General features: G+C 58.4%; 772 protein-coding genes, 19 tRNA genes, 2 other RNA genes, 44 pseudogenes and 3 riboswitches (2 of these 840 only partly in view). Of the genes and pseudogenes, 377 read left to right on the top strand and 460 right to left on the bottom strand.

Annotated features, from left to right (window positions below; translation table 11 throughout):
• Positions 1-950: the 5' portion of a 30S ribosomal protein S12 methylthiotransferase accessory factor YcaO gene (gene ycaO, locus ACTG2O_RS13320; protein ID WP_064335887.1), read on the bottom strand. It extends 811 nt beyond the left edge of the window; only the first 950 of its 1,761 coding nucleotides appear in the window; it begins with the start codon at positions 948-950; its stop codon lies off the left edge, out of view.
• A 193-nt stretch (positions 951-1,143) separates the two neighbouring features.
• Complete coding sequence (locus ACTG2O_RS13315; protein ID WP_064337774.1) at positions 1,144-2,577, bottom strand: glycoside hydrolase family 1 protein; 1,434 nt, start codon at positions 2,575-2,577, stop codon at positions 1,144-1,146.
• Positions 2,578-2,744: 167 nt separating this feature from the next.
• Between ACTG2O_RS13315 and ACTG2O_RS13310 the strand changes: the two genes are divergently transcribed.
• The gene (locus ACTG2O_RS13310; RefSeq protein ID WP_439975994.1) at positions 2,745-3,608 is read left to right on the top strand and encodes a LysR substrate-binding domain-containing protein; all 864 of its coding nucleotides are present in this window, start codon (positions 2,745-2,747) and stop codon (positions 3,606-3,608) included.
• Positions 3,609-3,644: 36 nt separating this feature from the next.
• Here ACTG2O_RS13310 and ACTG2O_RS13305 read toward each other — a convergent pair whose 3' ends face one another.
• Complete coding sequence (locus ACTG2O_RS13305) at positions 3,645-4,394, bottom strand: substrate-binding periplasmic protein (protein ID WP_439975992.1); 750 nt, start codon at positions 4,392-4,394, stop codon at positions 3,645-3,647.
• Between the two features lie 174 nt (positions 4,395-4,568).
• Positions 4,569-6,833: a 5-methyltetrahydropteroyltriglutamate--homocysteine S-methyltransferase gene (metE, locus tag ACTG2O_RS13300; protein WP_439975990.1), complete on the bottom strand. Its 2,265-nt coding sequence runs from the start codon at positions 6,831-6,833 to the stop codon at positions 4,569-4,571.
• Between the two features lie 276 nt (positions 6,834-7,109).
• Here metE and ACTG2O_RS13295 point away from each other — a divergent pair, with 276 nt between their 5' ends.
• Positions 7,110-8,018: a LysR substrate-binding domain-containing protein gene (locus ACTG2O_RS13295; protein ID WP_216955403.1), complete on the top strand. Its 909-nt coding sequence runs from the start codon at positions 7,110-7,112 to the stop codon at positions 8,016-8,018.
• A 6-nt stretch (positions 8,019-8,024) separates the two neighbouring features.
• On the opposite strand, the gene ACTG2O_RS13290 is transcribed toward ACTG2O_RS13295, so the two are convergent.
• Complete coding sequence (locus tag ACTG2O_RS13290; RefSeq protein ID WP_439975987.1) at positions 8,025-8,960, bottom strand: LysR substrate-binding domain-containing protein; 936 nt, start codon at positions 8,958-8,960, stop codon at positions 8,025-8,027.
• Positions 8,961-9,152: 192 nt separating this feature from the next.
• On the opposite strand from ACTG2O_RS13290, the gene ACTG2O_RS13285 reads away from it, so the two are divergent.
• The 4 genes from ACTG2O_RS13285 (at position 9,153) to ACTG2O_RS13270 (ending at position 13,108) form a co-directional block, all read left to right on the top strand.
• Positions 9,153-9,890 carry an isochorismatase family protein gene (locus ACTG2O_RS13285; RefSeq protein WP_429034877.1) on the top strand — a complete coding sequence of 246 codons (738 nt, stop codon included), beginning with the start codon at positions 9,153-9,155 and terminating at the stop codon, positions 9,888-9,890.
• Positions 9,891-9,949: 59 nt separating this feature from the next.
• A complete protein-coding gene (locus ACTG2O_RS13280) occupies positions 9,950-10,849 on the top strand; it encodes a pirin family protein (protein WP_439975985.1) in 900 nt (299 codons plus the stop codon).
• Positions 10,846-12,105 (top strand): MFS transporter, encoded by a 1,260-nt coding sequence (locus tag ACTG2O_RS13275; protein WP_439975983.1) that lies wholly within the window; start codon positions 10,846-10,848, stop codon positions 12,103-12,105. The genes ACTG2O_RS13280 and ACTG2O_RS13275 overlap by 4 nt, the downstream gene beginning before the upstream one ends.
• Positions 12,106-12,205: 100 nt before the next feature.
• On the top strand, positions 12,206-13,108 hold the full coding sequence (locus tag ACTG2O_RS13270) for a LysR family transcriptional regulator (protein WP_013723653.1): 903 nt from the start codon (positions 12,206-12,208) through the stop codon (positions 13,106-13,108).
• 124 nt (positions 13,109-13,232) lie between these two features.
• On the opposite strand, the gene ACTG2O_RS13265 is transcribed toward ACTG2O_RS13270, so the two are convergent.
• Positions 13,233-14,123, bottom strand: a complete 891-nt coding sequence (locus ACTG2O_RS13265) for a LysR family transcriptional regulator (RefSeq protein WP_005333634.1) — start codon at positions 14,121-14,123, stop codon at positions 13,233-13,235.
• A 101-nt stretch (positions 14,124-14,224) separates the two neighbouring features.
• Here ACTG2O_RS13265 and ACTG2O_RS13260 point away from each other — a divergent pair, with 101 nt between their 5' ends.
• From ACTG2O_RS13260 to ACTG2O_RS13250, 3 genes are all read left to right on the top strand, one after another.
• The gene (locus ACTG2O_RS13260) at positions 14,225-14,863 is read left to right on the top strand and encodes an NAD(P)-dependent oxidoreductase (RefSeq protein WP_115521834.1); all 639 of its coding nucleotides are present in this window, start codon (positions 14,225-14,227) and stop codon (positions 14,861-14,863) included.
• A gap of 440 nt (positions 14,864-15,303) precedes the next feature.
• Complete coding sequence (locus ACTG2O_RS13255) at positions 15,304-16,347, top strand: isopenicillin N synthase family dioxygenase (RefSeq protein WP_439975981.1); 1,044 nt, start codon at positions 15,304-15,306, stop codon at positions 16,345-16,347.
• A gap of 133 nt (positions 16,348-16,480) precedes the next feature.
• Positions 16,481-17,641 (top strand): trans-sulfuration enzyme family protein, encoded by a 1,161-nt coding sequence (locus ACTG2O_RS13250; protein WP_439975979.1) that lies wholly within the window; start codon positions 16,481-16,483, stop codon positions 17,639-17,641.
• 110 nt (positions 17,642-17,751) lie between these two features.
• On the opposite strand, the gene ACTG2O_RS13245 is transcribed toward ACTG2O_RS13250, so the two are convergent.
• The 3 genes from ACTG2O_RS13245 to ACTG2O_RS13235 all read right to left on the bottom strand — a co-directional run bounded on the left by ACTG2O_RS13245 (position 17,752) and on the right by ACTG2O_RS13235 (position 21,008).
• Positions 17,752-19,416: an AMP-binding protein gene (locus ACTG2O_RS13245; protein WP_058056944.1), complete on the bottom strand. Its 1,665-nt coding sequence runs from the start codon at positions 19,414-19,416 to the stop codon at positions 17,752-17,754.
• A gap of 98 nt (positions 19,417-19,514) precedes the next feature.
• Positions 19,515-19,793, bottom strand: coding sequence for a YfcL family protein (locus ACTG2O_RS13240; protein WP_005333639.1), 279 nt, complete (start codon positions 19,791-19,793; stop codon positions 19,515-19,517).
• Positions 19,794-19,892: 99 nt separating this feature from the next.
• Entirely contained in the window at positions 19,893-21,008 is a 1,116-nt protein-coding gene (locus ACTG2O_RS13235; RefSeq protein ID WP_429038684.1) for an ATP-NAD kinase family protein, read from the bottom strand.
• Positions 21,009-21,128: 120 nt separating this feature from the next.
• On the opposite strand from ACTG2O_RS13235, the gene ACTG2O_RS13230 reads away from it, so the two are divergent.
• Positions 21,129-21,866, top strand: coding sequence for a TerC family protein (locus tag ACTG2O_RS13230; RefSeq protein ID WP_005333641.1), 738 nt, complete (start codon positions 21,129-21,131; stop codon positions 21,864-21,866).
• 94 nt (positions 21,867-21,960) lie between these two features.
• Here ACTG2O_RS13230 and ACTG2O_RS13225 read toward each other — a convergent pair whose 3' ends face one another.
• From ACTG2O_RS13225 to pspA, 17 genes are all read right to left on the bottom strand, one after another.
• Positions 21,961-22,449 carry an OmpA family protein gene (locus tag ACTG2O_RS13225; protein WP_163130442.1) on the bottom strand — a complete coding sequence of 163 codons (489 nt, stop codon included), beginning with the start codon at positions 22,447-22,449 and terminating at the stop codon, positions 21,961-21,963.
• 35 nt (positions 22,450-22,484) lie between these two features.
• On the bottom strand, positions 22,485-23,714 hold the full coding sequence (locus tag ACTG2O_RS13220; RefSeq protein WP_439975977.1) for a diguanylate cyclase domain-containing protein: 1,230 nt from the start codon (positions 23,712-23,714) through the stop codon (positions 22,485-22,487).
• A complete protein-coding gene (locus tag ACTG2O_RS13215) occupies positions 23,711-24,268 on the bottom strand; it encodes a YfiR family protein (RefSeq protein ID WP_005333646.1) in 558 nt (185 codons plus the stop codon). Before ACTG2O_RS13215 ends, ACTG2O_RS13220 begins: the two co-directional genes overlap by 4 nt.
• A 189-nt stretch (positions 24,269-24,457) precedes the next feature.
• Complete coding sequence (tyrR, locus tag ACTG2O_RS13210) at positions 24,458-26,005, bottom strand: transcriptional regulator TyrR (RefSeq protein WP_005333656.1); 1,548 nt, start codon at positions 26,003-26,005, stop codon at positions 24,458-24,460.
• 148 nt (positions 26,006-26,153) lie between these two features.
• Positions 26,154-26,492: a 4a-hydroxytetrahydrobiopterin dehydratase gene (locus tag ACTG2O_RS13205; protein WP_368166562.1), complete on the bottom strand. Its 339-nt coding sequence runs from the start codon at positions 26,490-26,492 to the stop codon at positions 26,154-26,156.
• 52 nt (positions 26,493-26,544) lie between these two features.
• Positions 26,545-27,339, bottom strand: a complete 795-nt coding sequence (gene phhA / locus ACTG2O_RS13200; protein WP_368166563.1) for a phenylalanine 4-monooxygenase — start codon at positions 27,337-27,339, stop codon at positions 26,545-26,547.
• A gap of 153 nt (positions 27,340-27,492) precedes the next feature.
• Positions 27,493-28,923, bottom strand: coding sequence for a gamma-aminobutyraldehyde dehydrogenase (locus ACTG2O_RS13195; protein WP_019444919.1), 1,431 nt, complete (start codon positions 28,921-28,923; stop codon positions 27,493-27,495).
• Between the two features lie 29 nt (positions 28,924-28,952).
• A complete protein-coding gene (locus ACTG2O_RS13190; RefSeq protein ID WP_368209314.1) occupies positions 28,953-29,780 on the bottom strand; it encodes an ABC transporter permease in 828 nt (275 codons plus the stop codon).
• Positions 29,781-29,815: 35 nt separating this feature from the next.
• Complete coding sequence (locus ACTG2O_RS13185; protein WP_337072906.1) at positions 29,816-30,784, bottom strand: ABC transporter permease; 969 nt, start codon at positions 30,782-30,784, stop codon at positions 29,816-29,818.
• A complete protein-coding gene (locus ACTG2O_RS13180) occupies positions 30,781-31,794 on the bottom strand; it encodes an ABC transporter ATP-binding protein (RefSeq protein WP_439975974.1) in 1,014 nt (337 codons plus the stop codon). Before ACTG2O_RS13180 ends, ACTG2O_RS13185 begins: the two co-directional genes overlap by 4 nt.
• A 98-nt stretch (positions 31,795-31,892) precedes the next feature.
• Positions 31,893-33,038, bottom strand: coding sequence for an ABC transporter substrate-binding protein (locus tag ACTG2O_RS13175; RefSeq protein ID WP_115521822.1), 1,146 nt, complete (start codon positions 33,036-33,038; stop codon positions 31,893-31,895).
• 197 nt (positions 33,039-33,235) lie between these two features.
• Positions 33,236-34,159, bottom strand: coding sequence for a LysR family transcriptional regulator (locus ACTG2O_RS13170; RefSeq protein WP_304520833.1), 924 nt, complete (start codon positions 34,157-34,159; stop codon positions 33,236-33,238).
• Positions 34,160-34,349: 190 nt separating this feature from the next.
• The gene (locus tag ACTG2O_RS13165; RefSeq protein WP_201939604.1) at positions 34,350-35,381 is read right to left on the bottom strand and encodes a YcjF family protein; all 1,032 of its coding nucleotides are present in this window, start codon (positions 35,379-35,381) and stop codon (positions 34,350-34,352) included.
• Positions 35,382-35,434: 53 nt separating this feature from the next.
• Positions 35,435-36,841 carry a YcjX family protein gene (locus ACTG2O_RS13160; protein WP_439975970.1) on the bottom strand — a complete coding sequence of 469 codons (1,407 nt, stop codon included), beginning with the start codon at positions 36,839-36,841 and terminating at the stop codon, positions 35,435-35,437.
• A gap of 102 nt (positions 36,842-36,943) precedes the next feature.
• Entirely contained in the window at positions 36,944-37,348 is a 405-nt protein-coding gene (pspC, locus tag ACTG2O_RS13155) for an envelope stress response membrane protein PspC (protein ID WP_019444926.1), read from the bottom strand.
• The gene (gene pspB / locus ACTG2O_RS13150; protein ID WP_005333672.1) at positions 37,345-37,581 is read right to left on the bottom strand and encodes an envelope stress response membrane protein PspB; all 237 of its coding nucleotides are present in this window, start codon (positions 37,579-37,581) and stop codon (positions 37,345-37,347) included. Before pspB ends, pspC begins: the two co-directional genes overlap by 4 nt.
• A gap of 3 nt (positions 37,582-37,584) precedes the next feature.
• Complete coding sequence (gene pspA / locus ACTG2O_RS13145) at positions 37,585-38,271, bottom strand: phage shock protein PspA (protein WP_236284995.1); 687 nt, start codon at positions 38,269-38,271, stop codon at positions 37,585-37,587.
• Positions 38,272-38,467: 196 nt separating this feature from the next.
• Here pspA and pspF point away from each other — a divergent pair, with 196 nt between their 5' ends.
• From pspF to ACTG2O_RS13115, 6 genes and pseudogenes are all read left to right on the top strand, one after another.
• Positions 38,468-39,496 carry a phage shock protein operon transcriptional activator gene (pspF, locus tag ACTG2O_RS13140; RefSeq protein ID WP_019444928.1) on the top strand — a complete coding sequence of 343 codons (1,029 nt, stop codon included), beginning with the start codon at positions 38,468-38,470 and terminating at the stop codon, positions 39,494-39,496.
• A 108-nt stretch (positions 39,497-39,604) separates the two neighbouring features.
• Entirely contained in the window at positions 39,605-41,200 is a 1,596-nt protein-coding gene (sapA, locus tag ACTG2O_RS13135; RefSeq protein WP_041202111.1) for an ABC transporter substrate-binding protein SapA, read from the top strand.
• Between the two features lie 2 nt (positions 41,201-41,202).
• Entirely contained in the window at positions 41,203-42,162 is a 960-nt protein-coding gene (locus tag ACTG2O_RS13130) for an ABC transporter permease (RefSeq protein WP_005333676.1), read from the top strand.
• 35 nt (positions 42,163-42,197) lie between these two features.
• Positions 42,198-43,090: pseudogene (locus tag ACTG2O_RS13125) on the top strand (ABC transporter permease subunit).
• Positions 43,090-44,088, top strand: coding sequence for a peptide ABC transporter ATP-binding protein (locus tag ACTG2O_RS13120; protein WP_139429591.1), 999 nt, complete (start codon positions 43,090-43,092; stop codon positions 44,086-44,088). The pseudogene ACTG2O_RS13125 and the gene ACTG2O_RS13120 overlap by 1 nt, the downstream one beginning before the upstream one ends.
• 34 nt (positions 44,089-44,122) lie before the next feature.
• A complete protein-coding gene (locus ACTG2O_RS13115) occupies positions 44,123-44,908 on the top strand; it encodes a peptide ABC transporter ATP-binding protein (RefSeq protein WP_005333681.1) in 786 nt (261 codons plus the stop codon).
• A 105-nt stretch (positions 44,909-45,013) separates the two neighbouring features.
• Here the strand turns inward: ACTG2O_RS13115 and htpG are convergent, their stop codons facing one another.
• From htpG to ACTG2O_RS12995, 24 genes and pseudogenes are all read right to left on the bottom strand, one after another.
• The gene (gene htpG, locus ACTG2O_RS13110; protein WP_439975968.1) at positions 45,014-46,927 is read right to left on the bottom strand and encodes a molecular chaperone HtpG; all 1,914 of its coding nucleotides are present in this window, start codon (positions 46,925-46,927) and stop codon (positions 45,014-45,016) included.
• Positions 46,928-47,091: 164 nt separating this feature from the next.
• Positions 47,092-47,694, bottom strand: a complete 603-nt coding sequence (gene recR, locus ACTG2O_RS13105; protein WP_021231388.1) for a recombination mediator RecR — start codon at positions 47,692-47,694, stop codon at positions 47,092-47,094.
• A 427-nt stretch (positions 47,695-48,121) separates the two neighbouring features.
• The gene (locus ACTG2O_RS13100) at positions 48,122-48,685 is read right to left on the bottom strand and encodes an RNA 2'-phosphotransferase (protein WP_083851929.1); all 564 of its coding nucleotides are present in this window, start codon (positions 48,683-48,685) and stop codon (positions 48,122-48,124) included.
• A gap of 37 nt (positions 48,686-48,722) precedes the next feature.
• Positions 48,723-49,097 (bottom strand): hypothetical protein, encoded by a 375-nt coding sequence (locus ACTG2O_RS13095; protein WP_019444932.1) that lies wholly within the window; start codon positions 49,095-49,097, stop codon positions 48,723-48,725.
• A complete protein-coding gene (locus ACTG2O_RS13090; RefSeq protein ID WP_019444933.1) occupies positions 49,094-53,893 on the bottom strand; it encodes an RHS repeat-associated core domain-containing protein in 4,800 nt (1,599 codons plus the stop codon). The genes ACTG2O_RS13095 and ACTG2O_RS13090 overlap by 4 nt, the downstream gene beginning before the upstream one ends.
• Entirely contained in the window at positions 53,890-54,618 is a 729-nt protein-coding gene (locus ACTG2O_RS13085) for a DUF4123 domain-containing protein (RefSeq protein ID WP_265062681.1), read from the bottom strand. Before ACTG2O_RS13085 ends, ACTG2O_RS13090 begins: the two co-directional genes overlap by 4 nt.
• Positions 54,608-56,653 carry a type VI secretion system Vgr family protein gene (gene tssI / locus ACTG2O_RS13080; protein ID WP_236284992.1) on the bottom strand — a complete coding sequence of 682 codons (2,046 nt, stop codon included), beginning with the start codon at positions 56,651-56,653 and terminating at the stop codon, positions 54,608-54,610. The genes ACTG2O_RS13085 and tssI overlap by 11 nt, the downstream gene beginning before the upstream one ends.
• Positions 56,654-56,664: 11 nt before the next feature.
• Positions 56,665-56,952: a type VI secretion system PAAR protein gene (locus ACTG2O_RS13075; RefSeq protein WP_019444936.1), complete on the bottom strand. Its 288-nt coding sequence runs from the start codon at positions 56,950-56,952 to the stop codon at positions 56,665-56,667.
• A gap of 305 nt (positions 56,953-57,257) precedes the next feature.
• Positions 57,258-58,685, bottom strand: coding sequence for a VasL domain-containing protein (locus ACTG2O_RS13070; RefSeq protein WP_439975964.1), 1,428 nt, complete (start codon positions 58,683-58,685; stop codon positions 57,258-57,260).
• A 44-nt stretch (positions 58,686-58,729) separates the two neighbouring features.
• Positions 58,730-62,227, bottom strand: a complete 3,498-nt coding sequence (gene tssM, locus ACTG2O_RS13065; protein WP_439975962.1) for a type VI secretion system membrane subunit TssM — start codon at positions 62,225-62,227, stop codon at positions 58,730-58,732.
• Positions 62,228-62,268: 41 nt separating this feature from the next.
• Entirely contained in the window at positions 62,269-63,696 is a 1,428-nt protein-coding gene (tssA, locus tag ACTG2O_RS13060; RefSeq protein ID WP_439975960.1) for a type VI secretion system protein TssA, read from the bottom strand.
• Between the two features lie 9 nt (positions 63,697-63,705).
• The gene (gene vasI / locus ACTG2O_RS13055) at positions 63,706-64,311 is read right to left on the bottom strand and encodes a type VI secretion system-associated protein VasI (protein ID WP_159158739.1); all 606 of its coding nucleotides are present in this window, start codon (positions 64,309-64,311) and stop codon (positions 63,706-63,708) included.
• Positions 64,311-65,849, bottom strand: a complete 1,539-nt coding sequence (locus tag ACTG2O_RS13050; RefSeq protein WP_019444941.1) for a sigma-54 interaction domain-containing protein — start codon at positions 65,847-65,849, stop codon at positions 64,311-64,313. The genes vasI and ACTG2O_RS13050 overlap by 1 nt, the downstream gene beginning before the upstream one ends.
• 2 nt (positions 65,850-65,851) lie before the next feature.
• On the bottom strand, positions 65,852-68,494 hold the full coding sequence (gene tssH, locus ACTG2O_RS13045) for a type VI secretion system ATPase TssH (protein ID WP_139740374.1): 2,643 nt from the start codon (positions 68,492-68,494) through the stop codon (positions 65,852-65,854).
• Positions 68,495-68,514: 20 nt separating this feature from the next.
• On the bottom strand, positions 68,515-69,294 hold the full coding sequence (gene icmH / locus ACTG2O_RS13040) for a type IVB secretion system protein IcmH/DotU (RefSeq protein WP_439975957.1): 780 nt from the start codon (positions 69,292-69,294) through the stop codon (positions 68,515-68,517).
• Between the two features lie 23 nt (positions 69,295-69,317).
• Entirely contained in the window at positions 69,318-70,652 is a 1,335-nt protein-coding gene (gene tssK, locus ACTG2O_RS13035; RefSeq protein ID WP_021230534.1) for a type VI secretion system baseplate subunit TssK, read from the bottom strand.
• A 2-nt stretch (positions 70,653-70,654) separates the two neighbouring features.
• Entirely contained in the window at positions 70,655-71,170 is a 516-nt protein-coding gene (gene tssJ, locus ACTG2O_RS13030) for a type VI secretion system lipoprotein TssJ (protein ID WP_019444945.1), read from the bottom strand.
• Positions 71,170-72,405, bottom strand: coding sequence for a type VI secretion system-associated FHA domain protein TagH (gene tagH, locus ACTG2O_RS13025; RefSeq protein WP_439975956.1), 1,236 nt, complete (start codon positions 72,403-72,405; stop codon positions 71,170-71,172). The genes tssJ and tagH overlap by 1 nt, the downstream gene beginning before the upstream one ends.
• Positions 72,406-72,444: 39 nt before the next feature.
• A complete protein-coding gene (gene tssG, locus ACTG2O_RS13020) occupies positions 72,445-73,443 on the bottom strand; it encodes a type VI secretion system baseplate subunit TssG (RefSeq protein ID WP_042053054.1) in 999 nt (332 codons plus the stop codon).
• Positions 73,407-75,173, bottom strand: coding sequence for a type VI secretion system baseplate subunit TssF (tssF, locus tag ACTG2O_RS13015; RefSeq protein ID WP_019444948.1), 1,767 nt, complete (start codon positions 75,171-75,173; stop codon positions 73,407-73,409). Before tssF ends, tssG begins: the two co-directional genes overlap by 37 nt.
• Positions 75,174-75,176: 3 nt before the next feature.
• Entirely contained in the window at positions 75,177-75,608 is a 432-nt protein-coding gene (gene tssE, locus ACTG2O_RS13010) for a type VI secretion system baseplate subunit TssE (protein WP_005299981.1), read from the bottom strand.
• 6 nt (positions 75,609-75,614) lie between these two features.
• Positions 75,615-77,098: pseudogene (tssC, locus tag ACTG2O_RS13005) on the bottom strand (type VI secretion system contractile sheath large subunit).
• 37 nt (positions 77,099-77,135) lie between these two features.
• Positions 77,136-77,639 carry a type VI secretion system contractile sheath small subunit gene (tssB, locus tag ACTG2O_RS13000; RefSeq protein ID WP_019444950.1) on the bottom strand — a complete coding sequence of 168 codons (504 nt, stop codon included), beginning with the start codon at positions 77,637-77,639 and terminating at the stop codon, positions 77,136-77,138.
• 782 nt (positions 77,640-78,421) lie between these two features.
• A pseudogene (locus ACTG2O_RS12995) lies at positions 78,422-78,805 on the bottom strand (transposase); the annotation flags it as partial.
• Between the two features lie 63 nt (positions 78,806-78,868).
• Between ACTG2O_RS12995 and ACTG2O_RS12990 the strand changes: the two are divergent.
• Positions 78,869-80,053: pseudogene (locus ACTG2O_RS12990) on the top strand (IS3 family transposase).
• A gap of 577 nt (positions 80,054-80,630) precedes the next feature.
• On the opposite strand, the gene ACTG2O_RS12985 reads toward ACTG2O_RS12990, so the two are convergent.
• A tRNA-Ser gene (locus ACTG2O_RS12985) sits at positions 80,631-80,718 on the bottom strand.
• Positions 80,719-80,902: 184 nt separating this feature from the next.
• A complete protein-coding gene (dauA, locus tag ACTG2O_RS12980) occupies positions 80,903-82,639 on the bottom strand; it encodes a C4-dicarboxylic acid transporter DauA (RefSeq protein WP_335849396.1) in 1,737 nt (578 codons plus the stop codon).
• A 487-nt stretch (positions 82,640-83,126) separates the two neighbouring features.
• Between dauA and ACTG2O_RS12975 the strand changes: the two genes are divergently transcribed.
• Positions 83,127-83,202, top strand: a tRNA-Asn gene (locus ACTG2O_RS12975).
• Positions 83,203-83,206: 4 nt separating this feature from the next.
• A tRNA-Asn gene (locus ACTG2O_RS12970) sits at positions 83,207-83,282 on the top strand.
• Between the two features lie 223 nt (positions 83,283-83,505).
• On the opposite strand, the gene ACTG2O_RS12965 is transcribed toward ACTG2O_RS12970, so the two are convergent.
• Complete coding sequence (locus ACTG2O_RS12965; RefSeq protein ID WP_439975954.1) at positions 83,506-84,495, bottom strand: DUF2860 family protein; 990 nt, start codon at positions 84,493-84,495, stop codon at positions 83,506-83,508.
• Positions 84,496-84,773: 278 nt separating this feature from the next.
• Between ACTG2O_RS12965 and ACTG2O_RS12960 the strand changes: the two genes are divergently transcribed.
• The 8 genes and pseudogenes from ACTG2O_RS12960 (at position 84,774) to ACTG2O_RS12925 (ending at position 94,551) form a co-directional block, all read left to right on the top strand.
• The gene (locus tag ACTG2O_RS12960; protein ID WP_005333692.1) at positions 84,774-85,259 is read left to right on the top strand and encodes a YqhA family protein; all 486 of its coding nucleotides are present in this window, start codon (positions 84,774-84,776) and stop codon (positions 85,257-85,259) included.
• Positions 85,260-85,387: 128 nt separating this feature from the next.
• A complete protein-coding gene (locus ACTG2O_RS12955) occupies positions 85,388-85,837 on the top strand; it encodes a hypothetical protein (protein WP_064341369.1) in 450 nt (149 codons plus the stop codon).
• 4 nt (positions 85,838-85,841) lie between these two features.
• A pseudogene (locus ACTG2O_RS12950) lies at positions 85,842-88,843 on the top strand (YncE family protein).
• Positions 88,843-89,682 carry an FTR1 family iron permease gene (locus ACTG2O_RS12945; RefSeq protein WP_439975952.1) on the top strand — a complete coding sequence of 280 codons (840 nt, stop codon included), beginning with the start codon at positions 88,843-88,845 and terminating at the stop codon, positions 89,680-89,682. Before ACTG2O_RS12950 ends, ACTG2O_RS12945 begins: the two are co-directional and overlap by 1 nt.
• A 102-nt stretch (positions 89,683-89,784) precedes the next feature.
• Complete coding sequence (locus ACTG2O_RS12940; protein WP_439975950.1) at positions 89,785-91,209, top strand: NAD(P)/FAD-dependent oxidoreductase; 1,425 nt, start codon at positions 89,785-89,787, stop codon at positions 91,207-91,209.
• Between the two features lie 35 nt (positions 91,210-91,244).
• Positions 91,245-91,805 carry a hypothetical protein gene (locus tag ACTG2O_RS12935; protein WP_439975949.1) on the top strand — a complete coding sequence of 187 codons (561 nt, stop codon included), beginning with the start codon at positions 91,245-91,247 and terminating at the stop codon, positions 91,803-91,805.
• A gap of 200 nt (positions 91,806-92,005) precedes the next feature.
• A pseudogene (locus tag ACTG2O_RS12930) lies at positions 92,006-93,285 on the top strand (hypothetical protein).
• Positions 93,286-93,438: 153 nt separating this feature from the next.
• The gene (locus tag ACTG2O_RS12925; protein WP_439975947.1) at positions 93,439-94,551 is read left to right on the top strand and encodes a Bcr/CflA family multidrug efflux MFS transporter; all 1,113 of its coding nucleotides are present in this window, start codon (positions 93,439-93,441) and stop codon (positions 94,549-94,551) included.
• Positions 94,552-94,637: 86 nt separating this feature from the next.
• Here the strand turns inward: ACTG2O_RS12925 and nhaD are convergent, their stop codons facing one another.
• Positions 94,638-96,062: a sodium:proton antiporter NhaD gene (gene nhaD, locus ACTG2O_RS12920; RefSeq protein WP_439975945.1), complete on the bottom strand. Its 1,425-nt coding sequence runs from the start codon at positions 96,060-96,062 to the stop codon at positions 94,638-94,640.
• A gap of 107 nt (positions 96,063-96,169) precedes the next feature.
• Positions 96,170-96,637: a DUF4357 domain-containing protein gene (locus ACTG2O_RS12915; RefSeq protein WP_005333716.1), complete on the bottom strand. Its 468-nt coding sequence runs from the start codon at positions 96,635-96,637 to the stop codon at positions 96,170-96,172.
• Between the two features lie 197 nt (positions 96,638-96,834).
• Between ACTG2O_RS12915 and ACTG2O_RS12910 the strand changes: the two genes are divergently transcribed.
• From ACTG2O_RS12910 to ACTG2O_RS12895, 4 genes are read left to right on the top strand one after another with little or no spacing between them, the layout of a single operon-like run.
• Positions 96,835-97,515 (top strand): ABC transporter ATP-binding protein, encoded by a 681-nt coding sequence (locus tag ACTG2O_RS12910; RefSeq protein WP_439975943.1) that lies wholly within the window; start codon positions 96,835-96,837, stop codon positions 97,513-97,515.
• 30 nt (positions 97,516-97,545) lie between these two features.
• On the top strand, positions 97,546-99,975 hold the full coding sequence (locus tag ACTG2O_RS12905; protein WP_439975942.1) for an FtsX-like permease family protein: 2,430 nt from the start codon (positions 97,546-97,548) through the stop codon (positions 99,973-99,975).
• The gene (locus ACTG2O_RS12900) at positions 99,972-101,045 is read left to right on the top strand and encodes a lipocalin-like domain-containing protein (protein WP_439975940.1); all 1,074 of its coding nucleotides are present in this window, start codon (positions 99,972-99,974) and stop codon (positions 101,043-101,045) included. The genes ACTG2O_RS12905 and ACTG2O_RS12900 overlap by 4 nt, the downstream gene beginning before the upstream one ends.
• A gap of 54 nt (positions 101,046-101,099) precedes the next feature.
• Entirely contained in the window at positions 101,100-102,011 is a 912-nt protein-coding gene (locus ACTG2O_RS12895) for a hypothetical protein (RefSeq protein WP_421278575.1), read from the top strand.
• Between the two features lie 256 nt (positions 102,012-102,267).
• Here ACTG2O_RS12895 and ACTG2O_RS12890 read toward each other — a convergent pair whose 3' ends face one another.
• Positions 102,268-103,056: an alpha/beta fold hydrolase gene (locus ACTG2O_RS12890; protein ID WP_128835894.1), complete on the bottom strand. Its 789-nt coding sequence runs from the start codon at positions 103,054-103,056 to the stop codon at positions 102,268-102,270.
• 118 nt (positions 103,057-103,174) lie between these two features.
• Between ACTG2O_RS12890 and ACTG2O_RS12885 the strand changes: the two genes are divergently transcribed.
• Genes ACTG2O_RS12885 through ACTG2O_RS12875 form a run of 3 tightly spaced genes read left to right on the top strand, consistent with a single transcriptional unit; the run spans position 103,175 to position 104,436 of the window.
• Positions 103,175-103,558 (top strand): MmcQ/YjbR family DNA-binding protein, encoded by a 384-nt coding sequence (locus ACTG2O_RS12885; RefSeq protein WP_439975938.1) that lies wholly within the window; start codon positions 103,175-103,177, stop codon positions 103,556-103,558.
• Positions 103,555-104,043 (top strand): GNAT family N-acetyltransferase, encoded by a 489-nt coding sequence (locus ACTG2O_RS12880; protein ID WP_439975936.1) that lies wholly within the window; start codon positions 103,555-103,557, stop codon positions 104,041-104,043. Before ACTG2O_RS12885 ends, ACTG2O_RS12880 begins: the two co-directional genes overlap by 4 nt.
• Positions 104,044-104,100: 57 nt before the next feature.
• Entirely contained in the window at positions 104,101-104,436 is a 336-nt protein-coding gene (locus ACTG2O_RS12875) for a DUF3802 family protein (protein WP_005333735.1), read from the top strand.
• Between the two features lie 261 nt (positions 104,437-104,697).
• Here the strand turns inward: ACTG2O_RS12875 and msrA are convergent, their stop codons facing one another.
• Positions 104,698-105,330 carry a peptide-methionine (S)-S-oxide reductase MsrA gene (gene msrA / locus ACTG2O_RS12870; RefSeq protein WP_019446160.1) on the bottom strand — a complete coding sequence of 211 codons (633 nt, stop codon included), beginning with the start codon at positions 105,328-105,330 and terminating at the stop codon, positions 104,698-104,700.
• 268 nt (positions 105,331-105,598) lie between these two features.
• Here msrA and argA point away from each other — a divergent pair, with 268 nt between their 5' ends.
• Together argA and lysC are read left to right on the top strand one after the other, a co-directional pair.
• The gene (gene argA / locus ACTG2O_RS12865; protein ID WP_005345063.1) at positions 105,599-106,927 is read left to right on the top strand and encodes an amino-acid N-acetyltransferase; all 1,329 of its coding nucleotides are present in this window, start codon (positions 105,599-105,601) and stop codon (positions 106,925-106,927) included.
• A gap of 107 nt (positions 106,928-107,034) precedes the next feature.
• Positions 107,035-107,258, top strand: a riboswitch (Lysine riboswitch).
• A 90-nt stretch (positions 107,259-107,348) separates the two neighbouring features.
• A complete protein-coding gene (lysC, locus tag ACTG2O_RS12860) occupies positions 107,349-108,701 on the top strand; it encodes a lysine-sensitive aspartokinase 3 (RefSeq protein WP_019446161.1) in 1,353 nt (450 codons plus the stop codon).
• Positions 108,702-108,783: 82 nt separating this feature from the next.
• On the opposite strand, the gene ACTG2O_RS12855 is transcribed toward lysC, so the two are convergent.
• On the bottom strand, positions 108,784-109,869 hold the full coding sequence (locus ACTG2O_RS12855; RefSeq protein ID WP_111900556.1) for a hypothetical protein: 1,086 nt from the start codon (positions 109,867-109,869) through the stop codon (positions 108,784-108,786).
• Between the two features lie 255 nt (positions 109,870-110,124).
• Between ACTG2O_RS12855 and ACTG2O_RS12850 the strand changes: the two genes are divergently transcribed.
• A complete protein-coding gene (locus ACTG2O_RS12850) occupies positions 110,125-112,380 on the top strand; it encodes an LTA synthase family protein (RefSeq protein WP_421338000.1) in 2,256 nt (751 codons plus the stop codon).
• Positions 112,381-112,444: 64 nt separating this feature from the next.
• On the opposite strand, the gene ACTG2O_RS12845 is transcribed toward ACTG2O_RS12850, so the two are convergent.
• Positions 112,445-113,461, bottom strand: a complete 1,017-nt coding sequence (locus ACTG2O_RS12845; protein ID WP_439975933.1) for a S66 family peptidase — start codon at positions 113,459-113,461, stop codon at positions 112,445-112,447.
• Between the two features lie 265 nt (positions 113,462-113,726).
• On the opposite strand from ACTG2O_RS12845, the gene ACTG2O_RS12840 reads away from it, so the two are divergent.
• The 5 genes from ACTG2O_RS12840 to cysG all read left to right on the top strand — a co-directional run bounded on the left by ACTG2O_RS12840 (position 113,727) and on the right by cysG (position 119,280).
• Positions 113,727-114,569, top strand: a complete 843-nt coding sequence (locus ACTG2O_RS12840; protein WP_005333746.1) for a patatin-like phospholipase family protein — start codon at positions 113,727-113,729, stop codon at positions 114,567-114,569.
• Between the two features lie 200 nt (positions 114,570-114,769).
• Positions 114,770-115,828, top strand: coding sequence for an anaerobic sulfite reductase subunit AsrA (gene asrA, locus ACTG2O_RS12835; protein ID WP_236268254.1), 1,059 nt, complete (start codon positions 114,770-114,772; stop codon positions 115,826-115,828).
• Position 115,829: 1 nt separating this feature from the next.
• Entirely contained in the window at positions 115,830-116,669 is an 840-nt protein-coding gene (asrB, locus tag ACTG2O_RS12830; RefSeq protein ID WP_139746646.1) for an anaerobic sulfite reductase subunit AsrB, read from the top strand.
• Between the two features lie 11 nt (positions 116,670-116,680).
• Entirely contained in the window at positions 116,681-117,691 is a 1,011-nt protein-coding gene (gene asrC / locus ACTG2O_RS12825) for a sulfite reductase subunit C (protein ID WP_058056676.1), read from the top strand.
• A gap of 197 nt (positions 117,692-117,888) precedes the next feature.
• Positions 117,889-119,280 carry a siroheme synthase CysG gene (gene cysG / locus ACTG2O_RS12820; protein ID WP_227273480.1) on the top strand — a complete coding sequence of 464 codons (1,392 nt, stop codon included), beginning with the start codon at positions 117,889-117,891 and terminating at the stop codon, positions 119,278-119,280.
• Between the two features lie 100 nt (positions 119,281-119,380).
• Here the strand turns inward: cysG and ACTG2O_RS12815 are convergent, their stop codons facing one another.
• The 9 genes from ACTG2O_RS12815 to ACTG2O_RS12775 form a co-directional block, all read right to left on the bottom strand.
• The gene (locus tag ACTG2O_RS12815) at positions 119,381-119,983 is read right to left on the bottom strand and encodes a hypothetical protein (protein ID WP_227273479.1); all 603 of its coding nucleotides are present in this window, start codon (positions 119,981-119,983) and stop codon (positions 119,381-119,383) included.
• 252 nt (positions 119,984-120,235) lie between these two features.
• On the bottom strand, positions 120,236-120,553 hold the full coding sequence (locus ACTG2O_RS12810) for a heavy metal-binding domain-containing protein (RefSeq protein WP_005333757.1): 318 nt from the start codon (positions 120,551-120,553) through the stop codon (positions 120,236-120,238).
• A 171-nt stretch (positions 120,554-120,724) separates the two neighbouring features.
• On the bottom strand, positions 120,725-121,525 hold the full coding sequence (dedD, locus tag ACTG2O_RS12805) for a cell division protein DedD (RefSeq protein ID WP_005352757.1): 801 nt from the start codon (positions 121,523-121,525) through the stop codon (positions 120,725-120,727).
• Positions 121,526-121,599: 74 nt separating this feature from the next.
• The gene (folC, locus tag ACTG2O_RS12800) at positions 121,600-122,859 is read right to left on the bottom strand and encodes a bifunctional tetrahydrofolate synthase/dihydrofolate synthase (protein WP_439975931.1); all 1,260 of its coding nucleotides are present in this window, start codon (positions 122,857-122,859) and stop codon (positions 121,600-121,602) included.
• Between the two features lie 2 nt (positions 122,860-122,861).
• Entirely contained in the window at positions 122,862-123,725 is an 864-nt protein-coding gene (accD, locus tag ACTG2O_RS12795) for an acetyl-CoA carboxylase, carboxyltransferase subunit beta (RefSeq protein ID WP_005333765.1), read from the bottom strand.
• Between the two features lie 119 nt (positions 123,726-123,844).
• Entirely contained in the window at positions 123,845-124,654 is an 810-nt protein-coding gene (truA, locus tag ACTG2O_RS12790) for a tRNA pseudouridine(38-40) synthase TruA (protein ID WP_139444261.1), read from the bottom strand.
• Between the two features lie 200 nt (positions 124,655-124,854).
• On the bottom strand, positions 124,855-127,059 hold the full coding sequence (locus ACTG2O_RS12785) for a FimV/HubP family polar landmark protein (RefSeq protein WP_439975930.1): 2,205 nt from the start codon (positions 127,057-127,059) through the stop codon (positions 124,855-124,857).
• Positions 127,060-127,330: 271 nt separating this feature from the next.
• Positions 127,331-128,347 (bottom strand): aspartate-semialdehyde dehydrogenase, encoded by a 1,017-nt coding sequence (locus tag ACTG2O_RS12780; RefSeq protein WP_236285463.1) that lies wholly within the window; start codon positions 128,345-128,347, stop codon positions 127,331-127,333.
• 193 nt (positions 128,348-128,540) lie between these two features.
• Entirely contained in the window at positions 128,541-129,662 is a 1,122-nt protein-coding gene (locus tag ACTG2O_RS12775) for a 4-phosphoerythronate dehydrogenase (RefSeq protein ID WP_439975928.1), read from the bottom strand.
• A gap of 248 nt (positions 129,663-129,910) precedes the next feature.
• Here ACTG2O_RS12775 and ACTG2O_RS12770 point away from each other — a divergent pair, with 248 nt between their 5' ends.
• The 3 genes and pseudogenes from ACTG2O_RS12770 (at position 129,911) to ACTG2O_RS12760 (ending at position 133,024) form a co-directional block, all read left to right on the top strand.
• Positions 129,911-130,651, top strand: coding sequence for a phosphatase PAP2 family protein (locus ACTG2O_RS12770; RefSeq protein ID WP_439975926.1), 741 nt, complete (start codon positions 129,911-129,913; stop codon positions 130,649-130,651).
• Positions 130,652-130,751: 100 nt separating this feature from the next.
• Positions 130,752-131,429 carry a ribonuclease T gene (gene rnt / locus ACTG2O_RS12765; RefSeq protein ID WP_005333780.1) on the top strand — a complete coding sequence of 226 codons (678 nt, stop codon included), beginning with the start codon at positions 130,752-130,754 and terminating at the stop codon, positions 131,427-131,429.
• A 273-nt stretch (positions 131,430-131,702) separates the two neighbouring features.
• Positions 131,703-133,024, top strand: a pseudogene (locus ACTG2O_RS12760) (Na+/H+ antiporter family protein).
• 134 nt (positions 133,025-133,158) lie between these two features.
• On the opposite strand, the gene ACTG2O_RS12755 reads toward ACTG2O_RS12760, so the two are convergent.
• The 6 genes from ACTG2O_RS12755 to ydiJ all read right to left on the bottom strand — a co-directional run bounded on the left by ACTG2O_RS12755 (position 133,159) and on the right by ydiJ (position 142,163).
• Positions 133,159-135,075: a putative bifunctional diguanylate cyclase/phosphodiesterase gene (locus tag ACTG2O_RS12755; RefSeq protein ID WP_439975924.1), complete on the bottom strand. Its 1,917-nt coding sequence runs from the start codon at positions 135,073-135,075 to the stop codon at positions 133,159-133,161.
• A 1-nt stretch (position 135,076) separates the two neighbouring features.
• Positions 135,077-135,559: a molybdopterin-binding oxidoreductase gene (locus tag ACTG2O_RS12750; RefSeq protein ID WP_201945397.1), complete on the bottom strand. Its 483-nt coding sequence runs from the start codon at positions 135,557-135,559 to the stop codon at positions 135,077-135,079.
• 333 nt (positions 135,560-135,892) lie between these two features.
• Positions 135,893-137,794: a DEAD/DEAH box helicase gene (locus ACTG2O_RS12745; protein WP_005337260.1), complete on the bottom strand. Its 1,902-nt coding sequence runs from the start codon at positions 137,792-137,794 to the stop codon at positions 135,893-135,895.
• A gap of 180 nt (positions 137,795-137,974) precedes the next feature.
• Entirely contained in the window at positions 137,975-138,436 is a 462-nt protein-coding gene (locus ACTG2O_RS12740; protein ID WP_120414493.1) for a hotdog fold thioesterase, read from the bottom strand.
• Positions 138,437-138,603: 167 nt separating this feature from the next.
• The gene (locus ACTG2O_RS12735) at positions 138,604-139,092 is read right to left on the bottom strand and encodes a hypothetical protein (RefSeq protein WP_120414494.1); all 489 of its coding nucleotides are present in this window, start codon (positions 139,090-139,092) and stop codon (positions 138,604-138,606) included.
• Complete coding sequence (gene ydiJ, locus ACTG2O_RS12730; RefSeq protein ID WP_439975922.1) at positions 139,092-142,163, bottom strand: D-2-hydroxyglutarate dehydrogenase YdiJ; 3,072 nt, start codon at positions 142,161-142,163, stop codon at positions 139,092-139,094. The genes ACTG2O_RS12735 and ydiJ overlap by 1 nt, the downstream gene beginning before the upstream one ends.
• Before the next feature lie 167 nt (positions 142,164-142,330).
• Here ydiJ and ACTG2O_RS12725 point away from each other — a divergent pair, with 167 nt between their 5' ends.
• The 5 genes from ACTG2O_RS12725 (at position 142,331) to ACTG2O_RS12705 (ending at position 147,523) form a co-directional block, all read left to right on the top strand.
• Entirely contained in the window at positions 142,331-143,257 is a 927-nt protein-coding gene (locus ACTG2O_RS12725) for a cation diffusion facilitator family transporter (protein ID WP_439975920.1), read from the top strand.
• A 300-nt stretch (positions 143,258-143,557) separates the two neighbouring features.
• Positions 143,558-145,093, top strand: a complete 1,536-nt coding sequence (locus tag ACTG2O_RS12720; RefSeq protein WP_236285455.1) for a TerC family protein — start codon at positions 143,558-143,560, stop codon at positions 145,091-145,093.
• A gap of 182 nt (positions 145,094-145,275) precedes the next feature.
• Entirely contained in the window at positions 145,276-146,397 is a 1,122-nt protein-coding gene (locus ACTG2O_RS12715) for an alkene reductase (RefSeq protein ID WP_236285454.1), read from the top strand.
• A 146-nt stretch (positions 146,398-146,543) separates the two neighbouring features.
• Positions 146,544-146,888, top strand: coding sequence for an alcohol dehydrogenase catalytic domain-containing protein (locus tag ACTG2O_RS12710; RefSeq protein WP_439975917.1), 345 nt, complete (start codon positions 146,544-146,546; stop codon positions 146,886-146,888).
• A 128-nt stretch (positions 146,889-147,016) separates the two neighbouring features.
• Positions 147,017-147,523, top strand: coding sequence for a hypothetical protein (locus ACTG2O_RS12705; protein WP_439975916.1), 507 nt, complete (start codon positions 147,017-147,019; stop codon positions 147,521-147,523).
• A 111-nt stretch (positions 147,524-147,634) separates the two neighbouring features.
• On the opposite strand, the pseudogene ACTG2O_RS12700 reads toward ACTG2O_RS12705, so the two are convergent.
• Positions 147,635-148,698 (bottom strand): annotated as a pseudogene (locus ACTG2O_RS12700) (adenosine deaminase).
• Between the two features lie 197 nt (positions 148,699-148,895).
• Between ACTG2O_RS12700 and ACTG2O_RS12695 the strand changes: the two are divergent.
• The 5 genes from ACTG2O_RS12695 to ACTG2O_RS12675 all read left to right on the top strand — a co-directional run bounded on the left by ACTG2O_RS12695 (position 148,896) and on the right by ACTG2O_RS12675 (position 154,404).
• The gene (locus ACTG2O_RS12695; RefSeq protein WP_005337281.1) at positions 148,896-149,645 is read left to right on the top strand and encodes an HAD-IIA family hydrolase; all 750 of its coding nucleotides are present in this window, start codon (positions 148,896-148,898) and stop codon (positions 149,643-149,645) included.
• Between the two features lie 54 nt (positions 149,646-149,699).
• The gene (locus ACTG2O_RS12690) at positions 149,700-151,274 is read left to right on the top strand and encodes a cation:proton antiporter family protein (RefSeq protein ID WP_019446569.1); all 1,575 of its coding nucleotides are present in this window, start codon (positions 149,700-149,702) and stop codon (positions 151,272-151,274) included.
• A gap of 130 nt (positions 151,275-151,404) precedes the next feature.
• Positions 151,405-151,773 carry a cupin domain-containing protein gene (locus tag ACTG2O_RS12685; protein WP_019446570.1) on the top strand — a complete coding sequence of 123 codons (369 nt, stop codon included), beginning with the start codon at positions 151,405-151,407 and terminating at the stop codon, positions 151,771-151,773.
• A 192-nt stretch (positions 151,774-151,965) separates the two neighbouring features.
• Positions 151,966-153,630 (top strand): asparagine synthase B, encoded by a 1,665-nt coding sequence (gene asnB / locus ACTG2O_RS12680; RefSeq protein WP_005361356.1) that lies wholly within the window; start codon positions 151,966-151,968, stop codon positions 153,628-153,630.
• 249 nt (positions 153,631-153,879) lie between these two features.
• Positions 153,880-154,404, top strand: a complete 525-nt coding sequence (locus ACTG2O_RS12675) for an acyloxyacyl hydrolase (RefSeq protein ID WP_019446571.1) — start codon at positions 153,880-153,882, stop codon at positions 154,402-154,404.
• 205 nt (positions 154,405-154,609) lie between these two features.
• Here the strand turns inward: ACTG2O_RS12675 and ACTG2O_RS12670 are convergent, their stop codons facing one another.
• Positions 154,610-155,320: an HAD family hydrolase gene (locus tag ACTG2O_RS12670; RefSeq protein ID WP_439975913.1), complete on the bottom strand. Its 711-nt coding sequence runs from the start codon at positions 155,318-155,320 to the stop codon at positions 154,610-154,612.
• Between the two features lie 203 nt (positions 155,321-155,523).
• On the opposite strand from ACTG2O_RS12670, the gene ACTG2O_RS12665 reads away from it, so the two are divergent.
• Complete coding sequence (locus ACTG2O_RS12665; RefSeq protein WP_100645568.1) at positions 155,524-157,077, top strand: methyl-accepting chemotaxis protein; 1,554 nt, start codon at positions 155,524-155,526, stop codon at positions 157,075-157,077.
• Positions 157,078-157,162: 85 nt separating this feature from the next.
• Here the strand turns inward: ACTG2O_RS12665 and gcvP are convergent, their stop codons facing one another.
• From gcvP to ACTG2O_RS12635, 6 genes are all read right to left on the bottom strand, one after another.
• Complete coding sequence (gene gcvP / locus ACTG2O_RS12660) at positions 157,163-160,039, bottom strand: aminomethyl-transferring glycine dehydrogenase (protein ID WP_439975911.1); 2,877 nt, start codon at positions 160,037-160,039, stop codon at positions 157,163-157,165.
• Between the two features lie 298 nt (positions 160,040-160,337).
• Complete coding sequence (gcvH, locus tag ACTG2O_RS12655; protein ID WP_005333898.1) at positions 160,338-160,727, bottom strand: glycine cleavage system protein GcvH; 390 nt, start codon at positions 160,725-160,727, stop codon at positions 160,338-160,340.
• An 84-nt stretch (positions 160,728-160,811) separates the two neighbouring features.
• On the bottom strand, positions 160,812-161,909 hold the full coding sequence (gene gcvT / locus ACTG2O_RS12650; RefSeq protein WP_058056652.1) for a glycine cleavage system aminomethyltransferase GcvT: 1,098 nt from the start codon (positions 161,907-161,909) through the stop codon (positions 160,812-160,814).
• Positions 161,910-162,327: 418 nt separating this feature from the next.
• Positions 162,328-163,596 carry an FAD-dependent 2-octaprenylphenol hydroxylase gene (locus ACTG2O_RS12645; RefSeq protein WP_439975909.1) on the bottom strand — a complete coding sequence of 423 codons (1,269 nt, stop codon included), beginning with the start codon at positions 163,594-163,596 and terminating at the stop codon, positions 162,328-162,330.
• 136 nt (positions 163,597-163,732) lie between these two features.
• Complete coding sequence (gene ubiH / locus ACTG2O_RS12640; protein ID WP_421300449.1) at positions 163,733-164,956, bottom strand: 2-octaprenyl-6-methoxyphenyl hydroxylase; 1,224 nt, start codon at positions 164,954-164,956, stop codon at positions 163,733-163,735.
• A gap of 177 nt (positions 164,957-165,133) precedes the next feature.
• Complete coding sequence (locus tag ACTG2O_RS12635; protein ID WP_005346580.1) at positions 165,134-165,703, bottom strand: UPF0149 family protein; 570 nt, start codon at positions 165,701-165,703, stop codon at positions 165,134-165,136.
• 173 nt (positions 165,704-165,876) lie between these two features.
• Here ACTG2O_RS12635 and zapA point away from each other — a divergent pair, with 173 nt between their 5' ends.
• Entirely contained in the window at positions 165,877-166,209 is a 333-nt protein-coding gene (zapA, locus tag ACTG2O_RS12630; protein WP_005333910.1) for a cell division protein ZapA, read from the top strand.
• 16 nt (positions 166,210-166,225) lie between these two features.
• Positions 166,226-166,407, top strand: a non-coding RNA gene (gene ssrS, locus ACTG2O_RS12625) — 6S RNA.
• A gap of 193 nt (positions 166,408-166,600) precedes the next feature.
• Here ssrS and emrD read toward each other — a convergent pair.
• The 3 genes from emrD to ACTG2O_RS12610 form a co-directional block, all read right to left on the bottom strand.
• Positions 166,601-167,797 carry a multidrug efflux MFS transporter EmrD gene (gene emrD / locus ACTG2O_RS12620; RefSeq protein WP_005333920.1) on the bottom strand — a complete coding sequence of 399 codons (1,197 nt, stop codon included), beginning with the start codon at positions 167,795-167,797 and terminating at the stop codon, positions 166,601-166,603.
• A 262-nt stretch (positions 167,798-168,059) separates the two neighbouring features.
• Positions 168,060-168,722 (bottom strand): glutathione S-transferase family protein, encoded by a 663-nt coding sequence (locus ACTG2O_RS12615; RefSeq protein ID WP_439975907.1) that lies wholly within the window; start codon positions 168,720-168,722, stop codon positions 168,060-168,062.
• A 168-nt stretch (positions 168,723-168,890) separates the two neighbouring features.
• Positions 168,891-169,346, bottom strand: coding sequence for a hypothetical protein (locus ACTG2O_RS12610; RefSeq protein ID WP_005352991.1), 456 nt, complete (start codon positions 169,344-169,346; stop codon positions 168,891-168,893).
• 199 nt (positions 169,347-169,545) lie between these two features.
• Here ACTG2O_RS12610 and suhB point away from each other — a divergent pair, with 199 nt between their 5' ends.
• Entirely contained in the window at positions 169,546-170,349 is an 804-nt protein-coding gene (gene suhB / locus ACTG2O_RS12605) for an inositol-1-monophosphatase (RefSeq protein ID WP_439975906.1), read from the top strand.
• A 412-nt stretch (positions 170,350-170,761) separates the two neighbouring features.
• On the opposite strand, the gene ACTG2O_RS12600 is transcribed toward suhB, so the two are convergent.
• Positions 170,762-172,393: a methyl-accepting chemotaxis protein gene (locus ACTG2O_RS12600; RefSeq protein WP_439975904.1), complete on the bottom strand. Its 1,632-nt coding sequence runs from the start codon at positions 172,391-172,393 to the stop codon at positions 170,762-170,764.
• Between the two features lie 387 nt (positions 172,394-172,780).
• Between ACTG2O_RS12600 and ACTG2O_RS12595 the strand changes: the two genes are divergently transcribed.
• The 11 genes and pseudogenes from ACTG2O_RS12595 to ACTG2O_RS12545 all read left to right on the top strand — a co-directional run bounded on the left by ACTG2O_RS12595 (position 172,781) and on the right by ACTG2O_RS12545 (position 183,395).
• The gene (locus ACTG2O_RS12595; protein ID WP_019446013.1) at positions 172,781-173,713 is read left to right on the top strand and encodes a ZIP family metal transporter; all 933 of its coding nucleotides are present in this window, start codon (positions 172,781-172,783) and stop codon (positions 173,711-173,713) included.
• Positions 173,714-173,881: 168 nt separating this feature from the next.
• Positions 173,882-174,574 carry a 5'-methylthioadenosine/S-adenosylhomocysteine nucleosidase gene (gene mtnN, locus ACTG2O_RS12590; protein ID WP_040067225.1) on the top strand — a complete coding sequence of 231 codons (693 nt, stop codon included), beginning with the start codon at positions 173,882-173,884 and terminating at the stop codon, positions 174,572-174,574.
• Positions 174,571-175,533 (top strand): cobalamin biosynthesis protein CobD/CbiB, encoded by a 963-nt coding sequence (locus ACTG2O_RS12585; protein ID WP_439975902.1) that lies wholly within the window; start codon positions 174,571-174,573, stop codon positions 175,531-175,533. Before mtnN ends, ACTG2O_RS12585 begins: the two co-directional genes overlap by 4 nt.
• Positions 175,526-176,347 (top strand): cobalamin-binding protein, encoded by an 822-nt coding sequence (locus ACTG2O_RS12580; protein WP_439975900.1) that lies wholly within the window; start codon positions 175,526-175,528, stop codon positions 176,345-176,347. Before ACTG2O_RS12585 ends, ACTG2O_RS12580 begins: the two co-directional genes overlap by 8 nt.
• 144 nt (positions 176,348-176,491) lie before the next feature.
• A pseudogene (gene pseB / locus ACTG2O_RS12575) lies at positions 176,492-177,495 on the top strand (UDP-N-acetylglucosamine 4,6-dehydratase (inverting)).
• Positions 177,492-178,631: a UDP-4-amino-4,6-dideoxy-N-acetyl-beta-L-altrosamine transaminase gene (gene pseC / locus ACTG2O_RS12570; protein WP_019446018.1), complete on the top strand. Its 1,140-nt coding sequence runs from the start codon at positions 177,492-177,494 to the stop codon at positions 178,629-178,631. The pseudogene pseB and the gene pseC overlap by 4 nt, the downstream one beginning before the upstream one ends.
• Positions 178,632-178,634: 3 nt before the next feature.
• On the top strand, positions 178,635-179,495 hold the full coding sequence (locus tag ACTG2O_RS12565; RefSeq protein WP_075115158.1) for a radical SAM/SPASM domain-containing protein: 861 nt from the start codon (positions 178,635-178,637) through the stop codon (positions 179,493-179,495).
• Complete coding sequence (locus ACTG2O_RS12560) at positions 179,492-180,493, top strand: class I SAM-dependent methyltransferase (protein WP_075115159.1); 1,002 nt, start codon at positions 179,492-179,494, stop codon at positions 180,491-180,493. The genes ACTG2O_RS12565 and ACTG2O_RS12560 overlap by 4 nt, the downstream gene beginning before the upstream one ends.
• Before the next feature lie 6 nt (positions 180,494-180,499).
• The gene (locus ACTG2O_RS12555) at positions 180,500-181,729 is read left to right on the top strand and encodes an aminotransferase class III-fold pyridoxal phosphate-dependent enzyme (protein WP_083851946.1); all 1,230 of its coding nucleotides are present in this window, start codon (positions 180,500-180,502) and stop codon (positions 181,727-181,729) included.
• A gap of 3 nt (positions 181,730-181,732) precedes the next feature.
• The gene (locus ACTG2O_RS12550) at positions 181,733-182,737 is read left to right on the top strand and encodes a hypothetical protein (RefSeq protein WP_141108818.1); all 1,005 of its coding nucleotides are present in this window, start codon (positions 181,733-181,735) and stop codon (positions 182,735-182,737) included.
• Positions 182,730-183,395: a class I SAM-dependent methyltransferase gene (locus tag ACTG2O_RS12545; RefSeq protein WP_075115161.1), complete on the top strand. Its 666-nt coding sequence runs from the start codon at positions 182,730-182,732 to the stop codon at positions 183,393-183,395. Before ACTG2O_RS12550 ends, ACTG2O_RS12545 begins: the two co-directional genes overlap by 8 nt.
• 161 nt (positions 183,396-183,556) lie before the next feature.
• On the opposite strand, the pseudogene ACTG2O_RS12540 reads toward ACTG2O_RS12545, so the two are convergent.
• Positions 183,557-184,285, bottom strand: a pseudogene (locus ACTG2O_RS12540) (IS5 family transposase); the annotation flags it as partial.
• Between the two features lie 92 nt (positions 184,286-184,377).
• Positions 184,378-186,516, bottom strand: coding sequence for a hypothetical protein (locus tag ACTG2O_RS12535; RefSeq protein WP_156808806.1), 2,139 nt, complete (start codon positions 186,514-186,516; stop codon positions 184,378-184,380).
• A gap of 441 nt (positions 186,517-186,957) precedes the next feature.
• Between ACTG2O_RS12535 and ACTG2O_RS12530 the strand changes: the two are divergent.
• Positions 186,958-187,980 (top strand): annotated as a pseudogene (locus ACTG2O_RS12530) (IS481 family transposase).
• 128 nt (positions 187,981-188,108) lie between these two features.
• Here the strand turns inward: ACTG2O_RS12530 and ACTG2O_RS12525 are convergent.
• From ACTG2O_RS12525 to ACTG2O_RS12480, 10 genes are all read right to left on the bottom strand, one after another.
• Positions 188,109-189,419 carry a glycosyltransferase family A protein gene (locus tag ACTG2O_RS12525; protein ID WP_019446022.1) on the bottom strand — a complete coding sequence of 437 codons (1,311 nt, stop codon included), beginning with the start codon at positions 189,417-189,419 and terminating at the stop codon, positions 188,109-188,111.
• Between the two features lie 82 nt (positions 189,420-189,501).
• Entirely contained in the window at positions 189,502-190,479 is a 978-nt protein-coding gene (locus ACTG2O_RS12520; RefSeq protein ID WP_019446023.1) for a class I SAM-dependent methyltransferase, read from the bottom strand.
• Between the two features lie 35 nt (positions 190,480-190,514).
• Positions 190,515-191,618, bottom strand: a complete 1,104-nt coding sequence (locus tag ACTG2O_RS12515; protein WP_019446024.1) for a glycosyltransferase family 8 protein — start codon at positions 191,616-191,618, stop codon at positions 190,515-190,517.
• Between the two features lie 38 nt (positions 191,619-191,656).
• Complete coding sequence (locus tag ACTG2O_RS12510; protein ID WP_019446025.1) at positions 191,657-192,601, bottom strand: glycosyltransferase family 2 protein; 945 nt, start codon at positions 192,599-192,601, stop codon at positions 191,657-191,659.
• A gap of 168 nt (positions 192,602-192,769) precedes the next feature.
• On the bottom strand, positions 192,770-193,975 hold the full coding sequence (locus ACTG2O_RS12505) for an acyl-CoA reductase (protein ID WP_019446026.1): 1,206 nt from the start codon (positions 193,973-193,975) through the stop codon (positions 192,770-192,772).
• Entirely contained in the window at positions 193,954-195,009 is a 1,056-nt protein-coding gene (locus ACTG2O_RS12500; protein WP_019446027.1) for a LuxE/PaaK family acyltransferase, read from the bottom strand. Before ACTG2O_RS12500 ends, ACTG2O_RS12505 begins: the two co-directional genes overlap by 22 nt.
• Positions 195,006-196,364 carry an AMP-binding protein gene (locus tag ACTG2O_RS12495; RefSeq protein WP_439975895.1) on the bottom strand — a complete coding sequence of 453 codons (1,359 nt, stop codon included), beginning with the start codon at positions 196,362-196,364 and terminating at the stop codon, positions 195,006-195,008. Before ACTG2O_RS12495 ends, ACTG2O_RS12500 begins: the two co-directional genes overlap by 4 nt.
• A complete protein-coding gene (locus ACTG2O_RS12490) occupies positions 196,361-197,110 on the bottom strand; it encodes an SDR family NAD(P)-dependent oxidoreductase (protein WP_019446029.1) in 750 nt (249 codons plus the stop codon). The genes ACTG2O_RS12495 and ACTG2O_RS12490 overlap by 4 nt, the downstream gene beginning before the upstream one ends.
• Positions 197,110-197,343 carry an acyl carrier protein gene (locus ACTG2O_RS12485; RefSeq protein ID WP_019446030.1) on the bottom strand — a complete coding sequence of 78 codons (234 nt, stop codon included), beginning with the start codon at positions 197,341-197,343 and terminating at the stop codon, positions 197,110-197,112. The genes ACTG2O_RS12490 and ACTG2O_RS12485 overlap by 1 nt, the downstream gene beginning before the upstream one ends.
• Entirely contained in the window at positions 197,340-197,876 is a 537-nt protein-coding gene (locus tag ACTG2O_RS12480; protein ID WP_019446031.1) for a GNAT family N-acetyltransferase, read from the bottom strand. The genes ACTG2O_RS12485 and ACTG2O_RS12480 overlap by 4 nt, the downstream gene beginning before the upstream one ends.
• A 164-nt stretch (positions 197,877-198,040) precedes the next feature.
• Between ACTG2O_RS12480 and pseF the strand changes: the two genes are divergently transcribed.
• Genes pseF through ACTG2O_RS12455 form a run of 5 tightly spaced genes read left to right on the top strand, consistent with a single transcriptional unit; the run spans position 198,041 to position 202,562 of the window.
• A complete protein-coding gene (gene pseF / locus ACTG2O_RS12475) occupies positions 198,041-198,736 on the top strand; it encodes a pseudaminic acid cytidylyltransferase (protein ID WP_019446032.1) in 696 nt (231 codons plus the stop codon).
• On the top strand, positions 198,726-199,982 hold the full coding sequence (pseG, locus tag ACTG2O_RS12470; RefSeq protein ID WP_019446033.1) for a UDP-2,4-diacetamido-2,4,6-trideoxy-beta-L-altropyranose hydrolase: 1,257 nt from the start codon (positions 198,726-198,728) through the stop codon (positions 199,980-199,982). Before pseF ends, pseG begins: the two co-directional genes overlap by 11 nt.
• Before the next feature lie 6 nt (positions 199,983-199,988).
• Positions 199,989-201,035 carry a pseudaminic acid synthase gene (pseI, locus tag ACTG2O_RS12465; RefSeq protein ID WP_439975892.1) on the top strand — a complete coding sequence of 349 codons (1,047 nt, stop codon included), beginning with the start codon at positions 199,989-199,991 and terminating at the stop codon, positions 201,033-201,035.
• The gene (locus ACTG2O_RS12460; RefSeq protein ID WP_019446035.1) at positions 201,028-202,320 is read left to right on the top strand and encodes a motility associated factor glycosyltransferase family protein; all 1,293 of its coding nucleotides are present in this window, start codon (positions 201,028-201,030) and stop codon (positions 202,318-202,320) included. The genes pseI and ACTG2O_RS12460 overlap by 8 nt, the downstream gene beginning before the upstream one ends.
• On the top strand, positions 202,317-202,562 hold the full coding sequence (locus ACTG2O_RS12455) for a hypothetical protein (protein WP_019446036.1): 246 nt from the start codon (positions 202,317-202,319) through the stop codon (positions 202,560-202,562). The genes ACTG2O_RS12460 and ACTG2O_RS12455 overlap by 4 nt, the downstream gene beginning before the upstream one ends.
• A gap of 178 nt (positions 202,563-202,740) precedes the next feature.
• Here the strand turns inward: ACTG2O_RS12455 and ACTG2O_RS12450 are convergent, their stop codons facing one another.
• Genes ACTG2O_RS12450 through flaB form a run of 6 tightly spaced genes read right to left on the bottom strand, consistent with a single transcriptional unit; the run spans position 202,741 to position 208,395 of the window.
• Positions 202,741-204,822, bottom strand: coding sequence for a motility associated factor glycosyltransferase family protein (locus ACTG2O_RS12450; protein ID WP_439975889.1), 2,082 nt, complete (start codon positions 204,820-204,822; stop codon positions 202,741-202,743).
• A 6-nt stretch (positions 204,823-204,828) separates the two neighbouring features.
• Entirely contained in the window at positions 204,829-205,128 is a 300-nt protein-coding gene (locus ACTG2O_RS12445; protein WP_019446038.1) for a hypothetical protein, read from the bottom strand.
• Positions 205,125-205,547 carry a flagellar export chaperone FliS gene (gene fliS, locus ACTG2O_RS12440; protein WP_019446039.1) on the bottom strand — a complete coding sequence of 141 codons (423 nt, stop codon included), beginning with the start codon at positions 205,545-205,547 and terminating at the stop codon, positions 205,125-205,127. The genes ACTG2O_RS12445 and fliS overlap by 4 nt, the downstream gene beginning before the upstream one ends.
• 25 nt (positions 205,548-205,572) lie before the next feature.
• A complete protein-coding gene (gene fliD, locus ACTG2O_RS12435) occupies positions 205,573-206,982 on the bottom strand; it encodes a flagellar filament capping protein FliD (protein WP_019446040.1) in 1,410 nt (469 codons plus the stop codon).
• A gap of 27 nt (positions 206,983-207,009) precedes the next feature.
• A complete protein-coding gene (locus ACTG2O_RS12430; RefSeq protein WP_019446041.1) occupies positions 207,010-207,450 on the bottom strand; it encodes a flagellar protein FlaG in 441 nt (146 codons plus the stop codon).
• Between the two features lie 33 nt (positions 207,451-207,483).
• On the bottom strand, positions 207,484-208,395 hold the full coding sequence (flaB, locus tag ACTG2O_RS12425) for a flagellin B (protein WP_019446042.1): 912 nt from the start codon (positions 208,393-208,395) through the stop codon (positions 207,484-207,486).
• Positions 208,396-208,541: 146 nt separating this feature from the next.
• On the opposite strand from flaB, the gene ACTG2O_RS12420 reads away from it, so the two are divergent.
• A complete protein-coding gene (locus ACTG2O_RS12420) occupies positions 208,542-208,748 on the top strand; it encodes a hypothetical protein (protein WP_141108820.1) in 207 nt (68 codons plus the stop codon).
• A gap of 230 nt (positions 208,749-208,978) precedes the next feature.
• Here the strand turns inward: ACTG2O_RS12420 and flaA are convergent, their stop codons facing one another.
• Positions 208,979-209,893, bottom strand: a complete 915-nt coding sequence (gene flaA / locus ACTG2O_RS12415) for a flagellin A (RefSeq protein ID WP_019446043.1) — start codon at positions 209,891-209,893, stop codon at positions 208,979-208,981.
• A gap of 373 nt (positions 209,894-210,266) precedes the next feature.
• Between flaA and ACTG2O_RS12410 the strand changes: the two genes are divergently transcribed.
• Entirely contained in the window at positions 210,267-210,899 is a 633-nt protein-coding gene (locus ACTG2O_RS12410; protein ID WP_005333975.1) for a trimeric intracellular cation channel family protein, read from the top strand.
• A 100-nt stretch (positions 210,900-210,999) separates the two neighbouring features.
• Positions 211,000-211,392: a hypothetical protein gene (locus ACTG2O_RS12405; RefSeq protein ID WP_005333978.1), complete on the top strand. Its 393-nt coding sequence runs from the start codon at positions 211,000-211,002 to the stop codon at positions 211,390-211,392.
• Positions 211,393-211,468: 76 nt separating this feature from the next.
• Here ACTG2O_RS12405 and thiI read toward each other — a convergent pair whose 3' ends face one another.
• A complete protein-coding gene (thiI, locus tag ACTG2O_RS12400; protein WP_439975886.1) occupies positions 211,469-212,917 on the bottom strand; it encodes a tRNA uracil 4-sulfurtransferase ThiI in 1,449 nt (482 codons plus the stop codon).
• Between the two features lie 177 nt (positions 212,918-213,094).
• On the opposite strand from thiI, the gene ACTG2O_RS12395 reads away from it, so the two are divergent.
• Positions 213,095-214,060, top strand: coding sequence for a hypothetical protein (locus tag ACTG2O_RS12395; protein ID WP_439975884.1), 966 nt, complete (start codon positions 213,095-213,097; stop codon positions 214,058-214,060).
• Between the two features lie 426 nt (positions 214,061-214,486).
• On the opposite strand, the gene pbpC is transcribed toward ACTG2O_RS12395, so the two are convergent.
• The 14 genes and pseudogenes from pbpC to glpT form a co-directional block, all read right to left on the bottom strand.
• Positions 214,487-216,832 (bottom strand): penicillin-binding protein 1C, encoded by a 2,346-nt coding sequence (pbpC, locus tag ACTG2O_RS12390; RefSeq protein WP_439976663.1) that lies wholly within the window; start codon positions 216,830-216,832, stop codon positions 214,487-214,489.
• Positions 216,833-216,884: 52 nt separating this feature from the next.
• Positions 216,885-221,768 (bottom strand): alpha-2-macroglobulin family protein, encoded by a 4,884-nt coding sequence (locus ACTG2O_RS12385; RefSeq protein ID WP_439975883.1) that lies wholly within the window; start codon positions 221,766-221,768, stop codon positions 216,885-216,887.
• 165 nt (positions 221,769-221,933) lie between these two features.
• Entirely contained in the window at positions 221,934-222,593 is a 660-nt protein-coding gene (locus ACTG2O_RS12380; RefSeq protein ID WP_005333990.1) for a DedA family protein, read from the bottom strand.
• A gap of 208 nt (positions 222,594-222,801) precedes the next feature.
• Positions 222,802-223,614, bottom strand: a pseudogene (locus ACTG2O_RS12375) (IS3 family transposase); the annotation flags it as partial.
• Positions 223,615-223,662: 48 nt separating this feature from the next.
• Positions 223,663-224,882, bottom strand: a protein-coding gene (locus ACTG2O_RS12370; RefSeq protein WP_439975195.1) for an IS3 family transposase whose coding sequence is annotated in 2 segments (ribosomal slippage) — positions 223,663-224,534 and positions 224,534-224,882 — 1,221 coding nt in all. Because the reading frame shifts where the segments join, the coding sequence is not laid out codon by codon here.
• 127 nt (positions 224,883-225,009) lie between these two features.
• A pseudogene (locus tag ACTG2O_RS12365) lies at positions 225,010-226,199 on the bottom strand (amino acid aminotransferase).
• Between the two features lie 145 nt (positions 226,200-226,344).
• Positions 226,345-227,286, bottom strand: coding sequence for a hypothetical protein (locus ACTG2O_RS12360; RefSeq protein WP_019446766.1), 942 nt, complete (start codon positions 227,284-227,286; stop codon positions 226,345-226,347).
• Positions 227,287-227,461: 175 nt separating this feature from the next.
• Positions 227,462-228,334, bottom strand: a complete 873-nt coding sequence (gene hdfR / locus ACTG2O_RS12355) for an HTH-type transcriptional regulator HdfR (protein WP_005337525.1) — start codon at positions 228,332-228,334, stop codon at positions 227,462-227,464.
• Positions 228,334-228,705, bottom strand: a complete 372-nt coding sequence (locus tag ACTG2O_RS12350) for a DUF413 domain-containing protein (RefSeq protein ID WP_005350885.1) — start codon at positions 228,703-228,705, stop codon at positions 228,334-228,336. Before ACTG2O_RS12350 ends, hdfR begins: the two co-directional genes overlap by 1 nt.
• Before the next feature lie 298 nt (positions 228,706-229,003).
• Positions 229,004-229,486, bottom strand: coding sequence for a serine protease inhibitor ecotin (gene eco, locus ACTG2O_RS12345; RefSeq protein WP_005337529.1), 483 nt, complete (start codon positions 229,484-229,486; stop codon positions 229,004-229,006).
• A 218-nt stretch (positions 229,487-229,704) separates the two neighbouring features.
• Complete coding sequence (gene glpQ, locus ACTG2O_RS12340; protein WP_439975881.1) at positions 229,705-230,793, bottom strand: glycerophosphodiester phosphodiesterase; 1,089 nt, start codon at positions 230,791-230,793, stop codon at positions 229,705-229,707.
• 106 nt (positions 230,794-230,899) lie between these two features.
• Positions 230,900-232,387 (bottom strand): glycerol-3-phosphate dehydrogenase, encoded by a 1,488-nt coding sequence (glpD, locus tag ACTG2O_RS12335; protein WP_005350869.1) that lies wholly within the window; start codon positions 232,385-232,387, stop codon positions 230,900-230,902.
• Positions 232,388-232,704: 317 nt separating this feature from the next.
• Complete coding sequence (locus tag ACTG2O_RS12330) at positions 232,705-233,463, bottom strand: DeoR/GlpR family transcriptional regulator (protein WP_005337538.1); 759 nt, start codon at positions 233,461-233,463, stop codon at positions 232,705-232,707.
• A gap of 102 nt (positions 233,464-233,565) precedes the next feature.
• A complete protein-coding gene (gene glpT, locus ACTG2O_RS12325) occupies positions 233,566-234,924 on the bottom strand; it encodes a glycerol-3-phosphate transporter (protein WP_005337540.1) in 1,359 nt (452 codons plus the stop codon).
• Between the two features lie 489 nt (positions 234,925-235,413).
• On the opposite strand from glpT, the gene ACTG2O_RS12320 reads away from it, so the two are divergent.
• The 4 genes from ACTG2O_RS12320 to ACTG2O_RS12305 all read left to right on the top strand — a co-directional run bounded on the left by ACTG2O_RS12320 (position 235,414) and on the right by ACTG2O_RS12305 (position 240,448).
• A complete protein-coding gene (locus ACTG2O_RS12320; RefSeq protein ID WP_005350866.1) occupies positions 235,414-236,262 on the top strand; it encodes an MIP/aquaporin family protein in 849 nt (282 codons plus the stop codon).
• A gap of 54 nt (positions 236,263-236,316) precedes the next feature.
• Complete coding sequence (glpK, locus tag ACTG2O_RS12315; protein ID WP_139472816.1) at positions 236,317-237,819, top strand: glycerol kinase GlpK; 1,503 nt, start codon at positions 236,317-236,319, stop codon at positions 237,817-237,819.
• A gap of 225 nt (positions 237,820-238,044) precedes the next feature.
• On the top strand, positions 238,045-240,021 hold the full coding sequence (locus ACTG2O_RS12310) for a methyl-accepting chemotaxis protein (protein ID WP_439975879.1): 1,977 nt from the start codon (positions 238,045-238,047) through the stop codon (positions 240,019-240,021).
• Positions 240,022-240,214: 193 nt separating this feature from the next.
• Entirely contained in the window at positions 240,215-240,448 is a 234-nt protein-coding gene (locus tag ACTG2O_RS12305) for a hypothetical protein (protein ID WP_439975877.1), read from the top strand.
• A 171-nt stretch (positions 240,449-240,619) separates the two neighbouring features.
• Here the strand turns inward: ACTG2O_RS12305 and ACTG2O_RS12300 are convergent, their stop codons facing one another.
• Entirely contained in the window at positions 240,620-241,522 is a 903-nt protein-coding gene (locus ACTG2O_RS12300) for a LysR substrate-binding domain-containing protein (protein ID WP_019446772.1), read from the bottom strand.
• Positions 241,523-241,717: 195 nt separating this feature from the next.
• Between ACTG2O_RS12300 and ACTG2O_RS12295 the strand changes: the two genes are divergently transcribed.
• From ACTG2O_RS12295 to dkgB, 5 genes are all read left to right on the top strand, one after another.
• Positions 241,718-242,104 carry a DUF6404 family protein gene (locus ACTG2O_RS12295; RefSeq protein WP_439975875.1) on the top strand — a complete coding sequence of 129 codons (387 nt, stop codon included), beginning with the start codon at positions 241,718-241,720 and terminating at the stop codon, positions 242,102-242,104.
• Between the two features lie 75 nt (positions 242,105-242,179).
• Complete coding sequence (locus ACTG2O_RS12290; protein WP_156808839.1) at positions 242,180-242,398, top strand: hypothetical protein; 219 nt, start codon at positions 242,180-242,182, stop codon at positions 242,396-242,398.
• Between the two features lie 405 nt (positions 242,399-242,803).
• Positions 242,804-243,523, top strand: coding sequence for a hypothetical protein (locus ACTG2O_RS12285; RefSeq protein ID WP_156808840.1), 720 nt, complete (start codon positions 242,804-242,806; stop codon positions 243,521-243,523).
• A gap of 197 nt (positions 243,524-243,720) precedes the next feature.
• Positions 243,721-244,017: a putative quinol monooxygenase gene (locus ACTG2O_RS12280; protein ID WP_019446774.1), complete on the top strand. Its 297-nt coding sequence runs from the start codon at positions 243,721-243,723 to the stop codon at positions 244,015-244,017.
• 65 nt (positions 244,018-244,082) lie between these two features.
• The gene (gene dkgB, locus ACTG2O_RS12275; protein WP_019446775.1) at positions 244,083-244,886 is read left to right on the top strand and encodes a 2,5-didehydrogluconate reductase DkgB; all 804 of its coding nucleotides are present in this window, start codon (positions 244,083-244,085) and stop codon (positions 244,884-244,886) included.
• A gap of 161 nt (positions 244,887-245,047) precedes the next feature.
• Here dkgB and ACTG2O_RS12270 read toward each other — a convergent pair whose 3' ends face one another.
• Positions 245,048-246,055, bottom strand: coding sequence for an HAD family hydrolase (locus tag ACTG2O_RS12270; RefSeq protein WP_439975873.1), 1,008 nt, complete (start codon positions 246,053-246,055; stop codon positions 245,048-245,050).
• Positions 246,056-246,409: 354 nt separating this feature from the next.
• Between ACTG2O_RS12270 and ACTG2O_RS12265 the strand changes: the two genes are divergently transcribed.
• Positions 246,410-247,588 (top strand): MFS transporter, encoded by a 1,179-nt coding sequence (locus ACTG2O_RS12265; RefSeq protein WP_439975871.1) that lies wholly within the window; start codon positions 246,410-246,412, stop codon positions 247,586-247,588.
• Between the two features lie 143 nt (positions 247,589-247,731).
• Complete coding sequence (locus tag ACTG2O_RS12260; protein WP_257690489.1) at positions 247,732-248,403, top strand: NAD(P)H-dependent oxidoreductase; 672 nt, start codon at positions 247,732-247,734, stop codon at positions 248,401-248,403.
• 113 nt (positions 248,404-248,516) lie between these two features.
• On the opposite strand, the gene ACTG2O_RS12255 is transcribed toward ACTG2O_RS12260, so the two are convergent.
• The 8 genes from ACTG2O_RS12255 to ACTG2O_RS12220 form a co-directional block, all read right to left on the bottom strand.
• A complete protein-coding gene (locus ACTG2O_RS12255) occupies positions 248,517-249,125 on the bottom strand; it encodes an HvfX family Cu-binding RiPP maturation protein (protein ID WP_005337566.1) in 609 nt (202 codons plus the stop codon).
• A complete protein-coding gene (locus ACTG2O_RS12250) occupies positions 249,122-249,916 on the bottom strand; it encodes an HvfC/BufC family peptide modification chaperone (RefSeq protein ID WP_421288116.1) in 795 nt (264 codons plus the stop codon). Before ACTG2O_RS12250 ends, ACTG2O_RS12255 begins: the two co-directional genes overlap by 4 nt.
• The gene (locus ACTG2O_RS12245) at positions 249,909-250,766 is read right to left on the bottom strand and encodes a DUF692 domain-containing protein (protein WP_439975869.1); all 858 of its coding nucleotides are present in this window, start codon (positions 250,764-250,766) and stop codon (positions 249,909-249,911) included. Before ACTG2O_RS12245 ends, ACTG2O_RS12250 begins: the two co-directional genes overlap by 8 nt.
• The gene (locus ACTG2O_RS12240; RefSeq protein ID WP_439975867.1) at positions 250,754-251,089 is read right to left on the bottom strand and encodes a hypothetical protein; all 336 of its coding nucleotides are present in this window, start codon (positions 251,087-251,089) and stop codon (positions 250,754-250,756) included. The genes ACTG2O_RS12245 and ACTG2O_RS12240 overlap by 13 nt, the downstream gene beginning before the upstream one ends.
• The gene (locus tag ACTG2O_RS12235) at positions 251,082-252,041 is read right to left on the bottom strand and encodes an MBL fold metallo-hydrolase (RefSeq protein ID WP_439975865.1); all 960 of its coding nucleotides are present in this window, start codon (positions 252,039-252,041) and stop codon (positions 251,082-251,084) included. Before ACTG2O_RS12235 ends, ACTG2O_RS12240 begins: the two co-directional genes overlap by 8 nt.
• Before the next feature lie 106 nt (positions 252,042-252,147).
• Complete coding sequence (gene cydX / locus ACTG2O_RS12230) at positions 252,148-252,258, bottom strand: cytochrome bd-I oxidase subunit CydX (RefSeq protein WP_005337572.1); 111 nt, start codon at positions 252,256-252,258, stop codon at positions 252,148-252,150.
• Between the two features lie 16 nt (positions 252,259-252,274).
• Positions 252,275-253,414: a cytochrome d ubiquinol oxidase subunit II gene (gene cydB, locus ACTG2O_RS12225; RefSeq protein WP_139462118.1), complete on the bottom strand. Its 1,140-nt coding sequence runs from the start codon at positions 253,412-253,414 to the stop codon at positions 252,275-252,277.
• A complete protein-coding gene (locus ACTG2O_RS12220) occupies positions 253,414-254,985 on the bottom strand; it encodes a cytochrome ubiquinol oxidase subunit I (RefSeq protein ID WP_439975863.1) in 1,572 nt (523 codons plus the stop codon). Before ACTG2O_RS12220 ends, cydB begins: the two co-directional genes overlap by 1 nt.
• Before the next feature lie 122 nt (positions 254,986-255,107).
• Between ACTG2O_RS12220 and ACTG2O_RS12215 the strand changes: the two genes are divergently transcribed.
• Positions 255,108-256,523, top strand: coding sequence for a PLP-dependent aminotransferase family protein (locus ACTG2O_RS12215; RefSeq protein ID WP_439975862.1), 1,416 nt, complete (start codon positions 255,108-255,110; stop codon positions 256,521-256,523).
• Between the two features lie 93 nt (positions 256,524-256,616).
• Here ACTG2O_RS12215 and ACTG2O_RS12210 read toward each other — a convergent pair whose 3' ends face one another.
• Both ACTG2O_RS12210 and ACTG2O_RS12205 read right to left on the bottom strand, forming a co-directional pair.
• Positions 256,617-257,075 (bottom strand): N-acetyltransferase family protein, encoded by a 459-nt coding sequence (locus ACTG2O_RS12210; protein ID WP_439975860.1) that lies wholly within the window; start codon positions 257,073-257,075, stop codon positions 256,617-256,619.
• A gap of 153 nt (positions 257,076-257,228) precedes the next feature.
• On the bottom strand, positions 257,229-257,867 hold the full coding sequence (locus ACTG2O_RS12205) for a tellurite resistance TerB family protein (RefSeq protein WP_374511007.1): 639 nt from the start codon (positions 257,865-257,867) through the stop codon (positions 257,229-257,231).
• A gap of 138 nt (positions 257,868-258,005) precedes the next feature.
• On the opposite strand from ACTG2O_RS12205, the gene ACTG2O_RS12200 reads away from it, so the two are divergent.
• Together ACTG2O_RS12200 and rsmS are read left to right on the top strand one after the other, a co-directional pair.
• Positions 258,006-258,473 carry an acyl-CoA thioesterase gene (locus ACTG2O_RS12200; RefSeq protein WP_041208541.1) on the top strand — a complete coding sequence of 156 codons (468 nt, stop codon included), beginning with the start codon at positions 258,006-258,008 and terminating at the stop codon, positions 258,471-258,473.
• 93 nt (positions 258,474-258,566) lie between these two features.
• Complete coding sequence (gene rsmS, locus ACTG2O_RS12195) at positions 258,567-258,722, top strand: pleiotropic regulatory protein RsmS (RefSeq protein ID WP_005337582.1); 156 nt, start codon at positions 258,567-258,569, stop codon at positions 258,720-258,722.
• A 47-nt stretch (positions 258,723-258,769) separates the two neighbouring features.
• Here rsmS and ACTG2O_RS12190 read toward each other — a convergent pair whose 3' ends face one another.
• Entirely contained in the window at positions 258,770-259,612 is an 843-nt protein-coding gene (locus ACTG2O_RS12190) for a LysR family transcriptional regulator (RefSeq protein WP_439975859.1), read from the bottom strand.
• 109 nt (positions 259,613-259,721) lie between these two features.
• On the opposite strand from ACTG2O_RS12190, the gene ACTG2O_RS12185 reads away from it, so the two are divergent.
• Both ACTG2O_RS12185 and ACTG2O_RS12180 read left to right on the top strand, forming a co-directional pair.
• On the top strand, positions 259,722-260,252 hold the full coding sequence (locus ACTG2O_RS12185) for a nucleoside deaminase (RefSeq protein WP_439975857.1): 531 nt from the start codon (positions 259,722-259,724) through the stop codon (positions 260,250-260,252).
• Positions 260,245-261,519: an MFS transporter gene (locus ACTG2O_RS12180; RefSeq protein ID WP_439975855.1), complete on the top strand. Its 1,275-nt coding sequence runs from the start codon at positions 260,245-260,247 to the stop codon at positions 261,517-261,519. Before ACTG2O_RS12185 ends, ACTG2O_RS12180 begins: the two co-directional genes overlap by 8 nt.
• A 68-nt stretch (positions 261,520-261,587) precedes the next feature.
• On the opposite strand, the gene rluF is transcribed toward ACTG2O_RS12180, so the two are convergent.
• Entirely contained in the window at positions 261,588-262,604 is a 1,017-nt protein-coding gene (gene rluF / locus ACTG2O_RS12175) for a 23S rRNA pseudouridine(2604) synthase RluF (RefSeq protein WP_101531503.1), read from the bottom strand.
• The gene (locus ACTG2O_RS12170) at positions 262,594-262,716 is read right to left on the bottom strand and encodes a hypothetical protein (RefSeq protein WP_421243873.1); all 123 of its coding nucleotides are present in this window, start codon (positions 262,714-262,716) and stop codon (positions 262,594-262,596) included. Before ACTG2O_RS12170 ends, rluF begins: the two co-directional genes overlap by 11 nt.
• Before the next feature lie 344 nt (positions 262,717-263,060).
• Between ACTG2O_RS12170 and ACTG2O_RS12165 the strand changes: the two genes are divergently transcribed.
• Positions 263,061-264,641: an alpha/beta hydrolase gene (locus ACTG2O_RS12165; protein WP_439975853.1), complete on the top strand. Its 1,581-nt coding sequence runs from the start codon at positions 263,061-263,063 to the stop codon at positions 264,639-264,641.
• A 221-nt stretch (positions 264,642-264,862) separates the two neighbouring features.
• On the opposite strand, the gene ACTG2O_RS12160 is transcribed toward ACTG2O_RS12165, so the two are convergent.
• The 3 genes from ACTG2O_RS12160 to ACTG2O_RS12150 form a co-directional block, all read right to left on the bottom strand.
• On the bottom strand, positions 264,863-265,231 hold the full coding sequence (locus ACTG2O_RS12160) for a VOC family protein (protein WP_043825666.1): 369 nt from the start codon (positions 265,229-265,231) through the stop codon (positions 264,863-264,865).
• A gap of 163 nt (positions 265,232-265,394) precedes the next feature.
• Positions 265,395-265,862: a hypothetical protein gene (locus ACTG2O_RS12155; RefSeq protein WP_043825663.1), complete on the bottom strand. Its 468-nt coding sequence runs from the start codon at positions 265,860-265,862 to the stop codon at positions 265,395-265,397.
• A gap of 153 nt (positions 265,863-266,015) precedes the next feature.
• On the bottom strand, positions 266,016-266,510 hold the full coding sequence (locus ACTG2O_RS12150) for a very short patch repair endonuclease (protein WP_201902153.1): 495 nt from the start codon (positions 266,508-266,510) through the stop codon (positions 266,016-266,018).
• 118 nt (positions 266,511-266,628) lie between these two features.
• Between ACTG2O_RS12150 and ACTG2O_RS12145 the strand changes: the two genes are divergently transcribed.
• From ACTG2O_RS12145 to gloA, 10 genes are all read left to right on the top strand, one after another.
• Positions 266,629-268,035 (top strand): DNA cytosine methyltransferase, encoded by a 1,407-nt coding sequence (locus tag ACTG2O_RS12145; protein ID WP_043825659.1) that lies wholly within the window; start codon positions 266,629-266,631, stop codon positions 268,033-268,035.
• Positions 268,036-268,364: 329 nt separating this feature from the next.
• Positions 268,365-269,690 (top strand): MvaI/BcnI family restriction endonuclease, encoded by a 1,326-nt coding sequence (locus ACTG2O_RS12140; protein ID WP_439975852.1) that lies wholly within the window; start codon positions 268,365-268,367, stop codon positions 269,688-269,690.
• Positions 269,691-270,081: 391 nt separating this feature from the next.
• Entirely contained in the window at positions 270,082-270,663 is a 582-nt protein-coding gene (gene rsxA / locus ACTG2O_RS12135; RefSeq protein ID WP_005337600.1) for an electron transport complex subunit RsxA, read from the top strand.
• A 2-nt stretch (positions 270,664-270,665) separates the two neighbouring features.
• Entirely contained in the window at positions 270,666-271,244 is a 579-nt protein-coding gene (rsxB, locus tag ACTG2O_RS12130; protein WP_005350799.1) for an electron transport complex subunit RsxB, read from the top strand.
• Between the two features lie 14 nt (positions 271,245-271,258).
• A complete protein-coding gene (rsxC, locus tag ACTG2O_RS12125) occupies positions 271,259-274,162 on the top strand; it encodes an electron transport complex subunit RsxC (RefSeq protein WP_439975850.1) in 2,904 nt (967 codons plus the stop codon).
• 11 nt (positions 274,163-274,173) lie between these two features.
• Entirely contained in the window at positions 274,174-275,226 is a 1,053-nt protein-coding gene (rsxD, locus tag ACTG2O_RS12120) for an electron transport complex subunit RsxD (RefSeq protein ID WP_005337606.1), read from the top strand.
• 43 nt (positions 275,227-275,269) lie between these two features.
• The gene (gene rsxG / locus ACTG2O_RS12115; RefSeq protein ID WP_236317605.1) at positions 275,270-275,902 is read left to right on the top strand and encodes an electron transport complex subunit RsxG; all 633 of its coding nucleotides are present in this window, start codon (positions 275,270-275,272) and stop codon (positions 275,900-275,902) included.
• Positions 275,903-275,917: 15 nt separating this feature from the next.
• Positions 275,918-276,679: an electron transport complex subunit E gene (locus ACTG2O_RS12110; protein ID WP_371177647.1), complete on the top strand. Its 762-nt coding sequence runs from the start codon at positions 275,918-275,920 to the stop codon at positions 276,677-276,679.
• A 13-nt stretch (positions 276,680-276,692) separates the two neighbouring features.
• Positions 276,693-277,334, top strand: a complete 642-nt coding sequence (gene nth, locus ACTG2O_RS12105; RefSeq protein WP_236325092.1) for an endonuclease III — start codon at positions 276,693-276,695, stop codon at positions 277,332-277,334.
• Positions 277,335-277,390: 56 nt separating this feature from the next.
• Positions 277,391-277,804 (top strand): lactoylglutathione lyase, encoded by a 414-nt coding sequence (gene gloA, locus ACTG2O_RS12100; protein WP_005347113.1) that lies wholly within the window; start codon positions 277,391-277,393, stop codon positions 277,802-277,804.
• Positions 277,805-277,889: 85 nt separating this feature from the next.
• On the opposite strand, the gene ACTG2O_RS12095 is transcribed toward gloA, so the two are convergent.
• Positions 277,890-278,765 carry a flagellar protein MotY gene (locus tag ACTG2O_RS12095; protein ID WP_005350788.1) on the bottom strand — a complete coding sequence of 292 codons (876 nt, stop codon included), beginning with the start codon at positions 278,763-278,765 and terminating at the stop codon, positions 277,890-277,892.
• 223 nt (positions 278,766-278,988) lie between these two features.
• On the opposite strand from ACTG2O_RS12095, the gene ACTG2O_RS12090 reads away from it, so the two are divergent.
• The 6 genes from ACTG2O_RS12090 (at position 278,989) to ACTG2O_RS12065 (ending at position 284,141) form a co-directional block, all read left to right on the top strand.
• Entirely contained in the window at positions 278,989-279,954 is a 966-nt protein-coding gene (locus ACTG2O_RS12090) for an autotransporter domain-containing protein (RefSeq protein WP_439975848.1), read from the top strand.
• A gap of 624 nt (positions 279,955-280,578) precedes the next feature.
• Entirely contained in the window at positions 280,579-281,118 is a 540-nt protein-coding gene (locus ACTG2O_RS12085) for a hypothetical protein (RefSeq protein WP_439975847.1), read from the top strand.
• An 87-nt stretch (positions 281,119-281,205) separates the two neighbouring features.
• Positions 281,206-281,589 (top strand): hypothetical protein, encoded by a 384-nt coding sequence (locus ACTG2O_RS12080; protein ID WP_439975845.1) that lies wholly within the window; start codon positions 281,206-281,208, stop codon positions 281,587-281,589.
• A 311-nt stretch (positions 281,590-281,900) separates the two neighbouring features.
• Positions 281,901-282,608, top strand: a complete 708-nt coding sequence (locus tag ACTG2O_RS12075) for a phospholipase D family protein (RefSeq protein WP_042056541.1) — start codon at positions 281,901-281,903, stop codon at positions 282,606-282,608.
• A gap of 23 nt (positions 282,609-282,631) precedes the next feature.
• Positions 282,632-283,504, top strand: a complete 873-nt coding sequence (locus ACTG2O_RS12070; protein ID WP_439975844.1) for an NERD domain-containing protein — start codon at positions 282,632-282,634, stop codon at positions 283,502-283,504.
• A gap of 73 nt (positions 283,505-283,577) precedes the next feature.
• Positions 283,578-284,141, top strand: coding sequence for a hypothetical protein (locus ACTG2O_RS12065; protein ID WP_439975843.1), 564 nt, complete (start codon positions 283,578-283,580; stop codon positions 284,139-284,141).
• Positions 284,142-284,190: 49 nt separating this feature from the next.
• Here the strand turns inward: ACTG2O_RS12065 and ACTG2O_RS12060 are convergent, their stop codons facing one another.
• The 3 genes from ACTG2O_RS12060 to carA all read right to left on the bottom strand — a co-directional run bounded on the left by ACTG2O_RS12060 (position 284,191) and on the right by carA (position 290,025).
• Positions 284,191-285,342, bottom strand: coding sequence for a DUF1615 domain-containing protein (locus ACTG2O_RS12060; RefSeq protein ID WP_439975842.1), 1,152 nt, complete (start codon positions 285,340-285,342; stop codon positions 284,191-284,193).
• Between the two features lie 301 nt (positions 285,343-285,643).
• Positions 285,644-288,868, bottom strand: a complete 3,225-nt coding sequence (carB, locus tag ACTG2O_RS12055) for a carbamoyl-phosphate synthase large subunit (protein WP_439975840.1) — start codon at positions 288,866-288,868, stop codon at positions 285,644-285,646.
• A 20-nt stretch (positions 288,869-288,888) separates the two neighbouring features.
• Entirely contained in the window at positions 288,889-290,025 is a 1,137-nt protein-coding gene (gene carA, locus ACTG2O_RS12050; RefSeq protein WP_182963594.1) for a glutamine-hydrolyzing carbamoyl-phosphate synthase small subunit, read from the bottom strand.
• Between carA and ACTG2O_RS12045 the strand changes: the two genes are divergently transcribed.
• The gene (locus ACTG2O_RS12045; protein WP_182963593.1) at positions 290,017-290,370 is read left to right on the top strand and encodes a hypothetical protein; all 354 of its coding nucleotides are present in this window, start codon (positions 290,017-290,019) and stop codon (positions 290,368-290,370) included. The genes carA and ACTG2O_RS12045 overlap by 9 nt on opposite strands.
• Positions 290,371-290,695: 325 nt before the next feature.
• On the opposite strand, the gene dapB is transcribed toward ACTG2O_RS12045, so the two are convergent.
• Complete coding sequence (dapB, locus tag ACTG2O_RS12040) at positions 290,696-291,508, bottom strand: 4-hydroxy-tetrahydrodipicolinate reductase (RefSeq protein WP_005347132.1); 813 nt, start codon at positions 291,506-291,508, stop codon at positions 290,696-290,698.
• A 273-nt stretch (positions 291,509-291,781) separates the two neighbouring features.
• Between dapB and ACTG2O_RS12035 the strand changes: the two genes are divergently transcribed.
• The 5 genes and pseudogenes from ACTG2O_RS12035 (at position 291,782) to serA (ending at position 297,819) form a co-directional block, all read left to right on the top strand.
• Positions 291,782-292,762, top strand: a complete 981-nt coding sequence (locus ACTG2O_RS12035; protein WP_421333797.1) for an alpha/beta hydrolase — start codon at positions 291,782-291,784, stop codon at positions 292,760-292,762.
• Between the two features lie 438 nt (positions 292,763-293,200).
• Positions 293,201-294,535 carry a Na+/H+ antiporter NhaC family protein gene (locus tag ACTG2O_RS12030; protein ID WP_005361588.1) on the top strand — a complete coding sequence of 445 codons (1,335 nt, stop codon included), beginning with the start codon at positions 293,201-293,203 and terminating at the stop codon, positions 294,533-294,535.
• 315 nt (positions 294,536-294,850) lie between these two features.
• Positions 294,851-295,447 (top strand): 5-formyltetrahydrofolate cyclo-ligase, encoded by a 597-nt coding sequence (locus ACTG2O_RS12025; RefSeq protein WP_159143962.1) that lies wholly within the window; start codon positions 294,851-294,853, stop codon positions 295,445-295,447.
• A 161-nt stretch (positions 295,448-295,608) separates the two neighbouring features.
• The gene (rpiA, locus tag ACTG2O_RS12020; RefSeq protein WP_182963592.1) at positions 295,609-296,262 is read left to right on the top strand and encodes a ribose-5-phosphate isomerase RpiA; all 654 of its coding nucleotides are present in this window, start codon (positions 295,609-295,611) and stop codon (positions 296,260-296,262) included.
• 325 nt (positions 296,263-296,587) lie between these two features.
• A pseudogene (gene serA, locus ACTG2O_RS12015) lies at positions 296,588-297,819 on the top strand (phosphoglycerate dehydrogenase).
• 81 nt (positions 297,820-297,900) lie between these two features.
• On the opposite strand, the gene ACTG2O_RS12010 reads toward serA, so the two are convergent.
• Entirely contained in the window at positions 297,901-298,281 is a 381-nt protein-coding gene (locus tag ACTG2O_RS12010) for a diacylglycerol kinase (RefSeq protein WP_005337641.1), read from the bottom strand.
• Between the two features lie 144 nt (positions 298,282-298,425).
• Between ACTG2O_RS12010 and ACTG2O_RS12005 the strand changes: the two genes are divergently transcribed.
• The gene (locus ACTG2O_RS12005; protein ID WP_439975837.1) at positions 298,426-299,487 is read left to right on the top strand and encodes a 3-deoxy-7-phosphoheptulonate synthase; all 1,062 of its coding nucleotides are present in this window, start codon (positions 298,426-298,428) and stop codon (positions 299,485-299,487) included.
• Positions 299,488-299,603: 116 nt separating this feature from the next.
• Here ACTG2O_RS12005 and ACTG2O_RS12000 read toward each other — a convergent pair whose 3' ends face one another.
• From ACTG2O_RS12000 to ACTG2O_RS11990, 3 genes are all read right to left on the bottom strand, one after another.
• Complete coding sequence (locus ACTG2O_RS12000) at positions 299,604-300,401, bottom strand: ATP-binding cassette domain-containing protein (RefSeq protein WP_058055907.1); 798 nt, start codon at positions 300,399-300,401, stop codon at positions 299,604-299,606.
• A gap of 65 nt (positions 300,402-300,466) precedes the next feature.
• The gene (btuC, locus tag ACTG2O_RS11995; RefSeq protein WP_158109343.1) at positions 300,467-301,474 is read right to left on the bottom strand and encodes a vitamin B12 ABC transporter permease BtuC; all 1,008 of its coding nucleotides are present in this window, start codon (positions 301,472-301,474) and stop codon (positions 300,467-300,469) included.
• Between the two features lie 97 nt (positions 301,475-301,571).
• Positions 301,572-302,303: a substrate-binding periplasmic protein gene (locus ACTG2O_RS11990; protein WP_182963591.1), complete on the bottom strand. Its 732-nt coding sequence runs from the start codon at positions 302,301-302,303 to the stop codon at positions 301,572-301,574.
• 112 nt (positions 302,304-302,415) lie between these two features.
• On the opposite strand from ACTG2O_RS11990, the gene ACTG2O_RS11985 reads away from it, so the two are divergent.
• Both ACTG2O_RS11985 and tapW read left to right on the top strand, forming a co-directional pair.
• A complete protein-coding gene (locus tag ACTG2O_RS11985) occupies positions 302,416-302,772 on the top strand; it encodes a DMT family protein (protein WP_005337656.1) in 357 nt (118 codons plus the stop codon).
• 58 nt (positions 302,773-302,830) lie between these two features.
• Positions 302,831-303,970, top strand: coding sequence for a type IVa pilus ATPase TapW (gene tapW, locus ACTG2O_RS11980; RefSeq protein WP_005353124.1), 1,140 nt, complete (start codon positions 302,831-302,833; stop codon positions 303,968-303,970).
• A gap of 120 nt (positions 303,971-304,090) precedes the next feature.
• Here the strand turns inward: tapW and ACTG2O_RS11975 are convergent, their stop codons facing one another.
• Positions 304,091-304,540: a methyltransferase family protein gene (locus ACTG2O_RS11975; RefSeq protein ID WP_005361602.1), complete on the bottom strand. Its 450-nt coding sequence runs from the start codon at positions 304,538-304,540 to the stop codon at positions 304,091-304,093.
• A 173-nt stretch (positions 304,541-304,713) separates the two neighbouring features.
• Between ACTG2O_RS11975 and alr the strand changes: the two genes are divergently transcribed.
• Entirely contained in the window at positions 304,714-305,940 is a 1,227-nt protein-coding gene (gene alr / locus ACTG2O_RS11970; protein ID WP_019446652.1) for an alanine racemase, read from the top strand.
• Between the two features lie 65 nt (positions 305,941-306,005).
• On the opposite strand, the gene ACTG2O_RS11965 is transcribed toward alr, so the two are convergent.
• The 7 genes from ACTG2O_RS11965 to ACTG2O_RS11935 all read right to left on the bottom strand — a co-directional run bounded on the left by ACTG2O_RS11965 (position 306,006) and on the right by ACTG2O_RS11935 (position 313,763).
• Positions 306,006-306,950: a TerC family protein gene (locus ACTG2O_RS11965; RefSeq protein WP_005337664.1), complete on the bottom strand. Its 945-nt coding sequence runs from the start codon at positions 306,948-306,950 to the stop codon at positions 306,006-306,008.
• Between the two features lie 302 nt (positions 306,951-307,252).
• Positions 307,253-308,248, bottom strand: a complete 996-nt coding sequence (gene oppF / locus ACTG2O_RS11960; protein ID WP_005337666.1) for a murein tripeptide/oligopeptide ABC transporter ATP binding protein OppF — start codon at positions 308,246-308,248, stop codon at positions 307,253-307,255.
• Entirely contained in the window at positions 308,249-309,229 is a 981-nt protein-coding gene (locus tag ACTG2O_RS11955; RefSeq protein ID WP_005337668.1) for an ABC transporter ATP-binding protein, read from the bottom strand.
• Between the two features lie 54 nt (positions 309,230-309,283).
• Positions 309,284-310,195, bottom strand: a complete 912-nt coding sequence (oppC, locus tag ACTG2O_RS11950) for an oligopeptide ABC transporter permease OppC (protein ID WP_005337670.1) — start codon at positions 310,193-310,195, stop codon at positions 309,284-309,286.
• A 14-nt stretch (positions 310,196-310,209) separates the two neighbouring features.
• Positions 310,210-311,130 carry an oligopeptide ABC transporter permease OppB gene (gene oppB / locus ACTG2O_RS11945; RefSeq protein WP_005337672.1) on the bottom strand — a complete coding sequence of 307 codons (921 nt, stop codon included), beginning with the start codon at positions 311,128-311,130 and terminating at the stop codon, positions 310,210-310,212.
• A gap of 98 nt (positions 311,131-311,228) precedes the next feature.
• Positions 311,229-312,848, bottom strand: a complete 1,620-nt coding sequence (locus ACTG2O_RS11940) for an ABC transporter substrate-binding protein (protein ID WP_042083894.1) — start codon at positions 312,846-312,848, stop codon at positions 311,229-311,231.
• A gap of 279 nt (positions 312,849-313,127) precedes the next feature.
• Positions 313,128-313,763 (bottom strand): YchE family NAAT transporter, encoded by a 636-nt coding sequence (locus ACTG2O_RS11935; RefSeq protein WP_005337678.1) that lies wholly within the window; start codon positions 313,761-313,763, stop codon positions 313,128-313,130.
• 840 nt (positions 313,764-314,603) lie between these two features.
• On the opposite strand from ACTG2O_RS11935, the gene adhE reads away from it, so the two are divergent.
• Entirely contained in the window at positions 314,604-317,270 is a 2,667-nt protein-coding gene (adhE, locus tag ACTG2O_RS11930) for a bifunctional acetaldehyde-CoA/alcohol dehydrogenase (protein ID WP_019446648.1), read from the top strand.
• 555 nt (positions 317,271-317,825) lie between these two features.
• Here the strand turns inward: adhE and ACTG2O_RS11925 are convergent.
• The 3 genes and pseudogenes from ACTG2O_RS11925 to ACTG2O_RS11915 form a co-directional block, all read right to left on the bottom strand.
• Positions 317,826-318,564: pseudogene (locus ACTG2O_RS11925) on the bottom strand (YebC/PmpR family DNA-binding transcriptional regulator).
• Between the two features lie 102 nt (positions 318,565-318,666).
• Positions 318,667-320,433: an aspartate--tRNA ligase gene (aspS, locus tag ACTG2O_RS11920; RefSeq protein WP_064339827.1), complete on the bottom strand. Its 1,767-nt coding sequence runs from the start codon at positions 320,431-320,433 to the stop codon at positions 318,667-318,669.
• A gap of 205 nt (positions 320,434-320,638) precedes the next feature.
• Positions 320,639-320,716 carry an FmdB family zinc ribbon protein gene (locus ACTG2O_RS11915; protein ID WP_439976662.1) on the bottom strand — a complete coding sequence of 26 codons (78 nt, stop codon included), beginning with the start codon at positions 320,714-320,716 and terminating at the stop codon, positions 320,639-320,641.
• Positions 320,717-320,878: 162 nt separating this feature from the next.
• Here ACTG2O_RS11915 and ACTG2O_RS11910 point away from each other — a divergent pair, with 162 nt between their 5' ends.
• From ACTG2O_RS11910 to ACTG2O_RS11885, 6 genes and pseudogenes are all read left to right on the top strand, one after another.
• Entirely contained in the window at positions 320,879-321,727 is an 849-nt protein-coding gene (locus ACTG2O_RS11910) for a DUF72 domain-containing protein (RefSeq protein ID WP_236285099.1), read from the top strand.
• 275 nt (positions 321,728-322,002) lie between these two features.
• Entirely contained in the window at positions 322,003-322,749 is a 747-nt protein-coding gene (cmoA, locus tag ACTG2O_RS11905) for a carboxy-S-adenosyl-L-methionine synthase CmoA (protein WP_005353159.1), read from the top strand.
• Positions 322,746-323,721, top strand: a pseudogene (cmoB, locus tag ACTG2O_RS11900) (tRNA 5-methoxyuridine(34)/uridine 5-oxyacetic acid(34) synthase CmoB). Before cmoA ends, cmoB begins: the two are co-directional and overlap by 4 nt.
• A gap of 52 nt (positions 323,722-323,773) precedes the next feature.
• Positions 323,774-324,562, top strand: coding sequence for an ATP-dependent zinc protease family protein (locus ACTG2O_RS11895; protein ID WP_005337698.1), 789 nt, complete (start codon positions 323,774-323,776; stop codon positions 324,560-324,562).
• A gap of 3 nt (positions 324,563-324,565) precedes the next feature.
• Positions 324,566-326,104 carry an inactive transglutaminase family protein gene (locus ACTG2O_RS11890; protein WP_005337699.1) on the top strand — a complete coding sequence of 513 codons (1,539 nt, stop codon included), beginning with the start codon at positions 324,566-324,568 and terminating at the stop codon, positions 326,102-326,104.
• 3 nt (positions 326,105-326,107) lie between these two features.
• On the top strand, positions 326,108-327,073 hold the full coding sequence (locus tag ACTG2O_RS11885; protein WP_005353164.1) for an alpha-L-glutamate ligase-like protein: 966 nt from the start codon (positions 326,108-326,110) through the stop codon (positions 327,071-327,073).
• Positions 327,074-327,343: 270 nt separating this feature from the next.
• On the opposite strand, the gene ACTG2O_RS11880 is transcribed toward ACTG2O_RS11885, so the two are convergent.
• The gene (locus ACTG2O_RS11880) at positions 327,344-327,946 is read right to left on the bottom strand and encodes a peroxiredoxin C (protein ID WP_005337701.1); all 603 of its coding nucleotides are present in this window, start codon (positions 327,944-327,946) and stop codon (positions 327,344-327,346) included.
• Positions 327,947-328,092: 146 nt separating this feature from the next.
• On the opposite strand from ACTG2O_RS11880, the gene ACTG2O_RS11875 reads away from it, so the two are divergent.
• The 3 genes from ACTG2O_RS11875 (at position 328,093) to ACTG2O_RS11865 (ending at position 330,113) form a co-directional block, all read left to right on the top strand.
• The gene (locus tag ACTG2O_RS11875) at positions 328,093-329,001 is read left to right on the top strand and encodes a hydrogen peroxide-inducible genes activator (protein ID WP_005337702.1); all 909 of its coding nucleotides are present in this window, start codon (positions 328,093-328,095) and stop codon (positions 328,999-329,001) included.
• Between the two features lie 194 nt (positions 329,002-329,195).
• Complete coding sequence (locus tag ACTG2O_RS11870) at positions 329,196-329,645, top strand: C40 family peptidase (RefSeq protein WP_005337703.1); 450 nt, start codon at positions 329,196-329,198, stop codon at positions 329,643-329,645.
• A gap of 291 nt (positions 329,646-329,936) precedes the next feature.
• The gene (locus ACTG2O_RS11865; protein WP_005337704.1) at positions 329,937-330,113 is read left to right on the top strand and encodes a hypothetical protein; all 177 of its coding nucleotides are present in this window, start codon (positions 329,937-329,939) and stop codon (positions 330,111-330,113) included.
• 164 nt (positions 330,114-330,277) lie between these two features.
• Here the strand turns inward: ACTG2O_RS11865 and dsdC are convergent, their stop codons facing one another.
• Complete coding sequence (dsdC, locus tag ACTG2O_RS11860; protein WP_075115218.1) at positions 330,278-331,222, bottom strand: DNA-binding transcriptional regulator DsdC; 945 nt, start codon at positions 331,220-331,222, stop codon at positions 330,278-330,280.
• A 223-nt stretch (positions 331,223-331,445) separates the two neighbouring features.
• On the opposite strand from dsdC, the gene dsdX reads away from it, so the two are divergent.
• The 3 genes from dsdX to ACTG2O_RS11845 all read left to right on the top strand — a co-directional run bounded on the left by dsdX (position 331,446) and on the right by ACTG2O_RS11845 (position 334,616).
• Complete coding sequence (gene dsdX / locus ACTG2O_RS11855) at positions 331,446-332,783, top strand: D-serine transporter DsdX (protein WP_439975834.1); 1,338 nt, start codon at positions 331,446-331,448, stop codon at positions 332,781-332,783.
• A gap of 16 nt (positions 332,784-332,799) precedes the next feature.
• Positions 332,800-334,131 (top strand): D-serine ammonia-lyase, encoded by a 1,332-nt coding sequence (locus tag ACTG2O_RS11850; protein ID WP_439975833.1) that lies wholly within the window; start codon positions 332,800-332,802, stop codon positions 334,129-334,131.
• A 308-nt stretch (positions 334,132-334,439) separates the two neighbouring features.
• The gene (locus ACTG2O_RS11845) at positions 334,440-334,616 is read left to right on the top strand and encodes a hypothetical protein (RefSeq protein WP_005337712.1); all 177 of its coding nucleotides are present in this window, start codon (positions 334,440-334,442) and stop codon (positions 334,614-334,616) included.
• Between the two features lie 72 nt (positions 334,617-334,688).
• Here the strand turns inward: ACTG2O_RS11845 and icd are convergent, their stop codons facing one another.
• Together icd and ACTG2O_RS11835 are read right to left on the bottom strand one after the other, a co-directional pair.
• A complete protein-coding gene (gene icd / locus ACTG2O_RS11840) occupies positions 334,689-335,942 on the bottom strand; it encodes an NADP-dependent isocitrate dehydrogenase (protein ID WP_005347179.1) in 1,254 nt (417 codons plus the stop codon).
• A 156-nt stretch (positions 335,943-336,098) separates the two neighbouring features.
• Entirely contained in the window at positions 336,099-336,974 is an 876-nt protein-coding gene (locus tag ACTG2O_RS11835) for a helix-turn-helix transcriptional regulator (RefSeq protein ID WP_005361632.1), read from the bottom strand.
• 129 nt (positions 336,975-337,103) lie between these two features.
• On the opposite strand from ACTG2O_RS11835, the gene manA reads away from it, so the two are divergent.
• The 5 genes from manA (at position 337,104) to ACTG2O_RS11810 (ending at position 345,594) form a co-directional block, all read left to right on the top strand.
• Positions 337,104-338,303 (top strand): mannose-6-phosphate isomerase, class I, encoded by a 1,200-nt coding sequence (manA, locus tag ACTG2O_RS11830; protein WP_439975831.1) that lies wholly within the window; start codon positions 337,104-337,106, stop codon positions 338,301-338,303.
• A gap of 860 nt (positions 338,304-339,163) precedes the next feature.
• Positions 339,164-340,804 (top strand): methyl-accepting chemotaxis protein, encoded by a 1,641-nt coding sequence (locus ACTG2O_RS11825; protein WP_439975829.1) that lies wholly within the window; start codon positions 339,164-339,166, stop codon positions 340,802-340,804.
• 520 nt (positions 340,805-341,324) lie between these two features.
• The gene (locus tag ACTG2O_RS11820; RefSeq protein WP_439975827.1) at positions 341,325-343,217 is read left to right on the top strand and encodes a PTS fructose transporter subunit EIIC; all 1,893 of its coding nucleotides are present in this window, start codon (positions 341,325-341,327) and stop codon (positions 343,215-343,217) included.
• Between the two features lie 233 nt (positions 343,218-343,450).
• Positions 343,451-344,203 carry a DNA/RNA non-specific endonuclease gene (locus tag ACTG2O_RS11815; protein ID WP_439975826.1) on the top strand — a complete coding sequence of 251 codons (753 nt, stop codon included), beginning with the start codon at positions 343,451-343,453 and terminating at the stop codon, positions 344,201-344,203.
• A gap of 287 nt (positions 344,204-344,490) precedes the next feature.
• The gene (locus ACTG2O_RS11810; RefSeq protein WP_439975824.1) at positions 344,491-345,594 is read left to right on the top strand and encodes an ElyC/SanA/YdcF family protein; all 1,104 of its coding nucleotides are present in this window, start codon (positions 344,491-344,493) and stop codon (positions 345,592-345,594) included.
• A gap of 82 nt (positions 345,595-345,676) precedes the next feature.
• On the opposite strand, the gene ACTG2O_RS11805 is transcribed toward ACTG2O_RS11810, so the two are convergent.
• On the bottom strand, positions 345,677-346,051 hold the full coding sequence (locus ACTG2O_RS11805) for a DUF805 domain-containing protein (RefSeq protein ID WP_005337730.1): 375 nt from the start codon (positions 346,049-346,051) through the stop codon (positions 345,677-345,679).
• A 366-nt stretch (positions 346,052-346,417) separates the two neighbouring features.
• Between ACTG2O_RS11805 and ACTG2O_RS11800 the strand changes: the two are divergent.
• Together ACTG2O_RS11800 and ACTG2O_RS11795 are read left to right on the top strand one after the other, a co-directional pair.
• Positions 346,418-348,342, top strand: a pseudogene (locus ACTG2O_RS11800) (NAD(P)-binding protein).
• Complete coding sequence (locus tag ACTG2O_RS11795; protein WP_439975822.1) at positions 348,339-349,544, top strand: c-type cytochrome; 1,206 nt, start codon at positions 348,339-348,341, stop codon at positions 349,542-349,544. The pseudogene ACTG2O_RS11800 and the gene ACTG2O_RS11795 overlap by 4 nt, the downstream one beginning before the upstream one ends.
• An 87-nt stretch (positions 349,545-349,631) precedes the next feature.
• On the opposite strand, the gene ACTG2O_RS11790 is transcribed toward ACTG2O_RS11795, so the two are convergent.
• The 3 genes and pseudogenes from ACTG2O_RS11790 to ACTG2O_RS11780 all read right to left on the bottom strand — a co-directional run bounded on the left by ACTG2O_RS11790 (position 349,632) and on the right by ACTG2O_RS11780 (position 351,558).
• On the bottom strand, positions 349,632-349,967 hold the full coding sequence (locus ACTG2O_RS11790; RefSeq protein ID WP_005353195.1) for a DUF3634 family protein: 336 nt from the start codon (positions 349,965-349,967) through the stop codon (positions 349,632-349,634).
• Positions 349,968-350,073: 106 nt separating this feature from the next.
• Positions 350,074-351,041: pseudogene (locus tag ACTG2O_RS11785) on the bottom strand (nucleoside hydrolase).
• Between the two features lie 223 nt (positions 351,042-351,264).
• The gene (locus ACTG2O_RS11780) at positions 351,265-351,558 is read right to left on the bottom strand and encodes a hypothetical protein (RefSeq protein ID WP_005353197.1); all 294 of its coding nucleotides are present in this window, start codon (positions 351,556-351,558) and stop codon (positions 351,265-351,267) included.
• A 212-nt stretch (positions 351,559-351,770) separates the two neighbouring features.
• On the opposite strand from ACTG2O_RS11780, the gene ACTG2O_RS11775 reads away from it, so the two are divergent.
• The 14 genes and pseudogenes from ACTG2O_RS11775 to ACTG2O_RS11710 all read left to right on the top strand — a co-directional run bounded on the left by ACTG2O_RS11775 (position 351,771) and on the right by ACTG2O_RS11710 (position 365,969).
• A complete protein-coding gene (locus tag ACTG2O_RS11775; protein ID WP_439975820.1) occupies positions 351,771-353,216 on the top strand; it encodes a coniferyl aldehyde dehydrogenase in 1,446 nt (481 codons plus the stop codon).
• 11 nt (positions 353,217-353,227) lie between these two features.
• A pseudogene (locus tag ACTG2O_RS11770) lies at positions 353,228-353,817 on the top strand (TetR/AcrR family transcriptional regulator).
• Positions 353,798-354,316, top strand: coding sequence for a hypothetical protein (locus ACTG2O_RS11765; protein WP_439975818.1), 519 nt, complete (start codon positions 353,798-353,800; stop codon positions 354,314-354,316). The pseudogene ACTG2O_RS11770 and the gene ACTG2O_RS11765 overlap by 20 nt, the downstream one beginning before the upstream one ends.
• A gap of 17 nt (positions 354,317-354,333) precedes the next feature.
• Complete coding sequence (locus tag ACTG2O_RS11760; protein WP_439975817.1) at positions 354,334-355,518, top strand: iron-containing alcohol dehydrogenase; 1,185 nt, start codon at positions 354,334-354,336, stop codon at positions 355,516-355,518.
• A 203-nt stretch (positions 355,519-355,721) separates the two neighbouring features.
• Positions 355,722-355,982, top strand: coding sequence for a GNAT family N-acetyltransferase (locus ACTG2O_RS11755; RefSeq protein ID WP_005337747.1), 261 nt, complete (start codon positions 355,722-355,724; stop codon positions 355,980-355,982).
• Positions 355,969-356,559, top strand: a complete 591-nt coding sequence (locus ACTG2O_RS11750) for a nucleotidyltransferase family protein (RefSeq protein WP_019446625.1) — start codon at positions 355,969-355,971, stop codon at positions 356,557-356,559. The genes ACTG2O_RS11755 and ACTG2O_RS11750 overlap by 14 nt, the downstream gene beginning before the upstream one ends.
• 71 nt (positions 356,560-356,630) lie before the next feature.
• On the top strand, positions 356,631-358,454 hold the full coding sequence (locus ACTG2O_RS11745) for a SulP family inorganic anion transporter (protein ID WP_005361668.1): 1,824 nt from the start codon (positions 356,631-356,633) through the stop codon (positions 358,452-358,454).
• 121 nt (positions 358,455-358,575) lie between these two features.
• Entirely contained in the window at positions 358,576-359,937 is a 1,362-nt protein-coding gene (locus ACTG2O_RS11740) for an MATE family efflux transporter (RefSeq protein ID WP_019446624.1), read from the top strand.
• Complete coding sequence (locus ACTG2O_RS11735) at positions 359,934-360,545, top strand: hypothetical protein (RefSeq protein ID WP_005337761.1); 612 nt, start codon at positions 359,934-359,936, stop codon at positions 360,543-360,545. Before ACTG2O_RS11740 ends, ACTG2O_RS11735 begins: the two co-directional genes overlap by 4 nt.
• A 276-nt stretch (positions 360,546-360,821) precedes the next feature.
• Positions 360,822-361,037, top strand: coding sequence for a YdcH family protein (locus ACTG2O_RS11730; RefSeq protein WP_005337763.1), 216 nt, complete (start codon positions 360,822-360,824; stop codon positions 361,035-361,037).
• 162 nt (positions 361,038-361,199) lie between these two features.
• Positions 361,200-362,393, top strand: a complete 1,194-nt coding sequence (locus tag ACTG2O_RS11725) for a sugar ABC transporter substrate-binding protein (protein WP_019446623.1) — start codon at positions 361,200-361,202, stop codon at positions 362,391-362,393.
• A complete protein-coding gene (locus ACTG2O_RS11720) occupies positions 362,390-364,528 on the top strand; it encodes a diguanylate cyclase domain-containing protein (RefSeq protein WP_439975814.1) in 2,139 nt (712 codons plus the stop codon). The genes ACTG2O_RS11725 and ACTG2O_RS11720 overlap by 4 nt, the downstream gene beginning before the upstream one ends.
• 139 nt (positions 364,529-364,667) lie before the next feature.
• Positions 364,668-365,327, top strand: coding sequence for a YceH family protein (locus ACTG2O_RS11715; protein ID WP_005337766.1), 660 nt, complete (start codon positions 364,668-364,670; stop codon positions 365,325-365,327).
• An 84-nt stretch (positions 365,328-365,411) separates the two neighbouring features.
• Positions 365,412-365,969, top strand: a complete 558-nt coding sequence (locus tag ACTG2O_RS11710; protein ID WP_421351241.1) for a HutD family protein — start codon at positions 365,412-365,414, stop codon at positions 365,967-365,969.
• Positions 365,970-366,084: 115 nt separating this feature from the next.
• On the opposite strand, the gene azu is transcribed toward ACTG2O_RS11710, so the two are convergent.
• Positions 366,085-366,525, bottom strand: a complete 441-nt coding sequence (gene azu / locus ACTG2O_RS11705) for an azurin (protein WP_005337768.1) — start codon at positions 366,523-366,525, stop codon at positions 366,085-366,087.
• A 335-nt stretch (positions 366,526-366,860) separates the two neighbouring features.
• On the opposite strand from azu, the gene ACTG2O_RS11700 reads away from it, so the two are divergent.
• From ACTG2O_RS11700 to ACTG2O_RS11650, 11 genes and pseudogenes are all read left to right on the top strand, one after another.
• The gene (locus ACTG2O_RS11700) at positions 366,861-367,907 is read left to right on the top strand and encodes an FAD:protein FMN transferase (protein ID WP_439975812.1); all 1,047 of its coding nucleotides are present in this window, start codon (positions 366,861-366,863) and stop codon (positions 367,905-367,907) included.
• Between the two features lie 159 nt (positions 367,908-368,066).
• Positions 368,067-369,712, top strand: a pseudogene (locus ACTG2O_RS11695) (tetratricopeptide repeat protein).
• A gap of 66 nt (positions 369,713-369,778) precedes the next feature.
• A complete protein-coding gene (locus ACTG2O_RS11690) occupies positions 369,779-370,741 on the top strand; it encodes an ion channel (protein WP_005353221.1) in 963 nt (320 codons plus the stop codon).
• A gap of 236 nt (positions 370,742-370,977) precedes the next feature.
• On the top strand, positions 370,978-371,784 hold the full coding sequence (gene xthA / locus ACTG2O_RS11685; RefSeq protein ID WP_118854029.1) for an exodeoxyribonuclease III: 807 nt from the start codon (positions 370,978-370,980) through the stop codon (positions 371,782-371,784).
• A 398-nt stretch (positions 371,785-372,182) separates the two neighbouring features.
• The gene (locus ACTG2O_RS11680) at positions 372,183-373,382 is read left to right on the top strand and encodes an efflux RND transporter periplasmic adaptor subunit (protein WP_005353223.1); all 1,200 of its coding nucleotides are present in this window, start codon (positions 372,183-372,185) and stop codon (positions 373,380-373,382) included.
• Between the two features lie 9 nt (positions 373,383-373,391).
• The gene (locus tag ACTG2O_RS11675; RefSeq protein WP_439975810.1) at positions 373,392-376,502 is read left to right on the top strand and encodes an efflux RND transporter permease subunit; all 3,111 of its coding nucleotides are present in this window, start codon (positions 373,392-373,394) and stop codon (positions 376,500-376,502) included.
• Between the two features lie 115 nt (positions 376,503-376,617).
• Positions 376,618-377,370, top strand: coding sequence for a substrate-binding periplasmic protein (locus ACTG2O_RS11670; protein ID WP_439975809.1), 753 nt, complete (start codon positions 376,618-376,620; stop codon positions 377,368-377,370).
• Positions 377,371-377,428: 58 nt separating this feature from the next.
• Positions 377,429-377,929 (top strand): hypothetical protein, encoded by a 501-nt coding sequence (locus tag ACTG2O_RS11665; protein WP_439975808.1) that lies wholly within the window; start codon positions 377,429-377,431, stop codon positions 377,927-377,929.
• Positions 377,930-378,225: 296 nt separating this feature from the next.
• Complete coding sequence (locus tag ACTG2O_RS11660; protein ID WP_439975806.1) at positions 378,226-379,758, top strand: efflux RND transporter periplasmic adaptor subunit; 1,533 nt, start codon at positions 378,226-378,228, stop codon at positions 379,756-379,758.
• A gap of 73 nt (positions 379,759-379,831) precedes the next feature.
• On the top strand, positions 379,832-382,960 hold the full coding sequence (locus ACTG2O_RS11655) for an efflux RND transporter permease subunit (RefSeq protein WP_439975804.1): 3,129 nt from the start codon (positions 379,832-379,834) through the stop codon (positions 382,958-382,960).
• A 44-nt stretch (positions 382,961-383,004) separates the two neighbouring features.
• Positions 383,005-383,358, top strand: coding sequence for a copper-binding protein (locus ACTG2O_RS11650; protein ID WP_042656965.1), 354 nt, complete (start codon positions 383,005-383,007; stop codon positions 383,356-383,358).
• Between the two features lie 119 nt (positions 383,359-383,477).
• On the opposite strand, the gene ACTG2O_RS11645 is transcribed toward ACTG2O_RS11650, so the two are convergent.
• The 6 genes from ACTG2O_RS11645 to ACTG2O_RS11620 all read right to left on the bottom strand — a co-directional run bounded on the left by ACTG2O_RS11645 (position 383,478) and on the right by ACTG2O_RS11620 (position 390,501).
• Positions 383,478-384,395 carry an ABC transporter substrate-binding protein gene (locus tag ACTG2O_RS11645; RefSeq protein WP_376902931.1) on the bottom strand — a complete coding sequence of 306 codons (918 nt, stop codon included), beginning with the start codon at positions 384,393-384,395 and terminating at the stop codon, positions 383,478-383,480.
• Positions 384,396-384,478: 83 nt separating this feature from the next.
• Positions 384,479-385,282: an ABC transporter ATP-binding protein gene (locus ACTG2O_RS11640; RefSeq protein WP_439975802.1), complete on the bottom strand. Its 804-nt coding sequence runs from the start codon at positions 385,280-385,282 to the stop codon at positions 384,479-384,481.
• Positions 385,282-386,319, bottom strand: coding sequence for a FecCD family ABC transporter permease (locus tag ACTG2O_RS11635; protein WP_439975800.1), 1,038 nt, complete (start codon positions 386,317-386,319; stop codon positions 385,282-385,284). Before ACTG2O_RS11635 ends, ACTG2O_RS11640 begins: the two co-directional genes overlap by 1 nt.
• A gap of 7 nt (positions 386,320-386,326) precedes the next feature.
• On the bottom strand, positions 386,327-387,343 hold the full coding sequence (locus tag ACTG2O_RS11630) for a FecCD family ABC transporter permease (RefSeq protein ID WP_139473788.1): 1,017 nt from the start codon (positions 387,341-387,343) through the stop codon (positions 386,327-386,329).
• A gap of 108 nt (positions 387,344-387,451) precedes the next feature.
• On the bottom strand, positions 387,452-389,419 hold the full coding sequence (locus ACTG2O_RS11625; protein ID WP_439976661.1) for a TonB-dependent receptor domain-containing protein: 1,968 nt from the start codon (positions 389,417-389,419) through the stop codon (positions 387,452-387,454).
• A 278-nt stretch (positions 389,420-389,697) separates the two neighbouring features.
• A complete protein-coding gene (locus ACTG2O_RS11620) occupies positions 389,698-390,501 on the bottom strand; it encodes a siderophore-interacting protein (protein ID WP_019446606.1) in 804 nt (267 codons plus the stop codon).
• A 324-nt stretch (positions 390,502-390,825) separates the two neighbouring features.
• Between ACTG2O_RS11620 and ACTG2O_RS11615 the strand changes: the two genes are divergently transcribed.
• Entirely contained in the window at positions 390,826-392,343 is a 1,518-nt protein-coding gene (locus tag ACTG2O_RS11615; protein ID WP_019446605.1) for an HD domain-containing phosphohydrolase, read from the top strand.
• 102 nt (positions 392,344-392,445) lie between these two features.
• Here the strand turns inward: ACTG2O_RS11615 and ACTG2O_RS11610 are convergent, their stop codons facing one another.
• Both ACTG2O_RS11610 and dnaQ read right to left on the bottom strand, forming a co-directional pair.
• Entirely contained in the window at positions 392,446-393,711 is a 1,266-nt protein-coding gene (locus ACTG2O_RS11610; protein ID WP_031227836.1) for a TIGR03503 family protein, read from the bottom strand.
• Positions 393,708-394,442 carry a DNA polymerase III subunit epsilon gene (gene dnaQ, locus ACTG2O_RS11605; protein ID WP_236285391.1) on the bottom strand — a complete coding sequence of 245 codons (735 nt, stop codon included), beginning with the start codon at positions 394,440-394,442 and terminating at the stop codon, positions 393,708-393,710. Before dnaQ ends, ACTG2O_RS11610 begins: the two co-directional genes overlap by 4 nt.
• Positions 394,443-394,521: 79 nt before the next feature.
• Here dnaQ and rnhA point away from each other — a divergent pair, with 79 nt between their 5' ends.
• Positions 394,522-394,986, top strand: coding sequence for a ribonuclease HI (gene rnhA, locus ACTG2O_RS11600; protein WP_439975797.1), 465 nt, complete (start codon positions 394,522-394,524; stop codon positions 394,984-394,986).
• Here rnhA and ACTG2O_RS11595 read toward each other — a convergent pair.
• Positions 394,974-395,696: a methyltransferase domain-containing protein gene (locus tag ACTG2O_RS11595; RefSeq protein ID WP_005361718.1), complete on the bottom strand. Its 723-nt coding sequence runs from the start codon at positions 395,694-395,696 to the stop codon at positions 394,974-394,976. The genes rnhA and ACTG2O_RS11595 overlap by 13 nt on opposite strands.
• Positions 395,697-395,768: 72 nt before the next feature.
• On the opposite strand from ACTG2O_RS11595, the gene gloB reads away from it, so the two are divergent.
• On the top strand, positions 395,769-396,533 hold the full coding sequence (gene gloB, locus ACTG2O_RS11590) for a hydroxyacylglutathione hydrolase (protein ID WP_005337817.1): 765 nt from the start codon (positions 395,769-395,771) through the stop codon (positions 396,531-396,533).
• A gap of 70 nt (positions 396,534-396,603) precedes the next feature.
• Positions 396,604-398,157 (top strand): LysM peptidoglycan-binding domain-containing protein, encoded by a 1,554-nt coding sequence (locus ACTG2O_RS11585; protein ID WP_439975795.1) that lies wholly within the window; start codon positions 396,604-396,606, stop codon positions 398,155-398,157.
• Between the two features lie 360 nt (positions 398,158-398,517).
• On the opposite strand, the gene astE is transcribed toward ACTG2O_RS11585, so the two are convergent.
• On the bottom strand, positions 398,518-399,543 hold the full coding sequence (gene astE, locus ACTG2O_RS11580; protein ID WP_439975794.1) for a succinylglutamate desuccinylase: 1,026 nt from the start codon (positions 399,541-399,543) through the stop codon (positions 398,518-398,520).
• Between the two features lie 208 nt (positions 399,544-399,751).
• On the opposite strand from astE, the gene ACTG2O_RS11575 reads away from it, so the two are divergent.
• Positions 399,752-400,971, top strand: a protein-coding gene (locus tag ACTG2O_RS11575; RefSeq protein ID WP_439975195.1) for an IS3 family transposase whose coding sequence is annotated in 2 segments (ribosomal slippage) — positions 399,752-400,100 and positions 400,100-400,971 — 1,221 coding nt in all. Because the reading frame shifts where the segments join, the coding sequence is not laid out codon by codon here.
• Positions 400,972-401,160: 189 nt separating this feature from the next.
• On the opposite strand, the gene ACTG2O_RS11570 is transcribed toward ACTG2O_RS11575, so the two are convergent.
• Complete coding sequence (locus tag ACTG2O_RS11570) at positions 401,161-401,370, bottom strand: DUF1127 domain-containing protein (protein ID WP_005337823.1); 210 nt, start codon at positions 401,368-401,370, stop codon at positions 401,161-401,163.
• A 523-nt stretch (positions 401,371-401,893) separates the two neighbouring features.
• On the opposite strand from ACTG2O_RS11570, the pseudogene ACTG2O_RS11565 reads away from it, so the two are divergent.
• Positions 401,894-402,786: pseudogene (locus tag ACTG2O_RS11565) on the top strand (DNA replication terminus site-binding protein).
• A gap of 155 nt (positions 402,787-402,941) precedes the next feature.
• Here the strand turns inward: ACTG2O_RS11565 and ACTG2O_RS11560 are convergent.
• The 3 genes from ACTG2O_RS11560 to ACTG2O_RS11550 form a co-directional block, all read right to left on the bottom strand.
• On the bottom strand, positions 402,942-406,817 hold the full coding sequence (locus ACTG2O_RS11560) for an SNF2-related protein (protein ID WP_439975792.1): 3,876 nt from the start codon (positions 406,815-406,817) through the stop codon (positions 402,942-402,944).
• 434 nt (positions 406,818-407,251) lie between these two features.
• Positions 407,252-408,337 carry an ATP-binding protein gene (locus tag ACTG2O_RS11555; protein ID WP_439975790.1) on the bottom strand — a complete coding sequence of 362 codons (1,086 nt, stop codon included), beginning with the start codon at positions 408,335-408,337 and terminating at the stop codon, positions 407,252-407,254.
• Entirely contained in the window at positions 408,334-409,062 is a 729-nt protein-coding gene (locus ACTG2O_RS11550) for a response regulator (RefSeq protein WP_439976660.1), read from the bottom strand. The genes ACTG2O_RS11555 and ACTG2O_RS11550 overlap by 4 nt, the downstream gene beginning before the upstream one ends.
• A gap of 158 nt (positions 409,063-409,220) precedes the next feature.
• Between ACTG2O_RS11550 and ACTG2O_RS11545 the strand changes: the two genes are divergently transcribed.
• Both ACTG2O_RS11545 and ACTG2O_RS11540 read left to right on the top strand, forming a co-directional pair.
• Positions 409,221-410,378, top strand: coding sequence for an efflux RND transporter periplasmic adaptor subunit (locus tag ACTG2O_RS11545; RefSeq protein WP_439975788.1), 1,158 nt, complete (start codon positions 409,221-409,223; stop codon positions 410,376-410,378).
• Between the two features lie 15 nt (positions 410,379-410,393).
• Positions 410,394-413,528 (top strand): multidrug efflux RND transporter permease subunit, encoded by a 3,135-nt coding sequence (locus ACTG2O_RS11540; RefSeq protein WP_439975787.1) that lies wholly within the window; start codon positions 410,394-410,396, stop codon positions 413,526-413,528.
• A gap of 392 nt (positions 413,529-413,920) precedes the next feature.
• Here the strand turns inward: ACTG2O_RS11540 and ACTG2O_RS11535 are convergent, their stop codons facing one another.
• The 13 genes from ACTG2O_RS11535 to ACTG2O_RS11475 form a co-directional block, all read right to left on the bottom strand.
• A complete protein-coding gene (locus ACTG2O_RS11535; RefSeq protein WP_043821235.1) occupies positions 413,921-414,424 on the bottom strand; it encodes a hypothetical protein in 504 nt (167 codons plus the stop codon).
• Between the two features lie 113 nt (positions 414,425-414,537).
• Positions 414,538-415,782 (bottom strand): capsule biosynthesis protein, encoded by a 1,245-nt coding sequence (locus ACTG2O_RS11530; RefSeq protein ID WP_252412202.1) that lies wholly within the window; start codon positions 415,780-415,782, stop codon positions 414,538-414,540.
• Positions 415,783-415,796: 14 nt separating this feature from the next.
• The gene (locus ACTG2O_RS11525; RefSeq protein WP_439975786.1) at positions 415,797-417,620 is read right to left on the bottom strand and encodes a capsular polysaccharide biosynthesis protein; all 1,824 of its coding nucleotides are present in this window, start codon (positions 417,618-417,620) and stop codon (positions 415,797-415,799) included.
• A gap of 11 nt (positions 417,621-417,631) precedes the next feature.
• Positions 417,632-417,895 (bottom strand): hypothetical protein, encoded by a 264-nt coding sequence (locus ACTG2O_RS11520; protein ID WP_439975785.1) that lies wholly within the window; start codon positions 417,893-417,895, stop codon positions 417,632-417,634.
• 348 nt (positions 417,896-418,243) lie between these two features.
• The gene (locus ACTG2O_RS11515; protein WP_019445978.1) at positions 418,244-418,630 is read right to left on the bottom strand and encodes a phage baseplate protein; all 387 of its coding nucleotides are present in this window, start codon (positions 418,628-418,630) and stop codon (positions 418,244-418,246) included.
• On the bottom strand, positions 418,603-419,178 hold the full coding sequence (locus ACTG2O_RS11510) for a hypothetical protein (RefSeq protein WP_439975784.1): 576 nt from the start codon (positions 419,176-419,178) through the stop codon (positions 418,603-418,605). Before ACTG2O_RS11510 ends, ACTG2O_RS11515 begins: the two co-directional genes overlap by 28 nt.
• A gap of 22 nt (positions 419,179-419,200) precedes the next feature.
• Positions 419,201-420,352 carry a hypothetical protein gene (locus ACTG2O_RS11505; RefSeq protein WP_019445977.1) on the bottom strand — a complete coding sequence of 384 codons (1,152 nt, stop codon included), beginning with the start codon at positions 420,350-420,352 and terminating at the stop codon, positions 419,201-419,203.
• A gap of 4 nt (positions 420,353-420,356) precedes the next feature.
• Positions 420,357-421,730 carry a bifunctional cytidylyltransferase/SDR family oxidoreductase gene (locus ACTG2O_RS11500; protein ID WP_019445976.1) on the bottom strand — a complete coding sequence of 458 codons (1,374 nt, stop codon included), beginning with the start codon at positions 421,728-421,730 and terminating at the stop codon, positions 420,357-420,359.
• A 14-nt stretch (positions 421,731-421,744) separates the two neighbouring features.
• Complete coding sequence (locus ACTG2O_RS11495) at positions 421,745-423,058, bottom strand: CDP-glycerol glycerophosphotransferase family protein (protein ID WP_041201883.1); 1,314 nt, start codon at positions 423,056-423,058, stop codon at positions 421,745-421,747.
• A 194-nt stretch (positions 423,059-423,252) separates the two neighbouring features.
• Positions 423,253-424,842 (bottom strand): polysaccharide biosynthesis/export family protein, encoded by a 1,590-nt coding sequence (locus ACTG2O_RS11490; RefSeq protein ID WP_439976659.1) that lies wholly within the window; start codon positions 424,840-424,842, stop codon positions 423,253-423,255.
• Between the two features lie 212 nt (positions 424,843-425,054).
• Positions 425,055-426,248, bottom strand: coding sequence for a polysaccharide transporter (locus ACTG2O_RS11485; RefSeq protein WP_019445973.1), 1,194 nt, complete (start codon positions 426,246-426,248; stop codon positions 425,055-425,057).
• An 84-nt stretch (positions 426,249-426,332) separates the two neighbouring features.
• Positions 426,333-426,983: an ABC transporter ATP-binding protein gene (locus tag ACTG2O_RS11480; RefSeq protein ID WP_019445972.1), complete on the bottom strand. Its 651-nt coding sequence runs from the start codon at positions 426,981-426,983 to the stop codon at positions 426,333-426,335.
• 65 nt (positions 426,984-427,048) lie between these two features.
• Positions 427,049-427,702, bottom strand: a complete 654-nt coding sequence (locus ACTG2O_RS11475; protein ID WP_439975781.1) for an ABC transporter permease — start codon at positions 427,700-427,702, stop codon at positions 427,049-427,051.
• 983 nt (positions 427,703-428,685) lie between these two features.
• On the opposite strand from ACTG2O_RS11475, the gene ACTG2O_RS11470 reads away from it, so the two are divergent.
• The 5 genes from ACTG2O_RS11470 (at position 428,686) to ACTG2O_RS11450 (ending at position 433,373) form a co-directional block, all read left to right on the top strand.
• A complete protein-coding gene (locus ACTG2O_RS11470; RefSeq protein WP_019445970.1) occupies positions 428,686-429,333 on the top strand; it encodes a winged helix-turn-helix domain-containing protein in 648 nt (215 codons plus the stop codon).
• Positions 429,284-429,727 (top strand): hypothetical protein, encoded by a 444-nt coding sequence (locus tag ACTG2O_RS11465; protein WP_026035003.1) that lies wholly within the window; start codon positions 429,284-429,286, stop codon positions 429,725-429,727. The genes ACTG2O_RS11470 and ACTG2O_RS11465 overlap by 50 nt, the downstream gene beginning before the upstream one ends.
• A gap of 681 nt (positions 429,728-430,408) precedes the next feature.
• Positions 430,409-430,693, top strand: a complete 285-nt coding sequence (locus ACTG2O_RS11460; protein WP_081376073.1) for a helix-turn-helix transcriptional regulator — start codon at positions 430,409-430,411, stop codon at positions 430,691-430,693.
• A 2-nt stretch (positions 430,694-430,695) separates the two neighbouring features.
• A complete protein-coding gene (locus ACTG2O_RS11455; protein ID WP_234784161.1) occupies positions 430,696-431,589 on the top strand; it encodes a toprim domain-containing protein in 894 nt (297 codons plus the stop codon).
• 80 nt (positions 431,590-431,669) lie between these two features.
• Complete coding sequence (locus ACTG2O_RS11450) at positions 431,670-433,373, top strand: DUF927 domain-containing protein (protein WP_411589633.1); 1,704 nt, start codon at positions 431,670-431,672, stop codon at positions 433,371-433,373.
• 42 nt (positions 433,374-433,415) lie between these two features.
• On the opposite strand, the gene ACTG2O_RS11445 is transcribed toward ACTG2O_RS11450, so the two are convergent.
• The 3 genes from ACTG2O_RS11445 to umuD all read right to left on the bottom strand — a co-directional run bounded on the left by ACTG2O_RS11445 (position 433,416) and on the right by umuD (position 436,125).
• Positions 433,416-433,922 (bottom strand): hypothetical protein, encoded by a 507-nt coding sequence (locus ACTG2O_RS11445; RefSeq protein WP_335852453.1) that lies wholly within the window; start codon positions 433,920-433,922, stop codon positions 433,416-433,418.
• Positions 433,923-434,441: 519 nt separating this feature from the next.
• Positions 434,442-435,701: a translesion error-prone DNA polymerase V subunit UmuC gene (gene umuC / locus ACTG2O_RS11440; RefSeq protein WP_439975778.1), complete on the bottom strand. Its 1,260-nt coding sequence runs from the start codon at positions 435,699-435,701 to the stop codon at positions 434,442-434,444.
• Positions 435,682-436,125 (bottom strand): translesion error-prone DNA polymerase V autoproteolytic subunit, encoded by a 444-nt coding sequence (gene umuD / locus ACTG2O_RS11435; RefSeq protein ID WP_439975776.1) that lies wholly within the window; start codon positions 436,123-436,125, stop codon positions 435,682-435,684. The genes umuC and umuD overlap by 20 nt, the downstream gene beginning before the upstream one ends.
• A gap of 115 nt (positions 436,126-436,240) precedes the next feature.
• On the opposite strand from umuD, the gene ACTG2O_RS11430 reads away from it, so the two are divergent.
• The gene (locus tag ACTG2O_RS11430) at positions 436,241-436,429 is read left to right on the top strand and encodes a DUF3283 family protein (protein ID WP_029303587.1); all 189 of its coding nucleotides are present in this window, start codon (positions 436,241-436,243) and stop codon (positions 436,427-436,429) included.
• A 20-nt stretch (positions 436,430-436,449) separates the two neighbouring features.
• Complete coding sequence (locus ACTG2O_RS11425) at positions 436,450-436,884, top strand: hypothetical protein (RefSeq protein WP_439975774.1); 435 nt, start codon at positions 436,450-436,452, stop codon at positions 436,882-436,884.
• A gap of 54 nt (positions 436,885-436,938) precedes the next feature.
• Here the strand turns inward: ACTG2O_RS11425 and ACTG2O_RS11420 are convergent, their stop codons facing one another.
• The 5 genes from ACTG2O_RS11420 to ACTG2O_RS11400 all read right to left on the bottom strand — a co-directional run bounded on the left by ACTG2O_RS11420 (position 436,939) and on the right by ACTG2O_RS11400 (position 446,894).
• Positions 436,939-440,037, bottom strand: a complete 3,099-nt coding sequence (locus ACTG2O_RS11420; RefSeq protein WP_439975773.1) for a type I restriction endonuclease subunit R — start codon at positions 440,035-440,037, stop codon at positions 436,939-436,941.
• Between the two features lie 33 nt (positions 440,038-440,070).
• Complete coding sequence (locus tag ACTG2O_RS11415; RefSeq protein WP_439975771.1) at positions 440,071-441,285, bottom strand: McrC family protein; 1,215 nt, start codon at positions 441,283-441,285, stop codon at positions 440,071-440,073.
• A 110-nt stretch (positions 441,286-441,395) separates the two neighbouring features.
• Positions 441,396-443,816 (bottom strand): AAA family ATPase, encoded by a 2,421-nt coding sequence (locus ACTG2O_RS11410; protein ID WP_439975770.1) that lies wholly within the window; start codon positions 443,814-443,816, stop codon positions 441,396-441,398.
• Positions 443,813-444,967, bottom strand: a complete 1,155-nt coding sequence (locus tag ACTG2O_RS11405) for a restriction endonuclease subunit S (RefSeq protein ID WP_439975768.1) — start codon at positions 444,965-444,967, stop codon at positions 443,813-443,815. Before ACTG2O_RS11405 ends, ACTG2O_RS11410 begins: the two co-directional genes overlap by 4 nt.
• Positions 444,968-445,043: 76 nt before the next feature.
• Positions 445,044-446,894 (bottom strand): type I restriction-modification system subunit M, encoded by a 1,851-nt coding sequence (locus tag ACTG2O_RS11400; protein WP_439975766.1) that lies wholly within the window; start codon positions 446,892-446,894, stop codon positions 445,044-445,046.
• Between the two features lie 711 nt (positions 446,895-447,605).
• On the opposite strand from ACTG2O_RS11400, the gene ACTG2O_RS11395 reads away from it, so the two are divergent.
• Positions 447,606-448,781 carry a hypothetical protein gene (locus tag ACTG2O_RS11395; RefSeq protein ID WP_439975764.1) on the top strand — a complete coding sequence of 392 codons (1,176 nt, stop codon included), beginning with the start codon at positions 447,606-447,608 and terminating at the stop codon, positions 448,779-448,781.
• 214 nt (positions 448,782-448,995) lie between these two features.
• On the opposite strand, the gene ACTG2O_RS11390 is transcribed toward ACTG2O_RS11395, so the two are convergent.
• Entirely contained in the window at positions 448,996-450,246 is a 1,251-nt protein-coding gene (locus tag ACTG2O_RS11390) for an integrase domain-containing protein (RefSeq protein ID WP_160881089.1), read from the bottom strand.
• A gap of 165 nt (positions 450,247-450,411) precedes the next feature.
• A tRNA-Ser gene (locus tag ACTG2O_RS11385) sits at positions 450,412-450,501 on the bottom strand.
• A gap of 438 nt (positions 450,502-450,939) precedes the next feature.
• Between ACTG2O_RS11385 and ACTG2O_RS11380 the strand changes: the two genes are divergently transcribed.
• Positions 450,940-451,848 (top strand): L,D-transpeptidase family protein, encoded by a 909-nt coding sequence (locus tag ACTG2O_RS11380; RefSeq protein WP_439976658.1) that lies wholly within the window; start codon positions 450,940-450,942, stop codon positions 451,846-451,848.
• Positions 451,849-451,887: 39 nt separating this feature from the next.
• Positions 451,888-452,874, top strand: coding sequence for a DUF481 domain-containing protein (locus tag ACTG2O_RS11375; protein WP_058055848.1), 987 nt, complete (start codon positions 451,888-451,890; stop codon positions 452,872-452,874).
• Positions 452,875-452,990: 116 nt separating this feature from the next.
• Here ACTG2O_RS11375 and ACTG2O_RS11370 read toward each other — a convergent pair whose 3' ends face one another.
• The 4 genes from ACTG2O_RS11370 to ACTG2O_RS11355 all read right to left on the bottom strand — a co-directional run bounded on the left by ACTG2O_RS11370 (position 452,991) and on the right by ACTG2O_RS11355 (position 457,230).
• Positions 452,991-454,406 (bottom strand): SLC13 family permease, encoded by a 1,416-nt coding sequence (locus tag ACTG2O_RS11370; RefSeq protein WP_005353291.1) that lies wholly within the window; start codon positions 454,404-454,406, stop codon positions 452,991-452,993.
• Positions 454,407-454,650: 244 nt separating this feature from the next.
• On the bottom strand, positions 454,651-455,376 hold the full coding sequence (locus ACTG2O_RS11365) for a MaoC family dehydratase (RefSeq protein WP_019445964.1): 726 nt from the start codon (positions 455,374-455,376) through the stop codon (positions 454,651-454,653).
• Positions 455,377-455,621: 245 nt separating this feature from the next.
• Positions 455,622-456,593 (bottom strand): 23S rRNA (adenine(1618)-N(6))-methyltransferase RlmF, encoded by a 972-nt coding sequence (rlmF, locus tag ACTG2O_RS11360; RefSeq protein ID WP_439975763.1) that lies wholly within the window; start codon positions 456,591-456,593, stop codon positions 455,622-455,624.
• Between the two features lie 148 nt (positions 456,594-456,741).
• Entirely contained in the window at positions 456,742-457,230 is a 489-nt protein-coding gene (locus ACTG2O_RS11355; protein ID WP_005334331.1) for a C40 family peptidase, read from the bottom strand.
• 275 nt (positions 457,231-457,505) lie between these two features.
• Here ACTG2O_RS11355 and ACTG2O_RS11350 point away from each other — a divergent pair, with 275 nt between their 5' ends.
• Both ACTG2O_RS11350 and ACTG2O_RS11345 read left to right on the top strand, forming a co-directional pair.
• On the top strand, positions 457,506-458,228 hold the full coding sequence (locus ACTG2O_RS11350) for a 4'-phosphopantetheinyl transferase family protein (protein ID WP_019445962.1): 723 nt from the start codon (positions 457,506-457,508) through the stop codon (positions 458,226-458,228).
• A complete protein-coding gene (locus tag ACTG2O_RS11345; protein ID WP_019445961.1) occupies positions 458,225-459,073 on the top strand; it encodes a tetratricopeptide repeat protein in 849 nt (282 codons plus the stop codon). Before ACTG2O_RS11350 ends, ACTG2O_RS11345 begins: the two co-directional genes overlap by 4 nt.
• A gap of 172 nt (positions 459,074-459,245) precedes the next feature.
• On the opposite strand, the gene ACTG2O_RS11340 is transcribed toward ACTG2O_RS11345, so the two are convergent.
• Both ACTG2O_RS11340 and ribB read right to left on the bottom strand, forming a co-directional pair.
• Entirely contained in the window at positions 459,246-459,488 is a 243-nt protein-coding gene (locus tag ACTG2O_RS11340; protein WP_005334342.1) for an Lpp/OprI family alanine-zipper lipoprotein, read from the bottom strand.
• 225 nt (positions 459,489-459,713) lie between these two features.
• A complete protein-coding gene (gene ribB / locus ACTG2O_RS11335; protein ID WP_019445960.1) occupies positions 459,714-460,367 on the bottom strand; it encodes a 3,4-dihydroxy-2-butanone-4-phosphate synthase in 654 nt (217 codons plus the stop codon).
• A 104-nt stretch (positions 460,368-460,471) separates the two neighbouring features.
• Positions 460,472-460,628, bottom strand: a riboswitch (FMN riboswitch).
• Between the two features lie 259 nt (positions 460,629-460,887).
• Between ribB and purU the strand changes: the two genes are divergently transcribed.
• A complete protein-coding gene (purU, locus tag ACTG2O_RS11330) occupies positions 460,888-461,724 on the top strand; it encodes a formyltetrahydrofolate deformylase (RefSeq protein WP_019445959.1) in 837 nt (278 codons plus the stop codon).
• A 79-nt stretch (positions 461,725-461,803) separates the two neighbouring features.
• Here purU and ACTG2O_RS11325 read toward each other — a convergent pair whose 3' ends face one another.
• A complete protein-coding gene (locus ACTG2O_RS11325; protein ID WP_236285382.1) occupies positions 461,804-463,066 on the bottom strand; it encodes a DUF945 family protein in 1,263 nt (420 codons plus the stop codon).
• A 107-nt stretch (positions 463,067-463,173) separates the two neighbouring features.
• The gene (cls, locus tag ACTG2O_RS11320; protein WP_005361740.1) at positions 463,174-464,655 is read right to left on the bottom strand and encodes a cardiolipin synthase; all 1,482 of its coding nucleotides are present in this window, start codon (positions 464,653-464,655) and stop codon (positions 463,174-463,176) included.
• Between the two features lie 97 nt (positions 464,656-464,752).
• On the opposite strand from cls, the gene ACTG2O_RS11315 reads away from it, so the two are divergent.
• Positions 464,753-465,295 (top strand): DUF1439 domain-containing protein, encoded by a 543-nt coding sequence (locus ACTG2O_RS11315; protein WP_005353308.1) that lies wholly within the window; start codon positions 464,753-464,755, stop codon positions 465,293-465,295.
• 5 nt (positions 465,296-465,300) lie between these two features.
• Here the strand turns inward: ACTG2O_RS11315 and ACTG2O_RS11310 are convergent, their stop codons facing one another.
• Positions 465,301-465,741 (bottom strand): GNAT family N-acetyltransferase, encoded by a 441-nt coding sequence (locus ACTG2O_RS11310; protein WP_041980377.1) that lies wholly within the window; start codon positions 465,739-465,741, stop codon positions 465,301-465,303.
• Positions 465,742-466,081: 340 nt separating this feature from the next.
• Here ACTG2O_RS11310 and ACTG2O_RS11305 point away from each other — a divergent pair.
• Positions 466,082-466,818: pseudogene (locus ACTG2O_RS11305) on the top strand (lytic transglycosylase domain-containing protein).
• Between the two features lie 92 nt (positions 466,819-466,910).
• Here the strand turns inward: ACTG2O_RS11305 and aqpZ are convergent.
• Together aqpZ and ACTG2O_RS11295 are read right to left on the bottom strand one after the other, a co-directional pair.
• Positions 466,911-467,600 carry an aquaporin Z gene (gene aqpZ / locus ACTG2O_RS11300; protein ID WP_019445956.1) on the bottom strand — a complete coding sequence of 230 codons (690 nt, stop codon included), beginning with the start codon at positions 467,598-467,600 and terminating at the stop codon, positions 466,911-466,913.
• Between the two features lie 270 nt (positions 467,601-467,870).
• Positions 467,871-468,083, bottom strand: coding sequence for a DUF1653 domain-containing protein (locus ACTG2O_RS11295; protein WP_005334366.1), 213 nt, complete (start codon positions 468,081-468,083; stop codon positions 467,871-467,873).
• Between the two features lie 381 nt (positions 468,084-468,464).
• Here ACTG2O_RS11295 and ACTG2O_RS11290 point away from each other — a divergent pair, with 381 nt between their 5' ends.
• Entirely contained in the window at positions 468,465-469,679 is a 1,215-nt protein-coding gene (locus ACTG2O_RS11290; RefSeq protein ID WP_439975761.1) for a pyridoxal phosphate-dependent aminotransferase, read from the top strand.
• Positions 469,680-469,742: 63 nt separating this feature from the next.
• Here ACTG2O_RS11290 and ACTG2O_RS11285 read toward each other — a convergent pair.
• From ACTG2O_RS11285 to ACTG2O_RS11255, 7 genes and pseudogenes are all read right to left on the bottom strand, one after another.
• A pseudogene (locus ACTG2O_RS11285) lies at positions 469,743-471,217 on the bottom strand (YfcC family protein).
• 162 nt (positions 471,218-471,379) lie between these two features.
• A complete protein-coding gene (fabV, locus tag ACTG2O_RS11280) occupies positions 471,380-472,573 on the bottom strand; it encodes an enoyl-ACP reductase FabV (protein WP_005353312.1) in 1,194 nt (397 codons plus the stop codon).
• A 287-nt stretch (positions 472,574-472,860) separates the two neighbouring features.
• Positions 472,861-474,486, bottom strand: coding sequence for a methyl-accepting chemotaxis protein (locus ACTG2O_RS11275; protein ID WP_019445953.1), 1,626 nt, complete (start codon positions 474,484-474,486; stop codon positions 472,861-472,863).
• A gap of 322 nt (positions 474,487-474,808) precedes the next feature.
• On the bottom strand, positions 474,809-475,396 hold the full coding sequence (locus tag ACTG2O_RS11270) for a histidine phosphatase family protein (protein ID WP_216975306.1): 588 nt from the start codon (positions 475,394-475,396) through the stop codon (positions 474,809-474,811).
• 154 nt (positions 475,397-475,550) lie between these two features.
• Entirely contained in the window at positions 475,551-476,204 is a 654-nt protein-coding gene (locus ACTG2O_RS11265) for a helix-turn-helix transcriptional regulator (RefSeq protein ID WP_005334376.1), read from the bottom strand.
• Positions 476,205-476,268: 64 nt separating this feature from the next.
• Positions 476,269-477,558: an L-cysteine desulfidase family protein gene (locus ACTG2O_RS11260; RefSeq protein WP_019445950.1), complete on the bottom strand. Its 1,290-nt coding sequence runs from the start codon at positions 477,556-477,558 to the stop codon at positions 476,269-476,271.
• Positions 477,559-477,580: 22 nt separating this feature from the next.
• On the bottom strand, positions 477,581-477,964 hold the full coding sequence (locus tag ACTG2O_RS11255) for a Rid family detoxifying hydrolase (RefSeq protein ID WP_019445949.1): 384 nt from the start codon (positions 477,962-477,964) through the stop codon (positions 477,581-477,583).
• Positions 477,965-478,215: 251 nt separating this feature from the next.
• On the opposite strand from ACTG2O_RS11255, the gene ACTG2O_RS11250 reads away from it, so the two are divergent.
• The 3 genes from ACTG2O_RS11250 (at position 478,216) to ACTG2O_RS11240 (ending at position 482,274) form a co-directional block, all read left to right on the top strand.
• Entirely contained in the window at positions 478,216-479,511 is a 1,296-nt protein-coding gene (locus tag ACTG2O_RS11250) for a hypothetical protein (protein WP_439975758.1), read from the top strand.
• 200 nt (positions 479,512-479,711) lie between these two features.
• Positions 479,712-481,718 (top strand): methyl-accepting chemotaxis protein, encoded by a 2,007-nt coding sequence (locus ACTG2O_RS11245; protein ID WP_439975756.1) that lies wholly within the window; start codon positions 479,712-479,714, stop codon positions 481,716-481,718.
• Positions 481,719-481,986: 268 nt separating this feature from the next.
• Entirely contained in the window at positions 481,987-482,274 is a 288-nt protein-coding gene (locus ACTG2O_RS11240) for a hypothetical protein (RefSeq protein ID WP_019445946.1), read from the top strand.
• Between the two features lie 80 nt (positions 482,275-482,354).
• Here the strand turns inward: ACTG2O_RS11240 and ACTG2O_RS11235 are convergent, their stop codons facing one another.
• Positions 482,355-482,543: a hypothetical protein gene (locus tag ACTG2O_RS11235; RefSeq protein ID WP_005334402.1), complete on the bottom strand. Its 189-nt coding sequence runs from the start codon at positions 482,541-482,543 to the stop codon at positions 482,355-482,357.
• Positions 482,544-482,827: 284 nt separating this feature from the next.
• Positions 482,828-484,729 carry a biosynthetic arginine decarboxylase gene (gene speA / locus ACTG2O_RS11230; RefSeq protein WP_019445945.1) on the bottom strand — a complete coding sequence of 634 codons (1,902 nt, stop codon included), beginning with the start codon at positions 484,727-484,729 and terminating at the stop codon, positions 482,828-482,830.
• Positions 484,730-485,743: 1,014 nt separating this feature from the next.
• On the opposite strand from speA, the gene pepT reads away from it, so the two are divergent.
• Complete coding sequence (gene pepT, locus ACTG2O_RS11225; RefSeq protein WP_019445944.1) at positions 485,744-486,967, top strand: peptidase T; 1,224 nt, start codon at positions 485,744-485,746, stop codon at positions 486,965-486,967.
• Positions 486,968-487,173: 206 nt separating this feature from the next.
• A complete protein-coding gene (locus ACTG2O_RS11220; RefSeq protein WP_439975753.1) occupies positions 487,174-488,883 on the top strand; it encodes a lysophospholipid acyltransferase family protein in 1,710 nt (569 codons plus the stop codon).
• A 114-nt stretch (positions 488,884-488,997) separates the two neighbouring features.
• Here ACTG2O_RS11220 and ACTG2O_RS11215 read toward each other — a convergent pair whose 3' ends face one another.
• The 4 genes from ACTG2O_RS11215 to ACTG2O_RS11200 form a co-directional block, all read right to left on the bottom strand.
• On the bottom strand, positions 488,998-489,306 hold the full coding sequence (locus ACTG2O_RS11215; RefSeq protein WP_019445942.1) for a SelT/SelW/SelH family protein: 309 nt from the start codon (positions 489,304-489,306) through the stop codon (positions 488,998-489,000).
• A gap of 76 nt (positions 489,307-489,382) precedes the next feature.
• Positions 489,383-490,507: an adenosylhomocysteinase gene (locus ACTG2O_RS11210; protein WP_019445941.1), complete on the bottom strand. Its 1,125-nt coding sequence runs from the start codon at positions 490,505-490,507 to the stop codon at positions 489,383-489,385.
• A 178-nt stretch (positions 490,508-490,685) separates the two neighbouring features.
• Positions 490,686-491,423, bottom strand: coding sequence for a hypothetical protein (locus tag ACTG2O_RS11205; RefSeq protein ID WP_019445940.1), 738 nt, complete (start codon positions 491,421-491,423; stop codon positions 490,686-490,688).
• Positions 491,423-491,983: a YceI family protein gene (locus tag ACTG2O_RS11200; RefSeq protein WP_005334411.1), complete on the bottom strand. Its 561-nt coding sequence runs from the start codon at positions 491,981-491,983 to the stop codon at positions 491,423-491,425. The genes ACTG2O_RS11205 and ACTG2O_RS11200 overlap by 1 nt, the downstream gene beginning before the upstream one ends.
• A gap of 109 nt (positions 491,984-492,092) precedes the next feature.
• Between ACTG2O_RS11200 and ACTG2O_RS11195 the strand changes: the two genes are divergently transcribed.
• Entirely contained in the window at positions 492,093-492,995 is a 903-nt protein-coding gene (locus ACTG2O_RS11195; RefSeq protein ID WP_439975751.1) for a LysR family transcriptional regulator, read from the top strand.
• 42 nt (positions 492,996-493,037) lie between these two features.
• On the opposite strand, the gene ACTG2O_RS11190 is transcribed toward ACTG2O_RS11195, so the two are convergent.
• Entirely contained in the window at positions 493,038-493,466 is a 429-nt protein-coding gene (locus ACTG2O_RS11190) for a hypothetical protein (protein WP_201937114.1), read from the bottom strand.
• A gap of 67 nt (positions 493,467-493,533) precedes the next feature.
• On the opposite strand from ACTG2O_RS11190, the gene ACTG2O_RS11185 reads away from it, so the two are divergent.
• Entirely contained in the window at positions 493,534-495,264 is a 1,731-nt protein-coding gene (locus ACTG2O_RS11185; protein WP_439975749.1) for a formate--tetrahydrofolate ligase, read from the top strand.
• A 124-nt stretch (positions 495,265-495,388) separates the two neighbouring features.
• Here ACTG2O_RS11185 and ACTG2O_RS11180 read toward each other — a convergent pair whose 3' ends face one another.
• Together ACTG2O_RS11180 and folE are read right to left on the bottom strand one after the other, a co-directional pair.
• The gene (locus tag ACTG2O_RS11180) at positions 495,389-497,044 is read right to left on the bottom strand and encodes a methyl-accepting chemotaxis protein (protein ID WP_439975747.1); all 1,656 of its coding nucleotides are present in this window, start codon (positions 497,042-497,044) and stop codon (positions 495,389-495,391) included.
• Between the two features lie 411 nt (positions 497,045-497,455).
• Positions 497,456-498,112: a GTP cyclohydrolase I FolE gene (gene folE, locus ACTG2O_RS11175; RefSeq protein WP_005334419.1), complete on the bottom strand. Its 657-nt coding sequence runs from the start codon at positions 498,110-498,112 to the stop codon at positions 497,456-497,458.
• 309 nt (positions 498,113-498,421) lie between these two features.
• Here folE and moeA point away from each other — a divergent pair, with 309 nt between their 5' ends.
• Together moeA and moeB are read left to right on the top strand one after the other, a co-directional pair.
• The gene (gene moeA, locus ACTG2O_RS11170) at positions 498,422-499,648 is read left to right on the top strand and encodes a molybdopterin molybdotransferase MoeA (protein ID WP_322112413.1); all 1,227 of its coding nucleotides are present in this window, start codon (positions 498,422-498,424) and stop codon (positions 499,646-499,648) included.
• Positions 499,645-500,400, top strand: coding sequence for a molybdopterin-synthase adenylyltransferase MoeB (gene moeB, locus ACTG2O_RS11165; protein WP_236285376.1), 756 nt, complete (start codon positions 499,645-499,647; stop codon positions 500,398-500,400). The genes moeA and moeB overlap by 4 nt, the downstream gene beginning before the upstream one ends.
• A gap of 72 nt (positions 500,401-500,472) precedes the next feature.
• Here the strand turns inward: moeB and ACTG2O_RS11160 are convergent, their stop codons facing one another.
• The 18 genes from ACTG2O_RS11160 to moaA form a co-directional block, all read right to left on the bottom strand.
• The gene (locus tag ACTG2O_RS11160) at positions 500,473-501,231 is read right to left on the bottom strand and encodes a hypothetical protein (protein WP_234898251.1); all 759 of its coding nucleotides are present in this window, start codon (positions 501,229-501,231) and stop codon (positions 500,473-500,475) included.
• Positions 501,224-502,267, bottom strand: coding sequence for a plasmid segregation protein ParM domain-containing protein (gene parM, locus ACTG2O_RS11155; protein ID WP_103252105.1), 1,044 nt, complete (start codon positions 502,265-502,267; stop codon positions 501,224-501,226). The genes ACTG2O_RS11160 and parM overlap by 8 nt, the downstream gene beginning before the upstream one ends.
• 104 nt (positions 502,268-502,371) lie before the next feature.
• Positions 502,372-503,148 (bottom strand): alpha/beta fold hydrolase, encoded by a 777-nt coding sequence (locus tag ACTG2O_RS11150; protein WP_236285374.1) that lies wholly within the window; start codon positions 503,146-503,148, stop codon positions 502,372-502,374.
• Positions 503,149-503,239: 91 nt separating this feature from the next.
• A complete protein-coding gene (gene modC / locus ACTG2O_RS11145; RefSeq protein ID WP_236285372.1) occupies positions 503,240-504,340 on the bottom strand; it encodes a molybdenum ABC transporter ATP-binding protein in 1,101 nt (366 codons plus the stop codon).
• Entirely contained in the window at positions 504,337-505,017 is a 681-nt protein-coding gene (modB, locus tag ACTG2O_RS11140; protein WP_005361814.1) for a molybdate ABC transporter permease subunit, read from the bottom strand. Before modB ends, modC begins: the two co-directional genes overlap by 4 nt.
• Before the next feature lie 111 nt (positions 505,018-505,128).
• Complete coding sequence (modA, locus tag ACTG2O_RS11135; RefSeq protein ID WP_439975745.1) at positions 505,129-505,857, bottom strand: molybdate ABC transporter substrate-binding protein; 729 nt, start codon at positions 505,855-505,857, stop codon at positions 505,129-505,131.
• Between the two features lie 87 nt (positions 505,858-505,944).
• Positions 505,945-506,418, bottom strand: coding sequence for a molybdopterin synthase catalytic subunit MoaE (gene moaE, locus ACTG2O_RS11130; protein WP_110302478.1), 474 nt, complete (start codon positions 506,416-506,418; stop codon positions 505,945-505,947).
• Positions 506,419-506,420: 2 nt separating this feature from the next.
• Positions 506,421-506,666, bottom strand: coding sequence for a molybdopterin synthase sulfur carrier subunit (moaD, locus tag ACTG2O_RS11125; RefSeq protein ID WP_005353453.1), 246 nt, complete (start codon positions 506,664-506,666; stop codon positions 506,421-506,423).
• Positions 506,663-507,187 (bottom strand): cyclic pyranopterin monophosphate synthase MoaC, encoded by a 525-nt coding sequence (gene moaC, locus ACTG2O_RS11120; protein ID WP_236285366.1) that lies wholly within the window; start codon positions 507,185-507,187, stop codon positions 506,663-506,665. Before moaC ends, moaD begins: the two co-directional genes overlap by 4 nt.
• Before the next feature lie 9 nt (positions 507,188-507,196).
• The gene (gene moaB / locus ACTG2O_RS11115) at positions 507,197-507,703 is read right to left on the bottom strand and encodes a molybdenum cofactor biosynthesis protein B (protein WP_005344126.1); all 507 of its coding nucleotides are present in this window, start codon (positions 507,701-507,703) and stop codon (positions 507,197-507,199) included.
• A gap of 242 nt (positions 507,704-507,945) precedes the next feature.
• A complete protein-coding gene (locus tag ACTG2O_RS11110; RefSeq protein ID WP_005353459.1) occupies positions 507,946-508,536 on the bottom strand; it encodes a cytochrome c3 family protein in 591 nt (196 codons plus the stop codon).
• 11 nt (positions 508,537-508,547) lie between these two features.
• Positions 508,548-509,003 carry a nitrate reductase cytochrome c-type subunit gene (locus tag ACTG2O_RS11105; protein WP_005334452.1) on the bottom strand — a complete coding sequence of 152 codons (456 nt, stop codon included), beginning with the start codon at positions 509,001-509,003 and terminating at the stop codon, positions 508,548-508,550.
• Positions 509,003-509,878, bottom strand: a complete 876-nt coding sequence (napH, locus tag ACTG2O_RS11100; RefSeq protein ID WP_439975744.1) for a quinol dehydrogenase ferredoxin subunit NapH — start codon at positions 509,876-509,878, stop codon at positions 509,003-509,005. Before napH ends, ACTG2O_RS11105 begins: the two co-directional genes overlap by 1 nt.
• Positions 509,875-510,612 (bottom strand): ferredoxin-type protein NapG, encoded by a 738-nt coding sequence (gene napG / locus ACTG2O_RS11095; protein ID WP_064340968.1) that lies wholly within the window; start codon positions 510,610-510,612, stop codon positions 509,875-509,877. Before napG ends, napH begins: the two co-directional genes overlap by 4 nt.
• Before the next feature lie 16 nt (positions 510,613-510,628).
• Positions 510,629-513,118: a nitrate reductase catalytic subunit NapA gene (napA, locus tag ACTG2O_RS11090; protein ID WP_439975743.1), complete on the bottom strand. Its 2,490-nt coding sequence runs from the start codon at positions 513,116-513,118 to the stop codon at positions 510,629-510,631.
• A 101-nt stretch (positions 513,119-513,219) separates the two neighbouring features.
• Positions 513,220-513,474, bottom strand: coding sequence for a chaperone NapD (locus tag ACTG2O_RS11085; protein ID WP_031227438.1), 255 nt, complete (start codon positions 513,472-513,474; stop codon positions 513,220-513,222).
• 29 nt (positions 513,475-513,503) lie between these two features.
• Positions 513,504-514,046, bottom strand: coding sequence for a ferredoxin-type protein NapF (gene napF / locus ACTG2O_RS11080; protein ID WP_439975741.1), 543 nt, complete (start codon positions 514,044-514,046; stop codon positions 513,504-513,506).
• Between the two features lie 239 nt (positions 514,047-514,285).
• Entirely contained in the window at positions 514,286-515,281 is a 996-nt protein-coding gene (moaA, locus tag ACTG2O_RS11075) for a GTP 3',8-cyclase MoaA (protein ID WP_069526775.1), read from the bottom strand.
• Positions 515,269-515,409, bottom strand: a riboswitch (molybdenum cofactor riboswitch). (Overlaps the previous gene by 13 nt.)
• 78 nt (positions 515,410-515,487) lie before the next feature.
• Between moaA and narQ the strand changes: the two genes are divergently transcribed.
• The 3 genes from narQ (at position 515,488) to ACTG2O_RS11060 (ending at position 518,517) form a co-directional block, all read left to right on the top strand.
• Positions 515,488-517,200, top strand: coding sequence for a nitrate/nitrite two-component system sensor histidine kinase NarQ (gene narQ / locus ACTG2O_RS11070; RefSeq protein WP_005334468.1), 1,713 nt, complete (start codon positions 515,488-515,490; stop codon positions 517,198-517,200).
• The gene (narL, locus tag ACTG2O_RS11065) at positions 517,200-517,838 is read left to right on the top strand and encodes a two-component system response regulator NarL (RefSeq protein WP_005334471.1); all 639 of its coding nucleotides are present in this window, start codon (positions 517,200-517,202) and stop codon (positions 517,836-517,838) included. Before narQ ends, narL begins: the two co-directional genes overlap by 1 nt.
• 103 nt (positions 517,839-517,941) lie before the next feature.
• A complete protein-coding gene (locus tag ACTG2O_RS11060) occupies positions 517,942-518,517 on the top strand; it encodes an LON peptidase substrate-binding domain-containing protein (protein WP_005334473.1) in 576 nt (191 codons plus the stop codon).
• 249 nt (positions 518,518-518,766) lie between these two features.
• Here the strand turns inward: ACTG2O_RS11060 and ACTG2O_RS11055 are convergent, their stop codons facing one another.
• Both ACTG2O_RS11055 and ACTG2O_RS11050 read right to left on the bottom strand, forming a co-directional pair.
• Positions 518,767-520,863 carry an ATP-binding protein gene (locus ACTG2O_RS11055; protein ID WP_439975740.1) on the bottom strand — a complete coding sequence of 699 codons (2,097 nt, stop codon included), beginning with the start codon at positions 520,861-520,863 and terminating at the stop codon, positions 518,767-518,769.
• Between the two features lie 31 nt (positions 520,864-520,894).
• Positions 520,895-522,079 carry an FIST signal transduction protein gene (locus ACTG2O_RS11050; protein ID WP_439975739.1) on the bottom strand — a complete coding sequence of 395 codons (1,185 nt, stop codon included), beginning with the start codon at positions 522,077-522,079 and terminating at the stop codon, positions 520,895-520,897.
• Positions 522,080-522,192: 113 nt separating this feature from the next.
• Between ACTG2O_RS11050 and ACTG2O_RS11045 the strand changes: the two genes are divergently transcribed.
• Positions 522,193-523,107, top strand: a complete 915-nt coding sequence (locus tag ACTG2O_RS11045) for a gluconeogenesis factor YvcK family protein (protein ID WP_019446542.1) — start codon at positions 522,193-522,195, stop codon at positions 523,105-523,107.
• Between the two features lie 39 nt (positions 523,108-523,146).
• On the opposite strand, the gene ACTG2O_RS11040 is transcribed toward ACTG2O_RS11045, so the two are convergent.
• The 3 genes from ACTG2O_RS11040 to lpcA form a co-directional block, all read right to left on the bottom strand.
• The gene (locus ACTG2O_RS11040) at positions 523,147-523,482 is read right to left on the bottom strand and encodes an Hpt domain-containing protein (RefSeq protein ID WP_323891409.1); all 336 of its coding nucleotides are present in this window, start codon (positions 523,480-523,482) and stop codon (positions 523,147-523,149) included.
• A gap of 291 nt (positions 523,483-523,773) precedes the next feature.
• Entirely contained in the window at positions 523,774-524,583 is an 810-nt protein-coding gene (locus ACTG2O_RS11035) for a class II glutamine amidotransferase (protein WP_005353514.1), read from the bottom strand.
• Between the two features lie 164 nt (positions 524,584-524,747).
• Positions 524,748-525,326 carry a D-sedoheptulose 7-phosphate isomerase gene (gene lpcA / locus ACTG2O_RS11030; protein ID WP_005334485.1) on the bottom strand — a complete coding sequence of 193 codons (579 nt, stop codon included), beginning with the start codon at positions 525,324-525,326 and terminating at the stop codon, positions 524,748-524,750.
• A gap of 255 nt (positions 525,327-525,581) precedes the next feature.
• On the opposite strand from lpcA, the gene fadE reads away from it, so the two are divergent.
• Positions 525,582-528,038: an acyl-CoA dehydrogenase FadE gene (fadE, locus tag ACTG2O_RS11025; protein ID WP_362786877.1), complete on the top strand. Its 2,457-nt coding sequence runs from the start codon at positions 525,582-525,584 to the stop codon at positions 528,036-528,038.
• Positions 528,039-528,217: 179 nt separating this feature from the next.
• Complete coding sequence (locus tag ACTG2O_RS11020) at positions 528,218-529,492, top strand: amidohydrolase (RefSeq protein WP_439975736.1); 1,275 nt, start codon at positions 528,218-528,220, stop codon at positions 529,490-529,492.
• A gap of 81 nt (positions 529,493-529,573) precedes the next feature.
• Here the strand turns inward: ACTG2O_RS11020 and ACTG2O_RS11015 are convergent, their stop codons facing one another.
• Both ACTG2O_RS11015 and ACTG2O_RS11010 read right to left on the bottom strand, forming a co-directional pair.
• A complete protein-coding gene (locus ACTG2O_RS11015) occupies positions 529,574-529,921 on the bottom strand; it encodes an RnfH family protein (protein ID WP_005353535.1) in 348 nt (115 codons plus the stop codon).
• On the bottom strand, positions 529,914-530,348 hold the full coding sequence (locus ACTG2O_RS11010; protein WP_005334496.1) for an SRPBCC family protein: 435 nt from the start codon (positions 530,346-530,348) through the stop codon (positions 529,914-529,916). The genes ACTG2O_RS11015 and ACTG2O_RS11010 overlap by 8 nt, the downstream gene beginning before the upstream one ends.
• 169 nt (positions 530,349-530,517) lie before the next feature.
• On the opposite strand from ACTG2O_RS11010, the gene smpB reads away from it, so the two are divergent.
• The 10 genes from smpB (at position 530,518) to ACTG2O_RS10960 (ending at position 549,219) form a co-directional block, all read left to right on the top strand.
• Positions 530,518-531,006 carry an SsrA-binding protein SmpB gene (gene smpB, locus ACTG2O_RS11005; RefSeq protein WP_005334498.1) on the top strand — a complete coding sequence of 163 codons (489 nt, stop codon included), beginning with the start codon at positions 530,518-530,520 and terminating at the stop codon, positions 531,004-531,006.
• Between the two features lie 166 nt (positions 531,007-531,172).
• Positions 531,173-531,532: a transfer-messenger RNA gene (gene ssrA, locus ACTG2O_RS11000) on the top strand.
• 293 nt (positions 531,533-531,825) lie between these two features.
• A complete protein-coding gene (locus ACTG2O_RS10995) occupies positions 531,826-536,070 on the top strand; it encodes an ATP-binding protein (protein WP_439975734.1) in 4,245 nt (1,414 codons plus the stop codon).
• Positions 536,063-537,274: an EAL domain-containing response regulator gene (locus ACTG2O_RS10990; RefSeq protein WP_201989019.1), complete on the top strand. Its 1,212-nt coding sequence runs from the start codon at positions 536,063-536,065 to the stop codon at positions 537,272-537,274. The genes ACTG2O_RS10995 and ACTG2O_RS10990 overlap by 8 nt, the downstream gene beginning before the upstream one ends.
• 531 nt (positions 537,275-537,805) lie before the next feature.
• Positions 537,806-541,996, top strand: coding sequence for a formate dehydrogenase subunit alpha (gene fdhF / locus ACTG2O_RS10985; RefSeq protein ID WP_439975732.1), 4,191 nt, complete (start codon positions 537,806-537,808; stop codon positions 541,994-541,996).
• 299 nt (positions 541,997-542,295) lie between these two features.
• Positions 542,296-543,384: a tyrosine-type recombinase/integrase gene (locus ACTG2O_RS10980; protein WP_439975731.1), complete on the top strand. Its 1,089-nt coding sequence runs from the start codon at positions 542,296-542,298 to the stop codon at positions 543,382-543,384.
• 13 nt (positions 543,385-543,397) lie between these two features.
• On the top strand, positions 543,398-544,630 hold the full coding sequence (locus ACTG2O_RS10975; protein ID WP_279456707.1) for an ABC-three component system protein: 1,233 nt from the start codon (positions 543,398-543,400) through the stop codon (positions 544,628-544,630).
• A complete protein-coding gene (locus tag ACTG2O_RS10970; protein WP_439975729.1) occupies positions 544,620-545,324 on the top strand; it encodes an ABC-three component system middle component 1 in 705 nt (234 codons plus the stop codon). The genes ACTG2O_RS10975 and ACTG2O_RS10970 overlap by 11 nt, the downstream gene beginning before the upstream one ends.
• Positions 545,287-547,614: an AAA family ATPase gene (locus ACTG2O_RS10965; RefSeq protein ID WP_279474598.1), complete on the top strand. Its 2,328-nt coding sequence runs from the start codon at positions 545,287-545,289 to the stop codon at positions 547,612-547,614. The genes ACTG2O_RS10970 and ACTG2O_RS10965 overlap by 38 nt, the downstream gene beginning before the upstream one ends.
• Positions 547,615-548,400: 786 nt before the next feature.
• Positions 548,401-549,219: a hypothetical protein gene (locus ACTG2O_RS10960; RefSeq protein ID WP_279474599.1), complete on the top strand. Its 819-nt coding sequence runs from the start codon at positions 548,401-548,403 to the stop codon at positions 549,217-549,219.
• A 239-nt stretch (positions 549,220-549,458) separates the two neighbouring features.
• On the opposite strand, the gene repC is transcribed toward ACTG2O_RS10960, so the two are convergent.
• The 4 genes from repC to ACTG2O_RS10940 form a co-directional block, all read right to left on the bottom strand.
• Entirely contained in the window at positions 549,459-550,295 is an 837-nt protein-coding gene (gene repC / locus ACTG2O_RS10955; protein ID WP_182951606.1) for a replication protein C, IncQ-type, read from the bottom strand.
• On the bottom strand, positions 550,285-551,151 hold the full coding sequence (locus tag ACTG2O_RS10950) for a helicase RepA family protein (RefSeq protein ID WP_279456721.1): 867 nt from the start codon (positions 551,149-551,151) through the stop codon (positions 550,285-550,287). The genes repC and ACTG2O_RS10950 overlap by 11 nt, the downstream gene beginning before the upstream one ends.
• Positions 551,152-551,791: 640 nt before the next feature.
• Positions 551,792-551,867: transfer RNA gene (locus tag ACTG2O_RS10945), tRNA-Thr, on the bottom strand.
• Between the two features lie 89 nt (positions 551,868-551,956).
• Entirely contained in the window at positions 551,957-552,697 is a 741-nt protein-coding gene (locus ACTG2O_RS10940; protein ID WP_181497161.1) for a phosphatase, read from the bottom strand.
• Between the two features lie 468 nt (positions 552,698-553,165).
• On the opposite strand from ACTG2O_RS10940, the gene ACTG2O_RS10935 reads away from it, so the two are divergent.
• The 5 genes from ACTG2O_RS10935 (at position 553,166) to ruvC (ending at position 561,138) form a co-directional block, all read left to right on the top strand.
• Entirely contained in the window at positions 553,166-553,819 is a 654-nt protein-coding gene (locus ACTG2O_RS10935) for a TetR/AcrR family transcriptional regulator (RefSeq protein ID WP_041208826.1), read from the top strand.
• Between the two features lie 48 nt (positions 553,820-553,867).
• Positions 553,868-556,207 carry an acyl-CoA dehydrogenase gene (locus ACTG2O_RS10930; RefSeq protein ID WP_005353557.1) on the top strand — a complete coding sequence of 780 codons (2,340 nt, stop codon included), beginning with the start codon at positions 553,868-553,870 and terminating at the stop codon, positions 556,205-556,207.
• Positions 556,208-556,373: 166 nt separating this feature from the next.
• Positions 556,374-559,436 carry an efflux RND transporter permease subunit gene (locus ACTG2O_RS10925; protein ID WP_439975728.1) on the top strand — a complete coding sequence of 1,021 codons (3,063 nt, stop codon included), beginning with the start codon at positions 556,374-556,376 and terminating at the stop codon, positions 559,434-559,436.
• Between the two features lie 15 nt (positions 559,437-559,451).
• On the top strand, positions 559,452-560,501 hold the full coding sequence (locus ACTG2O_RS10920; RefSeq protein WP_042082430.1) for an efflux RND transporter periplasmic adaptor subunit: 1,050 nt from the start codon (positions 559,452-559,454) through the stop codon (positions 560,499-560,501).
• Positions 560,502-560,616: 115 nt separating this feature from the next.
• Positions 560,617-561,138 (top strand): crossover junction endodeoxyribonuclease RuvC, encoded by a 522-nt coding sequence (ruvC, locus tag ACTG2O_RS10915; protein WP_005334512.1) that lies wholly within the window; start codon positions 560,617-560,619, stop codon positions 561,136-561,138.
• A 149-nt stretch (positions 561,139-561,287) separates the two neighbouring features.
• Here the strand turns inward: ruvC and ascL are convergent, their stop codons facing one another.
• From ascL to aopN, 28 genes and pseudogenes are all read right to left on the bottom strand, one after another.
• Complete coding sequence (ascL, locus tag ACTG2O_RS10910) at positions 561,288-561,953, bottom strand: SctL family type III secretion system stator protein AscL (RefSeq protein WP_374879039.1); 666 nt, start codon at positions 561,951-561,953, stop codon at positions 561,288-561,290.
• On the bottom strand, positions 561,932-562,558 hold the full coding sequence (locus tag ACTG2O_RS10905) for a SctK family type III secretion system sorting platform protein (RefSeq protein ID WP_139463773.1): 627 nt from the start codon (positions 562,556-562,558) through the stop codon (positions 561,932-561,934). Before ACTG2O_RS10905 ends, ascL begins: the two co-directional genes overlap by 22 nt.
• A pseudogene (gene ascJ / locus ACTG2O_RS10900) lies at positions 562,555-563,294 on the bottom strand (SctJ family type III secretion inner membrane ring lipoprotein AscJ). The gene ACTG2O_RS10905 and the pseudogene ascJ overlap by 4 nt, the downstream one beginning before the upstream one ends.
• Positions 563,295-563,300: 6 nt before the next feature.
• Positions 563,301-563,639: a SctI family type III secretion system inner rod subunit AscI gene (ascI, locus tag ACTG2O_RS10895; protein WP_064335853.1), complete on the bottom strand. Its 339-nt coding sequence runs from the start codon at positions 563,637-563,639 to the stop codon at positions 563,301-563,303.
• Positions 563,639-564,193: a YopR family T3SS polymerization control protein gene (locus ACTG2O_RS10890; protein ID WP_064335852.1), complete on the bottom strand. Its 555-nt coding sequence runs from the start codon at positions 564,191-564,193 to the stop codon at positions 563,639-563,641. The genes ascI and ACTG2O_RS10890 overlap by 1 nt, the downstream gene beginning before the upstream one ends.
• Positions 564,190-564,543, bottom strand: a complete 354-nt coding sequence (locus tag ACTG2O_RS10885) for a YscG family type III secretion system chaperone (protein ID WP_439975727.1) — start codon at positions 564,541-564,543, stop codon at positions 564,190-564,192. The genes ACTG2O_RS10890 and ACTG2O_RS10885 overlap by 4 nt, the downstream gene beginning before the upstream one ends.
• Positions 564,543-564,800, bottom strand: coding sequence for a type III secretion system needle filament protein AscF (ascF, locus tag ACTG2O_RS10880; protein WP_040065226.1), 258 nt, complete (start codon positions 564,798-564,800; stop codon positions 564,543-564,545). The genes ACTG2O_RS10885 and ascF overlap by 1 nt, the downstream gene beginning before the upstream one ends.
• Positions 564,793-565,005 (bottom strand): EscE/YscE/SsaE family type III secretion system needle protein co-chaperone, encoded by a 213-nt coding sequence (locus tag ACTG2O_RS10875; RefSeq protein WP_005334536.1) that lies wholly within the window; start codon positions 565,003-565,005, stop codon positions 564,793-564,795. The genes ascF and ACTG2O_RS10875 overlap by 8 nt, the downstream gene beginning before the upstream one ends.
• Positions 564,968-566,272, bottom strand: coding sequence for a SctD family type III secretion system inner membrane ring subunit AscD (gene ascD, locus ACTG2O_RS10870; RefSeq protein WP_111900816.1), 1,305 nt, complete (start codon positions 566,270-566,272; stop codon positions 564,968-564,970). Before ascD ends, ACTG2O_RS10875 begins: the two co-directional genes overlap by 38 nt.
• A complete protein-coding gene (ascC, locus tag ACTG2O_RS10865) occupies positions 566,269-568,122 on the bottom strand; it encodes a SctC family type III secretion system outer membrane ring subunit AscC (RefSeq protein ID WP_167555771.1) in 1,854 nt (617 codons plus the stop codon). The genes ascD and ascC overlap by 4 nt, the downstream gene beginning before the upstream one ends.
• Positions 568,095-568,520, bottom strand: a complete 426-nt coding sequence (gene ascB, locus ACTG2O_RS10860) for a YscB family type III secretion system chaperone AscB (RefSeq protein ID WP_159164053.1) — start codon at positions 568,518-568,520, stop codon at positions 568,095-568,097. Before ascB ends, ascC begins: the two co-directional genes overlap by 28 nt.
• 15 nt (positions 568,521-568,535) lie before the next feature.
• Positions 568,536-569,351, bottom strand: coding sequence for a type III secretion system negative regulator ExsD (gene exsD, locus ACTG2O_RS10855; protein WP_040065237.1), 816 nt, complete (start codon positions 569,349-569,351; stop codon positions 568,536-568,538).
• 119 nt (positions 569,352-569,470) lie between these two features.
• Complete coding sequence (locus ACTG2O_RS10850; RefSeq protein ID WP_019446814.1) at positions 569,471-570,286, bottom strand: helix-turn-helix transcriptional regulator; 816 nt, start codon at positions 570,284-570,286, stop codon at positions 569,471-569,473.
• Positions 570,287-570,630: 344 nt separating this feature from the next.
• Entirely contained in the window at positions 570,631-571,032 is a 402-nt protein-coding gene (locus ACTG2O_RS10845) for a YscW family type III secretion system pilotin (RefSeq protein WP_439975726.1), read from the bottom strand.
• The gene (locus ACTG2O_RS10840) at positions 571,029-571,262 is read right to left on the bottom strand and encodes a T3SS regulon translocated regulator ExsE family protein (protein ID WP_005334547.1); all 234 of its coding nucleotides are present in this window, start codon (positions 571,260-571,262) and stop codon (positions 571,029-571,031) included. Before ACTG2O_RS10840 ends, ACTG2O_RS10845 begins: the two co-directional genes overlap by 4 nt.
• Positions 571,263-571,264: 2 nt before the next feature.
• Positions 571,265-571,708 carry a type III secretion system chaperone gene (locus ACTG2O_RS10835; RefSeq protein WP_021229946.1) on the bottom strand — a complete coding sequence of 148 codons (444 nt, stop codon included), beginning with the start codon at positions 571,706-571,708 and terminating at the stop codon, positions 571,265-571,267.
• A 134-nt stretch (positions 571,709-571,842) separates the two neighbouring features.
• Positions 571,843-572,739, bottom strand: a complete 897-nt coding sequence (aopD, locus tag ACTG2O_RS10830) for a type III secretion system translocon subunit AopD (protein ID WP_439975725.1) — start codon at positions 572,737-572,739, stop codon at positions 571,843-571,845.
• 12 nt (positions 572,740-572,751) lie between these two features.
• Positions 572,752-573,921 (bottom strand): type III secretion system translocon subunit AopB, encoded by a 1,170-nt coding sequence (gene aopB, locus ACTG2O_RS10825; protein WP_439975724.1) that lies wholly within the window; start codon positions 573,919-573,921, stop codon positions 572,752-572,754.
• Positions 573,902-574,405 carry a SycD/LcrH family type III secretion system chaperone AcrH gene (gene acrH / locus ACTG2O_RS10820; RefSeq protein WP_042054069.1) on the bottom strand — a complete coding sequence of 168 codons (504 nt, stop codon included), beginning with the start codon at positions 574,403-574,405 and terminating at the stop codon, positions 573,902-573,904. Before acrH ends, aopB begins: the two co-directional genes overlap by 20 nt.
• Before the next feature lie 9 nt (positions 574,406-574,414).
• Positions 574,415-575,521 (bottom strand): virulence-associated V antigen, encoded by a 1,107-nt coding sequence (locus tag ACTG2O_RS10815; protein WP_439975723.1) that lies wholly within the window; start codon positions 575,519-575,521, stop codon positions 574,415-574,417.
• A gap of 9 nt (positions 575,522-575,530) precedes the next feature.
• Complete coding sequence (gene acrG / locus ACTG2O_RS10810; RefSeq protein ID WP_439975722.1) at positions 575,531-575,815, bottom strand: LcrG family type III secretion system chaperone AcrG; 285 nt, start codon at positions 575,813-575,815, stop codon at positions 575,531-575,533.
• A 39-nt stretch (positions 575,816-575,854) separates the two neighbouring features.
• Positions 575,855-576,310 carry an LcrR family type III secretion system chaperone gene (locus ACTG2O_RS10805; RefSeq protein WP_439975721.1) on the bottom strand — a complete coding sequence of 152 codons (456 nt, stop codon included), beginning with the start codon at positions 576,308-576,310 and terminating at the stop codon, positions 575,855-575,857.
• Entirely contained in the window at positions 576,307-578,472 is a 2,166-nt protein-coding gene (ascV, locus tag ACTG2O_RS10800; RefSeq protein ID WP_439975720.1) for a SctV family type III secretion system export apparatus subunit AscV, read from the bottom strand. The genes ACTG2O_RS10805 and ascV overlap by 4 nt, the downstream gene beginning before the upstream one ends.
• The gene (gene ascY / locus ACTG2O_RS10795) at positions 578,405-578,755 is read right to left on the bottom strand and encodes a type III secretion system chaperone AscY (RefSeq protein ID WP_439975719.1); all 351 of its coding nucleotides are present in this window, start codon (positions 578,753-578,755) and stop codon (positions 578,405-578,407) included. The genes ascV and ascY overlap by 68 nt, the downstream gene beginning before the upstream one ends.
• Complete coding sequence (ascX, locus tag ACTG2O_RS10790) at positions 578,752-579,117, bottom strand: type III secretion system protein AscX (protein WP_373885097.1); 366 nt, start codon at positions 579,115-579,117, stop codon at positions 578,752-578,754. Before ascX ends, ascY begins: the two co-directional genes overlap by 4 nt.
• Positions 579,114-579,485 (bottom strand): SycN family type III secretion system chaperone Acr2, encoded by a 372-nt coding sequence (acr2, locus tag ACTG2O_RS10785; protein WP_021229940.1) that lies wholly within the window; start codon positions 579,483-579,485, stop codon positions 579,114-579,116. The genes ascX and acr2 overlap by 4 nt, the downstream gene beginning before the upstream one ends.
• Positions 579,482-579,763: a type III secretion system gatekeeper subunit Acr1 gene (acr1, locus tag ACTG2O_RS10780; RefSeq protein ID WP_005334576.1), complete on the bottom strand. Its 282-nt coding sequence runs from the start codon at positions 579,761-579,763 to the stop codon at positions 579,482-579,484. Before acr1 ends, acr2 begins: the two co-directional genes overlap by 4 nt.
• Positions 579,744-580,622, bottom strand: a complete 879-nt coding sequence (aopN, locus tag ACTG2O_RS10775) for a SctW family type III secretion system gatekeeper subunit AopN (protein ID WP_042054058.1) — start codon at positions 580,620-580,622, stop codon at positions 579,744-579,746. Before aopN ends, acr1 begins: the two co-directional genes overlap by 20 nt.
• A 189-nt stretch (positions 580,623-580,811) precedes the next feature.
• On the opposite strand from aopN, the gene ascN reads away from it, so the two are divergent.
• The 10 genes from ascN to ACTG2O_RS10725 all read left to right on the top strand — a co-directional run bounded on the left by ascN (position 580,812) and on the right by ACTG2O_RS10725 (position 588,878).
• Complete coding sequence (ascN, locus tag ACTG2O_RS10770) at positions 580,812-582,134, top strand: SctN family type III secretion system ATPase AscN (RefSeq protein WP_439976657.1); 1,323 nt, start codon at positions 580,812-580,814, stop codon at positions 582,132-582,134.
• Positions 582,131-582,592, top strand: coding sequence for a type III secretion system central stalk protein AscO (gene ascO, locus ACTG2O_RS10765; protein ID WP_019446800.1), 462 nt, complete (start codon positions 582,131-582,133; stop codon positions 582,590-582,592). Before ascN ends, ascO begins: the two co-directional genes overlap by 4 nt.
• A gap of 60 nt (positions 582,593-582,652) precedes the next feature.
• Positions 582,653-583,687: a type III secretion system needle length determinant gene (locus tag ACTG2O_RS10760; RefSeq protein ID WP_409013769.1), complete on the top strand. Its 1,035-nt coding sequence runs from the start codon at positions 582,653-582,655 to the stop codon at positions 583,685-583,687.
• On the top strand, positions 583,684-584,610 hold the full coding sequence (gene sctQ / locus ACTG2O_RS10755; RefSeq protein WP_019446798.1) for a type III secretion system cytoplasmic ring protein SctQ: 927 nt from the start codon (positions 583,684-583,686) through the stop codon (positions 584,608-584,610). Before ACTG2O_RS10760 ends, sctQ begins: the two co-directional genes overlap by 4 nt.
• Positions 584,607-585,260 (top strand): SctR family type III secretion system export apparatus subunit AscR, encoded by a 654-nt coding sequence (gene ascR / locus ACTG2O_RS10750; protein ID WP_005320745.1) that lies wholly within the window; start codon positions 584,607-584,609, stop codon positions 585,258-585,260. Before sctQ ends, ascR begins: the two co-directional genes overlap by 4 nt.
• Position 585,261: 1 nt before the next feature.
• Complete coding sequence (ascS, locus tag ACTG2O_RS10745) at positions 585,262-585,528, top strand: SctS family type III secretion system export apparatus subunit AscS (protein WP_005334586.1); 267 nt, start codon at positions 585,262-585,264, stop codon at positions 585,526-585,528.
• A complete protein-coding gene (gene ascT, locus ACTG2O_RS10740; protein ID WP_019446797.1) occupies positions 585,525-586,313 on the top strand; it encodes a SctT family type III secretion system export apparatus subunit AscT in 789 nt (262 codons plus the stop codon). Before ascS ends, ascT begins: the two co-directional genes overlap by 4 nt.
• Complete coding sequence (gene ascU, locus ACTG2O_RS10735) at positions 586,310-587,368, top strand: SctU family type III secretion system export apparatus subunit AscU (RefSeq protein ID WP_019446796.1); 1,059 nt, start codon at positions 586,310-586,312, stop codon at positions 587,366-587,368. The genes ascT and ascU overlap by 4 nt, the downstream gene beginning before the upstream one ends.
• A gap of 137 nt (positions 587,369-587,505) precedes the next feature.
• On the top strand, positions 587,506-588,456 hold the full coding sequence (locus tag ACTG2O_RS10730) for a hypothetical protein (RefSeq protein ID WP_019446795.1): 951 nt from the start codon (positions 587,506-587,508) through the stop codon (positions 588,454-588,456).
• Entirely contained in the window at positions 588,456-588,878 is a 423-nt protein-coding gene (locus tag ACTG2O_RS10725; RefSeq protein WP_236285253.1) for a hypothetical protein, read from the top strand. The genes ACTG2O_RS10730 and ACTG2O_RS10725 overlap by 1 nt, the downstream gene beginning before the upstream one ends.
• A 92-nt stretch (positions 588,879-588,970) precedes the next feature.
• Here the strand turns inward: ACTG2O_RS10725 and ACTG2O_RS10720 are convergent, their stop codons facing one another.
• A complete protein-coding gene (locus ACTG2O_RS10720; protein WP_439975718.1) occupies positions 588,971-590,161 on the bottom strand; it encodes a MalY/PatB family protein in 1,191 nt (396 codons plus the stop codon).
• 87 nt (positions 590,162-590,248) lie between these two features.
• The gene (gene malX, locus ACTG2O_RS10715) at positions 590,249-591,820 is read right to left on the bottom strand and encodes a maltose/glucose-specific PTS transporter subunit IIBC (protein ID WP_005353570.1); all 1,572 of its coding nucleotides are present in this window, start codon (positions 591,818-591,820) and stop codon (positions 590,249-590,251) included.
• A gap of 291 nt (positions 591,821-592,111) precedes the next feature.
• On the opposite strand from malX, the gene ACTG2O_RS10710 reads away from it, so the two are divergent.
• From ACTG2O_RS10710 to ACTG2O_RS10640, 15 genes and pseudogenes are all read left to right on the top strand, one after another.
• Complete coding sequence (locus ACTG2O_RS10710) at positions 592,112-593,149, top strand: Mal regulon transcriptional regulator MalI (RefSeq protein ID WP_005344074.1); 1,038 nt, start codon at positions 592,112-592,114, stop codon at positions 593,147-593,149.
• Between the two features lie 285 nt (positions 593,150-593,434).
• A complete protein-coding gene (locus tag ACTG2O_RS10705; RefSeq protein WP_019446853.1) occupies positions 593,435-593,698 on the top strand; it encodes a hypothetical protein in 264 nt (87 codons plus the stop codon).
• A gap of 460 nt (positions 593,699-594,158) precedes the next feature.
• Positions 594,159-595,100, top strand: a complete 942-nt coding sequence (locus tag ACTG2O_RS10700) for a HamA C-terminal domain-containing protein (protein ID WP_421232632.1) — start codon at positions 594,159-594,161, stop codon at positions 595,098-595,100.
• A gap of 1 nt (position 595,101) precedes the next feature.
• Positions 595,102-597,303: a DEAD/DEAH box helicase gene (locus ACTG2O_RS10695; protein WP_439975717.1), complete on the top strand. Its 2,202-nt coding sequence runs from the start codon at positions 595,102-595,104 to the stop codon at positions 597,301-597,303.
• A gap of 819 nt (positions 597,304-598,122) precedes the next feature.
• A pseudogene (locus ACTG2O_RS10690) lies at positions 598,123-600,032 on the top strand (PTS fructose transporter subunit IIABC).
• Between the two features lie 578 nt (positions 600,033-600,610).
• Positions 600,611-602,017 (top strand): hexose-6-phosphate:phosphate antiporter, encoded by a 1,407-nt coding sequence (gene uhpT / locus ACTG2O_RS10685; RefSeq protein WP_005334609.1) that lies wholly within the window; start codon positions 600,611-600,613, stop codon positions 602,015-602,017.
• Between the two features lie 218 nt (positions 602,018-602,235).
• The gene (locus ACTG2O_RS10680) at positions 602,236-602,541 is read left to right on the top strand and encodes a PTS fructose transporter subunit IIB (RefSeq protein ID WP_005334611.1); all 306 of its coding nucleotides are present in this window, start codon (positions 602,236-602,238) and stop codon (positions 602,539-602,541) included.
• The gene (locus ACTG2O_RS10675; protein ID WP_019446858.1) at positions 602,541-603,308 is read left to right on the top strand and encodes a PTS sugar transporter subunit IIA; all 768 of its coding nucleotides are present in this window, start codon (positions 602,541-602,543) and stop codon (positions 603,306-603,308) included. Before ACTG2O_RS10680 ends, ACTG2O_RS10675 begins: the two co-directional genes overlap by 1 nt.
• A 104-nt stretch (positions 603,309-603,412) precedes the next feature.
• Positions 603,413-604,336, top strand: coding sequence for a 23S rRNA pseudouridine(2457) synthase RluE (gene rluE, locus ACTG2O_RS10670; RefSeq protein ID WP_236285259.1), 924 nt, complete (start codon positions 603,413-603,415; stop codon positions 604,334-604,336).
• Entirely contained in the window at positions 604,336-604,827 is a 492-nt protein-coding gene (locus ACTG2O_RS10665; protein WP_236285261.1) for an NUDIX hydrolase, read from the top strand. The genes rluE and ACTG2O_RS10665 overlap by 1 nt, the downstream gene beginning before the upstream one ends.
• A gap of 157 nt (positions 604,828-604,984) precedes the next feature.
• Entirely contained in the window at positions 604,985-606,091 is a 1,107-nt protein-coding gene (gene mnmA / locus ACTG2O_RS10660) for a tRNA 2-thiouridine(34) synthase MnmA (protein ID WP_005353619.1), read from the top strand.
• Positions 606,092-606,114: 23 nt separating this feature from the next.
• Positions 606,115-606,729 (top strand): high frequency lysogenization protein HflD, encoded by a 615-nt coding sequence (gene hflD, locus ACTG2O_RS10655; RefSeq protein ID WP_005334622.1) that lies wholly within the window; start codon positions 606,115-606,117, stop codon positions 606,727-606,729.
• A gap of 129 nt (positions 606,730-606,858) precedes the next feature.
• Positions 606,859-608,229, top strand: a complete 1,371-nt coding sequence (gene purB / locus ACTG2O_RS10650; RefSeq protein WP_005334624.1) for an adenylosuccinate lyase — start codon at positions 606,859-606,861, stop codon at positions 608,227-608,229.
• Between the two features lie 139 nt (positions 608,230-608,368).
• A complete protein-coding gene (locus tag ACTG2O_RS10645) occupies positions 608,369-609,499 on the top strand; it encodes a ribosomal protein uL16 3-hydroxylase (RefSeq protein WP_005334626.1) in 1,131 nt (376 codons plus the stop codon).
• A gap of 183 nt (positions 609,500-609,682) precedes the next feature.
• Positions 609,683-610,096, top strand: coding sequence for a hypothetical protein (locus ACTG2O_RS10640; RefSeq protein ID WP_019444752.1), 414 nt, complete (start codon positions 609,683-609,685; stop codon positions 610,094-610,096).
• A 96-nt stretch (positions 610,097-610,192) separates the two neighbouring features.
• Here the strand turns inward: ACTG2O_RS10640 and ACTG2O_RS10635 are convergent, their stop codons facing one another.
• The 10 genes and pseudogenes from ACTG2O_RS10635 to ACTG2O_RS10590 all read right to left on the bottom strand — a co-directional run bounded on the left by ACTG2O_RS10635 (position 610,193) and on the right by ACTG2O_RS10590 (position 621,112).
• On the bottom strand, positions 610,193-610,732 hold the full coding sequence (locus ACTG2O_RS10635) for a GNAT family N-acetyltransferase (RefSeq protein ID WP_005353625.1): 540 nt from the start codon (positions 610,730-610,732) through the stop codon (positions 610,193-610,195).
• Between the two features lie 6 nt (positions 610,733-610,738).
• Positions 610,739-612,379 (bottom strand): GNAT family N-acetyltransferase, encoded by a 1,641-nt coding sequence (locus ACTG2O_RS10630; RefSeq protein ID WP_236285262.1) that lies wholly within the window; start codon positions 612,377-612,379, stop codon positions 610,739-610,741.
• On the bottom strand, positions 612,379-612,993 hold the full coding sequence (locus ACTG2O_RS10625) for a glutathione S-transferase family protein (protein WP_019444750.1): 615 nt from the start codon (positions 612,991-612,993) through the stop codon (positions 612,379-612,381). The genes ACTG2O_RS10630 and ACTG2O_RS10625 overlap by 1 nt, the downstream gene beginning before the upstream one ends.
• Positions 612,994-613,029: 36 nt before the next feature.
• On the bottom strand, positions 613,030-613,668 hold the full coding sequence (gene pdxH, locus ACTG2O_RS10620; RefSeq protein WP_019444749.1) for a pyridoxamine 5'-phosphate oxidase: 639 nt from the start codon (positions 613,666-613,668) through the stop codon (positions 613,030-613,032).
• A gap of 176 nt (positions 613,669-613,844) precedes the next feature.
• On the bottom strand, positions 613,845-615,974 hold the full coding sequence (locus tag ACTG2O_RS10615) for a reprolysin-like metallopeptidase (RefSeq protein WP_439975716.1): 2,130 nt from the start codon (positions 615,972-615,974) through the stop codon (positions 613,845-613,847).
• 305 nt (positions 615,975-616,279) lie between these two features.
• Positions 616,280-616,618, bottom strand: coding sequence for a hypothetical protein (locus tag ACTG2O_RS10610; protein ID WP_019444747.1), 339 nt, complete (start codon positions 616,616-616,618; stop codon positions 616,280-616,282).
• On the bottom strand, positions 616,597-618,558 hold the full coding sequence (locus ACTG2O_RS10605) for a reprolysin-like metallopeptidase (protein WP_019444746.1): 1,962 nt from the start codon (positions 618,556-618,558) through the stop codon (positions 616,597-616,599). Before ACTG2O_RS10605 ends, ACTG2O_RS10610 begins: the two co-directional genes overlap by 22 nt.
• Positions 618,559-618,603: 45 nt before the next feature.
• Positions 618,604-618,789, bottom strand: a complete 186-nt coding sequence (locus ACTG2O_RS10600) for a hypothetical protein (RefSeq protein ID WP_019444745.1) — start codon at positions 618,787-618,789, stop codon at positions 618,604-618,606.
• A 21-nt stretch (positions 618,790-618,810) separates the two neighbouring features.
• A complete protein-coding gene (locus tag ACTG2O_RS10595; protein ID WP_019444744.1) occupies positions 618,811-619,140 on the bottom strand; it encodes a hypothetical protein in 330 nt (109 codons plus the stop codon).
• Positions 619,137-621,112: pseudogene (locus tag ACTG2O_RS10590) on the bottom strand (reprolysin-like metallopeptidase). The gene ACTG2O_RS10595 and the pseudogene ACTG2O_RS10590 overlap by 4 nt, the downstream one beginning before the upstream one ends.
• A gap of 215 nt (positions 621,113-621,327) precedes the next feature.
• Between ACTG2O_RS10590 and ACTG2O_RS10585 the strand changes: the two are divergent.
• Entirely contained in the window at positions 621,328-622,539 is a 1,212-nt protein-coding gene (locus ACTG2O_RS10585; protein ID WP_019444742.1) for an RsmB/NOP family class I SAM-dependent RNA methyltransferase, read from the top strand.
• An 81-nt stretch (positions 622,540-622,620) separates the two neighbouring features.
• On the opposite strand, the gene ACTG2O_RS10580 is transcribed toward ACTG2O_RS10585, so the two are convergent.
• From ACTG2O_RS10580 to ACTG2O_RS10555, 6 genes are all read right to left on the bottom strand, one after another.
• The gene (locus tag ACTG2O_RS10580) at positions 622,621-623,004 is read right to left on the bottom strand and encodes a RidA family protein (RefSeq protein WP_019444741.1); all 384 of its coding nucleotides are present in this window, start codon (positions 623,002-623,004) and stop codon (positions 622,621-622,623) included.
• A gap of 69 nt (positions 623,005-623,073) precedes the next feature.
• The gene (gene pflB / locus ACTG2O_RS10575; RefSeq protein WP_439975715.1) at positions 623,074-625,368 is read right to left on the bottom strand and encodes a formate C-acetyltransferase; all 2,295 of its coding nucleotides are present in this window, start codon (positions 625,366-625,368) and stop codon (positions 623,074-623,076) included.
• A 44-nt stretch (positions 625,369-625,412) separates the two neighbouring features.
• The gene (tdcD, locus tag ACTG2O_RS10570; protein WP_439976656.1) at positions 625,413-626,621 is read right to left on the bottom strand and encodes a propionate kinase; all 1,209 of its coding nucleotides are present in this window, start codon (positions 626,619-626,621) and stop codon (positions 625,413-625,415) included.
• Positions 626,622-626,822: 201 nt separating this feature from the next.
• A complete protein-coding gene (gene tdcC, locus ACTG2O_RS10565) occupies positions 626,823-628,154 on the bottom strand; it encodes a threonine/serine transporter TdcC (protein WP_019444738.1) in 1,332 nt (443 codons plus the stop codon).
• Positions 628,155-628,165: 11 nt separating this feature from the next.
• On the bottom strand, positions 628,166-629,170 hold the full coding sequence (gene tdcB / locus ACTG2O_RS10560) for a bifunctional threonine ammonia-lyase/L-serine ammonia-lyase TdcB (RefSeq protein WP_005334660.1): 1,005 nt from the start codon (positions 629,168-629,170) through the stop codon (positions 628,166-628,168).
• Between the two features lie 359 nt (positions 629,171-629,529).
• A complete protein-coding gene (locus ACTG2O_RS10555) occupies positions 629,530-629,874 on the bottom strand; it encodes a Grx4 family monothiol glutaredoxin (protein ID WP_005353650.1) in 345 nt (114 codons plus the stop codon).
• Between the two features lie 288 nt (positions 629,875-630,162).
• Here ACTG2O_RS10555 and sodB point away from each other — a divergent pair, with 288 nt between their 5' ends.
• Positions 630,163-630,747 (top strand): superoxide dismutase [Fe], encoded by a 585-nt coding sequence (sodB, locus tag ACTG2O_RS10550; protein WP_005334664.1) that lies wholly within the window; start codon positions 630,163-630,165, stop codon positions 630,745-630,747.
• Positions 630,748-630,858: 111 nt separating this feature from the next.
• Here sodB and ACTG2O_RS10545 read toward each other — a convergent pair.
• The 40 genes and pseudogenes from ACTG2O_RS10545 to fliE form a co-directional block, all read right to left on the bottom strand.
• Positions 630,859-632,078 (bottom strand): IS3 family transposase gene (locus ACTG2O_RS10545; RefSeq protein WP_439975186.1). Its coding sequence is split into 2 segments (ribosomal slippage): positions 630,859-631,730 and positions 631,730-632,078, totalling 1,221 coding nucleotides; the frame shifts between segments, so codons are not numbered across the junction.
• 106 nt (positions 632,079-632,184) lie between these two features.
• Positions 632,185-632,997 carry an MlaA family lipoprotein gene (locus ACTG2O_RS10540; RefSeq protein WP_021229893.1) on the bottom strand — a complete coding sequence of 271 codons (813 nt, stop codon included), beginning with the start codon at positions 632,995-632,997 and terminating at the stop codon, positions 632,185-632,187.
• Positions 632,998-633,082: 85 nt separating this feature from the next.
• A pseudogene (gene ccmI, locus ACTG2O_RS10535) lies at positions 633,083-634,349 on the bottom strand (c-type cytochrome biogenesis protein CcmI).
• Entirely contained in the window at positions 634,346-634,825 is a 480-nt protein-coding gene (locus ACTG2O_RS10530; protein WP_017788562.1) for a cytochrome c-type biogenesis protein, read from the bottom strand. Before ACTG2O_RS10530 ends, ccmI begins: the two are co-directional and overlap by 4 nt.
• Before the next feature lie 11 nt (positions 634,826-634,836).
• Positions 634,837-635,366: pseudogene (locus ACTG2O_RS10525) on the bottom strand (DsbE family thiol:disulfide interchange protein).
• Positions 635,363-637,318, bottom strand: a complete 1,956-nt coding sequence (locus ACTG2O_RS10520; protein WP_439975714.1) for a heme lyase CcmF/NrfE family subunit — start codon at positions 637,316-637,318, stop codon at positions 635,363-635,365. The pseudogene ACTG2O_RS10525 and the gene ACTG2O_RS10520 overlap by 4 nt, the downstream one beginning before the upstream one ends.
• An 82-nt stretch (positions 637,319-637,400) precedes the next feature.
• A complete protein-coding gene (gene ccmE / locus ACTG2O_RS10515; protein ID WP_005334685.1) occupies positions 637,401-637,892 on the bottom strand; it encodes a cytochrome c maturation protein CcmE in 492 nt (163 codons plus the stop codon).
• The gene (gene ccmD, locus ACTG2O_RS10510) at positions 637,889-638,095 is read right to left on the bottom strand and encodes a heme exporter protein CcmD (RefSeq protein WP_058055740.1); all 207 of its coding nucleotides are present in this window, start codon (positions 638,093-638,095) and stop codon (positions 637,889-637,891) included. The genes ccmE and ccmD overlap by 4 nt, the downstream gene beginning before the upstream one ends.
• A gap of 2 nt (positions 638,096-638,097) precedes the next feature.
• Positions 638,098-638,838, bottom strand: coding sequence for a heme ABC transporter permease (locus tag ACTG2O_RS10505; protein ID WP_005334687.1), 741 nt, complete (start codon positions 638,836-638,838; stop codon positions 638,098-638,100).
• Between the two features lie 170 nt (positions 638,839-639,008).
• The gene (ccmB, locus tag ACTG2O_RS10500; RefSeq protein WP_439975713.1) at positions 639,009-639,677 is read right to left on the bottom strand and encodes a heme exporter protein CcmB; all 669 of its coding nucleotides are present in this window, start codon (positions 639,675-639,677) and stop codon (positions 639,009-639,011) included.
• A gap of 4 nt (positions 639,678-639,681) precedes the next feature.
• Positions 639,682-640,326 carry a cytochrome c biogenesis heme-transporting ATPase CcmA gene (gene ccmA, locus ACTG2O_RS10495; RefSeq protein ID WP_058058386.1) on the bottom strand — a complete coding sequence of 215 codons (645 nt, stop codon included), beginning with the start codon at positions 640,324-640,326 and terminating at the stop codon, positions 639,682-639,684.
• Positions 640,327-640,524: 198 nt separating this feature from the next.
• On the bottom strand, positions 640,525-640,902 hold the full coding sequence (locus ACTG2O_RS10490) for a DUF2802 domain-containing protein (protein ID WP_005334692.1): 378 nt from the start codon (positions 640,900-640,902) through the stop codon (positions 640,525-640,527).
• 28 nt (positions 640,903-640,930) lie between these two features.
• Positions 640,931-641,419 carry a chemotaxis protein CheW gene (locus ACTG2O_RS10485; RefSeq protein WP_005298836.1) on the bottom strand — a complete coding sequence of 163 codons (489 nt, stop codon included), beginning with the start codon at positions 641,417-641,419 and terminating at the stop codon, positions 640,931-640,933.
• Between the two features lie 69 nt (positions 641,420-641,488).
• Positions 641,489-642,361: a chemotaxis protein CheW gene (locus tag ACTG2O_RS10480; protein ID WP_005334694.1), complete on the bottom strand. Its 873-nt coding sequence runs from the start codon at positions 642,359-642,361 to the stop codon at positions 641,489-641,491.
• Positions 642,358-643,152 carry a ParA family protein gene (locus tag ACTG2O_RS10475; protein ID WP_005334696.1) on the bottom strand — a complete coding sequence of 265 codons (795 nt, stop codon included), beginning with the start codon at positions 643,150-643,152 and terminating at the stop codon, positions 642,358-642,360. The genes ACTG2O_RS10480 and ACTG2O_RS10475 overlap by 4 nt, the downstream gene beginning before the upstream one ends.
• A gap of 4 nt (positions 643,153-643,156) precedes the next feature.
• Complete coding sequence (locus tag ACTG2O_RS10470; protein ID WP_439975712.1) at positions 643,157-644,077, bottom strand: flagellar motor protein MotB; 921 nt, start codon at positions 644,075-644,077, stop codon at positions 643,157-643,159.
• Between the two features lie 2 nt (positions 644,078-644,079).
• Positions 644,080-644,817 carry a flagellar motor protein gene (locus ACTG2O_RS10465; protein ID WP_019444726.1) on the bottom strand — a complete coding sequence of 246 codons (738 nt, stop codon included), beginning with the start codon at positions 644,815-644,817 and terminating at the stop codon, positions 644,080-644,082.
• Positions 644,818-644,819: 2 nt separating this feature from the next.
• A complete protein-coding gene (locus ACTG2O_RS10460; RefSeq protein WP_019444725.1) occupies positions 644,820-645,935 on the bottom strand; it encodes a protein-glutamate methylesterase/protein-glutamine glutaminase in 1,116 nt (371 codons plus the stop codon).
• A 32-nt stretch (positions 645,936-645,967) separates the two neighbouring features.
• Positions 645,968-648,169, bottom strand: a pseudogene (locus ACTG2O_RS10455) (chemotaxis protein CheA).
• 11 nt (positions 648,170-648,180) lie between these two features.
• Entirely contained in the window at positions 648,181-648,921 is a 741-nt protein-coding gene (locus ACTG2O_RS10450; protein WP_005353668.1) for a protein phosphatase CheZ, read from the bottom strand.
• Positions 648,922-648,933: 12 nt separating this feature from the next.
• The gene (gene cheY, locus ACTG2O_RS10445) at positions 648,934-649,305 is read right to left on the bottom strand and encodes a chemotaxis response regulator CheY (protein WP_005334709.1); all 372 of its coding nucleotides are present in this window, start codon (positions 649,303-649,305) and stop codon (positions 648,934-648,936) included.
• A gap of 123 nt (positions 649,306-649,428) precedes the next feature.
• Entirely contained in the window at positions 649,429-650,148 is a 720-nt protein-coding gene (locus ACTG2O_RS10440) for an RNA polymerase sigma factor FliA (RefSeq protein WP_019444723.1), read from the bottom strand.
• Positions 650,141-651,014, bottom strand: a pseudogene (locus ACTG2O_RS10435) (MinD/ParA family protein). The gene ACTG2O_RS10440 and the pseudogene ACTG2O_RS10435 overlap by 8 nt, the downstream one beginning before the upstream one ends.
• A 1-nt stretch (position 651,015) precedes the next feature.
• Positions 651,016-652,438 (bottom strand): annotated as a pseudogene (gene flhF / locus ACTG2O_RS10430) (flagellar biosynthesis protein FlhF).
• Between the two features lie 16 nt (positions 652,439-652,454).
• The gene (gene flhA, locus ACTG2O_RS10425; protein WP_005353675.1) at positions 652,455-654,557 is read right to left on the bottom strand and encodes a flagellar biosynthesis protein FlhA; all 2,103 of its coding nucleotides are present in this window, start codon (positions 654,555-654,557) and stop codon (positions 652,455-652,457) included.
• Positions 654,558-654,664: 107 nt separating this feature from the next.
• On the bottom strand, positions 654,665-655,795 hold the full coding sequence (gene flhB / locus ACTG2O_RS10420) for a flagellar biosynthesis protein FlhB (protein WP_019444721.1): 1,131 nt from the start codon (positions 655,793-655,795) through the stop codon (positions 654,665-654,667).
• A complete protein-coding gene (gene fliR, locus ACTG2O_RS10415) occupies positions 655,788-656,585 on the bottom strand; it encodes a flagellar biosynthetic protein FliR (protein ID WP_019444720.1) in 798 nt (265 codons plus the stop codon). Before fliR ends, flhB begins: the two co-directional genes overlap by 8 nt.
• Positions 656,582-656,851: a flagellar biosynthesis protein FliQ gene (fliQ, locus tag ACTG2O_RS10410; RefSeq protein ID WP_040065332.1), complete on the bottom strand. Its 270-nt coding sequence runs from the start codon at positions 656,849-656,851 to the stop codon at positions 656,582-656,584. Before fliQ ends, fliR begins: the two co-directional genes overlap by 4 nt.
• A 25-nt stretch (positions 656,852-656,876) precedes the next feature.
• Positions 656,877-657,650: a flagellar type III secretion system pore protein FliP gene (gene fliP / locus ACTG2O_RS10405; protein ID WP_005334729.1), complete on the bottom strand. Its 774-nt coding sequence runs from the start codon at positions 657,648-657,650 to the stop codon at positions 656,877-656,879.
• Positions 657,637-658,017: a flagellar biosynthetic protein FliO gene (fliO, locus tag ACTG2O_RS10400; protein ID WP_005362049.1), complete on the bottom strand. Its 381-nt coding sequence runs from the start codon at positions 658,015-658,017 to the stop codon at positions 657,637-657,639. The genes fliP and fliO overlap by 14 nt, the downstream gene beginning before the upstream one ends.
• Positions 658,014-658,406 (bottom strand): flagellar motor switch protein FliN, encoded by a 393-nt coding sequence (fliN, locus tag ACTG2O_RS10395; protein WP_005298791.1) that lies wholly within the window; start codon positions 658,404-658,406, stop codon positions 658,014-658,016. Before fliN ends, fliO begins: the two co-directional genes overlap by 4 nt.
• A 49-nt stretch (positions 658,407-658,455) precedes the next feature.
• Positions 658,456-659,526, bottom strand: coding sequence for a flagellar motor switch protein FliM (gene fliM, locus ACTG2O_RS10390; protein WP_005334736.1), 1,071 nt, complete (start codon positions 659,524-659,526; stop codon positions 658,456-658,458).
• Positions 659,527-659,533: 7 nt separating this feature from the next.
• Positions 659,534-660,049, bottom strand: a complete 516-nt coding sequence (gene fliL, locus ACTG2O_RS10385) for a flagellar basal body-associated protein FliL (protein WP_043822474.1) — start codon at positions 660,047-660,049, stop codon at positions 659,534-659,536.
• Between the two features lie 57 nt (positions 660,050-660,106).
• Positions 660,107-662,044 (bottom strand): flagellar hook-length control protein FliK, encoded by a 1,938-nt coding sequence (locus ACTG2O_RS10380; protein ID WP_439975711.1) that lies wholly within the window; start codon positions 662,042-662,044, stop codon positions 660,107-660,109.
• Between the two features lie 67 nt (positions 662,045-662,111).
• Positions 662,112-662,552, bottom strand: coding sequence for a flagellar export protein FliJ (fliJ, locus tag ACTG2O_RS10375; RefSeq protein WP_005334746.1), 441 nt, complete (start codon positions 662,550-662,552; stop codon positions 662,112-662,114).
• Between the two features lie 27 nt (positions 662,553-662,579).
• Complete coding sequence (gene fliI, locus ACTG2O_RS10370; protein ID WP_267518935.1) at positions 662,580-663,911, bottom strand: flagellar protein export ATPase FliI; 1,332 nt, start codon at positions 663,909-663,911, stop codon at positions 662,580-662,582.
• A 52-nt stretch (positions 663,912-663,963) separates the two neighbouring features.
• The gene (gene fliH / locus ACTG2O_RS10365; RefSeq protein WP_439975710.1) at positions 663,964-664,788 is read right to left on the bottom strand and encodes a flagellar assembly protein FliH; all 825 of its coding nucleotides are present in this window, start codon (positions 664,786-664,788) and stop codon (positions 663,964-663,966) included.
• Between the two features lie 68 nt (positions 664,789-664,856).
• Entirely contained in the window at positions 664,857-665,918 is a 1,062-nt protein-coding gene (gene fliG, locus ACTG2O_RS10360; protein ID WP_005334749.1) for a flagellar motor switch protein FliG, read from the bottom strand.
• Positions 665,911-667,620 (bottom strand): flagellar basal-body MS-ring/collar protein FliF, encoded by a 1,710-nt coding sequence (gene fliF, locus ACTG2O_RS10355; RefSeq protein ID WP_005334750.1) that lies wholly within the window; start codon positions 667,618-667,620, stop codon positions 665,911-665,913. Before fliF ends, fliG begins: the two co-directional genes overlap by 8 nt.
• Before the next feature lie 62 nt (positions 667,621-667,682).
• On the bottom strand, positions 667,683-668,000 hold the full coding sequence (gene fliE, locus ACTG2O_RS10350; protein ID WP_005353687.1) for a flagellar hook-basal body complex protein FliE: 318 nt from the start codon (positions 667,998-668,000) through the stop codon (positions 667,683-667,685).
• A 154-nt stretch (positions 668,001-668,154) separates the two neighbouring features.
• Between fliE and ACTG2O_RS10345 the strand changes: the two genes are divergently transcribed.
• Positions 668,155-669,066 (top strand): AraC family transcriptional regulator, encoded by a 912-nt coding sequence (locus tag ACTG2O_RS10345; protein WP_439975709.1) that lies wholly within the window; start codon positions 668,155-668,157, stop codon positions 669,064-669,066.
• 66 nt (positions 669,067-669,132) lie between these two features.
• A complete protein-coding gene (locus ACTG2O_RS10340; protein WP_439975708.1) occupies positions 669,133-670,902 on the top strand; it encodes an amidohydrolase in 1,770 nt (589 codons plus the stop codon).
• Between the two features lie 91 nt (positions 670,903-670,993).
• On the opposite strand, the gene befA is transcribed toward ACTG2O_RS10340, so the two are convergent.
• The 3 genes from befA to ACTG2O_RS10325 form a co-directional block, all read right to left on the bottom strand.
• Complete coding sequence (gene befA / locus ACTG2O_RS10335) at positions 670,994-671,779, bottom strand: beta cell expansion factor BefA (protein WP_005353696.1); 786 nt, start codon at positions 671,777-671,779, stop codon at positions 670,994-670,996.
• Positions 671,780-671,992: 213 nt separating this feature from the next.
• On the bottom strand, positions 671,993-673,432 hold the full coding sequence (gene pyk, locus ACTG2O_RS10330) for a pyruvate kinase (RefSeq protein ID WP_005353698.1): 1,440 nt from the start codon (positions 673,430-673,432) through the stop codon (positions 671,993-671,995).
• 163 nt (positions 673,433-673,595) lie between these two features.
• A complete protein-coding gene (locus ACTG2O_RS10325; protein WP_005334759.1) occupies positions 673,596-674,450 on the bottom strand; it encodes a MurR/RpiR family transcriptional regulator in 855 nt (284 codons plus the stop codon).
• A gap of 347 nt (positions 674,451-674,797) precedes the next feature.
• Here ACTG2O_RS10325 and glk point away from each other — a divergent pair.
• Positions 674,798-675,769 (top strand): annotated as a pseudogene (gene glk, locus ACTG2O_RS10320) (glucokinase); the annotation flags it as partial.
• A 205-nt stretch (positions 675,770-675,974) separates the two neighbouring features.
• On the opposite strand, the gene ACTG2O_RS10315 reads toward glk, so the two are convergent.
• Positions 675,975-676,475 (bottom strand): SRPBCC family protein, encoded by a 501-nt coding sequence (locus tag ACTG2O_RS10315; protein ID WP_005334766.1) that lies wholly within the window; start codon positions 676,473-676,475, stop codon positions 675,975-675,977.
• Positions 676,476-676,630: 155 nt separating this feature from the next.
• On the opposite strand from ACTG2O_RS10315, the gene ACTG2O_RS10310 reads away from it, so the two are divergent.
• Entirely contained in the window at positions 676,631-677,050 is a 420-nt protein-coding gene (locus ACTG2O_RS10310) for a GNAT family N-acetyltransferase (RefSeq protein WP_040065353.1), read from the top strand.
• On the opposite strand, the gene ACTG2O_RS10305 is transcribed toward ACTG2O_RS10310, so the two are convergent.
• The 5 genes from ACTG2O_RS10305 to ACTG2O_RS10285 form a co-directional block, all read right to left on the bottom strand.
• Positions 677,040-677,558 carry a hypothetical protein gene (locus tag ACTG2O_RS10305; RefSeq protein ID WP_005353702.1) on the bottom strand — a complete coding sequence of 173 codons (519 nt, stop codon included), beginning with the start codon at positions 677,556-677,558 and terminating at the stop codon, positions 677,040-677,042. The genes ACTG2O_RS10310 and ACTG2O_RS10305 overlap by 11 nt on opposite strands.
• Positions 677,559-677,568: 10 nt before the next feature.
• A complete protein-coding gene (locus ACTG2O_RS10300) occupies positions 677,569-678,288 on the bottom strand; it encodes a winged helix-turn-helix domain-containing protein (protein ID WP_439975707.1) in 720 nt (239 codons plus the stop codon).
• Positions 678,289-678,742: 454 nt separating this feature from the next.
• Positions 678,743-680,269, bottom strand: coding sequence for a methyl-accepting chemotaxis protein (locus ACTG2O_RS10295; RefSeq protein ID WP_203117244.1), 1,527 nt, complete (start codon positions 680,267-680,269; stop codon positions 678,743-678,745).
• Positions 680,270-680,333: 64 nt separating this feature from the next.
• Entirely contained in the window at positions 680,334-681,065 is a 732-nt protein-coding gene (locus ACTG2O_RS10290) for a substrate-binding periplasmic protein (protein WP_005334783.1), read from the bottom strand.
• 551 nt (positions 681,066-681,616) lie between these two features.
• Entirely contained in the window at positions 681,617-682,855 is a 1,239-nt protein-coding gene (locus ACTG2O_RS10285) for a uracil-xanthine permease family protein (protein ID WP_005334784.1), read from the bottom strand.
• Positions 682,856-683,161: 306 nt separating this feature from the next.
• Between ACTG2O_RS10285 and ACTG2O_RS10280 the strand changes: the two genes are divergently transcribed.
• From ACTG2O_RS10280 to ACTG2O_RS10270, 3 genes are all read left to right on the top strand, one after another.
• On the top strand, positions 683,162-684,634 hold the full coding sequence (locus ACTG2O_RS10280; RefSeq protein ID WP_439975706.1) for a hypothetical protein: 1,473 nt from the start codon (positions 683,162-683,164) through the stop codon (positions 684,632-684,634).
• Positions 684,631-684,972 carry an RT0821/Lpp0805 family surface protein gene (locus tag ACTG2O_RS10275; protein ID WP_040065365.1) on the top strand — a complete coding sequence of 114 codons (342 nt, stop codon included), beginning with the start codon at positions 684,631-684,633 and terminating at the stop codon, positions 684,970-684,972. The genes ACTG2O_RS10280 and ACTG2O_RS10275 overlap by 4 nt, the downstream gene beginning before the upstream one ends.
• 90 nt (positions 684,973-685,062) lie before the next feature.
• Entirely contained in the window at positions 685,063-686,025 is a 963-nt protein-coding gene (locus ACTG2O_RS10270) for an IS1595 family transposase (RefSeq protein WP_439975560.1), read from the top strand.
• Positions 686,026-686,099: 74 nt separating this feature from the next.
• On the opposite strand, the gene ACTG2O_RS10265 is transcribed toward ACTG2O_RS10270, so the two are convergent.
• Positions 686,100-687,815, bottom strand: coding sequence for an NAD-dependent malic enzyme (locus ACTG2O_RS10265; RefSeq protein ID WP_107683658.1), 1,716 nt, complete (start codon positions 687,813-687,815; stop codon positions 686,100-686,102).
• Positions 687,816-688,089: 274 nt separating this feature from the next.
• On the opposite strand from ACTG2O_RS10265, the gene ACTG2O_RS10260 reads away from it, so the two are divergent.
• On the top strand, positions 688,090-688,854 hold the full coding sequence (locus ACTG2O_RS10260; RefSeq protein WP_439975705.1) for a substrate-binding periplasmic protein: 765 nt from the start codon (positions 688,090-688,092) through the stop codon (positions 688,852-688,854).
• An 87-nt stretch (positions 688,855-688,941) separates the two neighbouring features.
• Here the strand turns inward: ACTG2O_RS10260 and ACTG2O_RS10255 are convergent, their stop codons facing one another.
• From ACTG2O_RS10255 to ACTG2O_RS10205, 11 genes and pseudogenes are all read right to left on the bottom strand, one after another.
• Positions 688,942-689,352, bottom strand: coding sequence for a hypothetical protein (locus ACTG2O_RS10255; RefSeq protein WP_013723543.1), 411 nt, complete (start codon positions 689,350-689,352; stop codon positions 688,942-688,944).
• A 159-nt stretch (positions 689,353-689,511) separates the two neighbouring features.
• Positions 689,512-690,483, bottom strand: coding sequence for a formate dehydrogenase subunit gamma (locus ACTG2O_RS10250; RefSeq protein ID WP_058058398.1), 972 nt, complete (start codon positions 690,481-690,483; stop codon positions 689,512-689,514).
• Positions 690,480-691,139, bottom strand: coding sequence for a formate dehydrogenase FDH3 subunit beta (gene fdh3B, locus ACTG2O_RS10245; protein ID WP_005353752.1), 660 nt, complete (start codon positions 691,137-691,139; stop codon positions 690,480-690,482). Before fdh3B ends, ACTG2O_RS10250 begins: the two co-directional genes overlap by 4 nt.
• A gap of 4 nt (positions 691,140-691,143) precedes the next feature.
• Positions 691,144-694,020, bottom strand: coding sequence for a formate dehydrogenase subunit alpha (locus ACTG2O_RS10240; RefSeq protein WP_439975704.1), 2,877 nt, complete (start codon positions 694,018-694,020; stop codon positions 691,144-691,146).
• Between the two features lie 23 nt (positions 694,021-694,043).
• Positions 694,044-694,245, bottom strand: a pseudogene (locus ACTG2O_RS10235) (transcriptional initiation protein Tat).
• A 99-nt stretch (positions 694,246-694,344) separates the two neighbouring features.
• Positions 694,345-694,962 carry a TorD/DmsD family molecular chaperone gene (locus tag ACTG2O_RS10230; RefSeq protein WP_439975703.1) on the bottom strand — a complete coding sequence of 206 codons (618 nt, stop codon included), beginning with the start codon at positions 694,960-694,962 and terminating at the stop codon, positions 694,345-694,347.
• A gap of 10 nt (positions 694,963-694,972) precedes the next feature.
• On the bottom strand, positions 694,973-696,739 hold the full coding sequence (locus ACTG2O_RS10225) for a 4Fe-4S dicluster domain-containing protein (RefSeq protein ID WP_439975702.1): 1,767 nt from the start codon (positions 696,737-696,739) through the stop codon (positions 694,973-694,975).
• Between the two features lie 103 nt (positions 696,740-696,842).
• A complete protein-coding gene (locus ACTG2O_RS10220; protein ID WP_439975701.1) occupies positions 696,843-697,442 on the bottom strand; it encodes a DUF3306 domain-containing protein in 600 nt (199 codons plus the stop codon).
• Positions 697,435-698,013 (bottom strand): DUF3305 domain-containing protein, encoded by a 579-nt coding sequence (locus tag ACTG2O_RS10215; RefSeq protein WP_439975700.1) that lies wholly within the window; start codon positions 698,011-698,013, stop codon positions 697,435-697,437. Before ACTG2O_RS10215 ends, ACTG2O_RS10220 begins: the two co-directional genes overlap by 8 nt.
• Positions 698,014-698,441: 428 nt before the next feature.
• Positions 698,442-698,993, bottom strand: a complete 552-nt coding sequence (locus ACTG2O_RS10210) for a hypothetical protein (protein WP_439975699.1) — start codon at positions 698,991-698,993, stop codon at positions 698,442-698,444.
• Between the two features lie 118 nt (positions 698,994-699,111).
• The gene (locus tag ACTG2O_RS10205) at positions 699,112-699,354 is read right to left on the bottom strand and encodes a hypothetical protein (RefSeq protein WP_439975698.1); all 243 of its coding nucleotides are present in this window, start codon (positions 699,352-699,354) and stop codon (positions 699,112-699,114) included.
• 234 nt (positions 699,355-699,588) lie between these two features.
• Between ACTG2O_RS10205 and ACTG2O_RS10200 the strand changes: the two genes are divergently transcribed.
• Both ACTG2O_RS10200 and ACTG2O_RS10195 read left to right on the top strand, forming a co-directional pair.
• Entirely contained in the window at positions 699,589-700,446 is an 858-nt protein-coding gene (locus ACTG2O_RS10200) for a formate dehydrogenase accessory sulfurtransferase FdhD (protein WP_439975697.1), read from the top strand.
• A gap of 15 nt (positions 700,447-700,461) precedes the next feature.
• Positions 700,462-701,328 (top strand): substrate-binding domain-containing protein, encoded by an 867-nt coding sequence (locus ACTG2O_RS10195; protein ID WP_439976655.1) that lies wholly within the window; start codon positions 700,462-700,464, stop codon positions 701,326-701,328.
• A gap of 80 nt (positions 701,329-701,408) precedes the next feature.
• Here the strand turns inward: ACTG2O_RS10195 and ACTG2O_RS10190 are convergent, their stop codons facing one another.
• Positions 701,409-703,511: a sensor histidine kinase gene (locus ACTG2O_RS10190; protein ID WP_162519652.1), complete on the bottom strand. Its 2,103-nt coding sequence runs from the start codon at positions 703,509-703,511 to the stop codon at positions 701,409-701,411.
• Between the two features lie 25 nt (positions 703,512-703,536).
• Positions 703,537-704,892, bottom strand: coding sequence for a sigma-54-dependent transcriptional regulator (locus tag ACTG2O_RS10185; protein ID WP_439975696.1), 1,356 nt, complete (start codon positions 704,890-704,892; stop codon positions 703,537-703,539).
• Positions 704,893-705,147: 255 nt separating this feature from the next.
• Here ACTG2O_RS10185 and ACTG2O_RS10180 point away from each other — a divergent pair, with 255 nt between their 5' ends.
• From ACTG2O_RS10180 to ACTG2O_RS10155, 6 genes and pseudogenes are all read left to right on the top strand, one after another.
• A complete protein-coding gene (locus ACTG2O_RS10180; protein ID WP_167556860.1) occupies positions 705,148-705,990 on the top strand; it encodes a substrate-binding domain-containing protein in 843 nt (280 codons plus the stop codon).
• A 129-nt stretch (positions 705,991-706,119) separates the two neighbouring features.
• A complete protein-coding gene (locus tag ACTG2O_RS10175; RefSeq protein ID WP_247823226.1) occupies positions 706,120-706,821 on the top strand; it encodes an ABC transporter permease in 702 nt (233 codons plus the stop codon).
• A 34-nt stretch (positions 706,822-706,855) separates the two neighbouring features.
• Positions 706,856-707,551 carry an energy-coupling factor ABC transporter ATP-binding protein gene (locus ACTG2O_RS10170; protein ID WP_439975695.1) on the top strand — a complete coding sequence of 232 codons (696 nt, stop codon included), beginning with the start codon at positions 706,856-706,858 and terminating at the stop codon, positions 707,549-707,551.
• Positions 707,523-708,166: pseudogene (mobA, locus tag ACTG2O_RS10165) on the top strand (molybdenum cofactor guanylyltransferase MobA). The gene ACTG2O_RS10170 and the pseudogene mobA overlap by 29 nt, the downstream one beginning before the upstream one ends.
• The gene (locus ACTG2O_RS10160; RefSeq protein WP_439975694.1) at positions 708,163-709,926 is read left to right on the top strand and encodes a bifunctional molybdopterin-guanine dinucleotide biosynthesis adaptor protein MobB/molybdopterin molybdotransferase MoeA; all 1,764 of its coding nucleotides are present in this window, start codon (positions 708,163-708,165) and stop codon (positions 709,924-709,926) included. The pseudogene mobA and the gene ACTG2O_RS10160 overlap by 4 nt, the downstream one beginning before the upstream one ends.
• A gap of 62 nt (positions 709,927-709,988) precedes the next feature.
• Positions 709,989-711,047, top strand: a complete 1,059-nt coding sequence (locus ACTG2O_RS10155; RefSeq protein WP_439975693.1) for an FUSC family protein — start codon at positions 709,989-709,991, stop codon at positions 711,045-711,047.
• Between the two features lie 64 nt (positions 711,048-711,111).
• Here ACTG2O_RS10155 and ACTG2O_RS10150 read toward each other — a convergent pair whose 3' ends face one another.
• From ACTG2O_RS10150 to ACTG2O_RS10110, 9 genes and pseudogenes are all read right to left on the bottom strand, one after another.
• The gene (locus tag ACTG2O_RS10150) at positions 711,112-712,485 is read right to left on the bottom strand and encodes an HD-GYP domain-containing protein (RefSeq protein WP_139463454.1); all 1,374 of its coding nucleotides are present in this window, start codon (positions 712,483-712,485) and stop codon (positions 711,112-711,114) included.
• A gap of 87 nt (positions 712,486-712,572) precedes the next feature.
• The gene (locus ACTG2O_RS10145) at positions 712,573-713,127 is read right to left on the bottom strand and encodes a DUF3332 domain-containing protein (RefSeq protein WP_076491369.1); all 555 of its coding nucleotides are present in this window, start codon (positions 713,125-713,127) and stop codon (positions 712,573-712,575) included.
• 161 nt (positions 713,128-713,288) lie between these two features.
• Entirely contained in the window at positions 713,289-714,584 is a 1,296-nt protein-coding gene (locus ACTG2O_RS10140) for a methyl-accepting chemotaxis protein (protein WP_439975692.1), read from the bottom strand.
• A gap of 179 nt (positions 714,585-714,763) precedes the next feature.
• Entirely contained in the window at positions 714,764-715,246 is a 483-nt protein-coding gene (locus tag ACTG2O_RS10135) for a GNAT family N-acetyltransferase (RefSeq protein ID WP_252412134.1), read from the bottom strand.
• 97 nt (positions 715,247-715,343) lie between these two features.
• A complete protein-coding gene (locus tag ACTG2O_RS10130; RefSeq protein WP_270656463.1) occupies positions 715,344-715,787 on the bottom strand; it encodes a DoxX family protein in 444 nt (147 codons plus the stop codon).
• Complete coding sequence (locus ACTG2O_RS10125) at positions 715,784-716,536, bottom strand: HvfC/BufC family peptide modification chaperone (RefSeq protein ID WP_439975691.1); 753 nt, start codon at positions 716,534-716,536, stop codon at positions 715,784-715,786. Before ACTG2O_RS10125 ends, ACTG2O_RS10130 begins: the two co-directional genes overlap by 4 nt.
• Positions 716,529-717,376, bottom strand: a pseudogene (bufB, locus tag ACTG2O_RS10120) (MNIO family bufferin maturase). Before bufB ends, ACTG2O_RS10125 begins: the two are co-directional and overlap by 8 nt.
• A 72-nt stretch (positions 717,377-717,448) precedes the next feature.
• Complete coding sequence (locus tag ACTG2O_RS10115; RefSeq protein ID WP_005334862.1) at positions 717,449-717,712, bottom strand: BufA1 family periplasmic bufferin-type metallophore; 264 nt, start codon at positions 717,710-717,712, stop codon at positions 717,449-717,451.
• A 432-nt stretch (positions 717,713-718,144) separates the two neighbouring features.
• Complete coding sequence (locus ACTG2O_RS10110; protein WP_005334863.1) at positions 718,145-718,345, bottom strand: YbfA family protein; 201 nt, start codon at positions 718,343-718,345, stop codon at positions 718,145-718,147.
• Positions 718,346-718,558: 213 nt separating this feature from the next.
• Here ACTG2O_RS10110 and ACTG2O_RS10105 point away from each other — a divergent pair, with 213 nt between their 5' ends.
• Positions 718,559-718,852, top strand: a complete 294-nt coding sequence (locus tag ACTG2O_RS10105) for a hypothetical protein (RefSeq protein ID WP_019446720.1) — start codon at positions 718,559-718,561, stop codon at positions 718,850-718,852.
• A 48-nt stretch (positions 718,853-718,900) separates the two neighbouring features.
• On the opposite strand, the gene ACTG2O_RS10100 is transcribed toward ACTG2O_RS10105, so the two are convergent.
• Together ACTG2O_RS10100 and ACTG2O_RS10095 are read right to left on the bottom strand one after the other, a co-directional pair.
• A tRNA-Cys gene (locus ACTG2O_RS10100) sits at positions 718,901-718,974 on the bottom strand.
• A gap of 57 nt (positions 718,975-719,031) precedes the next feature.
• Positions 719,032-719,107 (bottom strand) — tRNA-Gly (locus ACTG2O_RS10095).
• 249 nt (positions 719,108-719,356) lie between these two features.
• On the opposite strand from ACTG2O_RS10095, the pseudogene ACTG2O_RS10090 reads away from it, so the two are divergent.
• The 11 genes and pseudogenes from ACTG2O_RS10090 (at position 719,357) to ACTG2O_RS10040 (ending at position 735,666) form a co-directional block, all read left to right on the top strand.
• Positions 719,357-722,793 (top strand): annotated as a pseudogene (locus tag ACTG2O_RS10090) (ATP-binding protein).
• A 415-nt stretch (positions 722,794-723,208) separates the two neighbouring features.
• On the top strand, positions 723,209-724,894 hold the full coding sequence (locus ACTG2O_RS10085; protein ID WP_019446722.1) for an ABC transporter substrate-binding protein: 1,686 nt from the start codon (positions 723,209-723,211) through the stop codon (positions 724,892-724,894).
• Between the two features lie 118 nt (positions 724,895-725,012).
• Positions 725,013-725,996: an ABC transporter permease gene (locus tag ACTG2O_RS10080; RefSeq protein ID WP_439975690.1), complete on the top strand. Its 984-nt coding sequence runs from the start codon at positions 725,013-725,015 to the stop codon at positions 725,994-725,996.
• A 1-nt stretch (position 725,997) separates the two neighbouring features.
• Positions 725,998-726,906, top strand: a complete 909-nt coding sequence (locus tag ACTG2O_RS10075) for an ABC transporter permease (protein ID WP_431361373.1) — start codon at positions 725,998-726,000, stop codon at positions 726,904-726,906.
• Positions 726,903-727,922: an ABC transporter ATP-binding protein gene (locus ACTG2O_RS10070; RefSeq protein ID WP_005334876.1), complete on the top strand. Its 1,020-nt coding sequence runs from the start codon at positions 726,903-726,905 to the stop codon at positions 727,920-727,922. Before ACTG2O_RS10075 ends, ACTG2O_RS10070 begins: the two co-directional genes overlap by 4 nt.
• An 11-nt stretch (positions 727,923-727,933) precedes the next feature.
• Positions 727,934-728,926: an ABC transporter ATP-binding protein gene (locus tag ACTG2O_RS10065; RefSeq protein WP_005353824.1), complete on the top strand. Its 993-nt coding sequence runs from the start codon at positions 727,934-727,936 to the stop codon at positions 728,924-728,926.
• 114 nt (positions 728,927-729,040) lie between these two features.
• Positions 729,041-730,762, top strand: a complete 1,722-nt coding sequence (locus ACTG2O_RS10060; protein WP_439975689.1) for a glycoside hydrolase family 9 protein — start codon at positions 729,041-729,043, stop codon at positions 730,760-730,762.
• Positions 730,755-731,627, top strand: coding sequence for a BadF/BadG/BcrA/BcrD ATPase family protein (locus ACTG2O_RS10055; RefSeq protein WP_100653224.1), 873 nt, complete (start codon positions 730,755-730,757; stop codon positions 731,625-731,627). The genes ACTG2O_RS10060 and ACTG2O_RS10055 overlap by 8 nt, the downstream gene beginning before the upstream one ends.
• Positions 731,612-733,477: a beta-N-acetylhexosaminidase gene (locus ACTG2O_RS10050; RefSeq protein WP_439975688.1), complete on the top strand. Its 1,866-nt coding sequence runs from the start codon at positions 731,612-731,614 to the stop codon at positions 733,475-733,477. The genes ACTG2O_RS10055 and ACTG2O_RS10050 overlap by 16 nt, the downstream gene beginning before the upstream one ends.
• Before the next feature lie 212 nt (positions 733,478-733,689).
• Positions 733,690-735,243: a methyl-accepting chemotaxis protein gene (locus ACTG2O_RS10045; protein ID WP_236297031.1), complete on the top strand. Its 1,554-nt coding sequence runs from the start codon at positions 733,690-733,692 to the stop codon at positions 735,241-735,243.
• A gap of 66 nt (positions 735,244-735,309) precedes the next feature.
• Positions 735,310-735,666, top strand: a complete 357-nt coding sequence (locus tag ACTG2O_RS10040) for an MGMT family protein (RefSeq protein WP_439975687.1) — start codon at positions 735,310-735,312, stop codon at positions 735,664-735,666.
• 16 nt (positions 735,667-735,682) lie between these two features.
• Here ACTG2O_RS10040 and ACTG2O_RS10035 read toward each other — a convergent pair whose 3' ends face one another.
• Both ACTG2O_RS10035 and topA read right to left on the bottom strand, forming a co-directional pair.
• A complete protein-coding gene (locus ACTG2O_RS10035; protein ID WP_005334891.1) occupies positions 735,683-735,847 on the bottom strand; it encodes a hypothetical protein in 165 nt (54 codons plus the stop codon).
• Positions 735,848-735,955: 108 nt separating this feature from the next.
• Positions 735,956-738,577: a type I DNA topoisomerase gene (gene topA / locus ACTG2O_RS10030; protein ID WP_265775383.1), complete on the bottom strand. Its 2,622-nt coding sequence runs from the start codon at positions 738,575-738,577 to the stop codon at positions 735,956-735,958.
• Positions 738,578-738,932: 355 nt separating this feature from the next.
• Here topA and astB point away from each other — a divergent pair, with 355 nt between their 5' ends.
• The 5 genes from astB (at position 738,933) to ACTG2O_RS10005 (ending at position 741,282) form a co-directional block, all read left to right on the top strand.
• The gene (astB, locus tag ACTG2O_RS10025; RefSeq protein ID WP_439975686.1) at positions 738,933-740,270 is read left to right on the top strand and encodes an N-succinylarginine dihydrolase; all 1,338 of its coding nucleotides are present in this window, start codon (positions 738,933-738,935) and stop codon (positions 740,268-740,270) included.
• A 241-nt stretch (positions 740,271-740,511) separates the two neighbouring features.
• Positions 740,512-740,596: transfer RNA gene (locus ACTG2O_RS10020), tRNA-Tyr, on the top strand.
• Between the two features lie 39 nt (positions 740,597-740,635).
• A tRNA-Tyr gene (locus ACTG2O_RS10015) sits at positions 740,636-740,720 on the top strand.
• Between the two features lie 44 nt (positions 740,721-740,764).
• Positions 740,765-740,849 (top strand) — tRNA-Tyr (locus tag ACTG2O_RS10010).
• A gap of 142 nt (positions 740,850-740,991) precedes the next feature.
• Positions 740,992-741,282: a hypothetical protein gene (locus ACTG2O_RS10005; protein WP_139476462.1), complete on the top strand. Its 291-nt coding sequence runs from the start codon at positions 740,992-740,994 to the stop codon at positions 741,280-741,282.
• Here the strand turns inward: ACTG2O_RS10005 and ACTG2O_RS10000 are convergent.
• On the bottom strand, positions 741,256-744,699 hold the full coding sequence (locus tag ACTG2O_RS10000) for an ATP-binding protein (protein WP_439975685.1): 3,444 nt from the start codon (positions 744,697-744,699) through the stop codon (positions 741,256-741,258). The two genes, ACTG2O_RS10005 and ACTG2O_RS10000, sit on opposite strands and share 27 nt — an antisense overlap.
• Before the next feature lie 122 nt (positions 744,700-744,821).
• Here ACTG2O_RS10000 and ACTG2O_RS09995 point away from each other — a divergent pair, with 122 nt between their 5' ends.
• Positions 744,822-745,460 (top strand): response regulator, encoded by a 639-nt coding sequence (locus ACTG2O_RS09995; RefSeq protein ID WP_019445676.1) that lies wholly within the window; start codon positions 744,822-744,824, stop codon positions 745,458-745,460.
• A 61-nt stretch (positions 745,461-745,521) separates the two neighbouring features.
• Here ACTG2O_RS09995 and ACTG2O_RS09990 read toward each other — a convergent pair whose 3' ends face one another.
• The 4 genes from ACTG2O_RS09990 to ACTG2O_RS09975 form a co-directional block, all read right to left on the bottom strand.
• Entirely contained in the window at positions 745,522-746,727 is a 1,206-nt protein-coding gene (locus ACTG2O_RS09990; protein WP_156808791.1) for a hypothetical protein, read from the bottom strand.
• A 14-nt stretch (positions 746,728-746,741) separates the two neighbouring features.
• Positions 746,742-749,150 carry a CS1-pili formation C-terminal domain-containing protein gene (locus ACTG2O_RS09985; protein ID WP_439975684.1) on the bottom strand — a complete coding sequence of 803 codons (2,409 nt, stop codon included), beginning with the start codon at positions 749,148-749,150 and terminating at the stop codon, positions 746,742-746,744.
• A gap of 76 nt (positions 749,151-749,226) precedes the next feature.
• Complete coding sequence (locus ACTG2O_RS09980; RefSeq protein WP_439975683.1) at positions 749,227-749,718, bottom strand: CS1 type fimbrial major subunit; 492 nt, start codon at positions 749,716-749,718, stop codon at positions 749,227-749,229.
• A gap of 45 nt (positions 749,719-749,763) precedes the next feature.
• Positions 749,764-750,462 carry a hypothetical protein gene (locus ACTG2O_RS09975; protein WP_439975682.1) on the bottom strand — a complete coding sequence of 233 codons (699 nt, stop codon included), beginning with the start codon at positions 750,460-750,462 and terminating at the stop codon, positions 749,764-749,766.
• Positions 750,463-750,736: 274 nt separating this feature from the next.
• Here ACTG2O_RS09975 and ACTG2O_RS09970 point away from each other — a divergent pair.
• From ACTG2O_RS09970 to ACTG2O_RS09960, 3 genes and pseudogenes are all read left to right on the top strand, one after another.
• Positions 750,737-751,472 (top strand): annotated as a pseudogene (locus ACTG2O_RS09970) (EAL domain-containing protein).
• Positions 751,473-751,728: 256 nt separating this feature from the next.
• Positions 751,729-753,090 carry a prephenate-dependent tRNA uridine(34) hydroxylase TrhP gene (trhP, locus tag ACTG2O_RS09965; RefSeq protein ID WP_005353849.1) on the top strand — a complete coding sequence of 454 codons (1,362 nt, stop codon included), beginning with the start codon at positions 751,729-751,731 and terminating at the stop codon, positions 753,088-753,090.
• Between the two features lies 1 nt (position 753,091).
• Positions 753,092-753,340 (top strand): YfhL family 4Fe-4S dicluster ferredoxin, encoded by a 249-nt coding sequence (locus ACTG2O_RS09960; RefSeq protein WP_005334896.1) that lies wholly within the window; start codon positions 753,092-753,094, stop codon positions 753,338-753,340.
• A gap of 56 nt (positions 753,341-753,396) precedes the next feature.
• Here ACTG2O_RS09960 and ACTG2O_RS09955 read toward each other — a convergent pair whose 3' ends face one another.
• Positions 753,397-753,789, bottom strand: a complete 393-nt coding sequence (locus ACTG2O_RS09955) for a DUF1090 domain-containing protein (protein WP_005334898.1) — start codon at positions 753,787-753,789, stop codon at positions 753,397-753,399.
• 158 nt (positions 753,790-753,947) lie between these two features.
• Here ACTG2O_RS09955 and ACTG2O_RS09950 point away from each other — a divergent pair, with 158 nt between their 5' ends.
• Together ACTG2O_RS09950 and ACTG2O_RS09945 are read left to right on the top strand one after the other, a co-directional pair.
• On the top strand, positions 753,948-754,301 hold the full coding sequence (locus tag ACTG2O_RS09950) for a DsrE/DsrF/TusD sulfur relay family protein (protein ID WP_439975681.1): 354 nt from the start codon (positions 753,948-753,950) through the stop codon (positions 754,299-754,301).
• Positions 754,302-754,475: 174 nt separating this feature from the next.
• Positions 754,476-755,558 carry a diguanylate cyclase domain-containing protein gene (locus tag ACTG2O_RS09945; RefSeq protein ID WP_127005869.1) on the top strand — a complete coding sequence of 361 codons (1,083 nt, stop codon included), beginning with the start codon at positions 754,476-754,478 and terminating at the stop codon, positions 755,556-755,558.
• A gap of 34 nt (positions 755,559-755,592) precedes the next feature.
• On the opposite strand, the gene ACTG2O_RS09940 is transcribed toward ACTG2O_RS09945, so the two are convergent.
• Together ACTG2O_RS09940 and sohB are read right to left on the bottom strand one after the other, a co-directional pair.
• Positions 755,593-756,816 (bottom strand): MFS transporter, encoded by a 1,224-nt coding sequence (locus ACTG2O_RS09940; protein ID WP_019445682.1) that lies wholly within the window; start codon positions 756,814-756,816, stop codon positions 755,593-755,595.
• Between the two features lie 180 nt (positions 756,817-756,996).
• A complete protein-coding gene (gene sohB / locus ACTG2O_RS09935) occupies positions 756,997-758,004 on the bottom strand; it encodes a protease SohB (RefSeq protein WP_005334907.1) in 1,008 nt (335 codons plus the stop codon).
• 222 nt (positions 758,005-758,226) lie between these two features.
• Here sohB and ACTG2O_RS09930 point away from each other — a divergent pair, with 222 nt between their 5' ends.
• Positions 758,227-758,982, top strand: a complete 756-nt coding sequence (locus tag ACTG2O_RS09930) for a YciK family oxidoreductase (RefSeq protein WP_005334909.1) — start codon at positions 758,227-758,229, stop codon at positions 758,980-758,982.
• A gap of 149 nt (positions 758,983-759,131) precedes the next feature.
• The gene (locus ACTG2O_RS09925) at positions 759,132-760,046 is read left to right on the top strand and encodes a LysR family transcriptional regulator (RefSeq protein ID WP_019445683.1); all 915 of its coding nucleotides are present in this window, start codon (positions 759,132-759,134) and stop codon (positions 760,044-760,046) included.
• Positions 760,047-760,060: 14 nt separating this feature from the next.
• Here ACTG2O_RS09925 and ACTG2O_RS09920 read toward each other — a convergent pair whose 3' ends face one another.
• Complete coding sequence (locus tag ACTG2O_RS09920; protein WP_439975680.1) at positions 760,061-761,233, bottom strand: MFS transporter; 1,173 nt, start codon at positions 761,231-761,233, stop codon at positions 760,061-760,063.
• Between the two features lie 182 nt (positions 761,234-761,415).
• Here ACTG2O_RS09920 and ACTG2O_RS09915 point away from each other — a divergent pair.
• Positions 761,416-762,560, top strand: a pseudogene (locus tag ACTG2O_RS09915) (MalY/PatB family protein).
• A gap of 81 nt (positions 762,561-762,641) precedes the next feature.
• A complete protein-coding gene (locus ACTG2O_RS09910) occupies positions 762,642-764,066 on the top strand; it encodes a TAXI family TRAP transporter solute-binding subunit (RefSeq protein WP_439975679.1) in 1,425 nt (474 codons plus the stop codon).
• A 124-nt stretch (positions 764,067-764,190) separates the two neighbouring features.
• Here the strand turns inward: ACTG2O_RS09910 and ACTG2O_RS09905 are convergent, their stop codons facing one another.
• Positions 764,191-765,105 (bottom strand): LysR family transcriptional regulator, encoded by a 915-nt coding sequence (locus tag ACTG2O_RS09905; RefSeq protein WP_317103681.1) that lies wholly within the window; start codon positions 765,103-765,105, stop codon positions 764,191-764,193.
• Between the two features lie 170 nt (positions 765,106-765,275).
• On the opposite strand from ACTG2O_RS09905, the gene ACTG2O_RS09900 reads away from it, so the two are divergent.
• From ACTG2O_RS09900 to ACTG2O_RS09890, 3 genes are all read left to right on the top strand, one after another.
• Positions 765,276-766,532 carry an adenylosuccinate synthetase gene (locus tag ACTG2O_RS09900; RefSeq protein ID WP_005347796.1) on the top strand — a complete coding sequence of 419 codons (1,257 nt, stop codon included), beginning with the start codon at positions 765,276-765,278 and terminating at the stop codon, positions 766,530-766,532.
• A gap of 196 nt (positions 766,533-766,728) precedes the next feature.
• Positions 766,729-767,265, top strand: coding sequence for a YbhB/YbcL family Raf kinase inhibitor-like protein (locus tag ACTG2O_RS09895; protein WP_439975678.1), 537 nt, complete (start codon positions 766,729-766,731; stop codon positions 767,263-767,265).
• An 11-nt stretch (positions 767,266-767,276) separates the two neighbouring features.
• Entirely contained in the window at positions 767,277-768,077 is an 801-nt protein-coding gene (locus ACTG2O_RS09890) for a helix-turn-helix transcriptional regulator (RefSeq protein ID WP_019445688.1), read from the top strand.
• A 168-nt stretch (positions 768,078-768,245) separates the two neighbouring features.
• Here ACTG2O_RS09890 and ACTG2O_RS09885 read toward each other — a convergent pair whose 3' ends face one another.
• The 3 genes from ACTG2O_RS09885 to ACTG2O_RS09875 form a co-directional block, all read right to left on the bottom strand.
• Positions 768,246-768,797 carry a hemerythrin domain-containing protein gene (locus ACTG2O_RS09885; protein WP_005362195.1) on the bottom strand — a complete coding sequence of 184 codons (552 nt, stop codon included), beginning with the start codon at positions 768,795-768,797 and terminating at the stop codon, positions 768,246-768,248.
• A 70-nt stretch (positions 768,798-768,867) separates the two neighbouring features.
• The gene (ung, locus tag ACTG2O_RS09880; RefSeq protein ID WP_005353881.1) at positions 768,868-769,545 is read right to left on the bottom strand and encodes a uracil-DNA glycosylase; all 678 of its coding nucleotides are present in this window, start codon (positions 769,543-769,545) and stop codon (positions 768,868-768,870) included.
• Positions 769,539-770,354, bottom strand: coding sequence for a substrate-binding periplasmic protein (locus ACTG2O_RS09875; RefSeq protein WP_439975677.1), 816 nt, complete (start codon positions 770,352-770,354; stop codon positions 769,539-769,541). The genes ung and ACTG2O_RS09875 overlap by 7 nt, the downstream gene beginning before the upstream one ends.
• A 367-nt stretch (positions 770,355-770,721) precedes the next feature.
• Here ACTG2O_RS09875 and grcA point away from each other — a divergent pair, with 367 nt between their 5' ends.
• Positions 770,722-771,102, top strand: a complete 381-nt coding sequence (grcA, locus tag ACTG2O_RS09870; protein ID WP_005334936.1) for an autonomous glycyl radical cofactor GrcA — start codon at positions 770,722-770,724, stop codon at positions 771,100-771,102.
• 149 nt (positions 771,103-771,251) lie between these two features.
• Here the strand turns inward: grcA and kdsA are convergent, their stop codons facing one another.
• The 6 genes from kdsA to hemA all read right to left on the bottom strand — a co-directional run bounded on the left by kdsA (position 771,252) and on the right by hemA (position 776,769).
• Positions 771,252-772,106 (bottom strand): 3-deoxy-8-phosphooctulonate synthase, encoded by an 855-nt coding sequence (gene kdsA, locus ACTG2O_RS09865; protein WP_005334937.1) that lies wholly within the window; start codon positions 772,104-772,106, stop codon positions 771,252-771,254.
• Between the two features lie 97 nt (positions 772,107-772,203).
• The gene (locus ACTG2O_RS09860) at positions 772,204-773,004 is read right to left on the bottom strand and encodes a SirB1 family protein (RefSeq protein WP_005334938.1); all 801 of its coding nucleotides are present in this window, start codon (positions 773,002-773,004) and stop codon (positions 772,204-772,206) included.
• A 12-nt stretch (positions 773,005-773,016) separates the two neighbouring features.
• Complete coding sequence (locus ACTG2O_RS09855) at positions 773,017-773,400, bottom strand: SirB2 family protein (protein ID WP_005362206.1); 384 nt, start codon at positions 773,398-773,400, stop codon at positions 773,017-773,019.
• Between the two features lie 56 nt (positions 773,401-773,456).
• Positions 773,457-774,308 (bottom strand): peptide chain release factor N(5)-glutamine methyltransferase, encoded by an 852-nt coding sequence (prmC, locus tag ACTG2O_RS09850; RefSeq protein WP_439975676.1) that lies wholly within the window; start codon positions 774,306-774,308, stop codon positions 773,457-773,459.
• Between the two features lie 61 nt (positions 774,309-774,369).
• Positions 774,370-775,458 (bottom strand): peptide chain release factor 1, encoded by a 1,089-nt coding sequence (gene prfA / locus ACTG2O_RS09845; protein ID WP_005353897.1) that lies wholly within the window; start codon positions 775,456-775,458, stop codon positions 774,370-774,372.
• Between the two features lie 51 nt (positions 775,459-775,509).
• Entirely contained in the window at positions 775,510-776,769 is a 1,260-nt protein-coding gene (hemA, locus tag ACTG2O_RS09840) for a glutamyl-tRNA reductase (RefSeq protein ID WP_075114940.1), read from the bottom strand.
• A gap of 126 nt (positions 776,770-776,895) precedes the next feature.
• On the opposite strand from hemA, the gene lolB reads away from it, so the two are divergent.
• From lolB to ACTG2O_RS09765, 15 genes and pseudogenes are all read left to right on the top strand, one after another.
• Entirely contained in the window at positions 776,896-777,474 is a 579-nt protein-coding gene (gene lolB / locus ACTG2O_RS09835) for a lipoprotein insertase outer membrane protein LolB (protein WP_005353907.1), read from the top strand.
• Positions 777,474-778,344, top strand: a pseudogene (gene ispE, locus ACTG2O_RS09830) (4-(cytidine 5'-diphospho)-2-C-methyl-D-erythritol kinase). The gene lolB and the pseudogene ispE overlap by 1 nt, the downstream one beginning before the upstream one ends.
• Positions 778,324-778,398: transfer RNA gene (locus ACTG2O_RS09825), tRNA-Gln, on the top strand. The pseudogene ispE and the gene ACTG2O_RS09825 overlap by 21 nt, the downstream one beginning before the upstream one ends.
• A gap of 189 nt (positions 778,399-778,587) precedes the next feature.
• Positions 778,588-779,535: a ribose-phosphate pyrophosphokinase gene (locus ACTG2O_RS09820; RefSeq protein ID WP_005343846.1), complete on the top strand. Its 948-nt coding sequence runs from the start codon at positions 778,588-778,590 to the stop codon at positions 779,533-779,535.
• 116 nt (positions 779,536-779,651) lie between these two features.
• On the top strand, positions 779,652-781,640 hold the full coding sequence (locus ACTG2O_RS09815) for a bifunctional metallophosphatase/5'-nucleotidase (RefSeq protein WP_439975675.1): 1,989 nt from the start codon (positions 779,652-779,654) through the stop codon (positions 781,638-781,640).
• 218 nt (positions 781,641-781,858) lie between these two features.
• Positions 781,859-782,455, top strand: coding sequence for an aminoacyl-tRNA hydrolase (gene pth / locus ACTG2O_RS09810; RefSeq protein ID WP_058059203.1), 597 nt, complete (start codon positions 781,859-781,861; stop codon positions 782,453-782,455).
• Positions 782,456-782,571: 116 nt separating this feature from the next.
• On the top strand, positions 782,572-783,663 hold the full coding sequence (gene ychF, locus ACTG2O_RS09805; protein ID WP_005353921.1) for a redox-regulated ATPase YchF: 1,092 nt from the start codon (positions 782,572-782,574) through the stop codon (positions 783,661-783,663).
• Between the two features lie 234 nt (positions 783,664-783,897).
• Positions 783,898-783,974 (top strand) — tRNA-Met (locus ACTG2O_RS09800).
• A gap of 8 nt (positions 783,975-783,982) precedes the next feature.
• A tRNA-Gln gene (locus ACTG2O_RS09795) sits at positions 783,983-784,057 on the top strand.
• A 47-nt stretch (positions 784,058-784,104) separates the two neighbouring features.
• Positions 784,105-784,179 (top strand) — tRNA-Gln (locus ACTG2O_RS09790).
• 46 nt (positions 784,180-784,225) lie between these two features.
• Positions 784,226-784,300: transfer RNA gene (locus tag ACTG2O_RS09785), tRNA-Gln, on the top strand.
• A gap of 39 nt (positions 784,301-784,339) precedes the next feature.
• A tRNA-Met gene (locus ACTG2O_RS09780) sits at positions 784,340-784,416 on the top strand.
• A gap of 10 nt (positions 784,417-784,426) precedes the next feature.
• A tRNA-Gln gene (locus ACTG2O_RS09775) sits at positions 784,427-784,501 on the top strand.
• Positions 784,502-784,540: 39 nt separating this feature from the next.
• Positions 784,541-784,617: transfer RNA gene (locus ACTG2O_RS09770), tRNA-Met, on the top strand.
• A gap of 8 nt (positions 784,618-784,625) precedes the next feature.
• Positions 784,626-784,709: transfer RNA gene (locus tag ACTG2O_RS09765), tRNA-Leu, on the top strand.
• A gap of 218 nt (positions 784,710-784,927) precedes the next feature.
• On the opposite strand, the pseudogene ACTG2O_RS09760 reads toward ACTG2O_RS09765, so the two are convergent.
• A pseudogene (locus tag ACTG2O_RS09760) lies at positions 784,928-786,758 on the bottom strand (SLC13 family permease).
• A gap of 263 nt (positions 786,759-787,021) precedes the next feature.
• Between ACTG2O_RS09760 and pnuC the strand changes: the two are divergent.
• From pnuC to nifJ, 8 genes are all read left to right on the top strand, one after another.
• A complete protein-coding gene (pnuC, locus tag ACTG2O_RS09755) occupies positions 787,022-787,738 on the top strand; it encodes a nicotinamide riboside transporter PnuC (RefSeq protein WP_439975674.1) in 717 nt (238 codons plus the stop codon).
• Between the two features lie 3 nt (positions 787,739-787,741).
• A complete protein-coding gene (locus ACTG2O_RS09750; RefSeq protein ID WP_439975673.1) occupies positions 787,742-788,467 on the top strand; it encodes a nucleoside phosphorylase in 726 nt (241 codons plus the stop codon).
• A gap of 105 nt (positions 788,468-788,572) precedes the next feature.
• Positions 788,573-789,244 carry a Crp/Fnr family transcriptional regulator gene (locus ACTG2O_RS09745; protein WP_439975672.1) on the top strand — a complete coding sequence of 224 codons (672 nt, stop codon included), beginning with the start codon at positions 788,573-788,575 and terminating at the stop codon, positions 789,242-789,244.
• Between the two features lie 42 nt (positions 789,245-789,286).
• The gene (gene yqfB, locus ACTG2O_RS09740; protein ID WP_439975671.1) at positions 789,287-789,613 is read left to right on the top strand and encodes a N(4)-acetylcytidine aminohydrolase; all 327 of its coding nucleotides are present in this window, start codon (positions 789,287-789,289) and stop codon (positions 789,611-789,613) included.
• A gap of 87 nt (positions 789,614-789,700) precedes the next feature.
• Complete coding sequence (locus tag ACTG2O_RS09735; RefSeq protein WP_439975670.1) at positions 789,701-790,621, top strand: alpha/beta hydrolase; 921 nt, start codon at positions 789,701-789,703, stop codon at positions 790,619-790,621.
• Between the two features lie 61 nt (positions 790,622-790,682).
• Complete coding sequence (locus ACTG2O_RS09730; RefSeq protein ID WP_439975669.1) at positions 790,683-791,084, top strand: DUF1622 domain-containing protein; 402 nt, start codon at positions 790,683-790,685, stop codon at positions 791,082-791,084.
• Between the two features lie 199 nt (positions 791,085-791,283).
• On the top strand, positions 791,284-792,924 hold the full coding sequence (locus ACTG2O_RS09725) for an alpha-glucosidase (protein ID WP_439975668.1): 1,641 nt from the start codon (positions 791,284-791,286) through the stop codon (positions 792,922-792,924).
• 229 nt (positions 792,925-793,153) lie between these two features.
• The gene (nifJ, locus tag ACTG2O_RS09720; RefSeq protein WP_439975667.1) at positions 793,154-796,699 is read left to right on the top strand and encodes a pyruvate:ferredoxin (flavodoxin) oxidoreductase; all 3,546 of its coding nucleotides are present in this window, start codon (positions 793,154-793,156) and stop codon (positions 796,697-796,699) included.
• 111 nt (positions 796,700-796,810) lie between these two features.
• Here nifJ and ACTG2O_RS09715 read toward each other — a convergent pair whose 3' ends face one another.
• On the bottom strand, positions 796,811-798,187 hold the full coding sequence (locus tag ACTG2O_RS09715; RefSeq protein ID WP_421288154.1) for an MDR family MFS transporter: 1,377 nt from the start codon (positions 798,185-798,187) through the stop codon (positions 796,811-796,813).
• Between the two features lie 173 nt (positions 798,188-798,360).
• Between ACTG2O_RS09715 and ACTG2O_RS09710 the strand changes: the two genes are divergently transcribed.
• Positions 798,361-798,963 (top strand): HAD family hydrolase, encoded by a 603-nt coding sequence (locus ACTG2O_RS09710; RefSeq protein WP_150995647.1) that lies wholly within the window; start codon positions 798,361-798,363, stop codon positions 798,961-798,963.
• An 85-nt stretch (positions 798,964-799,048) separates the two neighbouring features.
• On the opposite strand, the gene ACTG2O_RS09705 is transcribed toward ACTG2O_RS09710, so the two are convergent.
• The 19 genes and pseudogenes from ACTG2O_RS09705 to tapM all read right to left on the bottom strand — a co-directional run bounded on the left by ACTG2O_RS09705 (position 799,049) and on the right by tapM (position 817,532).
• On the bottom strand, positions 799,049-799,309 hold the full coding sequence (locus tag ACTG2O_RS09705) for a hypothetical protein (protein ID WP_439975666.1): 261 nt from the start codon (positions 799,307-799,309) through the stop codon (positions 799,049-799,051).
• 233 nt (positions 799,310-799,542) lie between these two features.
• Positions 799,543-800,340, bottom strand: coding sequence for a DUF1338 domain-containing protein (locus tag ACTG2O_RS09700; RefSeq protein ID WP_159144220.1), 798 nt, complete (start codon positions 800,338-800,340; stop codon positions 799,543-799,545).
• 59 nt (positions 800,341-800,399) lie between these two features.
• A complete protein-coding gene (gene astD, locus ACTG2O_RS09695; RefSeq protein WP_439975665.1) occupies positions 800,400-801,869 on the bottom strand; it encodes a succinylglutamate-semialdehyde dehydrogenase in 1,470 nt (489 codons plus the stop codon).
• Between the two features lie 72 nt (positions 801,870-801,941).
• The gene (gene astA, locus ACTG2O_RS09690) at positions 801,942-802,961 is read right to left on the bottom strand and encodes an arginine N-succinyltransferase (protein ID WP_323936657.1); all 1,020 of its coding nucleotides are present in this window, start codon (positions 802,959-802,961) and stop codon (positions 801,942-801,944) included.
• A 76-nt stretch (positions 802,962-803,037) separates the two neighbouring features.
• Positions 803,038-804,255: an aspartate aminotransferase family protein gene (locus tag ACTG2O_RS09685; RefSeq protein ID WP_236302761.1), complete on the bottom strand. Its 1,218-nt coding sequence runs from the start codon at positions 804,253-804,255 to the stop codon at positions 803,038-803,040.
• Positions 804,256-804,531: 276 nt separating this feature from the next.
• Positions 804,532-805,113 carry an aminodeoxychorismate synthase component II gene (locus tag ACTG2O_RS09680; RefSeq protein ID WP_058059215.1) on the bottom strand — a complete coding sequence of 194 codons (582 nt, stop codon included), beginning with the start codon at positions 805,111-805,113 and terminating at the stop codon, positions 804,532-804,534.
• A gap of 21 nt (positions 805,114-805,134) precedes the next feature.
• The gene (locus ACTG2O_RS09675; RefSeq protein ID WP_005334997.1) at positions 805,135-805,350 is read right to left on the bottom strand and encodes a hypothetical protein; all 216 of its coding nucleotides are present in this window, start codon (positions 805,348-805,350) and stop codon (positions 805,135-805,137) included.
• 297 nt (positions 805,351-805,647) lie between these two features.
• Positions 805,648-806,649: pseudogene (gene trpS / locus ACTG2O_RS09670) on the bottom strand (tryptophan--tRNA ligase); the annotation flags it as partial.
• A 42-nt stretch (positions 806,650-806,691) separates the two neighbouring features.
• Positions 806,692-807,360 (bottom strand): phosphoglycolate phosphatase, encoded by a 669-nt coding sequence (locus tag ACTG2O_RS09665; protein ID WP_439975664.1) that lies wholly within the window; start codon positions 807,358-807,360, stop codon positions 806,692-806,694.
• Positions 807,347-808,021: a ribulose-phosphate 3-epimerase gene (gene rpe / locus ACTG2O_RS09660; protein ID WP_040066900.1), complete on the bottom strand. Its 675-nt coding sequence runs from the start codon at positions 808,019-808,021 to the stop codon at positions 807,347-807,349. Before rpe ends, ACTG2O_RS09665 begins: the two co-directional genes overlap by 14 nt.
• Positions 808,022-808,210: 189 nt before the next feature.
• Positions 808,211-809,083, bottom strand: coding sequence for a Dam family site-specific DNA-(adenine-N6)-methyltransferase (locus tag ACTG2O_RS09655; RefSeq protein ID WP_005335008.1), 873 nt, complete (start codon positions 809,081-809,083; stop codon positions 808,211-808,213).
• Positions 809,084-809,153: 70 nt separating this feature from the next.
• The gene (locus tag ACTG2O_RS09650; protein ID WP_429047701.1) at positions 809,154-810,734 is read right to left on the bottom strand and encodes an SPOR domain-containing protein; all 1,581 of its coding nucleotides are present in this window, start codon (positions 810,732-810,734) and stop codon (positions 809,154-809,156) included.
• A complete protein-coding gene (aroB, locus tag ACTG2O_RS09645; RefSeq protein ID WP_019446352.1) occupies positions 810,724-811,806 on the bottom strand; it encodes a 3-dehydroquinate synthase in 1,083 nt (360 codons plus the stop codon). Before aroB ends, ACTG2O_RS09650 begins: the two co-directional genes overlap by 11 nt.
• A gap of 14 nt (positions 811,807-811,820) precedes the next feature.
• Positions 811,821-812,339, bottom strand: coding sequence for a shikimate kinase AroK (aroK, locus tag ACTG2O_RS09640; protein WP_005335014.1), 519 nt, complete (start codon positions 812,337-812,339; stop codon positions 811,821-811,823).
• A 191-nt stretch (positions 812,340-812,530) separates the two neighbouring features.
• On the bottom strand, positions 812,531-814,765 hold the full coding sequence (pilQ, locus tag ACTG2O_RS09635; RefSeq protein ID WP_439975663.1) for a type IV pilus secretin PilQ: 2,235 nt from the start codon (positions 814,763-814,765) through the stop codon (positions 812,531-812,533).
• A gap of 16 nt (positions 814,766-814,781) precedes the next feature.
• Positions 814,782-815,315, bottom strand: coding sequence for a pilus assembly protein PilP (locus ACTG2O_RS09630; RefSeq protein WP_005335020.1), 534 nt, complete (start codon positions 815,313-815,315; stop codon positions 814,782-814,784).
• A complete protein-coding gene (gene tapO / locus ACTG2O_RS09625; RefSeq protein ID WP_019446350.1) occupies positions 815,312-815,911 on the bottom strand; it encodes a PilO family type IV pilus biogenesis protein TapO in 600 nt (199 codons plus the stop codon). Before tapO ends, ACTG2O_RS09630 begins: the two co-directional genes overlap by 4 nt.
• Complete coding sequence (gene tapN / locus ACTG2O_RS09620; protein ID WP_439975662.1) at positions 815,908-816,483, bottom strand: PilN family type IV pilus biogenesis protein TapN; 576 nt, start codon at positions 816,481-816,483, stop codon at positions 815,908-815,910. The genes tapO and tapN overlap by 4 nt, the downstream gene beginning before the upstream one ends.
• Positions 816,471-817,532 carry a PilM family type IVa pilus assembly protein TapM gene (tapM, locus tag ACTG2O_RS09615; protein ID WP_005335023.1) on the bottom strand — a complete coding sequence of 354 codons (1,062 nt, stop codon included), beginning with the start codon at positions 817,530-817,532 and terminating at the stop codon, positions 816,471-816,473. The genes tapN and tapM overlap by 13 nt, the downstream gene beginning before the upstream one ends.
• A 300-nt stretch (positions 817,533-817,832) precedes the next feature.
• On the opposite strand from tapM, the pseudogene ACTG2O_RS09610 reads away from it, so the two are divergent.
• Positions 817,833-820,303: pseudogene (locus tag ACTG2O_RS09610) on the top strand (penicillin-binding protein 1A).
• Between the two features lie 49 nt (positions 820,304-820,352).
• On the opposite strand, the gene oxyR reads toward ACTG2O_RS09610, so the two are convergent.
• From oxyR to ACTG2O_RS09590, 4 genes are all read right to left on the bottom strand, one after another.
• Positions 820,353-821,252, bottom strand: a complete 900-nt coding sequence (oxyR, locus tag ACTG2O_RS09605) for a DNA-binding transcriptional regulator OxyR (protein ID WP_005354003.1) — start codon at positions 821,250-821,252, stop codon at positions 820,353-820,355.
• A 156-nt stretch (positions 821,253-821,408) separates the two neighbouring features.
• On the bottom strand, positions 821,409-823,049 hold the full coding sequence (locus tag ACTG2O_RS09600; protein ID WP_019446348.1) for a methyl-accepting chemotaxis protein: 1,641 nt from the start codon (positions 823,047-823,049) through the stop codon (positions 821,409-821,411).
• Positions 823,050-823,221: 172 nt separating this feature from the next.
• Positions 823,222-823,866, bottom strand: a complete 645-nt coding sequence (locus ACTG2O_RS09595; RefSeq protein ID WP_181223884.1) for a DsbA family protein — start codon at positions 823,864-823,866, stop codon at positions 823,222-823,224.
• Between the two features lie 74 nt (positions 823,867-823,940).
• Positions 823,941-824,801 carry a Vmh family MBL fold metallo-hydrolase gene (locus ACTG2O_RS09590; RefSeq protein ID WP_439976654.1) on the bottom strand — a complete coding sequence of 287 codons (861 nt, stop codon included), beginning with the start codon at positions 824,799-824,801 and terminating at the stop codon, positions 823,941-823,943.
• Positions 824,802-824,927: 126 nt separating this feature from the next.
• Here ACTG2O_RS09590 and ACTG2O_RS09585 point away from each other — a divergent pair, with 126 nt between their 5' ends.
• Positions 824,928-825,827 (top strand): LysR family transcriptional regulator, encoded by a 900-nt coding sequence (locus tag ACTG2O_RS09585; RefSeq protein ID WP_005362277.1) that lies wholly within the window; start codon positions 824,928-824,930, stop codon positions 825,825-825,827.
• 66 nt (positions 825,828-825,893) lie between these two features.
• Here the strand turns inward: ACTG2O_RS09585 and ACTG2O_RS09580 are convergent, their stop codons facing one another.
• A complete protein-coding gene (locus ACTG2O_RS09580) occupies positions 825,894-826,673 on the bottom strand; it encodes a BPSS1780 family membrane protein (RefSeq protein ID WP_108541833.1) in 780 nt (259 codons plus the stop codon).
• Between the two features lie 301 nt (positions 826,674-826,974).
• Here ACTG2O_RS09580 and ACTG2O_RS09575 point away from each other — a divergent pair, with 301 nt between their 5' ends.
• Complete coding sequence (locus ACTG2O_RS09575; protein WP_439975661.1) at positions 826,975-827,796, top strand: peptidoglycan DD-metalloendopeptidase family protein; 822 nt, start codon at positions 826,975-826,977, stop codon at positions 827,794-827,796.
• Positions 827,797-827,884: 88 nt separating this feature from the next.
• Here ACTG2O_RS09575 and ACTG2O_RS09570 read toward each other — a convergent pair whose 3' ends face one another.
• Positions 827,885-829,222 (bottom strand): MATE family efflux transporter, encoded by a 1,338-nt coding sequence (locus tag ACTG2O_RS09570; protein ID WP_106842912.1) that lies wholly within the window; start codon positions 829,220-829,222, stop codon positions 827,885-827,887.
• A gap of 155 nt (positions 829,223-829,377) precedes the next feature.
• On the opposite strand from ACTG2O_RS09570, the pseudogene ACTG2O_RS09565 reads away from it, so the two are divergent.
• The 11 genes and pseudogenes from ACTG2O_RS09565 to ACTG2O_RS09515 form a co-directional block, all read left to right on the top strand.
• Positions 829,378-832,392 (top strand): annotated as a pseudogene (locus ACTG2O_RS09565) (mechanosensitive ion channel domain-containing protein); the annotation flags it as partial.
• A gap of 20 nt (positions 832,393-832,412) precedes the next feature.
• On the top strand, positions 832,413-832,658 hold the full coding sequence (locus ACTG2O_RS09560; RefSeq protein ID WP_439976653.1) for a hypothetical protein: 246 nt from the start codon (positions 832,413-832,415) through the stop codon (positions 832,656-832,658).
• Positions 832,659-832,682: 24 nt separating this feature from the next.
• Positions 832,683-833,366, top strand: a complete 684-nt coding sequence (locus ACTG2O_RS09555; RefSeq protein WP_439975660.1) for a glycerophosphodiester phosphodiesterase — start codon at positions 832,683-832,685, stop codon at positions 833,364-833,366.
• 154 nt (positions 833,367-833,520) lie between these two features.
• Complete coding sequence (locus tag ACTG2O_RS09550; protein WP_040066871.1) at positions 833,521-835,398, top strand: methyl-accepting chemotaxis protein; 1,878 nt, start codon at positions 833,521-833,523, stop codon at positions 835,396-835,398.
• Between the two features lie 509 nt (positions 835,399-835,907).
• A complete protein-coding gene (gene frdA, locus ACTG2O_RS09545; protein ID WP_157162111.1) occupies positions 835,908-837,692 on the top strand; it encodes a fumarate reductase (quinol) flavoprotein subunit in 1,785 nt (594 codons plus the stop codon).
• Positions 837,685-838,419 (top strand): succinate dehydrogenase/fumarate reductase iron-sulfur subunit, encoded by a 735-nt coding sequence (locus ACTG2O_RS09540; protein ID WP_005335057.1) that lies wholly within the window; start codon positions 837,685-837,687, stop codon positions 838,417-838,419. Before frdA ends, ACTG2O_RS09540 begins: the two co-directional genes overlap by 8 nt.
• A 16-nt stretch (positions 838,420-838,435) precedes the next feature.
• On the top strand, positions 838,436-838,834 hold the full coding sequence (locus tag ACTG2O_RS09535) for a hypothetical protein (protein ID WP_005335058.1): 399 nt from the start codon (positions 838,436-838,438) through the stop codon (positions 838,832-838,834).
• Between the two features lie 10 nt (positions 838,835-838,844).
• Entirely contained in the window at positions 838,845-839,201 is a 357-nt protein-coding gene (frdD, locus tag ACTG2O_RS09530) for a fumarate reductase subunit FrdD (RefSeq protein WP_005335059.1), read from the top strand.
• A 252-nt stretch (positions 839,202-839,453) separates the two neighbouring features.
• A complete protein-coding gene (locus ACTG2O_RS09525) occupies positions 839,454-840,182 on the top strand; it encodes a nucleoside recognition domain-containing protein (RefSeq protein WP_439975659.1) in 729 nt (242 codons plus the stop codon).
• Entirely contained in the window at positions 840,179-840,646 is a 468-nt protein-coding gene (locus ACTG2O_RS09520; RefSeq protein WP_005335063.1) for a YjiG family protein, read from the top strand. The genes ACTG2O_RS09525 and ACTG2O_RS09520 overlap by 4 nt, the downstream gene beginning before the upstream one ends.
• A 25-nt stretch (positions 840,647-840,671) precedes the next feature.
• Entirely contained in the window at positions 840,672-841,796 is a 1,125-nt protein-coding gene (locus ACTG2O_RS09515) for a M20 family metallopeptidase (protein ID WP_439975658.1), read from the top strand.
• Between the two features lie 89 nt (positions 841,797-841,885).
• Here the strand turns inward: ACTG2O_RS09515 and ACTG2O_RS09510 are convergent, their stop codons facing one another.
• From ACTG2O_RS09510 to ACTG2O_RS09500, 3 genes are all read right to left on the bottom strand, one after another.
• Positions 841,886-842,635: a substrate-binding periplasmic protein gene (locus ACTG2O_RS09510; RefSeq protein ID WP_103250772.1), complete on the bottom strand. Its 750-nt coding sequence runs from the start codon at positions 842,633-842,635 to the stop codon at positions 841,886-841,888.
• A gap of 91 nt (positions 842,636-842,726) precedes the next feature.
• Complete coding sequence (locus ACTG2O_RS09505) at positions 842,727-843,953, bottom strand: winged helix-turn-helix domain-containing protein (protein WP_439975657.1); 1,227 nt, start codon at positions 843,951-843,953, stop codon at positions 842,727-842,729.
• A 106-nt stretch (positions 843,954-844,059) separates the two neighbouring features.
• A complete protein-coding gene (locus tag ACTG2O_RS09500; RefSeq protein ID WP_005335070.1) occupies positions 844,060-844,653 on the bottom strand; it encodes a TetR/AcrR family transcriptional regulator in 594 nt (197 codons plus the stop codon).
• Positions 844,654-844,760: 107 nt separating this feature from the next.
• On the opposite strand from ACTG2O_RS09500, the gene ACTG2O_RS09495 reads away from it, so the two are divergent.
• Both ACTG2O_RS09495 and ACTG2O_RS09490 read left to right on the top strand, forming a co-directional pair.
• Complete coding sequence (locus ACTG2O_RS09495) at positions 844,761-845,684, top strand: ABC transporter six-transmembrane domain-containing protein (RefSeq protein ID WP_106842808.1); 924 nt, start codon at positions 844,761-844,763, stop codon at positions 845,682-845,684.
• A gap of 28 nt (positions 845,685-845,712) precedes the next feature.
• Positions 845,713-847,101: an NAD(P)/FAD-dependent oxidoreductase gene (locus ACTG2O_RS09490; RefSeq protein WP_236284750.1), complete on the top strand. Its 1,389-nt coding sequence runs from the start codon at positions 845,713-845,715 to the stop codon at positions 847,099-847,101.
• Between the two features lie 41 nt (positions 847,102-847,142).
• Here ACTG2O_RS09490 and ACTG2O_RS09485 read toward each other — a convergent pair whose 3' ends face one another.
• Positions 847,143-847,790: a class I SAM-dependent methyltransferase gene (locus tag ACTG2O_RS09485; protein ID WP_439975656.1), complete on the bottom strand. Its 648-nt coding sequence runs from the start codon at positions 847,788-847,790 to the stop codon at positions 847,143-847,145.
• A 144-nt stretch (positions 847,791-847,934) separates the two neighbouring features.
• On the opposite strand from ACTG2O_RS09485, the gene ACTG2O_RS09480 reads away from it, so the two are divergent.
• The 7 genes from ACTG2O_RS09480 (at position 847,935) to ACTG2O_RS09450 (ending at position 854,554) form a co-directional block, all read left to right on the top strand.
• Positions 847,935-848,609, top strand: a complete 675-nt coding sequence (locus ACTG2O_RS09480; protein WP_439975655.1) for a thermostable hemolysin — start codon at positions 847,935-847,937, stop codon at positions 848,607-848,609.
• Complete coding sequence (locus ACTG2O_RS09475; protein WP_439975654.1) at positions 848,606-850,102, top strand: AMP-dependent synthetase/ligase; 1,497 nt, start codon at positions 848,606-848,608, stop codon at positions 850,100-850,102. Before ACTG2O_RS09480 ends, ACTG2O_RS09475 begins: the two co-directional genes overlap by 4 nt.
• Complete coding sequence (locus tag ACTG2O_RS09470) at positions 850,099-850,752, top strand: TenA family transcriptional regulator (RefSeq protein ID WP_064340823.1); 654 nt, start codon at positions 850,099-850,101, stop codon at positions 850,750-850,752. Before ACTG2O_RS09475 ends, ACTG2O_RS09470 begins: the two co-directional genes overlap by 4 nt.
• A 42-nt stretch (positions 850,753-850,794) precedes the next feature.
• The gene (locus tag ACTG2O_RS09465) at positions 850,795-851,664 is read left to right on the top strand and encodes an SDR family oxidoreductase (protein ID WP_270817691.1); all 870 of its coding nucleotides are present in this window, start codon (positions 850,795-850,797) and stop codon (positions 851,662-851,664) included.
• A gap of 1 nt (position 851,665) precedes the next feature.
• The gene (locus tag ACTG2O_RS09460) at positions 851,666-852,298 is read left to right on the top strand and encodes a tetratricopeptide repeat protein (protein ID WP_439975653.1); all 633 of its coding nucleotides are present in this window, start codon (positions 851,666-851,668) and stop codon (positions 852,296-852,298) included.
• 130 nt (positions 852,299-852,428) lie between these two features.
• Entirely contained in the window at positions 852,429-853,115 is a 687-nt protein-coding gene (locus ACTG2O_RS09455; protein ID WP_421286264.1) for a response regulator, read from the top strand.
• On the top strand, positions 853,112-854,554 hold the full coding sequence (locus tag ACTG2O_RS09450) for an ATP-binding protein (RefSeq protein WP_439975652.1): 1,443 nt from the start codon (positions 853,112-853,114) through the stop codon (positions 854,552-854,554). The genes ACTG2O_RS09455 and ACTG2O_RS09450 overlap by 4 nt, the downstream gene beginning before the upstream one ends.
• Positions 854,555-854,648: 94 nt before the next feature.
• On the opposite strand, the gene ACTG2O_RS09445 is transcribed toward ACTG2O_RS09450, so the two are convergent.
• The 4 genes from ACTG2O_RS09445 to rloA3 form a co-directional block, all read right to left on the bottom strand.
• Positions 854,649-855,104, bottom strand: a complete 456-nt coding sequence (locus ACTG2O_RS09445) for a hypothetical protein (RefSeq protein ID WP_439975651.1) — start codon at positions 855,102-855,104, stop codon at positions 854,649-854,651.
• Positions 855,053-855,940: a hypothetical protein gene (locus ACTG2O_RS09440; RefSeq protein ID WP_439975650.1), complete on the bottom strand. Its 888-nt coding sequence runs from the start codon at positions 855,938-855,940 to the stop codon at positions 855,053-855,055. Before ACTG2O_RS09440 ends, ACTG2O_RS09445 begins: the two co-directional genes overlap by 52 nt.
• A gap of 33 nt (positions 855,941-855,973) precedes the next feature.
• Complete coding sequence (locus tag ACTG2O_RS09435) at positions 855,974-856,450, bottom strand: CesT family type III secretion system chaperone (protein WP_236284763.1); 477 nt, start codon at positions 856,448-856,450, stop codon at positions 855,974-855,976.
• A 138-nt stretch (positions 856,451-856,588) separates the two neighbouring features.
• Positions 856,589-857,083, bottom strand: coding sequence for a retropepsin-like aspartic peptidase RloA3 (gene rloA3, locus ACTG2O_RS09430; RefSeq protein ID WP_439975649.1), 495 nt, complete (start codon positions 857,081-857,083; stop codon positions 856,589-856,591).
• A 381-nt stretch (positions 857,084-857,464) separates the two neighbouring features.
• Between rloA3 and ACTG2O_RS09425 the strand changes: the two genes are divergently transcribed.
• From ACTG2O_RS09425 to efp, 3 genes are all read left to right on the top strand, one after another.
• Positions 857,465-858,508, top strand: coding sequence for a GMP reductase (locus tag ACTG2O_RS09425; RefSeq protein ID WP_005348017.1), 1,044 nt, complete (start codon positions 857,465-857,467; stop codon positions 858,506-858,508).
• Positions 858,509-858,604: 96 nt separating this feature from the next.
• Positions 858,605-859,813 carry an elongation factor P maturation arginine rhamnosyltransferase EarP gene (gene earP, locus ACTG2O_RS09420; protein WP_439975648.1) on the top strand — a complete coding sequence of 403 codons (1,209 nt, stop codon included), beginning with the start codon at positions 858,605-858,607 and terminating at the stop codon, positions 859,811-859,813.
• Positions 859,814-859,858: 45 nt separating this feature from the next.
• Positions 859,859-860,425: an elongation factor P gene (gene efp, locus ACTG2O_RS09415; protein WP_005335100.1), complete on the top strand. Its 567-nt coding sequence runs from the start codon at positions 859,859-859,861 to the stop codon at positions 860,423-860,425.
• A gap of 66 nt (positions 860,426-860,491) precedes the next feature.
• On the opposite strand, the gene ACTG2O_RS09410 is transcribed toward efp, so the two are convergent.
• A protein-coding gene (locus ACTG2O_RS09410; protein WP_439975195.1) for an IS3 family transposase occupies positions 860,492-861,711 on the bottom strand; the annotation gives its coding sequence in 2 pieces (ribosomal slippage) (positions 860,492-861,363 and positions 861,363-861,711; 1,221 coding nt in all).
• Positions 861,712-861,884: 173 nt separating this feature from the next.
• Here ACTG2O_RS09410 and ACTG2O_RS09405 point away from each other — a divergent pair.
• Entirely contained in the window at positions 861,885-862,649 is a 765-nt protein-coding gene (locus ACTG2O_RS09405) for a DUF3530 family protein (RefSeq protein WP_236284766.1), read from the top strand.
• Between the two features lie 133 nt (positions 862,650-862,782).
• The gene (locus ACTG2O_RS09400) at positions 862,783-863,739 is read left to right on the top strand and encodes a D-2-hydroxyacid dehydrogenase (RefSeq protein ID WP_021229760.1); all 957 of its coding nucleotides are present in this window, start codon (positions 862,783-862,785) and stop codon (positions 863,737-863,739) included.
• Between the two features lie 96 nt (positions 863,740-863,835).
• On the opposite strand, the gene ACTG2O_RS09395 is transcribed toward ACTG2O_RS09400, so the two are convergent.
• Both ACTG2O_RS09395 and ACTG2O_RS09390 read right to left on the bottom strand, forming a co-directional pair.
• Complete coding sequence (locus tag ACTG2O_RS09395; RefSeq protein ID WP_224969595.1) at positions 863,836-864,318, bottom strand: YMGG-like glycine zipper-containing protein; 483 nt, start codon at positions 864,316-864,318, stop codon at positions 863,836-863,838.
• 247 nt (positions 864,319-864,565) lie between these two features.
• Positions 864,566-866,116 carry a sensor domain-containing diguanylate cyclase gene (locus ACTG2O_RS09390; protein WP_236284768.1) on the bottom strand — a complete coding sequence of 517 codons (1,551 nt, stop codon included), beginning with the start codon at positions 866,114-866,116 and terminating at the stop codon, positions 864,566-864,568.
• A 248-nt stretch (positions 866,117-866,364) separates the two neighbouring features.
• On the opposite strand from ACTG2O_RS09390, the gene ACTG2O_RS09385 reads away from it, so the two are divergent.
• Positions 866,365-866,967 (top strand): nitroreductase family protein, encoded by a 603-nt coding sequence (locus tag ACTG2O_RS09385; protein WP_005348028.1) that lies wholly within the window; start codon positions 866,365-866,367, stop codon positions 866,965-866,967.
• 177 nt (positions 866,968-867,144) lie between these two features.
• Here ACTG2O_RS09385 and ACTG2O_RS09380 read toward each other — a convergent pair whose 3' ends face one another.
• The gene (locus ACTG2O_RS09380) at positions 867,145-868,083 is read right to left on the bottom strand and encodes a LysR family transcriptional regulator (protein ID WP_267512200.1); all 939 of its coding nucleotides are present in this window, start codon (positions 868,081-868,083) and stop codon (positions 867,145-867,147) included.
• 135 nt (positions 868,084-868,218) lie between these two features.
• On the opposite strand from ACTG2O_RS09380, the gene ACTG2O_RS09375 reads away from it, so the two are divergent.
• Genes ACTG2O_RS09375 through dcuC form a run of 4 tightly spaced genes read left to right on the top strand, consistent with a single transcriptional unit; the run spans position 868,219 to position 872,367 of the window.
• Positions 868,219-869,418 (top strand): amidohydrolase family protein, encoded by a 1,200-nt coding sequence (locus ACTG2O_RS09375; protein WP_439975647.1) that lies wholly within the window; start codon positions 868,219-868,221, stop codon positions 869,416-869,418.
• A complete protein-coding gene (locus ACTG2O_RS09370; RefSeq protein ID WP_439975646.1) occupies positions 869,364-870,017 on the top strand; it encodes an adenine deaminase C-terminal domain-containing protein in 654 nt (217 codons plus the stop codon). Before ACTG2O_RS09375 ends, ACTG2O_RS09370 begins: the two co-directional genes overlap by 55 nt.
• A gap of 16 nt (positions 870,018-870,033) precedes the next feature.
• On the top strand, positions 870,034-870,951 hold the full coding sequence (gene rihC / locus ACTG2O_RS09365; protein ID WP_439975645.1) for a ribonucleoside hydrolase RihC: 918 nt from the start codon (positions 870,034-870,036) through the stop codon (positions 870,949-870,951).
• Between the two features lie 54 nt (positions 870,952-871,005).
• On the top strand, positions 871,006-872,367 hold the full coding sequence (gene dcuC, locus ACTG2O_RS09360) for a C4-dicarboxylate transporter DcuC (RefSeq protein ID WP_439975644.1): 1,362 nt from the start codon (positions 871,006-871,008) through the stop codon (positions 872,365-872,367).
• Positions 872,368-872,576: 209 nt separating this feature from the next.
• Here dcuC and ACTG2O_RS09355 read toward each other — a convergent pair whose 3' ends face one another.
• Both ACTG2O_RS09355 and ACTG2O_RS09350 read right to left on the bottom strand, forming a co-directional pair.
• A complete protein-coding gene (locus ACTG2O_RS09355) occupies positions 872,577-873,245 on the bottom strand; it encodes an HAD-IA family hydrolase (RefSeq protein ID WP_236284777.1) in 669 nt (222 codons plus the stop codon).
• 8 nt (positions 873,246-873,253) lie between these two features.
• On the bottom strand, positions 873,254-873,499 hold the full coding sequence (locus ACTG2O_RS09350; protein ID WP_439975643.1) for a hypothetical protein: 246 nt from the start codon (positions 873,497-873,499) through the stop codon (positions 873,254-873,256).
• 116 nt (positions 873,500-873,615) lie between these two features.
• Here ACTG2O_RS09350 and ACTG2O_RS09345 point away from each other — a divergent pair, with 116 nt between their 5' ends.
• On the top strand, positions 873,616-874,524 hold the full coding sequence (locus ACTG2O_RS09345; RefSeq protein ID WP_236284781.1) for a LysR family transcriptional regulator: 909 nt from the start codon (positions 873,616-873,618) through the stop codon (positions 874,522-874,524).
• 92 nt (positions 874,525-874,616) lie between these two features.
• On the opposite strand, the gene ACTG2O_RS09340 is transcribed toward ACTG2O_RS09345, so the two are convergent.
• The 4 genes from ACTG2O_RS09340 to ACTG2O_RS09325 all read right to left on the bottom strand — a co-directional run bounded on the left by ACTG2O_RS09340 (position 874,617) and on the right by ACTG2O_RS09325 (position 878,323).
• Entirely contained in the window at positions 874,617-875,555 is a 939-nt protein-coding gene (locus ACTG2O_RS09340) for a diguanylate cyclase (RefSeq protein ID WP_439975642.1), read from the bottom strand.
• Between the two features lie 199 nt (positions 875,556-875,754).
• Positions 875,755-876,411, bottom strand: coding sequence for an excalibur calcium-binding domain-containing protein (locus ACTG2O_RS09335; protein ID WP_335818596.1), 657 nt, complete (start codon positions 876,409-876,411; stop codon positions 875,755-875,757).
• Positions 876,412-876,543: 132 nt separating this feature from the next.
• Complete coding sequence (locus ACTG2O_RS09330) at positions 876,544-877,110, bottom strand: cysteine hydrolase family protein (protein WP_101529542.1); 567 nt, start codon at positions 877,108-877,110, stop codon at positions 876,544-876,546.
• 49 nt (positions 877,111-877,159) lie between these two features.
• Positions 877,160-878,323: an FAD-dependent oxidoreductase gene (locus ACTG2O_RS09325; RefSeq protein WP_439975641.1), complete on the bottom strand. Its 1,164-nt coding sequence runs from the start codon at positions 878,321-878,323 to the stop codon at positions 877,160-877,162.
• A gap of 265 nt (positions 878,324-878,588) precedes the next feature.
• Here ACTG2O_RS09325 and miaB point away from each other — a divergent pair, with 265 nt between their 5' ends.
• The 5 genes from miaB (at position 878,589) to lnt (ending at position 884,260) form a co-directional block, all read left to right on the top strand.
• Entirely contained in the window at positions 878,589-880,022 is a 1,434-nt protein-coding gene (gene miaB / locus ACTG2O_RS09320) for a tRNA (N6-isopentenyl adenosine(37)-C2)-methylthiotransferase MiaB (RefSeq protein ID WP_005335132.1), read from the top strand.
• Between the two features lie 54 nt (positions 880,023-880,076).
• Positions 880,077-881,126, top strand: coding sequence for a PhoH family protein (locus ACTG2O_RS09315; RefSeq protein ID WP_439975640.1), 1,050 nt, complete (start codon positions 880,077-880,079; stop codon positions 881,124-881,126).
• Positions 881,123-881,587, top strand: a complete 465-nt coding sequence (ybeY, locus tag ACTG2O_RS09310; RefSeq protein ID WP_439975639.1) for an rRNA maturation RNase YbeY — start codon at positions 881,123-881,125, stop codon at positions 881,585-881,587. Before ACTG2O_RS09315 ends, ybeY begins: the two co-directional genes overlap by 4 nt.
• Before the next feature lie 95 nt (positions 881,588-881,682).
• The gene (gene corC, locus ACTG2O_RS09305) at positions 881,683-882,567 is read left to right on the top strand and encodes a CNNM family magnesium/cobalt transport protein CorC (RefSeq protein WP_005354092.1); all 885 of its coding nucleotides are present in this window, start codon (positions 881,683-881,685) and stop codon (positions 882,565-882,567) included.
• Positions 882,568-882,715: 148 nt separating this feature from the next.
• Complete coding sequence (gene lnt / locus ACTG2O_RS09300) at positions 882,716-884,260, top strand: apolipoprotein N-acyltransferase (RefSeq protein ID WP_323910949.1); 1,545 nt, start codon at positions 882,716-882,718, stop codon at positions 884,258-884,260.
• A gap of 68 nt (positions 884,261-884,328) precedes the next feature.
• Here lnt and ACTG2O_RS09295 read toward each other — a convergent pair whose 3' ends face one another.
• From ACTG2O_RS09295 to ACTG2O_RS09285, 3 genes are all read right to left on the bottom strand, one after another.
• On the bottom strand, positions 884,329-885,513 hold the full coding sequence (locus ACTG2O_RS09295) for a MerR family transcriptional regulator (protein ID WP_439975638.1): 1,185 nt from the start codon (positions 885,511-885,513) through the stop codon (positions 884,329-884,331).
• A gap of 157 nt (positions 885,514-885,670) precedes the next feature.
• Positions 885,671-887,401: a single-stranded-DNA-specific exonuclease RecJ gene (gene recJ, locus ACTG2O_RS09290; protein ID WP_439975637.1), complete on the bottom strand. Its 1,731-nt coding sequence runs from the start codon at positions 887,399-887,401 to the stop codon at positions 885,671-885,673.
• A complete protein-coding gene (locus ACTG2O_RS09285; RefSeq protein WP_005335146.1) occupies positions 887,367-888,014 on the bottom strand; it encodes a disulfide isomerase DsbC N-terminal domain-containing protein in 648 nt (215 codons plus the stop codon). The genes recJ and ACTG2O_RS09285 overlap by 35 nt, the downstream gene beginning before the upstream one ends.
• 316 nt (positions 888,015-888,330) lie before the next feature.
• Here ACTG2O_RS09285 and mscL point away from each other — a divergent pair, with 316 nt between their 5' ends.
• The gene (mscL, locus tag ACTG2O_RS09280; protein WP_005354103.1) at positions 888,331-888,741 is read left to right on the top strand and encodes a large-conductance mechanosensitive channel protein MscL; all 411 of its coding nucleotides are present in this window, start codon (positions 888,331-888,333) and stop codon (positions 888,739-888,741) included.
• An 86-nt stretch (positions 888,742-888,827) separates the two neighbouring features.
• On the top strand, positions 888,828-890,363 hold the full coding sequence (locus ACTG2O_RS09275) for a sensor domain-containing diguanylate cyclase (RefSeq protein WP_058057147.1): 1,536 nt from the start codon (positions 888,828-888,830) through the stop codon (positions 890,361-890,363).
• Here the strand turns inward: ACTG2O_RS09275 and xerD are convergent.
• Positions 890,360-891,259, bottom strand: coding sequence for a site-specific tyrosine recombinase XerD (xerD, locus tag ACTG2O_RS09270; RefSeq protein WP_088868661.1), 900 nt, complete (start codon positions 891,257-891,259; stop codon positions 890,360-890,362). The genes ACTG2O_RS09275 and xerD overlap by 4 nt on opposite strands.
• 250 nt (positions 891,260-891,509) lie before the next feature.
• Here xerD and fldB point away from each other — a divergent pair, with 250 nt between their 5' ends.
• The 5 genes and pseudogenes from fldB to ACTG2O_RS09245 all read left to right on the top strand — a co-directional run bounded on the left by fldB (position 891,510) and on the right by ACTG2O_RS09245 (position 897,740).
• Positions 891,510-892,028, top strand: a complete 519-nt coding sequence (gene fldB / locus ACTG2O_RS09265; RefSeq protein ID WP_005335151.1) for a flavodoxin FldB — start codon at positions 891,510-891,512, stop codon at positions 892,026-892,028.
• 202 nt (positions 892,029-892,230) lie between these two features.
• On the top strand, positions 892,231-893,631 hold the full coding sequence (locus tag ACTG2O_RS09260) for a TldD/PmbA family protein (RefSeq protein ID WP_439975636.1): 1,401 nt from the start codon (positions 892,231-892,233) through the stop codon (positions 893,629-893,631).
• Complete coding sequence (locus ACTG2O_RS09255) at positions 893,631-894,971, top strand: TldD/PmbA family protein (protein ID WP_236284809.1); 1,341 nt, start codon at positions 893,631-893,633, stop codon at positions 894,969-894,971. Before ACTG2O_RS09260 ends, ACTG2O_RS09255 begins: the two co-directional genes overlap by 1 nt.
• Positions 894,972-895,099: 128 nt before the next feature.
• Positions 895,100-896,426: pseudogene (locus ACTG2O_RS09250) on the top strand (IS4 family transposase).
• A 94-nt stretch (positions 896,427-896,520) separates the two neighbouring features.
• Positions 896,521-897,740 (top strand): IS3 family transposase gene (locus ACTG2O_RS09245; protein ID WP_439975186.1). Its coding sequence is split into 2 segments (ribosomal slippage): positions 896,521-896,869 and positions 896,869-897,740, totalling 1,221 coding nucleotides; the frame shifts between segments, so codons are not numbered across the junction.
• A 67-nt stretch (positions 897,741-897,807) separates the two neighbouring features.
• Here ACTG2O_RS09245 and ACTG2O_RS09240 read toward each other — a convergent pair.
• Positions 897,808-899,100, bottom strand: a complete 1,293-nt coding sequence (locus ACTG2O_RS09240; RefSeq protein ID WP_005338498.1) for an HAAAP family serine/threonine permease — start codon at positions 899,098-899,100, stop codon at positions 897,808-897,810.
• 496 nt (positions 899,101-899,596) lie between these two features.
• On the opposite strand from ACTG2O_RS09240, the gene ACTG2O_RS09235 reads away from it, so the two are divergent.
• Entirely contained in the window at positions 899,597-900,535 is a 939-nt protein-coding gene (locus ACTG2O_RS09235; protein WP_042055187.1) for a LysR family transcriptional regulator, read from the top strand.
• 73 nt (positions 900,536-900,608) lie between these two features.
• Positions 900,609-902,021: an MATE family efflux transporter gene (locus tag ACTG2O_RS09230; protein ID WP_257687062.1), complete on the top strand. Its 1,413-nt coding sequence runs from the start codon at positions 900,609-900,611 to the stop codon at positions 902,019-902,021.
• A gap of 115 nt (positions 902,022-902,136) precedes the next feature.
• Here the strand turns inward: ACTG2O_RS09230 and alsS are convergent, their stop codons facing one another.
• Together alsS and budA are read right to left on the bottom strand one after the other, a co-directional pair.
• A complete protein-coding gene (gene alsS / locus ACTG2O_RS09225) occupies positions 902,137-903,807 on the bottom strand; it encodes an acetolactate synthase AlsS (RefSeq protein WP_005338504.1) in 1,671 nt (556 codons plus the stop codon).
• An 18-nt stretch (positions 903,808-903,825) separates the two neighbouring features.
• The gene (gene budA, locus ACTG2O_RS09220) at positions 903,826-904,620 is read right to left on the bottom strand and encodes an acetolactate decarboxylase (RefSeq protein ID WP_005338506.1); all 795 of its coding nucleotides are present in this window, start codon (positions 904,618-904,620) and stop codon (positions 903,826-903,828) included.
• 108 nt (positions 904,621-904,728) lie between these two features.
• On the opposite strand from budA, the gene ACTG2O_RS09215 reads away from it, so the two are divergent.
• Positions 904,729-905,664 carry a LysR family transcriptional regulator gene (locus ACTG2O_RS09215; RefSeq protein ID WP_128816728.1) on the top strand — a complete coding sequence of 312 codons (936 nt, stop codon included), beginning with the start codon at positions 904,729-904,731 and terminating at the stop codon, positions 905,662-905,664.
• Positions 905,665-905,706: 42 nt separating this feature from the next.
• On the opposite strand, the gene tyrS is transcribed toward ACTG2O_RS09215, so the two are convergent.
• On the bottom strand, positions 905,707-906,906 hold the full coding sequence (tyrS, locus tag ACTG2O_RS09210; RefSeq protein ID WP_019445249.1) for a tyrosine--tRNA ligase: 1,200 nt from the start codon (positions 906,904-906,906) through the stop codon (positions 905,707-905,709).
• Positions 906,907-907,015: 109 nt separating this feature from the next.
• Between tyrS and ACTG2O_RS09205 the strand changes: the two genes are divergently transcribed.
• On the top strand, positions 907,016-908,341 hold the full coding sequence (locus tag ACTG2O_RS09205; RefSeq protein ID WP_088869938.1) for a peptidoglycan DD-metalloendopeptidase family protein: 1,326 nt from the start codon (positions 907,016-907,018) through the stop codon (positions 908,339-908,341).
• A 312-nt stretch (positions 908,342-908,653) separates the two neighbouring features.
• Positions 908,654-909,775: an anhydro-N-acetylmuramic acid kinase gene (locus tag ACTG2O_RS09200; RefSeq protein ID WP_439975635.1), complete on the top strand. Its 1,122-nt coding sequence runs from the start codon at positions 908,654-908,656 to the stop codon at positions 909,773-909,775.
• A 22-nt stretch (positions 909,776-909,797) separates the two neighbouring features.
• Here the strand turns inward: ACTG2O_RS09200 and ACTG2O_RS09195 are convergent, their stop codons facing one another.
• A complete protein-coding gene (locus tag ACTG2O_RS09195) occupies positions 909,798-910,670 on the bottom strand; it encodes a hypothetical protein (protein ID WP_439975634.1) in 873 nt (290 codons plus the stop codon).
• Between the two features lie 1,161 nt (positions 910,671-911,831).
• On the opposite strand from ACTG2O_RS09195, the gene ACTG2O_RS09190 reads away from it, so the two are divergent.
• Positions 911,832-913,112 carry a RidA family protein gene (locus ACTG2O_RS09190; protein WP_439975633.1) on the top strand — a complete coding sequence of 427 codons (1,281 nt, stop codon included), beginning with the start codon at positions 911,832-911,834 and terminating at the stop codon, positions 913,110-913,112.
• A 57-nt stretch (positions 913,113-913,169) separates the two neighbouring features.
• Here the strand turns inward: ACTG2O_RS09190 and ACTG2O_RS09185 are convergent, their stop codons facing one another.
• The 3 genes from ACTG2O_RS09185 to ACTG2O_RS09175 all read right to left on the bottom strand — a co-directional run bounded on the left by ACTG2O_RS09185 (position 913,170) and on the right by ACTG2O_RS09175 (position 915,770).
• A complete protein-coding gene (locus ACTG2O_RS09185) occupies positions 913,170-913,892 on the bottom strand; it encodes a PA1136 family autoinducer-binding transcriptional regulator (RefSeq protein WP_439975632.1) in 723 nt (240 codons plus the stop codon).
• Positions 913,889-914,752 carry a glyoxalase III HchA gene (hchA, locus tag ACTG2O_RS09180; RefSeq protein ID WP_100646575.1) on the bottom strand — a complete coding sequence of 288 codons (864 nt, stop codon included), beginning with the start codon at positions 914,750-914,752 and terminating at the stop codon, positions 913,889-913,891. The genes ACTG2O_RS09185 and hchA overlap by 4 nt, the downstream gene beginning before the upstream one ends.
• A gap of 145 nt (positions 914,753-914,897) precedes the next feature.
• Positions 914,898-915,770, bottom strand: a complete 873-nt coding sequence (locus ACTG2O_RS09175; protein WP_323895560.1) for a LysR family transcriptional regulator — start codon at positions 915,768-915,770, stop codon at positions 914,898-914,900.
• 135 nt (positions 915,771-915,905) lie between these two features.
• Between ACTG2O_RS09175 and ACTG2O_RS09170 the strand changes: the two genes are divergently transcribed.
• On the top strand, positions 915,906-916,934 hold the full coding sequence (locus tag ACTG2O_RS09170; protein WP_439975631.1) for an NAD(P)H-quinone oxidoreductase: 1,029 nt from the start codon (positions 915,906-915,908) through the stop codon (positions 916,932-916,934).
• Positions 916,935-917,066: 132 nt separating this feature from the next.
• Entirely contained in the window at positions 917,067-917,288 is a 222-nt protein-coding gene (locus tag ACTG2O_RS09165) for a zinc-binding dehydrogenase (RefSeq protein WP_439975630.1), read from the top strand.
• A gap of 179 nt (positions 917,289-917,467) precedes the next feature.
• Here ACTG2O_RS09165 and ACTG2O_RS09160 read toward each other — a convergent pair whose 3' ends face one another.
• Both ACTG2O_RS09160 and tkt read right to left on the bottom strand, forming a co-directional pair.
• Positions 917,468-918,001, bottom strand: coding sequence for a transcriptional regulator (locus tag ACTG2O_RS09160; protein ID WP_181269114.1), 534 nt, complete (start codon positions 917,999-918,001; stop codon positions 917,468-917,470).
• Between the two features lie 135 nt (positions 918,002-918,136).
• Positions 918,137-920,128 carry a transketolase gene (gene tkt, locus ACTG2O_RS09155; RefSeq protein ID WP_005338517.1) on the bottom strand — a complete coding sequence of 664 codons (1,992 nt, stop codon included), beginning with the start codon at positions 920,126-920,128 and terminating at the stop codon, positions 918,137-918,139.
• 349 nt (positions 920,129-920,477) lie between these two features.
• Here tkt and metK point away from each other — a divergent pair, with 349 nt between their 5' ends.
• The 3 genes from metK to ACTG2O_RS09140 form a co-directional block, all read left to right on the top strand.
• Positions 920,478-921,629 (top strand): methionine adenosyltransferase, encoded by a 1,152-nt coding sequence (metK, locus tag ACTG2O_RS09150; RefSeq protein ID WP_005338519.1) that lies wholly within the window; start codon positions 920,478-920,480, stop codon positions 921,627-921,629.
• Positions 921,630-921,697: 68 nt separating this feature from the next.
• The gene (locus tag ACTG2O_RS09145; protein ID WP_439975629.1) at positions 921,698-922,225 is read left to right on the top strand and encodes a SprT family zinc-dependent metalloprotease; all 528 of its coding nucleotides are present in this window, start codon (positions 921,698-921,700) and stop codon (positions 922,223-922,225) included.
• A 73-nt stretch (positions 922,226-922,298) separates the two neighbouring features.
• A protein-coding gene (locus ACTG2O_RS09140; protein WP_021229195.1) for an endonuclease crosses the window boundary here: on the top strand, positions 922,299-922,746 show its 5' portion. 257 nt of this gene lie beyond the right edge of the window; the window shows 448 of its 705 coding nt (coding positions 1-448); its start codon is at positions 922,299-922,301; the stop codon falls past the right edge of the window.

The following is a 922,746-nucleotide window of genomic DNA, read 5'->3' as shown; positions in this document are numbered from 1 at the left end:
TGGTGATCCGCCACCTGCTCGTTGTCGAATGACGGCGGCACAAACACGTCGAGATCCTTGAGACCGCGGCCCTGCAGCAGCTCGGTGACGGTCCGCTCGAAGGCCACTTCGAAGCGCGGGTGGGCACCGAAGGAGGCAAAGCAGGTGCCGTTGCTCGGGTTGAGCAGCACCACGCAGATGACTGGATAGCGGCCACCCAGAGAGGCATCGAAGCTGTAAATGGGGAAGCCTTCCGCTTCGAGCGCCGCGATGGAGGCGGCAATCCCCGGATAACGGGCAATGACCTCGTCCGGGATCAGCGGCAAGCTGATGGCCTCGGCGATGATCTTGTTCTTCACGTGGCGCTCGAACACCTCGGAGAGCGCCTGGGTGCGCGCTTCAGTCTTGGTGTTGCCAGCGCTCATGCCGTTGGAGACATAGAGGTTACCGATGATGTTCATCGGGATGTAGACGGTCTCGTGATCGGACTGACGCTCGAACGGCAGGGCGACGATACCGCGCTCTTCGTTGTTTGACTGCAGATCCACCAGCATGTCGGCGGTCACTTCACCGTCCGGGTTGTAGAACTTGCGGGTGAAGCTGTCGAGCAGACCGGCCGGGAACTGGTCACCCTCGATGGGGAACCACTTCTCGTTCGGGTAGTGAACGAAATCGCCGTTGGCGACCTGCTCGCCCAGATAGAAGTCGGCGAAGAAGTAGTTGGTGGAGAGACGCTCGAAATATTCGCCAAGGGCAGACGCGAGGGCCGCCTTCTTGCTGGCACCCTTGCCGTTGGTAAAGCAGAGGGCGCACTCTTTGTCGCGAATATGCACCGACCAGACGTTCGGCACGGGGTTGAGCCAGGAGGCCTCTTCAATATCAAAGCCCAAGGCTTGCAGCTTGGTCTGGAAGCGTTCGATGGAGTCTTCCAGCGCCGCGTCCTTGCCGGGAATAAAAGTGTGGTCAGTCATCACGATATCCTGATTTTTATTGGCTCATGTTCGGCCGCAGATAATAGCAGGGGTCGGCGGCTTTGGCAGGACAAAAATCAGTAAACAAGAATGAGTCGCACGGTGAGAAACCGGCTTGCCCCCTCTCCCCCGCCACAAACAGCGTGGGCCCGGGGATTGCCCGGGCCCGCTGGTTACGCGACGCGATAAACCGTCAGAGCTGCTTGCCCTGGCTCGCAATCACCTGGCTATACCAGTGGAAGCTCGCCTTCTTGATCCGGCGAAGGGAGCCCCCCTGCTCGTCACGCTCCACATAGACGAAGCCGTAGCGCTTCTGGTAGCCGTTGAGCCAGCTCAGGATGTCGGTGAACGACCAGGCGCAGTAGCCGAGCAATTCCACCCCATCCTGCATCGCCTCCTGGCACGCCTTGACGTGGCTGCGCAGGTAATCGATGCGGTACGCATCATTCACCTTGTCGCCCGCCTCCAGCTTGTCGAACTCGCCAAGACCGTTCTCGGTGATCATCAGCGGCAGACCATAACGGGAAGAGAGGCGACGCAGTGCGATGCGCATCCCGGTCGGGTCGATGGCCCAGTCCCAGTTGCTGGTTTCAAGGTGCGGATTGGGCGCCGTCTTGTAGAGGCCGGGGATGCCGCTGGACGGCGTAGTGCCTTTCTTGCCGGTGGTGTTGATCCGCTGCAGGGTCTGACCGCCCAAGGGGTTATCAGTGTAGGTCAGGGTGTAGTAATAGTTGACGCCGATGTAGTCGGGCGTCCCCTCTCGCAGCAGCTCCATATCGCCCGGCAGGATCTCCGGCGCCTCACCGTTTTCCCGCAAGTAAGCGAGCGCCGCCTGCGGATAGCGGCCAAAGCAGTAGGCATCCAGCCACCAGAGGTTGTTGAACTCCTCGGCGTTCTCGTAGGCCAGCATATCTTTCGGATCGCACGACGCCGGATAGGCAGGAGAGTAAGCAAAGCTCGGGCCGATGAGGCCATTTGGCACATGCTGGCGAAACGCCTTGATCACCCGGGCGTTGGCCAGAAACGCGATATGGTTGGCGGCAAAGAAGCGCTTGCGATCCTGCACAGCGGGCGGATGGGTGCCGAGCTGATAGGCGTTAGTCAGGTTGTAGTTCTGCTCGTTAAGCGACACCCAGTACTTCACCTTGCCGGCAAAGCGCTGATAGAGGGTCACGCAGTAGCGCTCGAAATCCTCGATAATGCGTCGGTCTTCCCAACCGCCGTACTCATCCTGCAGCGCCTGCGGCAGATCCCAGTGATAAAGGGTCAGTACCGGCTCGATCTGGTGGGCCAAGAGGGTGTCGATCAGCTTCTCGTAGAAGGCCAGACCCGCCTCGTTCACCTCCCCCCGACCGGTGGGATAGATGCGCGGCCAGCTCACCGAGAAGCGGTAAGCCTTGAGCCCCATCTCGGCCATCAGCGCCACGTCCTCTTCCATGCGGTGGTAGTGATCCACCGCCACATCGCCGTTGCTCCCCTCAAAGGTCTTGCCCGGCAGCTTGGTGAAGAGATCCCACACCGAGGGCCCCTTGCCATCGGCATTCCAGCCCCCCTCCACCTGATAGGCGGCGGAGGCGGCGCCCCACAGAAAATCGCTCGGGAAGTCGTTGAACTTGTGGTGATGCATCTGGTGTTGCTCCTTCTGCGCTGATGGTGTCAACCATCTCTGATAACTCGGCGCCCCCGTGCCGGGGCATCCGAAATGAATTGGCATAAGCATCCATCACTTCTAAAATTCCGTCCAATGACAAATTTGACCACTCAACATTCCCAACAGGAATGAAAGGAGCCCTGATGGAGCTACGGGATCTGAAAGCCTTCGTCACTCTGGGGGAGGTACTGCACTTCGGCCAGGCAGCGGTACGTCAACACGTTACCCAGTCGGCCCTGAGCAAACAGATCAGGCGGCTGGAGGAGGAGCTGGGCGGCGAGCTGTTCGAGCGCAACGCCAGTACCACTCGCCTCACCGGACTGGGCAGGGCGCTGTATGAGGATGCCCGCGCTGTGGTCATCCAGAGCGAGCAGCTCTCGCGCACCGCCCGCGACGTGCTGGCGGGCAATGTCGGCACCCTGCGCATCGGCTTTGGCGTGGCCACCAAGATCCTGGTGCCCGCCGCCATTGCCCGTTTTCGCGCCGAGCGGCCGCAAGTGACCATCGAGCTCAACGATCTCTCCACCCACCACCAGCTACTGGCGCTCAGTGAAGGCAAGCTGGATCTCGGTTTTTGCCGCCTGCCCGCCCCCAAGGGGTGGCACGCCCTGCCGGTGGTCGAAGCCCACTTTGTCGCCGTGCTGCCCGCCAGCTACCGCGATGTGAGGGCATTGGCGGATCTGGTAGACAAGCCGCTGGCGATCCTGCGTCGTGACAAGGCCCCGTCCTTTTACGATCACCTGATGAACTATCTGGCCCAGAGCGGGCTGCGTTTTCGCGATATCCAGTACGTCAACGATTTCGCCGCTGGCGTCGCCACCGCGGCGGCAGAGATCGCCTGGACTCTGGTCCCCTCCTCCACCACCATAGAGCACCCGGATGTACTCACCCTGTCCCTTAGAGATGGGGAAGCCTGCTGGACCATTGGCCTTATCCGTCCGCCCCACAGCAAGGGGCCCTTGATCGATGCCTTCTGGGCAACCATCGCCGATATGGCGCCAAGATAAACACGCCGTTGGCAAACAGCAGATGGCGGCCGCGCATCAACGATAGCGTTCGACGATACGCGCCAATTCGCCGCTTTGTCGCAGCTGTTGCAGGGCTCGGTTGAACTCGGTTATCCGGGTATTGAAGCGGGAGTGCTTGCCGATGCAGAGATTGAACGGGGTAGAGGCAAGCTGCAGCGGCACCTCGACCACCAACCCGGAGAGACCCAGTTGGTTGAGTTTGAAGCGTGCCACCAGTGGGTCTGTCACCATCAGGTCCCCCCGACCCGCCGCCAGCATTTTGAAGACATTATCGACATTGATGGTGTGATGAACGGTGAAGCCCGCCAGATTCTCCTTGCCCCAGCCGTTACCGAAATAGTCGAGAAAGGTAAGTGATTTGAAGTCGCTCAAGCGGCTGGCACGCTGAAAATCGGTCATCCGAGGGTGGCCAAGCCGGGTAAATACCGTCAAAACCGTCGTGGTAACGGGCTCCTCCACCACCAATGTGTAAGAGCGCCGCTCTCGGGTAGCGATGGTGACAAAACCATCGGCCTGCGCCATCCGCACCAGTTTCTGTGCCCGTTGCCACGGATAACCTTCATGGCGCACCCGCAGCCCCATCTGCGCCACTACCCGATCCATCACGTCGATCATCAGCCCGCGCATCTTGCCCTGTTCGTCACGCCACGAATATGGGGCAAAGTCGTCAAAGTAGACCAGCTTCAACTCGGCCGCTGGCGCCGCCCAGACACTCTGCCACATCAACAATCCCCACAGGATTGCGCTCCCCATACCAACACCCATGGCCGCGACTCCATCCACTCCTGCCAACTCTGAGCCTAGTGCAAAGCGGGCCGCGGTAAGGTTCAGGATCCAGTGGAAAAAGTGACCTGCAAAAAGAGAGGGGAAGCAGTGGCTTCCCCTCTCTCGTTCGTTTGTCAACACGCCACCTTACCGATGGCTGTCACGGCTTGCCGGTTACGCCAGCTCGGCCCGCAGCGCCCTGGTGGCATCGACCATCACCTTGAGGGCGGCCTCTGTCTCTTCCCAGCCGCGGGTCTTGAGGCCGCAATCCGGGTTGACCCAGAGCCGCTCGGCCGGGATCTGTTTGGCGGCCTTGCGCAGCAACCCCTCAATCCAGCTCTGGCTCGGCACATTTGGCGAGTGGATGTCGTAGACGCCCGGGCCAATCTCGTTGGGGTAGTTGAAGCGCTCGAACGCTTCGAGCAGCTGCATCTGGCTGCGGCTGGTCTCGATGGTGATCACATCCGCATCCAGCGCCGCTACCGCCTCGATGATGAGGTTGAAGTCGCTGTAGCACATATGGGTGTGGATCTGGGTGCTATCCGCCACCGGACTGGCACTCAGACGGAAGGCACGCACCGCCCAGTCGAGATAGGCCTGATGATCCTGCTTGCGCAGCGGCAACCCTTCGCGGATCGCCGGTTCATCGATCTGGATGATCTTGATGCCAGCGGCTTCCAAATCTGCCACCTCGTCGCGAATGGCGAGGCCAATCTGCAGGGCGGATTGCTCGCGGCTCACGTCTTCGCGCGGGAAGGACCAGCAGAGGATGGTCACGGGGCCAGTCAGCATCCCCTTCACCGGCTTGTCGGTCAGGCTCTGGGCAAACTTTGTCCACGCCAGGGTCATGGGGGTCGGGCGGTCGATATCGCGGGTGATCACCGGCGGCTTGACGCAGCGGGAGCCATAGCTCTGTACCCAGCCGAAACGGGTGATGGCAAAGCCATCCAGCAGCTCACCGAAATACTCCACCATGTCATTGCGCTCGGCCTCGCCGTGCACCAGCACGTCCAGCCCGATGGCCTCCTGACGCGCGATGGCATCGCGGATCTCTGCCTTAATACCCGCCTCGTAGGCACTGTCATCGATGCGACCGGCGCGCCAATCCTGCCGCAATACCCGGATCTGCGAGGTCTGCGGGAAGGAGCCGATGGTGGTGGTCGGCAACAGCGGCAGTTTGAGATCCGAGCGCTGCAGCTCGGCCCTGACCGGATAGGGGCTGTGGCGATCAAAATCGCTGTTGGTGAGGCTGGCGAGCCGTGACTGCACCGCTTTTTTGTGCACCCGGCTGTCGGACTCCCGATCCACGATGGGCTGGCTGTAGGCGGTGATTTTGTCGAGCTCGCCCCCATCCAGATACTCTCTGAGCAGTCCCAACTCGAAACATTTTTGCAAGGCGAAGGCGAACCAGCTGCGGGTCTGGGGATCCAGCTCCTGCTCCAGGGTCAAATCCACCGGGCTGTGCAGCAATGAGCAGGAGGAGGCCACCCAGAGCCGCTCGCCGAGTCTGGCTTTCAGTGCCTTCAGAGTCGGCGCCAGCTTGGCCAGATTGGCACGCCAGACGTTACGGCCGTTGATCACCCCGGCTGAGATGACCCACTGGGCGGGCAGATGCGGCACCAGGGTCTCCAGCTGCTCGGGGGCAGCCACCAGATCCAGATGCAAGCCATCCACTTTCAGGCTGGTGATGATGTCGCGCTGATGGGCCACCGAGCCGAAATAGGTGGTGAGCAGCAGCTTGCAAGGGCCCGCAAGGCGCTCGTAGGCGTTGAGATAGGCCAGCCGCCACTCGTCCGGCAGGTCCAGCGTCAGCGCAGGTTCATCGATCTGTACCCACTCCACCCCTTGGGCGGCCAGTTTGGCCAGGATCTCCTGATAGACGATGAGCAGGCGATCGAGCAGTTCAAGGCGGGAGAAGCCGCTCTCTTTCTCCTTGCCAAGCCACAGATAAGAGACCGGCCCCAGCAGCACCGCCTTGACCGGCAGCCCCAGCGCTTTGGCCTCTTCCACCTCGTCAAACAGCTGGCTCCAGCCCAGCTTGAAGCGCTGATCACGGCTGAATTCCGGCACCAGATAGTGATAGTTGGTGTTGAACCATTTGGTCATCTCGGCGGCGGCCGCCGCCGGGCCGGTCGGCGCACGGCCGCGGGCCACCCGGAACAGGGTGTCGAGATCGGTCTCGCCATGGCGGTGACGGGCAGGCACCGCATCCACCAGCAGGCTGGTACCGAGCACCTGATCGTACCAGGCGAAGTCGCCCACCGGCAGCAGATTGACCCCGGCGCCGTGCTGGGCCTGCCAGTGGCGCTCACGCAGCGTCTTGCCCACGGCAACGAGTTCGGCCTGAGTGGTCTCACCACGCCAGTAGGATTCGAGGGCAAATTTCAGCTCGCGCTTGGCGCCGATACGGGGGAAGCCCAGGGTGTGTGCTCGTGTCATAGGTTCATTTCCTTATGCTCATTCATCTGATGGGAAACTGGATGATTTAGCCATCCAGATGTTTACACATCCAAAATGACAAGATAAGGTGACGCTGGCTATTGAATCCTCTTCAACTGGCTCTCAAATAATCCTCAACTGACCGCCAGTCAGGTTCACCGCGAGGATACAGAGGCCGATTTTTACAGGTGCAAGAGGTGCCGGAGCCATGAAGCGCAGCAGGCCACCGCCGACCGTAACCTCAGCGCCATACGCAATCTCACAAGGAGCCATCTTATGGCAGTGCCAAGCAATGCAGGGATAGAGATCAAACACTTGAAAACATTGACCGCGCTGGCCGAGCAGGGCTCGCTGGCCGGTGCGGCGCTGACCCTCAACCTTACCCAGTCCGCCCTCTCCCACCAGCTCAAAGAGCTGGAGACCCGCCTCAATCTGGAGCTCTACCTGCGCAAAAGCCGCCCGCTGGTACTGACCGCGGCCGGCAGCCAGCTGCTCGCCCTCGCCCGTCAGGTGTTGCCTGCGCTATCCCAGACCGAGAAACAGCTGCAGGCCCTGCAGAGCGGCGATGCGGGCAGGCTGCATCTGGCGCTCGATTGCCACAGTTGCATCCAGTGGCTGTTGCCGCTGTTGCCCGATTTTCGCCGCCAGTGGCCTGGGGTGGATCTGGAGGTGGAGTCGGTGCCGGGCTTTGATGCCATCAATGCCCTGCTCGGCGGCCAGCTCGATCTGCTGCTCACCTCGGACGTGCAGGCCCGCGGCGATCTCCACTTCGAGCCGCTGTTTGCCTTCGATCTGACTCTGGTGATGGCGCCGGATCATCCCCTCTGCCACCAGAGCCGCATCGAGCCGGGCGATCTGGGGCCGGAGGTGCTGCTGGTCTATCCGGTGGAGCGCAGCCGCATGGATATCTTCAGCCGCTTTTTGCAACCCGCCGGGGTGGAGCCCGCCCGCTGCAAGCCGGTGGACAACACTTCTGTGATGCTGCAGATGGCCGCCGCCGGCCTCGGCGTCGCCGCCCTGCCGCGCTGGGCCAGCGACGAGTTTGTCAGACAGGGGATGCTCTGCGCCCGTCCCCTAGGGAGCGGTATTCGTCGCCATATGTATGGCGCGGTGCGGGCCGCCGACCGGGATCAAGCCTGCCTGCAGAGCCTGTTCGAGCGCATTCGCCGCAAGATGGAGGGATAGCCCTCCTCAGCGGGGCTGACCGACCTCTGCCAGCAGTGCAGGCAACTGCGCCTTGATAAAGTCGATGAGGGCCCTGACCGCCGGTGACAGACCGCGCCGCGCGGGATAGAGCATCACCAGCTTGCCATCTTTGGGACGCCACTCGGGCAGCAGTTGTTGCAGCCGCCCATCCTCCAGCTCATTGACGCAGGCGTAAAGTGGCAAGCCCACCATCCCGAGCCCCGCCAGCGCCGCCTGTTTGAGGGTTTGCACATTGTCGCTGCGCAGCAGCACATTGACCGCCACCTCCTCACTCTCCCCACTGTCGTGCCGCAGCCGCAGCAGATCGGCCTGACGCTCCAGCGAGCTGAAAAGCAGGGCATCCTCTCCTTCCAGCTGCCGTGGATGCGCCAGCTCATTGTGGCGCGAGAGCCACACCGGGGTCGCCAGCACGCCCCACTGCACCGTGCAGAGCGGCACCTGCACCAGACTGGAGGGGGCCTGCTCGAAGGCCACCCCGCGGATCACCACATCCAGCCCCTCCTCCAGCAGATCCACCTGCCGATTGCTGGCTTGCACGGCGAGCCTCACCTTGGGGTATTGCGCCATAAAAACGGGCAACAAGCGGGCAAGCAGCGCATCGGCAATCGTAATGGGCACGCTGATGCGCACCAGACCGCTCGGCTCCTGCTGCCGTTGCCGCACAGCCGCCTCTCCGGCCTGCGCTTCGGCCAACATCGCCTGACAGTGGCGATAGAGCACCTCACCGGCATCGGTCAGGCTGAGTTGGCGCGAGGTACGTTGCAGCAGCCGGGTATCCAGCCGCTCCTCCAGCAGCCGGATCCGGCGCGAGATCCGCGACTTGGGCACGCCAAGCGCCCGCGCGGCGGCAGTGAATCCCTGTCGCTGCACCACATGGGTGAAGAGATAGAGATCATTCAAATCAAGTTCCAGTGGTGTCATCGGGCAGCCTTGGTCAGGGTGAGGTGCATTCACATCGTTCCACCAATAGAACGATAAGAACCTATTTCACCAGATTGTCGCCATTTTTGCAGCCATCATAATGGCCCTGTCCCCATCAGACGGTTGCTGCGCGGGCAATCCGCCCCACCAGCAAGGGCCGTTTGACTGTTCCAATATCACAAGGAGTTCACCATGAAACTGCGACAAATCTGCTCTGCCACCCTGCTCGGTCTGGCGACCCTGACCACCACGCTGGCCACCACAGCGACACCGGCCATGGCCGCCGAGGCTGCCAGCCATCCGACTGTATCACCCAACCGCTATCTGGAGATGCTCTCCCGAGACAATGCGGTACTGCTGCTGGTCGACCATCAGGTCGGCTTGCTGAGCGGCGTGCGCGACACCACGGTGGGCGAGCTCAAGCACAACGTGGTGGCGCTGGCCAACGCCGCCCGCGCCCTCGGCGTGCCGGTGATCGTGACCGCGACCATGCCCGATGGCATGTGGGGCCCCACCATGCCTGAACTGACCAGTGCCCTGCCGGATGTGAAGGTGATCAACCGCACCGTCATCAACGCCTGGGACGATCCCGCCGTGCGCGCCGCCATTGAGAAGACCGGCCGCAAACAACTGATCATCGCCGGGGTATCCCTCGAGATCTGCGCCAGCTTCCCGGCCCTCTCTGCCAAGGCTGCCGGCTATGATGCCCGGGTGGTGCTCGATGCCTCCGGCACCTTCAACGAAGCCAAGCGCACCACTGGGCTGCAACGCTTGCTGGGGGCCGGTATCCCGGTCACCGACTACGCCTCCGCCGCGGTCGAGATGCTGCGCAGCAACGTCGACCCCAAGGCGCACGATGTCTACAGCGCCCTCGACATTCCTTTCGCCACCCTGGTGTGGCAGATGCAAGAGGGTGCCAAGAAGTCGTAACTCGCCCCGCCTTCGGTCAGATGGCCGAAGGCATCTTTTGTCTTCAAGAGGTTATATCGATGACCAGACGCCTGACTCTCTCCGCCCCCGTCAAGGGCCAACCGCTGCGCATTGGCTGCGGCTTTGCAGCCAGCCATTTTGGCGAACACTTTTTCAACGGTCTGATAGACCCCTTGGTGATGGTGGATCACTTCCAGATGACCGCCCCCACCTTCGAGCCCCATCCCCACGCCGGGATCTCTGCCGTCACCTATCTGTTAGAGGATTCGACGAGTCCCCACGTCAACTACGACTCCCTCGGCAATCAGGGCCCCATCGAACCGGGCGCGCTCCACTGGCTGGCGGCCGGGCGCGGGGCCGTACATACCGAGCAGCCGGAAGGGGCATCCCCCTATGTCCACGCCCTGCAGATCTTCGTCAACCTGCCTGCCCGTCAAAAGATGATGTCGCCTTTTGCCGTCCACGCAGCCGCTGCCACCATCCCCGAGTTTCATGGCGAAGGGGTGCGAATACGGGTGGTCGCAGGCCACAGCAACGGGATAACGGCACCGCACTCGGTAGAACTGCCCCAACCCTTTACCCTGCTCGATGGCCATTGCGCGCCCGGCAGCCGCTTCACCCATCTGCTGGCGGCAGGCTGGAATGCCATGATCTATCCCCTGACCGGATCGCTGACCCTGCAGGCGGAGGGTGAGCGGCACCTCATCCCGGCAGGTCACGGGATGGGTGTCAGCCTCTCTGCCGATGGCGGCGAGGCGGTGGCTCTGCAACTGGAGGCCACCGAGCCCTGCCACTTCGTGCTGCTCTCAGGCCAGGCGCTCAATGAACCCCTGGTCAAACATGGCCCCTTCGTGATGAATAGCCACGACGCCATTGCAGATCGGCTGCATGCCTATCAGCGCGGCGAATTTGGTCAGCTCAACGATGAGTGGCTGCGCAACGGCCAATATCGGCCATGAGCACGCTCGCTGGCCACCAGCCACAAAGCACGCGCTGGCCTCTGGTCTTCCTCGCCATTTTTGCCGGTGCCAGCGGCGCCCTCTGCCTTGGCAAAGTGCCCGCCGTACTCGGCATACTGCGCAGCGAGCTGGGGCTGACACTGGTCGAAGCCAGCTATCTCGCCTCGGCTTTCAATACGCTGGCGATCCTCTTCAGCCTCTTTCTCGGCCTGCTGCTGACTCGCTGGAGTGGGCGGCAAACCGGGGTTGTCGGGCTGCTGGTTATCGTCACAGGCGGTGCGTTGGCGCTGCCCGCCACCGGGCTGGCCATGATGCTGCTGTCGCGCATTGTCGAGGGGATTGGCTTTTTGCTGATCTCGGTGGCCATGCCCGCCTTTATCGTGGCGGTGACCCGGGAGGAGGATAAACGGCTGGCCATAAGCCTGTGGGCAGTCAACCTGCCCCTTGGTGCGGCGGCCGGCATGCTGCTCACCCCCTGGCTCACGGCGCAAGGTGGCTGGCGCCTGGCCTGGCTGCTCCTGATGATCCCGCAACTCTCTGCCCTGCTGCTTCTGCTCGCCAGTCGCTCGGCAGATGGGCTGCGGGTCGGGGGGCCTCAAAGCGCGGCTAACGCAGGCCACCCGCTGCGCCAGCTCACGGTGCTCCGGCAGAAGGCACTCTGGCGCTACGGGTTGGCGTTCACGCTCTACAGCCTGATGCTATGGGCGCTCTTTGTCTGGCTGCCGACCATGTTGCAAGGCAGCCCCGGGATTAGCCAAAGCCAGATCGCCCTGCTTTCGGCGCTGGCGGTGGTCGCCAATATTCCCGGCAACCTGATGGGGGCATGGCTGCTGCGCCGGGGCGTGGCACGAGATCGGCTCATCAGCTGGGCACTGGGTCTGATGGCGCTGTCCGGCATGCTCGCCTTCTGGCCCGGCCTGTCGCCGTGGTGGGCCTATGGATTGTGCCTCGTCCTCTCCCTTTCGGGTGGCATGGCGCCGCCGGCGATCCTCTCGTCTGCGCAGGGAGTGAGTCAGGGGCCGGTGCAACTGGCCATCGTGCAGGGCTTTTTTGTCCAGCTCGCCAACTTCGGTCAGCTGCTTGGCCCCCTGTTGCTGGCGGCCCTGATGACGGACAGCGGCCATTGGGGGAGCGCTCGCTGGCTCTTTCTGGGCGGCTTGCTGCTGGTCGCGCTACTCTATGCCGCGGGCCACCAGCCGGGCTCAAGCATGGCTGCAAAACAGGCTCGATCGCATTCGCGGCAAGATGAAAGGTGACGAATAGAGAGGGAAACATCACAGTTATCGCAGGGAATACTGGCCGGACAAGAGGCTGTTCAGTATGTTAACTGTTTAATCATGCTTAACGGTAGCCACCATGTCTCAAGTCGATCTCAATCTCTTTCGCGTCCTCGATGCGGTGATCCGCTATGGTGGTGTCACCACGGCCGCCGAGATGATGGAGATGACCCCCTCGGCCATCAGCCAGGCCATCAGCCGCCTGACCAGCCTGGTGGGCGAGCCGCTGTTTGTCCGCCAGGGACGCGGCATCACCCCCACGGCGCGAGCGCTCAGCCTGCACCACGAGATCATGGTGCCGCTGCACGACATGGAGCGCAGCCTGCAGCGCACTGATCTCTTTGATCCCCAGACCAGTCGGCGCACCTTTCGCATCGCGGGGGTGCCCGATATCGATATCTTCTTCCTGCCGGAGCTCAACAACCTGCTGCAGACCCAAGCCCCCAACTGTCAGCTGGAGTGGAACACCCAGGTGCAGGACGAAGCCCTGCGCCAGAACAGCCTCTATCTGCACAGCGTGGATCTGGTGCTGGCCACCAAGCCGATGGCGGAGCAGGGGATCGAAAACGAGCAGATTATGTCCCAGGCCCTGCGCATCGCCTGCCGCAAGGATCATCCCAGGATCCGCCAGGCTCCCGACATGGCCACCTTCTTCAACGAAAAGCACGTAGTATTGCAAACCAGGCGGCTCGACAGCTTGCTGCTCAACACCCTGACCAAGGCGCCGCTGCCGCCGCGCCAGATTGCCTACGAGAGCGACTCCCTGCTCACCGCCCTTCATCTGGTGAGTCGTACCGACTGGCTCTGCGTCGCCAGCCAGTGGCACATGGAGAAGCTGGGGCAGGCGCTGGATCTGGCCAGCTATCCCCTCCCCTGGCTCTCGGAGGATTGCCCCGTCTACATGAGTTGGCACAAGAGCTCCGGTCAGGATACCGGGCTTAATTGGCTCAAAGATCAGGTGCGGGCCGTCAGTTCGTTTTAAGTATGCTTAACAGTCAAGCATGCCCATCTCCTCATCCGGGCTATCGCTCTTCTCGACAAACCGCCTTATGGATAATCCCCCTTCAGGATAATCGGGGGCCTTTTCTCAACCATTAAGGCGCAGCTCATGACGACATCGTCGTGCCGAAGTAGCTGCGCAGCGCCTCCACCACCCGTCGCACCTTCTCCGGGATCTCCCGCTGCGGCGTGATGGCGTGGATCTCCATCGGTGCCACCCGAAAACCGGGCAGCAGTTCGAGCAGACGCCCCTGCGCCAGATCCTCGCCAATCTCCCCCTCCGGTTGCAGCGAGATCCCCTGCCCCGCCAGCGCAAACTGGCGCAAGGGCAACACGTTATTGCAGAGCACCTTGGCCTTGAACCTCACCCTGTGTTCGCCACCCTTTTCATCCTGCAGCAGCAAACCGTTGCCCAGCATGTCGCCGCAGAGCCAGTCGTGGGTGGCCAGATCGGCGGGCATGCGCGGCGTCCCCTTGCGCGCCAGATAGGCGGGAGCGGCGCAGAGCAGCATCCGGGTTTGCCCCAGTTTGCGGGCCACCAGGGTCGAGTCAGGCAAGGTGCCGACCCGCAGCGCCACGTCGATCCGCTCGGCAATCAGATCCCGCTTCTCGTCGTCGGCGATGATCTGGATGGTGAGGCCGGGATGGGCCTGCAACAGCGGCGAGAGGGCCAGAGCCAGCGGCTGGCCCGCCATCCCCACCGGGGCAGTGATCCGCACTTCCCCGAGCAGGGCGTCGCGCACCTCCGAGAGGCGCAGCTCGGTCTCGCTGAGGGTCTGCTGCAACGCCCGGCACCCTTGCCATACCACCTCTCCCGCCTCGGTCAGACTGAGACGACGGGTGGAGCGATGGAGCAGGGGCAGTCCGAGCAGGCTTTCGAGCTGGCTGATATGCTGACTGACGGCGGAGGGGGTCATGCCAAGGGATTTGGCCGCCCCTGTCATGCTGCCCGCTTCCACCACGGCGGCGAAGATGGCGTAACGTCTGAGCTGTTCCATTATTAAATCCAGCTTATAAGTGAATGCATTTTTGAGGTGATTATTAAATCATAAATGGCGGCGTAGGATAGCCCCATTCCAACAGTGAAGGAGAGTTCCCCATGAAGATTGCCCTGATCGGTGCCAGCGGTTTTGTCGGTTCAGCCATCCTGAACGAGGCCATCAGCCGCGGCCATCACGTCACCGCCATCGTACGCGATGTCAGCAAGGTGGCCGCCCATCCGCAGGTCACCGCCGTGGCGGTAGATGCCCAAAACCCGCAGGCATTGGCAGAGGTGCTCAAGGGGCACGATCGGGTGATCAGCGCCTACAACCCGGGCTGGACCACACCGGATATCTACGACCAGTACCTCAAGGGCGCCAACGCGATCGTCGCAGCAGCCAAAGCGGCCAACAGCTGGCTGCTGGTAGTAGGTGGCGCCGGCAGTCTGGAGGTTGCCCCCGGCGTGCAACTGGTGGATACCCCTGAGTTTCCGGCCGAGTGGAAACAGGGGGCGCTGGCGGCCCGCGACGGTCTCACCGCCCTGCGTCATGAAACCACCCTCGACTGGCGCTTTGTCTCTCCCCCGGTGTTCCTCGAACCGGGCGAGAAGCGCGGCGGCTATCGGATTGGTGGCGATCAGGTGCTGTTCAGCGGCGAACAGCCTGCCGGGATCACCGCCGGTGATCTGGCTGACGGTGTGCTGAACGAGGTGGAAAAACCGGCTCACCAGCGCCAGCGCTTTACCCTGGGTTACTGAGAGCCAGCAATCGGTTAAGGCCAGAATGTACGGTCACTCGCCTGTGCTTTCGGTCAGGTGAAAAACCGCTCAACCAGAAGGGAGGCATCCGCCTCCCTTCTGTTTTGGCCATTTTCTGTTTTGGTCATTTTCTGTTTTGGTCATTTTTGCCACTGGCAGCTTGCCTCTGGTTATCACTCTCCCCCTCATCGTTGCCCCTTTACCCCGCAATGGCTGAGCAAAAAACCTTCAGCCCATCAGCTTCCGAATTCCATTTCGAATTTTGTATATAACTAAGAATAATTTTTGTTTCCGTCTTGTAACACCGAACAGTAGCATCCCCTTTATCCCAGATGGCGCCACACTATCGCGCCATCCCGTTTGCCGCTTATCAGGTCTGCCAACAGCGGAGGCAGTGCAAGAGATGGCGCAAGAGATAACGAAAGAGTGAGGAGGTGCACATGGAACATTCACCACTGCCGATCATCGATCTGGCTGCCCTCAACGGGGCGCCCGAGGTACGTCGCCCTATGCTGGCCAGGCTGGCCGCAGCCGCCCGCGACGTCGGCTTTTTCTATCTGGTCGGCCACGGCTTGAGCAAGGTTGAGATGCTAGAGAACCTGGCGCTGGCAGAGCGCTTCTTTGCTCTGCCGGAGCAGGAGAAGCTGGCAGTGCAGATGGTCAACAGCCCCCACTTTCGCGGCTACAACCGGGTCGGTGCCGAGCTGACCCGAGCGCGGCCGGATCTGCGGGAGCAGTTCGATATCATGAATGAGGCGCAAGCCCTGCCTGCGGCCCTGATCCGTGAACCATGGCAGCGGCTGATCGGCCCCAACCAGTGGCCGACCGCCCTGCCAGAGATGAAAGCCCATCTGCTGGCGTGGCAGGATCGGCTGAGCGACATCACCCTCACCCTGCTGGCCGCTTTTGCCGAGGTGCTGGAGCAACCGGCCCAAGTGTTTGACGACAGCATCCGCGGCGCCCCCTACCAGCACATGAAGCTCATTCATTACCCGGGGCAAGAGGCGGGCGGCAGCAGTCAGGGGGTTGGTGCTCACAAGGATCCCGGCTACCTGACGCTGGTGATGCAGGACAATCATTCGGGGCTTGAGGTCGAGACGGCCGACGGCTGGATCTCCGCACCGCCCCTGCCGGGAGCACTGGTGGTCAATATCGGCGAGCTGTTGGAGCTGGCCTCCAACGGCTATCTCAAGGCGACCCTGCATCGGGTGGTAAGCCCGCCGCCCGGTGTCTCGCGCCTATCCTGCGCCTTCTTTATGGCGGCGCGGCTCGATGCCACCGTGCCACTTCTCAGCCTCTCCCCCGCGCTGGCAGCGCAGGCGCAAGGGCCGGAGAGTGACCCGACCAACCCGCTCTTCTATCAGGTGGGGGAGAACGTGCTCAAGGGGCGGCTGCGCTCCCACCCTGATGTGGCGGCGCGGCACTATGGGCCGGTGGAACCAACTCGCCTCCCGCGCACAGAGAGCGAAGCGATACCGGCCTAAGCAGCGCAGAGATCCGCAGCCGGGTATATGCACAAGCCACAAGCCGCATGCACATACCCGCGCTGACAAAAACAACAAGCAACGAACAACAAAACAAGTCATGGCCAGAGCCTGGCCATCACGGAGAAACACGATGAAATTCAAGACCATGAGCGTACACAGCGGCCAGCGGATCGATCCCCAGACCGGCGCCCTCACCACCCCGCTCTACCAGAGCAGCACCTTCAGCTACTTCAACGCCCAGGCGGGCAAGGAGCGCTTTGCAGGTCAGGCCCCCGGCTTTATCTACAGCCGCTTTGGCAACCCCACCACCGCCGAGCTGGAGCAGAAACTGGCGGCGCTTGAAGGTGCCGATGAAGCGCTGGTGGTGGCGAGCGGCATGGCAGCGGTGAGCGCCATCATGTATGCCCTGGCCGACAGCGGCGATGAGGTGGCCTATATCGGCCCGCTCTACGGCGGCACCGATGCCTTCTTGAAGCAGACCTTCAGCCGCGCAGGCATCAAGGTCACCGCCTACGAGAGCGATCGCGATCTGCTGGCCAATATCCGCCCTGCCACCAAGGTGGTACTGTTCGAAACCCTGACCAACCCCACCCTCAAGGTGGTGGATCCGCGGCTGGTGGTGGAAGCGGCCCGCAAGGTGGGCGCCATCACAGTGTGTGACAACACCTTCCTCACCCCCTACCTGCTGCGCCCGCTGGAGCTCGGGGTCGATGTAGTGATGCACAGCGGCACCAAATATCTGGGCGGCCACGGCGACATCATCGCCGGGGTGGTAGCGGGATCTCACGCCCTGATGAAGATCCGCACCGTGGCCCTCAAGCATATCGGCTCCCCCATCGGCCCGCAGGAGGCCTACCTGCTGCAGCGCGGGGTCAAAACCCTGCCGCTGCGGATGGATGCCCACCTGCACAATGCCCAGAAAGTGGCCGAGTTTCTGGCCGCCCATCCGGCGGTGAAGAAAGTGATCTACCCGGGGCTTGCCAATCATCCGGGCCACGATGCCCTCGGCGCCTTCGCCAGCGGCTTTGGCGGCATGGTGAGTATTGAACTTGAAGGCGGGTTTGAGCGCTGTGCCACCCTGCTCGATAACCTGCAACTGTTCGTGCAGGCGGTGAGTCTGGGGGATCTCGAGAGTCTGGCCTGCCATCCGGCTAGCACCACCCACGCCGCCATGGACGAGGCGAGCCGCCTCGCCGCCGGGGTCAACGACGACCTCATCCGCTTCAGCATCGGGGTGGAAGATGCGGACGATCTGATCGCCGATCTGGCCGCCGCGCTGGCGCAGATCTAACCGGGCGCACTTTTTACTCGCCGACAAAACAGCGGCGAGTAATATGCCTCAAACACAACAACGGCCCATCAAGGGCCGTTGTTGTTTGTTGCGCTATGGAAAGACGGAATTTACTCCTCCCACACCACCACCTGGGATGAGGGCCAGCGATCCCCGACCTGGGCGTACTTTTGCTCCAGCAGGTGACGCTTGATCTTCATGGTGGGAGTCAGCACGCCGTTCTCGATATTCCAGGGGGTTTTCACCACCAGAATACCGCGAATTTTGGCATGGGATTCCAGCTGATCGTTGACCCGCACCCGCGCCGCTTCCAGTCTGGCGTTGACCTCCTCCCGATTGCCCTTCATGGCACTCTCGGCCAGCTGCACCAGTGCAATGGGCTGGGGCATGCCGTAACCAATCACGCAGAGCTGTTCGATAATGGGCTCCTGCCCCAGCAGCCCCTCGATGGGCACAGGCGCCACATACTTGCCCTTGGCGGTCTTGAACACATCCTTCATCCGGCCGGTGATGGTGAGATAACCCTCCTTGTCCAGCTTGCCCATATCGCCGGTGTGGAGCCACCCCTCGGTATCGATGGCCTCGGCGCTGTGCTCGGGATCCTTGTAGTAACCCAGCATCATCCCTTCGCAGCGGCAGAGGATCTCCCCCTCGTCGGAGATCTTGATGGTCACCCCAATCCCCGCCTTGCCGACGGTGCCGATCTTGTCGGCGCGGAACGGGTAGTTGATGGTGGAGTAGGCGTGGTTCTCGGTCATGCCCCAGGCTTCAGTCACCTTGAGGCCGATGCTCAGATACCACTCAAGCAGCGCAGGGGAGACAGGCGCGGAGCCGCAGCCGAGTACCCGGGCCTGATCCAGCCCCAGCCCCTTTTGCAGCTTGCGTTTGATAAGGCCGGAGATAAGCGGGATCTTGAGCAGCAACGCCAGTTTGTTCTGGGGCAGCTTCTCGTGGATCTTGATGCGGAACATGGCCCACAGCCGTGGCACCGAGATAAAGACGGTGGGACGGCAGCGTTTGACATCTTCGATAAAGGTGTCGAGGGATTCAGGGAACGCGATGGTAGCGCCGCCATAGAGGCTGCCGCCGTAGATGTAGACCCGCTCGGTAATGTGGGCCAGCGGCAGGTAGGAGAAGCCCCGATCGGCCTGGCTCAGGCTCACCGTCTCCACCAGCTTCTCGCAGGACCAGGCGTAACGCTCAACGCTCAGCATGGCCCCTTTCGGCTTGCCGGTACTGCCGGAGGTGTAGACCAGACTCAGCAGGGAGTCAGGGGCCTGCACCGGGCTGTCAGGGATCGGCTCATGCGCCTCCAGCAGATCGTCCCACTGGTGGCTGGCTGGCATGGTGTCATAGGGGAAGGCGATGCGCAGCAGATCGGCGGGGACGCCCGCCTCCTGACTCTTCCAGTCATCCAGCTTGCCGACGAAGATAGCTTTGGCCTCGCTATGGCGCAGCACATATTCGATGGTATCGACGTTGGCAGTCGGGTAGATGGGCACGCTCACGTATTGCCCCATCTGCATCGCCAGATCGGCGATAAACCACTGGGCGCAATTCTTGGAGAGCAGCGCCACCTTGTCACCGGCCACCAGACCGAGGTGACGCAAGGCCGTCACCATCCGCCGCGCTTCATCGGCCACTTCACCCCAGGTGAAATCGACATATTCGCGGTTGATGGTTTGACGCAGGTAGGTTCGATCAGGACACTGCCGCTCCCAGTGATAGAGCATCTCGAGCGGCAGTTTATTGGCAATGCGTGAGGAGGAGGCCATAGTTTAATCCCTGAAACAAAAGGCGAAACTTATTATTAACCTTTCACTAACTTCAGGGGAAGAATAAACTCAAACTTCAGTTTGAATTGTGTATCCGATCAAGCTTCTGCGTCTTGTTGCAAACGACTCCACATCGCCTGCACCAGTTTTTCATCCTCTTCAGATAGCTCACCTTGCAAGATCGCCTCGTTGAGGCTGCGCAGCACATAGCTCTTGACGTCCCGCACCAGGGTCTTGCCTTCCAGCTCGGCCCGGGCAACGGCCAATGAGATATGACCTCGCAGGTAACCCCCCGCAAACAGCTCATCGTCGGTCGCGGTGGCAACCATGCTGTCGATCAGTCCCAACAACTTGTGCTCAAAATCGTGAATCGTCATGTAACGCAGCCTCATTTGCGGCAAAAAATTCGGGAGTATGGAACCGCAATCCGGTTGATTGCAGCTCTCTGGCGCCAGGCCAGCAGCGTCCTTGGCGTCCTATTCCGGGTTGGCCACCGGGTAGATGACCTGATCCTTGTATCCCGTGGTTATTCGCAGATAACCACGCAACGCCCGGTTTAATTCGGGATCATCGGTGTCCACCAGCAGCGGCCTGCCCGCAAGGGCGGCAAGCTTGGCTTTGGTTGCCAGCACCTGGATATTGTCCAGCCCGACACACCGAATCACCTCAGGACTCAATTGCTGATTTCCGCGCCCGAACAGATGTCCCTGTCCGCCGATCAGGGTAATGATCAGTCGGCAGCGACGGCCGCGGATCCGGGTCAGGATCTCGGCGGCGCTGAGATCCTGCCCGATAAGTCGGCCATTTTCCACCAGATCCACACCGAGCAAAGTATTTTCCAGACCGAGCTCAGCCATACAGGCTGCCACCGTGCTGCCGGACCCCATCAGATAGAGGGTATCGGGCTCCATCTGCTCCACCACACCGGCGGCGAGATCAGCCAACACCAGCTCTTCGGACTCCTTGCCCCCCTGTTTTACCGCCTGTACGTAACGCAGATCACCGGGCACCTTCAGCTGGCCGTAGTGGCGGGCCCGCACCTTGCCCGCGCGAAACGCCTCCTCGTCGATGTCGCGCACCTCGGCATCGATCAGGCTGAGCAGTTCACCGGCGATCATCCGCGCCACCACCCGCCCGCTGGCAGCGGGCGTCACCCCGTAGACGCCGGAGTGGATCTTGCACCCCGCGGGAATGCCGAGCACATGGCAAGACTCCCCCACCGCGGCGCAGATATCCCGCGCCGTGCCATCGCCACCGGCAAACAGCAGCAGATCGACCCCAGCTTCGCGCATCAACTCGGCGGCGTGGCGGGTATCGTCAGCCGAGGTGCTCTCCCCGACCGGTTGATAGATGACCCGACAGGGCAACCCCAGCTCGCGGGCCACCGCCTCCCCCATCTCTCCCGCCACCGTCAGCAGTTCGAACGGGACATTCAGCTCGCACAGTGGCAACAGAGCTTGCCGCGCCCGCTCCTGCGCTTTGGGCACAGCGCCTCGGGCAAGCGCCTCGGCAACCACACCGTCACTGCCCTTGAGCCCCACTGCGCCGCCAATCCCGGCGACCGGATTAATAATGAACCCTAATCGAAACATGCCTGCCTCCCTTGCGATAGCCACCATTTTTATCTTTTCCCCCCTCTGGGACAAGCAGTGGCGCCCCTGCTAGAATGCGCTGCTTCAATTTTCCAACCAATTTTCAACCAAGGTTCAATCATGCTGGAATGGGTTCTTGATCCCTCTGCCTGGGTCGCACTCGCCACCCTTACCCTGCTCGAGATCGTGCTGGGCATCGACAACATCATCTTTATCTCCATCCTGGTAGGTCGCCTGCCGGAGGCGCAGCGTCAAAAAGCGCGTATTCTGGGTCTGGGGCTCGCCATGGGTACCCGGATCCTGCTGCTGCTCTCGCTGGCCTGGGTGATGCGCCTCACCGATCCGCTCTTCACCGTGCTGGGTGAAGCCATCTCCGGCCGCGACCTGATCCTGCTGCTGGGGGGCCTGTTCCTCATCGGCAAGAGTGCCCACGAGATCCACGTCACCCTGGAAGGGGCGGCCGAGCCGGAGAGCGTCAGCAAAGCGGCCTCGGGCTTTATCAGCACCCTGATCCAGATCGCCATCCTCGATATCGTGTTCAGCCTCGACTCGGTGATCACCGCGGTCGGCATGGCCGATCACGTGCCGGTGATGGTGCTGGCCATCATGATTGCCGTCTTCATCATGATGTTTGCCGCCAAATCCATCGGTGATTTCGTCGACAGCCACCCCACCATCAAGATGCTGGCCCTCTCCTTCCTCACCCTGGTGGGTTTCGCCCTGATGGCCGAGGGGATGGATCTGCATATTCCGAAGGGCTACATCTACTTCGCCATGGCCTTCTCGCTGGTGGTGGAGATGATCAACATTCGCCTGCGCAGCCATCACGACAATAACGGGCAAAATAGCGCGCAGTAACCCTGCCCCACATGCCCTCGCGACCCCAGCTGTCGCGATCAAAAAGAGCGCCGATCGGGCGCTCTTTTTTATGGGTAACGAAACGATGAAAGGGTTATTGATCGCTGATGACGATGGCAACCCGGCGGTTGGCGGCCCGGCCCTCTCTGGTCTTGTTATCCGCCAGCGGCATGGTCTCGCCACGGCCATGGATCTCCAGATTGGCTGGCTTCATGCCGACCGAGACCAGCACATCGGCCACCGACTGAGCCCGCTTCAGGGAGAGCTGCTGGTTGTAGCTGCTCTCGCCGGTATTATCGGTGTGGCCATCCACCCGCGCCTTGCCCAACCCTACGCCAAGCAGTGTTTTACCCAGTTTTTCAACGGATTGGCGAGTCTGGGGATTGAGCGCCCCCACGTTGTTGGCAAACAGCACCCGGTTGGCCAGATCCAGCGTCCACCCCTCATCGGTCAGATAAAAGCCCTGCTCCTTGAGCACGGCGATTTGCTCCGGGGTCAACCCTTTGGGCGCGCTCTGGCAACCGGCCAGCAGCGACAACATCAACCCCAGCAGGGTCACTTTCAACAGGTGGGTGATCTTCATGGTTTGCTCCTTGTTTATGTTGTTATTCTTGCCAGTCAGGCGATGGTTTGCTGTTCGCTGCGGCGCGCCCGTTTCGCCAGATACATGGCTGCATCAGCCTGATCACACAGCACGCTGGCACTCATGCCCGCCTGATAGACGGCGAAGCCGACACTCACCCCGGCCACCAGCTGACGACCGTCACGCAGCGCCACCGGTTCGCTCATCGCCTGCTGGATGCGGCTAATCACCTCTTCCACCTCATGCTGTCGCTGGAGTGGGCCAACCAGCACCGCAAACTCGTCACCACCGAGGCGAAACACCAGATCATCCGGACGCAGCTGATGTTGCACCCGTCTTGAGAGCGCGATCAGCACATCGTCACCGGCGTTGTGCCCCAGCGTGTCATTAATTTGCTTAAAGCGATCGCAGTCGAGATAGAGCAGCGCAAACCCCTCTTGCTCGCCGAGGGAGATTGCCTGCGCGAGCCGCGCTTCAAACAGGGCACGATTGGGCAGTCCGGTGAGGGCATCGTGAGTCGCCTGATGGAGCAGGCTGGCATTTTCGCGGGCCTGCTGGGCCTGCCAGGCTTGCAGCTCGTCCAGCAGGGAGTTGAAGTCATCCCCCAGCTCGTTAATCTCGACGATATCGGCCGGTGGTGCCCGCATCCCCAAGGTGCGCTGTCGGCGTACCGAGTGGGCGACAAGTGCCAGCTTGCGTAGCGGTGCGGTGATGGAGACCTGCATCCTGTCAGCCACATAGAGAGCCACCATGGCGCTCAGCATCAGGCAAACCACCATCGCCAGCAGCGCCGAGAGCAAAAACAACAACAGGTATTCACCGTGGCCGCGCAGCTCGATGGTGGCGATCTGCTCACCACCCCGCAGCATGGGGAGTTTGACAGGCCCCGGCATCAGCAGTTGGGCCAGATAGTCTTCGAGCGTCACCAGCGGGTTGCTTCTGGGGCGCTCCCAACTGGCGAGCAGCTGGCCATTGGTCAGCACGATAGTGGCTTCGGCCACCTCTTCCTTGGCAACGATGCCGCTAAGTGCCTCGCTCGCAGCCTCCTCATCGTGGAACACCACCGCCGCCTCGGCGCTGTAGCTGATGGCGCGGGCGACCAGCTCCAGATTGTGGTCGGCGTAAAAACGCACTACCAGCAGGGCCACCAGAGTAAAAAAGAGTCCTGCCACGCTGACGGCTGTGATGGCGGCCACCAGATGGGTTCGCCCCAGGCTCTGACGCAGGGTCAGACGGCGGGGAGCCGTGCTCACCTGTCGTCTCATGGGACCCCCTTGTCAGCATGGGCCAGCTTGAGCACGGCGGGATGCACCCGCACGCCGCTCAGGGCCAGGGCATCGAGGTTCACTTTAAACCGCACCCGCACGCTGTCCGGCGAGGTCTGCAGGCAGAACACCGAGCTGGTGGAGCAGTCGTGGTTGTATTCGCTGATGCTGAGCACAGGGTGCCCCTGCAGGCGGGCAAACAGCGCAATCCGGGTCGGCTCGTCGAGCACTCCCAGATAGAGCACATCGCAGTGATCGCTGATGGCCGGATCGCTCGCCTCGTAACGATGGACCTGCACGGTACGGCCATTGGCCTGACGATCGATGGTAAAGAGGGCGCCGGCATATTCGGTCGGCGCCGCCACGCACATACGCAGCACCGCAGGCTCGGTGGGCCAGCGGGTGTAACTCATGATATCGAGCACCAGCTCCCTGACCGCCGTCGCCCGGCTCTCTGCGGCCGTTTCCGCCAGCGCGCGGGGCAACAGCAGGCCAAACGCAACCAACAGGAGCGCCAGACGGGCAGTTAAACGGGGGGAAAAGAGTAACAGCATGATCGGGAGGTAGTCGCCTTGACAATACCGCTGCTATGGCATTGCGGTTCGGGTAGATGAACCCAGATAGTAAGTTGGCTGACACTGGCCTGACAAGTCTCACCCCGCCATCATCTACCGAGTTCGTGTAAAGAAAACGGAGAGCCCGTCTGGTAACGGGCTCTCTGGTGGCAGGCAGCAAGGCGGAAATCACTTCTTGCTGATGCCGTATTCCCGCAGCTTGTTGGCGATGGCGGTATGCGACACGCCCAGGCGTTTGGCCAGCTGGCGCGTCGATGGGAAGGCGGGATAGAGCCGGGCCAGCAGCTGGCTCTCGAAGCGCTTCACCGCATCGTCGAGATTCCCCTCAAACCACTCGTCGATCAGCGGCATGGTATCGGCCGCCACCGGCAGGTCGATCTGCTCGGGCCCCAGCTCATCCCCTTCCAGCAGGGTCATGGCACGGTAGAGACAGTTGCGCAGCTGACGCACGTTGCCCGGCCAGCGGTAGGCGGTCAGGTAGTCGGCCATGTTGCGGGTAAAGCGCGGACGGGGTCGCTGCAACTCGCTGGCAAAGCGGGAGACAAACTGCTGGGCCAGCACCATGATATCCGCCTTGCGCTCGCGCAGGGGGGGCAGCGCCAGACTGAGCACGTTGAGGCGATAGTAGAGATCCTCGCGGAAGGTTCCTTCGTGCACCAGATCCAGCAACTGCTTCTGGGTAGTGCAGATGAAACGCACGTTGACCTTCACCTCCTGCTCGTCACCGACTCGGCGGAATACCCCATCCTGCAACACCCGCAAAAACTTGGTCTGCAGATGAGGAGACATGTCGCCGATCTCGTCCAGCATCAGGGTGCCGCCGCTCGCCAGCTCCAGCACGCCGCGCTTGCCCTCGGTGTTGTTGCCAAAGGCGCCGGGGGCATAACCAAACAGCTCGCTCTCGGCCACGTTATCGGGCATGGCGGCGCAGTTGAGGGCCATAAAGGGGTGGCTGGAGCGCAGGCTGGCCCCGTGACAGGCTCGGGCCAGCAGCTCCTTGCCGGTACCGGTCTCGCCGACGATCAGCAGCGGTGCGTCCTGCATCGCCAGTTTGCGCGCTTGCGACAGCACCTCTTTCATCTTGGGGCTCTCGGCCTGCAGATGCTCGAAGCCCCCCACTTCCACCGCATGAAGCGCGCTGAAGTGCAGGCCGACCCGACGGGCAGATTTGAGCACCACCACGGCCCCGGCCAGCGCCTGCTTGCCGCGGGCTTCTGCCACGAACAGCGGCATCAGATCTGCCAGATACTCTTCGCCATTGAAACTGAGCTTGCAGGTCTGCGGCTTGATCTCGCTCGCCTCCAGCCAGCGGGTGAAGGAGAACCCCTTGACCAGCGAACCGAGCGCCACGCCGCGCACCTCCTCCACCGGCAAGCCGAGGGTGGTGAGGGCAGACTGGTTGGCCTGGGTCACCTTGCCCTTGCTGTCGAGGGAGAAGACCAGATCCGGCAGCGCCTTGAGCAGCGCCTCAATCTCGTGGTGCTCTCGCTCGGAAGGCATGTAGGGGATGGTCTTGACGTCGTAGACGCCGGGAATGCGGCGGATCTCCGGCATCAAATGCTGAAAATCACTGAACTCCAGCTCGGGAAAGTTGAGATAGATGATGCCTGAGGTATCGATTTCGATGCCGCGCAGATCGATATTGTGCTCCACCAGGCGGTCGAGCAGTTCCCGGGTCAGGCCCAGGCGGTCTTCACAGCTGACTTCAAGACGCATTCGGGACACACTTCCTAGCTAACTCTATGAATGAGCGGATAATACAGTCTCGATCCCCCCAGTGCGAGCGCCAGCCCATAAAAATGCGGGCCTGCCCCGCTTTCGCAGGCAGGCCCGGGTCAACCGATGACGCTGGTGTGGGGCGCGATTACCGGAGCAACTGATCGGTGCGCGCCGCCATGATGAAGTCGTTACGATGCAAACCGCCGATCTTGTGAGTCCACCAGCTGACGGTCACCTTACCCCACTCGGTCAGGATGGCGGGATGGTGGAACTCCGCCTCCGCCAGCTCCCCCAAGCGGTTGGTAAAGGCCAGCGCCTCCTTGAAGTTGCGAAATGTAAATTCCCGCCGCAGTTGCAGCGCCCCCTCCTCCACCAGCGGCTGCCAGTCGGGGATAAGCTGCATCAGCTCGCGCAGCTCCTCATCGCTCACCTTGGGGGCATCGGCGCGGCACGCTTCACACTGCTGGCTGGCCAGTTTGGACATGGGTTACTCCTGCTTGAATTAATGAAAATGAAATAGGGTTGTTTGCTTTTGGTCAGCTCGCCTGTTTGCCAGCGGCAACCTCAAAACGCGGCGGATAGAGGCCAAGCCGACTGGCCTCGGCCAGAGCAGCCATGATCTCCTCCCCAGTCAGCTGGTAGAGATGATCGAGACTCGGCAGCACAAAATAGGTGGGCTGCATGATGTCGATACGATAGGGAGTGCGCAGCACGGTCAACAGATCGAAAGGTTGCAGCAGCGGCTGGCCAGAGAGGGCATAGGCGGTCTCGCCGATGGAGGAGAGAATGCCGCCACCGTAGATACGCAGCCCGTCGGGCGTTGCCAAGAGGCCAAACTCCACGGTGAACCAGTAGAGCCGCGCCAGAAAAACCCGCTGATCCTTGCTCGCCTGCTGCCCCAACTGACCGTATAGGTGGGTGAAGTGGGCAAAGGCCGGATTAGTCAGCATGGCGCAGTGGCCAAAGATCTCGTGAAAGATATCGGGCTCTTGCAGGTAGTCGAGCTCGTCCCGGCGCCGGATAAAGGTCGCCACCGGAAACTGGCGATTGGCCAGCAGGGCGAAGAAGCGATCGAACGAGATAAGCGCAGGCACCGCAGCCACCGACCAGCCGGTCGCAGGCTGCAAGACGGAGTTGATCTCGGCCAGCTGGGGGATGCGATCACGGGGCAGCCCCAGTCTGTCGAGACCGGCCAGATACTCGTCACACCCCTTGCCATCGAGAGCGGCGAACTGACGTTCGATCAGGATCTGCCAGGTGCCATGCTCTTCGTTGCTGTAGTGGATCACCCCGTCGGCATCCGGCTGGTGTGCGGTATAACAGGTTGCCATAGCGGTTCCATCCTCTGGCGCCACATCAAGGCGCCTTGCCGTTTCATCACGGTTTCACTGTAACGAAATGGCAACAAAAAAAGCAGCCGACCCATGAGTCGGCTGCCGGAAATAGTTGTAAATAAATTGTGACAACCCGCTCACCAATCCCCACTACAACTTGACCATGATATGGCGCGGCACAGTGTAATCCTCCAGTGCATAGAGGGAGAGATCCTTGCCGTAGCCCGACATCTTCATGCCGCCGTGGGGCATCTCGGAGGTGAGCATGAAGTGGGTGTTGATCCAGGTGCAGCCATATTGCAGGTGGCTGGCCACCTTGCTGGCGAGGCTCAGATCTTTGGTCCAGACCGACGAGGCGAGGCCATAGTCCGAGTCGTTGGCCCACTGCACCACCTGCTCGGCATCGTTAAAACGGGTCACCGACACCACGGGGCCAAACACCTCGCGGCGCACGATCTCATCCTCCTGCCGGGCCCCGACAATCAGGGTCGGCTCGAAGAAGAAGCCGTTGCCGGGACGGATCTTGCCCCCCGCCGTCACCTCCACATGACCGCTGCTCTGGGCCCGCTCGACAAAGCTGGCGACCCGGTTGCGCTGTCTGTCCGAGATAAGCGGCCCCATCTCGACCCCCTCCTCGTACTGGCTTCCCACCTTGATGGAGGCCACAGCATCGGTCATGGCGGCGACGAACTTGTCGTAGATCTTGCCCTGGGCATAGATACGGCAGGCGGCGGTGCAATCCTGGCCTGCGTTGTAGAAACCGAAGGTGCGAATGCCTGCCACCACCGCCTCCAGATCCGCATCGTCGAAAATGATGACCGGCGCCTTGCCTCCCAGCTCAAGGTGGGTGCGCTTCATGGTGCGGGCAGCGCTCTGCAGGATCTTCTGACCGGTGGCGATATCGCCGGTGAGCGACACCATCCGCACCAGCGGATGCTCCACCAGCGGCGCCCCCACGCTTTCCCCCCGCCCACAGATGACGTTGATGACGCCGCGGGGGAAGATCTCGCTGGCCAGCTCCGCCAAACGCAGCGCGGTGAGCGGGGTCTGTTCGGAGGGTTTGAGCACCACCGTATTGCCCGCCGCCAGCACCGGCGCCATCTTCCAGGCCGCCATCATCAGCGGGTAGTTCCAGGGGGCGATACTGCCCACAACACCTATGGGGTCGCGGCGGATCATGCTGGTGTGCCCCTCGAGATACTCCCCCGCCAGCGGCCCTTGCAGGCAGCGGGCCGCCCCGGCAAAGAAGCGGAAGCAGTCCACCACCGCGGGCAGCTCGTCGTTGAGCACTGCCAGATAGGGTTTGCCGCAGTTGAGGGATTCGAGCGCCGCAAACTCCTCGGCGTGGCGCTCGACGAGATCCGCCAGACGCAGCAGCAGGTTGCTGCGCTGGGCAGGGGTAGTGCGGCTCCACTGGGCGAAGGCGCGCTGGGCACCGTTCACCGCTCGGTTCACCTGTTCGAACGAGGCTTCGGGCACGGCGGCGATCTGTTCGCCGTTGGCCGGGTTGAGAATGGGTTCGGCCTGCCCCTCGCCGGTCACAAACTGGCCATCAATCAAGAGTTGGGTAGAGAGTTTCATTGTTGCATCCTTGCGCACGCGTTGAGTCATCATTTGCCACTGCCAGCGACATCATGGGTGTCGCGAGTGAGGTAGTAGGCAAGCAAAATAGGGATAGTGGTGAAGGCCACTATGATGAGGGCCACCACGTTGGTGACCGGCCTGTCACGGGGACGGATCAGCTCCTGATACATCCAGATGGGCAGCGTGGTCTGCTGGCCCGCCGTGAAGGTAGTAACGATCACTTCGTCAAAGCTCAGGGCAAAGGCCAGCATGCCCCCCGCCAGCAGCGCCGTGGCCAGATTGGGCAGGATCACGTAGCGCAGGGTCTGGAAACCGTCGGCCCCGAGATCCATCGACGCCTCGATGAGGCTCTGGTTGGTGCGGCGAAAACGGGCCAGCGCATTGTTGTAGACCACCACCACGCAAAAGGTGGCGTGGCCGATAACGATGGTCCAGAAGCTGAACGGGATCTCCATCAAGCCGTAGGCTGAGCGCAGCGCGATACCGGTGACGATACCGGGCAGCGCGATGGGCAACACCAGCAACAGCGACACCACCTCCTGACCGAAGAAGCGGCTGCGGGCAATGGCCCCTGCCGCCAAGGTGCCGAGGATCATGGCTGCCAACGTCGCCAGCCCCGCGACCTCCAGCGACAGCTGGATGGCACGCCACACATCGGGGCGATTGAGGGTCACCTCGAACCACTTGAGGGTGAGCCTGGGGGGCGGAAACTGGTAACTCTTGCTCTCGCTGGTGAAGGCGTAGAGGAAGATAAACAGAATGGGAAAGTGCAGGAACAAGAGTCCACCGATGGCGGCGTACTTGAGCAGGCCCGAAGGGCGCTCTCCCTGATGGCTCACTGAGCTAGCTGACATGACGGCCTCCTTGCTGCCGGTTCAAAGCGATAGAGTCAAAGCGCATCAAAGGCTCCTAACCGTTTCGCAATCGCCAGATAGATGGCGATGATAAGGATCGGCACCAGCGAGAAGGCGGCGGCAAAGGGCAGATTGCCCGCCGTTCCCTGCTGCATGTAGACCACCTGACCGATATACATGGTCGAGTTGCCGATGATGCCGGGGATGATGTAATCACCGAGGGTCAGCGAGAAGGTGAAAATGGAGCCCGCCACCACACCGGGCAACGCCAGCGGCAGGATCAGGTTGCGAAAGGTCTGGGCGGGTGTCGCCCCCAGATCGCTGCTCGCCTCCAGCAGGGATCGCGGTATACGCTCCACCGCTGCCTGAATGGGCAGGATCATGAAGGGCAGCCAGACATAGACGAACACGATAAAGGTGCCGAGCCGCGAAAAAGAGAGCGACGGGCCACCTATCACCGGCAGGGAGAGGATGGCATCGAGCAGCCACTCCAGCCCCATGCTGTCGGCCAGCCAGCTCACTACCCCCTCCTTGGCCAAAATCAGCTTCCAGGCATAGACCCGCACCAGATAGCTGGACCAGAGCGGCAGCATGATCCCCACATAGAACAGCGCCCGGGTCTTGCCACTGGTGTAGCGTGCCATGTAGTAGGCAACCGGAAAACCGAGCAGGGCGCAGGCCAGGGTCACCAGCAACGACATGCCGACGGTGCGGCCGATCACATCCAGATTCTCCGGTCGCAGCAGGGCGACGAAGTTTTGCAGCCCCAGCTCGTGGCGCACCTGACCGCTGAACTCGTCCAGCCCGAACAGGGAGTTGGAGAGCAACATCAGCAAGGAGCCGACATAGATAATGCCGAGCCACAGCAGCGGCGGCCCCAGCAGGATCGCCAGCAGCAGGCCGGGCCGACCATAGAGCAGGGTCGAGAGGCGCCGCAGCGGCCTGAAACGGGCAGGTTCGGGCTGATGGTTCATGGCAAGACTCGCACTGTGAGAGGCACTCATGGCTGCGCCCCCTGATGGGCGCCGCTCAGGCGATGGATGGCCTGCTCCGGCCAGCTGAGGCTGACCCTGCTGCCACGCGCCAGACGGGCCTGCCCCTCATTGGGGTGGTTGACGATGATCTCGAGCTGCTCCCCGAGATCAACCCGATAACGGACGAAGGGGCCCAGATACTCCACCTCGCGGATCTCCCCCGACCAGCCCGGCGCGCCCGCCTCAGCGAGCCGGATCCGCTCCGGGCGCACCATCATCTGGCTGCCGTCGCCGCACAGCCGTCTGGCCTGCTCCCCTTCGAACAGATTGACGGTGCCAACGAAGCGGGCCACAAACGGCGTCGCCGGAGCGTCGTAGATAGTATCGGGCGCAGCAATCTGCTCGATCTTGCCCTGACTGAAGATGCAGATCCGGTCGCTCATGGAGAGCGCCTCCTGCTGATCGTGGGTGACGAAGATAAAGGTGATGCCCAGCTGGCGTTGCAGCGCCTTGAGCTCAAGCTGCATCTGCTCGCGCAGTTTGAGATCGAGGGCCCCCAGCGGCTCATCCAGCAGCAGGATGCGTGGCTGGTTGATAAGCGCCCGGGCGATGGCGATGCGCTGGCGCTGGCCGCCGGAGAGCTGGCTCGGGCGGCGCTTGCCGACCCCGGGCAGTCGCACCAGCTCCAGCATCTCGTCCACCTTGCGATAGCGTTCCACCTTGGCGACCCCCTTGAGCATCAGGCCATAGCCGATGTTGTCGCGCACATCCATGTTGGGAAACAGGGCATAGTCCTGAAACACGGTATTGAGGTTGCGATCATAGGGCGGCACGGTGGAGCAGGGTTCGCCAAACAGGCGGATCTCCCCATCGCTCGGGTACTCGAAGCCCGCGATCATCCGCAGGCAAGTGGTCTTGCCGGAACCGCTCGGCCCCAGCAGGGTAAAGAATTCCCCGGAGGGGATCTGGAAAGAGATGTCGTCGACCGCCTTCACCTCGCCATAGTGGCGACTGACCCGGTCAAATTGTACGGCGTTCATGGGGCATCCTTGTCTGTACTGGGATGGGCCGGACTCCTGTCCAGCCCGCTTGATTATCCGCTCTCGGCAGTCGTGCAGAGGAGGAGCTACTCCCCGCCTTAGCGACCACCCAGAATGGCGATATAGTCGGAGACCCAGCGGTAATAGGGCACGCAAGTTCCCTGGCTCTTGCACTGGGAGACCGGAGTGCGCCAGAAACGAACCCGATCGAAGTTGTCGATACCGTTGGTTTTGCACCCGGTCGGGCCCAGCAGGGCATTGCCCTCGCAGGCGGCAGGTACCACAGGCACCGAGCCAAACCAGGCGGCGAGATCTCCCTGCAGCTTGTTGCTCAGGGAGTGCTCCAGCCACTTGTAAGCGCAGGTGAGGTTCTTGGCATCGCTGTGCACCATGCTGGTATCGGCCCAACCGGTCACTCCCTCTTTCGGCACAGTGGTGGCGATGGGCTGCTTGTCGGCGATCAGGGCGTTGGCCTGGAACGGCCAGGAGCCTGAGGCAACCACCCCTTCGTTCTTGAAGTCATCGATTTGAACGAAAGCATCATGCCAGTAGCGTCCCACCAGCTGGCGCTGCTTGCGCAGCAGATCGAGGGAGGCCTTGTACTGATCCTCGTTCAGCTCGTAAGGATCCTTGATGCCCAGGGCGGGCTGATGGGTCATCAGATAGAGGGCGGCATCGGCGATGTGGATCGGGCCGTCAAAGGCCTGCACCCGCCCCTTGTTGGACTTGCCATCCGCCAGAGTCTGCTCCTCGAACACCACGTTCCAGGAGTCCGGTGCCTTGGGGAACACCTTGGTGTTGTACATCAGGATATTGCCGCCCCACTGGTAGGGCACGCCGTAGTGCTTGCCATCCACAGTGTGCCAGGGGGCATTTTGCAGCCGGGGATCAATCTTGCTGTAGCTCGGGATGAGCGCCAGATTGAGCGCCTGCACCTTGCCACCGGCAATCAGACGCAGACTGGCATCGCCGGAGGCGGTCACCAGATCGAAGCCCCCCTCGTTCATCAAGGCCACCATCTCGTCCGAGGTGGCCGCCGTCTTGACGTTCACCTTGCAGCCGGTCTCTTTTTCGAAGCCAGTCACCCAGTCGTAGTTCTTGTCGGTCTCACCACGCTCAACGTAGCCAGCCCAGGCCACGATATTGAGCTGGCCTTCACCCTTGCCGAGCTCGGTCGGGGCAGCCTGGGTCTGGCCTGCCAGCAGCGCCGGAACAAGAGCCAGCATCAGAGGGGTCAATTTCATCATGCACTCCTTGCATTGTGTTGACTTGCATCAGGTGAAGGAACGCCACCATGGGCGTTAACATCCTGTTAACCAGCAATGAGCTTAGGGGAGTGGCAATACGATGAATATTTCAATTTTTGGTGGCTCAGGTATCAGCTAAATCGATATCGAGTGCAGATGAATCTGATTTTTGGTGGCTACCCCGCAAGAGATGGCTAGCGAGGGAGCGCCTGACGGGCCCGCAACCGGCTCTGATCCCGCGCAATATCGATAAATTCCCGCGCCGTCCAATCCAGCCGAGAACCACGACGCCACACCAGCCCGATATCGATGGCGGGAATGGGCTCCTTGATGGGGCGCGCCTCGACCCGCTCCTGCTCCAGCGACCAGGGGCGATAGGCAAAGTCGGGCAACAGGGCGACCCCGAGCTGGCTTGCCACCAGACTGCGCACAGCCTCCACCGACGCGGTGCGCAGCACGATACGGGGGGAGATGCCGTAGCGACGCAGGCCGCCACCGATGATCTGATCGAGCTGATCGGCGGTCAGCGAGATCATCGGCTCCTCCCCCAGCGCGGTGAGCGAGAGGGTCGACTCGGCGCAGAGCGCGTGGTTGGCGGCCAGCCAGAGCCGCAGCGGCGAACGGGTCAGCAACTCGGTATCAAACGCCTCTTGCCGGATGGTGCGGTTGGTCATCAGGATCCCCACATCCACCTCGCCATTGACGATCTGGTGCTCCAGAAAAGGCTGTTCATCCTCCTTCACCTCGATCTGTACCGCCGGAAAGGCGCGGCGAAAGCGGCCAAGCGCCTCTGAGAGGTAGTAACCCGCCACCAAGGTGGTCACGCCGATGGTGAGTCGCCCCTGATCCTGCTGGGCCACCGCTTTGAGGGAGTGGCTCGCCTCGGTCATGGCGCCGAGAATGCGGCGGGCGTGGAGCAAAAACTGGTGCCCCTGAGTGGTGAGGGTGACGCCGCGCGGATTGCGCTCGAATAGCGGGGCGCCGAGCTCGGTCTCCAGCTCGCGAATGGCGCTGGTGACCGCCGACTGGGAGATATGCAGCTCGGCGGCGGCGCGACTCACTGAGAAGCTGTCGGCCACGGCCACAAAATAACGGATCTGGCGAAAGGTAAAGTTCATCGGGCATCCTTGCCGATTGGTACGATGAGTGTGATTGGTAAGATTGACTGCCAGCTTAACCGTAAACGGGCGTCTCGCCAAAACCGGGCACTGCTGCCAACTCAATGATCTGCCGATTAAAACCATGCCCCTGCGGCTTGGCGAGCACGACAGGGGCATGGGTCATCGCAGCAAGGTGCAGACAGGGCTATCAGGATTTGTTGAGATACCCCGCCAGCTGGCCGATCAGCCGCTTGCGCAGCTCGCCGAGTTTGGGTTTCTCGTCCGCACACCAGGGCAGCGGGCGGCACGCCTCTATAGTACGCAGGCCAAGGCGAGCAGTGAGCAGCCCGGCCCCCACCCCTTGCGCCGCGCGGGCAGAGAGCTTGGCGGCAAACTCGGCGCCCAGCAAGTCCATCCCCACCTCGGTCACCAGCTCGGTGGCACCGGCGTAGAGCATGTTGCGAAACACCTGACGGATGAGGCGTATGCGGCTCCAGTAGCCGAGCTCGATGGCGTAGACATCGGCGATATCCTCGATCATCCGCAGGTTGCGCCACAGCATGAGCATCATGTCGACAGTGGCAAGGGGACTCAGGGCCACCAGCACTGCGGCCTCCCCCGACCATTTGGCCACCCGCGCCTGCGCCAGCTTGTCGCGCTCGCCGAGTACCAGCTGGCTATAGAGGGTCAGCACTTCCCGATCGCTGTGGCTCTCATCGAGCTGGGCCAGCCAGGTTTGATACCCCTCGCGCCCCTTGTCGCCACTTTTGACCGCCAACCCTTCGCAAAAGGCCTGCCCCTGCCCGACTCCCTGATGGGCCAGCAGATCTTCTGCTCGCGAGCGCACATCCTGACGCCGCTTGAGGGTGCGCAGCCGCAGCCACTCGCGCCCCACCACGCTGGCGGTCCCCGCCGCCACCAGCGCCGAGGCCGCCAGCCAAGCGCTGCCCCAGAGCGGGGTGGTGAGGAATTGATCGTAAAGAAAGGCGCAATACTGGCCCAAGGAGAGCAGACCAACCGCCCCCAGCCCCCACGCCAGCAGCCGATGGCGGCGGCGCGGTTTGATGACGAGGGCGCTCTCCACCTCGGTGAACTCGTCCAGCTCGTCGAGGCGCTCGAAACTCGCCTCCTCCAGCCGCTGGGCCGGTGCGGGCGGTCGCTCGTCACTGGCCACCGTCAAGGCTGGCTCAAGGATCACCTTGCCCTGCAGCGGTGGCCGCTCTTTTATCTGATCGTTCATCGCATTGTTCTCCTGTGCGCAGCCTTCGGCTCAGGTGCCAAGACCGCACACCGTTATTCGAGGTGATCCCCGAGCAGAAACTCCAGCGCCGCATCGAGCCGGATATGGGGCAGCGCCTGATGGGGGCTCATGGGCATGGGGCGAAACGCCTGAAAATCAAAGCCCTGACTGTTCCACCACTGCGCGGGCGGAATATGGGGCGGCACTTCACCCGGGAACAGCAGCAGCGGCTCACCGCTCAGACTGGTGCCGCGGATGGCGGGGAACTCGCGGCCATTGGCCACCCCCTTGCCCACTTCGGTCGCCTTGATGGCGGCAAGCGCCAAGCACTCAGTGGTGATCCCCTCAAAACGGGCTTGGCCGCGGCCGCTGCGCACCAGATGCTGCAGAAGTGAGACCATGGGCGCATGTTGTTCGGGGGTGACGTGATCGGCCTTGCTCGCCACAAACAGCAGCTTGTCGATACGGGGCGAGAAGAGTCGCCGCCACCAGTTGCTCTTGCCGTAGGCAAAGCTCTCCATGATGCGGGCAATGGCCTGCTGCATGTCGCCAAAGCTGGCTGCCCCGGCGTTGAGGGGCTGCAGGCAATCCACCAGCACGATCTGGCGATCAAAGCCGGCAAAGTGCTGCTCATAAAAACCCTGCACCAGATGCTGTTTGTACTGCTCGAAGCGCTGCTTGAGAGTGGCGTAAAGAGTGCCATCGGCGGGCTCGCCGACAGGCATCTCCCACACCCAGGGGACAAATTGCAGCATGGGGGCACCGGCATACTCCCCCGGCAAGACGAAGCGACCGGGTTGAATAAGGTGCAATCCCAGCTCCTGTTTGCAGGCATGCAGATAGGCGGTGTAGCGCTCGGTCAGCTCCGCCACTGGTCGTTCTTCGAAGCGTTGCTCAGCCTGCCACCTGGGGGTCAACCAGCTGGCAGCGAGCGCCTGCAGCTCTGGGCGACGAAGTTGCTCGCGCACCTGTTCGCTCCACTGCTCGTAGCTCATCTCCAGCAGCGGCAAGTCGAGCAGCCACTCCCCGGGGTAGTCCACCAGATCCACGTAGAGGGTGGAGATCTCCCCCAGATGCTTGCGCAGAGGATGACGGGTGCGATAGCGAATTTCGAGACGCACCTCGGCCACGCCGCGGGTGGGCTCGGGCCAGGCTGGTGGATCGCCAAACAGGGAGTCTAGGCCACGCTCGTAAGCAAAGGTGGGAATGTGGGCATTGAGCTGCGGCACCCGGCGGGCACCGAGGATGCGCCCCTGACGCAGGGCATCCCACAACGGCAAACGGCCGTCGATGGCCGCGTGTTCCAGCTGGTTGACCAGCGCCGTGATAAAGGCGGTTTTGCCGCTGCGAGAGAGGCCGGTCACCGCCAGCCGGATATGGCGATCCCGCACCCGGTTCACCACGTCGTTCGCCTTGTGTTGCAGGCGAGTCAACTTCTGTTCCAGTTTATTGAGTATCAAGGCTTGACCCGTTCTCCCTTGGTGGTTGCATCTGGATAGCTGGTGTCGATGGTGGATCATCACGGAAGATTCCACCATCGACATTGAGTGCTTGAGTAAGAACTACAGCTTGCGAAACTCCCGCTGCAGGGTGAACTCCCTGGAGGTCACCAGCTTCTCGATCCGCTGAACTCTGGGCTCCAGCGCGTCAAGTTCCTGCGCGATGCGGCCCAGCGCCTGATGAGGGGTGATCCCCGCCTGCCAGCTACGCGCTTTCATCCGCACCTCGGCAAAGTCGGCATCCTCTTGCGAATAGAGGGTGACCGGCTTTTTATCGAGCAAGAACCAGGCGGCGATATAGGCGGTGAAGGTGATGAAACCGGCGAAGATAAGGCCACTGATGGCGAGCAGCCGCACGATCCAGGTCTCCACCCCGAAATACTCAGCCAAACCGGCACAGATCCCGGCTATCTTGCCCTGCCGGGGATCACGATAGAGGTTACGCCCTTCACGACTGACACTGCTCATACCTTGTTCCTCCAACCGGGTACTTCCGCATCCAGAATCGATTCCAGCGCGCCCACTCGCTCCTGCATCTTCTCGGTGCGAGCCAGCAGCCCTTGCAGCTGTTCCCGCTCGCTATCAGCAAGACCGGCGCCAATCCGCCCCTTGGCACGATAGTGCAGCACCAGCCAGATGGGGGCTACCACCACCATGAAGACCACCATGGGAACCATCAATACGCCCAGCAGATCTTCCATCTGTTACTCCCCCTGTTTGCCTTCGCTTTTGCTGTCGCCCTGCCCCAACTTCTGGCGCATGGCTTCCAGCTCGCGGCTTATCTGATCATCCACTTCCAGCTCGGCAAACTGCTGCGCCAGCGCCTTGTCGGACTGACCCAGATCGGCGCGAGCTTCCATTTCGTCGATGCGACGCTCCATCCGCTCGAATTTGTTCACTACCGCCTGGCTCTCGCCACGAGCTACCTGGCTCTGCACGTTGAGACGACTGCTGGCCGCTTCGGTGCGAATAGCCATCGCCTTTTGACGGGCGCGGGCATCTTCCAGCTTGGCTTCGAGCTGGCGGATCTCCTCACCCAGCTTCTCGATGCCGCTGTCGACCGACTGCTGCTCGCGGTAGAGGGTCTCTGACAACTCGGTCTGTTTCTTCTTCTCGATAAGGGCCGCGCGGGCCAGATCTTCACGCCCTTTGGTCAGGGCCAGCTCGGCCTTGGCTTGCCACTCGTCGACCCGCTCCTGATGACGGGCGACCTGACGACCAATCTCTTTCTGGCTGGCGAGGAAGCGGGCCAGATTGGAACGCTCCTTGACCAGCTCGTCCTCCATCTCCTGGATGATCAGGCGCACCATCTTCTGGGGATCTTCTGCCTTGTCGAGCAGGGCCGTCAGGTTGGAATTGATGATGTCGGCCAGACGGGAAAAAATACTCATGATTGCACTCCTGTTATTGGCATGGCGTTGTTTCTCCATTGACAATGGCAACTTGTGTGCCAATCTGGAACAAAATTTAACTTGTTGATTTATATGGGGCAGAATAGCCGGATTGCAAGATGCCTCGCGCAAGTGATGATTAAAATCACCAACTTTTGGTAAGATTGACCAGCTTTTACAACTGACAGGGATCACTATGACCACGGCCACGGAAAGCCTGCTGGGGGAATCCAACGCATTTCTCGAGATCATTGAGCAGGCCTCACGGCTCGCCCCGCTGCGCAAACCCGTGCTGATCATCGGTGAGCGGGGGACGGGCAAGGAGCTGATCGCCCACCGCCTACATTATCTCTCGGCGCGCTGGGATCAAAGCTTTGTCACCATCAACTGCGCCACCCTGAGCGAGAGCCTGCTGGAGACCGAGCTGTTCGGTCACGAAGCGGGATCGTTTACCGGCGCCGCCAAGCGCCATCAGGGCCGCTTCGAGCGGGCCGATGGCGGCACCCTCTTCCTCGACGAGCTGGCCACCACCAGCGCCCGGGTGCAGGAGAAGCTGCTGCGGGTCATCGAGTATGGCGAGTTCGAGCGAGTGGGCGGGGCCAAGCCCCTCAAGGTGGATGTGCGGCTGGTCTGCGCCACCAACGAGGATCTCCCTGCGCTGGCCGACATGGGGCAGTTTCGCCACGATCTGCTCGACCGGCTCGCGTTTGATGTGATCACCCTCCCCCCCTTGCGGGAGCGGCGGGAAGATATCCTGATGCTGGCGGAGCACTTCGCCCACAGCATGACCCGGGAGCTGGGCTATCCGCTGTTTGCCGGTTTCTCGCGCAAGGCAACCCAGCTGCTGCTGGATTACCACTGGCCGGGCAACGTGCGGGAGCTGAAGAACGTGGTGGAGCGCAGCATCTACCGTCAGGGCAATCCCCAGTTGCCGCTCTCGACCCTGGTGCTCAACCCGTTTGATTCCCCCTGGCGACCACAGGTCACGCAACCTGCGCAAGAGGCCCGAAGCGAGGTACAATCTGCATCCCCCCTCGCCTTGCCGCTCGATCTCAAGCAGGCGGTGGCGGAATACGAGATTAATTTACTCAAGCAAGCGATGCAGCAATCCCAGTATAATCAGCGCAAAGCCGCTCAACTGCTGGCCTTAAGCTATCACCAGTTCCGTGGCATGCTACGCAAATATCAGCTGCTGGATGGCGATAACGATGCAGAACAAGAGTGAAGGAGCGCGGTTGATGCCGACTCCAGCAACACGCCAGCCTTCGCGCTGGCACATTTGTATCAAAACGTGCGTACAAAACCCCTATAAGAACATGGTTCAACAATGAGAATGCTCACACCCTTGCTGCTGGGTCTGCTGGTGCTGGTCACCGGCTGCCAGAAGCAACCCGAGGCCTCCAAAACCGGACTCATCTATTGTGCTGAGGGATCCCCCCTCTCCTTCAATCCCCATGTTTCCAACTCCGGGGTGACACTGGATGCCAGTGCCCGTCCGCTCTACGACCGCCTGCTGGAGGTGAACCCCAACACCCTGGCGTTGGAGCCGGCGCTCGCCACCAACTGGCATGTCAGCGAGGATGGCCTCACCTATACCCTGACCCTGCGCAAGGGGGTGACGTTTCACCATACCCCCTGGTTCAAGCCCACCCGCACTTTCAATGCAGATGACGTGGTCTTTACCTATGCCCGCCAGCTGGACGAGCAGCACCCCTATCACAATGTCTCCGGCGGCGATTACCCCTACTTCTACAGCCTGGGGCAAGATCTGCTGATCAAGCGGGTGAGCAAGAAGGGGCCGCAGACGGTAGTGTTCGAGCTGAATCAGCCGAACGCCTCCTTCCTCGCCACTCTGGCCAGCGACTATGCGGTGATCCTCTCCGCCGAATACGCCGAGCAGATGTTGCAGGCAGGCACGCCAGCCCTGCTCGATAGCCGCCCTATCGGCACCGGGCCGTTCAGCTTCAAGGAGTATCGCCACAACGAGTTCATCCGCTATCTGCGCCATCCCGGCTACTGGGGCGGCGATGCCAAGATTGAACAGCTGGTCTACGACATTACCCCCAAATCCGCCAAACGGCTGGCCAAGCTGCTGACCGGCGAGTGCGACGTAATGAGCACTCCTTCCGCCAGCCAGCTCTCGGTGATCAAGCAAAATCCGGCGCTGAGCCTCTCGGTCCAGTCGGGGATGAACGTTGCCTTTTTGGCCCTCAATACCCGCAAGCCGCCGTTCAACAACGTCAAGGTGCGGCAGGCCATTGCCAGCGCCATCAATATCGACAACCTGCTTCAGGCGGTCTATTTCGATACCGGCCTGCCCGCCAACAGCCTGCTGCCGACCCTCTCATGGGGGTACAACCCCAGCCTGCCCGAGCGCAAACCCGATCTGAAACGGGCGCGCCAGCTGCTCAAGGAGGCGGGTCTGGAGAAAGGGTTCGAGATGCAGGTGCTGGTACAACCGGACGCCCGCCCCTACAACCCGGATGCGGTCAAGACCGCCCAGCTGATCCGCAGCGATCTGGCCAAGGTCGGGATCAAGCTCAAGATCGTGCAACGGGAGTGGCCGGTGATCGAAGGCCGCCTCACCAAGGGGCAGTACGACAGTCTGCTCTCCGGCTGGATTGCCGACAACGCAGACCCGGACAACTTCTTTCGTCAGCTGCTGAGCTGCTCGGCAGTGGAGCGCGGCAACAACTACAGCCGCTGGTGTAGCCCAGCCTTCGATCAGTTGCTGGATGATGCGGTCACCACGCCCCAGCTCTCGTTCCGGCTGCGCAACTACTACTATGCCCAGACCCTGCTTAACGAACAGCTGCCGCTGATCCCGCTGGCTCACGCCTTGCGTACCCAGGTCAGCCGCAGCGACATCGAGGGGCTGACGCTGATGCCCTTTGGCGGCACCTCCTTCAACCAGGCTCACAGGGAGTAAGCATGCTTCTATACACCTTGCGCCGCATCAACCTGCTGCTTATCACTCTGCTGGCGCTGACCTTTGTCGCCTATCTGCTGGACTATCGGCTGATCGGCCATCAGCTCAGCTTCTGGAGCGGCTATCCCGACTTCCTGCGCCGCATTTTCGCAGGTGACCTGGGGCTCTCCAGCGTCTCCGGGCTGCCGGTGCTGGACGAGATCCGCCACTACTTCCCGGCGACCCTGATCCTCTGTCTGGCGGCGTTCGCCATCTCGCTGCTGGTGGGGATACCCCTCGGCACCCTGGCGGCCCTGTCACAGGGCAAGACGCTGGATCTATCCATCATGACTGCCGGTCTTATCGGCTATGCGGTGCCGGTATTCTGGCTGGCGCTGCTGGTGGTAATGCTCTTTTCGCTGGATCTCGGCTGGCTGCCGGCGTCGGGCCAGATCAGCCTGCTCTACGACGTGCCCCCCATCACGGGCATCGCGGTGATCGATGTGCTGCTCAGCAACGAGCCCTGGCGGCAAGCGGCGCTGCATGATGCCCTGCGCCACCTGATCCTTCCGTCACTGGTGCTGGCGGTGGTGCCCACCACCGAGGTGATCCGCCATGTACGCAGCTCGCTCATCGACGTGATGAAGCAGAACTACATCAAGGCGGCGGCGAGCCGGGGCCTTTCCAAAGCGCAGATCGTCTGGCGCCATGGTCTCAAGAACGCCCTGCCGCCGGTACTGCCGCTGCTGGGTCTGCAACTGGGCAGCGTGCTCACCTCCGCCATGATCACCGAGGTGGTGTTCGAGTGGCACGGGATCGGCCGCTGGCTCATCAGCAGTATCGCCCTGCAGGATTACGCCGCCATTCGCGGCGCAACCCTGGTGGTCGCCAGTTTCGTGATCCTGACCAGCGTCAGCACCGAGTTGCTGACCACCCTTATCTATCCGGCACGGCGCAAAGAGTTGTATGCCAAACAAGATTGAACGCGCTCATGGCGTGACCAGGAGCCAGGTATCCTATGCAAGATAAATCGAACATCTATCCCGAGCTCAAGATCCTCTCCCCCTTGAGCAGACGTGGGCCTCATACAGCCGCAATCCGTTGGCGATGGCTGGGCTCTGGTGCTTTTTGCTGCTGCTGCTCATCACGCTGGTGGGGCCGCTGGTCGTTCCCTACGGCATCGATGAACAGCACACCGACAAGCTGCTGCTCGCCCCCTCCTGGGCGGCGACCGGTAACATCGACTACTTCCTCGGCACCGACGATCTGGGGCGCGACATGCTCTCCCGGCTGGTGGTGGGGGCGCGCCTCACTTTCGGCTATGCGCTGGTCGTGGTGGTGATCGCCATGGTGGTGGGCTCCGCCATCGGTATCCTCGGCGGGATGAGCAAGGGACTTAAATCGAGCGTGCTGCACCACCTGCTCGATACCCTGCTCTCCATCCCCTCCCTGCTGATGGCCATCATCATGGTCGCCATCATGGGGCCGGGTTTTGGCAATACCCTGATAGCCATTACCCTGGCGTTGATCCCGCCTTTTATCCGGGCCACCTACAACGCAGTACATGCCGAGATGCAGAAGGAGTACATCACCGCCAGCCGCCTCGATGGCTCGCCCCCCTTCCGGATCATGCGTCTGGCTATTTTGCCCAACATTGTCGAGACCCTGGTGGCCCAGACCACCCGCACCTTGTCGGCGGCCATTCTCGATATCTCGGCGGTCGGTTTTCTCGGCCTCGGCGCCCAATCTCCCCAACCTGAGTGGGGCACCATGCTGGCCGATTCGAGCGACCTTATCTATCTCGCCCCCTGGACCGTCACCCTGCCCGGCATCGCCATCCTGTTCAGCGTGCTGGTGACCAATTTAGTTGGTGAAGGCATTCGTGAAGCACTCAAAGAGGGGAATGACTGATGCCGCTGCTCGACATTCGCAATCTCACCATCGAGATCGACACCCCGCAAGGCAAGGTCAAGGCGGTGGACAAGGTGAGCCTGACCCTGACCGAGGGGGAGATCCGCGGTCTGGTGGGTGAATCCGGCTCCGGAAAAAGTCTGATCGCCAAGGTGATCGTCGGCATCGAGAAGGACAACTGGACAGTGCGTGCCGACCGGATGCGCTTCAACGACATGGATCTGCTGACCATGGCTCCCAAGGAGCGCCGTCGCATCATGGGTCGCGAGATCGCCATGATCTTCCAGGACCCCATCAGCTGTCTCGATCCCTCCGAGGAGATCGGCACCCAGCTGGAAGAGGCGATCCCGACCGATTCGTTCGAGGGACAATTCTGGCAGCGCTTCCAGTGGCGCAAGAAGAGGGCCATCGCCCTGCTGCACCGGGTCGGCGTCAAGGATCACCGCAAGGTGATGCGCGCCTATCCCCATGAGCTGTCGGATGGCATGTGCCAGAAGGTGATGATCGCCATGGCCATTGCCAACCAGCCGCGTCTGCTGGTAGCCGACGAGCCCACCAGCGCCATGGAGTCCACCACCCACTCCCAGATCCTGCGACTGCTGGACAAGATGAACAAGCTGGGCAACACCACCATCCTGATCATCAGTAACGACATCGCCGCCATCGCCAATCTGACCGATACCATCAACGTGATGTATTGCGGCCAGATGGTGGAAGTGGGCACCCGGGAGCAGATCCTCGAGACCCCGCATCACCCCTATACCGATGCCCTGCTCAAATCGATCCCCGACTTTGACAAGCTGGTGCGCCACAAGTCGCGCCTCGAGACCCTGCCCGGCGTCATCCCGCCACTGCAACACCTGCCCATCGGCTGCCGTCTGGGTCCGCGCTGCCCCTACGCCCAGAAGCAGTGCGTGCAGACTCCGTTGATGAACAAGATCAAGGGCCATCAGTTCAGCTGCCACTTCCCGCTGAACATGGAGGAGCCGAAAAAATGATGACCGTTAATGCCCCCATGAAGGAGCCCCGCTTGTGATCGAGCCATCCCTGTTGCAGGTCAGAGGCCTTAGCAAAACCTACCAGAACCGCACCGGTCTATTCCGTCGTCAGGCGGTGGAGGCGATCAAGCCCCTCTCGTTCGATCTCGAAGTGGGTCAGACCCTCGCCATCGTCGGCGAAGCTGGCTCCGGCAAGAGCACCCTCGCCCGCATTCTGGCCGGGATGATCGAACCCACCAGCGGCGACATCGCCATCGACGGCCAGCTGATGGTGCATGGCGATTACCAGACACGCTGCAAACTGCTGCGGATGATTTTTCAGGATCCCAACACCTCGCTGAACCGCAAGATCCGGGTCGGCCAGATCCTGGAGACGCCGCTGCGTCTCAACACCGAGATGACCGAGGAGGAGCGCCGCGAGAAGGTGGTGCAGACCCTGCGTATGGTGGGGATGCTGCCGGATCACGCCCTGTTCTATCCGCAGATGCTCTCCTCCGGTCAGCAGCAGCGGGTGGCGCTGGCGCGGGCGCTGATCCTCAACCCCAAGATCGTGGTGGCCGATGAGGCGCTCTCCACGCTGGATATCTCGGTGCGCTCCCAGATCATCAACCTGCTGCTGGAGATGCAGGAGACCATGGGGCTGAGTTATGTGCTGGTAGCCAACGACCTGGGGATCGTCAGCCATATCAGTGACGAGGTGCTGGTGATGCACGAAGGTCGAGTGGTGGAGCGCGGCAAGACCCTCAAGGTGTTTGCCGATCCCCAACATGAGGTGACCCGCCGTCTCATCCAGAACTACAACAACGAATACCGCAAATAGAGAGGCGCTGGCCACCTCCCTCACCGCTGTTTTTCGCCGAGCTCACACGGCGGGATCAAAAAAGCCCACTGCATGCAGTGGGCTTTCTGTTACCGGCGTTGCTGCTTAGGCTTGCAGCAGCAGACGGTTGATGCGGGAGACGAAGCTCGCCGGATCGTTCAGCCCGCCCTGCTCGGCCAGCTGGGCCTGTTCGTGCAGCAGGGTGACCCACTCACCGAACAGTGCCTCGTCTTCAATGGTGTCGAGTTTCTTCACCAGCGCGTGATCAGGGTTGAGCTCCAGAATGTACTTCTGCTCCGGTACCGGCTGGCCGGCCGCACGCATCAGCTTGATCATCTGGGTGCTCATGCCATAAGCGTCAGTGACGATGCAGGAGGGGGAGTCGGTCAGACGGTGAGTGACACGCACCTCTTTCACTGCATCACCCAGGCTCTTCTTGACCCGCTCCACCAGACCGGCGTTGGCCTTCTCGGCCTCTTCCTGTGCCTGTTTGGAGGCTTCGTCTTCCAGATCGCCGAGATCCAGCTCGCCACGGGTGACGGAGACCAGCTGCTTGCCGTCGAACTCGGTCAGGTGGCTCATTAGCCACTCGTCCACCCGCTCCCACATCAGCAGCACTTCGACGCCCTTCTTGCGGAAGATCTCGAGGTGCGGGCTGTTCTTGGCGGCGGCATAAGAGTCGGCGGTGATGTAGTAGATCTTCTGCTGGCCTTCCTTCATCCGGCCAACATAATCCTCCAGCGACACGGTCTGGGCTTCGCCCTCGCCGGCGGTGCTGGCAAAGCGCAGCAGCTTGGCGATCTCTTCGCGGTTGGCGTAATCCTCGGCCGGACCCTCTTTGAGCACGTTGCCGAACTCGCTCCAGAACTTGGCGTACTTCTCGGCGTCGTCCTTGGCCAGCTTGGCCAGCATGGTCAGCACGCGCTTGGAGCAGGCCTTGCGCAGGGAGACGGTCACCTTGTTGTCCTGCAGGATCTCGCGGCTCACGTTGAGCGGCAGATCGTTGGAGTCCAGCACCCCTTTGACGAAGCGCAGGTAGGTCGGCATGAACTGCTCGGCGTCGTCCATGATGAAGACGCGCTGCACGTAGAGCTTCAGGCCGTGTTTCTGCTCGCGGTTGTAGAGGTCAAACGGTGCGCGGGCCGGCACGTAGAGCAGGCTGGTGTACTCCTGCGCCCCTTCCACCCGGTTATGACCCCACAGGAGCGGATCTTCGAAGTCGTGGGCGACGTGCTTGTAGAACTCCTGATACTCCTCGTCCTTGATGTCCTTCGGGTTGCGGGTCCACAGCGCAGTGGCGCGGTTGACCTGCTCCCACTCGCCCGGGGTGCCGACGATGGTCTCACCGTCTTCTTCCCGATCCGGGGTGCCCTCTTTGAACATCTCCACCGGCACGCTGATGTGATCGGAATATTTGCTGACCACGGAGCGCAGACGCCAGTCGTCGAGGAACTCGTCCTCTTCGGCACGCAGGTGCAGGATGACGTCAGTACCGCGACCGGCTTTGGTCACATCGGCCACGGTGAAGGAGCCTTCCCCTTCAGATTCCCACTGTACGCCCTGCTCCGGAGCAGTACCGGCGGCGCGGGAGACCACGGTCACCTTGTCGGCCACGATGAAGGCGGAGTAGAAACCGACCCCGAACTGACCGATCAGTTGGGAATCCTTGCCCTGATCGCCGGAGAGGTTTTTGAAGAATTCTGCGGTGCCGGACTTGGCGATGGTACCCAGATGCTCAATCACCTGATCACGGGTCATACCGATCCCATTATCGGAGATGGTCAGGGTACGCTTCTCTTTGTCCACCACCAGACGCACACGCAACTGGCCGTCGTTTTCGAACAAAGAGGCATCGGAAAGCGCCTTGAAGCGCAGCTTGTCCGCCGCATCGGAGGCGTTGGAGATCAGCTCGCGCAGGAATACTTCTTTGTTGGAGTAGAGGCTGTGAGCCATCAGGCTCAGCAGTTGTTTGACTTCAGTCTGAAAGCCGTGGGTTTCGGCATGAACACTTTGGGTCATGGACCAATCCTCAGAAACATCGGGTTGAACATATGCTCAACCTAGATGGGGACAGCGATCCAAATATCAAGGGGGCGAATGTGCAATCCTGCTCATTCGCCCCCTGTTGGCGTGTAACCGCCGATTTTATGTTCAGTTTTTCGCGACTTGCCGCCACCCGCCCCTTACTTGAGGCGCTGGCGCCCCATCAGGGAGTGGGAGAGCGTAGTGCCATCCACCAGCTCCAGCTCGCCCCCCACCGGCACGCCATGGGCGATGCGGCTCACCTCTACCCCGGCGGTGCGGGCCATATCAGCGATATACCAGGCGGTGGCATCCCCTTCAATGGTGGGGTTGGTGGCGAGGATCAGTTCGCTGATCGCCTCATCTTTCAAGCGGCGCTCCAGAATATCGAGTCCCAGCTCCTCCGGGCCTATGCCGTCCAGCGGCGACAGATGGCCCATCAGCACAAAGTAGCGACCGGAAAACTGGCCGGTCTGCTCGATGGCCGCCACGTCAGCCGGGCTCTCCACCACACAGAGCAAGCCATTCTCTTCCCGTTTGGGATTGGCGCAGATATCGCAGCGGTCGTTCTCGGTAAAGGTGCGGCAGTGGCTGCAGTGGCCAATCTCGGTCAGGGCGCGAGAGAGCAGCTGGGCCAACCGCAAACCGCCGCTGCGCTCACGCTCGAGCAGGGTAAAGGCCATCCGCTGGGCAGACTTGGGCCCCACTCCCGGCAATACCTGCAGGGCTTTCATCATCTCATCGAGCAGGGGACTGAACTTCATAACACTCCTTACACAGGCCTGCCCCTCGCCACCACCAGGGCCACGACGGGTCAGCAAAACAGGATAACGCCATTGGCGCAGGACTATACCCGAGCCCGCCGCCCATCGCCATCGGCTTGCCCACACCTTCTTCGCTAACCGCCCTGTCGCATCAACCGGACAGTTTTCAACGAGGCACTTACCCGTTAGAAATGGCGCTTGTTTTGCTCTATCGCCAGCGTGCTTGCCCGAATCAATGGAATTCAAGGGTAACAACAAAAAAGGTTGGTAACGCCCTTGGTCTACCAGCAAGAAAGTACAGATAATGGATTAGGAAAATGACAATCCGATGAGTTATTTAGGAAACGATTGAATGGATAAAAATAAAACCATCATAAAACAATTCGACTCCAAACACTTAAACATCTAAAAAATAACTCTTTAAAAACTACTCTTGCACATGACTAGCAATAAATTCAGATGAGATATGATTAGCTAGCCAAACAATATCATTACCACGATAGAAAATTGTACCATTTTTCATGGCCCCATCAGTCTCTATTTGTAACAAAACTGGTTTATTGGACTTACGACGACCGACTTGAATAGCTGTATCGATATCTATTGAAAGATGTACATACTGTCTTCCCATAGGCAATAACCCATCTTTTAAAATTATTCTAGCAAGTTCTGGTGATGTACCATGATATAGTGCTATGGGTGGTATGGCTGGCTGTTTAAGCAGTTTTTTCGGTACAGAATGACCATATAGTGCCCGGATTTTACCATCGCATATTTCATGTCGTTTTTTATCTGACGCCGTGATCATATCAACCAGAGTATCGGTGGTAATATCACTCCATTTTGAATTCTCTCGGTGTAACACCTTGATTAAATCATCAACAGCAACCCATCCTTGCTCGTCCAGCTCCAACTCATAAAGCCATGGCTCATGACGAAGAGCATGTGAAACTACACGACTGACTTTCTCAAAGTCCTTTTCATCAACCATAAAAACCCCTATTACATTTAAATAGCATACTTATCATTTATTCATCCTCATCCTCATCATTCCAAGATTCATGTTCAGCTGTGGCTGCAGTTAACCACTTATCGAAATCAGGGTATGTTCCATGACATGAGCAATCTATTGTTGAAAACGAGTTGATAATTACAATGTCACCATTTTTCAGGTCAAAACAGGCAACATCATCATTTGCCATATATTTAGCAAACGGAATCAATGAGTACACTGGATATTGCTTGTGCAGGATTTTATGCCACGCATCCACATCCTCTTCATCATGAGCTAGCATCATCCATGGCTCAAAACTTTTAGATGATGGGTCTTTCAAAAAGCTAATGTATTTCTCGGGATATTTGAAACCCTGCATATTAAAAGTACCCAAAAATATATCCATCATTTCTTACCACTCAACTTAGGATCTACATCTGAACCAAACTGGTTATTTTTTGAAAAAGATTTTGGCTTTTGCTTTTCTATCCTCAAAATAATTGCTTCCCCCCACGTATCTGGCACTGACGTTGTTTTAAATCTTCGTTTCTCTTCATCAGTAAGAGGACGTTCAAAATCATTAACTCTCGCTTTAACTTTTACTCCAGCCTCTCTTGCTGCTCTTACTCTCGTATTATCCATTGATGTCAGTCCACCATCAGGCATTTTCACAACATCGATAGGATCACCCTGCCAACCGTTTTCCTTCATACTAGCGACAAGGTCATCATATGTATAAGGCTTGCCACTACCTCTTTCCGTCTTATTGAATGAAACCGAATTTTGAGAAAAACGAATATCTTGAGGATCAAGATGTACAACTGGAGGTCGTGGGCCTTCCATTTTTTTCTCTACAATTTCTTCGGAATCAGGACACTGTCCAGGCTGATTCATTAATCCAAGTGGGTCCACCCAACCAATCGGGTTGGGGGCGTACTGGTAGTTATTGAGCCCGCCAGCCAAGCCTATCGGGTCGGAGGTGATAAATCTACCCGTTTCAGGCTGGTAGTAGCGGTGACGGTTGTAATGCAGACCGGTCTCGGCATCAAAATATTGCCCCTGAAAACGCAAGGGAGTGGCAACCTCGGCGATCTCTTCCCGCCACACATTGCCATAGGCGCGATAACGCACCTGCCAGGCGGTCGCCCCATTGTCGCGGGTCAGCGCCAGCGGGGTACCGAGGTGGTCAAGTTGATAATGGAATACCTCGGTATCCGTGCCTTCGCCTTCCAGCTGCACCAATGGCTTGAAGCTGCCCGGCTCATAGATAAAGCTGCGGTACTGATCATCGGTGCGACGTTTATCATCACCAAGCTGATAACTGTTTTCGGCAATCAGGTTGTTGGCCTGCCACAAGAATTCGGTGACCAGCTCGCCCTTTGTCCCACTCACCGTCTTGCGAATACGGCGGCCAAAGGCGTCGTAGTCATAACGGGCCGTGGTGCCATCCGGCAGCTCAGCCCTGATCAGTTGGTGCTGGCAGTCGTAGTGATAACGGGTAACCAGTGACTGGCCTTTGCCACGACGCTCGATGGCCAATCGACCAAATTCGTCGTACTCAAAATGGCGATCGCCACTCAACAGCAGCCGGTTACCCTGGGTGCGCGCCCCCTCAAACTGGCCACCCAGCGTCTGGCTCAACAGGTTGCCCGCCGGATCGTGCAGGAACCGCTCGGTCAGTTCACCACGCACCTCCAGCAAGCGGTCCAGCGGGTCGTAGCGGTAGTGCTGCTCCCCTTGCACACTGTCATTGATCTGCAGCAGATTGCCGGTGCGGTCATAACCGTAACGCCGCTCACGAGCAACCTGTTTGCCCCGTTGCAGTCGCAGCGCCGTCAGGCGCCCCTGCTCGTCATATTCGTATTGTTGGGTCAGCGCCCCCTGGCTGCGGCGCATCTCCAATCCACTAACCATCTGGTGGCGAGTCAGCTCAGCGCCGTTCAGATCAATCCCGCTTAGCTCCCCATTCAGATAGTGGTAAGCCAGCTTGTTGCCATCGGGCAACTGCCAGTGGGCCAACCGCCCCATGGCATCATGCTTGAAATAGCTGGAAGCCCAGCCCTGATGCTCGGCCAGCAGATTGCCTGCTGCATCGTATTCAAAGGTGAGTGGCCAGGCGCTATCATCCACCTGGGTCAACTGACCGTACTGGTCATAGCTGAACTGGATTTCACGGCCATCGGGCAAGGTTTTTTTAAGCAGCCGCCCCATGGAGTCTCGCTCATAACGGGTGACCAGCTCGGTCTCCTGCTTGCCGAACTCGGCCTTCTCGCTCAAATGGCCGTTGAGGTCGTAGCGGTAAGCGGTGGTGCGACCATCAAAGCCGGTTTCCCGCGCGACCAGGCCATTGGGGAAGTAGTGAATGCGGTGCTGCTCGCCATGCTCGTTCTCAATCTCGCTCAAGAAGAGCTTGGCATTGTCGTAGCGATACTTAAGCTCACTGCCGTCCGGGTTGATGCGGCGGCTTACCAGATGCAGGCCGGGGTGATATTCGTAGCGGGTCTCACGGCCCAGCTCATCCCACTCGGCCGTCACCTTGCCATAGGCGTTATATTCGAAGCGGCGGGAGCCACCACCAGGCAGATACACGGCTTGCAAGCGATCGGCCGCATTCCATTCATAGCGGGTAATCGCGCCACGCGGGTCGCGCCGTACAATCTGACGACCCCGCTCGTCATAGCGCCAGCGGGTCACGCCGCCGTTGGCACCCTTCTCCTCGATCAGCTGCCCAAGGCGGTTCCAGCCCAGTTCGATGCGGCTGCCATCGGGTTGCACCACGGTACTGAGCTTGCCTTGCGTGTTATAGCTGTAGCGAGTCTCCCGCCCCAGGGGATCCCGTCTTGCAATCACATCCCCTTGCTCGTTGCGTTCAAAACGCCACTCACGCTCCCCCTGCACCACCTTGCGAACCCGACCATCCCAATAGTGATAGGTGGTCTGACTGCCATCGGGCGCAATCTCGCACTCCAGCAAGCCCGCTTCGTCATAGTGGTAACGGGTTTCGCCCCCCAGTGCATCGCGGGCCAGCACTTTCTGACCCTTGTCGTTATAGACAAACTCGCTGACCGCGCCGTCGGGATCTTGCTGACGGATCAGTCGAGCGTTGCTGTCATGCTGGTACACCTCCTGACTGCCATCAGCATTGCTGACCGTCACTTCACCCTTGTCATCATCCCAGGTGTAACTGACATCAAAACGGGCCACATCACTCCAGTGGCGAACCGCGCGCGCCAGCTTTCCTTCCCGCTCCCATTCCCAGAAGAACCCTGCGCCGCCCGCCAGTCGGCGCTCCAGGATCACCCCATCGGAACGATAGCGGTAACGTTCGCACTCACCGGCCCCGTTTTCAGCCACCACCAGGTGCCCTGCATCGTCATAGTAATAACGTTGCAAGGTCGCTTCTGGCTGCCAGTTAATACCGTCAAAATGCTGTAATTCGACAGCGGTCAGATATGCCTTTTGATAGACAATGCGAAGAGCCAGACCGCCCTCGTTCTCAATCCAGCAGGGGCGCCCCTGCTCATCGGCACGGATAGTGAGCCGGTTGCCATAAAGGTCTGACATGGCCGTCAAACGGCCTGTCTTGCCATGCCAGGTGAAATGCAGGAAGGGCGATCCCGCCTTGGCTACTATTACCTCGTCAGGCTCATCCCCCAGATAAACGGCCGCCTCTGACAACTGGTTGGTGATCATGGGTCTGGCTGCCGAGGGCATCGGCAACTCGATGGCAAGAGACTCCTGATCCCACCAGGTCAGGCTATCTCCGTGACGTTCTAGCCGATGGGCCAGCGCATGACTCCACCCCGCCCCCATGCCACAGGAACGCTCAACAGCTGACGTGCGATAGAGGCGACCAAAGGTAAACGGCAGCATGCCCGGCAGATGGGCATCCTCCAGCGCCAGTAACTCCTCGCCGGTGACCATGGACACAGGGCAGTTGTTCTTGCAGGTTTTGGCTTCAGTCTGGCTGGCATGACCAGCGGCGTTGGTTGAGTGTCTGGAGGTGTCTGGTGTACTACCAACCTGCTTGATAGTGGTGCGCGACTTGTGCCTGCGGCTCTCTGCTGTCGCTTTTTCTACAAGCGTTGATGCTCCTCTGTCGATCAGCTGTAGATCTGCTTTTTTAAGCGGATTCAACGGCGCCCCACCCGTCACCAACACCGGCTTGGCTACATCGATATGAGCTACCAAATTGTGCTTTTTTGACATGGCGATTAATGTTGCCGCCAGCTTGGCCATCCGAGCCTGCTGCTTGGCCGCCCTGGTCATGGTGGTCGCCACTTTGGCACTATAGCGAACGGCTATTCCTGCACCGCCGGTCAAGACGATCCCAACCAGTACATCAAACAGTACAGTGACCACCGCCTGGGTACCAAACTCCACCAGCTCATCCGGGGGGAGCATCTTTAACCAGCTCACCAGTGCATTAACATAGAGATAGATCAACGCCTCATCTTGCAGCACCAACATGGCGCTCTCGATCTTCTCTGCTCCCGCTTGTGCCACATCGGCCGCATTTACCCCGAATTTCAGCAGTTTTTCGGCATTACCCATTGGATCAGCCAATAAATCATACAGACCGGTTAAATCGTCCCATACCGAGGCAAGCGCACGACCAATCCCACGCAACACTCCGGCGGCAACTGCAACGCCACCACCGCCATTACGTTGATAATTAACCCATGCAGGTTGATGGGTCGAGGCCCACTCGCGCTCCAACCAGGCAGCCAAATCAGCCTGCACCACCTGATATGATCTAAATAATCCATCAAAATCACTCTTCTTCACATTGGGATAGAAGGTCACCCTGTAGGATTCCCCTGGCTTGAGACTCCCAATTTCGGCCACCCCCTTGGCATCGAGCGAGCCCTTTCTTTCCTCTTTAGCAGGGACAAACTTTCCCTTTTCCATCTTCCCCGATTCCACTAGGTAGGGGGTATTACCGATAGGAATAAAGCGCACGGATTCAAACAGATGGACCAGCCGCAAAGTGCCACTCAACGGGCACTGCGTCACCACGGATTGCGCCTTCTTGCTGCTCGAAGACGCCTTTACCGTCTTGTCACCAACCTTGATGGTCTGCTCCATGTCCATACCGAGCATGTCGCCAAGAAAGAAACTCTCGGCATCCTTGCGGTACTCAGTCAGGGCATTGCGATAATCGGCGATCACCTGGGTGAAGACGGCCTGGCCGGCATTACTCATGCTTGAACCTCATTGAGCAGCGCCGCTTCCAGCGCTGGAAATAGATCGATATCAGGGGATGGGTAACGGGAAACGAAACGGGCAACTTTGCACCTGAGATTGGCCTCGGGGAAAGACCAGTAAAGCTGGCCATTCTCATCTGCCAGTTGTTGCATCAGGTTGTTGATAAGGGGACCTGTATCTTGCCCGGCCAACACGGCTGCAATTGCGGGAGGAAGTTCCCACCAGGGAAATGGACGCACAGCACAAGGCTCAGATGCCCCCCATGAAAATCCATAGCCCTGACACCACATCGCATCCAGTTGTGGCAACAGCCTTGTCATATCATCACCAAGCTGCGACACGATGGCAGACATATAGACGCCATCCCAATAGCGAAAGAACACTGCTTCACCCTGATGCCAGATCTGGGTCAGCCCCTGAAAATGGCCATAGAGGGTGCCAGCAGGTTGCGCTGTCGCCAGAATAAATCCCCAATCGCGAGCATCGGTCGTTTCAGCCCATTCGATAAAAGGACTCACCTTGTCCAGCTCGACCAGATAGGGCATCACGGGGAGCCAGTCGTGATAGGGGGTACCGAGATAGAGTCCGCGCGGTGTATGACGGCCATCAAGCTGGTAATAGTGCTGCAAAGGCGCCGCATCGCTGGCCCCTGCCAGTACGGCATAGAGTGGGCTGGTTTGCACGGCTACCCACTCAGCAAGCGACATTGCTTCAGATTTCACAGCCGCCCTCCTTGCACTTCTCACACTCCTCACAGAAAGGGGCGGCACTCTTCATGGTGGCCAGCTGGGCAGGACTGAGCGGCACCTTCGGCATGGGAGGAACTGACACACCATGAGGGCCGACAGGGGATTTACCCGCCCAACCTGAACCAGACCCCGGGCCTCCCCCAGAGTTCATCTTGATCGTAGGGCCAACCAGTGTGACGCCACCACCATCCACCTTGATAAAGCAGCCGCCCACCTTGACGGTAATTTCAGATCCCGCCTCCAGCACCACCTTGGCGCCAGCCTTGACGTGCACCTCCTGCCCGGCCTGGGTGAGCCAACTTTGTCCCAGTTTTTGGTGCATAGAAGCATCCACCGTCAGCGAATAGTCAGCCTTGATCTGGTCGCGCTTCTCGCCTTCTACCGTCAGGTGGTCATTGGCCTTGATGCGGGTGACCCGCTCGTTGTCGATGTCACGATGCTCGTCATGCTTGATGTGCCACGCCGCATCGTTTTCAATCAGCACATTCAGGTCTTTCTGACCGTGGATATAAATCTCTTCCTGCCCAGCCTGGTCTTCAAAACGAAGTTCGTTGAAGCCCTCACCCTGGTGGGTTTCGGTGCGCAGCACGGTGCGGGTCTTATTGGCGGGCAACTCGTAAGGTGGCCGGTTGGTGGCGTGGTAGGTACGACCGGTCACGATAGGCTGGTCGGGGTCACCTTCGAGGAATGAGACGATGACCTCGTGGCCGATGCGCGGAATCGCCATCATGCCGTACTGGCCACCGGCCCAACCCTGGCTCACCCGCACCCAGCAGGAGCTCTGGTCGTTGGAGCTGCCGTAGCGGTCCCACGGGAACTGCAGTTTCACCCGGCCATGTTCGTCGCAGTAAATCTCCTCCCCCTCGGGGCCGACCACTATCGCGATTTGCGGGCCGTCCACCATCGGCTTGTGAGGTGCCTCGGGGCTGCCGATGCGGGCGCGCCAGGTGGTGCTCACTTTCACTACACCAAATTCGTTGTGGTAGACGGTCGGGCCGCTACCCCCCTCTTCCTCCAGCGCTTGCGGTTGCTCACCGGTGTGGCGAATATGAACGATTTGCCAGTCGGTGTTGAGGCTGCCGTTAGGATGCTCGGTCAGTGAAAAGTGCTGACCCGGCAAGAGCGCCGCGCTGTTGGACTTGCCACTGCCGCTGACCGCGTCATTGCGCAGGGCATCGAGCCGGTGCTGGGCAAAGGCCTTGCCGCTGCCGTCCTGCTTGTAGCGGCCCGGGTAGTCAAAGTGCTGGTAGGTATCCCGTTGGTGCTCGAGCTCTGCGCCCTGCTTTTTGTGGGAGAGACCATAAGCTGGCGTCTTGAAGCTGTAGTCCTTGAGCTCTACATCGCTTGGCCGCACCGCCTCGCGGTAGTGGAACTGGCGCACATAGGGCCCTTGTTCCAGCGAGCGGTTGCCAAGGTTGAAGAAAAGCTCGGGGCCAGCGGTCAGGGCTGCCGCATCGTCGGCAAAGACGATACGGTGCTTGCCTGCTTCAAACTCGTGGAAGTAGAACAGCCCCTCTTCGGCGGCAAGGCGGTTGACAAAATCAAGGTCGGTCTCGCGGTACTGAACGCAATATTCCCGCTGGGCGTGCTCGTTCTTGAGCGCAAAGGCGTAATCGGTGATGCCGTGCTCTTGCAGCAGGATGCTGAGGATTTCGTCAGGCTTCTGCGCCTGAAAGATACGGGAGTTCTGGCGCAGCCCCAGTCGCCACAGGGCCGGTTTGACTTGCAGCTGATAGCGGGTGCGGCGAAAGCCACTGTCCCCTTGGGCAAACTCGCTCACTACCCCGCAGACCCGCCGTTGCTGCTCGCCGTTGTACCACACCAGCAGCTCACAGGGCTGGTCCAGCACGGCGCCAAAGTCGACATCGGGCTGGCTGCTGGCCACCTCCAGTTGCAGGTTGAACGGCCGGTTCAGCCCCTCATCCAGCTGGAAACTGGCCACCACAAAGGTGCTCTCGGGCAACGCCCCCACCTTGACCGTAAATTGTAATCCTGTGCTTTGCGCCATGACTCTGTTCCTTATCCTGCCTGTCCGCTACCGGAACCAATCACCACGCCACCGCAATCCACTGCCGTGCCGGTGACGGCGATGGGTTTGCCATTCACCAGCACAGAGCCAACACCACCGGCAATGGCACGTGGGTGCGGCGGGTTATTGGGCTTGTCATGGGGCGCCAGTGGATCACCTTGACGAGCCACAGGCTTGCCATCGAGGAACACGTCGGGACTGGCAGCTATCACCGGGGTCGGTGGGAAGCCATCGTGGTCGGTGCCGATGTCACCGAGCAGTGCGATAGCGGGGCACATAGTCATTCTCCATATGAGTGGGGAGACGCACAGACATCATCCCTCTGCCCCTGTGCCCGGTGGAACGCACCAGGCACAGGCGATTTTGATAAACAGCGAATAAACAGAACAGGCCGCAGCACAGGCTATGCCATTCAGCGCTGGCGAAATTAGCCAAATAAAATCAAATGGTTAACCTCTTTCGATAGATGACAGGCTTATCCATTCGCAAGAGATTGCGCAAACTGGGCAATCCCCCTGCCAAATATTGCATCCGCAGTGCAACCCTCTGGAATATGCGCAACTGGTTGCGCATAACAGAGCAATCAGCTACCGGATAGCCCCTGTTGCAGTTGGTAAAGCCGAATATTGAGTGCTTTCAGGTCACTCTCTATCCCTTTCAGCTCGGCAGCCGTAATAGGCTCCTGCGACGCTTTTCGCGCCTCCAGTTCGCTCAGGCGCAAGCTGAACGGAATCTCCTGCATCAGGTTCTTCTGTACTTCGTAGAGCTGAGACTTGAGGTAGGAAATCGTGACCGTCTTGCGCTGACGCTCCAGCTCCAGCAGCTGATCGATCAGGGCATCGACCCCGGCACGCGCCTCCAGATAGGTCGGAACCCGGTTGAGATCCCCCTGCTGGCCGGCCAGCGCGCTCTGCCACTGTTTGTCGAGGGCCTTGACCGCCAGCGAGTCGGGATAGAGCATCTGCAGCGAATTGCGCAGCCCTTCGCCATAACGGTACCAGTAGAGGGGAGAGGTCTGCTCAAGCCGATCCAGTTGGGCCTGATAACGCGACACCAGCTCGCTCTCCATCCCCTGCAGGGTCTGCTCCCCCAACACGATGCGCGCCTGGCGAATGTCGTCATAACTCAGGGCCTGCGGCAATGCTGCAGCGGGTTGTTGCAACCGTTGCGCCGCGATGACCTTCTCCTGCTGCTGATGTTGCCAGCCAAGCCATCCCATCATGGGCAAGGCGCAGGTGAGCAGGCCACAGCCAAACCAGAACCAGGCCGGCCGCTGTTTGCGGTGCTGCTCAATCTTGAGCACAGTCGGCTTCATCTGCCCCTTCTCGCGCCCCACCAGGATACTGCCCTGAGGCAGGTGCGGGGTTGCCCCGGCAGAGGCGCCGTGGTCGCTCTCCATGTCGGATTTGAAGAAGACCATCGGCGGGATCTGCAGCTCGTCCTTGAGGCCCGGCTCATCGGAGACGATGACAATCTCGGTCTCGTCAAACAGATGGGTGTACCCCTCGATAAAGTGCACCAGATTCTCGACCCGGGGGATGCGGCTCAAACCGGCGTTGTGCAACTTCTCGCTGATGAGTTGCAGTGCCCGCTCGCAGCGGTAGATCAACCGCTTGTCCTCGTGGCTGATCTGGTACTGGCGGATCACGTCGCTGATGCGGGCGATAAACCAGTCGAGCATCTCGATGCGGGCCCGCTCCTGATGCAACGGTGGCCAGAAACTCTCCCACTGGGTAACGATGAGGTTGGCGAGAAACTCGCACCCTTCGGTAAAGCCGCTCAGCCCCTGAATGCGGGAGCGCGCCAGAGTGAAGTAGATGGCGGTTTGCAGATCCACCCCGTGCTTTTCAAAAATTTGACTGGCAAGCTGATGGATCCTGACCCAATCCACCTCGGGGCGGGAGGCGTGGCTAAGCTTGTTGATCTCGGCGCGCAGCGCCTCGTACTCCGGCAACATTCTGGGGTCACGCCCCGCTTTCAATGCCTGCTGGCCTTGTTGATTCTGTGACATATCGGATTCCAAAGTGCGGGGGGCATGACGCCCCCCCAACATGGTCAATAGAGGGATTCAGGCAAGCTGAACTGGCTGAACAGGCCGCCGGTGAAGGGGTTCTGGGCGCTGTCGGTATAGACCCGATAGGTCATGGCACCCTGATCCACCGGGAAGCGCACATCAAAGGTGGCCTCGTTGACCTGAGTCAGCTCCCCCTTGTCCATCAGGCGGAACATGGCCCAGGGACCGACAAAGCCCTCGCTGCGCGGTGAACGTTCGCGGGCAGCCGGTACCAGGGTGATCTTGCTTTCGGCCCCGTCGCGCATGGTGTTTGGCCACACCAGCGGGATCTTGTTGCGACGGCCGTGGGCATACTCCAGCAACTGGCCATCCAGGTTGAGCACACTACGCCGCTTGTTGGCGGTGAGTTCGATGGGCTCGAGGGCAAATTGCACCTCCAGATTGCCCTGCTGGCTGAAGAAGATCTGGCGGATCCGCGCAGCGCGATCCAGCTGTTTGATAAGCTCGGCCTGAATGGGTGAGCTCAGCTCTCCCTCCATCAAGCCCCCCTCCACCATGGGTTTGAGGTTGACCTGATAGAAGCTGTCCAGAGTGCCACCGGGGGCAAAGAAGCGCTCCATCTCGGAGAGCGGCACATCCTTGGCAGAGCCCGGGTTGAACGGATAGCGATCCGCCAGCTGGCTGTTGAACGGTGCCAGCACCTTCGCCTGCCACTCCTGATTGAGGGATGACATCGCCAGATCAATCACCAGTTGCGAACTCTGATCCGCCAGTTGACCCACCCAGCGATTGAGCGGCTCGGGCAGAGCACGGGCATACTGCTGCAATGCAAAGACCGGATCGGCGTACTTGTTGGTCAAACGCAGTTGCACCGCCTTGAGGGCTGACTGTCCCGGCTCGGTGGCATTGACGATCAGCTCCATATAGTGCTGCAGCTCAATCAGCTTCTGGTTCACTTCCGAAATCAGCGGCCCCTGTTCCCCACGGCCAGTCAAGACGCCATTGGTGGCCATAAAAGGGCGACCGATCCGGGCAGTGATCGCCTGCGCCGGATCTCCTTCCGCATCGGAGATCTTGCGAATACGGGTGTTGTCATCCAGCGCAGCGAGCACCCGCTGGAATGGCTGGTCGTTGCCGGTGATGGCCGAGAGCACATCGAGCGCCTGCTCGGGACTGGCAAGGGTCTGCACATCCAGATTGGTCAGCAATTTTTGCCACTGGTTGACGTAATCGGTGACATAGCGATCGTTGACCTGACGAGTAATCTCCTTGCGATCCGCCTCGCTCAACTGGCTCAGCTTGCGCTGGCCCAGCACCCAGGCATCCATGGCGGTGAGATCGATCAACGCCTTGTCCTGTTTGAGGAAGAAATCACTGAACCCGGGCCAGGTCAGCAAACGCGGCACCTGACCAGCACTCTCGTTACGCAGGGCAAACACGGTGTCGAAGGTGGGGCCCACCTCGTCACGGACATTGAGATCCGGCGGCAACACATCACCCGCCTTCACCACCAGATTCTGATAGACCCGCTGATACATAGGCAATTTGCCCAGTTCACGCTGGGCGCCATACACCGGCTCCTTGAATGGCACAAATGCCGTGATGGCGGCCTGATCCCGAGCAGCGCGAGCACCATGCCAGTCGGTATGATCGAGGGCATAGTCAAGATGCCCCATCAACTGCTCCTGCACCGCCCCCTGTCCCGGGAACGCTTTCTGCCAGCGGCTAGCCATGTACTGCTCCACCAGCTCCTTGTTGCGACCGGAGGCATCATCGAGCATCCGCATCACCCGCAGGATGGAGAGCTTCTCCTCGCTGCCAGCCGGTGCACGGTTAAGATCCTCCAGCAGTCCCTGCATCTGGGCAGGCAGGAAACGCAGCCCCAGCAGTTGCAGATAGGAGCCTTCCACATAGGGGCCAATCTCGTCCCCCTGATAGAGGCCAAGGTCTGCCACCAGCGGCATCCGCTCGCGATAGTTGCCAAAAGAGAGGGTTGCCTCGCGAATAAGGTTGAGACGTGGCAACTGGCTGACACCGAATGCATGTTCATCAGCGACCTCGTTAGTCTCGGTGAACGCTTGCGCCTTAGTCAGTACATTGCGCCCTGCCTCCTCATTGACCCGGTAGAAGTAGTGCCAGCCACCGATCAGGGCTGCAGAGAAGAGCGACAAGCAACTCAAGCCAATGGCCATCCGGCGACGACGATAGAGGGTATGCAGCCGATTTTCTCCGGCCAGATGGGCCTCGGGGAAGATGATCGAAGAGAACAACTTGCGCACAAAATAGGTGTTGGACTCCCCGCGCAGGGCGGAGTGAATAGGCTCGGGCAAGCTGTAACGCCGGGAAGCGGCCTGAGCAAAGGCATCGAACGGGACACCTTGCTGATAAACGGAGCTGATATAGACGCCGCGCACCAGCAGTGGTTTGCTTTCTTCAATGGTCAGGGTTTCATCGAGCAGGCTGGTCACATAATCCTTGAGACCCGCCAATTGACGAACAAACGAGAAGAGGGCGTTGCGCTGGGCGGCATCGAGCCGGGCCAACATCATCTCCGGCAAATTGCGGTTGAGATTGTCGACCCACTGATCCCAGAACAGCGCCAGATCCTGCTGCCAGGATTTGCCCTGACTGCTGCCGGGGTTGAAGGTCACCCCCAGCACGGCGTCACGGGCCTCTTTATCCAGCTGTTCATAGACCACATCAAAGCCGCGCAGCATGTCGAGTTTGGTGAAGGTGACATAGAGCGGCAGCCGGGTATTCATGGTGGCCGACACCTCTTGCAACCGGGCACGCATCAGCTGGGCATACGCCTTGCGCTCGGCCACGCTGGCCGTAGACAACCACGCCAAATCAACGGTCAGTACCAGACCATTGAGGGGCTGACGACGACGGTGCTCGTTGAGCCAGTTGAGTAGATGCAACCAGAGCCGCTCATGCTTGCGAGCTTGCGGATCCAGCTCGGGCTCGGCTTGTGACAACAGCGCGCCGGCCGGATCCAGCATCACGGCTTGCTCCCCCAGCCAGCAATCGACCAGCTGGCCTTGCGCCACGTCCCGCAGTTCGGTATCGAGTCTGGGATTGAGCTTGTTGGCCGGATTGGCACGGTGGATCAGGCTGCTCTTGCCGCTGCCGGGCAGACCCAGCACCAGATACCAGGGCATGGCGTAGAGCGCCCCCTTGCCAAGGTGTTCATTCAAGGCTTGCAACCAACGATTGAGGAACTGCGCCTGTTTGTCAATGAGCCCTTTGACCGGATCTTGTTCCAGCAGCACCTCATGCTGGCGCTCGGCCTTGAGCTGCTTCATCTTGCGCCATACCCGCCAGGAGAGTACCCCCAGCAGCAACCAGAGCCAGAGCAGGGTAAACACCACCCGCCCCCACAAGGGCTCGAATGGCTTGGCATCACGGATCTCGATGCGAGGCCCCAGCCACCACACCAGGATCAGGGCGACAACCCACAGCACCACACCGAGCAGGGGCCAGGAGGGTTTCAGTTTCGGCAGCTGTTGCCGCAGAAAGGTAAAGATGGTTTTGAACATAAAATGTGATCCAACTCCGACTCAATGACTCATTTCGGCACTTATTTCGGCAAATGGGTGGCATAGGGGGCCAGGCGGCTGACCAACCCGGGCTCCCACTGCGACAACCCGAGGCGATCTGCCTCTTGCCACAAGTGTTGATATTGCTGGCGCGCAAGCGCCTCCATGCCTTCCTGCTCCAACAACTCCGCCTGCACCAGCAAGGCATGGAAGCGGGCTCTTGGCTCTTTCATCTGTGCCATCCGCTCATCAAGCAGGGCGAGCGCGGCAGCAATCCCCTGCTCCCCATGACGCAAGGCGACCTCCTCGGCCAGCTCGGCCTGTCCGCTGCCGCCCCCACTGCTCTTGGCTGGCTGCAACCAGCGGCTGCACTCGGGGGAGAGAAACGGGGAACCATCGCTGAAGGTGAGATCCCGCAGCGCTGGCAGGCGCTGCAAAAACGCATCCAGCTCCGCCATGATCGCCTGCGCCACCGCCCCATATCCCAGCTTCTGGGCCACCTCGGCCGAGAGCCTGTGCCCCTCGAACCAGTAAGGGGCCAGCGTCAGGCTCTGCTCGATGCGCTGCCAGAGCGCCAGATCTGGCGTGCCCATGGCTGCGCGATATTCATCCACCATGTCAACCGACATGGGCGCAAGCTGGGTCTTGTTGCCCTGCGCAGCCATGGGAGGTGTCGTGATACCGGCCCAGATGGCGTGACGACGCAACCGATAACCGATCGCCGCCTCCGGCTGGCGCTCAATCAGCAGCTCCGCCACCTTGAGCTGGGTCTGTCGCCATGCCCGATCGTTGGAGCTATCAATCTCGACCCCGGAGCCCTTGCTGCTGCCACTGAGCACCATGGTGCCCGCCATGCCACTCGCACTGGCGGTGGCTGCAGCAGCGCTGTTTGCAGGTTGACCTCCGGCATCTGCCTGGGCCTGGGCAACCTGTTGTCGCTGGGCCCGCTTCAACCCCATCACCAGAGGATCCAGCAGTTCCCCCTTGTCAGGGCACTGGGCCAGCCAGACGGCCTCCAGCTGTTCTGCCTGCGCAAGCAACTGCGCCAGTTCCGCCGCAGAGGCGCTCTCGCTCACCCTCGGCAGGGCCCCCTCGAAACGCTTGATGATCTGCACCATCAATCGCTGCTTCTGGGTCGCATTCCCGGGCCAGGCCAACAGCCAGTAAGCCTTGATCCAGGCTTCCAGCAAGCTCAGCGCAGCCCCCATCGGGGTCGCCTTGGCGGGGTGCTGCAGGCAGCGCAACAGCTGTGCCAGCACCCGCATATCCTTGGTGCGGCTCTCCAGCAACCCCAGACAGGCTTCGGCGACCGCATTGAGATCGACCTGGCTGTGGGCAAGGGAGCCCAACTTGACCAGCTCGGTCTCCACATAGTCCCAGCGAGGCTCATCGGCCAGCACGGCCCCTTTGATCTGTGCATCCGGCAAGCTGGTGAGCAGACGGCTACACCAGGTGTGTTGATAGCTCATCTTCCCCCCCTACCAGCGACACTGTTGGCGCACCGGTATCAGCGCCTCTTTCAGGCCGCTGAGATCGACCCGCAGCAAGGCGCCGTTGGCCGCCTGAACCTGCAATTCACGATGACCGATCCAGCGTTTTAGCTCCTCGATGGCGGGCAGACCGCGGCCATATTCGAGCAGCCATCCCTGATCCCGGATAAACCAGCTCTGACTGCTGCGAGTCGCTTGTCCATCCAGCGCGACCGCGACACTCTCCCCGCGCCACGGCGCATCCAGCCGCAAGCGAATATGGGTGATGCTGTTGACACAACCTATCGCCAGGGTGGCACCGCGCAGGGCCGGACGGGTCAATACCGCCGTGCCGCTCTCCTCATCCTGTCGCAACAGGAAGGGTGAGCTATCCGGCACACGGGCCAACTCCTGCTCCGCTATCGCCAGCCAGGCCGGAGACTTGGTGCTCTCCTTGCTGCCTGATGGCGTCGCCTCATTACCAAGGGCGTCATAGCAGGCGAGCCGGATCAGAGGGGATGGCTCACGACGACACGCTTGCCACGCCGCCATATCGAGGGGAGGCACCGCATTGCCGGTCGCCAGCAGCAGGGGCAACAAACCCATGATGCTCATCAGTTCACCTCCAGTTTCTGGCACTTGTGATCCAGGGTGCGCTTGGGAATATTGAGGCTCTCGGCCACCAGCATGCGATTGCCCTGAAAGTAGCGCAGGCGCGCTTCAATCACCGATGCCTCGTACTGCTGCATGGCCCGGCGCAGATCGCGGATATGGTTGTAATCATCCAGCGCATCGGGCAGCTCGGCACAGACCCGATCCCGCAGCTCCGGCGGCAAGGCGCCAAGCCCCACCTCTTCACCGTGACGAGTGTGGGCACAGGCCACCTCCAGCAGATTGCGCAGTTCGCGCACGTTGCCGGGGAAGTCGTAACTTTGCAGTTGCTTGAGGAACTTGCGCTGCAAGCCAGCCAGTCCCTTGTCATCCTGCGCGGCAAACTGGGCCATGAAGTGCTGGCAGAGCAGGGGCACATCCTCGATATGCTCGCGCAAGGGGGCGATCAGCAGCAGACACTGGCAGAGACGGTGGTAGAGGTCAGCACGGAACCGCCCCTCCTCCACATGGCGGGTCAGCGGCTGATGAGTGGCCGCGATGAGGCGAAAATCGGAGTGATACTCCTGCTCTGCCCCAAGCGGCCGATAGCTGCGGGTCTCCAGCACCCGTAGCAGCTTGGCCTGCATGGCGGCGGGCATATCGCCCACTTCGTCGAGAAACAGGGTGCCACCATTGGCTTGCGCCACCAGTCCGGTCTTGTTGGAGAGGGCGCCGGAGAAGGCCCCCTTCTGATAACCGAACAGCTCGCTCTCGATGAGATTCTCGGGAATGGCGGCGCAGTTGATGGCGACGAACGGCTTGGCAGCGCGCTCGGAGCACTGATGCACCAAGCGGGCGACCACCTCCTTGCCACTGCCGGTCTCCCCCTGAATGAGCACGGTCAGCTTGTGCTGGCCCGCCTGGGCGATCTGCTCGCGCAAGCCTCGGATCACCGCCGACTGGCCAACCAGCTGATCCCCCAGCAACTTCTCGTGCTGGCGCTGGCGCTCCCCCTCCCCCTTGATCTGACGCAGGGAGTCGCGCAGCACGTTCTGATCCCGGCGGCTACGCCCCAGATCGCGGATCAGAGTGAGCTGGTTGCAAAAGACCTGCGCCAGACTGGCCAGCTCGGGGCGAGCCGCCCACTCCTGCAACACATCACCACTGTCCATCATCGCCAGCACGGCAAACGGCTTGCCGTTGCCATCATTGAGCGGAAAGGCGTGCAGGCCGCACTGCTGGCCAAGGTTGGCCAGCAGTGCGCGAAAACCGGCGTGCTCAATGCGGGCACCGCCATGGAGGGAATCCCAGGTGCGGGATTGCGCCTTGTGCAGCACATAGGCGAGTGGATGAGAGAAATCATCTACCGCCAGCGCCAGCGCAACCTCCTGCCCCTTGACCCACCCTTTGCACTCCAGCTGGCGGCCGCTCACGTCCAGCATACCAAGCAGCAGTCCTTTGGGCTGGAAGCTGGCATGGAGGGTCGAGCTCCACCAGTGGCAGAGATGTTGTTCATCCCGTTGCGAGGTGAGCGCGAGGGCGAATGCGAGGGCTTGCTCCATGGTCAGCCCTCCACCTCGGCCACAAACTGGTGATCGGCCACCGAGAAGCGCACCCGGTTGATGGGCTCACCGGCCGAGAGGCGCTGCAACAGTTGCAGGGAAACCGGCGGCAACAGGGCCCCATCAATGACGGACTCCAGCATCCGCGCGCCGTTCTCGCTGCGGTTCGCTCGCAACAGGATCTCCTCGGCTACCTCACTCTCCAGCACCACCTCGGCACCGAAACGCTCCTTGAGCAGCTTGACCAGCCGGTTGAGTTTGCCACCGACGATCTGCACCAGGGTGTCGTGACCGAGCGGCAGATAGGGGATCACCTCCATCCGCGCCAGCAGGGCCGGTTTGAAGAAGGCAGCCAGCTCCGGATAGAGTGCATCCAGCAGGTCATCAGGCTGCTCGGCATGATCGACGATGGTTTGGAAACCGAGGTTGGAGGTGAGGAAGAAGACCACGTTCTTGCAGTCGATGATCCGCCCTTCCCCATCGGCCAGCTCGCCCTTGTCGAACGCCTGATAGAAGAGGTTGAGCACGTCAGGATGGGCTTTTTCCACCTCATCCAGCAGCACCACCGAGTAGGGCTTCTGCCGAATGGCTTCGGTCAGCACGCCACCCTCGCCAAAGCCGACATAGCCGGGAGGCGAGCCGATAAGACGGGAGACGGTGTGCTTCTCCTGATACTCGGACATGTTGATGGTGGTCAGATACTGGCGACCGCCAAACATCAGCTCGGCAATCTGCAGCACGGTTTCGGTCTTGCCGACCCCGCTTGGCCCCACCAGCAGGAAGGCGCCCAGAGGACGGCCTGGACGACGCAAATCGGCGCGGGCGGTCAGCAGGTGTTTGTGCAGATGGGCCACCGCCACATCCTGCCCCTTGATGAGCTCGCCAAGGTACTCCGGCAGACGGGTCACTACATCGAGCTCCCCTTGGGAGATGCGATTAAGCGGCACTCCGGTCCACTCGGCGATCACCGCTGCGACCTGAGTCTTGTCGACATGGGCAGAGACCAGTACCTCGCCCTGTTGCAGCTCGGCCAGCTCGCGCTCGAGCCCGGCCAGCTGCTCGGCAGCCGCTTGCGGATCGAGCGGCGCATCGGCGAGATCCAGCGCTTCTCTGGCCAGCATCTCATCCTGCTGATCGGCCAGCAGGGCGGCACGCAGCTCGACAATCCTATGCACCAATCCCTGCTGTTGCTGCCACTGGGCTTCCTGCTCACGCAGGGTGTCACGGCAGGTCTGCTGGGCCGCTTTCAGTTCTATGAGTCGCTCATCGTTGTCACCCAGACCGATCAGACTCTGGCGCTCCAGCTGACGGATCTCCAGCTCACGCTGGCGCAGTTCGTTTTGCAAATGGCTGACGGCGCGCGGTGGCGTGGTGAGGTTGATGGCCACCCGGGCACAGGCGGTATCGAGTACGTCGATCGCCTTGTCCGGCAGTTGGCGACCGGAGATGTAACGGGCGGAGAGCTGGGCGGCGGCTTGCAGCGCTTCCTCATCGATCAGCACCCCGTGGGCCTTTTCGTAGATGCTGCGCAGGCCACGCAGGATCACCGTAGCCTCATCGGCATTGGGCTCACCCACTTTCACCAGCTGGAAACGGCGCGACAGGGCGGCATCTTTTTCCACGTACTTCTTGTACTCACCCCAGGTGGTAGCGGCGATGGTGCGCAGCTCGCCACGAGCTAGCGCGGGTTTGATGAGGTTGGAGACATCCAGCCCCCCCGCCTGATTGCCCGCCCCGATCAGGGTGTGGGCCTCATCGATAAAGAGGATGACAGGTCGCACGGCGTCCTTGACCTCCTGCATCACCCCCTTGAAACGCTTCTCGAACTCCCCCTTGACCGAGGCTCCGGCCTGCATGGCGCCAAGATCCAGGGTCATCAGCTCCACATCGCGCAATTTTTCCGGCACCTGGCCCGCGACGATGCGCAGCGCCAACCCTTCGATCAGCGCGCTTTTACCGACACCCGCCTCCCCCACCACGATGGGGTTGTTTTTGCGGCGACGGGAGAGGATGTCGATCATCAGATCGATCTCGTGATCCCGGCAGAGCACCGGATCCAGGGTTCCCTGACGGGCCTGTTCGGTGACGTTGACAGTAAAGCGGGCCAGCAGGCTGGCATCGGCGGGCAGCGCGGCCTGAGTCGAAGTGCCGTTAGCAGAAACAGTCACTTGGGTCTCGGCAGACTCTTTCACCCACTCGTCGAACTGCTGGCGCAGCAGTTCGCGATTGATGTTGGCAAGCAAACGGGTCACCGAGCCCGGCAGGTAACGCTGGGGAGTCATCAGCAGCACCAGCAGCATGACGCCGCTGCGCAGTTGGCCATGTTGCAGCTCGGCAGAGGCGAGCAGCCAGCTGTCTTGCAGCCACTCCACCAATAGCGGCGAGAAGGAGGGATAACCCTGACCATAACCGTTATCGGCCGCCGAGGGTTGCAGCAGGCTCTTTAACTCTTCAACCTCAACTTCGGCCCGTTTGAGGATCTGACGCACATCGCTGAGGGGGGTCTCCAGCATCTTGAGCAGCAGGTGCTCGATGCGGATCTCGGCGCCCTGATGATTGACACAGAGGGCCGCAGCCTCCTCCAGCATGTGACGGCAGATGGGGTTGAGTCTTTCCACCAGTACCGGTAGCTCTATACGAATCAAGGCGTGCTCTCCTTAAGTATTTATTTTAATAATTCGCCCAGTTGACGCAGTACGTCCTGGGTCTGGTTATTGAGTTGGTGGTGATAGAGGCCAAAGATGATGGCCAGGATCAGCGCGCCGCCCATAAACAGGGTGCGCAGGGAGACTTGCTTGCGCAGCTGGTAGCGAGATGCCTGCTGCCCGAGGTCGAGATGAAACACGCTGGGTGCCTCACCGCCACGTTCGAGGGACAACTGCTTGTGCAGTTGCTTGACGATCCGTTCAAACTCGTCACGGCCCTGGCTCATCACCTTGTAGCGCCCCTCAAAACCGAGGCAAAGGCAGAGATAGATGAACTCCAGAATGTCGCGATAGCGCACCGGATCTTCCTGCAGACGCGACAGCAGCACGAACACCTTCTCGCCGCCCCAGGTTTCGTTATGAAACCGGGTCAGCAGCGAGTGTTGGGACCATTCGCTCTGGCTGCCCCAGTCGCGCCCCATCACCGCCTCATCAATAAAGGTGCAGAGGATGTAGCGAAACGAGAGGACGACGCCATTCTCGTAACCCTGCGCCATCAACTCCTGCTCGATGGCCTGGATCTCGGTCACCACCCGCTGATAAAGCTCGGGCACCCGGTCGTAGCGCGACAACAGACGCACCCGCTGCACCAGCCCCAGCAGCGGGGTCACCGCATCGATCATCGGGTTGATGCTCTGGCCACGCAGGCGGAACCAGTAGTCCGAATCCATGTCCAGCTGCTCGGCGTGATCGAACAGCAGGTCGCTCAGTTGCTCGTTGTTGATAATGTCCGTGGTCATCTCTGCTTGTTTCCTTGATGCGATCACTGGCTACGGATGGCCCAGAGCTGCATGTCGAGCTCGGGGAAATCGCCGGCAATGTGGAAGGCGAGCGTGTTGCTGACCGCCAGCATCTGCCAGGCAGGGCTCTGACGGTCGAGCTGGAAGTAGCTGTAACCGGCGTGATAGGGCAACTGGCGCGGCGCCACCGGCAGCGGCAACAGCGGGATACCTGGCAGCTGCAGGCTGATGAGTTCGCGGATCTTGTCGCTCGACGCCACCTTGGTCTGCTGCAGCAACTGTTTGCGCAGCTGCTCCTGCGGCATGCGGGCACGCACTGCCAGCACGAAGTCGGCGCTTTGCATCAACTCGCTCTCGTTGACCATGGCCACCATGACGCCGTACTGGTGCTTGCGCAGCTGGATGGAGACGGCACGTGGCGACAGCACGGTACTGAGCGCCTGACGCAGGGCCAACATCACCGGCTCGAAGCTCACCTGCTGATCGTCATGACGATAAGCGGGGAACTCGGGCGGCAGACGGGACTCGTCGGTAAAGGTCATCAACTCGCCACAGAGCTGCACCAGCGCCTCGTGCAACCGCTCGGGGTGCAGGGTGCCAAGACGCGCCAGATGGGAGAGCTGTGGCTGAGCCCGGTTGAGCAGCTGTAGCATCATGAACTCGGCCACATCGGCCACCCCCTGCTGTCCCGGCGCAGCGATGCGCTGGGAGAGGCTGCGAGCCCGCTCGGCCACGAGGCCAGCCGATTCGCCGAGGAAGCGCTTGAGGGTCGGAATGGCAGAGACACTGATACTGCAAGGCATGAAGTTGGGATCCAGCACCAGACCGCCATCCGGGCGCTTGTCCAGAATGCGGGCAATGGCGAGGGACGCGTAGGCACTGCGATCTTCCCGCTCCAGCATCAACCGCAAGCTGACCCGACCCACTTCGAGGGAAACCACGTCCCCCCCTTCACTGTGCAGATCCCGCACGTCGTGGCGATGAGCCTGCAGCCGGGTTGCTACCTGACCGCCCTGATTGACCTCGTTGACCCCGCTCACCGAGAGCGGCAGCGCCAGATAGACCTTCTGGTTGGCCACCGAGGCATCGGTGATCTCCAGCGGGGTCGGCAGCACATCATCGTTCGGGATGTTGAAGACGGTGCCGTCCGGCAGGATACCGGTGGCCCCCACCAGCGCGATGCGGCCAAAGCCGAGGTAATCCTCGTTGATGGCAAGCGACTGCAACCCGTAGAAATAGTCGGACAGAGCGCTCAAACGCGCGTGCAGCGCGTAATCTGAATGTCTCTGTTGTTGCTGGAAGTGCTGGGGCTTGATAAAGAGCCCTTCACGCCAGATAACCCGATTTCGACTCGACATGATTATTCTTCTTCTTTTTGTAGTTCCACTTCATCCAGGCGCAGGTGCACCAGAATTTGATAGGCCGTTCCTTTGCTCTTGACCTTGATGACCTTGCGCCACTCGGCGCTGTCCGGATCGGCGTACCGTGCAATCACGCCGATGTAACGGGTCTTCTCGTCAAGCTTGACGGGGGGCAGGTATTTGAACTGGCCGGGCAGCAGGGTGTAGTCCTGATGATCCAGGTAGTTCTTGCCAAGGGCCTTCTCTACATCCGCCGTCACCTGGTCATAGTCAGTAGCGAGCAGCTTGGAATCTTCAGCCAGCAGCACCACCTGAAACTCGATGGGTGCCGCCTCCCCGCTCTCGTTGGGGTTGACATCAGGTTCTGCCAACAGGCTGAGCCCCAGGGTGGAGGGTTGGTCATCGTTGCTCCCCACCTGAATATCCGGGTTCATGGCCACATCGGCCATCTTGCCCATGGTGGTACAACCGGCCAGGGCCAGCAGACAGGCCCCAAACCACAGTGCACGTATCATCAAATCAGTCCCTGTTGCTGACGCACGGCCTGGTCATACGCCTGGGCGTAGACCTGATGGAACAGCTTGTCGAACCCCTGCTGACGGGCGGAGGTGAGCTCGCGGTAGTAGTGCTGGTACATGTTCCAGGCCCAGCCTTCATCGGCCACACCCGGGGTACCGGTACGACGGTAGTGCTCGAAACGACCAAGCAACGCCTCGGGCGAGAAGGCCTGCAGGATGCTGTCGAGCGCAGCGCCAATAGCCTGCTGGTTCGCCACGTGGTGAATGCGCACATTGCGCAGACTCTCGGCCACCGCAGCAGGCGCGGTCAGGTGCACCGGGCTCTTCTGCTCGGCAAACATCACCGCCAGGGTCTCGTCATAATCGAGACCAAGGCGCAGCGGGTTGTCCTCGATGGGGCGCAGGTGCTTGTCTGCCAGCGCAGCCTGATCGCTTTGCAGTTGCAGCAACCCCTCCACCATGGCACGCACTGTCTTGCCCATCTCTTCGAGCATGTCGTGGGCTTGCTGGGTGTCTTGCAGCTGCAACGGCTGGCCCAGACCACGCATCAGCGGGGTCAGGGCGACGTGATCAACGCCCTCCAGTGGCTGGAAATCGGGGTGGTTCTCGATGGTGGGCATATCCAGAAATTCTTGGTTCATGGTGTTCTCGACGGCTGAAAATGGAGCGAGGGATACGGTGTCCATATCCGGTTGAAACTGCGGTTGAGCCTGCTGGCTAGCATCCACCAAGGGACTCGGGGCCGCACGCTCCTGCTGCAATGCCAGCAGGGGGTCGACCCCCAGGGCCTGTGGATCATCCAGGGTCTGGGAGTGGTGAGGATCGCTTGCCAGCCACTCATCAAGCTGCTCGGTCGGACGGTTGCCCAGCACCTGCTGCAAACTCTGCTCGGGGGAGATGGCACCGAGATAGGCTCTCAGGCGAAAAGGGCCGACAATCAGCTCGTCACCCTGCTCGAGGTTGACCTTGCGAGCCCGCCCGATGGGCGAGGTGGCACCATTGATGTAGGTCTGGCCGCTGAGATCGCACAGGCAGAAACGACCGTCATTGAGCTCGACGCGGGCATGGGCTGGCATCACCGCCCCCAACCTGTCTCGCAGTTGCCAGTCATCCTGTTCGGAGGAGCCCAATGTTCCCCCCATCTCGTCGAAGCGATATTGCACCTGCTGGCTGCCGTCGAGCTGCTCGCTGTTGAGCACCACCAGGGAAAGTTGCTGGTTAAAGTCGTCCACATTCACTCCTGCACGTATTCCTACACTGAATTTCTGTGCTTATTCCTGTACACAGATCGTCACGAACGGGTCACTCGGCGGTTGGCCAAGAAAGGTACTCCACCCCAGACGGGCACTCTGCTCCTCCCCCAATCTCAGCCCCTTGGCCTGCTCCTGGCCGAAGCCAAGCCGCAGATCCCAAGCCAGCTGATCGCGCAAGATGAAGGAGACAAAGGTCACCAGGGCGTGGAAATGCTCCCCGTTCGGGAGAAATCCGAGAAACTGGCTAAAACTCAGATCATTGATTTTCAATAAAAACTTGCCGGCACAATCATTAACCTTGTCACCGATGACGAAGTCGTGCCCCAGAGTGGCGCAAGCACCGCCCAAGCGGTTTTGCTGCTCCGGATGGATCGGCACCTTGCGCCACTGCCAGGCACTCACTTCCACATCCGCCAGATCGAAGCAGTGGGCCACGAGACCAGCAACCACCTCTGGAGAGCGGCTGGGGCTGGCCAGCATGCCCGCATAGGAGAGCATCTTGGCGCGGTTGACCGGCAAACTCTGACAGACGGCATCGTTGCCAAGCCCCACCAACGCAAACATCAGACGGGAGAACCCATCCTCACCGTCATCCTGAAAACGGACATGGTAGCGATACTTGCGCCAGATCCTGTGCAGCAGGGTCAGCAGGCGGTGGTGGAAGAAATCCAGGAAAAGACCGAGCTTCTGTTCCCCCTGGGCGTACTCCCACGCCAGCGAGTCGAGGTAATACCCCGGCATCGGCGACTGGCTGCCGTGCAGACCCAGAAAGGCCACTTCCAGCTCGTGGCGCCCCTTCTCGTCGCGGCCAATTTGCAGCACGTCGCTGGTGGGAAAACCCAGCGATGCAGTCGCCTTGAAACGAATATTTTCGTCACTCGGCAGGTGGTCGAGACCACGCTCCTGATCGGCACCGTCCAGCCGGTTGAGCAGCTCAACCAGCTGGAAGAAATTGAAACGGGGCGCCTCGTTGGCGGCGCTCACATCAGGGAGTGCTGACCGATCTGGACTGGCCACTGATAGCGCTCCTTGTTATCGAGATTGACCACCTCAAGCAGGTGGAAAGCGTTGACGCTGGCATAGAGCGAGAAGAAGTGGGCCAGCACGGTGCTGAAGAGATAGAGTTCCCCTTCACTGCCAAAGGCGGACTGGCGGATGGAGAGCACCGACTTGAGCCCCCGCACCGGCATGCCGCGCACCAGCCTGTCCACCGGCTTGGTCTCGATCTCCTCGATCCCCGCCAGCCGCTTGCGCGACGCCTGCTCTGCCTGCTTGTCGTGCAAAGCGGGAAAGTCATAGGTACGCAGCACCTGCACCAGAGCATCCCGGCGCAGCAGAGAGACATAGTTGAGCGACAGGTTGGAAATCAGGGTCCAATGCAGGCTGCCATCCAGTGCAGGACGCAGCGGCCGGGTCGGCCGGATCAGGTTACGGAAGGTAGCAAACGACGGTGAACTGCCGGTCGGCACGCAGATACTGCCCACCTTAAGGCGGGCTGCGCGGGAGCGGTTGGTGCAGGTGAGCGTAACCGAAATGGATTCATCCAGATCGACCGTAGTGGTTTCATCCCCTCGCACAAACGACAGACTGTGCTCAAAGCCATCACCACTCACCGACTCCCTGACTCGCACCCGGTAATAGAGCGCCAGCCGCTGTTTGGCCCGCTCAATCTGATGCTGAAAACTTTCAAACGGCTGATAGATGCGTGGCGTACCGCGGGAACGGCCCATATTGCCCTCAACCCAGCCTTCAACCTGATCCACCGAGAAAATTTCGAAACTGTCGGCATAGCGATAGCTCGCCTTGAGCGGGTATTCCGCCTGACGGCCGTTGAGATTGACCGGCTCGCTGTCGTGCTGGAACAGATTGATAGCCGGCACGCAGTTGAGCATGAAAGAGTCGGGACGGATCTTGAGTTCCGCCGGCAAGGGCCGGTCGAAACAGAAATGGATTTTGAATTCACTCACCGGCAGCGGCTGTTTGGGCCACTCACCACCGGAGAGTTCGAAGAAGAGAAAGCTCTCCGGAAAGCAGAAATACTCCTGCAGGATCCGGTAGCCGGAATAGACATTGTTCGGATAGGGCAGCAGAGCATCGTCGCGCTCGAAGCCGACCGACTTCAACGCTTTGGCCTCCTGGCGAAAGCGCTTGCCATCGATCTCCAGCTCGATATGGGAGAGCTGGTTGGAGAGCCAGAAGTAGAGCTCATACGCGGTGTAGCTGTCGCCCCCCAGGAAGAAGCGCAGCTTGTCCAGCTGCAATTCGCTAAGCGGCAGGGGGGCATGCAGCGCAATATCGAGCGAGATAGTAGAGAGATCGTTGCCACTTTGCGCCGTTATCTGACGCATTTCGGCCGGATAGACCCAGGCATCGTGACAGGTCTGAAAATGGCAGGTCACGTCGTCGATTGGCAAACTGTCCAGCTGGCAACCCTGCCTGACCAGTGCCGGTTGGGCAATGGCACCCGGAATGACCGAAAACTGCATGATGGTCATGCTGGGGACGGGGCGCAGATAGTTCGGCCAGAGCATATTGAGCAGACCGTGGGTCAGCTCGGGGAACTCGTCCTCGATTTTGGCGCGCAGGTTGCCCGTAAGAAACGCAAAGCCTTCCAGCAGGCGTTCCACATCAGGGTCGGTATTCTGCTCCGACAAAAAACGGGTGAGTTCGGGATAGCTATCGGCAAATTCGCGCCCTTGCAGGCGCAAAAAAGCCAACTCATCCCTGAAGTAATGTTCCAGCGACATTGATCAGACCATGCGGTAGTGACGGTGACTGTCCATATGGACGTTGAACGAGGTAACTTGCTCGATATGCTCCAGCCGCACATGGGCCGTCACCTGAAACGACATCTCAAGCGGACTTGCCTGATAGTCGGGTGAACGGACATCCACATGGATGATCCGAGGTTCATAACGACGGATGCATTGCCGGATCGCCTCCCGGATCCGCCCCTTGATATCCGCACTACCCTGAGTGGCGTCATTGAGATCAATAACCCCCAAATCGGGTGCACTGCGGCAATTGCCGGGACGGGTGTTGAGGATCTGGTCGAGCTGCCGTTTGACAGAATCAACCAACTCATCAACTTCCGAACGAGGGGAGGAGCCAAGCCCCTCCCCCCGGATACGATCAAACAGGCTGGCCGCATTTCCTCTATCCCAGGAAGAGAGATGCGGCATCGGGCCTTATTCCTTGTCCAGTCGACCTACCAGAGAGAGCTCTCGAAGCTCGCCCCCATGTACTTGAAGTGCGGGCGCACGGCCATGGCAACCTGGTACCAGCCCGGCTCCCCTTCCACATCCAGCACCTTGATCTGGGCGGCGCGCAGCGGACGACGGCTACGGACGTCTGCTGGCGGGTTCTCTTGGTCGGCAACGTACTGCTTGATCCAGCCGTTCAGTTCACGCTCCAGATCCTGACGCTCCTTCCAGGAGCCGATCTGCTCACGCTGCAACACTTTGATGTAGTGCGCCAGACGGTTGATGATGAACATATACGGCAGCTGTGTACCCAGCTTGTAGTTGGTCTCTGCTTCCTTGCCTTCCTTGGTGTTGGGGAACACCTTGGGTTTTTGCACCGAGTTGGCAGAGAAGAACGCCGCGTTGTCGCTGTCCTTGCGCATGGTCAAGGTGATGAAACCCTCTTCAGAGAGCTCATACTCGCGACGGTCGGTGATGAGCACTTCGGTCGGGATCTTTGCTTGCAGCTGACCCATGGCCTCATAGACGTGCACCGGCAGATCGTGAATGGCGCCACCACTTTGCGGGCCAATAATGTTCGGGCACCAGCGGTACTTGGCGAAGCTGTCGGTCAGGGAGGTGCCCATCAAATAGGCAGTGTTGCCCCACAGGTAGTGATCGTGATCCGAGCTGATATCTTCCTGATAATTGAAACCCTTGATGGGGTTTTCAGTCGGATCATAAGGCAGACGGGCCAGGAAACGTGGTGCAGTCAACCCCAGATAACGGGCATCTTCCGATTCGCGCAGGGAGCGCCATTTGGTGTAGGCCGGTCCTTCGAACACCGATTTCAGATCCTTGATAGAGGGCAGATCGGTGAAGCTGTCGACGCCAAAGAAGGCGGGGGCGACAGAGGAGATGAAGGGGGCGTGGGCCATGGCACCGACGGCACTGACATACTGCATCAGCTTGATGTCAGGAGAGCTGTGGGTAAAGGCGTAGTCGCCGATCACGGCACCGATCGGCTGGCCGCCGAACTGGCCGTAGCCGGTTGAATAGACATGCTTGTAGAGACCGGACTGGGTGATCTCCGGGGAAAACTCGAAATCTTCCAGCAGCTCTTCCTTGGTAGCGTGCAGCACCTGGATCTTGATGTTTTCACGAAAATCGGTGCGATCTACCAACAGCTTGAGGGAGCGCCAGGAGGATTCCATCTCTTGCAGCTCTTTGGCATGCAGGATGACGTCCATCTGCTTGCTCAGCTTCTTGTCGAGCTCGACAATCATGCTGTCAACCAATGCCTTGTTGACCGGCTCGCTGGTGGTACCGCTGTCCAGAATGTTGGCGATAAGCGCAGCCACACCCTGCTTGGCAACACTGTACCCCTCATCAACCGGTGTGATGCGAGCCTGCGCCATGATTTCGTCCAACAAAGAGGACGAGGAGGCTGCACCCGCCCCCGCTTGAACCTGTTCTTCGACCAAAGACATGTTTGTTCCTTTCTCGTCAGTCAATACAACCCGCCGATCACTCGGCAGGCTTGATCAAATCCAGCTCTTTGAGCAGTTGCTCACGAGCCTCATCACTGGACAGCAGATCCTGCAAACGATTGCGGAAAGAAGGGATATTGCCCAATGGCCCCTTCAGGGCAACCAGCGCCTCACGCAGTTCAAGCAGCTTGCGCAGCTCGGGGACCTGTTGGGCAACACTGTCAGGAGTGAAGTCTTCCAGAGACTGGATTTTGATCGAAACCGGCAGATCGTCCTGGCTGTTCTCTTCCAGACGATTGGGAACAGAGAAGCTCAGTTCCAGTGCAGATTCTTTCATGACGGAAGAAAAGTTGTTTTTGTCGATGGAAACGGTTTGGCGCTCCTCGATCGGCGTTTCTTCGGTACGGCCCTTCATATTACCGACCACCATCATAGTCAGCGGAAGTTCAATTTCCGCCTGTTGACCACCGGTTGCCGGTACATATTTGATATTGATACGTTCTTTGGGCGCAACTGTGGCGCCGTCAATTCCTTTTCCCATGCTCTAAATACCAAGTTAAGGGTCACCCAAGACCCTATAGCTTATAGCTTATACCCCTCCTCTCAACTGTAAGATATTACAGTTAAGCCATCCTATGGACGATTTTGTCAAAGAGGCACTCACCAACGATGCACTTTTGATATATTTCAAGCAAAAGCTCTAGTTATCAAAAGCACAATATCTCTTGTTATTTATCTACAACCCGAAGCCTCAACTCAATGGTGTGAGGTCATATTGGCATTAATGCCTATTTTGAGCGGCATGGTATATAGAGAGAATTTGATGGTCAACGAATAATTCTAACGCGAACACATGAAAGCCATTAAAACCATTAAAAAACAAAAACTTAAATGAAAAATCAATCTTTGCGACAATAAAGACGCTCGCACGATGACATCACAATAACAACCTGTCATTTATTACAGTTGACCTAGGGTAGCATTAGAAGAATGCGCCATCGAATCACATTATTGATACCGTCTTTATCGCTATGCGAGCGCATGCGTCAAAATCAGTCGTTAAGCCAATCGAATGAATTGAATTAAGTAACGCTAATAATTTGATTCATATAGCTTGCTTGCATTTATGGCCAGTTTAAAAAAAACCACTATTTATCGAAAACATAAATGACGATCCGTAGTCATCACTCCCCTCATAAATCCAGCCGTAGCGTACAAGCCCCCCGAATCTACAAGTTATGCACCATTGAATCGCGTTGAGACGGCGTTGTTGCCCAAATCAGCTGTAAGAGCGTATCTTACACCCCCCGCCCCAAGTGACCGCTACACTCGGGGCTGTCTGACGGGCAGACCCAGGCTGTTCAGTTTGTTTATCGCTCCAACATACGCCATCACTTCCCCTACCTGACCGTTGTATTTTCGCAGACTGATTTTCCCCGCCAGCAACCGCTTGAACCGATGCATCGCCGTCTCTGCCAGCGAGCGCCGGTGATACCTCGATATCTTCTTCCAGTGCGCCAACCGTTCCTTGCGCATCACCAGCACGGCCTCATTTCTTGGGTGTCCCTTTTTCCATAACCCCGCGTTCTTGCGAGGCGGGATACAGGCTGTCGCTCCTTTACCTGCTATCAGCTGATGGCTGGCTTTGCTGTCGTAGGCGCCATCCGCATAAATACGGCCCAGCTTGCGCCGCAGTGGATTGTGTAGTGGTCTAATCATCTCGGACACCATTTTAGGTGGTACAGTCGCCACCATGACCTGAGGTGTCCAATGACAAGATTACGTCGCTCATTTACTGCCGAATTCAAACTCGAAGCCGCATCCCTGGTGCTCGACCAGGGATATTCTGTCCCCGAAGCAAGCCGTTCACTGGATGTCGGTGAAACCGTACTGCACCGCTGGGTTCAGCAACTGCAATCCGAACGCTGTGGTACAACCCCCACCGGAAAAGCACTGACTCCGGAGCAGCAAAAAATTCAGGAGCTGGAAGCCCGCATCAACCGGCTCGAGCGCGAAAAGGACATTCTAAAAAAGGCTACTGCTCTCTTGATGGCGGACGAGTTCACACGTACGCGCTGAATAGACCGATTAAGGGAGCAAGCCCCCATCACCTTGGTCTGCTGCGCTTTCGATGTTCCCACCTTCTGTTTTTACGATTATCTGGCTCGCAGGCGGGCGATTAACCGTGAGCGCATGCAACAGCGCTGTGAGTTGCGCCGTTTGTTCCAAGCGAGCCGGAACTCAGCGAGCAGCCGTGCCTTGATGTCGATGATGCGGGAGTTGGGGTATCAGATTGGCCGATTCAAAGTACGTAACCTGATGAAGGAGGCCGGGTTGGCATCCAAACAGCCGGGCGTACACACGTTATAAGGTGGCACGGTCAGAACGACCGAATATACCCAATCTGCTGGCCCGCGAATTTGATGCTCCGCAACCCAATCAGGTGTGGTGTGGTGTGGTGTGGTGTGGTGTGGCGATATTACCTACATCTGGGCTGGTGGTCGTTGGCATTACCTGGCAGCGGTGCTCGACCTGCATACCCGACGGGTCGTGGGCTGGGCGATGTCTGACAAGCCTGATGCAGAGCTGGCCATCAAAGCACTGGAGATGGCCTATCAGCAGCGGGGTTGCCCATCCGGTGTGCTATTTCACTCCGACCAGGGCAGCCAATATGGTAGCCGGGCATTTCGGCAACGACTGTGGCGTTATCGCATAACCCAGAGCATGAGTCGGCGTGGAAACTGCTGGGATAACGCCCCGATGGAGCGACTGTTCAGGAGCCTGAAGTCAGAGTGGCTGCCGGCTATGGGATATATGAGCTTGCGAGAAGCGAAACGAGATATCAGTTATTACCTGATGGATTACTACAACTGGCGGCGTCCACATTGCCACAATGACGGGATACCGCCAGCAAAAGCCGAAGAACGGCCTAACCAAGTGTCCGGATCTAGTTGACCACTACACCCTTCACTGCTTCTCAAGATGAGGCAGAAAACCCTGCGCATCCCAAATGGCCTGATCGGTGTAGAGGGAGTTGATAAAACTCGGATACGTTGCACCCGTGGACGTGGCAGCACCTGCTACGTAGCCTTGCTATCAACCTGTGAGCCATGATCGCTCACAAGCCTGTTGCGCCGAGGCCATTCAGTGATAGGACGAGACTCGTTCCCATAGTGTTGATTTGAAGAGAATGACGCGATTTGGCATCGGGTGGTATTTGATTGGCTAGTGAAGGCGTGGATCTGAGATGGGAGAAGAGTATTCATAACCCAAGTGGCATGACAGACTATTTTCGAGAGCGAGCGTTTCTATCCCGTTGTACAACGCATAAAGGCCAACTTTGCGACAGGCTCTTTTTGTTCCTTTTCCGGGTTAGAACAGGATTATTTGCAGCTCAGTGGCTCGCCGCTTCGAAGCGGCCGTTGGCAGCCATGAACAACCCCGAACGGATCCTGCGTGGATTTTTCCCCTCGTCGGTATAAGAGTTCCATATAGCAAAAAGCCCTGATGTTTCCATCAGGGCTTTGCAATTTGGCGGTGAGGGAGGGATTCGAACCCTCGATACGTTGCCGTATACACACTTTCCAGGCGTGCTCCTTCAGCCACTCGGACACCTCACCAAATTTTTGCTCACTACTTTATGTGCTTGAGCTACACATTCGCTTGCGCGACCATGCCGCGGCGACGGGGCGTAATGTAAGGGATACGATGGCTTTTGGTCAATGCAATTTTTTACTTTTTGCGTTCGTTTGCTCAATATCCGAACCAAGTGACCAAAAATATGCCGTTTCGTATCCCTTTCAATCAATTTACTGCCGCTTCGTGCAAATGTTCACCTTTGAGCGCCTCTTCCAGCGAGCCGTAAAATTCCAGCTTGCCGGGCTGCGGCCGCACCTTGGCACGGGCCAAGGTCTTGAGCGGTTGGAACTGCAACTCGGCCACCCGCAACTCGACACCGGCTTTAGCCATCTGCTTGCCAAAGTGGAGGAAGGCAGACAGGCCGCCCGCATCGAGGATGGAAACCGCCTCCATCTGCAACACCAGTACCTTGTGCCCTTTCACTTGTGATTCCAGCTCGGCAAAGACCCGTTCGGCCGCTGCGAAGAAGAGCGGGCCGTTGATCTTGTAGAGCAGGCCATTGTTCGGCACCTCATGGGCATAGCGCTTGTGCTCGGCCAAATCGTGCAGTTTGGTCATCTTGGCGATTTCGCGCATAAAGAGCAGGGACGCCAGGATCACCCCGAAAGTGATGGCGATGACCATGTCGAAAATGACGGTGAGCGACAGGCAGACCAGCAGCACCAGCACATCGGATTTGGGCGCGCGGCGGATAAGCTCCACCACCTTGTGCGCTTCACTCATGTTCCAGGCCACGATGAGCAGCAAGGCAGCCATGGCCGAGAGCGGCAACCAGGAGAGCCAGGGGGCCAGCACCAGAATGGCGGCCAACACCACCAGCGCATGAACAATCCCCGAGATGGGGGACGTAGCGCCGGCACGCACGTTGGCGGCAGAGCGGGCGATGGCAGCGGTAGCGGTAATGCCGCCAAAGAAGGGGGCGAAGATGTTGCCAAGCCCCTGCCCCACCAGCTCGGCGTTGGAGCTGTGCTTGCGACCGGTCATGCCATCGAGCACCACGGCGCAGAGCAACGACTCGATCGCCCCCAGCATTGCCATGGAGAAGGCGGCAGGCAGCAGCCGCTCAACAGCCGCCAGGTTCCATTCAACCGGCAAGCCATCCGGTCCGGGCAAGGCCCAGGGCATCACCAGGGTCGGCGCGATGGGCGGGATCCCCATCCCCTGGGTGCCATCGGCCAGGGTATAGCTGAACTTGCTGCCGATGGTGGCCACATCCACCCCAAAGTAATGGAGGCCAAAACCCAGACCCACCCCGACCAGCACCGCGGGCAAGTGGCCGGGCACCGGCAGACGCAGGCGTGGCCAGAGCAGCAGCACGGCCAGTGTTGCGACCCCCACCAGGGTATCGCCCCACTGCCAGCTTGGCAGGGCGGCGGCCAACGCTTCGACCTTGCCCAGATAGGTTTCCGGCATCTCGGGCACGCTCAGGCCGAAGAAGTCCTTGATCTGCAAGGTGGCAATCACGATGGCGATACCACCGGTAAAACCCAGCGTCACTGACGGGGGAATGTACTCGATAAGGCGGCCAAGACGGGCCATCCCCATCGCCACCAGAAAGAGGCCTGAGATGAGCGTCGCCATCAACAGACCACCGACCCCGAACTGCTGGGCGACAGGATAGAGGATCACCACAAAGGCAGCGGTCGGGCCGGAGATGGAGTAGCGGGAGCCACCGGTCACGGCGATCACGATTCCGGCAATGATGGCGGTATAGAGACCGTGTTGCGGCGGCACACCGCTGGCGATGGCCAGTGCCATGGCGAGCGGGATGGCGATGATGCCCACCGTCACACCGGCGATAAGATCACGGCCAAAGCGGGCCATGCTGTAGGGTTCATCAATACAGGACTGGCGTAAGGCTATGGCGAGCTTCACGCTATTTAAAGAGGCTTGCTTGTGCATGTATATCGTAATACCAGAAGAGGGAGATAAAGGCCGGAGAAATCCGGCGCCCGATCATCATCAAGGGCCGGCAGGGCTGTCGACGCGGCGATGGTATCCTGCGTAACCTTACTCCAGACGGGCCATTTTTTCGATGGGCAGGATCAATGAAACACGCGCTCACCCATTATTTGGCCTATTTGCCGCCAAATCGCCGATGTTGACGATTGCGCTCCCCAATTTAGCTGCAAAGTTCACCACTTGAGTCTTGTTAGCTTACCAGCACGTTCGCGACCTCATACTGGCATCATCAGGTTGATGCGAACCGAGCCAATAACCCCTAGGCCGGTTGGGGGCGGTGATGGCAAGGGACTGATTGTGCTGAAAATAAACCGCAAAGCGCAACTTTTGGGCAAACAGTCCGAAAATCCGGTTTTCGGGAAATTCGCGGGTTGACACCCGCCGCCCTGGTCATTAATATTCGCCCCGTCTTAACGAGACAGGCAATTCCTCCTTAGTTCAGTCGGTAGAACGGCGGACTGTTAATCCGTATGTCACTGGTTCAAGTCCAGTAGGAGGAGCCACTTTTCCCTCGTAGTTCAGTCGGTAGAACGGCGGACTGTTAATCCGTATGTCACAGGTTCAAGTCCTGTCGAGGGAGCCAAATTCTAAAGCCCAGCCTTTTGGCTGGGCTTTTTCTTATCTGCTGTTCGCCCCTTCCCTGCCACGCGCGCCCTTCAAATGCCCTCTGTCATAACGCCTCTTGCCTGCATGTGATGACCAACCTGCATACAGCTTGAATTGTCTATTGAGCGCCATCCCATAAACAAAGAGCTGGATTGACCAGCCCCTTTGTGTGCACCTCATCTCACTGCCGGATGCCGGGATCAGAAACGGTAGAGCAGACCCGTGGTGATGCTGGTGGCACGAATATCGTAAAAGTCGATCCCGGAGTCTGCATTGGCGTAGCTGGCGCTCAGGAGTGCAGAGAGCGGCGCAATGCCAAACAGCTGGTGCCAGAAGAGGGTGGCATCGATAGCCATGTCGCGGCTGTCGGCACGCAGGCCAAACAGCGGATTGGCCTCGTCATAGTCGCGCTTGCCCAGATAGAGGTTGCTGACGAACGACCAGCGAGGCGAGGTTTTGGCGTAGGTGAGCTGCAACCCCTTGCTCACATAAGACTCGGCACTGCCCGCCAGATCAGCCTTCTCATAGCGCAATGCTGGCTCGAGGAACTGATCGTCTGTTAGCCGGAACTGGTAGGAGACCTCGGCGGAGTTGACCCGGCCATTACGATCCAGCATCCCCATCACCGCACGACCATATTGCTCGCCGCTGGACTCCCCATCCACCTTGACGTCGCGGCTGGTGATGCTGCCACTGAGCGCACTGCCCCAGATGTTGTCCCACGCCAGACGGGCGCCGTGGGAGCTCACGTCACTGTCCTGACGAGCTACACCCACAGCAAAGGGATCGCGCCAGACCTTGACAGGGGTGGCATTGAACACCAGCGAACCGGCCACGATCCCCATGTCCCCCAGTTGCTGGCGCAGTCCGAACTGCTGGGTACCGTCGCCACGAATGGCATCCTGAATGAGGTTGCCCAGGAACAGCTGGCTACCGGTGGAGGCAAAGGTGTAGCGCAGATCCCCGTTGATCACCGGATCAAGGTGGCGCTGCTGCGCCGCAGCACCAAAAGCGTCAATACGCTCGCTACCTGCACTCCCCGTGGCAAAATTGGACTTGGTCTCGCCAACGCTGGCTCCCGCCAGCACACTGCCGGAAAAGCCAGATTCCTCAGGAATGGCACCCAGAGCTTCAGCCTGAACCCCGCTTGCAACCAGCATCCCCATACTCAACAGCAGACCAATACGCATCGCAACACTCCTGGCAAGCGGCCACTCTCGGAGGGCCGAGCCTGATAAATAGGAGGGAGGCAGTCGCCCCCCTGAATTGAGAAGCGGCATGTTACGGCAGGGAAAAATCACAAATAAGACAGCGGGATGCGGTTTTATTTTTTATGATGGCTTTTTATTTTTTTATAGGCGCAAGCAGGGGGCGACCCGGCATAATCAGTCCCCACGGCCTTGCAACGCTGCGGGCTGCTCGCGCCATACTCACTCTATTTACCCCTGTACCCAACATCGGAGTTCTCATGCGTCGATTCAATTTCATGCTCAATGGCAGCAGATTGATGATGTTCCCCTTCTACATTGGCATTCTCATCTGCGTGGTATTGCTGATGGTGAAGTTTGCCATGCAGCTCTATCAGCTTTCTGTAAACATTTTCGAGATCCCCTATCTGGATCTCATTACCGGCGTGCTGACCCTGGTGGACTTTATACTGGTGGCCCAGATGCTGATCCTGGTTGCTATCTGTGGCTATGTGCAATTTATCCAGACGGAAGAGCAGCGCGCCTCCCTTAGCAGCAACTGGCTTAGCAAGATCAACTTTGCCTCCCTCAAGCTCATCGTCATCAACTCGCTGGTGACTATTGCCGGAGTGGAGGTGCTCAAGGCGTTTCTCGAAGATGGCATCATCAACGAAGTCGATATGAAGTGGTCCGTGGTGGTGTTTCTCGCCTTCTCGCTGGCCGCGCTCATCTATGCGGTGACCGAGCGGATGGCGGAGCATAAATAGTGGAGCTTGATCACTGTGCTTGTTCAGCCTTGATTCACCAGCAATACAATTGATAACACTTTTCATTACTCTTACTGCGTTATAAACTTGCTCCCCCCGGGCTGCCCCGCCCGGGTGCTGGAGCCTTTATGACAAGCCTTTCTCTCTCACCCCGACAATTCTGGCAATGGTTGGCCTACCACCATCAGGCCGCCGAGGGCACCCTCTATCTGATGTTCTTCTCCGGCCTGCTGCTGTGGGAACCGCTGACCCCGCTCTGGTCGCTGGCGCGCTGGAATCTGTTTTTCCATGTGATGCTCTCGCTCACCCTGTTCCCGCTGCTGTTTGGCGCCTTCTGGCTCTCCCATCGCAGCTTGTTGAACCGCAGCAACAAACCTTTTTTGCGCACCACGGGACGGATTATCGAAGCCCTGCTGCTGGTCTGTCTGGCCAGCGGCCTGCTGCTGGTGCTGCACGGCACTCCGGGCGATGCCATGGGCAACCTCGCCAGCTGGGCCCACTGGTTGAGCGCGTTGGCGTTAACTCCTCTGGTGCTGCGCCACGCCTGGCGCTGGACCATCTTGAAATGGCGCTCCTGATCCTATGCTGAAGTCATCGTTCTCTGCATATTTGTCACCCCTGCTGGCCCTCCTCCTGCTGCTGACCAGCCCCTTTGCAACTGCCCGGCAGATGGGCGCCGGGATGATCGCCTATGAGGAGGGGCACAGCCCGCGCCTCGTCACCGCCAACCTGAGCGCTGGCTCGGTCACCCTGCTTGAGCGCGATAGCGGAAAGCGCCTAAAAGAGGTGCAGCTGGAGGGCGATCTGCGCCAGCTGGCCCGCGCCGATGACGGCACCCTGCTGGTCACCGACTACAGCGGTGATCGCCTGCTGCTGCTGGATGATGATCTCGATCTGGAAAAGGCGATCCCCACCGGCCATAGACCCTACGGGGTCATCTTCGATGCCAAACGGCAGTGGTTCTGGGTCACGCTGTTCGAATCCGCTCGCCTGCTGGCCTACGACACCGCCGGCAACCTACAGCTGGATGCAGAAACCGCCGAGACTCCCCGTGGACTGGCCCTGACCGACAACGATCGCCTGCTGCTCACCCACGCCATGACCGGCCAGCTCGCCATCTATGATCTCGCCAAGCTTGGCCACGGCGCCAAGGGCTCTTCGCTTCCCAAGCCCAAGCTCATCACCCTGACCGAGACCCATAGCGATACGCCGAGCGACTCGCAGGGATTGCCGCGCCTGCTCGACGGCATCGCCCTCTCCCCCGATGGCAGCGAGGCCTGGTTGCCTCATGTGCTATGGAGCTTCAGCCACCTCTTCCAGTTTCAGAGCACCGTCTTTCCGGCGGTCTCCATCATCGATCTCGATGAGGAGAAAGAGCGGGTCGATGAAAAAAGCAGCTCTTTTTGCAGATCAATCTGCCAAGCGTCGGCAACCGCAGCCAGATCGTCTCCAACCCGTTTGCTGCACGCTTCGCCGCCGACGGCAAGCGGGTCTATCTGACCCTGGCGGGCTCGGAAGATCTGCTGGTGTTTGACCTCTCCCGCAGCGGCAAGTCCAACAACAACCGTCACCGCCGCAAGAAGTTTCAGGGGGGCGCCAAGGCGACCCAGCTCCTGCGCCACCTGCCGGGCCAGAATCCGCGGGATCTGCTGATCGACGGTAACCATATTCTGGTGCACAACGCCATGGGGCAGGATCTCACCCGCCTCAATAGCGGCGGCAGCGGCCCGTTTGCCCGGGTCACCGTCGATCTGCCCCACTTCGCCAAGCTGGTAGAGACAGATCCGCGCCCCGAGCCGCTTCAGCGCGGCGAGCGGCTGTTCCATCTTGGTAACACGCTTGGCAACAACGGCGCCAACTCACGCTTCCCCATGGCGGGGGACAACTGGATGAGCTGCAACTCCTGCCATCTGGATGGGTTCAATTTTACCAACCGCTATCTGATGGCGGCCCATCGCCAGCAGAGCGGCGACAACGCCATCAACGGCCACGCCAACCTCACCAACATGGTGGCGGGGGATTTTGTCGGCGAATACCTGCGCATGACCCAGCAGACCCAGGGCGGCATGGGCCATGACACCCGCGATGGGGCCGAGGCAGTTGACCCCGCGAGGCCCCAACCGGAAGTGAAAGCGATGATGGAAGATCTGCACGCCTTCGTCACCGCCGATGGCAACCTCCCCTATCTTGCCAACTGGCTGCGACTCGATGCCCCGCGCACGGATCCCGCCAAGGCACCAACCACTCACCCGAAGGCGTGGCTCAACTCCGCCTCCTGCCAGAACTGCCACCAACAGGCGTTCAAAGATTGGAGCGAGAGCAACCACCGGCTGATGGGCAACTCCCACCCCTACTACAAGGTGGTGCAGGCGCTGGCCCGCGAAACCGAAGGGGAAGCGTTCGGCCAATGGTGTCAGGGCTGCCACATGCCCCAGCAGGTGATGACAGGCCAGCTGGATCTGCCCAAGGGCTCCCATATGTTCGAGCAGGGTGGCGCCTCGCTGATTGCCGCCCACAAGGCGGGCGAACCTGTGGTGGAGGAAGGGACCGGCTGCGTGCTCTGCCATCGCATCACCAAGGTAGAAGATGCGGGCGGCAACAGCGCCTTTACCGTGAATTTGAAAGACCGCGAGAGCTATGTGTTCGAGGATGCCCCGGGCGGCAGCCTCAAGCACTGGCTGGCCGAGCGGCAGATCAACGCCCGTCCGGCGGCCCACAAAGCCTCCTATCAGAAGGATTTCTACCGCGATGCGGCTCTGTGCAAGTCGTGCCACAACGAGTTTGCCCCGGGCACCGGCGCCAATATCGTCAACACCTGGGACGAGTGGGAAAAATCCAGCTTCGCAAACGCGGAGGATCCCGCCAAGCGGCGCACCTGTATCGACTGCCATATGAACCCGGATCCGGGTAACGGCGGTGCGCCGGTCGCGGGCCAATCCACCGAAAACGGCACCATGAAGGCGCGGCTCTATCGCCACAACTTTACCGGCGCCCAGCACCAGCTGGTGGGGCTGCGCAACCCCGACCTTGAACAGGAGAGTCTGGCGCTGCTACGCTCCAGCGCTACCCTCTCCGCCCGTATCGAACAGACTACCGATAACAAGCAGTTGGTGGTGCGGGTCGCCAATACCGGTGCAGGCCATGCCCTGCCCACCGGGGTGGCCGATTTTCGTGAACTCTGGCTGGAGCTGACCATCACTGACGCCAGTGGCAAGGTGGTGCTTGCCAGCGGCCAGCCAGTGGATGGCGCTGTCCCTGAAGATGCGCGACTGTTTCGCAAAGTATTCGGTGATGCCGAGGGCAAGCCGGTGGGGCTCAAGTTCTGGCGCTATGCCAAACTGCTGGAAGATACCCGCATTCCGGCTGATGGCTGGCGGGATGAAGCCTGGCCGCTACCCGCAGAAGCCCAAGGGCCCTTCAAGGCCGATATCAAACTCAATTTCCGCACCTACCCCAAGTGGGTCAATGATGCGGTGCGCGCCGCCGAGCCCAGCTTGCCGGAGCCACCCATAGTGCAGCTAAATCGGTTGCAACTTACATTGCAGCCTCTCCCCGTCACGCCTGCTACGGAGCCTCAATCCTGATGTTTGCAAGTTTTCTCATTACCCTGCGCGAGGGGCTGGAAGCCTTCCTGCTGGTCGGCATCTGCCTCTCCTACCTCGCCAAGCTGGGGGCGAGCCGCTACAACAAGTTCATCTATCTGGGGGTAGGGCTTGGCCTTATCGCCTCCCTTGTCGTCGCATTCCTGTTCCAGGTGGTGGTGAGCCAGTTCGAGAGCGAGCGCTACAACCACCTCTTGATGACGGGGATCCTCATTTTTGCCACTCTGGTGCTCACCTATATGGCGATCTGGATGCAGAAGCAGGCCAAATCCCAGGTGGGGGCCATGACAGCGCGCATCGATGCGGCCATCGATGGCGGCAACCTGTTTGGTCTGGTGCTGCTCGCCTTTCTGGCGGTGATGCGCGAAGGGTTCGAAACCGTGCTCTTCTTCTCCGCCCTGCTCTATTCGGGCCAAGGGGTCGATCTGCAATCCGGCCTGATAGGCGCGCTGGCGGGGCTGCTGGTCTCCATCGCGCTGGTGTGGGGGCTGCTGCGCTCCACCCGCAAGGTGGCGCTGGCCCCCTTCTTCCGCTGGACTGGGCTTCTTATCATCATCATCGCCGCAGGCTTGCTCTCGTCTGCCGTCAACATGTTGCAGGCGGCAGAGATCATCACCTTCTGGACCACGCCGGTGTTTGACATCAGCCACATTCTCGACGATCAGGGGGTATTTGGTACCTTCCTGCGCGCCCTGTTTGGCTACAATGCCTCACCCGCTGGCTTGCAGCTGCTGACCTGGGCCCTCTATCTGGCGATTTTCGTTACCCTCTGGCAGCGCAGCTATCGCCCGCAGGTAAGTGCCGCGACTGGCAAGGGCTGAGCCAACACGCCCTGTGGTAGCAAGGCTACGGGGTAACAACACCATTCGGGAGCCGCGCCCTGGCGCGGTTCCCTTATCTATCAAGCAGTTTCGGAAAACGTCATGAGTGATAACAACAAGAAGCACATTGCAGTGCTGGGTGCCGGCCCAGCCGGTTTGATGGCTGCCTGGCGCCTGCGCCGCGCCGGTTTTGCAGTCACCCTGTTCGAGCAGGAGCCGGTGGTCGGCGGCATGTGTGCCACCCAGACCTTCAAGGGGCGCGATGGGGAGTATCGCTTTGACTACGGCGGCCACCGCTTTATCACCAAGAACCCCGAGCTGCTCGCCTTTATCGACGAGCTGATGGGGGATGACCTGCTCCACGCCGAGCGCAAGAGCGTGATCCGCTTTGGCGGGCGCATCTATGACTACCCATTGAACCTGCCCAACCTGCTCAAGACGGCGCCGCTCGCCCTGATGGCCGGGGCGGTGAAAGACTTGCTGCTGTTGCCATTTAGCAAGAAGCCGGACGATTTTGCCAAGGCAAGCTTTGCCGAGTGGATCCAGAGTCACTTCGGCCGCACCCTCTACCGCCAGTTCTTCGAGGGTTACACCGGCAAGCTGTGGGGCATCAATCCGGACAAGCTCTCCGCCGACTGGGCCGGCCAGCGCATCAGCCTCATCGATTTGAAAGACGTGGCGCGCCGCCTGCTGCCAAGACGCAACGGCAGTATCTCGGTGCGCACCTATGCCCGCAAATACCGCTACCCCAAATATGGCTTCGGCCAGATCTTCACCACCCTGGGCGAGCGGCTGGTGGCAGAGGGCGTTGAGCTCAAAACCGGTGCCACCATCACCCGCTTGGAGCAAGCTGATGGCCGGATCAATCAGGTTCACTGGACACAAGATGGCGCCGAGCAGAGCGAGCATTTTGATCAGGTGATCTCCACCCTGCCGCTGCCGCTCACCTGCCAGCATCTGGGCTTGCCGTGCGATCTGCACTACCGGTCGCTTCGCTTCGTCAATATGCCGCTCAAACAGGAGAACCTGTCGGACAACACCTGGCAGTACCTCTCCGACCCCCATATTCTGGCCACCCGCTTGCAGGAGCCGCGCCGCCGCAGCCCCTTTATGGCGCCCCAAGGCCAGACCTCGGTAATGCTGGAGATCCCCTGCAATCCCGGGGATACCACCTGGCAGGCGCCGCTCTCTGATCTGCGCGGTCGGGTTACCGCTGATCTGGCGAGCCTCGGCGTCGATACCGCCAAGCTTGGCGATGAAACTTTTGAAGCGCGCAGCGAATACGCCTATCCGCTGATGGATCTCGGCTATCAGGCGCGTCGCAACGAAGCGATCAAGGCGCTGATGCCCATCACCAACCTCATCATGACCGGCCGTCAGGGGACATTCCGCTACATCTTCACCGACACCGCCATGGAGATGGGGATGATGGCCGCTGACATGGTGATCGACGGGGTGGACAGACGCCACGCCATCTTCAACCATCGCAACGAAAATACCGTGATTGAAACCCAAAGCGTGGCCTGAGTGCCAACCTCTTGGCATTAAGTAAGGAGAACAGGATGATCATCCGCCCGGGTTTACTCGCCCTCACCCTGCTGCTGACCCTCTGCGGGCAGGCTCAGGCTTACTCCTACGCCGCCGCCGGCAAGGAGCCGCTGATCGATGCCCGCGAGGCACTGCTGGGCGCCGCCACTGACGGCAAGGATGCCAGCGCCACTTTGAGCGAGATTGCCGAGGAGCTGACCTATCTGGAACAGCACCACAAGGTGGAGCTGCAAGCGCCGCTGGCAGCCGCCATCAAGGCCCAAGATGCCGCAGCTACCGCCGCCCTGCTCAATCGCGCCTACAAGGCTGAGATCGAGCGCCGCCTCGAAGGGGCCAGCCAGAATCTTGGCGACTACCAGACCGCCAAGGTGCTGGTGGTCAAGAGCAAGCGCTTCCTCGACTTGATCCTCCCCTCCCTCAGCGAAGGGGATCGCAAGGCGGCCGAACAGGCGCTGGCCAAGGTGCTGGATGCCATCGGCAACCCGGGGGTATTCGGGGTGGGCGCCAAGCCCGCCGACGCCGCCGCCTTTGCCACAGCGGAAAAAGCGCTGATGGCCGTGCTGGCGCCGCTTTGATGGCAACCTGCCAATCATTGCGCCACCTCGCTGTGACAAACGGTGGGTTTCGCTGCGCTCTACCCACCCTACGCACGGCCTGCCGATAAATGCACCAGGACGCCGGTTTGCCCCCTTCTCCCCTTGCGGGAGAAGGGCTGGGGATGAGGGGTAAGGTAACGGCCCGGCGTTGGCCTTCCCCCTGCTCCACCACCATTTGGCTGCTCATTCTGCTGCAACTGGCCTGGCTTGGCTGGCTACTGGCCTTCCCGGTGGCGCTCGATTCCGACGATGCCCTCAATTTCGCCCACGGGGTGACACGCTTTAGCGTGCTGGAGTTCTCCCCCCACTTTCCGGGCTACCCCGCCTTTATCTGGCTGGCGCGGCTGATCAATCTGCTGGTGGACGATCCGGCCCGTGCGGTGCAGTGGGCAAGCCTGCTCGGTAGCAGTTTGCTGGCGCCGCTCGCCGCCTTGCTGGCGGTAAAACTGTGGCAACGGCCAAGCCTGCTCGCCCCAGTCTGGCTGCTGGTGCTGGCCCTGCCACTCACCCCGACGCTGGCGCTCTCCGGCCTTTCTGACGGGGCCGCGCTCGCCGCCTGGCTCGGGTCGCTGCTGGCCTTGCAGCAGCGCAAAATCGCGCTGGCGGGTCTGCTGCTGGGCCTGATGCTGGCACTGCGCCCCTCCTATTTTGTGCTGGCGCTGCTGCCCCTGTGGCTCGGGCTGGCGCAGCAGGGCACGCGCGACAGGTTTGTGCTCCCCATCGTGCTGGTGGGGCTTATCAGCCTGCTGTTTGTCTGGCAGGCCGATGGCTGGGCCTATTTCAGCGAGGGACGGCGCTTTACCGACGGCCACTTTACCCTGTGGGCAACACGGCGGCAGCCCACGGCGATCGGCTGCTAAGCTGGGCGCGCACCTTCACCGATCAGCTCACCCCGCTCTGGCCCTTGATGATGGGGGCCTTGCTGATACTGCCACTTTGGCAACGGTCAAAGGATCACAATGCAGCCCTCTCCCCGCTCTGGACGCTCTACTGGCTCGCCCTGCTACTCTGGACCCTGTTTGGCCAGAATCCCGACAATCCCCGCCATCTGGCGCCCATCACCCTGCTCGGTATCGTGCTGCTGGCAGGCTGGCTGCCACGCCGTGGCGAGGTGCTGGTCGCGGTGGCCGGATTGCTGCTGCTCGGCGTGACCTTCACCCTGCCCCGTCCGCCCGCCATGGTGCAGGCGGCAAAACTGGCAGAAAAAGCCTGCCCGGCGCTGGTGACCCAGTGGGGAGTGCGGCTGCTGCGGGAGACCACGGCACTGCCGGTAACGGATGGCTGGTACAAGGGGGATGCGGCACTGGCGCTCTCTCAAGGTGCCTGCCGCCTCAGTCGCCGCCCCATCGCCGCGAGCGAAATGCCCACTGCGGTGCGCCAGCACTGGTTTGCCCCGCGCTTTGCCGCCGAGCCCGGCCTCTGGCTCGCCATACCGGATCCATCGCCGCGACAAAACTGATAGACTGCTTTTTTCGCGCTTTTCAACCCGACGTTTCGCATCAACTGGACACCCTATGCCCCAATCGCCAACAGCTCAGGCTGCCGCCCTCTCCCCCGTTTCCTGTTTATCCTGCTCGGCGCTCTGGCGGGTCTGACCCCGCTGGCGGTAGATATGTATCTGCCCGCCATTCCGGCCATCGCCCGGGATCTGGCCACCAGCATCGACGGCGCCCAGCTCACCATCAGCGCCTTTTTGGGCGGCTTTGCCATCGGCCAGCTCTTCTACGGCCCGCTGGCCGACAGCTATGGCCGCAAGCCGGTGATCCTGGCGGGGCTGGTGATGTTTGCCATCGCCTCGGTGGGCTGCGCCATGGCGGACTCCCTGCCCGAATTGCTGGCCTATCGGATGCTACAGGCGGCGGGTGGTGCGGCGGGTTCTGTGGTGGTCAATGCCCTGCTGCGCGATCTGTTCGAGAAGGATGCGTTTTCTCGCGCCATGTCGTTCGTCATTCTGGTGATGACCCTGGCACCGCTGGTGGCCCCAGTGGTGGGTGGCTATATCAGTGCCCACGCCGACTGGCGGGTGATCTTCTGGCTGCTGGTGGGGATCAGCCTGCTGATCTGTCTGGTGATGCAGTGGAAAATTCAGGAGACCCTCAAGCCTGAGCACCGCCAACCCCTTAATCTGGGCCAGATCCTCAAGAACTACTGGGGGGTGCTCTCCCATCGCGGCGCCATGGGCTATGTGCTGTGCGGCTCCCTCTCCAGCTCCGGCATGTTCGCTTTCTTAAGCGGCTCCCCTTACGTCTATATCGAGTATTTCAAGGTACCGACCGAGCACTACGGCTGGCTGTTTGGCCTCAATATTCTGCTGATGATGATGGTCACCTTCGTCAACAGCCGACTGGTGAAAGGGGTAGGCGCCGAGCGGATGCTGCAATACGGTCTGCTGGTGCTGCCCTGCGCGGGCGCCCTGCTGGTCTACAACGCCTGGAGCCAGACCGGCGGTCTGTGGGGCATCGTCATTCCGGTGGTGCTGTTTGTCGGCCATATCAGTCTGGTGGGCGCCAACGCCATGACCGGCCTGATGGGCCACTTCCCACAATCTGCGGGCACCGCCTCGGCACTGGCGGGCACCCTGCGCTTTGGCATCGGCGCCCTGGTCGGCATTCTGGTCAACCTCAATCCGCCCCACTCGCCGCTGCCGATGGCCATCGCCATCGCCTGCTGCGGGGTGGGTTCGACTCTGAGTTACTGGCTGCTGACCGGCAAGCGAGGCGATTGATCCCCCTCCCCCCTGTCAGGAAAACGAAAGAGGCTTCCATCAACGGAAGCCTCTTTTCGTACTGGCTCGTACTGGCGCCCAGACCTTCAGAACTGGGCACTATTGAGCCAGAGGTGCGCCCCTATGCTCACCAGATAACCGAGCAAGATGGCAGGCAGCCACTTCAGGTGGCCAAAAAAGGTATACATGCCGTGGGCCTGTCCCATCAGGGCCACCCCGGCCGCAGAGCCGATGGAGAGCAGGCTGCCGCCCACTCCGGCGGTCAGGGTCACCAACAGCCACTGCCCCAGCGCCATATCCGGGTTCATCGACAGCACGGCAAACATCACGGGAATGTTGTCGATGACGGAGGACAAGACCCCGATAAAGATGTTGGCCATGGTGGGATCCCCAGCGTCATACAGCCAGTGTGACACCAGCTCCAGATACCCCATAAAGCCCAGCCCACCGACACACATCACCACCCCGTAGAAGAAGAGCAGGGTATCCCACTCCGCCTTGGCCACCTTGTTGAACACGTCAAATGGCACCACAGAACCCAGACTGCGCAACCGCACCTCATCACCATTGCGTTCATAGAGCGCACGTTTGCGGGCAAGGGATCGCGGCAGCGATTTGCGCAAATAGAAGCCGAAAAACTGCAGATAACCGAGCCCCAGCATCATGCCCAGTACGGGTGGCAGATGGAGGAAACTGTGGCATAGCACCGCCGTGATGATGGTCAGCAAGAACAGCGCTACGATGCGGCGGGCCCCCCGCTTGAGATCGATCACCTCGTTATCAGCCTCCGGCACATGGCGCGGCACCATCAGGCTCATCAGGATGGCCGGTACCAGAAAATTGAGCAGAGAGGGGATCAGCAGGGTGAAGAACTGGCCAAATTGCACCTTGCCCGCCTGCCACACCATCAGGGTGGTGATATCGCCAAAGGGACTGAACGCCCCTCCGGCGTTGGCGGCGATCACTATGTTGATACAGGCCAGGTTCACAAAACGCCGATCACCGTTGGCCACCTTCAACACCACGGCGCACATCAAGAGCGCAGTGGTCAGGTTGTCTGCCACTGGCGAGATACAAAAAGCAAGTCCGCCGGTCAACCAGAACAGGGTGCGCAAGTGAAAGCCGGATCGCACCAGCCAGGCACGCAGGGCATCGAACAGCCGCCGATCCTCCATGGCGTTGATATAGGTCATCGCCACCAGCAGAAACAACATCAGCTCGGCATATTCCAGCAGGGTATGGCGAAATGCCTGCTCGGCGACAGGGCTCATCCCCTGCTGTGCATAGGCGATACCGATCAGGATCCAGATCACCCCGGCGGCCACCAGCACGGGTTTGGACTTGCGCAGTTGCAGATACTCTTCAGCCATCACCAGGGCGTAGGCCAACACAAACAATCCGACACAAAAAAGTCCGATTGAGGAGGATGTCAACAGAACAGGGCCACTACTGGCATGGGCGGGAGGGATAAACAGGGACAGCAGCAAAATAACAGGGGTGAGCGCAGACATGGTCTCTTCCTTTTAGAACCGTCTGGCAACCATGCTAGCACCTGGATGAAAAGAAAAATTCATCCAGGTCAATTAACGCTTAATTGGTTTGCTGTCGAAACGCGGGATTATTTCTTGCCGAAACCCGACTGCTTGAGGGTATAGCCTGCGCTGTTTTGCCAGGCATCCAGACCGCTGCGGTTATTGCCCGCCACCAGACTGGCGGCCAGACTCGGGCTGTTGAACAGCTGATCGGCGGTAAAGACAAAGCCACCCTGACTGCGGGGCACTATAACCCCCTTCTCCAGCAGTTCGTGACGCAGCTCGATCACTGCTTCACGCAGAGAGGCAGCATCCTCGCCATTGGCGGTAGAACCGGCCAGCACCATAAAGCCCGGATTTTGCCGCTTGCCCACCGGATAACCGTGGGCCTCGGCCCCCTTGCCGTTGAAGTGGTAGAGCTCGCGCTCCCCCGGCCGGTTGTCGGAGAGTGCCTTTTGCAGGGTCATCAGCTCGTTGTAGATCTCGATGGGGACGACGGCAGCCTGCTTGTTGCCCTTGCTATCGATGATAAAACTGACTTGCTTGTGTAACATCCTTGCTCATCCTGTGACCCATGGAAGCCCCTATTCTAACCACCTCGGGCAAGCGGGATCCAGCGAGGATCCACTGCTCTTTTGCCGCCTTGATCACTAACTGGCACTCTTGATCAACCGTAAGGTGTGTTGATCATTGCCGGCCGTGCTAGCGTACCAAGCATGATGAAAGCCATTGACCATCAAACGGTTATCCCATGCTGACCCTGCGCAACCTCTGCAAGAGCTTCGATAACGGCAGTGAACGACTGCCGCTGTTCCACCATCTCGATCTCGCCCTCCCCGCTGGCGAGATCACCCTGCTGCTGGGCCAAAGCGGCTGCGGCAAGTCGACCCTGCTCAATCTGATCGCCGGGCTGATTGCACCGGACGAAGGGGAGATCTGGCTGGGGGAGACCCGGATCGACACCCGCTCCCCCGACGAGCGGGCGCGTCTGCGGGGTCGCCATTTCGGCATCGTCTATCAGGATTTCAACCTGCTGCCGACCCTGAACGTGGCCGAGAATCTGGCAATGCCGCTCGCCATCAACGGGCTGCCACCGGATGAGACAAGGATTGACCAGTTGCTGCACCGGCTCGATATGAGCCACAAGCGCCATGCCTGGCCGGAGCAGCTCTCCGGCGGCCAGCGACAGCGGGTGGCGCTGGCCCGCGCCCTTATCCATCAACCCGGTTGGCTGCTCGCCGACGAGCCCACCGGCAGCCTCGATGAGCACAATGCCGAACAGGTGATGGCGTTGATGGTGGCGGCGGTACGCGATACAGGTGCTGGCTTGCTGCTGGTGAGCCACAACCCCGCCTATGCCGAGCTGGCCGACAGAGTGCTGCGCCTCGAAGGGGGTCAACTTATCGAGCTCAAGGGGCCCCGTCATGACTAAACAGCAACTGCGTCTGTCGGAGGCACGCTGATGCTGCCACTCAAAGCGCTGCTGCGCCTCTATCGCAGTCACCCCTGGTTGCTGCTGATGAGTCTGGCCGGGCTGGTATTGGGAGTGTCGCTGGTGGTGGCCATCGAGCTGCTCAATCACAGTGCCCGCACCAATTTTGTCGCCGCCCGCAGCCAGCTGGCAGGGGAAGCCAACTACCGGCTGGCCCCCGCTGGCGGGCTGGATGAGCAGCTTTATGTGCAACTGGTGACCAGCCAACCCGCCCTCGATGCCATGCCCCAGCTCCATGGCTGGCTCAAGGATGAAGAGGGGCGCAGCTTTCAACTGCTGGGAATGGATCTCTTCAACCCCGGCCCTCTGCGCCAGCTGTTTGGCGCCCAACCCGCAAGCGAACCCGCCTTCTCCTTAAACCGAGCCGACAGCATCTGGCTGTCGGCCCCCGAAGCGGCGCGACTTGGCTGGCAAGCGGGCCAGAGCCGCCGTTTTGTGCTGAGCGGCAGCGATGACGTCAGCGCCCGCCCCCTGACCCTGACGCTGGCGGGCACCTTTGAACCGGGCGCCGTGCCCATGGAGCGGCTGCTGATAACCGACATCGGCCTCGCCCAACCGCTGCTGGGCAAAGCGGGTCGGCTCGATCGCATCGTCTTCAAGCTAAGCGAATCAGAAGCTCACACCCTGCAGGCCACCCTGCAAACCGATTACCCTAACCAGCCCTTGTGGCTTGAGCCCATCAGCCCGGCGCTCGATGCCAGCCAGCTTGGCGATGCGCTGGCCCTCAATCTGACGGCGCTCTCATTGCTCGCCATGGCGGTGGGATTGTTTCTGGTGTTCAACGCCCAGCGATTTGTCCAGAGCGTGCGCCGCCCCCAGCTGGCCCAGTTGATCATCTTGGGAATGGGGCCAAGCCGGGTGCTGCGTTGGCTCATCCTGGAGCTACTTATTCTCGCCACCATCGGCACCCTGCTCGGGGTGCTGCTCGGCAGCCTGTTGGCGCTGGCGCTGATGGGGCAGCTCACCCAGGCGCTGGCCGATCTCTATGGGCCCAACCCCATCGATCTGTTGCGCCTCTCCCCCGTGAGCCTGCTCAAGGCGCTGTTGATCGGGTTGTTCGGCACGCTGGCCGCCAACCTGCCCGGCTGGTGGCAACTGCTGCGCCAATCCCCCCTCGAACTGCGAGCAGGAAACAGCCGTCCCCCCGCTCACCCGTGGCGACGGCGCGTGCTGGCCATCGCCATCTTGCTGCTGTGCGCCCTCTGCCTGTGGTTGCCGCAAACGGGTCTGAGTGGCGCCCTCTTTATCGCCGGCGGCTGGCTGCTGGCCATGGCACTCTGGCTGCCCGATGCCCTGCGCGGCCTGCTTGGCTGGCTACGACGGCGCGCGGGCGGCCCTCTCACTGCCCGACTCGGGGTAGCAGAGACCCTCTATCACCTCGATCGCACCGCTATCGCGGTAATGGCGTTGCAGCTCGCCATCGCGGCGGCCATCGGCATCGGGGTCATGGTGTCGAGTTTTCGCTCCAGCGTGGAGATCTGGCTCGGCCAGCGTCTGGCCGCCGATCTCTATGTCACCGCCCCCAAGGGGGTGGCGGGCAACAAGGGCACCTTGAGCGATACAACCCTCGAGACCCTGCTCGCCAACCCGCTGGTGAGCGCCGCCTCGCGCCGCTCGGTGCATCCGGCCCGCTGGCAGGGGCAGCCCATCGAGTGGGCGCAGATGGATTTTATCCCCCAGCTTAAAGCGGCCTATCCGCTGCTGGCCGGACGCTGGCCGACCCGCCCAGACGAAGTGCTGGCGAGCGAACCGCTAACGGTGCGCCTCGGGGTCAAGGTGAGCCAGACGTTGGCGATCAGCGGCGAGCAGGGGCCAAGGCAGTTCACCGTCACCGGCGTCTATCAGGATTACGGCAGCGACAAGGGGCAGATCCTGCACGCCTTCGAGGCCGGGGCGGTGCAATCCCTCGCCCTCTTTAGCGACGACCCCGAGCAGCTGGCCGACCGCCTGCGCGAGCGCTTCGGCGAGCAGCTCAATCTGCTCTCCGCCCCCGCCATCCACAGCGCGGCGCTCAAGGTGTTTGACCAGACCTTTGTGGTGACCGAGCTATTGAAACTGCTGATCCTCGGCATCGCCTTTGTCGGGATCGGCTCGGCCTTTATGGTGCTGGGGCTGGCGCGCCGTGGCGAGCTGCAGACCTTGCAAAGTCTGGGTTTGAGCCCCCACCACTGCCGCCAGCTGTTGGTGTGGCAAGGAGCGGGATTGGGGCTGCTCACAGCCCTGCTGGCCCTGCCGGTGGGATATGGCCTCGCCTGGGTGCTGATCGAGGTGGTCAACCCCCGCGCCTTTGGCTGGCGCCTCGCCTTCGAGGCCGCCCCCCTTCATGCGGTCACGGCCCTGTTGCTGGCACCGGTCTGTGGCGCATTGGCATCCTGGTATGCGGCAAGGAGAGTGGTATGAAACAGATCAAAGGGTGGCCGCTGGCGCTGGGTATGCTCTGGACGCTCTATAGCGGGGCTATCGCTGCCAGCGATCTGGGCGCCCTGCTCGGGGGTGGCAGCGACAGCTTTAAAAAGGTGCTGCCGGGGCAAACCATCCAATTGCCGGAGGATCACGCCGCCCACCCCGATTACCGCTCCGAGTGGTGGTATCTCACCGGCAACCTCAAGGATGAACAGGGGCGCGAATATGGCATGCAGTGGACCCTGTTTAGGCAGGGTATCGAACAAGAGATCCGCTCCAGCAACCCCTGGCTCACCCCCCAGCTCTGGCTGGCCCAGTTTGCCATCACGGATCTCGACCGTGGCAGCCACCGGCAAGATGAACGGGCCAGTCGGCAGGGGCCGGGACTGGCGGGGGCCAGCGGCGGTCAATATTGGCTAAGGGAGTGGCGGCTTGCCTCGCAAGGGGCAGCGCTCTTCCCCGCCACCCTCAAGGTGCAGAGCAAGATTGGCGAGCTGAACCTCACCGTCACTGCCGCCAAGCCGCTGGTGCTGCAAGGCAAGGCCGGTTACAGCGAGAAGAGCCCGGGCAACGCCTCCTTTTACTACTCCTACCCGCGCCTCACTCTTCGTGGCACCCTGACTCGCGATGGCGAGACCCGCACCGTCACCGGACAAGGCTGGTTTGATCACGAGTGGAGCAGCTCGGTATTGGCGGAGTGGCAATCGGGGTGGGACTGGTTTTCGCTGCAACTGGCCGATGGGCGCGAGCTGATGCTGTTTCGCCTGCGCACCAAGGCGGGCCGCGCAGAGCCTGAGAACCGCTACGGCATCCTGATTGAGCGGGACGGCAGCAGCCGGGTGCTCGCCCCCGACGCGATTCGCCTTACGCCGGGCAACACCTGGCGCGGCCCCAAGGGGCAGGATTACCCCGTCGAGTGGCAGTTAAGCGCCGCCGGAATGAGCCTCACCATCAAAGCCCGTCAGCCCAATCAGGCCATGACAGGTCGCTTTGACTACTGGGAGGGAGCTGTCTCTGTCTCGGGGGATGCCAAGGGGGTCGGCTATCTGGAGATGACGGGATATTGAACTGATAGGTTGAATTGAGCTGAGCTGAATGAACAATACTGTATAGGAATATTTATGAAGTATTTTATAAAGCAAATGATTCTTGGTAAGACAATTGCTCTGCCTCTTGATGAGGTTCAATTTGAAACACTAAAAATATCACAAAATATTCTTTCCTCTGCAATGGCAATAGAAGAAAAATATGATTTATTGGTCTCCAATTTTCTAGAGCTAGAGAAAGAATTATTGACTCAAGTTGCTCAGCAGATGATTTTTTCTCAAAACTCATATAATGAAAGCCACGATATTATCAGTATTTTTAACCGAAGAGTAATTAACCTTCTCACATCTACAAAGCTGTATTACGATCAAATTGAAAAGCATGTTCGTACCTGTCAGCATGGCTGCGAGTCATCGGGAAACCTGGCTAAATATTACTTTAGTGAAGAGTATGATAATCACCAAGAATATCGTTTCATGGAGGCATTAAGAAACCATGTTCAACACTATGGGCTCGCTGTACATTCTTTATCATTGCCTAGTCGGTGGATCGGTGAGGGTGATGGAAAGCAAATGATTAACACCATAAGATTATTTTCTTTGAAAGATAAGCTTAAAGAAAATGAAAAATTTAAAAAGTCTGTCTTTAAAGAAATAGAAGAAAAAACAGATTTAGTAAGAGCAACAAGAGTTTACGTTGGTTCATTCAGCAATGTACACGATAAGATCAGAAAACTTATCGAAGGTAATGTCACAGCGGCAAGAGAATGTATTCAAAACATGATAAATATATACAAAGATTCCAATAATGGAGACGCCATTGGAATTTATGCATATAGTATTAAATCAGACACATCCTCTGAACAAATTGTTGAGAAGTTCTCAGTAATTCTTGATTGGGATGATGTAAGGATTCGCCTTAAAAATAAAAACATGCCATTTCCTAACATAAGCAAATGGTATGTAAGTGGAAGCTTAGGCGTATAGAATTAATTAAAGCCGTAGGTTCGATTAGCGAAACGCCCCTTTCCAGTAAAATCAGGGGGGTATCAATATATTAAAAACCATCCTTGGATAATAGTAAATAACGCAACCAAAGAGAGATATTTCCTTTCCGTGCGTTCGATTACGCTTCGCTAGTCGAACCTACTCGAAATAATCAAAACCTGTGTTCAACTTGTTGAAAGTAATATTCCCGTGTTGGGTTTCGCTCCGTTCAAACCAACCTTATCTATTAAATGGCTTATATCGCAGCCGTCTGGTTGGATATAAACGCCAACGACTGCCGATTAAAGTGCTCCGGCTGCTCCACATTGCAGACATGACCGCAGTTTTCGATGATCTCGAGCTGGCTGTAAGGGTCGCGGGCCACCTGTTCGCGCACCGGTGCCAGAAACATATGATCCTCCTCCCCCATCACATAGAGGGTGGGAATGGGCAGGGATCGTTCGCGAAAGTAGCGCATCAGCGGGTTAACCTCGGTGGCGAGGCGGAACCAGCGCTTGAACTCTTTCTGGCAGAGCTTGCGGGCTTCGCGCACAAAGAGGTTGCGCGACTCCTGATGGTGCTGGCGCGGCATGATGATGAAAGCAAACAGCCGGTAGAGCCACATATAGGGCAGGAAGTGCTGGCCGAGTCGGCCCAGCTGCACCAGCACCCGCGAGCGGATATCTAGCCGCAGGATGGCGCCTCCCAGGACCATGCTCTTGACCCGCTCCGGGCAGAGCTCGGCCAGATGGCGAATAAGGATGGTGCCAAGGGAGATGCCGACAAAGTGGGCGCGGCGGATATCGAGATGATCGAGCAGCCGAACGATATCTTCGGTCACTTCCCGAAAGCTGTAGTGGCCCTTGACCACCTGTTGCAACTGGTGGGACTGGCCGTGGCCGCGCAAGTCCAGCAACAGCACGTTGAAGTGCTCGCGATAGGCGCGCAGCTGCTTGAACCAGATGGAGGAGCTGCCACCGGCGCCGTGGACAAACACCACCCAATCCCGCTCGGGACCCAGTTCGAAAGTCTTGTGATACAACATCCAATAGGCTCCCTTGGTGATGGGGGGTATACTCGGCTGCGCGCATATTAACAGAACAGGCCCGCCGATAGATATGCGCCTGACATGACCCGGATCACCCCTTGCGCGAGAACTTTCCATGGATTTGACCCGTTTGCGCCACTTTCTGCTGACCCTGCCGGGCGCCACCGAAGATACCCCGTTTGGCCCGGAGATCCTGGTCTACCGTATCGCGGGCAAGATGTTCGCGCTGGTGGATTGGCAGGCCGAGCCGCTCACCATCAACCTCAAATGCGAACCCGAGCTGGCGTTGCTGCTGCGCGAGATCCACCCCGAGGTCAAACCGGGCTGGCATATGAACAAGCAACACTGGAACACAGTGACCCTGAACAGCACCTTGCCAGATGATCTGTGGCAGGGCTGGGTGCACCACTCCTATGAGCGGGTTGTCGCGGGTCTGCCCAAAGCCAAACGGCCACGAGCGCCGCGCCCCCTCTCCCCCACTGACGACCCAACCTTATGACCCCAGCACTTAATCCAGCACTTTGTATTCTCCCCCTTGGCGAGGCACATATCCCCGCCCTCGTGAGCCTGTTTGAGCAGGCGGTGCGACGCAGCGGCCCCGAACACTACAGCGCCGAGCAGGTGGAGCAGTGGGCCCTCGGTTCACAACATCCGGGCTTTGTCAGCCAGCTGCGCGAGCACCACGGCTGGGTGGCGGAGCAGGCAAATGTGCCCCTCGGTTTTGTCACCCTGAGCCCCGATGGCCACCTCAGTCTGCTCTATGTGAGCGCCGACCATCAGCGCCAGGGACTGGGCAATCTGCTGCTCACCACGGCGCTCGCGGGGGCCAGAGGGCTCGGTATGACCCTCATCACCACCGAGGCCAGCACCTTCAGTTATGAGCTATTTTTACGACATGGCTTTACGTTGACCGGGCTGGAGTGCGTGGAGCGGGGCGGAGTCAGTTTTACTCGCCATCGCCTGCACTGCTGCTTGCCAAGCTAGGGCAAGCCACTAAAATACGCTTAATTTTCGTATTGTTACTGTATTGAGGCAGCAACCATGGTGGTAGAAAGTGAAGGCTATATCTCGCTGATCGAGTATCTGGTGGAGAGTTTGGGATTGTTTGAATCCCAGCAGCAGAATGATGGTGAAGAGACCATCGAAGATCTGGTCAGTGGCCGTGTTGCCAGCAACCTGATGGCCATTTGCGAGCAAAACCCCCAGCTCGATCCCAAGGTGCGTTTCGCCATCATGCAGGAGGCCGACGCCGTGGTCGCCGACCTGGAAGAGGTGCTCTCCGCCGTCTGGCTGCGCGCCCCGACCCCGGAACAGAAAACCTTCCTCATCGAGTTTATCGACCTTATCAAGAACCTGTTCGACAGCGCCATCGGCTGATCTGCCGTCCGGCTCTCCCGCCCAGCGCAAGATTTCAAAACAGCAGATAAGGAAAAGGGCCGCCTTGGTGGGCAGCCCTGCTTGCTATCATTTTCAACCCGCCAGTGCGTTCATTCATCAGGCGGTTATCAAGGCAAGAAATGTGTCTGGACTTTGCATCCGATCCCTGGACGCTACCTTGTTAGTCCCGACTGGTCGCAATAAGTTCCCTCCTCCGACCATTTATTTTCACTTTTATTAAGAAATCGACTACAAACCTGTTCAGCGGTTCAGGCTGGGCGGCAAACAGACTCCAATGCCACCCAATCCGCAGTAACCATCCGGGTTTTTCTCCAGATATTGCTGATGGTAATCCTCGGCGTAGTAAAAGGGCGCCAGCGGCAGAATGCGGGTGGTAATGGCACGGCTGTCACCGCTTGCCGCCATCGCCTGCTGATAGGCCGCCATGCTCTGCTGGGCAATGATCTGCTGGCTCTCATCGCCATAGAAGATCACCGAGCGATACTGGGTGCCAATGTCCCCGCCCTGACGCATCCCCTGCGCCGGATCGTGCTGTTCCCAGAACAGTCTGAGCAGATCGCCGTAGCTGATCACCGCCGGATCAAACACCACCTGCACCGTCTCGGCATGGCCGGTCAGGCCGCTGCACACCTCTTTGTAGGTGGGATTCTGGGTGACGCCGCCCTGATAACCGGCCGCGGTGGAGTAGACGCCCGGCTGCTGCCAAAAGAGGCGCTCCACGCCCCAGAAACAACCCATGCCAAACCAGGCCACCGCCATTCCTTCCGGCCAGGGGCCCTGAGTCGGGTTGCCGTTCACCGCATGCTGCTGACCAATCACCATCGCTTCGCGTCGTCCCGGCAGGGCATCTGCCGGCGAAATAATCTGTTCCATGAATTCTGTCCTTGTATAAAACCCTGTGAAATCACACAGCTGACGAAAAGGAGCATCGAAGATAGCAGTTTATCGCGCCGGATCAACCGGCGGGCCCCTCCCCGCTCGCTCCGGCGGCCGTCTGCGCTTCCTGCCACCTGTTCCCAATCCGCACGGCCAAGCCGCTCCTCATAGACCAGAAACGGCCAAAATCAATATTTAGTCTTGATTTGTGAATTAATTTTCATATATTGAGCCAATCGCTGTTTTTTTATGGAAGAAATATCAAGTGCGTGAACGCGAACCCAGTCTGGTCAATGCCTTCCGGCAATCCACCCCCTATGTCAATGTGCATCGGGGTGCCACCTTTGTGCTGATGATGGGGGGAGAAGCCATCTGCCACCCCAACTTCGCCAATATCGTCAGCGATATCGCCCTGCTGCAGACACTGGGCATACGCCTGGTGCTGGTGTTTGGTTCACGTCCGCAAAACGATGAGGCGCTGGCCCGCGCCGGTATCGAGGCCCAGTACCACAAGCGGATCCGGGTCACCGATGACGAGAGTTTCACCATCATCAAACAGGTGTGTGGCGGCCTGCAATACGACATCACCGCCCAGCTCTCCATGGGGCTCGCGAACACTCCCATGCAGGGGGCGCGGATCAGTGTGGTGAGCGGCAACTTCGTCACTGCCCAGCCGCTCGGGGTAGATGATGGCATCGACTTTTGCCACAGCGGCCGGGTGCGCCGCATCGACGTGGAGGGGATCACCCGCCAGCTCGACCAGAAGAGTCTGGTGCTGATCTCCCCCATCGGCTGCTCGGTCACCGGCGAGAGCTTTAACCTGAGCTCCGAAGAGGTGGCCCGCCGGGTGGCGGTCGACCTCAAGGCGGACAAGCTCATCTGCTTTAGCAGCACCCAGGGGGTGATGGACAGACGCGGCGAAGCCATCTCCGAGCTCTTCCCCGAGCAGGCCGAAGAGCTGCTGGTGGAGCTGGAGCAGGCGGGCGAAGAGATGTCCGGCACCGCCCGTTATCTTCGCGCAGCCATTGCCTCCTGCCGTGGCGGTGTGCCCCGCTCCCATCTGGTGAGCTATCAGGATGATGGCGCCATGTTGCAGGAGCTGTTCAGTCGTGACGGCCTCGGCACCCAGATCGTGCGGGAAAGTGCCGAGCAGGCCCGCGCCGCCACCATCGAGGATATCGGCGGCATTCTGGATCTCATTCGCCCGCTGGAGGAGGAAGGGATTCTGGTGCGCCGCTCCCGCGAGCAGCTGGAGATGGAGATCGACAAGTTCACCATCATCGAGCGCGATGGCCTCATCATCGGCTGCGCGGCCCTCTACTGCTTTATGGAAGAGGCGATGGCGGAGATGGCCTGCGTCGCCATCCACCCCGACTATCGCAACTCCAACCGGGGAGATCAGCTGGTGGCCAAGGTGGCCGAGCGGGCCAAGCGGCTTGGCATTCGCCGCCTGTTCGTGCTCACCACCCGCTCCATCCACTGGTTCCGGGAGCGGGGCTTCGATCCGCTGGAAGTGGAAGATCTGCCGGTGGCGCGCCAGCGTCTCTACAACTGGCAGCGCCGTTCCAAGGTTTTGTCAAAGACCATTGCCTAAGTCATTGATCCTGCGTTGAGTTAGCTGACAATTTGAACTTTTTCACAAACTCGATTGACAGTGCAATCCAACGCAGGGTATTTCTAAATGCACTCCACCGCCCTGGTGGAGCCAGAAGAGGAGCGCTGCCCAGGCAGCCCAAGGGAGGACGCCAGCGTCCGGTGAACTTGGGTCAGGGGGAGCAGCGCCGAGACGAGTGAGGAGACTGGTGACCTCAACGTCGGCTGCGGGGGCTGAATCCCCCGGGTTGTCATCGGTAGTGATCATCCCCCACCGCGCCCTGTCAGGGGCGGTACGGGATGGGCTCTGCAGGTGGAGTGCTTCTGGCCGGGATAGCTTCGTTCATTCCTGCCATTTTCAGCCTCCTCCTCTCTTTTTTGCCCGATGGAACCGGAATCTTAAAATAAGACAGGAGTAAGCAATGAGCCCGATCAATGTCGCCAAGTTTGGCGGAACCAGTGTCGCCAACTTCCCGGCCATGAATCACTGCGCCGATATCGTGCTGGCCAATCCCGCCACCCGGGTGGTGGTACTGAGTGCCAGCGCCGGAGTCACCAACCTGCTGGTCGCCCTGGCACAAGGGGAGCTGGACGAAGCGGGCCGCGACGAGCAACTGGCCAAACTGGCCGGGATCCAGCAGGCCATTCTGACCGATCTCGGCAACCCCGTTGATGTGAGCGCCCTTATTCATGGCCAGCTGGACGAAATCCGCCTCATGGCCCAGCAAGCCCACCAGCATACCGATGCGGAGCTGGCCGATCGCCTCATCGCCTGCGGCGAGCTGATGTCTACCCGCCTCTTTACCGAGCTGCTGCGCCAGCGCGGCGTCAAGGCGCACTGGCAAGATGTGCGCCAGCTGATGCGCACCGACAGCCGCTTTGGCAAGGCCACCGTCGATCTGGCCACCACCCGCACCCTTTGCCAGCAGACGCTGGGCCCGCAGCTGGGCGACAGCCTTATCATCACCCAGGGCTTTATCGGCGCCGATGGCGATGGCCGCACCACCACGCTGGGGCGCGGCGGCTCTGACTACAGCGCAGCCCTGCTCGCCGAAGCACTCGATGCCGCCAGTATCGAGATCTGGACCGATGTGCCCGGCATCTACACCACGGATCCGCGCCTCGTCACCCGCGCCCGCCCCATTCCCGAAATCAGCTTTGTCGAGGCGGCTGAGATGGCCACCTTCGGCGCCAAGGTGCTGCACCCCGCCACCTTGCAACCGGCGGTGCGCCAGAATATTCCGGTGTTTGTCGGCTCCGCCAAGGACCCCGCCGCCGGTGGTACCTGGATCCGCGCCAGCACAGATTCAAGCCCGCTGTTTCGCGCCGTCGCCCTGCGCCGCCAGCAGGTGCTGGTGACCCTGCACAGCCTCAACATGTTCCACGCCTACGGCTTTCTGGCCGAAGTGTTCGGGATTCTGGCCCGTCACCGCATCTCGGTCGACCTCATCACCACGTCGGAGGTGAGCGTATCGCTGACGCTGGATCACACCGGCAGCCAGAGCAACGGCGAGCCGATCCTGAGCGACAAGGTACTGGCCGAACTGGGGCAACTCTGCAAGGTGGAGGTGGAAACCGGTCTGGCACTGGTGGCGCTCATCGGCAACCGGATGAGCGAAGTGAACGGGGTGGGCAGTCAGGTCTTTGACGCCCTGCGCGAGCACAACATCCGGATGATCTGCTACGGCGCCAGCGCCCACAACCTCTGCTTCCTGGTCAAGGAGAGCGAGGCGGGCAATATCGTCAACCGCCTCCATCAGGAGCTGCTGGACTGACCCTCACCGCGAGGTAAACCAGACCATGCAACAGGGCGCCCGCAAGGCGCCCTGTTTATTTGTATTCCGCAAAGGTATCGGCTCAGGCAAGGCTGGTGGCTGGCAACTGACAGGCCACGGCTTCGCGGCGCAGCTGCTGCAAGCGGGCCAGCAGCCCGGTCTGGCCCAGCTCCGTCTCCTGAGGCGAGAGATTGTCCACCAGCAGCGGATAGTGATCCGTCACCGCCTGCATCAACCAGTCGAGGCGACGCAGGGTGAGCGGGCCGCAGCTCTGGCCGCTCAGATCATCGGCCACATCGAGCCGGTGGCTGCGATACATGTCCCGCCACCAGTTGGCGACCAGCGCCTCGTCGCTCGCCAGCGCGGCGCTCCACTCCCCCTGCAGGGCGTGCAGGCGGGCCAGCACGGGCGCGCTGGCCCCTTCGCGGATCAGGTGGTGGAGCTCCCGTTTCACCCATTTCAGACAAAGCTCGCGCCAGTAGCGAAATTGCGGCAGAGGATCGGCCTCATCGAGCCAGAGTCCGGAGAGGGTGCGGGTCTCCAGCCGCTCCGGCACATGGAACTGCGGGTCGACCAGACCGTTGGAGTTGTATTCAAAGCGGGGATCGAAGGTCCACATATAGCCAAAATCGAACACGCAGATCTGCTCGCCGTCATCGAGCAGGTTGCCCGGGCTCGGGTCCCAGTCAAACCAGCCCCAGCGGGCCAGCTCCCCCTGCACCTCCAGCATCTGGGCCAGATTGCGCTCGTTGAGCTGATGGACCGGCACACCCCGCAACCAGGGGGAGACCAGTACCCCGGCCCGCGCCGAGCCAAAGCTGGTGCAGACCACGTGGGAGAGGACAGTAGGGTGCAGCTCCCGCAGCGCCTCGATTTCACGCCGCCGCTCCAGCTCGGTCAGAAAGGCGGTCTTGCCATCGAGGTTGGCCACCAGTGAATCCTGACGGCGCCGCTTGAGGCACCAGTGATGCCCCTCCACCTTGAGGTGAAACACCTCGGCGGTGAGACCGTGGCGATAGACCTTGACCACAGCCGGATGGCTATCCTTCAGCTTGACCAGTTGGGCCAACGGCAGCGGGCAGTCGCGCTCGCGTCCGATCCGGATCTCTTCCTTGCTCTCCAGCATGCGCAGCAATCTGGCCTGACGTGCCATCACTTTGGGATTCATACATGTACCTCCAGTCGCTATCGAGAGACTAAACAGCAGCTCCCTCCCAAGCCAGCGGCAAAACCCCATGATGACGCTTTCATCACATATTCCGAACAACCCCTCGATCGGGATCACAATTTGCAAGGTTGAGCTGTAACCAAATATTCATTAAGTGGTCATTAAATTGACAAGCTGAAACAAGGCCCGCACCATCGGGTCAAACTCTATGCGGATGAACGCTCTCTCCCTCACTCGCTCAAAGGATGAGCTTATATGAATCGCCCCTCCTCAGGCCGCCCCCGCGTCCTGAGTCTGCCTTCTCTACTGCTTGCCCTGCTGGGCGGATTGCTGCTGCTGACCCTGTTGTTGCCACTGATCAATCCCGGTAGCTGGCTGGGCCGTGCCCAACCGCTGGTGCTGGGCCCCGCCGACAATCCGCTGGCTACCCTCACCCGCCACGCCCTGCTCTATAAAAGCGACAGCCGCGGCCTCTATCTGGTGGTACGGAGTCAGTGGCAGTTGCGGGGGCCGCTGCAAGCGGGGGACAAGGTGCGGGTAGAGCTGCTCAACGACAAGGGGGAGCGGATTGACCAGCTGAGTCAAGCGGTGGATAAACGTCAGGTATGCCGCAATAACCGCTGCACCCTGGATCTCAACAGCACCCTGCGCGCCCCGGATGACGCGCTGGCCAGCCGTTACCAGCTGCGCATAGGTCTGCTGCTCAAAGATCGCCCCGAGAGCGGCGATTTCAGCCAGATCCTGCAAACCCTGCCGGAGCAGGGCTTCAACCTCACCTATCTGGTGGTGAGCCTGACGCTGGTGCTGGCCCTGAGCGCCGCCGTGCTCAAGACGGTGCTACCAAAGCTGCGCCGCAGCCTGCGCTGGCGGATCATCGGCAGCCTGCTGCTCGGCAACCTCACCTTTGTGCTGCTGCACGGCTTCGTGGTGTTCAAGCTGGGGGAGTTTCTGCTCTGGTCAGGCTTTCGGCCGGAGCACTACTATCTGGCCTGGGGCAGCATGGTGCTGGGCTGGAGCCTCTGCGCGCTAGCGGGCTTCAACCTCTATATGGGGCTGGTCTTTACCGCGCTTTCGGGCATAGGTCTGCTGGCCAACTTTATGAAGATCGCCATCTACGGCGTGCCGCTCGGCGGGGACGATTTTGGCAACCTGCTGGCGCTGCTGCGGATCCTGCTCGACCAGCACCCCATCCTGCCCATCTTCACCGTGTTGCTGGCACTGTTGCTCTGCTGGCGCTTTGCCCTGTCACGCTGGGTGCTGCGCACAGCCGCTGCCACCGTCGCCTTCTTTGCCCTCTGCGTCTTTGCCACCCAGACCGGCAACAAGCTGCTGGGAGCCAACATTCGCTACGTGGATCGCGCGGTCAACTACCACAGGGACATCATCCGCTCCGGCCCCGGCCTCTATCTGTTCAATCTGGTGGACGAGATGCTGCAAAGCGGCAGCGTGTTTCGCTACCCCTTGCAGATCAACGAGCTGACCCCGCAGCTGAGTTATCCGCCCCAGGGCATTGCGCCGCGCTGGGATCTGGTGATCGTGCTGCAATATGAGTCGCTCTGGCTCGACTGGAAGGGGCGGATCTGCGCCCCGGCTCCCACCCTCTCCCTGCCCGCCAGCGTGCAGCAGTGGCAAAAAACCATCCACTCCCCCACCACCGGCGGCATGACGGTGCTGGCGGAGTTCGAGATGAACACCGGCCTGCCGGTGGGCTTGCTCAAGCAGGGGGTGGTGCCCTACTACTACCTCTCGCAGCAGGTGCCGGGACTGGCCCAGAGCGCCAGACAGAGCGGCTACCAGACCCTGTTCGCCCACCCCTATGTGGAAAAATTCTGGGGCCGCGCCAAGGCAATCCCGGCGCTTGGCTATGAGGAGCGCTGGTTCGATACCCGCTTCACCACCCTTGAGCACAAGGGGCTCTATATCTCCGACGATGCGCTCATCGACCACATACTCAAGCGCAGCGAACAGGATGACAAACCGCTGTTTGCCTATGCTGTCACCATGCAGGGGCACGGCCCCTTCGATGGCCCCCGCTATCAGGGGCAGGAGCGCAGCGGCGCCTGCCCGAACCAGAGCGAGAGTGACACCCAGCTGCTCAACACCTACTACACCGGGGTGGTGGATGCCATGGCCTCGCTGGAGCGGCTGCTCAAGACCCTCGACCAGTCGGGCAAGCGCTATCTGGTGGTGGCCTTTGGCGATCACCAGCCGTTTTTGATGTCTGCCGGCAAGGGCATTCACGGTGACAAGCCGGCACGCGATGCCACCTACCAGATCCCCATGATGGCCTTCACCCGCGCCGATGATCCCCTCAATCTGGCGACCCAGTTTGCGCCGGTGCGCCAGCTCTACCAGATGGGTCAGGCGACTCGCCAGCTGCTGGCGGGGGATATCACCCCCATCGAAGAGAAGCCCCTGCTCCATCCGGTGCTGGGGGAGGAGAAAGGGTTCGACCCATCAAGCCTGGTGCCGCAGATCCGCGCCAGCTTCCGGCCCGATGCCCTGCCCTGATCAAGCCCCACAAAAATAGACAAGGCCGCATCAGCGGCCTTGTTGTTGGACATTCATTTCGCCCTCATTCTGCTCGCCACCAGGGCTCCAGCAAGGTGAGCTGCTGGCGGTCGAGATCGAGCGCCACCTCGATACCCAGCGGCAGCGTCAGCATGGGGTGGGTATGGGCGCAGTCAAACTCCGCCAGAATGGGGAAGCTCGGCTCCCCAACCACCTCCAGCAGGATATCGAGTGGGCGCTTGCCGCTCCCCTGAGCGTTGAACAGCTCGTGCTTGCCGAGGATAAGCGCGCCGATCCGATCAAACACCCCGCACAGTTTGAGATGGGCAAAGGATCGCTCCACCGTCTCGGCTGATTTCAGGCTGTCCTCCAGCAGCAAAATGTCACCGCGCTCGATGGGCGGCATATAGGGGGAACCCCAGATCCCCGCCATGGTGTTGAGGTTACCGCCAATCAGTCGCCCCACTACCCGGCCAGAACCCACCGAGATCAGCCGATTGGGCTGGCACTGCTTGGCCCGAGTCTGGTTTTCCCAGTCCAGCCGTTCATCGCTCCACTGCGCTGGCGTAGGCAGCGTGCAGGGGACACCAACTTCGTCGGCCAATGCAATCTGTAAAAAACTGGCCAGCGTCTCATCCACCAGCGGCGGCAACTCGCCAAAGGAGGCCACCAGCGCCGGGCCATAAAAGGTAACCAGGCCAGTTTGGGCATGGATGCCGAGCAGCAGTGCCGTCACATCGGAGTAGCCAACGATAATCTTGGGATCGCGCCTCAGCGCCTCAAAATCGAGGTAGGGCAACAGGGAGTTGGAGTTGCTGCCGCCAATCACCGACATGATGCAACGCACCTCGGGGTCGCGAATAAGGGCGTTGAGCTCTTCGGCCCGAGCAGCGATGGAGCCGGAACGCCAGTGATCCTGCTGGCCGGTGAGGCTACCGGCCTTGAGTTTGAAACCCTGCCCTTCAAGAAACGCCCTGGCACGGGCAAAACGGTTGGGGGCCCAGGCGGTCGCTGCACTGGAGGGGGAGAAAAAAGCGATGGTATCGCCACGTTGGAGCAGCGGGGGAACCAATAACGTCATGACACACTCATCCTTGCCAATATCCAGCCATCACAGAGTCGTTGAGACTCCTACACAACCCCTTTTATCACAACGGGTTTATTACGGTCGTTTAGAAATACAAAACACTTGATTCATTATTAACAGATATTCTAAACACCATCCCCTTCCTAGAATGACCTCATTGCGATGGCCAACCCCGGTTGGTTGTCAGAACGGTCGGCCTGACAGCCCGAACGTTCTCTTTCCCACTTTTTCTCTCTGACTTATCAATGAGGTGCCTGTCATGAACAAAAACGCATCCCCCAGCGCATTGGTTGTAGAAGGCGGCGCCATGCGCGGCATATTTGCCAGCGGCGTGCTGGATGCGTTTATCGAGCATGACTATCGCCCCTTTGACTTCGCCATCGGCGTCTCGGCGGGGGCCACCAACTTGCTGGCTTATCTCGCCAGCCAGCATGGCCGCAGCCACGAGATCCTGACCAAACTGGCGTGCAGCCAGCAGTTTATGGATCCCCTGCGCTTTGCCAAGGGGGGCAATCTGGTGGATATCCACTGGCTGTGGAACACCAGCTGCCGCAAGTATCCCCTCGACATTCACGCCTACCGGGAGACCGGCATCCCCTTCTATGCGGTGGTGACCAATACCCTGACCGGCAAGGCGGAGTACATCCGGGTCAAGCCGGAGAACATGAACGAGGTGCTGCCCGCCAGCTGCGCCATTCCCCTCGCCTCCCACGAATACCCGGAGGTACACGGGGTACCGATGACAGATGGCGGGGTGGCCGACTCCATCCCGGTGATCGAGGCCTACCGCCGCGGTGCACGTCACCTGACAGTGATCCTCTCCGAGCCCCTTGGCTACCGGCTCAAGCCGATGCCCTTCCCCTGGATGATCCGCACCCTGCTCAAGACCCGCCCCGCACTGGCACAGGCGCTGGAGCAGCGGGATCGCAGCTACAACGAGGCGCTCGATTTTATCGCCAATCCGCCGGAGGACTGCCAGATCGAGGTGATCGCCCCGGCAGACTACTTCCCCGTTTCCCGTTTTACCCGCGATATCAACAAGCTGGAGATGGGATACGTGATGGGCAAGTGCGCAGGCTATCAGGCCGCCCTGCTCAATTGATAAGGGTTTTACAGGCATGACCCGACCTGCCGCGACGCACGCGCCGCCAACACAATAACAATCGGGTCAGTTGAGCAACATGAGTCATAAAAACAGACCGTGGCGAGGCAAGCGCGGCCAGAACCGGTGCCAGACACCCAGACCGGCCCGCTCCTCATCCCTATGCCAGGGCATCTCACCCTCATACAAGGTGTTTATTTATGTCGTTTCTTCTCACCCATCCCGCGCTGGCGCAGCTGTTCGAGCGGCTGCTGCCCGATTACCGGATCATGGCGCCCGCGGCCGAATATCGGGGCGGCCGCTTCTCCGACACCGATAACGTCACCTACCACAGCATCCGCCATCCGGCCGAGCTGGTGTGGCAGGAGAAGTCCCACTTCTCCCCGAAAGAGGTGGTGCTCCCCATCACCCAGACCCTGTTCCACTTCGACAATCTGGAGCTGCGCGAATCAAAGGTGGAGGCCAAGCCCACCCTGCTGTTCTTGCGCAGCTGTGATATCCACGCTCTGCGCAGGCTGGATCAGGTCTACCTGAAAAACGGCCAGAACAGCGACGTCTACTACGCCCGGCTGCGCAGCAAGCTCAAGCTGGTACTGCTGGAGTGCCGCGAGAGCTTCGAGAACTGCTTCTGCGTCTCCATGGGCAGCAACGAGACCCGGGACTACGCCGCCGCCATTCGTCTGAGCGATGAGGGTGCCCGCATCGAGGTGAAGGATCCCGAGCTGCTCGGCTACTTTGCCGAACTGGGCGAATCCGATGACTTCACCCCGGAATTTGTCCAGAGCAACCCGGTCAAGGTACGCACCCCGGACAGCGTCTGTGACGACCCCCAGCGGATCCGCCAGATCCTCACCGCCCATCCGGTCTGGGCCGAGTACGACAGCCGCTGCATCGGCTGCGGCCGCTGTACCACCTCCTGCCCGACCTGCAGCTGCTACAGCGTGCACGACCTCACCTATGCGGAGAACCCCCAGCAGGGCGAGCGCCGTCGCCAGTGGGCCAGCTGCATGGTGGATGGCTTCAGCGACATGGCCGGTGGCCACGGTTTTCGCGCCAAGCATGGCGAGCGCCTGCGTTATCGCGCCCTGCACAAGGTCAACGACTACAAGGCCCGTCAGGGGGAGGAGCACATGTGCGTCGGCTGCGGCCGCTGCGACGATCGCTGCCCTCACTACATCTCCTTTAGCAACATCATCAACAAGATGACCGATGTGGTCGAACAGACCATCGCAGCCGACAACGCGCAGGGGGCGAACTGATATGTGCCAGTGCCAGCAAACCGCAACAGCAGAACCGCAGCAGGTAGCAATCGAAAACCGCCTGCTGCCCAAGGCCTACACCATTCTGGCCATCGAGCGCCACACCGAGCTTGAGTGGAACTTTCGGGTCTCCCGCGACTTTGATGTCCACTACGGCCAGTTTGTGGAGATCTCCCTGCCCACCGTTGGCGAGGCGCCCATCTCGGTCTCCGACTATGGCGATGGCTATGTGGATCTGTTGATCCGCAAGGTCGGCAAGGTGACCGATGCGCTGTTTGCCCTCGATGTGGGCGACAAGGTGTGGATGCGCGGTGTCCACGGCAACGGCTATCCGCTGGAGACCTATCGCAACCAGCACCTCATCGTGGTGGCGGGCGGCACCGGCGTAGCGCCGGTCAAGGGGCTGCTGCGCCGCTTCAGCAAACATCCGGAAGAGGTGAAATCCCTCGACATGATCCTCGGCTTCAAGAACGAGCAGGCGGTGCTCTATCGCCACGAGATGCCGCTCTGGGCCGAGCAGCAGAACCTCATCGTCACCCTGGACGAGGGCAAGGAGAGCGAGCAGTTTCGCATCGGCCGGGTTACCGACTACATCGACCAGCTGGATCTCGCTGACAAGGAGGATATCCAGGTGATCGTGGTCGGCCCCCCCATCATGATCCGCTTCGTGGTGCTCGCCTTCCTCGAGCGGGGTATCCCCAAGGATCGCATCTGGGTCGACTACGAACGCCGCATGGCCTGCGCCGTGGGCAAATGCGGCCACTGCCGGATGGGCGACACCTATATCTGCGTAGATGGACCGGTCTTTCGTTTTGACCAGGCCCAGCATCTGATCGACTGAGGGAGAACACCATGAGTCTCGATATCGACATCATCAAGGCCCGCGCCAAGAACGAATACCGCCTCTCAAAGGTGCGCGGCGAAGCGATGATCAGCGTACGCATTCCCGGCGGGATCATGCCCGCCCACCTGCTGGCAGTGGCCCAGCAGATCGCCGAACAGTATGGCAACGGCCTGATCCACCTCACCACCCGCCAGAAGCTGGCGATGCCCGGCATCAAGTATCAGGACATGGACAAGGTCAACGCCGCCCTCGAACCCTTTATCAAGGAGATCGAGGTGGAGACCTGCGGCATCGAGGTAGAAGACACCCAAGCCGGTTACCAGACCATCGGCGGGCGCAATATCGTCGCCTGTCAGGGCAACACCATCTGCCAGAAGGGCAATATCGACTGCACCGGGCTGGCTCAGCGGATGGAGAAGCACCTCTACCCCAACCCCTATCACCTCAAGATGGTGATCGCCGGCTGTCCCAACGACTGCGCCAAGGCCAACATGGCCGACTTCGGCATCCTCGGCATCGCCAAGATCCACTTCAATGCCGAACGCTGCATCGGCTGCGGCGCCTGCGTCAAGGCGTGCAGCCACCACGCGGTGGATTGCCTCGCCATCAAGCATGGCAAGGCGGTCAAGGAGGAGAGCAAGTGCATCGGCTGTGGCGAGTGCGTGCTGGCCTGCCCGACCCTCGCCTGGCAGCGGGATCCCAAGCAGCTCTACATGGTCAAGCTGGGGGGACGCACCAGCAAGAAGACCCCTCGTACCGGCAAGCTGTTCCTCAACTGGGTGACCGAAGAGGTGCTGCACGCGGTGATCAAGAACCTGTTCGAGTTCGAGGCCGAGATGCTGGATGGCAAGCCCATCTACCTGCACATGGGTCACCTTATCGACCGGGCCGGTTATCACAAGTTCAAGGAGCGGGTGCTGCGCGGCGTCACCCTCAACCCGGAAGCCATGGTCGCTGACCGCATCTTCTGGGCCGAAGACCAGTACGTCGCCAACATGCACGTCAAAGCAGTGCAATAGGAAAAACCTCGTTTGGGGAAGCGTGATCAAGTGGCCGACACCGGTGGGGATCTGTCGTTGGCCCGGGCGTAGATCACCCTTCCCCTTTTTTATTCCCGTCGGGGGATCTTTCCCCCGACCATCCGGGGTGCGTCACGGCGCGCCCTGCTATCTCGCCCGGCGCGGCATTGCGAGCGGGCCAGCATCCGGAGCCTGTTATGGACTTTCTCCCTCTCTTCTGTCAGTTGCAAAACAAGCCGGTCCTGATCGTCGGCGGCGGTGAGGTGGCAGTGCGCAAGGCGCGCCTGCTGCTCGATGCCAAAGCCCGGGTGACCATCAATGCCCCCCATCTCGAGCCCCAGCTGATGAGCTGGGCCGAGCAGGGACTGCTTACGGTCTGCGCCGCCGACTTTCACCCCGAGCTGCTCGATGGCAAATGGCTGGTGATCGCCGCCACCAACCAGCCCGAGGTAAACCAGCAGGTCTTTCATGAGGCGAACCTGCGCCAGATCTTCTGCAATGTGGTGGACTCCCCAGCCCACTGCAGCGCCATCATGCCAGCCATCATCGACCGCTCGCCGCTGATGGTGGCCATCTCCAGCGCAGGCGCGGCGCCGGTACTGAGCCGCCAACTGCGGGAAAAACTTGAAGCCATGCTGCCGCAACACCTCGGCCAGCTCGCGGCGCTGGCGGGCAAGCTGCGCGAGCGGGTCAAGGCCATTCCTGACAAGCTGGCCCGCCGTCGCTTCTGGGAGCGACTCTTTAGCCATGAGCGACTGGCATGCCAGCTGGCGCGCGGCCAACAGCAGGCTGCCGAGCAGAGCGTCGCCGAGCTGCTCGATGAGCAACCACAGAGCAAGGGGAGCGTGACCCTGGTGGGCGCCGGCCCAGGCGATGCGGGGCTGCTTACCCTAAGCGGTCTGCAGCAGTTGCAGCAGGCGGATGTGGTGGTCTATGACCGACTGGTCTCGCAGGAGGTATTGGCGCTTGTTCGCCGGGATGCCGAGCGGATCTTTGTTGGCAAGGAGGCGGGCCGCCACTGTGTGCCCCAGCAGGCGATCAACCAGCTGTTGCTGGAGCAAGCGCAGCTGGGCAAACAGGTGGTGCGGCTCAAGGGGGGCGATCCCTTTATCTTTGGCCGGGGCGGCGAGGAGCTGGAAACCCTGGCCGAGGCGGGCATCCCCTTCTCGGTAGTACCGGGCATTACGGCTGCATCGGGTTGCGCCGCCTACAGCGGCATTCCCCTCACCCACCGTGATCACGCCCAGCGGGTGCAATTCATCACCGGGCATGACAAGGAGGGCAATATCGCCCAGGAGTGGTCGGCGCTGGCCGCCCCACGCCAGACCCTGGTGTTCTACATGGGGCTGGCCCACGCCGCCCGCATTCAGGATGCGCTGCAAACCCACGGCATGCCCGGCCACACCCCGGTGGCGCTGGTGGAGCAAGGCACCCAGCTCAGTCAGCGGGTGGTGCGCGGCGAGCTGCAACAGCTGGCCGAACTGGCCCGTCAGGTGAAGAGCCCGAGTCTCATCATCATCGGCTCGGTGGTCACTCTGGCCGACAAGCTGGACTGGTATGGGGAAGCCAACGCCATCCACGGCATCTAACCCCGCACGGCTATCAACCAATAGAGACAACAAAGCAGAGAGCGGCCATGCCGCTCTCTGTTTTTTGCATCAATGACCAAGCCGTGGCACGGCACGTCTGTTACTCGAGCCTGATGGGGCCGGTATTCTGAACATCGCTGTCATTCCAGTCGCTCTCATCGCGAATACGCGGATCCCCCTGCAAGGTGTAGAGGATGGTGCCCTGACGAAACTGCAGCGCACCATCGGCCCGTTTCGCCTTCACCTTGACCCCGTTAACCCACACCTGCTCCTTGCCATCCACCTGAATATTGGCCACCGTGGCACCTGTCTCGCGGTTCTTGGCTACCCACTTGCCCTGATAGGGCGAGTCCCCCTTGGCCATCGGCAATGCGGCGGCCTTGCCCGCCGACCAGGCGTGCACGGTGCAAAAGCCATGAGCCCGGCGATCATGTTTGATGACGTAATCCAGGGTGGGTTCGCTGGCGGGCAGATCGAAGGAGATCCCGATGACCACCTTGCCGTTTGTGGCCGAATAGGCGGCGGGCGCCAGCGTTTTCAGGGTCGCCTTCTTGCCATTGATAAAGACGTTGCCCCCTTGCGACTTGACCCGAATATCGGTGGGACAAGTGGCGCTGAAGTTGGGCAGCCCCGCGAGGGCACTGCCGGCATGGGCGGTCATGGCCAACATGACAAGGATCAGCAGAGCAGGTTTTTGATTCATAGTGATACGCCTTCAAGAGAAGAGAACCTCGTCCGTGAGCGGTGTCGTTCCTGATGGCGGCACTCTAGCTTGACCCTCTCGGGCTACCCAGTTAAAAAAAATAAAACCGGATAGGGGAATTATTAATAAATATAAATATTTAAAATCAATGGGTTGAGTGATAACCCTGCCAGCCGCCACGTATCAGACAGGCAATAAAAAAGCCGATAACCCGGTTATCGGCTCATTGCCCATGCAGAGGCTGGTGCCCGATCAGACCACCACGGCGGTGCCACTGATGCTGACCATCAGCATGCTGCCATTTTGCCCCACCACCTCGTAGTCGATATCGATGCCGACCACTGCGTTGGCACCAAGGGCCGCTGCGCGCTCTTTCAGCTCATCGAAGGCGATCTCGCGGGCACGGGCCAGCTCTTTTTCATAGGCGCCGGAGCGGCCGCCGATGATGTCACGGATCCCGGCAAAGAGATCCTTGAAAATGTTGGCGCCGAGAATGGCTTCGCCAACCACGATGCCGCGGTATTCACGAATGGTTTTGCCTTCCAGCGTGGGGGTCGTCGAGAGGATCATCTTGAACTCCTGTGAGTAGCAGAAGGGCTCAGACTACCCCAACTGCCCGAAAACCCCAACCAGGGGGTGACCTGTACGACGCCGTCCTTAAAAATCACGACGGCCAGATAAAAAAACACCGCGCAAAGGGCGCGGTGTTTGTTTCAGAGGGCCATTGCCAACGGCAAGCCGTCACGGATTGTAAGAAACCACCGAGCCACTGAGGCCGGTCATCTGGGAGATCCGCCCCTGCATGCCCTGCAGTTTGGCCTTGGAGACATCCGGTCCGATAAAGACCCGGTTGAGCTGACCCTGCACCGGTGTGCGCGGCGAAGTGTGGGCAGAGTAGCCTGCCGCCCGCAGCTTGCTCACCAGCGCGTTGACGCTGTCGACGTTCTTGAAGGCGCCAAGCTGGAGGATCCAGCTACCCTGTGCCGGTGCCGCAGCAGGGGCGGGTGTGGTCGGCTGGGTCATCTTGCTTTCAATCAGATCGTCGAGGGACTTGATCTGACCCGCCTGCGGCTTGGCCGGTGCGGGCGCCTTGGCCACTTCAACCGGTTTGGCTGGCGTCGGCTTGGGTGCTGGCTTGGGCGGTTCGACCGGTTTTTTGGCCACCACTTCCGGCTTGGGCTGTGGCTTGGGCTGGGCATTCTGTTGCGGCTGAACCGGTGCCGGTGCGGCAGGGGTTGTCGCCGGCTGCGCACCGTTGCCCTGACCGGCGAGGGTCATGGGGTCAGCCACCTCTTCCACTTGCCACTGCTGGGCCGCAGAGGCCTGTTGCTGGCTGGCCAGATGATCGGCGGGCAGGCTGCTGGCTGCCGAGACCTGCAGCGCAGGCTTGGCAGGCTCCAGCTCGGGGCGCAGCGGGATCTTGGCAAAGGCCTCCTCCTTTTGTGCCAGCTTGTGACCATCCAGCAAGTCTGGCAGGAAAATAACAACCAGGGCCACCAGGATGACGGTGCCCACCAGACGGTTTTGAAACTTCGAGGCCAAGTTGAATCCTACCTTTGCGTAACTCAATATGCGATTTGGCTCCCCGCCCGAAGGCCGGGGAGCCGGGGTGTTGCCTAGACGGCGACACCCGCCAGAATGTCGGCGACAGTGTAAAACGAACCAAACACAATGACCATATCGTCCGGACTCGATGCGGCCAACGCTGCCTGATAAGCGGCGCTGACATCATCAAACTCTCTGGCAGGGCCCTTTCCCTCCCCCAGCGCCGCAGCCAGTTGCGCAGCAGTGGCGGCGCGCGGGCCGGTGAGACTGGCCAGATACCACTCGCCAATCAGACCATCAAGTTCGGCAAGGGATCCCGCCATGTCCTTGTCTTTGAGCATGCCGACCACGGCGCGGCGTACACCCGAGCAGGGCATCTTGCGCAATTGCGCGGCCAGATAGGCCGCCGAATGGGGGTTGTGGGCCACATCGACGATCACCAGCGGCGCACTTTGCAGCTGCTGCATCCGGCCAGCCAGCCGGGCATTGGCAAGCCCGTCACGGATAGCAGACTCCGGCAGCGGCAAGCCGAGGGATTCCAGCGCCGCCAGCACGGTCACCGCGTTCATCAGCGGCAGCGCCGGTTTTGGCAGATCCCGCCACTGGTTGAGGCCGTGATAATCCCAACCGGTAGAGTGCTCATCGCCACGAAAATCGATACCGACCTGACGCAGGTTTGCGCCAAGACGCTGTGCTTCGCTGGCGATAGTCGCAGGCGGATTGGGCTCACCGCTGATGGCGGGTTTACCGGCGCGATAGACGCCAGCCTTCTCCACCGCCACTGCTTCGCGGGTATCACCCAGCCAGTCGCAGTGATCGAGGGCAATGGAGGTGATCATCGCCACATCGGACTCCACCACGTTGGTGGCGTCGAGCCGACCGCCCAGCCCCACTTCCAGCAGCAGCACATCCGGTGCGGCGCGGCAGAAGAGCCACAAGCCGGCCAGGGTGGCGAATTCGAAGAAGGTAAGGGCAATCTCGCCGCGAGCCGCTTCCACCTCGGCAAAGGCGGCGCAGTGATCGCTGTCGGGCAGCTCTTGCCCGTTGACCCGCACCCGCTCGGTAAAGCGCAGCAGATGGGGCGAGGAGTAGATGCCGACCTTATAGCCTGCGGCCATCAGAATGCTGGCCGCCATGGCACAGCTGGAGCCCTTGCCGTTGGTGCCCGCCACCGTGATCACCTTGAACGGCAGCTGGGTAAGCCCCATACGCCGGGCGACAGCACCGACCCGATCCAGCCCCATGTCGATATTGACCGGATGGATCTGCTCCAAATAAGAAAGCCAGTCGACAAGCGACCGGCTTTGGGATTGTTGCATGTTTGAACTCATCTTCACTCTTCGATGACGTGAGTATTCAGCATTTTGGCGAGCAGGCTGGCCAGACGGTTACGCATTTCACGGCGATCGATGATGATATCGATGGCACCCTTTTCCAGCAGGAACTCGGAGCGCTGGAAGCCTTCCGGCAGTTTCTCGCGCACGGTCTGCTCGATAACGCGCGGGCCGGCAAAGCCGATCAGCGCCTTGGGCTCGCCCACGTTGATGTCACCTAGCATCGCCAGACTGGCAGAGACGCCACCCATGGTGGGGTCGGTCAGCACGGAGATATAGGGCAGGCCCGCCTTGGTGAGTCTGTCCAGTGCTGCACTGGTTTTGGCCATCTGCATCAGGGAGAACAGCGCTTCCTGCATGCGAGCACCACCAGAGGCGGAGAAGCAGACCAGACCACGGCCTTCCTTGATGCACTCCTCGACGGCGCGCACGAAGCGGGCACCGACCACGGAGGCCATGGAGCCACCCATGAAGGAGAATTCGAACGAACAGGCGACAACCGGTACCCCTTTGAGGGTCCCTTTCATCACCACCAGCGCATCTTTCTCCGCCGTCTCTTTCTGAGCGGCAGACAAACGATCCTTGTAGCGCTTGGAATCCTTGAATTTCAGTACATCCTGCGGCTCCAGCTCGGCACCGATCTCGGTACGACCCTGCTCATCGAGGAAGCTCTCGAGACGGGCGCGGGCGCTGATGCGCATATGATGATCACACTTGGGGCACACTTCGAGGTTGCGCTCCAACTCTGCCCGGTAGAGCACCTGTTCACAAGCACTGCACTTGGTCCACACCCCTTCCGGAATGTTGTGACGACGGGGCGCAGTGATCTTGCTCTTGGGAAGAATCTTCTCAAGCCAGCTCATGGAATTCCTTAATGCTTTTGTGCCTGACAAAACGCATCGAGCCTAGATTGTTCAATGACTTAATAGCTCGATGGCAACAAATGACGGGTCATTAAACCACAATTTTTCGGGCGCAGTTACTAAAAACTGGTCGTACCCGGTGCCGAGTCCGGCAGCCACAGCGGGCCGAGCGGCAACTGCGGCAGAGCAAACTCGGCCGGGTAATCCACGTCGACCAGATAGAGGCCACCGGCCTTGGCGGTCGGCCCGGCAAGATTGCGATCCTTGGCAGCCAGCACCTCGGCAATCCACTCCACCGGTTTGAGCCCCTGCCCCACCAGCAGCAGGGAGCCGGTGATGTTGCGCACCATATGGTGCAGGAAGGCGTTGGCCTTGATGTCGAGCACGATGTAGGGGCCGGAGCGGCTGACACACAGATGGGTCACATTGCGCCACGGGGTGTTGGATTGGCAGGCGACGGCACGGAAGGTGCTGAAGTCGTGCTCCCCCAGCAAGCTCTGGCCTGCCTGGTGCATCAACTCCGCATCGATGGTCTCGTGGTAGTGGCTGACGCCACTGCCGAGGATCGCCGGCCGGTAGTTGTGGTTGTAGATGACATAGCGGTAGCGACGGGCGGTGGCGCTAAAGCGGGCGTGGAAGCTCTCGTCCACCTCCTTGACCCAGCGCACGGCGATATCCGGCGGCAGGTTGGAATTGAGCCCCAGGGTCCAAGCCCCTTCGGCACGGTTCGCCTCGGTATCGAAGTGGATCACCTGACCGGTGGCGTGGACACCGGCATCGGTGCGCCCGGCACACTGGATGGAGACAGGGTGGTTGGCAATCCGGCTCAAAGCCGTCTCCAGTTCAGCCTGCACGCTGATCACTTCACGCTGACGCTGCCAGCCGAAATACCGGCTGCCGTCATATTCAATACCTAGGGCAATTCGCATGGATAAACTTGTCTTGTTGTGAAAACGCAGTGAAAGAAACGGGGCGGATTATACGCGCTCAGCCCGAAAAGTCCCACCACACACGCAATAGGCCTGGATGGTCAGCCTGCGCGGCCATGCTCACCCCATCGCAAATCGCCAAAATAAGAGGGCAGCCTGCTGGCTGCCCCCGTTTTGCTGACCCCGTGATGGGAAATCCTTTAGCCCAACCGCTTGAGCAACTTCTCGGCTTCGGCGCGCTGGTGATCACTACCCTGCTCCGCCGCCTCTTGCAGCAGCTCGCGGGCGCTATCCTTGTCGTCAATCTCGAGGTAGGCACGGGCCAGATCCAGCTTGGCACCCACACCGCCGTCATCGGCATCCACATCAAATCCGGTGGATTCCGGCAGCACCTCGGGGAAGCCATCGAGCCCCACATCCAGCGAGAAGCCCTGATACGGCTCCTGCTCCGGCGCGGTGGCATCCGCTTCAGCCAGCAGCTTGTCGATCTCGACGTAGCCGCTCTCCTGCGCCTGCTCACGGGGTTGAACATCTGCCGGATGAGACTCCACCTCGGCAAACGCATCTTCGAAATCGGAGAGCGCCAGCTCGTTGGGATCCCACTCCAGATCCAGCTCCGCTTCCTTCGCCTTGACAGGCTCAAGGCCGAGCTCGGCCAGCATGGCATCCGCACTCTCGTCGGCGTCCTCTGCGGCACTGAGATCAATGGCGTTATCATCTTTGCCAGCAGCAGGCTCGTCGAGGGCATTGTCGAAATCGCCGAGATCGAAGCTCGCCAGATCGTCGTCAGCGGCGCCGACTTCGTCGATGGAGCTCAAATCGGGCTCGAGGTCGGCGGAGAGATCCGCATCCAGCTCGGCAAACAGGGCTGCCTGCAGCTCCTCTTCGCTCATGATCTCGTCAGCGGCCTTGGGCTTGGGGTTGAACTCGCTGGCCAGATCCATGGCGGGCTCGTTGGCCAGCGCAATGGGCTCATCCAGCGAGAGATCGAGATCCGGCACAAGATCCGGGTCACGACTGGCTGGCTGGGCCGCCATCCGCTCGGGCTCAAAGCCCTGTAGCTCCATCTCGCCCTCGTCGCTGAACACCAAATCGACATCCGGCTTGGCGGCCGGTTCGTCAGGCTCCATCGGCATAAAGCCATCGGGGGTGTTGAGATCCGGCACCGGGCGCACCGGCTCGTTGTCGGTCACATCGACGCTCAGCAGATCATCAAACTCGCTCTGCTCCTGATCCATCATCATGGCGGTGGATTCGGAGAGGCTCTTCTCCTGCTCTTCCAGCTCGCGGCGGGCACGGGCACGCAGCCACAGGGTCACCAGCGCCAATACCAGCAGCACCGGCAGCAGAATGATCATGGCGAGGTTGAGCGGTGAGGAGAGCAGGTCCATCAACCAGTTTTTCTCAGGCTCAGGCTCGGCTGCCACCGGCGGGACCGGTTGAGCCTTGAGCTCGGCAATCTCTTTTTGCAGCGCCGTCTGATCCTGCAGCTGGGCTTTGAGGGTCTCCACCTCTTCGGTCAGGGATTGCAGACGCAGCTTGAGCCTGTGGTTCATCTCGGTCACCTGGCCGAGCTGGGCATTGGCATCTTCCAGTGCCAGCGCCATCTCGGTGGCCGGTTTGCCCACCGGTTTATCCAGATCGGAAGGCAGAGGCGCCGGGGTGGTGCCTTCTGCAGCGCTAGGAGCAGGTGCTACCGCCTCTTTCGGCGCAGGCTCGCTCACCTTGGCCACTTCTTTGGTTTCAGCCGCCGGTTGCGGTGCCACCACCGGGGCGGGAATGGGGGCGGCTTTCGCCACTGGCAGCGGCGCAGGCGCAGCCTTCACCGGCTCGGTCTTGGCGGCTTCAACCTTCGCGGGTTTGGCGGCAGCCGGCTTGGCGGTATGGGCCTGCTTGTCAGCCAGATATTTGGGGCTTAACCCCTTCCAGCTGGCGTTGTCGCTGCGGAACTTGGCGCGGGCCTCGGCATCAGTGATGACGCTCGCCTCGGCCGCGGTCGGCAGCAGAATACGGGATCCCACCAGAATGTGGTTGATATTGCCATCGGCAAAACTGCGGGGGTTTTTCTCGTAAATCGCCACCATGGTCTGGTAGACGCTGACCCGATTGGAGGGGCGATATTTGCTCGCCAGGCTCCATAGGGTATCGGTCGGACGAACAGGGCCATAGCTACCGGCATTGGCAGTGACCTGACGCACCACCGGCTGGGCGGTTGCTCGCACCGGTTGTGCGACGGGTCTGGCGACCGGCTGCGCCAGCGGCTGGGAATTGACAGCGGGAGGTGCGGGTTCGTCAGGGCCTTTTAGCTCGACAAAAAAAGGCTCCCGCGCCGAGTCTTCAGCCTGGACGGTGCCCAGCAGACCCAATGCGAGTAGCGTTGCCAATGTTATGCGGGAATGTCCCATATTCGTTCCTTCGTATGACGGCCCTATCACATTGAAAAATCTGGATAGTTACCCCAAAACAGTCGGTTCAATATAAATCAGGCTCGCCTGGCAAGCCAGCAGTCCGACACATTTAGCACCCAACTTGACCCTGAGTGTAGGAAAAAACTTAATCAGTTGATATCGCAACAGAATCTTGAAGTGACGGAGTGCGGCATGGGTCACACCCCGGTTTGATCACAGGCCGGATGCGCAGCACTCCCTGCTGCGCATCTGGGGCATCTGACCAGCCTTACAGATAGTCGCGAACCAGCAGCTCGGCAATCTGTACACTGTTGGTTGCCGCGCCCTTACGAACGTTATCGGCCACGATCCACATATTGATACCACTCGGGTGAGAAATATCCTGGCGTACCCGGCCCACCAGCACCTCATCCTTGCCGGTTGCGTCACGCACCGGGGTCGGATAATCCCCTTCGTCATCAAACAGGGTCACACCCGGCGCATTGCGCAGCAGGTCCTTGACCTGTTCGGCATCGAGCGGCTGGTGCAGCTCGACGTGTACCGCCTCGGCGTGGCCGTAGAAGACCGGCACCCGCACGCAGGTGGGGTTCACGGCAATGCTGGCATCCCCCAGGATCTTCTGGGTTTCCCACACCATCTTCATCTCTTCACGGGTGTAGCCGTTGTCAGTGAAGCCGTCGATCTGCGGGATCAGGTTAAAGGCGATCTGTTGCGGATAGAGGGTCGGTTCCACCGGACGGCCGTTGAGCAGATGAGCTGTCTGGCCTGCCAGCTCGCTGACCCCCTCTTTGCCGGAGCCTGACACGGATTGATAGGTGGCCACGTTGATACGTGCGATCCCCACTTCGTCGTGCAGCGGCTTCAGGGCCACCAGCATCTGGATGGTGGAGCAGTTGGGGTTGGCGATGATGTTGCGATTGCGAAAATCGGCCAGCGCATCCGGGTTCACTTCCGGGATCACCAGCGGGATATCTTCGTCGTAACGGAAGCAGGAGGTGTTGTCGATGACGATGCAGCCGTGCTCGGCAGCAATCGGCGCCCACTTGGCCGAGACCTCGGCACCGGCGGAGAAGAGTGCGATCTGCACCTGGCTCCAGTCAAACTCCTCCACATCGAGGATCTCGAGGTTCTTGCCGCCAAAGCGCACGGTATCACCGGCGCTGCGGCTGGAAGCCAGCGGATAGAGGGTCGCTACCGGAAATTCGCGCTCTTCCAGGATCTCGATCATCGCCTGACCCACGGCGCCGCTGGCACCCAATACCGCTACGTTAAACTGCTGGCTCATTCTGTTCTCCTCTGATAATGCTGCAATGGCGCCGGGTGGCGCCATGGTCGGCAGGCTCCCGCGCTGCGAGATGACGCTGCCAGATATGGCTGAGCCGGCGCAGTAGCATCTGCGCCAGCTCAGTAAAAAAGGGGGTCGAGGTAGCCCGTACGGCTCACCCCTTCCGGTTATCTTCCAACTCCTAGTCCCCGATTCAGGGGCGTGACAGCGCAAATCCCAGCTCGCCCAGCGCCTGGTCGGCAAACGCCCCCTCAACCTGCAGGGAGGATAGTTCACGGCGCTCAGGATAGTGTTTGCGCTGCTCGTCAAAGCTGCCGGGCAAGCCGAGTCGGGCCCGGAAACGGGCATCATCGCGGCGCACGTCATAGACCAGATGCACCAGCTGCTTGATCAACGCCTGATCCGGTGCGCGGCCCGGCACCACCCCCTGCACATCGGGGGCAAGCAGGAGCTTACTCAAATCCTGACGAGGCTGGCGTCCCAGCTGCTGGCAGAGCGCCTGATAGAGCATCCAGGTGCCACGCGCTTTCCCCTCCAGGCTGTAACCAGCGATATGGGGGGTGGCAATCTCGGTATGGGGCACCAGCGCAGCCAGTGGCTCGGGCTCGTTCTCCCACACATCCATCACCAGTCGCAACGGCTTATCGCTCAGCTGGCGTGCCAGCAGGGCCCGGTTATCCCACACCTCGCCACGGGAAGCATTGATCAGGATCTGCCCGGCAGGACGGGCGGCAATCTGCTCGGCATCGAGCAGATGGTAGGTGGCATCCTGCCCTTCGCGGGTAATAGGCACGTGGAAGCTGACGATATCGGCGCCAAGGGCGGTCTGATAATCGACAAAGCCCGCATCGGGGGTATTACGCGCCCTGGGCGGATCGCAGCGCAGTACCCGCATGCCGAGCGCTTGGGCCTTGCCAGCCACGCACTCGCCGGTATTGCCCGCGCCAATCACCGCCAACGTCATGGCCGAGAGGTCGAGTTCATAGCGCTCCGCCAGCACCAGCAGGGCTGAGAGCACATAATCCCCCACCGAATACTTGTTGCAACCGGGGGCGCTGAAGAAGGGAATATTGCGGCTTGCCAGCAGCGCCTTGTCCACATGGTCGGTGCCTATGGTGGCGGTGCCGACAAACCCGAGTTTGGGGCTGGTCGCCAGCAAATCGCCGTTGACGCGGGTGACCGAACGCACCAGCAGCACATCGGCATCGAGCAGATCGCGGGCCTGCATCTGCCGTCCGGGCAAGGGGATCACCTCGCCAAATTCGGCAAACAGCTCCACGGCATGGGGCATATTCTCATCAACGACTATCTTCATCGGGCTCTCTTTGGTCACAACCGCCACGGGGGCGCCATTCTAGCGCAAAGCCGCCCGAGATTTCAGCCTGTGATGCAATCCGGCGCGAAACGAGACCACATTGCGCGGCAGCCGCTCCATCCGCCCGCTCAAACAGAGGATGTGGCCACAAAATGTGTAAGCAGAGGTAACAAACGTGCTGCGCGGCTTTGTCCGGGCATATCACGGTGGCACAATGCCCCTCTTTTTCGCGATCGCCCATACCCACCATGCCGCCACACGCTTCGTCGCTCCCAATGTCAACAGCTTCACTCACCCGCAGTCAGGTGCTTGGCTTCACTGCCCTGTTGATCCTGCCCCTGCTGCTGCTCGCCACCCTGCCCTGGCAGCCTTTTCTGACCGGCTCCCTGCAATCAGGCTGGTTATGGTGGTCATACGCCCTCACCCGCATGGTCGATCTTCCCGGGATCGGGGTCAGTGGCGCCCTCTTGCTGCTGACTCGCTACAAACTGAAACTGGAGCTGACCCCCTTCATTGCGCTGGGATGCGCGCTGGCAGCCCTGCTTGCCAGCGACTGGGTGCTCAAAAGCCTAATCAAGCACCTGACCGAAGAGCCCAGACCCTACCTGCTCTGGCTGGAGAGTCAGGCGCTGATCCCGGCCATCAAGCACTTCTACGCCAGTAGCGTCGATGTGCGCAGTGAACAGGTTCACGCCGCTAGCCAGTTGCTGGCCCTGCCAGAGTGGCTCGGCCACCACTGGCAAAAGGAGGTAAATTACGCCTTCCCTTCTGGCCACAGCATCGCCGCCATCAGCCTGGCCCAGTTCTTTGGCCTTATCTGGCTGGCCCGAGCCCCCACGGGCGTCTGGCTGCTGCCGTTGTGGGCGCTGGGGATTGGTCTGTCACGCATGGTAATGGGAATGCATTGGCCGGTGGATGTGCTGGCCAGCGCCCTGTTGGGCACGCTCACGGCGCTGATTGCCGCCCGCTGGTGGCTGCATAGATATTGAATCCTGCGCCATCTTGCCGCGGCTTACTGCAACGGGATGGGGGGACAAGCCTGTGCTTTTTTGCCATAATGCCGCCTCATTTTATCCCGACCGAGATCCCATGACCGACGCAGTTCATACCCTCAAGGGCCGTTTCCGTGGTTTTTACCCCGTCGTCATTGATGTTGAAACAGCCGGGTTCAACGCCAAGACCGATGCCCTGCTCGAAATCGCGGCTTACACCCTGAAAATGGATGAGCAGGGCTGGCTCGTTCCCGATCAGGTATTCCACTTTCATGTCGAGCCTTTCGAAGGGGCCAACCTGGAAAAGGCTGCGCTGGAGTTCACCGGCATCGACCCCTACAACCCGTTGCGTGGCGCTGTCTCGGAAAAAGAGGCACTGACCGAGATCTTCAAGGGGATCCGCAAGGGGATGAAGGAGCAGGATTGCGGCCGCGCCATCATAGTGGCCCACAACGCCACCTTCGATCACGGCTTCGTGATGGCTGCCGCCGAGCGTGCTGGCCTCAAGCGTAATCCGTTCCACCCGTTTGCGACCTTCGACACCGCAGCCCTCTCCGGATTGGCGCTGGGTCAGACCGTGCTGGCCAAAGCGTGCCAGAGTGCCCGCATCCCGTTTGACAATAAAGAGGCGCACTCTGCCCTCTATGACACCGAACGCACCACAGAGCTGTTCTGTCATATCGTTAACCGCTGGAAGAGCATGGGGGGTTGGCCGCCAGCGCATCCGGATGATGACACAACCGATGCTCCTGCCGACGATGAGGGGCAAGAATAAACGGACGAAGGCTGCCACTGGCAGCCTTCGCTTTTTGGGGACGTGATTGATTGCACAGCGCACCGGAAATCGCCATCAAGGTCACTATCCACCGCTGCGCACGGGATGCACGGAGACAAACAGGTCACAAACCCTCATGTTGAGCAACCTTGTGCCACATGCTGCTGCGATATGAGGGGTTTGACTGATTTTTTTCTCGACATTTGTCACATTTTTCGCAAACTAACTCCCCTTCACATGACAGACAGCAATAACAAACTATAAGGAAATCAAATGAATCCAGTTGTTATCGCAGTCGGGCTGATGCTGGTGCTCAGTCTGCTGCGGATCAATGTGGTGGTCTCGCTGGCGCTGGGGGCCATTGCTGGCGGCCTGGTCGGTGGGCTGTCGTTGACTGATACCCTCACCACCTTCAGCGGTGGTCTGGGCGGTGGCGCCGAGATTGCTCTCTCCTACGCCATGCTGGGCGCCTTTGCGGTTGCCATCTCCCGCTCCGGGATCACCGACCTGCTGGCCCGCAAGGTGATCAACCAGTTGGGCAAGGATGCCAGCTCGACCCGCATCATGTGGGTCAAAACCCTGCTGCTCTCTTCCGTGCTGGCCGTGGCGATCTCCTCCCAGAACCTGATCCCGGTTCATATCGCCTTTATTCCCATCCTGATCCCGCCGCTGCTGCATGTGATGGCGCAGATGCAGATAGACCGTCGTCAGGTGGCCTGTGTCATCACCTTTGGTCTGACAGCTACCTATATGGTGCTGCCGGTCGGCTTTGGCGGCATCTTCCTCAACAACATTCTGGCCAAGAACCTGATCGATAACGGCGTGCCCATCACCACCAGCCAGATCCCGCTGGCGATGGCCATTCCGGTCACCGGTATGGTACTGGGCCTGCTGATTGCGGTATTCATCAGCTATCGCAAACCGCGCCAGTACGATCTGGCCAAGATCCTGGATGCCGAGCCCGAAGCGGTCGAACTCAACCTCACCCACATCTGGGTGGCCCTGCTGGCCATTGGCGTAGCGCTGGGGCTACAACTGATGACCAACAGCATCGTACTGGGTGCGCTGGCCGGTTTTGTCATCTTCACCTGCGGCGGCGTTATCAAGTTTCGCGAAAGCCAGGATGCCTTCACCCAAGGGGTGCGGATGATGTCGCTGATCGGCTTCATCATGATCTCCGCCGCCGGTTTTGCCGCCGTGATGAAGGCAACTCACGGGGCGACTCTCTGGTTCAGGTGGTCGCCTCCAGCATCGGCCAGCACAAAGGGATCGCCGCCTTTCTGATGCTGCTGGTGGGCCTGCTCATCACCATGGGGATCGGTTCTTCCTTCTCCACCGTGCCTATCATCGCCACCATCTATGTGCCGCTCTGTCTGCAGCTTGGCTTCTCACCGATGGCGATCATCGCACTGGTCGGTACCGCTGGCGCGCTGGGGGATGCGGGTTCACCGGCCTCCGACTCGACGCTGGGCCCCACCTCCGGCCTCAACGCCGACGGCCAGCACGACCATATCTGGGACAGCGTGGTGCCCACCTTTATTCACTACAACATCCCGCTGGTGATCTTCGGCTGGATTGCCGCCATGGTGCTCTGATAGTCCTTCAGGCTGCGAACTCTGCACGTCACAATGCACAACAAGAAGGCGACCTGATGGTCGCCTTCTTGTTGTATTCGACTAGAAAAACAACAGCACGTTAGCTTGTGGTGACGGTGAAAAGGCACCGCTCTCTAACCCAGCGCAACCTCCTGCATGATGCTCCGATTGATAAAGTAGCGATGGCAAAACAGCAAAAAGTCCTGCAGCGGCAAGGGCCTCGAGTAGAAATAGCCCTGAATTTCATCCACCCCTATGCTCAGCACCGCCTTCAGCTCATCATTGTTTTCCACCCCTTCCGCCACCATCCGCACACCGAGTTGATGAGAGAGGCTGGTGATCGCCTCGACGAACAAGGCCTGACGGGTATCGTTGTCGATGGCAGTGATAAATGAGCGGTCGATCTTGAGTTTGTCGAAATAGAGTTCCCGCAAGTAGGAGAACGATGACCAGCCGGTACCGAAATCATCAAGGGCAACCCGTACTCCAATCTGACGCAGGGTGTCGATGATCTGCTTGCTCAGCTCGATATCATCCAGAGCAATCGTTTCGGTCAGTTCGACGATCAGCTGTTGCAGGCTTAGCGGCCCCTCTCTCATGTTCTCATCCAGCTGGGCTGCCAACTCCATAGTGAACATGGAACTCGAGAGGTTGACCGAGATCTCCAGCGGTTCAATCAAGTCGCTCGGGAAAGTAGCGAGATCAAGCTGCAAGCGCCGGAAGATCCATAACCCGAGCGCCTCCCCCAGCCCGTTATCTTCCGCCAGCGAAATGATATCGAGTGGCGGAATAAAACCGTACTCCGGGTGATTCCAGCGGATCAGTACCTCGGCTCCCAGTCGCACCGTGCCTTGACCACGGACAATCGGCTGATAGTAAAGGCTCAACTGCAAATTGCTGTGGTGCTGGATCAGCTCGCGCAACTCGGTCGACAAACGGCGGTTACGCAGATAGTGCTGATACATGCTGCTGGAGAAAACCACGTAACGATTCAGCCGCTTGCGCTTGGCACTGTCGAGGGCGATATCGGCAAACAGCAGCATCTCCTCCGGCGTGTGTACCGGTCGCACGTACTGGCTGACCCCCATAAAGACCCGCACCCGGTGGGCGGGATCAGTCGCCAAGGCGAGCCCGGCAAGTTCGTTACGCAGCTGCTCCAGAAATGGAAAGCGCAAATAGGTGGGCATAACGCCGGAAATAATGATGGCAAACTCATCGCTACCGGTGCGGGCGGCAAAGATACCGTCAACCGATACGGCGCGGATCCGCTCGGCCAGTTGCGTCAGCAATGCATCCCCCACCTCGTAGCCCAGGCTGTCATTTACCTCCCTGAAATGGCCAAGATCCACCAGACAGACGGTCACGCTACTGCGCCCCCCTTTATGTCCCGTCAGCTGCTTGAGGTGTTTGATCAAGGAGGCCCGGTTCGGCAAGCGGGTTAGCGCATCATTCCACGCAAGAAAGTGCTGGTGGCGCACTTCGCGAAACAGCATCAGCAGCATCACCACGGTCGCCAACATCAAGAAAGCCAGAATGAAGAAGTTCTGGATACGCGACGAGTTGAGTACCTCCCGCTGGGCAATAGCGGATGGACCTGTGAAATTTTTCACCATCACATCGCGGATCTCAGCCAGATCCCGAGCCAACTCCTCGGCAAAACGAGCAAGTTCTTTTGAATCTCGCTCTCCGCTGACCACGGCCTGCTCATACTTCTCGAACAGAGTCATGATCTTGCCTGCTGCCTGTTCAGCCCCAAAGCGGGTTCTCACCGGCTTGGCCTCCTCCCCGTGCAGGAAGACATCGAGCCGGTTCCAGGCAATATCAAAGCGCTTGTTCATCTCTTCCTGACTGGTCGAACCGGTACGATAGAGAGAGAGCGCTTCATCAAAGCCATGGATTTCCAACTCCAGCTGCGCCAACGCCCAGGCGGAGAGTTGGGTATAGCGGGTCACAGCATTAAAAGCACGGTCATAGTTCCAGACCGACCAGATGGCAACCCCCAAAAAGGCAGTCACCATCAGGATCAAGCTCAGAAACTTGCCGCGCAGCATCTTATTTGCTCTCGATCGCCGTCAGTTGCCACACCATCCGGCTGTGATAGAGCTCCTTGTTCAGCTCCGGGTGATCAGAGAGGGGATAGATGATCCAGAGCGGTCCTTTGTTGCGCAGGGTCAACGCCTTGCCATCCTGCTTCTCGGCCAGCAGTACCGCATATTTATCTCCATCTTCCAGCGGCACCGCCGCCCAGTAGTCATTGATGGCGACCGCCTTGACCTCCGCCCCCTTGAGACCATATATCTTGACCAGATCTCGCAGCAGCACGCCACGATAGGTGTGACCCCCCTCGGTCCAGGGGGTCTGGGTCTTGACCTCTGTTTGAGGTAAGGCCTCAAACTCGGCCCGGGTCAACACGACCTCCCCTTTACCATTGCAACAGCCATCCCCCTTGATCTTGAGGAAGGGATCATCAGCCAACACCATGCCAGAAACGAGACAGCCGGATAACAGCAATATCCTGCCAAGCCATCCACCCATGATAGACCTCCGTATCGTACTGTTTGTTTTATTGGTTTCACTCAGCCCACCCACATGGCAACGGCAGAGTCACAATGCAAAACAATGTTGCGGCAAGCAGCTCACCACAACAGGCAACCAGCATCAGGCTGTACCCGAATGCCACCAAAAGCATGGCATCCAGGCTCCGAATGTCACAACCGCACCGGAAAATATTCATGTCCCTTTGGTTCACGACCTGGCTTGTGGAACAGAAATATGACCCCCACACAGGCAAACTGACGGTACAGTCCCTATCGCAGATACAAAAAAAGGCCGCTCAATGAGCGGCCTTCTTCATAACGGGATCAGCAATCAGCTTTCGCGACGCTTGCCACCGAATTTGCGATCTTTGTTGAAGCCACCTTCACGGCGCTCCCCGCTCTTGTTGAACGGACGGTCACCCTGGGGACGGCGATCCTTGTTGAAAGGACGGTCGCCACGGAACGGACGATCACCACGGGGCGGACGGCTGCTGGTGTTGCCACCGGCCGGCACTTCGGTGTAGCGGGTGATTTGCAGCGGACGCTGGCAAACACGGGCTTTCTTGATCACTTCCAGTACATCGGCGGTCATGCCTTTCGGCAGATCGACGGTGGAGAAGTCGTCAGCGATGTCGATGTTGCCGATGAAGCGGCTCTCGATGTTTGCTTCGTTGGCGATGGCGCCCACGATCTGGCCCGGCTTGACACCGTGATGGGCACCCACGTCTACGCGGTAACGCTCCATCTCCACATCCGGGTTGTCTTTCAGCGGACGCGGCTCCAGGGACGGCATGCGACGGGCAGGACGATCGCCACGGTCACCGAAGTCACGACCGCCACGGTCGTTGAAGTCACGGCGCTCGAAGCCACCACGATCGTTGCCAGCGTTCAGCAGCGGATCCGGAATGGAGTCATCCAGCAGCAGCGGTTGGTCACCCTGTACCAGCTTGGCCAGTGCGGCAGCCAGCTCCAGCGGATCGGCAGAATCCTCTTCGATCAGCTCGTTTACCAGGTTGTGGTAGATCTCGAGCTCTTCACCCATCATGGTTTCGCGGATACGCTCCTTGAACTTGGCCAGACGATGCTGGTTGATGTCCTCGGTGCTCGGCATCTTCATCGGCTCGATGGCCTGACGGGTTGCGTGCTCGATGGCGCGCAGCATACGACGCTCGCGCGGAGCGACGAACAGGATGGCTTCGCCTTTGCGACCAGCACGACCGGTACGACCGATACGGTGAACGTAAGATTCGGTGTCGTACGGAATGTCGTAGTTCACTACGTGAGTGATGCGCTCAACGTCCAGACCACGGGCGACAACGTCGGTGGCGATCAGGATATCCAACTGGCCTTGACGCAGTTTGTCGACGGTACGCTCACGCAATTTCTGCGGGATGTCGCCGTGCAGAGCTTCACAGGCGTGACCACGGGCGGCCAGCTTGCCAGCCAGCTCTTCGGCAGCGTTCTTGGTACGCACGAACACCAGCAGGGCTTCGTAGGATTCTACTTCCAGCAGACGAGTCATGGCGTCCAGCTTGTGCAGACCGGTTACCTGCCAGTAACGCTGGCGAATAGTGGTAGCGGTAGCAGTCTTGGAGGCGATCTTGATCTCTTTGGGCTGCTTCAGGTGCTTCTGGGCCACGCGACGGATCTGCTCCGGCATGGTGGCAGAGAACAGGGCAACCTGACGAGTGCTCGGGCACTGCTCCATGATCCAGTCAACGTCGTCGATGAAGCCCATACGCAGCATTTCATCAGCTTCGTCCAGTACCAGTGCTTTCAGGCCGGAGAGGTCCAGGTTCTTGCGACGGATCAGGTCCATCACGCGGCCCGGAGTACCGACGACGACCTGGGCACCGCGACGCAGGGCGCGGGTCTGGGTTTCATAGGAGGCACCGCCGTAGATAGGCAGTACGTGGAAATCAGGCATGTGGTGGGCGTAGCGTTGGCACGCTTCAGCCACTTGCAGTGCCAGTTCGCGAGTAGGCGCCAGCACCAGGATCTGGGTGTTGCGGTTACCAGCTTCCAGACGAGACAACAGAGGCAAGGCAAAAGCAGCGGTCTTCCCTGTACCGGTTTGCGCCTGCCCCAGCAGATCGTGTCCCGCCATCAGGTGGGGAATTGCTGCGGCCTGGATCGGTGACGGGCGCTCATAGCCCACGTCCTGCAGCGCTTTCAATACAGGCGCGGCCAGTCCAAGCTCACTAAAAAGGGGCAGTTGTTCGGTATCAGACATAGATTCTTCCAGATTAAGGCAGGCGGCTAACACCGCGGAATAGCAAAAAGGCGGCGATTATAGCGCCACTTTGTTCTGCTGTCTTGAAAAATGTGATAAGCCTCTCAAGACGTTGGCAATTATAGAGGGATCTGACGAGTATGGCTTGCTTATTTTGCACTCATAGTGCGTTATTGCAGATCACTCCTCGCTGGAGTCCTTGCCCCGCTTGTGTTTGAGCACCGCCATGGTCAGTCGGCTGGTGCACAATAAACGCTCACGTTCGTCCCGAATTTCAATCTGCCACACCTGGGTTGTTGCTCCCAGATGGAGCGGCGTGCAACGCCCGGTCACCACCCCTTCCCGTTTAGCTCGCAGATGGTTGGCATTCACCTCCAGCCCCACACAGTAGCTATCTGGCCCGACCGCCATATTGGCGGCAATCGATCCCAAGGTTTCCGCCAGCACCACAGATGCGCCGCCATGCAGCATGCCAAGGGGCTGGTGAGTGCGATGATCCACCGGCATGGTCGCTTCAAGCCAATCGGAGCCAAAAGCCGTGTAGAGGATGTCGAGGTGGGCCATCAGGGTGTTGCGAGAGGTGGCGTTGAGCCCCTCCAGGCTCATGGGTTTACGCCAGATGGGCGCAATATCGTGACTCATTTCGAGCAGACTCCTTTGTAAGCGATGAATGCGTACCGATATGGGTGAAACGCCCTCCACCGGCAACATGGTTCGGTTATATGAGTTGTTGGTTACCGGGTGACGTGGTAACAACGCAGCCCCGCCCCGGCGCTGCGTGTTACACAATCATGCCCTTAAGCGGGATGTCACCAGGGGTAGGTAACGCCAGGCCACTCGGACCAAGGCACTTCTCGCCCCGGCAGACGGGGTTCTGGCCACTGCCACACCCTGGCGAGCCAGTCGCGCAGCTGAATCTCCAACTCCTCATCCGTGATGGGCGCCTCGGCCACCTTCCAGAAGAAGAGCTCCACCGCGACCTCAGGCAGCACCGAGGGGTAGAGATAAACCCCGCCCCAAAATTGCGGCTCCCGATCCGGGCTCCAGAGGCCATAGGCAAAGGAGCGCTTGGCCAGAAACTCCGACTGCTGCCACTCCAGATCCCCTTCGTGCTGGCTCAGGCTGAAGTTGGCCGAGGGCCAGAGATCGTTCGGGCGAAACAGCTGATGGAGCTGCTCGCGCTCGCGCAACATGGCGACAAACTCCACCACAGCCTGAGCTGGGGTGGCGGGTAACAGCAAGAAACGTGGATGCCGATAGGCCTTCGGCACCCGAAACCGCTTGGGGAACGTCAGCATCAGAGCAGCTCCAGCAGGGCTTGCAATGGATGTTTGAGCTTTTCTCCCTCCATCCGCTTGACCTGACTGCGGCACGAATAGCCGGTCGCCAGGCAGCGCGCTTTGGGTAGACGGGCGAGCGGGTCGGCCCAGCTCAACCCATAGATCCCCTTGGAGTTCTCCACCTGTTTGACGTCGTGACCATAGGTGCCCGCCATACCGCAACAACCCACAGAGACAGGCTGCAAGCTGGCCCCGAAGCGGCCAAACAGGGTACTCCAGTCGCCGTGTGTGGAGGGCTTGGCGGTCTTCTCGGTGCAGTGGGCAAAGAGATACCAGGGCTCGCCCCCCTCCTCGCTCTTTGCCTTGTTGGCACTAGCAGGCAGTTGATCTGCCGGCAGCGAGAGCAGCCACTCCTGCGGCAACAACACCTGAAAATCGCCGCGAGCCGACCCCAGCGCCTTGGCATACTCGTCGCGATAGCAGAGCACCATGGCCGGATCCACCCCCACCATGGGAATGCCAAGCGCCGCCACCTTGTTGAGGAACTGGGCGCTGTTGGCAGCAGTGCGGGCAAAGGCGCGCAGGAACCCCTTGATATGCTGGGGCTTGCCGTTGGGTTTAAAGGGCAACAGATAGGGCTGGAACCCGAGCTTGCCGGCGAGTCTCACCAGGTCGCGCACCACGGGGGCATCGTAATAACTGGTGAAGGGATCCTGCACGATGAGCACTACCTGCTTGCGCTGCTCGGCGCTCATGCGCTCCAGACCCGGCAGATCAAAATAGCGGGCACGGTTATCGTGCAGGCTCTCGGCCAAGGTCGGCACCGAGAGCAGCGGCACATCGACCATGCCGATGCTCTTCTCGGTCGCCTTCTGGGCCCACTCTTTTTCGAGGAAGAAGTTGACCAGCTTCGGCGCCTTGGCGAGCAGCGGCGCATAGCTTTCAACGGTGCCGACGAAGTAATCCTTGGGGGCGCGCAGGTAGCGGCCGTGGTAGAGCTGCATAAAGCGGGCGCGAAAATCGGGTACATCCACCTTGATCGGGCACTGGCTGGTACATGCCTTGCAGGCCAGACAGCCCGCCATCGCCTCCATCACCTCGTGGGAGAAATCATACTCGCCGCGCTGTTTGGCCCAGCTGTTGCGCACCTTGTCCACCAGCTGTTTGAAGCGCACACCACCTGATTGCAGCGCCACCTCTTCCGCCAGCGGGTCGAAGCCCTGCTCTGCCAGCTGACGCAACCATTCACGCATCAGGCCCGCCCGTCCCTTGGGGGAGTGGCGACGATCGCGGCTGATCTTGACCGAGGGGCACATGGGGGAGTCGGTCTCGAAGGTGAAACAGAGGCCGTTGCCGTTGCAATCCATGGCGCGGGTGTAGCTGGTGCGCACCGCGAGCGGGATCTGGCGGTCATACTTGCCGCGCTTGGGCCCATCCACCGACACCAGCTCGGCGCCGCTGCCATACGGAATACAAATTTTGCCCGGGTTGATGCGGTTGCCCGGGTCGAACGTCCCCTTGACCCGCTGCAGCTCTTCCCACAGCTCGCCAAAGAAGGCGGGGCTGTATTCGGAGCGAAAGCCCTTGCCATGTTCCCCCCACATCAGGCCGCCATATTTGGCAGTGAGCGCTACCACCTGATCGGAGATGCGGCGCAGTAGCACCTCCTGCTCGGGATCGCACAAATCCAGCGCCGGGCGCACGTGCAGCACACCGGCATCGACGTGGCCGAACATGCCGTAGTCGAGGCCGTGGGCATCCAGCAGGGCGCGAAACTCCATGATGAAATCGGCCAGTGACTCGGGCGGCACGGCGGTGTCTTCAGTGAAGGCCACCGGCTTCTTGCGCCCTTCGGCGTTGCCCAGCAGCCCCACCGACTTCTTGCGCATGGTGTAGATGGTCTCGATGCTCGGCAGGTGGTCACACACCTGATAGCCGATGATCCCCGCCTCGCCCTTGGCCAGCAGCGCGTCGATACGGCGGCAGAGCTCCGCCACCTTGGCCTTGTGTTCTGCCTCGTCGGTATCGGCAAACTCGACAATGTTGAGTCCCTGCAGATCCTTGCCGGGCACATCCTGAATAAGTTCTTTCACCGAATGCCAGATGATGTCGGCGCGGGCCAGCCCGAGCACCCGGGAGTCCACCGTCTCCACCGAGAGAGCCTGCGCCTGCACCATAAAGGGGGCATTGCGCAGGGCGGAGGGGAAGCTGTCGTACTTGACGTTGACCAGGGTGCGGTAGCGCGGGATTGGCGTGATATTGAGTTTGGCTTCGGTGATAAAGCCGAGAGACCCTTCAGATCCGCACAGCACCCGGCTCACATCCAGCGTGTCGGTATCGGGTTGATAGAGGTGCTTGAGATCGTAGCCGGTCAGAAAGCGGTTGAGCTTGGGGAAGGTCGCCTCGATGTCGGCGCAGCGCTCCTTGCCGATACGATAGAGGGTGCGATAGATCTCCCCTTCCCGACTCTCCAGCGCCAGCTTGTCGGCCAGTCGCTCACCGGTCAGCGGCTCGGTGGCCATGATGTCGCCATTCTCCAGCACCGCTTTGAGGCCAAGCACGTGATCCGAGGTTTTGCCGTAGACCAGAGACCCCTGCCCCGAGGCGTCGGTGTTGATCATGCCCCCTAAGGTGGCGCGGTTGGAGGTGGAGAGATCCGGCGAGAAGAAGTAGCTATGGGGCTTGAGATAGGCGTTGAGCTGGTCTTTCACCACCCCGGCCTGGGCGCGCACCCACCCCTCCTCCAGATTAATTTCCATGATCTGGTTCATATAACGGGAGAGATCGACGATAATGCCGCCGCCCAATGACTGACCATTGGTGCCGGTACCGCCACCGCGAGGGAAAAAACTCAGGGAGGCGAACGCCGGCTCTGCGGCCAGCTTGAGCATTGCTGCTATGTCGTCCGCACTGCGCGGATAGAGAACCGCCTGAGGTACTACCTGATAGACGCTGTTATCCGTCGCCATCGCCAACCGGCTTGCATAAGACTTTTCGATATCACCACGAAATGCGCTGCGCTCTAGCAACTCAAGAAACTGCAGGGTTGCGGGTGACAAACTGTCCTGGTAATCGAGTCTCGGGATCATGAATCCTTGTTCCCATCCTTTGCTTGATGCCGGCACGCCGGCGACAACGACTGGCCAGCCACCTGTCAATGGCAGTCAGGCCAGTCCGCTCACATGTGAGCGGGCAGTATATCAGCTAGAAAACCGCTTGCGCTTGGCAATATTCACCATTTGAAAGGAGGACTTTTATGGCTCACCACAGCCATGTTATCAGTACGCTGGTCACCACCGAAAAACAGGCGCTTACCCTGTCGCTGTTCGGTTGTATTACCTTTGCCATCTTCGGCATCGGCTACGGCCTCTTCGTTGGCTCCAACGCCATCATGCTCGATGGTATCTTCACCCTGTTCAGCATGGGCATGACAGGCCTCGGTCTTGTTACCGCCTATCTCGTTACCCGCCCTTCCGATGCGCGCTTCCAGTATGGCTACGCCCACTTCGAGCCCATCACCAACGTCATCAATGGCACCATTATTCTGCTGCTCTGCCTTGGCGCTCTCTATAGCGGCATCACCACCCTGCTGGAGGGAGGACGGGAGATCGATCTCGGCCACGCCCTCATCTATGCCGCCGTCTCCACCTTCTTCTGCGCCATCATCTATCGCATCGAAGCCCAGGTTGCCGAACAGGTAGACTCCGAGCTGGTGCGGGTCGACTCCAAGGAGTGGCTGGTGGATACCCTGCTCAGCGCCACCCTGCTTATCGGTTTCGTAGTCGCCATTGGCCTCGATGCCATCGGCTGCGGCCAATACAACCGCTACATAGACCCGGTGCTGGTCTCGCTGCTGGCCCTCTGCGCCACTCTCATTCCCATCAAGGTGCTCGGTCGCAACCTGCGGGAAGTGTTGAAGATCGCCCCCAAGGGAGATGTGCCACGGCAAGTCGAGCAGGAGATCGAGGCGCTGCGCCAGCGCCACGGCATCGAGTGCTACAGCCATCTGGCCAAAAGCGGTCGCCGCTTCGATCTGGAATTGAACATTCTGGTGGCGCCGGGTCAGGAGTGGCCCGTCGAACGTCAGGATGCACTGCGTCAGGAGCTCTGGTCTCGCCTTGGCGACACCCTGGGGGATGCCTGGCTCTCGGTCTGTTTCACCCGCGAAAAGCGCTGGTTGTAACGACCGCACGGGGGAGAGCGGCACGGCCGCCTCCCCCTGTCGCATCACAACCCCATCACGCCACGCTGACACTGCTCTTGCCAAATTGGCGCCAGCCGCTATCATCAGGGCTCATTTTTCACCCGAGGTTTTATTGCCCATCATGGACAATCCCCGAAGTTGCCCTTCGTCTATTTCTGTCAAAGCCTATCTTTTTCTGCTTAATCAGCGCCTCTGAATAACACCTTTGCCTTGCTGTTACTGCGGCCATCGTGCGCCGTGATCACTCTCTGCTCTGTCTGTTTTTATTGAGGTCATACAATGGAATTGCTGCTGGATCCCCACATCTGGATTGGTCTGTTTACCCTGATCATTCTGGAAATCGTACTGGGGATCGACAACCTGGTCTTTATCGCCATTCTGGTGAAAAAACTGCCCCCCGCCCAACGGGACAAGGCGCGCATTATCGGCCTGTCGCTGGCCCTGTTGATGCGACTTGGGCTCTTGAGCGTCATGTCATGGCTGGTCACCCTGACCACCCCGATTTTGCACCTGTGGGATCACCCCTTCTCCGGTCGGGACCTGATCCTGATGGGGGGCGGCCTGTTCCTGCTGTTCAAGGCCACCTCCGAGCTGCACGAGCGGCTGGAAGCCAAACCCCAGGACGACGGCCCGGTTGGCGCCTACGCCAGCTTTGGGGTGGTGATCGCCCAAATTCTGGTGCTGGATGCGGTCTTCTCGCTCGACTCCATCATCACTGCCGTCGGCATGGTGGAACACCTGGGCGTGATGATGGCCGCCGTGACCATCGCCATGGTGGTGATGGTGCTCGCCTCCAAGCCGCTGACCCGCTTCGTTAACGCCCACCCCACCGTGGTGGTGCTCTGTCTGAGCTTCCTGCTGATGATCGGCTTCAGCCTGGTGGCGGAAGGGTTCGGTTTCCACATTCCGAAGGGCTACCTCTACGCGGCCATCGGCTTCTCGGTGCTGATCGAGTTTTTCAACCAGCTGGCCCAGCGCAGCGCCATGCGTCACGAATCCAAACAGCCCCTGCGCGAGCGCACCACCGCCGCCATCTTCAAGCTGATGGGCAGCAAGGCCTATCAGGATCAGCCGGATGACGATCTGGATGCCCCAGCCGTAGCGCCGGTGAGCTTTGGCGAGGAGGAGCGCTATATGGTGACCGGGGTGCTGTCGCTGGCCGAGCGCTCCATTCGCACCATCATGACCCCGCGCTCGGAGATGGCCTGGATTGATATCAACGACTCCAGCGACGAGATCCGCGCCCTGCTGCAGCGCGAACCCCACAGCCTGTTCCCCATCTGTGACGGGGATCTGGACGAGGTGATCGGAGTGGTCAAGGCGCGCGATCTGCTGTTTGCCTTGAACGAAGGGCAATCTTTGAGCGAACTGGCCAAGCAGAACGATCCCATTATCGTGCCGCAGACCATCAACGTGATCCGCCTGCTGGCGGAGCTGCGCAAAGCCAAGGGGAGCCTTATTCTGGTCTCCGACGAGTTTGGCGTGATCCAGGGGCTGGTCACCACCCACGATCTACTGGAGGCCATCGTCGGCGAGCTGCCGGACGAGGACGAAAGCCCGGATATCGTGCGCGATGGCGAAGGGTGGCTGATCAACGGCAGCACCAACATCCATCATGTGGAGCAGGTGCTGGAGCACGAGGGGCTGGTGAGCGAGAGCGATGAATACGTAACCCTGGCGGGCATGCTGCTCTCCCACTTCGGCACTCTGCCCACCCCGGGCCAGCAGTTGCAACTGCAGCAGCTCAACTTCGAGGTGATCGAGGTGAGCGAGCGGCGCATCGAGCGGGTGAAAGTGATGCCCGCCACGGCTTGAGCCTGCCACCAGCAGAATACAGAAGAGGGCCAGACGGCCCTCTTTTTTATGCCTAAACGCCTCTTTCCTAACGGTTTGCGCTGATTGCTGCATCAAGTGCAATTCTCTTGTGCAATTACCCCTCTTTTTCACAACAAGATGGCGGCATAAAGTGGCTTCACTTCCACCATGAGGAACTCAAGATGAGCCACGATCACCTGTTCTGCCCGCTGCGCCTCGGCCAGCTGCACCTTGCCAACCGCATCGTCATGCCCCCCATGACCCGCTCCCGTGCCAGTCAGCCGGGTGACGTGGCCAACGCCATGATGGCCAACTACTACGCCCAGCGCGCCGAGGCGGGCCTGATCATCAGCGAAGGCACCCAAATCGACCCCATGGGCAAGGGCTATGCCTGGACGCCAGGCATCTACAGCGCAGAGCAGATCGCTGGCTGGAAGCTTGTGACCGATGCCGTGCATGCCAAGGGGGGCACCATCTTCGCCCAGCTCTGGCACGTGGGCCGGGTCACCCATCCGGATAACATCGGCGGCGCCCAGCCCATCTCCGCTTCAGCCCTGCCCGCAGTGGGCGTCAAGGTGTTCGTCGATAACGGCAGCGATGCGCCGGGCTTTGTCGAGACAGTCACCCCGCGCGCCATGACCCAGGCCGATATCGATGCGGTAGTGGGACAGTTCCGTCAGGCGGCCCGCAACGCCATCAGCGCCGGTTTTGACGGCATCGAGCTGCACGCAGCCAACGGTTATCTCATCAACCAGTTCCTCGACTCCGAATCCAACGCCCGCACCGACAGTTACGGCGGATCGCTGGAAAACCGGCTGCGCTTTCTCAAAGAGGTGACAGAAGCGGTTAGTAGCGAAATCGGCGCCGATCGGGTCGGGGTGCGTCTTGCGCCGCTCACCACCCTCAACGGCACCGTAGATGCCAACCCGCAGGAAACCTATCTGGCGGCCGCCCGCCTGCTGGGCCAGCTCAACGTGGTCTACCTGCACATTGCCGAAGCGGACTGGGACGATGCCCCCCTGATGCCGGAGAACTTCAAGCAGGGTCTGCGGGATGCCTTCCCCAACACCCTGATCTACGCCGGTAAATATGATGGCAAGCGGGCTCGCGCCGCCCTCGACGCGGGCTGGGCCGACATGATTGGCTTTGGCCGCCCCTTCGTCGCCAACCCGGATCTGCCGAACCGGCTGCGCCACGGCTATCCGCTGGCCCCCCACGATCCGGCTACCCTGTTTGGCGGCGGCGAGAAGGGGCTGACAGACTACCCCGTCTACCAGGCCGATGACGCAGCGACCAGCTGCTGATTGCCAATGGCCAACCGGCCACGTAACGCAGGCCCCACTGGTTGGGGCCTGCCGTATTGTTGCCCATTCGCAGCAGTGGCAGTTTCTCTGTATTGCTGTTGCAATGACCTCGTTGTTCTCTCCCCTCGCTTTCACAAGGAGTCATCATGAATCACACCCAAGCCTGGTGCTGGCATGCCCCCGGTGAACCGACCCAGCTTACCCTCGTCGACCTGCCCCTGACACCGCTCGCCCCTGACGAGGTACTGGTGGCAAACCGGGTTATCGCCTTCAATCCGGTGGACTGGAAGCTGATCGAATATGGCCACTCCAACTGGCAGGATGGTCAGGTGCCCGGCGTCGATGGCATGGGTACTATCGTGGCCCTCGGCGCCAACGTCAGCCATCTGCGTCTCGGCGCCCGGGTCGCCTATCACACCGACCTGCGCCACCACGGCAGCTTTGCCCGCCACACCCGGGTACCGGCCCGCGCCCTGCTGCCAGTGCCCTAAGTGACGAGGCGGCCGCCGCTCTGCCCTGTCCCGGCCTCACCGCGTGGCAGGCGCTGGCCAAGCTGCCGCGCCTGCACGGGGAAGCGCTGCTCATCACAGGTGCTGGCAGCAGCGTCGGCCGTTTTGCGGTGCAGCTCGCCCTCCAGCAGGGGGCGCGGGTCTTTGCCAGCGCCAGCTCACGCCACCATCACTGGCTCAAGCAGATAGGTGTGCAGGGGGTGGCCGATTATCGGGATCCCGACTGGCTGGCCACTTTGCAGGCGGCCAACGGCAACGAGCCGTTTGAGGGGATCATCGATCTGGTCTCCAGCCAACAGGCAGAGAGCCTGCTGCCTGCCCTTGGCTACTACGGTCACATGGTGACTGTGCTGGGGCGCATCCCGCACAACCCGCTACCCGCCTTTAGCCATTGCCACTCGTTGCACGAGATTGCGCTCGGTGCCCAGCACGCCTTTGGCAGCGACAAACAGTGGAGTCGGCTGGTGGCCGCCGGTGTCGCCATGATGGAGCAGATGGCGAGCGGCGAGCTGACCCTGCCGCCGCTGGTGGTCGGCGACTTTGAGGCACTGCCTACTCTGCTCGAGCGCTTCAAGCGCGAAGGACAGGGTGAGAAGTTTCTGGTGCGAGTGGCATAACGCTGACCTTCCCTGATAACCATACCGACCATTGAAACGAAAGAGGCCCGCCAGTGATGGCGGGCCTCTCTTTATATAGTACATGTCATCTCGACTTCATTGGCGCCTGACTCAGTGCAGGATCACCTCGTGGGTCTCGGCATAACTGCGGATCTCCCGGGTCAGCCGCGCCTTGTCGGCCAGAGAGAGCCAGCTCGCCTCCACCGCATTGAGCGACAAGCGGCAGAGCTGGCTCATGGTCGCGCCAAGGCCATCGGCCAGCGCCACAAAGTTGGCATTCATATAGCCGCCAAAGTAGGCGGGATCGTCGGAGTTGATGGTGACGCAGAGCCCCTGCTCCAGCAGCCGCAACACATTGTGCTGGGCCATATCGCCGAACACCTTGAGTCTTGTGTTGGAGAGGGGGCAGACGGTGAGCGGCAGCCGGGTATCCGCCAGATAGCGCAGCAGCTCGGGATCGTCTGCCGAACGCACCCCGTGATCGATGCGGCATACCTTCAGCTCGTTGATCGCCTGCCAGATGTAGTCGGCAGGGCCCTCTTCACCTGCGTGGGCCACCACCGGCAACCCCAGCTCGCGGCATTTGGCAAAGACCCGGGCAAATTTAGTGGGCGGATTGCCCCTCTCCCCGAGTCGAGGCCGATGCCGTGAATCCGTGACAGGAAGGGCTCCGCCTCCTCCAACGTAGCGAACGCCTCCTCTTCGCTCAGGTGGCGCAAAAAGCTCATGATAAGGCGCCAGCTGATGCCAAACTCCTTCTCCCCGCTCTGCAACGCCCGCTCGATACCGCCCAGCACGGTAGCAAAGGGGATACCGCGGGCAGTGTGGGTCTGCGGGTCGAAGAAGATCTCCACATGCACCACCTTGTCGGCGGCGCAACGCTCAAGATAGGCCCAGGTGAGGTCGAAGAAGTCCTGCTCGGTCACCAGCACGCTGGCGCCGCGATAGTAGAGATCGAGAAAGGATTGCAGGCAGTCAAAGTCATAGGCGGCGCGCACGCTGGCCACGTCGGGCCAGGGCAGTGGCACGCCGTTGCGGCGGCCCAGCTCAAACATCAACTCGGGTTCGAGGCTGCCCTCGATATGCAGGTGCAGCTCCAGTTTCGGCAATCCGGCGATAAATTGCGCGGCGGTGAGGTGTTCGGGTGTGACTGGCTTGGAAATCGGGGTGTCCATAGCAACGGCTCCATCAGCAAAGTGATCCGGCGTCAGCCCCTCCACCAGACTGACCCGACGGCAGCTTTATTGTGCACCGAAGTGGCGAGACAGGGGAGACTTGTCATCAAACAGACTTATAATGGCGTCACAAAAATCATAAATGATTGAACATCTTAACGATTGGCGGCTCGCCTGCGCCCTGACAAGGAGTTTTCATGAAGAAGAACGTCATCTGCGATATCGACGGTGTCATCCTGCACAACAACGATCTCATCCCTGGTGCCGACCGTTTCGTCCATCGCCTGCTGGAGCAGGGCAGCAAGCTCTTGTTCCTCACCAACTACCCGGCCCAGACCCAGAAAGATCTGCAAAACCGCTTCCGCTCCGCCGGGATCGAGGTGCCGGAGGAGTGCTTCTATACCTCCGCCATGGGCACCGCCGACTTCCTCAAGCGTCAGGATGGCAAGAAGGCCTATGTGATCGGCGAAGGGGCGCTGACCCACGAGCTCTACAAGGCCGGCTTTACCATCACCGACATAGACCCGGACTTCGTGGTGGTTGGCGAGACCCGCAACTACAACTGGACCATGATGCAACAGGGGGCCAAGTTCGTCGATCAGGGGGCCCGCTTTATCGCCACCAACCCCGATACCCACGGCCCCATGATGCACCCGGCCTGCGGCGCCCTGTGCGCCCCCATCGAGCGGATGACCGGCAAGAAGCCGTTTTATGTCGGCAAACCGAGCGCCTGGATCATCCGTGCGGCGCTCAACCGGATGGAGGCCCACTCCGACGACACCATCATCATCGGCGACAACCTGCGCACCGACATTCTGGCGGGCTTTCAGGCCGGTCTCGAAACGGTGCTGGTGCTCTCCGGGGTGAGCAAGGTCGCCGATATCGACCGCATGCCGTTTCGCCCGAACCATATTTTCGACTCCGTGGTCGACATCGATATCGTCTAATCACCACCCAAGCGTTAAACAGGGCAGGTCTCTCCTGCCCTTGCAGGATCTGTTATGGAACCCATTCTGATCGCTGTGGCCTTTGGCTGCGGCATGGTAGTCAATCTGATTGGCCTGCCCCCCCTGCTCGGCTTTCTGGCCGCCGGTTTTATCCTCAACGGCATGGGATATGAAAATACTCCTGCCCTGAGCGAGGTAGCCGATCTCGGCGTCACCTTGCTGCTGTTCACCATCGGTCTCAAGCTCAATATCAAGACCCTGATGCGGCGCGATGTGTGGGGTACCACCAGCCTGCACCTGCTGCTCTCCACCCTGCTCTTTACCGTGGTACTGCTGGTCTGCAAGGGACTGGGGCTTGAACTTGCCCTGTCGCTGGACTGGAAGCTGGCGCTGCTGCTGGGCTTTGCCCTCTCCTTCTCCAGCACTGTCTTTGCGGTCAAGGTGCTGGAAGATCGCAGCGACATGAATGCCCTCTACGCCCGCATCGCCATCGGGGTGCTGGTGATGCAGGATGTGTTCGCCGTGGCGTTTCTGGCCTTCTCCAGCGGCAAGTGGCCCAGTATCTGGGCGCTCTGGGTACTGGGATTGCCGCTGCTGCGCCCGCTGCTGTTCAAGCTGCTGGAGCGTGCCGGGCACGGCGAGCTGCAGGTGCTGTTCGGGGTGTTTTTGGCGCTGGTGGTCGGGGCCGCCGGTTTTGAAGTGGTCGGCCTCAAACCGGATCTCGGGGCACTGATCATCGGCATGATGCTCGCCTCTCATCCTGCTGCGGCAGGGCTTGCCAAGGCGCTCTTTAACCTCAAAGACCTCTTTCTGGTCTGCTTCTTTCTCACCATCGGCCTCAACGGCCTGCCGACCCACGACACCATGCTGCTGGCACTGGCGCTGGTGCTGGCCCTGCCGCTCAAAAGTGTCCTCTACTATCTGGTCTACAGCGGCGCACACCTGCGGGTGCGTACCGCCCTGCTCTCGACCCTGGCGCTCACCAACTTCTCGGAGTTTGGCCTGATCGTCGCCGCCATCGCCGCCAAGGCGGGCTGGCTCTCCCACGAGTGGCTGGTGGCGGTCTCGCTGGCACTGGCGGCGAGCTTTATGATCTCCGCCCCGCTCAATGCCCAGAGCGAGCGCATTTATCACCGCATCGGCCACTGGCTGCGGGGATTGCAGGCAAGCAACCTCCATCCGGAAGACAGACCCATCGAATTGGGCGATGCGGAGGTGATCATCCTCGGTATGGGGCGGATCGGTCAGGGGGCCTACTTCGAGCTGGAGAACAAGTACGGCAACGTCATCCTCGGGGTGGAGAACGACAGCGAGAAGCTACCCACCCTGCGCGCCCAGGGGATGAACGTCATCGAGGGGGATGCCACCGATACCGACTTCTGGGACAAGGTGCTGCTCTCCAATCAGGTCAATCTGGTGCTGCTGGCGATGCCCCACCATTCGGGGAATCTCTACGCCATCGAGAAGCTGCGCAGCCACGGATTCAACGGCAAGATCGCCGCCATCGTCCGTTTCGAGGACGATATCGCCTCCCTCAGAGAGCAGGGAGTGGATGCGGTATTCAACGTCTACAACGAAGCGGGCAGCGGCTTTGCCCGCCATGTGATCCGCCGCTTGCAGCCGCTTTGAGTTATCGGCCAGCAGCCCTTGGCAAGGGAATGCGCATCGTTTAAGTTATGCACAACCTCGTTTAATAAAACGAACAAACGCGGGGCCGGGATGGCCCCGCGTTCCTATCTGCCGAAGCCAAGGAGGCACCATGAAGACCCTCAACGACTGGATCCTGCTCGATCGCCATGAGGCGGCCCCTACCCCGCTGATGCCTGCATCCGAGCGCATTAAAGCAGGCAACCCGGCGCAAACGGTGTGGAACCACTACTCCGACCCAAGCCAGCAGTTTCACGTGGGCTTCTGGGCTTGCGAGCCGGGCCGCTGGGCCATCCACTACACCGAGCACGAGTATTGCCAGCTGCTGGAGGGGGATGTGGTGATCCACGACAGTGAGGGCGGCCAGCTTGCTCTCAAACCCGGCGATCAATTCGTGATTCCGGCAGGCTTTGTCGGCGAGTGGGAGACCCTTACTCCCTGTCGCAAGGTCTACGTCATCTTCGAACCCGCCTCTGCTTGACGTTCACGTCACCCTGCCCCGTTGCAGCAGCCCTTATCCTGTTGATCTGCTTGACGCTTACGGCATGATTTTCTGCGGTTTTCCCGCTTGCAAAAGGTTTTTCCGCTAGGCATTGTGTCTGACGAGGAATGTAAATGGAATTTCGAGCCCAAACGTGGGGGGCTCATATAAAAATCAAGAGGATTACCGCCAATGTGTTCAATTTTCGGCATTCTGGATATCAAGTCCGATGCAGTTGCCCTGCGCAAATCGGCGCTGGAGATGTCCAAGCGACTGCGTCACCGCGGGCCTGACTGGTCCGGCGTCTACAGCTCAGACAAAGCAATTCTGGTGCATGAGCGTCTGGCCATCGTCGACCCGGGCAATGGCGCCCAGCCGCTCTACAACCCCGAACGCACCCATGTGCTGGCGGTCAACGGCGAGATCTACAACCACAAAGAGCTGGAGAAAACCCTCAAGGTCGACTTCCAGTTCCAGACCAAATCTGACTGTGAAGTGCTGCTGGCTCTTTACAAGGAGAAGGGCCCGGCGTTTCTCGACGATCTCAACGGCATTTTTGCCTTCATTCTTTATGACGCCGAACAGGATGCCTACCTGATTGGTCGCGACCACATGGGGATCATCCCCCTCTATACCGGTCGTGACGAGCACGGCAACTTCTATGTTGCCTCCGAAATGAAGGCGCTGGTGCCGGTCTGCAAGAGCGTCGAAACCTTCCCGCCGGGACACTATCTGTGGAGCAAGGATGGCGAGCTCAAACAGTGGTACAAGCGCGACTGGATGGAGTACAGCGCGGTCGAGCACAACGTCAGCGACAAGGCCGAGCTGAAAGCCGCGCTGGAAGCGGCGGTCAAACGCCAGCTGATGTGCGACGTGCCTTATGGCGTGCTGCTCTCCGGCGGGCTGGACTCCTCCGTCATCTCCGCCATCACCAAGCTCTATGCGGCGCGCCGCATCGAGGACGATGGCAAGAGCGAAGCCTGGTGGCCGCAACTGCACTCCTTCGCCGTCGGTCTGGAAGGGTCGCCGGATCTCGCCGCCGCCCGCAAGGTGGCTGATCACCTCGGCACCATCCACCACCAGATCCACTTCACCGTGCAGGAGGGTCTGGATGCCCTGCGGGACGTCATCTATCACCTCGAGACCTATGACGTCACCACCATTCGCGCCTCCACGCCCATGTATCTGATGGCCCGTTACATCAAGGCGATGGGGATCAAGATGGTGCTCTCCGGTGAAGGCTCCGACGAGCTGTTTGGTGGCTACCTCTATTTCCACAAGGCACCCAACGCCCGCGAGTTCCACGAAGAGAACGTGCGCAAGCTCGCCTCCTTGCATCTCTATGACTGCCTGCGCGCCAACAAGTCGATGGCCGCCTGGGGGGTGGAGGGTCGCGTGCCCTTCCTCGACAAGGAGTTCATGGACGTGGCGATGCGCCTGCAGCCGGCCGACAAGATGTGTGGCAAAGGCAAGATCGAGAAGCACATCCTGCGCGAAGCGTTCGAGGATCTGCTGCCCCACGAAGTGGCATGGCGCCAGAAGGAGCAGTTCTCCGACGGCGTAGGCTATTCGTGGATCGACAGCCTGAAAGCCATGGTGGAACAGGAAGTGACGGATCAGATGTTCGAGGCGGCCGCATTCCGCTTCCCCATCAACACCCCGCTCACCAAGGAAGCCTACTTCTACCGCGCCATCTTCGACGAGCACTTCCCGCTGGAAGCCGCCGCCCGCACCGTGCCTTACGGCAAGTCAGTCGCCTGCTCCACTCCCACCGCGCTGGAGTGGGATGCCAAGTTCAAGGAGATGGCCGACCCGTCCGGCCGCGCCGTGATGGACGTGCACCAGCAGGGCTACTAAACCCAGACGGAGCAACCCAAGCGGATAAACGCCAGATAGCAAAAAGCCCTTCACCATGGTGAAGGGCTTTTTCATCTCCCCGCGGTCACGCACGCCAAATCACATCAGACCATCGCAGATAGTTGATTTTTCATAAATATTTAATTTTTTTACCGAGTGACCATGCATTGACAGGAAGCGCGTCGATTGACTATGCCTGAAGGGTGATCAACAGGATCACCACGATGACAACAAGGATCGGGAGGGGGCATGGACGCTAACACGCTATCAAGGATTGGCCTGCTGACAGCACTGCTCGTCAGTCCGGCTACGATGGCCAATGACAATATCGTGGTACTGCAGCTTGGCAAGGCCTTCAGCAATGAAAAGCTCGACATCAACATCGCCGACGCCAAGTTCCACCATATGTTCTGGCGTTGGGGAGACTCCGGCTGCCAATTTGGACTGGGGGTACGTGGCGGTACGCTCAAGGTAGAAGATGAAGAGACCGCCAGACTGGGGGGCGGCGCCCGTATCGAATGCCAATGGGGTAACTGGGTGACCTGGCTCCCCGGCGAGATGGTCTGGCTCGATCAGTACCAATTTGGCACTCGCGGCCACGGCTACAAGGATTACGGCGGCCCCTTCCAGTTCGCCCTGGGTATCGGCCTCGGCTACGCCATCACCCAGAATTGGCTGATCGGCTATCAGTATGAGCACATGTCCAACGCCTATATGTATGACAAGAACCCAGGGCTGGACAGCCATACCCTCCATATCGAGTACCGTTTTTAACAAACCCTCCCACATTCTGCGCCGTCGAATCCTTGGCATGACGATCCTGATGGGCTACCTGACGCAACTGCTGTTTTAAGTCGCCCATCTTTAAACAGACAAAATGCCAAAGCAGCCGAGTGTGAAACCATCAGGCGCAGCATAGACAAACGCCGATCAACAGATCGGCGTTCTGCATGTTCCGTACGGCAATCTTCAACCGGCGTTACAGATATTGCCCGACGATGGGGAGCAGATCCTCGACGTCACGGGCGATATGGTCGGGTTGGTGTTCCCAGCGCTCCGGGGTCGCGCGGCTATAGGCGACAGCCACCGAGATCACACGGCTCTGCTCGCCAAGCGCCCCTTGCAAATGACGGGCAAACTGCACATCCGCTTCATGGTCACCGATATAGATCAGCGACTGGCACCTGGCTGGGCCGAAGATAGACTCCAGACATTTGAGGCCACCGAAAGGATGAGGTTTTTGCTGCTGTCCGGGCACGTCATCATAGCCGACCACAGCCTTGAACAGGCTGTTCACGCCATGCTGCTCCAGAACCCGGCGAATATTCTTTTGGGAGTTCTGCGAACAAATTCCGTGGGGAATGGCAGAGAAATGGTCAATCACCGCCTCCAGCCCCGCAAAAAAACGCACCTCGGTCCGGTTCATCTCCTGATGCTTGGCCCACAGACTGCCAGCCAGCACCATCTCGTCCCGCGACAAACCGTAGTAATCCATATAGAGCGCCTGCCAGTTCTTGGCGGCGTGATTGGCATGGTGATATTCCGCTTCGCTGCGCAGATAGCGCGGCAGATGTTCTCCGGTCAGATGGGGGGCGACCTCAGCCAGGATCTGCTTGGTGATATCGATATTCTTCGGCACCGAATTGACCAGAGTACCGTCATAATCCCATAAAATCGCATCCAACTTCATTGCGTTACCTGTCTCGCTTCACAGCCATAAGTCACGCCATGTTACTTGGCTTGCCTCCCCTCGCCAAACCGCGCTGTAAAAATGTGAGACCCATCCCGTCCCCACGCAGTAGCACAAGAGTTAATGTGCAACAACACAATAAATGAACATCCTCTGCCATACTCAGACGAAGTATTCCGTTACGCCGAAACCGGAGTCTGATCATGGTAACCAGCTCGCTTCACACCACAGATACCGAGGTTGAATTTGCCGACGATATCCAGTTGGTATCGACGACCGATCTCAAAGGGGACATCACCTACGCCAATCCGGCGTTTTGTCAGGTGGCAGGCTATCGCCTGGAAGAGATGTTGGGGCAGCATCACAATCTGGTGCGCCACCCCGACATGCCCAAGGCAGCGTTTGCCGATCTCTGGGCCCACCTGCAGGCGGGTAAACCATGGCGAGGGATGGTAAAAAACCGCTGCAAAGATGGTCGCTATTATTGGGTTGATGCCTATGTCACCCCGATTTATGAAGATGGCAAGATGGTGGGTTACCAATCCGTCCGCTGCCGCCCCGCCGCAGAGCACAAAGCGCGTGCCAGCCAGATGTACAAAACCCTTAAAGCCCGTGAAACCGGCTCTGCCATTCACATGGGCCTGCGTCAACTCACGCCGGCCATGATGACCATCCCCCTGCTGCTCGTCAGCGTGATCAGCGCGCTCTGGCTGATCTCACCGCTGCAGGCGCTCTGGGTAATCATACCCCTCTTGGCAACAATCTGGTTCAATCGCCACCCTCTCTTCCTAACGCCGCGATTCTTGCAGCAGCTCGAGCAGGATTACGACAGCATCAGCCGCCTTATCTTCTCGGGGGATGCCCCCCACAGCATCGCCGATTTCCATATCAAACTCGGGCAAGCGAAGATCCGTACCGTACTCGGCCGGGTGGATGACACCACGGCTTCGCTCAATGCCATGGCCAATGACCTGCGCGGCTCCGCCTCGCTGGCCAGCCAGGATATCTCTTCGCAAGACACGCAGATCCAGCAGATTGCCACCGCCGTCACCCAGATGGCCTCGGCCGCCGAGGAGATCAACCGCAATATTCAAGACAGCAACAGCCAGATCGAAGAAGCCCGCAGCCACTGCATCACCACCAGCACCCAGCTTTCGGAAGCAGGAGAAGAGATGTCGGCGCTGGCCACCCAGGCAGAGCAGGCCTTCCAGTCAGCCGTTGAGCTGGCGAGCGAATCCGAGCGGATCGGCACCATCATGAGCGAAATTCGCGGCATTGCAGATCAAACCAACCTGCTGGCGCTTAATGCCTCCATCGAAGCCGCACGGGCAGGCGATCAGGGGCGCGGCTTTGCAGTGGTGGCGGACGAGGTTCGCAGCCTGTCGACCAGAACCCACAAGGCAACAGAGCAGATCCAGAACAGCATTGGCCATATCCAGCAAACCCTGGGGGGATGGAAAGAGATGATGCATCTCAATGTGACCAGAACCAACGCCTGCCTCGCCACTACCCGGGCAAGTACCGGCAACCTGAATCAGGTTGTGGTCGAGATAGACAAGGTCTCTGATTTTTCCAACCAGATCACCGCCGCAGCTACCGAGCAACAAGCGGTCATCGAGGAGATCAGTCGCAATATCAACCAGATATCCTCGCTCTCTCACGATAACAGCCTCAAAATCGATCAAGTGAGTGAAACCAGTGCCAACTTGCAGAGCAAAGCGAGCCAGCTCAAGGACTTAAGCCGGACGTTTGGATAGCAGCAATCAGATGACATATAAAAAGGGCCACCCGTCTGGGTGGCCCTGTTGTTTATAAGGCTTAACTGTAGCACCTAAACGCCACTTACTTGGCGTAATCCTCGGTCGGAATGCAGGCACAGAACAGGTTGCGATCGCCGTAGACGTCGTCGATGCGGTTCACAGAGGGCCACAACTTGGCGGCGCGCACGGCGTCGGACGGGAACACCGCCTCGGCGCGGCTGTAGCCACGGGACCACTCTGCATCCATCACGTCGTCCTGGGTGTGCGGCGCATGGACCAGCGGGTTGTCGGTCAGGCTCCACTGCCCCTCCTGCACCTTGGCAATCTCGGCGCGGATGGACGTCATCGCCTCGACGAAGCGATCCAGCTCGCGCTTGGATTCCGACTCGGTCGGCTCGACCATCAGGGTGCCCGCTACCGGGAAGCTCATGGTCGGTGCGTGGAAGCCGTAGTCCATCAGCCGCTTGGCCACGTCCATCTCGCTGATACCGGAAGCCTCCTTGAGCGGACGGATATCCAGGATGCACTCGTGAGCTACCCGACCATTGCGCCCGGAATAGAGCACCGGGAAGGAGTCACCCAGCTTCTTGGCCAGATAGTTGGCGTTGAGGATGGCCACCTGAGTGGATCTCTTCAGCCCCTCGTCACCCAGCATGGCGATATACATCCAGCTGATGGGCAGGATACTGGCCGAGCCAAACGGTGCCGCCGACACGGCGCCGTTATCACGGCTCTCCTTGTTGGTCTTGACCACGGCGTGGCCAGCCACGAACGGTGCCAGATGTTTCTTCACGCCGATGGGGCCCATGCCCGGGCCGCCACCACCGTGAGGAATGGCGAAGGTTTTGTGCAGGTTGAGGTGAGAGACGTCCGCCCCGATAAAGCCCGGCGCCGTCAACCCGACTTGCGCATTCATGTTGGCGCCGTCCAGATAGACCTGACCACCGTGCTGGTGAACGATGTCGCACACCTCCTTGATGGTCTCCTCATACACCCCGTGGGTGGAGGGGTAGGTCACCATCAGACAGGAGAGCTGATCCCCCGCCTCGGCCGCCTTGGCACGCAGATCGTCGAGATCTACGTTGCCGGACTTGTCACAGGCGGTGACGATCACCTTGAGCCCCGCCATCTGGGCAGAGGCCGGGTTGGTGCCGTGGGCAGAAGCTGGGATCAGGCAGATGTCGCGATGCCCTTCACCACGGGACTCGTGGTACTTCTTGATGGCGAGCAGACCCGCGTATTCGCCCTGCGCACCGGAGTTGGGCTGCATGCAGACCGCATCGTAACCGGTCACCTTCACCAGCCAGTTTTCGAGGTCGGCCAGCAGCAGCTGGTAGCCCTTGGCCTGCGCCAGTGGAGCGAACGGGTGCAGCTTGCCAAACTCGGGCCAGGTCACCGGGATCATCTCGGCGGTGGCGTTGAGCTTCATGGTGCAAGAACCCAGGGAAATCATGGCGTAGTTGAGCGCCAGATCTTTGGCTTCGAGACGGTGGATATAACGCAACATCTCGGTTTCGGAGTGGTACTTGTTGAACACCTCGTGGGTCAGCACGGCATCGGTGCGCAGCAGATCCTGCGGGATGGCGTGATGGGCCTGAGCCGCCTTGTCGAGAGCCTCGATATCAAGCCCGTGACCTTGACCGAGGAAGAGATCGAACAGCTCGGCCACATCGCCGCGGGTGGTGGTTTCAGAGAGGGAGACCCCTACCGCACCGTCGAGATCGGCGCGCAGGTTGATGCCGAGCCCCTCGGCCTTGGCAATGAGTGCTGCTTTATCTGCCGTCTGCACGGTCAGGGTATCGAACCAGCTGGCATGCTTGAGGGCCACCCCCTTGGCCTGGAGGCCAAGCGCCAGAATGGTAGTGAGACGGTGCACGCGGGAGGCGATGGTTTTCAGCCCCACCGGGCCGTGGTAGACGGCGTAGAAGCTCGCCATGTTGGCCAGCAGCACCTGTGCGGTACAGATGTTGGAGTTGGCCTTCTCGCGGCGGATATGCTGCTCGCGGGTCTGCATCGCCATGCGCAGGGCACTCTTGCCACGGGCATCCTTGGAGACACCGATGATGCGACCCGGCATGGAGCGCTTGTAGGCATCGCGGGTGGCGAAGAAGGCGGCGTGGGGGCCACCATAACCCATGGGCACGCCAAAGCGCTGGGCGGAGCCTAACACCACGTCGGCACCCAGCTCGCCCGGGGACTTGAGCAGCAGCAGGGAGAGCAGATCGGCGCTGACGCAAGCCAGCCCTTTCTGGGCCTGTACCGCGGCAATCAGGGCGCGCAGATCTTTCACCTCACCGGTAGTGGTGGGGTACTGGAACAGGGCCCCGAACACCTCTTCGCTCACTGCATCGCTGGCGGCGCCAACCGCCACGTCGAAACCAAAGTGAACCGCACGCTCCTTGACCACGTCGATCACCTGCGGGTGCACATCATCGGCCACGAAGAAGAGGTTGGATTTGGACTTGGCCATCCGCTTGGCCAGCGCCATCGCCTCGGCGGCGGCGGTCGCTTCATCCAGCAGGGAGGCACTCGCCAAATCCATGCCGGTGAGATCCAGCGTCAGCTGCTGGAAGTTGAGCAGGGCTTCGAGACGGCCCTGTGCCAGCTCGGGCTGGTAGGGGGTGTAGGCGGTATACCAACCCGGATTTTCCAGCACGTTACGCAAAATGACGTGGGGCACATGGGTATCGTGATAACCCATGCCGATATAGCTCTTGGCAATCTTGTTCTGGGCGGCATAGCCCTTGAGCTTGGCCAGCGCCTCCACTTCGGTCATGCCGGCACCGATCCCCAGCGGACCCGGCAGGCGAATGGCGGCGGGCACGGTCTGTTCAATCAAATCGTCCAGGCTTTCGGCCCCAACGGTCGCCAGCAGCTGGCGCAGCTCTTCCTCGCCCGGGCCGATATGGCGGCGGACAAAATCGGTTTTTTGCTCGAGTTCAAACAGTGACTGGGTCATTTCCCTATTTCCTGATAAATAAGTCCTGGCATGACATCCTGATAACCAAGACCTGATGTTCCTGATCGTCGGCTGATACCGACTCCACTCATGTTCTGGGTCCCGCAGACAGGGCGCGGCACCGGATGCTGCGGCAGCATCGAGAGGGGATCGCCTTGTTGCGAACCGGCCTGTTTGCCCCTAGGCTCCCAGGCTGGCAAACGGCAGGCGCGGACGACTTCACCCTTCCACCGGCCGGTGCTTGCCCGGCTGGCGGTCATACAAAGGGGCCCTGCTGTGTTGGCAGGGCCCGGGGGCATTACTCTTCGTCCACCACGTTCTGGTAGCCTTCGGCATCCAGCAGGTTGGCCAGCTCGCTCTCGTCATCGAGCTTGATGCGGAACAACCAGCCAGCGCTGTAGGGGTCGGAGTTGACCAGCTCGGGGCTCCCTTCCAGCTCTTCGTTGACTGCGATGATCTCGCCGCTCACCGGGCTGTAGATGTCGGAGGCCGCCTTGACCGACTCGGCCACGGCGCAGTCGTCACCGGCACTGACCTGCTTGCCCACTTCCGGCAGCTCGACAAACACCATGTCACCCAGCAGCTCCTGGGCGTGCTCGGTGATACCGACCACGGCCTCGCCGTTGGCTTCAACACGGATCCACTCGTGGGAAGTGGCATATTTCAGTTCGCTCGGGATATGGCTCATTTGTGCTTCCTTTGATCTTTGAGTCGCGTTTAAAAACGAATATGAAAAGGGATGGGGGAGGCACTGCCCTCCCCCAAAACGGTATTAAACCAGCTTCTGGCCGTTACGGACGAAAGCGGGCTTGGTAACCTTCACGGTGACCAGCTTCTTGCGGATCTCCACCTCGGCCAGCTCACCGATATCGCGGGGCACCCGCGCCAGGGCAATACTGTAGCCCAGGGTGGGGGAGAAAGAGCCGGAGGTGATCACACCTTCGCGCTTCTCACCGTTTGCCGCGGTGAAGGTAACGGGCATACCGGCACGCAGCACCCCTTTCTCTTCCATCACCAGACCCACCAGCTTGGGCTGATTGCCCGCCGCTTTCTGTGCTTCCAGCACGTCGCGGCCGATGAAGTTGCGATCGCTCGGCTCCCAGGCGATGGTCCAGGCCATGTTGGCGGCGAGTGGAGAGATTGACTCATCCATATCCTGACCGTAGAGGTTCATCCCCGCTTCGAGGCGCAGGGTATCGCGGGCACCGAGGCCGCACGGGGCGACGCCGTTATCCAGCAGTGCCTGCCACAGCTCGCAGGCTTTCTCTTGCGGCACCACGATTTCATAACCATCTTCGCCGGTGTAGCCGGTGGTGGCGATAAAGAGATCGCCTGCCTGCACGCCGAAGAAGGGTTTCATCCCCACCACGGCGGTACGCTGAGCGGCGCTCAGCACGGCTGCAGCCTTGACCTTGGCGTTGGGGCCTTGCACCGCAATCATCGCAAGCTCGGGACGCTCGGTCACTGTGATATCGAAATCGATGGCGTGATGGCGGATCCAGGCCAGATCCTTCTCGCGGGTAGCGGAGTTGACCACCAGCCGGTAGAAGGTATCGGTCAGGTAATAGGTGATGAGGTCATCGATCACGCCGCCTTCCGGATTGAGCATGCCGCTGTAGAGGGCCTTGCCGGGGGCTGTGAGTTTGGCCACATCGTTGGCCAGCAGGTGTTGCAGAAAGGCTTTGACCCGTTCGCCGGTCAAATCGACGATGGTCATGTGGGAAACATCGAACATACCGGCATCGCTGCGCACCGCGTGGTGCTCTTCCAGCTGGGAGCCGTAGTTGATGGGCATTTCCCAACCGTGGAAGTCCACCATCTTGGCGCCGGCTTCCAGGTGTTTGGGATGCAGTACAGTAGTCTGGATCATCGCATTCTTTCCTTAGCAAAAAGCCTTTTCGCTTTGGCGACCACCCTTGCGACCCGCGCCACCGCTCTGACTGCACTACGTACAGCAAAAAGCGACCGGATCCAAAAGTGTGTGCTCGCTCCTGCCCTTGCCAGGCAAGAGGGATTCCTTGAACGGAGCGGATTATATGACAAGCAGGCGAGCGTGCCGCTCAAAAAAAACTAATCCCCTCCCGTAAAACTGACTCCAGACACTAAGATAAAAATGCAGTGATAAAAACAGCCATAAGCCGACTCAGGCGAGATTAAATTTTGATTTTTACCGTTTCGTCACAATTTGCAGAAAAACGTTTCGCTCCAGAGCAAAATTAAAGGCTGACACCCAAAAAGGGTCATCAGCCTTGTCGGATTACTTTTGCTGTCAAAAACGGCGAGTAATATTAGTTTTTTTCACCCTTGGCCTGCATGGCACTACCCTTGGTCGCCGCAACGACCCAGTCAGGACGGGCCAATGCGGGCAACTCTCCCTCCAGCCCCATGGCGGCGCGGATCACCCCCTCCTTGAAGGGCGTCAGCAGATTGGCCGCGCGCAATCCCACGCCCCGCACCAGCTTCTTGAGCGGGTTGGCCCCGCTGAACAGCCGTTTGAGCCCTTCCATCGCAGCCAGCATGCGAGCCGCTTCGCTCTTGCGCCAGCGCTCGTAGCTGCGCAGGTTGGCGAGCAGGCCGATATCCTCACCCGCGGTATGATTTTGCAAGATCTGCTCCGCCAGCGCGGCAGCATCCAGCAGGCCGAGGTTGACCCCCTGCCCTGCCAGCGGGTGGATGGTGTGGGCGGCATCACCCACCAGCACCAGCCGCTCGCGAGCAAAGTCGCGGGCATAGCGGGCGGTGAGCGGAATGGCGCTGCGCGGCCCTTCCACCTTGCACAGACCGAGGCGGGCATCGAAGGCGGCGGTGAGCTGGCGATTGAACTGCTCGTCATCACAGGCGCAGAGTGCCTCGGCGCGGGCCGCAGGCAGCGACCAGACGATGGAGCAGAGGTTCTCTTGCCACAGGGGCAGGAAGGCGAGCGGGCCATCCGGGGTGAAGATCTGGCGCGCCACCGCCTCATGGGGCTCGGCACAACGCACGGTCGCCACCAGTGCGTGGTGACCATAATCCCAGCTGGTGAGCGGGATATCGGCCTGACGGCGCACCCAGGAGTGGGCGCCATCGGCAGCCACCACCAGTTTGGCCGAGATGGCCTGACCATCTTCAAGGAGCAACAGGGCGCCCGCCGGGCCGCTCTGCAGGCTCTTGGCTCTGGCGGGGGTCAGCAGCTGGATATTGCTGGCACCTTCAATCGCCTCAAGCAGCGCCAGCTGGATCACCCGATTCTCGACGATGTGGCCGAGGTTGGCCTGACGCAAGCTGGCGGCATCGAAGTCGATATGGCCGAAACTGTCCTGCTCCCACACCGCCATCTTGTCGTAGGCCTGCAGGCGGCGCGCTTCAATGCCGTCCCAGGCGTCGACATGGCGCAGGATCTGCTGGCTGGCCAGACTCAGGGCGCTAACCCGGTTATCGGCCACCTCCCCCAGCTGCGGGTCGGGCAGTTGCCCCTCCACCACCAGCACCTTGAGGGCGCTATGTTTCAGGGCCGCAGCGAGCCCCAGCCCCACCATGCCGCCACCGACAATCACCACATCCACATTTTGCATCTGCATCATCTCATCCTTTCAGGGCTGACCGGCTGGCCAGCGAGGGGACGCCCGCAGGCATCACCTCTTTATTCAATAGGTTTTGATCAACGAATGGCGGTCACCATCTTCCGGTCAACAGGTTCCACTCAACAAATGCTGGCTAGTTGCCGCACACATCAGCGACAAAGCCCAGGGTGCGCGAGGCAAGCGGCGCCTTGATGCACGGGAATCGCCCCATCAGGGTGAGCGCCAGATTGCGCCCCACCACCAGCGGATCGTGACCATTGGAGAAGAGCTGGGCCAGCGAAGAGGTGAGCCAGACGGTCTGCTCCTGATCGCGCTGACGCTGCTGCCAGTAGCCACTCAGTACCTTGAAGCTGCCGATATCCTCCCCCTCAGCCAACGCCTTGGCTACGGCGCCGGTGAGCAGGTCGAGATCCCGCATCCCGAGGTTGAAGCCCTGTCCGGCAATCGGGTGCAGGGCGTGGGCGGCATTACCGACCAGCACGGTGCGCTGGGCCAGCGGGTAGTCGCAGGCGGTCAGAATGAGCGGATAGACGTGACGCACGCCGCATCGCTCGAAGCGACCGAGCCGCCAGCCAAAGGCCTGCTGCAGACGGGCAAGAAACGCCGCCTCATCGAGGGCCGTCAGCTCATCCACCTCATGCTGCCCGACGCTCCATACCAGCGAGGAGAGCCCCTCCTGCATCGGCAGCAGGGCCAGCGGCCCCCCTTCGGTAAAACGCTCGAAGGCGCGTCCCTCAGGGTCTTGCGCCGTTTTGACCGTGGCGATGATGGCGTGCTGCTCAAAGTCGTGGCGGGTCACCGGCAACTTGAAGTGCTGACGCACAAAGGAGTTGCCGCCGTCTGCTGCCACCAGCAGGCGGGTCTCAATCTGTTCACCGTCCTCAAGGGTGAGGGTCACCTTCTCCTCATCGGGCGCAATCTCGCTCACCCGAGCCGGACAGCAGACCCGGATATTGGGAGAGGCCGCCATCGCCCGTTGCAGCTCATGACCGGCAGCTGCAAGCTCGATCACCTGGCCCAGCGCGGGCAGACCGTATTCAGCAGCCGACAGGCGAGCCTGACCGAAGTGGCCCCTATCCGAGACATGAATCTGGGTAATGGGGGAGCAATGGGGGGCAAACAGCGGCCAGAGTCCGCGTCGCAACAGCGCATCGCAGGTACCGGCCGAGAGCGCAATGGCGCGGGCGTCGAACCCTGAATGGGTGTGCTGTTCGGGGACGCTTGCCTCCAGCAGCAGGATCTCGAGGGGGGAGCCATCGGATCGAAGCAGGGCTGCCAGCGAGAGGGCCAGCACGGCGCCGCTCATTCCACCGCCGACCAGGGTGACATCGACCTGTCGCACATCAGATTGAGACATAAGCAGAGAGGAAGAAGTGAAAAAGGTGGCCTCATGCTATCACAAAGCCGCTGGCCGAATGCGAGGTCACCGGCAAAAAACCGGTTGCGCCTCACAGGGTTAGCCACCACAAGGGAATAAAAAAGAGCGCCATCAGGCGCTCTTGCAGATTCAGTAAGGGTCTCGTTGACCCGCACCTCAATGAAGGGTCGGCGGCGCGCTCGGGGTATCGGGGCGCTTGCCAAACTCTTCGAAGGCCATCATGACCCCCAGTTTGACGTGTTCGTAGAGCACCAGGAAGGAGGCTTCGTTCTCGTCATCTTCCTGATCAAACTCGGCAGAGACCTGAGTGATGCTGGCGATATCCTGGATCATCTCCTGCAGCTCTTCCGACGCGCGGGAGAGCTCCTGTTGCACCACGCCGAAACCGGCCAGAAATGCCTGTGACCAGTCCACCAGCGAATCGATGCGCTCGTCGAGGGGAGCATCATCGCTTGGCAGCAACAGCTCGACGCCCTTCTGGGCCATCAAACTCTCGACCACATTGTGATAAAGATCGGTCATCACCTGGCGCACCGGGGCCGGCAGGCCGAAACCGTCGTTCACCAGATCGTTGAAATGGGGCACCCAACTCTTGTCGTCCAGTGCCACACCGCCGCACACCAGACCGCAGATCACACCATGGGCCTCTACTGCGCTGGCCATCAGCTCATGTTGTTCCATGATGTCGGCCACTGCCGCATATTTAAGGGGGTTCGTTTTGCTCATCGAGGATCCGCTCAAAGTTCAGTCAAATTTGCAGAATTAATGGTCAGGATCCTAGCATTCTCCCTCTTGCAGAGCCAGCAAGGCCTTGAAACTTATGCATCTGCGCTATATAGTCCCGCCCAGTTGTCCACGTGGATAAAGGCGGAAATCAGCTCCGCCGTATTGAGGAAGGCATGAGCACAGAGGCCGTAGAAATCGTCATTTTGGGACGTCCCTACAAGGTATCCTGTCCCTTGGGACAGCAGGATGCCCTGCGCCAGGCCGCCGAGCAGCTGACCGACAAGTTGATCGACCTGCGTCAACGCTCCAAAGTCTCCAGCAACGAGCAATTGGCTATCATGGCGGCGCTCAATTTCTGTCATGAGCTCTGCCTTGAAAAAGAGAAGAACCACCAATACTCTGAGACCATGGACAAGCGGATCAAGATGCTGCAGCGCACCATCGAAGCGGCCCTGATCGAGCACGGACAATATGGTGATTCCAGCGAAGAGGGGCAACAGCCCTAATCGCAAACCGTTTTAAAATTCCCTGGGATGTTTGTCAGCCGGTTCAAGTCCCCGAGCCGATATTCATACCAAACAGGGGATCTGCCTTCTGGCTATTGCGCATGCTCGGCACGACCGAGAAGCCTGCGGTCAGATCCGATCCCCGCCTTGAACAGACGGTTCAAGGGCCCAAACCGGCAACGGCATCTCGGGGTACCAACAGCAAAAGCCCGTCACCAGCGTGACGGGCTTTTTCTTTGCCTGATGATCAACGAACTGTCCCGTCCTGAATATGGTTTACACCTTTCCCCCAATAAATGGAGAACCCGATGGGACAAGGTGTGAAACGGACACAGCCATAACGACAAAGCCCGCCAAAAGGCGGGCTTTGTTTTGCAACTGGCAAGCAAATTTAGATGGCCATCTGCTCGTGGGGGGAGCCATGGTGGCGTAACCAGACAAAGCTCAGCGCCACGATCAGCACCATCAGGGTCATGATGGCCCCCAGAGTCACCTGCCCGGTCATCGGGAAACCGGCGGCCAGCAGGGTCACCACACCGGCACCCAGATTCTGCATCCCGCCGAGAATGGCCCCCGCGGTGCCGGCCTGACCCGGGAAGGGCTCGATGGCACAGGAAGTGGCGGTCGGGTAGAGAATACCGCTACCGATGAAGTAGACAGCCGCACCACCGACCAGCGAGGCGGCACTCACCACCCCGAACAGCCCCGGCACCAGAATGATGAGGGAGCCGAGCGCCAGAAAGGCGATGCCAAGACGCATCAGTTTGCCCTGAGTCAAACGGAAGCTCAGCTTGGCAGAGAGCCAGGCCCCGAACAGATAGCCGGGCAGCGGCAGCACGAACAGCACGCTCACGGTACGGGCGCTCAGTTTCAGCACATCGCCCAGCAGCACACCGGCCGCTGCCTCAAACACTGCCAAACCGGCAAAGGTCGCCATCAGGCAGAGCAGGTTGCCCTGAAACTTGGGGTTGCCCAGCACATGGCGATAGGCAGCACCGACGCGCAGTGGCTGACGGGCAGCAGCAGGCAGGGTCTCGCCAAACCAGGCCATGATCGCCAGGGTGGCTACGGCACCAAAACCGAACAGGAACCAGTAACCGGCGCGCCAGTTGAACAGCTCGGTCAGCCATCCCCCCAGCACCGGTGCCAGCAGCGGGGAGAAGATCACCCCCATGCTCACCAGACTGTTGGCGCGGTTGAGCTCGGCGCCGTTGTAGCGATCGCGCATCACGGTACGGCTCATGGCGCCACCGGCACCGGTACCCAGCCCCTGAATAAAGCTACCCACCAGCAGGGCGGCAAAATGGGGGATGACCTGAATGATCAGGGTGCCCACCAGAAACACCATCATGCCGACGATCAGCACCGGGCGACGGCCGATACGATCCGACAACGGCCCATAGACAAACTGGGAGAGGCCATAGGGGATCAGGTAACAGGCCATCACCGCCTGCAACTGGCCCGAGGCCACATTGAAGTCCCCCGCCATCATGGGAATGGAGGGAACATAAAGGGTCTGGGTCATCTGGCCCACAGCGACCATCAGAATGGTCAGTAAAAACAACGGATAAAAACTGTGCCGATCCATATCAGTCCCAAAAAATCGAAAAAATGCTGCCGCCCCTCTGGCACAAAATGGCCCAGAGGAATCTGATCACAGAGGCTGTGATGCAATCAAAAACAGTGTTGGAAACAGTAGGCGGGGAGCCCGCCAGACCACCGCACAGGACGCTTGGTGGTATGGGGGCATCATAGTGATTCAGCTCACAGAAAACGAACGAATCTTTATAATCGGCTTGCCTTAGTTTTTCTAATATTACGGGGCAATACGCCCCGTCTGCAGTTCAAAATCAACGTGTTACCATCTGCTGCGCCTGCTTGATCAGCTCATCCGGCTGCTCTTTGCGCGGCGGTATGGTGATCCCCTTCTGGCAGGCAGGTTTCTCTGCCATGCGATCCATCCAGGCTTGCAGATGGGGTAACCCTTCGATGGAGATGCCACTCCAGTCATAAATCCGCACCCAGGGCCAGGTGGCGATATCGGCGATGCTGTACTCGTCCGCCAGATATTCGTGATGAGCCAGATGGCTGTCGAGCACCTCGAACAGGCGGCGCCCCTCTTTCTGGTAGCGTTCGATGGCGGCGGGGATCTTCTCGGGGAAGTAGCGATAGAAGACGTTGGCCTGCCCCATCATGGGCCCTACCCCGCCCATCTGGAACATCAACCACTGAATGGCCTGAGAGCGGCGTTTGGGATCCGCCGGCAACAATTTGCCCGCCTTCTCCGCCAGATAGATAAGGATGGCGCCCGACTCGAATACGGCGAAATCCTCGTTATCCCGATCGACAATGGCCGGAATGCGGCCGTTGGGGTTGATGGCCAAAAATTCCGGCTTCTTCTGATCCAGTGCCGAGAGATCGAGAGGAATAACCCGATAGGGCAATCCCAGCTCTTCCAGTGCAATGGCCACCTTGAAGCCATTGGGGGTTGCGGCGGTGTAAAAGTCGATCATGATTCACTCCTTGTTGGTCATAGCCAGATTGCACGGTTGGAACTGGGTGCAACACCATAGCCGCCTCATCTTGCAACAAGTGACCGGCTCCAGACCATTAAAAAGCGGCGCACCGTAGGCCAAACAAGGCCACGGTGCGCCGCTGGTGCGCTCTGGCAATGGTAGATATTAGTTGATCACGGCGACCGGCTTGCGCTGGCGCAGCATGATCAGGCGGGAAAGCAGCGGGAAGTAGGACTCCAGCTTGCGCAACAGCACCCGGCTGCAGGCAGGCTCGGCCAGCTCCGACTCATCCAGCACGATGCCGTTTGAGACAAAATAGAAACGGGGGTCACGCACATCCGGCCCGCAGACCGTCAGCTCCTTGTCCCCCTTGCGGATCAACAGCGGCAAGACCGGCAAACCGATCGTCTCATCCTCTCCCCGGGCAAATCCGGCATCCTGCCAGGGCGCATCGCCGTCGATCAGCAGGATCGCCGCCTCCGTCTTGGCCGGTTGCCACTGGGCCAGGGGGGTCACGGTGATGTGGGCAAAGTGATCACCATACTCGGGTGATGACCGCAAGATGGCCAACAGTCCCTCGCTGGCAGCTGACACGTTCTGACTCACTAATGACAAATTCATGGTTCACATCCCTATGCTCATGACAGCCTGTATCCGACTGCTGGGATAAGACTAGCGCAGATCTGGTCTATATTGGAGCCGTCAAATCTGGCAGTGGTAATCAATTGGTCGTAGGGGGATAACAGTTGCCATCGCACAAAATACTGGTATCATACCGCGTCCTTTTATCCCCCGTTCTTTAACATCCAGTGGTGAACCTATGCATCCGATGCTGAATATCGCCGTGCGCGCTGCGCGCAACGCCGGTCAAGTTGTAGTAAAAGCCTTCTCCCAGCCCGAGAACATTGAGGCTATCCAAAAAGGCAGCAATGACTTCGTGACCAACGTTGACCGTGAAGCCGAAGCGGCCATCATTCACACCATCAAAAAATCTTACCCTGAGCACAGCATTGTTGCTGAAGAGTCTGGTGAGATTGCCGGTACCAATCCGGACTACCAATGGATCATTGACCCACTGGATGGCACGACCAACCTTGTCAAAGGCATTCCGCACTTTGCCGTTTCCATCGCCCTGCGCGTGAAAGGCAAAACCGAACAAGCCGTTGTTTACGATCCCATCCGTGACGAGCTGTTTACTGCTACCCGTGGTAGCGGCGCACAGCTAAACGGCTACCGTATCCGTGTCGGCAAAGCCAAAGAGCTGGCTGGCACCGTACTGGCCACCGGTTTCCCCTATAAGCAAAAGCACCACATCGAGTCCTACCTGAAGATGTTCCAGAGCATGTTCATCGAATGTGCCGACATCCGTCGCTCCGGCTCTGCCGCACTGGATCTGGCCTACGTGGCTGCCGGTCGCGTCGACGGTTTCTGGGAAATCGGCCTGAACCCCTGGGACACCGCTGCCGGTGAACTGCTGGCCAAAGAAGCTGGCGCCATCGTCACCGACTTCATCGGTGGTCACAACTACGAAAACTCCGGCAACATCGTGGTTGCCAACCCGCGCGTCCTGAAAGAGATGCTGGGCAAGATCCGTGAAGAGCTGCCGGAGTCTCTGGCCAAATAAGCCAGCTCCCCAGCCTTCACCAATATAAAAAAACCGGCGCAAGCCGGTTTTTTTATTGCTGCGATATACCCTGTCAGGGCATTCCAACCAACAGCTTATGCTCTTCTTCCCCCGTAGCTCGCGCCCCAACCGCTCGCCCCGTTCCCCATCCCCAAAACAGTTCGTCGCCCTTCTCTCGTTAGCAAACACGCCTTAACCAACCTTCTTGAATATCACCACACAGGCAGAGATAAGCATCTGATCTCCCTCCCAGTTTGCCCTGATCTTCATCCTCTGTATGAAGAGCCCCAACCATCAGGCCTCGTACCCATCGCCAGATAAAAAACACCCGGCACATGGCCGGGTGTCGTGAGGGCAGGCAAAGCGCCCCGACTTTTATGAATAAAGAGGCCGGAGCACTCCAGCCCCCTTATCAGGCGAGACGGAAGCGCCCGATGGTCTGCTTCAGACCCACCGCCAGCTGGCTCAGCTCCAGACACGCGCGGGCAGTATGATCCGCCCCCTGCGCCACCTCATTGGCGGATTCGTTGATCCGCTCGACGTTGCGGCCCAGCTCGTCGGAGACCGCATCCTGCTCGCCGCAGGCGCTGGCAATCTGGATCGCCATGTCGGCAATCTGGGCGACCGCCTCTTCAATCTGCTGGATGCCGTTGCTGGTCTGCTCGCTCTGATCCACACACTGGCGGATCATCTCGCAGCTCTGGCCAGTCACCTCTTTGGCCTGATTGGCGCGCGCCTGCAGGGTTTCGATGATGGCCACGATCTCGCCGGTCGATGCCTGGGTACGACCCGCCAGGGTGCGCACCTCGTCGGCCACCACGGCAAAGCCACGGCCTTGCTCGCCGGCGCGGGCGGCTTCGATGGCCGCATTGAGGGCCAGCAGATTGGTCTGCTCGGCGATGCCGCGGATCACATCCACCACCACGTTGATCTGGGCGGATTCACGCTCCAGCTCTGTCACCAGCGTACCGGCCTGCTCGATCTCTTCGGCAACCCGGGTGATTGCCACCAGCGAACGCTGCACATCCTGGTTGCCTTTGCGGGCCAACGTATTAGCTGCACTGGCAGACTCAGAGGTATGCTCTGTATTGCCCGCCACATCAGCAACGGTCGCCTTCATCTGGGTCATGGCGGTCGCCACCAGCGAAATCTCTTGCTGCTGGCTCTGAATACCCTTGGCAGACTGTTCGGAAACCGCACTCACTTCGTCAATCGCTGCACCCAGCTGGGTAACCGCAGCCACTACCTCTTCAATCAGACCACGCAGGTTGTCCTGCATCTTGAGAGAGGCTTTGGCCAGCATGCCCAGCTCGTCGCGGCCGATATGCTGACGCTCCAGCTGATGAGTCAGATCGCCGGCGGCAATGGCGTTGGCCTGAGCCACTACCGCTTGCAGCGGCAGGCAGATCTGGCGGGTCAGGAACCAGGTCATCACCACCATGAACACCAGCAGAGCACCAATGCTCACCATGGCGAAAGTGGTCACCATGCTGACGCTGCCAAGCAAGCTGCTGCGGTTTTCCTTCACAAAACCGAGGTTCACATCGATCAGAGCATTAACTGCCCGCTCCAAAGAACCAAAAGCAGCATTCGAGGCAAATAACTGTGCCTTGGCTTGCTCTTGTTGTCCTTGTACCAGCAGTTGATCAAACTCGTTCACTGCACGTTGGTAACTGAGCCACTGTTGTTTGGCCTGATTAAACACCTGACGCTCATGATCAGCACCGACGGTCGCCTCATAGGCGTGAAATGCGTTGTCTACTTTCTGGATATTCTGCTGGATCCGGCTGCGGCGAGCCTGCAGATCAGCGGCATCGTTCACCATCAGCAAGGCAAACTGGGCACGACGGACATAGGAGACGTCATAGAGCAGGGTTTCGACCGACAGGACACTCGGCAGCGTAGAGTCGGTAAAGTTCAGCACCCGATCACGCACACCGCGCAATTCGCTGGAGAGAAAAACACCGAAGAGAACGTTGACTGCGGCAATGACCGCAAAAACCACGGCAATCTTTTTGCCGATGGAGAGATTCTTGTAAAACATGGTTGGCTGTTGATCCTCAACTGCTGACAAGCAGGTAAACAGTAGCGATCACATCCGTATGAGCTGATCCCGGCCATTCCTGACGGGAGATGGAAGGTTGCGAAAGCGGGGGAAGGACGATTTCGCGAGGCGCGCACTCTATCACAACATCGCCTAATCCTTCACCAGTTTTCACCAAATGAATGCAAGCTGATTTCCTTCACAACCCGACATTCATCACAAAATATTTATAGCGACCAAATCATTTCAAATAGTTAACCGATAAATGCAATCGAGGCAGTGGCATGGACAAGGGGCCATCAACTCGTTGTAATGACCAACATAATCCGATGGCGGAGCCCCATCCCCCTTCGTTGTAACCATTTGCTGTAACAAGAGGCCCTGTTTATGGATAACAGCTCGTATCTGCCCGCTTCAACCTGGTCTGCCCAGCTGCGTGAACAACTGCAGGCGCGGCCACTTACCGCCCTCGGTCTCTTTATCGCGCTGGCTGCCGTCTTGTTGCTGCTGTTGCAGAGTCTCATCATGCTCGCTACCGGCGAGGTGACCAGCGGCGTGCGCTACGGCCTGATCGGTGGTGCCGCCGGGTTTGCCGCCACCGCCATCGGCGCCCTGCCCGCTCTGTTTCTGCGCTCGGTACCGCAAAAGGTAGAGGACACCATGCTGGGCTTTGCCGCCGGCATGATGCTGGCGGCCAGTGCCTTCTCCCTGCTGCTGCCTGGGCTGGAGGCTGCCGAGGGGATCACCGGCAATGGCTTTAGTGCCGCCGCCGTGGTGGTGGTCGGCATGACCCTCGGGGTACTGTTGATGCTGGGGCTGGATCAGTTCACCCCGCACGAGCATGACAAAACCGGCCCCTGCGGCCCCGGTCACGAGAGCTGCTCCCGGGTCTGGCTGTTCGTCTTTGCCATCGCCCTGCACAACCTGCCGGAGGGGATGGCCATCGGGGTCAGCTTCTCGCAGGGGGATATGTCGGTGGGGCTGCCGCTTACCACCGCCATCGCACTGCAGGATATTCCCGAAGGACTGGCGGTGGCGCTGGCCATGTGCGCCGCAGGTTTTCGCCCCTCGGTGGCGGTGCTGGTTGCCATCGCCAGCGGCCTGCTCGAACCGGTTGGCGCCCTGCTCGGGGTCGGGCTCTCCAGCGGCCTTGCCATCGCCTACCCCATCGGACTTGGGCTCGCCGCCGGCGCCATGTTGTTTGTGGTCTCGCACGAGGTGATTCCGGAGACCCACCGCAACGGTCACCAGACCTATGCCACCCTCGGTCTGATGGCAGGCTTTGCCCTGATGATGACGCTCGATACCGCGCTCGGCTAAAGGCCCTCGCCGCGCCTCATCAATGCTTTTTGTCACCCGCGGCGCTCCCATATGGAGCGCCGCGTTTCATCTCTCCTTTCGCTTGCGCCTCTCGGCGCCGACGCCATCTTTTGTTATGATCTACAGCAACTTAAATTCAGCCACACGGCTATCAAGACGAGGTCAGCAATGAAAGTAGGTATTATCGGCGCCATGGAGCAAGAAGTAGCCCTGCTGCGCAGCCAGATGAGTAACCCCACCACCCTGCAACTGGGCGGCTGCGAGTTCTATCAAGGGATGCTGGCAGGCAAAGAGGTGATCCTGACCCGCTCCGGTATCGGTAAGGTCGCCGCCAGCGTGGCCACCAGCCTGCTGCTGGAAAAATTTGCCCCCGACTGCGTCATCAATACCGGCTCTGCGGGCGGCTTTGCCCAGGACCTGCACATCGGTGATGTGGTGATTGCCAGCGAGATGCGTTTCCACGATGTGGACGTGACCGCTTTTGGTTACGAGATGGGCCAGATGGCGCAGCAACCCGCCGCCTTCCCCTGCGACGAGAAACTCATCGCGGTCGCTCAGGATTGCATCGCCGAGCAGGGCAAGCACCAGACCAAGGTCGGCCTTATCTGTACCGGCGATCAGTTCATGTGCAAACCGGACGCCATCGCCAAGGCTCGCGCCGACTTCCCGCAGATGCTGGCGGTCGAGATGGAAGGTGCCGCCATCGGTCAGGTGTGCCACATGTTCAAAGTGCCCTATCTGGTGGTACGCGCCATGTCTGATATCGCCGGCAAGGAACAGGTTGAATCCTTCGATGCCTTCATCGAAGTGGCCGGCAAGCACTCCGCCGAAGTGATCATCAAGATGCTCGGCAAGCTGTGATCGAGACCGGCTCGCTTGATTTGATGGCCGACGCCCTCCTCTCGACGACGGCGGCCATTCTGGTGGGGGCTGCCCTGCTGGAGGCGGTGATCCCGTGGCCATCCCATCTGCGTCTTTCGGCCGTCACGCCCCTGCTGACCCGGCTGGGGCACAAGGTACACAGACCCGATGGTTCACCCGGCCAGCAAATGCAGGCCGGCCTGCTGGCGATGCTGGTAGTCTGGCTCCCCTGCGCCGCCGGGCTCTGGTCGCTGCGCAATCTGGCCCTGAGCGAGCCGATCTTCGACCTGCTGTTTCTGCTGTTGATGATCGAATCCCGTCCACTGCGCGAACTCGCCCATGCCACCCGCTCGCTCGCCACGCAGGAGACACTGCCGCTGGCGAGATTGCAGGTGGCTCCCTGGCTCAAGCGGGAGACCAGTAATCTCTCGACCATGGGGCTCGCCAAAGCAGTGACGGAGAGCTGTGCCCTGCGTCTGGTCGGCCAATGGGTTGGCCCCTTGATGGGGTACGCTCTCGCGGGGGTACAAGGTGCACTGCTCTGGCGGCTGACTCAGCTGATGAGCCAGGGCTGGAGCATGAAGGATCCCGCGTTTGGCTATTTTGGCCGAGCCACCAGCGCCCTCTATCAGGGGCTCAATGCTCCCACCATCCTGCTGTTGGGGCTGCCGCTCCTGCTCCCGCGGCTCAAGCAGGCCGCACAGCTGCTGCGCAATGGTGCGCTCTGGCCCTATCCCACCATCGGGATGCTGTTGACGCTACTTGCTGACAAGTGCCGGATCCGCCTTGGCGGCCCCCGCTACTATCAGGGAACCTTGCAACGCTGGCCGATACTTGGCAGCGGTGATGACCCCGACGGTGAGTCACCGCGCAAGGTGCTCAATATTCTGCAAGGAATTGGCTGGGGCTGGTTGATGCTGGCGCTGCTTGTCACTGTGGCGGGGTTATTTCATGGTTAGATGGTTGCGATTGCCTATCTGGCTGCCCTGCGTGTTGCTTGCCTGGTTGCCCGCTGCGCTGCAGGCAGCCACTCCGAGCCGGGTGGTGAGCGTAGTACCCCATCTTACCGAGCTGCTTTATGACATCGGTGCCGGTGACAAGCTAGTCGCCATCGACGATGCCTCCGACTATCCTGCAGAAGTGAAAAACAAGCCCAAGGTGGCCAATTATCGCAGCATCAATGTCGAGGCGCTGCTGGCGCAAAAACCGGACCTGACCCTGGGCTGGCGCTCGGCCCAGTCACGCATGCTGGCCCCGCTGGAGCAGCTGGGTATCCCGGTTTTCTACTCTGAGCCTACCGATTTTGCCTCGCTGGCGACCGAGATGCGGGCGCTGGGCAAATTGCTTGGAGTGGAGAAGAGTGCCAACGAAGCCGCCGATCGCTATCTAACGCGTCTGCATGACCTGCAACAGCGTTATAGCCAGCCAACCGGCGTAAAAGTGTTCTACCAGCTCTGGTACCCTCCACTCACCAGCGTCAGTGGCAATGCCTGGCCGGCTCAGGCCATCGAACTCTGCGGCGGGATCAACGTCATGGCGAATGCCAAGACCCCCTACCCCCAAGTGGACATGGAACAGGTGATAAGAGTCAACCCATCGCTGATCTTGGCAGGGAGTCAAGATCCTGACGCCCTGCGTCACTGGCAGCAGTGGCCAAACCTTGATGCGGTGAAACATCACCGACTGATGCTGGTCAACTCCGATGAGCTGCACCGATTCACCCCAAGAGCCCTCAATGCGGTGGAAGATATATGCAGAGCGATCAGAAAGTAACAAAAGCCAAAGAGACCAAGACCTGAGTGATACCCTTGGCTTTAAAACCGTTTTTATGAATTGATCACACTCTTTACAGAAAAAGCTGGTACTTTATTTGCTAGCATATGATTCATCTACTGTTTTTGAGACGAGATGCCCACAATGTTCAACGATAAAACGCTACTCATAACTGGTGGCACTGGCTCGTTTGGCCAGCGATTGGTCAAGACAGTACTGGAACGTTATAAACCCAAACGCCTTATCATCTATTCTCGTGACGAGCTGAAACAGTTCGAGATGCAGCAAGAGTTCGACGATTCCTGCATGCGTTATTTCATTGGGGATGTCAGAGACGCCAACCGCCTTACCATGGCAATGCGTGGAGTGGATTACGTGGTTCATGCAGCCGCACTGAAACAGGTTCCTGCCGCAGAATACAACCCCATGGAGTGCATCAAAACCAATATCCATGGTGCTGAGAACGTCATCCAGGCGGCCCTGCTCAATCAAGTCAAAAAGGTTATCGCCCTCTCAACTGACAAAGCTGCCAACCCGATCAATCTCTATGGCGCCACCAAGCTCGCATCAGACAAACTCTTCGTGGCGGCCAACAACATTGCGGGGCAAGACCCCACCCGTTTTGCAGTCGTTCGGTACGGCAACGTTGTTGGTTCCCGCGGTTCTGTTGTTCCCTTCTTCCAAAAGCTGATTGATCAGGGTATTGATGCCTTGCCCATCACCCATGAAGAGATGACTCGTTTCTGGATCACCTTGCAACAAGGGGTGGATTTCGTCTTGGATAATTTTGGGCGGATGAAGGGGGGGAAATATTCGTTCCCAAATTGCCATCTGTTCGCATCACAGATTTGGCCAGTGCCATGGCACCAAACCTGCCACACAAGATCATCGGCATTCGTCCGGGAGAGAAGCTCCATGAAGTGATGTGCCCTGCCGATGACTCTTATCACACCTTTGAATTTGATGACTTCTTCGTGATCGGCCCAACAATCAACTTCAATAATCGCAACAACGACTTCTCCAAGACAGCTGCGGGCGAAAAAGGAAAGATGGTCGAGCAGGGATTTGAATACAACTCTCGAAGCAACCCTGACTTTTTCTCCATTGAACAGCTACAGAAGATGAACCAGAGCAAGGTAGCAGAATGATCCCCTACGGCCGTCAATCTATCAGCCAGGCAGATATCGATGCTGTCGTGGAAGTGCTCAAGTCCGACTTCCTGACCCAAGGGCCGGTCGTTCCACGCTTCGAGCAAGCGGTTGCCGACTACTGTGGAGCTAAATTTGGGGTGGCGGTCAATTCAGGTACTGCAGCACTCCATATCGCCTGTCTGGCGCTGGGCGTTGGCCCCAGCGACTGGGTCTGGACATCCCCTATCAGCTTCGTGGCATCAGCCAATTGCGCTCTCTATTGCGGTGCACAAGTCGACTTCGTCGACATTGAATCAGATACCGGCAACATGTGCGCAGTGGAACTGGAGAGGAAGCTGATTGCCGCCAAGGCGGAAGGGAAACTACCCAAGGTAGTAATACCGGTGCACTTTGCCGGCCTCCCCTGCGATATGCAGGAGATCCACCGCCTAGGGCAAGAGTATGGCTTTCGGATCATCGAGGATGCCTGCCACGCCCTGGGGGCTCGCTATCACGATGAACCCACCGGCAACGGCCGCTACAGCGACATCACCGTCTTCAGCTTCCACCCGGTGAAGATCATCACCACTGGTGAAGGGGGAATGGCCATGACCAACGACCCTGCGCTTGCCAAGACGATGCGCATGCTCCGTAGCCATGGCATCACCCGTGAACCGGAAGACTTTATCAATGAGCCGGACGGCCCTTGGTACTATGAGCAGCAGATGCTCGGCTTCAACTACCGTATGACCGATATCCAGGCAGCGCTGGGATTAAGCCAGATGCTGAAATTAGATGAATTCTTAACACAACGGAAAATAATTGAACATAAATATCAACAAGAAATAGATACATCACATGCTTCATTCTTGACAAAACTTAATGACAGGGAGTCAGCCAGACATCTAATGATCATTCTTGTCAACAAGAAAAAAAGGGATTTTTTATACAGCCATTTAAATAAAAATGGCATTGGGATAAACGTTCATTATATCCCTATATACTTGCAGCCATATTACAAAGAAAAGTATGAGCCACTTGTAAACGCATCGAAATTTTACTCAACATGTATGACTATCCCTATGTTTCCGGCACTGGGGGACAGGGATCTCAACATTACTATTTTAACTATAAATTCACTATTATGGACATAGCATATGTTGAATGAATCTACAAAAGAAAATTTACGAAGAAAATCAGGTTACATAGACATTGTCCAGATAGTTGAAGGACACCCCCTATTTAGTTGGATTGATATAAATGTAACTGAACTCTGCAATAGAAAATGCATTTTTTGCCCCCGGGTTGACCCTGATAAATACCCTAATCAAAATATACATATGAGCATAGATTTAGCTAAAGAAATTGGAAATCAACTTGAGATGCTAAACTATAACGGTGTAGTTGTGTTCTCGGGATATTCGGAGCCAATGCAATGTCCACATCTAGAAGAAATTATAGCTGCTTTTCCTAAAAAAATAAGATTAGAAATGGTGACCAATGGTGATTTTTTAAAGCCAGAGAAAATCAAAAGACTATATGAAGCTGGATTAAACTATTTTGTAGTAAGTATGTATGATGGTCCAGAACAAACTGAGAAGTTCAAAAAAATGTTTAACGATGCAGGCTTAAATGAAAATAGCTACATTCTGAGAGACCGTTGGCATAATAAAGAAGATAGTTTTGGGCTAAAATTAACAAACCGAGCTGGTACAATAACGATCGGTGATCAACCGGAAACAGAGCCAACCCACCCTTGCTATTACACGGCATACTCACTAACCATTGATTGGAATGGCGATGTAATGTTATGTATGCAAGACTGGAATAAAAAAATAAAATTTGGTAATGCGTCTCAACAACCATTGGTTGATATATGGAATAGCAAGGCACTCAATAGTTACCGTAAAAAACTAATCAATGGCAATCGAACATGCTCACCATGTTATAAGTGCAATACTGATGGCACATTACATGGACATAACCACGCAACTATTTGGAATGAAATACTAAAATGAGTAATACAAAAAATAATATTTTGTTCGACAATATTCACACCATAAAGAAACAAATGCATTTAGATGAGATGATGGTGAGAACATGTAGAGAAATCATTGCTTTAGATAATGACACCCCATTTTCAGATTCATGTACAATATGTGGTAGTCATTTGATCGAATACTTTACTGAGCGATATGGATTTACGCTTTCACGCTGTTGTGAGTGTGCACACATATTTTGCAATCCTATGCCAAATAAAAATCAGCTAGATTATTACTATAATAGTGAAATGAAAGATTTCGAAAATGAGTTCTTTATAGAATCATTTGAAAATAGAGTGCCAATATTTGAACGCAGGATTGATATTATCAAAAAATATCTTTCATGCGGAAAGCTATTGGATGTAGGTAGCGCAATTGGCATTTTCTTAACCGCCATAACACGGCAAAATTTAGCGTACGAATTATTCTCCTGTGACCCATCAGCGTCAGCTTGCCGCCTTATTGAAGAAAATTTTTGCAATGTCAAAACATTCCAATGCATGGTGGAAGATCTAAATATATCCTCGTACTTTGATGCTATTACTATGTGGGATACATTAGAACATGTAATGGCCCCAATAACTGTCGCAAATAAAATTCATTCATTACTTAAAAAAAATGGTTTTTGGTTTTTCTCAACACCGAATACTAGTAGTTTTGAATGGATGACGGCAGGTGACAAGCATGTCCAAATTCTTCCTCCTGGGCATATTAATTTGTTTAACCTATCGTCAATAGATATTTTATTAAAAAAATCTGGCTTTAAATTAATAGAAACTCACACCTTGAATGGCTCATTAGACATCAGCTATGTACAAAAATTAATTAAATCATCACCATCATTTCAAAAAAGCTTAGGTGCCTTTTTAAATAGCCATATTACTGATCAAAATTTCGCAGATCTGTTTGCTGATTTTTTGGTAAAAACAAAAACTGCTGGAAATATTTTTGTAATCGCACAAAAAGAGGGCTAATAACATATGGAAAAATATACAATACATCATGCTGATTACGAAAAAGATGCGACTAAATATATATCGTCCAAAGGAGCGTTTTTAATAAATGAAAATGGTAGTTCCATTTTTGATGCCGGTCTGGGTGCGGGAAGTCAAATTCTTGGACATTGCCATGACGATGTTATTCATTCATTAAAAGAGCAAGCGGAAAGAGGCATGCTCTTTTTAAAAAATAATCCTCAAATACATTTATTAGCAGAGCAACTTAGCTGTGTACTCCCTCATGAGTTAAAGAATTTTGTTTTTTGCAATAGCGGTTCAGAGGCCACACAAAGAGCAATAAGATATGCAAGAGCAGCCACAAGTAAGAACAAAATAGCCAGTTTTCATGGTGGCTGGCATGGTATGAATGAATGGACACTACAAGACGATGGTGGTCGTTTTGGTGGACAAGACATAAGATTACCAAGCGGTATTCCATTATCTATTCTCGAACACAGCATTTTACTTCCATATAACGACCAACTAGCATTTGATATATTATCTCAAAATAAGAACCAGCTAGCGGCAATCTGTATAGAGCCCATTCAAGGTTCAAACCCAAGAGGGGATATAATTTCATTTCTAAAAAAAATAGAAGCATTCTGTAAAGATAATGGTATTCTAGTCATTTATGATGAGATCATAACAGGCTTCAGATTAGGGATCGGTGGTGCCTGCACCAAATGGAAGCTTAATCCAGATATCGTCACTTACGGTAAAATTTTAGGTGGAGGATTACCTGTAGGTCTCGTCGCATTTACTGATGAAGTATCACAATTAACGTTCAAAAATAAAGAAAAAAGAATTCTTTCAGGTGGAACATTTTCTGCCAACCCATTAATGGCAACGACGGCATGCGCAGTTATTAACTGCTTAAAGCATAGAGACTATTCTTTGATTGACAATCTAGCATCCACCCTTCGAGAGCAAACAAATAAGAAACTAACTGAATTAGGCATCCCCTGTCGTCTGTCTGGAGAAGCATCGATTAATAGATTGTATTTTACTGATATCCCCATACAAAACAGGGCGCATAGAGACCAAGTCGAATTGGATACCACTATTCAGCAACGTTTTCGTGAGAACATGATGAAACTGAATGTTCTTTGGCCGACCAATGGTATTATTTTTACTGGATTCTGTCATAATAAAGAGATGATAACAGAATTTGGTTCCAAAATAGTTTCAGCATTACAGATAACGTTGGAATAAAATATGTTTAAACTTCACTTCAAAACTTTAGCATATAAGTTCTATGCACCATTATTATTTAAAGCAATGAAGTTATATGGCAGAATAATGTTTTCCTTACCTAAAGAAGATCAGATGGAAATCGCGTCTACATTATGGGACCGTTTTCTTGCAAAGAAATTCTTATCTGAGCATTGGCAGGTAAATGGTACAGCTGCATACCAACTACCATGGGAAAAAAAATCAGAAAAAATATATATTTTAGGTTGTGGCAGCAGTATTAACAACATTACTGATGAAGAGTGGGATTTAATTAGTAAACATGATAGTATTGGAGTTAATTATTTTTACTTCCATGATTTCAAACCAACTGCACATTTTGTTGAATTAGGGAAATCTCAAGCGGCTTTCAATTGTATTCATGAGTTTTTATTATGTAACAAAGAAAGAAACGAACCTGTTTTTATGCAGATTAGGCATCTAATTTACAATGAGACAAGGCTTAAATCGAATAAAGAACGTGTTCATTTGTACTCTCCGACAACCATGCAGAGCAAGAACACACATATATTAAAAAAGTATTTAAAATTATTTTATTTTCCACCTTCTAAGAATAAACCATTGATCCATCATTGCTCAACACTTGATTGCGTTATAAATTTTGCAGTTCGACAAGGCTATAAAAAAATTTGTTTGGTTGGGGTTGATTTAAATAACAACCAATACTTTTGGGATGCATTTCCGAAAAATATCCACTACAATAAAGCTATTGATGCAGTAAATGAAGACTACGCTGCTGTAAATTGGAGTAGAGATGAAGACACTTGCCATGCAACCGTAAACACGGTATTGACGGACAAGTATAACTGTCTAGATTTGGTTACATACCTCAAACTGCTAAACGATACTATTTTTAGTACAAATGGCATCGACTTGGTAGTTTCAAATAAGACCTCTCTGTTGGCGAGCTATTTTTCATATCAGTCGATAAGTGACTTTTCAAACTACAAGAGTGAACATTATGAGTAAATCAGGCAGTTATATTTTCAAAGAGATTAACGATAAACTAGTCTTCGTTGGTGATTTTGAAAGATTTTATCAGGAAGATAATGACCCTTGGGGGCAATCAGCCTCATCTGAAATGAGTATATATTACCAACTATCACGTCAAAGACTGATGTCAATACTATCTACAATTAAAGAAAAATCTATGATAGTCGAAGTTGGCTGCGGCTTGGGATATGTGACAAAACTAATTTCAGATGGATTTCCACAAAACAATAACATTGTAGGGCTAGACATTAGCGAGACAGCCATAAACAAAGCCAAACTGTTATTTCCAGACTTAAAATTCATTTGTGCTGACATAACATCACCACGCTTTAAATATGACTTTGGACATGTTCGCGCGAATGTTGTCATTCTAAATCAGTTACTTTGGTATATCCTTGAGTCTCTTCCGAACGTTATGGCGAATATCTACTCCACTTTGGAGGATGATGGATTTTTAATCATATCGAATGCTTTTGCGCGAGAACAAAGATATGGTACTGAATTCATTGATCACTTCCATGGGGCAGCTCATTTTTTTTCAAAACTAGATGGCTTCAAACTGATTCATGCCTGCTTCTACAACGATAATGAAGAACACGATGACGCTCATTTCTTACTTAAAAAATGTAGTTAAACGCATTATGTTTTTATATGTACAGATCTAAATAGCCGTTCCGAATAGTAGATCACCAGATGTAGGGAACTCAGTCCAGTTTGGTGTGTACAGATCTAGTTATCACGGCATTGTTTCCCAAATCAGCCAGCAGTCATGACTTCCCCTGCCCTTGGTGACCGTTACACTCGGGGCTTTCTGACAGGCATGCCCAGTGTATTCAGCTTGTTTATGGCGCTTACATACGCCATGACTTCTCCCACTTGGCCGTTGTAGTTACGCAGACTGATTTTTCCCGCCAGCAACGGCTTGAACCGATACATTGCCGTCTCTGCCAGCGAGCGACGGTGATACCCCGATATCTTCTTCCAGTGCGCCAGCCCTTCCTTGCGCATTACCAGCACAGCCTCATTTCTTGGATGTCCCTTTTTCCAGAGTCCAGTGTTCTTGCGAGGCGGGATACAGGCTGTCGCCCCTTTGCACGAGATAAGCTGATGGCTGGCATTGCTGTCATACGCGCCATCCGCATAAACACGTCCCAGCTTACGCCGCAGTAGATTGAGTAAGGTTGGCACATTCTCCAATGACACTTCTGCTGCCACGATATCGTGGGTCACCGGGTCTACCGCCAGCTGCAACTTGCGCCACACTCGCCGTTTCTCGGCGCCGTGTTTTCTGACCTTCCACTCGCCTTCACCAAATACCTTCAGGCCGGTCGAGTCGATAACTAGGTCGGTAATGCCTCCCTTTGGGGGCTGTCGATAAGCCACTGTCACCGTGCGTGCTCGCTTGCTGACACAGCTATAGTCCGGTGCACACAGCGGTACATTCATCAACTCGAACAGGGAGTCGAGTAGTCCTTGTGTTGCTCGCAGAGTGAGGCTGAAAATCCCCTTGAGCATCAGGAAGGTTGCTGATGCAGATTTGAAGAGGATGGTGGTGATCAGATCACCGAACCCTCAGTTAGTTCCATTCAAGCTGCATCGATTTGGGAAACAACGCCCTAATAACCATTAATATTACATTTATAGTTCTCCACCATATCAACCAAATATGAATACCCTAAAAGTTCAAATCTTGCTGTTGGTGTATATGCATCTTGTACATATGGAAAACCGCCTACCACTTTTAAAAACTCACACTGAGCATCAGGACGCAACTCAGACAACTGCCCCCATAAATACTCTATAGAATTATAATTAGCCGACTTTATTGTTCCGTCTATCAAAAGTGGCGTTTTATAATCTTCATCCTTCACAAGGATGAGCATTCTATTTAAGAAACGCTGTAAATCATCATTATTAAACACAAGACCATTCTCTTTTAAAGCTAACACAGCACGAATATCTAGTGAGGCATGATCTATATCCACATAGTCAGGCGAAGATGATTTTTCTTGACTAGGAGTGTTCTTGGATAACTGTCCCTTACTCCATCCATCCCTATACATTCCCCACCAATATGGCCAAAGGTAGGAATTGCTATCCTCTACATATTGCAAATGTCTTTTAAATAACTTACCTAGTGAAGTTGCTATCTCCAGATATTTATCATCATGAGAGATTATAGCGTAATTTATAAGAGGTCTTACATACGCGTTCATCATATTAAAAGGTAGGTTTACTCTGTCATATTTATAACCATCCCCATCAGGAAAAGTGTAATAAGCCTCTCCTTTTTTAATAATTCCTAAAACATCAGAATCATAATTATAAAACTGTTTATGATGATGCGCATAATTATTTTGAAAAACCTTCTTCAAGTCATTCAAATAATTAGGATAGCGTTTGTTCAATTCCTGACTTGATGCAATTTCTTTTGCCAACATAAGTAATGAATCAAGAATTATTGCATCATGAACAAGAAATGATGTGGCCTTATTATTGTTAGAGAACACTTTAACGTCCCAACCTGACTTCGTATCATCATGAGATACACTTCTATCATTCGATCTGATTATATGCGAAGCCCTTTCTGCTGCTATATATAAGTATGATATGTCAGATGTTTTTTTATACATATTAATTAGAGATAGTATCACCGGAGATTCAGTGATAGACAGCATTGCATAGTCATTATTATAAATAGAAAAACCAGTGATTGGAGGTGAATATCTTTCAAGAAGTGCTTTATAGGTGATAACTGAATCACCAGGTGTTTTTTTAACGAGATTCACACCATTGTTAGATAAAAAAACATCCTTTCCGCTTATGCAGGTTATATCTGTTTTCTCGTAATTATCATTTATCGCCGCAGTACAAAAACTATCTCGATGTCTTTTTATTTCAAATAAGACACCATTATTCTTGGTTAATATGTTTTGAATGAAAGAATCATCTTCATAAAATGTACTTACAACCTTCCCATTCTCTATGAAATCTATTTCAGATCGCTGCTGGTCATAATTTTTCTTTACTACAGCAACCACCCCCTTAGGCAACACTGTGTAATCTGTTATTGTATTTGGATATATACTCGACAATACCTCCTCTTCCGCTGCATTAGTCGTCAATCTCATACGCATTATTTTAATTTTTCGATCTTTACTTGAAATATCATCTTGATACCAATATATATACTCTCCATTGATCATCGGTTTTCTATGGATTGATGAGTCACTCCCAATGATAACTCTATTTTTTCTTACCCTATCCATAACAACTACTCGATCACCACTTCCATTTGGTTCAAAATTAACCCAATAGATATAGCTAAGATCTCTGCTAGCACCTAGTTGCCATTTAATTCCAGGAATACCTAATGATATATTCTCTGAGTGGTTATTATCATGATAAAGAGAGATATAGTTTTTATCCGGTGCATTCCATTCTATTGTCACTCTGGAGTGTTTATCACCAACAACTTCAGTCACAAGAGGTTTAATTAATATTTTTATATCAAACTTACCATTGTTAACCTTATAACCACCAGTACTATCTGGCCAACCAAATACAGTGCCATTTTTATAAAAAAGACCATGACCTAAGTCTGTGAACGGCATACCATCACTTTCTTTTAAAATTGAAACTTTGACATACTCACCAACTTTGCCATTAACCACAATTTCTTTTTTATTAAAAAGGAATGTCGCAGACATAAGCAGTAACACTAAAAAAACAAAATAAGTACATTTACCTTTCAAAATCCCCTCCCACCCCAAAATAGTCCGATGATATCAGATGATATTATCATTTCAAAACTTTAATTTAAAACTGATTTATCGAAATAGCTCATCATGTGCAACATATAATACACACCACAATAGCCAAGTCTTATAAAATTACGGACCAACATTAACTTTTTATAGATATGATATTCATATTGCACAAACACACATTCCTTCGTTGGGTTAGAAGGGCATTGCCTCATCTGAAAGAAACTGATGGAGAGTGAAGAGCAACATGGCATGTACAGATCTAGTTATCACCTGACACCGGCCTCAAACCGGTGTCTTGTTTACGCTACTTTAGTGCACATGTATGGAAATGGTATTCACCTGACAGTTGACCCAAAAGGGAGTGGTCATATGGCTTCAAACCGGATAACAAAACGGTACCCCTACCGTGTTATCTGGAGTCACCGTATGACCACCAACGAGAAAGTAGCACGTCGCAAACTCAGCCTGCTAGAGCTCGCCAAAGAACTCAATAACGTCAGCAAAGCCTGCAAGCTCATCGGCTACAGCCGTCAGCAGTCTACGAAATTCGCCGTAATTACCAGACCTATGGCGCCGAGGACTTGCTCGATAAACAGCCCGGTTGTAAAGGGGCTCATCTCAATCGGGTTGCGCCCGAGATTGAACAGGCCATCCTCGATTACTCCCTCACCAGACCAACCCATGGCCCGCTGCGGGTCGTCCAAGAACTCGCTCTGCAGGGCATCAATGTCAGTGCCGGTGGCGTGCGTGGCGTATGGCAACGGCACGACTTGCTCTCCAAACACGACCGCTTGTTGCGCCTAGAGAAAACCCACCGTGAGCAGACCATTGAGCTCAATGACGAGCAAATTCGCCTGTTAAAGCGCTTCAGCCCCGAGTTTCGTGAACGCCAGATTGAGGTTCACTACACCGGAGAACTGGTGGCGGTCGACACCTTCTTCGTCGGCGCACTCAAGGGGGTGGGCAAGGTGTATCTGCAAACCGTACTGGACTGCTACAGTCGCCACGCACCAGCAAGCTGCAGGTAACCTCGGTTCATGTGCTCAATGAAACGGTACTGCCGTTCTTCGAAGCCCATGAGGCTCGGGTCTAGACCATCCTGTCGGATAACGGGCGCGAGTTCTGTGGACGACCTGACCACCATACCTACGAGCTGTTCCTGCACCTGGAGGGGATTGAGCACCAAACCACCAAGGTACGCAGGCCACAGAGCAACGGCTTTATCGAGCAGCTACATCGAACCTTGCTGGATGAACACTTCCGTATCAAGGGTGGACGACCTGGTATGAGTCGGTGGTGCAGATGCAGACAGACCTGGACAGCTACCTGGATCACTACAACACCCAGCGGCCACATCAGGGCAGGATGATGGAAAAACAGACTCCCTACTGCATGTTCAAGAAGGGTCTGAAATTGATACCAAATGAAGTGCGCACTAAAGTAGCGTAAACAATACACCGGTTTGAGGCCGGTGTCAGGTGATAACTAGATCTGTACACAATGCCGTGATCTACTATTCGGAACAGCTATTTAGCATAATTTTGTGGATTTCCACCACATCTGAAGCACTAATTATATTAAACAACATCAATATCGGAACTCATGCTTTTCACTAACGTATATATCTCTTGATAGTAGGCATCAGACGCGATAATGACGGCATTGATTTTTGTAAAATTAATTTTATCGGGCATTAAAATTGGTATTTTGCATGTACATTTTTTTTTGGTGTAATCTTTATCAAAAAAACATACTGGAGTTATATCTGCCGCTTGCAATATATTATAAATCCTGCGACCTATATCGCCAGCGCCATATATAGCAAATCTATTGTTATGTTTTTTGCCAAGAGATAAAATCTTATATAGTCTTTGATCATCAAAGCGATATCCAGCTCCTAACAAATACATTCTATAATCAAGCAATTCTTGAGGTTTTAAGACCAGAGACGAACTTGCTGACTTGACTATCGATTTGAGCAATTGATAGAGTGGGAATAACTCAGTATGCTTCTGTATTGTACCCAGCAGGAACTGTAGCTCCCCTAGATTCAATAATTTTTTTGAACTAACAACAATAGTCATAAGATCCATAATCAGAGTCTCAAGTTCATGAGGCATAGATATAGGCCTTTTATCTAATCTCAATGACAATCCTGCTAATATAGGGATGATATATGAAAAGGACATATCAACATTATATTTAAGCATGGTTGACACATTGTATAACCATACATCAAAGATTGCCTTTTTCATTTTCTCGGTATTAGTAGACATTGAACCATCGCGCCGATGATATGCAACACCAACTTTATGCAAACTTATAAAGTCGACTTTATTCAATGCCATTCTAAATATCAGGTCATAGTCCTCACATCCTCCATTCGTTCTTTCGGTGATGTCAAAACCAGAAACATCTATCAAATCACTCTTATGAAACAGAAACGAATGCACGGGAGCTAAGTTATCAATCATCAATGCAGGAATTACATCACCGAAAGCAGGATATACATCTCGAGATATGCCACTATTTTCATTAATCTCTTTATAACCAATTACACTGACTACTCCTGATGATTGACTTATACACGCAGCTTGTGCTATTAAGCATCCGGGTAAAAGAGTATCATCGGCATCAAGAAATTTGATCAGTTTACCTGCCGCATTATCTATCCCAGTGTTTCTTGCTGCTGACAAGCCTAAGTTTAATTGCCTGATCAACTGTATAGAAAACGAATATTCTATAGCAGGCAGTGTGACAGGGGTTACTGAACCATCGTCGACGATAATAACTTCCAAGGGGTGATATTTTTGTTGCTGGATAGAATCGAGAGCACGCTCAAGATACTCTTCTTGCTGGTAACATGGGATAATTATGGAGATCAACATATGTTTTATCTCTAAATAAAATCAATTGATAATATAAATATTAAAGATCACATGATATGTATTATACCCATGTGCATGTAAATCATTTTTTTCTTAAAACAGTGATGCAGTCTATATGTGCAACTCCCCAATCAATGATATTTTGGCTTATAACATCGAAGCCATGATGCTTAGCTATAAAAGCAACATCATCCTTAGATATATTACTTCGTCCATTTATATTCAAACTCCACAAATCAAAGACACTTATCTTACTAGTTAATGCTGCCAGGTTAGAATGATGCATAAGCACATATCCGCGCCGTTGTAATACCCGACTAAATTCACAGAGATAGAAATCAATACTCTTATATGAAAAGTGAACCATCGCATCCCATGAGTAAACTAGACTAAGTGAACTATCAACTATCGACAGAGCTCCAGCCGTATTGCACTGGACCTGCACATTTGGATATTTAGCAAAGCGTTCACGACAGACATCAACCGCTTTAGTGCTGGCATCAATCAGCTGTAAATGTTGACAACGCTCCTGCATCAGCTCAGCAATGCGTCCTTCTCCACAGGCAAAATCCAGAACATTGCTATAGTCTAACTCTCCTTCCAGTTTTTCAAGAATAGGCTTTATAAATTTATTATATTGATCCTGAGCAGCAAGTTCGGCTGACTTGTAATAAGCTCCCCAGTCATAAGCAGCTGGAGTAGCACTCAATCTTGCTTGGATGAAATCAAGTACATCAACCTCTTGTGCATCTTCTATCGTGATCAACTTGGAAGCAGCAACACCTCTCGTTATTAAATACTCAGTCATCTCATTTTTAAATGCCTGCGATGCGATTATAATTTGCTCTGGTTGCTGCCAGTCCATCATATTTGGGGGAAGACAAATCAGTTTCCCCTGCTGTCCTTTTGATTCAAATTTTTGGTCTACTAGCCAATCGACTTGGCAATAGTTGATAGCACTTAGTTGACTTAAAAAGCTCTTGCTTATCTCACCAGCACCATAAATGGCAATAGTCGCACCTTTATTGACTCTATCAAAAGGAAACATTATTAAATTCATTATATCATCCTGAAAAATTATGTAGCAAAAACATATCATATACAAACAAGACAAGAACCCTCACTAATTTCATCTATGATTTCATCCCGATAAGGAATTGAAGCAATTATTACTGCATCAATACCCGCCACCTTTACAAGATGATTATTTATTTCCACCCCCATGAACTCGCCACTTACACTCTTATCAACAATGTACTCTATTAAATATCCATCCATATTTCTTATTATTTCATAGCAAAGACGCCGCCCTCTCTGACCAGCCCCCCAAACTACAATATGTGCCCCATCAGGAAATTTATTTTTAAGGCGGGATAAGATATCCATATCATCTTGATCGAGATATGTTTGAAGTGGCTCACATGCATACTCAGTCTCAGCACGACTTACCAGATAACTATTTTTGAAAGGATGAGCACAATATACATGCCAAGGCTTTTCCTGACCACAGAAATGCACCAAAACTGGTTCGGAAATATCCTTTTTCGCAAGATGATTGGGTTGAGCATTCCACTTCTCATCAAGATAAAGAACCTTATTTTGCAAAACAATGTTTAGGGCATCCTGATCATTGTGCTCGAAACCATTATTATCTATCAGCAGTTTCAATGCCTGCTGACTGATATTATTTTCTCGCCATTTCCCAAGATCCATCAACATGAAACCTGCGTTGAAATACCTTCCAGATGATATTCCACGCACTTGCTGCTTCTCTTTGTCACATCCCAAGATATGGTCTGATACCACGGCAACTATGGAATCCATCATATCTATCGACCAAAGTGTACTAATATCTCCAATCGCTATCATGTCAGCATCGATGAACACGACCTTTTCAACATTGTGCAAGACTTCAGGTATGGCAAAACGATAATAAGTAACTTCGTTCAATCTATTATTATAGAGACTACTGATTGGGATTTCTTTATAATCAGGAAAATCATCATAAAAACCAATTTTTATATTTTGCGAAGTCAATGACGTCAACTTAAATATGTTATCTTCATTAAGCCTGCCCAATATATGACATTTTAGCTGAAAGTTCTGACTCAGATGCTTACCAAGACTATGTATCAAAGCAGCCAAATGAATGGCAAAGGCGTTATCAATGCAGAAGGCAATATGGATTGTTTTTTTCATGTAATTACCTAGTCAGGTTAATGAAAATACACGGTCAATCAGCCAAAAATTCTTTCAAGCACGCGTTCTGGCTCATTTTTATGTTGCCATGCAAATTCATGACGCTCATCAAAGAACCACTCATACTGAACGGAATAAGTGATGAAGAGATCAAAAAGAGCCCAGTTTCCGGCACGTAAGAAATACAATGCGGTGGAAAACCATAGATGACTTTTTCCCCTTTTTACTAACAACTCATCCATTCCTGCATGAAGAGCCAAATCACATGCCGCCAGCATGTCTTGCAAAGCAAGTTTGCGACGAGTTTCTGAGGAACGAATAGCACTACATATGCTACTATCGTGAATACGATAACGCCCATATACTTGCGAAATACGGTCTATATTTCCACCCAGATAAGATGAATTAAGAATATGCCATGAGTAATCATTCACTATGTGGCAATCTAAATTTACCGCATCCAGCATTCTTTCGTGCCGGCGAAAAGCGCAGGAACTAGTATTAAAAAAGAGTCCATATAGCACTAAGTGCTCTGGACTTGCTCGATCAGGAATATATTTGGCGTTGTAATAATCTTTGCTGAATAGCGAAGTGATCCGATTTGAATCGCTATCAAATACTTCCGCTTCGTGATAAACGAATCCACAATCTGGATGCTTATCTAGATGATCATTCAACGCCTGCAGCTTGCCAGGTAGAGCCAAATCATCGCCATCGACATAAACCAGATACGAGCCCAGAGCTTGTTCCAACAAGGCACGAATGGTCAGGCACACCCCTATGTTTTTTTTGTTTTGCAATGTCCGCAGTGTGGGCCACTCTAATGCCAGCCGCTGCATAATGGCCCAGGAGTCATCGCTCGAGCCGTCATCAATGGCAATGACCTCAAAATCGAAATTGGTTTGCTGTTCCAGCAGACTAAGCAGACAGGGCTCGATAAAGCGCCCGAGGTTATACACCGGCACCAGTACGCTGACTTTCATAGAGGATCCAGAAGTAGAGTAAAAAAGAAGCGAATTGGAGAAAATGGACAAGGCTACCGCACGGTCTCTGTCAACCCTTCCTGCCCTTCATGGTAATATTTACTGCAAGAGCCGTGCCTGACCAAGCTAATTCATTGATATGACTTGATTTATGTGACTTGGAATCCACTATTCAATACGGTCAAGCTGACGGCTGCAGGCCACCAGCATGTCGATGCCGTCCCAGAGCCATTCGAATGCCAGCGCTTGTCCCGGACTTGCCACCCTATCGATACGGCAGCAAGGCGACAGCTGTAGAGCACACTCAAGCCGCATTTTATCTGGCCCAACCCAGACACAGGTCTGCATATCCCAAGGTTGTAAAAGCAACTCATCAAGGGTATCGGCAACGAATTCGGCAACTGTACCTCCTCCGATGTGTTCAAGCCGCAAAGAGGCGATGGGAGTCAATAAGTTGACGCCAGCAAAGGTCTCCTGCTGCATCTGGCCATCATGGGCGGCATTTTGTTGACTATTGATAAGGCGTTCCATCATCAGGGCCGCGCTGTCTGCAAAGGGTGCAAAGACTGCTTCGAGCAAACGACGGCGCAATGCACTGGCGGGAGAGCCCAACCAGCAAATGGTGGTGGGTGAGGCGCAGGCTTGTTGATTGAAACGGGTAAAGTCTTGTTGCAAAGCCGCGACCACTTGCCTCCACGCAACAGCATCCAGGTTGGCGAGCCATTGGCTATCCAACACCGCCATGGAGCGGCGATCCGGAAACACGATTTCCTGAGCGCGGGGTGAGAGCGGAATAGCCCGTACCCGGCTGATGGTTTCATCACCTCCCCAGATAATGCGAAGCCGACACCGGGCCGACAGCCAGGCGGTGACGCCCTCGTCATGGTCATACCGGATAAAACGGGTACGCGAGGCAACCTCTTGCCACTCGGGCAGAGAGAATAGCTCGTTCAGGATGGCCAGCATGGCCTCTTGCACCGGGTCGATGCGCGATGAGAGACGTACCACGGACCCATTGCCCATCAGCAGCGCCATGACCCAGGAGTAGAACGCGACGGTCGGCACGTTGGAGGGGACCAGATGAAAAACCATCCCCAAGGGTGCGCGCCCTGCCATGCGTTTGCGCTGTACCTCAATCTGGCGTGGCCGCAACCAAAAACCAAAGGCGGCCAAATCCGGATTCTCTCGCCCCTTCTGCTGCAGACGTGCAGAGAGCGCAGCCACAAAGTCGCAGATGACGGGCGCAAAGCCTGGCAACGGGCGAATGACAAAACCTTGCCAACCGCTGACGGGAGCCACGAAAGCGACCTCTGGCCCCGCTTGCCAGATGGCATCTTCTACATCTGACCGGATCACTGGAAAGTGTCGCTGCATCCCCTCACCTCGGCGCCTTGCTGACGTCCTGATACATGAAAATAACGGCCACGACGGCCGCAGGGGCAATTATCTTCCCCCAGCAGCACGCCGAGATCCTCGCTGAGCAAACTGTGGCCTGGATAACTTTGGGGAATGGCCGAGAGCACTTGCAGCAAGCCGGGTTGGCCGACCCCGAGCGGTCGATGAGTCAGCGGATCCCGCACCAGCAGATCGGCAAAAAGGGGAGCATGAAGATGGCCATGCTCACACTCGACAAACACCGACCCTACCTGCTCCACCATGCCATAGAAGTTGTGCACCCGACTCACCCCCAGCTGCTCATGGCAACGCTGCTTGAAGGCAGGATTATCCACCGCGAGGTGTTGCAGCTTCTTCCAGCCACCACTGTGAAAAAGCGTGCCCTGCGTCAACGGCAGTTGCAGACCGCGCTCACGCAGCGGCTCCAGCAAACATTGCCAGACCATGAAGGTAAAGCCGAACAACAGGACCGGCTGGCCTGCATATTTGTCACAAAACGCCTCGATGACCGGCCAGTTGGGCCGCATCTGCTCATCGAGGGCATAGGTATGGTCTCGGCCAAGGAAGGAGAGCCCAAGCGCACCGGCACCGCGGGCTGAAAAACCGCTGCGGTTTTGGATAAGAGCTGGTTGCTCCACCAGCAGCATGGGCAGCCGCTGCTTGCCGACGAACTCTTGCAGGATCTTCACCAGCACCTTGCTCTGCAACGCGGCTGTATCCCGATCCAGCACGATCCGTGACGGCGTCCCCGTGGTGCCCGACGAGGTGAGCACCTTGAATACCTCTTCTTGCGGCACGCTCTGCCATTGGGCCAATTTGAACAGGCGGGCGGCCAGATAGGGAAGCTCTTGATAGGTCGAAGCCTGACCCCAGCCAAACGCCGACAGAATATTGGCAAAAGCTGGACACCCCTGCCCATGCCGCTGCGTCAATTCATTCAGGCGAGCAAGGAGCAGCCCACTTTTTTCACGTTGGGGTAGCCCGAAAACCGGCGCATCAAACAGCTTGTTCATAGTTGCTCCAGCGCTGTTAATAGGGCCGGATAATCAATTTTCATATTGCTGCGTCGTGGCAAATGATGTTGGTAGATGCGTACGCTTGATGGCGGCACCATCAGCCAGCGGGCTAGCTCCAGCTGCAGTGCGTCACTGGGGCACGCATCTGCCTCGATGGCTACCAGCAGGCGATCATCGCGGCCAGTCGCGGCGCAGGAATAGCCCCTCCCCTGCAACCAGGCCTCCACTTCAGCCAAGCTTACCCGTTTGCCAAACAGCTTCAGGAAACGGTTGAGTCGCCCGGTCAGATAAAATCGGCCCGCCTCATCACAACGAGCCAGATCGCCGGTAAAGAGCGCATCCATATCACGCCCCCGAGCCAGATCTTCAGGGCGCTCCGCATAGCCCAGCATCACGTTTGACCCTTCGTAGACTAGCTCCCCCTCCCCATCGGGAAACCCGGACTCATGACGCAAAGAGAGACGCCCGCCCGGTATGGCACGGCCGATGGCATCCGGGGCAATCATCACTTCATCGTGTGCCAACCAGGCGATGCGCGGTGCCGCTTCGGTCTGGCCATACATCACGAAAAAACGGCGTCCCAGTGCAGCTGCCTGCTCGGCAAACTGTTTTGCCAGTGCTGGCTCAAGTCGTCCTCCGGCCTGGGTCAGTGTCATCAGGCTGGGATAACGCGCCCAGTCAAAACGCAAGCGGTTAAGCATCTGAAAGGTAAAGGGTACCCCCGCCACACTGGTGACCTGATGGAGATTGACCTCATCCCAGAAGTGGCGCTCAAGGGGGCTGGCAGTGCATGAAACCAGAGAGGCGCCAGCCAAAAGATGGCTGTTGAGCACCGACATGCCGAAGGAGTAAAAAAGTGGCAACGAGGTGATGGCTCGCTCACCCCCGTTCAGCGTCAGATATTCGGCGATGGCCGCAGCATTGGCATCAAGATTGGTTCGCGACAATCGCACCCATTTGCAGGAGCCTGTACTGCCCGATGTCGGCAGCAGCATGGCCAGCTCAGGGTGAAGCGAGGGCGCATCGCCAAGATGCGCAACTGCCCCATCCTCCAATACCCGCAGACTGACACTAAAGCGCTGGCACTGCTCATGGTGCAACTGAGCATCCTGTGCAGGATCGGCCAGCATGATGGCGTGGCCATCACGCAGGGCCAGCAAGTAGTGAAGCAGATGCAGGGTGGACGTCACAAATGGTAGGTAGACCAAATGGCGGCCAGCAGGATAGATGGTGGCCAACTGCGCCACACGCCGAGCCAGCTCACCATAACTGAGCCACCCCTCTTGCGGGTCTCGCCAGGCTGGCTCGTCATTACTTTCAACCAGATGTGTCAACAAATCAGGCTGGATCAAATCACCATCCCTCCATCGACCCCAATCACCTGCCCGGTCACATAGCTCGACAAGTCGGATGCAAAAAACAGGGCCACCTTGGCCACTTCATCTGGCGTACCAATCCGCCCCATGGCGATGCTGGCCACCCGCTCAGCAAACTTATCTTGCGGGATGGCGTGGGCCATATCGGTATCGATAAAACCGGGGGCAATCGCATTGACCCGGATCTGGCTGGCGGCCAGCTCCTTGGCCAGTGACTGGGTAATACCGATCACTGCCGCCTTGCTGCCGGCATAGCAGCTGAGCCCAGCCGCTCCCACTTGCCCCATCAGGGAGGCGAGATTGATGATGCTGCCACCACCACTTCGCTGCATCAGGCGGGCGGCATACTGGCTGCAGTAGATCACGCTAAAGGTATTGTTGCTGAATGTCTTTTGCAGATGGGTCTGGTTCGCCATCCCCAATAACGCCTCTTCCAGCATGCCGGCATTGTTGACCAACACGTCCAGCTGACGAGTCTGAGCAAACAGCTGCTGAAAAGCCTGCTTGACCGCCGACGGATCAGCCACATCAAAACAGAGAGGCTGGCAAGGCACGCCAAACTCGGTACCAATCGCGGTCGCCAGCTGGCTCATGGTCACCTCATCACGGCCTCCCAGCCACAATTCCGCCCCCTGAGAGGCAAACTGGCGTGCAATGGCAAAACCGATGCCACGCCCGGCACCGGTGATCAACACCCGTTTGCCCTGCAACAGCCCCTGCATCAGAAAGTGACCCCGTATTTGGCCAGGATCTCCCTCGCCTTGCCGACCGAACTCATGTCGATAATGTCATCGGTGTCGAGCAATACACCGTAGTTATCCTCCAACTGGGCAATCAGCCCCATGTGGGCGACGGAGTCCCACTGCGGGATGCTATTGTAGGCCAGCCCATCGCTGACGCTGCCGATATCAATACCCAAAGCCTCGGCAAAAACCTGTTCCAATGCGATTGTCATCTGAAAAATCTCCGTAGCCGCTCACGGGCGGCATAGTAATCCGCCGGCTGCAGTTCCAATGCGAAAAATCCGTTATCTTGTCCTATCTGGCGGTAACCCAGTTGTTCATTCAAGCGCAGGGCCGAGCGATTGTTCTCCCGAACCAGGGTGCGGATACAACCGATATGCAACTCATCAAAACCCTGATCAAGCTGGGATAAGGCAGCAGCAATCGCCAACATGGGATGCCGCACGGTCGAATTGCCCAGATAGAGTCCCGCATCGGCAATCGCCTGACCCTGTAGCACATCCTGGCACTCACCTTTCAGATTGACGTAACCCGCTCGCACGCCCTTGCACCAGAGCACCCAGTGCTGCTGATCCCGTCGCTCACTGGTGGCGGTGAACCATTGGCGCTGTTGCCGTGGCGAAATGCGCGTCTGTGATACCATCTGCATTCGCACCTCATCCTGATTGCGCCAACGTCGCAAGGCAGGAAGATCCCACGGTTCTATCGGGCGTAGCTCAACGCCATAACTCATCTTCAACGCCATCCACTTTTCATGACCTGTCTCTCTTATCGACCACACTGCTGCCATTCCGTAGTAAAAATCGATAATACAAGCAAGAAAAACAGTATAATATCAAAAATAATCAAAGAGTTGTCATCGATTATCCTGGCTTTGGCCAGTCATTGAACCAGCGGAGAGAGCCCATCATGGCCATCGCCATTATCCCGGCCCGGGGTGGCAGCAAACGCATTCCACGCAAGAATATCCGCCCCTTCTGTGGCCAGCCCATGCTCGCCTATGCCATCCAGGCGGCGCAACAATCGAGCTGTTTCAGCAAGGTGGTGGTCTCCACCGATGATGAGGATATTGCCGAAGTTGCTCGTCAACTGGGCGCGGAAGTACCATTTCTGCGGCCAGCCAACCTCGCCGATGATCACACAGGTACCACCCCTGTGGTGATCGACACCATCCAGCGGCTCGACCAGCTCGGCATCCAGGCAGAGCACTACTGCTGCATCTATGCCACTGTCCCGCTTATTCAAGCCGATGACTTGAAGGCCGCCCATCAGCGACTGATCGCAAGTCATGCTCCATTTGTCTACACCGTGGCCGAATTCGGCTTCCCTATCCAGCGCGCCGTGCGCATGGATGAGCAGGGCCGGGTCACCCCCTTCTGGCCGGAGCAGATGGCGAAACGCTCTCAGGATCTGGAGCCTGCCTATCAGGATGCAGGCCAGTTCTATTGGGGGACGCGGGCTGCCTGGTTGGGCGGGATCAGCCCCGTCGGCGGAGAGGGGATCGGCCATATTCTGTCAAGACACAGGGTGGTCGATATCGATACACCGGAAGATTGGCACCTGGCCGAACTGCTCTATCAAGTGCTGGCCCAAGATGACGTTTAAGGTAGCCTTCCGGCTCGATGCCGGGGCCGAGATTGGACTGGGTCATCTGATGCGCTGTCTGGCCATCGCTGACCGGCTGCATGCCGCCGGAGCAGAGTGCCACTTTCTCTGCCATCAGCTACCGGCCCACCTGTTGCCACTGCTGCAATCCCACCAGCATCACGCTCTTTGTGGTCTGGACGATGCAGGCCCCTTGCCCACCTTGGTCCCGGAGTGGCTGGTGTGTGATCACTACCAGATTGATCGGCAAATCGAGCAGACACTGGCAAGTCACTGTGGTCAGTTGCTGGTGATCGACGATCTGGCCGATCGCCCTCATCATGGTCAGTTGCTGCTGGATCAGGGGCCACTACGCAGCACAGCCGATTACCAGTCACTCGTCCCTGCCGACTGTCGGCTGCTGCTGGGCACCGACTATGCCCTGCTGCGCCCCGCCTATCGCCAGCTTGCACGCCAAAAGGTCAGCCGGTGGCAACGTGGCCTCATCTGCTTTGGTGGTGCCGATCCAGCCGGAGCCTGCCTCATCACCCTCAACACGCTGGCTCGACTGCTATGGGCTAAAACCGTCAGCTGGACTCTGGTAGCCGGTGGGGCAAATCCTTTCTGGCCAGAGCTGCAACAAAGGGTTGCCGAACTGCCCGATCTGCCGCTCACCCTGCTGCGTCAGAGCGACCAGATGGCCGACCTGATGAGCCGACACGACTTCGCTATCGGAGCAGCGGGCGGCATGACCTGGGAGCGGGCCTGCCTCGGCCTGCCGACCCTGGCAGTCCCTATCGTCGACAACCAGCAGTTCAACGACCAGGTGATCGCCCTCTTTCAGCTTGCCGAGCGGCTGACCCTGAGCGAGCTGGCCGAGCCTGATCGACTGCTGGAGGCTCTGCAACGGCTTGAACAACACTCAGACGACTACCGCCGCCGTGGCCAGCAGCAGGTGGACGGGCTGGGGCTGGATCGGCTCACCGCCCGGTTGCTGCAACAATCGGATTATCAGCTGTTACCAGATGGCCAACTGTGGCAACTACGCCATGATGGCAAACTGCTGCTCACCCTGACGCTGAACGGCCAGCGGCTGACATGGCAGGCCACCCGGTCACTTCAGCCCATGGAGTGGCAAGAGCTGGCACATCGCTTGCAAACAATTTTCTCCCAATTTCCCCTCTATCTTGCCGAGCCACCGCAGATAGCGCCCCCTGCCCCCTGGCAACCGGCGCCGCAAGGCTGGCAACTTGGCACAGGAATCTGAACACAGATGCAGATCGATCATCGCCCCATCAACCAGGAACAGGCCCCCTATGTGATTGCCGAACTGTCGGCCAACCACAATGGCAATCTGGACCGAGCCCTGGCCATCATGACCGCCGCCAAAACAGCGGGGGCCAGCGCCGTCAAGCTGCAAACCTACCGCCCGGATACCATCACCCTCAAAAGTGATCGACCGGAATTTCAGATCCACGGCGGTTTGTGGGATGGCCACAGCCTCTATGACCTTTATGAGTGGGCGCACACTCCCTGGGAGTGGCACCAGGCGCTGTTTGCCAAAAGCCGCGAGCTGGGCCTAACGGTCTTTAGCAGCCCGTTCGACTTCAGTGCGGTGGACCTGCTGGAATCCCTCGACTGCCCGGCCTACAAGATAGCCTCCTTCGAGCTGGTGGATCTTCCCCTCATTCGCTACGCCGCCCAGACCGGCAAGCCGCTTATCATGTCCACCGGCATGGCGGACGAGGCCGAGATCGCCGCCGCCGTCGAGATGGCACTCAAGCACGGCAACGGCCAGCTGGCGATGCTGCACTGCGTCAGCGGCTATCCGGCGCCGGCGGCCGAATATAACCTGCGTACCATCCCCATGTTGCGCCAGCGCTTCGGGGTCGAGGTGGGGCTCTCCGATCACACCCTGGGGTCGGCCACAGCCATCGCCGCTACCGCGCTCGGGGCCACCCTTATCGAGAAACACTTCACCCTGGCCCGCGCCGACGGCGGGCCGGATTGCGCCTTCTCCATGGAGCCGGCGGAACTTACCGAACTGGTAACCTCGGTCAATACCGCCCATGCCGCCCTCGGAGTGGCCGATTACCAGCTCACAGCCAGTGAACAGGGTAACCGCGCGTTTCGCCGCTCCCTCTATCTGGTCAGGGATATTGCAGCCGGAGATGTGCTCACCGCAGCGCACATCAAATCGGTACGTCCCGCCCTCGGCCTGCCCCCGGCCGATTACGATCGGCTCATCGGCAAGCGGGTCAACCGCGACATGGCAGCCAATCAGCCTCTCAACTGGGAGTGGATTGCACAAGATGAATGAAGAGCTGCTACGTCACCATCTGGCGATCATCGAACAGCGTTGGCCACGGCTTGCAGCCCACCTCACGGTGGCACAGCTGGGCGATCTGCAGGTGGAGTTGTGTGAAGGCCTCAGCAGCACACTGCTGGTCAATGGCATCCAGCTCACCAGCCGCCATGACCGGGTGGCCGAGGCAGAACTGCAAGCGGCAACTCTTCCCGATGGACCCGTGCTTCATCTTTATGGCACCGGACTCGGCGATCTGCAGAAGGTGCTGCTGGCACGCCCCCGGTTAGAAACCCTCCATGTCCATATCATGCACCACAATCTATTCACTCTGGTGCTGGCCTTGCTCGAGCACGACGAGTGGCTGCAAGACCCCCGGGTCGAGCTGAGCCTCGCGGCCGATGAACAGGAGATTGTCCTCCCCTTCTTCGCCCTCCCCAGCGAACTGGAGCTGGCCGAAGATGCGGCCTGCCGTATTCGTGGTCGACTGGTGAGCGAAGTGATGGCGACTTACACAAAACAACGCTTCGTCCCCGACTTGCCGCGCATTACCGGACGACTGACCGAGAATCTGCCACTTGTGGGTGAAGATGGCGATGTTGCCACGCTTTTTGGCTCACACCCAGATGCTACTGCACTTGTCATCGCCAGCGGTCCCAGCCTGCAACACCATCTCCCTCGCCTTGCAGGCTTGTTGCAGCAACATCCCGAGTGGAAGGTACTCTGTGTCGATACTGCGCTCGCCCCTCTGCGACAATACGGCATCAGTGTGGATCTGGTCGTAACTATCGACGACGCTCTGACTCCGGATCGACTGGCCAGCCAGGGGCTGACTTCGGTTCCTCTGGTATATGCCCCCATGGTGCCCCATGAGACGCTCGCAAGTTGGCAAGGGCCGCGTTTTACCGCCTACTCCATCAGCCCCGTGTATGAGCAACTTCGTCATACTCATCCCAAAGGGTTACTCCATCAAGGAGGCAGCGTGATCCATCCCACCGTCGATCTCGCCGTCAAGATGGGTTGTCGCGAGATCATTCTGCTCGGCTGTGACTTCGCCTTCCCCGGTGGCCAGACCCATACCGGCTGGGATGATGGTGCTTTGGGTCCTGTTGCCAGCCAGGCCCTCAGCTGGGTACTGGATGGTCATGGTCAGCGCGTCAGCACCAACCCCAATTTCACCACCTATCAGATCGAGCTTGAACGCTATATGGCAAGCCACCCGGAAGTCAAATTCTGGAACAGTAGCCGCGACGGTGCAGCCCTGCTCGGTTGTGACTATCATCCGGAGCTGATGCAATGACCATCACAGAGCAGTGCATTGCACTGGCACACAATTTTCGCCTTGGCCTTCATGTTGAAAGTGCGCTGCAGCTACCGGCTCTGGTAGAGCAGGCATTGCATGCTCTACCTCCGGAGCACCAAGGCGATGCCGTGACCATAGTGAGTGCCCTGCTGGCTTGCCAGGAGCGCCATGACTGGCTGGGATTGGCAGACTGGCTTGAAGTTGAGTTTGCAACTCTTCTTACAACACCAGAGAAATAATAATGCTGAGCGGGTGAAACGAAGGGAATCTCATATGCGAGCATGATAAACAAGCTTGCTCGCAATAACACCCCAAACGCATGTCACGTTTGGGGCTAAGGTTTCCAAATAATGACTGATAATTTATTTAGAACACAACGTGTATAACGTGACAATAGATACACGTTATAATAGACTGCTACTTAAATATATTGAGGCCTATAAAATAGGCAGTGTCATGTCTTTCCAATGCGCTAGCATAAATATGTTTGGCATCAGTAAAAAACTGTTCCAATATAGTGATTGTAGCATTCAAATTTTCTGTCAGCGCATCATCAGAATCATTGATATGAGCCATCATCAAACTGATGATATTGGCATAGAAATAATTTATTGATCCTATCAATACACGGTAAAGATGGCTATCACGACTCATGAACAAATACAGCAGATAATCATGATGGCGTTGCATCATCGATTGAATTGCGTTGCGTTCACGAGGAACTGCTTTCCAATCATCGAGCAGTTTATTAACTACATCATTAAAAAACGGCACGTTAATGGCAGATTGGAAATCAATACTGGCTACATTAAATGGTTTGAAACAACGTGATAGCAAATCATCAATGAAGGCTCGCTTATTAATATCTGGCCAAGTGGGGTTGATATGCTCAACCCGACGAGGTTCGGCACCAGCAACATAAGCACCATCACTACTATTGACACAACGTATTTCAGGATTATTTTCCAAAATCTGAGCCATATTGTGAATAGAGAGACCAAATAAATGATTGATACGGACTTCACCACCAAAGTTACCACGAGCTGGAAATGTCTCGTTCAGATCCAGATGGTATTTTGCTTCCTGCTTTTCATTATAATAAAGGCTCAAACTAGAATGATGCTTATCAGCAAACTTATACCCATTGTCAATCCCAAACAGATAGATATCCTTAAAGCCAAGCAACGCTGCGTAATTAAGACCGGTATTTCCAACAAATGGATTTGAATACTCGATTGATTCAAACTCAAACTGTTCACCAAAGTTAGTAGTCAGCAGTTTATACATAGGTTCATTTGGTTTGAATGCCAAACCGGTTTTACGGAAAAACGTCTTACACTCAGGATGAATCACATCCACGCTTAAAAAAACACTATCCTTGAGAAACTCCCCTGCATCCAGAATATGCAAAAAATCTGCTGAACTTTTGGTACGCTCAACAGCAACATAAATATCTGGCTTGATCCCAGCTTTATAAAGTGCGCTGACTGCAGTGCCACAGGCAATGATAATAGCCTGACGTTGATGATCTCGAATAAAATCAATGCTCTGATCTAACGATGGCCCATTGCCAACAACAAATACAGGTATAGTCTCAGATGAAGACGTATCACGTTGGCGCAGAAGAAATGGTGTGCCATCTTGCAGATGACTATGGCTATGAGCTAGAGCAAAGACATTATCATCAAAAAAACCCCAACCCGTACGCAGCAGATAGAACTCATTTTCAACCTGGTTAATAAGCGAATGCAACTTTGGCGAATGATAATGGCAGAATGAGAAATATGCTGCAGACCAGAATGCCCCTTTACGATGAAGCGCCTCCATCATATCGGCTGCTAATAATTTTTCGTCAACTCCTATAAATAAATGCAAGCTTAATGACTCTTGCTCCATATAATCCAGCAAAGAGCACCAGTCAAAACAATATAAAGATGCATAAAACATATCAAGATCTGGTTCAAAGGCGAACAAATTCTTGACTTTGCATCGCTCGTATAAATAGCCCAGTTGATAACCCAAACCTATTCCATACATCAAGGATAATGGGATATCCATTGATAGTGAACTCTTGAGTGATAACCCTTCGAGCGTTGATTGTTGTTTAAGCTTGGATATTTCGTTGTTATATTTTATATGTATTTGGTCATCAAAATACCATTGTGGTGCAAAATCAATACATTGCAAAATACTTTGTTCAATTACTTCATCAATTTGTGATTCAGCATCTGCGAATGGATCGTCACCGTATAACGAAACTTGCTCATCAAGCCACAATATATTAGGGATACCATTTTCATTGCAAAAAAAACGGAATGGCCGTACTGGTTGATATGATTCAAAAAAATCATATATACTTGGCATGAATTTTTTAAAGGCATCCATGTTCATTGCAAAACGAACAGGCAATACCTCCAACATAGCAATTTCCTGTTGCTTTTGCCTCTCAAGGCGAACAAGTTCACTCTCGATATTTGTAATTTCTTGTTTAATATCCATGTATGCCTAACCTGCGTTCAGCTTGTACATATCAGATGCTCGACCTGCTTTTGAAAATTTCCACAAAGCTGCTTCTGTCTGATTCTTTGCATGTTCTATCAGCTCATGTAGGGTTTGAAACTGCACCAATGCTTGTTGGTGATCCATGTCAAGAACCACATGTGGAGGGATATTCTGGAAAACAGCATCAAGGAGAATGAGATAATGGTCGATCAACTGTTCAGCCGTTTGCACATCCTCCTGTTCGAACAAGGTCAGTAACTCTTGACCTGCTGCGATTAATTCTGGCAAACGGTTATTGCTCATTCGGTTCCGCCCACTTTTTGTTGAGCCAAGGCCTTATCTCGCTCCTCGACAGGAATAGCATCCCAACCGCTTTTAACTGTCAGCATCAGATTCATAACCTCATCGACAGCTGTGATATCCATATCACGGCTGGCATCCATCATCCTAGCTTTCATGTAGTCATAAAGCGCAGAAAGGTCTTCGGGAACCTTACCATAAGAGAGATCAAGTGAATCTTGCAGCCCGTTGATAATGGCCATTGCTTTAGAGATAGACTGGGATTTTTGCTCAAAATCTCGACGTTCGATAGCACCACGAGCCTGAGCCAAGCGCTCCAGGCAACCTTGCATCAAAAGTTGAATCACGCGGTAAGGATCGGCTACTGCCAATTCGGATTGCAGATTCTGGGTGGTATAGGCCTTTATATTTTTATGATACATATGAAACACCACTCATGACTTCACATTAACTATTGTTTGTATTTAGCATACTTAAATATGAGGCAGATTTATTCATCTTGGCCAACATAGCATCCAGACTTCCGTAACGGGCCCGCAAGGTCTCTTCATACTTGGTCAGCTGAGTGGCAACATCTGACTCCTTACGACCCACTTCGCGCAGATCGGAATTCAAAGAGTCTTCCCGTTTCGCCAACAAACCACCGGTCTTGGAGTAGGTTTCCAGCTGGCTGGCCAGCTGACCGGCGATCCCATCCTTACCGCCAAAAACTGCCACTACCTGATCGAAATTCTTGTCGATGGCCTCGTTGAACTTGGTATCGTCGATAGACAATACCCCTTTGTTATCCATCTTTATGCCCATCTGAAAAATCGTTTTATAAGTAGAGGAGTTTTTCGAAGGCTCGGTGATGATGCCATTCATCATATTGACTACGGCACGCGTCGTTGCATCGCCCGCCAGAGCCCCACCATCATTCTTGCTCTTCCCTTCAACGATCGTATTACGCTTGCCGAGCTCATTGCTCTTCTTCACCAGCGCGTTGTAACCGTCGACAAAGCTTTTGACCATGTCCTTTATGCCAGCCTTGTCGGTGGTCACGTCAACCTTGTTAGAGCTGTAGGTCTTGACCGGATTACCGCTGGCATCGGTAGAGGTTGTGCTATCCGACTCCCGCAACACGGTCAGTTTAAGTCCGACAATGGTGCCATCGAAAGTATTGGATGAACTGGTCAGAGTATTTCCATCAACGGTGATCTTGGCATCTTGAGCATCTTGGCGCTTGGTCAGTTTGGATACGAGATTATCGGTCAGGTCGGTAGTACTGCCAGTGATCTGCAGGTCCTTGCCGCTGCCGCTTACCCCGGAATCGATCATCAGCTTGGATTTACCATCGGAGGTATTGACTATATTGACGCTCAAACCGAAATTGTCGGCGTCATTGTTGATGCGTTTACGGATGGACTGTAGTGAATCCCCTGCTTTCACATCGACATCGAAGGTCTTGTCACCAGCCTTGAAGGTCAGCTTCCCATCCTCAGTGATAAGGGGAGTCGTCGATGAGTCGAAAGTACCGTCAAATTTACTGGTCTTCGCCAATTGTTCGACGCTGATATCATATTGCCCGTTGGAAGCCCCCGCCTTGCTCTCCACCTTGAGAACGGGTTTGTCCTTGTCCTGGGTAATATTAATCGAGCGTTTGTTGAACGCATCATCTTTGGACATGGCCTGAAGTGTCGTCACAAAAGAGGCGATGGCCGACTTCAACTGTCCAACCCCGGAGAGAGTGATCTGGGCATTGGTCTTTTTGGTGGTGATGGGCTGCATCAGTTGCGCCTTCTTGGCATTGACGCTCGCGGCAATGACAGACTCCAAGTCCAGCTGTGAACCCGCACCAGCAGACGTAATCGTGGCCATTCTCACTCTCCTCGTAAAACTTGCGTATTAAATCTCTTTATCAAGCAATAATCCGACTCTTGAGCCACCACCTATAACATCAACTTCACGCAGATCCTTGAGCCGCTTGCTGATAGCCAGCAACTCTTCACTTGGGATCTGGCGGATCATTGACTTGGTATTGGCGTCCATCACCTTGATAACAACTTGCTCGAGATCCTTTTCGACGCTGAAGTTGACGGTCCATCCCTGCAACTTGCTGAACTCCTGCAAGTTTTGTACCTCTTTTTCAATATCCTTATCTGAGACATCGGATTTGCGAACCTTCTCTTTGGCTCGCTCCTCTTGTTGTTTTTCCACATCCTGTGTCATCACCCGCTGCTCTTCCGCCATGCCAGATAGCACTTGAGCGGCCGATTGGCCGCTCTTGCTACTTGACTGAAGAGAAGAAGGAGTGACCGATGAGGGAATTCCAATGTCATTGGCCATATCGTCGCTCCTTTTCTATCTCATCACTACCCGTTAACCCAACAGGGACAGCGCAGATTGCGGTCTTTGGTTAGCTTGCGCCAGGATACTTGAAGCAGCCTGCTGCAGGATGTTCTGCTTGGTCAGGTTGGCGGTTTCTGTCGCAAAGTCCGCATCACGGATACGCGAACGTGCTGCACTCAAGTTCTCGGACACGTTGGACTGGTTGCGAATGGTCGAGTCGAAACGGTTCTGGACCGCACCAAGCTCTGCACGTTTGCTATCAACCGCCTTGATCATGTAGTCGAGGTTGGCCATAGCAGACTGGGCACCACTGGCTGTTTTGATACTGTTCATGTTGGCAACAGTTACAGCAGTTGTCGCAGCGGTTACCTTGTACGGCTCTTTACTACCAGTAGAACCGGCGGCGATGGTGGCACTGCCTTTTGATGCGCCAGCAATACCGCTAATGGTAAAGGCACTGGTCATCTTGAAGGTAATGGTCTGGGTAGCATCCGCACCGACCTGGAATGAGCCCTTATATTTACCGTCCAGCAACTTCTGACCACCGAACGTGGTATCACTGGAGATGCGATCGATCTCGGTTGTCAGTTGATCGTACTCTTGCTGCAATGCAACGCGGTCATCCGTATTGTTGGAACCGTTGGCTGATTGCTGCGCCAGAGTCCGCATCCGCTGCAACATGGAGGTTATTTCATCCATGGCCCCTTCTGCGGTCTGGGCTACAGAAATACCATCGTTTGCGTTGCGATTACCCTGGTTCAAGCCGTTAACCTGTGAAGTCAAACGGTTGGAGATCTGCAAGCCAGCAGCATCGTCTTTGGCGGTGTTGATGCGAAGACCGGATGCCAATCTGGTATAGGAGGTATCCAGAGACTTGTTGGTATTCATCAAGTTACGCTGGGCGTTCAATGATGAAATGTTGGTGTTGATATACATGGCCATAAAATATTCTCCCGAAGAACATGCGACTGCAGGTTGCGTCGTCTAAACAACACGACGTCCCACCGTTTGAAGAGCAGGTTGAACATGCCTGTCTCTTCAGGCGGGTGTCTGTTTGAACGAACAGGCCACCCGCAGTAGTGCAAACGTTGGATTCCGAACACCCCTCGATTGCTTCACTTTATTTAACGGCAGCGCAGATACAAGCTTTAGGAAAATTGTTGCCTAAAGCGGCAAGTTTTCTCCGGCAAGCGGCAACAGAACATGAATTGAGCAGCATCACCATGCAAATCACCGCTGATGATGACCTCGTTTACGGGATAAGATGCGTTGGCACGATTCATGCTTTGAACTGACAGAGTGACGTCAATTTGGCGACACAATAAAAAGAGGCCGGTAAACCGGCCTAAAGATGAGCATATGCTCAGGAGAATATGACCAAGCGTGACAGAACTGAACAGCTGGACAACACTTGGCATTACTAGTAGAGATTATATCTCTCCCGATAGAACAGAGTGCGACCCGAACACCCCTTTGTTCCATCTCTTGACCAGGGCGGCCTGAACAACCGCCCTGTTTTCTTTTGTTAGCCTTGCAACAGTGACAGTGCAGACTGCGGGCGCTGGTTTGCCTGAGACAGAATGGTCGATGCGGCCTGCTGCAGAATGTTCTGCTTGGTCAGGTTGGCGGTTTCAGTCGCAAAGTCAGCATCACGGATCCGTGAGCGGGCAGCACTAACGTTTTCGGAGACGTTCGCCTGATTGCGAATGGTTGAATCGAAGCGGTTTTGCACTGCACCCAATTCAGCTCGCTTGCTGTCTACAACTTTAATCATGTAGTCGAGGTTGGCCATAGCAGACTGGGCCGAACTCGCCAACTTGATGCTATTCATGTTTGCCACAGTCACTGCGCTGGTTGAGGCCGTTACTTTGAAAGGCTCTTTGCTACCAGTTGAACCGGCAGAGATTGTTGCATTGCCCTTGGCAGCCGAAGCCATACCTGCGATGGTAAACGCAGTGGTCATTCTGAAAGTAATGGTTTGAGCCGCATCGGCACCAACCTGGAAAGAGCCGACATAACCACCGTTAAGCAGTTGCTTACCACCGAATGTGGTATCTTTTGCCACACGATCAATTTCGGTCATCAGCTGGTCATACTCTTGCTGCAACGCGGTACGGTCATCAGTGTTGTTGGAGCCGTTGGCTGATTGTTGAGCCAGGGTACGCATACGCTGCAGCATGGAAGTCACTTCATCCATTGCACCTTCCGCAGTTTGCGCTACCGAAATACCATCGTTGGCGTTGCGGTTACCCTGATTCAAACCGTTCACCTGAGACGTCAAACGGTTGGCGATTTGCAGACCCGCGGCATCATCTTTGGCGCTGTTGATACGCAAGCCGGATGCCAGTCGAGTGTAGGAAGTATCCAGTGATTTGGTCGTATTCATCAGGTTACGCTGCGCGTTGAGCGATGAAACGTTAGTGTTGATATAAAGGCCCATGACTATTCTCCTAAGCTATTAAATTTACTCTTCTATTCGCTCAGGCTTTATTATTTTCCGTGCCCGATGCGTCTTATTTAACGGCTCGTTTTTGGATGTCTTTAGCATTTTTTTCAACGCTTCATCGCATTAACGCCGCTTACCTTATATATCGGCGGGTCGGGGGGATACTTAAGGAAAAAATCGGGCCAAAACCAGTGACAAACTCAACATTCTGAAGCTCGCCAACGGCAGGGGGCAAACGAGACACTACCGTACGTGCTGCGAGAAAAAATCCGTCCCGACTCTCAATTTTGTCGAGCACTGTTGGCGATTGGGCTCACCAGCCCCTAAAATCGCGGCCCCATCAACAATTTGGCGTGAGTTGTTCTCCATGCAGACACTGGTTGAGCAGATTGTTTACATCAGCGACATGTTTGGTACTGCGGTATTCGCGTTTTCAGGGGTATTGGTGGCTGGCCGACTCAGAATGGACGGGTTTGGCGTCATGGTTTTGGCGGCGGTCACTGCCATCGGCGGCGGCACCATCCGTGACATGATCCTGGGAGCCACCCCCGTGTTCTGGGTGCGCGATCCCCTCTATATCTGGGTCGTTATTGCGACGGCGTTGATCGGTATGTGGATGGTCAAACTGCCCCGCAGAATGCCCTGGTATGTGCTGCCGGTGGCGGATGCCTTCGGACTGGCCCTCTTTACCGTGATCGGTGCCCAGAAGGCCCTCAACTTCGGCACCCCGGGGCTGATTGCCGTGATCATGGGCACCATGACCGGGGTAGCCGGTGGCATGATCCGCGATGTACTGGCGCGGGAGGTCCCCATGGTGCTGCAAAAAGAGATCTATGCCACCGCCTGTATCCTTGGCGGCATTCTCTATACCCTGGCGCTGGAGGCAAACATGGACAGGGTAACTGCCATGCTCATCTGCATGACGGCCGTGTTTGGCCTGCGGGTCGCGGCTATCTACTGGCATCTTTCGCTACCGACCTTCTCCCTGCAACGCAATTGAGAGCAGGCCCACAGCGTCATCATGTCGCTGTGGGCCACGCGTTGAACCAAATAGGCTTTTCTGTTGTCATAGAAGCAGTCGTTGTTAGCCGGAACTTCTCATGCGCAAAATCGGTATGCTTACCACCCTCCTCCTGGCGAACGTGACGGCAGCCCACGCCGAAGCACAAGTGGTATTTGGACGACTGGCCTCGGCGCCGGTGCAGCAGTTCAACCAACAGATACGCCAGGCAAGCCATCAACAGCAAAACTGGGTCAATGACTACCGTGAGGTAGCTCTGCGATTCGTCGGTCATGGTGACACGCCCAGCCGCATCCATGCCCAGCAGCTGGACAATGATCTGGTGCTCTCAGTCGCCCTCGACGGCAGTAAGAGCGACATGATCTACATCCTGACCCTCTATCGCAGCAACAACCTGTGGCAGATGCGGGAGGCGGAAATGGGCTGGCGTTGTCAGGGGCAAGACTCCTTCACTCCGGTTCCCTGTCCCTGATAGTCAGGGCTCACTCTGTGAAATTAAAAAATCCGGCACATTGGCCGGATTTTTTTATTGAAGGTAAAAAACACGCTTACGGGCGGTACACCTTGACGTTGTCAAAGCCCTTCTCTTTCAGATAGAGCGCCTGCAGCTTGCTCATCACACCGCGATCGCAGTAGAGCAGGTAGGTCTTCTCTTTGGGCAGATCGCCAAAGGCGGTGGCCAGCTTGAAGAAGGGGATATGCAGTACTTCACGACCTTCCACCACCAGCGGCTTCTCGTCGTGTTCGTCGGCAGAGCGGATATCCAGGATCACCTCGTCAGCACCCAGCACCTGGGTGGTTTCCACCTCTTGCACTTCAGCGGCAGTCTCTTCATCGATACGACGGATATCGAGGTAACGGGCCTCGGAGACCACCTTGTCCAGAATGGAGAAGTCAAAATTGGCCTCTTCCTCTTCAATGCGGGAGAGCTCGGCCTTCACGGTCGGCTTCTTGGAGATGACACCGCAATACTCTGGCATGGTTTCGGCGAACTCCAGGGTGCCGATGCGGCGGGCTTCACTGATGATATCCGGCTTGTCCCAAGTGATAAGCGGGCGCAGGATCACCTTGTCGGTCACCCGGTCGATCACGTTCAGGTTGGTGAGAGTCTGGCTGGAGACCTGACCCACACACTCACCGGTCACCAGCGCCGGGATCTGGAACTCGTCAGCCACCTTGGCAGCGGCACGCATCATCATCCGCTTGAGCACCACGCCCATCTGACCGTTGTCGATCTTCTCGAGGATCTCGGCGACCACCGGCTCGAAGTCCACAGCGGTGAAACGCACCCGATGGGATGAACCGAAGCGGTTCCACAAGTGATAGGCCACCTGCTTGACGCCGATCTCGTGGGCCGCACCGCCCAGATTGAAGAAGCAGTAGTGCACCCGGCAGCCGCGCTTGATGAACTGGAACGACGCCACACCGGAGTCAAAACCGCCGGAGAGCAGACTCAGCACATCTTCCTGGGTCGCGATGGGCATGCCGCTCAGGCCCTGATGGATGGCGCTGACGATGAAGAGCTCCTCACCGTCGATCTCGAGGTTGATCTTCACATCCGGGTTCTTGAGGCGCACACCATTGCTTTCGCAGTGCTGATTCAATCCACCGCCCACATAGCGCTCAACCTCGAGGGAGGAGAACTCATGCTTACCGTGGCGCTTGGCGCGCACGCAGAAGGTTTTGCCCTTGAGCTGGTCGCCCCACACGGCTTTCACCTGCTCGAAGATGTCGTGCAGATCGGTAAACTTGCTGGCTTGTACCTCGAGGAAGGCCTGAATGCCGGGAATGCAGGCCAGGGCTTCGATTGCCTGCTCGCGGAACTGGTCATTGCGGGAGCTCACGATCAGCTTGTCCCAATCCATCCGTACGCGGGCATCGTCGTCGAAGCGGCGCAGGACATTGCGGATATTGCCCTGCAGGATCTTGATAAAGCGCTGGCGAACCGACTTGCTCTTGATGGTGATTTCCGGGAACAGCTTGATAATGAACTTCATGGTAATGACTCGGGTGACCTTGATTTAAGGGCGCGAATTATATCAGAACTTTGTGGCCAGCGCCTACTGGATGAGCGTTTGCTCACATTACCCCACGCAGTGTTTGCCGTGCAGCGCCAATCTTGCGTATATTCCCGACCCTGCGCCTCGCCAGATTTTTGACAACAGACTGATCCGATGAAGACCTATATCTACTACCCCGGCATGGAGGTACGCGACGAGCTCTGGCTCAAATTTGCCTTGCTCTATCTGGAGCGGCTTGCCTTTGTCTTCACCGTCAGCGAAAAGAGCGGTCTCACCGCCCTGCTCGATACCCTTCAACAGCAGAGCGATCTGCTAGCCGAGCGGCCCGATGCCGCCTTTTTTGCCGCCATTACCCCGCAATTGGAGAGCCAGATAAGCGGCCTGGTGGCCCCCGATTTCGTCCGCCACAAGGTGTTTGGCAACAAGGAACTGATTGGTCGCTGGCGTCAGGAGGCCAACCACGACTGCTTCTGCCCGGATCAGGTGGGGCTGGAGCGACTGCACGGCTTTTGCCTGACTCACGGCTTTGCGACCCGGGATGAAGGGGGGATCAGAATGGCGCGGCGCTTTGCCAATCTGCTCTCCATGCGTCTCGCCCGTGAGTGGGCACTCGCCAATGACGGGGCGCTTATTACCGATCACGACTATCTGGATCGACTGCTCCATCTGCTCGAATCCCGCTACCACAATCGCGGCGGTCAGGATTGCTTCCACCTCGAAATCCCGTTGCAAGTACCCACTCACTTGACCGACATCCCGTTTGCAGAGCTGATCGCCCTGCGCAGTCACAGCGGCTTTCGCCAGCAGTTGGCCGAATTTCATCTGGCCCTCGACAACCTGCTCACCATGCTGGGTAGCGGCTATGCCGACCCGGCGGCCGTGACCCGCTTTGAGCAGGCTCAACAAGGGCTCAATCAACTGCTCGGGCCCGAGACCCTCAGCATGCCACTCACCACCTTGGTCAGCACCAGCCTGCCCGCCGTAGCCATGCTCCACCAGTTAAAAGCGAGCCATCCCGAAAGCAACCTCATCTTCCATCCCATCAAGAAGAGCCACTTTCACCAGCGCAAGAGCCAGCACTTCTTCACCCGGCTCGGTCATCTGCGCCAACAGGGCTGAATTGGCGGAATGAAAAAGGGGTTGGCATCTGCCAACCCCTCTCGTTTTCTGCGGCCTACCAATCATCACCCCGGTGATTGGCCCGCTCTTGCGCCTGCCTGCGCGCCTCCATCGCCCTGTCACGGCGGATATTGGCAGGGGTACAGGCAAACTGTTTCTGATTGCAACGAGCAAAACTCTCGGAAGCAGGTTCGAAAGGTGAATAGAACCCGGTACGTTCAGGAGAAACATGGTGATCACCATGATTGGTTGTGGCACAACCCGAACTCATCAGCACCAGCAAGGGACACAGAACACGCAGCAAAAGAGAACTCCCGATTGGATTTGAATGAATTCGTAATTATTCACAAATTAATTCATCCAATCAAATATTGATGCATTTCAAACAGTTAATTACATTCACCTCAATGGCTGTCGGCAAAACGCTCAACGGGTGATGGTGCCGGCATCACTGTCAGGATGCACCACGCGAAACTCGATGCGATCGCTGTTACCCGCCTCGTCCACCACCACCAGCTGATAACGACCCGCCACACTCAGCACCTGATCCCCGTCCCAGCGCAGCCGCTGGCCGTTGAGAAACCAGGCCGACTTGCCGACACCGCCGAGCACCTTGGGCTGCAACCGATAGCGCTGGCTGCGGATAAGGTTGCCCTCCCCCAGCGCCACGATGCGAATGGGGGCCTGCAGCTCGGCGCTCTGCCCTTCCCCCGCGCAGCCGCTGGCGAGCAGCGCCTGCCGTCGCTCACCAGGTGACCGCCAAGGCTCCAGCGACAACGGCCAGAGCGCCCGAAAACCGGATTGCGCCGCATCCTGGCAACGGATCAGGGTCGGCTTGCCCTCGGCGGTCAGCGCCACTTGGCGCAGCGGCGAGGGCCAGTCCATGGGGTCCGGCAAGGTGGGAGGATCGCGCCCTTCCAGCAACCAGGCGCTCTGGCGCTGCAAACAAACCTCAGACAGGGTCGCGCTCGCCTTGCGCCCCAGCGGCCAGCAAATCTCGGCCTCGCTCACCGTGTTGGGTTGTGCCGGCAAGGGGCTGTTGTCAGCCAATCGCGAGTAGACCGACAGCAGCAGCGGCACCGCCGCGCTCTGTCCGTAAAAACCGGGCATGGGGGTACCGTCGGGTCGCCCCAACCAGACGCCTATGGTCCAGCGACCGGAGACCCCCATCGCCCAGCTGTCGCGATAGCCGTAGCTGGTGCCTGTCTTCCAGGCCAGTCTGTTGACCCTGCCGGTTGCCTCGCTGGCAAAAGGCTGATCCGCCCGCCCCTGCGCGCTCAATACTTGCCAGATGATCCAGGCAGCCCCCGGACTCAGCAAGGGGCGCGACACCGCCTGCTGCCCCGCCAGCCAGACCGGCATCGCCACCTGCCCCTGCCGGGTGAGCGAGCTGTAGAGCGCCACCAGCTGCTCGAGCCTAATGCCCGCTGCCCCCAGCGCGATGGCCGGATTTGGCTTGTCGGAGAGCGCCAGCCGCGCCCCGGCATTGTCGAGGCGGCTGACCAGCTTGTCGGGCCCGAGCGCCTCCAGCACCTGCACCGCCGGCACGTTGAGGGATTGCTGCAGCGCCTGAGCAAGCGTCACCGGCCCCTGAAAGGCGCCGGAAAAGTTGGCGGGGCGATAATCCGAGCCCAGCCTCGGCGCATCGGAGAGCAGGGAGGCCGAGTGCACCAGCCCCTCGTCCATCGCCAGACCATAGATAAATGGCTTGAGAGTGGAGCCGGGGGAGCGGATCGCCTGCACCATGTCGAGGTAACCGTGGCGGCGCAGGTTGCCATATTCGGCGCTGCCTACATAGGCCCGCACCGCCATGGTTTTGTTGTCTACCAAGAGCAACGCTGCTGAGGTCTGCTCGGGGAAACGGCGGATATAACTGGCTACCCGTCCCTCCAGCCAGCGCTGCAGATCCCCGTCGATGGTGGTGTGCACCAGCGCCCCGGTCTGATTGTCAGCGGCGAGACGGGCAAAGAGCGGCGCCTCCATCGGCGTGAAGTGACCGCGGGCCAGCACCGGCTCGATACGTCCCTCCAACCACACCGGCTCGGGCCAGACACCCTGAGCCACCAGCCGCTGCATTACCTTGTCACGGGCGGTGCGGGCCCGCTCGGGATGGCGGTCCGGCCGGTTGCGGCTGGGAGCCTGCGGCAACACTGCCAACAACGCCGCCTCGGCATAGGTCAGCTTGGCCGCACTCTTGCCGAGATAGGCAAAACTTGCCGCCTGCACCCCCTCCAGATTGCCGCCAAACGGCGCCCGGTTGAGGTAGACGGTGAGCAGGGTGCGCTTGTCGTAGTGCCACTCCAGCTGCAGCGCGCGGGCCATCTGGCGCAGTTTGCCGGGCACGCTCCTGTGGTAGGGCTCGATAAGGCGGGCCACCTGCATGGTGAGGGTCGAGCCGCCCGATACAGCCCGCCCATAGCGCAGCCACTGCCAGACCCCGCGCACCATGGCCACCGGATTAACCCCGGGATGACGCCAGAAGTAGCGATCCTCGTAACCCAGCAACGCCTCGATATAGCGGGGGGAGACCTGCTCCAGGGTCACGGGGTAGCGCCACACGCCGCTGGTATCGGCAAAGGCGCGCAGTGGCCGCCCTTTCATGTCGAGCACCACCCGCGCATAGGCGGGGTCGAGTGGTGGCGGCGGGAAGAGTCTATCCAGCGCCAGCAATGACAGCAGCAGTGCTACAACGCCCAGCACCGAGAAACACAGCCAGCGTGGCAGGCGACCAAGCCAGCGCCAGCCAGCGCGGCCACTGCGAACTAATTTCAGCCAGCCACGCTGCCAGAAAGTGAGCGGGCGAACCCGCTCAAGGGAGGGAATGTTACTCAGAGATGATCACCTCATGGATATCCTCACCCACGGCCCGCAGCTCGGGCCGGTACATATCCTCCACCTGGGTCGGCGGCACCTGATAGCGACCCGGCGTCACCGCCCGCATCAGGTAGACCAGTTGCTGGTTGCTCCCCTCGCTCAGATCCAGCGCTGCCGTGTAGCGGTCATCGCGAAACTCCTGATGCTTGAGATAATCGTTCCACTCGCTCTGCCACGCCGGTTTCCCCTCAATGGAGAGCTCTTCCAGCTTGATGCTGTTGCCAAGGGCCGGGTTCTCCAGCTCGAAGCCGGCGGGCACCATCTCCACCAGCAGGGCATCGGGCACCGCCGATTCACTGCTGACATTGAGCCGCACCACCACCAGATCGCCCACCTTCACCTTGGCGGGATCAAACGGTTGACCATCGCTGTTGAACCAGCTGCGGGTCACGCTCATCCCCTTGCTGATCCGTGCCGGAGCCTGTTCGGGGTAACCGACCAGAGTGCGCTGCACATAGAGGGATCCCTTGCCCTCGTTGGTGACGGTGCTCGCCGCCAGCGCCTCGGGGGCGCCCTGCTGCAGCGGAGCCGAACCGCTCAGGGATCCACTGCCAAGAGAGGAAGTTACCTTGGCCTGCCAGTCAGCGGCCGGATCGAAGCGGGCGAGTCGCAGCAGGGCGAGCCGCTCCTGAGTGCTGAGCCACTGACGATGGGCCAGGGTATCTGCCACCTTGGCACTGAGGGCTGACCAGCGCTCCACAGCCAGCTTGTGCTGGCGTAGCAAGGAGAGCTCAAGGGCTTCATCGCGCAGCGGCGAGCCGTAATCACCCAGATAGTCATCACCGCGCTCGGTCGCCAATGCCCGACTGAGGGCCCTGGCGGCGTTCTGCTCATCCCCCATGGCCGAGAGGGCCAGCGAGAGGTGGATTAGCGGCAAACCGGAACGGGCGTGATCGGCCTGCTGCTCCCAGACAAGGCGCAGGGTAGCGAGCGGCGCCTTGCCCACCCGGGCCAACACATAGGCACTGTAAGCCTGATACGCAAGTCGGCTGTGCTCGGGGGCACTGCTCCAGCGCTCGCCATACTGGCTGTCGGTGAGATAGCTTTGCAGCCGGTTCAGCGCCTGATTGAGCATCGCCTCCGGCACTGCGTCGCCCGCCTCCTTGCGCGCCAGCAGGTAGTCGGCGGCATAGGCGGTGAGCCACTGCTCCTCGTCGGAGCGACCATCCCAGAGGCCAAAGCCGCCGCTGGGCAGTTGCAACCGCTGCAACCGTTGCAGCAGGGCGCGTTGCACATCCGCCTCACTCGCCGCTTTCTTGCCCGCTGCGAGTTTGCGCCAGACGGCCCGCTCATCGGCCGTGGTCAGCAAGTAAGGCCAGGCACGGGACAGGGTCTGCTCCAGACAGGCGTAGGGGTAGTCAGCCAGCGCCTGCCACTGGGCTGCCGGATCCCAAGGGGGGGTGCCGGAGAGGCTGAGCAGCCCCTGCAGGTTGGCGCGATCCAGCCCGGTCAGCTCAGCTGGCGCAAAGCTCATCTGCTGGCCGGGAGCCAGCATCTGGTAGCGCTGGCGAGTCTCGGCCGGCCAAGGGGAGCGCAGCGGCAAAGTCCAGTCGCGGCTGATGGCAAAATCCTTGCCGCTGGCCGCCAACTGCAGGCTTGCCACGCCGCTTGCCCCGGTCACGGTGAGCGGCAGGGTCAGCCACTGCTCCTCGCCATTTTTAAGGGCCAGGGTGCGGGGTAGCTCGCCGTTTGCCTTGAGCCCACCATTGAGGGTCCAGACAAGGGAGAGGGTCTGCTCCTCGCCGCTCATGTTGCGCAGCTGCACCAGCGCACGGGTCGCATCCCCTCTCGCGCCAAAGCGCGGCCAGCCAATCTCGGCCACCAAGGGCGCCACCACCTTGACGGCGCGCTCGGCCTCGCCGACTTGCTGTTCGTTCCAGGCCAGCGCCATCAGTGCCAGTTCGCCGTTGAAGTTGGGCAAATCGAGCGGGATCACTGCCTTGCCCTGCTGGTCAAAACTCACCTCGCCGCTCCACAGTACGGCTATCTCGACCCGGCTCTCCAGCGCGCCACCCTTTTTCAGCGGCGCCCGATCGCCCCCGTAGTTGAGGCGGGCCAGCTTGCCATCCTGCGGCGGGATCACCTGGCCGTAGTTGTCGAACAAATCTTGGGCGAAGCGCTTGCGACCAAAGAAGATCTCGAACGGGTCGAGAGGCTGGTAGTCGCTGATGTTGAGCACGCCCCGATCCACCGCCGCCAGCACCACCCGCCCTTGGCTATTGGGGGTGGAGGTTGCGGTCACTTCCAGCCGGGTAAGGGGCACCGCTTTATCAGGCGCGCTCAGGGTGAGCGGCAGACGGCGCGCTTCCCGATCCAGGGTGAGCGGCACCAACCCGACCGAGCGCAGGCTCTGCCCCTGCTGCTTGCCAGCCGGTTTGGAGGCGCTGTCTGGCGCGGCGATCTGGGCCGAGATATGCAAGTCATGGCGCTGCCACTCGGGACTGACCGGGATCTCGAACTCGCCGCGGGTATCCTTGGCATCGCCACCGGCCCCCTTGAGCTCGATACGCTGCCACCAGCGCAGACCGTCGCCATCTTCCACCAGCAGCAACCCCTTGCCGGGACGCGGCGCCACCAGCGTCACTTTGGCCTTGTCGCCCGCCAGATAGGCGCGCTTGTCGAGGGTGATGGCAATCTTGTCAGGCCGCGCCTGCTCGCCACCGCCGCCCCAGGCGTAACTGCCGATCTCAACCCGCAGGCTGGATTGATGGCCCTGACTATTCTCCACTTCCAACCGATACCAGCCCGCCGCCAGTTGCAGCGTGAGCGGGGTCGGCCCCTTGCCATCCAGCTGCAGGGTCTGCTCCTGCTCCAGATAGGGCTGGCTGTTGAACTCGTACTTCCACCCCTCGCCATCGGCGTAATGCCAGTAGTAGTCGCGGTACTCGTTGATAAGGCGCACCTTCACCGCCCCCGCCACCGGCTGGCCTTGCTCATCGAGGTTGAGGATCTGGAAGGGGAGCGGCTTGCCCCCCTCTACCCGATCCGCCACGAAGTCGGCCTTGAGCGCCGGCCACTGGCTGCCCGCAGGCCAGCCATACTGGGTGCGGCTGCGATTGACGGCGCGACCGCCGGGCTCGGAGAGCGACACCCGATAGGCCACCTCCAGCGGCCCGAGGGCGCGCACTCCATCGAGCTCATCTTGCAGCGAAAAAGCCCCCTGCCCCTGCGCATCGAGGGTGAGACTGTGCGCCTCGAGATCCTTGGCCTGCTCGGCGAGCAGCACGTCACCCAGCGTGAACTCCTGCCACTGGGTAAAGGGCATGGTGGCGCGGCTGATTTTTACCTCCGCCTTCGCCTTGGTGGCGCTCGCAGGCGCACCGTAGAGATAGTCCCCTTGCAGCGGCAGGGTGAGGGAGGCGTCCAGATCCGTCACTTCACCATCCGGCCCCTTGCCAAGCTGCAGTTTGAGCCGCTCCGGCAAAAACTCCTCCACCAAAAAGGGCCACTCGAAACGACTACCAGCGGCGGTCTTGAGGTTAATGGTCCAGCGCCCGAGCGGCGCATCGTCCGGCAGGCGCAGACCGTAGTGGGCCGCGCCAAGATTGTCCGGTAGCAGCCGCTTTTGTTCGAGCAGCTGACCATCCGGCTGTTTCACCTCCAGCTCCACTGCCATACCGGGCAACAGCTGGCCATCTTGGCCCTTGAGCAGGATCTCGCTGTCGAGCCGCTCGCCGGGACGATAGAGATCGCGCCCGCTGAACAGATAGAGCTGCTGGGCCTGCCAGGGCTGGGTGCCGAGATCGAAGGTGGAGAGATCGAGCGCAGCCCCATCGAGGCGCAGCACCGCCAGATGGTTGCCCTGTTCGGCCAGCAGCAAGCGAGCCCCCTGCACCTGATCAAAGCGGCGATGGCCCTGCGGATCAGTGGTTTGCACCTGCAGCCGGTTGCCCTTCTCGTCGAGCAGGGAGAGCTGCACATCCTTGAGCGGGTCGGCGCTGGCCAGGGAGCTCACGAACACCTCCAGCTGATCGCGGTAACGGCGGGCACTGAGCCCCATGTCGCTCACCGCGAAATAGGTGGTCTCCTTGCGCCAGTCGTAGTTGCCAAGGGGCGACATCACCGCAAAGTAGACGCCAGCCTCCGCCAGCTGCGGCTCCTTCACATTGATAAGGCGGGTCTCGCGCCGGTTGGCATCGAGCTCCAGCGCATAGCGGCCGCTGAACACCCGCTTGGCCCGCTTGGTGATCTGTTCAAGCTCCCAGTTGCCCATGCCGGAACCGGGGCGATACTCGGCCAGGAAACGGGGCAGGTATTCGGCATCGACCCGAAAGAAGTCGATATTGACCTCATCCACATTGACCGCGCTGATGGGCAGGCGCAGCTCTTGGCGCAGCGGCAATACCATGCCGCTGGCGGTAAAGGAGGCCCCCGCCTCCAGCGGGCGGGTCTTGAGGGTCCAGCTCTGGGGGGATGGGCCCAGTCCCGCCTTGAGGCTCACCTCATAGCTTTTATCGGGCTGCACATTTGGGAAATAGAGGGTGCGACCATCGTCGGCCAGGATCCACTCCCCCTGCAGCTGCTTGCCCCCCTCGCTGACCGAAAGCCAGCTCTGCCAGTTTACCTTGGGCGCAAGGGGGCCGGAGAAAACCAGCGCCAGCGCCGGGGCATCGCGATATTGGCGGGCATTTGCCTGCACTACAGAAGTTGGCGCCCCGGCCTCCTGCTGCGCTGTGGATTCTGTGGTCGGTACTTGGCTGGTGGGCTTGTCAGGGCCGCAGCCAGACAGCAAACCGACTACCCCGCAAAGCAGCAGGGTTGACCAGCGGCGGCGCAGAGCGCCGGTTTCAGCGGTAGAGCGGTGAAAAGCAGAGGGAGAGTCGAAGAGGCGCATAGGTTCCATCCCGAGTTGGAGCGCTGCAAACGCAGCGTGGCTGGAAACAGGATAAGGCATCCTGCTCACCCGACACAAAGCTCATTACCCGAATGGGCACAATTCCGCCCCCCTGCCGCACGAGAACCCCCTTGCCCACTGATCCAGTGCGGCAAGGGTTGTCATCTAGTCGTGGCTGGTCTCGTTTTTTGCTCCGCCTTTGAACCAGCGAAACAGGATGGCCATGACGGCCGCCAGAAACAGCACCAGCGAGGTAATCAGCAGGGCCCGGGTCAACAGTTCGCTGTGGTGGAGGAAGAAGGGGGTATTCATCGCCAGCTTGCCCACCAAACTGAGGCAGAGCGCCCACATAAAGGCACTGGCAAAGCTGGCCACGCACATGCGCAGCACGCTCAAGCGGCCAATCCCCATCAGCATGGGGGTCAGTACCCGCACGAACGGGATAAAACGGGAGGAGAACATCGCCAGAAAACCGTACTTTTTCAGCAGCCGGGTCGCCTTGGGCAGGCTGTCGGGAGGCAACATCCGTTCGATATGATCCATAAAGCGGGTGCGCTGCAGGGCCCGTCCCTGCCAGTAGGCGAGCACAGAACCTATGCCAGCAGCCAACGGCAGATAAATAAGTGTTACTTCAGGGCCAAACACACCCATGCCAACCAACCCACCGGCCAGCAGTACCAGGCTGTCCCCCGGCAGGGGCAGGAAGACGAATGCGGACTCCAGCAGCAGTACCAGCATCAGGCAACTGATCAGCAGGGGTACCGCCTGCATCTGAACCAGGGCGTCAAAATCCTGATGCCAAATGGCCATCAGCATATCCAGCATGTCACTCTCCCTACTACACGGTTCATCATGAACGAGGCAGGGGTTATAGCACCCATCCCCTGAACAAAACGTTAATTTTGTCCGGGTGTGTCTGTCGGGGTCAAACATGGTGATGCTCCTGCCGACGCGCACAAAGCCCCCTGGCTCCAATCTTGCCGATGTCTAGTCCTGAAATAGGTTTACACATTTTCAACTAGCATTTCTCTACTCAGACCCCCCGATGTACCGCATCGGGGGGTCTGTATTTCAACGCATGATGCGGCCGCTCCGCGTTGTAAATATCCACTGCTTCACGCACCATTTCCCGCGCTTGCGTTAAATCTTGCGGGCTTTGCAACAATAACTCTCCTTTCAAAATCCCGTTCACCCGCTCCGCCAACGCATTCTGGTAACAGTCATACCCATCCGTCATCGAGCATTTCACCCCGTACCGTTCATGTAGTGACTGATACAGCCCAGAACAATACTGCACGCCGCGGTCCGAGTGATGGATGAGTTCACCGCTGCCACGTCGTTGCTTCAGTGCTTTCTTGAACGCCATCGCCACCGATTCGGCGTGCATCCCTTCGTGTACGTGATGGCCCACTATCTTGCGTGAGTAGGCATCCGTCACCAGGCTCAGGTACAGTGGCCCGCTCCTGGCTGGCAGATAGGTGATATCTGCGACCCAGACCTGCTCCGGGGCCACCGGTGTGACCTGCTCTGGCCCCGCCTTGAGCAAGTTGGGATGACGGTAGAAACGGTGAAAACTGTGAGTGGTCTTGTGATACGCCCGTCTGGGCTGCACCAGCAGGCGGTGCTCGGCCAATATCTGAAACAGCCTGTCCCGCCCGACCTTGAGCCCGTCATCATCCTGACCCTGCAGCAGATAATGCAGCTTGCGAGTGCCCACCCGAGGTTGTCGCAGTCGAACCTGACGCACAAAGCGCACCACCTGCAATCCCTGAGCATGGCGCTCGTCGGCGACCCGATTGCGCTTGTAGTAAGCCTGCCGGCTTATCCCCAGAAACAGGCAAGCCCTGTCTAGTCCTGAAATAGGTTTACACATTTTCGGCTAGCTTTGCTCCACTCAGAACCCCCTATGTACCGCATCGGGGGTTCTGTATTTCAACGCATGATGCGGCCGCTCCGCGTTGTAAATATCCACTGCTTCACGCACCATTTCCCGCGCTTGCGTCAAATCCTGCGGGCTTTGCAACAATAACTCTCCTTTCAAAATCCCGTTCACCCGCTCCGCCAACGCATTCTGGTAGCAGTCATACCCATCCGTCATCGAGCATTTCACCCCGTACCGTTCATGTAATGACTGATACAGCCCAGAGCAATACTGCACGCCGCGGTCAGAGTGATGGATGAGTTCACCGCCGCCACGTCGTTGCTTCAGTGCTTTCTTGAACGCCATCGCCACCGATTCGGCGTGCATCCCTTCGTGCACGTGATGGCCCACTATCTTGCGTGAGTAGGCATCCGTCACCAGGCTCAGGTACAGCGGCCCGCTTCTGGCTGGCAGATAGGTGATATCAGCGACCCAGACCTGCTCCGGGGCCACCGGTGTGACCTGCTCTGGCCCCGCCTTGAGCAAGTTGGGATGACGGTAGAAACGGTGAAAACTGTGGGTGGTCTTGTGATACGCCCGCCTGGGCTGCACCAGCAGGCGGTGCTCGGCCAATATCTGAAACAGCCTGTCCCGCCCGACCTTGAGCCCGCCATCATCCTGACCCTGCAGCAGATAATGCAGCTTGCGAGTGCCCACCCGCGGTTGTCGCAGTCGAACCTGACGCACAAAACGCACCACTTGCAATCCCTGTGCATGGCGCTCGTCGGCGACCCGATTGCGCTTGTAGTAAGCCTGCCGGCTTATCCCCAGAAACAGGCAAGCCCTGACAATGGTCAGCCTCTCGACTTGCCGCTGCGAGAGGACTTGCCGGGTCGCTTTTTTACGATGGAGACGCCGTAGTCATTCTTCAGTACATCGACGACGGCCTCAAAGAACTGGGCCTTCTGACTCATCAACGCCAGCTGTTGCTCAAGTTCCTTGATGCGCTGTTCGGGCGTCTGATTGTCGTGGTCAGGCATGGTGATGCTCCTGCCGGCACGCACAGAAGCCCCCTGGCTCCAATCTTGCCGACCATGTTTACGCAACCATACCAGAACGGTGGAGCGGCCCTGAATGCCATAACGCACCTGAGCCTGTTTGTAGGTGAGCTCGCCTTTTTCAATCTGCTCGACCAGCGCCAGTTTAAAAGTCAGCGAGTAATCGCGCTGTGTCCGTTTCACACCTTGTCCCATCGGGCTCTCCATTTATTGGGGGGAAAGGTGTAAACCATATTCAGGACGGGACATGGCGATCAAAAAAGCCCGTCACCAAGGTGACGGGCTTTTTCATGGCATAGAGCCAGAGCACAAGGCAATGCGATTACAGCACCTTGGCGATCGCCTCGCACAGGGGATCGATGTTGGCGCGGGTGATCCCGGCCACGCTGATCCGGCCTGAGCCGACGATGTAGATGGCAAATTCGCTCTTGAGGCGCTCCACCTGCTCCTTGGTGAGGCCGGAGAAGGAGAACATGCCGTTCTGCTCGCGGATAAAGCTGAAATCCTGGCTCACGCCGAGGGCAGCCAGCTTCTCTACCAGCAGTTCGCGCATCTCGCGAATACGCACCCGCATGGCAGCAACTTCTTCGACCCACTCGGCATAGAGAGCCGGATCGCTCACCACGGCGGTGACCACGGCGGCACCGTGTGACGGCGGGTTGGAGTAGTTGGCACGAATGACGGTCTTGACCTGGGTGAAGGCCACATCGGCGATCTCTTTGGTCGCGCTCACCAGCGTGAAGGCGCCGACCCGCTCGTTGTAGAGGCCGAAGTTCTTGGAGAAAGAGCTCGCCACCAGCAGCTCGTCATGGCACTCGGCGAAGATGCGCAGGCCTTCGGCATCCTCTTCGATACCACGGGCAAAACCCTGATAGGCGAAGTCAAACAGCGGCAACCAGCCGGCAGCAGCACTCTGCTTGGCCAGCGCGCGCCACTGATCGCTAGTGGGGTCGATACCGGTCGGGTTGTGGCAGCAACCGTGCAGCAGCACCAGCTCACCCGGCTGCACTTCGGCCAGCGAAGCCTGCATGGCGGCAAAGTCGAGTCCCTTGGTGGCGGCGTCGTAGTACTTGTACCACTTGACGGTCAGGCCCGCGGCCTGGAATACGCTGACGTGGTTGGCCCAGGTGGGATCAGAGATCCAGATGGTCTTGGCCAGACCGTTGCGCACCACGAATTCGGCCGCGATACGCAGGGCACCGGTACCGCCCGGCGCTTGCGCGGTCTTGGCGCGGCCACTGGCAACCAGCGCAGAGTGCTGCCCGAACAGCAGTTGCTGCACGATGCGGCCATATTCGATATTGCCTTCAATACCGAGGTAGTTCTTGGTCTTCTCGTCGGTCAGCAGCTTCTGCTCGGCTTTCTTGACACAGTGAAGAATGGGGGTGGCACCGGACTCGTCCTTGTAGATCCCTACGCCCAGATTGATCTTGTGGCTGCGAGAGTCAGCGCGGAAGGCTTGGTCAGGCCCAGGATCGGATCCGCTGGGGCGGCAACAACCTTTTCAAACATGGTATTCCCTGTATTCCGTTGAGTTCGTTAGGTGGCAAAGCGGCTTGATAAACAAAAGCGCTCATCTGGCGAGCGCTTCGTCAACTCTTTATATCACCGCGTTCAATGAGGGAAAACCGCTTTTTGGCTCGCTTTCAGGCCAATTTCAACCAACGGCATGCCACGCTGGTGCCAGCGCGCATACCTCGGCCGACAAGCCACCATTGGACTCAACCAAACCGCTACAAACTGCTAACAATGGCTTGGGGATCCGGCTCGGCTCCCAGGGCCGAGCCTCAGTCAAAGGCTGGGCATACGCGCTGAGGATGGGGGCCAGATCACGGGGCAACCACCAGCTGGCCGGACGACCCAAGCGCTGGGCCAGCGCCTGCAGCCTATCCACCCCGGCAGGGTCGAGGGCGGTGAGATGACTCCACAGCACATTGGGGGGCAAGGCGGCCACCACCTGCTGCAAGGCTAGAGGAGCCGATGGGGGGGCCCACACCAGCAAGGTGCCGGGTTCAAGAGGCAGCTCGGCAAAGGCGCCAACGCTGTCTGTGGTGATCACCCGCTCGATACTCCCCTCCCCCCACAGGATCTTGCCAAGACGCGCCAGGGTGCGCTCGGGCAGCGCCACCTCCCCCAGCGCCTGCAACCAGGGGGCTGCGTCGATCAGGGTGCCGCCGCTGAAAAAGAGGCTGAACGGCTGGGCGGCGCGCAAGCGCAACAGCTGATCGGCACAGAGCCGGATCCCCTTGTCCTCGAAATCAATCTGCTCGTTGGGGGTGAAGTTCACCTCTGACTTGCGATAGAGCGCCGCCAGCACCCGTTCGTTGACCAGCTCCCCCAATTGCCAGCCCTGAGCATGCAACCACTCCTCGGGCTCGGGGGGGGCAGTTGCGATCTCGGCCAGCATCAGCTCGCGGGTGAGATAGCGCCGTCCGGCCGGGGTGAGCTCATAGCTGTGGCTGCCATGGGCGAGCAGCAGCTGGTTATCCTTGAGCAGGCCCACCAGCGGTTGCCACTGGCGGCCACGGATCACCACAGGTGAGTGGCTCAGCAACTGCTGCGCCAGCGCCCGCCATTCGGGGTGACTAAAGTCGATCAATTACAATCCATCCCTGTCAGTGCTCAATCGGATAAACAAACAGCCTGAAAAGGTACCGTTACAGACCGATGACGCCAAGCCTCCCGCGCCAATTACGTGACCTCGCTCCCTGCAATATTCCCCAAACAGAAGAGCCCACCGTGGGGTGGGCTCTTTCTTGGATAACACTCGACGCTTATTCGACGTTGAGACGCAACTCAGCATCGTGCCAACCCAGTGGCAGGGTCAGCAACTGATCGATCAGCTCCCGGCGATCGGATTTCTCCAGATAGGCGAGATAGAGGGGACGGCTCAGCGGCTGGCCCCCCTCCACCAGATGGAGCGCCCCCTTCTCGAGGAAGGGGCTAACCATCCGCCGTGGCAGGTAGGCAGCACCACCGTTGGCCAGCACGAACTGCAACGCCATGCTGGCGGAGCTGGAGTGCAGCACCGGGGTCTTTTGCAGGCTCTGCAAGCGGCTGGGTTGCGGCTCGAAGCTGGTGCCCCAGTCGAGGTGGATGTGCGGCATCTGCATCAGGTTGTCGGCATTGGCGGCCGGATCCCGGCTCACCAGCTCGAACACCAGCTCACCGATGGGATGCAGGGCAATCTCGTCGATCTTGGTGGGCTCGGAGAGCAGGGCCAGATCGAGGGAGCGCTCCAGCAACTGGCGGCAGAGGTGCTCGCGGGAGGCTGTTTCCAGCCGCACCGCCAAACCGGGCGCCAATGCATAGATGTGATTGAGCCAGTCGTTGAAATCGAGCTCCCAGAACACCGCAGGCGCGCCGATGGCCAACTGCTGGCTGAATCCTGGCGAGAGCGCCACATCCTGCTTGGCACGACCAAGGGTGTGCAAGATGGCGTCTGCGTATGGCAGCAGACGCTCACCGGAGGCGGTCAGGCGGATGTTGTTACGATGACGTGCAAACAGACTGACACCCAGTTGCTGCTCTAGCTGGCGGATCCGGAAACTCACCGCCGACTGGGTCAGGTAGAGATTTTCAGCAGCCCGGCCAAAATGCCGGGTCTTGCTCACCTCGATAAAGGTCCGAAGCAGCTCGGTATCCATTAATCGATGGACTCGTCACTGCCACCGCCGCTGCCACCACCGACATCAAAGCTGCCGCCACCGCTGCTCTCTTCGCTGGCACCACCAACAACGGTGCAGAGGCGATGAACGCGCTTGGGACCAATCACCTTGAGGTACTTGAACCACACCTTGGCATGGGGGTTGGCACCGGCTTCGCCGGATTTGACCTGCTCGACGAAGGCTGACTCGACATCATCACGGGGTGCAAGGTTGCCCTGGTAGAGTGCCAGCATGGCGGTACCATACTTTTCCAGACTGTCCGCTTCGGCCACAGTGAATTCACCACTGCGACGCAGGCCACGGGGAAAATGTTTGAAGTCGTTGAAACGCTTGTCTGATTCGAAGCTCATAGTGCTCTTTTTTCTGGTTAGTTTGACCTTTGCGGGCAAGTATCATCAGGCCATCGCCGAGTGCAAAATCAATTTTCTCACTATGTTAATAAATATCTTTTATCGAAGTCACTTTGCCCCATCGCTGACGCTGATTTTGTGGCATAACACACAAAAAACGTTGATAAATAATAAACTTATGTAAACGTGCAGCCTATTTGCACGTCACTTTTTGGACTGTGCAGGCAAAAACAAAGCGCCATACGGCGCTTTATTTATCACATCAGGTGAACCAGCTGAACCTTTGGTTCAAACATGCTTACTCAATCATGGCCGGTTGGGCCAGGTTGTCGGCACGCCACAGACGGTAGCGCACTTCATACTCCTGCGGCACGTAAATCACGAACGGCAGTTTTGAGTTGTAGTTCACGAAGAAGCCCTGACCGTAGATCTGGACGAAGGTCTCTTTCTGCTGGTTATCAGGGCACATCATCAGGGTGCTGATGGGGTCGGAGACTTTGCCCAGTTTCAGGTAGTTGTAGCCCCAGCCTTTAACGCTGTGCTGTTCCAGGTTGCCTGCAAAACGCGGTACGTTGCAATCAACCATCATCTTTTTGCCGACCTGCAGCTCGACCATCATGTCGGCTTCTTTCTCGACTTCAGGCAGGCGGATCACCACACGTTCCTGATTCACGTCAGCGGCTGGGAACATGCTGATATCAAATTTTTTCGGCTCGGCGGCGAAAGCATGGCCACCCAGCAACAAGGCGCCCAGCAGGCTAAAACGCAATACGGTTTTCATCTGTACCTCATGGGGTTGGTTCAACGCCGCTAGACTAACCGCTCTGCCGATTTCATGCCAGCGATCTGCTACGTAAAAACTGCGTAAAATGATGCAGATCCGGCACACCATGACGTGATCTGGCTATTTTCTGACAGGGCGCACACTCCCGTTACGGGAACCTGAAACAAAAAGCGAGGCCAATTAGCCTCGCTTTGCATTCAAATGGCGCCAGAGTGCTATTTGGCCGCCTCTTGATGGGCCTTGATGACGGCCACCGCCTTGTCGGGGAAGTCGCTGAACACCCCGTCCACATCGGCTTGATAGAGGAAGATGTTAAGGAGATCGGTGAAGTCCTTGGCATAGGCCGGGATCTGTCCCTCATCCTGACGGAAGGTATAGGGGTGAACTTTCAGGCCCGCCGCGTGGGCTTCTTTTACCATGCTGGTGAAGACCGGCTTGCCCAAAGTGCCCGGCTCGGTGACGATCATCGGTTTCCACGGGCCAATCCCTTCGGCATAGCTGGCGATGGTTTTTATCGCTCCCGGCTTGAACATCCAGTCATAGTTGTAGGGGGTCGCCTTACCCTTGGCGTCGTAGACCATGGTCTCGTTCCAGTCGGTCTCGGCCATCAGTTGCACCAGTTTCAGATCCATACCCATGGCGGGCATCAGCTCGCTGTTGATGCGCTTGAGTTCATCGGCATCGAAGCACTGCAGATAGACCTTGTCATCCTTCCCGGTATAGCCGTACTCCTTGAGCACCTTCAGCACCGCCTTGGAGATATCCTTGCCTTCGTGACGGAACAGCCAGGGCGCTTTGATCTCCGGATAGATGCCGATGTTCTTGCCGGTGCTCTTGTTGAGCCCCTGGATCATCTCGATCTCCTCCTGGAAGGTGTGGATCTTGAAGTCTGACTTCCAGAGCGGGAAGCGGGCCGGATAGACCGGCACCTGCTTGCCATCCACCAGCTGGAACGGTTCGGTCATACGCAGGGAACGCACCTCATCTAGGGTGAAATCCACCACATAGTAACGGCCGTCCGGACGGGCACGGCCGGGGAAGCGCGCCGCCACATCGGTGATACCATCGAGGAAGTGATCGTGCATCACCACCAGCTGATCATCCTTGGTCATCACCAGATCCTGCTCCAGATAGTCAGCCCCCATGCCATAGGCCAGCGCCTTGGACTCCAGGGTATGCTCGGGCAGGTAGCCGGAAGCGCCACGGTGGGCGATCACCACCTTGCCTTCATCGGCAGCCAACACGGGTAATGAGAGGGATGCCCCAAGGCTCAAGGCGATGAGGGAAACGGCGAGTTTTTTCATATGTGATGCTCTTTATTATTGTGTGTAGGTAATTGTTCTATCAGAGGTTTGTTGCATATTTACGGTGGAAAGCGGTGGGCAGCAGCGCACTGCCCACCGTCACTCATCAGCTCGCCTTGCGCAGAGCCTGATGGTATTGGTCGAGCCAGATCTGCAACATCTGCTGCTCTGACTCGTTCAGGCGCAGCCCCAGCTTGCTGCGGCGCCAGAGGATATCGTCCAGTGAACAGGCCCACTCCCGCTCGATGAGATAACGCACTTCCGACTCGTACAGGCCGCCACCGAAGTGAATGCCACGATCCTCTTTCAGCCAGAGACGGGCATGGGCGCCATAGGCCTCGGCAATGCGCAGGGCGCTGCGATCATCGAGCCAGTCAAACTCCAGCGCAAAGGCGCGGGCCAGCTCGCGTACCGAGCAGTCAAACTCGCCGCCGGGCAGACGACTGGTCGCAGTCCAATCATCCCCCATCTGGCTGAACCAGGGCTTGAGCTTGTTGCAGGCGGCCTGCGCCAGCTTGCGATAGGTGGTGAGCTTGCCGCCAAATACCGAGAGCAGCGGCGCACCGTCAGACTCGCCAGACAGTTCGAGGGTGTAGTCGCGGGTCACCGCCTGCGGCGAGTCTGACTCGTCGTCACAGAGCGGACGCACCCCGGCGTAAGTCCAGATCACATCTTTCGGCGCAATTTGGCGAGTGAAGTGAGCGTTGACCACCTTGCACAGGTAGGTAATTTCGGCCTCGCTGATCTTCGCTTCCCGCGGGCTGCCGTGGTGCTCCACATCGGTGGTGCCGATGAGTGAGTAGTCCTGCTGATAAGGGATGACGAAGACGATACGGTTGTCCTCGTTTTGCAGGATATAGGCCTCTTCGCGCTCATGGATGCGCGGCACTATCATGTGGCTGCCTTTAATAAGGCGAATGCCGCGGGGGGATTTCTCGTGCAGGCTCTCGTCATAGAAGGTCTTGACCCAGGGGCCCGCCGCATTGACCAGACCACGGCAGGTGACGGTGAACTGCTCGCCCCCTTCCCGCTCCAAAGTGAGCGTCCAGTGTTTGGAACCGCGCACCGCCTTGATGCAGCGGGTGCGGGTCTGCACGTCGGCCCCCTTGTCACGGGCCATCATGGCATTGAGCACCACTAACCGGGCGTCGTCGACCCAAGCATCGGAATATTCAAACCCCTTGTTGATCCCCGCGGTCAAGCCATCTTGCGGCAGGAAGCGCACGCCACAGCTCCCCTTTAGCTTGTCGCGCTTGGCCAGATTGTCATAGAGGAACAGACCGGCGCGGATCATCCAGGCCGGACGCAGGTGTGGACGGTGCGGCAGGCGAAAACGCATGGGACGAGCGATGTGAGGCGCCATACCGAGCAGCACCTCACGCTCCGCCAACGCCTCTTTCACCAGCCGGAATTCGTAATGTTCGAGATAGCGCAAACCGCCGTGGATCAGCTTGCTGGAGTTGGACGAGGTGGCAGAGGCGAGATCTTGCGCCTCAAACAGGGCAACCTTCAGACCCCGTCCTGCCGCATCGGCTGCGATGCCGACCCCGTTGATGCCGCCACCGACGACGACCAGATCATAATGTTCGCTCATGTTCACCTACTTTCATTTTTATGATTGCTATAACAGCAATGTTTGATTTCGCTCATTTTAGAACATGAAAATACAACAAACGAACATTTTATGATGAAAGTGTGATCGCCACAGCCCGCCAGAGGTGGCAAAGGGGACAGGTCAGCGGAGCAAATGGCGTCGGGCCAACATCGGCGGGTTAATAGCCAAAAAAACCAGATTGAATAGTGGTTTTTGCAATACCTATAAAGGGGTGAGATGAGTGCGGGACTGGGGGAGAGAAAAAGAAAGGAGGCCGCCCTGACGGGCGACCGGCAAAGCCTTGGCGTGTTTCGCCGTCAGCAGATGTGGCAAGCGATCTGGTGTTGCGCCATCAATCGCGCCAGCTTTTCCGGTGGCTCCTGATCGGTAAAGAGGGCGTGGATCTGGCTGAGATTGCCCAGATTGACCATGGCATTGCGACCGAACTTGGTGTGGTCGGCGGCCAGGAACACCTGACGGGAGTGGGCGATGATGGCTTGGGCGATCTTCACCTCGTGATAGTCGAAATCGAGCAGGGAGCCGTCGTTGTCGATCCCCGAAATCCCGATGACGCCATAGTCCATGCGAAACTGACCGATAAAGTCGCGGGTCGCCTCCCCCACGATACCGCCATCGCGGTTGCGGATCTCGCCGCCGGCAATGATGACGGTGAAGTCATCCTTGGCCGTCAAAATGCTGGCCACGTTGAGGTTGTTGGTGACGATGCGCAGCTCGCGGTGATCGAGCAGGGCGCGGGCAATGGCTTCGGTGGTGGTACCTATGTCGATAAAGAGCGATGAGCCGTCGGGAATATTGGCCGCAACCTCGCGGGCGATGCGCTCTTTCTCCTTGAGTTGCATCACTTTACGGGCGCTGTAGGCGGTATTGACGGTACTCGAATGCAGGGAGGCACCGCCATGATGGCGCCGGATCTTGTTCTGTTCGGCGAGATCGTTCAGATCCCGGCGAATGGTCTGGGGGCTGACGTCAAAGTGGGTCACCAGATCGTCGGTCGAGACAAATCCCTGCCGCGTCAGGACGTCCAGGATCTCCAGATGTCGTTGGGTTTGCTTCACGCTTGCACTCCGATGATGAGACAAAAAAAGGCCCCGGCAGATGCGGGGCCTTTTGGCAGTTTACCTGATCCCCTTTGGGATCAATAAGCTGAGGATCACGTTTTATGCCTTATGGGCAGCCGCTTTCTTGGCCGCAACAGCAATGTTCTCGTGCTTGAGGGTCATCGCCAGCAGAATGATAGAGAGCACGCAGGAGACGGTCAGTACCATGAAGCCGCCATCCCAACCGAAGTGGTCAACGGTATAACCCAGCATGGCGTTGGCTGCCACGGCGCCGCCCAGATAACCGAACAGACCGGTGAAACCTGCCGCAGTACCGGCTGCTTTCTTCGGTGCCAGCTCAAGAGCATAGAGACCGATCAGCATGACAGGGCCGTAGATCAGGAAGCCGATAGCCACCAGTGCCATCATGTCGATGGTCGGGTTGCCGGCCGGGTTGAACCAGTAAACCAGCACAGCCAGGGTCACCAGCACCATGAACAGGATACCGGCCGGTGCACGGCGGCCCTGGAACATCTTGTCAGAGATCCAGCCACACAACAGGGTGCCCGGAATACCGGCCCACTCGTAGAGGAAGTAAGCCCAAGAGGAGTTGTCAACGGTGAAGTGCTTGGCCTCTTTCAGGTAGGTTGGCGCCCAGTCCAGCACACCGTAACGAATGAGGTAAACGAAAGCGTTGGCGATCGCGATGTACCACAGCAGTTTGTTGTGCAGCACGTACTTGACGAAGATCTCCTTGGCGGAGAACTCCTGCTCGTGGCTCTCGTTGTAATCCTTCGGATAATCGTTCTTGTACTCCTCGATGGGAGGCAGACCGACCGATTGCGGGGTATCACGCATCACGAAGAAGGCGATCACCGCGATGGCGGCCGCCGCTGCCGCAGGCACATAGAAGGCACTGCGCCAGTCGTTGAACCAGCCCATCCCGAGGATAAACAGCGGGCCAATCATGCCGCCACCCACGTTGTGCGCCACGTTCCAGACCGCAACCACTTCGCCGCGCTCTTTCTGTGACCACCAGTGCACCATGGTGCGACCGCAGGGCGGCCAGCCCATGCCCTGTGCCCAACCGTTCAGGAACAACAGCACAAACATGATGGCAATGCTGGAGGTGGCCCAGTGCATGGTACCCATCATGAACATGATGGCAGCCGAGAGCAGCAGACCGGCGGAGAGGAAGTAACGGGCGTTGGAACGGTCAGAGACGTTCCCCATCAGGAACTTGGACAAACCGTAAGCGATGGAGACCCCGGAGAGCGCGAAACCGAGATCACCACGGGAGAAGCCCTGCTCGATCAGATAGGGCATCGCCAGACTGAAGTTTTTCCGTACCAGGTAGTAGCCGGCGTAACCGAAGAAGATCCCGAAAAACACCTGCCAACGCATGCGTTTGTAGAAGGGGTCGACCTTGTCAGCCGGGAGCCTGTCGATGTGCGCCGCAGGCCTGAAGAGACTAAGCATGTTCTGCTTCCTTATTGTTGTTATGGGCGGTTGAGGATGCCCTGACCATTCCAACGAATCATGTGAGTCCGCTGATTCGTAAGCGAGCCTATTGTGCTCATATGCGCTCATTTAATCTGTGATGCATGCTCAAATATTGCAGTTTTATTACAAATAAAAGCTCCAAATGAGAAATCACTCAGCAAGCGCCAGCCCTTGTGTGGCAAGGGTTGTGAGCTACCCCCTAAGTGGTAACTGGCGGTTACCAAGATGCTTTACGTCACATTTTCTTAGCAATGAGTGGGATCTTGTCCACATTTCCTATGGAGGGGGGATGGTGAAATTATTGGGAAGGGTTATTTTCTGTCACGACCGATAACGAGCGCAAACGAGCATAACGTTTGCGCAAGACGCAAAAACAACAAAGAAACGTTTTCGGCAGCAACGGATAGACACAAAAAGATAAAACGGAACATCAAACCTCTACGGGTGGATATAAGGAACAAAAGTATGAGCATACAAAGACCCAATACCCTGCTTGGCGAGTGCATCGCCGAGTTTATCGGAACCGGCCTGCTGATATTTTTCGGCGTCGGATGTGTGGCGGCACTGGTGCTGGCAGGCGCCAACTTCGGGCAGTGGGAAATCTCCATTACCTGGGGTCTGGGTGTGGCCATCGCCATCTATGTGACCGGCGGCATTTCAGGTGCCCACCTCAACCCGGCTGTAACCCTGGCGCTGATGACCTTCTGCGGTTTCGACAAGCGCAAGGTGGTGCCCTACATCATCGCCCAGATGGCCGGTGCCTTCTGCTTCGCGGCCCTTGTCTACTTCCTTTATGGTAACCTTTTCACCCAGTGGGAAGTGACCCATAACGTGGTGCGCGGCAGCGTCGAGAGCCTCGGCACCGCCGGGATCTTCTCCACCTACCCCAATGCCCTGCTGACCAATATGCAAGCTTTTGCCGTCGAGCTGGTGATCACCGCCGTCCTGATGCTGGGCATCATGGCGCTGGGTGACAACAACAACGGCGCTCCCAAAGGTTTCGCAGCCGCTCTGCTGATCGGTATCCTGATCGCGGTGATCGGTGCCTCCCTTGGCCCGTTAACCGGTTTTGCCATGAACCCGGCCCGTGACTTTGGTCCGAAACTGTTCGCGTTCTTTGCTGGCTGGGGTGATGTTGCCCTGACCGGTGGTCGTGACAACCCCTACTTCTGGGTTCCTATCCTTGGCCCCATCGTTGGCGCCCAGATTGGTACCGCTCTGTATGTCAAAGTGCTGGCTCCCTGCGTCCCGGGCAACCGTGTCGTCACCACCGAGCAAGCGACCCAAACCGCCAAAGAAGAGGCTGCCGCATAAGAGCGGCCCCCTCCAACGTATAAAAACGTGGAAAATAGAAACGTGGAGAACATCATGTCTGCTGAAAAGAAATATGTCGTCGCTCTGGACCAGGGAACCACCTCTTCCCGCGCCATCGTGTTTGATCAGGATGCCAACATTGTCGGTACCTCCCAGCGCGAATTCACCCAGCACTACCCGAAAGCGGGCTGGGTAGAGCACGACCCGATGGAGATCTGGGCAACCCAATCCTCCGTCTTTACCGAAGTGCTGGCCAAGACCGGCCTGCGCAGCGAAGAGATCGCCGCCATCGGTATCACCAACCAGCGTGAAACCACAGTGGTATGGGAAAAGGCCACCGGCAAGCCCATCTACAACGCCATCGTCTGGCAGTGCCGCCGCACCGCCGCCATCTGCGAAGAGCTCAAAGCTCGCGGTCTGGAAGAGTACGTTCGCGAGAACACAGGTCTGGTGCTGGATGCCTACTTCTCCGGTACCAAGGTGAAGTGGATCCTCGATAACGTGGAAGGTGCCCGCGAGAAGGCGATGAACGGCGAACTGCTGTTCGGCACCATCGACACCTGGCTGGTCTGGAAGATGACCAATGGCGAAGTTCACGTCACTGACCCGACCAACGCCTCCCGTACCATGCTCTACAACATCCGCGAGCTGAAGTGGGACGAGAAGATGCTGGACGAGCTGGGCATCCCCATGTCCATGCTGCCGGAAGTGAAACCCTCTTCCGAAGTGTACGGCTACACCACCCGTGGCGGCGGCTCCCGCATCCCCATCGCCGGTATTGCCGGTGACCAGCAGTCTGCCCTGTTCGGCCAGCTCTGCTTTGAAAAAGGGATGGCCAAAAACACCTACGGCACCGGCTGCTTCATGCTGATGAACACCGGCACCGAGCCGGTTCGCTCCAGCAACGGCCTGCTGACTACCGTTGCCATCGGCCCGAAAGGGGAAGTGAACTACGCGCTGGAAGGTGCAGTGTTTATGGGCGGCGCCACCATCCAGTGGCTGCGTGACGAGCTGAAGATCATCCACGATGCCCGCGACACCGACTACTTCGCCTCCAAGGTGGGCGATACCAACGGCGTCTATCTGGTACCGGCCTTCGTTGGTCTGGGTGCACCCTACTGGGATCCGTATGCTCGCGGCACCATGGTCGGTCTGACCCGTGGTGCCAACCGCAACCACATCATCCGTGCTGCGCTGGAATCCATCGCCTATCAGAGCCGCGATGTGCTGGATGCGATGCAGCAGGACTCCGGCATCAAGCTGGCAGCCCTCAAGGTAGACGGCGGCGCCGTAGCCAACGACTTTCTGATGCAGTTCCAGGCTGACATGATGCACACCCCGGTGGTACGTCCGACCCGCATCGAGACTACCGCCATGGGCGCCGCCTTCCTGGCTGGTCTGGCAGTCGGCTTCTGGAAGAGCTCGGACGAGCTGGAAGACAAGTTCAGCGTTGACCGCGAGTTCATCCCGCAGATGGACAGAGACGATCGCGCCAAACGTTACAGCGGCTGGCAAAAAGCGGTTGAGCGTTCACGCCGTTGGGCTGAAGAGGAGTGATCGGGCACCCGACATTCCGTTGAGATAAACACCAGAGAGGCCGACCGCAATGTCGGCCTCTCTTTTTATGCTTTCCCTTGCCGCTTTCTGCCCACTTCCCCGCTAACTGCTCCCTCCCTTTTTCTGCCGCCCTCTGTTGTCACCATCCGCCACAACGCAATTGAGTTCTCTATCTATAATCATCATCTGGGTCGCATATGCGACCTTATTTATGAGGAGAGCGATATGGAGAGGGCGATACACCGTTTTACACTGCACTCACTCTGGTCAGGGCTCGGGATCCGCACCCGGATCCTCGCTGGCGTAGCGATACTGATGGCCATCGCCATCAGCTGCATCACCTTGATCCTCGAGCAGATATCCCACAGTCAGGCCCAGCAGCGGGTCGAACGCTACGAGCTGCCAAGCAGCGTGGATCGCATTGCCAACCAGCTGACCGCCCAGCTTATCCAGCACCTGACCGAAGCGCAGGCGCTGGCCAGCAACCGTTTTGTCATCGACTGGCTGACCGCTGGCATGCCAGAGCAAGAGTGGCCCGCCATGGAACGCTACTTTCAGGATCTGCAACGGCGGATCGGCGGCAACGTCTTTATCGCCCCCCGCCAGAGCAACACCCTGATCAACTTCAGCGGTGGCCCCACCGCCCAGAAATCGCTGAGCGAATCAGACCCTAAAGATGGGTGGTTTTTCGGCTTTCTCAAACGCAGCAAACCCTATGAGCTGAACCTCGACATCTCGGATTTTGACAAGCGCGCCTCCCTCTATATCAACACCGCCGTCACCCACGAGGGCAAGACCCTGGCGGTGGCAGGTACCTCCATCGACATGAGTGCCCTGAGCAAGCTCATCAGCGGCTACCGTATCGGCAAGAGTGGTCAGGTCTATCTGGCGGACATGGAGGGCAATATCGAGATCCACCCCGAGCAGGAGGTGGAAGGCGCCGCCCACCACCAGCAATCCTTCCTCGATACCGTCAAGCGGCTTATTCCCAATGCCCGGGAACAGGTGGCCGTAGAGGCGCTAACACTGGAGGGGCAAACCTATCTCATCGCGGTACGTTACATCCCCACCCTCAACCGGCTGCTGATTGGCGAGATCAACAGCGCCGAGCTGGAAGAGGGCCTGCAGGAATCCCGCCAGCTCATTATCATGGTCTCGCTCGCCATCGGCGGGATCGCCATGCTGGCCTCCGCCTGGCTGGCTCACTCCATCAGTCGCCCCATTCGTCAGGCAGCCGATGGCATGCATCACATCACCGCCGATCGGGATCTGGCGACCCGCCTCGACTTCTCTGACGAGTCGGAGCTGGGCATGATGGCCCAGAGTTTCAATCAGCTGATCCTGAGCCTGAACCAGAGCTTCTCTCGCTTCCAGCAGTCAGGCAGTGCCCTCTCCGCGCAGTCGTCCCAATCCATGCAGCAGGCCCAGGCACTGGCAGGAGAAGCGTGCCAGCAGGCCCAGAGCATTCAGGAGCTGACCACTGTGGTCACCACCATCGGCGACAACGCCGAGCAGATCGCCAGCCGCTCGGAAGGGGTCAACGACGTGACCCAACGCATCGCCAACCATATGCTCAGCATCGAGCAGGATGTGACCCAGAGCGCCGCGCAACTCGACAGCTTGCGCAGCAGCATCGGCAGCTCCTCTGCCCTGCTAGATGAGGTGGTGAAAGACAGCAACAACATCACCCAGATCATGAACCTCATCCGCGATGTCTCGAACCAGACCAACCTGCTGGCCCTCAATGCGGCCATCGAAGCGGCCCGGGCGGGGGATATGGGACGGGGTTTTGCGGTGGTGGCCGACGAGGTACGCCAACTGGCGGTGCGTACCCAGACCGCCACCAAGGATGTGCAGGATCTTATCTTGCGCCTGCAGGAGGGAACCCGGCAGGCCAGCAGCTCGATGGCAGACTCCCGCAACCTGAGCGAAGAGGGATACAACCGGATGAATCAGGCCAGAGAGGTGCTGGTTGATGCCACCAGCCAAATCAACCAGACCGCCCTCGAGATCAACGAGATCAACGCGCTGGCGCAGGCGCAGAATCAACAGATGGGGCAAGCCAGAACCGCGCTCGACGAGCTGGCCATGGTGGCCGAACACCAGCGGGAACACGCGCAGGAGAGCAATGCCGCCAGCCGCGAACTGTTCGAACTGGCCAAGGCCATCGACGAGCAGATCCGCCAATACCGGATTGGCTAGGCCCGGCGCTTCCCCCTCTCCCTCTCAATAACCAAGACGCCACCTCAGGGTGGCGTTTTCATTTTGCAAATCATTTTGCCTGCGCTCTCGAAACGGGAATGACGAAAAACAGTACAAACCACTGATAAATAACATAAAAAAATGTGGAACGGCCATTGCTTAGTGATATCAGACTCAACAGAGGGATATCGCCATGAAACCGACCACCAATCAAGCGCCCGTAGCTCACGTCGCCACTCAAAAAGAGACACTGACCCCCCGCGAAGGCACCTTCCTGATGATGGTGGCCCAGCTGGTGGTGCTCACCTGCATCGTACTGGCCGCCACCGTCGGCGGCCTCTCCTGGCAGTGGCCCCTGCTGCTGGCCATTCCGCCGGTGATCGGCGGCGCCCTGCTCAGCCGGGTATGGGGCAAACTGCCCCGCTAACTGCGTTTCAGCTCACACACCTTCCCAAACCGGCGGCCGACCCTCAAGTCGGCCGTCTGTTTATCTGCCACCTGGCTCATGCTGATTGGCCGCAACGAAGGCGCGGCTTGTTCTTCGCCAAGCAAACCGCAGCGACGAACCGTTCAAACAAACCGAACAAACCAACCTGAACTACAGGGTATGGCTGCCCAGCAGCTCTTTGAGAAAATCGAGCCAGACCCGCAGTCGGATATCCCGCTGGGCATCGGAGTAGAAGACCGCATTGATGGGGCGCGAGGCGCCACTGTTGCTACGGGCCAGCACCTCCACCAGCGCGCCACTCTCCCGATCCGGCCCGGTCATGAAATCCGACAGACAGACGATCCCCTGCCCCGCCAGCGCCAGCTGACGCAAGGTTTCACCGCTGCTGGCACGCAGACTGGGGGTGATGGCAAAGCGATCCCCCTGCTCGGCACTGAGCAGCGGCCAGTGGTTGAGGTGATCGGGATGCAAAAATCCAAGCAGCTCGTGACCGCTCAGCAGATCTGCCGGTTGGCGCGGGGTGCCGCGCTCGCTCAAGTAAGCAGGAGAGGCCAGCAGCCGCAACCGCGAACGGCCCAGCGGCAGCGCGCGCAGGGAGGAGTCGGTCAGCTCGCCGATGCGGATGGCCATGTCCACCCGCCGCTCCATCAGATTGATAAAGCCCTCCGAGCTGTGCAGCTGTAGCTCGATGGCAGGGTAGCGGCGGCGAAACTCGCCGATGAGCGGCACCAGCCGGTGCAGAATAAAGGGGGTAGCCGCATCGACTCTCAACACCCCTTCGGGTTGTTCCCGGCGCATCAGCAGATGCCCCTCCGCCTCGCTCATCTCGGTCAGGATCTTCACCGCCCGCTGATAGAACCAGCTCCCCTCCTCGGTCAGGCTGACCCGGCGGGTGGTGCGATTGAGCAGCACGGTGGAGAGCTTCTCCTCCAGCCGCTTGATGCCGCGGCTCACCACCGAGTTGTCCATGCCGAGGTTCTCCGCCGCCTGGCGAAAACTGCCCGCCTCCACCACCGCCACAAACAGTGTCAGTTCATCAGAATGGGTCTTCATTGCTGTTATCCGGACAAGAGTAATGGGCCTTTATAGGCGCAGCCGCTGTGGATTGGCAAGCGTGCGGTGAGGCCAGCTCTTTTTTTCTACAGAGAAAGAACGTGACCGCGAGCCCACATCATGCTCGCGATTTGTCAGTACAATGCAGCCTGAAAAGCGCCGTATGGCACCACTTGTTTCACAAGGATGAATACCATGACATTTGAAGAACGGCTGGCCGCCGCCCATCAGGAACTGGCTGACAAGGGCATCAAGGAGTTCGACTACAACCCGTGGTTGTTCAAATTGCTGCGTAAACTAGGCTGTGCCGTCAAGCCGCCTTATTACGCCAGTTGGTTTGTCAATTTCATCTGTGCAGGGCTCACGATTGCACCAATTTGGGGTCTGATTATGTGGATTTTCGTCTGGCGCCTAGAGGGAAAGGATCCAATATCAGTCCTGTTCAACACCGCCGTGTTCGCTGGCGTATTTGGTCTTTTCACCTTAATTGGACTCTGGCTCAAACGCCGGCAGCTTGGATTAACCCCATGGGAGCAGTTGGAGCACCAGCACATCAGTGAAGGCACAGCAGAAGAAGGTTAAAGCCCCTGCTGCCGATTGAAACTGGGTGCAATACAGGCTCTGAAGAGCACACTTTCACAGACTCGGACTCTCACCTTGCCGGATTTCGTTAAATTTTTTATCAGCTTTTCAATTAACTGCCTCATCCAAACCGCCATTGGCCTCTTGGTTCTCGCCTACAGGCTTTTCCGCCACCACAATGGCAACTGGCGCAGCTATCGACGAAGCTGGGATCCTCTCCCTCTATTTGCCTCCATTTTCCTGGGCATGGTGATCGCAAAAAAGCTTCATCCGGCCATCATGGCAACCTTGTAATGATTGGCCATAGCTTGGACAACGTTCACTGCCACAGATAACCGAACAATTCACTAGATGAGCAAACAGTTGAGTGCCTACAGCAAGATATGAAGAACTCTCATCACTCAGAGCGTCCTTCTGTTAGTAAATGAGGAGGGACAAATAAGCATCTGCTAACTTAATTTCTTGATCTGACCATTGCAAGGAAGGCCTCAAATGGAATAAAATTCACATCCATGGTTTTTTGGAAAAACCATAATTTTTTGCTCTTTGAAAAAAATCAATTTAATTAATCAAAACTTATTGGATTTTCAGTAAATCATGCATCTTCATCCTAATGTAAATAATGGTTCTTATTAAGAAATGAAGTGGGGGGCATGATTATAATTCACTTACCTTTTATTTATTTTGATCGGGGGTTGCATGGAAAATAAAAGTATACTTGGATGGTCTTTTGGTTTCTTAACCTCACTTCTTGGGGCCGGCTGGGCAGTATTTACATACGTTGTGCCAGACCCATCAGTTTTGGGAATGGAAGCAATCAACTGGAAAAATGTCCTTTTATTTACCTCTTCTTTAGTTGCCATATGTTGGGTCGTTGTTTATTTTTTTCTTCAAAAACTCCCCTCGGTTATTCGTCACCTATCAGTTGTTATTATATATTTCGTTACAGCATTTAGCTTTTTCTGGGTGGGGACAAAATACCAAGACCCATTATTTGGAAGTTCGGAGCAAGAAGCTGTTTACGCCTACAATGACAGTGCTACTATTCTTGGAAAACGTATAGAAACCATCGAGAACATCTCGATCCAACTGCGTGGATGTCAGAAGGTAATGGGAAAAATTGCGTGCAAATTAGATCTTCTAAATAATAATGCAGATCGGGATGTTTCTTTTTCTGGTGATACTCGCGCCTTTGATGACGTAAGCAATGAGATGGAGCTTGACTCATTAGTTATAGGCTCATCAAATGTATCAACATATAAAACCTTCGCTTTGCCAAAAGGTGTAAAAACAACCGTAATGATTGCATTTAAACTGACTAATGAAAACTCCCAGAAGTTAACCTCACTACGCGTAAAATTCTCTGGCTTAAATGGAGTCAGGAAAGGTGTGAAATTTGATGGCGTTCCATTAGTTTAATTGAAGTGAAGTGGTGTTAACCTGTATAACACCACTTCATAATAATTAATATAAGCTCAAGCGTGAACAGTGCTGGAATAATCTGCATAGTTATCCCCATTGCTGCTCTCCCCTCAATACTGTTTTGCGACCAGCGCCCTGTTTCCAGCACGTCACGGCAGGCATACTGACCCTTCGTTTTTGCCAAGGAGGTTCAGATGTCATCACCCGTGATTGTGATTGCCCAACTTGAAGCCAAACCCGAATTCGCCCCCCAGTTTCGCGCCGCCCTTGAGCCGCTGATTGCGGCCACCTTGCAAGAGGCGGGCTGCCAGCGCTATCAGCTGCATCAGGACTTGGACAATCCCCACAGTTGGATGCTCTACGAGGTATGGGAGAGCGAAGCTGCCCTCACCGCCCATCAGGGTCAGCCCCACTTTACCGAATTTGTCGCCAAGGCCGAGCCCTGGTTTGCCAGCAGCACCATTCGCCGCTATCAGCCGCTGGGCGCCTGACTGGCCCCTGTGCCACTTTCCACTTAGCCCATCAAGGGCCAACCACCACCCCATTGAGGAACAAGATGATCAATATGCCACCCATGGGTCTGGGCACCTTCCGCCTGAAGGGCGAGCCGCTGCTTGCCACCCTGACCAACGGTCTGGAGCTGGGCTATCGCCATATCGATACCGCCCAGATCTATGACAACGAAGCCGAGGTCGGCGCCGTGCTGACCCGCAGTACTGTTGCCCGCCACGAGATCTACCTGACCACCAAGGTGTGGACCAGCGAGTTTGGCCCGGGCAAGCTGATCCCGAGCCTTGAGGTGAGCCTCGAAAAACTGGGCACCGACTATCTGGATCTGGCGCTGATCCACTGGCCCTCCCCCAAGGATGAGGTGCCGATGGCAGTCTATCTGGAGCAGCTGGCAGAGGCCAAGGCCCGGGGCCTGACCCGGGAGATCGGGGTCTCCAACTTCACCGTGGCCCAGCTCAAACAGGCTATCGAGATTTTGGGGCCTGGGGCCATCGCTCACCAGCAAATCGAAGTTCATCCCTTGCTGCAAAACCGCAAGGTGGTCGAGTTCTGCAAAGCCCAGGGTATCGCCGTCACCGCCTATATGCCGCTCGCCTATGGCAAGGTGCTGAGCGAGCCGCTGCTAATGGAGATTGGCAAACGCCACGGGGTATCGGCGGCGCAGGTGTCGCTGGCCTGGCTGCTGGCGCAGGACATGGCAGTGATCCCGAGCTCCACCAAACGGGAGAATCAGGCCGCCAATCTGGCCGCTCTCGATATCACCTTGAGCAGCGAGGAGATGGCCGCCATCGCCACGCTGGATAGGGGCGAGCGCTGCGCCAATCCCGACTTTGCCCCTGCATGGGACTGACGCGAAAGGCGTGAGACTAACGCGAAAGAAAGGCTGGCTCGCCAGCAAGCCAGATAAAACAGGGAGAGCATCATGCTCTCCCTGTCTCTTTTCTTGCCTCACGCTTTGCAGCGCTTGCTGAACGTCCAGCCGCCACATTGATGCCAGATGCAGCCCCGCAATCAGGGCGCGTTCTGGCAAAGGGCGGGATCGAATACCTGATTCCAGTCTGATTTCATATCGACCACCACCCAGCCCCGCGCTTTTGCCTGTGCCAGCCCGTCGATCAGCTTGCCGCTGGCTGGCGGATGGCTGTCGTAGGCGTATTCGCGCTTGGCATCGGTATGGTGCACCAACAAACCAAAAGTCTGGTAATCCGGGTTGGTCGAGGTGTATTGCAGCATGGGCACGTCACCATCGCTGTTACCAAAGGCGCCGACCGGACGCTGCCCCATAAAGAGGTGAATGGCGGCCGGTTTCGCCTTGCTGTCATCGAAATAGGCGCTGTTCATTGTCTTGCGGATCTCGCTGCCCTCCCCGGTCAGGGCAAACTCGCCGAGGGTAAAGGAGCCAATCACCTGCTGGGGAGGGATGCCATACATCTGCTCGGACATCACCCGCATAAAATCGACGCCGCCGCCGGAGACAATCCAGGTCTGGAAGCCATTATCCCGCAGATACCCCAGCAGCTGCTTCATCGGCAGGTAACCGAGCTGATCGTAGTGGCAGCCAAAACGGGGATCCTTGCTGCTGTTGACCCAGCGAGTGACCCGCTCGGCAAACTCGGTGGTGGTCATGCCGCTGTGGGTCAGTCCCACCAGCTTGGCGAGCCCCTTCTCCCCCGATTTGGCCACGGCCTTGAGGTCGTTGTTCAGCACTGCCGCGACGATGGGGTCGGCCTTCCACTCCGGGTGTTCCGGCGCCAGGCGCTTGATCTCGTCCATCGCAAACTGCAGCTGATAGGTCATGGGCGCTTCAGGCCAGAGGGTGCCGTCATTGTCAAACACCACATTGCGCTTCTCTGGCGGAATAAAAGTGGCCTGCTGCTGATCGGTGGCATTGGTTACCCAGCGGGTGATCGCCTGCTTGGCTGCCGTGTCATTCCAGGCAGAGAGGGGATCGCTCTGGCCAGCCTGTACCGCAAAGGCGCCGCACAGCAGCAAAAGAGAGGAGAGTCGATTCAATGTCATCATGTTACCTGTCAGCTGGATATTGCCTGTCTATTGCCTGTAGATGAAAGCGCACGGCCATCACAACACCGGCGCACATGGGTTCAACACACTCGGGTTTCACAGGGAAAATCCTATGGCGGCCAGCTTGTACTGGAGCTTAAGCAAGCTCAGAAAAGGAGCAGCGTTCATCCCGTTTTGCGAGGCAGATCACTGCGTTGCGCTCACGCCGCGGGCAACACAACCCCCTCCCACTCATCGCCATTGCTGCTGATTTGGCAAAAGTAATTTGCTGTCACCGTCATTTTTGCCAACAAAACCCATCGGCATACTGGCGCCATTCTCCCGTCGGGAGTCCCTAACCAAGGAGTTGTTATGCCACTGGCGTTATTTGCCCTTACCCTGAGTGCCTTTGCGATCGGCACCACCGAATTTGTGATCGTGGGGCTTATCCCCACCATTGCCGAGCAGCTCAGTGTCTCGCTTCCCTCGGCGGGCCTGTTGGTCAGCCTCTACGCCCTTGGGGTAGCCATCGGTGCCCCCGTGCTCACGGCGCTCACCGGCAAGGTGCCGCGCAAGTGGCTGCTGGTAGGGCTGATGGCACTCTTTACCGCCGGCAACCTGCTGGCCTGGCAGGCCCCCGGTTACGAGAGCCTGATTGTGGCCCGCATCCTGACCGGATTGGCGCACGGGGTCTTCTTCTCGGTGGGCAGCACCATCGCCACGGGTCTTGTGGCCAAAGAGAAGGCGGCGAGCGCCATCGCCATCATGTTCAGCGGCCTTACCGTGGCGCTGGTGACCGGCGTACCGCTCGGCACCTGGATTGGTCAGGTCTTTGGCTGGCGTGAAACCTTTCTGGTGGTAAGCCTGCTCGGCCTCATCGCCATGGTGGGTAGCCTGCTGCTGATCCCGAGCAACCTTCCCAAGGGAGCAGCCTCGACCATCCGCGAGCAACTCTCGGTACTGACCAAAAAGCCACTGCTGCTGGTCTACGCCAAAACCGCCTTTGGTTATGGCGGCGCCTTCACGGCTTTTACCTTCCTCGCCCCCATCCTGCAGCAGGTGAGCGGCTTTAGCGCCGGTGCGGTGAGCCTGATCCTGCTGGTGTACGGGGTCTCGGTTGCCGTCGGCAATATCTGGGGTGGCAAGCTGGCCGACAAGATGGGTCCATTGCCGGCGCTGAAGCTGCTGTTTGCCGGTCTGGCGCTGGTGCTGCTGGCCCTCACCTTCACCGCCCCCCATCCGGTGCTGGCCGTGCTCACCGTGCTGGTGTGGGGCGCCTTTGCCTTCGGCAACGTGCCGGGTCTGCAGGTACTGGTGGTGAAGCAGGCCGAGCTGCACACCCCCAAGGCGGTGGATGTGGCATCGGGCCTCAATATTGCCGCCTTCAACGTCGGCATTGCGCTGGGATCTGTGGTCGGTGGTTTTGTGGTAGAGCACCTCGGCCTGATGCACACCCCCTGGATCGGCGCCCTTATCGTACTGCTGGCCTACGGGCTGACCCATGTCAGCGAGCGACGCGAAGCCCTCCGGCTCGCCGCCTGTCAGGCATAAGCTGCGCCAGCAGGCGTCACGCAAGGGCGTGGCGCCTGCTGCAATCGGCGCGGCAGGCTTCTATGCTGTGACACAGCCTCAAGCCCTCAACTGTTTCAGTAACCAAGCCTGTCATCCTCGCATCGTTTGCCACGGAGTCTGTTATGAAGGTGCTTATCGTCTATGCCCATCCCGAACCCAAAAGTTTCAACGGTGCCCTCTTCTGCCACGCCATCAGGGCGCTGGAGCAGGCGGGCCACACTGTGATGACCAGCGATCTCTATGCCATGGGATTTGATCCCGTCTCGGATCGGCGCAACTTCACTGCCGCCAGCGATCCCGATTTTCTCAAGCTGCAACTCGAAGAGCTGGCTGCCACCGAGCAGGACAGCTTTGCCCCGCAGTTGGAGCAGGAGATGCAAAAGCTGGAGGCGGCCGATCTGCTGATCTTCCAGTTTCCGCTCTGGTGGTTCGGCCTGCCCGCCATCCTCAAGGGGTGGGTGGATCGGGTCTTTGCCATGGGGCGGGTCTACGGTCAGGGCCATATCTACGAGAGCGGCAAGTTTCGCGGCAAGCGGGCGCTGCTGAGCCTCACCACCGGCGGCCCTGCCGAGACCTATCTGCCCGATGGCTTCAACGGCGATATCGACGGGGTGCTGCGCCCCATCCAGCGCGGGATCCTGCAATTTGTCGGCTTTGACGTGCTGCGCCCCCATATCTGTTATGCCCCGGTGCGGGTCTCGCAAGAAGAGCGGGAAGCCTGGCTCGCCCAGTGGGTCGAGCGCCTTGGCCAGATTGAGCTGGAGTCCCCCATCGCGGTCGGCCGCTACCAGTAACGGCTGACGCAGCTGACACTCCCCCCCACACAGCACAAAAACAGCGAGCGGCCCCCGGCCGCTCGCTGTTTTTCACGCTCTGTCGTTATGGTTTTTGTTATCCGTTGGCGGTCTTATGCCGCCTGTTGCACGCCTGCTTTGCCGGTCACGGCACGCTTGAGCCAGTAGTCGAGGCTGACGTAGCGGCCCCCGCCGTAAACCAGCAGCACCAGCAGCATCACGAAGTAGGTAGCGGCAAACTCCATCCCGTTGTTGAGCATCACGGGATCCCCGAGCTCGGTGATGTAGTTGTAGCGACCGGGGAAGTTGGCGGCCAGCCACTCGATAAAGCCGTTGAGGCGCACAGTGGCCTCCATGCTGCCGGTGGCGATGGCGTCCCAGCCGTGCTTCCAGTGCACCATGGCGCTCGCCACGCTCATCAGGAAGATGGTGGGAATGGCCATGATACGGGTAAAGAGGCCAAGGGCGATGCAGATGCAGCCCAGTACCTCGGTGCCCGCCGCCAGAAAGGCGAGCAGGGTCGGGAACGGCAAGTTGAGCCCCCCTTCCGAGACCGGGGCACCAAACCAGGCGACCGTGCCGGCAAAGCCCATCACCTTGGAGTGGGCCCCCACATAGATGACCGGAATGAGATAGAGGCGAATGGCCAGCAGGGCCAGAAAATCGAGCCGCTTGCACTGGGCCACCGCCCGCTCGTACCACTGGATCAGGGTGTTGTTCATGGGAATTCTCCTTGGTGTTTGCTAAATGGGTGCAAGGGGGCGCCGGGCTGGCGCTCGCCAACGGACAAGGTCAGCAGACCCAGCCGGTGAAAATGGCGAGCCCACTCGCTCAGATCAAAGTCGCTGCGAACCTGTTGCACCTGCTGCTGGAACGAGGCTTGGGTGATCCCCGGTTGCTGTTGCAGCAACTGGATCAGGGCCACATCCCATTCACGCAAGCGCTGGGTCACCACCTGATGCTCCGGGCTGCGAAACAGGCCATAGAAGTGGTTGCCCTGCCGGGTCGGCACCACGCCGCTGCGACGAATGGCAAAGGGGAGCTCAAGCAGTTGCAGGGTTGGATTGAGCACAAACGAACTCTCCGCCGTTACCTCATTCCACGGCAACACTTGCGGCACCACCCCTTCATCAATCTCGACACAGAGGCAGGCCCACTCGTACTCCAGCAGTGCCAGCCGCTGCCTGGGCCAGTTGAGAGAGCCCTCGCCGTGGCGATGCTGCACATAGCGGACAAACTCGGTGGCGATATGGTGAAACTCGGGGGCCTCGGCGCCGTGCTGGATAACAAAGCCCTCCACCAGCAGCCCTCTGTCCACCGGCGCCCAGTGAGCGTGGGTGAGCGGAAAAGCGCTCTCCAGCACCGACTCCACATTGGCTCGCACGCTGCGGGCATAGTGGCTGGCGATGCCATCCTGCGGCAGCCGCACCCGGCTCGCCAGCCAGGCTGTCTGCTGCTGCATCCGCTGCGGCGCCGTTTTGGGCGCGCTGATCAGAGATAACCGTCTATCCATAGCGCACCTCCCGCACCTGATGGTCGATCGCCTCGCAACAGGCGCCGTGCACCCGCGCCAGCTCGGCCTCCAGCTCTGCCAGCGGTGGTAGATGGTGATCCCGCTCCAGCAGCAGGGGGCGCAGGCCATGGGTCTGCACCGTATAACGGGCCAGCGCCACCACCGCCTCGCACACCGGTTTGCCGTGGGTATCCAATAAAGTGCCATCCGCCTCTTCCAGATGACCTGCGATATGGAAATAGCGGATCGCACTGCCCGGCAGCCCGGCGATCATCCGCTTGGGGCAGTAACCGTGGTTGCGGCTGTTCACAAAGACGTTGTTGATATCGAGCAGCAGCTCGCAGCCGCTGCGCGCCACCAGCTCGGCGAGAAAATCCTCCTCCGGCATCTCGTGGTCATAGCCGTGGTAGTAGGAGATATTTTCCAGCACCAGCGGGCGGGCCAGCGCCTCCTGCACCTGCGCGATCCGCTCGGCCAGATAGGGGATGTTCTCCCACTGGCGCGGCACCGGTAAGAGCTCATAGAGATAGCCCTGCTGGTCGCGGGAAAAGCTCAGGTGCTCGCTGTAGATCCCGATGTCGAACTCATCCAGAAAGGTGCGGATCTGGCCGAGCAGGGTGCGGTTGAGGGGCTGACAATCGCCGAGGGAGAGGCTGAGGCCGTGGGCCACCAGCGGGTAACGCTCGGCCAGCTGATGCAGCTGCTCGCGCCTGGCGCCGCCAATGGCCATCCAGTTCTCCGGCGCCAGCTCGAGAAAGTCGATGCCGGGGCGGACGGGGCCGGAGCAGAGCGCATCCAGATGCTCCTGCCGCAGCCCGATCCCCCGACTGCGGGAGCTTATTGGCCGCATACCCCCTCCGTCATCTTGCTGCCGTTGTTGGAACCGGATCTGTCGTCATCAATCCCCTCGCCCGCCACGCCGCACTTGCCATCGCGGGCGCGCACCAGTCGGCCTTGCGGATCGCTGTCGAGGGCTTGCTTTTCAAAGCGCTTCTCGGTGCCGCACTTGCCCGCCGCACACTTGCCGCCGTGCTGTTCGCTGGGGGCAGCTTTCACCGGCGCATCGCTCGGGGTGGCCGCCAGCGCCAGCCCCGGAGTCAGGGCAATCAGGCTGGTCATGGCGATGGAGAGGGTCAGTTTGCCGGTGGTTTTGTTGCTACTTGAGTTACTCATGAGCGGACTCCTTGACGGATAAAACGGGGTAGCTGGAGAGATCGCGGGCAGCCACGATCTGGCCGTGGAACTGCTGTTTGACGATGGCCATCGCCTCTTTCTTGTGATTGAGGCCAACCCCCATCCAGTGGTTGAGCACCAGCAGCTTGGGGTTCACCTCGGCGGCAATCTTGGCCACCACAGATGGCTTGGCATGGAGCGAGGCGGAGACAGGGTCGGCCCCTTCGTGAATGGCGAGCGGCATCACCAGAATGTCGGCCCCCTTGGCAAACGGCACAAAGGCCGGGTTGCTGCCGTTCTGATCCGCCGAGATAACGATGGTCCCCTCGGCGCTCTCAATGCGATAGGCCAGACAGGGCACGTCACCGTGAGGGATGCCGAGCGCCGTGATGGTCAGCCCATCCTGCTGATAGACGGTGTGAGGCTGCGGGCTCTGGTAGGGCACATCGTGCAAGGTGATGGGGAAGAGGCCATCGGTGCCATCCTTGAAACCGCTCAGGTAGGCATAAGCGCCCTTGTCTTTGTTGAAGAGGGCATCAAAGAAGCCGCTCATGCTGGGGAAGGCCGAGCCGGCCTCTGGCCCCGCCAGATCCAGCGGATCGCTGCGCTCGAAGAAGTAGGCTCCCTTGAGCAGGGCGGGCAGGTCGGTCACATGGTCGGTGTGAAAGTGGGTGATGCCGATAAAATCGACCTCTTCGAGCTTGGCCCCCGCCTGGCCGAAGCGCAGGTAGACGCCGCCACCGGCATCGATCAGGATGCGGGATTTCCCCTTCCACCAGATCACCTCGCTGGAGGAGGCGCGCAGATCGTCGGAGATGGGGCCACCACTGCCGAGCACCTGCAGGGTGAAGGTTTTATCCAGTGGCGTCAGTTGTACCGGTTCGGCACAGGCCGGGGCGACGGTGAGCGCGCACCCGATGGCCAGCGCCAGCGCTTTCAATCTCTGTTTCATCACAATTACCTGTCGGTTGGTTGTCGGTTGAAAGTGTGTCGTTTGTGTCGTTTAAAGAGGGGGAGAGAGGGGCCGATGGCGACGAGTGAAGCGCCAGCCCCCGCCGTCAGTTGCCGTCCCTTTCGTCCGCCTGCCAGCGCGCTTCCAGCCAGAGCAGGTTGCACAGGCCCAGCAGCAGGGCGAATCCGAGGCCCAAAATCCAGGTGAAGTACCACATAGCAGATCCCTTGAGGTCAGTAGAGTTGATGGCTGTCGCGCTTGATGCGGGCACGGTCGAGCTTGCCGCGCACCACCCGATAGACCCAGCCGGTGTAGCCCAGGTTGACCGGCATCAGCACCAGCACGAGGCCGAACATGATGGCCAGGGTCTTGTAGCTGGAGGTGCTGTCCCACAGGGTCAGGCTGCTGACCGCATCGAGGGATGAGGGCAGCACAAAGGGGAACAGGGCGATGGCCACCGAGCAGAGCATGGCGGCGCAGGCGATGGCGCTGGCCAGCAGCGCAATCCGGCCCCGCTCCAGCCAGGAGGCAATCCCGCTCACCAGCGGCGCCAGCGCCCCGATGATCGGCACCAGCCACAGCAGCGGATAGTCAAAGTAGTTACGCAGCCAGCCTCCGGCGTGGGGGATCACCCCCTTCATCAGCGGGCTGATGGCAGCATTCGGGTCAAAGGGTTGTGTGCCCACACCGGTCAGCTGAAATCCTTGCAGATCCACCAGATGCCAGCCGGCCAGCAGGTAGCAGAGGCTCACCAGCGGGGCCAGCAGGATGGCGATGCCCCGTGCGCGCAGCGCTGGGGTGCCAGTCACCTTGGCTTGCAGAAAACCGGCGCCGTGCAGCAGCAACAGGCTGATGGCAGTTGCCAGCACCGAGAGCAGCCAGCCCCAGTGGAAGTCGAACGCGCCATAGTGCAGACGCAGCGCCGTGTCGAAGCGAAACGGCAGCCCCTCCATCACCAGACCGATAGCCGCACCGAGGATGAGCGCCGGTATCAGGCCACCGGCCACCAGTGCCCGATCCCACCAACGGCGCCACACCGGATCGGCCAGCTTGCTGCGATAGTCAAAGCCGACCGGACGCAAAAATAGCCCGAGCAGCAGCACCACCATGGGGATGTAAAGCCCCGAGAAAGCTGCGGCATAGACCAGCGGCCAGGCGGCGAACAGGGCACCGGCGCCGGCGATCAGCCACACCTGATTGCCCTCCCACACCGGCCCCACGCTGTTGATCACCAGACGGCGGTCGTCGTCATCTTTCGACACCACCGGCAGCAGCATAGCGATGCCGAGATCGAAGCCATCCATCACGATAAAACCGACCATCATGAAGAGCACCAGCGCCCACCAGATGAGTTTCAGGGTTGCGTAATCCATCAGGCGATCCTCGCAAGTTCGGGTTGTTCACCGCTGTAGCGGCCGGTATGGAGAATGGCGGGCCCCTTGCGGATCACATGGCGCAACAGGAACAGCTCCACCACCAGCAACAGGGTGTAGATGGAACAGATGGCGATGAGACTGAACCAGAGTTGGCCCGGCTGAAGCAAAGAGACCGAGGCTGAGACCGGCAGCACGTCGCTGATGGTCCAGGGTTGACGGCCGAGTTCGGCCACCAGCCAGCCCGCCTCGATGGCAATCCAGGGCAGCGGAATGCTCCAGAGCAGGGTCTTGAGCAGCCGTGGCGAATCTTGCAGCCTGTTGCGGCAGAGCTGAACAAAGCTCACCACCATCAGCCCCAGCATGGTGACGCCAAGCCCCACCATCACTCGAAAGCCCCAGAACAGCGGCGCCACTGGCGGGATGGAGTCATCGACCGCTTTGGCAATCTCCGCCTCACCGGCCTTGGCAATATTGCTGGCATAGGGGGTGAGCAGCATGCCGTAGCCAAGATCCTTGCCGTGCTGCTCGAAGCGGGCGCGGTTGTCCGGGCTGTCATCACCCTGCCGGATCTGCTCGAGGGCCTCGGCTGCCACCATGCCGCTGCGGATGCGCGCCTCGTTCTGCACCTTGATATCCTTGAGGCCGGTCACCGCCTCGTCGATGGAGCGGGTGGCGATGATCCCCATCAGATACGGGATCTTGATGGCGGCGTGGGTGGTTTCCGCCTGCTGATCCGGGAAGCCGAACAGGGTAAAGGAGGCTGGCGCTGACTCGGTCTCCCACTCCGCCTCGATGGCGGCGAGCTTGACCTTCTGCACCTCGCCGGTGCGATAGCCCGACTCATCCCCGAGCACAATGACCGAGAGGATGGCAGCCAACCCGAAGCCGGAGGCGATGGCGAAGGAGCGCAGGGCAAACTGCACCTCGGTTTTGCGCAGCAGATACCAGCTGCTCACCCCCATCACGAACATGGAGGCCGCCACATAGCCCGCCGCGACGGTGTGAACGAACTTCACCTGCGCCACCGGGTTAAAGAGCACGGCGGCGATATCCACCAGCTCCATGCGCTGGGTCAGCAGGTTGAACTCGGCTCCCACCGGGTTTTGCATCCAGCCGTTGCCGATCAGGATCCAGAGCGCCGAGAGGTTGGAGCCGAGCGCCACCAGCATGGTCACCAGCAGGTGCTTGCCACGGGAGAGCTTGTCCCAGCCGAAGAAGAAGAGCCCCACCAGGGTCGATTCGAGGAAGAAGGCCATCAGCCCCTCGATGGCCAGCGGGGTACCGAAGATGTCCCCCACATAGTGGGAGTAGTAAGCCCAGTTGGTGCCGAACTGAAACTCCATGGTGATCCCCGTGGTGACCCCCATGACGAAGTTGATGCCAAACAGTTTGCCCCAGAAGCGGGTGATGTCCTGATAGATCACCTTGCCGGTCATCACATAAGCCGACTCGGCGATCACCAGGATCCAGGACAGCCCCAGCGTGAGGGGCACAAACAGGAAGTGGAACAGGGCCGTGGCGCCAAATTGCAGGCGAGACAGGCTGACCACGTCATCCGGATTGATCATGCGTCACTCTCTTTTGTTGTATTTGCCTTGCACGTTTCGTGCGTGACAAGTACATCACGGAGCATGACACCTATAACAGATGCAGTTATATTGAATTACACCTATAACAGTTGATCCAGATCATGTCCCTTTACCAGCAGTTGGCCGACCGCCTGCAAAGCCAGATCAACGATGGCATCTGGCAACCGGGGGAGCGCATCCCCTCCATTCGCCAGAGCTGCAAGACCCACGGGCTCAGCCCCATGACGGTGTTGCAGGCCTATCAACTGCTCGAAAGTCAGGGGCGGATCCTCGCCCGCCCCCAGTCCGGCTACTACGTCAAAGCCGCCTCACCACAGGTCGTGCAGCACACCCCGAGCCAGACCCACTACAGCGGCTCGGTGGATATCAACGATCTGGTGTTCGAGGTGTTGCAGGCGAGCAAATCGCGGGATCTGGTGCCCCTTGGCATGTCGGTAGCAGACCCGACCCTGTTCCCCCATCCCCAGCTCGGGCGGGCGCTGGCCAGCTGCATGCGCAAGCTCGATCCCTTCAGCACGGTGGCCGACCTGCCCCCCGGCAACGAAGCGCTGCGCCGCGCCATCGCCCAGCGCTACGCCAGTGACGGGGTGGCGGTCAATCCGCAGGAGATCATCATCACCACCGGCGCCATGGAGGCGCTCTCCCTCAGCCTGCAGGTGCTGACCGAGCCCGGTGACTGGGTGGTGGTGGAATCCCCCACCTTCTATGGCGCCCTGCAGGCCATCGAGCGGCTGAAACTCAAGGCGGTGGAGATCCCGGTTATTCCGGGGGTGGGCATCGATCTCGACCTGCTGGCCGACGCCCTCACCCGCATTCCGGTCAAGGCGTGCTGGCTGATGGGCAATGTGCAGCACCCGCTGGGACACACCATGCCAGATAGTCACAAAGCGCAGCTGATGGCGCTGCTCAACAGCCATGGGGTGCCGCTGGTGGAGGATGACGTCTATGCCGAGGTCTACTTCGGCCGCGAGCGCCCCAAACCCATCAAGCACTGGGATCAGCGTGGCGACAGCCTGCTCTGCAGCTCATTTTCCAAATGCCTGGCGCCGGGCTTTCGGGTCGGCTGGGTGGTGGCGGGGCCCCATGCCGAGCGGGTGCAACGGCTGCAACTGATGTCCACCCTCTCCACCAATGTACCGAGCCAGCTTGCTCTGGCCGAGATGCTGCGCCAGGGCGGGGTCGATGCCCACTTTCGCCGCCTGCGCCACACCCTGGCCCAGCGCCAGCAGCAGATGCGGGCGGCCCTGCAGCGCTTGCTTCCGGACGAGGTGCGGATCTCCTCCCCCGATGGCGGCTACTTCCTCTGGCTGGCGCTGCCTGCCCATTTCGACAGCAGAGCCCTGCACGCCAAGGCTCTGGGCAGCGGTTTTTCAGTGGCCCCCGGCGCGCTCTTCTCCAGTCAGGGACAACACAACCACTGCCTGCGCCTCAACAGCTCCCATCCCTGGAGCGAACAGCTGGAGCAGGCCCTCACCCGACTGGCCGCGCTGATTGCCGCACAACTCGGTGAAAAGTAACGTGGCAAAGAGCCGCTGACGAAACGAACAAAGGCCCGTAACGGGCCTTTTGGGTTGAGGAGTGACGCGCCTTGGCTCGCAATCAGAAACTGGTTATCTGGCCATGATCTGCGACTGCACCTTGAAACCCAGCGCCTCGTAGAGGGCTTTGGCGCGCTCGTTGAAGGCCATCACCTCCAGCCGGATTTGGTGAGCATCACGGGCCTTGGCCCACTCATCGCAATGGGCGATCAGCGCCTTGCCAATCCCGCGGGAGCGGTGCTGCTCATCCACCACCACCGAGCCGATGCGGCAAATCGGCGCACGGGTGAGAAACGGCACGCTCTCATTTATGTCTATCCGCGCCGTCAAAAAGCCCACCACCCTGCCATCCTGCTCGGCAACGCAGAATAGACGCCCTTCCGCGCCGATGGCACTCAATAAGAACCCCCGTTCCTCTGGTGAAGGGGGGCTGAACACTTCGGGATAGTGCTGATGGTGGACCTCTCCTATCTGCCGGTTCAGCTCGACAATGGCGTCTATATCCAGTGCGGTTGCCTTGCGTATCTCCAACGGTTGCTCCTTGCAAAAAAGGTGATGGTCCTGCGCCATCTTAGGGGCTGTGCCCCGCAATCCAAATAGGCTCATCCGCATCTTTTTTCAGGCAGCAGAAACAACAACGCCCCTTGAGCGGGGCGTTATCGGCAATCCATGGCGGTGAGGGTATCAGGCGGGGGCGTTAAGCTGGGCCACCTGCCGCTCGATGCTGCCCTTGAGGTTGTCATCGAGCTTGAGGGCGCGTGCCAGCTCGTCGAGATAACCGCGTTCCATAAAGTGATCCACCTCGATGGCAAGCAGGGAGGCAAGATAGACCTCGGTGGCCAGCTCCATATCGGTCACTTCCCGCGCCAGCGCGTGGGGATCGAGGGGGCGGGCCAGTTCGGCGTCAATCCAGCGGGCGGCATCGCTCTGGCCCTGTTCGGTCAGGTACTCCTGAATCTTCTGGCGCTCGGCGCCGTCGATATGGCCATCGGCCCGGGCTGCCGCCACCATGGCACGCACCAAGAGAGCCGAGCGGGCATCCAGCGCATTGCCTGCCAGAGTGCTGACGGGATGGGTCGGCTGGGCGGGCGCCGCCTGCTGGGCTTGCCAATCCTGATAGAGCTTGTAGGCCAGCCCGCCAAGGGCTGCGGCGCCGCCCACGGCAGCGGCCTTGCCGCCATATTTGCGCATCTTCTTGTTGCCCAGCAGCAGACCGAGCGCACCACCGGCCAGCGCCCCCTGCATCTGCCCCTTGCGCTTCTCTCCGCCTTCGTTGAGCCAGCCTTTGCCAGCCCCCAGCAACTGTTCCAGCATCTGTTTCATGGTGTCACTCCTGCGGCTATGTTCCCGTCGATAGAGCAAGATAGTGACCCCGCCCCCCTGAATCGGGGATGAACCCTTGACCGGGCAGGCCGATGGGGCAAAGCTCAGGGAAACTCTTCAGGCAATAAGGATGTGACTGTGCCCAATCGCGAACTGACCCTGCAATTTCTGGCCGAACCCTCCGACGTCAATTTCGGCGGCAAGGTCCACGGCGGCATGGTGATGAAGTGGATCGATCAGGCGGGCTATGCCTGCGCCGCTGGCTGGTGCGGCGGCTATGCGGTGACCGTCTATGTGGGGGGGATCCGCTTTTTGCGCCCCATCCAGATTGGCCAGCTGGTGGAGGTGCACGCTCAGGTGATCCACACCGGCACCACCAGCATGCATCTGGCGGTGGATGTCTACAGCCGCCACCCCACCGAGACCGAGCGCCACAAGACCACCCACTGCATCATCATCTTCGTGGCGATGGATGAGCAGGGCAAACCGACCCCGGTGCCCCAGTGGCAGCCGCTGAGCGAGAGCGATCTGCAGTTGCAGCAGTACGCCAAAAAGCTCATCGCCCTGCGCGAGGAGATCGACAAGGAGATGCGCCAGCACCTCTGACCCTGATGCCTCACAGCCCGACAGAACGGGCGCTTTCGGCCAACGGCGGCGCCCCTGTATAATCCCCCTTTTCCCGCAACCGGAACCCTGCCCATGTCACTGGAAACTGCCCCGCCCGAGGTAAAACTCGCGGTGGATCTGATTGAACTGCTGGAAACCAATGAGCTGGCCCCCGAGCTGGTGCTGGCGGCGCTGGCCATCGTAAAAAATGACTACGAGCGCAAGCTGGCGGAGGGGAAGGATCACTGATCCCCCCCGTTTTATCTTTCCGACCTCAGTTTTCCCCATACCACAAGTTACTGCGGCCCCATCACCTCGTCGCACAGGGCGATCAGGGCCGAACTCAGGCGGGTGAGCGGCTCGCCCCCGCTTCTCCCGGCATGGAGGGCCAGCTCCACCGGCGCCACCTTGGGCCACTGGGTCAGGGCCAGCTGATCGGCGGGCATCAGCCGTTTGGGTAGCAAGCTCACCCCGATCCCCGCGTTCACCGCCCCCTGCAAACTGGCGAGGCTGGCGCTGACATAGGCGATACGCCAACGCCTCCCTAGACCATCGAGCGCCTCGGTCATCTGCCGCCGATAGAGCCCTTCGCTCGGGAATACCACCAGCGGCAGCGGATCCCGTTCCCGTGCGGGCCAGTCGCGACTTTCGACCCACACCAGCGGCTCACGCCAGCTGGCGAGGGGCGAACCCTGCCCGCGAGTCTGCTTGACCAGCGCCAGATCCAGCTCCCCCGCCTCGAAGCGCTGCCAGATCTCGTGGCTCAGGCCACTTTGCACCTCCAACCGTACCTCGGGGTAGTCGCGGGCAAAAGCGGCCAGCACAGGGGTGATGGCACCGGCGGCGAAATCCTCCGGCACCCCGAGGCTGAGCGATATGCTCCCCTCGCTCACCTGCTCCTCGGCCTGTGCCAGCAGCGCCAGAATGCGGCGGGCTAGCCCCAGCAATTTTTCCCCCTCCGCCGTCGCAACCACCTGACGGCCAGCACGATCGAGCAGCGGGCAGCCGAGCTGCTGCTCAAGGCGGCGGATCTGCTGGCTGATGGTGGATTGGGTCAGATGGACCCGTTCACCGGCGCGGGTAAAGCTGCCGGTGTCGATAATGGCGACAAAACTGCGCAGTAACAGGGGATCCAGCATGGGGTACTCCATTTACAAAACCACTGAAACTCATTTTATCATTTAATTTCCAAATGGCTTGTTTCGCCGCTAGGCTGGCATTTGTTTAGTCAAATCAGGGTTTTTCATCATGTCTGCGCCCCTTGTTGCCTCTGCCAACGCCCGCCCGATCCCCTCATCAACCACCCTCCCGATTCATCAGTGCTGGCTGGAGCAGGCGGTGCAGCTGGCCAGAGCAAATCACCGGCAGGGTGGCCGCCCCTTCGCCGCCCTGCTGGTGCGCGATGGCCAGCTGGTGGCGAGCGCGGTCAACGGCATCCATCTGGATGGGGATCCGACCCGTCACGCCGAACTGGAGGCGCTGCGCAAAGCAAGCCAGAGCGGGCCGCTCGCGGGCGCCACCGTTTACGCCAGTGGTCACCCCTGCCCCATGTGCCTCGGCGCGCTGGTGATGAACGGCATCGCCGCCGTCTATTACGCCTTTGATAACGCCGATGCGGCCCCGTTCGGCTTTGACAGCACTGCCGCCTATCAAAGGCTGGGGCTGCCGCTGGCGCCGCCCCCTCTGCCACTGGTCAAGCTGGCCGTCACCCTGACGGCGGCAGATCTCTACGGCTCCCAGTTACAACAAACCACACAAGCAGCGCCTGATCATGAGTAAGGGGACAAGCGAACGCCCGGCAGAGGGGCGCCGCCAGCAGTTTGCCCTGCTGGTGCTGGTGATCCTGATTGGCCTTAATCTGCGCCCCTTTCTTACCGCCATCGGCCCGCTGAGCAGCGAGATTGGCCGCTCCCTGTCGCTGGGGATGGATACCCTCGCCTGGCTTACCCTGTTGCCGCTCTGGCTGATCGGGATTGGCGTGCTGCTCACCCCGCGCCTGCGCAGCCTTGCCAGTGCTACCACCCTGCTGGGGCTGGCCCTGCTGCTGCTCACGGCGGGCAGTGCCCTGCGTTTTAATGCCCAGAGCGGCGCCCTGCTGATCACCACTGCCGCCCTCTGTGGCCTGGGTTCGGCGCTGGTGCAGGGAGTGCTGCCCGCCCTTATCAAGCAGCACTTTGCCCGCAAGGTGCCGCAAGTGATGGGGATCTTCTCTGCCTGCATGATGGGGGGCGGCGCGCTCGGCGCCAGCCTGACGCCACGGCTGGCAGCGAGCCTCGACTGGTCGCGGGCTCTGGCACTCTGGAGCCTGCCGCTGCTGCTGGCCCTCGTTTGGCTGGGGTGGAAAGTGCGTCTGCCAAGCACCGCGGCAGTCGCTATTCCTCATGGCGAGCAGCGGCTGATCACCCTGCCCCGCAGCTGGTTGCTGATCGTCTGCTTTGGCATCATCAATAGCGGCTACGGCATCGTAGTGGCCTGGCTGGCCCCCGCCTATATGGCGAATGGGTGGAACGCTGCGCAGGCTGGCGAGCTGGTCGCCTGGTTGGCACTGGCGCAGACTGCCAGCGGCCTCGGCTTGCCGCTGCTGGCCGCCCGCAGTCTGGATCGGCGGCCATGGATGGGGCTGGCGATTGCCATGCAGCTGGCGGGATTTGGCGGCCTCTGGCTGGCGCCAGCCAGTGCCCCGATCCTCTGGTGCATGCTGTGCGGCGCCGGTCTTGGCGGCAGCTTTTCGCTGATCATGGTGATTGCGCTCGATCACCTGCCCGACCCGCGCCGCGCGGGCACCCTGAGCGCCCTGATGCAGGGCTTCGGCTTTATGCTGGCGGCCACCGGCCCCTGGGTGGCTGCCCGCCTCTATCACCTGTTCGGTGACTTCGCCGCCGCCTGGCAGTGGCAACTGGGAGGATTGCTGCTGATGAGCCTGCTGGTAGTGCGCCTCGACCCACGCCACTATCCCCGCGTCATGGGGTTACCGACCACCAGCGAGCCAACCCTTTCGGCGCCCCTCCCGGCCAGCGCTGCGACCCAAAGCAACACACCGGCCTGAGGCCGGTGTGTTGGGGATAGCAGTGTTGGGGATAACAAGACGAGGCTGACGCCACTCAGGGGAGCAACTCAGCGCCCCTTCTTCTGCCGTCCGGTGTTAGCGGTGCGCGGCTTGCCAGCGGCCGGTTTGCCTCCCTTGGGAGCCCCTTTGCCAGCGCCGCCCTTGTTGGCAGCACCTTTGCCCGCGCCACCCTTGCCCACCGGCAGCTTCTTCTCGAAAGCTTCCGGGCCCGGCACATTGGGACGCCCGCCAATCTCGTGATCGTCATCGCGGCGCGGCCTCTTGCCCTGCCCCGGTTTGGCGCTTGGCACCGCAGGGGCCTTGGCCGCCTTGGGTTTGTCGCCTTTGGCCGGTTTCACCTCGGAGGAGGAGTCCTCAATCAGCTTGAACAGATCGATCAGCTCGTCGTCGGTCAGATCGCGCCACTCGCCCACCGGCAGTCCCTTGAGGCTGACGTTCATGATGCGAATGCGCTCCAGCTTGGTCACTTCAAAACCGAAGTACTCGCACATGCGGCGGATCTGGCGGTTAAGCCCCTGCACCAGGGTGATGCGAAAGACGAACGGAGCCTCTTTCTTCACCTTGCACTTCTTGGTCACAGTACCGAGGATCGGCACCCCGGCCGCCATGCCGCGCACAAACTCGTCGGTCACCGGCTTGTCGACGGTCACCAGATACTCTTTCTCGTGATCGTTACCCGCCCGCAGGATCTTGTTGACCAGATCGCCGTGGTTGGTAAGGAAGATCAGACCCTGCGAATCCTTGTCGAGACGCCCGATGGGGAAGACCCGGGTGCTGTGGTTGACGAAATCGACGATGTTGTCCTTCTCGCCCGCCTCTGTGGTACTGACAATGCCCACCGGCTTGTTGAGGGCGATCAGCACCAGACTGTCCGCCTCGCGCGGCTCGATCACCTGACCGTTCACCTTGACCAGATCGCCAACCTGCACCTGATCACCGATCCCGGCCCGCTTGCCGTTGATAAAGACGTGGCCCTGCTCGATAAAGCGGTCGGCCTCGCGGCGCGAGCAGATGCCGCTCTCGCTGATGTATTTGTTCAGGCGCATGGATTCGTTAGCCAGCATGGGTCACCTGCCACAGGATCTGGGTCGCGCCCGGTTGTGCCATCGCCTGTTCCGGCTGTGCCGGGGAGGCTGTTTGCTGCATCAGCCAATTCACTACGTCAAAGTTCTGCATACCATTCCATCTTCAAAAAAGGCCAATGCCAGCTTATCCATCAAAAAACGCCGCTACAGTAGCATAATTGCCCTCTTTCAGGGGCAGATAGTTGCAAGTTCGCAGCACCCAAGCGGGCATCCGCGGATAAGTTCACGCCGCCAGATAGCCCGCGATGCAGCCTTCGAACGGCCAGCCTGATGTAAGCTGCAGGGTCAGGCGCCCACAGCCAGCGCGGACGAACGCCATCAACTATACATATCACCTTGTTTCTATTAGGCTTTAAGCCGGTTGGCTACGCCCAATGTGCTGCGCCAAACTTGCCCGCCCAGACGCGGATCCCCCCTATCGCCAAGGATTGCACCATGCTGGCTCACACTCGCCGCCTTGTTCGCCGTGCTCTGCTGACCCTGTTGCTGCTGTTGCTGACCGCATGGGCGGTGATCGCCTACTTCGCCTGGCAGGCAGCGCCGCTGCAGCTGTGGCACACAGTGGTGCCTCCCGAACTCAGTGCCGATGAGCTCGACAGCAGCGACTGGCAAGCCTATCTGGCCCGCGAAGCAGAGCTGTTCGAGCTGGTGGCCACCGAGGTAGTCGCCAAAACACCGCCGGAGCAGCAACTGGCCAGCAATCGCTACTATCAGGACGCCCCCATCAATCCCGCCCGCTTTCAGCAGAACTGGAACCGCTCCTACCTGCTGCGCCCCGAGGGGGAAGTCAAAGGGGTGGCGGTGCTGCTGCACGGCCTGACCGACTCCCCCTACAGCCTGCGCCATCTGGCCAGACGCTATCAGCAGCAGGGATTTATCGCGCTGGGGCTGCGGATCCCCGGCCACGGCACCGTGCCCGCTGGCCTCGTGGATGTGGATTGGGAGACCTGGCTGGCCGCCACCCGACTGGCGGTGCGGGAGGCCAGATTGCTGGCGCCGGGCAAGCGGCCGCTGCATCTGGTGGGCTTTTCCAACGGCGGCGCGCTGGCGGTGAAATATGCGCTCGATGCACTGGCCGACCCGAGCGGCGCACTGGCAAAACCGGATCGGCTGGTACTTATCTCCCCGATGATCGGGGTGACCCGCTTTGCCCGCTTCGCCGGGCTCAAGGCCGTGCCTGCTCTGCTGCCCGCCTTTGCCAACGCCGCCTGGCTCGACACCATGCCGGAGTTCAACCCGTTCAAGTACAACTCGTTTCCGGTCAACGGCGCGCGCCAGTCCTACCGCCTGACCCACGCCATCCAGCAGCAGGTGCGCCAGCTGGCCGCCAGTGGCGAGCTGGCGGCGTTTCCCCCCGCCCTCACCTTCCAGTCGGTGATGGACTACACCGTCAGCACCCGCTCCATCATTGCCGATCTCTATCACTATCTGCCGGCCAACGGCAGCGAACTGGTGCTGTTTGATATCAACCGCAGTACCCTGTTTGGCCCGCTGATGAGCTCGGCCTCCGAGCTGGCGCTGCACCGCTTGCTGCCAAACGCCCCCGGGCACTATCGCCTCACCGTGGTGGGCAATGTCGAGCCAACCTCCCCCGCAACCCAGGCCAGAACGCTGGCCACCACCGACCAGCCTGAGCAGGTCCGCCCGCTGGGTATCGATTACCCCAAGGAGATCTACTCCCTCTCCCACGTGGCGCTCCCCTTCCCGATGGACGACCCCCTCTATGGCATGGCAGCGCGCCCGGAGCAGCGGGAGCAATATGGCATCAATCTCGGCGGTCTGGCCCTGCGTGGCGAGCGCGGAGTGCTGATCGTCAACCCCGGCGCCCTCACCCGCACCTCCTCCAACCCCTTCTACCCCTATCTGCAGCAGCGGGTAATGGAGACCCTCACCGCCCCTCCCGTGGCTCGGTCTGCAGCCGTAACCCCTGCCAGCAGCGGTCAACCTGATGCGGCCTATCAGGCAGAAGTGGAGCAGTTTTTACAGGAGAGCGACGAGAGCAGCGCGCCTTTCTAGGGCGTTTCTGCCACATCGGCCAAGCGGCCAACTTGCTTGGCGCGATAGCGATACAAGAAAGGGGCCGTCAATTGACGGCCCCTTTCTATTGATGATGGCGATGGAACTGATGGCTTGGTGGGCTCAGGGATAGATGCTCACTTCTATCAGATTCTGATCCGGGTCGAGGAAGTAGAGTGATTCTGATAGGTGTTGCACCGTCAGGCGCCGCGCCAACCCTGTCAGGGATAGATGCTCACTTCTATCAGGTTCTGGTCAGGGTCGAGGAAGTAGATGGATTCTATCGGCCCGCAGGCGCCACTTTTGGTCACAGGCCCCTCGACAATCTCCACCCCGTGGCAGGCCAGCTGGGCCATCACCTGCTCCAGCGGCCAGCGGGTGATAAGGCAGACATCTCCCGACCCCACCTGCGCCCGATTGCGCGGCTCCTGCCCCAGCAGTTGCAGATTGATCTTCTGGTTGCCAAACCCTACCGCCCGGCGCCCCGCACCGAAGGTGATGGCCTCCATATTGAGCACCGAACTGTAAAATTCCACGGCCCGTTCGATATCACTGACCGTCAATACCAGATGGTCGATATGGCTGATCATGGTTACCTCCTGGTGGTGATCTGGCTGATGTGACCGACATATGCCCGCAAGCATCCGACTGTCGTCGCCACGGCGGGCAACCCCATCATACCCGGCAAGGGGAAGCCCATGTGTGCCGTGACGCGCAAAGCGAGCGCAAATGATCTGGTCAAATAAATTCGCGTTACTGCACCGCTGCGCACGCTTTGTCCCGCTGGGCCAGCAGGGCTTCATCGTCACTGTCCATTGCCGCCAGAATCGCCTGATTGCAGGCCCGCTCTGCCAGCTTGGCCGGACTCTGCTTGGCATCCCCAATCTCTGCAATCATCGGCCGATAACTGATGGCAGCCGAGCAGTACATGGTGCGAAATTTGGGCAGTTGCCAACTGCTGTCATCCTGCCGGGTCAAGTCATCACACAGCTTGTGAAACAGGGCGGACGCCTTGACCGTGCACTGGCTAAAACGCCGTACATCCTGCTCGTAGGGACGACAAACGCTCGGCTGCTGGATCTGCCACAGCTGAAAAGAGAACGGGACCGACTCCCCCTCATACTGCACCACCAGCGTCTTGGCCTCGGTGCCATAGATATCCGCAACCTGCTGCTGTACCAGATTGAGATAAGCCGAAAAAAGATAGGAAACCGGATCCATCACCACCTCCCTGTGGTTGTCACAGCCGGGCTTTATTACCGAAAACCAGGGCGATTTTCAAACGAGTAACAGGCGACAACAGCTTACTGATTTGGCAACAAAAAATAATTACTTTTCACACGCGGTGGAAGCTGGGCCGAGAGTGCTATCCAGTCAGTTATATGGACGGGAATGATCCATCGCAATCTGCAATTCACGGCCACCGGCAATCTCGCCATGACTGATGCCGCTGGTCAGCCACCAGCTGATAACCAGAAGCAGTCGTTCCGGATCATGGCGCAGACGCCCTTTCAGGGCACACTCCCAGATGATCAGACGGCGGATACCCAGTTGGTCCAGCTCGGCCAGATGACGGGCATCACGCGCACGATTGCTGGCGATCTTGGCTTGCCAGAAGTCGGTTCTGCTCGATGGCAGCTTGAAGAGATGACAATCATGACCATGCCAGAAACAACCATTCACCTCGATCACCGCACGGTAGCGCGCCAGCCAGAGATCCGGCTTGCCCGGCAAGGCTGAATTGTGCAAACGGTAACGAAATCCGGCATGATGCAGCAGCTGACGAATCTGTATCTCCGGCTTGGTATTGGCATTCTTAATCCCGGCCATCAACCGGCTTCTGGTCTCTGCACTCACTATGTCAGGCATACAGATACTCGTTTGAAGGCGAATGATAGATACTGTGTTTTTTTACAGCCTCGGGCGTTCTCTCTGGGTTAAATGAGTGATAAGATTCCGCGCAACTGCAACACGCCCAGATTTTGATATGACATATTCAACCTCCTCTGCACACAACACACCTGAAGAAGATCAGGCATTCTCCAGCAAACGCCAAGCTGAAGATCGCCATCTGATGGAAAAAGTCCTCGAAATCTACGACCAAAAGCAAATTGCTGAAAAGCTACGTGCATTGGGCGATGCCGACTGGACTCGTGAATCCCTGAACCGCTGGCTTAATGGCAAGATCGAACAAAAGCCGCTGACTCATCTCGAAACAGAGATGCTGAAAAGTCTCATCCCTTCGCCCCCCAAGCATCATGGCCATTACGATTTCAAATTTATTGACCTGTTTGCGGGTATTGGTGGCATTCGGAAAGGTTTTGAGGATATTGGTGGGCAATGTGTCTTTACCAGTGAATGGAACGAACAGGCTGTCAGAACTTACAAAGCCAACTGGTACTGTGACGAAACTGCGCACAAATTCAATTCCGACATCCGTGAAATCACCATGCCGGACAATGACGATCGTGATTTTGTCTATGCCCACATAGATAAAGAAATTCCGGATCACGATGTACTGCTTGCCGGTTTCCCGTGCCAACCATTCTCATTGGCAGGTGTATCCAAAAAGAACTCACTTGGGCGCGCCCATGGATTTGAGTGCGAAGCTCAAGGAACCTTGTTCTTTGATGTGGCACGTATCATTGATGCCAAAAGGCCAACAGCCTTTGTGCTTGAAAATGTAAAAAATCTGAAGAGCCATGACAAAGGAAATACATTCCGGGTAATCAAGGAAGCATTGACAGAGTTAGGTTATTGGGTCTCCGACTTGGATGTTAATGGTGCGAATGATCCCAAAATTATAGATGGCAAACATTTCATCCCTCAGCACCGGGAACGTATTGTACTTGTCGGTTTCAGAAAAGATCTGAACCTGCATGAAGGTTTCACGCTAAAAGATGTCGCCACATTATTTCCTGAAAACAGAATTACTTTCGCTGACCTGCTTGAACCAGTTGAAAAGCTTGACTCAAAATATATTTTGACTCCCAAGCTGTGGTCTTATCTATATCAATATGCGAAAAAGCACCAAGCGAAAGGAAATGGCTTTGGCTATGGTCTTGTTGACCCCAAAAACCCTGCAACAGTCGCCAGAACTTTGTCAGCTCGTTATCACAAAGATGGCTCTGAAATTCTGATTGATCGTGGTTGGGATATGGCCTTGGCAGAGACCGACTTCAATAATGAGAAAAACCAGCAGAACCGACCACGCCGTTTGACACCCAGAGAGTGTGCAAGACTGATGGGATTTGAACAACCGGGTGAATACAAATTCAAAATCCCCGTTTCAGATACCCAAGCCTATCGTCAATTTGGCAACTCTGTCGTAGTCCCGGTATTTGCCGCCGTTGCTAAACTGATGAAGCCATATATTTTGAAGTCAAAGAAATAAAATGCTATCAGGGCCTGTATTATATACAGGCCTTTATAGTAATCAGCTTAAAATGCATTCTCCAACGTGTAGTTGAAAAATATAAACGTCAGCATTTAGATGCTATTCATTTTTTGCAATGAAATTTTTATTATAAATTACCACCAGAGAAATTACTTGTACTGAGATATATCAGCTTAGTTCGATGGTGGCCCGTCCAACACCTCCTTATAATCATTGGTTTTCATACTTAAATCACATTTTTGACAATGACATATCATGAGTAGGTTCCATTAGGTGCTGAAAAAATATATTATGCCAATTGACACTGATTGCAGACAGAGGTTCAGATGGCAAGTTTCAATACTGTGGCAGAATGTATGCGCCAGCTAGGCGCAACTCGCATAATATTTAAATCTCTCGCTAATAACGATAATAGCAAACAACAGATTTATCTTGGATCTGACTTCGATGTAATCCGTCTGATTCCATCAGGCGATATCTATGCTGATGGTATCAGTGCCAAGGGGCCAATATTTAAAGCACCACTAACACTTTACTGGATGAATGATAAAGGAGTTACTGAATTAGCGCCAAATAGTCAGTTGATACTTTATCCAAAGTATCCAGAAATACGTATGTCTGGTTTTCTATCTGGCACCGATAAAAAGTTAAATATCACACCTCGCCATTTAATGAAACCTCCCAGCATTGAAGAACGTGCAGAAAAAATAGATTCACATCGCTACCTGATTCTAGGTTTAAACAAAAACACCATATGGGCATATTGCACATCTTGGCATGATGAAATCGCACAAGAACTCCATACACTTGTAGCGGAGGAAAAAGCCCAATCGGTTGCGTCTGTCTTTTATGAAATTATTAAGACAGGAAAGACTAGCGAGGAAAAACTTTTAGAAAAGTTGAAAGCCATACACAGCATGGGGCAGATAGAATCATGCAGGCTTACTTCTGCTGGCAAAAAAATTCCTTACAAGGCATCGAACGGGGCTGGCTACACACTGGAGGCACAGTTTGATATTACCCCCAATGGATGCTCAGATCCTGACTTTATGGATTGGGAATTAAAGTCTCATTCAGGTTCAGTTGTAACCCTTATGACTCCAGAGCCAAACTCTGGAATATATATCGAAAATGGTTTGAAAGCATTTTTAGACCAATATGCAACAAAAAAACAACCAAATAGATTAGATTTTGCAAGTCGTCATGACGTAAACAAAAAAAATAATAAAACTCTTCTTACAATGAAAATGGAAGGGTATGATCAAAAATCAGGCAAGATCATTGATCCCAATGGTGGGCTGATGTTAAGGGATCAGAATAATAATCTCGCTGCTGGCTGGAAGTTTGATAAGCTTATTGAACACTGGAAAAGAAAACACTCAAACACATGTTATGTAAGCTATTCCATATTTAAAAATGGTCCTATCCCATCATATCAGTTCGGACCAAAAATAACTTTAGGTCAAGGAACAAGCCTTGAACATTTTTTGAAGGCTCTTCATTCTTGTGCAATTTACTATGACCCAGGAATAAAAATGACACAAGAAAATGAAAAGTGGAAACCCAAAAAAAGAAGCCAATTTAGAGTAAATTGGAAAAATATTGATACGCTATACAGCTATATGAGGGATATTGATCTAAATAATATCTAAAACTATTTAATGAAAATTAAATAATTAAAGTGCGAAAGAATATGGATTCTTGAGGGGGATATGGCTCAACCGATTTCGTCTCTAGCATTAGTCTTGTGGGTCGATTACTCCTCCCCCTCTAGAAACTGAACTATGACTAGGCAAGCAACCCCACCCAAAAGAGCCTCATAAGAGGCCAAAAGCTATCGTAACAAAAGGAGGTACAACCTCTCCTGTGACTACAAATTGGCATCACTGACGCAAAATCCACCGGATTCTTGCCCAAAACCCCGGCTAAATTATCCAGTTGCATAATAACCATGCGGCCTTGCGGTTGTTTAACTGGCCCTAACGTCAGATAATACCGCCCGCCTTCAAACCCCGATAACCCGACTTTCAGTGACGGTAATTGATGACTGAGTACCTGCTTTTATTGATCGGCACCGTGCTGGTTAACAACTTCGTGCTGGTGAAATTCCTCGGCCTCTGCCCCTTTATGGGGGTCTCCGGCAAGCTGGAAACCGCCATCGGCATGGGGCTGGCGACCACCTTCGTGATGACCCTCGCCAGTGCCAGCTCCTATCTGGTGGAGCACTATATCCTGCTACCGCTGGATATCGCCTATCTGCGCACCCTCGCCTTTATTCTGGTGATCGCCGTGGTGGTGCAGTTTACCGAGATGGTGGTGCGCAAGAGCAGCCCGACCCTCTATCGCCTGCTGGGGATCTTCCTGCCCCTCATCACCACCAACTGCGCGGTGCTCGGGGTGGCGCTGCTCAGCATCAATGAGCGACACGACTTTATCCAGAGCGTGATCTACGGCTTTGGCGCCGCCACCGGCTTCTCGCTGGTGTTAATCCTGTTTGCCGCCATGCGCGAGCGTCTGGTCGCCGCCGATGTGCCCGCGCCGTTTCGCGGGGTGTCGATTGCCATGATCACCGCCGGTCTGATGTCGCTGGCCTTTATGGGCTTTACCGGCCTTATCAAGATATAACCATGATCCATATTCTCTTTGCCATTCTGGTGCTCACCCTGCTGGCGCTGGCGTTCGGGATTATCCTGGGCTTTGCCGCCGTCAAGTTTCATGTGGAAGCAGACCCCATCGTCGATCAGCTCGATGCCCTGCTGCCCCAGACCCAGTGTGGCCAGTGCGGCTATCCCGGCTGTAAACCCTACGCCGAGGCGCTCGCCAACGGCGATCAGATCAACAAGTGCGTGCCCGGTGGCGAGGCCACCATGCGCAAAATTGCCGATCTGATGGGGGTGGAGCCCCAGCCACTGGGGGGCAGTGACGAGGCCGCCGTGCCGGTCAAAAAGGTCGCCTTTATCCACGAAGATCAGTGCATCGGCTGCACCAAGTGCATTCAGGCCTGCCCGGTGGATGCCATCGTCGGCGCCACCAAGGCGATGCATACCGTGATTGCCAACGAGTGCACCGGTTGCGATCTCTGTGTCGATCCCTGCCCGACCGACTGCATCGAGATGATCCCGGTGCCCACCACGGTCGATAACTGGAAGTGGGATCTCAATAACGTGCATGTTCCGGGCAAGATTCCGGTCAAGATAGTGGAATAAACAGCGGAGCAACCATGCATTCCTTACTCGAACGTATCAAAGCCGGCACGCTCTGGGACTTTCACGGTGGCATTCACCCCGCCGACAACAAGCTGCAATCAAGCCAGAGCCCGGTGGTAGACGCCGGTCTGCCGCCGCGCCTCATCATTCCGCTGCGCCAGCACGCAGGCCCCGCCGGCGATCTGCTGGTGCAGGTGGGCGACAAGGTCAAAAAAGGGCAGCCGCTGACCCGTTATGCCAAGGGGCGGGTCGTCCCTGTCCATGCCTCCACCTCCGGCACCATCACCGAGATTGGCAACCACACGGTTGCCCACCCCTCCGGACTCGGCGATCTCTGTGTCATTCTCACCCCGGATGGGGAGGATGAGTGGGGCGAGCGCAATGGCACAGCCGATTACTGGAATCTGGAGCGGGGCGAGCTGCTCGAGCGCATCCAGCAGGCGGGGGTGGCGGGCCTTGGCGGCGCCGTATTCCCGACCCACAGCAAACTCGACGGCCGCGGCCAGCTCACCGAGATCCTGATCGTCAACGGGCTGGAGTGCGAACCCTATATCACCACCGATGATCGGCTGATGCAGCAATACGCCGACGAAATCATGGATGGCATCCGGGTGCTCAAGCACCTGCTCAAACCGAAACTCACCCTGATCGGGGTAGAAGACAACAAGCCCGAGGCGATCGAGCAGCTGACCCGCCATGCCACAGATGAAGATGTACTGGTCAAGACGGTGCCGACCAAGTACCCCTCTGGCGGTGCCAAGCAGACCATCGAACTGCTCACCGGTCGTCAGGTCCCCAAGGGGGGCCGCGCGGTCGATATCGGCATCATGGTGCTCAACGTCGCCACCGTGTTTGCCATCAAGCGCGCCATTATCGACGGCGAGCCGCTGATCGAGCGGATCGTTACCCTCACCGGCGACAGCTTCAAAAAGCCCGGCAACGCCTGGGTACGCCTCGGTACGCCGGTACGCTGGCTGTTGCAGCGTTTCGAGCTGCAACCGGAAGCAGAGCAGCGGGTGATCATGGGGGGCCCCATGATGGGCTTTACCCTGCCCCACGCCATGGTGCCTGTGGTCAAGGCCACCAACTGCCTGCTGGCACCGACGCAGGCTGAACTGCCCGCCCCCGGCCCGGAGCAGCCCTGCATCCGTTGCAGCGCCTGTGCCGATGCCTGCCCGGCCACCCTGCTGCCGCAAGAGCTCTACTGGTACAGCCGGGCCAAGGAGTATGACAAGGCCGAGAAACTCAACCTGATGGACTGCATCGAGTGCGGCGCCTGCGCCTGGGTCTGCCCGAGCGAGATCCCGCTGGTGCAGTACTACAAGATCGCCAAAGACGACATTCGCGAAGCCCGCGCCGAAGCCGAAAAAGCCGAGCGCGCCAAGCAGCGTTTCGAAGCCAAGCAGGCCCGTTTCGAGCGGGAGAAAGCGGCCCGCGAAGCGCGCCACGCCGAAGCCGCCGCCCAGCGCCGTCAGGCGATGACTGCCGCAGGCGGGGAAGATCCGGTGGCAGCGGCTCTCGCCCGTATCAAGGCCAAGCAGGATGCGCCCATCACCGCCATTGCAGCCACCGCAGAGGGCGTGCCCGACAATAGCGCCGTGATCGCTTCCCGCGAAGCGCGCAAACGGGAAGCGGAAGCGCGCCGCGCTGCCAAGCTGGCCGAGAGCGCAAACAGCGAAACAGCCGCAGCGCCGCAATCCGCCGAGGCGGCTGACCCCGCCAGCGATCCCAAGAAAGCAGCCATCGCCGCCGCACTGGCCCGCGCCAAGGCCAAGAAAGCCGCTCAGGCTGGCGATAGCGCCGAGCCTGTGACTGCCGAAGCCGTTGCTGCCCCTGCGGTAGATGCTGATCAGCAAAAGGCAGAAGTTGATCCGAAAAAGGCAGCAATTGCCGCCGCCATTGCCCGTGCCAAAGCCAAAAAGGCCGAGGCGAATGGTGAACCGGTAAGCGCATCTAACAGCGCGGTAGCAGACGCAGGCTCGCAAGGCGATGCACCTGTCGATCCCAAAAAAGCCGCAATTGCTGCCGCCATCGCTCGTGCCAAGGCCAAGAAGCTGGCCCAGCAGAGTGACAGCGCTGAGGGCGATCTGACTGCAAACGCAGGCACCAGCGAATCCGCTGCAACCCAAAGTGATGCACCATCTGCGGCCAGCGAAGCGGTCGATCCCAAGAAAGCAGCTATCGCAGCTGCCATCGCCCGGGCCAAGGCCAAAAAGCTGGCCCAGCAGGGCGAGAGTGCCGGTGCTGAAGGTGTGCAGAGTGAGCCAGCTGCCAGCGCACAGACCCGCGACGTGGCGGTAGCCAAGAGCGAAGTAACCACCAGCCAAAGCGATACGGCTGCAAGCGAAGTGGTCGATCCCAAGAAAGCCGCTATCGCCGCTGCCATCGCCCGGGCCAAGGCCAAAAAACTGGCCCAGCAGGGCGAAAGTGCCGGTGCTGAAGGCGCGCAGAGTGAGCCAGCTGCCAGAGTGGAGACCCGCGACGTGGCGGTAGCCAAGAGCGAAGTAACCACCAGCCACAGCGATACGGCTGCAAGTGAAGAGGTCGATCCCAAGAAGGCCGCAATCGCCGCAGCCATCGCCCGTGCCAAGGCCAAAAAGCTGGCCCAGCAGAGCGCAAGTACCAGTGCAGAGGTAGAAAATGCCGGTACTCAGGTAGAGAGTGCCGGAACTGAGGGTGAGCGCGCACCGGCCGAGCCGATGCAAAGCGATGCAGCCAGCAGTGAGCAACCACTTGCCGTCACTGCCTTGCCTGAAGCGAACGCCCCTGCGGCTGATGCCCCGGTTGATCCGAAAAAAGCGGCCATTGCAGCCGCGGTGGCCCGCGCCAAGGCGAAGAAGCTGGCGGCCGAGGCAGCCAGAGCCGCAGAGACCGCCGCTGAAGATGCCCCGTCAGCCGACCGAACAACCACAAGGTAATCGACAGACTCATGTTCAATATTGCGACTGCGCCGTTTGCCCATAACCGCAAACAGACCCGAACCCTGATGCTGCTGGTGATCCTGGCCTGCGTGCCGGGCTTGCTGGCTCAGACCTGGTTCTTCGGCTGGGGCTCCTTTATCCAGATCCTGCTGGCGTTGGTGACAGCGCTGCTGTGCGAGGCGCTGGTGCTCAAGCTCCGTGGCCGCGCCATCAAGCCTGCCCTGATGGATGGCAGTGCGGCGCTCACCGCCGTGCTGATCGGTCTCTCCCTGCCGCCGCTGCTGCCGTGGTGGATGCTGGTGGTGGGCACGGCCTTTGCCATTATCGTCGCCAAGCACCTTTACGGCGGACTGGGGCAGAACCTGTTCAACCCGGCCATGGTCGCCTATGTGCTGCTGCTGGTCTCCTTCCCGGTGCAGATGACCAGCTGGCTGCCGCCGGAGAGCGTGCGCGCCTACAGCCTCGGCTTTGGTGATGCGGCGTCGGTGATCTTCACCGGCTTTAGCCTCGACGGCTACAGCATGGCTCAGCTCAAGCAGGGGGTGGATGGCCTCACCATGGCGACCCCCCTCGATACCCTGAAAACCGGCCTGACTCAGGGGCTCACCACAGGCGAGATCCTGAGCGGCCCGCTGTTTGAGGGCTGGGGCGGCATCGGCTGGAGCTGGGTCAACCTCGGCTATCTGCTGGGCGGCCTCTTCCTGCTGCAGCAGAAGGTGATCAACTGGCGCATTCCCACCGCCATTCTCGGTGCCCTGCTGGCGGCCTCCACCATCGGCTATCTGGTAAGCCCGGATGCGACAGCAACGCCCATGTTCCATCTCTTTAGCGGCGCAACCATGCTGGGGGCCTTCTTTATCGCCACCGATCCGGTCAGCGCCTGCACCACGCCGCGCGGCCGGCTGGTCTATGGCGTGCTGATCGGGGTGCTGGTCTACATCATCCGCCGCTTTGGCGGCTATCCTGATGCGTTCGCCTTCGCCGTGCTGCTGGCCAACCTTTGTGTGCCGTTTATTGACAGCCTGACTCGCCCGAAAGTGTATGGAGCTCGTCGCCAATGATGTTTCTGCCCTTTTCCCCCATCACAGCTGACGGAGCCCGTACATGTTAAAGAGCATGCGCAAGAACGGCCTTATTCTGGCGATGTTCGCGCTGGGCTGTTCCGCGCTGGTGGTACTGACCAACGAGCTGACCAAGGATAAAATCGCCCACCAGCAACAGCTGGAGAAGCAGCAGACCCTCTCGGTATTGCTGCCGGAGGGAAGCTATGACAACGATCTGGTGGCCAGCTGCAAGCAGGTGACCAGCAGGAAGTATCTGGGCAGTGATCAGCCGCAAGCCCTCTATACCGCCAGCAAGAATGGCGTGGTGACCGGCTATGCATTGGAGGCGATCGCGCCGGATGGTTACAGCGGGGCGATCCGCATCGTGGCGGGCTTTGATGCCAAGGGCACCATCACCGCCGTGCGCGTGCTCGCTCACAACGAGACCCCGGGCCTGGGTGACAAGATCGAGCTGAAAAAATCTGACTGGATCAACAGCTTTGCCGGAAAATTCCTGACCCATGACAACGAGCCCCAATGGGCGGTGAAGAAGGATGGCGGCGAGTTCGATGCCTTTACCGGCGCCACCATCACCCCGCGAGCCGTGGTCAAGGCGGTGAAGAACCTGCTTAAACTGCAGCAGGAGCAACCCGAACTGCTCAGCAACGCCCCGGCTTGTCCGGCGGCGAACTAACGGAGTCGAGCCATCATGAACCAGATGGAACAGATTGAAACGGGCGCTGCCCCGATTGCCGAGCTGGAAAGCCGCAAGGGAGAGCTCAAGGAGCTGATGAGTCAGGGGCTGTGGAAGAACAACCCCTCGCTGGTGCAGGTGCTGGGGCTCTGCCCGACCCTCGCCGTCTCCTCCACCTTTACCAATGCGCTGGGGCTGGGCCTTGCCACCATGGCGGTGCTGGTCTGCTCCAACCTCGCCGTCTCGCTGGTGCGCAACTGGGTGCCGAAGGATATTCGCATCCCGGTCTATGTGATGATCATCGCCTCGCTGGTAACCAGCGTGCAGCTGCTGATGAACGCCTACACCTACGGCCTCTATCAGGCGCTCGGCATCTTTATCGCCCTCATCGTCACCAACTGCGTCATCATCGGCCGCGCCGAGGCCTATGCCTCCAAGAACCCGCCGCTGCTGGCGGCCCTCGATGGCCTGATGATGGGCCTTGGCTTTACCCTGGTGCTGCTGGTACTGGGCGGCATGCGCGAGATCATCGGCATGGGCACCCTGTTTGATGGCGCCGAGCTGCTGCTGGGCGAGTGGGCCAAATCCCTGCGCGTCGAGCTGTTCCACGCCGATGCCAGCCTGCTGCTGGCGATTTTGCCGCCGGGCGGCTTTATCGGGCTGGGGCTGTTGATCGCTGCCAAGAACGCCATCAACGACTGGCGGGACCGCAAACAGGCCGCTACCGTAGCCCACTGCAACGTTGCCCCGGCCCGCGTCCGGGCGACCGAACTATGATCGGACGCAAGGCATGAACAACCAGAAACGCAGAGAGATCCTCGAGCGGCTGCGGGAAAACAACCCCCACCCCACCACAGAGCTCAACTTCAACTCGCCGTTCGAGCTCTTGATCGCCGTGCTGCTCTCGGCGCAGGCGACCGATGTCAGCGTCAACAAGGCGACCGACAAGCTCTATCCGGTGGCCAACACCCCGCAGGGGATGCTGGATCTCGGGGTGGACGGGCTCAAGGAGTACATCAAGACCATTGGCCTCTTCAACACCAAGGCCGAGAACGTCATCAAGACCTGCGCCATCTTGCTGGAGCGCCACGGCGGCGAGGTGCCGGAGAACCGCGAAGCGCTGGAAGCCCTGCCCGGCGTCGGCCGCAAGACCGCCAACGTGGTGCTCAACACCGCCTTTGGCTGGCCCACCATCGCCGTCGATACCCATATCTTCCGGGTATCGAACCGCACCGGCTTTGCGGTAGGCAAGAACGTGGATCAGGTGGAGGAGAAGCTGCTCAAGGTAGTGCCCGCCGAGTTCAAGCTGGATGTCCACCACTGGCTGATCCTGCACGGGCGTTACACCTGTCTGGCTCGCAAGCCCCGTTGTGGTTCCTGTATCATCGAGGACTTGTGCGAATACAAAGAGAAGGTCTATCCCGAGAACTGATAGCCTTGCAACCGAGATTGAAAGCAGTACACATCACCAACCCGGAGAACTGAGCAATGAGAATTCTGCATACCATGCTGCGTGTCGGCGATCTGCAACGCTCCATCGACTTCTACACCCGTGTCCTTGGCATGAAGCTGCTGCGCAAGAGCGAGAACAGCGAGTACAAGTACACCTTGGCCTTCGTCGGCTACGGTGACGAGAAGGATGAAGCGGTGATCGAGCTGACCTACAACTGGGGGGTGAGCGAGTACGAACTGGGCTCTGCCTATGGCCACATCGCGCTGGAAGCGGACGACATCTATGCCACTTGCGACGCCTTGCGTGCCGCCGGTGCCAAGATCACCCGCGAACCGGGCCCAGTCAAGGGCGGTACCACCGTCATCGCCTTCGTCGAAGATCCGGACGGTTACAAGATTGAACTGATCGCCAAGAAAGATGCCGGTACTGGCCTGGGTGACAGCTTCTAAGCTACCCGACTCCCGCTGCTGGATGGCAGGATCAAAAAAGAGCGCATCTGCGCTCTTTTTTATGCTTCTCTGACTGGGGAGGGCGCTAGATCTCGCCGTTACGCCCCATGCTGATCACCACCCGCCGGTTCTTGGCACGACCCTGTTCGGTTTCGTTGGAGGCGACGTGCTGCTTCTCGCCATGCCCCTCCACCGAGATCTTGCCGGGATCGATCCCCAGATCGACAAACACCTTCTTGATGGCATCGGCCCGCTTCTCGGAGAGTTTCAGGTTCGGCCAGCGGCCGCCGTAGCTGTCGCTGTAAGCATCGATCACCACCACGTCGATGCCCTTGTCCGCCTTGATAAACTCGCTGATCATCGCCAGCCGCCGCTTGGAGGGGATGGAGAGCTGATCGCTGTTCTTGTCATAGGTAAGCACGCTAAAGGCGATATCGTTGAAGCTGTAGGGCAAGAGCCCGCTCAGACAGTCGATAAAGGCCTGATATTTCACCCGAAAGTTGACTGACGAGAGGGACACTCGCACCGCGCGGTTCTGGCGATACCAGTCCCGATACTGGAAGGTCGGCATCCGCCCCCCCTCCAGCTCGTCGAGCATGGTCCAGGCGGTTTGCCCCTCCACCAGCCCATCAAACTGCTGATAGAAGCGCAGCTGGCTCACTTCTCGCCCGGCAATCCCCGGGCGCCATACCGGCGGCATGATGCCAAGACTCACCGTCTGGGTCTGGGCCTGTGGCCGCTTGCCCTTGAGCTCGAAGTCGAGGTTTATCTTGCGCCCGGCACGGCTGACAAAGGCCCCCGTTCCCCAATTGGGAATAGGATGCTCGAGGCGGCACTCAATCTGGGTATCGGAGGTCAAACGCCAGACGGATTGATCCAGACCGGCACCAAATTCGGTGACCCCAGCCTGTAACTGCATACTCACGGATATGCTGACCAACCCCAACACCCAAGCGTTCAATTGCTTGTCCTCCACACGATCTCACAAGAGATATCGGCGGCAAGAGGCCAAGCTTTAGCGACAAACTGCAAAGGCGTGCCGTTGGTGTGGCAAAGGCTTGCCCCTCAGCGGCAACCGACCGAAAGCGGCGCTTATTCCCCCCTCTTAGCTCCGTGCCAACCGGCAGGAAGCTCGCTACAGTAAAGCCAGGGCAATCAGACGCCGCTTATCGGGAACCACACTCATGCACCGCTCTTGCTCCTCTTTATTGCAGATGTTGTTGCCAATGCTGCTGGCGCTATCCGGCAGCGCCGTCAAGGCCGCAACACAGGATCAGGAGTGGGCACAAGAGCGCGCCAATGCGGTGCTCTCGCTGATGACCTTCACCGTGGTGCCCGACATCACCGCCAGCAACCTCGATATCGGCAGCGGCACCAATCAATCTGCCGCCCTCAACATGACCCAGATCGGTGGCGGCGCCACCATGAGCGAAGCCGTGCCCATCTATCTGGAAGGGGCGATCGGCTTTAGCCGCTACGATCCCCAGTTTGTGGTGAGCAACGGCACAGAGAGCCACACCCTCCCGACCAAGTGGAACAGCCTGACCGCCTCTGGCGGGATCGGCTGGGATATCGCCCTCCATGAAGACCCGCGCGGTGGCCACTGGGTGCTGCGCCCCATCGCCAACGTCTCGCTCGGTACCATGGCCAGCGATCTGCGGATCGGCAACTGGCTGCTGGAGCGCACCAAGGGCTACTCGCTGGATTTTCTCGATGGTGGACAGCTCAATATGTACGGACTGGGGGGCTCGCTGATGCTCGACTACGAGCTCTTTTCAAAGGCGCAGGATATCGATATCGAAGTGCGCTACTCCTACCAGCACCTGCAGAGCTTTGGCGGTACCTCGACCAGCGTCCGTGGTCACGCCGAGGCGGAGAACCTCGGTCTCTATCTGCGCCGCCGGGCCCCGCTGTTTGACTGGACACTGCTCGACAGACCGGTGCGCTATGTACTGGAGGGGGCCCATACCGCATATCTGGGGGAACAGCGGGGGTTGCTTGGCTTTGACTCCCTCAACTCCATCGGCGCCGGTCTGGAGCTGGACAGCAGCAAATACGACATCATAGTCACCCGTACCCGGCTGGTTGCCCGCTATATGTTCAGCCACAACACCAGCGGTTATTCCATCGGGTTGGCCATGAGTTTCTAAGTCGTTATATTTTCCTGCCACGAGTGGGCAATCCTCAGGGAAAGCACATTAACACTCCAGATAATCACGCCCTATTGACGGAGGGTTTATTTATCCTGACCCTTTCATAGGCCTCACAACCCAGTCATATCAGGTAAAAATATCTACCTGCTGGTAGGCTAGTTTCCCCCCTCGCACACCAAATATTGGAGTTTTTTGTCTGTGTATTTACGGCGCGCAATGGCTGATTTGCCCTGTGATGTCGCCAGCCTGTACCCGCTTGCAACAGAGAAAATACTCGACTCCAGATATTGCAGCCCAATGGCCAACTTTACCGATACCCATAAGGAACCAACCTGGAGGTCCCCCATCTTTTGCACAGTGGCTTGAGCTGCACATAAACCATTGTTTTAAAATGTTTATAGTTTTTCATATTTTATGAATCCAATTAATCCTGTTTTATTTTACTTACATCACCCGACTGCTAAATTTGGCGTCATCCCGGCAGGACGAGGCGCACTGAAACGACTGACTGCGGGCTACCGATAACAGGTGTGCAATGAGCACAGAAATAACGTTCAGGCATAGCAACCGTTATTTTGACGACATCACACTTGCTGATCCTTGTTGATTTGAGGTTATCTGATGAAAAAAACGCTGCTTGCTCTCTCTGTATTGGTCATGACCGGAACCGCATATGCAGGGGTGCCTGATTTATCCGCCAGCTGTCCTGGACATATTAATCTTCGCGTCGAAGATGGCACGGCTTATATCAATAACCAGCAAGTTCCGCTTAAAAAAGTGAATTCAAATTTCTACGAGGCGAGTAAGGGGCGCACCACCCTCTCCATGGTGAAAAATGGCGACTGGGGCATCACCTATTTTGTCAAAAATGGCGACAGCGGCGCCTGCCAGCTCAATGACGATGAGAACGATGACGACGGCGATGATGAGAGCGCCAGCAGCAGTGCCTACAACGGCAGCACTGCGCAAACCAAGGTTGCCGAGAACGCCTGCATGAACGCCGTCGCCAGAAAAGCGGGCGTCAGCCGCAGCAAACTGACCCTCGACTATGTGGCCGACTCCCAGGCGGGGATGATGATTGATATCAAAGGGCCCCATGACCGGATCTGGCACTGCCTCACCGACGCCCGCGGCCATATTTCTGGCATCAATCAGGACTGATTTCGAGCCACGGCTCAGCGGGGCCCACACCTACCGTGGGGGCTCCACCCCTTATCCATTGCAATTATTTGATACAGGTAAATGAAGATGAAATCCAAACAGACTCTGCTCAATGTCGCCCTGGGTTGCCTGCTGGCGGTCGGTATCTCCGGCTGCGTCGTGGCCAAAACCCATCACGGGCACAAGACTCATGCCCAAGCGCACGCGCAGGAAGGGGCCGTGCAGTATGGCGACGAGAGCCCGTGGGCTGGCAACTATAAAGCGGTTACTGACGATGGCCGCACCGTGGCCGAAATTCACGTCGATACCACAGGGGAGACCTATATCGATGGCAATCAGGTCAAACCAAGCCACAGCGGCAGCGACTACCTGAAATTCAAGCAGGAGACCATCACTTACACCCTGCGCAAAAGCGGTGCCAGCTGGAAAGACAGCGATGCCGGCACCAGCGGCCGCATCCTGTTCGATTGATAACCCCGACACCGGCCTTGCCAGACACCAAGCCCCGCTAAGGGGCTTTTTTGCACCTGCGATTTACCATCAACCACAGCCCGCCCCGAAAAATCCAGCCTTGTCACAGAGTTAGTGCAATCTGTCACATATTCCTTCTGATGGAATGGGTAGAATGGCTCAGTTTGGCCCCCATCATCCACATAGAGCCACGATGTCGATTGCCAACCGCACTGGCTGGGTGATCACGGCACCCGGAATGGAGATGGCCTGCCGAGCGCCAGCCAAGTATTTGCGCCACCAGTTACACCACAGGGATAGAGATTTTTGCCATGGCCAAGTTTTTGAATACCAGCGCAACCAACTATTTTCTTGAAGAACTTATCAAAGATGCCAAAGAGCGTCTGATCCTGATCAGCCCCTTCCTCAAGCTCAACGACAGGATCAAGGAGCTGCTCACCGACAAGAACCGCCTCAAGATCGATGTGCGGATCGTCTATGGCAAAAGCGAGCTGCAACCGGAAGAGATCAGCTGGCTCAAAGAGCTCACCTATATCCGCACTAGCTTTTGCAAAAACCTCCATGCCAAGTGCTATCTCAATGAAGAGATGTGCATTGTCACCAGCCTCAATCTCTACGAGTTCAGTCAGGTCAATAACAACGAGATGGGGGTATTGATCCAGCGCTCGGAAGATCATGACCTTTACCGTGATGCCTATGATGAGGCCCAACGAATTATTCGGGTCAGTGATGAAGTCCGCATATCACTTGAACGGGTTGTCAGTGAAGCCGAAACCCAACAGCCTTCTGCTAACGAAAATGAGTCAGCCACTGAAAAACTGACCTCATCCAAACTGGCGCAAAAGTGGGGGATCAAAACCAATGAGTTGTTGGAAAAAATGGTGACTCACGGCTTGCTTGAGCTGCGTGACAGCAAGCATTACCTCACAGCCAAAGGCAAGGAGGAAGGAGGGGAGTTTAGAATGAGCCCCAAATTTGGCCCCTATTTCCTCTGGCCAGAGGCCATGAATCCCCTCTAATTCACTGACTGGATAAATGTGAAATGGACTTCACTCCCGTTATTGCGGTTCTGCTGGGCCAGTTCTGGTATCTGCTGCCCCTGTTGTTGATTGCCACCCTGATCAAAACGCCCAAGTTCAAAGGGATGGTTGGGGAAGCATTTATCAACTTGGGCATCCGGCTTTTTCTCGACAAGCGGGAGTACCACCTGCTCAAGAACGTGACCCTACCGACCCCGCAGGGCACTACCCAGATCGATCATGTGCTCGTCTCGCGCTTCGGGCTGTTTGTCATCGAAACCAAGAACATCAAGGGATGGATATTTGGCAATCCAGCCCACAAGAGCTGGACTCAGCAGCTCTCTCGCCGCAGACATACCTTTCAAAATCCCCTACGCCAAAACTATCTGCACCTGATGACGCTCAAATCCTTGCTGGGTCTTGCTGATCATCAGCTCCATTCGATTATCTACTTTATTGGCGACTGCACCTTTAAAACCCCCATGCCGGATAACGTGATGAACCGCGGGCTTATTCGCTATATCAAGAGTAAAACCACTCAGGTGCTGACCCCTGCCGAAGTCACCAGAGTGATCGACACCATCCAGCGGGGACGACTGGCCGCCAATTGGCAGACCCATAAACAGCATGTGGCTCAGTTGAAAGCCCGTCACAGCGAGGTTCCCCGCCCGCGTTTATCCGTAGCTGCAATGCCTGTCGTCAATCAGGTGGTGAACGCCGCGCCAACCATCACCGAATCGAGCCCTCAAGCAAATCCACTATGCCCCAGATGCGGCAACCCGATGGTATTGCGTACCGCCAAACGGGGGGATAACCGAGGCAATCGGTTTTGGGGATGCAGTGGATACCCAAAGTGCAGCGAAATTAAGACGTTATTGAACAAAGTCTCCCTATAAAATTTTGATGTTCACAATAATCAGGCTCATTAAAAGCACTGATAGCACTAACCAATCTCAACGGAGAAGTGATATGCAAGCATTCCTAGACCTACTAATCAAACATATGCGTGAACGATATGCACACATATTCACCAGCTATTACCCAGCTCATGGATCTACTGGTTTCACAGAACGAAACCTCACCAATAACTTTGTATCTGCAATGGAGCGTGTCTACCCCGGCACCTGTTTCTCTTGGTTTGAAGCTCCAATCTGTACAACAGACAATAAACATCTAGATGCTGTAGTTTTTACTGAAACAGATGTGTTTTTTATTGAGGCAAAACGATTTACCGCTCCGCAGTCAAAAACTCATAGTGTCAGAAGTGATCTTGAACGTATGCAATCTACTGAGTCCCAAAAATTAATTGAACAGGGACTGTTGAAACCAATCAAACGTCAACGCTATGCCGTGGTGTTGGCTGATGTCTGGACAGAAACAAAAGGTAAACGGGAGATATTTGAAACTTGGCCTGCTTGTCTGGAGAACGAGTCGTTTTTTTATGCCAAAACGATTGAGTTTTCTGAGTTACCCATTGAGGGAGAATGGAAGAACAATTACAAAATATTAGTCGCCATCAAAGCATTACCTTAAATAATTACTCATGCATCAAGGGCGGCCAATTGACCGCCCTTGATGCTTCTTACCGAATCGTCGCCATCTGCCGCACACATCGCTGTTCTCTGTCATCCACCCGCTTGGCAAACCAGGCGGTGGTGAGGTTGCGGGTAATTTTCGGGCTCTTTAGCTGAATGCCGGGCAGGATGGCGCGGGGCAGTCGCTTGCCCGCTTGCTTGTCGGCCAGGGTAAAGATGCGATGGTAGAGATCGGTCTCGGCAAATTCGGCGGTATCCCCTTTGCGAAGGCTCTGGTGAATAGCCTGCTTGCTCATATTGACCCGGTTGGCGAGGGTGTAGACGGCAAGCTCGGTATTGCCCGGCAGATCCGAGTCATAGCGGATCAGATCCCCGTCCAGCGCCAGAGTTTTGCCACTCAAACGGCTGACGGCTGCCTGAAAGGCGGCATTGCGACTGGCGTACCAGCCGGCGTTGAAATCGGCAAAGCGGTAGAGGGTATCCGGGTAGTCGACGGGATAACCGAAGATATGCTTGGTGCCAAACCAGATGCCGCCGCGACGGGTAAAGACTTCGTGGCGGATGGAATCCTTGATTGGATAGGGGTAGCCACGGGCGTTGGCCTCGGCAAAGTCGATGCTCACCTGCATCGGGCCGCCGGTATGCACCGGGTTGAGGTTGCCAAACAGCGTCTTGCCCATCGGCAGCATGCTGATCATGTCTTCGAAGATTTCACTCATCTCCCGTTCGGTACGCAACTTGTCGATGCGCTCGGCATAGCTCTTGCCGGTGGGCGAGTTGATGGAGAGCGCGGCCCGCACCATAAATTCGGGGATCAGCAGCTTGGCTGCCCGTGAGTTGATCTCTTTCCAGGCGATCTTGCCAAGGCCCGGCACCACGGGGTCGGCCTGATAAGTGGCTTCCTGCTCCGCCACCGCCAGCACGCTACAGACGTTGTGATCATTCACCGTCACCCCCTGGGTGGTGAGCGCCGTCACCACGTCATTGGCCCACCCCTGTTTGTCCGGCACCTGACGGGGCAAGAAGCGCACGATGCGGCTCTTCATATCCGCCGGTTTGCGCGGCTGCATGGCAGGCGGCGTTTTGGGGTTGCTCACGCTCGCCTCTTTGGCAGGCGCGGAGGCGGGATCACTGGCACAACCGGCCAGCAACAAGGCAGAGCAGAAGGCAAGAAGACGACAGGAAGGCAAAGCGGTCATAAGCATGTCCATTTTTTGTTGGCCCGACAGGCAGCGCCGCTGGCACTGCACTGACAAGCAAAGTGGGGCCATTGTAGAGGATTGCCTGCCGCAGTTGAAACCCGCGCTCGCAGCATCCCCTCCCCTTGCCAGCTTTTGCCACCCCACGCGCCATCCGTTGTCTGCGATGCGGAACTCATGACCTTCCTCAATGGCTCACCCGGCCAGAACCGTACGGTGAGCGACAGATAAAAAGAAACCCCCGCCATCGCTGGCGGGGGTTGGTCGTCTGGCAAGTTGGGCTGATGCCCGCTGCAAACTCTTAGCGGTTTTTCACCTTCTGGTGCAGCTCCTGCACCGAGTTGACATTGGCGGTGGCATCCACGCTGATGGCCATGCAGGTGGCAAACGCCTCATTCATGGTGGTGGTATACGCCACTTTGTTTTGCAAGGCGGCGCGACGCAGCTGCTTGGAGTCCTGGATCGCCACCCGCCCTTCGGCGGTGTTGACGATGTAGGTGTATTCGCCATTCTTGATGCGGTCGAGAATGTGCGGGCGACCTTCGTGCACCTTGTTGACCAGGCGCGGGTTGATGCTCGCTTCACCCAGCGCGACCGCGGTGCCGTGAGTGGCATCCAGCTCGTAACCCAGCTCCAGCAGCTTGGCGGCCAAATCGACCACCTGCGCCTTGTCGCTGTGACGCACTGACAAGAGGGCACGACCCTCTTTCGGTACGGCGTGGTTGGCACCCAGCTGCGCCTTGGCATAGGCCTCGGCAAAGCTGCTGCCCACTCCCATTACCTCACCGGTGGAGCGCATCTCTGGCCCCAGCAGCGGGTCAACTCCCGGGAACTTGGCGAACGGCAGTACCACCTCTTTCACCGAGTAGTAGGGTGGGATGATCTCTTTGGTGAAGCCCTGTTCTTGCAGCGACTGACCGGCCATCACACGGGCGGCAATCTTGGCCAGCGGGGCGCCGGTCGCCTTGGAGACGAACGGCACGGTACGGGCGGCACGCGGGTTCACCTCGATGAGGTAGATGTCATCGCCCTTGACCGCGAACTGCACGTTCATCAGGCCGATAACGCCGAGCTCCAGCGCCAGCTTGCGCACCTGCTCGCGGATCTCGTCCTGAATCTTCTTGGACAAGGTATAGGGAGGCAGGGAGCAACCGGAGTCACCGGAGTGGATACCGGCCTGTTCGATGTGCTCCATGATGCCGCCGATGACCACATCGGTGCCGTCGCAGATGGCATCCACGTCCAGCTCGGTGGCATCGTCCAGGAAGCGGTCCAGCAGTACCGGCGATTCGTTGGAGACGCTCACCGCCTCGGCGAAGTAGCGACGCAGGTCGGTCTCGTCATAGACGATTTCCATGGCGCGGCCACCCAGCACGTAGGAGGGGCGAACCACCAGCGGGTAGGTGATCCGCTCTGCCAGCAGCACGGCCTGCTCCAGCGCGGTGACGGTGCCGTTTTCCGGCTGCTTGAGGCCGAGGCGCTCGACGGCAGACTGGAAGCGCTCGCGGTCTTCGGCGCGGTCGATGGCATCCGGGCTGGTACCGATAATCGGCACGCCGTTGGCTTCCAGTGCTCGGGCCAGTTTCAGCGGGGTCTGGCCACCGTACTGAACGATGACGCCCTTGGGTTTTTCGATGCGCACGATTTCCAGCACATCTTCCAGGGTCACCGGCTCGAAGTAGAGACGATCCGAGGTGTCGTAATCGGTAGAGACGGTCTCCGGGTTGCAGTTGACCATGATGGTCTCGTAACCGTCTTCGCGCAGGGCCAGCGCCGCGTGCACGCAGCAGTAGTCGAACTCGATACCCTGACCGATACGGTTCGGGCCGCCGCCGATGATCATGATCTTGTCGCGGTTGCTCGGGGCCGCTTCGCACTCCTCGTCATAGCTGGAGTACATGTAGGCGGTGTTGGTGGCGAACTCGGCGGCGCAGGTATCGACCCGCTTGTAGACTGGGAAGATGTTGTGGCGGGCACGCAGTTTGCGCACTTCCCCTTCGGCCACACCGAGGATCTTGGCCAGACGGGCATCGGCAAAGCCTTTGCGCTTGAGGGCACGCAGGAAGTCGGCATCGAGACCGGCCATGCCGCGCTCTTTCACCTCTTCTTCCAGTTTCACCAGGTCTTCAATCTGCACCAGGAACCAGGGGTCAATCTTGGTCAGCTTGAAGATGCCATCCATGGAGAGACCGGCGCGGAATGCATCGGCGATGTAAAAGATACGGTCGCTACCTGCATCCTGCAGCTCGTGACGGATGCGGGTCAGGGAGTCCGGGGCATTGAGGTCAACCATGGGGTCGAAGCCGGTTTTGCCGGTTTCGAGGCTGCGCAGCGCCTTGTGCAGGGACTCCTGGAAGTTGCGGCCGATGGCCATCACTTCGCCGACCGACTTCATCTGGGTCGTCAGACGGTCGTTGGCACCGGCGAATTTTTCGAAGTTGAAGCGCGGCACCTTGGTGACCACGTAGTCGATGGCCGGCTCGAAGGAGGCCGGAGTGCGACCACCGGTGATGTCGTTCATCAGCTCGTCGAGGGTGTAACCGATGGCGAGCTTGGCGGCGATCTTGGCGATGGGGAAACCGGTCGCCTTGGAGGCCAGCGCAGAGGAGCGCGACACCCGCGGGTTCATCTCGATGATGACCATGCGGCCATCTTTCGGGTTGATACCGAACTGGACGTTGGAGCCGCCGGTCTCGACGCCGATCTCGCGCAGTATCGCCATGGAGGCGTTGCGCATGATCTGGAACTCCTTGTCGGTCAGCGTCTGGGCTGGCGCGACCGTGATGGAGTCACCGGTGTGGATACCCATGGGGTCGAAGTTTTCGATGGTGCAGACGATGATGCAGTTGTCGTTGCGATCCCGCACCACTTCCATCTCGTACTCTTTCCAGCCAATCAGCGATTCATCGATCAGCAGCTCTTTGGTCGGCGACAAGTCCAGACCGCGCTCGCAGATCTCGACGAACTCTTCGGTGTTGTAGGCGATACCGCCGCCGGAGCCGCCCATGGTAAAGGAGGGACGGATGATGCAGGGGAAGCCGACCATCTGCTGCACACCCCACGCCTCTTCCATGTTGTGGGCGATACCGGCGCGCGGGCACTCGAGGCCAATGCTGCGCATCGCCTTGTCAAAGCGGGAGCGATCTTCGGCCTTGTCGATAGCATCGGCAGTGGCACCGATCATCTCGACACCGAACTCGGCCAGTACGCCGTGTTTTTCAAGATCCAGCGCGCAGTTCAGTGCGGTCTGGCCGCCCATGGTGGGCAGGATGGCGTCCGGGCGCTCTTTCTTGATGATTTCGCGCACCACTTCCCAGGTGATGGGCTCGATGTAGGTGGCGTCAGCCATCTCCGGGTCGGTCATGATGGTGGCCGGGTTGGAGTTGACCAGAATGACGCGGTAGCCCTCCTCGCGCAGGGCTTTGCACGCCTGGGCGCCGGAGTAGTCAAATTCGCAGGCCTGGCCGATGACGATGGGGCCGGCGCCGAGGATCAGGATGCTCTGAAGGTCGTTACGTTTTGGCATGAAACTCTTTCCTCTATTCCTTAGGCGCGATACTGCTTAATCAATTCAATAAAGTGGTCAAAGAGACCGGCACAATCGTGCGGGCCCGGGCTCGCTTCGGGGTGACCCTGGAAGCTGAAGGCCGGACGGTCGGTACGATGGATGCCTTGCAAGGAGCCATCGAACAGGGAGACGTGGGTGGCGCGCAGGCAATCCGGCAGACTGTTCTCATCTACTGCGAAACCGTGGTTCTGGGCGGTGATCATCACGGTGTTGTCATCGAGGCTCTTCACCGGGTGGTTGGCGCCGTGGTGGCCAAACTTCATCTTGACGGTCTTGGCGCCGGAGGCCAGACCCAGCAGCTGGTGTCCCAGACAGATGCCGAACACCGGCGTGTTGGTATTAAGGAAAGCCTTGATGGCCTCGATGGCGTAGTCGCACGGCTCGGGGTCGCCGGGGCCGTTGGAGAGGAAGATGCCATCCGGGTTCATCGCCAGTACCTCGGCGGCCGGGGTCTTGGCCGGCACCACGGTCAGGCGGCAGCCACGGTCAACCAGCATCCGCAGGATGTTGCGCTTGACGCCAAAGTCATAGGCTACCACGTGGTATTTCAGCTGGTCGGCATCCGGGGTGACGTGCCCCTTGCCAAGCTGCCAGCTCCCTTCGGTCCAGTTGTACGCCTCACCAACCGTCACCTCTTTGGCCAGATCCATCCCCTTCAGACCGGGGAAGGCGCAGGCCTGTTCGAGGGCATAGGCTTCATCGACCTGTTTCCCGGCCAGAATGCAGCCAGCCTGAGCGCCTTTCTCGCGCAGGATGCGGGTCAGTTTACGGGTGTCGATGTCGGCGATGCCAACGATGTTGTGAGACTTGAGGTATTCGGAGAGGGATTGCTGATTGCGGAAATTGGAGGCAAGTATCGGAAGGTCCCGGATGATCAATCCCTGAGCATGGATTTGACTGGACTCTTCATCTTCGCTGTTGGTGCCGGTGTTGCCTATATGGGGATAAGTGAGGGTGACTATCTGACGGGAATAAGAGGGATCGGTGAGGATTTCCTGATAGCCCGTCATCGACGTATTGAAAACCACTTCACCAACGGAACATCCCTCGGCGCCTATCGACACGCCTTTGAACACAGTTCCATCTTCCAGCACTAGCAATGCAGTGTGATTCAAGACAACCTCCAGTTATTTAGCTTTAAATTCAGCAATTTACCTGGGTGTTGCGGGCTCGGTTCCGGTCTTGGACAGGACTCGAACCCGGCAGATTTCTGGCAAATTGGGCGCATTCTACTTAAAAAAAGTGGCATTTCAACGTCTTTTCTCAGACGAAATGCATCTAAATTCAATAAAAAAGCAACATTACCCATTATCTATGCACTCAATCGCTTTGCAACCCCCTCCCATGAAAGAAAAGGAAAAACCACCACCAAAAGATGCCACCAAGCCAGCAATAGCGACAAAAACAAACAAAAAAACCAATTAAAACAATGGCATTTATTTTTACACAAAAAACATTAATGGCAAATTTAACGCTTTTATGATGACAAGAGTGAACATGAAAAATGGAAAACGTTTTTCTGCGTTTGAATTTTTAGTCTTTTCCAGTCCGTGTAAAAAAATGGCTTCATCAGCCATAAAGATGCTCAAATTTGTTACCTGATGATGACATTCAGGAAGGGGAAATCTGGCGGATAACGCAATAGTGTGATTTATAAGGCATTCAGTTAAAAATTGCAGGCAGCGTGTCTTTTTACACAAATTCTGGCTGACTGACAGCAAAAACCCCGGCAAGCCGGGGTTTTTCACTGGGGTAGCAGTAGTACGAAAGTGCCGCTCAGAGGCATCACTTGAGATTGAGCACATCCTGCATGTCATAAAGACCGGCACCCTGCTGACCAAGCCACTTGCCCGCCCGCACAGCACCGTTGGCGAAGGTCAGGCGGCTGGAGGCCTTGTGGCTGATCTCCACCCGCTCGCCGATATCGGCAAACATGACGGTATGCTCCCCCACCAGATCACCAGCACGAATGGTGGCAAAGCCGATAGTGTTGCGATCCCGCTCGCCAGTGATCCCCTCGCGGCCATAGACGGCGCACTCCTTGAGATCCCGGCCCAGCGTTTTGGCGACCACTTCCCCCATGGAGAGCGCGGTACCGGATGGCGCATCCACCTTGTGGCGATGGTGGCCTTCGATGATCTCGATGTCGGTGTAATCCCCCATCACCTTGGCGGCCTGCTCCAGCAGTTTGAACACCAGGTTGACCCCGACCGAGTAGTTGGAGGCGAACACGATACCGATCTGCTTGCCCGCCTCTTTCAGGGCGGCCTTGCCTGCATCGTCAAAACCGGTGGTGCCGATCACCATCTGCTTGTGGTGGGCCAGCGCAAAGGCCAGATTGGCAAGGGTCACCTCGGGGCGGGTGAAGTCGATGATGAGATCAAACTCATCGCGCACCTTATCCAGACTGTCGCTGATGGCCACACCCAGATGGCCCAGCCCATTGAGCTCACCGGCATCAAGGCCGATCACCGCCGAACCCGGCCGCTCCAGCGCAGCACCAACCACCACGCCATCGGTGTTGGTGATGGCCTCCAGCAGCACCTTGCCCATACGACCATTACAGCCCATCACGGCCACACGGATCGGATTGTCCATCTCCACCCTCTCATCTCTTTTAATTATGGAAAGAGACCGTTTTACCAGCCCGCACCGGGTTTGAAAAGCCATGATGCCACCACACCTTGCTGCGCTCGCCAACGGCAGCGCTCACTGGCTGGCCAAGAACTTCCTTTTGGTCACAGGCCGCTTTTCATCGTTTCACACCATCATTTGGCAGACCGGGTGCCATCTGATAGGTTCGAACGAGTGAAATGCCAGAATACACGGAACCAGGGCAACGCCCGTGTCGATATCAAACGAGGTGCAAGGATGAGCGCAGGATTGCTGTTTGCTGTGGGGTTGATATCACTGACCCTGGTCATGCTGGCAGCGGCTCTGCTGTTTGGCGGGCCGAGTCCGGCACCGGCGTTGGCCAGCATCAACGACCCTTTCAAGGGGAGTGGCTGGAGCAACATGCCACCTATCTCAAGATACCCGGCGCGTGACGGCACGCAGCTGGCCTATCGGCACTATGGCGCAAAGGAGCACGCAAAGAACAACAAGGTCAAGGGCTGCGTGGTACTGGTTCACGGCTCTTCTGCCAGCAGCCAGAGCATGCACAAGATGGCGAACGCCTTTTCGCAAGCGGGATACGACGCCTACGCCCTCGATATTCGCGGCCATGGCGCATCGGGCAACAAAGGCACCATTGACTACATCGGTCAGCTTGAAGACGATCTGGAGGATTTCATCAAGTCAGTGGCCCCCGGCAAGCCTGCAACACTCGTCGGTTTCTCGTCAGGGGGTGGCTTTGTGCTGCGTGTTGCTGGCAGTGCGCGACAAACCCTGTTCGAGAGCTATCTGCTGCTCTCCCCCTATCTCGGCCCCACCGCCGCCAACTACCGGCCCAACAGCGGTGGCTGGGTACGTGTCGGCTTGCCTCGCCTCATCGCCCTGAGCATCCTCAACGGTTTCCATATTTCCGCACTCAACCATCTGACCGTGCTGAACTTTGCCCTTAATGATGAGGCGAAATCCCTGCTGACCCCCTCTTACTCCTTCAACCTTGCCTCGAACTTTCAGCCAGAGCGCGACTATCAGCAGAATTTACGCAATGTGCAACGCCCCTGCGCCGTGATCGCGGGTGCAAATGACGAAGCTTTCCAAACAGATCAACTTGAACCTGAGTTAAGACGTCTCGGCATCTCCTGGTCTGTCACCTTGCTGCCTGGTATTGGCCACATTCCCCTGACGCTGGAACAGGATGCTCTCGCGACAGCCGTTCAGGCGGTGGAGAAACTGACACAATAACCACACAGCCCAGGTCTTGTGTCCACGCGTTCTGGAAATATCCGTACCATGCTCACGTAGAGATAGAGAGAGGTGCGGCTGACGTTTGGCAGCGGGAGAAATCCCCAAGATGGCATGCAGAGATCTTATCGTTTACCTCTTTCCTTATTAAAGGCACGCGATACCCCCAGATACTCGCGGACTGCGTCAGAACAGCAATGAACAATAAACAGCACTAACTTCTTTTTCCGAATATTCTTTGGATATCTCAATAACACCAGAATCATCAAACAAAAACACCTATCCATCTGGACGTCTATCTTGACCTTGTGGGGTTGACTCACTACTGTGGGCACCCCAATGCGGCAGGATGCCCGCCCTGTTTTCCCCCTATCCCTATCCGATACAGGTACAAAGCAGTTTATGACAGGAGGTCATTGTTCAATTTCAGAGGAACACATGATCCAGACTCAACCCAGTGCCAGGGCCTTGCTGCCACTTCTGGTTTTTCTCGCACTCTTTATCGGTACCGGTACCTGGCTGACCCTGCAGGGGGTCGAGTTCGCCTTCTATCAGCTGCCCGCTCCGGTTGCTGCCCTGCCTGCGGTGATGCTCGCCCTGCTGCTTGGCAAAGAGAGCTTCAACAGCAATCTGGAGACCTTCTTCAAGGGGGTCGGCCACAGCAATATCATGGCGATGTGCCTTATCTATCTGCTGGCGGGCGCCTTTGCCAGCGTGGCCAAGGCCACCGGCGGCGTTGATGCCACCGTGGCGCTGGGTCTCTCCCTCATCCCTGGCTGGGCGCTGTTGCCCGGGCTGTTCCTCATCTCTGCCTTTATTGCCACTGCCATGGGTACCTCCATGGGCACCATAGGTGCCGTGGCGCCGGTAGCCCTCGGTGTGGCGCAGGCTGCCGGTATAGATCCGGTGCTGATGGCAGGCACCATTCTTTCTGGCGCCATGTTTGGCGATAACCTCTCCATCATCTCCGACACCACCATAGCAGCAACCCGCAGTCAGGGGTGCGAGATGAAGGACAAGTTCCGCGAGAACTTCAAGATTGCCGCCCCTGCCGCCATCGCGGTGATCCTGCTCTATCTGACCCTGGGCTCAGTGGGTGAATCCCCGGCCAACGGCAGCGCCATCGAGCTGTTCAAGGTGATGCCTTATCTGCTTATCCTGGGGCTAGCGCTCGCCGGGGTGAATGTGTTTGTGGTGTTGGGGATCGGTATTCTGGCCGCCGGAGTGGTGGGCATGATCAACGGCTACGCCATCGGTCAGTTCAGCAAGGATATCTATCAGGGCTTTACCGGCATGCAGGAGATCTTCCTGCTCTCCATGCTGATCGGCGGCCTCGGCGCCCTGATGGAGCGTCAAGGTGGACTGGCCTGGATCAGCGAGCGCATCAGCGCCCTGATTGCCCGTTTCACTCGCGAGCACAATGGTGAACAGAACGAGAAAGCGGCCGAGCTCGGCATCGCCGGGGTGGTGAGCCTCACCAACCTCTGCACTGCCAACAATACCGTCGCCATTATCGTTGCGAGCAAGGTGGCCCGGGATCTGGCCGAACACCACGGTGTCACCCCGCGCCGCGCAGCCTCCATGCTCGATATTTTCTCCTGCGTGGTACAGGGTCTGATCCCTTGGGGCGCACAGGCGCTGCTGCTGGGATCCATCTTCGCCCTGTCGCCGTTGGCGGTAGTAAGCATGAGTTTCTACCCGATGGCACTCGCGGTAGCGGCACTCATTGCAGTGTTTGTGAAGCACCAGATGCGCGGCAAGGCTGACAAGTAACAGGATAACGTCCATGCGTTTCTACACAGGATTAACGCTCGCGGTGGTGGCGCTGATTGCAGTGTTTGTGAAGCTCCAGATGCGCGGCAAAGCTGACAAGTAACAGACCAGAGGCTGGCGCGCCGACATGCTGTCAACAGGGGCCACACCCTGGCCCTTGTTGACTCACTATCGGACCCGCCAGCATTTATCCCACCGTCCCGGGCATCAACCGTCCGGGGCGGGAGTTCCCCTGTCCCCCTTAACGTCAAGAGTGAATGTGCTAAGGTAGAGCGCGTTCAAGCCATCGATGCGCAGCTATACCAGAGGTTCCCCATGCATGAGTCCCAACCCGAACGTCAATCCCTGCGCCAACTGGTTCGTCAACGCCGCAAAAATCTGAGTCCGGCCGAGCAGCAAGCGGCGGCCCAACAGCTGCTGGCCCAGTTCAAGCAACACCCCGAGATCCTCGCCGCCAAACGCATTGCCCTCTATCTGGCCAATGACGGGGAGATCAACCCCTTGCCCACCATCCATTGGCTGTGGGCCCAGCACAAAGAGGTCTACCTGCCGGTGCTCCACCCCTTTACCCCGGGTCACCTGCTCTTTTTGCGCTATACCGCCACCAGCCCCATGGTACGCAACCGCTACGGCATCGAAGAGCCGGAGCTGGATATCCTGCAGGTGGTGCCCCACAGCACGCTCGATCTTATCTGCACCCCGCTGGTTGCCTTCGATGCCCAGGGTAATCGCCTTGGCATGGGGGGCGGCTACTACGATCGCACTCTCGCCATCTGGCATGAGCACAAGCTGGGGCCCAAGCCGCTCGGCATTGCCCACGACTGCCAGCAGGTGGACGCAGTCCCGCAAGAGGAGTGGGATGTGCCACTGCCCCAGATCATCACCCCGAGCCACTGCTGGTGCTTTGAATAGGCTGTGTTTGGCCGGCAGCCCCTGCTTTGTGCGCGCAAACGCAGAATAAACAGGCAAACGATTTACAAAGTCCCTCTTTTTGCCCCGGAACGTGAGCAACAAGGTCGCGACGGGGTACCGGGTTGGATATAATGCGCCCGCTTTTTTCTTAAGGAACGATCATGACTCAAGATGAAATGAAGAAGGCGGCCGGTTGGGCTGCGCTCAAGTATGTGGTTCCCGGCACCATCGTCGGGGTGGGCACCGGCTCTACCGTCAACCACTTTATCGACGCGCTGGCGACCATGAAGGACGAGATCAAGGGGGCGGTATCCAGCTCCGTGGCCTCTACCGAGCGCCTCAAGGGCTTCGGCATCACCGTATATGATCTCAACGAGATCGACGCCCTCTCCGTCTATGTGGATGGCGCCGACGAGATCAACGCAACCCGCGACATGATCAAGGGCGGCGGCGCAGCCCTGACCCGCGAGAAGATCGTTGCCGCCGTCGCTGAAAAGTTCATCTGCATCATCGACAACACCAAGACCGTCGACGTGCTGGGCAAGTTCCCGCTGCCGGTCGAAGTGATCCCGATGGCCCGCGAATACGTGGCCCGCGAAATTCGCAAACTGGGTGGCAACCCGGTGTGGCGTGAAGGGGTGGTCACCGACAACGGCAACCACATTCTGGATGTGAAAGGCATGGCCATTACCGATGCCAAGGCGTTGGAAGTACGACTGAACGCCATTGTTGGTGTGGTAACCAACGGCCTGTTCGCCGCCCGCGGTGCCGACGTGGTCCTGATCGGTACGCCGGACGGCGTGATTACCCAGTAATCCCGACACCGGCAGCACAGTGCAGCGGCATCCTCCCTCGCCCGCCAACGCCATTGTGCCAGCCCTGACGCAGCAGCGGCGTTGATTGAGCCCCGGGATGGGATACTGACCCAAACATTGCACTGTGAATAAATGACGGCGCCTGATGGCGCCGTTTTTATTTATCCCTCAACAAGTTGCATACGGATGTTTACAACATTCGTTGATAACTTCAAAGAATTTGACTTTCGTCACAAATATTCCCTCTCCCAAACGTTTTTGCTACTTTACGGTTTTCTTCGCACACCAAATCTGCACTTACGTTTGCACATACAGAGGGATCGTCATGACTGCCAAGTTTTCGTTGGACAAGGATAAAATCAAGGTTCTGCTGCTGGAGGGGGTTCATCCAACACCGTTGAGACCTTTCGTGCCGCAGGTTACACCAGTGTGGAGTATCTCAAGACCTCGCTTTCCGAAGAGGAGCTGATCGAGCAGATCCGCGACGTCCATTTCATCGGGCTGCGCTCCCGTACCCAGATCACCGAGAAAGTCCTCGACGCCGCCAACAAGCTGGTCGCCATCGGCTGCTTCTGCATCGGTACCAACCAGGTCGAGCTGGAAGCGGCCCAGATCCGCGGTATTCCGGTCTTCAACGCCCCCTTCTCCAACACCCGTTCGGTCGCCGAGCTGGTACTGGGCGAGATCCTGCTGCTGCTGCGCGGCATCCCCGAGAAGAACGCCAAGTGCCATCGCGGCGTGTGGGAAAAACTGGCCAACCGCTCGGTGGAAGCGCGCGGCAAGAAGCTCGGCATCATCGGCTACGGCCACATTGGTACCCAGCTTGGCATCATCGCCGAGAGCATCGGCATGAAGGTTTATTACTACGATATCGAGAACAAGCTCTCGCTGGGCAACGCCATCCAGGTGCCGAGCATGGTCGAGCTGCTCAATATGTCTGACGTCATCAGCCTGCACGTGCCGGAGACCGCCTCCACCAAGAACATGATCGGTGCCGAGCAGCTGCGGATGATGAAACCGGGCGCCATCTTCATCAACGCCGCCCGCGGTACCGTGGTGGATATCGATGCGCTGGCTGACGTCATCAAGAGCGGCCATATTGCTGGCGCCGCCATCGACGTCTTCCCGGTCGAGCCCAAGTCCAATGACGAGGAGTTCCAAAGCCCGCTGCGTGGGCTGGAAAACGTCATCCTGACCCCGCACATCGGTGGCACCACCCATGAGGCGCAGGAGAACATCGGGCTGGAAGTGGCCAACAAGCTGGTCAAATACTCCGACAACGGCTCTACCCTCTCTGCCGTCAACTTCCCGGAAGTGTCGCTGCCGGGCCACAAGGGCTCCAGCCGCCTGCTGCACATTCACCGCAACCAGCCGGGCGTGATGAACCAGATCAACCAGATCTTCGCCGAAGAGGGGATCAACATCGCCGGTCAATACCTGCAGACCAGCAGCCATATCGGTTACGTGGTGATCGACGTGGAGACCGAGCACAGCGAGAAGGCGCTAGCCAAGCTCAAGGAGATCAACGGCACCATCCGTGCCCGCATCCTCCACTGATAGACCCTTATCTGCGCAGCAAAAAGCCCGTCGTGATGACGGGCTTTTGTATGAAGCAGAACCTCAAAGCAGCGTGATGGCTTACCACCACCCCAACAGGTTGCGCCCCACCAGCGCCCCCCATACCAGGGCATTGAGGGCCAACGCGATAAAGACGGCGGCAGAGCCCAGATCCTTGGCGCGACCGGAGAGCTCATGATGCTCGGAGCCAACCCTGTCTACCACAGCTTCAATGGCGGAGTTGAGGATCTCGACGATCACCACCAGCCAGCTGATGACGATAAGCAGCAGGATCTGGTTGAGAGAATCCCCCAGCCAGAAGGCCAGCGGCATCAGCAACAGGATCAGCATCAGCTCCTGCCGAAACGCCGCCTCGTTAATCCAGGCTGACTTGAGCCCCTTCATGCTGTAACCGGTTGCGTTGATGATGCGGGTGACCCCGGTTGCCCCTGGCTTTGCCACGCTAACTACCTCATTTGGAATCGATTTTGGCCTCACATCCTATCAGAGCCCCCCAAGGTTTCAATCAGGGGACTTTTGCTTTATTTTATCTCTTTGCTTTTTCGCCCCTTGCGGCTGACACCACCCACTCGAGACTTGAGTTGTATGTCCATTCACACAGATGAATTGCGCACCCGTCGCCTGGAGTCACTGATCACTCCGAGCGAGCTTGCACACGCGTTTCCGATCACCGATACCATTGCCCAGAATCTGCTGGATGCCCGTCGCGAAGTGGAAGCCATTCTGGCCGGAGACGATCAGCGCCTGCTGGTCATTGTCGGCCCCTGCTCTATCCATGATCCCGCTGCTGCTCGCGAGTATGCCCAGCGCCTCAACGCCCTGCGCGAGCAGTATAAAGAGAGCCTCTGTATCGTGATGCGCACCTACTTCGAGAAGCCGCGCACCATCGTCGGCTGGAAAGGGCTGATCAACGATCCGCGCCTCGATGGCAGCTTCGATGTCAACGAAGGGCTGAAACTGGCGCGCAAACTGCTGGTCGACATCAACGAGATCGGCATGCCAACCGCCACCGAATTCCTCGATATGGTGACCGGCCAGTATATTAGCGATCTCATCACCTGGGGCGCCATCGGCGCTCGTACCACCGAATCCCAGGTACACCGCGAGATGGCTTCGGCTCTCTCCTGCCCGGTCGGCTTCAAGAACGGCACCGACGGCAATACCCGCATCGCCATCGATGCGGTGCGCGCCGCCCGTCACAGCCACATCTTCTATTCGCCGGACAAAGACGGCAAGATGACCATCTACCGCACCGCCGGTAACCCCTTTGGTCATGTCATCCTGCGTGGCGGCCACCGACCCAACTACGACACCGCCAGTGTCGATGAAGCGTGTGAAGCGTTGGCCGATGTGGCCCTGCCGGAGCGTCTGGTGGTCGATTTCAGCCACGGCAACAGCATGAAGGATCACCGCCGTCAGCTGCTGGTGGCGCAAGATATCTGCGATCAGCTGCGCCGCGGCCGTACCGGCATCGCCGGCATCATGGCCGAGAGCTTCTTGGTGGAAGGGCGTCAGGATGTGGAGAACGGCTGCGCCGCCACCTTTGGCCAGAGCATCACCGATGCCTGCCTGTCATGGAGCGACACCGAAACCCTGCTGGCGATGCTGGCCGAAGCCGCACAGGTGCGCCTGAGCAAACAGGCTTGAACTGCGAATAAAACCAATGGGGCCGGTATTTTTGATACCGGCCCCTTCTTCTTGCTGTCAGCCGATGACGCTTCGCTAATCGGCACTACATGCGCCCTCTTTCCTGTACACCCTACTTACAAACTGGGCATAAACCACACGCGCCCTGCCGCTTCGATGCGGTCGGTGCGGATCTGGAATACCTGCGCCAGCAGCGCCTCATCCACCAGCTCGACACCCCCTTCGCGCACCACCGCGCCCCCTTGCAGGCAGAGAATGCGGTCGGCCCAGTCGATGGCCAGATTGATATCGTGGATGGCGAGCACCACCAGCAAGCCCTGAGCGGCCAGGGTTTTCAGCAACCGCAATAGCGCCAGCTGGTGATGCAGGTCGAGCCCCGCCAGCGGCTCATCCAGCAGCAGCACCTTGCCGGTCGGATTGAGGCTCGGCCACACCTGCAGCAGGGTACGGGCAATCAGCACCCGCTGCTGCTCGCCCCCCGACAATCGGCTGAAATCCCGGGCCAACAAAGCCTCCAGCTCCAGTGCCTCGCACAGCGCCCTGATAGCCTCGTTTTGTGTGGCAGGCGCAACCCCTTGATCAAGACCCAGGCTCAGTACCTGAAACACCGGAATATGAAACAGCTGGGGCTGGCGCTGGGGCAGCATGGCGCGCCGTTTTGCCAGCGCTGGCCAGCTCAGGTCAGCGAGCATTTTCCCCCCAAGCAGCACTGTGCCATCGGCGGGTAAAATCCCCGCCAGCGCCCCGAGCAGAGTCGACTTGCCACTGCCATTGGGGCCGAGCAGCGCCACCAGCTGGCCGCCATGCCAGCGGATATCGAGGGGAGAGAGCCGTCCGGCAATGGCGAGCTCGCGCGCCTCCAGCAACGGCGCAACAGCACGAGAAGAAACCGGCATGGGATCAGCGGGTGACATCGGCATCTTGCCTCAACAACGGGTAAATAAGGAGACTGCGCGCCCCGACCAAATCATGCAGATATTCATGCAGCACCATCGGCAGTTTGCCTCAATAGCAGGTAGATAAAGAGCGGCGCCCCCACCGAGGCGGTGATGACGCCGATAGGCAACTCCCCCGCGCTCAGGGTGGATCGAGCAACCAGATCGGCCGCCAGCAGCAGGGCCCCGCCGCCAAGCGCCGAGGCAGGCAGCAGAAAGCGCTGATCGCTGCCACCGCAGAGCCGCAGCAGATGGGGCACCACCAACCCGACAAAACCGATAACACCACACAACGACACCGCCACACCGGTCAGCAGACAGACCGCCAGCACCAGCCGCACCCGCATCTTGTCGACATCCATCCCCATCAGGCGGGCCTGGGTCTCCCCCAACAACAACTGTTGCAGCGCCTTGCCCTGCCAGCAGAGCCAGCCCAGGGTGAGCGGCAGCACCAGCCACCACCAGCCGAACTGCTGGCTGCCGTAAGAGAGGCTGCCCATCATCCAGAACATGAATTCACGCAAGGAGCCATCGTCGGCAAAGTACATCAACCAGGTCATGGCGGCATTGGTAAGAATACCGATGGCGACGCCAAACAACAGCAAGCGAGCATGACCGAGACGAGCCCGGCGAGCCAGCCGAATGAGCAGCATGGTCACCAGCAGGGCGCCACCGAAGGCCGCCAGCGACAGCCCCCAGCCGGGCAGATAGAGGCCGAGGGACTTGGCCACCGCCATCGCCACCATGGCGGCAAGGCCTGCCCCGCTTGAAACGCCAAGCAACCCGGGCTCCGCCACCGGGTTGTGCAGCATCACCTGCAATACGGCGCCGCCACAGGCAAGGGCTGCGCCAGCCAAGAGGGCCAGCAAGGCACGCGGCAGACGCAGCTCCAGCAGGATGCGCTGTTCGAGATCGCCAAGGGACTGCCAGGGCAGCAGCACAAACTCGCCCCAGACGAGGGAGAAGAGAAACAGCAACAGGGTCAGCAGCGTCAGGCCACAGAGCCAGCGCCGCTGCCAGCGCTGTTGGCGGGCGATAAGGGAGAGGTACAAGGAGGATCCCCGAATAACAAGGCTTCCCCCCGGCCCTGTCGCAGCGCCGGGGGAGAAGCAGGAAAAGGGCATGATAACAGTGGCTTGCCACCCAAGGTCAAGGCTGGTAACGCTTGGCCATCACCCTTATCTCGCCGCTGGCCACCAGATTTTGCAGCGCCACCAGCAAGGGCTGGCGCAGCGACTGGTGAGGTGAGTGCTTGCTCATCCCCAGATAGAGGGTCACCGGCGTGGCGGGGCGATAGTCCGCCTTGCCTATCCGGCTGGCATTTCCCTGACTCAGGGCATAGTCCACCTGACAGTCGGTGCCAATCATCAGCGGCAGGTGGCCGCGCTGCACCATGCGCAGCAGCTGATCTTCGGTGGGTACTCCGTGCTTGTCGAGGCGGCTGTCAGAGTTGAAGGGCTCAAAGTAGGCGGAGTTGAGCACATAGCCCACCTTCACCCCCTGCAGATCGCGGTATTGGTGGATCCGGGCCACATTGACCGGCTGACCATAAAACGCGGGCCAGCACTGATAGTAGGCAGGCTGCAGATAGTCGATGAACTGCGCCCGCTCGGCGGTATAGGCGAGGCCAATCATCAGATCGACCTGGCCGGTCTGCATCTGCTTGAGCGCCCTGCCCCACGGCATCCGCCGTACCTGCAACTCAATGCCGCTCGCCTGTTGCAACCGGCGCAGGATGTCCATGTCGAGCCCCTGCAACCGGCCATCCGCTTGCAGGATGCGAAATGGCGGCCACAGATCGGTGGCCACCGTCAGCATCGGGGTCGCTCGCACCGGCATGGCAAATAACAGTAACAACACAATCCCGCATAACTTGCCCATCCCGTCGCATACCTCGCACGGCTTATCCTGTTGGTTAAAAATACCCTCCCGCACCACGTATGAAAACCCGTGGTTCAGGGATAAAATGCGCCGGATTTTCAAGGAGAACCCTATGAACCCGATTTTCACCAGTATCGGTCTGCTGCTCTGCAGCAACGTCTTTATGACCTTCGCCTGGTACGCTCACCTCAAGAGCATGAACCATAAACCCTGGATCATTGCCGCCCTGGTGAGCTGGGGTATCGCCCTGTTCGAATACCTGCTGCAAGTGCCTGCCAACCGCATCGGCCATACGGTGATGAGCGTGGGCCAACTTAAAATCCTGCAAGAAGTGATCACACTCACCGTATTCGTCCCCTTCTCTATCTTCTATCTCAAGGAAGATCTGAAATGGGACTATCTCTGGGCAGGGCTCTGCATTCTCGGTGCGGTCTTTTTTGTCTTTCGCGAGAAACTGACCGGCGCCTGAGGCTGTACACTCAATATCATCCCGCTCATGGCATCTCATTGATCGACGAGGCAAAAAAATGGAATTGCGAGACATGTTACAGATCCTGGCCAAGCAGGATGGCTCAGACCTCTATCTGTCGACCGGCGCGCCCCCCTGCGCCAAATTTAACGGCGGCCTGCGCCCCCTCAACGAAACGCCGCTGGAACCGGGTGAAGTGGCGCGGATCGCCGCCGAGATCATGGATGGCGAGCAGAAGCAGCAGTTCGAGAAGGATCTGGAGATGAACCTCGCCATCTCCCTGCCCCAGATCGGCCGCTTTCGGGTCAACATCTTCAAGCAGCGCAACGAAGTCTCTCTGGTGGCCCGCAACATCAAGACCGAAATCCCCCGCTTTGAAGATCTCAAACTCCCGCCTGTGCTGCTCGACACCATCATGGAGAAACGTGGCCTGGTGCTGTTTGTCGGCGGTACCGGCTCGGGCAAATCCACTTCGCTGGCGGCGCTTATCGACCATCGCAACCGCAACAGCGGCGGCCACATCATCACCATCGAAGATCCGGTGGAGTTCGTTCATCGCCACCGCAAGAGCATCATCAACCAGCGGGAGGTTGGCGTGGATACCCGCAGCTTCCACGCTGCCCTGAAAAACACCCTGCGTCAGGCGCCGGATGTCATTCTTATCGGCGAGATCCGCGATCGCGAGACCATGGAACATGCGCTGGCCTTCTCCGAAACCGGCCACCTTGCCATCTCCACCCTGCACGCCAACAACGCCAACCAGGCGCTGGATCGCATTATCAACTTCTTCCCCGAGGAGCGCCGCCCCCAGCTGCTCAACGATCTGGGCAACAACCTCAAGGCTTTTGTCTCCCAGCGGCTGGTGAAAACCACCGATGGCGGTCGCCGGGCCGCAGTGGAGATCATGCTCGGCACCCACACCATCCGCGACATGATCAAGCGCGGCGAATTTGGCGGCCTCAAAGAGGTGATGGAAAAGTCCAAAGCCCTCGGCATGGTCACCTTCGACAGTGCCCTGTTTGATCTGGTAGTGGAAGGGGTAATTGAGGAAGAAGAGGCGGTGAAAAACGCCGACTCGGCCAACAACCTGCGCCTCAAGATCAAGCTGTGGAAGGAGAAGGGACAGATTGCCAGCAGCAGCGATGCCACCGGCTGGAGCCTCGAACCCACCAAGGACGAGAAGGGCGATTTTTTCTAACCAGCCCCTCGAGAACCCCGGGCCCGCCCGGGGTTCTCTTTATCCAGCACGGCTGACCCGACTTATCCCTCAGCTCACGCAGCTCACGCAGCTCACGCAGCTCACGCAGCTCACAGCCAGTCAGCACCAACGGCGAACACGCTGGCAATACGCCACATACTCGTCGCCGAAACGGGCGCGCAGCAGCCGCTCCTCCGGCATGATCTGAAAGCGGGTCAGCCAGGCAACCAGCACGATTGGCCCAACCCAGACCCAACTTCCACCGAGATAACAGCCCCAGGCGGCCAGCCAGCAGAGCAAGCCCAGATACATGGGATTGCGACTGACACGATAGACGCCGCAGGTCACCAGACGACTGGTGTGCTGCGGTTTGGTGGGGCTGACCGTGGTCTGATGGTGACGAAACCGTTGCAGGGCACCAAAGCCCATGATGGCCCCCGCCACGACCAGCACAGCCATCAGCGCCATTGCCCAGATGCCGGGCTGACTCTCCCCTCTTAGCCACCACATGGCCCCGGCACAGAGCAGAAAGATCAGCGGTGGTGGCAAACGTAACTCAAGATTGACCATTTTCTTCCCCTGACGAGTGTCGGCCGAACCCGTGTTGCGGTAGACTCCCAACCAGTCAGCGCCTGTTGAGAGTGACAAAGATCATAATAATAACAACAAGTTGTGGTTAAACCACCACCAATGTGGCCGACCCCGTCCAAACTATCCAACGCGAATAACAAAAAGGAATCACCATGCACAAGAAAACTCTGCTGGCTACCCTGATCTTCGGCCTGCTCGCGGGCCAAGCCGTTGCGGCTCCCTATCTGCCCCTTGCGACGGATCATCGCAACGGCCAGGAGCAAACCGCCAGCAACGCCTGGTTGGAAGTGGATCTGGGCGCCTTTGAACACAATATCCAGACCCTCAAGGATCGTCTCGGTGACAAGGGCCCGCAGATCTGCGCCATCATGAAGGCCGACGCTTACGGTCATGGCATCGACCTGCTGGTCCCCTCCGTGGTCAAGGCAAATATCCCCTGCATCGGCATCGCCAGCAACGAAGAGGCGCGCGTCGCCCGCGAGAAGGGCTTTACCGGCCGTCTGATGCGGGTGCGTGCTGCCACCCCGGATGAAGTAGAGCAGGCCCTGCCCTACAAGATGGAGGAGCTGATCGGCAGTCTGGTCAGTGCCCAGGGTATCGCCGATATCGCCCAGCGCCACCACACCACCATTCCGGTGCATATTGCACTCAACTCCGCCGGCATGAGCCGCAACGGCATCGACCTGCGTCTGGCCGATGCCAAGCAGGATGCGCTGGCCATGCTCAAGCTCAAGGGGATCACCCCGGTCGGCATCATGACCCACTTCCCGGTTGAGGAGAAAGAGGACGTCAAGATGGGACTGGCCCAGTTCAAACTGGACTCCCAGTGGCTGCTGGAAGCGGGCAAGCTGGATCGCAGCAAGATCACCATCCACGCCGCCAACTCCTTCGCCACTCTGGCCGTGCCGGACGCCTACTTCGACATGGTGCGCCCGGGCGGCCTGCTCTACGGTGACTCCATCCCCTCCCACACCGAATACAAGCGGGTGATGGCATTCAAGACCCAGGTCGCCTCTGTCAACCACTATGCAGCGGGTAACACCGTCGGTTATGACCGCACCTTTACTCTCAAGCGTGACTCCTGGCTCGCCAACCTGCCGCTGGGCTACTCCGATGGCTATCGCCGGTCACTGAGCAACAAGGCCTATGTGCTGATCCAGGGTCAGAAGATGCCGGTGGTCGGCAAGACTTCCATGAACACCATCATGGTGGACGTGACGGATCTGAAAGGGGTGAAACCCGGTGACGAGGTGGTGCTGTTTGGCCGTCAGGGTGACGCCGAAGTGAAACAGGCGGATCTGGAGGAGTACAACGGCGCCCTGCTGGCGGACATGTACACCATCTGGGGCTACACCAACCCCAAGAAGATCAAACGCTGATAACACGATATGAAAAAGGGCTCCCGCGGGAGCCCTTGTTGTTATTGCTTAATTGTCTGCCGCGCTCAAGCGGCCTTTTTACGGGTCACAAACAGACTCAGCCCCATGGATGCCAGCAGGATCAATGCAACTACGCCCAGTGCAATGCCGGTCGGGATCTTGAAGATATCCAGCAGTAGCATCTTGACCCCGATAAACATCAGGATCAGCGCCAGACCGTATTTGAGCAGGGCGAAGCGATCAGCCACACCTGCCAGCAGGAAGTACATGGCACGCAGACCCATGATGGCGAAGATGTTGGAGGTCAGCACGATGAAGGGATCCGTGGTCACCGCGAAGATGGCCGGGATACTGTCCACCGCGAAGATGAGGTCGCTCACCTCCACCAACACCAGAATGAGCAGCAGCGGAGTGGCATAGCGCACACCGTCACGCCAGACGAAGAACTTCTCCCCTTCCAGGGTCTCGGTCACCTTGAAGCGACGGCGCATCCAGCCCAGCAGCGGATTGTTGGCGAGATCAGGCTCCTTGTCGGCCGCCCACAGCATCTTGGCGCCGGTCAGCAGCAAGAAAGCGCCGAACAGATAGAGGATCCAGTGGAACTGCTCGATGAGCCAGCTGCCCGCGAACACCATACCGGCACGCATCACGATGGCACCCAGCACCCCGTAGAGCAGCACCCGGCGCTGCAACTCGGCCGGAATGGCAAAGTAGCCGAACAGCATCAGCCAGACGAAGACGTTGTCCACTGCCAGCGCTTTCTCGATGAGGTAGCCGGTGAGGAACTCCAACCCCTTCTGGTTGGCGATTTCACGGCCCGCGCTGTGATCCAGCCAGAGCCAGATAGCCAGGTTGAAGAGCAGCGCCACGCTGACCCAGATGAGGGACCAGACACCCGCCTCTTTGAGGGACACCTTGTGTGACTTGCCGCCACCGACAAAGCGTATGTCTATCCATAACAGGACCAGCACTATGCTGAAGAAACCGGTCCACATCCACCATTCACCCATGTTCACTTCTCCCAAAAACGACAAAACCCACGACCGAGAGGCGTGGGTTTGCGTTTGGAGCAGATACACCTTGCCTCTCGGCAAGGTCTCACTTACAGCTGATTTGCATCGACTGCCCGGCTGCCGGGTGCACTGCAGGATATGGGTGCACCGTAATGACGACAAACCGGCGAGAAGTTACTCCCCTTGTTGCGCGGATAGTAGCAGCGGTAAAAGATAACGCCAAGAGGCATCTTCACTGCCGTCAAAAATAAATCGGGGCCCCATCAAGGAGCCCCGCAAACAGGTTCAACACATCCCCATCAGAGCGGGTCGACCTTGAGGCAGGAGACCGCGTGATCGAAGTTCCCCTCCAGCACAGGGCGGGTCTTGGCACACTCGGGGCCAGCCACCGGGCAGCGGGTGCGGAACACGCAGCCTGACGGCGGGTTCATCGGCGATGGCAAGTCCCCTTCCAGGATCTGGATCACCTTGTTGCGCTCCAGCTCAGGATCCGGGATCGGCACCGCTGACATCAGCGCCTTGGTGTAGGGGTGCAACGGGTTGGCGAAGATCTCTTTGCGGGTCCCCAACTCGACGGCGTTCCCCAGATACATCACCAGCACCCGATCGGAGATATGCTTGACCACCGACAGGTCGTGGGCGATGAAGATGAGCGACAGCCCCATCTCCTTTTGCAGGGATTTGAGCAGGTTGACCACCTGCGCCTGGATAGAGACATCAAGCGCTGACACCGGCTCATCGCAGATGATCATCTTGGGCTCGAGGATCAGCGCCCGGGCGATACCGATCCGCTGGCACTGGCCGCCAGAAAACTCGTGAGGGTAGCGGTTGACCAGGTTGGGCAAGAGCCCCACCTTGCTCATCATGGCGCGCACCTTCTCCTTCACCTCTTCCCGTGGCAGGTTGGGATAGAAGGTGATGAGCGGCTCGGCAATGATGTCGCCGATGGTCATGCGCGGGTTCAGAGAGGCCAGCGGATCCTGGAAGATCATCTGGATCTCTTTGCGCTTCTCGCGCAGGGCATTCTGATCGAGCTTGGTGAGATCGTCACCCAGCCACACCACCTTACCATCGGTGGCCGGTACCAGACCGATGATGGCGCGGGCAAAGGTCGATTTGCCGCAGCCGGACTCCCCCACCACACCGAGGGTTTCCCCCTCATAGAGACGCAAGGTCACCCCATCGACCGCCTTGAGGTCGGACGGTTTGGCCCAGGGCCACGCCTTGCCACTCTTGATACTGAAGTGGACCTTGAGGTCAGACACTTCCAACAGCAATTTTTTGTCGGCACCCATTTAGTTGGCCCCCTTGTTCATGGCATCCGAAACCCAGTGGCAAGCACGCTCCCGACCGTCGTTGAACGGGGTCAGGATCGGTGACTGCTGGCCGCAAATCTCGCTGACCCGGTGGCAACGCTCCTGGAAGGGGCAGCCGGTGGGCAGACGCAGCAGGTTGGGCGGATTGCCCGGGATGGTGGGCAGCACTTCCCCTTCGGTATCGAGACGAGGAATTGCGCGCAGGAGGCCTTCGGTGTAGGGGTGGCTCGGGCGATAGAAGATATCGTCTACCTTGCCGTACTCCATGGTACGACCGGCATACATCACCAGCACCTTGTTGCAGATACCGGCGACCACGCCAAGGTCGTGGGTGATCATGATGATGGCGGTGTTGAACTCGCGCTTGAGCTCGTTCATCAGAGTCATGATCTGGGCCTGTACGGTCACGTCGAGTGCGGTGGTCGGTTCGTCGGCGATCAGCAGTTGCGGCCGGCAGAGCAGCGCCATGGCGATCATCACCCGCTGACGCATACCGCCGGAGAACTCGTGGGGATACATGCCCATCCGTTTGCGTGCTTCGGGAATTTTGACCGCATCGAGCATCCGTACCGACTCTTCGAACGCTTCCGCCTTGCTCACCCCTTTGTGCAGCATCAGCACTTCCATCAGCTGATCCTGCACCTTCATGTAGGGGTTGAGCGAGGTCATGGGGTCCTGGAAGATCATGGCGATCTTCTCGGAGCGGATCTTGTTGAGCTTGGACTCCGGCAGGTTGAGGATCTCCTCCCCCTGAAACTTGGCAGAACCGGTAATAATGCCGTTTTTGGCCAGCAGCCCCATGATGGCGAAGGCCGTCTGGGATTTGCCGGAGCCGGACTCGCCGACGATCCCCAGGGTTTCACCCGCAGAGAGAGAAAAGTTGAGGTCGTTGACCGCCACCACATTGCCGTCCGGGGTCTTGAACTCGACCCGCAGATCTTTCACATCCAGTAACTTCATATAAAAACTCCTTATCGATCTTTCGTGATGCTTTCCTGTCGATCCGATGCTCGATTAACGATCTTTCGGATCGAGGGCGTCACGCAGACCATCCCCGAGGAAGTTGAAGCAAAACAGGGTCACCACCATAAAGCAGGCGGGGAACAGGAGTTGCCAGATGGCCACTTCCATCGACTTGGAGCCTTCATCCAGCAGGGCGCCCCAGCTGGTCATCGGTTCCTGAACACCAAGGCCCAGGAAACTCAGGAAGGATTCAAACATGATCATGCCCGGCACCAGCAAGGTGGCGTAGACGGCCACGATACCGAGTACGTTCGGTACGATGTGACGGGTGATGATCTTCCACTTGGAGACGCCACAGACGTGGGCCGCCTCGATAAACTCCTTGCTCTTGAGGCTCAAGGTCTGGCCGCGCACGATACGCGCCATGTCGAGCCAGCTTACCGCCCCGATGGCGATAAAGATGAGTGCCAGATTGCGGCCAAAGAAGGTGACCAGCATGATGACAAAGAACATGAAGGGGAAAGCGTTGAGGATCTCCAGTACCCGCATCATCAGGCTGTCGACCCGCCCGCCGATAAAACCGGAGGCAGCGCCATACAGGGTGCCGATGATGACCGCCACCATGGCGCCCATGATGCCGACCATCAGGGAGATGCGACCGCCCAGCAGGGTGCGCACGAACAGATCGCGCCCCAGACTGTCGGTTCCGAAGTAGTGACCCGCTTCCATATCGGGCGGCGACTGCATGGCGCCCCAGTCCGGATCGTCAAAGGTGTATTGGGACAGATGGGGGCCAAAGATGACCGCCAGACCGATGATGGTCAGAATGATCAGGCTGGTCAGGGCCGCCTTGTTGCGCAGGAAACGGCGACGGGCATCCTTCCACAGGGAGCGCCCCTCCACCACTTCCACTTTTTGCGCGAACGCCTCGACGGCATCGCGTTTTTCAGTTGAAACAACCATGATGAACTCCCGAATTAGTAACGGATCTTGGGATCGATAAAGGCGTAGAGAATATCGACCACTGCGTTAAAGGTGATGGTGAGGGCGCCGACCAGAATGGTCAGACCGAGCACCATGGAGTAATCACGGTTAAGGGCACCGTTGACGAACAGCTGACCGATCCCCGGCAGGCCGAAGATGGTCTCGATCACCACGGAACCTGTGATGATGCCGACAAAGGCCGGGCCCAGATAGGAGACCACTGGCAGCATAGCCGGACGCAGCGCGTGTTTCAGGATGATGTGGCGCAGCGGCAAGCCCTTGGCACGAGCGGTACGGATGAAGTTGGAGTTCATGGTCTCGATCATGCTGCCCCGCATGATCCGCGAGATGGCGGAGATGTAGTACATCATCATGCCGAACACCGGCAGCACCATAAACTGGATGCCACCGCCCTGCCAGCCACCAGCAGGGAACCAACCCAGATGAATACTGAAAAACAGCACCAGCAAGGGCGCCAGCACAAAGCCCGGGATCACCACCCCGGCCATGGCCGACGACATCAGCAGATAGTCGATGATGGTGTTCTGTTTCAGTGCCGCTATGGTGCCGAAGGTGACCCCCAGCAGCACGGCGAAGAAGAAGGCCGTGGTCCCGATCTTGGCGGAAACAGGCAGCGCCTGACTCACCAGATCATTGACGGTGAAATCCTTGTATTTGAAAGAGGGGCCCAAATCACCCTGCACCAGGTTGCCCAGGTAGGTGAGATATTGCATGCCAATGGGTTTGTCGAGCCCGTATTTGGCCTCGATGTTGGCGATGACTTCGGGGGGCAGTGAACGCTCGCTGGTAAAGGGGTTACCCGGGGCGAAACGCATCATGAAGAAAGAGACGGTGATCAAGACCAGCAGAGTCGGGATCGCTTCCAATAGCCGTTTAAAAATGAATTTCAACATAGACATTTCCTGTCCTGTACTGCTTCCAAATGGTCGCGGTTGTAATAAAGGCCCGCCGTCCGGCGGGCCCTGCTTGTTATGCGACTTGTTGCTTTAAATCAGTGAGCAATGATGTACATATCTTTGCTGTAGAGGTTATCCAGCGGGTTGGCCGGATAGCCGCCTACATAGGGTTTGACCATACGGGCAGTCACGTACTGGTAGATGGGGGCGATCGGCATGTCCTTGGCCAGGATCTCTTCAGCCTGGACGTAGAGCTTGTTGCGGGCCGCCACATCAACCTGATCACGGGACGAATCCATCAGCTTGTCGAACTCCGGATTGGAGTACTTGCCGTCGTTGTTGCCGTGGGTGGTCTGCATCAGATCCAGCATGGAGGAGGCCTCGTTGTAGTCGGCGATCCAGCCGGCACGACCTACGTCAAACTGACCCTGTTTCTTGGTTTCCAGGTAAGTTTTCCACTCCTGGTTGACCAGGCTCACCTGCACGCCCAGCTTCTTCCACATGGAGGCCACGGCCACAGCCACTTTCTTGTGGTTGTCGTCGGTGTTGTAGAGCAGCTCGAACTTCAGCGGCTTGCTGGCATCGAAACCGGCCTCTTGCAGCAGCGCCTTGGCCTTGGCATCACGCTCGGCCTGGGTCATCTTCGACCATTCCGGAGCCACCGGCTTGAAGCCATCGACGAAGTCCGGCACCAGGGTGTAACCCGGCGTCTGACCCTGACCCATCACCTTGTCGGCGATCACGTTGCGATCGATGGCATAGGAGAGCGCAGTACGGACACGCACATCGTCAAACGGCTTCTTCTTGACGTTGTACTGGTAGTAGTAAGTACCAACATAACCGGTCACTTTCAGCTCGTCCGGCTTCTCTTTCTTCATCTGCTTGAAGCGCTCGATGGGCATCTGATAGGTGATGTCCACTTCGCCCGCCAGATAGCGGCTCAGGTCGGCGTTGGTAGACTGGATGGGCAGATAGACCACCTTGTTGATGACGGTCTTGCCATCGTTCCAGTAGTGCTTGTTGCGCTCCACTTCGACGCGCTCGTTCACCACCCAGTTCTTCAGGGTATAGGCACCGTTGGATACCATATTTTCCGGCTGGGTCCACTTGTCACCGAACTTCTCGATCACCTTCTTCGGTACCGGATAGGTGGTGGTGTGGGAGAGCATGCTGACGAAGTAAGGGATCGCTTTCTCGAGCTGCACTTCGAAGGTGTAGTCGTCGGTCGCCTTCACGCCCAGCGTATCAGCCGGCTTTTTACCTGCGATGATCTCGGAGGCATTGGCAATGGTCGGGATCTCCAGATACCAGGAGTAAGGAGAGGCGGTTTTCGGATCAACGGCACGCTGGAAAGCAAAAACAAAATCGTGGGCAGTGACCGGGTCACCGTTGGACCACTTGGCATCTTTGCGCAGGTGGAAGACGTAGTGCTTGTTATCCTTGGTTTCCCAGGATTCAGCCACCGCCGGGAGAATTTCCCCTTTCGGGCCGGATGCAACGAGACCTTCGAACAGGTCGCGCAGGATATTGGATTCGACCGTTCCTTCGGTCTTGTGCGGGTCAAGGGTCGCAGGCTCGGAGCCGTTGCCTTTTACCAGTTGCTGGACTTCAGCCAACTTGGTTCCCGCCGGGACATCGGCAGCCTGAGCCACATTGACGCCACCAAACAGTGCAGCCACCAGCAATGTGTTAATCATTGTTTTTTTATGAGTCATTTCCCTACTCCAACAAGAACATTCCATGCGTTTTTTAAAGTGACGGGGTTAAAACCCGCTCCCAGCATAATTCCCTGCCAATTCCGATAATGCAACAGATATTGTCAGGGTAATCGTCATTTTCTGGTCAAAAAATCAGCTAGCATGCGCTTTTTCAGTATTAAAACACCAGCAAAGCGCTCATTTTTCACACAAACGACCGATTCTAGAAAAGACCGGGCAAAAAGCAACCAATAAAAAGCCGGTCACGAGGACCGGCTTTCATAAAGCGGAGCTGGCTCACATCAGGCTGGGGAAAACCCCCTTGATACCGGCCACCATGATCTCGATACCCAGCGACATCATGATAAGACCCATGATACGGGTCACCACGTTGATGCCGGTGTTGCCCATGATCTTGAACAGCAGCGGCGCGGCGCGGAAGATGAGCCAGGAGCAGAAGGAGAAGACCACGACAACCACTGACATGCCGAGCAGCTGCTGCCAGTGGCTCTGGCTGGCATAGACAATCACCGAGGAGATGGCACCGGGGCCCGCCATCAGCGGCAGCGCCAGCGGTACCACGGCGATAGACTCGCGCACCGCCAGTTCACCCTTCTCCTGTTTGTTGTGCTTCACTTCGCCCAGCTTGCCCTGCAGCATCGACCAGGCAATCAGGGTAATCAGCGACCCACCGGCGATCCGGAACGACGCCAGCGAGATGCCAAAGCCATCGAGGATCAGCTGCCCCATATACATGGAGACCAGCAGGATCACCATCACCGCGATATTGGCTGTGGTATTGGTTTTCATCCGTTCGGCCTGGGTATGGTGGCTGGTCAGGCTGACAAACACCGGCAACAAACCAAGCGGGTTGATAATTGCGAACAAACCGACAAAAAACTTCAGATACAACGAGACGTCAATTGCTGCCATAGGCGCCTTCCAATAGAGTTTCGGGCCCAGCGGGCCAGTCCATTAATTTCGTGCGTAAATTTACATCATAGCCAGAGCGGGCACCAATCAAATAATCTCACCATTTTGAGGGTTTTTTAGTTAGTTCATCTAATGCATCCGCGCTAACCGGCATAAACCGATGCCAAAAGCCCTTTCTACCGCCCGACACGCGTTAGAAAAGTGAGCGCAAGCCTGCTCAATCATGACCAGAGAGTCCGACTATGACTGACCGAATGACCAAGCGACTCGAGAGAATCCAGGCTTTGCCTTCCCACTATTTCAGGCCAGACATCACTTCATTGACTCGGCAAGAGAGCCACAATGCAAAAACCGGGAAAGGGGGCAGAAATAGCCCCCTCGGGGAATAAAGCGGATTAGTCATGGATTAAAACAACAATCATTTTTGCAACAAACGCTGGAATAAAGTGCGTTTGTCGGTGATTTTGAAACCAATTCACTCATATTTGCTAACCTATACCGCCAAAATAGCTCTGCAATCCTATGTTCGATTGCAATTAACCACTTGATAAATGTGGTTTATTACCCTGCGTTAACAACTCTCTCGCCTTTCCCTTTGATGCACATTCCGATAACATCAGTCAAACAAGGATTGTGAAATAAAATTTCTTTTGTTCTTTTGTTACACATGATCCAGATCAAGTTTTTCTGAGTCAGCCCCGCTCTATAATCGACTCAGAAAGCGATTTAGTAAGGCATGTGAAAAAGCTGTTGCAACGATACCGTCTTGACAGGGCGACTATAATTGCCGGGCATTGCCAACGTCTTACTAAACAGTTTTCAAATAATCAGGAGATAAACATGGCAGTAACCAATTTGGCTGAACTGGATGCACTGGTCGCCCGCGTTAAGGAAGCCCAGCGTGAATTCGCCAGCTTCTCTCAAGAGCAGGTAGACAAGATCTTCCGTGCCGCCGCCCTGGCCGCCAACAACGCCCGTATCCCCCTGGCCCAGATGGCCGTGGAAGAATCCGGTATGGGTATCATCGAAGACAAGGTTATCAAGAACCACTTCGCCTCCGAATACATCTACAACAAGTACAAAGACGAGAAGACCTGCGGCATTCTGAGCGAAGATGATCAGATGGGTACCATCACCATCGCCGAGCCGGTAGGTATCATCTGTGGTATCGTTCCGACCACCAACCCGACCTCCACTGCGATCTTCAAATCCATGATCGCGCTCAAGACCCGCAACGCCATCATTTTCTCCCCGCACCCCCGTGCCAAGAACTCCACCAATACCGCTGCCAAGCTGGTACTGGATGCAGCTGTTGCCGCCGGTGCACCGAAAGACATCATCGGCTGGATCGACCAACCGTCTGTTGAGCTCTCCAACGCCCTGATGAAGCACGAAGACATCAACCTGATCCTGGCCACCGGTGGCCCGGGCATGGTGAAAGCAGCCTACTCCTCCGGTAAGCCTGCTATCGGTGTGGGTGCCGGTAACGTGCCTATCGTTATCGACGAAACCGCCGATGTTAAGCGTGCCGTTGCCTCCATCCTGATGTCCAAGACTTTCGATAACGGCGTGGTCTGTGCTTCCGAGCAGGCAGTCATCGTTGTTGATGCCATCTACGACCAGGTTAAAGAGCGCTTTGCATCCCACAAGGGCCATGTGCTCTCCAAAGAAGATGCTGACAAGGTACGTAAAGTCATCCTGATCAACGGCGCCCTGAACGCCAACATCGTTGGCCAGCCAGCCACCAAGATTGCCGAGATGGCAGGCGTAACTGTACCGGCTGATACCAAGATCCTGATCGGTGAAGGCGTCAAGCTGTGTGCAGAAGATGAGTTTGCTCACGAGAAATTGTCCCCGCTGCTCGGTATGTTCCGTGCAAGCAGCTTCGAAAACGCCGTTGATATGGCCTGTGACATGGTCAACATCGGTGGTATCGGCCACACCTCAGGTCTGTACACCGACCAGGACCGCAACGCTGACCGCATCAAGTACTTCGGCGACAAGATGAAGACCGCGCGTATCCTGATCAACACTCCGTCTACCCAAGGCGGTATCGGTGACCTGTACAACTTCGCAATGGCACCGTCCCTGACCCTGGGTTGCGGCTCCTGGAGCGGTAACTCCATCTCCGAAAACGTGGGTCCGAAGCACCTGATCAACAAGAAGACAGTCGCAAAACGGGCAGAAAACATGCTGTGGCACAAACTTCCGAAATCCATCTACTTCCGTCGTGGTTCCCTGCCGATCGCTCTGAGCGACCTGGAAGGTAAAAAGCGTGCCATGGTCGTAACTGACCGCTTCCTGTTCAACAACGGCTACGCCGATGAACTGGTCAGCCTGCTGAAAGCACAGAATATGGAAGTGGAAGTGTTCTACGAAGTAGAAGCTGACCCGACCCTGGCTGTGGTTCGCAAGGGTGCCGAGATGGCCAACTCCTTCAAACCGGACGTTATCCTGGCGCTGGGCGGTGGTTCACCGATGGATGCGGCCAAGATCATGTGGGTGATGTACGAGCACCCGAACACTGCGTTCGAAGATCTGGCCATGCGCTTCATGGACATCCGCAAGCGTATCTACAAGTTCCCGAAAATGGGCGTGAAGGCCGAACTGGTCTGTATCACCACCACTTCCGGTACCGGCTCTGAAGTCACTCCGTTTGCGGTAGTAACCGATGAAGTGTCTGGTCAGAAGTATCCGCTGGCTGACTACGAGCTGACCCCGAACATGGCCATCGTTGATGCCAACCTGGTCATGGGCATGCCGAAGTCCCTGTGTGCCTTCGGTGGTATCGATGCCGTGACTCACGCCATGGAAGCCTATGTTTCCGTACTGGCTAACGAGTACTCCGACGGCCAGGCGCTGCAAGCCCTGAAAATGCTGAAAGAGTACCTGCCGTCCAGCTACCAGAACGGTGCCAACGACCCGATCGCTCGTGAGAAGGTGCACAATGCTGCCACCATCGCCGGTATCGCGTTCGCCAACGCCTTCCTGGGTGTGTGCCACTCCATGGCTCACAAACTGGGTGCCGAGTTCCACATTCCGCACGGTCTGGCTAACGCCCTGCTGATCAGCAACGTCATCCGCTACAACGCGAACGACAACCCGACCAAGCAGACTGCGTTCTCCCAATACGACCGTCCGCAGGCTCGTCGTCGTTACGCCGAAGTCGCTGACCACCTGGGTCTGACTGCTGCCGGTGACCGCACCGCAGCCAAGATCGAGAAGCTGCTGACCTGGCTGGACGAGCTGAAGGCTACCTTGGGTATCCCGGCCTCTATCCGCGAAGCTGGCGTGACTGAAGCTGACTTCCTGGCCAAGGTTGACCAGCTGGCTATCGAAGCTTTCGATGACCAGTGCACCGGCGCCAACCCGCGCTACCCGCTGATCAGCGAGCTGAAGCAGGTTCTGCTGGACTCCTACTACGGTCGTCCGTTCACCGAAGCCGCTCCGGTAACTGCTGCCCCGGTTGAAGCCAAGGTTGAAGGCAAGAAGAAATCCAAGGCCTGATAACCAGTCCTGAGATAACAAGCCCGCGCACTGCGCGGGCTTTTTTTATCTGCCACTTATCACAGCGCTCCTCTCTCCAGCCGATTGCGGTAGTGCAGCCCCTAACTTCCCAACCAACCAACCAACCAACCAACCAACCAACCAACCAACCAACCAACTCGCCCCAGCCAATCCGCTATCAACATCCCAACCTGTGACTCTGTATTGATGGCCCCCTCTGATAACAAGAGCACGCCCCATCACCTCCTCTCCCCTACCCGCAACGAATTACCCTGACGGGCAGATGTGAACAGTCAACGTCATCTACAGAGCTAAAGGTGTGATAAACAGGATAAGCGGAGCCTCGCTAACGCAACGCAGCAGAACTGCCGACTGGCGTACGTGCAGGGCAGCAGGGACAGAGCAATGATAATTCGCAGAGAAAGCGGAGAAGACTGTCAGTGAAGAGAGTTGTTGCACCGGTTGATCAACCGACACATCAATCAGCAGTTGCCACGATGCAAAGATAAAAAATGGCAGCCATCTGGCTGCCATCGGGAGAGCACGATTCAGCGATCAGAGGGTCGCAGCGACTTCATCGGAGATGGAGCCGTTGTGATACACCTCTTGTACGTCGTCCAGATCTTCCAGCATATCGATCAGACGCATCAGCTTGGGCGCGGTCTCGGCATCCAGCTCAGCTTCGGTGGAGGGGATCATGGTCACTTCGGCGCTCTGGGCCTTGAAGCCGGCAGCTTCCAGACCGTCCAGCACGGTACCGAAGTCGTTCGGGGTGGTGTACACCTCGATGGTGCCATCCTCTTCAGTGACCACGTCATCGGCGCCCGCTTCCAGCGCAGCATCCATCAGGGCATCTTCGTCTACGCCCACGAAAGTCAGCACCTTTCTTGCTGAACAGATAGGCAACGGAGCCGTCGGTGCCCAGGTTGCCACCGCACTTGCTGAAGGCGTGACGCACTTCGGCTACGGTACGGTTACGGTTGTCGGTCAGGCACTCTACCATCACCGCAGAGCCAGCCGGGCCGTAACCTTCGTACACGATGGTATCGAGCTGTTCGCCATCGCCACCACCGGCGCCACGCTGAATGGCACGGTTGATGGTGTCGCGGGTCATGTTGTTGGTCAGGGCGGCAGTCACCGCAGCACGCAGACGCGGGTTGTTGGCCGGATCGGCATCACCCAGACGCGCGGAGGTAGTGATTTCGCGGATCAGCTTGGTGAAGATCTTGCCACGCTTGGCGTCCTGAGCGGCCTTGCGGTGTTTGATGTTGGCCCATTTACTGTGACCTGCCATAGAGACTCTCCGTTATTTTTTAAATGTCAGTAACACTGATCATGACTAACCCAAGGGAAACACAGAGGCCGCACGGCGGCGGCCTCCGGTGCCGGTATCGGCTTACTCGTCGCCCTTGACGGTGGTTGCAATCGCCAGCTCACCCAGTTGGGCGGCATTGGCAAGGCTGGGGGCGTCTGTCATCAGACAGGCGGCCGCGGTCGTTTTCGGGAAGGCGATGACGTCCCGAATGTTTTCGGTGCCGGTCAGCAGCATGCTGAGACGGTCCAGACCGAAGGCCAGACCGGCGTGCGGCGGGGTGCCGTACTTCAGGGCATCCAGCAGGAAGCCAAACTTCAGGCGCTGCTCGGCCGGGGTGATACCCAGGATATCGAACACGGTGGATTGCATCTCGCTGTTGTGGATACGGACAGAGCCGCCACCCACTTCGTAGCCGTTGATCACCATGTCGTAGGCGTTGGCGTAAGCACCTACAGGGTTGGCTTTCAGCTCGGCCGGGCTCATGTTGCTCGGCGCGGTGAACGGGTGGTGCATGGCGGCCAGACCACCTTCACCATCTTCCTCGAACATCGGGAAGTCGATGACCCACAGCGGTTTCCAGCTGTTCTCCAGCAGGCCCAGATCGCGACCCACTTTCAGACGCAGGGCGCCCATGGCATCGCAGACCACTTTCTTGCTGTCAGCGCCAAAGAAGATGATGTCGCCGTCGGCAGCGCCGGTACGAGCCAGGATCTCGCGCACGATCTCGTCAGAGAGGAACTTGGCAACCGGAGACTGCACACCTTCGATACCATTGGCCGCTTCGTTGACCTTCATCCAGGCCAAGCCCTTGGCACCGTAGATGCCGACAAACTTGGTGTATTCGTCGATCTGCTTGCGAGAGAGCTCGGCACCACCCGGGACTTTCAGGGCAGCCACACGGCCTTTCGGATCGTTGGCGGGGCCCGCGAACACGGCGAACTCGACAGCAGTCAGCAGATCAGCCACATCGACCAGCTCCATTGGCAGACGCAGGTCCGGCTTGTCGGAGCCGTAGCGACGCATGGCTTCGTCGAAGGTCATGATCGGGAAGTCGCCCAGATCCACGTTCAGGATGTGCAGCCACAGTTTGCGGATCATCTCTTCCATCACTTCACGCACTTGCGGCGCGGTCATGAAGGAGGTCTCCACGTCGATCTGGGTGAATTCCGGCTGGCGGTCGGCACGCAGGTCTTCGTCACGGAAGCACTTGACGATCTGGTAGTAGCGATCGAAGCCGGACATCATCAGCAACTGCTTGAACAGCTGGGGTGATTGCGGCAGAGCGTAGAACTTGCCCTTGTGCACGCGGCTCGGCACCAGATAGTCACGGGCACCTTCCGGGGTGGCCTTGGTCAGCATCGGGGTCTCGATATCGAGGAAGCCGTGCTCGTCCATGAAGCGGCGTACGAAGGCGCTGGCCTTGGCACGGGTCTTCAGGTACTTGGCCATCTCGGGACGACGCAGATCCAGGTAGCGATACTTGAGGCTGATCTCTTCGCTGTTGACCTGATTGAAGTCCAGCGGCAGCGGCTCGGCACGGTTGATGATGTTGAGTTCGTGGGCGAACACTTCGATGGCGCCAGTGGCCATGTCGCTGTTGCGCTGGGACTCGGGACGGGTGCGCACCACGCCGGTCACCTGGATGCAGAACTCGCCGCGCAGCTCGGAGGCCAGGGCGAACGCGTCCGGCTTGTCCGGATCGAAGAACACCTGAACGATCCCTTCCCGGTCGCGCATATCGATAAAGATCAGACCGCCGAGATCACGACGACGATGAACCCAACCGCACAATGTAATGGTCTGCCCTGCATGGGCCTCATTGACCTGTCCGCAATAGATAGAGCGCATGGACTTCTTCCTTCGAAATTGTAGAGAGACGGTTAACCTTGGGCCGCCGGGCACGACTGGCAAGCACCGTCTGTCTCACAGCTGGCCAGATTCTTTTTCTTACCCGGTTTGAAATCAGTCTCGTACCATCCGGTTCCCTTGAGCCGGAAGCCTGCCGCCGATATCAGCTTGACCAGATTCGGCTTGCTACAGGCCGGACAGTCGGTCAGGGGGGCATCGAAAGCTTTTGCAGTTTTGCCAATTCATGGCCACAGACGTCGCAACGATATTCGTAGATAGGCATGGGTCACAAGAAATTGAAAAACAAAAGGGCTGGCATTATAGAGGAAAACCCCCTTTTGGGTAAAATGGCCAACAGCCTCCTTTCGCCAGTTTTTTGCACTCGATGGCAAAAAGCGGGTAAAAAATCGGCACGAATGCACCAAGAGCGAAGAGAATAGCCATCATGAGCCTCTATTTGGGCCTGCCGCAGTGGTCCCACCCCAGCTGGCCCGGCCAGTTGCTGGGCCTTGGCGCCAAGCCTGCCGAACACCTCGCCCACTACGCCACCGTGTTCAACTCGGTGGAGGGTAACACCACCTTCTACGCCCTGCCGACACCGGACACTGTACAGCGCTGGGCCGATGCGGTGCCCGATCACTTTCGTTTCAACTTCAAATTTCCGCAAGCCATCAGCCACCAGAGCGATCTCGTGAGTGCAGACAAGCAAGTAGCCGACTTTATCAAGCTGCTTGCGCCGCTGCACGACAAGCTGGGGCTGCTCACCCTGCAGTTGCCCGCCCGTTTCGGGCCACAGGGGCTGGCCAGACTGGCGGCCTTCATTGATCGGCTGCCATGGGCGTTTCGCTACGCCCTCGAAGTGCGCCACCCTGAGTTCTTCGCCAAGGGGGAGGCCGAGCGGGCATTGAACCGGCTGCTGATGGAACAGGGAGTGAACCGGGTGATGCTCGACAGCCGGCCACTCTTCTCGGTGCAAGCAACCACGCCAGCCCTTGTCGATGCCCAGGGCAAGAAACCACGCCTGCCGGTGCATCTGCTGGCCACCGCCAACGCCCCCATGGTGCGCTTTATCGGCCTGCCGGATCCGGCGGCCAATCACCCCTTCCTGCCCAGCTGGCTCCCCCACTGGCGCCAGTGGCTTTCCGAGGGCAAGGATCTCTACCTCTATATACATACTGCCGACAACGCCCAGGCACCTGAGCTGGCCCGCCAGATCACCCGCTTGCTGGAGCAGGAGATGGCCCCCTGGCCGGGGGAAAACGATCGCGCACGGCAGGGAGTGCTGCGCTTTTAGCCAACCCATTCTGCGGCCATCGTTTCGCTGCAAAAAAAGTGCTTTTTTGTGGCGTGGCAAGCCCTGGCGTCAAGACAAACGGCCATCAATCCTCTACACTACCGCCCCAAGTAAGGGTCCGGAACATGGCCCGTACGAACAGGACAGGTCCAAAGGATTTCACGACCAGCCACCCCGTTCGTAAACAGGTGATAAATCTACTCTGATGGGTGTCACCCAACGACTCAATTGAACAATACAGCCGGGTGATGTCCCGACTGTCAGGTTGCGCCAGCATGCATACCAAAGATCAAATTTTTGCCGCCCCGATCGCCCGATTGGGAGACTTCTGTTTTGACGAACAGGTCGTCGACGTGTTTCCCGATATGATCCAGCGCTCGGTGCCGGGTTACAGCAACATCATCTCTGCCATCGGCATGATGGCCGCCCGCTACGCCCAACCCGAGAGCCGACTCTATGATCTCGGCTGCTCACTGGGCGCCGCGACCCAGGCGATGCGTCGCCATGTCAGCCAGCCCGGCTGCCGCATCACCGCGGTGGATCTCTCCCATCCGATGATCGAGCGTGCCCGCGCCCACCTCTCCGGTTTCAAATCCGAGGTGCCGGTGGAGCTGGTGGAAGCAGATATCTGCGACATCGAGATCGAGAACGCCTCCGTGGTGGTGCTCAACTTCACCCTGCAATTTGTCGAGCCCGAGAAGCGGGCTGCCCTGATCCAGCGCATTCACGATGGGCTGCGCCCGGGCGGGATCCTGATCCTGAGCGAAAAGTTCCGCTTCGAAGATGAACCGGTCAACGAGCTGCTCATCGATCTGCACCTCGACTTCAAGCGGGCCAACGGCTATAGCGAACTGGAGATCAGCCAGAAACGCACCGCCCTTGAGAACGTGATGCGCACCGACAGCCTGCCGGTGCATCAGGCTCGCCTACGGGACGCCGGTTTCGTCCATCAGGATCTCTGGTTCCAGTGCTTCAACTTCGGCTCCATGATTGCCATCAAATCCAGCGACGCCCAGCCATGATCGACTTTGCCAATTTCTATCAACTGATTGCCAAAAACCGGCTGAGCCACTGGCTGCATACCCTGCCCGCCCAGCTGCACGCCTGGCAACATGACAACCAGCATGGCGACCTGCCGCGCTGGAATCGAGCCCTCAACAAGCTGCCGGTGGTCTCCCCCGGCAACGTCGAGCTGAAAAGCCGGGTCGAAATCGGCTCTGCCGAGAGCCTTGGCGAAGGTGAACGCAAGAAGGTCGAGAGCCTGCTGCGCCACTTCATGCCCTGGCGCAAGGGGCCGTTCACCGTGCACGGCATCCACATCGATACCGAGTGGCGCTCTGACTGGAAGTGGGATCGGGTGCTGCCTCATATCAGCCCGCTCGAAGGCCGTTACGTGCTGGATGTGGGTTGCGGCAGCGGCTACCACCTCTGGCGCATGGTGGGTGAAGGGGCCAAGCTGGCGGTCGGCATCGACCCTAGCCCGCTGTTCCTCTGCCAGTTCGAGGCCATTCGCCACTTCGCGGGCAATGATCAGCGCGCCCACCTGTTGCCGCTCGGTATTCAGGAGCTACCTGAGCTGCGTGCTTTTGACACCGTCTTCTCCATGGGGGTGCTCTATCACCGCAAATCCCCCATCGAGCACATCGAGCAGTTGCGCAATCAATTGAAAGATGATGGCGAGCTGGTGCTGGAGACGCTGGTGATCGATGGCGGGGTCAACGACGTGCTGATGCCCACCGACCGCTACGGCAAGATGCGCAACGTCTGGTTTATTCCCTCAAGCCGCGCCCTCAAGCTGTGGGTCGAGCGCTGCGGCTTCACCGACGTACGGATAGTAGACGAGAATATGACCAGCACCGACGAACAGCGTCGTACCGACTGGATGATTAATGAATCCCTGAGTGACTATCTGGATCCAGACAACGGCACTCACGGTAGAAGGACACCCGGCGCCGAAACGTGCCGTACTGATTGCCCGCAAGGCCAAAGACTAGCCGATGGCGATTCAGGAAGTTACACTGACCCAATTCCAGGAAGCACAGTTAAATGAATGACATGAAAAGCAAATTAAAAGGAATGACCCTGCTCTCCCTGCTTAGTCTCGGCGGGTGTGTCAATATGGAAAAAGCGCCTCAGGTTCCTGCTCTGACGCTGGCCGAGCTTCGCAGCGAGCTTAGCCAGAGCGAGCAGCGCCTGCAAACATCCATGGAACAGCAACAGAAGCAGTATGTGCAGCAACAGCACCTGCTGGTTCAGCTCAACACAGATGTCACCAATATGAAAGAGTCCGTCAAGCAAGTAGACCACAAGCTCGCCACCCTCCCCTCCGAGCCGCCCAAGCCGATGGCCATCCCCACCGAGAAGTGCCCGGCCCCCAATCAGGGTCACACCATCGATGGCAAGCTGATGGTCGGTGAAGCCGAGTGGATCTGGGTTGATGCGGCCAACGACGCCTTCCAGGCGCGGGTCGATACCGGTGCGACCACCTCCTCCATCAGTGCGCAAGAGATCACCATTTTCGAGCGCAACGGCAAAAACTGGGTGCGCTTCTTCCTGAGCCATCAGGAAGTGGACGACAAGATCCAGATCGAAGCGCCGCTGGTACGCCATGTACGGGTGCGTCAGGCCTCTGCCGACGATCTGGACCGCCGTCCGGTGGTGCGTCTGGCCGTGCGCATTGGCGACATGACCGAGAAAGCCGAATTTACCCTGAAAGACCGTAGCGACATGACCTTCCCTGTGCTGCTGGGTCGCGAATTTTTGAAAGACATCGCCGTGGTTGATGTGGCCCGCGAATATATCCAACCCAAACCCAAGCTCAAGGATGTGAAATAATCCATGGTTTCCCGTAAGCCGTTCTATTTGCTGGTAGCCCTGCTGTACATTGTCGGCCTGGGAATGACGATCTATCACCATATCGCGTTGGATGTGCCGCTGACGCCCGGTGAAAAGCGCCAGATCTGGTCCATCGAAGCCAAGCTGGAGTTTGAGGCGACCGGTGAGCCGGTGATCGCCTCTCTGGCCATTCCGGGCACCCAGCCCGGTTTCACCCTGATGAACGAGAACGCCGCCAGCCCCGGCTACGGCCTCTCCTTTGTCGAGAAAGATGGCGATGCCCGCGCCGAGTGGTCCATCCGCACCGCCTCTGGCCGTCAGGAGCTCTATTACCGCGTCGACATGATGGCGGATGCCCACGCCAAACCGGCCGCCAATCCGCAGCCGCCTGCCATCGAGAAGCAGATCGAGAGTGAGCCTTATGCCACCGCGATGAAGCAAATCCTCGAGCGGGCACAGGAGCGCTCTGCCGATGGCTACACCCTGACTCGCGAGATCATCAAGGAGATCGAGAAGCAGGAGCAGAACGCCGAGCTGCTGAAAAAGCACAAGAGCCGCGCCAACCTGATAGCCGAGCTGCTCAACAATGCTGACGTCCCCACCCGCGTGGTGCATGCCCTGAATCTGGAAGATGGCCGCCGTCGTCAGGAGCTGGTGGATTACCTGCAGGTATTCAACAGCCCGACCGACTACAAGCTGTTCAACCCGCAAACCGGTGAACAGGGTCGTCCGGCCAACCTGCTGCTGTGGGAATACAACTCCGGCGCCCTGCTGGACGTGACCGGTGGTCACAACTCCCGTGTCAGCTTCTCGATGATCGAGCAGGAGCAGCCGGTCAGCGTGGCACTGGCGCAGAAGTTCGAAAAATCAGAGATGATGAACTTCTCCATCCACAGCCTGCCGCTGGAAGAGCAGACCCTGTTCAAGGGCTTGCTGCTGATCCCGATCGGCGTGCTGATGGTGGTGTTCCTGCGGGTTCTGGTGGGGATCAAGACCTCAGGTACCTTTATGCCGGTGCTGATCGCGGTCGCCTTTATCCAGACCTCACTGGTCACCGGCCTCATCGGCTTCCTGCTGATCGTCGGCACCGGTCTCATCATCCGCTCCTATCTGTCGCGGCTTAACTTGCTGCTGGTCGCCCGAATATCGGCCATCATCATCATGGTTATCTCGATGATCGGTATTTTCTCCGCGTTCGCCTTCAAGCTGGGGCTGACCGACGGTATGAAGATCACCTTCTTCCCGATGATCATCCTCTCCTGGACCATCGAACGGATGTCCATCCTGTGGGAAGAAGAGGGCCCGAAAGAGGTGTTCCGCCAGGGTGGTGGCTCTCTGCTGGTTGCCGTCATCGCCTATCTGGCCATGGATAACGAACTTATTCGTCACCTCACCTTCAACTTCCTCGGGCTGCAGCTGGTGCTGATGGCGACCGTGCTGTTGATGGGTAACTACACCGGCTACAAGCTGAGCGAACTGAAGCGCTTCAAGCCGCTGGTGGACGAGATGAAATCTGGCGTCACCCCGGGTAAGGACAAGTAACCGATGTGGTTCTGGGAAAAGTACACCACCCCGTGGAGCCTGTCCCAATCAGGCATCCTCGGCATGAACAAGCGCAACCACTCCTACATCAGCCGCTACAATCCGCGCAGCCTCTATCCGCTGGTGGATGACAAGCTGCAGACCAAGCAAATTGCGCTGGATGCAGGGGTTACCGTGCCTGAGCTGATCGGTACCATCCGTGCCCAGCACGATGTGGGTCGCATCACCGAGCTGGTAAAAGATTGGCCGGGCTTCTGCATCAAGCCGGCCCGTGGCTCGGGCGGCAAGGGGATCCTGGTGATCCTGCGTCAGGAAGATGGCCTCTTCTATAAACCCAACGGCAGCGCCTCTACCGGTCAGGATCTGGAGCGCCATGTTTCCAACATTCTGGCGGGGCTCTATTCCCTCGGCGGCAAGCCCGACGTGGCTCTGGTCGAAGGCCTCATCAACTTTGATGATGTGTTCGACGGCTACTCCTTCGAAGGGGTACCTGATGCCCGGGTCATCATCTTCAAGGGGTTCCCGGTGATGGCGATGATGCGCCTCTCCACCGCCGCCTCGGACGGCAAGGCGAACCTGCACCAGGGCGCCGTGGGGGTGGGTCTGTGCCTGCGTACCGGTCGTGCCCTGCGGGCGGTGCAGTTTGGCAATCCGCTGCGCCACCATCCGGACACCGGCCTCGACCTCTATGAGCTCAAGGTGCCCCACTGGGATACCCTGCTGACGCTGGCCGCCTCCTGCTACGAGATGTCGGGTCTGGGTTATATCGGTACTGACATGGTGCTGGACAAGTTCCGCGGCCCCATGCTGCTGGAGCTCAATGCCCGTCCTGGTCTTGCCATCCAGATCGCCAACGGTCGCGGCCTGGTGCCCAACCTCAAGACCATCGAGAAGCTGGGGCAGGTGAAGATGAACGTGGAGCAGCGGGTCAATTTCGCCAAGGATCACTTCGGGATCTTTGAGGAGTAACGCCTCTGATTGTGAACTGAGCGCGCCTATGGCGCGCTTTTTTTATGGCGATTGTCTGTCGTCACATACCTTCCCAACCATAGATCAGCACCTCATTTCGAAACAACGAGTACGCCAGCGAACGGCTGCTTGGAATAGCGAGGAGAGCGATGGAACGATGGAACAATGGAACGAGAAGAGTGTGACCGGCGATATCAGGGGGATAGATGACTCACAGGTATAAAAAAACCGGCGCCAAGACGCCGGTTCTTCAAGGAGAGTACGACCCGATTACAGGGAGTCAGCATTCTCGGACAGGTACTTGGCAACGCCGTCCGGAGAGGCTTGCATACCTTTTTTGCCTTTTTCCCACTGAGCAGGGCACACTTCGCCGTGCTCTTCGTGGAATTGCAGGGCATCGACCATGCGCAGCATCTCGTCGATGTTGCGGCCCAGCGGCAGATCGTTGACAACCTGGTGACGAACGACACCGTTCTTGTCGATCAGGAAGGAGCCACGGAACGCCACGCCGGCTTCCGGATGCTCAACGTCATAGGCTTTGCAGATTTCGTGTTTCACGTCGGCGATCAGCGGGTACTTGACCTGACCGATACCGCCATCTTCCACTTTGGTGTTACGCCATGCATTGTGGGAGAACTGGGAATCGATGGAAACACCAATCACTTCCACGCCACGCTTCTGGAACTCTTCATAACGGTGATCGAAGGCAATCAGCTCGGACGGGCAGACGAAGGTGAAATCGAGCGGATAAAAGAAGACAACGGCAGCTTTGCCTTTGATGTGGGATGACAGGTTGAATGAATCAACGATCTCGCCATTACCCAGAACAGCTGCGGCGGTAAAATCGGGTGCGGGACGGCCTACCAATACCATATTCAATTCCTCTTTATGTGAAGTGAACAATCCGGTGAGGATTGGGCTACCTAGAGCCAAGTCCATCTAATTCAAGCGACAAACTATAGACCCGGTGGTAGATTAGTTAAATCAAATTAAATAGATAGCATTAATCGGGTTTTTCTATGCAACGTTGGCCCAGCCTCAAACAGCTGCAATATCTGGTCGCTCTCGATGAGCACAAGAACTTCAACCGCGCCGCCAAGGCCTGTCATGTCAGCCAGTCGACCCTGAGTACCGGGATCCAGACGCTGGAGGACATGATGAACCTGCAACTGGTGGAGCGGGACCACAAGAGCTTCATTATGACCCCGGTCGGCATGGAAATCGTCGAGCGCGCTCGCAATTTGCTCTCCGATGCTCGGGATCTGATGGAGCTCGGGCAACATCAGGGTGGCGTGATGCAGGGGACGGTGCGTCTTGGCTGCATTCCCACCATCGCCCCCTTCCTGCTGAGCAAACTGCTGAAAGAGTGCAGCAAAACCTATCCTGACCTCGAATTGTTGCTGCGTGAAGACACCACCAGCAATCTGCTCAAGCAACTGGAACAGGGTCAGCTCGACTTGCTGATCCTCGCCCTGCCCATCGAGATCGGTGGATTTCACTGCAAGACCGTCGGCCAGGATCCGTTCCACATGGTGATGCCCGCCAGCATGGCGGCCGGTCTGCATACCCCGTTCGACTACAAGGAGCTGCCCAACCAGAGCATCTTCCTGCTGGAGCGGGAGCACTGCCTCACCGAGCACGCGGTGAGCGCCTGCCGCCTGCGGGACAAGAGCAAGATCAACCCGTTCGCCGCCACCAGCCTGCACACCCTGGTACAAATGGTGGAAGCGGGTCTTGGCACCACCTTCCTGCCGCAGATGGCCATCGATGCCGGCATTCTTGCCAACTCCGATCTGGTGGCCATCCCGCTGCCGGGAGAGACCTCCTATCGCGAGATTGGGCTGGTCTGGCGCCCTAGCACCACCCGGGTACAGACCTTCTACAAACTGGCCGAGCTGCTTAAACCGCTGATCAGCCACAACGAGTGACAACAAACGCCAGCCCTCGGGTTGGCGTTTTTCAGCTCCCCGCTACATTTTTCCTCTCGGAGACTAGGTCTGGAGCCAGATCCCTGTTTATGATGGAAAAGTTGTCGCGTGCCCTCCTGCCCCCAGAACGATTTGGCAGGATATAGCGTTCGATAAATGTCTCGTTTGGTAGACCCGTCCGTGGAGAGAGCCCGATGTATCGCAAGCTGCTGCTATCCCTGCTGACTCTGCTGCTGGCCGCCTGTTCCAGCACGCCGGAGCCGCCTCCGGCCCCCCGGCAGAGCAGTGCCTTTGATGGCTTCTACCAACAATGGCGCGGTGTTCCCTACCGCATGGGCGGCGCCAGCCGCGCCGGGCTAGACTGCTCCGCCTTCACCCAGCTCGCCTACAGTCAGGTGCTGGGCTTCAACCTGCCAAGAACCACCGAATCTCAGGCCAGCATTGGCAAACCGGTGGATCGCTACCGGCTGCAACACGGGGATCTGGTCTTCTTCAAGACCGGCTGGCAACAGTACCATGTGGGGGTCTACACAGGTGCCGGCGAGTTTATTCACGCCTCCACCAGCAAGGGAGTGATCCGCTCCCGCCTCGACAACGTCTACTGGAACAGTCGCTACTGGCAGGCGCGTCGGGTGACCCAGTAACCGGCCACACGCCTGCTCGTGACACAAGTTGCGTGCCGATACTCTCCGTCAATCCCTGTCGCTATGTCGGGATACACAACCCGCGCTTATAACTCAATTGGACCCAAAGCCTGCATATCACACCATTTTGTGATAAGGTGGTGGCCAATTTTTAACACTTTTGCCTTTTTCTCATACGCTCTCTGTCCTGATTGACAACACGCGCGGCGAAAGTGGAGTGTGGCGCAACACTGCCGGACGGGTGTCCCACAGCTGCAGTATCAAGGGTTAAATAGATAAGGAGATCGTGCAATGAAACAGTATCAAAGCTGGCTGGGGCAATACCTGATGAGTCGCCGTGACGGTGACCACGCCATGGCATGCGAGATGGCGAGTTCCATCTGCGAGTTCTGGCAGCAGCAGGGTGATGAAAACGAACTGGACAAGTGGCAGCAGATTTACCAGAACCATCTGGAAAAGACCACCTGATCCCGACCGTTGCCTTGCTGCCAGCCACGGTTGGCAGCAAGGCCACTCGCGACCAACCACCATCAGCCAACCCCTCTCCCCCAATTTTCCCGCTACGTTAAACCGCTACCTTCGTTCACTCGCGCTTTACCATCTTCATTTTGCTCTTGCGCACCGGCCTCTGTTCATTCCATCTCGGCAGCCATCCCCTGTGCCCAGTCGATAAAGGCCTGGATCTTGGGACACGCCCGATTGGGCAGGGTCGCCATGTAATAACGCTGCTCGCACTTGACCTCCAGCCCGGCAAAAGGGGCAACCAGCTCGTTGCGTGCCAGTCGCTTGCTCACCAGATTCTTGCGCCCCATGGCGATCCCGGCGTGATTCATGGCGGCGATGATGGCGAGATCCGAGCGATCAAAACCCATGCTCAGCTGGCATGCCTCGAGGCTGACCCCGGCGTGGCGAGCCCAGCTGCTCCATTCGTCGGTATCCGAGTCAAATCCCCATGCCTGCCGATCATGAAGCAGACGGCAAAAGGACAAGTTGGCGGGATTGCCGACAAGCCCGTGCTGCTCGGCATATTCCGGGCTGCAGACCGGCAGCATGAACTCATCCATCAGCGGATGGATGGCAAGCCGCTCCGGGCTCTTCTCATCGAAATAGAGGGTCAAATCGATGCCATAACCATGCAGGTTGATGTTCTCGTTGCCGGTGATGATATTGAGCTCGATCTGCGGATGCAGGCGGGAAAAATCCGCCAACCTGGGCACCAGCCAGCACTGGGCAATAGAGGGACGCGAATAGATGGTCAGGGTACCGGAGAGCTCCTGATTCTTGATCTCCAGGATCTCCTGATTGATGAACTCCAGCGAGGATTTGAGCGCCCAGAACACCCGCTGCCCATCCGCCGTCAGTACCACCTTGCGGTGAAAACGCTCAAAGAGCTTGAAGCCCAGCTCCTCTTCCAGCGCGCTGATCCGGTGACTCACGGCACTGGGACTCAGCGACAATTCATCAGCTGCCATGGCAAAGGATCCGTGGCGGGCGGCCGCCTCGAAGGTGTGCAACTTGGCCAGCTGGTAGCCACTCAGCAGCTTGTTGCGCGATATGTAATTATCCCCGTTATACATTCATCCCCCTCTTCGCAATGGCCACCGATGATACACCCGCAGGCCACCTTCAGGATGAAGTCAAAAGACCCAAAGAATGTGATTTAGATAAATTGTGACCAATGTAGTGCCTTTGCATCACCTCAGATCACCCAAGTGGTCGATTTCATCATTTGTCAGCCCCGCCTCATTTTCATTCAATAAGCGCATAAACAATCACACACAACAGATGTCGAGGCGCAGTATGAGTTCAGAGGTATGGGTCATCGCTACCTTGCTAAGTAGCATCGTTCTTATCGTGGTTACCATAGTGAAGGGCAAGGTTCATCCTTTCCTTGCCCTGCTGCTGGCTAGCTTCTATGTCGGCACCCTGATGGGGATGAACCCGGTCAACATGGTCAATGCCATGGAAGCGGGCATTGGCGGCACGCTAGGCTTTCTCGCCGCAGTCATCGGTCTTGGCACCATACTTGGCAAGATGATGGAGGTGTCGGGGGCGGCGGAGCGCATCGGTCTCGCCCTGCAGAGATGCCGCTGGCTCTCGCCTCAGGTCATCATGGTACTGGTCGGTCTGGTGTGCGGCATCACCCTGTTTGTCGAAGTGGGGGTAGTGCTGCTGATCCCGCTCGCCTTCTCCATCGCCCGCAAGACCAGAACCTCGCTGCTGACCCTGGCCATTCCGCTCTGCACCGCCCTGATGGCCGTGCACTGCATAGTGCCGCCCCACCCGGCAGCCCTCTACGTCACCAATCAGCTGGGGGCTGACGTCGGCTCGGTCATCGTCTATGGCCTCGCGGTCGGGCTGTTTGCCTCGCTGGTGGGCGGCCCGCTGTTCCTCAAGCTGCTGGGTAACCGGCTCCCGTTCAAGGAGGTGCCCGCAGCCTTTGCCAACATCAAGGCCCGCGATGAAGCAACTCTCCCAACGTTGGGAGCCTCGCTCTTCACCGTGCTGCTGCCCATCCTGCTGATGCTGGCCAAGACGGTCGCCGAGCTCAATATGGAGCACGCCAGCCACCTCTACACCGTGCTGGAGTTTATCGGCAACCCCATCACCGCCATGTTTATCGCCGCCTTCACCGCCTACTACGTGCTGGGGCTCCGCCAGCAGATGAAGATGGAAGGGCTGCTCAACAAGACCGAGGAGTGCTTCTCCTCCATCGCCAATATCCTGCTCATCATCGGGGCAGGCGGCGCCTTCAACGGCGTGCTCAAGGCAAGCGGCCTGGGCGATAGTCTGGCCACTATCCTCTCCCAGCTGGATATGCACCCGATTCTGCTGGCCTGGCTGGTGGCCATCGTGCTGCACGCCGCCGTGGGCTCCGCCACCGTCGCCATGATGGGCGCCACCGCCATCGTCTCCCCCATCATGGTGCACTACCCGAACATAAGCCCGGAGATCATGACCCTGGCCATCGGCTCCGGTGCTATTGGCTGCACCATGGTGACCGACTCTCTGTTCTGGCTGGTCAAGCAGTATTGCGGCGCCACCCTGAACGAAACGCTCAAGTACTACACCACCGCCACCTTTGTTGCCTCCCTGATGGCGCTGGCCGGTACTTTCCTGCTCTCCTTTATCGTGTAACAAGACCGAGAACACTATGAAAAACATCGACGTCCAACAGCTCACAGCGCAATTTCCACTGGTGCAATCCCTGATCGCGCTTGAGCCAGTCACCTGGTTCAACCCCAACACCACCACTCTGGCTGCCGGTCTGCCCTATGTGGGGCTCGATAACAACAATGTGGCGGACGCTTCCGCTCGGCTGGCCCGCTTCGCCCCATACATGTGCGAAGCCTTCCCCGAGACCCGCGCCAGCAACGGTATTCTGGAGTCCGAGATCGCCGCTATTCCGGCGATGCAGGCTACGCTCAACCGGCGCTACGGGGTTGAGGTCACCGGTCGACTGCTGCTGAAAAAAGACAGTCACCTGCCCATCTCCGGTTCCATCAAGGCGCGAGGCGGTATCTACGAGGTGCTGACTCACGCCGAACAGTTGGCGATCAAGGCGGGACTGCTCTGCGAAGAGGATGACTACCGAAAACTGTTCAGCGACGAGTTTCGCCAGTTCTTCAGCCAGTACAGCATCGCAGTGGGCTCCACCGGCAATCTCGGCATGTCCATCGGCATCATGAGCGCCAAGCTCGGCTTTACCGTCACCGTCCACATGTCAGCCGATGCGCGGAAGTGGAAGAAGCGCAAGCTGCGTGAACACGGCGTCATCGTGGTCGAATATGCCGAAGATTACGGGGTGGCGGTGGAACAGGGGCGCAAAGAGGCCGAGCGCGATCCCAACTGCTTCTTTATCGACGACGAGAACTCCCGCACCCTGTTCCTCGGCTACTCGGTGGCAGGCGAGCGGGTGAAAAAGCAGTTCGACCAGATGGGTATCAAGGTGGATGCCGACCACCCGCTGTTTGTCTACCTCCCTTGCGGCGTGGGTGGCGGCCCGGGCGGCGTGGCCTTTGGTCTCAAGCTCGCGTTCGGAGACAACGTCCACTGCTTCTTCGCCGAGCCCACTCACTCCCCCTGCATGTTGCTGGGAGTCCACACCGGATTGCACGATGCCATTGCGGTGCAGGATCTGGGCATCGATAACCTCACCGCAGCCGATGGCCTCGCGGTAGGTCGCGCCTCCGGCTTCGTCGGCCGCGCCATGGAGCGGCTGCTGGCGGGCTTCTACACCCTGAGCGATCAGGAGATGTATGACCTGCTGGGACTGCTGGCGCGCGATGAGCAGATCACACTCGAACCTTCTGCTCTGGCGGGTATGGCCGGCCCGTGGCGGGTGGCAGCCAATCCCGAGTGGCTCACCGGGCGCGGTTGCGATGCCGCAACCATGGCACAGGCCACCCATCTGGTGTGGGCCACCGGCGGTGGCATGGTGCCCGCCGAAGAGATGGCAAAGTACCTGGCCAGCGCCAAGATCTAGGCTGTTTTGCCACATTTATCTGCAAATCAACCCGCCATCACGGCGGGTTTTCTGTTTTGGGAACAAGGGGATGGAGCAGTTCTGTCGCAATCCATGGCGACAATTTCCCCAAGTTGGTCAGTTTGTGCTAAAATGGCGCTCATTTTTTGACATCTCGCGTCACGTTCGCCGCCAGATTGCCCATCAGGCTCTCTGCCCGGGTCGTGACTTTGCACCATCATGCCTGATGATGTTTCCCCCAGGATGAGCCGATAGGCTCCCATCAAGGTGGGCACCCTCAAGGGCACATGAGATAAGGAGATCGGGTAATGAAACAATATCAAAGCTGGCTGGGAGATTATCTGATGAGTCGACGTGACGGAGATCACGCGATGGCTTCGGAACTTGCCAACACCATCTGCGCCTTCTGGAAGGCCCAGGGTGATGAAGCAGAAACCAGCAAATGGCAGCAACGCTATCAGCAACACGTAGAGCAGGCGCAATAAGCCCCTGCACTCTTTCGCGATAAAAAAACCGGCGCACATGGCGCCGGTTTTGCGTTTCTGGCAAGCAGCAGATTACATCTGGTCGATCATGTCCTGAGCAAACTGGGAGCAGGAGCGCAGGGTGGCCCCTTCCATCAGACGCTCGAAGTCATAGGTGACGGTCTTGTTGCGGATCGCCGCTTCCATCCCCTTGATGATGAGATCGGCCGCTTCGACCCAACCCATGTGGCGCAGCATCATCTCGGCAGAGAGGATGAGGGAGCCCGGGTTGACCTTGTCCTGACCGGCATACTTCGGTGCAGTACCGTGGGTCGCCTCGAACAGGGCCACGCCGTCACCGATATTGGCACCCGGCGCGATACCGATACCGCCTACCTGAGCGGCCAGCGCGTCGGAGATGTAGTCGCCGTTGAGGTTCATACAGGCGATGACGTCATACTCGGCCGGACGCAGCAGGATCTGCTGCAGGAAGGCGTCGGCGATGACATCCTTGATGACGATGGTCTTGCCGGTTTTCGGGTTCTTGAAGGAGCACCATGGGCCGCCATCGATCAGCTGGGCACCGTACTCGTTCTGGGCCAGAGCATAGCCCCAATCCTTGAAGGCACCTTCGGTGAACTTCATGATGTTGCCCTTGTGCACCAGAGTCACGGAGTCGCGATCGTTGTCGATGGCATACTCGATGGCGGCACGCACCAGACGCTCGGTACCGGCTTTGGACATCGGCTTGATGCCGATCCCGCAGGACTCGGGGAAGCGAATTTTCTTCACGCCCATCTCGTTTTGCAGGAAGGCGATCACCTTGTTTGCTTCGGCGCTGTCGGCCTTCCACTCGATACCGGCGTAGATGTCTTCGGCGTTCTCGCGGAAGATCACCATGTCGGTCAGATCAGGACGCTTCACCGGGCTCGGGGTGCCGTCGTAGTAACGCACCGGGCGCAGGCAGATGTAGAGATCCAGCTCCTGACGCAGAGCCACGTTGAGGGAGCGAATACCGCCACCGACCGGCGTGGTCAGCGGGCCCTTGATGGCCACGCAATATTCACGAATGAAATCCAGGGTTTCGGCCGGCAGCCAGGCACCTTCGCCATAGACATGAGTCGATTTCTCGCCGGTATAGATCTCCATCCAGGCGATCTTGCGCTCGCCCTTGTAGGCTTTCTCGACCGCAGCATTCACCACATTCAACATGGCCGGGGTTACGTCAACACCGATGCCATCCCCTTCAATAAACGGAATGATCGGATGGTTGGGAACCTGCAGCTTGCCGTTGGCATCGACTGTGATTTTCTGACCTTGGGTCGGGATTACTACTTTGCTTTCCATCGGCATCTCCTAACTTCCGTTTGTTATCAACTTGTTTGTTGCGCGCGGCCATCTTAGCCCATTCATTTTCATAATAAAACGACAAGAAAGCATGTCAGACCAAAGAGGTAGCCACCCGCCAGTGCGCCGTCACCACGCCCTCCCGACACAGCCCCGTTATCCCTCCAGCTCGCTGGCCGCCGCTTGCGGCTGACTCAGGGAACGATACTGGGAAGGGGTCAAGCCGGTCTTCTGTTTGAACACCCGGCAGAAGTAGTTCACGTCACTGTAACCGCAGCGACTGGCCACCTCTTCAAGACGAAAGCGGTACTTTTTCAGCATGAATTTGGCCCGGTCGATCCGCACCCAGCTGATGTAATCGGCAAGGCGCATATGACCCTGCTCGCGGAACAGGTGGGAGAGATGGCTGGCTGAAACGTTGAAGCGGTGGGCAATGGAGTCACGGGTGATGGGACGGTGAAAGTTCTCCTGGATATAGATGCAGATCCCGTGAAAGAGCTCTGCCCCCCGTGGCCGATCCGTGGCGGACTCCAGCAACAGCTGACGGGCACTCGCCAGCAGGGCCTGCAGCAGGTGATCATCGGTGGGGGAGCGACCGGGATCCTCGGTCAGCACATTGAGAGCAGCCAGAATGTGTTCGATCACATGGCCCGCCCGCGCCATGATGCTGTGCTTTTGCACATCGAAGAAATCGGGATCTTCACGGCGCTTGCTCACCAGACTGAACCCCAGCTGGCGTTTGCCAAACAGCAGGCTCAGCACCGAGCAGTCAGTGGTCCAGAGCGGCTTGTTCCAGCCGTTGGGAGGGATATAGAGCGCCTGTCCCGGCAATACACTGATCTCTCTGACCCCCTCCTCCCTGTCCCAAATTTGGTTGAGATACTCGCCGCTAAAGACTAGCTCGAGGCGGGGAAAGTTGACCTGATAGCTGAAACTGGGTGGCACCCCCTGTTCACTGGCAAACCAGATTTGGTCAAATGGAACCTGTTCGCTCAGGGCTCCGTCGAGCAGTTGGCTGAAGATGAGAGACATGGTGATCCTGATCAAGAGAGAGGCAAGCGGTTGCGGCGCGCGCGACCGCCCATGTTATAGTCCGGTCCACAGCAGTAATGCCACCCTTTTCTGCACCCGATTTTCTTCAAACTAGACGAGGCGTCCCTTATGAGCAGTAGCGATCTGCCCTCCTTTCTGTTGATGCAAAACCCGATTCAAGGCTATGACTGGGGCAGTCATGACTCCCTCACCACCCTGTTTGGCATTCCCAACCCGCAAGGCAAACCCCAGGCCGAGCTCTGGATGGGGGCTCACCCCAACGGCTGCTCCGAGGTGACGCTGGCGGGCAGTGTGCAAAAGCTCTCTACGGTGATCGACAGTGACCCGGCCGCCGCGCTGGGTGAGGCCACCTTCGCCCGTTTTGGCAGCCTGCCGTTCCTGTTCAAGGTGTTGTGTGCCGAGAAGGCTCTCTCCATTCAGGTGCACCCGAGCAAGGCTCAGGCCAAAGCGGGCTTTGCCAAAGAGGAGGCCGCAGGCATCGATATCAAGGCGAGCAATCGCAACTACAAGGATCCGAACCACAAGCCGGAGCTGGTCTTTGCCCTCACCCCCTATCAGGCGATGAACGGCTTTCGCGCTATCCCCGCCATTCTGGCACTGTTCGAGCGGGTCAATCTGGCGGCCATCGCCGATCTGACCGCTGCCCTTGCCGCCAGCCAGAATGAAGCGGGCCTGCAGCACTTCTTCCACCAGCTGCTGGTACTGGAAGGGGCGCGCAAGGAGGAGGCGTTGGAAGGGCTGCTGACCTATGCCGCCGCCCATCAGGATGAGGAGACGTTTGCCCTCATCACCAGTCTGGCGGCCCAGTACCCGGGAGATGTGGGCCTATTCTCGCCGCTGCTGCTCAACGTGGTGACGCTTGAGCCAGGTCAGGCGATGTTCCTCGATGCCTGTACCCCGCACGCCTATGTGCGCGGCACGGGTCTCGAGATCATGGCCAACTCCGACAACGTACTGCGCGCCGGCCTCACCCCCAAATACATCGATGTGGCAGAGCTTTTGGATTGCACCCGCTGCTTGCCCAAGCCGGATGACCAGATCCTGCTGGCCCCCCGCTGTGATGGCGCGGTACAGCACTTCGACGTGCCGGTACCTGACTTCACTTTCAGCGTCTACCCGGCTGGCGAGCATCAGCTCACCACTGCCAGCGCCGAGATCCTGTTTGCCATCGATGCAACCGTGATCCTCAAGCAGGGCGAACAGTCACTGCGTCTGGAAAAGGGGCAATCAGCCTTTATTCCTGCAGCGACTGGCAGTTATCAACTGCTGGCCGAAGGGCGGGTCGCCCGCGCCGGCAACCGCTGCTAATCAGCATAAGAGCCGACTCTCGTTGGAGGGGGAATATGCCTCCCCCTCCCAACAGAGCAATATGGCCTACCAGTCAAGTCCGTCTGTATCTCTACTGCTCTCTTATGCCTACCTTCCTTCAGGCATCTCGCTCTGAAGTCCATCCCTGACTGCATCCTGCCCACAACCAGCTCCACAGGTTTGTCGCCTGAGCTTGGCACTACCCTGATGCAGATGACTTGGTTTGCTGAAACGAAGAAAATTCCAGCCTGCACAAGCAACGGCGACACTCTGAGTATCCGGCTAAAATGGAGGCCATAAAAATAACAACTCTACTCTCTACTATTTTCACCCCCTGATGAAAACTAAAACAGCACATAGATGCATCGCCATTAAACCTTTCCCCAGCCATCATCATTCGGTCTGTAAACATTTAGCACACGTAGCCATACAGAGCCATTAATAATGCAAACGAAAGGAATCTCTTTTGAATTTTCGAGATGCGGCCCTATTTTTTAGTCGTTCTATAATTTAATTCCAAGCAGAACATTCGATCTCTATCGAAAATAACAACTTAAAAAAACCATAAGATTATGATATGTAGCACATTTTATTTTACGCCACACCTTCGACTGACGTAATCCGTAAAAAGCCAGGCCGCATGAACTGACAATTAAATCAATTTAAAAGCAGGGTAATGAGAGATTTGATATTTATTTTTTGATATGCCAGCCAAACCTCATTGCAGTAAAGAAATAGTCCTTAAATACCCTCTGTGATTAAGATCTCTTTTATTTGATTTATTTTTAAGGTATCACATCTATTCGCCGATATAAATTTCACACAAAGATCCGCTGACAAAAATAGATAAAAGAGGATATATGCTGACAAAAATGACAATTGGGCAAAAGCTGACCATGGCGTTTACCACTCTCGCTTTGTTGATGCTGGGTTTTGCCTGGTTTGCCACTTTACAACTCTCCAATATTTACCGTGACGCCAGTGAGGTCAGCGATAATATCGTTCCCTCCATCCGGGCATCCAGCCAGATGCATGTGTCCTTGCTGGACGCTCGCCGTGCCGAACTGAACATGGTGATAGATGCACTGGGCAAGGATCCCTACTCCCTCAACAGCAGCACACAGTCTTTCGAAGCGGCAAAGAGTCAGTACATGGCCGCCGAGCAACGGTATGGATCTATGCCTTTTGTGTCGGAGCGAGATCGCAACATGTTTGCAGAGCTTAAAACTGCAGCAGCCAAATATTTTTCAGCTCATGGTGACTTGGAAACAGCCATACGGCAGGGAGATATTGCCAAGGTGCAGTCGCTGATCAAAAACGAATCCCGCGCAGCCCTTGAGCAGGCCGGACAGGATGGTCTGGAGCTTCGCAAGGAGAACGATCGGGTCGCCAACCTGCTGACCAAGCAGAGTGAGGCTTCCTATGAACGGGCCAAACTGCTGAGCACTACAGTCGGTGCGCTAACCTTGCTGTTCGTCGTTATTGTGGCCTGGTTGCTGATCCGGCAGATCCGAAATCCTGTGATGACCCTGCTGGAGCAGACCCGCCAGGTGGCGGCAGGCAACCTCACCAGCCAACTCGACATGAAGCAATTCTCCCATGACGAACTGGGTAAGCTGGCTCAAGGGTTCAACGAGATGCAATCCAATCTGCGCATGCTGGTCAACGAGGTCTCCGGCTCGGTAGTGCAGTTGGGCGCGGCAGCCGAAGAGATTAGCGCGGTGGCCCAGCAATCGGCCAACAACATGGGCGCCCAGCAGCATGAGCTCAATCAGCTGGCCACAGCCATGAACGAGATGCAAGCCACGGTACAGGAGGTGGCCCGCAATACCAACGACGCCGCCAGCGCAGCAACGTCGGCCAGCGACACAGCCGCACAAGGCAGCGAGACCGTCAATGACTCAATCGGCAGGATTGAAAAGGTGGCTACCGCCATCGAAGAGACTGCTCTGGTGATCCGCCAGCTGGGTGATGACAGCCGAAATATCGGCATGGTGCTTGAAGTCATTCAGGGAATTGCCGAGCAAACCAACCTGCTGGCACTGAATGCGGCAATCGAGGCAGCCCGAGCCGGTGAACAAGGTCGTGGTTTCGCCGTGGTAGCAGATGAAGTCCGCACTCTGGCCAAACGAACCCAAGACTCCACTTCCCAGATCAACCACATCATCTCCGAACTGCAGCAGCGTGCTAACGAAGCGGGCGTCACCATGCAACAAAGTCAGGATATGATGTCCGAGACGGTCCACACAGCTCGCGAAGCGGGAGCCTCTATTGCCGAAATAAGTAGCTCGGTTAACAGTATCTCCCACATGAATATTCAGATTGCCACCGCAACTGAAGAGCAGGGGGCGGTAAGCGAGGAGCTCAATCGCAATGTAGTCAACATCAGCAATGCCTCGGAAGAAGTGGCGACCGGCGCCAAACAAATGGCTCAGGCTTGCAACGACCTCAACCTGTTGGCAACACAACTGCAGGAGGTTGTACGCAAGTTTCGGACATAGCCCCGATTGCCCCCCTCATTCATCAGCCCAATAAGGCTGAAGCACTAAACAGCCCGCCATTCATAAAAGTGGCGGGCTTTGTCAAATAAGGAACCATACAAAACCCGAAGACACCAATGATGAACATAACAAGTGATCAGTGGAGGGATTAACTCACATCAAGAGCAGCCCTCCCTCTTTCTGATTGTTCTCTCAACGCGTTTTGCCAGCACCTTCACATTTTCCACCCTCAAAGCAGCACACAAATCTCCATACCTCCGAAGGCGAAACCTTTTTGCCGCACTCATGCAAGTAGCAAGATGTATTTACAAATTATTGTTTTTGTTTGAAAAAATAAACATATCGGTATGAATTTGCTTTTGTGATGATATGCGAGCTGGGTCACATGACGACTTGCACAGCACAAAAATCCAGTAAACGGCACATTTGTCCGATTTCGGCACCGCGCCAACGGGAGAACAATATCCAGGTCAATTGTTCCCCCCATCATGCGGCTCGGCAACGGAGCCAGGAGAGTAATATGTTACCCACCATGACCAACGGCAGACTCATCTGCCTGGAGTTGAAGGCCACCAGCAAGGAGGCTCTATTCGACGAGATGGCACAGATGCTGGCGCGCGATGGCGCCGTGTCTGATCAACAGCAGTTCGTCAAGGATATCTGGGCCCGCGAGCAGCTGGACTGCACCGGCTTCGAGCAGGGTGTCGCCCTGCCCCACGCCAAGAGCAAGGTGGTCAGCCGTCCGGCCATTGCCATCGGTGTCAGCCGTCAGGGTATCGAGTACGGCGCCGAAGATGGCAAACCGACCCAGCTGATCTTCATGATCGCCTCCCCGGATGGCGGTGCCAACCACCATATCGAAGTGCTGGCGGAGCTCTCTACCCGTCTGCTGGAACCCGGTTTTATCGAGCAGATGAAGGCGGCCACTACTGTTGAGCAAGCGCTGACCCTGCTCAAACAGGGCCCGAAAATGGAAAAACCGGCGCCAGCCGCCAAACCGGAGGCCTCTGCTCCGGTTGAACCCACCGATCGCACCTTCAAGGATCGCCTCAACACCATGAAGCAGCACCTGCTGTTTGGTACTTCCCACATGATCCCCTTTATCGTGGCAGGCGGTGTGCTGCTCTCCCTGTCGGTGATGATGAGCGGCAAGGGCGCCGTGCCGGAAGCGGGCTTCCTCAAAGACATGGCGACCATGGGTATCGCCGGTCTGACCCTGTTTACTGCCGTACTGGGTGGCTACATCGCCTACTCGCTGGCTGACAAGCCGGGCCTGGCCCCGGGCATGATCGGCTCCTGGATTGCCGTTCAGCACTATCAAACCGGTTTCCTCGGCGCCATTCTGGTGGGCTTTATCGCCGGTTTCGTGGTCAATCAGCTCAAACGGATCAAGCTGCCTGACTCAATGACCTCGCTTGGTTCCATCTTCATCTATCCGCTGATCGGTACCTTCCTGGTGTGTGGCATCGTGATGTGGGGGATCGGCGCCCCGATCGCCGCCATGATGGAAGGGATGAACCTCTGGCTCTCCAGCATGGCGGGCTCAGGTAAAGTGATGCTGGGGGCCATTCTGGGTGGTATGACCGCCTTCGATATGGGCGGCCCGGTCAACAAGGTTGCTACCCTGTTTGCCCAGACTCAGGTCAACACCCAGCCCTGGCTGATGGGCGGCGTCGGTATCGCCATCTGTGTGCCGCCGCTCGGTATGGCACTGGCGACCTTTATGTCTCCGAAGCGTTACAAGAAAGAGGAGCGTGAATCCGGTAAAGCGGCCGCCATCATGGGGATGATCGGTATCAGTGAAGGTGCCATCCCGTTTGCTGCCGCTGACCCCATGCGCGTTATCCCGGCCATCGTCGCAGGCGGTATCGTCGGCAACATCACCGGCTTTATGATGCACAGTATCAACCACGCACCCTGGGGTGGCTGGATTGTCCTGCCGGTGGTGGAAGGCAAGATGGGTTACATTCTCGGCACCATCCTCGGCGCCCTGACCACCGCCATCATCGTCAACCTGCTGAAGAAGCCAGTGAGCGAAGAAGATGACGTGACCACCACCCAAACCAGCTTCGAGATCATTGAAGCGGAAGGAGAAGCGGACGTACTGGCCATCACTGCCTGCCCGTCTGGCGTTGCCCACACCTTCCTGGCCGCCAAGAGCCTGCAGAAGGCCGCCGCCAAGCAGGGGATCAAGATCAAGGTCGAGACCCAGGGCGCCAACGGCATCATCAACCGCATTACCGCCAAGGATGTCGCCAACGCCCGCTGCGTCATCTTCGCCCACGATGTGGCCATCAAGAACCGCGAGCGCTTCACCAATATCGAGGTCATCGATGTGAAGACCAAGGAGGCGATTCACAATCCGGAAGCACTGCTGGCCCGCACGCTGGGCAACAAGGCAAACGCCGCCTGATAGCAGTCAGACCAACCAGTACAAGGGGCCCATCACGGGCCCCTTTTCGTTGCCTGCCGAGCAACCGCATATCATCCCACCGACCAAGCCACTGATTTAAAACATATTAACCAGTCACATCACGGATCTTGGCGAGCCGTCACAGAACGGCGACGTGTAAAAAAACAGCAATTGAAGCGCTGGTCAGATCTCATGTCAAATGGCTCCACCTACTAAACTGGAGCATCACAAAAATGATAAAAATCAATAAATTGGTTCTGGCTGTTACCCTCACCCTCACTGCCACCCCCTTGCTGGCAGCCCACTGGACGTGTGGCGAGCACGTGCGCTTTGGTCTGCCCTCCGAATCGGATCAGAAGCTCTGCCGTGAAGGGTATGCGGTCGGCTACAACTACGACTACAAGGTGGCGGACTGGGTCTCCTACCGGATGACCGCCCAAAGCGCACAGGGCACAGTGCCGCGCAAGGATGCCTTCGCCGAGGACAGGGAGATCCCGGTTGCCTACCGCGCCACCCTCTCCGACTACAAGGGCTCGGGCTACGACCGTGGCCATCAGGCCCCGGCGGGGGACATGAAATCGAACAAGAACACTATGAAAGAGAGCTTCCTGCTGAGCAACATGACGCCGCAGGTCGGGGTGCTCAACCAGAAAGCGTGGCGCGTGCTGGAGGACAAGGTCAACAAGTGGGCAGTTTCCCGCAAGGATGTGCAGGTGATCACCGGCCCCATCTTTACCGGCTCTGAAGAGTCCATCGGTCAGGGTGTGGCGATCCCGAGCGCCTACTACAAGATCGTGATGGACCCGGCCAAACTGCAGGCCATCGCCTTTATCATGCCGCAGGAAGAGGTGCCCATCAGCCAGATCGCCGACTACCGGGTCTCGGTACGCGAGGTGGAAGAGCAGACCCAACTCAACTTCTTCAGCGATATGCCCGAAGAGCAGCAAGAGACGCTGGAAACCCGCGTCTCCCCGATGTGGAACTGACCGCGAACACTCGCCAACAGATGGATTGACACTCCATCTGTCTTGCATCGCAACAGAGGGAGGGGGAGTCACGCTCCCCCTGTCCCTTTCAGATGGCTGCTGACCCGTTGCGGCCACAGGTGTGGCATCACCCGACGACTCGCCCCGACTCACAGTTTGCCGCACCGTTAACTGGTATATTGCCCTCTATTTGGCACTAACAGACTGAATTGACGCACATTTGCCTCGTCGCATCGGCCCACAAACCGGAGCCCACGGCGCGATTCAGCCCGACAGAGGACCTTTTGATGAAACAGACCCTTCTTGCCCTCACCCTCGGCGGCCTGCTGGCGCTCTCGCCCCTCGCCCTGCAAGCGGCCGAGAGCTCGATGCAAATGGAGCACGACCTCAATACCCTGGTCAGCAAACGGCAGGCGGTGGACATGCTGCTCGGCGAAGCGCTGCAGATCTACAAGTCGCCAGCCAAGATCTCCCACGCCGGTTTTACCGCCAAGATGCCGAGCAATATGGAGCTGGTGACCGAGCGGCTGCTGGCCGCCTACCAGCTTGAACCCTACCGCACCGACCTGCTCATCTCGGCGGCCAACGCCCAGATCTACAACGGCAACCTGAGCCGCGCCATCACCTTGCTGGAGCAGGCGCAGGCCGTCGCCCCCGATGATCTCGACATCAACAGCTATCTCGCCATCTGGCAGTTGGTGAAGGGTAACAAGGAGGCTTCCCGCAGCTATCTGGCGAAAGTGGCGGATCGCAACAGTGGCCGCGCCGCCGATCTGGAGGAGATCATCGCCCGGGTACAGCGGATCACCGCCGCCCCGCTGCAGACCGAACTGACCGGGGATCAGGTCAAGGCTACCCAGGAGGGCAAGCGCGCCATCGTCACCCTGGGCTACGCTCTCAATCCCGACGGCAGCATGGACAAGATCCTGCTGGGCCGCCTGCAAACCACCCTTGAGCTGGCCAAAGCCGACCCGGAAGCGCTGCTCATCCTGACCGGCGGCGTGCCGCAGAATCGCCAGACCGAGGGCAAGCTGATGGCTGACTGGCTGGCCAACCACGGCATCGACCGCAGCCGCCTGATTGAAGAGAACTACGCCACCAGCACGGTGGATAACGCCCTCTACAGCGCCTATGCCCTCGCACGCCACCAGATTGACTATGCGGTGCTGGTGAGCTCAGCCAGCCATGTGCGCCGCGGTCAGACGGTGCTGGAAATCGCCTGCGACCAGATTGGCCCAGCCAACCTCAAGGTGGCGAGCGTCAGCTACCCTGACAAGCCCCTCGAGGAGCTGGCCACCCCGAGCGAGAGCGAGCTGCTCGGCATCTACCGCGACGCCCTGCGCACCTACGGCATGTGGAGCTACCGCTCCGCCCCGCTGATTGAGCGTTGATAGGCCATCAACACGAAAAAGAGAGGGAGGCGTGATGCCTCCCTCTCTTTTTATTGACCGATGATTGGCCAAGCCGCGCCCGTTAGCTGACGATAAAGCCCTGCGAGGGGGCCGCTTTGGGATCATCACCGAAGCGGTTTGGCCCCTGCTGACCGTTGCAAACCATAAAGTAGATAAGCACCAGGGTGCCGATAATGGGGATAAGCCCGAGCAGCAGCCACCAAGCGCTGCGGTCGGTATCGTGCAGGCGACGGGCCGCCACCGCCAGCGATGGCAGCAGCACCGCCAGCGAATAGATGGAGCTGATCAACTCATTGTCACCGCCAATCAGCTTGTCCACCATGCCGAGCAGCAGCATAACGATGACGTTGCACAGCACGAACATCCAGTATTCGGTGCGACGGGCCCGCCCGCTGAATACCGCATATTGCTTGAGGACCGAGATATACCAGTTCATTGCGCCTCCTGAGTGGCCTTTATGCCTATGAATAAAAAGAGAGTCGATAAAACAAGTAGTTAAGAGCTTAGCGCGATCATCCCCCCGAGTCGACAATGATGCCCGAACGTCTCCCAAACTAATCAGCTGCGGCAATCATTGACTGACCGAGCCGGAAGATAATTTGCCCTGCAACAGGGCAAATCACCCCCATCAGCGCATCACTCTCGTCACAAGCAGGAAAATGGTGCTTAATAATCCATTAGCAATCGTATGGACTCAGCGTGAGGATAGCGGTAGATTCGGCGCCCAATCCTGAACAGGATCTGTGTCTCCCTCCCATAATGAATCCACTTATTCATTACTTCTCCTAACACAGGGATAGCCATGAGTATTACACGCAGAGATTTTCTCAATGGCGTCGCCATCACCATTGCGGCAGGCGTCGCCCCCATCAACCTGCTCAAGGCTGCCGAAGGCGGCAGCGCGCTGGCGGATAAAACCCTGGCCTACCCGCCCGCCCTCACCGGCCTGCGCGGTAATCACCCGGGCTCTTTCGAACCGGCCCACAGCATCGCCCGTGACGGCAAGCAGTATGACTTTGCCAATATTCCCCTTGAGGGGGAGTACGATCTGGTGATCGTCGGCGCCGGGATCAGCGGTCTGGCCGCCGCCTGCTTCTATCAGCAACTGCTCGGCGCGGATAAAAAGATCCTTCTACTCGACAACCACGACGACTTCGGCGGCCACGCCAAGCGCAACGAGTTCACCACCCCCGATGGCCTGCGTCTGGGTTACGGCGGCAGTGAGTCCCTGCAATCACCGCGTTCGGTCTACAGCCCGGTGGCACTCGGTCTGCTCAAGGCGCTGGAGGTCAACATCGACGAGCTGGCCGCCGGTTTCCAGCAGACCTTCTATCCGGATCTGGGGCTCAGCCGCGGCGTCTATTTCGACGAGAATCACTTTGGCGTCAACAAGATAGTGAACGGGGATCCGGGCCACAACGTGGCGGACGATATCCCGCGCGATCGCCTGAACGGCCGGCCGCTGGCAGAATTTATCGGTGACTTCCCCCTCGATGATGCCGACAAGGCCGCCCTGTTGGCCCTGCACGAATGAAGATCGACTACCTGAGCGGCATGACCCGCGAGCAGCAGGATGAGTGGGTGACTCGCAACAGCTACACCACCTTCCTGCGCGATAAAGTGGGTCTCAGCGAGCGGGCGATCACTTACTTCCAGCAGCGCACCAACGACTTCCAGGCGGTCGGCATCGACGCCACCGCCTGCGCCGATGCGCGCCTCTGCGCCTTGCCGGGGTTCGACGGCCTCAATCTGACGCCGCTGGATGCCGAGGAGCAGGCAGAGCTGGACGACCCCTACATCTTCCACTTCCCCGATGGCAACGCCGGTCTCACCCGCCTGATGGTACGCAAGCTCATTCCGCAGGTGGCGCCGGGTCACACCATGCAGGATGTGGTGCTGGCCAAATTTGACTATGGCAAACTCGACCTGCCTGAGCACAAGGTGCAACTGCGCCTTGGCAGCACGGCGTTGCAGGCCAAAAACGTGCGCATCGCCGACGGCAAGCTGGCGGTGGATGTCACCTACATCAAGGAGGGGAAACTGCACCGGGTGCGGGCCAAGCAGTCGATCATGGCTGGCTACAACATGATGATCCCCTACATGGTGCCCGAGATGCCGGAGCCCCAGAAGGAGGCGCTGCGCCAGAATGCCAAGGCGCCGCTGGTCTACACCAAGGTGGTGCTCAAGAACTGGCAAGCCTTCGTCAAGCTGGGGGTACACGAGGTCTACTCCCCCGCCGCACCCTACAGCCGGGTCAAGCTCGACTATCCGGTCAGCATGGGTGGCTACGAGCATCCCAAGAGCCCGGATCAGCCGATGTGCCTGCACATGGTCTATGTACCGACCCTGCCGGGCAGCGGCCTCTCGGCCCGCGAACAGTCCCGCAAGGGGCGCGCCATGATCCTCGGCATGCCGTTCGAGCAGCATGAGCAGATGATCCGCGAGCAGTTGCAGGGGATGCTCGGCAGCGCCGGTTTCAACCATGAGCAGGACATCCTCGCCATCACGGTCAACCGCTGGTCTCACGGTTACTCCTATGTCACCAACACCCTGTTTGATGACGAAGCGCAGTGCGAAAAATGGATTGAACTGGGTCGCCAGCCGATCGGCAACATCACCATCGCCAACTCGGATGCAGGCTGGAGCCCCTACGCTCACGCCGCCATCGACGAAGCGTGGCGCGCCGTCAACGAGCTGGTAGCCATGAGCAAGGGAGGTGCCCAATGAGCCGCGCCCTGTCACTGACCGCCAGCGCCCTGCTGCTGGCTCTGCCCGCCCTTGCCGCCAACGCAGCCCCCGCCATGTCGGCGGGGGAATACGTGGCCAAGCTCGGCGATTGCGCCGCCTGTCACACCAGCGAGACCAGCAAGCCGCTCGCGGGCGGCAAAGGGTTCCCGACCCCCATCGGTACCGTATTTGCCACCAACATTACCCCGGACAAGACCCACGGTATCGGCAACTACAGCCTGCCGGAGTTCATCAAGGTGATGCGCGAAGGGGTAGCCCGCGATGGTCATCGGCTCTATCCGGCCATGCCCTACACCGCCTACGCCAAGATGAGCGATAAGGATCTCGAAGATCTCTATAACTACCTGATGAAGGAGGTGCAACCGCTGGCCATCGCCAACAAGGAAAGTGACATCCCCTGGCCCCTCAACATGCGCTGGCCGCTGATGGGCTGGAACTGGATCTACCACGATGACAGCCGCTTCACCCCGGTGGCGGGCAAGAGCGAAGAGTGGAACCGCGGCGCCTATCTGGTGCAGGGTGCCGGCCACTGCGGCAGCTGCCACACTCCGCGCGGGCTTGGCATGCAGGAGAAAGCGCTGACCGAGGCGGATCCCGTCTACCTGAACGGTGCGGCGCTGGATGGCTGGTATGCCCCCGACATTCGCGGCAGCCGTTACAGCAAGCAGGCGCTGATCGACCTGCTGAAAACCGGCCGCAGCCAGCATGAAGCGGTCGCGGGCCCCATGGGGGAAGTGATCACTCACAGCAGCCAGTATTTCAGCGACGCCGATCTGGCCAGCATCGCCACCTATCTCACCGATCTGAAAGATGAGCCGATGGCGGAGAAAGGGGCCCGTGCCTACGCCAGTGCCAGCGGCAAGGCGGACTACGCCATGTACTGCTCCACCTGTCACGGGGTCAACGGCCAGGGCAATGACCACGTCATCCCCTCGCTGGTCAACAACCGCACCGTGCTGGCGAGCGATCCGTCAAGCCTGATCAATGTGCTGCTGCACGGCGCCGAAACACCGGTCACCCATGGCCATCTGGGTTACCACATGCCGGGCTATGGCTGGACCATGGATGACGAGCGGCTCGCCGAGCTGGTCAACACCCTGCGCGCCTCCTGGGGCAATGAAGGCACCGCCGTCAAGGCGGCGTCGGTCAAGGCCCAGCGCGAGCTGCACGGTAAAGAGTAAGGGCTGTCGGCTCTCTCTTGGCCAAGTGCCATAAAAACGGGCCTCCACTGGAGGCCCGTTTGCTATTGATGAACCACGTTCCGGTGCTTATCCCTTGCGGGATTTGGGCCCCGGCAGCGGCGCCGTTGGCTGGCGGTAATCGCCATAGGGGAAGATATTGCGAAAACGCTGGGCCACCGGCTCGGGGATGGAGCGGGAGAAGATCAGCTTGACGCCATCGCCATCGCGCTGCCCCACAATGCGACCGCGCACCGTGTCGTGGCGCAGGATCTGCTTGGCATGCTCAATAAAGGCGGGTGACACCTTGCCCTGCTTGACCACTACCTTGCCGGGGGCAAGGCGGATTTCGAACAGGGCACCACGCCCCAGCTTCATCAACCACCAGATCAGGGCTATCGCCACTATCAAGGAAATCCAGGCCATCTTCATCCCTCCCAAGCTCTTGATATAAGGCAGTATAAGCGGCCGTGCGTTCCGATTGTTTGGCGCCGATCACAGCCCCCGCGTCAGCACAATAGCGCCCCTTTGCTCAGCAATCCTTGCCCCAGCCCACCAGCGTCTCGCGATAGAGCGCCAGCAAGGCTTCATCGCGCACCGCCACCCCGACCTGCTGCGGGCGATAGGCTGCCCAGTCATCGTGGGAATGGCGCTTGCCATCGAACTTTTGCAGGGTGTGGCCGATGGCCGGGCCGCTGGTGATAACCCGCACCGGCCCTTCGCGCAGGGTAAAGAGGGTCGGGTCAATGACATAGGCGATGGCGGACGGGTCGTGAACGTGGCAACCGGAGAGCCCCAGCTTCTCGGAGTAGAAGCGCAGATAGAAGCGGCTGACATCCCACAGGAAGCGGCCCGGCTCCCCCGCCTTGTCCCTGAGCTCATCCAGATAGGCGCTGCTGAAGAAGCTCTGCTGGGTCACATCAAGCCCGATGATCACCACCGGCCAGTCGGCGGTAAAGACCCGGTCGGCGGCATCGGGATCGTCGTGGATATTGGCCTCGGCATAAGGGGTAACGTTGCCGCGATGGCAGTTGACGCCAAAGGCGCCGCCCATCACTACCACCTGTTTCACCAGAGAGACAATCTCGGGCGCCTGTTGTAGCGCCGCGCCAGATTGGTCAGCGGGCCGATAGTGACGAGGGTGATCTCCCCCGGCGCGGCTTTCACCGCCTCGACAATATATTGCCATGCGGGGCGGGGATCCGGAGCGATAGTCACCTCCCCCGCCTCCATGTCGCCAAAGCCGCTCGGGCCGTGGACTATGGTGGTGGGGCCGACCGGCTCGCGCAGCAGCGGGGCGGCAGCGCCTTTGGCCACATCCGCCTTCATGCCGTACTTCTGCTTGAGCCAGAGGGCGTTGCGGGTGCCATTATCGATGGTGGCGTTACCAAAAACAGTGGTGATGGCGAGCAGCTCGATGGCGGGGTGGGCCTCGGCAAACAGGATGGCCATGGCATCGTCGATACCCGGATCGGTATCCAGAATGATTTTATGGGTCATGAGAAATTCCTACGGTGACAAACCCTGCGACAAAAGGGAGAGTCTACCCGGCTGACGCCCCCATATCCCGGCATGGGATCACAGAGCGGGCCTTTGCTCCCGGCAGCGGGGGCGCTGCTGGCGACAATCTGCACAAAAAACGGCGCGGCCCTGTTGCCAGCGCCGCGCCTTTTATCGTTGTTCGTTATCTGCTATCTGACAGTGATCTGCCTGACTACGCCCCTCAGTGCTTGCGATGCCAGCGCGGTGAGGTCGCCTTCTCCCCCCAGGGGGTGACGCAGGGGAGCAGCGCCCCTTCAATCACCATCTCGCTGCCCGCCAGCGCCTCGGCGATCTTCTGGTGCAGCACCCGCAGTACCTTGCCCTCGTGCTCGGCCAGAGAGTGGCCCGCGGCAAAGAATTCCGGCTGATATTGCAATGCCAGCTTCTGGGCGAATTCGTAGGTGTTGAAGCAATCCGGCATCCGCTCAACCACATCTTCAAGCCGGGCCAACAAGCTGTTCAGTTCCCTGGTCATAGTGCTCTCTCCGTGTAGGTTAATAGCCAAAAACTACCCCTTATTAGATAAGCCACCAACGAGCAAACCACAAAAGTGTGGGGAGACACACAGTTCTCTCTTGCGTCTGGCTCGTGGTGAACGGCAGACAGCTTGCCAGCTTTACATTCCGGTAACAAACAGCTAGATTTAGACCGACTAATCAGTCGGTCATTTTTCATGCGGAGAACAACATGGGTGCGGCGCAGCTTCAACACACTCCTGAGGATATCCTCGCCATCAAATTGTCCCTGCCGGATCAGCTGGCGCGGCTCAAGCGGGCGAGTCTGGCTCACCCCATGCCAACCCTGGCCGAGCGCCGGGCGCAGCTGACCAAACTCAAGCAGGCGTTGCTCGCCCACAAGGGGCCGCTGTGCAAGGCGCTGGCGCAGGATTATGGCCAGCGCAGCCACTACGACAGCCAAATCGCCGACATTCTCCCCTGCATCATGCAGATCAACTACACCCAGAAGCGGCTCAAGCGCTGGATGCAGCCCCATCGTCGCCATGCCGGTCTGCTGCTCGCCCCCGCCAAAGTGGAGGTACACTTCCAGCCGCTCGGGGTGGTCGGCATTATCGTGCCGTGGAACTTTCCGGTGATGCTGAGCCTTGGCCCGCTCATCACCGCCATCGCGGCAGGTAACCGGGCGATGCTGAAGCTTTCCGAGTTCACTCCCCATACCAACGCCGTACTGCGAGCCCTGCTCACCACCACCTTCAATGAGGACGAGATCGCCGTCATCGAGGGGGATGCCCAGATGGCGGCCGCATTCAGCTCGCTCCCCTTCGATCACTTGCTGTTCACCGGCTCCACCATGGTTGGCAAGCTGGTGATGGCCGCCGCCGCGCCCCAGCTCACCCCTCTCACCCTTGAGCTGGGTGGCAAGAGCCCTTGCCTCATCGCCCCCGACATGCCGGTTGAGACCGCCATCGAGCGGATGATCTTCGGCAAGAGCCTCAATGCCGGCCAGATCTGCGTCGCCCCCGACTATGTGCTGCTGCCCCGCAGCGAGGTGGAGAACTTTATCGCCGCCTATCGCAACCACTTTGCCAAGCTCTACCCGCAGGGGCTCAATAGTGCTGACTACGGCGCCATCATCAACGATCGCCAGTATCAGCGGCTGGTCAGCTGGCTCGATGAGGCCAAACAGGCGGGAGCCCAGCTCCACCCGTGCGCCACTCCGGCGCGGGATGATCAGCGCCGCCTCCTGGCCCCGCATCTGCTGACCGGAGTGCCGGGCCACTGTCAGGTGATACAGCAGGAGATCTTCGGCCCGCTGCTGCCGCTTATCCCCTACGACACCCTGGAGGAGGCGCTCGCCTATATCGCCGAACGTCCCCGCCCGCTGGCTCTCTACCTGATGAGCTTCGATCCCGGGCTGCAGGCGCGGGTGACCCGGGAGACCCACTCCGGCGGCATGGCCATCAACGAGAGCCTGTTCCAGGTGGCGGCCGATGATGTGCCGTTTGGCGGCATCGGCGCCTCTGGCATGGGCCACTACCACGGGCACGAGGGCTTTCTCACCTTCTCCAAGGCGAAAACCGTGCTGACCCGCGGCAAGTTCACCACCGGCTCCCTGATCCATCCGCCCTACAACAGCTGGATCCAGAAGCTGATGATGGCTTTCTTCCTGCGTTGACGGAGCCCGCCATGACCGACAAGCGCCGCCAAATTCTGGATGCCGCCCTCGCCCTCTGCGCCGAAGATGGTCTGCAGGGGCAGCTACCGCCCGCATTGCCAAGGCGGCCGGGGTCGCCAACGGCACCCTGTTCCACCACTTCCCGAGCAAGGAGGCACTGATCCTCCAGCTTTATCAGGATGTGAAGACCCGGATGGGCGCTGCCATCAGCGAAGCCGATCCCGATCTGGAACTGCGCGAGCAGATCCACCACTACTGGCAGCAGGCGATGGAGTGGATGCAGGCTAACCCCAATGAGCTCAAATTCGTGCTGGGTTTCTTTCACTCCCCCCTGCTGGCCCGCCCGGCCCGCAGCCAGATCTTGAATGACACTCTGCGCTTTCTGCCCGCCCTGCTGGTAAAAGGGCAGGCCAGCGGCGAGCTGATGCAGGCCCCCGCGCCGCTGTTGCTGGAGGTGTGTCAGGGGCAGTTCCTCGCCTGCGCATCACTCTTTGTCGATCAACCCGAGCTTGGGCAGGATGCCCACTGGCAAGCCAGTGCCTTTGCCCTCTTCTGGTCAGCCATCTCAGGAGCCAACCCCTATGACAACTCCGACCGTTGAATCTCTGGCCGCACTGGGCCGCCGCCTCTGGATCACCACTCTGCTCTGGGTGGTGGGCCGTACCCTCTGCCGCGCCGCCCGTATCGACGAGGCGGTGCGCCGCGAACTGGCCCCCTTGCCGGATGGCCTGGCCATTCGCCTTGAGGTGGAGGGGCTTGATTACGCCATGAACATGCATAAAGAAGGAGGGCGCTGGTATCCCGGCACGCCGGCTGCACCCCATGCCACCATCCATCCGCTGCGGGTACGCTTCAAGCACCCCAATATCGCGTTTCGCGCCCTGAGCTTTCGGCTCGGGGTCAATCAGGCGTTCAGTGAAAACCGGCTGCTGGTGGAGGGGGATCTGACCACCGCCATGCATCTGGTGCGGGGGCTTGAGCAGTTGCAGTCCCTGATCCTGCCCGCCTTTATCGCGCGGCCGCTGCTGCGCCACTATCCGGCCCAGCGCAACAAGCTTGGCCGTGCCTGCAATATCTATCTGGGTCTGGTAACCGGCTGAGCGCAAGGAGCCTTGATATGAGCCGCTATTACGATTTTTTCTGTCCGGTCAAACTGCTGGCCGGTGAACAGGCGCTGGAGCAGCTGGCCAGCGAGCTGGCAAGCCTTGGTGCTCGCCGCCCGCTGCTGCTGACCGACAAGGGGGTCAATGCCACCGGTCTTGCCACCCTGCTGGCCAATGTACTGGCCGAGGGGGAGCTGCCGGTCGCCGCCATTTGGGACGAGATCCCGGCCGACTCCTCCACCGCCGTGGTGGAGCGGATCGCCAAACGCTACGCCGAGCTCGATTGCGACAGTCTGGTGGCGCTGGGGGGCGGCTCGGTCATCGACACCGCCAAGGCGGCCAATATCCTGGCATCCATGGGCGGTGAACACCTGCTCGACTACTCGGGTGCGGGCTGCCTCACCCGTCCTCTCAAGCCGCTGGCGGTGGTGCCCACCACAGCGGGTACCGGTTCCGAGGTAACGCTGGTGGCGGTGATCAAGGATGAGGCGAGCGGGCGCAAGGTGCCCTTCACCTCCCCCTTCCTGCTGCCGCAGCTGGCGGTGCTAGACCCGCGTCTGACTCAGGGATTGCCCCTCAACATCACCGCCGCCACCGCCATGGATGCCATGACCCATGCCATTGAGGCCTTTATCGGCACCGCCAAAAACCCGGTGAGCGATGCGCTGGCCCTGATGGCGGTAGAGAAGATAGCCAATGCCCTGCCTCTCATCCTCAAGGATCCGCAAAACAAGCAGTTGCGGCTGCAATTGGCGGAAGGCTCCACGCTGGCTGGCATGGCATTCTCCAACTCCATGGTGGGGCTGGTGCATGCCCTCGGCCACAGTCTGGGGGCGCGCTGCCATCTGCCCCACGGCCTGTGCATGAACCTCTTCCTGCCTACCGTGCTCGACTACAACCGCCCCGAGGTGGATAACGAGTTGGCCCGCCTGCTGCTGCCGCTGGTGGGAGCCGAGCGCTTTGCCGCCACCCCGGCCCACCTGCGGGCCGAGGCGACCATCACCGCCATCCGTACCCTGCGCGATACCCTCTGGCAGGCGGTCAAGCTGCCGCGCACCATGAGCGAGGCGGGGGTGAGCGATCGCTCGCTGCTCGGGGAGATACGGGATCTGGCGGTCAACGACGGCGCCATGCTGTTCAATCGCAAGGATGCCGACCGTGAGCAGTTACTCACCCTGCTGGAGCGTGCCTGGACCTGATCCCTCCCCTTTGCCAACACTCTTGTGCTGACACTAACGCGGTGCCCGACTCACCATCGGGCACCTTGATCTACATCGCGATATCGATGCGCCCTCTGTCAAAGGGGGATGATATTGACCACGGGCTCTCATTATCTGTTCTATACCTTGGCTAACAGTTATGTTGTGCCGAGAGACCCAACTTTATGCCAGAGGTGCCCACCATGAGCGACATCATCCATCAGGCCAACCAGCAGCAGTTCATCTGTATGGTGGAGGGGAAAGAGTCGAGACTGCGCTACCGGCGGCTCGATGCCAAGACTATCGACGCCTACAGCACCTTCGTGCCCCCCGAGCTGCGGGTGCAGGGGATTGCCGATCAGCTGGCGCGCGCCTTCTTCAACTGGACTCAGGCGGAGGGGCTCACTATAGTGCCGAGCTGCCGCTACATTGATGTCTGGTTACGCCGCAATGCCAACAACTGAACCTCTGAACTCCGCCCTCGAACAGCAATTCCAAGCCAAAACAGAAGCCCTGCTGCGGGCCGATCCGCAGCGGATGGCCTGCCTGCAAGCCGCGGCTGAGCTCAATCTGCCCGACTGGGCGCTGGGGGCCGGTTTTATCCGCAACCTCATCTGGGATCACCTTCACCACAAGGCGGTGCCCACCCCGCTCAACGATATCGACCTTATCTATCTCGATAAAAGCGACCCGCAAGGGCTGGCCGAGGTAACGCATGAAGCCTGGCTGGCAAAGCGGCTGCCGGATCTGCAGTGGGAAGTGCGCAATCAGGCTCGCATGCACACTCGCCAGCTGGTAGCGCCGTTTGCCAGCAGCCTTGAGGCGCTCAGCCACTGGGTCGAGGTGCCCACCTGCATCGGCGTACGCCTCACCCGAGATGGCGAGTTCGAGTGGCTCGCCCCCTACGGCTTTGCCATCAACTGGTCGCTGCAAGTGAGTGCCAACCCCAGATGTCGCCAGGACAAACAGATTTTTACCCAGCGCATCAAGGAGAAACGCTGGCAGGCTATCTGGCCTGACCTTCAGGTAAACTGGCCATAACCTGATTGCAATCTTTCGATAACCTTGGGCACACTAGGGGAAAAGCTGGTTGTAACTCAATGGGTTAAATAATGCGCGACTTCTTCTCTCTCGAACGCTGGCTACCGGGCCTCGCCGCCCTGCTGCATTACCAGCGCGCCTGGTTGATGCCAGATCTTCGCGCCGGACTCTCGGTGGCGGCCGTGGCGCTGCCCGTCGCCATCGCCTATGCCGAGCTTGCCGGGGTGGGTGCCATCGTCGGTCTCTACTCCTGCATCCTGCCCATGCTGGTCTATGCCCTGTTTGGCACCTCCCGCCAGCTGATCGTCGGCCCTGATGCCGCCACCTGTGCGGTCATCGCCGCCGTGGTGACGCCGCTGGCCGCAGGCGACCCCACCCGTCACTGGCAACTGGTGATGACCATGACCGCCATGACCGGCTTCTGGTGCCTGATTGCCAGCCGCTTCAAGCTGGGAGTGCTGGCGGACTTTCTCTCCCGACCCATCCTGATGGGGCTGCTCAATGGTGTGGCCATCACCATCATGGTGGGCCAGCTCTCCAAGATCTTCGGTTTCACTTTCAGCGAACGTTACCTCATCGAGCGGATCGCCAGCGGGGCCACCTATATCACCCAGACCCATCTGCCGACCCTGGCCATGAGTCTGGTAGCCCTGCTCACCCTGCTGCTGGCCAAGCGCTACAAACCTGCATGGCCCTCCTCCATGGTGGCCATGGTGGTGACCGCTGCGCTGGTGTGGGGCTTTAATCTCGGCCAGTTTGATATCGCTACCCTGGGGACGGTGGGCTCCGGCCTGCCCGCCTTCCAGATGCCGGAATTTCCTCCCGGCCTGATGCGGGAGCTGGTGCTGCCCGCCCTTAACCTCGCCATGGTGAGCTTCGTCTCCATGATGCTGACCGCTCGCAGCTTTGCAGCCAAAAACGGTTACGAAATCGACGCGGACAAGGAGTTTCGGGCCCTTGGCATGGCCAACCTCGCCTCCGCAGTCTCCCAGGGTTTTGCCATCAGCGGCGCGGATTCGCGCACCGCGGTCAACGACGCCAACGGCGGCAAGAGCCAGTTGGTCTCCATCATCGCCGCAGCAGTGATCGCCCTCATCACCTTCTATCTGACGGCGCCGCTCAAATACATCCCGACCGCCGCCCTCGGGGTGGTGCTGGTAATGGCCTCACTCTCGCTCACCGACTTTCGCGGACTGTGGGCGCTGCGTAACTCCGATCGCTCCGCCTTCTGGCTGGCGCTGGTCACCTTTATCAGCGTGCTCACTATGGGGGTGATCCCGGGGATCACCCTTGCCGTCTTGCTGGGGCTGTTCCAGTTCCTGCGCAATGTGATGCGCCCCACCGACCAGCTGCTCGGCATGGATGACGAGGGGGTAGTGCGTACCCTGGGGGACAACGAACAGGCCAAGGCGATCCCGGGTATTCTGGTCTATCGCTTCAACTCGCCGCTCACCTACTTCAACGCTCCCTACTTCAAGCGCCGGGTGCTGGCCCTGCTGGTGCAGGATCCCCGAGCCCCCAAGTGCCTGGTGATCGATGCGGTCGCCTGCTTCACCCATCAGGACATCAGCGTGATGAGCATGGTGGGGGAGCTGCACAAGGAGCTGAAACGGCGCGGCATCCATATGGTGATGGCGGGTCGCCACGGCCAGATGACCCACTGGCTAAAGCAGGCGGGCGTGCGGGTGGGCGATGAAGGGATCATCCTCTGCCCCGACATGTATCAGGCGCTGCGCCTGACCCGCTGCTATCGCGAGCCGGTGTTCAAGGATGATGCGGTGGTGGAGAGCACCACTGATGCCATCCGCTCGAATTGGCCGCAGGATGATGCCCTGCCCGACTCGGCTCGCCTCACCCTGCCAAGCGAACAGGAGGCGGGCGCCACGCCTGCCTGATCCCTTGGCCTGCTCCCCTGGCCGGTGCAATCCTGCACAAGGATTGCACCGGCCTTGGCCTTGGTGTTAAATGCGCCCCCAGAGGGCACTCCCCCGTGCCCTCCCAGCTGTTGGACATGCCATGCAATCTCAATCCCACGCAGGCCCGGGCACGCTATTTGCGCTGACCTGGCCGCTCTTTATCGATCTCGCCCTGCACTTTCTGACCGGTGCCCTCAACACCTTCATGGTGGGTCACGTCTCCTATCAGGGAGTGGCGGCGCTGGCGGTCGGCAATCAGGTGTTCGATCTCGCCATCACATTGTTCAGCTTCGTCAGCATCGGTACCAGCGTGGTGATCACCCAGTATCTGGGGGCAGGCGATCGGGAGAAGAGTCGGGTGGTGATCCACACCGCTATCGGCTTCAACCTGCTGATCGGTCTGGTGGCCGCCATCGGCGTGATGGCAGGCGCCAGCACCATGCTGGCGCTGATGAACCTGCCTGCCAACCTGATGAGCGACGGGACGCTTTACTTGCAGATCATCGGTCTCTGCCTGTTGCCGGAAGCGGCAGCCCTCTGTCTGGCAGCCACCCTGCGCGCTCACGGCCACACCCGTCAGGCGATGTATGTGACCCTGATCGTCAACCTCATCACCTTCGTCGGCAACCTGCTGCTGCTCTACGGCTGGTTCGGCCTGCCCCAGCTTGGCGTCGCCGGTGTCGCCATCAGCACGGTCGCGGGCCGCCTGATCGGCGTGGTGCTGCTGGTGTGGCTGGTAGCCCGCAAGACCGGCATTCGACTGGTGGTGCGCGATATCGTCCACCCCAGCTGGGAGATGCTGGGCAAGGTACTCCATATCGGCCTGCCGGCGGCAGGGGAGAACCTCTCCTGGATGCTGCAGTTTATGGTGGTGACAGCCTTTGTCGGACTGCTGGGTGACAAGGCGCTGGCGACCCAATCCTACTTCTTTCAGATCTGCCTGTTTATCCTGCTGTTTGGCCTCTCCATCGGCCTTGGCAACGAGATCATCATCGGCCATCTGGCGGGAGCAAGACAGTTCGATCGCGCCTATCAGCAACTGCTCAAAAGCCTCAAGCTAGGGCTGGCAGTCACCTGCGTCATCGCCGTAGCGGCGGCCCTCAATGGCCGCACCATCATCAGCCTCTTTACCGATGATGCCGACATCATTACCCAGGTGGCGCAACTGTTTCTTATCAGCCTTATCCTCGAGCCCGGCCGCACCTTCAATCTGGTGGTGATCAATGCCCTGCGGGCCACCGGGGATGCCCGTTTCCCCCTCTACATGGCGTTGCTATCCATGTGGGGAATTGCCGTGCCACTCTCCTATTTCCTCGGTATCATGCAGGGTTATGGACTGGTCGGTATCTGGCTGGCGCTGGCCTGCGACGAGTGGGTGCGCGGTCTGGCCATGTTCTGGCGCTGGCGCAGTCGTCGCTGGCAAAACAAAATTCTTGTTGAAACAAAAGCGGAATCACAATGAAGAAGATAGGACTCTTGCTGGCTGCCATCCTGCTCAGCCCCCTGGCCATGGCGCAAACTGCCCCTGCCGCTCCCAAGGCTCAAGCCACCCAGACCTGGTATGTGGCCCCCATCGCCATCGATGAAACCAGCGACGCCCAGAAGGCGCTGACCAAGGACTTCATGGCCCAGATGATCAAGACCATCAAGATCAACGAGTACCAGACCGGCAAGGCGGTGGGCAACACCAAAAAGCCCAAGTGGCTGATCCGCACCAAGCTGATACCCGCCAGCAACGAACCACTGGTCGGCAAGAAGCACCCGCAGGGTCTCACCTACGGCAAGGGCAATCCGACCCAGGAGATCGTCGGCGAGCTGTTGATGAACGGCACCCTGGTGGCCCACATCGGCCAGGGCTGGCGCGAGCCTATCGTCCCGGGCACGCCGGTGGCTGACAAACTCTCCATCGCCAACTATCGCTACGCCATCGGAGATCAGGCCAAGTCGGCGGATCTGGAGGAGCTGGCGGCCCAGATTGGCTTTGAGGCGGGCAAGGTGATCCACCGCGACGGCAAGCCGCTGCCCGAGAAGAAAAAGAAAAAAGAGCAGGCGGACGAAGAGAAAGAGTAACGTTGCCTGCATCCATAAAAAGGGGCCACTCGGCCCCTTTTTTGATCCTGCCCCCTCACGCCAACACAGCCCCTGTTGTGACTTGTCGCACAGTTTGGCTCGCCATTCAGATTGACAAATCACTTATCTTGTTTTGATTCAACAAGTTATAAATATCCCGCCGAATACTCCAAATCATTGCCCCCAAATCCGATCAGGATCACATTTATCCCCGGCACTAAGGGGTAGCTTTGGTCTTACAGGCACAATCAAACGAAACCAAGGAGGCTCCATTACATGTTCCCAGAGTACAGAGAACTCATCTCGAAACTGAAGAGCAGTGATGTCCATTTCCAGAAGAAGTTTGACTTGCACAACGACCTGGATGCGGAGATTAGAAAGTTGGAAAAGCATCACGCCAGCGACTATAGCGCCGAGGTGAGAGATCTGAAAAAACAGAAACTCAAACTGAAAGAGGAGATATACGACATCCTCAAACAACATCCACAATAGATGCCTCGAAGAATATGCGGATAAGCAATTTATCCCCCAGCCCGGCCCACGCGCCGGGCTTTTTGTTGTTTCAGTCAATTAGTTGACACCCGAGCCTACCGATCTTGCTGGTAGTTTGTTACATTTTTTCCTTGGAATTCAGGGAATAACGGTGATGATAACATGAGCAAAAAACGATCTTTTTATCATCTCTTGCTGCTTTGCCTGTTCACATTGAGCCACCCCCTGCAGGCTCAGGAGCCTGAACTGGAGCTGTGGCACTCCCAGCAAGCCGGTTACGTGATCGACGACGTGATCGCCCGCTTCAATCAGGAGGGGAACCACAGAGTGCGGGTCACCCAGATTGAGCCGGGCAAGATCAAGGCGGATCTCCTGCTGGCAGCTCAGGCCAGGGGGCTGCCCGACCTGATGCTGATCCCCTCCGATTTTATCGGCCTCTATCGCCAGATGACCCTCGCCACCCTCCCGGCCGAGTGGTTTTCCCCCGCGCTGATGGCCAGCGCCTTGCGTTATGTCACCCTGGATAGGCAACGCTGGGGCATGCCCATGATGCAGGGCAACCATCTGATGCTGTTTTACAACAAGGCGCTGGTCTCGACTCCGGTGACCCAATGGCAGCAACTGACTGCTATCACCCCGGCCCTCAAGGCCAAGGGGGTCTACCCCGTCAGCTGGCCCTATCACGACATGTACTACTTCGCCGCCTTTTTACACACCTTTGGCGGCTCGCCGGTGACCGAAGGGCACATCACCCTCGACAGCCCGGCCATGGTGCAGGCGCTGGAGGCCTACCGCACCGTCGTCAGCGAACAGTGGGTCGATCCCGAGTGCGACTATGACACCGCCCTCGCCCGCTTCAATGAGGGCAAGAGCGCCTACCTCATCAATGGGGACTGGGCCTTCAACGATCTGGTGAAGAACATGGGGGATAAGCTGGGTGTCGCCCTGCTGCCCCGCTGGCAAAGCCATCCCATGCACTCCATGAGCGGCGCCTACGTAATGGGAGCCTCCCGCTGGGCGATGGATGATGAGGATCGGCAACCCGTCATCAAGGCACTGATGGCCTTTATCCAGCGTCAGGATATTCAGCAGTTCATCTATCATCAGGGAGCGCTGCTGCCGGTCAATCAGCAGGCTTTTACCGCCATCAGCCGCCGTCCCACGCCTCAGGAAAAAGTGCTGCTGGAACAGTTCACCCTCAGTACCCCCATGCCCTCCGACAGCGCCATGTCCATCGCCTGGCAAGCGATGGAGAAAGGGTTCGAGCGCTTTAAAGAGGGGATCAGTGCCGCCGACACCGCCCGCTATATGCAGCAGCTGGCCGATCAGCAGTACCGGCAGGTCAAAGCACCATGAAACATCGCACCTTTCGGCTTGGACCGACCCTCATCATCATCCTGTTCACCGTCGCCCTGCTGCCGGCGCTGCTGGCCAGCACTGTGTTGCTGATCCGCCAGCACCAGATCATCGCCCAGAGCGAGCAATCGCAGTTGGAGCGGGCCCTCACCAGCATGACCCGCGAGGCCCGCTTTCGCAGCGAGCTGATCGGCACCCAGCTCAATCAGCTCAGCCAGGATCGGGTACTCCATCAGGCCCTCGACAACTTTCTCTTCTCCAGCCATGCCCGGCTGGCGCTGGCCACCTTTGTCAAATCCAACAGCCTGATCACCTCGGCCTACCTCATCGATGACAAGGGGTTGGTGGTGGAGTACATCAATGGCCAGGCCTCCCACCTCGAGACGAGCAACCTGATGCCGCAGCTGATGGCCTGGGGCAAGACCCGCGAGGCGAAACAGGGCAAGCATCTGCTGCTCCCCGTCAATGATCCCGTACTGGTCGACGACATGGAGCAAAACCGCAGCGGCGGGCTGGCGCTGGTGGCCCCCATCTATCGCAACCACCAGCGCGCTGGGGTGATGCAGACCCCTTCCGGCTTCGTGATGGCCATTCTCCCCTGGCGGCAGATGGCCCAGTTGCTGGAACCCTATCTCAAGGGGAGCGAATATCTGGTGATCTCCCAGGGCGAGAACCGTCTTTATGAAGGGGCTCACCAGAGCGCCAACGCCATGGATGACAGGGATCCAAGCAAGATGGCGCAGCCCCTGGCCATTGGCTGGCCCCAACTGGAGCAGGAGATCACCCCCACCATCACCCTCTACAGCTACAGCAATGACAGGGTCAGCGAGCTCAACAAATCCCAACAGCTGCTGACCGTCAGCATCGCCGTCATGTTGCTGCTGGTAGCCATCGGCTGCGTCTGGCTCACCCGCTGGCTCACCCGACCGCTGCGCTCGCTGGCCGCGCTGGTGCGCAGCTATGGCAAGGGCAATTACCAGCAACGGCAGGCGCCGCTGCGCTTTGTGGAGTACGACGAGGTGCGCCAGCTGCTGCAAGAGATGGCCAGCACCATCTCGGATCAGGTGCGGGCGCTCTATCAGCAAAATGAACAGCTGCAGCAGGCCAATAGCGAGAAAGAGGCCTTCAACCAGCGGCTGCTCGGCTTCAACGACGAACTGGAACAAGAGGTTGCCTCGCAAACGACCGCTCTGCGCTCGGCCCTGAGCCGGGAGGAGCGCAGCCGCCATATCCTGCAATCCTGGTTGCAGTTCGGTCTGCACCAGCAGCTGGATATCGATATTGCCGAGCTGGCCAGCTCCGCCCTGCTGCAACTCTCGCAGCTCTATCCCGGCCACCGCTGGGGGCTGGTGATCCGCCGCGATGGCCAGCCTCACTACTCCCTGACCCAGGGGGTCGATGCCCCCTTGCGGGATGCCCTGCAGGAGAAACTGGCTCAACTGATGGATGAGGAGGTCAAACACTCCGAATGCCAGTGGGACAACGCACTCTGGAAGATCATGACCCTGCCCGGCAGCCAAAGCGGCGTGCTGTTTGGCTATCTGATGGTGAGCGCCGAAGGGCTGGAGTCCGAAGACAGGGCCATCTTGCGGCTGTTTGCCAAGCAGTTGGCTGTGGGCATCGAGGGGCGCCTCTTCACCGACGAGCTGGCGCGGGTCGCCCGCACCGACAACCTCACCGGGCTGCCCAACCGGCAGGCGTTCGAAGAGGCCTTCCACCACTATCAAGCAGTGCTGGCGCGCCATCCGGAGCGTCACCTCGCCCTCTTCATGCTCGACCTCAACGGCCTCAAGCGCACTAACGACCAGTATGGGCACGAGGCGGGCGACGCCCTGCTGATCCAGATGGCTCGCCAACTGCGCACCCTCTGCCGTCAGGATGAGAAGATTTTCCGTATCGGCGGCGACGAGTTCGTGCTGCTGGCGGAGGCGGACCACCTCGCCAGCCAGCTGCTGGCAGGTAGACTTGAGGCAAGCCAGCAGCACGCCATCGTGCAGCATGGGGAGCACAGCTTCCCGCTGCGTTTTGCCATCGGCTGGAGCAGTAGCGACCAGACCCCCCTGGCGGAGCTGAGCCGGGTGGCTGACGACGCCATGTATGCCAATAAGGCGCGCTTCTATCAGGGGCAGCGATAAAAAGCGGAGGTCTGTGGCGTTGGCGAGCCTTTCGCCAACGCCCTGATCAGCTCGCAAAAATGGCGCGCAACGCTAGACGCGGCGCGGACCATGACTAAGATAGGGGCTCTTGATGTCTCGATTTGGAAGGGAGTAGGAAATGGAGTTAGTACTTGGCCCGCTGGAAGCCCGCGTCATCGGCTGTCTGATTGAAAAAGAGATCTGCACCCCGGATCAATATCCCCTCTCCCTTAATGCACTGGTCAACGCTTGCAACCAGAAGAGCAACCGCGAGCCGGTGCTGGAGCTCTCCGAGCTCGATATCCGCGCCGTGGTGGACGAGCTGATCCGCAAGCGGCTAGTGGTCAACACCGCCGGCTTCAACGCCCGGGTGCCCCGCTATCAGCACAGATTCTGCAACACCGAATTTGGCGAGCTGAAATTCAGTGCCCAGGAGCTTGGCATCGTCTGCGAACTGCTGCTGCGCGGCCCGCAAACCCCTGGGGAGCTGCGCTCGCGCACCAACCGCCTCTGCAGCTTCGATGATGTCACCGAGGTGGATGCGGTGCTGACCCAACTCATCGAGCGTGGCCCCTACGTGGTCAAGCTGCCGCGCGAGCCGGGCAAGCGCGAATCCCGCTACGCCCACCTGTTTAGCGGGGAGGTGGATATTCAGGCGATGATGGATGCCGCTCCCGCCGCGGCCTATGCCTCCCCTGCCGCCGACCGTCTGAGCGAGCTGGAGCTGGAAGTGAGCGAGCTCAAGAGCCGTCTCGCCGCCATGGAAGCGCGGCTGGCAGCACTGGATGGTCAGGGCTGATCGCCTTTACCATCGCCACTCTCTATCATGGAGCCGGGGCTGATGTCCCCGGCTCCCTGCGTTTTTCATCGTGAGGACGTGCCCGTGATCTCCCTGATTAAAGAGTCAGACCACCAGAAGATGCCCTGGAAAAACCAGCAGGGCACCACCAGCCAGATCCTCATCTCCCCGAAGGGGAGCAGCCTTGCCAAACTCGACTTTGACTATCGACTGAGCTCGGCCCCCATCAAGAGCGCGGGTCCCTTCTCCCCCTTTCCCGGCTATCAGCGCATTTTGCTGCCGGTGAGCGGGGCAGGCTTTGTGCTCAACGGCCACCCCTACGCCACCTTCGAGGCGGCGCACTTTAGCGGCGATGAGGAGACCCACTGCGAGTTGCTGAAAAAAGAGGTGACCGATCTGGGGCTTATCTACCATCCGGATCGCATCAGCGCCAACGTGCGAGTGCTGAACCTCCCCTTCCCGCTGACCCTTACCCTCGAGCCAGAGAAGACCTACCTCTGTCACCTGCTGAGCGGCCAGCTGGCCGTGCAGGGCAAAGAGGTAGCCATCAACGAGACGCTGGTGGTGACCGGTGAAGAGAGCATTCACTTCGAATGCCAGAAGAAGACCTCCATCGCCTTCTTTACCCTGCAGGCCAAATAGCGCAAAAGTCGTCGGTGTGCAGTCATGCCAGGCCACACACAGACAGCAGAGATGAAAAAGCCGGGCAATCCCGGCTTTTTCTATTCAGGCGACCGGCTCGATGCCGGTAACCGCCTTAGTTGACCTTGAAGGAGCCCTTCATCATGGCGAAGTGGCCGGGGAAGGAGCAGAAGAAAGTGAGATCCTTACCCGCCAGACCGTCGGTCTTGAAGGTCACGCTGCTGCTCTCGCCGCCGCCGATCAGCTTGGTGTGAGCCAGCACACGGGGATCATCCTTGGGCAGATAGCCGTTCTCGGCCCCGGCGCTCATCCCGGCAGTCGCCACGGTCTGATAGTCGGCGGTGCTGGCCAGCACCCAGTTGTGGCCCATGGCGGTCACAGGCAGCTTGCCGGTGTGGTTCAGGGTGACCGTCACCTCCTTGCAGGTGGCCGGCACGCTCATCTCTTTGAGGTTGTACTGCATGGCATCATTGCCTTCGATGACCAGTGCACACTCATCCGCCAGCACGGGGGCAGCCAGGGTACTCAGAAACAGCAGGGTAATCGCCTTTTTCATCATCTTCTCCTTTGATTGGCAATGGATGGCAACGACTTGGCGGATGCGATGAACGCTTCGCAAAGATGCCGTCTAAATCGACCTTCATTTTACTCAATTGTCTTCAATCGGCTATGGCTTTTGGCCAAAGCTGCGGGCCAGGTCACCAGACGGTGATCTACTCGCCACTCTCTCCCTCACGGATGGACGATACGGCGCTCGGCAGTCACAGGTTCAAAACTGTTTAATTTTTTCTGCCCTTTTCCCTCCGATTGCCCCCATCAGGGGTCGCCCGGCGGGCGCCCCTTGGCTAAGCTAGCGCCCCGATATGAACCTTCTCCAGATGAGAGCGCCGGATGATTGCGATAACCCCCGTGGCGGCCCTGCGCGGCCTGCTGCTGACCCTGCTGCTGGCGCTGGCCGGCTGCCAGCCCACCCCGCCTGCCCAGACCCGTATTCAGGGCAAGACCATGGGCACCTACTATGTGGTGACCCTGAGCGATAGCTACCCCGGTGGGAAGCCCGCCCTCAAAAGCGATGTTGAGAGCCTGCTGGCCCGGATGAACAAGGAGATCTCCACCTACGATCCGGGCTCGCTCATCTCCCGTTTCAATCAGGGGCCCGCCAATACCCCGTTTGCCATCCCGCCCGCCATGGCCATCATAGTCCAGCAGGGGATGGATGCCGGTAAGCTGACCGACGGCAAGCTGGATGTGACCGTGGGGCCTCTGGTCAATCTATGGGGCTTTGGCCCGGACAAACGGCCAGTCAAGCGGCCCGATGAGGCAGCCATCGCCGCCGCCCGCCACAAGGTGGGCATCGACAAGCTGACCCTGACCCCGCAAGGGGATCACTTCCTGCTCGAAAAAACGATCCCGGATCTCTATCTCGACCTCTCCACCCTTGGCGAAGGGGCGGCATCGGATGAAATCGCCGCCCTGCTCGAGGGCAAGGGGGTACACAACTACCTGATCGAAGTGGCCGGTGCGGTGCGCAGCAAGGGCAACAACAGCAAGGGCTCGCCATGGAAAGTAGCCATCGTCGAACCCTCCGATCAGCCGGGAGCGTTTTCCGATATCGTCATCCCCAACGGCATGGCGCTCAGCACCGCGGGCAGCTATCGCAACTACTACGAGCTGGATGGCCAGCGTTACTCCCATATCATCGATCCCGCCACCGGCCAGCCGGTCACCCACAAGTTGGTCTCCGCCAGCGTCATCACCCCGACCGCGCTGGAGGCCGATGCCCTCGATACTGCCCTGATGGTGATGGGGCCTGAAGCGGGGTTGGCATTTGCCAAACAACACCAGCTGGCGGTCTATCTCATCATCAAGACCGAACAGGGGTTCAAAGCCGAGTACACGCCGCAATTTGCTCCCTATCTGGCAGAGAAAAAACATTGAGTTCAAGGCCCTGGCAACAGGGCCTTTTTCTTTCACTCATCGCGGGCAAAAGGCGGACAAACGGAGATGGTTCGCAATCGACAACTTGGCCAATTGCCTCTTCGGGCGCTTTGGTGGCACACTTTCTCCCATCAGCCCGTAGCGCCTCGACCCAGACAGATGCAGACACCTGAACAAGAGCCAGAAAAAAAGAGCCCAGCCAAGCCACAACGCATTCTGATGGTCAATGAGCAGCGCTCGTTTCAGGTGATGATGAAGGCGATGCTGCTCAATCTGGGTATCAGCAACATCACCTACTCCAATACCGCCGAGGATGCGCGGCGCCGCTGCCAGAAGGGCAGTTTCGACATCTATCTCATCGATTACGATCTCGGGGTTGGCGAGAATGGCCGCCAGTTACTCGAAAGCCTGCGCGACAAAGACCTGATCCCGCCCCAGAGCGTGGTGATCATGGTGAGTGGCGACAGCTCCCGCGCCATGGTACTGAGCGCGCTGGAAGCCGAGCCCGACGAATACCTGATGAAGCCCTTCTCTCAGGAGCAGTTCTCGTTTCGCTTGAAGCGTGCCCTCGCTCGACGCAACGCCCTGGCCAGCGTCTTTACCGCGCTGGCCGATGACAATCTGGCAGCCCTCATTACCGCCTGTGCCGAGCGGGCCGATGCGGTGCCCCGTTTTGCCAACTACTGCCGCTGCCTGCAGGCCGATACCCACCTCAAGCTGGGTCAGGCGCAGGAGGCGCGCGCCCTGATGCGCCAGCTGCTGGCCGGGCAGGAGAACAGCTGGGCCCGCCTGACACTGGGCAAGGCGTGCAACACCCTGGGGCTCCACGAAGAGGCGGTCAGCCATCTGCAGGCGACCCTCAAAAATACCCCGCTGATGGTGGAGGCTCACCTCTGGCTGGCGGAATCCCTGCTGGCCCTTGGCAATGACGAGCAGGCGCAGCAGGAGCTCAAACGGGCGGTGGATATCTCCCCCCAGTCGGTGCAACTCTCCCGCAGGCTGGCGGAGGTGTGCCTGCAGCGCCACGACTACGCCCAGGCCAAGGATGTGCTGATGTCGCTGATCGACCTGTCACGCAACTCCATTCACCGCACTCCCCACTATCTGGGAGCCTATATCCAGACCCTGACCCTCTACGCCCTCAACAGCAACGACAGCTACCACATCGCCAACCTGCAAAAGCAGGTCAATTCTGCCCTGTCGCGCATCCGCGATTCGCTGATGATGTCGGAGTTCAATACCCGGTGTTCGAGCAGATCTGTCAGGCCCGGGTGCAGATTGCGCTGGGTGAGCTGCTCAAGGGCAAGAAGATGCTCTATCGCGCCAATCAGAACTGGCTCGATGAGCCTGCCACCATGCCCCCCGCCCTGCTTGGCGAAACCATCCTCGCCCTCTATCAGCTCGGCGAGTTCGAATATGCCGAAAGCCTGCAGGGGCTGCTGGCGGAGGACGAAGATCGGCTGCTCACCACCTGCATTCAGGCAACCCGCGATGACAAGACGGTGCTGGAGCGACGTCAGCGCTACCAGCAGCTCAACGATCTGGGGATCAAGGCCTATCAGAGCGGCGAGCTGGAGCAGGCCCTCGGCCATTTTCGCGAGGCCTTGCGCCGTGCTCCCGCCAATACCGGTGCGGCTCTCAACAAGATCCAGGTGCTGCTGCAACTGATGCAGAAAAACCGCAAGAGTCCGGAGTTTGGTGCCGAGTGCAAAGACACCCTGGACGTGCTCGACGGCATCCCCCTCAACCCGGCCCAGCAGGAGCGTTTTCGCAAGCTGCGTCAGGAGTTCAACCAGTTCAGCTAAGACCCCGCCGCGCCCCCTTTTCCCCGCCTATGCTGAAACCAGTTCGGCAATGCGAGGGAAACGAAGATGGCGATGTGTCGTTATCTGGTGGCCGATGGCCGCCACTGCAGTGAAGAGGCTGGCGAGCACGATCTCTGCCACTGGCATGATCCCCACCATACCCATCAGGAAGCCCACACCGCCGAGGCGCTTGAACAGTACGTTCGCGCTGGCGGACTCTGCCACGGCCTGCAGCTGTCACGGGCCAATCTGGCGGGCCTCAATCTGGTCAACAAGGAGTCCGATCAGGGATTTTTGCTGGAGCAGTGCAACCTCTATCGCGCCAACCTGCGCGGTGGTCACCTCTACGGCCTGCGCATGAAGGGCGGCAGCCTGATGAAAGCCGATCTCAGTGATGCCAACCTCCAGTGCGCCACCCTCGATGACGTCAACCTGCTCGGCATCCGCTGGCACAACACCCGGCTCGACAACATGCAGACCGGCAAACGGGTGATGCAAGATCGCAAGGGGCGCCGCGAACGGGATCCCAAACAGGCGCGCATCTGGTTCAAGGAGGCGGAAGAGACCTACCGGGATCTGCGCAAAGCCTCCGAGGCGCAGGGGATCTTCACCATGTCCGGCAACTATATCCAACAGGAGCTCACCATGCGCCGCCTGCAACTGCCGTTCTGGTCGACCCAGCGCTTCACCTCCTGGGTGGTCGATCTCTTCTGCGGCTATGGCGAGGCCCCGATGCGGGTGGTGCTCTTCTCGTTGCTGCTCATCTTTATCTGCAGCATTTTTTACTTCTTCTGCGGACTGCATTTTCAGGGCGAGCACCTCATCTACCAGCCCGGTGCCCCGCTCGAGCAAAATGCCATCTTCCTGCTCGAATGCCTCTACTACAGCGTGGTCACCTTCACCACGTTGGGGTACGGCGACTTCACTCCGGTCGGGCTCTCCAGGATCTTCGCCGCCTTCGAGGCCTTCACCGGCAGCTTTACGCTGGCGCTGTTTGTGGTGGTTTTCGTCAAAAAGATGACCCGCTGAAAACCTGTCCACGATCCTACTGCGAGGCTGTGATCAAGGCTCATGTGCCGCTCGGAATCCTCATGTATACATATACAATCCGGTTCCTGCGCTGCGCTTCACCTTGCTGACAACCTCTCGCGACGGATCGTGAACAGGTTACCAAGCAGCTACACCAGTCACAGCCCCCGAACTTGCATCCACCGCCGATTCCTAGTCCAATAGCCACTTATAAAAATGACATGAGCATCCCGGACATGAAGATCATCTCTTTCAATATCAACGGCCTGCGCGCCCGTCTACACCAGCTGCAAGCCATCATCGACAAGCACCAGCCCGATGTAATCGGCCTGCAGGAGATCAAGGTGCACGATGAAGCCTTCCCGCTGGCCGATGTGGAGGCCATGGGCTATCACGTGGAGTTTCACGGCCAGAAGGCCCACTACGGGGTCGCCATCATGAGCAAGCAGAAGCCGGTCAAGGTGGAGAAAGGCTTCCCCACCGACGATGAAGAGGCCCAGCGCCGGATGATCATGGCCACCTTCGAGCGCGAAGACGGTTCCCTCATCAAGGTGATGAACGGCTACTTCCCGCAGGGTGAAAGCCTGGATCACGAGACCAAGTTCCCGGCCAAGCAGAAGTTCTACGAGGATCTGCAGCACTACCTCGAGACCAACCACACCCCGGACGACCAGCTGGTGCTGATCGGGGATATGAATATCTCCCCCACCGATCTCGACATCGGCATCGGCGAGGCAAACCGCAAACGCTGGCTGCGGGATGGCAAATGCTCCTTCCTGCCCATCGAACGCGAATGGATGGAGCGACTGAAAGGGTTCGGTCTCACCGACACCTTCCGCGCCGCCAACCCCACCGAGTGCGAGCGTTTCTCCTGGTTTGACTACCGCTCCAAGGGCTTTGACGAGAACCGCGGCCTGCGCATCGACCTCATCATGGCCTCCGACGCCCTCAAGGACAAGGTGACCGAGACCGGTATCGACTACGAGCTGCGCGGCATCGAGAAACCCTCCGACCACGCCCCCATCTGGGCCTGCTTTGCCTGATTCGGCACAAGATTAACCGATGAGCCGCGACGAATTCGTAAACTGTGAAGCGGCTCGCGGTTGCCCGCGATAAAAGGGCGTAAAAAACCCATCCAGACAAGGTGCCTTATGGCACCTTATTTTTTTGCAGTAAGGAGTGGCTGGCGTGATACGGTTGCGAAGAGCCCGGGCCCGGGATGAACATCCCCGAAGCCCCCCGCCCATATCGGAAAAGTCAGATTTTTTTCGTCAATCGGCAACCCTAATTGCCACTTTGAGAAGGTTGTGTTCAAGGTTGCCGCCCTATCATCTCCCATTCCAATCATAAAGAAGTTGTTTTTTTAATCATGAAGTTAATGATGTGTATGGAGAAACATGCTGAACGCAGCAGCCGAAATCGATCCAACAGGAGTGTGATGATGAAGGTGCCCAATGCCGGAAGAGAGGTTTACAAACGCAGCTTGCTGACCCTGGCGCTGATCAGCGGTCTGAGTGCCTGTGGCGGCGAGACGACCCAGACGGCACAGACCATGCCCGCCGTCCCTGTGGTGGTCGCCGAGGTCAAGCTGACCGATGTGCCGCTCACCACCGAAATGGTGGGAGAGACCGCCGGTTTTCGCGAGATCGATGTGCGATCCCGGGTCAGTGGCATCCTGCTCAAGCGCACCTATGTGGAAGGCCAGCCGGTTACCGCCGGTCAGGAGCTGTTTCTGATTGACCCGGAGCCCTACAAAGTGGCACTGGAGCAGGCCAAAGGGACTTTGGCTCAGGAGCAGGCCCGTCTCAACAAGGCCCGTGCCGATCGGGATCGCATCATTCCCCTCTTCAAGCGTCAGGTGGTGAGCCGCAAGGACTATGACGACACCATCGCCAACTATGAAGCGGCCATCGCAAGCCATCAGGCCGCTCAGGCCAAGGTGAAAGAGGCGGAGCTCAACCTCAGCTACACCCAGGTGACCGCCCCCATCAACGGCATGGCGAGCAAGAGCTCCCAGTCCGAGGGGAGCCTTATCTCCACCAGCGGCGACAACGGCCTGCTCACTACCATCACCCAGTTTGATCCGCTCTACGTCAACTTCTCCTACTCGGAGCAGGATCGCCTCAACTTCGAAAACTCGGTAAAGAAAGGGGTGATTGAGGCGAAGGATGCCACCACCTGGCGCACCCATATTCGTCTGGCCGATGGCTCCCTCTATCCGGAGGCGGGCAAGCTCAACTTCTCCGACAACCGGGTCGATCCCCAGACCGGCACCATCCGTGCCCGGGCCATCTTCGACAACAAGGACGGCGTACTGCTGCCGGGCCAGTTTGTCCGCATGACCATCGATCTGGGCACCCGCAAAAACGCCATCGTGGTGCCGCCCCGCGCCATCGTGCAGTCCCAGGCTGACCGCATGGTGATGGTGGTCGATGCCGACAACAAGGTAGTGCCCCGTCCGGTGACACTGGGCGCGGCAGTCGACTCCGGCGTGCTGATCGAGAGCGGCCTGCAGGCAGGTGAGCGCTATATCGTCGAAGGCTTGATGAAGGCTCGCCCGGGCGCCGTGGTGAAACCTGTCTCTGCCGACGAGATGAAAGCGATCACCGGCAAGGTGGTCAGCCAGTCTGCGGCCAAGTAAGGAGCCCGTATGTTTTCCAAGTTCTTCATAGAACGTCCCATCTTCGCCAGCGTGATTTCGATCATTATCGTGCTGGGCGGGTTGGCGGCGATGCGAGCGCTCCCCATCGAGCAATATCCCCAGATCACCCCGCCGGTGGTCTCGGTCACGGCGTTTTATCCGGGCGCAACCCCGGAGGTGATCTCCCAGACCGTGGCTGCGCCGCTGGAGCAGCAGATCAACGGCGTCGAGCGGATGATCTACATGCAGTCGGGGTCGGCCTCCAACGGCCAGATGAACCTCAACGTCTACTTCGAGATCGGCACCGATCCGGATCAGGCCACCATCAACGTCAACAACCGGGTCTCGGCCGCCATGGCCCAGCTGCCGGAAGAGGTGAAAAAGCAGGGGGTGACGGTCAAGAAGAAATCGACCTCCATCCTGCAGGTGGTCACCCTCCAGTCACCGAACGGCTCGTTTGATACCACCTATCTGTCGAATTACGCCCTGCTCAACATCATCGACGAGCTCAAGCGGATTCCCGGCATCGGTGATACCACCTTGTTTGGCGGTACCGACTATGCGATGCGTATCTGGCTGCGGCCGGATCGACTGGCCCAGCTCGAGCTCACCCCGAGCGACGTGATCGGCGCCATTCGCGAGCAGAACACCCAGTTCGCGGCAGGCAAGATCGGTGCCCAACCCACCACGGCCCCCATCGACTTCACCTACACGGTGCAGACCAAGGGGCGCCTTGAGGATGTGAAGGAGTTCCAGAACATCATCGTCCGCTCCATGCCCGATGGCTCCAAGATCCGGGTCCGCGATGTCGCCCGGGTCGAGCTGGGGGGCAAGGATTATGATCTGGTCGCCCGCGCCAACGGCAAACCGGCCATCGGTATTGCCACCTATCTGCAACCGGGCGCCAACGCCGTCGCGGTCGCCGATGCGGTGCATGCCACCATGGAGCGACTCAAGGAGCGCTTCCCGCAGGATATCGAGTACCAGATCCCCTACGACACCACCGAGTTCGTGAAGATCTCCATCGAAGAGGTGGTACACACCCTGTTCGAGGCGATCGTACTGGTGTTCGTGGTGGTCTATCTGTTCCTGCAGAACTTCCGCGCCACCCTGATCCCCTGTATCGCGGTGCCGGTGTCGCTCATCGGGACCTTCGCCGGCATGCTGGTGCTCGGTTTCTCCATCAACCTGCTGACCCTGTTCGGCATGGTGCTCGCCATCGGTATCGTGGTGGATGACGCCATCGTGGTGCTGGAGAACGTCGAGCGGATCATGAGCGAGAAGAAGTGTTCGCCCAAAGAGGCGGCCATCCTCGCCATGCAGGAAGTCTCCGGTCCGGTGGTCGCCATCGTGCTGGTGCTCTGCGCCGTGTTCCTGCCGGTCGCCTTTATGGGCGGCATGACCGGGGTGATGTACAAACAGTTCGCCATCACGGTCGCGGTCTCGGTCGCCATCTCCGGTCTGGTGGCACTGACTCTCTCTCCGGCCCTCTGTGCCGTGTTGCTGAAAGAGGGACACCACAAACCGGCCCGCTTCTTCGTCTGGTTCAACGAAAAATTTGACCAGCTGACCCGCGGCTATGTACGGGGTGTGGCCTTCCTGAACCGTCGGGTGGGGGTCGCCTTTGCCATCATCGCCGTGCTGATCCTCTCCATCTACGGCCTCTTCCTGAAAGTGCCGGGCGAACTGGTACCGAACGAAGATCAGGGCTACCTCATCTCCGCCGTCATGCTGCCGGATGCCGCCGCGATGAGCCGGACCCAGGCGGTGGCGGATCAGTTCGACAAGATCGCCATGGCCAACCCCCATGTGAAGGATGTGATCACCTTCTCGGGCTTTGACATTCTCTCCAATGCCATCATCAGCAACAGCGGCATGACCTTCATTACCCTGAAGGACTGGAGCGAGCGTCAGGGGGCCGGGCAGGACTCCTTCTCGCTGGCCAAGACCTTCCAGGGCTTGAGCCTGATGGGGCTGGCGGATGGCTTTGTCGCCTCCTTCAACCCGCCTCCCATTCAGGGGATGTCCACCACAGGTGGCCTTGAGGCCTATCTGCAAAACCGTGGCACCGGCAACGCCCAGGCCTTCTCAGGCGAAGTGCAGCGCTTCCTCGAAGCGGCCAAGGCGCGCCCGGAGTTTGCCAGCGTCACCAGCACCTACCGCGCCAACGTGCCACAGGTCTATCTCGACCTGGATCGCGAAAAGGCCAAGGCGCTGGGGCTGCCGATCAACGCGGTGTTCGACACCATGCAGGCCACCTTCGGCCAGGTCTATGTCAACGACTTCAACCAGTTCGGCCGTACCTACCGGGTGCAGTTGCAGTCCGAGGCAGACTATCGCGCCAAGAAGAGCGACATTCGCAACGTCTATGTCCGCTCCGACAAGGGGGAGATGATCCCGCTCAGCAGTCTGGTGACGGTGCGTGATGCCACCGGCCCCGAACTGGTCGAACGCTTCAACATCTTCCAGGCCGCCAAGATCATGGCCCAGCCAGCCCCAGGCTACAGTTCGGGTCAGGCCATCGCCGCGCTGGAAGAGGTCGCCAATGAGGCTCTTGGCAACGACGCCAAGCTGGAGTGGACCGGCTCCGCCTATCAGGAGAAAGCGGCCGCAGGCAGTGCAGGCATGGCCTTTGGTTTCGGTATCGTGATGATCTTCCTCATTCTGGCCGCCCAGTATGAACGCTGGAGCCTGCCATTTGCGGTGATCACCGCCGTACCGTTCGCCCTGTTCGGTGCCCTGCTCGCCACCTGGCTGGTGGGGCTGACCAACAACGTCTACTTCCAGATCGGGCTGGTAACCCTGGTCGGCCTTGCCGCCAAGAACGCCATCCTGATCGTGGAGTTCGCGGTGATGAAGCACGAAGAGGGGATGAGCCTCATCGAGTCGGCACTGGAGGCGGCACGCCTGCGTTTCCGTCCCATCGTGATGACCTCGCTCGCCTTCATCCTCGGCTGTGTGCCGTTGGTCACCTCCAGCGGGGCCGGTGCGGCAAGCCGTCACGCCCTCGGCTGGCCGGTCATCGGCGGCATGCTGGCGGCCACCTTTATCGCCATCTTCTTTATCCCGCTTTTCTTCCGCCTCATCATGAGAGGGCCGGAAAAGCGCGCCAAGCCGTAACGCTCTCCACGGGCGTTCCACCGATAACAAACTACCCCCGCCCGTGCGGGGGTATTTTTTTGTCTGCGGTGTGCTTCAATGACACATATCGAGACTTTTTTCACAGGATCCGGATATGCTGGCTCAGCTCTGGCTTGCGACGACCTTGGCGACCACTACCCTCTCCGCCTGTGGTCATCACGATTATCCCCCCTGGAACTGGCTGAGCGATGGCAAGATCATCGGCGTTTGTGCCGAAGTAGTCAGTACCCTCTATCAACGGTTGGGTTTCAATGTGGATCTCGCCTATGTGGGCCCCTGGGCCCGCTGTCAGCAGAAAGTGGCGAAAGGAGAGGTCGACATCAATATCTGTGCGCTGCGCAACGAAGAGAGAGCGCACTACTCCCGCTTTACCCGAACCCCCATGGCCATCAATGACATGGCGGTGTTCGTGCGCCAACCAGGCAGCCGCTTGCTGCAACGACGGGAGGACCTGACCGGACTGCGGGGCGCCATGATGATAGGCGTCAGCCTTGGCAGCGAAATGGATGATTTTTTGCAAGCGAATACCCGTATCTACAGGGTCAACTCCCTCAAGCAGGTATTTGGCCTGCTGGCCAGTGATCGGGTCGACTTCGTTCCCTATGGCCGCTCTTCCGGCCGCCTGTTTTTGAGCGAAAATTACCCGAGCAGCGGAATGGCTGATCTGCAGTGGCCACTGCAGCGCGGTGAGCTCTATATTTCTGTTTCACTACAATCTCCCCATCTTGGCACCCTCGAACAACTGGAGCTCATGTTGCAAGCGCCCGGCATGAGTCAATGGATAGACCAGTTGCTGGAAAAATACCGTGACCTCTACCTGCAGCAGCAGCGCCAGCAGAAGCCTTGACCTTCTCCTGCGAGCAAGGTTTAGAGTTTGGCAACTTGCCCCCCTAAGGATGCTCGGATTGTCACTCACCCAGCTTGCTGCAAGATTGCCCTCTGTTGCTCTGGCCCGGCTATTGCTGGCGCTGCTGCTCGTCTGCAATCTGACTCTCTGCATCAGCTGGCATGGTTCTCCCCTCTCCTCCGAGCCGACCCCAAGCAGCGCCCAATCGATGGTGATGTTCGATTCATCCATGGCGATGGCGGATGGCGATATCTCTCATGCAATGCCCGCCATGGATCACCCGGGCGATGGTATGACCCTCTCCTGCCATCAGGGAGACGAGGGGTCAGCCATGGGCGATGAGTGCCAGATGCAGACCGGCGTCAATGCTCTCTCCTTCGGCTCGATGGCTCTGCTGGGTGTGCTGATCGCCCTGCTGATCTTCCCCCTGCTGCTTGGCAGCCACTTCGCAACTGCACTGCTTGATAACTGGTTGCGGGATCCCTTCCTGCGCTCGCGCGGTACTCACCCTCCCTCCTGGCCACGCCGACATCTGATGCTGTCGGTGTTACGCCACTAGAAAGTCCTTCTCTTGCGGCACAGGCAAGCTTCAACTTGCCCGTTTCCTGCCGCCTTGCCTGACCCTGTGCCCCGGCCAAACCGGTCCGCTCACAGGGAGCCGTGCGCACTGATACAGCTGCGCCCCGTTTGCCGCCAGCCCCTTTGGTGATGCCTTGCACCTCACCCGACCGGCGGCCTGCAAAAGAGAAGACGTATTATGTCACCAGCCCACTTTTCACCGTCCAAGGTTGCTGCCTTTGCGGGCGCCTTACCCTCCTGCACTTTCTGCATGCAGATCCGCGCCGGAGGCCAGTCATGAACAAGACCGTCCTGATGTCGGCCCTGCTACTTGCCCTTGGCGCTGGTGGCGGCTACTGGGCCGCCAAACAAACCTCCGATGGCGCAAGCGCCAAAGAGAATACGCCCCTTTACTGGGTCAACCCCATGGATCCCCGCGACAAGCGTGACGGCCCGGCCAAGGACAACATGGGGATGGACTTTATCCCCGTCTATGAGGAACAAAAAAACGGCTCGCCGGGCACCGTCACCATCATCCCTGAGATCCAGCAGAACCTGGGGGTGCGACTGGCTAAGGTCGAGCGACTGCCTATCCACCAGCAGATCGAGACGGTGGGCTATGTCGGGTATGACGAGGATCGGCTGGAGGCGATCAACGCCCGCATGGCGGGCTGGATCCGCACCCTCGCCATCAAGAGCGAGGGACAGAGGGCCACCAAGGGGAACCTTATTTACGAGCTCTACGCGCCGGATCTGGTCAACGCCCAGCACGAATACCTGCTCGCCCTCAACACGGCCAACCCGCTGCTGCTGCGCGCTGCCGAGGGCAAGCTCAAGTCCCTGCAGGTGCCGGCGGATCAAATCGCAGCCCTCAAACGCAGCCGTCAGGTGCGCGAAACCATCAGCATTTACGCCCCCAGCAGCGGTTATGTCTCCGAGCTGAAGGTGCGCGAAGGCCAGTATGTGGAACCCGCCGCCGCCCTGTTCAACATCAGCACCCTCCAGCAGGTGTGGGTGAGTGCCGAGGTGTTCGAGCGTCAAGCCGCCCAGCTGAAAGTGGGGGATCCGGTCACCATGACTCTCGACTATGCCCCCGGCCGCAGCTGGCAAGGTAAGGTGGATTACCTCTATCCGACCCTCGATGCCGCTACTCGCACCCTCAAGGTGCGCCTGCGCTTTGACAACCCGGACGAATTTTTGAAACCCAATATGTTTGCCAAGGTGGCCATTCGCACCGGGCAGGGAGAGCCGCAATTGGTGGTGCCGAGCGAAGCGGTGATCCGCACCGGCAGTCAGGATCGGCTGGTGCTGGCGCTGGGGGATGGCAACTTCAAGTCGGTCGCCGTCACCCTCGGCCCCCAGTTTGGCGACAAGGTCGCCATCAAGGCGGGGGTGGAAGCGGGTGACAGCATAGTCAGCTCGGCCCAGTTCCTGCTCGACTCCGAGTCGGCCATCGATTCGGACTTCCAGCGCATGACGGCAGTGCGCCCTGCCCAGGTGTGGACCCAGGGCGAGGTTGAAAGCATCGATCTGGCCAACCGTACCCTGATGGTCTCCCACCAGCCCATCCCCGAGTGGCAGTGGCCCGCCATGGAGATGGAGTTCACCGTCGCCGACGGGGTCGATATCAGCAAGCTGGTCGAGGGGCAGACCCTTCATCTGCAGGTGATACAGGAGGGGGATGAGTACCGCATCACCACCATCCATCAGGAGAAGGCACCAGCAACTGACGACACCGCCAAGCCTGCGGCAGATGAGATGGGCAAGATGGAAGGCATGGACCATAGCCAGCATCAGATGACGATGCCCGAGGTGGAGAAGAAGTCATGATCCCTGTCATCATTCGCTGCCTAGCAGGCAACCGCTCTCCGCTCTCTCTACTTGGTGAGAAAGGAGTTCAGTCATGATTCCGTCGATTATTCGCTGGTCCGTGGGCAACCGCTTTCTGGTGCTGTTATTGACCATCATGCTCACCGCCTGGGGGCTCTGGTCGGTCAAGCAAACCCCGGTGGATGCCCTGCCGGATCTCTCCGATGTGCAGGTGATCATCAAGACCTCCTATCCGGGCCAGGCGCCCCAGGTGGTGGAGGATCAGGTGACCTACCCGCTTACCACCGCCATGCTGGCGGTGCCGGGGGCGACCACGGTGCGCGGCTACTCCTTCTTCGGCGACTCCTTCGTCTATGTGTTGTTTGACGACAACACCGACCTCTACTGGGCCCGCGCCCGGGTGCTGGAGTATTTGAGCCAGGTGGCCCCCAATCTGCCCGCCTCTGCCCGCCCCCAGCTCGGCCCCGATGCCACCGGGGTGGGCTGGGTCTATCAATACGCGCTGGTGGACAGAACTGGCAAGCATGACCTCAGCCAGCTCACCTCCCTGCAGAACTGGTTCCTTAAATACGAGTTGCAGACGGTGGAGGGGGTCTCCGAGGTCGCCACAGTCGGCGGCATGGTGCGCCAGTATCAGGTGCGGGTCGATCCGGACAAGCTGCGCGCCTACGGCATTCCGCTCTCCCTTATCGAGACCGCCATCAAACAGGGCAATCAGGAGACAGGTGCCTCCGTCATCGAGATGGCGGAAGCGGAGTACATGGTGCGCTCCAACGGCTATCTGAAAAGCGTCGAGGATCTGAAGCAGATTCCGCTCGGCACCACGGTACGCGGCGCCCCGCTGCTGCTCGGCGATGTGGCGGATGTGGTCACCGGCCCCCAGAGCCGGCGCGGTATTGCCGAGCTCAACGGCGAAGGAGAAGTGGTCGGTGGCATCATCGTCATGCGCTACGGCGAGAATGCCCAGCACACCATCGACGGGGTCAAGGCACGGCTGGCGGAGCTGAAAAGCAGCCTGCCGGAAGGAGTAGAGATCGTCACCGTCTATGATCGATCCGACCTTATCCAGCGCGCCATCGACAACCTCTCCGGCAAGCTGCTGGAGGAGTTCGCCGTGGTGGTGCTGGTCTGTCTGGCCTTCCTGTTCCACCTGCGCTCGTCACTGGTGGTGGTCATCACCCTGCCCATCGCCATTCTGGTGGCCTTTATCGTCATGCACCTGCAGGGGATCAACGCCAACATCATGTCGCTCGGGGGCATCGCCATCGCCATCGGCGCCATGGTGGATGGCGCCATCGTGATGATCGAGAACGTCCACAAACACATGGAGCGGGAAGCATTAACGGACAAGAACCGCTGGCGCATCATCACCGAGGCGAGCATCGAGGTGGGGCCCGCCATCTTCTTCTCCCTGCTCATCATCACCATCAGCTTTCTGCCGGTGTTCGCGCTGGAGGCACAGGAGGGGCGGATGTTCCACCCCCTCGCCTTCACCAAGACCTACGCCATGGCCGCCGCTGCCGCGCTCGCCATCACGCTGGTGCCGGTGATCATGGGTTACTTCATCCGTGGCAAGGTGCTGGCGGAGCAGGCCAACCCGCTGAACCGTGGCTTAAGCCAGGGCTATATGCCGCTGCTCAAGGCCGTCTTGGCCCGCCCGAAAACCACTCTGGCTGTCGCCGCCGTGGTCACGGTGGCGGGCTTCTGGCCGCTCAAATACCTCGGCTCCGAGTTCATTCCGCCGCTCGATGAGGGGGACATCATGTATATGCCCACCACGGCAGCCAATATCTCGGTGGGCAAGGCGCGGGAGATTTTGCAGCAGACCGACAAGCTCATTCGTACCGTGCCCGAGGTGCAGAACGTGTTCGGCAAGGCGGGGCGCGCCGAATCGGCCACCGACCCCGCCGATCTGGTGATGATGGAGACCAGCATCCAGCTCAAGCCCCGGGATCAGTGGCGCCCCGGCATGACCCCGGAGAAGCTCAAGGAGGAGCTAGACTCCCTCATCCGCTTCCCCGGTCTCACCAACGCCTGGGTGCCCCCCATCAAGACCCGCATCGACATGCTGGCCACCGGTATCAAGACCCCGGTCGGCATCAAGATAGCGGGGCCGGATCTCAAGGTGATCCAGCAGCTCGGCCAACAGCTTGAGCAGATTGTCAGCAAGGTGGAGGGCGCCTCATCGGTCTACGCCGAGCGGGTGGCCGGCGGCCGCTATGTGAAGGTGGATATCGACCGGCTGAAAGCAGCACGCTATGGCCTCAACATCGCCGATGTGCAGGCGGTGCTCGCCACCGCGGTGGGCGGCATGGAGGTGGGCCAGACCATCGAGGGGCGCGAGCGCTACCCCATCAACCTGCGCTACCCCCAGAGCTATCGCGACTCGGTGGCGAGCCTCGAGCTGCTGCCGGTGGTGACGCCGAGCGGGGCACGCATCGCCCTGGCGGATGTGGCGCGGGTCTACATCAGCGATGAAGCCCCCATGCTGCGCAGTGAAAACGCGCGCCTCAACGGCTGGGTCTACGTCGACATTCGCGGCCGCGACATTGGCTCCTTCGTCGATGAGGCCAAAGCCGAGGTGGGCAAGCAGCTGGTGCTGCCGGCCGGCTACGCCCTCACCTGGTCTGGCCAATACGAGTACATGGAACGAGCCAAGGCGCGACTCGCCTACGTGGTGCCGCTGACGGTCGCCATTATCGTGCTGCTGCTCTATCTGGCGTTTCGCCGCGTTCAGGAGGTGCTGCTCATTCTCACCACCTTACCGCTGGCGGTGGTGGGCGGGATCTGGACCCTCTGGCTGCTCGACTTCAACCTATCGGTGGCAGTCGGGGTGGGCTTTATCGCCCTGGCCGGGGTGGCGGTGGAAACCGGCGTCTTGATGCTGGTCTACCTCAACCATGCCTGGGATGACCTCGTAGCCTGCGGCAAGCCGGACAAGGCGGGGCTGCACCGGGCGGTGATCCACGGCGCCGCCCTGCGCCTGCGACCCAAGATGATGACGGTGGTGACTATCATCGCCGGCCTCTTGCCCATCATGTGGAGCCATGGCACCGGATCCGAGGTGATGCAGCGCATCGCCGCCCCCATGATCGGCGGCATGGTGAGCGCGCTGGTGCTGACCCTGTTGGTGCTGCCAGCGGCCTACTACCTGTGGCGCAGTCGCAGCCTTGGCAAGGGCGCGAACCCGCAATCTGAATAACCCGATTTCACGATCCATATTGACTGAGCGATGAGGAAACCATCATGAACTACAAAACGCTGACCCTGACATTGCTGCTTGGCCTTGCCACCCAGACCAACCTGCAAGCCGAAGAGATGATGCACCATGAAGGGCACGAGATGAGCCAGACGGGTGAGATGAGCGAACAGGCCGCAATGGTGATGACCAAGGGGGTCATTACCCGCCTCGATGAGGGGAGCGGCAAAGTCGGCATCAAGCACGAGGCGATCGAGAATCTCAAGATGCCCGCCATGACCATGGTCTTTCGAGTGGCAGATCCGGCACAGCTCAAGGGGCTGAAGGTGGGGGATGCCATCCACTTTCATGCCGAAAGCCAGAGCGGCAAGCTCACAGTGACAGCCATCCAGCCGCAATAAACGGCTCTAGCTCGCCGAAAAGGTCACGATAGACAGTGACAACGCAAGAGGGAGGCATCAGCCTCCCTCTTCTTTTGATCAACCTGTTCGTGTGGTCAACCTCTGGCACGCGATAGCACTCAGCTGCGGGTTGCCAGCAACTGCTCCACATCCTCGATCACCTTGAGAGCCGCCTGCGGGCCGCCACTGGAGGTCCAGAGCGACCCGTCCACGGCGCCAAAGCGCTTGGCCTTGATCACCGGCAGCTGCTGGAACGCCGGGGTCTGCTCCGCCTGACGCATGGCATCCACCGCATCGCCGGTGGCGCTCAGGGTACCGACCACCAGCCAGTCAGCATCCAGCAGATTGAGGGACTCCAGACTCAGCGCCGGTGAGTGGGGTGCGCCAGTCCCCTGTTGTTTGTCCGGACGTACCAGCCCCATCGACTCCACTACGCTGCTGGCAAAGGTGCCCTGATACATAAAGCTCGGCCCCTTGGGGTTCCAGCGCACTATGCTGATGCTCTCCCCCTGATGCTTGGCCAGCTTGCTGCGAGCCTGAGTCAACCGCTCGGCATACTGCAGCAAGAAAGTATCCCCTTGCTGGTCGCGGTTGAGGGTGTGGGCGGTGCGGCGGAAGCTATCCTGCCAAGGCTCACCCCACTTGCTGGTCACCACGGTCGGCGCGATCTCCCCCAGCAAGGTCAGCAGCTCGGGACGGGTCTGGCCGGTCAGGATAAGGTCGGGCTCCAGCGCAATCAGCGACTCCAGATTGGGGCTGTCGAGATCGCCGATCACCTGGATCCCCATGCCCGCCTTGTTCAGCAAATAGCGAGGCAAGGTGGGTTGACCACGGCCATTGACGGCGCCGATGGGGGTCAGCCCCAAGGTCAGGGTGCTGTCGAGTTCGAGCTCGCTCAGCACCACCACCCGCGTTGGCTGGACTGGCACCTGCACCTTCTGGCCAAACGCATCGGTCACTTCACGCATCTCTTGCGCCTGAACCAGCGGCGCGGCCAGCATCAGGATGGCTGCTGCTAGGGCGGCAAAACGCTTCATCATCTCACTCCTTCTCGTTGCACGGCCCGGATAATCGGCCGCGTAAATACACTCGGCGGGCCAACAGAGCAGGCCCATATGACTCAACTCACCGAACGCAGGGAACGGCCATGTTCGTGACGACGGGGCACGATAATGGGCGCCCCGTCGCCGGGGGCAAGCAGAATGTCGACACTGGTCTGGTAGAGCCGGTCGATTAGATCCTTGGTCACCACCTCCCGGGCCGGGCCCATGGCGGCAATGGTCCCCTCGCCGATGGCGATCAACTCGTCACAGTAGCGGGCCGCCATCGCCAGATCGTGGATCACCAGCAGCACGGTTTTGCCTTCGGCGGTGATGCGATGGATCGCCTCCATCACCTCGGTCTGGTGACCAATATCGAGGGCGCTGGTGGGCTCGTCGAGCAGCACCATGTCGCTGTCCTGGGCCAGGATCATCGCAAGCCACGCCCGCTGCGCCTGCCCGCCGGAGAGGGACGCGGCGCTCTGCTGCCAGATGCTTTCAAGCTGCATCCGCTCGCAGGCAATACGCACCATGCGGGCATCCTCCTCGCCCCACTGATTGAACCAGCCCTGATGGGGGTGACGGCCATACTGCACCAACTGCTCCACCAGAATGCCGGCAGGCAGGGTCGGTCGCTGGGGCAAATAGGCGAGCTCCCGCGCCAGCCCCTTCATGGGGTAGCTTGCAAGCGGCTTGCCTTTGAGCAGGATCTCGCCGCGTTGGGCTTTCATCTGGCCGGAGAGCAGCTTGAGCAGGGTCGATTTGCCGCAGCCGTTGGGGCCGACGATCCCCACCAGCTTGCCCCTCGGCACGCTGAAAGAGATGTCCCGCAAAATGGGGGTCTGCTGATAGGCGAAATGGAGGCGATTTACGGTGAGCGTCATCAGTCAGCCCTCTGGCGATCGTTAACGAGAAGAAACAGCAGCAACAAGCCGCCGAGAATGCGGGTCATGATGCCGGTCGCCACCTCGTGGGGGCTGGCCAGCACCCGGACCAGGGTATCGCTGGCAAGCAGCAGCAGGGCGCCGCTAAGCGCCGCCAGCCAGAGCGGCACCACCCGGTCTTTCACCAGCCAGGAGGCAAGAATGGGGGCCGCCATGGCGATAAAGACCACGGGGCCGCCGATGGCGGTGCCGAGCGCTGCCACCAGAATGGCCTGGGCCAGAATGCCCAGTTGTACCCGATCGCCGTTGACGCCAAGCCCTCTGGCCATCTCGGGACCAAAGCGCAGCACCGCCAGCGAGCGGGAGAGATAGACAATCCACGGGCAGAGCAGCAGCAACAGGATGGCGATGGGGGTGACGGTGCTGTAACCCACGGCGATAAAGCTGCCCATATTCCACAGATAGAGGGAGCTCAGGTGCAGCAGGGCCTGGGTGGACATCACAAACTGGCCGAGCGCCTCGAACAGCTCGGAGAGGCCGATGCCGATCACCACGAACAGATAGCCCTGCTCACCCGGTTTGCGGCAGAGGGCATAGAGCACCAGCGCCGCGAAGATAGCGCCGATGGGGGCAGCCCACCAGGGCCAGCTGCCTACCGTCAAGTAGAGGGAGAAGACGATGATGGCCAGAGAGGCCCCGTTGTTGACCCCCACCATGTCGGGTGTGGCCAGCCGGTTGCGAACCAGCGTCTGCACCAGACAGCCGGAAAGCCCCATGGCGGCACCCGCCACCATGACCCCAAGAATGCGCGGCAGCCGGATCTTGAACAGGGTGAGCTGCTCAAGCCGCGTCCCCTCCCCCAGCAGGGTGTTGACCACCCCGGCAAAGCCAAGCTTGCCGCCGCCAACGCTCAGGGCCAGCAGAGCAAGCGCCAGCAGCGCCACGGCCAGCAGTACCAGCCAGCGCCAGCTTGGCAGATGGAGCAGCAAAGAGCGGTTGCCGGCCCGCAGGCAGAGCATATCGGTAGGTGTACGCATCAGCCCCTCACTTGACGGTCAGCAGGGTACGAAAGCCCCCGCGATGGACGATGGCGATCAGCACTGGTGCGCCGATCAGGGCCAGAATGACCCCGTTGGGCAGCTCGAACGGCTGGATCAGCCAGCGCGCCAGAATGTCGGCCAACAGCAGAAACAGCATGCCGAACAGGGCGGAGAAACAGACCTGCACCGACAGCTTCACCGGCTCCACCAATCGGCCACAGTAGGCGGCCAGAAAGCCGACAAAGCCGATGGGGCCGGCGATGGCGATGGCACTGGCGGTAAACAGGGTAGCGGCCAACAGCACGCCAATTCGCACCCGGTTTGGGCGGATCCCGAGCGCCTGGGCCTGACTGTCCCCCATCTGCATCAGGGTCAGCTGGCGACAGAGCAGCAAGGTGATGACAAACGCCGCCAGCACGAAGGGCAGCACGGCAATGATGGCATCGAGATTGGCCGCCGACAGGGAGCCGAGGTTCCAGAAGCGGTACTGCTCCAGCACCATCTTGTTGGAGAGCAGCAAAAAGCTGGAGAGACCGCCGAAGGTGGCCGAGAGCGCCACCCCGACCAGAATGAGCTTCAGCGGATTGGAGCGGCCAATCATCATACCAAGCCCCAGCACAATCACGTTGCCGAGCAGCGCGCCTAGTCCGGCCCAGAGCAGATAGCCGTAAGCGGACTCCACCCCAAACCAGGTGAGCCCCACCACCAGCGCAAAGACGGCCCCAGCGTTGACCCCGAGCAGGCCGGGCTCCGCCAGCGGGTTGCGGGTCGCGCTCTGCAACAAGGAGGCCGCCAGAGATAAAGAGGCGCCGACCACCATGGCACAGAGGGTGCGCGGGATCCGCAAGGTATTGAGCACCATGGCGAGCTTCTCGTCGCCAGCCCAGCGGGAATCCCCCATCAGGTAGCCGAGTACCTCGCGGGCACCATAAACACCCGCACCGGTGGCGAGCGAGAGAGAAAGCAGTATGAACAGGAGGAATAATCCCAGCCAGAACAGCGAGGTCTGGTCTCTAAACACCCTTTAACTCCTTATGATTGCAATGCCATCTTGTTGACACAAAAGCCGTCATCCGAGGTGATACCGTGGCAACAACGGAAGCCCGCCAGTGCGGGCTCCGCTCAGCCATTACAGCTTGTAGGCCACACCGGCATAGACAGTGCGCCCGTCGAGGATCTGATCGGCCTCGGTGGCAACCCAGTCACGCTTGGTATTGGTCAGGTTGTTGAGCCCGAACTTCAGATCCAGTGCCCGGGTGGCGTTCCAGACAGCCCCGATATCCAGGGTGTGGAATCCGGCGGTGGTCTCATAGGTGGTGCCGCTCATGCGCGGAACCGGCAGGATCTGGCTGCCGGTGTAGTTCCAGCCGAGCTGGGTACTCAGGCTCTCGATGACCTGCCACTCCAGCTTGGCGTTGGCGGTATGCTCCGGCGTCCGATAGAGATCCTTGCCGCTGGTCTTGTCCTCTCCGTCGATCAGGGTGACGTTGCAGGAAAGGGTCAGGGTATCGGTGATATCAAACCAGCCGCTCAGCTCCACCCCCTTGATGCGGGCCTTGCTGACGTTCTGATAGGTCATCACCGCCGGACGCCAGGTGGAGGTCCATGCCTCGCTCTGGATCTTGTCCTTGATATCGTTGTGGAAGGCGGTAATCCCGGCGCCCCAGAACGAACCATCATAGGCGGTGCCCAGCTCGTAGCTGACGGCGGTTTCCGGCTTCAGATCCGGGTTGCCCACCACCGCGCAGCGACCGCGACAGGCAGCTACGGCATAATCCGGGTTGGACTGGGCAATGGTCGGCGCCTTGAACGCCTTGCCAATGCCGCCCTTGACCACCCAGTTGTCCGTCAGGCTGTAGAGGGCATAACCACGGGGGCTGAACTCGGTGCCATAGGTCTCGTGGTGATCGACCCGGCCACTCAGGGTCAACGCCAGATCGCCAAAGCCAAACTCATCCTGCAGATAGAGCGCGCTCTGGTTGACGCTGACATCGCCCCCCTTGAGGTTGACGTTATGCTTGAGTTCGGTGATGCGGTACTCGGCACCGCTGGTCAGCAGGTGGCTGCCCAGATTACCGCTCAGCTGGCCATCGAAGGTGTGGTTGGTCTGGCTCACATCGCCGCTGGTCTTGCTCAGCGCCGTCATCAGTTCGGAGTCGTCAAACAGGTCAACCTGCTCGAAGGCATAGCCGACCCGGCTGTCGAACTGATCCCAACGGCCGACGTGGGTGGCGTTGAGTCCCAGTCGTTCCATCTGCTGGATGTTGCGCGGCGTCTGGCCGTAGTTGTTCCAGTGGGCCTCGCGATCGTCTTTGGCGTAGTTCATCCCTACATCCAGATCCTGACGATCATCGATCAACCATTTGACGTTGGAGAGGATCCCCAGCTTTTCACGCTGCTCGATGGCATCGGCCTTGGGGTTGATGCTCTGCTCGCTCTGCCAGGCATCCCTGTGGTTCCCTTCCACCACCAGGTTGGCCAGCAGCTTGTTGTCGATCAGCGCCCCGCCCACATAGGCGCTCGCCTTGTTGATAGTCCCGCCGTGACCATCGGTGGGATCGCTGAAGGTATAGGTGGCCGCCGCTTCGGTCTTCTCCCCGGGTTGGCGCAAGATGACGTTGACCACCCCACCCAGCGCATCGGCACCGTAGAGGGAGGAGATGGGGCCACGGATCACTTCGATACGCTCAATGGCCGCCATCGGGATGGCGGAGAGATCGAAATCATTGCCATAACCGGAGGTAAGAGCATCGCGGGAGCTGATACGCCGGCCATTGACCAGCAACAGGGTGTAATCCCCCTCCAGCCCGCGCAACTTGATCTCGCTGCGGCCGTAGCTGGTAGCAGGGCTGATATTGACCCCCGGCAACTGTTTCAGAGCGCCGGTCAGATCATTGACATTGAGCTTGTCGAGCTCGGCCCGGGTCACCACAGAGACGCTGGCCGGGGCGGTCAGCTCGCTGTGCCGGGTTTTACTCGCCGTCACCACCATAGTTTCATGAGCGGCGACAGGCGCAGTCCCTTGGGCCAGAACTGGCAGGGTAAAAAGGGACAACACCAGCGGATGCACTGCAAATCGTCGGGATGATGTACGCATCATCAACACTCCACATAAAACAACCAGGGCCAACACCACCGACATCCCTGTCTGACCTCGCCAGACCCGGTGCAAAGTGATGGAGTTCATTGGCATGAACAGTCGTCCATGCCCCATCACCCCGAACATCAGTGCATTACGGCAGGCCCTGCGTTGTGCTATGCCACTCGCAGCCATCAATAACAAAAGCGCCATACCGACTGACATCGGGACGGCGCAATACTAAATGCAAATCATTTTTATTTGCAAGCGTAAATCAGGTATTCTTTCGCATCCGCTTAATTATCCATCACATCGTGACGGGTCTGGTGATAGGCCTCTTCACTCTTGCCCCGGCGCCAGTACGGCACGGCGTAGAGCGACTGGCGATCCACCTCAAGCACGGAGCGAAAATGGCGGCGCAGCGGCAGCACCAGCGCCTCTTCCCCACCCAGCCAGAAGAAGCCACCATCGCGCACCAGCGGCAGAGCAATCACATGCTCCAGCAGGCCGCTGGACTCGGGCTCACCGACAAACCAGTGACAGCGCACCCCGACCGGCAGCGTCAACGGTTGAGCATCGGCCCGATCCGGCACCAGAATCGCAATTTCCCCTCTGGCCTCGGCAGGCATCACCTCACACATCGCTATGATGGCGGGCAAGGCGGTGAGATCCCCTACCAGACAGTAGTGATCGGCCGGTTGCAGCATGGGGTTGGGACCACCCGGCCCGGAGAGGATCACCTTCTCTCCCGGCTTGGCATGGGTAGCAAAGGCGCTGGCGGGCCCGCCTTCACCGTGCAGCACGAAGTCGATATCAATTTCCTGCTCATCACGGCGAAACGCGCGGATGGTGTAGGTGCGGATAACCGGCTTGTCCGCCGGGTCACTCCAGCGCGGGCCGCTCGGGGTCATTGCAGGCAGCACCGGCTCTACCTGATGGGGCTGGGCCAGCATCACCTTGATATGGGCCCCACCGCAGGTAAAGGGATAGTCAGCCAACTCGCTGCCACCAAAGGTGATGCGACGCAAATGGGGGGTGATCTGGGTAATGGCTTTGACAGTCAGCAGACGGGGACGATTGGGAGGCAGAGATGGGGACACGATGGGGCTCCTCGTTGAGTGTGTCGCCCATGCTACACGCAAATAGGAATCACTATCAAATAAGATTATTTCTCGTCTAATAGCTACAAGCTGGATTCAAACATCCCCAACCACTGGCGTCCACACCCTAATCCAGAAATAGACTTTATGCACGCTAGCTCCATGATTGGGCAAAGAAAGCAGCCGGACAACGCCACCGTTACAAAGGGTTCCATTTGCTTATTTCGACCATAGTTTTTCGAGATCAAATTTTATTTCCCAATAAGTTTCCTATCCTTAGTGAAGCAGTTAATGTAAGCACAGGATGCCAAACAGGATTGTATGATGGATGACCAGATCCTGATTATTGATGATGACGATCTCTCCCTCCCCGACGCACAGCAAGCGGGCTGGAAGGTGATGATTGTTGACGATGAGCCTGAAGTGCATCGCATCACCAAAATCACCTTGAACAAATTCGAGTTTGACAATCGCCCCATCGATTTTCTGCATGCCTATTCCGCGGCGCAGGCCAAAGAGTTACTGGCCACCACCCCGGACGTTGCTCTGTTGCTGCTGGACGTGGTGATGGAGGTCGACCACGCCGGCCTCGATGTCGTCAAATACGTCCGTGAAGATCTGCAAAACAAGATGGTACGCATCGTGTTGCGTACCGGCCAACCCGGCCAGGCGCCGGAAGATGACGTGGTCACCAACTACGACATCAACGACTACAAGGATAAAACCGAGCTCACCTCCCAGAAGCTGCGCACCCTGCTGCGGGCCAGCCTGCGCTCCTATCGGGATATCCGAACCCTGGAGAGTAACCGCCAGGGGCTGGAAAAAGTCATCGAAGCCTCCAAGGGGATCTTTGAGAAACGGGCCTTGCGCCAGTTTGTCGAAGGAGCCCAGGAGCAGCTCAGCGCCTTGCTCCATCTGGGGGAAACCCAGATATACGACGTCAAGCAATACGCCTATGAGGTGAAGGATCAAGTATTGGAGCCCCTGCTCCCCGGCCATCCCGCCATGCTCCTCACGGACGCGCCGGAGATCCTGCGCCAGGCTATGAGCAAGCGCAGCAATGTCTATAACGCCACCCAGATGGTGCTCTACTGCCAGAATCCGCGCCACCACCTGCTGTTCCACATCGAGACCACCCGCCAGCTCAGCCAGATCGATACCAGTCTGCTGACCCTGTTTACCGAAAACATCATAGTGGCGCTGGAGAATATCCGGCTCAATGAGGTGATCGCCGACAACCAGCGGGAGATCATCTATCGCATCGGCGAACTGGTCGAAACCCGTTCAAAAGAGTCAGGGCTGCACGTCAAACGGGTCGCGCTCTATACCGAACAATTCTGCCACCTGATGGGCATGAGCGAAGAGCAGAGCGAGCTGGTGAAACGTGCCTCGCCGCTCCATGACATTGGCAAGGTGGGAATTCCCGATGCCATCTTGCACAAGCCGGGCAAGCTGACACCGGAGGAGTGGGAGATCATGAAAACCCACGCCCAGCTCGGGCAGGATATGCTCTCCGGCAGCGATTTGGCGCTGTTTCAGATTGGTGCCACCATCGCTGGCAATCACCATGAGAAGTGGAATGGCAGTGGCTATCCCCGCGGTCTGAAAGGGACGGATATTCCGCTGGAGGGGCGAATTGTGGCGCTGGCTGACGTGTTCGATGCCCTGGGTTCGGATCGCTGCTACAAGAAGGCATGGCCGCTGGACAAGGTGCTGGCCCTGATTGAAGAGGAGAAAGGGCAGCATTTCGACCCCCAGCTGGTCGAGCTGATGATGGCCAATCTGGACAAGTTCCTCGAGATCCGCGAGCAGAACAAGGATGTCTATATCGGCGAACACTGATAGCCAGCTTGTTCTGTTTATGAACTCAAAAATACCGCCCTGCTTATCAGGGCGGTTTTCTATATCTGGCATCACGTCACTTCAGAGCGAGAAGTACGAGGGTTACTGCTCTGGCAGATTGAGATCCAGCTTGGCAGCAGGTTGTCCGGCTTGCTGATTCTCGGCCTGCGCAGCGGCCAGAGCACGCTTCAGGGCACGCCGTTTTTGTATCACCACAAACCCGACCCCACCCAATACCGCAAGCAGCACACCACCACCCGCCAATGCCCAGATCAGCCAGCCCATTTCCTCCTCTGCAGGAGCTTCATGGGTCGCCTCGGCACTGGAGGCCGGTGCGGCGGCCGACACCACCTCTACAGGAGGCGGCGGTGGTGGGAAGACATTGAAGGTTTTCACCGGCAACTCGATTTTCAGCTCACGGCCGAGGCGAGTGGTGCCATAGAGGGTTGCTTTCACCTCATGCTGACCGACCTCCTTGATGTTGGAGAGATCGATATCAAGCTTGGGATCGCTGGCGGTCTCGCTGAACTCGTAGAGGCCGCCCACATTGCTGGTCACACTCCCCTTGACAACCACGGAAGCGGGATCCAGCTCATCACGGTCGATTAGCAGTGAGAGCTTGGCACCCAGCTCATCCGAAGGCGGCGACAAGTTATAGCTGAACGGATAGGGGTAAAGCAGCACATCCTGATAACGGGCACGGACAAACACCTGATTGCCCGTGCTGAACATGGCGCGGTACTTGCCACCGGGAATATCCTGCAGCGTCACCTCCGCCGTCATAATGCCATCGCCCGGCACTTCGTCGAGCCCCTTGCCATCATCGCGATAGTGGCCAAGTACTTGATCCAGCACGACCTCTTTCTTATCGGCATCGCTGAACGATTGCAGCTTGACGGTCATGCCAAGGTCAGAGAGATAGTATTTATCTTTCGGCGGCTGACCATTGATCAGCAACCACGCCTTGAGCTTGACCACCTCCCCCTGATAGAGCTGCATCGGCAGGGCGGCGATATCGAGCCGGATATCGGAGAGAATGCGCACCCGGTTGTCGGGATCCACCTCGCCAATCGCCTGCCAGGGGCCCGGCATGGGATTGCGCAGGGTAATGAGATCATGCTCCGGCAACGCCAGCCAACCCACATCGGCAGGTTTGACCTTGCCCACGTAAAGCTTGCTGCCATCGGGGCGAACCAGGATCACGGACGGGGTGCCCGGCTTGCGCTTGATGATGAAGGTGATCTCCTTCACGCCGTAATCGATGCGAAAGCGGTTATCCAGCAGCGGAATATCGGAAGGGGCAAATACCTCGGTCGCCGTCGCCCCCAGCGAGAGCAATAGCAGCAGACCGGCACACCACTTGCTCATTGCCGCCACAGACAACTTCCTCCTTTCTTATTTACCAGATCCAGTCTCGCCTCGTGCAGGGCCTGAACCTCGACGCTGGCACGCACCACCTTGAGGGCTGGTCGGTTGCTCTCTAACCGGCGAATACTGGTGTCCTGATTGCTTTCGTTTTCGTTGCTTTCGGTGGCCAGATTGAGTTTGGTCTGGCCGCCGGTCATCAGCAGGTAGACGTCCGCCAGGATCTCCGCATCGAGCAGAGCCCCGTGCAGGGTACGGTGGGAGTTGTCGATACCGTAACGATCGCACAGCACATCCAGGTTGTTGCGCTTGCCGGGGAAGAGATCCCGCGCCATCGCCAGGGTATCTGTGATGGTGCAGATATCCGCCGTCTTGAAGTTGAGTCCGAGCTTGCTGAACTCGTAGTCCATGAAGCTCACGTCAAACGGTGCGTTGTGAGCGATCAATTCGGCGCCGCGGATGAACTCGAGGAATTCGTCGGCAATCTGGCTGAACGACGGTTTGTCACGCAGGAACTCGTCGGTAATACCATGCACCTGGATCGCTTCTGGGTCGACCAGACGATCAGGCTTGATATAGACGTGATAGTGGTTACCGGTCAGCTTGCGGTTGATCACCTCCACACAGCCGATTTCGATAATGCGGTGCCCCAGATAGACAGGGCCGCCCGCCGTATTCATACCTGTGGTTTCAGTATCCAGAATGATCTGGCGATTCAGTTGGGGTGTGTTCATGATCCAATCTATGTCAAACTTCGGCTTTACTTACTCGCTAGTTTACCCCAAGCCTCATGTTAAAACAGATTGATTGCTCATGTTAAAACAGATTGATGTCTATACCGACGGCTCCTGCCTCGGCAATCCGGGCCCGGGTGGTTACGGGGCCGTGATGGTCTACGGCAAGCACCGCAAAGAGATTTCCGCCGGATTCAAGTTGACCACCAATAACCGGATGGAGCTGATGGCCGCCATCATGGGGCTGCGTACCCTCAACGAACCGTGCAAGGTGCGCCTCACTACCGACAGCCAGTATGTCCGCCAGGGGATCACCCAGTGGATCATCGGCTGGAAGAAGAAAGGGTGGATGACCGCCAACCGGCAACCGGTCAAAAACGTCGATCTCTGGAAGGAGCTGGATGCGGAAGTGGGTCGCCACCAGATTGAGTGGCTCTGGGTGAAGGGTCACTCCGGCCACTCGGAGAACGAACGGTGCGACGAGCTGGCCAGAGAGGCCGCCTGCGGCAAGGATCTGGCCGAGGATACCGGCTACCAGCCCTGACGGGCCATTCCCGGTGTGGCGAGGGACTTTGGCAGTTGCCAGCGCCGCCGCACCGGGATCAGTGGAAAGCGCCGTTTACGGGCCGCAATCACGTATACCGATGCAAATGCCCTGCAATAATCCCGCCCGATACTCTCTCGCCACCAACTGTGCCAGCTCTGTTTTCCCATAAACGAATAACCAAAGCGCTCGTCGAACATCACCTCGCATCCCAGCAGATGCAGCCAGTCCGTCACCCGCCCCGGGGTGAACATTCGTGCCGACCAGGGCATTCTGCGCCGCAAGAACGGCACACAGTGACCGATCCCGACCAGACTCATGGGGTTATAGCCACTGATGATCAGCCAGCCATCGTCGGTCAACACTCTTTCGGCTTCGCGCAACACTTGGTGGGGATCGGCGGAGAAATCAAGGCAGTGAGCCAGCAGGCAGGCATCGACGCTGCCGGTCCGCACCGGCAGATCGAGGGGATCACCATACATGTCGAGCAGCCGCCCGCCGGGGGCGACCCCGATCTGGTGACGAATGGAGGAGCGTTTGCAGGAGAGTTCAGCGCTCAGAGCGCCAATTTTCAGCAGATGATACCCAAACAGATTGGGGCACCAGTTGTCGAGCCGATCCTGGATCTCGGCCGCCACCCAGTCACCCATAGGCAATGCAGACCAGCTGGTCGGGATCTCGATTTGTTGTTCGGTACGTGCCACCTGCATAATAGGGCTCAACTCGGGGTTTCGAACGCCATCCTGTTATATAAGATACCCTCCCTAAAGAGAAGCAGACTCATGTATCCAGTGATCACAGTTCCAGCCTTTAATGACAACTACATCTGGTTGATCCGCCACGAAAATCACTGCCTGGTGGTCGATCCGGGCGATGCCGCACCCGTGCTGGAGCGGCTCGAGGCATTGGGGCTGGTGCTCGATGCCATCCTGCTGACCCATCACCATCACGACCATGTCGGGGGTGTCACCGACCTGCTTGCCCACTTCCCCCACGCCCGGCTCTATGGCCCCAAACTTGACCCGATGCCGGATCACCACGGTCAGTGGCTGGAAGATGGCGATCAGATCAACTGGCACGGCCTCGCCCTCGAGGTGATCCATGTGCCCGGGCACACTCGCGGCCACATCGCCTACCACGGTAACGGCATGCTGTTTTGTGGCGATACCCTCTTCTCGGCCGGTTGTGGCCGCCTGTTTGAAGGGACGCCGGAGCAGATGTACCACTCGCTGCAACGACTCGCCGCCCTGCCCGATGAGACACTCATTTATTGTGCCCACGAGTACACCCTCTCCAACCTGCGTTTTGCCTATGCGGTCGAACCGGACAACCCGGCGATCCGCCGCCAGATCGGGCTGATCAGCAAACTGCGGCAACAAGGGCTGCCAAGCCTGCCAACCCGGCTGGGTGACGAACGCACTTTCAACATTTTTCTGCGCTGCGAACAGGATTCAGTGAAATTTTCTGCTGAAAAACATGGGCTAAAATGCGTGGAAAATCCGGTAGATACCTTCACCATCCTGCGTCAGTGGAAGGACGTTTTTTGAACAAACCTTGATCAGGGGGCCATTGCCCCTTATGATGCGAGCTGTTTTTCCTAAAAATGACCGGAACGAGATGAAGGTACGAACGGCCTTATTGGCAGCGCTGTTGCTCAGCGGCTGCCAAAACCTGAGCCATCAGGATGACCGGGCGCTAACGGCAATCGAGCCGATCAAGTCCCCCCAGGTCAAGAAAAAAGCGCATAAAAAACACTCTTCCCATTTCCTGTTTGGCGATGAACAGCTGGACGAAATGGAAGATACGGACAATCTGTGGGTGCGTATCAGCGATGATATGCAACTGGAAACTCCGGACAACCCGCGCATCCGCCAGCAACGTGAGTGGCTGTTGCGCAATGATAAGCATCTGGCGACCATTGCCAGCCGGGCTGAACCCTACCTCTATCTGATGGTAGAGGAGATTGAACGGCGTGAGCTGCCAATGGAGCTTATTACTGTCCCGATGATCGAGAGCATGTTTGATCCCCATGCCCGATCCCGCAGCAATGCCGTCGGACTCTGGCAGTTTGTGCCAGCGACAGGCAGAAACTTCGGTCTGCGCCACGACCACTGGTATGACGGACGGCGCGATGTGCTGGCCTCCACCAATGCGGCGCTCGACTATCTGGAGTACCTGAACCGCTTCTTTGACGGTGACTGGCTGCAAACGCTGGCCGCCTACAATGCCGGTGAAGGACGGGTGCGCAACGCCATCCAGCGTAACCAGCGCGCAGGCAAACCGACCGACTACTGGTCGCTCGATCTGCCCCGCGAAACCCGGATGTATGTGCCCAAGATCCTCGCCATGGCTGACATGATCAGCAATGCGGACAAGTACAATATCCAGTTGCCGGTGCTCGCCAACGAGCCGAAGCTGCGAGTGGTGGAGACCGGCAGCCAGATCGATCTGAATGTGGCCGCCCAACTGGCCGGTCTGCGCACGTCACAGCTCAAGGAGGTCAATCCGGCCCTGAGCCGTGGCGTGATCTCGCCCCGTGGCCCTTACCGCCTGCTGGTACCGGTAGAGTATGCCGATACCCTGGAGCTGGCACTGGCAGATCTACCCAAGAGCGAGCGTATTCGTACCCGCTCCTATCAGGTCACCAGTGGCGATACCCTGTCGCGCATCGCCCAGAATCATGGCGTCAGCGTGAACGAGCTGAAGCTGGCCAACAATCTGCGCAGCAACAACCTGCGTCGCGGTCAGCAACTGGTGATCCCGACCCACGGTCAGGTCAGCAGCAAGGCCAGCTCCGCCAGCAAACCGCAACAGCTGGCAAGCCGTGGCAGCAGCCAGAAGGCCAAAGTCAGTTACAAGGTGCGCTCGGGTGACAACCTGTGGAGCATCAGCCAGGCACACGGCGTCTCCCACGAAGAGCTCGCCAAGTGGAATGGTCTGAATGCCAAGTCGGCGCTCAAGCCAGGCATGAAGCTGGTGGTCTATCCCAAGCAAGGGAAGAAGAGCGACAAATCGATGGTGTATCAGGTTCGCCGTGGCGACTCCATCTCCTCCATCGCGGCTCGCTTCCAGGTGGCCATCAACGATGTGATGCGCTGGAACCAGCTGGATAAAGGGGATTACCTGAAGCCGGGCCAGGAGATCACCCTGTTTGTGAAGAACAACAGCTGATCCCCCACCAACGCCATTAAAAAACGGAGCCAGTCAGATGACTGGCTCCGTTTTTTTATTCCCTCTATTTCCCACCACAAAACTCATCCCCTTCACCCCTCGCAGCATTGGTCAACCGCAGCCACCACCGATCGGCCAACCCCTTGAGCGGCCTTGCGGGCACTCTCTGTTGCCATCCCGGAGAGCTTGCTGGTCACTATAAGCTGGATTTATGGCATTTCCCAAAATGCCCCAACTTTTACTTATACCGCACCTCTCATCCCATGGCATGACCAAATCGGCCGAAAGAGAGCGGAAAACCCCATTCGCCCGATTGTCTGCATACGATTCATACCCGCCCCCCAGGGGCTATTGCACGGCTTATTCCCAGAGCCGGGTTGGTACCACCAGCAACACGGTGCGCTGGCCAATCGCCACGTTGGCATTGGGGAAGACTACCGCCTCACGCGGCTTCTCGACGGTGTAACGCAGCTCACCATCCTCGGCCAGCACGAACCCTTGGGGGAATTCGGTGAAGTTGTCCACATCGCTGGCGAACAGGAAGCGAAAGTCCGCCGATTTTTTGGTGATCACCCGATCGATGGCAAACAGAGTGAAATCATCCGCCCGCCACGGCTCCAGTGCCACCTCATCCTGAGTGACCAGCTCCTGCAGCGCTTGGCGGGTTTCGATAAAGCGGGTCATGTCGTTCTCGCCAAACGGGCGCACCTTGCCCAGCTCCACCGTGAAGGCATGGGCCCCATGCTGGCGGGAGCTGTAGTAGCTGAAGGTGGTGGTCGGGCTGGCGGAGAGCAGAATAGTGCGCACCCCGCAGGCGCCGAGGAACTGCACCTGCTCGCGGCAGTGAGGCCGTTCGTGGGGGAAGGGGTAGACGGCAAACTTCTCGTGGCGCGAACCGCGAATGGCGGTGTGCAGGTCGTAGTGGTAACGGGGACGAGCCGGATCGGCAAAGAAGCGGCTCACATACTGCTCGAGGCGCATGGCGCGGATCCGCTCCCGATTGCAGAGCCCCTCTCTCTTGCTGTGTGCACCAGAGAAGAGCCGGTTCATGTTCTCCTCCACCTCTCGCAGCCCCAGATTCATCGCCGCCGGATTGCCAAACAGGAACAGCACCCGATGGCGGGCGCTCAGCTCGCCTGAGAGCAGACGGCTCAGCAGCTGGTTGCAAATCTCGATGGGGGCAGTCTCGTTGCCGTGGATACCGCAGGAGAGGACGATATCCTTGCGTCCTCCCGGCTGGTCGCCCGCGCCACTGGCAGGCTCCAGACAGAGCACGCCGGTATCCCAGACGCTGACCCGCGCACCATCGGGCAGGGCAAACTCAAAGGGCTCAAGCTGCCACTCATGGCTGCGGGTCAAGGCCAAAAAATCGTGCTGGGGAATCATCCGTCTCACCCTCTCGCGCTGGAATACTATGGCCGGATTATACGCAAGGCATCGCGGCTTAAAATCGTTTTTTAAACAAATTCAAACATTAACGATACAAGTGTGATAACAATCGAACGACGACAGCAATGGCAGTAGCAATGTGGAATAAAGAGTGTCCCGTCCTGAATATGGTTTACACCTTTCCCCCCAATAAATGGAGAGCCCGATGGGACAAGGTGTGAAACGGACACAGCGCGATTACTCGCTGACTTTTAAACTGGCGCTGGTCGAGCAGATTGAAAAAGGCGAGCTCACCTACAAACAGGCTCAGGTGCGTTATGGCATTCAGGGCCGCTCCACCGTTCTGGTATGGTTGCGTAAACATGGTCGGCAAGATTGGAGCCAGGGGGCTTCTGTGCGTGCCGGCAGGAGCATCACCATGCCTGACCACGACAATCAGACGCCCGAACAGCGCATCAAGGAACTTGAGCAACAGCTGGCGTTGATGAGTCAGAAGGCCCAGTTCTTTGAGGCCGTCGTCGATGTACTGAAGAATGACTACGGCGTCTCCATCGTAAAAAAGCGACCCGGCAAGTCCTCTCGCAGCGGCAAGTCGAGAGGCTGACCATTGTCAGGGCTTGCCTGTTTCTGGGGATAAGCCGGCAGGCTTACTACAAGCGCAATCGGGTCGCCGACGAGCGCCATGCACAGGGATTGCAAGTGGTGCGTTTTGTGCGTCAGGTTCGACTGCGACAACCGCGGGTGGGCACTCGCAAGCTGCATTATCTGCTGCAGGGTCAGGATGATGGCGGGCTCAAGGTCGGGCGGGACAGGCTGTTTCAGATATTGGCCGAGCACCGCCTGCTGGTGCAGCCCAGGCGGGCGTATCACAAGACCACCCACAGTTTTCACCGTTTCTACCGTCATCCCAACTTGCTCAAGGCGGGGCCAGAGCAGGTCACACCGGTGGCCCCGGAGCAGGTCTGGGTCGCTGATATCACCTATCTGCCAGCCAGAAGCGGGCCGCTGTACCTGAGCCTGGTGACGGATGCCTACTCACGCAAGATAGTGGGCCATCACGTGCACGAAGGGATGCACGCCGAATCGGTGGCGATGGCGTTCAAGAAAGCACTGAAGCAACGACGTGGCGGCGGTGAACTCATCCATCACTCTGACCGCGGCGTGCAGTATTGCTCTGGGCTGTATCAGTCATTACATGAACGGTACGGGGTGAAATGCTCGATGACGGATGGGTATGACTGCTACCAGAATGCGTTGGCGGAGCGGGTGAACGGGATTTTGAAAGGAGAGTTATTGTTGCAAAGCCCGCAGGATTTGACGCAAGCGCGGGAAATGGTGCGTGAAGCAGTGGATATTTACAACGCGGAGCGGCCGCATCATGCGTTGAAATACAGAACCCCCGATGCGGTACATAGGGGGTTCTGAGTGGAGCAAAGCTAGCCGAAAATGTGTAAACCTATTTCAGGACTAGACAGAGGAGAGGAAAAAGGACCAACAAATAACAGGGGGAAAACGGGGGATATAAAACAGACAATGACAGACTTGGCGGCCGGGCGCCACGGGGCAGAACAGCAAACGACTCATCAGAAAAACAAGGCATCCATGCCCGGCTGATCAACCACGCCAGAACGGCTTGGTGGTCTCTTGATAACGGTCAGCTTCGTTCAGGCCGATGTCTTTGAGCAGGTACTCGGGCAGCTCGGAGAGCTGGCGACGGCTGCGGCTGCGCTCCAGCCAGGTCAGAACGGTCATTTTAACGCGAGCAACCAGATTCAATTGGCTGGAATGCTGGTAACCGGTTTCGGTATAAGTCATGTTGGCCATGATGTGGCTCCTCTGAATATTTGTTTACGCACTGGGCTTTATTTGATGCGCAAAGCTTAGTCAGGGAGCAGGGCCGACTCAATTGACGAATTTTGATACGTTACATTAGGAAAACTAATAGTAAAAAACTGACTGATACAATTTTAATGCTTTGATTTATAAAGAATAATTAAGTCACTATTCGACCATCTACGGCCCGCAGCATATTGTGCTGCATGGCACCACCTTACATATGCAATTTACCGCATTGCCTATGCACTCGCCAATGGACGCGCCATGGCTGGCAACCCCGTCATTACATTCTATTGTTAATTCTTCGATCTCTTGGTGATCTTAAATTAACACAATGAAACATAAAACAAACTTACTTTTCCTCCCGCGCAGCTCCCTCGATGAAGACCCGAAAACGCCCCTCTTGGCGCGCAACCGGCATGCTGGTATGGTTATTTATACAGTAGTTTATTCCTCTGCCCTGACGCCATCGTTTATGCCGTCAGAGGCGGATGAAACCACAGGATCATCGATGGATACCTTTACCCCGACCGCCGCCCTGCGTCAACAGATGGCCGCCATTGAAGCCGCTCTCAACCAGCTGGCCGATCTGCTTGGCCAGCTCGAACTGCAGGAGGCCCATGTTTATCCCCTCCCCCCGGTGCCACAGGGGGAAGAGCACGACCCGATCGAGCAAATTGAGGTGGGCTATCTCAACGGTGAAGCCGCGCTGGCGGCCACCCTCGCCGCTTATCGGGACCACAGCGCCCGTCCCGGCTGCTCCACCAAGGCGACTCACCGGTTGCCCGGCTGGTTGCGCTTTCCTGCCGCCGCCGCTCCGCTGATCCAACCGCTGGTTGAGGAGATCAACCAGCACAAGCTCGATTTCAAGGCGTTGGTGCAGCAGGCGGGGGACGGGACGAGAAGTTCGAGCTGGTACATACCGCCCTGCCCGGAGTGATCACCTTGCAGGTCTACCGCAAACTGACCCTGTTGGCAGGGGAGCTGCAATCCCTCGGCTTTACCTGGGCTGACAAGCAGACCATCAATCGCCTAAGTCGCGAGCAGGTGCTTGAGATGCTGGAGCGCAGCCGCCGCTATATACCGGCCCTCTCCAACAACGAGGAGTGGAGCAAGATGGTGGATCAGGAGGTCTATGACATTCGCCGTCTGCCCGCCGATGCCGAGCTGCGGATCCGCCGCCCGGTCAAGACCCACCCGATGATCAACCTGCTCTGGCTGGAGCGCACCCCGCGCAAGCAGCAGATCAAGGCGAGCCTGCCTCTGCTGCTCTGCTCGGATACCCCGCCTGCAGTCACCCATCTGGGCAACTATCCCCCCAAGAGCCGGCAGGCGCGGCGAGATCGCAAGATTGGCGGCGAGCCCATCATCGAGCGGCTGCACCTCTATCTCTATCAGGGGTGACTGGATCAGGAATAGCTGGATCAGGGATAGCTGGGCCGCCTTGCCGCGATAAACGAAGTATCCCGCATCAGCACCCCAAATAAGAAAGGGGAGAACATCCTGGATGTTCTCCCCTTGTCTGTATCGATAGGTGGTGTGGAAGGCGGCGTCGCCAATCAGCCCATCAGCAGGGCCCGCAAGCTCTCCACATCCAGCCCGCGCACCTCGGACTGGCCGCTCAGCAGGCCATCGGCCAGCGCCCGCTTCTCGTCGTGCAGAGCGACGATCTTCTCCTCCACCGTCTGCTCGCACACCAGCCGGTACACGGTCACCGGCTGGGTCTGGCCCATCCGGTGCGCCCGATCGCTCGCCTGATCTTCCACCGCCGGGTTCCACCAGGGATCGAGGTGCAGCACGGTATCGGCCTGGGTGAGGTTGAGGCCGGTCCCCCCTGCCTTGAGGCTGATGAGGAACAGCGGCACCTCCTCGTGGCGAAAACGCAGGATGGAGTCCTGACGGGACTTGGCAGAGCAGCCCCCATCCAGATAGCAGTAATCCCAGGATTTCTGCTCGATGCGGGCCCGCAGCAGGCTCAGCAGATCGACGAACTGGCTGAACACCAGCACCCGATGACCGCCGTCGATCGCCTCTTCCAGCAGGGCCATCGCCTCGTTCAGCTTGCTGCTGGTCTGTGACCACTCGGGCATCACCAGCTCCGGTGAGCAGCAGAGACGGCGCAGCCGGGTCAGGCCACTCAGCACATGCATCAAGGCGCGGCCATCGGCGCTTTGCACCTGCTGCACCACTTCCCGCCGGGTCGCCTCGTAGAGCTGGCGCTCTTCGGGGGAGAGGCTGATGTGGTGGATGATCTCGGTCTTGTCCGGCAGCTCGGTCAGCACCTGCTGCTTGAGACGGCGCAGGATGAAGGGGCTGATCACCGCCCGCAGCAGCGCCATGTGCTGGGGATCCTTGACCGCCTTGCCAAAGCGGCGCTTGAACTCGCCAAGGCTGCCGAGCAGCCCCGGGTTGATAAAGGTGAAGAGGCTCCACAGCTCCCCCAGATGGTTCTCGATGGGGGTGCCGGAGAGGGCGAGGCGAAAATCGCCGTCGAGCTGGAACAACAGCTTGGCGCGCTGGGTGCCGGCGTTTTTGATCTGCTGCGCCTCATCAAGCACCATGGAGGACCAGCGGCGGGACTTGAGCGCCTCCGCCAGGCTGCCGAGCATGCCGTAGTTGATGAGGATCACCTGACCGGCCTTGGCCTCGCGAATAATCCCCTCCCGCTCGGCCGGATTCTCGAACACCACCACATCCAGCTCGGGGGCGAAACGGGCCACCTCCTCCTGCCAGTTGGTGACCACTGACTTGGGCACCACCACCAGCGCAGGGCCAAGGTGCTGGCGCATGCGCAACACAATCAGCGCCTGCAGCGTCTTGCCCAGACCCATGTCATCGGCCAGACAGGCACCAAAACCGTGATGGGCCAGGGTCGCCATCCAGCGCACCCCCTCTTTCTGATAGTCCCGCAGGGAGGTAAGCAGCTCGTCCGGGCAATCGACCTCCTGCTGCCACTCCTGCTGAAGGGATTGCCACGCTGCATCCCCTTCGGTGGTAATGACCGAGAGCAGGCGAGTGAGCGGATAGGCCAGCTTGTTGTTGATCCGCTGCTCTTCATCGAGCATGGCCCCCAGCATGGTGAGCCGCTCCACCAACTTGTCGCTCAGCATCAGGCTGGTCTTCTCGTCGAGCTGAACGGTGCGCTGCCCCGGGGTCATCTGACGCAGAATAAGGCGCAGGTCGAGGATCTGGTGCTCATCAAGCGCCAGCGCCCCTTCGACCTGGAACCAGTCCTGCCGCCGCTCGATGCGCAGGCTCAGAGCCGCTTCATCGAGGCTCTTGAGGCGAGCGCTGTCCTGATGCCAGTGAATGACCACGCCGGCATCCACCAGCTCGGGCAGGGCATTAACCAGCGCCAGCGCCTGTTCCCCCTGCAGCAGCCACTCGCTGCCGGGCAGGCCGATGGGCAGTTGATTGCGCAGTAGCTGGGCCTGCCCCTTCTCGGCCCCGAGATCCCGCTGCCAGTAGTGGTACGCCTTGATCCCCTGCCGCACGATCGCCTCCCCCTTGCCAAGGGGCTGGGGCGGCAGATCCTCAAAGCGGGTCACCAGCTTGACCGACAGCTGACCATCCTGCCAATCCAGTTGCACCGAAGGAATGCCCGGCCAGGGAGCCAGTTCGGCGTTGCCGCTAAGCCCCGCAACCTGACTGTGCCAGGGCAGCTCGGGAATGGCGTCCAGGGTGCGTTGCAACTCGGCCAGCCCCTCGGCGGGCAGCAGCGGGATGGATTCGAGCGCTGGCAAGCGGTCGAGCAGCGGCTGCGGAGTGAGGATCAGCTGCCACAGATCCTGCGCCAGCGGCATGATATGGGCCCCGCGGGCGGCCGCATCGGGGCAGAGCTGCGCGCTCATCCCCTGTTCGGTGGCCACCACCTGCAGCAGGGGGGCGCTGATGGCCAGTTGCAGCTTTTGCCCCTTGGCGTTGAACAAACGGGGGTGATCGGCCAGCGGCGCCCAGACATCCCGCGGCAGTCGTCCCATCACCCGTGGCAGGGTGCGAACCAGTGCCCAGTCGTGCTCATCGAGCATGGCTGCATACTGGGTAGAGAGCAGGGCCGGATCGACCCGGCGACCGGCGGTCCACTCCCCCTTGGTGCTCAGCTTCTGGATCTTGCACTCCAGCTCGGGGCCGTCGGCATGGAGCAGCCACACCAGCCGCTCCTGCGGCTTGCGTACGCCACTGGAACGTCCCAGCCCCTGCAACCAGTTGAGCCAGCTGGCAGAGGCCGCGGTTTTATCCTCGTCCCCGTCATCATCCTGCTCGTCACTGCCCTCTTGCGTACTCTCCTCACTGCCGCGCAGTTGGCACAAGGGCGCCCCTTTGGCCGCCTCGCCCAACAAGATGCGCAGCAGATCCTGACAAAAGGCCATCAGGCGATGATGGGGCTCGGCATCGAGCAGATGGGAGAGATCCCACTTGTGCAACATGGCCACCTGCGGGCTCTGGGCACCGTGACGGGCCAGCGCACAGAGATCGAGCCAGAGATAGCCCCAGTGGAGCTCCTCCACCGGCAGCTGCAGGGTATCGAACAGGCCGACCGCCTGACCGTGGCGATCGCCCGCCCACTGGCTGAGCAAGTCGGCAAGCAGGGGGAACTGGCCAGTCAGACTGCGCTGCCACTTCTTGCGCTGTTCGCTGGCGATGACGGGATCGGCCTGTTGCAACCAGCCAAGCCAGAGCAGGGCGCTGAATGAACGGGGCCACTGGCCCGCTTCACCCTCATCGGTTGCCTGCCACTGGCCCAGCGCGGTGAGCAGTCGCTCGCCAAGCGGGCCGCTCTGGCTCTGCTGGGCCAGCGCCTGCAGGGCTGGCCAGCCGGGGGCGGCATCCTTGTCCTCGCCGGTTGGCGAGGTGCACTCGCCATCCCCGCAGAGCCAGCGCCACTCCGCCTCGAACGCTTTGGCCCGGGCCTGCACCTCGGGGGCGCAGCGCACCAGCGCATTGGCCAGCGGCCAGCGCTCTTCATAGGGGGCATCGAGCAAGAGTTGCAGCGAGAAGTGCTCCAGCAACATTTGCTGCCAGGCGGGGCTGGAGCCAGCCAGCAACTGGTGAGCGTCCGGGGTATCAAGCAGGGTCAGCAGATCGCTGGCCGAGAAATAGGTGGGGATCTCCCCCGCTTTGCCGCGGCAGAGCTCGCGCACCACCGCATGGGTGAGATCCTGCCCGGTCAATGAGGGCACCCGGCTCCAGTCCGGCGCCGGGCAGAGACCGGCACGCACCCCCAGGATCAGCGCCAGCGTCCCCTCGGCGGTCAGGCTCCACTGCTGCTCCCCGCGCAATCTGACCAGCCCCGCATCCTGCAATCGGGTCAGTTTATCGATCAGGGCATGGCCTATCGCCAGTTGTTCTTGCAGCAAACGGGTACTGGCAACGCGCTGCAATTGCAGGGTTGCGAGCAGGGCATAACTATCCGAAGAGAGGGTGGACGCAGACATCAAGACTCACGGGCAAGTGCAAAAGCGGAATTTTAACGGTAAAGCGCCAGCGGCTCGACCCTTTACCGTGAAATAACTCAAAAAAAAAACGGCCATCCATGATGACCGTCGAAAGTAACGAAGGAAATAGCCGGATCATCCGGTTACCTCCCACAGCGGGAAAATCGGGAGCGCTAGCCCCTAATTCGTGGAGCCAATGCTAGAGGTTGGCGCCCGAAAAAGCTTTGAAGCGGATCACAGTTGAAAAGGATTTCTGAAAACGGTTTCAATTTTTGGCGGCTAAAAACCATGGTTTCGCGCCAAATGAGCCATGTCCCAGCCCCTCCTGCTCACCCGGCAAAGCGGTGAAAACCCTTATGGCAGTCGCTTGTCGAACGCCCCTGTGCGGGCAGCTGTCAGCTGTATTAGCTTCATCAGAACCTGTCGCCCCTAGGCTAGATTTCAGGACCACCGGACATGGCCGAGATGGGCCAGGAGAGCACGAATCGGCTCCCTCCCCGTCCGGTAGCTTGGCAAACCGCGCTGCCACCGTGCGCCTCGGCAATCGCCTTGACCACGGCGAGTCCGAGTCCGCTGCCGCCGCTCTTGCGCGAGCGTGACGGATCTCCCCGACGAAACGCATCGAAGATACAGGCGGCGATCTCCTCGCTGATGCCTGGCCCCTCATCTTCCACACTCAGGACACACACTCTCTCCGAGCGATGCAGCCGCACGGTCAGCAGGCCAGGCAGCGCGTGCTTCTGGGCATTTTCCAACAGCGCCATCAGAGCCTGACGGATACGAAACAGATCGCAGCAGACATGAAGTTCGCTATCGAGCTCCCGCTGCAACACAAATCCACTCGCCGCCAGAGGGCTGGCAAACGCCTCAAGCACCACGGCAAGCTCGTCGGCCAGCCTGACCTCGGTCCGCTGCAACTCCAGATGGCCGCTGTCGTTGAGGCTCAATACCCGCAAATCCTCGATCAGGTGATTGAGCCCCTCGACCTGGCGCAGCAACCCCTCGAAGAGTTCGCTGCTGGGAGGAAATACCCCTTCGGCCAGCCCCTGCAAGCGGCCGCGCAAAATGGTCACCGGAGTGCGCAACTCGTGGGCGATGGCAGCATTCCAGAACTCCCGCTCGCGGGTCATGCTCTGCAACCGCTCGGCCATGGCGTTGAAGTCGCGCACCAGTTGCGCCGTCTCCCCGATCGCCTGCTCATCCTCCGGCACGCGGGCATCGAGTTTACCCTCGGCCACCTCGCGCAGGCTGGTTGCCACCGAGTTGAGGGGAGTCAGGATGCGGCGAGAGAGGCGAACCGCCACGTACAGCGCCATACCCAATGCAATGAGAATGGTGGAGCCGATCCAGATCATCTCGACTCTGGAGGGCACCCAGGTCTCGGAGATGCTGCCCGGCACAAACGCCACGGCGATGCCATAAAACACATAGGTGCCGATCACCGCGAGGGAGATGATACCAAGCGTCATCAAGCCCAGAGAGCGGATGATCTGCCTGCGAAGGCTGGGCGCCGATTTCATGCATCGCCCCCGAAGCGATAGCCAACGCCCCAGACACTGGCGGGGACCCCCTGAATGCCGTGTGTCTCCAGTTTTTTGCGCAACTTGCTGATGTGGCTATCCACTGTACGCTCCTGAGTATCCCCCTCCGGCAAGCAGTGAGTCAGCAGTTCGGCGCGGCTGAACACCCGTTTCGGCGCCCGCATCAAAGAGGCGAGCAACTTGAACTCGGTCAGGGTCAGCACCAGCACCTGCTGCTGGTGATCGCGGAAAATGCTGGCCTCGTGGCTCTCCAGATCGATCTGAAACTGGCCGACCCGCAACACGTTCGCCGTGGCAGGCTTTACGGCCCGGGTGCGCCTGAGCACGGCCTGCACTCGCGCCACCACTTCGGCCGGATTGAAGGGTTTGACCACATAGTCATCCGCCCCCATGCGCAGCCCCATCAGCTTGTCGAGATCCTGATCGAGGGCGGTCAACATGATCACCGGCGTATCGCCGCGCGCCCGGATCTCGCTGAGCACCTGCCAGCCATCCAGTTGCGGCATCTGCACATCCAGCAGCAGGAGATCGGGTTTGAATGCCTGATGCATGGCCAGCGCTTCACGGCCATCGGCGGCGTGCAGGGAGCGCAAGCCATGACGTTGCAGGTAAGCGGCGAGGATGTCGGCGATCTCGGCTTCATCCTCTGCAATCAGTACCAGTGACTGGCCCACCGGGCTGGCGGAAGCATTGAGATGGGACATAGTCGGACTCGAAAAAAAGGTGGCGTTGAACTTTATCATCGCCTCCATGGATTCTCCACAAAGCCTCGAATCATTCGCAATAGCCCCTCGCCATAATGGCCGCTCGATGCACTCTCCGGTCACATCACACCGGAGAGACGGTTTAACGAGGTGAGTGGATGATGTTTGTAAAACAGCGGTATGCGGGCGCCCTGCTCGCCGTCATTGCCGCATTCGGGTTGGCGGGTTGCGATGTCGCGCCGCAAGAGCAGGAGGCACCCGCCCTTCCTCAGGTATCGGTGCTGACTCTGACTGGTCGGGAGCTGGTCATCAGCGAGGATCTGCCCGCCCGGGTGGCGGCACTGCGCAGCGCCGACATTCGCGCCCAGATCAGCGGCATCGTGCAGCGCCGCCTGTTCGAGCAGGGCGCCGAGATCAACGCAGGCACAGTGCTGTTCCAGATAAACCCGGCCCCCTTCAAGGCCGATGTCGACAGCGCCGCCGCCGCATTGCAACGGGCCGAGGCCGTGCTGGCCCGCGCCCGCATCCAGATTGACCGCCTGAAGCCGCTGCTGCGCACCGACGCCATCAGCCGCCAGACCTATGACGATGCGATCTCCCAGCGGGATCAGGCGGCCGCCGATGTAGCCCAGGCCAGGGCGACTCTGGCCCGGCACCAGCTGAACCTGCAATTTGCCAGCGTGGAGGCCCCCATCGCCGGGCGCATCGATCAGGCGCTGGTGAGTGAAGGGGCCCTGGTGTCGCCCACCGATGCCACCCCCATGGCCCGGATCCAGCAGATTGATCAGGTCTACGTCGATGTGCGCAAACCGGCCTCGGTGCTGGAATCCCTGCGCCAGCAGGCTGGCTCAACGGCACCGGAACTGGCGGTGGAGATCCTCGGCAGCAATGGCACACCGCTGGGCATGCAGGGGCGCATCCTCTTCTCCGGTATCGAGGTCGATGCCGGAACCGGCGACGTACTGCTGCGGGTGCTGGTGGATAACCCTGAGCGGCGCCTGTTGCCCGGCCTCTATGTGCAGGCGCACATTCCCCGTGCCCGCTATGCCAACGCCCTGACCGTGCCCCAGCAGGCGGTAGTTCGCACCTCGGGTCAGACCAGCGTGTGGGTGGTGGATGGCCAGGGGCAGGCACAGCTGGTTCCGGTCAACACCGCTGAACTGGTGAATAGCCAGTACCGCATCGCGTCCGGGCTCAGTGCCGGGCAACAGGTGGTAATCGAAGGGATCGACCGTCTGACCCCGGGGGGTCAGGTCATTGCCTCCCCCTGGCAACTACCCGCCGTCAGCCAACCGGCTGACAGAGGCATTCGCTGAATCGGAGAGTTATCCATGCCGCAGTTTTTTATCCATCGCCCGGTGTTTGCCTGGGTGATCGCCCTGTTCATCGTGCTGGCAGGGGTCATCGCCATCCCCAAGCTCCCCATCTCCCGCTACCCCTCGGTGGCGCCGGTATCGGTGACCCTCTATGCCGCCTATCCGGGCGCCACACCGCAGACCCTGAACGATGCGGTGGTGAGCCTGATCGAGCGCGAGCTGTCGGGAGTGAAGAACCTGCTCTACTTCGAGTCGTCGGTGGACGCCTCGGGCAGCGCGCAGATCACTGCCACTTTCAAGCCGAGCACCGATCCGGAGCTTGCGCAGATGGATGTGCAAAACCGCATCAAGGCAGTCGAACCTCGCTTGCCACAAGCGGTGCGGCAAACCGGCTTGCAGGTGGAGTCCGCCTCCTCCGGCTTTCTGATGATGGTCGGCATGACCTCACCGGATGGCCGCTTCGATGAGGTTGCCCTCAACGACTACATGGCACGCAATATTGTGCAGGAGCTGCGCCGCATCGACGGGGTAGGACGAGTGCAACTGTTCGGCGCCGAGCAGGCCATGCGCATCTGGGTAGATCCGGCCAAACTCGCCGCCTACGGACTGACTATCAGCGAGGTGGCACAGGCCATCGAGCAGCAGAATATCCAGATTGCCCCGGGGCGCCTGGGTGACGAACCCGCCCTGCCGGGGCAGCGCCTGACGGTTCCCCTCACGGTTCAAGGGCAGCTGACGACCCCCGAGGCATTCGCCGCCATCGTGCTGCGAGCCGGTGGCGATGGCGCCAAGCTGGTGCTGGGTGATGTCGCCCGGGTCGAGCTGGGGGCGCAATCCTACGCCTTTTCCAACCGCGAGAACGGCGTGGCCGCCACCAGCGCCGCCATCCAGCTCTCCCCCGGTGCCAACGCCGTGCGTACCGCAGATGCGGTGCGCACCCGTCTCGCCCAGCTCGCTCCCACCCTGCCAGCGGGCATGGCCTATTCGATCCCGTTTGACTCGGCCCCCTTCGTCAAGGTCTCCATCGAAAAGGTGATCCACACCCTGCTGGAAGCCATGGTGCTGGTGTTTCTGGTGATGTTTCTCTTCCTGCAGAACCTGCGCTGCACCCTGATCCCGGCCATCGTCGCCCCCATCGCTCTGCTTGGCACCTTCGCGGTGATGCTGCTGGCCGGTTTTTCGATCAACTCCCTCACCATGTTCGGCATGGTGCTGGCCATCGGCATCATAGTCGACGACGCCATCGTGGTAGTGGAGAATGTCGAGCGCCTGATGGCTACCCGGGGGCTGTCGCCCCGTGAGGCGACCTCGCAAGCCATGAAGGAGATCACCGGGGCGGTGATCGGCATCACCCTGGTGCTCACGGCGGTGTTCCTCCCCATGGCGTTTGGCAGCGGCTCGGTGGGGGCCATCTACCAGCAGTTCACACTGTCGATGGCGGTGTCGATCCTCATTTCGGCCTTCCTCGCCCTGACCCTGACGCCTGCGCTCTGCGCCACCCTGCTGCGTCCGGTCAGTCCGGATCATCATGAGAAGCCCGGCTTCTTCGGTGCCTTCAACCGGGGTTTCGAGCGGTTCACGGCAGGCTACGGTGCGCGGGTAACCCGGCTGGTCGGGCGCAGCGGACGGATGATGGCAACCTTTGCCGCCCTCTGCGCCGCGCTGGCCATCGGCGCCGCCCAGCTGCCCTCCTCTTTCCTGCCGGACGAGGATCAGGGCTACTTCATGACCTCCATCCAGCTGCCGACCGGCGCCACCAGCGAGCGTACTCTTGAGGTGGTCAAGGCCTTCGAGGCTCACATCGCCTCTCGCGAGGCGCTGGACACCAACCTGGTGGTGCAGGGCTTCAGCTTCTCCGGCGCAGGCCCCAATGCCGCCATGGCCTTCACCATGCTCAAAGATTGGGATCAGCGTCATGGCGCCACGGCAGCCGAAGAGGCAGATCTGGCACAAGCGGCTATGGCAAATATTCCTGAAGGCACGGTAATGAGCCTGCTGCCGCCCGCCATCGATGAGCTGGGCACCGCCTCCGGCTTCACCCTGTTCCTGCAAGACAGGGCCAATCGGGGGGAAGCCGCGCTGCTGGCCGCTCAGGCCCAACTGCTGGAACTGGCCGCCAAAAGCCAGGTAGTCAGTGATGTGTATCCCGACAATCTGCCTCCCGGCGAGAGCATTCACCTAGAGATCAACCGACAGAAGGCCGAAGCCATGGGACTCTCGTTCGCCAGCGTGAGCAGTACCCTGTCGGCCGCAATGGGGTCGCTCTACGTCAACGACTTCCCCAACGGCGGACACATGCAGCAGGTCATTCTGCAGGCCGACGCGTCGGCGCGCATGCAGCTCGATGATGTGCTCGGCCTGCGGGTGCGCAATGCCAGCGGCGGCATGGTCCCCTTGCGGGAGGTGGTGACACCGGAATGGCGCGAATCGCCGCAACAGATGATGCGCTTCGATGGCTTCCCCGCCGTGCGTATTGCCGGGGGGGCAGCGCCCGGCATCTCTAGCGGAGCGGCGATGGCGGAGATGGAGCGTCTGGTGGCGCAATTGCCGCCAGGCTTCGCATTGGCCTGGACGGGACAGTCGTTGCAAGAGCGCCAGTCGGCCGAGCAGGCCCCCCTGCTGATGCTATTGTCGGCGCTGGTGGTCTTCCTGGTGCTAGCGGCACTCTATGAAAGCTGGTCGATCCCGCTCTCGGTGATGATGGTGGTGCCGCTGGGCCTGCTCGGTGCCGTCGCGGCCGTGATGCTGCGCGGCATGCCCAACGACGTCTTCTTCAAGGTGGGCATGATCACCATCATCGGTCTGTCGGCCAAGAACGCCATCCTCATCGTGGAGTTTGCGCGCCAGTTGCACAGCGAAGGGCGCTCACTGCTTGATGCGGCTGTCACTGCTGCCCGCCTGCGCCTGCGCCCCATTCTGATGACGTCGCTGGCCTTTACTCTCGGGGTGGTGCCCTTGATGCTCGCCAGTGGTGCCAGCGCGGAGACCCAGCACGCCATCGGCACCGGCGTGTTTGGCGGCATGATCAGCGGCACCCTGCTGGCCATCTTCTTCGTGCCGGTCTTTTTTGTCTTCATCATCGGGGCGCAGCAGCGCCTGCACTCCTGGCAGGCACAGCGAGCATCCAACAGCATTAATCCGGCTCGATGACCACAGATACACAGGCGGCCGGATAGTCCCTCAGCACATCACCAAAAGAAAAAGCCCAACCTGCGAAACAGGTTGGGCTTGGTATGGACAGAAAGACAACTCGCCACTGTATCAAATTCGAGGACAAGGAATTCATCGGTGAAGCTAATAGCTTGGCCAGCCATGGTTATATTTTTATAGTTATCAACCGTAAATTAATTACCAGAACCTTTGAAGGTTATTCTTTATAAATGACCAGCAAACCTTGTTATTTCATTGCACTTAAAAAAACAAATTTTATTAGAATGCATCCATAAAGACATTCGCAATGCACTTTACATAGTTTTAAATCACTATACGCATGTCAAATCTGAACGCCGACATATACCTCAATCATTAATGATGTCTTATAGTCACAAGTTCCAGCGTAAAGAGAATGTCGTCACGGCAACATGCTTGCTACCCAATGCAAAATCAAGTTTTGGCGCATATCCCACTTCCAACGCCACTGACTTGTAGCCCAGCGTCACCATCGGCAAGGCAGCAAAGCCATCCAGGCCAGAACCATTGAGATAACCGGCCTGAAACCCCAGGCCAGCAAAGGCATGCTCGGTAAAATACCACTCCTTGCGATATGAGAGCGCACCGTATAAAGCCGTCTCGCTGAAAGAGTCCTTATATGCCCCTCCGCGCACCGCCAGCTTGCCAGTGTCGTTATCGCCCCAAAAAGCCCAAGCCAACCCTAATCCCGGATTGAAATTATTAAAATCACAACTCTTGCTTTTCTTTCCCTTTCCTTTGGTGCAATCACTATGAATTGCTGCGCCATGAATTAAAATTGAAAAATCATCCGCGGCACTCGAAACGACAGGCAAGCACAATAGCGGAATGGCCAACATATATGGCTTGGTTTTCATATCAGCATCCTTGATGGTTATTTATTTTTTTACGAAAGAGAATGAAATTCGTGGGTTGAAAATATCGTAGTCCCTATGGGGGAATGGCTCTGGTGATCTATTTCCCTGCTTATCTATGCTCCACGTGAACGAGTTGGCTCTCTGTGCAACGCAGCTTCATGAGTGACCGCCGTTTCGGCAAGCCGCATCCTTGCGAGCACCGCCTCAGCCCCCGTATCAAGATGGCGATAGAAGCTGGCATTAAGCTGGGTGAGGTGCAGCAGGGAGTTTCTGGCTCGCTGAAAGGTCGCTTCACAAACCGGGCTCTGATGTTGCCAGAAAGAGGAAAGCGGGCCACTGGTGGTCATCCCGATGATGTCATAGAGCGCGCGACCCAAACAGATGGTAGGTACCTGATGCAACAGGGCTGACAACCCAACCGTGCTATTGATGGTGATCACCCCCTTGAGCAGCGGGTAAAGGGCCGGAAGCGGCCATTCATAACCATAAAAGAGCCGCCCCGCCAAACCATGCTCGGCGATGAGTCGATCGATACAGTCACGGTAGCTGACATACCCCCGATCCATGGGGTGATGTTTGAACAGCAGCACATCATCCGGATTGGCGTGGCGGGCAAACGAGCTGACCACCTCCGAGATCATCTCCTCCAGGTCACCAAAGTCGGAGTGCTCTCGTATTTGAAAATCTTCACTCACCTGCAGCGGCACCAGGAAGATCTGCCCGGCATGTTCCTTGAAACGATGGAGTAGTGCTCGATCGCGATGCCGATGACCATATTTGATCCACCCACTTCTCAGCCACCCCCTCGCTTCTTGCCAGAGCGTCCAGGGGCGGTGATCGACAAAATGGGGATAACGTGACTGCTTGATTGCTTTGCTGATGTGATAGCGGCTGGCATACCAGGCTCTGGCCGCAAACGTCTTGCCCACCTTGAGAGGTGCAATAAACTCGGCGGGCCAGTCTACTCGCGGCAATCTGGCGCGCTCTTCATACCAGGGGCTGAACGCATTGACGCCGCCCGGCTCAAGGGTCACAAAATCGGGACGCAGATACCCCTCCTCCAGTGCCCAGAATGACAATCCCTTGAGCTCACACACCTGGCTCGCCACCTTGTGGTAATAACGACAATCGCCGTAACAAAGCACTGTATTGATTGAATATTCCTTCAACATCCGTCGCAGAAACGTATTCCAGCCATCTGGCTCGCCGTGATAACTGATAGAGATCCCGGCACAGGGCCAGCACTCGTCGCCACCGTTGAAGTTGATCTTCACCACCTGATGGCCAGCCCGTACCAGATGTTGGCTCAAGGTTTGATAAAAGGGGCCAAGCGGCCCCTGTAACAACAACACATTCATACAATGAGGATCCATCAGGAGAACAGAGAGCGAGTGGGTTTGAGGGTATCAACCAGAAAACGGAGCTTGAGGTGCCAGCGTCGCCAACGGCTCGCACCGCTCATGGCGAGGGGCTTGTGTGCCGCCAGTTTGCGGATCAACTGTTCGGGGCTGCACCACAAGCCTGATTGCCAATCGATATAACGGGGATAAGCGGCAAGGGTCAGACAGACCAGTGCCGCCAACGGCAAGGGGCGCTCGCGTCTGGCAGGCGGATGGATGTCACGGGTCAAGCCCCAGCCACTGTAGAAGGGTTGGCCCCAGGTCGTGACCTTGACACCCTGCACCAACGCCTCGAAGCCACTGAGTGAGGTCATTGTGTGCAGCTCGTCGATATAGGGATAGAGGGAGGCGAGATCGCACTGGATCACCTGACTATCAACGCATTCAGCCAGACAGCGCGCCGAGATGGTCCCTTCCCGGTTGCCACACACCACATCCGGATGGGGCTTGAACAGAATATGCGCCTGCGGTTTGGCGGCTCGCACCGCCCAAAGCAGTTGCTCATTGCTGCGGATCTTCGGACTGCCGCAGAGGATAGAGGCATCGCCATCCACCTGACCCACGACCAGCACTAGCACGCGACCATCTTGCGGCGGCTGGAATGGTACGCTCGTCCCCACGTTGTATTTGCTGACCCGGGATTGACGCAGCAACGCCAGCAGCTTGTTGCCCCGAGCCAACAAAGCCTCGTCGATCGGCTCATAGTTGAGGAGCTGCTCAAGCGCGCTGGGGCGGCGACTGTCGAAGTAGATCCCGACCGGATCGATGGAGAGTGACGATGGTCGACAAAGATTGGAGCCAAGGCCACTCGAGCGGATAAAACCGTCCTCGACCCGAATGGCCGAGATCAACTCGGGGTACCGACTACCCCATACCAGCACCTGCTCATCGCCGGTCAACCGCTTGGGGGGGCGCCTGACAAACCGCAGATCATCGGCCAGATGGGCACAAAAGGTGCGCATAAAGGCACGCTTCCAGAGCGAAAATCCCACCAGATAAAGCCGCCGCCAACGGGCTGGCGCCATCTGCTGGCGGGCCAGCAGCTTGACGATGTCCTCGACTTCGCAACGTTCTCCCAGCACAGGGTCACAATAACGGGGATAACGAATAAGCGCCGCCGCCACCAGTTGTGGCAGCGACACAGCCTCATCGGCCCTTGACAAAACACGCCGCAAGCAGAGCTTGCTGTCATGGGTCAATCCCCAACCGGCGTAGAAAGGCATACCAAAGCAGTGGACCGGCTTGCCAAGCAGTAACGCCTCGAACCCCAGTTGGGAAGAGACGGTATAGACCGCATCCACCATCTTAAGCAGGAGATGGGGATGACAGGGCTCGCTCACTATCTCCAGATCTGCCAGCTCAGGGAGCTTTTGTGCCAATCGCGCCAGCACGCCGCTCTTTTTGCCAATACGCGTATCAGGATGGGTGCGCAGCAGCAGACGGGCACCGGGATGATTGCGCCGAGCAGCGGCCACCATCGCCAGAAAATCGGTATTACAAGCCAACGCCCCCGGGATGGAGAGATCCCCTGCCACCTGATCGACCAGCAATACACTGGGTCTGCCATCTTGCAGCAACCCCTCGGCCAAAGAGACAAGCCCCCCCTGCTCTTCACCATACGGCGCCTGCGTGGCAAGCTCATAGGGATGAGTGGCATAGCAGTTGTATTTGGTGACGCCGAGGCGTACCAGCTCACCGATCAGTCGCTCAGCCCGTGCCAACATCTCTGGTTCGCACGGGGTGGCGATCAACTGCTCAAGCTGGCTGGGCTGGCGGGCATCGTAGTAGATCCCCACCGGATCGGCGATCAGCGAGACCGCCTTGCCCCCCTGGCGGGATGGCCGATATAACCGATAAAACCATCTTCCAGCTGCCAGTAGGGAAACCCCAATTCCTGCGCCTTCTGTTTAATCTGACCGGTATTGGCCTTCTGGCCCCAGCCGACCAGCACATCGCCCGCTTGTGGCAAACACTTGGAAGAGGGCTCAAGTCGGGCCAATGGCTGACCGAGACAGGCAGAGATCTGCCGCCTGCGCGCCAGAATGCCGCTGGATTGTGTCCATAGAGTCATTATTAATGCTCGATTCTGTATTTGGTAATGGTAAAAATGTATATGGCATTTTCATTTAAATTAAATTTTTCGTCATATCAAGTTCAACTATGGATAATGAATTATTGAAATCAGACTTTCTAAAAATTGTCACAGACTTAAATGAACATAGGCCTATATTGCAACATGATGCAATAAATACACTTGGCCTTTACAAAACTGACAAGAAATAGACTATGCCATTCCAGAATTGGAATGTTTTTCTAAATCGTATTGCTATCAAATTTGGTGGTCACCCAAGCGGTCACCTGTAATGTAGTTGGCAGTTACAACAAATTATTTACAACCTCACACAACCAACATTCACCTTTATTTTTTGGATATGAAAAAAACAATAGCCTTACGATTTCCTTTATCTCCTACAGAAAATGCGATGAGCAGTTTGTTTTTAATATAATCATAACTCAACCCCTCAGGTTCCCAATGCGTTCCCATGCCAGTGGTTGCTGCAATATCCCAACCAATAACAATGTTCTCTTCTTTATTAATCAAATTACCATTAAAGTCATAAGTAAACAGCCTTTTAGGCAATAAATCATCTTTACCACTCAAAGTATAAATATGACTATCATCCGCTGTAATTGCTTGAAAATGATATCCATCTTTAGTTAAACCAGCATCTACGCCCCACTCAACAATAAAGGATGATGATAGGTCGTCATCATCCTTTATTTTGTTGTGATCGTAGAGACGCAAAACATTTTTACCATTTTCCTCCTCCCTCTAACGATAAGAATATCTCCGCTTGGCGTAAATGTAGGCATGCTATTTGTTGTTTTGCTATACCCATCACCAAATGCTTTTATTATTTTTAAATTCAGCGGTTTACTGCCAGCGGAAAATGTAAATCTTGTGATATACCACCCTCTGTTTTTAACTTCTGTACCGGCCGATGAATATAAACTACCATCTATGGGGTTAACACTGACCCCTTGATGGCCGATAAATTTAGATTGTAACTGTGTAGAAATTGCTATAGCTGAAACCGTATCAGTGTAATCAAAGCGATTAATCACTCCAGCTTCAGGCTTCCCTGTTACATGAAGAGTGTAAAGAAAATTATTTTTTTGGTCTAATGCAATACCCTGGATGACATTGTTTCTCCCTGCCCCATTTCTCACCAAGTTGAGTGAGGTGTAAGAGCTTTGCATAATCCCACCACATGGGTTAATACTTCCCTCATCTTTAGCAAGCAAGTATTTAGGGAGAGATAGCAGTGCAAGTGTAAAAATTAAATATTTCATCATTACAGACCATTAAAAAACATCAAAAGCAATCAAATAGCTTTCTATTTATAAAAGCTCGCTCTTTCTCTGTATGTTTGCATAGCCAAGTAACTCTTTCATTAAAAGACATCGACTTATCAAGTTCACTTGGGTATGAAAAAAAATAGCTGTAATACTCTTTGTTCATTGGTGGGCACTTAATAATTGATTCGCTATCACTATATATAAACCGGTCTTTATAGTGTTCGATAAGTACTTTAGGTATTGCTAGATTTCTTACTTTTACTTTATCTGTAAATAAACTACATGGAATCCCTTTATATAAAAATTGAACCTCCATTGCAGAAATATCAGTTAAAGCATATTGAACTGACAGTCGTTCTGGTAATTCCACATTGTTTTTACGCTTGGAGAATAAATCAACAATTCGTTTAGCTGGTGAGGCCCCAATTAAATAGCTCTTTAGCCCTGCTATATCAAGCATATTCATCATAATTAACAAATCATTTTTCTTAGATTTGATTCGATGACCTAAGTTAGGGTGGGATTGTACGTAAACGGTGCTGATTTTATACAAGTGACAAAATTCTATTATTTTTTTTGTGTTAGCGACACATACTGAGCAATAATCTTCATCTGGCACACCACCCTCCCATGTGGGAGCATAAACCAAAGCGGTGGAATGTTCATCATAAAAATATTTATTGCTACCAACAAACGTATTACCTAGAGTGATAACTTTCCCATTCTGAATATCGTACTTAGAGAAAATCCCAGATTTTAGATAACGGTCTATACCAACCTGACCTGATGTAACCACATAATCATAGATTCTGACAATTGGTTTTATTGATGCTAGTTTATGACTTTCACCATGGGTAACAAAAATATGTGTTAAATTACGGTTTGCGACTAGCCTGCAGTTTGATTGCGCATTGAAAAGATAAAATACAGTTTTATTGTTTTCTAATTTAATGTCAGAGTGCTTTTTTATAAATTTGAAAGTTATATTATTTTCAGTGAATTTTTTACTAAACGACTTTTCAATATCTATATAATACTTGCAAAGCACACATATACAGGCCTTCTGAGTGAAAACCTGTGCCTGAAAATACCTAACCAATTGCTCAATCGCCCCACTTATCTTGGTGTCCATGTAAATATAATAATACTTTTCAGGCACATTATTCATTGTGTTACCGACCATCCTTACGAATATCAACAATCAATCCAGTTTTATTCGTTCCCAACACCTGAAGCGTTGTAAGAGCTACCTCGTTTGCGCTTAGTAGCATCTCCTCTGGTTCAATACCAAAATTAGCAGTGCGCATAGGTGTTGCTGTGCGTTCAGGATTGATACAGTTAATTTTTATTTTCTCAGAACTCCACTCATCAGCCAACGCTTGAGTAAAGTTAACGATCGCCGCCTTGGTGGATGAATAGAGCGCATAATAAGGACGACCACGAGTATAAGAACTGGATGTAAAGTTAATCAACATCCCAGACGTCTTGGCTAGAAATGGCTTGGCCGCGACAGTAACATTTACTGCCCCATGGTAGTTAATACCGATCAAGCTATGTATTTCTTCGATAGAAAGCGCATCGATTGGTTTCTTGATTAAAAGGCCTGCGGTGTTAATAATGTAATCAATAGAGCCTAATTTATCCTCTATACGCAAAAGATAATCTTTTATAGAGTCAATATCAGTGATATCGATACCATTAAATGATCGACTGGCTACTTCAACCTTAGCACCAAGTAATATTGCATTGTTTTTGATCTCAAGCCCAATACCACTACTGCCACCAAAAACAACTATTTTTTTATTACGTAAAAACCCTAGATCTTTATCTATAGATAGTGGAATGTCATTTGATTCTTGCAGCAGCTTTTCAGCAATAAAAAGATCAATTGGTTGAGTTATTTTCATATTAGCTTCGCTACCATTAACGGTTGCAACTCTAACGCCTGGAATCATTGAGCGAACGACACCGCAGTCGCAGGTAAATGTAAACTTCTGGGCGACAATGGCTTTCTCATAAGCAAGTTTTATCACCCCCAGCTTGAATGCTTGAGGAGTCTGACCGCGTCGCATAACAGAACGATTTGGAATATTAGCAATACACCCATCATCATATACTTCAACCAAAGTATCGGCAGATGGAATAACAACATCTACAGCATCATAATACTGCAAAGCGTGGATGCAATCATGAATAATCTCTTCAGTTATTAATGGACGAACTGCATCATGAAAAAGAACATTGGCATTATTGTCAACGTATTCAAGACCCTGCAGTGCTGAATAGGTAGAGTTAAATCTTTCATTACCCCCAACAAATACCTTGGTAACTTTCCCCCATTTATTTTTTTTAATTAGACTCCAAGTCAGATCAATATAGTCTGGTTGGGAAACAATAACAACCTCGTCGATTTCACTGGCATTATTAAATGCATCTATCGTATATTCGATAACAGCTCTTCCGGCCAACTTTGTAAATTGTTTAGGGAGTGTTCCTCCAAAGCGTGAACCGACACCACCGGACAAAACCACTGCAATATTTTTCATTATTAATACATCTCTTATTGATTAACAAAGTCACGTGGGTTGGCATTTAACTCTTTATCTGCACTGACTCGTTGAAGTTCGTGATCAAATGTATCGTTGATTGTTTTATCAATCGACAATAAATAGTCCAGAGCTTTGTATCTTGCCTCTTTTAGATAATCATTACCATTTATTAGCACATCATCTATAAGCTCCATAAGTTGAGGTATATTGTTAAATACATATGCATAATCTGCATACTGCATATCGCTACTAGATGTTGAAATATCCCTGTCAGTAGGAATATAAATGAAAATTGGCGATAGCGATGAGATACACTCACTCACTACTGCAGATATATCACATATAAAAGCATCGCTACCGACTATTAAATTTGAGATTGGAGTACTCTTTTCCGCCACATCCAACATATAAGTACGGTCTGCAAACTCCACCTGTAAAGATGTAGTAATATTTTTTAGCGTTACATCACGAGAACCTGTTACAGGGTGGTATTTTGCTGATATTTTACAGTTCAGCTTACGTTGAATTTCTGACAGAAGAATAACTGACAGATGAGCAGAAGAGTAATTGTTTTCTTCATAAACACCTTCCCATGTAGGAAAATAGGTTACTTTAGAAATTTTATTTTTAATTTCAATTTCATTATCAATTGAAGTTTTTATAATGTGTTTTAAATTGGGGCGCCCCACCTTTACAAAGTCAATATGCGCGGTATTAAAACCTGCATTTTTGAATCTATCTATATGTGCCTGACCAGCTACCCATATTTCATCGTACACACGGAAAAACTTATGAGCACTGGCAGATTTATCACTATCTCCATGTCCTAAAAAAATGTGTTGGTAACGATTATAACGCAAAGTATGAATGAGGTTTCCTGTATTGGAAAAGTAATAAATAGCCTTAAGAAATGGGAGCTTATGTAATACCTTTTCCACATCAGTAGGATTTTTTGCATAAATAATATTCAAGTATGGGTATTTATCAACCGCCCAGTTATACAAATTAAAATCTCGGACTAAAATTGAAAATTCTTCTTTGGAAGATATAAATTCACCTACCCACAGTTCAAGATGTGAAGGACCATGTGTCATTCCCTCCCCAGTATGGAGCAAATGAGCAATCCTCGAAAAAAGTCGACTGTTTTTAGTAATTACAGTAACAGGTGAAGGTGATTTTTTTTTGGCTTGAGCAACATTTTTTTTGGGGGTTGGTGATGTACTTTGATTAGTTAAGCCAACTCTATTTAAAAGTGAAACTTTCTTTTTCAGCATATCAGAAATGAAAAGTGTAGGGGTGTTCAATAATTTTGTAAACTTAGACATGATACAATCCAATTTTAATTTCATTCAAAATAAAAGATCATTGATAACATAAAGATCTCTAAACCAGATTTTTCACCCAATACTTGACTTAATTGTTAAAGAAAATATTCAATGCCATTTCGATGATTCTCTGCCCTTCTTAGCTGATATTTATATGTAGATTGCATTTAATAAAAAATCACACACTAATCAGTTTAGATAGCAAGTAGTACACCCGCCGACACGGCGATCTGGTAAAGCACGCTGGTAAAGTCTTTGGTAATTTGCAGCGATTTGGTTTCAACCTGCGGCAAGACAAAGATCTCGTCGCCCGGGGTTACGCGAATATTTCTATCGTCCAGTTCGCTCTTCTCTATCTGGCTAAAGGTGCCGTCGCGATGCAGCAGCAGGATACGTGAGTTGCTCGCCTTCTGGGTAAAACCACCGGCCAGATTGATATAGTCCGCCACGGTGCGTTTCTGATCCGCCAGGATAGCGTTCGGGAACATCACATCCCCGTGCACCATCACAAGATTGGTCTGGCGCGGAATGCGGATGATGTCGCCGGGCTCAAGACGTACCTCTTCCAGATTGGGGGCGTTGGCCAGCACCACCTGACCGCTTGGCTCGATCTCTTTGGCCCGCGTAACCCACTGCATCAGCAAGTCCGCCTCGCTTTTGCGCAAGCTGGCTTCACCATCGGAGGCGGAGCGGGCGGTGAGAATGCTCGCTTCAAAAGCCTTGAGGGAGGAGCCCAGCATCTCTTTCTGGCGAACCTTGACCGAGTCGCGATAGAGCTGAATGGCATTGATATCGGCATCGCGGGTCAATTTCAGGCCATTGAGCACCTCGCCCAACCGCGCGCCGTAGCGCAGTACCACCTCCTGCTCGCTGTCGTGCTCCCCCTCAATGCGTACCGCGATGGAGGCATAACGCTTGTCGGCGATAGCCTCCACGGTATCGCCGCTGCTGACCATTACCCGAGCCAAAGTAGCAGCATCACTGAGGGGATAGTTATCCATCCGGATATCTTCCCCCTGATTGCGGCTGACCCGGATATGGGTGGCATCTGCATCGGGTCTGGCCAGTTGCAACAGCTCGGCCAGGGTCATATGGGGGGTGGCCATCTCAAACTTGTTGGCATTGGCCACCTTGCCACGCACCGTGCTCTGATAGCGCAGCGGCGCCACCACCAGGGTATCGCCGTCGCGCAGTTGGGTCGGCTGCAGATTGCCGTTTAGCAAAAACTGGTAGAGGTTGAAATTGCGCAGGGTCTTGCCACCGCGCTTGAGCGCCACATCCAGATAGCTGCCACGCTCGGGGGAGATGCCACCCGCCTTGTCGAGGAAATAGAGGATGGAATCCCCCGATTGGCCGGCATAGAGGCCCGGTTGATTGACAAAGCCGGTAACGAAAATCTTGACCGGCTGGCTCACATCAAGGGTGGCGTAGACGCTGACGTTCTTTTGATAGACGCGGGTGATGGCGCCAAGCAGGGTGTCATTGAGCTGCTCGTTGCGCACTCCGGCAACCTTGACCGGCCCGACCTTGGGCAGAAAGATATTGCCCTGGTGATCCACCAGCAGGCTCTGTTCAAACTCGACCCCGCCCCACAGTTGCACCTGCAGCTTGTCGCCGATGGCGATGCGATAATCGGGGTTGAAGCCGTTGAACGATTCACGGGCAAACTCGCCGCGAAACAGCCAGTTGCCAAAGACGGGATCGCGAGTCTGGGTGTCGCTCACCACCTTGCGCACCGGCGCCGCCTCCTGGGCGACCTCCAGTCCATAAGCCTGAGGGGTCATCAATGCGGCAACCAGCGCCAGTGATGTGGTGCGGAGATTGAAGTGGATAGACGTTAACCGCCGGTTGCGTCCGGGGTCACGGGTTCGAGAGAACAACGTTGAAATCAAGGTAAACTCCTGCGGGGCGCAAGTTTATGCACTGCGCCATCGGGTATTGAAAAGGACGAGTATCAATTGGTGTTGCTACCCGTGCTGGCGGGTAGCAGTGGCCATCAATCCTGATGTTCGCGCAAGGTGGCGAGTCCCATTACCACCAGGCCATAGAAGAGGCAAAGCAGCACGCCAATGGTGGCTAGGTTGTAGAGGCGGCGCGGGTACTGCGCCTCCTGTGCAGCACTTGGCGTACTCACCACCAACAGGTGCTTGAGCTTGCGATAGGCTTCGACTCGGGCCTGCTCCAGACTGACCAGCCCGGTTTTGTAGATGTCGGCCGCCAGCTGGGTCTGTACCTGCACCGCCTGATAGTCGGCATTCACCTCGTTAAGGGACTGTTCCTCGTTGCTGGTCAGCCGCCGCTTCTCTTGTGCCAGCTGGCGGGTCAGCGCGTCCACCCGGTCTTTGGCTGCCACCACATCAGGCGCTTTGGGATTCATGTAGATTTGCAGCCGCTTGAGCTCGGTATCCTGGCGCACCAACTCGGCCTCCAGCTCCGAGACCAATCCCAGCATGGCGCTGCTGGTGGCCTCAGGGCTCATCAGCTTGTGGCGATTCTGAAACGCCAGCATCTTGTCCCGCTCGGCCTGCAACCGCTCGTGGGAACGGGCCACCTCGTTTTCGACGAAGGCGAGCTGCTCGAGGGCGACCTGATGGCCCAGTCGGTTGATAAAGCCCTCCCCCTCTTTCAGCATCAGGGCCACCACCTCGCGGGCATACTCGGGCTCGAATGCCTGTAGCCGGATGGTCAGGATCCCCGACAGCTCGTCAAGGGTCAGGGTGAGATGGTCACGGTAGTAGGCAAGAAACTCTTCATTGCTGGCATCCAGCGAGAGACGTGATAACCAATCAGCGTGACCACTCTGATAGTGCCCCTTGAGGTCGAGCGCCTTGTCGAGCCGCTGCAGCATGTCCCATGAGCTCAGATGGGCATGCAGCACCTGCACATCCTGATGATTGCTGCCACCAAGCCCCAGCATGGAGAGGGCATCCGGCATCATCTTGAGTTGATCTGCCTGCTTGACGATGATGCTCGCTTCGCTGACATAGCGATCACTGGCGATGGCAACGTAATAGAGGGTCGCCACACCAAAGCAGAGCAAGACCCAGAGAAAGCTGCCCAGCCTGACAGCCTTTTGCCATGAGAAGTGGGCAACCTGATATCCCCTGGAATCGATGAGGAAGCGTTTGGGGTCGCGCCTGAATTTGCGCAGCTTGCGACCGATATGGGTCTTGATGGTGCTGGTGTTCATGACTATCCGAAGTGAGGATGGCAAGTGGCCCGCATCGCGCGAACCGACATGGCATCGTGACAAAAATGAGTGTGAAAACAGTGGTTACAGCTTTTGATAGACCGCGATGGCCTCTTCAATATCGGGATAGAGGGTCAGGCTGGCATTGTTCAGCACAATCCCCATGTCACACTGCTTGCGCAGGGTATTCATATCGTGGGAGACCATGATGAGGCTCGCCGTTTCTCGCTTCTGGTTGAAGACATCGATACACTTTTGCTTGAACCTGGCATCCCCCACCGAGGTGATCTCGTCGGTCAGATAGATGTCAAAATCAAACGCCATGCTGACCGCAAACGAGAATTTGGACTTCATCCCGCTTGAATAGCCTTTAATGGGCAGCTCGAAGTGCTGGCCTATCTCGGAAAAGCCCTTGACCCACTCCTCGACCCGGCGCGTGTCATGAATGCCATGGATCCTGCAGATAAAACGGGTATTTTCACGACCCGTCATGCTGCCCTGAAATCCACCGCTCAGCGCCAGCGGCCAGGAGACCCGACTGTGGCGGGTGATCTTGCCGCGGCTCGGCATATCCATGCCGCCAAGCAGGCGCAACAAGGTGGATTTGCCTGCCCCGTTGGCACCCAGAATGCCGATATTTCTATCTCCCGGCAGAGTGAAGTTCACATCCTTCAAGACATAATTACGCCCGAATTTGGTGGGGTAATATTTGCTGACATTTTCGAGGGTTATCATTTTTTAACTTGCAATCAGTCGACGGTGGCTCAAGCGATAGGCACTCATCGCAAACGCCAGAAGTATCAAGGTGGTACCGAACAGATAATTCCAGCTCCCCCCTGGGTTTGAAACCCAGCAATCCAGCCACTACGAATCAACTCGAGCGCATGCACGATTGGATTCCAGAGCAGCAGATGCTGATAATTTTGGGGTACAGCCGCTAATGGAAAAAAGACCGCAGATATCCAGAGTAGAGGACGCATCAAGATCGGAATTAGCTTGTCCACTTCGGCAGAAAGGCTGCTCACAATGCAAAGCAGGGTACCGAGGCCCAATGAGAAGATCATCAGGGTGCCATACCCCATGATCACCGCCAGCGGATCATCGGGTATCGCATCAAAACCAGACCAGACCAGAATCAGGATTAATACGATGGCCACCAATATGCCGATAATGGATTCCAGTACAAATCGGGAGAACAAGGTGGCAAAGGCTGTGACCTGACGATAGCAGAACAGTCCCTTATTCGCGCTGACGGCTGATATCAGGCGATTGGCAGTATTTAGAAACATCAAAAATGGCAGATAACCGCTGGCAATAAACACCGGAGCTTCAACACCACCGAAACCATTGCGTTGCCTGATGCCGAATATGACACAGAATACGGTGATAGTAATCAAGGGGTCCAGCAAGGCCCAGGTATATCCCAGGCGATAATTGCCAAAGCGGGTCTTCAACTCCCTCATCAATAATCCGAATGTGACATCTTTCAATACCACTGCAGGACTGCGTCTTTGTATCAACATTGGGGTTGGCTTGAACACCTCAGGTAATAGATAAGAATGTGGCACTCATTTTCAATGAGTTTCCCTGCGGCCATCGTCTGTACGCCAGGGCTGTCAACTACTTGTAAAACACCATAGCTACCGCACGGCAATGACAATTCCCGAATCTCATTCAAGCCACGTTTTCTAGTTGCTTTTCATTTGCCATAGCTACCGCACGGAAATGACATTTTCCGTTGTCGGGCCAGAGCAGGGGCAGAGTCTCATCGCCAGAGACAAGAAACACTGACGTGCTCTTCGCTTGTCTGAGTGCTGTTGCAACCCATGATGTCTCTCTGGATCACCCGTCTCTTCGACGAGCGACAATATAGCCACAGGCTCTTTTCGTTTCCACTCGAAACCATGATAAAACCATGAAATAAGTGTGATTTTTCTATGAAATGTGAATTAACAAACCAAAAAAGACATACTTTTCAGCATTAATCACCAACTCCATCGCCATAGACCAGATACAGAGCGCCAGACCTGATTATGAGAAATGAGGTTGAAGCGCTGGCAAGGAAGTGCTCACCAACCCTTTGCTCACCCAGCACTCTCCCATGCTGCCAGCGACCTCCACTATCGCGAGCACATTCTCATCCGTTTCCAAGCCATCACTCAGCGCTGTTTCACTCGCCAATTGACGAGTAGGCAACAGGCGAAAAGGCACCGCCACAGAGTTTCCGTCGTGCAAAAATGAGCACAACGACACATCAAGCAAGGTAATTACTCACAAGCTTGATAGCCCGTAATCCCTGCGATTATCCGCTGATTGCCCCAAGTTGATTGCGAAAAAACGTGATCACAAGCTACAATACGGCCCTGATTTTATGTCTAGCCATTATGTTAAACGGCGCATAAAGGGTGCATAATTTGATATTTGGTGGCACTGAAATATGATTTCGCTAAATGAAAGTAGCGGAGAGTTAATATGGGATGGCACAGTCATTGCCCAGCTTAGCTCCAGCGAAATTCAGGTTTTGCAATGTCTGCTGGAGAGGCCTGATGAGCTGGTAGAGAAAGAAATTTTGCTAGAGGCAGGCTGGCCAAGTAAAGTTGTACAGCAAAACTCACTGACCGTTGCTATAAAAAACATCAGAAAAGCGTTAGCAGAAATTACCGATGGCCCCATAATTGAAACGCGTCATCGGAAAGGATACATATTTCACCCTGCGGTCAACCAAAATAAAAATATCGAACTCGACTCGCCAATAGATGACGATGTATTTAGCCAAGACAGCTCTATTGAAGCAATAAGTCCTGATTATATTCATGAACGAAACATCCATAAGCCAGGTTCCATTCTCGCCAATATTATTTTTTACAGTGCATTCACGGCTCTTGCTTTATGGTCATTATTCATTACCACTCTCGACACACCAATACACTGTAACAAGATCAACAAGGCAAATCTCTGTGGCTATTCAGAGCTCAGTGATACCGACATAAAGTATATTGAGCAAACCGTTGGTGAATCAACAGGAACTTACCTCTATGGATACGATAAAGAACTGGGCCAGCTTCAAATCCATAAAATGGATTAGTTTCGCTATATTACTGGTTTACTCTGCAACACCCTTTATCAATGGGCTCGGATGTGATTATCAGCAGCAATATGAGCGCGATGATTTCTCATTCTACTCAACCTGCAAGTTTGGTTATGCCAAGAGCGTTGTGCATGACAAGGCCACGGGTGAAGTGCTTAAACATGAAGGCTTGTTAGGGAAACGTGGTGATACTGTCATTTTCATTGCAAATAGAGTGACTCGAACAGCACCACATCCGGACCTCCATAGCAATGTGTATTCGGTGATGCACAATGACTTTCTCTATATTGCCAAGATCATTCATAAAGATAAGGAAGATTGGATTGTCATGACCTATCCCTACTACCGCCTGCAGAAGGTCAAAACGCTCGGTAAGCAGTCGTTCTGGTAACCAAACGATCCAAATCGAATTCACAGTGGTTCAAACTCTTGCAGCCTAAAAGGCCTCATTTACCCCCCTAGCAGGCATGAGTTATCCTCGGGAAGATCATGCCAAAGAGGTACCTGGTTCCCATCCACGGGAATAGTCCAAGCTGACCAGCCTCGAGCCCGAGGGTGAGCAAAGTAGAGGAATTTTCACTACGAGCTGGAATGAAATAATGTCCAACGCTGTTCAGTGATGTTCTATGCCAGTCAATACCCGATGGCATATTGAATGGTACATCAGCAAAAGTAAAATAATGAAAAAGCCCAACCTATTCAATAGGTTGGGCTTGGTGTGTGGCGGAGAGACAGCCAGTGCAATCATCACTTGAGGAAGTTGAATTTTAAAGCATTTTGAATCAATACAAAGTCGCAATGTACCAATCACTGTACCTATATCCCTCCACCTAAATCATCATGATCTCTCGTAAAAAAGCAAACAAAACAAACTAAAAAAAGCCCGCTTATGAAAAGATAATCTATAAACCCCCCCCTAAAGTTCATAGAAAACATAACCTAAAGTTCATAGAAAACATAACCTTGCCCCAAAAATCTTGATGTAGAGTTTTTAAATTAGTGATTCACTGCGCTCACTGTACGGACAGGGACAACACCGTACGCTGACCAACTGCTACGCAAGGAGCTCAGTATGAATCAAAACGCCACTCCTCAGACTTACCCCAAAGGTACCAAGCGCCCTTGCGCCTGTGCCCCAGCAACAATTAAGGCCAAACTGCGCTCATCAACTACCTGCTCCTACCACTTCCTTTCTCTTTACGAAGTGCTGGCTTTAATCCCTGTCAGCAAGACGACTTGGTATGACGGAATGAAGCAGGGTCTCTACCCGCAGAATTACAAACTCGGTCGTCGCCGCGTCGCTTGGCGCAGCTGTGATATCGAGGACTTGATGCAGAAGTTGGTCGGGGGGATGTAACCATGACCACCGCCCTCTCCTTGGAAGACTCAATGACTGACATGGGCGTGAAGCCATCACGCGCATTGAACCCTACTCCTGGTCAGGTTCTCCGCTTTCATATTCAAGGGGACCGCCCTGGTACAAGCAATGGTTGGTTGATCACCGACGAGTTGGGTAATCACGCCGTCTTTGGCTCGTGGAAGTTGGGAATAAAGTGCGTATGGCGGCCAATCGGACCCGCAATACCAAGCTATATCCGTGCCCAACTCACTCAGCAAGCAAAAGCAGCTGAGGCACATCGGCTTGCCGAGACCCAAACAAAGGCACTCAAGGAAGCCAAAGAGATCTGGGGGGCAGCCGAGCCCCCATACCAACACGCTTACCTTGCACGCAAACAAATCTCAGGGGTCGGTGCTCGTCAGTTTGGTAACCGGTTGATAGTACCGGTCTTCAATGCACGCTCCCAGTTGTTGAGCTTGCAAGACATCGATGAAAGCGGGAATAAGCGCTTCCATCGGGGGTTGTCACTCAAGGGCGGGTTCTTACTCCTTGGCCCTTCACCTAAGTCCGGCGCCCCCGTATTGCTTTGCGAAGGCTATTCAACCGGGGCCACGCTGTTTGAGAACCTCGGCCTGCCGGTCGCCATTGCATTTTCTGCCGGTAACCTGCTCGAGGTCGGCCATATCATTCGCACGCTTTATAGCAGCAGCAAGCTGTGGGTGTGTGCAGACAACGATCATGCCACTCCAGGCAACCCCGGACTAACCAAAGCGCGTGCAGCAGCTTATCAATTGCACGGCCGCTTGATTGTGCCACCGACCATCCCCGGCATAACCGACTTCAATGACCTCTTCTGCCTTAACGGCAAAGCCGCACTGCTCGCTTGTGTTGAGGCCGCTCCTCCAGCCCATTAAATCCGGTGTCACGGCGTCACTGTGTCACAAACCCCAACGAGACCGGATCGTTCAACCAACTTTATACAAAGGTATATTCCATGAATACAAGACGTTACGAGCTGAAGGTTGAGCCCTTCCAGTTAGGTCCCATTGAGTTTCAAGATGGACTCTACTGTGTCACCACTGACAAAGGTCAAGACGATGTTTGGAGCAGGATCGGTGCTCCACTCTGGGTAACAGCCTGCGGGCGCGACACTGCGGGTCTAGGCTGGGGCTTGCAAGTACGCTGGTATAGCCCTGATGGTCGACCGCAGGAGGCGTTCATTCCACACGTTCACCTGCTGGCTGAGGGGCGTGAAGCATTGATGAAGCTGATGGACGGGGGCTATCGCTTCAACTTGGGAATGAAGAGACAGCTGATTGACTATCTCAACTCGAAGAACCCCTACAAGACGTTCATTCGGGTTGATCGACTAGGCTGGATCCCGGATACCCACATCTTCATGTTGGGAGATGGACCGGTGGGATCTACCAACGACAATGAGTACACCTATACCGGGAATAACCCAACCCAATCCGACGTGGCAGGCACCTTGGACGAGTGGCGTGATGACGTTGCCGCGCTGTGCCTTGGCAACAGCCGCTTGCTATTAAGTACCTCGCTTGCTTTCGTTGGCCCCTTGCTGCGCTTGACCAATCAGAGCAGCTTTGGCGTCCATCTGGTGGGGCCATCCTCAATTGGCAAGAGCACCGCCATGTTGGTTGCAGCTAGTGTGCTCGGCAAGCCTGCCAACAAGATCCAGACGTGGAATGCCACCAAGGTGGGATTGGAAACCACTGCGGGCTTGTTCAACGACAGTACCCTCTTTCTGGACGAAATCGGGCAGGCTGACCCTCATGTTCTAGGCGACACCATCTACATGCTGGCCAACGGCGAAGGACGAGCTCGTGCCAATGCAGATCTGTCTCGCCGTGCCAAACTGCAATGGCGAACAACCTTCCTCAGCAACGGGGAAGTTGACTTGGAGCACAGCCTTGCCTCGGTCGGTAAGCGTCACAAAGCTGGCCATGATGTCCGCATGATCAATATTGAGGCCGATACAGACCGGCATGGCATCTTCGAAGAGTTGCATGGCTACCCGAATGGTGCCTCCCTTTCCAAGGCCCTCGCAGAACGGACTGCCCAGTATCATGGCATTGCCTTCCGATCTTTTGTTGAAGAGCTGACCTTGGATATCAATGGTGCTCAGGCATTCGTTGACGAACATCGCGCTGACATGATGCGACGGCTTGGAGCCAAAGAGTGTGATGGCCAAGTGCAAAGGGTAGCCGATGCATTCGGATTGATATCAGCTGCAGGTGAGTTGGCCAACCGCTTCGGGATCACAGGTTGGCCTGCGGGTAGTGTAGCAGCTGTTGTCGAGCAACTATTCCGCAAGTGGCTCGCAAGGCGTGGTACAAGCGGCTCCCTTGAAGAAGCAAACATGATCGAGCAGTTGGTCGACCTACTCGAAGGGCGCCACGGGCAGTACCTTGCCGATGGGCCGAATGTAACGAAGCTGGGAGAGACTTACGGCTACAAACTCGGGCCCGACCTGCACCTCTACGTGTATGGGTTTAAAAAGACCTTCGCCGATTTTAACGCCAACTACGTCCATAAGGTGTTGCGTAAACACGGCATTCTCATGCATGGCACCGGCCGCGACCTGCCACGCCACACCCAATCCAGGGTGTACCAATTGTCGTTAGACAAGATCGCGGACGCCCACGACAGGCTGTTAGCGGAACAAGGTGGAGAGTAAACAACAGGGGCCGCAGGACGCGGCCCCTTTTCTTGTTTGCTATTAATGCAGGGGGGATTGTGGTTCGTCGGTGCAGTCCTCATCAAGCCAGCGCTGCCGCTTGTGTGTCAGTTGAGCGACCAGCTCCTCCTGCGACCATACCCTCTCCCGCAGGTCGGTCTCGACTCGCCCTCGCAGTTGCTCAAAGAAATGTTCATCCGCGATGGCCAACAGATAGGCCAGCTCCAACACCTCATCACCGTTGAGCGAGACACGACGAGCCTTTCGCTTGGCACTCACGCTCACCTTCTCTTCCCGCTGGGTGTGGCTAACATGGAGCCCAAGGAGAGACGGGTTCAGACCGGAGATGATGCGCTCGCTCAATCCCCACTTGATGCTATCCATCAACGGCTTGCCCAGAATGCCCCCTGTTGCCACCGTCAGTGACGCGACAAACAGGCTGAAGTCCAACAACTCCTCCTTGGTCAGCTGACCGTTATCCAGCATCCGCTGGATTGACCGGCCCGACTTGCCAAAGAGTCGCTCTATGAGATCGAGATTCACTTTCATGATGGTGTCCTTTGGTTTTGGCACTATTGCCGCCCCAAGATTTAAGTCCCCCTTTAGGGGGACAAACGGCCACCAAATGCAATTGATATTTATTCCTATCAAGTTGGGTGTAACTTCATAAGTTCATGACAGATATTGGGCCACAGGTCGATTGATGCGGCCCTGCTCGACGGGAGCTCGAACGCACTTCCCCTCCCCTAGGTCATGCCAAAGATGGGGTTCGTTTCCTATTATAGGAAACGAACATTCGAGCAATTTCAATTAGTTACCATACCTAGCAGCGGTCATAACAGCACACTCACTCGCAAAGGATGAGTCGAGGGTGAGTGTGGCTATCGGTTGCACAAGGGAGAAAAACCGGTACCGACGAGGTGGTGGGGGTGGATCAAATCAAGATGGGGGGGCGGGAGGTGACCCCGCCGCCGCGCATGTGGAATGTGTCACCGAGACCCGTCTACATTCGCAGCACTTTTCCAAAACGTCCAACTACAGCCAAGTAGCAGGTTCCTTGTGCCTTGGTTACCTAGCCACCGGCAGGTCCTCCCAGCGGGTGGTGTAGCAGGGGCTCAGGTGCTCTTGTCGCATCATCCACTCAGGCGACCCCGTACCTTGGCTGGCAAAGCCTACGCGCCCCAATCCCTTGGCTTTGATCTGGTCCATCACTGCCATCAGCGCATCTGATTGAGCGGAGGACGGGGCAAAGAGATCTGCCTGTTGTTGCCCCTTGGGGGTGAACTCACTCAGCATGACTCCCCCCTTCTGATAACGGTAACCGTCGCGCCAAATCTGCGGTAGCAGCACGTTCACTTGCTGCAGCAGCAACCGGGTATCATCGCTAGGGCAGACCAGCCGGACGCCAGCCTGCTCACTGTAGTAAGGGGCTCGTTCATCAAAGGGGCTGGTTCGCACGAACAGGTGCACCCGCTGGCAACACATTCCCTCGGCCCGCAGCTTCTCGGCTGCGCAAGCCATAAAGCCCGACAACGCCTGGGCCATTTCTCCACGGTCGGTCACGCGCTCACCAAAGGAACGGCTCGAGAGGATCTGCTGCTTCGCCGCCGGTTCAACGGTCAGCTCTGCGCAAGGCAGGCCACGCAGCTCCTGTACGATCCGCTCGACCACCACGCCGTATTGGGCGCGTAACCCTTTGGCGTCGCTAGCCACCAGGTCAGCAACGGTATTGATACCTTGTGCCACCAACTTGGCCCCCAAGCGCCGTCCTATGCCCCACACCTCGTCCACCGGGGTGATAGCCATCAGCCGGGCACGGCGCAGCTCGTCACGCAAGTCCACGACGCCGCCCGTGGCAGGCCACTTCTTGGCTGCATAGTTGGCCAGCTTGGCGAGGGTCTTGGTGGGACCAATCCCGACCCCTACCGTTAGGCCGGTCCACTGCCACACTCGCTGCCGGATCTGTTGTCCATAGGCTGTCAGGTCCCCGGCAAACGACTCCGACAGTGACAGGAATGCTTCATCAATGGAGTAGACCTCCAGCTCGGGGGACATGGTCTCCAACGTGCTCATCACCCTGCCAGACATATCGCCGTAGAGCGCGTAGTTGGAGCTGAATGCCACACCGCCATGCGCCTCGAACTGCTCGCGGATCTTGAAGTAGGGCCCGGCCATCTTGATACCCAGCGCCTTGGCTTCGGGGCTGCGCGACACCACGCATCCATCGTTGTTGGAGAGCACCACGATCGGGCGGCCACGCAGCTCAGGGCGAAACAGCCGCTCACAGCTGGCGTAGAAGTTGTTTACATCAACGAGCGCTATAGCCATCACGCTGCCTCAGATTGCCAATCACATGGGTGACCACTCCGAACAACTCCAGGGAGAGGCTCATACAAGGGTCGATAGGCGCGAACGCCGGATTGGCTGGCAACAGCCGCAACCTCGGCTTGAGCTGCAAGGTCTTTACCGTGAAGCAGCCATCGAGTAGTGCAATCACCACATCACCATGGCGCGGGGTGAGGCTCTTATCGACCACCAGCAAGTCACCGGGAAAGATGCCGACCCCGGTCATGCTCTCCCCCTCGGCACGCAGATAGAAGGTTGCTGCAGGGTGGGCCACGCAGTGGGTGTTGAGGTCCAACTTCCCTTCCAGATAGTCGCTGGCTGGGCTGGGAAAGCCGCAAGAGGCGCGGTGCAAGAACAGCGGGATGGTCACCTCGGCGGGTGATGGGTCTGGGGTTAACAGCTTCATGGCAAAACACCTGTATTTATATACAGCCATTATAGCGCACCACCTTTGAACCAGCGCAAGTCCCGCATGCCAGTGATGGCGTACCATGGCGCCAACAAATAACAAAGAGGTCAGTATGAGTCACAATCTGTGTGCCCTACCGAAAGAGCAGCAAGAACGGGTCGAGGTCGAGAAGGCCGCCGCATATGCGGTATGGAAGGAGCGCAACGGTCACTTGGCCAGCGCCGAAAGCGAAGCGAACCAACATCAAGGTGAACTGGGTCGCTACTTCCTTGAAAAGGTCGCCTACTTCAAGTCTCGCTGACCCTATCAACATGTTCATCGGTGGCTATGCAGGTCACTAGCAACAAACCGCATTCCAAACAACTTAACGAGGTACGTATTGTGACGGCATTGGTAGTCAACTTGGTAGAGACCTACTCCAGCCGAGGTGCTTACAAGGGCGCCATTAGCGCTTGGCGGGTTTCAAGTGATATGGCCAGCAAAATCTCCACCGTCATTGGGGTTTACAAGTCTCAAGTCGTGGTTGTCATCGAAGGCTGCCAGCTGAAACTCTCGACACCTGATGTCAATGAACTACACGATGACGGGTGTGATGGTCGTTACTTCGTGGTCGGTGGAGACGTTTACGAAGACACCAAAGCTTGGCTAAAGCCGCATCCGTGGTTATTCAAGTCACTGGCCAGCGTACAAGGCCCACGCTACCTGAGCCTCGAAGAGGCCAACCAGATACCTTCAGGCAGCGTCATACTGAAGTAAGCCATATCTACACATCTTGATAGATAAGGTGAGGGAGGCTCGCGCCTCCCCCACTCAACACCACGCCTCACACAAGCTCTCTGCCTGCGCCAGCACCAACTGGGCAGCCTCTTCCTGTTGGTCTGGCGGGTACTTGTAAGTACGCAGGATACGTTTAACCAACAGACGAAGTCGGGCTCTAACACTTTCACGGCGACTCCAATCCACCGTGACACTACGGCGCAGGCTGGCGGTGAGCTCATGGGCTATCTTGGCCAACGTCTTGTCCCCGAGTTCGCGCACCGACGCCTCATTGTTGGCAAGGGCATCATAGAAGGCGAGCTCGTCATCGTTGAGGCCCAAGGCCTGCCCCCGCTTGCTCACAGCCGCGAACTTCTTGGCCATGTCGATCAGCTCCTCAATGACCTGCGCGGTCTCGATGGAGCGGTTCTGATAGCGCTGGATGACCTTGGTCAGCATCTCCGAGAACTTCTTCTCTTGAGATAGGTTGGTCGCGAACTTCGCCTTGATTTCCCCCTCCAGCAGCCGCTCAAGCAGCTCCACGGCGAGATTGCGCTCCGGCAGGTTGCGTACCTCGGCCAGAAAATCATCATCAAGCAGGCCGATGTTGGGCTTGTCGAGGCCGACCGCTTCAAACACATCGACTACATCGCCCGATACCACGGCATTGCCGATGATCTGGCGAATAGCCAGGTCGCGCTCTTCGTCAGTCTTCTTCTTCCGGGTGACCTCTTTCTTGGTCAGCATCACCTTGACCGCTTGCAAGAAGGCCACTTCCTCTCGTACCGCCTTGGCCTCATCAAGAGTGCAACAGAGGGTGAATGCCTTGCTCATCGCCAGCGCGTTGTCAGCAAAGCGCTTCTTGCCATCTTCAAGACCAAGGATGAAGTCAGCAGCTCTTGCCAGCAGCTTGTGTCCACCCGTGAGGTAGTCGCTGTAATCGAAGCCATGCAACATGGAGCGCAGTACATCCAACTTCTCCTCCAACACCGCGTAAGCCTCACGGGCATCGACCGTAGGGCGACCACGACCACGGCTGGCGGTGTACTCCTTGATAGCGCTCTTGAGCTCGTTGGCGATACCAATGTAATCGACCACCAACCCACCTTGTTTGTCCTTGAACACCCGGTTTACCCGCGCAATGGCCTGCATCAGGTTGTGGCCCTTCATCGGCTTGTCCACATAAAGGGTATGTACGCAGGGCGCGTCGAAGCCGGTAAGCCACATATCTCGCACGATGACCAACTTGAGCGGGTCACTCGGGTCTTTGAACCGCTTCTCCAGCCGTTTCTTCACTTGGGTGGCATGGATGTGGGGCCGCAGCAATGCCTTGTCAGAAGCGCTGCCGGTCATCACGATCTTGATGGCCCCCTTGTCGGGGTCAGAGTCATGCCAGTCGGGGCGCAGGGCCACGATGGCATCATACAAGTGCACGCAAATCTCGCGGCTCATGGCGACCACCATGGCCTTGCCATGCTGCGCCTGATTGCGCTCTTCGAAGTGGGCCACCAGATCGGCGGCAACCCGCTCAATTCTTGGCTTGCTGCCAACCACCTTCTCCAAGGCTGCCCACCGTGACTTAAGCTTGGCCTGCTCGCTCTCTTCCTCATCCTCGGCCAGCTCATCCACTTCGTCGTCGATGTGGGGAAGCTCTTCGTTATTAAGTGACAACTTGGCCAAGCGTGACTCGTAGTAGATGGCAACCGTGGCACCATCGTCCTTGGCCTGCTGCATGTCGTAGACGTGGATGTAGTCGCCAAAGACAGCGCGAGTGTCCCGGTCTTCCGCAGATACGGGCGTACCGGTAAAGGCCACGAACGTCGCGTTGGGCAGCGCGTCGCGCAAGTGCTGGGCATACCCGACCTGATAGCGCGCAGCTCCTTCTGCAACCTTGCCTGGCGCTTTGAGCGAGGCGCTGAAACCGTATTGGGTTCGATGTGCTTCATCCGCGATGACCACGATGTTGGCACGGTCGCTGAGCACCGGGAACGAGTCCTCATCCTCGCCGGGCATGAACTTCTGGATGGTCGTGAACACGATGCCGCCGGAGGGCCTGTTGCCAAGCTTGTCACGCAGGTCACCTCGCGTACTCACTTGCACCGGCTGCTCGCGCAGCAGGTCTTGCGAGAGTGAGAAGACCCCGAAGAGCTGGCCATCAAGGTCATTGCGGTCAGTGATGACGACAATGGTCGGGTTCTCCATCGCGGCGTCTCGCATCACCCGCGCCGCAAAGCAGGTCATGGTGATGCTCTTGCCACTGCCCTGGGTATGCCACACCACCCCGCCCTTGTGGCTGCCGTCTGGACGCGATGCGAGCACCACCTGCTCGATGGCCGCCCTGACCGCATGGAACTGATGGTAACCGGCGATCTTCTTGACCAACCGGCCGTCATCTTCAAACAGCACGAAGAAGCGCAGGTAATCGAGCAACATGGCCGGGATCAGAATGCCGCGCACCATGGTCTCCAGCTCGCCAAACTCGCCGTAGGGGTCGAGGTTGACCCCATCCACCGTGCGCCACTGCATAAAGCGTTCGGCATCCGCAGACAGCGACCCCATCCGCGCCTCGCTACCATCGGAGGCAATCATGATCTCGTTGTACTGGAACAGGTCGGGGATCTGCTCCTTGTAAGTCTGCAGTTGGTCGAATGCCTTCCAGATGTCGGCATGCACGTCGGCCGGGTTCTTGAGCTCCAGCACAACCAGCGGCAACCCGTTGACGAAGAGGATGATGTCTGGGCGTCGGGTGTGCTTGGGCCCCTTGATGGTGAACTGATTGATGGCCAGCCACTCGTTGGCGGCGGGGTTCTCGAAGTCAACGAGGCGGACAAAGTCCCCCACCGTCTCGCCATCCCGCTGGTACTGGACTGGGACCCCATTCACCAGCAGGCGGTGAAACGCCCGGTTGGCCGACAGTTGCGCCGGGGTATCGAGATTGACCACCTGCGCCAGCGCGTCTTCACGCGCTACCATCGGCACAGACGGATTAAGGCGTGCTATAGCGCCTCTCAACTGGTCGAGCAACAGCACCTGATTGAAGTTCGTACGCCACGGGTTATCAGAATCGGGGGCAACGTCGTAGCCACACACCACACGATAGCCCACCTCGGCCAACCACCCCAGCACCTCTTGTTCCAACTGATCTTCGGTCATGCACCATCACTCATCAACAGGGAGAAACGCCCGTCAGGCGGGCTCGGTGGGCCTCAGTGGCAAACGCAGTTCGCACGCAGAATCCGCCCCCGGCTGGCAAGGCAATATCAGCCGGTGGGACGAACTGGCAGCCAAGTCAAACGGCAAGACCCACAACGTCAGGCGGGCATCATAACAAAAAGGTTCGAGTGGAACTTTGAGCTGGCTCCATGATGGATAAATCAATACCAGATGACCATCATCTTGCTCGGTCAGGTACTTGTGGCCGTAGGCAAACAGTTGGTAGAGGTCACCCTGGCTGATGCCGTACTTTCCGTCACGGTCGCTGCTATCGAGCCGCTTCCACTTCACATCCATCACCCAACGCTTGTTGCCGTGCTGCAACAAGAGGTCCGGCTGTAACCGGAACATCTGCTTGCCTTGCTGGGTGCAAAGGTACTGACTGGCCACCTGGGCTTTGAGGTTGGCATCGGGCAACAGCTGCTCGCGCAGGCACGACTCTACATAGCGCTCGAACAGCTTCTCCATGGGGAACAGCAGGCTGATGCCGCGCCACTCACCATTCAGGGCACTCGGCATGGCACGATAGAGGATGAGCTCACACCACGGCCGAGCCCCTTGATAGTGAGCCATCAAGCGGTCATGTCGCCACAGTCTGAAATCCCCTTCCACATCGCGGCTGGCAGGCACATCCACCAGCAAGTGGCGCAGCTCCTGTGCCAACCGCCAGTTGTCCGGGTGCTGAGTCGCATTAGCGACGGTCTCCAGCGCCCGCTTGAGCAGCCGGTTCTCGGCCCGGTCGGGCAAGAAGAGGTCGTAACGTAACGCAAAGTGGTGGCCCCGGCCCGGTGGCTGGCGCATCTGCCGGGCGACATCCAGCTGACCACGCAAGAACGGCTCGGTCGCCTCAAGACGCTGATAGTCACTGCGCACGCCACGTTTGACCAGCTGATCGAGCTCGGTCAGAAAGCGCGCGATAACCCACTCATTGAGCGGCATATCAAAGCGATCCAACGACGCCTCCGCCGTTTCACGGGGTGGCAGATCCAGGGCTCGTTCCAGCATCCGGCGGATCAACTCACGACCATCCTCGAGTGGGTCATCCTCATTAGCGGTCTTGGGCAGGATCTCGATCACCTGCCCGGTGGGGGTCTCTATCACCCCCACGTAGTTGTCCAGTTGCAAGGTCCGGCTATCTTCCACCTGCGCAAGAGCGGGTGCATGGCTTACCTTGTAGCGCTGGCTCAACTGACATAGCCAATCGAAATCAACCGGGTCTATATGGGCAAGCGTCAGCGTATCAACAGCGTTATCTCTAACAGTTAACCAACCATATTCACGAACCGTGATGGGAGCCTTCACTGCGCCCCCTTGTCACCCTCGATGGTCAAGGCATAGGCCTCAATACGCGTAAACGCCTTCTCATTGATGATCCAACGTTGGCGTTGTCCCCCAACCGCTATATCACCAAGCAGGGTCTTGAGTTCGAGCTTGGGCGCCTCGAGGAACATCGCCTCAGCCTTGCTCTTGCGATGATCATTGAGCACCCAGGCGATGCGCTGCCAGTCCTCAAAGAAGTACTCCTGCAATAGCGGCAGGATCTGATGCTGGAAGATGTATCCCAACTGCGCCAAGGTTGGCTTGGCAGCCGCTTTGAGCGGCATAAAGTAGGCATGACCGAGGCAATGGTCACGGTCCAACAGCACCTCGATACGCTGGTTCAGCGTATGGAGCAAGCGACCTACGTCTACCTTGTGCCCCTCTTCCTCGATGACCACGCCATCAAGCAGCTCGGCCCTAGGTGGCATCTCTTCAAACACAAAGCGGCGACGCAGCGCGATATCGAGTCCGGCCAAGGAGCGGTCAGCGGTGTTCATGGTACCGATAAGGTAGAGGTTGTCCGGTACGCTAAAGGGGCGCTTGGAGTAAGGCAGAGTAGTGGTCAGTGCCTCGCTTGCCCCAGCTCGCTTGCTTGGCTCTATCAGGGTGATCAACTCACCGAAGATGCGCGAAACGTTGCCCCGGTTGATCTCGTCGATGATCAATACGCGTTTGTTCGATGGCGTGACGCCAGGTTCACTCTGCGACCCAACTTGTGATGCTGTGGCATTGACCAGAGCAAGCAGCTTCTCCGGGATCAAGGTCGGTGCCTTCAACTCATAGAGCGTCATCTGGCTAAAGCGGCCGTTGATCAGCTCACCGCATGGGAGCGAGGGGCTGAACTGGCATAGCCACTTGACCGGCCTGACCTGCGCGTAGCTGTCATCCCCCTCGTAGTGCACGTCACTACGATAATCACCGGTAATCTCGCCGATAGCGCGGAACTTGAAGTTGCCGTCGGTGACCACCACGAGGTCGCCAATCTTCATCCGGTTCACCAGCGTCATCACGCTGGTCACGGTGTAGTCATAGGCGTTGTCTATCTTGCCCACCGACTGCTCCAACACGCGCTGAACGTCGCTGCGTGTCTTACACTCGCTGTAGTCGTGAGAGCTGCCATAGCCCAACCGGATAAGACCCTGCTCAATGCAGTCGTCAAAGATATGGGCATCATCGCCCTGAGTGTTGCCAAGCGACATCTTCCAGACCCGGCGTCCCTCCAACGTCATCGCCTCATGGCTGTCGCTGCGCGTGACTTTGGCGGCCACCGCGTCACACATGCGCTTGAAGACGCCATCAACCACGTCATAAGTCAGTTGACCGCTGTCTCCATCACTCTCGGCACGGATCCCCTCCACAAAGTCTTCATAACTGAAGCTCTGGTGGAAGGTCACAAAGTCGATACGCCCCTCCTTTACCAGCTCATCAAAGCGCGCCTTAAGCGCCTTGCGGGCCTCTGGGCTCACATCATCGTCGTGTTGTGCCAGACACTCGGGGTCGAGAATAGCCAACGCCTTGTTGATGGTGTGGTAGGTCTTGCCGGTACCGGGCGGGCCGAAGAGGATCTGGTTCAACGGTGCGTTGGTCTTGGGCATCACCGGGGTGTCGTTTGCTTCGCTCATGGTGTCATCCTCATCATCACTCCCGCTATCGTCCTTGTCTGCCTTTGGTGGTGCCAGTCCCAACGACTCGTCATACAGGCCCAACATAAAGCCATATGGGGTCAATTCAGGTAACGACTCGCGGGCCAAGTCGTAATAACGCATCAGGCGCTGCATACGCCCAATGGATTGGTTTTCAGGAGGAATATCGTCTGACGGCCACCCCAACACGTTAAGAAAGTGACCAAGATGGCTAGGGGAAGATATTGGCAACATACGCGATGGCTGATAGCAGGTGACCAACCTCAATTTTCGGCCATTACTCATGGTCACTCGTGCATCCACCCCAGCTCGCTGATAGACCTCTTGGTCGTCATCTATCCAGCTCAGGTCCTCATCAGGGTCGGCGGCCGCCACGCAGTGTTGCACCTTGAGCGTATAGCGCAACGCCTCTTCATCACTCAAGTCCGCTAACCGTTTGTTCTTGTAGACAGACCCATCCCCCAAAAAGTAGATAAGGTGCCCCTTGGAGGTACCGGGCATATAGCGGGCTAGTACGCGCTGTAGCCCACGCTCAATCCACCAGCAGAACGAGTTGCCATCCCCCTTGCCCACGCAGTACTGCTCAAGGGTCAGGTTAGGCAACGAGTCGAGCGGGAACTGCTCGATAAACTGGCGATAGAGCTCGCTCTGTTCGCTATCGAAGTGGGCTCTGTCGCCCATCGTCTTGAGCTGAGCCAACAAGCGCGGGAAGTGTTCATTGGTAAAGGCAGTGGCGTTTACAACAGCGGCCGTCATACAGCGAGGTCCTTCAGTTGTTGTTCGACATCCGGCAAGCGCAGTTGGCCAGAGATCAGACGGGGTAGCAGGGTATCGCGCAAGGTTGTCAGGGTCTCTGCTTGTTTGGCATTAGCAAGCGCTCGTTGATGCAACACCATCGCCTTGCTCTCATACTCACGTACTAACGCTTTAGACGGCAGTAAGTACTTCAAAGAATGAATGTGGTTCCGATTGAGCGTCGGAACAGCGGACCCTGCATTGAAAGAGGAAAAATCCAACATTCTCAACAACTCGTATGCATAGCAAGGTGTGGCATGTTTGAACTCTTTGACCCAAAGCGTGGTATTGAGTGGCCAGTAATCCTCAAGTGTCAAAAAGACTTTGCCAAGGACACCGGAGCGACCGGTTATTACACCCGGCCCCTTCGCCATGGCCACATTGTGTGTGCCATTAGGGCCACTTGCAGCAATCAAGGGATATGCTCCCGGCGTCCTTGCTGATGCGGGTAAATCAAATCCACGCTGAAGTACCAACAAGTCCTGCAACTCGCCAATAGCCCATCCCTTCGGCACCAAGCCGAGAGCGGACTCTTCGAAGCTGTCGGGGAACAGGGCGGCGACCTCAGGGGCCAGACCTGGTGGTTGCTCGCCACGAGCACGGGCATGGACTGGGTCGAAGTCAACAAACCACGACTTGAACAACGCCTGCGCGATGGCCTCCAACGTGGCATTGGTCTCGCGCAGCAGGGCGATACGCTCAGAAATGATGAAGTACAAATCACCAATAAATTCTTGCTTCACACCTGACGGAACCGGAATCTTCAGCTTGTCAAAATCGCCTTTTTTAAAGTGAGGGATCATCGTGCCGACATGCATGTTGTCGATCTGTGATTGCACGATGGAAGACCGAAGAGCTGCAAACAGATACTTCGGATAAATTCTCCCCGGATTAGCCCGAACAGCGACCATGTCCTGAGCAATACAGAAATCTACTGGATCGGGTACCCAGTTCGTCCGACCAGGACTCCCTTTGCAGACAAATAGAATGTCACCCGGTTCAGGATGCCCACGAAACCAATTCCTGTAAGTTTCCTCATCTACAAACCGAGTGGTGTCATAAGTGGGGTAGAGTGAATTGTTGCTGACACAATTGGTCGCGATCAGTGGCACCCCAGCATTCCCTACCGGACAAGTCTTACCGCGATTGTCAATGATCTTCGCCAGTAACTCAGTAAATGGTACGCACTCAGAGCTCATACCCAAGCCCCCCCAGCTTCTGTTTGATCAACTGGTCCAACTCGGCGCCCTTGGTCATCTGGTCACCGAGTCGCTTGGTCAAGCGAGCCATCTTGTCGGCAAAGGCCTCATCGTCCTCCTCCACCTCTTCGGCGCCCACATAGCGGCCAGGGGTCAACACATGGCCGTGCTCGGCAATCTCGGCCAGGGTTACGCTGCGGCAGAAACCCGCTACATCCTCGTATGGCTGCTCGCACTCCCCGTCCCCTTTCCACGCGTGGAAGGTATCGGCGATACGGGCAATCGCGCTCTCATCGAGCTCGCACTGCACCCGGCTGATCATGGTGCCCAGCTTGCGGGCATCGATAAACAGCACCTCGCCCTGGCGGCGGGTCTTGTTCTTGGCGAGGAACCAGAGGCAGGCGGGGATCTGGGTGTTGAAGAAGAGCTGCCCCGGCAGGGCCACCATGCACTCCACCACGTCCGCCTCCACCATGGCACGGCGAATATCACCCTCGCTGTTCTGGCTGGAACTCATTGAGCCATTGGCCAGCACGATACCGGCACGACCAGTTGGCTTGAGGTGGTAGAGCATATGCTGCAGCCACGCATAGTTGGCGTTGCCCGCAGGCGGCGTACCGTAGACCCAGCGCGGATCCCCTTCGAGGCTACCATGCCACCAGTCGCTGATATTGAACGGCGGGTTGGCCAGCACGAAGTCTGCACGCAAGTCAGGGTGCTGATTGCGGGTGAAGGTATCACCGTTTTCGCGCCCGAGGTTGTAGTCCATCCCCTGGATGGCGAGGTTCATCGCCGCCAGCCGCCAAGTGGTCGGGTTCGACTCCTGACCGTAGATAGAGACGTCACCCAGCTTACCGCCATGGGCTTCGATAAACCTCTCCGACTGCACGAACATGCCGCCTGAACCGCAGCAGGGGTCGTAGACCTGACCATGATGGGGAGCAAGTACCGCCACCAGCGTCTTGACGATGCTGGCAGGCGTGTAGAACTGGCCCCCCTTCTTGCCCTCGGCACTGGCAAACTCACCAAGGAAGTACTCGTAGACCTGCCCCAGGATGTCGCGAGCTTCACCGACATCACTGCCAAAGCCAATCTTGGAAACCAGATCCACCAGCTCGCCGAGCTTGCCATCGGGCAACTGGGCACGGGCGTAGCGCTTGTCGAGGATGCCCTTGAGCCGTGGGTTCTCCTGCTCGATCAGGGTCAGCGCATCGTCAATTCGCTTGCCGATATCGGCCTGCTTGGCATGGGCGCGCAGCCCCTCCCAACGGGCCCCTTCCGGTACCCAGAAGGCGTTCACCTCACGGTAGTAGTCGCGATCTTCCAGCTCCTCGGCCAGCAGCTCATCGTCACAGTCGTAGAGGAAGTACTCGTCGCTCTCATCGGCAAAGCGGCGGGTCAGTTCGCTTCGACGGGCAGCGAAGGAGTCGGAGATGTACTTGAGGAAGATAAGGCCCAGCACGATGTGCTTGTACTCGGCGGCGTCCATGTCGGCACGCAGCTTGTCTGCGGCAGCCCACAGGGTCTTCTTCAGCCCCTCGATACCGGTAACTTGCGGCTCATCCTTGGCCTGCTTGCCCTTTCCACTGGCTTTCGCTTTGCGTGGTGCTGCAGCGGCTGCTTCGCCATCCAACACCCGGAGCACAGCACCGCCCCGACCGCGCCCCTTGCGCAGTACGCCCTGTTCCAGCAGGGTCTCGCGTGCGGCGGTAAATACCTCATCGGTCAGGTCGCTGAATTGGGCTTTCAAGGTTTCCATCAAGGCTTGGTTACCGATACTGCTGCCATCTTCAGGAACGGCGGCCAGCAGCGCCTGGCTGAGCTCGTTGGGGTCGGTCATGGGGTTCTCCGGTTAATGCGTGTTGCCTTCACAGCTCACCTGCGCGAAAGCCAAGGTGAGGATGCGGGCCAAGTTGTCAGACTGACGGGGCGGCACATGCCGAGCCTTGGGGGCACAGCAGGGACCTATCCAGGGTGGTGGGTCAACAGAAGGCGATGCAGCCAAGGTGATGCATCGGCGAGAAAAAGTCCGGCCCATCAGTCGTCTATCCATTATCTGGCGGGCAGTTTATACAAATGAACCCCGCAGCACTATGTAATGTCACGCTGGATGCAGTCATCGCAGGCGAGGTAGCTCAAGTGGTCAGAAGGCGAGCAGAACAGCCAGACACAATAAAAAAAGGGCCTGATAACAGGCCCGACTAACGCACGAACATCTCACGGAGGAACGAAAGCAATGGGATCGTCAGTACCAAACTCACACGTACTCTCACCCGAAACAGCATAGACAAATGATAATTAAATCAATACCAAAATAGCCATACAAACGTCGTTATTGTTAAGTGGATCAACAATGCGGGATTTTGTTTCAACGTCACTTGCCCAAGACTGCGCAGTTAGCTACCGTGCTTGGGTGCGGCCCGCACGACTTGCACACGAGTCAAACCGGCATTGAATACCCCATACCCTTAATGATCTGATACCCAGCATCCACCTTCCGGTTGCTTAAACGTGTGCGCCTGACCCGAAGCGTGGACTCGGAGATTGGATCATGACCATCAAGCAATTCGTGCACGACACGCGCCTGCAACTCGCTGACTCAAGCGCGCTGTCACTCAAGACCAGCCACCTCTACGAACTGATCGCCGCCGCTTTCGGCTACCGCAGCTACGCTGCACTTCAAGCCGAGGCTATCGTGCTGCACCAGACACCTTGGCCCTGTCAGCCTGACCTCGGCCTACTCGAGCAGCGAGGACGTGAGCTCGCGTTACCCCAACCCCAAACCCTGTCGCTGCTGGTTGGCCAGCATCTACAGCGTGCTGGCGTGGTGAGCATCCAAGTCGAGGCTCTCGGCCTGACTAGAGAAGACGATTGGGATGACACATGGGAAGATGGCTGGCTCGATGATGAGGCCGAGGATGACGACGCGCAGCTCCAACCTGCCCCATCCAGCACAACGCCCCTCAATGCGGCACAGGCACTGCTAGAACAACTTGATGCCTACCATCAGCCCCCCATCGCCCTACAGGCACTGCAGCAACTTGAGGCCTTCGCAGATCGAGGACATCCACAGGTGCACTGGTGGCTGGCACAGCGATTCGACGTGGGTGGTCGGTACATTGAGGACGTTAACGTTGCCTCTGGCTATTGGTATCGCAAGCAACAGCAGGGCGCAATATTGAGCGGCCCAGAACTGGAGTTTGCAGAAGCGTTCGCCAAGCGGTTGCAACGTCAAGAACGGTGGCTTACCCACGCACTCAAGGCCGCCCGCAGTGGTATCGTCGAGGCACGCTATGCACTGGCAGAGGCAAAGCTGGATAGCAGCATCTTTGACACTGACCCAGCTGCAGTGAGTGACCCGGCCGCCATCGCATGGCTCGCGATCGAACACGACAACCCAAAAGCGGCCCACCATTGGTTGACGCAAGCAGCGCTGAGAGGCGATACACAGGCCATGCTCGCCCTCATTGAAGAGTACGACCGGGACAACCTCTACCAGTCTTGGGTATGGCTGCGTTTAGCCCAGTTGCTTGGCAACGACTTCACTCAAGACGACTTAAGAGCCATCCACGAGGATGGCAGCCTATACGATGATGATGTGGGTGGACCACTCTATGTGGCCGGACGGGAAGGCATCGAACTGCCCCCACTCGCCCCCGAGCTTGCCAGCAAGGCAGAAGAGGAAGCACAGCGCTTGTTCGCCCAGAGCGCCTCAGAGGCTCTATAGCGCAATCAAAGAACAAGGGGGCACCTGCCCCCTTATCCCTTGGCCAGCAAGCGCCCTGGAGGACTGAGCGACGTCAGAGCCTGAGCGAACATACACCGGCATGGGCCAAGAAGCTCGCAGTGATGTCGTGACACAATGACACAATGACACTGTCAAATGGCCTCATGATATGAGCTGTTCGATAGGCTAAACCGCTCAATAAGATCTGCTAGCTTCAATTAACAAGTTCGGCACTGTCAGCCTCGACATCTAGCGCAGGCTCTTCCTCGTCAAGCTCAGTGGCTCTACGCGCCATAGTCTGAATGTGGTTGCTCCACCACTCCATCATAGGCCTGCGTCTTTCTAGGAAATCGGTACGGTTATAGGCTGCACGTACAGCGTCTCGATCCATGTGACTCAGTGCGACTTCAATCAAGTCCTTTGCAAACCCTCGCTCGTTGAGCACCGTACTTCCAAGTGACCTGAATCCGTGTGCTACAAGCTTGTCAGCGAATCCCATACGCTTCAAAGCCATATTGACCGTTGACTTGTTACAGTGGCTACGTCGATTACGTTCCCCGGGAAAGACGTAGGGAAACCTGCCCGATATCGGCTTCATTGCGTGCAGAATATCGAGAGCCTGATCTGTGAGAGGTACCTGATGTTCCCGGCGACGCTTCATCTTTTCGGCTGGTATACGCCATACCTTGGCATCCCAGTCAATTTCATCCCACCGGGCTGTTGCGGCCTCACCCGGCCTAGCAAGGGTATGGAGGCTCCACATGATGAGATTACGCGTAATCACGGTAATGCTGGCTTGGTTTACTGCTCGGAGAAGAACGGGTAACTGACTTGGCTCGATACTGGGCAAGTGCTGCTTGGTTGGTTTATCAAATACCTGACGGATACCTGCACACGGGTTGGCCATGATGTAGCCCGAGTTAACGGCATACGTCATGATCTCGTTGATTCGCTGGCAACTACGTCGAACCGACTCGTGCTTCTCCTCCAGCTTGAGAGGGCGCAATGCAGCAATTGCATGCTGTGCCGTCACTTGCTGGATCGGGATATGCCCCAATCCGGGCAACACATGCCGCTCCAGTGAGTTCCACAGGTCCTTGGCATACTCAGCGGTCACCCTGCGTTGGTGCAGCGCCCTCCATTCCTCGGCAACAATACGGAAGGTGAGGTTGGCTGCAAGTCGTTCTTCAGCCTTTTGGTCCTGGGGGTCTTTGCCTTTGGCTAGCAACCGGCGGTATGCATCTGCCTGATCGCGGGCGTCCGACAACGATATCTCCGGGTATGCGCCTAGCGAGATCCGGGTACGCGACCCACTTGGTCGAGTGTATCGAAAGCGCCATAGCTTATTCCCGTTAGGGGAGACGCACAGCTCAAGGCCGTTTCCATCTGAAAGAGTCCATTCGATCTCACGGGGTTTTGCGTTACGCACTTCCGTGGCAGAGAGGGGTTTGGTAATTCTTGGCATTGGTACACGCTCCATCGTAATGCCGCACGTCATGTACCAAAACATGTACCAAAAACCACCGGTTTTAGGCAAATCAAACCGAACTTCGCCGGACACTAAAAAACCCGCAAGGCCTTATACCATGCGGGTTTCCTGTACTGTCCCAGACTATCTCGGACTACAATTTGGCGGAGAGACAGGGATTCGAACCCTGGGTGGCATTGCTGCCACAATTGATTTCGAGTCAATCCCGTTCGGCCACTCCGGCATCTCTCCGTGGGGAGAGATTTTTACCTAAGCTGGGCCGAGGATGCAATAAAAATTTCTTAGATATCAAATGGCTGAATCAGCTATCTGGGAGCAGGCTCACAATGCGGCGCGTGATGTTCGCGTTGCGAGGCCGCCCTGTATAGCCCTGTATCCACCCGCTCACACACCCGGCCATTATCCATATCGTGATATTCACCCATTGCCATGAGGCGTCTCTTTTTCCTGCTTGGCGCTCAAATTTATGGGTGATGCCGATTTTGGCAGGTTTCCTATGTATCCCCACATCATTGCGAGTGCGCGGCAAGCTGGTAATCATGGGCTGATTGAGGAACAATCGCGCCATCCTGGCGGCTGTGTTGATGATGTTCCGCCCCGATTGAACTGATGGATCTTCTTATGCGATTGCCGAAACTCAAGCCCCTACCCTTAACGCCCGCCCTTTCCATGTTGCTGGCAGCCATCCTGCTCTGCGCCACGCCGGCAGAGGCCAAACGCTACCCGCTGCCACCTGCCGGGAGTCGCCTTATCGGTGAGCTGGAGGATTACATCATCCAGCAGAATGAACATCTGGAACTGGTTGGCAAAAATACGCAAATTGGATTTTTGGCGCTGCTTGAGGCAAATCCGGGTGTAGATCCCTATTTACCCAAGCCGGGTACCCGCTTGACGCTGCCCACCCAGATGCTGCTGCCAGATGTGCCTCGCGAGGGGATCGTCATCAATCTGCCAGAACTGCGCCTCTACTACTTCCCCCAAGGGAAGAGCGAGGTCATCGTGCTGCCCATCGGGATCGGTGATATCGGCCGTGAGACACCCGAGATGACCACCACGGTCATCGAGAAGAATCCCAACCCGACCTGGGTGCCCGGCCCCATGGTGCGCAAATCCTGGCTGGAGCAAAAAGGGATCACCCTGCCCGCCGTGGTGCCCCCCGGCCCGGAGAATCCCCTTGGCAAGTTCGCCATGCGCCTTGGCTATGGCAAGCGCGACTACCTGATCCACGGCACCAACAAGGATTTTGGCGTTGGCCTGCGGGTAAGTGCAGGCTGCATCCGGCTGCGACCTGACGATATCGAGGCCCTGTTCAAGATTGTGCCGATCGGCACACCGGTGCGGGTCATCAATCAACCGGTCAAGGTAGCCATCGAACCGGATGGTCGGCGCTGGCTGGAGGTACACTCCCCGCTCTCTCGCACCGAAGAGGAGCTTGAAAATGGCGCCCCGCTGATGTTATCACCGGCCATAGAGAGCTTTATCAGCGCACCTGACGTGATGCAGGATGAGGTGACGGCGGCGCTGGAGAGCAAAAACGGCCTGCCCCGCCCCATCAGCAGCCAACTTGTCAGTGGCTAAGTCACCAGCGCCCGAGTCGCACCGGAGTCACCTTACCTCATGAAATACCTGCCTCTCATACTCATGGTGATCTGCCATCCCCTGTGGGCAAAAGACATCCTCTGGATGAACAATGGCGATCGTCTGACCGGTACCATCGAAGAGATAGGCGATGAGTCGGTACGCATCTCTTTGCCCTATACCGGTGCCGTTACCGTCAAGCGGGATGCCATCAAGCGCTGGCGACTAGAGCATCAGGATAAACCCAAGGCGACCGCCAAAGGTGGATTCACCCTGTTCAAGGATGAGCAGGATGAACGCAAGGCCTGGCTCTGGACCGGTAGTGGCGATCTCAACATCAAGCTCAAACACAAGGACAAGCACACCAACAACGTCAACTTCAAGGGCAAGACCGAGTTGGCCAATCTGGACTGGCGCTACAGCTTCTCCGGAGAGTACTCCTACGAAACGTCTGACAGCGTCACCGATAACCACGACTACAAACTGAACCCGACCATTGACTACTTTTTCGATCAACAGTGGTTTGTGCGCAGCTCGCTCAATGCCGAATATGACATGCTGGAAAGCAACTACCTCAGCCTCGACTATGGTACCGGGCCGGGTTACCGCTTCTGGAACGAGAAGCGCCGTCGGCTGGAGTTCGTGGCGCAAGGGGGTCTGCGCAAGGCCTACTTCAGAGAAGAGAGCGGGATTGGGTTGCTCTTCAAAGGCAACCGGATCATCGACTACCCCTTTGCCAGCATGAACTGGGATTATCGCCAACCCATCCCGATATGGCGGGAAAAACTGGAGCTGTTCAGTCAGGGGCGCTATCTGCTCTATCTGGATCAACCCTCACCCTATATCACTCTGAATCGAGATGTGACCGGCAGCGTGGGCCTGCGCTACTACTTCAACGACCACCTGCGCCTCTCCTGGTCGAGCGAGATGGAGTGGGAAGATGGCGAAGTGCATTTCGTCGGTCTCGAGCAAAAATACAAAGAGACCGAATTCAGGCACCTGCTCAATCTGGGCGCCAGTTTCTGAGTCAACTGCAAACAGAAAGAGGAGCCAATTTGGCTCCTCTTTCTGTTTTGGTCATCACCTGCCATGGCACTTCTCCGATGATGGAGCAGGCAACAGATGAGAAACCGGCCGTACGCTCAGATCAGTCCCCAAGCGGCAATTTGGTAGATCCATACCATCGCCAACAGGGTACCAACCAACCCCATGATGACACCGATACGCACCATCTGGTGACTCTCCACCAGACCGGTAGCGTGGGCCAGCGCATTGGGCGGGGTACTGATGGGCAGCGACATCCCGAGCGAAACCGAAATGGTGACCGCCAGGATCAGGGTATGACTGCCACCCCACTCGGCCAGCTCCGGCATGCTGACCGCCAGCGCCGCCACCAGTGGCAGCAGCAGGTTGGCGGTCGCGGTGTTGGACATGAAGTTGGCCATCACCACCGCCAGCAGACAGGCCCCGACCAGTACCGCCAGCGTGGAGTATTCGTGGAACGGAATATGGGTGATGAGCCGCTCGGCCAACCCGGAGTCCTCCAGCGCCAGCCCCAGCGCGATACCGCCCGAGACCAGCCAGAGCACATCGAGGGAGATCTTGTGCAGATCGTCCTTGGTGATGATGCCGGTGGTCAGGAACACCGCCACCGGGATCATGGCGACCACGTAGGAGCTCATGCCATGCAGATCCCCCAGCAGCCAGAGCACTATGGTGGTGATAAAGGTGAGGTAGACCACCCAGGCGCGAGGGGTCTGCATAAAGCGCCCCTCAATCTTGAGATCCATCCGCTTGAGGGTGCTCGGGAAGAAACGCCCCAGCAGGAACCAGCCGAGCAGCAACAGCAGCACCACAAAGGGCACCGCAAATCCCATCCACTGGCCGAACGAGATGGCATGCTCGCCGGTCAGGTATTTGAGGGCCACCGCGTTGGGCGGAGTGCCGATGGGAGTGCCGATCCCGCCGAGGTTGGCCGCCAGCGGAATGGCCAGCACAAAGCCGATTTTGGCCGGATCCTTGTCGGGAAACGCCGCCAGCACCGGGGTAAGGATGGCAAGCATCATGGCGGTGGTGGCGGTATTGCTCATAAACATGGAGAAGGTGGCGGTGATCAACATCAGCCCCAGCATGACGATCCGGGGATCCTGACCAAACGGGCGCAGCAACACCCGCGCCAGATTGACGTCCAGATGGTATTTGGTCGCCGCAATGGCGAGGAAAAAACCGCCGAGAAACAGCATGATAACCGGCGAGGCAAAGGTCGCCATCACCTCGGTGGACTTGAGCAGCTCACCAAAGCCCGGCTCTGCCTTGTCGGCAGTCATGAACCAGAGCCCCTTGTCGGAGAGCAGCAGCAGCTCCAGCACGATGATCAGCACCGAGGTAGCAAAGATAGGGATGGGCTCCAGGATCCAGCAGAGGGCGGCCAGCACGAAAATGGCCACGACCCGCTGTTCGATGACGGTGATCCCCTCCAGCGGGATCCAGTGGGTCGGGATCAGCAGGATGGTGAGGCTCAGCAGCAGTGGCAGAATAATCTTGTTATTGATGGGCACTATTGTCTCCAGGATCGGGAGTAAGAAGCCAATAGTGGCATAACATGCTATCGCCTCACGCGGCCAACTCGCCAAAATGAGAGCTGGCTAACTGCACGGCGCACCGTTTTGTGAGTCATATCAAGCTGGGGTCGGCGCGCTATGGCTGACGCCTCAGCCCTTGCAACAAACAGGCAAAAAAACGGGCCCGCTGTTCGTTGCACACGACAGCGGGCCCGTTTCACCATTCATGCCGATGAGAGAGTCAGAAGTAGATGCGGGTCACCGACTCGATGACGCAACCCGGGCGGCGGATCCCTTCAATCTCAACCTTGATCTCTTTGAGCAACTCCAGCCCACCCTTGATGGGGGTGACCCGGGCCAGCTTGGTGCGGGCGCGGATGTTGCTGTCCACCTTGATGGGGTACGGGAAACGTACCTGATCCAGCCCGAAGTTCACCACCATGCGGGCGGTCGGGAACTCGGGGGTGGCCTCATCGACCGAGCCGGTCAACTGCGGCAGCAGCGCCAGGGTCAGGAAGCCGTGGGCGATGGTGGTCTTGAAAGGCGACTCGGCGGCCGCGCGCTCCGGATCGGTGTGGATCCACTGATGATCCCCGGTCACGGCAGCAAACTGATCGATCATCTGCTGGCTGACGTGCAGCCACTCGCCGACATGAGTCTCTTCACCAATGCGAGCCTGCAGGGCGGCATAGAGCTCGGCCGCCTCGGCCCCCAGCTCAACTGCGGGTTCCTGAGCCACGGCAGGCTGACCGTTGGCTACTTGTGCCACGGTTGCTGCATCCTGTTGCTGCTCGCTCTGGGACTCGGCTTGCAAGTCCAGCACACGCCCCAGCAAAGGGTGAAGATGTGCCTTTTGCTGAAACTCACGCCAGTAGTCGCGGATCGCCGGAGAGAGCCAATCCTTGAGCTCAAAGGGGTGCTGCGCCAGAATTTCGCGCTTGCGCTTCAGAAAATCGACAACTTTCATCTACCGATCCCTATTTGATTCAATGCCTGTAAAGAGGTCTAACCAGTCCTATTTTATTAAAGTTTCAGCTGTAAGTGCAAAAAAATCTCGGCGTACACCTGTACCAAGGCGGAAGTAACTGCTTACACCATGTAAAACAGCACGATCTGCCAATGAGGAAATCGATTGCCAAAGATGCCGCCAGCAGGGGAAATTCGCGGGGCTCATCATGAAAAAAGGCCCTCATCGGGCCTTGTGGTGGGGACTCAGCGCGCGCTCGACCAGCCGCTACGCAATCCCTCTTCATCCAGAAAGGACCAGGCGAGGATCCGGCTCACCTTGTTGCCCTGCGCCATGTCGATCACCCGTACTTGACGCGCACCCACTCGGCTCAACGCCTTTTTCGCCCCCGGCAGGTTCTCTTTTTTCGACACCAGCGAGCTGAACCAGAGGCACTGAGTGGCAAACTCCTTGCTCTGGGCAATCATGTTGGCCAGAAACGCCGCCTCGCCACCTTCGCACCAGAGCTCTGCCTTCTGGCCGCCAAAATTAAGCACAGGGGCGCCTGTCACCTCCTTGCCCAGATTGCGCAGCTTGCGCTCCGTCCCCTTGCTCGCCTCTTCCAGCGACGCATGGAACGGTGGATTGCACAGCGTCAGGGCGAAGCGCTCCTTTGGCCCTATGATGCCGCGAAACACATGGTTGGGGTTACCCTGCAGACGACACTCAATCTGGTTGCCGAGTCCATTGCTCTTGGCCAGCAAAGTGGCCGCCTTGACCGAGACCGGATCGATATCCGATCCCACAAAACGCCAGCCATATTCGCGGCAGCCGAGCAGCGGATAGATGCAGTTTGCCCCTACCCCGATATCAAGCACCCTCACCCCCTTGCCGGTAGGGAGCTGGCCTGCGCTCTCGGCTAGCAGGTCGGCCGCCCAGTGCAGGTAATCCACCCGTCCCGGGATAGGCGGGCAGAGGTAACCGGCAGGCAAGTCCCAGTGGGCAATCCCGTAGTGATGGGCCAGCAGGGCGCGATTGAGGGTCTTCACTGCATCGGGATCGGCAAAATCGATTGTGCGGGTGCCGTAGTCATTGATAAAGACGTGGGCAACCAATTCGGGAGTTCGCAGGCAGAGCGCCTCAAAGTCGTAACCCGTCTGATGGCGATTACGGGAGTGAAGTCCGGATTTACGGTCGCCCGACTTGGGGCCACCGGCTGATGGGATGCGGGGTTTCATGCTGAGCCTGCCGAAGAAAACGGGCCCACACTATAGTGATTTGACTCGGGAAAGTCTAAACGACGGCAATAAAAAACCGGGCTATCGAGCCCGGTTCAAGTGAGGTTGGAAAAACAGTCCGTACTGCGAGCCGTTTGTCCAGCCTGACTCAGATATCGATCCGGCGAGCTTGCCAGAACTTGTTGCGCCAATATTGGCTATCCAACTTGGAGCGCGTCACACCGGCTCGGGTCGAGGCATGGATGAATTCACCATTGCCGACATAGATACCAACGTGGTTGAGACGACGATTGATTTTGAAGAAGACCAGGTCACCCTCGACCAGATCCTGCTTGGAAACGCGCGTCCCTTCATGGACTTGGGAGCGGGTATCGCGGGGTAATTCGATACCGACGGCATTGCGGAACACTTCACGGGCAAAGGCGGAACAGTCGATACCGCGCTGGCTGCTGCCACCCATCCGGTACGGAACACCACGCCACTCTTTATATACAGTCAGGATTTCATTCACATCGGGTGTCTGGGAAGCTTCCGGTTCGATGACAGGTTCAACCATGGAAACTTCGATCTTGCTTGCGACCTCGGGTTGGGGTGCCGAGGCACAACCCACCATTCCGAGCGCGACCAGCAGTAGCATCAGGTGGCGCAATCCTTTATCCCCGCTAAATAGTAAATCTTGTTAAAATACGGCCCCAAAGGGCAATTTATAAGGCAACAGCACCCGACTATATCCAAGAATTCTATCGAGGCAAGTGAAAATCCCTATCGAGCTCACATTTTTGCAAGGAAATGCACGATTTTTCATAATTAATGTGATCATGCCCAAACAATATACAATCGCAAAAAGAGCCTTGGGCCTCATAGATAACTGGCTTTTATCCCTGCTTCAGCACCTTTTTAAAGTGAAAAATCATGATCGAAACCGATCTTTTTTTGTTAAAACCGGCCAGGGTATGCCAGGAACTGCTTGCTCAATTGCCTGAATGGCTGTCAACCGATGAGCAGCATATCTGGCAAGCCATGACCCATCCTGAACGGCGTCAGGAATATCTGGTGAGCCGCTCCCTGCTGCGCCAGCTATTGGCCGAGCGGCTGCAACAACCCGCCGCCAGTCTGCAATTTTGCAACGGCCCCCACGGCAAGCCCCGACTGCATGATGATGCCTGGCAGTTCAATCTGAGCCACAGTGGCAGCTGGCTGGTGTTGGCACTCTGCCCGCAGGGGCCGCTTGGGGTGGATATCGAACTGGGCAAACGGCGGCATCATCCCCTCCCCCTGGCCCGCCGCTTTTATGCGCAGAGTGAATATGAGTGGCTCTGCGCACAGCCTGCTCAAGAGCAGGAGAGCGCCTTCTACCGGCTCTGGTCACGCAAGGAGGCGGTACTGAAAGCCCACGGTGGCGGCATAGCGGCGGGACTGGAGAAGGTGCGATTTATCCCGGAGGAAGGATGGCGACTCGACAATCGACTCGATGACACCCCTTATCAGGTACAGGATTGGCCATTTGCCAGCGGCTGGCTCAGCCTCGCGGCGACGGCAGCCCCCGTGACCTTTTCCCGGCTGGATGAGCGCTTGAATTGCCACTCGCTTAACCCCATGTTACTCAACACCCTTTCTGAAGAGTCCAACTCATGATCGTCGACATTACTCCCCAGAATTTTCACGCTGAACTTATCGATGCGTCCATGAAGAAGCCGGTCGTCATCTATTTCCATGCTCCGCAGATGCCGGAGTGCCAGGGGATGACACCGCTGATCGAATCACTGGTTGGGCCCGCCAATGAGCAGGTCACCCTGGCCAAGGTGGATATGAACGATCCCCAGTTGCAGCCGCTGGCCAGTCAGCTCGGCCTGCGCGCCCTGCCCGCATTGGTGCTGTTCCATCAGGGTCGCCCTGACGAACAGGGGATCATCGAAGGACCGCAGGATGAAGCCACCCTGCGCCAGTATTTCGCCGCCTTCGCCCCCAAAGAAGAGGAAGAGTTGCTGGCCAAGGGGCAACAAGCACTGGCTGACGAGCAGCCCAGCATCGCCTATGCCCATCTGACCAAGGCACACCAGCTAGCTCCTGAACGTCACGACATCAGCCTGTGGCTGATCCAGGCCGCGCTCGACCTCAACCTGCTGGAGGAAGCGCAGGAGCGCCTCGGCACCATCCCGATGGCGGCGCAGGATAGCCACTTCCATACCCTGAGCTCACGGCTGGCGCTGGCCCTGCAAGCGGCAGACAGCCCGGAGCTGCGCGCGCTGGAAGCCCGCCATGCAGAACAGCCTGATGATTTTGCCCTGGCTCAGGAGCTAGCGGTGCAATACAACCAGGCTGGCCGTCAGGAAGAGGCGTTGGGACTGCTGCTGGAGATCCTCAAGCGGGATTTGGCATTCGGCGATGCCAGAAAGACCTATCTCGATATTCTGGCGACCATGGGCAGCACACCGGCGGCACAGAGCTACCGTCGCAAACTCTATAGTCTGCTCTACTGATCGGAATCGAACTGGCTGGTAATGATGGGGGAGTGCCGGGAGACCAGCATGACCTCATGGGTCAAGTACGAAGAAGGTACTGTGGGAATAAGGTGCTGTGGGAATAGTGGAAATACGGTGAATTTCAGGCAAAAAAAAATGGCGCAAAACTGCGCCATTTTTTTCGCATGGATTACTTCTTGTAGGAAGTAGCCATGTTGTCGATGCGCTGGTTAGCACGCATAGCTTCTTGCTTGGCTTCGGCAACATCAGCAGCGATTTTGGACTGATCAGCACGAACTGCGCTAACATCTTGAGCCAGTTGGTCAACTTTGTTAGACAGATTCTGAACGGAAGTTTCCAGTTCGCTAGTGTTTGCGCAACCACCCAGCAGAGCGGACAGACCAACAACACCTACCAACAACAATTTTTTCATTTTTAAAGCTCCCTTGAACTCGCCAGACGTTTAGCAAGCGGCGTGATTATGGCACAAAAAAATCCTACTTTGCATAGTCCCCACCACAGATAAATGCATTAAAACCCTCATTTTTTTTTGAATGAACAGTTTTTGTCCAGATTCGTCTAAAAAATGAGTGCCGTGTGGTGGGGGCACGGACAAAGGTTAACCAAATTTTTGCCTTATTACAATTTCGTATGAGGCTCAGGCTGTACGTTCTGACAACAATTGACGATATTGCACCAGATCCTCGATGGTCAGCACCGGCATCTGGTGCTTGCGACCGAACGCAACCAGATCTGGCAGACGCGCCATCGAGCCATCTTCTTTGGTCAATTCACACAACACACCAAACGGTTTGAGGCCAGCCAGCTGCATCAGATCGACCGTCGCTTCGGTATGACCACGACGGGTAAGCACCCCACCGGTTCGCGCACGCAACGGGAAAACATGACCCGGGCGGTGCAGATCACCCGGTTTGGCGCCGTCTGCGATGGCTGCACGGATGGAGGTGATGCGATCAGCCGCCGAGACACCGGTCGTGACCCCCTGCGCCGCTTCGATGGTCACGGTAAAGGCGGTCTGGTAGTGGCTGGAGTTGGCTTCCACCATCATTGGCAGTTCGAGCTGGCGAACCCGCTCGTCGGGCAGGCAGAGGCAGACGATGCCGGAGCACTCGCGGATCATCAGCGCCATCTGTTCATTGGTCATGGATTCAGCGGCGAAAATGAGGTCGCCCTCGTTCTCTCGGTCTTCATCGTCGGCCACCAGCACGCCGCCTCCGGCACGCAAGGCAGACAGGGCCGCTTCGACACGGGCAACGGGATCACCGAATTCACTGAGTAGAGACTGATTCATGGTAAAACTCCTAAACAAGACAAGGACCAGAATCAGGGCATGGAAAGGCAGACAGAGACGGGCATGCGGCGGCCAGCCCACAAGGGGCAACACGGCAAGGTCTGTCTTATCCTCTTTCATCCGGACTATGACCGTCGGCTCCGGCATCTCACCGGATCTGCTGACCCCGACCTGGCAATCAGCCAAGTCGGGCGCTCGCGGGCTCCCCGAGTCAATCGGGATACCGCCGGTGGGGAATTGCACCCCGCCCTGAGAATAAGCGCAGACAGCCTAAAGAAAAACGGTTGCAGATACCAGCCAAAATCTCCCGCAGGCTGAAAAGCGTTTCAACATTGCGCCCGGGATCCCGCTCTGCGGCCTGCTCGCCAGCGTGCGAGGCTATGACTGGTGAATTTCTTTATGGCGCGGATCGGTTTATGGCATAGTTCCCGAAACCAAAAAACAGGGCCCGAAAAGAGAGCCTGAACAACGCTGCCGGCGCAGACAGCAGCGCCAACACCACAAACGGAAAATGACAGAGATGGAAAAGAAAATACTGCTCACGGATTGCCCGGATGCCAAAGGGCTCATCGCCAAGATCACCAACATCTGCTACAAGCACCAGCTCAACATCATCAAGAACGATGAGTTTGTGGATCACGAGAATGGCCGCTTCTTTATGCGTACCGAGCTGGAGGGGCGCTTCAACGACGAGACCCTGCTGGCCGACCTCGATGATGCCCTGCCCACCGGCGCCCAGCGCCGTCTGGTCAAGGCGGGCAAGAAGCGTATCGTCATTCTGGTGACCAAAGAGACCCACTGCCTCGGCGATATTCTGATGAAGAACTACGCGGGCGCGCTGGATATGGATATCGTCGCGGTGATCGGCAACTACGACACCCTGGCCGAGCTCACCGGCAAGTTCGATATCCCGTTCCACACCGTCAGTCACGATGATCTGAGCCGGACCGAACATGAAGAGCAGGTTCGCGCCATTATCGACAGCTATGAGCCTGACTATGTGATCCTGGCCAAGTACATGCGGGTGCTGACCCCGAGCTTCGTCGAGGCCTATCCGCGCAAGATCCTCAACATCCACCACTCCTTCCTGCCCGCCTTCATCGGTGCCCGCCCCTACCGGCAGGCATTTGATCGCGGCGTCAAACTGATCGGTGCCACCGCCCACTTCGTGACCGACGATCTGGATGAAGGCCCCATTGTCGAACAGGACGTGATCCACGTCGGTCACGCCTTCAGTGCGGACGACATGGCCAAGGCGGGTCGGGATGTGGAGAAATCGGTGCTGAGCCGCGCGCTGGAGCTGGTACTGAACGAACGGGTGTTCGTCTACGGCAACAAGACGGTGGTCTTCAAGTAATTCGCCCACACGGCCCATATGCAAACGCCAGAAACAACAACGGCTCCCGCGGGAGCCGTTGTTGTTTCTACATCATGTGTCAGAGCGGCAGATCGTTTACCGTCACCGCGCCCTTCTCCAGCTTCAGCTCGGAGGTCAGCGCTTGCTTGTCGGCCTTCAGATAACCCATCAGGGTCAGCTGATCGAGCATGGGGGCCAGTTGCGGCACCGCCTTGCCCAGCTTGTCGCTGAGGCTGGCATGCAGCACGCCGGAGAGGGCCTGCATGCCCGCGTCGCTGTTGAACAGCTGCTCCAGCGAGGTGGAGGCCAGCTTCACGTCCCCCTTCATGGTCACCGCCTCACCGTTGAGCTTGGCGCTGAGATCGGCCAGCTCCAGGGTCGCACCACGTTTGAGCATCTTGTCCAGCGCCTGCTGGATGGCTGCATCTTCAACCCCCTTGCCACCGGCGGCCTGCAGCCCCTGATACCCTTCCAGATCCAGACCGTTGAGGTTGAGCGCCAACTTGCTGTCGGTCACCGCCAGGGTGTCGGTCTCGTTCTCCAGATCCAGCTTGGCAATTTTCATCTGATAGCTGCTGGAGAGGGTCTGGGCATCATCACCGGTCAGCTGAGTCTCGGTTGTCATCCCCTGCAGGGCGACCTTGACGCTGTCAGGCAGTTGTACCGTGAGGGCCGAGAGGGTCATCTCGCTCTGGGGCGAGAGGAGCACACCGCTGATCTCGGCAATGTCGGCACTCCCTTTCAGGTCGGCCAGCACCAAGTCCATCTTGCTCTGCTCTTCATGGACCGTCATCCCCTGCCAGGTCATGGTGAGGTGACCATTCCCCTCCAGATTGCCGTGGAACTCGCCGCTCAGGGGCAGGAAGCTGAACTCGTCCAGCCCCTGTTTGATCTTGAATTCATTGGCCCAGAAACGGCTGCTGTTACCCTGGGTCCAGAGACTGGTGACCGACTCCAGACCGAGTTCCCACTGCTCCATGCCCAGTGCGGTAAAGACTGGCGCCAGAGTGCCATTATGGGTATCGAGCAGGAAGTGGCTCTTGATGTATAGCGGCAGGATCTGGCTCTTGACCACAAGTTGCAACTCGATGGGCTGACTGCCCTCCAGCTCGCTGTCAATGGCAGCCAGCTCCTCCGGCGTCACCACGACCTTCAGGACCCCGTCACGGGTGAAGAGGTTGCTGCTACCCGACTGCCACTGCATGTCGATACCGGTCTCTTGCTCTACCTTGGCGATCTGCTCCGCCATGATGTTGTCGAAGCTGTTGCCCGTGTACCAGCACGCAGCCAGACCACCACCTACCAGTGCCGCACCCACGGCGAGGGCCACTATCTTTTTCATATATCCATGTGTCTCCAGGGAGTTGTCACTGCACTCTACGGGGCGGACTCGGGGCTAGGCAAGTCCAATCAGATGGCGAGTCCACTTTCTTGCGGCTCGCCACAACATCACAGCAAGGGGCTGAAGAGATAGAAGATGTTCTCCATCGCCTTCTTGTACCAGGGGCGGGCCTGCCATTGGGCCAGGGTCATCGGGGTGGCTTCCGCCATATAGCCCTGCACCAGTCGGGTCATCTGGGCCACGAACGAGGGGTTATCCACCAGCAGGGTCACCTCGAAGTTGAGCCAGAGGCTGCGCCGATCCAGATTGACCGTCCCCACCAGCGCGAAGTCATCATCCACCAGCACGCTCTTGGTATGGAGCAGACCGGCATCGTAGCGGTAGATCTCCACCCCGGCCGCCAGCAGCTCCTCCATAAAGGCGTTGCAGGCGTAATTGGCCATGATGGAGTCGTTGCGTGCCGGCAACACCAGCTGCACCTGTACCCCGCGCGCCGCTGCCGAACTGAGTGCGGCCGCCAGCGGATCGTCGGGCACAAAGTAAGGGGTCGTCAGCACCAGATGGCTGCGTGCCTGATAGATGGCCAGCAGCAGGCTCTGCTGGATGCAGTCGCCGCCGACGAAGGGACCGGACGGGATCAGCTGGGCGCGATAGTTGGTCTGGGGCCAGGCCTCCGGCTCATGCTGCAGACTGTCGAGAAGCCGCTCGCCGGTCTCCATCTCCCAGTCCCAGACAAAGATCGACCACATCAGCGGCACCATGGGCCCCTGCACCCGGATCATGATGTCGACCCACTGGCCGACCCCGGCATCCTGTTTGAAGAAACGGGGATCCACCATGTTCATGGAGCCGGTGTAACCCACCCTGTCATCAATCACCACCAGCTTGCGGTGCATCCGCAGATCCTGACGCTGGAACAGAATACGCCAGGCGCCGACCGGCAGCACCTCCACCAGCTTGACCCCCGCCTTGCGCAGCTTTTTGGGCCAGTGGGAGCGGAAGAACTGCTTGCTGCCCACCGAATCGAGCAGCAAGCGACAATCCACGCCGCGTTGCGCCACTTCAATCAGCGCCTCGCACACCTCGTCGGCATCGCCGCCCGGATGCCAGATATAGAACTCCAGATAGCAGGAGAGCGTCGAGCGACGGATATCCTGGGCAATCTCGCGCAAGATCCAGTCCGGCTTGTTGAGCAAGGTCATGCGGTTACCGGATAGCATCGGCATGGCGAGCCGTCCCTGGATGAGATCGTGCAGCGGCTGTGCCTTGGCGCCCACTTCGCAGCAGTGCTGCGGGAACAGACGGGCCAGTTGCCGGATCCAGATGGCATAAGGGCGATACATGGCCTGGGCGCGCTCGGCACGGCGGCGCCCCAGCTTTATTTCACCAAACAGCACATAGAAGCCTACCCCGGCAAACGGAATGGCATAGATCAGCGCCAGCCAGGCCAGCGACACCCCAATGGGACGGCGTTTCATCACCACCCGAAACGACACACCGGTGACAATCACGGTATGAAAAAGCAGTAGCAGCCAACCCAGAAAACGGGAAAACAGCAGTTGAAGATCGTGTTCCAGACCGTTAAACAACGGGGACTCCTTCTAATCGACAAACAGCGCGGTGGGCAGATCCCAACCGGCCGGGATGGTATGCTGTAAGGCAAATCCATTCTATCAGGTCGCACGCATGATCCTGCAATCTATGCTGCTCAGCCTGGCCATGCTAGGCCAAGGCTCATATGACATCAATGAGCAACAGATAAACCAGTACCTGCAATCTCAGGTGCAAGTCGACAAACAGCTGGAGCTGCCGGGCATCATCAAGGCCCATGTGACGCTTGAGCAGAGCGATGTCCAGATCGGTCGCCAACGCCCCGATACCGCCCGGGTCTATGGCAAGGGCAAGCTCAAAATCGCCCTGCCAGACAATACCGAATATGACGCCCGCCTGCAGATGACCTATGAGGCGAGACCCCGCTATGACAAGAGCCAGAGCGCGCTGTTTCTCGATAACATGAAGCTGGTGGAGTACAAGCTGGAGCCAGAGGCGGCCGAGAAGAAGTTCGGGCTGATGCTCAACATGCTGCTGCAGAGCATGGAGAAGCGGCTCGAGACCAAACCGGTCTACAAACTCAATGACAAGGATCCGGATCAGGCCTGGCTGAAGGAGAATCTGCTGGGGCTGGAGCTGTCACCGGGCAAGATCCACCTGCTGACCAAACCCCGCTAAACCGCTCAATTCAGGAGGGGCTGGGTGGTATCCCGTACCAGCAGCTCCACCTGATACCCCTGCTGCTGCTGCCGCTCGTAGAGGGAGAAGAGCGACCCGCTCAATTGATTGAGGGGCATATCGGCAAACCCGGCCTTGAGATAGAAAGGCTTCTCGAAGGGCAGCGCCTGACAGACCACAGGTTTGTCCAACAGACCGTGACAGGCGTGCTGCAGCAGCCGTGACCCCAATCCCAGCGACTGGTAGTGGGGCAACAGGCGAAAGCCGCACAGATGGTAAAACTCCTCCTCGTCCCGCAGCCGTACCGCCCCCACCAGCCAGTGAGCATCACGTACGACAAAGATCCGCTCGGCCAGATCCGGCACATAGTGGGAAAACGTCGTCTCGTAATAGTCCCTGATAAGGGAGAGGTCGGCGTCGCAGTACTCTTCGAAAGTGAGTTCCATCGCCAGCTTGCTTGTCACAGACAAATCCTTTGATAATCAGTTATTAGTGCCAGATACGGTGCGCTAATCCGACCACATGACGCCAGCACGATAGCATGCCTTTCGTCAACAAAAAAGCGGACGTCGTGGGCAGCTTGCTTACCCGGTGGAAGAGGCCATGACCCACCGCCTGACGGCCAAAACCGTGCTTTATGATGACAATCCTTTATTGCGGCGGATACTTTGATCCCGGTCACCGAATCGGATCATTTGCCCCCTGTTGGCCGCTTGTTCTGCCCTCGTCATGATGCTTTACTCAACATGGTCATCACAAGAAGGAGTATCAGGGTTGAAAGCATGGATGCTGGCAAGCCATATGTTGTTGATCCCCCTGAGCGGATGGAGTCAGACTCCCCCCCCGCGGAGGTGATCTTCCTGACCGCCGCTCCCTCCCCCTTGCGTCCGAGCAAAGATGCCACTCCCGCCTCACAACCCGACACAGCTCAAACAGCGGCAGTCGCCACCAACGGCAAGAAGCAGATCCAGGTCTATAAATCGGTGCAACAAAACGGGGTGGTTCGCTACTCCGACATGGCGCCCGAAGAGGGCCATTACGAGCTGCTGCTGTTCAACGACTGCTTCGCCTGCGACCCCAAATCCAGCGTCAACTGGCAGACCACAGGGTTGTTTCTCTATGACTATGCCAGCACCATCAAGGCGGCCGCCAAAACCTATCAAGTTGAGCCGGCGCTGATCCGGGCGCTGATCCATGCGGAATCCGCTTTCAATCCTCTGGCGGTCTCCCGCAAGGGGGCGATGGGCCTGACCCAGCTGATGCCCGCCACGGCGCGGGAGTTGGGGGTCGGCAATGCATTGCTGGCGGAGCAGAATATCTTCGGCGGGGTGAAATACCTGGCGGGACTGCTCAAGCAATATGATGGCAACGTGGCGCTGGCGACCGCGGCCTACAACGCCGGCGCGGGCGCCGTACAAAAACATGGCGGTATCCCGCCCTATGCGGAAACCCGTGCCTATGTGGAGCGTGTCCAGCTCCTCCATCTGCGCTACAAAGAGATGCTGCAGGCCAAAGGGCTCTGAGGTTAGCCTCGGTTAATGCTCTTTTCTCGCCCCTCCAGAAACAAAAAACACGCCCGCAGGCGTGTCGATACCACACTTTGTTTCGCAAATGATTACTTCTGCTCAGTCGCCACCAGGCGATAAGCCAGCGCACCCAGAATGGCACCGACAATCGGGGCAACCCAGAACAGCCACAGCTGGCTGATAGCCCAGTCACCGACAAACAGCGCAACACCGGTACTGCGGGCCGGGTTGACCGAGGTATTGGTCACCGGAATGCTGATGAGGTGGATCAGGGTCAGGCACAGACCGATGGCGATCGGCGCGAAACCGGCAGGCGCACGGCTATCGGTGGCGCCCATGATGACGAACAGGAAGAAACCGGTCATCACCATTTCGCACACCAGTGCGGCAGTCAGACTGTAACCACCCGGAGAGTGCTCACCGTAGCCGTTGGAAGCAAAACCGGCAGAGAGATCAAACCCGGCCTGACCGCTGGCAATCACGTAAAGCACGGCAGCGGCGGCAATGCCACCCAGCACTTGCGCCACGATATAAGGCAGTACACCGGATGCAGGAAAACGGCCACCCGCCCACAGACCGACGGTCACGGCCGGATTGAGGTGGCAACCGGAGATATGGCCGATGGCAAACGCCATGGTCAGCACGGTCAGACCGAAAGCCAGCGAGACCCCCAGCAGACCAATCCCGACGTGAGGGAAGGCTGCAGCCAGCACGGCACTGCCGCACCCGCCCAATACCAGCCAGAAAGTGCCCATAAACTCAGCAGCAACAGGTTTCACATTATTTCTCCCATTTGAGATAACACCGAATAAGACCCGAGAATGGCCCATGCTTGAACAAGCGCAGCATTATGGGAGTGTGAGTCCAGATTGCGAACCCGGCAGGCAGGTTTCACTGAATGTGATATTCGTCACAATTAGTTGATTAGATAAGGGATTTATCATTAAGACAGCTGGCTACACATCTCATACCCAAGGGCGTCATGCGACAACTTGTGACACCATTTAGCTCGAGTGCTCATCCCTTGAGCGATAAAAACAGAGGCATGGTCAGTCTCCTGCCGGGGCAAAACGGCTGACAACCTGCCCCTGATGCTCAATCCACTCCATAAACATGGCGACGGGACGGGCATAGACCTGACCATCCTGCTCGGATTGATAAATGACCAGCTGCTCCTGGGTTTCGGTATGCAAAGCCAGGGCAAGCACTTGATAGTAACCCCCCTTGAAGTGGCGATAGCGGCCTGGAACGGGTGCTTGCATGGGAAAACCTCGCAGAAGTGAACGCCGATGAGCGAACCACATAAAGATGACACCATGAGTGCCATTCAACTCATCGAAAAGGGGGACGAAGACGATTTTTTACACAAGCCAATCGTGCCACAGGATCCGGATATTGCAACACAGTCAGGCAGCATTGTTAATTCGTTCCCCATGTTTCACTAGTTAACCTTGGTTAGCACCAAATATCGTGCTGAATTTAACGTTCTAGCAACCCTGTTTTAGGGCTAAAAATCAGGGAATTCTTCTAAAAAGAGGATTGTTCTAGCATTCAATTCTGTGAAGAATAGGGGAAAAGAAATTTGATACTAAAAATCGCCTTTTTCGCCAACGCGTCCCTGTGGGGAAGGAATCACTGTCACCATGTTCACAATCGACAAGTCGCACAAGCTCGACGATGTCTGCTATGACATCCGCGGCCCGGTGCATAAAGAGGCTCGCCGTCTCGAAGACGAAGGCCACCGCATTCTCAAGCTCAACATCGGCAACCCGGCCCCGTTCGGCTTTGATGCGCCGGAAGAGATCATCAAGGATGTGATCCTCAACATGCCACTGAGCCAGGGCTACTGCGACTCCAAGGGGCTCTTCTCTGCCCGTAAAGCGGTGATGCAGTACTACCAGCAAAAAGGGATGCGCAAGGTCGATATCGACGACATCTACATTGGCAATGGCGCCAGCGAGCTGATCGTGATGGCGATGCAGGCGTTGCTCAACAATGGCGACGAGATGCTGGTGCCCTCCCCCGACTACCCGCTCTGGACCGCGGCCGTCACTCTCTCCGGTGGCCATGCGGTGCACTACCGCTGCGATGAAGGAGCTGACTGGTATCCGGATCTCGACGACATCCGCGCTCGCATCACCCCGCGCACCCGCGGCCTGGTGCTGATCAACCCCAACAATCCGACCGGTGCCGTCTACGGCAGCGAGTTCCTGCTGGAAGTGATCGAGATCGCCCGCCAGCACAACCTCATCATCTTCGCCGACGAGATCTACGACAAGATCCTCTACGACGACATCTCCCACACCAGCGTCTGCACTCTATGCGACGATGTGATGGTGGTAACCTTCAACGGCCTCTCCAAGGCTTACCGTGCCTGCGGCTTCCGTCAGGGCTGGATGGTCATCACCGGTCCAAAAGGCCGTGCCCGCGGTTACATTGAAGGGCTGGAGATGCTGGCCTCCATGCGGCTGTGTGCCAACGTGCCGATGCAGCACGCCATCCAGACTGCGCTTGGCGGCTACCAGAGCATCAACGAGCTGATCCTGCCGGGCGGCCGCCTGCGCAAGCAGCGAGACAAGGCATGGGAGCTCTTGAACGAGATCCCCGGGGTCTCCTGCGTCAAACCCAAGGGGGCGCTCTACATGTTCCCGCGCCTCGACCCCAAGGTGTATGACATCCGCGACGATCAGAAGATGGTGTTCGACCTGCTGCAGCAAGAGAAGCTGCTGCTGGTACAGGGCACCGGCTTCAACTGGCCGGCGCCGGATCACCTCCGGCTGGTGTTCCTGCCCCGCGAAGAGGAGCTGGAGGATGCCATCGGCCGCCTCGCTCGCTTCCTCAAGGGCTACAAGCAGTAAGCAAAGCTCATGAAAAAGGCTCCCGCGGGAGCCTTTTTGTTATCTGTGGTTTTATCCGTGCAATCAGCCGTGCAGCAGGGCACCAGCCACCAGTACCGCCATGGTGATGAGAGCCACACCGATGATAAATGGCAGCACCCAACGCACGAAGCGATCGTAGGGGATCTTGGCGAGCGCCAGACCCGCCACCAGATGGGCGGCGGTGGGGGCAAACAGGTTGATCCAGCCGGAGGCGGACTGATAGGCGGTGATCACCAGATCCCGGGAGATGCCGGAGAAGTCGGCCAGCGGCCCCATCAGCGGCATGGAGACCGTCGCCAGCCCCGAGGTGGAGGGGATGAAGAAGCTCAGGATGATGTGTACCAGATAGGCCATCAGGATGAAGACCGACGAGGAAAGCCCGCTCACCAGCCCTTCAGCCCAATGCAAAATAGTGTCGATGATGACGCCCTGCTCCATCACCACATAGATGCCGCGCGCCACCGCAACCACCAGTGCCACCCCGATCAGATCCCGAGCGCCGCTCAGGAAAGTCGCCACATAGTTGGACTCCGGCATCCGGTTGATCAGCGCAATCAGGATGGAGGCACTGAAGAACAGGGTGGATAGCTCGTCAAACCACCAGCCAAAGGTGGGCAGCACGTCGATCCCCAAATCCGACCAGGGCACCACCGCATAGATCATCAGCAGGAAGGTGCCGAAGAAGACCTGCATGGTGAGTTTCTGCTTGCCGGTGAAGGCGAGGTTGCCGCTCTTCATCTGGGAGAACTCGTCGTCATAGACGATGTCGGCCAGCACGGAGCGGGATCTGTCCTGTTGCACCTGCTTGGCGTAGCGCATCACGAACCAGGAGGCGAAGATCACCAGTAGCAGCCACTGGATGACCCGCAAACCGATCCCTTCGCCGATGGGGATACCGGCAAAACCGGAGGCAATACCGGTGGCAAACGGGTTGACGGTGGAGGCGAGCACCCAACCCCGGAGCCGAGCAGGATGATCCCCGCCGCCACCATGCGATCGAAGCCCGCCGCCATCATCACCGGCACGATCAGCGCCCAGAAGGCTACCGTCTCCTCCGCCATGCCGAAGGTGGAGCCGCCGAGGGCAAACAGGGCGATCAACACAGGAATTAGCAGCCGCTCACGCCCGGCAAAGCCACGCACAATGGCCCCAACCCCGGCATCAAGCGCACCGCTTTGCATGGTCACCGCGAGAAAACCGCCGATGATGAGCACGAACAGCGCCACATCAGCGGCCTTGTGAAAGCCCTGAATGGGGGCTTTGAGCACCTCGAACACTCCTTGCGGGTGGGCGGGTAACTCGGTGTAGCTGCCGGGCACCGGCAACAGCCGCTCGTCGCCGCTGTAATCGGCCACGGCCGCTGCCGCCACCGGCTGCTGGGTCTTGGCGGTGACATAGTCATATTTGCCCGCTGGCAGCACCCAGGTCAGGGCGGCCATCAGGGCGATGATGATGAAAAGCAGGGTATAAACAGTGGGGAGTTGGCGCTTCTTGGGCGCCTCGTTTGGAGTGGTCATAGCTTCCGTACCTCGGCAATGCCGTCTGTGATCCGATCAGCGCAAGACTAGCGGGTTTGATATGGGAAAAAGGTGATCGCTGATAATAAAATTCCGCAAATTAGCGGAATGTTTGCCAAAAAAACAGGGCCCCGCGGGGCCCTGTTTTCACTTGAGTCAGACTCAGAGCTCGACCACGTCGAATTTCACATCCGGATTTACATCCGCATCGTAATCGACCTCATCCAGACCGAAACCGAACAGGCGCAGGAACTCCTGCTTGTAGCCGGTGTAGTCAGTCAGCTCGGAGAGGTTTTCGCTGGTGATAGATGGCCACAGGTCGCGGCAGGTCTGCTGCACATCTTCACGCAGTTCCCAGTCATCCATGCGGATGCGAGCCTGCTCGTCCAGCGCCATGTCGGACGCGTAGAGACGGGTGCGCATCATGCGATCCACCTGCTCCATGCAACCCTCGTGAATGCCCTTCTCCTTCATGATCTTGAAAGCCATGGAGATATAGAGCGGCATCACCGGAATGGCGGAAGAAGCCTGGGTCACCACGGATTTGAGCACGGCCACGTGAGCGGTGCCGCCCTTGGCTGCCAGATCGCCACGGATGGCGGCAGCGGCGCGGTCCAGATCTTCCTTGGCGCGGCCCAGAGTGCCATGCCAGTAGATTGGCCAGGTCAGATCGGTACCGATGTAGGAGTAGGCCACGGACTTGGCGCCGTCAGCCAGCACGCCGGCATCACGCAGGGCAGCCATCCACAGCTCCCAATCCTGACCGCCCATGACGGTGATAGTGTTCTGGATCTCTTCTTCGTTCGCCGGCTCGACGGTGGCGGTGATGATCTGATCCTTGTTGGTATCGATGGCGGTGGTGGTGTAGACCTCACCGATCGGTTTGAGGGCAGAGCGCACCACTTCGCCGGTTTCCGGCATCTTGCGCACCGGAGAGGCCAGGGAGTAGACAACCAGATCGATTTGACCCAGATCCTGCTTGATAAGCTCAATCACCTTGGCGCGGCACTCGTTGGAGAAGGCATCGCCGTTGACGCTCTTGGCGTAGAGGCCCGCCTCTTTGGCTGCCTTGTCGAAGGCGGCAGAGTTGTACCAGCCAGCGGTACCGGTCTTGGACTCGGTGCCCGCTTTTTCAAAGAAGACGCCGAGGGTGGCGGCGCCGCTACCGAAGGCAGCCGCAATCCGGGAGGCCAGGCCATAACCGGTGGAAGCGCCGATCACCAGCACCTTTTTGGGACCATTCTCGATGGTGCCCTTGGCCTTGGTATAAGCGATCTGGCGACGAACATTGGCTTCACAACCGACCGGATGAGTGGTGGTGCAGATAAAGCCGCGAACCTTGGGTTTGATGATCATATGGGGTCTCGGATCCGTTTAATGGATGAAATCGGGGCATAAGATACCTCATCTTGCCGCGATAAGGTGCTCTGATGTGTTGAACTGCGGCAAAAATGGCCATTCAGGGTGACAGCTGCCGTCAAAAATGCACAATTTTTCGGAAAGCGTCACTTCATCAGTCCGGTAATGAATCTTCCCATATCTATGGAAACCGATGACATGTTTCAACACAGGTGCAGTACGAACAACATGATACAAAAAGGCCCCGAACTCTCGGGGCCTGGGGGTAATGTCATCGAACTATATCAAGCGGCATGTGAGCGCCATTTAAAATGATTAATCTGTGTTCTCATTGACTTGGCCATCTCATCAAGACGCTGACACTTGGCCGATACATGGGCTGCCGAGTCCGAGGTATGTACTGCGATATCGGCAATATTGACCATGCTGCGCGTCATCTCTTCGGTGACTTTGCTTTGCTCTTCGGCTGCAGCAGCGACTTGCACATTGAGATTATTCAGATCATCCACCGCACTCACAATTTCTTCCAAAGAGACGCCACAGGTCAGCATCAGGGTATTCGTCTTCTCCACTTCAGATAATCCGATATTCATACTATCAACAGCCATAGTTGCATTCTGTTGCAGGCGATTGACGGTGTTCTGGATTTCTCCGGTAGAGTTTTGGGTGCGCTGAGCAAGTACCCGGACTTCATCAGCCACCACCGCGAAGCCACGCCCCTGCTCACCAGCTCTGGCGGCTTCGATGGCCGCATTCAGTGCCAGTAAATTGGTTTGTTCGGCAATCGAGCGAATAACCCCCATCACCTGGGTAATGTTATTGCTTTCGATAGCCAGGTTTTGCAGCACAGTGGATGTATTTTGCAATTGACCAGAGAGCAGAGCCATATTCCCAATGGTCTCCTTGACAACCGCTTGCCCCTCTTCTGCCTTGTTTTCAGCCTGACGGGCGGCAATTGCAGCACTGTTTGTATTTTGAGCGATTTCGTTAACCGTTGCGCTCATCTCATTCATCGCCGCAGCGCTCTGATCTGTCTCCAGACGCTGCTGGGCCATTTGCTCTGCACTGGTTAGCCCCAGCTCGTTCAGTGCATCGGCGCCTGTCGATAACTGTTCGGCCACGTCATCCATTTCGCCAATCAATCTGCGGAAATGGCTAACCATATCATTCAGCGCCCGTGCGACTTGCCCCAATTCATCTTCCCGAATGACGGGGACGGTGACGGTCAAATCCTGCTCATGCTGCAATTTGTAAAGCGCTCTGCGCAAAGCGGTGAGCGGTTGACTGATCCCGCGAAAAATCCAGATCCCCAGCACGGATAAAGCGAACAGGGCAATCCCGGTAATGGAGAGGAAGGCAAATGAAAAATCAACGGCCAGACTTTCCAGGGTACCAACATGCTCATCTGCAAATCTCAGCTGGAGTTCAACCAGCTTGCCCAGCTCCTCATTAAAAGGATCAACCGTGCTGTATAACTGATGAATTGCCTTATCAAGAGGAGCTTTTAATGAAAGATCACTCTGAATACCATCCAGTGTAATGTCGGCTTTGTTCATCAATACCTGGGCAGACTCCGCTATCGCCCGCTCTTCCGCAGACATCTTCTGGGCCATGTAACGCTTCCATTCCGTTGCGGCTTTTAACTGCGCTTCAGTAACGGAACGTTTTGCCTCTTCACGGGTGATTAATCCAACATGCGCTTTATTGATCGCATCAACGACACTGACCGCATACAAGTCTGAAATCAGCTTCAGTTCGGATAACTGCTGCACCTCCTCTTCATTCACCTGATGGGCAGCCTGATTCATCAGGCGCATCCCCCAAAGGGAGAGAGTGCACAGCAAAATCATACAAAACAGCGGTACCACAACCAGCATCAATAATTTGCTACGAACCGAGATCCCTTTCATGGTGTCGTCCTCATACTCAGGCCACTGGTCGTTTAATATGCAATTGATACACCAAGCATCACGCGACCACTCATTTCAATACAATCACCCGCTTACCTCATTAAAAAGCGCGGTCTGTGCACCATAGTGCAATGCAAGTTGCAACCTGTTCGCAAAACCAGACTTAAACACATCACCGCAGAAGAAGGGCTAATGCCCTTATTGATAATGCGCTTTTTGAGTCTATTCATCATTTCGTTGATGTCTAATCTTCGCAAAGCAAAATCCGTAGCGTGTTGCAGCCTGCATCGTCCATGAACTGATGGCGGCAACGTCCACGAAACTAGCAGGCAATGCGAGTGATGTGGCCATCCTGCAGCTTATAGAAGGCATCTTGGGGCAACTCCTGTGACCAGGTCGCCTCATAGCCGAGATCGGCATAGACGCCGCGCAGGATGGCACCGAGCAGACCGTGGGAGATAACGATGGCCCGCTCGGCGATGGCGGGATCCTGCAACCACTGGTGTGCCCGGCGCTGAATGCTCTCGAAGCTCTCGGCCCCCGGTGCCTGCAGATACCAGTCCCCCTTGCCGGTATCGAGCTCGGGGTGGGCAAGACGCAGCGCAGGTATCTGGCAGCTCTCCCACTCCCCCATCCCCAGCTCCATCAAGCGATCGTCCCAGATGATGCGATCCGCTGACAGCCCCAGCTGCTCGCACACCAGCAGCGCAGTCTGACGGGCGCGACCGAGCGGGCTGGCATAGACGGTCCAGCGGGCGGGATCCGCCAACTCGTCGGCAAGCCGCCGCCCCATGGCGATGGCTTGCGCCTCACCCTTGTCGGTCAGATCGGAGTTGCAACGCCCCTGCAGACGCTGCTCGGCATTGAAGCGAGTCTGGCCATGGCGCAGCAGATAGATGAGTCGAGACATGATTTCTCCAGCACGTTCAGAGAGATAGAAAAATAAAGGGGGAAGATGATAACAGATGAGCCCGAAGGATGGCCCAAACAGAGAGGCTGAAGCGGGCGTAAAAAACGGGTCAAGGCTGACCCGTTTGCTGCCAATTTGGCCAGAGTGTATCGGCTCAGCCCTTCTTGATCTCCCGCAGATAGCGGTAGATGGAGTGGACCGAGATCCCGAGCTGGCGCGCCGCAATCTGGGCACTGTCTTTTAACTCGAAGATCCCCATGTCGTGCAGCTGGTTGACGATGACCCGTGTCTTCTGGGATGGGGGAACAGCCTCGTTGCCGCGCACCTCGGCACTGACGGTGTCAATGGTGCTGTTGAGCGCTTCGTCGATGTTGCGGGCGAACACCTCCGGGGTGGCATGGCTCTCGTGGGGATGCATGCACTCCGGCATCATGGTCCGTAGCACGGATTGCAGCGGAGCGTCCATGTCGCTGTTGATACAGAGCAACCCGATGGCTCTGTGCTCCCCGTTGCGGATCACGGTAGTGATGGAGCGCAGGGTCTTGCCGGTGGCGCACTTGGTCATGTAGGGACTGGAGATATCCTGCCCGCTCTTGAGCTTCATCATCGCCAGGTTGGTGATGGGGGCGCCGACACTGCGGCCGGTGATATGGCCGTTGGCAATCTTGACGATCGAGGGATTGCGCGCATCCAGACTGTGGAGCAGCACTTCGGTGTGCTGACCATACATGGCGGCGATGCCGTCCACAATGTTCTCCATCGACTTGAGGATCTCAAAATCGCTCGGACTCAACTCTTGCAGCTTCACAATGGGACCTTCTTGCAAAGGTTGCTGCCGGGCAATGGGTGTCGGGCAGCAACCAACAGGGACATCAGGCGGACATGATATCAATAATGGTGCTGTCTGTGGCAGACATGCCCTCCTTCACCATCTGACCGACGTTGCGGATGGTCTGATCCACGTCGCCGGCGACGATCCCCTGCCCCGACACCGAGTGGCTGTTGAGGGCCATCAGGAAGCCGCGCACCGCCGCGCCGGAGGAGGTACTCACCTTCATGGCGCAGGAGGCTTTCGCCCCGTCGCACACCATACCGGCACTGTCGCTCAGCACGTTCTGGATGGCGAAGCAGGATTGCTCGAAGCTGCCGCCCGCCAGATAGACCATGGCCATTGAGGCGGCCGCGCTGGTCACGGTATTGCCACAGAAAGCCGACAGCGGCGGATAATGGGACTTGATATAGATGGCGCCCAGATGGCTCATGATGAGGGCGCGAGCCAGCTGCTCTTCGCTGGCTGCAAAGCGCTCGGCAATCACCATCACCGGAATGGTGGCGGCAATGCCCTGGTTGCCGCTGCCAAAGTTGCTCATGGCTGGCAGGGTCGCGCCCCCCATGCGGGCATCGGAGGCAGCCGCCGTCATCATCACGATGCGGTTCATCACATCCTCGCCGATAAGACCGGCATTGATGTTCTGCTGCATGGTGCGGCCAATCTCCAGGCCATAGGGGTTGTTCATCCCCTCGGCGGAGAGCTTGCCGTTAAGTTCCGAGGCTTTGAGGATGAACCTGATCTGCTCGAACTCCACCTGAGTGGCGAACTCGTAGATGGCGGCGATGCTGATATCTACCCCGTCGCAGATGGAACCGGTGGCACCGCCCTGGCTCTGATCGGCGGTGAAGGTCACCTCGCCATCGCGGCGCTGCTCGACGATGCGGGTATGACCGCCGCAGAGGGTCACTTCGGCGCTGTGTTCTTCACCCTTGTCATCAGTGCCATAAACGGTCACGCGGCAGAAGATAAACTCGGGGGCGGCGGTGCGGCTCACCTGCACCTTGCCGGCATCGATCAGCTGCTGGGCACGATCCACCTGTGCTGGCTGGATCGCGGCCAGCACCTCCAGCCCGGCATCGGCGTTGCCGCCGATGGCACCGGCCGCGGCCGCAATGGCCAGACCGATCTTGCCGGTGCCCGGCACATAAACACCCATCGAGTTTTTATAGAGATTGTCCGACACCGCAACCTCGAGGCGACCGGGCTCACACCCCAGTTGCCGAGCGGCGACAGCCGCGGCATAGGCGGCGGCGATTGGCTCGGTACAACCCAGCGCTGGTTTGACAACCTGTTGAATAATCTGCAGATACTGCTGCCACGCTTGTTTCATCACTTGAACCTTTTTATCAGCATTAACGAGCGATATGGGCGATCGCTTCCACTTCAACCTTGACGCCCATCGGCAGATCCTTCACTGCGAAGCAGCTGCGCGCCGGACAATCTTTCTGGAAATAGGCTTTATAGACCTCGTTGAACGCGGCAAAATCGCTGATCTCGGCGAGGTAGCAGGTGGTTTTGAGCACGGTATCCAGCGAGCCGCCAGCGGCTTCCAGCACGGATTTCAGGTTTTCCAGTGACTGGCGGGTCTGGTCGGCAATGCCCCCTTCCACCACACCACCCTGCTGCTTGCAGACCGGCAACTGACCGGAGGTAAAGATGAGGTCGCCATAGGCAGTGCCGTGGCTGTAGGGACCGATAGCGTCAGGTGCCGCTGCTGCTGTGATGATGCGTTTCATATAGCCACTCCTGTTTGTGCAATTTTTTTTGCAATCATGAATCTCGTTCCGTTCAACATTATTTGCTTTTTATTTTATCCATTCAACAAAAAGATACAAAAATGGCGTTTAAAGGCACCTTTCGGCCTCAATATAAACCGTGATCACCATCCTGATTTGAACAAAAGTACTCTTATGGGCATTGTTTATGACAGTTTCATTCAACTATATTTGCGCCGCTTTCCCACATCCCTACAAAAAAGAAGGTTTTAATGGACGCGCATAGCACTACACTCGCCAGCCCCGTGATGGGCACGCTGGAATGGAAAGAAGCGGTTCGCTTCGACAGCACCGACTGGGGCTGGATCATCATGAGCATCGGCATGGCCATCGGCGCGGGGATCGTCTTCCTGCCGGTACAGGTGGGTCTGATGGGCTTGTGGGTCTTTCTGCTCTCGGCTGTGATCGGCTACCCCGCCATGTACATGTTCCAGCGCCTCTTTATCAACACCCTGGCCACTTCGCCGGAGTGCAAGGATTACCCCAGCGTCATTACCGGCTACCTTGGCAAGAACTGGGGTGTGCTGCTCGGCGCGCTCTACTTCGTGATGCTGGTGATCTGGGTCTTCGTCTACTCCACCGCCATCACCAATGACAGTGCCTCCTTCCTGCAGAGCTTCGGCGTCACCGACGGCCTGCTCTCCGAAAACCCGCTCTACGGTCTGGTGCTGATCTGCGGTCTAGTGGCACTGGCCTCGCGCGGCGAAAACCTGCTGTTCAAGATCTCCACCTTTATGGTGCTGACCAAGATCAGCGTGGTGGCCGTGCTCGGCCTTATGATGGTGGACAAGTGGGATGCGGCAAACATCACCGCCATGCCCGCCGCCGGTGACTGGATGAAGGATGCCATCATCATGCTCCCCTTTACCCTCACCTCCATCCTCTTTATCCAGAGCCTGAGCCCCATGGTGATCTCCTACCGCTCGCGGGAAAAGTCGCTGGAAGTGGCCCGCTTCAAGGCGATGCGCGCCATGAATATCGCCTTCGGCATCCTGTTTGTGGTGGTGTTCTTCTACGCGGTCTCCTTCACCCTGGTCATGGGCCACGATCAGGCGGTCAAAGCCTCCGAAGAGAACATCTCCGCGCTGGCGATGGTAGCCCAGGGGATGCCCGGCCAGACCCTCAAGCTCCTGAGCCTCACCCTCAACATCTTTGCGGTAATGACCGCCTACTTCGGCGTCTATCTGGGCTTTCGTGAAGCCTGTCAGGGTCTGGCGATGAACCTGCTGCGCCGGGTGCTGCCGGAAAACCGCATCAACAAGGGATTGGTGGGTAAGGGCATCATGGTGTTTACCGTCATGCTCTCCTGGGGGGCCATCGTGCTCAACGCACCGGTACTGAGCTTCACCTCCATCTGCAGCCCCATCTTCGGCATGGTGGGTTGCCTCATCCCGGCTTATCTGGTCTATCAGGTACCGGCGCTGCACAAGTACAAGGGCACCTCCCTCTACATCATCATCGTCACTGGCCTACTGCTCTGTGTCTCGCCCTTCCTGGCGTTCAACTGATCGATTGCAAACGCCCTCCTTATCGACTTCGGGCCACCTTCGGGTGGCCCGTTTTCTATTGGCTCGGCTGACGGCGTCCCGCCTGGAAGTAAAAAGCCAAGGGGATCACAACTTGCAACCGGCCATCACCCAAGGGAGGCCGCTCGGAGTACTATTCAGGCAATACGACTCACGCCCGCACTCAGGTATCGAGGCTTAACATGAAATGGATTTTCAACCCCGCCATCCGGCTGGGCAATCAGCTCTCCTTCAAATACAAATTCCTGCTCTGGTCCTGTCTGATGCTGCTGCCACTGGCCTACAGCATGACCAATCTGCTGGGGCGGCTGCAGGATGACAACGTCCAGGCCAACCGCGAGCTGGCGGGAGTGGTCAATCTCGCCCCCGTTCCCGCCATCGAGCAAGCCCTGCTCACCCATCGCAATCTGGTAACCCGTCACGCCCATGAGGTGGATCCGGTCGGTGATGATCAGGTCAAGGCAGCCGCACAAACAGTTGATCAGAGCCTGCAAGCCTTTGCCGACACCAGCCAGAACAACCCCTCCTTTGAAGTGATCCAGCAGGGCTGGGCCGCCCTGCAGAGTGAAGCGGGCAAGCTGGAAGTGGAGCAGAGCAACCTGCGTCACGACAAGCTGCTGACCAAGGTGCGCCACCTCTACAAGCACATTACCGCCAGTAGCAGCCTGATCCAGGATCCGGCGCTCGGTACCTACTACATGGTGATCCTCGCCAGCGAGCGGTTGCCGCAACTGCGCGACCTGCTGGCCCAGGTGCGGGATCGCGCCGCCACCATCGCCGATTTCGGCCTGTTTCAGGCCGAGGGCTACAGCGGCCTGCGTTTTCGTCTCGACCTGATCAGCGCCACTCTGCAAGAGCTGGAGGCCGATCTGACCCTGCTATACCAGATTGAACCGGCCTACCGCGCCGAGCTGGGTCTGCAGACCGATGCTCTGATACAGCTGGTGCGTCAGGGGGTCGAGACCATGGAAAACAAGATGATGAAGGATCAGCTGGTGCAGCTCTCCACCAAGGAGGTGCAAGCGCTGGGGGATAAAATGGACGAGGCCATCACCGCGCTGGCAGGCCAGGTACGCCAGCGGCTGGAGGCCGACTTACATCAGCGGCTGACCGCCAACCAGCGCCACTTCTGGTGGGTCACCGCGCCGCTGACCATCAGCTTGCTGCTCTACCTCTACCTGATGATCGGCGCCTATCTCTCCCTGCGCGACACCGTAGGGCGGGTGCGTGATATTGCCGCTCGGGTCAACGCCCAGGATCTCAGCCAGCATATCGAGATCGTCGGTCAGGACGAGCTGGCCGCCATCAGCCGGGATTACAACGTGACCCTGGAGACCCTGCGCACCCTGATGCTGCGAGTGCGTGAAAATGGCGTCACCGTGGTGGAGAGCGCCACCGAGATCGAAGCGCGTACCTGCCGCTCACAGGAGGTGATCGCCGATCAGCAAGGGGAGACCCATCAGGTCGCCACCGCCATCAAGGAGCTGGCCGCCACCTCACAAGACATGGCGGGCAACGCCCTGCAAGCCGCCCGCATGACCCAGGAGGCGCAGAACGTGGTCGGTCAGGGCGAGGATGTGGTGGAACGAACCATCAAGGCAATCGACCATATCAACCGCGAGGTGCTGCGTACCGCCGACACCATAGGCCAGCTGGAACAGCAGTGCAGCCAGATTGGCGGCGTCATCAGCGTGATCCGCAGCATCGCCGAACAGACCAACCTGCTGGCCCTCAACGCTGCCATCGAAGCGGCCCGGGCTGGTGAGCAGGGTCGCGGCTTTGCGGTGGTGGCCGACGAGGTGCGGTCTCTTGCCAACCGCACCCAGGGGGCTACCGTCGAGATCCAGCAGATGATTGAACAGCTGCAATCCGGCGCCCGCGCCTCGGTCACCGCCATGTCGGCGGCCAGCCATGAAGCGCAGGAGGGGGTCGGGCTGGCGCAGGAGGCAAAACAGGCTTTCGGCGCCATCACCGAGAAGGTGGATCGGATGGTCGATACCAACGCCATCATCGCCAGCGCCATCGAGCAGCAGGGCGCAGTGGTCAACGAGATCGAACGCAACGTGGTGCGCATCTCCGATGGCAGTGACGAGGCGCTGCAAGTGGCCAGCGCCGCCCGCGATGCCGCCCGCCAGATCCACCAGCTCACCGAACAGCTGCGCGCCATGGTACAGAGCTTCGTGCTGTAACAGAGCGCTGACAAGCCGGGCTCAACGTGAGCCCGGCATTATCTCGGTCTCGCCCCTGCCAACAACATCTCGGTTGCTCGGATCATCCAGAAAATCTCTGCGACCCACTTGCCGGGCAAACGCCAACAAAGTAGTCTCGAACGAAAACAAAATGCGGCATTCCCGACACGCGCTCTCGATGATGTCGAGGGAAACCAAGCCGCCTGCGAACCACAGATTAAAACCAGCGTCACGTCATCTATCACCCGCTTCAAGCGAGGATTTACCCATGGCCAGATACCAGTTTTTTACCATTCCGGCATCCAATCGGCAGCAATACACCTTTATCGACATGGCATCTCCGACTTTTTTGAGTGAAAAGGCGGCACTGCTGACCCAAGGATTCGAGGTGGAGGAGGACTTTATTGACGCGACCAGTCCACGGGAGGCCGTCGAGAAGTACCAGTCCAATTTTCTCTATGTAGCGGACGAGATTGGCAAGTCCGATAGCAGCTACGCCGCGGCCGTAGCCATGCTGGAGATTGGCAAGGGGTTATTGGGCAATAAAGCCCGCTGAGATAAGGTACAGCGGTGAAGAGTGGTGGCCATCGTGGCAACGCGCCCGATGGCCATATGGCAAGACATCAATTCGGTGATTTAGAAGCGCCCCAGCTGCTGGAGCATCTCGATCAGCTCCTCTTCGCTGCTCGGCTCATAGGCCAGCTGAAGGCTCGGCGCAGCGCCCCCCATCAGCATGTAGACGTTGGTGCTGCAGTGGTCGTAGTGATACCACTTACCGTCGATACAGACGTCGGTATAGCATCTCGGGTCCCTTTTCAGTTCCATATGCACATCCTTTTGTTACATCCCATCAACATCACTCCTGACCGTAAAATAACCACCGAGGTTCACGCTTGATGCAGATCAAGGGAAGCGGCTGAAAGGGACAGATATCAGCCAGATCTGTGGCCTGCGGATGCCCCGAGCCACCATAGGTTATCCGAATGAAGACGGGCCGAGTGCCCTGTCATATCGCCGGATGGCCCCCGGTAACAAAAACGGCGCCCGCAGGCGCCGTTTTTTCATTCCCGTCATGTTATTTCCACCGACGGGGTAAACAAGCAAGAGGCTTATTCGTCTTCCAGATAGGCGTAGCCTTGCAGGCCCAGCTCCAGCTCGTCGAGCAGGGCTTTGCGAGTGGCATCGTCCAGCGCCGGGTGAGCGGCGATCCGCTGGTAGTTTTCGCGGATCACGGACGGGTCGATGTTGACGTAACGCAGCAGCTGGTCGACGGTGTCGCCGCGCACCACGTTGCGAATGTCCATCTTGCCCTCTTCGTCCAGCCACACTTCCGCGCAGTGGGTGTCACCAAACAGGTTGTGCAGATCCCCCAGGATCTCCTGATAGGCACCGACCAGGAAGAAGCCGACGTGGCACTCTTCGTTCTCGCCGTAGACCGGCATCGGCAGGGTGCTCTCGACCCCCAGACCGTCAACATAGTGCTCGACCTGACCGTCAGAGTCACAGGTGATATCCATCAGGATACCGCGACGGGTAAGCGGACGATCGAGACCCGCCAGCGGCATCACCGGGAATACCTGACCGATACCCCAGGCATCCGGCAGGGACTGGAACAGGGAGAAGTTGGCAAAGCACTTGTCCGCCAGCTTTTCACTCAGCTCGTCAGCCAGCGCACGGTGGTTGCGGTTGACCGGATTGAGCATCTCTTTGAGTGCCAGACAGGTGTTCTGGTGCAGCATCTCGGCCCAGGCACGCTGTTCAAGGTTCAAGAGGCCCATGGTGTACTGGGTGTTGACGTCACCCAGATCTGCCACCGAGTCATGGAAGATCTCCAGCAGGGAGGGATCTTCGCTACGCAGATCCAGCCAGCCTTTCCACATGTTCTGCAGAATGGTCGGCGCATCTTCGTCCGGCGCGCTGATGTCGTTCATCTCCACCCCTTCGGCACCAATGATATTGGTGACCAGCACGGCGTGGTGGGCGGTCAGGGCACGGCCAGACTCGCTGATGATGGTCGGGTGCGGCAGGTCGAACTCGCGGCAGACATCGCCGATGCCCCATACCACGTTGTTGGCGTACTCGGAGAGGCTGTAGTTGGCGGAGCAGTGGCTCTGGGAACGGGTTCCCTCGTAGTCCACACCCAGGCCGCCACCGACGTCCACGACTTCGATGTTGGCACCGAGGCGACGCAGTTCGGCGTAGAAACGGCCGCACTCGCGGATGCCGCCCTGAATGTCGCGGATATTGGCGATCTGGGAGCCCAGATGGAAGTGCAGCAGTTGCAGACAATCCAGCTTGCCCAGCCCGCGCAGACGTTCGATCAGCGCCAGGATCTGGGAGGCGGAGAGACCAAATTTGGACATGGAGCCACCGCTCGATTCCCACATGCCGGAGCCGGTGGAAGCGAGCTTGGCACGCACCCCGATGTTGGGCTTGATGTTGAGACGAGCTGACTCGTCCAGCACCATTTCCAGTTCGGAGGGCTTCTCCACCACGATGTAGACCTTGTGGCCCATCAGGTTGCCCAAGAGGGCGTGGCGGATATATTCGCGGTCTTTGTAACCGTTGCAGACGATCACTGAGCCTTGCTCATGGTGATGGGACAGCACGGCCAGCAGTTCCGGTTTGGAACCAGCTTCCAGGCCAAGCCGGGGCTTGTCGCTGTAGGACTGGCTGATGGTCTCGATGACACGACGCTGCTGGTTTACCTTGATCGGGTAAACGCAGAGGTAGTCCCCTTCATAGCCTGACTTCTCGATGGCCTGACCAAAGGCGTTGAACAGCGCATCGACCCGACTCTTGAGAATGTCGGGGAAGCGCAGCAACACGGGGGTGGTCAGCCCGGACTGACGCAACTGTTCGATGGCGTCAGAGAGCACAATATGCGCGTCAGGGCGTGATTTGTCGGGGGCGACGGTCACATGACCGGCGTCATTGATATTGAAAAAACCCGCACCCCAGTAGGGAACGTTGTAGACCTTCAAGGAGTCCTTGCTGGACCAGTTAGTCATGGGCTATGCCTCGCAAATGAGCGACCCAAAGTCGCCTTCGTTACCCTCAATCACATCCAGACCATCTAGTGCAGAGTACGGCGAGCGCTGCCATCACGAGATGCAGCCACCCAAACCAACGCTTTGCACATCGCGGCAAGCCAGAGGCTGCCTGGTGGATCTTGGGGAAGTAACGAGTCTTGATGTGGGGCTGGTGGCTTTACATCAAGCTCAACGGTATGCGGTGCCACTATGCCGTAGCGCCGCGGTACTTTGATGACAGACGACATCAGCCACGCCGTCAGTTCATCATTCGGCAGCGATCCCGACAGAAGGAGAGGGTTCCAAGGAAGAGAAGCGAAGGCGCCAGCACGCATGCGTGTTGATAGACGACAACAACCACAGCCCACCTCACCGTCAGTGACCGCCCATGACAAGGGAAGATGATGAGCCGGTGGCCCACTCGGTCAAATGAAGGATGAGAGTCTGTTGTTCTCCCTGATACCGGAGCCTAACCGGTATTAAAGAAACCATTCCCCAGCAGTGTCTGTCGTTTCTGCGTGCCTCGCCCTATAGGCGTATGATCGGTCGGGTTTCTGGCGGCTCTGCCTGCTTCAGGGTTACCCTTGGATCGGCGCGGAGTGTACACACTTACCGCGGGCAGTGACAATAAAAAATAGTGTTCAAAATCCCCTTTTAATAAGTCGATCAAATCTTGCTGGCGGGCAGGCGGGCTCTGGGATGGCGCAGGTTATGCGACAGCCCGATTCCCCCTTGAAAAGTGTGCGAAAACGCCATGGTTGGGCTGACGCCTTGCTGTGCGGTCGCTGAGGGGAATTTGGCCGCTTCCGCCAGCGCCTAAATATTGCAATAAATGCCACATTTATGCGCTCTCCCTCCCGGACGTTGCCCCGCGCGCCGCACATTCGCCGCTCTTCCCTTGCGTCAAAAAATGGGAAAAACCTGCGCTGACGCAATGAGTGTCCCGCACGGATTGGCCACAATGACCGCTCACAATCGGTTAGAGGCTGACTAATGGATACCCTGCTTGAGCGTTTTCTGCGTTACGTAACTTTTCATACCCGCTCCGATGAGACCAATCCAGCCTGCCCCAGCAGCGAAGGCCAGCTGATCTTTGCCCGTGCCCTGCAAGAAGAGATGAAGGCGCTGGGGCTGAGCCAGGTCACCCTGGATGAAAACGGCTACCTCACCGGCTGCCTGCCGGGCAACCAGCCGGACGCCCCCGCCATCGGCCTGATTGCCCACATGGACACCGCCGACTACGAGGCGGAGCACGTAGTACCGCAAATCATCGAAAACTATCAGGGCGGCGACATCTGCCTTGGCAAGGGTGACGAGGTGCTTGCCATCCGTGACTACCGCTTCCTGAAAAACTATCTGGGTCAGGATCTCATCACCACCGACGGCACCACCTTGCTTGGCGCCGACGACAAGGCGGGCATCGCCGAGATCCTCACCGCCATCGACCACCTGCAGGTCCACCCCGAGATCCCGCGCGGCGATATCTGGATCGGCTTTACCCCAGATGAAGAGATTGGCCGCGGCGCCAACCTGTTCCCGCTGGAGAGATTCCCTGCCAAGTGGGCCTATACAGTGGATGGCGGCGAACTGGGCGAGCTGGAGTATGAAAACTTCAACGCCGCCAGCGCCACGGTGCGTTTTATCGGCAATAACGTCCACCCCGGCACCGCCAAGGGGAGCATGATCAACAGCCAGACTCTGGCCGCCCGCTTCCACGCTGCCATGCCTGCCGAGCAGACCCCGGAGTGCACCGACGGGTATGAGGGCTTCTTCCATCTGGCCCAGATGAACGGCACCGTGGAGGAGAGCACCCTCCACTACATCATCCGTGACTTCGACGACGAGCACTTCGCCGCACGCAAAGCCGAGATGCAGAGCCGGGTCGCCGCCCTGCAAGCCGAGTATCCGAAGGCCCGCATCGAGCTGACCCTGACCGACAGCTATCGCAACATGCGCAGCCAAATAGAGCCGCACATGCATATCGTCGAGCTGGCTCGTGCCGCCATGGAGGCCGCCGACGTGGTGCCCAAGATCAAACCCATTCGCGGTGGTACCGATGGAGCCCGCCTCTCCTTTATGGGTCTGCCCTGCCCCAACCTCTTCACCGGTGGTCACAACTTCCACGGCAAGCACGAGTTCATCCCGCTGCAATCCATGGAAAAAGCGGTCGCCACCCTGGTGGAGCTGGTGCGCCTCACCGCAGCCTGGCGCGGTTAATCGGTAGCTGTCATTACCAGGGCAAAGGGGGGAGCCGGTCAACCGGCCCCCCCTTGCTATCTGGCCATCCCCCATCAGGAAAGAGAAACAGGGAGAGTCGCTCAGGAGCAACTGGCTGTCACTGCCATCAAACTGTCATCCCGCTGACATGTCGCGGGAACAGTGTCACATCATGCTGGGAGCAACGGATCGCCGGAGCCCTCCAGATGTTCACTATCGATACCCTGCTAACCCAACACTTCCCCCGCCTGCTTGGCTACCCCCTGCTCACCCCGCTGTTAAAGCGGCTGCTGGGCTGGCTGCTCAACGAACGTGCCTTTGCCGACTTTGCCACCCGCTACCCGCACCTGCGCGGCCTCGACTTTGTCGAGCAGGCGCTGACCCAGCTCGATTTCGACTATCGGGTCAGCGAGGCGCAACTGGAGCATATTCCCGCCAGCGGCCGGGTCATTCTTGTCGCCAACCACCCAATCGGCTCGCTGGACGGACTGGCGCTGCTGCAACTGCTCGGTCGCATTCGCCCCGATGTAAAGATCGTCGCCAACCAGCTGCTGGCCCAGCTCGCGCCGCTGCGCCCTCTGCTATTGCCGGTAGACAATATGGAGGGCAAGACCGATCGACAGGCCATCCTCGCTATGAATGAACACCTCGCCCATGAAGGGGCGCTGGTGATCTTCCCCGCAGGTGAAGTCTCGCGGCTTGGCCTCAAGGGGGTGAAAGATGGCCCCTGGCAGGCAGGCTTTATCAAGCTGGCCCAGCGCACCCGCACCCCGCTGGTGCCCATCCATCTGGGGGGACGCAATAGCCTCTGGTTCTATCTCGCCTCCTGGCTCAACAAGCCAGCCTCCGCCCTGTTGCTGGTGCGTCAGCTGTTTCGCCAGCAGGGGCAGACCCTGCCGGTGACCATAGGGGCGCGCATTCCGCTCGGCAGTTTTCAGGAACTGCCCGCCAAGACGGCGGCGCGGCTGGTGCGCAACCACCTCTACCGGATTGGCCGTGGCAAGGCGGGACGGCTGCAGACCGAGGCCCCCATCGCCCTGCCGGAGGATCGCCGCCAGCTCAAACAGGCCATCGAAAGCTGCGAACAGCTCGGCACCACCCCGGATGGTCAGGGGATCTACCTCTACCGCCGCCATGAACTGAGTCACTCGGTGATCCTGCGCGAGCTGGGGCGGCTGCGGGAGATCGCATTTCGCGCGGTGGGGGAAGGATCCGGCAAGCGGCGGGATCTCGATGGCTTTGACAACGACTATCACCACCTGATCCTCTGGGATCCGGCCCGACTCGACATTATCGGCGCCTACCGCTTTGCCCCGGTGGCGGAGCTGCTGGCCAGCAAGGGGAAGGATGGTATCTACAGCCACACCCTGTTCGGCTTTGAGGATAAGCTGCTGCCCCGGCTGGAGCAGGCCATCGAGCTTGGCCGCAGCTTTATCCAGCCCGCCTACTGGGGCAAGCGGGGGCTCGATTATCTCTGGTTCGGCATCGGTGCCTATCTGGCCCGCTATCCCCGCTACCGCTACCTGTTTGGCCCGGTGTCGCTCTCCGGCAGCCTGCCGCCGGCGGCCAAGGATATGCTGGTGAGCTTCTACCGCCAGCACTTTGCCCCCGAGCTGGCGCTGTCCCCCTCCCGCCGTCCCTACCCCGAGACGCAACCTCTGTTCGAGGGGTTGGATTACGGCGCCGACCTCAAAGCACTCAAGGCCCGCCTCGACAATTTGGGCTGCGCCATCCCTACCCTCTACAAGCAGTATTCCGAGCTGTGCGAGCCGGGCGGCGTCCAGTTTATGGATTTTGGCATCGACCCCGACTTCAACCACTGCATCGACGGGCTGGTGTGGGTCGATGTGAGCCGCATCAAGTCCCACAAGCGGGCCCGCTATATCGGCAGTCATCTGGCCGAGCCGCGCTTATAACCCTGCTGGAGCCAGGCAAACAGCCAAAGGCAAAAAAGGAGAGAGAGGCCATCGCCTCCCTCTCCTTTCGCTCTCATGCTCAGCACCTTTTCGAGGCGCTCGGCCCATCTGGCGTTACTCGGCCGCCTTGCGATCCGAGTGGCCGAGATCCCGCTCAGGGGCGATAACATCGCGCACCCGCTGCTTGATCTCCTTGGCCTCGGGGAAGCCGTCATCGACCACTCGATCCCACACCTGCACCCCGCCCACCAGAATGCGGAACTCCCCCTTGCTGGCCGGCACCAGCGCCACCTCCCCCAGATCGCTGTCGAAGGTGGAGAGCAGCTCCTGCGCCAGCCAGGCGGCGCGCAGCATCCAGCGACAGAGGGTGCAGTAGCGGATTTCGATGCGGGGTTTGCTGATCAGGGTTTCAGACTCGGTCATGAGTGACTCCATAAAAAAGCGACAATGGCGGGAAGTGGCGTACCGCTGCCCAATGGCCGCTCCCGGTTTGGTCAAATCAGTGCTGATCAACCCCATGAAAATCGGCCAGCCAATGGCGGGCAATGGTACGCATCGCCGATTCTGGCAGCTCGAACAGGCCGGGAGCAAGAGGGCCTGCCGCCAGCATCCGGATCCCTTCCATAATCTCCGCCAGCACCAGATAGACATATTCGCCAATCACGGCGCCATGAACGAAGTTGACCGCCTCGCCCCGGTTGAGCAGGTAGATCTGGGTACCATCCGGCCGGTTGAGGGCCAGCACATGGGGGCACACCTCTTCGCTCGGCCACGGCAACTGGGCCAGCGAGAAGGCGAACTCGTCGTCAGCCGAGGTGACCGAGGCCACCATGGTGCCGGGGCGCAGCGCCTGCAGATCCGCCAAATCCAGCGAGCCGTTGCCGGTAGAGCAGATCACCAGCTCGGCGCGGCTCAAGGCTTCAGCCTTGGTGATCAAGCGAAAACCGTGAGAGAGCGCTTCGACCTGTCGCAGCACATCTGTTTCCACCAGCCCGAGATGGAGGTTGCGACAACGCAGGTCGCGGGCGATGCTGCGCCCCACCTTGCCATAGCCAAACAGCACGGCTTCGCAGACGTTGAAAGTACGGTTGAGATTACGAGCCAGCGACTCCGCGGAGTAGACCACGCTCAAACCAATCTGGATATCCTCGGCCTGCTTGAGGGGACTGCGTGCCACCGACACCACCGGGGTCGCCAGCACCTCCTGCTCATAGCGCTGATGGCCGTTCTCGGTCATCTCCACCACCCCGAGGAAACGGGGGCCGAAGTATTCACTCAAGGTCACCTGGGTTTTGGCAAAGTAACCACCAATATCGAGGATCAGCAACCGCTCGTGGGGGGCCACCAGCGGTGCAATCTGCTGGATGAGGCTGTCGGGTTCATTGGTCCAGCGCCGGTTGAGGGGCAGCACAGGATAGTGCTGGGATACCCACTCCAGGGTCGGACCGTGTACCGATTTCGGTTTGGGCAAAATGGCGCCAATCCGCCCAATCCGGGAAAGCGCTTCGACAAAACGGGGGCGATCAGGAAGCAGGTGAGTGACCAGCAGAATGCAGAGACCATCGATACGTCCCTGTCCGGTGAAATGGCGAAAAAACAGATGCTCAGATCCTTGACTGCGCAACTGTGGCCTCCTTATGTGCCGCAAAGCAGGCAAACAGAACCCGGCGCGGCCGGGTTCTGTGTGTGTCCAAATAAAATGAAAAACCTTTTTATCTGAAACACATAGGTGGCTCAATCATTATCTGCCAAGAGTATGAGCGGGCAAAAATGACTGTAATTGCCTGTTTTTCATGCAAAAATCAGTACAAAGAAGCAGCAGGCCACACCCACCACAGGCTGAGCCCGGTTCCCGCGGCAGCAAGCAATATCAGCCCACCCCAACGCACTGGCCACGGTTTGTCACGCAACACCCACTCCAGCAGCGGCAGCAACCAGACCGGCAGCAACACCACCAGCGGCACCTCCACATATTGCCAGGCCAGCATCTGGACGAAGGCGAGGACCAGCGCCAGACCGGCTGGGGCTACCTTGATGCCAACAAAGGTGGCGAGCAGGGCGCGAAAACCGGCGAAAGCGGCCAGCGCACCGGCCAGCTGGGCAATCAGCAGACTACCATCGATGCCGATCACCAGCGCCAGCCAGATAAAGCCGAGGGCAAACCCGAGCCCCTCGCGGCTATCACAGCGCAAGGTGCTCCAGCCAAACCAGAGGATGGCGGGCAGTAGCGCCAGCCAGATCCCGGGTTCGCTCACCAGTACCGAGGCCAATCCCTGCCACCACACCAGCGCACTGATCACGGCAAAGAGCAGCAACGAGCCGCGTTGATCGTTCACCTGAGCCGCGATGACGGGGACCAGCAGGGTCAGCGGCAGCCACTGCCACGCCTTGGCCGGAATACCATAGAGACCGCCGAGCAAGGAGCCCACCAGCCAGAGCGCCAGCGCGCCCCACAGATAACCCAGTCGCGGCCAGCGCCACGATAGCAAAGCGGCTCCCAGAGGAGCCGCCAGGGTTTGCAGCAGAAGTTCCGCGCCCATTACTTGCGTACGCCTTCGACAAACAGGTTGATGTTCATCTCGTCCGGAATGCCGGGCAGCATGTAACTCACGCCAAAATCACTGCGCTTGATGGTGGTGGAGGCGTTGAAGCCACTGCGGTAACCGCCCCAGGGATCCTTGCCCTCGCCAATTTTGACCAGATCGAAGGCCACTTCCTTGGAGACACCGTGCAGGGTCAGGGTCCCTTTCAGCACGCCTTTATCCTTGGTGCCCTCGTAAGCGGAGCTGACGAAGGTCATCTTGGGATACTGCTTCACGTCGAGGAAGTCAGGACTGCGCAGATGCTTGTCGCGGGCCTCGTGATTGGAGTCGACGCTGGCGGCATCCACTTCAAAGCTCGCCTTGGCGGCCGCCGGGTTGGCGTCATCCATGCTGAAGGTGCCGCTGAAGGTGTTGAAGCGACCCACCAGCTCGGAGAAGCCCAGGTGACCCACCTTGAACTGCACCGTGGTGTGCGCCGCATCCACATCATAATCCGCCGCCATCAGAGGGGTAGCCATAAACAGGCAGGAGGCCAGCAGAGCCTTGGTCATTTTCATCCGTTCGTTCCTTCATCTTGGGGTTCACATCAGTGGTTAAAATGCTAACCTCGTTCTGAAGATGAATAATCAGTGATTTATTAAATTCATTATTTACTGAGGATGGAAAATGGACCAGATCGCCGCCATGCGTACCTTTATCAAGGTGGTGGAGTGCCAGAGCTTTACCAAGGCCGCCAACCAGCTCGGCATCTCGGTCGCCATGGCCTCCAAGCTAATGCAGCAGTTGGAGGAGTCCCTCACCACCCGGCTGCTGTCGCGCACTACACGCCAGGTCAATCCCACCGAAGCGGGGCAGTTCTACTACCAGCGCTCCCTCGCCCTGCTGGCGGAGCTGGAAGAGACCCACAGCCAGCTGACCCACCACAACCAGCAGCCGAACGGCACTCTCAAGCTCTCGGTGCCGATGGATTTTGGCTATCTGCACCTCTCCCCCGCCCTACCGCTGTTTCGCCAGCGCTTTCCCGATCTCAAGCTCGATATCGAGTACAGTGACCGGCGGGTAGCGCTGGTGGAAGAGGGGTTCGATCTGGCGCTGCGGATCGGCCACCTCAGCGACTCCTCGCTGGTGGCGCGCCAGCTTGCCACCATTCGGGTCGAGCTTTGCGCCAGCCCCGCCTATCTGGCACGCAAGGGCAGACCGGGAAAACCCGAGGATCTCAAGCAGCACGACTGTCTGATCTACACCCTGACCCAGCCGGAGTGGCACTTCAAACAGGGAAGCGAGCAGCAGAGCATCCGGCCACAGGGGCCGCTGCGGGCCAACAACGGGGTGGCGCTGACCCGCGCCGCTTGTGATGATCAGGGCATCATATTGCAGCCCACCTTTATCGTGGGGGAGGCCCTGCGGTCAGGGCAGCTGGTCAGCCTGCTGCCAGAGTGGGACAAGGGAGAGGTGGGACTTTATGCGGTCTATCCACACCGCCGCTTCGTCTCGGCCAAGGTGCGCTGCTTTATCGAGTTCGTGCAGGAGCGCTATCTCGCCCCGCAACAGTGGGATGCGCCGACCTGATTGCCAGAGCTGAGGGTTCGGCCTGCTGGTCCGGCTTGAAACCTAACGCTGGTCGGGTGCGGTGGTGGATGCGGCAACAGGGGTGAGCTTGGCTAGCAGACGCTCCTGCTCGAGGCTTAACTGCCAGTGTGGCAGTCGGGTGCGGACAACCGACAACTGCTGTTCACTCAGGGCATAGGGGAGCGCCACTTCAATCTCGGGGCAGTCAAACATGGCGGCCAGCTGCAGGATCAAAATGAGGTTTGCCTCGTCGGTCTTGTGCTTGTTGACCCGTTTGCGGATCTCGTGGCGCAGCTGGGTTTCGGGGTCCAGGGTCATCGCCTGCCATCCGAAACCGAACAACGGCACCAGCGCGCTGACAATCCCCAGCGCCGTCATCGGCTGCTTGGGAGGATGATAGAGTGCGTTGAGATCCAGCCGAACAGGATTCTGACGAACCTCACCCTCACCAAATAAAATCGTTTTCGTCATTGGATTACCCGTTATATTCCACTAGACTGCGCCGCATATTTTACCCCGATATGCCAACGAGGTGCTGATGCTAAGCGATATCGAGATCTCCCGCCAGTCCCCCCGTCTCTCAATCCACGCGCTGGCCGAACGCCTCGCCATCCCCCAGCACCAGCTCAGCCCTCATGGCCACTACAAAGGCAAGCTCAGCCTCGACCTGCTCAAGTCTCAGCCCAAACAGCGCGGCAAGCTGGTACTGGTGAGCGCCATCACCCCCACCCCGCTCGGTGAAGGGAAGACGGTGACTACCCTTGGCCTCTCCATGGGGCTCAACCATATCGGCCAGCCCAGCATCGCCACCATCCGCCAACCGAGCCTCGGGCCGGTATTCGGGGTCAAGGGGGGGGCCGCAGGTGGCGGCCACGCCCAGGTGGTGCCGATGGAGGAGATGAACCTCCACCTTACCGGCGATTTTCACGCTCTGACGGCGGCTCACAATCTGGCGGCTGCAGCCCTCGATGCCCGCCTGTTCCACGAACAGAAACTGGGTGCAGAGTTCACCGCCAAAACAGGCCTGCCGCGCCTCGATATCGATGCCGATAACATCCTCTGGCCGCGCACCCTCGACATGAATGACCGCGCCTTGCGCCACCTCACGATTGGACAGGGGGGCGCAGCCGATGGTGTGGAGCGCAGCGATCGCTTTGTCATCACCGCCGCCTCCGAGCTGATGGCCATTCTGGCTCTGGCGAGCGATCTGAAAGACCTGCGCCAGCGCACCGGCCGCATCCAGCTGGCCCGCGATATCCACGGCAAGCCCATTACCGCCGAACAGTTGGAAGTAGCAGGCGCCATGACGGTGCTGCTGAAAGACGCGCTACAGCCAACCCTGATGCAGACCACCGAGCAGACGCCGGTGCTGGTGCACGCCGGCCCCTTTGCCAATATTGCCCACGGCAACTCCTCGGTGATCGCCGATCGCATCGCTCTTGGCCTGACCGACTATGTAGTAACCGAAGCAGGTTTTGGCTCCGACATGGGGCTTGAGAAGTTCTTCAACATCAAGAGCCGCCAATCCGGCATTACCCCCGCCTGCGTGGTGCTGGTGGCCACGGTGCGCGGCCTCAAGGCCAACAGCGGCCTGCTCGATATCCGCCCGGGCCAGCCGCTGCCAGCCAGCCTGCAAGGGGAAGATCTGCCGACCCTCAAGCAGGGCTGCGCCAACCTCGCCTGGCATATCCAGAACGCCCGCCGCTACGGGGTGCCGGTAGTGGTCGCCATCAACCGCTTCCCCACCGACAGCGAGGCCGAACTGGCGCTGCTGGCCCATGAAGCACAGCAAGCCGGTGCCTGTGGCGCAGCCATCTCCAACGCCTTCACTCAGGGTGGTGCCGGTGCCAGCGAGCTGGCCAGCGCCGTGGTCGCCGCCTGCGAGCAACCAGGTAAGGTGAAACTGCTCTACCCCGACGAGGCGAGCCTCGACGCCAAACTGGCGACCCTGGTGGAGTGCGGCTACGGTGGCCGCGGAGTGCAGCTCTCCTACAAAGCGCGCCAGCAGCTGGCACAGCTCTCCGCAGAAGGGTGGGATCACTTACCCATCTGCGTAGCCAAGACGCCGCTCTCCATCAGCCATGACCCCGCTCTCAAGGGGGTGCCGACCGATTTCGAGGTGCCCATCGACGAGGTGAAGCTCTGCGCCGGTGCCGGGTTCGTCTATGCGCTGGCGGGCCCCATCATGACCATGCCGGGGCTGGGTAGTCTGCCTGCCTATCGCCATATCGATATTGATGAAGATGGCGAGATCATTGGACTTAGCTAAAGGTCAGTGAGGGGCTGGCGTCGGCCGATTACGCTTCGCTAATCGACCCTACGCTCAACAAACCAGCCAGAAACAACAAGGCCCCGCCAATTGGCGGGGCCTTCTGTTATCCATGCATCAACCCTTAGAGGGTGAAGCGCTGGGTCATATGGTGCAGGGTGTTGGCCAGCTTGCTCAGCTCGACGCAAGCCTGGGCGATCTGATGAGCGCCCTGGGCATTCTCGTCAGCGGCATTGTGAATGTTGACAATGCTGCGGTTGAGCTCTTCGGTCACCGCATTCTGCTCTTCGGTGGCAGTGGCGATCAGAGTGTTCATGTCGGTGATGCGCACCACGGCACCGTTGATGGTGTCGATACTGGTACCGGCATCCCGCGCCAGACCGACACTCTCCTGCATCTGGTGACGGCTCAGCTGCATGGCGTTGCCCGCCTCGGCGGCGCGGCTCTGCAAGAGCTCGATCATCTTGCTGATCTCGGCGGTGGAGTCCTGGGTACGCTGGGCCAGGGAGCGCACTTCATCCGCAACGACCGCAAAACCACGGCCCTGCTCACCGGCACGGGCCGCTTCAATGGCTGCGTTAAGGGCCAGCAGGTTGGTCTGACCGGCGATATCGCGGATCACATCCAGCACCACGCTGATGTTGGCGCTGTCGGCCTCCAGCTGCTGCACCACTGTGCCCGCTTGTTCAATCTTGACCGACACCTCTTCGATGCTGGCAATGGAGCTGCGTACCACTTCGCTGCCAGCAGCAGAGGTGCGCGAGGCATCCTTGGCGGCGCTCATGGCATCCGTGGTGTTGCGGGCCACTTCGTTGACGGTGGACTGCATCTCGTTCATGGCGGTCGCCACCTGGGAGACTTCGTTCTGCTGGATGGCCATGCCGCTGGCGGACTGGCTGGAGATGGCGCTCACCTCCTCCACTGCGCTGCTGAGTTGGCTCACGGAGCCGGCGATCTCGCTCACCAGATCGGAGAGGGAGCCCTGCATCCGGTTGATGGCGGAGCCCAGCTGACCCAGTTCATCGCGGTTGAAGCGGCTGTCACGGATCCACTGCTGCAGTTCGCCCTGCCCCAAATCGCCATTGGCAATGCGCTGGGCCTGACGGGCCAGCATGATCAGCGGGTCGCGAATTTGGCGGGTCAATACTACTGAAAGCACCACCACCAGTATCAGACCGATCACCAGCGCGATGGTGACACTCAGATTGGCGGATTGATAAGAGTCGACAATGTCGCTGCGGGATTCAGACGCATAACCATGGTTAATCTGGATAAGGGAGGCCACTGACTTGCTCAGCGCGGTGTAAAGGGGAACCCCCTCCTCAAGGAAGATGCGTTGGGCTTCGGCAAGCTGATCGCTGTCTTGCAGCTGCTGGACTCGCTGGTGCAGGGCGACGTAACGATCCCAGTCAGATTTCACCGTATCGAAGGTACGGCGCTCCGCCACATCCTCAGGCCAGATCGTCTTGTCATGGGCAATCAGCTGCTGCGCGATCGAGTTAAGCTGTTGACTGGCAATATTCCGATATTCAGCCCTTTTCAGCGGCTCGGCGGCCACCACGAAATAACCCAGCTCATAACGACGCAACTCACCGAGAGAATCCCCGATCGCGCTGGTGCGATTGACCGCTGGCAAGATGCTGTCGGTAAACCGGATGGCAACATCATTCATGTTGCCAAACTGGACAAGGGAAAAACCGCCGATAAAGGCGACCATCAAACCGAGCACGGCAAAGCCGGCGGTGAGTTTTTTGCCTATGGTCATGGAACTGGTATTCATGGGATATCCTGGTGGTCGTTAAATTCGTAGCACTCGTCCGGTTCACGCCCTCCTGGCATGAACTATCTGGCCACCTGTTCAGTGGCGCACCATCCAACCTTGATGAATATCTCTGAATTCCATGAGCGGCAGCGAGAGCCGTGAGGGGGCGCTAGAGTAACCGGATTGTGATGGTTCGGAAAGAGTCTGTCCGGTTACTTTTTGTAAGGTGAAAACGAGGGATTTATCGTACTCGATTAAATATACCGCTCAGATGAATAAATCGGAAAAATACATAACGTTTGCATAAGGCAAGCCGCGCGGGTCAAGCCGTTGCAGGCCGCTACTCTCATCCAAGAACAATGAAAAACGCCAGCAATGGCTGCTGGCGTCTCGTTTATTCAGCATGGCGGTTACAAAACAACCGCCATCTTATCCGCGCAGGCCACCGAGAAACTCGGCCCGGGTATCGGGCTGGGTCTTGAACACCCCGCCGAGGGAGGTGGTGGTGGTGTAAGAAGTCGAATCCATCACTCCGCGCGCCTTGACGCAGTAGTGAGTCGCCTTGATGCTGATGGCCACGTCCTTGGTACCGAGCAAGGTCTGCAACGCCAGCAGGATCTGCTGGGTCAGCCGCTCCTGCACCTGGGGACGACGGGCAAAGAACTGCACGATACGGTTGATCTTCGACAGACCAATCACCTTGCCGCGAGGGATATAGGCCACATGGGCCATGCCGTCGATGGTGACGAAGTGGTGTTCGCAGGTGCTGGTGAGGCTGATGTCCCGCACCATGATCATCTCGTCCACCTGCATCTTGTTCTCGATCACCGTCACCTTGGGGAAGGTGGAATAGTCGAGGCCGGAGAAGATCTCGTTGACGTACATCTTGGCGATGCGGTGCGGCGTCTCGGCCAGACTGTCATCGGTCAGATCCAGCCCCAGCGTCTCCATGATGGAGCGCATATGGCCTTCGATCTTCTCCCGCTTTTGCTGGCTGTTCAGCTCGTTGGTGACCAGGGGAGTTTCCAGTCCCTGGGCTTCGAGGGCAGCCCTGACCAACAAGGCTTCCGGACTTAAGGTTGTCATTATCTTCTCTCCCACGCTCAGGGACTGTGAGGGCCGCTCAAGGAGCAACCCCTTATGTTATGGCGGCGTACAGGGCCGACGGTATCGCTGTAATGGTAGCCACACAGGATGTGACGGCCATCTGTTATGGCGGCATAGTAAACGGCCATTACCGCCAAGATTCAAGTCAACTTGTGCGTCACCTCATACTTTATGACCATCTCCCCCCGTTTTTGCGCCGATTACCCCGAGATTCCCTTGAGATAACCTGCCCATCCCCGGGGATTTTTGTGATAATCCCGCCTTCAATCATAGAAAGAGGTCATGACGATGGGATTTGATACCAGCGGACTACTCCCCTTAAGCGATGCCCTGCAAGGGATGCTGGAACAACTCGCCTGCTGCTGCGACAGCGAGCCGCTGCCCCTGCCAGAGGCCCTTGGCCGGGTTCTTGCCAGCGACATCGCCTCTCCCCTCGCCGTGCCCCCCTTCGACAACTCCGCTATGGACGGTTACGCCGTGCGCCTTTCGGATCTCGCCAGCGGCACCCCGCTCATCATGGTGGGCAAGGCGTTTGCCGGTCAGCCCTATCAGGACGAGTGGCCCGCTGGCCACTGCGTGCGGATCATGACCGGCGCCCCGGTTCCCGAAGGGACAGATGCGGTGGTGATGCAGGAAGAAACGCTGGCCGATGGCGATCGGATCACTTTTCTGGCGCAACCCGAACCGGGCCAGAATATCCGCCGCACCGGCAGCGATATCGGCAAAGGCGCCTGCGTTCTGCCAGCCGGCACTCGCCTCACCCCAAGAGAGATGCCACTGCTGGCCTCCCTCGGCGTGGCTACCGTCGCGGTGCGCCGCCCGCTGAAAGTGGCCATCTTCAGCACCGGCGACGAGCTCAAACCGGTCGGTACCCCGCTTGCCCACGGCGATATCTATGACTCCAACCGCTACGGCGTGCGGGCCATGCTGGCGCGCATGGGCTGCGACTGCCTCGACCTTGGCATCATCCCCGACGATCCGGCCCAGCTACGCGCTGCCTTTATCCGCGCTGATGAAGAGGCCGATGTGCTCATCACCACCGGCGGCGTCTCGGTGGGGGCAGCGGACTTCACCAAACAACTGCTGGACGAGCTCGGCGAAATTGGCTTCTGGAAGCTGGCCATCAAGCCGGGCAAGCCGTTTGCCTTCGGCCGCCTGCCCCGCGCCTGGTTCTTCGGCCTGCCGGGCAACCCGGTCTCCGCCATGGTCACCTTCGATCAGCTGGTGCAACCGGCGCTGGCCAAGCTGGCGGGCCAACGCTTCGAGCGCCCGCTTCAGCTGCAAGCCATTGCGGCCGAACCACTCAAAAAGAGCCCGGGCCGACTCGACTTCCAGCGCGGTATTCTGAGTCAGGGACCAAACGGCCTCGAGGTGCGCAGCACCGGCTCGCAGGACTCCGCCGTGTTCAGCTCCCTGTCGCGAGCCAACTGCTACATCGTTCTTGAGCGCGAGCGGGGCCGCGTCGCTGTGGGTGAAACCGTCACCGTCGAACCATTCGGGGGATTGCTGCTGTGAGCGAGATCCTGAGCGACGCCGAACTGCTTCGCTACAACCGCCAGATCATCCTCAAATCCTTCGACTTCGAGGGACAGGAGGCGCTCAAGCAGGCCCGTGTGCTGGTGATCGGTGCCGGTGGCCTTGGTTGCGCCGCCAGTCAGTATCTGGCGGTGGCCGGGGTTGGCCAGCTCACTCTGGTCGATTTCGACAAGGTGGAGCTCTCCAACCTGCAGCGTCAGGTGCTACACAACGATGAGCGCATCGGTCACTACAAGGTGGACTCAGCAGCGCAGTCGCTGCGTGCCCTCAATCCCTGGCTCAACGTGGAGACCCACGCTGCCGTGGCCGATGAGGCGCTGCTCGATACCCTGCTGCCACGGCATCAGCTGGTGCTCGATTGCACCGACAACCTGGCCATTCGCAACCTGCTGAATCAAAAGGCACGCCAGCACAAGGTGCCGCTGGTCAGTGGCGCCGCAATCCGGCTGGAGGGACAGCTATGCAGCTTCACCTGGCAGGAAGATGAGCCCTGCTACGCCTGCCTCAGCGCCCTGTTTGGCGAGCAGGCCCTCACCTGCGTCGAGGCGGGTGTGCTCGCCCCCGTGGTGGGATTGGTGGGTAGCCTGCAAGCACTCGAAGCCATCAAGCTACTGGCCGGCATGGGCAAGAACTACAACGGCCGCCTGCTGATGATCGACGGCCTGAGCGGCTCCTTTCGCGAGATGAAGCTGCCCAAGCGCCCCGACTGCCCCGTCTGCTCCCATCCTTGACGCAAACGGGATCAAAAAAGCCGAACCCTGTGGTTCGGCTTTTGTATTCCGATTTAGCAACGGTATCGGGGATCAGAAGATCCCCTTGGCTTTGACCTTTTTCATACTGGCCACCTGACTGGAGAGATCCTCGATCAAAGGTTCTGCCTCTGTGCCGACAACACTCTGTCGAGCGGGGGCACTGGCCAGTCGCTGGATCAATCTGTGCTGCTCGCGGATCAGCCGGGATTGCTCTTCCAGTTGGCGAGAGAGCAGCTGGATACTGCTGGCAAGGGGAGCCAGATCCTGCTCGGCCCCTGCTGATGGCAGCTTGCCAGCGATGGCTTCGGCCAGCTGGTCATGATCCAGTGCAGCAGGCAGCCCCTGTCTGAGTTCATCCCACATCTCGCTGGGTTGCTGCTCGCCAAGCCGGCTGACAATCTCGTCTACCAGTGAAGTGGTATCACTCTGTCCCAGCTGTGGGGCCAGTCTGGCCACTATCTCGTCGATCATCACATCTGCGGCAGGCTGCGCCTCGCCAGCGGCCTCACCCAAATTGAAACCACAGCTGGCAAAGGCATGACGCAGGGTCGTCATGCTCACCTGCTCCGGCCCCAGCGCATTGGCAATCGCCTTGCAGAGGTTGGGCGCCAGCACGTACATGAACATGCCGGAGAGGTAGATATCCTTGTGGAAACGGCTCTTGGAGAAGTCAAACTCCTCGGTGCCCTCCTGGATCTTTCGCGCCCGTTGATACCAGTTCTGCAATACCCCGACCGCATAGCGATCAGACTCCAGCGCACCCGGATCCATGTAAATGGAGAAGGTCATGCGCTTGAGTTGACTACTCATCGTCAACCTCGGCCATCACAGGCGCTTCGCGATAGACTTCATCCTCTTCCGTGGTGTAGAGGCAGATTTCACGAGCCAGCGCGGACTGAGCATCGTCCAGCAGCTCGACACGGTCACCCAGGGTCGGATAGGCTGCCTTGATCGCGTCATAAATCAGGGACGCACCGCCACCGACCAGATAGACCCGGTTCGGGTTCTTGGCAAACTTCTTCGCTTCATGTGCAACCTGAGTGCCCAGCTCGTCGATCTTGTTCTGCATCTTCTCGAGGATCTTGGGGATCTGGCTCTCATCGTTGACCACATCGCGTACAAAGCTCATGTCGTGACGACGCTTGATAAACTCGTTGGCCACCAGATAGCTCGAATCGCTGTCTGCTGCGGCCAGCGCCTTGCGGGTAGCGTCGGTCACCATGGAGACACCGATCTCGTTGTTACCGTAGACATCGGAGACATCATCAAACTCACCGACGATGATCCCCATATCCAGAGTGGTGCCGCCACAGTCGATCACCAGAGTCTTGGTGAACTCGTTGCAGCCTGAACCAATCAGACGGGAGAGCGCAGCAGGCAGACTCTCCGGCATCACTTCGACACTGACGATATTGAACAGCTCGCCCTTGTTAAGGGTGATCGGACGCATCAGGTTGCGCCGTTTCTTCTCGATCTTCTCTTCGTTGCGCTGGCAATCGTCCGGGTTGTAAAACTCGGTGATGGGCAGGGTCACGGTAATGGCGACATCGCACGGCGTCACACCAGTCTGCAACAGGGCATGATGCACGGAGAGCAAGTTGAGATCGTCATACTGGTACTCCACATGAGTGGTGGCCAAAGACTTGTCGGAGGTCGCGTCGTAGGTGTACTTGGTGTTGCCTATCTCGTAGTTGTAGATCTTCTTGTCTTTACGCAATGCGGCGCTCTTCCAGTCCTTGCGAAAGGAGTTGGGAGAGATGATGGTCTTGAGCACCTTGTTCTCAATCCAGCTCACCTTGACGTTGGTCGAGCCATCATCGATGGCCATTTTCATTACTTCAGACATGAGGAAACACCTGTTAATAGATCAGAAATGGGTCCGATTGCCTTGCCTTATGCCTTTGGCAAGGCGATCGAACCAATAGATACACGGGGTAAAGGGCGACAAGTTTAATGGGTTTCTAAAATCCGGTGAAGCAAATGATTAAATCCGGAAGGATCTTCCGCAGGCCAGGCGTGGTGGCCGTTGGGGGTGTGGATGGTGGCGTTGGGCAAGGCGGCAAACTGCTCTACCCGTTTGGCCAGCGGCAGGTAGTCGTGACTGGTGGAGATGATGGCCACCGGCTGCCAGATGGAGCCAAGCCGGGCGCGTACCGACCAGCCGGGTAGCGCCTCCAGCAGCGCCTTGTAGGTTTTCTTTTTATTGCGCACGAAACGCAGCCGGAAGGTGTGGCGCACCTGCGCCAGATCCGGGCCCGGGAAGAGCTCGCGTCCCAGCCACCAGGCGAGGGGGCGCATGCCGAACCAGCGCAGCCACTTGAGGCGCTGGGCGTAACGCTCCTGCTCTTTGGGTGTTTCCAGCAGAAACTCGCTAAAACCGTTGACCAGCACCAGCCCCAGCACCTTGTGGGGCAGTTGCAGCGCCAGCTCCAGCGCGACCATGGCCCCAAGCGACAATCCCACGACCCAGGCGGGTTCTGGCTGTGCATCGAGCCAGTTCACCACATCGGCTGCCAGGGTCGCCACATCGAACGGCCCCTCCTGCATGCTCTGGCCGTGGCCGCGCAAGTCCAGCGCCACCACCCGGTAGTGTTCGGAAAACCGTTCGATCTGCGCCTGCCAGTCGAGGCTCGAGGAGCCCAGCCCATGCAGCAGCAACAGCAAAGGGCCCTCCCCCGCACTGCGCAGGGCAAGACCGTTGAATTTCATCACCTGATTGCGGCGCATCAGTGTATTGCCTCTCGACTCATCACCTGAACCATCTCTTGTTGTTATGTTGCCCGTGGCCATCCTGCCACGTTATCAACACGGCGCCCAATCAGCCTTCGCTGACCAGACTCACCGCCTTGATATAAGCGTAGATCTGCTGCTCCGGCGCCAGCGCCAGCCGCCTGGCGGAGCGGCTGGTGATCCGGGCCAGCAGTATCTGCTCACCCAGCGCCAACTGCAACAGGGTCTGGCCGGGGCGCACCTCGCGCACCGCCAGCAGACGGGTGACGAGACAGTTGGAGAGACTGGAGTGCTCGATGGGGGCCGTAGCGATCACCACATCGCGCCCCGCCACCTTGATCTGCAAGGGGCCGCTCTCATCCGGCACATGGGTCATGGTGACCCGCAGTTGCTGCTCACCGAGCTGCAGGGTCGCCATCTGCTCCTCTTCATCGTAGTGAGAGAGGGTCGCATCAAGCATCACCCCGGCATCGTCACGGCTGGCGAGCGAGAGATCGGTGCGGGCGAAGATCTCGCTCGGCCTGCCTTGCGCCTCCAGCCTGCCACTTTCCAGCAGCACCAGCTGATCGCAGAGCAGGCTCACCTCCTCCATGGCGTGGCTGACGAAGATCATCGGGATGCCACTCTCCTGCTGCAATCCCTTGAGTACATGGGCCTGATGGATGCGGCTGCGCCGATCCAGCGCAGAAAAAGGTTCATCGAGCAGCAGCAGGTCGGGCTCGGCCAGCAGCGCCCGCCCCAATGCCACCCGCTGGCGTTGGCCGCCCGACAAGGCATGGGCAGGCTGTCCCAGCAGATCGGCAAAGCCGAGTCGCGTCGCCAGCGCCTCGGGCTGCCAGCGCCCTCGCCCCTTGCGGGCCGCCAGTTGCAGATTGCCGAGCACCGTCAGATGAGGGAAGAGGCGCGAGTCCTGAAATACCAGTCCTATCCGGCGCGCTTCGGGCAGCAGTTCTGCGCACTCCCGCCCGCCCCACAACAAGCGATCCCCGCTTTGGCGATCGAGCCCGGCGAGGATGCGCAGCAAGGTGCTTTTGCCGCAACCGGAAGGACCGAACAGACCGAGAATGCCCCCCAGCTCCAAGGTAAGTGCGCAATCGAGGGTAAAGGGGCCAAACTCGCGCCGGGCATGGAGGTTCAAGGCATGGCGGTGCGGCACGTTCACAGGCGGCATAGTAGCGAGTAGGTTCATCCGAACACTCTCCGCTGTCTGCGCTGCAGCACCCCGTAGACCAGCACCAGCATCACCAGCGAGAAGGCCATCAGGCCGCCCGCCAGAATATGGGCGTTCTGATAATCCATCGCCTCCACATGATCAAACAGGGCGATGGAGAGCACCTGGGTTTCGCCGGGAATATTGCCGCCAATCATCAGCACCACGCCAAACTCCCCCAATGTATGGGCAAAGCCGAGGGCCGCCGCCATTACGAAGCTGGGCAGGGTCATCGGCAAGATGATGTGGAAGAAGCGCTCCAGCGGGCCGAGCCCCAGGGTCGCAGCGGCCTCCAATTCTTTGTTGCCCATGTTGACGAAGGCGGAGGTGAGCGGCTGCACCACGAACGGCAGCGAATAGAGGATGGAGGCAAACAGCAGGCCGAGAAAGCTGAAGGCGAGCGGGGCGCCAAAGGTGTCGCGCCACCAGGCGCCGAAACCATATTCGGGGGAGAAGGCGAGCAGCAGATAAAAACCCAGCACTGTGGGAGGGAGCACCAGCGGCAGCGCCACCAGCGCCTCCACCAGCGGCCGCAGCCGGTTCTGACTGCGCGACAGCCACCAGGCCAGCGGCGGTGCCAGCAACAGCAAAATCGCTGTGGTGCAGGCCGCAAGCTTCAGGGTGAGCCAGACCGCCAGCAGATCCCCTTCACTCATTGCCGACCTCCCGGTTGATAAATGCCCCCAACGGCATGGTATCCATCCTTATTGCAAAGAGTGACCGACCCGAAGGCCGACCACTCAGGGTATCGCATCAGGCCCATCCCCTTATTGGGGCAAGGCATAACCAGCTGCCTTGATCTGCGCCTGACCCGGCCCCTTGAGCCAGGCCACCAGCGCCTCGACCGCGGCGCCTTTTTTCAATACCAGCCCCTGCTGCTCGATGGGGGGATAGAAGCTCACAGGCACTGCCCAGGCTTCACCAGTCTTGCCCGCTTCCACCAGATTGGCCCAGGCGACAAAGCCCAGCTCGGCATTGCCGGTGTCGACAAATTGCCAGGTCTGGCCGATGTTGGCGCCGGTCAGCAGCCGGTACTGCTTGGGATCGATCTTGAGATGGGTGAGGGTCGCCATGGCGGCAGCACCATAGGGGGCAGTGCGGGCATTGGCGATAGCGAGGTTGCCTTTCCAGCTGCGCAGGGTCGCCTCGTCAGGAGTTGGGCCCCCCTTCTTCCACAGCCCCAGCTGGCCGATGGCGTAGGTGAAGCGATCGCTCCCCTTGCCCTCTTTTTCCAGCTTCTCGGGGGTCGCTACATCGGCGGAGAGGAAGAGATCGAACGGTGCGCCGTGACTGATCTGGGTGTAGAGCACTCCGGTGGCGGCAGACGAGATGGCCAGGGTGTGGCCGGTCTTGGCGGTGAACTCCTTGCCAATACGATCTATGGTGCCCTTGAAGTTGGCCGCCACGGCCACTTTCACTTCATCGGCCTGAACGGCACCGGTATGCAAGGTGGCGGCGCAGATGCCTGCGATGACAACAGATAACAGCGGTTTCATTCCCTTTCTCCTGATGGGGCCCGCACATCCGCGCCCCTTGGCGGGGCCGTGGTTCCCGTTGAACCTGCGCCCCTCGTGATGAACAGGTCAGGCTTGCCAGCGGGCAGCGGCGGCGTTGTCGCGATCAAGCGCCTCGACCCAGCGTTGCACACCCTCGGCGGTCAGCTCTTTTTTCCAGAACGGCGCCCGGGTTTTCAAGAAATCCATGATGAAGTGACAGGCATCAAAGGCGGCGTCGCGGTGGGCACTGCTCACCGCCACCAGCACGATTTGATCGCCAAGCCACAACTCGCCGATACGATGAATGAGGGTACACTCCTGCAGCGGCCAGCGGCGGCGGGCCTCCTGCACGATATCGGCCAGCGCCTTCTCGGTCATGCCGGGGTAGTGCTCGAGGGCAAGCCCCTTCACCTCCTCCCCCTGATTGAAGTCGCGCACCTTGCCAACGAAGGTGACGATGGCGCCACTGTCTGGGCGGGTGGCGAGGCGGGCATATTCATCCGCCAGCGAGAAGTCCTCCCGCTGCACCAGAATGCGATCGGTCATGGTTGCCTCGCTCATCCTTAACCTCCGGTCACAGGTGGGAAGAAGGCGACCTCATCGCCATCGTTGATAGGCGTGTCGAGGGGCACCAGGGTCTGGTTGACTGCCACCAGCAGCTTGCCAGCTTCCAGCGCCAGCGCCCACTTGTCGCCGCGTTCACAGAGCGCCGCGCGCAGTTGTTCGGCAGTGGCGTAGTCGCACGGCAGGCTCAGCTCATCGCAGGCCACCAGCTCTCTTACTTGCGCAAAAAACAGTACCTTGATCATGCTTGCTCCCCGCTATTTGACCCCAGCTGAAAATGGCCGGACTTGCCGCCCTTTTTCTCTACCAGCCGCACCTGTTCGATCACCATGTCCTTTTGTACCGCCTTGCACATGTCGTAGATGGTCAACGCCGCTACCGACGCCGCAGTCAGCGCCTCCATCTCCACCCCGGTCTTGCCTGATAGCTTGCAGAGGGTGCGGATATGCACCTTGTGCTGCTCGGCCAGCGGCACTATCTCCACCTCGACTTTGGTCAAGGCCAGCGGATGGCAGAGAGGGATAAGATCGGAGGTCTTCTTGGCGGCCATGATGCCGGCGATGCGGGCGGTGGCGAACACGTCACCCTTGTGGTGCTGGCCGCTCAGGATCAGCGCCAGCGTCTCGGGAGCCATGGCAACAAACGCCTCGGCGCGGGCTTCGCGCTCGGTCACCTGCTTGTCGGTCACATCCACCATATGGGCTTCGCCACTCTGGTTCAGATGCGTCAGGTTGGGCTGGGTCTGCTTGGGATCGGTCTTGTTCATCGTTTGCTCTCAGAGGTGGGAGACAAAGTTGCACGGCTTGGTGCGGGCATCGAGCTGATCGCGGATCAGTTGCTCCCAACCCAGCTGACATGCGCCGGTGGAGCCCGGCAGGCAGCAGATCAGGGTTCGATTGGCGAGTCCCGCCAGCGCACGGCTCTGCATGGCGGAGCCCTTAATCTCAGCAAAAGAGAGCTGACGGAACATCTCGCCAAAACCCTGTACGGTGCGCTCGAACAGCACACCGACCGCTTCCGGTACCCGGTTCTGTTCATTGAAGCCGGTACCGCCGTTAATCAGTACCACCTGCACCCCCTCATCGGCGATCCACTCGCTCACCCGCGCGCGGATGCGAAACAGGTTGTCCGGGCAGAGTGCCCGATCGGCCAGCTGATGGCCCGCGTCGGTAAGGGCCGAGACCAGATAGTCGCCCGAGCTGTCATCGGCGGCGGTGCGGCTGTCGGAGACCGTCAGCACGGCGATCTTGAGGGGAATAAATGCGTTGTGTTTCTGTCCCATCGGGCAGCTCCTTGTGGCTATGGGCCGTCAACGAGGCAGGAAGATAAGGGGTATGAGAGGCCAGCTGTCAGGGCGCAAAAACGGACGCAGACAGGGGTGACCAACTTGCTCAAGCGTGTGACGGCGGGCTGATTCTATCAAAGGTTTCACGAGATATGGGATTTAAAAGACACACAAATCTGATGCTTGTCCCATATATGAACAAAACGCAGGCCGGGTAAACCCGGCCTGTCGTCGCAGGATCAGAACCCTTTCACCCCGGTCATGTCGGGCAGCTGGTGAGCGATCCCCTTGTGACAATCGATGCAGGTACTTTCACCACTGGCCAGATTGGTAGAGTGCATCTTGGCGGCACGCTGCCCCTGCAGGGAGAAGTCCATGTACTCGAAGTTGTGGCAGTTGCGGCACTCGCGCGAATCAGTCTCTTTCATCCGCTGCCACTCCCGCTCCGCCATCTCGCGTCGGTGCGACTCGAACTTCTCGCGGGTATCCACCTTGCCGGTGATCATGCCCCACAGCTCCTTGGAAGCCTGCACTTTGCGGATGATCTTGTAGGTCCACTCATGGGGTACGTGACAATCCGGGCAGCTGGCCCGCACACCGGAGCGGTTGGCGTAGTGGATGGTATCGCGATACTCCTCGAACACGTTGTCCTTCATCTCGTGACAGCTGGTGCAGAAGGCCTCGGTGTTGGATGCTTCCATGGCGGTGTTGAAGCCACCCCAGAAAATCACGCCACCGAAGAAGCCCATCAGCAAGATAACCCAGAGAGCCGCCTTCGATGGTGACTTGAAGGTGGTCCACAGACGCTGGATAAAGCCGGGTAATTTCATCTATGGATTCCTCAGTTCAGCGCTTCAACCGGTTTAAAGGTATTTTCCACCAGCGGCTTGGCATCCGCTTGCGGTACATGGCACTGCAGGCAGAAGTAGCGACGCGGCGACACTTCACCCAGGGTCAGGCCGTCGCGGGTCTCGAAGTGAGTCGGGCTGATCTTGGGGGCCTTCATGGCGCTGGCATTCTTGAAGCTGTGGCAAGCCAGGCACTTGTTGACCTTGGTATCCACCTCATAGTTGCGAATGTCGTGGGGGATCAGCGGCGGCTGATGCATGTACTGGCGATCGTAGGGCGCGCCATCCTTGCGGAAGTTTTTCAGGGGCGCGGCGGTGGCATCGGTCACCAGATCGGTGGCGCCCCGCTCGGACTTGAGGCCACCGGTACTGTTGGTGATCTCGGGGGCCGCTGCCATCAAGGATCCCGCCATCAGGCAGGCCAGCATTGCTCCAATCAGCTTTTTCATTATTTGTTCTCCGACGTTTTTTCTGCCTTGACGGCAAAACCTACAGTGATTTCAAAAACTTGTTCCGCGCAGACATCGATGCAGCGGCCACAGTTGGTACACTCCTGAGCCGCAATCAAGGGCCCGTGACCGCGCTTGGCACCGTGAACAGGCCCGCGCAGGATGGGACGCTCCGGGCAAACCGCATAACAATCCATGCAGTTGTTGCACCGCTCGCGCCCCTTGGCAGAAATCTTGATAAATCCGACCCGGTTGACCAGGGCATAGAAGGCCCCCACCGGACAGAGATGACCGCACCAACCCCGCTCAACCACGAAAAGATCGAACAGGAACAGCGCCACCAGCAGGGCCCAGCCCGCCCCCATGCCAAACAGCAGGCCGCGCATGGCGAGTGACACCGGATTGACCAGCTCCCACACCATCACGCCGACCACCGCTGGCACCACCAGCACCATGGCCAGCAGCCAGTAGCGGGTCGCACGGCTGAACTGGCCATTGCCCTTGAGGCCAAGGCGCACTCTGAGCCAGGCCGCCGTATCCGTGATGAGGTTGACCGGACAGACCCAGGAGCAGAACACTCGTCCCCCAACCAGCCAGTAGCCGGCCAGCACAATGGCAGCCCCCAGCCAGAGAGTGGTGATGGGCCAGTGACCCGCCGCCAGCGACTGCAACAGCGTGAGGGGATCGGTCAGCGGCACCGTCTCCAGCAACAGCGAGCTGGAGAGGTTGCCCTTGAGGATCCAGATACCCGCCAACGGCCCCAGCAAAAACAGCCCGAGCACGCTGAACTGACTCAGCCGACGCAGCAGCAGGAAGCGATGGGAACGCCACCACCCCAGCTTGATGCGCGCCTCTTCCCCCGGATAACGACTCATAACCCCTCCGGTTTGCGGGTCGGCAGGGTGAGCCTGTCGCCGATGAGCGACTTGTTCCCCGCCTTGGCCTTCTCTTCCCAGCCGAGCCGGTAGTGATGACCCAGCTCACCTTTAGCGAGCTGGCGTGGCACCACCTTGATGGCGGCCTCCTCCAGCACGCAGGCATGCTCGCACTTGCCACAGCCGGTGCAGACATCGCTGTGTACCGTGGGCAGGAACATGGCGTGCTTGCCGGTACGCTGGTTATGCTGCAGCTCAAGAGTGATCGCCTTGTCAATCAGCGGGCAGACCCGATAACAGACATCGCAACGCAAACCCAGATAGTTGAGGCAGGTCTCGTGATCGATGAGCACAGCCACCCCCATCCGGGCCTGATCGATGTCGGTCATCTGCTGATCCAGCGCCCCGCTCGGACAGGCCACCACACAAGGGATGTCATCACACATCTCGCAGGGCACGGCACGCGCCTTGAAATAGGGGGTGCCAGTGGTCACAGGGTCAAACAGCCGGGCGAGCTTGAGGGTGTCGTAGGGGCACGCCTCGACGCAGAGCCCGCAACGCACGCAGGCGCTGAGGAACTCTGTTTCATCGAGGGCGGCAGGCGGACGCAGCGCCTGGGCAGGCACAGCTTGTGCCTGCTGGCGTGCCATGCCGCCGAGCCCCACGCCAAGCAGGCCCACACCGCAGGCCCCCTTGGCCATGTCGGCCAGAAACTGGCGACGACTACGACTCATCTCGCACTCCCCCGCCTTAAGCCTTCATCACCTTGACGGCGCACTTCTTGTAATCGGTCTCTTTCGAGAGCGGATCGGTGGCGTCCAGGGTCAGCTTGTTGACCAGCTGGCTGGCATCAAAGAAGGGCATGAAGACCAGTCCTTTCGGCGGACGGTTGCGACCACGGGTCTCGACACGGGTCTTCACCTCGCCACGGCGGGAGGAGACGATCACCTCTTCACCACGGCGCACGCCGCGAGCCTTGGCATCGTCCGGGTGCATGAAGAGCACCGCATCCGGGAAGGCGCGATAGAGTTCGGGCACCCGACGGGTCATGGTGCCGGTGTGCCAGTGTTCCAGCACGCGACCGGTGGAGAGCCACAGATCGTACTCTTTATCCGGCGACTCGGCGGCGGGCTCGAACGGCAGGGCGAAGATGACCGCCTTGCCATCGGGCTTGCCATAAAAACGTACCCCCTCGCCCGCTTTCACATAGGGGTCGAACCCTTCACGATAGCGCCACAGGGTCTCTTTGCCATCTACCACAGGCCAGCGCAGACCACGGGCTTCGTGGTACTGATCGAACGGCGCCAGATCGTGACCGTGGCCACGACCGAAGGTGGCGTACTCTTCGAACAACCCTTTCTGGACGTAGAACCCGAAGTGCTCGGCCTCGTCGTTCAGCAGACCTTTGCTCTGCTCTTTCGGGAACTGGTTGACCTGACCGTTGGCATAGAGCACGTCGAACAGGGTTTTGCCCTTCACTTCCGGCATCTTGGCAATCAGCTCAGCCGGCCACACTTCCTCAACCTTGAAGCGCTTGGAGAACTCCATCAGCTGCCACAAGTCGGACTTGGCCCCTTCCGGCGCTTTCACCTGCTGGTGCCAGAACTGGGTGCGGCGCTCGGCGTTGCCGTAGGCCCCCTCTTTCTCCACCCACATGGCGGTAGGCAGAATGAGGTCAGCGGCCTGGGCAGTGACGGTCGGGTACGGGTCAGAGACCACGATGAAGTTGCGCGGATCGCGATAGCCAGGCAGGCGATCGGTATTCATGTTGGGGCCAGCCTGCATGTTGTTGTTGCACATCACCCAGTAGGCGTTGAGCTTGCCATCTTTGAGCATGCGATCCTGCAGCACGGCGTGGAAACCCACCTTGTCGGGAATGGTCCCTTCTGGCAGTTTCCAGATCTTCTCGGCAATGGCGCGGTGCTTGGGCTCGGTCACCACCATGTCGGCGGGCAGACGGTGGGCAAAGGTACCCACTTCACGCGCGGTGCCACAGGCAGAGGGCTGGCCGGTCAGTGAGAAAGGACCATTACCCGGCTCGGAGATCTTGCCGGTCAGCAGGTGGATGTTGTAGCAGAGGTTGTTGGCCCAGACGCCACGGGTATGCTGGTTGAAACCCATGGTCCAGTAGGAGACCACCTTCTTGCTCGGGTCGGCATAGAGCTTGGCCAGCTTTTCCAGCTTCTCTTTGGAGACGCCGGAGAGCTTGGAGACCGACTCCACATCGTAATCCGCCACGAACTTGGCAAACTCATCGAAGGTCATCGGAGTGGCATCGCCGCTGTCCGGGTTCTTCGCTTTCTGCTGCAGCGGATCGGTCGGGCGCAGGCCATAACCGATGTCGGTGGCCCCCTTCTTGAACACGGTGTGCTTGTTGACGAAGTCCCAGTTCACCTTGTCATTCTGGATGATGTAGTTGGCGACATAGTTGAGGATCGCCAGATCGGTCTGCGGGGTGAACACCATGCCGTTGTCCGCCAGCTCGAAGCTGCGGTGCTCGAAGGTCGAGAGCACGTGCACCTGCACATCCGGGTTGGAGAGACGGCGATCGGACATCCGCGACCAGAGGATGGGGTGCATCTCGGCCATGTTGGAGCCCCACAGCACGAATGCATCGGCCTGCTCGATATCGTCGTAGCAACCCATCGGTTCGTCCATACCGAAGGTACGCATGAAGCCAACGACCGCAGAGGCCATGCAGTGACGAGCGTTGGGGTCAATGTTGTTGGAGCGGAAACCGGCCTTCATCAGCTTGGCGGCGGCATAGCCTTCCCAGACGGTCCACTGGCCGGAGCCGAACATGCCGACGGCGGTCGGCCCCTTCTCTTTCAGGGTCGCCTTGAACTTCTCGGCCATGATGTCGAACGCCTGATCCCAGCTGATGGGGGCAAAGTCGCCATCCTTGTCGAACTGGCCGTTCTTCATCCGCAGCATCGGCTGGGTCAGGCGATCCTGGCCGTACATGATCTTGGAGAGGAAGTAGCCCTTGATGCAGTTGAGGCCACGGTTGACCGGTGCATCGGGGTCGCCCTGAGTCGCCACGACCCGCCCATCCTGAGAGCCCACCAGCACGGAGCAGCCGGTACCGCAGAAGCGGCAGGGAGCCTTATCCCAATGGATGGCAGTCTTGTCGGTACTGGTGATGAGATTGGCTGCCAGCGTGGGGGCACTGACACCGGCCACGGCAGCGGCAGCTGCCACCGCGTTGGCCTTCATAAAGTCGCGTCGACTCAGCTTCATGGCATATCCTCACATTGCTTATCGCGTAATAGTTGTCGAATCTGTCGAACGGGAGCCAGCCATCAGCGGCAGAGGGCATGCCCGGCATCCCATCACTCTTTTCAGTGACCGCCCAGTTCATCGAACTGGTGGTAAATCAGGGCGGCAGAGAGCACACCCGGCATCGCCTGTATCGCATCAATGGCCGCCATGATCGGCCGCTGGCTCGGACCTTCCAGGGTCACGACCAGCTTGCCCTCGTCACTGACGGCGTGGATCTCGGCCCCTTCAAGGGCGCCAATCTGCTCGGCGAGCTGATGGCGCAAAGGGGGCTGGGTCAGCACCACCAGACTCGATACATGGAACTCCTGATCCATTGTGGCTTCTGTGTCACACGGCTTCTGACTCATTCTGACTCCTGCTTGAGGGGGGGCTGACTCGCACCACCGGATGGGGCGGCTCGCCCGTCGACCTTGATGCTGCCAACTGGACAATCCTGCATACAGGCGCCGCAGCCATTACAGCGATCCGGCTCGACCGTCGGGGTGGGCACACGCCCCAGCACCGGAATAAAACGAATGGCATTGGGCTCACAGCTGTCCTGACAGCGCTGGCAGAACACCTGACCATTGGCCAGACAGTTGGCCTCGATATGGGCCTTGTAGTGCCAGGGGGACTCGCTGGTCGTGCGAAACACAGGCGCCTTGCAGACCGTGACGCACTCGGTGCAGAAGGTGCATTCGCCACGCTGGAAATCAACCACCGGAAAACCGCCCTCGCCATTCACCAGGATCTGCTCCGGACAGGCCGCCAGACACTCCCCGCAGCGGGTGCAGTCGGCGACAAATGCCGACCAGTTGACTGACCAGGGCAACTGCACCGGCGGTTCGGCGGTTTTCAGCCGCCCCCGGAACAGGCCGCGGCGGGCAAGATCGATCTCATCCGGCATGTTGACTCCTGTTCTGGTGAAAAAGGGGACAGTACGAGTCCATGATTGGCATTCTTGATACCAATTATAAGAGTGGGTGTATATTGCGGCCCTGACAAGGTAAGGGATATACCACCAGGGAGATAAACAGGGGGGATTCTTGCGCCAGATCAAAGCCTTGCAGCGCAATAAAAATGGAGGTATCGGTTAAAATACCTCCATGTGAGGATTGCTATTTAATCGTTGGCGATTTTTTGCGTTTATCCACCGATCGAGGCGAGATGAGGAGTGATGCCGGCATTGCCTTCATGAAGCCGATGGGTGGCACTCTTGCCCGCCAGTGCCGCGCGAATGCGCTGTTGCAGCTCATCGGATTGCCCATCTGCGCCGAGCAGATCCCGCAAGTCGAAGCCGTTGTCGCCAAACAGGCACAGATGCAGCTTCCCCTGCGAGGAGACCCGCAGCCGGTTGCAACCGGCACAGAAATCCTTGCTATAGGGCATGATGAGCCCCACCCCACCTTGCGAATCGGGGTGCATAAAGACCTGCGCCGGACCATCATCCGTGCCCCGTAACTGCTGCACCCAACCGCTCTCCAGCAAGCGCTGTTTGATCTGTTCGCCGCTGACATGGTGGTCACGAAACAGCGTATCCATCTCGCCGGTCTGCATCAGCTCGATAAAGCGCAGCTCGATGGGCTTGTGCCTGATCCAGCCCAGAAAGGCATCAAGCTGGTAGTCGTTGAGCCCCTTGAGCAGCACCGCATTGATCTTCACCGATTTGAAACCGGCGGCCAATGCTGCTTCGATCCCCTCCATCACCTCGGCCAGCTTGTTCTCACCGGTGATCTGGTGAAACTGGCGCGGGTCGAGACTGTCGACACTGACATTCAGCGCGTTGAGTCCGGCATCAAACCACTCCTGAGCCCGCTCCTTGAGGCGATAGCCGTTGGTGGTCATGGCGACCTTCTCGATGCCCGGGGTGGTGGCAATCACCTTGACGATCTCGGTGAAATCGCGGCGCAGGGAGGGCTCGCCCCCCGTGATGCGCACCTTGCGGGTGCCCATGGCGGCAAAACCGCTGACCACGCGGCGGATCTCGTCAATCGAGAGAAAGGGTTGACGCCCCGCTTTGTGACCTTCCGGGGGGCGATAGCCGTCAGGCAAGCAATAGGTGCAACGGAAGTTGCACACATCAGTCACTGACAGACGCAAATAGTAAAAACGACGGGAAAAACCATCTTCAAGTGGCAACATAAACACCTTTCCAAATACGGGAGGCCAGGGCATTTCTTTCCTGACCCTTACAGCTCGAACGTCGGCTGACGGCTGGTTTCCCCCTATCGCTAGGACTTAGGCAAAACCGCTCGGAGTTCATCTAGTTTTTCGATGCTAACACAAGTTGGAGTACACTCCCACGCATCTTGCGGGGTCCTTATCACTATTCAGAGGTGCGCATCAGTATGGGAAAACGGTTCAGGGTCCATTCGGTCAGCAGTGCCATTGGCCGCGCCATGGTGTTGATCCTCTTCATGGCCAGCCTGATCGCGCTGGTCGCCATGGTCACCCTCTTCTACTCGGTACCCGATGCCAAGGCGATCAACCTCTCCGGTTCGCTGCGGATGCAGGCCTACCGGATGGCCTACGAAATCGAGCGGGGCGACAGCGTGCTGGGGCGCCTCTCCCAGTTTGAAGAGACCCTGCACGCCGAAGAGCTACAGGAGACCCAGCGCTGGATCACTCCTGCCTCCCTGCGTCGCACCTATGGCGAGGTGCTCGGCCAGTGGCAGGTGATGCGCCAACACATCGAGGATCGCACTCCCAGACGGTACACCGATAACACCGAGCAGTTTGTGGCGGCCATCGACAATTTCGTCAATCAGATGCAGTACCACGTGGAATTCAAGGTGAGGATGCTGGCGCTTGCGGAGGGGCTCGGCCTGCTGGCCATCATCACCATCGCCTGGTTTACAGTGCGCTTCACCCGCCAGCAGGTGGTCGCCCCCCTCAACCAGCTGGTCTACTGCGCCCGCCAGATCCAGCGGCAGGATTTCGATCTTAAGCTGCCCGCCCACGGCGAAAACGAGCTGGGGGAGCTGTCGCGCGCCTTTGTCACCATGGCCGACGAATTGGGCAAGCTCTATCGGGAGCTGGAAAACAAGGTGGAAGAGAAAACCGCCAAGCTGCAACAGGCCAACGACACCCTCTCGTTTCTCTACTCGACCGCCCAGAAGCTGCACGCCGCCCCGCTCAGCACCCGCACCCTCATCAAACTGCTGGACCGTGCTGCCGCCCACCAGCATATCGACCACATCCGGCTGACCCGCTTCGAGCACAATGCCATGCCAGTCTACATCTCGGGGCGCACCGGCTGGCCCGGCGATCTCGATGCGGTCGCCAGCTTCTATCTGCAGATGGATGAGCAGGAGTTCGGCCGCCTCGACATCATCAGCCAGCACCCCATCGACGAGCGGTTGATCAAGAACTTCACCATGCTGCTGGCTCAGGTGCTGCACAAGGATCAGACCCTGCTGCAACAGCAGCGACTGCTGCTGATGGAGGAGCGGGCGGTGATCGCCCGGGAACTGCACGACTCGCTGGCGCAGGCCCTCTCCTATCTCAAGATCCAGTCCACTCTGCTCAAGCGCTCTTACGCCAAGGGGCAACATGACAAGGCGCAGGAGGCGATGCAGCAGATCGACGAGGGGCTTAGCAATGCCTATACCCAGTTGCGCGAACTGCTCGGTACCTTCCGGCTCACCATTGGCGATGCCAATCTGGGGGAAGCGATCCGCGTCATGCTTGATCAACTGCAACCTCAGACCCAAGCCGAAATCCGGTTCCATTACGGACTGGCCGACAACGACCTGGAGGCGGGCCAGCATATCCACATTTTGCAGCTGATCCGTGAGGCAGTGCTCAATGCCATCAAACATGCCAACGCGCAAGTGATTGATGTTAGCTGTGAGACCCTCGCCAGTGGTAACATTGAGGTTCAGATTTCAGATGACGGTGTCGGGATCGGACTCGCCAGCTCGGCGATCAACCATTACGGGTTGAGCATCATGAACGAGCGCGCCAGCAAACTGCACGGTCTGCTGACCATCAACGAGCAGCAACCACAAGGCACCTGCGTGCATCTGACCTTTCCCACCAGTCTAGCGAGAGACGCCTGATGGACGAGATGAAATACACAGTTCTGGTCGTAGATGACCATCCCCTCATGCGCAAAGGGATTGTGCAGTTGCTGGCTCTGGAAGAGAACATGGAGGTGACCGGTGAAGCCTCCAACGGCACAGATGCCGTGGCGCTGGCCAAAGAATCAGAGCCGGACCTGATCCTGCTCGACCTCAACATGAAGGGGCTCTCCGGCCTCGATACCCTCAAGGCGCTACGGGCCGAAGAGATCACCTCCCGGGTGGTGATCCTCACCGTCTCCGATGCCCGTCAGGATGTGGTTGCTTTGCTCAAGGCGGGTGCCGACGGCTACCTGCTCAAGGATACCGAGCCTGATCTGCTGCTGGCCCAGCTGGCCGACGTGATGACCGGCAAGCAGATCCTGAGCGAACCGCTGCGCCCCTATCTCGAAAACATCTACGAGCTGGATCACCTGCAGCAGAAGCTGGAAAGCTTAACGCGTCGCGAAATGCAAATCCTGCGCGAAATTGCAAAAGGCCTCTCCAACAAACAGGTCGCCTCGGTACTCCATATCTCCGAGGGAACGGTCAAGGTTCACGTGAAGAGCCTGCTGAAGAAACTCGAGGCGCAAAGCCGCGTGGAAGCGGCTGTCATGTATCTGGAGCAGCGCAACTAAGCGCCCTCAACCGTCCGAAAAGCCACCCTCCGGTGGCTTTTTTCATTCTCTGGCACAGTCGCTGCATTGTCATATTCAGCAACTACTCAATGGAGGATGGAACATGAAACTACAACCTTTGGCACTGTTCCCCTTGCCTTCCCACATACTGCCGGGCGGCAAGCTTCCTCTGCGTCTGTTCGAGCCACGCCACCTGCAGATGCTCAAGGAGTCATTCATCAACGATCAGGGCTTTGGCATCGTGATGGAAGAGTCGACCACCTCGGGACAATCCGGCCGCATTCTGCCGGTGGGCACCCGGGTCAAGGTGACAGACTTCTACACCCTCAATGATGGTCTGCTGGGTGTGACGGTGCTGGGACTGGAGCGCTTCTGCATCCACGAGATGGAAACAGACGAGATGGGCCTGCGCCGGGCCAAGGTGGAGATGCTGCCCAACTGGCCGAGCACCCACTCAGATTTCAACGACAAGCTGCTGGTCAATCGCCTGCGGGAAGTGTTCGAGCAGTATCCGGAGCTTGATGAGCTCTATCCGGACAAGCGTTTTGAAGATGCCGCCTGGCTCTGCCAGCGCTGGCTCGAGATATTGCCGATGCCGATTTATGAAAAGCAGATGCTGATTGCCAAACAAAACAGCGAAGCGGCCCGTAAATTTCTGCATCGCCTGATTTCACAATGACAAAAACAGCATTGCAAAATGCAATTATTCCAACAATGAAAATGTGAAATTCGCATTTTGCGAGTAAGTAGGAACGCAAAACACCATACCAAGAGAGAGCCGCTGCGCTAAACGGCCAAAATTGAACACAAAAGAGTCCCAAAAAAGTTGGCACAGATTTTTCATATAGATTGATACAACCCGATTTATCCCGTGCTCTCTTCAGTATTTGCTGAAGAACTGGTCAACCCACAAAGTTGACCATTTTTTTTATCCGCGCGTCGGCAACCGCTGACCAAAGTGACGCTGCAAACACTCTCTCAACCGTGACAAGGTGATGGGCTTGGCGAGAAAGTCATCCATCCCCTGCGCCAGACAGCACGCCTTGTCCTCCGCCATCGCATTGGCTGTCAGGGCGACAATAGGCATAGTACATCCCAACTCACGCAAGCGTCGGGTCGCTTCCAGTCCGTCCATCAGGGGCATCCGCATATCCATCAGGATCAGATCCGGGATCTGCTCATCCACCTGCGCCAGCGCTTCCAGACCATTGGCAGCCAGCCGAACCTTGCCCACCAGTTTTTGTAGCATCAGCGACACCACCAACTGGTTCACCGGGCTGTCCTCCACCACCAGCACATCCAGTGGCAGCAGTGCCGAAGCCCCCTCCTCCCGCTGCGGCTGGCTATGACAAGGCAGCGCCATGCCGGGCAGTTCGAACCAGAAACAGCTTCCCTTGCCCGGCTCGCTCTTCAGGTGGATCTCTCCCCCCATAAGCGTCACCAGACGCTTGCTGATGGCAAGACCGAGGCCGGTACCGGAAAAACGCCGGGTGGCCGAGTTGTCGACCTGGGAGAAGGGTTCAAACAGCAGCGCCTGATCCGCATCGGCGATCCCGATCCCGGTGTCGGAGACCGAGATAAGCAGCTTCTCATCCTGCCAACCCAGGTGCAGTGTCACCTGCCCCTGCTCGGTAAATTTGAGGGCGTTGTCCAGCAGATTGCCCATCACCTGTGACAGACGCATCGGATCCCCCTGTAACTCCCGGGGCACAGACTCATCGACCCGATAAACCAGCGCGATCCCCTTGGCGGTCGCGCGAGCTTGCAGCGGCTCGACCAGAGATTGGCAAAGCTGGACGGGTTGCAGGGTCTCGCAGTGAAACACCAAGGTTTGCGACTCGATTTTCGAAAAATCGAGCACGTCGTCGATGATGGTTTGCAGCAATCTGGCCGAGTGGGTGGCATGGCGCAGCAGGCTCTGTTGCTCCGGCGCCAGCTCGGCATGCTGCACCAGATCGAGCATCCCCAACACCGCATTCATGGGCGAGCGGATCTCGTGGGTCATCATGGCCAGAAACTGGGACTTGGCACGGTTGGCCGCTTCAGCCTCATCCCGTGCCCGCGCCAGCTCCTCTTCCCTACGGATCTGGTTGCTGATATCCCGGGCTGTGCCGCGATAACCAATAAACAGGCCATCATGGTCAAAGCAAGGCTCGGCGCTCACCTCCATCCAGCAGGGGCCGTGTTGCAGCGCAACCTGCATCCGCACCCCTCGCACCGGCTGGCGCAGCGCCAAAAGCTGCAGATATTTCTGGGCATCGCAGCTCTGCTTGTTGCAGACGTAGTCATAGAGGGTCGGCCGGGTCGCTTGCGGGGTCATCTCATCCAGATAACCCGGCTCTGAGGCATAACTGAGGCGATGCTCGGCATCTGTCTCCCAGAACCAGTCCGAAGCCATGGCGGCGAAGCTGCGAAAACGGCGTTCGCTGGCCTGCAGCGCCTCGGTTTTTACCGCGACCTGTTCCTGCAAGCGGGCCCGATAGGTGATGTTGACCAGCGCCTGGGCGATGAGCGGACGGCAACGCTCCATGGCGGCCTTGCTGGTGAGATCGAAGGTGCCCGCCCGAGCGTGGCGGCAGATGAGGGTGGCGGTAAAACCGGGGGCCTGCAGCCCGGTCAGCATCACGCTGGCCCAGCCCAGCTCGCTCGCCAGCGGCGCCAGCTCGGGCAGCTGGGCGGGATCGTAAATCACCAGAGTTTCACCCGAGATGGCGCGGGCAAATGCCGGGGTCATGCGCCAACTGCGGGCTGATAGCATTGGCTCGGTACTGAGGTGGGTACTTCCCTGCTCCCCTTCCCAGGCCACCACATCAGCGTGCTCAAAGCCGATAAAGGGTTTGAGCACCTGGATAAGGCTCTCCAGTACCTGCTCCAGCGTCTTGGCATCGGCGAGGGTGGCAACGCCCCCCAGCAGAGTCTGGGACTCGTGACGATACTTGGCCTCGCGCTCACGGCAACGCATAAGGTCGACCAGCGTGGTCTGCAATTTGTCGCCGAGGGCTTCCAGTTCACTGTTGCCAATCATCTTGTTGCCTGCTCTGTTATGTTCTGCCGACTCAACGGGTCAGGAAAATCACGCTCGATACCATCAGGTTGCCATGGGCCAGCTCGCCATTGGGCAGCCGCCCCTGCTCGCCGAAGGTAAAGGGGGTGATAAAAGGGATCTTGCCTAGGCGAGCCTGGCTCTGCTCGACAAATTGGCACAACATATCACCTAGCGCCAAACGACAACCAGCACAAAAGATAATGAGAGCGCCGATAGGCTGCAATTCCACATCGACCCCATACCCTGGCTCAACGCGCATGGCATTGAGGCTGCGCTGCAACAACCCTTCCTGACTGCTGTACATCAACAGCAGACGCTCCCCTTGCACCACATCGGTAAAGAGCCGCAGCCCGCCCTGTTCGGTCACCGCTTCGGGATGGGAGAGTTTGTAATAAGGAATGCCATCCAGTGCTCCCACCTGACGAGCCAGCGGGGTGAGCGTGGTCTCCCGCAAAATAGCCCCCACCGGCCAGGGCTGCTCGCGCCCGCACCAGCGGGCATAGACCTCGGCGGCTGGCTGGTGATCGATGGTGAGTACCTCCCGCCCGTTGCAGGCGGTGATCTCGCCGCTGAATTCGGCAGGCACATAGCCCGAGTGAAACTGAAAGGCCAGCTGGCAATCGGGATAGAGCACCGCCAGACCGATGCCATCCTGAGCCACCGCCTCATCCCAGCAGAGCTGCCAGTCACCGCTGACACTGCTATCAGCCGCGGATCCACCGACCACCGGCACCGAGGCACCGAGTTCTGCCTCAATACCGGCCAGCAGCCCCTCCTCCTTGCCGGGACTGGCGTGAAACAGGATCAACTGGGGCAGCTCGCCCGGTCGACCACAGTCGCTCATGGCTCGGCGAAGCAACTGCCGCACATCCACCTCGTCACCGCTGGCACCGGCTACCCCGAATGCCCCTTTCTCATCGTACAGAGCAGCAACGGCCAGCCCATATCCGTCTCGGGCGTGGTGTCCCATCTCGGTCATGACACCACCGCAAGAGCTGCACCCAAGCAGGCGGGTCGTCGGGAACTGGCGTTTGAGCGCGTCGCGCAGTATCGCCCCCTCATGGGCTTGGGTAAAATAGAGTAACAGCAGGGAGGGGGCCTGAGCGGCATAGTGGCGCAGCTGCGCGCTGATATCTTGGGCCGCCAGCGATGAACTCTGGGCGAGGGAGTGAACGGTCAGAAATTTCAACACCATCTCCTTGTTTTATCGAATGGCAGCCTCAAGCAAAAATCATACCTTTATCAAACAATTATCTCGCTTCACTTGCTAACATAGCGGTCAACTGAGACCAATGACAGGACGCCCATATGTGGCAAAAAAACATCAATGACTTCGATCGGGTCGTTGCCATCGGTGGTGGCCATGGCATGGGACGAGTGCTTTCGTCCCTCTCGTTTCTCGGTCAACGGCTCACCGGCATCGTCACCACCACAGATGATGGCGGCTCGACCGGACGCCTGCGCAAGAGTCAGGAGTGCATCGCCTGGGGCGATCTGCGCAACTGCCTGAACCAGCTGGTGACCGATCCCAGTATCGGCAGCCTGTTGTTCGAATACCGCTTCGCCGGCAAAGGCGAGCTGGCGGGTCACAACCTTGGCAACCTGATGCTGCTGGCGCTCGATAATCTCTGTGTCCGTCCTCTTGATGCTATCAAGCTGATCAGTGACATGCTCAAAATCGAGTCACAATTGCTACCCATGTCTGAATTTCCCACCGATCTCTGCGCCCATATGGAGTGTGGCACCCAGATCCTGGGAGAGGTATCCATCGATCAACTGGCAACACCGCCCCTCTCCCTCGGCCTGATGCCGGAGGTGCAAGCGACACGGGAAGCGGTGCTGGCACTGCAGCAGGCGGACATGATCATTCTTGGGCCGGGCAGTTTTCTCACTTCCATCATGCCACCACTGCTGCTGGCCGAGATCGCCCAGGCCATCAATGAGAGCAGCGCCATGCTGGTTTTCGTCTGCAATCTGGTGGCGGAAAACGGCCCTGCCAGTCAGCTGGATCTGATGAGTCAGTGTCGCTGGCTGGAGTCCCGGGTCGGTCAGGGTCGGCTGGATGCCATCCTGGCCCCACAGGGCGCGAGTGATGCGGGGGACTGGCAAGGGCGAGTGATCGAAGCCGAGCTGGGCGAGCTTGAGCTGCCGCATCGGCACGATCGATTGAAGCTGAAACTGGCGCTGGACCGGATCATCCAGCAACTGCTCAACCAGCGTTAGGCAACGGTCACGGCGCCACGGCATCCCTGCATGGCGCCGTTACTGATAATCGGCAAGAAACGCGAGCACCTGGGGCAAGGAGGCCTCCAGCAGTTGCAACTGGCGCTCTGCCTCGGCCACATCGGTCTGCTTGCTGGCCATCTCCAGCGCCATCACCTGCTGATAGCTCGGCATGGCGCCGTAGCTGCCACAGGATGATTTCATGCTGTGCGCCACCCGAGCCAGCGCCTCCCACTCTCCCTGTTCATAGAGGGGTCTGAGCTGACTCAGCTGCTCGCCCACCTCTTCAATAAAGACTGCGATGACCACGGGCAGCATATCCGGACCGATATCCTCTGCCAGCTGCTGCAACACCTTGCGATCCACCCACTCCATGCGAGGCTCCTCCTGAACAGTATTCAAACAGACCATACTATAGATAGTTTTCGATGTCGTGGCTCACGGCCAGGCAGTGATGAAGCACCCGATTGGATGGCTCAGGGAATAAAGTGGCAAAAAATGTGATCAGTATCGAAATAGCGATGCTGAAACGCCCCTCAATACAACAACTTGATTGCCACCAATTAACAACCGATCAACACTCAATGCCGTCAGAGTGATGATGCTCAGCAACACCTCTCATCCCTTTTGCCTTTTATGGCTGCTGCGAAGAACCAGGGTAGGTATCTACCCTGGTATTTTTTTATCTTGCTCAAGCGCGACCTGGTTGGTCGCCACCCGCTCCCCCATGCGAAACAGATTGAATTCGCCGGGCGCCATTTTGACCCAATTCTCATTGCCGGTCAGCGGACGGGTGGTGATCAGGGTCACCACATCGTTGGGGGTGGTCTCCCTTTGAAAGTCGATCACCACCTCCTCATCCAGCAGGCTCGCCTCGCCAAACGGCGCACAGCGGGTCAGCCAGTGCAGGTTGTTGCTGCAGTAGCTCATCACATACTCCCCGTCCGAGAGCAGCATGTTGAACACCCCGAATGCTCTGAGCTCATCACACAGGGTGGCGAGATAGCGAAACATGGCGGGAAAGTTGGCCGGACGCTTGGGATATTTTTGCTCCAGCCGATCGAGCAGCCAGCAGAAGGCGTGCTCGCTGTCGGTATCCCCCACCGGCCGGTGGCGGCCGGTTGGCAGCTTCTTGTAGCCGGTCAGCTGACCGTTGTGGGCAAAGGTCCAGTAACGGCCCCACAGCTCACGGGTAAAGGGGTGGGTATTTTCCAGTGACACGCAGCCACGGTTGGCCTGCCGAATGTGGCTGACCACAGCGCAGCTCTTGATGGGCAGCGCCTGTACCAGTCTGGCGATGGGAGATTGGGCGCTGGGCTCGGGATCCTTGAAGGTGCGAAAGCCCTTCCCCTCGTAGAAGGTGATCCCCCAGCCATCCTTGTGGGGCCCGGTCTTGCCGCCGCGCAGCATCAACCCGGTAAAGCTGAAGCAGATATCGGTCGGCACATTGGCACTCATGCCGAGCAGTTCGCACATATCCGGCAGACTCCTTTCATGATTTGGCTTGTGTCATGTTCGACCAGCACGCTGGTTCGACAGACAGCAGGGGAAGGCGCAATCCCTTCCCCTGTGACTGGCAACAACCGGCCGATGGCGAACCATGCTACCGGCGTTGCCCTTGTCTGGTGACGATGGCCTGATTACTTGGCCATCTCTTTTTCGACCAGCTGGATCAGGATGTGGATCACCTTGATGTGCACTTCCTGAATACGGTCGGCATAGCCAAAGTGCGGCACGCGGATCTCGACATCCGCCAGACCCGCCATCTTGCCGCCATCCTTGCCGGTCAGGGCGATCACTTTCATCCCTTTGGCGCGGGCCGCCTCGATGGCTTTCAGGATATTGCCGGAGTTGCCGCTGGTGGAGATGCCAAGCAGCACGTCGCCACGACGGCCAACCGCTTCTACGTAGCGGGAGAAGACATAGTCATAGCCAAAGTCGTTGGAGACGCAGGAGAGGTGGCTCGGATCGGAGATGGCGATACCGGCATAACCCGGGCGGTTCTCGCGGTAACGACCGGTCAGCTCTTCGGCGAAGTGCATGGCGTCACAGTGGGAGCCACCGTTGCCACAAGAGAGCACCTTGCCCTCTTCCTTGAAAGAGTCAGCCAGCAGTTTGGCGGCCGCTTCGATGTTTTTCAGGTTCTGCTCATCAGCCAGGAAGGCCTGCAGCACGCTGGCAGCTTCGGTCAGTTCATTGCGGATCAATTCTTGGTACATGATGTCTCTTCCACTGTTTTTAGTGTGCGTGTAGATCGCGGCTATTCTCGCACAAGCGAATCGCACAGTCGCCCCCCTACTAGCCACAGCGCTGGCGGCGCGTGAGCGTTATGGGGATCACAGAGAGAAGGTAATGAAGATGTAAACAGCTTGATAACTTTGTGCGTATGAATTACAACAGGGGCCATATCCAACAGGTCAGACCTCTGGATCAGTTACGCCACGTTGGCAACCTAACCACGCAAGGAGCAAGCAATGACGACGACCCTCACTCTGCTCGGGGTGATCCTGGTTATCGGAGCCCTGGCCTATCGCCGGGCATCCCTGTTCATCTCCACCCTGGTCACCGGCGCCGCCCTGGTGCTTGGCACCATCTATGGTCATGTGCCCTTGCTGGTATGGGCGCTGTTCGCGGTGATCGCCATCCCGCTCAATCTGGTGGAATTTCGCCGCAATCAAATAACCAAGCCGCTGTTCAAGATCTACAAATCGATCATGCCGGAGATGTCCCGCACCGAGAAAGAGGCTATCGAAGCGGGCACCACCTGGTGGGAAGCCGATCTGTTCGCGGGCAACCCGGACTGGAAAAAGCTGCACGCCATCCCGGTCAGCACCCTCTCTGCCGAAGAGCAGGCCTTTATGGATGGCCCGGTCGAGGAAGTGTGCCGCATGGTGAGCGACTGGGAAGTGACCCACGAGCGCGCGGATCTCTCCCCCGAGGTGTGGCAATACCTGAAGGACAACAAGTTCTTCGCCATGATCATCAAGAAGAAATATGGCGGTCTGGAGTTCTCGGCCTACGCCCAGTCCTGTGTCCTGCAAAAGCTGTGCGGTGCCAGCGCCGTGCTCGCCTCCACCGTTGGCGTACCCAACTCGCTGGGCCCGGGCGAACTGCTGCAACACTATGGCACTGACGAGCAGAAGGATTACTACCTGCCCCGCCTGGCGGTAGGTAAAGAGATCCCCTGCTTCGCCCTGACCAGCCCGGAAGCGGGCTCTGACGCAGGTTCCATCCCCGACTTCGGTATCGTCTGCAAGGGCGAGTGGGAAGGAAAAGAGGTGCTCGGTATGCGCCTGACCTGGAACAAACGCTACATCACGCTCGCCCCTATCGCTACCGTGCTGGGTCTCGCCTTCAAACTGCGTGATCCGGAACACCTTCTGGGCGAAGAGGAAGAGCTCGGCATCACCTGCGCGCTAATCCCGACTCACATCAAGGGTGTCGGCATTGGCCGTCGCCACTTTCCGCTCAACGTGCCGTTCCAGAACGGTCCGACCCGGGGCAAGGATGTGTTCGTCCCGCTCGATTTCATCATCGGTGGCCCGGCCATGGCCGGTCAGGGCTGGCGCATGCTGGTCGAGTGTCTGTCGGTCGGTCGCGGCATCACCTTGCCCTCCAACAGCACTGGCGGCGTCAAGATGCTGGCCCTGGCGAGCGGCGCCTACAGCCGTATCCGTCGCCAGTTCAAGCTGCCCATCGGCAAGATGGAAGGGATTGAAGAGCCGCTGGCCCGCATCGGCGGCAACGCCTACATCATGGGCGCCGCAGCCAACCTGACCGTGACCGGTATCGACCTTGGCGAGAAGCCGTCAGTCATCTCCGCCATCGTCAAATACCACCTCACCGACCGTGCCCAGAAGTGCATCATCGATGCCATGGATATCCACGGTGGCAAGGCCATCTGCATGGGCCCCAACAACTATCTGGCCCGTGGCTATCAGGGTGCCCCCATCGCCGTTACGGTGGAAGGGGCCAACATCCTGACCCGCAGCATGATCATCTACGGTCAGGGCGCTATCCGCTGCCACCCGTATGTACTGCCGGAGATGCTGGCCGCCAGCCACCCCGACAAGGAGCAGGCGCTGAAGGATTTCGACAAGGCGGTATTCAGCCACGTCGGCTTTGCCATCAGCAACCTGGTACGCAGCTTCTGGCTCGGTATCACCGGCGCCCGCTTTGCCGCGGCACCGTACAAGGATCAGACCAAGGGCTACTACCAGCAGCTCTCCCGCCTCTCGGCCAACTTGGCGTTCCTGTCAGACATGGCGATGGGCACCCTGGGTGGCGAGCTCAAGCGCAAGGAGCGGGTCTCCGCCCGTCTTGGCGACGTGCTGAGCCAGCTCTATCTGGCCTCCAGCGCCCTCAAGCGCTATCAGGACGAGGGACGCCAGCAGGCCGACCTGCCGCTGCTGCACTGGGCACTGCAAGATGCCATGTTCAAGGCACAAGAGGCAATCGACGAGCTGCTGCGCAACTTCCCGAACCGCTGGATTGGGCTTGCCCTGCGCGCCGTGGTGCTGCCGCTGGGTCGTGACCTGAACCGTCCGTGCGACAAGCTGGACCAGCAAGTGGCCCGTCTGCTGCAAACCCCGAGCGAAACTCGCAGCCGCCTGGCCAAGGGCCAATACCTGACTCGCGAAGAGGGCAACCCCTTCGGTCTGCTGGAGCAGGCGCTCGATGACGTGCTGGCCGCCGAGCCGCTGTTCGAGAAAGTCTGCAAGAGCGATGGTATCAAGCGCCCCTTCATGGCACTGGACAAGGTGGCCGACATCGGCTTGGCCGCTGGCGTACTGACCCAGAGCGAAGCCGAGCTGCTACGCCGCGCCGAGGTAAGTCGCCTGCGCACCATCAACGTCGATGATTTTGACCCCATCGATCTGGTGGCCAACAAGAAGCTGTTTGAAGCCTCCGCTTACCATCACGCGGCCTGATAACCAGCTATCGACAACGCCTCCCTTGTGGAGGCGTTTTTTATGGGCGCTCACCACTATTCACGGCCCGAACAGTCACCACTCGCCCGCACAGCTCCCCCGACCAGCTGCTGGCCCCGTGTGGTCAGCCGGGAAAAAAGGCACAATAGCTGACAAATCGAATCACCAAGGAAGCCAAGATGACCCTTGAGCACCTGATCCTGTGGCGCCGCGACCTGCACCGCCTGCCGGAAGCGGCCTGGAAAGAGTTTCGCACCACCAGCCTGATTGCCCACCACCTGAGCGAGCTCGGTTATCGCATCGTGCTCGGCGACAAACTGCTGGCCAGCAATCTGATGATGGGCCGTGATGTGGATGTGGCGGCCGAGAAGGCTCGCGCCCGCCGTCAGGGGGCCCATCCCGACTGGCTGGAGCGGATTGGCGATGTCACCGGGCTGATGGGGGAGCTGGATACCGGCCGTCCCGGCCCGACCCTGGCCTTTCGCTTCGACATCGATGCGGTGGAAGTGGAAGAGTCCGACGCCGAACAGCACCAGCCGCAGCAGGAGGGTTTTGCCTCCCACAACAAGGGGTGGATGCACGCCTGTGCCCACGATGGCCACACCGCCATCGGTATGGGGCTGGCCAGCCAGTTGATGGCGATGAAAGAGCAGTTGTGCGGTCGCATCAAGCTCTTCTTCCAACCCGCCGAAGAGGGGTGCCGCGGTGGCAAGGCGCTGGCAGCCGGTGGCGCACTCGATGACGTGGATGCCCTGCTTTCGCTCCATATCGGTATTCACGCTGGCAGCGGCGAGCTGGTGATCAACCCCACCGAGTTTCTCTGCTCCACCAAGTTCGACGTCCACTTTATGGGCACCGCTGCTCACGCCGGGCTCGAGCCCAATGCCGGCAGCAATGCGCTGGCCGCCGCCTGCATGACCACCACCGCCATGCTCGGCATTCCCCGCCACCGCGATGGCATGACCCGCATCAACGTCGGCCAGCTTCACGCTGGCAGCGGCCGCAACGTCATCCCCGATCATGCAGAGCTGCGCGGTGAAACCCGCGGCGCCGATAGCACGCTCAACGACTACATGTTCAGTCAGGTACAGCGCATCGTCGAAGGGACTGCCCTCGCCCACGGTGTCACCTATCGCATCATCAAGCAGGGTGAGGCCATTGCCCTCGACAACAGCCCGGCACTGCAGGCCGAGCTGGCGGCGCTGGCCCGCAAGCAGGGACTCGCCACCATCCAGACTCGCCGCTTTGGCGCCAGCGAAGATGCCGGTTTTCTGATGGAGCGGGTGCAAAAGCAGGGGGGCGAAGCGGCTTACCTCATCCTGGGGGCCGATCTGGCGGCGCCGCACCATCACAACGAATTCGATTTCGATGAGCGGGTGATGCAAAGCGGGGTAGAGCTACTGGCCGCCTGGGCCCGTGCACGACTGGGTGTGGCAGAAGCAGCCCTCTCTTGATATCCCCTCGGCAAGCTCACCGGCTAACGGGATCAAAAAAAGGCGCCTAGGCGCCTTTTTTCTGCAAGAAAAACCTGAGCACTACTCGCGGTGCTTGCGATGCACATCGGGGCGACCACCGGTCACGCTATCGGCTCTCCCCTCTTCTTTGGCCTTCTCGGCCCGCTTTTTGCGCATCTCGCGGGGATCGGCGATGAGCGGGCGGTAGATCTCGATACGATCGCCGTCGTGCAGCGGCTCGCTCCCTTTTACCGGGCGGCTGTAGATACCGAACTTGTTGACCGCCAGATCGATCTCGGGGTGTTTTTGTACGATGCCGGACTGCTCGATGGCCGCCAGCACGCAGGTCTCGGGCGCAACCCGCAGGGCAATCACCGTCTGCTGCTGCGGCAAGGCATAGACAACCTCGATGTTGAGCTGGTCAGACACCGTAGACCTCCTTCGCCCGGTTGGAGAAGGCGGAGACCATGGAGCTCACCAGATCGCGGAACACCTGACCAAATGCCACCTCGATAAGCTTGGAGGTAAACTCGAAATCGAGATCAAACTCCACCTTGCAGGCGTCGACATCGAGCGGGGTAAAGGTCCACCAGCCCGCCAACTTGCGGAACGGGCCATCCACCAGCTCCATCCTGATCTGACGGTTCACATCCAGCTGATTGCGGGTGGTAAAGGTCTTGGCAATCCCCGCCTTGGCCACATCGACCGACGCCATCATGTAGTCATCGCCAGCCTCGTGGACACGGCTGCCAACACAGCCGGGCAAAAACTGCGGATAGGCATCCACATCGTTAACCAACTTGAACATCTGTTCTGCACTGAACATCACCAGGGCACTGCGCGTAATTCGGGGCATGGCTTTTCCTCATCCAATCGGCGCGATTTTATCACCATGTTTGGGGTTGTGGAGGTAAAACCTCAGCCAAACCGCTCAGAAAGCCACCACTTGACCTGCTGCGCGTTTTACAGCCGCCCCTGCCTACGTATAATACGAGCCTCCTAGTCATTGCCGGAAATCGCCCGTCATGAGCAAAAAAAACAGTAAAAACAAAGCCGGGTCCAGCACCATTGCACTCAACAGAACCGCGCGCCACGAATACTTCATCGAAGAGAAGATCGAAGCGGGCCTGTCCCTGCAAGGGTGGGAAGTCAAATCCCTGCGGGCGGGCAAGGCCAACATCAGCGAAGCCTATGTCATCTTCCGCGATGGCGAGGCCTATCTGTTCGGCTCCAGCTTCCTGCCACTGCAAGCGGCCTCCAGCCATGTGGTATGTGACCCGACCCGCACCCGCAAACTGCTGCTGAGCCGTCGTGAACTCGACAAGCTCGAAAGCCTGATTGCCCGTCAGGGCTACACCATAGTTCCCCTCGCCCTCTACTGGAAACAGTGCTGGGTCAAGGTCGAGATCGGCCTGGTGAAGGGCAAGAAAGAACACGACAAGCGCGAAGATACCAAGGCCCGCGAATGGGATCGGGAAAAAGCTCGCATCATGAAGAACAAGCATCGCGGCTAACCTGCGACTGGCAGGATCAGAACGCCAGTTCACCTTCCCCCGGCGCAGCTGGCTCTTCAGGCTCAGCTGCGTACAATAAATCGGCAAACAGACTGGCTGCCAGAGGGAATGGGTATCAACGCCTTGCTATGACAGCATTTTTGCGTACAATCGCAATTAACAACTTGGGGCTGATTCTGGATTCGACAAGATTCACGAAACCCAAGGTGCATGCCGAGGTGCGGTAGGCCTCGTTAATAAACCGCAAAAAAATAGTCGCAAACGACGAAAACTACGCACTAGCAGCTTAATAACCTGCATAGAGCCCTTCTACCCTAGCTTGCCTGTGTCCTAGGGAATCGGAAGGTCATCCTTCACAGGATCGTGTGGAAGTCCTGCTCGGGGCGGAAGCATTAAAACCAATCGAGCTAGTCAATTCGTGGCGTGTCTCTCCGCAGCGGGTTGGCGAATGTAAAGAGTGACTAAGCATGTAGTGCCAAGGATGTAGTAATTTTGGACGGGGGTTCAAATCCCCCCAGCTCCACCAAACGTTTGGAAAGGGCCACCTCGCAAGAGGTGGCCCTTTTTATTTGTCCATGTCCATGTTGTTTACCGATATCAAACTGGTTGGATTTTTTCCAATATCCCCCTTGAACTGGCCTTTGGCAAAAAAATCAGGCGCATCACCGCGCAGGCTTTATCATCAGGTTGCCATCCCGGTACTAGCCGGACTCACAGCCGCACAGTGGCATGTCGTGGCCCAATATTGAGTAAATTGAAGTTGGCCGCTGCATTTTAATGCACTTACAATATGCGCCCAATTCTGTTGGATTCCTTCTGATGCTCCGCCAATGTGATCGTCTATTCCTGTTTCTCCTGCTACTGCTCTGGGGCGTGGCGGCGCACGCCATTACCAGTCTGAATGAAGACGAATTTGATCTGTCTGAGCGCGCCTGGCTGTCATCACACCAGGAGCTGGTCATCGGCATGCCGATGATGGGTGACCCTCCATACAGCTATAAGGATGCAGATCAACGCTTTACCGGCCCAGTCCCCGACATTGCGCAGCAGATTGCCAGAACGCTCGGGTTGACCCTGCGCTACAAGGTTTACCCCTCCTACCTTGATGCGCTGACCGGGCTTGACCACGGCGAAATCGACATGCTGGTGAACGACCAGCCAAGCGAACAGTGGCGATCCAATATTGTCTCCCTCCCGTTTTTGCTCTCCATGCCGCGCGGCGTGCTGCTCAACAATGGCAAAACGAAGTTGTCACGACAGGATGCCCATGGTTTGCACTGGATCTGTGTCACGGGAGTCAATGCTTGCAGTGAATTGAAAAAACTGGGATTTCCCCGTGTGACCGAGGCAGAGAGTCGCAGCGAAGCAGCGTTTATGCTCAAAAAGCGCATGGCTGACGCCTATCTTGCCGACATGCCGTCACTGGTGATGGTGAGAGATCAGCACCCCAAGGCTGGCTTCACTATTGCCACTCCGGAATGGGTAAGCGGCACGTCTCTCTCCATCAATATGCACAAGAGCGACCCGGCACTGGTCAGCCTGGTGAGCAAGGCATTCAACGAGATACCGGTTGAAGATCGTCGTCACATGCTGGCCGCCACTACGACTAGCCAACATGCGGACTCAGGAGCGGTGAAGTCTGTGCAGTTTACCCCTGAGGAGCAGGAGTGGCTCAACCAGCATCCTGAGCTGACTTACGGCGTCTCTCCGGACTGGACCTCCATGAGCGAATTCAATTACCGGGGCAGGCTGGTCGGTTATGTGGCGGACCTGATGGCGCTGATGCAGCAAGTCTCCGGGCTGAAGTTCTCTCTGGTTCGCACCAATAGCTGGGGTGAAACCCAGAATATGCTGAAGCTGCGGCAGATCGATTTTATTCCGGCCATCTCCCCCAACCACGACCGCGGCCAGTTTGCGCTGTTCACCCCCGGCTATCTGTTTGTCGATCGGGTCGTTATTGCCCCCAAAGGCAGTACCGATATCACCGATCTCTCACTGCTGCGAGGGAAACGGGTCGGCATGGTGCATGGCTCGCTGGATAAAGATCTACTGACCCACATCGGCGCCCATCCGGTAGAGGTCAACAATGACAACCGCTTGCTGGAGCTGCTGGACACGGGCGATGCCGACTACGTAATGGTCACCCTGCCATCCATCAACAAGCGGGTAAGCGAACGCTATCAGGTGGTCTATGCCGGCAAAGACTTGCGCCTGCCGGTCGCCATGGCTACGCGCAAAGATCCCATGCTGCAGCGGATCCTCACCAAGGTGCTCTATTCGATACCGCCGGAGGAGCTCAATAAAGTGGAGAGACGCTGGCTCTCCATGAGCGTGCAGACCGGCATCAATAGCGAAACAGTGCTGTTCTGGTTCGCAATGGGCGGCGCGGCAGCCACCCTGCTGTTTGCCCTGTTCTGGGCCTGGAACCGCACCCTGAAACGGGAGATCGTGCAGCGACAACGGGCCGAGAAGACACTCAATGAGCAGTTGGTGTTCGTCCAGACCCTGCTCGACTCCCTGCCCAATATGGTGGCATTGCGGGATCACGAGCATCGCCTGACCCTCTGCAACCGGGCATACCGCGAGCTGTTTATCGGTGACGGATCCGCAGGAGATGGCTGGGGTTATATGACCGAGGACGAGCGGCAACAGATGCTATGCGAGGAGCGTGCGGTCTGGGAAACCGGCGAGAGCTTCCAAGGATCGGGTTATACCCAGCGCGAGGGGGATATTCCCCTTCACGTGGTCTACGTCAAGTTGCCCTATCGCGCAGCAGACGGCGCGATTCAGGGGGTGCTGACGGTATTGACCGATGTCAGTGCCCTCAAGGCCGCCGAAAACAAGGTGCGGGAAGTGGAGGGCAGGCTGCGGGACATCACCGACAGCATGCCGGGTCTGGTCTATCAATATCTCTGGCAAGGGGCCGGCAAGGGGAAATTCCTCTATCTGTCCCAGGGGGCCAGCGACATTCTCGGGATGACCCATCAAGAGTTGATGGCAGCCGAGTCTGGCGGCGTGATCCTCGGCTTGAACGATGAGGCTATGGCCACCTTTATCGATAAGGTGGCCAAACATGCGCAAACCCTTGAGCCGCTCGATATGGAGGTGCTGGTGCCCTCTGTTCAGGGGGAGCGCTATATCCAGATCCGCGGCAACTTTGTGGCGCAACAGGGCCATGATCGCCTGCTCAACGGCGTGGTGCAGGACATCACCGCCATCAAGCAACAGGAGCATGAGCTGCGTGAGGCGCGCGCCGCGGCCGAGCAGGCGATGCAGGCTCGCAGCCTTTTTCTGGCCACCATGAGCCATGAGCTGAGAACCCCCATCTCGGGCATGCACGGTATGCTGGAGCTGCTGCGCATGAGCGAGCTCAATGATGACCAGCGCTATCTGCTGCGCAATGTGGAGAGCTCGGCCAACCACCTGCTCTATCTGGTCAACGATATCCTCGACTTTTCCAAAATCGAGGCGGGTCAGCTGCACCTCAATCGCCAATCCTGCCGTCTGCAACCAGTGGTGTGCGATGTGATCCGCGGCCATGCCGCACTGGCCTGCAGCAAGGGGCTGAAGGTCACGCTCCAGTGGGAGGAGCAACTCCCTGACCTGGCCGATATCGATCCGGTCAGAGTGGGCCAGGTGATTTCCAATCTGCTCAACAACGCGGTGAAGTTCACCGAGCAGGGCGCTATTTCGATCCAGGCCAACTATAAAGACCAGCAGCTGGTTATCGCGGTGACAGATACCGGCATCGGCATCGCCGAAGAGAAGCAAGCGCTGCTCTTTACCCCGTTCGAGCAGGTGGAATCCGATATCAATCGCCGCTTTGGTGGCACAGGTCTGGGCCTGGCCATCTGTGATCAGCTGGTGAAGAAGATGGGCGGTACCCTGACGGTCAAAAGCCAGCTCGGTGAAGGGGCCTGTTTCCGCTTCAGCATCCCGCTGCTCAATGGCCTGTGGGAGCCACCCGCACTGGCGGGCAGCGAATGGTGGTGGCTGGGTAGCGATGCCGCCTTGCAGGCCACCATGGCACGGCTCGGCGCCCGGTTAACCCCCCTCGATATCCACCAGCTCACCGCCGATCTCGACGGCCTGCTGTTGGCGGAAGAGGCCGCGCTGGAGTCCAGTCTGGGGAGCGATTGGCACACCTTGCTGCAATCCGGCACCCTCAAGGGGGTCATCCTCTCCCCCCGCGAAGCGTTGCGGGGGCGCATGGGCTCGGAGAACTGGTGGCGCCTCGGCCAATCCCCCCTCTATCCGGATCTGTTGCTCGAAAGCTGCCGCGAACTGATCACCGGGCGAGTAGTGACCGCCCATGCCGCCAGCATCGAAAAACTGGGCGGGCGGGTGTTGGTCGCCGATGACCATCTGGTCAATCGCGCCCTGCTGACCCGTCAGCTGGCGATTCTGGGGGTGGAGTGCGAGGTAGTGGAAGATGGCGAGAAGGCGTTGCGCGCCTGGCAAACCCGGGATTTCGCCCTGCTGATCACCGACTGCCACATGCCGCACATGGATGGCTACACCCTGACCCGCAGCCTGCGGGAACAAGGGGAGCAGGCCCCCATCATCGGCGTCACCGCCGATACCTCGGAGGAGGCGGCAGCCAATATGACGGCAGCCGGTATGAACGGCATGCTGTGCAAACCCTATTCGCTGGAGTCACTGCGCCAGATGCTGCTGCGGTGGTTGCCCGCGACTACGATCACAGAGAGAGTGCCCGCACGACAGGCCATCAATCTCGACATGATCGGTCGCTGGCAAGATCTGTTTGGCGATGAAGATATTGCCAAAAGCATGGCAAGGGAGTATCTGGCCTCCAACCGGAAAGATTGCCACGCTATGATGAGCGCGCTCTCCTCCGATGATAGCCAGGAGCTGGTGGAGATCGCCCACCGCATCAAAGGGGCAGCCAGAATGGTCGGGGAGCTCTCCCTGGCCGAGCAGGCGGCGCAACTGGAATCGGCGGCCCGCCTCAAACAGTTGAGCGAGCTCGCGCTGCTGACACAGAGAGTGGAAGAACAGATGAACAATATTGAACGTGAAATGGGATTGTGGCTCGATGAGTAGAACGGCAGACGAGTTGGTCATCATGGTGGTCGAGGATCACGGGTTTCAACGCAAGACCCTGATGCACCAGATCCGGGCGCTCGGTTATCAGCAACTGCTGGAGGCCGCAGACGGCATCGAAGCCCTGGCGCTGTGCCAGAGCCACACTGTCGACATCCTGTTCTGCGATCTGCGGATGCCCGGCATGGATGGCATGGCGCTGCTGCGCCGCCTCTCGCTGGGTGGCTTTCGGGGCGGCATCATCCTCTCCAGCGCGCTGGAAGATGACGTGGTGGAGGCCGTGCTGCGGATGAGCGCGGCCTATGGTCTCCATGTACTGGGTCGCATCGAGAAACCCTCCAGCCCGCAGCGGCTGCGCCAGCTGATTGACTCCTGGGCGCCAAAGTCGGCTCCCTCGGGCAAGGACGATGGCCTCGCCCTGTCGGTGGACGAGCTCAAACGCGCCCTCGACAACGACCAGTTGCTGCCCTGGTATCAACCCAAGGTCGGCTTTGCGTCCGGCCAGTGGGTGGGGATGGAGGCGCTGGCCCGCTGGCAGCATCCGGAATACGGGCTGATCTCCCCCGGCATGTTTATCCCGCTGGCGGAAAATAACGGCCTTATCGATCAGCTGACCGATGTCATCATCAACAAGTCGCTGCAGGATTGCCATCTGTGGGGACAGACCGGTCTCTCCCTCAATCTGTCGATGAACCTCTCCACCACCTCGCTGATCGAGGGGGATCTCTGCCACTTCCTGATCAACCAGTGCCAGCGTTGGGGCGTCAATCCCGAGCTGATCACCCTGGAGGTGACCGAAAGCTCGTTTGTCGAGGATATCGGCAAGGCACTGGAGGTGCTGACACGACTGCGGATGCACGGCTTTGGCCTCTCCATCGATGACTTCGGTACCGGCTACTCCTCGATGCAGCAGCTGGCGCTGCTGCCTTTTACCGAGCTCAAACTTGATCGATCTTTTGTCGATCGCTGCTATGCCGACCCCTCCCGTCTGGCCATCATCGAATCGAGCATCGAGCTGGCCCGCAAGCTGGGGCTGAAATCAGTCGCCGAAGGGGTGGAAGATGTGCAGACCTGGCAACTGCTGGCCAAGCTGGGGTGCGATATCTGTCAGGGCTTCTTTACCGCCCGCCCGATGCCGCGCAGCGAACTGCAGCACTGGCACCAGATCTGGCAAGCCCGACTGCCGACCCTGATATCCGGCTGATCTCCTGCGACCAACCCTTTGGGCCAACAGGGCTCCGACCGGCAACGTGAATGGCCGCCTTGGAAAAGGTGGCCATTTTCTTTGTGTCGGGCTCGCCACTCACGCATGCCCGCCCCCTCTCCAGCAACCGTCTATCCAGCCGAGTGCCCCCCACCCCCTTTGCTCTGCATGCACCGCATGCCTTGAGTCACCATTTATGCAAAATAAGTTGCATCACAAATGGTGCTACTGGCGGCTCACGCCTACCGTGAGCGAGAGCGGCCTCTCTTCTGCTAGATGCACAAACTGACAATAAGACAATGAATCTTCTGCTTTAACAGGAATAGTTCTCAAAGATGAGCCGTGCCGATGAGGTAGACAAGACAACCTGAAATCGTTTTCCCTTTTGAACAATAAGCTGTCTAAAATCAAATAAAGTTGTAAATAATCTTTGTTATGGTGAGCGTATAGCAAGCGGCCTCCCTGTCGCTTCCCCTGCTGGCTCCGCCAGATGCAGCATTTTCTGCGCCTTGAAAGCGAGTTTATGACGCCATGATCACCATCACCCTCGATGGGGCTCAGTTGACGGTTGACCCGACCAGAACCCTGCTCCAGATAGCCAAACAGCACCAGATAGATATCCCCTCCCTGTGCGGTGACAACACCAGCGCCCCCAAGATGCCCTGCGATCTCTGTGTGGTGGAGATTGCCGGTCTCGGCATCCGGCGCGCCTGCGAGACGCGCCCCGAGGCAGGGATGATGATCACGACGCAAAACGATGCCCTGCGCGCGCACCGTCAGCAGGCGCTCGGCCGCATCCTCGCAAATCACTACGCCGATTGCGAAGCCCCCTGCCAGCGCGCCTGTCCGGCCGGGGTGGACATTCAATCCTATCTGCATCACATCGCCATGGGGGAGCACGAGGCGGCCATGGCAGTCATCAAGCAGACCCTGCCGATGCCCCTCTCCATTGGCCGGGTCTGCCCCGCTTTTTGTGAGGCAGAGTGCCGCCGCGCGCTGGTGGATGAGCCGCTCGCAATTCGCCAACTCAAGCGTCACGCCGCGGATCTCGATCTGGCAGAGGTGACCCCCTATCAACCGGCAAAGAAGCCCGCCAAGGGCAAGCGGGTGGCCATTATCGGCAGCGGCCCGGGCGGCCTCACCTGCGGTTACTATCTGGGTTACGAGGGGTTCGAGGTCGATCTGTTCGAGGCGATGCCCGAAGCGGGTGGCTGGCTGCGCTACGGCATCCCTGAATACCGGCTGCCCAAGGCGATCCTCGATCAGGAGATCGCCCTGATGTGCCAGAGTGGCATGCGGATCCACACCCTGCAGCGACTGGGCCACCAGCTCACCCTCTCGGCGCTGTGCCGCGACTATGATGCGGTCTGTCTGGCCGTCGGCGCATCCAAGGCGGTGCCGATGGATTACCCGGGCAGCACCCTGGCCGGTTGTTATCTCGGGGTCGATTACCTCAAGGATCGGATGCTGGCCAAGCGGCTCACCACCGGCAAGAGGGTTGCGGTGATCGGGGGTGGTAATACCGCGATCGACTGCGCCCGCACAGCGGTGCGCCTCGGCGCTGAAACCACCCTTATCTATCGCCGCACCCGCGCCGAGATGCCCGCCGAAGCCTACGAAATCGACGAGGCGGAGCACGAAGGGGTGCGCTTTTTGATGCTGACCAATCCGGTAGAGAATCTGGCCGATGAGGCTGGTCGCGTCTGTCAGGTGCGCCTCGAGAAGATGGCTCTCGGCGAGCCGGACGCCTCCGGTCGCCGCCGCCCGGAGCCCACCGGCGAGTTCTTCCTTGAAGAGTTTGATACCGTGATTGCGGCAGTGTCGCAGCAGCCGGATCTCAGCTTTATGGAAGGGGAGCCCCTCACCCTCCCCTTCACCCGCTGGCAGACGCTGGAGTCCCACCCCGAGACCATGCACAGCGGCCACGGCAACCTGTTCGCCATCGGCGATCTGCGCCGCGGGCCCGCCACCGCCATCGAGGCAGTCGCCGATGGGCGCAAGGCCGCGCTAGCCATCGATCAGTTCCTCCACGGTGACATGATCGATCCGGTTCGTCCTTTCAACGCCTGCAAGGCTCCCACACTCAAGCAGGTGGATCCCGCCCAGTTTGCTCATCTGAAAAAAGTCGCCCGCACCATCATGCCTCATCTGTCAGACACCGAGCGGGAGGGAAGCTTTGCCGAGGTGGAGCGCGGGTTGAGTGATGCCAATGCCCGCAGCGAAGCCAGCCGCTGCCTCGAGTGCGGCTGTCAGGCCAACACCGATTGCGCACTGCGCGACTACGCCACCGAATACAAGGTCGACCAGCGCGCCCTCGATACCAGCCAGTGCCAGAAGTTTGCGGTGGATAACAGCAGCGAATTTATCGTGTTCGATGCCAACCGCTGCATCGGCTGTGGCCAGTGCGTGCAGACCTGTGGTGAACAAGCGGTACAAGGGGTGCTGCGCTTTGCCAAGCACAGCGATGGCACCCTCTCGAACCGGCCGCAGTTCGATGCCGGACTGGCGATGGGGGACTCCCACTGCGTACAGTGCGGCGCCTGCGTGCAGGCCTGCCCCACCGGCGCCCTGGTGGATGCCCGCGACAAGTCGCAGGGGCGCACCGAGCTGCTCACGCCGGTCAATACCATCTGCACCTACTGCGGGGTCGGCTGCGGCGTCACCCTCTATGTCGATGAGGCGCGCAACCGTATCCGCTATGTGGAGGGGAACCGCAACTCGCCGGTCAATCAGGGGCTGCTCTGCGTCAAGGGGCGCTTTGGCTTTGACTTTATCCAGAGCGAGGAGCGCCTCACTACCCCGCTTATCCGCAAAGATGGCGAGCTGGTGCCCGCCAGCTGGCAGGAGGCCATCGCTCTGGTGGCCGAGCGCTTCACCGCCCTGCGCCAGCGCTATGGCAGCGATGCGCTGGCGGGTTTTTCGTCGGCCAAAACCACCAACGAAGAGAACTACCTGTTCCAGAAGTTCATGCGCCGGGAGCTTGGCACCAACAACGTGGATCACTGCGCGCGGCTCTGCCACGCCTCCACCGTCACCGGGCTGGAGGCGTCACTCGGCAGCGGCGCCATGACCAACGACATCCCGAGCATCGATCACTCGGATCTCATCTTCATCATCGGCTCCGACACCTCGGCGGCCCACCCCATCATCGGCTCCCATATCAAGCGGGCCGTCACCACGGGCAAGGCGCGGCTGGTAGTGGCCGATCCCAAGCGGATCGAGATGGCGGACCATGCCAGCCTCTATCTGGCCCATCGCCCCGGCACCGACGTGATGCTGCTCAACGGCCTGATGCAGCAGATCATCCGGAACAACTGGCACGACAAGGCCTATATCGCCGAGCGGGTGGAAGGGTTCGAGGCATTGCAAGCGGAGGTGCTCTCCCCCGCCTATGCGCCAGACAAGGTGGCTCTGGTCACCGGCGTACCGGCCGAGCAGGTGATCGAGCTCGCGCGCCTTATCGGCACCGCCGAACGCACTGCCATCTACTACTCGATGGGGATCACCCAGCACACCACCGGCCACGACAACGTGCGGGCCATCGCCAACCTGCAACTGCTGTGCGGCAACATCGGCATCGAAGGGGGCGGCATCAACCCGCTGCGAGGCCAATCCAACGTGCAGGGCGCCTGTGACATGGGGGCGCTGCCCAACTGCCTCCCCGGCTATCAGAAGGTGGCCAACCCCGAAGTACATGCCCGGTTCGCAGCTGCCTGGCAGCAGCCGAACTTGCCGCGCACGCCCGGGCTTACCCTCACCGAGACCATAGATGCCGCCTGTGCGGGCAGCATAAAGGGGCTCTATGTGATGGGTGAAAACCCGGTGCTGAGCGATCCGGATCAGCATCACGTCATCGAGGGGCTCAAGCAGCTGGAGTTTCTGGTGGTGCAGGATATCTTCCTCTCGGAAACCGCCCAGCTCGCCGATGTGGTGCTCCCCTCCTGCTCCTTTGCCGAGAAAAGCGGCCACTTCACCAACACCGAGCGGCGGGTGCAGCGCATCTCCCCCGCCCTCAAGGCGCCGGGTGACGCGCGGGAGGATTGGTGGATCATCCAGCAGATCGCCAACGCCATGGGCGGCGACTGGCGCTATCAGCACCCGCAGGATATCACCGCCGAGATCTGCCGGGTCACCCCGCAATACTCCGGCATCCAGTGGGACAAGGTTGGAGCACAAGGGCTGCAGTGGCCCTGCAACGACGCGGCGCCCGCAGGCACTCGCCTGCTCCACAGCAAGCAGTTCACCCGTGGCAAGGGGGAGATGGTTGCCACCCCGTTCCGCTATGCCGCCGAACTGCCCGATGAGACCTATCCCATCGTGCTCACCACCGGCCGCCTGCTGGAGCAGTTCCACACCGGCACCATGACCCGCAAGACCAAGGGGCTCGACAAGCTGGCTGGCCCGCGGGTGATGATGAGCGTGGCGGACGCCGAGCGGATGGGGATCAGCAACAGTGAGCGGGTGAAGGTCACCAGCCGCCGCGGCCATATCGAACTGCCCGCCTTCGTTACCAAGCGGATGCAACCGGGTGTAGTCTTTATCCCGTTCCACTTCGCCGAAGCCCCGGCCAACCGGCTCACCATCAATGCCACCGACCCCCACGCCAAAATCCCCGAGTTCAAGGTAGCTGCGGTGCGCATCGACAAGCTGGTGTGCCCGAGGCAAGGAGGGCAACACACCATGCAGGCGGAACCGGCCAAGCCAGACATCGAGGTTGCCTGAGGGGAATAGCAAAACCTGAGTAGCCGCCTGCCGGGAGAGTTGGCCCGCAGGCCTTCCTCCTTGGTGTTGCAATAGCAAAAGAGGGGTATGAGAAGGGGCCACCAACCAAAAAACACAAAGGGTTAGCTTCGCCCATAAGCTAACCCTTTGTGTTTTTTGGTGCCGATAAGGGGAATCGAACTCCTGACCTTCGCATTACGAAAGCAAACAACGATTCATATAAATCAATAGCTTTTTCCATTTAACATGGTTTATGCCACAATCTTGCCACACTCAGCAGCAAGTTATGGTATTTGGCTATGGCAACGTTCCGTAAGCGCGGCCCCTATCAATGGGAAGCCCAGGTACGCCGCAAGGGGTATCCGGCTCAGAGTAAAACCTTCAACACAAAGGCGGAGGCGGAGGCCTGGTCTAAAGTCATTGAATCTGAGATGACCCGAGGGATTTGGGTCAGCAGAGCCGAAGCTGAAGCAACCTCGCTTTATGAGGCTCTATGCCGCTATGAAACTGAGGTTGTTCCGCATAAAAAGGGAGCCTTGCAAGAGCTCTCACTGATCCGCATCTACAAGACATTACCTTTGTCATCACGCGCATTGGCATCCATTCGTGGAGCGGATGTTGCAAAGCTAAGAGACGAGTGGCTGAAAGATTATCAACCTGCAACAGTCCTCCGGCGGCTTGCCCTGCTCTCCCACATCTTCAACATGGCCCGTAAAGAATGGGGAATGGAAAGTCTATCCAATCCACTGGAGCTAATTCGTAAGCCCCAAGCTGATAACGCACGTACAAGGCGTATAGCAGCTTCTGCAACGTCAGCACATTGTCCCCAGAGCCAGGATGAAGAAAGCGCACGTAGAGCATCAGAAGGTGAAATAGAGCGGATCATCGCTGCCAGTAGCTCAAGGGTCTTACCATCGTTGGTCATACTGGCATTGGAAACAGCCATGCGGCGGAGTGAGCTGGTTAGCTTGCGCTGGGAGCACATTGATCTGGAACGCAGAGTTGCACACCTGCCATCGACCAAAAATGGCAGTGCACGTGATGTGCCACTTTCAACTCGCGCGGTTGTTACTCTGCAATCTATGGGAGTCACTGCTACAGGTAGAGTTTTTGATATCAGACCTGATGCGGTAACGCGAGCTTTTGAACGGGCAGTCCAGCGCGCTAGACAAATCTACGAGTTAGAGTGCCAAGCTCAAAGTTTGATACCGGTAATCAACTTTCTGACTGACCTTCGCTTTCACGATCTGCGGCATGAGGCAACCTCTCGTCTAGCCGAGATATTTCCTATGCACGAACTCACAAAAATCACAGGGCATAGAGATCCTAGAATGTTAATGCGGTATTATCATCCAAAAGCGGAAGACCTAGCAAAAAAGTTACAATAAATAGGTATGATATATGTCAAAGGAAATTAATTTACCTGATAGTGCTATTTCTACATGGGGTGGATTTGTATACCAAGGGAAGGTCGCTTTATATCACGCACTGGTATTATTAAATACTCAGAGTTTCAGAGGAAAAGTAATAAAAGAATTTAGCCTGCAGCTAGATAGTACAGATGATTTCGCTATATATTGCAATGATATCGTAGTGTCAACGCATCAAGTTAAGGCTAAGATTTCTAGCTATAGGTCAGCATATCAATCAGCTTTAGAAAAGGCATCGGCAATAGCTCATGATTGTGATGATGATACCGCTAGATTTTTACATATATCTACTCCACTTGATAACATGGAAGATTATGACCCTGAAAATGGATATAAAGTAGAGATATATACATATGAAGATATAAAATACTGTAGTTTGCAAAAAATAGATGAGCTTATTAAGAAGCAAGTTGAAGTATATCTGAAATCGAAATCTTCCCCATGCACGGAAATAATAAAAACAGAAAAATCTTGTTACCTATCAGAAAAGATAACCAAAAAAGTTTTATTTATCCATTCCGAGATCCAAGGTGGGAGAACTCAGAAAGAAGCAGCATATAGTGAAACTATTAGTAGCATAGAGCTAGTCGACTTTTTAAACATGAAACCTCTCCATCAAGAGGATAATGAATATAAATCAATAATTGCCAAGGAAAAGTTTGGCCGAATAGTTGAAGAGTATGTATATAACGAAATAAATTACTTCACTAAAGAGCAAGTTATAAAAATAACAAATGCATTTAACTTTATATACAACGCAAGTATTGATGAGATAAATAGAATTGTCATGTCGATGAGACCAGACGAATCAGATGCAAATATAAATAACGATTATATAAGAAACTATCTTGATCTAATTGCCGAAACCAAAAACGAACTTAAATTAATTGAGCTGCCACATTACTCAAAGATACACAACAAATATCTTCCAACCTCATTAACTATCCATTCAAACCCTAGACGACAGGAACTTTTTATACGTGATGTTCAACGAAACATCAGCGAGAATACGATTCTCGCATATCTTCTCTATGAATATAACAACTTGATAGTTCATGATTCATCAGGTTTAAAATCCATTAATGCACCATCTGCAAAAATAACAAGAACTGATGAGTGTGAAATAAAAAACCATATCGTGAGAGCATTTGATCTCAGGATTTTATCTCGTCAAGAAATGGAGTTAGAGTTAGATGCTAAGTGATTTTATTAATGATGCTATATTAGAACATTCGTTTGTTCTAGTTGAACAGCAATATGAAGATTATAATAACCTTCTATTTTACAAAAAAGAACTAGGTGAATTTCAGAGATATGTAATCACGATTTCATTGGATGAGATGATAGATGCTCTTGATGTGGATGTGATTCATGACAAGGTTTTAAATTATACACCTGATAACTTGCTTGCCTCTCCAGCATTCTCAAAAAATACAGATCTAATAGTTTTATTAAAATTGGATAATTTAGCTAACTATAAGAAGTTGGAAGAAATAATTTTTTCAATTGAAGAGAACCCCTATCACTTTAAGAAATACGTTCTCTATTACACGGAAGATGAGCTAAGTTTTATTGCCGGTAAAAAATTCATAGATATAAAAGAAATTCTTAATGATCATGCTGAGTTCATAAATTATAAAAGCTATCCTCTTAAACCCTGTATATATAACATGGTGGCTAGAATTTTCATAAAAATCCCTTTCCTTATAATGCCTGCACTTAAAAAAGATTTGATACCAGTTAATTTACAGATTTCATCTTTAGTCAATGAGCTGCAAATGACCACACTATATGAAAAAATTGCAGCAAAGGCAGTATCAAAAGATAACGATATAGATTTACTTTTACAGGAGCTGATCAATGAAGAACTGGAAGCTATCCAGGCTACAAGTAAGTAACTTCAAAGCCTTTAAAGATATCTCTTTTAATTTTGATTCCACATCATTGATCACGCTGGAAGGCCCCAATGGATTTGGAAAAACAACTATATTTGATGCCCTTGAATTACTTCTTACTGGCAAGATATCAAGAATTAAGAATCTTTGTGGCAATATAATGCTAACTGCAACAAAGAACTTTAGCGATAACGTATTCTGGAATGAATCCCGCAAGGGAAATATAATTATTAAGATTGAATTATCAGATGAAGAAAATGAAGAGCTTTTAAGTTTTGCTAGAGTTGCATGCGTTGATGATTTGATAATCCCAAGAAATAACAGAGCAGATAATTTCAGCATCTTTAAACTATACAGGCTCCATCACTTTGATGATGATTCTTACACCTCAGACAAGATAGTCAGCAATGATTATATAGACTATGTTTTTGGCCATGGATTTACAGACAGTTATGATCAAATAAATTACCTAGAACAAGGTCAAAGTACATTTGTATTTTCAAAAAGTCTCAAAGAGAGAAAGGATTTCATTAGTGGTTTAATGAATGTTGATGAGTTAATAAAACAAGTCGACCTATTAAACAAGTTAGAATATCGTTTATCACGAAAACTAAGTGATAAACAAACTCTTTCTCAAATTGAAGAACTACAGAACAAGATTGCTCTCTACTCAAAATCAGCAGTAATAAGCGCCCCTGTTTTATATGAAAAAATATCGACATCCAATCAAATTCCAGCATGGGATAATGAACTATTACCCTCGTTAGAAGAGAATTTTTTAGCCTCCATATCAGATGATTTGTCATCATTGATGATTATGGTGGAAAATAAAGATGAAATAAAAATTAGATATGATAACAAACGCATTGATGACTTCATCGCTAACTATGATGACGTATTAAAAGATGTTGTAACCATTGGTGATTACGTTGAAAACTTCTCATCCATCGAGTCCACCAAGAATAGATTTGATTCTCTATCGTCCTCCGTTAAATTATTATCAATCAATAGTGATTCAATTACAGAAAAACATTTAATGAAGGTGTCTGAGCTCTCGAACATTAATGTGATAGATATTCTGCACCTCGTTGCACAACGAGATACCTATAAAAAAGAGGCTGATGGTAAAAATCAGGCTATAATTAAAATCAGCGCTGCTCGAAATAATTTAATATCCGAACATAATAAGCACGCAGATTTAAATGACCACGAGTGCTTGTTATGTGGTCATGACTGGTTAACGAAAGATCTTTTATTAGAAGCGATTGAAAAAAAAGAAAGTCAGCTAAAACACTATCTAAGTGGACTAGGTAATAAGCTGTTACTAACACAAAATAAAATTGATCTTCTTAAAAGTAACGAGATTGCGGTATTAGTTAAAAAGGTGGAAGAGTTAAATCATAATGAAAATCTATTTAAAACTCTATTATCTTGTAAAGAAAGATTTCCTAAAATAATTACTGTCAAGAAGCGACTTGCTGATATAAAAATAACTTATCAAAGTGGTTTCACAGACTCTGAAGAGGAAGTTGAAATAAGAAAGCGTGATGTTATAAAGAAAATCCTATCACTGAAAAAAACAGAGAATGCTGATGTTATCGTGAACTGGAAAAAAGTTCTTGACAGTTCATTTATATCAATTGATAGCTTTATGAAAATCTCAATCTCTCAAGTTGAAAATAAGATTCATTATTTTAACTTCAAAGTAAATGAAGAAAAATTTCAATCATTAAAAATAATGCGGCAACGACTTCAGAAGTTAGAATTAGACAAGAAGGTAATGGAGAGCTTAAAGTCGAAAATTTCTATCCTGAAACAACAATTGAACGATTTGAATAAGTCTATTTCTAAACAAACAATAAGTGATATAGAATTAACCTTCCATATCTTTAGTGGAAGATTAATTCAAAACTATCAGAGAGGTCTCGGGCTGTTTATTGATGAGGGGAATGGTGATAGAGTTCGATTTTGTACAGCAGAAAAGTCTGAGCATGATGCTACATTATCTATGAGCTCTGGGCAACTTTCGGCTTTAAGTCTTTCCTTCTTTTTATCCTTGCATAAGGTTTATGCTAAAGCTCCATTCATATTAATCGATGACCCAGCTCAATCATTAGATGAGATAAATATAGCATCACTAAGTGATTTGTTAAGATGTGAACTAAAAGATCGACAATTAATACTTTCCTCGCATGAAGATAGCATAGCATCTTATTTAAGATTTAGATTTAAACGTGCAGGCTTACGACAAAAATCGATCAATATGCAGACACATGTAAACACAACAAGCTAAACCTAATAATACTTAAATTAAGCGGTGGCACTTTTAATATAGTGCCACTGCGCACCACCTACAAAGACGTTTAAGATTTTCGTTTAGCGATCTCTGCCTTCATATAAATACTTGCTCTTCTCATATCTTCTTTCAGTGCTTTAATCTCGCGCTCTGTCAGCACTCTAACGCCACACTCATACCCTTTTTCCAAAGCAACCTCTTTAATTATTTCAATTAGGTAAGGAAAACGTAATCCTATCCCATAAAGTTAAAAACTAAAATTATAAGCACCAGTATGAAAATTTTGCCTCGTTGAGCACCATCGGTGCGAATAAGGCTTAGTGAAGAAGCTACTCCGGCGTGCCGGTTAGCTAACTTCACACATCCTGCCCGCAATTCAGCCTTGTAATCATGAAGGAAAGCATGCATCAGCAACAAGGGAAATCATACAAATCATCTGCGGACAGGATAGCTAACGAGAAAACCTATTCTTTTCAATAGGTTTACCCACCTCTTCCACTCACTTTCCATCCCGCTTCCATACACTTTACAGATTGGAGTTGAATGATCAGGATGGAACGCCAAGGGAAAAGATTCCTCAAGACTGGTGCCCTCACCGGCATCTAGCCCAATCGATTGCCACAAAATCAGCTATGCCGCTAGCATGTGGGTATCCAAAATTCTGACAACAGAAGAGCTGTTCAAGTGAAAGAGCAATTGTAGGCTCATTTGCTCATGCTAATGATTGTCAAGTGAGGCTGGAATCCATACGATATTGCGTAAAACTTAATGCTTGAGGCACAGATGAATCAGCGTACAGAACTACGACTACGATACCGCAAAGGAGTTCAAGCTAAGAAAGCTGAACTAGTTACTGTCAATGAACAGAAATGGGTGCAAGCACAAACTGTATTGGCATTTCTTCCGCTTATTACTGCAGCTGTATACCTATTTGGCATGGCTTGGCATATGGGATATGTTAACGTTTTTCACGTTGATAGCAGCGAGTTCCCACTCTCAACAGAACAAACATTATTAACGGGAACCTTCGCTCTTGTAGCCAATCTGGTACCACTGCTAGGCTACCCTATAGCTGCTTTTGTTGGATTACTTGTAATAGTCATTGTGGTAGCGCTTACGTTTAAGCTGATGAAACGCGCTAGAGATAGAACTGTATCTTGGGTAACTCAACCGTTCAAAAATAAGGACATGGATAAAAAAATAAAAAATATTTTTAAGTACTCGGCTCACCCTGATGAAGTTAAATGGGTTGCCACAATTATAGAAAAAGCAATGAACTGGTACATTCTATATTTCTATGTTTTATTTACTTCATGCATTATTGGTATACTTGCTTACCACTGTTACGAAAATGGTCGTCGTACCGCCGAATCTCAGAAAGATGATATGAATGCAGGCAATTTCACCTCTGCCAATAATCTCAAGTATGCTGCACATCCCAAGGGTATATCTGCGCTGAGGATCGTCTGTAATGCGACTCAATGCACATTCTGGAATGAGACGGATGGCACCATCTATCTTCGTTATGATCAAATTGATAGCGTGACGATCCCCACTCAATCCGCAAATATACAGCCTGCTACAGATAAAAAGACCAGATGACCAGCTTAGACAACTAGGTCTATTAGCGAGGTGGGTAATCTCAGTTGTGGCCCTTGCAACCCGTCCAAGGGCTGCAAGGGCCTGTGTCTAGTGGATTATCTTATGGATAATCTTGGATCACTTTTCCAAAAATACCTTAACCACATGTTTTGAAAAGATTTTAAGACCAACTCCTGGGAATGAAAGTGCACCAGTTGGGAACGTTAGTGCACCAGTTCGGGAATGATAGTGCACTGAAATTACTCCAAAGATCTGTTCCGTGGCCTGCGGATCTCCCACATATCTTTGCGGTATTCAGTTACCAACCAACCTATCGTGAACAGCTCCCCCACAGCTCTACGAGCAATCTGCTGGCGCTTTCTCATCGCATCAGCAATCGCAGGATCCGGCCAGATGTAACTGCACAGAGTATCCAAGGACGCGCGCCCTGATTTACCAGGATCGATCCACCCGCATAGGCGTTGATGGATCAATCGAGCAGGATCGCTCTTGAGGCTACGCACTTCATTCATATCGATGCGAGCATGTGGCCGTCCACCGAGAACGGCTTCTGCAATCTGTGGGTTCAAACAGATGTATAGCGCGTTATCATGATCATCAAAGAGATGACTCATCAGGTGGAAGGATGCACAGCGAGAGTCACCTTGAATGACAACGGTGACATTCGACATCCTGATCAGACTAGCCTTTAGGGTTTTAAGGTTTCTGCCGCTTTTGCATAGACCAATCTCTTCGAGTAGCTGAGTGATACGAGACTGCACCACCAAGCAACGGCAGTCCGCACTATCAAACTCCGATGCTAAGGCCAAACGAAGTCGCTTAGGAATAGCTGCTGATGGCGCAGAGGTCAGAATAACGCCCTTGGGACCGGATAGCGCAACCAGCCCTTGTAGCAGTCGCATATCATCAGCCCCTAATGGCTCAAAACCAATAAAACGAGCGCTTTGGTTCTGTCCATAGCTATACGTCACATCCAGCTTTAACTTCTTTCTCTCCCCTCGCTTTAAACTGCGGAATAGACCAGGAGCAAGGCAGTGCATCGGATCATGGCGCGCGTGGGTAAGTTCAATAGCCATGAGCAAACCTCCTTCGCTCTCGCGCCTGGGGAGGTTCCATGAGTTGTACCGGATGTAATACGCCCCCTTCTTGGCGTTCAAACCATTGATCTTTGATCGCAGTGCCATAGTTCTGCTTGGATACCCCAAAGCGCACAAACGCACTGCGTCGAGAGTTTCCGATGGGTGTACTACCACGTTGAATCTCGGTTAGCTGGTTTGCTTCTTCTTCCCCCATCCGCACGATGTAACCACACCATCGGATGTTATCAATCAACGCAGATGCACCTCTGGCTGCCTGCTGTTGATCAAGACTGCCATCCCTCGCGCTCCCCTTGCTGGCGTGATGTAAATAGAGCACCGCAGCCCCCGTATTTGCGGCCAGCGACTCAAGTCGGGTAATCAGCTGGGACATGTCTCCGTTACTATTTTCGTCCATCTGATGCATACGGCTGAGGGTGTCGAGAACAACAAGGCGATATCCATCTACCTTCTGCACCAGAGCCTGAAAACAGTCCGGATTCATCAGATCTAAACTCAACCCCATCATCGGTTCCAATGCGAGGTTTGTGGCAATAGAGGCCCTCGCTTTGGGCGATAGATGTTTGCCAAGCGCATGGACGCGATGACTAAGCACTGCAGCCGGATCTTCACCAGCCATATAGATCACTCGGCCTGAACGGGTCGGGCGTAGTTGCAACAGATCGCCATCAGACTCTTTGCAAGCCACGGCCATTGCGGCCTGCAATGCCCAAAAGCTTTTACCTGTTGCTCCTGGTGCGATCAGAGCTCCCACAGTACCGGCCAAAAATCCAGACCATATGAAGTCAAGAGCAGGCGGCTCCTGTTCAAACGCAGCTAGTAGGTCAAGAGCCATGGCTTACCTCTTAGCGTTTGAATTCTGTGACTTTTGTCGTGCTAGCTGCTCGGCTTTGGTTGGCCGGCCACGCCGAGGCATATCTGCCGATTTAACCGCTCGATCATCCAAACCTTGGCTAATGACATGTTCAGCAAGCCAAAGCTCAACATCTTCAGCACGCCAGAGCAAACGCTTGGTTCCTGGTAAACGGCAGATAGGGGGAAGTGAACAAGGGTTGCGAGTCGCGTCACTACGGATGCTAGCAACGGATTTATGCAGACAGAGAGCCAATTGCTCAACAGTCAAAAGCACCACGCTGGAGGTGGTAATAGAGGTTTGTTTCATGGTCATAACCCATCAAGGCGGCAAGGGTCATCGAATAGCTGTGCCGGTTAGCTAATCGGTAATTGACCTGAGCGGCACCATGCCCGGCCTTGAGGGTATAAATAATTAGTGCCTGTCGTCCGATGTTACGTGACGAAATGGAGTCTACCAGCAGTGTTTTGCTATGTCATGCACTGGCAAGCGTCATTCGCCGCTATCAGGCCAGTGTGGCATGCCACAATTTTGCCACACTGGATAAGCTAAATGCTGCATTCCAACGCTCAGTAACGCATCAAACTGCAACACCCAAACTACTGTTTTGTTTGATAAAATTTGGTGCCGGTAACAGGAGTCGAACCTGCGACCTTCGCATTACGAATGCGCTGCTCTACCAACTGAGCTATACCGGCTTGTTGCTCTCCACATTCATAAAAAATGGCCGGCAAGTCAATTGAGGCAGCTCGATTTTATGAGTTGGCTCATGGTGTTAGCGCCCGATTTACAGGTCGGCAAACTCGGGGATATGGGCGCGGCCGCGGCTCTCTAGGAAATCGAGCAGGGCACGGGGGGAGCGCACCAGGATCCGCTCTTGCGGGAAGCCCGCTTCGGTCACCAGACGGTGGCTGTGGTCAAAATCGCCAAGAGTAAATGCCACGTGGGAATCGGAGCCGAAAGTGAGATAGGCCCCCAGATCTCGCGCGACTTCAACGATGGCACGGCAGTTGCCTTCGCTACCCGGGCGCGAGTGAATGAAAGAGGAGTTGTTGATCTCCAGCGCTACCCGATAGTCAGCGGCCGCCTTGACCACCGCCTGAATATCGATTGGAAATGCGGGGTTGCCAGGGTGGCTGATCATGTCGACCCGGCCGCTCTTGATGGCGTTGATCATAGCCTGGGTGTGAGTGGCCTGATCGCAGGGAGGGAATACCTGCTCATGAAAGCCCGCCATGATCATGTCGAGGCGCGACTCATAGCGCTCGGGAAAATCGATCTCCCCCTCCAGGTTTTTGATGTTGGCCTCGATACCCCGCAGGATCCCTACCCCATCCACCACTCTTGGCAATATCGGCAAGTTGGCAAAGTGCCAGACATGAGGGGCATCGGCCATCTCGGGGCCGTGATCCGTGGTGGCAAACAGCTTGATCCCCTTGGCCCTGGCTATCGGCAGATAGTCGTGGATGGTGCTGTAGGCATGGGTGCTGGCAATAGTGTGAGTGTGGGTATCGACCGGGTACTTCATCTTCTCTCCCCTCATATTTTGAAAGGGCAGCATAGCAAAGAGCGGCAGCTCGGGCCACGCCGGTGCTTGCCACACTTTGTCACAAAATACCGCGAAGCTGACATAGTCTGAGGGGCTCTGGCTGGCATACTGCCCCCGTCGATACATGCCTGAACTCGCATCGACAGTTTGCCGTCAGGATGACGCGAACTCACTTTCCCCACCGTCGCGCCCTGCGGCGGTTTTTTTTGCCTGCAAACCGCAAACCGGTAACAGACGCGCAAAAAAAGGCCCAACTAGCATGGTGCAGGTTGGGCGAGACTTAATGTTTAATTGCAGTGGCATAGATATAGAGTCCTGCTTTTTGACTAAGTTCCGCCCACTTTGCTTTTTTCATCGAAAAACATTCCGCTAACACTCATTCACATTCTCTTGACACTTCACGTTATGAAACGTACTTTTTAAACATTCGTTTAAGTGAGGTGTCCAGTGAGTAAAATCGATACCAAAAACCGTATTCTCGACGCCGCTGAAGTGCTGTTTGCCGAGCGGGGATTCGCCGATACCTCTTTGCGTCTGATCACCAGTGAGGCCGACGTCAATCTGGCGTCGGTGAACTATCACTTCGGCTCCAAGAAGGAGCTGATCCAGGCAGTACTCGACCGTTACCTGAGCCTGTTTATGCCGGATCTCGATGCCCGCCTGCGGGTACTGATGGAGCAGGATCAGCTGACCCTGCTGCAACTGTTTGAAAGTTTTGTCGAGCCGCTGATGAAGCTATCGGCGGTGCGGGCCAACGGCCCGGCCATCTTCATGCAGCTGCTGGGGCGCGGCTATATCGACAGCCAGGGCCACCTGCGCCGCTTTATCACCGCCCACTATGGCCCCATTTTGCAGCGGATCACCCAAGCCATCTCCAAGGCCAATCCGGCCCTGTCGCCGGCAGATCTCTTCTGGCGCCTGCACTTCACCCTGGGCACCGTCGTGTTCACCATGGCCTCTGCCGATGCGCTGCGCGACATCGCCCTGGCCGACTTTGGCCAGCAGCTCGATGTAGAAGGGCTGGTGCGCAACGTTATTCCTTATCTGGCGTCCGGAGTCGGGGCGCCCGTGGAGTCGACCAGGCTCTCCCTGGCCGTGTAACAACCAACAATAAATCAACGGAAACAGTGAAATAGAAGGAACTTCGGTATGATCACATTGCTTGTCCTGCTGGTGCTGGCGATAGCCGTTGTGCTCGGCGTACCCTCCATCCGTAAAAAGGTGGTAACCCGTCCGGTGTTCGGCATCTTCAAAAAGATACTGCCGCCCTTGTCAGCTACCGAGCGGGAGGCCATGGAAGCCGGCTCCGTCTGGTGGGATGGCGAGTTGTTTCGCGGCAACCCCGACTGGAAAAAACTGCACGGCTACGGCAAGGCCGAGCTGACCGCAGAGGAGCAGGCCTTTATCGACAATCAGGTCGAAACCCTGCTCGCCATGGTTGATGACTTCAAGATCGTCAACGAAACCAAAGACCTGCCGGAGCCGGTGTGGGACTATCTGAAGAAGGAAGGCTTCTTCTCCCTGATCATCCCGAAATCCTATGGCGGCCGCGAATTCTCGGCGATTGCCAACTCCACCATCGTCACCCGCATTGCCACCAAGAGCCTGAGCGTGGCGGTCACCGTCATGGTACCGAACTCCCTTGGCCCGGGTGAGCTGCTGATGCACTACGGCACCCAGGCCCAGAAAGATTTCTGGCTACCGGGGCTGGCCAACGGCAAGGAAGTGCCCTGCTTCGCCCTGACCGGGCCGGAGGCGGGCTCCGATGCGGGCGCCATTCCTGACAAGGGGATCGTCTGCAAAGGGATGCACAAGGGTGAAGAGGTACTCGGTATTCGCCTCAACTGGAACAAGCGCTACATCACCCTGGCGCCGCGCGCTACCGTGCTGGGGCTGGCGTTCAAACTCTATGACCCGGAAAAACTGCTGGGTGACAAGGAAGAGCTGGGTATCACCTGCGCGCTCATCCCCACCAGCCACCCGGGCGTGCGCGTCGGCGATCGCCACTACCCCATGGGTCTGGCGTTCCTGAACGGCCCGACCTTCGGCAAGGATGTGTTCATTCCGCTCGACTGGATCATCGGCGGCCCGGATTACGCCGGTCGCGGCTGGCGCATGCTGGTCGAATGCCTCTCCGCCGGTCGCGGCATCTCACTGCCTGCCCTGGGCACCGCTTGCGGTCACATGGCGAGCCGTACCGTAGGCGCCTACTCCTACGTGCGCAAGCAGTTCGGCATGTCCATCGGCAAGTTTGAAGGTGTGCAAGAGGCGCTGGCCCGCATCGGTGGCCTCACCTATCAGCTGGAAGGGGCCCGTCGCATGACCGCAGGTTCCCTGGATTTGGGTCAGGCACCGGCCATCGTCACCGCGATTTCCAAGTACCACATGACCGAAATGGCGCGTCAGATCATGGATGACTCCATGGACATCCACGCCGGTCGTGCCATCCAGCTGGGCCCGAAAAACTACACCGGCTACGCCTACATGGGTATTCCGGTCGCCATCACGGTGGAAGGGGCCAACATCCTGACCCGCAACCTGATGATCTTCGGGCAAGGGGCTACCCGCTGCCACCCGTATGTCTTTGCCGAGCTGGAAGCGGCAGCCGATACCGACGTGGAACGCGGTCTCGAGAAGTTTGACGCCCTGCTGATGAAGCACATCGCCTTCGGCGCCGGCAACTTCTTCGGTTCCCTGTTCCAGGGGCTGACTCTGGGTCAGTTCAACAGCGCGCCGGTGGCTGGTGAAACCGCCCGCTACTACAAACAGCTCTCCCGTATGAGTAAAGGGCTGGCCCTGTGCGCCGACGTCTCCATGCTGATGCTGGGTGGCGATCTCAAGCGCAAGGAGATGATCTCCGCCCGTCTGGGTGACGTGCTGAGCCACCTCTATCTGGCCTCCGCTACCCTCAAGCATTACGAGGATCAGGGCCGCATGGTCTCCGACCTGCCGTTCGTGCAGTACGCGGTGGAGCGCAACCTCTACCTGATTGGCAAGGCGTTCGAGGGCTTCTTCCAGAACTTCCCGAACAAGGTGGTGGGTGCCGTACTCAAGCGCGTGGTGTTCCCGTTCGGCGTCGGTTACAAGATGCCGGCCGACGATCGCTGCCACGCCATCTGTCTGGCCATGATGAAGCCGGGCGAATTCCGCGACCGTCTGACCGCTCTCTGCTATGTCGGCAAAGACGAGGCAGATCCGGTCGGCCTGATGGAGCGCGCCTTCCAGGCCATGGTCGCTGTGCAGCCCTACGAGAAGAAGCTGGTGCAGGCCCAGAAAGAGGGCAAACTGCCCCGCAAACTGGCGCTGCCGGAGCTGGTTGCCGCCGCACTGGCTGGTTCCATCCTGAGCAAGGACGAAGCGGACAAACTGCTGGCCGCCGATGCCCTGCGCTACGAAGCCATTCAGGTAGACAACTTCGCCCCGGGCGAGCTGGAAGGCTTCTCCCAGCAAGCAAACAAGCAGCCAAACAAGGTAGAGCACGCCGCCTGATCCCCTGACAAACCTGTACCAAACCGGCCCTCGTGGCCGGTTTTTTTGTTTGTTAACCATGCATTTACAAGCCGGGAGAATTCCAGTTAAATACTTGAGTCCCTTTGCAGGGGCTTTGGAAGCAAGGCCAGCGGAATGGCCGATAACAACAACTCAGGAAGAGTGAATGAACCTCGCCAAAACGGCGATCGAACGCCCCATCTGGGTGGCGGTCTCGATCGTGCTGATTTTCCTGCTGGGCCTGCTCAGCATCTGGGGACTGCCGATCCAGCTGTTCCCCGACATCGACCGTCCACACCTCAACATCTCGGTGAGCTGGCGTTCAGCCTCGCCGCAAGAGATGGAGTCGGAGATCACCGACCCCATCGAGCAGGAGATGCAGGGGGTGCAAGGGCTCAAGAGCCTTGTCAGCAACAGCTATCCCGGCTTTACCGAAATCGACATGGAGTTTGCCCTCGGCACCGACATGCAACGGGCCCAACTCGATGTGATTTCGCGATTGAACCGGGTCTCGGGACTGCCGGACAAGATTGGCGGCCCCTACGTCAACAACTACAGCAGCAACGATACCCTCACCTTCTTCTTCATCCAGCAGCTGCCCGGCGCCAAAGGGGTGATCGATGATCATCAGGCGCTGATCGAGGCGCGGGTCAAACCCGAGCTGGAGCGCATCGAAGGGGTCTCGACAGTCGCAGTCGAGGGGATCAACGAGCGCCAGATCCAGATCCGCTTCGACCCCTATCGCGCCGCCGAGCTGGGGGTGGAGATCCCGGTGTTGGCCAGCCGGGCCACCACCGGCTGGGATGTGTCAGCCGGTACGCTAGACATCGGTCGCTGGGAGTACAAGCTGCGCTTCGCCGGTCGTTACGATGTCGAGACGCTGGGGGACAAGGTGGTGGACTGGCGCGATGGCCTGCCCATCTATCTGCGGGATGTGGCGGAAGTAAGGGTGGCCAGGGAAGAGAACCCGGTGCTGCGGATCCAGAACGGCAATACCGCCATCGCCGCCCAGATCTTCAAGGAGAGCGGTGCCAATGCCCTGGCCTCCCTTGAGGCGATCAAGGCCCGGGTGAACGAGCTCAACCGCGAGGTGCTGGAGCCGGTCGGGCTGCACATGGAGCAGTCGTTCGATGCCTCCCTCTACATCAATCGTGCCGTCAGCATGGTCACCGCCAACCTGGGGCTCGGGGTGCTGCTCTCTTGCGCCATCCTCTGGCTCTTCCTGCGCCAGCTCAAGGCGACCCTGATGATTGCCCTCGCCATCCCCATCAGCATCATGCTCACCTTCTGCCTGCTCAAGGTGATGGATCGCACCCTCAACATCATCTCGCTGGCGGGCATCGCCTTTGCCGTCGGCATGGTGCTCGACGCCGCCATCGTGGTGCTGGAGAGCATCTACCGGCGCCACGAGCGGGGGGATTTGAGCAAGGCGGAGGCGGCGCTCGAAGGCACCCGTCAGGTGTGGACGGCGCTGGTCGCCTCCACCCTCACCACGGTTGCCATCTTCCTGCCGGTGCTGCTGCTCAACGATGTGGAGGGTCAGCTGTTTGCCGATCTGGCGCTCACCATCGCCTGCGCCGTGACAGTCTCCATGCTGGTCGCCGTCATCGTGCTGCCTGCGGTGGCGGCGCGCTGGATGGGGCGTGAAACGCTGACCGATCCCTATGAGTCGCTGTGGCAGCGCACTACCCGTCATGTGATCCGCTGGACCTCGACCTCACGCCAGCGCTGGGCGGTCATCACCCTGATGATGAGCCTGCCGGCACTGGCCACCTGGGCGCTACTGCCCAAGATGGACTATCTGCCGGACGTGAAACGGGACGCGGTGGATGTCTGGATGAACTTCACCCCCGGGGTCAACCTCAAGGCCCAGCGCGAAGAGGTGATCGATACCCTGATCGCCCGCCTCGCCCCCTACATGAAGGGGGAGAAAGAGCCTGCCCTCAAGAACTACTACATCTTGCGCTACCCGGGGGGCGCCCAGATTGGCGTGCGCCCCAAGGACGAGACCCGCATCAAGGAGCTGGAGAGCCTGTTGATGAAACAGCTGCTGGTAGGTATTCCCGACACCCGGGTGTTCGGCGGTCAGGGGTCGCTGTTTGGCGGCTTTGACAGCGAGAACGGCGTCTCCCTGCTGCTGCTGGGGGGTAACCTGCCCGAGCTCTATCAGGCGGCCCGTGCCAGCATGGGGATCCTCAGCAAGGACCTGCCAGGAGCACAGGTCCGGCCCGAACCGAGTCTCGACTTCACCGCTCCCGAGCTCAAACTGGTGCCGCAAGATCGACGTCTCGCCGAAGTGGGTTGGGATCGCACACCCCTGCCCACCATCATCCATACCTTTGGCGACGGCTTGCGGGTTGGCGAGTATTTCGACGGCGAAGATCGGCTCGACATCATGCTGATGGGGCAGAGCTCCGCCAATCCGGACGAACTGAAGGCAGTGCCGCTGGCCACCCCCTCCGGGCGCATCGTTCCCCTTGGCGAGCTGTTGCGGGTAGAGCACGACATGGGCCCGGCCAGTATCTTCCGGGCCGATGGGCGGCGCAGCATCAGCCTGCAGATAGCGCCCCCGGCAGGCATGACCATGGAGCAGGTGATCGACACCCTGAAAAACCGCAGTTTTGCCGCCATCCGCCCCCTGCTGCCCGCTGGTGGCGAGCTGCGCATTGCCGGCAATGCCGACAGCCTGCAACAGGCGCTCGACAATCTGGGGACCATCTTCCTGTTCGCCGTGGTGATCCTGCTGGTGCTGCTGTGGGGGGTGTTTGCCTCCCTCAAGGATGCCCTGCTGGTGCTGCTCACCCTGCCCCTTGCCTCGGTTGGCGGCGTGCTGGCGCTGCAACTGAGCGGGCTGCTGGTGCCGCTGCCGATGGATCTGCTCACCATCATCGGCTTTGTCATCCTGCTGGGACTGGTGGTCAACAACGCCATCCTGCTGGTGCATCAGACCCGCACCGCCGAGCGGGACGGCATGAGCCGTCAGCTGGCGGTGGCCGATGCCCTGCAAAGCCGGATGCGCCCCATCGCCATGACCAGCCTCACCAGCATCTTCGGCATGCTGCCGCTGATGCTGAGCCCGAGCGAAGGGAGCGAAATATACCGCGGGCTCGCCACCGTCATTGTCGGCGGCATGAGTTGCAGCACCCTGTTTACCCTGATCCTGTTGCCTGCCTTCCTGCGTCTCGGGGAGCAGGTGGCGATCCCACACCCCCTGCGCCAGCGGGCCTGAGCAAGGAGCTCATCGATGACACATATGATTACCCGAATGTTGGCTGGCGCAGTGCTGATAGCAGGCAGTGCGCTACCGGTATTGGCCGATCAGGGCAAGATGGTGACCTTGGCGGATGTGACCCAAGGGGATGCGGCCGCCAATATCTGGGTCAGCGGCACGGTGGCGAGTCGCCAGCAAGCTGCGCTAAGCGCCGAAGTGAGCGGCCGGGTGGAGTGGATCGCCGAATTTGGCAGCCGGGTCAAAAAAGGGGACGAGCTGCTGCGCCTCGACAGCGCGGCACTGCGCCTCTCGCTGGAGCAGGCTCGCGCCGAGCAGGCGAAATGGCAGAGCAACTTGCGTTTCGCCCGCGCCGAATCCCAACGGATCACCCGGCTGCACCAGCAAAAGAGCGCCTCCCAAAGCCAGTACGACAAGGCCAGTTACGATGTGGAGCAGGCAGCTCTGGCCGAGCGGCTGGCCGCCATACAGGTGAACCAGATTGAAGAACAGCTGCGCCGCAGCCACATCTATGCCCCGTTCGACGGGGTGGTGAACAACCACTTCATCCAGCCCGGCGAGCATGTGGACGCGGGCGAGCAGGCGCTGGAGCTGGTCAACCCGGATCAGCCGGATATCCGCCTGCAGGCCCCCATTCTCTGGGCCCAGCAGCTGGCGCCGCAAACCCGGCTGCGGGTGGAGGGGGAGCAGCTGAGTGGTCACGGCGTCTATTACCAGCGAGCCGCCAGCGCCGATCCCAAGTCGCGCCTCATCGAGCTGCGCCTCAAACCGGAAGCGGGCACCTTCATCATCGGCTCGCCGGTACGGGTTGCCTTGCCACTGGGGGAGCAGCAGAGCATGCTGCTGCCCCGAGATGCTCTGGTGCTCGGCACCGATGGCAGCGTGGTCTATCAGGTGGCGCGAAGCGGCAAGGCGCTCAAGGTGAATCGGGTGCCGGTCACCGTGCTGTTTGGCGACAGCCAGCAGGTAGCGGTGAGCGGCGCCCTCAAGCAGGGGGATCGGGTGGTGGTGCGCGGCGCGGGCAGCCTGCAGGATGGCGACACCATAGCGCTGTTCAAGGGGTAGCCACGCCCGACGCAGGCTGGCCAATCTTTGCCCGCTTGACCCGGGACATACAGCCAAACGGGCCACAGTTTGCTATCTTGGCGGCCATCACTCGCGTTTAGAGCAATCAACACCCATGAGCATTATTTTGGGCATCGATCCGGGTTCGCGGATCACCGGATACGGGGTTATCCGGGTCGTGGGCGGCAAGGCCGAATACTTGGGCTCTGGCTGCATCCGCACCGATTGCGGCGAGCTGCCGGAGCGCCTCAAGCAGGTCTATGACGGGGTATGCGAGATCATCACCCAGTTCAAACCCACCGAATTTGCCATCGAGCGGGTCTTTATGGCCCGCAACGCCGACTCGGCCCTGAAACTGGGACAGGCTCGTGGCAGCGCCATCGTCGCCGCGGTCAACGCCTATCTGCCGGTGAGCGAATACTCCGCCACCCAGATCAAGCAGGCGGTGGTGGGTACCGGTGGCGCCGCCAAGGAGCAGGTGCAGCATATGGTGACCCATCTGCTGAAACTCTCCGCCACCCCGCAGGCGGATGCGGCAGATGCCCTCGGCGTCGCGCTCTGCCACCTGCACACCCGCCAGAGCCTGATCAAGATGGCCGGCCGTGCCAGCAGCTCGGTACGTGGCCGCTATCGCTGAGCCCTTGTGTCGTCCACGACTCATCTCGGTATCGCTAAATAAAAAAACCGCCCCGGATCTCCGGGGCGGTTTTGTTTGGGGCGAGTAACAACCGGCGGGACTTGTCAGATGAATGTTCTCTCACGTAGTCGGCCATATATTTAGCCGCCTTATTCAACCGCGGCATTCGCCCCGGCGAGTCGGGCCTGCTGTTCACCACGCTTTTCCAGCGCCGAGCTCATGGCGAAGGAGAGCGCCTCCAGCTGGCCATCGAGGCTGGCGTCGATGATCCCCACCTCGGTCTCGAGGATGCAGCCCCCCTGATCGAGGCGGGCATCGGCGGAGATCTCGAGATAGCCGATTTCGGGGAAATCCTTGTGTACCCGGGCGATCTGGTCGCGCACCGCCTGCACCTGCTCGGGGTGAACCCGTATCGTCACCTGCTTCTGGTTGCTCACCAGCGAGAGCGCCTCCCGCACCACCTTGAGGGTGAGCGCCACCTGATCGTAATCGTGCAGGATCTTGCGCACCGCCTGCAGCACCACCTCGCTCATCTGCTGCTCCACGGTGCGATAGTACCCCTGACACTGCAACTGGGTCTGGTGGATCAGCACCGCCTGTTCGCGCCGGGCTTCGTCAATCCCGGCTTGCCAGCCAAGGCTTTTCTGCTCTTCATAGACGGCGCGGGCCTCGGCCACAATATCGGCCGCCTGGGCCCGGGCGGCCTCTACCAGCTCCTGCGCGCTCAGGTAGGAGAGGTAATCCTGGCTACGCAAAATACGCTGGCTTGGCGCCAGTTGCAGATGGTTACTCTTTATTTCAACAAATGGCAGCATTGGGGAGTTACCTGTTTGGCAATCTTGAGACAAAGCGCCCGGGCCAGTGGCAGCTGGTCAGCCGCCAAAGGCCATGATGGCCTGGGTGGCGCCGGGGGAAGTCGCAGGGTGAGACGGCGAGCCCAGTCGGGGTAGCCCTCCCCGGCCGCCGCCAGCCAGAACTGCAAACCAGCCTCTTCCAGCAACCCCTCATCGAGCTGAGCAGGCAGAGGCTGCTGCCAGCCAGCGGGCCAGGGGCCGATCAACAAGTCGAGCTGGGAAAGTACGGCTCTGTGCCCCTCCTCCCCCAGCAATGCGATGATCTGGCGCAGCGTAGGTGCCAGCAAGCAGTGGCGGATCGCCTCTCCGTGCAGCACGGCCCCCAGACGGCGCAACAACAACACCAGCTCGCTTTGGGGAAACAGCGCCAATCCCCCCAGTGGCGCGGGCATCTCATAGCCAATCCCCAATGCCAGCGCCTTGAGCAAGGCGCCGTTACTGGCTGGCAGCGTCCGCCACTCGGGCAGGAGCTTCGGCACCTGCGCCCAGGATGAGGGCAGGTGCGCCTCATGGAGGTAACTGGCCGGGCAAAAGCGCAACTGATAGGGGGTCAAACCGACCGTCATCCGCGACTCCGGCTCCGGTGCCACATGTATTGCGCCAGGTTGCTGGTCACCACCAGCGCCAGCAACAGGGCAATCAGGCCGCCCAGCCGCCACTTTGAACCTTCGCTCACTTCAATGGAGAAGAGCGAGGTATTGCGCGGCATCAGCGGACTCTGGCGCACATCCGCCGAGGGCACCAGCACCACGCTGATCCGGTCGTAGGCGAGCCCCTCGATACTGTTGTTGACCAACTGCTTGATCTGCGGGATGTAAGTATCGAGCTGGATATCCGCCGCATGCTTGATAAAGACCGAGGCCGAGGCCGGAGAGGGTTTCTTGCTGATCCCCTCATTACCCTCCGGCAGCACCACATGGACGCGAGCCACCAGCACGCCGTCTATTTCCGACAGAGTATTGGAGATCTCCTGCGCCTTGGCATAGGTGAGGCGAGCCCGCTCCTCTGTGGGCGAGGAGATGAGGCCATCCTTGGGAAACACATCCTGCAGAGTAGAGAAGCTCTCTTTTGGATAGCCCTTGCGTTTGAGGGTCTCGATGGCCTGCGCCACGTCGGACTCCTCTACCAGCAGCTTGATGCGGCCATCCTTGTCGGCTGCTTGTCCGAGGCGATCCCCTCGGTCTGCAGCAACGCCAGCATCTCGTTGCCCTCTTTCTGAGTGACCCCGGTATAGAGCTCCACTTTGCAGCCGCTGAGCAGCAACGAGGCGCCAAGCACCCCCATCAGCATCGATCTCTTCACACTACCTCACTGGGTCTTCAACAGGGTTTCTACGTTCTGGCTCATCTTGCCCACTGTCTTGGCAATCAGCTCCTCCTGCATAGTGATCCGCATCAGCGACCACTGCATCTGCATCAGGCTGTTGGGATCATCCCCCGGGGTGGCCAGCTCGGCTTGCAGGTTCTGTTTGGCCTCGACAAACTGCTGCTTCAACTCCCCCAGCTCCCCCAGCAGGGAGCTCCCCATCCCCTGGGATGTACTCCCCATCGCCTGTTCAAAACTGGCGATATGGGGCGAGGAGAGATCCACCGCTTTCAACTCATCCAGGCTGGTGACCACCGCCTGGGCAGACTGTGTAATTTCCATCACGCCTCCAGATCAAGTTTGTGCGAATTGCGCATCAGATTGTCTACCATGCCGTTGAGCGGGATCAGGGTCATCAGCTCGCGCCGGGCCAGTGCATCGAGAAATTGATGTCCCGCAGGCACAGCGCCCTGCCCGTCCCTGAGCTCGCTCAACAAGTTCAGCAACACCTTCTCCCGCCGCGATGCCAAGGGATCAAACTCCCGCATGGTGGCCCGCAACTCCGGCAGATCAATGGCATCCACCACCGGCGACTGACGCTCGCCAAAACGCGCGATCAACTTGTCAGTGACCGGGACAAACAGTTGCTTGCCAATCTCCGGCGCCGATTTGTCGCCCTGTTGGTAGATCTGCCAGAGCAGTTCACGCTTGGCGGCGGGCTCCACACTGGCCAGCAAACCCTCAAGGGGGGCCCCCTGTTGCCAGCGTTCGAACAGATCCGGCTCGGGAGTCTTGGCCAGCAGTCGCTCGAACTGGCGTTGAGCCATGGATTCGGGCGGGGGGGGCTGACGCAGCGGCTGCTCTCCCCCCAGCTGATCGCTGCCTTCAATTTTCATGAGGCCATCTGCTCACGCAGGCCGGCGGCAAACTGTTGCAAGGTTGGCTGACCGCTCTGCTCCAGTCGCAGCAACCGTGCAGCCAGCGCCTCCTGCTGACCAAGCCGCCACTCGCACAGGGCCAGCCAGGGCTCGATATCCGATGTGCAGTGCTCGCCACCAAGCTGCAAAGCGGCCTGGTAATCCCCCCGGTTCATCAGGGAGGAGAGGCGAATGAGCGTTACACACTCGGTCATCTCCGGCGCACCCGCCAGCCAGTCGGCAATAGTAGCCGCCTCCTGATGGCAATGGTGGCCGGTACCAGCCAGCGCAAGCTCGGCCAGCTGTCGTTTGAGTTCAGGGTTCATCATCAAATCTTCTGCAAAATACCCTGCATCAGGTCTTTCATGGCCCGAGTCACGGTGGAGTTGATGTTGTAGATCACCGACCATTTGTTGATCTTGTGCTGCAGCTCGGCCAACAGCGCCGGGTTATCCGGATTGGTTTTCATCGCCTCAATGGCCTTGTTGACCTCGGTATTGGCGTCATTGGCCTGCCCGGAGAGGTTCGATGCCACCTGATCGAGGGTGTTAGTAGTACCGTCCGCATACTTAAAGTAATCAGCCATGGTTGTGCTCCTTTATCTTGCCAATGATCGTGAGCCCCGCCTCGATGGCGTCGGCCTGTTGTTGCCACTCCCGATACTGTTGCGGGGTTCCCCCGCGCAGCAGTTGCCGTTTCACTTCACCCTGCGCCTGAACAAGCTGCTCATGCAGCTCACGAGCAAAGGCGGGATCAGCGCCGGACAGTCGCGCTTCCAAACTGGTCATCATGCCGCTCGGCTCCTTTTAATTTGACGATGTATTGCTGCTTGCCCTTGCTCACCACCACCGCATCGGGGCGAATGGCCAGCACCCGCACCCCGCTGGAGGTTGCGCCCCCAACCGGATAGCGCTGGTTGTCTGCCAGTACCACATAAGGCACCCGGCCAAACGAGACGCTGCGCACATCGAACTCCAGCTCATCCTGACGCGGCGTTCTGGTCTGATTGATCAGCTCCAGCGTCGGGTGTGTACCGAACTCCCGGCGAAACTGCTGATTGACCTGCTGAAACTGGCCAAGTTGGCGCTCATCCAGCTGGCCGGAGAGTTCGAGTCGCCCACCCGCTTCACGCACCCGCAATGCACCGGCCAGCCCCTGCTCCTGCAGCAAGGCATCGAGACGCTTGCGATAAGCCCCGGCAATCTGTACCTGATTCTCAACCCCCAGCAGGCCGGGGACCTCCTGCTTGAGCAGAGATTCAATGGTGCTCCATTTGCCATCCTGTCCCTGAATTTCACCGCTGAGCTTGAGCCAGCCGGGCTCCTTGCCATTGCGGATCTGCAGCTGTTCATAACCCAACTTCTGCAAGATAAAGCCGGCACCCTGCCGCAGATCTTCCATGGTGCGCAGCTCCAGCCGGTAGCTGAAACCCTTGCTGTCGAGGTACTGCTGCAAGGCAAGACGAGCGCTGTTCTCATCGACATAACCCGAGAGTTGCCACAGCTCGGGGTCACTGCTGTTCAGCACCACCTGACGGTAGTTTGGTGCGGCCAGAAAGCGCTTCAATGCCTGCTCACTGCGGGCGGATTCGTTCTCGTCGGCGCCATGCCACCAACCCGTGCCGAGCAGCAAGACCACGGCGACCACCAGACTCAGGCAGAGGGCCCCCATCCAGACATCGGCGCCTGCTGCCCGCCGCCGCGGCGCACGAGAAGGAGCAACCACCGCCGCCAGTGCCTCCAGCTGTTCGGGTAGCGAACGACTGTTGTCACAGAAGCTCCAGAGCAGCGGGCCTGCCTCCAGGCGCGTTCCCGCCCTGAGCGTCTCTCCCGCGGTCAGGGCGACACCGTCCTGAGTCGGGGTAATACCGTCCGCCCAGGCTTGCAGGGTGATCCCTTCCCCATTCACCAGCAGTACCAGATGCTCGGGGGCCATCCCCTCATCCACCAGCACCAGATCAGCCTTGAGGGGATCGGAACCTATGACCAGACGCCCCTCCGGCAGAGGAACTTCTACCCCGCGATTGAGCCCGCGATATACGCGGCACTTCCAGCTCATCGGGTCGCGCCCTCATTGCCCGCCTGCACACACCAGCTGGCGGCCGGTGTACATTTTTGATCCTTGTTCATTTCGACCAGACGCCACCCCAGCTCATTGCCCATCCGGCACTGAGTGAGAGACGAGCTCTTGCCCCCCTGACGCAGCAGTTGCTGCACATCACGGGCTGCAGCCAGCGGCTGGCATTGCGCGCCCCCCAGCACCTTGCCAAGGGAGAGACTCTGATTGGAGATCTCATCAGCCCCGAGCACCCCGGCTCGCAAATCCTGACCATTGCCCAGCGCCAGATAGTGGGCAATACCGTCATCAATCAGACGAGGCTCGATGATAAATAGCCGCACCGAGCGACGGGTCTGGGTGTCCTTGCTACGGAACAGCGCCCCCAGATAAGGGATGTCACCCAAGAAGGGCACCTTGCTCAGGTTCTCGCTCATCTCGTCGCGGTAGATACCGCCAATCAGCAGACTCTGGCCGTGGCCGACCCGGGCGATGGTATCGACCACGGTGCGACTGATGGTGGGAATGCCATCGGCCCCCGCACTGTTGGGTTTCTGGTTGCCATCCTCGATGTGGAGGCTCAGGCTGATCTCGGGTCTGTCACCCATCTGGATCACCCGGGGGGTCATCCGCAACATGGTGCCGTAGGTGATCCCCTGCAGCTCGGCCACCCGCTCGCCGCTGATCTTCACGTAATAAGTCTCGCTGTGGTCGATCACCGCTTGGGTATTCTCCTGGGTCAGCAAGGTCGGACGGGAGACCACCTGGGCATTGCCTTCGTTTTCCAGCAAGTTGACCCGGGCCAGCAGATAGTCGAGTCCTTTCGAATCCACCAAACTGCCGAGCGCGGCCCCCCCTTCAATTCCTTTGCGATCGCCGGTGGTCTTGATAATCACCTGCTGGTTGGAACCGGTGCGGATCCCCACTCGCCAATCCACCCCCAGCTGGGAGAGATCCTCGGCATTGATGTCAATAATGGAGAGCGCCACCTCAATGCGGGCCGCCGGTTTGTCGAGCGCGGCGATCAGCTTGCCGTACATCGCCATCCGCTCCGGAGCATCGCGCACGATCACCGCATTGAGGGAAGGATCAGCCTGCACGATGGCCTGACCGGAGGTGGCCGTCGCTGCCTTGCTACCCTCGCCGTTGACCATCTGCACGCCAGCATCGCTCAGCAGCTTGGCCAGAATGGTCGCCACACCGGGTGCCGCCACATCGGTATCACGGTACTGGATGGAGCGGTCAGTCGCCGAGGCGTACTTGAGGGGGAAGATCTCGATGGCCAGCGGCCCGGTCTTCTCGCTGCGCAGCTGGGACTGTTGCTCCAGTGCCAGCGCGGTCTGCTCGATCAGTTCAAGGTAACGGGGCGGGCCGGAGACATAGACCAGCCGGTTATCCGCATCGGGGCGCCAGCCAAAGCGGGGTTCCCAGATCCCGGCTCGTTGCAGCGCCTGTTTGAGTTCTGCTGCGCCAGTCTGCTCCAGATTGATGAGACGGGACTGCACTTCGCTGTTCTTGAAGACGTAGAGCACATTGCCGTCGTAGTACCAGACCAGGTTGTAGAGGGAGGAGAGCTGCTGCAAAAAGGCGAGCGGCTCGTCATGCTCAAACTGACCGTTGACCTGATCGTTGACCTTGTCGCTGACCACCACCGAGACCTCGTAGTTGGCACCGAAGTTGACCAGCACGTCGCGCAGACTCTCCCCTTCCGCCACATAGCTGTAAGGCATGGGCACCCAGTCCAGCTCCTGTGCCATGGCGGGACGCTGCCACGCCATCACGGCGAGGCAGATCCACAACAGGGGACGCAGCAGGGGTTGCACACTCAAGGGTGCCATATCATCTGTCTCCATTGGGGGGCCAAGGCGGCCTCGGTCAATTGGGGTTCCAACCGCTCCAGCAGGGCGATGTGCTGGCTCAGGCGCTCCGCCAGCAGCGCCTCGTCGAGCCACTCCAGCGCGAGCCGCGCCTCCAGCTGCAAATTGCCAAGCTCATCCAGCACCAGGGCATGGGGGGCATGACGCCCCCAGGCCACCACCTGTTGCAACAGACGCTTTAGCAGCGCCGGATCATGGGCCTCAGCATCATTCCTCTGGCTGCTTACAAGCGGGGTACTCAGCAGCAACTCACCGTTTCTGGGGGTCAGAAAGAGGGGATAACCATCGATCCGCAGATGGTACTTTCCCTGTGCGTCGGCAATAAAAGGCCCTTGGCCAAGGTTTGCGGCCAATCGATTCAGTAGCGTTTGCATAGTTCCTCGGGCTATCTAGGGCGCAGGAGGCTGCCAGTAGAAGTGATCCTGACCCAGGGCAATGCCCCGGCCGGCCAGCCACTCATGCAGGGTTAGGGCTGCCTCGTCCTGATGGGGCAGTGCCTGCAGGGCATGCCAGAATGTGCCGAGCTCAAGCGGTACCGGCATCAGGTGAACCGGGTCTCCCTCCTTGCTCGTTTGCGCATACCAGGCAGGCCAGGCCAACTGGAGACGAGCCTCACAATCAGTCTGCAGCCGGGTGAGCTCCTGCTCGCGCTGGTTCAACTGCTCAAGCTGATCGGCGATCCGGCTCTCCAGATCCGCCGGCACATCGACCACGGTCTGCCAGAACACGGCCTGGGCATTGAGCTGGCGGCGCATCACCTGCAACTGCTCCAGTTCGTTAAGCCAAGCGCCGTAAAGTGGTTCAAGACGCTGAACCCACCAGCGGTGCAAGGGATAGAGCACCCAGTGCCATAGCAAGGGACGATCCGCCAGATTGATGCGATCCCCCAGCTGCTGCATCCAGTCACAACGCTCACTGCCTGCCAGACGCAAGATCTGTTGCAGCTCCTCACGCGAGACGGCCAGCGCGGCATCGAGACGGCGCTGAAACCAGATGGAGCCCAACAGGCTCTCCAGTCGGGTTCTTGGCAACAGTCGTTGCAACAGGGCCATCTGCTGCGAAGTGATCACGCCGGCATCCTGATAACGGAGCACGGACAGCTGGCCGACCAGACGATCCCGACTCAGGGTATCTGGCTGGACAACGGTAACCCGACGACCTGCAAACAGGCCCTGGTTAGGTGAATGGTGATCTTGCTGACTCATGCTATGCCTTGCTCATCTTGCTGCGGGCAATAATGGAATGATGTTTCGATATGCTGGCTATTCTATCCATTGCCTCGCTCCGCGGCTTATAAAAAACGTCAGATTATTTTAGTCCGGCGTTAATCTGTGCCGTGTCGGGCACGGCTTGGCGTACAGCCAAAACGACGACGATAACTCTGGGTAAAATAGGATTGGCTGGAGAAACCGGCCTCCATCGCAATATCGACGATGCTCATTTCACTATTGAGTAATAACTGATGAGCGAAAAGGATCCGCCTTTCACTGATCCAGGCGCGTGGAGAAACACCATATATCGAGCCAAACAGCTCCTTGAAAGTGGTCAATCCCATACCGAACTCTTTGGCGAATTCGCTGAGCTTCCACTCCATCAGATAGTGCTTTTCCATAAACTGTTGCAACCGCTCGACCTGGCGATTGCTCAGCTGGCGCAAAATAGACATCAGTTGAGGCCCCTGTTCGCCAAAAGCGAGCAGAAACAGCAACTCTTCGGTGCGTAATTGGGCCAGTGCGGGGGGATGTTCATGTTCGGTCAACCCGCGCAGTCCCTGAATACATTGGGTCAGCAAGGGGGATGAGTGAAACGGCAACAGCGTGGGGGCCATCCCCTCCAGCCGGGGGACTTCACTCAACAGTGAACCGAAACGTTGCAAGAAGCCTTGCAAAAAGGAGTTTGACAGAGGTAGCCAAAGCAGGCGGCAGGGGCCGTCACCGGTACAGACCGCGTAGTTGCCACGGCGCACGAACAGAAGTTCGTTGGGGGATAATTCATAGGTATCGGTACAGTCCTGCCACTTCATCGATCCTTCCAGGAGAATATAAATTCCCTCTTGCGGATGTTCGATAACGTTAAAAGCAGACATGCACCACTGGAGCAGAGCCATATCGCCCTTCTCTGTGGTAGTAATGCCCTTCATGTTTTATTTTCCTGAATCTGCGTGTAGTACCAGTAACACCTCCGGAAGCGGGTCGCTCTCGGGTGCTTTATTATTGCTGTTATTTTTATTTATTGTTTTGTAATCAAGTCATTCGCTGGTGAATTCAAAAATTAATCACCATTGAAATGAGGGGGGATCCTACAACAGTCACAAGCAGAAAAACCAGCCTAAAATTAGAGCTAACACACTATTTATCCATTGCGACGACTCATACTTAATGGTGTGCTTACAGCAAAAGATACTTCGTTACAAAAAGAAACCTTCAATCTTAACTGACAAATTAATAAATGATTGATTTGAGGCTTTTTATTTAAACACAATCATTACTGACATTGTGGATAACAAGCTTTTGGCTGCAATTGAATAACCATTTTTTTGTCATTAAAAATCTTAAAAACTTTCTGCTGACTCATAGCCTGTACCGCGGTGCCATCCATAAATCGCAAGCGGGCACGCAGATAGATCTCCCCTTCCGCCAGTTGCAGAGGGGTCAAACGCAGATCAAACAGCAATGGCAGCATGGTCACCTCATAACGGGTGGCTGCCACTTGCAACGGACGCCCCCCGATCACGCTGAGCACAGCCACCTCCACTGTCGCCGGACGTGGCAAGGCTTGCGGGAAATGCACCTCGCCCTTGAGTTGCTGTTGCGATGGCTTCAGCTCCGGGGTGGTGACACAACCGGCCAGCATGGCCGACAACATCAGTAGCAGCAGACCTCTCATAGCACCCGGATCCGCCGCTCACTCAGCGGTGTGTGTTCACCCTGCTGCAGTCGCTGCAGCGCCAGCTCCTGGACCTGATTGAGGGTAATGGAGCGTCGCAGCAGTGCCGACAGGGGAACCTGGCTCGCACTGGCTGACCGGGCACTCACGGTTCTGCCTGCAAATGCCCCCACCTTGCCCGCCTCTGCTCCATGCAGGGCCAGCGCACCTTGTGATTCCTGAATCTTCATGGTTATACCCGCACTCCCATCACCTGATCACTGCTGCCTGCCTCCCGCGTACCGGGTTGCAGCAACTCCTGCCAGAACTCGGCATGCTCCAGCATGCTGGCGAGACTCTCTTCAAGGTACGCCAGAGTCAACCGGCTTGCCGCCATCTGGCGATAGAGTTGCACCGTCAGACTCTCTTCATCGAAACCGAAGTGAAGATTGAACTGATACCAGTGACGATTGAAGCTGGCCAACTGACGGAAAATCCCCTCGCCCACCTGATGCAGCTCGGCCACGTCGGCCTGCAACACCAGCTGATCACGCTCCGGCACCAGGATCAGGCTGAGTTGCAACTGCTCGTCAAAGCAGAGCGCCGCAACCCCCTCCTGATTCAGAGCCAAGGATGGCAAACCATATTTGGTGGCAAATTCAGCGAGCAGTCGATTGATGATGACAGTTACATCCATGATTTCCTCCAGCAGAGAGGAAGGCATGTTAGCCTGCCACCGCCATGCAGGCTGTCACTCAAGGGCGGCACTTTTAAGAAAAATGGCCGGAAAACAAAAAGGCGCCCCAGTGGGCGCCTTGATTGCCATGACGTTTATGCAACGCCGAATGCCGCTTTCCAGGCCTGATTCTGGCTCTGGGAATACTGCTGCATCAGTTGCAGCAGATCTTTCATAAAGTTGGCATTGAAGGACATATTGTCCTCGGCCTTCTGCTTCTCGGTCTGACTGATGGTCGCCTCGACCTCGTCTTCCTTCGCATTGGCCTGGCTGTCACCCTGCGCCACCTGCACAGCAGAGTTGCTCATTTGCCCCACAGACTGGGTTACGGTGTTGAACACCTGACCACGCTGGGTATTGCGGTCAAATTTCTTGTCCAACAACTGCTTCGCGTTACTGTCTGCAACTTGATCCTGTTTCCAGACTTTGCCCACATCAGCACGGTCAACCTGTTGGCCCTGCTTGCTCAAGCTATCAATCTTGGCGTCAATCAAGGCCTCGCGACCGGCAATCTTGCCATCAAGGGATTGTTGCTGCTTGATAGCCTTGGCGCCCTTGCCCAGGCTGATCCCGCCCATAATGGCAGAGAACCCCGCCATCACGCCGGAGACCACCGCCATGACGATCATCAGCTTGGCGCCGTGGCGCATCTCGTCAACCTGTGCCTGCTGGCTACTGATGACCAGCTTGTTCTCGATATCCCGAACCTGTAATCCCTCTTCACGGGCCTGACGGGCCAGTTTGAACAGCAAGGACATCATATCCATCGCACTGTCCAGCTGCGCAACCATCTGGGTCACCCCTTTGGTATCGAAGGGGACGGAGGGGCGTGGCAGGGTAGGAACGCTTTTGTTCTCTGACCCTTGCGGGCGAGTCGAAACGGCGGCCTCATGGGCAGTGGTCGCACTGCGAACCTGCTGCGCCTCACCGGCCTGCACCTCGGTCAGCGGGGCGGTACGGGTCACACCATTTGCATAATCACTGTTAATCATGGTCGGTACTCCTTAGATAGCGGCAGGTCTGCGGGCCAGGTTGTTCATCATGTCGCCCTTGGCATTGATCATCTGGAAGATCATCTCCATGGTCTGCTGGAACGCTTCGAGCATCTGGGCTATCGCCTCCTTGAGCTTGTCGATAACCCCTTGCAACTCGGTCATCTCGCTCTTGCTCAAGGCAAGATCAGCCTGGGCATCGAGCGACTCGGACTCTTTCGCTGACTGGACCGTTTTGGCCACGCCACTGCTCACATCAATGAGGATATCGGCACCCTGGGTGGCCAGTTTGGCCACTTTCGCCACCTTGTCACTCACCTTCACCGCCTCAACGGTTGCTCTGGCACCAAATTTGGCGGCCATTTCACCCGCCTTGGCAACGATTTTGGCGGTAACATCCGCAACCTTGCCACCAATCTTGGCGCCCAGTTTGGCAATCGCACCGCCAATGGTCGCGCCGAAACTGACTGCGGCCGAAATCACTGCCAATGCAATCTCTATCCCCATCAGGGCTGGCCCCAGCTTCTCCATCACCTCCTTGGAGATAAGGCCATCAGCGGCAGCCTGCTGCACAGCCATGTTGACCACGCCAACGACGCCAGCTGCGATCATCAGGGCACCGGCGGCAGCACCAATCCCGGTTGCCACCATGATGGCACCGATCACCAGCGAGGCGATGGCACTGATCCAGCCAAAAATTTTGCCAAAGATACCGGCCTTCTTGGCCTCCTGGGCACTCTCTTCTGCCTCTTTGATCTTCGCCTGATTCTCGCCGATCTTCTTCTCGTTCAGCGTGCGAGCTTGCCGGATATCATCAAGCTTCAGCTTGGTCTGGGTCTTCTCCAGATCGCTGGTGAGCTTGCCCAGCTCAATCTCGAACGCTTCGGGCGAGGTAAAGGCTGCGACCAACCCGGTGGTGTGCGGCAGAATCAAGCCGGTGTTCTCTTTCACCGAAGCCACCAACTTGCCGATTTCACCAAGTTGCTGCGCACTGACCTGGCTATTGCTTACCGCCAGTGGTGGGTTCAGCGAGACCCCTGACTTGCGGGCCTGACCGGTGACTTGCACCGTGGCGGCATCGAGCCGTGTTTCACTGCGAGGTTGGGTTACGGGCGCCAGGCCCGCAACGTCACCTGTGTTTCCCAGCGGGGAAACCTGTCTTTCATTGCTGATCGGGTTCATCTTGCAGATCCCTTCTGATTGCGATGGCTTCCAACATGACCTTGGCGCTTGCCGCCAGGTCTGCCTGCCGGGGATCTGTGTCCGCCAGCAGTCGGGCCGAGTGGAAGCCACTCTCGGCCCCGTTCAAATCACCTTGTTGCAGCCGGCACTCGGCAGCATGAAACGGGAAACGGGGATCTTTCAGGTCGAGCATGGCGCCAAAGCTGTAGCTTTGAACCGCCGTTTCAAATTCCCCCATCGCCTGACGGCAGGCACCCAGCCCGAGGAAATAACGCGGCTCGTAGTGATCCAGCATGCAGAGGGCCTGGAAGATCTTGTGAGCATCCTCCCACTTGCCGGCCTGATACTGGCCAAAGGCCAGGGCATAGAGCTGCTCCAGGGTGTCGCCCGAGATATCCTGCAGCATGGCCAGGGTGCCACCGTCAGCCATAAAGGCTTCCAGCTCTGCTTCATATTCCGGGGTCAGGGTGGTGTCGGTCTGCATGATCTCTCCTCAAATTGCGCCAAGAATGTCGCGCATGATGCTGTCGTATTTCTGGATAAAGCGGTTGAGTGCCTCAATGGCAGCGTTGTAGCGCGAGCTGACGTCGTTGAGGCGGGTGGTCTTTTCACTGACCTGATCGTTGAGCGGGCGAGAACGGTCGCTCACACTGGTGGAGAAGTTACCAAGCTTGTTGTTGTCCTTGTCATAGCTGTAGCTGGCTTCGATATTTTTCATCGCGCCGCTCTTCTTCTCGCCACTTTCGAGAAAGATCTTGACCGATACACTCGCATCTCTTTCGAGTTTGACCAGTCTCTCTCTGGTTTGTGCAATTAAAACCCGATTACCGCTAACTTGAACTTCTGCTTCTTGGGGTGTTAAACCTTGCTTTCTCACAAAATGTTCTATTGCTTCGGCAAGCTCTGATTCTTGATTAGCAAGCTCTGCTCTTAGAGCTACAATCTCCGGCGACATGCGTGAAAGCAGCTTGTACTCGGCCCCTTCCATAAATTTGGCCTGAGACTGATAGCCATAGAGCTTGTAATCCAGCAGATTGAAATTGGTGTTGAAGGTCTGGCTGGATGCCGCAGAGAGCACCTTGTTGATCTCGGACTGGATCACCCCGTAGATCTTCAGCTCACCGGTCATCTCTGCCAGCTCGTCCCGCAGCCCTTTACGCTGGTTGTCCTGAAACGCCATCACCCCGGTAAAGGTCGTGATGAGATCGTCATCGATGCGATCCATGGTCAGCGCACTGAGGGAGAGCAGCATAAATTCAGGGACGGTCCAGTGGGTGACTGGCGGGGTTTGTTTTGCTCCCCGCTCGATCATTCCCTTGATGGCGGCAATGGCCGCATCTTGCCCCCCCCAGAACTGGCCCATCGCCCAACCCCCGTTGATCGAGGCGGGATCCGTCAGATAGGCAGCCAGCAACTTCTCCAGCTGCGCCTTGCTCAGCGCAGTCGATGAGTCAGCACTGATGGTGATCTTGCCCTTGAGCAGCTCGACCAGTTCGGTCAACTTGGGGTTTTTATGGCCCGGCAATGCGTCCAGCGCTTGCCCATCAAGCCAGCCGACGAATGCGCCTGGGTTGGTGTTGTAGTCAGGGATAGTGCTCATCACGACTCCTTAAATCATCAGTCCGCGCATCATGGTGGGACGGCGACTCTTGCGGCCCTCTCCCGGCTGTGCCGGCAGTAACGCCTGTCTGCGCTGGATCTCAGCCAGCAACTCCTGCTCGGCCACGGCCACTTGCTCGGTCGGCGCATCGAATAGCAGCTGACAGGTCTGATCCGAGAGGGCTAGGCCAGCCAGCATCTCTTGCAACAGAGCGTTGCGGTGATCGCTGTCGGCAATGGCCTGCTCTGCTTGCGAAATGGTCTCGCTATGGTCGGTAAAACGCGGTTGTTTCATCTTGGCTCCTATTCTATGAGGCCCCTTTGGACATGCCTGTCACGCAAGGCCGTGCTTTTGTCGTTTTCGCATATCCCGCAAGGAACAGACTCGCTCGGCGGCCAGCATGAACCAGCCGGGCTCGGGTTCACTGGCTCCCGTCCAGCACAGGTAGAAGCGGCCAAGCCGCTCACTACTCAGGCTGCTGCCACGAAAGACATCGACGTTGCCGTAGAGGTAATGGCCCGGCCCGAGCACTTTCAGAGTGGCTTCGGCCAGCAGATAGAGGGCGGCAAAGGGATTGGCCAGTCCGGCCCGCTCCCCCTCTCGGCGCACCAGCAGGATCCAGACCCGTCGGGTCGCAGGATCAAAGCGCCAGGCGAGATAAATTTGGCGATAGCAAAAACCGTGGCCGAGCTGGATGGGGGTTGCCCCCAGATGGTGAGGGGCCACCGCCACTCCCCTGGCTTGCAGCCAGGGGATCAGGGGGTCAGAGGTTAACGGCTCCCCCCTCACAGGCAGACCCTCCCGAGGGGCTGGATATTGATCTGCTGGGTCAGCTCCTGATAGGAGAGCACCGGCAGGGCGTGGTAATCCCCCTCGATGAGCTTGCGCACATAGCGGCGGATATCCATGGAGACGATGAGCACCGGCTTGTTCTGCATCTGGGCCAGATCACCGACGGTATGGCGCACCTGATCGAGGAAGCTCTGGGTAATGGTGGGATCGAGCGCCAGATAGCTGCCGGCGCTGGTCTGGCGAATGCCGCCGCGGATCTGCTCCTCCACCTGCTGATCGAGCAGATAGGCGGGCAAGATGTTGTTGCCGTTGGCGTACTTGTAGCAGATATAGCGCTTGAGGCTGCTGCGGATGTACTCGGTGAGCTGCACCACATCCTTCTCTTTCTGGCCCCACTCCACCATCGCTTCCAGGATGGCGCGCATGTTGCGGATGGAGATATCCTCCCCCACCAGCCGCTGCAAAATTTCGGTCATTCGCTGTAGCGGGATGATGCGTTGCGCCTCCTTAACCAGCTCGCCATAGCTCCCCTCCATCTGCTCCAGCAGGTAGCGGGTCTCCTGAATGCCGATAAAGTCCTCGGCATATTCCCGCAGCACATGGGATAGATGCCAGGTCACCACCTGATCGGTGGTGAGGCTGGCCAGCCGTGACTTCTCCAGCCGATCCTGATGTTCATTAGCGACCCACAAGGTCGGTTGTCCGGGCAGCAACGGCGCCCCCTCTTCGTAGGGGATCCCCAGCAGATCGAGCTGGGAGGCGCTCTCCTGCACCAGCTGATGGCCCGGGCGCAGCAGACCGCGGGCGACCGGCACCTCCTGCAGCTGGATCAGGTATTCGCCGGGCCCCATCCCCTCGTTGAAACGCAGGTGAATACCCGGGAAGGGCACTCCGAGATCAAGATAGAGGGCGCGGCGCACCCGCACCAGTTCGTCGTTGAGGGCAATCGCCTCCAGCTCGGCCTGCAAAGCGGCATCCACATCGATCAGGAGCGGCACCGTCATGGCGAACTCCTCCTTCTCCCCCAGCTTGCCCCGCGGCTTGCTGCCCGGTTTTGGCTTGCTGCGGGCGGCGGGGGCCCCGGCCCCCTGCGCCAGTACGGCTGGAAGATCCTGATTGTTGCTGCTCTGCGCCTTGCGCTGACGCAAGCCGATAAAGTAACCGCCCGCCGTGACGATGGCCGCCAGCGCAAAGAAGGTGATCATCGGGAAGCCCGGGATCAATCCAAACAGCACCAGCAGCAGACCACCTATCAGCAGCGCCTTGGGCTGGGCCACCACCTGGGCGCCGATATCGGTACCCAGATCGGAGGACTCTTCGGAGGAGACCCGGGTCACGATAATGCCCGCGGTGATGGCGATCAGCAGCGCCGGCACCTGGGAGACCATGCCATCACCCACCGTCAGGATGGAGTAGAGCTGCAGCGCATCGGCGGCGGATAACCCCTTCTGGGTCACCCCGATGGTGACGCCACCGAGGATGTTGACGAAAATGATGATGAGGCCCGCGATGGCGTCCCCTTTCACGAACTTCATGGCGCCATCCATGGAGCCGAACATCTGGCTCTCCTTCTCGATGACCCCGCGGCGATCCCGCGCCTCGTGCACGTCGATCACCCCGGCGCGCATGTCACCGTCGATACTCATCTGCTTGCCCGGCATGGCATCGAGGGAGAATCGGGCACTCACCTCGGCGACCCGCTCCGAGCCCTTGGTGATCACCAGAAACTGGACGATGGTGATGATGAGGAAGATGACGATCCCCACCACCAGATTGCCCCCCACCACGAAGTTACCGAAGGTGTAGACGATTTGCCCCGCATCGGCCTGCAGCAGGATCATCCGGGTGGTGCTCACCGACAAGGCAAGCCGGAACAGGGTGGTGATCAGCAGCACCGCCGGAAAGGCGGAGAACTGCAGCGGTGAATTGATATAAACTGCCATCATCAGCAGTACCACCGAGATGGTCATGTTGATGGCAATCAGGATATCGAGGGCCACCGGCGGCAGCGGCAAGACCATCATAAAGACGATGGCCAGCAGCAGGATCGCCAGCATGATGTCCTTGCGCTCGCCTATCCGGCGCAGCAGCTCAAGGGAGCGTTGATTCATTCTGCTCTTCCAGTTCGAGGTATTGTTGATAGGCAACACGGGCTTCATCCAGCCGCCCTGCCAACTGGCAAGCCCGGCTGCGGCAGAGCCAGAGCGGGCCGTCGGCCTCCCCTTGCTGCATCAGCTGATCGACATGGGCCAGCGCCGCCTCCCCCTCCCCCTGTTTGAGCAGGGCCACCAGCAGGGTCCGTCGCCCTCCCTGATGGTCGGGGTGGATCTGCAGCAGGGCTGCCAGCAGGACACACGCCTTGTCAGGGTGGCCATATTGCAGTTGCAGCCAGCCGGTGAGCAGCAGCGCATCCTGCTGCTGTGACGTAAGCACCATGGTCATACCTTGTGCAGCAGATGAAGGGTCATCTGCATCAGTTGTTCATCGGCGTGCATCTGTTCGAGCAGCGCAGCGGCCGCTCGCAACTCGGGGCTCTGCCCTTCTGCCAGCACGCTGCGCAGACCCTGCATCGCCTGATTGAAATCAACCGGCCGCAACAAATCGTGAAAGCCGCGATCCGGGGTGGCGAAATCGAGCAGCGCCCGATCCGCCAGCCGCTCAGGGTAGAGGCGGTTGATATGGGGTTCGATGGACTGGCCATCGGGTAACAGGGCATAACGCCCCGGCAGGCTTCGCTCCTGATCGTCAAGAGAGATGGCGCTAAGCTGCTCGATACCGATATGCGCGGCAGTGATCCGGCTCATGACGCCAGCACCTCTCGCTGCAGCCGGGTCAAGGTGGTCACGGCCTGATGGAGCTGGGGCAGAGTCACGGCCCGCTCATCGAGAGTGACGAAGAGGATCAGCTGATCCTCACCCAGCCAGCCGCTGCGCACCGGCAGTGCCGGGCCTTGCGCCGCGGCGGTCAAGGTCATGGCACGGCGGATCGCCTCGCCACTCTGATGCCAGGGCACGGCGCGGGCCAACCAGAGGGTCAGTTGCCCCTGATGGCGCTCCAGTTGCAGAGTGCCGCTCTGCTCCAGTTCAAGCTGGATCAGCGAATGGGGGTTATCCCCTATGGTGATGCCCAGATCCTGGCAAAACTGCACCAGCAGGGGTTCAATCCAGTTCATGACGACTCTCCAGACAACTCATCCTCTTCCCGCTCGATGGCGTTATCGAGCGCCCCCTGACAGCACTGCAACAGGTTCTGGCGCTGCTCCTCCTCACTGAACAGCTCCACCGGCAGCAGGCGGATCAGTCGCTTGAGCTCTTGATAGAGCAGCACCTGCTGGCGACAATCTGACAGCTCAAGAGCCACACCGACCTGCTCCACATCCCGCACGCTGGCCCAGCGTTTCTCCACCAGGGCGATCAGATCGCCCATCAGATCAGAAGGCCCGTATGCCATGGGCCGAGCCCTCCTTCACCCGTTGCCACAGCTCGTCCACTTGCGCCGAGAGAGTGTTGAGCAGCCGCAGCTTGTGCATGTCGCTCATCACCCGTTCCAGCTTGACCGGATCGAGCCAGCGCTGCTGGCTGTCGAGATCGGCGCTCAGGGCCTTCATCATGAAGCCGGTCACCTTCTCCAGCGCACCATTGCCAAAGCGGCTGTGAATATCGCGCCAGGCGGCAGAAAGGGCACGGTAGTCCTGCACCGCATCGCGATAGAGATCCCGTAGATCCTGCTCGGCACCCACACCCGCTTTGGCCGCTTCGGCCGCGGGGCCGGTAATGCGCGCCCCCAGCACGATGGCACTGCCCTGCTCGTCCGCCAGCTTGGCCAGCGCCTGCTCCACCAGCGCCAGGGTGCCCTGCATCTCCGGTCGTCCGGCGAGGGCCTTGCGCGCCTGACAGAGCGCCTCGAACTGCTCGCTCACCTCCCCCGAATAGCTCTCGAGGTAGGCCAGCAGCTGGGAGAGATTGGCCAGCCGACCGCTGCCGAGGTGGCTCACCATCTCCTTGATCTTCTGCTGGCGTTCGAGCTCCGGCACTTTGTCGAGGTAATCCCCCACCAGCGCCTCGATCTCGCTGATGCGGGCATGGCTGTCACTCAGCTTGCGCTTGGCGAGCGAAAGCTCAGCGCGCTCGGAAAAGACAAAGGTGAGCTCTTCGGCGGCATCGGCCAGCGACTGGGCGGCACTGGCCAGCACGACCCGCTCCCCCTGAAATTGCCCACCCTGCAGGGGAGCCTGACGGGATGCGACCTCTGCTCCGCGCAGCTCGGGCTGGGCGGCAGGGGCATAGGGGTTGCTCTGGATAATGGCCATGGAAACTCCCGTGACGAATGGATTGACGAGGATGGCATTATAAAAATCGCCCTCGCCTCCCTATGCCAAAATCGGCCGTGAATTTTTAGCCCGCCCCCAACGGTTTTCTAAAAAGTCCCGACTCGCGCTGAAATCCCCGTAGCCCCCCATCCCCTATAGTGGCCGCCAGTTTCAATGGCGCAGATTGTTATGACCCTCTCCCTTGACCACATCCCCGACCAGCTTCGTCACGCCATCGACGAGTGCCGCCTGATCCAGATCCGTGGCCGGGTCACCCAGGTGACTGGCACCCTGCTCAAGGCAGTCGTCCCCGGGGTACGGATCGGCGAGCTCTGCCATCTGCGCAACCCGGACAACACACTCTCCCTGCAGGCAGAGGTGATCGGCTTTGCCCAGCATCAGGCGCTGCTCACCCCCCTTGGCGAGATGTTCGGCATCTCCTCCAACACCGAGGTGAGCCCGACCGGTGCCATGCATCAGGTCGGGGTCGGCGATCATCTGCTCGGTCAGGTGCTCAATGGCCTAGGTAACCCCTTTGGCGGTGGCCATCTGCCGGAGCCCGAGGCCTGGTATCCGGTCTATCGGGATGCGCCCGCTCCCATGAGCCGCAAGCGCATCGCCGAGCCCATTTCGCTCGGTATTCGCGCCATCGATGGCCTGCTTACCTGCGGTGAGGGGCAACGGATGGGGATCTTCGCGGCCGCCGGTGGTGGCAAGAGCACCCTGCTGGCGTCGCTTATTCGCAGCGCCGAGGTGGATGTCACCGTGCTGGCGCTGATCGGTGAGCGGGGCCGTGAGGTGCGCGAATTTATCGAAGCGGATCTGGGGGAAGAGGGGCTCAAGAAGGCTGTGCTGGTGGTGGCAACTTCGGATCGCCCCGCCATGGAGCGGGCCAAAGCAGGCTTTGTCGCCACCTCCATCGCCGAGTATTTCCGCGATCAGGGCAAGCGGGTACTGCTGCTGATGGACTCCGTCACCCGCTTTGCCCGTGCCCAGCGGGAGATTGGTCTGGCCGCTGGCGAACCGCCAACCCGACGGGGCTATCCGCCGTCGGTGTTTGCCGCCCTGCCCCGCCTGATGGAGCGGGCCGGTCAGTCAGACAAGGGCTCCATCACTGCCCTCTATACCGTGCTGGTAGAGGGGGATGACATGACAGAGCCGGTAGCCGACGAGACCCGCTCCATCCTCGATGGCCACATCATCCTGTCGCGCAAACTGGCGGCGGCCAACCACTACCCGGCCATCGACGTGCTGCGCTCCGCCAGCCGGGTGATGAACCAGATCATCGAGCCCGAGCATCAGGCTCAGGCCGGTCGACTGCGCAGCTGGCTGGCGAAATATGAAGAGGTGGAGCTGTTGCTGCAGATCGGCGAATACCAGAAAGGGCAGGACAAGGTGGCCGATGAGGCGATCGCCCGCATCGAGACTATTCGCCAGTGGCTAAGGCAAGGCACTCATGAACCCAGCTCACTGCCGGAAGCCCTCTCGACTCTGGAGGTACTGACCCGATGATTGGCCGCCTGCAACGAATAAAAGACCTGCGGCTGGATCGGGCCGAGCAGCAGCTCGCCGCCCAGCAGGCTCGGGTGCAACTCGCCCGCGTTCGCCAACGCGAAGCGGAGCAGGAGAGTCTCGACTATCGCCAGTGGCGCCTTGCCGAAGAGGAGCGGCTATTTGCCATCTGTCAGGCGGAGCAACTCGATCGCAAGGGGCTCAAGGCGTGGCAACAGCAAGTGGCGCTGCTGCGGGAGAAAGAGGCCCAGCTTGAACAAACTGCCGCCGAACAGGCCGAGCGGGTCGCCGAAGAGCGCATCCGTTTACAGGAGCGCCAGCAGGCGGTACACCGAGCCCGCCAGCAGCAACAGAAATTTGCCGAACTACACCGTCAGGAGCAGGCCTCACAGCAAGCCCTGCGTGACTACAACGAAGAGCAGGAACAGGAAGAGTTCCGCCAGCAGAGCAGGATGTAACGAGTCATGAACCGAATCCTCCCGATACAGGGCACAGTGACAGCCCGGGGTGATACCCAGATGGCTGAAGCCAATCGATCGCAACAACAGCGTTTCGAGCAGGCGATGAGGCTTGAGCAGGAACAAAAGACAGCTCACCAACACCGGGAAAATAACCTGCACCAAAGCAGGGTTCCGTTGCATCAACAGCTATTGCAGGCGCAGCAACAGAAAAAAGAGATAGCCGATAAGGCCCAACAGCAGGAGCTTGCCGCCGCTCACGCAAGGTCAAAAAAACGGCAGTCAGAGCCGCTCGTCAAAGAGGAGCAACTCGGCATTTCCCTCTCTGAAGTGGCCGCCCGTGACCAGAAGGAAACAGAGCGCCAAGCAGATCAACACTCGCAGGATAAAGAGCTGGAAAGCAGCGCATACCAGTCCCCAGAAACATGGTCACTGCCAGGACAAAAGAGCTCGCTGTCCACATCGTCATCGGCACAGGAAGAGCCCCAGACATATTCCGATAGGGGAGCGGATAACACGTTGATAGCAGGTGACACCTCTGGATTGGACAGGGCGCTAGTGATCGAAAAAGCCGCCCAGCAACTGAACGAAGCATCCTTAGTCGATGCCCGTGAGCTCGCAGAGCAGCTCGCCGCTGACACTGACATCAATGCGCTCACTCTGAGCGACGAGATACCCGAAGCCAGCGGTCAACCGCTCTCCCCACAGGTGAAAACCCCCGGGGATCTGCAACTCGCCCGGCTGGCTCCAGCCGAAAACAATCGGGAACTGGGTCAACTGCTGGAGCGGCTGGCAGTGGATATCTATCAGGAACTGGGCCGCCCGGAGCGCCCGCCACTGCTGCGCCTGACGTTGCCACAGCTGGGCGATCTCTCCATTCGCATCGCTCACCACCATGGCGAGTTGCAGATCGAGATCCTCGCCACGGCGCAAGGTGAGCTGCTGCTCAATCAGGGGCGCAGCGATCTGGTCGACCGCCTGCAACGGCTCTATCCCGGCGAGCGGGTCGCCCTCGATCTCTTCGGCCAGCCCGACAGTGAGCAGGGCTCGCGCCATAAACGATCCATCTACGAAGAGTGGGATGCCGACGCATGACACCGATTGCCCTCACCTCCGCCTCGCTGGCGGAGTTGACTTTACAGCAGACCCTGAGCCAATACCGCCAGCACTTTAACTGGAGTGGCGGCGAGCTTCTCCTCGCCATCGGTTTGCCGCCTGCGACACTCGATACCCGGCTGCAACTGCAGTGGCAGGGGCTCTCTTTGCCGCTGTTGTGCCACGGCGCAGAGCTGGCGCACTGGCTCGCGCCGGATCTACAACAGGCGGCGCTGTTCAGCCTGCCCGAGCCGCTGCAACTGGCACTGATCGAACGGCTGGGACAACCCCTCGGTGGACTCAGCTGCTCGGCGCTGACCCGACCGGAAAGTAATGTTCAGACCGATGAGCCCGCCCTGCAACTGCTGTTGCAACGGGAGGGGACCAGTCTCGCTCTCTGGCTGCCGCAGCCCGAGCCCTTGCTGAGCAAGTTGCCACCACGACCACAGCAGCAGCGGCTGCCGTTGCCCCTCACCCTCTCCCTGCAGTGGGGCGAGATTGGGCTGACCATGGATGAGCTCGCCACTCTCGCCATCGGCGATGTGCTGCTGCCGCCGCCCCATCCGCAGCTCGGCCAGCAACTGCTGATCTGTGTGGAGGGTCGCCCCTTTGCCTACTGCCAACCCCATCAACAACATCTGGAATTGACTGCCATGCACAACGCTAAACCCGCTGACCCCTTCGGCCCGACCGAGCTGGAGCAACTGCCGATCCAGGTGAGCTTTGAAGTGGGCCGCCAGACGCTGGACTGGCACACTCTCACCAGCCTGCAACCGGGCGCCCTGATCGATCTTGGCACCCCCCTCGATGGCGAAGTGCGCATCATCAGCAACGGCCATTCGCTGGGAGTGGGCCGACTGGTGGAGATCCAGGGTCGCCTGGGGGTAAGGGTCGAACGCCTCGACAACGAGTCACAGTCATGATCCAGTTGCCAGACGAGCTAAACCTTATCGTCGGGCTGGCACTGCTGGCCCTGCTCCCCTTTATCGCCGTGATGGCCACCTCCTTCGTCAAGCTGGCGGTGGTCTTCTCGCTGCTGCGCAACGCCCTCGGGGTGCAGCAGATCCCCCCCAACATGGCGATGTACGGGCTGGCGATCATTCTCAGCATTTATGTGATGGCGCCGGTCGGCTTTGCCACCCAGGATTACCTGCGCCAGAACGAGGTGTCGCTGGCCAAATCCGAATCTGTGGAAAAGTTCCTCGATGAGGGGATTGCCCCCTACCGCGACTTTTTGAAAAAGCAGATCAAACCGCGGGAGCACGCCTTCTTTATCGATAGCACCAAGCAGCTCTGGCCCAGCAAGTATGCCGACCGGCTGGAGCCCGACAGCCTGCTGATCCTGCTGCCCGCCTTTACCGTGAGCGAGCTGAGCCGCGCCTTCGAGATAGGCTTTCTGATCTACCTGCCCTTTATCGCCATCGATCTCATCATCTCCAACATCTTGCTGGCGATGGGGATGATGATGGTCTCCCCCATGACCATCTCGCTGCCCTTCAAGCTACTGCTGTTTGTGCTGCTCGATGGCTGGGCCCGCCTGACCCACGGGCTGGTCATCAGTTACGGAGGCTAGCATGAGTCACGCCGATATCCTTCACTTCACCAGCCAGGCGCTCTGGCTGGTGCTGATCCTCTCGATGCCACCTGTGCTGGTGGCGGCGCTGGTGGGCACCCTTGTCTCTTTGCTGCAGGCGTTGACCCAGATCCAGGAGCAGACCCTGGGCTTTGTCGCCAAGCTGATCGCCGTGGTGATCACCCTGTTTGCCACCACCGCCTGGCTGGGGAACGAGCTCTACAGCTTTGCCGATATGGTGCTGTTCAAGGTACCGCAGATCCAATGACGCTTGAGAGCCTGCAGGCCCAGATGCTGGCCTATACCCTGCTGCTGCCGCGTTTTATCAGCTGCTTCGTGATGCTGCCGGTGCTGAGCAAACAGATGCTGGGAGGGGCGATGATCCGCAACGGAGTGGTCTGCTCGCTGGCACTCTACGCCTACCCCACAGTCGCCGACACCTTGCCGGATCAGATCGACGGCATGGCGCTGGCCATGCTGATCGCCAAAGAGGTGCTGCTCGGCCTGCTGATCGGCTTTGTCGCCGCCATCCCCTTCTGGGCCATCGAGGCGAGCGGTTTTCTGATCGACAACCAGCGCGGTGCCGCCATGGGTTCCCTGTTCAACCCGAGTCTCGGCAGCCAGACCAGTCCCACCGGCCTGCTGCTGACCCAGACCCTGATTACCCTCTTTTTTGCCAGCGGCGCCTTTCTCGCCCTACTGGCCGCCCTGTTCCAGAGCTACATCAGCTGGCCGGTGGCGCACTTTTTCCCCACCATTGACGAGCAGTGGGTCAACTTTTTCTACAGCCAGTTCAGCCATATGTTGCTGCTCTGCGCTTTGCTGGCGGCGCCGCTCTTGATCGCCATGTTTCTGGCCGAATTCGGGCTGGCGCTGATCAGCCGCTTCGCCCCTTCACTTAACGTCTTCGTGCTGGCGATGCCGATAAAAAGCGCCGTCGCCAGCCTGTTGCTGGTCATCTACATCAAGCTGATGATGGACCACGCCTATCAACAGGTGCTGGCGGTGATGGATCCGCTGCAACTGCTGATCCCCATTCTGGAGGCGCGATGAGCGGCGAGAAGACCGAACAACCCACCCCAAAAAAGTTGCGGGATGCCCGCCAGAAGGGGCAGGTGGTCAAGAGCAAGGAGGTGGTCTCCACCGCCATCATCCTCAGTCTGGTAGGCATGCTGATGGCGATGTCCGACTACTACCTCGAACATCTGGGCAAGCTGATGATGATCCCGGAGTCCCACATCCACCTCCCCTTTACCCAGGCGCTCAACCATGTGGTGGAGAACCTGATGCAGGAGATGGCCTATCTCTGCATTCCGCTCCTCGCGGTCGCGGTGCTGGTGGTACTCGCCTCCCATTTCGCCCAGTACGGTTTTCTGCTGAGCGGCGAGTCCATCAAGCCCGATATCAAAAAGATCAATCCGGTGGAGGGGGCCAAAAAGATCTTCTCCATCAAGAGCCTGATGGAGTTCGTCAAATCCCTGCTCAAGGTGAGTCTCCTGAGCCTCTTGGTGTGGGTCACCATAAAGGGCAATCTGCAGGCGATGCTCCAGTTACCCGGCTGCGGCATGAGCTGCATCACTCCGGTGCTGGGGGGCATGCTGGGCCAGCTGATGGCGGTCTGCGCCATGGGCTTTGTGGTGATAGCCATCGCTGACTACGCCTTCGAACACTACCAGCACATCAAGCAGCTCAAGATGAGCAAGGACGAGGTGAAGCGGGAGTACAAGGAGATGGAGGGGAGCCCGGAGATCAAGAGCAAGCGCCGCCAGTTCCATCAGGAGTTGCAGTCGAGCAACATGCGCGCCGACGTCAAGCGCTCCTCGGTCATCGTCGCCAACCCGACCCATATCGCCATCGGTATCCGCTACGAGCGGGGAGAAACCCCGCTGCCGGTGGTGACCCTCAAATTCACCGATGCCCAGGCGCTACAGGTGCGCAAGATTGCCGAAGAGGAGGGGATCCCGGTGCTGCAACGCATTCCACTGGCCCGTGCCCTCTATCGGGATGCCCAACTCAACAACTACATTCCCGCCGACCAGATCGAGGCGACTGCCGAGGTTCTGCGCTGGCTGGAGCAGTGGCGCCAGAGCGAAGGGCCACAGTGGTAGGGCAGCAAGCTGCCCACATCGCCGAACAAACTGCGCAACACGCGGAAAACTGACAAATCCCCGACCGCTCCCTGATATAGCGCGCCGTCACGGCTCGGTATCATCCCCTTATCGTCAACCCTGTCGGGAATCACATCATGGCCTTACCTGCAATCGGTGGACACATTCACCTCAACCGCCCAGCATCACCCCAACAGACAGAGGCCAGCCCGCTGCTGGCCAAGGGTAACAAGCTGTTCGAGCAATCCGTCAAGCGCGGCATCGGCCACTTCCAGAGCAGCGATCTCAAGCAGGTCATCAGCGCCCTGCGCCAGTTGCAAAGCGCCCCCGATAGCGGCAAAGCGCAGCGGGTGCAGGATGCAATCCAGCACTGGGAGCAGCACCACCCCAAAGAGGTGGCCGCACGCGGCGCTCGTCTGACCGAACTGAAACAGGCGCTGGCCGAACAGGGGGCCATCACCAGAGCCGCCCCGCGACATGAACCGAAAGTGATGGCGGGTGGCACCCAGGCCCTGCTGCAAAAGAGCATGCCCGGACTGGAAAAACTGGGCAGCTACGCCTGTACCGACGCCCAGACCTTTGTCCAGCCCAACAACCCGAGCTATCAGAAGATCATCGGCAAACTCAACGCCTTCGGGCAGGATCCCCAGCGCCTGGCAGCCAACCAGCGCGCCAACAACAGCGCCAATATGGCCGCCATCCAGATCACCAGAAACAAGCAGCCACTCTCGTTGCGCACCATGGAAAACATCGCCAAAGCGGTGGATGACGCCAAGGCCGGTTGCTGCTCGACCCTGGCCTATTCAGCGGCGGCCGAACTGCTGCGCCACAACAGTGACCAGCGGATCGAAGTGCTGGCCCATCGTGGCGCACAGGGTCACGCCCAGACCCACTGCTTTGTGGTGATTGGTCGCGTCGAGGGGAGTGAACTCACCAAGCCGGAAAGCTGGGGGCCACACGCCAAAGTGGTCGACCCCTGGGCCGCCACCATAGGGGCGCCACTGGTCGGTACCCCTGCCCGCCCCCCTATCGCCAACCTGTGGCCGCCCACAGAGTCGGTCTTTGATAACACCCATCGGGAGGATTAATGATGTTCCATGCCATGCTATCAACCCTCGTTCGCCAGCTATCCCTGCCGCAGGAGTGCCTGCACGAAGAGGGGCTGGATCTGCAGGCGGGCCCCTTCAGCCTCCATATTCGCGAGCGGGATCAACTGGTGACCCTGTTTATCCCGCTGGGGGATATCCAGACCCCCTCCCTCGCCGCCATGGCCGACTGGCCTGTGCTGCAACTCAGTAGGGACAGCGAGCAGAGCTCCCTGCTCTGGTGTCGCGAGTGGCTGGACAAGCTGGATGTGGAACTTCTGATTGAGCTTGTCAGCCGCATGCTGCATCAGGCTGAAGCCCTGACCCAAGGCACAGCGCTAGCAGCTACCGAGCTCAGTGAGCCCGCGCTCGAACCAGCCATGTCACGCCCGAACAACGCTATCCCGACGACCATTCGTGCCTGATATCGGCGTCTGCTCATAAGGGAAAATAGCGCAACCAACACGGGGCCATCACTGATGGCCCCGTTATGTTTCTCATGTTGAGTGGATTTGCTCTACACCACCTCTCCCAGCGCACCGATCAGGGCGTCGAGTCCCTGGTCAACCTTCGAGCGCGGGCAGCCGACGTTGAGGCGGATATAGCCTGTGCTTTCGGGGCCATAGGTGTCGCCGCGCATGATGGCGACCCGGTATTTCTCCACCAGCAAGGTTTGCAGTGCATCCATCCGTTCGGTGGAGTCGATGCCAAGGCCGTTCAAATCAATCCAGGCGAGATAGGTTCCCTCGGGCACCCGATAGTCAATGGCGGGGAAAGCGGCGTTGAGCCGCGCCGCCACATGGGTGAGGTTGCCGTGCAAATAGGATTTGAGCGCATCGAGCCAGGCAGAGCCGTCCCGATAGGCGCTGATATGGGCCAGCACCCCGAGGATGGGGGGCGATGAGAGGCCATGGGCCGCCTTGAGCCGCTGTAGATAGGCGGCCCGCGCCGCTGCGTTGGCGATAAAGGCGTAGGCGCCGCCAAGGGCAGGAATATTGAAGGATTTGGAGCCCGAGCTCACCAGCGCCCAGTGATCGTCCGGCGCTACCTCGCTCCACGGCAGGTAGCGGGCAAAGCTCACATCCATATGGATGTCGTCCGAGATGACCTTGACCCCGTGGTGCTGGCAGATGGCGGCCATCCGGCCGAGTTCATCCCGCGTCCAGACCCGGCCGGTGGGGTTGTGGGGGCTGCAGAGCAGCATAATCCGACAATCGGGGCGAGCGGCTTGCTGCTCGAAGCAGGCCCAGTCGATCTGGTAACTCCCCTCCTCTTTTTTAAGCGGGCAGGGCAGCAGCACCCTGTCGTTGGCTGCCAGCATATTGCCGAAGGCATCGTAGGCGGGGGTATGCACCAGCACCCCCTCCCCCGGCGCCGACCAGAGGCTCACCAGCTGGGCAATCACATAGATGACCGAGGGGCCGTAGACCAGGGTCTCGGGTTCGAGGCTCGCCCCGTAACGTCTGGCAAACCAGTTGCTCACCGCCCCCTTGAAGTCGTCGTGATTCCAGCGGCTGTAGCCAAATACCCCGTGCTCAAGGCGGGTTGCCAGGGTCTGGTGAATGCAGGGGGCAGTTTCGAAATCCATGTCGGAGATGGTAAAGGGGAGCAGATCGGCATGGCCAAAACGGTCGGCTACATAGTCCCACTGGGTGCAGTAGGTGCCGTGGCGGTCGACCACATGGTCGAAGTCATAAATATCGTGCATGAAGTTTCTCCCTCCATAAACAGGAGACATATTGGGAGAGGCAAACAAGGGGGGCTTGCGCCCCCCGTTCGGTTCTTATTGGCCGGTTCAGGCCCCCATCAGGCTCTGCAGCTGGTTTTTCACCAGATGCACCTGCGGGCCGATCACCACCTGCAGGTTGTGCTCGTCGAGCTTGATCACCCCGATGGCGCCGTTTGCTTTCAATACCTTGTCATCGACCCGGCTCATGTCCTGCACCGACATCCGCAGGCGGGTGATGCAGTTATCGAGCGCCAGAATGTTATCGGCGCCGCCCAGGGCGTTGAGGATGATTTCACCGTTGTAACCGCTGTTGCCGGCCTTCTTGCCTGCGGGCTGAGCAGTCTCGCTGGTCTCGATTTCACGGCCGGGGGTTTTCAGGTTAAAGCGCACGATGGCGAAGCGGAACACGCTGTAGTAGATGGCAAACCAGATGGCCGCCGCGACCGGCACCAGATACCACTTGGTGGCGGTGCCCTGCAGCACGCCGAACACCAGAAAATCGATGAGGTTGCCGTCGGTGTTGCCGATGGTGACGCCGAGCAGCCCCATGGTCATAAAGCCCAGACCCGTCAGGATGGCGTGGATGACGTAGAGTACCGGCGCAACGAACAGGAACAGGAACTCCAGCGGCTCTGTGATACCACCGATGACGCAGGCCACCACGCCAGATACCAGCAGCGCCTTGATCTTGCCGCGATTTTCCGGGCGAGCGCAGTGATACATGGCGAGCGCCGCGCCCGGCAGACCGCCGAGGAAGGCAGGCATCTTGCCCTGAGAGAGGAAGGAGGTGGCAGAGACCGAGAAGCCGGAAGTGTCGGCGCAAGAGAGTTCGGCGTAGAAGATATTGAGGGCACCGCTCACCTCGTGACCGCATACCAGCTGGGTGCCGCCCGCTTCGGTAAAGCGGATCAGCGCCACCAGAATGTGGTGCAGACCGAGTGGCAACAGCAGGCGCTCACCGGTACCGAACAGGAAGGGGCCGAAGGGACCGGCGTGGGAGATGAGCGCCCCGATGCCGTTGATGCCGGCAGCAAACCAGGGCCAGACGAACGGCACGACCAGACCGACCACACCCAGCACCAGCGCGGTGATGATAGGCACGAAGCGGGCACCGCCGAAGAAGGCGAGCGCATCGGGCATCTTGTAGGTGTAGAAACGGGCGTGGAGCTTCGCGACGATCACCCCGACGATGATTGCCCCCAGAATCCCGGTGTCGATGGAGCTGATACCGAGGATCGATTTCACTCCGTAGGCCTTCTCCGCCGCCGCGTCACCGATGACGTTGGCCACGGTCAGGTAGAAGTTGATGGAGAGGTTGAGCGCCGCATAGCCGACGAAACCGGCAAAGGCCGCGACCCCCTTCTCTTCTCGCGCCAGTCCGAGCGGAATGGCCACCGCAAACATCACCGGCAGATAGATAAAGGCCACCAGCCCCACCTTGGTCATCCAAAGGAACAGCAGTTGCAGCACGGTATTGTCGAGGAAGGGCATGCTCTGCTTGACCGCATCGCTGGTGAGCGAGCTGCCGACACCGAGCAGGATGCCCGAGAAGGCCAGCAGGGCGACCGGCAACATAAAGGTCTTGCCGAGGCTCTGCAGGAACTCCCAGATAGTGGATTTGGCTTGAGGCTTGGCCATGAAACGGCTCCTTGTGAATAGACAGCAATATCTGCGGCTGCCCTCCCCCGCTCGAGGCAATCTCAAAGCAATCTCGAAGCAAAAGGCGCGGGTCAGCATCAGGTTTTGCTGGATGATAAAACGTTTTATCAAGCTACAAGTGCCGACAGGATCACAGAAAAAGGGGGCTGGCTGGCAGCAGGTTCCAAATTTGTGAACCGGATCGGCTCAATGGTGATGTAACGTTTCACTTGAGCATCTGAGCAGGTATGCTGGGGCCTCGCTCTCAACTGTCCGTCGTCCATTCCCCCTATGTCACCCAAATCCCTCTCTGCCAAAGCCACCAAGATCACCGATGTCGCCCAGCGGGCGGGAGTGTCGGTCACCACCGTCTCCATGGTGCTCAACGGCAAGGGGCGCATCTCCCCGGCCACCGCCGAGCGGGTGCAGCAGGCGATAAAAGAGCTCGACTATGTGCCCAACAGCGCCGCCGCCAACCTGCGCAGCCAGCAGTCCAATCTGGTGGGGCTGATCCTGCGCGACATCACCGACCCCTTCTATACCGAGGTGACCGCCGGGGTGAGCGAGGTGCTTGAGCAGCAGGGCTATCTGCTGTTTCTGACCCAGTGCGGCCACAGCCCGGAGCGGCTGCAGCAAAGCATCCACTCCCTGTCGCGGCAGGGGGTGGCGGGCATCATCTTCAATCCGGTGCGCGGCGCGGCGGCCAAAACCCTGGAGACCCTGCTCGACTCCGAACTGCCGGTGGTGTGCGCCGCCCGCTCCTACTATCGGGATGACGTCGACTTTATCGGCCCCGACAACACCCACGCCGCCAAGCAGGCAACCACCTACCTTATCGAGCAGGGCCACCGCCATATCGCCTACGTCGGCGGGCGGGCCGACTCCCTCACCCGCGCCGAGCGGATCGGCGGCTACTGCGCCAGCCTGCTGCAATATGGCCTCCCCTTCAAACCGGAGTGGGTACTGGAGTGCGAACGCACCCAGCGCAGCGCCGCCGACACCATCGCCCAGCTGCTGCACCAGCACCCCAAGGTGACCGCCGTGCTCTGCCACTACCCCGAGGTGGCGCTCGGCGCCATCTATGGCGTCGAGGCGAGCGGCCGCACCGTGGGCAAGGATAACTACATCGGCCAGCAGGTGGCCCTGCTCGGTTTTGACGATGTGGCGGAGGCCGAACTCACCTCCCCCGCCCTCACCTTTGTCAGCTCACCGGCCCGCGAAATCGGCCGTCAGGCGGCGAGACGCCTGCTGACCCGGATGCAGCAACCCGAGCTCGCCCCCAACCGCCATATCATCACCCCCAATCTGCAAAAGCGGGAGTCGGCCTGAGCTGGCTGGACAAGCCCGAGCTCACCCCACCCGCCATATCATCACCGCTCACCAGCAAACCGCAGAAGCGGGCATCGGCCTGAGCTGGCTGGGCGCCCGAGCTCGCCCCACCCGCCATATCATCACCGCTCACCAGCAAACCGCAGAAGCGGGCATCAGCCTGAACTGGCTGGGCAAGCCTACAGCAGCGCAAAATGTGAGGTTGCTCACTGCGCCGGCAAGGAGAGATTGAGAGCCAAGTGGAGAGGAATATGATGGGCGTCCACTCTCTTCACGAGCCCATTTATGAGCAACCCGCACGACCAGAACCCGCCAAGTGAAATCCATCGCTGTGACAAATGCAGGGAGCTTACCCGCCATATCGTGGTGCTGGTCGCCCGCGATCACAGCCAGGACATCATGCCCAAGGATCCGCGCAAAGCCTTCTGGCAAGCCTTTACTTCCAGCAGCATCACCAACTGGGCGTTTGGTGAAACACTGGCCTACCAGACCACCCATGTAAAACATCTGATCTGCGAACGCTGCGGGGAGAAGTTTCTGGAGTATTGAGTGGCAGTAGTCTCCGACAAGGGATTAAGTTCTACCTGCGGTCACTTTACCAAGCGATCAGATAGTAGCCGCTTAATAACTAATTTATTGATCTCTGGCAGGTTTCTGCCCGACTGCGGTTTTACCCTGCCTCTCTCTCGATTAATATGCCCCACTTGGCAACCACTCTTGCAGAGATAACCCTGTGCAGCCGTTTCGCCATCCATCACATCGCCGGATAACAGCAGCAGGCTGGAGGCTGTAATCCACGGGCGGTAGCGTGGAGATTGGTTTATTTATTCGGCTTAATAAGTAGGTAGTAGAATCGTGCAAGGGAAAATTATTAATCTTCTTTAGCAAAAAATTGACGTCCTTAATAGCAAGGATATCTATTAGAGTTATTAAGAACGGCTGGAAACAATATTAAATATTAAGCCACCATTAATTAATGTAATTTAATACTAGCAAAGGATTTCACCACATGGATAATAGTCCTTTTGGCTCACGGAACGTTATTGAATCCATAATATCAGAAGAGAAACTACGAAGTTTCTTAGTCGGATTCGACCTAGATAGTGATGGCACATCTCAATATAGATGGCGCTTACTTATCAACAAAATAATAAATGTTATTCATGAATTTTCTTTTGGCTTTCACGAAGGTACAGTAACCCATAACACAGAAACTGTTGATAAAATAGTTGAAGCAGCGAATGCAATCTATAAAATAGACGAATTTCAACGGGTCAGGGATATATATAATAATAATGGTAGTATAGATGATGATATTAATGACAAATATTTAAGAAGAGGTGAATTTGGTGAGTTAATTCTTCATTTAATTTTAAGAGACCAATTTAATACCATACCACTACTATCCAAAATTTATTTCAAAGACTCTTTAGGTCATACTGTTCATGGTTTTGATTGCGTTCATATTGAACCAGAGAGCAAGACTCTGTGGTTAGGTGAATCAAAGCTCTATCTCGACCCTAAACGGGGTTTAAATGAATTAATAAATGATATTGAAGAGCATTTCAAGGTTGACTATCTAGATGCTGAATTTAGTTTAATTGCAAAGAAAATAAAGCACTTTGATAACATACCTGAGTCTGAACACTGGAAAATGTTATTGTCATCATCTTCCAAACTAAAAGATAAGTTAAATGAAATTTACATCCCATTATTGTGTACATATAGTTGTGATTTGTTTACAAAGTATAATGATGAAACTGACATTAGTTTTATTGATGAATATGAAAAGAAAATACGCAGCTTAAATGCATACTTTGAAAGTAAGAACAATCATCCTTTAAAATCAAAGCTAAAAATAATAATAATATTATTCCCGGTGCAATGTAAATTAACTTTAGTCAAAAAACTACATAACAAGCTATCGTTATTACAAGCTATTGGAGATTAACATGAGTGATATCGTATATAAACTCAACCAGAAGCAATCATTTGATTTTTCAGAAACATTTAATATTTATCGTGAATGTGCATCACAACTGATCCAAAATGAAACTTCTGGCATTGATACATTAATAAAGATACTTAACTCAAAAAGTAAACTGTCTTCATCCTTAGACAATATGCTGGCTGATTTAATCGAATCGGTTGGATTCTATCCATATCTTGAAAAAGAAGATCTTAATCTATTTTCAACAAGTGCGAAGATAAGGCGAGCAACAAACATTTCTTCAAATATAGTAAACAAAATCTTCCATGATGAGCAGAAACATATTTTAAAGTTATTAGAGTCCGGTAAAAATGTTATTGTTAGCGCACCAACCAGCTTTGGCAAAAGCTTGTTAATAGAAGAAGTGGTCGCCTCATTAAAGTATAAAAATATTGTTGTCATACAACCTACATTAGCGCTTCTAGATGAAACAAGAAAAAAACTGTCAAAGTATGAAGAACATTATAAAATAATTGTAAGAACATCTCAGGAAGCTACTAATGAAAAAGGCAACTTATTCCTTTTAACATCTGAGCGAGTTAATGAATATAATAACATCCCAAAGATTGACTTTATTGTTTTAGATGAGTTCTATAAATTAAGCTCAAAGAGAGATGATGAGAGAGCTGACTCATTAAATAATGCTTTTAGAAATATACTCGTCCGGTTCAATCCACAATTTTATCTACTTGGTCCGAACATAGATGGAATATCAGATGGCTTTGCGGATAAATACAATGCTATTTTTTATCAAACAAAGTACAACTTAGTAAGCTGTGAAGAAATAAATATATATAAAGAACACGATGGCCTTTTTGGTGTAAGAGGAAATAAGAAAACTCATAAAGAACATGTGCTGTTCGACCTACTTTTCAATCTTAAAAATGAAAGCACAATTATTTACTGCTCATCCCCGACTAGAGCCAGATACTTATCAGTTCAATTTTTAAAATACCTAACCAACAAAAAAGAACGCATAAAAAACAAAGAGTTGTCCATTATTGAATGGATAGAGAAATACATATCAACACAGTGGTCATTAATTAATTGCTTAAAATATGGTATTGGGGTTCATGATGGTGCTTTACAGAAGCATATTACATCCTCTGTAATAGACTACTTTAACAATGGCGAACTTAATTTTCTTTTTTGCACTGCAACAATTATTGAAGGTGTAAATACAACAGCGAAGAATGTTATCTTTTTTGACCCAACAAAAGGAAGTGGCACTCCCATTGATTATTTCGATTACTCAAACATCAAAGGAAGGGCAGGACGACTAATGGTTCATTACGTTGGTAACATATATAATTTCAACCCACCTCCGAAGCATAACAAAACATATATTGACATCCCTTTTTTTGAACAAAATCCTATATCTGATGAAATTCTGATAAATATAGAAAATGAGGATATACTTGATAAGACAAGTGAACAATATTCATATATATCTAGTCTTCCACCAAAAGAGCGCGAGCTATTTTCACGAAATTCATTATATGTAAAAGGTCAAGTTTCATTAATATCTAAGTTGCGTGCTGATATTCTAGAAAAATATCATCTAATATGCTGGGATGCGACCCCGACATATAAGCAACTTGAGTATTGTCTCGAACTAGCATGGGATTACTTGATAAAACCAGGTGAGAATGTAAAACCTATGACTAAGAAAAAAATAGTCAAAGTAACTTTCGACTATGGGTTTAATAAAAGCATACTCGAGTTAGTTAAAAGCAGTTTTCAATATAAACGTGGCCTTGAATCAAAGGAAAATGTAACTGATGATGAAATTCTAGATGAATCAATAAAGGATAGTTTTCAAATACTTAGGCATTGGTTTCAATACAAAATTCCAAAATGGTTACTTGTCGTAAATGAGCTTCAAAAGTTTGTGTGTAGTGAGCTTGGCATAAAAGCGGGTAATTACACCTTTTATGCTACATCTATTGAAAGCGACTTCATACGTGAGAACCTTACAATTCTTGCTGAATATGGAATTCCAAGATCCGCAATTGAAAAGATTGAGAAATATATAAGCAAGGATATAAACCAAGACTTGGTACTGAAAGAAATATTTCATAAAAAAATATATGACAAGCCTGAATTCTTAAATTACGAACGAGAAAAATTAATATCAAACTATAACGAAAGAAATAAGTCATGACCAATAATACATAATCGCAATCGTATATTCTGAGGTATTTACAAACACCATACACGCATATTTATCTGCATTCCCCTAGCTACCACTAGTAGGATCGGTGGCTGGACGCTCTGAAAATGGGTAGGGTGCAATAAGCACAGCTCATTGCACCTCTACTTTCTAGTCCCCAGATATCTGTTCCAGAAAAGAGCCCGTAGGTTCGAATAGCGAAGCGTATTCGGACGTTCGCATTATCACCTCTATCTTTTCGTCCATCCCCTCTCTTGCCACCACCCAGCCTGCCCAAACAGGCGGTGCAATTCACTTCGTTCATTGCACCCTACGGGGCCAATACCTGCGGTTTCATTCTCCCGTTGTGGTGAGCTGTCTGGCACCGATGGCGCAACCCATTTCTCCAGCTTGTTCTGCTCACGCCTCCCCTGCGCCCTCTCTCTTCCCGCCAGCGGGGGCATTTCTGTGCGTTGGCTCACATCCCGCAGCCGTTTATCACCTCACAAATTTACAGACAGAGCGCCCCCATTCGCTGAGTAAAAACTCACCGCACGGCCAAAGCGCTGAACCACGAACAAACACAACCAATTGATTTTAATCATCAATAAAAATACGAGCGATTCAATCCGCCCCCAATTCGGCAGCTGTTCAGCTTTGCGATCAGGGTCACACTCAAGGTGATAGCGCACAAAAATCCAGTTATTCGCACATTTGTCCGATAGGGTGACCTCTGCCCCGGCGCGATAATAGTCGGGTCAATTTTGTCTGCATGCCGGCCTGCAAGGGCGGCATGCCAACAGGCTCCGGCAACGGAGCGGGGAGAGCGCCATGATAACCACCTTGATCAATGAACATCTGATCAACCTCGATTTGAAAGCGACGCGTAAGGAAGAGGTCTTCACCGAGATGGCCCGCCTGCTGGTCGCGCAAGGCAAGGTCAGCGACGAGCAGCAGTTCGTCAAGGATCTGTGGGCCCGTGAAGAGCTGGACAACACCGGCTTTGAAGAGGGTGTTGCCCTGCCCCACGCCAAGAGTGCGGCGGTCAGCACCCCGGCCGTCGCCATAGGCATCAGCCGCAACGGCATCGACTACGGCGCCGAAGATGGCAAGCCGTCCAAACTGTTCTTCATGATTGCCTCCCCGGCCGGTGGCGCCAACCACCATATCGAGGTGCTGGCCGAGCTCTCCGCCAAGCTGATCGAAGAGGGCTTTATCGATGCCCTGCTGGCAGCCAAAACCCCGGCCGATGCGCTGGCACTGCTGCTGGCCAAGAAAGAGGAAGCGGCTGCCGCACCTGCGGCCAACAAGGGGCTGATCATCGGTGTCACCGGCTGCCCGGCCGGTATCGCCCACACCTATCTGGCGGCCGAGTCGCTGGAGCGCGCCGCCAAGGAGCTGGGTTATGAGGTGAAGGTGGAGACCAACGGCTCCATCGGCGTCAAGAACAGCCCGACTGCGGACGAGATCGCCCGCGCCGCCGCCATCGTGGTGGCCTGTGACAAGCAGGTGGACATGGCCCGCTTCGCTGGCAAACCCCTCATCAAGACCGGCGTGAAAGCCCCCATCAAGGATGGCAAGGGTCTGATTGAGCAGGCCCTGAAAGCCCCCGCCTATGTGGCAGACAAGGATGAGAAGAAGGGTGACGAGAAGCGCGCCAGCGGCGGCAGCTCGGATCTCTACCGCTACCTGATGAACGGCGTATCGCACATGATCCCGTTCGTGGTGACCGGTGGTCTGCTGATCGCCCTGTCACTGGCCATCGGCGGCAACCCGACCCCGAGCGGCATGCAGATCCCGGAAGGGAGCATGTGGAACCAGATCCTCAACGTCGGCGTGGCCGCCTTCACCCTGATGATCCCCATTCTGGCGGGCTATATCGCCTACGCCATCGGTGATCGTCCGGCACTGGCGCCGGGCTTTATCGGCGGCTGGATCGCCAACAACGGCAGCTTCTACGGCGCTGACGCCGGTACCGGCTTTATCGGTGCCATCATCGCGGGCCTGTTGGTCGGTTATCTGGTGCGCTGGATTGCCACTCGTCAGTACCACAAGATGGTGCAACCGCTGGTGCCGATCCTGATCGCCCCCATCGTCGGGTCGCTCTTTATCGCTGCGGTATTCATCTTCATCATCGGCGCCCCGATTGCCGACATGATGACTGGCCTCAACGCCATGCTGCTCTCCATGAGCGGTGGCAGTCTGGTGCTGCTGGGTATCGTGCTGGGTGGTATGGCTGGTTTTGATATGGGTGGCCCGGTCAACAAGGTGGCCTTCCTCTTCTCCGTCGGCATGATCGCCTCCGGTCAGACCCAGTTTATGGGTGCCATGGCCTGCGCCATCCCGGCTGCCCCCTTGGCATGTCGCTGGCTACCGTACTCGGTCGCAAGCTAGGCATCTTCGACGAGTCCGAGATCGAAGCGGGCAAAGCCGCTGGCGCCATGGGTCTGGTGGGTATCTCCGAAGGGGCGATTCCGTTCGCCGCCCGTGACCCGCTGGCCGTGATTCCGGCCAACGTGCTGGGCAGCATGACCGCCGCTGTGATGGCCTTCCTGTTCGGAATCACCAACAGCGTTGCCCACGGTGGCCCCATCGTGGCCCTGCTGGGTGCCGTCAACAAGCCGCTGCTGGCCCTGCTCTGCATGATCTGCGGTGCCATCGTCACCGGCGTGGTCGCGGTTGCCCTGAAAAAGCTGCGGGTAAAAAAGAGTGACGAGGTGACCCTGGCCAAGGCGGCCTGAGTCCCTCTCGCCATCGCGGCTCATAGAGCATAAAAGAGGCCACCCCACGGGGTGGCCTCTTGTTTTTTGTGGATAGCTGGCGGGCCGTATTTCCCAATATCGCCCCCCGGAAATAGTGGTCGATAAGCACTCTTCCCTCATCTCTCCCTTCACCTCTCTCCTTGCCTTTCCCTTGCTCCCTTCTGGCCTATCCATCCCACCAGCCCAGCACTCACACAGAGCGCCAAACTGGCTGAAATGGCAGCAATCCGGCGTCAGCGGTGTGATGTTTCTCACGCTTTGTCCGCGAAAGCGCAAAAACTAGGAAAATTTCCTAGCCCCACTAGGGATGGCTCTCAAGCCATTTTTTGCCCCTCTTATTAGAGTCACCCCACCTGATGTCGTGACCCGCACCGCGACGGGCAATGCGCCCCGTCATCCCGTGCCGGGCCCGGGTTTATATGGATGGAGCGTCGAGCGCAGCAACGGCTGACAGCCCCGACGTTCCGTTCCCCCTTCCGTGGCGTGACCTCGAACAACCTATCTACAAATGAGGGGCGCGGCGGAAATACCGTCTATCTCGCAGAGGATGAACGAAGATGTTGAAATTGCTCCAACAGGTCCGGGTCCCCACCCTGGACCTGCCGGTCGAAGCCCGGCGCAAGCTCTGGTTCAAGCCGTTTATGCAATCCTATCTGGTTGTATTTATTGGCTATTTGACCATGTATCTGATCCGCAAGAACTTCAACATTGCGCAAAATGACATGATCCAGGAGTACGGTCTCTCCATGACCGAGCTTGGCATGATCGGCCTTGGCTTCTCCATCACCTACGGGGTGGGCAAGACCATCGTCTCCTACTACGCCGATGGCAAGAACACCAAGCAGTTCCTGCCGCTGATGCTGATCCTCTCCGCTCTGTGCATGCTGGGCTTCAGTGCCAGCATGGGCGGCACCGGTTTCAGCCTCTACTTCATGATCTTCTTCTACGCCCTGAGCGGTTTCTTCCAGAGCTGTGGCGGTTCGTGCAGCTACTCCACCATCACCAAGTGGACCCCTCGCAACAAGCGCGGCACCTATCTGGGCATGTGGAACCTCTCCCACAACGTGGGCGGTGCCGGTGCGGCCGGTGTGGCGCTGTTCGGTGCCAACTACCTGTTTGATGGCAACGTGCTCGGCATGTTTATCTTCCCCTCCATCATCGCGCTGATCGTCGGCTTTATCGGCCTGCGCTTTGGTAGCGATTCGCCGGAAGCCTACGGCCTTGGCAAGGTGGAAGAGCTGTTTGACGAAGTGGCTAGCGAAGAGGATATCGCTACCGAAGAGCAGAAGCTGACCAAGTGGCAGATCTTCGTGAAGTACGTGCTGCTCAACAAGGTGATCTGGCTGCTCTGCTTTGCCAACATCTTCCTCTACGTGGTGCGTATCGGTATCGACCAGTGGTCTACCGTCTATGCCCACCAGGAGCTGGGCTTCTCCAAAGACGTGGCTATTCAGGGCTTTACCTTCTTCGAAGTGGGCGCACTGGTCGGCACCCTGATGTGGGGTTACCTCTCCGATCTGGCCAATGGCCGTCGTGGTCTGGTTGCCTGCGTGGCGCTGGCGCTGATCATCGCGACTCTGGGTCTCTACCAGCATGCCACCACCCAGTTCATGTTCCTGGGCTCCCTGTTCACTTTGGGCTTCCTGGTGTTTGGTCCGCAACTGCTGATCGGCGTCGCCGCCGTGGGCTTCGTCCCCAAGCAGGGCATCAGCGTGGCCGATGGCGTCAAGGGCACCTTTGCCTACCTGATTGGTGACAGCTTCGCCAAACTGGGTCTGGGCATGATCGCCGATGGCACCCCCATCTTCGGTCTGACCGGTTGGACCGGCACCTTCGCGGCGCTGGATATCGCAGCCGCCGCCTGTCTGGTGCTGATGGGTTGTGTCGCGGTCGCCGAGGAGCGCAAGATCCGCCGCATCAAGCGCGAACTGAAAGCCGCCGAACTGGCCGCCCAGACCGCCTGATAGCCATAACAACAGACGCAGATTGTTCAGGGCCACCCACAGGGGTGGCCCTTGTTGTTTGAAGCAACCAGACACCCGACTGGCCCATATCAGCCTGCACTGCCGTTCAAGGGACGGGCATATCCCCATCAAGATCCCACTTTTCATATGGACTTTTGGTAAAAGCCCCCCGCTGGCGCTATCTTGTTGCTCCCCCTTGTCAGCATCACAGAGAGCAGATGAAGATCGTCGCCGTCACCGCTTGCCCGACCGGTATTGCCCATACCTATATGGCTGCCGATGCCCTGCAAAAAGCCGCCACTGGGCTGGGACTCAAGATCAAGGTCGAGACTCAGGGCGCCATGGGCATGGAGAACATGCTGACCGCCCGCGATATTGCCAGCGCCGACCTGGTGTTGATTGCCTCCGATATCGAGATTGAGCAGAAAGAGCGCTTCCTCGGCTGCACCATCCATCAGGTGAGACTGGAAACCGTGCTGCTGGATGCCAACGCCGTACTCAAGGCCCTGCCGATCCCGGCCTGATGCTGACCCGCGAAATCACCTTCTACTGCCAGCAGGGGTTGAGCATCACCCAGGCCAAGCAGTTGAGCCGGCTGGCGGGGATGTTCAAATCCACCATCCGCTGCGCCAACCTTACCCGGCGTCAAACCGTTGCCGCCAGCAACCAGCTCTCCCTGTTGACCCTCGCCACCCAGCCCGGCGATCTCTGCCAGTTGCAGATTGAAGGGTGCGATGCCGAGCTCGCCCACATGGCCTTCACCTGCTGGTGCGGGGAGCTGGGTCAACCGCTGGTGCGCTCGCGCACCGCCGCACTGGCGGAGTTGCGACTGGCCAACGCCCTGCCCGACTACCATTTTGCCCTGCGCCAGCTGGCCCACAGCCCCGAACCGCTGACCAAAGCCGAGGCCCTCGAGCATCTGATCGATCTGCTGCCCGCCGAGCTGGTCAGCAACAGAGCCGCGCTGGAGGAGGCGATCAGTCGGCGCGAGCAGGTCTCGGCCACCATCATCCGCCCCGGCCTTGCCATGCCTCATGTATTGAGCGAAGGGATCAGCCAGCCAGCGCTGACCCTGCTCAATTGCAAGAAGCCCATCGAGTGGGGCTCTCAAATCGGGCCGGTGCAGACCATTATTCTGCTGGCGGTGCCGGTCGGTAGCGGACGGGAGACCCTGCGCCCCCTCACCCGACTGGCGCAGGCGATGATCGATGATGTGGTCAGCCACGCCCTGCTGTTGGCGGGCTCGGCCCCCGCCCGTCAGGCTATCGTCATCGAGAGCCTGCTGAGCTAGGCGAATTGGCTCTGGGCGCTGCTTGCTGTAACGCCAGCCATTCATCCTGCCCTCAGCACCCTGTGGTACACTCGCTGCCATCGTCTGTCTGAAGTGTGTATCCGATGAAATCTCCCCGCTCCCGTCTCTCTGTCAGCCGCGCGCCGCGCGATAACGCCCCGCGCACGGCGGCCAAACCCGCCGCACCCCGCCATGCATCCCCCCGCAAACCGGAGCTGGCCCCAGAGGATCGCAAATTGCTCCTGCTGAACAAGCCCTACATGGTGCTCTGCCAGTTCACCGACGAGGCGGGCCGCGAGACTCTCAAGGATTACATCAAAGAGCACGGCATCTACGCCGCAGGGCGGCTCGATCGCGACAGCGAGGGGCTGTTGCTGCTCACCAACGATGGCAAGCTGCAGGCGCGCCTCACCCAGCCGGGGGAGAAGACCCCCAAGACCTACTGGGTGCAGGTGGAAGGGATCCCGAGCGAAGAGAAACTGGCCGCCCTGCGCGCCGGTGTGGAGCTCAACGACGGCATGACCCTGCCCGCCGGGGCGCGCATCATGGATGAACCTGCGGTGTGGCCGCGCAATCCGCCGATCCGCGATCGCAAGGAGATCCCCACCAGCTGGCTGGAGATCAAGATCATCGAGGGGCGCAACCGGCAGGTGCGGCGGATGACCGCCCATATCGGCCACCCCACCTTGCGCCTTATTCGCTACGCCATCGGTGACTGGACGCTAGATGGTCTGGCTCCCGGCGAGAGCCGCTGCCTGCCCGCTCCCGAGTTGGCACCGCTCTCCACCGGCCGCCCGCGTCCCTCCTCATCCCGTTCAGGCGCTCATACCGCCAAACCGGCCAAACCGGCAGGGGATGCGCCACGGCGGGCCAGCCAGCCGAGACGGGACGAGCGTCCCCGCAGCACTCACCCAACCGAGCGCGCAGCCACGAACCCGACCGGCGGCAAACCCCGCAGCAGCGGGCGAGGAACGGCACGCAGACCCGCCCGAGCGGGCAATCCCGATAGCAGCGACAAGGAGTCATGATGAGCAATCAGGCAGAGCAATCGACCACCAGCCACGCCCGCATGGAGGCGCGCCTGACGGTCGCCGCCCTGGTCCAGTGGCAGGGGCGCTTTCTGGTGGTGGAAGAGGAGATAAAAGGCCAGCGCCGTTTCAACCAACCCGCCGGCCATGTGGAGCTGGGGGAAAACCTGCTTGAAGCAGCCTGTCGTGAGCTGAAAGAAGAGACGGGTCTGACCGCCACTCCGACCGCCTGGCTTGGTACCTATCTCTATAAACCGGCCGACAGCGAGGCCACCTATGTGCGCACCGCCATCATCTTCGACCTTGAAAAAGCGCCGGGTCAGCACCATCCAGAGGATCCTGACGGCGATGTGCTGGCTTGCCACTGGCTTACGCTGGAAGAAATTGCGGAATGCAAACCGGCTCTGAGAAGCCCCTTGGTGTGGCAGTGCATTCAGGATTATCTGGCGGGGACACGGCTGCCACTGTCGGCACTCAAGGCCTTTATCTAAGGCCATTTGACACTCTTTTTCGGTGACAAAGGCCAACAACAGAAAAACGATTTCCTGCTATCAGGCTCCTGATGGGAACTGCGGCATCGATATGTGACCGGGGGCGCAAAACTCTGGTAGAATACGCCCCGTTTAAACGAACTGGTAACTTCGACTAATGACAGACAACAGCCAAATCAAGGTGATCGTCGGCATGTCCGGCGGCGTGGATTCTTCCGTCTCGGCCTACCTGCTCCAGCAGCAGGGCTATCAGGTCGAAGGCTTGTTCATGAAGAACTGGGAAGAAGACGACACGGACGAGTACTGCTCTGCCGCCCAGGATTTGGCTGATGCCAAGGCCGTCTGCGACAAGCTGGGGATGAAACTCCACACCATCAACTTCGCGGCCGAGTACTGGGACAATGTGTTCGAGCACTTCCTCGAAGAGTACAAGGCTGGCCGCACGCCAAACCCCGATATCCTTTGCAACAAGGAGATCAAGTTCAAGGCGTTCCTCGAATTTGCCGCCGAAGAGCTGGGTGCCACCTACATCGCCACCGGCCACTATGTGCGCCGTGACGACAGCACCGGCCGCCCGCGCCTGCTGCGCGGTCTCGATACCAACAAGGATCAGAGCTACTTCCTCTATACCCTGAGCGAAAAGCAAGTGGGTCAGAGCCTGTTCCCGGTTGGCGATCTGGAGAAGCCCGAGGTGCGCCGCATCGCCGAGCAGCTGGATCTCATCACCGCCAAAAAGAAAGACTCCACCGGTATCTGCTTTATCGGCGAGCGCAAGTTCAAGGACTTCCTAGCCAAGTTCCTGCCCGCCCAGCCCGGTAAAATCGAGACCGTGGATGGCAAGGTGATCGGTGAGCATCAGGGTCTGATGTATCACACTCTGGGCCAGCGCAAGGGGCTCGGCATCGGTGGTCGCAAAGATGCCACCGAAGAGGCCTGGTATGTGGTCGACAAAGAGGTCGAGCGCAACGTGCTGGTGGTGGCGCAGGGCGAACATCCCCGCCTCTACTCCGATGGCCTGATTGCCAGCCAGTTGCACTGGGTGGATCGCACCCCCATTCGCGAGCCGCGTCGCTGCACCGTCAAGACCCGCTACCGCCAGCAGGATATCCCCTGCCTGATCCAGCCCATCGACGACGAGACCATCCGGGTCATCTTCGACGAGAAACAGGCTGCGGTGACCCCGGGCCAATCCGCCGTCTTCTACGACGGGGAAGTGTGTCTGGGCGGCGGCATCATCGAACAACGTTTCAGCCATCCGGTTTGAATCCTTAACAGAAGGCAGCAGACGTGAGCGATAAATTCCAAGACAGAACAATGGCCTTTGCCGGCATCTGCCAGGCCGCGTATCTGGTGCAGAAGGTGGCCCGAGACGGCAGTTGTGACGAGGCGGCCCTGCGCGAGAGCCTCTCCAGCATTCTGGTGACCAACCCGAGCCAGCCGCTCGAGGTGTTCAACAACACCCATCTGGCCATTCGCGACGGCTACCGTGCGCTGGTCGAGCAGCTGGGTGCCGACGGCAGCCAGAAGAATGCCGAGCTGACCCGCTACGTGGTAAGCCTGATTGCACTGGAGCGCAAGCTGGCCAAGCGCAAGGACATTCTCAATATGCTGGGTGAGCGGATCAGCCAGATTGGCCGCCAGCAACAGCACTTCGATCTGCTCGACGAGCAGATTTTGGCCAACATGGCGAGCATCTACAGCGATCTTATCAGCCCCATCGGGCCGCGCATCCAGGTGGCGGGTACCCCGCTGTTCCTGCAGCAACCGCTGGTGCAGCACAAGGTGCGCGCCCTGCTGCTGGCGGGCATTCGTGCCTGCGTGCTGTGGCGCCAGCTCGGTGGCAGCCGCACCCAGATCATCTTCGCTCGCAAGAAGATGGTGGAGCTGGCCAAACGTTACTAATCATCGGCTCGCGCGCGGGCAAGCGAGGTCAACATCAGGGTGAACAGCCGCACATCCGCCCTGACGACGACTCAACCCCACGCGCGAGTGGATACGGATCCCCCACACAAATCATCAGGAGTTCACCCCATGGAGCTGTCCGCGCTGACTGCTGTTTCCCCGATTGACGGTCGTTATGGCGACAAGGCCGATGCCCTGCGCCCTATCTTCTCCGAATTCGGCCTGCTGCGTTTTCGCGTCGAAGTCGAGGTGCGCTGGTTGCAAAAACTGGCCAGCCACGCCGGGATCCCGGAAGTCCCTGCCCTGAGCGCGGCCGCCAACGCCCTGCTCGACGGCATCGTCAGCAACTTCAACGAGAGTGACGCCGCCCGCATCAAACAGATCGAGCGCACCACCAACCATGATGTGAAAGCGGTGGAGTACTTCCTCAAAGAGAAAGTCGAAGTGAACCCGGAGCTGGCGGCTGTCAGCGAGTTCATCCACTTCGCCTGCACCTCGGAAGACATCAACAACAACTCCCACGGTCTGATGCTGAAAACTGCCCGCGAAGAGGTCATCAAACCTTATTGCGAAAAGCTGATCAGCGAGCTCAAGCGTCTGGCTCACGAGTACCGTGACATGCCGCTGCTCTCCCGCACCCACGGTCAGCCGGCCACCCCGAGCACCATGGGCAAGGAGATGGCCAACGTCGCCTACCGTCTGGAGCGCCAGTTCAAGCAGATCATGGCGGTGGAGATCCTCGGCAAGATCAACGGTGCGGTCGGCAACTACAACGCCCACCTCAGCGCCTACCCGGATGTGGACTGGCACCAGTTCTCCGAGGAGTTTGTTACCTCCCTGGGCCTGACCTGGAACCCCTACACCACCCAGATCGAGCCGCACGACTATATCGCCGAGCTGTTCGACGCCATGGCCCGCTTCAACACCATCCTGATCGACTTCGACCGCGATGTGTGGGGTTACATCTCCCTGGGCCACTTCAAGCAGCGCACCATCGCAGGCGAAATCGGCTCCTCCACCATGCCGCACAAGGTCAACCCCATCGACTTCGAGAACTCCGAAGGCAATCTGGGTCTGGCCAACGCTGTGTTCCAGCATCTGGCGAGCAAGCTGCCTATCTCTCGCTGGCAGCGTGATCTCACCGACTCGACCGTGCTGCGCAATCTGGGTGTGGCGGTGGGCTATTCACTTATCGCCTATCAGGCGACCCTCAAGGGCATCTCCAAGCTGGAAGCCAACGACGCCGCCATGGCCGCTGATCTGGATGCCAACTGGGAAGTGCTGGCCGAGCCGATCCAGACCGTGATGCGCCGCTACGGTATCGAGAAGCCCTACGAGAAGCTCAAGGAGCTGACCCGTGGTCGCCGCGTCGATGCTGAAGGGATGCGCACCTTTATCGACACCCTGGAGCTGCCGGAAGCAGTCAAGGTTGAGCTGAAGAAGCTGACCCCGGCCAACTACATCGGTGACGCCCAGCGTCTGGTTGATCTGCTGAAGTAAGCGGATAAACGACACCACCGGGGCCCTGTGCATGATCTGCAACAGGGCCCCGGTTATTTTCCCTGCCACGGCAGGATCCCGAGTGGCCTTTCCCAAGCCCGCCTTGGGCAAAACCTCTTTGCGAGACACGAGAAACAGCATGTACGAACTCAATCTGGATATCGCTCACTTCCTCGAGCACTACTGGCAGAAGCGCCCGCTCCTTATCAAAGGCGGCTTCACCGACTTTCAGGATCCCATCAGCCCGGATGAGCTGGCCGGTCTGGCCATGGAAGAGGTGGTAGAGTCCCGCCTCGTCACCCGTTTCGACGGCAAGTGGGATGCCGCCCACGGCCCCTTCGAATCCTATGACCATCTGGGCGAAGAGAACTGGACCATTCTGGTACAGGCTTGCAACCACTGGGCTCCCGAGGTGAACGAGCTGGCGGTGCCGTTCCAGTTCATCCCGGGCTGGCGCTTTGACGATGTGATGGTGAGCTTCTCCACCCCCCATGCGGGTGTCGGCCCTCACATCGACAATTACGATGTGTTCATCACCCAGGGTCTGGGCAAACGCCACTGGCGAGTCGGCGATGCCAAGCCGCTCAACGAGTTCGCCGCCCACGCCGCCCTGCTGCACTGCGAGCCGTTCGAGGCGATCATCGACGTCATCATGGAGCCGGGCGACATCCTCTACATTCCGCCCGGATTCCCCCACGAAGGCTACGCCATCGAGCCCTCCATGAACTTCTCGGTGGGCTTCCGCGCGCCGGATGCCAAGGCGCTTATCTCCTCCTTTGCCGATCACCTGATCGACAACGAGGTGCGCACCGAGCGTTACGGCGATGCCGATCTCAAGCCCCGTGCCCGTCACGGCGAGATCCAGCCCCACGAGCTGCACCGTCTGCGCGAGCTGATGCAACAGGCCCTCGATGACGAGACCCTCTTCAAGGAGTGGTTCGGCACCATGATCTCCGAAGCCAAGCACGATCTGGATGTCAATCCGGTCGAGCCGGACTACAGCGCCGAGGAGGTAGCCGACCTGCTGACCCAGGGCGAGCCTGCCATCAAGGTGCCGGGTCTGCGTACCGTCTGGTTCAGCGGCGAGAGCCAGCAGTGCTTCATCGACGGCGAAGCCTGGACTCTGCAGAGCGAAGACGCGGCAGCCATTTCGCTCTTGTGTGACAAAGACATCATCACTCAGGCCGACATGGTGGAGCTGGCCGATCAGGCTGGCTTCCTGCAACTGCTGACCCGTCTGGTCAACCGTGGTTACTGGTTCTTCAACTGATCCGGCGGTAACCGAAGGATAAAAAGGCGCCTTATGGCGCCTTTTTTGTCACTCAGAGGCAGTTCAATTAACAGTCGATGCGCGAAGCTGAACCCACTCTTGATGAGCCGACAAGTGGTGATTTATTGAACTAAGATCGATGGGTATCATGCGTCCGTCCCTGTTCACAAGAGAAGCGTCACCATGCAAATCACCTCCCGGCCCATGCCGCTGCCCGATTACGGCAAATACCCCTCCTCTCCGGCTGTCACGCCCGAACAGGTCAATCAGGCCCGTAACGAAGCGCTGATCAAGAAGGATGAAGTGCAGGCACAGAGCGAAGAGAAAGCAACGGCTCGCAGAACCCTGGCGGTCTCTTATACGGCTAACCAGCAAGATAAAGCCGTGGTGGAGCGCTACCTGGAGGCCAGCGGTCAGGAGAGCGACAGCAAGTCGGGCCCGAGCACGGCTGAACTCTATCAGGCGGCCAATCGCAACCAGCGCCAGCAGAATCTGAGCGACTACATGCAATTCCAGCAGAGCCCGCTCGCCCAGCAGATGGGTGACATGGTGGGCGAAGATAATCGCAAGGGTACCCAGCTCGATATCATTGCCTGAGTCAATTTGCTCGAATAATCCCGGCAGGGACTGATATAAACTTAAAAAGCCCTCGCTGAGGGCTTTTTCGTTATAGCTTGTCGCAGCGACGTCTCGCTATAAATGGGACTCTTCTGCCTGCGCGTCCGGCAGCTCGTCGGGGAGTTCATCAAACAGGGGATGATAGAGCACCTCACCCTGCACACCCGCAAAACCGCGCTCCTGCAGCTCCATCGCCATAAAGCAGTCGGCAGGCACCTCATAGATGCAGTGCAGGCCAAACTCGCTGGCCGGGCGGAAACCGAAACGGCTGTAATAGGCCGGATCCCCGAGTACCACCACCCCTTTCCAGTCCATCTCGAGCGCCGTATCAAGCCCTTCACGGATAAGATCCGAGCCAATCCCCTGGCCTTGCCAGTCGGGATGAACCGCGACCGGCGCCAGACCGAGCCAGGGCCCTTCCATGCCGTTAATGGTGATCGGGCTTAGCATCAGGTGCCCCATGAACTCGTACTCTTCCTCTTCGACCATGGTCACCACGGCAGCGCCACATTCGCGCAGGCGGTTGACCAGTTCGGCCTCATCGGAACGACCGAAGGCGGCACTCAGCAGCTCATAGACCGGCAGCATGTCACCGGGGCGCTCGGTTCTCAACATCAGGTATTACTCCTCGTACAGCAGAGCGGGCATTATTCCACACAACGGCTGGTCATTCTGAGTACCTTTGTCCAAAAATGGGAGGGTGCACTCAGGAAAACGAGCGGCAAACTGCTGCTGCAAGGCGGTTAGCGTAGCCGGGGTGACCCTGTTCATCGCCTCACGGTAGGCCAGCCAGAGGGCGGGAGCCTCCCGCGCCAACCGATCAAAGGTCAGTTCGGGCGTTTGATGCCAACAGCCATCCAGCTCATCGACCAGCTCCGGCAGCTCCACCAGCAGCCGTAACTGCTGATAGCGTATCTGCAAAGAGTCACCCTGATCGCGCAGCGCCTGCGCCATCAATTGGTTGAACCAGTGGAGCCGTGATGCGCGCTCCTCGCGGCTGAGCAGGTCGGGCCCCTGCCGCTGCAGCGCGGTTAGTTGCAGCAACCACGCCAGCCCCTGTTCATCCCTGTCTTTCAGCAAGACGCCGCCAAGATGGGACAACTGCTCCGGTTCGGCCTGATCCAGCAGATCGACGGGATAACAGTGCAGCGCCAGCAACCTCTCAAGATGCGGCGGGCAGCGCAGAAAACAGGGCTTCTCCCCCGCGCCCCTCTCATCCACAAAGAGCGAGATGGCCAGCTTGCCGTTGGCACTCTGCCGATCCAACGTTACAGGATCCCACAGGATCACCACGGCGATCCGCTCATCTGCCAGCCAGCAGGAAATTTCCTCGGGCAAGGGATTGGGTAAGGAGGGAGCGCGATCCAGCCGCCAGTAACTCACCTCGCACGGCTGACGACCGCTGATATGACGCTGACCGCGATAGTACATCCCCATTTTTGCCATCACCCGGCCGGAGGCGAGGTTGTCCGGCATATGGCGGGCCGTCAGCGCAGGCAGTTGCAGTTGGTCAAAGGCGAACCCCTTGACCAAACCAGCGGCCCGGGTCGCCAGACCGCGATTTTGCCAGGGCACGCCCACCCACCAGGCGAGCTCGCCATTCCATTGCAGGGAGATCACCCCAAGCAACGCCGCACCTTGCTCCTCTGGCAAGGTGATGGCCCAGCTCCAGCCAAGGCCAAGCGCCGCCTTGCGCCAGCTGAGCGCCAGCCAGTCGCGGGCCCCCTCTGGCGGATAGGGGTGAGGAATATTGAGGGTGTAGCGGGCCAGCGCCTCGTCGCTGCAATAGCGCACTATCTCGCGCTCATCGTCGGCCTGCAGTGGTCGCAATACGACACCTGATAGCGAATGCCCCTCAGCCAGGGTCGGCACCGTCACGCGGCGCGCCAGCAGGCGATTGAGCACGGCGCCCAAATCGGCCTCGGGGGTGAGCGGCAAATCGGCCCCCACAGGGCCAAGGGTGAGCAGTCCCTGCTCCCTGGCGAGGGTCAATAGGGAAGTAGAGGCGCTGATCAGAACCTGGCGGCTGGGATCAACATGAAAATCCGCCAGCAGATCCCCATCGAGCCAAGCAGCCAGCAGGGCCCCCGAGCAGAGCACCCCGTCTGGAGGGCTGCTCGCCCAGGGAGCATCGGTTTGATCGAGGACGGCGGCCACCTCTTTGCCCAGTAGCAGCTGCCAGCGATGACCTTGCTGCTGCCAGTGCGGCAACAGCGCAGCCCACTGCGGTTGCCACAGACTGGCCTCGATCAGCAGTTCCATCAGCTGGCCTGACAGGCCGCTGGCAGCGTCAGGTGCCGGGGATGGGCTTCGATACGGGCGATCCAGCTACGGATAGCGGGCCACCCCTGCAGAGAGAAGATCCCCTCCTCTGCCACATGGGTGTAGGCATAAAGGGCGATATCGGCGATGGTCGGCGCATCACCGCACAGGTAGGGGCTCTGTTTCAGCTGCTGCTCCATTACCGCCAGCGCCTTCTCGCCACCGGCTTTCAGACCGTCGAGCCGCGCCTCCTGCGACTCGGGTCGGCCGAGATAGTGAACGATAAAGCGGGCCACCGCGATGTAGGGCTCATGGCTGTACTGCTCAAAGAACATCCATTTGAGCACCTCGGCCTGCTGGCGCGGATCGGTTGGCCACAAAGACGAGCACTGCGCCAGATAGAAGAGGATGGCATTGGATTCCGCCAGCGTATCGCCCTGGCCAATCTCCAGCACCGGGATCTTGCCGTTGGGGTTCTTGGCCAGAAATGCGGGGGTACGGGTATCCCCCGCCTGAATATTCACCTCAACCCACTCGAGGGGCAGCTCCAGCCAGCGGGCCAGCAGCCACACCTTGTAACAGTTGCCGGAACGCAGATCACCATACAGACGCATACACACTCCTTGTGAAAACAGAATTGAACAGCGCGCTCAGGGTGCCAGACGCTCGATATGCCAGCCATCCCCGTCGCGGGTGTAGTAGAAGCGGTCGTGCAGCCGGTGCTCGCCCCCCTGCCAGAACTCCACCGTCTCGATCACCACCCGGAATCCGCCCCAGAAGCTCGGCAGCGGCACTTCGCCATTGGCAAACTTCTGCTTGAGCTCGAGGAACTTGGCCTCCAGCACGCCGCGGGCCGAGATGCGGGTCGACTGTTTGGAGACCCAGGCAGCGATCTGGCTATCCTTGGGACGACTGTGGAAATACTTCATCACCTCGAAGGTGCTCATCTTCTCCACCCGGCCGGTCACATGCACTTGACGGTCGAGCGTATGCCAGGGGAAGAGCAAACTGATGCGGGGATTGCCTTCCAGCTGCTGCGCCTTGCGACTCCCCATGTTGGTGTAAAAGACCATCCCCTGGGCGTCGTAGTGCTTGAGCAGCACGGTACGCTGCCAGGGCTGACCATCGGCATCGACGGTCGCCACCACCATGGCGGTGGGATCGGTCAGTTTGGCCTCACAGGCCTGCGCCAACCACTTCTCGAAAAGCGCCAGCGGCTCGGCCGGCAGATCGGCCCGGTGCAGACCGCCACGGGTATACTCACGGCGCAGATCAGCAACATCCATCATCTTGATTTTCCTTCAAATAAATAATGGTTCCACGACCATCAAGAGAGTGACGCAGGCATTGTGCGCTCGATAAAGCGACCTTGTAAACCATACAAAAAAAGCGAAGAGGCTAACGCCTCTTCGCTTGGTTCATCAATTTACCAAAGATGGGTAATCTAACCCTTGGGTTATCTGGTTTAGTAGCTCATGATCTCACGACGACGCAGCAGCGCAGCGATACCAAGGCCCAACAGCGCGAACAGACCGGTCGAACCGCCACCACCACCGCCGCCATTGCTTTCAGGCTGGGGAGCCGGTGTATCACTGCTCTTGGTCGCCAGTTTTGGCGTAATGGCATAGAAGATATTGTCGCTACAGGCCAGCTTGAGGCGAACAGCGCTGCCAGCATTGGCCGGAATGGTCACCTCATGGGCGCCATTGTTGTTCACGCCATTAACCAGCGGCTGCCAGCTCTTGCCTTCATCGTTGCTATAACTGATATCGACCCGCTGACAGTTGACAGGATGACGGTCCGTGCCAGCTACTTGCCAATTCACTGTGGTCGGGCTACCAACCAGCATACGCTGGTCAGATGCCGGTTCAATCTTGAAGGTTTGTGCGCCTGTATCGACCACCTCGACCGAGGTCTCACCATAGGCACCACCGCCTTTGCCATCACGGGCGACCAGACGGAAGTTAAGGGTGCGCGGCACATTGACCCAGACATCACCTTTCTCAGCTTCCCCTTTCAACTGGGTAGCCAGCGAAGGAAAGTGACGAACCGGGGAAGTTGTCGGCGCGGCGTAACGATACAGGGGGCCGGTTGCAAGGCGACCGGAACTCAATTGATCGCCACTGGTCGTTGCATCCCCCAGATCGACCTGCTCCCAAGTATAGGTAAGGGTATCGCCGTCAATATCATTACCCTTGCCACTCAGGCTAAATGCCACCCCTTTGGGGATCACATGTTCTGCTGGCACATCGGTAATTTCTGGCGCCTGATTATCACCATTTTGGTTCGGGATCGCAGTGCCACAACGCGAAGAGGGAAAAGCAGCAAGTACCGATGGTACCCCCTCGATTTTTATCGAGCCATTACTCGCTTGCTCTTCTCTGTCGTTGATATGCTTGAGCATCTCCTCAATCGACTTGCTATGAAAATAGGCCTCGCTGTTGAGCTGTACGTTTTGCTCCCCCATCAGCCCCGCATAAGCCATGATGGAGCTACCACTACCTGGCTCCCATGCCATGGAGGACTCTCTCTGCCCCTTATTAGCGTTATAGGTATGGTCGGCACCAAATTGATGGCCAATCTCATGCGCCACAAAGTCAATAAAAAATGCATCTCCAACAGGATTTTTGTTTCCTGTAGCCGCGTTAGACCTATATGACGCATATGAGTCTATCTTATCACACAATGACCCTAGTTGTGCATCCCCCTCATCTTTTTCCGATTGCGTTACTACATGACCAATATCGAAATAGCCAAGGTCATTACTATTCAGCTTCTCTCTCTGAACCACAGCATTTATAGTGCTGATGTTTTTAAATTTTGGATATTTACCGTTCACAAAAGGGTCGTCAACAGGATTTTCGAATATAATCTTGTCATTCCCATCTGCCAATACAAAACGAACGCCCAAGTCCCTTTCATATACCTCGTTTAAACGGTTAGTCAAGGTTGTCAGTGACGCCAATGCTTGGGCTTGGCCACCAAAGAACCTGGTATATGAACCAGTAGTAGAGAATGCAATGCTGTACTGGGTAAGCTCTGGCTTGCTATAGCCAGCCTCGTTACGAGCCGCTTCAGTTTTGTATGCTAACTTTTTTTTCAGCTCGGATTTTTCAATGATCTCCTTGATATTCTTGCCATTCATTGAATGTGCATCTTTTTTGTAATAGACAGCGTAGGTACCATTACGCTGAATATCGACAAATATCTGCTCTCCGGCATGCATAAACATGCCGTTAAAACCACGCGGAGAAATATCAAAACGACCGGTATTACTGGGGGTGCCAACTTCATGTCCTTTATAGGTCATGATATCTGGGTATTTTGCTGCCAGCGCAGGCGGTAATACGGAGTAGGCTTCCAATTCATATTGCACCATCTTGCCATCAGGCAATGGTAGCGTAATCACGGTTTGGCCCAAGCGCAGATTTTCTAAAAAATCCGGTTCTACCTCAAAGATATTGTATGCGCGAGCCCTTACAGGTTTATCGGCCTGCTTGCTGCGTTTTTCGACCATATGCCATGGGGATGCCAGCGCGATATTGGCTGACATTGCGATGACAACTGAGATTGCATTTATTGTGAACTTCATCATTATTAATCATCTGACTGAACAGCCGGCGAGAATAACGTGACGCAAATCACAATTCAACTTTTTCAATAAAAATTAAATGAATTTAATTTCATTTAAAATCATGCGGTTAGTGAGTTATAGTTTATAAATAGCTCATTTTGTTAGCATTTTCAGCAGTTCTTTTTAATAGAGTTAAAACTCCAAAAAAAGTATATGGGGGCTCATATGTGAGTCATCGAATCATTCCCCTGAGGCTATCACTATGTTTGGAATATTAGAGTTATAACTCCAATCATACCGATTTACACGCCGTTGTTGAACAGCCACTACGGCCTTGAAATCGCCTCCGGCATGCACCTTTCCAGCATCTGTCGGTTATATCGGGTGGCATAGTCAATCCGCTGCTCAAACTCCGACTCCTTACCCATCTCAATCACATCACCGAACCCTTTCAGATAACGGACTCCGCACCGGGTTCTCGCTTCTGCTTGCAATGACTCCACAACCCCCGGGGCCATACCGCCTCGTCCGCCACGCACAATGAGCCGATAATCCTGAGCAGCAAGACTTTCATCTATTGCCTCGGTCAGTGATGCGACCACAACAGGCGCTGCGCAGATATATAGAAACAGCAAACTGACGGCTAACCGTAATACCTGCGCCATCCGGCTGCCCCTCCCATCAGGAGGATCACGATAAGATTCACTGCACCACCACCGCCGCCACCCGCATTGTTGTCGGTAATGACAGTTGCACTTTCCGTAGTGGCAGACGCATTACCTCTTATCCCATTGATAGAGAAAAAAATATTATTGCTGCATGCCAGCTTCAGCCTGGCCGTGCTGGTCAACGGTGCAGGCAACACCACACTGGCCGAACCGTTATTGGCAAGCCCGCTTGCCAGCGTAGTCCAAGTAGAACCACTATTCTGTGTCAGTGCCAAATCCACGCCGGGACAATTGATAGGAGGCTGATCGGTCCCGGCAACATTCCATGTCACTAGCTGAGTGCTACCCGCCACCATGGCGCCGATCTGCGGAGCTGTGATGGCAAATGCCGCGCCGGTATTGATCACCTGCACCACCATCTCATCACTGCTGACCGCCCCCTGACCATCGCGCACCGTAAGGCGAAACTGAAGGTTACGATTGGTCGCTGGCCACGCCTCCCCTTTGGCCAGCACACCCGTGATCAGCGAGCTCATGGCAGGCAAGGTTCGGCGGGGATCCGAAGTTGGCGAGACAAAGCGAAACAGCGGGCGGGTTCCATCATCCACCATGGTTGCCACGCTGTAGGATGCATTGCCAAGATCAACCTGCTCCCAGGTGTAACTGAGGGGATGACCATCCAGATCCAGCGCACTGCCGACAAGAGTGAAAGGCGTATTGGCGGGGATCACCCTATCGCCCCCCGCATCCACAACCGGCGCGTTATTGGCAAGCACCAGGTCGGTGCCGCAGGAGGGCAGAGAGGCCATCAGAGCCCGCATCTGCTCGATCGACTTGCTGTGAAAAAAAGGTGTGCTGTTAACCTGCAGATTCTCCTCACCACAGATCCCGGCATAGGCCATGATGGTCGAGCCACTGCCCGGTTCCCAGGCTGAGCTAGCCTTGCGACCCGTGGCACAACTGTCGGCCATGCCATTGAAGGAGTGCTCGGCCCCCAGCTGGTGCCCCAATTCGTGAGCCACATAATCAATAAAGAACGCATCACCGATAGGCTGTGAGCCTCCGGTCATGCCCCGTGAACGGCTGAAAGGGTTGCATAAAGATCTCAGGGTCGCCACTCCGCCGCCTGATGTCGCCAGCAGATGGCCCAGATCAAAAGAAGGCTTGAGCAACACCCCCTGTTGGGTCTGGTTGATGGCGATATCCTGGGTCGAGTTGGTGAAAGGATCCGTCGCAGGATCGGTGAAAATCACATTATCCGTATCAGCTGCAAGCTGAAACTCGGCCCCCACATCACGGCGATAGACTTCATTGACCCGATTAAGCAGTGTTGCAATGGCCGAGAGTGCTGCAACCTTGGTACCACCGTGATACCGGGTATATTCCCCGGTTGCCGAGATGGCGATGGTGTAGCGCTTGCGCAAATTGCCATCGACCAGCACAGCTCGCTCACGCTCGATACCATGAGGATCAATCACCTGATCCACATCCTGTCGCCGCCAGGCATCTTGCTGTTCATAAACGGCATAAGAGAAACCGTCCTGAAGCGGATCGACATAAAAGGTACGCCCCTGATGGGTAAACATACCGTGAAAACCATGTATGGTGACATCAAATCGGCCTGTATCCGCCGCCCGATCGATAGCCTTCCCACTGTAAGTATTGATAGAAGGGTAGCGCTGGGCCAAAGGCTCCGGGAGCAAGATATTGGGATGAACATCAAACTGCACCGTAGTGCCATCCGGCAATGGCAAGGTCAATACACTGGCGAGATGCCCGGGTTCAAAAGGCTTGTCAGGAACCACCACTCTGACCTTTTCAGCTCGCACATCATAGCTCCCTCCCCTTTCCAAGTTTTCATCCATGAAGGTCCACTGTGGTTCTGCTGCAACCTGAACAGACAAACTGGTGATAATCACCGCAATGCCATGCTTCATAGAGCCTCCTTGCCCAACCTTGGTGACAACAAGTATGGTGCAGCGTCAATTGACGATCTGCGTGACAGACAGAAAAGAAAATTCGCACAAAACTTCTGTCACGCTGAAAAATCGTGCTGCACCCGCGCTCCCCATCTCAGGCAATACAGACTGGCCCCATTCAACAACGGAAAAAGTGAAGGCGCCATTGGCGCCTTCACGGATAGATAGGGGGATGAATATCCCCTCCATTTGGATTGGTTCGTTGGTGTATTACTGCTTGCCAGCGCCCGATGCTATTGGGCAATGAATCGCCATACGCTGGTTATACTCGCTGGCGTGAGCGCTCAACTTGGCATGTATCTCTTGCTGACCGGGCCTTATCACATCGCCCAATCCATCCAGATAACGCTTGCCACAGCGCGCCTTGGCCTCTGCCTGCTGCTCGGCTGCAATACCGGGGGCGAACTCTCCCCGCCCAGCTATCACTATCAGGCGGTAATCCTGCCTGGCGAGGTTTGCACTCAGCTCCTGTTCCAACGTGCTGGCATCGGACTGACAACCGCCGAGCATGACAAGCAGCAACAGAGGGACTCCCTTCATTTGCGCCTCCGTTGCCAGCCGAGCAGCGCCAGAGCGAGCGTCCACAATCCGAGCGCCCCGCCACCACCGCCGCCACCTGAAGTCGAGCCACCTTGCACCAGAGGCAATTTGAGGGGACTGATGGCAAAGAAGATATTGTCGCTGCATGCCACTTTCAGCCTGACGCTGCTGGTGAGATCGGCAGGCAACGTTACCGTTGCTGCGCCGTTATTGGGTTGTCCGGCGGCGAGCATTGTCCAGCTTACGCCCTCATTCTGGGTCACCGAGATGTCCACCTTGCGGCAACTGATCGGCGCCACAGTTGTGCCCGCCACATCCCATCCCACTGCCTGACTGGCCCCTGGAGTGAGAGTCACCCCGTAAAACGGGTTGGTGATGCGAAATGCCGCGCCGGTATTGATCACTTGCACTTTCATGTCATCACTGGCAACGCCACCCTGACCATCACGCACCGTCAGTCTGAAATTGAGATCCCGATTGGTAGTCGGCCAGGCCTCTCCTTTGGCAAGCGTGCCGGAGAGCAGGGATGGCAAACTCGGCAGGATCCGCTCCGGCGATGCCGTGGGAGAGACAAAACGAAACAGCGGCCGGGAGCCATCGTCAATCATGGTGGCGGCACTGCTCGATTCAGTACCCAGATCGATCTGCTCCCAGTTGTAGAGCAGAGAATCATTATCCAGATCTCCACCAGCCCCTTTTAACATAAAGGCCGTATTGGCCGGGATCACATAGTCCCCCCTGCAGCTGCCTGCGGGGCATTATTGCTCAACGCGAGTGTGGTTCCACAAGTCGATACGGTCGCCATGTGCGCACGCATCTGCTCGATGGACTTGCTATGAAAATAGGGGTCGCTGTGAGTCTGGATATTCTCATCACCACAAATACCGGCATAGGCCATGATGGAGCTGCCACTACCAGGCTCATAGGCTTGACTCGCAACCCGGGTACCAGCACCGCAACTCCCGGTAGTGCCGTTGAAGGTATGATCGGCACCAAACTGGTGGCCAATCTCATGAGCCACATAGTCAACGAAGAAGGCATCTCCCACCGGTGTGGGTGAACCCGACATCCCGCCAGACTTCTGATTGGTGCAGAGCACTGCCAAACCGGCCAGACCACCGCTACCGGTATTGAGTACATGGCCGATATCAAAATTACCGAGCTGCATATTGGTAAAGTAATAAGCCTGTACCCCGATATTGGTCTGCGCATCCGAATTATCATTGGCAAACAAGTCGCTGGCCGGATCGGTAAAGATCAGGTTGTCATTGCCACTGGCCAGTACGAATTCGGCACCCACATCCCGTTGATAGACCTGATTGACGCGGTTGAGCAAGGTCGCAATCGCCGCCATGGTAAGCGCTTTGGAGCCACCGTGGTATTGGGTAAATTCTCCTGTCGCCGAAATGGCAATGACGTAGCGCTTGCGAACATTGCCATCCACTTGCACCTTGCGCACCAGTTTGCTGAGCTTGGGCCCTACCACCTCATCTGCCGCCTCTTCCAATCGACTATGGGCATCCTGCTGGTAATAGACGGCGTAGCCTTCGGCATTGCGCAGCGGATCGACAAACACCATCCTGCCCTGATGACTGAACATGGCGTGGAAACCCTGTGGTCCCAGATCGAAGCGCCCTGTCTCTATCGGATGCGCCGGGTTGTGACCCTTGAAGGTGCGGATCTGCGGATACTTGGCGGCGAGATCTGCAGGCAGCAAGTCGTAGGCTTCCAGAGCAAAGGTGACCTCCCCCCCATCGGGCAGCGGCAGGGTCAGCTCACTCGCCCCGGCTTGCAGCCCGGCAAAATAGTCGAGCGGCACCTTGGCCACCCGAAACTGATTGGCCCGCACCTCATAACCTTGCTCCGCCGTCGCTCTGGCGGCTACCGTGCTCCACTCGCTGGCCATCAGGCTGGTTGACCCCAACAAACTGGCCACCACCAGGGCCAATGAACACTTACTGGTCACATGCATCTTTGTCATCCTTGTAGTCATGCACTTTTTTGAACCATTACCGGCATCATTATCCCGCCGAATCAAGAAGCCCGGTGCCACTGTTTCAGCCACTCACCCATGGGGAGTGTTGCGCCAACCCCGTCTAACCCCTATCATTGCGCGGATTTGTCAATTTTAGAACTGCTCCTCTTCACAAAGGTGCGGTTCATCTTTATCTGGCCAAGGTTAATCTCATGCTCAAATCCCCACTGTTGCCCCGTTTCGGGGATCTGGTCGTTGCCATTGTTGATGACGTGCTAGGCCAGGGTCTCACCCTCGACCGCGCCTATGCCCGTCACTTCTCAGGCATCGAACTCAAACCGCAAGAACAGGCAAGGATTGCCCTGGTCACCGGCGACCTGCTGCGCCGTCTCAGCCTCTATTGTTTCCTCACCGGTATTCAGGTGCGTCAGGCCGAAAAGAATGTCTGGCCACTGCTGCACAGCTGGCACGCATTCCACAAAATTGCCCAGCCCAACCACCCGACCCTGGATCGCTTCAATGAAGAAGCATTCCGCCGCCGTCTGACCGAGGCGAAGAAGAACCCGGTATTGATGGATGGTTGCCCGAGCTGGCTGGAGAAACTGGGTAGCGAGCAGCTGGGTGAAGTCTGGCCTGCCGAGCGTGCCGCCCTGGCCTGGATGCCCAAGCGCTACCTGCGGGTCAACACCCTCAAGTGCACCCGTGATGAACTGCAAGCCATGCTGGCCAAAGAGCAGGTCACCACCATTCCGGTTGAAGGTGTGGAGACTGCCCTGCAGGTCACCTCCGACGCTGCCCTGTTCCGCACCAAGGCCTTTGCCGATGGTTGCTTCGAACAGCAGGACGCAGGCTCCCAGCTGGTTGCTGCTGCGCTGGAAGTTGCCCCAGGCATGCGCGTTATCGACGCCTGCGCCGGTGCCGGTGGCAAGACCCTGCATATCGCCGCCATGATGCAGGGCAAAGGCCGTCTGCTGGCAATGGATGTGGAAGAGTGGAAGCTGGAGAACCTCAAGCAACGCGCTCGTCGCGCCGGTGCCCACAACGTGGAGACCCGGGTCATCACCAGCAGCAAGACCGTCAAGCGCCTCAAAGAGAGCGCCGACCGTGTACTGCTGGACGTGCCCTGCTCCGGTCTGGGCGTACTCAAGCGTAATCCGGATGCCAAGTGGCGTGATACCGCCGAGCGTCTGCCGGTGCTGGTCGCGCTGCAAGAAGAGATCCTGCAGCGTTACAGCCAGATGGTGAAGGTGGGTGGTCTGCTGGTCTATGCAACCTGCTCCATCCTGCCCGAGGAGAACCGCCAGCAGGTGGACAAGTTCCTCGCCGCCAACGAGAACTTCCGTCTGCGTGACGATCACACCGTAAGCCCGTCCGAGACCGGCTTCGACGGCTTCTACATGGCTCGTATCGAACGGATCGCCTGATCTGCCCGATGACCATATAGACAAAAGCGGCTGCCATTGGCAGCCGCTCTGTTTTGGCTTGCTGACACACTCCCGATGGGGTTACAGCGCAGCAATCGCCTCTATCTCGATCTTCACATCCTTCGGCAAGCGGGCCACTTCCACGCAAGAGCGCGCCGGATACATGGCATCGTGCTCGGTGAAGAAGTCGTTGTAGACCTGATTCACCGCAGCAAAGTCGTTCAGATCTGAGACAAACACCGTAGTCTTGAAGATGTTGCGCACCTCGCCACCTGCCGCCTCGACAATCGCCCGAACGTTTTGCAAGGAACGCAGGGTCTGCGCTTCGATACCCTCCGCAATATCGCCGCTCACCGGGTCCAGCGGGATCTGACCGGAGGTGTAGAGGATGTTGCCAATCCGGGTGGCCTGCACATAGGGGCCGATGGCGCTCGGCGCCGCCTTGGTAGTGATAACCTGTCGCATCTGTTACTTCCTCGTGCTGACAAACAAAAAGTAGGCCCGGAGCAAGCCTGCTCACCCCGGGCATGAGAGTTACATCATGTTGGTGAAGGTTCTGGAGATGACGTCCTGCTGCTGCTCGCGGGTCAGGGCGTTGAAGCGCACCGCATAACCGGAGACCCGGATGGTCAGGCTGGGGTACTTGTCCGGATTGTCGATGGCATCCAGCAGCATCTCGCGATTCATCACATTGACGTTGAGGTGCTGACCCCCTTCCACATCCCGCTCATGATGGAAGTAGCCATCCATCAGCCCCACCAGATTGCTCTCGCGATTGGCCGGCTCCTTGCCGAGCGCCCCCGGCACGATGGAGAAGGTGTAGGAGATCCCGTCCTTGGCGTATTTGAACGGCAGCTTGGCCACCGAGGCGAGTGAAGCAACCGCCCCCTTGCGATCCCGACCGTGCATCGGGTTGGCCCCCGGGGCAAACGGGGCACCGGCGCGGCGGCCATCTGGGGTGTTGCCGGTCTTCTGGCCATACACCACGTTGGAGGTGATGGTCAGGATCGACTGGGTCGGCACCGCATTGCGGTAGGTCGGCAGCCCCTGGATCTTCTTCATGAAGCGCTCGACCAGATCGCAGGCGATGGAGTCGGCCCGCTCGTCGTTGTTGCCGTACTGGGGATACTCCCCCTCAATCACGAAATCGACCGCCAGCCCGTCCGCATCGCGCACCGGCTTGACCCGAGCGTACTTGATGGCCGCCAGCGAATCGACCGCCACCGACAGACCGGCAATGCCGCAGGCCATGGTGCGATAGACGTCGCGATCGTGCAGCGCCATCAGGGAAGCCTCATAGCTGTACTTGTCGTGCATGTAGTGAATAAGGTTGAGCGCACTGATGTACTGCACCGCCAGCCAATCCATAAAGCTGTCGAGGCTGGCCATGACGGTCTCGTAATCCAGCACCTCGTCCATGATGGGCGCCACTTTCGGGCCAACCTGGATCTTCAGCTTCTCGTCCACGCCACCGTTGATGCAATAGAGCAGGGTCTTGGCCAGGTTGGCGCGGGCACCGAAGAACTGCATCTGCTTGCCGATCACCATGGGGCTCACGCAGCAAGCGATGGCGTAGTCATCGCTCTCGAAGTCGGGGCGCATCAGATCATCGTTCTCATACTGCAGGGATGAGGTATCGATGGAGACACGGGCAGCATAGGTCTTGAAGGCCCGCGGCAATCCTTCCGCCCAGAGGATGGTGAGGTTGGGTTCGGGCGCCGGCCCCATGGTCTTGAGGGTGTGGAGGTAACGGAAGGAGTTCTTGGTCACCAGGGTGCGACCATCCAGCCCCATGCCACCAATCACCTCGGTCGCCCAGATGGGATCGCCGGAGAAGAGGGAGTCAAACTCGGGGGTACGCAGGAAGCGCACCATGCGGATCTTCATGATGAAGTGATCGACCAGCTCCTGGGCATCCTGCTCGCTGATAAGCCCCGCCTTCAGATCCCGCTCGATATAGATGTCGAGGAAGGTGGCGGTGCGACCGAGGGACATGGCCCCGCCATTTTGCGACTTCACCGCCGCCAGATAGGCAAAGTAGAGCCACTGCACTGCCTGCTGCGCCGTGCGTGCTGGCCCTGAGATATCGAAGCCGTAGTTGGCAGCCATCTGCTTGATCTGCACCAGTGCCCGCTTGTGCTCTGCCAGCTCCTCGCGCTGGCGGATCACCTGCTCCAGCTGCTCTCCCCGCTCGAGCGCCGGTTGCAGATCGGCAAACTGCAGCTCCCGCTCACGGATTAGATAATCTATGCCATAAAGCGCGATCCGACGATAATCTCCGATAATGCGACCACGACCGTAACCATCCGGCAAACCGGTCAAAATTCCCGATTTTCGGCAGCGCAACATCTCGGGAGAGTAGACGTCGAATACTCCCTGGTTATGGGTTTTGCGCAATTCGCTGAAGGTATATTCAAATTCGGGATCCATCTCCCGACCATATGCTTCAAAAGAGCTGCGGATCATATTTATGCCGCCAAACGGGTGCAGCGCTCTTTTAAGGGGCTTGTCGGTTTGCAAGCCAACAATCTTTTCCAGCACCTGCTCGATATAACCCGGCCCGTGGGCAGTAATGGTCGTGGCAATCTTGGTATCAAAATCGACCGGTGCGTGGGTGGCATTCTCAATGCAGATCCCCTCCATCACCTTATTCCACAAAGTGGTGGTCGCTTCGGTCGCATCTGCTAAAAACTGTTCGTCACCTTCATAGGGGGTGTAGTTCTGCTGGATAAAATCACGGACGTTGATCTCGTGCTTCCAGTTTTCACCGACAAACCCTTGCCATGCCTGACGGAATTTATCCTGATCCAATTGCATATCAACTTTCATCAAATAAACCTCATTCACTACTCATGACACTACAGTGGAAGATGTCAGACGCACTCGGCCTGACGAACCTGCTGCCCCAGACGAATGGCATCCAGCGCGATCATTTTCTCTTCATTGGTGGGAATAACCGCAGCCAGCACCATGGACTCTGCCGCCGAAATTACCCGGCAGCCCTCGCTATTGGGACGCTGGTTAAACGGCTCGCTGATCGCTACGCCAAATACCTGAAGTCGTTCGCATACCAGCTTTCTGATAAAGGCCGAGTTCTCGCCGATCCCGCCGGTGAAAATAACGGCATCCAGTCGGCGCAATGAGGTGGCATGGCCGCCGATATGGCGGGCAATACGGTGGACAAAAGCGTGGATCGCCAGTTTCGCCCCGGGATGTCCTTCGTGATAGGCAGCTTCCAATACCCGCATATCGGAGGAGAGCCCCGAAATACCCAGCAGACCGGACTGCTTGTTCAATACCCGCTCGATATCCTCGATGGATTGCCCCGTCTTGCTAGCGATATAGGCCAGCGCGCCAAAATCGATATCGCCGCTGCGGCTGCCCATGATCAACCCCTCCAGCGGCGTCATCCCCATCGAGGTATCGACGCTCTTGCCATCCTGTACCGCGCAAATAGAGGCGCCATTGCCCAGATGGGCGATAACCAGACCGGCATGCTGCTCATCCAGCCCCATAAATACGCAGGCCTGCTCGGCCACATAGCGATGGGAGGTGCCATGGAAGCCATAGCGGCGCACGCCGTAATCCTGCAAATATTGGTAAGGCAGCCCATAGATATAAGCTTCCGGCTTGAGGGTCTGGTGAAAACCGGTATCAAATACCGCAATTTGGGGTTGTGTGGGAAATAGCTGACGAGCCGCCATCACACCGCTCAGATTGGCGTGATTGTGCAGGGGGGCCAGTGGCGAGACCTGCCTGATTTTGGCCAGAACATTATCATCAATGATCACGGCTTCGCTAAATTCACTGCCACCATGCGCAATCCGATGACCAACCAGCAAAATCGCATCCAGCAGATCCCGTTTTTTCAATTCAGCCGCAATGGCAGCCAATGCACAGGTGTGGTTATTTTCAGGTAATGACATTGCGGGCTCTTTACCCACTTGCAATTGGGGATGGGCTGTATCAATACCATCCGCTATACCGGATATCGCTACCTCGCAGGTTTTACTGTCCAGTACCGAGAATTTTACCGACGAAGAGCCGCAATTGATAACCAGAACCAACGAATCAAACTTCATTACATCGCCTCGATATTTATAATGTCGAGTCACTGCAGTCAGAACATATTTACCACTGTGTGTGGTGGCCAAATCACGGATAGCCTTGCCCAAGGCCCACACAATTGGGCCAACGAAGAACCGGTTATTGCTCATGTCTGACTGCACCATCCAGACCCCGCCAGGGGGGCCTGAATGGCTGATGACTTGCAGAAAAGGTTTTCAGAACAGCTTGGAAACTATATTCAGGATGGTCAGCACACCGATGATAGTGACAAACAGGTTGCTGGCCTGACCTTTATATTTTGCAAGTGCCGGTGTCTTGCTCACCGCATACATCGGCAGCAGACAGAGCAGGGAAGCGATGATTGGCGCCCCCATTGCCTCAATCAGGTCGAGGATGTTGGGGTTCACATAAGCGACCAGCCAGGTCGAACCCATGATGAACAACATACTGACCATGTTGAGTTTTTTACTGGAAACCTTGCTCTTGTCGCCCTGGTAGCCAAAGCGGAGGATAAGGCCGTTCAACCCTTCCAGCGTCCCCAGATAGTGACCAAAGAAGGATTTGAAGATGGCAACCAGCGCAATGATGGACGCCGCATACTCCAAAGTGGTGGCAAACGCAGACTTGCTGCCCGTCATTGAGGAGAAGTGGTTGGCCAGATAGGAGAGCACCGGAATGTTCTGGGCTTTGGCTTCCGCCATATTTTGCGGTGACAGGGTAAATAGGCAGCTGAAGGCAAAGAACATCACCACGGCCACCATCAGCATGCTGGCACCGGAGATAATCTTCGAGCAGCGCTTCTCGGTAAAATCACGCCCGAACTCCTGCTCATACTCTTCCCGTTTGGAGACAATGAAAGAGGAGACAATCGGCGAGAAGTTGAAGGAGAAGACCATGATGGAGATCCCCAGCCAGACGGTAACCAGAATACCATCGTGACCAAACATCGATATCTCGCTCAGATTGACCTGATCAAAGACGGCACTGTTCCAGTACGGGACGAGGGAGAGAGAGATAACGATCAGACTGGCAATAAAGGGAAAGACCAGATAGCTCATCACCTTGACCATCAGATCTTTACCGAAGTAGATCACGAATGCCATCAACATCAACAATGCCAGTGCAACCACACCTCGATTAAGCGGAACCAACTGTAGTTGATGCTCCCAAAATGCCATAAAGGTATTGGTGATCGTCACACCATATATCCACAGCAGTGGGCAGATGGCAAAGAAATAGAGGAAGGTAATTACCACTCCACCCATCTTGCCAAAATGTTCTTCAACGGTTTCGGTAATATTTGCCGATGGATTACTGCCAGAAAGACATAATCTGGCCAACGCCCTGTGGCAATAAAATGCAATGGGGTAAGCCAGCACCAGCATGATTAATATTGGGATCAGGCCACCATATCCGGCCCGGATGGGAAAGAACAAGACCCCCGCCCCGATAGCAGTACCGAACAGACCTAATCCCCATGTGGTATCCGATTTACGCCATGCACGCGTATTCTCTTTACTGCCGGTGACAACACTGTCTAATATCATGACTGCATTCCTTACAGGCTAAATTGACGAATATTGTTCTGTTCGATAATTTCGGCAATCCGGGTCAGGTCAATATTGCCACCCGAAATAATGCTGACGGTCTTTTTACCTTCGACATAATGTTTCAGCTTGCCACTGAGCAGCGCTGCCGAGGCCAGAGCTCCCGCCCCTTCGGTAATCACCTTGTTGCGCTGAATAAGGTCAACCATGCTGTGACGAATATCATCTTCGGTGACCAGTACAATATCATCCACCAATTGTTTGACGATTTCGAAGGTCAGTGAACCGGGTCTTGCCACATCACAGCCATCGGCCAGCGTGCTGCTGGTTCTGTGATTGGTCATGGTACCGGCATAGAAAGAGGCCGCCATACCGTGCACATTCTCGGATTGCACACCAATCACCTTGATGGTCGGATTAATAGATTTGATAGCCATGGCAACACCGGCAATCAAACCACCACCACCGATCGGCACTATAATGTTATCGACATCATACAAATCTTCGATAATTTCCAGGCCGATGGTGCCCTGGCCGGCAATCACTTTTGCATCATCGAAAGGGGGGATAAATACGCGGCCTTCCATCTCCACGATTTCGCTGACTTTGGCAATGGTGTCATTGAAGCTATTTCCATGGAGAATCACTTTGGCTGAATAGTCACTGGTTGCAGCAATTTTTGATTTGGGGGCACAGCAAGGCATGACCACCTTGGCATCAATTCCCAGCATAGCACTGGAGAGTGATACACCTTGGGCATGATTACCCGCCGAGCAGGCGACAACACCTTTTTGTCGGTCTTCCAGACTTAATGAACTGAGCTTGTTGAAGGCGCCACGAATTTTAAAAGAGCCTGTACGTTGCATATTTTCAAGCTTGAGGTAAACCTCGCCATGGCAACGTTCGCTGATGTAGTTAGAGGGTAGTTGCGCGGTCTTGTATATATGATTGGTCAGTCTTTTTTTGGCTTCAGTAATATCATGAAGACCAATGGGTAGATTGCTATACATCTTCATCGCAAATCTCTTTTTATTTATTAATTTGTAGGGTTTTATTTCACAGGGCGAAGCGATACTAGGTTCTATCACTTGCAATTAATGTGAGCATAAACACAAAAAAATCTACAAAGAGACTGCGTTACGGTGAAATTATCAAAAAATGTGATGGCAGCAACACTTGAATCCAAATGGATTAAAAAAAGTAATCAGATATTGGCAATCAATATAATTAACAACTCAAAAACAAAGCCGTAAAGATTAGATTTTTCAGGGCAATTACGTTGCTTTTTGCAACCGGCAATCAGTTGCTTGCCTGCCAGAACCGGGACAATAAAAAAGGGAGCCTATAAGGCTCCCTCTCGACAACACAGAACCGATTACTCGGCTGCAGCATCATCTTTCTTGTACTTGGCAGCAGTCTCTTTGATCAGAGCCTGCAACTCGCCAGCCTGGAACATCTCGATCATGATGTCACAGCCGCCGATCAGCTCACCCTCAACCCACAGCTGGGGGAAGGTCGGCCAGTTGGCGAATTTTGGCAATTCAGCGCGGATATCCGGATTTTGCAGGATATCAACGTATGCAAACGGCTCGCCGCAGGACATCAGAGCCTGGGAGGCCTGGGCAGAGAAGCCACAGCTGGGTAGCTTGGGGGAGCCCTTCATGTAGATGATGATGGGGTTGTCAGCCAGCTGCTGCTTAATCTTTTCAATAGTTTCCATAGGTGCCTCACTAGAGCGATTTCGGCGGCCATTCTACTGCAATCTTGCCCGAGCACAAACTGACAAAGGGGTGACCCGGCTCGAATTGCGCAAAGAACCCACACAGGATTGATCGCGATCATGGCGCCAATCAAGAGTTGTTAGGCCATCTTTGATACTGCTACAATCCCTTGGCTTTGGGCTACCCAGCCCCATCATTTTAAAAACAACTCTTTTCAAATATAGAAAAGAGTACGCAATGTCTTGCAACCGTCGCCTTCGCACGGTCCAGCCAATGGAGAGTAGAAAATGGCATTCGAACTTCCCGCTCTGCCCTATGCAATCAACGCTCTGGAACCGCACATCTCCCAGGAAACTCTGGAATATCACCACGGCAAGCACCACAACACCTACGTGGTCAACCTGAACAATCTGGTGCCGGGTACAGAGTTTGAAGGCAAGTCTCTGGAAGAGATCATCAAGACCTCCAACGGCGGCATCTTCAACAACGCCGCCCAGATCTGGAACCACACCTTCTACTGGCACTGCCTCTCTCCGAATGGCGGTGGCGAGCCGACTGGCGCCCTGGCTGATGCCATCAACAAGGCATTCGGCTCCTTCGCCGAGTTCAAAGATGCCTTCACCAAATCAGCCATCGGCAACTTCGGTTCCAGCTGGACTTGGCTGGTGAAGAAAGCTGACGGCTCTCTGGCTATCGTCAACACCTCCAACGCTGGCTGCCCGCTGACTGAAGCCGGTACCACCCCGCTGCTGACCGTTGACCTGTGGGAGCACGCCTACTACATCGACTTCCGCAACCTGCGTCCGAAGTACATGGAAACCTTCTGGGCTCTGGTTAACTGGGAATTCGTGGCCAAGAATCTGGCTGCCTAATCAGCCTCGCTTGCCAAAACGCCCCGCACTGCGGGGCGTTTTTTTATCTCGATATGGCTGCGTGTCTAGTCCTGAAATAGGTTTACACATTTTCAACTAGCATTTCTCTACTCAGAACCCCCTATGTACCGCATCGGGGGTTCTGTATTTCAACGCATGATGCGGCCGCTCCGCGTTGTAAATATCCACTGCTTCACGCACCATTTCCCGCGCTTGCGTTAAATCTTGCGGGCTTTGCAACAATAACTCTCCTTTCAAAATCCCGTTCACCCGCTCCGCCAACGCATTCTGGTAACAGTCATACCCATCCGTCATCGAGCATTTCACCCCGTACCGTTCATGTAGTGACTGATACAGCCCAGAACAATACTGCACGCCGCGGTCCGAGTGATGGATGAGTTCACCGCTGCCACGTCGTTGCTTCAGTGCTTTCTTGAACGCCATCGCCACCGATTCGGCATGCATTCCTTCGTGCACGTGATGGCCCACTATCTTGCGTGAGTAGGCATCCGTCACCAGGCTCAGGTACAGTGGCCCGCTCCTGGCTGGCAGATAGGTGATATCTGCGACCCAGACCTGCTCCGGGGCCACCGGCGTAACCTGCTCTGGTCCCGCCTTGAGCAAGTTGGGATGACGGTAGAAACGGTGAAAACTGTGGGTAGTCTTGTGATACGCCCGTCTGGGCTGCACCAGCAGGCGGTGCTCGGCCAATATCTGAAACAGCCTGTCACGCCCTACCTTGAGCCCGCCATCATCCTGACCCTGCAGCAGATAATGCAGCTTGCGCGTGCCCACCCGAGGTTGTCGCAGTCGAACCTGACGCACAAAGCGCACCACCTGCAATCCCTGGGCATGGCGCTCGTCGGCGACACGATTGCGCTTGTAGTAAGCCTGCCGGCTTATCCCCAGAAACAGGCAAGCCCTGACAATGGTCAGCCTCTCGACTTGCCGCTGCGAGAGGGCTTGCCGGGTCGCTTTTTTACGATAGAGACGCCGTAGTCATTCTTCAGTACATCGACGACGGCCTCAAAGAACTGGGCCTTCTGGCTCATCAGCGCCAGCTGCTGCTCGAGTTCCTTGATGCGCTGTTCGGGCGTCTGGTTGTCGGGGTCAGGCATGGTGATGCTCCTGCCGGTGCGCACAGAAGCCCCCTGGCTCCAATCTTGCCGACCATGTTTACGCAACCATACCAGAACGGTGGAGCGGCCCTGAATGCCATAACGCACCTGAGCCTGTTTGTAGGTGAGCTCGCCTTTTTCAATCTGCTCGACCAGTGCCAGTTTAAAAGTCAGCGAGTAATCGCGCTGTGTCCGTTTCACACCTTGTCCCATCGGGTTCTCCATTTATTGGGGGGAAAGGTGTAAACCATATTCAGGACGGGACAGCGTAAATGAATAAGGCGCCCGCAGGCGCCTTTTACATATCGAGATAGCCAGTTTACTGGTCCAACTCGTCCATATATTCATCCAGATTGGCATCGTCGGCCTGCTCTTGCTGAGACGCTTTCAGCTCGGTCTGCTTGCCCGTCACCTTGCCCTGGTTATATTGCAGGTAGAAGTCCTTGGTCAGCGCATAAGGATCGAGGGAGTTGTCGATGATCCGCTCCTGATCGATCAGCTTGGCGCGATTACCCAAGCCATCTAGCACCCAATGGGTAACCCTCAGCGGGATTGTCAGCAAGGCATAGGGGAAATAGATGGTATCAATGGTGTCACCAACCAGCTCCCGGGTGGTAGTCGGGCCGTAGACAGGCACCATGATGTAGGCACCATTACCGATATCGGCCCTGCCCAGCACTGTGTCCATTTCCAGCTTGTTACGCTCGAGGCCGGCATGTTTGGCCACATCGAAGATACCCAGCAGACCGACCGTGGTGTTGAGGGTAAAGCGCCCCAGGTTGGTGCCCGCCCCCTTCAAATCACCGGTGATCAGATGGTTCACCATGCTGCTTGGCTCATCAAAGTTGGCAACAAAGTTGGCAATGCCATCCTTCACCCCAACCGGAATGTAGCGGGCATAGGCATGTACCACAGGACGTGCCACATAGGGCTCCAGCACATCATAGTTGACCGCCCACATGGCCCGGTTGGCCCCCTGGAAGGGATCGCGCGGATCGGCCGCCGTACTGGTGGCACCCGGATTATTCATGCCGGGATTGAGATCCAGACTCTCTGGGCCAGGCTTGGGTGGACCACCGGCACAGCCAGCCAGCAAGAGGGCTGCCAGTATGGCCCCTGAACGAAGATACATATGATTGTCCTGACGTTTTATTTTGATTTATCAGAAGTATAGATAACCCGGCTCCTATCCAGGAGCCGGGTTATCCAAAGGCATATTAGAGGGCGTGATCGATACGGATGTCAATCGGAGCAGCAGGGATCTCGGCCGTCTTGACCGGCACGGATACCCCTTCGAAGGCTCCTTCCTTGTTCATCACATTGCCACCGCGCGAGAGACGCGCCTTGAACTGCAGCTCCGGATAGGCCGCCAGTTTGCTGCCTTCCATCATGGCATCGCCATCCCCGAGTGACAGGGTAACAGGCAAGGTTGGCCCTGCGATACGCTTCACAGCGATGGGCATGGGCGGCCCGTTGGGCACCACGGCAAAGACGAAGAGATGGGCATCTTCCGGCATCTGAATGCCCGCCGCCAACGTGACGTGGATGGGGAATTCCCCCTCCTTCACCGCCAGCGGTTGTCCCTCAACTGCGCCCGCTTTGGCTGCGCCTGAATTCGTCACCTCGATGCCGCGCTGCTTGAGCTGCGCGCGGGCGTACTCCATGGAGCGCTCGACCATCACGTAACGGGGGGTACCTTTCTCCATCAGTGGCAACATCGCCTGCCAGCGAGACAGCGCGGTCTGGAAGTCCTCTTTTTGCAGCGCCATAAAGGCATAGACAGCGTGCTTCGATATTGTCCGGATCCTGCGCGATAGCCGCTTGCAACAGGGCATCCGCTTGCGCCTCATCCCCCGTCATCATTAGCGCCTGCGCATAGGGCACCGCCACCAGCGATTTCTGGGGAGCCAGCGTGTAGGCCCGCTCCAGCGCCTCGCTGGCCATTTCAGGATCATTGCCATCCAGCGCCAAACGTCCCAGCAGCAGCCAGCCACGGTAGTCGTTCGGTTCATCCTTGAGGCGGGTACGCAGTGCCAGCGTGAAATCCAGCAGATCCTGCTCGGTCACCTGGGCATCGCGTTCCACCAGAATGCGGTTGCTCAGCTCGCCAAGACGGCTGCTGGCATCTTGCCAGCGACTCACCTCTTGCCAAGAGCCCAACTTGTAGTAGAGCCCCAGACTCACCACCAACAGCACCAGCACACCCGGGATCCAGATCAGACTCTTGCCACTGCGGGCAGTCTGCTCCACATCAGGGATATCATCCAAGAGACTTCGTTGCAGCTCGACCAGCGAGTCGGACTCCTCAGCCAGGACACCCTGCTCGCGCTCTTCGCCAATCTCCAGCAGCCGCTGGCGATAGAGCTGTTTGTTGAGCGCCGAGCGACTGATGCTCTGTTTGCCTTCACCACGCCACAGCGGCACGACGAGCGCCAGACTCACCAGCACCAGCAAGCCCGCAATAACTATCCAAAAAGCGGTCATTGTTTCTCTTCCTCTTTGAGCAGCTCGGCCAGTCGGCGCTGCTCCTCCTCGCTCAAGGCGTTATCCAGTTGTTTTTTCACCGCAGGGGGTCGGCGGCTGCGCATCACGACCACGGCGCCACCGATCAGGATCACCAGCAGCGGGCCGAGCCAGAGGATCAGGGTGGAGGCCATCAGGGGCGGGTTATAGAGGATAAAGTTGCCGTAGCGGGCCACCATGTAATCCACGATCTCCTCTTTATCCTTACCCTCGCGCACCATCTGGTAGGTCTTGTCGCGCAAGTCCTTGGCCAGCCCCGCATTGGAGTCGGCGATATCCTGGTTCTGACACTTGGGGCAACGCAGCTCCTTGGTCAGTTCGCGAAAGACCTGCTCCTGATTGTCGTTGTCGAAGGTGTAGACATCGATAGCGGCCATGGCCGGCGCTTGCACCACCCATCCCAGCAACAGCAGCAGGGAAGCAATAAATACTCTCATCAAGACTCCCCTCACTTCATGGCATCAAAGATGGGTTTGAGGGTCGACGCCCAGTTCTCGGGGTTGATATCCCCCACGTGGCGATACCGGATGATCCCCTTGCTGTCGATAAAGAAGGTCTCCGGCGCGCCATATACCCCGAGATCTAGCCCGAGCATGCCGTCCGGATCATAGAGGTTGACCTGATAGGGGTTGCCCAGCTCCGCCAGCCATTTGATCGCCTTGTCGCGCTCATCCTTGTAGTTCATGCCGATGATGGGAATACCCTGCCCCGCCAGCTGTTTGAGGTAGGTGTGCTCACCGTAGCAGGTCGGCACCAAGTGGCCCAGACGTTGAGCAGCATGGGGCGACCGGTCAGGATACTACGATCGTGCTGTTTGTTCAGATCGTAAATGTCCTGCAGGGTGAACACCGGCACCTCTTTGCCCACCATCACGGACTCAAGCTTGGTGGGATCGGAGTAGAGCCCTTTGAACAGGAACACCGCCCCCAGCAAAAAGACGATAAAGGGGATTAAAAACAACCAGGTCTTTTTGTTCATGCCTTGGCCTCCTCCTCACGACGGCCGAAACGGTAACGCTTGTCGAGCATCGCCAGCACGCCACCGATGGCCATAAAGACGCCGCCAAACCAGATCCAGCGCACGAACGGCTTGTAGTAGATCCGCACCGCCCAGGCTCCGTTATCGAGCTGTTCCCCCAGCGCCGCATAGAGATCACGGGTGATACCGGCATCGATGGCCGCTTCGGTCATCGGCATCCGGCTCACCTTGTACATCCGCTTCTCGGGCTTGAGCAGGGCGACCTGCTTGCCATTCTTGTGCACTTCCAGCACGCCCTTGAAGCCATCGTAGTTGGGGCCGTTCTTCTCCTTGATCCCGGCAAAGACGAACTCGTAATCGGCAAAGTGCCCCCGATCACCCGCCTGCATCCGCAGATCCTTCTCGATACTGTAGTTCTGGGTGCAGGCGATACCTATGATGCTGACTGCCAGCCCCACATGGCCAAGAATCATGGCCCAGTGGCTGTTGCCAAGCTTGCGCACACCGACTGCAAAGCTGTGCTTGTGGGTCGCTCGCGCCCAGGTCTCCTGCACGCTGGTGACGATGATCCAGGCACCCAGCCCAATCCCTACCGCCGCCCACGGCTTGAAGGTTTCGGCAAAGAGCTGCGGCAACAGCAAGGCTGCGGCCAGACTCAGCACCAGTGCCACGACCACCTTGCTTTTGAGTTCCCCCAGCTCCTGACGACGCCAGCGAAACAGCGGGCCAACCCCCAGCAGCAGGGCAAACGGGATGATCAGCCAGCTGTAGATGTGGTTAAAGAAGGGAGTACCGATAGAGATGCTCCCCAGCCCCAGCTCCTTGTGCACCAGCGGCAGCAAGGTACCGAGCAGCACGGTCAGCAGACCCGCCACCAGCATGATGTTGTTGCAAAGCAGCAGGGTCTCGCGGCTCCACAGCTCGTGTTTGCCGTGGCTCTTCACCTGCGAGCCTTTGAAGGCAAACAGAAGCAAGGATGAGCCGATCACCGCCAGCAGGAAGCCGAGAATAAACAGGCCGCGGGTCGGATCGGAGGCAAACGCATGCACCGACACCAACACGCCGGAGCGTACCAAGAAGGTACCCAGCAGGCTCAGCGAGAAGGCAGAGAGGGCCAGCAGCACGGTCCACGCCTTGAAGGTGGCGCGCTTCTCGCTCACCGCCAGCGAGTGCAGCAGAGCGGTACCCGCCAGCCAAGGCATAAACGAGGCGTTTTCTACCGGATCCCAGAACCACCAGCCGCCCCAACCGAGCTCGTAGTAGGCCCACCAGGAGCCGAGCACGATGCCAAGGGTCAGGAATACCCAGGCCGCCATGGTCCAGGGGCGCGACCAGCGAGCCCAGGTCGCATCGAGACGGCCGGTCATCAGCGAAGCAATGGCAAAGGCAAACGCCACCGAGAAGCCCACATAACCCATGTAGAGCATCGGCGGATGGAAGATAAGACCCGGATCCTGCAGCAGCGGATTGAGGTCACGGCCATCGACCGGAAAATAGGGCAACGTACGGGTGAAGGGATCGGAGGTGAACAGCACGAACGCGGTGAAGCCGACCGAGATCAGCCCCAGCACACCGAGTACCCGCGCGACAGCATCGAGCGGCAGACGGCGGCTGAACATGGCCACCGCCGCAGTCCAGCCACCCAGGGTCAGTACCCACAGCAGCAGGGAACCTTCGTGGGCACCCCACACCGCCGAGATGCGATAGGCCAGCGGCAGCAGGCTGTTGGAGTTAGTGGCCACATACTGCACGGTGAAATCGTTGTCGATAAAGGCCCAGGTCAGGCAGAGAAACGACAGCAGCAGCAGCAAGAACTGGGCATAGGCGAGCGGACGGGCCGCCGACATCATGCCAAGACGCCCCCAACTGGCGCCCAGCAGTGGGTAGCTCCCCAGCAGCAGAGCAGTGGCAAAGGCCAGGATCAGCGCAAACTGACCTAATTCCGGGATCATGAAGGCATTCCTTTCAATTGAACGGTGACAACAGCCGCACCACGCACGGCAGGCAAAGCGGAAAAGGCAAACACCACAGGGATCACTGCTTGGCTCCCTTCAACTGCGCCTCGGTATACTCCGGCTTGAAGTGCATGCCGTTGGTGGCATCGGCCACTTCCGGCGGCATGTAGTTCTCATCGTGCTTGGCCAGCACCTCGAACGCCTCTACGGTCGTGGCATCCTTGAGGGTGCCCTGGGCAACAATCCCCTGCCCTTCACGGAACAGATCCGGCAGGATGCCGTCAAACTCGACCTTCACCAGATGACCGCCGTTATCCACCAGCTTGAAGGCAACCTTGAGGCTCTGGGGATCCCGCTGTACCGACCCCGGCACGACCAATCCACCGATGCGCAGGCGCTGCCCCTCTTCCGGCTTGATCTTGTCCGGCCCCTTCCCCTCCACCAGCTCGCTCGGGGTGTAAAAGAGGTCGATATTCTGACTGAGGGCGTAGAGCACCAGCCCGCTGACGGTAGCCAGACCCAGGGTAATGGCCAGAATGATGGTGAGGCGTTTTTTGCGTCTCGGGTTCATAGGGTGTTCTCCATCTGCTGGGCCGCCTTGCGACGGGCCTCACGCGCCTGTTTGCTGCGCAACTCGGCGAGCAGGCTGCGGGTTTTCATGCGGGTAGAAATGATGATGCCGACCAGACACACCAGCGTCAGGCCAAATGAGAGCCAGACATAGAAGGCGTAACCTCCCATCGCCATAAAATCACTGAAAGAGGCAAAGTACATGCTTACTTCTCCTGCTCTGCAATCTCTTTGACCCAGGGGCGATGCCACTCCCGCATCAGGAGTTCATTGCGAAAACGCATCAGGGTCAGGGCACCGAGAAACGCGGCAAACGCCAGGATCATGATCAGCAGCGGCCAGAGCATCTCGGGTGAAATGGAGGGTTTGTCAAATTTGGTGATGGTGGCCCCCTGATGCAGGGTGTTCCACCACTCCACCGAGTAGTGGATGATCGGCAGGTTGATCACCCCAACCAGTGCCAGAATACCGGCAGCACGGCCAGCGACCACCTTGTCGCTGAAGGCGTTGTAGAGAGCAATCACGCCGAGGTAGAGAAACAGCAGGATCAGTTCAGAGGTGAGCCGCGCATCCCACACCCACCAGGTTCCCCACATCGGCTTGCCCCAAGCGGCACCGGTAAAGAGGGCAATAAAGGTAAATACAGCGCCGACCGGTGCAATGGCTGCAACCGTCATGTCCGCCATCCGCAATTGCCACACCAAGCCGATAAAGGCGGCCACCGCCATGGTGGAGTAGGCTCCCATGGAGAGAATGGCGGAAGGCACGTGGATATAGATGATCCGGAACGAATCTCCCTGCTGGTAATCCGCTGGCGCAAACGCGAGGCCCCAGACAGTACCGATCACAAACGAGAGCAGACTAATCACCGCAAACCAGGGCAACAGCGTGCCTGCCAGCTGATAGGCACGCTCCGGTTTGGCATAAGGGTGCAACCATTTCCACATAGCTCACAAAACCTTTTTGTTATTAATCGTTTGGCGAGGCCTACCATACCGACCGCAGGGCAGCATCAAATACCCCGAAAGCAATAAGCGGCACTCTCCTTGATCCATCGCAACATTATTTTTTGTAAAAAGACTCCGTTCGGAGCCAAATTCGGTTCAGCTCACGGCCATCAGTTGAGGCTGACCCGCAACGCTGCCGACACAGCCAGCGGCGTCAGTGTCAAAGCCCCCACCAGCATGGCTGCCAGAATGGCAAGCTGCCCGACATAGGGCAAGCTCATCCCCGCGGCATCAATGGCTGAGGTGGCAAAAATCAGTACCGGAATATAGAGCGGCAGGATCAGCAGACTAAGCAGCACCCCGCCTTTGCGCAGTCCCACCGTCAACGCGACCCCGACCGCGCCGAGCAGGCTCAATACCGGAGTGCCAAGTGCCAGCGTCGCGACGACAGCCAAATAGGTGTTCATATCCAGCGACAGCAAAATCGCCAGCAAGGGAGAGATCAGCAGCAGCGGCAAGCCGGTCAGCAGCCAGTGAGCGACCACTTTCGCCAGCGCCAGCAAGCCCAGCGGGTGTGGCATCAGCATCATCTGCTCCAGCGCGCCATCGGCAAAGTCGTCGCGAAACAGCCGCTCCAGCGACAACATGGCCGCCAATAGCGCCGCCACCCAGATAATCCCCGGGGCAATACGGGCCAGCAGTTTGGGCTCCGGGCCAATGCCTAACGGAAACAGGGTGATGACGATGAGGAAAAACCAGAGCGGATTGAGAATATCGGAACGCTGGCGCAGAGCCATCAGCAGTTCACGGTGAATAAGGTGCATAACAGCGCGCAACATGGCGTTACTCCTGCAATGTCGAGGCGAAGGGGGTCAACGAGATAGTCTTCAGCCGTCCCTGCATCAGGGTCAGATCCTGATGGGTGGTGAGGATCACCATGCCGCCCCGCTCGGCGTGTTCCAGAAAGAGCTGCTCGAGCACCTTGACCCCTTGCTTGTCGATGGCGGTAAAGGGCTCATCGAGGATCCAGAGTGCCGCTTTTTGTGACAGCCAGAGTCTGGCCAGAGCCACCCGGCGTTGCTGACCGGCAGAGAGTTGCCCGGTCGGGTTCTCTTCAAACCCGGCAAGCCCTACCCGGGCCAATATCTGCCACAAGTCCGTCTCTGTCTGCTGCGGGTGATGCAACTGCTGGTAGAACTTCAGATTTTCAAAAGGGGTCAGCGCCGCTTTGACGCCCGGCTGATGGCCGAGATAGAGCAGATTGGCATGATACTCATCGCGACAGTGACGAATATTCTCCCCATTCCAGCACACTTCACCGGCAAACGGCTGCGACAGCCCAGTCAACAATCGCAACAGGCTGGTCTTGCCAACCCCGTTGGGCCCTTCAATTTGCACCAGATCGCCGGGCGCAACAGAGAAAGAGAGGTGTTCAAACAGAGTGCGATCTTCGCGCACGCAGCTCAGATTGTTAACTTGAAGCAGCATGGGGATTTTTTCAGAGAAAATGAAGCGGTCTGCATCTTAACACAGTATTGGAATACGTCTTTTCAAAGATGCAACAATTGAACTGACTGGCGACCAGGATCACAAAGAAAATACGGTAGAAACTACTCGCTCAACGCTGCTGGGGGAAAAGCGGCTGCACGCCATAAAATTCAGGAAGGCAATTGCCTTCCTGAATCATCAAGAGCGACCTTTTCGCAACGATATCAAGAGCTCGGCCTCTGCCTTTGGCAACTCGCACTCACTCATGACTTCATCAAGATCGGCGCCCAGTTCGACCATCTTTGCCGCTCGGCTGTAGAGCCTGCGTTCGGGATCCTGCATGGTCAGCTCTTGCTGGCGCTCATTGACCTGCTGCATCGCCCCTTCCACCGACTGCAGACGCTGCCCCATGCCAATAGCACCGGTATGGAGTTCCATCATCTGCTTGCGCAAGCTTTCCAACTGACCTTGCAGGGTTGCCACACTGGCCTCGGACTCCTGCTTGCTGCGCTTGCTCTTGAACCAGATATAAGAGGCAAACGCCAAGGCAATCAGGGACATCCCCAAGGCAACCATCTCGATTATCAAAACATCACCTTACTTATCAGAGGGAACCGATATCTTCCCACTCTTCATCGGAGAGCAGCTTGTTCAAGTCAACCAGGATCAGCAGTTGCCCATCGCGGTTACTCACCCCCTGAATAAACTTGGCGCTCTCTTCAGTACCGACCGCTGGTGCCGCATCGATCTCGGAAGAGCGCAGATAAACCACTTCTGCCACGCTGTCTACCATGATGCCGATCACCTGCTTCTCGGCCTCGATGATCACAATCCGGGAGTTTTCACTCACATCACCGGAAGGCAGACCGAAACGGGAACGGGTATCGATGACAGTCACCACATTGCCACGCAGGTTGATGATCCCCAGTACGTACTCAGGCGCCCCCGGCACCGGTGCAATTTCGGTGTAGCGCAACACCTCCTGAACCTGCATCACATTGATGCCATAGGTTTCGTTTTCCAGTTGGAAGGTTACCCATTGCAGCACTTCATCTTCGGCCAGATTCTGTGCAATATTGCGCTTTTCTGTCATGTTTTTATTCCTTTTATGAAAACGTCTACTGCTAAAACTAGCAATAAAACAGCTCGATTGCAGAAGTTATCAGCGACCTTCTATGTTAACCCCACGCTCCAGCAACAGGAGCAGTTCGCGGACGTGTAACAGGGCACACATTTTTTCTTTGACCATGCCAGCCAACCAGGGGCGCTTGCCCTCCTGATGGCGCCATTTCACCTGGTCACGGTGTAACAATTCAGTCCCTTTGAGATGATGGCAGGCTAATCCCCACGGCGATTCACCAAGCATAATCAGATACTTGTAATCATCCATCTCGAGATGCTGACCCGGCATGACCCACTGGGCAGTATCGACCACATTCATCTTCTGCTCGCGGGAGGTCATGATCCCCTTGTACCAACCCGGTTGGCCAAACAGGGAGGTGATCTCGCCCAGCTGATGAATACCACCCAGCTCGGTCAACGGCACCGCAAACGTCACACCCGCGACTTCAAAGAAAAGGGCCTGAAACTCTTTGCCGGTATCGATATTTTCCCAGGCAACAGGTTCAATGGCCTCTACCGGAGCAACCTCCAGCGCAGTTTCAGTCAAGATGGTGGTATGGGGCTCCGCAACCTCGGGGAGCAGAACCTCCGCAGGCCACTCAGGCTCCACCGGCAACAGTGACTCCTCCGCCACAATCTCCAGAGGTGCGGTGAGTGTTATCTCCTGGGTGAAGGCGTCATTCTCAAACTGGACTTGTCCCACCTGAGCCAATAGCTCACCGAGCTGGGCAAGCCGTGGATCGCTTTCGAGGTATGGTGCGGCGACTACCTCAGGGACGCTTTGAGGCTGACGTTGCAACTGTAAAACCGGGGCAGATTGAACCTCTTCCACTTCATCCAGCACCAGTGGCTCATCGAGCAGCAGGGAGTGGAAATAGTCATCCATCGCCCGTACTTGAATGGTATCTCTCATGCCGTCACCTCATGAACCCGTTGCCGCTCAAGGGCATCAAGATGGTTGAGCAGCGTTTCATATGCATAGGTTCCACGACTCCCGGGAGAATAGATAGACGGGGGGATATGCAGCAAGCTGGCATCCCGAAACTTGGTATCAATAGGGATCACCGCATTCCACACTGAATCTCCATATTGATCCTTGATCGACTTCAAGGTCATCAGAGAGGCACGGGTGCGCTTGTCGAACATGGTCGGGATCACGGTATAACGGAACTTGTCACGCTTGGAACGCTGCATGATCTCGAATGTTTTCATCATCCGCTCCAACCCCTTGAGGGCCAGAAACTCGGTCTGGACAGGCACCAGAATGCGATCGCAGGCAGCCAGCGCGTTGACCATCATCACCCCCAGCACTGGCGGGCAATCGATCAGCACGTAATCATATTGATCCTGAATGCGCAGCAGTGCCCGCTTCAGTACCAGTCCCATCCCCTCACGATTGCCCATCACCCGATCAAGGGTCGCCAAAGTAATAGATGCTGGCAGTAAGTTGATATTTTCAAACTTGGTCTTGAGCGTCAGTTTATTGACAAGCTCGGCTGTCGGTTTGACAGCTTGAAACAACTCATAGAGGGTTCCATCCAGGCGATCTGAATCAAAATCAAGATATGCAGTCAGCGAAGCATGGGGGTCGGTATCAATCAACAGCACCCGCTGGCCACGCTGGGCCAGGATCCCCGCAAGCGAGACCACTGTGGTGGTTTTACCCACACCACCTTTCTGGTTGGCAACCGTCCAAACAATCACTGTATCAATCCTGCCTTGTTGTTATGCGTATGCCACCACCGGGCAAGGTGATCACCTTTATCTCTCCTGCATCCACCGCCTGCTGTACAGCAGGAACCGGTTCAGCAACTATCGTCGGTGTTGCAACCACAGGTGCCGGCGGCACCCAGGCAAATTTGGAGATAGCGACCACAACCTTGCGATTCTGCAGTCTGCCCTGCTCGCTGCCGTTGTCAGCAAAGGGGGAAAACTCGCCATATGCCTCGAACGCCAGACGCTGAGGGGCTATCCCATCGGCAATCAAGCCATTGAGTACCGCCTCGGCCCGAGCAGCAGAAAGCGCCCAGTTAGAACGATAAATTTCATTATTTATCTGTTGGTTATCGGTATAACCCCGAACCCTTACATAGTTATCGACCGGTTTAAGAATACTTGAAAGAGTATTAATGACCGGTGCAGCGTTTGGTCCCAAAAAGGCACTGCCGCTGCCAAACAACAAGCCTGAACTGAGTTCAACCGTCAGCCAGTTCTCATCTTGCATCAGTTTGACGATACCGGCATCCACCAGCGAGCCCATGCTCTGTTGCAACTGCATATCAAGTTTCGCAAGTGTCGTGCCATCTTGCAGTACTGGCACTCCAGAAATGGGAGCAAGTGAAGGAGAGGGGGATGCTGGGCTTTCCAGCAACGATGGAGAGGCAGATACCGGGTTATCCAGCAGGGAATTACCCTGCCCTTCAAGCAAGCCATTGCCGCCAGACTGCATGACACTGAACGCCTGGCTCATACCATCAATCACCGCGCGATACTTGTCCTTGTTCACCAGCGCAACAGAGTAAAGCACCACGAACAAGGCAAAGATCAGCGTCATATAATCGGCATAGGAGACCAGCCAGCGGTCAAGATGCTCGCGCCCCTGCAAGTGCAACCGATAGCGCTTGCGCATGGCTACTCTCCTTTCAAATAGGCCCTAAGCCGGCGTTCAACCTGCAAGCCGTTTTCACCATGAGCGATAGCCAGCAGCCCTTCTAGGGTCATCTCCTGAAAGAGTGCATAGTGATAGTGAAATGCGCGTAGCCGGTTGGCGATAGGCAGGTAGATGAGGTTGGCAAACCCCACTCCATAGATGGTTGCAACAAATGCCACTGCGATCCCCGCCCCCAGCGCTGATGGATCTTCGAGATGAAACATGGCCTGGATCAACCCCAGCACGGCACCGATGATCCCGATAGTCGGACTGTACCCCCCCATAGCTTCAAATACCCTGGCGGCATGTTCATTGCGCTCCTGCTCGATATCGATATCGGCTTCGAGCAACATGCGAATATCCTCCGTGGAGACCCCATCGACAATCATGCCAAGCCCTTGGCGAGTAAAGTTGTCTTCCTCCTGCTCGGCCTGATTTTCAAGGGCCAGCAGCCCTTGCTGGCGCGCAAAGACGGCCCATGACTGCAACCGTTCGGCCTGCGCCGCGAGATCTTGGTGGGGAGGGGTAAAAATCCATAACAGCTGGCGCAACGCCAGCAGAATGTACTTGGCAGGAGTCTGCAACGTGACGGCACCGACAGTACCGCCCAGCACGATCAGAAAAGCAGGCCCGTCCACCAGCGTCAACAGGGAGCCGCCATGCCACAGTTGGGCAATGGCAATAGCCCCCAATGCCAGGAGCAGACCGAGCAAGCCCATGATTAGCGCCCCAACTCAACCAGAATACGCTGGGCCACCTTGTCCAGAGGGAGTGATTCGCTGGCAATTCCCGCTTTGGCTACTGCTTGGGGCATCCCATATACCACGCAGGAAGCCTCATCCTGAGCCCAGATGGTTGATCCCTGTTCTTTCAGCAGTCTGGCGCCATCACGGCCATCAGCCCCCATACCGGTCAGCACAATCGCCAATACCTTGTCGGCATAGGTCTTGGCCGCAGAGGCAAAGGTGATGTCCACACAAGGCTTGTAATTTACCTTGTCGTTGCCATCCACGATGCGAATGCGGGCCCCTGCACCACGACCTTCCAGCAGCATCTGTTTGCCACCTGGAGCAAGATAGGCATGCCCTGGTTTAAGCACATCGCCATCTTCCGCTTCCTTGACGCCAATCTGACATAACCCGTTGAGACGAGCAGCAAACGCGGCAGTAAAAGTGGCTGGCATATGCTGGATAAGCAGGATGGGATGGGGAAAATCCCCCGGCAACTTGGTCAGCACATTTTGCAAAGCAACAGGTCCGCCGGTAGAAGTACCGATCGCCACCAACTGATAACTCTTGCCACTGCGCTTGAATGAAGCACTTGGCACAGTGCGTTGCAGGTCAGGCTGACGATCAGGAGTTCTGGGCGCTATGCTGCCCAGAGGAGCACGAGCAACCGGTTCAGGTGCTTTGGGACGAGCAGTGGATGTCATCAGGAAGCGCTTGCGAGAGATCTCCTTCACCCGTTGTTGCAACAGTCTGACCGCTTCATCTTTGTCTCTGGCAATGTCCTCAAACTTCTTGGGCAAGAAGTCGAGTGCACCGGCGTCCAGCGCATCAAGCGTAGCCTTGGCCCCTTCATGGGTCAGGGAGGAGAACATCAGAATGGGGGTTGGGCACTTGGCCATGATCTCCCGCACCGCACTGATGCCATCCATCACGGGCATCTCTATGTCCATGGTGATCACATCAGGGCGCAGCGACATAGCCTTGTCCACCGCCTCACGTCCATTCTGGGCCGTATCAATCACCGTCAGCATGGGATCCTGATTGATGATCTCGCTCACCCGACGGCGAAAGAAGCTCGAATCGTCGACAACTAATACCTTGACTGCCATTGTTGTTTTTCTAACTCCTTGGGCCTGAGCTATTAATGTCTACGCGCATATGCTTTGAGCAGACTCGGCACATCCAAAATAAGAGCAATTCCGCCATCACTGGTAATCGTCGCCCCGGCCATGCCAGGCGTACCTTGCAGCAGGTTATCGAGTGGCTTGATCACCACCTCTTCCTGACCAATCAGACTGTCTACCACAAACCCGATTTGCTGAGTGCCAATCTGCACGATCACCACATGTCCGGTATCCTGGCGTGAACGCTTGTTGGCGCCACGAATCAACCATTTGTGCAGATAGAAGAGCGGAATCGCCTTCTCGCGCACAATGATGGTGAGCTGGCCATCAACCATGTTGGCCTTTTTCAGATCAAGATGGAAAATCTCGTTTACACAACCAAGGGGAAGTGCGAAGGTCTGCTCACCCACTTCAACCATCAGAGTCGGCAGAATGGCTAGCGTCAACGGAACCTTGATTTCGAGACGGGTACCTTTCCCCCAAGTGGAATCTATGTGCACTGACCCATTGAGGCTGACAATGCTGGTTTTAACCACGTCCATTCCGACACCACGGCCAGATATATCGGAGATCTCGGCCTTGGTTGAAAAGCCCGGAGCAAAGATCAGGTTATAGGCATCGTTGTCGCTCATGCGAGCGGCAGTATCTGCATCCAGAACACCGCGACTGATTGCGATGGACTTGAGTTTCTCAGGATCCATCCCTGCCCCATCATCCTCGATGCAAAGCAGAATATGGTCACCTTGCTGGGAGGCGCTAAGGGTGATCGTCCCTTGCCGCGGCTTGCCCGCTTTCTCCCTCACATCCGGCATTTCGACCCCATGATCGCAGGAGTTGCGAACGAGGTGAACCAGAGGATCGGCGAGCGCCTCCACCAGGTTTTTATCCAGATCTGTCTCTTCCCCCACCATCACCAGCTCAATCTCTTTCTTGAGGGTTCTGGCTAGATCACGCACCACGCGCGGGAAACGACCAAATACCTTCTTGATTGGCTGCATGCGGGTTTTCATCACCGCACCTTGCAGGTCAGCCGTTACCACATCCAGATTGGCAACCGCCTTTGACATCTCTTCATCATTGCTGGCAATACCCAGGCTCACCAGCCGATTACGAACCAGTACCAACTCGCCTACCATGTTCATGATGACATCGAGAGTCTTGGTATCCACCCGCACCGTCGTATCGCTTTACACGGCACTGTTTTCTACTGGCGCAGGCGCCGCCTTGGCGGCAGGCGCTGGTGCTTTGGCTGCTTCGGCAGGTTTTGCGGGAGCAGCCGGTGCAGGTTTGGCTACAGGAGTGGCCGGTTTGGGCGGAGTCACCGCAGCAGGTGCGGCAGGTGCGGCAGGTGCGGCAGGTGCGGCAGGTGCGGCAGGTGCCAGAGTACTCTGAGGCCCTTGGCCACGGCCATGCAATTCATCAAGCAGACGCTCAAACTCATCATCATCGATAAGCTCGTCCACCTCTTTTTGCACCGACTTCAGAGGATTTACCTCTGGCGCCCCCATGTGCTGTCCCTGACCATGCAGCTGATCCAGCAAGGCCTCAAACTCATCATCGGTGATATCGCCAGAGCCACCCGCTATCGGGGCTGCTGCAGCCGTCTTGGTCGGAGCCCCACCCACGCCGTGGAGCTCGTCCAGCAGACGCTCGAATTCGTCTGCAGAAATTTCATCGATCGAGCCGCCGCCATTGACAGGAGCAGGTTCGCTGCTGATGGCTGCGGGTTCAACAACTTCTGGAGCAACTTCTTCAACAACTACCGGTACTGCAGGTTCAGATTCTACAGCCGCAGCAGCACTGGTAGCAGTGCGCAGTTGCTCTTCCCCTTCCGGCTTGCACAACTCGTGGAGGTCATGAAGCAAATCATCTGACGCAGGGCTGGGTGCTTCGCGATTTTGAACCTGGGCGAACATGACATTGATGGCATCCAGCGCTTGCAGGATTACATCCATCAGCTCCGCAGTAACGGTTCGCTTGCCATTACGCAAGATATCGAACACGTTTTCCGCACCGTGGCATACATCAACCAGTTCACCGAGCGACAGAAAACCAGCCCCCCCTTTCACGGTATGGAAACCGCGAAAGATGGCATTCAACAGGTTCTTGTCATCGGGCCGCTTTTCCAAGTCGACCAGTTGTTCAGACAACTGTTCCAATATTTCGGATGCTTCGACCAGAAAGTCTTGCAGTATGTCTTCATCAACTTCGAAGGCCATGCGTCACTCCATTAGAATCCCAAGCTAGACAGCAGATCGTCCACATCATCCTGACCATTGACCACATCGGCACGAGCCTCGGGGTTCATGATAGGGCCCTCTGCTTCAATCCCGTTGACAGGAATACTACGAGTTGAATGCTCAGCAGAAGCCTCACCAAACATGGTCAGCATTTCTATTAATTTTGTTTCAACTTCCTGAACAAGCTTGATGACCTTGCGGATCATCTGACCTGTCAAATCCTGAAAATCTTGCGCCATCAGGATTTCTGTCAGCAGTTGCCGTAATTTATCGGCATCAGACTCTGAAGCCTTAATAAAATCATCAAGTTGGTGACATAAGGATTTGAACTGCCCCACGCTCATGTCACGAGACATCAGGGCATTCCAGTTCGGCATCACCAGCTGGATATTGTCATTCAGGCGATCCGCTATCGGCAAACTGGCTTCCACCGCATCCATTGTGCGATTGGCCGCTTTGTCGGTCATATCGATAACGTAGCTCAAGCGTTCCCGAGCATCGGGAATATCATGAGTAGCCAAATCGGGAATACGGGGATCGAGGCGAAATTCTTGAAGTGAATCATGCAGTTGTCGGGTCAGCTGACCTACTTTTTCAAACAGATCGGCTGCGTTGGGGGCACATACTTCGGCAAGCAGTTCATCGGCCAGCTCAAATTCGCCTTGCTCCAGATGAGCAACAAGCATCCTTGCCTGGTCGAGCGAAATCATTGCTCTCGTTTTGGCCATCATCCCTGCAGCTCCTTAGCCAATTCGTTCGAAAATTTTGTCGAGTTTTTCTTTGAGCGTTGCTGCGGTGAAGGGCTTGACGATGTAACCGTTGACGCCAGCTTGGGCGGCTTCAATGATCTGCTCACGTTTAGCTTCAGCGGTTACCATCAGTACCGGCAGATGCTTGAGCTTCTCATCGACACGGATGGCTTTAAGCAGGTCAATACCTTGCATGCCAGGCATGTTCCAGTCGGTAACTACAAACTGAAAATCACCATTTTTCAGCATCGGCAGCGCTGTATTGCCGTCATCCGCCTCATGGGTATTGTTGAATCCCAAGTCGCGCAGCAAGTTCTTGATAATCCGGCGCATCGTTGAAAAATCGTCAACAATGAGGATTTTCATGTTCTTGTCCAAAATTCCCTCCTAAATAGCCACCAGAGTGGCTCACTTACATGATGCTAAAAACGGGTTGTGTCGTGCGGATTATGCCTTAGAGTTTCATCTCAGTGTAGCCAGTACAAACACTTATAGATGCCAATCTCTCAAACGAGCACGCAATCTGTGCATTGCCTGACTGTGGATCTGGCTCACACGCGACTCGCTGACATTCAAAACCTCGCCAATTTCACGCAAATTCAGCTCTTCATCGTAGTAAAGAGAGAGAACCAAAGCTTCTCTCTCTGGTAGACGACCAATTTGCTCGGATAATTGAATCTGAAATCGCTCGGCAGCCAATTCATCGAATCCCGAGCCTGAAGGAGCATCATCGGGGTTACCGATCACATCCTCGCTGACCCCCAGATCCTCGATACCGATAATTTTGCCGCAAGAGACGTCTTGCAGCATCGCATGGTAATCAGCGATGGAGACCCCCATCTCGGCAGCAACCTCGGTATCTCGCGCGTCACGACCGTGCGTCTGCTCGACATTCTCGATCGCTTCTGCAATAGCCCGACTGTTGCGATGCACAGAGCGGGGTACCCAGTCACCACGCCGGATCTCATCCAGCATGGCGCCTCGGATGCGGATCCCGGCATACGTCTCGAAGCTGGCCCCCTTGCTACCGTCAAAGTTGCGGGAGGCTTCAAGCAGCCCAATCATACCTGCCTGGATCAGGTCATCCAGCAAGACACTGCTGGGCAGGCGAGCCAACAAATGCTGGGCAATTCGCTTGACCAGGGGAGCATGACGCTCCACCAGCACATAGGAATCCTGATGACGCAAGTACGCTTGGGCTTTATTCACGGGAACCTTCCTGTGTTGTGGCCGGTTTCTGCAACAAATTTTCCAGGAAAAACTCCAGATGGCCGCCCGGCTGGTTGGGAACCGGCCAGCTCGCCGCCTTGTTGGCAAGGGCCCGGAACGCCAGTGCGGCCGGCGACTTGGGAAACGCCTCGACAATCAGCTTCTGCTTACGCACGGCGGCACGCAGGTTGGTGTCATAAGGTACACAGGCGACCAGCTCCAGCGAAGTGTCGAGGAAACGATCCGTGACCCGGGTCAGTTTGGCAAAGAGCTCCTGCCCTTCGCGCAGACTGCGCACCATATTGGCCACTACCTTGAAACGAAACACACCGTGATCCTTGGAGAGGATCTTGATGAGGGCGTAGGCATCGGTGATGGAGGTCGGCTCATCGCAAACCACCACCATGATGTCCTGAGCTGCTCGGGTGAAGCTCAGCACCATATCGGAGATCCCCGCAGCCGTATCCACCAGCAGGATGTCGACCTGGGTTCATCTCGCTGAAGGCGCGGATAAGCTCGGCATGCTGCACCGGAGAAAGCTCGACCATGGACTGGGTGCCCGAGGTCGCAGGCACGATCATCATGCCGTAAGGGCCTTCGACAATGATGTCGTCGATGGTGCACTCACCCGCCAGCACGTGAGAGAGGTTGCGATGAACCCGCAGCCCCAGCATGACGTCGACGTTGGCCAGACCCAGGTCGGCATCCAGCACCATCACCCGCTTGCCTTGGGCAGCCATGGCTCCGGCCACGTTCAGGGTCACGTTGGTCTTGCCCACGCCACCTTTACCACCGGAAACGGCGATTACTTTTACTCGATTGTTTTGACGCATTTTGCGCAGACCACTCGCCTGATCCATATACATGTTACTCATAAAACTCCGAATCTTCGGCCTCGCCAAAGCCTGCGCCCCAGAAATAGGGCTCCTCTGTTTCTCGCTCCAGCGAGCCCATGGCAGCCCCGACGAGCTGCGCCGCATTGGCAACCTATATCTTCCGGAACCCTTTGTCCGTCAGTGATATAGCTGATGGGCAATGAATTCTGGATACACACGTTAATCACTTCGCCCAGATTCAGACTTTCATCCAATTTGGTAAGTATGCAGCCGCTTAATGGAATACGCCGGAAATGGTCAACCGCCTCCTGCATCACCCGACGCTGGGACGTTGCCGACATCACCAGATAACTGCGGATCCGCACCTTGGCATTCTTGACCAGGGTATCGAGCTGCTCGGTCAACCGGATATCCCGTTGGCCAACCCCGGCCGTATCGATAAGTACCAGCCGACGATGGCGAAACTGATAAAGGGCATTGGCCAGCTCTTCGGCATCACGCACCTGCCGCACCGGACACCCCATGATGCGGCCATAGGTCTGCAGCTGTTCATGGGCACCAATCCGATAGTTGTCGGTGGTGATCAGCGCCACCTGCTCGGCGCCATACTTCATGGCGAAACGGGCCGCCAGCTTGGCGATGGTGGTGGTTTTGCCCACCCCGGTCGGGCCAAGCAGCGCCACCGCGCCGCCCTGACGCATGATCTCGTCCTCACTGATCTTGAGCTGAGCCGTCAGCACCTCGGCCAACTGGGCCATCGCCTGATGGATGGACATATCTTCGGGGATCAGTCCCGCCAGTTGATCGGCAAACGCATCGTCAAAGCCCAGCTTCTTGAGCTCCTTGATCAGCAGTGCCCGCATCGGCTCGCGGCGCTCCACCTCTTGCCACATCAGCCCGGAGATCTGATGCTCCAGCAATTTACGGATGCTGGCCATCTCCTTGCGCATCCCTTCCATCTCCTGATCCCGCTGGGCAGGTTGAGGGGCGCGCTGGCCGGAGGCAACCCGGGCCTTGGGCTTGGCAGGTTCGGGGGCTGCGCCCCACTGCCCCTGCTCGGCCAATGTTCTGGGCGCTGCATTGGCAGCGGCCAGACCGGCCGATTGGGTATTACCCATTGGCGCCCCATTGCCCGGCTTGAGCTTCTGCTGGCGCGCCAGCAAGGCGGCCAGGGTATCGGCATAATGTTCGTTCTGCTCCTTCGCCGGCGACGGCTCGGGGCGGATCATCTGCCGTGCAGCAGACGAAATATTGACGCTCTCATCGTTCAGCTGACGGCGAACCGGCGCATCTTTGGGCCCCGGAACCTGGGATTGATAATCGACTGCGGCGACTATCTCTACCCCTCCGGTAACCTTCTTGTTGGACATGATGACGGCGTCAGGCCCGAGAGTCTCCTTGACCTCGGCCAGAGCCGTTCGCATATCCTTGGCAAAAAACCGCTTAATCTTCACCCGTCGTCTCCGCTAACTAGTTCTGCCCTACCGCACTGACGATGCGGATCTGCTTGTCGTCGGGCACTTCCTGATAAGACAGAACGCGCAATCCAGGAATGGCATTCTTGACAAATTTCGCCAAGGTATTGCGCAAGATCCCCGATGTCAGAAGCACGGCCGGTTGGCCTTCCAATTCTTGTCGTTGAGTGGCTTCCACCAGCGAACGCTGCATCCGCTCAGCCAGACCCGGTTCAATACCGGCACCATCACCGCCACCTGCCTGCAGGGATTGATGCAATATACGTTCCAATTCCGGTGCCAAGGTAATCACCGGCAGCTCGGGATCGGGACCTGCAATCTCCTGCACAATCAGGCGACGCAGGGCAATCCGGCAAGCGGCCGTGAGCACTTCCGGATCCGGACTGCGCGGCGCGTATTCAACCAGGGTCTGCAGGATAGTGCGCATATCGCGGATTGGCACGCCTTCATTGAGCAAATTCTGCAATACCTTCACAAGGTTACCCATGCTGATCACTTCCGGCACCAACCCTTCGACCAGCTTGCTCTGATGTTTGCCAATCATGTCGAGCAGCTGTTGTACCTCGTCATGGCCCAGCAGCAGAGCAGCATGGTTGGTCAGGATCTGGCTCAGATGGGTAGCCACCACGGTCGCGGTATCCACCACCGTATACCCCAGTGTCTGTGCCTGAGAGACCATCTCCTTGGCAACCCAGACTGCTTCCAGTCCGAAGGCGGGATCCCGGGTGGCTATCCCCTGGATCTGGCCGAACACCTGCCCCGGATTGATGGCCATCTCCTTATCATGGTAGACATTGGCCTCGCCGGTACTGACCCCCATCAAGGTGATGCGGTATTGGTTTGGCGCCAGATCCAGGTTGTCGCGAATGTGGACGGCAGGGACCAGAAAGCCAAGCTCTTGCGAGAGTTTCTTGCGCACCCCTTTGATCCGGTTGAGCAGTTCGCCACCCTGATTGCGATCCACCAGCGGGATCAGCTGATAACCCACTTCCAGCCCGATGATGTCCACCGGCATCACATCGTCCCAGCTCAGCTCTTTCTGTTCATGAGGCTGCTCGGCTGTGGCAGGCAACAGCTCACCCTTGGCCGCTTTGGCGGCCGCCAGTTTCTCGCGGCGCAGCAACCACCAGGCGCCAGCGGCGGCAAGAGCCCCCAGACTCAGGAAGGCGAAATGGGGCATCCCCGGCACCAGTCCCATCATCAGCAGAATACCGGCGGAGATGATCAGGGCTTTGGGATTGTCAAACAGCTGACCCAGCACCGCAGTTCCCATGTCCTGATCGGTATTCTGACGGGTCACTATGATGGCGGCGGCGATGGAGAGCAGCAGGGAGGGGATCTGCGCCACCAGACCGTCACCGATGGCCAACAGGGTATAGATCTCGGCCGATTCGCTGAAGGTCAGCTGGTGCTGCATCATCCCGATGATGAAGCCGCCGATGATGTTGATAAAGAGGATCATGATGCCCGCAATGGCATCCCCTTTGACGAATTTGGAGGCACCATCCATGGAGCCGTAGAAGTCGGCTTCCTGGGTCACATCCTGGCGACGCTTCTTCGCCTCTTCCTGATTGATGAGGCCAGCGTTCAAATCGGCATCGATGGCCATCTGTTTGCCTGGCATCGCATCAAGGGTAAAACGGGCACTCACTTCCGCGATCCGCCCGGCACCCTTGGTGATCACCACAAAGTTGATGATCATCAGGATGGTAAAAACGATGATGCCGACCGCATAGTTGCCGCCGATCACCACGTTACCGAACGCCTCGATCACATGGCCGGCCGCCGCACTGCCATTATGACCTTCCAGTAACACCACCCGGGTCGAGGCAACGTTCAACGCCAACCGTAGCAAGGTAGCGAGCAGCAGTACGGTCGGGAAGGCAGCAAATTCGAGGGGGCGGCGGGTATAGACGGATACCAGCAGCACCACGATGGAGAGGGCAATGTTAAAGGAGAAGAGCACGTCCAGCATCAGCGGCGGGATGGGTAACACCACCATGCCGAGCGCGGCCAATACCAGCAGAGGGGTACCAAGGCCTTTGCCCAATACTCCCCGGTACTCTTTGAACTGGCCCAATACTGCCTTGAATTCCATCGCGCTTCTCAATTTCAACCTGCTGGTGCCAGATTAAAGCAAACATCAGGCCAACAATACAAGACATTGAAATGCAATGGATTTATTTTGACTACGTCAGAACTTTGTCATTTGCGATATTCGGTCGGAATGGGGAGATCTTTAGCCAGTGGCTGGGGACGGCGCCCCTGACCACGACGGAATTTCTTGAGCTGGAAGACATAGGCGAGCACCTGGGCAACCGCAGCAAACAGCCCTTCCGGGATCTCGTGGCCCAGCTCGGTTGAGTGGTAAATAGCCCGGGTCAAAGCCGGTGACGGCATGATGGGGATCTCGTACTCTCTGGCGATCTCCCTGATCTTCATTGCAATTTCATCGGTGCCCTTGGCTACGACCTTGGGCGCGGCACCGGGTTTTCCCGCATCATACTTGAGCGCTACCGAGTAGTGGGTCGGGTTGGTGATCACCACATCGGCCTTGGGCACATCCCCCATCATCCGGCGCATAGCCATCTGCATCTGCAGCTGACGGATCTTGCCTTTTACCTCGGGCTTGCCTTCGCTGTCCTTGAACTCGTCCTTCACCTCCTGCTTGGTCATCTTGAGCTGACGCATGTGGTTCCACTGCTGGAACGGCACATCGATGGCCACGATGGGGAGCAGGGCACAGCAGAGGATGATCAACATCCAGAGAAACAACTCCAGCGCATCGATAATACCGCCGGGGAAACCCTCCATGGATAGGTTGAGCAGATGATTAAACTGACTTGATAACATCCACCAGGCAAACAGGGTGATGAACACCACCTTGGCGATGGATTTGACCAGCTCAATCAGCGACTGCACCCCGAACATTCGCTTGAGGCCGCTGAGCGGGCTCAGCTTGCTCATCTTGGGCATCATGGCTTCGGTGGAGAAGTTCATCCCCCCCATCAGGGTGTTGCCGATAAAAGCGGCAATCGCCACCAGCGCAAACAAGAGTCCCAGCGGAAGCACCAGTTCCCCCAGCAGCGCCGGCACCATAGCGATCATGGCATTGGGATCGAAGGCCTGCTCCCTGTCCAGGGTAAAGCCCATGGTGACAACCTTGACCATGGCGGTCGCCAGCGAGCCCTTGAGCATCAACAGGCCAAAGACCGCCGAGAGCAGAACGCTGGCGGTCCCCAGCTCTTTTGAACGTGCAATCTGCCCTTTTTCACGGGCCTGTTGCAGTCGTTTGCCCGTGGGTTGTTCGGTACGTTCCTGGTCGGTATCAGCCATGAGCGCCCCCGAAGCACTGGGTGTTGATCAGCTCGCAGCTAACCTCCTGCACCCGCTCCCACATGATGTCGAAGTGACCGAGGAACCCGCCGATAGTGAGCCAGAGGATCAGCAGACCCGACATCATACTGACCGCAAAACCGATACTGAAAATGTTGAGCTGCGGCGCCGCCCGGGTCATGACGCCAAAAGCGAAGTTGATCAGCAGCAGGGCGACGATGGCAGAAAGGGCCATCACCAGTGAGGCCTGATACATCACTCCGAGAAAACCGATCAGGGTACGGATGGCCGGTAAAGTGAGTCCAGCGTCCGACACCGGCAAGGTTTCAAAGCTGAGGATCACCAGCCGCAGCATCACCAGATGGCCATCCAGCGCCAGAAATACCAGGGTCGCCAGCATCAGATAGAATTGACCCACCACGGGGGCCGACTGGCCATTCATCGGATCCACCAGGGTGGCAAAGCCGAGGCTGGTTTGCATGGCGATGACCTGACCGGCCATCACGAAGCTCTCCATCAGAAACTGGGTCATCAGACCGAGGGCAATTCCGATCAGCAACTGCTGGCCCAATACCAGAAAACTGCCAGCAGAGAAGAGCTCGATAGGGGGCATTTTCGGAAGCAACGGAGCTATCAGAAAGGTGATGGCCAAAGCCAGCCCCATCCGTACCCGCGCAGGAGCAAGGCGGCTGCCAAACACCGCCATCACCATCAGCAGACTGCTCACCCGCGCCAGCGGCCAGAGGATGGAAGACAACCACTCCATGATCAGAGCGGTTGTGTAGGTCATCCCACCACCTCGGGGATTTGGTTCACCATCAGCACGAAGAAGTCCATCAGACTCTGCAAGCCCCAGTGAGCGCCAGCCCCCAGCGCAAACAGTGTCACGATGAGACGAGGCAGAAAGCTCAGGGTCTGTTCGTTAATGGAGGTGGCCGCCTGAAAAATGGCTACCACCAGGCCGATAGCGAGGCTGGGCAGGATCACGGCGCTGACCATGATATTGACCAGCCAGAGCGCCTCGCGAAAGACGTCGACAAAGGTTTCAGGACTCATGTTCGGGCTCCTTGCGCTCGACCGGCTAACCGGCACCCAGTCCGAAACTGTTGGCCAGTGACCCCAGAATGAGGTTCCAGCCATCCACCATCACAAACAGCATCAGCTTGAAGGGCAGCGAGACAATCATCGGCGAGAGCATCATCATCCCCATCGCCATCAGGATACTGGCCACCACCAGATCGATGACCAGGAACGGCAAGAACAGCATAAAACCAATCTGGAAGGCGGTTTTCAGCTCGCTGGTGACAAAGGCCGGGATCAGCACCCGTAGCGGCACATCGGCAGGTTTCTCCACCTGCACGTTGGCGATCTCCATAAAGGTGTTGAGATCCTTGATCCGGGTCTGGGCCAACATGAACTGGTGGATGGGCAACTCGGCCCGCTCCAGCGCCTCTTTTGCCTGAATGGTCTCGGCCAGATAGGGCTGCAGCGCCTCATCATTGATGCGATCCAGCACCGGCGACATGATGAAAAACGACATGAACAGGGCAATGCCGATCAACACCTGGTTAGATGGGCTCTGTTGCAGACCGATAGCCTGGCGCAAGATACCCAACACCACAATGATGCGGGTAAACGAGGTCATCATGATCACCATGGCCGGCAAGAAGGAGAGCGCGGTCATCAGCGCCAGCACTTGCAGGGTCAGGCTGTACTCCTGAGAGCCATCCCCCATGGTCTTGACGGTCACCGCCGACATGGCGTCCTGTGCCAACGCAGGCCAGGAGCAAAACAGTGGTATCAGCAGGCTGACCAGCAGCCCCGTTTTCAGCCATAAGCCGTTAGCTTTTTTCATGCTTGCCCATCAATTTGCCAAGCTGCTGGGAAAACGCCTGAGGCTGGTTTTCGTCCAGCGGCTCCTCCAGCCGGTAGAGAAAGTTAACCTGCTGCGGTGTTACGCCGACCAGTAGTTGCTGTTCGCCCACCTTGACCACCAGCAGCTTCTCTTTGTAACCCACCGGCAACGAGGCGATGACCCGCATCTGGCCGCCCCCCATGGCGGTCGCCAGCTTGCTCTTCTTGAGCAGAAAGCCCAGCACCAGAATGAGACCGATCACCATCAGACTGGAGAGCAACCAGGAGCTCAGACTAGGCACGTTGGCAGATGCCGCTGTCTCGGCAAAGGCCGGAACAGGCAGCAATAACAACAGGAGGCGCATCATTTGAGCTTCTTGATCCGTTCAATCTGGCTGATGACGTCAGTCAGGCGGATACCGAACTTGTCGTTCACCACCACCACCTCGCCGTGAGCGATCAGGGTACCGTTGACCAATACATCCAGCGGCTCGCCTGCAACACGATCCAGCTCCACCACCGAGCCCTGGTTCAGCTGCAACAGGTTGCGGATGCTGATCTGGCTGCGGCCCACCTCCATGGCGATAGTGACCGGAATATCGAGAATGGTGTCGAGCTTGCGACGCTCCTCGGCACTGATGGGGGCATCATCTTTCAACTCTTCCAGCGGGGCTGGCTTGGCTTCCGCCGTCACCTGCTCCTCCAGAGCCGCAGCCCAGGCATCAGCCATCAGATCCTCTTCCTCAGTTCCGCTCATCTTGTTTCCTTATGCTACTTCGTGACCGTTTACCGTAATAAACCGTCAATTATCGCTGTTGATCTTCGATACTGCGCTCGAGCTCTTCCAGCTCGGCCTCGCCATCAATTCGTACCCCGCCCCGGGTCACCAGATGCATCTCCGTCTTGACCCCTTCCGGACGTTTGAGCTTGTCGGTGATCTTGAGCGCCACATTATCCTTGGTGCGGCCCATCTTGGCGTGGAAAGTGGGCAAGTCCTCGACAAAAACCAGCAGATTTTCCGGCATATCGACCGGAATGATATCGCCGGGTCGCAGCTCCATCAGTTCACGCAGGGTGAGTTCGGTCTCCAGCAGCTTGGCGCGCAGCTCCACCTTGACGTCCATGATCTCGTCACGCAGCGCCTTGCTCCAGCGTACGTCAGTATCCCCCTTGTCGCTCTGCACACCAGCGTCCAGCAGCTCGCGGATCGGCTCCAGCATGGAGTAGGGCATCGCCACGTGGAAGTCGCCGCCGCCACCATCGAGCTCGATGTGGAACGAGCTGACCACAATCACCTCGGTCGGGCTGACGATGTTGGCCATTGCCGGGTTCACTTCGGAGTCGAGATACTCGAACCCCACGTCCATCACCGGCGCCCAGGCATCCTTGTAATCCTCAAACACCAGTTTGAGCAGCATCTGGATAATGCGCCGCTCGGTCGGGGTGAACTCGCGCCCCTCAATCTTGGCGTGATAACGGCCATCACCACCGAAAAAGTTCTCCACCAGGATGAAGACCAATCGGGCCTCCATGGTGATAAGCGCCGTCCCCTTGAGCGGGCGGAAGCGCACCATGTTGAGACTGGTCGGCACAAACAGGGTATGAACATACTCGCCAAACTTGAGCATCTGCACGCCGTTGATCGAGACCTCGGCGGTACGACGCATCATGTTGAACAGACTGATCCGCATATGGCGGGCGAAACGCTCATTCACCAGCTCCAGCGTCGGCATGCGACCACGGACGATGCGGTCCTGGGAGGAGAAGTCAAACTGGGCTACGCCGGGGTCTCCAGCGCCGCCTATCTCTTCCTCTTCGACATCATCGACACCGTGCAAGAGGGCATCAATTTCGTCCTGACTTAACAGATCGCTCACGCTTCACCTACTGCATTACAAAGCCGGTAAACAGCACTTGTTCGATAACGGGGGAAGAGACCAGGTCCTTGAGCACCCGACGGCACTCTTCCAGTGAATCCTTGCGCAGCTTCTCCTTGCCTTCGAAGGTCATCAGCTGTTCGGCACTGGCTGCGCTGAATACCCGCAGCAAGGTGCCTTCAATCAGGGGGATATTCTGTTTGGCCAGCGTCTCGTCGGCGGTACCGCGCACCATCAGCTGGATCTTGATCTGCACCAGTCGATCTCGCTGGGCACCTGCGACGTTGAAGACAAATGGGCGCGGCATACCGACATAGAGGGAAGGTTTAGGCGCTTCCTCCTTGGGTGTAGCCTCGGCACCTTCCGCCGCTTCAGCGGGCGGTTTATCGGAGCCAGAGAGCATCAGGAAGGCGCCAGCACCACCTCCGCCCAGCAAAATTACCGCCAGGGCAATGATAATGATCAGCTTCTTTTTCTTGCCCGCAGCCGGGTCTTTTAGCGTCAACTCGTTATCGTCAGCCATCCCTTGTCCACCCTAGTCTCAAACTTGTTCGATATCATAAACTTACTCGGGATTGCATCAAGCATAGAAATCAATTCCGGAACCGTTTGTCGATTCCACCAGCAAACTGGGGTTGGATGTGGTGAGTTCCCCTTCAACCAGCCCGTTACCGGACCGCGGCTGACCACTACTCTGACCTTGCTGCCCCTGCCCGTTAAAGGTGGGCTGGCCCTGTTGCTGCTGTTGCTGCTGTTGTTGCGACTGCTGCTGTACCTGCGTCTGACCAAGCTGGATCCCCTGCCCTGCCAGCATGTCACGCAGCCGGGGCATCGCCTGCTCCAGCATCTCGCGGGTCTGTCCATGTTGTACCACAAAATGGACGTTGGCCTGGCTGTCGGCTCCCATCTGGATCTGGATCTTCATCTTGCCAAGGCCGAGTGGGTCGAGCTGAATTTCCGCCTGTTGCAGTTTTTCGGCCAGCATCACATTGACCTTCTGGTGCAATTCGGCAGGCGCTTCCTGACTGGCCAGTTTCAAATGGGGTAAATTCTGCGGCTCACGGCGCAGCGTCGTCTCAGCGGCGGGCGCCCGGCTATCGGCTACCTGTGGCTGAGTCTGGCTGTTCTGGCCATGCTGAACGGTCTGGCTCGGGCTGATCTCACTGCTAGATGTCGTCGCAACCAGGCTCTTCTCCGCCTCACCGGCCTTCGGCTTTACCTCAAGCGAAACCGCTTTTCGCACCTCGTCGGTGCCGGTCACTTCCATCTGTTTGATGCCGGCTGAAATGGTCGACAACGGCGCTTGCGGCCCCTGAGATTCGGCCTGTGCCAACACCTGCTGCGGCGCCACCATCACTGGGGCGGCAGCACTATCGGTCTGAGCCGTCGCATTTGCCGTCACGCTGCCCTGGGCTGCGGCACTTGCTACGGCACTTTGCGCCGTCGTCACGGGCGCCGAACCTTGATTGGCGGCGGTGGCTGGTTGCTGGCTGCCTTCGGCGGCACCCTTTTCTGTCCCCTTGCCAGCTACCCCACTTCCATCCGCAGTTGCTGAAGTGGTTGCAGCGCCCGCTTCAGGCTGCTTGAGCCCCTCATTGAAGGCCTTGAGGGCGGCCCCCTGAGTCGCGGCTTGCGTTGCCTGCCCCTTGTTAGTCAAAGCATTGCTGGCGGCGAGATCGGATTTGCTGTCGCCAGCCTCTTTTGCAGCGAGTGACTCAGCGGATTTGGCGGTGCTTGCCGACTCATCGACCGGCAGCACCTTGGCCAGCTGGGCCATTCGCTCTGCCCCCGTGAGAGGCTTGGTCTGCTTGCCATCTGCTCCGAGGGTTTCGCCCTTGGCAAAGGCTTTCTCCCCGGCCTGCCCATCCGCAGTAGTGGCGGCATCTTCACCTTCAGAGGAGAGAACGGCAGCAGAGGCATCGCCCTTCGCCACCACTCGCGCCGCTGAAGACGATACGGTGGTTTCTGAAGTCGAATTGGCGGTCGTCGCCAGCGGCGACTGCGCCCCGGTCTGACCTGCAAGCTGTTGGACAATTCTGGCAGCGGCAGGAGTCTGCTCGCCTTCATCAAGCGCAATCCCCTCCAGCTCACCCTCTTGCGGCAACGGATTGCCGTCTACCACAGTGGCGCTCTGTTGGGCCGCCACAGCCAGCTGGGGAGTCACTAGCGAGGTATCGAGCTTGAGGGAGTCTTGCAGGCGCAGCAGAAAGTCGGTGGCAGGGACCTCCTCCACCTTGTTGTCGGCGTCAGAAGCCTGCTCCTTGCCGGTCTCCTCTTTGGGAGAGGCGCTCTCGGTCGCCAAAGATTTGGCTGATCGGACATGGTTACCGCCCTGAGTGGCCTCGGCGGCGCCCTGTTCGCTGTTCCGGGCCTTGGCAATCAGGGTGGCGAAATCCCCCTTGCTGTCGCTGCCGGTTCCCCCATCGATACTTTTGCTCTCGACGGAACCGCTCAGAGGCGCTTTGTCCAACCCGTTGGCCGGAGCCGAAGGCGTTTGTGTCAACAGTGTCTGCATCATGATGGGATCCCTGAATTCTGGTGGCCCCCAAAGAGATGGCCGCCGACAATGTCCATATCAAAGCAAGTTACAGGCCAGATTGATGAAAGCGCCGCAACATGGCGTACTCATCCAGCATCTTCTGCTCCTGACGCTGGGCTTTCTGCTGCTCGCGGCTCGCTTGCTTCTCCAGCAACAGCTCTACCGCCTTGCGCCGCTGCTGGGCTGCCAGCCACTCTTCACGACGCTGTTCCAGCGCCTGACGCACCTGCAACACCCCTTCGTACTGCTGGGTCGCTGCCTGTTCAAGCTTGTTGATAAAGGCGTGATACTGGGTATTTTGTTGAGGCGAAATCCCCTGCAGGCCGCGATCGGTCCACTGCTGGTGATAGATCTGGCGGTACTGGTTGAGGGCATTTTGCTGATCCATGAACAGCTTGAGATCCTGCTGCGCCTTCACCAACGCCAGCGCACACTGCTGCTCCGCCTCCACCAGCCGATCGGCCAACAATACCAGCCCTTTACTCATCGTCGACCTCTCTGTTACCGACCATCATCAGCGCATCAATGGCATCGCCACCATCTGCAAGGCTTGCAGGCCATCATCGTAGTGAATGACCTCGCGCATCCCCTGCTGCAAGAACTGATCCAGATAGGGTTTTTGAATGATGGCACGGTCGATGCGCGGATCGGAACCCTGACTGTAGGCACCGATGGTGATGAGATCCCGATTCTGCTGATAGAGGGAGTAGAACTGCTTGAGGGTGCGCGCCAGATCCATATGTTCCGGCGAAGTGACCATGGGCATGACCCGGCTGATGGACTTCTCGATGTCGATAGCCGGATAGTGGCCCGCATCGGCCAGCTCGCGCGACAGAACTATGTGGCCATCGAGGATCGCCCGCGCCGCATCGGCAATGGGATCTTGCAGGTCATCCCCCTCGGTCAGGACGGTGAAGAAGGCGGTGATGGAGCCCTGGCCGTCACTGCCGTTACCCGCCCTCTCCACCAGCGCCGGTAATTTGGCAAATACCGAGGGCGGATAACCCTTGGTCGCCGGCGGCTCGCCCACCGCCAGCGCGATCTCACGCTGGGCCTGGGCATAACGGGTCAGCGAATCCATCAAGAGCAGCACATTAAGCCCCTGATCGCGAAAATACTCGGCGATGGCCAGCGCCGTTTCACACCCCTTGAGCCGCATCAGCGGCGAGGCATCAGCGGGAGCCGCTACCACCACGGAGCGGGCTCGCCCCTCCTCTCCCAGAATGTCTTCGATAAACTCTTTCACTTCCCGGCCCCGTTCACCGATGAGGCCGACCACCACCACATCCGCCACCGAGCCGCGAGTCATCATGCCAAGCAGCACCGATTTACCGACACCGGAACCGGCAAACAACCCCATCCGCTGGCCCTGACCAACCGTCAGCACGGCGTTGATGGCGCGCACCCCCACATCCATCGGCTGATGGATCGGGCGGCGAGAGAGCGGGTTGATGCGGTGCTGGGCAAACTGCACGGTCTGGGAGGAGATAATGGGGCCGAGCCCATCGAGTGGCTGGCCGATGCCGTCGATGACTCGACCTAGCAGGTTCATGCCGACCGGAATGCCGTGCTCTTCGGTGATGGGCACCACTCGGGCACCGGGGATCACCCCCTTGAGCTGCTCGCTCGGCATCAGATAGAGGCGATCGCCAGAAAAACCGACCACTTCAGCCTCCAGCGTCCCATCAAGGGTATCGATGCGGCAGAGGGCACCGATGGCGGCACGGCAGCCGATGGCTTCGAGGGTCAGCCCCACCACCCGGGTCAATTTGCCGGCGACCGGCGGTTTGGGGGCGCTGTCGCGTACCTTGTACCCTTGCAACCGGTTCAGTAGCGAGCCGCTCATCTGGCCTCCTGAGAGCTAAAAAGTGCAGCCGGACGGCAACGTCCGGCATCGGTTATGGGCGTGAGTCCTGCGAAGCCGGTTTCTGCGACGCATTGTCCCGCAAGAAGTTGCGCAGCAACTGATCGATGCGCCCGGAGAGGGTCAAATCGATGCTGGAGAGCTCGGTCGCCAGTTGCAGATCGCCGGGGGAGAGGGTGGGATCGCTCTGCAATCGCCAGTGGCGCTTGGCGCACTCGTCGGCGCCAAATGCCTGCTCGATTCGCGCGATATCGTCGGGATGCAACATCAGAGTCACCCCCTGTTCGGCGGCAGGTAGCAAGGCCAGCCCCTCTTTAAGCGCCTCCAGCAGAATGCGAGGAGAGGTCTCCGCTTCGTGACGAATGAGCGCGCGGGCCAGTTGCATCACCAGCGAGACCAACTGCTGCTCCACCGCCTGATCCATCTCGTTAAGCGGATTGGCAAGGCGCGCGGCGAGCCCCTGCCAGTGGGCGATCTCCTGCTCCACCAGCTCGCGGCCCATGGCCAGCCCCTCCTCGCGCCCCTGTTCGAGACCGGCAGAGTGGCCCTGTTGCAATCCTTCCAGCTTGCCCTCTTCCATCCCCTTGGCATAACCGGACTCGCGTCCCTCGGCCATCCCCTCTTCCCAGGCGGCCTGACGGATCGCTTCAAGCTCCTCGGCGGTGATGCTGGGGGTCGGCTCCTGTTCGGGCTCCGGCTCCACCACCTCCTCTTCCTGCTGATACCAGTCAGGGGCAAGGCCAAGAGCATTGGTGGGGGCCCCCGCCTCTATCTCGACCTCCATCTCGGGCCAGCCCCAAGTCTCAACCCGGGCATCATCGCCCTCGGGGCGCACATACCCACGCAGTTTGTTGTTCATGCTTTGCGCGGCTCCTCACCACTGCCTGATGCGGGCTTGGCATCGCGGTTCTGTTTATGGGCCATGGCTTAGAGGAACTCCTCGCCGCCACCGGCACCCAGCATGATTTCGCCAGCATCCGCCAGACGACGGGCGATGGAGAGGATCTCTTTCTGGGCTGCTTCCACTTCGGAGACCCGGATCGGCCCCATGGCTTCCAGATCGTCTGCCAGCATTTCGGCCGCCCGTTTGGACATGTTCTTGAAGATCTTCTCGCGCATCTGATCGTCGGAGCCCTTGAGGGCACGTTGCAGCAGATCCCCAGGCACTTCCCGCAGCATGGTCTGGATGCCGCGATCGTCCACATCGATGAGGTTTTCGAACACGAACATCAAATCCTGGATCTGCTGGCTCATCTCTTCGTCCGACTCGCGGATGGAATCCATCAACTGGCCTTCGATATTGGTATCCAGATAGTTCATGATGTTGGCGGCTGCCTTCAGGCCGCCCATCTTGGCTGCCTGGGCACCGGCCGCACCGGCGAACTGTTTCTCCATGATGTCGTTCAACTCTTGCAGTGCCGCCGGTTGTACCTCTTCGAGGTTGGCGATACGCATCACCAGATCGAGGCGCACCTGCTCCGGGAACTGGCTCAGGATCTCGGCGGATTGCTCCGGCTCCAGATAGGAGAGCACGATGGTCTGGATCTGGGGGTGTTCGTTCTGGATGATGCTGGCCACCTGACGGGCATCCATCCACTTGAGCGAATCGAGGCCGCGGGCGCCGGAACCGAGAATGATCTGGTCCACCAGGTTGCTCGCCTTGTCCTCGCCAAGGGCCGCCACCAACGCCTTGCGCACGAAGTCTTCGCTGCCGATACCGATGTTGGTGTACTTCTGGATATCGTCGATGAATTGACGGTGCACCGCCGCCACCCGATCGTGACTGAAGTCAGACATGGAGGCCATCGACATACCGAGCCGCTGCACCTGCTTGGGCTCGAGATGACGGAAGATCTGGGCGGCATCCTCTTCATTGAGGCTCAGCATCAACACCGCAGCCATCTCCATCCCCGACATCTGGTCGAGGATCTGGCGCTGACTGTCAGTGATGTCATTGCCGGTGACTTGACTCTTCTTTTCTTCAGGCATCTTTGTTCGTTACCCATTCTTTAATGACCTGAGCGGCCAGATCCGGCTCGTTCGCCACCAGCGCACGTACCGCCTTGAGCAAGTCTTCGTCACGGTGCAGATCCGGCAGTTTCAGCTGGCCATCACGGACACCAAATACCTGATCGTTCTCGACTTGTGCTGACAGCAGGCTCAACTCGTCGTCGCCACCCAGTACGGTGTGGTTGTCGAAATCCACTTCCCCTTCCGGTTTGGCATCCGGGTAGAGCAGTCGCTTGAGCATGGGGCGAACCACGGTGACGATCAAGACGATGATCACCAGTACCGAGGCGGCAATCCGCACCGCACGCCAGAACCAGGGCTGATCGTAGAGCGGCACCTCGGCCACGGTATCCAGCTCTGGGCGATTGAACGGAATCGCGACCACCTCAAGGGTATCACCCCGGGTCACATCAAAGCCAAGGCCACCGCTCAGCAAACGACGCAATGTATCGAGTTCTGCCTGGGTGCGCGCCTCACGAGTCACGGCCCCGTCGGCACCGGGTACCGCTTTGTAATCCACGGCAACCGAAACAGTCATGCGGCGAATGCCACCCATCTGGCGACGGGTATGGCTGACGGTGGTATCCAGCTCGAAGTTGCGGGTCGCCTCTTTGCGGGAGCGGCCCGAAGCGGCAGCGCTGGCACCATCACCACCGGTCGCCTCCTCGGGAATATTGGAGGCGGCAGGGGGCTGGTTGGAGAGTGCACCAGGCACACCACCGTTGCTGCCACTGGCGCTGTTCTCTTCCATGGTCATCTCGGAGCGCACAGCAGGCAAGTCAGGGTTGTAAGTCTTGCGGGTCTGCTCCTGCTGGGAGAAGTCGAGGGAGAGATCCACTTCCGCCGTATAGTTGTCGGCCCCTAGCACCGGGATCAGGATGGCGTCAATTTTTTGTTTGTACTCCAGCTCCTGCTTCTGCTGCATGGCAAACTCTTTGCGAGTCTGGGCCGAGATCGGGTCTTGCGAGCCGGAGTTGAGCAGACGGCCATTCTGGTCGGTGACGGTGACGCGGGTCGGCTCAAGGCCATGTACGGCGGAAGCGACCATATCGACGATGGAGTCCACCTCCCCCTGCCCCAGCGCCGCCCCTTTCAGGTTGAGCACCACGGTGGCACTGGGTTTGCGTTCGTTGCGGGCAAACACGTTGTCTTTCGGAATGGCCAGCAGCACCTGGGCCTTGGCCACATTCTGGAACTGCTCGATGGCGCTCGCCAGCTGGCGCTCGCGGCTCAGCTTCAGACGTTCACTCTCCATCCGCTGGCTGACGCCGAAACTGGAATCTTTCAGCAGGATATCTTCACCACCGATGTTGCTATCGGTGGCATTGGCAAGACCGGCACGGGTCAGGGCCAGTTGGATAGTGGGGTAGCTTTCGGCGTTGACCAGCACGCTCTTGCCATCCACCTCATAGGGGATCTTCTGCTGATCGAGGAAGTCGAGAGTCTTCACCAGCTCCTGGGTGGTGTAGGTGCCGAGCGGACGCATGTCCGGCTCCTTGCCCCACAGCAGGATAAACACCGCAATGGCCAGACAGATGGCAAGCCCCAGGATCAGGGTGATTTGCCGCAGCACATCGGTGTTGGACAGGAAGCCCAGCGCCGAACTCTTCTGCTCATTTTCATCGAGGGCGGCGGTGCCCTCATCGTTTATCAGCAGATCGCCGTTTTGGTCAGTAGCCACGATTTATGTCCTTATTGCTGACATGTTCATGATGTTCAGTCGTCATGGTTTATTGGCGTCGTTTATACCGGCATGTTCATGATGGTCTTGTAGGCATCGACCATCTTGTTGCGCACCTGTACCGTGGCTTCAAAGGCGATGGAGGATTTTTGGCCCGCGATCATCACCTCGGCCAGATCCACCGACTTGTCACCCATATCGAAACGGGTACGCAGGTCATTGGCGGCCCCTTGCAGCTCGTTGACGTTGCCAAGCGCCTGTTGCAGCAGCAGACCAAAGTCGGAGGTTACCTGACGACCGGGTTGTGCCAGCGGCGTTGCGCCTGCTTCGATCTTGAGCGCCTGCATCTCTTGCATCAGGCTGCTTGCACTAATTTCCATTTTCCATCCCCAGACAAATCATTGACGCAGGCATGCAACAAGCAATTAGAGTGCCAATGCGTTAAAAGCGCGATGCGAATGAGTGGCCAGACCAGGCCGGACGGGTTCGACAACGGCAGGTGGCTCTGATTAAATCCGACTCTGACGCCCACTTTTGCTGGCTGGCAAGGAGTCCGCTCTGGATTATCGCAAACCCGTGTTCAAGGCGATGGACTACATCAGCCACCATCTGGATGACAATCCGGGCCTGGATGAGGTCGCAGCGGCGGCGGCCATCTCCACCTTCCACTTCCACCGTATTTTCAAGACGATGGTCGGCGAGACCATTGCCGGATTTACCCGGCGCCTGCGTATGGAGCGCGCAGCCCGTCGCTTGCTCGCCTCCCCCCAGAGCGACATCACCACCCTCGCACTGGCCGCCGGGTTCTCCAGCTCGCAGAATTTCGCCAAGGCCTTTCGCCTGCACTTCGCGATGAGCCCCTCCGAATACCGCCAGCAGCAGGGGGGAAACTGGAAAAGCAAGATTGGAAACGATCCCCTTCCCTTTGACACCTATGATGGCCTGGTCATGCACCCGGTCACCGAACACCCGAGTCTGTTGCAGGGGGCAAGCGTCAGGCAGATGCCCGCCCGGCGCGTGGCGTACATGCGCCGCCTGGGCCCCTATGGCAAAGAGACCTGCGAGCAAGCTCATCGGGATTTGCTCGCGCTGTTCGCCTCAGACGAGGCGATGACACCGGCGGGTACACTGAGTCTCTATTGGGATATCCCCGATATCACCGATGAGACCCGTTGCCGTACTGACGTCTGCATCGAGCTGGGGCCAGAGATCCCCGCTGGGCGCCAGTTAACCACCCAGACCATCGCAGCGGGCCTCTATGCGGTTTGTCAGTTTATCGCTCGCGGCGATCAACTGGTTGCCTGCTGGGAGACGGCGTTTCGCTGGGTAGTGGGTCAAGGGCTGAACTGCGACGATCGTCCGTGTTACGAGCAATACCACGCAGGCACGGACTCCGACCGGGATCATTACGTGTTTGATATCTGTATCCCGCTGATCAACCGATAAGCCGATACCTCATTTCCATTTACCCACTTCGGTGCCTTCGGGCACCGAAGCGACGGAGTCATGCCCATGAATATCAAAACGCTGTTTCTCGCCAGCCTGCTGGTAACGCTTCCCGCTGCCGCCAATGCCCAGTCACAGAGCCAGACGCTGATCTTTGGCGGCACCATCTACAGTGGTGATCCGGCGAACCCTCACCCGGAAGCGGTCGGCATTGAAGGTAAAAAGATAGTGGCAGTCGGCAGCTATCAGGAGGTCAGCGCCCGCCTCGGCAACCATGCCAAGCGTCTTGATCTGAAAGGAAAGTACCTGATGCCAGGGCTCATCGACAGCCATGTTCATGCGGCATTTGCCGGTTTTCAGGGGATGACGGTTAACTTTCCTGACGCCATGAGTGAGGTTGAGCAGGTGCAACAATTTCTGACCCTCAGCAAGGATGATCCCCGCCTGACACTGGGCGATGTAGAGCTATACAGCAATGTCTCCCTCGACTACTGGCATCAGCTTTCCCTGCTCGATCAGGTGTTCAATGGCCCGCAATACCGGCAGATCCCGGTAGTGCTTGCCGGTTCGGATGCCCACACCGGTTGGGCCAATCAGGCCATGCTGCGCAAGGCTGGCATTGATGCCGACACCCTTGCCGGTCGTTATGCTCCGCTGAAAGGCAATTTTGGCCTCACCCCATCCGGCAAGCTCAATGGCTTTGCCTCGGAAGGCGGCTGGGATGCCATCCTCAAGGCGCTGCCCCCCGTCAGCGACGAGAAAATTGCCAGAGCCATCATGACCGCCGCCAAACAGCTCAATCAGGTGGGCATTACCGCCTGGATGGACCCTATCAGCAACATTCGCCCCCTTGCGCCCATCTTCAACGCCGAGCCGGATCGCCGCGATACCGGCCTGCTGCCGGCGTACAGCATGCTCTCCCGGGAAGGCAAGCTGACCGGACATGTGTCCGTACTGGCACTGGTGGGGATACATGCATCACCCGCCATCATTGATGACGTATTGGCGCTGCAACAGCAGTTTCAAGATGCCCCGGACGTTAAACTGGTGGGGATAAAGATCCTGCAAGATGGTGTCATCGAGTATCCATCCCAGACCGCCAAGTTGAGCGAGCCCTACCTCAACCGTCCCGGTTACAGCGGCAAGGACAATCTGGACAAACAGCGTTTTAACGAGCTGATCCGCACCGCGGATGCCCATCAACTTATCGCTCACTTTCATGCCATCGGCGATCGGGCCGTCCGTGAATCCCTCGATGCCATCGCCTATGCCCGGGCCCACAATCATGCCCGGGCCCACAATCAGGATCACCGCTTGCTGCACAGCATCACCCATCTGGAGGTGGTGAGCCCGGCCAGCATTGCCCGTTTCAAACCGCTCAATGTGGCCGCATCGATGCAACTCTTGTGGGCCGGTAAAAACGTGGCGACCACCCTGCTGCTTGAAGGAAAAGTGCCCCCGGCACTGCTAGCCCGCCTCTATCCGGCAGGCAGCTTGCTGCAAAGCGGCGCCATTATCGCCGGTGCCAGTGACTGGCCGGTCTCCAGCCCCAACCCTTTCCTCGCCATGTATACCGCGATCACTCGCCAAGGGGAGCTTGGCTTGCTGCCCCCCGCCAGCGAGCAGATCAGCCGTCAGGCCATCTTGCAGGCCTATACCCTCAACGCCGCCAAGGTAATTGGACGGGAGAAAGAGATTGGCTCCATCAGCGCGGGCAAGAGTGCTGACCTGATCTTGCTGGATCGCAATCTGGAACAGGTAGCAAGCGAAGAGCTCAAGGAGACCAAGGTGCTCTGGACCATGTTCAAGGGCAAGCAGATCTATTCAGCCCACTGACGCCGAGAGAACAAACAGGCCCGTACTGCGGGCCTGTTGGCAAGATCACGACAAGCGCATGACGTGCAGTGAGCAACCGATAACGGCGGGATTAGCGGCTCGTTTCAGTCAGATCCTTGTCAATCCAGTACTTGGAGCCGGAGATATTGGCATCGAGCAGCAAGCCCTTCTCGCCAATCTGGTAGATGGCCATGCCGCCGTTGTATTTGGCGGTCAGTTCGGCGCTCTCCTTGCCGGCCACCACGCCCACTTCGGAGGTGGCTTCCCACCCCTGGGTCACGAAGGCATCGAATCTGGCCTTGTCTTCAAACAGGATCACCTGCTGATAGAATTTGCCGCCAATCCCGGCCGCCAGACCCGCACCAAACATCTTCATATAGGTGTGCTTGCCGGTTTTGCGATTGACAGCCACCCCGGCCCCCTGATTGGTATGCAGCATCAGGGAGAACTTGCGCGAATCGAACACCGCATAGCCATAAGCCTTGTCAAACAACAACTTGGCTGATGGCTGCTCGTTGAATAACCGGATCAGCGCAGTGTCGGCCATGGTATTGAGCGCGATCCTCGCCTCTTTCGCCGTCTTGGGGTTGAGCATCTCGTTGAGCTCCTTGTCGGCCGCCTTCAGCCACTCCTTACCGGTCGCGATGCTCTTGTCGGTCCAGACCCCGGCGGTATTGAAGGCATCCTCCCCCCAGGCCGAGATGGAAGCCCAGCTCTTTTTGGAAAAATCGCTGACATCCTGCCACACCTCCTTGCTGGTCTCGCTCACTGCCGCTCCCAGATCGGACGCTGCGGCCTTGAGCTTGGCCCAGTCGGCATAACAGGGTGAGAAGGCCAGACTCAGTGACAAGGCCAGCAACCAGTTACGCTTGTTCATTTTTTCACTCCCGTATTGTCGAGTGTCTGGGTTACCTGGGGCGATCACCTACAACAGGCTACCCGCTGAAAATCACTCCCGCATTATCGGAAGGGGAATCCGGTTAAGCAATCATTGAGCCCTGTTTATCCCGCCACAGCCCGACAGCGGTTAACAAAAAGGCTGCTCATCAAAGAGGAGCAGCCTTGTTAAGCACAGTAAAACCGGACGGGCTTATTCGACCATCATCACCTTGCAGGTGTTGGTACTACCCACGGTTTCCATCTTGTCACCGTGAGTCAGCAGCACCATGTCACCGCTCTGCAACAGCCCCTTATCCTTGAGCACGGCCAGCGCGTCGCGGCACACTTCGTAGACCGGTTTGGTCTCGTCACCGTCAAACATCACCGGAGTGACGCCACGGTAGAGATTGGTCCAGGCCAGGGTCTTGTTGTGGGGAGACATGGCGAAGATCGGCAGACCGGAGCTGATACGGGACATCAGCAGCGGGGTGGTGCCGGACTCGGTCAACGCCACGATCGCCTTCACCCCTTCCAGGTGGTTGGCCGCATACATGGTGGACATGGCCACCGCCTCTTCTACCGAGGTAAAGGTGTAGCTCATACGGTGGTTGGAGACGTTCAGGCTCGGATGCTTCTCGGCACCGACACAGACGCTCGCCATGGAGGTCACTGTCTCGATGGGGAACTGACCGGCGGCAGTCTCGGCGGAGAGCATCACCGCATCGGTACCATCCAGCACGGCGTTGGCCACGTCCATGACCTCTGCACGAGTCGGCAGCGGCGCGTTGATCATCGACTCCATCATCTGGGTCGCGGTGATCACGACGCGGTTCAAACGACGGGAGTGGCGGATCAGCTTCTTCTGTACGCCAACCAGCTCGGGGTCACCGATCTCGACACCCAGATCGCCACGGGCAACCATCACAGCATCGGAACCGAGGATGATGTCTTCCATCGCCTCATCGGTGGCGACGGTTTCGGCACGCTCAACTTTAGCCACGATCTTGGCATTGGAACCGGCTTCGCGGGCCAGCTCGCGGGCGTAACGCAGGTCATCGCCACAGCGCGGGAAGGAGACAGCCAGATAGTCCACATTCATGCGGGCAGCGGTCTTGATGTCTTCCTTGTCTTTCTCGGTCAGGGCCGGAGCGGAGAGACCACCCCCTTTCTTGTTGATGCCCTTGTTGTTGGAGAGCGGCCCGGCCACGGTCACCGTGGTGTGAATGCGGGTGCCTTCAACCTGCTCGACCTTCAGCTGTACACGGCCATCGTCCAGCAGCAGGATGTCGCCCTGCACCACATCGTCTGGCAGGCTCTTGTAGTCGATACCGACCTGCTCCTGACAACCTTCACCCTTGCCGAGTGCCGCGTCGAGAATGAACTTGTCACCGATGGCCAGATAGATTTTGCCATCCTTGAAAGTGGAAACACGGATTTTCGGGCCTTGCAGATCACCCATGATGGCGACGTGACGACCGAGCTTGGCAGCAATGTCACGCACCTGATTGGCGCGCAGGATATGGTCTTCAGCAGTGCCGTGAGAGAAGTTCATCCGCACCATGTCGGCCCCGGCGCGGATGATCCCTTCGAGGATCCCTTCGCGGTCGGTAGCCGGACCGAGTGTGGTTACAATCTTTGTACGTCTAGGCATGAAAGACTCCAATATGAAGTTGATATGACTTGAGATTCTGCCCCATCAAGCCCATGGCTCGATGCACCCGTTTACAAACCATCTGGGTGGTTTTTGTTATTAAATTACAATACTACACCAAGGCGGGTGGCATAGACAGTCGGGGGCCGGAGCCCCCGACGGTTCAGGAAGAGTGCGGGGTTTCGAAGCGGGATTCGCGCAATCCCTCTTTCACTTTCTTCAGATTTTCGCGAAATTTCATCCCCCGGCGCAGGGTAAAACCGGTCGCCAGCACATCCACCAGCGCCAGCTGGGCGATGCGGGATGCCATCGGCATATAGACATCGGTATCTTCCGGCACATCCATGGAGAGCACCAGATTGCACTCGCGGGCCAGCGGGGAGTCCTTGGCGGTCATGCCGATCACGGTGGCGTCGTTCTCGCGAGCCAGCGCGGCGATCTCGACCAGCGCCTTGGTGCGGCCGGTGTGGGAAATAAGCACCACCACATCCCCTTCACTGCTGTTGATGCAACTCATGCGCATCATGACGATATCGTCAAAGCTCACTACCGGAATGTTGAAACGAAAGAATTTGTTCTGGGCATCGCGGGCAACGGCGGAGGAGGCGCCAAGGCCGAAGAAGCTGATCTTCTTGGACTGGGTCAGGATATCGACGCAGCGGTTGATGGCAGAGATATCCAGGCTGTTTTTGGCGGCATCCAGACAGGCCATGGTGGATTCGAAGATCTTGGCGGTATAGGTATCCGGCCCATCTTCCGCTTCCACATGACGATTGACGTAAGGGGTGCCATTGGCCAGGCTCTGGGCCAGATGGAGTTTGAAATCAGGAAAGCCCTTGGTATCGAGACGGCGGCAAAAGCGGTTGACTGTCGGTTCACTGACGTCGGCCATCTTGGCCAGAGCGGCGATGCTGGAGTGGATGGCGGTCTGGGGAGACGCCAGGATCACCTCGGCAACCTTGCGTTCTGATTTACTGAAACTTTCCAAGTTGTTCGTAATTTTATCAAGGGTATTCATCATCACCACCAGGCGTTTTTGTAATTTAGCTTCAGTGTCTTTGCACTCAATCTACGGCTAAGCAAGTTTCCATTCAAGCTAAGGACTATACAAGACAAGCGGTTATCGCAACTAACGCCTGCCATACAAAGTATGACTCATCTCTAATTATTTCGTACTTTTCGTTACAAAACGTCACCTTGCCATGAAAGCGCTTACAAATGTTGCAAAGCAACAACACTGTGAGCAGGCGCACGTTTGTATCGATCCGGCGGGTGAGCAAGCCTGAGCTCGGATAGAATGGGCCGTCATAATCCAACAATAATCTCGGGACACCAGAGTCGTCCCCATCCTGTAACGAAGGAGTTGTTATGCAGCATACCCATGCGCTGGTCGGCGATGTCGGCGGCACCAATGCGCGTCTGGCCCTGTGTGAGCTGGCCACCGGTACTATCTCTCAGGCAAAGACCTACTCAGGTCTGGCCCATCCCAGCCTTGAAGCCGTGGTACGCCTCTATCTGGAGGAACACAAGGTACAGGTGGCTGAAGCCTGCATCGCCATCGCCTGCCCCATCAACGGTGACTGGGTTGCCATGACCAACCACAGCTGGGAGTTCTCCATCAGCGAGATGCAGAGCAATCTCGGGCTGGCACGCCTGCAAGTGATCAACGACTTTACTGCGGTCTCGATGGCGGTGCCGGTATTGGCTGAATCGGATCGCATACAGCTTGGCGGCGCCGCGCCGGTAGCGGGCAAGCCCATCGCCATCTATGGTGCGGGCACCGGCCTTGGGGTCGCCCATCTGGTCAAGGCGGGTGAGCAGTGGCTGAGCCTGCCGGGTGAAGGTGGTCATGTGGATTTTGCTGCCAACACCGAAGAGGAAGATGCGGTGCTGCAAGTAATGCGAGGCGAATTGGGCCATGTATCGGCAGAGCGGTTCCTCTCCGGCCCGGGTCTGGTCAATCTCTATCGCGGGCTGGTGAAATCCGATGGCCGTGAGCCCGAACCGTTTGCCCCCAAAGACATTACCGAGCGCGCACTGGCCGGGGAGTGCCTCGATTGCCGTCGCACCCTGAGCCTGTTCTGCGTGCTGATGGGCCGCTTTGCCGGCAATCTGGCCCTCAATATGGGCACCTTTGGCGGCGTCTATATCGCAGGCGGCATAGTGCCGCGCTTCCAGGAGTTCTTTACCGGTTCCGGTTTCCGGGTCGCCTTTGAAGACAAGGGGCGCTTCAAGTCCTACCTCAAGGAGATCCCGGTGTTTCTGATCACCCATGAAGGGCCGGGGCTGCTCGGTGCGGGTGCTTACTTGCGCCAGTCGATGGGGATCACTATCTGATTGAAGAGGGGAACGAGGCGGGATGAACCATGGTTCAGCCTCGATTCAGTGTGAATGGCATAAAGTAGCCGCACGTAACCAAGAGTGTTGTGCTTCACAAGGAGTGGAAAGCGACTCTCATCCGCTGGATACGTTTGTCACCTGACAAGCCTGAACTGTTTCAACCGGCCTTTTGGCCGGTTTTTTTTATGTCTGATATCCGGGATTACTGGGCCAACGCCTTCAACTGCGCCTTGTCTGGCGGATTGTTCCAGTCGATGGGACCGTGGGTAAAACGGTACTGCAACCGTGGCAGGCTGGTCTCCAGCCACTCTTCCCGAAAATAGGCATAACCCTGATCCCAATCCGGATCATTGGCCCAACCGCTCTGCAGGAAGTAGAGGCGAGTGCCCTGCCCTTCTGGCACAAAGCGCAGGCAAACCTGGGTTTTTTGCTGGCGGATATGGGGCAGACTGGGCGGGAAATTCCAGCTGAAACTGAGCAGGTCATAGGGCATGACGGCCATGACCCGGCACCCTTCGCTGCCACGTTCACCCAGCGGGGCATCAGGCCTGAAGTAGATCTCGAAAGGACCATTCGGTTCGGCCACCATCAAACATTCGGGAGCCAGAAAACTGCGCAGACCGCTTTCGGTAGTCCAGGCGTGCCAGACATCGTCTATGTGCGCCGGAACAAAAATGTTGCCTTCAATCAGTTTATTGTCCATAAATCAGCGATCCTCAAGCCATCCATACAAGGGACTCCGGCAGTATAGCCCCATGGCAAATACAATGGACAGTGCTTAATCACACCCTTGTCATTTGCATCGATTAACCTGCCTCTGTGCAGCTGCCTTAATGAACATTGGCTCGGGAGGGCATCATGATCCGGCTCATGGAAGAACACGACATTCCCCAACTGGCCCGGCTGTTTTTAAAGAGCCGCCGCCACACCTTTCACTGGGTTGATCCCGCCCGTTTCCAACTCGAGGATTTCGAGGAACAGACCAAAGGTGAACAGGTGTGGGTGGCCGAACAGGGGGGCAATATTTGCGGCTTTATCGCCATCTGGCAGCCCGATCACTTCGTCCATCACCTCTATGTGTCAAGCGACTGGCACGGTCAGGGGATAGGGCGCGCCCTGCTGGAGCGGGGCCTCGCTGATTCGCCGCACGGCTCGCTCAAGGTTGCGACCCGCAACACGGCGGCAGTAGCCTTCTACCATCGTCTGGGCTGGCAAAACAGTGATGAGACAGGCCACTGCGAGGTCACCGGCCCCTGGTGCAAGTTGCTTAGAAACTAGCGGGACGCCCGGCACCTGCGCTTTGTGGTTGAACCGGCACCAGCGGTGCCGGGGGGAAGAACCAGCGGTAGAGATCGAACCAGCCATCTCGCTGGGCAATCACGACCTCATGCACCGGATCGCGCTGGAAGATCGCCACCTTGTTTTCAGTCAGCGGCACCCAGGCATAGTTGACCAACGCATATTGCGACTGGATCAGGTTGTACTCATTGAGATAGGAGTCATCGTTACCCGATTCGTGCAGTTGGGTACGACTGTCGATGAGGTAAACAAGCTGGTTGAAGAAGGTAAGTTGAAAACCGGTCACCCGCCACTTCTCCCTGGTCGCCTCCTCCTCTTCGATCACGGTGATTTTGCCCCAGCGGCACACCCCGTGATAGTTGACTCCATTGGCCGACATTTTCAGGTCGTAATGGCAGCCCAGACTGTTGATAAACATCCCGACCACAAACAGCAGCACGACAAGCAGTGGCAACAGCAGCAAGGTATTTTTCAGCGTTCGTTTCATCAGAGATCCCTTACAGCGTTTTTTCGAGCTCTTTATAGGAAAACACGCGAACCTGGTGGCCGGAGACCAGCACCAGCGATGCTGGTTTGACTGGTAGCACATCGCTCCGTGCCTCCATCTGGCAAACAACGCCGGTCGGCGAGTCGGTGCAGTGCACATGGAGCCACTCGAAATGGAGATAGCTGGCGACAAACGCCACCAGCACAACCAGTAGCAGATTGACGTATATCAGGCTCCTGACCAACATTGGCCGCCCGATACCGCTGAGAAAGGCAAGTTTGGCCCGCTCACCAAAAGAACTGGGAGCGGCGGCAGCAGGATCTTTGATGACCTCGTGGTCGGAGCTTGATGGTGTCGACGGTGGCTGCGCAGCAGCTGCAGGCGTGGGCTCGCTCATCGGCTCGGGCAAGGGCTCACTCTCTGTTGGCAGTGCCTTGCCGTAATAGCTCTTCATCTTGCAGTTCAGATGCAGAGAGTACCCTTTTTTCGGGGTACTTCTGATATCCAGCGTCTGGGGGGATGAGGTGAAGTGGCGACGAATATTGGCGATAGCCACGTTCAGGGAGTTGGGGCTGATGGGGCGACCCAACCAGCCGATATCGAGCAACAGATCCTTGTCGCACACCTCGTCATGGTGATCGAGCAGATAGCTGAAAATGAGGCTCTCTGCCGATGACAAGCGCACCACCCGGGCGCTTTGCAAGTTGTCCTTGTCGGCACAGAAGATCAACTCTCGCCTTTTGACATCAAAGACATAATCACCGAAGTGATAGGCTGATATGTTATTGCCTGGCGCAACCCCCGTCATACCAACCACCTGTTATTTGCATTCATCATGAAGAAGATGGGATTCCACACCTGATAAAGCCAGATGGCGGCTCAGGACTCGCTGTAATTAAACGAAATTCTAAAGGGTCGGGATCAGCGGCACAATAGATGCAGGCAGGCATGAGCGGGGAAAATGAAAATATGCGTCCAGCGCTGTCGGACAGCATATCGGGCAGAGCATGATGTTGCGAGTTTCGCGTATCACGGTCACGCCAATCTCAGCTGAACAGTGACATGGGTATGACGAAAAGCGCTGCTGGACAAGGCCCCTTGCCCCTCACAACATCTCGCAGCGCTCACAATAAAGGGAACCTTACCTGCCCCGCAGGATGATCCAACGGGGCGAAGTGAACTGACTAGACCCGAAACTGCTTGAGCAGGGTGTCGAGCTGGGCCGACAGCTGCCGCAGATCGCTGCTGGCTTCGGCAACCTGTGCCACTCTGGCCGCACTCTCGCTGTTGAGCGTCGCAATCCGGTTGACGCTGTGGCTGACCGCCTCCGCCACCGAGTGTTGTTCTTCCGATGCCTGGGCGATATACATGTTCATCTCGCGGATCAGGCTGACCTGATTTTTAATCTTCTCCACCGATATCTGCACATCTGCCGCCTCGATGCCGGCGCGGGATGCCTTCTCCTGACTCTGTTGCATGCCGGCCCCGACATTCTGGGTCGCTTGCTGCAACCGCTTGATACTGGCACTGATCTCCTCTGTCGACTGGCGAGTACGGCCCGACAAGGTGCGTACCTCATCCGCCACCACCGCAAAACCGCGCCCCTGATCACCCGCCCGCGCAGCCTCGATGGCCGCGTTGAGGGCAAGCAAATTGGTCTGCTCGGCAATGCCGTTGATCACCTCGATGATGGTGCCAATGCTGCTGCTTTCGGTCGAAAGGGTACGCATCAGGGTGGCGACCCGCTCCACCTCCCCCACCAGTTGATGGATGGCCTCATTGGCATGGCCCGCCAGATTGTAACCCTGCTCCACATAGAGGTTGGCCTCATCGGTAGCGCCAGAGGTTTTCACCGCGTTACCAGCAACTTCCTGCACTGCCTGACTCATTTCGGTAATGGCGGTAGCGACCTGATCCAGCTCGGATTGCTGGGCGTCACTGCCTACCCGGGTATCTGCCGAGAGGGAGTCACAGAGTTCAGCGGTTTGCAACACACCGGCAGAGAGCTCGTTGATCTCCGCCACCATCTCCTGCAACTTGGCAATAAAGTGGTTGATGTTGGTGGCCAACGCGCCCATCTCATCCTGACGGCTGATCTTCAGACGCCGGGTCAGATCCCCCTCTCCTTTGGCCAGATCGAACACCGCCTGATTCATCTGGTGAAGCGGCCTGAGCACATTGCGATGAATCAGCACCATCAGCAGCGCGATGATGCAGAGATCGAGCACAAGGATCTGCCAGACGGTGGTGATCAACTGCTGCCGCAGTTGGGCCTGAATGGCAGCATCACTGGTTTGCACCAGCAATCGGGCCACGGTGTTTTTCTGGCCGCTGTCGTCATAGACCAGATCATACCCCCCGTAGGCAGACACATCGGCAGGCATGGCTGTCACGGGGGCAATGCTCCCCGCCGTGTCACGGGCAAACCCGGCCACCAGCTTGTCCTTGTTGACCACCAGCAAAGCACTCAGGATATCGGCCGCCAGCTCGGACTTGAGCGATGCCTCGATGAAGGCCGATTCATAATTCCACAGCGGGCCAGGCAGGGAGAGCTGCAGCCGGCCGATGGCCTGTTCGACCAGCGCACTCTGTTTGCTGTAGCTCTCCGCCCTGACCGCGTTGTAGTTGTAAGCGCCAAACAACACCAGTAGCAGACTCACCGACAAGGAGGTCAACACGGCAATCCTGAACGTCAGACTTTTCCAATCCATGGTTTCCTCCCGGTTTTACGGCAGCCGGCGCAGTGCCATTGAGCGGCACTTGCTATTGGTACTGTTACTGGTACTTGGCATTGATCTTGTCGATGGTGCCATCCGCCTTCATGGCAGCGAGGATCTCGTTGAGCTTGGTGATGAGCTCATCGGGCGTATCCTTGTTAAACGCCAAGCTCATCTGGGTTTCCTTGAACACGAAGACCGGCTTGGGTGAGGCCACCTTCTCCTTGCTGGCCAGATAGGGCGCCAGATACTGGCCGGTTGCCCAAAGATCGATGCGGCCGGCCTCCAGTTTCTTCACGTTGGCGGTATCGTTGGCCGCAAGCTGCAACTTGGCAAATCCCTGGGCCTTGAGATATTCGGCGGCCGCATCACCGTTATAGCCACCCACCGAATACTGCTTGGCATCTTCCAGCGACTTGACCGTGATATTGGCGGTCGAACTGGAGAAAAACACCCAGTTGTTATTGACCAGCGGCCCTACCCACTTGAACAGTGCTTCCCGTTCCGGAGTGCGGGTCGTGGAGTAGAGGGCGGTATTGGGAGTACCGAGGGTATCTTCGTACGCCCGTTTCCAGGGCATCAGGGTCAGTTTGTATTCGACCCCAGCACGCTTGAACAGCTCTTCGACCACCTCGGTCGACAGCCCGACAATCTTGCCCCCCTCTCCCTGCATGTTGAATGGCGGGTAATCCTCGGTCATCACATTCAGTGGCGCAGCCTGAACAGCGCTTATCGCCATCATGGAAGAGACTGAAAAAATTGCACTTTTCCACAGCAGTTGATAGTTCATTGCAACCTCGCTTTGCTTGCCATTCATCCCTGAACATCCGCCGTTACCGATGGCGGTGCACGTTTGACCCGCTGGGGTCATGCCGGCTTTCACGGCTCGCCGCCCACCCATGTGCAGCAGCAAACAGATCCGGATTTTGCCTGTGCGTAACGAAACGCAACCGGCGAGGGAGGCTCACACCAAATCGAGGTGGAAACATGCCAGGGCAGCATAAGGGGTGTGCGGAGTGGGGCGGATAAGCCTCTGCCATACAACAGCGCCGTGGCAAAGAAGAAGCGCATCGTTTTATGACAGGGGTCTGGGAGAGAAATGATATAAAACGCCAACATCCATTTTCCCATACTGCTCGAGAAGACCTCAGAGCCAAACCTGTCCTTTAGCTAAGGTCACGAAAAGAGATACGTCAAATGAGAATGCTAACCCCCTCATCTGCTTCCAGATTAGATTCCAGATGAGCTCCGCCGAGCCGAAAAGTGGCGCTAGATACCCGAAAAACAGAAGGCCACCGCAAGGTGGCCTTCTCCAAATCAACGATAAACGTCTGGTGGAACTCAGTCCTTGGCCGCGTCCATCACACCCTCTTCGGAGTGCGCAGGCAGGATCAGGTTGAGCAGGATGGCGGCAACAGAGGCCAGGCCAACGCCGGCCAGCGCGAAGTCGCCAATCTTCATCTCCAGCGCACCGACACCGACAGTCAGAGTCACGGCGACGATGGCGATATTGCGTGACAGTCCCAGATCCACCTTGGATTCCACCAGCGTCTTGAGACCGATGGCAGCGATGGATCCGAACAGCAGCAGCATGATACCGCCCATCACCGGCATCGGGATGGAGGTAAGCAGCGCATTGAACTTGCCGAAGAAGGCCAGAATGATGGCAAACACCGCAGCCCAGGTCATGGTGACCGGATTGAAATTACGAGTGATCATCACGGCACCTGTCACTTCGGCGTAGGTGGTCACGGGTGGGCCACCGATGAAACCGGCGAAGCAGACGCCGATGCCGTCACCGGCCAGCGTACGGTGCAAACCCGGATCCTTGGTGTAATCCTTGCCTGTCACGCCACCAATCGCCAACACGCCACCGATATGCTCGATACAGGGGGCGATGGCTACCGGCAACATGAACAACGCAGCAGCCCAGTTGATCTCCGGGGTTTCGAAGTGGGGCAGCGCCAGCCAGGGGGCGTTCACCATGCCATCGAAACTCACCTGGCCCATGAACACCGCCGAGACATAACCGGCAATCACGCCGCACAGGATGGGGATCAGCTTGATCCACCCCTTACAGAACACAGCTGCAATCAGGGTGACCGCCAGCGAGATACCGGCCAGCGTCAGCGCAGTCCCCGCAGGAACCACCTGCTCACTACCGGCGCGGCCCATCGCCATGTTGCAGGCAACCTGCGCCACAGAAAGACCGATCACCATGATCACCGGGCCAATCACCACCGGGGGCAGCAATTTGTGCACAAACCCCATCCCTTTTGCCCGGATCAGCGCAGCCAGAATGAAATACATGAAACCGGCGGCAAACAGGCCAAACATGGTGGATGGCAATCCCCAGGTCTGGGTGGCGTAGATGATGGGGGCGATGAAGGCAAAGCTGGAACCGAGGAAAATCGGGACCTGGCGGCGGGTGCAGAGCTGGAACAACAGGGTGCCCACACCGGCGCCAAGCAGGGCCATGGAGGGGTTCAGTCCGGTGAGCAGGGGCACCAGAACCATGGCACCGAAGGCGACAAACAGGATTTGCAGCCCGGCGACACTTTGCTTGACTAAGGAAAACATGGATGTCCTTAATTTTTTGATAACTGATGGGGATATTTATCACTTTTCAGTTATCACAAGACTTTTCCAAGGCACAAAATGAACACAAATACGTCACTTGTTGCCTTTTACTGCTTGGGAAGGGCATGAAACTGGCTTTTTAGGCGGGATTCGTTGCTACAAGCATCGAGTATGTGATTTTACGCATTATTGTGACGAACGCCAATCGTTTTTCCATCATGTTTATTGTGTTCATGGTCAAAAATGCCGCCGCCAGGGGCGCGCTCTATAATGGATCCTGTGAATCAAGATGGACAAGGAGTCCCCATGTCACAGCCCCCATTCAAGGCCAGCCAGCGCAGATTGCTTATTGGCTCGGCCATCGCACTCGCCCTGTTTGCGAACCCGTTCAGTTATGATTTCGCCCACAATGAGTGGCAAATGAATCAGGCCTATGCCAAGTCCTGCTTTATCGCCGGCACTCGCATCACGATGGCCGATGGTTCCACCCGCCCCATAGAGACGCTCCGGGTCGGTGAACAGGTGCTGGATCAGCACGGCGGCAGTAACCGGATCCTGGCGATCGAGCGGGTCATACTGGGCAAGCGCAGACTCTACGGGATCAATGATCTGCCCCCGTTCTTTACCGCAGAGCACCCTCTGCTGACCACTCGGGGCTGGGCGGCCATCTCACCGGCCATGACCCGAACCGAAAACCCGCAACTGGCGGTGCTGCCGCTATTTACCGGCATGCAGATAATGTGTCGCCCGGCACCTGCCATGGTGACGGGCAATCTGGCCCTGCAACCCCAGCCGGAATTACTGCTGGTTGAGTCACTCTGCTGGATCGAGGCATCTCCCACTACCGCACTCTTCAATCTGCTGCTCGATGGCAGCCACAGCTACATCGCCAATGAGCTGATCGTTCACAACAAAGATGGCGATGGTGGCGGTGGGGGCAGCAGTGGTGGAGGCAGCAACAGCGGCGGAGGCAGCAACAGCGGCGGAGGCAGCGACAGCGGCGGTGGCAGCGACAGCGATGGGGGCAGCAACAGCGGCGGTGGCAGCGACAGCGGTGGGGGCAGCGACAGCGGTGGGGGCAGCAACAGCGGCGGTGGCAGCGACAGCGGCGGTGGCAGCAACAGCGGTGGTGGCAGCAACAGCGGTGGTGGCAGCAACAGCGGCGGAGGCAGCGACAGCGATGGGGGCAGCGATGACAGTGGCGGCCAAGGCGAGCATGCCGGCGGAGAGCAGCATGGTGGAGGTGAACGGCATGCTGGTGGAGAAAAACATGCAGGGGGAGAACGCCATGGGGGTGGCCGCGGATTTGGCAATGGCGTTGATGACAACGGTGTGGATGCCGTCGATGCCAACGGGAACAAGCTCAGAGGTGACGGCACTGTCGATGACAACGGTGTAGATGCCGTCGATGCCAATGGCAACAAGCTCAGAGGCGATGGCACCATCGATGACAACGGCGTAGATGCCGTCGATGCCAACGGCAACAAGCTCAGAGGTGACGGCACAGTCGATGACGACGGCGTGGATGCCATCGATGCCAACGGCAACAAGCTCAGAGGCGATGGCACAGTCGATGACAACGGCGTAGATGCCGTCGATGCCAATGGCAACAAGCTCAGGGGCGATGGCACGGTCGATGACAACGGTGTGGATGCCGTCGATGCCAATGGCAACAAACTAAGAGGTGATGGCACGGTCGATGATCGCCAGCAAGTGCTTACCGATGAGCAAGAGCGGGCGCTGCTCAACAACGGTTTTCGCCAACAGGGGCAACCATGATGCGTTATCTGCTAACACTCCTCCTGCTCGGCCTCGCAGGCTGCGCCACGGTCGACACTCCGCCGCTTTACCATCAGATGGATAAGGCAGATGTTCAACTGGCCAATCAGGCCCTTGCCAAGGCGCTGGAAACCCGCACCAAAGGGCAGAGCCTCACCTGGTTCAATCCGGCTAATCGTCACTCGGGTAGCGTCACCCCGCTACGCACCTTCCGCCATACCAGCGGGGAGTGGTGTCGCGACTATCGCGAGCAACTCTATATCGGCAAGGCGAGCCAGCAGTGGCAGGATACCGCCTGTCGCAATCAGCAAGGGCGCTGGCGGCCATTGCGAACTTAGTGAATGCCACAGGGTAAACGAAAGGCTCTGTCCCAATTACGTGTTGAAAGGCTAATCTTGAAGTAGGCCATCACCTTGAGGTCTACCATCATGGATACCCCAGCCTTTCAACACCTGTTGTCCCTTTTTCCCCAGTTGACCCTGCGCCAGCGCCGTGTTGCGCAGCAGGAGCTCACTGCACCCCACACCATTACCTCGCTCAATACTCAGTTACCGGCATGCAGTGGCTGCCCCCATTGTCAGGCTGATGTCACCCAGCTGGCGCCTTGGGGATGGAGTCGGGGACTGCGCCGCTACCGTTGCAAACTGTGTCTGCGCACCAGCACCGTTCTGACCAAGACGCCCTTGGCCAGATTGCGTAAAGCACAGTGCTGGGAAGACTACGCGCAAGCCCTCATCGAAGGACTGACTCTCCGCCAGGCCGCGCGGCGCTGTGGGGTCAGCAAAAACACCGCGTTCCTCTGGCGTCACCGCTTCTTGCGCGCGATGGCAACCCATCAGGCCACCCGGGAAGAGGGCATCGTTGAGGTTGATGAGACCTTTTTCCTTGAATCGTTCAAGGGGCAGCGGGGACTGCTGCGTCCACCACGTCATCGCGGTGGTAAAGGTCGAACTCGTGGAACCGGGCCAGATTACATCCCGGTGATGGTGGTACAAGACCGTGCAGGCCACCATGCGGATTTCCAGTTGGAGAAAATAGATGCCGAGACGGTCATCGCGGTGTTGAAGCCGTTGGTGTCACCGGATGCGGTGCTGTGTAGCGATGGGGCGGGTGTGTATGCCTGTTTCAGCAAGGAACAGGGTATAACCCATCAGGTGGTGCGCAATCGTCAAGGCGAACGGGTAGTCGGTGCGTATCACATCCAGCATGTGAACGGATATCACCATCGGTTGAAAGAGTGGATGGAGCGGTTCCATGGCGTGGCGACGCACTACCTGAAGAACTACCTGGGTTGGCGCAGGATGCTGGAGCGTTACGGAAAAGGCGTAAATATCAAAGCATGTTTGCATGAGGCGCTGGGGCGCCCCATTCAACACGTAATTGGGACATAGCCAAACGAAAGGGGGTAGCAGCGCTACCCCCTTGTCATCTTTACCGACCCTTTATCGGGGCGGTGAATACGCGGTTATACCCGACGATAGGGCAGGTAAACCGGCTCCCACATGTGGTTGAGGATATGCTGCTGCAGATCCTGACCGATCAGCGGGTGGGAGGGATCCCGACGCACGATATCCTTGAGCACGGCGGTCGCCACATGCACCGAGATGCTGCGCAGCTCGCGAATGCGTGGATAGACGGCCCCTTTCGCCAGGTCAACCTCACTCACGCACTCGGCCAGCGCAAAGGCGGCGGTCGTGAAGACATCGGGTGTGATCTCGCGGATCTGGCTGACGATGGCCGCCAGACCTACACCGGGGAAGATAAAGACGTTGTTGCCCTGCCCCACCCGGAACTCCTGCCCCTCGTAGCTCACATCCTTGAACGGACTACCGGTTGCAACGATGGCTTTGCCCTTGCTCCAGCGGTAGATATCTTCCGGCAGCGCTTCACAGTTGGCGGTCGGGTTGGAGAGCGGGAACACCATGGGGCGCTCGCAATGCTGCAGCATCAGCTGGATATGCTCTTCCTGGAAGGCACCGCCCGAGCCGCTGGTACCCAGCAACACGGTAATGGGCACATGACGCAGCACATCGGCCAGATTGGCCTTGCCGGGCACCTCGGTATCCCAGCCTGCCAGCAGCAGCCCCGGTTTGGCGTAGCGACGCTTGTACTCGTCAAGCCCCTCGCGGTTGTCGCACACCAGCCCCTGGGTATCCAGAATGTAGATGCGATCGCGGGCCGCCTGCGGATCCATCCCCTCGCGGATCATTCCCGCGCAGATCTGATCCGCGACGCCAACCCCACCGGCGCCAGCGCCGTAGACCAGATAGTTCTGCTGACCCAGGGTCTCCCCCTTGACCTTGACCGCGCCGATGATACCGGCCAGCACCACGGCACCGGTGCCCTGAATGTCATCGTTGAATGACGGCAGTGCCTGCTGATAGCGGGCTAGATTATTGAAGGCATTGGATTTGCTGAAGTCTTCCCACTGCAGCACCGCATTGGGGAAGTGACGCTTGACCCCCTGCACGAACTTGTCGATGAACTCCTCATACTCCTTGCCGCGAATGCGCTTGTGCGGGCGGCCCAGATACATGGGATCATCGAGCAGTTTCTGGTTATCGGTGCCCACATCCAGCGCGATGGGCATGCAGCAGGCGGGGTGAATACCGGCCCCCAGGGTATAGAGCGCCAGCTTGCCGATGGGGATGCCCATGCCGCCAACACCTTGGTCGCCGATCCCCAGAATGCCCTGGCTGTCGGTGACGACTATGATGCGGATCGATTTGGCATCGAAGTGACGGGCCTGACTGCCCATGTCATCCACGTTGTCCGGGGTGATGTAGAGGCCGCGCGGCTTCTGGAAGCGGTGGCTGAACTCCTGACACGCCTTGCCCACGGTCGGGGTATAGATATAGGGAGTCATCTCCTCCACATGGCGTGACAACAGGGCATAAAACAGGGTTTCGTTGCGATCCTGCAGAGCACGCAGGTTCTGGTACTTCTCGATATCGCTGCAAGCGCTCTTGAACCCCTCATACACTCGCTCGAGCTGGGCTTCAAAAGTTTGCACCTGAGGCGGCAGCAAACCATCGAGATCAAAATCGGCCCGCTCCTGTTCGGTAAAGGCTGTGCCCTTGTTGAGGTATCGATTGTTAAGCAGATCAGTGCCGGTCAGTGCAACGGGGCGAAAATCCTGTCCCTGTGCATCTTTCCACAGCAGATATTGTCCGGTAGCCATAGTCATTCTCTTTGATTTACGTGAAATTGCCGTTCGGCAGGAGAGCAAGACTCATAATGAAATCAATCATATGACGTTTACTCGATCGGTTTTGTGAGCTTGGGCATACCCTGCGGCCAAAATAGGCGCCCGGCGGCCCCGGCGAGACAAATTTCCACGGCAAGGAATGAGACTCATGTTAGCATTGCTGGCAACCCAGCCCCTTTCACCGCATCACAGCCGGGAGTGACCTGATGCCCTCGCCTCTGCCAGCCTGCGTCCCCTTCTTTCTGCCATGCGCCTGATCTCGCTGCTTGCTCTGTGGCTATTTCTGACCTGCCAGTCGGCTCTCGCCGCACCGGGCCGGGTGCTCAACATCATCGTGGGTGAATGGCCCCCTTTCGTCTCCGAGCAATCAAAACAGCACGGGCCAGTGGCCCACCTCATCAGCGATCTGTTCAAGGAGGCGGGCTATGAGGTGAAGTTCCACTTCGCCCCCTGGGGTCGGGTCTATTCGCTGGCGGCCAACAGCCAGCTCTACGATGCCACCGCCGTCTGGATGCACAAACCGGAGCGGGAGCAGGATTTTCTGTTCAGCGAAGCGGTGCTGCAGGAGCAGTTTGTCTTCTTCTCCCTCAAATCACGGCAGCTGCAAGCCGAGCGCCTTGAGCAGATCATCGGCATGCGGTTGGGGGGCGATATCGCCTATAGCTACGGGCCCGAGCTGGACAAGATGGTGACCGATGGCAAGGTAATCCAACAGAAAGTCACCGACGTGAAGCAGAATTTCGGCAAGCTGCTGCGCGGGCGGATCGACCTCTATCCACAAGAGCTGCGAGTCGGTCTGGCCGAGTTGCAGAGCCAGCTCGACCCCGCCAGCGCGGCACTCATCACCCACAGTCAGACCCCTTTTCTGCGCAACGACAGCTTCGTGATGTTCCCACGCAAGATGCCGGATTCAGCCAAACTGCGGGATCAGTTCAATCAGCAGTTGCAGCAGGCCATCGCCAGCGGACGTTATCAGCGCTACTTCGAACGGCTGGCCCGGGGGGGCTATTAACCTTAGCGAGGCAAAAACAGAGGGGATAAAACAACGGTGGCGGCCCTTTGTGGCCGCCACCTCTGTGATGCTTGTCAGCGGCTGGCATTAGCCGCTGATGCCCACCTCCAGCTTGAACGGCGTCTTGGCCTTGCTGCTCTCGGCCGCCCCCATCTGGTAGACCCGAATGGTATAAGTGCCCTTGGCAGGCAGGGTCGCCTCAAAGTTGTTCCCTTCCGTAGAGCCGATAAACATCGCCTCCCCCTTGCTGCCCGGCGGCAAAATATTGAAGTAGGGCTTGCCGGTCAGGATCACCACCATGCTCTGGCCCTTGTTGGCCGTCAGCTTGTAATCGAGGGTCTGGCTACCCTGAATGGTGCCGTTGATGGTTGCCCCTGACTCCCCCTTCTTGAACTGCACCTGCTGGGTCTTGATCCCGTCAGCCGCCTGCGCCACGCCCGCAATACCACCGAAGAGCGCAGATGCACATACCGCTGCCAGCCATGCTTTTCTCATCATTTGTCATCCCTTGTGTGAATGGAACCCCTGTTACTGTTGCTCAAGGTGGCCCAAAAAACCATCGCCGTTCGCGGTATAGCTCAATCAATTTGCCATCACGATCGACCCGCCATCAAAAGGGGCGCCGCAGCGCCCCTTCTCTTTACTCTTTGTCGACCATCAGCTTGATTTGCCCGCCTTGGGCTCATCGAGAGTGTGCTTCACCTCTTCATACCAGAGGTCGTGGTGCTCCCTGGCCCAGGTCTCGTCCACCTCGCCGGTCACCATCCCCTCCAGCGCCCCTTCCAACTGGAACAGACCCATGTAGATATGGAAGATAAAGCCGCAGATAAGGATCAAGGCGCCTACGATATGGATAAAGCTGGCCCACTCCATCTGGCGGCGCAGCTGGCCGAAGATGGGGAAGTCGAGGAACAACCCGGTCGCCACCACAATGCCGCCAAACCAGATCAGCAGCCAGAAGATCGCCTTCTCGCCGCCGTTGGAGAAGCCCGCCGAGGGGTGACTCCCCTTGTGCTTGCCGAGCATGCCGCCAAACTTCATGAACCACTGCACATCCACCATGTTGACGATGTTATGGCGGAACCACTTGATGAGTACCCCCATCAGGCAGAGGAAGAAGAGCGGCCCCACATAGTTGTGGAACACCTTGGCAAACCATATCCAGTTCTCCCACACCCCGAGGCTCACCACCGGCTTGATGAAGTACTTGCCGTAGATGATGGCCAGCCCCGACCCGGAGAGGGTCAGGAACATGGCTGCCGTGGTCCAGTGCAGCGCCCGATCCAGCCTGCTCCAGCGCTTGAGCTTGCGCCCGGTGCGCGGTTTGGAGAGCTTGGTCTGCCCCACCACCAGATACATCAGGCCACACATGGCGAGCGACCCGAAAATGGCGATGGCGCCGAGCGGCGACACCCACTTGGTCTTCACCTCGAACCAGAGCTGGCCCGGCACCGAGATCAGCACCCCGTGCTCCGGCGAGCGGGAGGTGGTCACCCCCTCCTGCCCATCCTTCACCGCCCGCCAATAATCGGCGCCGGCAAAGCCGACCGCCTCTTTCTGCGCATCAGCGAAGCCGGGCGCGCTGAACAGCAGCAAGGCCGTCAGCAGCGCTGTCAGCCAGTGTCTCATTGGCCATCCTCCTGCTTGCCAAGCTTGAGCCCCTTGCCTCTGCCATCGTGAGGTTTGCTGGCGTCGCGATAGAGCGCCTGTTCATCAGCCCCCCAAGCTGCGTGAGGAGCACCACGATAGGCAACCCGCTCGCGGAAGATATCGGAGATCACCTGCGCATCCCCCGCCAGCAGTGCCTTGGTGGAGCAAAGCTCGGCACACATCGGCAGCTTGCCCTCGGCGATGCGGTTGGCACCGTACTTCTGGCGCTCCGCTTCGCTGTGATCCTCTTCCGGGCCGCCGGCGCAGAAGGTGCACTTGTCCATCTTGCCCCGATCGCCAAAGGCGGCGGTTTTCGGGAACTGGGGCGCCCCGAACGGGCAGGCAAACAGGCAGTAGCCGCAACCGATGCAGAGATCCTTGTTGTGCAGCACTATGCCGTCGTCGGTGTGATAGAAGCAGTCGGCCGGGCAGACCGCCATGCAGGGGGCATCTGTGCAGTGCATGCAGGCCACCGAGATGGAGGTCTCCCCCGGCAGGCCGTCGTTGAGGGTCACCACCCGGCGGCGCTGGATGCCCCACTCCAGGGCATCGTCGTTCTCGTTCTTGCACGCCGTCACACAGCCGTTGCACTCGATGCAGCGCTTGGTGTCACACATGAATTTCATTCTGGCCATGGGATCAGGCTCCTACTTTGCGAAAACGGCACAGGGTGACCTTGGTCTCCTGCATCTGGGTGACCGGGTCATAACCATAGGTGGTGACTATGTTGACCGACTCCCCCAGCACATAGGGGTCAGACCCTTCCGGATATTTGGCTCGCAGATCCTGGCCCTCGAAGTGGCCGCCGAAGTGGAACGGCATAAAGGCGAGCCCCGGTTTGACCCGCGGGGTCACCAGCGCCTTCACCTTGACCCGGCCCCCTTCCGGCCCCTCGACCCACACATCCTGACCGTCGCGCACACCAACGTCGTTGGCATCCGCCGGGTTCATCTCGACGAACATCTCCTGCTGCAGCTCGGCGAGCCAGGGGTTGGAGCGGGTCTCGTCGCCGCCCCCCTCGTACTCCACCAGACGGCCGGAGGTGAGGATGATCGGGAACTCCTTGCTGACATCCTTCTCCTGCACCGAGGCGTACTGGGTCGGCAGGCGCCACAGGCTCTTCGAATCAGGCCAGGTGGCGTAGTCGGCCAGCAGATCCCGGCGCGGGGTGTAGAGCGGCTCGCGGTGCTTGGGCACCTGATCCGGGAAGGTCCACACTACGCAGCGCGCCTTGGCGTTACCGTAGGGCACAAAGCCGTGCTTGATGGCGACGCGCTGAATGCCGCCAGAGAGATCGGTCTTCCAGTTCTTGCCCTCGGCCTCTTTCTTCTCGGCCTCGGTCAGCTCATCCCACCAGCCGAGCTGCTTCATCAAGTCGGCAGTGATCTCGGGATAGCCATCTTCCACCTCGCTCCCCTTCGGCCAGGAGTCTTCGGCGAGCAGCGAGACACCCTGATACTCGATGCCGAAGCGGGCGCGGAAACCGCCGCCCCCTTCCGAGACCGGAATGCTGGTGTCGTAGAGGATGTGGCTGCCGGGATGTTTCATCTCCGGGGTGCCCCAGCAGGGCCAGGGCAGACCGTACACTTCGCCACTGACCGGGCCGCCTTCGGCCTTGAGGTTGGTCTTGTGGAAGGTGTGCCAGTTCTGCTGGTGCGCCTTGAGCCGCTCCGGGCTCTGGCCGGTGTAGCCCACGCTCCACATGCCGCGGTTGTATTCGCGGGTGATGTCTTCCAAGAGTGGCTGATTGTTCTCTACCTTGATGTGCTTGAACAGCTGGTCGGCAAAGCCAAGCTTCTTGCTTAGCAGATACATGATCTCGTGATCGACCTTGGATTCGAACAGAGGCTCAATCACCTTATCGCGCCACTGCATGGAGCGGTTGGTGGCGGTGACGGAACCATAGGTTTCGAACTGGGTGGTGGCCGGCAGCAGGTAGACGCCGTCGGTGCGATCGTTCATCACTGAGGCAACGGTGGGATACGGGTCGACAATCACCATCATGTCGAGCTTTTGCATCGCCTTCTTCATTTCCGGGCCGCGGGTCTGGGAGTTGACCGCATGGCCCCAGTAGAACATGGCGCGGATGTTGGAGCCCTGCTCGATCAGATCGGCGTTCTCCAGCACCCCGTCCACCCAGCGGGAGACCGGAATGCCGTTGTTGTTCATCGGCAGCTTGCCGTTGTAGGCCTTGTTGTCAAAACGTGCCTTGATCCACTCGTAATCGACGTCCCACACCCGGGCCCAGTGCTTCCAGGAGCCCTCTTCCAGCCCGTAGTAGCCGGGCAGGGAGTCTGAGGTGACGCCAAAGTCGGTGGCCCCCTGTACGTTGTCGTGGCCACGGAAGATGTTGGTACCCGCTCCGCTCTTGCCCACGTTGCCGAGGGCCAGTTCGAGGATGCAGTAAGCACGGGTGTTGTTGTTGCCTGTGGTGTGCTGGGTACCGCCCATACACCAGACCACGCAGCCGGGGCGGTTGTCGGCCAGCAGCTTGGCGGCGCCATAGACCTGCTGTTCATTGAGGCCGGTCACCCGCTCCACTTCCGCCGGAGTCCAGCGCGCCACCTCTTTGTGCACCTCGTCCATGCCGTAGACGCGGGTGCGGATGAACTCCTTGTCTTCCCAGCCGTTCTTGAAGATGTGCCAGAGCATGCCCCAGATAAAGGCGACGTCGGTGCCTGGGCGCAGGGAGAGGTACATGTCCGCCTTGGCGGCGGTGCGGGTGCGGCGCGGGTCGACCACCAGGATCTTGCAGCCGTTGCGCTCTTTCGCCAGCAGGATGTGCTGCATGGCGACCGGGTGGGCCTCCGCCGGGTTGGAGCCGATAAACATGATCGACTTACTGTTGTGCATGTCGTTCAGGCTGTTGGTCATGGCACCGTAGCCCCAGGTGTTGGCGACGCCAGCGACCGTGGTGGAGTGGCAGATGCGCGCCTGATGATCCACGTTGTTGGTGCCCCACAAGGACGCCATCTTGCGAAACAGGTAGGCCTGCTCGTTGGAGTGCTTGGCGGAGCCGAGCCAGTAGACGCTGTCGGGGCCGGACTCCTTGCGCAGGCGCAGCACTTCGTTGCCCACCTCTTCGATGGCCTGATCCCAGCTGATGCGCTGCCACTTGCCACCCACCAGCCTCATCGGGTACTTGAGGCGACGCTCACCGTGGCCGTGCTCGCGCAGGGCCGCCCCCTTGGCGCAATGGCCGCCAAGGTTGAAGGGGTGATCAAAGGCCGGCTCCTGACCGGTCCAGACGCCGTTTTGCACCTCGGCATAGACGCCACAGCCCACCGAGCAGTGGGAACAGATGGTACGCTTCACCTCGACCGGCACCCCGGCCGCCACAGTTTTGGCCTCGGCCCGCTGCATCATGGCAGGGGCCAGCCAACCGGCGGCCACAGCGCCACCGGCTACCAGACCCGAGTTGACCATAAAGGCGCGGCGGGTCAGCCCCTGACCGCGAATGGCCTCATTGCCCTGCTCGCCCACTTGGGGCTGCTCGGCACGTTTTGTCAGTTTCATGAGTTCTCCTTCACTGATCCGGCTCAGTCGGTGCCGCGCAGGGTGCGATAAAAGTCGTGAACATGGGGGGTCTCCCGATAGCCCTTGTCAGGCTCGGTGTCGTGGGTCAGCACCTTTGCCCACCACCCGACCGGTGGCACCGGCCAATACGCCTATGGTGGCGACCACGCCAACTCCCTTGATCAGATTGCGGCGGGACGGGTCTTTCAGCTGTTCATCGCTCATTCTTGTGACCTCTGTTGTTGTTCTTGCCGGCGCCTGCGCGCCAGCTTCGCGTCCAATGGGATATCTCGTCTGCTCGTTTGTTGTGGGTGGATAGGGCGTTCAGCCCGGCACCACGCAGGCGCCAAACGGCAGGCGCAATTCGTTTTCCAGCTTGAAGAAATCTTCGGCAAGGGCGCCGACCGCCCGGTAGAAGCTGCCCCCTTTCGCCTGTTGCTGATCGCGGCAGCAGGCGAGTACCCAGGGGGCAAGGTGGCGCTCATAGAAGCGGTTGCGCTCTGGATGCTGCTCGCCAATCAGTACCGCCATCACCTCACAGAGGGCTGCGAGATGATCTTCCGGCTCGCACACTCCGCTCTGGCGCTCAAAACCGAGGGACTGGAGATCTGCACGCAGCACCGCCAGCGGCAGCTCCATCAGGGAGCCGGTGAGATACCAGGAGGCAAACGGCACAATCTCTCCGCGCCCCAGTCCGATAAAGAGATCCTGATACTCCTCGGCAAGCTCGTTTTCGTGGTGGCCGCTGGCCGCCAGCTGCACCAGCCCCAGCCCTCTGGCAAAGGGGCCCGGCATCGGCTGCAACCCTTGCAGCCAGGCGAGCTGTTCGCCACGGGGGGCGGCGCGCCAGAGGCTTGCCAGCAGGGCGTAGAGATCGACGCTGCTCTGTTCCAGTTCGGTCATGGTCAGTTCGCCAGCCTTTTCGTTATGTTGTTCACTCATCACTGACCCCTCATACCTTGAGCTGGGAGACGGGATCCGCCGCCAGCGCCGCAAACACATCCTTGACTCGACAGTCCTCGCACATCAGGAGCCGCTGGGCGGCCTCGTTCTGGAAGTGGGAGTGACCGGCCAGTTTTTGCTGGATGCGGCGGATCATCGAGGCGGGCGCGAACGGCTTGGCGCAGCGAATGCAGCAGGCAGCCTCTTCGGCTTTCAGGCTCTGCACGGCGCGGCGTGCCTCGGGCACGGGTTGCAGGCGGGGCACCAGTACGATGGCCTGCTCGGGGCACGCCTTTTCGCACATACCGCACTGGATGCAGTCCTGCTCGATAAAGTTGAGGCCGGGCGCATGCCCCACCGCATGCAGGGCGCGGCTCGGGCAGACCGCCACGCAGCCCATGCAGAGGGTGCAGTCAGCGTCTTTCAGCTCCACACTGCCGTAAGGGGCGCCGTGGGGCACCGCCAGCGGCTCGCGGCTCCCCTCGTTGGCCTGCCAGAGGGCATCGAAGGCGGCAAACAGGTTCTCCCGTTTGTCTCCTTTGAGCGGCTTCTCCAGCAGGGCAACGGCTGGCTGGCCGGAAACAGGCTCACCAGCATCCGGGTTAAACAGGGCAATACGATCGGCAGAAAGACCCGCGCCCGCCAAGAGCACGGCGGCGCTCGCCAGCTCCCGCTCAACCAGCGCACGGACGCTTGCGGGGGCATCGTCACCGAGCGCGATGCGCACCGCACTGGCGCCATAGGCAAGGGCGGCGAACCAGCTCTCGATACCTAGACTCGCGCTCTCCTCCACCCAGACCGGCAGCCAGTTGGCGGGCAGGCGGGTGAGTTCGGCTTCCACCCATTCGCGCTCGCTTTCACCGGTGATCAGCAGTCGAGGCGCTTCGCCGCCCGCATCCCGGTAGTGCTTGAGCAATCTGAACAGATAGTCGCCGCTGGTGTTGGCGTCGGGCTGGTGATAGGCAATCGCCCCGGTCGGACAGGCCGAGGCGCAGCTACCAAAGCCCTGACAGAGATGGGGATCGATCTGGATGCGACCATTGATGGGCTTGAGGGCATCGGTCGGGCAGACATCGAGGCAGCGGCTGCAACCGGGCACGCCACGGGCGGTAAAGGCGCAGGCCTCGGGGTCGAGGCGAAAGTAGCGCGGCTTGTCGAAGATACCGGTCAGCGCACAGAGCTCGGCAAGCCGTTCGGCAAGCCCTTGATCATCGGCAAGATGCAGATAACCCACCGGCGGACGCTCCAGCGCAAAGAGCGGGGTGCGGCCCAGATCGGCCACCAGATCGAAGCGCGGTTCCCGTGGCTGTTCACTAACAGCAGCCGCTTGTTGTGGAAAGCCTTGTTGTGGGAAGCAAAGTGCCGCCAGATTAACCCGCTCCCCCTGACCATTGAGGCCGGTAAGCTGGAACTGCCCCAGATACCCTGTCAGGCCCGGTTCGCGCAGGGTCAGGGCCGCGAGGGATGCAGTGTCATCGAAAATAGATTCGAGATCGGCCGCCTCGGCATCGTGGACCGCTTCGCTCACCAGCAGGGTGGGCTTCACCCCGGCGGGCAGCAGGCTGGCAGCGCGGCGAATGCGATCTTCCGGGCCGACCAGCAGCAGGCGCCCCTGACTCTGGTAAGAGACAGTGGCCGGGATCAGGTTGTCGGTCTTGACCGTATGCTGCAGGGCATAGGCGCGAGCGCGCGCGTTATGCTCGGCCGCCCCCGCCCCATGGGCAAGATTGGAGGCCAGATTTGGGGTCAGATTTGGCAATGTTTGTTCAGTGCTCACATACGCTCCTGTGCGCGCCACCTCATGGGATGGGCGCTTGTTGGTAAGCCGAGAGAGCAAGAGGCGAGCCAACTCCCCCGGAAAAAAAGTGACTGACAGGGAGTCAGGATCCTGAGGGTTCCATTCCCCCACCTTTGGTTGGGACATTTTGTCCACCAGAGGAAACCAAAATGTCCCGATCGTCGGTGTGGGTTTGAGAATGGTTATCAGCCAGCTCGGGCGGCTCGGCGGCAGGTTCGCTGGCAAGCGCCACCAGTTCAGCGGATCCGGTTGGCGGATTGGTCGATTCGCTCTCCGGGGCGGTTACCTGATCCACCAGCCAGTTGCGCAGCCCGGCGGTCAGGGCCGCAGGCAGCAATTCGGGCTGGCTGAAATCCTGGGTGTAGTCGTCGAGCCCATCCGGCTTGTGAGTGCGAAACATGGCCCGCAGCGCCTCCCTGTCGGGGAGTTTGGCCTTGTCCGGCTGAGCCGTTATTAGCGGCGGTTCGCCACTCCCAGCCCCCTCAACGGCAAGGGGTTCACTGCTCCCCTTGTCAGTGCTGACTACGGGGCTATCCAGCGCAATATCTGGAGTTTCACCTTCGCCACTGCCTTCTATGGGGGTGGCAACAGCCTCGGGGCTAACCTCTTCCCTCGGCTGCAATGCCTGATGCTTGCGCGCCTCACTCTTGCGAGACGACCAGCGCTTGAGGAACTCACTCATGGGCGCTGTTTCCGGCCTTGTTTACGGCACAGGTTCCGGCGTCGCTGCCACGCTCGCGGCCATCGGGGCCGGTGGCTTTCACGGCGCCACAGCTGGCTTGATCCTGGCTATCGACACCGAGCTGATCCTGCGCCCGACCCTTGCCCTTCTTGCCCTTGCGGCGGGCCTCCAGCAGCTCGCCGTGACGGCCGATAAAGGCCTCCACCCAGGCTTGCAGCGCCTCGGGTAGCGGGCAGGAGAGCACCTGCCGCTCGCCATCCATATAGGCGGCGGCCACGGTCTGGCTCAGGGTCAGGCCATCGGCCACAAAGCCACTGTCCACGCGGCTTCCGGTCACAAACAGGCGGGGCGAGCCGGAGCTCAAATTGAAGCGATAATCCCCCCGCTCGTCACGAAACAGGGTAAGGGGCAAGGCACCGGCTGCCTCAGGTTCGGCGGGGTGGAGCGCAGCAATCTCGAAACGGCGGCTCTGCCAGCGGCCAACCTGGCTGTCGATGGCCTTTAACTCCAGTTGCAGCCAGCGCTGCGGGGGCAAGGTATTGGTTGTCTCTTGCACTGTCACGGCTCCCATCAGAAGGTCTCTGCCGGGCCGCCCTCCCCCGTAATCCACCCCGTTCGGGGCGGATCACGGCAGGAGATTTATGGCGGCCACGGCCATCAATGGGATAAGACTTAGCAAGAGTGGGGCCAAGGCAGGTTTGGTGGTTGATGGGGGCTTTGATGCGGGTTGGCGCGGGCGTAGGTTGCGGGCGTAGGTTGGTGCTGAGCGCAGCGAAGCCCAACATGCGGAGCAAGACTAATCCGCCAGCGCATGAACGAGGAGATGGCAATAATCGAATAACTCTGAATTATCCGATTATTGCCCTAATAGATTGCACTAAGTAAACATTAGGTTTCACATTAATAAATAACAAATCCTTTAGTGTTAACCTACCTCTACAGGAATATACATCAGTTTATTTAAAATAGTTCATGGATATATGACACGGAAAACCAAATCTATTTATCTGAATAAAGTTGAGGTATTTCTTTTTCCGTCAACTCAATTAGTTCTATTCGTAAAAGCCCATTAATTATTGAGGGTTCAAAAAAATCCTTTATACGCTCAACATTCTTTCTACTTTTATGCTTTTCATTTTCTTCAATGTCGATGTCAACCAACAGTAAATTTAAATGTGCATTTGCACCTCTGATTTTGTTATATAAAAATATTTTATTAAGCATTAGATAGACTCTTTCTCTCATCATAAAAGATGAGAGTCTTGATAATTTAACTTCAACAAAAATTTCGCTTTCTCCAGTATTGATATAACCATCGTAGATTGGTTGTATATTGCTAATTGCATCAATACCACTAAACTGCGTGACTAACTTAGCCTCTTTAACTAAAACAGTATCTGTGAGATTTCTTTTTTCTAAAAACTTAGAAAAAGCAATATCTTCTAATCGTTGGTGGTTAATTAGCTTCCTGATAGGGCGAACAAGTTCCGTAGATTCTTCACTTTCTTCATCGCGCTTTTTGTTAACTTCATCATGCGTCGCTATTTCCACCCCTATTTGTTTAGCAAAGTCAGGTAGTCCGATGATATTTGTACTTGATTGATTTTGAGATATAGATGTGACTACGTTAACTAATTGTCTTCTTAAATCTGCATTTTCAGAATCAAGTTTATTGAGAGATTTTTCTTTCCTTGATTTCTCTAGACATGGTAAATATTTTACCTACACTAAAGTTATCAAAACTCTCGCTAAGTGCAATAACAATTAATAAAACAATAAGAGTTGTAATACCAGTGGATATTGTTCCTTTAGGCTCGACAAAAATAAAACTATACGTAACAAGCCAGATGATAAACCCTATCAAGCCTACTATTAAAACCCTTACAAAGACATTAACTTTATTTTCGTTCATCCATTTACCTACTTACGAATTAGTACTCAGTTTTTTACTTCAAGTTAAAACACATAATTTTCAGATTGGAACACAGACTCGATGTGCCTATCTTTATGAAATTAAAGCTCTTTGTCTAGCACTGATCATGCCTCAAACGAGGATTCTTATTACATCAATTATCTATAGCGTAATCTGGAACAAAACTTGCTGTGTCCCTCCCCTTAGATCCCGGCAACCGGTCGCGAGGGGCCCATGACACCGACCTTTATCAAAAGCAATGCTGCCGCCCAGCTCACCATGGCCGTCGAGGTGATGGATGAGCAAGGCACGCTGCAAACCCGCCAAATCGCCTGTGAGCGGCCACTGACGGTCTACCTCAACTGGAAGGAGATCGTAACCCTGATGACGCTGGGGGCCCGCCCCGAGGCGCTGGTGCTGGGTTATCTGAAAAATCAAGGTTTTATCGAGGATATTGCGGCCATCGAGTCGGTGATCGTCGACTGGGAGAGCGAGGCTGCCGCCGTGGTGAGCAGCCAGCAGGCCGAAGATCTCGACAAATCCTTGGAGAAGAAGACGGTCACCTCCGGCTGTGGTCAGGGCACCATGTATGGCAGCGTGATGAAGAAGCTCGAAGGGGTAGTCTTGGCCGCGCCCGAGCTTAAACAGAGCACCCTCTACGCCCTGCTCAAGGCGCTGTCGGCCCATAACGAAACCTACAAGATGGCGGGTGCGGTGCATGGTTGCGCCATCTGCCGCGGCGCTGAAATCCTCTCCTTTGTCGAGGACGTGGGGCGCCACAATGCAGTGGATACTCTGGCGGGCGAGCTCTGGATACGCGGCGAGGCTGGCCACGACAAGATCTTCTACACCACAGGGCGGCTCACCTCGGAGATGGTGATCAAGGTGGCGCAGATGGGCATTCCGGTGCTGCTGTCGCGCTCCGGCGTCACCCAGATGGGGCTGGATCTGGCCCGCCAGCTCGGCATCACCATGATTGCCCGCGCCAAGGGGCGCCATTTCGAGGTCTTTAGCGGCCACGACCATATGGTGCTGGACGAGAAGCCGCCGGTGCTGGCGCCCGGTTCAACCAGTCGCGGGATGCGGGACTAAGCCATGAATGAATTTATGAACGTGAAGCAGGTGGCGGAGTACCTCGATCTCAACGAGAAGAAGGTCTACCAGCTCGCCAACGAGGCGCGCATCCCCGCCACCAAGGCGACCGGAAAGTGGCTGTTTCCCCGCTCCCTACTCGACCGCTGGCTGCTCGGCAGTTGCCACGAGGGGGTGATGAACGACCGGCTGCTGCTGGCAGGCTCGGACGATGTGCTGCTCCACTACGCCAGCAGCCGCTTGGCCCAGCAGCTCGGCACCCAGGCACTGGTGGGCTACACCCCGTGCGGCACCCGTCAGGGGCTGGCGATGCTGGCGCGCGGCCATGTGGATCTCTGCGCCATCCACTGGGGGCAGGCCGAAGAGGCCCACCTGCGCCATCCGGCGCTGGTGCAGCAGTATCAGGGCCACCGGCAATGGGTGATCGTTCATGGATTTCGCCGAGTGCAGGGACTGGTGCTGGGCCAGGGGCTGCAACCCAAAGAGGCGAAAGAGGCGCTCGACTGGCGCTGGGCCATGCGTCAGGAAGGCGCTGGCAGCCAGCGCGCCCTGCAGGAGTGGCTGCAAACCCAGGGGGAGTCGCTGACCCGGCTGGAGCGCACCCTCGAGGTCAATAGCGAGCGGGAACTGGCTGCCGCCATCAGCCGCGGCGATGCGGATGTCGGGCCCGGCGCCCAGAGTACCGCCACCGAGTTTGGCCTCGGCTTTATGCCCTTGTCGCAGGAGTGCTTCGATCTGGTGATGCCGCAGGGGGTCTTCTTTCGCACCCTGCTGCAACAGCTGATCGGCTGGCTGCAATCCCCCGAGGGACGCGAGCTGGCGGCCCGCCTCGGCGGCTATGACCTGACCCAAAGCGGCAAGCTGGTGTGGAGCCCGCAGTAAAGAACCACTCACCCAAAGACAAAACAGCCCGCCAACCATGTTGACGGGCTGTTTTTATCACGGGCCTTTTTATAACAGCATCAATCGCTTGTCTCACGCCCCTCGGCATTGAGGGCGATGCGCCACCCTTCCAGTTTCGCAGGCTCGCTGCCGCTGGGCAGCAGAGCATGGCTGCGCAACCGTACGGTAAAGCAGCTCCCCTGCCCCGGGGTGGAGTCCACCAACAGCTCGCCGCCCCAGCGGCTGATGATGCGGTGGCTCAGGGCCAGCCCCAGCCCGGTGCCGGTGGCGCGGGTGGTGAAGAAGGGGTCGAAGATCTTGTCGATAATGGCCGCCTCGATGCCGCTGCCGTTGTCGATCACCCGCACTTCTGCCCCGCGCAGCTGACCCAGTTCATCGACCCAGTCGCGGCTCTCGACCCGGATCTCCCCCTGCTCCCCCAGCGCGTGGCTGGCGTTGACCAGGAGGTTTATCAGCACCTGCAATAGCTGCTGGCGATCCGCCTCGATGGGCTGCTGGGCCCTGAGATCGGCCACCAGCTCCACCTGCTGCTGGCGCAGGGCGGAGCGCACCAGGGTCAGGCTCTCCTCGATGATGGGGTTGAGGTGCTGCCACACAGGCGCCGTCTCGTAGTCGCCGGGGCGCGAATATTGCAGCAGGCTGCGGGTGATGGCGCGAATGCGCTCGATCTGGGCCAGCACCAGCGCCAGCTCCTCGCTGACCGGCTCGGCCGCCTCTCCCAGTTCCAGCTTCATCAGCTCCACATTGCCGAGGATCACCGCCAGCGGGTTGTTGATCTCGTGGGCCACACCGGCCGAAAGTTCGCCAAGGGCTGCCAGCTTCTCGCTGATGAGCAGCTGCTGGCGCGCCTCGGTCAGCATATGAATATGATCTTCCAGCTCGGCGGTCTTGAGCTCGAGGCTTTGGGTACGCTCGGCCACCTTCTGCTCCAGCTCGTCGGCGCTGCGAGCCATCTGCTGCTGATGCGCTTCTTGCCTGTCCAGCATGGCGTCGAACTGGCGACCGAGTTGGGCCAGCTCGTGGTCAGGGTCGAGGGCCAGCGGGCCGATGCGAGCCGACTCCCCGGCCTGCACCTGCCGCACCACCTTGTGCATCCGCTCGATGGGGGAGAAGAGATCCCGCGCGCCGCGATAGACCAGCAGGCCGGAGAGCAGCAACAGCAGCACTACGCCGGAGCCCAGCTCCACCAGATTGGTGAGGTAGGTGCGGATAATGGGCCACTCGAGAAAGCCCACATAGAGCATGCCGATCCGCTCGCCCCTGGCTCCCAGCAGCGGCTCGTAACCCGAGACATACCAGGCGTCGTGAACGAAGGCGCGGTCAACCCACATCTCCCCTCGCCCCAGCACCTGTTCGCGCACTGGCGGCGAGACCCGGGTGCCCACCGCCCGCCCCACCTGACGGCTGCTGCTGACCGGCACGTTGGTGCTCACCCGCAGATCATCGAGAAACAGGGTGACGGTGCCAACGCTGCCATCTGGCAGGGTATTTTTGGCAAACACCTGCCCCTTGAGCTCATCCACCAGCCGGGTGCTGCCGTTGACAAGCTCGCCCCCCTCCAGCACGGCCCAAAGGGAGCCGTCGCGGCCCATCACAGGGGTCAGTGACAGACTGATCAGCCCCCTGTTCTCCACCACCCTGGTGCCATCCCGCTGCCACAACACAGCCCGCTTGGCCAGTTGCGGGGAGAGGGCGAGCATCTCCTGCTGTGACCAGACCACAAAGTGGCTGACGCTGCGTCCGGCCGTGAGGGCGGCGCGCTCCTGCGCCGTCAGCTGATCCAGCTCGGGGCCACGGCGCAAGCGCAGAAAATCGAGACCATAGTTGGCCGCCAGCGGCATCACCCAGTCATGCAGCTGATCCGGCGATTCCCGCAGCCGCAGCTGAAAGGCCCAGGCATCGCGCAGATGCTCGAGATGCTCGGTCTGGCGCTGCTGCTGCACCGTGATGGCGTGGTGGGCCACCCCAAGATCGCTGCGCACCGTGGTGAGCAGGTTCTGCCAGCTGTAGGTGAGAGTCCAGTAGAGGGTGAGCGCGATCATGCCCACCAGAGTGAGCATGATGGGTACCGAGGTGAGCAGCAGCAGGCGCCAGCGCACCTTGGTGCGCACGCAGCGGGGCAGCAAGGCGCGCATGCAGCGGGAGAGCAGGGTCAGTTTCATCGCCACCCCATCCAGTCAGCCTTCCTCATTCGATGGCCCACTCCTTGAACTTGCGATCCAGCGTCTTGCGCGCCACCCCGAGCACCCGGGAGGCGGCCGACTTGTTGCCATCATGGCTGGCCACCACTTGCAGGATGTGGGCTTTTTCTACCTCCGCCAGCGGCCACGCCAGCGGGTAGCCCTCCTCGCTCGCCCCCGGTTCGGCGGGCTTGCTGCTCAGCCAGTAATCCGCCGGGGGCTTGCCCAGCAGCAGGCAGCGCTCGATGAGGTTGCGCAGCTCCCGCACGTTGCCGGGCCAGGGGTAGGCTTGCATCGCTACCACATCCTCATGGGTCCAGCTCAAAGAGCCCATCCCCATCTCGGCGGTGAGCTGGCGGGTGAAGTGGTGCACCAGCGCGGGGATATCGTCGATCCGCTCCCGCAGCGGGGCGACCGGCAGCGCCACCACGTTGAGGCGATAGAAGAGATCTTCGCGAAAGCGGCCTGCCTCCACCTCGGCCTTGAGGTTGCGGTTGGTGGCGGCGACGATACGCACATCCACCGCCAATTCGCGCTCGGCCCCCACCGGGCGGATGGCCTTCTGCTCCAGTGCCCGCAGCAACGAGGCCTGCATGGCAAGCGGCATCTCGCCGATCTCGTCGAGAAACAGGGTGCCCTGATGGGCGACCCGGAACAGGCCGTCGCGCCCCTTGCGGGCGCCGGTAAAGGCACCCTGCACGTGGCCGAACAGCTCGCTTTCCAGCAGCTCCGGCGCAATGGAGGCGCAGTTGAGGGGCACAAAGGCCCCCATCCGGCCGGAGAGTTGATGCAGAGCGCGGGCCACCAGCTCCTTGCCGGTGCCGGACTCCCCCTCCACCAGCACGGCGGCATTGGAGGGGGCCACTCTGGCGATGAGCGTCTTGAGCTCGCGGGTCTTGGCGCTGTCGCCAATCAGGGTGGGCGGGAACAGCTTGCTCACCTCCCGGCGCAGCAGCAGGTTCTCCCGCTCCATCTGCCGGCGCTCGATGACTCTGTCCACCGCCTGCACCATCTGATCGAGGTTGAAGGGCTTGAGGATAAAGTCGCTGGCGCCGAGGCGCAGCGCCTTGAGGGCGGTTTCCATATCGCCAAAACCGGTCATGAAGATGATGTCGCTGCGGCGGGTGGCGGGGTCTATGGCCTCGTGCCACTCGATGCCGGAGCGCCCCGGCAGCCGGATGTCGGCGATGATAAGGTCAAAGTGAAGGCGGCAGCGCAGGGCTTCCGCCTCCTCCACGCTGGCGGCAGTCTCAATCTGGGCAAAACGCTTGGCCAGCGCCTTGGCCAGAAAGCTGCGCATGCCGGGCTCATCGTCAACGATAAGCAGGGAGAGGGCAGACCAGCGGCTGGGAGGGAGTGTCATGGAAAAAAGTACCTCGGATGCACGTACGGTCGGTGAATGTCCCGATAACCGGAACCTTAGTGGGACATTTTGTCCTTACCGTATCAAAAGCACCAACACCAATTATTAAAAGCGATAACAAGCTCACCTAATTGATTCTAATAAGCTTCTGTTTTTAAACGGCAAACCGTGAATACAGCGGCAAAGGAACAGTTTGGCACCCTGCTTGCTTACTCTTGCCCTCTCCTCAGCCACCCTGAAAAAAGTTGCATCACGATGACGATAAAAACCAGCCTCAAACGTTTTGCCCTCTCCCTCGCCGCCAGCCTGCTGATCGCCGGTGCGGCCCACGCCGAAGCGGATACTAATGCCACAAAAGCGCCGATCCGCCTCGCCACCACCACCAGCACCGAGCAGTCCGGTCTGCTGGGCTGGCTGCTGCCCCAGTTCACCAAGGAGACCGGTTATCCGGTGCAGGTGATGGCGGCCGGTACCGGCCAGAGCCTGAAGATGGGCGAAAATGGCGACGCGGATCTGGTGATGACCCACGCCCCCTCTGCCGAGAAGAAGTTTGTCGACGCAGGCTTTGGCATCGAGCCAGTGCACCTGATGTACAACGACTTCGTTATCGTCGGCCCGGCCAAAGATCCGGCGGGTCTGGCCAAGCTGCACGACGCGGCCAAGGGGCTGCAAGCCATCAAGGATAAAGGCCAGACCTTTATCTCCCGTGGTGACGAGTCCGGCACCCACATCAAGGAGAAGACCCTGTGGCAGGCGGCTGACGTCAAACCCGAGTTTGCCGGTTACAAATCCATCGGCCAGGGGATGGGCCCGACCCTGACCATGGCCTCCGAGCTTGGTGCCTACACCCTGACCGACCGCGGCACCTGGCTCGCCTACCAGAGCAAGCTGGATCTCGCCGTACTGCTGGAGGGTGACAAGCGCCTGTTCAACCCCTATCAGGTGATCCTGGTCAACCCCAAGCGCTACCCGGATCTCAACACCGAAGGGGCCCGCACTCTGAAGAACTGGCTGGTCTCCGAGCATGGCCAGAAGTTGATCGGCGACTTCAAGGTGGCGGGTCAGGCGCTTTTTGTAGCGGATGCCAACGGGAAATAATGGCAACCCTGACCCCTGCGATGACCTTGATGGCCCTCCCCCGGTTCGCTGAGGGAGGCGCCTGATGCCGACCCTGCTCGACACGACCTTATTGACGGCCCTCGCCCTGCACGATGAGAGAGAGGTCTGATGCCGACATTGATCGACACGACATTGGCGGCCCTCGCCCTGCTGTTCAGTGGTGACACCGAACTGTGGCAGGTGGTGGGGGTCTCCTTCTCCGTCTCCGGCATCGCCCTGCTGCTGGTGCTGCTGCCCGCCTTGCTGCTGGGCTTTGCCCTGGCCTATCTGCCGCTGCCCGGCCGCTGGCTCTGGCTCTCCTGCATCAATACCCTGCAATCGGTGCCGACCGTGGTGATTGGCCTCATGCTCTATATGCTGCTGTCGCGGGCCGGCCCCTTTGGCGACTGGAAGCTGCTCTTTACCCAGCAGGCGATGGTGGTGGGGCAGATGCTGATCGCCTTTCCGGTGATCGCCACCATGGCTCACGCGGCGTTTGTCCAGAGTGACCGGCGCGCCTGGGAGACTGCCCTGACCCTGGGGGTCTCCTGGCCCAAGGCGCTGATCGGCCTGATGCACGAGTGCCGCTTTGGCCTGCTGGCCGCCATCATCGGCGCCTTCAGCCGTATCGTCACCGAGGTGGGCTGCTCCATGATGGTGGGGGGCAATATCCTGCACTTCACCCGTAATATCCCCACCGCCATCGCGCTGGAGACCCAGAAAGGGGCCTTCACTCAGGGGGTGGCCCTCGGCATAGTGCTGCTCACCCTCGCCCTCTTGCTCAACCTGCTGCTGACGGCGTGCCGCGGCCACAGCTATCTGAAGAACTGACCATGCCCCCACTGTGTATCAACAGGAGTACCCCATGGCCCTGACCGCCCACCAGCTGACGATGCGCTTTGGCGAGCGCCAGCTGTTCCAGATTGACCGGCTCGCCATCGCACCGGGGGATGCCATCTGGCTGCATGGAGCCAACGGGGTGGGCAAGACCACTCTGCTCAAGATCCTGGCGGGGCTGCTGGCCCCCACCCGCGGCCACACCAATCTGCCGGGGCGCTGGCAACAGCGGCTCAACCGGCTGCTCAAGCGGGATCTGGGGCCGGGCCGGGTCACCTATCTGCACCAGACCCCCTATCTGTTCGATCGCACGGTGCACGACAACGTGGCCTGGGCGCTCGATAAACAGCTCGGCAGCGAGATCCGGGTGTTCGAGGCGCTGCGCCGGGTCGAGCTGGAGGGGCTGGCGCGGGAGCACATCAGCATTTTGTCCGGTGGCGAACGGCAACGGCTGGCGATGGCCCGTGCCTGGGCGCTGCAACCGGCCTTTCTGCTGATGGATGAGCCCACCGCCAATCTGGACACACATTCGGTTGCCCTGATGGCCGCATTGGCGCAAGATCTGCGGGAACATGGCAGCGGCCTGGTCGTCATCAGCCACCAGAGCAACGCATTGACCTCCCTGTGCGAGCGGCAATGGACCCTCGCCCGTGGCCAGCTGCAAGAGACGACCCCTTTAAAAATCATCGAGCGACATGACTTCAAAAAGCGACAGCCACTCTGATCCCGTTGCCGTATCAGCAGTGATCCTGGCAGGAGGCCGCGCCACCCGGATGGGGGGCGAAGACAAGGGATGGGTAACATGGCGGGACGCCCTCTGATCGACCATGTTTTGGCGCGCCTGCGCCCCCAGGTGGATGAGGTTCTGATCAACGCCAACCGCAGTCAGCCCCGCTATCAGGCGCTGGCCCCGGTCATCAGCGATGACAACAACGACTATCTCGGCCCGCTGGCGGGCATGCAGGCAGGTCTTGCTGCCGCCCGTCACGACTGGGTGCTGTTTGTCCCCTGCGATGGCCCCGCCCTGCCGCTGGATCTGATGAGCCGCTTTCGCGCCGCCCTGACCCCGGATACCGAGCTGGTGGTAGCCCACGATGGCGACTGGCTGCAACCCGTGGTGGCCCTGCTGCACAAATCCCTGCTCCCCTCCCTCACCGCTGCGCTGGCAGAGGGAGAGCGCAAAATCGATATCTGGTTTGCCCGCCACCATATGGCGGTGGTGAGCTTTGCCGATCAGCCGGATGCCTTTATCAATCTCAATAGCCCGGACGAGCTGGCCGCCTACGAGGCCCGTCTGCTTGCCCCGGCTATCGACCCCCAACAAGGAGTCACCTCATGACCCCGGCCCCCACTCTTCCCCTGCTCGGCTTCGCCGCCTGGAGCGGCACCGGCAAGACCACCTTGCTGGAGCAGTTGATCCCCCTGCTGGTGGATCGCGGCCTGCGCATCGGGGTGCTCAAGCACGCCCACCACGACTTTGATATCGACCAGCCGGGCAAGGACAGCTATCGCCTGCGCAAGGCGGGTGCCCAGCAGATGATGGTGGCTTCCCGCCGCCGTCATGCTCGCATCATTGAAACCGAGCTGGCCGAAGCCGATTTTCGCCAGCTGCTGGCCAGCTTCGATCAGACAGAGCTCGACCTGCTCTTGGTCGAGGGGTTCAAGCACGAGCACTTCCCGAAAATCGAGCTGCACCGCGCCGAGATTGGCAAGCCGCTGCTCTTCCCCGAAGACAGCGACATCATCGCGCTGGCCAGCGATCAGCCACAACAGAGTGGCGAACAACAGCAGACAAGCCTGCCCCGACTCGATATCAACGATCTGGCGGCTATCGCCGACTTCGTCTGCCGCTGGCTTGACGGCTGCCAGAGCAAGGAGCCGGAGGCGGGCAAGGGCTTTCTCTCGGTCGAGGCGGCCCGCAACGCCATTCTGGCGGCCCTCACCCCGAGCACTGCCTGCAGCGACAAACCGCTGGCCCAGTGCCACGGCGCTGTGCTGGCCGCCGATCTGATAAGCCCCATCAATGTGCCTCCCCACGCCAACTCGGCGATGGATGGCATTGGCCTTCGCAGCGACGATCTCGCCGCCGGTCGCTGGCAACTGGTGGGGGAAGTGCTGGCGGGCCAGCAGCGCCACGAGCCTGTGCTGGCCGGTCAGGCGGTGCAGATCATGACCGGCGCCCCGCTCCCCCCCGGCGTCGATACCGTGGTGATGCGGGAAGAGACGCAGATTGAAGGTGAGTGGGTTACGGTCACCGCACCGATCCAGGCGGGACAGAATGTGCGCCTGGCCGGCGAAGATCTCGCCAAAGGTGCGGTCGCCATCCCGGCCGGTACCTGGCTTGGTGCCCCCCAGCTGGGGCTGGCGGCATCACTCGGTCAAGCCAGTCTCACGGTGCGCACCCCGCTGAAAGTGGCGCTGTTCAGTACCGGCGACGAGGTGCAGGCGCCGGGCGAGCAGCTCGCCCCCGGCCATATCTTCGACAGCAACCGCTTCACCCTGATGGCCCTTATCCGCGCCGCTGGTTGCGAGGTGATGGACCTTGGCATCATTCCCGATGACAAGACCATCCTGCGCCAGCAGCTGGAGCAGGCCGCCGCCAGTGCCGATCTGGTGCTGAGCTCCGGCGGGGTCTCGGTAGGCAACGCCGACTTTATCAAGCTGGTGCTGGCAGAGCTCGGCCAGATCGATTTCTGGCGCATCCAGATGCGCCCGGGCCGCCCGCTCGCCTTTGGCAAGCTGGGGCAGACCCCCTTCTTCGGCCTGCCGGGCAATCCGGTGGCGGCGATGATCTGCGTGCTGCAGTTTGTCGAGCCCGCTATCGCCCGCTTGCAAGGCAAGCGGTGGCAGCCGCTGCGCCTCTCGGCACTGGCAGACGAGAAGATGAAGAGCCGCCCGGGTCGCACCGAATTTCTGCGCGGCATCTTCCATCAGGACCGTAACGGCCAGCTGCGGGTGCGCACCACTGGGCCACAGGGCTCGGGTATTCTGAGCTCCATGGCCGAGGCCAACTGCCTGATTGAAATCGTACCGGATCAACCCGGGATCGCCGTTGGCGAGCGGGTCTGGATCCACCCCCTGCAGGGACGACTGGCCTAAATCCCGACGGGGCGTCGGCCGGATGCACGGCGCCCCGTCACCCACCTGACAGGAGGCAGACCGTGCGTCTTGATGCCCCCCTCTCCCGACTCGATCTGCTGGTCTATGGCCGCTACCGGATCATCCATGGCCTGCGCATTGCGCTCGCCTTTATGCTCACCTTTCTGCTGACCCGCGAGCTGAAACTGCCGGAGAGCACCTGGCCACTGATCACGCTCGTGGTGGTGATGGGCCCCATCTCGTTTTGGGGTAATGTGCTCTCCCGCGCCCTGCAGCGGGTGGTGGGTACCATCTTCGGTGCCAGTTGCGGGGTGGTAGCGCTCTATCTCGAAATCTACTCTCTACCACTTACCCTGATCTGGTGCGGGTGCATCATGTTCCTCTGCGGCTATCTGGCCCTCGGCAAGCGCCCCTATGTGGGGCTGCTGATCGGTATCACCCTGGGGGTCACCATGGGGGCCATGCCGGGGGATATCGAGACGGCGCTGTGGCGCAGTGCCGACGTGATACTGGGCTCCCTGCTTGCGCTGCTCTTTTGCAGCATCTATCCCCAGCGGGCCTACAGCCACTGGCGGCTGCAACTGCACCAAATCCTGCAGCAGTCGGGGCGGCTCTATCACACTCACCTCTCCCCCAATGTGCTGGAGCGCCCTCGCCTCAAGCACAATCTCTCCCAGCTGTTGGCACAGACCGGCAAACTGCGGGCCCTGCTGGCCCCTGCGGCCAAGGAGACGCGCCACAGCGTCGCCCTGTTTGATGCGGTGCAGGTCACCATGCGCAACACCCTCTGCACTCTTGAGATGCTGGCCAACACCTACTGGAACGATCGGGAGAGCCACTTCCTGATGCAGAGCACGGCTGCGCTGCAATCCTGCCATCTGGCCACCGAGGAGGCGATCAACCAGCTTGCCCTGATGATGCAAACCGGTGACGGGCGCGGGGCCGATGCCGCCATCGCCCGCCTGCACGAGGTGGCGACCCAGGTATCGCTCCCCCCCAATACCGAGGCCGCCATCAATGGCTACCTCTGGCTCAACGTCCAGCTGACCGAGCAGCTCACCCACCTGCGCCGCCTGCTGGGGCTGATCCTCACCCCGCCCCATCGCAAGCAGCCGGACTAGACCCAATGCAAAACGCCCCGCAGTGGCGGGGCGTTTTGCTCTTGGGCCATGAAGGCTGCAAATCTTAACTGGCATTGGCCAGCGGCTGCTCGGTGGTGAGGTAGAGGGAGAAATCCTGAATACCCGCCTGCAGGGCGGCAAAACAGTCGGGGTCTATCGCGGTGCCCAGATTCTCCGCCATCATCTCCAGCGCCTGCGGCACAGGGATGGCGCCGCGATAGGGGCGCTTGGCGGTGATGGCATCGAAGATGTCGGCTGTGGTAATGATGCGCGTCTCAAGGGTAATCTCGTCCCCCTTCAGTCCCTTGGGGTAGCCCTTGCCATCGAGCCGCTCATGGTGGGCTCCCGCCACTTGCGCCAGCTCCTCGAAGGCACCGATACGGCTCAGGATCTCCTCGGTGTAGGCGGCATGCATCTGCACCGCCGCCCACTCCTGCGCATCGAGCTTGCCCGGCTTGTCGAGAATGGCGTTGCTCACCCCGAGCTTGCCTACATCATGGAGCAGGGCACCCCGCTTGAGCCAGCGACGACGCGGCTCGGACAAGCCCATCTGGGTGGCAAGAATGTCGGTATAGAGCGCCACCCTGCCGCTGTGACCCGCGGTGTAGGGACTTTTGGAGTCCACCACCTGCCCGAAGGCCGCCGCGATTTCGTCCAGATAATCTTCATCCAGCGCTACCTCCCCTTGCCCGGCCGGGTGGACCAGCACCCACTCGGTCAGTCGGGGATCAGCCAGCCCTTGCCAGAACTCTTCGTCGGCCAGCGCTTCAAATTCGCGAACCAGTGCCGGATCAAACCAGCTGCCGCTGCGCTCGCGCAACTCCTTGAGCGCCGCATCCGGACCTGCAGCCGCGTGAAACACATCCACCACCTGACAGAGCAGGGCAATGCGGGAGAAGAGCGGGATCGCCTCGCCAGCCAGTTGCAGGGGCCGACCTTTGCCATTCCAGTGTTCATCAAGGGAGAGGATGCCATCGGCCACCTCGTCACTGAAACGGAGCTGGCGAGCGATATCCGCCCCCCGATGACAGCGAGTCTGGATCAGTTCGTTGGCAATCTGGTCACCGTTGCGAAAGATATGAAACAGACTGCGAAAACGTCCCAGCAGATCCGCCTGCAAGCCGGTGTGGCCCAGCACAAAGTTGACTACCTCGGAGAGGGAGCCATCCACCAGTTTGAAATCGCGTTTGAAGTGAAGATCGTCGGTGAGATAGAGCTCGCAGATACGGGCAGCATTGCTGCTGCACCCAAGATCCTTAAGCAGGAGCGTGTAGTAGAGGTCATGGCGCAGCCGGGCATCCAGTCCCAGCCGCTCCCCCAGACGGGAACCTATCCAGCAGCAGCGAATGCAGTGTCCTCTTGGTTGCCCCTCGGTCATGTCGAGAGCATGACTGAGGGAACCAATCAACTCCGCCAATCGCAATCCATTCACCGTCATAGTCTACTCCCTTAGACATCATGGCGATTTTGCCAGCAGATTAGGTATACCCCATCTGAAGCAGGATCGATCTGGATTCAGTTGAATTTAGGCAGCAGCCTTGCCCTGATTAGCCCGCTCTTCCAGCTCCGCACGGCTCAGGGTAGAGACAAAGCGGCCATCGAAGTAGATATCCATCAACTCGCCACGCTTCTCGCCACGCATCATGCTGCGGCGGCCATCCAGATAGTGCACCTCCATCTGGGCAGTATGCTCGTCCGGGTAGCTGATCTCTACCTCGCGCACCCCTTGTGGCAGCATGGCCAGCGGCACCTTCTTGAGGGCCGGATCCAGATGCTGGTTCACCTTGATCACCGGATCGGCTTTCATGTCCACCACCGCCGGAGATTTGCCGGTGATGGGGTTTTTGCCAGACCAGAACTCGATGGTATTGAACACAAACAGGTCAGCGGTCGCGGCCAGACCGTAGACAGGGGAGAGCAGCATAAAGACCCCGGCACGAGCGTAGCGGTTATCCACCACGCTCAGGTTGCCCTTGGTGACCATGCCGGAAAGCCCCATCTGCCCCATACAGCCGCCCAGACCCATGCTCGCGACCATAACCAGCAGGGCCATTGCCCGCCCCTTCTGTTGTAATGCCATCGTGTTCTGTTCCTGCTCTGAAATAAATGAGGCGGCAAGCCTAATCAAGGGGCCAGAAGAGGACAATTCACAATGGCGGGACGATACAGGAGGGGTTCAGATTGGGGCACTGACTGCTCAAATATGAGTCAATGCCCCGGCATGGCAGGAAGTCAGGGGGTTCAGATTGCCAGACCAGAGACGGTGCTGGAGACGTTGTTCGCTTCCCGGCGGATGTCGCTCATCACCTCATTCACCTCGCCCACCTGCTGCTTGCCCAGCTCGGCGCTGCTGGCGACGTCGGACATCTCGGAGGTGACCTTGGCGGTCAGCTCCCGGTTGTTCTGTACCACCTTGGCTATCTCGTCGGTAGAGAGAGACGTGCGGGCCGCCAGCTGGCGAACCTCGTCGGCCACCACCGCAAAACCACGCCCCTGATCCCCCGCCCGCGCCGCCTCAATCGCTGCGTTAAGGGCTAGCAGGTTGGTCTGGTCGGCGATGCTGCTGATGGTGGAGACGATCGCCTCGATACTGCGCGACTGCTCGTTGAGCTGATTGATAAGGCCGATGCTGTGAGTCAGCTGGCTGGCAATCAGGCTGGAGGTATCGACCACCGAGGAGAGCAGACCCGCGCCACGCTCGGCGCAGTTCAGGGTCTCCCGGGCCGCATCGTGGGCCAACATGGCCGCTTCCCGCACCGCATCGCTCTTGTTGATCCGCTCGGTGATGTCGCTAGCGAACTTGATCACCTTCACCACCTTGCGATGCTCATCAAGGATCGGGTTGTAGGTCGCCTCCAGCCACACCTTGCTACCGTGACTGTTCTGACGACAGAAGAGACCGGACTTGAACTGACCACGGCCCAGCTCATCCCAGAAGTGGGGCTGGTCTCGATAGAACTGATCGTCGCAGAAGATGCGGTGATGCTTGCCCTGCACCTGAGCCAGGGTATAGCCCATGGTATGGAGGAAATTACCGTTGGCTGCAATCACCTCCCCGTCGGGGGTGAACTCGATGACCGCCAGCGACCGATCCAGCGCCGTCACCACCGCCTGCTGGCTGAGCAGTTGCAGGTGGTGCTCGGTAATATCGGCCGCGATCTTGATCACCTTTGTCACTACGCCCCGCAACTTGACCGGAAAATAGGTCGCTTCCAGCCAGATCGCCTCGCCCCGTTTGTTGAAGCGCTGGAACACCCCGGTACGGGAGCGCCCCTGCTTCAGGTCCGCCCAAAACTGCTGATAGTCGCTGCTCTGGGCATAAAGCTTGTCGCAAAAGATACGGTGATGCTGGCCGATAACCTCGGGCGCACTGAAGCCCACCACGTTGAGAAAGAGATCATTGGCGGCCAGCACAGTGCCATCCGGCGTAAAGGTGATGGTCGCCACGCTACCGTGCACTGCGTCAAAAAATCCCTGCTGTTCCAGAAGTTGATCCTGGCACTGCTGCAACTCGGCTTTCAGTTTGCTATTGAACATCGAAACGTATCCTCCAGACTGGCACCCACCATGGCCAAACCACGCAGTGGATCAATAAGATAATGGTGGCGTGCTCCATCAGCATAGTTGGCGGCGTTGCCGCGATCCCATCTGACGCCATATTTATTGCTGTAAATCAAATTCACCGACCAAGCACCACTGATGCAGAGCTGCAACCCTTATTCCACCGCCGGTTGCCACTCCAGATAGGCCGGATTGGCGACAAAGCCGATCCGCTCATAGAGGGGGCGCCCCTGCTCGCTGGCATGGAGCCACACCTTGCCCAGCTGACGCGCTCTGGCGAAGGCCGTTATGGCATCGAGCAGCGCCGTAGCGATCCCCTGCTGGCGCCATTGTGGCCGCGTATACATGTTGAGCAGATACCCCTCCATCCCCGCCAGATTGCCGGGATAGGGTGGCCGTTCAAACAATGCCAGCGTCCCTGCTGCCACGATCTGTTTGCAGCCCTCCTGCGTATCGGCCTCAGCCAGCCAGGATAAAGCACTCTCTTCACTCATCGCCCGGGTGAAATAGTCAAGGGTGGCCTGCCACAAGGCCGGGTCTGCCTGCGGTGTCACCAGCTCACCGACCTCACAAAACAGCTCCATGCGCAGCGCCACCAGTGCGGGAATATCTGCGGCCCTTGCCTGACGAATGATCATTGGCTGCTCCTTTTCTCTCATGGGAAATTTCGCCGGCCGTCATTATGACAAAGAGCGCCTTGTGGCGCTCTTTGTCATTGGGGAAATCACTGATAAATCAATGGCTGCGACGTGTCAGCCAATAATCCAGGCTCAGCACACCGCCGCCCCAGATGATCAGGGTCAGCAGCATCCAGCCCCACAGCTGGTGATCGTAAAAGCCACCCGCCCAGAGGGTCGGGTAGGAGATCACCGCCATGATATTGAAGCCAAACAGCAGCAAGGCGGCCGGGCGAGTAAAAAGCCCTGCCAGCAGGAAGAGCGGCAACAGCAGCTCGGCGGCCGTCCCCAGATAGGCAGCCCACAACCAGGGCAGCAGGGGCACCTGATACTCGGATTCAAACAGATAGAGGGTGGAATCCCACGCAGTCAGCTTGAGCCAACCTGAAGTAATAAAAACCGAGGCGACCCACAGCCGCGCCAGCAACAGCACACAAGCGCGGCTCCAGCGCGGCAAATCACCACTCGAGCTGGCCAGCGCCAGCCATTTGTTTGCCATCATGGCATTACCTCCATATCCACCAGCAGACCAAGGGTTATCAGGCGAGTGAGATGTTCACTGGCCGCAGGGTCGGCCGCAAGCAGATCGACCAGCGCCGTACCAGCGAGACATCCCTGTAGCAGCGCCCACTCACCCGCCGTCAGGGGCAAGGGGGCAACCCGGCAATCCGGCTGTTTCTTCAATGCCAGCCAGACGGGGGCATCAAGCGCGTCCACCGCTTCACCACCGTGCAGCGCCATCTGCCACAGGGCCAGTACCGGATAATCGCTAGCAACCAGCAGCAGATCCGTGGCTGGCAACAGCCGCAGCCGCTCCCATTGTTGCGGCGATAATGCGGCCAGACGCTCGGCTGGCCAGCAGCGTGATTCCAGCGGCAGCAGACTGGCACGCTCAAGCTGCCATTCGAACTGAGCCAGCTCCTCCAGCCAGGGCAGTCCGGTTGTAGTCGGCAAGCGGGCCAACCATTGGCCAAACCCGGCGCCATAGTGCATGACGCTCCCTTCCCTGAGCGGCTCGGCCAATACGAAGCCACGGGCCGCCGCTGCAAAAAAGTCATCCCCGACCATAGCCTTGACGGCGGGATAACTGCTCGCCAGCACCTCGCCAAGGCTCAGGATGAAGTGGTTGCGATAGACCTGCAGCACAGATTCGGCAGGAAAGAGCCGGGAGCTGATGTGAGGGGAAATGGCGTCAGGCGCCCCCAGCAGACCATCGGCAAAGTGCTGTTGCAGCTGTGCCAGTTCAGCCATGGGCCACCTCCCGTGGTGCACTCATGGCACGCGCCTCATCCAGAATGGCGCCGGCCTGCGCCGCCTCTGCCAGCAAGACCGGCAGCGGCGGGATTCGAGGTCCCACTCAATCAGGGTGGGAATGGCCTGCTTGCGGCAGATCTGGCGATAGAGTTCCCAGACCGGCTCCACCACAGGGGCGCTGTGGGTATCGATATAGAGGGAGCCTTCCGGCAGCTGCTTCTCGGTATAACCGGCCAGATGGATCTCCCCGACGGTGGCGAGATCGATCGCCGCCAGATACTCATCGCAAGAGAAACCGTGATTGAAAGCACTGACATAGAGATTGTTGAGGTCGAGCAGGATGCCGCACTCGCTGCGCTGCTGCAGCTCGGCCAGAAATTCCCACTCGCTCATCTCCCCGGGCAGTTGCAGATAGGAGGAGGGATTTTCAATCAACATGCGGCAACCCAGGGTCTGTTGTACCTGCTGGATTTTGTCGCTCATGTTGCGCAGGGAGGCGCGGGTATAGGGCACCGGCAGCAGATCGTTGAAGTAACGCCCGCCAATGCTGCCCCAGCTGAGATGTTCGGAGATCCGTACCGGTTTGATCGCCGCGGCCAGTGTCGACAACTGCTGCAGATGGTGCGGATCGAGCGGGTCGGCAGAACCGAGGGACATGCCAACACCGTGAAGACTGACGGGGTAGTGCTGCGCCAGTTCGGCGAGCACCTGAAAACCGTGACTGTGCCGTTCGAAGTAATTTTCACTATGCACCTCCAGCCAACCGACTGCCGGCAGGGTTTGCCGGATCTCGTCGTAATGGGGAGTGCGTAATCCGATACCAATCAAAGGGTTCATCGCAAGACTCGCTTTCGCCAATCAGAGAAGATGCAGGGGGCGACCCATTGGCCATCCCCTGCCCGATGTCTCTTACTTGGGTTGCAGCGAACCGCCGACCAGCTTCTCGCACAGCCCTTTGGGCATCACCACAAAGGCATCACCCTGAGCATCTTCCTTGGCGGTACCGGCGCAGGAGCTGCTCTTGGTCGCACAGTCATTTTTGCTGGCCTTGACCACGCCGTAGCACTTCTCCTTTTCATCGGCAGCCATGGCTGGCGCCGCGATAAATTGGGCGCCCAGCGCCAGCAGACCGGTCATGGCGGAGGCGATAGCAGTGCTTTTTTTAACATTCATGTTCATGTTCCTTTTGATGTCGTTGGATGTTGCTGATATCCCCGATTTGTCGCAACCGGGTACCTGCAATAGAACCGGCAAACGGGATATTCCCTTTCAAAAAAACACAAAAATAGTTAAAAAACCCAAAGGCAAACACTCAATCAATTGATTTTAAAAAGCTATTTCATCATTGAAAATTTCTCGACGACCACCAATTTATGAACGAGAAAAGTGCCATATGGTGCTTTCATCCCGTTAATCTTCTTCACTGGTTCCATCAAAAGAGATGCGTCAGACATAAAAAAGCCCCGCCAAAGGCAGGGCTGGACGCAACCTTAAAGAAACAAAAAACCAACAATCTGAGTGGTATTGGGAGCCAGGAGTTGCGGCAAACAGATAAAAAAAGAGACAGCTTTGGCTGTCTCTTTTTGCACATGGTGCGAATGGGGTTTAGTAGAAGATCCGCTCGCCACGCTCGCTCATTTTGAGCCACACAGGTTTGGTGCTGGTTTTATTCCAGATCCGGTGCAGATAGCTGTAGAAGCGGGCACGATCGCTGCGAAACAGCATCACGGGGAAAGCCAGAATGCCCACCAGCAATACATAAATGCGACGAAGAATAATCTGAGTCAGGGAAAAGGGATGAAACATGATGTAACTCCTTACTGGTAAGACCACTGAGCAAAGATTACCCCACTCCATGTAGGATTACTACATCACCAACGCATTTTTTTTATAAAAAAATGGTGAAAAACGGGAAATACTGAAAACGGGTTACGTCATTAACCAACAGTTAACAAACTTGCGAAAATCGTGCGCTTTGCCACAGTTATCAGGGGAAAAACATGCAGTAGGGAGACACGCATGAAACTGCCGGAAGTGGCACTGCTGGTGCTGATGGTTGCCCTGACACGGGCACAACTGGAGGAGTGGCAACTGAATCGGGAAGATGTCATCGTGCTGGCCGAACGGGGCGTGCCCACCGTCAGCCTGTGGCAATGCGGCACACTGAAGCAACGGATTGCGGATCTCAACCAGCACAGTGCCGAGGTGCAGTTTCAATATCGGGGGCAAAACATGGCGGATGTGGGCCACTATCTCGAGCGGGAGTGGAAACAGGCTGGCTGCGAGCAGTTACTGGTACAGCAAGGATACTGACCAAGGCTCAGACTCGAAGAGTGATGATTGAGATGAACAGAGAGAATATGGAGGCACGTTCCGGAGTCGAACCGGACTAAACGGATTTGCAATCCGCTGCATAACCGCTTTGCTAACGCGCCATGCTGACAAGACTGATTGTCTTGAAAGTGAGTTCCATCGTTGGTGCGATGGAAAATTGGAGCGGGAAACGAGACTCGAACTCGCGACCCCGACCTTGGCAAGGTCGTGCTCTACCAACTGAGCTATTCCCGCGTTACTGCTTTCGTGCCAGTTGCCTGACAACGAGGCGCATTATACGTACCACGAGCGCCAGCACAACCCCTTTTTCGCAATTTAAGCCCTGATGCAAACTGTTTGCTCAGGGTTTAAACGCCTTGCTGCATTTTTCTCCAGCCAGCTGTGACCCACCAAGCGAATTTGGGATAAAGTCGTTGAAATGATTACGCTTTCGTTCGAGACTTGAGCGGCTTAATAACCGGATTCTCAATTGAAAATCACAAGATGAAATGGATCTTCACGCTTCGTGGGCTCAGGCCGCAGTTAATGCTGGCTTTTTTCATGTTGGGCATGGTGCCCTTTTTGGTCATCACCCTCTTCTTCCTATACAGCCACGGCAAGGATCTCACCACCCAGACCTCCAACCATCTGGTCTCCGTTCGTAATATCAAGAAGAGTCAGCTCGAGGATTACTTCAACAACCTCAAAGAGCAGATCATCAACTTCTCCCAGCAGGATTTTGCCGGCAACAGTATCGGCCGTTTCTATGGCTTTACCGGCGCCTTCGAGAAATTGGGCACCACACCGCAGGAGGCCCGCAGCCGTGCCCAGGCCCGTTATCTGCCCGGCTCCTGGGATCAACTGCGCAAACCGGACAGTCAGGTGGAGATCGAACCCTCCATCACGGCGCTTATCCTCGCCGACGAGATGTATGGCCGGGTGCACCAGCGCTTTCATCGCGGCTATGCCGACATGGTGCGCAAGTCCAACTACAGCGACATCTTTCTGGTGGACCTCAACGGTGATGTGGTCTATTCGGTCACCAAGCACCCTAACTTTGCCACCAATCTGCTCTCCGGCCCCTACCAGGGCAGTGGCTTGGGCCAGACCTTCGCCAAGATCAAACGCCGCCTTGATGGCGGCCAGAAACCACAGCAGATCTTCGAGTTCACCGATTTTGGCCGCAACGAGCTGACCGGGCAGGTGGTCGCCTACATGGCAGCCCCCGTGATGCAATACGACTATGTGCGCGGTGTGGTGATTTTCGAGCTGTTGCCGGACAAGCTCAACCAGATCATGGCGGAGCGGGAGGGGCTGGGCGAAACCGGCGAGACCATCCTGATCGGCCCTGACAAGCGGATGCGCGCCGATGCCTGGCTGGCGCCGGAGTTCAGCGTCGAGAACAGCTTCAGCCCCAACTTCCGTCCACTGCAAACGCCCCTCATCACCAAGACGCTCTCTGGCGAGCAGGGGGTCGGGCTGTTCCACTCCTATCAGGATGACGAGGTGCTGGCCGCCTACACCCAGGTGAAGGTGTTCGATACCGAGTGGGCCTTTATCGCCGAGATCTCCACCCGGGAAGCCTATGCCCCGATCCGCCAGCTGGAAACTCTGGTGATTGTGCTGGGTGCAGGCTCGGTACTGCTGCTAATCCTCTTCTCCCGCTGGCTCTCCCACTCCATCACGGCGCCGCTGCGCTCCCTGACCGAAGCAGCCGAGCAGGTGGCCGACGGCGCGTTGGATCACCCTATCGCCATCGAGCGCACCGGTGATGATATCGACCGGCTGGCCGAGGCGTTTCGCCATATGCAGCGCTCGGTGAAGGACAAGATCGAGCTCATCGAGCAGCAGACCCAGGAGCTGCAACAGCAGGTCAAGCTGACCCACAAGCAGAACCTTAGCCTGCAGCAGGCGGATAAACTCAAGGATGAACTGCTGGCCAACACCTCCCACGAGCTGCGCACCCCCATTCACGGTATCAAGGGGATGGCCGAGTCGATGCTCGCCAGCCAGCAGGATTTGACCGAAGGGCAGCAAAAACAGCTCGGCCTCATCATCAAGAGCGCCGACGGACTGGCCCGTCTGGTTGACGATCTGCTGGACTACCACCAGATGCGCTACGGCCAGCTGGAGATCCACTCACAACCCGTCTCATCAAAAGGGGTTATCCGGCTGGTGCTGGATCTCTGCCAGCATCTTGTGCAGGCCAAACCCCTCACTCTGGTGGATATCAGCCCGGCCGAACTGCCGCCGGTGCTGGCCGACGAGCAGCGGCTCGAACAGGTGCTCTACAACCTGGTGGGTAACGCCATCAAGTACACGCCGCAGGGCAAGGTGGTGCTCAGTGCCATCGTCGAGAACAACTTCCTGCGCATCAAGGTCACCGACACCGGCATCGGCATCGCCCCCGATCATCTGGAGCACATCTTCGAGCCGCTGGTGCAGATGAGCCCGGAAGTAAGCAAGCAGGGGGCCGGCCTTGGCCTCTCCATCACCCGCCAGCTGGTGCACCTGATGGGGGGCGAGCTGTTTGTCGAGAGCGAGCCGAGCGTCGGCTCTACCTTCGCCTTTACCCTGCCCCTTGCCACCGGCAAAGCGGCCAATCTGACTCTCGACAGCCGCCAGATCGAGCATCAGCTGGTGCGCCAGCAACCGCTGATCCTGCCGGACTGGGAGAGCGACGATCTGCCCCCTCCCCCGAGGATGCTCCGCTCATTCTGGTGGTGGATGACGAGCCCATCAACCTGCACATCCTGCGCCATCTGCTGCAGCCCTGCGGCTACCGCATCCTGCCCAGCAGTGACGGCCACGATGCGCTGGCCAAGCTGGCCGAGGAGCCGGTGGATCTCATCCTGCTCGATGTGATGATGCCGACCCTCTCCGGTTTTGACGTCTGCCGTCGCCTGCGCCAGCAACGCCCGAAAGATATGCTGCCGGTGCTGCTGCTCACCGCCCTCAACCAGCCCAAGGATATCGAGGAGGGCTTCGGGGCCGGTGCCAACGACTATCTGGTCAAACCCTTCTGCAAAGAAGAGCTGTTTGCCCGGGTCAAGGCACTGCTGGAGGCCAAGGCCGGACGCGCCTCGCTGGTAGAGAACCGGCTATTGAAGCAGGAGATCGAACATCGCCTCACCCTGCAGGATCGGCTGCATCAGGATCAGCAGCGGCTGCTGGCCCTGCTCGGCGAAGGGGCCGACCCCATGATCTTTATCGACGAGCAGGGCACAGTGCTGTTTGCCTCCCGGGTACTAGCGCGCCTGCTGGGACAGGAGCCGGAAGCCTTGGAGGGGCAGCCCCTCAATGAGTGGCTCGCCACCCCGCTGCAACAGCAGTGGCCCGACCTTGCCAGCGAGCGGGAACACAATCTGGAATTTCTGGTGGCCGGGCAAAAAGATGTACTCAACGCCCGCGCCCTGCCTATCACGCTCGGAGGACAGGCTGCTTTCGCCCTCACCCTGAGTACCGAGCTGCGTCAGGATGAGAACCGGGTCATGGCGCTGGAGAACGCCCTCAAGAACCTCTCGCGGCAAGCCATCATCGAAGATGAACAGCTGCTGGGCGAGCTGAGCCGCCTGGGTGGCGAGTTCCGTTCGCTGGCCGACGACCTCATTCGCCAGCAGGATGACGAGCCGCTGCGCCGTGCGCTGGTAGAGACCATGCAGCTCACCCTGGATGCCTGGCAGCAGGGGACCGGCAAGGGCAAAATCGTGCTGGCAGAGAAGAGCAAGCTGTGGCGGGTCTATATGGACAGATCCAGTCCGCAGACCCGCACCCTCGACAAATACCTGAGTCTGGACACCCTGCCCAAGTCACCACGCTGGAAGACGGTGGTGGCCACCACCGAGTATGTGCTGGGCCACTGCCCGCTCAATGACCACCAGCGCCAGCAGTTGCAGCACAGCGCCCAGACCCTGCGTCAACTCGCCAACCGCAAGCCGTGACACGGCGCCCTAAACGGGCGCCGGATCACAATTGGCAATCTGGTTTCTTTTTATGCAAAACAAAGCCCCGCCCGACCCCGAAACCGAGAGCAGATCCAATTCACAAATTTGTCATATACGCCATTTTCACAGCCACTTTCTACGCGAGAGCAAATAACGCAAACTAATGATTCTAAACAGATAAAAAAGCATTTTGACGAGATTGACGTAACACCGTCAATTTTTACGAAAACAACGAAATCAATAGTTGTTGTTTTCCTGTTAATTCTGGTTTGCTTAGGGCGTTGGAAAACAGAACGACAAAGGTTAGACACCTGACCAACACAGAGGGCCGATTTCATCAGCATGCGAAACCGGTGCTCACACAAAACAAGGCGAACCCTCGGGAATGCCAAAAAATAAGAAAGGAAAACATATGCTTGCCAAAGTATCCAAAATCTCTACCGCTGTAATGCTGGGAACCATGATGCTTGCCGGTACCGCCGGTAACGCCATGGCCGCAGAAAACAAAACCGTGCTGACCATGGTCGCACAGCAGGAAACCGCCTGGGTCAAGAACTTCAACCCCTTCCTGCAAGCGGGCTTGCTGCACACCACCCGTCACTTCATCTATGAACCGCTGGTGATCTTCAACGATATGCAAGGGGGCAAACCCGTCTATCGTCTGGCCACCAACTATGCGTTCAGCGATGACCTGAAATCCGTCACCTTCGATCTGCGTGACGGCGTGAAGTGGTCTGACGGCGAAGCCTTTGATGCCGATGACATCATCTTCTCCTTCAATCTGGTCAAGGCCAACAAGGCGCTGGATGAGCGCTCAATCTGGACCCAGATCAAGAGCGTCGAGAAGCTGGCCCCCAACAAGGTCAAATTCGACCTGACCGAGGTCAACACCAACGTGGTGAATGACCTGGTGCTGGTACCTATCGTGCCGGAGCATCAGTGGAAATCGGTGAAAGATCCGGTTGCCTTCACCAACGACAAGCCGGTTGGTACTGGCCCCTTCACCGAAGTGGACAACTTCTCCGCCCAGCTCTATACCCAGTGCCGCAACCCGCACTACTGGGATAACGCCAACCTCGCCATCGACTGTATCCGCATGCCGCAGATGGCCACCAACGACCAGGTGCTGGCGGCTGTCATGAAGGGTGACATCGACTGGTTCGGCTCCTTCGTGCCGGATATCGAGCGCCTCTACGTCGGCAACGATCCGAAGAACAACAAATACTGGTTCCCGGCCTCCGGTACCGTGGCGTTCAACGTCAACTTCCAGACCAAGAACCCGGGCAATAACGAAGCCTTCAACGACATCAACTTCCGCCGCGCCTTCTCCATGGCGATGGACCGCCAGTCCATGGTGGATATCGCGGGCTACGGCTACCCCACCGTCAACGAGTACCCGTCAGGTCTGGGCAAAGCCTTTGACTCCTGGAACAACCCGGAAGTGGACAAGAAGTACGGCAAGTACAACAAGTTCGATCTGGAAGGGGCCAAGGCCCTGCTGAAAGAGGCAGGCTACAAGGATTGTGACGGCGACAAGTTCCTCGACACTCCGAGCTGCAAAAAGATCGAGTTCAAGGTATTGGTACCGAACGGCTGGACCGACTGGGTCAACACAGTTCAGATCGGTGTAGAAGGGCTGCAGGCGCTGGGCCTGAACGCCAAGACCGCTACCCCGGAAGCGACCGTCTGGACCGAGAACCTGATCACCGGTGACTTCGATGTCGCCCTGCAGGGTTACTTTGCCGGTGCCAACCCGCACAAGTACTTCGAGACCGCGTTCCACTCCCGCAACATGGGTGACCGTGGCAACCGCTTCGCCGCGCCCCGTTACAAGGATCCCGAGCTCGACAAGCTGATCGATGACTTCACCCAGACCGCCGATGCGGCCAAGCAGAAGGAGATCATGTTCGCCATCCAGGATCGTGTTGGAGCCAACCAGACCATCATTCCGGTCTTCAACAACCCGACCTGGTATGAGTACAGCACCAAGCGCTTCAACGGCTGGTTCAGTGCTGATAACCCGGTAGCCAAACCTCAGCTCCACCCGGACACCCCTGAGCGTCTGCTGCACGTGTTGTCCCTCAAGCCAAACAGCTAAACAATCCCGGCCCCCTGCGGGGGGCCATCTTCCCCGTTAATCCCCTTCTTGCCCGGCACCGCCGGGGTTGGGGTAGCTATACCCGACGCGGGGCAGACTTGCAGTAAAAGGTACTATCATGGGATTCATACTGAGACGCTTTTCCTTCTATCTGGTTGCCTTTCTGGTAGCCGCCACCATCAACTTCCTGTTACCCCGTGCCATGCCAGGGGATCCTGTCTCCGTGATGTTTGCCCGCGCTGGCGCCATGATGGAACCCGCCGCCCTGGAAGCCCTCAAAGCCACCTTCGGCTTTGTCGACGGCCCCATCGGCACCCAGTTTCTCACCTATGTGAAGAGTGTCTTCACCTGGGATCTCGGCACCTCGGTGCGCTTCTACCCGCAGCAGGTCTCTGACGTGCTGGGCCGTGCCATCGGCTGGACCCTGTTTCTGGTCGGCACCTCCACCATCCTGAGCTTCTCCATCGGTTCCATCGTCGGCATCTTTGCCGCCTGGTATCGCGGCGGCCGGATGGACAGCATTCTCTCCCCGCTCACCCTGGTGATGCAGGCTATTCCGCCGGTGGTGGTCTCCCTGCTCGCCCTGTTCCTGTTCGGGGTCAGCCTCGAATGGCTGCCCATCGGCTACGCCTACAGCCCGGAGATCAAGGCTGACTGGGGCTGGGAGCACATCAAGAGCATCATGACCCACGCCATCATGCCGGTGCTGACTCTGGCCGTGGTGCAGGTGGGGGGCTTTCTCATCACCATGCGCAACAACATGATCAACCTGCTGGGCGAGGATTACATCACCATGGCCAAGGCCAAGGGGCTCTCCAGCAACCGGGTGATCTTCAACTACGGCGCCCGCAACGCCATTCTGCCCAGCGTCACCGCCCTCTCCATGGCGCTCGGTTTCGTTATCGGTGGATCTCTCATCACCGAAGTGATCTTCAACTATCCCGGCCTGGGCCTGACCCTCTATCAGGGCATTCTGGCCCGCGACTACCCGCTCATTCAGGGGCAGCTGCTCATCATGACCATCACCATGCTCAGCTTCAACTTCCTGGCCGACGTGCTCTACGTCTTCCTGGATCCCCGTCTGCGTACAGGAAGCAAATAAGATGCGTATGCCGACCATTCTCAAAATCTTGCTGGGCAACAAGAAGGCTGCCTGTGGCCTCGCCATCGTGGTTGCCTTCGTACTGATGGCCCTCTTTGCCCCCATTCTGGCCAGCAACGAGCCGACCAAACGGGTGGCTCGCCCGCACCAGCCGCCCAGTGCCGAGTTCGTGATGGGTTCAACCCGCATGGGCCACGACATCTGGGCCCAGTTCACCAACGGCGCCCGTATTTCGCTGCTGGTGGGTTTCAGCGCAGGCCTGCTGGTCTGCACCCTGGCCGTCGCCATCGGCATCACCGCCGGTTACTTCGGCGGTCTGGTGGATGAGTGCCTCACCTTCCTGATGAACGTGGTGCTGGTGATCCCCAACCTCCCCTTGCTACTGGTGCTGGCGAGCTTTATCGGGGAGGCGTCACCGGCGGTGATTGCCGTGATAATAGGGTTGACCTCGTGGGCCTATGGCGCGCGGGTCATCCGGGCCCAGACCCTGGCCCTGCGCGAGAAGGAGTTCGTCATCGCCGCCGAAGTGCTGGGCGAGCCGGCCTGGCGCATCATTCTGGTGGAGATCCTGCCCAACCTCATCTCCATCATCGGAGTGAGCTTTATCGGCTCCATCATCTACGCCATCGTCACCGAAGCGACCCTGGAGTTCCTGGGGCTTGGCGACCCGACCGTGGTGAGCTGGGGCATCATGCTCTACAACGCCCAGACCTCCAGCGCCATTCTGGTCGGCGCCTGGTGGGAGATCCTGGCCCCCTGCTTTGCCATCGCCACCCTGGGTGCCGGTCTGGCCCTGCTCAACTTCGCCATCGACGAGATTGCCAACCCGCAGCTGCGCTCCCACAAAGGGCTCAACCGCTGGAAGAAACTGGCCACACCGGTTGCCACAGCACAGGAGAAGACAGCATGAACAAGCATCCCCTGCTGTCAGTACGCAATCTTTGCGTCGACTACATCACCGAAAATGGCGACGTGCGCGCCGTCAACTCGGTGAGCTTCGATATCAGACAGGGCGAGATCTTCGGTCTCGCCGGTGAGTCGGGCTGCGGCAAGTCCACCGTCGCCTTCTCGGTGGCCCGGCTGCACAAGCCGCCCGCCTACATCAGCGGTGGCGAGATCCTGTTCAAGGGGGAGAACATCCTCCATTACAACGACGAGCGGCTGCGCTCCTATCGCTGGCAACAGGTGTCGGTGGTGTTCCAGTCCGCCATGAACGCCCTGAACCCTGTACTGCGGATGGAGGAGCAGTTCTGCGACGTGCTGCTGGCCCACAACCCCGGCATGACCCGTTACGAGGCGATCAAGCGCGCCCAGGAGCTGCTCACCATCGTCGATATCCACCCGAGCCGACTCAAGGACTACCCGCACCAGTTTTCCGGCGGCATGCGCCAGCGGCTGGTGATTGCCATCGCCATGGCGCTCAACCCCGAGCTGCTGATCATGGATGAGCCAACCACGGCGCTCGATGTGGTGGTACAGCGGGAGATCCTGCAGAAGGTCTATGCCCTGAAAGAGAAGTTCAACTTCTCCATTCTGTTCATCACCCACGACCTCTCCCTGATGGTGGAGTTCTGCGATCGCATCGGCATCATGTATGCCGGTGAACTGGTGGAGGTGGCTCCTTCCAAGGCGATCCTGACTGCGCCGCTACACCCCTATACCAGAGGGCTCGGCAACTCCTTCCCGCCCCTGCACGGGCCGAAGAAGGTGCTGGAGGGGATCCCGGGCACCCCGCTCAACCTGCTGGAGGTGCCGGTCGGCTGCCGCTTTCAGGCCCGCTGCGGCAAGGTGCACGATCGCTGCCGTCAGGAGTACACCAGATTGGCCGAGATCCGCCCCGGGCAACAGACCGCCTGCCACCTCTATGAGGAGCAGGGACTGCAACAAGATTCCGTGATCTATCTGGACAAGGCCGCTGGCTGTTAAGGATGTCTGTCATGCAAATCGCCAAAACCGATGCACCCATCATCGAAGTCCAGCACCTCTACAAGGACTTCCCCATCAACTCCAATGCCATCAAGAGTGGCAAGATGCGGGCGCTCTCCGACATCACCTTCAACCTGCACCGGGGCCGCGCCCTGGCGGTGGTCGGGGAGTCGGGCTCCGGCAAGAGCACCATCGCCAAGATCATCGCCAAGATGTACAAGCTCAGTGCCGGGCGCATTCTCTATCGCGGCCACGATCTGGAGGAGTTCAACAAAGGCACCGCCCTGCTGGACTATCGCCAGAGCGTGCAGATGGTGTGGCAAGATCCGTTCGGTTCGCTCAACCCGACCCACACCATCTATCACCACATCGCCCGCCCCCTGCTGCTGCACAGCAAGGTGATCGACAAAAAAGAGCTGCCAGACATGGTCTACGCCCTGCTGGAGAAGGTGGGGCTCACCCCCGCCAAGGCAACGGCGGCCAAGTATCCGCACCAGCTCTCCGGCGGCCAGCGCCAGCGGGTCAACATCGCCCGCAATCTGGCGGTGGAGGCGGAGGTTGTGCTGGCGGACGAACCCACTTCCATGCTCGACGTCTCCATTCGCATCGGCATCCTCAACCTGATGGAACAGATGAAGAACGAGCTCGGCGTCTCCATGCTCTACATCACCCACGACATCGCCACCGCCCGCTATGTGGCGGAAGATCTGGCGGTGATGTATGTAGGGCACATGGTGGAGTGGGGCGAGGTGGACGAGATCCTGCACCACCCGCAGCACCCCTACACCCAGTTGCTTATCTCGGCGGTGCCCGACCCCGAGAAGAGCATCCACGCCGAGCTGGAGGGTGGCCGCAAGGGGGAGATCCCGCTCTGGACGCCGGAGTCCTGCGGTTGCCCCTTTGCCGGGCGCTGCAATCAGGCGATGCCCCGCTGCAAGGAGGCGCTGCCCCCCATCACCAAGCTTGCCGACAACCACTTCGTGCGCTGCTACCTCTACGAGTGAAGGTGAACCCGATACCGGCCGGACAACCCTGTCCGGCCATGCCTCGATACGGGGCGGCCACAGCCCCGTGATGTGCCTCACCGCCCGGCGGTGAACCACAGGAGTAATACCTTGATGGAACTCTTGATCAATCAGGTGGGCTACGAGTGCGACGGACACAAGGTCGCCCTGTTGCAAACCTCCCCCGCCCCTGATCTCGGCGGCTATGTCAGGCTGCAACGCCTCGACGATGGCCAGATCCTGTTTGAAACCCCGCTGCAACCGGCTGGCAGCGTCCCTGGCTGGCAGGGCCGCGCTTACTGGCGTGCCGACTTCTCCACCTTCAAGGAGCCCGGCCACTATCGGCTGGAGGCGATCACTGCCCAAGGCATTGTCCGTTCGACCCGTTTTGCCATCGGCCAGGATCTGCTGGCCAGCCGCTGCCTCTCGGACGTTATCCACTACTTCAAGGGGCAGCGCGCCAGCGGCACCTTCGATCGGGCCGACCGCAACGCCCGCCTGTTTGGCACCGACCAGCACAAAGATGTGCACGGCGGTTGGTTCGATGCCAGCGGCGACATGAGCAAGTACCTGAGCCACCTCTCCTACGCCAACTACCTCAACCCCCAGCAGACCCCCATGGTGGTGTGGGCCCTGCTCAAGTGCCGGGAACTGCTGGCCCCACGCCGCGATATCGACGGAGTGAACCTCTGCAAGCGGCTCAATGACGAGGCGCTGCACGGCGCCGATTTCCTCTGCCGGATGCAGGATGAGTCGGGCTTCTTCTACATGACCCTGTTCGACAAGTGGAGCAAGGATCCCGCCCAGCGCGAGCTGTGCGCCTATGCCACCCAGCAGGGGATCAAGTCCGCCAACTGGCAGGCGGGTTTTCGCCAAGGGGGCGGCATGGCTATCGCCGCGCTGGCCCGCGCCGCCCGCGAGAGCGTCAGTGGCGACTTCGATGCCAGCCGCTACGCCGAGGCCGCCAAACGCGGCTACCTGCATCTGTGCGAACACAACCTTGCCTACCTTGATGACGGGGTCGAGAACATCATCGACGATTACTGCGCCCTGCTCGCGGCGGTGGAGCTGACCCGCACCTTCGGCAACGAGTGGCTGAATGAGGCGAGAGCCCGTGCCAGCAAGCTCTGTGCCCGCCAGCGCCCTCATCCTGAGCTGGGTCACTACTGGTCGGCCAACGAGGATGGCTCGCGCCCCTACTACCACGCCGCTGAGGCGGGTCTGCCGGTGCTGGCGCTGCTGGAATATCTGGGGGTAGAGCCGGATCAGGAATACAAGGCTAGGGTACAAACCGTGGTGGAGCAGGCGCTGGCCGCCGAGCTGGCGCTCTGCGCCCGCGCGGGCAACCCCTTCTCCCTCGCCCGCCAATATGTGAAAGGGGTAGATGAAGCGCCGCGCATCAGCTTCTTTATGCCCCACGATAACGAATCCGGATACTGGTGGCAGGGGGAGAACGCCCGCCTCGCGTCTCTGGCGACCATGGCCTTTGCTGGCGCCCGCCACTTCCCCCGCCAGAGCCAGCCGCTCATCACTTACGGTCAGCGCCAACTCGACTGGGTCCTCGGGCAAAACCCCTTCAACGCCTGCATGCTGGCGGGCCACGGCATCAACAACCCCGCCTATACCGCCGGGTATCCCAATGCGCAGGGGGGCATCTGCAACGGCATCACCTCAGGGTTTGATGACGAAAATGAGGTGGCCTTTATTCCGGAGGAGTACAGGGAACGGCTGGATCAGAACTGGCGCTGGGGCGAGCAGTGGATCCCCCACGCTGCCTGGTTTGCCCTGGCCATCACTTGGCAGAGTGCGCAGGGAAATGGAGGTCGCCATGATTGAATACTGGGTCGGTGTCGACGGCGGTGGCACCCACACCCGCGCCCGCATTCGGGATCGGGCGGGCAAACTGCTCGGAGAGGGGCGCGCGGCAGGATCCAATCTGGAGCTGGGCATTCCCCATGCCCACGCCAATGTGCTGGCCGCCATCGCCAGCGCCCGCCTTGCCGCCGGGATCGCTATCGAGAGCGAACAGCAGATGGGGGTCGGGCTGGCGCTCGCCTCCGCCGAGCTGGCCGACTGCTATCACGCCCTGCTCGAGATGCCCTTCCCCTTTGCCAGCGTCAGGCTCACCTCCGATGCCTTCGGTGCCTGCCTCGGCGCCTTTGGTGGCCGTGAGGGGGCCATCCTGATCGCCGGTACCGGCTCGGTGGGGCTGATCTATCAGGAAGGGCAGATCCGTACTTGTTCCGGCCGCGGCTTCCCCATTTCGGACATAGGCAGCGGCGCCTGGCTCGGGCTGCGCGCCATCCAGCAATCTCTGCTCTGCCACGACGGCATTCTGCCCCCCAGCACCCTCGCAATCCGCCTGATGGACCGCTTCAAGCGGGATCAGGCCGAGGTGGTACGCTGGGCCGCCCGCGCCATTCCGGCGGACTATGGCCACTTTGCCCCCTGGGTATTCGATGCCGCCAGCGATGGCGACGAGCTCGCCAATCAGCTGCTGGACGAAACCTGCGAACAACTGCGGATCCTGCTGGAGGGGATGACCCAGCTGGGTGCCAGACAGATCGCCCTGCTGGGGGGGATTGGCACCCGCCTTGCCCCCCGTCTCGGCCAGCTCAACCTGATCCCCCCCCAGGCAGATGCGCTCGATGGCGCCATCCTGTTTGCCCAATCAGAGGATTTTCCATGTCTACACCCCTGATCCACACCCAGGTCGCCCGACGTGACGGCGAGGATGTCTGGTTCACCTTCACCCTATCCCGCATGCCGGATACCCGGTGGAAGCTGCACTTCTGTCTGGCTCGCCATATCGACCCCGACTCCTTGCAAGGGGGCGAGCTGGAGCGCCAGAGCGGCAGCTACAAGGTGATTGTCCCGAACGCTGGCAGCTGCGAGCTGCGCTTTTGCTGCCGCCAGACGCCCATCAAGAAGCTCTCCGACATGCCGCAGGGCTTTTTCCTCAGCTTGCCGGAGGCGACCACAGGTGCCCAGCTGCTACCGGTGACGCTGGCGGCGCAGGATCTCGGACTTGAAAACCCGCCGGTAACCCGCCCCGACCTGCCCGAAGTCGAGCCCCTGTTTGGCATAGTGCCACAACCGGCCCATCAGGTGCTGCTGGAGGGGAACTTCCGGCTGGCCGAGCGGGCCCATGTCAGCGCCCCCCGCGATGTACCGAAGCTGCTGGCCCACTTTAACGAGCTGACGTCGCTGGCGCTGGAGCAGGATCACGACGCAGAAATCCGGCTGACCGAGGCCAAACTGGCCCCCGAAGCCTACCAACTCACCATCACGCCGCAGGAGGTGGTGATTGCCGCCGCCGACGAAGCGGGTTGGCGTCATGGGCTGGTCACGCTAGCCCAGTGGTATCTGCAACATGGGGAGAGCCTGCCCTGCATCACGCTGGAGGATGCCCCGCGCTTTGGCTTTCGCGGCATTTTTCTCGACTGCGCCCGCCACTTCCACACTCCGGCCACCATCAAGCGCCTGCTCAAGCTGATGAGCCTCTACAAGTTCAACCGCTTCCACTGGCATCTGACCGATGACGAGGGGTGGCGACTCGAGATCAAGGCCTTCCCGGCATTGACCGACGTGGGTGCCTGGCGCGGCCACGATCTGGCGATCGACCCCCAGCTCAGCGGCGGTGCCGAACCCTATGGCGGCTACTACACCCAGAGCGAGGTGAAGGAGCTGGTGAGCTATGCCAGTGAGCTCGGCATCACCGTCATTCCCGAGATCGACATTCCGGGCCACTGCCACGCCGCCATCAAGGCGCTGCCCGAGTTGCTAATCGAAACGGCAGATCACTCCCGCTACCGCTCGGTTCAGCATTTCGATGACAACGTGCTCAACCCCGCCCTGCCCGGCACCTACCGCTTTCTGGAGGCGGTGCTGGACGAGGTATGCGAGCTCTTTCCCGGCCCGCAGATCCACATGGGGGGTGACGAGGTGCCGACCGGGGTCTGGACCGACAGCCCCGCCTGCCAGCAGTTGATGGTCGAGCAGGGCTACGCCGACTGCCGCGAGCTGCAGGGCCGTCTGCTGCGCCACTGCCAGCGCTATCTGGCCGCCAGAGGCAAACAGATGATCGGCTGGGAGGAGATCCTGCATGGCGACAAGGTGAGCCGCAAAGCGGCCATCTGTGCCTGGACCAGCTTTCAGGCGGGGCTGGATGCTGCCGCGGCCGGTTATCCGGTGGTGATGGCGCCCGCCCAGTTCCTCTATCTCGATCTCGCCTGGAGCGCCGATATTCATGAACCCGGCCTCTACTGGGCGGGGACCCTCAATCTGGAGCAGGTTTATGCTTGCGATCCTGCCCCAGCCGATTTCCATGCCAACGATAACATCCTCGGGGTGCTGAGCCCCTTGTGGTCAGAATTGATCACCAGCCGTGATCGTCTCGACTACATGTTGTTCCCGCGTATGCTGGCCACGGCCGAGGTGGCCTGGAGCGATCCCGCCCACAAGGGCTGGGAGCACTTCGCCGCCCGCCTGCCGGGTCAGCTGCAGATCCTCGATCAGTTGCAGGTGCGCTACCGGATGCCACAGAGGTAATGTTGTCTCTACTTTGGCGGCCAATCGGCCGCCTTTTTTACGATTAGCCAACAAAACATCAACTTCCCCCTACCATTCATCCGCCATTATTGGCAAAATCCAGCCCCCAATGAAGCTGGTCTGCCTCCTGCTGGCGCGAGCCTGCGGCCACCTCCAGATCTGCCACAATAACAACGACAACATTATCAACAAGAACATCGGAGCGTATTCCTATGGCCCGCAGAGATGTCCATACCCTGGATAGCGAAGTGGAGTTTCCTGCCGACGTACAACTGGTCTCCACCACTGACCTGCGCGGGGTGATCACTTATGCCAATCCGGCTTTTTGCACCATCGCCGGCTATAGCGCCGACGAGCTGGTCGGTCACAACCACAATCTGGTACGCCACCCCGACATGCCCAAGGCCGCCTTCGCCGATCTCTGGGCCCGCCTCAAGGAGGGCAAACCCTGGCGCGGCATCGTCAAGAATCGCTGCAAGGATGGTCGTTACTACTGGGTAGATGCCTATGTGACCCCCATCTATGAAGGCAACAGGATCAGCGGCTACCAGTCGGTACGCTGCAAACCCGAGCCCCAATTCAAGCGCATCGCCGCTCAGACCTACCAAGCCCTGCTCAAGGCCGAGCGCGGCAACAGCAGCAACCTACCCTCTCTTGCCAAAGTACGCACCCCGGCCATTACCCTGCTGCTGCTCGGCCTGATGGGCTGGACCTTCGCCAGCCAAGGGGCCATGACCGTCCTGCTGATGCTGCTGCCCCTGTTGCTTATTGGCGGAGCCTACTGGCGCGAGCTCTTTGCCCTGCCCCACTATCTGCAGCAGCTGGGCCGTGAATATGACAGTCTGACCCGGTTGGTCTACTCCGGTGACAACCCCGGCGCCATTGCCGATTTTCATATCAAGATGCTTCAAGCCCGCATCCGAACCGTGTTGGGACGGATCAACGATGCCACGGCACCTCTGCAAACCCTGGCCATCAATCTGAAGCAGGCCTCTCATCAAGCCTGTCTCGATATCAACGAGCAAGATGCCCAGACCCAGCAGATGGCTACGGCTATGACTCAGATGGCCAACACAGCTCACGAGATCGCCCGCAACATTCAGGACTCCAACGGTCAGGTCAACGAAGCTCGCAATCGTTGTGAACAAACCAACCAGCAGTTGAACCAGACCGAGCAGCAGATCGAACAGCTCGCCAAACAGGCAGAGCTGGCGTTCAACTCGGCGGTAGAGCTCGCCAGTGAATCCGAACGGATTGGCAGTGTCATGGGCGAGATCCAGGGCATCGCCGAGCAGACTAACCTGCTGGCCCTCAACGCGGCCATCGAAGCCGCTCGCGCCGGGGAGCAGGGCCGTGGTTTTGCAGTGGTGGCCGACGAGGTGCGTACCCTGTCGACCCGCACCCACAAGGCGACCGAGCAGATCCAGGGCAGCATCAAGCAGATCCAGCACACTCTGGGACGCTGGAAGGGGATGATGCAGGAGAACCTGCAACAGACCCGCACATGTGCCGAGATGACCCGCCAGGGCGCCAGCAGCCTCCATACCGTGCTGGCAGAGATAGAGCTGGTCACCGAACACTCCACCCAGATCGCCACCGCAGCAGAGCAGCAACAAGCGGTCGTGGAGGAGATCAGCCGCAGCATCCACCAGATCTCCGAGTATTCCCACGCCAACAGTCAGAAGATGCTGGATGTCGATCACTCCAGTCAGGCTCTGCTGGAACGGGCCAAGCAACTGAAGGGGCTTAGCCAGACCTTCGGCTGAATCATTGCCAGCCCCATGACAGAAGCGCCACAATGGCGCATCTGTTGTTTTTGACGAATCGGGTTTATGAGCATTGAATCAAGTCCGTCCCCATTGAACAAAGCTGCCCGTATCGAAGCGATCATCGCCTTGATCCCGGCAGGCCGGGTGGTCAGCTATGGTCAGGTGGCCGATCTGGCGGGGCTGCCCGGACGGGCAAGACTGGTAGGCAAGGTGCTGCGGGAAACCGACAAGTTACTGCCGTGGCATCGGGTACTGGGCGCGGCGGGCACCATCTCGTTACCGAAAGGGTCGGCGGGCTTCGACAGACAGACGGGATTGCTGCAGGAAGAGGGCGTGCCCGTGATTGGTGGACGGGTCAGATTGAAGGAGTGGCAATGGCAGCCCGATCTGGCCGAGCTGCTTTTTTTACTGCCGTTTTGAGGGGATCACAGCCGGATCACTCCAGCGGCGCCAGGATCTCGTCGCTGCGCACCTGCACCGGTATGGTCTCGTCCGCGCGCTGCAGCAGCACCAGCAGACTCTGCCGGTCAACCTCCAGCACATAGGCCGCCCCTTCCCGGGTCATGCAGCTCATGCCCGGCCGGATCTCGTTAATCTCCATCTCAACCTCCTTGTCTACTTCGCGATTGACGACAGCTGCACTCCTTGCAGCTGTCTCAGTATACCGCTATCCATAAGCAAAGAGGCCCCTTGTCGGGGCCTCTTTTCATCACGCTTTTTTAGCCTTTGGCAAACTCTCTTGCCAGGTACCGTTGTCGTAGTGAGCGGTCCAACCGGTCGCCTTGCCGTTGACCTCGCTCATCACGTACTGCTCCTTGGTCTTGCGACTGAAGCGCACGATAGCGGGGTTTCCGTCCGGATCGGTGAGCGGGGCTCCCGCCAGATACTTGTGCTTGGCCGAGATTCGATCCTTGAAGCGCTTGAGCTCTTCCACCAGCGGCGCGCGGGTCTCGCGGGATTTGGGGAAGTTGCTGGCCGCCAGGAACAGACCGGCAGCCCCGTCACGCAGCACAAAGTGGGCATCGGACTGGGTGCACTTGAGCTCCGGCAGCGGCACAGGATCCTCCTTCGGCGGCGCGATGTCGCCGTTTTTCAGGATCTTGCGGGTGTTCTTGCAGGTCTCGTTGGTGCAGCCCATGTACTTGCCGAAACGGCCGTTCTTGAGCTGCATCTCGCTGCCGCAACGGTCGCACTCGATGCTCGGCCCTTCGTAGCCCTTGAGCTTGAACTGGCCCTTCTCGATCTCGTAGCCATCGCAATCCGGGTTGCGACCACAGACGTGCAGCTTGCGGCTGTCATCGATGATGTAGGCATCCATCGCAGTGCCACAGACACCGCAGCGGTGCTTGGCGCGCAGCGCTTCGGTTTCCGCCTCTTCGCCGTCAGTGGCGGAGACAAACTCGTCGGCAGAGACCAGGTTGATGGTCTTCTTGCAGCGCTCTTTCGGCGGCAAGGCATAGCCGGAGCAGCCAAGGAAAACACCGGTGGTGGCAGTACGAATGCCCATCTTGCGGCCGCAATCCGGGCAGTCGATGTCGGTCATCACCATCTGGTTGGCACGCATGCCGCCCTCTTCGGGCGCCTTGTCAGCCTTCTCCAGCTCCTGGGTAAACTCGGCGTAGAAAGCGTCCAGCACCTTCTTCCACTCCAAGCTCCCTTCGGCGATGCCATCGAGCTTGTCTTCCATCTTGGCGGTGAACTCGTAGTTCATCAGCTCGACGAAGTTCTCCACCAGACGATCGGTGACGATCTCGCCCATCTTCTCGGCGAAGAAACGGCGGCTCTCGACCCGTACATAACCGCGATCGACGATAGTGGAGATGATGGAGGCGTAGGTTGACGGACGGCCGATACCGCGTTTTTCCAGCTCGCGCACCAGCGCTGCTTCAGTGAAACGAGCAGGCGGCTTGGTGAAGTGCTGGCGCGGATCCAGCTTGATCAGCTTCAGCACCTCGCCCACGGAGACCGCCGGCAGCTGACTATCTTCGCCCTTGCGACCCATAGGCGGCAGAGCCTTGGTCCAACCGGCGAAGCGCAGGGTACGGCCACGGGCCTTGAGCTCGAACTCACCCGCCTTGACGGTCAGGGTAGAAGAGTCGTACTGAGCCGGGGTCATCTGACAAGCAACGAACTGACGCCAGATGAGATCGTACAGACGCATGGCATCCGGCTCCATCCCTTCCAGCATCTCGGCAGTCACCTGTACGTTGGAGGGACGGATCGCTTCGTGCGCTTCCTGAGCATTGGCCTTGGCGCCATACAGATTCGGCTCGGCTGGCAGATAGGCCGCGCCATACTGCTCGCCGATATATTCACGCACCGCCTCAACCGCCTCTTTGCTGAGGTTGGTGGAGTCGGTACGCATATAGGTGATGTAACCCGCTTCATAGAGACGCTGGGCCATCATCATGGTCTTCTTGACCCCGAAGCTCAGCCGGGTAGAGGCCGCCTGCTGCAGGGTAGAGGTGATAAACGGCGCGGACGGCTTGGAGCCGGTCGGCTTGTCTTCCCGGTTCACCACCTTGTAGTCGACCCCTTCCAGGGCCGCCACGGCGGCAAAGGTCTCGGCCTGGGTCACCGGCTTGAAGTCTGCACCATTGCGGCTGACCACTTCCATCCGCAGATCGCTCTTGTCGGCGGTCAGCAGGTCGGCATTGAGATCCCAGAACTCGACCGGTACGAACGCCTTGATTTCGCGCTCTTTATCGACGATGAGACGCACCGCAACGGATTGCACCCGACCGGCGGAGAGACCGCGGGCCAGCTTTTTCCACAGCAGCGGGGAGACCATGTAACCCACCACGCGGTCGAGGAAACGACGGGCCTGCTGGGCATTGACGCGGTCAATATTGAGTTCGGACGGCTGGGCGAACGCCTCCTTGATGGCGCTCTTGGTGATCTCGTTAAACACCACGCGCTTGTAGCGGCTGTCGTCGCCACCGATGATCTCGCGCAGGTGCCAGGCGATCGCCTCTCCTTCTCTATCCAAGTCGGTTGCGAGATAGATGGTGTCGGCTTTCTCGGCCAGACTTTGCAACTCGCTGACCACCTTCTCCTTGCCGGGCAAAATCTGGTAGTTGGCCTGCCAGCCAGCGGTCGGATTGATACCCATCCGGGCAAACAGGGCCTTGCGATCCTTGGCAGCCTTCTCGGATTCGCTCAACTTGATGCCGCGAATGACAGGTTTCTTGGGCTCGGTGCTGGCGCTGCCGCTGGTGGGCAGATCGCGAACATGACCAACGCTGGATTTCACCACGTAGTCCTTGCCCAGATATTTGTTGATCGTCTTGGCCTTGGCCGGAGACTCCACTATGACCAGTGATTTGCCCATGCTGTAACTATTATCCTCATTGCACCCGACGGGGTTGGTGTGCGGTTTTGTGGGGCTGTATAAGAGATTTGGCGCGAAAAAGCAATCTTGTGAGCAAATTTGCCTGACCAGCCCGAACCACACGGCTTCTTTTATTGCTTCTTTATTTATTAATGCGAAGGCAACAGGCCGGACGCAACCGCTTTTTCAATTTTCTGCCATACCGCCCCTCTTTTTATATCTGAAACGACATAAAAACGTCTGCTGGTTACCGGCTTGTTACAAAAACATAAAATCTCTTTATAATGGCCCAACCCCGACGCATTGTGCGCGGAAGGAACCGCTACCCATCATAAAAATCGAAAGGATGTACTCAATGAAGCACTTCGAGGTCAATTTCGACGGTCTGGTCGGCCCGACTCATAACTACGCCGGCCTCTCCTACGGCAATGTTGCCTCCCAGAGCAATGCCCAGGAGGCTTCCAATCCGAAAGAGGCCGCCAAACAGGGACTGCGCAAGATGAAGTCGCTGACCGAGCTTGGCATGACCCAGGGGGTACTGGCGCCACAAGAGCGTCCCGATCTCGCCACCCTGCGCCGCCTAGGCTTCACCGGCAACGATGCCCGGGTGCTGGAGCAGGCCGCCAAACAGGCTCCCGCCGTACTGGCTGCCTGCTATTCGGCCTCCAGCATGTGGACCGCCAACGCCGCCACCGTCTCTCCCAGTGCCGATACCCAAGATGGCCGCATTCACTTCACCCCCGCCAACCTGACCAACAAGTTTCACCGCTCTCTGGAGCCCGACGTCACGGGCCGTATCCTGCGCGCCGTGTTCAACAACGATCGCCACTTCAGCCACCACCTCCATCTGCCGGAAAATGACCACTTCGGCGACGAGGGGGCAGCCAACCACACCCGGCTCTGCCGCGCCTATGGCGAGGCGGGGGTCGAGCTGTTTGTCTATGGCCGCAGCGCCTTTGACTACTCCCGCCCGGCGCCGAAGCGCTATCCGGCCCGCCAGACTCTGGAGGCAAGCCAGGCCATCTCCCGCCTGCATGGCCTTGGCGAGGAGAGCGTGGTGTTTATTCAGCAAAACCCGGATGTGATCGATCAGGGGGTGTTCCACAACGACGTGATCGCGGTGGGCAACCAGAACGTGCTCTTCTTCCACCAACAAGCGTTCCTCAACACCAAAGCGGTGCTGACCGAAATCCGCGGCAAGTTTGGCGAGGGGGATTTGCACTTTATCGAAGTGCCGACTGCCGAGGTATCCGTGCTGGATGCGGTGAAATCTTACCTGTTCAACACCCAGATCCTCACCCTGCCGAGCGGCGAGATGGCCATCATCGCCCCCACCGAGTGCCGCGACAATCCGGCGGTGTCAGCCTATCTCGGCAAGCTGCTGACGCAGGAGACCCCGATCAAGGCAGTCCACTATATGGATGTGAAACAGAGCATGCGCAATGGTGGCGGCCCGGCCTGCCTGCGACTGCGGGTTGCCATGAACGATCAGGAACTCGCTGCGGTCAATCCGGCCTGCCTTATCAACGACAGCCAGTTTGCCCGTCTCGATGGCTGGGTCGATCGCCACTACCGTGACCGGCTGACCCTCGACGACCTGCGGGATCCGGCACTGGTGCAGGAGTCCCGCAGCGCACTGGACGAACTGACCCAGATCCTGAAACTGGGTTCGATCTACCCGTTCCAGCGCTAAATGTGATGCCCGGGAAGACCGCCAACGCTGGCGGTCTTCTGCTATCGGCCTTCTCTTCAGCGCGATAGCCAACTTGCACGGATGCTGTTTTGTGCAGAAAAGCAGCGCACAACTTGCTGATAAGCTTGAATTTTGAGCTGTATGTATCAAAAAATCGACGAACAGTCATTTTTTACTGCCAGATGCCTCATCAAGGGGTTCACAAAGCCTCTGGATCTGATAGTATGCGCCTCGCACTTGGGGAGGGGTTCCCGAGCGGCCAAAGGGATCAGACTGTAAATCTGACGGCTCTGCCTTCGAAGGTTCGAATCCTTCTCCCTCCACCATTCAAGTGCAAAAGTAGTGACAATCAGGAAATACCCCGTGGAGGGGTTCCCGAGCGGCCAAAGGGATCAGACTGTAAATCTGACGGCTCTGCCTTCGAAGGTTCGAATCCTTCTCCCTCCACCATTTCCCTGATTGCAATGGCTGAATACAATTTGCTTTGCCCCTGTGGAGGGGTTCCCGAGCGGCCAAAGGGATCAGACTGTAAATCTGACGGCTCTGCCTTCGAAGGTTCGAATCCTTCTCCCTCCACCATCATTCAAGAAAACCCGGCCTCGCGCCGGGTTTTCGCTTTCTGCTATCCCCCTCACACTTTTTCGGCATTGTCAGATCTGACAGTTGCAATTGCATCCCATCTTGCTCATCGTGGCATCATCGACATCAGAGTGTTCACATCATGTTTGAAGTCTGGGACGAGCATGGTCACGCCACCGGTCTGACACTGCAGGCGCTCAAAGTCAGAATCAGCAACGACTATCAGGGTGATCTGATGGTGCGCTACAGCAACAAGCTGGGACTCCCCACGACCCTCTTTCTGACCATCCATCAAGGTGTTGCCTATCAGCGCTTCAAAGCCGGCTCGCCAAAACTGGATTGGGAGTGGCTGGCCACCGCAGGCAATGGCCACAGCCCCCGCAATTTTATGAGTGAACAGTTCCCCTTACTCCAGTTCTCCCTCGATAACTGAGTGCCCATCTCGCTCGCTCAATAACGTCAACTCACCGATGATTTGCTGTAATTGGGCACGAAACCTTGTTAGCTCATCAGTACAAGCTGGCGATCCAAATTGACGGATTTTTTCTTCCAATCGCCATGCCTGTTCCGCCAATTCCGGCGCCATCATCATGCTGATGGTCCCCGCCTGACGATGCACCCAATTGGCCAATGCATTGTCATCAGGTGGCGCCTGTGTCATCGACTGTTCAAGCTCCTGGCGAAAAAGCGGAAACATCTGCCGCAACTTCTCACCATGACCAAAAAATGCCTCCATGGCTGCAATATCAATCAAGGTAGGCGCGGGTAAGATCTGCCACTTCTGCAACATCTGGCGCAGAGTATCCAACAGCACCGGTTTGCCCAGCAGATCGTCCATGCCCGCGGCAAAACAGCGCTGAGCCTGTTCTGGCAACACATTGGCCGTCATGGCGATGATCAGCTGCCGCTCGCCTTTCTCTGCAGCCCGTATCCTGCGGGTGAACTCATAACCATCCATCACCGGCATCTGACAGTCACAGAGCACCAGCTCATAGGGATGCTGCGCGACCATCTCGAGAGCCTGCTGGCCATGCTCTGCCACATCGCAGTTCATCCCTAGTTGCCTGAGCTGGCGTATTACCAGCGACTGGTTGAGGGGATTATCCTCCACCAGCAATACCCGACAGGGCTGCATGGGTGCGCTCTTTCGCATCGCTTTCGTTGCCGTCCCATCGCTCAAGCCAAGCTGGCGATAGCAAACTTCCCGCACCGCATGCCAGGTCATGGGATTGCTGTTGAGAATGTAACCCCCCTCATCACAGCGAAAGCCGAGGGGGGTTGCCAGCGGCAGCACCCGGATGACCCTGTTGCCCGCCAACTCATGGTCTGTGAAACGCAGCTGAGCATCACCAGACTCCGACGTTCGTATTACTCCCAACGCATCAAGTTGCAACAACAGGGTGTGGCACAACTTCTCGTCATGGAGATCGATGTGGGCTTGCACGCCATTGAGACGAGGATCCGGCTCTCGCTGTGCCAGCACTGGCAACGTGACCGTCAGGCTGATGAAAGTGCCCAGCCCAGGGGCACTCTCCAGCCGGATCTCGCCACCCATCAAGGTGGCCAGGGTCTGGCAGATACTCAGGCCCAAGCCGGTACCACCATAACTGCGGGTGGTGGAGCTCTCTGCCTGTTCAAAGGCATTGAAGATCCGGCCAAGCGCCTCTGGGCTCATACCGATGCCGCTGTCGCGCACACCGAAGCACAATTGCTGTTGCCCCTCCCCCTGCGACAGCAGTTGCACCGAGATCTCGATAAAGCCCCGCTCGGTAAATTTGATGGCATTGCTGACAAAGTTGAAGAGGATCTGGCGCAGACGCAGCGCATCACCACTAACCCGAACCGCCACTCCGGCATCCGCCCAGAGATAGACGCGCAACCCCTTGCGATGTACTTCGCTCACCGTCATGGTCAGCACGCCGTCAAGCAGCTCCCGGACAAGAAACGGCGCTTCTTCGAGTTGCATCTTGCCCGCTTCCAGCTTGGCGAAGTCGAGCACGTTGTCGATCAGCGCATGCAACCCCTGGGCACCGCGGTTGATAACCTCCACCATCTGGCGCTGATCCTGAGTCAATTCGGTAAAGGTGAGCTGTTCCGCCATACCGACAATGCCATTCATGGGCGTGCGAATTTCGTGGCTCATGGTGGCCAGAAACTCCCCTTTCTGGGTGGCGGCAGACTCCGCCTTGGCCTTGGCTCTGGCCAATGCAACCTCAACCTGATGACGACGGACTATCTCCTGACGCAGCCGCCAGTACGCCACCGACAGCACCAGAATAAAGAGCGTAATCGCCACCCCGGCGGGCAGCAGGGTACGCACCAGTTTCGCTCTGGGGATCCCTTCGCTGTAATTGAGCGCCAACCAGCTGTTGCGGATCTGGCGCTTCTCCTTGTCGCTCATGCTGGCCAGCACCCGGTTGACCAGGGGCAGCAAGGGGGTGTAAGGCTCACGTACTGCCACAGCCAGTTCATCCTTGAAGGGGGTGGGCGCGGCAATATGAAGTCGGTCATCAAACTGCTCGGTGACAAGACGGGAGACCACCACCAGATTGCCGATATAGGCATCTCCCTCACCTGCTGCAACACGAGCGAGCCCCTCGTTGGCACTCTTGGTCGTGATCAGTTTCAGGTCAGGCACCAGTGTCCTTAGCTGGGGGATCAGCATACTGTCGGTCAACAACAACTTTTTACCGGCCAGATCAGAGAGATCCCCGATCGGAATACTACCGCGCGCCGTCACCAGCACCATCGGGAATGATGCAAAGGGCTCGCTGGCATGCCAACCCACCAACCGCTCAATGATGCGGGTGGGTAATACCGCCAGATCCACATCGTGATGCAGCAGCAACTGCTGCAGATCGGGCCAGCTCTGCACTGGCACACGGCTGTATGCCAGCCCCAACTTCTCTTGCAGCACGTCCAGATAATCCGCCATCAAGCCGACCGGATTGCCCCCCTCATCGTGATAAGAGAAGGGCACCCAGCCGGGGATCAATCCCAACTTTAACGGCGGCAGCATCGAGAGCCATGCTCGCTCATCAGGACGCAGTAAAAAATGACTGTGCCCCATAAAATTGGGCTCCAGACTCTCCCCTAGCCAGCGTTTCTCCAGTTCACTGCGCGCCTCGACTGTCAGCGACTGAATGGCAGTATCAAGCCGGATAGCAAGAGAGTGTTTCTGGCTGGCGACGCCAAGATGCAGGGTTTCCATCAACAAGGGAGACTGGGCAACCACCGCCAACGCCGGGTGACGCTCGATAAACAGGTTGGCCACATGGAGGTTGCCGATATAGGCATCTGCACGCCCTTGTTCAACAGCCTGTAGTGCGCTACGGGTGTCGACAAAGAGCCGGGGTGTGACATTCGGATAATGCAGCTTGACCAGCTTCTCGGTCAGAAAGCCTTTTTCGATGGCAATGCTGGCGGACTGCAACCGGCTCACATCCCGAAACAGGGCGCTGTCCTGGCGCACCACCACCACGGTCGGCGAGGTGTAGTAAGGCAGGCTATAGGTGACACACTGGCGCACTTCAGAGTTAAAAGCATCGAGCAGGATATCCAGCTTGCCACGGCAGGCATCGCTATACATAGCCTCCCAGTCGGGGTAGACCTGCCAGGCGATCCGGTAGTCCAGCTTTTTGGCTAATTGTTCCATCAATTCAATGCTAAAGCCGGCGGCGACCTTACCGTCCCACTGCTGAAAAGGGCCCCATCCTCCGGCCAATATGCCCACTTCAATCGTTGGGACAGAATGCCCCTCTGCCGAAAATACGGAAGGCGTCAAGGAAAAAACAGAGACAATAATTATGAATCGTTTGATTAATGACATAAGCAAACAATATATATACATAACGATTCAAATATATTTATCAAAAGATATATGCTCCTGAAAAAATGGGGTGCGCACGGTAGTATAGAAATGTTAGCTTTGATAGTCTGAATATTATTCACTGCTTTATAAGAGGCTCATCCATGTCCTTCAAGATTATTCTTGCCGATGACCACCCCTTGATTTTGACCGGGATCCGTAGCCTGATTGAACAGATAACACCCCATTGTGAAGTGGTCGCCGAGGCATATCAGGTATCTGACTTGCTGAAATTATTGCAACAACATCGTTGTGATCTGTTGATCACCGATTTCAGCATGCCGGGCGATACCCGTAGCGATGGCATAGTAATGATCCAGCAGTTACGTCGGGATTATCCCAATCTTCCCATTATCGTGCTGACCCAAATCCAGAACAGTGCCATCTTGCAATCCCTTATTCTGGCTGGGGTAAAAGGACTGATACTAAAGAAATCGGTTATTAATGAATTGGCTGATGCTATTCGCCAGATATTGCTCGGCCATCACTATATTGGCCCGACAGTACAAATGCTGCTAGCCAATGCTGGCATCACGGATCCAGACAGTATCAACCCGCTCACTCCCAAAGAGAGTGAAGTAGTGCGCCTGCTGGCCAGCGGCATGTCAGTCACCCAAGTAGCGAAATACCTTCATCGCAGTGTCAAGACCATCAGCACCCAGAAGAAAAATGCCATGGCAAGGTTGGGAATTACCAGTGACAGTGCCCTTTTTGAATATGCAAAAATTCATGGCCTATATTAAAAAGCAGTTGATTTAGTTTGCAATGTATTATATTAGAGCACTCGTGGTGAATTGGTAATGGTCAGATTGCCGCTTCAATTATGATCGTGATATCTCCTTTGTAACGCCCACCAGGGTGCTTCATCATTTCTGAAACCTGTGCACCCTTTATTTCAAATTTGAATGGCCGATCATCACCCGATAGAATGGAGTGACCATAATAATTTTCATCTTTATGTGGATATATTAAATATTGAATATTATGCATACCGGTAGCATAGACATCAACAGGGACAGAGTGGTTTGCTCGTTCATTTTTAATAAAACAGCGATCTCCACTACTATTTATATATTGGCATTTCAGTCGTACATTATAGGGTGCAGAGGCCCATATTCTGGTCGCCAAGGTCGCAGTTAATGATGCTGGCGTACTACGATCATTGCGATGAATCCAATTGGTCCAGCCGCCAGGTGGCTGTAAATCCAGCTGCTGTTCTTTTAATGGGAACAATACTTTCAGCTGATGTCTGACTGTCAGCGTTAAATTAATGACAAGTTGATTATCAGAGTACTCTCCATTACCCAAACTTATATCACCATTATTCCCCATCGAAAGTGTCAATGAGCCGCGATAAGTACCGTTAGGCATATCCAATGGTGATGGTGGTTTTATTTTAAAGCCAAACATAACCATATTGATGCTATATAATCCATCATAAGGCTCTGCTGATTTCTCTGTATAACAAGATTTTCCGTCTAGATTTCCCCACAATAGAACCCATCTGGAAATACGATTGGGGTAAGATGCATAAGCTCTATTTACATATCTGCACCCCCCAAATGGCTTTGTCATACCATCATAAACATCTTTGGCCCCATCAACATATTTAATACCTGTCTCCCAATCAGCACCTAACTGCTCTGGAATAACATCAACAGGGAACTCTTTTCCATTTTCTGATTTGATAGTCATCATTTTCCTTCCTGATAACCCAAAAAAAACAAATGCATCTTTCTTATCCTTGAAATCCTTGACGACGACTCTTTTTATGGTCGTTTTAAACGAAAACAGTAAGCTATCGAGCGACACTATATTTCCATAACACTCGTCAATAGACGCACCAGGCAGCTGATTTTTACATACCGTGGTGCTTTTAAATGTACCACGAGCATCTTCATAAACGGCTGGTTTATATTCGGCGGTCACATCCACTGTTGCTGCATTTGCTGAAAGGCAAAATATAAACATTGCAACATATAGGCACCTCAAAAAAAATTTGAGCAACATTGAATATCCTTAAATTACTTTCTAGCCAGTAGCTGTTCATGACAAACGAGATCACCAAGAAACCATGTATCTTGTCCCCACTTATTATCATCTTGGTTCAAGAGCATCTGGCATTGTAATCGGCCATCACGCTCAACCTGTAAACTTGGGTTCTTTTTACTCATATCCATGACAAAAAAACCATCATTCTCACTCATGGTGCGACCAATATGGTTGCGCACCACAGCCCCTCTTAATGGTTGACCTTCTTTATTCAGCAGACGACCAATTACGGTGACGGTATTCATGGCATTGACCTGGGCATACCCCACCCCACCGCGATTAAGGTGGTAGGGAAGCACGGCGGGTTTGATGGTGAGCGGCGCCCCATCCTGATCGGCCATCTCCAGCTGCAAGGCGCCACTTTGCAGGGCGGGTACCGAAACCAGATGGCGACCGGGCCCCAGGGTCTGCACACCGCCCTGATCGTCGCTGACCCAAATTCGCGCCGCCTCGTCATCGGCGTCGATATCCAGGATCATCGCCGCCTCGTTACCCATGGCGCCCATCTCGCGGGAGCCGAGCGCCATCTCCCCCTCCCGCCCCAGTGCCACCACGCTCTCCAAGTTGATGCCGCCGGTCACCTCACCGTTATAGGAGGAGTGCTGGGCAAACAGATCCCCTCCAAGCCAGGGCGCCCCGAAGCGGCCATAGCCGGATAGACCGGTACCATAGCTGTCATGGGTGCTGCCCACGCTGACCTGACGCAGCGGCCCCCAATCCACCTCCTGCTGGTAGTTGAGATAGGCGCTGCGCTGGGCACCGCCCGAGCGGGAGGTATTGCTGCCCAGCCCCAGCGACAACTGGCGATCGTCCCCTCCCAGGTTGACGGTGAGACTGAGCGTACTGCCGCGATCCCGCTGCTGCGCCGTGCTCTCGCTGCCGGGGCGATCGAACAAGGTCAGCCCCCAGGTCACCCAGCGCCCCCACAACCTGTCGCTGTAGTGCCATCCCAGATCGGCGCCATTGCCGCGGCCAGACTGATGAGAGACATAGAGACCGAGCGTTCCCCACCGATCCAGCGACTGCTGCAGCGACAGGCTGGAGCTACGACTTGCCTCCCCCTGCTTGCGCTGGTTGCGCGAATGGCTCGCCACCAGACTGCTGTTACCCTGCCAGTAGATCCCTTGCAGATCATATCCCCAGCCCGAGCCTGCGCTCTGGTTCACGGAAGCAAAGCCCTGAAGCTGGCTGGTGGCCTGCCAGTCGAGCGACAAGGCGTGCTGGGCCCGCCTGTCCACATACTGACTCCCCGCTCCCACCACCAGCGAGGGGAGCAGCAGGTGGTTCACCGCAATACCGCCGCTGGCCCCTTCCAGGTCGCTGTCTCCCTGGCGCACCAGCCAGCGGGTCTGGCGCCCGGCAAACAGGTTGAAGCGCCACGGCTCTTCCGGCGTCTGCCAGTTGGCGGGTTTGTAGATCATCTCGCGCCAGCGGCGGCTCTCCTGACCATCTTCCAGCAATCGCAGCTCCACCTCGTAGATGCCACCTGGCAGGGATCGGGTATCGAGGGCCTGCAGACCCGCGACGACTTGCTGGGACTGGATCAGGCGCCCGTCCCGGTAAATCTCCACCAGGCCGGGCCGCGTCGGCGCCACCTGGATCGGCACCATGCTGGCGACCCCGCGTTCCCGGCGCAGCAGATCCGAACTGCCCCACATTACCCCGAGCACGGTGGGCGTCGCACCGCTGTAGTAGTTCGGCTGGCGCACCAATCCCTGCGCCGTGGGAAAGAAGAAGCCCAGGCGGTAAAACTGGGCCTCATGAAGCCGCTCGCCATAGATCTGGGCCATGCCCAGCTCGGTTGACTCCCCTTCCTGCCAGGTGGCATCCCCTTCCATAAAGGGGGTCCACTGCCCCCAGCTACCCTCCAGCTGCAGGTTGTAGTGGCCGCTGCGCTGGCTGCCCTGCACCAGGTTCAGCTGGTTCTGAACCAGCAGCCCCTTGCTCCCTTTTGGCAGTGCCATAAACCGTTGATCCCGCGCCGCCTGCTCCACCTCACTGGTCAATACAGACAGCTGGGACTCCTCCAGGCTGTATTGCAGCCCAAGGATCCCCTCCGGGCAGCGCGGGTCGCACTCGCCAAGGGGCAGTGTTGTACCCAGTTTGTTCAACCAGCGTTCACGCGTCCCCTCGTCAAACTCGCTCTCCTGCACCTCCAGCAGCGAGAGCAGTTGCACCGAGTTATCACGACCGAGCAGCACTTCGCCATCCCCCAGCAGGCGGCCATCGACGGTCACCCGCACCATCAGCGGCACCCCAAAAAAGTGCTCTTCAAACCCTTCCGGCAATTGCCGTGCCTGTTGCAGCAACAGTGCTGGCTCTGCCGCCATCACAGGGGCCGAGAGCAACAACCCAAGCAAGAGAAGAGGAGTTCGAACCATGGTGTTCAACCTGTATAGATAGATGCCTCACTAAAAAGGGGCCTCGCGGCCCCTTGGGTCTTGATTTGTAATGAATTTAGGTAGCGGGTGGGGCAGGCGGGGCCTCGGATTCAAACATCATGCTGACAATCCCCTGATAGTTGCCGGGCTTGTAGCCGCCGGTTGGCGCCGTAGCGGGGATGATCTCAAGCCCGACCTGTTTGCCGGTACTGGCGTCCGCCTGGTTCAACAAATCTTGAGACGCGGTCGTCAGTGCCGTACCTGCCACCTTGACCGTCAGGTCGATGCTCTCCTTGCCGCTGGCCATGGTGGCAGGATAGACCAGATAGCCCTTGATGGGGCCCAGGGTGCTCTTCATCTCCAGCTGTTTGGCCAAGGGATCCAGCTTCTGGCTAAAGGGGTTAAAGGTCAGCTTCTGCGGGGTATTCATCCAGTCCCCGACCGGCTGCACATAAAACTTGTCCGTCGGGATCTGCGCCGTCACCGTCACCGTATGCTCGACTCGCTCGGCTGACATCAGGGTACCGCTTACCAACAGTAGTGCGGGGGCGAACCATAACCTCTTCATAACCACTCCTTATTCTTTGATGATATTCATATGGCATATCGCTATTCAGACCTTGAACTCCTTGAATACCGATTGCTTTCCTTCGATCAGTTCAAAACGAACCGTACTGGCGGCATCTTGGCTGACCTGTTTTTTAACGCCGGGCAGCAGATGCAGCTTCTCCGGTTGGCTGCATGACGTTTTGTCACACACCTCCAGATAATCGAGAACCACGGTGGCATTGCCGAGGTTCTGCACATAAAGGACTCCATCTTCACGCACTATTCGCGTGTCGTAACGGGGCACTTTGGGGGCAACAAACAAAATGGTGCCATAACCGGTCATGATGCTGACACCGGCGCTAATTTGCTGCTGTGGTGGCAATTCGGTTATTTCATCATCCTGTGGTTTGACTGGCACAAAACGCACCCGAAAATAACGTTCGCGCTCCCTCTCACCCATATAAATAAAACGGGTAGCCTGGATTCCACCTGCAGGAATAATCAACCGAGATGGACTTGTCACCAGCTGGCGAACGCCCTCCTCCGGTAACTCCCGCTCCTTCGGCACGCCATCGGCACCATATATAATCTCGGCCAGCGTTATTTTGACAAAGGCCGTCTCATTACCAAGATTTCTAACCCGCTTGAGCAGCGTAGTTTTTTCTGCCGACATATAGTCATATAAGGTGCCAACGCTAATATCCGGCGACGCCATGGCATTGCTGCTGAATATAATCAGCAACACAGCAAAAATCTTATTCATGAATAATGATCACACTGTAAAAACGATAGAAAGTGACGCCTTCATTGCAGGCTCCGAAAATATATGCATTCCATATATGCAAATCGCCCAATGATCATATTTGGCTCAGCGACTCGTCATTGAGGCCAGTCTAGATAATCCATGCACCGGACTTAATCGGAATAATCTGATACTGCCAAAGTATTTTTTCTGCAAACAATCAGACAATTCCTACAGCCAGCTTTCAACATCCTCCCCTATTATCCGAAATCATCTCAGTCAGCAGGGAAGTGACATGTTTGCGTTTAAAGAAGAGTTTCCGGTCGGTGACGTGGCATCCCTGACGACAGCGGACATTGCCGTGCCCTTTTATCAGCCAATCGTTAACCGGGATCGCCAGATCATCGGCTTTGAGGCGCTGGCCAGACGCTGGGAACCCCGCCAGCAGCGCTATCAGGGAATAGACTTTCCCTCTCTCAGCGATGACGAGTCCCTGCATGTGGATATCGTTATGCTCAGAGCCATTCTACGCGACCTGCCAGCACTGGCGAAGGGGAGGTCATATATGCTCTCCATCAACCTCAATCCCACACTGAGCAGCGCCACCTATCAGAACCTGTTGCTGCTGGTGCTGCTGCAGGCCCGCAAGCTGGATATCGCAATCTGGTTCGAGGTGGTGGAGTACGCCCCGCTAGCGCAAGGAGTTGGCCCTGATCGAGGTACTGCGCAGCCACGGTGCCCATATCGCCTGCGATGACTTTGGCACCCAGGAGTGCAATTTTCAGCGAGTGATGGCGCTCCCCTACGAGATCATCAAGCTGGATCGCTCCCTGCTGCTGCAAGCGACCAAGAGTAGCCATGCCTTACGCATGCTGACCGGACTGGTGGAGTACCTGCAGCGACTCGGCATGAAGGTGGTGTGCGAAGGGGTGGAAAACCAGACCCATATCGAGATTGCCGATCAGCTCGGCTGTGACTATCAACAGGGTTACGTCTACGCCATGCCCTCCCCCCTCTCCCGTTGGGCCTGAGCGGCGGCTTCATTTCGGCATCCTATCGGCTCGCGCAGCCAACAATATCCTGCCAAATTGCATGATGACGTGGGGGCGAGTACAATCTCGCACCCCGAATATCCGGCGCATCTTCTTTAGATAACCCCGGATATGCCGTCATCGGGTCGCGCTGCATTGAGCCTCCTCTCGGAGGGCATCTTGCACCGCAACTCAACCACTACGATGCCATCAGGTGGCATCGTCCTGATTTGCAATCAGATATAAAGAGTCCGCCATGTTTAAACCAGAATTGCTCTCCCCCGCAGGTTCCCTCAAGAACATGCGTTACGCCTACGCCTATGGCGCCGATGCCGTCTATGCCGGCCAGCCCCGCTACAGCCTGCGGGTGCGCAACAACGAATTCGATCACGAAAACCTGCAGCTGGGTATCAACGAAGCCCATGCGCTGGGCAAGCAGTTCTATGTGGTGGCCAACATCCAGCCCCACAACTCCAAGCTCAAGACCTTTATCCGCGACATGCGCCCTGTGGTGGAGATGAAGCCGGATGCGCTGATCATGTCTGACCCAGGTCTCATCATGATGATGCGTGAAGCCTTTCCTGATATGCCCATTCACCTCTCGGTGCAGGCCAACGCGGTCAACTGGGCCACTGTGAAATTCTGGCATCAGATGGGCCTGACCCGCGCCATTCTCTCCCGCGAGCTGTCGCTGGACGAGATCGAGGAGATCCGCATGCAGGTGCCGGAGATGGAGCTGGAAGTGTTCGTTCACGGCGCGCTGTGCATGGCCTACTCCGGCCGCTGCCTGCTCTCCGGCTATATCAACAAGCGTGACCCCAACCAGGGCACCTGCACCAACTCCTGCCGCTGGGAGTACAAGGTGCATGAAGGTAAAGAAGATGATGTGGGCCAGATCGTTCACCGTCAGGAGCCGATCAAAGTGCGTCCGGACAACACGCTAGGCCTTGGCAAACCAACCGATGCGCTGGTGCTGCTGGAAGAGTCCAACCGCCCGGGCGAGTACATGAGCGCGTTCGAGGACGAACACGGCACCTACATCATGAACTCCAAGGACTTGCGCGCCGTCGAGCACGTCGAGCGACTGACCAAGATGGGCGTTCACTCCCTGAAAATCGAAGGGCGCACCAAGTCTTTCTATTACTGCGCCCGTACCGCTCAGGTTTACCGCAAGGCCATCGACGATGCAGTGGCAGGTCGTCCGTTCGACCGCAGCCTGATGGGCACCCTCGAAAATCTGGCCCACCGCGGCTACACCGAGGGCTTCCTGCGCCGTCACAACCACAGCGAATACCAGAACTACGACTACGGCTACTCTGTCTCCGACACCCAGCAGTTTGTCGGCGAGATCACCGGTCGCAAAGGTGACATGGTCGAGGTCGAGGTAAAGAACAAGTTCCTGGTGGGCAACAACCTGGAGCTGATGACCCCGCAGGGCAACGTCCGTTTCAATCTGGAGCAGATGGAGAACCGCAAGGGCGAGCTTATCGATACCGCGCCGGGCAACGGTCACGTGGTCTATGTGCCAGTCCCGAAAGATCTGGATGTGAACTACGGCATTTTGCTGCGCAATCTGGGCGACAGCCAGGATACCCGCAACCCGCACACGGCGGCCTGAGATGGCGCTGCTCATCACCGACAAGTGCATCAACTGTGACATGTGCGATCCCGAGTGCCCCAACCAGGCTATCAGCCTGGGTGAGGAGATCTACGAGATCGACCCCAGTCGCTGCACCGAGTGCGTCGGTCACTATGAGAAGCCGACCTGCATCAGTGTCTGCCCTATCGACTGCATCATCTGGGATCCAGCTCATGTGGAGACCGAAGATCAGCTGATGGAGAAGTTTGTGCGGATGCACAGGCAATAAAACGAAAAAAGGCCGAGCAATCGGCCTTTTTTGATCCTGCGTGCAGCGGCTGGCCATCACTTGCCGACCAGCCGGATCAGTTTGTCCAGCTCCCGCTGGGCCTCCAGCATCCGGGTCTGGGACTCCTCCAGCCTGGCCTGCCGCTTGGCAATCTTCTCCGGTTTGCCACTGACTCTCGCCTCCTGCAGCTCGAGCAGACGCTCATCCACCTCGCCACGCAGTTTGTTAACCCGCTCTTTCTGCTCCTTAAGCAGACCTTCATCGGTACAGTTGGCCTTGATATTGCGCGCGGCCTGTTCCAGCCCGGCAATCTGCCCAGCGTTGTTGTGTGCTTTGGCAAACACCAGCTGGTCGTTGACGGCCTGCAGACGGGCCTTGCAACCGACCGCCTCACTGCCAAAGGCCTGACCCGCCAACAGCAGCAAGCCGGCTCCCAATACTTTCCACATCTCGATTCATCCGGTCTTGTTTGCGAGCTGACCATAAAAACCTCGATCGGCAGCAGGGTCAAGCAAGCGGGAAAAAGGTGCGACAGAAGTTGTGCAACATCACGCAATTGCCACCCTGTTGGTTCTACAATGGCGCTCTTTCCAATCGGGAGTCTGTTATGAATCAACAAATTGTGGTCATTGCCAACGGTGCCCCCTATGGCAGCGAATCCCTGTTCAACGCCTTGCGTCTCACTATCGCCCTCAAGGAGCGGGGTGGAGCCAGCCTCAAGCTGTTCCTGATGTCCGATGCGGTGAGCGCGGCGCTGGCCGGTCAGGCACCGGCCGAGGGGTACAACCTGCGCCAGATGCTGGAGATCCTGCTGGCACAAGGCGTCACCATTCGCCTGTGCAAGACCTGCACCGATGCCCGTGGCATTACCGCCCTGCCGCTGATCGAGGGGATTGAGGTCGGCACCCTGCCGATGCTGGCCCAATGGACCCTGGCTGCCGACAAGGTGCTGACGTTCTGATCACCCCCTCCGGATCTCTTGCCCCTTTAGCCTTCACCTGACCCTCCATAGCCCCCGCCACGCGGGGGCATTGCGCGCCCCCCTGTCCAACTGACTACACTATCAATTGCCACACCTGCTTGTTTGTCCCACCTCACGGACAGCGTAACACCCAGTAATAAACCGAGGACGACGATGAATCCGACCGAACAGACCCTGCTTGAGCAGATGAGGATCACCGACTTTGAAATTGCCCATCGCAAGGAGTTATTGCTGCTCAATGAACAGGATGTGGCGCGGCTGGCAAGTTATTGCAGCAAGATAGAACCACGGATCGACGCCCTGGTGGATCGCTTCTACCAGCAGCAGACGGCCATCACCGAAATCGCCCTGTTGATCGGGGATGCCGATACCCTCATACGGTTGCGCACCGCGCAACGGCGCTATGTGCTCGATCTCTTCAGCGGCCATTACGATCTGGAGTACGTCAACAACCGGCTGCGGATCGGGTTGGTTCACAAGCGGATCGGGGTCGAACCCAAGCTCTATCTGGCCGCCATCAACACCCTCAAAGCCCTGCTGATCGAGGATATGTTCGAGCAGATCCACGATGAACCGGAGCGCCTCGTCATGCTGGCCGCACTGGACAAACTCTTTCTGTTTGACATCACCCTGGTCTTCGAAACCTACATTCGCAGTCTGGTGTCGGAAATAGAGTCCTCCAGAGAGAAGTCGGAGAACTATGCCAAGAGTCTGGAGCAGAAAGTACGCGAGCGTACCAAACAACTGGAGGAGCTGAACCGCACCGATGCTCTGACCGGATTGCTCAACGTTCGCCACCTCAACGAGCTGTTGTTGCTGAGCCTGCGCACCTGTCAGCGCCGTGCCGAACCCATGGCCATCGCCTATCTCGATATCGACAACTTCAAGCAAATCAACGATACAGAAGGTCACCAGCGCGGAGACGAGATCCTGCGCATCGTCGGCAACTGCATCCGTCAGGTCTTTCGCGCCGAAGACAGCTGCTTTCGTTATGGCGGAGATGAGTTCTGCCTGATCCTGCCCAACTGCAACGAGAGTCAGGCGCGGGATATCTATCTCAAACGATTGGTCAACACCGTCAAGGAGCAGCTGGGCGATCTCACCCTCAGTATCGGCATCGTGCAGACCGGGCCGGAGCACTACGACGACGGGCTAAACCTGATCCGGCTCGCCGACGAGAGGATGTACGCAGCCAAGAAGGCGCTCAAAGAGAAGACGCCGGGTAGCACGCACTGAACATTCAGCATCACAGATCCCCGCATTAACCGGGTCAGCTCCGCTCAACCACAGACGTGGCCGCAGTGGGACGCTGTACTCTGGCACCCCACTCATAGAGCGCAAAAATCGCCACACAAAGCAGCGCCATCAGCACATAGAGCCACTGACCGCTCCACTGCTCGAGGATCCAGCCTCCCAGCAGGGCACCTGCGGCCCCTCCCAACCCGGCCAGTGCGCTGGCGCCAAAATAGCTTCCCTTGAGGTGGGTGGGGGCCATCTGGTCGATCAGCACGTTGAGCAGGGGGAAGAGGATGGTCTCGCCGATGCTGAGCAGCAGCACGGCGCCAAACCAGTGGCTGCGCACCATCGGGTCCCCCAGCGCGAAGAGCAGCTGGGCCGCCAGAAAGAGCGCCATACCGATATGAAGACGCACCCGCACCGGCCAGCGTGACAACAACCGCAGCAGCGGAAACTGCAGCAGCACCACGGTCAGGGCGTTGGTCGCCACCAGCAGAGCAACCAGCTCGGCCACCTGCGGCATACCGGCCCGGGTCAGGTACTGCACCAGCGGCGAGTGAAACTGGGAGTAGACCAGCACCATCAGGAGATTGGCCATCACCAGCAGCAGGAAGGCGCGATCCGCCAGCAACACCTTGATGGCATCCCGCAGTCCGGGGCCAGCAGCACCCGGCTTGCCTGTGCTGCCAGCCCGGCGAAATCCCCAGCCAAAGGCCAGCGCCAGCAGCAGATAGCTCACCACCAGAAACAGGAAGGTCTCCTGCTGGGCGTTAATCCCGAGGGTCACCCCGAGCAGAGGCCCCAGCGCCGCCCCCAGGTTGAGCAAAAAATAGCGCAGGTGCAGTGCCAGCTCCCGCGCCTTGGCCGAGGCCAGACTGTCGGCCATCAACGCCTTGCCGGGGGCATCGATGAGCCCCGACGAGAGGCCGCTGCCCATCACCCCGACCCCGAGCCAGAACACCTCGTGCGAAAAACCGAGCAGGCCGAAACAGAGCATCGCCACCAGACAACCGCCCAGCAGTATGCTGCGCCGCCCGAAGCGATCAGAGAGCCAGCCGCCGTAAAAACTGACCAGGGTAGAGAGGGCCATCGAGCCACCCAGCAACAGGCCAATGAAGGTGGCCGAAAGGTCATACTCCCGATAGAGCAGAATGGAGAGGAAGGGCCACACCATGTAGTAGCTGGTGCGCACCATAAAGGTACCCAGAATGACGATCCAGACCAGCGGGGTAAATTGCCTGAAGGTGCTCCATGACATCGCTATGCTCCATGCCCCGCAGCTCTTACCACAAGATCCTGTCATAAACGGGGAAAGCATTCAGTTGTAACAGAGGGCCTCAATAGAAACAACCCTCGCTCACCGACAAGGTGCAACCGGATGCAAAAAGGCCAGCCGATGGGCATCGGCTGGCCTTTTTATCGCGGGATTTCCCTCGGGCTAGCGCCAAGGGCTCTGCTGCCACAGACGCCCCAGTCCGGCTTCCAGCGCCTGAGCGCCCTGCTGTCCCAGCTTCTGGGTCAGACTTTTAGGCTTGCGATAGCTGATGCCGATCACCTTGTGGTGGCTGGCCTGCGCCAGCAGATAGTCATCACTGGTGCAGAGGGTATCCACCAATCCCAGCCCCTTGGCCTGACTCGCCAGCCAGTGCTCGCCGGTCGTGACCTGATCGATATCGAGTTGCGGGCGGTGTTCGGCCACAAAGGCCTTGAAGCGCTCGTGGATCGCTGCCAGCTCCTCGCGAAACTTCTCGCGCCCCAGATCGTCGTTCTCGCCGAACATGGTGATGGTGCGCTTATACTGACCGGCGGTGTGCATCTCAAATTCGATGTCATGCTTTTTCAACAACTTGTTGAAGTTCGGCATCTGGGCGATCACCCCGATGGAGCCGACGATGGCAAAGGGGGCCGCCAGGATTTTGTCCGCCACGCAAGCCATCATGTAGCCGCCGCTCGCCGCCACCTTGTCAATCGCCACGGTGAGCTTGATGTCACGATCGCGCAGTCGCTGCAACTGGGAAGCGGCCAAGCCATAGCCATGCACCACGCCGCCACCGGATTCGAGTCGCAGCAACACCTCGTCGCCGGGCTGGGCGACGCCGATCACCGCGCTCACCTCCTCGCGCAGGGAGGCCACCTCTTTGGCATCCATGCTGCCGTTGAAATCGAGCACGAACAGTCGACTGCGCTCATCCCCCGCCTTGGCGCGCTTTTTCTGCTCCTCTTTCTGCTGCTTTTCCAGTACCTTGCGCTCTGCCTTGCTTACGAGCGCACTCTTGAGCGCAAACTGCCCCTGCTCCAGCTCGCTCGAGAGATCGGTCACCACCAGCTCACCCTTGCGCGCTTTCGGCTGGCGAGTGCTGACGATCATCAGGATGATGGCGCCGATGGCCAGCAGGAAGGTCACTGTCTTGGCCAAAAACAGGCCATATTCGGTCAGAAATGTCACGATGGACTCCAGAATGGATCGGTTTTCGTCACATTCTAGGGAGTTTGATGGAGGCGCGCAAAAAATCGCAGCCAGAGCCCGGAAAAACCAACCCGAGCATCACAACCTCTCTATTTTCTTCACATTTTTCTTGCCGCTGGCTGGTCAAACAGGCGCGCGGATCAGTACACTTGGCGCCGATTGCCATGCACTTATGGCCGGAATTTGTTAACAGGAGTTGTCATGCTCGATTATCAGGCACCCCGCGATCTGCTCAAGGATAAAGTCATTCTGGTCACCGGTGCCGGCGACGGGATCGGCCGCGAAGCCGCCCTCACCTACGCCGCTCATGGTGCCACCGTGATCCTGCTCGGCCGCACCAGCGCCAAACTCGAAGCCGTGTATGACCAGATTGAAGCGGCCGGTTATCCGCTGCCCGCCATCGTGCCGGTGGATCTGAAAGGGGCCACCGCTGCCCACTACCGCGGCATGGCCGAAACCTTCGCCCAGCAGTTTGGCCGCCTCGATGGCGTGCTATTCAATGCCGGTCTGCTCGGCACCCTCTCCCCGTTTGAACATATTCAGGAGAAGGAGTGGGACGAAGTGATGCAGGTCAACGTCAAATCGGAATTCCTGCTGACCCAGGCGCTGCTGCCGCTGCTGCGCCAGACTGCCAAGGCGCAGGGAGATGCCTCCATCGTCTATACCTCCTCCAGTGTGGGACGCAAGGGGCGCGCCTACTGGGGCACCTATGCCATCTCCAAGTTCGCCATCGAGGGGATGATGGAAGTGCTGGCCGACGAGCTTGAGAACACAGGTGTGCGGGTCAATACCCTCAATCCGGGCGGTACCCGTACCAAGATGCGCGCCAGCGCCTTCCCGGCGGAAGATCCCATGAACCTCAAGACTCCGGCCGACCTGATGCCGCTCTACCTCTACCTGATGGGGTCGGACAGCCGCGGCAAAACCGGCCAGACCTTTGTGGCTCAGCCAAAATAAACAGGCGGCTCAGCCCAAATAAACAGGCGGCTCAGCCCAAATAAATCAATAAAATACCCAGAGTGTTGTGCGGCAGGGGTTAAATTGAATAGGGGGCACAGGCTCCCTGTTCGAACCACTGACCATCCTATCTCCAATCAGGTTGAACTATGTTTCGTCCCAAGAGCACGTTTGAGCAATGGCGGATCTTTCAGGCGGTGGTCGACTGCGGCGGCTACGCCCAGGCGGCCGAGGCGCTGAACAAGAGCCAGTCCTCCCTCAATCATGCGGTTGCGAAGTTGCAGCAGAGTCTGGGGGTGCCCTTGCTGGAGGTGCGCGGCCGCAAGGCGGTGCTGACCCCAGCGGGCGAGATCTTCCTCAAGCGGGCCCGTCAGTTGAGCCAGCAGGTGGAAGAGCTGGAAAATCTGGCCAACAACCTGGAGCGGCAGTGGGAGCCGCAGATTAACCTCTATGTCTCGGCGCTGCAGCCAAGGGATCGCCTCTATCGGGCCTTGGCCAGCTTCTATCCTCGCAGTCGGGGTTGCCGGGTCAACCTGCACGAACGCATTCACTGCCACTTCAACGCCCTGCAACCGGGGGATCTGATGCTCTCCGAGCACCTGCCCGGCGATCGCACCGGTCTGCTGCTGGACGAGGTATGCCTGCTGCCCCTCTGCGCCGCCAGCCATCCGCTGGCGCAAGAGGAGGGGGCGATCCGCAGCGATGTATTGACCAGTCACAACCAGATCAGCCTTCATCCCCCCATTCACCGCTCGGTGGACTGGAACGATGCGGATGACACCGGCTGGAAGGCAACCCACTACCACGAAGTGCTCGCCATGCTGCGCCTTGGCCTCGGCTATGCCTGGATGCCGCGCCATCTGGTAGAGCGGGAGCTGGCAGAAGGGTCACTCATACAGCTGGATCTGGAGAGCGGCAACGAGCGCCACCTCTACACCTATCTGCTGACCCTCTCCCCCGAATCCCTCGGCCCTGCGACCGAGCTGCTGCTGCGCTGCCTGCGCAACGAATATCAGGGCGAATCAGCGCCGCTTCCGCACGCCCAGCCCCAGCACGGTAAATAACAGCCAGCTCCCCGTCAGACGTTGGGCACCCGCCAGCTGGCGGCCAGTGCCACCAGTGCCAATCCCAGCGCCACCATAAAGACCCCGTGGAAACTCCACACCTCCGCCACCACACCGGCGATGGCCCCTGCCATGATGGAGCCGGTGCGGATGCTGTTGGCAAACAGGGTGGTCGCCACCCCGGCTCGCCCCGGCATCAGATCCTGAAAGTAGGACATGCCGATCCCCGCCACGATACCGATGAAGATGGCGTTGAACAGCTGCAAGGCGATCAGGGCGTATTGGTCGGTGAGGGTCACCAGACCTGTGTAAAAGGCCGCGCCAGCCAGCACCGCCAGCAACATCATGGGGCGCTTGCCAAAGCGCGCCGTGTAGTAACCCGCCAGCAGCATGAAGGGGATCTCCAGCGCCGCTGCCGTGCCCATCAGGATACCGGCAAGCTTCTCATCCATCCCGAGCTCCCGGGTGATGTAGAGCGGCATATTGATGAGGTACATGCTGTTGCAGGTCCACATCAGGGTGGAGGCGATAAAGAGTGCCCGCACCGCCGGATCCCGCCAGCTGCTGACCCGCTCTGTCTCTTCAGCCATCTTGGGCAGCGGCAGCGAGGGCAGCCAGCGCCACACCACCAGGGCACAGAGCAGATAGGCCAGTGCCGAGGCCAAGTACATCAGCTCGAAGCCGTAGCCGATGGCCAGCGCGAAGGCGATGGGCGGGCCTATGACCCAGGCCAGCGAAAACTGGGCCCGCATCACCGAGCTGAACATGTCCGCCCGCCGGTTGCGGCTGTCGGAATACTCCCGCGCCAGCGCAAACAGCTGGGGACTGGCCGTGGCCGCCAGTGCCGCCAGCATCACCCCCAGACTCGCCAGCAGCCAGTAGTTGCGGTTCCAGGCAAACAGCAAGGAGAGCGCCACCCCGGCAAAGCAGCAGCGCAGGATCAGTCGCTTGCGATCCCCCTTGTTGTCGGAGCGATGGCCCAGCCACTGGCTGACCAGAATGCCCACCACAGCGTTGATGGTATAGAAGAGTCCGACCAGAAAGGGGCGCACCTGCACCTCTTCGGACAGAAACAGACTTAAGGTAGGCACCTGCAGTGCCACCGCGACGCCGGTCATAAAGGTCACGGCAAGAAACGAAAGAGAGACGGGGTCCGGGCGTTTGACCGCCGCTATCGACAAGCTCATAGGGTTACCACTGATTGGAAGGACGATACGGGCTAACGGGCGGCAGCCGTATGAAAATTCGGCGCCTATCTTATGTCACTATCAAGAGCGGGCTCAAGGATGGCATAAGCAGGTGTGCGCCTTGCGAGGGAGGCCGCGACCCCGTAGAGTGAAAGCCCATCCTGCCAGCACAAGGAGTTCGCATGTTTGATTTTGATCAGGAAGTAGACCGCAGTGGCACCATGAGCCTGAAATGGGACAAGTACAAGGGTCAGGATGTGCTGCCCATGTGGGTTGCCGATACCGACTTTGTCTCCCCCCGTCCGTGATTGAGGCGTTGACCAAACGGGTCGCCCACGGCATTTTCGGCTATTCACGCCCCTCGCCGCGCCTGATCGAACTCATTATCGAACGGATGGCGACCCGCTATGGCTGGGCAATCGAGCCCGAATGGCTGGTGTTCCTGCCCGGCGTGGTGCCGGGGCTCAACCTTGCCTGCAAGGCGTGGAGCCAGCATGGCCGCGGTATCATCACCCCCAAGCCGGTCTATTACCCTTTCCTGCAGGCGCCGGGCTTCAATGATCGTCCCCTGCTCACCGTGCCGATGATTGAGGAAGCCGGTCGCTGGGTGCTGGATCTTGAAGAGCTGGAGCGTCAGGCCCCCGCCGCAGATCTGCTGCTGCTCTGCAACCCCCACAACCCGGGCGGCACCATCTTCACCCGTGACGAGCTGCTGGCCATCGATGCCATCGCCGCGCGCCACAATCTGGTGATCTGCTCCGATGAAATCCACTGCGATCTGCTGCTGGATAAAAACGCCCGCCACATTCCCTACGGCGCCATCAGTGCACAAGCAGCCGAGCGCTGCGCGGTGATGATGGCCCCGAGCAAGACTTTCAATATCGCCGGTCTCTGCTGCTCCTTCGCCATTATCCCCAACCCCCGTCTGCGCTTCAGGCTACAGCAGGCGATGCGCGGCATCAGCGCCGACGTCAACCTGCTGGGCTTTGTCGCCGCCGAAGCGGCCTATGAGGGGGGCGAACAGTGGCTGACCGAGCAACTCGACTATCTGACAGCCAATCTGGCCCTGATCCAGCAAGCGGTTACCCGCTGGCCCGGCGTCAAGCTGGCCAGTCATCAGGCGACGTATCTGGCCTGGATCGATGTGAGCGCCCTTGGCCTTGCCGATCCCATCGCCTTCTTCGAGCAGGCCGGCGTTGGTCTCTCCCCCGGCGCCCAGTTTGGCGACGGTCAGTTCGTGCGGCTCAACTTCGGCTGCACCAGGGCACGGCTGACCGACGCGCTGGCGCGGATGGAGCGGGCAATCCTCAACCACAACAAGCCCTGATCAGCCAGCAACGGGATGGGCAAGCCCCATCCCTTTTTCCCTGTGTCATCAGCCAGCGGTCAACTCAGTCAACGGTCAATTATGTCTCTACGGATCTTGCATCACCTTCTGCTCCCCCTCTGTGCACTCTCTGCGCTGCTCCCCTTTGGCAGCCAGGCGCTGACTATCGGAACGGGCCCGCTCAACGGGGTCTACTACCCGACCGGTGGCGCCATCTGCCGGGTGCTCAATGCCGGCCATGCCCTGCATGGGGACAGCTGCACCGTGCAGAGCACCCGTGGCTCGATGGCCAACCTCAAGGCACTCGACGAGGGGGACGTACAGCTGGCGCTGGTACAATCCGATGTGTTGCACCACGCCCTGCACGGCACCGGCCCCTTCAGCGGGCAGGGGGCCAACAATGAGCTGCGCAGCCTGTTTCGCCTCTATCAGGAGTCGTTGACCCTGCTGGCCGCCCCCAATAGCGACATCACCACCCTGGCAGATATCGAAGGGAAGCGGGTCTATCCGGGCAACAAGGGCGCCGGTGAGCAGATCACCAGCCAGGCCCTGATGGCGGCCATGGGATGGCAACCCGGGCAGTTTGCTGCCTATCAACTCAAGTCGGACAGCGAACCGCTGGAAGGGCTGTGCGATGGCTCGCTGGATGCCGCTTTTGTGGTAGCCGGTCACCCCAGTCTGGCGGTCGGCGATCTGATCAGCCGCTGCAAGGTGCGCCTCATCCCCATCGAAGGGGAGCAGATCGACACGCTGCTCAAACAACACCCCTACTACCAGCGCAGCCGCATCACCGCCAACCTCTATCCGGGACAGACCACCGCCATCAACAATATCGGGATGAGTGCCGAACTGGTGGCGCTGGCCAGCCTGCCGGACCCCATCGTCCGTACCGTGCGCGATACCCTGCTGGCCCGGGTCAAGCAGTTCAGCCGGCTGCATCCCGCCCTGAGCAAGGTGACCCCCGAGCAGTTGCAGGCCCACACCGAGCTGCCCCTCCATGCGGGAATGTCGGCTCAACCGCGTGCTCCCTTGTCACTGACTCCCGAGCAGTTAACAGCGGAACAGCTGACACCGGAGCCGTTCACACCAGCGCCATCGGCCTCGGAGACGGTGCCCACGACAGAGCAGGTGAGCGCCGCCAACGGGACGACTGCGCCCATTGAGGCGCCCTCCGACGCGACTGCCACCAGCAGTGCCGCCGTGGCGACAGAAGCCACAGAGGTTAATCCCTTGCCCGAAGAGGCGCTCGAGATCACCCCCGAGCTCACTGCCACGCCGACCACCGAGGATGAGAGCGTGTCCCCTTCGGCCGCAGCGTCAACGGCGCCAGCACCATCGGCTGCCATTTCGACTCAATGGCCACAAAGCGCCTCTGCGGCAACTTCGCCGCAAGAGCAGGCAACCCAGCCTGCCAGCAGCGCGGTTGCTGACGAAACCCCACCGCAGGATAAAACCGATACACTGCCCTCCCCTGCCACCAGCGCAGCCACACAGCTGCAGCACTGAGTGGTCAGCGCCAACAAATGCATCAGGGCAGCTTCTGCTGCCCTGATTGTTTACGCGCGTTCGATAGTGACGCAATTGAGAGCGGCACAGTCACCCCGATAGGCCTGCTCACCTTGCCGCCCCGCTACGGCTCTATCACCCGGGTCAGATAGGGATTGGGCTTCTGGATCTCCTCCTCAACCCAGTGCAGCAACTGCTTGATGGCCCGCGACAACACCTGATTCTGGCGCACCACGTAGCCCAGACTGGTACCAGGAAAGTCGCTCAGGCTGGTGACCGGCGCGGTGAGGTTGAGGCGCGGATGCAGGGAGAAGTCTGGCACGATGGCGACACCAAAGCCCGCCTCGGCCCAATCGAGCTGGGCGTCCACGCTGCCCACCTCCATGATGCGGCAGGGGGGCAAGGCCAGCAGCGGCAGGGACGGGTCGATCAACGCCCGGGTGCGGGTGTCGTGACCGAGCAGGATCAGGGTCGGCTCGTCGAGGGGGTCGCTCTCTCCCGCCAGCGCCCGTGCCTGCCAGCGGGCAAGGCCGTGACCCAGCGCGCACCAGGTCACCTGTTGCAGCTCGGTATAGAAGAGTGGCTCACTGCGCTTTTGCGCCATCACGAAGCCCAGATCCGCCTTGCCCGCCTTGACCAGCTCGGCCGCCTGATCCGAAGTGGTGTTGAACAGGGTAAGGTCGATGCCGGGGAACTCCCGCTTGAAGCGCTGGAACGGCTGGATCAGCAGCAGGCGGGAGATGATGTCGCTGGCGGCGATGGCCAGCGTCCCCTGGCTGAGCTGGTTGAGGGCATTGAGATCGGACTGGCAGAGCTGCAGCTCGGCAATGGTGCGCTCGGCGCTTTGCAGCAGCCGCTCCCCCGCCTGCGTCAGGCGAAACGGACTGCGCTCGATCAGCCGCACCCGGGTCGCCTGCTCCAGCCGCTTGATATGCAGGCTGACATTGGGTTGGGTCATGTGCAGCTCGGTGGCGGTCTGGCCAAAATGTTGCAATCGGGCCAGGGTGACAAAGGTTTGCAGCCAGTGAATATCCAGCATAAGAGTCCCTCAACCCGCGATGTGCGGGGCTTGCCAGGCAAAATCGGACGGTTTGCCGTTTAATTGGTCATAATTATATGATTCTCTTATAGGAATTATAAAGATAATTAATTTTTCTAATCCGCATCAGGCTCCTAGGATGGACGCCTAACGTCTTAGGAGAAAGAGTCATGTCGTCTATCGTAGTCGTAGGTGCTAACTGGGGTGATGAAGGCAAAGGCCGCATCGTGGATTATCTGGCAGGTCAAGCTGGCGCCAGCATTCGCTTCCAGGGCGGCAACAACGCTGGCCACACCGTGGTCAACGACCTTGGCACCTTCAAACTGCACCAGGTTCCGAGTGGCGTATTCAACCCGGATTGCCTGGTTGTCCTCGGCCCGGGCATGGTGATCAGCCCCGAGAAACTGACCGTCGAGCTCGAGGAAGTCAAAGCCTCCGGCGTGACTCCGAAGCTGGCCATCTCTGACCGCGCAACCCTCTGCCTGCCGCTGCACGCACTGGAAGATACCCTGGAAGAGCAACGTCTGGGTGACGGCGCCTATGGCTCCACCCGTCAGGGCATCGCCCCTGCCTACGGCGATCGCGTCATGAAAAAAGCGATCCTGGTCGGCTGGCTGAAACAGCCGGACGTGCTGGTCGAGCGCATCCAGTTCATGCTGGACTGGAAACTGCCGCAGATGAAGGCTATCTACCCCTCTTTCGAATTCACCCAGACTGCCCAAGAGATGGCCGACTGGCTGCTGGAAGTCTCTGCACCCTGGATCGACGCCGTCTGCAACGTCAGCATGCCGCTCAAAGCGCTGCAGGCAGAAGGCAAGACCCTGCTGTTCGAAGCCCAGCTGGGCGCTGGCCGTGACCTGATCTACGGCGAATACCCCTGGGTGACCTCCTCCCACGTATCCGGCGCCTACGCCGGTATCGGTGGCGGTCTGCCGGGTCTGCGCCCGGAGCGCGTCATCGCTGTGGCCAAGGCATTCAGCTCCTCTGTCGGTACCGGCACCCTGCTGACCGCCATGGAGAACCAGGACGAGTTCCGCAAGATCACCAATGAGTTCGGCGCTACCACTGGCCGTCCCCGTGATGTCGGTTACTTCGACGCCGTCGCCACCAAGAACGGTGTCGAGCTGCAAGCCGCCACCGAAGTGGCTCTGACCAAGCTGGACTGCCTGACCGGTCTGCCGGATCTGAAGATCTGCGTAGCCTACGAAGGTGCCCACACCGAGAACCCGATTTGGCCGCAAACCGCAGCCCTGAAGCCGGTTTACGAGCAGATGGAAAGCTGGAGCGAAGACATCACCGGTTGCCGCACCTTCGAAGAGCTGCCGCGCGCTGCCCAGCAGTACGTGCTGCGCATCGAAGAGCTGCTCGGCGTACCGGTTCCGATGGTTTCCGTCGGCCCGGGCCGTGACGAGATGATCCTGCGCTAAGCCGCATTTCTCATCGTCAAACAAAAAACCGGCATCCCTGATGCCGGTTTTTTTATGGCTGCTGTTTACCTTCTTGCCATAAAACCACCAAAAGGCTCAATTAACTCACCAATCGACCTCACATTGAGCCGTTCTGCAATATTATTTTGCCCTGCTCTCGCTAAAGTGAACCCGTTACCACACGAGGAGTCACCCGATGAAATTGCTAAAACAGAGTGCCCTGTTGCCACTGCTCTGCCTGACGGCCATGCCAGCCTTTGCCATGACCCTGAAGAGCACAGATATTCACGAAGGCCAGCTGATGGACAAACAGTTCAGCTTCAACGGCTTTGGCTGCAGCGGCGACAACCACTCGCCCCAACTTAGCTGGCAGGATCTGCCGGCAGGCACCAAGAGTGTTGCCATCACCGCCTATGACCCCGATGCCCCCACCGGCAGCGGTTGGTGGCACTGGCTGGTGGTTAACCTGCCTGCCACCCAGAGCGAACTGGCCAGCAATGCCTCCGGCAAGCTCATGCAGGGATTGGAGATCCGCACCGACTTTGGCAGCCAGGGTTACGGCGGCCCCTGCCCGCCCGCTGGTCACGGCATGCACCGCTATCAGTTCACCGCCTGGGCCCTGTCCCATGATCTAGAGGTGAAGGCTGATACCCCGCCGGCTATGGTAGGCTACATGCTCAACAGCATGGCGCTCGGCAAGGCCACCCTGACCGCCACCTTCGTCACCCCCTAGGAGCCAACCGGATGAGCACTCCCCTGCTGCAACAGAGCCACTATCTCGGGATCCGCCAGCAGCCCCTGCACCGGGTGCTCATCTACGCCCCGACCCTCATCTGGGTCACCCAGGGGAGCAAGCAACTGTGGTGGCGCGAGCGACGTCTGTCGTTTGACAGGGAGCGGTGGCTGCTGATCCCGGCAGGCCACCAGCTCACCTTCGTCAATCAGCCGGAGCAGGGCAAATTTCGCTCCCACGCCATCACACTGCTGACTCCACCACCGCCGGAGTGGCTGGCCGAGTCAGCCCCTTCCCACGCCGATCTGGAGGAACCCGCCGTCAAGGTCACCCCCGGGCTCGCCTTCTGCTTTGAACTCATCAGCACCATGGCCGAACGGGGACTGAGCGAAGCAACACAGGCCGAACTGCTGCGCGGCTTCTATGCCGAGCTGCGGGCCGCCAACGCCCTCGGATTGCTCTTTCCCGCCAGCACCATGACCCTCGCAGAGCGGCTGGCACGCTACCTGGCGGTGGAACCCGGCATCGACCACACCCTGGAGGCGGTGGCCCCCCACTTCTCCATGAGCCGCGCCTCCATGGTGCGCAAGCTGGCCGCCGAAGGTCGCAGCTTTCGCCAGTTGCTGGCCCAGGTACGCATGAGCCACGCCCTCAACCTGTTGCAACAGGGCCTGACCCCGCTGGAAGTCGCCCTCGCCTGCGGTTATGACTCCCCCAGTCGCTTTGCCGCCCGCTTCAAACAGGAGTTCGGCCTGACGCCCCACCAATACCTGCACACCTGCCCATCCACCCTGCTCAGTCACGCCAGATAGTCGATAAGTAACTTCTCCGAAGAGAGTTGCTGCCAGCAGTTGTATATCCTTGGGCTGCGCAATGGATGGCAACATCCATAATGCAAAAGGCCTCCGGATGGAGGCCTTTCTGTTTTCACTCAAGTTGCACTCACACAATACCTGCCACGCGGCGGGTACGGGCTCGTCTTAGCCGTTCGTGAGTGGCAAAGATAGGCGTTTGGCCAGTGCCTGAAAGTGCTGGCTCACCTCAGCCCCGAACAGGGGGTCGCCAATGGCGCGGTTCTGCCAGTTTTGCTCCAGATGACGCCAGTCATCCTCGGTCAGGGAGTCACGCAGATGGGGGAAGATCACCCCCTCTTCATAGTTCATGTGCGCCTCTTGCAGTTCCACGAAGCGCTCCAGCTTGGTGGTGAACTGATCGAGGGGGATCACAGCATCCATCAGGATCATCTCCACCATCTCCTTGAGATCGGCCCCGGCCTCCAGCAGCTTGACGTGCTCCTCCTGCAGGCGGTTGGCGACCTCACCCTCCACCACCCGATATTTCAGGTAGTAGTCATAGATGAGGTCTTCCTTGGGATGGTGGTACTTGTCAGAGACCTCCCGCAGGTAGTCGATGACATCGCGCACCAGAAAATAGCTGATGGGCTCTTCGGCACGAATGGCTGCCAGCTTGTGCTTGAGCAGCTCCAAAAGTCGGGCGATGTTGAGATGATCCTTGTGCAGACTGGATAACATGGGCACTCCTTGGCTCTGAATTAATCTTATGTCCCTGAGTATACGGTCATTTGTCGCCCGAACTTTGCACTCAATCAAGTGGGATGCAGACAGATTTCCACTCTATCGGACTCTTGCCCTGTTGTTCCAGCAAGCGATTGGTCTCGCTAAAGTGACCGCAACCGATGAAACCGCGGTGGGCAGAGAGTGGGCTCGGGTGCGGCGCGGTCAGCACATAGTGGCGCTGGCGGTCGATGAAACGTCCCTTCTTCTGGGCGTGGGCGCCCCACAGCAGGAACACCACCCCCTGACAACTGGCATTGATCTGCTCGATGACCCGATCGGTAAAGGTCTCCCATCCCAGATGGGCGTGGGAATGGGCCTGACCGGCCTGCACCGTCAGAACAGTGTTGAGCAGCAAGACACCTTGTTTGGCCCAGGATTCGAGAAAGCCGTGATTGGGTGTGACGAAACCTGGCAGGTCACGCTGCATCTCTTTATAGATGTTGACCAGTGAGGGAGGCGTACGCACGCCGGGCAGAACGGAGAAGCAGAGACCGTGCGCCTGATTGGGGCCGTGGTAGGGATCCTGCCCCAGGATCACCACCTTGACCTGATCCAGCTCGGTCAGCTTGAAGGCATTGAACACATCGGTAGCTGGCGGGTAGATCACCTTGCCCGCTTCCCGCTCGGCTCTGACAGTTGCCAGCGTACTCTTGAAATAGTCCTGCTCTTTCTCAGAGCCAATCACATCACTCCAGGTCAGCACCCCGGCCTCCTCACTTGATACGGCGAAGGGCTCAGGATAGGGGGCCAGCCCGCAAGACGCAACCGTGGCTCACGCTTTCCAGAGCCTGCGAGGCGCCCCGAGCGCTCCAGCTTGCGCAGGCCGCTATTGAACAGCAGCATCAGACGGCGCGCCTCGGGATCGGCTTTGCGCATCAGCAGGTATCCCGGTTGCGACCAGATGGGGTCGGCGGCACCGGTCAGTGACAGCGATTGGGGATGACGAACGAGCGCCTGCTGGAACAGAGTCTGTGCCACCTGCTCATCCATCACCAGATAGTGGATCCGCCCGTCAAGCAGCTTGCCCATGCTCTCCTCATCGGAATCTGACCACTCGAGGGTAAGCCCGGCTTGGCGAGCGGCAAAACCATCGCCATAGAAATAGCCACGGGTCACCCCGACCGGCTCGTGTTTCAGCTCACCCAGATTGACCGCGGGCGTACCGGTCAGCGTCATCAGGCGAGTGGTGAAATGGCCGAGCGAGGCGGAGAGATAGAAAAGCTGCTCCCGCTCACGGGAGCGAAACCAGGGCATGGTGACCACATAGCGCCCCTCCAGAGTCAGTCGGTAAGCCTCGGCCCAGGAATAGAAGTGAAAGCTGACATCGAGCCCCTCTTCGGCAAAGGCCTGGCGCACCACCTCACAGAGAAAGCCCTGATTGGGCAGCGCCTCACTGATATAAGGTGGCCACTCGCCCACAGCAATACGCACCGTCTCGGCCCGTACCGCAACACTGCTTGCCCAGCAACAGAACAGGGCCAGCCATGCCCACTTTCGCCACCCATTATTCACCCGGCACTCTCCTCGCTTTTTTGCTGAGTTTAGCCAACCCCTCAATTAACCTCAGAAAAAGCCGAAAAGATGTAGTTAAATTACTAGATTAACGAGATAAAAGATGCATAATTTGGATATCTTACAAAATCAGAAAAATGACCTATTTTTGATTCAACTCAAGAATTTAATCCCATTGAAATGGCGCTTTGTCGGATTTTCTTGATCCAGATCAATTTTGGTAATATTACCACCGTGGTATATATGACCCCATCAAAGAAAAGGTGTAAGGCAAGGGCCCTTTAAGTCATCGCCATCGACGGTAGCTTAAATACATCAGGGTAATTTCCTTACAGTTGGATTCGCGTTCCCATTGAGGAGTCATACCATGATCAAAGGCATTCAAATCACCCAGGCCGCCAACACCGCTCTGCTGAACTCTTTCTGGCTGCTGGACGAAGAGAAGCAACAAGCTCGCTGCATCTGCGTCAAAGGCGATGCTTTCGCTGCCGATCAAGAAGTGCAACTGGCTGACCTGGGTCAGTTCGAATACCGCGAACTGCCGGTTCAGGCTGAGCCTGCTGTTGAAGGTGGCCAGCACCTGAACGTCAACGTGCTGCGTCGCGAAACTCTGGAAGATGCTATCGAAAACCCGGAGAAGTACCCGCAGCTGACCATCCGTGTATCTGGCTACGCAGTGCGTTTCAACGCCCTGACCCCGGAACAGCAGCGTGACGTGGTTACCCGTACTTTCACCCAGAGCCTGTAATCAGCGCCCTGCAGTGAAGAGCTGATACTCGCTGTATCGGCACAAAAAACGGCCAATCGGCCGTTTTTTTATGCGTGCTTGTCACCTCATCATTATCAAAAAAAGCCCCGCATTGCGGGGCATTTTCATCAGGCATGACAGCGTCGGGATCAGGCCGAAGTATCGAGGGGTTCGAAGCCCTTGATCAGGTCATCGATGGCCTTCATCTGTTTGAGGAAGCCTTCCAGCTTCTCCAGCGGCAGGGCACTCGGGCCATCGCAGCGGGCAATTTTCGGATCCGGGTGGGATTCGATAAAGAGACCGGCCAGACCGACCGCCATGCCGGCACGCGCCAGCTCGGTCACCTGCTCGCGACGACCACCGGAGGCCGCCCCCAACGGATCACGGCACTGCAGGGAGTGGGTCACGTCAAAGATCACCGGATAGCCACCGGTGCTCTTCTTCATCACGCCCAGACCCAGCATGTCCACCACCAGGTTGTCGTAGCCGAAGTTGGCACCGCGCTCGCACAGGATCAGCTGGTCGTTGCCGCACTCCTCGAACTTGTCGGTGATGTTCTTCATCTGGCTTGGGCTGAGGAACTGCGGCTTCTTGATGTTGATAACGTTGCCGGTGCGGGCCATGGCTTCCACCAGATCAGTCTGGCGCGCCAGGAAAGCGGGCAGCTGGATAACGTCCACCACCTCGGCGACAGGCTTGGCCTGATGGGGTTCGTGCAGATCGGAGATGACCGGCATGCCGAAGGTCGCTTTCAGCTCCTGGAAAATCTTCATCCCCTCTTCCAGACCCGGACCGCGGTAGGAGTGGATGGAGGAGCGGTTGGCCTTGTCCCAGCTCGCCTTGAACACGAACGGGATGCCCAGCTTGCTGGTCACTTCCACGTACTTCTCGCACACCGCCATCGCCATGTCGCGGGATTCCAGCACGTTCATGCCGCCAAACAGCACGAACGGTTTGTCGTTGGCAACGTCGATCTGGTTGATCTTGATATTCTTCTGTTCCATCTAAGACATCCTTAATAAAAGGGCCTGAAGCCTAGTTAATCCGTTGCGACCGGACGCAGCGGTCTTGATATTCTTCTGTTTCAGTTTCAAGCCGCCCTTAATGGAGGGGCTTGGGGCTCAGATCCAGCGCGGCCAGCTGCACTTTCAGCACATCGGCGACCGGATCGTCCGGGCATTGTTCAATAAAATATTCAAAATCGTCGGCGGCCTGGCGCGGGCAATCGAGCTGCTCGTAGATAAAGCCGCGATCCCGCGTCTCCAGCGGATCGCCGGGCTTCATCCGCAACAACAGCTCGCTGCAACGCAGCGCCTCGGGCATGCGGTCTTCCCGCAGCAGGGCCCCCTTGCTGACGTTGAGCAGCCGTTCGATGATCTCCCACTGGCCGGAGGGCTGCAGGTAGTCGGGGGTCAGGGTAGCCAAGTCCCCCAACGCACCGCGCAGCAGCAGCTCGATGCGGGCCAGGCTCAGCTCGTCGCCGGTAAAGGGGTCGACATAGACCTCCCCCTCGCCACCGGCAAAGCTCACCAGGAAGTGGCCGGGGAAGCAGATCCCCTCGACATCGAGACCGAGCTTGCGCCCCAGCTGGATGATGAGAATACCGAGGCTGACCGGGATCCCTTTGCGCTGAACCAGCACCTGATTGAGATCGCAGTTGTTGGCAGAGAAATAATCCTGCCAGTCGCCATGAAAACCGAGGCTGTGGTAGAAGCCCTGCAGCAACTGTTGGCGCACCTCGTCGCAGGTGCCCTCTTCGATCTGCTCATCCAGCCACTCGTCCAGCAGGTTCAACTCGCGCATCCCCTCCTCGACCGAGCCATAAATCTCGTCGCTGACTGACAACGCCAGCTCGGTGATGTCGTGGGCTTCGAAATCGGTCCATTCGTCTATGTGTAACATTCTCTTCATGCCTTAGCCGAACACACTCGTCTGTTTGAGCACTGCCAACTTGGCAATAAAGTAGATCCAGCCGAGCGCCCCCAGAAAGGAGCACCAGCGCACCAGATTGCTTTTGGCCAGCCGCAGCGCCATCGCCGCCAGAAATACCAGCACCAGAATGGCCATCAGCTTCTCGCTGAGCCAGGGCGTTCCGTTATTGAGCGGGTTGAGATCCAGCACCATGCAGAGCAATACGCCGGAGAGCACCACCAGACCGTTGAGCCAGCCGCTGACCTTCATCACCGGCGCGCTGTAGGCTCGGCCAGTGGCGGTCTGTACCCAGTAGAAACGGAGCATAAACATCAGCACGGCCCCGGCAATCAGGGTGAGGTGCAGGTGTTTGAGCACAAAAATCATATTCAATCCTTGCATGGGGGCGCACAGGCAACCCGCCGTGTAACAGTAAGGGGCTGTCAGCGCAGCGGGCAGAGGCCCAGCGTCACCCTGTCGTTATCCCCGTAATCACGCACCGTGGCTACCTCGCGGTAGCCGCCATCACGCAGCAACTGACGCACCGCCTCCCCCTGATCCCAGCCATGCTCCAGCAGCAACCAGCCGTCAGGCAACAGATAAGCGGGGGCATGGTCCACGATGTGGCGGATATCGGCCAGCCCGGCGTCATCGGCAACCAGCGCCGAGCGGGGTTCAAAGCGCACGTCACCCTGCTCGAGATGGGGATCGGCGCCATCAATATAGGGGGGATTGGAGACAATCACCGCAAAACGTGGCGTATTGTCGCGATCCGGCTCGCCAAGGGGCTCGAACCAGCTGCCGTCGCGCACCTCGATGGGCAATCCCAGCGCGGCGCTGTTCTCGCGGGCCAGCGCGGCAGCGTCCACCATCCGATCCACCGCCCATACATCGAGCTCGGGCCGCTCGGACTTGAGCGCCAGCGCGATGGCACCGGTGCCGGTGCCGAGATCCAGCACGGCGCAGGGCCCCTGCGGGATTCTGGTCAGCGCCTGCTCGACCAGCACCTCGGTATCGGGGCGCGGGATCAGGGTCGCCGAACTCACCTTGAGGGGCAGCGACCAGAACTCCCGCTCTCCAACGAGATGAGCAATGGGTTCGCCGTTGAGACGACGGACCAGCCACCCCTGCAGAGTGGCCTGCTGGACGGCATCCAGCTCACGCTCGGGCCAGGTCATCAGATAGCTGCGACGACACCCGAGCAGATGGCAGAGCAGTACATCGGCATCGGCGCGGGGGGATTCTCCCCCAGCCAGCACGGTCATGATATGGGCGCGGGCCTGCTGGATCTGCATCAGTGCCACTCCACCTTATGGGCACAACACTTAATGCGAGCTTGCCGGATCACCATTTGCATCAGTTGTTCTCGGCCAGCGAGGCGAGCTGATCGGCCTGATACTCCTGCACCAGCGGTGTGATGACGCAGTCCAGATCCCCTTCCAAAATTTCGGAGAGGCGGTACAGGGTCAGGTTGATGCGGTGCTCGGAGAGGCGGCCCTGCGGATAGTTGTAGGTGCGAATGCGCTCTGAGCGGTCGCCGGAGCCCACCAGATTGCGGCGGGTGCTCTGCTCGGCGGCGCGATGGCGCTCATCCTCGGCCGCCTGCAGGCGGGCAGAGAGTACCGACATCGCCTTGGCGCGGTTCTTGTGCTGGGAGCGCTCGTCCTGGCACTCCACCACCAGACCGGTCGGCAGGTGGGTGATGCGGATGGCCGAGTCGGTCTTGTTGACGTGCTGACCACCGGCACCAGAGGCGCGGAAGGTGTCGATCTTCAGATCGGAAGGGTTGATCTCGATCTGCTCGGCTTCCGGCACTTCCGGCAGCACGGCGACGGTACAGGCGGAGGTGTGCACCCGGCCCTGAGATTCGGTCTCCGGCACCCGCTGTACCCGGTGACCACCGGATTCAAACTTGAGGCGGCCATAGACCCGCTCGCCGTCGATCTTGGCGATGACCTCCTTGTAGCCACCGTATTCACCGTCGTTGCAGCTGACGATGGAGACGCGCCAGCCCTGACGCTCGGCAAACCGTGAATACATGCGGAACAGGTCACCGGCAAAGATGGCCGCTTCGTCGCCACCGGCACCGGCGCGGATCTCCAGATAGCAGTTGTTGTCATCCTTGGGATCCTTGGGCAGCAACATCAGTTGCAGCTCCTGCTCCAGCGCCTCCAGATTGGCCTTGGCCAGCGGCAGCTCCTCCTGCGCCATTTCGCGCAGGTCGGCATCATCCTCCTCCAGCATCATCTGGGTAGTCTCCAGATCATCCTGCGCCTGACGGTAACGCTGGAAGGCGTGAACGATATCTTCCAGCTGGGCATATTCGCGGGTCAGGGCGCGGTAGCGATCCTGATCCGAGACCACATCCGGCTCGCCGAGCATGGCCTGTACTTCTTCGTGGCGCTCGATGAGGCCTTCCAGCTTTCTGATCAGTGACGGATTCATAACTCTTGCATTCTCAATGGAGGACGGGACAACCGGCAGGTTGCCCGAAAATTATGGCTCTTGTGACAACCCCAGCGCCTGCCGCAAGCGGGAGAGCTCGCTCTGATCCCCCTGGGAGGCAGCCTGGCGCAACGCCTGGGTCGGCGCGTGGATCAATTTGTTGGTGAGGCGATGCGCCATCGCCTTGAGCGCCTGTTCGGCACTCTCGCCCTGCGCCAATGCCAGCAGGGCCCGTTGCAACTCTTCATCAGCCACTTGCTGTGACTGATGGCGGTAATCGCGAATGAGGTCGACCGAGCTCTGGCCGCGATACCAGCCCATAAACTCGTCGCGCTCTTCCTGCACGATCACTTCCGCCTGTGCGGCGGCCCGCTTACGGGTTTCGAGGTTCTGCTCGATGATCCCCTGCAAATCATCCACCGTGTAGAGATAGGCATCGGAGAGCTCATCAACTTCGGCTTCGATGTCGCGCGGCACGGCAATATCCACCAGAAACATGGGCTTGAAACGGCGGGCCTTCAGCGCGCGCTCCACCATCCCCTTGCCGATGATGGGTAAAGGACTGGCCGTCGAGCTGATGACAATATCCGCCTCGTGCAGATAGTCGGGGATCTCTTCGAGCGTCATCACCTGGGCGCCGAATTCGGCCGCCAGGGTCTGGGCGCGCTGCAGGGTGCGGTTGGCCACCATCATCTGGGTCACGTTCTGCTCGCGCAGATGACGGGCCACCAGTTCAATGGTCTCCCCCGCACCGACCAGCAGCACCTTGGTCTGGGAGAGATCGGAGAAGATCCGTCGACCCAGGCTGACGGCGGCAAAGGCCACCGACACGGCACTGGCGCCAATCTCGGTATCGGTACGCACCCGTTTGGCCACCGAGAAGGATTTCTGGAACAGCCGCTCCAGCGCCCCCTTCACCGACTCCGCCTGCTGGGCATGGGCGTAGGATTGCTTGATCTGCCCCAGGATCTGCGGCTCCCCCAACACCAGCGAGTCGAGCCCGCACGCCACCCGCATCAGGTGGCGCACCGCCTCTTCATCGTGATGCTGATAGATGGCAGTGACCAGTTCGGCCGCGTCCAGCCCGTGGAACTGCTGCAGCCAGCGCAGCACTTGCTCCTGCCGCTCCTCCTCCAGATTGCAATAGAGTTCGGTTCGGTTGCAGGTGGAGACGATCACCGCCTCGCTGACACCGGGTTGGCTCACCAGCTCACGCAAGGCGCGATCGATGCAGTCCGGGCCAAAGGCGACCCGTTCCCGCAAGGCGACACTGGCGGTGTTGTGGTTGATTCCGAGGGCAAGCAAACTCATGAGTGGGCGACGATCATTTCATACGCTGGGTGCAAAGGCTGCCAATTGTACGAGAAAGGGTAAGTCTTTAAAAGCAATACGGCCGCCCCGTATACTGTGGCAAATTCCTCTCTCTGGAGCCGTCTCTTGCTGCTACGTATTTTTACCCTCACCTGCCTGCTGTTGCTGGCCGGTTGTGCCACCACCCAGCCCCAGCGTGACCAGGTGAACTGGAACCAGGAGCGGACCCGTCTCGAGCAACTGACCCACTGGCAGCTATCCGGCAAGATGGCCATCATCACGCCACAGCAAAAGGGCAGCGCCCGTCTCAACTGGCAGCAGGATGGGGAGGATTATCGCCTCAACCTCACCAGCCTGATTGGCACCAGCATTCTGGAGCTCTCCCGCAGCAAGGGAGAGATCACCCTGCTCGACAGCGACGGCAATCGCCACCAGAGCCAGGATGCCGAAGCGCTCATCTATCAACTGACCGGCTGGAATATTCCGGTTGCGGGATTGCCAGAGTGGATTAAGGGGCTGCCGGGTCAGGCGGAGTTTGAACTCAACCCCGACAGCAGTCTGGCCAGCGTGCGCGACGGCCAGTGGCAGATCGTCTATGGCGATTATCGGGATCAGGATGGCTACCGCCTGCCACACCAGCTGACCATGACCGGCCAGAACAGCCGCCTCAAGCTTCAGATCAACCAATGGACTCTTGCACGTTAATGGCTTCCACACGCTGGCCGGCACCGGCCAAACTCAACCTGTTTCTACACGTCAATGGCCGTCGTCCCGATGGCTATCACGAGCTGCAGACCCTGTTTATCTTCCTCAACCACAGCGACTGGCTCGAGTTCGAGGTGATACCGAATAGCGACACACTCACCCTGAGCCCGGCCATTCCCGGGGTGCCGGATGAGCAGAATCTGATTATCCGGGCGGCGCGCCTGCTGCAAGCACACCTGCCGAGCCCGCAAGGTGCCCATATCCGGCTGGAGAAAGTGCTACCCATGGGGGGCGGTATTGGCGGCGGTTCGTCCGATGCAGCGACCACGCTGGTGGCGCTTAACCACCTCTGGCAGGCGGGTTTGAGTGAAGATGAACTGGCAGCGCTCGGCGTCCAGTTGGGGGCCGATGTGCCGGTGTTTGTCCGTGGCAAGGCGGCCTTTGCCGAAGGAGTGGGCGAGCGGCTGCAACCGGTCGAATTGCCCGATGCCTGGTATCTGGTGCTCAAGCCCGATTGCCATGTGGCGACCGCGGCCGTATTCCAGGATCCGGACCTGCCGAGAGCCACGCCGAAAATGGCGCTGGACAACTTGCTGGAAGGCGAGTGGAAAAACGATTGCGAATCACTGGTGAAAAAGCGCCACCCCGAGGTTGCCAATGCGCTCGGCTGGTTGCTAGAATACGCGCCGTCAAGAATGACGGGCACAGGAGCCTGCGTCTTTGCTCAATTTGAAGACGAAGTGACTGCTCGGGAAGTGTTGGCCTGCGTGCCGAAGGGACTTGATGGGTTTGTCGCCAAGGGCGAGAACATATCACCTCTCTTCTCCACATTGCAACAGTTCAAATGATTGGGGTATCGCCAAGCGGTAAGGCAGCGGGTTTTGATCTCGCCATTCCTAGGTTCGAATCCTAGTACCCCAGCCAATTTTACCGAACAGTATTGATGATGATTAACGTGGCCGGTTTTGCGCTCGGATTCGGGTTACCGGTATCATCACAATCATTGGGCAGCAGACACCTTGTACGTTATCTTGATAAATCGTTTGCCCCAAAACGATAGGGTCTGATTTCAGACTCCCCCACATACTGGATGCAACCCCGAGGTTTCAAACCGTGCCTGACATGAAGCTGTTTGCTGGTAACGCAACGCCGGAACTAGCCCAGAAGATCGCAGATCGCCTGTTTATCAAACTCGGCAATGCTGCCGTAGGTCGCTTTAGCGACGGCGAGATCAGCGTACAGATCAATGAGAATGTACGTGGTGGCGATATCTTCATCATTCAATCCACCTGTGCCCCGACCAACGACAATTTGATGGAATTGATCGTCATGGTGGATGCTCTGCGTCGTGCTTCAGCTGGCCGTATCACTGCCGTTATCCCCTACTTTGGTTATGCCCGTCAGGACCGCCGCGTCCGCTCCGCCCGTGTACCCATCACCGCCAAGGTTGTCGCTGACTTCCTCTCCAGCGTTGGTGTGGATCGCGTGCTGACCGTTGACCTGCATGCCGAGCAAATTCAAGGTTTCTTCGACGTTCCGGTAGACAACGTGTTCGGTAGCCCGGTGCTGCTGGAAGACATGAAGTCCAAGAACCTCGAGTCTCCTGTCGTCGTCTCCCCGGACATCGGTGGCGTCGTGCGTGCCCGCGCCATCGCCAAGCTGCTGGATGACACCGACATCGCCATCATCGACAAGCGCCGTCCCCGCCCGAACGTCTCCCAGGTCATGCACCTGATCGGTGACGTTGCCGGCCGCGACTGCATCATCGTTGATGACATGATCGACACCGGCGGCACCCTGTGCAAAGCCGCAGAGGCCCTGAAAGAGCGCGGTGCCAAGCGTGTATTCGCTTACGCCACTCACCCGGTCTTCTCCGGTTCTGCCGTTGAGAACATCAAGAACTCCGTGATCGATGAACTGATCATCACCGACTCCATCCCGCTCACTGCGGAGATGAAAGCGGTCGGCAAGGTCAAGCAGCTGACGCTGTCAACTGTACTGGCCGAAGCCATTCGTCGCATCAGCAACGAAGAGTCCATCTCTGCCATGTTTGAGCATTGATAGATTCAGCAATAACGAAAACCGCCATCAGGCGGTTTTCGTCTTTCTGGACCTTCTCTTTCCAACTTTCTGCTATCTGGTACGACCCTGCCCCCGGCAGGCTTAAGGATTTACCCATGAATTGCTTGCGTCCCCTCCTGCTCGCGACCCTCACCTCCGCCCTGTTCGCCTGTCAGCCCGCCAAAGAGAACCCGCCCTTCGTGCTGACCTTGGCTCACATGAACGACACCCACTCCCAGTTTGATCCGGTCAATGCGGAGATCAAAGGGCAGATCTTTGCCCAGAAGGGGGAGACGGACACCCTCTATACCCGCTTTGGCGGTTACCCGCGCCTGCTGACCATGGCGAAAGCCTATCAGGCCGAGGCGCTGGCCAAAAACCAGCCCTTGCTGCTGCTGCACGGCGGTGATGCCTGGCAGGGCAGTGGCTACTTCAAACTCAACGAGGGGATGGCCAACGCCGAGTTGCTGAGCCAGTTCGGCCTCGATGCCATGGCGCTGGGCAACCACGAGTTCGACCTGGATAATCAGAAGCTGGCCCGCTTCATCGAGGGGGTCAACTTCCCGGTGCTGGCCGCCAACCTCGACACCAAGGCCGATCCGGCACTCAGCAAGGCTGACAACCTCAAACCCTTCGTGGTCTACGCCTTTGACGGCAACCAGAAGAGCCCGGTCACCGATCTCGACAACCTGCCACAAGGCAAGCAGCTGGTCGCCGTCATAGGTCTGGTACTGGAAGACATGGGCAATATCGCCCCCAACGTCGGCAAGCTGCGCTTTGGCAAGGAGGTCGCCTCGGCTCAGGCCACGGTCGACATGCTGCAAGCCAAGGGGATCCATCAGATCGTGGCGCTCACCCACATCGGCAACGAGCGGGATCTGGCGCTGGCCGCCAAGGTAAACGGTCTCGATGCCATCGTCGGTGGCCACTCCCACAGCCTGCTCGGCGATTTTCGCAATATCGGCTGGGGCAAGACCGGCGATTACGCCAAGCTGGTGACCAATCCGGATGGCATCGGCAAAACCTGCGTGGTGCAGGCAGGCTCCTACGCCCAGGCCATCGGTCTGGCACAGGTGACCTTTGACAGCCAGGGTCAGGTGACCGACTGCCAGGGCCACAACAGCCTGCTGGCCAGCCGCGACTTCTTCGCCGATGCGGCGCGCAAGCAAGCGCTCGACGACGCCCGCAGCAAAGAGGCGAGCCAGTTTGTCGACAACCAGCCCAATCTGGTGACCGTGGATGAAGATCCGCGCCTGCGCGGCATCATCGACAGCCACTACAAACCGGCGCTGGAGAAAGCCTACGGGCCAGTGATCGGTACCATCCCCGAGCAACTGCAAAATGCCCGTCGCCCCGGCGACAACGGCAGCGACAGCCACGGCTCAGATGTAGCGCCGCTGGTTGCCGAAGGGGAATTCTACTGGGCCAATACCCCAGCAGTGCAAGATCTGACCGGCGGCCCGGTCGACTTCGCTCTGGTGGCGGTGGGCGGCGTGCGCGCCGAGCTGCCGGCCGGCGAGTGGCGCGAGGGGGACAGCTCCCTCACCCTGCTGCCGTTCAAAAACCAGCTCGCGGTGCTGACCCTGACCGGCGCCGAGGTGCGCGCCCTCTTGACCGAGACCATCACAGCCACCCTGCCCGCCAGCGCCCATGCCGGCAAGTTCCCCTATGGCGGCCACCTGCGTTACACCTTCCAGGAGACCGAGGCAGGCAAAGCGGGCACCCTGACCCAATTGCAGCGTAAGACCGCAAGCGGCGAGTGGCAGGATCTGGTGGATAGCCAGCGCTATCGGGTGGTGATGAACGCTTACAGCGCCAACGGCAACGATGGCTGGCAAGCACTGGCCAATGCCCAGCGTCAGAAGAGCGAGCGGGTCGATATCGCCAGCGTCAATGGCAAGCTGACCGCCTTCCCGGTGCTGAAGGTGGCACAAAACGGCGAGCTGCTGAGCGCCGTCTATGCCCCGGGCCAGCCCCTCGATTGCAAAGCCAGCGGCGTGGATTGCGGCACCGATGCAGCCTCTTTCGTGGAGTATGTGCGCGATGCCCGTCCCACCCTGACCGCACTGGATGAAGAGACCGTCACCCTGCTGCGTACCAAATAACGACGGTAGTCAACCGGGCACAATCCATCGGTAAACTGAAACGGGCCTCTTGCAAGAGGCCCGTTTGCCCACCGTTAGCCACCCATTGGCCGCAATAATGCTGCAAATCCCGCCATAACATGCGCATTGGTTGAGTGATCGCCACTCGGCGGCTAGAATATTGCGTCCTATTGCCCTGGGTAGTGTGCCCACGGCAGCTGCGAGTGAAGACATCAAGCGTGACAAGCGAAATCAAACTGATCGTCGGACTGGGCAACCCCGGCCCGGAATATGCCAAGACCCGCCACAATGCGGGCGCCTGGTATGTGGAGCAACTGGCCCGCTGGCACAATGTCAGCCTGCGTGAAGAACCCAAGTTCTTCGGCCATACTGCCCGCATCCTGGTCGAGGGGCAGGATGTGCGGCTGCTCATCCCGAACACCTATATGAACCTCTCTGGCAAGGCGGTGGCCGCACTGGCGCGTTTTTATCAGATTGAGCCGGAAGCGATTCTGGTGGCCCATGACGAACTGGATCTGCCGCCTGGCATCGCCAAGTTCAAGCAGGGTGGTGGTCACGGTGGCCATAACGGCCTCAAGGACATCATCGCCAAGATGGGCAACAACAATAACTTCTTCCGGCTGCGTCTCGGGATCGGCCATCCCGGCAGCAAAGAGCAGGTGGCTGGCTTCGTCCTGACCAAGGCCCCCAGCAGTGAACAGAACCTGATCGACGCCGCGCTGGACGAATCCCTGCGCGCCACCGACATCCTGTTCAAACAAGATATGACCAAGGCCATGAATCGCTTGCACAGCTTCAAGGCGGAAAAGGGTTAGGTCGGTTTGACCCTGTACGGGCATTGTGCCGGTACATGAGCAACGACCAGAACAAGCATGACATGGGCCGCCTGCGGGCGACCCCCAACAGCATCCATCAAGTAAGGTAACAATCCATGGGTTTTAAATGCGGTATCGTGGGCCTGCCCAATGTAGGCAAATCCACCCTGTTCAACGCGCTGACCAAGGCCGGTATCGAAGCCGCCAACTTCCCGTTCTGCACCATCGAGCCGAACACAGGTGTGGTGCCGATGCCGGATCCCCGCCTCGATCAGCTGGCGGCCATCATCAATCCGCAGCGCGTTGTGCCGACCACCATGGAATTCGTCGACATCGCCGGCCTGGTTGCCGGTGCCTCCAAGGGTGAAGGTCTGGGTAACCAGTTCCTGGCCAACATCCGTGAAACCGAAGCGATCGGCCACGTTGTGCGCTGCTTCGATGACGAGAACATCATTCACGTTGCCGGCAAGGTCTCTCCCGCTGACGATATCGAAGTGATCAACACCGAGCTGGCCCTGTCGGACCTGGACGCCTGCGAGCGCGCCATTCACCGTCAGTCCAAGCGTGCCAAAGGCGGCGACAAGGATGCCAAGCTGGAAGTGGAAGTGCTTGAGAAGATCAAGGTCGCGCTGGAAAACGGCCAGATGATCCGCGGCATGAAGCTGGATAAGGAAGAGCTGGCCGCCGTCAGCCACCTCAACTTCCTGACTCTCAAACCCACCATGTATATCGCCAACGTGGCGGAAGATGGCTTCGAGAACAACCCCTATCTGGACAAGGTGCGTGAAATCGCCGCCGCCGAGAACGCGGTCGTGGTCGTGGTCTGCTGCGCCATCGAAGCCGACATCGCCGAACTGGACGATGAAGATCGCGCCGAGTTCATGGCAGACCTAGGCATCGAAGAGCCGGGCCTGAACCGCGTTATCCGCTCCGGCTACCAGCTGCTCAACCTGCAGACCTACTTCACCGCCGGTGTGAAAGAGGTACGCGCCTGGACTATTCCGGTCGGTGCCACAGCCCCGCAAGCGGCTGGCAAGATCCACACTGACTTTGAAAAAGGCTTTATTCGCGCCCAAACCATCGCCTTTGAAGACTTTATCAACTACAAGGGTGAGCAAGGCGCCAAGGAAGCGGGCAAGATGCGCGCTGAAGGGAAAGATTACATCGTCAAAGATGGCGATATCATGAACTTCCTGTTCAACGTCTAATCCCATGACAGGCCAGCATTTGCTGGCCTGTTTTTTATCTGCCATTGCTCGGGCAATCATGGCAATGTCTTAAAAAAAAGCAGATTGTTGGGCTTTTGCGCAACAGAGACCAATAACTGGTCAAACGCACTCAAATTGCGTTTTTCTGGCAAAAAAAGGGTTGACGCCCCAGAGCCAGATACGCATAATTCGGCCCGCACGGTGACGAGGTAACGACTCACCGGAAGCAAGGTTGGCTATGTAGCTCAGTTGGTTAGAGCATCGCACTCATAATGCGGGGGTCACAGGTTCGAATCCCGTCATAGCCACCATCTCTAGTTGGGGTATCGCCAAGCGGTAAGGCAGCGGGTTTTGATCTCGCCATCCCTAGGTTCGAATCCTAGTACCCCAGCCATTTTTTAAAAGTTCTTTGCCAGTCTCGCGACTGTTGAGGAACGCTGTTGGGGTATCGCCAAGCGGTAAGGCAGCGGGTTTTGATCTCGCCATCCCTAGGTTCGAATCCTAGTACCCCAGCCATTTTTAAAAGTTCTTTGCCAGTCTCATGACTGTTGAGGAGCGCTGTTGGGGTATCGCCAAGCGGTAAGGCAGCGGGTTTTGATCTCGCCATCCCTAGGTTCGAATCCTAGTACCCCAGCCATATTTCTGTTCTCTTCCACATCAGTGGTTGATAACAAACGGCTATGTAGCTCAGTTGGTTAGAGCATCGCACTCATAATGCGGGGGTCACAGGTTCGAATCCCGTCATAGCCACCATTATTTCTGTTGGGGTATCGCCAAGCGGTAAGGCAGCGGGTTTTGATCTCGCCATCCCTAGGTTCGAATCCTAGTACCCCAGCCATTTTTCTGTTCTCTTCCACATCTGTGGTCGATAACAAACGGCTATGTAGCTCAGTTGGTTAGAGCATCGCACTCATAATGCGGGGGTCACAGGTTCGAATCCCGTCATAGCCACCATTAATATTGCGGAAGTGGCGAAATTGGTAGACGCACCAGATTTAGGTTCTGGCGCCCTAGGCGTGAGAGTTCGAGTCTCTCCTTCCGCACCATTAATAGCAGTACCAAACAGACCAGCTCACGCTGGTTTTTTTGTATCTGAAATTTGCCTCTCCCCAGTTTTTCTCTCGCTCCTCTATTAACCCAGCTCCACGTTAATTCCCGTCCATATCACTCTTCACTGATTCCGAGCACGCCTTGCCACTCTTGTCTCCCGGCCATAAAAAAGCGGCCCGCAGGCCGCTGGTGCACACATTCATCATCCCGGTTATCAAAACGGGAAGAACCAGGGGATCGCTACCACGCTCACCGCCATCACCAGCAGGGTGAAGGGCACCCCGATGCGGATAAAATCGGCGAACTTGTAGTTGCCCGGCCCCAGCACCAGGGTATTGACCGGTGACGAGACCGGCGTCATAAAAGCGGCCGAGGCGGCGATGGCAATGGTCATGGCAAACGGATAGGGTGATACCCCCATCTGTTGCGCCGTGCCCAGCGCAATGGGCGCCATCAGCACTGCGGTGGCGGTGTTGGAGATAAAGAGCCCGATCACCGCGCAGAGGGCAAACAGGCTGGCCAGCATGACCCGCGGCCCCATCTCCCCTACCGCATTGATCAGACCACCGACGATCAGATCCACCCCGCCGGTTTTTTGCAGCGCCAGCGCGAAGGGGAGCATGCCGACGATGAGGATCAGGGTCGGCCAGTGGATCGACTTGTAGGCACTCTCCATATCGATGCAGCGAAACTTGCCCATCAGCAGGCAGGCGATCAGCGCGGCAATCACGTTGGGCACCGGATCGGTCACCATCAGCAGGATCATCACACCAAGACAGAAGAGGGCATGAATGGCCTGGCTGCGGGCGGGGGCCATCTCGTCCACTTCGGCGGGCAGCCCCATCAGCAGAAAGTCGCGACTATGGGTCTGCAACTGTCTGATGTGGCTCCAATTCCCTACCACCAGCAGGGTGTCGCCCATCTGCAGCGGCTCATCCACCAGCTTGCCTGCCAGTGCCTCACCGTCGCGGCGCAGCCCCACCACGCTCAGGCCATAGCTGGAGCGGAAGGTCACCTCACGCACGCTTTTACCCAGCAGCTTGGACTCAGGGATCAGCGACACCTCGGCCATCCCCACCTCCCGCGCCTGATCGGAGAAATACTCCCCGCGCAGGATCATGGGTTCGAGCCGCGCCTCGCTGCAAAATTCCCGCACATCCACCGCAGGATCTGACATGTCGATCAGCAGCACATCCTTGGCCTGAAAATCACTGATCCCCGACACCGGCACCATCACCCGGCGAAATTTACGCCAGCGCTCCACCCCGATGACGTTGGCGCCATAGCGGGCGCGCAGTTTCAGCTCGTCCAGAGTGTGGCCAATCAACGGGGAGTCCGGCCGCAGCGCCAGACGACGGGCCCGGCCAGCCAGTCGGTAGTCTCGGATGAGGTCGCGCAGGGTGCGGCGCCCGGTCGGCTTGCCTTTGCCCTCTTCTCCCTCGCCCACCAAGGAGCCGCGCACCAACAGCATGTAGAGGATGCCCAGCCCCAGGATCAGCAGGCCCATGGGGGTGAAATCGAAGAAGCTGAAGCCGTGAATGCCGTGACGCATCAGCTCGCTGTTGACCACCATGTTGGGGGGCGTGGCCACCAGCGTCATCATGCCGCTGATCAGCCCGGCAAAACCGAGCGGCATCATCAGGCGACCGGCCGGAATCCCCATCCGGTTCGCCACGCTCAGCACCACCGGGATAAAGATGGTCACCACTCCGGTGCTGCTCATCACCGCCCCCAGACTCGCCACCGCAACCATCAGCAACACCAGCAGCTTGGTCTCGCTGCTACCCGCCACCTTCACCAATGCATCCCCCACCTGATAGGCGATGCCGGTACGCACCAGCCCCTCACCCACCACAAACAGGGCGGCAATCAGAATGACGTTGGGATCGCTAAAACCCGCCAGCGCCTCTGGCAGGGTGGGTGCCGCTCAGCACAAAGAGGATAATGATCAACAGGGCGACCACATCCATCCGCACCTTGTTGGTCATAAAGAGATAGATGGCGCCAGCCAGCAGACAGAGCACCCAGACAAGCTCAGAATTCAATACAACCTCCTTTTATCACGTGATTCTCCTCCCGGAGAGTGGACTCTATCAGACCACAGTCATGGCGCTATCATCTTGCTACATATCAATAAAGTCCGGCCCATCGGGACCCCATAACCCATCACTGCTGGAATAACCGGGCAGCAGCGGCGATTTCTTTGATATGGGCCAAGTACGGAGCCGACAAAAGTCCTGCCCCTCCTCCCCCTCACCCCTTAGAATGGCCCCCTCGCATACTAACCCTCATGCCCAAGGATCAGAAAATGAGCATATTCGAGCTGTTCAGCATCAATAACACGCTAGTGACCATACCGCTGGGTGGCGGCTATGCCATGTCATGGATTGAAGCCATCGGTACCCTGTTCGGGCTGGCCTGTATCTGGTTCGCCAGTCAGGAGAAGACCATCAACTACCTGTTTGGTCTGATCAACGTCAGCCTGTTTGCCATCATCTTCTTCCAGATCCAGCTCTACGGGCTGTTGATGCTGCAGCTGTTCTTCTTCTGCGCCAACGTCTACGGCTGGTACGCCTGGACCCGCCCCGCCAACGAGCAAGGGGATACCCTGCAGATCCGCTGGCTCAGCAAATCCAAGCTCATCGTCACTGCTGTGGTGAGCGTGCTGGCCATCGCCCTGCTGACCCGCTATATCGACCCGGTCTTCGCCACCCTGGCGCGCACCTCGGTCTCCCTGCTCAACCTGTTTGGTGCCAACCTTGCCATCCCCGAGCCCTCCCCCGATGCCTTCCCCTTCTGGGATGCCAGCATGACGGTGCTCTCGGTGGTCGCCCAGATCCTGATGACCCGCAAATACGTGGAGAACTGGATCCTCTGGGTCGTCATCAACATCATCAGCATCGGTGTCTATGCCGCGCAGGGCGTTTACGCCATGTCGCTGGAGTACCTGATCCTGCTGTTTATCGCCGCCAACGGCACCCGCCTCTGGGTGATTGCCGCCAAGCGCCAGCCACAAGGTCTGTAAGCCATGAGTCTGTTACCCCATCTCCAGTGCCGCCCCGACCAGATTGCCGAGCGGGTGGTACTGTGCGGCGACCCGGCCCGGGTCGATCGCATCGCCAGCCAGCTCGAACAGTGTGAAGTGCTGGGGCAAAACAGGGAGTTTCGCCTCATCAACGGCCGCTATCAGGGGCTGCCCATCACGGTCTGCAGCACCGGCATCGGCGGCGCCTCAGCCATCATCGCGCTGGAGGAGCTGGTGCAAGCCGGTGCCCGCTCGCTTATTCGGGTCGGCTCCGCCGGTGCCCTGCAGCACGACATCGGGCTCGGCGACCTTATCGTGGTGGAAGGGGCGGTTCGCAATGAGGGGGCCTCACAGGCCTATCTGCCCGCCGAGTACCCCGCCTGCGCCGATATCTGGCTGCAGGCCGCCTTGCTCAACCATGTAGCGACCGGTAGCCAGCCTCATTGGCACGGGCTAGTACGCTCCCACGACAGCTTCTATCGAGATGACGAGCAGGAGGTGTGCCGCTACTGGCATGCCCGTGGCGTGCTCGGCGCTGACATGGAGACCGCCTCCCTGCTGACCGTTGGTCGCCTGCGCAAGGTGCGGGTCGCCGCCGTGCTCTGCAACGTGGTGCTGTTCGAGCAGGATGTGCAGCAAGGGGTGGCGGACTACGCCAGCGCCGAACAGGCAATGATGGCCGGTGAACAGCACGCCATCGCCGCCGCCCTTCACGCCCTAGCGCAATAAATAGCAAACCGTTAACTGCGGCACATCCGCTACCGTGCGGGCTGGTATCCGGCCCGCACTCTTGCTAGCCTCATGGCCCTCGTCATCCGGTGCGACAGGCAAGTCATGCAGCAACAGCCCTACCCCCTCGGCCGTTTTCACGCCGAACTCCAGCAGCTTGAACCCCGCTTTGCCGCGGCGCTGGAAGCGTGCACCCTGTTTATGCGTCGCTACCTGCCGGGCGAATTGATCATGCGGCAGGGGGAGCTGAGCGAGCAGCTCTATCTGGTTGAACGTGGCCGGGTCTCCCTCAACAGCACGGTACACTCTGGCCGCCGCTTCCAGCTCGGCGAGATTGAGTGTCACAGCCAGATCTTCGGCGAAATGGAGTTCTTCAGCGCCACCCCGGTGCAGTGGAACGTGGTGGCCGAGACCGAACTGGACGCCCGGGTCATCTGTGCTCACAAACTGGCCCAGCGCCTGCTGACCGAGCCCGAGCTGACCCTGTTCTTTGCCGCGGCGCTTGCCAGCGACTATCTCGATACCCTGGAGATCACCACCAGCCGACTGCTCCACCCCATCGCCTACAACATCGCCTACGAGTTGTGGCGAGAACGCCAGCGCACCCCCATGCTGGGGTCACGCAAGCGGGCCCACGAGGCGGCGCGCTTCGGCACCACCGAGCGGGTTTACCGCCGCGCCCTCAAGGAGCTGGTCGAACAGGGTATAGTTGCCGACGGCAGTGACGGCCCCATTATCGCCGATCTGGCCAGGCTGCGCGCCTACCTCGATCTTTGATTTCCATTCACCTCATTTCGATTCACCCTGTCAGGAGTCACCATGTCTGCCCATCCCTATCCCGAATTCACCTTCTTCAGCCGCTTCGTTGCCGATATTCAGGCGGGCCGCAAGACCATCACCATCCGCGACGAGAGCGAGGCCAACTGGCAGCCCGGCCAGCGGCTGACCCTGTTCACCAACCCGGAGCACCAGCCCTTCGGCACCATCGAGGTGATCTCCGTCAACGCAGTGGCCTTCGATGAACTGAATGACGAGCACGCCCGTCAGGAGAACATGACCCTCCCCGAGCTCAAACAGGTGATCCGCGATATCTACCCCGATCTGCCGCCGCTCTATGTGATTGAATTCCTGCTGCTTGAAGTCTGATTTTGTGAGCTGCCTCAGCTAACGCCGGTTGCGCTCTCTGGCTAAAGGCGCAAAATAACTGTTTTTATATACAGTTATTGGTGCGTTATGGATATACAACTTGAACCGGCCATTGCGGCCATGGTGGCAGAGTTCATTGCCGCAGGCCGCCCCAAGGCGAGCAGCCTGAGCTGGCAGGAGCGGCGTGAAGGCTATCTTGCTTCAGCCATATTGGGTGGTGAACATGAGGAGGTTGGCGCTGTCGAAGAGTGGCAAAACGGCCATTATTCCGTTCGCCTCTATCAGCCAGCGTCCACCTCAAGTGCAAGCCGTCCGGCCCTGATCTACTTTCATGGCGGCTGTTTTGTCAGCGGTGAGTTCGACACTCACGACCGCCAGATGCGGATGCTGTGCAATCGCACCGAAGCACTGGTGTTCACGGTACATACCCGCCTTGCCCCTGAACACACCTATCCTGCAGCACACGACGACGCACTGGCAGCCACGCTCGCCATCATGGCCGATGTGGAGAAATGGCATGGGGATCCGGCAAGGATTGCCCTTGCGGGCGACAGTGCCGGCGGCCACCTCGCCCTGATCACCACCTTGCGACTCAAGGAGCGAGGCGCCTCCTTGCCTGCCGCCCAACTGCTCATCTATCCGATGCTCGATGCTGCGGGCGACAGTGACAGCTATCGGCAGCTAGGGGATGACTACCTCATCACCCGCGACATGCTGTTAAGCGGTTTTCACGCCTATCTGGGCGAGCTACCCGTCACTCACCCCGAAGCTAGCCCTCTCCACCATCATGCCCTGTCAGGATTGCCGCCGACCCATATCGTAACGGCGGAATATGATCCGCTGCGCGATGAGGGGGAAACCTTCTATCGCAAACTGCTGCAAGCCGGTGTCACGGCTACCTGTCAGCGGCAACTGGGGGTTATACACGGCTTCTTCCAACTGGCTGGAGTCAGCCCCGCGGCGCGTCAGCTCATTGAACAGCTCTCACTGCTTATCAGGAGACTCTGATTTGGCCTTTGCCGATCGATGTGTTAATAGTGTCCTCTTTTGAATCAGGGAGGTGACCCGAGTGTTTGAGATAGCGAGCCTGAAAGAGGGGATGATGCACGGGGTCGAGCTGTTCCAGCTGCTGCTGGAGATCATCTCCATCGCCTGTGTGGTGATAGGGCTTGGCAAGACCCTCTGGCTGGCGGCAAGAGTGCGGGATCACCAACCCGGCTTTCCGCGCATTCGCCTCTGTTTTGGCAGCTGGCTCATTCTGGCGCTGGAGTTCCAGCTGGCCGCCGACATCCTGGCCACTACGGTCGCGCCGAGCAAGGAGGAGCTGATCCGCCTCGCCATCATCGCGGTGATCCGCACCTTCCTGAACTACTTCCTCGGCAAGGAGCTGGAAGCACAAGCGGAGCGCCAACAAGAGAAGGCAGAACGCCAGCAGGAGCACCTCAGCGAACAGGCCAAGACTGCTCAATAGCCTGTATCGCTGCGGTGCATCAGCGCTAAGTGCCGTGCCATCCCGACCACAGCCGTGGCCTGGGATGGCACCTTTGTGACCCTTCCCGCACTTTTGGCAATCAGCTAACTATGGAACCCTTTTCAAGGTTTCCCCCGCCCTGTCGAGGGCCCGCGCATCTGCGTAAGATGGAAAGCCTCCTCCCCAACCGGCCAAGCTGATGAACCCGCATCCCCTCCACACGCCCGATATCGACCTCGATAGCTGTGTCATCTACCAGATCTACCCCATGAGCTTTCAGGACAGCGATGGCGACGGCATGGGCGACATCAACGGCATCCGTCAGCGCCTCGGTTATCTGGCCACCCTCGGGGTCGATATGCTTTGGCTCACCCCCATCTATCGCTCCCCCAAACGGGACAACGGTTACGACGTGGCGGACTACCGAGCCATCGACCCCGCCTTCGGCACCCTGGCCGAGATGGAGCTGCTGATAGCCGAAGCAGCCGCTCACGGCATCGGCATCATGATGGATATCGTCGCCAACCACACCTCCACCGAGCACGAGTGGTTTATGAAGGCACTGGCCGGGGATCCCCGTTATCAGGGTTATTACGTATTCCGGGATCAAGCCTTTGTCGATGCTCACCCCATTACCTCGATTTTTGGCGGCAGCGGCTGGCAGTATGTGCCGGCGCTTGATCGCTACTACCTGCACAACTTCGATGCGAGTCAGGCCGATCTGGACTGGGACAACCCGGCGGTGCGGGCCGAGATGGCAGAGGTGATCAACTTCTGGCTGGGCAAAGGGATCAAGGGATTTCGCTTCGATGTGATCGATATGGTGAGCAAGGAGTGGGACCGACTGGCCATGAGCAATGGCCCGCGCCTGCACGACTATATCCGCGAGCTCAATGCCGCGAGCTTCGGCGGCAAAGGGATCATCACGGTAGGGGAAACCTGGGGAGCCGATCTTGCCCATATGCAGAACTATTCGAACCACGACGGCAGCGAGTTCAGCATGGTGTTCAACTTCGAGCATCTGGGGCTCGGCAGTGACAAGTGGTCATCCCGCTTCGATCCCCTCGTCTTCAAGCGAGCCATGGCCCGCCACCAGCAAGGGCTGCACAGTCAGGGCTGGAACAGCCTGTTTCTGAACAACCACGACCTGCCCCGCGCCGTCTCCCGCTTTGGCGATGACAGGCCCGAGTGGCGGGAAACCAGCGCCAAACTGTGGGCCATGGTGCTGCACCTGATGCAGGGCACTCCCTTCATCTATCAGGGGGAGGAGCTCGCCATGACCAACCGCCACTGGCAGCCGGGCGAGCTGCGCGATGTGGAGGCCATCAACTACCGCGCCAGCCAGTCAGGGCTGGATCCTGCCGAGCTGAGTCGGCGGCTCGATGCCATCGGCCGCGACAACGCCCGCACCCCGATGCAGTGGAATGCCGGCCCCCACGCCGGTTTCAGCACGGCCACACCTTGGATTGCCCTCAATGCAAACCACGTCGAGATAAATGCTGACGAACAGCTGACCCGCCCCGACTCGCCGTTTCACTGCTATCGCCTGCTCATCGCCCTGCGCAAGGCTCACCCTGTCATTCGCCACGGCAATTTCGAGCTGCTGGATGGGGATGATCCCGAGCGCATCAGCTATCGCCGCCACTGGCAGGATCCGGCCAGCGGAGAGCAGCACTCCCTGCTGCTGCTCGCCAATCTCACTGCGAACCCCTTGCCGATGCCCCACTTCGACAAGGTGACAGACAAGATGCGGTTGCTGCTGGCCAATTACCCAGGCGAACCACTGCCACTCTTCGCCCCTTATCAGTGCGCCATCTGGCTGCAAGTGGAGCAGGGTTAACCCCGTGCTGACGGGCCATGCCAATGGCCCGTCAATCGCCACCCCACCGGCTACTAGCAGAAAATCACGCCCCTACGTAACGGAATTAAATTAACCACTATTACTGACTTATTAATTGATTATTTATCCCGTTTGATACGCTCTTATTGCCCCTCTTACTATGCCTGCGACCTATCCATTGCCGATGCAACTATCGGCCTTCAAACTGGCATAGCAAAGTGGAAAACAGATGATCACCACAGACGGGAATAACGCAGTCGCCTCGGTGGCGTACCGCACCAGCGAAGTCATCGCCATCTACCCCATCACCCCCAGCTCGGCCATGGCTGAGCAGTCGTCGGCCTGGTCGAGCGAACGGGGCAAGAACCTGTGGGGGGATGTGCCCCGGGTTGTCGAAATGCAGTCGGAAGGGGGCGCCATCGCTGCCGTCCACGGCGCCCTGCAGACCGGTGCGCTGGCAACCTCGTTTACCTCGTCGCAGGGTTTGCTGCTGATGATCCCCAACCTCTACAAGCTGGCGGGTCAGCTTATCCCCTTCGTGCTGCATGTGGCGGCGCGCACCGTGGCGACCCACGCGCTATCGATCTTTGGCGATCACTCGGACGTGATGGCGGTGCGCCAGACCGGCTGTGCCATGCTCTGTGCCAGCAATGTGCAGGAGGCGCAGGACTTTGCCCTGCTCTCCCAGATAGCGAGCCTCAACAGCCGCCTCCCCTTTATCCACTTCTTCGACGGCTTTCGTACCTCTCACGAGATCGCCAAGATAGCGCCGCTCGCTGACGACACCCTGCGTGCCCTGCTACCCGCAGATGCCATCCGTGCCCATCGCGACCGAGCGCTCACCCCCGACAAACCGGTCATTCGCGGCACCGCAGCCAACCCGGACACCTACTTCCAGTGTCGGGAGGCGAGCAACCCCTGGTATGACGCCGCCTATGGCCATGTGAGCGAAGCGATGCAGGCTTTTGGCGAGCAGACCGGCCGCCACTACCGGCCATTTGAATATGTCGGCCACCCGCAGGCGGAGCGGATAGTGGTGCTGATGGGCTCGGCGATTGGCACCTGTGAAGAGGTGATCGAGCGCCTGCTGGCCCAAGGGGAGAAGGTAGGTCTGGTGAAGGTGCGGCTGTTCCGTCCCTTCTCAGCCGGGCACCTGTTGGCCGCGATTCCTGAGAGTGCCCGCACCATCGCCGTGCTGGATCGCACCAAGGAGCCGGGCGCACAGGCCGAGCCCCTCTATCTCGACGTGATGACGGCGCTGGCCGAAGCGGTCAGCCGGGGCGAACGGGCAAGCCTACCGCGGGTCATCGGCGGTCGCTATGGCCTCTCCTCCAAAGAGTTCGGCCCCGCCTGCGCGCTCGCGGTGTTTGCCGAACTGGCGCAGGAGAACCCGCGCCCGCGCTTTACCGTCGGTATATTCGATGACATCACAGGTCTCTCGCTACCGCTGGCCGCACTGGATTCGCAAAGCCCCATCCACAGCCAGCAACACAAGCTGGAGGCGCTCTTCTACGGCCTTGGCAGCGATGGCACCGTCTCGGCGGCCAAGAACAGCATCAAGATCCTCGGCAACCACACCGACCTCTATCCGCAGGGCTATTTCGTCTACGACTCCAAGAAGGCGGGGGGACTTACCGTCTCTCACCTGCGGGTGGGCGAGCGGCCACTCCAATCGGCCTATCTGGTGGAAGAAGCGGACTTTATCGGCTGCCATCAGTGGCAGTTTGTCGACAAGTACCGGATGGCGGAACGCTTGAAAGCGGGCGGCATCTTCCTGCTCAACACCCCCTACAGCGAAGCGGATATCTGGCAACGCCTACCCAGCGAGGTACAGCACGCCCTGCGCGAGAAAGAGGCGCGCTTCTACATCATCAACGCCGCCAGGATTGCCCGCGACTGCCAGCTCGGCAATCGCATCAATACCGTGATGCAGATGGCCTTCTTCCAGCTCAGCGCCATCATTCCCCCCGAGGAGGCCACCAGCCTGCTGAAGCAGGCCATCGCCACCAGCTATGGCAGCAAGGGGCAGATACTGGTCGAGCGCAACTGGATGGCACTGGAGGCAACCTGCGCCGCCCTGACCCGGGTGCCGCTGGGTGAGCTGGATCCCGCCAGCCGCCCGCGCCCGCCGGTGGTTTCGGCCAAGGCCCCCGATTTTGTCCAGACCGTCACCGCCGCCATGCTGGCGGGGCTGGGTGACAGCCTGCCGGTCTCCGCCTTCCCGCCGGATGGCACCTGGCCAGTCGGCACCACCCGCTGGGAGAAGCGCAACATCGCCAAGGAGATCCCCATCTGGGAGGCGGAGCTCTGTACCCAGTGCAACTACTGTGTCGCAGCCTGTCCCCACTCAGCTATTCGCGCCAAGGTGGTGGAACCGGATGCGCTGGCCGCTGCTCCCGCTACCCTGGATGCGCTGGATGTGAAATCCCGTGACATGCGCGGCCAGCAGTACGTGCTGCAGGTGGCGCCGGAGGATTGCACCGGCTGCAATCTCTGCGTCGAGGTGTGCCCGGCCAAGGATCGCAGCAACCCGGATCGCAAGGCGATCAATATGGCTTCACGCCTCGATCACCTCGACGAGCAGAAGGCCAACTACGACTTCTTCCTCGACCTGCCAGAGCGCAGCGCCGAGCAGCTGGAGCGCATCGATATTCGCACCTCCCAGCTCATCTCGCCGCTGTTTGAATACTCGGGCGCCTGCTCCGGCTGTGGCGAGACTCCCTATATCAAGCTGCTGACCCAGCTCTATGGCGATCGGCTGCTGATTGCCAACGCCACCGGCTGCTCGTCCATTTATGGCGGCAACCTGCCTACCACCCCCTACACCACCAACGCCGAGGGGCGCGGGCCGGCATGGGCCAACTCGCTGTTTGAAGACAACGCCGAGTTCGGACTGGGCTTCCGTCTCACCGTCGATCAGCACAGGGAGCGGGTGCGCCGTCTGCTGGCGAGCCTGGGCGACACCATACCGGCAGCGCTGCGCGAGGCGCTCGGCGATACCACCCTGCCGGTTTCCGAGCAGCGGGCCCATATCCAGCAGTTGCGAGTGTTGCTGCAGGAGAGCAAGACTCCGGAGGCCCTTGAACTGGCTCGCGATGCGGATTATCTGGTGGAAAAATCGGTCTGGCTCATCGGCGGCGATGGCTGGGCCTACGACATCGGCTTTGGCGGGCTCGACCATGTGCTGAGTCTGGGGGAGAACATCAATGTGCTGGTGCTCGATACCCAGTGCTACTCCAACACCGGCGGCCAGCAGTCGAAGGCGACGCCACTCGGTGCCATCACCAAGTTTGGCGAGCAGGGCAAACGCAAGGCACGCAAGGATCTCGGCGCCAGCGTGATGATGTATGGCCACGTCTATGTGGCGCAGATCTCCCTCGGCGCCCAGATGAACCAGACGGTGAAGGCGATTCAGGAGGCGGAAGCCTACCCGGGCCCCTCACTCATCATTGCCTACAGCCCCTGCGAGGAGCATGGCTACGACATGGCCGAGAGCCACGAGCAGATGAAACAGCTGACCGCCACCGGCTTCTGGCCGCTCTACCGCTTTGATCCGCGCCGCGCTGACGAGGGCAAGTTGCCGCTGGCACTCGACTCGCGGGCACCCAATGCCTCGTTGGCCGAGACCTTGCGCCACGAGCCCCGCTTCCAGCGGCTGGAACGCCAGCTGCCGGAAGTGGCCAGCCAGCTCTATGAAGAGGCGGAGCAGGAGGCCAATCGCCGCTTCGCCTGGCTGAGCCAGCTGGCGGGCAAGGAGGGTCCGGTGCAGGAGTAAGCCACGTATGGCTTGATGGCAGCAGCCACTCTATTCGCCAAATAACAATCAGGGCTCCCCGCGGGGAGCCCTGATGCTATCTATGGTGAGCCAATGTCGGCGCAGGCCTGATCAGGCACTGATGGAGGCCAGCTCGTGGCGCTTCAACGCCAGCAATGTGATGAGCAGCGCCAGCGTGGCGATCAGTGCCATGCCAATATAGGTCGCGCTGAAGCCCGGAGCCAGCAGATCGGGGGCGAGCCGGCTCAGATCGCCATCACTGCCGGCTGGCAGGCGGAAGTGGAACAGCATGGAGCAAATGGCCACGCCGACGGCACCGCCGAGCTCCCGTCCGAAGTTGAACAGCGACATGCCGATGCCGCGATCCTGCCGTGGCAGGGCATTTTGCACTACTACCGAGAGGGCAGGCAGCACCAGACCGAGACCGATACCGGCAAACCCGAGCGCCAGCCTGACCCAGGCATCGAAGTGGATCTGCCAGAGCGCCACTGCCGCGAGGCCAAAGCCCACCGCGACAAAGCTCTTGTAGTGACCGGTACGGCCAATCAGCTTGCCGCCGACAAAGGCGCCGGCGGTGATGCAAATCATGAAGATGACCATGATGGCGCCGCTCTCGCTGGCGCTCATCCCCTTCTGCCACTGCATCTGCAACGGCAGATAGACCAGCACGGCAAACATCAGCAGCTGGGAGAGCATCACCAGCAGCACGCTCACCAAATAGCCGGGCAGCCGGGCCAGATGGGCGGGCAGAATGGGGTCGTGGGCACGCCGCTCAATCAGAATGAGCAACAGCAGTGCAACGCCCAGCGCTGCCGAGAGCCAGACGGCGGGCAGCGCCGCCTCCGGCGAGAGCAGCAACAAGGTGAGCGTGGTGACGGTAATCAGCAGACCCGCGCCCTTCCAGTCGAAGCGACTGTGGCGACGCACGTTGAGCTGCTTGAGGTTGCGGTTGATGAGAAAGACTGCCAGCGCCCCGAGCGGCAGATTGATCCAGAAGATCCAGCGCCAGCTGAGTTGCTCGGTGAAGTAGCCGCCAAGCAAGGGGCCAGCGATACTGGAGACCGCATAGACCGCCGAAATGTAGCCCTGATATTTGCCCACCTCCCGTGGCGGAATGGTGTCGGCAATCACGGTAAACGCGAGGGCAATCAGACCGCCGCCCCCCAGCCCTTGCAGCACCCGCGCTGCCAGCAGGGTCTGCAGATCCTGGGAGAGGGCGCAGGCCACCGAGCCTGCCAGAAACAGGCCGATGCCGATATTGAGCATCCGCACCCGACCAAAGAGATCGCTCAGCTTGCCGTAGAGGGGCAACACGGCGGTGGCCGCCAGCAGGTAGGCGGTGACCACCCAGGTGAGGGCGCCACCGGCATGCAGTTCGGCGCCAATCATGGGCAGCGGGGTGGTGACTATGCTCTTTTCCAGTGAACCGAGCGCGATCACCAGCGCCACACTGGAGAAAATGGTTTTGGGGGATATTTTCGAGGTCATAAGCGGACTCGCAGATCTGATATGCCAAAGTATCCGGCAATGAACGGATTATTGTCTCACAAATCAGCAAGAGATAGAAAAAACGGCGGCCACAATATGCCCAACCATGAGGCCGATCCCACAAAACGCCGACCGTTTCTGCTAGCCTGCTCTATTTGATTCGAGGAGCCCCCATGAGCGAGCGTGAGCAGTACGGGTTTGATCACTACGATGCCCTGATTTTCGATATGGATGGCACTTTGGTAGATTCCATGCCCCTCCATCTGGATGCCTGGGAGCTCACCTGCGCCGAGTTCGGCATCCCCTTCGAGCGGGATCAGCTCTATCAGTACGGCGGCATTCCCACCCGCAAGATCATCGCCATGCTGGCCGAGCAGCAGGGGCTGACGGTGGATGTCGAGGCCTTTACCCGCCGCAAGATTGCCCTCTATATGGCACATATCGACAAGGTCAGCGTCTTTCCCAAAATGTGGGAGCTGGTCAGGCACTATCACGGCAAGGTCAAGATGGGGATTGGCACCGGTTCACCGCGCAATCAGGCGGAGTCGATCCTGAAGAGTACCGGGCTCGATGCCTATATCTCTGTGGTGGTGAGTGCCGATGATGTCACCAACCACAAACCGCACCCTGATACCTTCTTGCAGGTGGCCGAATTGCTCGGCGCCAATCCGGCCAACTGTCTGGTGTTTGAAGATACCCGCATCGGGCTTGAGGCTGGCAAGGCGGCAGGGATGGATACCGTGCTGGTTATCGAAGGTGACCTGCACCAGCGCTAAACGGCTCAGGGGCAAGCAGGCAAACCGATAAAATGGTGCCATCACAGTGGCACCATTTTTTGTTTACGTGAACATGGCGGTAGCGTCAGTGCCCGGACAGAGTTGCGATCGCTGCCGGAATAGCGGCAACTGTCAAACAAAGGGCGTTGGCGTTGGCCTCATCCTGTAGTGCCTGATGAGTGCGAAGCAGCTCAAGGGCTTCGGCCGGAGTATCTGCAAAGGTGGGAGCGGCGATGGCGGAAAATCCCTGTTCGACCAGTTGACGACGCTCATCGCTATAGCTAGGTGCATTGGCATCTAGATAGGTAAGCGCCTGACCCTGCTTGAAAAAGTGATAGTTAGGCATCGATTGGCCCCGCAAAAATAAAGCGCCATTCTACTCCTTTTTGCTCCACCGCCAGCGTCAATCTGTGTCGTCTCAAGTGATCTCGTTCACATTTTTATCAACACACATTTACCGGTTGGGCTCCGTACAAATCCCCTTCCCACGCGGCGTCAGACAACACTCGCCACCGTCACTCGGCGCCAAACAAAACGCCTCCACGAGGAGGCGTTGCGACTGAAACAGGGTCGCTCCCGTTACATGGCATTCGTCGATTCGAAGATCTTGTCCGCCGAGGCCTCGACAAAGCCCGGATAGAGCACACCATCGGCCTGCGGATAGCGCAGGGCAAACTCGTAGAAGCAGCTCGGGATGGTACGCACCCCATCGCTGAACGGAACCTCGGCTTTGTCCGCCATGGTGGAGGATTGCTCCAGCATCACCTGCGGATCCCCCTTCACCTCGCCACCCACACTGTTGAGGACAAAACCCGCCGCCTTGAGCGCCGCATTGACCTGATGGATGGTGTCGAAATCCTTCAACTTGTTGATATTGACCGTGAAGTGGTTGGCACGATAGCCCCATGCTGCCATCCATGCCGCGTACTCGCTCTCCGCCAGCAGGGTCTGATAATCGGCATAGGAGACCTGCCAGGGGGCGCCGGTGTAGAGAAATGCCGGGGTATCGGTCAGATGATCGGGCACCTGATCCGCCAGTTTATGGATGATAGCCTGCGCCGCCGGGGAGAGTTCTTCGACCTTCAGCTCGCTGATAAAGACCTTGGGCGCGTCCGGATCTTTGTGCTCGAAGTGCTTGGCGTAGAGCTTCTTGGCCTTGAACACATACTCGCCCTTCTGCTCGTAACCGAGCGCCAGAAAGTGGGCGGCCAGCTTCTCCAGCCCCAGCTTGGGCAGGTTGTAGGTACGAAACGCCACGTGATCGTTGACGATGGGCTCGCCGCCACCCAGCAGGGTGTGCACCTTGAGGGCGCTCGGGGTCACCTTGATGTAGTTGTCCCACAGATGGCTGAACAGGGTGTCGATATCCTTTTGCATCTCTCTTTCCTTTGATTGCGGGTACAGATGGGGGCACCGCTGGATGCCCCGTGTCGTTATTAGAAGCGCAGGCCGGGCGACAGTTGATCCGGCATGGCGGCTTTGCTGTCTTCGACGGAGGCAACCGGATACGCACAGTAGTCAGCGGCGTAGTAGGCGCTCGCCCTGTGGTTGCCGGAAGCGCCGATACCGCCAAAAGGCGCGGCACTGGAAGCACCGGTAATGGGTTTGTTCCAGTTGACGATGCCAGCACGGATCCGCTTGAAGAAGTGATTCCAGTCCGCCTCCTTGTCACCCAACAGACCGGCCGAGAGGCCGTAGCGAGTGGCATTAGCCAGATCGATGGCCGCATCGAAATCGTCATAGCGGATCAACTGCAGCAGCGGGCCGAAGTACTCTTCGTCCGGCAGCGCGCTGATCGCAGTGACATCGATGATGCCCGGGGAGACAAAGCCGGTGCCCGCTTTCAGGTGCTCAAGCACCTGCAGGCTTTCGCCGCCCAGCTGTTGCAGGTTGGCCTGCGCTTCGACCATGCCAATCGCCGCTTTCTCGCTGATCATTGCCCCCATAAACGGCTGTTCTGCGGCGTCATAGAGGCCGACCTTGATCTGGCTGACCACCTCGACCAGTCGATTGACCAGGGCATCGCCCCGCTCGCCGCGCTCGACAAACAGGCGGCGGGAACAGGTGCAACGTTGACCTGAGGTGATGAAGGCAGACTGGACGATGGCATGGACGGCGCCGTCGATGTCGCTCACGTCTTTCACGATCAGCGGGTTGTTGCCGCCCATCTCCAGCGCCAAAATTTTGCCCGGCTGACCGGCAAACTGCTGATGGAGGAAATGACCGGTGCGGGATGAACCAGTGAAGAAGAGGCCGTCGATATCGGGGTTGCCCGCCAGCGCCTTGCCAGTCTCGACCTCCCCTTGCACCAGATTGAGCACTCCCTTGGGCAATCCGGCCTGCTGCCACACCTTGACCATGGCCTCGGCCACCATGGGTGTCAGCTCGGAGGGTTTGAACACCACAGCGTTACCCGCAATTAGCGCCGGGACTATATGGCCGTTGGGCAAATGGCCCGGGAAGTTGTAGGGGCCGAACACCGCCACCACGCCGTGGGGCTTGTGACGGACAAACGCCTTGGCGCCCGGCATGGCATTTTCAACGGTGCCGGTACGCTCGTCGTGCGCACGGATGGAGATGGCAATCTTGCCCTGCATGGCGGCTACTTCGGTGCGGGTCTCCCACAGCGGTTTGCCTGTTTCGCGGGCGATGGTCAGGGCCAGCACCTCTTTCTGCTCGCCAAGCAGGTCGGCATAACGACGCACTATGGCCAGACGATCCTCAAGGCTCATGTCCGCCCAATGGTAGAAGGCGGCACGGGCGGCCTTGACGGCGGCATCCACCTGCGCCGCACTGGCGGCAGCCCCCTGCCAGATCACCTCGTTCTTGGCCGGATCGGTTGACTCGAACGGCTTGCCTTCACCGGCAAGCCACTGACCGTCGATAAATTGCACTAACTGGCTCATCCATTCACTCCCTGTCGCTGGCAGGCAGCCTCGGCTGCCTGTCTGATAATCGGTTTGCTTGTCCTGTTTGCCTCAGTCGAGGTCAACCACCCGCACCATGTCGCCATCCTGCACCTTGAGTGCCGCCGCCATCTTGGGCGTAATGATGGCTTCGTGCTTGTCGAGATCGACCCGGATATTGCCGTAGCAGGCGCGGTAATGTTCGAAACGGCTGTTGCAGATAAGGTGGGTCTTGCCACCAATGGGCTCGCCCACCAGCACCCGCAGCTTCTTGCTACGACGCACGCTGCGGATATTCTTCACGTCGCACTCGACGGTGGGGCCCGCATCGAAAATATCGACGTAACCACGGTTCACGAAGCCCTCGTCCTGCAGCATCTTGATGGCCGGGCGGGTCTTCTCGTGGGTCTGGCCGATAACGGCGCGCGCCTCTTTGCTCAGCAAATTGACGTAGATGGGGTACTTTGGCATCAACTCGGCGATAAAACGCTTCTTGCCGATGCCGGTCAGATAGTCGACGGTGGGAAAATCCATCGAGAAGAAATGGGTTTGCAGCCACTCGTAGAAGGGGCTGTGACCGTTGGCATCGGAGACGCCGCGCATCTCGGCGAAAACGGTCTCGTCAAACAGCTCGGGGTGCTCGGCCATAAACAGAAAGCGGTGCTTGGAGAGCAGGCGGCCGTTGAGCCCCTCGCGGGCACATTCGCGCAAGAACAGGGTGCAGAGCTCGGAGTTGCCGGTGTAGTCGTTGGAGAGGGTCAGGGTTTCAACGACGTTGTAGATGCCGAGCTTGGGGGAAGAGTGCACCACCTTGCCGATATGGTAGTTGTAAAACGGCTGGGAGAGGCCAACCGCGGCATCGATGGCACAGGTGCCGACCATCTCGCCGGTCTCCAGATCCTCGGCCACGAAGAAGTAGAGGCAGTCCCCCTTGCCGGCGGGCTTGTCGGAAAAAGTCTGGGTAGAGGCATCAATCTTGCGCTGCAGCAGCTCATCGTTGACGGGCAACGAGGTCATGCCGGTGCCGGACTCGATGGCGCAGGTCTTGAGCCCGGCAAAATCTTTTTGCTCGATGGGACGGATAACCAACATAAATGACAACTCCCTTTCATTGACGACAGGTGGGGTCCCGGCTCCTGCCGGGAGAGCTCCCCACCTCAATTTGGAATCAGGCGTTAACCACCTGGGCAACAGCCTTCTCGAAGCGGGCCAGCCCTTCCTTGATGTCCGCTTCCGGGATCACCAGTGAAGGGGCAAAACGAACCACGTTGGTACCAGCCACCAGTGCCATCAGCCCCTGATCGATGGAGGCCAGCAGGAAGTCACGGGAACGCCCCTTGTAGGCATCGCTCAGGGCAGCGCCCAGCAGCAGCCCCTTGCCGCGGATCTCGCTAAAGCAGTGGTATTTGGCGTTGATCGCCTCAAGCCCCTCGCGGAACAGCTGTTCGCGTTGCTTGATGCCAGCCAGCACCTCCGGGGTATTGATCACGTCGATCACCGCCTCGGCGACCGCACAGGCCAGCGGGTTGCCGCCGTAGGTAGAGCCGTGAGTGCCCACTTTCAGGTAAGAGGCGATTTCGTTGGTAGTCAGCATGGCGCCAATAGGGAAACCGCCACCCAGCGCCTTGGCGCTGGTGAGGATGTCCGGCGTGACGCCAAGCCCCATGTAGGCGTAGAGCTCGCCGGTACGACCGACACCGGACTGTACTTCGTCATAGATGAGCAGGGCATTGTGTTTGTCGCACAGCTCGCGCACCCCTTTGGCAAACTCGTCGGTAGGACGAATGATGCCCCCCTCCCCTTGCAGCGGCTCCATCACCACGGCGCAGGTGTTGTCGGAGATCACCTCGGCCAGCGCCGCCAGATCATTGTAGGGTACGTGGGTAATGTCACCGGGCTTGGGACCGAAGCCATCGGAGTAGGCTGCCTGGCCACCGACGCTGACGGTAAAGAAGGTACGACCGTGGAAGCCCTGATTGAAGGCGATGATCTGGGTCTTCTGCTCGCCAAACTTCTCGATGGCATAGCGGCGAGCCAGCTTGAGAGCGGCTTCGTTCGCTTCGGCGCCGGAGTTGCAGAAGTAGACCTTGTCGGCGAAGGTGGCGGCGACCAGCTTCTTTGCCAGACGCAGGGCCGGCTCGTTGGTCATGACGTTGGAGAGGTGCCACAGCTTCTCGCCCTGGGTTTTCAGGGCCTCGACCAGCTTGGGATGACAGTGACCCAAACCGTTGACGGCGATGCCACCGGCGAAGTCGACATACTCGCGCCCTTCCTGATCCCAGACACGTGACCCTTCACCACGCACCGGGATGATCTTGGCGGGCGCATAGTTGGGAACCATCACTTCATCAAACACTTCACGTGTCACTGCCAACAACTCTGACATATAGCTCTCCTTCGATTCGGCGACAGAATAATCCACCGCCCAAAAGTTAAATCCGTGTAAACGTGACGGGATTATCACAGAAATAAAGTAAAAAGTCTGTAACAAGACGGCCTATAAGGAACAATGTTCGATTGCTCTTGAGATTTTAGGCAACCGCATTGCATAACGACTCAGGGGGGCTTGGCAAGAGATAATTTGGGCAGGAGAGGGGGTGAATAAAGTGTCAGGGAAATTTTTTTTGCCTTCTCTCGAACTTGAGAAGGCGATCACAACTTTTTATGAACGCGCCAGAAAGTTGGCCAGCAACTGATGGCCCTGCTCGCTCAAAATGCTCTCCGGATGGAACTGAACACCCTCGACAGGGAGCGTCTTGTGGCGCAACCCCATGATCTCGTCAAACGAGCCATCGGCATGCTCGCTCCAGGCGGTGACCTCGAAGCAGTCGGGCAGCGTATCGCGCTCCACCACCAGTGAATGGTAACGAGTCACCCTCAGCGGGTTGTTGAGCCCCTTGAACACCCCCTCATTGCGATGGCGGATGAGCGAGGTTTTGCCGTGCATTACCTGACGGGCACGCACTATGCGGGCGCCGAAGGCCTGCGCCAGCGACTGATGACCGAGACAGACGCCGAGAATGGGCAGCTTGCCAGCGAAGTGGCTGATGGCATCGAGAGAGATCCCCGCCTCATTGGGCGTACAGGGACCGGGAGAGATCACCAGAAAACGGGGGGAGAGCTGCGCTATGGCATCAAGCGTCAGTTCATCATTGCGCTTGACCACAACCTCTTGTCCCAGGGCGCCGAAATATTGCACCAGGTTCCAGGTAAAAGAGTCGTAGTTATCGATCAACAACAGCATGAGATAACCAACAGCGGAGAATTAACGATCGAGATAACGACCCTGTTCCATTTCCCGTTCACGCTGACACTCGGCCAGATAGATGGCGGCAGCAACGGCAGGGGTTTTATGGTGCTTGTCGATGGCATTGGAGACCATCAACTGCAGGGTATTTAGGTTTTTCGCCTTGCGAAATTTACGTAGCCAGTGACCTTTGTCACTCAGCTCTTCAGCAGAAATAGTTGGTTGAACAGGCATGCTTTCTCTTGGGGATATTACCCAGGTTGAAATAAAGAAATTAAACAAAATAGCTAGGCAGAAAATAAAGAAAGCCAGGCAAATACCCAGCTCTCTTCTACTACACCTTCCCAGTATGTCAGGCTCGAGGAACGAAGCCGACTACATCATATACGCTGGTCAGGTTTTTTTCAGCAACAAACTTCGTCATCGCTCCCTTTAGGCTGATTGACCTTGATTTAACTCAACAGGTTCCAAAGGTGGGAGATCACCATAAAAGCAAGCGAAATCATTTGAAAAGGCCTTTTTCCTAAATGCGCTCTTTTTCACAAATCCGATGGACTTTTTCACTTTCTTCAGAGTTCTTAAAGCCCGAGCTTGGGCTTTTAATGCCCCCTGAGCCAAGATCAACTCAAGGTATTTTTCATTTTCCCTCAATAAGTTATATCTTCTCTGAATCGGTTCCAGCAGCGCAACTACGGCTTCGGCGGTTTCGGTCTTGAGGTGACCGTACATCTTGCCTTCGAAGTGCTGCTCCAGCTCGGGGATGGAGCGACCCGTCACCCCTGACATCAGGGTCAGCAGGTTGGAAACACCCGGTTTGTTTTCCGGGTCGAAACGCACCACCGCCGGCTCATCACAATCAGTCACAGCTTTCTTGATCTTCTTCATGATCTTCTTCGGATCTTCCAGCAGACCAATGAAGTTGGCCTCGTTGTCATCCGACTTGGACATCTTCTTGGTCGGATCCTGCAGGCTCATCACCCGCGCCCCTTCGGTCGGAATGAAGGGCTCCGGCATGGTGAACACGTCACCATAGAGGTTGTTGAAACGGGTACAGATGTCACGGGTCAGCTCCAGATGCTGCTTCTGGTCGTTGCCGACCGGCACCTGATTGGCCTGATAGAGCAGAATATCAGCAGCCATCAACACCGGATAACCGAACAGGCCGACGTTGACGTTGTTCTCGAAACGGGTGGACTTGTCCTTGAACTGGGTCATGCGCGACAGCTCACCCATCTGGGTGTAGCAGTTGAGGATCCAGCCCAGCTCGGCGTGCTGCGGCACGTGAGACTGGATGAAGACGGTGCTCTTCTTGGGATCGATACCGACCGCCAGATAGAGGGCGGCCGCGTCCAGACAAGCCTTGCGCAGGGCAGCCGGGTCCTGGCGAGTGGTGATGGCGTGCAGATCGACGATGCAGTAGAGGCAGTCGAACTCATCCTGCATGTTGACCCACTGACGCAGGGCCCCCATGTAGTTGCCGATGGTCAGTTGACCGGAGGGTTGCGCTCCGCTCAATACGATTGGTTTAGTCATGAGAGTGTTAATCCTTGTTATTCAGCCAGCCCAGCTGCGCTATTAGACCAAAAGTGCATCGAGCTGGGCAAACTGCTCGAATACCCAGTCTGGATGGGAGTCGGCGATGGGGCGGCCATAGTTGTAGCCGTATGTAAGACCCACCACCTTCATGCCAGCCGCCTTGGCCGCCAGCACGTCATTTTCTGAGTCGCCCACCATTAGAGTGCGAGCCGGGCTCACCCCCAACTCTTGGCAAGCGTGCAGCAAGGGCTCCGGGCTCGGCTTCTTGACCGGCACGCAGTTGCCGCCAAGCCAGAGTTCGAAACAATCGCTGATGCCAAGGGCATCGAGGATGGGTGCCACGAAATCGCTCGGCTTGTTGGTAACGATCGCTTGCTTGTAGCCCAGGCTTTGCAGGCGACGCAGACTCTGTGCCACCCCTTCATACATCGCCAGCCCTTGCAGCAGGCAGGCGTTGTAGTGCTGGAAAAAAATCGGTCTGGCCTTGGCAAACAGCTCGGGATCGGCCTCGCGATAGGCGAGCGCCCGCTGGATCAGCTTGTCGGCACCATTGCCGACCCAGGTACGGATAACCGCTTCATCAGCTTGTTCCAGACCCAGATCAGCCAGAGTCAGATTGACTGCCAGCGCCAGTTGGGCGGCGCTGTCGATCAGGGTGCCGTCCAAATCGAACAGCACCAGATCAAATGCGCGCTCAGCGTTTGACATGAGCCAGCTCCGCACGCATCTGGTCGATCACCGCTTTGTAATCGGGCTTGCCGAAGATGGCAGAGCCGGCGACGAACATGTCGGCACCCGCTTCGGCGATTTCACGGATATTGTCGACCTTGACCCCGCCGTCGATCTCGAGGCGAATGTCACGGCCGCTCTCGTCGATCAGGCGACGCACCTGACGCAGCTTGTCGAGGGTGCCGGGGATGAAGCTCTGGCCACCGAAGCCCGGGTTGACCGACATCAGCAGGATCACATCCAGCTTGTCCATCACATACTCGAGGCAGGAGAGCGAGGTAGCCGGATTGAGCACCAGACCCGCCTGGCAGCCCATCTCCTTGATCAGACCCAGAGAACGGTCTACGTGGTCAGAGGCTTCCGGATGGAAGGTGATGAGGGAAGCACCGGCCTTGGCAAAATCAGGAATGATGCGATCCACCGGCTTGACCATCAGGTGCACGTCGATGGGGGCCTCGATACCGTAGTCACGCAGCGCCTGACAGACCATGGGGCCAATGGTCAGGTTGGGGACATAGTGGTTGTCCATCACGTCGAAGTGAACCACGTCGGCACCAGCAGCCAGTACCTTGGCTACATCGTCACCCAGACGGGCAAAATCGGCAGAGAGGATCGAGGGGGCAATCAGAAAGTCTTTCATCAGCATCATCCATTGGCAGCCAGGGAGAAAAAGCGGCGCAATTTTAACGTAAAAGGCGGGCGAAAACGACTCGAATGCGGGGTAAATGGGGCAATCGCCTCCCCTCCCCCAGCCACCCGGGTTTTGCGGCATCGGCACGGGCCCAGGCGCGCCAATAAAAAACGGCGCCCCTGGGCGCCGCATGGTCTGTTACGTCAGCGGCAGCAGTTCACTGTCGCTGGGATAGTAGCCCTGCTCAGGTTCGATGCCGGGCGGATAGAGCGCCAGCAATTCGGCCACCTTGTTGCGGGTGCCGCCGTTGCGACTGATGGTGCGCTTGACCAGGATCTCGTCGAGGCGGGCACCGCGATAAAGCTCACGAGTCAGCTCAATATCGTGGTTGCTGATCAGCACCGGCACCCCTTTGTGAGCGGCTGTGTGACGGGCCAGTCGCGCCAGGATCGCCTGATCATCCAGGGTAAACCCGCCGGAGGCATAGGTGGTGAAGCTCGCCGTAGTGGAGAGCGGCGCATAGGGTGGATCACAGTAGATAACCCAATCCTCTTCGGCACGCTTGATGGCGTCGGCGTAGCTCTCGCAGATAAAGGTCGCCTTCTGCGCCTTTTCGGCAAAGGCCCACAGCTCTTTTTCCGGGAAATAGGGTTTCTTGTAGGAACCGAACGGCACGTTGAAGCCGCCCTTCTTGTTGTAGCGGCACAGTCCGTTGAAACCGTGACGGTTGAGAAACAGGAACAAGAGTGCCCGCTCGAAGGTGGTCTCGGTCTGATTGAACTGGGTACGCAGCCGGTAATAGGCCGCCTTGTGGTTGTGCTCTGCCACAAACAGCTTGCGCGCCTCGGCAATGAAACTGTCCGGCGTCAGCTTGAGGTGGTTGTACAGGCAGATCAGATCCGGATTGATGTCGTTGAGCACATACGCGTCGTAGTCGGTGTTGAGAAACACTGACCCGGCCCCGACGAAGGGCTCCAGCAACACACGCCCGGCCGGCAGGCGCTCGGCAATCTCTTCAACCAGGGAGTATTTTCCCCCGGCCCATTTTAAAAAAGCGCGTGTTTTTTTCATGGAAATCCGGTGTGTAAGAAGGCAAGACCCAAAAAGGGGGACGATTCTACCCCCTTATCCGGTATCAAGGCTATTGCTTCAGCTCTTTTTGTACCTGTGCAAACGACTTGGGCCAGGGCTGACCTTTCAGCAAGGCTGGCGGAAGCTTGCGAATGGCACTCTTGGCCTGGGTCAGACCGGCATAATCCCCTTGCAGCACCACATACCAGGGGCTGCCACGGAATTTGGTCTGATAGACCCATACCTTGCCCGCCAGACCATGCTCGGCAACAAATTGATCCACCGCCTTGGTGTTGCTCGCCCCCATCAGCTGAACGCTATAGTGGTTGCGCGGCTTCTTGTTCAAGGTGGCGACCGGTGTCAGGGCCACTTTGGGTGCTGGCGCGGTAACCGGCTCGCTGTTGGCGGTTTTGGTGGTGGCCGCAGGCGTTGCGGTTGTCGCCGGATTCAGTGCCTTGGCGGTACTGGCTGGCGCCGTGGTTGCGATTGCACCACTGGGGGCTGTGCCACTCGGGTTCTTGCCGGTCAGCTCGTCCACCACGTCAGTAGGCAGTGCGCCGCTCACCTTGGGTTCGGTCATCAGCTTTTGCACGACCTCGTCAGAGATCACCACCCGACGCCCTTCGTAATTGGTTGATTCGGTGGTCACGGTTTCGCTCTCCACCGACTTGGGCAGCACTTTCGCCTCCGGCTGCCAATCTTTCACAACCCCATTGGGATTACTGGCTGCATCGCTGTTTTGCGCGCCTTGTGCAGCGGAATCTGTATTCGAACCGCCAGCGGTGAGGGGATCGCCTCCCGCTACCGGGATCGGCAATGCCGTGTTTTGCGCCGGATCCTGCAGTGCCGGTTTGCTTTCATTGTCAAACAGCGCAGGCAGCAGGTAGCTCAAAGCCAGCAGGCCGCCAGCGACCAGCGCGATAGCGGTGGCAATCTTCTTGACAGGCAACTCCGCCTGACGCTTCTTGGGCCTTCTGTCGGTCATGATATCCTCCAGTAACTGCATGATGGTGGACGGATGTCCGTTCGCCGTTTTCAGGATCTCCTCGACTTGCGGCTTGGGCAAGAGGGTCGCCGGGATCTTGAGCTCTTTGGCTTTCTCATACAAGAAGATGCGCTGCTCGGGCGGGCTCAGTGGCGGCACTTCCAGCTCAAGGGCTGGCATGGCACGTCCTTTGAGCTGCGGCCGTTGGGTACGACACCAAACGTCACTGCCCGAGACAATAATGGCCAGCTGATGGGGCGCCGCCAGGGTATCGTTATGACGGATGATCGCCCACAACTCTCCCAGCAATTCGGCCGGCAACTGGTCGGCCCGCTCTATCAGCAGCAACAGGGTGGCTGGCTTGCTCCCCTCCAGCATGCGAAAGAAGCTCTCCGCCAGCGCATCCTGTGGATTGAACAGCGGGCGCGCCACCACCTGTGGCAGCAACAACTGGCGCACATCCACCATCTTCATGGCAGGTGTACCAATCAGGCTTACCACCCGCACTTTTTCCGGCAACACGCCGAGCAGGGATTCGCACAGGGTACCGCGACCACAACCGGGTTTACCGGAGAGAAAAATGAAAGGGTGATTGAATTCAATCAGATGCAGCAGCCGGTCAACCAGCTGCCGCTGGGAAGGAAGTTTTAGCAGTTTATTCGTCACGACCAGACTCGATCACCGCCAGCAACTCGGCATCGGACACATCCCCCACCACCTGCGCATGGCCGATGCCAACCGGCAACACCAGACGCAGCTTGCCTTCCAGCACCTTCTTGTCACGGCGCATATGGCGAATAAAGGCGGCGAAATCCATCTCGGCAGGCGCATGAATGGGCAGATTGGCGGCCAGCAGCAGAGCGCGCACACGCGCAACGTCCTCTTCGCTCATATCGCCACGGGCCTGCGCAGTCCAGGCTGCCAGCATGGTGCCGGCGGATACCGCTTCACCATGCAGCCAGTTGCCATACCCCTGCTCGGCCTCGATGGCATGACCAAAGGTGTGACCCAGATTGAGCAGCGCACGGACGCCGTGCTCGGTCTCATCCTGACCGACCACATCGGCTTTGATCTCGCAGCAACGTTTGATGGCGTAGGCCAGCGCGGCAGGTTCCAGCTGTTGCAGACGCACCATGTTCTGCTCCAGCCAGCTGAAGAAATCAGCATCCCAAATGATGCCGTACTTGATCACCTCGGCCATCCCTGCGGCAAATTCGCGGGCGGGCAAGGTACTCAGACATTCGGTATCGATAACAACTTGTTTGGGCTGATAAAAAGCCCCAATCATGTTCTTGCCGAGGGGGTGGTTGACAGCGGTTTTACCGCCGACAGAGGAGTCAACCTGGGAGAGCAGAGTGGTCGGGATCTGGATAAAAGGAATGCCACGTTGATAGCTTGCTGCCGCAAAGCCCACCACATCCCCAATCACGCCGCCCCCCAGAGCGATCAGTGTCGTATCGCGCCCATGGTTGGTTTCAAGCAGAGCAGACATGATCTGCTCAAAGGTCGCCAGGTTCTTGTACGCCTCGCCGTCAGGCAGGATCAGGTGTTCAACCTGAAAACCCGACAGCAACGCGGTTACCCGTTCAAGATAAAGCGGAGCAACGACCGTGTTGGTCACTATCATCACCCGCTTGCCCTTGATGGTCGATACCAGCGCCTCGGGGCGCTGCAACAACCCTGCAGCTATCTCGATGGGATAGCTGCGTTCACCCAGTTCGACCTTCAACCGTTCCATGGACGTCCTCTAGATTACATACCGATCAGCTTTACAATTTGATTGGCGACGATTTTTGCGCTCTGGTCATCGGTGTGCACAACAAAGTCGGCAACCTCTTCATACAGGGCATTGCGCTCTTGTGCCAGACGTTCCAGCACTTCGCGTGCCGGTTCTTCGGTCTGTAGCAGAGGGCGGCGTTTGTCTCGCTGTGTGCGCGCCAGCTGCTTTTCGATAGTGGTTTCGAGGTAGACCACGATGCCACGAGCAGACAACTTGTTGCGGGTTTCGCGACTCTTGATGGCACCGCCACCCGTCGCCAGCACGATACCCTGCTGCTCTGACAATTCGCCGATCACCTTCTCTTCGCGAATCCGGAAACCTTCTTCGCCTTCAACATCGAACACCCAGCCGATATCAGCACCACTGCGGCGCTCAATCTCATGATCTGAGTCGAAAAACTCCATATGCAGTTGTTCTGCCAGATGTCTACCTATGGTGCTCTTGCCCGCACCCATGGGACCTATCAGGAAAATATTGCGTTTCTCAGCCATGTCTTTTCGTTAGTAATTACAAACTGTACGACCCCGATGAATACTGGATCGGGGTACCTATGAACCTTATCTTGCGATGGATCAGGAGGGGGATTATCTCAATAGATATCGGGACTGGCAACCGCAGCCCTTACGCCCCAGCCTCATTGGGGCGTAAGGTTATATGTGTTTTACCCTCACATGTAAAGCATTCAGAAGGCGTCGGTGACTATCTTGGGCGTCACGAAAATCAACAACTCTCGCTTTTTGTTCTCGCTGGTGGTCTTGCGGAACAGGGCACCCAATCCGGGGATATCGCCAAGCAGCGGCACCTTGGTCACATCGCTCTTGATGGTCTGCTGATAGATGCCGCCCAGTACCAGCGTCTCGCCATTGTTCACCAACACCTGAGTGGTGATGGACTGGGCGTTGATGGAAACCGCATCACCGGTACCGGTCGGTACCGTTTCACCCTTGGTATCCTGGGTCACAGTCAGGTCGAGAATCACCCGATTGTCAGGGGTGATCTGCGGAGTAACCTTCAGGCTCAATACCGCCTTCTTGAAGGTAACCGAGGTAGCGCCACTGGAAGAGGACTCCACATAGGGGATCTCGGTACCCTGCTCTATCAATGCCGGTTTCTGGTTCGCCGTGGTCACGCGCGGACTGGCGATAATCTCGGCCTTGCTCTCTTTTTCCAGCGCCGACAACTCGAGATCCAGCAAGGTGCCATCAGCCAAACGGGCAACCTGGAAGGCCAAAGTACCGGCCGCATTGGTCACCGGCAGGTTGACGTTCAACCGATCGTCTGCTGATGGCCGAGAGCTGGGATTAATCGCAGAACTGCCGTTGTTGTTACCAGAGCCATCATTCCCCTCGATGGAGCCGGAGGTACTGTTGCCATGACCATCGTTTTTGGTCACACCCCACCGCACCCCGAGCGCTTCATCAAAGCCGTCATCAATGGTCACCATCCGCGCCTCGATAACCACCTGCTTGACCGGAATATCGAGAATATCGAGCATCCGTTTGATGCTGCTGATGACATCGGCGGTATCCTTGACCACCAGCACGTTGGTCCGTTCATCCACACTCACCGCACCACGGGGTGACAGCAACTTGGTACTTTCGGAAGAGAGCAGGGCAGCCACTTCCGAGGCCTTGGCATAGTTTATCTGCAGATATTCGGTATAGAGCTGCGCCAAATCTGCGACCTGATTGCGGCTCTCAAGTTGCTGCTTCTCGCGTGTTGCGATCTCTTCCGCCGGTGCCACCAGCAGAATGTTGTTGTCCAATCGTTTATCCAGACCCCGCACCTTCAAAATAATGTCGAGCGCCTGCTCCCACGGCACCCCGTCCAGACGCAGGGTAATATTGCCTGCGACCGAATCTGTTGTTACCAGGTTGAGATTGTTGAAGTCAGCGATCAGCTGCAACACGGTACGGACTGGAATATCCTGAAAGTTCAATGAGATGGGCTTTCCCTGATACTGCTTGGATGCCGTGGCCGTCGTCCGCTTTTTCACCTCGATAATGAAGAGCTTGTCTGCCTGATCGTAACGGTAATCAAACTGACCATTGATCGACAGTTCAAACAGGGTATCGCTCCCCTGCCGGGAGACTTCAACCTGAGAGACCGGCGTTGCAAAATCCTGCACGTTGATCAGATTAAGCAAGCCATCCGGCACCCGAGTGCCATGAAACTTGGCCAGTACGGTCTGTCCTCGGCTGCTCACATCGACGGCGGCCGAGCTGTTATCCAGCGTGACCAGAAACTCCCCCTGGCCATCTTTACCACGACGAAAATCCACACCGGTAACCAAGTTGAAATAGGCGCCGCCCCCACTGCTCTGATAGTTGTTAAGCACCGGCTTGCTGGCAGGCTGTGTTGCTACCGGCGTAGTCACGGGCGCAACAGGCATCGACCGGGCGACGACCTGAGGATTGAGCAGTGCCGAGGGAGAGGGTGTGGCCACCATCGCAGAGGGTGCTGTCACAGGAGTAGCCGAGGTTGCGGGTGCAATCAGCGCGCTCTCACCATTGATGAGCCCGGAAGAGGCCCCCTCGCCCAATGACACCAGTAATTTGTTCCCCTGTTGCTGAACCTGATAGGGGGCCAGCTGATCGAGTGCGATCTTGATATCCAGACCTGCGCCCTTACCCTCAACCTTGATATTATCAACCCCCAGGCGCTGGATCGGCAGCGGGTTCACTTTCAGCGCCCCTGCCGCACCGGGAACATGCAACAACAGCTGATTGGGTTGGTAAGAGAGACGATCGGTAAAGCCCGTGACCGGCTCACTAAAACTGAGCTCGACCAGCAATTGATCGGCCAGCAGCGGATTGACCTTGATCTCCTGCAGGGTTGCCACTGCCCACGCCTGACTGAGGGCGCTGGCGCAAAACAGCAAAGCCACTTTGGATACACTCTCTATTGTTGTTCTCATTGCTGTTCGTCCCTGATTATTGTTTTTCTTGCACATTGGCCATCGCCAACTGGGTTTCTCTTGTTACCCAGCACCCCTTCCCGTCCGGAATGGTTTCCAGCAAATCCACGGCAGTGTCAGTGATCTTGATGACCCGGCCCTGATCAAGCCCCATATACTGGTTGAGCCCGACCCGCATCGATTTGCCATCCGGGGTGCTGATCAAGGCCCATAACTGACCCGCCTTACCTAAAGAACCATGCATCGACAGACTGGCCAGCGAATAATTTTCCAGCACCTCTTTCTCACGATCCATCAGGGTCTGTGCACAATCCGGCTGGGCCTTGGCAGTACTTGTACTTCCGACCGTCGCCTCAGGCTGGGGAACCATGAAGGGGCTGCGCAACTCGCGTTGCTGGTAGTGCATAGGGGCAAAAGGCTTCAGCTCGGGCAAGGGCTCGATAGGTATGGGTGGCCTTGCTTTGGTCTGGGCGACATAGCTATCCATGTCCTCCTGACCACCACAGGCCGCCAGCAAGAGGGCAGGCAATAACCAGCAGATGCGTCTCATTGTTTCGGCTCCACTGTTTTACCGTTGTACTTGTAGGTCTTGGCCAGCATCGACATCGAAATCAGCTCCCCTTCATCCTTGCTCTGACCCAGAGTGAAGGAGTCAAGGATGACGATACGGGGCAAGGCAGCCATGTCAGCGGTAAACTTGCCAATTTCATGGTAAGTGCCCACGACTTCGATACGCATTGGTAGCTCGGTTGAAAACTCGTGCTTTACCTCGGGTTCCCAGTTGATCCGGTTCAATTTCAAGCCGTTGTCGGTAGCAATAAAGCTGATATCGTCCAGCAGACCGGCGACCTCATGGGTATTGGGCAACTGCTTGAGCTGGGTATCGACCAGTTGCTCAAGCTGAACCATTTGCGCCTTGTATGCCCCCAGGTTGGCAGCCAGCATCGCCTTGCTTTCAAACTGGGCTTTCAGTTCGGTCTCTTTCCCCGCTTCCTGGGTCAAACTGGTCAGTGAGTTGGCAATCACGTAGTAGTAGATGGCGCCGCCGGTCAACACGCAGCAGAAAAAGATGAAGACCCCTTTTGCCCATTTTGGCCAGCTTGCTATGTCATTGATATCCAACTCGTTGAGTTGCTGAAGGTTCATTGTTGCTCCTTGGCCACATTCCCTGCAGCCGCAGCATTGTTGGCGATCAGGAACATCATGGAAAACTGGCTCAATGACACTGGCGCAACATCAGCCGCAAAAATAGTGCTTATCTTTGCCTGACCCAGCCAGCCGGAACCATCAATCCGCCGCATCATGCTGGCCACCCGACCATAGGCTTCGGTCTTGCCATTTACATCAATAATATTGTTCTGCATCGAGGTGTTGAGGTAAACCCCGTTGGGCACCAGTGAAGGCAGCTGATTGAAGAGGCGGACGGGCACATTGCGTCGCATCTGCAACTGCTCGATGAGCTGCATCCGATCGATCAGTTCCTTGCGACGCTCTTTGAGCAGACGGATCTCCCCCAGTTGGGCATCCAGAATAGTCATCTCCTGAACCAGCCGCTGGTTGCGCTGCTGCTGGGCGACGATCTGGCGATCAACCAGCCAGTTGGCAAAAAATCCCAGCGCGACCGTGGCCAGCACAAAAATCCCCAGCAAGGCCCCGAACTGTTTCTTTTGGCGCTGGGCCCGGGCTTCACGCCAGGGTAGAAGGTTTATATTTGACATGGTGTGAAACTCCTCAGAGCCAACCCGAATGCCGTCATATATTTAGCACCATGTACCAGCTCGGCCTCTCCTTTCGGTTTGCCAAACAGAGCGAACAGATCCGGGTGCAATACCTCGCAATTGACCTCTTCTTTTACCTGCACCAACAAACCGGGCAGCAGACTGCCTCCCCCCGTCAGCACCAGTTTTGCGATGTCGCGATAACCGGATGAACTGCAAAACAGCTGGATATTGCGCCGCACTTGCTGCAGCAGCGAGTTGATGTGGGGCATCAGCACATCCAGCTCATGGTCAACAGGCAAGGTACCTTTGGTTTTAGCCTGCTCAGCCTCATCCAGCGTCATGCCATAAAAGGAGGAGAGCGCCTGGCTGTACTGATCGCCGCCGAAGTTTTGCAAGCGGGAGTAGATCACCTCTCCCTTGACCAGCGCTGCAAAGGTCATGGCACTGGCACCGATATCTATCACCCCGATCGGCCGTTCACTCTCCTGCAATTCGGGCAGACAGGCCACCACGGCACGGCCCAACGCATGGGCCCCCACATCCACCACCTTGACGGCAATACCGGCTTCGGCAAGGGCGCTGACCCTGCCGTTGACACTCTCGGTGCGGGCTGCGCTCAGCAGCACATCCTGACGATCTTCACTGTTGTTGGTGCTCAGCACCTCAAAATCGAGACTCACTTCATCGAGGGGGAAGGGAATGATCTGCTCGGCCTCCAGCTGCACCTGATTCTCCAGCTCCTTGTCGCTGAGGCGGGCATCAATCTGGATCACCTTGGTAATCACGTTGGAACCGGTCACCGCAGTGGCGGCATAGTCGCTGTGAGTTGGAATAAGACGCTTGAGGGTCTTGAGAGATTGGCTGACGCGCTCGATATCCTGCAATTGATAGTCAACCAGCGTCCCTTTCGGGGTGGCAATATCGGCGACCGATTCGAGATGAAGCTTGCCAGGTCGGCCACTGAGGGTAACGGCCTTGATGGTCTGGCTGCCAAAATCAATGCCCACCAGAGGGAGGAGGGATCCCTTGTTAAAAAGCCCAAACATATACACATCCATGCGTTATTTGGTTTTATTCCTGAACAGAGTGTAGGACACCCGATCAGAGGAGTGCTTCACTCATCCTAAATGCTCTAACTATCAATGTCATAAAGTTTATGTCGAAAAGTGACCCATCTCGCTTTCTTCATGGCAAGTGGCCCTCCTTGGTTATTACTCCCCGTAGTGCTAACCTCTCGCATCCTTTTGAGGTGGGTGGCTCGCCACAGGAAAACCTCGAATTCCCGATGGCAAAAGGGCTATACTCTGCGCCCGTTGGCTAATTTTAAGACGATTGGTAGTTCTTCCATGCTGAAATGGCTCGTTCGCCTGTTTATTGTCATGATGCTGGGTGCAGTGCTGGGTGTTGCCAGCCTCATCGGTATCTACTTCTATATCAAACCCCAACTGCCCGATGTCACCGCACTGCGTGACGTCAAGCTGGCAACCCCGATGCGGGTTTACAGCCGGGATGGGGAGTTGATCGCCCAATATGGCGAAATTCGTCGCATTCCGCTGCGTCTGGACGAAATTCCGCAACCCATGATCGATGCCGTACTGGCGACCGAAGATGCACGTTTCTATGAGCACCCGGGCATTGACCCGATAGGTATCATTCGAGCCGCATCTGTCTGGGCTGTTTCCGGCCATGCCCGTCAGGGGGCCAGTACCATCACCCAGCAGGTTGCCCGCAACTTCTTCCTGAGCAATGAGAAGACCATCATCCGCAAGATCAAGGAGGTCTTCCTTGCCTGGCGGATCGAGCAGAATCTCTCAAAAGATGAGATCCTCGAACTCTACCTCAACAAGATCCCCCTCGGTTATCGCTCCTTCGGGATCGGTGCTGCGGCACAGGTTTACTTTGGTAAAGAGGTTAAGGATCTGGGACTGGACGAGATCGCCATCATTGCCGGTCTGCCAAAAGCCCCGTCCATGCTCAACCCCATCCGCTCCCCCGAGCGGGCCTTTGCTCGCCGCAACGTGGTGCTGGGCCGGATGCTGGAAACTGGCAAGATCACCCAGGCTCAGTTTGACGAAGCGTCCAAGATGCCGATCAAGGCCCGTTTTCACGGCGCCGAAGTGACCCTGCACGCCCCCTATCTGGGGGAAATGGTGCGCCAGAAGATGGTCGAGCAGTTCGGTGAAGATGCCTACACCATGGGCCTGCACGTCTACACGACCGTCTCTGCCGAACGTCAGCGGGCGGCAAGACAGGCACTGCTGGATGGCGTTTTTGCCTATGACATGCGCCACGGCTATCGCGGCCCGACGGCTCAGTTGTGGAAGGCTGGCGAGACAGCCTGGGATTACGAGCAGATCGTCGCTCACCTTGGCAAACAGCCCACTTACGACCCGCTGATGGCGGCGGTCGTGACCAAGCTCGGTGATCGCAGCGCCACGCTGGTACTGAAGAATGGCAAGGAAGCAGAGCTCGGCTGGAACGGTATTAAATGGGCCCGCTCCTTTATTACCGACGACCGCCAGAGCTATGCCCCGAAATCGGCGCGCGATGTGCTGAAAGTCGGCGCCCAGATCTGGGTGCGGGAAGAGGGCGAAGAGTTGCTGCTGGCCCAAATCCCGGACGTCAACGCCGCGCTGGTTGCCATGACCCGAAAAATGGCGCACTGGAAGCACTGGTCGGTGGTTTCAGCTTCGAACTCTCCAAATTCAACCGGGTCGATCAGGCGCGTCGCCAGATCGGTTCCAATATCAAGCCTTTCCTCTATGCGACCGCGCTGGAGCATGGCTATACCCTGGCGTCGCTCATCAACGATGCGCCGATCAACCAGTGGGATCCGTCAAAAGGGCCCATGTGGCAGCCCAAGAACTCCCCGGCCGTGTATGATGGTCCCACTCCGCTCCGTCTGGGACTGGCCAAGTCCAAGAACGTGATGTCGGTTCGACTGATGCGCGCCATCGGTCTGGATACCTATATCGACGGTCTGACCCGCTTTGGTTTCCCTCGCGACTTCATCTCTCCCCATGAGTCGCTGGCGCTGGGCGCTGCCGAATTCACCCCCCTCGAAGTGGTACGTGGTTACTCGGTACTGGCCAACGGTGGCTTCCTGGTAACCCCATACTTCATTGACAAAGTGACCGACAGCCTGGAGAACACCATCTATCAGGCCAATCCTGCTATTGCTTGCACCACCTGCGAACAGCAGGCTGCGCCCGAGCAGAGCACACTGCCGCAGACAACTGTTGATGGAGCCGCACAAGATGGCACGCAGACCCCTCTCGCGCCAATTATCGCCCCGCATACCATCAGTGCCCAGAGTGCATTCCTGATCACCGACACCCTGAGCACAGCCATCTGGGGGGGCAACGGCTGGCGTGGTACCGGCTGGCGTGCAGCCCGCGACCTGAAACGTCACGACATCTCCGGTAAAACCGGTACCACCAACGAATCGCGGGATGCCTGGTTCTCCGGCTACACCCCGGACATCGTTGCTACCTCATGGATCGGTTTTGACAACCACCAGCGTGGCCTTGGCCGTGCCGAGTTTGGTGGTGGCGCCGCGCAGCCTATCTGGATCGACTTCATGAAAGTCGCCCTCAAAAAGCTGCCGGAGCACAAGATGCCGGTTCCCGAAGGGATCATGACGGTGAAGATTGATAGCGAAACCGGCCTGCTGGCAACCAGTGGCGGCACCGACGAATACTTCAAGGAAGGTACCGAGCCGACCCGCTACGCAGCACCGAGCTCGGATGGCAATCAGGTCTACGGCGGTGACAACCCCGATGTAGAAGGGCCTGTCTCTACCGACGATATCTTCTAAGTCGTTATCGCGGCAGAAGCAAAACCGGCAGCCTTGGCTGCCGGTTTTTTTATTGGGCCAACTGCTTGCTCATCAGCGTGGCGATCGAGGCCGCCAACTCATTGAAGCAGGGGCGACGCACCGAGTAGTGGCGATAGAGCAGCGAGATGGTACGCCCCGGCACAGGGTCAACCACAGGTCGATAGCTCACCCCTCCCTCATCATGATCAGCAGGTACGGCCAGCTTTGGCACCAGGGTCATGCCGCTACCGGCGGCCACCATGTTGCGCAGGGTCTCGAGACTGGTTCCCTTGAAGCGTTGATCCTCACCAATCCCGCCAGCGAAACAGAATCCCATCGCCTGATCCCGCAAACAGTGGCCATCGGCCAGCATCAGCAATTTCTTGCCCTTGAGATTGCCGAGTGGCACCTGCCTTGCCTGTGCTTCGGGGTGATGGCAAGGCACAGCCAACCACATCGGCTCATGATAGAGCTGGATTGAACCAAACCCCTCCATCCCCGGCATCTCGGCCAGAATGACGCAATCCAGCTCCCCCTCTTCCAACCGCTTGAGCAGGGTTTGGGTCTGCTCCTCATAGAGGTAGAACTCCAGCTGGGGAAAACGCTCACGCAGGGTCTGGATAATGCGGGGCAACAGGTAGGGGCCCACGGTCGGAATAAAACCGATATGGATCTCCCCTGACATCGGCTCGGAGAAGTGCTGACCTATGCTCTTGAGCTCGCGCACCTCCTTGAGCACCCGACGCGCCTGATGGGCCATGGCATCGCCAGCCGGAGTAAACAGCACCTTGCGCGAGGTACGTTCGATCAGAATGACCCCGAGTTCATCCTCCAGCTTGCGCAGCTGGCCGCTCAGGGTAGGTTGACTGACAAAGCAGCGTTCTGCGGCTTTGCGAAAATGTTTTTCCTCATCCAGCGCCACCAGATATTCGAGATCGCGAAGATTCATACAGCAAGAGTCCTGCCTGGAAAATGGGCCATCAGCATGCACAATATCGTCCGGCGGGACAAGTCATCAACTCGCAGTGACCCTCTCTGACTTCCCCTTCAAAACAGAAAAGCCCGATCAGCTCGCGGTAATCGGGCTGTTTGACTCGCCGAGGGATTACACCCTGAAACGGCGCACCATATCCTGCAGTTGGGTAGCCAGATGGTTCAGCTCGTTGCACGCCTGAGCCATCTGGGTGGCACCGGCGGCCACCTCTTCGGAAGCATGGCTGATATTGACCACGTTACGGTTGAGCTCCTCGCTCACCGCCCCCTGCTCTTCGGTGGCTGTCGCAATCTGGATGTTCATGTGGGAGATGCTGCTGACCGAGCCACTGATCTGGGAGATGGACTCGCCCGCTTCCCGCGCGGTAGCAACCGTGGTATTCATCAGCTCCTGACTCTGTTGCATGGTACTGCCCGCCTGTTCGGCACGCTGCTGCAACTCGGCAATGATGGTATTGATCTGAGAGGTGGAGTCCTGAGTGCGCTTGGCCAGAGTACGCACCTCATCGGCCACCACCGCAAACCCCCGCCCCTGCTCACCGGCACGGGCCGCTTCAATGGCGGCGTTCAATGCCAACAGGTTGGTCTGTTCGGCAATACCGCGGATCACCTCCAGCACCATACCGATATTGCGGCTGTCATCGCCCAGTTGGCGGATCACCACCGCGGTACTCTCGATGGCACCGGCGACCCGTTCAATACGTTGAATGGAGTCATTCACCGTTTGCGCACCAAGTTCAGCCGTTTCACTGGCCGAGGTGGCAGCACTGGCCGCATCGCTGGTGTTGCGAGAGACCTCCTGCACCGTAGCCTGCATCTCGTTCATCGCCGTTGCCAGCTGATTCAACTCATGTTGCTGAGCATTCATGTTGTTGGCTGACTGGCTGGCAACAGAGCTGATCTCCTCCGCGGCGGAACTCAGTTGCACCACAGAGCCCGACACTTCACTCACCAGAGTGCGCAGATTGGTCTGCATTTCACCAAACCCTTTGGCAAGGGTTCCCAGTTCATCATTGTTGAACTGCTGCATATCGATGCGGGAGGTGAGATCACCAGAGGAGACCCGCCGGGTCTGTTCCAGCAACGCCATCACCGGATTGCGGATCTGACCGGTCAGCAGCCAGGCAATTGCCACAACAAAACCCAGCGTCACCAGACTGACAATGACGCTCATGGTTCTGGCACTGCTGTAGAGCGCCTCCACATCTTTTGTCATCTGGGCCGCAATCTCGTTATTGATTTCCCGCAGGCGGAAGGATTTTGCTCCCACCTCCTCCAGCGCGACCCGGGTTTCGTTTTTGCGCAGACTTCTGACTCGCTCCAGATCGCCAGCAGCGAAGGCGCTCAACAGTTGGTCATGCACCGCAAAATACTTGGCCCCCGCCGCAACCACCTGCTCATAAACCTGTTTCTCTTCACCTGTAGTGAAAGCTAAAGCACCGTATTTTTGGGCTGCTTGCTCAAATTCCTGCCTGGCCTTATTGAAGGTCAGGGTGCGATCGCTTACCTCTTGATCATCCTTGTTCAGACCACCGATGACCTGGGCCAGCTCTGAGCGGCGCGCATCCAGAATGGCAACATGCATCTGGCTGGCATAGCGGGTTGACGGCAGCAGGTTGTCAGTGATGGTTTCGGTATCACCATAGAGCTTTGCCAACTGGCTGATGGAAAACCAGGCCAAGCCCAGTACCAGCAGTGCCAGGATGGCAAATCCGGCACTCAGTTTCTGGCCGATAGACATGTTTTTGAACATATGGGGGCTTCCTTGAAATGAGTCTGCACTCCCGCAACATCCGCCGGGAATGGTCACATAGAGCATAGTCTGCAAGCAGAAAGTCGAAGGCTTTCATATCGCTTCTGCATACAGGAATATCGGCCCGTTCACTCCACTTCTAAAGAGACCTTGTCCGTCCACATTCTAATAACTATTCCATCAACTCAAGAAGATGCTGACGCAACCCGGCAGGATCGCCCAAAAAGTCAGCCACTCGCACAGTACTCACCTTACCGTTGTGCATCAACCCAAGGGTGGGATAACCCTGACCGCCCAGCCGTTTCATCCAGCCCTGGCTATCTGCCAGATGTTGCAGCAAGGGCGCCTGCAGATAGGATTGCTGGAATGCCTCGGCTGCAATCCCCTGCTCTGCCGCCAGCGTGGCGAGAAATGCCGGCTCACCAATCCAGATCCCGTCCCGATAGTGGGATTGCTGGATCCGGTGCAACATGACCAGCCCATCGCCCCCCAACGCCGTGACGGCCAAAACCGCACGGATCGGCGGCTCGGAGTCCAGCAGACAGCCTTCCCGCAGCAGCAGTTCGTTAAAGTAGCGTTCGCCAAAATGCTGGCCGGTCAGCGCTTCGATCCGCTGATCATGGGGGCGCACATAATCACGCAATGCCTCGCCCATCGGCTGACGGCGACTACCCATCCAGAGACCGCCCGCATGCAGCTCGATCTTGAGCCCAGCAATGGTGGCTGCCGCCTGCAACAGGGGGGCGGCACCGTAGCACCAGCCACAGAGCGGGTCATAGACATAATGGAGGGTGGTTTGTTGTTCGCTCATCTTCATTCTCACTTCAATCTCGGATAAAAAACCGGGCCCTTAGGCCCGGTAAAAAACACAGGGAAAGCAGGCTCAGTGGCTTACCACTTCATCTCGCCGGTATTGACCTTGGCACCGATGGCCAGACCATCGTCAACCGGCAGTGCCGGATAGGCCTTCTTCAGAGCCTCAATCAACTCACCGGAGTTTTTCGCCTTGGCCAGCTCCTGTTCGAAACGCTCTACATAGTCACGGGTAAAGGTCACAGCAACAGTGCCTTTGGGAGCAGTCCCCAGGAAGTGGCCCGGTACCACGCGCTCGGGTTTCAGGGCCAGCAGGTTATCCAGCGCCTTGACCCAGTTACTGCGGGCCGCCTTGGTCTGGCTGTCCGCCATCCAGACATGCACCCCGTGGTAAACCGGCACACCACCAAAAGCAGTCTTGATGGAAGGGGCCCAGAGGTAGGCATTCGGGGTGTTCATCTCTTTGATCTCAATCTTCTCGCCATCCAGCGTCAGGTGGCTGGCGGTCATCACTTGCGGCACGGTCAGGCTCTTCGGTGCGCCCTTGCCGAGGATCGGGCTCCAGTAGCTCAGCTTGGCATCCTTGGTCTGGTTGATGTGGTCAACCACATGCTGATCGGCCAGCACTTTGACATCCGGGAACGCCGCCATGACCGGCTCCAGACCGAAGTAGAAGTCGGGGTCACCGGCACTGATATAGACAGTGGTCAGCTTCTTGCCACTCTTCTTGATCATGTCGACCAGCGCCTGACCATTTTGCACATCGAATTGGGCATCGATCAGGATGGCCTCTTTGTCACCGGTCACCAGTGAGGAGGAGACCGGGAAGATCGCCTTCTCGCCAGGGTTGTAGACGGTCACGCTCAGGGGGGCGGCCAGTGCGGCGCCACTCAGCAGGGTGGTCGCCAGAGTCAGGTTGCGGATCAGGGTGTTGTTCATCATCTATTCCTCATTAAGTATTCGGGGGTTCATTTGATGGACACAGTGTATTGGATCACTTAAGGTGCAAATACAGCATAAAAAGCGCATCACTGTTGCACATATCGAACATATAGAGAGCCATACATGGATCGACTGACCGCCTTGCGGGTCTTTGTCAGCGTAGTCGAACAAGGGAGCCTGAGCGGCGCCGGAGAGAAACTGGATATGTCGCGCGCCATGGTGTCGCGCTATCTGGCCGAGCTGGAGAGCTGGATGGGTGCCCGCCTGCTGCACCGCACCACCCGTCGTCTGAGCCTGACAGGGCCAGGAGAGGAGGCGCTGAACCGGGCCCGCGCCATGCTGGCGCTCGGCGAAGAGATGGAGCAGATCGCTGTTAAGGGAGATGACGCCCCCAAGGGACAACTGCGGATCACCAGCAGCTACTCCCTGTCGGAAGCCTTGCTGGTCGGGGCTGCCAACGACTATCTGGCGCAATACCCGGGGACGGCCATCGACATTCTGCTGCTCGACAGAACCGTCAATCTGGTGGAGGAGCGGATCGATCTGGCGGTGCGCATCACCAACGACCTCGACCCCAATCTGGTGGCACGCCGTCTCGGCACCTGCCACTCGGTAGTCTGTGCCAGCCCGGCCTATCTGGCCCGTCATCCAATGCCACACAAGGTGCAGGATTTGGCGCTGCACAACTGCCTCACCTACACCTACTTTGGCAAGAGCCTGTGGGAGTTCAATGGACCAGACGGTCCCGAGTCAGTGCCGGTCAGCGGTAACCTGAGCGCCAATATCTCCAACCTGCTGCTGGAAGCAACGCTGGAAGGCGCAGGTATCAGCCTGCAACCCCGCTACTCGGCACAACCCTATCTGGAGCGCGGGGAACTGGTACCCCTGCTGACCGACTGGCAGCCCAAGCGGCTCGGCGTATACGGGGTATATGCCACCCGCAAGCAGATGTCGCCACTGCTGCGCAGCTTCCTCGATTTTCTGCTGGCTCGCATGGCGGCGGATCCCATCTGGCAGGAGTGAACACACCTCAAACCCGATCATGAAGAAGGGGCCTCTGCGGGCCCCTTCTTCAATCTGATCCCTTGATCAGGCTTCAAATCCGAATGGTTCTGAGTGCGGCGCTTCCGGCTGCGCACTCTCGTCCAGGAAAATATCCCGATAAGCCACATAGATGGAGTAGTTGAGCGCCGGGATCACCACCAGCAGACCTACCAGTAACAGCACAGCGCCAAACAGCAACAAAATAGCTGAGAGCAGCCCCCACCAGAAGAAAGGCCACATATTGCGCCAGCAGCCAGCGAAGCTCAGCCGTACCGCCTGGATGATGCCGATATCGTGGTGGTAGATCAGCGCCGGAGCAAAGGTGACCCCCATCAGCACGGGAATGATGAGCAGCATCCCCACCAGCAATACCAGCAGCAGTTGTTGCAACTGGCTCGCAGAGACCACCATGCTTTCGGGATCCTGCGTCAGCAGCGGGAGCAGCCCCCACATGGAGAGCAGACCGAGACAGACGAGGCCCACCAGGCTAAACAGCAGCAACACCAGCAGACCACCTAGCATCAGCGGGGTCAGCTTGTGGCGAAAACCGGCGAAGAGATCGGCAAACTGCAGCGGCTCCCCCCGATAACCCCGAGCGGCGACCGCCACCCAACCCGCGCCCCACACCATGTAGAGCAGCTGGGAGATAAGGCCCCCTGCCGGCAGTTGCTCCAGCAGCATGCCCACCATAAACCAGACCAGCACCATGGCTACGCTGATCCCCATCCCCTTGTTGAAGATATCGAACCCGCTGCGAACCCAGAGCCAGCCACGACCTGTCGTGTACCGGGCCGGTGTGGTGCGCAAAGGGGGTAATCCGTTCATATCGTCTCCTCGGAGTGTCGGTGGCATCAGTGCCGGAAGCCGATTCTAGAGCCAGGGCGGGGGCGACTCAATGGCGAAGCGGCCCGACCACGACATAAAACCTGACGCAGCGATGCACAAAAGGGGCGTCAGCCACGCCCCGCCTCTGGCTGCCTCGACCATAACGAGGCACAATCTGCTCCCTCCACCAGCCGCACCTGTCGTGGCCAGCGTGCCGTGGTCACCCTTTAGTGATCGACGAATGCCGGACAAGGGTTGTCATCCCGCCATCCCGGGCGCTTTAACATCGAGTGGTATCGTCATGAGAGTTGTTTGTTGTCTGTTGTTGTTACTGGCCAGCCAGTCAGCCCTGGCCGAGGGTTTTATCAGTCGCCAGCTCAACCATCCGGTGCCGGGTGGCGTTGCGGTGATCCCTCTTGGCGCGTCACCCACTGCCCCCACGGCCCGCTATCACGACAAACCCGTGTTGGTGGTGCGCGAAGACAACCAGTGGATCGCCATCGTCGGCATCTCTCTGAAAAGCACGCCCGGCGCCCAGCAACTGACCACAGGTGATGGCCGTACTCTCGGCTTCACCGTGACCCCCAAGCACTACCGCGAGCAGCACATCAAGCTAAAGAACAGCCGTCAGGTCAATCCGCTTGCCGAGGATATGACACGTATCAACCGCGAGCTGGCGGAGCAGACCCGGGCTTACCAGACCTTCAGCCCCAACCAGCCAAGCAACCTGCTGTTCGACAAGCCGGTCAACGGCCCCCTCTCCAGCCCGTTTGGCTTGCGTCGCTTCTTTAATGGCGAGGAGCGCAATCCCCACTCCGGCCTCGACTTCGCTGTCGGCGCCGGCACCCCGATCAAGTCCCCCGCCGCAGGCAAGGTGATCCTGATCGGCAACTACTTCTTCAATGGCAATACCGTCTTTGTCGACCACGGTCAGGGGCTCATCAGCATGTTCTGCCACATGTCGAAGATCGATGTGAAGCTCGGTCAGAGCCTGCCGCGTGGCGGCATCGTCGGACGAGTCGGTTCGACCGGCCGCGCTACCGGCCCCCATATGCACTGGAACGTCAGCCTCAACGACACCCGGGTCGATCCCGCTATCTTTATCGGCGCCTTCAAGCCCTGAATCGGCAGAGCCCGTTAACAAAACATCCTCTAACAAAACAGGCAGCCCATGGCTGCCTGTCTGCTATCTGCACGTCGAACCTGATTACCTATCCGGCCAGCGCGTGGGCACCGGACTCCCGACGCATCGCCCGCCACATCACCAACACCAGCAGCGAGCTGCACGTTGGCAATGCCAGCCAGACCCCGGGCACGCCCCACAGGGTCGAGAATCCCCACAAGAAACCGCCGATCAGCACCAGCTTGCCACCGGTGAGCAGGGAGGCGATGCGGGCCCGATTGATGGCCTGGAAGTAGGTGGCCCCCACCAGCAGCAAGCCCTCCATCGGCAACCCCCAGAAGTAGAGCCAGATCCCGAGGCTCGCCACCGGCAGCAGGGTGGCATTGTCGCCGGCAAACAGATAGACCGCAGCCTCCGGCCACAGATAAAGCGGGAACATGGCGCACAGGGCGATCCCCAACGTCACTCCGAGTGCCAGATTGCGGATCCGCAGCACCCGCCGCCAGTGACCGGCGCCCGCGTTGAAGCTGGCGATGGGCTGGATACCCATGGCGATCCCCTCGAACACCAGATAGAAGAAGGCCTCGGTGTAACTGATCACCCCGTAGGCCGCCACATGCAGCGAAGTGCCAACCGCCAGCAACGCCTTGTTGTGCAGCGCCAGCACTACCGAGAGATAGAGGTACATTAGAAAACTGGAGACCCCGAGGCGCACCGTCTCGCCCATCAGCCGCAGATCGGGGCGCAAGGTGTCCCAGCTTATCCGCAGTTGGCTACGCGGTGTGAAGAAGTGCCACAGGCAGGCGAGGCCCGTCACTGCTTGGGAGAGCATAGTGGCCGTCGCCACCCCGGCCAGTCCGAACGGAAACACCACCATCAGCAGATAATCGAGCAGCACGTTGAGCAGGCCCCCGACTACCATGATGAGGGTGACAAACCCGGGGCGGCCATCGTTGCGCAGCAGCGAGCTGAACGCCATCGACAGCACCGCAAAGACGCCCAGCCAGGCGTAGGCCTGCAGGTAGGAGAGCCCGGCGGTGAAGATCTCCCCCTCCGCTCCCATCCAGGCCAACATGGGCTCGCCATAACGGATCCCGATAAAACTGAGCAGTGCCGAGGCCAGCAACACCATCACCAGCGCATTGCCGACGATATGGCGGGCTTTGGCCGGGTTGCCCTGCCCCAGATAGAAGGAGACCAGCGACGAGGCCCCCATGCCGATCAGGGCCCCCACCGCATAGAGCACGGCGCAGATGGGATAAGCCAGCATCAAACCGGCCATGCCATCCTGACCCAGCACATGACCAACGAAGATGCCATCGATGGTGACATAGATGCCGGTGATCAGCATGGCCGCCACGGTCGGGGTTACGTAACGCCAGAAAAGGCGAGATAGCGGGGCTGTGCCCAGATCAACAGCTGACATATTCGACTCGGTGGAGAGAAAGCGGCCGGGATCATAGCGAAACGGCAGCACGACTTCCTGCTATTTGTGTTATGAATCATTAATATAGACTGCTTTACCCGCCTCCCTGCCCTGTTTTAGGCTAGGGCCACCTCTTCTGAACGGAAACGAGCCTCATGTTGCAACGCCTGCTCACCCTCTTGCTGCTCTCCCTTATCTTGTTGCCGCCAGCCGTGCGCGCCGACGATGCCATTGCCCAGGCCGAATCCCTGTTGCAGAGCGTGCCCAAGAGCGATACCCCGGAAAACCAGAAGCTGCGGGAGAGCTATCAGCAGGCGCTGCAATTTGCCAGAGAGGCCGAGCGCTACCGGGAACAGAGCAAAGCCTATCAGCAGATCCTCATCGATTACCCCAAGGAGTCGGCACGCCTCAAGGAGAGCCTGCACAACTATCAGCCCGCCGCTCGCCCGCCGCTGGCGAGCCTCAAGGAGGAGGCGCTGCGTCAGGCCATAGGCTTGAGCAGCAACCGCCAGCTCAACCTGCGCAAGGAGCGGCAGGGGGTGATGGACAGCCTCAACCAGCTGGAGAGCACCGGGCAGGAGTATCACCTGCGGGTGGATGATCTGCGCAAACAGCTGCAACTGACCCGCAGCCAGCTGGAGCGACTGAGCTTCAGCAGCGAATCGGATCGCCAGCAGGAGGCACAACTGCTGCTGACCAGAATGAAAGAGCAGAGCCTCTCCGACCGGATCCAGATGCTGGAGCTGGAGCAGCTCTCGGCCCAGCAGCGCAACGATCTCGGCAAGCTGAGGCTGCAGGAGCTCAATCTGGCCATCGCCGACGAGGATGAGTGGCAAGCCAGCCTGTTGACCCAGCAGAACCAGCTGCGGCGGGAGAAGACCGAGCAGGCGCTGGAGGAGAGCGAACGGCTGCGCAAGCAGCTCACCACCGACATGCCGCTGCTGCTGGAGCAGCAACAGCAGAATCAGGCGCTCTCCATCCAGCTCGGCACACTGGAAGATCAGATTGAGCGGGTGCAGGACGAACAACGCAGCGTCGACAAGAATCTGTTTGAACTGAATGAGCTGGTCAACTCGGTACGCGAACAGCTGGAGTGGCTGCAGATCAGTAATGCCTACGGCGAGAACCTGCGCAGCAAACTCTCCGATCTGCCTCCCCAGTTCCCCCTCGACAAGCTGGAGTCCGCCATCGTCAGCGCCCGCATGGCCAAGTACCAGTACGAGAGCGAGCAGGATGGGCTCAAGGATACCCGCCAGCTGCGCGACAAGCTGATGGCCGAAGAGGAGGTGACGCTCGATCGGCCACAGCAAGCGGTGCTCGACAACCTGCTCAAGGCCCGGCGCCAGCTGCTGACCCGGCTCAACGACGCCTCCGACACCCTCATTCAGGAGCAGACCCGTCTCAAGCTGCTCTACAGCCGTCAGAACAGCAAGATCGACGAGATCCGCGAAATAAGCGCCAGCCACCTGTTCTGGATGCCGGATGTGCGCCCCTTTACCCCACAGGTTATGCTCGGCATTCCCGCCGCGCTGACCCTGGCCTTCAACCCTGACAACTGGTTGCAACTGCCCTACGCCATCGCCGAGAACAGCCCGCTGAGCCTCACGCTGGCCGGTATTGGTCTGCTGGTGCTGGCCTGGAGCTGGTTCAAGTTGGCCCGTCACCTGAGCCTCTATTGCGACCATATTGCGCCGCGGATCGGCAAGGTGACCCAGGACAAATTCAGCCTCACCAGCCGCTTGCTGCTGCGCTCCCTGCTTGCCGCCCTCCCCTTGCCCGCCATGGTACTGATGGTGCGCGGCCTGCTCGAAGGGGCCTGGCAATACCCGTTTGCGGTGGCGGTGGCGCGCGGTCTTGGCGAGATCTGGTTTCTGCTACTGGCGCTGGTGATGGCCCGCCATCTGACACTGGAGAGGGGGATTTTGATCCACCACTTCCGCTGGCCCCGGGAACAGGTGCAAAAGGTGTGGGGGCAGTTTCGCACCCTGCTGCTGGTGCTGATCCCGAGTTTCTTCGTGCAGGGGATGGCCAACAGCTATCAGGAGCACGCCTTCTACGACTCCCTCGGCCGGATGGCCTTCATGATCGGTGCACTCTGGCTGCTGCTCTTCTTTGCCCGTCTCAACCGGGAGCGATTGCCGCTCACCTGGGGCCAGACCGACATGACCAAGCCCCATCTGCTGCACCACTTCATCTGGAACAGCCTGATGCTGGCGCCGCTGCTGGCGGTGATTGGCGCCCTGTTTGGCTACTTCTATACCTCGCGCACCCTGCTGCGCCAGCTGGAGCTTAGCCTGCTGATGGGGCTGGGTTGCCTGCTGGTCTACTATCTGGCCAGACGCTGGATGCTGATCCAGCGCCGCCGCCTCGCCTTCGAGCGCGCCAAGAGCAAGCGGGCCGAGATCCTGGCCAGCGCGGCCGGGAAGAGGGGCATGACGAGCTCAGCTCCGAGACCCCGGACGTGGTGGAAGAGACTGAGCTGGATCTCGATACCATCAGCGCCCAGTCGCTGGGACTGGTGCGCACCCTGCTGATGCTGGGCTTTACCATGCTGGTGGTGGTGCAATGGTCGGATCTCAACTCCGCCTTCAGCTTCCTCAGCAATATCGAGGTGTGGCAGGTGAGCAGCAAGATTGGCGGCATCGAGCAGCTCTCGGCCATCACCTTGCAGGATCTGATGCTGACCGCCTTCGTCTTCATTCTGACCGTGGTGACAGCCCGCAACCTGCCGGGGCTGATGGAGCTGACCCTGCTGCAACACCTCAGCCTCTCCCCGGGTACCGGCTTTGCCCTCACGACCACCAGCAAGTATCTGGTGATCCTGATCGGCGCCCTCACCGGCTTCTCCATGCTCGGCATCGACTGGTCGAAGACCCAATGGCTGGTCGCCGCCCTCTCTGTGGGGCTGGGTTTCGGTCTGCAGGAGATCTTCGCCAACTTTGTCTCCGGCCTCATCATCCTGTTTGAGAAGCCAATCCGGCTCGGTGACACCGTCACCATCCGCGATCTCACCGGCACCGTCACCAAGATCAAAACCCGGGCGACGACTATCGTGGATTGGGATCGCAAGGAGATCATCGTGCCCAACAAGGCCTTCATCACAGAGCAGTTCATCAACTGGTCGCTCTCCGATGCCATCACCCGGGTCAAACTGCGGATCCGGATCGGCCTGACCCGGGATCCGAAACTGGTGCAGCGCATTCTGGAAGAGTCCATCCAGGCATCGACCCTGGTATTGGAGACGCCGACGCCAGAGGTCTTCCTGATCGAATTCACCGACTCAGCACTGATCTACGAGATCCGCCTCTACGTCAACAACATGGATCACCGGATGCCCATCACTCACGAGGTTCACTCGCTGGTGCTGGAGAAGATGCAGCAGCAGGGACTTACCCTGCCCCATCAACAGATCGACATTCACCTGAGCCGCGGCTGATCCGCGAGGTAAAAGGAGCAGAACATGCAGATTATTGCCCACCGTGGCGCCAGCGGCCTGGCCCCCGAAAACACTCTCAAGGCGATGGCCAAAGCGCTGGAGCTGGGAGCATCAGCCATCGAGATCGACGTGCAGGCGGCCGATGGCGAGTTGTGGGTCTTCCACGACCGGCGGCTGGAGCGCTGCACCAATGGCAAGGGGGTGCTGACCGAACAATCCCGCTCATATCTGGAGCAACTCGATGCCGGTGAAGGAGAGGTGATCCCGACCCTGTGGCAGGTAATGGAGATCATCGCCGGACGCTGCGAGCTGCATATCGAGCTCAAGGGCGCCCATACCGCCGATGCGGTGGTAGCCCTGACCCGACGGGCAGAGGCCGAGCTGGGCTTTACTCCCGGCCAGTGGGTGGTCTCCTCCTTCCATCACCCGGAGCTGGCCCGATTTGCCGCCTCGCGGCCCGATATCCGGCTCGGAGCCCTGACCGCCAACCTGCCGCTCAACCTGGCGCAGTTTGCCGACAAGCTGGGAGCCTGGTCCATCAATTGCGATGTTGATTTTATCGACGCCGCGCTGGTCGATGATGCACATCGCCGGGGGCTCAAAGTTCTAGTTTATACCGTTGATTATCCAGAAGATTATGAAACGCTCTCTAGCATGGGGGTCGATGGAATCTTCACCAATCGACCGGATCGCTTTATCTCACCATGATGGGACGATACGCGTATGGATAAGCCCCCATTTAGGCACTAACTTTAATTTGTTGACCGGGGTAAAAAAAGTTCGACTACGGCCGATAGTAACAAGGCTATAACAATAATCAGATGCCACACACTTCAGACTGACGCTCATCAAGGATGTAACTATGAACTTATCCATTAAAAACAAGCTTGTTCTGGCTATCGGGGTCATCATTCTGGTGATCACCGGCCTGCAGGTCTGGTACAACACCTCGCAACTGCGCAGCGAGACCCAGCGACTGGTCTGGAACATCATCGACGAAAGCTCCATGGCCAACGTCAAGGGGATCTCCCGCTGGGTCGACGCCCGGATCAGCATGGTCAGCACCACCAAGGAAGCATTCGCCAAAGAAGATGAGCCCATCAGTCATCTGGCCCAGTCCATGAATGCCGGTGGCTTCGACCTGGTCTATGCCGGTACCGCAGACGGCAAAATGATCCAGAGCAAACCAACCGACTTGCCCGCCGGTTATGACCCCCGTCAACGCCCCTGGTACAAAGACGCAATGGCTGCTGGCAAGATGACCATCACCTCCCCTTATGCCGACATCTCCACCGGCCAGCTGATTGTCACCATTGCCGAGCCGTTCCAGCGTGGCAATACCCAGGGGGTCATCGCCGGTGACGTCTCCATCAGCTCACTGATCTCGGACATTCTGGCGGTCACCACCGAGGGCACCTACGCCATGCTGGTGGACAGCAATGGCACCATCATCGCGCACCCCGATGCCTCCCTGAGCCTGAAATCCGCTACCGCTCTGGCACCGGAGCTGACTGCCGCCTACATCAATCAGGTCGCCCATGACGGCATGATCAACGAGCTGGTGATCAGCGGCAAGAAAGAGGTCTACGACTTTAATGCCATTCCCAATACCAACTGGTATTACGGCATGATGGTGGATGAAGAGATCGCCTACCAGTCGGTACGCCGCATGGTTACCTCCTCCCTCATTCAGGGGCTTATCACCATACTGATCGTGGCAGGCTTCTCCTATGTCGCCATCAACAGCTCGCTGGCCCCTCTGAAAACCCTGGGCGAAGCGATTGCCGATCTCTCCCGTGGCAACGGCGATCTGACCCGCCGGATCAAGATTGAACGTGAGGATGAGGTGGGCGCGGTTGCCAAACACGTCAACACCTTCATCGAGCGGATCCATGTGATGGTGCAGGATATCTCCAACTCCTCCGGCCAGCTCAACCAGCAGGCCAAGTCCTCTCACAGCATGGCGGAGAAGGCCAATCAGGGGCTGGCACGCCAGCAAAACGAGATCTCCCAGATCGCCACTGCGGTACACGAGATGTCAGCCACCGCAGTCGAGGTCGCCAGCAACGCCGAGCAGACCGCCGAAGCGGCCCGCAGCTCCTCCAGCAGCTGCGAGCATGGCAAGCAGGTGATCGCCCGCAACCAGCGCTCCATCACCGATCTGGCCACCCAGGTGGAACAGGCCTCCAACATCATTCAGGAACTGGAGAAAAACGCCCAGGAGATCAACACCATCCTCTCCACCATTCAGGGCATCGCCGAGCAGACCAACCTGCTGGCACTCAACGCCGCCATCGAAGCGGCACGTGCCGGTGAACAGGGCCGCGGCTTTGCAGTGGTAGCCGACGAGGTGCGCGTCCTGTCACAGCGTACCCACAGCTCCACCGTCGAGATCCGCAATATGATCGAAACCCTGCAACGCAATACCCAGGGAGCGGTCAGCACCATGCACGAAGGCCAGCTGCTGGCCCAGAACAGCGTGGATGACGCCAACAACGCCACCCATGCGCTGGAGCAGATCACCACCTCGATCAACCAGATCTCCGACATGGCGACCCAGATCTCCAGCGCGGCTGAAGAGCAGCGGGCCGTCACCGACGAGGTAAGCCGCAACATTCAGGCGGTGAAAGATGTCTCGGACGAACTGGCAGTAGATGCAGACAGCTCACGCCATCTCTCTGAACAACTTAAAAATATTTCGGGTGAACTGAGCAATCAGGTCGGCATGTTCCGCATTTGAGCATGAGCAAAAGGGGCCGTACAGGCCCCTTTTATTTTCCTAAATAGCGCTTAATTTTCAGTGAGTAATCTTACATTACCCGCCAAATACCCCGCCTTGAAATCCTTGTAATTCGTCTGGAATTATCAGATCACCGCCGTGATCACCGCAGCATTTCGGATTACCTATTTCTATCCGAATAGATGAATGCCAATAATTCTCATTAAAAAATTACAATAAAAAACTTAAAATTTTTTTCGCGAGTACCTAAAAAGAGAGGTGATTCGCATTTTATTGAAAGAAAACTACGTACAATCCAGAAGTTAAAGTACTCGTAGCTAGGTGTTCAACTGCTCAGTAACACCAAAAAATGACGATAATAACGACATTTTCATCCAGGGATTTGGGTGTTTTATAGAAAAATAACCAATAAAAAGGGAATAAAACCTAGCAGTTTGACTTGCATCAAGCCTGAATTTTTTTCATAGAGCAAAATCGTGCCCAGCAAATCTATCCCTAAGGAGGCAGATGTGGATATTATCAAGACCGATGTGGCCATCATCGGTGCTGGCGGTACCGGCTTACGCGCCGCTATCGCTATAGCCGAATCACAGCCAGACCTGGACATCGCCCTGATTTCCAAGGTTTACCCGATGCGCAGCCACACGGTTGCTGCCGAAGGCGGCGCCGCCGGTGTCGTCCGTGATGACGACTCCCTCGAAAACCACTTCAACGACACCGTCTCCGGTGGTGACTGGCTGTGCGAGCAGGACGTAGTGGAATACTTCGTCAACAACGCGACCAAAGAGATGATCCAGCTGGAGCACTGGGGTTGCCCCTGGAGCCGCAAGCCGGATGGTAAAGCCAACGTGCGTCCGTTTGGTGGCATGAAGGTTCCGCGTACCTGGTTCGCCGCAGACAAATCCGGTTTCCATATTCTGCACACCCTGTTCCAGACCTCCGTCAAATACCCGAGCATCAAGCGCTTCGACGAGCATTTCTGTCTTGATCTGATCGTGGACGACGGCCGTGTCCAGGGCGTACTGACCTTCGACATCCAGAACGGTATCACCCGCTTCATCCAGGCCAAATCCGTGATCGTGGCAACCGGCGGCGCTGGCCGTGTCTATCGCTACAACACCAACGGTGGCATCGTCACCGGCGACGGCATGGCACTGGCCTACCGTCACGGCGTACCGCTGCGTGATATGGAATTCGTCCAGTATCACCCGACCGGTCTGCCGGGCACCGGCATCCTGATGACCGAAGGTTGTCGTGGTGAGGGTGGCGTCCTGCTGAACAAGGATGGCTACCGCTACCTGCAAGACTACGGCTTGGGCCCGGAAACCCCGATTGGCCAGCCGAAGAGCAAATACATGGAGCTGGGTCCGCGCGACCGCGTTTCCCAGGCATTCTGGCAAGAGCAGCAGAAAGGCCGCGTCATTCAGGGCCCGATGGGCGATGTGGTTCACCTCGACCTGCGTCACCTTGGCGAGAAGTACCTGAAAGAGCGTCTGCCGTTCATCTGCGAACTGGCCAAAGCCTACGTCAACGTGGATCCGGCCAAAGAGCCTATTCCGGTACGTCCGACTGCCCACTACACCATGGGTGGTATCGAGACTGACAACAAGTGTGCCACCCGTCTGGCCGGCCTCTACGCCGCTGGCGAATGTGCCTCCGTCGGTCTGCACGGCGCCAACCGTCTGGGTTCCAACTCCCTGTCCGAGATCGTGGTATTCGGCAAGCTGGCGGGTGAACAGGCCGGTGAATTCGCCAAGACTCAGAAACACGGCAACACCGAAGCTCTGGCTGCCAAGGCCGAGGCGCTCATCAAGCAGCACCTCTCCCTGCTCGACATCGATGGCACCGAGAACCCGGCCGATATTCGCAACGAGTTGGGCATGTCCATGGAAGCCGGTGTCGGTATCTACCGTACCGAAGAGCTGATGCAGGGCACCATCGACAAGATCAACGAGCTGAAAGCCCGTTACAAAAAGGTCAAGATCAACGACAAGTCCTCTGTCTTCAACACCGACCTGCTGTACGCCATCGAACTGGGCTACATGCTGGACGTGGCAGAAGCCATGGCTCACTCCGCCATCAATCGTAAAGAGTCCCGCGGTTCCCACCAGCGTCTGGATGGTTACGAAGAGCGTGATGACGTGAACTTCCTCAAGCACACGCTCTCGTTCTACCAAAATGGCGAAACGCCCTCCATCGATTACTCCGATGTGAAGATCACTAAGTCCCAGCCGGCAAAACGCGTGTACGGCTCCGAGGGTGAGAAACAAGACGAGGCTAAGAAGAATGGCTGAGATGATTGAAATTGAAATCCTGCGCTACCGTCCGGAACAGGATAACGAGCCCTGGATGCAAACCTTTCAGGTGCCATACCAGAGAGAGATGTCTCTGCTGGACGCCCTGCAGTACATCAAGGATCACCTGGACTCTACCCTGAGCTTCCGCTGGTCCTGCCGGATGGCGATCTGCGGCTCTTGCGGCATGATGGTCAACGGTGTGCCCAAGCTGGGTTGCAAGGCGTTCCTGCGCGACTACCTGCCGGGCAAGATGACCGTCGAGCCGCTCAACAACTTCCCGATCGAGCGCGATCTGGTGGTCGACATGTCCGACTTCATCGAGAAGCTGGAAAGCATCAAGCCGTACATCATCCCGAGCGAGCCGCGCAGCCTGTGTGATGGCGAGTACATCCAGACTCCGGCCCAGATGGCGCAGTACAAGCAGTTCTCCCAGTGCATCAACTGTGGTCTCTGCTACGCGGCTTGCCCGCAGTACGGCATCAACAAGAAGTTCACCGGTCCGGCGGCACTGGCTCTGGCCTATCGCTACAACGTCGATAACCGTGATGCTGGTGCCAAAGAGCGTATGCGCATCATCAGCCAGGACGAAGGCGTCTGGGGTTGTACCTTCGTGGGCTACTGCTCCGAAGTGTGCCCGAAGGGCGTCGATCCGGCGGCGGCCATCCAGCTTGGCAAGGTCGAAAGCGCCAAGGACTACATGATCGCCATGTTCAAGCCAGATTGAGAGCAGGATTGAGACCATGAACAACACTGATAGCAAACGTAAACCTTACGTCCGCGAAATGAAGAAAGACTGGTGGCTGAAGAACGCCTTCTACACCGGTTACATGATCCGTGAAGGCACCAGTATCTTCGTCTCCATCTACGCCGTTGTGCTGATGTGGGGCCTGATGCGCCTGGTTCAGGGTCAGGAAGCGTTCAACGGCTGGCTGGAATCCCTGCAAAGCCCGATCGCCATCCTGTTCCATGTCGTCGCTCTGGCGGCGTGCCTGTTCCATGCCAAAACCTGGTTCGCCCTGGCGCCGAAAGCCATGCGTATCTTCCGTGGTGAAGACCTGGTACCGGAGAAGCCGATCGTTCTCGCCCAGTATGTGGCGCTGGCGGTGGTGTCCCTGCTTGTCCTGATCATCGTGGCCTGAGGAGAAAACAATGAGACGTTCTGACGAACCAATTTACTGGGGTCTGTTTGGTGCGGGTGGCATGGTCGTTGCCATGCTGCTGCCGGTCATTGTCCTCATCACCGGTCTGCTGGTGCCCATGGGCATCATGGACGTGGAAACCATGAGCTATGACCGCGTGCACGCGTTCGCCAGCTCCTGGTGGGGTGCCTGCATCCTGCTGGTGATCATCGCCCTGCCAGTCTGGCACGGTATGCACCGTATCTACCACGGTCTGCACGATCTGGGGATCCACACCACCAAGCTGCACCACTATGTGTTCTATGGCTTTGCCTTCCTGGTATCTGCCATTAGTGTCGGCCTGCTGATGGTACTGGTACTCCAGTAATCACATCTGACTGATTGACCAAACCGGGCCTGGTGCCCGGTTTTTTATTGCCCCGCTATCCCGCCCCTGCTTTTTATTCACTCAAACAATTCGATAAAAACCAGATTATCGTCCAATCATATGGCGATCACAGTCACATAACCCCAATACATTCGTTATTTGCAGCAAACCATTTTGACCACCATCAATTTAGTGACATCCATATCAATTATAATTATTCAGATTAAATAATTATTCATATGGAGCTAGCTAATGACAGACAATACACACTCGGTGAGCATAGGCAGTTACCTGGCACTGGCCTTCGCCGTGGTCTTCTTCTCTGGACTGTTGCAATCCGGCGAGTGGTACGGGGTATTCGATTTCACCACGCTGAACGGCTCGTTCGGCACCATGGTCCAGAGCGTCAGCGAGAATGGTGACGGCATCAAGACCGCCATGACCGACATGCGCGGCAAGGGGGGCAACGGCGCTCGCGATGGCTTCTTGTTTGCCCTGACCCTGATCCCCACCGTGATGTTTGCCCTCGGTATGATCAATGTGCTGGAGCACTACGGCGCGCTGGAAGCGGCTCGCAAGTTGCTGACCCCGCTGCTGCGTCCGCTGATGGGGATCCCGGGCAATACAGGTCTGGCGCTGATCGCCTCCCTGCAGAGTACCGATGCCGGTGCTGCCATGACCCGCCAGCTCAAGGATGAAGGGCTCATCACCAAACGTGAAACCGACGTGTTCACCATGTTCCAGTTCTCCGCTGGTGCCACCATCGTCAACTTCTTCTCCTCCGGCGCCGTGCTGTTCACTCTGACACTGGCAGATGGCAGCCCTGCGGTCAGCTCCTCCATCGGTCTGGCAGTCATCGTGATGTTCGCCTTCAAATTTGTCGGGGCAAACCTGTTCCGGGTCTACCTCAATATGAGCGAAGGCAAGCAGACCGATAACAACACCCAGCAGACCCTCAACACTCAGGAGCAAGCCAAATGAGCCAGGCCAACATCAAGAAACCCATCGTCACCGATATCTTCGTCGAAGGGGCCAAGAAGGGCTGGGTCATCGCCACCACCTCCACCGTACCCAACGTACTGATGGCCTTCGTCATCATCAAGGCGCTGCAGATCACCGGCGCGCTGGATGCCATGGGCGCCATCTTCTCCCCCGTCATGGCCATCTTCGGGTTGCCCGGTGAGGCGGCAGCCGTGCTGATCGGCGCCTGGATGTCGATGGGCGGTGCGGTCGGTGTGGTCATTACCCTGTTCGATCAGGGGATCCTCAACGGCACCCACATCGCCATTCTGGCGCCAGCCATCTACCTGATGGGCTCCCAGGTGCAGTACATGGGCCGCATCCTCGGCTGTATCGGCACCGAAGGGCGTTATATCCCCATCATGGTCGCCATCTCGGTACTCAACGCCTTCGGCGCCATGTTGGTGATGAACATCCTTCTCTGACCCGAACCTGATAGTGGAGCAAGCAATGACTTTTTCTCTGGATCAATACCTGACCGAACTGGCCCCGCTGATCAATCTGGATTGCGGATCCCTGCACCAACCGGGCATTGCGGCAGTGGCCGACCTGATGGCGGCCAAATATGAGGCGATGGGCGGCTGGCAGATCAAGCGGGTCGACTGTGGCGCAGCCGGTGTGGGACTGGAGATCCGCAACCAGCCTGATGCGACGCAGATCGATGTAATGCTGATCGGCCATATGGATACCGTCTTTCCCCTCGGCACCGCCGCCGCCCGCCCGATGAGCGTAGATGGTGAGCGCGCTTACGGCCCCGGTGTCTCCGACATGAAATCCGGCCTGCTCAACATCGTCTATGCCCTGCGTGAACTGCCCCGCGAGGTGCGCGATCGCCTGAGCATCTGCGTCTGCATGAACCCGGATGAGGAGATCGGCTCCCTGCACTCCAGCGACTGGCTGGCAACGGTGGCCAAACAGGCGAAACAGGTGCTGGTGGCCGAAGCTGCCCGCGCCGATGGCTCGCTGGTCAAGGCGCGCAAGGGGATGGCCCGTTATCGCATCGATTTCACCGGCAAGGCGACTCACGCGGGCAACGAACCGCAGAAGGGGCGCAGCGCCATCACCGAGCTGGGCCACTGGATCCTGGCCATCAACGCCCTGACCAACTTCGAGAGCGGCACCACCCTCAACATCGGCATTGTCGAGGGGGGCAATGGTGCCAACATAGTGCCGGCCCATGCCAGCGCCGTGGTAGACGTCCGCTTCTGGGACAATCAGGAGTACCACCAGATCGACGATCATCTGCTGACCCTGGCCGAGCGGCCCCATCTGGACGGCGTCACCATCCAGCTGACCCGCGAGGCCCACAAACCGGCCATGGTGCCGTCAGAGGGCGCTCAGGCACTGATGCTGCTGGTGGAAGAGTGTGGCGCAGAACTGGGACTGCCGATCAGCTGGCAGGAGGTGGGGGGCGGCTCCGATGCCAACCTGACCGCCGCCCTCGGCATTCCCACTCTGGATGGTCTGGGCCCCATCGGTGCCGGTTTCCACAGTGACGAGGAGTATCTGGATCTGGCCAGCATTGCCCCGCGCATCGAGCTGCTGGTGAAGGTACTGACCCGTCTGGCAGCCTGACAAGCTCTCACGTAAAAGAGGGCCAGCCGGTTTGCACCGGCTGGCCCTCTTTTTATCTGCTCCCCCTGAATGACAGCAACCCTTCGCTATTACTCCATTGGCGGCAAGAAGCGGCGCATCACCTCATCCGTATGCCCCCCTTCCTGAAATGCCACCAGCGACTGATTGAGGATGTTCACCAGCTGGTGGCCGCGGGGGGAACCCTTGCTCACCAGCAGATAAAATCCCTTGCGGCTGGGCAGGGCGAGATTGAGCAACCCGCTCTCGCTGCGGTAGATGCCAAGGCTGATGCCTGCCACCAGAGGTTCGATTTCGCTTGGCAGAAAGTCGCAGCGATCCCGCTCCAGCATGTCGAGCGCCTGCTGCAACTGTTTGACCCGGCGTGGCTCCTGCGCAAGCCCGTAGGGGGTGTAGTTGTAGCCAATCACCCCGCACACCCGGGAACGATTGACCGTCTGCAGATCCGGCGGTTCGGGGTAGCGGCGCTTGAGATAGAAGAAACCGAGGTGGGTGTAGTAGAGGGGAACGCTGTAGAAGGCAAACTCGGCCCGCTCCGGCTTGTAGCTGGCATCCCAGGTCAGCTCGCACAGACCATTCTGGCGATAATCCGCCAGCTCCTGCTGCACCCGCGCCCAGGGCAGATAGCGGATCTGGTGCGAGAGCCCGCTCTGTTGCAATGCATCGAGCACCAGCGTCGTCGCCGAACCGGTCAGGCGGCTGGTATCGGGCACACCGTCCTTGCGCTCCCAGTAGGTAAAGGGGGCCCACTCGTTGCCCTCCCCCAGACAGATCTTCACTGGTGGCTCTTGCCCCCATAGCGCGGGGGACAAGATAGCCATCGCCAATCCCGCCCACCATGTTGCCGCTCGTCTCATCTCCCTCTCCCGAACTGTTTATCCCTCTTGCAGCTTAGCCCAGAAGAGATAGTGCTCACTTTGCAGGGGCGCTTTCATGCCACAACGTCAGCAAATTGGCCGGAATGGCACCATAACGAAGCTGCGGCGTCTGGTGCCAGTCAGCCAGCTTTTGCAGGGCTTTCGCCAGATCCTGTGCAAGCGTGCGGGTCACTCTCACACCGGCTTCCAGATAGAGGCTCTTGATCTCGAAAACTCCCTGCTGGCGATGGGCCTTGGCATCCATTCTGCCCACCAGCTTGCCACGATGCAGCAGCGGCAACACGAAGTAGCCGTACTGACGCTTGGGCGCCGGGGTATAGCACTCGATGCGATAGTCGAAGTTGAACAACTCACTGGCGCGCTTGCGATCCCATACCAGCGGATCGAACGGCGACAGGGCGGTGGTATGGGTTGCCTTGAGGGTGCCCGCCTGTGCCCTTGCCAGCTCATCGGCCAGAGATGCGTGCACGAAAGCACCGTGCTGCCACCCCTCCACTCGTACCGGCAACAGCTCCCCCTCGTCCGCCAGTTGATGGAGCAGGGCGTCGTATTTGCCGCGTCGCAGCCGATAGTAGTCCGCCACCCAGCCAGTTTTGACCAGCCCCAGCGCCCGGCAGCTGGCGCGCACCATATCCCGCTGCGCCTGCTCGATGCTCGGCAGATCCCGCTCATCACACCACTCGGGGAGCACCCGCTCGGCCAGGTCATAGACCCGCTGAAAGTTGCGCCGCTCCCGCACCATCAGCTGACCGGTGGTAAAGAGCACCTCCAGATGGCGCTTCTCCGGTTTCCAGTCCCACCAGCCATTCCCCTTGCCGGTTGTGCGTTCAAAGTCAGCCGCCCGCACCGGGCCGTGCTGACGAATACGCTCGATCAGCTGACCGATCTCCTGCTGATGGGTAGCGAGCCAGTTGGCCGAAAACTTCCACCCCATGGCGGCGGGGTCGAGCATCCGGTGGCGCAACAGCCGGTAATCTTCGCGGGGCACAAAGCAGGCCTCGTGGGCCCAATATTCGAAGATCTCGCCGTCAGCCAGCAGTTGCTCCAGCCAGCTCGGTTCGTACTGGCCAAGCCGGCTGAACAGCACCAGATAGGGGCTGCGTGCCACCACCGAGATGGTATCGATCTGCAGCAGCGCCATGCGGCGAATGGTGGCCAGCAGATCGGCCGGGGTCGCCTTGCTGCGACGGGGGGCAAGCAGCCCCTGCGCCGCCAGTTGCAGATGACGGGCATCTTGCAGTGACAAATGGGTAATCGACATCAACAACCGCTCCCTGGTATCTGACCATCGCGCGCCCGGCGGATGGCCAACAAAAACGGGGGAGGTACCACGCTGGTATGCCTCCCCTCCCTGTGTGCCAGCGCCGCTATGAGTGGGCCGGGGGCAAGACCAGCTGATTCACCACCAGCATGATCTCTTGATAAGTGGCCTCTACCGTCTCGGGAGTCGGCTCCAGAATCAGGTCATCGGCATAGCCGTTGATGAGCGAGGTGATCTGGCGCGCCAGTCGCCGGGCATCGCCCGCCACAAACTCGCCGCTGTCGATCCCCTTTTGCAGGATCTGCTCCAGCACCTCGCGCCACGCCAGAATGATTTTGCGGTAGCTCTCGGCAAATACCGGGTCGCGCAGTGACTCGTTCCAGGCATCCAGATAGATGGCCCAGGAGGCATCCTGACTGGTCGGCAGGTTGTCCCGCACAAAGAGCGGCAACGCTTCGCGGGCCGGCAGCGGCAACAGCCACTCCCGCTGCTCGGCGATCTCCTGATAGGTGAAGCGCTCCACGGCGCAGAGGCAGAGCTCCTTCCAATCCTTGAAGTAGTGGTAGACGTGACTGCGCGCCAGACCGGTGCGCTCGGCAATATCACGGGTTGACGATGCCGCCATCCCCTTCTCTCGAAACAGGGCCAATACGGCCTCGATGATCATCTCTTTGCGCTGTTCTGCTGATGGGCGTGCCATCTGACCTCCTGCGATATCAATCGATCTGCTTGACTTTGAGCAGTCGCTCAAACAAACTTTGAGCGCTCGCTCAAACTTAGCGTTTCCGACATCTTAGGAGATAACCCATGACAACACCAACCACTTCGGCAGCCAGTTGCGACGAGCAGGCCACGCCGTTGCCACACTCGGCCGGTCGTTCGCTGGGGGCGATTGCGCGGGCCAATCCCCTCAAGCTGGCAGGCACCTTCTCGCTGGTGGCCCTCGAAAACATCCTGCTGGTGGTCTATCCCCTGTTTGCCGGCTTTGCCATCGACGCCATCGTCAAGGGCCAGTGGCTGCAGGCTTCAAGCTACGCCCTGATCGTGCTGCTGTTCTGGCTCATCGGCGCCCTGCGCCGGGCGGTCGATACCCGCACCTTTACCCATATCTATGCGGCACTGGCGGTGCCGGTGATCCTGACCCAGCGCCAGCAGCAGGAGGGGCAATCCACTATAGTGGCGCGGGTTACCCTGGCGCGGGAGTTTGTCGACTTCTTCGAGAAACATATCCCGATCCTGGCTACCAGCCTGATCTCCATCGTCGGGGCGGCCGTGATGCTGATGGTGATCGAGTTCTGGGTCGGCATCGCCTGCATGGGGATATTGCTGCTGTTCGGCCTGCTGCTGCCCGGCTTTTCGCGCAAGAACCAGCTGCTGCACGAGCGGCTCAACGATCGGCTGGAACACGAGGTCAAGCTGGTCACTCATGCCCAGTCAGCCAGCCTCGCCCGCCACTACCGCGCGCTGGCCTGGATCCGCATCCGGATTTCGGATCGGGAGGCGCTCGCCTTTCTGGCAGTCGGCGTCAGCGCCTCCCTGCTGTTCCTGCTGGCCATCACCATGCTGATGGCCCAGCCCCAGGTCTCCGCAGGCCATGTCTATGCTGTGATGACCTACCTCTGGAACTTTGTCACCAGCCTGGATGAGGGGCCCGGTCTTGCCGATCAGCTGGCCCGGCTGAGAGACATAGGCCGCCGGGTCAACACCGCCCAACCCGATGAAATGATTTGATATTTTGTATCTGTAACCGGAGTAGAAGATGAATCCGACCACCCTTTGCCAACGAGCGTTGACCATGTGCATCAGCTGTTTTTTCCTCGCCGCCTGCGGCCCCAAGATGAGCGACTTTGAGCCCAACACCAGCTACTGGTTCAAGGAGAAACCGACAGAGGAGAGCGCCCCGCTGGCACAAGACCTGAAGGTCGATATCGCCATCATAGGTGGCGGCTACAGCGGCCTCTCCAGCGCCTGGCATCTGGCCAAGGCCAATCCGTCGCTCAAGATCGCCATCTTCGAAGCCAAACAGGTGGGCAGCGGCGCCTCGGGCCGCAACGGCGGCATGGTGTTGCCGGGCTCAGAGGTGATGGATCTCTACGAGGAGGGGGAAGCGAGCAAGCGCCACTACGACCTCACCGTCGCCAGCATGCGCAAGCTGCAGGCGCTGGTCGCATCAACCGGCGTCGAGGCTGACCTCAAGCTCGATGGCTATGTGGAGGCAATCCTCGATGAGGAGGATATCGCCGAGTACCGCGACTATGTGAAAACCGCCAATCGCCTCGGCATCCCGCTCCAGTACTGGAACGCCGATACCACAGAGGCAAAACTCGGCACCGATCGCTACGTGGGGGCGGTCTACGACCCCAATGGCGGTCAGGTACACGCCATGAAACTGGTCAATGCCCTGCGCAAGGCGGTGGAGCAGGCGGGCGTCACCATCTACGAGCAGAGCCCGGTAATGGGGATCAAGGAGGGCAAGCAGATCGAGCTCAATGTGGCCGACAAGTACAAGGTGACCGCCGACAGCATAGTGCTGGCGACCAACGGCTATACCTCCAAGCTTGGCTACTTCAGCGGACGGGTCTTTCCGGTGCACGCCCAGAGTGCCGTAACCGAGCCGCTCAGCAAAAAACAGCTATCCGCCATCCAATGGCAGAGCCGGGTACCCTACTACGACACCCGCAACATCCTGTTCCATCTGGTGTTAACCCCGGATAACCGCATCGTCATCGGCGGCGGCAATGCCGAGTACGTCTTCAACGACGGCCTCAACTACAAGGGCGATCTTAACCGGGTCAGCGAAATGATGATGACCGAGCTGGTGACCCTCTATCCGGCCCTCAAGGGGATCAAATTTGAACAGGTGTGGGACGGGGTACTCGGCATGACCGGCGACAGCACTGAAGCGGTGGGGGTAATGGGGGATCACAAGAACATCTACTACGCCCTCGGCTACAACGGCCACGGCATCAACCTCTCCTTCCTGTTTGGCGACATCGTGGCCAGCCTCTATCAAGGCAAGGAGCATCCCTGGTTCAACCACGCGGAGCAGACCCTGCCGATGTGGCTGCCGCCAGAGCCGTTCAAGTCAATCGGCGTCAAATCTACCCTGATGTACTACCAGTGGCAGGACAAGAGCTACAAGGAGTAGCGCCGAGCAAGAATCCGACGAGTAACAGACGAAGGCACGCCTCAGGGCGTGCTTTTTTGCAATACCGCCACATCGGCGTGGGGGAAGCTGAGCTCGGCCTGCCAGCTGGCGGCCACCACCCGAAACGATGCCTCGGCAAAGAAGACTATGTGGGTCGGGTCGTGGCGATAACGCCAGTTTTTAAACCGCTCGTCACTGAGCACCCGCTGGGTCTGTAACACCAGTAGGCCGCCGGGCTTGAGGCAATCCCACAACTGCGCCAGCACCGTGCGCGGCTCGGCGATATGCTCGATCACCTCGGTACTGGTGATGAAGTCATACTGACGCGTCAGCAACTCGGGAAAATCGGCGTAGAACTTGTCATACCCCGCCATCTGGTAACCCGCCTCGCGCCCCATCGCCACCAGCGCAGGGCCGGGACCGCAGCCAAAATCGAGGCCGCAGGCAGGAGTTGGCACCCGACTCAGTACCTCGCCAAATGCCCGCATCAAAAAAGTGCGATAACGGGGATCATCCACCCGATTGTCGTGACCGTCATAGACCGCCTTCTCCGCCGCCTCATCCAGATGATCCGCCTCATCCAGCCAGACCAGCTCGCACGCGAGGCAGCGATGATAGCGCTTGCCCGCCACCGGCAGGGGATAACTGCGATGGCTGGCACACAGGGGGCAGCTGACGGTGGATGACATGGCGGTTCCTCTTGGGGGCTTCCTGTTGGATAACAGCGACGCAGATTGCCTGCCCGCTGCCTCGCTGACAACTTTTTTTGCTCATTAAGGGTTTCTTAAGTTTGCCCTTTTACTCTCAAACCATCGCAAGAGAAGGAGTCACCCATGACCATCGAGATCCAGGCCCCCTACCGATTGCTGCTAGCAAAGTCCCCGCAGCAGGTCATGGCGCTGCAAACCTATATCCAGGCCGCCTACACCCTCGAGTTCAACGCCCGCATCCCCCATTTCCTCCCCTGTCTGCTGGGGCTCTATCGGGCGGACGGGACGCTGGTCGGTGCCTGTGGTCTCAATCATGCCAGTGAGGGGCCTCTCTATCTGGAACAGTATCTGGAGCAACCCATCGAGGCCGCCATCAACACCCGCCTCGGGGTCTATCCGGCACGCAACCGCATTATCGAAGTGGGCAATCTGGCCTGCAGCGAACCGGGCAATGCCCGCCTGATGTTCGCAGCCCTGTGTCGCCTGCTGTGTGAAAACGCCCTCGACTACGTGGTCTTTACCGGCACTGCCAAGCTGCGCAACAGCTTTGCCCGCCTGCAACTCAACCCGGTGGAGCTGGCCCCTGCACAGGCCCATCAGGTGGGTGCCGACGCCGATGCCTGGGGCGAGTACTACCGTTGCCAACCCAAGGTGATGGTGGGCGACATCAATCAGGGGCGCGAGGTGCTGGCCCAGAGCAGCCTGCTGCTCACTCTGCTGGCCCCCATGCCGATCCTGTTTGACGCTGCCAGCGAGAGCGGTGACAACCTGACCCATCAAAAAAGGTGCGCCCAATGAGCCTGTTCGACGCGATCGCCAAACATGCCCACGAGGCTCCGCAATCCCCTGCGCTGCTGAGCAGCCTGCAGCGTCTCGATTACCAGACCCTGTGGCAACAGATCCAGCGTCTGGCCAGCCAGTTGCAACAGCTCGACATCAGCCGTCTGGCGCTGCAACTGGACAACGGCCTGCCCTGGGCGCTGCTGGATCTCGCCTGCACCCGCGCCGGTATCGTGGTCATTCCGGTGCCCCACTTCTTCAGTCAGGCCCAGCAGGCCTGGTTGCTGGAGAGCAGCGGTGCCGATGCGCTGATGGGCCCACATCATCAGGGGTGGCATGCCGCCGAGCCGCTCTCGCTGATCACCGGAGAGCTGCCGCTCTGGCGCCACGCACCAGCCAATCGACCGGAGCTGCCCAAGGTCACCGCCAAGATCACCTACACCTCCGGCACCACGGGCCAGCCCAAGGGCGTCTGCCTGTCACTGACCCAGATGATGGCGGTAAGCCATGCGCTGGCCGAGCGTGTCGCGCCAGCCAAGGTGGAAAAACACCTCACCCTGCTGCCGCTGGCGACCCTGCTTGAGAACATCACCGGTCTCTATGTACCGCTGCTGACCGGCGCCTGCAGCCGCATTCCGTCCCTCGGGGAGCTCGGTTTCACCGGATCCAGTTCGCTCAATCCAGCCATGCTGGGGGAAGGCCTGCTGCGCTGGCCGACCCACAGTCTGGTGCTGGTGCCCGAACTGCTGCGCCTGCTGCTGGCGCTCTGCACCAGCACACCGACGCTGGCCCAGCAGCTCAAGAGCCTGCGCTTTATTGCCGTCGGTGGCGGCAAGGTAGCACCCGACCTGATCAAACATGCCCGCCAGCTCGGCCTGCCGGTGTATGAGGGATATGGCCTCTCGGAGTGCGGCTCCGTGGTGGCGCTCAACAGCACGGATGCTGACAAGCCAGGCAGCGTCGGCCGCCCCCTGCCCCACTGTCAGGTCACCATCGCCAGCGATGGCGAAATTATGGTGAGCGGCAGTGCCATGCTGGGCTATCTCGGCAGCAACGAACCGACTCCCGAACAGATCGCCACCGGCGAACCTTCTGCCATGCAGATCGCCACAGGCGATCTGGGTCATCTGGATGATGAAGGCTACCTCCATATCACCGGGCGCAAGAAGAATGTCCAGATCACCGCCTTTGGCCGCAACTTCTCCCCCGAGTGGGTGGAGGCCGAAGCCCAGCTCTGCCCCGCCATCGCCCGCATCGTGGTGTTTGGCGATGGTCAGCCTGCCAACGTGGCGCTGATCCAGCCCTTGCCGGGCAAAGAGGCGGATCTGCCCCACCAGATCGCCGGTCTGAACCAGCGGCTGCCCGATTATGCCCGGCTGCACCACTGGTTGCCGGTGGCACTCGACCAGCATCCCGGCCTGCTGACCGCCAACGGGCGCCCCCGTCGCAACGAGATTTACCAACACTTTTCCCGGCAAATCAGCCAATGCCTTACAGGAGAATCGTCATGAGCTTCTACCAGACTCTGCAACAAGCCACTGCCAGTGAGCGCGAGCATCTGTTCAACGCCCCCATTATCGAAGCCTGTCGCCGTGGCGATATCAGCCGTGACACCTATCTCGCCTTTCTGGCGCAGGCTTACTACCACGTGCGCCACACAGTTCCGCTGCTGATGGCAACCGGCGGCAAGCTGGGTCAGGAGTACGAGTGGGTGCGTGGCGCCATTGCCGAGTACATCGACGAGGAGTATGGCCATCAGGAGTGGATCCTCAACGATATCCGCGCCTGTGGCGGTGATGCCGAGGCGGTGCGCCACGGCCAGCCCGGGCTGCCCATCGAGCTGATGGTCGCTTTCCTCTACGACCAGATCCAGCGCGGCAACCCCATGGGCTTCTTCGGCATGGTACAGGTGCTGGAAGGCACCAGCGTGGCCATCGCCCTCACCGTCGCCGACCAGCTGAAAAAGGGTCTCGGCCTGCCACCGCAGGCGATGAGTTACCTGAGCTCCCACGGCGCCCTGGATCAGGAGCACCTCAAGTTCTTTGAATCCTTGATGGATAAGGTCGAGAGCCCGGCGGATCAGGCCGCCATCATCCACGGGGCCAAGGTGGTCTACCGCCTCTATGGCGAGATGCTCTACAACCTCACCGCCACACCGTAAGTTGGCAGCGGATCAGCAGACAGCAAAAAGGGAACCCACACCATGAACCTTGAAGGGAAACTCGTGCTGCTCACCGGCGCCAGCGGTGGCATAGGTGAGGAGCTGGCACAGGAGCTGGCGGCCCAAGGGGCACACCTGCTGCTGCACGGTCGTCGCGGCCCGGCACTGGAGCGGCTGTGCAAGTCACTGCCCCATCCCGAGCGCCATCAGGTGGTGCTCGCCGACCTCGGCTCTGCGCAGGAGCGGGCCAAGCTGTTGCAACACCCGGCGCTGGAGGACGGGATCGACATCCTGATCAACAACGCTGGCTGCAACCAGTTTGCCTGGCTGGAAGATCAGAGCTTCGAGCAGGTGGAGCGCCAGCTGCTGCTCAATATCGAGGCGCCCATCCAGCTCACCCGAGCCCTGCTGCCAACCATGCGCAAGCCGGGGATCATCATGAACATGGGGTCGAGCCTGGGCAGCATCGGCTACCCCGGTTACAGCGTCTACTGCGCCAGCAAATTTGCCCTGCGCGGCTTTAGCGAAGCGCTGGGACGGGAGCTGGAGGGGAGTGGCATCAAGGTGCTGCATTTCGCCCCACGCGCCACCCGCACCAAACTCAATTCCGAGGCCGCTTACGAGATGAATGCAGCGCTCGGCACCCAGACCGACAGCCCGCAGGAAGTGGCCGAAGAGGCGGTCATCGCCCTGTGCAACGAAACCCGCCGCAGCTGGCTCGGCTGGCCGGAAAAACTGTTCGTGCGGCTCAATGCCCTGCTGCCCGGTATCGTCGACAAAGCGCTGGCCAGACAGCTGCCGATCATCAAACGTTATGCCCGTCATCTTCAGCCAGGGACGACTGATGCCGGCGCCAACAGTGCGCCACAACCAGACTTGTCCCGCCCGATCCCGACCAAGAAGGAGCATTAATATGAATTTTTTCCGTCAATCCGTGACCTCTTGTGCCATCGCCATCCTGCTGGGATCCACCTCAGTCATGGCCGCGGATGATGTCCTCATCCCCATCCAGCAACAGTGGGCCGCCTGCCAGTATCAACAGAGCGGCAAGGCGAAAGAGAGCTGCCTCGAAACCTTGAGCACCCAGGCCGAAGCGGCCAGCGCCAAGGAGCCTTTTCGCGCCGATCTGCTGATCTGGTCGGCCATCGTCAAGAGCACCTGGGCGGGGGCCAAAGGGGGGCTGGGGGCACTGGGTCTGGTGAAAGAGGCCAAAGCCAAGCTGGAGCTGGCACTCAAACAGGATCCCAAGGCGCTGGACGGCTCCGCCTATACCAGTCTGGGCTCCCTCTACTATCAGGTGCCCGGCTGGCCGGTCGGCTTTGGCGATGACGAAAAGGCAGAGCAACTGCTCAAGCAGGCGCTGGCCATCAATCCGGATGGCATCGATCCCAACTTCTTCTACGGTGACTTCCTGCTGGATCAGGGTCGCAAGGCCGAGGCCAAAACCTACCTCGACAAGGCGCTGGCCGCCCCGGCCCGCCCGGGTCGCGAAGTGGCCGATGAAGGGCGCAGAATGGAGATCCGCGATCGGCTGGCCAAGCTATAAAACCCTGATGGATCAAAGAACTATTTAAACTCTGCCCACCAGCTTGCATACTGGTGGGCAGGGTTGTTTATGCCACGGCACACCCTGGCGCTGAGCCAGATCGCCACACCCAACAAACAGGGAGAAAAGAATGCGGATCCTGCTGGTGGAAGATGATGTGATGCTGGGGGATGGTATGCAGGATGCACTGCGCCATAGCGGCTACACGGTGGACTGGCTGCAACAGGGGTTGCCTGCTCTGGCAGCCCTCAAGAGCGACGAGTTCGCCGCCCTGATCCTCGATCTCAACCTGCCCGACATCGATGGCCTCAGCCTGCTGCGCAAGTTGCGCCGGGATGGCCACCAGCTGCCGGTGCTTATCCTCACCGCACGCGATGCGCTGGATGATCGGGTGGTCGGCCTCGATGCCGGCTCCGACGACTACATGGTCAAACCCTTCGCCCTGCAGGAGCTCAACGCCCGCCTGCGCGCCCTGGTTCGCCGCAGCAAGGGGCAGGCGCAAGCGGTGCTGGAGTATGGCGACATCCTCATCTATCCAGAATCCCAGCAGGTCACCTATCAGGGCGAGGCGGTCAAACTCACCCCCCATGAATACAAGTTGCTGCAGGAGCTGATCAGCCAGAGCGGCCGGGTGCTGAGCAAGGATCAGCTGCAACAGAGCCTCTACGGCTGGGATGAAGGTGCCGAGAGCAACGCGGTAGAGGTGCATATCCACCATCTGCGCAAAAAGTTCTACAGCGACCTCATCCGCAATATTCGCGGGGTCGGTTACATCATTCCCCAGCTCGAACAGCCAAGCTGGACACCCGCACGATGAAACGTCCCCGCTCCATTCGCCGCTTTCTGCTCACCGGTATCCTGACGCTGGTGAGCCTGAGTCTCACCATCAGCGCCTTTATCGGCTACATGGAGGCGAGCCACGAGATGGAGGAGCTGTTTGATGCCCGCCTCGCCCAGTCGGCCCGCATCACCAATCAGCTGCTGGCTCGCTACATGGCCCAGCAGGGGCAACTGCCCGCCAACGGCACCGTCTATCAGGAGTGGGAGGCGCAAAATCCCGATGAGTGGCAAAAAGACCCCAGCCTCAATCTGACCGGCGAGGATCGGGAGATCACTCCCTACGGCCACGAGTTCGAACGCAATCTCTACTTCCAGCTGCTCGATGAAAAGGGCGGCTTGCTGCTGCGCGCCCCCAGCGCCCCGGATCAGCCGCTGGTCACCCTGGCCATCGGCTTTGACACGGTCGAAAAAGATAACCACCAGTGGCGCACCTTCACTCTCTACAACCAGCAGGAGCAGACCTGGCTGGTGGTAGCCGAGCGGGACGACGAGCGCAGCGAACTGGCCAGCAAGATGGCAACCCTCACCATGCTGCCGCTGCTGATCACTCTCCCCTTCCTGCTGGCCCTGCTCTGGTGGCTCATCACTCGCGGGCTGGCCCCCCTGCGCCAGCTGGCCCAGGCCATCAGCGAACGTCACCCCGCCAACCTGAGCCCCCTCAGCCTCAAGATAAGCGCTCAGGAGCTGACGCCTCTCACCAACGAGATCAACCGGCTGATGCAGGCGCTGGCGGAGACCATAGAGCGGGAGAAACAGTTTACCAACGAGGCGGCCCACGAGCTGCGCACCCCGCTGGCGGTGCTGCGGATCCACAGTGAAAATGCCCTGGCTGCCGAAGATGAAGTGAGCCGCCAGCAATCCCTGCACAAGATGCTGCAGGCCCTCGATCGCAGCGATCGGCTGATCCGCCAACTGCTGACCCAGGCCCGTATCGACAACCAGCAGGGACTGGTATTGACCGAGCTGGAGATAGGCCACCTGCTGCAAGGCACCCTGGCGACCCTGGCACCCATCGCGCTCAAGAAGGATCAGCAGCTGTCGCTGGAGTGCGAATTGCCGCAACTGGTGATGGGGCAGGCCACCCTGCTCGAACTGCTGTTTAGCAACCTGATCGACAATGCGCTGCGCTACACCCAGCCGGAGGGCGAGATCAAGGTGTGGGTACTGCGAGAGGGCAACCGGGTGAGGGTGGATGTAAGTGACAACGGCCCCGGCATTCCCGCCAGTGCCTTGCCCCGGTTGTATGAACGCTTCTTTCGGGTCAATCCCCAGCAGGGGGATGGCGTCGGCCTTGGCATGGCCATCGTCTCACGCATCGCCCAGTTGCACGGCGCCGACCTCGATGTCCACAACCGGCCGGAAGGGGGGCTGGAGGTGAGCGTCTGGCTACCGCCCCCCCCCCACTCCCAGCCCTGATCCGAAAATGACAACGCCTCCCGAGGGAGGCGTTGTTCATGGATAGTTCGCACGCTGACGCTACACGACTTGTTGCGGCGCCATCACCCGTAGATCAGGCAAGCAGCGCATCCAGACCTGCCGTCACCGCCTCCATGCGATGCCCGCCAGAGTGTTCAATCACATAACGCTTGCCCACCTGGGAAGAGGCATCCAGCCCGAACACACCGTGCTCCACCTTCTGGCTCAGCGGATCCCCGCTGGTGTTGACGTGGGTGACATTGGCATCGTCCAGCTTGTGAGCGAGGCGATCCCGCAACCCGACATGCAGCCCCATGCTGTTGAACGCCGTGACCTTGAGCCCGTGCTTGATGCCGGCATATTGCGCCAGACCGCCCCCCAATGAGTGGCCTAGCACCTCGACCTTGCCGCCATACTGCTGGGCAAAGGCCTTGACCAGCCGGTCGGCATCTTGAAACGCGCTGTCCTTGATGCCAAGGGCCGCGCCAGCATCGCTCTTCAGGGTGCCGGGGCGTTTGGCAGGCTGAGTGCCCACAAACGAGAGCACCATGGTATCGCCACGCTTGTAAACGGCGACCTGAGCGCAGACCAGGCATCACCTGTCAGGATAAAGGGGTCATTCTCGTTCTTGCTCGGGGTGACATGAAGTGTCAGGGCACTCCCGGTGCCACCGGAACCATCTTCACGGCGGGCCAATATCGAAGGGGGAATATCTGCCAGCGTGGCGTGACTGTAGCCTGCCGGCATCTCCCGATAACTGCTGGAGCAGCTGACCCGCGCCAGCTGGGCCGCATCCATCACCGCTCTCGCCCCCTCGGCAGTCAGTGGTTCCTGCTGCGCCTTCGCCACGAAGGCCGGTTTGATGATCCCCTTGGCGGCACTCAAGGCCTGCTGTGAGCCTTGTTGCAACCGCTCTGACATACCGAGCGGCAGATGGGAGGCCCCCTTCATCACGCTCCCCGCCAACCCCAGAGAGGAGGAGGCCACCAGACGCGCCGCTGACTCGCCAAGGTTTTTCACCCCGGCCACCCCGGCCGTCACCGCACCGCTGGCCACGCTGCTGACACCACCGGTGATATTGGCCAGCCCTTTGATGATGGCGCCCGTCCAGTAACGGGCCTTGCCCTTGGCACTCTGGACATGGGAATCATGGCCGCCCTGGATGGCGATGCCAATCTTGCGAGCCGGGGCACTGAGGGTCAACCACTTGAGCGAGGTATTCAAGACCTTGCCCGGCTGAACCCGGGAGCCGAAGCCGAGACTGGTATAGTGAGAGGCCAGATTGTGATGAACCGAGTGCTGGCGCGATGAGGATTGCACATCGCCATGCTCATGAGAGGCTACAGCGCTAGCACGCTGGGGTTGTCCAATGCTTTGAATAGACATCTTCTACTCCTGATTAATACCAATGACGATCCATCAACACGGGATCATGACGCCAGATAACGGGGAGGGAATGGCAGCTGTCTCCTGCCGGGCGTTCAACGCCTGCAATTGCGTCTGCAAGGTGACGCCGAGATCAAGAAATTCGCCCAAGGTCTGCATAAACAGAGTTTTATCGAGCATTTCGATAAGAGAGGAAAAGGTCAGCACCAGATGGTTGCTGCGACTGTCCAGACTGATCTGGCTTCCCCCCGTGGTCAAACCAAACATGTTCAGCTCAAGGGCCGAGCGGGTCAGCTGCAACTGACTGACCGCATCGTCAGGCAGACTTAGCAAGGGGATATAGAGGTAGCATGCCTGCAGCTCATCGTTATCGGGCACTTCGACCAGGCACTCGCTATCCAGACCGAATGGCACACGGCAGTGGCCATCGCTGCCCAGACTCAAGGCTACGCCCTGCTGTTCGCCCGCGAGCAATAGCCATTCAGATACGATTTGTTGATAGGGTTTCACTATGATGCACTCCACGCTCAAGCCCTTGCTGGCGAACGAGCTCGCACGCTTCAGGGTATGGTGGAGATGCTACCTCTGGTAGAGGCACGGGGATTTAGCTGTGAAACGGCGTTTTTTAGATTCACGCCGAAATTGCCCCTAACGGCAGGCGGGCTGTACGGTAAAGGTTCGACTGGAATCCACCGGGCCCAGCTCGGCCAGCAGCCGGCGGCCCAGCAGCACCGGATAGATCATCTTGCTGCGATCCCGCAGGGTGAACCACTCCTCATACACCTTGTCCCCCAGACAGATGGACATGGTCACCGTTGGCCGCTGCTCCATACCGCCCGCCCCGCGCACCGTCACGCTGCGCTCGACCCTCCGCTCGAAATGTTGTTTGACCAGTTTGCCGCTGTCGGCATCAGTTACCACCAGCATGAAGCGCACCCAGGGCTTGCCATCCCGTTTGAATCTGGTGATGGCGCGAGCATCGAGGGAAGAGGTGAGCGCACCGGTGTCGAGTTTCATCTTCACCGCCACGCCGGTAGGCAAAATAAGCCCCTTCTCGATCCAGCCATAGCTGGTCGGGGTCTCAGCCAGCGCACTGCCACACAGTGCCAGCATCAGGGTGATCCCCACCATCATCTTGCCCATTTTACTGCCCTGCCTTGTCAATCCTGCGCCCAGATCTACCACAGTCCCATTGTGGGTCAATCCGATTTATTTCAGTTACTTGGATAATGCTGATCGGGTCAGGAGAGAGACGACAAGGGGTGGCCGAACGGCGGCCCAAGCGGGCGGGAATATCGAAGGAGAGCAAGGCACCGAACGGTGCTGGATGAAACTGGTGGTTAACCTCAGGTTGTGACGCCAAAGGCTACCACAAGGATTTACAAATTATCAGTCTTGTTCTGAAGGGATTTTTGCCTACACTGTTGTAAACCGGAGGGCCTGAAAACCACCGGTTTTTTTGCGCCTGCCGAAAATTTGCCACTGCAAAAGTGACTTTCAACAAGGCTCAATAAGGAATTTGTAATGCGTATCGAAGAAGACTTGAAGCTCGGTTTCAAGGATGTCCTGTTCCGCCCCAAGCGCTCTACTCTCAAGAGCCGTTCCCAAGTAAGCCTGACCCGTCAGTTCACCTTCAAACACACTCAGACCCAATGGCAAGGCGTACCCGTTATCGCCGCCAACATGGATACCGTCGGCAGCTTCGCCATGGCGCGCACGCTGGCCGGTTTCGAGATGATGACAGCGGTACACAAGCACTACAGCCTTGAGCAGTGGCAAGCTTTCGTCAACGAGACCGACCCGGCGCTGCTGGGCCATGTGATGGTCTCCACCGGCACCTCGGCTGAAGATTTCGCCAAGACCCGCCAAATCCTCGCCATGTCCGAAGCGCTGCGCTTCATCTGTGTCGATGTGGCCAACGGCTACTCCGAACACTTCGTTGAGTTCGTACGCAAGATTCGTGAAGCCTGCCCCAACCACGTCATTCTGGCGGGCAACGTGGTGACCGGCGAGATGGTCGAAGAGCTGATCCTCTCCGGCGCCGACATCGTCAAGGTCGGCATCGGCCCGGGCTCCGTCTGTACCACTCGCGTCAAGACCGGTGTCGGTTATCCGCAGCTCTCCGCCATCATCGAGTGTGCCGATGCGGCCCACGGCCTCGGCGGCCAGATCGTCGGTGACGGCGGCTGTACCTGCCCGGGCGACGTCGCCAAAGCCTTCGGCGGCGGTGCCGACTTCGTGATGCTGGGCGGCATGCTGGCAGCCCACGAAGAGTGCGGTGGCGAGATCGTCGATGTAGACGGCGAACCCTTCATGAAGTTCTACGGTATGAGCTCCTCCAGCGCCATGGACAAGCACGCCGGCGGCGTCGCCGAGTACCGTGCCTCCGAGGGTAAAACCGTACTGCTGCCCTACCGCGGCCCGGTCGAGAACGCCGTGCGCGACATTCTGGGCGGCGTGCGATCCACCTGTACCTACGTGGGTGCCAGCCAGCTGAAAGAGCTCACCAAGCGCACCACCTTTATCCGGGTACGTGAGCAAGAGAACAACGTCTACGGCAAAGAGTAACCTGCCACAGACCACCGTCACACGCTGACGGTTAGAAGCCAGTCAACCGGTGTGCTACCCTGCGCACCGGTTTTTTTGCATCTGGGATCCCGAGCCATGACCACTCCCCTGCCCCCGTTTGACTGGGACATCTTCTGCTGCGTCGTCGACAACTTCGGCGACATCGGTGTCACCTGGCGACTCGCCCGCCAGCTAAAACGGGAGGGGAATATTGCGGCACATGGCAATGAGGTTCAGGTGCGGCTCTGGGTGGATGACCTGGCAAGTTTCGCCCGTATCTGTCCAGGTCTCGACCCGGCGCAGGATGGCCAGTGGGTCGATGGCATCTATATCCAGCACTGGCATGAGTCCCTGCCGAGCGACATGACACCAGCCAGGGTGGTGATCGAAGCTTTTGCCTGCGAGCTGCCCACCCCCTTCATTGAACGAATAGCCGAGCAGATGGCGAGCGAACCCAGCCCCCCATGCTGGATCAATCTGGAGTACCTCTCGGCGGAGAGCTGGGTCGAGGATTGCCACGGCCTCGCCTCGCCCCAGCGTGTTGGCAATAAAAGCCTCAACAAATACTTCTTCTTCCCGGGCTTTACCGCTAAAACCGGCGGCCTTTTGTGCGAGCACGACCTGATCGCCGAACGGGAGCTGTGGCAGCAAGATGATGCGGGACTTACCGCCTACTGGGCCAGCCTCGGTTTGCCGCCAAAACAAGAGAACGAGCTGCGGGTCAGCCTCTTTACCTACGAGAGCGATGCGCTGAAGAGTCTGGTCGAGAGCTGGTGCCATAGCGCCACGCCCGTCACCCTGCTGCTGCCGCTGGGGCGCTCTCTCAATGATGTGCTCACCGGTGCCGGTCTGACTGATGCCATCCCTGCGGCCAAAGCGGGGGATCTGCTCCACTCGGGTAACCTCACCATCAAGCTGCTGCCGATGACCGATCAGGCCGGTTACGATCGACTGCTGTGGAGCTGCGATCTCAATCTGGTGCGTGGGGAGGACTCCTTCGTGCGGGCCCAGTGGGCAGCTCGTCCTTTCCTCTGGCACATCTACCAGCAGGAGGAGGAAGCCCATCTGGTCAAGCTGGAGCAGTTCCTTGACCACTACTTATCCGATCTGCCCGCCGAGTGCGCTCAATGGCTACGCCGCTTTAATCTGGCTCTCAACCGTGGCGAAGATTGCGGCGAACTTTGGGCTCAATGGCCCCGATATAGCGCCATTTGGCAGCAACATGGGCGAAGCTGGTCACAGAAGTTGCTCCGGGACGGGGATCTCGTCACACGGTTGGTGAAATTTTTAGAAAGCCGTATATAATCTGGCAGTTTTTATCCGTCCGTTTCACGAACAGGAATTTTTTACATGAAAACCGCACAGGAAATCCGCGCTGGTAACGTAGTCATGATCGGCACCGAGCCGATGGTGGTTCAGAAGGCTGAATTCAACAAATCCGGCCGTAACTCCGCCGTGGTCAAAATGAAGCTGAAGGGCCTGCTGAACGGCAGCGCTACCGAGACCGTCTTCAAGGCCGACGACAAGCTGGACGTAGTTCAGCTGGAACGTAAAGAGTGCACCTACTCCTACTTCTCCGATCCCCTGTATGTCTTTATGGACACCGAGTACAACCAGTACGACGTAGAGAAAGACAACCTGGGTGACGTGCTGAACTACCTGGTAGACGGCATGGAAGATCTGTGTGAAGTAACTTTCTACAACGAGAAAGCCATCTCCGTAGAACTGCCGACCACCATCGTGCGCGAAGTTGAGTACACCGAACCGGCAGCCCGTGGCGACACCTCCGGTAAAGTGACCAAGCCTGCCCGTCTGAAAGGCACTACCTACGAGCTGGCTGTTGCCGCTTTCGTAGAGATCGGTGACAAGATCGAGATCGATACCCGCACCGGTGAATTCAAGCGTCGCGTCAACTAATTGACCGCTTTGAATTGTGTCTAGTCCTGAAATAGGTTTACACATTTTCGGCTAGCTTTGCTCCACTCAGAACCCCCTATGTACCGCATCGGGGGTTCTGTATTTCAACGCATGATGCGGCCGCTCCGCGTTGTAAATATCCACTGCTTCACGCACCATTTCCCGCGCTTGCGTCAAATCCTGCGGGCTTTGCAACAATAACTCTCCTTTCAAAATCCCGTTCACCCGCTCCGCCAACGCATTCTGGTAGCAGTCATACCCATCCGTCATCGAGCATTTCACCCCGTACCGTTCATGTAATGACTGATACAGCCCAGAGCAATACTGCACGCCGCGGTCAGAGTGATGGATGAGTTCACCGCCGCCACGTCGTTGCTTCAGTGCTTTCTTGAACGCCATCGCCACCGATTCGGCGTGCATCCCTTCGTGCACGTGATGGCCCACTATCTTGCGTGAGTAGGCATCCGTCACCAGGCTCAGGTACAGCGGCCCGCTTCTGGCTGGCAGATAGGTGATATCAGCGACCCAGACCTGCTCCGGGGCCACCGGTGTGACCTGCTCTGGCCCCGCCTTGAGCAAGTTGGGATGACGGTAGAAACGGTGAAAACTGTGGGTGGTCTTGTGATACGCCCGCCTGGGCTGCACCAGCAGGCGGTGCTCGGCCAATATCTGAAACAGCCTGTCCCGCCCGACCTTGAGCCCGCCATCATCCTGACCCTGCAGCAGATAATGCAGCTTGCGAGTGCCCACCCGCGGTTGTCGCAGTCGAACCTGACGCACAAAACGCACCACTTGCAATCCCTGTGCATGGCGCTCGTCGGCGACCCGATTGCGCTTGTAGTAAGCCTGCCGGCTTATCCCCAGAAACAGGCAAGCCCTGACAATGGTCAGCCTCTCGACTTGCCGCTGCGAGAGGACTTGCCGGGTCGCTTTTTTACGATGGAGACGCCGTAGTCATTCTTCAGTACATCGACGACGGCCTCAAAGAACTGGGCCTTCTGACTCATCAACGCCAGCTGTTGCTCAAGTTCCTTGATGCGCTGTTCGGGCGTCTGATTGTCGTGGTCAGGCATGGTGATGCTCCTGCCGGCACGCACAGAAGCCCCCTGGCTCCAATCTTGCCGACCATGTTTACGCAACCATACCAGAACGGTGGAGCGGCCCTGAATGCCATAACGCACCTGAGCCTGTTTGTAGGTGAGCTCGCCTTTTTCAATCTGCTCGACCAGCGCCAGTTTAAAAGTCAGCGAGTAATCGCGCTGTGTCCGTTTCACACCTTGTCCCATCGGGCTCTCCATTTATTGGGGGGAAAGGTGTAAACCATATTCAGGACGGGACATTGATTACAAAAAAGCGAGCCAACGGCTCGCTTTTTTATTGCCTCCGGGTTGCCATCACACCGCCCGCCTTCAGAAAATCCCGCCGCCGCCGCTAACCCAGATAACCGGGGGAGCACACTATGGCCAGATTATCCTTATCACTGCTGTTATTGACCTTGCTGGCTGGCTATGGGGCAGAGGCGAGCGAGGTCGCGCCCCCCGTTGCCGAGCCAATGCCCCTCGACCATTGGCAAGCGAGCGACTGGAAAGGGCTACCCGATGCCACCCAGATCGACAAGCAGACGGTGCTGTTCGCCAAACACGACAGTGAAAACTATCTGGGGCTCGCCATTTTACTGCCCGACTGGCAGCGCAGCGGCCAGCTCTGGCAACTGACTCGCGCCCTCGGTCGACTGGGCTTTGATACCCTGCTGCTGCTGCCCTCCCCCCAGCAGACCGAACTGGACCCAGCCGCCGAGAAAAAAGCGAAAAACAGCGATGCATTTCGCAAGCAGTTTGCCGAGCGGATCAGCAAGCTGGCGGATGCCAAGCTGCAGGAGGGGGGCTTCAAGCTGATCCTGGCGCAAGGTACCGGCGCCGCCTGGACTGCCAACCTCATCGCCAGCGAACAGTTGCCCGCCCCCGACGCGCTGGTGCTGCTCGATGGCTTCTTCCCCAATCAGCAGAGCAACCAGACCCTGGCCAAACAGGTGGCTCAGGCGGCCATCCCCACCCTGGACCTCTATCAGGAGGATGGCGGTCGCTGGCCACTGCTGGCCGCCGAGGCCCGCAGAAGCGAGAGCCGGCGCAGCAACAAGCTCAACTATCGCCCCTACGCCCTGATGGAGCTGGAGGAGACCCCCACCCGCATTCAGGGCTGGCTCAACCATCTGGGCTGGCTCTGACCTCGGGCCACAAAGCGCGCGCAACATCACATCTGCCGGATAAAGCCCTGCCATGACACGGCGATGGACTGGCTCTGACTGCATCCTCTTTGGCATCATGGCCTCTCGAACCTGAACAATGGCAGGAAGGCCCATGCAGCAGATTGTGTTTCTCGACAGCGATACCCTGGATGCGGGCATCACCCTGCATCACCCCGACTTCCCCCACCACTGGCAGAGCTATCCAAGTACTACCCCGGAACAGGTGGTGGAACGGCTCAAAGATGCCAGCATCGCTATCATCAACAAAGTACGGATCGGCGCCGCCGAACTGGCCCAGCTGCCGGAGCTCAAACTCATCGCCCTGGCCGCAACCGGCAGCGACAACGTGGATCTGGAAGCGTGCCGCGCCGCCAACGTCGGAGTGTGCAATATCCGCAACTACTCGGGCCCCTCGGTGCCGGAGCACGCCATGGCGCTGATGCTGGCCCTGTCACGCAACCTCTTCTGCTGGCGCCAGTCGCTGCTGGAGGGACGCTGGCAACAGAGCGGCCAGTTCTGCTTTTTCGACCACAACATCATGGATCTGCACGGCAAGCAGCTTGGCATCATCGGCAAAGGGACACTCGGTCAGGCGCTCGGCGAGCGGGCCAAAGGGATGGGGATGACAGTGCGTTACGCCCAGAGCCAGGTCGGCACCAGTCACGACGAGGATCGCCTACCCCTCGACGAGTTGCTGCAAAGTTCGGATGTGATCAGCCTGCACTGCCCGCTCACCCCCTACACCCGCAACCTCATTGGCGAGCGGGAGCTGGATCTGATGAAACCGGGCGCTCTGCTGATCAACGTCGGCCGCGGTGGGCTGGTGGATGAGGAGGCGCTGCTGCAAGCGCTGGCCAACGGCCGCCTCGGCGGTGCCGGTTTCGATGTGGCGAGCGTCGAACCCCCGCCCCCCGACCACCCCTTGATGAAGGCGCTGCAATACCCTCACTTCATTCTGACCCCTCATGTGGCCTGGGCCAGCGAAGAGTCGATGCAGCGACTGGCCGACCAGCTTATCGACAACATCAACGCCTTTGCCGCCGGTCGTCGCCAGCACCGGCTGGTGTAACCGCACGAGCGAGTCACCGCAAAATCGAGTGACCACACCATGCAAAACGGGACCAACAGGCCCCGTTTTGCATCTTCCGCACTCACTGCGCGCACATCAATCGTCGTCGTGCCATCTGTGCTTTTTATGCTTTTTGTACTTCTTGTGGTGCTTGTGATGGTGATGATCGTCGTCATCATCGTAATAGCGATCCTGGCTCTTGTGGCCATCGCCGGTCTTGGCACCGATGGCCGAACCGCTCGCCCCGCCGACCCCGGCGCCGATCAGCTGGCCGGTATCACCACCGACACTCTTGCCGATGGCGGCACCGCCCAGCGCCCCCACCGCGCCGCCAAGGGCCGCTTCATTCTTGTTGCCCTTGTTGGCCGTCGCAGCCCCACCGGCAGCACCGCCCAACGCAGCCCCCACCAGCGCACCGGTATCGCCACCCAGCTCCTTGCCGATCATGGTGCCCGCCACACCACCTGCACCTCCACCCAGAATGGTATTGAGGGTCTCGGAGGCGTGCACGGTCGCGCTGCCAGCCAGCAAGGTGCCCAGCAGTGCCAGTGCGCGAAGAGCACGCGAATTCATCTCCATGGGTACTCCTGTCAAACCTGATTAATATTCAGCGGCACTATACAAAGTGCCACGGGGTTCGCCAGCCGGTAGAAATGAGGGATGCGACAGTCAATGGCCGCACGGCTACTGCCAAAAATGGAAGAGTAAAATCAAGCGATTGAATTTAAAGATTAAAATCATCAAAAAGCCAAACTATTACGGCAGGGTGACCCACAATCTGGTTGTCGTGTCCCGGCACAGGCCCGCCGCGCTGGGACAAAAGCTGTCAGTCAGCAGCCTCATCCGCCAGATGCCAGCAGTCCCGGCTAGCCTCCTTGCTACGATAAAGGGCTGCATCAGCACGCTCGAAGATGGGGTCGGCAACGGGTGAATGGCAGGCGCCGCCGATACTCAAGGTGACCTGCCCCTTGTGCTCACGCCACTGTTGATGTCGCACCACGTCAAGCAGACAATTGAGCTTCTCCGCAAGCTCATCCTGTGGCTGTTGCAGCAGAGCGGCAAACTCATCGCCCCCAATCCGGTAAACTGTGCTCACCCCCAGCACATCAGCAAGACAATTTGCCACCCGGCAAAGCACCTGATCGCCGAAGGCATGACCCCGACTGTCATTGAGTCCTTTGAAGTGATCAATATCAAACAACAGCAGCCAGAAGTGCTCCCCCCTCAGCTCCAGCGCGCTCTTGTGCTGCTCGAAGGCTCGCCGGTTCATGATACCGGTCAGAGGGTCCCGCAACAGCGCATCCTGCCCCTTGAGGAAGCTGGCCCTGACCTGATCGATCTCGTTCAGGCTGCGTCGCACAAACCAGGTATTGGCCTTGGTGATGGGGGGAGAGCTCTCCAGATTGCGCACGATACCGGTCAGTGAACCCGACACCAGCGCCTGCTCCTGGCGGAAGATCCGCACCAGCAGACTCAGCGTGCAACACCAGATGGCAAACAGGGAGATCAATGGCAAAACCACCATCTGCAGCGCCTCATAGAGGCTGTTGCGAAACAGCACGGGCGGCAGATAGATATTGAGATCCCAGCCAATATCCGCCAGCTCGCGCTTAAGGAAAGTGCCATGACACAACACATCCAGACCGAGCCACTGCTGGCCCTGATGCTGCTCGATGGGGTGATCTGCCAGCAGATCCATATTGCTGCCCACCACCAGCTGGCCGCTGTCGCGCAAGGTAAGATAGAGTGCAGCCTGATTGCCACCAACCGTCCGCTGTAGCGCCTGCTGCAGCGAGTCGAACGACATGTCGACCATCAGCAGCCCCAGCAGCTGCCCCTGATCGTCCCGCACCCGTTTGATCAGGCTGAGTATCAGTTCATTGGTATTGTATTCAGGGTAGGGGCCAAACCAGACGAGCTCGTCGCCCGGCATGGTGGTCACCTGATACCAGGGTCGCAGCGCCGCCTGATAACCGGGGGGCGGTAGCCAGTCCGGGTAGCTGTCGATACGATCCGCGTTCAGGTTGTAAAAGTAGATGTAGTGGTTGCCTGGTTTGATCTTGTGTGCAATGGCCCAGATGGGGGAGTCGGCCAGCCCGCCGCGAGCGATCTTCTCCTTGTCGAGCGAGGCCTCCAGCACCGCCAGTTGCCGCTCATTGACCTTCACCATCTCGTGGATCAGGGACGCTTCAACGGAGGATGCCATGTGGCCGAAACCGGATACCGTCATGTCGATATCCCTCAGATAGCTGGCAATAGCCATGATGATCGTCACTATCAGGATCATCAAACCAATCAATGCAGAGAGGGGGACAAGCACATAGTAGCGTTTATTGAGATACGAACGGCTCACATCACATCCGAACCAAGAAAACATACGGGGATTGTGGGAGAGAAAGGAGAGTAAATCATTGATTAATATCACTTTCGCGCCCCTTAAATGGCATTTCCAACATTAACGAAACGTCAGGGTTCGCAAACGAATATCAACTGACAGGAAAAACGCTAGTTACCCCGGGTTAACCTCGTTCTGCATTGCGGGTGTTATAGTCTATACCTGATTCGGCAGGCGCTGGACAAACCGTCCATCACCGGCTGCAACGCCAAGCAGAACAAGGAGATGTTATGAGCAGTCCGTTTATCGAACAGATCAAAGCACGTCGTACCATCTATGCCCTGGGCGACCAGGTCTCCCATACGCCGGAGCAGCTGACGGCCCTGATCCAGGATGCCATCAGACACAGCCCCTCCTCCTTCAACTCCCAGAGCTCCCGCGCCGTCATCCTGTTTGGCGCCCAGCACCACAAGCTGTGGGATATCGTCAAAGCCGAGCTGAAAAAGATTGTGCCGCCGGAAGCCTACGCCCAGAGTGAGGCAAAGGTGGATGGCAGCTTCCGCGCAGGCTTCGGCACTGTGCTGTTCTTCGAAGACACCGACGTCATCAAGGATCTGCAGCAAAAATTCGCCCTCTATGCAGACAACTTCCCCATCTGGTCGGAACATGCCACTGGCATCGCCCAGTTTGCGGTCTGGACGACGCTGGCACAGGAGAAAGTCGGTGCCTCCCTGCAGCACTACAACCCGCTGATCGACGAGGCGGTACGCAAGGAGTGGAACCTGCCCGCCAGCTGGCTGCTGCGTGCCCAAATGCCCTTTGGCAGCATCAAGCAACCGGCCGGCGACAAGACCTTTATCGACGACGCTACCCGTTTCCGCGTTTTCAAATAACCGTTGAGAAAGCAAAACGCCCCCGCATCTCGAGGGCGTTTTTATTGCGGCATACAGTGTTGATGGCGATGGTTCATACCGCAATCTGCGGTCGTAATACGCTCTATCCACCGCTCAGGCGAGCAGCGTCACCAGCAGGGACGCCTCCCCCGGCTCCACATTCAACTCGTGCCAGCCTCAGCCGTGTTGGCTACTTAGCTGTTCGATAATGGTGCCGCGCAGCAGGGCTCTCCCTTCGTCGATGCGAGTTGATCGGGAGAGTCCTTTCGCCCACATCAGCGCCAACGTGCGACTCAGCACTGGCTCGTGCAGCGCCACGACTTTCAGCTGGGGATCGCGCTGGTTCGCGGCATAGAGTCCGGGCAGGATAGCAACTGCCAACCCTGAGCGCACCAAGCCGTAAAGCGTCTCGACATAATCTGTGGTGTATCTGGGCTTGAGCCCGGGCAACTGGCTCTGCGCCAGTCCGTTGACCTGCCGGCTGACGTTGCCTCTGGCAAAAAGGGCGATGTCGCGGCGGGTCAGCTCCTGCCAACTGATGACATCCTCCGTTGCCAGCGGATCTTGCCGGTTGATCACCGCCACCAGCGCATCGTCCAGCAGCGGCGTCACCTCCAGCGAATCGGGCAACTCGCCATCCAGAACGCCAATTCCCGCATCCAGAGACCCCTCGGCCAGCGCCTGCAGCAGACCGTCGTTGGTGTGATCCTGAAATTCAACCCGCAATCCCGGAAACTGCTGCTGCAGACGGGCGGCCGCCAGCGGAAACATCAGGGTGCAGGCCGACGGGATCAGACCGATTCGCAGGGTGCCATCGCCCCCTTCGACCATCACCTGCTGCATATCGGCAAAAGCGGCATGGGCCACATTGAGCAGCCCCTTGGCGTGAGGCAAAATCGCCTCCCCCTGTTCGGTCAGGGTGACCGCCTGCGCGGTGCGGTGAAACAGTTTGCCGCCTAGTACAGATTCAATCTGGCGCAGGGCACTGCTCAGAGCAGGCTGGCTGATGGCCATCTGATTGGCCGTTTCGGTGAAGTGGCGCAGCTGGGCCAGCGTGACAAAATACTGGATCTGCTTGAGAGAGAGCGCAGGCAGACGGCGCCAGGGTTCGGACATGAAATCGACAACCGGAGAAAAACGTTTGCAGCAGCATAACCCTTTCTTATCCAGTTATAAATTCTTTGCGCTATGCACGGGCCAATCCCCTCCCTAAAGTGGGCCCATTATTCCCCTTGTCAGGCCATCTCCTTCATGTGTGAACAAGATGCATCCCTCAACTTGCGCCGCCGCGCCGTGCAGGCAGCCCTCGGCGAAGCACCCTTCGATCTGCTGCTGACCAACGCCAACCTGATCGACATGGTGACCGGCGAGATCCGCCCCGTCGACGTGGGGCTGGTCGGCCCGCTGATCGCCAGCGTCCATCCGGTCGGCTCCTTCCAACAGGCACGCGAGACCCACGATCTGGCCGGCGCCTATCTCTCGCCCGGTCTTATCGACAGCCATGTCCATGTGGAGAGCTCCCACCTGACGCCGGAGCGCTACGCCGATGTGGTGGTCGCGCAGGGCACCACCACCATCTTCTGGGATCCCCACGAACTGGCCAATGTACTCGGGCTGGCGGGGGTACGCTATGCCATCGACGCCAGCCGCAATCTGCCGCTGCGGGTCATCTGCGCCGCCCCCTCCAGCGTTCCCTCGACGCCGGGTCTCGAGATGTCGGGCGCCGACTTCCACGGCCCCGAGATGGCCACCATGCTGGAGTGGCCGGAGGTGGCGGGGATCGCCGAGGTGATGGACATGCAGGGGGTGCTGGGCGGCAGCGAGCGGATGACCGGCATTCTGCACGCCGGTTTGCAACGCAATGCCCTGATTGAGGGACACGCCCGGGGCCTTAGTGGTCACCGGCTGCAAGCCTATCTGGCCGCCGGAGTTAGCTCGGATCACGAACTCACTTCGGCTGCCGATGCGCTGGAAAAATTGCGCGCCGGGCTCACCCTGCAGCTGCGCGGCTCCCACCCCTACCTACTGCCGGAGATCGTCGCGGCGCTGAAACAGCTGCCCCACCTCTCCTCCCAAATCACCCTCTGTACCGACGATGTGCCGCCCGACATGCTGCTGGAGAAAGGGGGCATGATTGCGCTGGTCAAGCTGCTGGCTGAGCTGGGGCTGGCGGTGCCCGATGTGCTGCGAATGGCCACCCTCAATGCCGCCATCCGTCTGCAACGCAACGATCTGGGGCTGGTTGCTGCGGGCCGCTGCGCCGATCTGGTGGTGTTTGACAACCTCACCGATCTCAACCCGCTCTGGGTCTACAGCCGTGGCCAGCGGGTTGCCCGCCATGGCGCCATTCTCCCCCCTCCAAGCCTGCCGCTGGCTGCCAGACACCGCGCGATACCATGCAGATCCCCCTGCGCACGCTGGAAGACTTTGTCATTCGGGTGCCCGGACTGACTGCGGGGCGTGCCCGTTTCAAGACCATCAAGGGGGCCCGCTTCACCCAGTGGAGTGAAACCGAGGTTGAGGTTCGGGATGGTCAGGTCATCGTGCCAGCGGGATTTAGCCTCATCTCGGTGCAACACCGCCATGGTCGCCATCAGGCGGGAACCCGGCTGGCACTGCTGGAGGGGTGGGGCGAGCTGCAAGGAGCCATCGCCACCAGCTACTCCCACGACTCCCACAATCTGGTGGTGCTGGGGCGCGACCCGCAAGAGATGATGCTGGCCGCCAACACCCTGATCACCAGCGGGGGTGGCATGGCGGTAGTCCAACAGTGTGAGGTGCTGGCCCACGTTGCTATGCCCATCGCCGGCATGCTCTCCGACCTGCCGGCCAGCGAGCTGGCCGCCAGCTTTCACGCTCTGCGCGAAGTGAGCGGCAAGGTGGTGGAGTGGGAGCCCCCCTACCGTGTCTTCAAGGCCATCGAGGGAACCTGCCTTGCCTGCAATGCGGGGCCCCATCTGACCGATCTCGGCCTCACCGATGGGCTGACCCGCGAGATTGTCGATCCCTTCATCTGCTGCTGGCCCCACGATGCCAGCCAAGCCGATTAACACCGAGGAGAACAGCGTGAACCCTGTCGCCATTATTCTGGATACCGACCCCGGCATCGACGATGCCGTTGCCATCGCCGCCGCCCTGTTTCACCCCGGGATCGAGCTGGCGCTCATCACTACGGTCGCCGGCAATGTCGATGTCAGCAAGACCACCCGCAACGCCCTGCGCCTGCTGCACTTTTTCGGCAAAGAGGTGCCGGTGGCACAGGGGGCCAGCCAGCCACTCGTGCGCCCCCTCGACAATGCCAGTCATATCCACGGCCACTCCGGTCTCGATGGTTACGAGTTTGCCGAGCCCGGCCAACAGCCGATGCCGATGCATGCCGTCGAAGCCATGAAGGCCACCCTGCTCGCCAGCGAACAACCCATGACGCTGGTGCCCATCGGGCCGCTGACCAATATCGCCCTGCTGCTCACCCTGCATCCCGAGTGTCGGGAGAAGATCGCGCGGATCGTGCTGATGGGCGGCTCGGCCGGTCGGGGCAACCACACCCCCAATGCCGAGTTCAATATCTACGTGGATCCCGAGGCGGCCCACATCGTCTTCAGCAGCGGTCTGCCCATCGTGATGTGCGGGCTCGATGTCACCAGCCGGGCCACCCTGACCGGCGAGATGATTGCGGCGCTGCCCGCCCTCAACCGCACCGGCGCCATGCTCCACGCCCTGTTCGGCCACTATCGCGGCGGCAGCATGCAGACCGGGCTCAAGATGCACGATCTCTGCGCCATCGCCTATCTGGTACGCCCCGACCTCTTTATCATCCGGGCTTGCCATGTGGCCATCGAGACCTGGGGTGAACACACCCTCGGCACCACCTCGGTGGATATCAACAACCGGCTCAAGCGAGCGCCCAACGCCGAGGTGTGCCTCGATATCGACGTGCCCGGATTCAGGGCCTGGTGCATGGAGACCCTTGCCCGCGCCATCTGATCCCGAACCGCCAGCTCGCTGGCCCATTTACATCAAGAAGAGAGTGTTGGAAACATGCTGGAAATACTTGTCAGCACCCTGATCCTGGTCATCTGCGGCTATCTCATCGCCAAAAACTACGATGCCAAGATAGTGCTGTTTGGTGCTGGACTGCTGCTGATGTTTGCCGCCGTCGGACTGGGTCACCCCCTGCTGCCTGCGGCGCAGAACAGCGGCCTCAGCTGGCTTGATCCCTTCGTCCAGATCAAGCAGATCTTCATCAGCCAGATGGGCAATGTCGGGCTCACCATCATGGTGCTGTTCGGCTTCTCCAGCTACATGAGCCACATCGGCGCCAACGACGTCACCGTCATGCTGCTGACCCGCCCCTTGAGCCGCATCCGCTCCCCCTACCTGCTGGTGCCGGTGATTTTCCTCCTGGGCAACCTGCTCTCGCTGGTGGTGCCGAGCGCTGCCAGTCTGGCGGTGTTGCTGATGGCGACCCTCTATCCGGTGCTCAAGGCGTCGAACATGTCCTCCCTCACCGCGGGGGCCGTCATTGCCACCACCGCCACCATCATGCCCAGCCCGCTGGGGGCCGATAACGTGCTGGCCGCCCAGAAACTGGGGATCCCGCTGGTGGAGTACATCGTCTCCTACCACGCTCCCATCTCGCTGCCGACGCTGGCGTTGATGGCGGTGGTGCACTATTTCTGGCAGAAGGCGATGGACAAGCGCCAGCAGGCACGCGGCGGACTGGAGGAAAAAGAGGAGTCGCTCGCCGTGCCCACCGGCTTGCCACCCGCCTACTACGGCCTCTTCCCGGTGCTACCACTGGTGCTGGTGCTGCTGTTCGGCATCTGTTTCACCCATATCTCCCTCGGGCTGGTTGAGATCACCTTCGTCTGCCTGCTGCTCACCATAGGGGTAGAACTCTTGCGCAAAGGCAATATCAAGGAGACCAGCAAGGAGTTCGCCATCTTCTTCACCGGCATGGGAACAGGTCTGGCTCAGGTGGTCTCGCTCATAGTAGCGGCCAGCATGCTGGTGGAGGGACTGAAAGCCATCGGCATCATAGATACCCTAGTGGAAAGCGTGAAGCACATAGACGGCGTTGGCTCCATCCTGATGTTCTTCTTCTCCGGCACGGCAGCGCTGATCGGCTTTATCAGCGGCAGCGGTCTGGCGGTCTTCTACTCCTTTATCAACATCATTCCCGAGATCACCGAGAAGGTCGGCGTCAACAGTGTCGCGGTGGCCCTGCCGATGCAGCTCACCGCCAACCTGATCCGCTCCATGTCGCCGGTCGCCGCGGTGATCATCGTCATCGCCTCGATCACCGGCAGCAACCCCATCGAGATCATCAAGCGCACCTCAGTGCCCATCATCTCGGGCATCATCTGCTGCATGACCCTCTCCTACCTGCTGTTCAGCTAAACCCGCTCCATCTGCAGGCGATCAATCCGGTCGCCTGTAGACGGTTTTTTATCCCCGGTTGAAAGGGAACCCACTACAGGTAAGCGCCCGGAAGATAATCGGTGTGGACCGTCTATAACTTTTGCGACCAAGAGCCACATACGCCTGAGTAACTGACCGCCAGCCATCAGGCTCAGCCCCCTAATTCAACTCCCAGAGCTCTCGCGCCGTCATTCTTTGTTGGCGCCCTGCATCGACAGCATCACCAGCAGGGACTCGCTTTCCCCCGACTCCACCTTCACCTCGCACCAGTCGCGGATCACCGCCACCACCGCCGGATTGAGCGGCGCATCGCCCCCTACCTGCACCACGGTGCAACCTGCACGCAGGGCGCTCTCGATACCGGCCGGGGCATCCTCGAACACCAAGCAACGATCGGGCGAGACGCCAAGCCGTTCAGCCCCCAGCAGATAGGGCTCGGGATCGGGCTTGCCATTGATCACAGCTTCGGCCCCCACGAGCACAGCCGGCAGCGGCAAACCGGCACAATTCAGGCGATGGCGGGCAACCTGCTCACTGGCGGAGGTCACGATGGCCCAAAGCTCTGGCGGCAAGTGGCGCAGCAACTCGCCAGCTCCTGCGATGGCGTCGCCGCCTGTATGCAGCATCTCCAGCTCGTCGAGCCGCGCCGCCTCCCGCTCCACATCCAGCTGCGGGGCCAACGCCCGGATCACCTCACGTGAGCGCATACCGTGGCACATAGCCAACACCGGCTCTGGGGCAAGCTGATGATGCTGGCACCAGAACCGCCACACCTTCTCCACATCGCAGGTAGAGCAGACCAGGGTGCCATCCATATCGAGCAGCAGGGCGGATACCGACAGGGTGATCGTGTTCATGCCACCACTCATACAGGCACCCCGGCCAGCTCGGGCAGAGAGCCAGAGAGCGCATCGGCAAAGGTCTGCTGCTGGGCGGCACGCTCATAACAGGCGAGTGCCTGCTCGGTACTGCCTGCCCACACCTGCAAGGGGCCGACCACAAAACCCTGTTGCAGCAGGCTGACGAGCAGCTCCCCCGTCTCCGGGGCCGCCAATGGCTGGGCCAGCACCAGCGTGCCCTTGACCAAAAAAAGATAACGTTGAGTGGACATGATATGGCTCCTTGTTCCGGTTCAGAGGAGGGCTATTCCCCCCTTGCAGAGCCATTAGAACAAGGCGATTAGATAATTTATAATCAATAAATCGCCACTTTGGATAACCAATTGGAATGAGATTCGACTTGAGGCAACTGCAGGCGTTTGTGACGCTGGCCGACACCGCTAACTACCGGGAAGCGGCCAGCCGCCTCTTTATCACCCAGCCGGCCCTCACCAAGCAGATCCAGGGGCTGGAGCAGACGCTGGGCTGCACCCTGTTCAAACGGGGCCGCCACGGTGCCGAGCTGACAGCACTCGGTGCCCAGCTGCTCACTCAGGCGAGTGCGCTGGTCGAGCACGGTCGGGAGTTCGAAAGCCATGCACTGGCGGTGGCGAGCGGGGTAGCCGGTCGGCTCAAGATTGGCTTTGGTCTGTCGAGCTTTGCGCTTGCACCCTCACTGGTGGCCCGCTTCAAGCAGCAGGTCACGGACGTGATGGTCCATCTGCAGGATATGCCCTCCGCGATCCAGCAGGAGCAGCTGCTCTCCGGCCAGTTACAAGTTGGCTTTATGCGCAGACCTCAGGTGCCGCAGTTACAGGAGCACAGACTGCTGATCGACCGGCTGGTGCTGGCGGTGCCGACACGGATGACCGAGCCAGAACCGGCCGCATTCGACGTCCAGCAGGCACTGACCAGTCAACCCCTGTTGCAGATGGTGGGCCACCGCTGCCCCGGGCTCAGCCAGCAGATCGCCGGTTTTCTCGGCGCCAATCGGCTGACCGGCATGGTCCAGGAGGCCGAAGATATCCAGACGCTGGTGGCGTTGGTTGCGGCGGGCATCGGCAACGCCATCCTGCCACGCAGCGTCAGCTTTATCGCAGGGCCCGATGTCACCCTCTATCCTCTCTCTGGTCCCAGCTCCGAGTGGGAAGTCAGCATGGTATGGAATCCGGACTTTGCCGACCCCATCCGGGATCACTTCGTCAGGCAGGTGATCGCCAGCCATCCCCTACCGGTGTCGGCGACGCCCGAGCGCTGAAACCAACGCTCGCTGGTAGCTAACATCGTGCCACGTCAAAACAGTGCGCCCCCATCAAGGGGGCGCATGCAGGACAAAAGCGGCAATACGGCTCAACAGCTGGCGCAGTGGCTACGGTTTTTACCCGCCCCCTTGGCGCAATAAAGTGCCGCATCGGCCGCGGCCAGCAACGCCCCTTCCCCCTCCAGCGGTTGCTCTGCCGTGTAGGTGGCAATGCCAATGCTGGCGCTAAGCTGAATATTATTTGCCACCACGATGTCGAGATCGTTGATGGCCTGGCGGATCTCCTCTCCAATCCGCTGGGACGCATCTCGATCGGTATTGCCGAGGATCAGGGCAAACTCGTCACCACCAAAACGGCAGGGCAGATCCGCCGGACGTTGGCAGAAGGATTGCAGAAGATGGCCCACCAGCTGGAGGGAGCCATCCCCCATCTGATGACCAAGATGGTCATTGCACGCCTTGAAGTTATCCAGATCCAGCATGATGAGGGAGAGCGGGGTATGTTCACGCATGCTGCGCCGCCACTCGTTATGCAAAAAGCTGTTGAACAGCCGCCGATTGGCCAGTCCGGTCAGGGGATCATGTTGGGAGAGGCTGGCAACTTCCAGCTCCAGCAGCTTGCGCTCGGTGATATTGATATGGGCGATGGAAAAATACTCGGCATCAAGCCCGGGTACCGGCGCTACTCGCATCATAAACCAGCGCTGGGTGTCGGGGCTGTGGCAGGGGTATTCCAGATAGAACTTATCCTGCTGATGACGGATAACCCGGAGGATCCCCTCAACGGCAGCCAATCCCGAGGGCTCGGCTTCATCGTCACAAGCCCCCATGTAATTGACTCCGAGCCAGTTATATCCCTTGGGCATGCCGTTTTGTTCACCAAACAGCTCCCAGGCGAGATTGGTGTAATGAATCACCCCATCCCGGTCTATCACCGATATCTGGTCTTCCAGCGAATCCAGCAGCGCAGCCAGATAATGAGCCCGCTCGGAGAAGTGACTTCGCGGCCTCTGTATATCATCCACCATGATGGCCATCCTGTGGCAAAAGTGGCATACCGCCATCTATTAACAATAAAGTCAGCAGATAGAGTAAAGCACCCAATTTCCACTTAGCCAACTGAGACCAAATTTCACCATCGAACACCATCCGGCAAGGATTCAGGCCAGTTTCCCTGTTCCGGATAACAAGAGCACATCATGAGCATATGTATTTGATAAATCACATTTAATGACCACACCACTGATTTTCGCAGGGGATGCCATCGCCCTCTCCGTCCATTTTGGTGTTCGGGCAATGTTGCAAAAACCAGGTTGCCTCCTCGCAGGAGGTCATCTGGGAGCAATGCTGCCGACCATCACACTGGCGAATAAAGGTCGTTGCCTGTGGCGTGCTGACCTCCTCCTGATTGAAAGAGGAGACCGGCAATGGCGCCATCGACTCGGTCGAGAAACGGGAATAGATGGAAAAGAGGCCGACGAGCACCAGCAGAGGGATCAATTTGCCACTCCAGCTGCTCTTGCGACGTCGATAGGGGTTACTCCGCTCTCTGGTAGAAGTGGGTCGTGGCGGCTGACTTGCCGCCCGAAACGATGACGCCGCTGATGATGCGGCCGACGGCACGGCATCCGCCAACGTGAGCGGGCGATCGGGGAAAAAGACCTGTAACGCCCTTGGCTTGCCATCCTGGCCACTGCCGATCAGATAGGTGACACGCTCCCCCGGCTCTGGCACCCGGCCATCTGATTGCAGCGCCGTAACATGCACAAACAGCCCCGCACTGCGTGATCCATTGGTTGCCTGCTCGGCGCCATTTTGCTCCGGCGTAATAAATCCAAAGCCGCGCGCCTCGTTCCAGCTCGCGATCCGTCCCTGATAACGCATCTGTCCATCCTTGTTGTTATCCATGTGAGCACTATCTTGCCTGACAATCATGTTGCCCAAAAGCGCTGCGGCCCGACAGGGAGCCGCTGAGTCAATCTCAACACGGTGATCGGGCGCAGCCTGCGTTAAGGATCAAGCCAGCCGGGACACCTTGATGATCTCGGCGATGCGACCCAGCATCCGCAGCGAGGTGTGATGCTCGGTGGCATCTGCGGCGGCGCAGGCATCCTCCAGAATGGTGATGGCGTAGTCGCGATCGTGACCATCCCGCGCTGCCGCCTGAATGGCCCAGCTGGTGCTCACCCCGCACAGATAGAGGTGGTCGATGTGATTGGCCCGCAGCGCAGGCTCCAGCGCCGTGCCATAGAAGGGACTGACCCTGGGCTTGGTCAGCACCAGATCGCCGGGCTGCACATCCAGATCAGGATGAAAGTCGGTGCCGCTGTCAGCCAAAGAGAGCGCCCCCAACTGGTGAGCGCGACCAAACATGGGAGACCCCTTGGGTTGCAGCTGATAGCCGCCGTCAAAGCCCACCTTGATCAGCACTACCAGCCAGCCGTGGGCGCGGGCATGGGCCAGCGCCTGATTGGCATGCGCGATGGCATCCTGCTCCAGCACATGGGCTGCGGAGGCGGCAATGCGCCCATCGGGATGGGCAATATCGTTGATAAAATCGATCACCAGCAGTGCCTTGTTCATCACCTTTGCTCCTTCGCGCATTCAGCCCGTGTTATCTGGTTCCTACCTGTCAAACCAGCCCCAGTGCATAGCGCAGCGCCATCTCTTTGAGCGGGCCCGCCTTGTCCGCCAGATTGAGGGCCAGATTGCGGGCCAGCTTGAGGGGGCCAATCTCGTTGCTGAACACCCCGTAGAAGAGATCCATCCCCGACTGCATCAGCAGGTTGTCAGGACGACGGCGCCGCTCGTAACGCTCGGCCAACGCCAGTTGATACCAGTCGGCGCCAGCTCCTTGCAGCAGATCAGTCCAGCAGGCCACATCCTTGAAGCCAAGGTTGACCCCCTGCCCCGCCAGCGGGTTGATGGTGTGGGCAGCATCGCCAAGCAGCACCACCCGACCGGCGTAATAGTCGTTGGCGTGGCGGCGCACCAGCGGAAAGCTCCCCTTGCCGGTGACGGTGAACCCGCCGAGCCGACTCGGGAAGTGGCGGTGCACTTCGGCGGCAAGCCCTTCGTTGCTCATGGCAGTGAGTACCCGGATCCGGGCCGGGCTGTCATACCACACCAGAGAGCCGTGCTGACCTGGTAGTGGCAGGAAGGCGCGCGGACCGCTCGGGGTGAACTGCTGCCAAGTGATATCTTCCTGCGCAAAGTCGGTGTCGATATTGATCAGCATACAGTGCTGGCGGTACTCGAAGCGCGATACGCCGATACCCGCCAGCTTGCGGGTGTGGGATTCGGCGCCGTCGCAAGCCAGCACCCAGCGGGCCACCAGCTCGATGCCGTCGTCCAGAGTCAGCACAGCTTCATCTGCACTCTGGCGCAGGCTGGTCACCGCCGCCGGGGTGTGGGTCTGGATGGTGGGAAAATCCTCCATCCGCTTGAGCAGGGCGAGCTGTACCAACCGGTTTTCGATGATGTAGCCGAGCTGGGGCAAGCCGAGATCGGCGGCATTGAAGCGGGTGGCAAAGCCGTCCAGCTCCCAGGTCTCCAGCCGGCGATAGGGGCAGAGCCGCATCTGCTGCAGATGGTGCCAGGCACCGGCCTGCTCCAGCAGCGCCACCGAAGCCTGACTGATGGCGGAGACCCGCAGATCCAGCGGCTGCTCTGGCGCGTAATGCTCCGGCAGTTGGGTCTCGATGACCCGCACCGAGAGGCCCTGAGCCGCCAGCAGACAGGCGGTGGCGGCGCCCACCATGCCGGCGCCGACGATGGCGATATCACACTGTTCCATACATTTATTCCTGAAAGGGTGCGTCCGGCGACAGCGCCCGGACGTGAACCGGATGGCAGCATGATAGCGCAAGGGCGACTGATAAACAGTGAGACAAACGGGGAATTGCTGCGTCAAATCAAGGAGAAAGCTTATTGAGCTTGCTGGCAACAGGTATCGGGTGAGCATCATTGCCAGCTGGATATTAGCTAGGCAGTATCCAGATTGCGGAGTAAAATGCGCGGTCCTTTGACCATGCCGATTTCAAAACAAGTCAAGAGAAGCAATGAGCAAGAAACTTCACATTAAAACCTGGGGTTGCCAGATGAACGAGTATGACTCGTCCAAAATGGCCGACCTGTTGGATGCCAGCAATGGCTACACCCTTACCGAAGAGCCCGAAGAGGCAGATGTCTTGCTGCTCAATACCTGCTCCATCCGCGAAAAGGCGCAGGAGAAGGTGTTCCACCAGCTGGGACGCTGGAAAAAGCTCAAGGCCAACAAGCCCGGTCTGGTGATCGGCGTGGGTGGCTGCGTTGCCTCTCAGGAGGGCGATGCCATCCGCCAGCGCGCTCCCTATGTGGATATCGTGTTCGGCCCGCAGACCCTGCATCGCCTGCCCGCCATGATCAAGGAAGTGCAAGAGGGCCGTGGTGCCCAGGTTGATATCGCCTTCCCCGAGATCGAAAAATTCGACAGCCTGCCCGAACCGCGCGCCGAAGGGGCTACCGCGTTCGTCTCCATCATGGAAGGCTGCTCCAAATACTGTACTTACTGCGTGGTGCCCTACACCCGCGGTGAAGAGGTGAGCCGACCGCTGGACGACGTGCTCTACGAAATCGCCCAGCTCGCCCAGCAGGGCGTGCGCGAAGTGAACCTGCTCGGCCAGAACGTCAATGCCTACCGCGGCCCGACCTTTGATGGCGGCATCTGCACCTTCGCCGAGCTGCTGCGTCTGGTGGCCGCCATCGACGGTATCGATCGCATTCGCTACACCACCAGCCACCCGATCGAGTTCACCGACGACATCATCGAAGTCTACAAAGACACCCCGGAAGTGGTCAGCTTCCTGCACCTGCCGGTGCAGAGCGGCTCCGACCGTATTCTGACCATGATGAAACGCCCGCACACCATCCTGGAGTACAAATCCAAGATCCGTCGCCTGCGTGCCGCCCGTCCCGACATCACCATCAGCTCCGACTTCATCGTTGGCTTCCCGAACGAGACGGACGAGGACTTTGAAGCGACCATGAAGCTGATCGAGGATGTGGGTTTCGACATGAGCTTCAGCTTCATCTTCAGCCCGCGCCCGGGCACCCCGGCCGCCGACATGCCCGACGATGTCGACATGGAAGTGAAGAAAGCCCGTCTGGCCCGCCTGCAGCACGTCATCAACAACCAGGCGATGCAGATTGGCCGCGCCATGCTGGGCACCACCCAGCGCATCCTGGTGGAAGGGCCCTCCAAGCTCGACCCGATGCAGCTGTGTGGTCGCACCGAGAACAACCGGGTGGTCAACTTCGAAGGCCAGCACACCCTGATCGGCGGTTTTGCCGACGTGGAGATCACCGAGGTACGTCCCAACTCCCTGCGCGGCAAGTTCATCCGCGGCGAGAGCGAGATGAACCTGCGGATCGCCACCGCACCGAGCGAAATCCTGGCCCGTCGCCCGGATAACGTACCGGACGAGCTGGGCGTTGCCGCCTTCACTCCCCATTAATCCCCTCCTCCCCATTCGCCCGGCGGATGGGGAGCGCCTTGAGACGAGGATATTTTGAGCCGACACATCTCGACCCTGAATCTGCATCTGGAGCCCGCCGACAACCAGCGCCTTGCCAGCCTGTGCGGCCCCTTCGATGACAACATCAAGCAGCTGGAGCGCCGCCTCGGCGTCGAGATCAGCTACCGTGACAGCCACTTCCAGCTGGTGGGCAAACCGGCCCAGCTGGATGCCGCCGCCGTCATCCTCAAGCACCTTTATGTGGAAACCCAGCCCCTCAAGGGTGGCAAGGTGACCGATATCACTCCCGACATGGTCCATCTGGCCATTCAGGAGTCGCGAGTGCTGGAGCAGGATGACGAGCCGGCGCCGAGCATCCCCTATGGCAAGGAGGTGACGGTCAAGACCAAGCGCGGTCTCATCAAGCCACGCAGCCCCAATCAGGCACAGTACATCGCCAATATCGTGCGCCACGATATCTGCTTCGGCATCGGCCCGGCCGGTACCGGCAAGACCTATCTGGCGGTGGCGGCGGCGGTGGATGCGCTGGAGCGTCAGGAGATCCGCCGCATTCTGCTGACCCGTCCGGCGGTGGAGGCGGGCGAGAAACTGGGCTTCCTGCCCGGCGATCTCTCCCAGAAGGTGGATCCTTACCTGCGCCCGCTCTACGACGCACTGTTCGAGATGCTGGGCTTTGAGCGGGTCGAGAAGCTGATGGAGCGCAACATCATCGAGGTGGCGCCGCTCGCCTATATGCGCGGAAGAACCCTCAATGACGCTTTTATCATTCTCGATGAGGCCCAGAACACCACCACCGAGCAGATGAAGATGTTCCTGACCCGCATCGGCTTCAACTCCAAGGCGGTGGTCACCGGCGACATCACCCAGGTAGACCTGCCGCGCAACGCCAAATCCGGCCTGCGCCATGCTCTGGAAGTGCTGCAAGGGGTCGATGGTCTGTCGTTCAACTTCTTCGAGTCCAAAGACGTGGTGCGCCACCCGGTGGTGGCCCGTATCGTGCAGGCCTATGAGGCGTTCGACGCCAAACAGGCAACCGAGAAGGTGGCCGGCCAAACAAACTCCAGCAAAGAGAGCGAGCAATGAGCGTAACCCTGGATCTGCAGCTGGCCAGTGCCAGCACTGACGGCCTGCCCACCGAAGCCCAGCTGCAAGGCTGGCTCGACGGCACCATTCTCGGCTTCCAGCAGGAGGCAGAAGTGACGGTGCGTATCGTCGACGAGGCGGAGAGCAACGAGCTCAACCTCACCTATCGCGGCAAGGACAAGCCCACCAACGTGCTCTCCTTCCCGTTCGAGGCGCCACCCGGTCTGGAGCTGCCGCTGCTCGGCGATCTGGTGATCTGCCGTCAGGTGGTAGAGCGCGAGGCCAAGGAGCAGGGCAAGCCCCTCATAGCACACTGGGCCCACATGGTTGTGCACGGCAGTCTGCATCTGCTAGGTTATGACCATATCGAGGATGAGGAAGCCGAAGAGATGGAAGCGCTTGAGCGCGACATCATGCAGGAGCTCGGTTTTGCCGATCCTTATCTGAACGACGAAGAGTAAAACGCCGGACGGTCATCGTCTTGAAACAGCAGATGACCATCCTTATATAACCCGAACTATTTCAAGTGTGTTCATACGAGTAACCAAGAGAGAAAATGACCGACGATCACCCTAGTACCGGCTCGCCGAAGAAAACCTGGCTCGACAAACTCAGCCAACTCTTCCAGGGCGAGCCAAAAGACCGCAATGATTTGGTAGACGTAATAGCCGATGCCGAAGAGCGCGACCTCATCGATCAGGACACCAAGGACATGATCGAGGGGGTGCTGGAGATCGCCGATCTTCGCGTGCGCGATATCATGATCCCCCGCTCCCAGATGGTGACCATCGAGAAGTCCCAACCGGTGGATGCAATCCTGCCGGTGATCATCGAGTCCGGCCACTCCCGCTTCCCGGTGATCAACGAGGACAAGGATCATGTGGAGGGCATTCTGCTCGCCAAGGACCTGCTCCCCTTCGGGTTTGGCGGCCATCACGCCAGCGAGCCGCTGCAGCTCGAGAAAATCTTGCGCCCCACGGTGATCGTACCGGAAAGCAAACGGGTTGACCGTCTGCTCAAGGAGTTCCGTGAAGAGCGCTACCACATGGCCATCGTGGTCGACGAATTTGGTGGCGTCTCCGGTCTGGTGACCATCGAAGACATACTGGAACTGATCGTTGGCGAGATCGACGACGAGTTTGACGACATCGAGGATGAGCCGGACGAAATCCGCCGCCTCAGCAAGCGGGTCTTCTCCATCAGCGCCCTGACCGAGATCGAGGATTTCAACGACTTCTTCGGCACCAAATTCAGCGATGAAGAGGTGGATACGGTAGGCGGTCTGGTGATGCACGCATTCAGCCACCTGCCAAAGAAGGGCGAGGAGATCGAGCTGGACGGCTACCTGTTCAAGGTGATGCATGCCGACCGGCGTCGTCTGCAGCAGCTGCAGGTAAAGATCCCCGAGCACCACGCGGCGGCGCAATCCGAGCCGCAATAGGCAGATCCGCTCGATGTGTGAAACAACGCCCCGACCTCGGGGCGTTGTGCTCTCTGCCACCGGCATCGAGGCTCGCCGTTGCCCCGCTTACAGGTTAAGATACCGGCCATTCGACCCCAGTTGCACACCAAGACGAGCACCATCGCCCGTGAGATTATCCCCTGTTACTTCCAAAATTCTGTTAAGCCTCAGTGCATTGGCCTCTGGTGCCATCGCAGTGCTGGCCTTCTCCCCCTTCGGCTACTGGCCGCTGGTGATCCCTTCCCTGCTTGGCCTCTACGCCCTGCTGGACAAAGCAACGCCGAAACAGGCGGCCTGGCGCGGTTTTGGCTACGCCATGGGACTCTTTTTACCGGGGCTGTGGTGGATCCATGTCAGCATGACCGAGTTTGGCGGCATCCCGCTGCCGGTCGCCTTCGTGCTGCTGGCCGGGCTCTCCGCCTATCTGGCCCTCTACCCGACGCTCGCATGCTGGATCTTTGCCCGCTTCTTTGGCGGCCGTCACTGGAGCCGCTGGCTGCTCGCCTTCCCGGCACTGTGGTTGGTGGCTGACTGGCTGCGCGGCTGGGTGATGACCGGCTTCCCCTGGCTCTGGTTTGGCTACAGCCAGATCGACGGCCCCCTCAAGGGCTTTGCCCCCATTCTCGGGGTACAGGGCATCACCCTTGCTCTGTTGCTGTCCGCCTCCGCTATCTGGCTGGTGTGGAAATCCCGCTCCCCGCTCTGGCTGGCGGTGCCTGCCCTGCTGGTTGCCGGTGCCCACGGACTGATGCAGCTCAACTGGGTGACCCGTGGCGAGCCGGTCAAGGTGGCACTGGTGCAGGGCAATATCGCCCAGTCCCTCAAGTGGGATCCGGAGGCGCTGGCCCCCACGGTCCGCACCTATCAGGACTTGAGCCGCGAGAATCAGGATGCCGACATCATCATCTGGCCGGAGTCGGCGATCCCGGCCATCGAGAAGGCGATGGGCCCCTATCTGGAGAATCTGGACAAGGCGATGAAGGTGAACGATACCGGCCTGCTGGCGGGGATCATCCACTACGACGAGCAGCAACAGCGTTTCTACAATACCGTGCTCGGCATGGGGGTGCAGGATGCGGATGGCAAGGAGTCCTACTTCTACAACCACTCCAACCGCTACAACAAGTACCACCTGCTGCCCATCGGCGAGTTCGTGCCCTTTGAAGATCTGCTGCGCCCCATCGCCCCCTTCTTCAACTTGCCGATGTCCTCCTTCAGCCGGGGTGACGAAGTGCAGCCAAACCTGATCGCCAAAGGGCTCAAGTTTGCCGCCGCCATCTGCTACGAGATCATCTTCCCGGAGGAGGTGCGCCGCAACGTCAATGCCGATACCGACTTCCTGCTGACCGTCTCCAACGACGCCTGGTTCGGCACCAGCATCGGCCCCTGGCAGCATATGGAGATCGCCCGGATGCGCGCGCTGGAGCTGGCTCGTCCGCTGCTGCGGGACACCAACACCGGTATCACTATCGTTACCGAGATCGATGGCAGCATCATCGGCCAGATCCCGCAGTTTGAAGCGGGTGTGCTGCGCAGCGAGGTGCGTCCCGCCCACGGCGAGACCCCCTACATGCGCTTTGGCAGCTGGCCCCTCTACGGTCTGACCGTGCTGCTGCTGGGTCTGGCGCTGGCGCTGCGCCCCAAGGCTCACCCCTGGGCCCGCGAGCTGTAACGCCAATCCGCAATCCCCGATAAAAAACGAGGCGCCCACAGGCGCCTCGTTTTTTTTACGACAGCTAATCACGCATCTTTTTGCAGGCAGCAGATCACATAGCCGTAACTGCCAAGATATTGGCGGTGGATGGCCACTTCCCGGCTCAAGTCCTGCCAGGCAGCACTCTCCCCCAGCTCGTCTCGATAGCGCACCAGATTGACCTCGATAGGGTCCAGATAGTTGTTCCAGGCGCTCATCGGCAAGGGAGTGTGTGACAGGCAGCGGTAGCCTGCCGCTTGTACCGTCTCAAGCAGGCCCGCCAGCGTCTGCATGGCGGGATAATCCTGCTGCCAGAATGCCAATGCCTCCTCGGGCGGGTTATCGGTCAGCCAGACCGCATCACTGAGCACGATGCAAGCCTGTGGGCTCGCAAGCAGCGGACGCCACGCCTTCAGTGCATTGGCAACCCCCATCACGTAAGCGCTCCCCTCTGCCCAGATGAGGTCGGCCGGGGCCAGATCGTCCGGCAGTGCCGCCATGTTGGCGCAGAGGGTGGAGACATGCTCAAAGCCCGCAGCACGGGCGGAGTGCGCCACGGCGGCCAGCGCCTCCTCTTCCAGATCGATGGCCACAATGGCGGCATCAGTCACCTGAGCCAGCGCCATGGTCGAGGCACCGCGCCCGCAGCCCATGTCGAGGATCCGGCGCGGCCGGATGGGCAAGGCGGCAAACTGCTGCTGGGTGAAGGCGCGATCCCCCGGCCCCCAGTAACTCATGCCATCCAGCAGCTGGATAAAGTCCTTGATGTAACGCTCATGTTCATTCATGTCTTTGCTCAACCATTGCAAGTGGTAGCGATCTTTCTCGCTAAAACCCTGTTTCATCACCCACGCGAAGTAGGCCTCCGGTGCCTCGCGCTGCAGTTGCAGCTGCCAGGCCTTGAATTCCTCACCGGAGCGCGGGCGCAGCCCTGCCAGATCCGCCAACAGATCCCGGGCGAGCTGCATCCGCGCCAGCTCCTCATCGAGCTCCCTGACCCGGGCCTGCAATGCCGCCTGATCTATCTCGCCAGCCAGACAGGCGAGGCACTGCTTGAGGCTGAGACCACCTGCCTGCAGGGCCTGCACCATCTGCAGTCGCTGCAGATCCCCCTCGTCATAGTGGCGATAACCGTTGGCGGCCCGGGTGCCGACAATCACCCCCAGCTTCTCGTAATAGAGCAGGGTGGAGCGGGCGAGACCGCAGCGGCGGGCCAGTTCGGATATTTTCATGGCAATCACTCACGGTGCGGGCCCTCAGGTGACCCGATAGAGACGAGCTTAAACTGTGAAGCTATAGACAGGTCAACGCCCTTTTCCAGAAATCCGCCAACAAAAACGGCCACCCGAGGGTGGCCGTTGTCAGCGATAGGGCTGCGATGCTCTTGACTCAGAGACCGGCTGCCTCCAGATGCTCCACCAGCAGCTGCACGCTGCGGTTGCCGCGCCACTCGTTGACGTCAAGCCGGTAGACAAGCCGCACCCGCTTGACCGAGGCATCGGGCCAGCGCTTGAGATCGACGCCAAAGGCGATGGCATCCACCGCATGACCGGAATCGGTTGTCAGCATCATCTTGAGGTGCTTCTCCCCCACCAGCCGCTGCTGAACCAGCACGAACTCGCCGTCGAACAGCGGCTCGGGGAAGGCCTGACCCCAGGGGCCGGAGGCGCGAATCAGCTCCGCCAGCTCGAGGTTGAGCTCGTCTGGCAACAACTCGCCATCGGTGAGCAACACCCCGGTCAAAAGCTCCGGTGTCACCAGCTCACTAATGACCGCCTCAAAGGCCCGACCGAACGCCTCGATGTTGGCCTTGGGCAGGGTCAACCCCGCCGCCATGGCGTGGCCGCCAAACTTGCCCATCAGGCCCGGATGGCGGGTATCGAGCAGTTCCAGTGCATCGCGCAGGTGCACGCCGGGGATGGAGCGGCCGGAGCCCTTGAGCTCGGTCTCGCTGCTCTCGGCAAAGGCGATGACAGGGCGGTAGTACTTCTCCTTCACCTTGGAGGCCACCAGCCCCACCACCCCCTGATGCCACTCGTCCCGGTGCAGCACTATGCCCGACGGCACCTCGCCATCGCGAAAACGGATCTGCTCCAGAGTGGCGAGGGCCTCCTGCTGCATCCCCTGCTCAATCTCCTTGCGCTCCTGATTGAGGCTGTCCATCTCGGCCGCAAGCTGGCGCGCCAGATTGAGATCATCGCAGAGCAGACAGGCGACCCCGAGGGACATGTCATCGAGACGGCCCACCGCATTGAGGCGTGGCCCCAGCGCAAAACCGAGATCGGCGGCGGTGAGGCGGCGACCATCGCGGCCCGACACATCCACCAGCGCCTGAATGCCGGGGCGACAGCGCCCGGCCCGGATCCGCTGCAAGCCCTGATGGACCAGAATGCGGTTGTTGCCATCGAGCGCCACCACATCGGCCACCGTGCCGAGGGCCACCAGGTCGAGGTAATCCGCCACATTGGGGGCTCGCAACCCTTGCCGTTCGTACCAGCCAAGCTGACGCAGATGGGTGTTGAGGGCCGCCATCAGATAGAAGGCCACCCCCACCCCGGCCAGCGACTTGGAGGGGAAGTCGCAACCGCGCTGGTTCGGGTTGACGATGGCATCGGCATCAGGCAGCTCCTGACTCGGCAAATGGTGATCGGTAACCAGTACCTGCATGCCCGCCGCCTTGGCTGCCGCCACCCCGGCGATGCTGGAGATACCGTTATCCACCGTGATCAGGAACTCGGCGCCACGGGCCACCGCCAGCTCGACAATTTCGGGGGTGAGGCCGTAGCCAAACTCGAAGCGGTTGGGCACCAGAAAATCGATGTGGCGACCCCCCATGGCGCGCAGGGCCAGCACACACAGGGCCGAACTGGTGGCGCCGTCGCAGTCGAAGTCACCGACAATCAGGATCCGTTTCTGGGCGGTCAGGGCATCCGCCAGCAGCGGCACCGCCTGCTCCATCCCATAGAGGCGCTGGGGCGGCAACAGCTGGCTGGCGCTGCGCTCCAGCAGGGCGGGATCCTCTACGCCACGGCTGGCGAAGATTTGGCGAAGCAGGGGATGCAAGGCGGCAGGCAGATGGGAATCATCAACTCGCGGACGACGACGGATTTGCAGGGACATCAATATGATCCAGTATCTTGAGCAGCTGTTCGGGGCTCTGATACCCGCGCACCAGATCCCCGTCGGAGGAGACCCAGGCCGGCAGTACCTTGACCCCCAACCATTGGCTCAGGCCAATATTTTGGATAAGGGTCTCACTACATGCCGTTTGAGGCAAATAGGCTTTTAACGGATCATTTTGCAGCAGGGGATCGCTGCACCAGTCGGCGGCCCGTTCGGCGTGATCAATCACCGGATAGAGTGCCACGCTCACCCCGGATGCCTGCAAGTGTTGCAAGGTGCCGGAGAGCTGACGGCGCTTTGCGTCCTGCTCGCCGAGAAACAGCGCAACCCGGTGACGCTCATCCCGGGCCTTGAGCACGATGGGGGCATGGGCCACCTGTGCCAAGCCAAGTCGGCGCTGCTCGCGCATACCCGAGATGGTCAGGTTCTTCATGTCGCGGGTCATATCCAGCATGACCCCCTGCACCACATAATCCCCTTTGGCATCGCTGTAGAGCACCCCCTGCGAGGTGCCCAGCATATACAACCCCGCGATCGGGGTCGGTTCAACCAGATAGACGGGGACCCCCAGCCGGGCTGTGATGGTCTGTTTCAAGGCTTGGGTATCCATCCCCGCTCTGGCAGCAAATGTGCACAAAAGCATCATTCCCAGTAGTAAATACTTCACTTGTTTACTCACGTGGTATGAATGAATCGACTCAGCAAACTACAGCAGCACAGCTCATCATTCAACCAGCTACTTACCAAAAAATTAATATCACTTTGTACCAAAAAAATGGCTCCCCCCGATTGCCAAGGACTCATAACGCCCGCAAGCTAGTCAGGACGACAGGAACAACGCGGCTTAGCCTCTGTTTTTCCTGACAAGAGTTCGCCCTTTGGCAAGGGTAATCAACGCGCTATCTTGTTTAATTTCGGAGGAAATAATGAGTCTGATTCAAGAATTCAAAGCCTTTGCCGCCCGCGGCAACGTCATCGATATGGCGGTCGGTATTATCATTGGTGCCGCCTTCGGCAAAATTGTCTCCTCTTTTGTCGGTGACGTGATCATGCCGCCCATCGGCCTGATCCTGGGCGGCGTGGACTTCAGCGACCTGGCGGTCACCCTGAAGGCCGCAGAAGGTACAACACCCGCCGTGGTCATCGCCTATGGCAAGTTCATCCAGACCATCATCGACTTTCTGATCATCTCTTTTGCCATCTTCATGGGACTGAAGGCCATCAACACCCTCAAGAAGAAGCAGGAAGAGGAAGCCGCCGCCCCGGCAGGCCCGACCAAGGATCAGGAGCTGCTGACCGAGATCCGTGATCTGCTGAAATCTCAACAGGAGCGTTAAGCCGACTCCCCAGACTGGTGTGTATGTGTGTCACGATGCCCATGGGCTATGGTTAGATGGCGTAAAGTTATATAGGCGTCTTGACTATGCAAACCTCCACTGCTGCAAACTCCAATCACAGCTTTATTCTCCGTTTTCTTTTGCTGCTTGCGCTGCCACTTGTTTTGACCACATTGGGTAGTGCGTACCTTTTTGCCGTCATGCAGAAAAATACCTTGCTGAATACAATGCGATTTTTCAACGACAGCACTGGCCAGCAATGGGATAATTCTATCGCCTCGGTCGAACGCCAAATAAATATATTTATTAGTGATATCGACAAGAATACAGGTGACTTACCACCAGCCCTAAAATCTCGCTATCATGACATATGGAAGTATATGCTTTACCCAGAAGGTCCCGTGAAAACCGTATATTATTCATTACGCAACAATGAACAACTCAGCTTCTCTCTTCACCCATTACCAGAGACAATAAATCATGCTGAAAGACCGTGGTACCGTAATGCGATTAATCATCCTGGCACAAGTGTCTGGAGCGCCCCTTATATTGATGCAGTAGAAAAAACACCAGTCGTTACCCTCTCCCATGCAGTCTTGAATCAACAGGGGGAGTTTCTTGGCGTGATAGGTATAGATCTTAACCTTCAGGTATTTTCTGCAAGAATTGGGCGTATTCTTGAGAGCAGTGACAAGGTTATTTACATGCTGTTTGATAGAGAAAGCCAGATGATCATCGCACACAGCGACCCGCTGGAAAATGGCAAGACGCTGACAAAACCTTGGCTAGCAGAAATAAAAGGTAGAAATGGTACACTGATGGATAACGACGGGGACCTCATTTCGTTTCATGCTCTACACAAAAATCCATCATGGCTGGTTATCACTATTTTCCCTTTCAAGAGCAGTATTTTGATTGGAGAAATCCTCCCGAACATATTTATCACCCTTGTATTGTCACTATCGATATTCACACTAGTGGCCATTATTTTCAGGCAACGTCTGGAGCATACCATCAGCACATTGGTACAAGTTGTTAGACAATTGCGTATCACTCCTCCAGGGCAACAGATTATTATCCCCAAGCTGGCAGGCATAGAGGAGCTGGAGGATGAAATTGTGCTGATTTCAGACAAAATGCAGGCCGAAACAGAAAAATCGCTGCGTGATGCATTAACCGGCTTGTACAACCGCCGTCATTTGGAAGAGGCGCTCGCCACTCTACATAAAGAAAATAGCCAATACATATTGGCAATTATCGACATTGATAACTTCAAAAAAATAAATGATACCTATGGTCATCCCATCGGTGATGCCGTTTTGAAGCGCACCGCTCAGCTCGGTAGCCAATTGCTGGAGGAACAGGCAACCCTGTGCCGCTTTGGGGGGGAAGAGCTGGTCGCTATTTTTGAAGAGACGGATATTGCCAACGCGCAGAAGTTGATGGAGCAGTGGCGTATCAGCATGGGGCAACAGGATTGGCGTGAAAAGGGCTTAAGCGTCTCCTTTAGCGGTGGCATTGCCGAATCCCTGAATGATGCGCCAGACAGTGTGATGGCCCGCGCCGATGCAGCCCTCTATCAAGCTAAACAAGCGGGCAAAAATCGGCTGCAACGGGCTTAAGCGCGGGGGTGGTGCTCCCCGTGCAGGGCCTTGAGTCGCTCGTTGGCCACATGGGTGTAAATCTGGGTAGTGGAGAGATCCGCATGGCCCAGCAGCATCTGTACCACCCGCAGGTCGGCGCCGTGGTTGAGCAGATGGGTGGCAAAGGCGTGGCGCAAGGTATGGGGGGAGAGCTCACCGTTGATCCCGGCCCGCAGGGCATAGAGCTTGATGCGATGCCAGAAGGTCTGGCGGGTCATCATCCGGGCCTGCTTGGAGGGAAATACCACATCCGAGCTGGTGCCCCCCAGCAGCAGGGTGCGGGCCTCGCGGTAGTAACGCTCCAGCCAGTGCATCGCCTCCTCGCCCATCGGCACCAACCGCTCCTTGTTGCCCTTGCCCACTACGCGCACCAAGCCCTGACGCAAACTGACATGCTCGGCAGTGAGCCCCACCAGCTCGGAAACCCGCAGACCGGTGGCGTAGAGCAGCTCCAGCATCGCCTTGTCCCGCAACTCCAGCGGGTCATCCACCAGCGGCGCACTCAGCAACGCATCCACCTCCGTTTCGCTTAAATCGGAGGGGAGTTTTTTCGGCAGCTTGGGCCCCTCCAGCAGCACGGTCGGATCATCGCTGCGCAGCTTCTCACGGTTGAGATACTGATAGAAACGGCGCAGGGCCGACAGGAAGCGGGCCGTACTGCTGGCCGCAAACTGGTGATCGACCCGCCAGGCGAGGTAGTGCTGGATCTCGTCCATCCCCGCCAGCAGCAGCGAGCTCCCCTGCTCGTCGAGCCAGAGGGAGAACTTCTCCAGATCGCTGCGATAGGAGCTGACCGTGTTGTCAGACAATCCCCGCTCCAGCCAGAGGGCATCGAGGAAGGGTTCAATCAGGGGATGGGGGTCAGGCTTGCTCATGGTGCGCTGCAATCAGGGGAAAGATGGCCCATTGTAACGCGCCAACTCCTTGGAAAGACAAGGCACTTTCATTGGAAAGATAAGGCACGTTTGCCACCCCCCTTGCCGGGCGGTGAAGGTCGAATGGCAATCTGCTAGACTGGCGCCCTCCCCTTACGTTACCCATCGTGTTGCCAACATGGCGCAGCCCACACGAGCATGCGAGAACGCGCCAACAGCAAGCGAGAAAGCGCCAACAGAGAGAAGAGCGATGAAGATTGGTCTGTTTTACGGTTCCACCACCTGCTACACCGAGATGGCTGCCGAGAAGATCCGCGCCCTCATCGGCCCCGAGCTGGTGGATATTCACAATATCAAGGATGTCTCCCTGCGCCGGATGGAGGATTACGAGATCCTGATCCTCGGCATCTCCACCTGGGATTTTGGCGAACTGCAGGAGGACTGGGAGTCCCGCTGGGAAGATATCGCCGATCTCCATCTGGAGGGACGCATCGTCGCCCTGTTTGGCCTCGGCGATCAGCTCGGTTATGGTGAATGGTTCCAGGACGCCCTCGGCATGCTGCACGATCAGCTGGTGCCAAAAGGGGTCAAGCTGGTGGGCTACTGGCCCAACGAAGGGTACGAATTCGATGCCTCCAAGGCACTGATCGACGATGGCCGTCACTTCGTCGGGCTGGCGCTGGACGATGCCAATCAATATGACCAGACCGATCCGCGCATCGAGCAGTGGGTCGAGCAGATCCTGAGCGAAATCCACGCCCTGCTCTGATCTTTCCCACGTTTTAGCAAAACGACCCTGAGCGCCTGGCCCTGGCCGCCGGGCGCAGTTATCGCACCGATTTTCTCAATCGGTATCATCGCATGACGCTATAGCGACTTTTTTGTGCTGGTCTGCAACAATGGACTCGACATCCCATAACAATCAGAGCCGGATGTCGGAAGCAAACGGACAGACCAGAAAAGGATATTCTATGACTCCATTCTCCCTGTTGGCCCCCTCCATCGCCCGTGACGTGCTCGATCACGCGCTGGCGCTAGGTGCCGATTTTGCCGAGCTGTTTGTCGAGCGCAAGCGCCGCAGCCAGCTCAGCCTGCTCTCCAGCCAGATAGAGAACATCAGCGGTGGCCTCGATTTCGGCATCGGTGTGCGCCTCTGTTACGGCCACAAGGTGCTCTACGGCTACACCAATCTGGCCAGCCGCGACGAGCTGCTGCGCATCGTCACCCTGCTGGCGGCCAAAGACCGCCGCGACCCCGTGGTGACCGCCACCGCCTTCGATTTCACCCGCCTGAGCGATCGCAACCCGGTCGCGCTGCCCCTGTCGGCCGACAAGCTGCTGGAGCAGAAGATTGCCTACCTGCACGCCATGGATGCGGTGGCCCGCGCCGAGAGCAGCAAGGTGAGCCAGTTCTCCGGCAACGTGCTGGGCTGGGAGCAGGAGGTGGAGATCTTCAACAGCGAAGGGCTGCAAGTCGCCGATCGCCGCCACTACAACCGCATCATGGCCCAGACCATCGCCATGGAAGGGAGCGAGCAGAGCGTCGGTTACGAGGCCCCCGGCGCCCTGATGGGCTGGGAGCATGCCGATCGCATCGATCCGCGCGAGCTGGCCCTCACCGCCACCCGTCAGGCACTGGTGAAACTGGGCGCGGCTCCCTGCCCGAGCGGCACCCTGCCGGTCATCATGGAGAACGGCTTTGGCGGCGTCATCTTCCACGAGGCGTGCGGTCATCTGCTGGAGACCACCTCGGTGGCCAAGAAGGCGTCGGTATTCCACGACAAGATGGGCCAGCTCATCGCCAATCCGGTGGTCAATGCGGTGGACGAGGGACTGCAAGGCAACGCCTGGGGCTCCATCAACGTCGATGACGAGGGGATGGCGACCCAGCATACCCAGCTCATCAAGGACGGCGTTCTGACCGGCTTTCTGGTGGACAGAATGGGCGCCCTCAAGACGGGTTACGCCCGCACCGGCTCCGGGCGGCGCGAATCCTACAAGTACGCCCCCACCTCGCGCATGCGCAACACCTATATCGAACCGGGCAACCACAGCCTCGACGATATGCTGGCCACGGTGGAGCACGGCATCTACGCCAAGAAGATGGGGGGCGGCTCGGTACAGCCCGGCACCGGTGAATTCAACTTCAATGTGCAGGAGGCCTACCTCATCGAGCACGGCAAAATCACCAAGCCGCTCAAGTCAGCCACCCTTATCGGCACCGGCCCGCAGGTGCTCAAAGAGATCTCCATGGTGGGCCGCAATCTGGCGCTGGCCGCCGGTATGTGCGGCTCTGTCTCGGGCTCGGTCCCCACCTCGGTGGGCCAGCCGGCCCTCAAAGTGGACAATATCCTGGTGGGAGGGAACGCCTGATGAGCCAACTCGACATGAACCAACTGCTCACCCGCCTGCTGGATAAAGTGGCCGACCTCGGCGCCGAGGCAGACATCATCGCCAATCAGGAGAAGGCCTTCTCCCTCAAGGCAGACAAGGGCGAGCTGGGTGAATACAAGGTCACCAGCAGCCAGCAACTCGGTATTCGCCTGATAAAAGAGGGTCGGGTCGGCATCGCCTACTCGGAATCCCTCGATGAGCTGGCGCTGGATGCCATGCTGCAGGATGCGCTTGATGCCAGCCGCTTTGCCAAGGTTGACCCGGATCAGCGCATCTCGGTGGCCAATAGCCGGATCACCACAGATTGCGCCGAGATCAACCAGCCCGATACCACGCCGGTTGAGGAGAAGATCGCTCTGGCCCTGCGTCTGGAATCTGACATGCTGGCCATGCCCGATGTGAGCGGCGCCCCCTACAACAGCTTCTTCAAAGGGGAGAGCCAGCTCTGGCTCGCCAACAGTCAGGGCTCCCTCTGCCAGCACGGCGAGTTCAGCGTCGGCTGCTACACCTCGGCGCTGGTGGAACGGGATGGCCGCCAGTCGATGCACTCGCAGGGGCAGTATGGCCGCCGCTTCGACGAGCTGGACAGTCAGGCCCTGATCGAGCAGATCTACGCCATCGCCGATGGTCTGCTGCCCGGTGAAGCGGTGCCGAGCGGTCACTACAGCGTCATCTTTAGCACCAACTGCTTCGCCAGCCTGTTTGGCTGCTTTCAGGGTGTGCTGTCGGGCAAGTGGGCCCAGCAGGGGATCAACCCCTGGCGCAGCAAGGTCGGCCAGAGCGTAGCGTCACGCTGGCTTACTCTGGAGAGCAGGGTCTATATGCCGGGCGGCATGAACATCAAGGCGTTTGATGGCGAGGGAGCTGCCAGCTCGGATCTGCTGCTGATTGGCGAAGGGGAGCTGAAAACCCTGCTCCACAACAGCACCACTGCCCGCCACTTTGGCGTCGCCAGCAACGGATCGGCCGCCCGCGGTGCCCGCAGCGCCCTTGATGTGACCGCTCGCCATCTGGTGTTTGGCGCGGGCCCCCATAGCGAAGCGGAAGTGCAGAGCGGCGACTATCTGGAGCTGGTCAAGCTGGATGGCCTGCACTCGGGAGCCGATGCGGTGAGCGGTGACTTCTCCTTTGGCGCGTCAGGGTTCCTCTGTCGCGATGGAGTTCGCCTGCAGCCGGTGCGCGGCATCACGGTAGCGGGCAACTTCTACCGCCTGCTGGGCGAGCTGGAAGCGGTCGGGGATACCCTGCACCACAACGATGGCAAGGGCTTCTACGCCCCGCTTATCCGTTTTGGCGACCTCTCCGTCGCAGGCAAGTAAACGCCCCGACGAAACCTGCAAGTAAGAAAAAGGCGCCTGATGGCGTAATGCCGATCAGTTAAGGATCCATTGACCGATCCTTCTGTTGTGTGAAAATCCGAAACCTGTTGATTGGTTTCGGATTTTTTATGCGTATCGCTCACGCTCTCGACTTCCTCCACGCCAGCAATGCCGCTCAGTTTGAGTCACTCTCCGACCTCATTCCTCCCGAGCTCATCACGACGCTGCTCGCCGAAGAGGATGTCGTGCCCCTGCGTCGCCGCCGTATGCCCATGGAGCGTCTGGTCTGGGCCATCATCGGCATGGCCATCTTCCGCCACGTCCCCATGACCCAGCTCGTCAATCAGCTCGATATCCTGTTGCCCGGCGACCGCCCCTTTGTCGCCCCCAGCGCCTTCCTGCAAGCTCGCCAAAAACTGGGGGACAAGAGCATCGAGCGGCTGTTTCACGAGACCGCCTCTCTCTGGCACCAGCAGGCCAACCACCCCGGTTGGGCGGGCTGCAACGGCTTGCCGTCGATGGCGTGATGTGGCGCACACACGATACCCCGGACAATGCCACGGCCTTTGCCAAGCCCGGTACTCAGCATGGGGAGACCGCCTATCCGCAGGTGCGCATGCTCTGTCAGATGGAGTTGACCAGCCACCTGCTTGTTCAGGCGGTCATGGAGAGTTGCGCCGTCAACGAGATGGTGTTGGCCGAGCGGCTGGTCGCGCGCACGCCGGACCACTCACTGACCCTGTTCGACAAGGGGTTTTACTCCCTCGGTTTGCTCCATACCTGGCAGACCACTGGCAGCGAGCGGCACTGGTTGCTGCCACTCAAAAAGGGCACACAATACGAGGTGGTGCGCAAGCTGGGGCGTCAGGATGTGCTGGTGCGTCTCAAAACCAGTCCACAGGCGAGGAAGACGTGGTCGCAACTGCCAGAGACACTAGAAGCCCGTTTGCTGACCCGCAACACCAGCGGCAAGGAGCGCCAAGTATTGACCTCCATGGTCGACCCGATGCGCTTCCCGGGGGCCGACATCGTTGAGCTCTACAGCCACCGCCGGGAAATCGAGTTGGGCTATCGGGAGATGAAGCACAGCCTGCAACAACACCGGCTGACCCTGCGCAGCAAGAAGGCTGCGGGGATACGGCAAGAGCTGTGGGGCGTGTTGTTGGCGTACAACCTGCTGCGTAGCCAGATGGTGAAGATGGCGGCGAGTCTAAAGGGATACACAGCGAGTCAGCTGAGTTTTCACATGGCGTCGGTCTATCTTATCCATGAACTGAGCTGCATGCCGTACCTATCACCGGGGAGTATCCCGAAGCGGGTGGCAGAGCTGGAGAAACAATCGGGCCAGTTTGTATTGCCGGAGCGAAGGGTGCGAAGTTACCCCGCAGTGTGAAGGCAAGACCACAAAAGTATGCGGTGAAAAAAGCCAATAAAAACAATGCCAGTCAGGCTTAACTGACTGGCATTACGCCTGATGGCGCCTTTTTTCTCTTTATTGTCCCGTCCTGAATATGGTTTACACCTTTCCCCCCAATAAATGGAGAACCCGATGGGACAAGGTGTGAAACGGACACAGCGCGATTACTCGCTGACTTTTAAACTGGCACTGGTCGAGCAGATTGAAAAAGGCGAGCTCACCTACAAACAGGCTCAGGTGCGTTATGGCATTCAGGGCCGCTCCACCGTTCTGGTATGGTTGCGTAAACATGGTCGGCAAGATTGGAGCCAGGGGGCTTCTGTGCGCACCGGCAGGAGCATCACCATGCCTGACCCCGACAACCAGACGCCCGAACAGCGCATCAAGGAACTCGAGCAGCAGCTGGCGCTGATGAGCCAGAAGGCCCAGTTCTTTGAGGCCGTCGTCGATGTACTGAAGAATGACTACGGCGTCTCTATCGTAAAAAAGCGACCCGGCAAGCCCTCTCGCAGCGGCAAGTCGAGAGGCTGACCATTGTCAGGGCTTGCCTGTTTCTGGGGATAAGCCGGCAGGCTTACTACAAGCGCAATCGTGTCGCCGACGAGCGCCATGCCCAGGGATTGCAGGTGGTGCGCTTTGTGCGTCAGGTTCGACTGCGACAACCTCGGGTGGGCACGCGCAAGCTGCATTATCTGCTGCAGGGTCAGGATGATGGCGGGCTCAAGGTAGGGCGTGACAGGCTGTTTCAGATATTGGCCGAGCACCGCCTGCTGGTGCAGCCCAGACGGGCGTATCACAAGACTACCCACAGTTTTCACCGTTTCTACCGTCATCCCAACTTGCTCAAGGCGGGACCAGAGCAGGTTACGCCGGTGGCCCCGGAGCAGGTCTGGGTCGCAGATATCACCTATCTGCCAGCCAGGAGCGGGCCACTGTACCTGAGCCTGGTGACGGATGCCTACTCACGCAAGATAGTGGGCCATCACGTGCACGAAGGAATGCATGCCGAATCGGTGGCGATGGCGTTCAAGAAAGCACTGAAGCAACGACGTGGCAGCGGTGAACTCATCCATCACTCGGACCGCGGCGTGCAGTATTGTTCTGGGCTGTATCAGTCACTACATGAACGGTACGGGGTGAAATGCTCGATGACGGATGGGTATGACTGTTACCAGAATGCGTTGGCGGAGCGGGTGAACGGGATTTTGAAAGGAGAGTTATTGTTGCAAAGCCCGCAAGATTTAACGCAAGCGCGGGAAATGGTGCGTGAAGCAGTGGATATTTACAACGCGGAGCGGCCGCATCATGCGTTGAAATACAGAACCCCCGATGCGGTACATAGGGGGTTCTGAGTAGAGAAATGCTAGTTGAAAATGTGTAAACCTATTTCAGGACTAGACAACTTGGTAACCGGAGTTATCAGGCAATCAGCTTGTAGATGATACCGGACATGGCGATCAGGCCGATGATGGTCACGAAGCCGTTGCTGATGTTGCCAGCGTATTTGCGCATAGCCGGAACCTTGGTGATGGCGTACATCGGCATCAGGAACAGCAGCATTGCGATGATCGGGCCGCCCAGGTCTTCAATCATGCCGAGGATGCTCGGGTTGATGGTGGCGATGGCCCAGGTGGTCAGGATCATGAACACGGCAGTGACTTTGTTCAGCTGCTTGGTGTCAACATTCTTGCCCTTCTCGCGCAGCGCCTTGGCCATCAGGCCGTTCATGCCCTCTTGCGCACCCAGGTAGTGACCCAGGAAGGATTTGCTGATGGCAACCATGGCGATCAGCGGAGCCACAGTACCGATAACCGGGTTATCGAAGTGGTTGGCCAGGTAGGACAGGATGGAGATGTTCTGTTCTTTGGCAGCAGCCAGGTCAGCCGGGGAGAGGCTCAGTACGCAGCTGAATACGAAGAACATAACGGTCATCACCATCATGACGTGGGCGCCCAGCAGGATGTTGCTGCACTTCTTCTCGGCACCTTCACCGTAACGACCTTTGTTGTCCACCGCGAAGGAGGAGATGATCGGGGAGTGGTTGAAGGAGAACACCATTACCGGGATAGCCAGCCACAGGGTCTTGATGAAGTCACCGTTGAAGGCGTCGGACAGGGCCGGAGCTTCAGTGATGATGGCACCGTTCCAGTGCGGGATCAGGTAGAACGCCAGACCCATCAGGGTGAGCACGAACGGGAATACCAGCACGCTCATCGCTTTGACGATAACCTGGCCGCCCAGACGAACAACCGCCATCAGACCGAGGATCAGGGCCAGTGACAGAACGGCACGGGGAGGTGCAGACATGCCCAGCTGGTGAACAATCACGCTCTCGACGGTGTTGGTGATGGCGACTGAATACATCAGCACGATCGGGTAGATGGCAAAGAAGTAGAGCAGTGTGATGAATTTGCCTGCGGTCTTGCCGAAGTGCTCTTCTACTACTTCAGTGATGTCGCCATCACGGGTAGAGCCGGACAGCACGAAGCGGGTCAGACCACGGTGAGCAAAGAAAGTCAGCGGCAGCGCCAGGATCAACATGGCAACCAGCGGCCACAGGCCACCTACACCGGCGTTGATTGGCAGGAAGAGCACACCGGCACCGATCGCGGTACCGTACAGACCCAGCATCCAGACCACATCGGCCTTGTTGACGCCGCGGGAGGTGTTGCTGGCTAAACGACCATCAGCTGCAATATTCATGTCAGACATACGTTGTTCCTGTCATCTAGGAAAATGGGATTTGTTTGGTCGGGCCTTGGCCCGGTTCCATCTCCCTGGAACGCCTGCTGTCCGTCCTTGATATTAACCTCTCGCCCCCCGGCAACCTGGCCATCACTCCTTGTGACAACAGGATTGCAACAAACAACAGTGCGAGATTTTGACCCTGAGGGTCGGCGCCCGTCTCACTTAACAACCGATTAACGTGCGCCACTCTTGATGGGCTGACTTTAATTAAATGCCCTTATTAATCACAGCGTTTTTTTGAATTAATCAACCAAAGTTTGATTTTGGTCGCCTTTCGGACGACCAAGATCACACTCAAAGCGCCTTATTGTGAGTTTTTTTTAACAATTCAACTTAGTTTCACTGGAATCAATGGCCTGCGAGCAGCTACATATTTGCAACAAGCCACCCGTTTAGCGCGGATTGTGTGCAGCACGGCCTTGGCGTACCCTTGTGACTCACGCCTTTTTGTTGATTGATGATGACCATTACCCGTACCGATCTCGCCGAACTGGCGGTGTTTGCCGCCGTCGCCCGTCACCGCAGTTTCAGCAAGGCCGCCCTCGAACTCGGGGTCTCCGCCTCCGCCCTCAGTCATAGCCTGAAGGGGCTGGAAGCCCGTCTGGGGGTGCGACTGCTCAACCGCAGCACCCGCGCCGTGGTGCCGACAGAAGCGGGCCAGCGGCTGCTCAAGCAGCTGCTCCCCACCCTCAATACTCTTGAAGAAGCGCTTTGCGAGCTGGCCCGCAACAGCGATGAACCGGTGGGAAGGCTCAAGCTCTGCGCTCCGCGCGGCGCCATCGACAGCCTGCTGGCTCCGGTACTCATCGACTATCTGGCCCGTTATCCGCGGATGCAGGTGGAGGTAGTGGAGCAGGAGCTGATGCCCCGGCTGATTGAAGATGGTTACGATGCTGCGCTCTTTTATGGGGATCTGCTGCCCAAGGAGATGATCGGCATCCCCCTCGGCCCGCCCCAGCGCTATCTGGTGGTGGGCTCCCCGGCCTATCTGGCGGAGCACGGCACGCCGGAACACCCGAGCGAGCTGAGCCGCCACGCCTGCATCGGCTATCGCCTCACTCCGCACCACCACTATCGCTGGGCCTTTGCTGCCGACGGCACCATGCTGGAGATCGAAGTAACCGGGCCGCTCACCACCAGCACCCCGGCCCTCTATCTGGGCGCCGCCGAGGCGGGGCTGGGGCTCGCCTACTGTCTGGAAGAGGAGGTGAGCCAAAAAGTCGCGGAAGGGAAACTGCTCACCGTGCTGGAGCCCTGGTGCCCCACCTTTGCCGGCTTCTATCTCTTCTATCCCAGTCGGCATCAGCTGGGCAGCGGGCTGCGCATCCTGATCGACATGCTCAAGGCCCACTACCAAAACCCCGGATTAGTGAGTAATACTCAGCAATTCATCAAGTGAAACCCTGATTATCACCAAATAAGTATTAATCTAGACTAGCTGTTCGATAATCGAACTCCCCGAGAGAACAGATATGTCTGCCTATTTAACACTGCGGCAACGGGCCATGACCCGTCGCTTCTGGGCTTACGCCCTCCCCTCCATTCTTGCCATGCTGGTCTCGGGGGCCTACTACCTCATCGACGGCATCTTCGTCGGCCACTATGTCGGCGCCGCAGGCCTCGCCGGGATCAACCTGGTCTATCCGGTCATCATGGTGCTGATCGGCTTGGCCGCCATGATCAGCATGGGGGCGGCCACCGCCATCTCCTTCCAGCAAGGGGCGAAAAACGACACGCTGGCCCGTCAGGCGCTGGTCAACGCCCTCTGGCTGCTGGCCGGACTCGGGGGCGTTGCGCCGGTTCTGCTCTATTACACCCACACCGATATCCTGCTCGGGCTGGGGATTGAACAGGGCACCGAGACCTGGAAGCAGGCGAGCGACTACCTCACCTGGATTGGCGGCGGCACCCTGTTGCTGGCCAGCAATCTGGCGGTCCCCTATCTGCTGCGCAACGATGGCCGCCCGAAACTGGCCATGGTGCTGGTGAGCAGCGGCGCCGTGCTCAATATCATCCTCAACTACATCATGGTGGGTCGGCTGGGGCTGGGACTGATCGGTACCGCGCAAGCCACCCTGATGGCAGAGGGTGCGGTGAGCCTGATCGGCCTTGGCTACTTCTTTACCCCCTGGGCGCGGCTTCGCCTCAGCTGGCGGGATCTGGTGCCCAACCTCCCCGCCATGCCGCACCTGCTCTTTACCGGCCTGCCGAGCCTGATTGCCCAGTTCAACCTCGGCCTGCTGCTGATGCTGCACAACAGCCAGCTGATGGTGTATGGCAATGTGAAGGATCTGGCGGGCTTTACCGTGGCCGGTTACACCGAAGCGGTCTTTATCGTCATCCTGCAGGGGCTGGCGTTCGGCATTCAGCCGCTCATCAGCAAGGCGGCGGGGGCCAAACGCCACCGCAACCTCAAGTACCTGATGGAGATGGGGCTCAAGTTCACCTTTATCTACGGCATGCTGGTGTGGCTCACCATCCAGCTGCTACCGGGACAGGTCGCCATGCTCTATACCGGCGACAAAGATCCCGAACTGCTGGCCGCCGCCATCAGCAGCCTGACCCTCAACCTCGGCGCCATTCCGCTGGAGGGGATCATCATGTTCGGCATCGTGCTGCTGCAATCCATGGCACGTACCCGTCAGGCGCTGGTCATCTCCATCGCCAAAACCGTGTTGCTGCTGCCGCTCATCTTCCTGCTGCCGCAACTGTGGGGGCGTGATGGGGTGCTGATGGCCCAGCCCGCCACCGTGCTGCTGCTCACCCTGCCGCTCTGCTGGCTGCTGTGGCGCGAGTGGCTGCGCCTGAAGATAGCCTGCGCACCAAAAGCCAAACAGCGCCCACAACCGGCCCGCGCACGCGCCGCCGTACAGCTGGCCCGTTAAGGCCACCCATCCCGCAAAACAATAAAAAACCGGCATCCATTGATGCCGGTTTTTGCTATATGGGCGGGTCTGCTTGCGCTGACACAACAAGCCAGGCCAGCACTGCTGCCCACACTTATGCCAATACTTCTGGCCTGAGCTGGGCCATCAACCCCGGGTTGTCGGAGTAATCCACCGGGATCGCCACCACCGCAGGCCCCTCCACCGCCAGTGCGGCCCGCAGGGTTGCGCGCAACTCGTCGGCCGAGCGCACCGCGAAACCGGCCGCCCCGAACGATTCGGCATAGCGTTTGAAATCGATAGGGCCAAAAGAGACGCCGGAGGTGCGGCAATACTTCTGCTGCTCCTGCATCGCGACCATGTTGTAGCCGTTATCGACCCAGATGATGTGAACGATATTGCTCTTGAGCCGCACCGCCGTCTCCAGCTCCATGCTCGACTGCATAAAGCTGCCATCCCCCGATACCGAGATCACCTTCTCACCCGGCCGCACCAGCGCCGCACCGATGGCCCACGGCAGTGCCACCCCCATGGTCTGCTGACCATTGGAGATCAACACCTGACGAGCGCGGAAGCTGTAGAGGTAGCGGGCAATCCAGATATGGAAGCTGCCCATGTCGACGCAGAGGGTCATGTCGTCGCGCACCAGATCCTGCAGCTCGCGCACGATACGCAAGGGGTGAACCGGATTGCCGTGCAGATCGTCGGCCCGCATCGCCAGTCGCAGCCGCTGCTGGCGAACACCTTGCAGCAGCCGATCCACCTCGGGGGGACGGATTTTCGGATTGCCCATGATGCGGGTCAGCTGCAACAGGTTGGCGCGGATCGACCCCACCAGCTCGGCGGTCGGGCAGTAGCTGCTGTCGATATCGGCAGGCAGCACGTCGATATGGAGGATGCGCCGCTCCCTGTCGCCATTCCACAGCACGGGGTCGTACTCGATGGGGCTATAGCCGATGCAGATCACCAGATCGGCCCCTGCCAGCAGCTGATCCCCCGGTTGGTTGTTGAAGAGCCCCACCCGCCCGGCAAAGTCATCGAAGTGGCAGCTGTCCACCACCCCGGCAGCCTGATAGGTACCGGTCACCGGCAGCCGCGCCTTGTCGAGGAAGGCGCGCACTGCCTCGGCATTCTCCGGCCGGCTCGCCATCAGGCCGAGCAGCACCACCGGATTCTGGGCATTGCGCAGCAGGGTCAATGCCTGCTCCATATTCTGCTCATCGGCGCAGCCCGGCTCCGGCACCTCGCGGGGCACCAGCACATTGCCCTGCACCGGCTTGTTGATGATATCCATCGGCAAGCTGACAAACGCCGCCCCCGGCCGTCCCAGCTCGGCGGCGCGAAAGGCGTTGGCCATCACTTCCGAAATTGCCGCCCCGCTATTGACCTGGGCGCTGAACTTGGTGACCGGACGGCATAGGTTGACCGTATCCATGCTCTGATGAGTGAGCTTGAGGCCATCGGCACGGCGCACCGCACCGCCCAGCGCCACCATGGGGTCCCCCTCCGAGGTGGCAGTCGCCAACCCGGTAATAAGGTTGGAGCAGCCGGGGCCCGAGGTGACCAGCGCCACCCCCGCCTTGCCGGTCAGGCGCCCCACGGCGGCCGCCATAAAGGCGGCGTTCGCCTCGTGGCGCACCACTATGGTCTCGATGGGAGAGTCCTCCAGCGCATCGAACACCCGGTCAATCTTGGCCCCCGGGATCCCGAACACCTGCTTGACCCCTTGCGCCTCCAGATGACGAACCACCAGCTCGGCACCGCACTTCCACTGTCTGTTTTCCATGATATTGCTCCTTGTCTATCAGCCTTCAGCGGCCTGAATGGCACGATCGAGATCGGCAGGGTTGAGGTCGGCCTGCCGGAAAGCGGGATCCGATGGCAGGGCCAGATTGAGGTGACGCACCACAGAAAGTCGCAGGGTGCCGTGGGCCATGGTGTAGTCGAGCAGATGGCCACCCCCCTTGCGATCGGCGGTGATCATGTGCTCGTGAAAGCCCGCTACATTGACCCCCTGCACGAACGGCGGGCAGCGAAAACCCACCAGAGTCCCCGCCACCGCGGCAAAGCGGAACAGCGGCTGCTGTTCGATGGCTTCCAGCATGGGGCGATAGGGGGGCTCCTGACGCGGCACGGTACGTACCTTGGCCGTTTCAAACTGGCCGTCGAGGCGCAGGGCGACGAAGACGTTGTCGGAGCCCACCAGCCGATCCACCCACTGGTGGATCTCGTCACGGCTGAGGGGGTGATCGAAGCGACGCTCCAGACAGGGGCGAAAATGGGTCATCACCGCAAAGGGGGTCTTCTGATCGGCGCGGGCGGGCCGGGCCGAGCCATCGGAGCGCAACTGGTGGATCTGGCGCTCGAAGGCGATCAGCTCGCCATCGAGGTGGTTGAAGGTGCCGAGGCCAAAGTCGCCGTGGCGCAGCAGCTCGCTCATGGTGGTCTCCCCTTCGTAGACCCCCGCCAGCAGGGCGCTCATCAGGGAACTCTGGTAGATCTCGCCACCGTCATGCTGCCTGCGCCAGCGGGAAAACTGCTGGCTCACTTCGAGGGCACAGCTGCACCCGGCACTGTCAGATGTTGCAATATGTTCCATTCGGGTTTCACCTCCACCGTGAATCCTGTTAGCGTTCGGATCCAATGGTGACTTGGTTCACATTTCAACACCAATACGCTGATCCCATGACTTTGAGACTCAATCGATATGGAACTTCGTACGCTCCGCTACTTCATGGCCGTTGTTGAAAAGCAGAATTTCACCCGCGCAGCCGAATCACTCAACATGGCCCAGCCGCCCCTGAGCCAGCAGATCCGCAAGCTGGAGGAGACCCTGGGCACCCCGCTGCTGCGCCGTTTGACCCGCAGTGTCGAACTGACCGAGGCGGGCGAGAGCCTCTATCGGGATGCGGCGCAGATCCTGGCGCTGGCCGATGCGGCAAAACTGAAGGTAAAGCGGATTGCCCGGGGCGAGCAGGGGGCGCTGCGGATCGGCTTTGCCGGCTCCACCGTGCTTCACCCCGCTGTGCTGACCCTGCTGCACGACTATCGGGAGCGCTACCCCGAGGTAGCCCTCAGCCCGCAGGAGGGCACCATGCCGGCACTGGTGGAGGCGCTGCGCAACGATCGGCTGGACGCCGCCATCTTGCGGCTCCCCTGCCGCGGTAGCGAGGGCTTTGCCCATCACCTTATCGAGCAGGAGCCGCTGCTGATCGCCCTGCCCACCAGCCACCCAAAAGCCAAGCCGGGCCCCTTGCCACTGGCCTGCCTAAAGGATGAGAGTTTTATTCTGTTTCCCCACGCCATCGGGCCCGGGCTCTATGACGGCATCGTGGGTCTCTGTCGGGAGGCGGGGTTCGAGCCTATATTGGGGCCCGAATGCCCGCAGGTGATCTCTACCGTCGGCATGGTGCAGGCGGGCTTTGGCGTGACTCTGGTGCCAAGCTCGGTGGCGGCGCTGCGCCCGCTCGGGGTCAGTTATCACCCCATTGAGGGCAACGGCATGATGACCAGTATCAGTCTGGCGACACGGCCGCATCCAGGTAGTGCCGTGCTGCGGCACTTTATCGCCCAGATCCGTGCCGCCCAGATACGACAAGGCCTCCCGAAGGAGGCCCTGTTGAACAAGCTTGAACCGGTTTGATGGCCAGCTTGCCTGATGCGACGGCTTATTTGACGGTACTGCTTATTTGACAGTCACGCGGGCAAACTTGCGCTTGCCGACCTGATAGACGGCGGTACCGGCACCGATGAGTGCCTTGCCATCTTCCAGCTTCTCGCCATCCACCTTGACCGCACCCTGCTTGATCATCCGCAGCGCTTCGGAGGTGGTGGCCACCAGATCGGCCTCTTTCAGCAGGTTGGCAATGGCCAGCCCTTCGCCTTCCAGTGCCAGCTCGACTTCCGGCATCTCGTCCGGAATGGCGTTCTTGGAGAAGCGCTGGGTGAAATCTTCGTGAGCCGCTTCCGCCGCCGCTTCGTCGTGATAACGGGCGATGATCTCTTTGGCCAGCCAGATCTTCACGTCGCGCGGATTGAGAGTACCGGCAGCGATGCCTGCCTTGAACTCTTCGATTTCGGCCAGCGGACGGAAGGAGAGCAGCTCGTAGTAGTTCCACATCAGATCGTCGGTGATGGACATGATCTTGCCGAACATCTCGCCCGGAGCGTCGTGAACGCCGATGTAGTTGCCTGCGGACTTGGACATCTTCTTGACGCCATCCAGACCCACCAGCAGCGGCATCATCAGCACGCACTGGGTCGCCATGCCGGCATCTTTTTGCAGCTCTCGGCCCATCAGCAGGTTGAACTTCTGGTCGGTACCACCCAGCTCGACGTCCGCCTTCAGCGCGACCGAGTCATAGCCTTGCAGCAGCGGATAGAGGAATTCGTGAATCGCAATGGATTGGCCGCCGGTGTAGCGCTTTTTGAAGTCGTCGCGCTCCATCATGCGGGCCACGGTCTGCTTGGCCGCCAGCTTGATCATGCCGGTCGCCCCCAGCTCGCTCAGCCAGGTCGAGTTGTACTCGATGCGGGTCTTGGCCGGGTCGAGGATCTTGAACGCCTGCTCCGCATAGGTGAGGGCGTTGTGTTTGATGGCCTCTTCGGAGAGCGGCGGACGGGTGGCGTTCTTGCCGGAGGGGTCACCCACCATGGCAGTGAAGTCACCGATCAGCAGGATCACTTCATGGCCCAGATCCTGGAAGGTCTTCAGCTTGTTGAGGATCACGGTATGACCCAGGTGAATGTCGGGGGCGGTCGGGTCCATGCCCAACTTGATGCGCAGCGGGCGCCCTTCCTTCAACTTGGCGACAAGTTCTTCTTCAACCAGAATTTCTTCCGCTCCGCGCTTGATCTCGGCTAGCGCCACCTCGAGCTGGGACATTTTTTGACTCTCCATCACGATTCCACAGGGCCAAACATATTACTGGAATGGCGGGCCAATTGGAAAGGCTGTAAAATCCGTCCATTCTGCCCGACTTCATCTGCTTCTCATGGTTATTTGGCACGCCTTCAACGCACTCCCCCACTGGCACCGCAAGATGGTGCTGATCTTGAGCATCATGATCATGATGCTGGCTGCCTGGCCAAGCGAACAGGCGGTGGCAACACGGGTCGATGAAAACGGCAACGAGATTGCCCTGCGGGAACCGGCCAACGACAACGCGCTGAACGACGAGCTGACTGCCGAAGCCGCCCAGCCTGTCACCCCGCCCAAGCCGCGCTACATCACCAAGCAGGTGAAGGTACGCCGTGGCGACAACATGGGGGTTATCTTCCAGCGCATTGGCCTGAGCACCACGGATCTGCACCTGATCGATCAGCTCGAGGGCAGCGATCCCCTGCGGATGCTGCAACCGGGGCAGGAGCTCACCTTCAAGCTGACCGAAGATGGCCAGTTGCACAGCCTCTATTACCCCCACAGTCTGGAGCAGGCGCTCAAGGTGAGCCGCAAGGAGGAGACCTTTGTCGCCCGCAACGTCAAGATCGCCCTCGACACCCGCGAACAGGTGAGCAAAGGCGAGATCCGCTCCAGCTTCTGGGGCGCAGCGGTGGATGCGGGGATGACCGAAGATCAGATCATGGACTTGGCCGCCATCTTCGGCTGGGACATCGACTTTGCCCAGGACTTGCAGCCGGGAGACAGCTTCCGGGTGGTCTATGAAGACAAGTTCCGCGACGACGAGCGGGTCGCCTCCGGCGATATTCTGGCGGCGGAGTTCGTCAACCAGGGCACTGCCTACCGCGCCGTGCTCAATGAAGATGGCAACTACTACACCCCGGAAGGGAAGGCGATGCGCAAGAGCTTCCTGCGCGCGCCGGTCAACTTCAAATACATCAGCTCCAACTTCAACCCGCGCCGCCTCCATCCGGTAACCGGCAAGATCCGCCCCCATAACGGCATCGACTATGTGGCGCCGGTGGGTACCCCCATCATGGCGGCGGGCTCAGGCAGCGTGGTGGCCGCCGGTTACAACCAGTTCAACGGCAACTACGTCTTTATCAAGCATGCTGGCAACTATGTGACCAAGTACCTGCACCTCTCCAAGCGCACCGTCAACAAGGGACAGCGGGTGAAGCAGGGGCAGACCATCGGCACTCTGGGTGGCACCGGCCGCGTCACCGGCCCGCACCTGCACTACGAATTCGTGGTGGGCGGCATTCACAAGAACCCGCGCACCCTCACCCTGCCGCAGGCAGAGACCCTGAGCGGACGCGAGCTGGCCAACTTCAAAAAGCTGGCGATGCCGCAACTGGCCAAGCTCGACAACCCCGAGCTGCAGCTGGCCCAGAACAAGCGGGATAGTCGCGGCAACTAAGCCATCAGGGCTGGCAGGGTGAAGGCCCTGCCAGCCCCTTTTATTGAACCCGCACCAGGCAACCAGATTGAAATGAGTCCGCTTTCGGACATAAGATGAGATGGATCACCGGGAGCGGCATGTGGCACAGGCGTAAGGGCTTATCTATCCTGTCTCTCTCACTCTTTTTCCGGTCCGCATTGAGGATGCCCCATGGTTGAGCGTTATATCGGTCTGATGTCAAAGACCACGCCATGTGGCATGGGATGAAAGCCGTTCCCCTCTTCACCCTCTCTGCACACCGCATTTTCAAGCAGCAATGTAAGGAGACATATGGCTGAACGCTATATCGGTCTGATGTCGGGAACCAGCATGGACGGCATTGATGCCGTGCTGGTGATGATCGCCGGGGATGAACTGCGGGTCGAAGCGGCGCTTTGCCACCCCTGGCCGCAAGAGACCGCCCGCACGCTGCATGCCCTCTGCACCCCGGGCGACAACGAAATCGACCGCATGGGGGTGGCCGATAATCTGGTGGCGCGAGAGTTTGCCGCCGCCACCCACGCGCTGCTGACCAAGGCGAAGCTTGAGCCCAAAGATATTCGCGCCATCGGCAGTCACGGCCAGACCATCCGCCATCGCCCCCAGCTCGGGTTTACCCTGCAGATCGGCAATGCCGCCCTGCTGGCCTCCCTGACCGGCATCGACGTTATCGCCGATTTTCGCACCATGGATATGGCCCTCGGCGGTCAGGGGGCGCCGCTGGTGCCCGCCTTCCATCAGGCGCTGTTTGCCAAGCCCGGCGCCCTGCGGGTGGTACTGAACCTCGGCGGCATCGCCAATATCTCGGTGCTGCCTGGCAATCCGGGCGGGGTATATGGTTTTGATACCGGCCCGGCCAACACTCTGCTCGATGGCTGGTATCGCCGCCATCAACCCCACGGCGGCAGCTATGACGCCGGTGGCAAATGGGCCGCCAGTGGCAAGCCCATCCCGGCCCTGCTGGAAAAACTGCTGGCTCACCCCTACTTCGCCGCCCCTTCCCCTAAGAGCACCGGACGGGAGATGTTCACCCTCGATTGGCTCGATGGGGAGCTGGCAGGCACTTCATACGCCCCCGTGGATGTGCAGCGCACCCTGCAGGCACTCACCTGCCACAGCATCGCCCGCCAACTACCCGCCCGGCCCGAATCAGTCGGTGCCAGCCAGCCGAAAGCCGAGCTGTTTGTCTGCGGCGGCGGTGCCCATAACGCCCCCTTGCTGAAGGAGCTGGCCAGCCTGCTGCCCGTATGGCGCATCGCCAGCACCGCCGAGCTGGGCCTTGCCCCCGACTGGGTGGAAGGCGCAGCCTTTGCCTGGCTGGCCATGTGCTTTGTCCACCGCAAGCCGGGCAACCTGCCCGCCGTCACCGGTGCCAGCCGTCCGGCTGTGCTGGGGGCGCTTTATCCCGCCTGAGTGATGACAAGGGGGCTGCGGATCAGTGTGCCCCCTTGAACAGACGCACAACCTGTTGCCGAAACGGTGCAAACAGCGGGGGCTTTGGCGGCTCCAGATTGATATGGCGCCGCCCGGCACGGGTTTCACAGCGAAGCAGATTCTGGATGTAGTGATGGTGGGAGCGATGGATCAGCTGTGAAGCCTGATACGCCCATAGTCTGGGCACGCCCCACAGAGTGCTGGCAATCGCACCGACGATGCAGAAGAAAGCGGGCTCCTGAATTCCCATCCGGCTGGCATTCTCCAGCGCCTCCTTGAGCGAGTTGGAGTGAGCAATACAGGTCATGATATTGACTATGAAGGCGTCGTAATCATCCTCCCCACCTTTGCCAACGCGCGCCGTCAGGGTCGCCGCGGGCTGATAACCAAACTGATGGCCGATATTTTCCAACACCGTATTCCGCTGGCGGATCACCTTGCCATAAAACATCAGCATCACCATACAGTCGATCGCCTTGCACAGCGCCTCGTAGTGGGGATGGCTCTTCTTGGGACGCGGCGCCGTAGCGAGGGCCAGCTCTTCAGAGATAGCCAGCAGGCCCACAGGTACGGCGGTGCTGACAAACGAGAGATCAATCGACAGCTCCAGCCCCTCCTCCCCTTCCATGCGGGCCACAATCACATGTTCGCCAAACAGCCGACGCTGGCGCTCGATAAAGGCGCCAAAGACCAAATCACGAAACTGCTTTTGCGGATAAGGGGTATCGAGCAGGCTCTCGATGGTCATGATGGCGGCGGATACCCGGCCGCGCAGTCGGTAATCGGCAGGAATGGGAAAGCTCTTTCCCAGGCGAGGAGGTAACCGCTGCCCAGATGTTTGACAATACATATCGCCCAGAACGAAACCCAGCATAAATCCTCCACAGTCAGGTAATGATGATCGCGACGCGATCTCGTTTGCCAATCCTGGGCAATGGCCTGCCGGTGCATCGATGCTCTCCGTCAGGGCTCCTTGATCACCTTATTAATCATACGATTAATAGCGTTTGAAAAAAGCGACCTGACTCGCAATCACGCCACTAATTAACAGTTTCATCAAGAAACAATAAGAAGCGGTCGATAAATCCATTTTTTGACGCATTTCCCTTTAAAAACAGCACATTGAACTTTATTCCTGCGAAATCATCTGAACTGTTCTCGAGCCCTGAAAACCATCCCAATCATCACAACCAGCCAAAGATAAGAGGGAGATCAGACAAAGCCACAAAAAGTGGAAAAAGCGACGACGCGGGGCAACCCCACCCATCGGGGGATGCAACCGGCGTGAAGAGAAGCGGATTGCCACCACCTCCCCACCCTCATCCAGCACCACAGCTCCCGCACTCCGTCACGCCAACGCCAACGCCAACGCCATGCTCCCCACTCCTGTGCAGCAGGAGCAGATCCGCCGTGCAAATTAATGGCATAGAATTTTATGGCGTTAATAACAGATCCCGGCTGCCAGTAAGGCATCATCGAGTATGCCGGAATAATCGTTAACAGAGAGGAATGCAAAAGCCGTGAATTATATTCCAGAGGTATCTTTAATAAGGTGGATATGCATATTCACGGGAATTTTCATAGCCCCTTAAAAGAGCTGAAAACAGATATCCATGCACCATAATATGCATTATTTGCACATCGGCGCATAATATTAACCCTTTATTCACACGCCAATATCCCGAAGAGGGGGAGAACAAACCCAGTCAGGGCAAGGCTGTCCGCCGGTTCGGCACCATTTGCGCACAAATTGGCTCCTATTTCGGGTGAATTGAATAGCAATATGATTAAATTTGCGCCCATTGAGCCATCTCATAGAAATGCAATCAGCGGTTTGCAACCCCTGATAGCCACTCATAGAATCGCAGCGTCTGAAATATCTACCCTGTCCTCTTCTCCCTTATTCCTCTCAGTAATTGAGTGGATCACAAATAATAACCGGGGATGCCGCCGTTGGCGCAGTGGCCGTGGCGTACAACGAGATGGGGTAAACCTGTACCTGAATAAACAACAAATATTAAAAAGAGGAATATCTATGAGTGGCACCATCATCAAGTCGGCAAGAAATACCCCCCATGCACCCCAGGATCTGGGCCCCTGCACCCAAACGGTGGCGTTTTCTCATTACAACAATATCTCGGCCCAGTTGCCGGTCGATCCGGCCACCGGCAAGATGGTGAGTGGCGATGTCACCGCGCAGGCAAGACAGTGCCTGAGCAACCTCAAGGCGATCATCGAGAGCATCGGCCATGTGATGGACGATATGGTGAAAGCGACCATCTTCCTCAAAGAGATGGCCGATCTGGAGGCGGTCAACGCCGTCTATCGCGAATTCTTCCCGGGCTATCTGCCGACCCGCACCACCCTCGCCGTCGCCGCCTTGCCGCTGGGTGCGCTGGTGCAGATCGATGCCATCATCTCCAACGGCGAAGGTACCTTCCCGCAAGATCCTTGCCCGCTGGTGAAGCTCGCCCGCAACAGTGACAAGGCGCCGCACAATCCGTTCTCCACCCATACCGTGGCCTTCTCCCACTACAACAATATCGGTGCGCAACTGCCGGTCGATGCAGCCTCGGGCCAACTGGTCGCCGGTGGCATCAAGGAGCAGGCGGGCCAGTGCCTGCGCAATATCAAGGCGGTGCTGGAGAGTATCGACGTGCCGTTTGACGATATCGTCAAGGTCACCGTCTATCTGACCGATCTGGCCGATCTGGAAGCCGTCAACGAGGTCTACACCACCTTCTTCCCCGACTCCGCCATCGCCCGCGCCGTGGCCTATCTGCCTGCCCGCTCGGTGGTCAGTGCCGCCGCCCTGCCCATGGGGGCGCTAGTGCAGATGGATGCGGTCATCTCCCACGGTGACGGCACCCCGCCGCAACTGGTGGAAAACAGACACAATCTGGTGATCCGCCCGCGCAATACCGACAAGGCACCGCGCAGCCCGCTCCATTGCCAGACCGTCGCCTTCTCCCACTACAACCATCTCTCTGCCCAACTGCCGATAGACCCCGCCACCGGCAAGATCTTGGCTGGCTGTGTCAAAGAGCAGACCGCCCAGTGCCTCAGCCATATCAAGGCGATTGTGGAGAGCATCGGCCATGTGATGGACGATATCGTCAAGGTCAATATCCAGCTCGGCAATATCGCGGATCTGGATGCGGTCAACGCCATCTACACCAAATATTTCCCGGGTTATCTGCCTGCCCGCACCGTGATTGGCGTGAGCGAACTGCCCGCCGGTGCCCTGGTGCAGATGGATGCGGTGATGTCCAACGCGGAAAGCACCCCGCCGCAGGTGTCATGTTGCGGTAAATAAAAAAGAGACCGGCTATATGCCGGTCTCTTTTTACATGCCTGACAAAGGGATGGCTCCTCAGCCCTCGATATCGCGGTTCCTGATCGCCACTCTGACCGCCTCTGCCGTGGTGGCCACACCGAGTCGACGGCGGGCACTGCGCAGATGGTTCTCAACCGTGCGCACCGAGAGTTTCAGGGTGGTGGCGATATCGGCATGGCGCCAACCCCGGGAGACCCACTCCAGCACTTCGCGCTCGCGCCCAGTGAGCCCACGCTCGTGACCCGCTACCGGCATCTCCATCAGCCGACGAGCTGCATGAAAAGCCGCCGCCGCGATCAGCGCAAGGCCAACCCGAGTGTGGGAGCTGGCATCGATCTGATCGCCACCAAAGCTCATCGCCCCTTCCAGTCCCAACGGCCCATAGACGGGTACCTGCAAGCCATGTCGGCCCGGCCCCTCAGGCTGGCGAACGATACGGTACTGCTCGCCAACGGCACCAACCGTTTTGCTCCATAAGAAGGGCTGGTCTCGCTCCCTGATATGCATCGCCATCGGACACTCGCGCATATAGGCATGCAGGTCGACCGCCTCGCCGCTCTCCAGCCACTCCCCCTCCAGCCAATAGAGGTGCTCGACCACCCCCTCCTCGCTGGCACTGATGGAGAAGAGCGCAAAGCGGTGATACCCCAGCGGGGTGGCAAAAGCGCGCACCAGCTGCTGGATCTCCTCCAGCCGCTGGCAGCCTTCCAGCGCCACCGCGACCTGCAATGCATTCGCTGGCGATGACGACAACCTCATCGCTTGGCAACCGCCTCCAGCAAGGTGGTAGCGGCCAGCTTGCCGAGGTTATTGCCTGCCAGCGGGCTGTCACCGGTCAGCAAATTGCGATCCCGGCACACCTCTCCCGAGATGCCGTTGTTGACGATCTCGAAGCCAATCTCTTTGAGCTTCTCGCCAAACTTCCAGGTGAGGTGGCCAGGCATATAGCCAATTGCCGGGGTCTGGGCATCCAGCTCATCGGGGAAAGCGCAGATCTTGTAGCCCGCGAAGGTCTCTGGATTGGCCACCGCCAGCAGCGCAGCAGGCCCGTGACAGAGGGAGATGATGAAGCGATCGTTGGCCATCGCCCACTCCAGCAGCGCTTTCACCTCGGCACTCTCCGGCAGCCCCATCAGGGCGCCGTGGCCGCCGGGAATAAAGACGCCGATATAGTCCGAGTCGGCGGCCAGCGCCTCTTTCAGCAGATCGGCCAGCTTGGCCGGTTGGCGGAACTGCGCCTGATATTTGCCATAGAGCCCCAGCACCTCTTCGTCTTCGCCGGGCATGGCCCACCACTCGAACTTGACCGGATTGCCGGAAAGGGTGGCCACATCAAAGGCAAAGCCCGCCTTGTCGAGGTGATACATGGGCAGCAGGGTTTCGACCGGATGGTTGCCGGTGGAAAACAGGGTGCCGTTGTCGGTGGGCAGATAACGCTCATCGGCACCGATCAGCAGGATCTTCCAGCGCCCCTCCCGATAGGGAGAGGGATAGTCGGCCCCGGCAAGGTCAGATTTGCGCGAGGTGAACTGGCTCAGGGAGTAGGGCGATGGGAAGAAGGCATTCTGCTCTGCCGGATCCGGGGTCGGTTGTTTATCGTCAACAAGCATGTCGGTCATGGGTCAGGCTCCAGTAGTGGTGGACTCGGTCTCACAGTATTGACTGTCAGAGACCAAGTAAATGAGGGTTTTCCCTCAACCGCTATGACTATGGCAAGGGATGTGACAGCGCTGCGACAAAACCTGAACAGAATCCCCGCCAGACTTAGGCCATCGCGGCAAATGCCCTGACGATGGCATCCATGACCGCCCTGACCCGCGCGGCATGCTGCACATCCTGATGGGTCACCAACCACACATCGTAGGATTGCTGTAACTGCCGCTCGGGCCAGACCCGCACCAGCCCGGCTTGCTCTGCGAGCGGAACCGCTACCTCGCCAAGCCCCAGCCCCATCAACAGGGCCTGACGCAGCATCAGGCTGGTATTGACTCCCGCAGCGACCGTGGCCCCCTCGGCCGCCTCTTCGAGCATCATTGGCGAGCGAGCGCTCTGCCAGTGGGGCTCATACACCACCAGCGAATGGCCCGCAAAACCGGTGCCCGCTTCGGGAATGCCATAGCGAGCCAGATAGTCAGCGGAGGCATACAACCCGACCGGCCAGGAGGCCAGCTTGCGAATAATCAGGTCGGGATTGTCCGGCTTCACCGTCCGGATCGCGATATCCGCTTCCCGCAGCGACAGATTGACCACCTGGGTCGAGGTATTGAGGATGACCCTGATATCGGGATAACGCTGATGCAGCTCGGTCAGAGCTGGTATCAGGAAATCCATCCCCAGGGTGTCTGTGGTCGCCACGCTGACCTCCCCAACCAGGCGGTTGTCGACCCCTTGCGCCGCTCGCACAAAATCAATGGCCGCCAGCTCCATCTGCTGAGCGCTGGCCAGCACTATCTCTCCGACATGAGTCAGCACATATCCTTTGGATGTGCGGAGAAACAACGTGGCCGCCAGACGATGCTCCAGTGCGGCAATCCGCCTGCCAATGGTGGCCTGATCGACCCCGACCACACGGGCGGCGCCCCTCAGGCTCCCCTCCCGATGCAACGCCAGAAAAATTTTCGCATCATCCCAGTTCATCACGACTCCCGATTGAAATGCATTTTTGCATTACAGGTGAGGGATAATACTGCGTTTATTCATCAGTAATCTCCACTATCTTGGTGCTCATCCCACTCGGGGAACCTCATATCACCTCGTTACAAGGAGCCGCTGATGCATAACGCCTATTCCATTCCCGCCACCATGAGCGCGGTAGAGATTACCCAGCCAGGTGGCCCCGATGTCTTGCAACTGACCACCCGCGCCACACCTGCGCCCAAGCCCGATGAGGTTTTGATCCGGCACTATGCGACCGGCATCAATGGGCCGGATGTGATGCAGCGCAAAGGGCTCTACCCGCCTCCGGCAGGATCATCGGATATTCCCGGGCTGGAGGTCGCCGGGGTCGTGGTCGCCAAGGGGGAGCAGGTGGAGCATCTCAAGGTTGGCGACAAAGTCGCAGCGCTGATTTCGGGTGGCGGCTATGCCGAGTACAGCGTCGCCCACCAGAGCAATGTCCTGCCCCTGCCGCCCGGATTGAGCTTTGTCGAAGCCGCGGCGCTGCCGGAAACCTTTATGACGGTCTGGTCAAATATGTTTGAACGGGGCCAGTTTAAAAAAGGGGACATTATCTTGATCCATGGCGGCGCCTCCGGTATCGGCACGACCGCCACCATGCTGGCCAAGGCATTTGGCGCCGCCAAAATCATCACCACGGTCGGCTCACCCGAGCAGCAGGCCGCCAGCATCAAGCTGGGCGCGGATGTGGCCGTGCTCTACAAGGAGGAGGATTTTGTCGAGGCAGTGCATGCAGCCACCGATGGGCATGGCGCCGACATCATTCTCGATATCATTGGCGGGGAGTATGTCGCGCGCAACTATGCGGCGGCCGCCATCAATGGCCGCATAGTCCAGATCGGCATTATTGCGGGCGCCGCCCCCAATCTGGATCTGTTTCCCATGCTGCAAAAGCGGCTGACCCATATCGGATCCACCCTGCGCTCGCGGACTCCGCAAGAAAAAGCCGAACTGATTGCCCAGTTGCAAACTCATGTCTGGCCATTTATCGAACGCGGCGAGGTCAAACCGCAGGTTTACCAGATCTTCCCGCTGCATGAGGCCGCCGCAGCCCACCATTTGCTGGATTCAGGCCATCATATCGGCAAGCTGGTGTTAACCATGGCGCCCTTGTCGTCAAATTGATAAAGCCCACAGTGAAGCAGGCCGAGGTGGGATGTGGCGATGTCCAGTGCTGAAAGCACCCCGCCGCAGGCGTAAGGGGTGCGATAAATAAAAAGAGACCGGCTGATAGCCGGTCTCTTTTTTGGTAACAGGGTGGGATATTATTTTTATGGCATCGTCTTAAAAACGCGAACGTCCGATTACGCTTCGCTAATCGAACCTACGAGCTGGCCATTTATCGAACGCGGCGAGGTCAAACCGCAGGTTTACCAGACCTTCCCGCTGCATGAGGCCGCCGCCGCCCACCATTTGCTGGATTCAGGCCGTCATATCGGCAAGCTGGTATTAACCATGGCGCCGTTGTCGTCAGATTGATAAAGCCCATAGTGGAGCAGGCCGAGGTGGATGCGATGATATCCAATGCGGACAGTACCCCGCCGCAGGCGTAAGGTTTGTTGAAATAAGAAAGAGACCGGCCATATACCGGTCTCTTTTTTGGTAACAGGAAGGGATATTATTTTTATGGCATCGTCTTAAAGAACGCGAACGTCCGATTACGCTTCGCTAATCGAACCTACAGACTTTCTTGACTTATTTGACCACGACTTAATCTTTCTACGTTCTTTTTCAACCAATCTTGAACGCCACATTAAATCTGACAGTAATATTGCTATAGAAAAATTAAAGCGCATTCTTGGTGTTGAATTTGATTCCAGCTCATCTGGGCCACACCAAGGTAACTGGCTCACAAGATTTAGTACCTTACCAGAACAAAAATCAACCCCCCTCCAACTATGACCGAACTCATTTCTAATCTTACGGATTATAGTTATCTCATGATACTCACTTTCTTCAATAAGACCGAGCGCATGAGCAGCAGTTACCTTAGCGGCAAACGTTCCAAGTGGTGCATTGAAACCACTCACAAGTTCACTACCTGATTTGTTTTTAACAAAAAATGACTCAAGAATATTTTTTAGCCAGTCATCTAACACTGCGGCTGCATTAAGCACAGCCCCTCGGTCACTCTCTTTATTGAACTCCAACAGAAATTCAGATAGTTCAATGATTTCTGTTTCTGCCTGCATAAAACGCCCCTGGTATTAACTCTTGAATCAGATAAACATTTTTAACATTAATAGCTAAATAAAACGCCCCCCATCTTGCAATGGGAGGCGTTTCTTATTCAAGTTATTGGGCCTGTCAGGCCCAATATTCAGCTATTACAGGGACTCAGCGGTCGCAACCACGTTTTCCACGGTAAAGCCGAATTCCTTGAACAGCAGCTCGGCCGGTGCGGACTCACCGAAGGTGGTCATACCGATGATCTTGCCGCCAAAACCGACGTACTTGTACCAGTAGTCGGCGATGCCAGCTTCGATGGCCACGCGCTTGGTGACGGAGGACGGCAGGACGGACTCTTTGTACTCGGCAGATTGAGCGTCGAACACGTCGGTAGACGGCAGAGAGACCACGCGCACGGCACGGCCCTTGGCAGTCAGCTGCTCATAGGCGGCAACGGCCAGTTCCACTTCGGAACCGGTGGCGATCAGGATCAGCTCCGGAGTACCGGCGCAATCCTTCAGCACGTAGCCACCCTTGGCGGTGTCGGCCAGCTGCTGGGCAGTACGATCCATCTGGGCCAGGTTCTGACGAGAGAAGATCAGAGAGGTCGGGCCGTCGGTACGCTCGATGGCGTGTTTCCAGGCGATGGCGGATTCAACCTGGTCACACGGACGCCAGGTGCTCATGTTCGGAGTCAGACGCAGGGAGGCGATCTGCTCAACCGGCTGGTGAGTCGGGCCATCTTCACCCAGACCGATGGAGTCGTGGGTGTAAACGAAGATGGCGCGCTGCTTCATCAGGGCGGCCATGCGCAGGGCGTTGCGGGCATACTCCATAAACATCAGGAAGGTAGCGCCGTAGGGGATGAAACCACCGTGCAGGGCGATACCGTTCATGATGGCGGACATGCCGAACTCGCGTACACCGTAGTGGATGTAGTTGCCGGAGGCATCGTCGTTGGTCAGGGACTTGGAGCCGGACCACATGGTCAGGTTGGACGGAGCCAGGTCGGCAGAGCCACCCATGAACTCCGGCAGCAGCTTGCCGAAGGCTTCCAGAGAGTTCTGGGACGCTTTACGGGTTGCGATCTTGGCCGGGTTGGCTTGCAGGGTTTCGATGATCTTGGCGGATTCAGCAGCCCAGTTGGCCGGCAGTTCGCCAGCGGTGCGGCGCTTGAATTCGGCAGCCAGCGTCGGGTGAGCGGCTTCATAGGCGGCGAACTTGGCAGCCCAGTCGGCTTCCAGTGCAGCACCCTTCTCCTGAGCGTTCCACTCGGCAGCGATATCGGCCGGGATAACGAACGGCGCGTGGTCCCACTTCAGGAAGGCGCGAGCCGCGGCGATCTCGTCGTTGCCCAGCGGTGAGCCGTGGCAGTCGTGAGAACCGGATTTGTTCGGGGAGCCGTAACCGATGATGGTGCGGCAGCAGATCAGGGTCGGCTTGCCGGTCTCGGCCTTGGCGGCTTCGATGGCGGCATTAATAGCTTCCGGGCTGTGACCGTCAACAGCCGGGATTACGTGCCAGCCGTAGGCTTCGAAACGCTTGACGGTGTCGTCGGTGAACCAACCTTCAACGTGACCGTCGATGGAGATACCGTTGTCATCCCAGAACGCGATCAGTTTGCCCAGTTGCAGGGTACCTGCCAGGGAACACGCTTCGTGGGAGATACCTTCCATCAGGCAGCCGTCGCCCATAAAGGCGTAGGTGTAGTGGTCAACGATGTCGTGGCCCGGCTGGTTGAACTGCTCAGCCATGGCTTTTTCGGCGATCGCCATACCCACGGCGTTGGTGATGCCCTGACCCAGCGGGCCAGTGGTGGTTTCAACGCCCGGTGCATAGCCGTACTCCGGGTGACCCGGGGTGCGAGAGTGCAGTTGGCGGAAGTTTTTCAGATCGTCGATGGAGAGGTCATAACCGGAGAGGTGCAGCAGGGAGTACAGCAGCATGGAGCCGTGGCCGTTGGAGAGAATGAAACGGTCGCGGTCGGCCCACTTGGGGTTGTTCGGGTTATGTCTGAGGTGGCTACGCCACAGCACTTCGGCGATATCCGCCATTCCCATGGGGGCGCCCGGGTGACCGGAGTTGGCTTTTTGAACGGCATCCATACTCAATGCACGAATGGCATTGGCAAGCTCTTTACGAGAAGGCATCTGAATCTCCTGCGATTGCTTCATTTGATGGCCAAGATTAAGGCGCGTTATTGTCCCAGCAGGGCGCGCGGCGTGCAAATATTATCTGGATGAATAAAGTGGCTTTGGGAGGACAATCGCTTTTCTTGCCCTCTATTGACCAAAGCAACCAGAGAAAAACGTTTGATTTCCATCCCTTTCGGGATAGGAGAGCACCGCTTGTGACCCATTGGACACTGCGCGACAAAATAGTGCTGGCAATCGGGGGGGGCGCTAATTAAAATAGACGTCCAGATGTAGATACCTCTACACCATCCCATTCATCCGGTTATTGCCGTGGCGATAACCCAGACAAGCTGAGACTCTTATCATGGCAAAGCTGTTTACTTCCGAGTCGGTCTCCGAAGGCCATCCCGACAAGATTGCGGACCAGATCTCCGATGCGGTACTGGACGCCATCCTCAAGCAAGATACCAAGGCCCGTGTTGCCTGCGAGACCCTGGTCAAGACCGGTATGGTCATGGTGGCCGGCGAAGTAACCACCTCTGCCTGGGTTGATATCGAAGAGATCGTGCGTGATACCGTACGTGAAATCGGCTACACCCACTCCGACATGGGCTTCGATGCTGACTCCTGCGCCGTGCTGAACGCCATCGGCAAGCAGTCCCCGGACATCAACCAGGGCGTTGACCGCAGCGATCCGCTGGAGCAGGGCGCTGGCGACCAGGGCCTGATGTTCGGCTACGCCACCAACGAAACCGACGTGCTGATGCCGGCCCCCATCACCTACTCTCACCTGCTGGTGAAGCGTCAGGCTGAAGTGCGCAAGAACGGCACCCTGCCGTGGCTGCGTCCGGATGCCAAGAGCCAGCTGACCTTCGCCTACGACGACGCAGGCAAGATCATCGGTGTGGATGCAGTTGTTCTGTCTACCCAGCACGCCGAATCCATCAGCCACAAGGATCTGGTTGAGGCGGTACGCGAAGAGATCATCAAGCCGGTGCTGCCGGCCGAGTGGGTCAACAAAGACACCAAATACTTCATCAACCCGACCGGCCGTTTCGTTATCGGCGGCCCGATGGGTGACTGCGGTCTGACCGGTCGCAAGATCATCGTCGACACCTACGGCGGCATGGCTCGTCACGGTGGTGGCGCCTTCTCCGGTAAGGATCCGTCCAAGGTTGACCGCTCCGCAGCTTACGCCGCCCGCTACGTTGCCAAAAACATCGTTGCCGCCGGTCTGGCCGATCGCTGTGAAATCCAGATCTCCTACGCCATCGGCGTGGCCGAGCCGACCTCCATCAGCGTCGAGACCTTCGGCACTGCCAAGGTCGCCGAAGAGCTGCTGGTCAAGCTGGTGCGCGAGCACTTCGAACTGCGCCCGTATGGTCTGATCGAAATGCTGGATCTGAAGCGCCCGATCTACCAGGCTACCGCTGCCTACGGTCACTTCGGTCGCGACGAGTTCCCGTGGGAGCAGACCGACAAGGCCGAACTGCTGCGTTCTGCCGCTGGCCTGTAAGGCTCGCTGTTGTGATAAAAGGGGAGCCTGGCTCCCCTTTTGCTTATCCGCTATCTGACGAGATGTTGATGTCTGCCACCCCTTCCCAGCTTGTCACCCTGCTGCAACAACGCGTAGAAACCTGCTTTGTGCAGGCCGAGGCGCGCCTTGGCCGCACCTTCCCCCGCCCACGGATCTACTGCAATATGCGGGGCCGGGCGGCAGGATCGGCGCGGCTGCAAACCTGGGAGCTGCGCTTCAATCCCGCCCTCTATCAGGCCAACCAGCAGGCGTTTCTGGATGAGGTGGTGCCCCACGAGGTGGCCCATCTGCTGGTTTACGCCCTATGGGGTGACGGGCGTGGCAAAAACCGGGTCTTGCCCCACGGCCGTCAGTGGCAATCGGTGATGCGGGAGGTGTTCGGCCTTGAGCCCAGAACCACCCACAGCTTCGATCTGGCAGTATTGGCCCAGCGCACCGTGCCCTATCGCTGTCACTGCCAGCAGCATCAACTGTCGATACGCCGCCACAACAAGGTGGTGCGCGGCGAGGCCCGCTACCACTGCCGCCGCTGCAAGCAGCCGTTGGAGCGGGAACGGCCGGAGTCAGAGCAGTAAGCCAGCTTGTGTCGCGCCCCTGTGGTAGGGTGCCCGCCATCGTTCGTCAATCACCCCGTTTGCAAGGAATCCCATGCGTTTTATCTCCTCCCTCGCCCTGACCCTGCTGGCCGGTTTACCGCTGCTCAGCGCCCCCCTGCACGCCCAGACCTTTCGCGAAGCCAAGCAGGATCTGGTGAAGCTCTATCGCAGCCAGCCTGCGGTCACCACCTTCTACTGCGGCTGTGACATCGACTATCAGGGCAAGAAGATGAGCCCGGATCTCGCCAGTTGCGGCTATGAGCCGCGCAAGCAGGCCAAACGCGCCGCCCGCATCGAGTGGGAACACGTGGTACCAGCCTGGGAGTTCGGCCACCAGCTGCAGTGCTGGCAGGATGGCGGTCGCAAAAACTGCGAAAAAGCGAGCCCCGAGTTCAACAAGATGGAGGGGGACATGCACAACCTCTTCCCCGCCATTGGCGAGGTGAACGGCGATCGAGCCAACTACCGCTTCTCCGACTGGAACGGCAAGCCGGATCAGT

The organism is Aeromonas sp. 61P (assembly GCF_051919545.1).
Taxonomy (GTDB): Bacteria; Pseudomonadota; Gammaproteobacteria; order Enterobacterales; family Aeromonadaceae; genus Aeromonas; species Aeromonas veronii.
Note: the sequence above shows the minus strand (reverse complement) of the source record. Positions and strands in the feature narration are given on the sequence as shown.

Coding starts and splice junctions, on each gene's coding strand:
- ACTG2O_RS13315 (WP_064337774.1), bottom strand. CDS start 2,577: ATGCATCACCACAAGTTCAACGACTTCCCGAGCGATTTTCTGTGGGGC.
- ACTG2O_RS13310 (WP_439975994.1), top strand. CDS start 2,745: ATGGAGCTACGGGATCTGAAAGCCTTCGTCACTCTGGGGGAGGTACTG.
- ACTG2O_RS13305 (WP_439975992.1), bottom strand. CDS start 4,394: ATGGGTGTTGGTATGGGGAGCGCAATCCTGTGGGGATTGTTGATGTGG.
- metE (WP_439975990.1), bottom strand. CDS start 6,833: ATGACACGAGCACACACCCTGGGCTTCCCCCGTATCGGCGCCAAGCGC.
- ACTG2O_RS13295 (WP_216955403.1), top strand. CDS start 7,110: ATGGCAGTGCCAAGCAATGCAGGGATAGAGATCAAACACTTGAAAACA.
- ACTG2O_RS13290 (WP_439975987.1), bottom strand. CDS start 8,960: ATGACACCACTGGAACTTGATTTGAATGATCTCTATCTCTTCACCCAT.
- ACTG2O_RS13285 (WP_429034877.1), top strand. CDS start 9,153: ATGAAACTGCGACAAATCTGCTCTGCCACCCTGCTCGGTCTGGCGACC.
- ACTG2O_RS13280 (WP_439975985.1), top strand. CDS start 9,950: ATGACCAGACGCCTGACTCTCTCCGCCCCCGTCAAGGGCCAACCGCTG.
- ACTG2O_RS13275 (WP_439975983.1), top strand. CDS start 10,846: ATGAGCACGCTCGCTGGCCACCAGCCACAAAGCACGCGCTGGCCTCTG.
- ACTG2O_RS13270 (WP_013723653.1), top strand. CDS start 12,206: ATGTCTCAAGTCGATCTCAATCTCTTTCGCGTCCTCGATGCGGTGATC.
- ACTG2O_RS13265 (WP_005333634.1), bottom strand. CDS start 14,123: ATGGAACAGCTCAGACGTTACGCCATCTTCGCCGCCGTGGTGGAAGCG.
- ACTG2O_RS13260 (WP_115521834.1), top strand. CDS start 14,225: ATGAAGATTGCCCTGATCGGTGCCAGCGGTTTTGTCGGTTCAGCCATC.
- ACTG2O_RS13255 (WP_439975981.1), top strand. CDS start 15,304: ATGGAACATTCACCACTGCCGATCATCGATCTGGCTGCCCTCAACGGG.
- ACTG2O_RS13250 (WP_439975979.1), top strand. CDS start 16,481: ATGAAATTCAAGACCATGAGCGTACACAGCGGCCAGCGGATCGATCCC.
- ACTG2O_RS13245 (WP_058056944.1), bottom strand. CDS start 19,416: ATGGCCTCCTCCTCACGCATTGCCAATAAACTGCCGCTCGAGATGCTC.
- ACTG2O_RS13240 (WP_005333639.1), bottom strand. CDS start 19,793: ATGACGATTCACGATTTTGAGCACAAGTTGTTGGGACTGATCGACAGC.
- ACTG2O_RS13235 (WP_429038684.1), bottom strand. CDS start 21,008: ATGTTTCGATTAGGGTTCATTATTAATCCGGTCGCCGGGATTGGCGGC.
- ACTG2O_RS13230 (WP_005333641.1), top strand. CDS start 21,129: ATGCTGGAATGGGTTCTTGATCCCTCTGCCTGGGTCGCACTCGCCACC.
- ACTG2O_RS13225 (WP_163130442.1), bottom strand. CDS start 22,449: ATGAAGATCACCCACCTGTTGAAAGTGACCCTGCTGGGGTTGATGTTG.
- ACTG2O_RS13220 (WP_439975977.1), bottom strand. CDS start 23,714: ATGAGACGACAGGTGAGCACGGCTCCCCGCCGTCTGACCCTGCGTCAG.
- ACTG2O_RS13215 (WP_005333646.1), bottom strand. CDS start 24,268: ATGCTGTTACTCTTTTCCCCCCGTTTAACTGCCCGTCTGGCGCTCCTG.
- tyrR (WP_005333656.1), bottom strand. CDS start 26,005: ATGCGTCTTGAAGTCAGCTGTGAAGACCGCCTGGGCCTGACCCGGGAA.
- ACTG2O_RS13205 (WP_368166562.1), bottom strand. CDS start 26,492: ATGTCCAAACTGGCCAGCCAGCAGTGTGAAGCGTGCCGCGCCGATGCC.
- phhA (WP_368166563.1), bottom strand. CDS start 27,339: ATGGCAACCTGTTATACCGCACACCAGCCGGATGCCGACGGGGTGATC.
- ACTG2O_RS13195 (WP_019444919.1), bottom strand. CDS start 28,923: ATGAAACTCTCTACCCAACTCTTGATTGATGGCCAGTTTGTGACCGGC.
- ACTG2O_RS13190 (WP_368209314.1), bottom strand. CDS start 29,780: ATGTCAGCTAGCTCAGTGAGCCATCAGGGAGAGCGCCCTTCGGGCCTG.
- ACTG2O_RS13185 (WP_337072906.1), bottom strand. CDS start 30,784: ATGAGTGCCTCTCACAGTGCGAGTCTTGCCATGAACCATCAGCCCGAA.
- ACTG2O_RS13180 (WP_439975974.1), bottom strand. CDS start 31,794: ATGAACGCCGTACAATTTGACCGGGTCAGTCGCCACTATGGCGAGGTG.
- ACTG2O_RS13175 (WP_115521822.1), bottom strand. CDS start 33,038: ATGAAATTGACCCCTCTGATGCTGGCTCTTGTTCCGGCGCTGCTGGCA.
- ACTG2O_RS13170 (WP_304520833.1), bottom strand. CDS start 34,159: ATGAACTTTACCTTTCGCCAGATCCGTTATTTTGTGGCCGTGGCCGAC.
- ACTG2O_RS13165 (WP_201939604.1), bottom strand. CDS start 35,381: ATGAACGATCAGATAAAAGAGCGGCCACCGCTGCAGGGCAAGGTGATC.
- pspC (WP_019444926.1), bottom strand. CDS start 37,348: ATGAGCAGTGTCAGTCGTGAAGGGCGTAACCTCTATCGTGATCCCCGG.
- pspB (WP_005333672.1), bottom strand. CDS start 37,581: ATGGAAGATCTGCTGGGCGTATTGATGGTTCCCATGGTGGTCTTCATG.
- pspA (WP_236284995.1), bottom strand. CDS start 38,271: ATGAGTATTTTTTCCCGTCTGGCCGACATCATCAATTCCAACCTGACG.
- pspF (WP_019444928.1), top strand. CDS start 38,468: ATGACCACGGCCACGGAAAGCCTGCTGGGGGAATCCAACGCATTTCTC.
- sapA (WP_041202111.1), top strand. CDS start 39,605: ATGCTCACACCCTTGCTGCTGGGTCTGCTGGTGCTGGTCACCGGCTGC.
- ACTG2O_RS13130 (WP_005333676.1), top strand. CDS start 41,203: ATGCTTCTATACACCTTGCGCCGCATCAACCTGCTGCTTATCACTCTG.
- ACTG2O_RS13120 (WP_139429591.1), top strand. CDS start 43,090: ATGCCGCTGCTCGACATTCGCAATCTCACCATCGAGATCGACACCCCG.
- htpG (WP_439975968.1), bottom strand. CDS start 46,927: ATGACCCAAAGTGTTCATGCCGAAACCCACGGCTTTCAGACTGAAGTC.
- recR (WP_021231388.1), bottom strand. CDS start 47,694: ATGAAGTTCAGTCCCCTGCTCGATGAGATGATGAAAGCCCTGCAGGTA.
- ACTG2O_RS13100 (WP_083851929.1), bottom strand. CDS start 48,685: ATGGTTGATGAAAAGGACTTTGAGAAAGTCAGTCGTGTAGTTTCACAT.
- ACTG2O_RS13095 (WP_019444932.1), bottom strand. CDS start 49,097: ATGATGGATATATTTTTGGGTACTTTTAATATGCAGGGTTTCAAATAT.
- ACTG2O_RS13090 (WP_019444933.1), bottom strand. CDS start 53,893: ATGAGTAATGCCGGCCAGGCCGTCTTCACCCAGGTGATCGCCGATTAT.
- tssI (WP_236284992.1), bottom strand. CDS start 56,653: ATGGCGCAAAGCACAGGATTACAATTTACGGTCAAGGTGGGGGCGTTG.
- ACTG2O_RS13075 (WP_019444936.1), bottom strand. CDS start 56,952: ATGTGCCCCGCTATCGCACTGCTCGGTGACATCGGCACCGACCACGAT.
- ACTG2O_RS13070 (WP_439975964.1), bottom strand. CDS start 58,685: ATGTCACAGAATCAACAAGGCCAGCAGGCATTGAAAGCGGGGCGTGAC.
- tssM (WP_439975962.1), bottom strand. CDS start 62,227: ATGTTCAAAACCATCTTTACCTTTCTGCGGCAACAGCTGCCGAAACTG.
- tssA (WP_439975960.1), bottom strand. CDS start 63,696: ATGAGCTATCAACACACCTGGTGTAGCCGTCTGCTCACCAGCTTGCCG.
- vasI (WP_159158739.1), bottom strand. CDS start 64,311: ATGAGCATCATGGGTTTGTTGCCCCTGCTGCTGGCGACCGGCAATGCG.
- ACTG2O_RS13050 (WP_019444941.1), bottom strand. CDS start 65,849: ATGGAGCAAGCCCTCGCATTCGCCCTCGCGCTCACCTCGCAACGGGAT.
- icmH (WP_439975957.1), bottom strand. CDS start 69,294: ATGACCACGGACATTATCAACAACGAGCAACTGAGCGACCTGCTGTTC.
- tssK (WP_021230534.1), bottom strand. CDS start 70,652: ATGTCGAGTCGAAATCGGGTTATCTGGCGTGAAGGGCTCTTTATCAAG.
- tssJ (WP_019444945.1), bottom strand. CDS start 71,170: ATGATACGTGCACTGTGGTTTGGGGCCTGTCTGCTGGCCCTGGCCGGT.
- tssF (WP_019444948.1), bottom strand. CDS start 75,173: ATGTCGCTGGAACATTACTTCAGGGATGAGTTGGCTTTTTTGCGCCTG.
- tssE (WP_005299981.1), bottom strand. CDS start 75,608: ATGCCGCATCTCTCTTCCTGGGATAGAGGAAATGCGGCCAGCCTGTTT.
- tssB (WP_019444950.1), bottom strand. CDS start 77,639: ATGGGAAAAGGAATTGACGGCGCCACAGTTGCGCCCAAAGAACGTATC.
- dauA (WP_335849396.1), bottom strand. CDS start 82,639: ATGCACAAGCAAGCCTCTTTAAATAGCGTGAAGCTCGCCATAGCCTTA.
- ACTG2O_RS12965 (WP_439975954.1), bottom strand. CDS start 84,495: ATGCGTATTGGTCTGCTGTTGAGTATGGGGATGCTGGTTGCAAGCGGG.
- ACTG2O_RS12960 (WP_005333692.1), top strand. CDS start 84,774: ATGCGTCGATTCAATTTCATGCTCAATGGCAGCAGATTGATGATGTTC.
- ACTG2O_RS12955 (WP_064341369.1), top strand. CDS start 85,388: ATGACAAGCCTTTCTCTCTCACCCCGACAATTCTGGCAATGGTTGGCC.
- ACTG2O_RS12945 (WP_439975952.1), top strand. CDS start 88,843: ATGTTTGCAAGTTTTCTCATTACCCTGCGCGAGGGGCTGGAAGCCTTC.
- ACTG2O_RS12940 (WP_439975950.1), top strand. CDS start 89,785: ATGAGTGATAACAACAAGAAGCACATTGCAGTGCTGGGTGCCGGCCCA.
- ACTG2O_RS12935 (WP_439975949.1), top strand. CDS start 91,245: ATGATCATCCGCCCGGGTTTACTCGCCCTCACCCTGCTGCTGACCCTC.
- ACTG2O_RS12925 (WP_439975947.1), top strand. CDS start 93,439: ATGTATCTGCCCGCCATTCCGGCCATCGCCCGGGATCTGGCCACCAGC.
- nhaD (WP_439975945.1), bottom strand. CDS start 96,062: ATGTCTGCGCTCACCCCTGTTATTTTGCTGCTGTCCCTGTTTATCCCT.
- ACTG2O_RS12915 (WP_005333716.1), bottom strand. CDS start 96,637: ATGTTACACAAGCAAGTCAGTTTTATCATCGATAGCAAGGGCAACAAG.
- ACTG2O_RS12910 (WP_439975943.1), top strand. CDS start 96,835: ATGCTGACCCTGCGCAACCTCTGCAAGAGCTTCGATAACGGCAGTGAA.
- ACTG2O_RS12905 (WP_439975942.1), top strand. CDS start 97,546: ATGCTGCCACTCAAAGCGCTGCTGCGCCTCTATCGCAGTCACCCCTGG.
- ACTG2O_RS12900 (WP_439975940.1), top strand. CDS start 99,972: ATGAAACAGATCAAAGGGTGGCCGCTGGCGCTGGGTATGCTCTGGACG.
- ACTG2O_RS12895 (WP_421278575.1), top strand. CDS start 101,100: ATGAAGTATTTTATAAAGCAAATGATTCTTGGTAAGACAATTGCTCTG.
- ACTG2O_RS12890 (WP_128835894.1), bottom strand. CDS start 103,056: ATGTTGTATCACAAGACTTTCGAACTGGGTCCCGAGCGGGATTGGGTG.
- ACTG2O_RS12885 (WP_439975938.1), top strand. CDS start 103,175: ATGGATTTGACCCGTTTGCGCCACTTTCTGCTGACCCTGCCGGGCGCC.
- ACTG2O_RS12880 (WP_439975936.1), top strand. CDS start 103,555: ATGACCCCAGCACTTAATCCAGCACTTTGTATTCTCCCCCTTGGCGAG.
- ACTG2O_RS12875 (WP_005333735.1), top strand. CDS start 104,101: ATGGTGGTAGAAAGTGAAGGCTATATCTCGCTGATCGAGTATCTGGTG.
- msrA (WP_019446160.1), bottom strand. CDS start 105,330: ATGGAACAGATTATTTCGCCGGCAGATGCCCTGCCGGGACGACGCGAA.
- lysC (WP_019446161.1), top strand. CDS start 107,349: ATGAGCCCGATCAATGTCGCCAAGTTTGGCGGAACCAGTGTCGCCAAC.
- ACTG2O_RS12855 (WP_111900556.1), bottom strand. CDS start 109,869: ATGAATCCCAAAGTGATGGCACGTCAGGCCAGATTGCTGCGCATGCTG.
- ACTG2O_RS12850 (WP_421338000.1), top strand. CDS start 110,125: ATGAATCGCCCCTCCTCAGGCCGCCCCCGCGTCCTGAGTCTGCCTTCT.
- ACTG2O_RS12845 (WP_439975933.1), bottom strand. CDS start 113,461: ATGACGTTATTGGTTCCCCCGCTGCTCCAACGTGGCGATACCATCGCT.
- ACTG2O_RS12840 (WP_005333746.1), top strand. CDS start 113,727: ATGAACAAAAACGCATCCCCCAGCGCATTGGTTGTAGAAGGCGGCGCC.
- asrA (WP_236268254.1), top strand. CDS start 114,770: ATGTCGTTTCTTCTCACCCATCCCGCGCTGGCGCAGCTGTTCGAGCGG.
- asrB (WP_139746646.1), top strand. CDS start 115,830: ATGTGCCAGTGCCAGCAAACCGCAACAGCAGAACCGCAGCAGGTAGCA.
- asrC (WP_058056676.1), top strand. CDS start 116,681: ATGAGTCTCGATATCGACATCATCAAGGCCCGCGCCAAGAACGAATAC.
- cysG (WP_227273480.1), top strand. CDS start 117,889: ATGGACTTTCTCCCTCTCTTCTGTCAGTTGCAAAACAAGCCGGTCCTG.
- ACTG2O_RS12815 (WP_227273479.1), bottom strand. CDS start 119,983: ATGAATCAAAAACCTGCTCTGCTGATCCTTGTCATGTTGGCCATGACC.
- ACTG2O_RS12810 (WP_005333757.1), bottom strand. CDS start 120,553: ATGATCCTCTCGACGACCCCCACGCTGGAAGGCAAAACCATTCGTGAA.
- folC (WP_439975931.1), bottom strand. CDS start 122,859: ATGAGTTCAAACATGCAACAATCCCAAAGCCGGTCGCTTGTCGACTGG.
- accD (WP_005333765.1), bottom strand. CDS start 123,725: ATGAGCTGGCTTGAGAAGATTCTTCCCAAGAGCAAGATCACTGCGCCC.
- truA (WP_139444261.1), bottom strand. CDS start 124,654: ATGCGAATTGCCCTAGGTATTGAATATGACGGCAGCCGGTATTTCGGC.
- ACTG2O_RS12785 (WP_439975930.1), bottom strand. CDS start 127,059: ATGGGACATTCCCGCATAACATTGGCAACGCTACTCGCATTGGGTCTG.
- ACTG2O_RS12780 (WP_236285463.1), bottom strand. CDS start 128,347: ATGAGCCAGCAGTTTAACGTAGCGGTATTGGGTGCCAGCGGCGCCGTG.
- ACTG2O_RS12775 (WP_439975928.1), bottom strand. CDS start 129,662: ATGAAGATAGTCGTTGATGAGAATATGCCCCATGCCGTGGAGCTGTTT.
- ACTG2O_RS12770 (WP_439975926.1), top strand. CDS start 129,911: ATGCCGCCACACGCTTCGTCGCTCCCAATGTCAACAGCTTCACTCACC.
- rnt (WP_005333780.1), top strand. CDS start 130,752: ATGACCGACGCAGTTCATACCCTCAAGGGCCGTTTCCGTGGTTTTTAC.
- ACTG2O_RS12755 (WP_439975924.1), bottom strand. CDS start 135,075: ATGCTGCGCGGCAAGTTTCTGAGCTTGATCCTGATGGTGACTGCCTTT.
- ACTG2O_RS12750 (WP_201945397.1), bottom strand. CDS start 135,559: ATGGGTGGATGGCTTGGCAGGATATTGCTGTTATCCGGCTGTCTCGTT.
- ACTG2O_RS12745 (WP_005337260.1), bottom strand. CDS start 137,794: ATGTCTGATACCGAACAACTGCCCCTTTTTAGTGAGCTTGGACTGGCC.
- ACTG2O_RS12740 (WP_120414493.1), bottom strand. CDS start 138,436: ATGAGTCACGATATTGCGCCCATCTGGCGTAAACCCATGAGCCTGGAG.
- ACTG2O_RS12735 (WP_120414494.1), bottom strand. CDS start 139,092: ATGCTGACGTTCCCCAAGCGGTTTCGGGTGCCGAAGGCCTATCGGCAT.
- ydiJ (WP_439975922.1), bottom strand. CDS start 142,163: ATGATCCCGAGACTCGATTACCAGGACAGTTTGTCACCCGCAACCCTG.
- ACTG2O_RS12725 (WP_439975920.1), top strand. CDS start 142,331: ATGGCTCACCACAGCCATGTTATCAGTACGCTGGTCACCACCGAAAAA.
- ACTG2O_RS12720 (WP_236285455.1), top strand. CDS start 143,558: ATGGAATTGCTGCTGGATCCCCACATCTGGATTGGTCTGTTTACCCTG.
- ACTG2O_RS12715 (WP_236285454.1), top strand. CDS start 145,276: ATGAGCCACGATCACCTGTTCTGCCCGCTGCGCCTCGGCCAGCTGCAC.
- ACTG2O_RS12710 (WP_439975917.1), top strand. CDS start 146,544: ATGAATCACACCCAAGCCTGGTGCTGGCATGCCCCCGGTGAACCGACC.
- ACTG2O_RS12695 (WP_005337281.1), top strand. CDS start 148,896: ATGAAGAAGAACGTCATCTGCGATATCGACGGTGTCATCCTGCACAAC.
- ACTG2O_RS12690 (WP_019446569.1), top strand. CDS start 149,700: ATGGAACCCATTCTGATCGCTGTGGCCTTTGGCTGCGGCATGGTAGTC.
- ACTG2O_RS12685 (WP_019446570.1), top strand. CDS start 151,405: ATGAAGACCCTCAACGACTGGATCCTGCTCGATCGCCATGAGGCGGCC.
- asnB (WP_005361356.1), top strand. CDS start 151,966: ATGTGTTCAATTTTCGGCATTCTGGATATCAAGTCCGATGCAGTTGCC.
- ACTG2O_RS12675 (WP_019446571.1), top strand. CDS start 153,880: ATGGACGCTAACACGCTATCAAGGATTGGCCTGCTGACAGCACTGCTC.
- ACTG2O_RS12670 (WP_439975913.1), bottom strand. CDS start 155,320: ATGAAGTTGGATGCGATTTTATGGGATTATGACGGTACTCTGGTCAAT.
- ACTG2O_RS12665 (WP_100645568.1), top strand. CDS start 155,524: ATGGTAACCAGCTCGCTTCACACCACAGATACCGAGGTTGAATTTGCC.
- gcvP (WP_439975911.1), bottom strand. CDS start 160,039: ATGACCCAGTCACTGTTTGAACTCGAGCAAAAAACCGATTTTGTCCGC.
- gcvH (WP_005333898.1), bottom strand. CDS start 160,727: ATGAGCCATATCCCGAGCGAACTGAAATATGCCACTTCCCACGAGTGG.
- gcvT (WP_058056652.1), bottom strand. CDS start 161,909: ATGATCCAGACTACTGTACTGCATCCCAAACACCTGGAAGCCGGCGCC.
- ACTG2O_RS12645 (WP_439975909.1), bottom strand. CDS start 163,596: ATGCAGATGCAAAATGTGGATGTGGTGATTGTCGGTGGCGGCATGGTG.
- ubiH (WP_421300449.1), bottom strand. CDS start 164,956: ATGTCTCAATCTGATGTGCGACAGGTCGATGTCACCCTGGTCGGCGGT.
- ACTG2O_RS12635 (WP_005346580.1), bottom strand. CDS start 165,703: ATGAGCAAAACGAACCCCCTTAAATATGCGGCAGTGGCCGACATCATG.
- zapA (WP_005333910.1), top strand. CDS start 165,877: ATGAGCACAGAGGCCGTAGAAATCGTCATTTTGGGACGTCCCTACAAG.
- emrD (WP_005333920.1), bottom strand. CDS start 167,797: ATGGATCGGCACAGTTTTTATCCGTTGTTTTTACTGACCATTCTGATG.
- ACTG2O_RS12615 (WP_439975907.1), bottom strand. CDS start 168,722: ATGATCGACTTTTACACCGCCGCAACCCCCAATGGCTTCAAGGTGGCC.
- ACTG2O_RS12610 (WP_005352991.1), bottom strand. CDS start 169,346: ATGAATTTGTCATTAGTGAGTCAGAACGTGTCAGCTGCCAGCGAGGGA.
- suhB (WP_439975906.1), top strand. CDS start 169,546: ATGCATCCGATGCTGAATATCGCCGTGCGCGCTGCGCGCAACGCCGGT.
- ACTG2O_RS12600 (WP_439975904.1), bottom strand. CDS start 172,393: ATGTTTTACAAGAATCTCTCCATCGGCAAAAAGATTGCCGTGGTTTTT.
- ACTG2O_RS12595 (WP_019446013.1), top strand. CDS start 172,781: ATGGATAACAGCTCGTATCTGCCCGCTTCAACCTGGTCTGCCCAGCTG.
- mtnN (WP_040067225.1), top strand. CDS start 173,882: ATGAAAGTAGGTATTATCGGCGCCATGGAGCAAGAAGTAGCCCTGCTG.
- ACTG2O_RS12580 (WP_439975900.1), top strand. CDS start 175,526: ATGGTTAGATGGTTGCGATTGCCTATCTGGCTGCCCTGCGTGTTGCTT.
- pseC (WP_019446018.1), top strand. CDS start 177,492: ATGATCCCCTACGGCCGTCAATCTATCAGCCAGGCAGATATCGATGCT.
- ACTG2O_RS12565 (WP_075115158.1), top strand. CDS start 178,635: ATGTTGAATGAATCTACAAAAGAAAATTTACGAAGAAAATCAGGTTAC.
- ACTG2O_RS12560 (WP_075115159.1), top strand. CDS start 179,492: ATGAGTAATACAAAAAATAATATTTTGTTCGACAATATTCACACCATA.
- ACTG2O_RS12555 (WP_083851946.1), top strand. CDS start 180,500: ATGGAAAAATATACAATACATCATGCTGATTACGAAAAAGATGCGACT.
- ACTG2O_RS12550 (WP_141108818.1), top strand. CDS start 181,733: ATGTTTAAACTTCACTTCAAAACTTTAGCATATAAGTTCTATGCACCA.
- ACTG2O_RS12545 (WP_075115161.1), top strand. CDS start 182,730: ATGAGTAAATCAGGCAGTTATATTTTCAAAGAGATTAACGATAAACTA.
- ACTG2O_RS12525 (WP_019446022.1), bottom strand. CDS start 189,419: ATGTTGATCTCCATAATTATCCCATGTTACCAGCAAGAAGAGTATCTT.
- ACTG2O_RS12520 (WP_019446023.1), bottom strand. CDS start 190,479: ATGAATTTAATAATGTTTCCTTTTGATAGAGTCAATAAAGGTGCGACT.
- ACTG2O_RS12515 (WP_019446024.1), bottom strand. CDS start 191,618: ATGAAAAAAACAATCCATATTGCCTTCTGCATTGATAACGCCTTTGCC.
- ACTG2O_RS12510 (WP_019446025.1), bottom strand. CDS start 192,601: ATGAAAGTCAGCGTACTGGTGCCGGTGTATAACCTCGGGCGCTTTATC.
- ACTG2O_RS12505 (WP_019446026.1), bottom strand. CDS start 193,975: ATGCAGCGACACTTTCCAGTGATCCGGTCAGATGTAGAAGATGCCATC.
- ACTG2O_RS12500 (WP_019446027.1), bottom strand. CDS start 195,009: ATGAACAAGCTGTTTGATGCGCCGGTTTTCGGGCTACCCCAACGTGAA.
- ACTG2O_RS12490 (WP_019446029.1), bottom strand. CDS start 197,110: ATGCAGGGGCTGTTGCAGGGCAAACGGGTGTTGATCACCGGTGCCGGG.
- ACTG2O_RS12485 (WP_019446030.1), bottom strand. CDS start 197,343: ATGACAATCGCATTGGAACAGGTTTTTGCCGAGGCTTTGGGTATTGAT.
- ACTG2O_RS12480 (WP_019446031.1), bottom strand. CDS start 197,876: ATGGCGTTGAAGATGAGTTATGGCGTTGAGCTACGCCCGATAGAACCG.
- pseF (WP_019446032.1), top strand. CDS start 198,041: ATGGCCATCGCCATTATCCCGGCCCGGGGTGGCAGCAAACGCATTCCA.
- pseG (WP_019446033.1), top strand. CDS start 198,726: ATGACGTTTAAGGTAGCCTTCCGGCTCGATGCCGGGGCCGAGATTGGA.
- pseI (WP_439975892.1), top strand. CDS start 199,989: ATGCAGATCGATCATCGCCCCATCAACCAGGAACAGGCCCCCTATGTG.
- ACTG2O_RS12460 (WP_019446035.1), top strand. CDS start 201,028: ATGAATGAAGAGCTGCTACGTCACCATCTGGCGATCATCGAACAGCGT.
- ACTG2O_RS12455 (WP_019446036.1), top strand. CDS start 202,317: ATGACCATCACAGAGCAGTGCATTGCACTGGCACACAATTTTCGCCTT.
- ACTG2O_RS12450 (WP_439975889.1), bottom strand. CDS start 204,822: ATGGATATTAAACAAGAAATTACAAATATCGAGAGTGAACTTGTTCGC.
- ACTG2O_RS12445 (WP_019446038.1), bottom strand. CDS start 205,128: ATGAGCAATAACCGTTTGCCAGAATTAATCGCAGCAGGTCAAGAGTTA.
- fliS (WP_019446039.1), bottom strand. CDS start 205,547: ATGTATCATAAAAATATAAAGGCCTATACCACCCAGAATCTGCAATCC.
- fliD (WP_019446040.1), bottom strand. CDS start 206,982: ATGGCCACGATTACGTCTGCTGGTGCGGGTTCACAGCTGGACTTGGAG.
- ACTG2O_RS12430 (WP_019446041.1), bottom strand. CDS start 207,450: ATGGCCAATGACATTGGAATTCCCTCATCGGTCACTCCTTCTTCTCTT.
- flaB (WP_019446042.1), bottom strand. CDS start 208,395: ATGGCCATGTATATCAACACCAACATTTCATCATTGAACGCCCAGCGT.
- flaA (WP_019446043.1), bottom strand. CDS start 209,893: ATGGGCCTTTATATCAACACTAACGTTTCATCGCTCAACGCGCAGCGT.
- ACTG2O_RS12410 (WP_005333975.1), top strand. CDS start 210,267: ATGCAGACACTGGTTGAGCAGATTGTTTACATCAGCGACATGTTTGGT.
- ACTG2O_RS12405 (WP_005333978.1), top strand. CDS start 211,000: ATGCGCAAAATCGGTATGCTTACCACCCTCCTCCTGGCGAACGTGACG.
- thiI (WP_439975886.1), bottom strand. CDS start 212,917: ATGAAGTTCATTATCAAGCTGTTCCCGGAAATCACCATCAAGAGCAAG.
- ACTG2O_RS12395 (WP_439975884.1), top strand. CDS start 213,095: ATGAAGACCTATATCTACTACCCCGGCATGGAGGTACGCGACGAGCTC.
- ACTG2O_RS12385 (WP_439975883.1), bottom strand. CDS start 221,768: ATGCGCCTCTTCGACTCTCCCTCTGCTTTTCACCGCTCTACCGCTGAA.
- ACTG2O_RS12380 (WP_005333990.1), bottom strand. CDS start 222,593: ATGCTGGATATGCTGATGGCCATTTGGCATCAGGATTTTGACGCCCTG.
- hdfR (WP_005337525.1), bottom strand. CDS start 228,334: ATGGATACCGAGCTGCTTCGGACCTTTATCGAGGTGAGCAAGACCCGG.
- ACTG2O_RS12350 (WP_005350885.1), bottom strand. CDS start 228,705: ATGAGCTTCGAATCAGACAAGCGTTTCAACGACTTCAAACATTTTCCC.
- eco (WP_005337529.1), bottom strand. CDS start 229,486: ATGAAAACCGTATTGCGTTTTAGCCTGCTGGGCGCCTTGTTGCTGGGT.
- glpQ (WP_439975881.1), bottom strand. CDS start 230,793: ATGAAAAAACTCGCCGTTTCCCTCATCGCCTTGAGCCTTGGGGCATCC.
- glpD (WP_005350869.1), bottom strand. CDS start 232,387: ATGAGCGAACATTATGATCTGGTCGTCGTCGGTGGCGGCATCAACGGG.
- glpT (WP_005337540.1), bottom strand. CDS start 234,924: ATGCTTAGTCTCTTCAGGCCTGCGGCGCACATCGACAGGCTCCCGGCT.
- ACTG2O_RS12320 (WP_005350866.1), top strand. CDS start 235,414: ATGAGCATACAAAGACCCAATACCCTGCTTGGCGAGTGCATCGCCGAG.
- glpK (WP_139472816.1), top strand. CDS start 236,317: ATGTCTGCTGAAAAGAAATATGTCGTCGCTCTGGACCAGGGAACCACC.
- ACTG2O_RS12310 (WP_439975879.1), top strand. CDS start 238,045: ATGGAGAGGGCGATACACCGTTTTACACTGCACTCACTCTGGTCAGGG.
- ACTG2O_RS12305 (WP_439975877.1), top strand. CDS start 240,215: ATGAAACCGACCACCAATCAAGCGCCCGTAGCTCACGTCGCCACTCAA.
- ACTG2O_RS12300 (WP_019446772.1), bottom strand. CDS start 241,522: ATGAAGACCCATTCTGATGAACTGACACTGTTTGTGGCGGTGGTGGAG.
- ACTG2O_RS12295 (WP_439975875.1), top strand. CDS start 241,718: ATGACATTTGAAGAACGGCTGGCCGCCGCCCATCAGGAACTGGCTGAC.
- ACTG2O_RS12285 (WP_156808840.1), top strand. CDS start 242,804: ATGGAAAATAAAAGTATACTTGGATGGTCTTTTGGTTTCTTAACCTCA.
- ACTG2O_RS12280 (WP_019446774.1), top strand. CDS start 243,721: ATGTCATCACCCGTGATTGTGATTGCCCAACTTGAAGCCAAACCCGAA.
- dkgB (WP_019446775.1), top strand. CDS start 244,083: ATGATCAATATGCCACCCATGGGTCTGGGCACCTTCCGCCTGAAGGGC.
- ACTG2O_RS12270 (WP_439975873.1), bottom strand. CDS start 246,055: ATGACATTGAATCGACTCTCCTCTCTTTTGCTGCTGTGCGGCGCCTTT.
- ACTG2O_RS12265 (WP_439975871.1), top strand. CDS start 246,410: ATGCCACTGGCGTTATTTGCCCTTACCCTGAGTGCCTTTGCGATCGGC.
- ACTG2O_RS12260 (WP_257690489.1), top strand. CDS start 247,732: ATGAAGGTGCTTATCGTCTATGCCCATCCCGAACCCAAAAGTTTCAAC.
- ACTG2O_RS12255 (WP_005337566.1), bottom strand. CDS start 249,125: ATGAACAACACCCTGATCCAGTGGTACGAGCGGGCGGTGGCCCAGTGC.
- ACTG2O_RS12250 (WP_421288116.1), bottom strand. CDS start 249,916: ATGGATAGACGGTTATCTCTGATCAGCGCGCCCAAAACGGCGCCGCAG.
- ACTG2O_RS12245 (WP_439975869.1), bottom strand. CDS start 250,766: ATGCGGCCAATAAGCTCCCGCAGTCGGGGGATCGGGCTGCGGCAGGAG.
- ACTG2O_RS12240 (WP_439975867.1), bottom strand. CDS start 251,089: ATGAGTAACTCAAGTAGCAACAAAACCACCGGCAAACTGACCCTCTCC.
- ACTG2O_RS12235 (WP_439975865.1), bottom strand. CDS start 252,041: ATGAAACAGAGATTGAAAGCGCTGGCGCTGGCCATCGGGTGCGCGCTC.
- cydX (WP_005337572.1), bottom strand. CDS start 252,258: ATGTGGTACTTCACCTGGATTTTGGGCCTCGGATTCGCCCTGCTGCTG.
- cydB (WP_139462118.1), bottom strand. CDS start 253,414: ATGGATTACGCAACCCTGAAACTCATCTGGTGGGCGCTGGTGCTCTTC.
- ACTG2O_RS12220 (WP_439975863.1), bottom strand. CDS start 254,985: ATGATCAATCCGGATGACGTGGTCAGCCTGTCTCGCCTGCAATTTGGC.
- ACTG2O_RS12215 (WP_439975862.1), top strand. CDS start 255,108: ATGTCCCTTTACCAGCAGTTGGCCGACCGCCTGCAAAGCCAGATCAAC.
- ACTG2O_RS12205 (WP_374511007.1), bottom strand. CDS start 257,867: ATGAAACAGATGCTGGAACAGTTGCTGGGGGCTGGCAAAGGCTGGCTC.
- rsmS (WP_005337582.1), top strand. CDS start 258,567: ATGTCACTGGAAACTGCCCCGCCCGAGGTAAAACTCGCGGTGGATCTG.
- ACTG2O_RS12190 (WP_439975859.1), bottom strand. CDS start 259,612: ATGCTGGATCCCCTGTTACTGCGCAGTTTTGTCGCCATTATCGACACC.
- ACTG2O_RS12185 (WP_439975857.1), top strand. CDS start 259,722: ATGTCTGCGCCCCTTGTTGCCTCTGCCAACGCCCGCCCGATCCCCTCA.
- ACTG2O_RS12180 (WP_439975855.1), top strand. CDS start 260,245: ATGAGTAAGGGGACAAGCGAACGCCCGGCAGAGGGGCGCCGCCAGCAG.
- rluF (WP_101531503.1), bottom strand. CDS start 262,604: ATGCTGGCTAACGAATCCATGCGCCTGAACAAATACATCAGCGAGAGC.
- ACTG2O_RS12170 (WP_421243873.1), bottom strand. CDS start 262,716: ATGCAGAACTTTGACGTAGTGAATTGGCTGATGCAGCAAACAGCCTCC.
- ACTG2O_RS12165 (WP_439975853.1), top strand. CDS start 263,061: ATGCTGGCTCACACTCGCCGCCTTGTTCGCCGTGCTCTGCTGACCCTG.
- ACTG2O_RS12160 (WP_043825666.1), bottom strand. CDS start 265,231: ATGATCAGCCATATCGACCATCTGGTATTGACGGTCAGTGATATCGAA.
- ACTG2O_RS12155 (WP_043825663.1), bottom strand. CDS start 265,862: ATGGATCCGGTTTCCTATCTTTTTTCGGCTTATCTCAATCTGGTACAG.
- ACTG2O_RS12150 (WP_201902153.1), bottom strand. CDS start 266,510: ATGCCTGACATAGTGAGTGCAGAGACCAGAAGCCGGTTGATGGCCGGG.
- ACTG2O_RS12145 (WP_043825659.1), top strand. CDS start 266,629: ATGACATATTCAACCTCCTCTGCACACAACACACCTGAAGAAGATCAG.
- ACTG2O_RS12140 (WP_439975852.1), top strand. CDS start 268,365: ATGGCAAGTTTCAATACTGTGGCAGAATGTATGCGCCAGCTAGGCGCA.
- rsxA (WP_005337600.1), top strand. CDS start 270,082: ATGACTGAGTACCTGCTTTTATTGATCGGCACCGTGCTGGTTAACAAC.
- rsxB (WP_005350799.1), top strand. CDS start 270,666: ATGATCCATATTCTCTTTGCCATTCTGGTGCTCACCCTGCTGGCGCTG.
- rsxC (WP_439975850.1), top strand. CDS start 271,259: ATGCATTCCTTACTCGAACGTATCAAAGCCGGCACGCTCTGGGACTTT.
- rsxD (WP_005337606.1), top strand. CDS start 274,174: ATGTTCAATATTGCGACTGCGCCGTTTGCCCATAACCGCAAACAGACC.
- rsxG (WP_236317605.1), top strand. CDS start 275,270: ATGTTAAAGAGCATGCGCAAGAACGGCCTTATTCTGGCGATGTTCGCG.
- ACTG2O_RS12110 (WP_371177647.1), top strand. CDS start 275,918: ATGAACCAGATGGAACAGATTGAAACGGGCGCTGCCCCGATTGCCGAG.
- nth (WP_236325092.1), top strand. CDS start 276,693: ATGAACAACCAGAAACGCAGAGAGATCCTCGAGCGGCTGCGGGAAAAC.
- gloA (WP_005347113.1), top strand. CDS start 277,391: ATGAGAATTCTGCATACCATGCTGCGTGTCGGCGATCTGCAACGCTCC.
- ACTG2O_RS12090 (WP_439975848.1), top strand. CDS start 278,989: ATGCACCGCTCTTGCTCCTCTTTATTGCAGATGTTGTTGCCAATGCTG.
- ACTG2O_RS12085 (WP_439975847.1), top strand. CDS start 280,579: ATGAAAAAAACGCTGCTTGCTCTCTCTGTATTGGTCATGACCGGAACC.
- ACTG2O_RS12080 (WP_439975845.1), top strand. CDS start 281,206: ATGAAATCCAAACAGACTCTGCTCAATGTCGCCCTGGGTTGCCTGCTG.
- ACTG2O_RS12075 (WP_042056541.1), top strand. CDS start 281,901: ATGGCCAAGTTTTTGAATACCAGCGCAACCAACTATTTTCTTGAAGAA.
- ACTG2O_RS12070 (WP_439975844.1), top strand. CDS start 282,632: ATGGACTTCACTCCCGTTATTGCGGTTCTGCTGGGCCAGTTCTGGTAT.
- ACTG2O_RS12065 (WP_439975843.1), top strand. CDS start 283,578: ATGCAAGCATTCCTAGACCTACTAATCAAACATATGCGTGAACGATAT.
- ACTG2O_RS12060 (WP_439975842.1), bottom strand. CDS start 285,342: ATGACCGCTTTGCCTTCCTGTCGTCTTCTTGCCTTCTGCTCTGCCTTG.
- carB (WP_439975840.1), bottom strand. CDS start 288,868: ATGCCAAAACGTAACGACCTTCAGAGCATCCTGATCCTCGGCGCCGGC.
- dapB (WP_005347132.1), bottom strand. CDS start 291,508: ATGGACAATCCGATCCGTGTGGCCGTGATGGGCTGTAATGGTCGTATG.
- ACTG2O_RS12035 (WP_421333797.1), top strand. CDS start 291,782: ATGAGCGCAGGATTGCTGTTTGCTGTGGGGTTGATATCACTGACCCTG.
- ACTG2O_RS12030 (WP_005361588.1), top strand. CDS start 293,201: ATGATCCAGACTCAACCCAGTGCCAGGGCCTTGCTGCCACTTCTGGTT.
- ACTG2O_RS12025 (WP_159143962.1), top strand. CDS start 294,851: ATGCATGAGTCCCAACCCGAACGTCAATCCCTGCGCCAACTGGTTCGT.
- rpiA (WP_182963592.1), top strand. CDS start 295,609: ATGACTCAAGATGAAATGAAGAAGGCGGCCGGTTGGGCTGCGCTCAAG.
- ACTG2O_RS12005 (WP_439975837.1), top strand. CDS start 298,426: ATGTCCATTCACACAGATGAATTGCGCACCCGTCGCCTGGAGTCACTG.
- ACTG2O_RS12000 (WP_058055907.1), bottom strand. CDS start 300,401: ATGTCACCCGCTGATCCCATGCCGGTTTCTTCTCGTGCTGTTGCGCCG.
- ACTG2O_RS11990 (WP_182963591.1), bottom strand. CDS start 302,303: ATGGGCAAGTTATGCGGGATTGTGTTGTTACTGTTATTTGCCATGCCG.
- ACTG2O_RS11985 (WP_005337656.1), top strand. CDS start 302,416: ATGAACCCGATTTTCACCAGTATCGGTCTGCTGCTCTGCAGCAACGTC.
- tapW (WP_005353124.1), top strand. CDS start 302,831: ATGGAATTGCGAGACATGTTACAGATCCTGGCCAAGCAGGATGGCTCA.
- ACTG2O_RS11975 (WP_005361602.1), bottom strand. CDS start 304,540: ATGGTCAATCTTGAGTTACGTTTGCCACCACCGCTGATCTTTCTGCTC.
- alr (WP_019446652.1), top strand. CDS start 304,714: ATGCACAAGAAAACTCTGCTGGCTACCCTGATCTTCGGCCTGCTCGCG.
- ACTG2O_RS11965 (WP_005337664.1), bottom strand. CDS start 306,950: ATGGGTGAATGGTGGATGTGGACCGGTTTCTTCAGCATAGTGCTGGTC.
- oppF (WP_005337666.1), bottom strand. CDS start 308,248: ATGGGTGCCGACAAAAAATTGCTGTTGGAAGTGTCTGACCTCAAGGTC.
- ACTG2O_RS11955 (WP_005337668.1), bottom strand. CDS start 309,229: ATGAAGTTACTGGATGTGAAAGATCTGCGGGTCGAGTTCAAGACCCCG.
- oppC (WP_005337670.1), bottom strand. CDS start 310,195: ATGGTTGTTTCAACTGAAAAACGCGATGCCGTCGAGGCGTTCGCGCAA.
- oppB (WP_005337672.1), bottom strand. CDS start 311,130: ATGTTGAAATTCATTTTTAAACGGCTATTGGAAGCGATCCCGACTCTG.
- ACTG2O_RS11940 (WP_042083894.1), bottom strand. CDS start 312,848: ATGACTCATAAAAAAACAATGATTAACACATTGCTGGTGGCTGCACTG.
- ACTG2O_RS11935 (WP_005337678.1), bottom strand. CDS start 313,763: ATGGCAGCAATTGACGTCTCGTTGTATCTGAAGTTTTTTGTCGGTTTG.
- adhE (WP_019446648.1), top strand. CDS start 314,604: ATGGCAGTAACCAATTTGGCTGAACTGGATGCACTGGTCGCCCGCGTT.
- aspS (WP_064339827.1), bottom strand. CDS start 320,433: ATGCGCTCTATCTATTGCGGACAGGTCAATGAGGCCCATGCAGGGCAG.
- ACTG2O_RS11915 (WP_439976662.1), bottom strand. CDS start 320,716: ATGCCTATCTACGAATATCGTTGCGACGTCTGTGGCCATGAATTGGCA.
- ACTG2O_RS11910 (WP_236285099.1), top strand. CDS start 320,879: ATGAGCCTCTATTTGGGCCTGCCGCAGTGGTCCCACCCCAGCTGGCCC.
- cmoA (WP_005353159.1), top strand. CDS start 322,003: ATGCATACCAAAGATCAAATTTTTGCCGCCCCGATCGCCCGATTGGGA.
- ACTG2O_RS11895 (WP_005337698.1), top strand. CDS start 323,774: ATGAATGACATGAAAAGCAAATTAAAAGGAATGACCCTGCTCTCCCTG.
- ACTG2O_RS11890 (WP_005337699.1), top strand. CDS start 324,566: ATGGTTTCCCGTAAGCCGTTCTATTTGCTGGTAGCCCTGCTGTACATT.
- ACTG2O_RS11885 (WP_005353164.1), top strand. CDS start 326,108: ATGTGGTTCTGGGAAAAGTACACCACCCCGTGGAGCCTGTCCCAATCA.
- ACTG2O_RS11880 (WP_005337701.1), bottom strand. CDS start 327,946: ATGGTATTGGTAGGCCGTCCCGCACCCGATTTTACCGCCGCAGCTGTT.
- ACTG2O_RS11875 (WP_005337702.1), top strand. CDS start 328,093: ATGCAACGTTGGCCCAGCCTCAAACAGCTGCAATATCTGGTCGCTCTC.
- ACTG2O_RS11870 (WP_005337703.1), top strand. CDS start 329,196: ATGTATCGCAAGCTGCTGCTATCCCTGCTGACTCTGCTGCTGGCCGCC.
- ACTG2O_RS11865 (WP_005337704.1), top strand. CDS start 329,937: ATGAAACAGTATCAAAGCTGGCTGGGGCAATACCTGATGAGTCGCCGT.
- dsdC (WP_075115218.1), bottom strand. CDS start 331,222: ATGTATAACGGGGATAATTACATATCGCGCAACAAGCTGCTGAGTGGC.
- dsdX (WP_439975834.1), top strand. CDS start 331,446: ATGAGTTCAGAGGTATGGGTCATCGCTACCTTGCTAAGTAGCATCGTT.
- ACTG2O_RS11850 (WP_439975833.1), top strand. CDS start 332,800: ATGAAAAACATCGACGTCCAACAGCTCACAGCGCAATTTCCACTGGTG.
- ACTG2O_RS11845 (WP_005337712.1), top strand. CDS start 334,440: ATGAAACAATATCAAAGCTGGCTGGGAGATTATCTGATGAGTCGACGT.
- icd (WP_005347179.1), bottom strand. CDS start 335,942: ATGGAAAGCAAAGTAGTAATCCCGACCCAAGGTCAGAAAATCACAGTC.
- ACTG2O_RS11835 (WP_005361632.1), bottom strand. CDS start 336,974: ATGTCTCTCATCTTCAGCCAACTGCTCGACGGAGCCCTGAGCGAACAG.
- manA (WP_439975831.1), top strand. CDS start 337,104: ATGAGCAGTAGCGATCTGCCCTCCTTTCTGTTGATGCAAAACCCGATT.
- ACTG2O_RS11825 (WP_439975829.1), top strand. CDS start 339,164: ATGCTGACAAAAATGACAATTGGGCAAAAGCTGACCATGGCGTTTACC.
- ACTG2O_RS11820 (WP_439975827.1), top strand. CDS start 341,325: ATGTTACCCACCATGACCAACGGCAGACTCATCTGCCTGGAGTTGAAG.
- ACTG2O_RS11815 (WP_439975826.1), top strand. CDS start 343,451: ATGATAAAAATCAATAAATTGGTTCTGGCTGTTACCCTCACCCTCACT.
- ACTG2O_RS11810 (WP_439975824.1), top strand. CDS start 344,491: ATGAAACAGACCCTTCTTGCCCTCACCCTCGGCGGCCTGCTGGCGCTC.
- ACTG2O_RS11805 (WP_005337730.1), bottom strand. CDS start 346,051: ATGAACTGGTATATCTCGGTCCTCAAGCAATATGCGGTATTCAGCGGG.
- ACTG2O_RS11795 (WP_439975822.1), top strand. CDS start 348,339: ATGAGCCGCGCCCTGTCACTGACCGCCAGCGCCCTGCTGCTGGCTCTG.
- ACTG2O_RS11790 (WP_005353195.1), bottom strand. CDS start 349,967: ATGGCCTGGATTTCCTTGATAGTGGCGATAGCCCTGATCTGGTGGTTG.
- ACTG2O_RS11780 (WP_005353197.1), bottom strand. CDS start 351,558: ATGACCAGGGAACTGAACAGCTTGTTGGCCCGGCTTGAAGATGTGGTT.
- ACTG2O_RS11775 (WP_439975820.1), top strand. CDS start 351,771: ATGGGTGCGGCGCAGCTTCAACACACTCCTGAGGATATCCTCGCCATC.
- ACTG2O_RS11765 (WP_439975818.1), top strand. CDS start 353,798: ATGACAACTCCGACCGTTGAATCTCTGGCCGCACTGGGCCGCCGCCTC.
- ACTG2O_RS11760 (WP_439975817.1), top strand. CDS start 354,334: ATGAGCCGCTATTACGATTTTTTCTGTCCGGTCAAACTGCTGGCCGGT.
- ACTG2O_RS11755 (WP_005337747.1), top strand. CDS start 355,722: ATGAGCGACATCATCCATCAGGCCAACCAGCAGCAGTTCATCTGTATG.
- ACTG2O_RS11750 (WP_019446625.1), top strand. CDS start 355,969: ATGCCAACAACTGAACCTCTGAACTCCGCCCTCGAACAGCAATTCCAA.
- ACTG2O_RS11745 (WP_005361668.1), top strand. CDS start 356,631: ATGCGCGACTTCTTCTCTCTCGAACGCTGGCTACCGGGCCTCGCCGCC.
- ACTG2O_RS11740 (WP_019446624.1), top strand. CDS start 358,576: ATGCAATCTCAATCCCACGCAGGCCCGGGCACGCTATTTGCGCTGACC.
- ACTG2O_RS11735 (WP_005337761.1), top strand. CDS start 359,934: ATGAAGAAGATAGGACTCTTGCTGGCTGCCATCCTGCTCAGCCCCCTG.
- ACTG2O_RS11730 (WP_005337763.1), top strand. CDS start 360,822: ATGTTCCCAGAGTACAGAGAACTCATCTCGAAACTGAAGAGCAGTGAT.
- ACTG2O_RS11725 (WP_019446623.1), top strand. CDS start 361,200: ATGAGCAAAAAACGATCTTTTTATCATCTCTTGCTGCTTTGCCTGTTC.
- ACTG2O_RS11720 (WP_439975814.1), top strand. CDS start 362,390: ATGAAACATCGCACCTTTCGGCTTGGACCGACCCTCATCATCATCCTG.
- ACTG2O_RS11715 (WP_005337766.1), top strand. CDS start 364,668: ATGGAGTTAGTACTTGGCCCGCTGGAAGCCCGCGTCATCGGCTGTCTG.
- azu (WP_005337768.1), bottom strand. CDS start 366,525: ATGAAAAAGGCGATTACCCTGCTGTTTCTGAGTACCCTGGCTGCCCCC.
- ACTG2O_RS11700 (WP_439975812.1), top strand. CDS start 366,861: ATGATTGCGATAACCCCCGTGGCGGCCCTGCGCGGCCTGCTGCTGACC.
- ACTG2O_RS11690 (WP_005353221.1), top strand. CDS start 369,779: ATGGCGATGTGTCGTTATCTGGTGGCCGATGGCCGCCACTGCAGTGAA.
- xthA (WP_118854029.1), top strand. CDS start 370,978: ATGAAGATCATCTCTTTCAATATCAACGGCCTGCGCGCCCGTCTACAC.
- ACTG2O_RS11680 (WP_005353223.1), top strand. CDS start 372,183: ATGAAGGTGCCCAATGCCGGAAGAGAGGTTTACAAACGCAGCTTGCTG.
- ACTG2O_RS11675 (WP_439975810.1), top strand. CDS start 373,392: ATGTTTTCCAAGTTCTTCATAGAACGTCCCATCTTCGCCAGCGTGATT.
- ACTG2O_RS11670 (WP_439975809.1), top strand. CDS start 376,618: ATGCTGGCTCAGCTCTGGCTTGCGACGACCTTGGCGACCACTACCCTC.
- ACTG2O_RS11660 (WP_439975806.1), top strand. CDS start 378,226: ATGAACAAGACCGTCCTGATGTCGGCCCTGCTACTTGCCCTTGGCGCT.
- ACTG2O_RS11655 (WP_439975804.1), top strand. CDS start 379,832: ATGATTCCGTCGATTATTCGCTGGTCCGTGGGCAACCGCTTTCTGGTG.
- ACTG2O_RS11650 (WP_042656965.1), top strand. CDS start 383,005: ATGAACTACAAAACGCTGACCCTGACATTGCTGCTTGGCCTTGCCACC.
- ACTG2O_RS11645 (WP_376902931.1), bottom strand. CDS start 384,395: ATGAAGCGTTTTGCCGCCCTAGCAGCAGCCATCCTGATGCTGGCCGCG.
- ACTG2O_RS11640 (WP_439975802.1), bottom strand. CDS start 385,282: ATGACGCTCACCGTAAATCGCCTCCATTTCGCCTATCAGCAGACCCCC.
- ACTG2O_RS11635 (WP_439975800.1), bottom strand. CDS start 386,319: ATGCGTACACCTACCGATATGCTCTGCCTGCGGGCCGGCAACCGCTCT.
- ACTG2O_RS11625 (WP_439976661.1), bottom strand. CDS start 389,419: ATGCGTACATCATCCCGACGATTTGCAGTGCATCCGCTGGTGTTGTCC.
- ACTG2O_RS11615 (WP_019446605.1), top strand. CDS start 390,826: ATGGATGACCAGATCCTGATTATTGATGATGACGATCTCTCCCTCCCC.
- ACTG2O_RS11610 (WP_031227836.1), bottom strand. CDS start 393,711: ATGAGCAAGTGGTGTGCCGGTCTGCTGCTATTGCTCTCGCTGGGGGCG.
- dnaQ (WP_236285391.1), bottom strand. CDS start 394,442: ATGAACACACCCCAACTGAATCGCCAGATCATTCTGGATACTGAAACC.
- rnhA (WP_439975797.1), top strand. CDS start 394,522: ATGTTAAAACAGATTGATGTCTATACCGACGGCTCCTGCCTCGGCAAT.
- ACTG2O_RS11595 (WP_005361718.1), bottom strand. CDS start 395,696: ATGCAGGTGGCACGTACCGAACAACAAATCGAGATCCCGACCAGCTGG.
- gloB (WP_005337817.1), top strand. CDS start 395,769: ATGTATCCAGTGATCACAGTTCCAGCCTTTAATGACAACTACATCTGG.
- ACTG2O_RS11585 (WP_439975795.1), top strand. CDS start 396,604: ATGAAGGTACGAACGGCCTTATTGGCAGCGCTGTTGCTCAGCGGCTGC.
- astE (WP_439975794.1), bottom strand. CDS start 399,543: ATGATTCCCCAGCACGATTTTTTGGCCTTGACCCGCAGCCATGAGTGG.
- ACTG2O_RS11570 (WP_005337823.1), bottom strand. CDS start 401,370: ATGGCCAACATGACTTATACCGAAACCGGTTACCAGCATTCCAGCCAA.
- ACTG2O_RS11560 (WP_439975792.1), bottom strand. CDS start 406,817: ATGTCTGCGTCCACCCTCTCTTCGGATAGTTATGCCCTGCTCGCAACC.
- ACTG2O_RS11555 (WP_439975790.1), bottom strand. CDS start 408,337: ATGAAATCGGCGCCCAGCCTTCGCAGGCAGATCATCCGCTCTCTGGGC.
- ACTG2O_RS11550 (WP_439976660.1), bottom strand. CDS start 409,062: ATGTCCCATCTCAATGCTTCCGCCAGCCCGGTGGGCCAGTCACTGGTA.
- ACTG2O_RS11545 (WP_439975788.1), top strand. CDS start 409,221: ATGATGTTTGTAAAACAGCGGTATGCGGGCGCCCTGCTCGCCGTCATT.
- ACTG2O_RS11540 (WP_439975787.1), top strand. CDS start 410,394: ATGCCGCAGTTTTTTATCCATCGCCCGGTGTTTGCCTGGGTGATCGCC.
- ACTG2O_RS11535 (WP_043821235.1), bottom strand. CDS start 414,424: ATGAAAACCAAGCCATATATGTTGGCCATTCCGCTATTGTGCTTGCCT.
- ACTG2O_RS11530 (WP_252412202.1), bottom strand. CDS start 415,782: ATGAATGTGTTGTTGTTACAGGGGCCGCTTGGCCCCTTTTATCAAACC.
- ACTG2O_RS11520 (WP_439975785.1), bottom strand. CDS start 417,895: ATGACTCTATGGACACAATCCAGCGGCATTCTGGCGCGCAGGCGGCAG.
- ACTG2O_RS11510 (WP_439975784.1), bottom strand. CDS start 419,178: ATGAAATATTTAATTTTTACACTTGCACTGCTATCTCTCCCTAAATAC.
- ACTG2O_RS11505 (WP_019445977.1), bottom strand. CDS start 420,352: ATGAATAATGTGCCTGAAAAGTATTATTATATTTACATGGACACCAAG.
- ACTG2O_RS11500 (WP_019445976.1), bottom strand. CDS start 421,730: ATGAAAAATATTGCAGTGGTTTTGTCCGGTGGTGTCGGTTCACGCTTT.
- ACTG2O_RS11495 (WP_041201883.1), bottom strand. CDS start 423,058: ATGTCTAAGTTTACAAAATTATTGAACACCCCTACACTTTTCATTTCT.
- ACTG2O_RS11490 (WP_439976659.1), bottom strand. CDS start 424,842: ATGACCCCTCAGGCTTATGGACTGGAGGTCGCCCAGGAGGCGGCGCCG.
- ACTG2O_RS11485 (WP_019445973.1), bottom strand. CDS start 426,248: ATGAACACCAGCACCATCAAGACCCATATCGGTCGCAAGCTGCGCAAA.
- ACTG2O_RS11480 (WP_019445972.1), bottom strand. CDS start 426,983: ATGATAACCCTCGAAAATGTCAGCAAATATTACCCCACCAAATTCGGG.
- ACTG2O_RS11470 (WP_019445970.1), top strand. CDS start 428,686: ATGATTTCGCTAAATGAAAGTAGCGGAGAGTTAATATGGGATGGCACA.
- ACTG2O_RS11465 (WP_026035003.1), top strand. CDS start 429,284: ATGGATACGATAAAGAACTGGGCCAGCTTCAAATCCATAAAATGGATT.
- ACTG2O_RS11460 (WP_081376073.1), top strand. CDS start 430,409: ATGAATCAAAACGCCACTCCTCAGACTTACCCCAAAGGTACCAAGCGC.
- ACTG2O_RS11455 (WP_234784161.1), top strand. CDS start 430,696: ATGACCACCGCCCTCTCCTTGGAAGACTCAATGACTGACATGGGCGTG.
- ACTG2O_RS11450 (WP_411589633.1), top strand. CDS start 431,670: ATGAATACAAGACGTTACGAGCTGAAGGTTGAGCCCTTCCAGTTAGGT.
- ACTG2O_RS11445 (WP_335852453.1), bottom strand. CDS start 433,922: ATGAAAGTGAATCTCGATCTCATAGAGCGACTCTTTGGCAAGTCGGGC.
- umuC (WP_439975778.1), bottom strand. CDS start 435,701: ATGGCTATAGCGCTCGTTGATGTAAACAACTTCTACGCCAGCTGTGAG.
- umuD (WP_439975776.1), bottom strand. CDS start 436,125: ATGAAGCTGTTAACCCCAGACCCATCACCCGCCGAGGTGACCATCCCG.
- ACTG2O_RS11430 (WP_029303587.1), top strand. CDS start 436,241: ATGAGTCACAATCTGTGTGCCCTACCGAAAGAGCAGCAAGAACGGGTC.
- ACTG2O_RS11420 (WP_439975773.1), bottom strand. CDS start 440,037: ATGACCGAAGATCAGTTGGAACAAGAGGTGCTGGGGTGGTTGGCCGAG.
- ACTG2O_RS11410 (WP_439975770.1), bottom strand. CDS start 443,816: ATGACGGCCGCTGTTGTAAACGCCACTGCCTTTACCAATGAACACTTC.
- ACTG2O_RS11400 (WP_439975766.1), bottom strand. CDS start 446,894: ATGACCGACCCCAACGAGCTCAGCCAGGCGCTGCTGGCCGCCGTTCCT.
- ACTG2O_RS11395 (WP_439975764.1), top strand. CDS start 447,606: ATGACCATCAAGCAATTCGTGCACGACACGCGCCTGCAACTCGCTGAC.
- ACTG2O_RS11390 (WP_160881089.1), bottom strand. CDS start 450,246: ATGCCAAGAATTACCAAACCCCTCTCTGCCACGGAAGTGCGTAACGCA.
- ACTG2O_RS11380 (WP_439976658.1), top strand. CDS start 450,940: ATGTTGCTGGCAGCCATCCTGCTCTGCGCCACGCCGGCAGAGGCCAAA.
- ACTG2O_RS11375 (WP_058055848.1), top strand. CDS start 451,888: ATGAAATACCTGCCTCTCATACTCATGGTGATCTGCCATCCCCTGTGG.
- ACTG2O_RS11365 (WP_019445964.1), bottom strand. CDS start 455,376: ATGAAAGTTGTCGATTTTCTGAAGCGCAAGCGCGAAATTCTGGCGCAG.
- rlmF (WP_439975763.1), bottom strand. CDS start 456,593: ATGAAACCCCGCATCCCATCAGCCGGTGGCCCCAAGTCGGGCGACCGT.
- ACTG2O_RS11355 (WP_005334331.1), bottom strand. CDS start 457,230: ATGCTACTGCTGGTCGCGCTCGGAATGGTGGGTTGTGCCTCGGCACCC.
- ACTG2O_RS11350 (WP_019445962.1), top strand. CDS start 457,506: ATGATCGAAACCGATCTTTTTTTGTTAAAACCGGCCAGGGTATGCCAG.
- ACTG2O_RS11345 (WP_019445961.1), top strand. CDS start 458,225: ATGATCGTCGACATTACTCCCCAGAATTTTCACGCTGAACTTATCGAT.
- ACTG2O_RS11340 (WP_005334342.1), bottom strand. CDS start 459,488: ATGAAAAAATTGTTGTTGGTAGGTGTTGTTGGTCTGTCCGCTCTGCTG.
- ribB (WP_019445960.1), bottom strand. CDS start 460,367: ATGAATCAGTCTCTACTCAGTGAATTCGGTGATCCCGTTGCCCGTGTC.
- purU (WP_019445959.1), top strand. CDS start 460,888: ATGGAAAAGAAAATACTGCTCACGGATTGCCCGGATGCCAAAGGGCTC.
- ACTG2O_RS11325 (WP_236285382.1), bottom strand. CDS start 463,066: ATGAAAAAGATAGTGGCCCTCGCCGTGGGTGCGGCACTGGTAGGTGGT.
- ACTG2O_RS11315 (WP_005353308.1), top strand. CDS start 464,753: ATGATCCTGCAATCTATGCTGCTCAGCCTGGCCATGCTAGGCCAAGGC.
- ACTG2O_RS11310 (WP_041980377.1), bottom strand. CDS start 465,741: ATGGAACTCACTTTCGAAGAGTACTGCGACGCCGACCTCTCCCTTATC.
- ACTG2O_RS11295 (WP_005334366.1), bottom strand. CDS start 468,083: ATGCAAGCACCCGTTCCAGGCCGCTATCGCCACTTCAAGGGGGGTTAC.
- ACTG2O_RS11290 (WP_439975761.1), top strand. CDS start 468,465: ATGTTCACAATCGACAAGTCGCACAAGCTCGACGATGTCTGCTATGAC.
- fabV (WP_005353312.1), bottom strand. CDS start 472,573: ATGATCATCAAACCCAAGGTTCGCGGCTTTATCTGCACCACCACTCAT.
- ACTG2O_RS11275 (WP_019445953.1), bottom strand. CDS start 474,486: ATGAAAGGGATCTCGGTTCGTAGCAAATTATTGATGCTGGTTGTGGTA.
- ACTG2O_RS11270 (WP_216975306.1), bottom strand. CDS start 475,396: ATGTCTCGACTCATCTATCTGCTGCGCCATGGCCAGACTCGCTTCAAT.
- ACTG2O_RS11260 (WP_019445950.1), bottom strand. CDS start 477,558: ATGAAACAAGCGTGGCAGCAGTATCTGCAGATTATTCAACAGGTTGTC.
- ACTG2O_RS11255 (WP_019445949.1), bottom strand. CDS start 477,964: ATGAAACGCATCATCACAGCAGCAGCGGCACCTGACGCTATCGGTCCC.
- ACTG2O_RS11250 (WP_439975758.1), top strand. CDS start 478,216: ATGGACGCGCATAGCACTACACTCGCCAGCCCCGTGATGGGCACGCTG.
- ACTG2O_RS11245 (WP_439975756.1), top strand. CDS start 479,712: ATGAAATGGATTTTCAACCCCGCCATCCGGCTGGGCAATCAGCTCTCC.
- ACTG2O_RS11240 (WP_019445946.1), top strand. CDS start 481,987: ATGGCCAGATACCAGTTTTTTACCATTCCGGCATCCAATCGGCAGCAA.
- ACTG2O_RS11235 (WP_005334402.1), bottom strand. CDS start 482,543: ATGGAACTGAAAAGGGACCCGAGATGCTATACCGACGTCTGTATCGAC.
- speA (WP_019445945.1), bottom strand. CDS start 484,729: ATGACTAACTGGTCCAGCAAGGACTCCTTGAAGGTCTACAACGTTCCC.
- pepT (WP_019445944.1), top strand. CDS start 485,744: ATGGATACCCTGCTTGAGCGTTTTCTGCGTTACGTAACTTTTCATACC.
- ACTG2O_RS11220 (WP_439975753.1), top strand. CDS start 487,174: ATGTTCACTATCGATACCCTGCTAACCCAACACTTCCCCCGCCTGCTT.
- ACTG2O_RS11215 (WP_019445942.1), bottom strand. CDS start 489,306: ATGACCGAGTCTGAAACCCTGATCAGCAAACCCCGCATCGAAATCCGC.
- ACTG2O_RS11205 (WP_019445940.1), bottom strand. CDS start 491,423: ATGGGCGCGGAACTTCTGCTGCAAACCCTGGCGGCTCCTCTGGGAGCC.
- ACTG2O_RS11200 (WP_005334411.1), bottom strand. CDS start 491,983: ATGAAAATGACCAAGGCTCTGCTGGCCTCCTGCCTGTTTATGGCTACC.
- ACTG2O_RS11195 (WP_439975751.1), top strand. CDS start 492,093: ATGGACCAGATCGCCGCCATGCGTACCTTTATCAAGGTGGTGGAGTGC.
- ACTG2O_RS11190 (WP_201937114.1), bottom strand. CDS start 493,466: ATGACGAAAACGATTTTATTTGGTGAGGGTGAGGTTCGTCAGAATCCT.
- ACTG2O_RS11185 (WP_439975749.1), top strand. CDS start 493,534: ATGCTAAGCGATATCGAGATCTCCCGCCAGTCCCCCCGTCTCTCAATC.
- ACTG2O_RS11180 (WP_439975747.1), bottom strand. CDS start 497,044: ATGAATACCAGTTCCATGACCATAGGCAAAAAACTCACCGCCGGCTTT.
- folE (WP_005334419.1), bottom strand. CDS start 498,112: ATGACAACCTTAAGTCCGGAAGCCTTGTTGGTCAGGGCTGCCCTCGAA.
- moeA (WP_322112413.1), top strand. CDS start 498,422: ATGGGATTTGATACCAGCGGACTACTCCCCTTAAGCGATGCCCTGCAA.
- ACTG2O_RS11160 (WP_234898251.1), bottom strand. CDS start 501,231: ATGAGTAGTCAACTCAAGCGCATGACCTTCTCCATTTACATGGATCCG.
- parM (WP_103252105.1), bottom strand. CDS start 502,267: ATGTCTGAAGTAATGAAAATGGCCATCGATGATGGCTCGACCAACGTC.
- ACTG2O_RS11150 (WP_236285374.1), bottom strand. CDS start 503,148: ATGCGCCGCAATCAGGTGATGAAATTCAACGGTCTTGCCCTGCGCAGT.
- modC (WP_236285372.1), bottom strand. CDS start 504,340: ATGAACCTACTCGCTACTATGCCGCCTGTGAACGTGCCGCACCGCCAT.
- modB (WP_005361814.1), bottom strand. CDS start 505,017: ATGAGTGAAGGGGATCTGCTGGCGGTCTGGCTCACCCTGAAGCTTGCG.
- modA (WP_439975745.1), bottom strand. CDS start 505,857: ATGAAACCGCTGTTATCTGTTGTCATCGCAGGCATCTGCGCCGCCACC.
- moaE (WP_110302478.1), bottom strand. CDS start 506,418: ATGAGCGAGGCAACCATGACCGATCGCATTCTGGTGCAGCGGGAGGAC.
- moaD (WP_005353453.1), bottom strand. CDS start 506,666: ATGATCAAGGTACTGTTTTTTGCGCAAGTAAGAGAGCTGGTGGCCTGC.
- moaC (WP_236285366.1), bottom strand. CDS start 507,187: ATGAACAAGACCGATCCCAAGCAGACCCAGCCCAACCTGACGCATCTG.
- moaB (WP_005344126.1), bottom strand. CDS start 507,703: ATGGGACAGAAACACAACGCATTTATTCCCCTCAAGATCGCCGTGCTG.
- ACTG2O_RS11110 (WP_005353459.1), bottom strand. CDS start 508,536: ATGAAATTACCCGGCTTTATCCAGCGTCTGTGGACCACCTTCAAGTCA.
- ACTG2O_RS11105 (WP_005334452.1), bottom strand. CDS start 509,003: ATGAAAAAGCTGATTGGAGCAATGCTGGCCTGCCTGATGGCGGGATCC.
- napH (WP_439975744.1), bottom strand. CDS start 509,878: ATGAGTCGTTATCCGGGGGAAGAGGCGCGCATCAAGCTGGGGTGGTGG.
- napG (WP_064340968.1), bottom strand. CDS start 510,612: ATGAGTCGTAGTCGTCGCCAGTTTCTGGCCGACATGGCCAAGGGGGCC.
- napA (WP_439975743.1), bottom strand. CDS start 513,118: ATGAAGCTGAGTCGACGCGACTTTATGAAGGCCAACGCGGTGGCAGCT.
- ACTG2O_RS11085 (WP_031227438.1), bottom strand. CDS start 513,474: ATGGATCAGGAGTTCCATGTATCGAGTCTGGTGGTGCTGACCCAGCCC.
- napF (WP_439975741.1), bottom strand. CDS start 514,046: ATGCCGGATGAGATCGATCTTGCCCGCCGCGGCCTGTTCCGGGGGCGG.
- moaA (WP_069526775.1), bottom strand. CDS start 515,281: ATGTTGCCACTTGAAGATGGTTTTTCCCGTCGTTTTTACTATTTGCGT.
- narQ (WP_005334468.1), top strand. CDS start 515,488: ATGGGAAAACGGTTCAGGGTCCATTCGGTCAGCAGTGCCATTGGCCGC.
- narL (WP_005334471.1), top strand. CDS start 517,200: ATGGACGAGATGAAATACACAGTTCTGGTCGTAGATGACCATCCCCTC.
- ACTG2O_RS11060 (WP_005334473.1), top strand. CDS start 517,942: ATGAAACTACAACCTTTGGCACTGTTCCCCTTGCCTTCCCACATACTG.
- ACTG2O_RS11055 (WP_439975740.1), bottom strand. CDS start 520,863: ATGATTGGCAACAGTGAACTGGAAGCCCTCGGCGACAAATTGCAGACC.
- ACTG2O_RS11050 (WP_439975739.1), bottom strand. CDS start 522,079: ATGGTGTTGAAATTTCTGACCGTTCACTCCCTCGCCCAGAGTTCATCG.
- ACTG2O_RS11045 (WP_019446542.1), top strand. CDS start 522,193: ATGTGGCAAAAAAACATCAATGACTTCGATCGGGTCGTTGCCATCGGT.
- ACTG2O_RS11040 (WP_323891409.1), bottom strand. CDS start 523,482: ATGGAGTGGGTGGATCGCAAGGTGTTGCAGCAGCTGGCAGAGGATATC.
- ACTG2O_RS11035 (WP_005353514.1), bottom strand. CDS start 524,583: ATGTGCGAACTGCTCGGCATGAGTGCCAATGTGCCGACCGATATCTGC.
- lpcA (WP_005334485.1), bottom strand. CDS start 525,326: ATGTACCAAGAATTGATCCGCAATGAACTGACCGAAGCTGCCAGCGTG.
- fadE (WP_362786877.1), top strand. CDS start 525,582: ATGACGACGACCCTCACTCTGCTCGGGGTGATCCTGGTTATCGGAGCC.
- ACTG2O_RS11020 (WP_439975736.1), top strand. CDS start 528,218: ATGACCCTTGAGCACCTGATCCTGTGGCGCCGCGACCTGCACCGCCTG.
- ACTG2O_RS11010 (WP_005334496.1), bottom strand. CDS start 530,348: ATGCCCCGAATTACGCGCAGTGCCCTGGTGATGTTCAGTGCAGAACAG.
- smpB (WP_005334498.1), top strand. CDS start 530,518: ATGAGCAAAAAAAACAGTAAAAACAAAGCCGGGTCCAGCACCATTGCA.
- ACTG2O_RS10995 (WP_439975734.1), top strand. CDS start 531,826: ATGCTCCGCCAATGTGATCGTCTATTCCTGTTTCTCCTGCTACTGCTC.
- ACTG2O_RS10990 (WP_201989019.1), top strand. CDS start 536,063: ATGAGTAGAACGGCAGACGAGTTGGTCATCATGGTGGTCGAGGATCAC.
- fdhF (WP_439975732.1), top strand. CDS start 537,806: ATGATCACCATCACCCTCGATGGGGCTCAGTTGACGGTTGACCCGACC.
- ACTG2O_RS10980 (WP_439975731.1), top strand. CDS start 542,296: ATGGCAACGTTCCGTAAGCGCGGCCCCTATCAATGGGAAGCCCAGGTA.
- ACTG2O_RS10975 (WP_279456707.1), top strand. CDS start 543,398: ATGTCAAAGGAAATTAATTTACCTGATAGTGCTATTTCTACATGGGGT.
- ACTG2O_RS10970 (WP_439975729.1), top strand. CDS start 544,620: ATGCTAAGTGATTTTATTAATGATGCTATATTAGAACATTCGTTTGTT.
- ACTG2O_RS10965 (WP_279474598.1), top strand. CDS start 545,287: ATGAAGAACTGGAAGCTATCCAGGCTACAAGTAAGTAACTTCAAAGCC.
- ACTG2O_RS10960 (WP_279474599.1), top strand. CDS start 548,401: ATGAATCAGCGTACAGAACTACGACTACGATACCGCAAAGGAGTTCAA.
- repC (WP_182951606.1), bottom strand. CDS start 550,295: ATGGCTATTGAACTTACCCACGCGCGCCATGATCCGATGCACTGCCTT.
- ACTG2O_RS10950 (WP_279456721.1), bottom strand. CDS start 551,151: ATGGCTCTTGACCTACTAGCTGCGTTTGAACAGGAGCCGCCTGCTCTT.
- ACTG2O_RS10940 (WP_181497161.1), bottom strand. CDS start 552,697: ATGAAGTACCCGGTCGATACCCACACTCACACTATTGCCAGCACCCAT.
- ACTG2O_RS10930 (WP_005353557.1), top strand. CDS start 553,868: ATGATCACATTGCTTGTCCTGCTGGTGCTGGCGATAGCCGTTGTGCTC.
- ACTG2O_RS10925 (WP_439975728.1), top strand. CDS start 556,374: ATGAACCTCGCCAAAACGGCGATCGAACGCCCCATCTGGGTGGCGGTC.
- ACTG2O_RS10920 (WP_042082430.1), top strand. CDS start 559,452: ATGACACATATGATTACCCGAATGTTGGCTGGCGCAGTGCTGATAGCA.
- ruvC (WP_005334512.1), top strand. CDS start 560,617: ATGAGCATTATTTTGGGCATCGATCCGGGTTCGCGGATCACCGGATAC.
- ascL (WP_374879039.1), bottom strand. CDS start 561,953: ATGCTGCCATTTGTTGAAATAAAGAGTAACCATCTGCAACTGGCGCCA.
- ACTG2O_RS10905 (WP_139463773.1), bottom strand. CDS start 562,558: ATGACGGTCGGTTTGACCCCCTATCAGTTGCGCTTTTGCCCGGCCAGT.
- ascI (WP_064335853.1), bottom strand. CDS start 563,639: ATGGAAATTACACAGTCTGCCCAGGCGGTGGTCACCAGCCTGGATGAG.
- ACTG2O_RS10890 (WP_064335852.1), bottom strand. CDS start 564,193: ATGAAAATTGAAGGCAGCGATCAGCTGGGGGGAGAGCAGCCGCTGCGT.
- ACTG2O_RS10885 (WP_439975727.1), bottom strand. CDS start 564,543: ATGATGAACCCTGAACTCAAACGACAGCTGGCCGAGCTTGCGCTGGCT.
- ascF (WP_040065226.1), bottom strand. CDS start 564,800: ATGGCTGATTACTTTAAGTATGCGGACGGTACTACTAACACCCTCGAT.
- ACTG2O_RS10875 (WP_005334536.1), bottom strand. CDS start 565,005: ATGATGACCAGTTTGGAAGCGCGACTGTCCGGCGCTGATCCCGCCTTT.
- ascD (WP_111900816.1), bottom strand. CDS start 566,272: ATGAGCTGGAAGTGCCGCGTATATCGCGGGCTCAATCGCGGGGTAGAA.
- ascC (WP_167555771.1), bottom strand. CDS start 568,122: ATGGAGACAGATGATATGGCACCCTTGAGTGTGCAACCCCTGCTGCGT.
- ascB (WP_159164053.1), bottom strand. CDS start 568,520: ATGCAAACGCTACTGAATCGATTGGCCGCAAACCTTGGCCAAGGGCCT.
- exsD (WP_040065237.1), bottom strand. CDS start 569,351: ATGAGTCAGCAAGATCACCATTCACCTAACCAGGGCCTGTTTGCAGGT.
- ACTG2O_RS10850 (WP_019446814.1), bottom strand. CDS start 570,286: ATGAAGGGCATTACTACCACAGAGAAGGGCGATATGGCTCTGCTCCAG.
- ACTG2O_RS10845 (WP_439975726.1), bottom strand. CDS start 571,032: ATGAGAGGTCTGCTGCTACTGATGTTGTCGGCCATGCTGGCCGGTTGT.
- ACTG2O_RS10840 (WP_005334547.1), bottom strand. CDS start 571,262: ATGAAGATTCAGGAATCACAAGGTGCGCTGGCCCTGCATGGAGCAGAG.
- ACTG2O_RS10835 (WP_021229946.1), bottom strand. CDS start 571,708: ATGGATGTAACTGTCATCATCAATCGACTGCTCGCTGAATTTGCCACC.
- aopD (WP_439975725.1), bottom strand. CDS start 572,739: ATGATTAACAGTGATTATGCAAATGGTGTGACCCGTACCGCCCCGCTG.
- aopB (WP_439975724.1), bottom strand. CDS start 573,921: ATGAACCCGATCAGCAATGAAAGACAGGTTTCCCCGCTGGGAAACACA.
- acrH (WP_042054069.1), bottom strand. CDS start 574,405: ATGCAGACCGACACCACCCTGACCCCGGAATATGAAGCAGAGCTGGAA.
- ACTG2O_RS10815 (WP_439975723.1), bottom strand. CDS start 575,521: ATGAGCACTATCCCTGACTACAACACCAACCCAGGCGCATTCGTCGGC.
- acrG (WP_439975722.1), bottom strand. CDS start 575,815: ATGAAACAACCGCGTTTTACCGACCATAGCGAGACCATTTCGCAAGCA.
- ascV (WP_439975720.1), bottom strand. CDS start 578,472: ATGAAGCCCGTGTTGCCTATCAACAATACCTCGAACTGGAAGAGCAGA.
- ascY (WP_439975719.1), bottom strand. CDS start 578,755: ATGACCATGGTGCTTACGTCACAGCAGCAGGATGCGCTGCTGCTCACC.
- ascX (WP_373885097.1), bottom strand. CDS start 579,117: ATGAGCCGGATCACTGCCGCGCATATCGGTATCGAGCAGCTTAGCGCC.
- acr2 (WP_021229940.1), bottom strand. CDS start 579,485: ATGAACTGGATTGAACCCCTGCTGGTGCAGTTTTGCCAGGATCTGGGC.
- acr1 (WP_005334576.1), bottom strand. CDS start 579,763: ATGGCATACGGGCCTTCTGATCTGATGGGCGATCTGATCGCCCTGGTG.
- aopN (WP_042054058.1), bottom strand. CDS start 580,622: ATGGCCATTATCCAGAGCAACCCCTATGCCCCTGCCGCCCAGCCCGAG.
- ascN (WP_439976657.1), top strand. CDS start 580,812: ATGACCCTCTCCCTTGACCACATCCCCGACCAGCTTCGTCACGCCATC.
- ascO (WP_019446800.1), top strand. CDS start 582,131: ATGATTGGCCGCCTGCAACGAATAAAAGACCTGCGGCTGGATCGGGCC.
- ACTG2O_RS10760 (WP_409013769.1), top strand. CDS start 582,653: ATGGCTGAAGCCAATCGATCGCAACAACAGCGTTTCGAGCAGGCGATG.
- sctQ (WP_019446798.1), top strand. CDS start 583,684: ATGACACCGATTGCCCTCACCTCCGCCTCGCTGGCGGAGTTGACTTTA.
- ascR (WP_005320745.1), top strand. CDS start 584,607: ATGATCCAGTTGCCAGACGAGCTAAACCTTATCGTCGGGCTGGCACTG.
- ascS (WP_005334586.1), top strand. CDS start 585,262: ATGAGTCACGCCGATATCCTTCACTTCACCAGCCAGGCGCTCTGGCTG.
- ascT (WP_019446797.1), top strand. CDS start 585,525: ATGACGCTTGAGAGCCTGCAGGCCCAGATGCTGGCCTATACCCTGCTG.
- ascU (WP_019446796.1), top strand. CDS start 586,310: ATGAGCGGCGAGAAGACCGAACAACCCACCCCAAAAAAGTTGCGGGAT.
- ACTG2O_RS10730 (WP_019446795.1), top strand. CDS start 587,506: ATGGCCTTACCTGCAATCGGTGGACACATTCACCTCAACCGCCCAGCA.
- ACTG2O_RS10725 (WP_236285253.1), top strand. CDS start 588,456: ATGATGTTCCATGCCATGCTATCAACCCTCGTTCGCCAGCTATCCCTG.
- ACTG2O_RS10720 (WP_439975718.1), bottom strand. CDS start 590,161: ATGCACGATATTTATGACTTCGACCATGTGGTCGACCGCCACGGCACC.
- malX (WP_005353570.1), bottom strand. CDS start 591,820: ATGGCCAAGCCTCAAGCCAAATCCACTATCTGGGAGTTCCTGCAGAGC.
- ACTG2O_RS10710 (WP_005344074.1), top strand. CDS start 592,112: ATGTCACCCAAATCCCTCTCTGCCAAAGCCACCAAGATCACCGATGTC.
- ACTG2O_RS10705 (WP_019446853.1), top strand. CDS start 593,435: ATGAGCAACCCGCACGACCAGAACCCGCCAAGTGAAATCCATCGCTGT.
- ACTG2O_RS10700 (WP_421232632.1), top strand. CDS start 594,159: ATGGATAATAGTCCTTTTGGCTCACGGAACGTTATTGAATCCATAATA.
- ACTG2O_RS10695 (WP_439975717.1), top strand. CDS start 595,102: ATGAGTGATATCGTATATAAACTCAACCAGAAGCAATCATTTGATTTT.
- uhpT (WP_005334609.1), top strand. CDS start 600,611: ATGTTGAAATTGCTCCAACAGGTCCGGGTCCCCACCCTGGACCTGCCG.
- ACTG2O_RS10680 (WP_005334611.1), top strand. CDS start 602,236: ATGAAGATCGTCGCCGTCACCGCTTGCCCGACCGGTATTGCCCATACC.
- ACTG2O_RS10675 (WP_019446858.1), top strand. CDS start 602,541: ATGCTGACCCGCGAAATCACCTTCTACTGCCAGCAGGGGTTGAGCATC.
- rluE (WP_236285259.1), top strand. CDS start 603,413: ATGAAATCTCCCCGCTCCCGTCTCTCTGTCAGCCGCGCGCCGCGCGAT.
- ACTG2O_RS10665 (WP_236285261.1), top strand. CDS start 604,336: ATGAGCAATCAGGCAGAGCAATCGACCACCAGCCACGCCCGCATGGAG.
- mnmA (WP_005353619.1), top strand. CDS start 604,985: ATGACAGACAACAGCCAAATCAAGGTGATCGTCGGCATGTCCGGCGGC.
- purB (WP_005334624.1), top strand. CDS start 606,859: ATGGAGCTGTCCGCGCTGACTGCTGTTTCCCCGATTGACGGTCGTTAT.
- ACTG2O_RS10645 (WP_005334626.1), top strand. CDS start 608,369: ATGTACGAACTCAATCTGGATATCGCTCACTTCCTCGAGCACTACTGG.
- ACTG2O_RS10640 (WP_019444752.1), top strand. CDS start 609,683: ATGCAAATCACCTCCCGGCCCATGCCGCTGCCCGATTACGGCAAATAC.
- ACTG2O_RS10635 (WP_005353625.1), bottom strand. CDS start 610,732: ATGTTGAGAACCGAGCGCCCCGGTGACATGCTGCCGGTCTATGAGCTG.
- ACTG2O_RS10630 (WP_236285262.1), bottom strand. CDS start 612,379: ATGGAACTGCTGATCGAGGCCAGTCTGTGGCAACCGCAGTGGGCTGCG.
- ACTG2O_RS10625 (WP_019444750.1), bottom strand. CDS start 612,993: ATGCGTCTGTATGGTGATCTGCGTTCCGGCAACTGTTACAAGGTGTGG.
- pdxH (WP_019444749.1), bottom strand. CDS start 613,668: ATGATGGATGTTGCTGATCTGCGCCGTGAGTATACCCGTGGCGGTCTG.
- ACTG2O_RS10615 (WP_439975716.1), bottom strand. CDS start 615,974: ATGATGAAGTTCACAATAAATGCAATCTCAGTTGTCATCGCAATGTCA.
- ACTG2O_RS10610 (WP_019444747.1), bottom strand. CDS start 616,618: ATGGCGCAGGTATTACGGTTAGCCGTCAGTTTGCTGTTTCTATATATC.
- ACTG2O_RS10605 (WP_019444746.1), bottom strand. CDS start 618,558: ATGAAGCATGGCATTGCGGTGATTATCACCAGTTTGTCTGTTCAGGTT.
- ACTG2O_RS10600 (WP_019444745.1), bottom strand. CDS start 618,789: ATGGAGGGGATATTCATCCCCCTATCTATCCGTGAAGGCGCCAATGGC.
- ACTG2O_RS10595 (WP_019444744.1), bottom strand. CDS start 619,140: ATGAAGGGAGTCCCTCTGTTGCTGCTTGTCATGCTCGGCGGTTGTCAG.
- ACTG2O_RS10585 (WP_019444742.1), top strand. CDS start 621,328: ATGCTCAAATCCCCACTGTTGCCCCGTTTCGGGGATCTGGTCGTTGCC.
- ACTG2O_RS10580 (WP_019444741.1), bottom strand. CDS start 623,004: ATGCGACAGGTTATCACTACCAAGGCGGCGCCGAGCGCCATCGGCCCC.
- pflB (WP_439975715.1), bottom strand. CDS start 625,368: ATGAAAGTTGATATGCAATTGGATCAGGATAAATTCCGTCAGGCATGG.
- tdcD (WP_439976656.1), bottom strand. CDS start 626,621: ATGAAGTTTGATTCGTTGGTTCTGGTTATCAATTGCGGCTCTTCGTCG.
- tdcC (WP_019444738.1), bottom strand. CDS start 628,154: ATGATATTAGACAGTGTTGTCACCGGCAGTAAAGAGAATACGCGTGCA.
- tdcB (WP_005334660.1), bottom strand. CDS start 629,170: ATGAAGATGTATAGCAATCTACCCATTGGTCTTCATGATATTACTGAA.
- ACTG2O_RS10555 (WP_005353650.1), bottom strand. CDS start 629,874: ATGGAAACTATTGAAAAGATTAAGCAGCAGCTGGCTGACAACCCCATC.
- sodB (WP_005334664.1), top strand. CDS start 630,163: ATGGCATTCGAACTTCCCGCTCTGCCCTATGCAATCAACGCTCTGGAA.
- ACTG2O_RS10540 (WP_021229893.1), bottom strand. CDS start 632,997: ATGTATCTTCGTTCAGGGGCCATACTGGCAGCCCTCTTGCTGGCTGGC.
- ACTG2O_RS10530 (WP_017788562.1), bottom strand. CDS start 634,825: ATGAGAGTATTTATTGCTTCCCTGCTGCTGTTGCTGGGATGGGTGGTG.
- ACTG2O_RS10520 (WP_439975714.1), bottom strand. CDS start 637,318: ATGATCCCGGAATTAGGTCAGTTTGCGCTGATCCTGGCCTTTGCCACT.
- ccmE (WP_005334685.1), bottom strand. CDS start 637,892: ATGAACCCGAGACGCAAAAAACGCCTCACCATCATTCTGGCCATTACC.
- ccmD (WP_058055740.1), bottom strand. CDS start 638,095: ATGTACTTTGCCTCTTTCAGTGATTTTATGGCGATGGGAGGTTACGCC.
- ACTG2O_RS10505 (WP_005334687.1), bottom strand. CDS start 638,838: ATGTGGAAATGGTTGCACCCTTATGCCAAACCGGAGCGTGCCTATCAG.
- ccmB (WP_439975713.1), bottom strand. CDS start 639,677: ATGTTGCGCGCTGTTATGCACCTTATTCACCGTGAACTGCTGATGGCT.
- ccmA (WP_058058386.1), bottom strand. CDS start 640,326: ATGCTGCTTCAAGTTAACAATCTGAGCTGCGTGCGCGAAGATCGCACT.
- ACTG2O_RS10490 (WP_005334692.1), bottom strand. CDS start 640,902: ATGGTTGCCTTGGGGATGTCCCTGATTGCCTTGGCGTTTGCCTCTTAT.
- ACTG2O_RS10485 (WP_005298836.1), bottom strand. CDS start 641,419: ATGACAGAAAAGCGCAATATTGCACAGAATCTGGCCGAAGATGAAGTG.
- ACTG2O_RS10480 (WP_005334694.1), bottom strand. CDS start 642,361: ATGAGAGATACCATTCAAGTACGGGCGATGGATGACTATTTCCACTCC.
- ACTG2O_RS10470 (WP_439975712.1), bottom strand. CDS start 644,077: ATGCGCAAGCGCTATCGGTTGCACTTGCAGGGGCGCGAGCATCTTGAC.
- ACTG2O_RS10465 (WP_019444726.1), bottom strand. CDS start 644,817: ATGGGCTTGCTCGGTCTGCTCCTGGCATTGGGGGCTATTGCCATTGCC.
- ACTG2O_RS10460 (WP_019444725.1), bottom strand. CDS start 645,935: ATGGCAGTCAAGGTATTAGTTGTCGACGATTCGAGCTTCTTTCGCCGT.
- ACTG2O_RS10450 (WP_005353668.1), bottom strand. CDS start 648,921: ATGATGGCCAAAACGAGAGCAATGATTTCGCTCGACCAGGCAAGGATG.
- cheY (WP_005334709.1), bottom strand. CDS start 649,305: ATGAAAATCCTCATTGTTGACGATTTTTCAACGATGCGCCGGATTATC.
- flhA (WP_005353675.1), bottom strand. CDS start 654,557: ATGGAATTCAAGGCAGTATTGGGCCAGTTCAAAGAGTACCGGGGAGTA.
- flhB (WP_019444721.1), bottom strand. CDS start 655,795: ATGGCTGATACCGACCAGGAACGTACCGAACAACCCACGGGCAAACGA.
- fliR (WP_019444720.1), bottom strand. CDS start 656,585: ATGACCTACACAACCGCTCTGATCATGGAGTGGTTGTCTTCCATCCTC.
- fliQ (WP_040065332.1), bottom strand. CDS start 656,851: ATGAGTCCTGAAACCTTTGTCGACGTCTTTCGCGAGGCGCTCTGGCTG.
- fliP (WP_005334729.1), bottom strand. CDS start 657,650: ATGAAAAAAGCTAACGGCTTATGGCTGAAAACGGGGCTGCTGGTCAGC.
- fliO (WP_005362049.1), bottom strand. CDS start 658,017: ATGATGCGCCTCCTGTTGTTATTGCTGCCTGTTCCGGCCTTTGCCGAG.
- fliN (WP_005298791.1), bottom strand. CDS start 658,406: ATGAGCGGAACTGAGGAAGAGGATCTGATGGCTGATGCCTGGGCTGCG.
- fliL (WP_043822474.1), bottom strand. CDS start 660,049: ATGGCTGACGATAACGAGTTGACGCTAAAAGACCCGGCTGCGGGCAAG.
- ACTG2O_RS10380 (WP_439975711.1), bottom strand. CDS start 662,044: ATGATGCAGACACTGTTGACACAAACGCCTTCGGCTCCGGCCAACGGG.
- fliJ (WP_005334746.1), bottom strand. CDS start 662,552: ATGAGTAAAGGGCTGGTATTGTTGGCCGATCGGCTGGTGGAGGCGGAG.
- fliI (WP_267518935.1), bottom strand. CDS start 663,911: ATGAGCGGCTCGCTACTGAACCGGTTGCAAGGGTACAAGGTACGCGAC.
- fliH (WP_439975710.1), bottom strand. CDS start 664,788: ATGAACAACAAACTGCGTGGGTATGTGCGCCCCGAGGGCGATGATGCC.
- fliG (WP_005334749.1), bottom strand. CDS start 665,918: ATGCCTGAAGAAAAGAAGAGTCAAGTCACCGGCAATGACATCACTGAC.
- fliE (WP_005353687.1), bottom strand. CDS start 668,000: ATGGAAATTAGTGCAAGCAGCCTGATGCAAGAGATGCAGGCGCTCAAG.
- ACTG2O_RS10340 (WP_439975708.1), top strand. CDS start 669,133: ATGAATATCAAAACGCTGTTTCTCGCCAGCCTGCTGGTAACGCTTCCC.
- befA (WP_005353696.1), bottom strand. CDS start 671,779: ATGAACAAGCGTAACTGGTTGCTGGCCTTGTCACTGAGTCTGGCCTTC.
- pyk (WP_005353698.1), bottom strand. CDS start 673,432: ATGCCTAGACGTACAAAGATTGTAACCACACTCGGTCCGGCTACCGAC.
- ACTG2O_RS10325 (WP_005334759.1), bottom strand. CDS start 674,450: ATGAATACCCTTGATAAAATTACGAACAACTTGGAAAGTTTCAGTAAA.
- ACTG2O_RS10315 (WP_005334766.1), bottom strand. CDS start 676,475: ATGGACAATAAACTGATTGAAGGCAACATTTTTGTTCCGGCGCACATA.
- ACTG2O_RS10310 (WP_040065353.1), top strand. CDS start 676,631: ATGATCCGGCTCATGGAAGAACACGACATTCCCCAACTGGCCCGGCTG.
- ACTG2O_RS10305 (WP_005353702.1), bottom strand. CDS start 677,558: ATGAAACGAACGCTGAAAAATACCTTGCTGCTGTTGCCACTGCTTGTC.
- ACTG2O_RS10295 (WP_203117244.1), bottom strand. CDS start 680,269: ATGGATTGGAAAAGTCTGACGTTCAGGATTGCCGTGTTGACCTCCTTG.
- ACTG2O_RS10290 (WP_005334783.1), bottom strand. CDS start 681,065: ATGAACTATCAACTGCTGTGGAAAAGTGCAATTTTTTCAGTCTCTTCC.
- ACTG2O_RS10285 (WP_005334784.1), bottom strand. CDS start 682,855: ATGTTTTCCTTAGTCAAGCAAAGTGTCGCCGGGCTGCAAATCCTGTTT.
- ACTG2O_RS10280 (WP_439975706.1), top strand. CDS start 683,162: ATGTCACAGCCCCCATTCAAGGCCAGCCAGCGCAGATTGCTTATTGGC.
- ACTG2O_RS10275 (WP_040065365.1), top strand. CDS start 684,631: ATGATGCGTTATCTGCTAACACTCCTCCTGCTCGGCCTCGCAGGCTGC.
- ACTG2O_RS10270 (WP_439975560.1), top strand. CDS start 685,063: ATGGATACCCCAGCCTTTCAACACCTGTTGTCCCTTTTTCCCCAGTTG.
- ACTG2O_RS10265 (WP_107683658.1), bottom strand. CDS start 687,815: ATGGCTACCGGACAATATCTGCTGTGGAAAGATGCACAGGGACAGGAT.
- ACTG2O_RS10260 (WP_439975705.1), top strand. CDS start 688,090: ATGCGCCTGATCTCGCTGCTTGCTCTGTGGCTATTTCTGACCTGCCAG.
- ACTG2O_RS10255 (WP_013723543.1), bottom strand. CDS start 689,352: ATGATGAGAAAAGCATGGCTGGCAGCGGTATGTGCATCTGCGCTCTTC.
- ACTG2O_RS10250 (WP_058058398.1), bottom strand. CDS start 690,483: ATGAGACACTGGCTGACAGCGCTGCTGACGGCCTTGCTGCTGTTCAGC.
- fdh3B (WP_005353752.1), bottom strand. CDS start 691,139: ATGGCCAGAATGAAATTCATGTGTGACACCAAGCGCTGCATCGAGTGC.
- ACTG2O_RS10240 (WP_439975704.1), bottom strand. CDS start 694,020: ATGAAACTGACAAAACGTGCCGAGCAGCCCCAAGTGGGCGAGCAGGGC.
- ACTG2O_RS10230 (WP_439975703.1), bottom strand. CDS start 694,962: ATGAGTGAACAACATAACGAAAAGGCTGGCGAACTGACCATGACCGAA.
- ACTG2O_RS10220 (WP_439975701.1), bottom strand. CDS start 697,442: ATGAGTGAGTTCCTCAAGCGCTGGTCGTCTCGCAAGAGTGAGGCGCGC.
- ACTG2O_RS10215 (WP_439975700.1), bottom strand. CDS start 698,013: ATGGGAGCCGTGACAGTGCAAGAGACAACCAATACCTTGCCCCCGCAG.
- ACTG2O_RS10205 (WP_439975698.1), bottom strand. CDS start 699,354: ATGAACGAAAATAAAGTTAATGTCTTTGTAAGGGTTTTAATAGTAGGC.
- ACTG2O_RS10200 (WP_439975697.1), top strand. CDS start 699,589: ATGACACCGACCTTTATCAAAAGCAATGCTGCCGCCCAGCTCACCATG.
- ACTG2O_RS10195 (WP_439976655.1), top strand. CDS start 700,462: ATGAACGTGAAGCAGGTGGCGGAGTACCTCGATCTCAACGAGAAGAAG.
- ACTG2O_RS10190 (WP_162519652.1), bottom strand. CDS start 703,511: ATGAAACTGACCCTGCTCTCCCGCTGCATGCGCGCCTTGCTGCCCCGC.
- ACTG2O_RS10185 (WP_439975696.1), bottom strand. CDS start 704,892: ATGACACTCCCTCCCAGCCGCTGGTCTGCCCTCTCCCTGCTTATCGTT.
- ACTG2O_RS10180 (WP_167556860.1), top strand. CDS start 705,148: ATGACGATAAAAACCAGCCTCAAACGTTTTGCCCTCTCCCTCGCCGCC.
- ACTG2O_RS10175 (WP_247823226.1), top strand. CDS start 706,120: ATGCCGACATTGATCGACACGACATTGGCGGCCCTCGCCCTGCTGTTC.
- ACTG2O_RS10170 (WP_439975695.1), top strand. CDS start 706,856: ATGGCCCTGACCGCCCACCAGCTGACGATGCGCTTTGGCGAGCGCCAG.
- ACTG2O_RS10160 (WP_439975694.1), top strand. CDS start 708,163: ATGACCCCGGCCCCCACTCTTCCCCTGCTCGGCTTCGCCGCCTGGAGC.
- ACTG2O_RS10150 (WP_139463454.1), bottom strand. CDS start 712,485: ATGACGGTGAATGGATTGCGATTGGCGGAGTTGATTGGTTCCCTCAGT.
- ACTG2O_RS10145 (WP_076491369.1), bottom strand. CDS start 713,127: ATGGCATTACAACAGAAGGGGCGGGCAATGGCCCTGCTGGTTATGGTC.
- ACTG2O_RS10140 (WP_439975692.1), bottom strand. CDS start 714,584: ATGTTCAATAGCAAACTGAAAGCCGAGTTGCAGCAGTGCCAGGATCAA.
- ACTG2O_RS10135 (WP_252412134.1), bottom strand. CDS start 715,246: ATGATCATTCGTCAGGCAAGGGCCGCAGATATTCCCGCACTGGTGGCG.
- ACTG2O_RS10130 (WP_270656463.1), bottom strand. CDS start 715,787: ATGATGGCAAACAAATGGCTGGCGCTGGCCAGCTCGAGTGGTGATTTG.
- ACTG2O_RS10125 (WP_439975691.1), bottom strand. CDS start 716,536: ATGGCTGAACTGGCACAGCTGCAACAGCACTTTGCCGATGGTCTGCTG.
- ACTG2O_RS10115 (WP_005334862.1), bottom strand. CDS start 717,712: ATGAATGTTAAAAAAAGCACTGCTATCGCCTCCGCCATGACCGGTCTG.
- ACTG2O_RS10110 (WP_005334863.1), bottom strand. CDS start 718,345: ATGTTTCATCCCTTTTCCCTGACTCAGATTATTCTTCGTCGCATTTAT.
- ACTG2O_RS10105 (WP_019446720.1), top strand. CDS start 718,559: ATGAAACTGCCGGAAGTGGCACTGCTGGTGCTGATGGTTGCCCTGACA.
- ACTG2O_RS10085 (WP_019446722.1), top strand. CDS start 723,209: ATGCTTGCCAAAGTATCCAAAATCTCTACCGCTGTAATGCTGGGAACC.
- ACTG2O_RS10080 (WP_439975690.1), top strand. CDS start 725,013: ATGGGATTCATACTGAGACGCTTTTCCTTCTATCTGGTTGCCTTTCTG.
- ACTG2O_RS10075 (WP_431361373.1), top strand. CDS start 725,998: ATGCGTATGCCGACCATTCTCAAAATCTTGCTGGGCAACAAGAAGGCT.
- ACTG2O_RS10070 (WP_005334876.1), top strand. CDS start 726,903: ATGAACAAGCATCCCCTGCTGTCAGTACGCAATCTTTGCGTCGACTAC.
- ACTG2O_RS10065 (WP_005353824.1), top strand. CDS start 727,934: ATGCAAATCGCCAAAACCGATGCACCCATCATCGAAGTCCAGCACCTC.
- ACTG2O_RS10060 (WP_439975689.1), top strand. CDS start 729,041: ATGGAACTCTTGATCAATCAGGTGGGCTACGAGTGCGACGGACACAAG.
- ACTG2O_RS10055 (WP_100653224.1), top strand. CDS start 730,755: ATGATTGAATACTGGGTCGGTGTCGACGGCGGTGGCACCCACACCCGC.
- ACTG2O_RS10050 (WP_439975688.1), top strand. CDS start 731,612: ATGTCTACACCCCTGATCCACACCCAGGTCGCCCGACGTGACGGCGAG.
- ACTG2O_RS10045 (WP_236297031.1), top strand. CDS start 733,690: ATGGCCCGCAGAGATGTCCATACCCTGGATAGCGAAGTGGAGTTTCCT.
- ACTG2O_RS10040 (WP_439975687.1), top strand. CDS start 735,310: ATGAGCATTGAATCAAGTCCGTCCCCATTGAACAAAGCTGCCCGTATC.
- ACTG2O_RS10035 (WP_005334891.1), bottom strand. CDS start 735,847: ATGGAGATTAACGAGATCCGGCCGGGCATGAGCTGCATGACCCGGGAA.
- topA (WP_265775383.1), bottom strand. CDS start 738,577: ATGGGCAAATCACTGGTCATAGTGGAGTCTCCGGCCAAGGCCAAGACG.
- astB (WP_439975686.1), top strand. CDS start 738,933: ATGAAGCACTTCGAGGTCAATTTCGACGGTCTGGTCGGCCCGACTCAT.
- ACTG2O_RS10005 (WP_139476462.1), top strand. CDS start 740,992: ATGTTTGAAGTCTGGGACGAGCATGGTCACGCCACCGGTCTGACACTG.
- ACTG2O_RS10000 (WP_439975685.1), bottom strand. CDS start 744,699: ATGTATATATATTGTTTGCTTATGTCATTAATCAAACGATTCATAATT.
- ACTG2O_RS09995 (WP_019445676.1), top strand. CDS start 744,822: ATGTCCTTCAAGATTATTCTTGCCGATGACCACCCCTTGATTTTGACC.
- ACTG2O_RS09990 (WP_156808791.1), bottom strand. CDS start 746,727: ATGTTGCTCAAATTTTTTTTGAGGTGCCTATATGTTGCAATGTTTATA.
- ACTG2O_RS09985 (WP_439975684.1), bottom strand. CDS start 749,150: ATGGTTCGAACTCCTCTTCTCTTGCTTGGGTTGTTGCTCTCGGCCCCT.
- ACTG2O_RS09980 (WP_439975683.1), bottom strand. CDS start 749,718: ATGAAGAGGTTATGGTTCGCCCCCGCACTACTGTTGGTAAGCGGTACC.
- ACTG2O_RS09975 (WP_439975682.1), bottom strand. CDS start 750,462: ATGAATAAGATTTTTGCTGTGTTGCTGATTATATTCAGCAGCAATGCC.
- trhP (WP_005353849.1), top strand. CDS start 751,729: ATGTTTAAACCAGAATTGCTCTCCCCCGCAGGTTCCCTCAAGAACATG.
- ACTG2O_RS09960 (WP_005334896.1), top strand. CDS start 753,092: ATGGCGCTGCTCATCACCGACAAGTGCATCAACTGTGACATGTGCGAT.
- ACTG2O_RS09955 (WP_005334898.1), bottom strand. CDS start 753,789: ATGTGGAAAGTATTGGGAGCCGGCTTGCTGCTGTTGGCGGGTCAGGCC.
- ACTG2O_RS09950 (WP_439975681.1), top strand. CDS start 753,948: ATGAATCAACAAATTGTGGTCATTGCCAACGGTGCCCCCTATGGCAGC.
- ACTG2O_RS09945 (WP_127005869.1), top strand. CDS start 754,476: ATGAATCCGACCGAACAGACCCTGCTTGAGCAGATGAGGATCACCGAC.
- ACTG2O_RS09940 (WP_019445682.1), bottom strand. CDS start 756,816: ATGTCATGGAGCACCTTCAGGCAATTTACCCCGCTGGTCTGGATCGTC.
- ACTG2O_RS09930 (WP_005334909.1), top strand. CDS start 758,227: ATGCTCGATTATCAGGCACCCCGCGATCTGCTCAAGGATAAAGTCATT.
- ACTG2O_RS09925 (WP_019445683.1), top strand. CDS start 759,132: ATGTTTCGTCCCAAGAGCACGTTTGAGCAATGGCGGATCTTTCAGGCG.
- ACTG2O_RS09920 (WP_439975680.1), bottom strand. CDS start 761,233: ATGAGCTTGTCGATAGCGGCGGTCAAACGCCCGGACCCCGTCTCTCTT.
- ACTG2O_RS09910 (WP_439975679.1), top strand. CDS start 762,642: ATGTCTCTACGGATCTTGCATCACCTTCTGCTCCCCCTCTGTGCACTC.
- ACTG2O_RS09905 (WP_317103681.1), bottom strand. CDS start 765,105: ATGCTGGATATTCACTGGCTGCAAACCTTTGTCACCCTGGCCCGATTG.
- ACTG2O_RS09900 (WP_005347796.1), top strand. CDS start 765,276: ATGTCGTCTATCGTAGTCGTAGGTGCTAACTGGGGTGATGAAGGCAAA.
- ACTG2O_RS09895 (WP_439975678.1), top strand. CDS start 766,729: ATGAAATTGCTAAAACAGAGTGCCCTGTTGCCACTGCTCTGCCTGACG.
- ACTG2O_RS09890 (WP_019445688.1), top strand. CDS start 767,277: ATGAGCACTCCCCTGCTGCAACAGAGCCACTATCTCGGGATCCGCCAG.
- ACTG2O_RS09885 (WP_005362195.1), bottom strand. CDS start 768,797: ATGTTATCCAGTCTGCACAAGGATCATCTCAACATCGCCCGACTTTTG.
- grcA (WP_005334936.1), top strand. CDS start 770,722: ATGATCAAAGGCATTCAAATCACCCAGGCCGCCAACACCGCTCTGCTG.
- kdsA (WP_005334937.1), bottom strand. CDS start 772,106: ATGGAACAGAAGAATATCAAGATCAACCAGATCGACGTTGCCAACGAC.
- ACTG2O_RS09860 (WP_005334938.1), bottom strand. CDS start 773,004: ATGTTACACATAGACGAATGGACCGATTTCGAAGCCCACGACATCACC.
- ACTG2O_RS09855 (WP_005362206.1), bottom strand. CDS start 773,400: ATGATTTTTGTGCTCAAACACCTGCACCTCACCCTGATTGCCGGGGCC.
- prmC (WP_439975676.1), bottom strand. CDS start 774,308: ATGCAGATCCAGCAGGCCCGCGCCCATATCATGACCGTGCTGGCTGGG.
- prfA (WP_005353897.1), bottom strand. CDS start 775,458: ATGAATCCGTCACTGATCAGAAAGCTGGAAGGCCTCATCGAGCGCCAC.
- hemA (WP_075114940.1), bottom strand. CDS start 776,769: ATGAGTTTGCTTGCCCTCGGAATCAACCACAACACCGCCAGTGTCGCC.
- ACTG2O_RS09815 (WP_439975675.1), top strand. CDS start 779,652: ATGAATTGCTTGCGTCCCCTCCTGCTCGCGACCCTCACCTCCGCCCTG.
- ychF (WP_005353921.1), top strand. CDS start 782,572: ATGGGTTTTAAATGCGGTATCGTGGGCCTGCCCAATGTAGGCAAATCC.
- pnuC (WP_439975674.1), top strand. CDS start 787,022: ATGAGCATATTCGAGCTGTTCAGCATCAATAACACGCTAGTGACCATA.
- ACTG2O_RS09750 (WP_439975673.1), top strand. CDS start 787,742: ATGAGTCTGTTACCCCATCTCCAGTGCCGCCCCGACCAGATTGCCGAG.
- ACTG2O_RS09745 (WP_439975672.1), top strand. CDS start 788,573: ATGCAGCAACAGCCCTACCCCCTCGGCCGTTTTCACGCCGAACTCCAG.
- yqfB (WP_439975671.1), top strand. CDS start 789,287: ATGTCTGCCCATCCCTATCCCGAATTCACCTTCTTCAGCCGCTTCGTT.
- ACTG2O_RS09735 (WP_439975670.1), top strand. CDS start 789,701: ATGGATATACAACTTGAACCGGCCATTGCGGCCATGGTGGCAGAGTTC.
- ACTG2O_RS09725 (WP_439975668.1), top strand. CDS start 791,284: ATGAACCCGCATCCCCTCCACACGCCCGATATCGACCTCGATAGCTGT.
- nifJ (WP_439975667.1), top strand. CDS start 793,154: ATGATCACCACAGACGGGAATAACGCAGTCGCCTCGGTGGCGTACCGC.
- ACTG2O_RS09715 (WP_421288154.1), bottom strand. CDS start 798,187: ATGACCTCGAAAATATCCCCCAAAACCATTTTCTCCAGTGTGGCGCTG.
- ACTG2O_RS09710 (WP_150995647.1), top strand. CDS start 798,361: ATGAGCGAGCGTGAGCAGTACGGGTTTGATCACTACGATGCCCTGATT.
- ACTG2O_RS09705 (WP_439975666.1), bottom strand. CDS start 799,309: ATGCCTAACTATCACTTTTTCAAGCAGGGTCAGGCGCTTACCTATCTA.
- ACTG2O_RS09700 (WP_159144220.1), bottom strand. CDS start 800,340: ATGCAAAAGGATATCGACACCCTGTTCAGCCATCTGTGGGACAACTAC.
- astD (WP_439975665.1), bottom strand. CDS start 801,869: ATGAGCCAGTTAGTGCAATTTATCGACGGTCAGTGGCTTGCCGGTGAA.
- astA (WP_323936657.1), bottom strand. CDS start 802,961: ATGTTGGTTATCCGTCCCATCGAGCAAAAAGATTTTGCCGGGCTCAAG.
- ACTG2O_RS09685 (WP_236302761.1), bottom strand. CDS start 804,255: ATGTCAGAGTTGTTGGCAGTGACACGTGAAGTGTTTGATGAAGTGATG.
- ACTG2O_RS09680 (WP_058059215.1), bottom strand. CDS start 805,113: ATGCTGTTGTTGATCGATAACTACGACTCTTTTACCTGGAACCTGGTG.
- ACTG2O_RS09675 (WP_005334997.1), bottom strand. CDS start 805,350: ATGCCTGTTCAACCAACTATTTCTGCTGAAGAGCTGAGTGACAAAGGT.
- ACTG2O_RS09665 (WP_439975664.1), bottom strand. CDS start 807,360: ATGTCAAACGCTGAGCGCGCATTTGATCTGGTGCTGTTCGATTTGGAC.
- rpe (WP_040066900.1), bottom strand. CDS start 808,021: ATGAAAGACTTTCTGATTGCCCCCTCGATCCTCTCTGCCGATTTTGCC.
- ACTG2O_RS09655 (WP_005335008.1), bottom strand. CDS start 809,083: ATGAAAAAAACACGCGCTTTTTTAAAATGGGCCGGGGGAAAATACTCC.
- aroB (WP_019446352.1), bottom strand. CDS start 811,806: ATGGAACGGTTGAAGGTCGAACTGGGTGAACGCAGCTATCCCATCGAG.
- aroK (WP_005335014.1), bottom strand. CDS start 812,339: ATGGCTGAGAAACGCAATATTTTCCTGATAGGTCCCATGGGTGCGGGC.
- pilQ (WP_439975663.1), bottom strand. CDS start 814,765: ATGAGAACAACAATAGAGAGTGTATCCAAAGTGGCTTTGCTGTTTTGC.
- ACTG2O_RS09630 (WP_005335020.1), bottom strand. CDS start 815,315: ATGAGACGCATCTGCTGGTTATTGCCTGCCCTCTTGCTGGCGGCCTGT.
- tapO (WP_019446350.1), bottom strand. CDS start 815,911: ATGAACCTTCAGCAACTCAACGAGTTGGATATCAATGACATAGCAAGC.
- tapN (WP_439975662.1), bottom strand. CDS start 816,483: ATGTCAAATATAAACCTTCTACCCTGGCGTGAAGCCCGGGCCCAGCGC.
- tapM (WP_005335023.1), bottom strand. CDS start 817,532: ATGTTTGGGCTTTTTAACAAGGGATCCCTCCTCCCTCTGGTGGGCATT.
- oxyR (WP_005354003.1), bottom strand. CDS start 821,252: ATGAATCTTCGCGATCTCGAATATCTGGTGGCGCTGGATGAGGAAAAA.
- ACTG2O_RS09600 (WP_019446348.1), bottom strand. CDS start 823,049: ATGTTCAAAAACATGTCTATCGGCCAGAAACTGAGTGCCGGATTTGCC.
- ACTG2O_RS09595 (WP_181223884.1), bottom strand. CDS start 823,866: ATGAAGATGAGCGAACAACAAACCACCCTCCATTATGTCTATGACCCG.
- ACTG2O_RS09590 (WP_439976654.1), bottom strand. CDS start 824,801: ATGAACAACACCCTGATCCGCAACCTGACTCTGGCGACCACCCTGCTG.
- ACTG2O_RS09585 (WP_005362277.1), top strand. CDS start 824,928: ATGGATCGACTGACCGCCTTGCGGGTCTTTGTCAGCGTAGTCGAACAA.
- ACTG2O_RS09580 (WP_108541833.1), bottom strand. CDS start 826,673: ATGAACGGATTACCCCCTTTGCGCACCACACCGGCCCGGTACACGACA.
- ACTG2O_RS09575 (WP_439975661.1), top strand. CDS start 826,975: ATGAGAGTTGTTTGTTGTCTGTTGTTGTTACTGGCCAGCCAGTCAGCC.
- ACTG2O_RS09570 (WP_106842912.1), bottom strand. CDS start 829,222: ATGTCAGCTGTTGATCTGGGCACAGCCCCGCTATCTCGCCTTTTCTGG.
- ACTG2O_RS09555 (WP_439975660.1), top strand. CDS start 832,683: ATGCAGATTATTGCCCACCGTGGCGCCAGCGGCCTGGCCCCCGAAAAC.
- ACTG2O_RS09550 (WP_040066871.1), top strand. CDS start 833,521: ATGAACTTATCCATTAAAAACAAGCTTGTTCTGGCTATCGGGGTCATC.
- ACTG2O_RS09540 (WP_005335057.1), top strand. CDS start 837,685: ATGGCTGAGATGATTGAAATTGAAATCCTGCGCTACCGTCCGGAACAG.
- ACTG2O_RS09535 (WP_005335058.1), top strand. CDS start 838,436: ATGAACAACACTGATAGCAAACGTAAACCTTACGTCCGCGAAATGAAG.
- frdD (WP_005335059.1), top strand. CDS start 838,845: ATGAGACGTTCTGACGAACCAATTTACTGGGGTCTGTTTGGTGCGGGT.
- ACTG2O_RS09525 (WP_439975659.1), top strand. CDS start 839,454: ATGACAGACAATACACACTCGGTGAGCATAGGCAGTTACCTGGCACTG.
- ACTG2O_RS09520 (WP_005335063.1), top strand. CDS start 840,179: ATGAGCCAGGCCAACATCAAGAAACCCATCGTCACCGATATCTTCGTC.
- ACTG2O_RS09515 (WP_439975658.1), top strand. CDS start 840,672: ATGACTTTTTCTCTGGATCAATACCTGACCGAACTGGCCCCGCTGATC.
- ACTG2O_RS09510 (WP_103250772.1), bottom strand. CDS start 842,635: ATGGCTATCTTGTCCCCCGCGCTATGGGGGCAAGAGCCACCAGTGAAG.
- ACTG2O_RS09505 (WP_439975657.1), bottom strand. CDS start 843,953: ATGTCGATTACCCATTTGTCACTGCAAGATGCCCGTCATCTGCAACTG.
- ACTG2O_RS09500 (WP_005335070.1), bottom strand. CDS start 844,653: ATGGCACGCCCATCAGCAGAACAGCGCAAAGAGATGATCATCGAGGCC.
- ACTG2O_RS09495 (WP_106842808.1), top strand. CDS start 844,761: ATGACAACACCAACCACTTCGGCAGCCAGTTGCGACGAGCAGGCCACG.
- ACTG2O_RS09490 (WP_236284750.1), top strand. CDS start 845,713: ATGAATCCGACCACCCTTTGCCAACGAGCGTTGACCATGTGCATCAGC.
- ACTG2O_RS09485 (WP_439975656.1), bottom strand. CDS start 847,790: ATGTCATCCACCGTCAGCTGCCCCCTGTGTGCCAGCCATCGCAGTTAT.
- ACTG2O_RS09480 (WP_439975655.1), top strand. CDS start 847,935: ATGACCATCGAGATCCAGGCCCCCTACCGATTGCTGCTAGCAAAGTCC.
- ACTG2O_RS09475 (WP_439975654.1), top strand. CDS start 848,606: ATGAGCCTGTTCGACGCGATCGCCAAACATGCCCACGAGGCTCCGCAA.
- ACTG2O_RS09470 (WP_064340823.1), top strand. CDS start 850,099: ATGAGCTTCTACCAGACTCTGCAACAAGCCACTGCCAGTGAGCGCGAG.
- ACTG2O_RS09465 (WP_270817691.1), top strand. CDS start 850,795: ATGAACCTTGAAGGGAAACTCGTGCTGCTCACCGGCGCCAGCGGTGGC.
- ACTG2O_RS09460 (WP_439975653.1), top strand. CDS start 851,666: ATGAATTTTTTCCGTCAATCCGTGACCTCTTGTGCCATCGCCATCCTG.
- ACTG2O_RS09455 (WP_421286264.1), top strand. CDS start 852,429: ATGCGGATCCTGCTGGTGGAAGATGATGTGATGCTGGGGGATGGTATG.
- ACTG2O_RS09450 (WP_439975652.1), top strand. CDS start 853,112: ATGAAACGTCCCCGCTCCATTCGCCGCTTTCTGCTCACCGGTATCCTG.
- ACTG2O_RS09445 (WP_439975651.1), bottom strand. CDS start 855,104: ATGGTGCTCTCGTTTGTGGGCACTCAGCCTGCCAAACGCCCCGGCACC.
- ACTG2O_RS09440 (WP_439975650.1), bottom strand. CDS start 855,940: ATGTCTATTCAAAGCATTGGACAACCCCAGCGTGCTAGCGCTGTAGCC.
- rloA3 (WP_439975649.1), bottom strand. CDS start 857,083: ATGGGCAAGATGATGGTGGGGATCACCCTGATGCTGGCACTGTGTGGC.
- ACTG2O_RS09425 (WP_005348017.1), top strand. CDS start 857,465: ATGCGTATCGAAGAAGACTTGAAGCTCGGTTTCAAGGATGTCCTGTTC.
- earP (WP_439975648.1), top strand. CDS start 858,605: ATGACCACTCCCCTGCCCCCGTTTGACTGGGACATCTTCTGCTGCGTC.
- efp (WP_005335100.1), top strand. CDS start 859,859: ATGAAAACCGCACAGGAAATCCGCGCTGGTAACGTAGTCATGATCGGC.
- ACTG2O_RS09405 (WP_236284766.1), top strand. CDS start 861,885: ATGGCCAGATTATCCTTATCACTGCTGTTATTGACCTTGCTGGCTGGC.
- ACTG2O_RS09400 (WP_021229760.1), top strand. CDS start 862,783: ATGCAGCAGATTGTGTTTCTCGACAGCGATACCCTGGATGCGGGCATC.
- ACTG2O_RS09395 (WP_224969595.1), bottom strand. CDS start 864,318: ATGGAGATGAATTCGCGTGCTCTTCGCGCACTGGCACTGCTGGGCACC.
- ACTG2O_RS09390 (WP_236284768.1), bottom strand. CDS start 866,116: ATGTTTTCTTGGTTCGGATGTGATGTGAGCCGTTCGTATCTCAATAAA.
- ACTG2O_RS09385 (WP_005348028.1), top strand. CDS start 866,365: ATGAGCAGTCCGTTTATCGAACAGATCAAAGCACGTCGTACCATCTAT.
- ACTG2O_RS09380 (WP_267512200.1), bottom strand. CDS start 868,083: ATGTCCGAACCCTGGCGCCGTCTGCCTGCGCTCTCTCTCAAGCAGATC.
- ACTG2O_RS09375 (WP_439975647.1), top strand. CDS start 868,219: ATGTGTGAACAAGATGCATCCCTCAACTTGCGCCGCCGCGCCGTGCAG.
- ACTG2O_RS09370 (WP_439975646.1), top strand. CDS start 869,364: ATGCAGATCCCCCTGCGCACGCTGGAAGACTTTGTCATTCGGGTGCCC.
- dcuC (WP_439975644.1), top strand. CDS start 871,006: ATGCTGGAAATACTTGTCAGCACCCTGATCCTGGTCATCTGCGGCTAT.
- ACTG2O_RS09355 (WP_236284777.1), bottom strand. CDS start 873,245: ATGAACACGATCACCCTGTCGGTATCCGCCCTGCTGCTCGATATGGAT.
- ACTG2O_RS09350 (WP_439975643.1), bottom strand. CDS start 873,499: ATGTCCACTCAACGTTATCTTTTTTTGGTCAAGGGCACGCTGGTGCTG.
- ACTG2O_RS09345 (WP_236284781.1), top strand. CDS start 873,616: ATGAGATTCGACTTGAGGCAACTGCAGGCGTTTGTGACGCTGGCCGAC.
- ACTG2O_RS09340 (WP_439975642.1), bottom strand. CDS start 875,555: ATGGTGGATGATATACAGAGGCCGCGAAGTCACTTCTCCGAGCGGGCT.
- ACTG2O_RS09335 (WP_335818596.1), bottom strand. CDS start 876,411: ATGCGTTATCAGGGACGGATCGCGAGCTGGAACGAGGCGCGCGGCTTT.
- ACTG2O_RS09330 (WP_101529542.1), bottom strand. CDS start 877,110: ATGAACAAGGCACTGCTGGTGATCGATTTTATCAACGATATTGCCCAT.
- ACTG2O_RS09325 (WP_439975641.1), bottom strand. CDS start 878,323: ATGGAACAGTGTGATATCGCCATCGTCGGCGCCGGCATGGTGGGCGCC.
- miaB (WP_005335132.1), top strand. CDS start 878,589: ATGAGCAAGAAACTTCACATTAAAACCTGGGGTTGCCAGATGAACGAG.
- ybeY (WP_439975639.1), top strand. CDS start 881,123: ATGAGCGTAACCCTGGATCTGCAGCTGGCCAGTGCCAGCACTGACGGC.
- corC (WP_005354092.1), top strand. CDS start 881,683: ATGACCGACGATCACCCTAGTACCGGCTCGCCGAAGAAAACCTGGCTC.
- ACTG2O_RS09295 (WP_439975638.1), bottom strand. CDS start 885,513: ATGAAAATATCCGAACTGGCCCGCCGCTGCGGTCTCGCCCGCTCCACC.
- recJ (WP_439975637.1), bottom strand. CDS start 887,401: ATGTCCCTGCAAATCCGTCGTCGTCCGCGAGTTGATGATTCCCATCTG.
- ACTG2O_RS09285 (WP_005335146.1), bottom strand. CDS start 888,014: ATGGATACCCAAGCCTTGAAACAGACCATCACAGCCCGGCTGGGGGTC.
- mscL (WP_005354103.1), top strand. CDS start 888,331: ATGAGTCTGATTCAAGAATTCAAAGCCTTTGCCGCCCGCGGCAACGTC.
- ACTG2O_RS09275 (WP_058057147.1), top strand. CDS start 888,828: ATGCAAACCTCCACTGCTGCAAACTCCAATCACAGCTTTATTCTCCGT.
- xerD (WP_088868661.1), bottom strand. CDS start 891,259: ATGAGCAAGCCTGACCCCCATCCCCTGATTGAACCCTTCCTCGATGCC.
- fldB (WP_005335151.1), top strand. CDS start 891,510: ATGAAGATTGGTCTGTTTTACGGTTCCACCACCTGCTACACCGAGATG.
- ACTG2O_RS09260 (WP_439975636.1), top strand. CDS start 892,231: ATGACTCCATTCTCCCTGTTGGCCCCCTCCATCGCCCGTGACGTGCTC.
- ACTG2O_RS09255 (WP_236284809.1), top strand. CDS start 893,631: ATGAGCCAACTCGACATGAACCAACTGCTCACCCGCCTGCTGGATAAA.
- ACTG2O_RS09240 (WP_005338498.1), bottom strand. CDS start 899,100: ATGTCTGACATGAATATTGCAGCTGATGGTCGTTTAGCCAGCAACACC.
- ACTG2O_RS09235 (WP_042055187.1), top strand. CDS start 899,597: ATGACCATTACCCGTACCGATCTCGCCGAACTGGCGGTGTTTGCCGCC.
- ACTG2O_RS09230 (WP_257687062.1), top strand. CDS start 900,609: ATGTCTGCCTATTTAACACTGCGGCAACGGGCCATGACCCGTCGCTTC.
- alsS (WP_005338504.1), bottom strand. CDS start 903,807: ATGGAAAACAGACAGTGGAAGTGCGGTGCCGAGCTGGTGGTTCGTCAT.
- budA (WP_005338506.1), bottom strand. CDS start 904,620: ATGGAACATATTGCAACATCTGACAGTGCCGGGTGCAGCTGTGCCCTC.
- ACTG2O_RS09215 (WP_128816728.1), top strand. CDS start 904,729: ATGGAACTTCGTACGCTCCGCTACTTCATGGCCGTTGTTGAAAAGCAG.
- tyrS (WP_019445249.1), bottom strand. CDS start 906,906: ATGTCCCAGCTCGAGGTGGCGCTAGCCGAGATCAAGCGCGGAGCGGAA.
- ACTG2O_RS09205 (WP_088869938.1), top strand. CDS start 907,016: ATGGTTATTTGGCACGCCTTCAACGCACTCCCCCACTGGCACCGCAAG.
- ACTG2O_RS09200 (WP_439975635.1), top strand. CDS start 908,654: ATGGCTGAACGCTATATCGGTCTGATGTCGGGAACCAGCATGGACGGC.
- ACTG2O_RS09195 (WP_439975634.1), bottom strand. CDS start 910,670: ATGCTGGGTTTCGTTCTGGGCGATATGTATTGTCAAACATCTGGGCAG.
- ACTG2O_RS09190 (WP_439975633.1), top strand. CDS start 911,832: ATGAGTGGCACCATCATCAAGTCGGCAAGAAATACCCCCCATGCACCC.
- ACTG2O_RS09185 (WP_439975632.1), bottom strand. CDS start 913,892: ATGAGGTTGTCGTCATCGCCAGCGAATGCATTGCAGGTCGCGGTGGCG.
- hchA (WP_100646575.1), bottom strand. CDS start 914,752: ATGACCGACATGCTTGTTGACGATAAACAACCGACCCCGGATCCGGCA.
- ACTG2O_RS09175 (WP_323895560.1), bottom strand. CDS start 915,770: ATGAACTGGGATGATGCGAAAATTTTTCTGGCGTTGCATCGGGAGGGG.
- ACTG2O_RS09170 (WP_439975631.1), top strand. CDS start 915,906: ATGCATAACGCCTATTCCATTCCCGCCACCATGAGCGCGGTAGAGATT.
- ACTG2O_RS09160 (WP_181269114.1), bottom strand. CDS start 918,001: ATGCAGGCAGAAACAGAAATCATTGAACTATCTGAATTTCTGTTGGAG.
- tkt (WP_005338517.1), bottom strand. CDS start 920,128: ATGCCTTCTCGTAAAGAGCTTGCCAATGCCATTCGTGCATTGAGTATG.
- metK (WP_005338519.1), top strand. CDS start 920,478: ATGGCAAAGCTGTTTACTTCCGAGTCGGTCTCCGAAGGCCATCCCGAC.
- ACTG2O_RS09145 (WP_439975629.1), top strand. CDS start 921,698: ATGTCTGCCACCCCTTCCCAGCTTGTCACCCTGCTGCAACAACGCGTA.